Annotated in this window: 891 protein-coding genes, 16 tRNA genes and 12 pseudogenes (2 of these 919 only partly in view); 440 read left to right on the forward strand and 479 right to left on the reverse strand. The window is 64.7% G+C overall.

The genetic code is table 11. The annotated features are described in order from the left end of the window. The 3 genes from gyrA to B1756_RS00805 form a co-directional block, all read right to left on the reverse strand. Window positions 1-1,083, reverse strand: partial view of a DNA gyrase subunit A gene (gene gyrA, locus B1756_RS00795; protein ID WP_086886812.1) — the beginning only. The gene continues 1,416 nt to the left of window position 1, outside the view; 1,083 of the gene's 2,499 nt are visible here — the first part of the coding sequence; it begins with the start codon at window positions 1,081-1,083; its stop codon lies beyond the left edge, outside the window. Between the two features lie 22 nt (window positions 1,084-1,105). Continuing rightward, window positions 1,106-3,040, reverse strand: coding sequence for a DNA topoisomerase (ATP-hydrolyzing) subunit B (gene gyrB, locus B1756_RS00800; RefSeq protein ID WP_086886813.1), 1,935 nt, complete (start codon window positions 3,038-3,040; stop codon window positions 1,106-1,108). A gap of 168 nt (window positions 3,041-3,208) precedes the next feature. After that, entirely contained in the window at window positions 3,209-5,143 is a 1,935-nt protein-coding gene (locus B1756_RS00805; protein ID WP_086886814.1) for a beta-CASP ribonuclease aCPSF1, read from the reverse strand. 316 nt (window positions 5,144-5,459) lie between these two features. On the opposite strand from B1756_RS00805, the gene B1756_RS00810 reads away from it, so the two are divergent. Next, window positions 5,460-5,963 (forward strand): DUF7984 family protein, encoded by a 504-nt coding sequence (locus B1756_RS00810; RefSeq protein WP_086886815.1) that lies wholly within the window; start codon window positions 5,460-5,462, stop codon window positions 5,961-5,963. 17 nt (window positions 5,964-5,980) lie between these two features. On the opposite strand, the gene B1756_RS00815 is transcribed toward B1756_RS00810, so the two are convergent. After that, window positions 5,981-6,562 (reverse strand): twin-arginine translocation signal domain-containing protein, encoded by a 582-nt coding sequence (locus tag B1756_RS00815; protein ID WP_086886816.1) that lies wholly within the window; start codon window positions 6,560-6,562, stop codon window positions 5,981-5,983. 237 nt (window positions 6,563-6,799) lie between these two features. Here B1756_RS00815 and nucS point away from each other — a divergent pair, with 237 nt between their 5' ends. After that, window positions 6,800-7,618: an endonuclease NucS gene (nucS, locus tag B1756_RS00820; protein ID WP_228434428.1), complete on the forward strand. Its 819-nt coding sequence runs from the start codon at window positions 6,800-6,802 to the stop codon at window positions 7,616-7,618. Window positions 7,619-7,793: 175 nt separating this feature from the next. On the opposite strand, the gene B1756_RS00825 is transcribed toward nucS, so the two are convergent. From B1756_RS00825 to gvpA, 7 genes are all read right to left on the reverse strand, one after another. Continuing rightward, entirely contained in the window at window positions 7,794-9,113 is a 1,320-nt protein-coding gene (locus tag B1756_RS00825) for an RNA-guided endonuclease InsQ/TnpB family protein (RefSeq protein ID WP_086886818.1), read from the reverse strand. Window positions 9,114-9,165: 52 nt separating this feature from the next. Further along, on the reverse strand, window positions 9,166-9,504 hold the full coding sequence (locus tag B1756_RS00830) for a hypothetical protein (RefSeq protein ID WP_161493134.1): 339 nt from the start codon (window positions 9,502-9,504) through the stop codon (window positions 9,166-9,168). A 563-nt stretch (window positions 9,505-10,067) separates the two neighbouring features. Then, window positions 10,068-12,875, reverse strand: a complete 2,808-nt coding sequence (gene mutS, locus B1756_RS00835) for a DNA mismatch repair protein MutS (RefSeq protein ID WP_086886820.1) — start codon at window positions 12,873-12,875, stop codon at window positions 10,068-10,070. 319 nt (window positions 12,876-13,194) lie between these two features. Further along, complete coding sequence (locus tag B1756_RS00840; RefSeq protein ID WP_086886821.1) at window positions 13,195-13,518, reverse strand: CHY zinc finger protein; 324 nt, start codon at window positions 13,516-13,518, stop codon at window positions 13,195-13,197. 146 nt (window positions 13,519-13,664) lie between these two features. Beyond that, on the reverse strand, window positions 13,665-14,237 hold the full coding sequence (gene gvpO, locus B1756_RS00845) for a gas vesicle protein GvpO, halophile-type (protein ID WP_086886822.1): 573 nt from the start codon (window positions 14,235-14,237) through the stop codon (window positions 13,665-13,667). Between the two features lie 48 nt (window positions 14,238-14,285). Further along, window positions 14,286-15,311 carry a gas vesicle protein GvpN gene (gene gvpN / locus B1756_RS00850; RefSeq protein ID WP_086886823.1) on the reverse strand — a complete coding sequence of 342 codons (1,026 nt, stop codon included), beginning with the start codon at window positions 15,309-15,311 and terminating at the stop codon, window positions 14,286-14,288. Between the two features lie 6 nt (window positions 15,312-15,317). Beyond that, the gene (gene gvpA / locus B1756_RS00855; RefSeq protein WP_086886824.1) at window positions 15,318-15,599 is read right to left on the reverse strand and encodes a gas vesicle protein GvpA; all 282 of its coding nucleotides are present in this window, start codon (window positions 15,597-15,599) and stop codon (window positions 15,318-15,320) included. 167 nt (window positions 15,600-15,766) lie between these two features. On the opposite strand from gvpA, the gene B1756_RS00860 reads away from it, so the two are divergent. From B1756_RS00860 to gvpM, 9 genes and pseudogenes are all read left to right on the forward strand, one after another. Further along, window positions 15,767-16,165, forward strand: a complete 399-nt coding sequence (locus tag B1756_RS00860) for an SPW repeat domain-containing protein (protein WP_086886825.1) — start codon at window positions 15,767-15,769, stop codon at window positions 16,163-16,165. 237 nt (window positions 16,166-16,402) lie between these two features. Further along, window positions 16,403-17,023, forward strand: a complete 621-nt coding sequence (locus B1756_RS00865; RefSeq protein ID WP_086886826.1) for a GvpL/GvpF family gas vesicle protein — start codon at window positions 16,403-16,405, stop codon at window positions 17,021-17,023. Window positions 17,024-17,025: 2 nt separating this feature from the next. Beyond that, on the forward strand, window positions 17,026-17,280 hold the full coding sequence (gvpF, locus tag B1756_RS00870) for a gas vesicle protein GvpF (protein WP_086886827.1): 255 nt from the start codon (window positions 17,026-17,028) through the stop codon (window positions 17,278-17,280). Next, on the forward strand, window positions 17,277-17,849 hold the full coding sequence (locus tag B1756_RS00875) for an Hsp20/alpha crystallin family protein (RefSeq protein ID WP_086886828.1): 573 nt from the start codon (window positions 17,277-17,279) through the stop codon (window positions 17,847-17,849). Before gvpF ends, B1756_RS00875 begins: the two co-directional genes overlap by 4 nt. Continuing rightward, window positions 17,846-18,841 (forward strand): hypothetical protein, encoded by a 996-nt coding sequence (locus B1756_RS00880; protein ID WP_086886829.1) that lies wholly within the window; start codon window positions 17,846-17,848, stop codon window positions 18,839-18,841. The genes B1756_RS00875 and B1756_RS00880 overlap by 4 nt, the downstream gene beginning before the upstream one ends. A 128-nt stretch (window positions 18,842-18,969) precedes the next feature. Continuing rightward, the gene (gene gvpJ / locus B1756_RS00885) at window positions 18,970-19,575 is read left to right on the forward strand and encodes a gas vesicle protein GvpJ (RefSeq protein WP_228434429.1); all 606 of its coding nucleotides are present in this window, start codon (window positions 18,970-18,972) and stop codon (window positions 19,573-19,575) included. Beyond that, window positions 19,572-19,916 carry a gas vesicle protein K gene (locus B1756_RS00890; RefSeq protein ID WP_086886831.1) on the forward strand — a complete coding sequence of 115 codons (345 nt, stop codon included), beginning with the start codon at window positions 19,572-19,574 and terminating at the stop codon, window positions 19,914-19,916. The genes gvpJ and B1756_RS00890 overlap by 4 nt, the downstream gene beginning before the upstream one ends. After that, the gene (gvpL, locus tag B1756_RS00895; protein WP_086886832.1) at window positions 19,913-20,938 is read left to right on the forward strand and encodes a gas vesicle protein GvpL; all 1,026 of its coding nucleotides are present in this window, start codon (window positions 19,913-19,915) and stop codon (window positions 20,936-20,938) included. The genes B1756_RS00890 and gvpL overlap by 4 nt, the downstream gene beginning before the upstream one ends. Before the next feature lie 6 nt (window positions 20,939-20,944). Then, window positions 20,945-21,166: pseudogene (gene gvpM, locus B1756_RS00900) on the forward strand (gas vesicle protein GvpM); the annotation flags it as partial. A 148-nt stretch (window positions 21,167-21,314) separates the two neighbouring features. Here the strand turns inward: gvpM and B1756_RS00905 are convergent. The 4 genes from B1756_RS00905 to B1756_RS00920 form a co-directional block, all read right to left on the reverse strand. Continuing rightward, window positions 21,315-21,530 carry a hypothetical protein gene (locus B1756_RS00905; protein ID WP_086886834.1) on the reverse strand — a complete coding sequence of 72 codons (216 nt, stop codon included), beginning with the start codon at window positions 21,528-21,530 and terminating at the stop codon, window positions 21,315-21,317. Window positions 21,531-22,256: 726 nt separating this feature from the next. Further along, window positions 22,257-23,318, reverse strand: a complete 1,062-nt coding sequence (locus B1756_RS00910; protein ID WP_086886835.1) for a zinc-dependent alcohol dehydrogenase family protein — start codon at window positions 23,316-23,318, stop codon at window positions 22,257-22,259. A 191-nt stretch (window positions 23,319-23,509) separates the two neighbouring features. Beyond that, on the reverse strand, window positions 23,510-25,432 hold the full coding sequence (dnaK, locus tag B1756_RS00915) for a molecular chaperone DnaK (RefSeq protein ID WP_086886836.1): 1,923 nt from the start codon (window positions 25,430-25,432) through the stop codon (window positions 23,510-23,512). 256 nt (window positions 25,433-25,688) lie between these two features. Continuing rightward, the gene (locus tag B1756_RS00920) at window positions 25,689-26,858 is read right to left on the reverse strand and encodes a nucleotide exchange factor GrpE (RefSeq protein ID WP_086886837.1); all 1,170 of its coding nucleotides are present in this window, start codon (window positions 26,856-26,858) and stop codon (window positions 25,689-25,691) included. A gap of 217 nt (window positions 26,859-27,075) precedes the next feature. Here B1756_RS00920 and B1756_RS00925 point away from each other — a divergent pair, with 217 nt between their 5' ends. The 5 genes from B1756_RS00925 to B1756_RS00945 all read left to right on the forward strand — a co-directional run bounded on the left by B1756_RS00925 (window position 27,076) and on the right by B1756_RS00945 (window position 31,255). Continuing rightward, window positions 27,076-27,948, forward strand: a complete 873-nt coding sequence (locus tag B1756_RS00925) for an SDR family oxidoreductase (RefSeq protein ID WP_086886838.1) — start codon at window positions 27,076-27,078, stop codon at window positions 27,946-27,948. Window positions 27,949-28,038: 90 nt separating this feature from the next. Further along, complete coding sequence (locus tag B1756_RS19765) at window positions 28,039-28,299, forward strand: AbrB/MazE/SpoVT family DNA-binding domain-containing protein (RefSeq protein WP_086886839.1); 261 nt, start codon at window positions 28,039-28,041, stop codon at window positions 28,297-28,299. Then, window positions 28,296-28,691 (forward strand): type II toxin-antitoxin system VapC family toxin, encoded by a 396-nt coding sequence (locus tag B1756_RS00935; RefSeq protein WP_086886840.1) that lies wholly within the window; start codon window positions 28,296-28,298, stop codon window positions 28,689-28,691. The genes B1756_RS19765 and B1756_RS00935 overlap by 4 nt, the downstream gene beginning before the upstream one ends. Before the next feature lie 75 nt (window positions 28,692-28,766). Then, window positions 28,767-30,227, forward strand: a complete 1,461-nt coding sequence (locus B1756_RS00940) for a DEAD/DEAH box helicase family protein (protein ID WP_086886841.1) — start codon at window positions 28,767-28,769, stop codon at window positions 30,225-30,227. Between the two features lie 116 nt (window positions 30,228-30,343). Then, window positions 30,344-31,255 (forward strand): AEC family transporter, encoded by a 912-nt coding sequence (locus B1756_RS00945; RefSeq protein WP_086886842.1) that lies wholly within the window; start codon window positions 30,344-30,346, stop codon window positions 31,253-31,255. Between the two features lie 64 nt (window positions 31,256-31,319). Here B1756_RS00945 and B1756_RS00950 read toward each other — a convergent pair whose 3' ends face one another. Genes B1756_RS00950 through B1756_RS00960 form a run of 3 tightly spaced genes read right to left on the reverse strand, consistent with a single transcriptional unit; the run spans window position 31,320 to window position 33,402 of the window. Further along, window positions 31,320-31,733, reverse strand: coding sequence for a sensory rhodopsin transducer (locus B1756_RS00950; RefSeq protein ID WP_086886843.1), 414 nt, complete (start codon window positions 31,731-31,733; stop codon window positions 31,320-31,322). Continuing rightward, window positions 31,730-33,031 carry a D-arabinono-1,4-lactone oxidase gene (locus tag B1756_RS00955; protein WP_228434430.1) on the reverse strand — a complete coding sequence of 434 codons (1,302 nt, stop codon included), beginning with the start codon at window positions 33,029-33,031 and terminating at the stop codon, window positions 31,730-31,732. The genes B1756_RS00950 and B1756_RS00955 overlap by 4 nt, the downstream gene beginning before the upstream one ends. 2 nt (window positions 33,032-33,033) lie before the next feature. Further along, a complete protein-coding gene (locus B1756_RS00960) occupies window positions 33,034-33,402 on the reverse strand; it encodes a sensory rhodopsin transducer (protein WP_086886844.1) in 369 nt (122 codons plus the stop codon). A gap of 135 nt (window positions 33,403-33,537) precedes the next feature. On the opposite strand from B1756_RS00960, the gene B1756_RS00965 reads away from it, so the two are divergent. Continuing rightward, complete coding sequence (locus tag B1756_RS00965; protein WP_086886845.1) at window positions 33,538-35,109, forward strand: DUF790 family protein; 1,572 nt, start codon at window positions 33,538-33,540, stop codon at window positions 35,107-35,109. Window positions 35,110-35,131: 22 nt separating this feature from the next. Here the strand turns inward: B1756_RS00965 and B1756_RS00970 are convergent, their stop codons facing one another. Beyond that, window positions 35,132-36,448, reverse strand: coding sequence for an MATE family efflux transporter (locus tag B1756_RS00970; protein WP_086889985.1), 1,317 nt, complete (start codon window positions 36,446-36,448; stop codon window positions 35,132-35,134). A gap of 206 nt (window positions 36,449-36,654) precedes the next feature. On the opposite strand from B1756_RS00970, the gene B1756_RS00975 reads away from it, so the two are divergent. Then, on the forward strand, window positions 36,655-37,509 hold the full coding sequence (locus B1756_RS00975; RefSeq protein ID WP_086886846.1) for an alpha/beta fold hydrolase: 855 nt from the start codon (window positions 36,655-36,657) through the stop codon (window positions 37,507-37,509). A gap of 62 nt (window positions 37,510-37,571) precedes the next feature. Here the strand turns inward: B1756_RS00975 and B1756_RS00980 are convergent, their stop codons facing one another. Both B1756_RS00980 and B1756_RS00985 read right to left on the reverse strand, forming a co-directional pair. Next, a complete protein-coding gene (locus tag B1756_RS00980) occupies window positions 37,572-38,099 on the reverse strand; it encodes a DUF7122 family protein (protein ID WP_086886847.1) in 528 nt (175 codons plus the stop codon). Then, the gene (locus tag B1756_RS00985; RefSeq protein ID WP_086886848.1) at window positions 38,099-39,007 is read right to left on the reverse strand and encodes an RsmB/NOP family class I SAM-dependent RNA methyltransferase; all 909 of its coding nucleotides are present in this window, start codon (window positions 39,005-39,007) and stop codon (window positions 38,099-38,101) included. Before B1756_RS00985 ends, B1756_RS00980 begins: the two co-directional genes overlap by 1 nt. Before the next feature lie 111 nt (window positions 39,008-39,118). On the opposite strand from B1756_RS00985, the gene B1756_RS00990 reads away from it, so the two are divergent. From B1756_RS00990 to B1756_RS01010, 5 genes are all read left to right on the forward strand, one after another. Continuing rightward, window positions 39,119-39,883, forward strand: a complete 765-nt coding sequence (locus tag B1756_RS00990) for a proteasome assembly chaperone family protein (protein WP_086886849.1) — start codon at window positions 39,119-39,121, stop codon at window positions 39,881-39,883. Between the two features lie 62 nt (window positions 39,884-39,945). Then, a complete protein-coding gene (locus B1756_RS00995; RefSeq protein ID WP_086886850.1) occupies window positions 39,946-41,388 on the forward strand; it encodes an amidase in 1,443 nt (480 codons plus the stop codon). A gap of 94 nt (window positions 41,389-41,482) precedes the next feature. Continuing rightward, window positions 41,483-42,325 carry an aldo/keto reductase gene (locus tag B1756_RS01000; RefSeq protein ID WP_086886851.1) on the forward strand — a complete coding sequence of 281 codons (843 nt, stop codon included), beginning with the start codon at window positions 41,483-41,485 and terminating at the stop codon, window positions 42,323-42,325. A 178-nt stretch (window positions 42,326-42,503) separates the two neighbouring features. Then, a complete protein-coding gene (locus B1756_RS01005) occupies window positions 42,504-43,259 on the forward strand; it encodes a hypothetical protein (RefSeq protein ID WP_086886852.1) in 756 nt (251 codons plus the stop codon). Window positions 43,260-43,348: 89 nt separating this feature from the next. Continuing rightward, entirely contained in the window at window positions 43,349-43,558 is a 210-nt protein-coding gene (locus B1756_RS01010; RefSeq protein ID WP_086886853.1) for a DUF7333 family protein, read from the forward strand. A 137-nt stretch (window positions 43,559-43,695) separates the two neighbouring features. On the opposite strand, the gene B1756_RS01015 is transcribed toward B1756_RS01010, so the two are convergent. From B1756_RS01015 to B1756_RS01030, 4 genes are all read right to left on the reverse strand, one after another. Further along, complete coding sequence (locus B1756_RS01015; RefSeq protein WP_086886854.1) at window positions 43,696-44,841, reverse strand: ABC transporter ATP-binding protein; 1,146 nt, start codon at window positions 44,839-44,841, stop codon at window positions 43,696-43,698. Between the two features lie 141 nt (window positions 44,842-44,982). Then, window positions 44,983-45,897, reverse strand: coding sequence for a carbohydrate ABC transporter permease (locus B1756_RS01020; protein ID WP_086886855.1), 915 nt, complete (start codon window positions 45,895-45,897; stop codon window positions 44,983-44,985). Between the two features lie 61 nt (window positions 45,898-45,958). Then, window positions 45,959-47,023, reverse strand: coding sequence for a carbohydrate ABC transporter permease (locus B1756_RS01025; RefSeq protein ID WP_086886856.1), 1,065 nt, complete (start codon window positions 47,021-47,023; stop codon window positions 45,959-45,961). Window positions 47,024-47,043: 20 nt separating this feature from the next. Further along, window positions 47,044-48,309 (reverse strand): ABC transporter substrate-binding protein, encoded by a 1,266-nt coding sequence (locus B1756_RS01030; protein WP_086886857.1) that lies wholly within the window; start codon window positions 48,307-48,309, stop codon window positions 47,044-47,046. 283 nt (window positions 48,310-48,592) lie between these two features. Between B1756_RS01030 and B1756_RS01035 the strand changes: the two genes are divergently transcribed. Then, on the forward strand, window positions 48,593-49,225 hold the full coding sequence (locus tag B1756_RS01035) for a DUF4013 domain-containing protein (protein WP_086886858.1): 633 nt from the start codon (window positions 48,593-48,595) through the stop codon (window positions 49,223-49,225). 16 nt (window positions 49,226-49,241) lie between these two features. Here the strand turns inward: B1756_RS01035 and B1756_RS01040 are convergent, their stop codons facing one another. From B1756_RS01040 to B1756_RS01080, 9 genes are all read right to left on the reverse strand, one after another. Further along, a complete protein-coding gene (locus tag B1756_RS01040; protein ID WP_086886859.1) occupies window positions 49,242-50,441 on the reverse strand; it encodes an AGE family epimerase/isomerase in 1,200 nt (399 codons plus the stop codon). An 87-nt stretch (window positions 50,442-50,528) separates the two neighbouring features. Next, window positions 50,529-51,500 carry a phosphoadenosine phosphosulfate reductase family protein gene (locus tag B1756_RS01045; protein ID WP_086886860.1) on the reverse strand — a complete coding sequence of 324 codons (972 nt, stop codon included), beginning with the start codon at window positions 51,498-51,500 and terminating at the stop codon, window positions 50,529-50,531. Between the two features lie 116 nt (window positions 51,501-51,616). Beyond that, entirely contained in the window at window positions 51,617-52,726 is a 1,110-nt protein-coding gene (gene wecB / locus B1756_RS01050; protein ID WP_086886861.1) for a non-hydrolyzing UDP-N-acetylglucosamine 2-epimerase, read from the reverse strand. Between the two features lie 458 nt (window positions 52,727-53,184). Beyond that, window positions 53,185-53,766 carry a DUF7110 family protein gene (locus B1756_RS01055; protein ID WP_086886862.1) on the reverse strand — a complete coding sequence of 194 codons (582 nt, stop codon included), beginning with the start codon at window positions 53,764-53,766 and terminating at the stop codon, window positions 53,185-53,187. Between the two features lie 235 nt (window positions 53,767-54,001). After that, window positions 54,002-54,346: a glutaredoxin family protein gene (locus B1756_RS01060; protein ID WP_086889986.1), complete on the reverse strand. Its 345-nt coding sequence runs from the start codon at window positions 54,344-54,346 to the stop codon at window positions 54,002-54,004. Window positions 54,347-54,477: 131 nt separating this feature from the next. Further along, window positions 54,478-54,945 (reverse strand): DUF6691 family protein, encoded by a 468-nt coding sequence (locus B1756_RS01065; protein ID WP_086886863.1) that lies wholly within the window; start codon window positions 54,943-54,945, stop codon window positions 54,478-54,480. A gap of 286 nt (window positions 54,946-55,231) precedes the next feature. Next, entirely contained in the window at window positions 55,232-55,783 is a 552-nt protein-coding gene (locus tag B1756_RS01070) for a YeeE/YedE family protein (RefSeq protein ID WP_086886864.1), read from the reverse strand. Between the two features lie 147 nt (window positions 55,784-55,930). Next, window positions 55,931-56,728, reverse strand: coding sequence for a M14 family metallopeptidase (locus tag B1756_RS01075; protein ID WP_086886865.1), 798 nt, complete (start codon window positions 56,726-56,728; stop codon window positions 55,931-55,933). A gap of 117 nt (window positions 56,729-56,845) precedes the next feature. Then, window positions 56,846-57,337 carry a DUF309 domain-containing protein gene (locus B1756_RS01080; protein WP_086886866.1) on the reverse strand — a complete coding sequence of 164 codons (492 nt, stop codon included), beginning with the start codon at window positions 57,335-57,337 and terminating at the stop codon, window positions 56,846-56,848. Between the two features lie 138 nt (window positions 57,338-57,475). Here B1756_RS01080 and B1756_RS20000 point away from each other — a divergent pair, with 138 nt between their 5' ends. Together B1756_RS20000 and guaB are read left to right on the forward strand one after the other, a co-directional pair. Then, window positions 57,476-57,601 carry a hypothetical protein gene (locus B1756_RS20000; protein ID WP_267128216.1) on the forward strand — a complete coding sequence of 42 codons (126 nt, stop codon included), beginning with the start codon at window positions 57,476-57,478 and terminating at the stop codon, window positions 57,599-57,601. A gap of 135 nt (window positions 57,602-57,736) precedes the next feature. Continuing rightward, a complete protein-coding gene (gene guaB / locus B1756_RS01090; protein ID WP_086886868.1) occupies window positions 57,737-59,239 on the forward strand; it encodes an IMP dehydrogenase in 1,503 nt (500 codons plus the stop codon). Window positions 59,240-59,282: 43 nt separating this feature from the next. Here guaB and B1756_RS01095 read toward each other — a convergent pair whose 3' ends face one another. Further along, window positions 59,283-59,768: a cupin domain-containing protein gene (locus B1756_RS01095; RefSeq protein ID WP_086886869.1), complete on the reverse strand. Its 486-nt coding sequence runs from the start codon at window positions 59,766-59,768 to the stop codon at window positions 59,283-59,285. A 136-nt stretch (window positions 59,769-59,904) separates the two neighbouring features. Here B1756_RS01095 and B1756_RS01100 point away from each other — a divergent pair, with 136 nt between their 5' ends. Next, complete coding sequence (locus B1756_RS01100) at window positions 59,905-60,477, forward strand: hypothetical protein (RefSeq protein WP_086886870.1); 573 nt, start codon at window positions 59,905-59,907, stop codon at window positions 60,475-60,477. A 575-nt stretch (window positions 60,478-61,052) separates the two neighbouring features. Here the strand turns inward: B1756_RS01100 and B1756_RS01105 are convergent. The 3 genes from B1756_RS01105 to B1756_RS01115 all read right to left on the reverse strand — a co-directional run bounded on the left by B1756_RS01105 (window position 61,053) and on the right by B1756_RS01115 (window position 64,444). After that, a complete protein-coding gene (locus B1756_RS01105) occupies window positions 61,053-62,819 on the reverse strand; it encodes a YcaO-like family protein (protein ID WP_086886871.1) in 1,767 nt (588 codons plus the stop codon). A gap of 69 nt (window positions 62,820-62,888) precedes the next feature. After that, window positions 62,889-64,115 (reverse strand): SPFH domain-containing protein, encoded by a 1,227-nt coding sequence (locus B1756_RS01110; protein WP_086886872.1) that lies wholly within the window; start codon window positions 64,113-64,115, stop codon window positions 62,889-62,891. A gap of 143 nt (window positions 64,116-64,258) precedes the next feature. Then, window positions 64,259-64,444 carry a zinc finger HIT domain-containing protein gene (locus B1756_RS01115; protein ID WP_086886873.1) on the reverse strand — a complete coding sequence of 62 codons (186 nt, stop codon included), beginning with the start codon at window positions 64,442-64,444 and terminating at the stop codon, window positions 64,259-64,261. Window positions 64,445-64,587: 143 nt separating this feature from the next. Between B1756_RS01115 and B1756_RS01120 the strand changes: the two genes are divergently transcribed. After that, window positions 64,588-66,231 (forward strand): GTPBP1 family GTP-binding protein, encoded by a 1,644-nt coding sequence (locus tag B1756_RS01120; protein WP_086886874.1) that lies wholly within the window; start codon window positions 64,588-64,590, stop codon window positions 66,229-66,231. Window positions 66,232-66,259: 28 nt separating this feature from the next. Here the strand turns inward: B1756_RS01120 and B1756_RS01125 are convergent, their stop codons facing one another. From B1756_RS01125 to B1756_RS01135, 3 genes are all read right to left on the reverse strand, one after another. Further along, complete coding sequence (locus B1756_RS01125) at window positions 66,260-66,751, reverse strand: double winged helix-containing putative transcriptional regulator (protein ID WP_086886875.1); 492 nt, start codon at window positions 66,749-66,751, stop codon at window positions 66,260-66,262. A gap of 26 nt (window positions 66,752-66,777) precedes the next feature. After that, window positions 66,778-67,710, reverse strand: coding sequence for a methenyltetrahydromethanopterin cyclohydrolase (mch, locus tag B1756_RS01130; protein ID WP_086886876.1), 933 nt, complete (start codon window positions 67,708-67,710; stop codon window positions 66,778-66,780). A 161-nt stretch (window positions 67,711-67,871) separates the two neighbouring features. Continuing rightward, window positions 67,872-68,081, reverse strand: a complete 210-nt coding sequence (locus B1756_RS01135) for a heavy-metal-associated domain-containing protein (protein WP_086886877.1) — start codon at window positions 68,079-68,081, stop codon at window positions 67,872-67,874. 114 nt (window positions 68,082-68,195) lie between these two features. Between B1756_RS01135 and B1756_RS01140 the strand changes: the two genes are divergently transcribed. After that, window positions 68,196-68,630, forward strand: a complete 435-nt coding sequence (locus B1756_RS01140; RefSeq protein ID WP_086886878.1) for a universal stress protein — start codon at window positions 68,196-68,198, stop codon at window positions 68,628-68,630. 89 nt (window positions 68,631-68,719) lie between these two features. Here B1756_RS01140 and B1756_RS01145 read toward each other — a convergent pair whose 3' ends face one another. Further along, window positions 68,720-70,981 carry an NADP-dependent malic enzyme gene (locus B1756_RS01145; RefSeq protein ID WP_086886879.1) on the reverse strand — a complete coding sequence of 754 codons (2,262 nt, stop codon included), beginning with the start codon at window positions 70,979-70,981 and terminating at the stop codon, window positions 68,720-68,722. 128 nt (window positions 70,982-71,109) lie between these two features. Here B1756_RS01145 and B1756_RS01150 point away from each other — a divergent pair, with 128 nt between their 5' ends. Further along, complete coding sequence (locus B1756_RS01150; protein WP_086886880.1) at window positions 71,110-71,613, forward strand: phosphopantetheine adenylyltransferase; 504 nt, start codon at window positions 71,110-71,112, stop codon at window positions 71,611-71,613. 304 nt (window positions 71,614-71,917) lie between these two features. Here the strand turns inward: B1756_RS01150 and B1756_RS01155 are convergent, their stop codons facing one another. Then, window positions 71,918-72,226, reverse strand: a complete 309-nt coding sequence (locus B1756_RS01155; RefSeq protein WP_086886881.1) for a transcription initiation factor IIB family protein — start codon at window positions 72,224-72,226, stop codon at window positions 71,918-71,920. A 200-nt stretch (window positions 72,227-72,426) separates the two neighbouring features. Between B1756_RS01155 and B1756_RS01160 the strand changes: the two genes are divergently transcribed. From B1756_RS01160 to B1756_RS01185, 5 genes are all read left to right on the forward strand, one after another. Beyond that, a complete protein-coding gene (locus tag B1756_RS01160) occupies window positions 72,427-72,633 on the forward strand; it encodes a hypothetical protein (protein WP_086886882.1) in 207 nt (68 codons plus the stop codon). A gap of 53 nt (window positions 72,634-72,686) precedes the next feature. Beyond that, window positions 72,687-72,770: transfer RNA gene (locus B1756_RS01165), tRNA-Leu, on the forward strand. A gap of 926 nt (window positions 72,771-73,696) precedes the next feature. After that, window positions 73,697-74,509 carry a diadenylate cyclase DacZ gene (gene dacZ / locus B1756_RS01175; RefSeq protein ID WP_086886884.1) on the forward strand — a complete coding sequence of 271 codons (813 nt, stop codon included), beginning with the start codon at window positions 73,697-73,699 and terminating at the stop codon, window positions 74,507-74,509. A gap of 1 nt (window position 74,510) precedes the next feature. Next, entirely contained in the window at window positions 74,511-75,275 is a 765-nt protein-coding gene (locus B1756_RS01180; RefSeq protein WP_086886885.1) for a mechanosensitive ion channel domain-containing protein, read from the forward strand. 179 nt (window positions 75,276-75,454) lie between these two features. Beyond that, window positions 75,455-76,840, forward strand: a complete 1,386-nt coding sequence (locus tag B1756_RS01185; protein ID WP_086886886.1) for an APC family permease — start codon at window positions 75,455-75,457, stop codon at window positions 76,838-76,840. A 34-nt stretch (window positions 76,841-76,874) separates the two neighbouring features. Here the strand turns inward: B1756_RS01185 and B1756_RS01190 are convergent, their stop codons facing one another. Beyond that, window positions 76,875-77,696, reverse strand: coding sequence for a nucleoside phosphorylase (locus tag B1756_RS01190; RefSeq protein WP_086886887.1), 822 nt, complete (start codon window positions 77,694-77,696; stop codon window positions 76,875-76,877). A 60-nt stretch (window positions 77,697-77,756) separates the two neighbouring features. Between B1756_RS01190 and B1756_RS01195 the strand changes: the two genes are divergently transcribed. After that, window positions 77,757-78,203, forward strand: coding sequence for a DUF488 domain-containing protein (locus B1756_RS01195; RefSeq protein WP_086886888.1), 447 nt, complete (start codon window positions 77,757-77,759; stop codon window positions 78,201-78,203). A gap of 7 nt (window positions 78,204-78,210) precedes the next feature. On the opposite strand, the gene B1756_RS01200 is transcribed toward B1756_RS01195, so the two are convergent. The 4 genes from B1756_RS01200 to B1756_RS01215 all read right to left on the reverse strand — a co-directional run bounded on the left by B1756_RS01200 (window position 78,211) and on the right by B1756_RS01215 (window position 81,159). Then, complete coding sequence (locus B1756_RS01200) at window positions 78,211-78,453, reverse strand: hypothetical protein (RefSeq protein WP_086886889.1); 243 nt, start codon at window positions 78,451-78,453, stop codon at window positions 78,211-78,213. A gap of 120 nt (window positions 78,454-78,573) precedes the next feature. Continuing rightward, window positions 78,574-78,972: a cytidine deaminase gene (cdd, locus tag B1756_RS01205; RefSeq protein WP_086886890.1), complete on the reverse strand. Its 399-nt coding sequence runs from the start codon at window positions 78,970-78,972 to the stop codon at window positions 78,574-78,576. Between the two features lie 70 nt (window positions 78,973-79,042). Continuing rightward, complete coding sequence (locus tag B1756_RS01210) at window positions 79,043-80,413, reverse strand: phosphohexomutase domain-containing protein (RefSeq protein ID WP_086886891.1); 1,371 nt, start codon at window positions 80,411-80,413, stop codon at window positions 79,043-79,045. 113 nt (window positions 80,414-80,526) lie between these two features. Then, a complete protein-coding gene (locus B1756_RS01215; RefSeq protein WP_086886892.1) occupies window positions 80,527-81,159 on the reverse strand; it encodes a MaoC family dehydratase in 633 nt (210 codons plus the stop codon). A 526-nt stretch (window positions 81,160-81,685) separates the two neighbouring features. Here B1756_RS01215 and B1756_RS01220 point away from each other — a divergent pair. The 5 genes from B1756_RS01220 to B1756_RS01240 all read left to right on the forward strand — a co-directional run bounded on the left by B1756_RS01220 (window position 81,686) and on the right by B1756_RS01240 (window position 85,436). Continuing rightward, window positions 81,686-82,003: an AbrB/MazE/SpoVT family DNA-binding domain-containing protein gene (locus B1756_RS01220; RefSeq protein WP_086886893.1), complete on the forward strand. Its 318-nt coding sequence runs from the start codon at window positions 81,686-81,688 to the stop codon at window positions 82,001-82,003. Window positions 82,004-82,048: 45 nt separating this feature from the next. Beyond that, complete coding sequence (locus tag B1756_RS01225; protein ID WP_086886894.1) at window positions 82,049-82,531, forward strand: hypothetical protein; 483 nt, start codon at window positions 82,049-82,051, stop codon at window positions 82,529-82,531. A gap of 55 nt (window positions 82,532-82,586) precedes the next feature. After that, a complete protein-coding gene (locus B1756_RS01230) occupies window positions 82,587-83,150 on the forward strand; it encodes a poly(R)-hydroxyalkanoic acid synthase subunit (protein ID WP_086886895.1) in 564 nt (187 codons plus the stop codon). Then, entirely contained in the window at window positions 83,147-84,541 is a 1,395-nt protein-coding gene (gene phaC, locus B1756_RS01235) for a class III poly(R)-hydroxyalkanoic acid synthase subunit PhaC (protein WP_086886896.1), read from the forward strand. Before B1756_RS01230 ends, phaC begins: the two co-directional genes overlap by 4 nt. Before the next feature lie 151 nt (window positions 84,542-84,692). After that, the gene (locus B1756_RS01240; protein ID WP_086886897.1) at window positions 84,693-85,436 is read left to right on the forward strand and encodes a beta-ketoacyl-ACP reductase; all 744 of its coding nucleotides are present in this window, start codon (window positions 84,693-84,695) and stop codon (window positions 85,434-85,436) included. A 34-nt stretch (window positions 85,437-85,470) separates the two neighbouring features. Here the strand turns inward: B1756_RS01240 and B1756_RS01245 are convergent, their stop codons facing one another. The 3 genes from B1756_RS01245 to B1756_RS01255 all read right to left on the reverse strand — a co-directional run bounded on the left by B1756_RS01245 (window position 85,471) and on the right by B1756_RS01255 (window position 87,907). Then, a complete protein-coding gene (locus tag B1756_RS01245) occupies window positions 85,471-85,884 on the reverse strand; it encodes a hypothetical protein (RefSeq protein ID WP_228434431.1) in 414 nt (137 codons plus the stop codon). A gap of 96 nt (window positions 85,885-85,980) precedes the next feature. Beyond that, window positions 85,981-86,481, reverse strand: coding sequence for a cyclic pyranopterin monophosphate synthase MoaC (gene moaC, locus B1756_RS01250; RefSeq protein ID WP_086886898.1), 501 nt, complete (start codon window positions 86,479-86,481; stop codon window positions 85,981-85,983). Further along, on the reverse strand, window positions 86,474-87,907 hold the full coding sequence (locus tag B1756_RS01255; protein WP_086886899.1) for an NAD(P)H-hydrate dehydratase: 1,434 nt from the start codon (window positions 87,905-87,907) through the stop codon (window positions 86,474-86,476). Before B1756_RS01255 ends, moaC begins: the two co-directional genes overlap by 8 nt. 75 nt (window positions 87,908-87,982) lie before the next feature. Between B1756_RS01255 and B1756_RS01260 the strand changes: the two genes are divergently transcribed. Together B1756_RS01260 and B1756_RS01265 are read left to right on the forward strand one after the other, a co-directional pair. Beyond that, window positions 87,983-88,480, forward strand: coding sequence for a hypothetical protein (locus B1756_RS01260; RefSeq protein ID WP_086886900.1), 498 nt, complete (start codon window positions 87,983-87,985; stop codon window positions 88,478-88,480). A gap of 78 nt (window positions 88,481-88,558) precedes the next feature. Further along, window positions 88,559-88,876, forward strand: a complete 318-nt coding sequence (locus B1756_RS01265; RefSeq protein WP_086886901.1) for a hypothetical protein — start codon at window positions 88,559-88,561, stop codon at window positions 88,874-88,876. 44 nt (window positions 88,877-88,920) lie between these two features. Here the strand turns inward: B1756_RS01265 and B1756_RS01270 are convergent, their stop codons facing one another. Next, the gene (locus B1756_RS01270; RefSeq protein ID WP_086886902.1) at window positions 88,921-89,196 is read right to left on the reverse strand and encodes an acylphosphatase; all 276 of its coding nucleotides are present in this window, start codon (window positions 89,194-89,196) and stop codon (window positions 88,921-88,923) included. A gap of 180 nt (window positions 89,197-89,376) precedes the next feature. After that, entirely contained in the window at window positions 89,377-90,258 is an 882-nt protein-coding gene (locus B1756_RS01275; RefSeq protein WP_086886903.1) for a DNA-3-methyladenine glycosylase family protein, read from the reverse strand. Between the two features lie 167 nt (window positions 90,259-90,425). On the opposite strand from B1756_RS01275, the gene B1756_RS01280 reads away from it, so the two are divergent. After that, window positions 90,426-90,917: a DUF555 domain-containing protein gene (locus tag B1756_RS01280; protein WP_086886904.1), complete on the forward strand. Its 492-nt coding sequence runs from the start codon at window positions 90,426-90,428 to the stop codon at window positions 90,915-90,917. 178 nt (window positions 90,918-91,095) lie between these two features. Here the strand turns inward: B1756_RS01280 and B1756_RS01285 are convergent, their stop codons facing one another. From B1756_RS01285 to B1756_RS01305, 5 genes and pseudogenes are all read right to left on the reverse strand, one after another. Next, window positions 91,096-91,332, reverse strand: a complete 237-nt coding sequence (locus tag B1756_RS01285) for a UPF0058 family protein (protein ID WP_086886905.1) — start codon at window positions 91,330-91,332, stop codon at window positions 91,096-91,098. A 443-nt stretch (window positions 91,333-91,775) separates the two neighbouring features. Next, entirely contained in the window at window positions 91,776-91,955 is a 180-nt protein-coding gene (locus tag B1756_RS01290; protein ID WP_086886906.1) for a DUF7836 family putative zinc-binding protein, read from the reverse strand. A 265-nt stretch (window positions 91,956-92,220) separates the two neighbouring features. Then, complete coding sequence (locus B1756_RS01295; protein WP_086886907.1) at window positions 92,221-92,592, reverse strand: 30S ribosomal protein S8e; 372 nt, start codon at window positions 92,590-92,592, stop codon at window positions 92,221-92,223. Between the two features lie 74 nt (window positions 92,593-92,666). Then, on the reverse strand, window positions 92,667-92,996 hold the full coding sequence (locus B1756_RS01300; protein WP_086886908.1) for an MTH1187 family thiamine-binding protein: 330 nt from the start codon (window positions 92,994-92,996) through the stop codon (window positions 92,667-92,669). 285 nt (window positions 92,997-93,281) lie between these two features. Continuing rightward, window positions 93,282-93,626: pseudogene (locus B1756_RS01305) on the reverse strand (HalOD1 output domain-containing protein); the annotation flags it as partial. 274 nt (window positions 93,627-93,900) lie between these two features. Between B1756_RS01305 and B1756_RS19505 the strand changes: the two are divergent. After that, on the forward strand, window positions 93,901-94,071 hold the full coding sequence (locus B1756_RS19505; RefSeq protein WP_186336486.1) for a hypothetical protein: 171 nt from the start codon (window positions 93,901-93,903) through the stop codon (window positions 94,069-94,071). A 258-nt stretch (window positions 94,072-94,329) separates the two neighbouring features. Here B1756_RS19505 and B1756_RS01315 read toward each other — a convergent pair. Then, a tRNA-Gly gene (locus B1756_RS01315) sits at window positions 94,330-94,400 on the reverse strand. A 283-nt stretch (window positions 94,401-94,683) separates the two neighbouring features. Between B1756_RS01315 and B1756_RS01320 the strand changes: the two genes are divergently transcribed. From B1756_RS01320 to secY, 25 genes are read left to right on the forward strand one after another with little or no spacing between them, the layout of a single operon-like run. Next, window positions 94,684-95,580: a putative RNA uridine N3 methyltransferase gene (locus B1756_RS01320; protein ID WP_086886910.1), complete on the forward strand. Its 897-nt coding sequence runs from the start codon at window positions 94,684-94,686 to the stop codon at window positions 95,578-95,580. Window positions 95,581-95,584: 4 nt separating this feature from the next. Then, window positions 95,585-96,607, forward strand: coding sequence for a 50S ribosomal protein L3 (locus B1756_RS01325; protein WP_086886911.1), 1,023 nt, complete (start codon window positions 95,585-95,587; stop codon window positions 96,605-96,607). 3 nt (window positions 96,608-96,610) lie between these two features. Next, complete coding sequence (rpl4p, locus tag B1756_RS01330) at window positions 96,611-97,363, forward strand: 50S ribosomal protein L4 (protein WP_086886912.1); 753 nt, start codon at window positions 96,611-96,613, stop codon at window positions 97,361-97,363. Then, on the forward strand, window positions 97,360-97,614 hold the full coding sequence (locus tag B1756_RS01335; RefSeq protein WP_086886913.1) for a 50S ribosomal protein L23: 255 nt from the start codon (window positions 97,360-97,362) through the stop codon (window positions 97,612-97,614). The genes rpl4p and B1756_RS01335 overlap by 4 nt, the downstream gene beginning before the upstream one ends. Next, window positions 97,615-98,337 (forward strand): 50S ribosomal protein L2, encoded by a 723-nt coding sequence (locus B1756_RS01340; RefSeq protein ID WP_086886914.1) that lies wholly within the window; start codon window positions 97,615-97,617, stop codon window positions 98,335-98,337. It abuts the gene before it with no gap. Then, window positions 98,334-98,759 (forward strand): 30S ribosomal protein S19, encoded by a 426-nt coding sequence (locus B1756_RS01345; protein ID WP_086886915.1) that lies wholly within the window; start codon window positions 98,334-98,336, stop codon window positions 98,757-98,759. The genes B1756_RS01340 and B1756_RS01345 overlap by 4 nt, the downstream gene beginning before the upstream one ends. A 7-nt stretch (window positions 98,760-98,766) precedes the next feature. Next, a complete protein-coding gene (locus B1756_RS01350; RefSeq protein ID WP_086886916.1) occupies window positions 98,767-99,291 on the forward strand; it encodes a 50S ribosomal protein L22 in 525 nt (174 codons plus the stop codon). Beyond that, window positions 99,291-100,262: a 30S ribosomal protein S3 gene (locus B1756_RS01355; RefSeq protein WP_086886917.1), complete on the forward strand. Its 972-nt coding sequence runs from the start codon at window positions 99,291-99,293 to the stop codon at window positions 100,260-100,262. Before B1756_RS01350 ends, B1756_RS01355 begins: the two co-directional genes overlap by 1 nt. Further along, window positions 100,262-100,477, forward strand: a complete 216-nt coding sequence (gene rpmC / locus B1756_RS01360) for a 50S ribosomal protein L29 (protein ID WP_086886918.1) — start codon at window positions 100,262-100,264, stop codon at window positions 100,475-100,477. The genes B1756_RS01355 and rpmC overlap by 1 nt, the downstream gene beginning before the upstream one ends. A gap of 19 nt (window positions 100,478-100,496) precedes the next feature. Further along, window positions 100,497-100,952: a ribonuclease P protein component 1 gene (locus B1756_RS01365; RefSeq protein ID WP_086886919.1), complete on the forward strand. Its 456-nt coding sequence runs from the start codon at window positions 100,497-100,499 to the stop codon at window positions 100,950-100,952. Beyond that, a complete protein-coding gene (locus B1756_RS01370; protein WP_086886920.1) occupies window positions 100,943-101,377 on the forward strand; it encodes a 30S ribosomal protein S17 in 435 nt (144 codons plus the stop codon). The genes B1756_RS01365 and B1756_RS01370 overlap by 10 nt, the downstream gene beginning before the upstream one ends. Continuing rightward, window positions 101,377-101,775 (forward strand): 50S ribosomal protein L14, encoded by a 399-nt coding sequence (locus tag B1756_RS01375; protein WP_086886921.1) that lies wholly within the window; start codon window positions 101,377-101,379, stop codon window positions 101,773-101,775. Before B1756_RS01370 ends, B1756_RS01375 begins: the two co-directional genes overlap by 1 nt. A 4-nt stretch (window positions 101,776-101,779) precedes the next feature. Next, complete coding sequence (gene rplX, locus B1756_RS01380; RefSeq protein WP_086886922.1) at window positions 101,780-102,142, forward strand: 50S ribosomal protein L24; 363 nt, start codon at window positions 101,780-101,782, stop codon at window positions 102,140-102,142. Then, window positions 102,139-102,891, forward strand: a complete 753-nt coding sequence (locus B1756_RS01385) for a 30S ribosomal protein S4e (RefSeq protein WP_086886923.1) — start codon at window positions 102,139-102,141, stop codon at window positions 102,889-102,891. The genes rplX and B1756_RS01385 overlap by 4 nt, the downstream gene beginning before the upstream one ends. After that, window positions 102,888-103,424, forward strand: a complete 537-nt coding sequence (locus B1756_RS01390; RefSeq protein ID WP_086886924.1) for a 50S ribosomal protein L5 — start codon at window positions 102,888-102,890, stop codon at window positions 103,422-103,424. The genes B1756_RS01385 and B1756_RS01390 overlap by 4 nt, the downstream gene beginning before the upstream one ends. Then, window positions 103,417-103,599 (forward strand): 30S ribosomal protein S14, encoded by a 183-nt coding sequence (locus tag B1756_RS01395; protein WP_086886925.1) that lies wholly within the window; start codon window positions 103,417-103,419, stop codon window positions 103,597-103,599. Before B1756_RS01390 ends, B1756_RS01395 begins: the two co-directional genes overlap by 8 nt. A gap of 1 nt (window position 103,600) precedes the next feature. After that, window positions 103,601-103,993: a 30S ribosomal protein S8 gene (locus tag B1756_RS01400; protein ID WP_086886926.1), complete on the forward strand. Its 393-nt coding sequence runs from the start codon at window positions 103,601-103,603 to the stop codon at window positions 103,991-103,993. A 2-nt stretch (window positions 103,994-103,995) separates the two neighbouring features. Then, complete coding sequence (locus B1756_RS01405) at window positions 103,996-104,529, forward strand: 50S ribosomal protein L6 (protein WP_086886927.1); 534 nt, start codon at window positions 103,996-103,998, stop codon at window positions 104,527-104,529. 3 nt (window positions 104,530-104,532) lie between these two features. Further along, the gene (locus B1756_RS01410; RefSeq protein ID WP_086886928.1) at window positions 104,533-105,282 is read left to right on the forward strand and encodes a 50S ribosomal protein L32e; all 750 of its coding nucleotides are present in this window, start codon (window positions 104,533-104,535) and stop codon (window positions 105,280-105,282) included. Then, window positions 105,275-105,724 carry a 50S ribosomal protein L19e gene (locus B1756_RS01415; protein WP_086886929.1) on the forward strand — a complete coding sequence of 150 codons (450 nt, stop codon included), beginning with the start codon at window positions 105,275-105,277 and terminating at the stop codon, window positions 105,722-105,724. The genes B1756_RS01410 and B1756_RS01415 overlap by 8 nt, the downstream gene beginning before the upstream one ends. Then, the gene (locus B1756_RS01420; RefSeq protein WP_086886930.1) at window positions 105,724-106,272 is read left to right on the forward strand and encodes a 50S ribosomal protein L18; all 549 of its coding nucleotides are present in this window, start codon (window positions 105,724-105,726) and stop codon (window positions 106,270-106,272) included. The genes B1756_RS01415 and B1756_RS01420 overlap by 1 nt, the downstream gene beginning before the upstream one ends. Continuing rightward, the gene (locus tag B1756_RS01425; protein WP_086886931.1) at window positions 106,269-106,922 is read left to right on the forward strand and encodes a 30S ribosomal protein S5; all 654 of its coding nucleotides are present in this window, start codon (window positions 106,269-106,271) and stop codon (window positions 106,920-106,922) included. The genes B1756_RS01420 and B1756_RS01425 overlap by 4 nt, the downstream gene beginning before the upstream one ends. Further along, window positions 106,922-107,389 carry a 50S ribosomal protein L30 gene (locus B1756_RS01430; protein WP_086886932.1) on the forward strand — a complete coding sequence of 156 codons (468 nt, stop codon included), beginning with the start codon at window positions 106,922-106,924 and terminating at the stop codon, window positions 107,387-107,389. The genes B1756_RS01425 and B1756_RS01430 overlap by 1 nt, the downstream gene beginning before the upstream one ends. 2 nt (window positions 107,390-107,391) lie before the next feature. Continuing rightward, window positions 107,392-107,892: an uL15m family ribosomal protein gene (locus B1756_RS01435; protein ID WP_086886933.1), complete on the forward strand. Its 501-nt coding sequence runs from the start codon at window positions 107,392-107,394 to the stop codon at window positions 107,890-107,892. 2 nt (window positions 107,893-107,894) lie between these two features. Continuing rightward, window positions 107,895-109,364, forward strand: a complete 1,470-nt coding sequence (gene secY, locus B1756_RS01440; protein ID WP_086886934.1) for a preprotein translocase subunit SecY — start codon at window positions 107,895-107,897, stop codon at window positions 109,362-109,364. 139 nt (window positions 109,365-109,503) lie between these two features. Here secY and B1756_RS01445 read toward each other — a convergent pair whose 3' ends face one another. From B1756_RS01445 to B1756_RS01455, 3 genes are all read right to left on the reverse strand, one after another. After that, complete coding sequence (locus B1756_RS01445) at window positions 109,504-109,773, reverse strand: HalOD1 output domain-containing protein (protein WP_086886935.1); 270 nt, start codon at window positions 109,771-109,773, stop codon at window positions 109,504-109,506. A 188-nt stretch (window positions 109,774-109,961) separates the two neighbouring features. Further along, window positions 109,962-111,053, reverse strand: a complete 1,092-nt coding sequence (locus tag B1756_RS01450; RefSeq protein ID WP_086886936.1) for a DNA-methyltransferase — start codon at window positions 111,051-111,053, stop codon at window positions 109,962-109,964. 85 nt (window positions 111,054-111,138) lie between these two features. Beyond that, window positions 111,139-111,777, reverse strand: a complete 639-nt coding sequence (locus B1756_RS01455) for a hypothetical protein (RefSeq protein WP_086886937.1) — start codon at window positions 111,775-111,777, stop codon at window positions 111,139-111,141. A gap of 393 nt (window positions 111,778-112,170) precedes the next feature. Here B1756_RS01455 and B1756_RS01460 point away from each other — a divergent pair, with 393 nt between their 5' ends. Continuing rightward, complete coding sequence (locus B1756_RS01460) at window positions 112,171-112,821, forward strand: hypothetical protein (protein ID WP_086886938.1); 651 nt, start codon at window positions 112,171-112,173, stop codon at window positions 112,819-112,821. Between the two features lie 6 nt (window positions 112,822-112,827). Here the strand turns inward: B1756_RS01460 and B1756_RS01465 are convergent, their stop codons facing one another. Continuing rightward, window positions 112,828-113,415 (reverse strand): NADPH-dependent FMN reductase, encoded by a 588-nt coding sequence (locus tag B1756_RS01465; protein WP_086886939.1) that lies wholly within the window; start codon window positions 113,413-113,415, stop codon window positions 112,828-112,830. A 117-nt stretch (window positions 113,416-113,532) separates the two neighbouring features. Here B1756_RS01465 and B1756_RS01470 point away from each other — a divergent pair, with 117 nt between their 5' ends. After that, window positions 113,533-114,498, forward strand: a complete 966-nt coding sequence (locus tag B1756_RS01470) for a nucleoside recognition protein (protein WP_086886940.1) — start codon at window positions 113,533-113,535, stop codon at window positions 114,496-114,498. On the opposite strand, the gene B1756_RS01475 is transcribed toward B1756_RS01470, so the two are convergent. Beyond that, entirely contained in the window at window positions 114,495-115,421 is a 927-nt protein-coding gene (locus tag B1756_RS01475) for an HhH-GPD family protein (RefSeq protein ID WP_086886941.1), read from the reverse strand. The genes B1756_RS01470 and B1756_RS01475 overlap by 4 nt on opposite strands. A gap of 101 nt (window positions 115,422-115,522) precedes the next feature. On the opposite strand from B1756_RS01475, the gene B1756_RS01480 reads away from it, so the two are divergent. From B1756_RS01480 to B1756_RS01490, 3 genes are all read left to right on the forward strand, one after another. Continuing rightward, window positions 115,523-115,801: a hypothetical protein gene (locus tag B1756_RS01480; protein WP_086886942.1), complete on the forward strand. Its 279-nt coding sequence runs from the start codon at window positions 115,523-115,525 to the stop codon at window positions 115,799-115,801. Window positions 115,802-115,899: 98 nt separating this feature from the next. Continuing rightward, window positions 115,900-116,751 (forward strand): triphosphoribosyl-dephospho-CoA synthase, encoded by an 852-nt coding sequence (locus B1756_RS01485; RefSeq protein ID WP_086886943.1) that lies wholly within the window; start codon window positions 115,900-115,902, stop codon window positions 116,749-116,751. Further along, the gene (locus B1756_RS01490; RefSeq protein WP_086886944.1) at window positions 116,748-117,383 is read left to right on the forward strand and encodes a DUF447 domain-containing protein; all 636 of its coding nucleotides are present in this window, start codon (window positions 116,748-116,750) and stop codon (window positions 117,381-117,383) included. Before B1756_RS01485 ends, B1756_RS01490 begins: the two co-directional genes overlap by 4 nt. Window positions 117,384-117,405: 22 nt before the next feature. Here B1756_RS01490 and B1756_RS01495 read toward each other — a convergent pair whose 3' ends face one another. After that, a complete protein-coding gene (locus tag B1756_RS01495) occupies window positions 117,406-118,416 on the reverse strand; it encodes a hypothetical protein (protein ID WP_086886945.1) in 1,011 nt (336 codons plus the stop codon). A gap of 162 nt (window positions 118,417-118,578) precedes the next feature. Here B1756_RS01495 and B1756_RS01500 point away from each other — a divergent pair, with 162 nt between their 5' ends. Beyond that, window positions 118,579-119,094: an 8-oxo-dGTP diphosphatase gene (locus tag B1756_RS01500; RefSeq protein ID WP_086886946.1), complete on the forward strand. Its 516-nt coding sequence runs from the start codon at window positions 118,579-118,581 to the stop codon at window positions 119,092-119,094. Window positions 119,095-119,158: 64 nt separating this feature from the next. Then, window positions 119,159-120,640 (forward strand): proline--tRNA ligase, encoded by a 1,482-nt coding sequence (gene proS, locus B1756_RS01505; protein ID WP_086886947.1) that lies wholly within the window; start codon window positions 119,159-119,161, stop codon window positions 120,638-120,640. Window positions 120,641-120,842: 202 nt separating this feature from the next. On the opposite strand, the gene phnE is transcribed toward proS, so the two are convergent. The 4 genes from phnE to B1756_RS01525 all read right to left on the reverse strand — a co-directional run bounded on the left by phnE (window position 120,843) and on the right by B1756_RS01525 (window position 124,079). After that, a complete protein-coding gene (gene phnE / locus B1756_RS01510) occupies window positions 120,843-121,760 on the reverse strand; it encodes a phosphonate ABC transporter, permease protein PhnE (RefSeq protein WP_086886948.1) in 918 nt (305 codons plus the stop codon). Continuing rightward, window positions 121,753-122,457, reverse strand: coding sequence for a phosphonate ABC transporter ATP-binding protein (locus B1756_RS01515; protein WP_086886949.1), 705 nt, complete (start codon window positions 122,455-122,457; stop codon window positions 121,753-121,755). The genes phnE and B1756_RS01515 overlap by 8 nt, the downstream gene beginning before the upstream one ends. 81 nt (window positions 122,458-122,538) lie before the next feature. Further along, window positions 122,539-123,513, reverse strand: coding sequence for a PhnD/SsuA/transferrin family substrate-binding protein (locus tag B1756_RS01520; protein WP_086886950.1), 975 nt, complete (start codon window positions 123,511-123,513; stop codon window positions 122,539-122,541). Between the two features lie 116 nt (window positions 123,514-123,629). Beyond that, window positions 123,630-124,079: a hypothetical protein gene (locus B1756_RS01525; RefSeq protein WP_086886951.1), complete on the reverse strand. Its 450-nt coding sequence runs from the start codon at window positions 124,077-124,079 to the stop codon at window positions 123,630-123,632. Between the two features lie 338 nt (window positions 124,080-124,417). Between B1756_RS01525 and B1756_RS01530 the strand changes: the two genes are divergently transcribed. Next, window positions 124,418-125,647 (forward strand): thiolase domain-containing protein, encoded by a 1,230-nt coding sequence (locus B1756_RS01530; RefSeq protein WP_086886952.1) that lies wholly within the window; start codon window positions 124,418-124,420, stop codon window positions 125,645-125,647. Beyond that, window positions 125,647-127,071 carry a zinc ribbon domain-containing protein gene (locus B1756_RS01535; RefSeq protein WP_086886953.1) on the forward strand — a complete coding sequence of 475 codons (1,425 nt, stop codon included), beginning with the start codon at window positions 125,647-125,649 and terminating at the stop codon, window positions 127,069-127,071. The genes B1756_RS01530 and B1756_RS01535 overlap by 1 nt, the downstream gene beginning before the upstream one ends. A 219-nt stretch (window positions 127,072-127,290) precedes the next feature. Here B1756_RS01535 and B1756_RS01540 read toward each other — a convergent pair whose 3' ends face one another. Both B1756_RS01540 and B1756_RS01545 read right to left on the reverse strand, forming a co-directional pair. Next, window positions 127,291-128,289 carry an ornithine cyclodeaminase family protein gene (locus tag B1756_RS01540; protein WP_086886954.1) on the reverse strand — a complete coding sequence of 333 codons (999 nt, stop codon included), beginning with the start codon at window positions 128,287-128,289 and terminating at the stop codon, window positions 127,291-127,293. Between the two features lie 105 nt (window positions 128,290-128,394). After that, on the reverse strand, window positions 128,395-128,610 hold the full coding sequence (locus tag B1756_RS01545) for a DUF8015 family protein (RefSeq protein ID WP_086886955.1): 216 nt from the start codon (window positions 128,608-128,610) through the stop codon (window positions 128,395-128,397). A 335-nt stretch (window positions 128,611-128,945) separates the two neighbouring features. Here B1756_RS01545 and ilvD point away from each other — a divergent pair, with 335 nt between their 5' ends. Further along, entirely contained in the window at window positions 128,946-130,670 is a 1,725-nt protein-coding gene (ilvD, locus tag B1756_RS01550; protein WP_086886956.1) for a dihydroxy-acid dehydratase, read from the forward strand. A gap of 295 nt (window positions 130,671-130,965) precedes the next feature. Here ilvD and B1756_RS01555 read toward each other — a convergent pair whose 3' ends face one another. From B1756_RS01555 to B1756_RS01565, 3 genes are all read right to left on the reverse strand, one after another. Next, window positions 130,966-132,330 (reverse strand): YncE family protein, encoded by a 1,365-nt coding sequence (locus tag B1756_RS01555; protein WP_086886957.1) that lies wholly within the window; start codon window positions 132,328-132,330, stop codon window positions 130,966-130,968. A 379-nt stretch (window positions 132,331-132,709) separates the two neighbouring features. After that, window positions 132,710-133,141 (reverse strand): FAD synthase family protein, encoded by a 432-nt coding sequence (locus B1756_RS01560; protein WP_086889988.1) that lies wholly within the window; start codon window positions 133,139-133,141, stop codon window positions 132,710-132,712. Window positions 133,142-133,250: 109 nt separating this feature from the next. After that, on the reverse strand, window positions 133,251-133,748 hold the full coding sequence (locus B1756_RS01565) for a Mov34/MPN/PAD-1 family protein (RefSeq protein WP_086886958.1): 498 nt from the start codon (window positions 133,746-133,748) through the stop codon (window positions 133,251-133,253). A 208-nt stretch (window positions 133,749-133,956) separates the two neighbouring features. Between B1756_RS01565 and han the strand changes: the two genes are divergently transcribed. Then, on the forward strand, window positions 133,957-135,873 hold the full coding sequence (han, locus tag B1756_RS01570) for a Hef-associated nuclease (RefSeq protein ID WP_086886959.1): 1,917 nt from the start codon (window positions 133,957-133,959) through the stop codon (window positions 135,871-135,873). 44 nt (window positions 135,874-135,917) lie between these two features. Here the strand turns inward: han and B1756_RS20005 are convergent, their stop codons facing one another. The 5 genes from B1756_RS20005 to B1756_RS01590 form a co-directional block, all read right to left on the reverse strand. Next, window positions 135,918-136,046, reverse strand: a complete 129-nt coding sequence (locus B1756_RS20005; protein ID WP_267128217.1) for a hypothetical protein — start codon at window positions 136,044-136,046, stop codon at window positions 135,918-135,920. Between the two features lie 105 nt (window positions 136,047-136,151). Further along, entirely contained in the window at window positions 136,152-136,475 is a 324-nt protein-coding gene (locus B1756_RS01575) for a ribbon-helix-helix protein (protein ID WP_086886960.1), read from the reverse strand. A 69-nt stretch (window positions 136,476-136,544) separates the two neighbouring features. After that, on the reverse strand, window positions 136,545-137,309 hold the full coding sequence (locus tag B1756_RS01580) for a tRNA-dihydrouridine synthase (RefSeq protein ID WP_086886961.1): 765 nt from the start codon (window positions 137,307-137,309) through the stop codon (window positions 136,545-136,547). A 22-nt stretch (window positions 137,310-137,331) separates the two neighbouring features. Continuing rightward, a complete protein-coding gene (gene cofD, locus B1756_RS01585) occupies window positions 137,332-138,324 on the reverse strand; it encodes a 2-phospho-L-lactate transferase (protein WP_086886962.1) in 993 nt (330 codons plus the stop codon). Between the two features lie 104 nt (window positions 138,325-138,428). After that, complete coding sequence (locus tag B1756_RS01590; protein ID WP_086886963.1) at window positions 138,429-139,451, reverse strand: LLM class flavin-dependent oxidoreductase; 1,023 nt, start codon at window positions 139,449-139,451, stop codon at window positions 138,429-138,431. A 180-nt stretch (window positions 139,452-139,631) separates the two neighbouring features. On the opposite strand from B1756_RS01590, the gene B1756_RS01595 reads away from it, so the two are divergent. The 5 genes from B1756_RS01595 to B1756_RS01615 all read left to right on the forward strand — a co-directional run bounded on the left by B1756_RS01595 (window position 139,632) and on the right by B1756_RS01615 (window position 143,965). Next, window positions 139,632-140,426, forward strand: a complete 795-nt coding sequence (locus B1756_RS01595; protein ID WP_086886964.1) for a VOC family protein — start codon at window positions 139,632-139,634, stop codon at window positions 140,424-140,426. 110 nt (window positions 140,427-140,536) lie between these two features. After that, window positions 140,537-141,343 (forward strand): CheR family methyltransferase, encoded by an 807-nt coding sequence (locus tag B1756_RS01600; RefSeq protein ID WP_228434432.1) that lies wholly within the window; start codon window positions 140,537-140,539, stop codon window positions 141,341-141,343. A 96-nt stretch (window positions 141,344-141,439) separates the two neighbouring features. Then, a complete protein-coding gene (locus B1756_RS01605; protein WP_086886965.1) occupies window positions 141,440-141,676 on the forward strand; it encodes a DUF7385 family protein in 237 nt (78 codons plus the stop codon). 274 nt (window positions 141,677-141,950) lie between these two features. Beyond that, complete coding sequence (locus B1756_RS01610; protein WP_086886966.1) at window positions 141,951-143,192, forward strand: acyl-CoA dehydrogenase family protein; 1,242 nt, start codon at window positions 141,951-141,953, stop codon at window positions 143,190-143,192. A 341-nt stretch (window positions 143,193-143,533) separates the two neighbouring features. Beyond that, the gene (locus tag B1756_RS01615) at window positions 143,534-143,965 is read left to right on the forward strand and encodes a hypothetical protein (protein ID WP_152031244.1); all 432 of its coding nucleotides are present in this window, start codon (window positions 143,534-143,536) and stop codon (window positions 143,963-143,965) included. A gap of 290 nt (window positions 143,966-144,255) precedes the next feature. On the opposite strand, the gene B1756_RS01620 is transcribed toward B1756_RS01615, so the two are convergent. Both B1756_RS01620 and tatA read right to left on the reverse strand, forming a co-directional pair. Further along, window positions 144,256-144,328: transfer RNA gene (locus B1756_RS01620), tRNA-Arg, on the reverse strand. Window positions 144,329-144,339: 11 nt separating this feature from the next. Next, window positions 144,340-144,657: a twin-arginine translocase TatA/TatE family subunit gene (gene tatA, locus B1756_RS01625; RefSeq protein WP_086886968.1), complete on the reverse strand. Its 318-nt coding sequence runs from the start codon at window positions 144,655-144,657 to the stop codon at window positions 144,340-144,342. Window positions 144,658-145,038: 381 nt separating this feature from the next. Between tatA and B1756_RS01630 the strand changes: the two genes are divergently transcribed. Beyond that, window positions 145,039-145,515, forward strand: a complete 477-nt coding sequence (locus B1756_RS01630) for a redoxin domain-containing protein (RefSeq protein ID WP_086889990.1) — start codon at window positions 145,039-145,041, stop codon at window positions 145,513-145,515. A 169-nt stretch (window positions 145,516-145,684) separates the two neighbouring features. Here B1756_RS01630 and B1756_RS01635 read toward each other — a convergent pair whose 3' ends face one another. Continuing rightward, on the reverse strand, window positions 145,685-146,650 hold the full coding sequence (locus tag B1756_RS01635) for an NADPH:quinone reductase (protein ID WP_086886969.1): 966 nt from the start codon (window positions 146,648-146,650) through the stop codon (window positions 145,685-145,687). A gap of 177 nt (window positions 146,651-146,827) precedes the next feature. On the opposite strand from B1756_RS01635, the gene B1756_RS01640 reads away from it, so the two are divergent. Further along, window positions 146,828-147,481, forward strand: coding sequence for a helix-turn-helix domain-containing protein (locus tag B1756_RS01640; RefSeq protein WP_086886970.1), 654 nt, complete (start codon window positions 146,828-146,830; stop codon window positions 147,479-147,481). Between the two features lie 111 nt (window positions 147,482-147,592). Here B1756_RS01640 and B1756_RS01645 read toward each other — a convergent pair whose 3' ends face one another. Beyond that, on the reverse strand, window positions 147,593-148,336 hold the full coding sequence (locus tag B1756_RS01645; protein WP_086886971.1) for a CPBP family intramembrane glutamic endopeptidase: 744 nt from the start codon (window positions 148,334-148,336) through the stop codon (window positions 147,593-147,595). 204 nt (window positions 148,337-148,540) lie between these two features. Between B1756_RS01645 and B1756_RS01650 the strand changes: the two genes are divergently transcribed. Next, on the forward strand, window positions 148,541-148,915 hold the full coding sequence (locus B1756_RS01650) for a cupin domain-containing protein (protein ID WP_086889991.1): 375 nt from the start codon (window positions 148,541-148,543) through the stop codon (window positions 148,913-148,915). 143 nt (window positions 148,916-149,058) lie between these two features. On the opposite strand, the gene B1756_RS01655 is transcribed toward B1756_RS01650, so the two are convergent. Further along, window positions 149,059-150,180 carry a pyridoxal phosphate-dependent aminotransferase gene (locus B1756_RS01655; RefSeq protein ID WP_086886972.1) on the reverse strand — a complete coding sequence of 374 codons (1,122 nt, stop codon included), beginning with the start codon at window positions 150,178-150,180 and terminating at the stop codon, window positions 149,059-149,061. A 215-nt stretch (window positions 150,181-150,395) separates the two neighbouring features. Between B1756_RS01655 and B1756_RS01660 the strand changes: the two genes are divergently transcribed. After that, window positions 150,396-151,271 carry a DUF6517 family protein gene (locus tag B1756_RS01660; RefSeq protein ID WP_152031245.1) on the forward strand — a complete coding sequence of 292 codons (876 nt, stop codon included), beginning with the start codon at window positions 150,396-150,398 and terminating at the stop codon, window positions 151,269-151,271. A 360-nt stretch (window positions 151,272-151,631) separates the two neighbouring features. Here the strand turns inward: B1756_RS01660 and B1756_RS01670 are convergent, their stop codons facing one another. Next, window positions 151,632-152,495 carry a 2-oxoacid:ferredoxin oxidoreductase subunit beta gene (locus B1756_RS01670; protein WP_086886975.1) on the reverse strand — a complete coding sequence of 288 codons (864 nt, stop codon included), beginning with the start codon at window positions 152,493-152,495 and terminating at the stop codon, window positions 151,632-151,634. After that, window positions 152,495-154,249: a 2-oxoacid:acceptor oxidoreductase subunit alpha gene (locus B1756_RS01675; RefSeq protein ID WP_086886976.1), complete on the reverse strand. Its 1,755-nt coding sequence runs from the start codon at window positions 154,247-154,249 to the stop codon at window positions 152,495-152,497. The genes B1756_RS01670 and B1756_RS01675 overlap by 1 nt, the downstream gene beginning before the upstream one ends. Window positions 154,250-154,547: 298 nt before the next feature. Here B1756_RS01675 and B1756_RS01680 point away from each other — a divergent pair, with 298 nt between their 5' ends. After that, window positions 154,548-155,192 carry a ferredoxin--NADP reductase gene (locus B1756_RS01680; protein ID WP_086886977.1) on the forward strand — a complete coding sequence of 215 codons (645 nt, stop codon included), beginning with the start codon at window positions 154,548-154,550 and terminating at the stop codon, window positions 155,190-155,192. A gap of 161 nt (window positions 155,193-155,353) precedes the next feature. Here B1756_RS01680 and mutL read toward each other — a convergent pair whose 3' ends face one another. Further along, complete coding sequence (gene mutL / locus B1756_RS01685; protein ID WP_086886978.1) at window positions 155,354-157,666, reverse strand: DNA mismatch repair endonuclease MutL; 2,313 nt, start codon at window positions 157,664-157,666, stop codon at window positions 155,354-155,356. Window positions 157,667-157,899: 233 nt separating this feature from the next. Continuing rightward, window positions 157,900-158,790, reverse strand: coding sequence for a dihydrodipicolinate synthase family protein (locus B1756_RS01690; protein ID WP_086886979.1), 891 nt, complete (start codon window positions 158,788-158,790; stop codon window positions 157,900-157,902). 124 nt (window positions 158,791-158,914) lie between these two features. Between B1756_RS01690 and B1756_RS01695 the strand changes: the two genes are divergently transcribed. Both B1756_RS01695 and B1756_RS01700 read left to right on the forward strand, forming a co-directional pair. Next, window positions 158,915-159,811 (forward strand): MBL fold metallo-hydrolase, encoded by an 897-nt coding sequence (locus tag B1756_RS01695; RefSeq protein WP_086886980.1) that lies wholly within the window; start codon window positions 158,915-158,917, stop codon window positions 159,809-159,811. A 26-nt stretch (window positions 159,812-159,837) separates the two neighbouring features. Beyond that, the gene (locus B1756_RS01700) at window positions 159,838-160,437 is read left to right on the forward strand and encodes a GNAT family N-acetyltransferase (RefSeq protein ID WP_086886981.1); all 600 of its coding nucleotides are present in this window, start codon (window positions 159,838-159,840) and stop codon (window positions 160,435-160,437) included. A 101-nt stretch (window positions 160,438-160,538) separates the two neighbouring features. Here the strand turns inward: B1756_RS01700 and B1756_RS01705 are convergent, their stop codons facing one another. Continuing rightward, window positions 160,539-161,393, reverse strand: a complete 855-nt coding sequence (locus tag B1756_RS01705) for a DUF6997 domain-containing protein (RefSeq protein WP_086886982.1) — start codon at window positions 161,391-161,393, stop codon at window positions 160,539-160,541. 173 nt (window positions 161,394-161,566) lie between these two features. Here B1756_RS01705 and B1756_RS01710 point away from each other — a divergent pair, with 173 nt between their 5' ends. Beyond that, window positions 161,567-162,097 carry a DUF7342 family protein gene (locus B1756_RS01710; protein WP_228434433.1) on the forward strand — a complete coding sequence of 177 codons (531 nt, stop codon included), beginning with the start codon at window positions 161,567-161,569 and terminating at the stop codon, window positions 162,095-162,097. 6 nt (window positions 162,098-162,103) lie between these two features. Then, window positions 162,104-162,532, forward strand: a complete 429-nt coding sequence (locus tag B1756_RS01715) for a toxin-antitoxin system TumE family protein (protein ID WP_086886983.1) — start codon at window positions 162,104-162,106, stop codon at window positions 162,530-162,532. 54 nt (window positions 162,533-162,586) lie between these two features. Here the strand turns inward: B1756_RS01715 and B1756_RS01720 are convergent, their stop codons facing one another. Continuing rightward, the gene (locus B1756_RS01720) at window positions 162,587-163,384 is read right to left on the reverse strand and encodes an SDR family NAD(P)-dependent oxidoreductase (protein WP_086886984.1); all 798 of its coding nucleotides are present in this window, start codon (window positions 163,382-163,384) and stop codon (window positions 162,587-162,589) included. A 117-nt stretch (window positions 163,385-163,501) separates the two neighbouring features. Then, window positions 163,502-163,954: a cupredoxin domain-containing protein gene (locus tag B1756_RS01725; protein WP_086886985.1), complete on the reverse strand. Its 453-nt coding sequence runs from the start codon at window positions 163,952-163,954 to the stop codon at window positions 163,502-163,504. 238 nt (window positions 163,955-164,192) lie between these two features. On the opposite strand from B1756_RS01725, the gene B1756_RS01730 reads away from it, so the two are divergent. The 3 genes and pseudogenes from B1756_RS01730 to B1756_RS01740 all read left to right on the forward strand — a co-directional run. Continuing rightward, window positions 164,193-164,939, forward strand: coding sequence for a protein sorting system archaetidylserine synthase (locus B1756_RS01730; RefSeq protein ID WP_086886986.1), 747 nt, complete (start codon window positions 164,193-164,195; stop codon window positions 164,937-164,939). A gap of 147 nt (window positions 164,940-165,086) precedes the next feature. After that, window positions 165,087-166,472 (forward strand): HEAT repeat domain-containing protein, encoded by a 1,386-nt coding sequence (locus B1756_RS01735; RefSeq protein ID WP_086886987.1) that lies wholly within the window; start codon window positions 165,087-165,089, stop codon window positions 166,470-166,472. Between the two features lie 81 nt (window positions 166,473-166,553). Beyond that, window positions 166,554-168,437, forward strand: a pseudogene (locus tag B1756_RS01740) (phospholipase D-like domain-containing protein); the annotation flags it as partial. Between the two features lie 349 nt (window positions 168,438-168,786). On the opposite strand, the gene B1756_RS01745 reads toward B1756_RS01740, so the two are convergent. From B1756_RS01745 to B1756_RS01770, 6 genes are all read right to left on the reverse strand, one after another. Continuing rightward, entirely contained in the window at window positions 168,787-169,215 is a 429-nt protein-coding gene (locus B1756_RS01745) for a metal-dependent transcriptional regulator (protein ID WP_086886989.1), read from the reverse strand. A gap of 94 nt (window positions 169,216-169,309) precedes the next feature. After that, window positions 169,310-169,804 carry a rubrerythrin gene (locus B1756_RS01750; RefSeq protein WP_086886990.1) on the reverse strand — a complete coding sequence of 165 codons (495 nt, stop codon included), beginning with the start codon at window positions 169,802-169,804 and terminating at the stop codon, window positions 169,310-169,312. Between the two features lie 104 nt (window positions 169,805-169,908). Beyond that, a complete protein-coding gene (gene sufD, locus B1756_RS01755; RefSeq protein ID WP_086886991.1) occupies window positions 169,909-171,126 on the reverse strand; it encodes a Fe-S cluster assembly protein SufD in 1,218 nt (405 codons plus the stop codon). Window position 171,127: 1 nt separating this feature from the next. Further along, window positions 171,128-172,558 carry a Fe-S cluster assembly protein SufB gene (sufB, locus tag B1756_RS01760; RefSeq protein WP_086886992.1) on the reverse strand — a complete coding sequence of 477 codons (1,431 nt, stop codon included), beginning with the start codon at window positions 172,556-172,558 and terminating at the stop codon, window positions 171,128-171,130. 61 nt (window positions 172,559-172,619) lie between these two features. Next, window positions 172,620-173,531 carry an ABC transporter ATP-binding protein gene (locus B1756_RS01765; RefSeq protein ID WP_086886993.1) on the reverse strand — a complete coding sequence of 304 codons (912 nt, stop codon included), beginning with the start codon at window positions 173,529-173,531 and terminating at the stop codon, window positions 172,620-172,622. A gap of 163 nt (window positions 173,532-173,694) precedes the next feature. Beyond that, window positions 173,695-176,412 (reverse strand): DNA-directed DNA polymerase, encoded by a 2,718-nt coding sequence (locus tag B1756_RS01770; RefSeq protein WP_086886994.1) that lies wholly within the window; start codon window positions 176,410-176,412, stop codon window positions 173,695-173,697. 158 nt (window positions 176,413-176,570) lie between these two features. On the opposite strand from B1756_RS01770, the gene B1756_RS01775 reads away from it, so the two are divergent. The 3 genes from B1756_RS01775 (at window position 176,571) to B1756_RS01785 (ending at window position 177,839) form a co-directional block, all read left to right on the forward strand. Then, window positions 176,571-176,756, forward strand: a complete 186-nt coding sequence (locus B1756_RS01775; RefSeq protein WP_086886995.1) for a DUF7331 family protein — start codon at window positions 176,571-176,573, stop codon at window positions 176,754-176,756. A gap of 81 nt (window positions 176,757-176,837) precedes the next feature. Then, window positions 176,838-177,368, forward strand: a complete 531-nt coding sequence (locus B1756_RS01780) for a DUF7322 domain-containing protein (RefSeq protein WP_152031246.1) — start codon at window positions 176,838-176,840, stop codon at window positions 177,366-177,368. Window positions 177,369-177,371: 3 nt separating this feature from the next. Continuing rightward, window positions 177,372-177,839 carry a DUF7346 family protein gene (locus B1756_RS01785; protein ID WP_086886997.1) on the forward strand — a complete coding sequence of 156 codons (468 nt, stop codon included), beginning with the start codon at window positions 177,372-177,374 and terminating at the stop codon, window positions 177,837-177,839. A 34-nt stretch (window positions 177,840-177,873) separates the two neighbouring features. Here B1756_RS01785 and rad50 read toward each other — a convergent pair whose 3' ends face one another. From rad50 to B1756_RS01800, 3 genes are all read right to left on the reverse strand, one after another. Further along, window positions 177,874-180,555: a DNA double-strand break repair ATPase Rad50 gene (gene rad50 / locus B1756_RS01790; RefSeq protein ID WP_086886998.1), complete on the reverse strand. Its 2,682-nt coding sequence runs from the start codon at window positions 180,553-180,555 to the stop codon at window positions 177,874-177,876. Beyond that, entirely contained in the window at window positions 180,552-181,988 is a 1,437-nt protein-coding gene (gene mre11, locus B1756_RS01795; protein ID WP_086886999.1) for a DNA double-strand break repair protein Mre11, read from the reverse strand. The genes rad50 and mre11 overlap by 4 nt, the downstream gene beginning before the upstream one ends. Window positions 181,989-182,091: 103 nt before the next feature. Further along, window positions 182,092-182,361, reverse strand: a complete 270-nt coding sequence (locus tag B1756_RS01800; protein WP_086887000.1) for a MarR family transcriptional regulator — start codon at window positions 182,359-182,361, stop codon at window positions 182,092-182,094. 128 nt (window positions 182,362-182,489) lie between these two features. Here B1756_RS01800 and pan1 point away from each other — a divergent pair, with 128 nt between their 5' ends. Beyond that, window positions 182,490-183,707 carry a proteasome-activating nucleotidase Pan1 gene (gene pan1, locus B1756_RS01805; protein WP_086887001.1) on the forward strand — a complete coding sequence of 406 codons (1,218 nt, stop codon included), beginning with the start codon at window positions 182,490-182,492 and terminating at the stop codon, window positions 183,705-183,707. A 194-nt stretch (window positions 183,708-183,901) separates the two neighbouring features. Here pan1 and B1756_RS19510 read toward each other — a convergent pair whose 3' ends face one another. Beyond that, a complete protein-coding gene (locus tag B1756_RS19510; protein WP_186336487.1) occupies window positions 183,902-184,039 on the reverse strand; it encodes a hypothetical protein in 138 nt (45 codons plus the stop codon). 147 nt (window positions 184,040-184,186) lie between these two features. Between B1756_RS19510 and B1756_RS01810 the strand changes: the two genes are divergently transcribed. Further along, window positions 184,187-184,744 carry a GMP synthase subunit A gene (locus B1756_RS01810; RefSeq protein ID WP_086887002.1) on the forward strand — a complete coding sequence of 186 codons (558 nt, stop codon included), beginning with the start codon at window positions 184,187-184,189 and terminating at the stop codon, window positions 184,742-184,744. Window positions 184,745-184,796: 52 nt separating this feature from the next. Here the strand turns inward: B1756_RS01810 and B1756_RS19515 are convergent, their stop codons facing one another. The 5 genes and pseudogenes from B1756_RS19515 to B1756_RS01825 form a co-directional block, all read right to left on the reverse strand. Next, window positions 184,797-184,961: a hypothetical protein gene (locus B1756_RS19515; RefSeq protein ID WP_186336488.1), complete on the reverse strand. Its 165-nt coding sequence runs from the start codon at window positions 184,959-184,961 to the stop codon at window positions 184,797-184,799. 41 nt (window positions 184,962-185,002) lie between these two features. After that, window positions 185,003-186,970 carry a DEAD/DEAH box helicase gene (locus tag B1756_RS01815; protein ID WP_186336489.1) on the reverse strand — a complete coding sequence of 656 codons (1,968 nt, stop codon included), beginning with the start codon at window positions 186,968-186,970 and terminating at the stop codon, window positions 185,003-185,005. 86 nt (window positions 186,971-187,056) lie between these two features. Then, window positions 187,057-187,286, reverse strand: a pseudogene (locus B1756_RS19770) (IS5/IS1182 family transposase); the annotation flags it as partial. 123 nt (window positions 187,287-187,409) lie between these two features. Next, window positions 187,410-187,799 carry a hypothetical protein gene (locus tag B1756_RS19145; RefSeq protein WP_152031247.1) on the reverse strand — a complete coding sequence of 130 codons (390 nt, stop codon included), beginning with the start codon at window positions 187,797-187,799 and terminating at the stop codon, window positions 187,410-187,412. A gap of 152 nt (window positions 187,800-187,951) precedes the next feature. After that, window positions 187,952-189,022 (reverse strand): cell division protein CdpA domain-containing protein, encoded by a 1,071-nt coding sequence (locus B1756_RS01825; RefSeq protein ID WP_086887004.1) that lies wholly within the window; start codon window positions 189,020-189,022, stop codon window positions 187,952-187,954. Between the two features lie 170 nt (window positions 189,023-189,192). Between B1756_RS01825 and B1756_RS01830 the strand changes: the two genes are divergently transcribed. The 4 genes from B1756_RS01830 (at window position 189,193) to B1756_RS01845 (ending at window position 191,998) form a co-directional block, all read left to right on the forward strand. Beyond that, on the forward strand, window positions 189,193-189,474 hold the full coding sequence (locus B1756_RS01830) for a DUF5789 family protein (protein WP_086887005.1): 282 nt from the start codon (window positions 189,193-189,195) through the stop codon (window positions 189,472-189,474). Window positions 189,475-189,525: 51 nt separating this feature from the next. Beyond that, window positions 189,526-190,188, forward strand: coding sequence for a CPBP family glutamic-type intramembrane protease (locus B1756_RS01835; RefSeq protein ID WP_394340697.1), 663 nt, complete (start codon window positions 189,526-189,528; stop codon window positions 190,186-190,188). Between the two features lie 109 nt (window positions 190,189-190,297). Continuing rightward, window positions 190,298-190,762, forward strand: a complete 465-nt coding sequence (locus B1756_RS01840; protein ID WP_086887007.1) for a DUF302 domain-containing protein — start codon at window positions 190,298-190,300, stop codon at window positions 190,760-190,762. 138 nt (window positions 190,763-190,900) lie between these two features. Beyond that, window positions 190,901-191,998, forward strand: a complete 1,098-nt coding sequence (locus tag B1756_RS01845; protein WP_086887008.1) for an AI-2E family transporter — start codon at window positions 190,901-190,903, stop codon at window positions 191,996-191,998. Window positions 191,999-192,002: 4 nt separating this feature from the next. On the opposite strand, the gene B1756_RS01850 is transcribed toward B1756_RS01845, so the two are convergent. Beyond that, window positions 192,003-192,263: a hypothetical protein gene (locus B1756_RS01850; RefSeq protein WP_086887009.1), complete on the reverse strand. Its 261-nt coding sequence runs from the start codon at window positions 192,261-192,263 to the stop codon at window positions 192,003-192,005. A 103-nt stretch (window positions 192,264-192,366) separates the two neighbouring features. Beyond that, window positions 192,367-193,668, reverse strand: coding sequence for a DNA repair protein NreA (gene nreA, locus B1756_RS01855; RefSeq protein WP_086887010.1), 1,302 nt, complete (start codon window positions 193,666-193,668; stop codon window positions 192,367-192,369). A gap of 378 nt (window positions 193,669-194,046) precedes the next feature. On the opposite strand from nreA, the gene B1756_RS01860 reads away from it, so the two are divergent. The 3 genes from B1756_RS01860 to B1756_RS01870 all read left to right on the forward strand — a co-directional run bounded on the left by B1756_RS01860 (window position 194,047) and on the right by B1756_RS01870 (window position 195,902). Next, window positions 194,047-194,226 (forward strand): HVO_2753 family zinc finger protein, encoded by a 180-nt coding sequence (locus B1756_RS01860; RefSeq protein ID WP_086887011.1) that lies wholly within the window; start codon window positions 194,047-194,049, stop codon window positions 194,224-194,226. Window positions 194,227-194,231: 5 nt separating this feature from the next. Further along, window positions 194,232-194,498, forward strand: coding sequence for an elongation factor 1-beta (locus tag B1756_RS01865; RefSeq protein ID WP_086887012.1), 267 nt, complete (start codon window positions 194,232-194,234; stop codon window positions 194,496-194,498). Between the two features lie 126 nt (window positions 194,499-194,624). Further along, on the forward strand, window positions 194,625-195,902 hold the full coding sequence (locus B1756_RS01870) for an MFS transporter (protein ID WP_086887013.1): 1,278 nt from the start codon (window positions 194,625-194,627) through the stop codon (window positions 195,900-195,902). 53 nt (window positions 195,903-195,955) lie between these two features. On the opposite strand, the gene B1756_RS01875 is transcribed toward B1756_RS01870, so the two are convergent. Beyond that, window positions 195,956-196,393 (reverse strand): hypothetical protein, encoded by a 438-nt coding sequence (locus tag B1756_RS01875; protein WP_086889993.1) that lies wholly within the window; start codon window positions 196,391-196,393, stop codon window positions 195,956-195,958. Window positions 196,394-196,527: 134 nt separating this feature from the next. Between B1756_RS01875 and B1756_RS01880 the strand changes: the two genes are divergently transcribed. The 9 genes from B1756_RS01880 to leuD all read left to right on the forward strand — a co-directional run bounded on the left by B1756_RS01880 (window position 196,528) and on the right by leuD (window position 206,152). Then, window positions 196,528-197,355: an alpha/beta fold hydrolase gene (locus B1756_RS01880; RefSeq protein ID WP_086887014.1), complete on the forward strand. Its 828-nt coding sequence runs from the start codon at window positions 196,528-196,530 to the stop codon at window positions 197,353-197,355. Window positions 197,356-197,565: 210 nt separating this feature from the next. Then, on the forward strand, window positions 197,566-198,273 hold the full coding sequence (locus B1756_RS01885) for a MaoC family dehydratase (protein WP_086887015.1): 708 nt from the start codon (window positions 197,566-197,568) through the stop codon (window positions 198,271-198,273). 392 nt (window positions 198,274-198,665) lie between these two features. After that, window positions 198,666-199,871, forward strand: coding sequence for a LeuA family protein (locus tag B1756_RS01890; RefSeq protein ID WP_228434588.1), 1,206 nt, complete (start codon window positions 198,666-198,668; stop codon window positions 199,869-199,871). A gap of 398 nt (window positions 199,872-200,269) precedes the next feature. Further along, window positions 200,270-202,078 carry a biosynthetic-type acetolactate synthase large subunit gene (gene ilvB / locus B1756_RS01895; protein ID WP_086887016.1) on the forward strand — a complete coding sequence of 603 codons (1,809 nt, stop codon included), beginning with the start codon at window positions 200,270-200,272 and terminating at the stop codon, window positions 202,076-202,078. Then, window positions 202,075-202,749 carry an acetolactate synthase small subunit gene (ilvN, locus tag B1756_RS01900; protein ID WP_086887017.1) on the forward strand — a complete coding sequence of 225 codons (675 nt, stop codon included), beginning with the start codon at window positions 202,075-202,077 and terminating at the stop codon, window positions 202,747-202,749. The genes ilvB and ilvN overlap by 4 nt, the downstream gene beginning before the upstream one ends. Continuing rightward, window positions 202,742-203,800 carry a ketol-acid reductoisomerase gene (gene ilvC / locus B1756_RS01905; protein WP_086887018.1) on the forward strand — a complete coding sequence of 353 codons (1,059 nt, stop codon included), beginning with the start codon at window positions 202,742-202,744 and terminating at the stop codon, window positions 203,798-203,800. The genes ilvN and ilvC overlap by 8 nt, the downstream gene beginning before the upstream one ends. 29 nt (window positions 203,801-203,829) lie before the next feature. Next, window positions 203,830-204,105: a DUF7989 family protein gene (locus tag B1756_RS01910; protein WP_086887019.1), complete on the forward strand. Its 276-nt coding sequence runs from the start codon at window positions 203,830-203,832 to the stop codon at window positions 204,103-204,105. Next, complete coding sequence (gene leuC, locus B1756_RS01915) at window positions 204,102-205,523, forward strand: 3-isopropylmalate dehydratase large subunit (RefSeq protein WP_086887020.1); 1,422 nt, start codon at window positions 204,102-204,104, stop codon at window positions 205,521-205,523. The genes B1756_RS01910 and leuC overlap by 4 nt, the downstream gene beginning before the upstream one ends. Then, window positions 205,520-206,152, forward strand: a complete 633-nt coding sequence (gene leuD, locus B1756_RS01920) for a 3-isopropylmalate dehydratase small subunit (RefSeq protein ID WP_086887021.1) — start codon at window positions 205,520-205,522, stop codon at window positions 206,150-206,152. Before leuC ends, leuD begins: the two co-directional genes overlap by 4 nt. Before the next feature lie 128 nt (window positions 206,153-206,280). Here leuD and B1756_RS01925 read toward each other — a convergent pair whose 3' ends face one another. Then, window positions 206,281-206,661 (reverse strand): CBS domain-containing protein, encoded by a 381-nt coding sequence (locus tag B1756_RS01925; RefSeq protein ID WP_228434434.1) that lies wholly within the window; start codon window positions 206,659-206,661, stop codon window positions 206,281-206,283. 149 nt (window positions 206,662-206,810) lie between these two features. Between B1756_RS01925 and leuB the strand changes: the two genes are divergently transcribed. The 3 genes from leuB (at window position 206,811) to B1756_RS01940 (ending at window position 209,602) form a co-directional block, all read left to right on the forward strand. Beyond that, on the forward strand, window positions 206,811-207,791 hold the full coding sequence (gene leuB / locus B1756_RS01930; protein ID WP_086887022.1) for a 3-isopropylmalate dehydrogenase: 981 nt from the start codon (window positions 206,811-206,813) through the stop codon (window positions 207,789-207,791). 184 nt (window positions 207,792-207,975) lie between these two features. After that, entirely contained in the window at window positions 207,976-208,497 is a 522-nt protein-coding gene (locus B1756_RS01935) for a protein-tyrosine phosphatase family protein (protein ID WP_086887023.1), read from the forward strand. Window positions 208,498-208,522: 25 nt separating this feature from the next. Beyond that, on the forward strand, window positions 208,523-209,602 hold the full coding sequence (locus tag B1756_RS01940; protein ID WP_086887024.1) for an alpha/beta fold hydrolase: 1,080 nt from the start codon (window positions 208,523-208,525) through the stop codon (window positions 209,600-209,602). A gap of 21 nt (window positions 209,603-209,623) precedes the next feature. On the opposite strand, the gene dph5 is transcribed toward B1756_RS01940, so the two are convergent. Further along, the gene (gene dph5 / locus B1756_RS01945; protein WP_086887025.1) at window positions 209,624-210,412 is read right to left on the reverse strand and encodes a diphthine synthase; all 789 of its coding nucleotides are present in this window, start codon (window positions 210,410-210,412) and stop codon (window positions 209,624-209,626) included. Window positions 210,413-210,551: 139 nt separating this feature from the next. Between dph5 and B1756_RS01950 the strand changes: the two genes are divergently transcribed. From B1756_RS01950 to B1756_RS01975, 6 genes are all read left to right on the forward strand, one after another. Continuing rightward, a complete protein-coding gene (locus B1756_RS01950) occupies window positions 210,552-211,223 on the forward strand; it encodes a metal-dependent transcriptional regulator (protein WP_086887026.1) in 672 nt (223 codons plus the stop codon). A 69-nt stretch (window positions 211,224-211,292) separates the two neighbouring features. Continuing rightward, window positions 211,293-212,300 carry a metal ABC transporter substrate-binding protein gene (locus B1756_RS01955; protein WP_086887027.1) on the forward strand — a complete coding sequence of 336 codons (1,008 nt, stop codon included), beginning with the start codon at window positions 211,293-211,295 and terminating at the stop codon, window positions 212,298-212,300. A 64-nt stretch (window positions 212,301-212,364) separates the two neighbouring features. Further along, window positions 212,365-213,117: a metal ABC transporter ATP-binding protein gene (locus B1756_RS01960; RefSeq protein ID WP_086887028.1), complete on the forward strand. Its 753-nt coding sequence runs from the start codon at window positions 212,365-212,367 to the stop codon at window positions 213,115-213,117. A 1-nt stretch (window position 213,118) separates the two neighbouring features. Then, on the forward strand, window positions 213,119-214,084 hold the full coding sequence (locus B1756_RS01965; RefSeq protein WP_086887029.1) for a metal ABC transporter permease: 966 nt from the start codon (window positions 213,119-213,121) through the stop codon (window positions 214,082-214,084). 156 nt (window positions 214,085-214,240) lie between these two features. Next, on the forward strand, window positions 214,241-215,017 hold the full coding sequence (locus B1756_RS01970; protein ID WP_228434435.1) for a DUF7260 family protein: 777 nt from the start codon (window positions 214,241-214,243) through the stop codon (window positions 215,015-215,017). Window positions 215,018-215,174: 157 nt separating this feature from the next. Beyond that, window positions 215,175-217,193: a heavy metal translocating P-type ATPase gene (locus B1756_RS01975; protein WP_086887031.1), complete on the forward strand. Its 2,019-nt coding sequence runs from the start codon at window positions 215,175-215,177 to the stop codon at window positions 217,191-217,193. 381 nt (window positions 217,194-217,574) lie between these two features. Here B1756_RS01975 and B1756_RS01980 read toward each other — a convergent pair whose 3' ends face one another. Together B1756_RS01980 and B1756_RS01985 are read right to left on the reverse strand one after the other, a co-directional pair. After that, window positions 217,575-218,327: a Yip1 family protein gene (locus tag B1756_RS01980; RefSeq protein WP_323368201.1), complete on the reverse strand. Its 753-nt coding sequence runs from the start codon at window positions 218,325-218,327 to the stop codon at window positions 217,575-217,577. 81 nt (window positions 218,328-218,408) lie between these two features. Continuing rightward, complete coding sequence (locus B1756_RS01985) at window positions 218,409-218,873, reverse strand: Rieske (2Fe-2S) protein (RefSeq protein ID WP_086887033.1); 465 nt, start codon at window positions 218,871-218,873, stop codon at window positions 218,409-218,411. Window positions 218,874-219,000: 127 nt separating this feature from the next. On the opposite strand from B1756_RS01985, the gene B1756_RS01990 reads away from it, so the two are divergent. From B1756_RS01990 to B1756_RS02000, 3 genes are all read left to right on the forward strand, one after another. Beyond that, a complete protein-coding gene (locus B1756_RS01990; RefSeq protein ID WP_086887034.1) occupies window positions 219,001-219,984 on the forward strand; it encodes a class I SAM-dependent methyltransferase in 984 nt (327 codons plus the stop codon). A 119-nt stretch (window positions 219,985-220,103) separates the two neighbouring features. Then, window positions 220,104-220,177, forward strand: a tRNA-Thr gene (locus B1756_RS01995). A gap of 458 nt (window positions 220,178-220,635) precedes the next feature. Then, window positions 220,636-221,397 (forward strand): CatB-related O-acetyltransferase, encoded by a 762-nt coding sequence (locus tag B1756_RS02000; RefSeq protein WP_086889996.1) that lies wholly within the window; start codon window positions 220,636-220,638, stop codon window positions 221,395-221,397. Between the two features lie 27 nt (window positions 221,398-221,424). Here the strand turns inward: B1756_RS02000 and B1756_RS02005 are convergent, their stop codons facing one another. From B1756_RS02005 to B1756_RS02015, 3 genes are read right to left on the reverse strand one after another with little or no spacing between them, the layout of a single operon-like run. Further along, window positions 221,425-222,129, reverse strand: coding sequence for an energy-coupling factor transporter transmembrane component T family protein (locus B1756_RS02005; RefSeq protein ID WP_086887035.1), 705 nt, complete (start codon window positions 222,127-222,129; stop codon window positions 221,425-221,427). Between the two features lie 21 nt (window positions 222,130-222,150). Then, on the reverse strand, window positions 222,151-222,903 hold the full coding sequence (locus B1756_RS02010) for an energy-coupling factor ABC transporter ATP-binding protein (RefSeq protein ID WP_086887036.1): 753 nt from the start codon (window positions 222,901-222,903) through the stop codon (window positions 222,151-222,153). Between the two features lie 43 nt (window positions 222,904-222,946). Further along, window positions 222,947-223,528 carry a biotin transporter BioY gene (locus tag B1756_RS02015; protein ID WP_086889997.1) on the reverse strand — a complete coding sequence of 194 codons (582 nt, stop codon included), beginning with the start codon at window positions 223,526-223,528 and terminating at the stop codon, window positions 222,947-222,949. Window positions 223,529-224,022: 494 nt separating this feature from the next. Here B1756_RS02015 and B1756_RS02020 point away from each other — a divergent pair, with 494 nt between their 5' ends. Next, complete coding sequence (locus B1756_RS02020; protein WP_086887037.1) at window positions 224,023-228,447, forward strand: DUF7282 domain-containing protein; 4,425 nt, start codon at window positions 224,023-224,025, stop codon at window positions 228,445-228,447. Between the two features lie 142 nt (window positions 228,448-228,589). On the opposite strand, the gene B1756_RS02025 is transcribed toward B1756_RS02020, so the two are convergent. Together B1756_RS02025 and B1756_RS02030 are read right to left on the reverse strand one after the other, a co-directional pair. Continuing rightward, complete coding sequence (locus B1756_RS02025) at window positions 228,590-228,886, reverse strand: DUF7545 family protein (RefSeq protein ID WP_086887038.1); 297 nt, start codon at window positions 228,884-228,886, stop codon at window positions 228,590-228,592. Between the two features lie 585 nt (window positions 228,887-229,471). Further along, a tRNA-Glu gene (locus B1756_RS02030) sits at window positions 229,472-229,546 on the reverse strand. A gap of 165 nt (window positions 229,547-229,711) precedes the next feature. On the opposite strand from B1756_RS02030, the gene B1756_RS02035 reads away from it, so the two are divergent. After that, window positions 229,712-230,251 carry an HIT family protein gene (locus tag B1756_RS02035; protein ID WP_086887039.1) on the forward strand — a complete coding sequence of 180 codons (540 nt, stop codon included), beginning with the start codon at window positions 229,712-229,714 and terminating at the stop codon, window positions 230,249-230,251. A 63-nt stretch (window positions 230,252-230,314) separates the two neighbouring features. Next, window positions 230,315-232,288 (forward strand): acetate--CoA ligase, encoded by a 1,974-nt coding sequence (locus B1756_RS02040; RefSeq protein WP_086887040.1) that lies wholly within the window; start codon window positions 230,315-230,317, stop codon window positions 232,286-232,288. A 17-nt stretch (window positions 232,289-232,305) separates the two neighbouring features. Here the strand turns inward: B1756_RS02040 and B1756_RS02045 are convergent, their stop codons facing one another. The 3 genes from B1756_RS02045 to B1756_RS02055 all read right to left on the reverse strand — a co-directional run bounded on the left by B1756_RS02045 (window position 232,306) and on the right by B1756_RS02055 (window position 234,710). Then, window positions 232,306-233,046, reverse strand: a complete 741-nt coding sequence (locus B1756_RS02045) for a hypothetical protein (RefSeq protein WP_152031248.1) — start codon at window positions 233,044-233,046, stop codon at window positions 232,306-232,308. A 114-nt stretch (window positions 233,047-233,160) separates the two neighbouring features. After that, window positions 233,161-233,547, reverse strand: coding sequence for a Zn-ribbon domain-containing OB-fold protein (locus B1756_RS02050; protein ID WP_086887042.1), 387 nt, complete (start codon window positions 233,545-233,547; stop codon window positions 233,161-233,163). Continuing rightward, on the reverse strand, window positions 233,544-234,710 hold the full coding sequence (locus tag B1756_RS02055; protein WP_086887043.1) for a thiolase domain-containing protein: 1,167 nt from the start codon (window positions 234,708-234,710) through the stop codon (window positions 233,544-233,546). Before B1756_RS02055 ends, B1756_RS02050 begins: the two co-directional genes overlap by 4 nt. A 129-nt stretch (window positions 234,711-234,839) precedes the next feature. Between B1756_RS02055 and B1756_RS02060 the strand changes: the two genes are divergently transcribed. Both B1756_RS02060 and B1756_RS02065 read left to right on the forward strand, forming a co-directional pair. Further along, window positions 234,840-235,907, forward strand: coding sequence for a M42 family metallopeptidase (locus B1756_RS02060; RefSeq protein ID WP_086887044.1), 1,068 nt, complete (start codon window positions 234,840-234,842; stop codon window positions 235,905-235,907). 50 nt (window positions 235,908-235,957) lie between these two features. Then, the gene (locus B1756_RS02065; RefSeq protein WP_086887045.1) at window positions 235,958-237,187 is read left to right on the forward strand and encodes a cupredoxin domain-containing protein; all 1,230 of its coding nucleotides are present in this window, start codon (window positions 235,958-235,960) and stop codon (window positions 237,185-237,187) included. A gap of 105 nt (window positions 237,188-237,292) precedes the next feature. On the opposite strand, the gene B1756_RS02070 is transcribed toward B1756_RS02065, so the two are convergent. After that, window positions 237,293-237,814, reverse strand: a complete 522-nt coding sequence (locus B1756_RS02070) for an SRPBCC family protein (RefSeq protein ID WP_086887046.1) — start codon at window positions 237,812-237,814, stop codon at window positions 237,293-237,295. A 173-nt stretch (window positions 237,815-237,987) separates the two neighbouring features. Here B1756_RS02070 and B1756_RS02075 point away from each other — a divergent pair, with 173 nt between their 5' ends. From B1756_RS02075 to B1756_RS02095, 5 genes are all read left to right on the forward strand, one after another. Next, the gene (locus tag B1756_RS02075; protein WP_086887047.1) at window positions 237,988-238,725 is read left to right on the forward strand and encodes an NAD(P)/FAD-dependent oxidoreductase; all 738 of its coding nucleotides are present in this window, start codon (window positions 237,988-237,990) and stop codon (window positions 238,723-238,725) included. A 175-nt stretch (window positions 238,726-238,900) separates the two neighbouring features. Then, a complete protein-coding gene (locus B1756_RS02080) occupies window positions 238,901-239,857 on the forward strand; it encodes a DUF106 domain-containing protein (RefSeq protein WP_086887048.1) in 957 nt (318 codons plus the stop codon). Window positions 239,858-240,039: 182 nt separating this feature from the next. Then, window positions 240,040-240,615 carry a (d)CMP kinase gene (gene cmk, locus B1756_RS02085; RefSeq protein ID WP_086887049.1) on the forward strand — a complete coding sequence of 192 codons (576 nt, stop codon included), beginning with the start codon at window positions 240,040-240,042 and terminating at the stop codon, window positions 240,613-240,615. Window positions 240,616-240,618: 3 nt separating this feature from the next. Beyond that, window positions 240,619-241,548 carry an RNA-guided pseudouridylation complex pseudouridine synthase subunit Cbf5 gene (locus B1756_RS02090; protein WP_086887050.1) on the forward strand — a complete coding sequence of 310 codons (930 nt, stop codon included), beginning with the start codon at window positions 240,619-240,621 and terminating at the stop codon, window positions 241,546-241,548. A gap of 64 nt (window positions 241,549-241,612) precedes the next feature. Further along, window positions 241,613-241,683: transfer RNA gene (locus tag B1756_RS02095), tRNA-Pro, on the forward strand. Window positions 241,684-242,082: 399 nt separating this feature from the next. Here B1756_RS02095 and B1756_RS02100 read toward each other — a convergent pair. Beyond that, on the reverse strand, window positions 242,083-242,535 hold the full coding sequence (locus B1756_RS02100) for a type IV pilin domain-containing protein (RefSeq protein WP_086887051.1): 453 nt from the start codon (window positions 242,533-242,535) through the stop codon (window positions 242,083-242,085). Between the two features lie 464 nt (window positions 242,536-242,999). Then, window positions 243,000-243,491: a type IV pilin domain-containing protein gene (locus B1756_RS02105; RefSeq protein ID WP_086887052.1), complete on the reverse strand. Its 492-nt coding sequence runs from the start codon at window positions 243,489-243,491 to the stop codon at window positions 243,000-243,002. A 422-nt stretch (window positions 243,492-243,913) separates the two neighbouring features. Here B1756_RS02105 and coaBC point away from each other — a divergent pair, with 422 nt between their 5' ends. The 5 genes from coaBC (at window position 243,914) to B1756_RS02130 (ending at window position 250,610) form a co-directional block, all read left to right on the forward strand. Further along, complete coding sequence (gene coaBC / locus B1756_RS02110; RefSeq protein ID WP_086887053.1) at window positions 243,914-245,089, forward strand: bifunctional phosphopantothenoylcysteine decarboxylase/phosphopantothenate--cysteine ligase CoaBC; 1,176 nt, start codon at window positions 243,914-243,916, stop codon at window positions 245,087-245,089. Between the two features lie 227 nt (window positions 245,090-245,316). After that, window positions 245,317-245,919 carry a DUF7344 domain-containing protein gene (locus tag B1756_RS02115; protein ID WP_086887054.1) on the forward strand — a complete coding sequence of 201 codons (603 nt, stop codon included), beginning with the start codon at window positions 245,317-245,319 and terminating at the stop codon, window positions 245,917-245,919. Window positions 245,920-246,083: 164 nt separating this feature from the next. Further along, on the forward strand, window positions 246,084-247,820 hold the full coding sequence (locus tag B1756_RS02120; protein WP_086887055.1) for an ATP-binding protein: 1,737 nt from the start codon (window positions 246,084-246,086) through the stop codon (window positions 247,818-247,820). A gap of 136 nt (window positions 247,821-247,956) precedes the next feature. Then, window positions 247,957-249,594 carry an alkaline phosphatase family protein gene (locus tag B1756_RS02125; protein WP_086887056.1) on the forward strand — a complete coding sequence of 546 codons (1,638 nt, stop codon included), beginning with the start codon at window positions 247,957-247,959 and terminating at the stop codon, window positions 249,592-249,594. After that, on the forward strand, window positions 249,591-250,610 hold the full coding sequence (locus B1756_RS02130; RefSeq protein WP_086887057.1) for a lipid II:glycine glycyltransferase FemX: 1,020 nt from the start codon (window positions 249,591-249,593) through the stop codon (window positions 250,608-250,610). Before B1756_RS02125 ends, B1756_RS02130 begins: the two co-directional genes overlap by 4 nt. A gap of 55 nt (window positions 250,611-250,665) precedes the next feature. Here B1756_RS02130 and B1756_RS02135 read toward each other — a convergent pair whose 3' ends face one another. From B1756_RS02135 to glmS, 3 genes are all read right to left on the reverse strand, one after another. Beyond that, window positions 250,666-250,992, reverse strand: a complete 327-nt coding sequence (locus B1756_RS02135; protein ID WP_086887058.1) for a MarR family transcriptional regulator — start codon at window positions 250,990-250,992, stop codon at window positions 250,666-250,668. Window positions 250,993-251,387: 395 nt separating this feature from the next. Then, entirely contained in the window at window positions 251,388-251,597 is a 210-nt protein-coding gene (locus tag B1756_RS02140) for a DUF7563 family protein (protein ID WP_086887059.1), read from the reverse strand. Between the two features lie 810 nt (window positions 251,598-252,407). Next, on the reverse strand, window positions 252,408-254,219 hold the full coding sequence (gene glmS, locus B1756_RS02145) for a glutamine--fructose-6-phosphate transaminase (isomerizing) (RefSeq protein WP_086887060.1): 1,812 nt from the start codon (window positions 254,217-254,219) through the stop codon (window positions 252,408-252,410). 835 nt (window positions 254,220-255,054) lie between these two features. On the opposite strand from glmS, the gene B1756_RS02150 reads away from it, so the two are divergent. Next, entirely contained in the window at window positions 255,055-257,115 is a 2,061-nt protein-coding gene (locus B1756_RS02150) for a cation:proton antiporter (protein WP_086887061.1), read from the forward strand. 30 nt (window positions 257,116-257,145) lie between these two features. Here the strand turns inward: B1756_RS02150 and B1756_RS02155 are convergent, their stop codons facing one another. From B1756_RS02155 to B1756_RS02165, 3 genes are all read right to left on the reverse strand, one after another. After that, the gene (locus tag B1756_RS02155; RefSeq protein ID WP_086887062.1) at window positions 257,146-257,871 is read right to left on the reverse strand and encodes a helix-turn-helix domain-containing protein; all 726 of its coding nucleotides are present in this window, start codon (window positions 257,869-257,871) and stop codon (window positions 257,146-257,148) included. A 221-nt stretch (window positions 257,872-258,092) separates the two neighbouring features. Further along, entirely contained in the window at window positions 258,093-261,572 is a 3,480-nt protein-coding gene (locus tag B1756_RS02160; protein ID WP_086887063.1) for a bacterio-opsin activator domain-containing protein, read from the reverse strand. Window positions 261,573-261,689: 117 nt separating this feature from the next. Beyond that, a complete protein-coding gene (locus B1756_RS02165; RefSeq protein ID WP_086889998.1) occupies window positions 261,690-262,112 on the reverse strand; it encodes a universal stress protein in 423 nt (140 codons plus the stop codon). Between the two features lie 733 nt (window positions 262,113-262,845). Here B1756_RS02165 and B1756_RS02170 point away from each other — a divergent pair. Continuing rightward, window positions 262,846-263,052, forward strand: coding sequence for a hypothetical protein (locus B1756_RS02170; RefSeq protein WP_186336490.1), 207 nt, complete (start codon window positions 262,846-262,848; stop codon window positions 263,050-263,052). Window positions 263,053-263,079: 27 nt separating this feature from the next. On the opposite strand, the gene B1756_RS02175 is transcribed toward B1756_RS02170, so the two are convergent. Further along, window positions 263,080-264,240, reverse strand: coding sequence for a M24 family metallopeptidase (locus B1756_RS02175; protein WP_086887064.1), 1,161 nt, complete (start codon window positions 264,238-264,240; stop codon window positions 263,080-263,082). 214 nt (window positions 264,241-264,454) lie between these two features. Here B1756_RS02175 and B1756_RS02180 point away from each other — a divergent pair, with 214 nt between their 5' ends. The 4 genes from B1756_RS02180 to B1756_RS02200 all read left to right on the forward strand — a co-directional run bounded on the left by B1756_RS02180 (window position 264,455) and on the right by B1756_RS02200 (window position 268,509). After that, entirely contained in the window at window positions 264,455-266,314 is a 1,860-nt protein-coding gene (locus B1756_RS02180) for an alpha,alpha-trehalose-phosphate synthase (UDP-forming) (RefSeq protein ID WP_086887065.1), read from the forward strand. 64 nt (window positions 266,315-266,378) lie between these two features. Then, window positions 266,379-267,290, forward strand: a complete 912-nt coding sequence (gene otsB / locus B1756_RS02185) for a trehalose-phosphatase (RefSeq protein ID WP_086890000.1) — start codon at window positions 266,379-266,381, stop codon at window positions 267,288-267,290. Between the two features lie 169 nt (window positions 267,291-267,459). After that, on the forward strand, window positions 267,460-267,816 hold the full coding sequence (locus B1756_RS02190; protein WP_086887066.1) for a winged helix-turn-helix domain-containing protein: 357 nt from the start codon (window positions 267,460-267,462) through the stop codon (window positions 267,814-267,816). Between the two features lie 249 nt (window positions 267,817-268,065). Continuing rightward, window positions 268,066-268,509 (forward strand): hypothetical protein, encoded by a 444-nt coding sequence (locus B1756_RS02200; RefSeq protein ID WP_228434436.1) that lies wholly within the window; start codon window positions 268,066-268,068, stop codon window positions 268,507-268,509. Window positions 268,510-268,553: 44 nt separating this feature from the next. Here the strand turns inward: B1756_RS02200 and B1756_RS02205 are convergent, their stop codons facing one another. Continuing rightward, window positions 268,554-270,536, reverse strand: coding sequence for a bacterio-opsin activator domain-containing protein (locus B1756_RS02205; RefSeq protein ID WP_086887068.1), 1,983 nt, complete (start codon window positions 270,534-270,536; stop codon window positions 268,554-268,556). Between the two features lie 243 nt (window positions 270,537-270,779). Next, on the reverse strand, window positions 270,780-271,031 hold the full coding sequence (locus tag B1756_RS02210; RefSeq protein ID WP_086887069.1) for an MTH865 family protein: 252 nt from the start codon (window positions 271,029-271,031) through the stop codon (window positions 270,780-270,782). A 132-nt stretch (window positions 271,032-271,163) separates the two neighbouring features. On the opposite strand from B1756_RS02210, the gene B1756_RS02215 reads away from it, so the two are divergent. Then, window positions 271,164-271,553, forward strand: coding sequence for a ribbon-helix-helix domain-containing protein (locus B1756_RS02215; RefSeq protein WP_086887070.1), 390 nt, complete (start codon window positions 271,164-271,166; stop codon window positions 271,551-271,553). A gap of 45 nt (window positions 271,554-271,598) precedes the next feature. Here the strand turns inward: B1756_RS02215 and B1756_RS02220 are convergent, their stop codons facing one another. Then, on the reverse strand, window positions 271,599-273,275 hold the full coding sequence (locus B1756_RS02220; RefSeq protein ID WP_086887071.1) for a cobyric acid synthase: 1,677 nt from the start codon (window positions 273,273-273,275) through the stop codon (window positions 271,599-271,601). A gap of 106 nt (window positions 273,276-273,381) precedes the next feature. Between B1756_RS02220 and B1756_RS19295 the strand changes: the two genes are divergently transcribed. Next, window positions 273,382-274,125 carry a hypothetical protein gene (locus tag B1756_RS19295; RefSeq protein WP_086887072.1) on the forward strand — a complete coding sequence of 248 codons (744 nt, stop codon included), beginning with the start codon at window positions 273,382-273,384 and terminating at the stop codon, window positions 274,123-274,125. Window positions 274,126-274,156: 31 nt separating this feature from the next. Here B1756_RS19295 and B1756_RS02230 read toward each other — a convergent pair whose 3' ends face one another. The 3 genes from B1756_RS02230 to B1756_RS02240 form a co-directional block, all read right to left on the reverse strand. Beyond that, window positions 274,157-275,647: a hypothetical protein gene (locus B1756_RS02230; RefSeq protein ID WP_086887073.1), complete on the reverse strand. Its 1,491-nt coding sequence runs from the start codon at window positions 275,645-275,647 to the stop codon at window positions 274,157-274,159. After that, window positions 275,644-276,390: an ABC transporter ATP-binding protein gene (locus tag B1756_RS02235; protein WP_086887074.1), complete on the reverse strand. Its 747-nt coding sequence runs from the start codon at window positions 276,388-276,390 to the stop codon at window positions 275,644-275,646. The genes B1756_RS02230 and B1756_RS02235 overlap by 4 nt, the downstream gene beginning before the upstream one ends. A gap of 87 nt (window positions 276,391-276,477) precedes the next feature. Beyond that, window positions 276,478-277,179, reverse strand: coding sequence for a cob(I)yrinic acid a,c-diamide adenosyltransferase (locus B1756_RS02240; RefSeq protein WP_086887075.1), 702 nt, complete (start codon window positions 277,177-277,179; stop codon window positions 276,478-276,480). Between the two features lie 143 nt (window positions 277,180-277,322). Between B1756_RS02240 and B1756_RS02245 the strand changes: the two genes are divergently transcribed. After that, complete coding sequence (locus B1756_RS02245) at window positions 277,323-277,685, forward strand: winged helix-turn-helix domain-containing protein (RefSeq protein WP_086887076.1); 363 nt, start codon at window positions 277,323-277,325, stop codon at window positions 277,683-277,685. A 64-nt stretch (window positions 277,686-277,749) separates the two neighbouring features. Here B1756_RS02245 and B1756_RS02250 read toward each other — a convergent pair whose 3' ends face one another. The 5 genes from B1756_RS02250 to B1756_RS02270 all read right to left on the reverse strand — a co-directional run bounded on the left by B1756_RS02250 (window position 277,750) and on the right by B1756_RS02270 (window position 280,176). Next, window positions 277,750-278,166, reverse strand: a complete 417-nt coding sequence (locus tag B1756_RS02250) for a CBS domain-containing protein (RefSeq protein WP_086887077.1) — start codon at window positions 278,164-278,166, stop codon at window positions 277,750-277,752. A gap of 89 nt (window positions 278,167-278,255) precedes the next feature. Further along, window positions 278,256-278,480, reverse strand: a complete 225-nt coding sequence (locus B1756_RS02255) for a hypothetical protein (protein ID WP_086887078.1) — start codon at window positions 278,478-278,480, stop codon at window positions 278,256-278,258. Between the two features lie 102 nt (window positions 278,481-278,582). Continuing rightward, window positions 278,583-279,122, reverse strand: a complete 540-nt coding sequence (gene msrA / locus B1756_RS02260; protein ID WP_086887079.1) for a peptide-methionine (S)-S-oxide reductase MsrA — start codon at window positions 279,120-279,122, stop codon at window positions 278,583-278,585. A gap of 53 nt (window positions 279,123-279,175) precedes the next feature. Beyond that, window positions 279,176-279,838, reverse strand: coding sequence for a 2,5-diamino-6-(ribosylamino)-4(3H)-pyrimidinone 5'-phosphate reductase (locus B1756_RS02265; protein WP_086887080.1), 663 nt, complete (start codon window positions 279,836-279,838; stop codon window positions 279,176-279,178). A gap of 128 nt (window positions 279,839-279,966) precedes the next feature. Further along, window positions 279,967-280,176, reverse strand: coding sequence for a hypothetical protein (locus B1756_RS02270; protein ID WP_086887081.1), 210 nt, complete (start codon window positions 280,174-280,176; stop codon window positions 279,967-279,969). Window positions 280,177-280,322: 146 nt separating this feature from the next. Between B1756_RS02270 and B1756_RS02275 the strand changes: the two genes are divergently transcribed. From B1756_RS02275 to B1756_RS02290, 4 genes are all read left to right on the forward strand, one after another. Next, window positions 280,323-281,642: a Single-stranded DNA binding protein gene (locus tag B1756_RS02275; RefSeq protein ID WP_086887082.1), complete on the forward strand. Its 1,320-nt coding sequence runs from the start codon at window positions 280,323-280,325 to the stop codon at window positions 281,640-281,642. Further along, complete coding sequence (locus B1756_RS02280; RefSeq protein WP_086887083.1) at window positions 281,639-283,486, forward strand: hypothetical protein; 1,848 nt, start codon at window positions 281,639-281,641, stop codon at window positions 283,484-283,486. The genes B1756_RS02275 and B1756_RS02280 overlap by 4 nt, the downstream gene beginning before the upstream one ends. 75 nt (window positions 283,487-283,561) lie before the next feature. After that, the gene (locus B1756_RS02285; RefSeq protein ID WP_394340691.1) at window positions 283,562-284,371 is read left to right on the forward strand and encodes a metallophosphoesterase; all 810 of its coding nucleotides are present in this window, start codon (window positions 283,562-283,564) and stop codon (window positions 284,369-284,371) included. Window positions 284,372-285,239: 868 nt separating this feature from the next. After that, window positions 285,240-287,735, forward strand: a complete 2,496-nt coding sequence (locus B1756_RS02290; protein ID WP_086890002.1) for a BGTF surface domain-containing protein — start codon at window positions 285,240-285,242, stop codon at window positions 287,733-287,735. A gap of 490 nt (window positions 287,736-288,225) precedes the next feature. Here the strand turns inward: B1756_RS02290 and B1756_RS02295 are convergent, their stop codons facing one another. Continuing rightward, complete coding sequence (locus B1756_RS02295) at window positions 288,226-289,470, reverse strand: digeranylgeranylglycerophospholipid reductase (protein WP_086887085.1); 1,245 nt, start codon at window positions 289,468-289,470, stop codon at window positions 288,226-288,228. Between the two features lie 165 nt (window positions 289,471-289,635). Here B1756_RS02295 and B1756_RS02300 point away from each other — a divergent pair, with 165 nt between their 5' ends. The 11 genes and pseudogenes from B1756_RS02300 to B1756_RS02345 all read left to right on the forward strand — a co-directional run bounded on the left by B1756_RS02300 (window position 289,636) and on the right by B1756_RS02345 (window position 300,771). After that, entirely contained in the window at window positions 289,636-290,415 is a 780-nt protein-coding gene (locus tag B1756_RS02300; protein WP_086887086.1) for a DUF7839 domain-containing protein, read from the forward strand. Window positions 290,416-290,501: 86 nt separating this feature from the next. Then, window positions 290,502-290,642, forward strand: a pseudogene (locus B1756_RS20190) (Rpp14/Pop5 family protein); the annotation flags it as partial. Window positions 290,643-290,662: 20 nt separating this feature from the next. Next, on the forward strand, window positions 290,663-291,418 hold the full coding sequence (gene psmA / locus B1756_RS02305) for an archaeal proteasome endopeptidase complex subunit alpha (protein WP_086887087.1): 756 nt from the start codon (window positions 290,663-290,665) through the stop codon (window positions 291,416-291,418). A 118-nt stretch (window positions 291,419-291,536) separates the two neighbouring features. Continuing rightward, the gene (locus tag B1756_RS02310) at window positions 291,537-292,262 is read left to right on the forward strand and encodes a ribosome assembly factor SBDS (protein WP_086887088.1); all 726 of its coding nucleotides are present in this window, start codon (window positions 291,537-291,539) and stop codon (window positions 292,260-292,262) included. Between the two features lie 277 nt (window positions 292,263-292,539). Then, window positions 292,540-294,249, forward strand: coding sequence for a restriction endonuclease (locus tag B1756_RS02315; protein ID WP_086887089.1), 1,710 nt, complete (start codon window positions 292,540-292,542; stop codon window positions 294,247-294,249). Between the two features lie 251 nt (window positions 294,250-294,500). Beyond that, window positions 294,501-295,805, forward strand: coding sequence for a GTPase HflX (gene hflX / locus B1756_RS02320; RefSeq protein WP_086887090.1), 1,305 nt, complete (start codon window positions 294,501-294,503; stop codon window positions 295,803-295,805). Between the two features lie 232 nt (window positions 295,806-296,037). Then, window positions 296,038-297,360, forward strand: a complete 1,323-nt coding sequence (locus B1756_RS02325) for an ABC transporter substrate-binding protein (protein WP_086887091.1) — start codon at window positions 296,038-296,040, stop codon at window positions 297,358-297,360. A 3-nt stretch (window positions 297,361-297,363) separates the two neighbouring features. Continuing rightward, complete coding sequence (locus B1756_RS02330; RefSeq protein WP_186336491.1) at window positions 297,364-298,254, forward strand: branched-chain amino acid ABC transporter permease; 891 nt, start codon at window positions 297,364-297,366, stop codon at window positions 298,252-298,254. Beyond that, a complete protein-coding gene (locus B1756_RS02335) occupies window positions 298,247-299,320 on the forward strand; it encodes a branched-chain amino acid ABC transporter permease (RefSeq protein ID WP_228434437.1) in 1,074 nt (357 codons plus the stop codon). Before B1756_RS02330 ends, B1756_RS02335 begins: the two co-directional genes overlap by 8 nt. Then, the gene (locus tag B1756_RS02340) at window positions 299,317-300,048 is read left to right on the forward strand and encodes an ABC transporter ATP-binding protein (RefSeq protein WP_086887093.1); all 732 of its coding nucleotides are present in this window, start codon (window positions 299,317-299,319) and stop codon (window positions 300,046-300,048) included. The genes B1756_RS02335 and B1756_RS02340 overlap by 4 nt, the downstream gene beginning before the upstream one ends. Beyond that, window positions 300,049-300,771 (forward strand): ABC transporter ATP-binding protein, encoded by a 723-nt coding sequence (locus B1756_RS02345; protein ID WP_086887094.1) that lies wholly within the window; start codon window positions 300,049-300,051, stop codon window positions 300,769-300,771. A 293-nt stretch (window positions 300,772-301,064) separates the two neighbouring features. Here the strand turns inward: B1756_RS02345 and B1756_RS02350 are convergent, their stop codons facing one another. Continuing rightward, window positions 301,065-302,726, reverse strand: coding sequence for a long-chain fatty acid--CoA ligase (locus tag B1756_RS02350; RefSeq protein WP_086887095.1), 1,662 nt, complete (start codon window positions 302,724-302,726; stop codon window positions 301,065-301,067). A 252-nt stretch (window positions 302,727-302,978) separates the two neighbouring features. On the opposite strand from B1756_RS02350, the gene B1756_RS02355 reads away from it, so the two are divergent. Both B1756_RS02355 and B1756_RS02360 read left to right on the forward strand, forming a co-directional pair. Then, on the forward strand, window positions 302,979-304,136 hold the full coding sequence (locus B1756_RS02355) for a thiolase family protein (protein ID WP_086887096.1): 1,158 nt from the start codon (window positions 302,979-302,981) through the stop codon (window positions 304,134-304,136). Then, a complete protein-coding gene (locus B1756_RS02360) occupies window positions 304,133-304,492 on the forward strand; it encodes a PhlB family protein (RefSeq protein WP_086887097.1) in 360 nt (119 codons plus the stop codon). The genes B1756_RS02355 and B1756_RS02360 overlap by 4 nt, the downstream gene beginning before the upstream one ends. Before the next feature lie 328 nt (window positions 304,493-304,820). Here B1756_RS02360 and B1756_RS02365 read toward each other — a convergent pair whose 3' ends face one another. Then, window positions 304,821-305,639: a DUF7547 family protein gene (locus B1756_RS02365; RefSeq protein ID WP_086887098.1), complete on the reverse strand. Its 819-nt coding sequence runs from the start codon at window positions 305,637-305,639 to the stop codon at window positions 304,821-304,823. A 210-nt stretch (window positions 305,640-305,849) separates the two neighbouring features. Here B1756_RS02365 and B1756_RS02370 point away from each other — a divergent pair, with 210 nt between their 5' ends. Continuing rightward, window positions 305,850-306,518 carry a DUF7504 family protein gene (locus B1756_RS02370; protein WP_086887099.1) on the forward strand — a complete coding sequence of 223 codons (669 nt, stop codon included), beginning with the start codon at window positions 305,850-305,852 and terminating at the stop codon, window positions 306,516-306,518. Between the two features lie 91 nt (window positions 306,519-306,609). Then, window positions 306,610-307,362, forward strand: coding sequence for a ribonuclease H-like domain-containing protein (locus B1756_RS02375; protein WP_086887100.1), 753 nt, complete (start codon window positions 306,610-306,612; stop codon window positions 307,360-307,362). 8 nt (window positions 307,363-307,370) lie between these two features. Here the strand turns inward: B1756_RS02375 and B1756_RS02380 are convergent, their stop codons facing one another. The 15 genes from B1756_RS02380 to B1756_RS02450 form a co-directional block, all read right to left on the reverse strand. Then, a complete protein-coding gene (locus B1756_RS02380) occupies window positions 307,371-307,670 on the reverse strand; it encodes a DdfA family disk-determining factor (RefSeq protein WP_086887101.1) in 300 nt (99 codons plus the stop codon). A 383-nt stretch (window positions 307,671-308,053) separates the two neighbouring features. Beyond that, window positions 308,054-308,127: transfer RNA gene (locus tag B1756_RS02385), tRNA-Thr, on the reverse strand. Window positions 308,128-308,193: 66 nt separating this feature from the next. After that, the gene (locus tag B1756_RS02390) at window positions 308,194-308,673 is read right to left on the reverse strand and encodes a GNAT family N-acetyltransferase (RefSeq protein WP_086887102.1); all 480 of its coding nucleotides are present in this window, start codon (window positions 308,671-308,673) and stop codon (window positions 308,194-308,196) included. Beyond that, a complete protein-coding gene (locus tag B1756_RS02395) occupies window positions 308,657-309,865 on the reverse strand; it encodes a phosphoglycerate kinase (RefSeq protein WP_086887103.1) in 1,209 nt (402 codons plus the stop codon). The genes B1756_RS02390 and B1756_RS02395 overlap by 17 nt, the downstream gene beginning before the upstream one ends. A gap of 133 nt (window positions 309,866-309,998) precedes the next feature. Then, the gene (locus B1756_RS02400; RefSeq protein WP_086887104.1) at window positions 309,999-310,616 is read right to left on the reverse strand and encodes a CBS domain-containing protein; all 618 of its coding nucleotides are present in this window, start codon (window positions 310,614-310,616) and stop codon (window positions 309,999-310,001) included. Between the two features lie 102 nt (window positions 310,617-310,718). Further along, window positions 310,719-311,480 (reverse strand): GTP cyclohydrolase III, encoded by a 762-nt coding sequence (locus tag B1756_RS02405; RefSeq protein WP_086887105.1) that lies wholly within the window; start codon window positions 311,478-311,480, stop codon window positions 310,719-310,721. 118 nt (window positions 311,481-311,598) lie between these two features. Further along, window positions 311,599-311,925, reverse strand: a complete 327-nt coding sequence (locus B1756_RS02410) for a DUF5785 family protein (RefSeq protein WP_086887106.1) — start codon at window positions 311,923-311,925, stop codon at window positions 311,599-311,601. A 96-nt stretch (window positions 311,926-312,021) separates the two neighbouring features. Beyond that, window positions 312,022-312,297, reverse strand: coding sequence for a PadR family transcriptional regulator (locus B1756_RS02415; protein ID WP_086887107.1), 276 nt, complete (start codon window positions 312,295-312,297; stop codon window positions 312,022-312,024). 190 nt (window positions 312,298-312,487) lie between these two features. After that, a complete protein-coding gene (locus B1756_RS02420) occupies window positions 312,488-313,366 on the reverse strand; it encodes a cobalt-precorrin-4/precorrin-4 C(11)-methyltransferase (protein WP_228434438.1) in 879 nt (292 codons plus the stop codon). Further along, a complete protein-coding gene (locus B1756_RS02425; protein WP_086887109.1) occupies window positions 313,359-314,204 on the reverse strand; it encodes a cobalt-factor II C(20)-methyltransferase in 846 nt (281 codons plus the stop codon). The genes B1756_RS02420 and B1756_RS02425 overlap by 8 nt, the downstream gene beginning before the upstream one ends. Continuing rightward, window positions 314,201-314,788, reverse strand: coding sequence for a precorrin-6Y C5,15-methyltransferase (decarboxylating) subunit CbiT (gene cbiT, locus B1756_RS02430; protein ID WP_086887110.1), 588 nt, complete (start codon window positions 314,786-314,788; stop codon window positions 314,201-314,203). The genes B1756_RS02425 and cbiT overlap by 4 nt, the downstream gene beginning before the upstream one ends. Before the next feature lie 85 nt (window positions 314,789-314,873). After that, a complete protein-coding gene (locus B1756_RS19300) occupies window positions 314,874-316,733 on the reverse strand; it encodes a hypothetical protein (RefSeq protein ID WP_086887111.1) in 1,860 nt (619 codons plus the stop codon). 84 nt (window positions 316,734-316,817) lie between these two features. Next, a complete protein-coding gene (locus B1756_RS02440; protein ID WP_086890004.1) occupies window positions 316,818-317,744 on the reverse strand; it encodes a ribonucleotide-diphosphate reductase subunit beta in 927 nt (308 codons plus the stop codon). 148 nt (window positions 317,745-317,892) lie between these two features. Then, on the reverse strand, window positions 317,893-318,108 hold the full coding sequence (locus B1756_RS02445; protein WP_086887112.1) for a hypothetical protein: 216 nt from the start codon (window positions 318,106-318,108) through the stop codon (window positions 317,893-317,895). Window positions 318,109-318,195: 87 nt separating this feature from the next. Then, window positions 318,196-319,512, reverse strand: coding sequence for a cobyrinic acid a,c-diamide synthase (locus tag B1756_RS02450; RefSeq protein WP_086887113.1), 1,317 nt, complete (start codon window positions 319,510-319,512; stop codon window positions 318,196-318,198). A 262-nt stretch (window positions 319,513-319,774) separates the two neighbouring features. Here B1756_RS02450 and B1756_RS02455 point away from each other — a divergent pair, with 262 nt between their 5' ends. Both B1756_RS02455 and pyrF read left to right on the forward strand, forming a co-directional pair. Next, a complete protein-coding gene (locus tag B1756_RS02455) occupies window positions 319,775-320,197 on the forward strand; it encodes a VOC family protein (protein WP_186336492.1) in 423 nt (140 codons plus the stop codon). 69 nt (window positions 320,198-320,266) lie between these two features. Then, a complete protein-coding gene (pyrF, locus tag B1756_RS02460) occupies window positions 320,267-321,067 on the forward strand; it encodes an orotidine-5'-phosphate decarboxylase (RefSeq protein WP_086890006.1) in 801 nt (266 codons plus the stop codon). A 27-nt stretch (window positions 321,068-321,094) separates the two neighbouring features. Here pyrF and B1756_RS02465 read toward each other — a convergent pair whose 3' ends face one another. Further along, window positions 321,095-321,565, reverse strand: coding sequence for an RNA-binding protein (locus B1756_RS02465; RefSeq protein ID WP_086887114.1), 471 nt, complete (start codon window positions 321,563-321,565; stop codon window positions 321,095-321,097). Between the two features lie 52 nt (window positions 321,566-321,617). Continuing rightward, window positions 321,618-321,818 carry a DUF1918 domain-containing protein gene (locus tag B1756_RS02470; protein WP_086887115.1) on the reverse strand — a complete coding sequence of 67 codons (201 nt, stop codon included), beginning with the start codon at window positions 321,816-321,818 and terminating at the stop codon, window positions 321,618-321,620. Between the two features lie 126 nt (window positions 321,819-321,944). Between B1756_RS02470 and B1756_RS02475 the strand changes: the two genes are divergently transcribed. Continuing rightward, the gene (locus tag B1756_RS02475) at window positions 321,945-322,190 is read left to right on the forward strand and encodes a hypothetical protein (RefSeq protein ID WP_086887116.1); all 246 of its coding nucleotides are present in this window, start codon (window positions 321,945-321,947) and stop codon (window positions 322,188-322,190) included. A 50-nt stretch (window positions 322,191-322,240) separates the two neighbouring features. On the opposite strand, the gene B1756_RS19520 is transcribed toward B1756_RS02475, so the two are convergent. The 3 genes from B1756_RS19520 to B1756_RS02485 form a co-directional block, all read right to left on the reverse strand. Next, on the reverse strand, window positions 322,241-322,417 hold the full coding sequence (locus B1756_RS19520) for a hypothetical protein (RefSeq protein ID WP_186336493.1): 177 nt from the start codon (window positions 322,415-322,417) through the stop codon (window positions 322,241-322,243). A 99-nt stretch (window positions 322,418-322,516) separates the two neighbouring features. Then, on the reverse strand, window positions 322,517-322,849 hold the full coding sequence (locus B1756_RS02480) for a hypothetical protein (RefSeq protein WP_152031249.1): 333 nt from the start codon (window positions 322,847-322,849) through the stop codon (window positions 322,517-322,519). A gap of 576 nt (window positions 322,850-323,425) precedes the next feature. Next, the gene (locus tag B1756_RS02485) at window positions 323,426-324,430 is read right to left on the reverse strand and encodes a DHH family phosphoesterase (RefSeq protein WP_086887118.1); all 1,005 of its coding nucleotides are present in this window, start codon (window positions 324,428-324,430) and stop codon (window positions 323,426-323,428) included. A 164-nt stretch (window positions 324,431-324,594) separates the two neighbouring features. Here B1756_RS02485 and B1756_RS02490 point away from each other — a divergent pair, with 164 nt between their 5' ends. Beyond that, window positions 324,595-325,080, forward strand: coding sequence for a DUF456 domain-containing protein (locus B1756_RS02490; protein WP_086887119.1), 486 nt, complete (start codon window positions 324,595-324,597; stop codon window positions 325,078-325,080). Between the two features lie 83 nt (window positions 325,081-325,163). Further along, window positions 325,164-325,328, forward strand: coding sequence for a DUF8014 family protein (locus tag B1756_RS19525; protein ID WP_186336494.1), 165 nt, complete (start codon window positions 325,164-325,166; stop codon window positions 325,326-325,328). A 21-nt stretch (window positions 325,329-325,349) separates the two neighbouring features. Here B1756_RS19525 and B1756_RS02495 read toward each other — a convergent pair whose 3' ends face one another. The 5 genes and pseudogenes from B1756_RS02495 to B1756_RS02505 all read right to left on the reverse strand — a co-directional run bounded on the left by B1756_RS02495 (window position 325,350) and on the right by B1756_RS02505 (window position 330,112). After that, a complete protein-coding gene (locus B1756_RS02495) occupies window positions 325,350-327,068 on the reverse strand; it encodes a glutamate--tRNA ligase (protein ID WP_086887120.1) in 1,719 nt (572 codons plus the stop codon). Window positions 327,069-327,253: 185 nt separating this feature from the next. Continuing rightward, window positions 327,254-327,331 (reverse strand): annotated as a pseudogene (locus B1756_RS18955) (twin-arginine translocase TatA/TatE family subunit); the annotation flags it as partial. A 73-nt stretch (window positions 327,332-327,404) separates the two neighbouring features. Further along, window positions 327,405-327,569 (reverse strand): hypothetical protein, encoded by a 165-nt coding sequence (locus B1756_RS19305; RefSeq protein WP_161493136.1) that lies wholly within the window; start codon window positions 327,567-327,569, stop codon window positions 327,405-327,407. A gap of 118 nt (window positions 327,570-327,687) precedes the next feature. Beyond that, window positions 327,688-328,761: a geranylfarnesyl diphosphate synthase gene (idsA3, locus tag B1756_RS02500; RefSeq protein ID WP_086887121.1), complete on the reverse strand. Its 1,074-nt coding sequence runs from the start codon at window positions 328,759-328,761 to the stop codon at window positions 327,688-327,690. A gap of 1 nt (window position 328,762) precedes the next feature. After that, complete coding sequence (locus tag B1756_RS02505) at window positions 328,763-330,112, reverse strand: ribonuclease J (protein ID WP_086887122.1); 1,350 nt, start codon at window positions 330,110-330,112, stop codon at window positions 328,763-328,765. A gap of 492 nt (window positions 330,113-330,604) precedes the next feature. Here B1756_RS02505 and B1756_RS02510 point away from each other — a divergent pair, with 492 nt between their 5' ends. Further along, complete coding sequence (locus tag B1756_RS02510) at window positions 330,605-332,902, forward strand: universal stress protein (protein WP_086887123.1); 2,298 nt, start codon at window positions 330,605-330,607, stop codon at window positions 332,900-332,902. 32 nt (window positions 332,903-332,934) lie between these two features. On the opposite strand, the gene B1756_RS02515 is transcribed toward B1756_RS02510, so the two are convergent. The 3 genes from B1756_RS02515 to mvk form a co-directional block, all read right to left on the reverse strand. Continuing rightward, window positions 332,935-334,101, reverse strand: coding sequence for a hypothetical protein (locus B1756_RS02515; RefSeq protein ID WP_152031250.1), 1,167 nt, complete (start codon window positions 334,099-334,101; stop codon window positions 332,935-332,937). 74 nt (window positions 334,102-334,175) lie between these two features. After that, window positions 334,176-334,940: an isopentenyl phosphate kinase gene (locus tag B1756_RS02520; RefSeq protein ID WP_086887125.1), complete on the reverse strand. Its 765-nt coding sequence runs from the start codon at window positions 334,938-334,940 to the stop codon at window positions 334,176-334,178. After that, the gene (mvk, locus tag B1756_RS02525; protein WP_086887126.1) at window positions 334,937-335,923 is read right to left on the reverse strand and encodes a mevalonate kinase; all 987 of its coding nucleotides are present in this window, start codon (window positions 335,921-335,923) and stop codon (window positions 334,937-334,939) included. The genes B1756_RS02520 and mvk overlap by 4 nt, the downstream gene beginning before the upstream one ends. A gap of 170 nt (window positions 335,924-336,093) precedes the next feature. On the opposite strand from mvk, the gene B1756_RS02530 reads away from it, so the two are divergent. Beyond that, window positions 336,094-336,333, forward strand: a complete 240-nt coding sequence (locus B1756_RS02530) for a hypothetical protein (protein WP_086887127.1) — start codon at window positions 336,094-336,096, stop codon at window positions 336,331-336,333. Next, window positions 336,330-336,683, forward strand: a complete 354-nt coding sequence (locus B1756_RS02535) for a type II toxin-antitoxin system PemK/MazF family toxin (protein ID WP_086887128.1) — start codon at window positions 336,330-336,332, stop codon at window positions 336,681-336,683. Before B1756_RS02530 ends, B1756_RS02535 begins: the two co-directional genes overlap by 4 nt. Before the next feature lie 148 nt (window positions 336,684-336,831). On the opposite strand, the gene tnpA is transcribed toward B1756_RS02535, so the two are convergent. Then, window positions 336,832-337,230 (reverse strand): IS200/IS605 family transposase, encoded by a 399-nt coding sequence (gene tnpA, locus B1756_RS02540; RefSeq protein WP_086887129.1) that lies wholly within the window; start codon window positions 337,228-337,230, stop codon window positions 336,832-336,834. A 53-nt stretch (window positions 337,231-337,283) separates the two neighbouring features. Here tnpA and B1756_RS02545 point away from each other — a divergent pair, with 53 nt between their 5' ends. The 3 genes from B1756_RS02545 to B1756_RS02555 all read left to right on the forward strand — a co-directional run bounded on the left by B1756_RS02545 (window position 337,284) and on the right by B1756_RS02555 (window position 339,276). Continuing rightward, complete coding sequence (locus B1756_RS02545) at window positions 337,284-337,439, forward strand: DUF2080 family transposase-associated protein (protein WP_007540613.1); 156 nt, start codon at window positions 337,284-337,286, stop codon at window positions 337,437-337,439. A gap of 95 nt (window positions 337,440-337,534) precedes the next feature. Next, window positions 337,535-338,005, forward strand: coding sequence for a hypothetical protein (locus tag B1756_RS02550; RefSeq protein WP_152031251.1), 471 nt, complete (start codon window positions 337,535-337,537; stop codon window positions 338,003-338,005). Continuing rightward, window positions 338,002-339,276 (forward strand): RNA-guided endonuclease TnpB family protein, encoded by a 1,275-nt coding sequence (locus B1756_RS02555; RefSeq protein WP_086887131.1) that lies wholly within the window; start codon window positions 338,002-338,004, stop codon window positions 339,274-339,276. The genes B1756_RS02550 and B1756_RS02555 overlap by 4 nt, the downstream gene beginning before the upstream one ends. A 43-nt stretch (window positions 339,277-339,319) precedes the next feature. Here the strand turns inward: B1756_RS02555 and B1756_RS02560 are convergent, their stop codons facing one another. From B1756_RS02560 to B1756_RS02575, 4 genes are all read right to left on the reverse strand, one after another. Beyond that, window positions 339,320-339,604, reverse strand: a complete 285-nt coding sequence (locus B1756_RS02560) for a type II toxin-antitoxin system RelE family toxin (RefSeq protein WP_086887132.1) — start codon at window positions 339,602-339,604, stop codon at window positions 339,320-339,322. Then, window positions 339,597-339,881 (reverse strand): ribbon-helix-helix domain-containing protein, encoded by a 285-nt coding sequence (locus B1756_RS02565; protein ID WP_086887133.1) that lies wholly within the window; start codon window positions 339,879-339,881, stop codon window positions 339,597-339,599. Before B1756_RS02565 ends, B1756_RS02560 begins: the two co-directional genes overlap by 8 nt. A gap of 103 nt (window positions 339,882-339,984) precedes the next feature. After that, the gene (locus B1756_RS02570) at window positions 339,985-340,308 is read right to left on the reverse strand and encodes a chorismate mutase (RefSeq protein ID WP_086887134.1); all 324 of its coding nucleotides are present in this window, start codon (window positions 340,306-340,308) and stop codon (window positions 339,985-339,987) included. A gap of 13 nt (window positions 340,309-340,321) precedes the next feature. Further along, window positions 340,322-341,194 carry a shikimate kinase gene (locus tag B1756_RS02575; protein ID WP_086887135.1) on the reverse strand — a complete coding sequence of 291 codons (873 nt, stop codon included), beginning with the start codon at window positions 341,192-341,194 and terminating at the stop codon, window positions 340,322-340,324. Between the two features lie 408 nt (window positions 341,195-341,602). On the opposite strand from B1756_RS02575, the gene B1756_RS02580 reads away from it, so the two are divergent. Next, the gene (locus B1756_RS02580; protein WP_086887136.1) at window positions 341,603-342,178 is read left to right on the forward strand and encodes a hypothetical protein; all 576 of its coding nucleotides are present in this window, start codon (window positions 341,603-341,605) and stop codon (window positions 342,176-342,178) included. A gap of 1 nt (window position 342,179) precedes the next feature. Here the strand turns inward: B1756_RS02580 and B1756_RS02585 are convergent, their stop codons facing one another. Next, window positions 342,180-343,259: a PEP/pyruvate-binding domain-containing protein gene (locus B1756_RS02585; protein ID WP_086887137.1), complete on the reverse strand. Its 1,080-nt coding sequence runs from the start codon at window positions 343,257-343,259 to the stop codon at window positions 342,180-342,182. Window positions 343,260-343,295: 36 nt separating this feature from the next. After that, entirely contained in the window at window positions 343,296-345,212 is a 1,917-nt protein-coding gene (locus B1756_RS02590) for a PEP-utilizing enzyme (RefSeq protein WP_086887138.1), read from the reverse strand. 165 nt (window positions 345,213-345,377) lie between these two features. Between B1756_RS02590 and B1756_RS02595 the strand changes: the two genes are divergently transcribed. After that, a complete protein-coding gene (locus tag B1756_RS02595; protein ID WP_086887139.1) occupies window positions 345,378-346,082 on the forward strand; it encodes a metallophosphoesterase family protein in 705 nt (234 codons plus the stop codon). A gap of 92 nt (window positions 346,083-346,174) precedes the next feature. Here B1756_RS02595 and B1756_RS02600 read toward each other — a convergent pair whose 3' ends face one another. From B1756_RS02600 to B1756_RS02615, 4 genes are read right to left on the reverse strand one after another with little or no spacing between them, the layout of a single operon-like run. After that, window positions 346,175-347,665 (reverse strand): aldehyde dehydrogenase family protein, encoded by a 1,491-nt coding sequence (locus B1756_RS02600; RefSeq protein WP_086887140.1) that lies wholly within the window; start codon window positions 347,663-347,665, stop codon window positions 346,175-346,177. 53 nt (window positions 347,666-347,718) lie between these two features. Beyond that, a complete protein-coding gene (locus B1756_RS02605; RefSeq protein ID WP_086887141.1) occupies window positions 347,719-348,195 on the reverse strand; it encodes a hypothetical protein in 477 nt (158 codons plus the stop codon). Next, window positions 348,192-348,749 carry an aromatic-ring-hydroxylating dioxygenase subunit beta gene (locus B1756_RS02610; RefSeq protein ID WP_086887142.1) on the reverse strand — a complete coding sequence of 186 codons (558 nt, stop codon included), beginning with the start codon at window positions 348,747-348,749 and terminating at the stop codon, window positions 348,192-348,194. Before B1756_RS02610 ends, B1756_RS02605 begins: the two co-directional genes overlap by 4 nt. Next, entirely contained in the window at window positions 348,746-350,149 is a 1,404-nt protein-coding gene (locus B1756_RS02615) for an aromatic ring-hydroxylating oxygenase subunit alpha (RefSeq protein WP_086887143.1), read from the reverse strand. Before B1756_RS02615 ends, B1756_RS02610 begins: the two co-directional genes overlap by 4 nt. 207 nt (window positions 350,150-350,356) lie before the next feature. Between B1756_RS02615 and B1756_RS02620 the strand changes: the two genes are divergently transcribed. Further along, entirely contained in the window at window positions 350,357-351,451 is a 1,095-nt protein-coding gene (locus B1756_RS02620; protein WP_086887144.1) for an alcohol dehydrogenase catalytic domain-containing protein, read from the forward strand. Between the two features lie 36 nt (window positions 351,452-351,487). Here the strand turns inward: B1756_RS02620 and B1756_RS02625 are convergent, their stop codons facing one another. Continuing rightward, window positions 351,488-352,030, reverse strand: a complete 543-nt coding sequence (locus B1756_RS02625) for an NUDIX hydrolase (protein WP_161493137.1) — start codon at window positions 352,028-352,030, stop codon at window positions 351,488-351,490. 284 nt (window positions 352,031-352,314) lie between these two features. Between B1756_RS02625 and B1756_RS02630 the strand changes: the two genes are divergently transcribed. Beyond that, the gene (locus B1756_RS02630) at window positions 352,315-352,806 is read left to right on the forward strand and encodes a DUF5796 family protein (RefSeq protein ID WP_086887146.1); all 492 of its coding nucleotides are present in this window, start codon (window positions 352,315-352,317) and stop codon (window positions 352,804-352,806) included. A gap of 5 nt (window positions 352,807-352,811) precedes the next feature. Then, complete coding sequence (locus B1756_RS02635) at window positions 352,812-353,057, forward strand: DUF7508 domain-containing protein (protein ID WP_086887147.1); 246 nt, start codon at window positions 352,812-352,814, stop codon at window positions 353,055-353,057. A gap of 140 nt (window positions 353,058-353,197) precedes the next feature. Here the strand turns inward: B1756_RS02635 and B1756_RS02640 are convergent, their stop codons facing one another. Continuing rightward, complete coding sequence (locus B1756_RS02640) at window positions 353,198-354,106, reverse strand: ribonucleotide-diphosphate reductase subunit beta (protein WP_086887148.1); 909 nt, start codon at window positions 354,104-354,106, stop codon at window positions 353,198-353,200. 83 nt (window positions 354,107-354,189) lie between these two features. Here B1756_RS02640 and B1756_RS02645 point away from each other — a divergent pair, with 83 nt between their 5' ends. The 3 genes from B1756_RS02645 (at window position 354,190) to B1756_RS02655 (ending at window position 358,974) form a co-directional block, all read left to right on the forward strand. Beyond that, window positions 354,190-354,846 carry a helix-turn-helix domain-containing protein gene (locus B1756_RS02645; protein ID WP_086887149.1) on the forward strand — a complete coding sequence of 219 codons (657 nt, stop codon included), beginning with the start codon at window positions 354,190-354,192 and terminating at the stop codon, window positions 354,844-354,846. A 131-nt stretch (window positions 354,847-354,977) separates the two neighbouring features. Further along, window positions 354,978-356,723, forward strand: a complete 1,746-nt coding sequence (locus tag B1756_RS02650) for a protoglobin domain-containing protein (RefSeq protein WP_086887150.1) — start codon at window positions 354,978-354,980, stop codon at window positions 356,721-356,723. A gap of 70 nt (window positions 356,724-356,793) precedes the next feature. Further along, window positions 356,794-358,974, forward strand: a complete 2,181-nt coding sequence (locus tag B1756_RS02655) for a CDC48 family AAA ATPase (RefSeq protein WP_086887151.1) — start codon at window positions 356,794-356,796, stop codon at window positions 358,972-358,974. A gap of 12 nt (window positions 358,975-358,986) precedes the next feature. On the opposite strand, the gene B1756_RS02660 is transcribed toward B1756_RS02655, so the two are convergent. Further along, window positions 358,987-359,664, reverse strand: coding sequence for a protein sorting system archaetidylserine decarboxylase (locus B1756_RS02660; RefSeq protein ID WP_086887152.1), 678 nt, complete (start codon window positions 359,662-359,664; stop codon window positions 358,987-358,989). A gap of 167 nt (window positions 359,665-359,831) precedes the next feature. Between B1756_RS02660 and B1756_RS02665 the strand changes: the two genes are divergently transcribed. Together B1756_RS02665 and B1756_RS02670 are read left to right on the forward strand one after the other, a co-directional pair. After that, a complete protein-coding gene (locus B1756_RS02665; protein WP_086887153.1) occupies window positions 359,832-360,542 on the forward strand; it encodes an RAD55 family ATPase in 711 nt (236 codons plus the stop codon). 1 nt (window position 360,543) lies between these two features. Further along, window positions 360,544-361,278, forward strand: coding sequence for a DUF8057 family protein (locus tag B1756_RS02670; protein WP_086887154.1), 735 nt, complete (start codon window positions 360,544-360,546; stop codon window positions 361,276-361,278). Window positions 361,279-361,498: 220 nt separating this feature from the next. Here the strand turns inward: B1756_RS02670 and cheA are convergent, their stop codons facing one another. Together cheA and cheB are read right to left on the reverse strand one after the other, a co-directional pair. Continuing rightward, on the reverse strand, window positions 361,499-363,550 hold the full coding sequence (gene cheA, locus B1756_RS02675) for a chemotaxis protein CheA (protein ID WP_086887155.1): 2,052 nt from the start codon (window positions 363,548-363,550) through the stop codon (window positions 361,499-361,501). Next, window positions 363,538-364,599 carry a chemotaxis-specific protein-glutamate methyltransferase CheB gene (cheB, locus tag B1756_RS02680; RefSeq protein WP_086887156.1) on the reverse strand — a complete coding sequence of 354 codons (1,062 nt, stop codon included), beginning with the start codon at window positions 364,597-364,599 and terminating at the stop codon, window positions 363,538-363,540. Before cheB ends, cheA begins: the two co-directional genes overlap by 13 nt. Window positions 364,600-364,901: 302 nt before the next feature. Between cheB and B1756_RS02685 the strand changes: the two genes are divergently transcribed. From B1756_RS02685 to B1756_RS02735, 11 genes are all read left to right on the forward strand, one after another. Next, a complete protein-coding gene (locus tag B1756_RS02685) occupies window positions 364,902-365,699 on the forward strand; it encodes a ParA family protein (RefSeq protein WP_086887157.1) in 798 nt (265 codons plus the stop codon). Then, window positions 365,696-366,838, forward strand: a complete 1,143-nt coding sequence (locus tag B1756_RS02690; RefSeq protein ID WP_086887158.1) for a chemotaxis protein CheW — start codon at window positions 365,696-365,698, stop codon at window positions 366,836-366,838. The genes B1756_RS02685 and B1756_RS02690 overlap by 4 nt, the downstream gene beginning before the upstream one ends. 28 nt (window positions 366,839-366,866) lie before the next feature. After that, entirely contained in the window at window positions 366,867-367,307 is a 441-nt protein-coding gene (locus tag B1756_RS02695; protein ID WP_086887159.1) for a chemotaxis protein CheW, read from the forward strand. 187 nt (window positions 367,308-367,494) lie between these two features. After that, the gene (locus B1756_RS02700; RefSeq protein ID WP_086887160.1) at window positions 367,495-369,069 is read left to right on the forward strand and encodes a globin-coupled sensor protein; all 1,575 of its coding nucleotides are present in this window, start codon (window positions 367,495-367,497) and stop codon (window positions 369,067-369,069) included. Window positions 369,070-369,342: 273 nt separating this feature from the next. After that, on the forward strand, window positions 369,343-370,224 hold the full coding sequence (locus B1756_RS02705) for a CheF family chemotaxis protein (protein ID WP_086887161.1): 882 nt from the start codon (window positions 369,343-369,345) through the stop codon (window positions 370,222-370,224). A gap of 147 nt (window positions 370,225-370,371) precedes the next feature. Further along, window positions 370,372-370,728, forward strand: a complete 357-nt coding sequence (gene cheY / locus B1756_RS02710) for a chemotaxis protein CheY (RefSeq protein WP_086887162.1) — start codon at window positions 370,372-370,374, stop codon at window positions 370,726-370,728. Window positions 370,729-370,736: 8 nt separating this feature from the next. Beyond that, window positions 370,737-371,945: a chemotaxis protein CheC gene (locus B1756_RS02715; RefSeq protein ID WP_086887163.1), complete on the forward strand. Its 1,209-nt coding sequence runs from the start codon at window positions 370,737-370,739 to the stop codon at window positions 371,943-371,945. A gap of 120 nt (window positions 371,946-372,065) precedes the next feature. Continuing rightward, window positions 372,066-372,692, forward strand: a complete 627-nt coding sequence (locus tag B1756_RS02720; RefSeq protein ID WP_086887164.1) for a MinD/ParA family ATP-binding protein — start codon at window positions 372,066-372,068, stop codon at window positions 372,690-372,692. Continuing rightward, entirely contained in the window at window positions 372,689-373,147 is a 459-nt protein-coding gene (locus B1756_RS02725; RefSeq protein WP_086887165.1) for a MinD/ParA family ATP-binding protein, read from the forward strand. Before B1756_RS02720 ends, B1756_RS02725 begins: the two co-directional genes overlap by 4 nt. Window positions 373,148-373,293: 146 nt before the next feature. After that, window positions 373,294-374,145 (forward strand): eIF2B alpha/beta/delta subunit family protein, encoded by an 852-nt coding sequence (locus B1756_RS02730; protein ID WP_086887166.1) that lies wholly within the window; start codon window positions 373,294-373,296, stop codon window positions 374,143-374,145. Between the two features lie 299 nt (window positions 374,146-374,444). Next, complete coding sequence (locus B1756_RS02735; RefSeq protein WP_086890007.1) at window positions 374,445-375,611, forward strand: Gfo/Idh/MocA family protein; 1,167 nt, start codon at window positions 374,445-374,447, stop codon at window positions 375,609-375,611. A gap of 232 nt (window positions 375,612-375,843) precedes the next feature. Here the strand turns inward: B1756_RS02735 and psmB are convergent, their stop codons facing one another. Both psmB and B1756_RS19530 read right to left on the reverse strand, forming a co-directional pair. Continuing rightward, entirely contained in the window at window positions 375,844-376,575 is a 732-nt protein-coding gene (psmB, locus tag B1756_RS02740) for an archaeal proteasome endopeptidase complex subunit beta (RefSeq protein ID WP_086887167.1), read from the reverse strand. 170 nt (window positions 376,576-376,745) lie between these two features. After that, entirely contained in the window at window positions 376,746-376,889 is a 144-nt protein-coding gene (locus tag B1756_RS19530) for a hypothetical protein (protein WP_186336542.1), read from the reverse strand. A gap of 418 nt (window positions 376,890-377,307) precedes the next feature. Here B1756_RS19530 and B1756_RS02745 point away from each other — a divergent pair, with 418 nt between their 5' ends. Next, window positions 377,308-377,661 carry a DUF555 domain-containing protein gene (locus B1756_RS02745; protein WP_086887168.1) on the forward strand — a complete coding sequence of 118 codons (354 nt, stop codon included), beginning with the start codon at window positions 377,308-377,310 and terminating at the stop codon, window positions 377,659-377,661. 91 nt (window positions 377,662-377,752) lie between these two features. Continuing rightward, a complete protein-coding gene (locus B1756_RS02750) occupies window positions 377,753-378,292 on the forward strand; it encodes a CBS domain-containing protein (RefSeq protein ID WP_086887169.1) in 540 nt (179 codons plus the stop codon). A 45-nt stretch (window positions 378,293-378,337) separates the two neighbouring features. Here the strand turns inward: B1756_RS02750 and B1756_RS02755 are convergent, their stop codons facing one another. From B1756_RS02755 to B1756_RS02775, 5 genes are all read right to left on the reverse strand, one after another. After that, a complete protein-coding gene (locus B1756_RS02755) occupies window positions 378,338-379,129 on the reverse strand; it encodes an ABC transporter ATP-binding protein (protein ID WP_086890008.1) in 792 nt (263 codons plus the stop codon). Between the two features lie 65 nt (window positions 379,130-379,194). After that, complete coding sequence (locus tag B1756_RS02760; protein WP_086887170.1) at window positions 379,195-379,974, reverse strand: ABC transporter ATP-binding protein; 780 nt, start codon at window positions 379,972-379,974, stop codon at window positions 379,195-379,197. Next, window positions 379,974-381,068 (reverse strand): ABC transporter permease subunit, encoded by a 1,095-nt coding sequence (locus B1756_RS02765; RefSeq protein WP_086887171.1) that lies wholly within the window; start codon window positions 381,066-381,068, stop codon window positions 379,974-379,976. Before B1756_RS02765 ends, B1756_RS02760 begins: the two co-directional genes overlap by 1 nt. After that, window positions 381,065-381,955, reverse strand: a complete 891-nt coding sequence (urtB, locus tag B1756_RS02770; protein WP_086887172.1) for an urea ABC transporter, permease protein UrtB — start codon at window positions 381,953-381,955, stop codon at window positions 381,065-381,067. Before urtB ends, B1756_RS02765 begins: the two co-directional genes overlap by 4 nt. A 1-nt stretch (window position 381,956) precedes the next feature. Then, a complete protein-coding gene (locus B1756_RS02775) occupies window positions 381,957-383,222 on the reverse strand; it encodes an urea ABC transporter substrate-binding protein (RefSeq protein WP_086887173.1) in 1,266 nt (421 codons plus the stop codon). 534 nt (window positions 383,223-383,756) lie between these two features. Between B1756_RS02775 and B1756_RS02780 the strand changes: the two genes are divergently transcribed. From B1756_RS02780 to B1756_RS02825, 10 genes are all read left to right on the forward strand, one after another. Then, complete coding sequence (locus B1756_RS02780) at window positions 383,757-385,208, forward strand: metal ABC transporter solute-binding protein, Zn/Mn family (RefSeq protein WP_086887174.1); 1,452 nt, start codon at window positions 383,757-383,759, stop codon at window positions 385,206-385,208. A 100-nt stretch (window positions 385,209-385,308) separates the two neighbouring features. After that, window positions 385,309-386,262, forward strand: a complete 954-nt coding sequence (locus B1756_RS02785; protein ID WP_086887175.1) for a metal ABC transporter permease — start codon at window positions 385,309-385,311, stop codon at window positions 386,260-386,262. A 316-nt stretch (window positions 386,263-386,578) separates the two neighbouring features. Then, window positions 386,579-386,965, forward strand: a complete 387-nt coding sequence (locus B1756_RS02790; protein WP_086887176.1) for an urease subunit beta — start codon at window positions 386,579-386,581, stop codon at window positions 386,963-386,965. After that, window positions 386,962-388,713, forward strand: coding sequence for an urease subunit alpha (gene ureC, locus B1756_RS02795; RefSeq protein WP_086887177.1), 1,752 nt, complete (start codon window positions 386,962-386,964; stop codon window positions 388,711-388,713). The genes B1756_RS02790 and ureC (B1756_RS02795) overlap by 4 nt, the downstream gene beginning before the upstream one ends. After that, entirely contained in the window at window positions 388,710-390,443 is a 1,734-nt protein-coding gene (gene ureC / locus B1756_RS02800) for an urease subunit alpha (protein WP_086887178.1), read from the forward strand. The genes ureC (B1756_RS02795) and ureC (B1756_RS02800) overlap by 4 nt, the downstream gene beginning before the upstream one ends. Continuing rightward, entirely contained in the window at window positions 390,440-390,886 is a 447-nt protein-coding gene (locus B1756_RS02805; RefSeq protein ID WP_228434442.1) for an urease subunit gamma, read from the forward strand. Before ureC (B1756_RS02800) ends, B1756_RS02805 begins: the two co-directional genes overlap by 4 nt. Continuing rightward, window positions 390,886-391,506 (forward strand): urease accessory protein UreG, encoded by a 621-nt coding sequence (ureG, locus tag B1756_RS02810; RefSeq protein ID WP_086887179.1) that lies wholly within the window; start codon window positions 390,886-390,888, stop codon window positions 391,504-391,506. The genes B1756_RS02805 and ureG overlap by 1 nt, the downstream gene beginning before the upstream one ends. Then, complete coding sequence (locus tag B1756_RS02815) at window positions 391,503-392,468, forward strand: urease accessory protein UreD (RefSeq protein WP_228434443.1); 966 nt, start codon at window positions 391,503-391,505, stop codon at window positions 392,466-392,468. The genes ureG and B1756_RS02815 overlap by 4 nt, the downstream gene beginning before the upstream one ends. Window positions 392,469-392,471: 3 nt before the next feature. Further along, a complete protein-coding gene (ureE, locus tag B1756_RS02820) occupies window positions 392,472-393,143 on the forward strand; it encodes an urease accessory protein UreE (protein WP_086887180.1) in 672 nt (223 codons plus the stop codon). Then, window positions 393,133-393,885 carry an urease accessory protein UreF gene (locus B1756_RS02825; protein WP_086887181.1) on the forward strand — a complete coding sequence of 251 codons (753 nt, stop codon included), beginning with the start codon at window positions 393,133-393,135 and terminating at the stop codon, window positions 393,883-393,885. Before ureE ends, B1756_RS02825 begins: the two co-directional genes overlap by 11 nt. A gap of 27 nt (window positions 393,886-393,912) precedes the next feature. On the opposite strand, the gene B1756_RS02830 is transcribed toward B1756_RS02825, so the two are convergent. Then, a complete protein-coding gene (locus B1756_RS02830) occupies window positions 393,913-394,896 on the reverse strand; it encodes a transcription initiation factor IIB (RefSeq protein WP_086887182.1) in 984 nt (327 codons plus the stop codon). Between the two features lie 233 nt (window positions 394,897-395,129). After that, window positions 395,130-395,543 (reverse strand): helix-turn-helix domain-containing protein, encoded by a 414-nt coding sequence (locus tag B1756_RS02835; RefSeq protein WP_086887183.1) that lies wholly within the window; start codon window positions 395,541-395,543, stop codon window positions 395,130-395,132. A gap of 162 nt (window positions 395,544-395,705) precedes the next feature. Here B1756_RS02835 and B1756_RS02840 point away from each other — a divergent pair, with 162 nt between their 5' ends. Next, entirely contained in the window at window positions 395,706-396,251 is a 546-nt protein-coding gene (locus tag B1756_RS02840; protein ID WP_086887184.1) for a DUF8170 family protein, read from the forward strand. A 45-nt stretch (window positions 396,252-396,296) separates the two neighbouring features. On the opposite strand, the gene B1756_RS02845 is transcribed toward B1756_RS02840, so the two are convergent. From B1756_RS02845 to B1756_RS02870, 6 genes are all read right to left on the reverse strand, one after another. After that, window positions 396,297-397,271 carry an aldo/keto reductase gene (locus tag B1756_RS02845; RefSeq protein ID WP_086887185.1) on the reverse strand — a complete coding sequence of 325 codons (975 nt, stop codon included), beginning with the start codon at window positions 397,269-397,271 and terminating at the stop codon, window positions 396,297-396,299. Window positions 397,272-397,663: 392 nt separating this feature from the next. After that, window positions 397,664-398,011, reverse strand: coding sequence for a hypothetical protein (locus B1756_RS02850; protein WP_086887186.1), 348 nt, complete (start codon window positions 398,009-398,011; stop codon window positions 397,664-397,666). Next, window positions 398,008-400,560, reverse strand: a complete 2,553-nt coding sequence (locus B1756_RS02855) for a penicillin acylase family protein (protein ID WP_086887187.1) — start codon at window positions 400,558-400,560, stop codon at window positions 398,008-398,010. The genes B1756_RS02850 and B1756_RS02855 overlap by 4 nt, the downstream gene beginning before the upstream one ends. Window positions 400,561-400,659: 99 nt before the next feature. Further along, entirely contained in the window at window positions 400,660-401,808 is a 1,149-nt protein-coding gene (locus B1756_RS02860) for an ABC transporter permease (protein WP_086887188.1), read from the reverse strand. Further along, entirely contained in the window at window positions 401,798-403,711 is a 1,914-nt protein-coding gene (locus B1756_RS02865) for a PrsW family intramembrane metalloprotease (protein WP_086887189.1), read from the reverse strand. The genes B1756_RS02860 and B1756_RS02865 overlap by 11 nt, the downstream gene beginning before the upstream one ends. Then, a complete protein-coding gene (locus tag B1756_RS02870) occupies window positions 403,708-404,724 on the reverse strand; it encodes an ABC transporter ATP-binding protein (protein ID WP_086887190.1) in 1,017 nt (338 codons plus the stop codon). Before B1756_RS02870 ends, B1756_RS02865 begins: the two co-directional genes overlap by 4 nt. Before the next feature lie 174 nt (window positions 404,725-404,898). On the opposite strand from B1756_RS02870, the gene B1756_RS02875 reads away from it, so the two are divergent. Continuing rightward, window positions 404,899-405,516 (forward strand): GNAT family N-acetyltransferase, encoded by a 618-nt coding sequence (locus B1756_RS02875; protein ID WP_086887191.1) that lies wholly within the window; start codon window positions 404,899-404,901, stop codon window positions 405,514-405,516. An 84-nt stretch (window positions 405,517-405,600) separates the two neighbouring features. Beyond that, entirely contained in the window at window positions 405,601-405,945 is a 345-nt protein-coding gene (locus B1756_RS02880) for a winged helix-turn-helix transcriptional regulator (RefSeq protein ID WP_086887192.1), read from the forward strand. A gap of 98 nt (window positions 405,946-406,043) precedes the next feature. Here B1756_RS02880 and B1756_RS02885 read toward each other — a convergent pair whose 3' ends face one another. Further along, complete coding sequence (locus tag B1756_RS02885; protein WP_086887193.1) at window positions 406,044-406,295, reverse strand: DUF8119 family protein; 252 nt, start codon at window positions 406,293-406,295, stop codon at window positions 406,044-406,046. A 137-nt stretch (window positions 406,296-406,432) separates the two neighbouring features. Here B1756_RS02885 and B1756_RS02890 point away from each other — a divergent pair, with 137 nt between their 5' ends. The 3 genes from B1756_RS02890 (at window position 406,433) to B1756_RS02900 (ending at window position 407,648) form a co-directional block, all read left to right on the forward strand. After that, window positions 406,433-406,978, forward strand: a complete 546-nt coding sequence (locus B1756_RS02890) for a tRNA (cytidine(56)-2'-O)-methyltransferase (protein WP_086887194.1) — start codon at window positions 406,433-406,435, stop codon at window positions 406,976-406,978. A 140-nt stretch (window positions 406,979-407,118) separates the two neighbouring features. Further along, window positions 407,119-407,340, forward strand: coding sequence for a hypothetical protein (locus B1756_RS02895; protein WP_086887195.1), 222 nt, complete (start codon window positions 407,119-407,121; stop codon window positions 407,338-407,340). A 56-nt stretch (window positions 407,341-407,396) separates the two neighbouring features. Beyond that, window positions 407,397-407,648 carry an amphi-Trp domain-containing protein gene (locus B1756_RS02900; RefSeq protein WP_086887196.1) on the forward strand — a complete coding sequence of 84 codons (252 nt, stop codon included), beginning with the start codon at window positions 407,397-407,399 and terminating at the stop codon, window positions 407,646-407,648. Between the two features lie 103 nt (window positions 407,649-407,751). On the opposite strand, the gene B1756_RS02905 is transcribed toward B1756_RS02900, so the two are convergent. Both B1756_RS02905 and B1756_RS02910 read right to left on the reverse strand, forming a co-directional pair. After that, entirely contained in the window at window positions 407,752-409,158 is a 1,407-nt protein-coding gene (locus tag B1756_RS02905; RefSeq protein WP_086890010.1) for an RNA-guided endonuclease InsQ/TnpB family protein, read from the reverse strand. 148 nt (window positions 409,159-409,306) lie between these two features. Then, window positions 409,307-410,365, reverse strand: coding sequence for an MBL fold metallo-hydrolase (locus tag B1756_RS02910; RefSeq protein ID WP_086887197.1), 1,059 nt, complete (start codon window positions 410,363-410,365; stop codon window positions 409,307-409,309). 141 nt (window positions 410,366-410,506) lie between these two features. Between B1756_RS02910 and B1756_RS02915 the strand changes: the two genes are divergently transcribed. From B1756_RS02915 to B1756_RS02925, 3 genes are all read left to right on the forward strand, one after another. Continuing rightward, window positions 410,507-411,031: a transcription factor gene (locus B1756_RS02915; RefSeq protein WP_086887198.1), complete on the forward strand. Its 525-nt coding sequence runs from the start codon at window positions 410,507-410,509 to the stop codon at window positions 411,029-411,031. Then, window positions 411,031-411,756 (forward strand): DUF2110 family protein, encoded by a 726-nt coding sequence (locus tag B1756_RS02920; protein ID WP_086887199.1) that lies wholly within the window; start codon window positions 411,031-411,033, stop codon window positions 411,754-411,756. Before B1756_RS02915 ends, B1756_RS02920 begins: the two co-directional genes overlap by 1 nt. A gap of 61 nt (window positions 411,757-411,817) precedes the next feature. Beyond that, window positions 411,818-412,591 (forward strand): DUF5803 family protein, encoded by a 774-nt coding sequence (locus B1756_RS02925; RefSeq protein WP_086887200.1) that lies wholly within the window; start codon window positions 411,818-411,820, stop codon window positions 412,589-412,591. A 16-nt stretch (window positions 412,592-412,607) separates the two neighbouring features. Here the strand turns inward: B1756_RS02925 and B1756_RS02930 are convergent, their stop codons facing one another. After that, window positions 412,608-413,141 carry a chemotaxis protein CheW gene (locus B1756_RS02930; RefSeq protein ID WP_086887201.1) on the reverse strand — a complete coding sequence of 178 codons (534 nt, stop codon included), beginning with the start codon at window positions 413,139-413,141 and terminating at the stop codon, window positions 412,608-412,610. Between the two features lie 134 nt (window positions 413,142-413,275). Continuing rightward, window positions 413,276-414,268, reverse strand: coding sequence for a hypothetical protein (locus B1756_RS02935; RefSeq protein WP_086887202.1), 993 nt, complete (start codon window positions 414,266-414,268; stop codon window positions 413,276-413,278). Window positions 414,269-414,428: 160 nt separating this feature from the next. On the opposite strand from B1756_RS02935, the gene B1756_RS02940 reads away from it, so the two are divergent. Continuing rightward, window positions 414,429-415,109 carry an MBL fold metallo-hydrolase gene (locus tag B1756_RS02940; protein ID WP_086887203.1) on the forward strand — a complete coding sequence of 227 codons (681 nt, stop codon included), beginning with the start codon at window positions 414,429-414,431 and terminating at the stop codon, window positions 415,107-415,109. A 117-nt stretch (window positions 415,110-415,226) separates the two neighbouring features. Here B1756_RS02940 and B1756_RS02945 read toward each other — a convergent pair whose 3' ends face one another. Then, window positions 415,227-415,976, reverse strand: a complete 750-nt coding sequence (locus B1756_RS02945) for a GNAT family N-acetyltransferase (RefSeq protein WP_086887204.1) — start codon at window positions 415,974-415,976, stop codon at window positions 415,227-415,229. 174 nt (window positions 415,977-416,150) lie between these two features. Between B1756_RS02945 and B1756_RS02950 the strand changes: the two genes are divergently transcribed. From B1756_RS02950 to B1756_RS02975, 6 genes are all read left to right on the forward strand, one after another. Continuing rightward, window positions 416,151-417,248, forward strand: coding sequence for a succinylglutamate desuccinylase/aspartoacylase family protein (locus B1756_RS02950; protein ID WP_086890011.1), 1,098 nt, complete (start codon window positions 416,151-416,153; stop codon window positions 417,246-417,248). A 136-nt stretch (window positions 417,249-417,384) separates the two neighbouring features. Then, complete coding sequence (locus B1756_RS02955) at window positions 417,385-417,849, forward strand: succinate dehydrogenase/fumarate reductase transmembrane subunit (RefSeq protein WP_086887205.1); 465 nt, start codon at window positions 417,385-417,387, stop codon at window positions 417,847-417,849. Continuing rightward, window positions 417,849-418,214 (forward strand): succinate dehydrogenase/fumarate reductase transmembrane subunit, encoded by a 366-nt coding sequence (locus B1756_RS02960; protein ID WP_086887206.1) that lies wholly within the window; start codon window positions 417,849-417,851, stop codon window positions 418,212-418,214. Before B1756_RS02955 ends, B1756_RS02960 begins: the two co-directional genes overlap by 1 nt. A 1-nt stretch (window position 418,215) precedes the next feature. Continuing rightward, window positions 418,216-419,091, forward strand: coding sequence for a succinate dehydrogenase/fumarate reductase iron-sulfur subunit (locus B1756_RS02965; protein ID WP_086887207.1), 876 nt, complete (start codon window positions 418,216-418,218; stop codon window positions 419,089-419,091). A 1-nt stretch (window position 419,092) separates the two neighbouring features. Then, the gene (locus tag B1756_RS02970) at window positions 419,093-420,931 is read left to right on the forward strand and encodes an FAD-binding protein (RefSeq protein WP_086887208.1); all 1,839 of its coding nucleotides are present in this window, start codon (window positions 419,093-419,095) and stop codon (window positions 420,929-420,931) included. 152 nt (window positions 420,932-421,083) lie between these two features. Next, window positions 421,084-421,266 (forward strand): hypothetical protein, encoded by a 183-nt coding sequence (locus B1756_RS02975; RefSeq protein ID WP_086890012.1) that lies wholly within the window; start codon window positions 421,084-421,086, stop codon window positions 421,264-421,266. A 73-nt stretch (window positions 421,267-421,339) separates the two neighbouring features. Here the strand turns inward: B1756_RS02975 and B1756_RS02980 are convergent, their stop codons facing one another. After that, complete coding sequence (locus B1756_RS02980; protein WP_086887209.1) at window positions 421,340-421,534, reverse strand: XapX domain-containing protein; 195 nt, start codon at window positions 421,532-421,534, stop codon at window positions 421,340-421,342. 296 nt (window positions 421,535-421,830) lie between these two features. Here B1756_RS02980 and B1756_RS02985 point away from each other — a divergent pair, with 296 nt between their 5' ends. Continuing rightward, the gene (locus B1756_RS02985; protein ID WP_086887210.1) at window positions 421,831-422,073 is read left to right on the forward strand and encodes a MarR family transcriptional regulator; all 243 of its coding nucleotides are present in this window, start codon (window positions 421,831-421,833) and stop codon (window positions 422,071-422,073) included. A 3-nt stretch (window positions 422,074-422,076) separates the two neighbouring features. On the opposite strand, the gene B1756_RS02990 is transcribed toward B1756_RS02985, so the two are convergent. Then, the gene (locus tag B1756_RS02990) at window positions 422,077-422,892 is read right to left on the reverse strand and encodes an HD domain-containing protein (protein ID WP_086887211.1); all 816 of its coding nucleotides are present in this window, start codon (window positions 422,890-422,892) and stop codon (window positions 422,077-422,079) included. 134 nt (window positions 422,893-423,026) lie between these two features. Here B1756_RS02990 and B1756_RS02995 point away from each other — a divergent pair, with 134 nt between their 5' ends. Beyond that, window positions 423,027-424,157, forward strand: coding sequence for a transposase (locus B1756_RS02995; protein ID WP_120649689.1), 1,131 nt, complete (start codon window positions 423,027-423,029; stop codon window positions 424,155-424,157). Between the two features lie 428 nt (window positions 424,158-424,585). On the opposite strand, the gene B1756_RS03000 is transcribed toward B1756_RS02995, so the two are convergent. From B1756_RS03000 to B1756_RS03010, 3 genes are all read right to left on the reverse strand, one after another. Next, entirely contained in the window at window positions 424,586-425,635 is a 1,050-nt protein-coding gene (locus B1756_RS03000) for an RNA-guided endonuclease TnpB family protein (protein WP_086887212.1), read from the reverse strand. Window positions 425,636-425,778: 143 nt separating this feature from the next. After that, the gene (locus B1756_RS03005) at window positions 425,779-426,786 is read right to left on the reverse strand and encodes a TIGR04024 family LLM class F420-dependent oxidoreductase (RefSeq protein ID WP_086890013.1); all 1,008 of its coding nucleotides are present in this window, start codon (window positions 426,784-426,786) and stop codon (window positions 425,779-425,781) included. Window positions 426,787-426,938: 152 nt separating this feature from the next. Continuing rightward, a complete protein-coding gene (locus B1756_RS03010; protein ID WP_394340692.1) occupies window positions 426,939-427,253 on the reverse strand; it encodes a DUF8152 family protein in 315 nt (104 codons plus the stop codon). A 128-nt stretch (window positions 427,254-427,381) separates the two neighbouring features. Between B1756_RS03010 and B1756_RS03015 the strand changes: the two genes are divergently transcribed. Then, window positions 427,382-428,800 carry an FAD-binding oxidoreductase gene (locus B1756_RS03015; protein WP_086887213.1) on the forward strand — a complete coding sequence of 473 codons (1,419 nt, stop codon included), beginning with the start codon at window positions 427,382-427,384 and terminating at the stop codon, window positions 428,798-428,800. Between the two features lie 42 nt (window positions 428,801-428,842). Here the strand turns inward: B1756_RS03015 and B1756_RS03020 are convergent, their stop codons facing one another. From B1756_RS03020 to B1756_RS03030, 3 genes are all read right to left on the reverse strand, one after another. After that, a complete protein-coding gene (locus B1756_RS03020; protein ID WP_086887214.1) occupies window positions 428,843-429,184 on the reverse strand; it encodes a transcriptional regulator in 342 nt (113 codons plus the stop codon). A 491-nt stretch (window positions 429,185-429,675) separates the two neighbouring features. Next, entirely contained in the window at window positions 429,676-432,624 is a 2,949-nt protein-coding gene (locus B1756_RS03025; RefSeq protein ID WP_086887215.1) for a GAF domain-containing protein, read from the reverse strand. A gap of 181 nt (window positions 432,625-432,805) precedes the next feature. Continuing rightward, window positions 432,806-434,497 carry a thiamine pyrophosphate-binding protein gene (locus B1756_RS03030; RefSeq protein ID WP_086887216.1) on the reverse strand — a complete coding sequence of 564 codons (1,692 nt, stop codon included), beginning with the start codon at window positions 434,495-434,497 and terminating at the stop codon, window positions 432,806-432,808. Window positions 434,498-434,648: 151 nt separating this feature from the next. On the opposite strand from B1756_RS03030, the gene B1756_RS03035 reads away from it, so the two are divergent. After that, entirely contained in the window at window positions 434,649-435,524 is an 876-nt protein-coding gene (locus B1756_RS03035; RefSeq protein WP_086887217.1) for a UbiA family prenyltransferase, read from the forward strand. Window positions 435,525-435,574: 50 nt separating this feature from the next. On the opposite strand, the gene B1756_RS03040 is transcribed toward B1756_RS03035, so the two are convergent. From B1756_RS03040 to B1756_RS03110, 15 genes are all read right to left on the reverse strand, one after another. Next, window positions 435,575-435,841 carry a hypothetical protein gene (locus tag B1756_RS03040; RefSeq protein ID WP_228434444.1) on the reverse strand — a complete coding sequence of 89 codons (267 nt, stop codon included), beginning with the start codon at window positions 435,839-435,841 and terminating at the stop codon, window positions 435,575-435,577. 95 nt (window positions 435,842-435,936) lie between these two features. Beyond that, window positions 435,937-436,059, reverse strand: coding sequence for a hypothetical protein (locus tag B1756_RS20010; RefSeq protein ID WP_267128219.1), 123 nt, complete (start codon window positions 436,057-436,059; stop codon window positions 435,937-435,939). 237 nt (window positions 436,060-436,296) lie between these two features. After that, window positions 436,297-437,115 (reverse strand): 30S ribosomal protein S2, encoded by an 819-nt coding sequence (gene rpsB, locus B1756_RS03050; protein WP_086887219.1) that lies wholly within the window; start codon window positions 437,113-437,115, stop codon window positions 436,297-436,299. Then, window positions 437,112-438,323, reverse strand: a complete 1,212-nt coding sequence (eno, locus tag B1756_RS03055; protein WP_086887220.1) for a phosphopyruvate hydratase — start codon at window positions 438,321-438,323, stop codon at window positions 437,112-437,114. The genes rpsB and eno overlap by 4 nt, the downstream gene beginning before the upstream one ends. After that, complete coding sequence (locus B1756_RS03060) at window positions 438,320-438,505, reverse strand: DNA-directed RNA polymerase subunit K (protein ID WP_086887221.1); 186 nt, start codon at window positions 438,503-438,505, stop codon at window positions 438,320-438,322. Before B1756_RS03060 ends, eno begins: the two co-directional genes overlap by 4 nt. 3 nt (window positions 438,506-438,508) lie before the next feature. Beyond that, window positions 438,509-438,703 carry a DNA-directed RNA polymerase subunit N gene (locus B1756_RS03065; protein ID WP_086887222.1) on the reverse strand — a complete coding sequence of 65 codons (195 nt, stop codon included), beginning with the start codon at window positions 438,701-438,703 and terminating at the stop codon, window positions 438,509-438,511. Window positions 438,704-438,715: 12 nt separating this feature from the next. After that, entirely contained in the window at window positions 438,716-439,114 is a 399-nt protein-coding gene (locus B1756_RS03070) for a 30S ribosomal protein S9 (RefSeq protein WP_086887223.1), read from the reverse strand. After that, window positions 439,108-439,557 carry a 50S ribosomal protein L13 gene (locus B1756_RS03075; protein ID WP_086887224.1) on the reverse strand — a complete coding sequence of 150 codons (450 nt, stop codon included), beginning with the start codon at window positions 439,555-439,557 and terminating at the stop codon, window positions 439,108-439,110. Before B1756_RS03075 ends, B1756_RS03070 begins: the two co-directional genes overlap by 7 nt. Next, window positions 439,554-439,907, reverse strand: a complete 354-nt coding sequence (locus tag B1756_RS03080) for a 50S ribosomal protein L18e (protein WP_086887225.1) — start codon at window positions 439,905-439,907, stop codon at window positions 439,554-439,556. Before B1756_RS03080 ends, B1756_RS03075 begins: the two co-directional genes overlap by 4 nt. A gap of 171 nt (window positions 439,908-440,078) precedes the next feature. Next, window positions 440,079-440,163 (reverse strand) — tRNA-Leu (locus B1756_RS03085). Window positions 440,164-440,289: 126 nt separating this feature from the next. After that, window positions 440,290-441,039, reverse strand: a complete 750-nt coding sequence (locus B1756_RS03090; RefSeq protein ID WP_086887226.1) for a DNA-directed RNA polymerase subunit D — start codon at window positions 441,037-441,039, stop codon at window positions 440,290-440,292. A gap of 3 nt (window positions 441,040-441,042) precedes the next feature. Beyond that, complete coding sequence (locus B1756_RS03095; RefSeq protein WP_086887227.1) at window positions 441,043-441,429, reverse strand: 30S ribosomal protein S11; 387 nt, start codon at window positions 441,427-441,429, stop codon at window positions 441,043-441,045. Between the two features lies 1 nt (window position 441,430). Further along, entirely contained in the window at window positions 441,431-441,952 is a 522-nt protein-coding gene (locus B1756_RS03100) for a 30S ribosomal protein S4 (protein ID WP_086887228.1), read from the reverse strand. Continuing rightward, window positions 441,952-442,467 carry a 30S ribosomal protein S13 gene (locus B1756_RS03105; RefSeq protein ID WP_086887229.1) on the reverse strand — a complete coding sequence of 172 codons (516 nt, stop codon included), beginning with the start codon at window positions 442,465-442,467 and terminating at the stop codon, window positions 441,952-441,954. The genes B1756_RS03100 and B1756_RS03105 overlap by 1 nt, the downstream gene beginning before the upstream one ends. Before the next feature lie 139 nt (window positions 442,468-442,606). After that, a tRNA-Ser gene (locus B1756_RS03110) sits at window positions 442,607-442,689 on the reverse strand. 185 nt (window positions 442,690-442,874) lie between these two features. Between B1756_RS03110 and B1756_RS03115 the strand changes: the two genes are divergently transcribed. The 3 genes from B1756_RS03115 to B1756_RS03125 are packed head-to-tail and all read left to right on the forward strand — an operon-like array spanning window position 442,875 to window position 446,544. Next, the gene (locus B1756_RS03115) at window positions 442,875-443,828 is read left to right on the forward strand and encodes a DUF4129 domain-containing protein (RefSeq protein ID WP_228434445.1); all 954 of its coding nucleotides are present in this window, start codon (window positions 442,875-442,877) and stop codon (window positions 443,826-443,828) included. Next, entirely contained in the window at window positions 443,825-445,924 is a 2,100-nt protein-coding gene (locus B1756_RS03120; RefSeq protein WP_086887231.1) for a DUF58 domain-containing protein, read from the forward strand. The genes B1756_RS03115 and B1756_RS03120 overlap by 4 nt, the downstream gene beginning before the upstream one ends. Continuing rightward, the gene (locus tag B1756_RS03125) at window positions 445,921-446,544 is read left to right on the forward strand and encodes a DUF7519 family protein (protein ID WP_228434446.1); all 624 of its coding nucleotides are present in this window, start codon (window positions 445,921-445,923) and stop codon (window positions 446,542-446,544) included. Before B1756_RS03120 ends, B1756_RS03125 begins: the two co-directional genes overlap by 4 nt. Window positions 446,545-446,666: 122 nt before the next feature. On the opposite strand, the gene moaA is transcribed toward B1756_RS03125, so the two are convergent. Continuing rightward, on the reverse strand, window positions 446,667-447,713 hold the full coding sequence (gene moaA / locus B1756_RS03130) for a GTP 3',8-cyclase MoaA (RefSeq protein WP_086887232.1): 1,047 nt from the start codon (window positions 447,711-447,713) through the stop codon (window positions 446,667-446,669). 194 nt (window positions 447,714-447,907) lie between these two features. On the opposite strand from moaA, the gene B1756_RS03135 reads away from it, so the two are divergent. Together B1756_RS03135 and B1756_RS03140 are read left to right on the forward strand one after the other, a co-directional pair. After that, on the forward strand, window positions 447,908-448,288 hold the full coding sequence (locus tag B1756_RS03135; RefSeq protein WP_086887233.1) for a hypothetical protein: 381 nt from the start codon (window positions 447,908-447,910) through the stop codon (window positions 448,286-448,288). 110 nt (window positions 448,289-448,398) lie between these two features. Then, on the forward strand, window positions 448,399-448,623 hold the full coding sequence (locus B1756_RS03140) for a hypothetical protein (protein WP_086887234.1): 225 nt from the start codon (window positions 448,399-448,401) through the stop codon (window positions 448,621-448,623). Between the two features lie 34 nt (window positions 448,624-448,657). Here B1756_RS03140 and B1756_RS03145 read toward each other — a convergent pair whose 3' ends face one another. From B1756_RS03145 to B1756_RS03195, 11 genes are all read right to left on the reverse strand, one after another. After that, the gene (locus B1756_RS03145) at window positions 448,658-450,967 is read right to left on the reverse strand and encodes a sensor histidine kinase (RefSeq protein ID WP_086887235.1); all 2,310 of its coding nucleotides are present in this window, start codon (window positions 450,965-450,967) and stop codon (window positions 448,658-448,660) included. A gap of 57 nt (window positions 450,968-451,024) precedes the next feature. Then, window positions 451,025-451,909, reverse strand: coding sequence for an adenosylcobinamide amidohydrolase (locus B1756_RS03150; protein ID WP_086887236.1), 885 nt, complete (start codon window positions 451,907-451,909; stop codon window positions 451,025-451,027). Then, window positions 451,906-452,952 carry a threonine-phosphate decarboxylase CobD gene (cobD, locus tag B1756_RS03155; protein ID WP_086890017.1) on the reverse strand — a complete coding sequence of 349 codons (1,047 nt, stop codon included), beginning with the start codon at window positions 452,950-452,952 and terminating at the stop codon, window positions 451,906-451,908. The genes B1756_RS03150 and cobD overlap by 4 nt, the downstream gene beginning before the upstream one ends. Next, window positions 452,942-454,015 (reverse strand): nicotinate mononucleotide-dependent phosphoribosyltransferase CobT, encoded by a 1,074-nt coding sequence (gene cobT / locus B1756_RS03160; protein ID WP_086887237.1) that lies wholly within the window; start codon window positions 454,013-454,015, stop codon window positions 452,942-452,944. The genes cobD and cobT overlap by 11 nt, the downstream gene beginning before the upstream one ends. Then, the gene (locus B1756_RS03165) at window positions 454,006-454,620 is read right to left on the reverse strand and encodes an NTP transferase domain-containing protein (RefSeq protein ID WP_086887238.1); all 615 of its coding nucleotides are present in this window, start codon (window positions 454,618-454,620) and stop codon (window positions 454,006-454,008) included. Before B1756_RS03165 ends, cobT begins: the two co-directional genes overlap by 10 nt. After that, a complete protein-coding gene (gene cobS, locus B1756_RS03170) occupies window positions 454,620-455,381 on the reverse strand; it encodes an adenosylcobinamide-GDP ribazoletransferase (protein ID WP_086887239.1) in 762 nt (253 codons plus the stop codon). The genes B1756_RS03165 and cobS overlap by 1 nt, the downstream gene beginning before the upstream one ends. Beyond that, window positions 455,378-456,412, reverse strand: coding sequence for an adenosylcobinamide-phosphate synthase CbiB (gene cbiB, locus B1756_RS03175; protein ID WP_228434447.1), 1,035 nt, complete (start codon window positions 456,410-456,412; stop codon window positions 455,378-455,380). Before cbiB ends, cobS begins: the two co-directional genes overlap by 4 nt. Then, window positions 456,409-457,098: an HAD family hydrolase gene (locus tag B1756_RS03180; RefSeq protein WP_086887240.1), complete on the reverse strand. Its 690-nt coding sequence runs from the start codon at window positions 457,096-457,098 to the stop codon at window positions 456,409-456,411. Before B1756_RS03180 ends, cbiB begins: the two co-directional genes overlap by 4 nt. 148 nt (window positions 457,099-457,246) lie before the next feature. After that, window positions 457,247-457,858 carry a translation initiation factor IF-2 subunit beta gene (locus B1756_RS03185; RefSeq protein WP_086887241.1) on the reverse strand — a complete coding sequence of 204 codons (612 nt, stop codon included), beginning with the start codon at window positions 457,856-457,858 and terminating at the stop codon, window positions 457,247-457,249. A gap of 169 nt (window positions 457,859-458,027) precedes the next feature. Continuing rightward, window positions 458,028-458,420, reverse strand: coding sequence for a DUF5789 family protein (locus B1756_RS03190; protein WP_086887242.1), 393 nt, complete (start codon window positions 458,418-458,420; stop codon window positions 458,028-458,030). A 276-nt stretch (window positions 458,421-458,696) separates the two neighbouring features. After that, window positions 458,697-459,326, reverse strand: coding sequence for a phosphoribosyltransferase (locus tag B1756_RS03195; RefSeq protein WP_086887243.1), 630 nt, complete (start codon window positions 459,324-459,326; stop codon window positions 458,697-458,699). 172 nt (window positions 459,327-459,498) lie between these two features. On the opposite strand from B1756_RS03195, the gene B1756_RS03200 reads away from it, so the two are divergent. The 3 genes from B1756_RS03200 (at window position 459,499) to B1756_RS03210 (ending at window position 461,427) form a co-directional block, all read left to right on the forward strand. Then, on the forward strand, window positions 459,499-460,272 hold the full coding sequence (locus B1756_RS03200; RefSeq protein ID WP_086887244.1) for an NAD(P)H-hydrate dehydratase: 774 nt from the start codon (window positions 459,499-459,501) through the stop codon (window positions 460,270-460,272). Between the two features lie 64 nt (window positions 460,273-460,336). Beyond that, entirely contained in the window at window positions 460,337-461,059 is a 723-nt protein-coding gene (locus tag B1756_RS03205) for a class I SAM-dependent methyltransferase (protein WP_086887245.1), read from the forward strand. Between the two features lie 89 nt (window positions 461,060-461,148). Then, window positions 461,149-461,427 carry a hypothetical protein gene (locus B1756_RS03210; RefSeq protein WP_086887246.1) on the forward strand — a complete coding sequence of 93 codons (279 nt, stop codon included), beginning with the start codon at window positions 461,149-461,151 and terminating at the stop codon, window positions 461,425-461,427. 6 nt (window positions 461,428-461,433) lie between these two features. On the opposite strand, the gene B1756_RS03215 is transcribed toward B1756_RS03210, so the two are convergent. Further along, window positions 461,434-461,922, reverse strand: coding sequence for a hypothetical protein (locus B1756_RS03215; RefSeq protein ID WP_086887247.1), 489 nt, complete (start codon window positions 461,920-461,922; stop codon window positions 461,434-461,436). 206 nt (window positions 461,923-462,128) lie between these two features. Between B1756_RS03215 and B1756_RS03220 the strand changes: the two genes are divergently transcribed. The 9 genes from B1756_RS03220 (at window position 462,129) to B1756_RS03260 (ending at window position 473,392) form a co-directional block, all read left to right on the forward strand. Continuing rightward, window positions 462,129-462,770, forward strand: coding sequence for a chemotaxis protein CheW (locus B1756_RS03220; protein WP_086887248.1), 642 nt, complete (start codon window positions 462,129-462,131; stop codon window positions 462,768-462,770). 198 nt (window positions 462,771-462,968) lie between these two features. After that, on the forward strand, window positions 462,969-463,331 hold the full coding sequence (locus B1756_RS03225; RefSeq protein ID WP_086887249.1) for a response regulator: 363 nt from the start codon (window positions 462,969-462,971) through the stop codon (window positions 463,329-463,331). Continuing rightward, entirely contained in the window at window positions 463,328-464,800 is a 1,473-nt protein-coding gene (locus B1756_RS19780) for a chemotaxis protein CheB (RefSeq protein WP_228434448.1), read from the forward strand. The genes B1756_RS03225 and B1756_RS19780 overlap by 4 nt, the downstream gene beginning before the upstream one ends. After that, window positions 464,793-468,596: a chemotaxis protein CheA gene (locus B1756_RS03235; RefSeq protein WP_086887250.1), complete on the forward strand. Its 3,804-nt coding sequence runs from the start codon at window positions 464,793-464,795 to the stop codon at window positions 468,594-468,596. Before B1756_RS19780 ends, B1756_RS03235 begins: the two co-directional genes overlap by 8 nt. 118 nt (window positions 468,597-468,714) lie before the next feature. After that, window positions 468,715-469,320: a chemotaxis protein CheC gene (locus B1756_RS03240; RefSeq protein ID WP_086890020.1), complete on the forward strand. Its 606-nt coding sequence runs from the start codon at window positions 468,715-468,717 to the stop codon at window positions 469,318-469,320. Then, window positions 469,317-470,597, forward strand: a complete 1,281-nt coding sequence (locus tag B1756_RS03245; protein WP_086887251.1) for a chemotaxis protein CheC — start codon at window positions 469,317-469,319, stop codon at window positions 470,595-470,597. The genes B1756_RS03240 and B1756_RS03245 overlap by 4 nt, the downstream gene beginning before the upstream one ends. Beyond that, entirely contained in the window at window positions 470,594-471,112 is a 519-nt protein-coding gene (locus tag B1756_RS03250; protein WP_086887252.1) for a chemotaxis protein CheD, read from the forward strand. The genes B1756_RS03245 and B1756_RS03250 overlap by 4 nt, the downstream gene beginning before the upstream one ends. After that, window positions 471,109-471,909: a CheR family methyltransferase gene (locus B1756_RS03255; RefSeq protein WP_086887253.1), complete on the forward strand. Its 801-nt coding sequence runs from the start codon at window positions 471,109-471,111 to the stop codon at window positions 471,907-471,909. The genes B1756_RS03250 and B1756_RS03255 overlap by 4 nt, the downstream gene beginning before the upstream one ends. Before the next feature lie 91 nt (window positions 471,910-472,000). Continuing rightward, window positions 472,001-473,392, forward strand: a complete 1,392-nt coding sequence (locus tag B1756_RS03260; protein WP_086887254.1) for a hypothetical protein — start codon at window positions 472,001-472,003, stop codon at window positions 473,390-473,392. 24 nt (window positions 473,393-473,416) lie between these two features. On the opposite strand, the gene B1756_RS03265 is transcribed toward B1756_RS03260, so the two are convergent. From B1756_RS03265 to B1756_RS03295, 7 genes are read right to left on the reverse strand one after another with little or no spacing between them, the layout of a single operon-like run. Continuing rightward, window positions 473,417-474,193: a DUF7289 family protein gene (locus B1756_RS03265; protein ID WP_086887255.1), complete on the reverse strand. Its 777-nt coding sequence runs from the start codon at window positions 474,191-474,193 to the stop codon at window positions 473,417-473,419. Further along, window positions 474,190-474,720: a DUF7266 family protein gene (locus B1756_RS03270; RefSeq protein WP_086887256.1), complete on the reverse strand. Its 531-nt coding sequence runs from the start codon at window positions 474,718-474,720 to the stop codon at window positions 474,190-474,192. The genes B1756_RS03265 and B1756_RS03270 overlap by 4 nt, the downstream gene beginning before the upstream one ends. Then, a complete protein-coding gene (locus B1756_RS03275; RefSeq protein WP_086887257.1) occupies window positions 474,717-475,529 on the reverse strand; it encodes a DUF7261 family protein in 813 nt (270 codons plus the stop codon). The genes B1756_RS03270 and B1756_RS03275 overlap by 4 nt, the downstream gene beginning before the upstream one ends. Next, on the reverse strand, window positions 475,523-476,158 hold the full coding sequence (locus B1756_RS03280; protein ID WP_086887258.1) for a DUF7288 family protein: 636 nt from the start codon (window positions 476,156-476,158) through the stop codon (window positions 475,523-475,525). The genes B1756_RS03275 and B1756_RS03280 overlap by 7 nt, the downstream gene beginning before the upstream one ends. Window positions 476,159-476,160: 2 nt before the next feature. Then, a complete protein-coding gene (locus B1756_RS03285) occupies window positions 476,161-476,712 on the reverse strand; it encodes a DUF7287 family protein (RefSeq protein ID WP_186336495.1) in 552 nt (183 codons plus the stop codon). A gap of 1 nt (window position 476,713) precedes the next feature. Next, window positions 476,714-478,780 (reverse strand): type II secretion system F family protein, encoded by a 2,067-nt coding sequence (locus B1756_RS03290; RefSeq protein WP_086887259.1) that lies wholly within the window; start codon window positions 478,778-478,780, stop codon window positions 476,714-476,716. Further along, entirely contained in the window at window positions 478,777-482,805 is a 4,029-nt protein-coding gene (locus B1756_RS03295; RefSeq protein WP_086887260.1) for an ATPase, T2SS/T4P/T4SS family, read from the reverse strand. The genes B1756_RS03290 and B1756_RS03295 overlap by 4 nt, the downstream gene beginning before the upstream one ends. Window positions 482,806-483,128: 323 nt before the next feature. Here B1756_RS03295 and B1756_RS03300 point away from each other — a divergent pair, with 323 nt between their 5' ends. The 4 genes from B1756_RS03300 (at window position 483,129) to B1756_RS03315 (ending at window position 487,200) form a co-directional block, all read left to right on the forward strand. Next, window positions 483,129-485,462, forward strand: coding sequence for a PAS domain-containing sensor histidine kinase (locus B1756_RS03300; protein ID WP_161493138.1), 2,334 nt, complete (start codon window positions 483,129-483,131; stop codon window positions 485,460-485,462). Between the two features lie 68 nt (window positions 485,463-485,530). Then, the gene (locus tag B1756_RS03305) at window positions 485,531-486,298 is read left to right on the forward strand and encodes an SDR family NAD(P)-dependent oxidoreductase (RefSeq protein WP_086890022.1); all 768 of its coding nucleotides are present in this window, start codon (window positions 485,531-485,533) and stop codon (window positions 486,296-486,298) included. Window positions 486,299-486,525: 227 nt separating this feature from the next. Further along, a complete protein-coding gene (locus tag B1756_RS03310; protein WP_228434449.1) occupies window positions 486,526-486,801 on the forward strand; it encodes a HalOD1 output domain-containing protein in 276 nt (91 codons plus the stop codon). Window positions 486,802-486,906: 105 nt separating this feature from the next. Further along, window positions 486,907-487,200, forward strand: coding sequence for a DUF8011 family protein (locus tag B1756_RS03315; RefSeq protein WP_086887263.1), 294 nt, complete (start codon window positions 486,907-486,909; stop codon window positions 487,198-487,200). A 16-nt stretch (window positions 487,201-487,216) separates the two neighbouring features. Here B1756_RS03315 and B1756_RS03320 read toward each other — a convergent pair whose 3' ends face one another. Then, window positions 487,217-487,579 carry a DUF192 domain-containing protein gene (locus B1756_RS03320; protein ID WP_086887264.1) on the reverse strand — a complete coding sequence of 121 codons (363 nt, stop codon included), beginning with the start codon at window positions 487,577-487,579 and terminating at the stop codon, window positions 487,217-487,219. A gap of 112 nt (window positions 487,580-487,691) precedes the next feature. Between B1756_RS03320 and B1756_RS03325 the strand changes: the two genes are divergently transcribed. Next, window positions 487,692-488,339: a DUF7097 family protein gene (locus tag B1756_RS03325; protein WP_086890023.1), complete on the forward strand. Its 648-nt coding sequence runs from the start codon at window positions 487,692-487,694 to the stop codon at window positions 488,337-488,339. A 21-nt stretch (window positions 488,340-488,360) separates the two neighbouring features. On the opposite strand, the gene B1756_RS03330 is transcribed toward B1756_RS03325, so the two are convergent. Beyond that, on the reverse strand, window positions 488,361-488,558 hold the full coding sequence (locus B1756_RS03330; RefSeq protein ID WP_086887265.1) for a DUF5800 family protein: 198 nt from the start codon (window positions 488,556-488,558) through the stop codon (window positions 488,361-488,363). A 222-nt stretch (window positions 488,559-488,780) separates the two neighbouring features. Between B1756_RS03330 and B1756_RS19535 the strand changes: the two genes are divergently transcribed. The 6 genes from B1756_RS19535 to B1756_RS03355 all read left to right on the forward strand — a co-directional run bounded on the left by B1756_RS19535 (window position 488,781) and on the right by B1756_RS03355 (window position 493,950). Beyond that, window positions 488,781-488,921, forward strand: a complete 141-nt coding sequence (locus B1756_RS19535) for a hypothetical protein (protein ID WP_186336497.1) — start codon at window positions 488,781-488,783, stop codon at window positions 488,919-488,921. A 4-nt stretch (window positions 488,922-488,925) separates the two neighbouring features. Next, complete coding sequence (locus B1756_RS03335) at window positions 488,926-489,921, forward strand: YeiH family protein (protein WP_086887266.1); 996 nt, start codon at window positions 488,926-488,928, stop codon at window positions 489,919-489,921. 375 nt (window positions 489,922-490,296) lie between these two features. Continuing rightward, window positions 490,297-491,277, forward strand: coding sequence for a PstS family phosphate ABC transporter substrate-binding protein (locus tag B1756_RS03340; protein ID WP_086887267.1), 981 nt, complete (start codon window positions 490,297-490,299; stop codon window positions 491,275-491,277). A gap of 8 nt (window positions 491,278-491,285) precedes the next feature. Then, a complete protein-coding gene (gene pstC, locus B1756_RS03345) occupies window positions 491,286-492,242 on the forward strand; it encodes a phosphate ABC transporter permease subunit PstC (protein ID WP_086887268.1) in 957 nt (318 codons plus the stop codon). Next, entirely contained in the window at window positions 492,242-493,102 is an 861-nt protein-coding gene (locus B1756_RS03350) for a PstA family ABC transporter permease (RefSeq protein WP_086890024.1), read from the forward strand. The genes pstC and B1756_RS03350 overlap by 1 nt, the downstream gene beginning before the upstream one ends. Then, complete coding sequence (locus B1756_RS03355; RefSeq protein WP_086887269.1) at window positions 493,099-493,950, forward strand: phosphate ABC transporter ATP-binding protein; 852 nt, start codon at window positions 493,099-493,101, stop codon at window positions 493,948-493,950. Before B1756_RS03350 ends, B1756_RS03355 begins: the two co-directional genes overlap by 4 nt. Before the next feature lie 45 nt (window positions 493,951-493,995). Here the strand turns inward: B1756_RS03355 and B1756_RS03360 are convergent, their stop codons facing one another. Further along, a complete protein-coding gene (locus B1756_RS03360; protein WP_228434450.1) occupies window positions 493,996-496,278 on the reverse strand; it encodes a methyl-accepting chemotaxis protein in 2,283 nt (760 codons plus the stop codon). 293 nt (window positions 496,279-496,571) lie between these two features. Here B1756_RS03360 and trpB point away from each other — a divergent pair, with 293 nt between their 5' ends. Further along, a complete protein-coding gene (trpB, locus tag B1756_RS03365) occupies window positions 496,572-497,723 on the forward strand; it encodes a tryptophan synthase subunit beta (protein WP_086887271.1) in 1,152 nt (383 codons plus the stop codon). Between the two features lie 15 nt (window positions 497,724-497,738). Here the strand turns inward: trpB and B1756_RS03370 are convergent, their stop codons facing one another. Next, the gene (locus tag B1756_RS03370) at window positions 497,739-498,152 is read right to left on the reverse strand and encodes an HIT family protein (RefSeq protein ID WP_086887272.1); all 414 of its coding nucleotides are present in this window, start codon (window positions 498,150-498,152) and stop codon (window positions 497,739-497,741) included. An 80-nt stretch (window positions 498,153-498,232) separates the two neighbouring features. Beyond that, complete coding sequence (locus tag B1756_RS03375) at window positions 498,233-499,294, reverse strand: glycosyltransferase family 4 protein (protein ID WP_086887273.1); 1,062 nt, start codon at window positions 499,292-499,294, stop codon at window positions 498,233-498,235. 144 nt (window positions 499,295-499,438) lie between these two features. Between B1756_RS03375 and B1756_RS03380 the strand changes: the two genes are divergently transcribed. Next, complete coding sequence (locus B1756_RS03380; RefSeq protein WP_086887274.1) at window positions 499,439-499,909, forward strand: hypothetical protein; 471 nt, start codon at window positions 499,439-499,441, stop codon at window positions 499,907-499,909. A 64-nt stretch (window positions 499,910-499,973) separates the two neighbouring features. Beyond that, entirely contained in the window at window positions 499,974-500,909 is a 936-nt protein-coding gene (locus B1756_RS03385) for a hypothetical protein (protein ID WP_086887275.1), read from the forward strand. 8 nt (window positions 500,910-500,917) lie between these two features. On the opposite strand, the gene pth2 is transcribed toward B1756_RS03385, so the two are convergent. Further along, window positions 500,918-501,256, reverse strand: a complete 339-nt coding sequence (gene pth2, locus B1756_RS03390) for a peptidyl-tRNA hydrolase Pth2 (protein WP_086887276.1) — start codon at window positions 501,254-501,256, stop codon at window positions 500,918-500,920. 139 nt (window positions 501,257-501,395) lie between these two features. Between pth2 and B1756_RS03395 the strand changes: the two genes are divergently transcribed. Together B1756_RS03395 and dcd are read left to right on the forward strand one after the other, a co-directional pair. Continuing rightward, on the forward strand, window positions 501,396-502,016 hold the full coding sequence (locus B1756_RS03395; RefSeq protein ID WP_086890025.1) for a DsbA family protein: 621 nt from the start codon (window positions 501,396-501,398) through the stop codon (window positions 502,014-502,016). Window positions 502,017-502,094: 78 nt separating this feature from the next. Beyond that, window positions 502,095-502,697, forward strand: coding sequence for a dCTP deaminase (gene dcd, locus B1756_RS03400; protein ID WP_086887277.1), 603 nt, complete (start codon window positions 502,095-502,097; stop codon window positions 502,695-502,697). 49 nt (window positions 502,698-502,746) lie between these two features. Here dcd and B1756_RS03405 read toward each other — a convergent pair whose 3' ends face one another. Together B1756_RS03405 and B1756_RS03410 are read right to left on the reverse strand one after the other, a co-directional pair. Beyond that, a complete protein-coding gene (locus B1756_RS03405; RefSeq protein ID WP_086887278.1) occupies window positions 502,747-504,069 on the reverse strand; it encodes a DUF7405 family protein in 1,323 nt (440 codons plus the stop codon). A 42-nt stretch (window positions 504,070-504,111) separates the two neighbouring features. Then, the gene (locus B1756_RS03410) at window positions 504,112-506,037 is read right to left on the reverse strand and encodes a hypothetical protein (RefSeq protein WP_086887279.1); all 1,926 of its coding nucleotides are present in this window, start codon (window positions 506,035-506,037) and stop codon (window positions 504,112-504,114) included. Window positions 506,038-506,184: 147 nt separating this feature from the next. On the opposite strand from B1756_RS03410, the gene B1756_RS03415 reads away from it, so the two are divergent. Together B1756_RS03415 and B1756_RS03420 are read left to right on the forward strand one after the other, a co-directional pair. Continuing rightward, the gene (locus tag B1756_RS03415) at window positions 506,185-507,084 is read left to right on the forward strand and encodes a thiamine-phosphate synthase family protein (protein ID WP_086887280.1); all 900 of its coding nucleotides are present in this window, start codon (window positions 506,185-506,187) and stop codon (window positions 507,082-507,084) included. Window position 507,085: 1 nt separating this feature from the next. Further along, window positions 507,086-507,805: a class I SAM-dependent methyltransferase gene (locus B1756_RS03420; RefSeq protein ID WP_086887281.1), complete on the forward strand. Its 720-nt coding sequence runs from the start codon at window positions 507,086-507,088 to the stop codon at window positions 507,803-507,805. 68 nt (window positions 507,806-507,873) lie between these two features. Here B1756_RS03420 and B1756_RS03425 read toward each other — a convergent pair whose 3' ends face one another. Beyond that, window positions 507,874-508,089 carry a PLDc N-terminal domain-containing protein gene (locus tag B1756_RS03425; protein WP_086887282.1) on the reverse strand — a complete coding sequence of 72 codons (216 nt, stop codon included), beginning with the start codon at window positions 508,087-508,089 and terminating at the stop codon, window positions 507,874-507,876. 119 nt (window positions 508,090-508,208) lie between these two features. Next, the gene (locus B1756_RS03430; protein WP_086890026.1) at window positions 508,209-508,619 is read right to left on the reverse strand and encodes an acyl-CoA thioesterase; all 411 of its coding nucleotides are present in this window, start codon (window positions 508,617-508,619) and stop codon (window positions 508,209-508,211) included. Between the two features lie 154 nt (window positions 508,620-508,773). Between B1756_RS03430 and B1756_RS03435 the strand changes: the two genes are divergently transcribed. After that, entirely contained in the window at window positions 508,774-509,163 is a 390-nt protein-coding gene (locus tag B1756_RS03435) for an ester cyclase (protein ID WP_086887283.1), read from the forward strand. Window positions 509,164-509,178: 15 nt separating this feature from the next. On the opposite strand, the gene B1756_RS03440 is transcribed toward B1756_RS03435, so the two are convergent. The 3 genes from B1756_RS03440 to B1756_RS03450 all read right to left on the reverse strand — a co-directional run bounded on the left by B1756_RS03440 (window position 509,179) and on the right by B1756_RS03450 (window position 512,194). Further along, the gene (locus B1756_RS03440) at window positions 509,179-509,946 is read right to left on the reverse strand and encodes a DUF7001 family protein (protein ID WP_086887284.1); all 768 of its coding nucleotides are present in this window, start codon (window positions 509,944-509,946) and stop codon (window positions 509,179-509,181) included. A gap of 79 nt (window positions 509,947-510,025) precedes the next feature. Then, a complete protein-coding gene (locus tag B1756_RS03445; protein WP_086887285.1) occupies window positions 510,026-510,955 on the reverse strand; it encodes a sulfide-dependent adenosine diphosphate thiazole synthase in 930 nt (309 codons plus the stop codon). Between the two features lie 171 nt (window positions 510,956-511,126). Then, on the reverse strand, window positions 511,127-512,194 hold the full coding sequence (locus B1756_RS03450) for a phosphotransferase family protein (RefSeq protein WP_086887286.1): 1,068 nt from the start codon (window positions 512,192-512,194) through the stop codon (window positions 511,127-511,129). A 288-nt stretch (window positions 512,195-512,482) separates the two neighbouring features. On the opposite strand from B1756_RS03450, the gene B1756_RS03455 reads away from it, so the two are divergent. Next, the gene (locus B1756_RS03455) at window positions 512,483-513,040 is read left to right on the forward strand and encodes an NUDIX hydrolase (RefSeq protein ID WP_086887287.1); all 558 of its coding nucleotides are present in this window, start codon (window positions 512,483-512,485) and stop codon (window positions 513,038-513,040) included. Window positions 513,041-513,207: 167 nt separating this feature from the next. Then, on the forward strand, window positions 513,208-513,531 hold the full coding sequence (locus B1756_RS03460; protein ID WP_086890027.1) for a DUF7853 family protein: 324 nt from the start codon (window positions 513,208-513,210) through the stop codon (window positions 513,529-513,531). A gap of 135 nt (window positions 513,532-513,666) precedes the next feature. On the opposite strand, the gene B1756_RS03465 is transcribed toward B1756_RS03460, so the two are convergent. Further along, window positions 513,667-513,987: a DUF7977 family protein gene (locus B1756_RS03465; RefSeq protein WP_086887288.1), complete on the reverse strand. Its 321-nt coding sequence runs from the start codon at window positions 513,985-513,987 to the stop codon at window positions 513,667-513,669. A gap of 175 nt (window positions 513,988-514,162) precedes the next feature. Here B1756_RS03465 and phoU point away from each other — a divergent pair, with 175 nt between their 5' ends. After that, window positions 514,163-514,834 carry a phosphate signaling complex protein PhoU gene (phoU, locus tag B1756_RS03470; protein WP_086887289.1) on the forward strand — a complete coding sequence of 224 codons (672 nt, stop codon included), beginning with the start codon at window positions 514,163-514,165 and terminating at the stop codon, window positions 514,832-514,834. A 229-nt stretch (window positions 514,835-515,063) separates the two neighbouring features. Here the strand turns inward: phoU and B1756_RS03475 are convergent, their stop codons facing one another. The 13 genes from B1756_RS03475 to glyA all read right to left on the reverse strand — a co-directional run bounded on the left by B1756_RS03475 (window position 515,064) and on the right by glyA (window position 530,075). Then, window positions 515,064-515,834 (reverse strand): ABC transporter permease, encoded by a 771-nt coding sequence (locus B1756_RS03475; protein WP_086887290.1) that lies wholly within the window; start codon window positions 515,832-515,834, stop codon window positions 515,064-515,066. Continuing rightward, window positions 515,831-516,676, reverse strand: a complete 846-nt coding sequence (locus B1756_RS03480; protein WP_086887291.1) for an ABC transporter permease — start codon at window positions 516,674-516,676, stop codon at window positions 515,831-515,833. Before B1756_RS03480 ends, B1756_RS03475 begins: the two co-directional genes overlap by 4 nt. Further along, the gene (locus tag B1756_RS03485; RefSeq protein ID WP_086887292.1) at window positions 516,673-517,791 is read right to left on the reverse strand and encodes an ABC transporter ATP-binding protein; all 1,119 of its coding nucleotides are present in this window, start codon (window positions 517,789-517,791) and stop codon (window positions 516,673-516,675) included. Before B1756_RS03485 ends, B1756_RS03480 begins: the two co-directional genes overlap by 4 nt. Before the next feature lie 24 nt (window positions 517,792-517,815). Next, window positions 517,816-518,916, reverse strand: a complete 1,101-nt coding sequence (locus B1756_RS03490; protein WP_228434451.1) for an ABC transporter substrate-binding protein — start codon at window positions 518,914-518,916, stop codon at window positions 517,816-517,818. 450 nt (window positions 518,917-519,366) lie between these two features. Beyond that, complete coding sequence (locus B1756_RS03495; protein ID WP_086887294.1) at window positions 519,367-519,735, reverse strand: DUF8055 family protein; 369 nt, start codon at window positions 519,733-519,735, stop codon at window positions 519,367-519,369. A gap of 2 nt (window positions 519,736-519,737) precedes the next feature. Next, entirely contained in the window at window positions 519,738-521,450 is a 1,713-nt protein-coding gene (locus B1756_RS03500; RefSeq protein WP_086887295.1) for an FAD-dependent monooxygenase, read from the reverse strand. After that, a complete protein-coding gene (locus B1756_RS03505; protein WP_086887296.1) occupies window positions 521,447-522,997 on the reverse strand; it encodes an electron transfer flavoprotein subunit alpha/FixB family protein in 1,551 nt (516 codons plus the stop codon). Before B1756_RS03505 ends, B1756_RS03500 begins: the two co-directional genes overlap by 4 nt. Before the next feature lie 2 nt (window positions 522,998-522,999). Beyond that, window positions 523,000-523,866: an electron transfer flavoprotein subunit beta/FixA family protein gene (locus B1756_RS03510; RefSeq protein WP_086887297.1), complete on the reverse strand. Its 867-nt coding sequence runs from the start codon at window positions 523,864-523,866 to the stop codon at window positions 523,000-523,002. 283 nt (window positions 523,867-524,149) lie between these two features. Beyond that, complete coding sequence (locus tag B1756_RS03515; RefSeq protein ID WP_086887298.1) at window positions 524,150-525,007, reverse strand: polymer-forming cytoskeletal protein; 858 nt, start codon at window positions 525,005-525,007, stop codon at window positions 524,150-524,152. Between the two features lie 127 nt (window positions 525,008-525,134). Continuing rightward, a complete protein-coding gene (locus tag B1756_RS03520; RefSeq protein ID WP_086887299.1) occupies window positions 525,135-526,826 on the reverse strand; it encodes an NADH-quinone oxidoreductase subunit D in 1,692 nt (563 codons plus the stop codon). A 112-nt stretch (window positions 526,827-526,938) separates the two neighbouring features. After that, the gene (locus B1756_RS03525; protein WP_086887300.1) at window positions 526,939-527,196 is read right to left on the reverse strand and encodes a hypothetical protein; all 258 of its coding nucleotides are present in this window, start codon (window positions 527,194-527,196) and stop codon (window positions 526,939-526,941) included. 112 nt (window positions 527,197-527,308) lie between these two features. Next, the gene (locus B1756_RS03530; RefSeq protein WP_086887301.1) at window positions 527,309-528,643 is read right to left on the reverse strand and encodes a serine hydrolase domain-containing protein; all 1,335 of its coding nucleotides are present in this window, start codon (window positions 528,641-528,643) and stop codon (window positions 527,309-527,311) included. 178 nt (window positions 528,644-528,821) lie between these two features. Beyond that, window positions 528,822-530,075 carry a serine hydroxymethyltransferase gene (glyA, locus tag B1756_RS03535; protein ID WP_086887302.1) on the reverse strand — a complete coding sequence of 418 codons (1,254 nt, stop codon included), beginning with the start codon at window positions 530,073-530,075 and terminating at the stop codon, window positions 528,822-528,824. A gap of 253 nt (window positions 530,076-530,328) precedes the next feature. Here glyA and B1756_RS03540 point away from each other — a divergent pair, with 253 nt between their 5' ends. Beyond that, a complete protein-coding gene (locus tag B1756_RS03540; protein WP_086887303.1) occupies window positions 530,329-532,590 on the forward strand; it encodes a hypothetical protein in 2,262 nt (753 codons plus the stop codon). Here the strand turns inward: B1756_RS03540 and B1756_RS19310 are convergent. Beyond that, complete coding sequence (locus tag B1756_RS19310; protein ID WP_161493139.1) at window positions 532,587-532,730, reverse strand: hypothetical protein; 144 nt, start codon at window positions 532,728-532,730, stop codon at window positions 532,587-532,589. The two genes, B1756_RS03540 and B1756_RS19310, sit on opposite strands and share 4 nt — an antisense overlap. Window positions 532,731-533,137: 407 nt before the next feature. On the opposite strand from B1756_RS19310, the gene tbsP reads away from it, so the two are divergent. The 3 genes and pseudogenes from tbsP to B1756_RS03555 form a co-directional block, all read left to right on the forward strand. Beyond that, window positions 533,138-533,956 carry a transcriptional regulator TbsP gene (gene tbsP / locus B1756_RS03545; RefSeq protein ID WP_086887304.1) on the forward strand — a complete coding sequence of 273 codons (819 nt, stop codon included), beginning with the start codon at window positions 533,138-533,140 and terminating at the stop codon, window positions 533,954-533,956. Window positions 533,957-534,265: 309 nt separating this feature from the next. After that, on the forward strand, window positions 534,266-535,003 hold the full coding sequence (locus B1756_RS03550) for an RNase P subunit p30 family protein (protein ID WP_086887305.1): 738 nt from the start codon (window positions 534,266-534,268) through the stop codon (window positions 535,001-535,003). Further along, window positions 535,000-535,347: pseudogene (locus tag B1756_RS03555) on the forward strand (Rpp14/Pop5 family protein); the annotation flags it as partial. The gene B1756_RS03550 and the pseudogene B1756_RS03555, both read left to right, overlap by 4 nt. Before the next feature lie 91 nt (window positions 535,348-535,438). Here the strand turns inward: B1756_RS03555 and B1756_RS03560 are convergent. Genes B1756_RS03560 through B1756_RS03580 form a run of 5 tightly spaced genes read right to left on the reverse strand, consistent with a single transcriptional unit; the run spans window position 535,439 to window position 537,674 of the window. After that, window positions 535,439-536,206: a proteasome assembly chaperone family protein gene (locus B1756_RS03560; RefSeq protein ID WP_086887307.1), complete on the reverse strand. Its 768-nt coding sequence runs from the start codon at window positions 536,204-536,206 to the stop codon at window positions 535,439-535,441. Between the two features lie 6 nt (window positions 536,207-536,212). After that, a complete protein-coding gene (locus B1756_RS03565; RefSeq protein WP_086887308.1) occupies window positions 536,213-536,392 on the reverse strand; it encodes an RNA-protein complex protein Nop10 in 180 nt (59 codons plus the stop codon). Window positions 536,393-536,416: 24 nt separating this feature from the next. Further along, on the reverse strand, window positions 536,417-537,214 hold the full coding sequence (locus tag B1756_RS03570; protein ID WP_086887309.1) for a translation initiation factor IF-2 subunit alpha: 798 nt from the start codon (window positions 537,212-537,214) through the stop codon (window positions 536,417-536,419). Beyond that, complete coding sequence (locus tag B1756_RS03575) at window positions 537,211-537,384, reverse strand: 30S ribosomal protein S27e (protein ID WP_086887310.1); 174 nt, start codon at window positions 537,382-537,384, stop codon at window positions 537,211-537,213. Before B1756_RS03575 ends, B1756_RS03570 begins: the two co-directional genes overlap by 4 nt. Window positions 537,385-537,389: 5 nt before the next feature. Continuing rightward, window positions 537,390-537,674: a 50S ribosomal protein L44e gene (locus B1756_RS03580; protein WP_086887311.1), complete on the reverse strand. Its 285-nt coding sequence runs from the start codon at window positions 537,672-537,674 to the stop codon at window positions 537,390-537,392. Between the two features lie 150 nt (window positions 537,675-537,824). Here B1756_RS03580 and B1756_RS03585 point away from each other — a divergent pair, with 150 nt between their 5' ends. Beyond that, window positions 537,825-538,091, forward strand: coding sequence for an HAH_0734 family protein (locus B1756_RS03585; RefSeq protein WP_086887312.1), 267 nt, complete (start codon window positions 537,825-537,827; stop codon window positions 538,089-538,091). Between the two features lie 149 nt (window positions 538,092-538,240). On the opposite strand, the gene B1756_RS03590 is transcribed toward B1756_RS03585, so the two are convergent. Further along, window positions 538,241-539,086, reverse strand: coding sequence for a DUF7847 domain-containing protein (locus B1756_RS03590; protein WP_086887313.1), 846 nt, complete (start codon window positions 539,084-539,086; stop codon window positions 538,241-538,243). Window positions 539,087-539,216: 130 nt separating this feature from the next. Here B1756_RS03590 and B1756_RS03595 point away from each other — a divergent pair, with 130 nt between their 5' ends. The 3 genes from B1756_RS03595 (at window position 539,217) to B1756_RS03605 (ending at window position 540,598) form a co-directional block, all read left to right on the forward strand. Continuing rightward, window positions 539,217-540,020: a glycosyltransferase gene (locus tag B1756_RS03595; RefSeq protein WP_086887314.1), complete on the forward strand. Its 804-nt coding sequence runs from the start codon at window positions 539,217-539,219 to the stop codon at window positions 540,018-540,020. Continuing rightward, window positions 540,013-540,459, forward strand: coding sequence for a GtrA family protein (locus B1756_RS03600; protein ID WP_086887315.1), 447 nt, complete (start codon window positions 540,013-540,015; stop codon window positions 540,457-540,459). The genes B1756_RS03595 and B1756_RS03600 overlap by 8 nt, the downstream gene beginning before the upstream one ends. Before the next feature lie 64 nt (window positions 540,460-540,523). Further along, window positions 540,524-540,598 (forward strand) — tRNA-Met (locus tag B1756_RS03605). Between the two features lie 398 nt (window positions 540,599-540,996). Here the strand turns inward: B1756_RS03605 and B1756_RS03610 are convergent. From B1756_RS03610 to B1756_RS03670, 12 genes are all read right to left on the reverse strand, one after another. Next, window positions 540,997-541,515 (reverse strand): DUF7974 family protein, encoded by a 519-nt coding sequence (locus B1756_RS03610; protein WP_120649690.1) that lies wholly within the window; start codon window positions 541,513-541,515, stop codon window positions 540,997-540,999. 55 nt (window positions 541,516-541,570) lie between these two features. After that, window positions 541,571-542,914 (reverse strand): ABC transporter ATP-binding protein, encoded by a 1,344-nt coding sequence (locus tag B1756_RS03615; RefSeq protein ID WP_086887316.1) that lies wholly within the window; start codon window positions 542,912-542,914, stop codon window positions 541,571-541,573. Beyond that, window positions 542,911-544,023, reverse strand: coding sequence for an ABC transporter ATP-binding protein (locus B1756_RS03620; RefSeq protein ID WP_086887317.1), 1,113 nt, complete (start codon window positions 544,021-544,023; stop codon window positions 542,911-542,913). The genes B1756_RS03615 and B1756_RS03620 overlap by 4 nt, the downstream gene beginning before the upstream one ends. After that, the gene (locus B1756_RS03625; protein WP_086887318.1) at window positions 544,023-545,171 is read right to left on the reverse strand and encodes an ABC transporter permease; all 1,149 of its coding nucleotides are present in this window, start codon (window positions 545,169-545,171) and stop codon (window positions 544,023-544,025) included. The genes B1756_RS03620 and B1756_RS03625 overlap by 1 nt, the downstream gene beginning before the upstream one ends. 7 nt (window positions 545,172-545,178) lie before the next feature. Then, entirely contained in the window at window positions 545,179-546,132 is a 954-nt protein-coding gene (locus B1756_RS03630) for an ABC transporter permease (RefSeq protein ID WP_086887319.1), read from the reverse strand. Between the two features lie 21 nt (window positions 546,133-546,153). Further along, window positions 546,154-547,788, reverse strand: a complete 1,635-nt coding sequence (locus tag B1756_RS03635) for an ABC transporter substrate-binding protein (RefSeq protein WP_086887320.1) — start codon at window positions 547,786-547,788, stop codon at window positions 546,154-546,156. A gap of 115 nt (window positions 547,789-547,903) precedes the next feature. Then, the gene (gene hpt, locus B1756_RS03640; protein ID WP_086887321.1) at window positions 547,904-548,473 is read right to left on the reverse strand and encodes a hypoxanthine/guanine phosphoribosyltransferase; all 570 of its coding nucleotides are present in this window, start codon (window positions 548,471-548,473) and stop codon (window positions 547,904-547,906) included. A 172-nt stretch (window positions 548,474-548,645) separates the two neighbouring features. Next, window positions 548,646-550,514 (reverse strand): hypothetical protein, encoded by a 1,869-nt coding sequence (locus tag B1756_RS03645; RefSeq protein WP_086887322.1) that lies wholly within the window; start codon window positions 550,512-550,514, stop codon window positions 548,646-548,648. A gap of 146 nt (window positions 550,515-550,660) precedes the next feature. Next, on the reverse strand, window positions 550,661-552,736 hold the full coding sequence (locus B1756_RS03650; RefSeq protein WP_228434452.1) for a hypothetical protein: 2,076 nt from the start codon (window positions 552,734-552,736) through the stop codon (window positions 550,661-550,663). An 876-nt stretch (window positions 552,737-553,612) separates the two neighbouring features. Continuing rightward, on the reverse strand, window positions 553,613-555,076 hold the full coding sequence (locus tag B1756_RS03660) for an oligosaccharide flippase family protein (RefSeq protein ID WP_086890028.1): 1,464 nt from the start codon (window positions 555,074-555,076) through the stop codon (window positions 553,613-553,615). Window positions 555,077-555,217: 141 nt separating this feature from the next. Next, complete coding sequence (locus B1756_RS03665) at window positions 555,218-556,402, reverse strand: glycosyltransferase family 4 protein (protein WP_086887325.1); 1,185 nt, start codon at window positions 556,400-556,402, stop codon at window positions 555,218-555,220. Between the two features lie 102 nt (window positions 556,403-556,504). After that, window positions 556,505-557,734: a DUF1616 domain-containing protein gene (locus tag B1756_RS03670; protein ID WP_228434453.1), complete on the reverse strand. Its 1,230-nt coding sequence runs from the start codon at window positions 557,732-557,734 to the stop codon at window positions 556,505-556,507. A 117-nt stretch (window positions 557,735-557,851) separates the two neighbouring features. Between B1756_RS03670 and B1756_RS03675 the strand changes: the two genes are divergently transcribed. The 3 genes from B1756_RS03675 (at window position 557,852) to B1756_RS03685 (ending at window position 561,413) form a co-directional block, all read left to right on the forward strand. Continuing rightward, window positions 557,852-558,874 carry a lipid II:glycine glycyltransferase FemX gene (locus B1756_RS03675; RefSeq protein WP_086887326.1) on the forward strand — a complete coding sequence of 341 codons (1,023 nt, stop codon included), beginning with the start codon at window positions 557,852-557,854 and terminating at the stop codon, window positions 558,872-558,874. An 84-nt stretch (window positions 558,875-558,958) separates the two neighbouring features. Next, window positions 558,959-559,726 carry an NAD-dependent deacylase gene (locus B1756_RS03680; protein WP_086887327.1) on the forward strand — a complete coding sequence of 256 codons (768 nt, stop codon included), beginning with the start codon at window positions 558,959-558,961 and terminating at the stop codon, window positions 559,724-559,726. Between the two features lie 73 nt (window positions 559,727-559,799). Then, window positions 559,800-561,413, forward strand: a complete 1,614-nt coding sequence (locus tag B1756_RS03685; RefSeq protein WP_086887328.1) for an alkaline phosphatase family protein — start codon at window positions 559,800-559,802, stop codon at window positions 561,411-561,413. A gap of 106 nt (window positions 561,414-561,519) precedes the next feature. Here the strand turns inward: B1756_RS03685 and B1756_RS03690 are convergent, their stop codons facing one another. Next, window positions 561,520-562,293, reverse strand: a complete 774-nt coding sequence (locus B1756_RS03690) for a hypothetical protein (protein WP_086887329.1) — start codon at window positions 562,291-562,293, stop codon at window positions 561,520-561,522. Between the two features lie 84 nt (window positions 562,294-562,377). Next, window positions 562,378-563,934 carry an ABC1 kinase family protein gene (locus B1756_RS03695; protein ID WP_086887330.1) on the reverse strand — a complete coding sequence of 519 codons (1,557 nt, stop codon included), beginning with the start codon at window positions 563,932-563,934 and terminating at the stop codon, window positions 562,378-562,380. Between the two features lie 330 nt (window positions 563,935-564,264). Between B1756_RS03695 and B1756_RS03700 the strand changes: the two genes are divergently transcribed. Continuing rightward, window positions 564,265-565,434, forward strand: coding sequence for a tyrosine-type recombinase/integrase (locus B1756_RS03700; protein WP_086887331.1), 1,170 nt, complete (start codon window positions 564,265-564,267; stop codon window positions 565,432-565,434). A 16-nt stretch (window positions 565,435-565,450) separates the two neighbouring features. Here the strand turns inward: B1756_RS03700 and B1756_RS03705 are convergent, their stop codons facing one another. The 9 genes from B1756_RS03705 to B1756_RS03745 form a co-directional block, all read right to left on the reverse strand. Then, window positions 565,451-566,917, reverse strand: a complete 1,467-nt coding sequence (locus B1756_RS03705) for a monovalent cation/H+ antiporter subunit D family protein (RefSeq protein ID WP_228434454.1) — start codon at window positions 566,915-566,917, stop codon at window positions 565,451-565,453. Window positions 566,918-567,010: 93 nt separating this feature from the next. Beyond that, complete coding sequence (locus tag B1756_RS03710) at window positions 567,011-568,816, reverse strand: Na(+)/H(+) antiporter subunit D (RefSeq protein WP_086887333.1); 1,806 nt, start codon at window positions 568,814-568,816, stop codon at window positions 567,011-567,013. Beyond that, entirely contained in the window at window positions 568,816-570,615 is a 1,800-nt protein-coding gene (locus B1756_RS03715; protein ID WP_086887334.1) for a proton-conducting transporter transmembrane domain-containing protein, read from the reverse strand. Before B1756_RS03715 ends, B1756_RS03710 begins: the two co-directional genes overlap by 1 nt. After that, a complete protein-coding gene (locus tag B1756_RS03720; protein ID WP_086887335.1) occupies window positions 570,608-571,024 on the reverse strand; it encodes a cation:proton antiporter subunit C in 417 nt (138 codons plus the stop codon). Before B1756_RS03720 ends, B1756_RS03715 begins: the two co-directional genes overlap by 8 nt. Then, the gene (locus B1756_RS03725) at window positions 571,021-571,596 is read right to left on the reverse strand and encodes an MnhB domain-containing protein (RefSeq protein ID WP_086887336.1); all 576 of its coding nucleotides are present in this window, start codon (window positions 571,594-571,596) and stop codon (window positions 571,021-571,023) included. Before B1756_RS03725 ends, B1756_RS03720 begins: the two co-directional genes overlap by 4 nt. Then, window positions 571,593-572,177 (reverse strand): DUF4040 domain-containing protein, encoded by a 585-nt coding sequence (locus B1756_RS03730; protein WP_086887337.1) that lies wholly within the window; start codon window positions 572,175-572,177, stop codon window positions 571,593-571,595. Before B1756_RS03730 ends, B1756_RS03725 begins: the two co-directional genes overlap by 4 nt. Then, on the reverse strand, window positions 572,174-572,494 hold the full coding sequence (gene mnhG / locus B1756_RS03735; protein WP_086887338.1) for a monovalent cation/H(+) antiporter subunit G: 321 nt from the start codon (window positions 572,492-572,494) through the stop codon (window positions 572,174-572,176). The genes B1756_RS03730 and mnhG overlap by 4 nt, the downstream gene beginning before the upstream one ends. Further along, window positions 572,491-572,775 carry a cation:proton antiporter gene (locus B1756_RS03740; RefSeq protein WP_086887339.1) on the reverse strand — a complete coding sequence of 95 codons (285 nt, stop codon included), beginning with the start codon at window positions 572,773-572,775 and terminating at the stop codon, window positions 572,491-572,493. The genes mnhG and B1756_RS03740 overlap by 4 nt, the downstream gene beginning before the upstream one ends. Next, window positions 572,768-573,895, reverse strand: coding sequence for a monovalent cation/H+ antiporter subunit E (locus tag B1756_RS03745; RefSeq protein WP_086887340.1), 1,128 nt, complete (start codon window positions 573,893-573,895; stop codon window positions 572,768-572,770). The genes B1756_RS03740 and B1756_RS03745 overlap by 8 nt, the downstream gene beginning before the upstream one ends. Window positions 573,896-574,298: 403 nt before the next feature. Here B1756_RS03745 and B1756_RS03750 point away from each other — a divergent pair, with 403 nt between their 5' ends. The 3 genes from B1756_RS03750 to B1756_RS03760 are packed head-to-tail and all read left to right on the forward strand — an operon-like array spanning window position 574,299 to window position 575,773. Continuing rightward, window positions 574,299-574,484: a CbtB domain-containing protein gene (locus B1756_RS03750; protein WP_086887341.1), complete on the forward strand. Its 186-nt coding sequence runs from the start codon at window positions 574,299-574,301 to the stop codon at window positions 574,482-574,484. Between the two features lie 2 nt (window positions 574,485-574,486). Continuing rightward, the gene (locus B1756_RS03755) at window positions 574,487-575,401 is read left to right on the forward strand and encodes a CbtA family protein (protein ID WP_086887342.1); all 915 of its coding nucleotides are present in this window, start codon (window positions 574,487-574,489) and stop codon (window positions 575,399-575,401) included. A 30-nt stretch (window positions 575,402-575,431) separates the two neighbouring features. Next, complete coding sequence (locus B1756_RS03760) at window positions 575,432-575,773, forward strand: (2Fe-2S) ferredoxin domain-containing protein (RefSeq protein ID WP_086887343.1); 342 nt, start codon at window positions 575,432-575,434, stop codon at window positions 575,771-575,773. 191 nt (window positions 575,774-575,964) lie between these two features. Here the strand turns inward: B1756_RS03760 and B1756_RS03765 are convergent, their stop codons facing one another. From B1756_RS03765 to B1756_RS03785, 5 genes are all read right to left on the reverse strand, one after another. Then, window positions 575,965-577,158, reverse strand: coding sequence for a mechanosensitive ion channel family protein (locus tag B1756_RS03765; RefSeq protein ID WP_086887344.1), 1,194 nt, complete (start codon window positions 577,156-577,158; stop codon window positions 575,965-575,967). Between the two features lie 118 nt (window positions 577,159-577,276). Next, window positions 577,277-577,666: a DUF7522 family protein gene (locus B1756_RS03770; protein ID WP_086887345.1), complete on the reverse strand. Its 390-nt coding sequence runs from the start codon at window positions 577,664-577,666 to the stop codon at window positions 577,277-577,279. Window positions 577,667-577,781: 115 nt separating this feature from the next. After that, the gene (locus B1756_RS03775; protein WP_086887346.1) at window positions 577,782-579,455 is read right to left on the reverse strand and encodes a type II/IV secretion system ATPase subunit; all 1,674 of its coding nucleotides are present in this window, start codon (window positions 579,453-579,455) and stop codon (window positions 577,782-577,784) included. 15 nt (window positions 579,456-579,470) lie between these two features. Further along, window positions 579,471-580,232 carry an archaellum protein ArlH gene (gene arlH / locus B1756_RS03780; protein WP_086887347.1) on the reverse strand — a complete coding sequence of 254 codons (762 nt, stop codon included), beginning with the start codon at window positions 580,230-580,232 and terminating at the stop codon, window positions 579,471-579,473. A 5-nt stretch (window positions 580,233-580,237) separates the two neighbouring features. Then, window positions 580,238-582,385, reverse strand: coding sequence for a FlaD/FlaE family flagellar protein (locus tag B1756_RS03785; RefSeq protein WP_086887348.1), 2,148 nt, complete (start codon window positions 582,383-582,385; stop codon window positions 580,238-580,240). A gap of 376 nt (window positions 582,386-582,761) precedes the next feature. On the opposite strand from B1756_RS03785, the gene B1756_RS03790 reads away from it, so the two are divergent. Continuing rightward, window positions 582,762-583,424, forward strand: a complete 663-nt coding sequence (locus tag B1756_RS03790) for a DUF7500 family protein (protein WP_086887349.1) — start codon at window positions 582,762-582,764, stop codon at window positions 583,422-583,424. 109 nt (window positions 583,425-583,533) lie between these two features. Here B1756_RS03790 and B1756_RS20015 read toward each other — a convergent pair whose 3' ends face one another. The 8 genes from B1756_RS20015 to B1756_RS03825 form a co-directional block, all read right to left on the reverse strand. Then, entirely contained in the window at window positions 583,534-583,662 is a 129-nt protein-coding gene (locus B1756_RS20015) for a hypothetical protein (RefSeq protein ID WP_267128222.1), read from the reverse strand. A gap of 168 nt (window positions 583,663-583,830) precedes the next feature. Next, on the reverse strand, window positions 583,831-585,558 hold the full coding sequence (gene flaJ, locus B1756_RS03795; RefSeq protein WP_086887350.1) for an archaellar assembly protein FlaJ: 1,728 nt from the start codon (window positions 585,556-585,558) through the stop codon (window positions 583,831-583,833). 91 nt (window positions 585,559-585,649) lie between these two features. Continuing rightward, window positions 585,650-587,173, reverse strand: coding sequence for a FlaD/FlaE family flagellar protein (locus B1756_RS03800; RefSeq protein ID WP_086887351.1), 1,524 nt, complete (start codon window positions 587,171-587,173; stop codon window positions 585,650-585,652). A gap of 16 nt (window positions 587,174-587,189) precedes the next feature. Next, a complete protein-coding gene (gene arlG / locus B1756_RS03805) occupies window positions 587,190-587,666 on the reverse strand; it encodes an archaellum stator protein ArlG (protein ID WP_086887352.1) in 477 nt (158 codons plus the stop codon). 4 nt (window positions 587,667-587,670) lie between these two features. Further along, window positions 587,671-588,201 (reverse strand): hypothetical protein, encoded by a 531-nt coding sequence (locus B1756_RS03810; protein WP_086887353.1) that lies wholly within the window; start codon window positions 588,199-588,201, stop codon window positions 587,671-587,673. Between the two features lie 296 nt (window positions 588,202-588,497). Continuing rightward, on the reverse strand, window positions 588,498-589,124 hold the full coding sequence (locus B1756_RS03815) for an archaellin/type IV pilin N-terminal domain-containing protein (protein ID WP_086887354.1): 627 nt from the start codon (window positions 589,122-589,124) through the stop codon (window positions 588,498-588,500). 284 nt (window positions 589,125-589,408) lie between these two features. Then, window positions 589,409-590,026 (reverse strand): archaellin/type IV pilin N-terminal domain-containing protein, encoded by a 618-nt coding sequence (locus B1756_RS03820; RefSeq protein ID WP_086887355.1) that lies wholly within the window; start codon window positions 590,024-590,026, stop codon window positions 589,409-589,411. Between the two features lie 2 nt (window positions 590,027-590,028). After that, window positions 590,029-590,628 carry an archaellin/type IV pilin N-terminal domain-containing protein gene (locus B1756_RS03825; RefSeq protein WP_086887356.1) on the reverse strand — a complete coding sequence of 200 codons (600 nt, stop codon included), beginning with the start codon at window positions 590,626-590,628 and terminating at the stop codon, window positions 590,029-590,031. Between the two features lie 318 nt (window positions 590,629-590,946). Between B1756_RS03825 and B1756_RS03830 the strand changes: the two genes are divergently transcribed. From B1756_RS03830 to B1756_RS03840, 3 genes are all read left to right on the forward strand, one after another. Further along, window positions 590,947-591,306 carry a winged helix-turn-helix domain-containing protein gene (locus B1756_RS03830; RefSeq protein ID WP_186336498.1) on the forward strand — a complete coding sequence of 120 codons (360 nt, stop codon included), beginning with the start codon at window positions 590,947-590,949 and terminating at the stop codon, window positions 591,304-591,306. 1 nt (window position 591,307) lies between these two features. Then, window positions 591,308-591,586 (forward strand): DUF7521 family protein, encoded by a 279-nt coding sequence (locus B1756_RS03835; RefSeq protein WP_086887357.1) that lies wholly within the window; start codon window positions 591,308-591,310, stop codon window positions 591,584-591,586. Window positions 591,587-591,685: 99 nt separating this feature from the next. Further along, window positions 591,686-591,880: a hypothetical protein gene (locus B1756_RS03840; RefSeq protein WP_086887358.1), complete on the forward strand. Its 195-nt coding sequence runs from the start codon at window positions 591,686-591,688 to the stop codon at window positions 591,878-591,880. Between the two features lie 514 nt (window positions 591,881-592,394). On the opposite strand, the gene B1756_RS03845 is transcribed toward B1756_RS03840, so the two are convergent. The 5 genes from B1756_RS03845 to B1756_RS03865 all read right to left on the reverse strand — a co-directional run bounded on the left by B1756_RS03845 (window position 592,395) and on the right by B1756_RS03865 (window position 597,098). Next, window positions 592,395-593,258 carry a CheF family chemotaxis protein gene (locus B1756_RS03845; protein ID WP_086887359.1) on the reverse strand — a complete coding sequence of 288 codons (864 nt, stop codon included), beginning with the start codon at window positions 593,256-593,258 and terminating at the stop codon, window positions 592,395-592,397. Further along, window positions 593,255-594,517 carry a HEAT repeat domain-containing protein gene (locus tag B1756_RS03850; protein WP_086890030.1) on the reverse strand — a complete coding sequence of 421 codons (1,263 nt, stop codon included), beginning with the start codon at window positions 594,515-594,517 and terminating at the stop codon, window positions 593,255-593,257. The genes B1756_RS03845 and B1756_RS03850 overlap by 4 nt, the downstream gene beginning before the upstream one ends. Before the next feature lie 150 nt (window positions 594,518-594,667). Continuing rightward, a complete protein-coding gene (locus B1756_RS03855; protein WP_120649691.1) occupies window positions 594,668-595,489 on the reverse strand; it encodes a DUF8159 domain-containing protein in 822 nt (273 codons plus the stop codon). Between the two features lie 74 nt (window positions 595,490-595,563). After that, window positions 595,564-596,487 carry a thiamine-phosphate synthase family protein gene (locus tag B1756_RS03860; protein ID WP_086887360.1) on the reverse strand — a complete coding sequence of 308 codons (924 nt, stop codon included), beginning with the start codon at window positions 596,485-596,487 and terminating at the stop codon, window positions 595,564-595,566. Window positions 596,488-596,552: 65 nt separating this feature from the next. Continuing rightward, window positions 596,553-597,098: a hypothetical protein gene (locus tag B1756_RS03865; protein ID WP_086887361.1), complete on the reverse strand. Its 546-nt coding sequence runs from the start codon at window positions 597,096-597,098 to the stop codon at window positions 596,553-596,555. A gap of 195 nt (window positions 597,099-597,293) precedes the next feature. On the opposite strand from B1756_RS03865, the gene B1756_RS03870 reads away from it, so the two are divergent. From B1756_RS03870 to B1756_RS03880, 3 genes are all read left to right on the forward strand, one after another. Then, window positions 597,294-597,378, forward strand: a tRNA-Ser gene (locus B1756_RS03870). 310 nt (window positions 597,379-597,688) lie between these two features. Continuing rightward, a complete protein-coding gene (locus tag B1756_RS03875) occupies window positions 597,689-599,116 on the forward strand; it encodes a 4Fe-4S ferredoxin N-terminal domain-containing protein (protein WP_086887362.1) in 1,428 nt (475 codons plus the stop codon). A 102-nt stretch (window positions 599,117-599,218) separates the two neighbouring features. After that, window positions 599,219-599,419 carry a hypothetical protein gene (locus B1756_RS03880; protein WP_086887363.1) on the forward strand — a complete coding sequence of 67 codons (201 nt, stop codon included), beginning with the start codon at window positions 599,219-599,221 and terminating at the stop codon, window positions 599,417-599,419. A 138-nt stretch (window positions 599,420-599,557) separates the two neighbouring features. Here B1756_RS03880 and B1756_RS03885 read toward each other — a convergent pair whose 3' ends face one another. Next, window positions 599,558-601,090, reverse strand: a complete 1,533-nt coding sequence (locus tag B1756_RS03885) for a 2-isopropylmalate synthase (RefSeq protein ID WP_086890032.1) — start codon at window positions 601,088-601,090, stop codon at window positions 599,558-599,560. Between the two features lie 251 nt (window positions 601,091-601,341). Here B1756_RS03885 and hpt (B1756_RS03890) point away from each other — a divergent pair, with 251 nt between their 5' ends. Continuing rightward, window positions 601,342-601,911, forward strand: a complete 570-nt coding sequence (gene hpt, locus B1756_RS03890) for a hypoxanthine/guanine phosphoribosyltransferase (RefSeq protein ID WP_086890033.1) — start codon at window positions 601,342-601,344, stop codon at window positions 601,909-601,911. 488 nt (window positions 601,912-602,399) lie between these two features. Here the strand turns inward: hpt (B1756_RS03890) and B1756_RS19540 are convergent, their stop codons facing one another. Further along, entirely contained in the window at window positions 602,400-602,546 is a 147-nt protein-coding gene (locus tag B1756_RS19540; RefSeq protein ID WP_186336499.1) for a hypothetical protein, read from the reverse strand. A 116-nt stretch (window positions 602,547-602,662) separates the two neighbouring features. Continuing rightward, window positions 602,663-602,821 (reverse strand): hypothetical protein, encoded by a 159-nt coding sequence (locus tag B1756_RS19315; protein WP_161493140.1) that lies wholly within the window; start codon window positions 602,819-602,821, stop codon window positions 602,663-602,665. A 173-nt stretch (window positions 602,822-602,994) separates the two neighbouring features. Between B1756_RS19315 and B1756_RS03895 the strand changes: the two genes are divergently transcribed. Next, complete coding sequence (locus B1756_RS03895) at window positions 602,995-603,717, forward strand: DUF7117 family protein (RefSeq protein ID WP_086887364.1); 723 nt, start codon at window positions 602,995-602,997, stop codon at window positions 603,715-603,717. A 30-nt stretch (window positions 603,718-603,747) separates the two neighbouring features. Here the strand turns inward: B1756_RS03895 and B1756_RS03900 are convergent, their stop codons facing one another. From B1756_RS03900 to B1756_RS03910, 3 genes are all read right to left on the reverse strand, one after another. Further along, window positions 603,748-604,641: a bifunctional methylenetetrahydrofolate dehydrogenase/methenyltetrahydrofolate cyclohydrolase gene (locus B1756_RS03900; protein WP_086887365.1), complete on the reverse strand. Its 894-nt coding sequence runs from the start codon at window positions 604,639-604,641 to the stop codon at window positions 603,748-603,750. Window positions 604,642-604,753: 112 nt separating this feature from the next. After that, a complete protein-coding gene (locus B1756_RS03905) occupies window positions 604,754-606,226 on the reverse strand; it encodes a DUF3179 domain-containing (seleno)protein (RefSeq protein ID WP_086887366.1) in 1,473 nt (490 codons plus the stop codon). Between the two features lie 188 nt (window positions 606,227-606,414). After that, on the reverse strand, window positions 606,415-607,227 hold the full coding sequence (locus B1756_RS03910) for an alpha/beta fold hydrolase (protein ID WP_086887367.1): 813 nt from the start codon (window positions 607,225-607,227) through the stop codon (window positions 606,415-606,417). Between the two features lie 205 nt (window positions 607,228-607,432). Here B1756_RS03910 and B1756_RS03915 point away from each other — a divergent pair, with 205 nt between their 5' ends. Beyond that, complete coding sequence (locus B1756_RS03915) at window positions 607,433-608,878, forward strand: APC family permease (RefSeq protein WP_086887368.1); 1,446 nt, start codon at window positions 607,433-607,435, stop codon at window positions 608,876-608,878. Window positions 608,879-609,286: 408 nt separating this feature from the next. On the opposite strand, the gene B1756_RS19785 is transcribed toward B1756_RS03915, so the two are convergent. The 7 genes from B1756_RS19785 to B1756_RS03950 form a co-directional block, all read right to left on the reverse strand. After that, window positions 609,287-609,760 (reverse strand): hypothetical protein, encoded by a 474-nt coding sequence (locus tag B1756_RS19785; protein ID WP_086887369.1) that lies wholly within the window; start codon window positions 609,758-609,760, stop codon window positions 609,287-609,289. A 62-nt stretch (window positions 609,761-609,822) separates the two neighbouring features. After that, the gene (locus B1756_RS03925; RefSeq protein ID WP_086887370.1) at window positions 609,823-610,782 is read right to left on the reverse strand and encodes a DUF7958 family protein; all 960 of its coding nucleotides are present in this window, start codon (window positions 610,780-610,782) and stop codon (window positions 609,823-609,825) included. A gap of 3 nt (window positions 610,783-610,785) precedes the next feature. Further along, entirely contained in the window at window positions 610,786-612,063 is a 1,278-nt protein-coding gene (locus tag B1756_RS18975; protein WP_228434455.1) for an eCIS core domain-containing protein, read from the reverse strand. A 281-nt stretch (window positions 612,064-612,344) separates the two neighbouring features. Further along, a complete protein-coding gene (locus B1756_RS03935) occupies window positions 612,345-613,379 on the reverse strand; it encodes a DUF7958 family protein (RefSeq protein ID WP_086887371.1) in 1,035 nt (344 codons plus the stop codon). Window positions 613,380-613,383: 4 nt separating this feature from the next. Continuing rightward, on the reverse strand, window positions 613,384-614,238 hold the full coding sequence (locus B1756_RS03940) for an eCIS core domain-containing protein (RefSeq protein ID WP_228434457.1): 855 nt from the start codon (window positions 614,236-614,238) through the stop codon (window positions 613,384-613,386). A gap of 22 nt (window positions 614,239-614,260) precedes the next feature. Continuing rightward, window positions 614,261-615,208, reverse strand: a complete 948-nt coding sequence (locus tag B1756_RS03945; RefSeq protein ID WP_228434384.1) for a DUF7958 family protein — start codon at window positions 615,206-615,208, stop codon at window positions 614,261-614,263. A gap of 3 nt (window positions 615,209-615,211) precedes the next feature. Next, on the reverse strand, window positions 615,212-616,450 hold the full coding sequence (locus tag B1756_RS03950) for an eCIS core domain-containing protein (protein WP_228434383.1): 1,239 nt from the start codon (window positions 616,448-616,450) through the stop codon (window positions 615,212-615,214). 194 nt (window positions 616,451-616,644) lie between these two features. On the opposite strand from B1756_RS03950, the gene B1756_RS03955 reads away from it, so the two are divergent. Further along, entirely contained in the window at window positions 616,645-618,825 is a 2,181-nt protein-coding gene (locus tag B1756_RS03955; protein WP_228434458.1) for an ATP-binding protein, read from the forward strand. Window positions 618,826-618,855: 30 nt separating this feature from the next. Beyond that, window positions 618,856-619,515: a Pvc16 family protein gene (locus B1756_RS03960; protein WP_086887373.1), complete on the forward strand. Its 660-nt coding sequence runs from the start codon at window positions 618,856-618,858 to the stop codon at window positions 619,513-619,515. 37 nt (window positions 619,516-619,552) lie between these two features. On the opposite strand, the gene B1756_RS03965 is transcribed toward B1756_RS03960, so the two are convergent. The 16 genes from B1756_RS03965 to B1756_RS04045 all read right to left on the reverse strand — a co-directional run bounded on the left by B1756_RS03965 (window position 619,553) and on the right by B1756_RS04045 (window position 642,325). After that, on the reverse strand, window positions 619,553-620,005 hold the full coding sequence (locus tag B1756_RS03965; RefSeq protein WP_086887374.1) for a CIS5 family contractile injection system inner tube adaptor: 453 nt from the start codon (window positions 620,003-620,005) through the stop codon (window positions 619,553-619,555). A 33-nt stretch (window positions 620,006-620,038) separates the two neighbouring features. After that, window positions 620,039-620,296 carry a DUF6760 family protein gene (locus B1756_RS03970; RefSeq protein ID WP_086887375.1) on the reverse strand — a complete coding sequence of 86 codons (258 nt, stop codon included), beginning with the start codon at window positions 620,294-620,296 and terminating at the stop codon, window positions 620,039-620,041. Beyond that, complete coding sequence (locus B1756_RS03975; RefSeq protein WP_086887376.1) at window positions 620,293-620,811, reverse strand: hypothetical protein; 519 nt, start codon at window positions 620,809-620,811, stop codon at window positions 620,293-620,295. Before B1756_RS03975 ends, B1756_RS03970 begins: the two co-directional genes overlap by 4 nt. Next, the gene (locus B1756_RS19545; protein WP_186336500.1) at window positions 620,808-620,960 is read right to left on the reverse strand and encodes a hypothetical protein; all 153 of its coding nucleotides are present in this window, start codon (window positions 620,958-620,960) and stop codon (window positions 620,808-620,810) included. Before B1756_RS19545 ends, B1756_RS03975 begins: the two co-directional genes overlap by 4 nt. Continuing rightward, window positions 620,957-621,409 (reverse strand): CIS1 family contractile injection system inner tube protein, encoded by a 453-nt coding sequence (locus tag B1756_RS03980; protein WP_086887377.1) that lies wholly within the window; start codon window positions 621,407-621,409, stop codon window positions 620,957-620,959. The genes B1756_RS19545 and B1756_RS03980 overlap by 4 nt, the downstream gene beginning before the upstream one ends. Before the next feature lie 50 nt (window positions 621,410-621,459). Beyond that, window positions 621,460-623,205 carry a phage tail sheath family protein gene (locus B1756_RS03985; RefSeq protein ID WP_086887378.1) on the reverse strand — a complete coding sequence of 582 codons (1,746 nt, stop codon included), beginning with the start codon at window positions 623,203-623,205 and terminating at the stop codon, window positions 621,460-621,462. A gap of 275 nt (window positions 623,206-623,480) precedes the next feature. Further along, window positions 623,481-624,725, reverse strand: a complete 1,245-nt coding sequence (locus B1756_RS03990; protein ID WP_086887379.1) for a CIS13 family contractile injection system protein — start codon at window positions 624,723-624,725, stop codon at window positions 623,481-623,483. A 250-nt stretch (window positions 624,726-624,975) separates the two neighbouring features. Further along, a complete protein-coding gene (locus B1756_RS03995) occupies window positions 624,976-627,045 on the reverse strand; it encodes a CIS12 family contractile injection system protein (protein ID WP_228434459.1) in 2,070 nt (689 codons plus the stop codon). A 116-nt stretch (window positions 627,046-627,161) separates the two neighbouring features. After that, the gene (locus B1756_RS04000) at window positions 627,162-629,111 is read right to left on the reverse strand and encodes a putative baseplate assembly protein (RefSeq protein ID WP_086887381.1); all 1,950 of its coding nucleotides are present in this window, start codon (window positions 629,109-629,111) and stop codon (window positions 627,162-627,164) included. A 4-nt stretch (window positions 629,112-629,115) separates the two neighbouring features. Beyond that, window positions 629,116-632,421: a baseplate J/gp47 family protein gene (locus B1756_RS04005; protein ID WP_086887382.1), complete on the reverse strand. Its 3,306-nt coding sequence runs from the start codon at window positions 632,419-632,421 to the stop codon at window positions 629,116-629,118. Between the two features lie 114 nt (window positions 632,422-632,535). After that, window positions 632,536-632,934 carry a GPW/gp25 family protein gene (locus B1756_RS04010; protein ID WP_086887383.1) on the reverse strand — a complete coding sequence of 133 codons (399 nt, stop codon included), beginning with the start codon at window positions 632,932-632,934 and terminating at the stop codon, window positions 632,536-632,538. A gap of 2 nt (window positions 632,935-632,936) precedes the next feature. Continuing rightward, window positions 632,937-633,227: a PAAR domain-containing protein gene (locus B1756_RS04015; protein ID WP_086887384.1), complete on the reverse strand. Its 291-nt coding sequence runs from the start codon at window positions 633,225-633,227 to the stop codon at window positions 632,937-632,939. Between the two features lie 2 nt (window positions 633,228-633,229). Continuing rightward, the gene (locus tag B1756_RS04020; RefSeq protein WP_086887385.1) at window positions 633,230-633,976 is read right to left on the reverse strand and encodes a phage baseplate assembly protein V; all 747 of its coding nucleotides are present in this window, start codon (window positions 633,974-633,976) and stop codon (window positions 633,230-633,232) included. Further along, complete coding sequence (locus tag B1756_RS04025) at window positions 633,973-634,998, reverse strand: phage late control D family protein (RefSeq protein WP_086887386.1); 1,026 nt, start codon at window positions 634,996-634,998, stop codon at window positions 633,973-633,975. Before B1756_RS04025 ends, B1756_RS04020 begins: the two co-directional genes overlap by 4 nt. Window positions 634,999-635,070: 72 nt before the next feature. Continuing rightward, window positions 635,071-635,739 (reverse strand): CIS tube protein, encoded by a 669-nt coding sequence (locus B1756_RS04030; RefSeq protein WP_086887387.1) that lies wholly within the window; start codon window positions 635,737-635,739, stop codon window positions 635,071-635,073. A 5,413-nt stretch (window positions 635,740-641,152) separates the two neighbouring features. After that, on the reverse strand, window positions 641,153-642,325 hold the full coding sequence (locus B1756_RS04045; protein ID WP_086887389.1) for a hypothetical protein: 1,173 nt from the start codon (window positions 642,323-642,325) through the stop codon (window positions 641,153-641,155). A gap of 433 nt (window positions 642,326-642,758) precedes the next feature. On the opposite strand from B1756_RS04045, the gene B1756_RS04050 reads away from it, so the two are divergent. Continuing rightward, window positions 642,759-645,017: a CDC48 family AAA ATPase gene (locus B1756_RS04050; protein ID WP_086887390.1), complete on the forward strand. Its 2,259-nt coding sequence runs from the start codon at window positions 642,759-642,761 to the stop codon at window positions 645,015-645,017. Between the two features lie 70 nt (window positions 645,018-645,087). Further along, a pseudogene (locus B1756_RS20130) lies at window positions 645,088-645,263 on the forward strand (zinc ribbon domain-containing protein); the annotation flags it as partial. A 45-nt stretch (window positions 645,264-645,308) separates the two neighbouring features. On the opposite strand, the gene B1756_RS20165 reads toward B1756_RS20130, so the two are convergent. From B1756_RS20165 to B1756_RS19320, 6 genes are all read right to left on the reverse strand, one after another. Continuing rightward, window positions 645,309-646,283 carry a lytic polysaccharide monooxygenase gene (locus tag B1756_RS20165; RefSeq protein WP_161493141.1) on the reverse strand — a complete coding sequence of 325 codons (975 nt, stop codon included), beginning with the start codon at window positions 646,281-646,283 and terminating at the stop codon, window positions 645,309-645,311. 769 nt (window positions 646,284-647,052) lie between these two features. After that, entirely contained in the window at window positions 647,053-647,517 is a 465-nt protein-coding gene (locus B1756_RS04065; protein WP_086887392.1) for a DUF5799 family protein, read from the reverse strand. 66 nt (window positions 647,518-647,583) lie between these two features. Beyond that, entirely contained in the window at window positions 647,584-648,084 is a 501-nt protein-coding gene (locus B1756_RS04070) for a gamma carbonic anhydrase family protein (protein ID WP_086887393.1), read from the reverse strand. 277 nt (window positions 648,085-648,361) lie between these two features. After that, the gene (locus tag B1756_RS04075) at window positions 648,362-648,742 is read right to left on the reverse strand and encodes an OsmC family protein (protein ID WP_086887394.1); all 381 of its coding nucleotides are present in this window, start codon (window positions 648,740-648,742) and stop codon (window positions 648,362-648,364) included. A gap of 107 nt (window positions 648,743-648,849) precedes the next feature. Beyond that, entirely contained in the window at window positions 648,850-649,551 is a 702-nt protein-coding gene (locus tag B1756_RS04080; protein ID WP_086887395.1) for a metal-dependent hydrolase, read from the reverse strand. A 467-nt stretch (window positions 649,552-650,018) separates the two neighbouring features. Beyond that, the gene (locus B1756_RS19320; protein ID WP_161493142.1) at window positions 650,019-650,192 is read right to left on the reverse strand and encodes a hypothetical protein; all 174 of its coding nucleotides are present in this window, start codon (window positions 650,190-650,192) and stop codon (window positions 650,019-650,021) included. Between B1756_RS19320 and B1756_RS04085 the strand changes: the two genes are divergently transcribed. The 4 genes from B1756_RS04085 to B1756_RS04100 all read left to right on the forward strand — a co-directional run bounded on the left by B1756_RS04085 (window position 650,179) and on the right by B1756_RS04100 (window position 655,206). Next, window positions 650,179-650,442, forward strand: coding sequence for a hypothetical protein (locus B1756_RS04085; protein WP_086887396.1), 264 nt, complete (start codon window positions 650,179-650,181; stop codon window positions 650,440-650,442). The genes B1756_RS19320 and B1756_RS04085 overlap by 14 nt on opposite strands. 151 nt (window positions 650,443-650,593) lie before the next feature. Then, on the forward strand, window positions 650,594-652,708 hold the full coding sequence (locus B1756_RS04090) for a DHH family phosphoesterase (RefSeq protein WP_086887397.1): 2,115 nt from the start codon (window positions 650,594-650,596) through the stop codon (window positions 652,706-652,708). A 146-nt stretch (window positions 652,709-652,854) separates the two neighbouring features. Further along, a complete protein-coding gene (locus B1756_RS04095) occupies window positions 652,855-653,409 on the forward strand; it encodes an SHOCT domain-containing protein (RefSeq protein ID WP_086887398.1) in 555 nt (184 codons plus the stop codon). 117 nt (window positions 653,410-653,526) lie between these two features. Continuing rightward, window positions 653,527-655,206 carry a tRNA uridine(34) 5-carboxymethylaminomethyl modification radical SAM/GNAT enzyme Elp3 gene (locus tag B1756_RS04100; RefSeq protein ID WP_086887399.1) on the forward strand — a complete coding sequence of 560 codons (1,680 nt, stop codon included), beginning with the start codon at window positions 653,527-653,529 and terminating at the stop codon, window positions 655,204-655,206. 26 nt (window positions 655,207-655,232) lie between these two features. Here the strand turns inward: B1756_RS04100 and B1756_RS04105 are convergent, their stop codons facing one another. Next, window positions 655,233-655,454 (reverse strand): hypothetical protein, encoded by a 222-nt coding sequence (locus tag B1756_RS04105; protein WP_228434462.1) that lies wholly within the window; start codon window positions 655,452-655,454, stop codon window positions 655,233-655,235. A gap of 643 nt (window positions 655,455-656,097) precedes the next feature. Next, window positions 656,098-657,114 (reverse strand): DUF5787 family protein, encoded by a 1,017-nt coding sequence (locus B1756_RS04115; RefSeq protein ID WP_086887401.1) that lies wholly within the window; start codon window positions 657,112-657,114, stop codon window positions 656,098-656,100. Window positions 657,115-657,302: 188 nt separating this feature from the next. On the opposite strand from B1756_RS04115, the gene B1756_RS04120 reads away from it, so the two are divergent. From B1756_RS04120 to B1756_RS04160, 9 genes are all read left to right on the forward strand, one after another. Beyond that, window positions 657,303-657,776 (forward strand): cupredoxin domain-containing protein, encoded by a 474-nt coding sequence (locus B1756_RS04120; protein ID WP_086887402.1) that lies wholly within the window; start codon window positions 657,303-657,305, stop codon window positions 657,774-657,776. A gap of 188 nt (window positions 657,777-657,964) precedes the next feature. Further along, window positions 657,965-659,224 carry a translation initiation factor IF-2 subunit gamma gene (locus tag B1756_RS04125; RefSeq protein WP_086887403.1) on the forward strand — a complete coding sequence of 420 codons (1,260 nt, stop codon included), beginning with the start codon at window positions 657,965-657,967 and terminating at the stop codon, window positions 659,222-659,224. A gap of 7 nt (window positions 659,225-659,231) precedes the next feature. Then, window positions 659,232-659,618 carry a PIN domain-containing protein gene (locus B1756_RS04130; RefSeq protein WP_086887404.1) on the forward strand — a complete coding sequence of 129 codons (387 nt, stop codon included), beginning with the start codon at window positions 659,232-659,234 and terminating at the stop codon, window positions 659,616-659,618. Further along, a complete protein-coding gene (locus B1756_RS04135; protein ID WP_086887405.1) occupies window positions 659,619-660,188 on the forward strand; it encodes a DNA-directed RNA polymerase in 570 nt (189 codons plus the stop codon). Between the two features lie 2 nt (window positions 660,189-660,190). Then, complete coding sequence (gene spt4, locus B1756_RS04140; RefSeq protein WP_086887406.1) at window positions 660,191-660,388, forward strand: transcription elongation factor subunit Spt4; 198 nt, start codon at window positions 660,191-660,193, stop codon at window positions 660,386-660,388. 2 nt (window positions 660,389-660,390) lie between these two features. Next, window positions 660,391-660,996 carry a GTP-dependent dephospho-CoA kinase family protein gene (locus B1756_RS04145; protein ID WP_228434464.1) on the forward strand — a complete coding sequence of 202 codons (606 nt, stop codon included), beginning with the start codon at window positions 660,391-660,393 and terminating at the stop codon, window positions 660,994-660,996. Between the two features lie 99 nt (window positions 660,997-661,095). After that, window positions 661,096-661,680, forward strand: a complete 585-nt coding sequence (locus B1756_RS04150; protein WP_086887407.1) for a DUF7342 family protein — start codon at window positions 661,096-661,098, stop codon at window positions 661,678-661,680. A gap of 5 nt (window positions 661,681-661,685) precedes the next feature. After that, window positions 661,686-662,171: a toxin-antitoxin system TumE family protein gene (locus B1756_RS19325; protein WP_161493143.1), complete on the forward strand. Its 486-nt coding sequence runs from the start codon at window positions 661,686-661,688 to the stop codon at window positions 662,169-662,171. An 89-nt stretch (window positions 662,172-662,260) separates the two neighbouring features. Next, complete coding sequence (locus B1756_RS04160; RefSeq protein ID WP_086887409.1) at window positions 662,261-663,028, forward strand: methyltransferase domain-containing protein; 768 nt, start codon at window positions 662,261-662,263, stop codon at window positions 663,026-663,028. Window positions 663,029-663,058: 30 nt separating this feature from the next. Here B1756_RS04160 and B1756_RS04165 read toward each other — a convergent pair whose 3' ends face one another. Together B1756_RS04165 and B1756_RS04170 are read right to left on the reverse strand one after the other, a co-directional pair. Continuing rightward, entirely contained in the window at window positions 663,059-664,048 is a 990-nt protein-coding gene (locus tag B1756_RS04165) for a fumarylacetoacetate hydrolase family protein (RefSeq protein WP_086887410.1), read from the reverse strand. Then, the gene (locus B1756_RS04170; RefSeq protein ID WP_086887411.1) at window positions 664,045-664,875 is read right to left on the reverse strand and encodes a cyclase family protein; all 831 of its coding nucleotides are present in this window, start codon (window positions 664,873-664,875) and stop codon (window positions 664,045-664,047) included. The genes B1756_RS04165 and B1756_RS04170 overlap by 4 nt, the downstream gene beginning before the upstream one ends. 115 nt (window positions 664,876-664,990) lie before the next feature. Here B1756_RS04170 and B1756_RS04175 point away from each other — a divergent pair, with 115 nt between their 5' ends. Beyond that, entirely contained in the window at window positions 664,991-666,082 is a 1,092-nt protein-coding gene (locus tag B1756_RS04175) for a geranylgeranyl reductase family protein (RefSeq protein ID WP_086887412.1), read from the forward strand. A gap of 69 nt (window positions 666,083-666,151) precedes the next feature. Further along, complete coding sequence (locus B1756_RS04180; protein ID WP_086887413.1) at window positions 666,152-667,615, forward strand: MATE family efflux transporter; 1,464 nt, start codon at window positions 666,152-666,154, stop codon at window positions 667,613-667,615. A 41-nt stretch (window positions 667,616-667,656) separates the two neighbouring features. Here the strand turns inward: B1756_RS04180 and B1756_RS04185 are convergent, their stop codons facing one another. The 4 genes from B1756_RS04185 to B1756_RS04200 all read right to left on the reverse strand — a co-directional run bounded on the left by B1756_RS04185 (window position 667,657) and on the right by B1756_RS04200 (window position 671,477). Then, entirely contained in the window at window positions 667,657-668,964 is a 1,308-nt protein-coding gene (locus tag B1756_RS04185; protein ID WP_086887414.1) for a TIGR00341 family protein, read from the reverse strand. 304 nt (window positions 668,965-669,268) lie between these two features. Next, window positions 669,269-670,789 (reverse strand): stage II sporulation protein M, encoded by a 1,521-nt coding sequence (locus tag B1756_RS04190; RefSeq protein WP_086887415.1) that lies wholly within the window; start codon window positions 670,787-670,789, stop codon window positions 669,269-669,271. Window positions 670,790-670,891: 102 nt separating this feature from the next. Beyond that, window positions 670,892-671,167: a hypothetical protein gene (locus B1756_RS04195; protein WP_086887416.1), complete on the reverse strand. Its 276-nt coding sequence runs from the start codon at window positions 671,165-671,167 to the stop codon at window positions 670,892-670,894. A gap of 88 nt (window positions 671,168-671,255) precedes the next feature. Then, a complete protein-coding gene (locus tag B1756_RS04200; RefSeq protein WP_086887417.1) occupies window positions 671,256-671,477 on the reverse strand; it encodes a hypothetical protein in 222 nt (73 codons plus the stop codon). 203 nt (window positions 671,478-671,680) lie between these two features. On the opposite strand from B1756_RS04200, the gene B1756_RS04205 reads away from it, so the two are divergent. Beyond that, window positions 671,681-672,862: an MBL fold metallo-hydrolase gene (locus B1756_RS04205; protein WP_086887418.1), complete on the forward strand. Its 1,182-nt coding sequence runs from the start codon at window positions 671,681-671,683 to the stop codon at window positions 672,860-672,862. 362 nt (window positions 672,863-673,224) lie between these two features. Here B1756_RS04205 and B1756_RS04210 read toward each other — a convergent pair whose 3' ends face one another. Continuing rightward, complete coding sequence (locus tag B1756_RS04210; protein WP_086887419.1) at window positions 673,225-673,572, reverse strand: nuclear transport factor 2 family protein; 348 nt, start codon at window positions 673,570-673,572, stop codon at window positions 673,225-673,227. A gap of 111 nt (window positions 673,573-673,683) precedes the next feature. Between B1756_RS04210 and B1756_RS04215 the strand changes: the two genes are divergently transcribed. Together B1756_RS04215 and B1756_RS04220 are read left to right on the forward strand one after the other, a co-directional pair. Beyond that, window positions 673,684-674,184, forward strand: a complete 501-nt coding sequence (locus B1756_RS04215; RefSeq protein ID WP_086887420.1) for a DUF367 family protein — start codon at window positions 673,684-673,686, stop codon at window positions 674,182-674,184. A 79-nt stretch (window positions 674,185-674,263) separates the two neighbouring features. Then, complete coding sequence (locus B1756_RS04220) at window positions 674,264-674,413, forward strand: 50S ribosomal protein L40e (RefSeq protein ID WP_086887421.1); 150 nt, start codon at window positions 674,264-674,266, stop codon at window positions 674,411-674,413. A gap of 71 nt (window positions 674,414-674,484) precedes the next feature. Here B1756_RS04220 and B1756_RS04225 read toward each other — a convergent pair whose 3' ends face one another. Next, the gene (locus B1756_RS04225) at window positions 674,485-675,096 is read right to left on the reverse strand and encodes an MBL fold metallo-hydrolase (RefSeq protein WP_086887422.1); all 612 of its coding nucleotides are present in this window, start codon (window positions 675,094-675,096) and stop codon (window positions 674,485-674,487) included. Between the two features lie 149 nt (window positions 675,097-675,245). On the opposite strand from B1756_RS04225, the gene B1756_RS04230 reads away from it, so the two are divergent. From B1756_RS04230 to B1756_RS04240, 3 genes are all read left to right on the forward strand, one after another. Continuing rightward, window positions 675,246-675,422 (forward strand): DUF5786 family protein, encoded by a 177-nt coding sequence (locus B1756_RS04230; RefSeq protein WP_086887423.1) that lies wholly within the window; start codon window positions 675,246-675,248, stop codon window positions 675,420-675,422. A 40-nt stretch (window positions 675,423-675,462) separates the two neighbouring features. After that, window positions 675,463-676,032, forward strand: coding sequence for an endonuclease dU (locus B1756_RS04235; protein ID WP_086887424.1), 570 nt, complete (start codon window positions 675,463-675,465; stop codon window positions 676,030-676,032). A gap of 186 nt (window positions 676,033-676,218) precedes the next feature. Then, on the forward strand, window positions 676,219-676,812 hold the full coding sequence (locus B1756_RS04240) for a uracil-DNA glycosylase (RefSeq protein WP_086887425.1): 594 nt from the start codon (window positions 676,219-676,221) through the stop codon (window positions 676,810-676,812). A 23-nt stretch (window positions 676,813-676,835) separates the two neighbouring features. Here the strand turns inward: B1756_RS04240 and B1756_RS04245 are convergent, their stop codons facing one another. The 3 genes from B1756_RS04245 to B1756_RS04255 all read right to left on the reverse strand — a co-directional run bounded on the left by B1756_RS04245 (window position 676,836) and on the right by B1756_RS04255 (window position 678,355). Then, on the reverse strand, window positions 676,836-677,489 hold the full coding sequence (locus B1756_RS04245; protein WP_086887426.1) for a ribonuclease HI family protein: 654 nt from the start codon (window positions 677,487-677,489) through the stop codon (window positions 676,836-676,838). 219 nt (window positions 677,490-677,708) lie between these two features. Next, a complete protein-coding gene (locus tag B1756_RS04250) occupies window positions 677,709-678,113 on the reverse strand; it encodes a type II toxin-antitoxin system VapC family toxin (protein ID WP_086887427.1) in 405 nt (134 codons plus the stop codon). Further along, window positions 678,113-678,355 carry a DUF7557 family protein gene (locus tag B1756_RS04255; RefSeq protein ID WP_086887428.1) on the reverse strand — a complete coding sequence of 81 codons (243 nt, stop codon included), beginning with the start codon at window positions 678,353-678,355 and terminating at the stop codon, window positions 678,113-678,115. Before B1756_RS04255 ends, B1756_RS04250 begins: the two co-directional genes overlap by 1 nt. Before the next feature lie 155 nt (window positions 678,356-678,510). On the opposite strand from B1756_RS04255, the gene B1756_RS04260 reads away from it, so the two are divergent. After that, complete coding sequence (locus B1756_RS04260; protein WP_086887429.1) at window positions 678,511-678,876, forward strand: rhodanese-like domain-containing protein; 366 nt, start codon at window positions 678,511-678,513, stop codon at window positions 678,874-678,876. Between the two features lie 202 nt (window positions 678,877-679,078). On the opposite strand, the gene B1756_RS04265 is transcribed toward B1756_RS04260, so the two are convergent. Continuing rightward, window positions 679,079-680,347, reverse strand: coding sequence for a saccharopine dehydrogenase family protein (locus tag B1756_RS04265; protein WP_086887430.1), 1,269 nt, complete (start codon window positions 680,345-680,347; stop codon window positions 679,079-679,081). Window positions 680,348-680,569: 222 nt separating this feature from the next. Between B1756_RS04265 and B1756_RS04270 the strand changes: the two genes are divergently transcribed. Continuing rightward, window positions 680,570-681,988 (forward strand): carotenoid oxygenase family protein, encoded by a 1,419-nt coding sequence (locus B1756_RS04270; RefSeq protein WP_086887431.1) that lies wholly within the window; start codon window positions 680,570-680,572, stop codon window positions 681,986-681,988. 140 nt (window positions 681,989-682,128) lie between these two features. Further along, window positions 682,129-683,616, forward strand: a complete 1,488-nt coding sequence (locus B1756_RS04275; protein ID WP_086887432.1) for a geranylgeranyl reductase family protein — start codon at window positions 682,129-682,131, stop codon at window positions 683,614-683,616. A 237-nt stretch (window positions 683,617-683,853) separates the two neighbouring features. Here B1756_RS04275 and yciH read toward each other — a convergent pair whose 3' ends face one another. The 6 genes from yciH to B1756_RS04305 all read right to left on the reverse strand — a co-directional run bounded on the left by yciH (window position 683,854) and on the right by B1756_RS04305 (window position 689,909). After that, entirely contained in the window at window positions 683,854-684,147 is a 294-nt protein-coding gene (gene yciH / locus B1756_RS04280; protein WP_086887433.1) for a stress response translation initiation inhibitor YciH, read from the reverse strand. A gap of 83 nt (window positions 684,148-684,230) precedes the next feature. Next, a complete protein-coding gene (locus tag B1756_RS04285) occupies window positions 684,231-686,585 on the reverse strand; it encodes a transglutaminase TgpA family protein (RefSeq protein ID WP_228434466.1) in 2,355 nt (784 codons plus the stop codon). Continuing rightward, the gene (locus tag B1756_RS04290) at window positions 686,582-687,688 is read right to left on the reverse strand and encodes a DUF58 domain-containing protein (RefSeq protein ID WP_086887434.1); all 1,107 of its coding nucleotides are present in this window, start codon (window positions 687,686-687,688) and stop codon (window positions 686,582-686,584) included. Before B1756_RS04290 ends, B1756_RS04285 begins: the two co-directional genes overlap by 4 nt. A 4-nt stretch (window positions 687,689-687,692) precedes the next feature. Then, entirely contained in the window at window positions 687,693-688,721 is a 1,029-nt protein-coding gene (locus B1756_RS04295; RefSeq protein ID WP_086887435.1) for an AAA family ATPase, read from the reverse strand. 334 nt (window positions 688,722-689,055) lie between these two features. Further along, entirely contained in the window at window positions 689,056-689,250 is a 195-nt protein-coding gene (locus tag B1756_RS04300) for a cold-shock protein (RefSeq protein ID WP_086887436.1), read from the reverse strand. 290 nt (window positions 689,251-689,540) lie between these two features. Continuing rightward, window positions 689,541-689,909 (reverse strand): DUF7573 domain-containing protein, encoded by a 369-nt coding sequence (locus B1756_RS04305; RefSeq protein ID WP_086887437.1) that lies wholly within the window; start codon window positions 689,907-689,909, stop codon window positions 689,541-689,543. 138 nt (window positions 689,910-690,047) lie between these two features. Between B1756_RS04305 and B1756_RS04310 the strand changes: the two genes are divergently transcribed. After that, entirely contained in the window at window positions 690,048-690,242 is a 195-nt protein-coding gene (locus B1756_RS04310; RefSeq protein ID WP_086887438.1) for a DUF8024 family protein, read from the forward strand. A gap of 28 nt (window positions 690,243-690,270) precedes the next feature. Here B1756_RS04310 and B1756_RS04315 read toward each other — a convergent pair whose 3' ends face one another. Both B1756_RS04315 and B1756_RS04320 read right to left on the reverse strand, forming a co-directional pair. After that, complete coding sequence (locus B1756_RS04315; protein ID WP_086887439.1) at window positions 690,271-691,284, reverse strand: 5,10-methylenetetrahydromethanopterin reductase; 1,014 nt, start codon at window positions 691,282-691,284, stop codon at window positions 690,271-690,273. Continuing rightward, window positions 691,284-692,063 carry a coenzyme F420-0:L-glutamate ligase gene (locus tag B1756_RS04320; RefSeq protein WP_086887440.1) on the reverse strand — a complete coding sequence of 260 codons (780 nt, stop codon included), beginning with the start codon at window positions 692,061-692,063 and terminating at the stop codon, window positions 691,284-691,286. Before B1756_RS04320 ends, B1756_RS04315 begins: the two co-directional genes overlap by 1 nt. A 404-nt stretch (window positions 692,064-692,467) precedes the next feature. On the opposite strand from B1756_RS04320, the gene B1756_RS04325 reads away from it, so the two are divergent. Then, entirely contained in the window at window positions 692,468-693,748 is a 1,281-nt protein-coding gene (locus tag B1756_RS04325; RefSeq protein ID WP_086890038.1) for a DNA double-strand break repair nuclease NurA, read from the forward strand. 19 nt (window positions 693,749-693,767) lie between these two features. Here B1756_RS04325 and B1756_RS04330 read toward each other — a convergent pair whose 3' ends face one another. Further along, window positions 693,768-694,112 carry a DUF7113 family protein gene (locus tag B1756_RS04330; protein ID WP_086887441.1) on the reverse strand — a complete coding sequence of 115 codons (345 nt, stop codon included), beginning with the start codon at window positions 694,110-694,112 and terminating at the stop codon, window positions 693,768-693,770. A 287-nt stretch (window positions 694,113-694,399) separates the two neighbouring features. Between B1756_RS04330 and tsaA the strand changes: the two genes are divergently transcribed. After that, on the forward strand, window positions 694,400-694,891 hold the full coding sequence (gene tsaA / locus B1756_RS04335; RefSeq protein WP_086887442.1) for a tRNA (N6-threonylcarbamoyladenosine(37)-N6)-methyltransferase TrmO: 492 nt from the start codon (window positions 694,400-694,402) through the stop codon (window positions 694,889-694,891). Window positions 694,892-694,963: 72 nt separating this feature from the next. Here tsaA and B1756_RS04340 read toward each other — a convergent pair whose 3' ends face one another. The 3 genes and pseudogenes from B1756_RS04340 to B1756_RS04345 form a co-directional block, all read right to left on the reverse strand. Beyond that, window positions 694,964-695,278 carry a hypothetical protein gene (locus B1756_RS04340; RefSeq protein ID WP_086887443.1) on the reverse strand — a complete coding sequence of 105 codons (315 nt, stop codon included), beginning with the start codon at window positions 695,276-695,278 and terminating at the stop codon, window positions 694,964-694,966. Between the two features lie 135 nt (window positions 695,279-695,413). After that, window positions 695,414-695,603: pseudogene (locus tag B1756_RS20195) on the reverse strand (hypothetical protein); the annotation flags it as partial. A gap of 351 nt (window positions 695,604-695,954) precedes the next feature. Then, window positions 695,955-697,346 carry an eIF2B alpha/beta/delta subunit family protein gene (locus tag B1756_RS04345; RefSeq protein WP_086887444.1) on the reverse strand — a complete coding sequence of 464 codons (1,392 nt, stop codon included), beginning with the start codon at window positions 697,344-697,346 and terminating at the stop codon, window positions 695,955-695,957. Window positions 697,347-697,660: 314 nt separating this feature from the next. Between B1756_RS04345 and B1756_RS04350 the strand changes: the two genes are divergently transcribed. The 3 genes from B1756_RS04350 (at window position 697,661) to gpmI (ending at window position 701,511) form a co-directional block, all read left to right on the forward strand. Then, the gene (locus B1756_RS04350; RefSeq protein WP_086887445.1) at window positions 697,661-699,172 is read left to right on the forward strand and encodes a TrkH family potassium uptake protein; all 1,512 of its coding nucleotides are present in this window, start codon (window positions 697,661-697,663) and stop codon (window positions 699,170-699,172) included. Between the two features lie 134 nt (window positions 699,173-699,306). Then, window positions 699,307-699,570: a hypothetical protein gene (locus B1756_RS04355; RefSeq protein WP_086887446.1), complete on the forward strand. Its 264-nt coding sequence runs from the start codon at window positions 699,307-699,309 to the stop codon at window positions 699,568-699,570. 369 nt (window positions 699,571-699,939) lie between these two features. Further along, on the forward strand, window positions 699,940-701,511 hold the full coding sequence (gene gpmI, locus B1756_RS04360; protein WP_086887447.1) for a 2,3-bisphosphoglycerate-independent phosphoglycerate mutase: 1,572 nt from the start codon (window positions 699,940-699,942) through the stop codon (window positions 701,509-701,511). Window positions 701,512-701,534: 23 nt separating this feature from the next. On the opposite strand, the gene B1756_RS04365 is transcribed toward gpmI, so the two are convergent. Next, window positions 701,535-702,197: a hypothetical protein gene (locus tag B1756_RS04365; protein WP_086887448.1), complete on the reverse strand. Its 663-nt coding sequence runs from the start codon at window positions 702,195-702,197 to the stop codon at window positions 701,535-701,537. Beyond that, complete coding sequence (locus B1756_RS04370) at window positions 702,194-703,075, reverse strand: GAF domain-containing protein (protein ID WP_228434468.1); 882 nt, start codon at window positions 703,073-703,075, stop codon at window positions 702,194-702,196. Before B1756_RS04370 ends, B1756_RS04365 begins: the two co-directional genes overlap by 4 nt. 149 nt (window positions 703,076-703,224) lie before the next feature. Between B1756_RS04370 and B1756_RS19330 the strand changes: the two genes are divergently transcribed. After that, window positions 703,225-703,374, forward strand: coding sequence for a hypothetical protein (locus B1756_RS19330; protein ID WP_161493144.1), 150 nt, complete (start codon window positions 703,225-703,227; stop codon window positions 703,372-703,374). Between the two features lie 76 nt (window positions 703,375-703,450). On the opposite strand, the gene B1756_RS04375 is transcribed toward B1756_RS19330, so the two are convergent. After that, window positions 703,451-703,705, reverse strand: coding sequence for a glutathione S-transferase N-terminal domain-containing protein (locus B1756_RS04375; RefSeq protein WP_086887450.1), 255 nt, complete (start codon window positions 703,703-703,705; stop codon window positions 703,451-703,453). 79 nt (window positions 703,706-703,784) lie between these two features. After that, window positions 703,785-704,612 carry an MBL fold metallo-hydrolase gene (locus B1756_RS04380; protein ID WP_086887451.1) on the reverse strand — a complete coding sequence of 276 codons (828 nt, stop codon included), beginning with the start codon at window positions 704,610-704,612 and terminating at the stop codon, window positions 703,785-703,787. Window positions 704,613-704,928: 316 nt separating this feature from the next. On the opposite strand from B1756_RS04380, the gene B1756_RS04385 reads away from it, so the two are divergent. Then, window positions 704,929-705,390, forward strand: coding sequence for an ArsR/SmtB family transcription factor (locus B1756_RS04385; RefSeq protein WP_086887452.1), 462 nt, complete (start codon window positions 704,929-704,931; stop codon window positions 705,388-705,390). Window positions 705,391-705,479: 89 nt separating this feature from the next. Then, window positions 705,480-706,298: a DUF7847 domain-containing protein gene (locus B1756_RS04390; protein ID WP_086887453.1), complete on the forward strand. Its 819-nt coding sequence runs from the start codon at window positions 705,480-705,482 to the stop codon at window positions 706,296-706,298. A gap of 315 nt (window positions 706,299-706,613) precedes the next feature. Here B1756_RS04390 and B1756_RS19335 read toward each other — a convergent pair whose 3' ends face one another. After that, complete coding sequence (locus B1756_RS19335) at window positions 706,614-706,826, reverse strand: DUF7344 domain-containing protein (protein ID WP_422656511.1); 213 nt, start codon at window positions 706,824-706,826, stop codon at window positions 706,614-706,616. Window positions 706,827-706,883: 57 nt separating this feature from the next. Beyond that, window positions 706,884-708,344, reverse strand: coding sequence for an ATP-binding protein (locus B1756_RS04395; protein WP_086890039.1), 1,461 nt, complete (start codon window positions 708,342-708,344; stop codon window positions 706,884-706,886). Between the two features lie 608 nt (window positions 708,345-708,952). Between B1756_RS04395 and B1756_RS04400 the strand changes: the two genes are divergently transcribed. Continuing rightward, on the forward strand, window positions 708,953-709,321 hold the full coding sequence (locus tag B1756_RS04400; RefSeq protein ID WP_086887454.1) for a universal stress protein: 369 nt from the start codon (window positions 708,953-708,955) through the stop codon (window positions 709,319-709,321). A gap of 2 nt (window positions 709,322-709,323) precedes the next feature. Beyond that, window positions 709,324-709,896: a GNAT family N-acetyltransferase gene (locus tag B1756_RS04405; RefSeq protein WP_086887455.1), complete on the forward strand. Its 573-nt coding sequence runs from the start codon at window positions 709,324-709,326 to the stop codon at window positions 709,894-709,896. A 28-nt stretch (window positions 709,897-709,924) separates the two neighbouring features. Here the strand turns inward: B1756_RS04405 and B1756_RS04410 are convergent, their stop codons facing one another. Then, entirely contained in the window at window positions 709,925-710,383 is a 459-nt protein-coding gene (locus B1756_RS04410) for a universal stress protein (protein ID WP_086887456.1), read from the reverse strand. Window positions 710,384-710,497: 114 nt separating this feature from the next. Here B1756_RS04410 and B1756_RS04415 point away from each other — a divergent pair, with 114 nt between their 5' ends. Further along, window positions 710,498-710,950: a universal stress protein gene (locus tag B1756_RS04415; RefSeq protein ID WP_086887457.1), complete on the forward strand. Its 453-nt coding sequence runs from the start codon at window positions 710,498-710,500 to the stop codon at window positions 710,948-710,950. Window positions 710,951-711,076: 126 nt separating this feature from the next. Continuing rightward, window positions 711,077-712,348 (forward strand): DHH family phosphoesterase, encoded by a 1,272-nt coding sequence (locus B1756_RS04420; RefSeq protein WP_086887458.1) that lies wholly within the window; start codon window positions 711,077-711,079, stop codon window positions 712,346-712,348. Window positions 712,349-712,361: 13 nt separating this feature from the next. Here the strand turns inward: B1756_RS04420 and B1756_RS04425 are convergent, their stop codons facing one another. Then, a complete protein-coding gene (locus B1756_RS04425) occupies window positions 712,362-713,063 on the reverse strand; it encodes a hypothetical protein (RefSeq protein ID WP_086887459.1) in 702 nt (233 codons plus the stop codon). Between the two features lie 138 nt (window positions 713,064-713,201). Between B1756_RS04425 and B1756_RS04430 the strand changes: the two genes are divergently transcribed. Next, the gene (locus B1756_RS04430; RefSeq protein WP_086887460.1) at window positions 713,202-714,578 is read left to right on the forward strand and encodes a restriction endonuclease; all 1,377 of its coding nucleotides are present in this window, start codon (window positions 713,202-713,204) and stop codon (window positions 714,576-714,578) included. A gap of 505 nt (window positions 714,579-715,083) precedes the next feature. Here the strand turns inward: B1756_RS04430 and B1756_RS04440 are convergent. From B1756_RS04440 to B1756_RS04455, 4 genes are all read right to left on the reverse strand, one after another. Beyond that, complete coding sequence (locus B1756_RS04440) at window positions 715,084-715,653, reverse strand: flavodoxin domain-containing protein (protein ID WP_086887462.1); 570 nt, start codon at window positions 715,651-715,653, stop codon at window positions 715,084-715,086. Between the two features lie 123 nt (window positions 715,654-715,776). Beyond that, window positions 715,777-716,376 (reverse strand): L-threonylcarbamoyladenylate synthase, encoded by a 600-nt coding sequence (locus B1756_RS04445; RefSeq protein WP_086887463.1) that lies wholly within the window; start codon window positions 716,374-716,376, stop codon window positions 715,777-715,779. A 62-nt stretch (window positions 716,377-716,438) separates the two neighbouring features. Beyond that, the gene (locus tag B1756_RS04450; protein WP_086887464.1) at window positions 716,439-716,786 is read right to left on the reverse strand and encodes a four-helix bundle copper-binding protein; all 348 of its coding nucleotides are present in this window, start codon (window positions 716,784-716,786) and stop codon (window positions 716,439-716,441) included. 105 nt (window positions 716,787-716,891) lie between these two features. Beyond that, window positions 716,892-718,091 (reverse strand): AAA family ATPase, encoded by a 1,200-nt coding sequence (locus B1756_RS04455; protein WP_086887465.1) that lies wholly within the window; start codon window positions 718,089-718,091, stop codon window positions 716,892-716,894. Between the two features lie 126 nt (window positions 718,092-718,217). Between B1756_RS04455 and B1756_RS04460 the strand changes: the two genes are divergently transcribed. Both B1756_RS04460 and B1756_RS04465 read left to right on the forward strand, forming a co-directional pair. Beyond that, the gene (locus tag B1756_RS04460) at window positions 718,218-719,363 is read left to right on the forward strand and encodes an acyl-CoA dehydrogenase family protein (RefSeq protein WP_086887466.1); all 1,146 of its coding nucleotides are present in this window, start codon (window positions 718,218-718,220) and stop codon (window positions 719,361-719,363) included. 81 nt (window positions 719,364-719,444) lie between these two features. Continuing rightward, window positions 719,445-719,999, forward strand: a complete 555-nt coding sequence (locus tag B1756_RS04465) for an HAD family hydrolase (protein WP_086887467.1) — start codon at window positions 719,445-719,447, stop codon at window positions 719,997-719,999. A 27-nt stretch (window positions 720,000-720,026) separates the two neighbouring features. Here the strand turns inward: B1756_RS04465 and B1756_RS04470 are convergent, their stop codons facing one another. Then, on the reverse strand, window positions 720,027-720,260 hold the full coding sequence (locus tag B1756_RS04470; protein ID WP_086887468.1) for a DUF5822 domain-containing protein: 234 nt from the start codon (window positions 720,258-720,260) through the stop codon (window positions 720,027-720,029). A 398-nt stretch (window positions 720,261-720,658) separates the two neighbouring features. Between B1756_RS04470 and panB the strand changes: the two genes are divergently transcribed. Together panB and B1756_RS04480 are read left to right on the forward strand one after the other, a co-directional pair. Beyond that, window positions 720,659-721,471: a 3-methyl-2-oxobutanoate hydroxymethyltransferase gene (gene panB, locus B1756_RS04475; RefSeq protein ID WP_086887469.1), complete on the forward strand. Its 813-nt coding sequence runs from the start codon at window positions 720,659-720,661 to the stop codon at window positions 721,469-721,471. 185 nt (window positions 721,472-721,656) lie between these two features. Then, entirely contained in the window at window positions 721,657-721,869 is a 213-nt protein-coding gene (locus B1756_RS04480; RefSeq protein ID WP_086887470.1) for a DUF7511 domain-containing protein, read from the forward strand. Between the two features lie 34 nt (window positions 721,870-721,903). Here the strand turns inward: B1756_RS04480 and B1756_RS04485 are convergent, their stop codons facing one another. Continuing rightward, on the reverse strand, window positions 721,904-722,692 hold the full coding sequence (locus B1756_RS04485; RefSeq protein WP_086887471.1) for an alpha/beta fold hydrolase: 789 nt from the start codon (window positions 722,690-722,692) through the stop codon (window positions 721,904-721,906). A 265-nt stretch (window positions 722,693-722,957) separates the two neighbouring features. Between B1756_RS04485 and B1756_RS04490 the strand changes: the two genes are divergently transcribed. The 6 genes from B1756_RS04490 to B1756_RS04515 all read left to right on the forward strand — a co-directional run bounded on the left by B1756_RS04490 (window position 722,958) and on the right by B1756_RS04515 (window position 730,348). Continuing rightward, the gene (locus B1756_RS04490) at window positions 722,958-723,200 is read left to right on the forward strand and encodes a DUF7127 family protein (protein WP_086887472.1); all 243 of its coding nucleotides are present in this window, start codon (window positions 722,958-722,960) and stop codon (window positions 723,198-723,200) included. After that, complete coding sequence (locus B1756_RS04495; RefSeq protein WP_086887473.1) at window positions 723,197-725,464, forward strand: CDC48 family AAA ATPase; 2,268 nt, start codon at window positions 723,197-723,199, stop codon at window positions 725,462-725,464. Before B1756_RS04490 ends, B1756_RS04495 begins: the two co-directional genes overlap by 4 nt. Window positions 725,465-725,593: 129 nt before the next feature. Further along, on the forward strand, window positions 725,594-728,437 hold the full coding sequence (locus B1756_RS04500; RefSeq protein ID WP_086887474.1) for an AAA domain-containing protein: 2,844 nt from the start codon (window positions 725,594-725,596) through the stop codon (window positions 728,435-728,437). 177 nt (window positions 728,438-728,614) lie between these two features. Beyond that, window positions 728,615-729,610 (forward strand): CPBP family intramembrane glutamic endopeptidase, encoded by a 996-nt coding sequence (locus tag B1756_RS04505; protein ID WP_086887475.1) that lies wholly within the window; start codon window positions 728,615-728,617, stop codon window positions 729,608-729,610. A 97-nt stretch (window positions 729,611-729,707) separates the two neighbouring features. After that, complete coding sequence (locus B1756_RS04510; RefSeq protein WP_086887476.1) at window positions 729,708-730,049, forward strand: helix-turn-helix domain-containing protein; 342 nt, start codon at window positions 729,708-729,710, stop codon at window positions 730,047-730,049. Window positions 730,050-730,051: 2 nt separating this feature from the next. Next, window positions 730,052-730,348 carry a DUF7521 family protein gene (locus B1756_RS04515; protein ID WP_086887477.1) on the forward strand — a complete coding sequence of 99 codons (297 nt, stop codon included), beginning with the start codon at window positions 730,052-730,054 and terminating at the stop codon, window positions 730,346-730,348. A gap of 14 nt (window positions 730,349-730,362) precedes the next feature. Here B1756_RS04515 and B1756_RS19340 read toward each other — a convergent pair whose 3' ends face one another. After that, on the reverse strand, window positions 730,363-731,088 hold the full coding sequence (locus tag B1756_RS19340) for a PH domain-containing protein (RefSeq protein ID WP_161493146.1): 726 nt from the start codon (window positions 731,086-731,088) through the stop codon (window positions 730,363-730,365). Then, window positions 731,085-731,915, reverse strand: coding sequence for a hypothetical protein (locus B1756_RS19345; RefSeq protein WP_161493147.1), 831 nt, complete (start codon window positions 731,913-731,915; stop codon window positions 731,085-731,087). Before B1756_RS19345 ends, B1756_RS19340 begins: the two co-directional genes overlap by 4 nt. A 513-nt stretch (window positions 731,916-732,428) precedes the next feature. Here B1756_RS19345 and B1756_RS04525 point away from each other — a divergent pair. Continuing rightward, on the forward strand, window positions 732,429-733,277 hold the full coding sequence (locus B1756_RS04525; protein ID WP_086887478.1) for a phosphatase PAP2 family protein: 849 nt from the start codon (window positions 732,429-732,431) through the stop codon (window positions 733,275-733,277). Between the two features lie 11 nt (window positions 733,278-733,288). Here B1756_RS04525 and B1756_RS04530 read toward each other — a convergent pair whose 3' ends face one another. The 3 genes from B1756_RS04530 to B1756_RS04540 all read right to left on the reverse strand — a co-directional run bounded on the left by B1756_RS04530 (window position 733,289) and on the right by B1756_RS04540 (window position 735,866). Beyond that, window positions 733,289-733,687: a DUF7522 family protein gene (locus B1756_RS04530; RefSeq protein WP_086887479.1), complete on the reverse strand. Its 399-nt coding sequence runs from the start codon at window positions 733,685-733,687 to the stop codon at window positions 733,289-733,291. Between the two features lie 136 nt (window positions 733,688-733,823). Further along, complete coding sequence (locus B1756_RS04535) at window positions 733,824-734,798, reverse strand: AIR synthase family protein (protein WP_086887480.1); 975 nt, start codon at window positions 734,796-734,798, stop codon at window positions 733,824-733,826. Between the two features lie 63 nt (window positions 734,799-734,861). Then, a complete protein-coding gene (locus B1756_RS04540; protein ID WP_086887481.1) occupies window positions 734,862-735,866 on the reverse strand; it encodes a TIGR04024 family LLM class F420-dependent oxidoreductase in 1,005 nt (334 codons plus the stop codon). Window positions 735,867-736,654: 788 nt separating this feature from the next. Between B1756_RS04540 and purF the strand changes: the two genes are divergently transcribed. Next, the gene (purF, locus tag B1756_RS04545; protein WP_086887482.1) at window positions 736,655-738,127 is read left to right on the forward strand and encodes an amidophosphoribosyltransferase; all 1,473 of its coding nucleotides are present in this window, start codon (window positions 736,655-736,657) and stop codon (window positions 738,125-738,127) included. Window positions 738,128-738,354: 227 nt separating this feature from the next. Here the strand turns inward: purF and B1756_RS04550 are convergent, their stop codons facing one another. Beyond that, the gene (locus B1756_RS04550; RefSeq protein ID WP_086890041.1) at window positions 738,355-738,918 is read right to left on the reverse strand and encodes a DUF420 domain-containing protein; all 564 of its coding nucleotides are present in this window, start codon (window positions 738,916-738,918) and stop codon (window positions 738,355-738,357) included. 307 nt (window positions 738,919-739,225) lie between these two features. Further along, window positions 739,226-739,310: transfer RNA gene (locus B1756_RS04555), tRNA-Leu, on the reverse strand. A 136-nt stretch (window positions 739,311-739,446) separates the two neighbouring features. Between B1756_RS04555 and B1756_RS04560 the strand changes: the two genes are divergently transcribed. From B1756_RS04560 to B1756_RS04580, 5 genes are all read left to right on the forward strand, one after another. Then, window positions 739,447-739,986, forward strand: coding sequence for a helix-turn-helix domain-containing protein (locus tag B1756_RS04560; protein ID WP_228434470.1), 540 nt, complete (start codon window positions 739,447-739,449; stop codon window positions 739,984-739,986). A 72-nt stretch (window positions 739,987-740,058) separates the two neighbouring features. After that, entirely contained in the window at window positions 740,059-741,357 is a 1,299-nt protein-coding gene (locus B1756_RS04565; protein ID WP_086887484.1) for an alanyl-tRNA editing protein, read from the forward strand. 185 nt (window positions 741,358-741,542) lie between these two features. Then, a complete protein-coding gene (locus tag B1756_RS04570) occupies window positions 741,543-742,208 on the forward strand; it encodes a bifunctional 4-hydroxy-2-oxoglutarate aldolase/2-dehydro-3-deoxy-phosphogluconate aldolase (RefSeq protein ID WP_086887485.1) in 666 nt (221 codons plus the stop codon). Window positions 742,209-742,319: 111 nt separating this feature from the next. Beyond that, window positions 742,320-743,387 (forward strand): glucose 1-dehydrogenase, encoded by a 1,068-nt coding sequence (locus B1756_RS04575; RefSeq protein ID WP_086887486.1) that lies wholly within the window; start codon window positions 742,320-742,322, stop codon window positions 743,385-743,387. 103 nt (window positions 743,388-743,490) lie between these two features. Further along, complete coding sequence (locus tag B1756_RS04580) at window positions 743,491-744,729, forward strand: mandelate racemase/muconate lactonizing enzyme family protein (RefSeq protein ID WP_086887487.1); 1,239 nt, start codon at window positions 743,491-743,493, stop codon at window positions 744,727-744,729. Between the two features lie 18 nt (window positions 744,730-744,747). On the opposite strand, the gene B1756_RS04585 is transcribed toward B1756_RS04580, so the two are convergent. Beyond that, window positions 744,748-746,649, reverse strand: coding sequence for a glycoside hydrolase family 15 protein (locus B1756_RS04585; RefSeq protein WP_086887488.1), 1,902 nt, complete (start codon window positions 746,647-746,649; stop codon window positions 744,748-744,750). 184 nt (window positions 746,650-746,833) lie between these two features. Here B1756_RS04585 and B1756_RS04590 point away from each other — a divergent pair, with 184 nt between their 5' ends. Beyond that, window positions 746,834-747,952 (forward strand): S1C family serine protease, encoded by a 1,119-nt coding sequence (locus tag B1756_RS04590; RefSeq protein ID WP_228434472.1) that lies wholly within the window; start codon window positions 746,834-746,836, stop codon window positions 747,950-747,952. A 437-nt stretch (window positions 747,953-748,389) separates the two neighbouring features. Next, a complete protein-coding gene (locus B1756_RS20335; RefSeq protein WP_479687224.1) occupies window positions 748,390-748,539 on the forward strand; it encodes a DUF7837 family putative zinc-binding protein in 150 nt (49 codons plus the stop codon). 241 nt (window positions 748,540-748,780) lie between these two features. On the opposite strand, the gene B1756_RS04600 is transcribed toward B1756_RS20335, so the two are convergent. Beyond that, on the reverse strand, window positions 748,781-749,029 hold the full coding sequence (locus B1756_RS04600) for a hypothetical protein (protein WP_086887491.1): 249 nt from the start codon (window positions 749,027-749,029) through the stop codon (window positions 748,781-748,783). Between the two features lie 182 nt (window positions 749,030-749,211). Between B1756_RS04600 and B1756_RS04605 the strand changes: the two genes are divergently transcribed. From B1756_RS04605 to B1756_RS18990, 3 genes and pseudogenes are all read left to right on the forward strand, one after another. After that, window positions 749,212-749,403: a protein translocase SEC61 complex subunit gamma gene (locus B1756_RS04605; RefSeq protein WP_086887492.1), complete on the forward strand. Its 192-nt coding sequence runs from the start codon at window positions 749,212-749,214 to the stop codon at window positions 749,401-749,403. Then, window positions 749,403-749,840, forward strand: a complete 438-nt coding sequence (locus tag B1756_RS04610) for a transcription elongation factor Spt5 (protein WP_086887493.1) — start codon at window positions 749,403-749,405, stop codon at window positions 749,838-749,840. Before B1756_RS04605 ends, B1756_RS04610 begins: the two co-directional genes overlap by 1 nt. 214 nt (window positions 749,841-750,054) lie before the next feature. Then, a pseudogene (locus tag B1756_RS18990) lies at window positions 750,055-750,138 on the forward strand (transcription elongation factor Spt5); the annotation flags it as partial. A 199-nt stretch (window positions 750,139-750,337) separates the two neighbouring features. Here B1756_RS18990 and B1756_RS04615 read toward each other — a convergent pair. Both B1756_RS04615 and B1756_RS04620 read right to left on the reverse strand, forming a co-directional pair. Next, window positions 750,338-751,672, reverse strand: a complete 1,335-nt coding sequence (locus B1756_RS04615; RefSeq protein ID WP_086890042.1) for a TIGR00341 family protein — start codon at window positions 751,670-751,672, stop codon at window positions 750,338-750,340. Window positions 751,673-751,806: 134 nt separating this feature from the next. Continuing rightward, the gene (locus tag B1756_RS04620) at window positions 751,807-752,094 is read right to left on the reverse strand and encodes a DUF7565 family protein (RefSeq protein ID WP_086887494.1); all 288 of its coding nucleotides are present in this window, start codon (window positions 752,092-752,094) and stop codon (window positions 751,807-751,809) included. Between the two features lie 204 nt (window positions 752,095-752,298). On the opposite strand from B1756_RS04620, the gene B1756_RS04625 reads away from it, so the two are divergent. After that, window positions 752,299-753,063, forward strand: coding sequence for a PHP domain-containing protein (locus tag B1756_RS04625; RefSeq protein WP_086887495.1), 765 nt, complete (start codon window positions 752,299-752,301; stop codon window positions 753,061-753,063). 102 nt (window positions 753,064-753,165) lie between these two features. On the opposite strand, the gene B1756_RS04630 is transcribed toward B1756_RS04625, so the two are convergent. The 4 genes from B1756_RS04630 to B1756_RS04645 are packed head-to-tail and all read right to left on the reverse strand — an operon-like array spanning window position 753,166 to window position 756,434. Beyond that, window positions 753,166-753,624, reverse strand: coding sequence for a Mut7-C RNAse domain-containing protein (locus B1756_RS04630; RefSeq protein WP_086887496.1), 459 nt, complete (start codon window positions 753,622-753,624; stop codon window positions 753,166-753,168). A gap of 25 nt (window positions 753,625-753,649) precedes the next feature. After that, window positions 753,650-755,401, reverse strand: coding sequence for a DNA polymerase/3'-5' exonuclease PolX (gene polX / locus B1756_RS04635; RefSeq protein WP_086887497.1), 1,752 nt, complete (start codon window positions 755,399-755,401; stop codon window positions 753,650-753,652). After that, window positions 755,401-755,841, reverse strand: coding sequence for a DUF5788 family protein (locus tag B1756_RS04640; protein WP_086887498.1), 441 nt, complete (start codon window positions 755,839-755,841; stop codon window positions 755,401-755,403). Before B1756_RS04640 ends, polX begins: the two co-directional genes overlap by 1 nt. 59 nt (window positions 755,842-755,900) lie before the next feature. Continuing rightward, window positions 755,901-756,434 (reverse strand): ferritin, encoded by a 534-nt coding sequence (locus B1756_RS04645; protein WP_086887499.1) that lies wholly within the window; start codon window positions 756,432-756,434, stop codon window positions 755,901-755,903. A gap of 234 nt (window positions 756,435-756,668) precedes the next feature. On the opposite strand from B1756_RS04645, the gene B1756_RS04650 reads away from it, so the two are divergent. From B1756_RS04650 to sufU, 5 genes are all read left to right on the forward strand, one after another. Continuing rightward, window positions 756,669-757,610, forward strand: coding sequence for a rhomboid family intramembrane serine protease (locus tag B1756_RS04650; protein WP_086887500.1), 942 nt, complete (start codon window positions 756,669-756,671; stop codon window positions 757,608-757,610). A 91-nt stretch (window positions 757,611-757,701) separates the two neighbouring features. Next, a complete protein-coding gene (locus tag B1756_RS04655) occupies window positions 757,702-758,493 on the forward strand; it encodes an endonuclease V (RefSeq protein WP_086887501.1) in 792 nt (263 codons plus the stop codon). A gap of 109 nt (window positions 758,494-758,602) precedes the next feature. Next, window positions 758,603-759,847: an aminotransferase class V-fold PLP-dependent enzyme gene (locus B1756_RS04660; RefSeq protein ID WP_086887502.1), complete on the forward strand. Its 1,245-nt coding sequence runs from the start codon at window positions 758,603-758,605 to the stop codon at window positions 759,845-759,847. A gap of 384 nt (window positions 759,848-760,231) precedes the next feature. After that, entirely contained in the window at window positions 760,232-760,630 is a 399-nt protein-coding gene (locus B1756_RS04670) for a hypothetical protein (RefSeq protein ID WP_086887504.1), read from the forward strand. 217 nt (window positions 760,631-760,847) lie between these two features. Continuing rightward, window positions 760,848-761,267 carry a Fe-S cluster assembly sulfur transfer protein SufU gene (gene sufU, locus B1756_RS04675; protein WP_086887505.1) on the forward strand — a complete coding sequence of 140 codons (420 nt, stop codon included), beginning with the start codon at window positions 760,848-760,850 and terminating at the stop codon, window positions 761,265-761,267. A 138-nt stretch (window positions 761,268-761,405) separates the two neighbouring features. Here sufU and B1756_RS04680 read toward each other — a convergent pair whose 3' ends face one another. The 7 genes from B1756_RS04680 to B1756_RS04720 all read right to left on the reverse strand — a co-directional run bounded on the left by B1756_RS04680 (window position 761,406) and on the right by B1756_RS04720 (window position 770,254). Then, entirely contained in the window at window positions 761,406-763,100 is a 1,695-nt protein-coding gene (locus B1756_RS04680; protein ID WP_228434592.1) for a bacterio-opsin activator domain-containing protein, read from the reverse strand. A gap of 443 nt (window positions 763,101-763,543) precedes the next feature. Next, window positions 763,544-765,901 (reverse strand): type B DNA-directed DNA polymerase, encoded by a 2,358-nt coding sequence (locus B1756_RS04685; protein WP_228434474.1) that lies wholly within the window; start codon window positions 765,899-765,901, stop codon window positions 763,544-763,546. Beyond that, the gene (locus tag B1756_RS04690) at window positions 765,898-766,245 is read right to left on the reverse strand and encodes a DUF8156 family protein (protein WP_228434476.1); all 348 of its coding nucleotides are present in this window, start codon (window positions 766,243-766,245) and stop codon (window positions 765,898-765,900) included. Before B1756_RS04690 ends, B1756_RS04685 begins: the two co-directional genes overlap by 4 nt. Continuing rightward, window positions 766,245-766,955 (reverse strand): hypothetical protein, encoded by a 711-nt coding sequence (locus tag B1756_RS04695; protein ID WP_086887507.1) that lies wholly within the window; start codon window positions 766,953-766,955, stop codon window positions 766,245-766,247. Before B1756_RS04695 ends, B1756_RS04690 begins: the two co-directional genes overlap by 1 nt. Window positions 766,956-767,239: 284 nt before the next feature. Beyond that, a complete protein-coding gene (locus B1756_RS04700) occupies window positions 767,240-768,292 on the reverse strand; it encodes a Cdc6/Cdc18 family protein (protein WP_086890044.1) in 1,053 nt (350 codons plus the stop codon). A 74-nt stretch (window positions 768,293-768,366) separates the two neighbouring features. Beyond that, window positions 768,367-768,570, reverse strand: a complete 204-nt coding sequence (locus B1756_RS04705; protein ID WP_086887508.1) for a DUF8106 domain-containing protein — start codon at window positions 768,568-768,570, stop codon at window positions 768,367-768,369. Between the two features lie 1,402 nt (window positions 768,571-769,972). Beyond that, the gene (locus B1756_RS04720) at window positions 769,973-770,254 is read right to left on the reverse strand and encodes a hypothetical protein (protein ID WP_228434478.1); all 282 of its coding nucleotides are present in this window, start codon (window positions 770,252-770,254) and stop codon (window positions 769,973-769,975) included. Between the two features lie 231 nt (window positions 770,255-770,485). Here B1756_RS04720 and B1756_RS04725 point away from each other — a divergent pair, with 231 nt between their 5' ends. The 6 genes from B1756_RS04725 to B1756_RS04755 all read left to right on the forward strand — a co-directional run bounded on the left by B1756_RS04725 (window position 770,486) and on the right by B1756_RS04755 (window position 778,653). Continuing rightward, on the forward strand, window positions 770,486-771,649 hold the full coding sequence (locus tag B1756_RS04725) for an NAD(P)/FAD-dependent oxidoreductase (RefSeq protein ID WP_086887511.1): 1,164 nt from the start codon (window positions 770,486-770,488) through the stop codon (window positions 771,647-771,649). A 2-nt stretch (window positions 771,650-771,651) separates the two neighbouring features. Further along, window positions 771,652-772,308, forward strand: coding sequence for a helical membrane plugin domain-containing protein (locus B1756_RS04730; RefSeq protein WP_086887512.1), 657 nt, complete (start codon window positions 771,652-771,654; stop codon window positions 772,306-772,308). Then, window positions 772,305-773,732, forward strand: coding sequence for a cytochrome ubiquinol oxidase subunit I (locus B1756_RS04735; RefSeq protein ID WP_086887513.1), 1,428 nt, complete (start codon window positions 772,305-772,307; stop codon window positions 773,730-773,732). Before B1756_RS04730 ends, B1756_RS04735 begins: the two co-directional genes overlap by 4 nt. Before the next feature lie 4 nt (window positions 773,733-773,736). After that, the gene (locus B1756_RS04740; RefSeq protein ID WP_086887514.1) at window positions 773,737-774,804 is read left to right on the forward strand and encodes a cytochrome d ubiquinol oxidase subunit II; all 1,068 of its coding nucleotides are present in this window, start codon (window positions 773,737-773,739) and stop codon (window positions 774,802-774,804) included. Window positions 774,805-775,653: 849 nt separating this feature from the next. Further along, the gene (locus B1756_RS04750) at window positions 775,654-777,408 is read left to right on the forward strand and encodes a transposase (protein ID WP_086887515.1); all 1,755 of its coding nucleotides are present in this window, start codon (window positions 775,654-775,656) and stop codon (window positions 777,406-777,408) included. A 309-nt stretch (window positions 777,409-777,717) separates the two neighbouring features. Then, a complete protein-coding gene (locus tag B1756_RS04755) occupies window positions 777,718-778,653 on the forward strand; it encodes a GNAT family N-acetyltransferase (RefSeq protein WP_086887516.1) in 936 nt (311 codons plus the stop codon). Here B1756_RS04755 and B1756_RS04760 read toward each other — a convergent pair. Beyond that, a complete protein-coding gene (locus B1756_RS04760) occupies window positions 778,650-778,949 on the reverse strand; it encodes a DUF424 domain-containing protein (protein ID WP_086887517.1) in 300 nt (99 codons plus the stop codon). The two genes, B1756_RS04755 and B1756_RS04760, sit on opposite strands and share 4 nt — an antisense overlap. A 3-nt stretch (window positions 778,950-778,952) precedes the next feature. Beyond that, window positions 778,953-779,837 carry a tetratricopeptide repeat protein gene (locus B1756_RS04765; protein WP_086887518.1) on the reverse strand — a complete coding sequence of 295 codons (885 nt, stop codon included), beginning with the start codon at window positions 779,835-779,837 and terminating at the stop codon, window positions 778,953-778,955. A gap of 103 nt (window positions 779,838-779,940) precedes the next feature. Here B1756_RS04765 and B1756_RS04770 point away from each other — a divergent pair, with 103 nt between their 5' ends. Next, window positions 779,941-780,375, forward strand: coding sequence for a hypothetical protein (locus tag B1756_RS04770; protein ID WP_086887519.1), 435 nt, complete (start codon window positions 779,941-779,943; stop codon window positions 780,373-780,375). A 51-nt stretch (window positions 780,376-780,426) separates the two neighbouring features. Here the strand turns inward: B1756_RS04770 and B1756_RS04775 are convergent, their stop codons facing one another. The 5 genes and pseudogenes from B1756_RS04775 to B1756_RS04795 all read right to left on the reverse strand — a co-directional run bounded on the left by B1756_RS04775 (window position 780,427) and on the right by B1756_RS04795 (window position 786,466). After that, the gene (locus B1756_RS04775) at window positions 780,427-781,119 is read right to left on the reverse strand and encodes a CRISPR-associated protein Cas4 (protein WP_086887520.1); all 693 of its coding nucleotides are present in this window, start codon (window positions 781,117-781,119) and stop codon (window positions 780,427-780,429) included. Window positions 781,120-781,182: 63 nt separating this feature from the next. Beyond that, window positions 781,183-782,921: pseudogene (locus B1756_RS04780) on the reverse strand (formate--tetrahydrofolate ligase). A gap of 94 nt (window positions 782,922-783,015) precedes the next feature. Further along, window positions 783,016-783,303, reverse strand: coding sequence for a GYD domain-containing protein (locus B1756_RS04785; protein ID WP_086887521.1), 288 nt, complete (start codon window positions 783,301-783,303; stop codon window positions 783,016-783,018). A gap of 190 nt (window positions 783,304-783,493) precedes the next feature. After that, window positions 783,494-785,611, reverse strand: a complete 2,118-nt coding sequence (locus tag B1756_RS04790) for a PAS domain-containing sensor histidine kinase (RefSeq protein ID WP_086887522.1) — start codon at window positions 785,609-785,611, stop codon at window positions 783,494-783,496. Between the two features lie 87 nt (window positions 785,612-785,698). Further along, window positions 785,699-786,466, reverse strand: coding sequence for a response regulator (locus B1756_RS04795; RefSeq protein WP_086887523.1), 768 nt, complete (start codon window positions 786,464-786,466; stop codon window positions 785,699-785,701). A gap of 273 nt (window positions 786,467-786,739) precedes the next feature. On the opposite strand from B1756_RS04795, the gene pyk reads away from it, so the two are divergent. The 4 genes from pyk (at window position 786,740) to B1756_RS04815 (ending at window position 791,398) form a co-directional block, all read left to right on the forward strand. Beyond that, entirely contained in the window at window positions 786,740-788,521 is a 1,782-nt protein-coding gene (gene pyk / locus B1756_RS04800; RefSeq protein WP_086887524.1) for a pyruvate kinase, read from the forward strand. Between the two features lie 135 nt (window positions 788,522-788,656). After that, window positions 788,657-789,103, forward strand: a complete 447-nt coding sequence (locus tag B1756_RS04805; RefSeq protein WP_086887525.1) for a DUF7312 domain-containing protein — start codon at window positions 788,657-788,659, stop codon at window positions 789,101-789,103. 102 nt (window positions 789,104-789,205) lie between these two features. Continuing rightward, window positions 789,206-790,588, forward strand: a complete 1,383-nt coding sequence (locus tag B1756_RS04810) for a DUF373 family protein (RefSeq protein WP_086887526.1) — start codon at window positions 789,206-789,208, stop codon at window positions 790,586-790,588. A gap of 84 nt (window positions 790,589-790,672) precedes the next feature. Further along, the gene (locus tag B1756_RS04815; protein WP_086887527.1) at window positions 790,673-791,398 is read left to right on the forward strand and encodes a diphthine--ammonia ligase; all 726 of its coding nucleotides are present in this window, start codon (window positions 790,673-790,675) and stop codon (window positions 791,396-791,398) included. A gap of 155 nt (window positions 791,399-791,553) precedes the next feature. Here B1756_RS04815 and B1756_RS19550 read toward each other — a convergent pair whose 3' ends face one another. After that, on the reverse strand, window positions 791,554-791,727 hold the full coding sequence (locus B1756_RS19550) for an HVO_A0556 family zinc finger protein (protein ID WP_186336501.1): 174 nt from the start codon (window positions 791,725-791,727) through the stop codon (window positions 791,554-791,556). A gap of 166 nt (window positions 791,728-791,893) precedes the next feature. On the opposite strand from B1756_RS19550, the gene trmY reads away from it, so the two are divergent. The 5 genes from trmY to B1756_RS19555 all read left to right on the forward strand — a co-directional run bounded on the left by trmY (window position 791,894) and on the right by B1756_RS19555 (window position 795,398). After that, window positions 791,894-792,496, forward strand: a complete 603-nt coding sequence (gene trmY, locus B1756_RS04820) for a tRNA (pseudouridine(54)-N(1))-methyltransferase TrmY (RefSeq protein ID WP_086887528.1) — start codon at window positions 791,894-791,896, stop codon at window positions 792,494-792,496. A 92-nt stretch (window positions 792,497-792,588) separates the two neighbouring features. Further along, window positions 792,589-792,661, forward strand: a tRNA-Pro gene (locus tag B1756_RS04825). A 1,051-nt stretch (window positions 792,662-793,712) separates the two neighbouring features. Further along, window positions 793,713-794,381 carry a phospholipase D family protein gene (locus B1756_RS04830; protein WP_086887529.1) on the forward strand — a complete coding sequence of 223 codons (669 nt, stop codon included), beginning with the start codon at window positions 793,713-793,715 and terminating at the stop codon, window positions 794,379-794,381. Between the two features lie 299 nt (window positions 794,382-794,680). Further along, entirely contained in the window at window positions 794,681-795,013 is a 333-nt protein-coding gene (locus B1756_RS04835; protein ID WP_323368203.1) for a hypothetical protein, read from the forward strand. Between the two features lie 223 nt (window positions 795,014-795,236). Then, entirely contained in the window at window positions 795,237-795,398 is a 162-nt protein-coding gene (locus tag B1756_RS19555; protein WP_186336502.1) for a hypothetical protein, read from the forward strand. A gap of 134 nt (window positions 795,399-795,532) precedes the next feature. On the opposite strand, the gene B1756_RS04840 is transcribed toward B1756_RS19555, so the two are convergent. The 4 genes from B1756_RS04840 to B1756_RS04855 form a co-directional block, all read right to left on the reverse strand. Then, a complete protein-coding gene (locus B1756_RS04840; RefSeq protein ID WP_086887530.1) occupies window positions 795,533-795,934 on the reverse strand; it encodes a hypothetical protein in 402 nt (133 codons plus the stop codon). Window positions 795,935-796,172: 238 nt separating this feature from the next. Continuing rightward, window positions 796,173-796,388, reverse strand: coding sequence for a hypothetical protein (locus B1756_RS04845; protein ID WP_086887531.1), 216 nt, complete (start codon window positions 796,386-796,388; stop codon window positions 796,173-796,175). A gap of 144 nt (window positions 796,389-796,532) precedes the next feature. Next, window positions 796,533-796,934: a pyridoxamine 5'-phosphate oxidase family protein gene (locus B1756_RS04850; protein ID WP_086887532.1), complete on the reverse strand. Its 402-nt coding sequence runs from the start codon at window positions 796,932-796,934 to the stop codon at window positions 796,533-796,535. A 108-nt stretch (window positions 796,935-797,042) separates the two neighbouring features. Continuing rightward, window positions 797,043-797,420 carry a hypothetical protein gene (locus B1756_RS04855; RefSeq protein ID WP_086887533.1) on the reverse strand — a complete coding sequence of 126 codons (378 nt, stop codon included), beginning with the start codon at window positions 797,418-797,420 and terminating at the stop codon, window positions 797,043-797,045. 224 nt (window positions 797,421-797,644) lie between these two features. Here B1756_RS04855 and B1756_RS04860 point away from each other — a divergent pair, with 224 nt between their 5' ends. The 7 genes from B1756_RS04860 to B1756_RS04890 all read left to right on the forward strand — a co-directional run bounded on the left by B1756_RS04860 (window position 797,645) and on the right by B1756_RS04890 (window position 803,618). Further along, window positions 797,645-798,214 carry a KH domain-containing protein gene (locus B1756_RS04860; protein ID WP_086887534.1) on the forward strand — a complete coding sequence of 190 codons (570 nt, stop codon included), beginning with the start codon at window positions 797,645-797,647 and terminating at the stop codon, window positions 798,212-798,214. Between the two features lie 242 nt (window positions 798,215-798,456). Beyond that, complete coding sequence (thsA, locus tag B1756_RS04865; protein ID WP_086890046.1) at window positions 798,457-800,118, forward strand: thermosome subunit alpha; 1,662 nt, start codon at window positions 798,457-798,459, stop codon at window positions 800,116-800,118. Window positions 800,119-800,349: 231 nt separating this feature from the next. After that, on the forward strand, window positions 800,350-800,943 hold the full coding sequence (locus B1756_RS04870; protein ID WP_086887535.1) for a MogA/MoaB family molybdenum cofactor biosynthesis protein: 594 nt from the start codon (window positions 800,350-800,352) through the stop codon (window positions 800,941-800,943). A 55-nt stretch (window positions 800,944-800,998) separates the two neighbouring features. Further along, window positions 800,999-801,235, forward strand: a complete 237-nt coding sequence (locus tag B1756_RS04875) for a hypothetical protein (RefSeq protein WP_086887536.1) — start codon at window positions 800,999-801,001, stop codon at window positions 801,233-801,235. A 172-nt stretch (window positions 801,236-801,407) separates the two neighbouring features. After that, entirely contained in the window at window positions 801,408-802,337 is a 930-nt protein-coding gene (locus B1756_RS04880) for a replication factor A (RefSeq protein ID WP_086887537.1), read from the forward strand. Window position 802,338: 1 nt separating this feature from the next. Continuing rightward, entirely contained in the window at window positions 802,339-802,974 is a 636-nt protein-coding gene (locus B1756_RS04885; protein WP_086887538.1) for an RPA family protein, read from the forward strand. A gap of 149 nt (window positions 802,975-803,123) precedes the next feature. Next, window positions 803,124-803,618 carry a VOC family protein gene (locus B1756_RS04890; RefSeq protein ID WP_086887539.1) on the forward strand — a complete coding sequence of 165 codons (495 nt, stop codon included), beginning with the start codon at window positions 803,124-803,126 and terminating at the stop codon, window positions 803,616-803,618. 19 nt (window positions 803,619-803,637) lie between these two features. Here B1756_RS04890 and B1756_RS19350 read toward each other — a convergent pair whose 3' ends face one another. Further along, window positions 803,638-803,796: a hypothetical protein gene (locus B1756_RS19350; protein ID WP_161493148.1), complete on the reverse strand. Its 159-nt coding sequence runs from the start codon at window positions 803,794-803,796 to the stop codon at window positions 803,638-803,640. Between the two features lie 126 nt (window positions 803,797-803,922). Between B1756_RS19350 and B1756_RS04900 the strand changes: the two genes are divergently transcribed. After that, window positions 803,923-804,333, forward strand: coding sequence for a DUF8146 domain-containing protein (locus tag B1756_RS04900; protein ID WP_086887541.1), 411 nt, complete (start codon window positions 803,923-803,925; stop codon window positions 804,331-804,333). A gap of 64 nt (window positions 804,334-804,397) precedes the next feature. On the opposite strand, the gene B1756_RS04905 is transcribed toward B1756_RS04900, so the two are convergent. Continuing rightward, window positions 804,398-804,853, reverse strand: a complete 456-nt coding sequence (locus B1756_RS04905) for a DUF5814 domain-containing protein (RefSeq protein ID WP_086887542.1) — start codon at window positions 804,851-804,853, stop codon at window positions 804,398-804,400. Between the two features lie 175 nt (window positions 804,854-805,028). Here B1756_RS04905 and B1756_RS04910 point away from each other — a divergent pair. Continuing rightward, a tRNA-His gene (locus tag B1756_RS04910) sits at window positions 805,029-805,100 on the forward strand. 536 nt (window positions 805,101-805,636) lie between these two features. Here B1756_RS04910 and B1756_RS04915 read toward each other — a convergent pair. Next, entirely contained in the window at window positions 805,637-806,368 is a 732-nt protein-coding gene (locus B1756_RS04915; RefSeq protein ID WP_086887543.1) for a helix-turn-helix domain-containing protein, read from the reverse strand. Window positions 806,369-806,453: 85 nt separating this feature from the next. Here B1756_RS04915 and B1756_RS04920 point away from each other — a divergent pair, with 85 nt between their 5' ends. Further along, window positions 806,454-807,566, forward strand: a complete 1,113-nt coding sequence (locus tag B1756_RS04920; RefSeq protein WP_086887544.1) for an MBL fold metallo-hydrolase — start codon at window positions 806,454-806,456, stop codon at window positions 807,564-807,566. A 3-nt stretch (window positions 807,567-807,569) separates the two neighbouring features. Continuing rightward, entirely contained in the window at window positions 807,570-808,883 is a 1,314-nt protein-coding gene (locus B1756_RS04925) for an MFS transporter (protein ID WP_086887545.1), read from the forward strand. A 29-nt stretch (window positions 808,884-808,912) separates the two neighbouring features. On the opposite strand, the gene B1756_RS04930 is transcribed toward B1756_RS04925, so the two are convergent. After that, window positions 808,913-809,872 (reverse strand): TIGR03885 family FMN-dependent LLM class oxidoreductase, encoded by a 960-nt coding sequence (locus B1756_RS04930; RefSeq protein WP_086887546.1) that lies wholly within the window; start codon window positions 809,870-809,872, stop codon window positions 808,913-808,915. Between the two features lie 1,298 nt (window positions 809,873-811,170). On the opposite strand from B1756_RS04930, the gene pspAB reads away from it, so the two are divergent. The 3 genes from pspAB (at window position 811,171) to B1756_RS04945 (ending at window position 813,122) form a co-directional block, all read left to right on the forward strand. After that, entirely contained in the window at window positions 811,171-811,776 is a 606-nt protein-coding gene (gene pspAB / locus B1756_RS04935) for a PspA-associated protein PspAB (RefSeq protein ID WP_086887547.1), read from the forward strand. A 60-nt stretch (window positions 811,777-811,836) separates the two neighbouring features. After that, complete coding sequence (locus tag B1756_RS04940; protein ID WP_086887548.1) at window positions 811,837-812,232, forward strand: cupin domain-containing protein; 396 nt, start codon at window positions 811,837-811,839, stop codon at window positions 812,230-812,232. Window positions 812,233-812,387: 155 nt separating this feature from the next. Beyond that, complete coding sequence (locus tag B1756_RS04945) at window positions 812,388-813,122, forward strand: DUF8164 family protein (protein ID WP_086887549.1); 735 nt, start codon at window positions 812,388-812,390, stop codon at window positions 813,120-813,122. 89 nt (window positions 813,123-813,211) lie between these two features. Here B1756_RS04945 and B1756_RS04950 read toward each other — a convergent pair whose 3' ends face one another. Further along, the gene (locus B1756_RS04950; RefSeq protein ID WP_086887550.1) at window positions 813,212-813,469 is read right to left on the reverse strand and encodes a DdfA family disk-determining factor; all 258 of its coding nucleotides are present in this window, start codon (window positions 813,467-813,469) and stop codon (window positions 813,212-813,214) included. Between the two features lie 259 nt (window positions 813,470-813,728). Between B1756_RS04950 and B1756_RS18995 the strand changes: the two genes are divergently transcribed. The 4 genes from B1756_RS18995 (at window position 813,729) to B1756_RS05000 (ending at window position 826,705) form a co-directional block, all read left to right on the forward strand. Further along, window positions 813,729-819,920 (forward strand): PAS domain S-box protein, encoded by a 6,192-nt coding sequence (locus tag B1756_RS18995; RefSeq protein ID WP_120649693.1) that lies wholly within the window; start codon window positions 813,729-813,731, stop codon window positions 819,918-819,920. A 135-nt stretch (window positions 819,921-820,055) separates the two neighbouring features. After that, window positions 820,056-820,883 carry a CPBP family intramembrane glutamic endopeptidase gene (locus B1756_RS04990; protein ID WP_086887551.1) on the forward strand — a complete coding sequence of 276 codons (828 nt, stop codon included), beginning with the start codon at window positions 820,056-820,058 and terminating at the stop codon, window positions 820,881-820,883. Between the two features lie 87 nt (window positions 820,884-820,970). Continuing rightward, window positions 820,971-821,489, forward strand: coding sequence for a Holliday junction resolvase Hjc (gene hjc / locus B1756_RS04995; RefSeq protein WP_086887552.1), 519 nt, complete (start codon window positions 820,971-820,973; stop codon window positions 821,487-821,489). Between the two features lie 170 nt (window positions 821,490-821,659). Next, on the forward strand, window positions 821,660-826,705 hold the full coding sequence (locus tag B1756_RS05000) for a S8 family serine peptidase (RefSeq protein ID WP_086887553.1): 5,046 nt from the start codon (window positions 821,660-821,662) through the stop codon (window positions 826,703-826,705). Window positions 826,706-826,714: 9 nt separating this feature from the next. Here the strand turns inward: B1756_RS05000 and B1756_RS05005 are convergent, their stop codons facing one another. From B1756_RS05005 to hisI, 4 genes are all read right to left on the reverse strand, one after another. Then, window positions 826,715-828,565 carry an acyl-CoA dehydrogenase family protein gene (locus B1756_RS05005; protein ID WP_086887554.1) on the reverse strand — a complete coding sequence of 617 codons (1,851 nt, stop codon included), beginning with the start codon at window positions 828,563-828,565 and terminating at the stop codon, window positions 826,715-826,717. Between the two features lie 111 nt (window positions 828,566-828,676). Continuing rightward, on the reverse strand, window positions 828,677-829,300 hold the full coding sequence (locus B1756_RS05010) for an SWIM zinc finger family protein (RefSeq protein WP_086887555.1): 624 nt from the start codon (window positions 829,298-829,300) through the stop codon (window positions 828,677-828,679). 202 nt (window positions 829,301-829,502) lie between these two features. Beyond that, window positions 829,503-830,675 (reverse strand): DUF7118 family protein, encoded by a 1,173-nt coding sequence (locus B1756_RS05015; RefSeq protein WP_086887556.1) that lies wholly within the window; start codon window positions 830,673-830,675, stop codon window positions 829,503-829,505. 55 nt (window positions 830,676-830,730) lie between these two features. Continuing rightward, the gene (gene hisI / locus B1756_RS05020; protein WP_086887557.1) at window positions 830,731-831,102 is read right to left on the reverse strand and encodes a phosphoribosyl-AMP cyclohydrolase; all 372 of its coding nucleotides are present in this window, start codon (window positions 831,100-831,102) and stop codon (window positions 830,731-830,733) included. A 136-nt stretch (window positions 831,103-831,238) separates the two neighbouring features. Between hisI and B1756_RS05025 the strand changes: the two genes are divergently transcribed. Further along, the gene (locus tag B1756_RS05025; protein ID WP_086887558.1) at window positions 831,239-832,144 is read left to right on the forward strand and encodes an alpha/beta fold hydrolase; all 906 of its coding nucleotides are present in this window, start codon (window positions 831,239-831,241) and stop codon (window positions 832,142-832,144) included. Between the two features lie 62 nt (window positions 832,145-832,206). Here the strand turns inward: B1756_RS05025 and B1756_RS05030 are convergent, their stop codons facing one another. Then, a complete protein-coding gene (locus B1756_RS05030) occupies window positions 832,207-832,341 on the reverse strand; it encodes a transporter (protein WP_086887559.1) in 135 nt (44 codons plus the stop codon). Window positions 832,342-832,520: 179 nt separating this feature from the next. Between B1756_RS05030 and B1756_RS05035 the strand changes: the two genes are divergently transcribed. Both B1756_RS05035 and B1756_RS05040 read left to right on the forward strand, forming a co-directional pair. Then, a complete protein-coding gene (locus B1756_RS05035; RefSeq protein ID WP_086887560.1) occupies window positions 832,521-833,315 on the forward strand; it encodes an N-acyl homoserine lactonase family protein in 795 nt (264 codons plus the stop codon). Between the two features lie 77 nt (window positions 833,316-833,392). After that, window positions 833,393-833,884, forward strand: a complete 492-nt coding sequence (locus B1756_RS05040; protein ID WP_086887561.1) for an acyl-CoA thioesterase — start codon at window positions 833,393-833,395, stop codon at window positions 833,882-833,884. 33 nt (window positions 833,885-833,917) lie between these two features. Here the strand turns inward: B1756_RS05040 and B1756_RS05045 are convergent, their stop codons facing one another. Together B1756_RS05045 and gatB are read right to left on the reverse strand one after the other, a co-directional pair. Beyond that, window positions 833,918-834,862, reverse strand: coding sequence for an MBL fold metallo-hydrolase (locus B1756_RS05045; protein WP_086887562.1), 945 nt, complete (start codon window positions 834,860-834,862; stop codon window positions 833,918-833,920). Window positions 834,863-835,003: 141 nt separating this feature from the next. Then, complete coding sequence (gene gatB / locus B1756_RS05050; RefSeq protein ID WP_086887563.1) at window positions 835,004-836,494, reverse strand: Asp-tRNA(Asn)/Glu-tRNA(Gln) amidotransferase subunit GatB; 1,491 nt, start codon at window positions 836,492-836,494, stop codon at window positions 835,004-835,006. A gap of 384 nt (window positions 836,495-836,878) precedes the next feature. Here gatB and B1756_RS05055 point away from each other — a divergent pair, with 384 nt between their 5' ends. Next, window positions 836,879-837,601 carry a DUF5828 family protein gene (locus B1756_RS05055; protein WP_086887564.1) on the forward strand — a complete coding sequence of 241 codons (723 nt, stop codon included), beginning with the start codon at window positions 836,879-836,881 and terminating at the stop codon, window positions 837,599-837,601. Between the two features lie 144 nt (window positions 837,602-837,745). Next, window positions 837,746-838,375, forward strand: a complete 630-nt coding sequence (locus B1756_RS05060) for a helix-turn-helix domain-containing protein (protein WP_086887565.1) — start codon at window positions 837,746-837,748, stop codon at window positions 838,373-838,375. Window positions 838,376-838,474: 99 nt separating this feature from the next. On the opposite strand, the gene B1756_RS05065 is transcribed toward B1756_RS05060, so the two are convergent. The 5 genes from B1756_RS05065 to B1756_RS05085 all read right to left on the reverse strand — a co-directional run bounded on the left by B1756_RS05065 (window position 838,475) and on the right by B1756_RS05085 (window position 843,002). Further along, complete coding sequence (locus B1756_RS05065) at window positions 838,475-839,206, reverse strand: DUF2306 domain-containing protein (protein ID WP_086887566.1); 732 nt, start codon at window positions 839,204-839,206, stop codon at window positions 838,475-838,477. 180 nt (window positions 839,207-839,386) lie between these two features. Next, complete coding sequence (locus B1756_RS05070) at window positions 839,387-840,385, reverse strand: amino acid ABC transporter permease (protein WP_086887567.1); 999 nt, start codon at window positions 840,383-840,385, stop codon at window positions 839,387-839,389. 51 nt (window positions 840,386-840,436) lie between these two features. Then, the gene (locus B1756_RS05075) at window positions 840,437-841,162 is read right to left on the reverse strand and encodes an ATP-binding cassette domain-containing protein (protein WP_152031344.1); all 726 of its coding nucleotides are present in this window, start codon (window positions 841,160-841,162) and stop codon (window positions 840,437-840,439) included. Between the two features lie 71 nt (window positions 841,163-841,233). Beyond that, window positions 841,234-842,160, reverse strand: a complete 927-nt coding sequence (locus B1756_RS05080) for an amino acid ABC transporter permease (RefSeq protein ID WP_086887568.1) — start codon at window positions 842,158-842,160, stop codon at window positions 841,234-841,236. A gap of 11 nt (window positions 842,161-842,171) precedes the next feature. Beyond that, window positions 842,172-843,002, reverse strand: a complete 831-nt coding sequence (locus B1756_RS05085) for a transporter substrate-binding domain-containing protein (protein ID WP_086887569.1) — start codon at window positions 843,000-843,002, stop codon at window positions 842,172-842,174. Window positions 843,003-843,196: 194 nt separating this feature from the next. Here B1756_RS05085 and B1756_RS05090 point away from each other — a divergent pair, with 194 nt between their 5' ends. Together B1756_RS05090 and B1756_RS05095 are read left to right on the forward strand one after the other, a co-directional pair. Further along, window positions 843,197-844,396 carry an inorganic phosphate transporter gene (locus B1756_RS05090; protein ID WP_086887570.1) on the forward strand — a complete coding sequence of 400 codons (1,200 nt, stop codon included), beginning with the start codon at window positions 843,197-843,199 and terminating at the stop codon, window positions 844,394-844,396. A 52-nt stretch (window positions 844,397-844,448) separates the two neighbouring features. After that, window positions 844,449-845,180 carry a hypothetical protein gene (locus B1756_RS05095; protein ID WP_086887571.1) on the forward strand — a complete coding sequence of 244 codons (732 nt, stop codon included), beginning with the start codon at window positions 844,449-844,451 and terminating at the stop codon, window positions 845,178-845,180. 84 nt (window positions 845,181-845,264) lie between these two features. Here the strand turns inward: B1756_RS05095 and B1756_RS05100 are convergent, their stop codons facing one another. Continuing rightward, window positions 845,265-846,650 (reverse strand): hemolysin family protein, encoded by a 1,386-nt coding sequence (locus B1756_RS05100; RefSeq protein WP_086887572.1) that lies wholly within the window; start codon window positions 846,648-846,650, stop codon window positions 845,265-845,267. A 153-nt stretch (window positions 846,651-846,803) separates the two neighbouring features. Between B1756_RS05100 and B1756_RS05105 the strand changes: the two genes are divergently transcribed. Together B1756_RS05105 and B1756_RS05110 are read left to right on the forward strand one after the other, a co-directional pair. Then, window positions 846,804-847,109, forward strand: coding sequence for a glutathione S-transferase N-terminal domain-containing protein (locus B1756_RS05105; RefSeq protein ID WP_086890049.1), 306 nt, complete (start codon window positions 846,804-846,806; stop codon window positions 847,107-847,109). Further along, complete coding sequence (locus tag B1756_RS05110; RefSeq protein ID WP_086887573.1) at window positions 847,109-847,621, forward strand: redoxin domain-containing protein; 513 nt, start codon at window positions 847,109-847,111, stop codon at window positions 847,619-847,621. The genes B1756_RS05105 and B1756_RS05110 overlap by 1 nt, the downstream gene beginning before the upstream one ends. 394 nt (window positions 847,622-848,015) lie before the next feature. Here B1756_RS05110 and B1756_RS05120 read toward each other — a convergent pair whose 3' ends face one another. The 3 genes from B1756_RS05120 to B1756_RS05130 form a co-directional block, all read right to left on the reverse strand. Further along, complete coding sequence (locus tag B1756_RS05120; RefSeq protein WP_086887575.1) at window positions 848,016-848,387, reverse strand: DUF5518 domain-containing protein; 372 nt, start codon at window positions 848,385-848,387, stop codon at window positions 848,016-848,018. 85 nt (window positions 848,388-848,472) lie between these two features. Continuing rightward, the gene (locus B1756_RS05125; protein WP_086887576.1) at window positions 848,473-850,092 is read right to left on the reverse strand and encodes an ABC transporter permease; all 1,620 of its coding nucleotides are present in this window, start codon (window positions 850,090-850,092) and stop codon (window positions 848,473-848,475) included. A 300-nt stretch (window positions 850,093-850,392) separates the two neighbouring features. Beyond that, the gene (locus B1756_RS05130) at window positions 850,393-851,613 is read right to left on the reverse strand and encodes an extracellular solute-binding protein (protein ID WP_086887577.1); all 1,221 of its coding nucleotides are present in this window, start codon (window positions 851,611-851,613) and stop codon (window positions 850,393-850,395) included. 267 nt (window positions 851,614-851,880) lie between these two features. Here B1756_RS05130 and B1756_RS05135 point away from each other — a divergent pair, with 267 nt between their 5' ends. Together B1756_RS05135 and B1756_RS05140 are read left to right on the forward strand one after the other, a co-directional pair. Then, window positions 851,881-852,927, forward strand: coding sequence for an NOG1 family protein (locus B1756_RS05135; protein ID WP_086887578.1), 1,047 nt, complete (start codon window positions 851,881-851,883; stop codon window positions 852,925-852,927). Window positions 852,928-852,970: 43 nt separating this feature from the next. Further along, a complete protein-coding gene (locus B1756_RS05140) occupies window positions 852,971-853,291 on the forward strand; it encodes a hypothetical protein (RefSeq protein ID WP_086887579.1) in 321 nt (106 codons plus the stop codon). 85 nt (window positions 853,292-853,376) lie between these two features. Here B1756_RS05140 and B1756_RS05145 read toward each other — a convergent pair whose 3' ends face one another. After that, a complete protein-coding gene (locus B1756_RS05145; RefSeq protein WP_086890050.1) occupies window positions 853,377-854,669 on the reverse strand; it encodes a TIGR00341 family protein in 1,293 nt (430 codons plus the stop codon). A gap of 115 nt (window positions 854,670-854,784) precedes the next feature. Here B1756_RS05145 and engB point away from each other — a divergent pair, with 115 nt between their 5' ends. Together engB and B1756_RS05155 are read left to right on the forward strand one after the other, a co-directional pair. Then, entirely contained in the window at window positions 854,785-855,405 is a 621-nt protein-coding gene (gene engB / locus B1756_RS05150) for a GTP-binding protein EngB (protein WP_086887580.1), read from the forward strand. Between the two features lie 437 nt (window positions 855,406-855,842). Then, entirely contained in the window at window positions 855,843-856,598 is a 756-nt protein-coding gene (locus B1756_RS05155; RefSeq protein WP_086887581.1) for an SDR family NAD(P)-dependent oxidoreductase, read from the forward strand. 41 nt (window positions 856,599-856,639) lie between these two features. On the opposite strand, the gene B1756_RS05160 is transcribed toward B1756_RS05155, so the two are convergent. The 3 genes from B1756_RS05160 to carA form a co-directional block, all read right to left on the reverse strand. Next, window positions 856,640-857,140 carry a hypothetical protein gene (locus B1756_RS05160; RefSeq protein WP_086887582.1) on the reverse strand — a complete coding sequence of 167 codons (501 nt, stop codon included), beginning with the start codon at window positions 857,138-857,140 and terminating at the stop codon, window positions 856,640-856,642. A 94-nt stretch (window positions 857,141-857,234) separates the two neighbouring features. Continuing rightward, on the reverse strand, window positions 857,235-858,176 hold the full coding sequence (gene ddh, locus B1756_RS05165) for a D-2-hydroxyacid dehydrogenase (RefSeq protein ID WP_086887583.1): 942 nt from the start codon (window positions 858,174-858,176) through the stop codon (window positions 857,235-857,237). Between the two features lie 136 nt (window positions 858,177-858,312). Beyond that, the gene (carA, locus tag B1756_RS05170; protein ID WP_086887584.1) at window positions 858,313-859,389 is read right to left on the reverse strand and encodes a glutamine-hydrolyzing carbamoyl-phosphate synthase small subunit; all 1,077 of its coding nucleotides are present in this window, start codon (window positions 859,387-859,389) and stop codon (window positions 858,313-858,315) included. A gap of 102 nt (window positions 859,390-859,491) precedes the next feature. On the opposite strand from carA, the gene B1756_RS05175 reads away from it, so the two are divergent. Continuing rightward, window positions 859,492-859,917 carry an Lrp/AsnC family transcriptional regulator gene (locus B1756_RS05175; RefSeq protein ID WP_086887585.1) on the forward strand — a complete coding sequence of 142 codons (426 nt, stop codon included), beginning with the start codon at window positions 859,492-859,494 and terminating at the stop codon, window positions 859,915-859,917. 42 nt (window positions 859,918-859,959) lie between these two features. On the opposite strand, the gene B1756_RS05180 is transcribed toward B1756_RS05175, so the two are convergent. From B1756_RS05180 to B1756_RS05195, 4 genes are all read right to left on the reverse strand, one after another. Continuing rightward, window positions 859,960-860,421, reverse strand: a complete 462-nt coding sequence (locus B1756_RS05180; RefSeq protein WP_086887586.1) for a universal stress protein — start codon at window positions 860,419-860,421, stop codon at window positions 859,960-859,962. A 244-nt stretch (window positions 860,422-860,665) separates the two neighbouring features. After that, a tRNA-Asp gene (locus B1756_RS05185) sits at window positions 860,666-860,738 on the reverse strand. A 200-nt stretch (window positions 860,739-860,938) separates the two neighbouring features. Next, the gene (locus tag B1756_RS05190; RefSeq protein ID WP_086887587.1) at window positions 860,939-862,084 is read right to left on the reverse strand and encodes an ATP-binding protein; all 1,146 of its coding nucleotides are present in this window, start codon (window positions 862,082-862,084) and stop codon (window positions 860,939-860,941) included. A 627-nt stretch (window positions 862,085-862,711) separates the two neighbouring features. Then, window positions 862,712-862,784, reverse strand: a tRNA-Asp gene (locus B1756_RS05195). Window positions 862,785-863,075: 291 nt separating this feature from the next. On the opposite strand from B1756_RS05195, the gene B1756_RS05200 reads away from it, so the two are divergent. The 11 genes from B1756_RS05200 to B1756_RS05250 all read left to right on the forward strand — a co-directional run bounded on the left by B1756_RS05200 (window position 863,076) and on the right by B1756_RS05250 (window position 878,326). Further along, window positions 863,076-863,303 (forward strand): DNA-directed RNA polymerase subunit H, encoded by a 228-nt coding sequence (locus B1756_RS05200; RefSeq protein ID WP_086887588.1) that lies wholly within the window; start codon window positions 863,076-863,078, stop codon window positions 863,301-863,303. After that, complete coding sequence (locus tag B1756_RS05205) at window positions 863,304-864,881, forward strand: DNA-directed RNA polymerase subunit B'' (protein ID WP_086887589.1); 1,578 nt, start codon at window positions 863,304-863,306, stop codon at window positions 864,879-864,881. A 3-nt stretch (window positions 864,882-864,884) separates the two neighbouring features. Continuing rightward, window positions 864,885-866,714, forward strand: a complete 1,830-nt coding sequence (gene rpoB, locus B1756_RS05210) for a DNA-directed RNA polymerase subunit B (protein WP_086887590.1) — start codon at window positions 864,885-864,887, stop codon at window positions 866,712-866,714. 3 nt (window positions 866,715-866,717) lie between these two features. Beyond that, the gene (locus B1756_RS05215; RefSeq protein WP_086887591.1) at window positions 866,718-869,645 is read left to right on the forward strand and encodes a DNA-directed RNA polymerase subunit A'; all 2,928 of its coding nucleotides are present in this window, start codon (window positions 866,718-866,720) and stop codon (window positions 869,643-869,645) included. Next, entirely contained in the window at window positions 869,638-870,828 is a 1,191-nt protein-coding gene (gene rpoA2, locus B1756_RS05220) for a DNA-directed RNA polymerase subunit A'' (protein WP_086887592.1), read from the forward strand. Before B1756_RS05215 ends, rpoA2 begins: the two co-directional genes overlap by 8 nt. Window positions 870,829-870,831: 3 nt before the next feature. Further along, complete coding sequence (locus B1756_RS05225; RefSeq protein WP_086887593.1) at window positions 870,832-871,368, forward strand: NusA-like transcription termination signal-binding factor; 537 nt, start codon at window positions 870,832-870,834, stop codon at window positions 871,366-871,368. A gap of 74 nt (window positions 871,369-871,442) precedes the next feature. Then, a complete protein-coding gene (locus B1756_RS05230) occupies window positions 871,443-872,678 on the forward strand; it encodes a lactate 2-monooxygenase (RefSeq protein WP_086887594.1) in 1,236 nt (411 codons plus the stop codon). Between the two features lie 174 nt (window positions 872,679-872,852). Continuing rightward, window positions 872,853-873,962: a hypothetical protein gene (locus B1756_RS05235; RefSeq protein WP_152031255.1), complete on the forward strand. Its 1,110-nt coding sequence runs from the start codon at window positions 872,853-872,855 to the stop codon at window positions 873,960-873,962. 171 nt (window positions 873,963-874,133) lie between these two features. Further along, the gene (locus B1756_RS05240) at window positions 874,134-874,562 is read left to right on the forward strand and encodes a 30S ribosomal protein S12 (protein ID WP_086887596.1); all 429 of its coding nucleotides are present in this window, start codon (window positions 874,134-874,136) and stop codon (window positions 874,560-874,562) included. 2 nt (window positions 874,563-874,564) lie between these two features. Continuing rightward, window positions 874,565-875,173 carry a 30S ribosomal protein S7 gene (locus B1756_RS05245; protein WP_086887597.1) on the forward strand — a complete coding sequence of 203 codons (609 nt, stop codon included), beginning with the start codon at window positions 874,565-874,567 and terminating at the stop codon, window positions 875,171-875,173. 258 nt (window positions 875,174-875,431) lie between these two features. Then, the gene (locus B1756_RS05250) at window positions 875,432-878,326 is read left to right on the forward strand and encodes an FIST N-terminal domain-containing protein (protein ID WP_086887598.1); all 2,895 of its coding nucleotides are present in this window, start codon (window positions 875,432-875,434) and stop codon (window positions 878,324-878,326) included. A 66-nt stretch (window positions 878,327-878,392) separates the two neighbouring features. Here the strand turns inward: B1756_RS05250 and B1756_RS05255 are convergent, their stop codons facing one another. Beyond that, entirely contained in the window at window positions 878,393-879,148 is a 756-nt protein-coding gene (locus B1756_RS05255) for a DUF5781 family protein (RefSeq protein WP_086887599.1), read from the reverse strand. A 293-nt stretch (window positions 879,149-879,441) separates the two neighbouring features. On the opposite strand from B1756_RS05255, the gene B1756_RS05260 reads away from it, so the two are divergent. From B1756_RS05260 to B1756_RS05270, 3 genes are all read left to right on the forward strand, one after another. Continuing rightward, a complete protein-coding gene (locus B1756_RS05260; protein WP_152031256.1) occupies window positions 879,442-879,924 on the forward strand; it encodes a hypothetical protein in 483 nt (160 codons plus the stop codon). Window positions 879,925-880,106: 182 nt separating this feature from the next. Then, window positions 880,107-882,293 (forward strand): elongation factor EF-2, encoded by a 2,187-nt coding sequence (locus B1756_RS05265; RefSeq protein ID WP_086887601.1) that lies wholly within the window; start codon window positions 880,107-880,109, stop codon window positions 882,291-882,293. A 367-nt stretch (window positions 882,294-882,660) separates the two neighbouring features. Beyond that, window positions 882,661-884,193 carry a hypothetical protein gene (locus B1756_RS05270; RefSeq protein ID WP_186336503.1) on the forward strand — a complete coding sequence of 511 codons (1,533 nt, stop codon included), beginning with the start codon at window positions 882,661-882,663 and terminating at the stop codon, window positions 884,191-884,193. A 174-nt stretch (window positions 884,194-884,367) separates the two neighbouring features. Here B1756_RS05270 and B1756_RS05275 read toward each other — a convergent pair whose 3' ends face one another. The 3 genes from B1756_RS05275 to B1756_RS05285 all read right to left on the reverse strand — a co-directional run bounded on the left by B1756_RS05275 (window position 884,368) and on the right by B1756_RS05285 (window position 886,544). Further along, window positions 884,368-885,117, reverse strand: coding sequence for an SDR family NAD(P)-dependent oxidoreductase (locus B1756_RS05275; RefSeq protein ID WP_086887602.1), 750 nt, complete (start codon window positions 885,115-885,117; stop codon window positions 884,368-884,370). 78 nt (window positions 885,118-885,195) lie between these two features. Beyond that, window positions 885,196-886,326, reverse strand: coding sequence for an ORC1-type DNA replication protein (locus tag B1756_RS05280; protein ID WP_086887603.1), 1,131 nt, complete (start codon window positions 886,324-886,326; stop codon window positions 885,196-885,198). A 26-nt stretch (window positions 886,327-886,352) separates the two neighbouring features. Next, the gene (locus B1756_RS05285) at window positions 886,353-886,544 is read right to left on the reverse strand and encodes a DUF1059 domain-containing protein (protein WP_086887604.1); all 192 of its coding nucleotides are present in this window, start codon (window positions 886,542-886,544) and stop codon (window positions 886,353-886,355) included. A gap of 186 nt (window positions 886,545-886,730) precedes the next feature. Here B1756_RS05285 and B1756_RS05290 point away from each other — a divergent pair, with 186 nt between their 5' ends. The 4 genes from B1756_RS05290 to B1756_RS05305 all read left to right on the forward strand — a co-directional run bounded on the left by B1756_RS05290 (window position 886,731) and on the right by B1756_RS05305 (window position 889,164). Then, window positions 886,731-887,042 carry an ASCH domain-containing protein gene (locus tag B1756_RS05290; protein ID WP_086887605.1) on the forward strand — a complete coding sequence of 104 codons (312 nt, stop codon included), beginning with the start codon at window positions 886,731-886,733 and terminating at the stop codon, window positions 887,040-887,042. 73 nt (window positions 887,043-887,115) lie between these two features. Then, window positions 887,116-887,406 carry a transcriptional regulator gene (locus B1756_RS05295; RefSeq protein WP_086887606.1) on the forward strand — a complete coding sequence of 97 codons (291 nt, stop codon included), beginning with the start codon at window positions 887,116-887,118 and terminating at the stop codon, window positions 887,404-887,406. Window positions 887,407-887,564: 158 nt separating this feature from the next. After that, window positions 887,565-887,924, forward strand: a complete 360-nt coding sequence (locus B1756_RS05300; protein WP_086887607.1) for a DUF7344 domain-containing protein — start codon at window positions 887,565-887,567, stop codon at window positions 887,922-887,924. Window positions 887,925-888,027: 103 nt separating this feature from the next. Further along, entirely contained in the window at window positions 888,028-889,164 is a 1,137-nt protein-coding gene (locus B1756_RS05305; RefSeq protein ID WP_086887608.1) for a saccharopine dehydrogenase family protein, read from the forward strand. 3 nt (window positions 889,165-889,167) lie between these two features. Here the strand turns inward: B1756_RS05305 and B1756_RS05310 are convergent, their stop codons facing one another. From B1756_RS05310 to B1756_RS05340, 7 genes and pseudogenes are all read right to left on the reverse strand, one after another. Continuing rightward, window positions 889,168-890,049: an aminotransferase class IV gene (locus B1756_RS05310; protein WP_086887609.1), complete on the reverse strand. Its 882-nt coding sequence runs from the start codon at window positions 890,047-890,049 to the stop codon at window positions 889,168-889,170. Between the two features lie 7 nt (window positions 890,050-890,056). Then, window positions 890,057-890,716 (reverse strand): anthranilate synthase component II, encoded by a 660-nt coding sequence (locus tag B1756_RS05315; protein WP_086890052.1) that lies wholly within the window; start codon window positions 890,714-890,716, stop codon window positions 890,057-890,059. 64 nt (window positions 890,717-890,780) lie between these two features. Further along, window positions 890,781-892,391, reverse strand: coding sequence for an aminodeoxychorismate synthase, component I (gene pabB / locus B1756_RS05320; RefSeq protein ID WP_086887610.1), 1,611 nt, complete (start codon window positions 892,389-892,391; stop codon window positions 890,781-890,783). Window positions 892,392-892,821: 430 nt separating this feature from the next. Beyond that, window positions 892,822-893,952 (reverse strand): transposase, encoded by a 1,131-nt coding sequence (locus B1756_RS05325; RefSeq protein ID WP_120649689.1) that lies wholly within the window; start codon window positions 893,950-893,952, stop codon window positions 892,822-892,824. 88 nt (window positions 893,953-894,040) lie between these two features. Continuing rightward, window positions 894,041-894,712, reverse strand: a pseudogene (locus B1756_RS05330) (transposase); the annotation flags it as partial. A gap of 12 nt (window positions 894,713-894,724) precedes the next feature. Beyond that, complete coding sequence (locus B1756_RS05335) at window positions 894,725-895,483, reverse strand: helix-hairpin-helix domain-containing protein (protein ID WP_086887611.1); 759 nt, start codon at window positions 895,481-895,483, stop codon at window positions 894,725-894,727. A 90-nt stretch (window positions 895,484-895,573) separates the two neighbouring features. Further along, complete coding sequence (locus B1756_RS05340; RefSeq protein WP_086887612.1) at window positions 895,574-896,374, reverse strand: shikimate dehydrogenase; 801 nt, start codon at window positions 896,372-896,374, stop codon at window positions 895,574-895,576. 38 nt (window positions 896,375-896,412) lie between these two features. On the opposite strand from B1756_RS05340, the gene B1756_RS05345 reads away from it, so the two are divergent. Beyond that, the gene (locus tag B1756_RS05345) at window positions 896,413-897,000 is read left to right on the forward strand and encodes a YciE/YciF ferroxidase family protein (RefSeq protein ID WP_228434480.1); all 588 of its coding nucleotides are present in this window, start codon (window positions 896,413-896,415) and stop codon (window positions 896,998-897,000) included. Window positions 897,001-897,433: 433 nt separating this feature from the next. Beyond that, complete coding sequence (locus tag B1756_RS05350) at window positions 897,434-899,437, forward strand: cation:proton antiporter (RefSeq protein ID WP_228434598.1); 2,004 nt, start codon at window positions 897,434-897,436, stop codon at window positions 899,435-899,437. A 107-nt stretch (window positions 899,438-899,544) separates the two neighbouring features. Here B1756_RS05350 and sppA read toward each other — a convergent pair whose 3' ends face one another. Together sppA and B1756_RS05360 are read right to left on the reverse strand one after the other, a co-directional pair. Continuing rightward, a complete protein-coding gene (sppA, locus tag B1756_RS05355; protein ID WP_086887613.1) occupies window positions 899,545-900,540 on the reverse strand; it encodes a signal peptide peptidase SppA in 996 nt (331 codons plus the stop codon). 127 nt (window positions 900,541-900,667) lie between these two features. Beyond that, window positions 900,668-902,293 carry the 3' portion of a MutS-related protein gene (locus B1756_RS05360; RefSeq protein WP_086887614.1) on the reverse strand. Its footprint extends 435 nt past the window's final position, so only the last 1,626 of its 2,061 coding nucleotides appear in the window; its start codon lies off the right edge, out of view — the gene reads right to left on this strand; the stop codon is at window positions 900,668-900,670.

Here is a 902,293-nt window from a genome sequence, read left to right on the forward strand (position 1 = left end):
GACGTACTCCTCGAGGGTCTCTTTGAGCGAGAGAACCCGGGGCTGGCCGTCGACCAGCGCGAGGTTGATGATGCCGAACGTTCGCTCGAGGTGATTCTCGAGCAGGCGGTTCTTGACGATCTCGGTGTTCGCGCCGCGTTTGAGTTCGACGACGATACGCACGCCGTCGCGATCGGACTCGTCACGCAGGTCCGAAATACCGTCGATCTCGCCCTCGTTGACGTCGTCTGCGATGCGTTCGACGAGGCGGGCCTTGTTGGTCTGGAACGGGAGTTCGGTGATGACGATGCGTTCGCGGCCCGATTTCCACTCTTCGACCTCGAACTCCGCGCGCACGCGAAGTCGGCCGCGGCCAGTCTTGTAGGCCTTGTAGATGGCGTCCCGGCCGACGATGTTTGCGCCAGTGGGGAAGTCCGGGCCCTTGACGTGTTCCATCAGCTCCTCGACGGTCGCGTCGGGATTGTCGATGAGTTCGATGGTAGCGTCGATTACCTCACCGAGGTTGTGCGGCGGGATGTTCGTCGACATCCCGACGGCGATTCCCGACGATCCGTTGACAAGCAGGTTCGGGAACGCTGCTGGCAGGACGTCGGGCTCTTGCAGACGGTCGTCGTAGTTCGAGGAGAAGTCGACGGTGTCTTTGTCGATGTCCTCGAGCAGTTCCTCGGCGATGGCGGCCATCCGGGCCTCTGTGTATCGCTGGGCTGCAGGCGGGTCGCCGTCCATCGAGCCGAAGTTCCCCTGCCCGTCGACGAGGGGATAGCGCATCGAGAAGTCCTGTGCCATCCGGACGAGCGTGTCGTAGATCGCGCTGTCGCCGTGTGGGTGGAAGTCACCCATCGTCTCGCCGACGATCGATGACGATTTGCGATGGCTGGAACCGCTCGTAACGCCCATTTCGTGCATCGCGTAGAGGATGCGTCGGTGGACGGGTTTGAGCCCGTCTTCGACGCGCGGGAGCGCACGACCTGCGATGACGCTCATCGCGTAGTCGATGTAGCTCTGTTCCATCTCCTCTTCGATGCGGACGTTTTCGACTGTCCGTGCCTCTATATCGGTCGGATCGGGTACGTCTGAACTCATGTAGTTACTTCGCCTCGAATCCTCAGATGTCGATCCACTCGGCTTCCGGCGCGTTCTCCTTGATGAACTGCTTGCGCGGTTCGACCGCATCGCCCATCAACACCGAGAACATCTTGTCCGCCGCAGCGGCGTCCTCGACGGTGATCTGTTTGAGGATGCGGTTTTCGGGATTCATCGTCGTCTCCCAGAGCTGCTCGGGGTTCATCTCGCCGAGACCCTTGAACCGCTGGACCTGCGACGGGTTGCCGTTGCACTTCTCCGCGACGATTTCGTCGCGTTCGGCGTCGGTCATCGCGTCGTAGGTCTCCCCGCGGTAACGAATCCGGTACAGCGGGGGCTGGGTCGCGTAGACGTAGCCACCCTCGAGCAGCGGGCGCATGTGCCGGTAGAAGAACGTCAGCAGCAGGGTCCGGATGTGTGCCCCGTCGACGTCGGCGTCTGTCGCCATGATGATCTTCTGGTAGCGGACGTCCTCGACGTCGAACTCGTCGCCGATCCCCGCGCCGATGGCGGTGATCATGTTGCGAATCTCGTCGTTCTCCAGGATCCGATCGAGGCGGTGTTTCTCGACGTTCAGGATCTTCCCCTTGATCGGGAGAACGGCCTGAAACTCGGGGTTTCGAGCCTGTTTGGCGCTACCGCCTGCGGAGTCACCCTCCGCGATGAAGATCTCGGCTTCCTCGGGATCTTTGGTCTGACAGTCCGCGAGTTTGCCCGGCAGGGAGGTCGACTCGAGTGCGGACTTCCGGCGAGTCAGCTCTTCTGCCTTCTTCGCCGCCATCCGGGCTTTCGCGGCCTCGACGGCCTTCAGGATGATCGCCTGTGCCGTGTCGGGGTGTTCCTCGAAGTAGGTGCCCAGACCCTCGTGGACGGCGCTCTCGACGATGCCCCGGACCTCGCTGTTGCCGAGTTTCGTCTTGGTCTGGCCCTCGAACTGCGGGTCGGGGTGTTTGACCGAGATGACCGCAGTCAGCCCCTCGCGGATGTCTTCGCCCGTGAGGTTCTCGTCGAGATCCGACAGCAGGTCGTTGTCGTTCGCGTAGTCGTTGACGACTCTGGTGAGGGCGGTCTTGAAGCCCGTGAGGTGGGTGCCGCCCTCGCGGGTGTTGATGTTGTTCGCGAAGGCGTGGATCGACCCCTGCAGCTCCTCAGTGGCCTGCATCGCGACCTCTACCTGGATGTTCTGGTCTTCGTCTTCGAAGTAGATGACGTCGGCGTGCATCGCCGAGCGCGTCTCGTTTAAGTACTCGACGAACTCTCGGATGCCGCCTTCGTACTCGTAGGTCTCCTCGACCGGTGGATCGTCGTCGTGTGCGTCCGGTCGTTCGTCCCGGAGCGTGATGGCCACGCCGGAGTTGAGGAAGGCGAGTTCGCGCAGGCGGTTCGAGAGCGTCGAGAACGTGAAGCTGTCTGCCTCGAAGATACCCGTGTCGGGCCAGAACCGGATCTGGGTCCCGTTCGATTCACCGGACTCCATGTCGCGGACTCGCTCCATGTCGCCGTCGGGTTCACCCTGCTCGAAACGGTGGCGAAAGACCCCACCGTCGCGTTTGACCTCGACCTCGAGTTCCGCGGAAAGGGCGTTGACCACCGAGACGCCGACGCCGTGGAGCCCACCGGAGACCTGGTAGGACTTGTTGTCGAACTTTCCGCCCGCGTGCAGCACAGTCAGGATCACCTCGAGTGCGGGGCGGTCGTACTCGTCGTGGGTGTCGACGGGGATACCGCGACCGTCGTCGGCGACGCTCACCGACTCGTCCTCGTGGATGGTGACGGTGATGTCGTCGCAGTGACCGGCCAGCGCCTCGTCGATCGAGTTGTCCACGACCTCGTAGACCAGGTGGTGGAGACCTCGAGAGTCAGTAGAGCCGATGTACATCGCGGGCCGTTTGCGGACGGCCTCCAGGCCCTCTAAGACCTGGATCTGTCCGGCACCGTACTCGCTTTCCTGGGACATGTAAAACCTGTTTTCGGGTAGTGGACGGGGACTAATAAAAGTTCACGTACGCGCGCGAGCGCGAGCGCGAAATGCCGGGCCAGAGTCTGATATCGGACCGTCGAAAAACGAAGCGAGAGACCAGGTTCGGCCGTCTACGTCCAGAGTCCGAGGACCTCGCCTGTGGCGTCAGAGGAACCGGAACGTCTCGAGGTTCTTCGGTGCGAACGTTCGCATGTTGTAGTCGTGGTAGAGGGCCGAGGAGAGGTCCTGGACGGAGCGTTCGTCGCCGTGGACACAGAGGACTTTCTCGGGGCGGGGATTCATCGTCTTCACGAAGTTCTCGAGTCCGGCCCGGTCTGCGTGACCGGAGAAGCCGTCCACGGTCTCGACGTTGACGTTGAGCGAGAGGGTGCCACGGCCGTTGTCGCCGTTGACGGGACCGATCTCACTGGTCGGGATCTCGTCCCAGCCGCTCTGGATGCGCCGTCCGAGGGTTCCCTGCGCCTGGTATCCCGCGAAGAGCAGTGTCGAGTCCGGGTCGGGGCCGATGTGGCCGAGCCAGGACATGATCGGACCGCCGGTGACCATCCCCGAGGTCGAGAGGATGATACAGGGGTCGCCGTCGGCCACGTCCTGGCGTTCTTCCTCGCCACCGTCGATGTGGTTGAACTGCTCGGCGAGGAACGGGTTCTCGTCTTCGTGGAAGATGCGGTCCCGGAGATCGTCCCGGAGGTACTCGGGATAGGTCGTGTGGATGGCCGTCGCCTCCCAGATCATCCCGTCCAGGTGGACCGGCATCGTCGGAATGTCACCGGAGCGCATCGCCTCCTCCAGGACGAGCATGAGTTCCTGTGATCGACCGACCGCGAACGCGGGGATGAGCGTCTTGCCGCCCCGTTCGGCGGTCTCCCTGACGACTTGCTTGAGCTTCTCCTCGGAGTCTTCCTGATCGGTCTGGTAGTCGTTGCGCCCGCCGTAGGTCGACTCGAGGACGAGCGTCTCTACCCGCGGGAAGTCGTTGACCGCGCCGTTGAACAGGCGGGTGTCCTCGTAGTGGATGTCGCCGGAGAAACAGACGTTGTAGAGGCCGTCGCCGATGTGGAAGTGCGAGACGGCGGAGCCGAGGATGTGACCCGCGTTGTGGAAGGTGAGTTTAACGTCCGGCGCGATGTCGGTGACGTCGCCGTACTCGAGCGGGATGCAGTGTTTGATCGCCTCGCGGACCTGTTCGGACTCGTACGGCGGTGTGCGTCCCTCTTTCGCTGCGACGTCGAGGTAGTCGAGAGTCAGCAGGCCCATCAGGTCGCGGGTTGGCTCGGTACAGTAGATCGGGCCGTCGTAGCCGTACTTGAACAACAGCGGGATGAGCGCGGAGTGGTCGAGGTGAGCGTGGGTGAGGACGACGGCGTCGATCGTCTGTGGGCCGGCACCGAGAGCCTCGGGGGCGTGCAGGTACGGCACTTCGCCTTCTGCGCCGGGTTTGTCGCCGCAGTCGATGAGAATGCGCGTCTCGGGCGTCGAGAGGATGAACGACGCACGACCGACCTCGCGACAGCACCCGAGCGTCGAGATGCGGACGTACTCGTCGTCGGACATCTCCTCACGGTGGATCTGTCGACCGACCCTCTCCAGAATGTCTCGCCGCTCGTCGCGTTCTTGCTTGAGGAAGCTCCGAACGTTCGAGACTGTCGAGGACTCGATCGGTGGCGTCCGGACGACTTCGGGCGTCCAGCCGACGTTCTTGGTGATGTCACGGAGCGTCGAGCCGTGGCGGCCGATGACCATCCCCGGCTTCTCGGCCTCGATGACGACCTCACCGGTGTCGGCGTGGAAGTCGAGGTCGGTGACGCCCGCTTCGTCGGGAATTACCTGAAGAATTTCTTCGCGAGCCTGTTCCGGCGTGGAAAGCGCACTCGGGTCTGGACGGACCGTAATGCGCTTTCGAAACTTGCTCGCGAGTTTCCGAACGAGGTCACCCTGGTTCGCGAACTTCTTCGGGTCGCGCGTGTAAACGACGAGTTCGGGGCCTTCGTACTTCACCGAGGAGACCGAGATATCGCCCGGTAACTCCTGCGTGATCTTTGCTTTCAAATCGTCAAGTTGCTGCTCTACAGTGCTCATAGTAGCCGAATCTGGCGTGCGTGAACTCGCCTCTGAGAGGGATCGTCTGGCGGAACGGCTGTCGTCGTCAGACTGTACAGAACGCCGAACACAGCGGAATCGACCGCCGGAACAGGTGCGTCTGTCGATGCGACGACTCGAATCCGGATCATCTGTCTCTCCGTTCGCCGTGTGACGACCGCTCCCAGGGTGGAGTGTCCTGATCTGTGCGGGACAATTCCAGAGAGAACCCGCTTACCTGACGCTATTTGTTGCGGGGTATAAAAGCCTTCGCAAAAGCAAGGGCATTCGGTGACGAACCGGCCATTCGAGCAGTATGTTACTCACACCCGAGCGCGTTCGAACGGAACGAGACTGGATCGCAGACCGTGCAGATCGCGTCGTCCCGGTGATCAACGACGTCAGAGACGACCTCGGAACGATCTTCGAGACCGACGTCGACGACGTGACCGAAGTCCAGTACCGCGCGGAGGTCGACGCCGTCTTCGCCGACGGTGATCTGGCGGTCAACGTCGCCGCGCTGGTCGCACTCCTGCGCGACCTCGACGTCGAGGGCGACTATCCCGGATTCGTCGTCGACGAACTCCTCGGCCGCGAACTCGCCGCGACGATCGCCGGCTCCCAGCCACTTCGTACCCTCGGCGAGGCGACGTTCCACTACGCAGACCTGCAGGTCCACGGTCAACCGGACGAACCAGCCGGCGTCGACGACCTCGAGGCGGCGCTCGCGGCTGGATTTCAGGAGCGACTACCGGGCTGGGACTGGACCGAACGGGAGAGCCCATTCTCACCCGCCCGTGGCGACCAGACCCACGAATAAACGAGAGTGTAGGGTCTTCAGCCCTGTTCTTCGACCTGTTCTTGCAGCTCTTCCTCGAGTGCTTCTTCGTCCATCTCGTCGGGGTCGGGCTGGGCGGCCATGGCCTCCTGGGCCTCGACATATTCCTGACTCGGAAGCAAGGCGCTGACCGCACCGTCGTTGAGTTGAGCGACCAGCGCTTCGGCGTCGCCGTCGACGAGGAAGGCTCCCTGGTCGGGCATCGACGCTTCGACGTGATAGGCGTCTGCGTCCGCTGCGGTCGACTGGAACGAATCGGCGAGGTCGTCGATGATCTCCATCTGACGCCGTTGCATCTCCTGTTGGGCCTGCATCTGGTCGAGTTCGCCCGCTTCGACCTGTTCGACGATCTCGGCTTCGATTTCGGCGAGTTCGTCGGGGTCGGGCTGGACGAGTGCGGTGAGCGCCGTGTCGCTTACGTCATCGGGGTCGATCTCGTCGCCGTCCCCCTGTTCCTGGGGGGTCTCGGGTTCAGAACCGTCGTCGGTCGATGGTTGCAGATCACTACAGCCAGCGACCGAAGCCGCTGCACCAGCCGTCGCCAGTTGGAGGAACCGACGACGATTCTGGATTCGTTTCATTACGTCCCGGCCTCGACACTCCGCACGAATAAGCCTTTCCGACGTTCTTCGTTACCGATACAGATCAGGGTCGTCGAGGGCTCTCGAAACCACCTGTGCCATCCCCCGCTGCCTCCAGTCAACGCCACTTACTATCAGTTTACGCGAGTTGCCATCAGTTTGGCACCTCACGGGAGTCCGGCACGTCGGATGGACGTGGTCGAGTCGTTTTTCCCCACCCGCGGAGAACGATCGATCGTGTCCAGCTCCGACGAGACCCGACCCGGTGACCGGGCGACCACCGTGAGCCTCGAGTCTCCCACACTTGCGACCGCCCACGAGGCTATCGTCGATGCACTCGATCACGGCGCGCTCTGCACGGTGGTCGGTCGCTGTCGGGTCGACGGCTCGGAATCGATCGAGAGGCCGGCTCCGACCCGCGTCTGCGTGTTCAAACCCGATGGAACCGCCCTCGTTCACGGACTCGAGGGGCGGAGTCCGCTCGCGACGTCGGGCACGGGAGGTGCGTTCACGGTGTGCCTCGAGTCGGATCGCCTCGTCGTCGAGCGGGACCAGAAATCAGTTCGATCGTCTTCGAGTCGGCGTTCGGAGACGTTCTGCGTTCGGGTCGAGACGGTCCTGCACGTGAACGTCGTCGAAACGGACGAACGAGACGAACCGCCCGAGGCCGAGACGACTCGACAGACACACGGCGAGTCCCCGACCGAAGCCGACCTCCGACACCGGCTCCTCGAGGCTCCCGACCTGCTCGAGCCCGGCTTCACGCCGCTGGCGACGGAACGGCGGACTTCCGCGGGTCCGGTCGACGTCTACGGCGAGGACGCTGCCGGTCGCACCGTCGTCGTCGAACTCAAGTCCCGCCGCGCTGGACCGGACGCGGTGAGCCAGCTTCGGCGGTACGTCGACGCCCTCGATCGTGACCTCCACGCCGAGACGACCGTTCGTGGCGTTCTCGTCGCCCCCTCCGTCACGTCTCGCGCGGATCGCCTGCTCGCCCGGTACGGCCTCGAGTTCGTCGCGCTCGAGGGATCGACCGACGCCGACGGTTCCGCCTAATCGTCGCCGTGACCGCCGCGGGAGTCCTCGCGTACACGTCGGGCAGGTCCCCGGGCGTCGACGACGTCGCGTCGGCACGCGCCTCGACGGCACCGACCCTGGTGAGTTCCTGTTGACATCCTCCCGCGCCTAAAGACGCGGGAATCCCACGGCACCGCACCGCTGAGTTGGGATATTAGGGTTTGCAGTCTACCACTTGTTCCCTCGGTGAGAATCCGTGGGACAAGTCATGAAGGTAGACTCCGGGCTGTGCCAACCAGCCGGTACTCCTATCCTCGCCCAAACTGGCCGAAGACTCGGAGTTACGTTGGTTCAACTCGAGACGGATGTTCTCCGCCCCGTTCACATCGGCGTTGAACGCCGCATCGCACGACTCACAGACGTACAATCCACGTTCGACGCGCTGACTATCATCTTCTCTACCGCAGACACAACACGTCTTACTCGTGTCGCGCTCAGATACTTCCACGACTTTGATTCCCTCGACTTTTGCTTTGTAGGTGAGAATCTTCGTGAAGCGGTCGAACGCCCACCCGTGCAGGTCAAGGTTACCGTGCTTTCCCCAGTTCTTCGACTCGCCATTTTCATCCTCGCGGACACCATCTAAGTCACCGACGTTGATTTGGCCAACACCGTTCTTGACACACCGCTGGACGATGTGTTTGGCGAGACTGTGAAAGAAGTGGGTGCGGCGCTCCGACCACTTGTGATGAAGTCGTGTGGCTTCATCGCCACCAGAATCGTCGCACTTGGCAATCTCCTTTGGGAAGTAGTACCCATCTTGCTTCAAGCGATTGCCGGGGTACAGGTCTGCTTCCTCGGTGCTGTAGGCAACCGCCGCAAAGTTGCTGATGCCGAGGTCGACACCCGCTGTCTCGGTTCCGGGTGCGTTGGGTGTCTCGATCTCGTCTTTACACACGAGGTGAAGTTCCCATCGCTTCTTCGCTTTGTCGTAGACAGCACGAACCTGTTGTACGTTCTCGACGCTGATGTCGGGGCGAGTTTCGTATTCGACAAGGATGTACTCCCATGCTTTCGGGTGTTCCTTGTGATTCGCACCCTTTGACAGACGAATACGGTTGTTCTTCGTGTCGTGTTTGATGCCGTTTTGCTTCCACGTCACCGTCGAACGCGGGTGCTCTTCGTGGACGCGGTTGCCGTCGTTGTCGTAGTAGTTTTTCTTGCGGTAGCCGGGAGGATTCGCTCGACAGTCTGACTTCCTCTTCCCATACCACGAGTTGAAGCTTTCAGCGAGCTCTTCCAGAACGCGCTGACTGGACTGAGAGTGCAGTCCCTTGTATTTTGGATGGCTCTTCAACTCATTTTTCAGGTCGCCGTGGTCGGGGATCTCCCCGGTTTCCTCCCACACGTTGCGGGAGTGGTAGTTAGCGACGTTCCAGAGCTTGCTGGCGCTCCACCCGTGACGGTCAAGCGAGTCTGCAACCTGTGAATGGTTGCGGATTTTCGCTCTGTACGTCCGGTGAATGTCCAGCATTGTGGAACGTCTCTATAAGTGGTTATATTGATTTGAAAGGTAAATGTTGTTGTTAGCGTGGAATATCCAGCAGTAGTGTAGCCGGTGGATTGTTGCTCACCGTGTCGGCTTCATCACCCGCCTGTTCGTCACTCGGTTCCGACGACTGTCGGAACCCTCCCTCCTCACGGGAAGGCGGGTGTATTCGCCTTAGAATTCTATAAGCGAGTGCGCCGACGAGAACCGCGGTCCCGGCCGATGCCGCGTAGGGGGCAATCGGTGCGGCAACGAGGAGTCCGATCAGGTAGACTACGGCCCAGACTCCAGCGAGGAAGCCGACCACGACGAGCGCGAGCAACAGAATCGAGCCGGACATCCGGAGCGTCAGCGCCCAGTCTGCGCTCGAGCCCACCGCAAGGACGCCGAGTGCGGAGCAGACGGCGACCGACGCTGCGAGGGCGAAGACGACCGTGTCGCGATGCTCGAGGCAACGGCCGTTCCGACAGGGACCGAGAGCACGCCAGTGACGACGAGCCAGACGGTGAGCGGGAAGGCGACTGCAGCGCCGAGAAATCCGAGCAGGTGGACGGACCGCTCGAGTGAGAGGCGTCTCGACCTGCCGTCACCACGCGCGAGGGCAACGTACGCGACGACGAACAGGGGTCCCGATCGAGAGCACTGTCGCCCCCGGGAGCGATCGCCCGGTCCCGAGGACGGCCGCCCAGAGACGTCCAAATCCGACCAGCGAGACCCCTGCGACGAGAACCGTAGCGATCACGAATCCAGGGATACCGGTGATGGTTCTGGAGACACTGTGGGCGGCGCTCGAGTGTGCCATCAGCGTACTCGCGAGTTATTAGCCAACGTACATAACTCGTGTGGACTGGGCTATCCCCCGTCACGTTTCTCGTTTTCGCGCACCGGGACGAGGACGACGATGTATTCACCGACCCGAAAGATGAGCCGGGCGCGAGTTCACTCCTCGAGCAGTCGCTTCAGCCGATCGAGTTCGGTCAGGGCCTCGACGGGCGTGAGCCGTGCGACGTCGACCGCCCGGAGTTCGGCCGCGACGTCCGTCGGGTCGTCGCCGCCGTCGGAGGCCGCTCGAGTGGTCGTCGCCGATTCCCCGTCGGCATCGGCCGACGGAGTCGCGAAGTCGTGCTCGGCGTCGGTCCGGTCGTCATCGTCGGCGGCCTCCGCGACCAGCGCTCGAGCCCGTTCGACGACCGGGTCGGGGACGTCCGCCGCGCTCGCGACCTCGACGCCGTAGGAGCCAGTCGCCGCTCCCGGGGCAACCTCGTGGTCGAACGTGACCTCGCCGTCGACCCGGTCGACGTCGAAGTGGAGGGTGAACGCGCTCTCGAGGTCCGCCGCCAGTTCGGTCAGCGGGTGGTGGTGGGTCGCAAAGAGCGTCGTCGCGCCGACGTCGTCGTGGACGTACTCGGTGATCGCTCGGGCGATGGCCAGTCCGTCGGCGGTAGAGGTGCCGCGGCCGACCTCGTCGAGCAGGACGAGCGAGCGGTCGTCGGCCTCCCGGAGGATGGTCGCGAGTTCGTCCATCTCGACCATGAACGTCGAGCGGCCGCCCGCGATGTCGTCGCTCGCGCCGACGCGGGTGAAGATCCGATCGACCGGCGTCAGCCGGGCCGATCTGGCCGGGACGAAGCTGCCGATCTGCGCGAGGATCACGATCAGGGCGACCTGTCGCATGTACGTCGACTTGCCTGCCATGTTCGGGCCCGTGACGATCGCGACCCGTCGATCCGGTGACAACCTGGCGTTGTTCGGCACGAACGACTCCTGTGTGCGTTCGACGACGGGGTGGCGTCCCCTCTCGATCTCGATCTCGAGGCCGCCCCCGTCGCCCGCCTCAGCGGTGCCATCCGCACTGCTCCCACCAGCGACGATCTCGGGTCGACTGTAGCCGTGTTCGGCAGCGACGGTCGCGAGCGAGACGAGCGCGTCGAGTGTCGCCAGCGCCTCCGCGAGCGACTGTACCCGTTCGACCTCGTCGGCGACCGACCGGCGGACCTCACAGAAGAGTTCGTACTCGCGTTCGTCTGCGCGCTCTTCGACGCTGACGATCTCGTCCTCGCGGGCCTTGAGTTCGGGTGTGACGAACCGTTCTGCGTTCTTCAGCGTCTGACGGCGCTCGTAGTCGTCGGGGACGGCTTCGAGGTTCGGCTTCGTCACCTCGATGTAGTAGCCGTGGACCGCGTTGTAGTCGACTTTCAGCGAGTCGATCCCGGTTCGTTCGCGTTCGTCGTCCTCGAGATCGTCGATCCAGCGTTTGCCCTCGCGGGCGGTCGACCGTAACTCGTCGAGGGTCTCGTCGTAGCCCGCGGCGACGATGCCGCCCTCGGTGATCTCGATCGGCGGCGCTTCGACGATCGACTCCTCGATCAACTCCCGGACGTCCTCGAGCGGATCGAGCGCGTCGTGAAGCCGACAGAGCCGGTCACAGTCGGCGTCCTCGAGTTCTTCCCTGATTGCCGGAACCACGGCAAGGGTATCACGGAGCGACCGCAGGTCGCGGGCGTTCGCTCGCTCTCGAGAGATCCGGCCGATGAGCCGCTCGAGGTCGTAGACGTCCCGGAGGAGGTCGTGCAGTCGTTCGCGAGTCTGGACCGCTCCTGTCAGTTCCTCGACGGCGTCCAGCCGCGCCTCGATTCGCTCGGGCTCGAGCAGCGGCCGTCGAATCCAGCCGCGAAGTGTGCGGCCACCGAGAGCGCTCGCCGTCTCGTCGAGGACGCCCACGAGCGTCGCGTCCGCGCGGCCGTGGACCGCCCGCGGATCGAACAGCTCGAGGCTCCGCAGGGCGACGGCGTCGAGCAGAAGGTACTCGCGGGGATCGTAGCGCGTGAGCCGGGTAATGTACTCGAGGCGGGCCTCTTCGGGGGCTGTGAGTCGAGGGTCGGCAGCGCGGACGTGGTCGTCGCCGGCGTCGGCGTTGGAATCGTCGTCATCGGCCGGCTCACCACGTTCACCTTCGTGCGCCCCGCCTCTGACGTATTCAGCGTAGGCGAGGACCGCACCGCAGGCGCGGATCTCGGCCTCGCTCGCGAGCATGGCGTCGGGATTGCGGACGTACGCCGCGAGTTTCTCGCGGGCCCACTCCGGATCGAAGGCCTGCTCGGTGAACGGCGTCACCATGCACTCGCCGGTGAGCAGGTTCGTCGGCGCGTCGGGGCCGACGACGGCCTCTGCCGGGTCGAAGCGGCTGATCTCGTCGGCGATCGACTCCCGCGAGCCGGAACTGGTCGCGAGGAAGTCGCCGGTCGAGACGTCGAGCAAGGCGAGGGCGAGTTCGGCGTTCGGTTTCTCCGCCCCAGACTCGTCACCAGACCCGCGGGCCAGCGCCGCGACGAAGTTGTTGTCCGCGCTCGAGAGGAGTTCGTCCTCGGTGAGCGTTCCGGGAGTGATCACCCGCGTGACGGCTCGTTCGACGACGCCGCTTGTCTCGCCGGGTTCTTCGACCTGATCGGCGATCGCCACCCGGTAGCCGGCCTCGAGCAGGGTTTCGATGTAGGACTCGGCGTTGTCGATGGGAATGCCGGACATCGGGTACTCGCCGGTCGAGTCCTCGCGCTTGGTGAGGGTAATCTCGAGCAGGCGAGCGGTCCGTTCGGCAGCCTCACAGAAGGTCTCGTAGAAGTCCCCGACCTGGAAGAGCACGAGCGCGTCGTCGTAGCGCGCACAGAGGTCGTGGTACTGCGCCATCATCGGCGTCAGTTCGTCGCGTTTCTCGGCCATCGCATCTGGCGGGCCAAGCGCCGGGTCCATAGTCGTTTGTGAACCCGACGCCGGATGCGGAAATACCTTGCTGGTCGAGTGGACACACGAGTTCGAAAGAACTGACCGCGGACGGTGGGAAGCCGGTAGCGAGTAGCCGAGCGGGGTCGACTGCTCCTGACTGACCACGAGTTCTCCCGGCTCCCACCGGACAGGCGCTCGCCGTATCGAGCGCCGGGTCGTCGTAAGGGGTGATAGTCACGTGGTGATCCGGTTCGAGGAACCGAATCGACCACGATCACCTCTCACCGTTCGAAAACGTAAACACGCTCGAGTATTCCACAAACGTGAGAATTTCGAGCCGCTAGTGTCAGGTCTCGAAGTATCGGTCGGCGTGGGCCCCACACCCCGGGTTGAACGATGCATCACAGGAGGGACACGCGTACTCGCTCTCGAGGTATTCGGGACCCGTCAGTTCGGTCTCGCAGACCCCACACAGCACCGAGGGCTCGTCGAAGCGGGCGCGCGGCCACGGGACGGCGTCGTGATCTGCGACGGCCTCGTGGCAGCGGTAGCAGGGATAGTATCGGTCACAGCAGGCAAGCCGGAAGGCGACGACGTCGCGGTCGGTGTGGTAGTGGGCACAGCGCGTCTCGGGGCCGACGTCGACACCGTGGACGGATCGCTCACTCACGGTCGCTCGAGAACGAGTGTGCCCTCGAGTGACGTGGTGGTTTCGATCCGTGAGCCGAGAGGTCGCCAGTGCTCTTCGTGGGCGTCATCGGCGCACCTCTCGGAGCCGGCGGTGCCATCTCACTCGGTGACGGCCGTATCACCGAGTCACTCGAAGGCTGCCGTATCGCCGCGCCGGTAGCGATCGAGGCGGCGGTAGCCGTGGACGGTGGCGTCTTCGTCGAGTTCGACCTCGTACCGCCCCATCACGTCCTGGGTGTCCGGGACCGATCGACGTTCGATCACGTCGACGATCGCGCGCCAGCCATCTTCCGTGGGAACGATTTCGGTCACGCTGTCGAACTCCTGCCCGATGAGTTCGCCCGCCGTCGCCTCGACCGTTCGGCGAACCGCGAGGACGCCCTCGATCGACTCGTCGGCGTCGACGTCCTCGTCTGCGTCGACGCTCTCCGGGTCGGTCTTCTCCTCGGCTGTCATGTCGACGCCGTCGAGACTCCGGCTTCGGTGCTGGGATTCCTGTTCGGCCTCGTCGGACTGGGCCTCCGATTCGTGCTCGGACTCCGATTGTGCTGATTCTGTCTCTGTTTCACTCACTGTCGGATCACTCTCGTCGTGCTGGAAGCAAAACCCGCCCTCGGTGGCTGGCCGCGAGCAGCGCTCTCCGCTCTCGGTGAGCGCTACACACTGATCGGTCGAGTCGTTGGTGTCGGCTTCGGCCATTGCCCTTGATACTGGGTCTCCCTCGGTACTGGTCTGTCGTCCGATTCCTCAGAGGGCCCCGGCGATCTTCGATCGGAGTTCGTCGACGCCGTCTGCGCCTTCGCCGGCAATTTTCGGTGAGAGGACGTCCGTGAAGACCTCCTCGAGCACCCCGTCGTCGAACACGTCGGCCTCGTCGCTCCCGCCGAACACCGCGAGTCCCTTCGCGGCCGTGATCGCCGCCCGCGTCCCGACGACCACGTCGAGATCCCCGCGCAGCGTTCGCGTCGCCTCGACGATCGTCTCGACGTCCTCGTCGGCGAGGTCCACGTGCGAGCGAACGATTTTGCGCTCGGTCTCGGCGTCGTAGTAGTCGACGTGGACGCCGACGAATCGGTCCAGCAGCGCGTCTTGCTGCCGGTGGACGCCCGCGTACTCGACGTCGTTCGACGTGAGGATCGCCCGGAACTCGGGGTGGACGTCGATCGAGCGATCCTCGCCACGCTTTCCCGGTCGCTCGAGGACGCCCTCCTCGAGGACCGATAGCAGGACGTTGTGCGCCGAGGGATCGCTGCGCGAGAACTCGTTGTAGACGAGCGTCGCGCCCTCTCGGACCGCCACGGAGAGGGGGTTGTCGACCCACCGCTCGCGGACGATTTCGGTCTGCTTGCTGACGCCGCTGACGAACCGGTCGTCTTCCCGGTAGCGCTCGCCGCCGGCGTGGTCGCCCACGAGCGCAGCAGTGTCGACCGACTCGTCGCCGTTGAGCCAGACGACGGGTCGGCCGCGTTCGGCCGCGGCGGAAAGCGCGAGCGCCGTCTTTCCACAGCCCGTGGGCCCGATCAGGTGGACCGGCTGGTCGGCCTCGAGCCAGCCCGTGATCCGGCCGCGCAGGGTGTCGACGGCGTCGGTCTCGACGAACGGTTCGGGTGCCACCTCGCCCGGATCGGCGAGCGCGGTGTCCCCGTTCGTCTCGCGGGCCTTCGAGGCCTTGCGCGCGAGGTCTTTCTTCGCTCTCCGGCCCTCCTTCGACGACCGATCGCTCCTGATCTTGCGACCTCGAACCTTGCGCTCGCGCGAGCTGTGGTCTGCCATTCGGGATTATGCAGATTGCGGCGACGATTCGGGTCGCTGTTCGACCTCGAGTTCTTCGAGTTCCTCGAGGTCGCCCTCTGCGGTGGCTTGCTCAATTTTTGCGATCTCCTCCGCGTAGTGCAGGAAGGTGTCGACCGAGGCGACGACGACACGCGCTTCGATCGTGAGCAACTCGATGCCGACGACGGACACTCGGGCCCAGATGTCGATGACGACACCCTTGTCGAGGATGCGATCCAGTACCTCCGCGAGGCTCGACGAGTCGGGCCGCCGTTGTGGTGATGCCATGCTATCTACTCCGTCGTTCCCGGTGGTCGACCAACTGGGCTGGCGCTGCGCGTGCAAGCCAGTTGCAGAGCAGCTCGTAGCCGATCGAAGCGTGACTCCGGCGAGCGTTGTGAACGGTCGACCTGTGCCGGCACCACAGTTACTCCGGACCCCGTCGACGCAGGGATATGACCGACGGTGACGATCGCGATCTCGAGGCGGCAGGACCGATGGCAACCCGGACGGCGGGTCTCGCGGCTGGACTGGGCGCAGTAATATTCTTTTCCGGGATCTTCTTCACCGGAACGGGGTATATCGTTCCGAACAACGTCGTCGCTGGCGTGTTGATCGGCGTGGCGGGGTCCTACGCGGCCGCTGTCCCGGGCGGGGGTCGACTCCCCGCGTTTCTCGCGCCGATCGTGGTCCTGCTGGTCGGGCTGTGGGTCGTCGCCTCGCCGTTCGTCTTCGACGTCAGCGGGCCACTACTGTGGGCGTCCGTCGTCCTCGGGGCGGTCGTGGCGGTCCTCGGTGCGGCGAGCGCCTACGGCGGCTGGCAGGTCTCCCAGACCACCGCCGCTGGCGCCTGAGTAGCCCTCGGTCACGGCTGTCGTCCGTGCGGTGAATACGTGGAAGTGACTGGCGAGAGGCTGCGGTTGCAAGCACCACGGTGAGGCGGCGCGTCCGTGAAGCACGTCCCGTTAGACCGTGATTCGAGTTCCGACCACAGTCACAGTCGCCGCTTTCGGGGACCGCGGTACCGGCACCCGACCGCTCCGGGCGCGACGACCTCGAGGCGACCCCGACCCGCCGGAGGTGTGCGTCCGATGACGAGCCGGTACGTCTACGGCCTCGTCGACGGCGAGCAGGTCGAGTTCGAGGCCGACGCCGTCCGCGGTGGCGACTACGTCTACACGATCTCGCATCGCCGCCTCGGGGCCATCGTCTCAGACGTCGAGACGACCGACCTCGAGGAGACCGACGACGACGCCACCCGCCACGACGAGGTCCTCCGGGAGGTGATGGATCGCGACGGCGGCCGGTCGGTCGTCCCGATGCAGTTCGGGATGGCTTTCGAGAGCGACCGGACCCTGAAGAACGTCCTCCGCGGGGCCAGACCCGCGTTCCGTCGCGCCCTGAACGACGTCGAGGGACGGATCGAACTCGGCCTGAAAGTGGTCCGGGACGAAGACGACGACGTCGACGCCGAGCCGATCGAGGAATCCGTCGCCGAGACGCTCGAGCCGATCGCCGCCCAGTCGGTCCCAAACGACATGTTCAGCGACCGGCTGGTGCTCAACCGGTCGTACCTCGTCGACCGCGACGACCGGGAAGAGTTCGACGAAGCCGTCGCCGAACTCGAGGATCGCCACGACGACCTCACGTTCCAGTACTCGGGGCCGTTCGCACCGTACAGCTTCGTCGACGTCGAAATCGGGGTGCAGTGACGATGCTGGTCCTCGACGACCTGCTCTTTCGTCCCTTCGTCGGCATCGTCGACGCGCTCCACTCGATGGCCCTCGAGGAGTTGTACGACATCGAGGAGATTCAGAACGACCTGAAGGAGAACCAGTTGCTGTACGAACTCGGCGAGCGATCCGAGTCGGAGTACCGCGCACGAAAGGAGGAACTCGAGGCCGACCTCGAACTCGCCAGAGACGTCCACGAGCAACTCACGAGCGGCCGCGTCGAGGTGAAACGATGAGTGACGTCCCCACCGACGACGATCGAGACCCAGATCGCGACCGTGACGCAGACGACCAGTTCGACACCGACTGGCTCTCGAGCCTCCGGGCCGTACTCGAGGCCCTCGAGAACGGCCCCTTAGCCACGCGGGGGAGCCGCGACAGCCCGGACGGCCGACGGTCGCTCGAGTTCGGCATCTCGATCGGCTCCATCGAGGACGCACTGTCCGACGTGGGCGTCGACGAGCGCCGCGGCCCCGGGCGCACCCCGGCAGGACCCGGCGGCGGCGGTCCCCGGGACAGCACGGACTCTCGTCGCCGATCCACCAGCCGTGGCGTCGATCGTGACGACGACTACGCGGTGACGACCCGGGAGAGCGACGACGAACTGTACGTCGTGGCCGACCTCGTGGGAGTCGACCCCGAAGACGTCACCGTCGGCTTCGACGACTCGCGGCTGGTCGTCGCCGTCGCGGGCGCGGAAGTCGAGCGCGTGGCCATCCCGTGGGAGAGTCGCGATGCGACGGCGTCGTTCAAAAACGGCGTCCTGACCGTCCGCATCGACCGACAGCAGGGGGACGACCGATGAGCGACGAGACCACTGTCCCGGACGCCGACCTGGACGAGGACACCCTCGACGACCTGCTCGAGGAGGCCGAAACCAGCCTCTCGAATCTCGAGGATCGACTCGGAGACGAGTCCGACATCGCCGATTCCCTCGACGACGACCTCGTCGACTCCACGCTCGGCGACGTCGAGACCATCGCTCGCGTCGCCAGCGCAGCCATCGACCTGCTCGAGACCGTCGACCTGTCGGATCTCCCGGAGGCCGTCGACGAAGACGAACTCCTGGAGGGGATCGAGACCGGCGAGATCCCCGCTGCGCTGGTGGACGAGGAGACGGACGTCGGCGACGCCGTCGAGTTCCAGCAACTGTTCCGGGCGATCGACCTCCTCGCTGCCTTCGACGCGACGGACCTCGCCACCCTCTGGGGGGAAGCCGACGAACTCGAGGACGCCGTCGGCACCCTCGCCGAAGAGGGCGACGAGGACGACGCCGGGCTGCTCGAGGAGACCGCGTCGGCGGTCTCGGACGGCGACGAGCCACTTCTCGGCGATGACGAGGGCGAAGAGGACAGCCTCCTCGAGACGGACCTCGATCTCGGTGCCAGGGAGGCGAAGGAGGCCCTCGGCGCACCCGATCCGACGACCGATCCCGAGGCCTACCAGGTGTTCATCCAGCAGCAGGCGATGGAGGCGATCGATGCCGTCAGGTGGGCGCTGCTCGAGGCCCACGAGAAGTTCGAGCGGCTGGTCGAGTACAACCGCGAGCGGACGCGGCGGCGGGACAGGAGTTCGACGTCCCGAAATCCGACGGCGGCGTCGACGATGCCGACCCATCGATCGGCCGCTGGGACCGTCGACAACTACTCGACGGTTCCACAGGACGTCAGGCTCTCGACGGCCCCGAGCCGGAAGCGCATCTACGGCGATCGGTTCGCGCGCGAACGGGAGCGACGACGCGAGGAAAACGAGGAACGCGAGGCGGACGCGGAAGAGACCACCCGGGACCCGATGTGAACCGACCCAGTCGACTGCCCTGCTGTCACAACCAGTCATGACCGATCCACCACACACGAACGCGGACGCGCGAGGCGTCTCGAACCGGACGAAGACAACGACCCGGCCGGCCGCCGGAGGTGATTCCCGTGGTCGATGACTTCCAGCCCAGCCGCCAGAAGACCGACCTCGCGGAGGTCGTCGAGATGCTGCTGGACAAAGGCATCGTCATCAACGCCGACATCGCCGTCTCGATCGGTGACACCCAGCTCCTCGGCGTCCAGCTCCGGGCCGCCATCGCCTCCTTCGAAACCGCCGCCAGGTACGGCCTCGAGTTCCCGGAGGGGACGGACATGCGCCGGGTTGCAGAGGCCGTCGGCGAGCCCGAACTCGCCGAGATGGACCGCCCGAATCCGGCGATCGATCCGACGCGATCGGTCAACGTCTCGTCGGCTGAAGACGAGGAACCAGTCGACGCGCCCGGGAACGAGGCCGGCGGAACCGGCGAGACCGCGTCCGCGGACGATGGCGACGGGGAAAAGCAAGACGAGCAGGAGGGGCCGATTCGGATTCCCGAGCGCAGCGCAGACCGGGTAGGACGGCGCCCCTCGCCACGTAAACCGGTAAGCGGATCTGTGAATCCGATCGGCGACGATGGGGACCAGGCCGGAGATGTGGGCGCGGACGGGGACGAGGACGGGATCGAGGAGGACGTTCGAAACGCGCTCGAGGACGACGAGGAGGTGAACGGATGACGACGATCGACGTCGGCGACGGCGACGACGCCCGCCAGGGGCTGCTCACGCTCGTCGTCACGGTCGTCGAGATCCTGCTCGATGCGCTCGAGCGCGAGGCGATCCGTCGTATGGAGTCGGGGAACCTCGCCGACGAGGAGATCGAGCGGCTGGGAAGCCAGCTCGCGACGATCGAAGCCGAGATCGAGCAGCTCAAGCGAGACGAGGGGATCGAAGACGGCGTCGACGATCTTCGCGGAGACCTCGACGGGCTGGTCGAGGACGCCATCGAACAGCTCAGTGGCGAGGCGAGGCCGACGAATCGGCCGGGTTATTCGGTGTTCGGAGGTGAGGACCGATGAGTCGTGACGCGACTGACGACCTCGACGCACGGTCGACGACCGATCCCGAGGTGGACGCCCAGCCGAGCGACGGTAGCGACTCGGGTGCCGACACCCAGTCGGACGATATCACCGATCCGAGGGCCGACGACTACCCCGAGATCGAGGACGGCCGGTACCTCTACTGCCTCGTCAAGGTCGACGACCCTGAGACGGGCGACGGCCAGCTACTCGAGGTGACCGGCATCGACGGCGAATCGCTGTCCGTCGTGACCGAGGCTGGCATCGGGGCAGTCGTCCACGAGTGCGATTCGCTGTACGACTCGGCCGACCTCGCCCAGATTCGACGCTGGCTGGTTCGCCACCAGACCGTCGTCGACGCGGCCGGTGAAGCCTTCGGGACGCCGATTCCGTTCCAGTTCGACACTGTCTTCCGGGGCGGCGATGATCGACTCGAGGGGTGGCTCCGTGAGGAGCGTTCGACCCTCGAGCAGGCGCTCGACGGGCTCGCCGGTCACTGGGAGTACCGAATCGAGGTCGTCGACGCCGACCCGGTCGACGACGAGACGCTGATCGAACGGGACGAACGGCTCCAGGAGCTCCAGGCCAAGATCGACGAGGCCGGCGAGGGGACCGCGTTCCTCCTCGAGAAACGGCGCGACCAGCGCCTCGAGGAGGTCCGGGCGGCCCGCCGCGAGTCGATCGCCGGGGACCTCGAGGCGCGGCTCTCGGCGGTCGCACGCGAGGTCCACGCACTCGAGCGGTCACCGTCGGTGTCGCTCGACGACGAGTCGGGCGAGAGAGCGGGCGACGAGGGTGGGGGTAACGGCGATGCAACCGGAGAGACCTGCTGTCGGTTCACCGTTCTGGCCCACGAAACGGACGAATCGGCGGTCGGAGCCGTCCTCGACGAGTTCGCCGCGATGGACGGCCTCGAGATCAGGTTCACCGGACCGTGGCCGCCGTACACGTTCGCACCGGAACTCGGCGGTCCGGGCGAGGAACGTGAAAGTCCCGAGACCGGCCCCTCACACTCGAGGTGAGCACGCGTGCAACCACGGAAAGACGACGAGGCGCTCGTGGACGTCATCGACGTGCTGCTCAGAGACGGCGCGATCCTTCGGGCCGACGTGATCGTCTCGGTGGCCGACGTGCCACTTGTCGGGATCAAACTGACCGCGGCGATCGCCGGGATGAAGACGATGACCGAGTACGGCCTCTTCGAAGAGTGGGACGTCGAACAGCGTCGATCCGCAATCACCCGTCGGCGGTAGGTCGGCGGGTGGTGACTTTCGAGTTCGAGAACAGCCCGTGGCTCGAGGTGAGATCGAATCGGTGCCGAGCGCGATTCGAGTGGACCGTGAGAGGAATCGGTACGGTCCTGGTACAGGAATCGGGGCGCTGGGCGTGGACTGGTGTTCAGGCGAACTTCGGTCGCTCCTTGGTGAGCGTGACGTCACCGGTGACGGTCTCTTCGTCTCGGTCCTCGTCGTAGACGTACTGGCCGGTCGAACCACAGAGGGTACACTCGTACGTCTCGGTTATCTCGTTGATCATCTCTCCGTCTTCGAAGTAGACGCGACTCTGCGTGATCTGCAGAAACTGCGGCGTATCGCAGTTGGCGCAGGTGATCATACCCGACCGATAGTCGCTACCCGTTGTAGTTATCCGGCTTGTACTCGAAAGTGCGTACAGAATACGGCCGAATTACCGCCCGAAAAGGGGGTTCCACACGACGAGCCATCGACCGCCTGTACCGGCGAATCGCGCCACTGCGTAACCGGTAAGGGGTCCATACTCACGGCGTCTGGCAGGTACCAGTTTTCGCTCAGGCAGTCGACTCGCCGAGTGTCTGTCTCGCCGCTCCCGTCGATCTCACACCGATCGGTAACCTCGCCCTCGTGGTGTCGCAGTCGGTCACAGCGCGACCCGTCACAACCCCCGGGCTGATCGCTATCGCGTCGGGCAGAGAAACCGGTGCGGTATAGCCTGTCCGTGTCCGATTCCCTCGAACAGTGATCGAACCGGGCAGGCCGACCGCCGTCGTAACCGGTACCTTCTCGACGATTGTGATGCCTATCGATTTCCAATAGCACCCATTACAAAGCAGGAGATCCCCATCGATACCACTGCGGGGACCGACACCCCGCCGGATGTGGACGCGGTACGTTCACCGTTGCTGACGCTCGTCAGTTTCGGCCCGTGACGTGCTGACCGGCCGTTCACGCGTTCGTATCCAGACACCCTCGCTCGAGCGTGGCCTCGAAAGCGACTCGAGCGTGCTCATGTCTCTCAGCCGGGGCGGGTTCCCGCCCCCGCCCTGGTATCGAGATTCGAAGAGAAGCGGCGTCTCCGAACGGTCTAGAATTCGGTGATGACCGGAATACCGATCGTCTCGTAACTGTCCATCGAGGCCAGCGTCTCCGGTGCTTCCTCGAGCGAGAGTTCCTCGCCGAGGACCTCGCTCGGTTCGAGGGTCCCCTGTGCGATCAGGTTGAACAGCTCCTCGTAGCGCACGAGCGGCATCCCGAAGGAGCCGTGGAAGTCCAGTTCCTGCATCGTCATGACGTCGACGGGCAGGTCGATCTGACCCTGTTCCTCGCCGGTCGTCAGCCCGACCTGGACGTGCGTTCCGCGGGTTCCCAGACTGGAGACGGAGTTCCGGCAGGTCTCGGCGATTCCCAGCGCGTCGATGGAGACGTCGGCGCCGCCGCCAGCGATGGCCTTGACCTCCTGGGCCGTGTTCTCGACCTCGGTCGAGTTGACCGTCGCACGAGCCCCGAGTTCTTCGGCGCGCTCGAGTTTGTCGTCGCGGACGTCGACGGCGATGGGGTGGGCACCGAGGGCGCTGGCGATGTGGATCGCCGAGAGGCCGACACCGCCACAGCCGTGGACGGCGACCCAGTCGCCCGGCCGGAGGTCGGCTCTATCGGCCAGTGCGTGATAGGCGGTCATGAACCGGCAGCCGAGACCAGCCATCTCGGTGAACCCGACGTCTTCGGGGAGTTTTACGCAGTTGTAGTCCGCCTGGCGGACCGGGAACGCTTCGGCGAACGCCCCCGGTGCGACGCCGGAAAGACCGAGCGGGACGACCGTCTCACAGTTGTTCGCACGACCCTCACGGCAGTGTGGACAGGTTCCGTCGCCGAGGTGGAACGGCACCGCGACCCGGTCACCTTCCGAGAGCGTCTCGACGTCCTCGCCAACCTCGGCGACCACGCCCGCAGGCTCGTGTCCGAGGATTTGCCCTTCCGGAACTGCCGCCCCGACCCAGCTCCAGTCGCCCTGCCAGGCGTGCCAGTCGCTCCGGCAGACGCCGCAGGCTTCTGTCTCGACGATCACCTGATCCGGGGCCGGTTCCGGATAGTCGACGTCTTTTACGACGAGTGGTTCCCCGTGTTCCTCGAGTACAGCTGCTCGCATAGTTCAGGCGTTCTCGAAACGAACATAAAAATGTGCTAGATATAATTATCAACGATTATAAACCCTACCAGAGTTCTCTTTCGCTAACACGACGGTTCGAGCGAGCGGCCGGTACGCGGTGGGTCAGCAGTCGAGAACCGCAGACCGGAGGGCGATCAGGGGAAAACAGGCGAGTCGGGGTAGCCGATCGGTCAGTCTTCGTCTTCGTCGTCGACCTCTTCGAAGTCCGCGTCGACGAACTCCTCGTCGTCGCCTGCGGCGCCCTGTGGGCCGGGGTTCGGGCCAGCACCGGCGCCCATGTCACCCATGCCGCCCATGCCAGCACCAGCCCCACCAGCACCGGCGCCAGCGCCAGCCTCGGCGCCAGCGGCCTGCTGGTACATCTGCTTGCCGATCTCCTGCAGTTCGGTGCTCAGTTCCTGCGTCGCAGCCTCGATGTCCTCGGCGTCGGCGTCGCCGTCGTCGATCGTCGCCTCGAGGTCGTCGATCGCGGCCTCGATCGAGTCACGGAGGTCCTCGTCGACCTCCTCGTCGTTCTCCTCGAGGAGCGTCTCGGCGCGCTGAATCGTCGCCTCGGCCGTGTTCCGGGCTTCGATGCGTTCGCGGCGCTTCTGGTCTTCCTCGGCGTGTTCTTCTGCTTCCTGTTGCATCTGCTCGATCTCGGCGTCGGAGAGGCCGGCGCCGCCCTCGATGGTGATCTCTTCGGACTCGCCGGTGCCCTTGTCCTCCGCGCTGACGTTGACGATGCCGTTCTCGTCGATCGAGAAGGTAACCTCGATCTGTGGGGTGCCGGCGGGCGCTGGCGGAATGCCGGTCAGGTGGAACTCCCCAAGCAACTCGTTTTCCTCTGCGATCTCGCGTTCACCCTGGAAGACGCGTACCTGCACGGAGGTCTGGTTGTCAACCGCGGTCGTGAAGATCTTCCCTTCCTCGGTCGGAATCGTCGTGTTCTTCTCGATCAGTCGCTCGAAGAGACCGCCTTTGACCTCGATACCGAGGCTGAGCGGCGTGACGTCGAGCAGGACGATGTCGTCGACCTCGCCGGAGAGCACGCCACCCTGAATCGCCGCGCCGAGTGCGACGGCCTCGTCCGGGTTGACGTTCTTCTGGGGTTCCTGCCCTGTCAGTTCCTCGACCTTCTGCGCGACCTGTGGCATCCGGGTCGAGCCACCGACCAGCAGCACCTCGTCGATGTCGTCTTTGGAGTAGCCGGCGTCCTCGAGCGCCTGCTCGGTCGGCTCGACGGTGCGGTCGATGAGATCGCTGGTCAGGGACTCGAACTTCGCGCGGGTAAGCGACTCTTCGAGGTGGATCGGGCCATCGTCGGTCGCGGTGATGAACGGGAGGTTGATCTCGGTCTCCTTGCGCGAGGAGAGTTCGATCTTGGCTTCCTCGGCAGCGTCTTTGAGTCGCTGGAGGGCCTGTCGGTCTTCGCGGAGGTCGATGCCGTGTTCGGCCTCGAACTCGTCGGCGAGCCAGTCGATGATCGCGTGGTCCCAGTCGTCACCACCGAGGTCGTTGTCACCGTTGGTCGCGACGACCTCGTAGACGCCGCCGCCGAGGTCGAGGATAGAGACGTCGAACGTTCCGCCGCCGAGGTCGTAGACGAGCACCGTCTGATCTGCGTCGTCGTCGAGGCCGTAAGCCATCGACGCGGCCGTCGGTTCGTTGATGATGCGCTCGACGGTGAAGCCGGCGATCTCACCGGCATCTTTGGTCGCCTGGCGCTGTCGGTCCGAGAAGTATGCAGGCACCGTAATGACCGCGCGCTCTACCTCTTCGCCGAGGTAGTCTTCGGCGTCGCGTTTGATCTTCTGGAGGGTCATCGCCGAGATTTCCTCGGGCGTGTACTCCTCGTCGTCTACCTCGACCGTGTACCCGTCCTCGCCGATGTGGCGCTTGATCGAGGCGATCGTCCGCTCGGGATTCTGGATCGCCTGATTCTTCGCCGGTTTTCCGACCAGCCGTTCGTCGTCGTCGGTGAACGCGACGACCGAAGGCGTCGTCCGGTCGCCCTCGGCGTTCACGATGATCTCCGGATCACCGCCTTCCATCACTGCGAACGCACTGTTCGTCGTTCCCAGGTCGATACCGAGAATCTTGTTACTCGCCATTACGCGTCCGTTGTGCGCACTTTGTTTTAAACGTTACTAGCCCGCTCGAGGGGCCGAATTAAACGTCGCGACCGTTCTCGAGAGCCGTCCTGGACCCGGTGTTTCTGAAACCTCCGCCGTAGTATCTCGTCGCGAGACCGAAGCGGCCGAACCCGGCCGGCTGATCACCGATCAAACGGGGGCGACCGCTCGGAGGTGAGTGAATCCAGAACAATCGCTACTCGTCGCTGGCCTCAGGTGATTCGAACGCAGCCGGTCAGTCGGCCGCGTCGTCGGCTGACTCGTCGCCCTCGGCAGTGGGGTTGGAAGCGTCGACCGACTCGCTGTCGTCTTCGATCTCGTCGTTCCCAGCGGAACCTGCCCCGGCCGCTGCCTCGGCGTCGTCTTCCGATCCGGTGTCGTCGCCGGAAACTGCGGTCTCTGAATCCTGAACCGCTTCGTCTACGGACTCGTCGGCTTCGCTGTCGTCGCCCGCCTCTTCCGCACTCGCCTTGTCGACGAGTTCGCCGTTCGAGACCGTTACCTGTGCGGTCTGGATGACCTTCTCGCCCATCTCGTAGCCCGGCGTATAGACGTCGGCGATCGTTCCCTCGGGCTGGTCGCTGTCGATCCGCATCATCACCTCGTGGCGTTGCGGGTCGACCTCGCTTCCCGGTTCGGGGTCGATCTCGGCGACGTTCTCGTCTTCGAGCACGCGGTCGAACTCCCGGAGAGTCATCTCGACGCCCTCGCGCAGCGCCTCGACGTCGTCGCTCTCCTCACCGAGGGCGCGTTTCAGGTTGTCCCTGACGCCGAGCAACCGCTCGACGAGGTCCTCGGTCGCGCGATCTTTGATCTGCTCCTGACGTTTCTTGGCTCGCTTCTTGTAGTTCTGGAAGTCCGCCTGCTTGCGCTTGAGCCGGGCTTTCAGGTCCTCGATCTCCTCGTCACGTCCTTCGAGTGCAGCCTCCCGTTGCTCGAGAGTCGACTGGAGGTCGGCGACCGTCTCGGCCTGGGCTTCGACGCGTTCGGCCAGGTCCTCGAGTTCTGCTTGCTGGTGGTCGACGGTGCCGGCGAGTTCGCGCGCCTGCTCGACGATGGCCGCGACCTGGGCGGCGAGGTCGTCGTCGTGCTCGCCGATGCGCTCGAGCAGGTCCTCGACGTCGGCGCTCGTCTCGGGACCGGCGTCCGTTCCGGACGACACTGGGTCGTCGGCGTCCGCCGATGCCGACTCGGACGGAGAACTGGGGCCAGCGGACGCATCGGCTCCCGATCGCGCCGCCTCGTCGGCACCACTGCTGGCATCGTCGTCAGTGGGAGCCGCCGAACTGGCGACGTTCTCGTCGGCCACGTCCGCTTCACCTCGCGCCTCGCCCGGCTGGTCGTCAGCCTCGTCTGCGGACGGGACACCCTGGGCGGTAGGGGTCGTGCCCTCGTCTTCGCTCATAGTCGGCCCAAAGCACAGCGATACTAAAAGGGTTGAGGTCACGCACGCAGCCACCATCGTCGCACCGTCGGCCGATACCTGATCCTCGAGCGGAGATCTCGAGCGGAAAACCACCGGACTGCGCAGCATCGACGGCACGGTGAGGGAAAGACAACTCGAAGAAACGTGCTGGGTGATAACACATAGACTAATGTAGTCGAACCTGAAGCAGACGTTCATGGCACTCGAAAAACCCGATCTGTCCGGGAGTACAGCATTCATCACGGGGACGACGCGAGGAATCGGCAAGGCGATCGCACTCGCCCTCGCCGAGCAGGGCTGTAACGTCGTTTCGACGGGCAAGACAAGTGAGAACGACGATTACGGCGAAGAACGCGATCTCGAGGGGTCGATCGAAGAGACCGCCCGGGAGGTCGAAGCCCGCGGGGCAGAGGCCCTGCCGATCCAGCTCAATATCCGCGACGAAGACCAGGTCGAGGCGGCCGCAGAGCAGGCGATTGACCACTTCGGCGAGGTCAACATCGTGATCAACAACGCGAGTGCGATCCAGCTCATTCCGACCGAACAGCTGCCGCCCAACCGGTTCGACCTGATGACCGACGTCAACGTTCGCGGGACCTACCTCGTCTGCCGGGCGTTCGCCGACCACCTGAAGTCGATCGACCGTGACTCGTGGGTGCTCACGAACGCGCCGCCGATCGAGGTCGACCGGAGTCCCGGCAGTGGCCCCTACGCGTGGTCGAAACTCGGGATGACGTTCGTAACGCTCTCACTGGCCGGCGAACTCTCGGGTCACGACGTAGGCTGTAATGCCTTCTGGCCCGTCACAGCCATCGACACGCGCGCGACGCGCCACTTCGGCCTCGGCACCGAAGACGACTGGCGAACCCCCGAGATCGTCTCCGACACTGTCCTCGAGATCCTCAACCGTGATCCCGCCGAGTTCACTGGCAACGCACTTTACGACGAGGACCTGCTCAGGGACGCCGGCCTCGAGGACTTCGCCGAGTACAACCTGACGGAGGGCGATCCAGAACCGCTCTCGGCGATGATCTCGAATCCCGACTACTCGAGGCCCGACGAAGAGTAACTCGGAGCGGTCGGGCGCTGAGCCCGTTTCTGGGGAGCCGATCCACTATCGTGGGAAAGCTTATATCTCCTTCCCACATACGTTCACCACGTGAGTAAAACAGCCGAAGCTGACGACAGGGGCCGAATCGTCATCCCACACGAGATTAGAGAAAAACACGGCGATCGATATCGAGTCGTCGAACTTGACGACCGGATCGAACTAATTCCTCTCGCTGACGACCCGATCGAAGGTCTCCGCAACGCATTTGGTGACGCCTTCGACGATCGGTCGATCCCCGAGATTAAACGAGAAGCTCGCGAAGCCGCCCGAGATGCCGCGCTACGTGACTCGAGTGAGTCGGGGCGATGATTTACGCCGATACCGATTTTTTCATCGCGCTCGTCAAGGACGACGACTGGCTCCAGGAGCGAGCGGTATCGGTCGCTCGAGAGTACGAGGGCGAAATATACACCTCTCGTGCGACGTTGCTCGAATTGCTCGTTATATCTGATCGCTTCGCGTTTGACCGTTTGGAAGCGCTCAGTCTTTCCCTTCAGATCGCGTCGATTCAGGAGGACGAGGACGTGCTTTTTCAAGCTGCGGACTACATGGAACAAGACGGTCTCACGGCGTTCGATGCGTATCACCTCGCATACGCCGACGACGATCCAGTTGTGTCGTCCGACAACGCGTTTGACGAGGTCACTGATGATCGAATCGAACTGGAAAAAGACGACAGGTCCCAAGATGAGGGAATCTGATCGGTCTCTTCGACACTGACATCGTCGTCACTGCGATCCAGTCAGTATTTGTCGATTCGTTCCCCTGTTTCTGACGTGACCGACTCGAGTCCCGACGCCGAGCCGATCGCCCTCCGTTTCGAGGAGGGGACCGTCCGGATCGACGGACTCGAGGGCGACATCGCCCGTGAAATCGCTGATGGCGTCTCCGACCTCGAGGCCGACCACCGCACCGACGGCCACCGCGTCCCGGCCCACCGGTACGCTGCGGTCCGGCGCGGCCTCCTCGAGTCAGCCGCTGTTACGCCGACGAACCTCGACGATCGCGTCTGCTCGCTCGAGTCCGTCGGCGACCTCGAGTCGACCTACGAACTGCGTTCCTACCAGCAAGCGGCCCTCGATGCGTGGCTCGAGACGGACCACTGGGCAGCTTCGAGCGCTTCGGGAAGCCAACTGGAACTCGAGGCCGCGCCCGCGGGCGTCCTCGAGTTGCCTACCGGCAGCGGGAAGACCGTGATCGCGCTGAAGGCGATCGAACGACTCGCCGTGCCCACGCTCGTCGTGGTGCCGACGATCGACCTGCTCGAGCAGTGGATCAGTGAACTCGAGGCTGAATTCGATTGCCCCATCGGCCGGTTCGGCGGCGGCGAACAGCGACTCGAGGCGATCACCGTCTCGACGTACGACTCGGCCTACCTCAAGGCCGATTCCGTCGGCGACCGGTTCGGCCTCGTCGTCTTCGACGAGGTCCACCACCTCGGTGGCGAAGGCTACCGTGAAATCGCCCGCCTGCTCGCCGCACCCGCACGACTCGGCCTGACGGCCACGTTCGAACGCCCCGACGAGGCCCACGAGGTAATCGAGCAACTGGTCGGCCCGGTCGTCCACCGCTTAGCGCCCGAGGACCTCGCCGGCAACCACCTCGCACCCTACGACGTCAAACGACTCGAGGTGTCGCTCACCCCCGAGGAACGCGAGGAGTACGACCGCAACCAGGAGGTCTTCGCGAACTATCTCGCGAAATCGAACATCTCGATGCAGAGCGGAAGCGACTACCAGAAACTCGTCATGCGCTCGGGAAACGACCCCGAGGCACGGAAGGCGCTACTCGCACGCCAGCGCGCCCGCGAAATCACCTACGGCAGTGCGAACAAACTCGAGGCCCTCGAGTCGATCCTCGACGACCACCGCGACGAACGAACGATCGTCTTCACCGCACACAACGACCTCGCCTACGAGGTCAGCGAGCGCTTTCTGATCCCGACGATCACCCACCAGACGGGCGCTGGGGAACGCCGTGAGATCCTCGAGCGCTTCCGCGAGGCGACCTACACCCGGATCGCGACCTCGAACGTGCTCGACGAGGGCGTCGACGTTCCCGACGCCTCGGTCGCGGTCGTCCTCTCGGGTAGCGGGAGCGAACGCGAGTTCACCCAGCGACTGGGGCGGATCCTCCGGCCGAACGACGACGACTCGCGGGCGATCCTCTACGAGGTCGTCGCGGCGGAAACGGGCGAAGAACGCGTCTCGAGTCGGCGACGGAACGGTGGCCGATGACCAGAGTCGACGTCGAACTGCCGACCACCGAGATCGTCACGGAGCACTCACTGGCGCGCAGTGACGCCGTCACAGGCAACCGTCTCCGTCAACAGTCGGCGACGAGTTGGTGACCTATGGAGGTCCTCGTCAGGTTACTCGGCTTGCTCGTCGTGCTCCTCGCGGGGACTGGGCTGCGCGTGACGGGGATCCTCGGCGCGAGCCGAACCGCGACGCTGAACGCCGTCGCCTACTACGTCGCGCTCCCGGCGCTCATCTTCGTCTCCACGTACGACCAGAACGTCGGCGAGTTGCTCTCGGTCGCGCTGGTCGGCGGCCTCCTCGCCGTCCTGTTTACGACCGCAGGGGTCGCCTGGCTCGTCCACCGATTACAGGGATCGAGTAACGGCCGCCAGAGCGTCGCGATCGTCCAGTCGTACCACTCGAACCTCGGCTATCTGGGGCTCCCGCTGGTGGCGGCCACCTTCGGCGCGCAGGTGACAGCCGTTGCCAGCGTGATCCTCGGAATCGTCTCGCTGGTCCAGGTGCCGATGACGGTCGTTATCCTCTCGACGTTCAACAGCGCCGACGCGGCGCTGGCAGACGAACTCCGGGGGCTGGCGCGCAACCCAGTCCTCGTCTCGCTGGTCGCCGGCCTCGCGGTCGGCTCGAGCGGGCTCCTCGTCCCCGGCTCCGTCGCGTTCGGGCTGGATATCGTCGGCTCGCTCGCGCTCCCCCTCGCACTGCTCTGTGTCGGCGCATCCTTGCGGGCAGACGTGCCGTCGATCGACTTCGGCGCGGTGGGGTCGGTCGTCGCGCTGAAGATCGTCTGCATGCCGGTCCTCGCGTGGGGGATCTTCTCCGCGCTGGCGGTCGACGCGGCGACGTTCGCGGCTGCAGTCGTCATGCTCGGCACCCCCACCGCGGTCTCGACGTACGTCTTCTCGGCCAAACTGGGCGGCGATCAGGAGTTCGCCTCGCTGAACGTCTTCGCGACGACGCTGGTCTCGATCGCGACGCTGTTCGTGTTGATCACGCTGGTGACCTGACACGGCGTGCGGCGATTCGATCGCGTCCGGACATCCCTTCGGGTACCCACCGCAGGGAACCGTCCTACTCGCCGTAGACCACCGTCGACAGCGTCGCGTTCGCGGCCTGCCGGGTATCCTGTCGACGCCACTGGACCACCACCGGCACGTTCGACTCGAGGACGACCCCGTAGTCCCGACCGAGCGGCGGCGCGTACGGGTCGATCAGGTCGTTGATCCGCACGTGGCGAACCCGTTCCGGGGCGACCGTGAGCGGATACGGGCCCGCCTCGCGGCCGTTCGCGTACTGGAGCGTCATCTCGAGGGTGGCCGCCTCGGAACCGGCGTTCAGCACGCAAAGGGTTTCGTGACTGACCAGCTCGGGTTCGGGACCGGTGCTGTCGACGGGGACGTGGCCGCCGGGGAGGACCCAGCGCGTCTCGCCGATCGGGTGCCCGTTCGCTTCTGCGGCGTCGGCCTCGTCGTCTGCGTTCGTCATGGATTGTGCACCTCCTCACGGTCTCCCGCTCCGTCACCGCCGTCTGCACCTCCCTCGCCGACCAGCAACTCCTCGAGATACGCCGAGAGAAACGTTCCCTCGGGGTCGAGTTCCCGGCGAATCTCCTGGAACCGGTCCCACTCTGGGTACTGTTCACGGAGTTCCGCGGCCCGGAGAGTGTGTTTCTTCCCCCAGTGGGGTCGGCCGTCGTACTCGTGGAACAGCCCCTCGAGGTCGTGAAAGTACGGCCAGTGGTCGAGTTCGGCGTTCTGGATCAGCGAGATGGTCATCACGTCGCGGTCGTACTCCGTCGAGAGCATGGCGTCGTCTGCGGCGACGGTCCGGACGAGCAGTCGCCAGCCCACGTCGGCCCGCCAGTTCTCGCGGACGCGGTCGCGAACGCGTTCGAAGCACTCGAGGCCGTCCTCGGCTGGGAGGGCGTACTCCATCTCGTCGAACTCGCGGCCGATGTCGTCGTGTTCGGGGATGGTCTCTTGCCACCAGCCCGTCTGGTCTTCGACCTGCGTCGCGTAGGAGAGGTCCGCGTGGTCGGTCCCGCCGCCAGGGGCGTTCAGCAGGCGGAGTTTGACCTCGTTCGACCGCGGGTACCAGTAGAAATCGAAGTTACGGTTCTCCTCGATCAGCTCGGGAAGGTGGTCTCGACACGCCTCCCAGTTCGTACAGTACTCCCGGCGCTGGACCTTGTAGGTGGTCTGCAGGTCGAGTTCGATCTCGGTGAGGATGCCGAGCGCGCCGAGTGAGACCCGGAGCGCCCGGAGGAGGTCCGGATCCTCCTCGGCACGAAATTCGCGGATCTCACCGGTGCCGGTGACCAGCCGCCCGCCGACGAGCGCACCCGAGAGGTTCTCGAACTCGGGACCGGTGCCGTGGGTCCCGGTCCCGAACGCGCCCGCGACGGTCTGCATCGAGACGTCGCCGAGGTTCGGAACGGCGAGGTTCCGGTCGTGCAGTTCCGTCCCGGCCTCCTCGAGCGTCGTCCCGGCCCGGAGGGTCGCCCGACCGGCGTCTGGGTCGTGGTCGACCACGCCCGTCATCTTCGTGAGCGAGACGACCACGTCCTCGGTCTCGACGACGGGCGTCCAGGAGTGGCCTGCGCCGGCGACGCGGACGGTGCGGCCCTCTTCGGCACATCGTCGGACGATCGCCTGCAGCTCCGACTCGTCTTCGGGCTCGAGCACTTCGTCGGGCTCGAACGAGATGCTACCAGACCAGTTGGTCCACTCCCCAACGTCTGCCTCGTCGATCGACGCTGGCGCTGAGTCCTGGTCTTCACCCACGATCACTCACCCGGGTAGGCCATCGTCGAGAGCAGGGCGTTCTCGGCCTGTCTCGAGTCGAGACGGGTGTGCTGGCAGACGACCGGAACGTCCGACTCGATCACACTCGCGAAGTCTTCGCCCGTCGGTACTTCTTCGGGCTCTTCGAACTCGTTGTACCGGAAGTGTCTGGTTCGGTTCGCGGGAACGGTCTTCTCGTAGGGGCCGACCGGCTCCCGATCGGTGAAGTAGATCGTGATCTCGAGGGTTGCATCCTCCCCGGTCGCGTTCAGCACGCAGACGCTCTCGTGGCTCTCCATCTCGGGTTCGGGCCCGGTGCTCTCCTCGGGGATGTACCCTTCCGGGATGGCCCACGTGTGTTTGCCGGTCATGGTGGTACTGGTCGACCACGGAGAGGCGGATAACGAACCGGCTTGTACCCTCAGGCGCGGTGGTGGTCGCGGCCACGGTGGCGCGCGTTGCACCGAACGGACCGTTTTTGTTCTCCCGCTGCCAACTCGAGGCGAATGCTACCGAAGGACCTGCGTCGGGTCTCGCGGGCCGGCGGGGGCTATCACCCCCAGTTCGCCGACCGCGAGCACCGCCCGCTCGCCGCTCGGGTCATCGGCACCTACCAGGGCCACGTCGGCGAGCCGCGGGCGACACTCGAGGCCGCACTGACCGACCTCGAGCGCGACCACGAGGACTTCAAGCTGGTCCGTGGGCTGGCCGCGCTGGTCGAGCGCGACGCGTCCTTCGAGACCGAGGCGGCGATCGAGCCCGAACGCGCCCGCCGTGCCGTGTTCGAAGCCGCCGAGGCCGTCGGCGTCGTCACCGAGGACGAACGCGCGATGGCCTACATCCGCGCCGGCGAGGCGGTGGGCGTCTCGCCGGATACCTTGCAGCGAGCGCTCTACGCTGATCTAGAGGAGCGTCAGGTGCTCGACCGTGTCGAGCCACGGTGGGGCCCCGAGGGATTGATCGCTCAGTACAACCTCTCGCTCGCCCAGAGCGCACTGTTCGACGCGACGGAGGTCCGGGTGCGCTCGAGTGATCCGAAGGCGCTGGTCTCGGCGGTCAAGCGACTCCGGTTGATGTACGAGATTCGGCGTCCGTCGGCCGCTTCCTCCGGTCCCGAGTCCGGTTCTGCACCCGAAGCCGACTTCGAACACGACCGAGACGCAGCCAGCGACCGCGAGGTGATCGTCACCGGCCCGACCCACCTCTTCCGTGCGAGCCGACGCTACGGCACCCGGTTCGCCCGCCTGCTCCGGACCGTCACTGCGGCCGAGGCGTGGCACCTCGAGGCGACCATCGACGACCGGGGGACCGAGCGGACGCTCGAACTCTCCCACGAAGATCCGATTCGAATCCCCGACGCCGAACCGATCACGGACGTCAGCTACGACAGCAACGTCGAGGCCGACTTCGCGGGCCGATTTTCAGCGCTCGACCTCGAGTGGGACCTCGTGCGCGAGCCCGAGCCGCTTGCGACCGGAACCCGGGTGATGATCCCGGACTTCGCGTTCGATTACAGGCACAGTGACTTCCGCGTCTACTTCGAGATCATGGGCTTCTGGACGCCCGAGTACGTCGAGAAGAAGTTATCACAATTACAGGACCTCGAGGACGTCGAACTCGTCGTTGCCGTCGACGAGTCGCTGGGCGTCGGCGAGGAAATCGCCGCGCGCGACCACCGCGCGATCACCTATACCGGGTCGGTTCGGCTCAAGGACGTCGCGAGCGTGCTCCGGGAGTACGAACGCCAGCTCGTCGCCGACCAGGCCGCGGCGCTGCCAGAAGAACTGCGCCCCGGCGAGGACGCGATCACGCTCGAGACCCTCGCCGACCGCCACGGCGTCGGCGTGGACGCCCTCGACGACGTCGCTTTTCCGGAGCACGAGCGCGTCGGGCGGGCGCTCGTGCGGCCGTCAACGCTCGAGGACCTCGACCGGGAGATCGAGCCCGGACTCAGCCTCTCCGAGGTCGAGACAGTACTCGAGGCGCACGGACTCGAGGACGCCAGCGCGGTGCTCGCAGAACTGGGCTATCGGGTCGAGTGGGAGGGGTTAGTCGGCGGAACCGTGGTCGAGCGGTGACAACTCGAACTTCGGCAGCGATTCAGTCATCGTCGCCCGTCAGACTCCCCCGCTCGTGCATCATCGCCGTCCCGCGCTCGAGCCAGCCCTTCCGGAGGTAGACTGCGCCGACGAACAGGTTTCGCCAGAGCCAGTCGGCGACGATGGCGACGTAGGCAGCGACGACCCCGTACTCGAGCTGGACGCCGAAGACGTAGGTGATCCCGAGCAGGAAGAACACGGCACCGGTGACTTTGGCGTAAAACGGTGGGCGGGTCTCGCTGCCGCCGCGGAGCGAGCCCGCGAGGACGACGTACAGCGCGATGAGGACGGTCGCGATGGCGTAGGCGCGGGCGAAGTCGGTCGCGTAGGCGATCGTGGCCGGGTCGCGCGTGAACACGAGGACGACCCACTCGGCGGTGGCGAAGATGCCGGCCCCGAGCGCGCCGACGGTGAGGACCGCGATCCCTGCCGCCGCGAGCCCGTTGAAGTACGCCTCCTCGGGGTCGCCGCGGCCGAGTGACTGCCCGCAGATGATGTTGGCGGCGGTGCCGTACCCTCTCGAGAGCGGCGAGGACAGTTGCTGGTAGACCCGGCGACCGATGTGGTAGGCCGCGTTGACCTCGGTGCCGAATGTGAGCAGGATGGCGTTGAACGGGAACTCGGCGATCAGTTCGGTGATCCCCTCGGCGATTCTGGGGGCACTGATGACCAGCAGTTGCCTGGCGACGACGAGTTTGGTGGGGCGAACGAACGAGAGGTCGCTAACCGAGCTGTGGATGATCAGGAGGAACGTCAGCGCTGCAAGCGTATCGCCGACCGCCGTCGCGAGTGCGATGCCGACGATCGACAGTTCCGGGAACGGGCCGAGTCCGAACGCCAGCGTCACGGTGAGGACGATGTTGATCGCGTTCGCTCCCGCGTTGACGTACATCGGGGTGCGGGTATCGCCGGTCCCCTGAATCGACCGGGCGGCGATCATCGTCACGTGGAACGCCGGCGCGGTGACCATGATGATCGCGAGGTAGAGCCCGCCGAGTCTGACGGTCTCGGCCTCCGCACCGAGGATGCCGATCGCCCAGTAGCTCCCGACGAGTCCGAACAGGACGAACGGGAGCCCGGCCAGAATCCCGAGCCCGAGCGCCTGCGTGACGGCCTCGTTCCGGTTCGCGACCTGCCCGCTCCCCGTGTCCTGACTCGAAAGGGCGATCGCGCCGTCGCCGACGCCCAGCCCGAACCACAGCGGGAGCCGGCCGTAGATGTCCGCGAGGCCGACCGCCGCGACGGCCGCCGGTGAGAAGAACCCGGCGACGACGAGGTCGGTGGTCCGCATCAGCGTCCGCAGGACCTGCTCGGCCATCACGGGCCAGGAGAGGTCGAACACGCGTCTCCAGACCGCGAACACGCGAGCCTGCAGCGCGGAATCGATACCGAGGGGCACACACGAGTTTCGCGTCACCGGCCTATGTAACCTGAGAAAGCGGAGGGTCGATCCGGCTGCACGCCCGCCCACGGCACGCGCACGTCCAACCCTTATTCCGACCGCCGGTGTGGGACTCCTCGAACATGTCTCTGACGACGACGTCTGCTCGCGGGCACCTCGCGGGAACCTACCCCTACGTTCGGGTCGGCGACGGACCGAAGACGCTGCTCGTGATCCCCGGAATCGGTGACGCGATGTTCGACGGCGAGTACGGCCGCGCAGGCGAACTCCTCGCGCGCCGCCAGTTCGAACGGTTCGCAGACGACTACACCGTCTTCCTCGTGAGCCGACCCCGTGGCCTCGACGAGGACGACTCCATCGAATCGATGGCCGAGGACTACGCGCGCGTTCTCGAGTCGTGGGTGGGCCCCGCGTCCGTCCTCGGGCTCTCGATGGGTGGACTGATCGCACAGGAACTGGCCCGCAAACGCCCCTCCATGGTCGACAAACTCGTCGTCGGCGTCTCGGGGTGTCGCGTGGCCGCGGATAGCCAGCCGCTGCTCCGTCGCCTGCACGGACTCGCGCTCGGCGAAGAGTGGGTCGAAATCCGGTCGGAACTGCTCGAGGCGATGCACACCGGGGTGCGGCGGAAACTCTTCCCGCTCGCCTCCCGGACGGTTGGTCGGCTCCGGCCGCCGACCCCGGCAGAGCCCCGGGACGTCGTCGTCTCGTTCGAGGCCGTCCGCGAGTACGACGGGACGGACCGCCTCGGTGGCATCGAACCCCGAACGCTCGTCATCGGGGCCGACGAGGACCCCTTCTTCCCCGAGTCGATCCTTCGGGAGACCCACGCCGGGCTCCCCGACTCGCAACTCGCACTCTTTACCGGCGCTCGTCACGGCGTCTTCCTCGAGCGCAAAGACGGGTTCGACACCTCTGTCAAACGGTTCCTCGAGCGCGAAACGGCGCGCGTGAGACAGCAGCCAGGGCCGAGGTGACCGCTCTCGCGTCCACGGCCGTCTGGCGTGAGCGTGCGTGTGTCCGATCCAGAGAAACAGCGTTACAGGTCCCGCTGGCGGCCCTTCGGAACCATCGACCGCAGTTCGCCGTGGACGTACAACCCGATCCCGAGCGGGGCGCGTTCGCCAGCGAGGGAGTGAGCGGCGATCAGGTAGCCCCAGTCGCCGTCCCACTCGAGTTCTTGATCCTCGCCGTCGGCGAACCGTTCGGCCTGCTCGCGCTCGAGGTCGATCACGCACCCGGTCGCGTGGTGGCCAACGCGCTGGACGAAGTCCGTCGTGGGCTTCCAGTGTTCCTGCCGGGTCCGCAGGCAGGTCATCCCCAGCGACTCGACCTCGAGCGGGGTGGGAGCCTCACCTGCGTAGATCCAGATCTTGCCGGCGCCTTTCTCCCAGAACGTGTAGTCGTCGAAGGTCTCGGGCGGGATACCGAACCGATCCGCGAAGTAGTCGACGACCTCCTCGCGGCTGACGCGACCCTCGACCGTACGGTCGGCGGGCGTCTCGGGCAGCCGATCGAACCGCTGGCCGATGTTTTGCTCGTCACCAGCCTCCCCGTCTCCAGCCATCAGGCGGTCACCTCCAGTTTCGCGACGAAGAACCCGCCGGTGTCGTTCTGGTGGGGATAGATCCGGATCGCGTCCTCGAGACTCGCGTCGAAGGCCCGGTCCTGCCACTCGGTGAGGCCGGGGTCGTGCTCGAGGCCGACCTCGAAGTCGACGACACGGCAGTCTTCCTCCTCCAGGGCGTGCTGGACGACGGCCTCGTTCTCCTCGGGGGCGAACGTGCACGTCGAGTAGACGACGGTGCCACCCTCGCGAGTGGTCTGGATCGCCCGCCGGAGAATGCCCTTCTGGATGCCCGAAACGCTGTCGACGTAGCCTTCGGACCACTCGTCTAGCGCGTCGGGGTTCTTCCGGATCGTTCCCTCGCACGAGCAGGGGACGTCCACGAGCGCGCGGTCGAATTCGTCGAACGAGAGCCGCTTCATCGAGTAATTTCGCGCGTCGCTCTTCGTCACGAGCAGGCTCGTCGCCCCGAGTCGCTCGGCGTTGAACCGCAGCGCCGAGAGTCGCCCGAGGTTGCTGTCGTTCGCGACGACGGTTCCGCGGTCGTCCATCAGCGCCGCGAGCTGAGTCGCTTTCCCGCCCGGCGCGGCACAGCAGTCCCAGACGCGCTCGCCCGGCTGGGGGTCGAGAACGACTGGCGGGACGGCCGAGACCTCCTCCTGCCCGTGGGTGTAGCCGTGGAACGAGGTCCACGTCGACCCCGGCGAGTCGGTCTCGAGTCGCAGCACCCGTGGATTCCAGTCGGCCTGCTCGTAGGCGACGCCCTCCTCTTCGAGGACGTCGAGAGTGTGCTCGACCGACGCCGCGATGGTGTTCACACGGACGGCGGTGCCGAGCGGGCGCTCACAGGCGGCGATGAACGCCTCGAAGTCGTCGATAATCGGTCGGTACCGCTCGAGTGGCTCCATTACGCAGGCGTTCGCGCGCCCGTCGTTAGTCGGTTTCGAACCCGTCGGCGAGTTCGCCCTCGCCTGTGTGCGCCAGCGGCTTTATCCCTCCTCCAGCCGAACCGCCCGGACATGGCTGCGATACGGACGCAATCGGGTGCGGAAAGGTCCGAGGGGGACGACCTGGGGCTCGAGTCGCCGATTCTGGTCGAGGGCTTTCCCGGGCTGGGACTGGTCGGCAAGATTGCGACCGACCACCTGGTCGACCAGCTCGAGATGCGCTACTACGCGAGCGTCCACTGTGAGGGGCTGCCGCGGGTCGGCGTCTATCGCGACGGCGACCGCACTGCCCGCCCGCCGGTTCGGCTGTACGTCAGTGAGAATCACGACCTGATCGCTCTGCAGAGCGACGTCCCCGTCGACGCCGATGCCCGCGAGCACGTCGCTACGTGTCTCACGGACTGGGTCGTCGAGCAGGAGGCGACGCCGATCTACCTGAGCGGGCGACCTGTCGACCGGGAGGAAAACGGTCCGTCGCTGTACGGCGTCGCGACTGGTGACGGCGCTACTGTACTCGACGCCCACGACGTTCCAACACCGCCGGAAGATGGCGTCGTCACCGGACCGACGGGTGCACTCATCGAACAGGCTGCTCGTCGGGAGTACGATAGCCTCGGACTGGTCATCGGGTGTGATCCCCAGTTTCCGGATCCCGAGGCCGCGAGCGTTCTCCTCCGGGAGGCTATCGCACCGATCGCCGGACTCGAGGTCGAGGTCGAAGCGCTCGTCGATCACGCCGAAGAGATTCGCGACCAGAAAGAACGGCTCGCCCAGCAGATGCAGGCGATCGACGAGGAAGAGAGCACGCAGGCCCGGCCGTTGCGGATGTACCAGTAGCGTTGTCACACGGTGATTACGTGGGTCGGGATTATGATTGTCGAGTGTGAACACCAGCCACTGTGACAGCCGATTCGACACTCACGGCGGCATCGGCGACCGAACTGGCGAGACGGATTCGAGACGGCGAGGTGACGGCGACCGACGCCGTCGAGGCCCACCTCGAGCGCATCGAGACCGTCGACGGGGAGATCAACGCCTTCGTCACGGTCTGTGCGGACGAGGCGAGGGACGCGGCGGCGGAGGCCGACCGAGCGCTCGATGGAGTCGAGACCGACGAGGACCTCGGTCCCCTCCACGGCGTCCCGGTCGCGCTGAAGGACCTCGGCGGCCTGAAAGAAGGCGTCCGCCACACCAACGGCTCGGCGCTCTTCGCGGACAACGTGGCCGACCGGACGGCGCTGCTGGTCGAACGACTCGAGGACGCAGGCGCGATCGTCATCGGGAAGACGAACACGCCGGCGTTCGGCCACAAGGGGACGACCGACAACGGCGTGATCGGCCCGACGGCATCCCCGGTCGACACGGACCTGAACGCTGGCGGCTCGTCCGGGGGCTCGGCGGCGGCACTCGGGGCGCGAATGACCCCCATCGCCACCGGGAGCGACGCCGGCGGCTCGATCCGGATTCCCGCTGCACTCTGTGGCGTCTACGGCCTCAAGCCCACTTTCGGGCTCGTTCCTGACGACAGCCGTCCGAGCGCGTTCGGCCGGTCGACGCACCACGTGACGAAGGGGCCGATGACCCGCACGGTGGCAGACGCCGCTCTGATGCTCTCGGTGCTCGCTGGCCCCGACGCGAGCGACCCGCGGAGCGTCCCCGTCGAGGTCGACCCGCTCGAGGCGCTCGAGCGACCGGTCGACGGCTGGTCGATCGCCTACAGCCCGGCACTCGAGGCGTTCGACGTGGCCGAGGAGGTCCAGTCCGTCGTCGACGAGGCCGTCACCGCGTTCGAGGCCGCCGGCGCCACCGTCGACGAGGTCACACTCGATCACGGCTACTCCATGTCGGAACTCGAGGCGGCCGTCCTGCCGACGTACACCACGTCGATCCTCGAGACGGCGACCCTGCTCGAGGAAGAACACGGCATCGACCTCCGGGAACACCCCGACGAGGTTCCCGACAGCCTGCTGGCGATGGTCGAGGCGGGCGAACGATTCGGCGCTGCCGATATCGCTCGTTCGGGCGTCGTCAGGACCGACTTCTACGACAGCGTCGAGTCGGTGCTCGCCGAGTACGACCTGCTCGTGACGCCGACGCTCTCTTACGCGGACATCGCCCTCGAGGACGACCCGCGCGTCAGCGACTGGAACTGGACGCTGACGTGGCCGTTCAACTGGACCGGCCATCCCGTTGCATCCGTCCCCGCAGGGGTGACCGATCGCGGCCACCCCGTCGGTCTCCAGGTGCTCGGTCGCCGCTTCGACGACGAGGCAGTGATCGCGGCGAGTGCAGCCCTCGAGCGCGAGCGGCCCTGGGACTGGCTGTACGAGGACGCCGACTGAGTCGAGAGGCGGCGATCGAGAGTGACGTCGCTCGAACCCCGACGCGGTACCCGCAACCCAAACGCACTTTCGGTTCCTGACCGACGCATTCTCCATGACCGACGACCTCTCCGATCCAGCAGCGTGCCCGACGACCAGTGGCATCCCGATGCTCGGGCTCGGAACCTGGGAGAACACCGATCCGGAGCAGTGCGCCGAGAGTGTCCGGACCGCCCTCGAGTGTGGCTATCGCCACATCGACACGGCACAGGCATACGACAACGAGACGGCCGTCGGCGAGGGACTCGCCCGGGCCGACGTCGATCGCGAGGAGGTCTTCCTCGCGACGAAAGTCTGGATCTCGAACCTCGAACACGACGACGTTCTCGAGACGACCCGCGCGAGCCTGGACCGCCTCGGCGTCGACTCGGTCGACCTGCTGTACGTCCACTGGCCAGCCCGGACCTACGACCCCGAAGAGACGTTCGCTGCGTTCGAGCACCTCCACGAGGAGGGGCTGATCGAGAACGTTGGCGTGAGCAACTTCCAGCCCGAACAACTCGAGACCGCCCTCGAGGTCTGTGACGTGCCGATCCTGGCGAATCAGGTCGAGATGCACCCCATGTTACCCCAGCGGGAACTTCGCGAGAGCTGTGCCGACCACGACGTCTCCGTCGTCGCCTACTCGCCGCTGGCCCGGGGTACCGTGTTCGACCACCCCGTCGTTCAGGACATCGCCGCCGCCCGCGACGTGAGTGAGGCGCAGGTTAGCCTCGCCTGGCTGCGCGAACAGGGCGTGACGACGATTCCGAAAGCGACTGGCGGCGAACACATCCGCGACAACTGGGCCTCGCTCGAGCTCGAGCTGACAGCGGACGAGCGCGAGCGGATCGACGGCATCGACGACCGGACGCGGACGGTTGACCCCGGGTTCGCACCGTGGAACGCGTCATACTGATGGGACAGACCATTCGACAGTCGAACCTGACGAGCGTACGACTCGAGTCTCGAGACGTCTTTCGCCGTTCGTGCGGTCGATTCGACGCCATCGAGGACCACAGCTATCGAACCGATAACCTGTTTTCGAGCGTGAAAGAGAAGGAAAGCTTACGGTACGTCAGCTTTTTGGCTCGCGTATGGCTACCCGCTCCCGGAGCAATAACCGGGGTGGCATCGTCGGTGCGATACGGACCGACCTCGAGCGGCTCCACGGGGCGTGGATGGAACTGATCTTTCCACGCCAGCGAGGCCGCGGCCACTCCGTGATGGGCAAGTGGAAACCGGAGACGCTTCCACAGACAGTCGCGTATCGCCTCTGGAGTGCCTTCGGCACCCTGGGATTACTGATCCTCTATCCACTCACCGTCGTCGGCTTCGCGACCCGCTACTACGCGGCGAAACTCGACTCGACGCGAACGCGTCTCGGCATCGTCGGCGTCACCGGCGTCGCCATCATCGTCTGGGGTGCCCTGACCGTCAGCGCCTACATCAGCCTCCCGTACGAAAACTTCCTGGCGATCGCAGCCGCGAGCGTCGTCGCGATTATCTCGGCGACTCTCGCGGCGGTCTTCTCGAAGTTCGGCGGACGCGTCACCTCCGTCGTGCTCGCGTACCCGTTCGCGATGACCGCAATCTTCCTCCCGCCGGTGGTCGCCGCGCTCGTCACGCCCGCACTCGCACCGTACGTCCTCGACCCGAGCTACGACTTCGCCGTCTGGATCCTCGACAACGTCCTGTTCGTCGGTGGCGTCAACGAGTGGCTGCGGACGAACTTCCAACTCGAGGGCGCTGCCTACGCCGCCATGTGGGTCGGCCTCTCGTTCCCGCTGGGCTGGTTCCTCGGGATCCTCGTCTCGCTCGCGAACCTGGTTCGCCCGTCGGAAGAAACGTAAGTTGCGACAAGCGGTGGTCGAGTTCTCGAAACCCGTGAACGGCTGCCGGTTTCGGATCGCTTAGTTGCCGTCACTGCTAACGGCCAGCTATGGGACTCGACGTACCGAAGACGATTGGCGCGTTCGTGCTGGTGCTCGCCGTCGGTATCGGCTCACTGTACGTCTTGCCGGAAGTGACGCCGATGGCACCGATGACCACACAGACGATCATGATGATGGTGCTGCCGTCGATGGCGATCTTCGGCGCGATCATGCTCGCGATCGGGGTCAAACACGGCGAGTACCGCGCGACGAACTGACTGATTCTCGAGTCGGCCACGTCGGCGGTACGACTCGCCGTCACTGGTCGTGCGGCGCTTCGTCGGACGGCCGTCACCGGTACCGTTGCTGGATCTCACGGAAACGCAGAGAGAGCACACGAGAGACGACCGTCCGGCTACAGTCGTGACTCGAGCAGTTCGGCTTCGGCTTCGATCTCGCGGTTGTGGAGGGCGGTGCCGCTACGGCGGTCGAAGACGTGAACTGCCGATTCGGGGAAATGAGCGACGTACGTGGTGTCGGGGTCGATCCGGCGCATTCCTTCGACGGTGACGTTGAAGGTCGCGTCGTTCTCGTCGGCCTCGAAGCCCACGAGGAGGTTGTTCTCGTTGCCCATCGGTTCGACCACGTCGACGTGTACCGGGAAGTCGTGGTCGCCGTCTCGAGCGTCGTAAATCTCGACGTCCTCGGGTCGAACACCGAGGACCAGATCGGTGGTATCCCCGAGGTTCTCGCGAACGGGCTCCGAGAGCGGGTACTCGAAGCCGTCACCGACGAGGTGGTCGCCCTCGAGCGTGACGTCGAAGAAGTTCATCGAGGGTTCGCCGATGAAGCCGGCGACGAACAGGTTGTTCGGCCGGTGGTAACACTCGAGTGGGGTCGCCACCTGCTGGAGTTCCCCGTCGTTCAGGATAGCAATCCGGTCGCCCATCGTCATCGCCTCCGTCTGGTCGTGGGTAACGTAGATTGTCGTCACGTCGAGGTCGTCCTGCAGGCGCTGGAGCTCCATTCGCATGCCGGATCGGAGTTTCGCGTCGAGGTTGCTCAGCGGTTCGTCCATCAGGAAGACCGCGGGGTCGCGAACGATCGCCCGTCCGAGCGCGACGCGCTGTTGCTGACCACCGGAGAGTTCGCCCGGCTTGCGCTCGAGCAGATCGTCGATTTCGAGCAAGGTCGCGGTCTCTTCGACGCGGGAGTCCATCGTCTCGTCGTCCAACTCGGTCGACTCCTCGAGCCCGAAGCGCATGTTCTCCCGGACTGTCATGTGGGGGTACAGCGCGTAGCTCTGGAACACCATCGCGATGTCCCGTCGCTGGGCCGGTCGGTCGTTGACGACCTCGCCGTCGATGGTGATCGCGCCGTCCGAGATAGTCTCGAGACCGGCGATCATCCGCAGGGTCGTCGACTTCCCGCAGCCGGAGGGGCCGACGAGGACGAGGAACTCGCCGTCGTCGATCTCGATCGAGACGTCGTCGACCGCGACGATCTGGTCGTCGCCGTCGTCGAACCGCTTCGTGACGTGCTCGAGGGAGAGGTCAGCCATGGGTGGTCACCGTCCGATGCGTGTGTTGGGCTGTGTTCGGTGTCATGGTCGTGATCGCGCGTCGAATCGTGGTTGTAGGTGGTTCGGCTGTCTGCGTGGTAGCTCTCGTCGTCGATGCGTCGACAGTCGGCCTGCGGTCGATCATGATGCCCCCGTGATCCCTTTCGCGAACTGCCGGCCGAAGACGACGTAGATGACGATCGTCGGCAAGGCGGCGATGAACGCGCCGGCCATCTGGATGTTGTACTCCTGTGACATCGATCCCTGTAATTCGTTTAGCGACTGGGTGACGACGTAGTTCGATCGCGTGCTGACGAGCACGAGCGCGAACAGCAGGTCGTTCCAGATCTGGGTGAACTGGTAGATCAGCGCCACCGCGAACATCGGCAGCGACAGCGGGAAGATGATCCGTCGGTAGATGCCAAACGCGCTCGCGCCGTCGATTTTCGCCGCCTCGATCATCTCGTCGTCCATCGTCTTGTAGTACGACCGAAAGAGGATCGTACAGATGGGGATGCCGTAGGCCGTGTGGGTGATCGTGAGTTCGATCAGGTCCGCCCGCTCGGCGAGGAACGGGGCGAACGCCAGCCACGACTCGAGGCCGACAGCCGACCAGAACTGGCGCAGTGGCACCAGCACCGACTGGTACGGCAGGAAGACACCCGCGAGGAACAGCACGAGGATGCCCACCTGGCCGCGCCAGGAGAGTTTCGTCAGGCCGTAGGCGGCGAGGCTGCCCAGCAGCGCCGAGAGGATCGTCGCGGGGACGACGAACGTGACGCTGTTGACGAGTCCGCCCTGGACGGTCTGGAACGCGAGTTCCCACGGCTCGACCGTGAACCACTCCGGGGTCGGCGGTGCGAGCGGCGTCGTCCGGACGAATCCGGTCTGGGTCTTGAACGCCGTCGTCAGGCCGCCCCACAGCGGCGAGAGGTAGAAGGCAACGAGCCCCACCAGGAGCGCGTAGAGGGCGACCCGCTGTCGGTCGAACCTCTCGAGCGACGCCGAGAGGCGATCCCGGAGTCCGTCGCGGGCGGAAGCTTCTGTAGCTGTCATCGTCGGTCACCCCGGTGGTGGGCGGTACGTCGGGTGCGAATCGGTGCGGGGAGCGTCCACATTAGAGATCACCTCGTTTGTACTGCATGTACAGGTACGGCGCGACGACCGAGAGCGCCATCAGGAAGAGGACGGTCGCGATGGCCGCCCCGTAGGCCCATTCGGTTCGCGAGAACGCCACGCGGAACATCATCACCGCGAGGATGTCCGCTGACCGTCCCGGCGTGTCGCCGAACATCACGAAGATGAAGTCGAACGCCTTCAGCGCGAACACCATGAGGACGACCGCCGCGGAGGTCGTCGCCGCGCTGAGTTGCGGGACGATGACCCGGCGGTACATTCGAAACGTACTCGCGCCGTCGACTTTCGCTGCCTCGTAGTGGGCGTCCGGGATCGCTCGCAGGCCCGCGAGGTAGACGACCATCGCGTAGCCACTGAATTGCCAGGTGAGCGCGAAGATGATCGCCGCGAGCCGCGTCCGCGGGTCACCGATCCAGTCCATCGTGAGGAAGTCCAGACCGATGGTCGACAGCACGACGTTGATCGTCCCGGTCGACGGATTGTACATCCACGACCAGAAGATCGCCGTCACGACGAACGACAGCGCCATCGGGAGCAGGTAGATCGTCCGGAACGTATTCTCGAAGCGGATGTTCTGGTCGACGAGGATCGCGAGGACCAGCCCGACCGCAAGTGAGACGACCGTGAACGCGATCAACAGGACGATCGTGTTCCGGAACGCCGCGACGAACGACGGATCACCCGGCATCTGGGTGTACATCTCGAGGGTCAGGTCGGTGTACTCCGGCTGGGCGAGGCCGCTCCAGTCGGTCAGCGAGATGAGCAGGTTCCAGCTGACTGCACCGTAGACGAACAGTCCGACGAGAATCGCCGGCGGGAGCCAGAACGGAATCGCCTGAACGAAGTCGCTGTGTCGAAGCCGACTGACCCGATCGGTCTCGTCGGTGGTCGTCGACGGTGTGGCAGTCGACGGCGACGCCGTCCCGCCGTCGGTGCAGACGGTTGCGCCGCTATCGCTCGACTCGCCGCTGGTCTCACTACTCGATCCGTCGCCGCGGCTCACGCGAGGAAGCCGTTCGAAAACTCGCCGTATGTCAAAGTCCATACGATACTGGCTCGTTTCCCCTAGAAGAGGTTGATGAGGTCCTGGGTGGTCTGCTCGGGGTCCCAGTTGTCGGTGAACACCGCAAACTCCTCTTCGACTTCGTTGGCGATTCCGGGCTCGAGACCGCTCCCGTGAGAGATTGAGGTGACCTGTTCGCTCGAGGCCTCGAAGTCCGCCATCTGGTCCTGCAGGAACGGCGGGAACTCGTCGGTCGGGACGTCCGTTCGTGGCGGGATCGACCCCTTGTGCGGGTTGAACCGCTCCTGGGCATCGGCGGTGGAACAGTACTCGATGAACGCCTCGGTGGCATCAGGTGTCGGGTTGTTCGTCGGCATGACGAACGCGTCCATCACCATCGTGTAGACGTCTTCGGTTCCGGGGAAGGGCATGTAGTCCCAGTCTTCACCGTACTCGAAGTCGTCTTCACCCTGGTACTCGCCGGCCGCCCAGTCGCCGTTGTGGTGGAAGGCAGCGTCGCCAGTGATCACGTCGGCGTTGGCCTCGTCCCACGAGACCGTGGCCGCGTCCTCGTTGAAGTATTCGCTCATCTCCTCGACGAGTTCGAGAGATTCCTGAATTTCGTCTTCGAGGGAAGCGGCGTCACCGTCTAGGAACTGCTGGAACGCGTCGACGCCGTGCTGGCCGGTGAAGACGACCTCCCAGAGCTGGAGGATACCCCACGGCTCCTGGGTCTGCTGGGCGAGTCCGACGTATCCCTCGTCGTCGGCTGCCTCGAACGCCTCGAGCAGGTCCTCGGGACTCCCGAGGTCGTCGGGGTCGACGCCAGCGTCTTCGAGCACCTCGGTGTTGTAGAAGACGTTGTTCAGGCGGTGGATGTTGATCGGCACTGCGACGACGGTACCGTCGGGGCTCGAAGCCTCGACGACGCTGTCGAGGTAGGCGTCCTGGTCCTCCCAGAGGTCGCCGACCGACTCGAGAGCGTCCGCGTCGGTGTACGTGCGCAGCGCTTCACCGGGCCAGATCTGGAAGGTCCCCGGCGGGTCCTCGTCGAGCACTCGGGTCTGGACCTGGGCGTCGATCGCCGTCCCGGCGCCCCCCGGAGCCGGGTTCGGGTCGGCCTCGTAGTCGGTCTCAGCCTCGAATCCCTCGACGAGAGCGTTGAACGCCTCCTCTTCCCCACCTGCGGTCCACCAGTGGACGATCTCGAGCTGTTCGCCGTCTGCATCCACTGGCTCGTCGTCAGCACATCCTGCGAGTGCTGCGACGCCAATTGCGCCAGTTGCCTGCACGTACCGTCTCCGTGAAATGGTATTATCCCCTGTCATAGCACCGATATCTGTCACGGTCTTCGACGGGCGATCACATAAGATTATGGTATTTACTCTGGGACGAGTAGTAGACTGTATTACACAATTTGCCCGGATATCGGCTCCGTGCAGACGAGTTTTGATCGATCACGAGGAGCACATATAGCGATCGAATCGTCGCCAGCTCTGGTCAACCTGCCGTGTAAGGTTGGCGCTCGAACGTATCACGTATCGATCATTCACGGCCGGCTTCGTCGCTCACCTCGCAAGGCGTAAACCGTCGGCGTGAGGAGTGACAGATATGTGGGAGGCGCTCCGGTACCCGATCCGCGGTGACTACGGCGAGAAAGCCGTGATCGCCGCGTGGCTCTGCGTCTTCGTCCACGCGATCGCCCTCCCGCTGGTCGCGCTCGTGCCGCTTCTGGGCTACGCTGGGACACTCCTTGCACGTGGTAGCGAACCGGAGCCACCGTCGTTTCTCGAGCGCTCCGTTCTCGTTCGCGGTCTCACTGCCAGCGTCCTGACGATCGGCTACGGAATCGTTCCGGTCGGGGCGGCACTCGTCGCCGTCCAGCTGTTCCTCGGTGCCGGCGAACCGCCGGATCAGGACCAGGCGCTCTTCCTGCTTGCTGGATCGACCACGGTGCTCGTCCTCCTCGCTGGCTACGCCTACGTCCTTCCCATCGCGCTCGCCAACACCGTGCGCGAGGGATCGCTCCGTGCCGGTTTCACGGATCTCATCGGCGTCGCAGGCCACGCCGCGTACTTCGTCGGCTGGGCGTCGGGAGCCGTCATCTTCCTCCTCGGCGTCGCCATCGCAGGCACCCTCGTCGATCTTGGCGGCATCTTCACCGTCGTCGGGTCACTGGTGGGGGCCTACGCCACGCTCGCCTCGAGTCGACGGATCGCCCGCGGGTACGCCGCGGTCCGGTGAGGAGCCGACGAGCCGATCAGCCGTCGAAGGCCGCCGGCGCCGCCTCGAGTGCCCGCAGAGCGAGCCAGCAGTTCGTGAGCGGATGGTAGCCCGGCTCGACTTCTGGGCCGTGATTGGGGCCGTCTCGTGCGTGCTCGCGAGTCAATCGTTCGTACCAGTTCCCGTATCGTGGATTGATCAGGTGCTCCCGTGAGTACGCCCAGAGCCGGTCGTACCACTCGCCGTAGGCGTCGTCGAAGCGACTCAGGAGTGCGCTGGCACCGATCGCTTCCGTGTGCACCCAGCCGTACTTGTCGGCGACGATGGGCTCGCCATCCGCCTCGACCGTGTAGTAGAGGCCGCCGTGCTCGTCGTCCCAGCCGAGGTCGACCGCGACGTCGAACAGCTCGCGGGCCCGCTCGAGGGGCCACTCCGGTGACAGGTGATCAGCGAGCACCACCAGGAGTTTCGCCCACTCGGCGTGGTGGCCCGGCTGGTAGCCCGGCGGCCGGAACTGGTGACCCGGCTGGTCCGCGTTGTACGAGAGGTCCGGTTCCCAGTCGTCGGTGTAGTGCTCCCAGAGCAGGCCGTCGGTCGCGTTCGTCACTTCGCGCGTAAAGCGGTCGGCGACGGTGTGGGCACGCTCGAGGAACCGTTGTTCGCCAGTCGCCTCGTAGGCCGCGAGCAGTGCCTCACAGGAGTGCATGTTCGCGTTTTGCCCGCGGTAGGACTCGAGTGTCGACCAGTCCGGCGTGGCCTGATCGGCGTACAGGCCGTGGTCGGGCTCCCAGAAGTGTTCCTCGAGCACCTCGTAGGCGCGCTCGAGTTCGGCGCGACCGCCGGGAATTCCGGCCTGATGGGCCCGTGCGCCGGCAAGGAGGACGAACGCGTGCCCGTAACAGTACCGTCGTTGTTCGACGGGGGTTCGCCCCTCGAGCAGCCAGTCGTAGCCCTCTCGGTCGTCGTCCCAGTGGACCGTCGAGAGGAACTGGAGACCGTGTTCGGCGGCCTGTCGACACCAGTCTGGCCCCTCGAGCAGGACGCCAGCGCTGAAGTTGTGGACGGCCCGTGCCGTGGCGACGAGGTGTTTCGTCTGCGTATCGTAGACGTGGCCGTCGCGCTCGTCGAGCTGGGCAACGTAGCCGCCGTCTGACGAGTCGATACACTCGGGGTAGTAGAAGTTCAGCACGTCCCGAATCTGGTGACGAAGTGCCCCGCGCGTTCGATAGATGGTCATGGCTGTTCGAACGCTTCACTCACGAGCGTATAGTAATTCGGAACCACGACGGTTGGTCAGCGTCCGCTCGAGCGCGCCGACGGGAGGTTACATGTAACCGAGGTCGCGCAGGCGCTCCATCAGGTCCTCCTTGTCCTGTGCGCGGCCCGCACGCTCGGTGGTACCCTCGAGGTCCTGCAGCCAGGCGGGGTCGTCTTCGGTCTTTTCGGTGCTGATCTCGCTGCCGAGCGACCGGAAGCCCTCCCAGTACTTCGGGGAGACGGGCGTGTCGAACGGCTCGAGGTCGTCCGGGAGGTCGTCCTTGCCCTCGGGAACGTAGCCGTCGTCCGGGAACTCCGCGACGGTGTCCGGGACGACGAAGTTCCAGAACGCCTCCCAGACCGCGGCCTCGTCGAACTGCAGGATGGGCTGAATGCGGTCGTGTGGCGGATAGATATCGGGATCGTGTCGCGGCGAGAAGAACGTCTCGTCGGCGCGGGCTTCCTGTTCGTCCCAGCGGACGCCCGAGATGACGCCGTCGACGTCGTGCTCTTCGAGGGCGTCGTTGAGCGCGACGGTCTTCAGGAGGTGGTTGCCCGCGTAGGTGTCGAGCAGGAACGGGAACGTCTCGTCGTCGTACTCGAGGATGTTCTCGACGTGGTGACGGTTGTGCTCGGAAAGTTCTGCGATCTCGATCTCGTCGCCCGGCGTGAGACCGTTTTCGTCGACGTAGTCACCGATGTCCTCGTTACGCGCGTAGATGACCTCGAGATCCCACTCGTCGGCCCAGTGGTCGACGAAGTCGTGGATCTCCTCGAAGTGCTGGAAGTGATCGATAAAGATCGCCGGCGGTACCTCGAGGTCGAACCGGTCTGCGACCTCCGTGACGAAGTAGAGCACGAGCGTCGAGTCCTTGCCGCCGGTCCACATCACGGCCGGGTTCTCGTAGCTCTCGAGTCCCTCCCGGGTTACCTCGATCGCCTTCTCGATCTTGTCCTGAATGTGCGGATAGTCCGCAGGTGTCTCGCCGTCGCCCTCGTCGTAATCGACGTCGACGTACTCGGGGAAGTTGGCTGGCATGAAGTGTAATTAGATATAATTAGAAGGTGTAAACCCTTTGGGGGACCGGAAACCTCTGACGGAACTTCGGTCGGCGGTCTCCGGTGGCTGGACCGCCGAGCCGAAGAGAGCCCGGCTCAGTCGAGTGAGGCTGGCTCGAGCGTCTGAACCGACGCGTCGGCGGCAAGCTGTTCCTCGAGCAGCCCGACGATTCGCTCGCCGGCGGTGCCGTCGCCGTACGGATGGGGATTCGACGCCGGTTCCCAGTCGGCGTGCAATCCCTCGCGGATCGCCCGCTCGTCGGGACCAACGAGTCGATTCCAGCCGCACTCGACCGTCTCCACCCACTCGGTCTCCTCCCGGAGCGTCAGACACCGCGTCCCGAGGAAAAAAGCCTCCTTCTGGACGCCGCCGGAGTCCGTGGCCACGCGTTCGGCCGCGTCGAGCAAGCGCACGAAGTCGAGGTAGCCCTGCGGTTCGATCACCTCGAGCTGTTCGGTCGCGCGTTTCCAGAGACCGTACTCCCGCAAACTCGCCACCGTGCGCGGGTGCGCGGGAAACACCACCGGCCGCGGCGAGGCCGCGAGTCCGTCGACGATCGCGGCAAGGTTCGCACGATCGTCCGTGTTGCTCGCCCGATGAACCGTTGCGAGGACGAACGCTCCTTCTTCGAGACCGACGTCCTCGACGATCGTCGACTGGCGGCGGGAGCGCTCTCGTGCGTCGAGAATCGCGTCGTACATCACGTCACCGGTGAGGTAGACGCCGTCTGTGACGCCTTCCGCGGCGAGGTTCGCGACGGCCTCCTCGCTCGGGGCGAAACAGTAGTCCGCAGCGTGGTCGGTCAGGATTCGGTTGATCTCCTCGGGCATCGACCGGTTCTCGCTGCGCAGCCCCGCTTCGACGTGAGCGACCAGCAGGTCCCGCTTCGAGCCGACGATCGCACCCGCCAGCGTCGAGTTCGTGTCGCCGTACAGCAAGAGCGCGTCGGGATCTTCCGCCTCGACGACCGGCTCGAGTTCGGCGATCATCGCAGCGGTCTGGCGACCGTGGGTGTCCGACTCGACGCCGAGGTTGTACTCGGGCTCGGGGATGTCGAGTTCGTCGAAGAAGACGTCCGAGAGTTCCTCGTCGTAGTGCTGGCCCGTGTGAACGAGGATCTCCTCGCCGACGTCCCGGAGCTTCCGGGAGACGACGGCCGCCTTGACGAACTGGGGGCGCGCGCCGACGACTGAGCAGACTCGCATCAGGCCTCACCCGCCGACTCGAGGCCGGCTCGTGCCTGGTTTCGTGTCACACGACACGCCGAACTGGAGGGCAAGCCAGGTGGGGACGGTGCAAAAGTGAGCGGTCGCACCTCGTGGAACATGGCACTCACCCGTTCCGGAAGGTGCACCTTCGTTATCAGTTAGTTACCGGGACGAAATCCCCGCCTTTGGGTATGACACACACGACCGGCAACCCGTGGCCGTCGCGTCCACGGCTCGACGAGAGCGCGTCGATAGCGAGGTCGCGAAACTCGGGTGTTCGAGGGCCGCAATTCGATTGGAAATCGAGACCTACAGGGAAACTGAACGGCCGCCCCGAGTGTGAGAGTGACTGCTGACAGGTCAATCTCGAGGGGGAACCGGGGAACATCTCCGCGGTAGTTCGTTCGGAGTCCGTCCGCTCGCAGAAGGCGGCTCGCCGTCTCTCGATTCGCGCGTTAGTCGCTGATGAACTTGTTGTCCCGCCAGTTGACCCCGCTTTCCCCGGAGCCGTGATCGCGCGGTCCTTCGACGACTTCGATGTTCGCTGGTCGCGGTTCGCCCTCGACGATCCGGGTCGCCTCGAGTTCGCCACCTTGCTGGGAGATGGCCGTCAAGGTCCCTTTCTCGGCGGCTTCGGCGATGTCACAGAGGACGAGGAACATCTCGTACTGCAACAGCGAGTTCTGGAGGACGGTCTCACGGTCGCCCTTGAACGCCGCGAACTCGACGAGTTCGGATTCGATCTCCTCTTCTTCCTCTTCGTCCCAGCGGAAGGAGTTGCGTCGCTCGTCGGGGTCCTCTTCGTAGACGCGGTTTTCGGTGACGCTCGCTTTCAACTGGGCCGTCGGCGTGTACTTGCTGACCGAGGTGTCCTCGGCGACGGCTTTGAGGATGAGCGTGTTGTTTCGCCGCGTGATCTCGACGTCGTCGACGCCGTCGGGATACTCCGCCTCGTCGATGTGTTCTCGAAGATCTTCGAGCGGGAGTTCGAGCGTCGAATGCAACCGATATACGTGACTGGATTCCTCTGTTGACATAGTGGGGGATGATCTACGGCGAGGTCGCTGGGTTCCTAGTACGAGTGCGTGACTTATATGATCTGCTATTACCTGCGTCACGTTCGTATCTGGATGAATTTACCTCTGCCTTCTGTTCATTGATCGCTGGCGTGCTCGCACGATGCCCATTCGCACAACGCTATTGCCCCTCGAGTGCGGGCACCTCGTCCGTCGTGCTCGCGCCCCAGCACTCAGACTGGGACGCAGGCCCGTTCTACTCCGCGTCGAGCGTCGCGGCCAGTTCGCCGCGTTCCTCGAGTTCCGCGAGGATGTCAGAGCCGCCGACGAACTCGCCGTCGACGTACGTCTGGGGGATGGTCTCCCAGCCGCTGTGGGCCTCGAGTGCGTTGCGATATTCGGCGAGGGACTCGAGGACGTCGACGGTCTCGTACTCGTCACAGTACTGGTCGATGAGCCCCAGTGCGCGCCGCGAGTAGCCACACTGCGGCATGAGCTTCGTTCCCTTCATGAAGAGGACGACCTCGTTTTCTTCGATGGTCGTCTCGACCTGCTCGTTTACTTCGTCCTGATCGAGCCCCTGGTTCGGTGGGAAGTCCATGTCCGTCATATGTCGGTCGCGGGGGATAGGCCTTGCGTCACCGGTACCGCCGGTCGGGTATCTCGAGGCGAGGACTGCAAACACGGAGAGAGAAGCGACCAGCGACAGGAACTCGGAGACACCAGCCCGGCTCAGTCGGCTGCCGACGCACTCGAGTCCTCGCCGAGCGGGCTCGAGCGGACGACGCCCTGGAGGTACGCGCCGACGAACATGCCGGCGATGCCGTAGAGGATCACGACGTTGCCGACGCCGAGGCTGGCGTAGGCGGCTCCCGGGCAGATGCCGGAGAGCCCCCATCCGACGCCGAAGATGGCGCCGCCGAAGACGACGTTACGGTCGAGCGATTTGAGCCGGCGGGCGTAGGGCGCACCTGTCAGCGGCGCGTCCCCGCGGACGAATGTGATCCCGAAGAAAGTCAGCCCGGTGACGACCGCCGCCCCGCCCATGACGAACAGCAGTCCGAGGTCCGACAGCTGGAGGAAGTTGAGGACGACCTCCGGCTGGGCCATGTGGCTGAATCCGAGGCCGAACCCGAATATCAGCCCGCCGACGAACACGAGCGGGAGGAACAGCGGGTGCTGTTCGTGCTGGGCGCTCATCGCTCACACCCCCGTCCCAGTCGGTGATCGCGACTCACGGGTCGTTTCACTCCCCGTTCGCGTTTCCGAGACCCTCGCGTAACTCGGATCTCGCGACTCACGGGTCGTTTCACTCCCCGTTCGCGTTTCCGAGACCCTCGCGTAACTCGGATCTCGCGACTCACGGGTCGTTTCACTCCCCGTTCGCGTTTCCGAGACCCTCGCGTAACTCGGATCTCGCGACTCACGGGTCGTTTCACTCCCCGTTCGCGTTTCCGAGACCCTCCCTCCGGTCGGCTCTCGCCCATTACGGACTCACCCCCAGCGCCATCACGAGTTGCGCAACGCCGATGGCGACCAGCAGGAAGGTCGCGACGCCGACGAACGAAGCGGACGAGGCCGAGCCGACGCCACAGACGCCGTGGCCCGAGGTACACCCCTTGCCGAGCCGGGTCCCGATCCCGATGAGGATCCCCCCGAGGAACAGCCGCCACGGCTGGACGTCGGTCAGCCAGATCGTGATCCCGCCGATGTCGCGTAACTCGCCCGTCGTCGCCGTCTGGTGGAGCCCGCTCGAGAGCAGGCCGGACTGGAACGTCAGCGCGTAGACGGCCGCCCCGGCGACGATGCCGAGGGTGAAGACGACCCGCCAGTCTCGAGAGGCACGATACTGCTGGAAGCGCGATCGGTCGGAGACGTACGAGAGCGTCGACTCGAGGAACGTACTCGCGCCTGCGGGGATACCGGTCCCGAGGTAGATCACGGCCGTTCCGAGGCCGACGAGCAACCCACCGATCGCGTAGTGGCTGATCCCGTGGGGGAACAGCTCCGCGATCGTCGCCACGAAGAGCCACGTCATAGTCAGTACCGGAGGAAGGTAATCCCGACGTATCAAGGCTTCCGACTCGGGGAAACTTGACCGTATCTCCGACGCCGCTCGCGCCCGAGCGTGGACACCAGACGACTGTCGCCAGGGTCGGTCGTCCGGTCGGCTGTCGACCGCGTATCAGTCGGCTGCCGGTGGCGGCGTCAGGACGTCGATGCGGTCTGCCGTGTACCCGAAGACGTCCTGGTAGCCGTACGGGGACATGAGGACCGGGTAGAACGATTCGTCGGCGACCTGTTCGATCCCGTCGGCGGCAGCGAACGTCTCGCCGGTCTCGACTTCGACGAAGTTCTCGACGAAGACTTCGTACGTCTCTGCTCGCTGCTTGTCGATGACGTCGGTAAGCTGGTAGACCGGAACCTCCGTGCGAACCGTATCGCCGGGCAGCACGCCCACGGCGGTGAGAAACGCCCGGAGCAACCGGTGGGCGTTCTGGATCGCCCGTTCGGAGCCCTGGAGACCACACTCGACTTCGATCGTCTCGATCGTCGAGAACAGTCGCCCATCGGCGAAGTTCCCCGTTTCGACCATCGCCGAAACCGGTAGCTGGGGGACGATCCGCCGCGTGAGGTCTCCCACACCGTCGACGATAGCGAACGGCTCGGCGTGACTCTGCGTCGAGTGCATCGAGAACGTCAGGCAGTCGGCGAGCTCGTCGGTGAGTCGGTGCGCGAGCCGCCCTTCGTGAGTGGCGGCGTCCGGATCACCCGGAAACGCACGGTTCAGGTCCTCCTCGAGGTACCGAACTCCGCATTCGATCGCTCGTTCGTTCGCGATGACGAGTTTGACGGGGCGCTCGACCGACGGCCGTTCCTCGAGCAACTGTTCGACGGCCCTGACGCCGGAGGGTTCGTCTCCGTGGACGCCAGCGACCACCGCGACCTCGGGCGTCCCGGATCCGAGCTGTGCAACTCTCATCGCCTGCACATTGGACGCGACGCTGAAATGCCGTTCGGTTCGTTCACACCCGGCCCGAGGAGAAGGGTGTGGTTACCGGCGTCAGGAGCGACGCACACCCGTCTCGCGACAGGAAGGTTACTCTTCGAGCGCCTCGAGGTAGGCGTAATCTGTGTCGGTCGCCGTCTGGATCCGAGCGTCGAGGACGATCTTCCACCCGTCGAGCACCCCGGGGTCTTCGAGGGCGTTCGTGACCGTCGTCCGGACGTCGAGGACGTCGACGCCGTAGAAATCGGGCGGGACGCCCTGAAAGTACTGCAGCGAGGTCTGGAAGAGGCTGCGCATTCCCTCGTCGTTTTCGAAGTCGAAATGCTTGTACGCGCCAGCGGCGACCTGAACCATCCCGTGGAGGAACTGGCTCTCGATGGAGCCGGAACCGTAGTTGTACCACTCGAGTTCGAAACAGTCGTGAGACTCGTGGAAGGCCCTGTCGTTGAATAGCCGGACGCCGTGTCGGGTCGCCTGTCGGAGCGTTGCGTGCTCCCAGCGGCCCGCGTCTGGGTCCCAGCCAGTCGGCTGTCGGCCCGTCGGCGGCGGGTCGACCGTCGGGTCGGCCGTGTGATCGTCCATGGCCGTTCTCGGGGCTCGAACCGTGTAATCCCATCGCTCACCGTACTCGAGGCTGGACACCTGCTGTACCCACCGGCCGACCACGACCGGCCCTCCGAGGGGGAGAACTTATTCCGTCTCGCTCCCAGAGACGAGACGATGACCCACCCCTACGGTCGATGTCGCAACTGCGGCGAACGCCTCTACGAGCACGTCGAGGGCGGATACCAGTGTCTGAACTGCAAGAGCCGGTATCCCGAAGACGAACTCGAGTTCGACGCCTGAGCGCCCGGACGAGACGTGTCCCGTCGTCGTCACTCGCCACTCGTCACGTCGAGGCAGTCACGAAGGGACTCGTGAGCGGGTCACACGGGGTTTCGATCTCGCAACGCTTTTTGCCCGCGCGTTCCGACGGTTTACATGGCGAACGACGTTCCCGAGCACGAGCCCTATTCTTCGAAACTCGAGGTACCGGAAGCGCTGACCTTCGACGACGTCCTCCTGCGCCCCAAGGAGAGTCGCGTCGAGCCCGACGAGGCCGATCTCACCTCGAACGTCTCGAAATCCGTCGAGGTGTCGGTCCCGATCCTCTCGGCGGCGATGGACACCGTCACCGAGAGCGACATGGCGATCGCGATGGCACGCCACGGCGGGCTGGGGGTCCTCCACCGCAACATGACCATCGACCAGATGGTCGAGGAGATCGACCGCGTCAAGAGCGCCGACGAACTCATCATCCCCCACGAGGCGGTCGTCACCGCCGACCCCGAGATGACCGTCCGCGAGGTCGACGAGGTCATGGCCCGCGAGGGCGTCGGCGGCGCTCCCGTCGTCAACACCAACGGCGAGGTACTGGGGATCATTTCGAGTACGGACATCCGGCCCCACCTCGAGGTCAACGAGGACGACCAGGTCACGGAGGCCATGACCGACGAGGTCGTCACCGCCGACGAGGACGTCGAGGCTCGGGAGGCCTTCGAACTGATGTACGAGCACAAGATCGAGCGCGTCCCCGTGGTCGACGACGAGAATCTACTCGTCGGGCTGGTGACGATGCAGGGAATCCTCCAGCGCCGAGAGTACGGCGAGGCCGTCCGGGACGAGGAGGGTCGGCTCCGGCTCGGCGTCGCGGTCAGTCCGTTCGAGATGGATCGTGCCGAGGCAGCCGACGAGGCCGGTGCCGACATTCTGTTCATCGACACTGCTCACGCGCACAACCGGAACGTCATCGACGGCGCGAAAGAGATCGAATCCGCAGTCGAGGCCGACGTCGTGGTTGGCAACGTCGGCACCCGGGAAGCAGCCGCGGAACTCGTCGACTTCGCAGACGGCATCAAAGTGGGCATCGGCCCCGGTTCGATCTGTACCACGCGCGTCGTCTCGGGGGCGGGCATGCCCCAGATCACGGCCGTCTCACAGGTCGCAGACGTCGCGAGCGAGCACGGCGTTCCCGTGATCGCCGACGGCGGCATCCGCTACTCCGGCGACGCGATCAAGGCCGTCGCCGCCGGCGCTGACGCGGTCATGCTCGGCTCCTATTTCGCCGGCACCGAGGAAGCGCCCGGCCGCGTCGTCACGATGAACGGCAAGAAGTACAAGCAGTACCGCGGGATGGGCAGCGTCGGCGCGATGAAATCCGGTGACAGCGACCGGTACCTCAAGGAAGAGCCCGAGGAAGACGACGAGTACGTCCCCGAGGGCGTCGAGGCCGCCACGCCCTACAAAGGTCCGCTCAAGTCCGAACTTCACCAGCTCGCCGGCGGGATGCAGTCCGGCATGGGGTACGTCGGCGCGGCGACCATCCCCGAGTTCAAAGAGCGAAGCGAGTTCGTCCGGATCTCACCTGCGGGTCAGGCCGAAAGCCACGCCCACGACGTCGTCATCACCGACGAGGCACCGAACTACTCGCCGAACGACAGCTGATCGGTCACTCACTGACGGGCTGTGGCGGAGAACCCACGCCGAATTACCCCGTCGTTATCGCCGTCTCACACTCGAGGCAGTACATCTTGAACTCCGCGTCCTCGGTCAACTCGAGGCCGTGGCCCTGTTCTTGCTCACACGCTCGACAGTAGACGATCGACTCGATCTGGTCCCAGTCGTGTTTCGACGCGGGGGCACCGAACGCGAAGCCGACGACCATCTCGTCTGCATCCTCGGCGTTGTAGCCCTGCTGGAACTCACCCGGTTCGAACCGGATCACCTCGCCGGCGTCGACGACGACTTCGCCGTCTTCTGTATCAAAATTCGCCGTTCCTGACTGGACGTAGAAGACCTCTTCCTGGTCGTGGTGGGTGTGAAAACCACCCGAGAACGATTCGCCGGGCTCGAGTTCGAAGTAGTTCATCGCGAAGTCTGAAAACCCGAGGGCGTCGGAGATCGGTCGCCTGACCGAGTGCACTTCCAACGGACTGGGCTGGTTCGGAACGTCGTCGATGGCACGTTTGTCCATACCACGGCATCTTCGTCGAACGCAAAAATACCAGTGATTGCGGCAGTCGGTCACGAGTGCAGATGCGAGCAATCGACGCGTCAGGGCGCAGTCTGGAACGCAATGCCTACGTGCGTCCGGTGCCGACGCCTCGAGTGTGAACCGTCGCAGGGTACTCCAGGTCGGAGCTGCACTCGGGAGCGTGGGGTTCGCGGGTTGCGTCGACGGCGTCGCGGAACACTTCACGGGCGGCATCCAGGGCGTCATCCCGATGGAGATCCACAGCGAGGCCGAGGAACCGCGAAACCTCCACTTCGAGGCCCACGACCGCGAGACCGACCAGCAGATCTACGAGGAAGGGATCACCGTCGGCGCTGGCGAGAGCGTCTACCCCTCCCACCTTCGCGGCACCGATCAGTTCCTCCGGGTCGCCGAGATCGACACCGACGAGGGGACCGAACTCGACGCCCAGCAGGCCGCGATCTCCGAGGACACGAGGCTCGTCTTGATCCGCGTGTACGACGAGGAAATCGAGATCGAACTCCAGACGGCCGGAGACGACCAGGAGACCGTCGAGGACCAGGACGCCTCCCAACGAGAAACGATCGACGACCCGGAGGATGCGACGGAATTCGACGACGACGATCTCGAGGGAACGAACGACACCGCCGACGGGTCCAACGAGGAGACCGACGTCGACGAAGGCGACGCGGACGCGCTCGAGTCCTGACCCGTTCTCGAGGGGCCGTTCACTCCGTGAAGTACCTCGAGGACAAGCCCCGGGGCTTCACCGTTTTGTCCATTCCGACCAGAAACGGACGGATGGACGCAGGCGAATGTAATTCTCCTCGACCTTCCCGAAAAGGGTCGGCTGGAATTACCACCCGAACACCCGTTGTGTCCGTGAGGGTCGGTCGCTCCACTACGACCCGACAACACCCATCTCACCACGCCAGGAGCGCGGGTTTTGAGAGGTGTCGCATTCCTCGCAACTGCGCGCAGTTGCTTCGGATTGCGGTCTGTAACCCACGTCGCAACTGTACTCGTCAATACGGTGGAACTAGGAGTGAAGCTTATGCGATTCACCCTCGGGGGCAAGTGGTTCGAAAGCCGGAGGCCTTTCGTCATCACGAAAATCGGAGATTTTCGGCCGACCCCCGAGGCACTCTCGCTGTATCTCTGTAGATTCGACGGGACTCTCCTGTACCGTTGCCTGATGGAACGACCGCGCACTGTCAGTGCTGAGAATGAATTACGGTCAGCCTCCGCCAGACTTCACCAGAACAGACGAGCCATACCCTCGAGTCAGGGATAGGGGTGATACGACCGTTCGAGTCGCGGCTCGAACCCGAGGTCGTCGGGAACGGACTCTGCGCGCTCGCCGAAGTACGGCTCCTGTGTGAACAGCGGCTGGGCACCGGGAACGACGACTCTGACGACCTCGAATCCGAGTGCCTCGACGTCGCGGGTCGTCACCCGGGCTGCGTAGGGCTCGAGGCCAGCGTCGACGACCCGGTCGACGACCGACTCGAGCGCCTCACGACCCGTAGGGACCGGATCCGGGCCGACGCTCGAGGCAGGGACGGTCGTCTCGACGTCGAGGAACTCGCGTGCGGCCGCGGGGAACCTCGCGTACTCGCCGATCTCGCCGGAGGACGCCGCGGCCTCCTCGGGGCCGAGATTTCGCAGTTCCATCCAGTTCTGGATCGCCTCCTCGAGCGCGCCGACGGCGGCATCGGTGGCGTCCAGGTCGGCCGCCGACCCGACGGCGAACGCGGGCCAGGAATCGTCTTCGGGGTCGATGTCCCCGAATTCGTCCGGATCACGGTGGACTGCAACGGCGACGACCGGCACGTCGACGTCCTGCGTAACTAGCAGCGGCGTCACCGCGAGCCCCTCGCTGCCGGCGCGGCGCTCGAGCGTCTCGAACCGGTCGTCCTCGACGGCGAGTCCGAGGGGATCGAACGTCGAGTACCAGGCGAGCATCGTCGCGTCGCGTTCGATCACCTCTGTCAGCCCGGAGAGGAGGGCGTCGACGCTCGAGGAGCCGAGCCCGAGGCCAGTCGTTATCGCGGGGACGAGTGACTCGCCCGGCTGGGGAAAGTGCACTGCGGCAGCCGGAAGGTGTGCCTGCTCGTTCGTGGCGAGGTGCTCGCCCTCGACCCACCGATGTTTGGCCGCCGGATCGTACTCGGGCGCGTCCTCCGGTCGGACGAGAGCACTGGGTGAGACGACCCGTTCGGGTCCGAGGGCGTCCTCGCTCGCGCGCACGAAGTCCTCCTCGCGGTAGACGCCGGCGCAGTAGCGCTCGAGGCCTTCGCCGACGGCTTTCATCAGCGCGGCGTTCCAGTCGTCGGCGACGCCAGCGGCCTGCCTGGGTGCGCTCGCGTCGCTGAATCGGCCGGTCTCTGCGATCGTCGCGAGGTAGTACGGTGCCGGGAACGATTCGACCTCACCGATGCTCTCGACGGGCCCCACTCGCTCGTCGATCGCTGCGTCGACGCGTTCGACCGCAGCCTCGAGTGTGAAGCTGTCGTCCTCGCGGACTATGGTCCGGTCCCGACCACCCTCAGCACAGTCACAGCCGGGGACTGGAAGGAGTCGCCGCCGACGGTGGGGGAGTTCGACGACCTGGCCGAGTATCGTCCGATCGTCCCCCGAGAGCACGCGGACGCACTCTCGGCCGGCGAGCGCGCCGGCCAGTCGCGCCGTCGCCCGTTCGGCCGAGGGTGTGTCACCGACCTGTGGCTCACTGGCGTGCGATCTGACGCGAGAGCGGAGACACGCGAAACAGCCCGTCTTCGGGGCGAATCCCGAAATCGCGGCGTCGACCGACTCGAGCGGGTAGCCGCCGACGCCGCCGACCTCCACCGCGATCCACGGTGTGGCACCTGCTCGAGCGGCCGCGTTCGCACGATCGAACGTCTGCGAGCCAGCGACGTCGGCGACGACGGCGAACCGGGCGTCCTCGATCTCCGTCGGTTCGGTACCGACGACTGACACGTCGACGTCATCCAGCGCGGCGACGACGGCCGCACGAACCGGGTCGTCGCCGACGACGTGAACCTGCATGCCCGTACGCTCACGCGGGACCGCTAAAAAGCTCCTGACGTCACCCGTCGTCTCAGTCCCCAGCGTCGGCTAGTCGTCGTCCGATCCACCGTCTTCTCGCGTCTCCTGCCCGCCGTCCTCTCGAGCCTCCTGTCTGGACTCCGAGACGTCGACGACGTCACCCGTCTCCGGCGAGACGTCCTCGCCTTCCTTGATCGCCTGGGCCTCTCGTTCCATCGCCTCGACGTCCATCTCGGTCTCTTCGATCTCGCCGATGATCTCCGCGATGTCGTCCAGCCCGATCAGCTCGCGCGTCTCTTCGTCGAACTCGAGGCTCTCGAGTTCCGCGCCGTCTTCGCTGACGTCGCTGCCCGAGAGATGCTTGCCGTAGCGACCGACCATCGAGGTGAGTTCCTGCGGGAGGACGAAGGTGGTCGACTCGCTCTGGCCGATCTCTTCGAGTGTCTGCATGCCCTTGTCGATGACCGCGCGTTCGCCCATCGACTCGGCAGCCCGTGCCCGGAGGACGGTCGAGATGGCGTCACCCTGGGACTCGAGAATCTCACTCTGTTTTTCACCCTGTGCGCGGATGATGTTCGACTGCTTCTCACCCTCGGCGCGTTCGACGGCACTGCGGCGTTCACCCTGTGCCTCGAGGATCATGGCGCGGCGTTTTCGCTCGGCGGAGGTCTGTTGCTCCATCGCACCCTTGACGTCCCGCGATGGGGTGACCTCGCGGACCTCGACGCTTTCGACACGGATCCCCCACTCGTCGGTCGGCCGATCGAGTTCCTCCCGGATGCGGGCGTTGATCTTCTCGCGCCGGCTCAGGGTATCGTCCAGTTCCATGTCACCAAGCACCGCCCGCAGGGTGGTCTGGGCGAGGTTCGACACCGCCCGCTCGTAGTCGTCGACCTCGAGGAAGGCTCGCTTGGCGTCCATCACGCGGATGTAGACGACGGCGTCGGCCGTCACCGGCGAGTTGTCGCGCGTGATCGCCTCCTGACTCGGCACGTCGATCGTCTGCGTTCGCATGTCGAACGTGTGGACCCGCGAGACGAACGGCGGGACGATGTTGAGTCCCGGCTGGAGCAGTTTGCGGTACTCACCGAAGACGGTCAGTGCACCCCGGTTGTACGCGTCGACGATTTCGACCATCGACCAGACGGTCGCCACCACGAGCACGAGCACGAGCGCGCCGATCACCAGTAGCGGGTCCTCGAGTCCAACCTGCAGCGGCTGGAACGACTGCGGCGGACCGATCGCCTGCTCGAAGAGTGGTGACAGGTCACCGAGGGCGAAGGTGTGAGTGTCCATCACTGACACAATGGCGTCGGAGCGAATAACTCTTGGGCCGAACTGCGGGGGGACGTCGGGTGAAACGAGCGATTACTGGCTGGATCGCACCCGAACGTCCCGGGTGCGACCCGCGGTGGCACGACCGGGCGAACGGGACCGGGTCAGAACCGGTGGACGTCGACGTCCTCGTCGTCTGCGGGTCGGGTCGGGTCGGCCCGCGCGACGCAATCGGCGCACAGTCCGCGCTCCCGTTCGAAGTGCATCTCGCAGGCGAGCGTCCCGCACGCGTCACATCGGTACTCGGCGGGACGGGCCTCACAGATCTGGCAGAGACCGCTGACGCTCATACCACCCGTTCGGTCTGGAGTCCCTTGAACCCGGCCCCAGCGACCACGGTGGCGAACCGGGCCGACCGGGATAGATGGTGGATCATGAGACGTGTTATCTTCCGACGAGAAGGCTTTTGACGTGTGAACCGCTATCGAGCCGTATGAGCCGTGACCGGGCCCTCCTCGAGCGGGCCCTGGAACGTGGCGAACAGGACGGAGGCAACGTCGAGTTCAAGGAACGACTCTCACGGGACGTCCACCTCGAGGGTGGCCGACGCGAGAGCCTGGCGGCCCAGCTCAGACACCGACTGCTCTCCGGCGACGGCGAAGCGACCTACGTCGTCGGCGTCACCGACGATGGCGGACTCGCCGGCATCGATCCCGACACCTTCTCCGAGACGATGGACGTGCTCTCTCTGCTCGCCGAGGAAGCCGACGCTCACATCGAGGACGTCCAGACGTGGGGCGTCGACGGCGATGAGGGGACCTCGAGCCAGCCCACGCCGCGATCCCGTGGTGGCCTCGTCGGGGTCGCGCTCGTTCAGGACGGCGGCGTCCTCGAGACGGACGACGAGCACGTCGTCGTCGGGACGGCCGGCCACGTCGACCACGGCAAGAGCACGCTTGTCGGCTCGCTCGTCACCGGCAAGCCAGACGACGGCGACGGCGCGACCCGCGCGTACCTCGACGTCCAGCCCCACGAGGTCGAACGGGGGCTCTCGGCGGACCTCTCCTACGCGGTCTACGGCTTCGACGACGAGGGGCCGGTCCACGTCCGGAACCCGAACCGCAAGGCAGACCGCGCCGAGGTCGTCGAGGAGGCCGACCGGCTCGTTTCGTTCGTCGACACCGTCGGTCACGAGCCGTGGCTTCGCACCACCATTCGGGGACTCGTCGGCCAGAAACTCGACTACGGACTGCTCGTCGTCGCAGCCGACGACGGCCCGACCCGCACCACCCGCGAACACCTCGGCGTCCTGCTCGCCACCGAACTCCCGACCATCGTCGCCATCACCAAGGTCGACGCCGTCGACGACGAGCGCGTCGAGGAAGTCGAACGCGAGGTCGAACGACTCCTGCGCGACGTCGAAAAGTCTCCGCTCCGGGTCGCCCGCCACGGCGTCGACGCCGCCGTCGAGGAAATCGGCGATCGAGTCGTCCCCATCGTCGAGACCAGCGCGATCACGATGGACGGCCTCGAGACCCTGGACGAACTGTTCGACCGCCTTCCCAAGACCGCTCAGGATGCCGGCGAGTTCCGGATGTACGTCGATCGCAGCTACTCGGTGACCGGCGTCGGCGCGGTCGCCTCCGGCACCGTGATGGCCGGCGAGGTCGAGGCCGGCGACGAACTCTTACTCGGCCCGATGCCTGACGGCCGATTTCAGGAAGTCGAGGTCCGCTCGATCGAGATGCACTACCACCGCGTCGACCGGGCGCGAGCCGGGCGCATCGTCGGCATCGCGCTCAAGGGCGTCAAGGAGAGCGCGATCGAACGCGGCATGGTCCTCCTGCCGCGAGACGCGGACCCGACACCTGTCCGGGAGTTCGAGGCTGAAGTGATGGTGCTCAACCACCCGACGCGTATCGGCGACGGCTACGAACCCGTCGTCCACCTCGAGACGATCGGCGAGGCCGCGGCCTTCTATCCAGAGGACGGCCGTCTGCTGCCGGGCGACACCGGCGAGGCGACCGTCCGGTTCAAGTTCCGCCCGTATCTCGTCGAGGAAGGCCAGAAGTTCGTCTTCCGCGAGGGCCGGAGCAAGGGCGTCGGGACGGTGACGGACGTGACGCCGATTGACTGAGACTGGAACCACCTCCTTCGTACGTGCGTCAGGCAACGTCGTATCGGTCCCCGTCACGCTCCACGAGATCGAACAGCACGGCCCACTCGAGGAGCCGAACGAGACGTTCTCCGGACCCGCTTCGATCGCTCACGAGCCGATCGTCGACACCGTCTGCGAGTTCACTCGCTGACAGCGGCTTCCCGACCGCCTCGAGTGCGGCGAGCACCGCCTCGACGCCGTAGACGCGGTCCACGAACGCACGTCGACATCGCGCGACGTCGGTACCACGGTCGTCGACTCCGTCGCTCGAGCTGGCACCCTCGAGTCGGTAGTACCCCTCCCGACCCTCGTCGACGAGTTCGAGCGCACGCAGAAACGTGAGCCACGCCGCGGCCTCCTCTCGCGTCTCGAGGTCCGTTTTTGCAACGAGGTGGGCACAGCAGTCGTCGACGGCGACCGAACGGGCGGGGACGGTGTGGACGACGCGCTCGAGCCCCTCGAGGGCGTCCGGGGGTTCGGGGACTGGTTTGAATTTCACGGGTGGATCGTCGTCACCTCGGTCAGTCAGAGATCGAACGACTCGACGAGCAGCTCCTCGTCGGTCTCGCCGTAGACGTAGGTCGGCCCGCCGACGACGTCGATCGTCACCTTCGCGGGCGCGAAGAGATCGGCAGGGACCTCCGAGAAGTCCCACTCGAGGTCCTCGAAGAGGTCGGCGAACGGTTGGCCGTGCTCGTCGGCCGCCGTCGACGGCACCGCGTCGAAGTAGTCTGCGTCTTCGCGAACCGTCAGGTGGGCCGTTCCGCCGTAGGCGATGGCATCGTTCGTCCGCGCGATGGCGGTTCGTTCGTCACCGGCGACCGGCGCGACCGGCGCGCGCCCCGCCGCGGAGATCACGTCGAGCGGGTCGTAGCCCGCTTCGGTGAGCCGGAACGTCGCCAGTTCGGCCGCTCGAGCCGCGTTCGTAACGCTGCCGACGAGGCTCGCCGTCGGGTACGCGAGCAGGAAGACGCTGCTCGGTTCGACCTCTGCAAGGTCGGCAACCTGTTCGGCCGCCGCCTCGGTCGGGTCCTGATCGGTTTCGACGGCCAGCGCGGTCAGGTCGAAGACGTCAGTGTAACCGATCCGATGGAACTCCTCCTCACGGGCGACGAGTGCGCGGGCAGGGCCGCTGCCCAGCCCCTCGAAGTTCTCGGTCCGCAGCTCCCAGCCTGCCTTCTGGGAACACAGCAGGGAATGCGCCGGCCGGTCGGTCGACAGCTCGACGTACTGGATCGGCGCACCACCGATCGAATCGAGGTGACGACTCGGCGTCGCCAGTCCGGCCGTCTGGATCTCGGTGAGCAACAGCGCGGCCTCGATACCGCCGTCGAACTCGAGGCCGAAGTCGAGGACTGTCGCCCCGTTTTCGAGATCGTAGCCGCCGATCGATAGCTCCTCGGCGTACTCGAGGGCCTCGTCGACCAGCTCGATCGCCATCCGGTTTAAACTCTCCATAGGCTCGCTTCGGACGCCGACGGAAAATAGGTTGTCAGTCAGCGCCACCCGATCGGCTGATACGCTTTGCCGTGCCAATTGACCGGCGCAACCGCAGGACGGGTCGCGATTGCTCCGGAAATGACTTCCAGCAGATCGTATGACTGGCGTCGGTCACCGCCTCAGTCCGCTGGCTCGTACCCGGTGTCCTCGATCGTTCCGACGAGGGTCCCCACGTCGATGGCGTCCTCGTCGTGTTCAACCCGAACCTCGTCTGCTTCGTGATTCGCCGTCGCCGACGACACGCCCTCGAGCGCCTCGAGGGCCTCGGTCACGTTTGCCTCACATCCGTCGCAGGCCATCCCGGTTACCTCGAGCGTCGTTTGCTCCATGCCCGATCGAACGGCCGGGGATGGGTTGAACGTTGCGCCCGGGCGCGAAGACCACGATGAAAAATTGTGGAAACTTGGGGAGTTTTAATATAGGTCGCTGCCGAGGATGCATCCATGTACAGGGTGCTCGTTCCCATCGACGAACACGAAGACCGTGCGCAGGCACAGCTCGACGCCGTTCTCGATCTTCCTGACGTCACCGAATCGGTCGCGGTCGAACTGCTCCACGTCCGCAAAGAACTCGAGTTTAGCGACGCCGACGACGTCCAGATCGGCGAAGTGAAGACGAATCGTGAGGAGTTCGACGATCTGCCGGCGCTCGTCGGGGACGCACGGTCCCGTCTCGAGGAAGGGGGCGTCGAGACGGCCGTTCACAGCGCGACGGGCAACCCGCCGGCGGCGATCCTCGATCTCGCCGAGGAGTTCGACGTCGACGAACTGATCCTCGGCACGCGGCGAAAGTCGCCCGTCGGAAAGGTACTCTTCGGTAGCGTCACCCAGGCGGTCATCCTCGACAGCGACCGTCCGGTGAAGGTCGTCTCACCGTAAATCCGGGGCTGCTTCTCGAGTCGAATCGGTCGAACGAGAGCCGGATCGTCCGCCAGAACGACTCGACTCGGTCGAAAAGGTGCCTGCGGTCAGCGTCTCTCCTGCTGGGCGTCGACGACTGCGACAGCCGCGAGGTTGACGATGTCTTTGACCTCGTCGCCACGCTGGAGAACGTGGACCGGCTTGTCCATACCGACGAGCATCGGACCGACGGCCTCGGCACCGCCGAGTCGCTGGAGGAGTTTGTAACCGATGTTGCCCGACTCGAGGTTCGGGAAGACGAGCACGTTCGCGGGTTCGTCGAGGTCGGAGAAGCCGTAGGTGCCCTCGAGGATGTCCTCGACGACGGCCGTGTCGGCTTGCATCTCCCCGTCGACCGGGAAGTCGACTTCGGGGTCGTCCTGCAACATCCGTGCGGCGCGTCGGGGCTTGCGAGTCCCCTCGTTGTCGACGCTGCCGAAGTTCGAGTACGAGAGCAAGGCCGCACGCGGTTCGATGTCGAATCGGCGGGCGAGGTCGCCAGTCTGTCTGGTCACTTCCGCGAGGACCTCCTCGTCGGGATCCTGATTGACCGTCGCGTCGGCGACGAAGACGATGCGGTTCTTGAACGTCAGGAGGTAGACGCCAGCGGCGTTGTCGACGTCCGGTGCCGTGCCGATGACCTGCAGCGGCGGGCGCAGTGCCGACGGATAGTGGTGGGACAGCCCCGTGAGAAGGGCGTCGGCGTCACCCTGTTCGACCATGATGCTCCCGAAGTAGTTGGTGTCGCGTTCGATGAGTTCTGTTGCTTCCGTCCGGGTGATGCCCTTGCGCTGGCGAAGGTCGTACAGTCGTTCGGCATAGGCCTCGTAGTCGCCGTTTTCGGGATCGGCGACCGTCGGCTCGAAGTCCAGTCCGAGCGAGGCGGCCGTCGCTTCGATTTCGTCCTCGTCACCGATGAGGATCGGCAGGGCGATGCCCTGCTCCTGGATCTGGTAGGCCGCCCGAATCATCTTCTCGTTTTCACCTTCCGCGAGCGCGACCGTCTTCGGGTCGGTCTTGGCCTTGTTCAGGACCACGCGCATCATCTCGCGGGACTTGCCGAGGCGGGCCTCGAGTTCCTCCTCGTAAGCCTCGAGGTCGATCTCTGCTCGTGCCGCACCGGAGTCCATCGCGGCCTTCGCGACGGCGGGGGCGACCCGGAAGAGGACGCGCGGGTCGACGGGTTTCGGGATGATGTAGTCGGGACCGAACTGGAGCGGTTCGTCGCCGTAGGCCTTGACGACGGCGTCGGGGACGTCCTCGCGAGCGAGGCGGGCGAGCGCCCGCGCGCAGGCAACTTTCATGTCTTCGTTGATCTCGGTCGCGCGGACGTCGAGTGCGCCACGGAAGATGAAAGGGAACCCGAGGACGTTGTTGACCTGGTTGGGGTAGTCCGAGCGGCCGGTGGCCATGATCACGGAGTCGTCTCGGGCCTCCTTGGCCTCCTCGTAGCCGATTTCTGGGTCGGGGTTGGCCATCGCGAAGACGATCGGATCGGAGGCCATCGACTGGATCATCTCCTGAGAGACGATGCCACCGATCGAGAGGCCGACGAAGACGTCTGCACCCTCCATCGCGTCCGCGAGGTCGCCCTCGGGGACGTCCTGGGCGAACTGGCGTTTGTACTCGTTGACCTCGCCGTCTGCGGCGCGGGCCTCGGTGATGATACCCGAGGAGTCACACATCGTGATGTTCTCTTCCTTGCAGCCAAGCGAGACGTAGAACTTCGCGGTCGCGATCGCGCTCGCGCCCGCACCGGAGAAGACGATCTCGAGGTCTTCCAGGTCCTTGCCGGCGATGTCAGCGGCGTTGAGCAGTGCGGAGCCGGAGATGATCGCGGTGCCGTGCTGGTCGTCGTGGAAGACGGGGATGTCGATTTCCTCGCGGAGGCGTTCCTCGATGGTGAAACACTCCGGCGCCTTGATGTCTTCCAGGTTGATCCCACCGAAGGTGGGTTCCATCATCTTGACGGTCTCGACGATCCGGTCTGGATCAGCCTCGTCGAGTTCGATGTCGAAGACGTCGATGTCCGCGAAGCGCTTGAACAGGACGCCTTTCCCTTCCATGACCGGTTTCGAGGCCTGGGCACCGATGTCGCCGAGGCCGAGGACGGCGGTCCCGTTCGAGACGACGCCCACGAGGTTCCCCTTGGCCGTGTAGGTGTAGGCGTCCGTTTCGTCGGCGTCGATCTCCAGACAGGGGGCAGCGACGCCGGGCGAGTACGCAAGCGAGAGGTCACGCTGGGTGTTCGTCGGCTTGGTCGTCGAAATCTCGATCTTTCCGGGAGGGTCGGTCCGATGGTACTCCAGAGAGTCCTCGTCAATTCCCATACCATGGACACTATCGGCCACCATAAAAAACGATGCGAAGGGTAGTTTCGACGATCGACGAACTGCCGGCCGACACAATCGGTGATCGATTCGACCGTTTTATACGATCCGCGCCAGTGAGGTGGGGTATGGACGTCGCGCTTGGTGGGACGTTCGACCCCGTTCACGACGGTCACCGGAAACTGTTCGAACGGGCGTTCGAACTCGGGGACGTAACCGTCGGGTTGACGAGTGACGACCTCGCGCCGAAGACCCGTGCCGTCGAACGACACGTCAGACCCTTCGAGGAACGCAAACGCCGACTCGAGGAGGAACTCGAGTCAATGGCCGACGAGTTCGACCGGGAGTTCGAGGTTCGCAAACTCGAGTCCCCGACGGGCATCGCGACCGAACCACCGTTCGACTACCTCATCGTCTCCCCCGAGACGAAAGGTGGCGGCGAGCGCATCAACGAGATCCGCACGGAGAACGGTCACGACCCCCTCGAGATCGTCGTCGTCCCACACCTGCTCGCCGACGACGGCGACATCATCTCGAGTACGCGCATCGTTGCCGGTGAGATCGACGAGCACGGGAACGTCCTCGACGACGGTGACGATTCCCAGCCGAGCTCGCCGCAGGACTCGGAGTAGGTATCCGCCTCCCGATACCCGACCGTACTCTCGATTCGACCATCAGTCACACTGGACCGTCACTTCGATCGAACCATCGGCCGGAAGGGACTCTCAGTGGTGTTCGCACTCGATCGGCTATTTCCACCCGCTAGGAAACCGTCTGGAGCGTTTCGGTATCGTACACTTACCTCGATTTCGTCGAAACCCCCGCTGTTCAGGCACCTCGTGATCCTCGAAACAGTTCGAACGGACGGGAGTATCCGTTCGCCTTCGACTCCGGTTCGACGAGGAGGCTGGGTCGAGAGCACGCCCACGGTCGCCGTCACCAGCCCGGTGGCTCGAGCCCAGCCGCCTCGAGTCGTGACTTCCAGTGTTGCTGGATCGAGAGCCGGGAAACCCCGACGGCGTCGGCGACGGCCTGCTGTGTCCGCCCGTCGCCGGCGATCAGCGACCCGGCGTAGAGGCTGGTCGCGAGCGCCGCGCGTTTCGACCGGTCGGCCTCGGGGACGTCCATCAGGAAGAGGTCGATCGCGTTCGACCGCGCCTCGCCCGTGAGCTCGAGTTCGACTGCGATTTCCTCGAGTGTCTCGAGCCAGGGTTCGTACTCGACGCGGTCCCGGGCGCTGTGCATATCGAGAGCTAGCGGTGGAACGACGATAAATCTCAGCCTCTTCTGTGACAATTGTTATCGTGTATTTGCCAACCTCGTGCTACTCGTTCCAAGGCGGGGCTACGAACAGCTAGCGAGAACGGCCGTTCTCCCGCGTTTTCACTAGGAGACGGCTACTAAAGCGGGTCGGACGCCAACGACGCATCGACGACTACCGCCCGATGCTGGGCCAGTCCGTCACGAAGGCGACCGCCATGAAGGAGCCAACCTGCAAGCTCGTCTGTACCGGTTGCGGCCTCGAGATGCCGTACCGGGATCGCTCGCTGGCCGAACAGGCTGCGGAACTCCATCAGCTTCGGGATTCAGAGCACGTGACGTTCATCGTCCCCCCTGACTGGACGCCAGAAGAGCCAGTGAAACATCCCTAGTCGGTCCGATGGATCGACACCTTCTTACTCGATTCCCGGCTACCACGTGGTGAGCGCGGGTAGCCAAGCCAGGAAACGGCGCAGCGCTTAGGACGCTGTCTCGTAGGAGTCCGCCGGTTCAAATCCGGTCCCGCGCATGGTTCTGCGGCGAGCAATTTCGCGAGCCGCAGGTTCTGCATCGACCGGATTTGAATCAGGGAGCACTTCGTTGCGACCGTGGTTCAAATCCGGTCCCGCGCACTGAGGAGCGAAGCGACGACGGAGCAGGAGCGGATTTGAGGTAGAGAAGGCGTGCGCAGCGAAGTGAGCACGTCTTCGCGTGGTTCAAATCCGGTCCCGCGCATTGCTGTCGCGAGCAAACTCGCGAGCGAGAGCAATCCCCACCGGAGTGAATCAGGGAGCACTTCGTTGCGACCGTGGTTCAAATCCGGTCCCGCGCACTGAGGAGCGAAGCGACGACGGAGCAGGATCGATTCGAACCCTGGAAGTCACAGCCCGGAACGGCGCGAAGCGCCGCAGGCCCGGACTGTCTTCGCGTGGTTCAAATCCGACCCCGCGCCAGCAGTGAACGCGTCAGCCTCACTAAGATCGTGATGGGCCGTGCGAGCGAGTCGACGGCAGCGGCCCTCGAGCGCGTGTGCAACGAACGCTCGAGAGTCTGGGAGAACGGTGCCCTCACTGCAGTACACGTTCGGTCCCGCACTCTGAACCGCTGTCTTCGAGCGTCGACGCCAGTCTCTCGCAGATGGTTTCGAGATGGTCGATTACTCGAGCCAGCCGATCCGTGTCGACTCGAGACGCACGCACTCGTCTCCTGCTATCGTCTGGCCGGTGACTGGACGTGGGTCAGGAATCGTGAGAAATCTCCGCGGTGATGTGACTGGAGCGTATTCGCTCGAATCGTCGCTCGGGTTTCGAGCATACCCGACGGCCGAAAACTGACCGGCGTCGTTCGGTTCGAACGATTCTGAACGGTCGAACTCGAGTGAAGTGGCCGAAAGGTAGCGGACGAGCGTCAGACGTCCCACAACGTTTATTCACGCAGCCACGACTTGTATGAGCAATGGCCGGAGTAGACGACGTGTTCGGGGAACTCTTTTCGGGCGTGGACGCAGTGGTGCTCTTCGGACCGAGTGGATCCTACTACGAGCGCTTTGCTGCAACCGAGGACCTCGAGGTGATCGTCGTCGGCACCGAAAACGACGTCGGGGCGGAGACGTTCGTCGAACTCCCACTCGAGTTCGCCGACGTGTCTGAACGGGTCAAGTTCGGACTCGAGGGGGCGCTCGAACAGGACGTCATCGACGACGGCGACGAACTGGCGTGTGCGACGAGCGTCTTCGGTGAGGACATCGACACCGTCTCGCGAGTCCGGGCGAGTGCGGATGCTCACACGGGGATCTACGATCTCTTTGCCCGCTCGCGGGCCGAACCCGAGGTGATCAAGGCGGTACTCGAGCTGGCGATCGAACTCGGCAAGAAAGGGCAGAAGGGCAAGCCCGTCGGGGCGCTGTTCATCGTCGGCGACGCGGGGAAAGTGATGAACAAGTCTCGGCCGCTGTCGTACAACCCCTTCGAGAAGTCCCACGTCCACGTCGGCGACCCGATCGTGAACGTCATGCTGAAGGAGTTTTCACGGCTCGACGGCGCGTTCGTCATTTCAGATGCGGGGAAGATCGTCTCGGCGTACCGCTACCTCGAGCCCTCCGCCGAGGGGGTCGACATCCCCAAGGGGCTCGGCGCGCGTCACATGGCCGGCGGGGCGATCACCCGGGATACGAACGCGATCGCGATCGTCCTCTCCGAGAGTGACGGGCTCGTCCGGGCGTTCAAAGGCGGAGAACTGATCCTGGAGGTCGACCCGGAGGCGTACTGACATGGAGTGGCAGACGCTGATCGACGAGCCGGCGGTCATCGCGATCGCGGTGCTTGCGCTCGGGCTGGTCGTTGGCTATCTGGTCGGCCGGTTGAACAAGGAGCTGTTGACGGCTTCCGGTGTGCCGGACGCAGTCGAGGGGACGCCGTTCGAGCGGACGGCCCAGTCGATCGGGACGTCGACGGTCGAAATCGTCGCCCGGATCAGTTCGTGGTTCATCTACGGTATCGCTGTCCTGACGGCCATCCACATCGCGCAGTTGCTCGACACGGACATGTTCTGGTTCGAGATCACCAGGTACATCCCGCAGGTGTTCATCGCAGTTCTGGTGCTCGTCCTCGGGTTCATCGTGGCCGACAAGTCGGAGTTGATGGTCAGTGAGTACCTCCGCGGGGTCAAACTCCCCGAGGTCTCGTTGCTCCCCCGACTCGTCAAGTACTCGGTGCTGTACGTGACGTTCCTCGTCGCGCTCGGCCAGCTCGGCGTCTACGTCTTCCCGCTGCTCATCCTGCTTGCGGTGTTCGCCGTCGGCCTCTTCGTCGTCGGGGTCGTCGCGTTCAAAGATTTCCTCGTCTCGAGTGCGGCGGGGATCTACCTGCTTTTGAACCAGCCCTACGGGATCGGGGACCGGATTCGGATCGGCGATCAGGCCGGCATCGTCCAGGAGGTCGACCTCTTCGTCACCAAGATCGAAGACGACTCAGAGGAGTACATCGTCCCGAATCGGAAGGTCTTCGAGGCGGAACTCGTCCGCGAACGGGAGTGAAACCGATCTCGAGAGGTCTCCCCCTAACTCGAGACGGACTCGTCGACCCGGCGGGCGAACCGGGGCGGCCAGGAAGAGGCCAGAACCCTCCATAAACAGGATGGATAGTTTGCCGATTACTTCGTAACATTGTTACCGTATCGGCTCCCTCTATCGAGCTATTACTCGAACGTGGGGACATGACTGAACATCGTATAATCAACACGAAAGTCGGCTTGCTCGGTGGGACGGCCCTCATAATCGGGAACGTCATCGGTGTGAGTGCGTTCGTCCTCCCGGGACCGCTCGCTGGCGACACCGGTCCCGGCGTACTGCTCGCGCTCTTACTCGCCATGGTCCCGCTGGGGTTCGGAATCTTGCTCTCGCTTCAGCTCGGGAGTGCGATTCCCGTCGCCGGCGGGAGTTACGTCTACGCCTCGAGGCTCGTGGGGCCGTTCTGGGGATTCTTGCTCCCCTGGATCACGATTCCCGGCGTCTGGGCGGGGATGCTGTTCATCGGCCTCGGGTTCGCCGAGTACGTGGGATTCGTCGCCTCGGCAATTCCAGCGGTTCCCGACGTTCCCGATCTCGCGCTCGTCTACGCGCTGCTCGTCCCCTTCATCGTCCTGAACGTCCTCGGGATCAAGATGGTCGCCATCGTCCAGTTCGTGATGGTGTCGCTTATCATCGTCGGCATGCTCGCGTTCATCGTCCCCGGTGCGTTTCAGGTCGATGCGGCGAACTACCAGCCGCTGTTCCCCGAGGGAGTCGGCCCGGTTATCGTCGCCGTCGTCTCTCTGTACTTCCCGCTCCGGGGCTTTCGTCTCGTCGTCGAAATCGGTGAGGAGATGGAAGATCCAGCGCGCAACATCCCCCGGGTGCTCGCCCTCTCGACGATCGTCTCGCTTTCGCTGCTGGTCGGTCTCGTTGCAGTCCTCGTCGGCGTCGCGAACTGGCAGGACCTCGGCGGGATGGACGCCGCCGTGGCACAGGTCTCCCTCGATTCCATGCCCGGACCGCTGACGGTACTCGTCCTGCTCGCGGCCGCGATGGGGGCGCTCACCTCGATCAACATGACCTACACTGCCTACTCGCGACAGCTGATGCGAGCGGGTCGTGACGACGTGATTCCAGCCGCGCTCGCTCGCGTTCACGACCGATTCGACTCGCCTCACGTGGCGGTGCTCGTGCTCGGTATTCCCCCACTGGTGATCGCCCCGGTCTCACCGGGGACGGTGACCCTCTCGGTCGCGCTCTCGCTGACGATCCTCTTCGGCCTCGCGATCGCTGGCGTGACGCTGTGGAATCTGCCAAAAGTCTACCCACAGCGCTACGAGTACTCCCTGTTCAAGCTCCCACGGTGGCTGCTTCGCGTCGTCGCCGTCGGCGCGACCGTCTCGGCGCTGGCCCTCTGGGTGCTCGTCTCGACCCAGTTGCCGGTGATGGTCGCCCTGCTCGCCGGCTGGATGGTGCTGGGGTACGTCGTCTACCGCGCTCGAATCTGGTGGTTCGAGCGCCAGGGCGTCGACATCAGATCGCGGATGACCGAACTCCACGAGAGTGAGAAAGCGCGGGCAGGCGACTGACTGGGCCGTCACCCCCTCGTTCGTCGGGAACCAGTCACTCGAGGCCGAGGCCGGCGTGCCAGCGGTCGGCACCGGCCTCTCGCTTCACTTCGTCCATCTTCGCGAGCAGGTGCGTCGCGAGCGTGGCCGTCTCTGCGGCCCGTGACTCACCCTCGGTGGCGAACTCACCGGTTTCACGGTTGGCGTAGACGGTACAGACCGCACCCGCGCGCAGGCCGTAGACGTTCGCGAGCGTCAGGATCGCACTGGCTTCCATCTCCACGTTGGTTACGTTCGCCGCCTGTAACTCCTCGAGCAGTTGCGCCGAGCCTGCGGCCTCGAAGCCCTCGAATCCGGGTCGGCCCTGTCCCGCGTAGAAGGAGTCGGTGCTCGCCGTGATGCCGGCGTGGTAGTCGTAGCCAAGACGTTCGGCAGCGGCGACGAGCGCCGCGACGACCTCGTGGTCCGCGACTGCGGGGTAGTCCTCGCGGACGTACTCGTCACTGGTTCCCTCCTGTCGGACTCCGCCGGTCGTGATCACGAGGTCGCCGACCGCGACGTCCGCGCTGAGCGCCCCGCAGGAGCCAACCCGGAGAAAGGTGTCGACGCCGACGCGGGCCAGTTCCTCGACGGCGATGGCCGCCGACGGGCTGCCGATGCCAGTGGAGGTGACGGAGATGGGCGTCCCCTCGTAGCTCCCCGTCGCCGTCCGGTACTCTCGGTGACTGGCGACCACGTCGTGATCGTCCCAGTGGGCGACGATCTTCTCGAGTCGTTCGGGATTACCCGGGAGAAGCACGGTGTCGGCGACGTCACCGGGGCCGACCTCGAGGTGGTACTGTACGTCCGTGTTCGGGTCTTCGCTGTCGCGGGGCATCGACTAGCGGCGATTCGTCGCGGCGGGGAATATAACTGCTGGCGTACGTTGGGACACAGTATGAGTACAGACGCAGGTCGGGGCCAGCTCGCCGACACCTACGTCGCGGCGCTCCAGCACGACCTGGTCGATCTCCCACCTGAGACGACGCTGGTCGGGGTCGTCCGGAGCCCGACGCCGTGGTTTCACGCGACCGTCGACGAGAATCTCCCGGCGCTGGGCCCACCCGCCAACCTGCTCGAGTCTACGAAGGCGGCTGAGGAGGACCTCAAGGTGCAGGGGCTCTGTGCGGAAGGTGCACACAATGCGGCGTGGGATCGGGTCGACTTCGGTGAGCGATATCGCGAGCACCTCGAGACGGACGAGGAGGCCCGGACAGCGCTCGAGTCGCTCGCGACCCGGCTCGAGTCCGGTGAATCGCTGGCACTCGTCTGTTTCGAGAATACGGAGACGAAACGCTGTCACCGGACGATCCTTCGAGAGCGACTCGAGCAGGAGCGAGCGTAAGTCGTGCTCAACAGCCCTCGAGGGTGCTCGCCCACTCGTACTCGAGTGTCTCCTCACGGAGTGAAATCGAGTGCAGCGAGGCGTTGCAGTCGACGAGGCGCTCGTCGATTTCGACGACTTCCGCGAGCGACGCCGCCTCGAGTTCGATCGTGTAGTTCTCTGGCACCTCGAACCGGAGCAACGCGTACGAATCGACTGCGAGGTCCACGTCGGTCTCGAGGAGGGCCTCGTCATCGGTGTTCCGAACCACGAGCGAGACGTCCGCTCTCGAGGACTCGGCCAGTACGACGGCATCGTGATGGTCGTCGGTCGATCCGATCCGTTTCGACAGCGACCGAGGGAAGTGGCGTGGTTTTCGATCCGACGCCTGCTACTCGAGCATCTCTTCGGTGATCGTATTCGGCAGTAACTCACCGAGCGTGTAGACGACCGGCGGTTCGTCGTCGCCGTCGTCGCAGATCACCTCGAGGCCGTCGGCACAGAACTCCGCGAGCGTCTGGCGGCACGACCCACAGGGGGTGAGGCCATCCCGGCGGTCGGAACTGACCGCGATCCGGGCAAAGTCGCGGTGACCCATTTTGACCGCCTCGGCGATGGCCACCTCCTCGGCGTGGAGACTGTTGCTGTAGTTCGCGTTCTCGAGATTGCAGCCGACGAAGACCTCGCCGTCGGCGGTCTCGAGGGCGGCACCGACGCGGTACTCGGAGTACGGAACGTGGGCGGCCGACTGGATCTCGCGGGCGGCCTCGAGCAGTTCCTGTCGGGACATGTCACGACGTTCTGCGGGCGCGCGCAAGAAGACACCGGCTACAGCGGATCGGCCATCGTCTCCGGCAGCCTCAGGACGACTCCGCCACCGCCGTCTCGATCACTGCGGTCGCATCGGCCACGAGGTCGTCGACGTCGTCGCTCTCGGCGTAGAGCCGGACGTACGGCTCGGTCCCGCTCGGCCTGACGAGAATCCACGAGGCGTCGGGGAACTCGAGTCGGACGCCGTAGTCGGTGTCGACGGTCGTATCGGGGAACGTCTCGGGCAGGGCCGTCTCGAGGGCGTCCATCGCAGGCACCTTCGCCTCGTCGGGGCAGTCGACGCTGACCTTCCGGTAAGGGCGTTCGGTGATCGGCTCCCGCAGGTCGTCGGTACTGCCAGCCTCCGCGACGAGGGCGGCGACCACGGCGGCGCTGACGACGCCGTCGATCCAGCCGCCGAAGGCGGGGTGGACGTGTTTCCAGGGTTCGGCGGCGAAGGCGACCCGCGTATCCTCGTCACCGCGGGCGCGCTCTCTGGCGATGCCTTCGTGGAGCGCGCCGAGTCGGACTCGTTCGACCCGGCCGCCGACGTCGCGGACGCGATCGTCGATCCGGGCGGAGGCGTTCGGCGTCGTGACCACGACGGGATCGTCGTCGCTCGAGTCGGCGTAGTGGGCCGCGACGGCCGCGAGGATCGTGTCCTCGTGGATCACGTCGCCGTCGGGGCCGCAGACGACGAGTCGGTCAGCGTCCCCGTCGTGGGCAAGCCCGAGGTCGAACGCGCCCGCGGCGAGGAACTCGCTGAAGTCGGTCAACGTCTCGGGCGTGGGCTTGCTCGGTCTCGCCGGGAAGTGACCGTCGACGGTGGCGTTCACGCCGACGACCTCGGCCCCCAGCCGGTCGAGTACCTGCGGCGTCGCGAGCGCGCCCACGCCGTTTCCACAGTCGACGGCGACGCGCTGGCTCTCGAGCAAGCTGTCTGGAGAGTCAGCCGCGCCGAACTGGTCGGCCACGAACGCGACGACGGCGTCACGGTACTGGCCGAGGACCTCGAGCCGGCCTGACTTGCCCCACCGGTCCCACGGCTCCGGGGATGCGGTGTCGACGTCGGCTTCGATCCGTCGCTCGGCGTCGCTATCGTACTCGACGCCGTCGACGAAGAGTTTGATTCCGTTGTCAGTCGGTGGGTTGTGACTCGCGGTGATCATCACGCCCTGCCGGCCCTGCGAGGCGAACGCGAGCGCGGGCGTCGGTACCTGACCGAGGCGGTAGACGTCTGCGCCGGCGCTCTCGAGGCCGGCTTCCATGGCGGCGGCGAGTGCAGGGCCGGTCTCGCGGCCGTCTCGTCCGAGGACGAACGTTTCGCCGGGTCGGCCGGCGGCCTGTCCGACCGAGAGCGCGAGCGCTGGCGTGATCTCCTCGACCGGTCCCCGAACCCCCGCGGTCCCGAACAGCGTCATGGACGACCGTTGGGGAGCGAGTGTATAAAATGTCGTTACTGTCCGTCGGTGACGAGGGCACTGTTCTCGTCGATCCTCGTCGATGGGCGGCGAGAAAACGGTAGGCGACGGACCTACTCGGGCAGTTCGTCGATCAGGACGACCGCCTCGCCGTCGATCACCATCACGTCGTCGGACTCGTTGTAGATCGTCGTCTCGAGCCGGTACTGGTCGTTGCCAAGCGATTCGACGATTTCGACGCGGGCGGAAACCCGGTCGCCGATTCCGACGGGACCGTTGAACTGGAGGTCCTGAGAGAGATAGACCGTCAGGCCGGGAAGTCTCGCGAGCGCGGCACTGATTAGCCCGGAGACGAGGGTTCCGTGGACGATTCGCTCACCGAAACGGGTGTCGGCGGCGAAGGCCTCGTCCAGATGGAGGCGGTTCGTATCGCCGCTGACCGCGGCGAACGCGCGGACGTCGTCCTCGCTGATCGTCTTCTCGAAGGTGACGACGTCGCCGACGCTGAGGTCGTCACGATCGTCGACGGAACGTTCGAACGCCCAGTCCAGATCGGAGTATTCGACGGAAGGGATCGATGCGGGGACCGTGTCGCCGTTCGACTCGTGATCGAAAGCGAGTGGAAACATCGTCGAGACGGCCGCCCGGTTCGCGGCGGTCGCACTCTGGATGACACTCTGGGTCATCGCCGACCACGCACTCGTCATGGCGGCGAGATTTTCCGTCCCAGTGTTCTTGTATACCATCTTGGACGAGATATGGCCGGAACAGTTATCACTCCTTTGGCTCGCCTAACACAGTGTTACTCCGGTTGGGGCTGCCTAATCGAACATATCAAACCTCTATTAGCTCCGGGCGAGGTATCAGTGACTGGTTACCGTCCTGTGGCGCCCCGTATCCGTTCTCCCCAGTGCGCGCTGGGTCATTCACGTGTGAAACGTCGGTAGACGACGTGGAATCGATCGACGGGATTTTTACTCCCGTGAGTGGCCACTGCTCCCGTACTGGAAACCGGCGACCGCTGGCGTCTCCGTCGTGGACCGTTCGCGAGATACCGAAGACCCGTCTCGCTCACCGGTATCCCTCGGCCCACGAGTTGCCCGTCAGTCGTTCGTCGACTGGATTCAGCGAGCCACCAGTCGACCGTCACCCGAATCAGCGTATCGGCCAACCCAGCCACTGAGAACCACTGAATGTCTGTTTAACCATTAGATGGTATGAAATGGTATCTAGTGGTAAAGCTTAAGTCGATCGGCGGCCTCTCCCCTGTTGATGACGAACGATTCCGACCAGTCGCACTGGTTCCCGCCTGCGGCGTTCACCGAACAGTTGCAGGAAGCGGGCGAACAGGTCGCTGAATCCCAGCAGGCGATGTGGCAGCAGCTGATGCAAGCCGGGAGCCCGACGTCGCTCGAGGACCTCTCGTCGTACCCGATGAGCATGGGGACGGCGACGTTCAAGGCCCGCGTCCAGAGCGGCGGTCGGATCAGCATCCCCGAACCCGAACGGGACGCGCTCGATATCGAGGAGGGCGACATCGTCCAGACGATCGTCGTCCCCGTCAAGCGCTCCCGGGAGGACGACGAGTAGCCGTCGATCACCACTCAGAGACAACACCTAACTGACGATCCAATCATGGCCCAGAACGCACTTACCGCCGTCTTCGACGCCCAGCGCACCGCTATCGAACAGTCCCAGAACGCAACCCACGACGTCCTCGAGGCCCAGGCGACCTCGATCGGCGCTTTCGCGGCCGCCGTCGAGACCTCGAACTCGCTCGTGCGGTCGAACGCAGACCTGACCAAGGGGTCGTTCCACGCGACCGTCGACGCCCTCGAGTCCTCGATGCCCGAGGACGCAGCCGACTTCACCGAACTGCGCGAGTTCGTCGACGAGAGCGTCGACTCCGCCACCGACGCCCAGACCCAGTCACTCGAGGCCTGGGCCGACGCCCTCGGGGAGTCAGAAGCAGCCTACGACGAGTTCGTCGAGAGCTACGCCGAGGTCGTCGACACCTCCTTCGACGCCTTCCTCGAAGCTCACGAGCAGGTCGAAGCCAACGTGACGGCGATGGCGGACGACGTCGAGTCGGCCGCCGCCGAAATCGACGTCTCGTAACCGCTGCGAACGAAGTTCAGCTTTTTTACCACCAGGCGTCGATGAGAGCCACATCATGACAGACTCACGACAACCCCCGAACCAGCAGTGGAACGCGATGACCGAACAGTGGAACGAGCAATTTCTCGAGGCGCTCGAGGCGAACGTCGAGGCGCAGGCCCAGTTCGTCGAGCAGTGGTCCGAGACCGTCGGCGACGTCACCGAAGACCAGGAGGTCGCAGACGGCGTCGAAGGCTACGCGCGGGCCTACCAGACGTGGATGGACGCCTCCGAACAGATGGCCACGCGGGTCACCGACGCGATCGAAGGCGAGGACGTCGACCCCGAGGAGTTTCGGGACATCTGGCTCAACACGGCCAACGAGGCGTTCAAGGACGTCATGTCGACGACTGCCTTCGCCCAGATGACTGGCGAGACCGTCGGTGACGTCCTCGAGCGCCAGCAGGAAGCCGAGGAAGCTTCCCAGGAGACGCTGCGGACGCTCGGGTTCGCGACCGAGGAGGACGTCCTCGAGGTCGGCGACCGATTAGTGGAACTCGAGCGCCGGCAACACGCCGTCGAGCAGAAACTCGACCGGATCCTCGAACACCTGGACGAAGATTCGGATTCGGAGCAATGAGAAACCCTTACGCAACCGCACTGGAGATCCAGCGGACGGCCTGGGAGAACGCCGCCGGCCTCGCGGGGAAAGCCGAGGTGGCCCCGGAGCGGACGGAGACGATCAACAACGTCGAGGTCGGTCAGACTCCCAGCGACGTCGTCTACGAGGAGAACAAACTCCAACTTCTCCACTACGAGGCCCAGACCGACGAGCAACACGACGTTCCAATCCTGATCGTCTACGCACTCATCAACAAGCCCTACATCCTCGACCTCCAGCCGGACCGCTCGGTCGTCCGGACGCTGCTCGAGGCCGGTTTCGACGTCTACCTGATCGACTGGGGCGAGCCCTCGAAACTGGATCGGTCACTCTCGCTCGCCGACTACGTGAACCGCTACGTCGACAACTGCGTCGACGTCGTTCGCGACCGGTCGGATCAGGACGCCATCAACGTGCTCGGCTACTGTATGGGCGGGACGATGACCGCGATGTACACGGCGCTGTTCCCCGAGAAGGTTCGCAACCTCGGCCTGATGGCCGCAGGTCTCTGCTTTGCGGGCGAGGGCGGCGTCCTCGAGCTGTGGGGTGGCGAGGACTACTACGATCCGGAGGCGGTCACCGACGCCTACGACAACGTTCCGGCGGAGTTTCTGGACGTCGGGTTCGCGCTCATGGACCCCGTGGCAAACAACGTCTCGAAGTACGCTCGTCTCTACGACAACGTCGAAGACGAGGACTTCGTCGAGAACTTCGCCCGGATGGAACGCTGGCTCTCGGAGGGAATCGACGTCGCAGGCGTCGCCTACGAGGAGTTCATCCGCGACATCTATCAGGAGAACAAGCTCTACCGGAACGAACTCCACCTCGACGGTGAGCACGTCGACCTCGAACGGATCGACGTCCCCGTTCTCCAGATCGTCGCCGAGTACGACCACCTCATCCCGCCGGGTGCCTCGAAACCGTTCAACGAAGTCGTCGGGAGCGACGATACCGAGATCCTCGAGTTCCCGACCGGCCACATCGGGATGTCGGTCTCCTCGCGCAGCCACGCCGAACTCTGGCCGGAGGTCTGTGACTGGTTCGAGGCGCGGTCGAACGGTGAGGCCGATCCAGCACCGACGGCAACTGACCGCAAAGACGAGGACGCCGCCCTCGCCGAGGACGTCGCCGACGACGAGACGGGGCCGACCGACGCCGACCAGCCGACCGTCGAGACCGACGGCTCCGCGGCGGATCTGACCAGCCTGACCGGCATCGGTCGGACCTACGCGGCCGACCTACACGCCGCCGGAGTCGACTCGGTTGCGGAACTCGCGACCGCCGACGCGGTCGAACTGGCCGACGAAACTGGCATCTCACCCAGCAGGGTCGAAGACTGGATCGAGCAGGCTCGAGACGAGTACCGGTGATCGCGGGGTGGATAGGCACACCGCATCGAGACCCTCGAGGGGGGTGGGGTCGACGCTCGTGGCCAGCCGACGATCGTCGATTTTGTCACACCCTCAAGTTCTGTGACTGACACGTTATTATTTACTTGCGGTCGTGGAACGAGGAGGTGCTATGTCCATGGACGGACGCACGTGCGTCATCACTGGCTCGGCACGGGGCATCGGTCGGGGAATCGCAGAATACCTCGGCGCAGAGGGCGCGAACGTCGTGGTCAACTACCGGTCGTCGGAAGGCGACGCCTACGACGCCGTCGAAACGATCGAGGCTGCCGGTGGCGAGGCGATCGCGGCACAGGCCGACGTCACCGACCGCGAGGGCGTCGAAGCGATGCGCGATCACTGTCACGAGACCTTCGGCCCGGCCGACGTACTCGTGAACAACGCTGGCATCACCGCTGACACCCAGTTCACCGAAATGACCCGCGAGGAGTGGGACCGCGTGATGGACGTCAACCTCGGCGGGACGTTCAACTGCACGCAGGTCTTCTACGACGACATCTGGAACGCCGACGAGGGCCGGCTCATCAACATCTCGAGCGTCGTCGGCAAACAGGGTAACTTCGGCCAGGCAAACTACGCGGCCGCCAAGAGCGGCATGTTCGGGTTCACACGGACGATCGCGCTCGAGCTGGCCCAGGGCGGCTCGACGGCCAACTGCGTCGCACCGGGCTTTACCCGGACCGACATGGTCGAGGCCGTCCCAGACAAGGTCCTCGATCGGATCGTCGCCGGCGTTCCGCTCGCCCGACTCGCCGAGGTCGAAGACATCGCGGCCGTGGTCCGCTTTCTCGCGAGTGAGGATTCCTCGTACGTTACGGGCGAGGTGATCGACGTCAACGGGGGGATGGACCTCTGACCCCGCAACTGCGGTGATCGCTGTTTTCAGGCCATCAGGAGACGATCGCGCGCCACCCGGGACGGTAACAGCCGACCAGTGCGAGCGGCACGAAGACGACGAGCAGCGGCAGGCCGTAGATGATCAGGCTGAACGGGTCCGGCGGGGCGAGCACGTTCGCAGCGACCATCGCCGAGACGCCCCCGACCCCGAACGCACCGATCCACCGTTCGATCCTGCCAGCCGGCCCGACTCGAGCCGGGTACCGGATCCTGTAGAACGGATACACGGGGACGAGAGGCGGGAACACGAACGTTCCCAGGCCCCAGAGAATCCCGTTTCCGCCGCGGGCGTTCGCGTCCATCGCAATCGCGAGGCAGAGACAGAGGCCCGCGACGACAAACGAGGCGATGGTCACGAACGAAACGGCAACCAGTACCGATTCGTGGGGGAGGGACTCGAGCGGCATCGGCCGGATACAACGTACAGATTTCTAATACGTTTTTGGATCGCATTCTGCGGACTCCACTCGAGGCGTCCGTTCACGAGGTCGGCGGCTTCGTCGTTATCGAGTCCGTTTCTCCTTCTCGAGCACCCGCACGTTCTCGATGCGCGTTGCTGGATACTGTCCGTCCTCGTCCTTCTCGACGGCTTTGACCATGTCCCAGACGACGTTCAGGCCGGTGGTGACGCCCTCGAGCGCTTCCATCTCGCAGCCGGTCTTCCCGGTCGTCTCGACGGCCACCTCGAGGTCGATCCGGTCCTCGCGGAGGTCGAAGGCGGTGTCGACGTTCGTGATCGGGATCTGGTGACACATCGGGATCGTCTCCCAGGTGTGTTTGACCGCCTGAATCGCGCCGACCCGCGCCGTCGAGAGCACGTCGCCCTTGCCGACCTCGTCCGCGCGAATCGCCTCGATGGTCGAGGGCGCGAGGTGGATCTGGCCGGCGGCGACGGCCCGGCGCTCGCTGTCGGGTTTGTCGCCGACGTCGACCATCTGGACGTCTCCGTCGTCGGTGGTGTGGGTGAGATCGGTCGCGTCGTCCGCTCCAGACTGCTCAGTCATTGCTCACCCCTCCGTCCCAGAGCACCCTGGGGATTTCGTCCGCGAGGTCAGACGCGAGGAGGCCGTGACCCTCCTCGGCTGCCAGTTGCTCGCCTGCGAGTCCGTTGACCTGGGCGGCCGCCGAGGCAGCCTCGAGCGGTGGTGCGTGCTCGAGCAGGGCCGCGACGATTCCTGCGAGAGTGTCGCCCGTCCCGCCGACTTTCATGCCGACGGTTCCAGAGCGGCTAACCCGTGTCCGCTCGCCGTCGGTAATCACGTCGTCTGCGCCTTTTGCGAGGACCACGTGTCCAAGGTCGGCCGCGAACGCCTCGATATCGTCGGCGACTGCACGGAGGTCGTCCGCGTCGGGTCCACCCATCCGCGCGAGTTCGCCCCGGTTCGGCGTACAGACCAGCGTCGCCTCGGTCTCGACCTCGGGGACCACCTGCAGGGCGTCCGCGTCGACGACCACGCGGCCGGAAAAGCCCTCGAGAAACCGGCTCGCGGCCTCGAGGGTCTTCTCCTCGGTGCCGATCCCCGGGCCGAGCACGACGACGTTGTCGTAGGTCCGGGCAGTCTCGAGAAGGTCCTCGACCTGTTCGGGCTGGAGGTGTTCCCCGTCGAACGGCTGGACGATCAGGTCCTCGCTGTAGCCCTGAATCTCGCGGGCGACGACCTCGGGCGCGGCCACGAAGGAAAGTTCTGCCCCTGCCCGGAGCGCGGCCGCTGCGGCGAGCGCCGGCGCGCCCGTGTAGGGACCGCCGCCGATCACGTACGGTCGGCCCTCGCGTCCGGTCGGTCGCGCCAGGTCGACGTCTCCCGGCCCGACGAACCGCTCGGCCGCCGACGGAATGCCGATGTCGGCGACTGTCACGTCGGCCTCGAGGTCCTCGAGACCGGGTTTCGCGTCGTGGAAGGTGACCACGTGATCGGCCTCGACGCCGTTGTCCGCGTGGTCACCGTCGTCTGCGTCGAACCCCGAGGGAACGTCTACGGCGACGACCGTCGCGTCGGCGGCGTTGATCGCACGAGCCGCGGTCGCGGCGGGTTCGCGCAGGTCGCCGCTGATCCCCGTCCCGAGCATCGCGTCGACGACCACGTCGGCCTCGGGTAGCTCGAACCCCGCGGAGTCGGTCACCTCGCGGATATCGTAGTCGGCGGCCTCGAGTGCGTCCCAGTTCTCGCGGGCGATTTCGGTGCCGATGGTCTCGGCGCGGCCCAGCAGGAGCGTCGTCACGTGGTACTCGTCGAGAAATCGAGCCGTAACGAACGCGTCGCCGCCGTTGTTCCCGCGTCCGGCGACGATCACGACCCTCGAGCCGGGGTCGGCGACCTCGCGAACCGCCCGCGCGACGGCGTGTCCGCTCGACTCCATGAGTTGTTTTCGGGGGACGCCGAGTGCCGCCGCGTTGGCGTCGACGGCAGCCATCCGCCTGCCTGTGATCATGCCCCGTGTTTCGACCGGGCGGCCGTTGAAGATTGCGGACGACGGGTTCAATCCGCCTCGGCACCAAACTGGACCGTGAACGTCTTCTGGCTCGACGAGGACCCGGCACTCGCCGCGAATTATCACTGCGACCAGCACGTCAACAAACTGCTGCTCGAGGCCGCGCAGGTCCTCTGTACCGCCGCGCGGGAGAACGGGCTCGAGGCTGACTTTCTCTATCGGCCGACCCACGTCGATCACCCCGTCACGCGGTGGGCGACCGAGTCCCGGGCGAACTGGCTCCGCCTGCGCGAGCACGCAGCGGCGCTCAACGCCGAGTTCGTCGACCGGTACGAGAAGGACGAAGACCACGCCTCGTGGCAGGTGATCGACCGAATCGACCCCGACGCGATCGACTTTCCCACCGACGAGCCGACGCCGCGCCCGCAGGCGATGCCCGAGAAGTACCGTGACCCAGCCGATCCCGTGGCCGCCTACCGCGCCTACTACGCCGGCGAGAAGGCAGAGATGGCTACCTGGCGCTACACCGACGAACCGCCGTGGCTCGCCGACTATCTGCAGGAACTCGAATGACGGGGTTCGTGGCACGCCGGACGGTCGTCGACGGCATGATAACGCACTTACCGATCGCGGTTTCACTGTCCCCTACCGATGTTCCCGCTTGCCTCCACCGAATCGATCTTCGACGGCGACCTGACCGTCCTCACGCAGGCCTACCACGACGTCGTCATCTACGACGGACCTGATCCAGACGACGTCCTCTACGAGGGGCCCATCGTCGTCCACGCCAACGGCTGGATCGAACTCGAGGGGAATCGACTCCTCTCACCCAGCGCCATCCACCACATCGACGTCTTCGACGACGCGGAGCTGAGCGGCGACGGCACTCCCCCTCGAGGAGGTCGTAGAGACGACGATGGGTCGGACGATCCCGGCGGAAGCAGGACCAGCAAGTTCAGCCCTCGCTAGTCGGTTCCCCACCGGAATAGTCGGAACTCGAGCCGCCTGCTCTCCTACCCGATCTCGAACCCGTCTTCGCCCTGTGGGTCCTCGAACTCGACTTCGACGTCGTCGACGTCTGCGGCCGGACTCCCCTCGTGACACCACTCGACCATCGACTCGACGGCGTCTTCGGGGCCCTCGAAGACCGCCTCGACGCGACCGTCCGCGAGGTTCTTCACCCAGCCGTCGACGCCCGCCTCTCGAGCCGTGTCGCGAGTCGTCGCGCGGTAGTAGACGCCCTGTACCTTCCCGGAGACGAAGACGTGTGCGCGGGTACGGTCTGCCATACGCGAGTGGTCAGTGTCGACCACCAAAAACCCCGTTCGTCTGACGTGTGTCTGTCGCTCGGCATACACTCGTCGTGCGAGAGTTACACACGCGACGTACCCCCCTCCCCCTTCCCTCGACCGTGCTACCGGCTCGAGAGACACTCGTCGCTCGAGACCTGCGGTGCAAGAAACGGCGGCTCACTCACCCGTTCGAAGATGATGGAAAAGGTACGTCTGGGCGTAGCCGGCGTACTCGCCCCCGAGTCGCTCGCGGATCGCGCGCGAGGTCTCGGCGTAGTTCCCCCGGTCGCAGTCGGGGTAGTACTCCTCGATCGCCGACCTGATCCAGGTATCGAGGGGAACGGCCTCGTCGAATCCCAGCGAGAACAGCAACACGCAGTCGGCGACCTTGTCGCCCACGCCGACGAACTGGGTGAGGTACTCCCGGGCCGCCTCGTACTCGAGGTCCCGGGCTTCAGCCGGGTGGGCTTCGCCGTCGGTGACCATCTCAGCTGTCCTGACGACGTAGGGTGCTCGATAGCCGAGTCCGAGGTCTCTGAGTTCCGCCTCGGTCGCCGCCGCGAGCTGGTCGGGAGTCGGGAAGGCGTAGTAGGTCTCCCCGTCGAACGCGACGGCGTCGCCGTACTCGCTGGCGAGCGTCGACACCATTCCGTGGATTCGGCTGACGCGCATCTGTGCCGAGCAGATAAAGGAGATCAGGCAGCCGAACGGGTCGTCCTCGACCAGCCGCATCCCCTCGTGAGCTCCATAGCTCTCCCGGACCAGTGAGTCGTCGGGAGCAGCCGCTGCGATGGCCTCGAGGTCGTCGTCGAGGCGCAACAGCCGGCGGACCAGTGGAGCGGCATCTGTCGTCGATTCCCACTCGAGGAGGCCGTCGTGCTGACGCACCCGGACGACCTCGTCGTCGACGACCGTCGAGTACCACCCACCGGGAGCTGGTTCACCACCGTACATCGCGCCGTCGCTGCGTCGCCACAGGTACGTCTGGCCGCTCTCGAGGGTCCGGTAGAGGTCGAGGCCGCCAGAGAGATCCGCAATCGAGAGTGCGCCGGTCTCCATTCGCTCGTGTCTTCGCCGGGGCGGGCTTTTGCCTTTCGAACGCGCGCCCGGGTCAGGAGGGGATCAGCGAGCGCCGATCACCACGTCACCCCCCGGGACGGGGTTCACGGGAGGCCTCGGTGCGAATCAGGCGAACCTTGATACTGTAGGCCGTCGAATGTTCACGTATGAACTGCAGGGTTGTCGTCGAAGCAGCCGTGCCGGTGTTCGACGTTGAGACGGAAGACGAGGCGATCCGCATCGCCATCTCGAAGACCGGAGAGATGTTGAACCCTGACTTAAACTACGTCGAGATTAACATGGGCAAGCGTACCTCTCCATCGGGAGAGGAACTTCCCCCCGCGTTCATCGCCGCCGACGAAGCGCTCGTCGCACTCGAACTCGAGATGACCGTGTTCAACGTCGAACGCGAGGAACACGCCTCCCGCATCGCTCGCAAGGAGATCGGCCAGCGACTCGAGAATATCCCGCTCGAGGTCAAACAGGTCGACGTCATCGAAGACGAGGACGACGAAGACGAGACAGCGACCGACGACACGGACGACGAAGACGAGGACCTCGAGTTCGACGATACGGAATCGGTTGACGACGTCGACGACGAGGGTGGGAGTGACGACGACGAGGAGATTCTCCCCGAGTTCGAAGATCTGGTGGAGTAATTACTCGGAACCGTAGCAGGAAAACGGTAAAGGTCCGTTTCGGACCGTTCGGGTCGATTTAGCGCAATTCAGGCGTTTCGTCTGATCCCGGTAGCCAGCAGGAACTCGTGGTTTCACGGCCTGCAGACAGCCTCGCCAGTGGGTGGTTGTAGTACGTCCGGAGGATCCTGCGAGTCGTTCAGTCGGCAGTAGCGGCGACGGCTTCCTGCTCACCTTCGCGCATGTTCGCCGTGATGCCGCCAGCGAGTGCGAAAACAGCTGCTTTGTGATCAGTTTTCGATTTGTGGATCGATGTGGGTCGAATTCCGAGCGATTCGTACTCTTCGAGGTCGATCTGGCAGTTTTCCCACTCCGAACACTGGTTCGATACTTCGGCGAGAAGGCCGTGAAGGTGGATGAGCTCCTGCTTCTTCATAGGCATGCAGTTGTACCCACTGCAGGGTTATATTATTATCTTGAGTCTCGTTACCACACGACCTGCTTCTGACGGCCTGACAGTCCTGTTTTCGGGACGATCGAATTCGTACGATTATCGAGATGTAACTGTTTACAGGCAGGCCATATCGACGGGTAGCAGGCCTGATACACCGTTCAAGCGGATGTCCAGGAGAGCACTAGACCGTGATTACATCCACCAACGAACTGTTACAGGGATGTTACCGACGAATAGCCACTCGTTATCTGGCGCCGATTACGGCAACCGCGATCCAGAACCAGCCAGTTTGAAAAACGGTTCGACAGGATGCCGGTTCCGGGTCGTGGCCGAGCCACTGGTGTGAACTCGGCACACTGTGGAAAATACGCTCGATCGACCACCGACGATCAACCCGCCACACTCGAGATCCGGTCGGACTCGAGTCAGCCGAGTTGTTTCAGCGTCTGGAGGTCGCGATCGGTCCGCATGAATTCGGCCGTCCGCCGACTCGCGTGACAGTTCGGACAGTGGAACATCTCGGCCGAAGCCGGCAACTCGCCGGGAGAGGTCTGCCAGTTCTTCCCACATTCGGGACACAACAGTTGGACGGTCGTTTCATCCATGCTACTGACTTGCACGGGATAGGCCAAAAACGTTGCCTCGGAACTGTCCCGTGGTCGTCGCCGGCCGAACGGGATCGTACCACCATCTACCCGCGTCTCCGGGACCTGCCCGCTGGTCACCGACGTCGACGGACAGCAACCCGCATATTGCAACAACTGCAACGATTCACACACTGATCGCCGATTCGTCTGGCGATCAGGTGTGCACTGACGTGCAGTGGCTACTATAGCTGTCGTTCGAGTGCAGGAGAACGATTCGATCAGTTCACTCGAGCGAGACGGCGTTGACCTGACCGGTCTGGCCGGGTCGGGAGGTGACGCGTGCGCGACCTTCGGAGGTCTCGATGATCGCGCCCTTGGTGATGATGTTTCGGCGGACGTAGTTGGGGTTGGCGTCGTTTTCGACGACGTTCTCGATCTCGGCGGAGACGGTCTCGTCGCCGGCGTTGATGCTTGCCACGTTCGTCGCGAGGGCACGGGTCTTCGTGTCGTTCCCGCGGACGTCGACGGTCCGGAAGCGGGGCTCGCCGACTTCCGTCTCGGTCGGAAGTCGACCGAGTTCGTTCTTGCGTCGCTTTCGGACGTTCGTCAGTCGGCCGCCGGTACGCTTGCGCGTGGAGCGTCCCTGGTCTTGCATACTCCCAGAACGGTCGGGCCAATACTTGAATGCACGCTTTCCGATCGCTCCTGTCGCAGGGCTGGCCCGTCCACTCAGCGGTCGTCGCTCGAGGGCGTGTCACTGCTCGGGGCTCGCCCCAGCTCTTCGGCGACGGCTTCGACTTTCTCTCCACCGGTCGTCTCGCGTGCTCGCTTGTCGTCGATCTTCAACACGGTGCTGACGCGGTCGGCGTCGACGGCCTCGTGGGCGGCCTGGGCTGCGGCGAACAGTTCACCGATCTCTTCTGCCTCGATCACCGTTCCCATGGGATTCGTCTCGTACTCGACGTCGTATTCCTCGAGTGCGTCCACGGCCTTTGCGACCTCCCCGGCCATACTGTCCTCGATCACCGGGGCAACGCTCAGCAATGCGATTACCGACATGGAGAACACTGAGACGGTCTCCTGTAAGTCACTTCTGGCGCGCCGGAGAACGAGCCTCGGGGACGCCACGATCGGAACAGCCGCTGGGAAACGACGCGGTCGCAAGGCCGGCCCTCGAGCGGTCGGTGGGGACGCGCGCTCGACGCGCCTCGAGAAGGATACCTGACCGCGTCAATTCGACCGATCGAGGTCCGCATCGGTGTCTCGACCGGCACCCGAATCTACGTCGGGTTGGCGCTCTGGCCCGCTTTCGCGGTCGTAGTCGGCCTCGAGATTCGCCTTCGTCACGCCGCGTCCACCCGGCTGTGCCGGTGGATAGATGATCACGTCGCCGTTCGCGTAGACGTAGACCTCGTGATCGAGGGCGGTGAACGCGACGTGTCCACCCGTTCGTGGGCTGCCGTCCGCTTTCGGGGCGAACAGCCGCTCGAGAGCGTCTGGGTCGACGCTGTCGTACAGCGAGAACTCGCCCTGAGAGACGTCCGTGTCCGCAATCGAGGCGAGCGCGTGCACGATGGTCGTCGTTATCGTCGCCGTCCCGTCCGGATCGTGACGGAAGACGTAGCGGTCGTTAGCCTGGTCATACCGGGGACCGTTCGTGCCGTCCGTTGGTGACAAATCCGTTTGCATTGGTGGCGATACGCTGGGCGTCTACCGTCCGTAACCCGCTTTCGTATAAAAGTGAATCGGACTGGTACGTGTTGACATCCCAGACTGTCGCTGCAGCACGTCGGTTTCCCAGACACCAGGAATGCGGCGATAGAGGGTTCATTCGGCCGTTTCAGGACCCACCTACTCCAGTTTGGACGCTGGAGGTCCCCTGCATTCCAGAGCAACGAGGAATCTATCAGCTGACGACGACGAAATTTCATGATCGTCCATGATATACGTCCAATGCGGGACCATGCAACGAGTGAAACGGCGGATCGCGTGCCCGACGTGCGGTGACGACGTCACCACACCGGTCCCAGACGAGGACGTAGAACCGAAACCCAGACCCTACCGGGCTGCCTACGGCGAGTACACCACACTCGAGTGTTCGAACGACCACACCGTCTGGGTGTACTTCTGTTAGCCGGCTCCGGTCTTTTCGCCGTCGATCGACTCCCACAGATAGAACGAGAGCCAGACGGTACTCGTGCTGGTGACGGCCGAGGCGTTCGCTCTGGTATCTGTAACACTCTCCTGGACCCCGACTCCTCGAAAAAGCGCTGGCTGGGATTTGAACAACGCGAAGACGTTCCGGGTCACTCACTTCGCTCCCGGGCTGTGACTTCTCTCGTTCAAATCCAGATTCGATTTCTGTCGCTCACGGAGTCGTTCGCGACAGAAATGCGCTGGCTGGGATTTGAACCCAGGTTGTGACCATGGCAAGGTCACGTGATACCACTACACTACCAGCGCCCTGCTGCACTTTACTCTACTCCGGGAGAGATGTATAAGGGTTGCGAATCGGAGGCGGTTCGCTACGTGCACCCACCCCAAAGCCAGCGCCGTCTCACGATTCTCGGCCGACACGTTCACCCCGAGAATTCACGTACCAGTTCTCGAGTGTGAGAGTGCGTCTCAATTGCACGAAAACGAGGGTGTGAGGGCGTCACAGCCGCAATCGATTCCGCTATCCTTTTAAGACCCTGTCGGCAACACATCGCTACAGTCTAGTGACGCGGCGCCGAAGCGTTACGGCATGACCGTCAGCGTGCTCGTGCCGTCGTCGCTCACCCGGGAAGCCGAGGACAAACGCGAGGCAACTCGCAAACTCGGATACGTCGCCCGCGCGGCGACGATCTTCCGGGCAGATCGCCTGATCGTCTTTCCCGACCGGGACGGCGAAACCGGGCGATTCGACGGCGGGTTCGTCGAAACCGTGTTGCGGTACGCCGCGACGCCCCCATACCTCCGCAACGAGGCGTGGGACAAGCGGGACGAACTGGAGTACGCGGGCATCCTGCCGCCGCTCCGCGCCACGTCACAGACCGGCTCCGAATCGGACGGTTCGGGGTCGACAAGACAAGGGATCGTGACCGAGGTCGGACCTGATCATCGCGTCCGGGTCAATTGCGGCTTGCAACACCCGATCTCCCTCAACGTGCCGCCAGAAATGGCGCTCGAGGAGGGAGAGCGCGTGACAGTCAGGATCTCTTCGCGACGACCGGTCCGGGCGAAACTCGTCGACGAGCCCCTCCCGGGGCTGTCGGTCGAGCGGACGGACCTCCAGGCAGCACTCGGCCGTGAGGACGCCGGCGTTCGAATCGCGTCGTCCCGATTCGGTGAGCAACTCACCGTCGGACGACTCGAGCCGCTGGCCGGACGCATCGAGCGAGACGGGATGACCGTCGCGTTCGGTTCGCCCGAGAGAGGACTGCCTGACATCCTCGGCATCGAGGCGTCGGCCATCGCGGCGTCGTCCAGCGGGGACGACGACGCAGACCCGTCGGCTCCCGGGGACGGAGTCGAACCCACAGCCGATCCGGCGACGGGGTTCGACCTCTGGCTGAACACGGTACCCGATCAGGGAAGCGAGGTCGTGCGAACGGAGGAGGCTCTGTTCGCCACCCTCGCGTCCCTCTCACTGAGAGCGTGATAGAATGCCACAGAAAAACGCACCACGCAAAGGCTCACTCGGGTTCGGCCCACGACAGCGTGCGACCAGCGAGGTCCCACGCTTCAACTCGTGGCCGGACGACGACGGACAGCCGACGCTACAGGGCTTCGCGGGCTACAAGGCCGGCATGACCCACGTCGTCATGGTCGACGATACCGCAAACTCGCCGACCGAGGGGATGGAGACGACCGTCCCCGTGACGATCGTGGAGACGCCGCCGATGCGCGCGGTCGCCCTGCGAGCGTACGAAGAAACGCCATACGGCATGACGCCGGTCACCGACGTCTGGACCGACGAGGTCGACGACGACCTCGAGCGCGTCCTCGACACCCCCGGTGATGACTACGACGCAGACGCCGCCGCGGACGAACTCCGTGGCCACCTCGAAGAGGGTCGCGTCGACGACGTTCGTGCCATCACGCACACGGTTCCCGCCGAGGTTCCCTCGGTGCCGAAGAAGAAACCGGACGTGATGGAGACGCGCATCGGCGGTGGATCCGTCGAAGAGCGCGTCGACTACGGCCTCGAGCTGCTCGAAGCCGACGGTGGGGCCCACGTCATGAACGACGTGTTCCGCGCCGGCGAGTACGTCGACGCAAGCGGCGTCACGAAAGGGAAAGGGACCCAGGGCCCCGTCAAGCGGTGGGGCGTCCAGAAGCGCAAGGGCAAACACGCCCGGCAGGGATGGCGCCGCCGCATCGGCAACCTCGGTCCCTGGAATCCGTCCCGCGTCCGGTCGACCGTGCCCCAGCAGGGTCAGACCGGCTATCACCAGCGGACGGAACTGAACAAGCGCCTCGTCGACATCGGCGACGGCGACGACGCGACGGTCGACGGCGGCTTCGTCAACTACGGCGAAGTCGACGGACCGCACGCGCTGATCAAGGGCTCGCTCCCCGGGCCGAACAAGCGCCTCGTGCGCTTCCGCCCGGCGATCCGACCCGGAGACCAGCCGCGCCTCGACCCCGAGGTCCGGTACGTCTCCACCGCATCCAACCAGGGCTAAACCATGGAAGCAACAGTACGAGACCTGGACGGCGACGACGCGGGCACGGTCGAGCTCCCGTCGGTCTTCGAGACCGACTTCCGGCCCGACCTGATCGCCCGCGCCGTGCGCGTCGCCCAGGCCAACCGAAAACAGGACTACGGTGCCGACGAGTTCGCCGGCATGCGAACGCCGGCCGAGTCGTTCGGTAGCGGCCGCGGGATGGCTCACGTCCCCCGACAGAACGGACGCGGTCGCCGCGTTCCCCAGACGATCAAGGGACGCAAGGCCCACCCGCCGAAAGCCGAAAAGGACTGGTCGGAATCGATCAACACGAAAGAGAAGAAACTGGCCGTCCGCAGCGCCATCGCTGCGACGACCGACGCCGACCTCGTCGCCGATCGCGGCCACGAGTTCGACGAGGACACGGACGTCCCCGTCGTCGTCGACGACGAGTTCGAATCCCTCGAGAAGACGAAGGAGGTCGTCTCCTTCCTCGAGGCTGCCGGCCTCTACGCCGACATCGAACGCGCAGACGACGGTCGGAGCGTCCGATCGGGCCAGGGGAAAGCCCGTGGCCGGAAGTACAAGACGCCGACGTCGATCCTCTTCGTGACCTCGAGCGAGAGCGGGCCGTCCCGCGCGGCACGAAACCTCGCCGGCGCGGACGTCGTGACGGCCGCAGAAGTCAACGCAGAGGACCTCGCACCCGGTACGCAGCCGGGTCGACTGACCGTCTGGACCGAAAGCGCACTCGAGGAGGTGGCAGACCGATGAGCGGAATCATCGAACACCCGCTGGTGACCGAGAAGGCGATGAACGACATGGACTTCGAGAACAAGCTCCAGTTCCTCGTCAACCCGGATGCCACCAAACCGGAGATCGCCGAGGCAGTCGAGGAGCGCTTCGACGTTGGCGTCGACAACGTCAACACGCAACTGACAATGAAGGGCAAAAAGAAGGCGACCGTCAAGCTGTCCGAAGACGACGACGCCCAGGAAGTCGCCTCGCGAATCGGGGTGTTCTAGATGGGACGACGCATTCTCGGACAGCGACGAGGGCGCGGCACACCCACGTTCCGCGCACCATCGCACCGCTACAAGGCCACACTCGACCACAAGAAAGAAGGCGACGACGACGTCGTCCGTGGCGAGATCGTCGACATCGAACACGACCCCGCGCGATCGGCGCCGATCGCCGCCGTCGAGTTCGACGACGGCGAGCAGCGCCTCGTCCTCGCACCCGAGGGCGTGCGCGTGGGCGAAGAAATTCAGGTCGGCGTCAGCGCCGAGATCAAGCCGGGCAACACGCTCCCGCTCGCGGAGATCCCGGAAGGGGTCCCGGTCTGTAACGTCGAGGCCAACCCGGGCGACGGCGGCAAGTTCGCCCGCGCCTCGGGCGTCAACGCGGACCTGATCACCCACGACCGCAACGCCGCGGTCGTCCAGCTGCCAAGCGGCGAGGTCAAGCGCCTCGATCCGCAGTGTCGCGCCACCATCGGCGTGGTCGCCGGTGGCGGCCGCACCGAGAAGCCGATCGTCAAGGCAGGGAACAAGTACCACAAGATGCGCGCCCGGGGCAGCAAGTGGCCCCGCGTCCGCGGTGTGGCGATGAACGCCGTCGACCACCCCTTCGGTGGCGGCGGTCGCCAGCACCCCGGCAAACCCAAGTCCGTCTCGCGGAACGCTCCGCCGGGACGGAAAGTGGGTGACATCTCCTCCCGACGAACCGGTCGAGGTGGAAACAAATGAGTCAGGAGTACAGAACCGGCCGCGAGGGTGAGGAGTTCACCTACCGCGGCTACACGGTCGAGGAGCTGCAGGATATGGAGCTCGAGGAAGTCGCGGAACTGTTGCCCGCTCGCCAGCGGCGAACCATCGAACGCGGTCTCTCCGTCGAACATCAGAAGCTCCTCGAGAAGGCTCGAGACGCCGACGAAGAGCAGACGGCGAACTCGCCGATTCGAACGCACCTGCGGGACATGCCCGTCCTGCCGGAGTTCGTCGGCATCACCTTCGCCGTCTACACCGGCCAGGAGTTCGGCCGCGTGAAAGTCGAACCGGAGATGATCGGCCACTACCTCGGCGAGTTCCAGATGACTCGCTCGTCTGTGACGCACGGACAGGCAGGTATCGGTGCGACCCGATCGTCGAAGTTCGTGCCACTGAAGTGATCAACGCATGGGAATCAACTACTCAGTCGACGCGGACCCGGACACCACCGCCAAGGCGATGCTCCGGGAGCGTCCCATGAGCCACAAGCACAGCAAGGAGATCGCTCGCGAACTCCGCGGCCGAACCGTCGGCGACGCCCAGGAGTATCTCGAGGCCGTGCTGGCCGGCGAACGGTCCATTCCGTTCAAGTCCCACAACACCGGTGCCGGGCACCGCTCGGACATCGACGGCTGGGACGCTGGCAAGTACCCCGAAAAGGCCTCCGAGGCGTTCCTCGACTTGCTCGAGAACGTCCAGTCCAACGCAGAGCACCAGGGCTTCGAGGGCGAGTCGATGGAGATCGTTCACCTCGCCGCCCACAAGGTCGGCGAGTCGGTCGGTCGCAAGCCCCGCGCGATGGGGCGAGCGACGGCGTGGAACACGCCCGAAGTCGACGTCGAGATCGTCGTCGAGGACGTCGACGACACCTACGAGGAAGCGGCCGACGACGACGCGGACCTCGACGACGAGGACGAGGAGGGTGACAACTGATGGCTGACGAACACCAATTCATCGAGAACGGCCTGCAACGGTCCCAGATCGACGAGTTCTTCGAGGAAGAACTCGGCCGTGCAGGCTACGGTGGTATGGACGTCGCCAAGACGCCGATGGGAACCCAGATCGTCCTCAAGGCAGAGAAGCCGGGGATGGTCATCGGCAAAGGCGGCGAGAACATCCGGAAAGTGACGACCGCCCTCGAGGAGAAATTCGACCTCGAGGACCCACAGATCGACGTGCAGGAGGTCAACGAACCCGACCTCAACGCACGCATCGTTGCGGATCGACTGGCCAACGCACTCGAGCGTGGCTGGTACTTCCGGAAGGCCGGACACACCACGATCGACCGGATCATGGAGTCAGGCGCGCTGGGTGCCGAGATCGTCCTCTCCGGGAAGGTCACGGGCGCCCGCTCGCGCGTAGAGAAGTTCAACCGCGGCTACATCAAGCACAACGGTGAGCCCGCCGAAGAGATCGTCGACGAGGGTCAGGGCGTCGCCGTCATGAAACTCGGCACGATCGGCGTGACGGTGAAGATCATCCCACCGAACGCCGAACTGCCAGACGACTTCCGCATCCACGACGACGCCGACCCAGAGGAACTCGTCCCCGACGCCGTCGAGGCCAACGAGGCCGAAGGCGTCGAAGAGTTGCTCGAGGGCGAGCCCGAAGAACCCGAGGCGGCTGCCGCCGCCGACGAGGGCGAAGCGGCCGCCGCCGAGGAGGCCGTCGAGACCGACGTCGACGAGGAAGTCGTCGAGGAGGTCATCGAAGAAGAGGTCGGGGACGACGAGGACGTCGAGACCCCCGACGAGTCGCCGATCGAAGAGGACCTCGACGAACTCGAGGAGGACGTCGAAGCGGAAGCCGAAGAACTCGTCGCTGAAATGGAAGCGGACGACGACGGGGACGAGGAGGCTGAAGCGGACGACGACGAATCCGAAGACGAGGAGGGTGATGCCTGATGGCGATCCTTCACGTCGAGGAGATCCGCGACATGACGCCCGCAGAGCGCGAGGAGGAACTCGAGGAACTCGAGACTGAGTTGCTGAACTCGCAGTCCGTCCTCGCAGCCGGTGGTGCCCCGGAGAATCCGGGTCGCATCGGCGAACTCGGTCGCACCATCGCTCGGATCAAGACGATCCAGCGAGAAGAGGGCGACTTCGAGGACGACGAATAACGAACGATAGAACACGATAATGCCGCTGACACCCGAAACACTCCCCCGTCACGAACTCATCGGACTTCCCGTCCGCGTCGTCGAGAGTGACGACGACGGTCGGGTCGGTCTCGAGGGTCGCGTCGTCCGCGAGACGGCAAAGACCCTCGACGTCGAGCTGTACGGGGAGTCCCGGGTCGTCACGGTTCCAAAATCGGGCACAGTATTCGAGTTCGCGATCACAGATGACGCCGCCGACTTCGAGAAGGAGTCGGGGACTGCGTTCAAACTGGCCGACACTCAACCCGATTCGTCCAAATCGGACGAGTCGGACCGAGCCGGCGGCGACGCCGCCGGCTATCGTGGGGACGATTCCGATGGGGATCGTTGCCACGTCGCTGGCGAGAACGTAGCCTACGTTACGGTCGATGGATCACGACTGCTCTCACAACCTGCCCGACGAACCGAAACGTCAGGTGATTCACCATGGCAATAGGACTAGACGTTGACACCCCTCCGGAACCAGAGAACCCGGAGGAATACGACTACGAGAAGTGTCCGTTCTACGGCGAGCTTCCCGTTCGAGGCCAGATCCTCGAGGGGACCGTCGTCTCGACGGACATGGACAAGACCGTGGTCGTCGAGCGAGAGTACGACGTTGCCGTACCGAAGTACGACCGGTACATGAAACGTCGCTCGCGCATTCCGGCACACGTGCCGGGCGTGCTCGAGCCGCTCTCGGTCGGTGACACGGTCAAGATCGCAGAGACCCGACCACTGTCGAAGACGAAATCGCACGTGGTCGTCGAAGTAACAGAAGAGGCAACGGCAGCCGACGTTGCGGAACTGACCGGCGATGCAGAGCCGGACCCGCAGCTGTCTGCCGAGGACCTTGCAGGCGAAGACGAGGGTGATCAGTGATGGAGGCGATGAAAGCCGACGTCACGCAGGGCCTGAAGAAGGGCTCGCTCGTCACGTGTGCCGACAACACCGGCGCACGCGAGTTGAAGATCATCAGCGTCTCGGGCTACCACGGCACCAAGAACCGCCAGCCGAAGGCGGGTCTCGGTGACAAGGTCACCGTCTCGGTGACGAAGGGTACCCCCGAGATGCGCCGTCAGGTTCTCGAGGCCGTCGTCATCCGCCAGCGGAAATCGGTCCGCCGGCCCGATGGCACGCGCCTGAAGTTCGAGGACAATGCGGCCGTCATCATCGACGAGAACGAAGAGCCCCGCGGGACGGAAATCAAGGGCCCGATCGCGCGCGAAGTCGCCGAACGCTTCGGTGCGATCGCCTCGACCGCGACGATGATCGTCTAGAATCATGAGCAAGCAACCACGCAAACAGCGAACCCAGACGGAGCGCGCACCGCTGCACCAGCGCGGAACGCAGCTACACGCGACGCTGTCCGAAGAGCTCCGCGAGGAGTACGGCACCCGTCGTACTCGCGTCAACGCGGGCGACACCGTCGAGGTCCTTCGCGGTGACCACGCCGGACAGGACGGCGAGGTTCTCCGCGTCGACCTGCAAGACGGCGTGATCCACGTCGAAGACGTGACGGTCGAGACCGCAGACGGCGAAGAAGTGCCGCGACCGGTCGACGCCTCGAACGTCCGTATCACGGATCTCGACCTCTCGGACGACCGTCGTGAGGCGCGCCTCGAGGAACGAGGTGACAACGAATGACGAAACACCAGAAACGACTGTCGGTACCGAAGTCCTGGCCGGTCGAACGGAAGACCGACGTCTTCACCGTCAAGGCCGGTGCCGGCCCGCACGGCGAAGACGGCGTACCACTGGTCGTCCTGCTTCGGGACGTCCTCGGCTACGTCGACTCGACCAAGGAAGCACGATACGCCCTGAGCGAGGACGCGATCCTCGTCAACGGCCAGCCGATCAACGACGAGCGCCGACCGATCGGGATGTTCGACATCCTGGCGTTCCCCGGCCGCGAGGAGTACTACCGCGTCTTCCCCGACGAGGGTGGCCGCCTCTCGCTGACCGAGATCGACGCCGACGCAGCCAGCAGCCGCCTCGGCAAGATCGAGGGCAAACAGCAGGTTCCCGGCGGCGACACGCAGCTGACTCTCCACGACGGCACGAACGTCGTCATCGAAGATGGTTCGGAGTACAGCTCCAACGACTCGATCGTCGTCGACAACGACGACAAATCGATCGTCGCACACTTCCCCTACGAGGAAGGTGCACTCGTCACCGCCGTCCGTGGCAACCACGGCGGCAAGATCGGTGACCTCGAGCGCATCGACGTCACCCCGGGCAGCGGCCCGAACATCGTCGGTGTCTCCACCGAGGACGGAGACTTCGAGACGGTCGAAGACTACGTCGTCGTGATCGACGAGAACTTCACTGGCGAGGACTCCTCTTCGGAAGACACGAGCGGTGAACCCGCGAGCGACGGAGGTGACGACGAATGAGCGAGGCAGATACCGGCTTCCACGAGATGCGCGAACCGCGCGTCGAGAAGGTCGTCGTCCACATGGGCGTCGGTCAGGGTGGTCGTGAACTCGGTCACGCCGAGGACATCATCCAGGACGTCACCGGCCAGCAGAGCGTCCGAACCCTCGCAAAGCGGACCGAACCGGACTTCGGCATCCGTCAGGGTGACCCGATCGGGACGAAGGTCACGCTCCGTGGCGACGACGCCTACGACTTCCTCGAGACGGCACTGCCGCTCGCGGACATCTCGGCGAACCAGTTCGACGATACCGGGAACTTCAGCTTCGGTATCGAAGAGCACACCGAGTTCCCCAGCCAGGAGTACGACCCGACCGTCGGGATCTACGGGCTGGACGTCACCGTCAACCTGGTGCGTCCGGGCTACCGCGTCACCAAGCGAGACAAGGCGACGCGATCGATTCCGTCGAGACACCGACTGACCCCCGAGGACGCGATTCGCTTCCTCGAGGCGGCCTTCGACGTCACCGTGGAGGGCACGGACGATGAGTGAGAGCGAAACTGAAACAGAACAGACGGGCGAGCACGCCGCAAAGCGCACGGGCCAGATCGAGGCCTGCCAGCGCTGTGGCCGCAAGCAGGGGCTGGTCGGCAAGTACGACATCAACCTCTGTCGGCAGTGCTTCCGCGAGATCGCCCGCGACATGGGATTCAAGAAGTACCGATAACATGACCGGAAACGATCCACTCAGCAACGCGCTCTCTGGTATCGACAACGCCGAGAGTGTCGGTAAACTGAGCCACGAGGTAACGCCCGCCTCGAACGAGATCGGCAGCGTACTCGAGGTCTTCTACGACCGCGGGTACATCGACGGCTTCGAGTTCGTCGACGACGGCAAAGCCGGTCGGTTCGAGGTCGAACTGAAAGGAGCGATCAACGAGTGTGGCCCCGTCAAGCCCCGCTACAGCGCCGGCGCCGACGACTTCGAGAAGTGGGAGAAGCGATTCCTCCCGGCTCGAGACTTCGGTGCCCTCGTCGTCACGACGAGCAGTGGCATCATGAGCCACTACGAAGCGCGCGAGCAGGGGATCGGTGGCCAGGTGATCGCGTACGTCTACTAACCATGCGAGTCGAACTGGACATCCCCGAAACCGTAGACGTCGAGACCGACCACCTCGACGTGACCGTCGATGGACCGGAAGGCAGCGTCACCCGCCGTCTCTGGTACCCAGACGTGACCGTCGACGTCGAGGACGATCTCGTCGTCATCGAAAGTGAGAACGAGGACGCAAAGACGAACGCGACCGTCGGAACCTTCGAGAGCCACATCGAGAACGCCTTCCACGGCGTTACCGAGGGGTGGGAGTACAAGATGGAAGTCTTCTACTCGCACTTCCCGATGCAGGTTCGCGTCGAAGGCGACGACGTCGTGATCGAGAACTTCCTCGGTGAGAAGGCCCCGCGACGAACGACCGTCCACGGCGACACCGACGTCTCCGTCGACGGCGAGGTCGTCGTGCTGTCGGGTCCGAACAAAGAAGACGTCGGCCAGACGGCCGCGGATATCGAGCAGCTGACCAAGGTCAGCGGCAAAGACACCCGCGTCTTCCAGGACGGCGTCTACATCACCGAGAAACCCGCAACCGGAGGTGCCTGATAGATGGCAGACGATTCAGAAGACGGCGAACCGGAAGTCGAAGCTGAAGACGAGCCAGCGGCCCTCGAGGACATCAGCGGTGTCGGCGAGAGCAAGGCCGAGGCGCTCCGTGAAGCGGGCTACGAGTCCGTAACGGACGTCAAAGAGGCCGACCAGGACGAACTGGCCGAGATCGAAGGCATCGGGAACGCACTCGCCGCACGTGTCAAAGCCGACGTCGGTGACCTCGAGGTCACCGAGGAAACCGAAGCCGAGATCGAAGACGAAGCCGCACCCGAGGAAGACGAACCCACAGAGCCGTCCGAGACGGAACTGCAGGCCCGCGGCCTGACCGAGAAGACGCCCGAGCTGTCCGACGAGGAAGAGCGACTCCTCGCCCGGCGCCGGACGATCGGCAAGCCGCAGTTCAACCGACAGGACTACCACAAGAAAAAGCGGACGCCGGAATCCTGGCGCCGACCCCGCGGTGGGCTCTCGAAGCAGCGCCGCGGCATCAAGGGCAAGGGTCCGAAGGTCCAGGCCGGCTACCGCACGCCCGAGACCGTCCGGGGGAAACACCCCAGCGGTTTCGAGGAAGTGTACGTGGAGAACCCGGACGACCTCGAGGGTGTCGACGGCGATCGCGAAGCGGTTCGGATCGCCTCCTCGGTCGGTGCTCGCAAGCGCGAGCGCATCGAGGAACTCGCCGAGGCCGAGGAGATCCGCGTGCTGAACCCGACCTACGAGGAAGTCGAGGTGGAATCCGATGACTGATCTCTCCGCACAGAAGCGACTGGCTGCCGACGTCTTAGACGTCGGCGAGAATCGCATCTGGCTCGACCCCGACGCGCAGGCAGACATCGCCGAGGCGATTACGCGCGAAGAGATTCGCGACCTCGTCGACGAGGGCCTCATTCAGGCCGAAGTTGCCCGCGGCAACTCCCGCGGTCGCGCCCGCGAACGGAACGCCAAGCGTGCCTACGGTCACCAGAAGGGCCCGGGCAAGCGCAAAGGCAAGAAGGGTGCTCGCCAGAACCAGAAAGAAGACTGGCAAAACAGGATTCGAGCGCAGCGCCGGAAACTACGCGAACTCCGCGACAAGGGTGAGATCACGCCCACGCAGTACCGCGAGCTCTACAAGAAGGCTGGCGGTGGGGAGTTCCGTAGCGTCCGGTACCTGCTGAACTACATCGACGACAACTACGGTGAGCAATAATGGCGACAGGACCACGATACAAGGTACCGATGCGGCGTCGCCGTGAGGTCCGAACGGACTACCACCAGAGGTTGCGCCTGCTGAAATCGGGCAAGCCCCGCCTCGTTGCTCGCAAGAGCAACAAGCACACTACGGCGCAGCTGATCGTCCCTGGACCTCAGGGCGACGAGACGCTCGCGAGCGCACACTCGAGCGATCTCGAGGAGTACGGCTGGGACGCCCCCACGAGCAACATCTCTGCGGCCTACCTGACCGGCCTGCTGGCCGGCCAGCGTGCCGTCGACGCTGGCGTCGAGGAAGCGGTCCTCGACATCGGCCTCAACACGGCAACCCCGGGCAGCAAGGTGTTCGCCGTCCAGGAGGGCGCGATCGATGCCGGCCTCGAGATCCCCCACAACGACAGCGTACTCGCAGACTGGTCGCGAACGCGCGGCGAGCACATCGCGGAGTACGCTGAACAGCTCGACGAGCCCCTGTACAGCGGCGAGTTCGACGCGACCGAACTCCCAGAACACTTCGACGAAGTACGAGAGGCGATTCTCGAATGAGTAACTACAACGACGATGGATGGGAACCGGTCACCCGTCTCGGCCGGAAGGTCCAGGAGGGCGAGATCGACTCGATGGACGTTGCCCTCAACTCGGGGCTCCCGCTTAAGGAACCCGAGATCGTCGACCAGCTCCTCCCCGGACTGGACGACGAGGTGCTGGACATCAACATGGTCCAGCGCATGACCGACTCCGGACGCCGTGTGAAGTTCCGCTGCGTCGTCGTCGTGGGCAACCGCGACGGCTACGTCGGCTACGCGGAAGGCCGAGACGACCAGGTCGGCTCCGCCATCCAGAAGGCAATCGGCATCGCGAAGCTGAACATGATTCAGGTTCCCCGCGGCTCCGGATCGTGGGAGGACCGCTCGGACCGACCGCACTCGCTGACCCGACGCACGACCGGCAAGGCCGGCTCCGTCGAGGTCGAGGTCATCCCCGCCCCGGAGGGCCTGGGGCTGGCTGCAAGTGACACCGTCCGCGCCGTCCTCGAGCTCGCAGGCATCGAGAACGCCTGGACCAAGAGCCACGGCAACACGCGTACGACGGTGAACCTCGCGAAGGCGACGTTCAACGCACTCGAGAACGCCTCCCAGTCGCGGATTCCTGCCTCGCAGGCAGGCGACCGCGAGGAAGCCGAGGTGAGTGAGTGATGAAGGCAGTCGTCCAGGTTCGCGGTGAAGTGAACCGCCAGCAGGACGTCCAGGACACTCTGGAGATGCTGAACATTCACAACGTGAACCACTGTGCGCTCGTCCCCGAGACCGACACCTACGTCGGGATGGTCAACAAGGTCAACGACTACGTTGCCCACGGCGAACCAGACGCCGAGGTGCTCGAGACGCTGCTCGAAAAGCGAGCCGAGCCGCTCGAGGGACGCCAGGCAGACGTCGACGAGGAGTGGCTCGCCGAGAACACCGACTACGACGACTTCGGTGCGCTCGCCGAGGCGCTGCTCGCAGAGGAGACGACCCTCCGCGATCAGGGCATCTCGCCGACGCTCCGCCTGCACCCGCCACGTGGCGGCCACAAGGGCATCAAGAAGCCGACGGCGGAAGGCGGCCAACTCGGAAAGCATACAACAGACGAGATTAACGACCTGCTAGAATCGATGCGATAACCATGACGAGCAAGAAACGGCGTCAGCGCGGCTCGCGGACCCACAGTGGTGGCACCCACAAGAATCGACGAGGTGCGGGCCACCGTGGCGGTCGCGGTCGTGCCGGACGCAGCAAACACGAGTTCCACAACTACGAACCGAAGCAGAAACACGGCTTCAAGCGCCCACAGGGCGCCCAGCCCACCGTCGAAGAGGTCGACGTCAGGGAGCTCGACGAAGACGCGATCCTCTACGCCGCCGAAGGGCTGGCCGAAGAGACCAGCGACGGCTACGCGATCGACGCTCGCGACGTCGTCGAGGACGGCCACGAGGCCGACGTCGTCAAGGTCCTCGGCTCCGGACAGGTCCGCAACGCTCTCGAGGTGACCGCAGACGCGTTCTCCGACACTGCCGAGGAGAAGCTCGAAGCCGCGGGTGGCAAAGCGGTCCTCTCTGAGCGTGCCGAGGCCGACGCGGAAGCCGAGGAAGACGCAGACGCCGAACAGGAACAGGCTGAGGACTAACCATGGGATGGAAGGAAGCCGCCGAACCGGTCCTGACGCGGATGCCCGCAGTGCAGCGTCCACAGAAGCACGTCCCGTTCAAGCGTAAGCTCGCCTGGACGGCCGGCATCCTCGTGTTGTACTTCTTCCTGACGAACATCGCGCTGTTCGGGCTCGACGCCCAGCACGCCGAGGACATGTTCGGGCAGTTCCGTGCGGTCCTCGCTGGCGAGCACGGCTCGCTGTTGCAGGTCGGTATCGGACCGATCGTCACGGGCAGCATCGTGATGCAGTTGCTTGGCGGGGCAAACCTGCTTGGACTCGACACGAACGACCCTCGAGATCAGGTGCTCTACCAGGGGCTGCAGAAACTGCTCGTCATCGTGATGACGGCGCTCACCGCGCTCCCGATGGTGTTCGCAGGCGGCTTCCTGCCGCCCGAATCGATGCTGACGCTCGGCGGGTTCACCTTCGACCAGACGCAGGTCCAGATGCTGATGTTCCTCCAGATCTTCATCGGCGGCGTCCTCATCCTCTACATGGACGAGGTCGTCAGTAAGTGGGGCATCGGGAGCGGGATCGGTCTGTTCATCATCGCCGGTGTCAGTGAGATGCTCGTCCGCGGGTTCTTCGCACCCTCTCCGGACGGGGTCTTCTACGACTGGTACCTGCTGGTCACCCAGCAGGTCGACATCGGGTTCTACACGGTGTTGTTACAGCAGGGTCACGTCATCCCGCTGTTGACGACCATGCTGATCTTCGCGATCGTCGTCTACGCGGAGTCCGTCCGTGTCGAGATCCCACTCAGTCACTCCCGGGTGAAGGGTGCTCGCGGTCGCTTCCCCGTGAAGCTCATCTACGCGAGCGTCCTGCCGGTCATCCTCGTCCGTGCGCTGCAGGCGAACATCCAGTTCATGGGACAGATCCTGCACACGGTCGGAGACGATACGACCGCAGCGATCACGCTGTTCGGTCGTGAACTCCCGTGGCTCGGCGTCTACGATCAGGGCCAGCCCGTCGCCGGGTTCTTCTACTACTTCGCCCCGATCTACTCGCCGAACGACTGGATGTGGTGGACCGGTGCGGTCACCCAGGAAGCGTGGCAGGTGATGATCCGTGTCTCCGTCGACCTGACGTTCATGGTCGTCGGTGGGGCCATCTTCGCCATCTTCTGGGTCGAGACCACCAACATGGGGCCTGACGCGACGGCCCGGCAGATCCAGAACTCCGGGATGCAGATCCCCGGTTTCCGACAGAACGTCGGCGTCGTCGAAAAGGTCATGCAGCGGTACATCCCGCAGGTGACCGTCATCGGCGGTGCCCTCGTCGGCCTGCTGGCCGTCTGGGCGAACATGCTCGGCACGGTCGGCGGCGTCGAGGGGACCGGTCTGCTGCTCGCCGTCTCCATCACGTACAAGCTGTACGAGGAGATCGCCGAGGAACAGATGATGGAGATGCACCCGATGATGCGCCAGATGTTCGGCAAAGAATAGCCACCTGGCGTCGTCGCACTCGATTTTTCTTTCGCGACTCGCGTATCCGTCACCGGTCCGGATCCAAACTGATCTTACACCCTCGAGCGGCGGCGCTCGAGGATCGAGGCCGATCGTGAGGTCAACGCTTGGAACAGTACTAGACAGATTCGATACGGATCTCGCCGTCGGACGAAATCGTCACGAGGCAAGAGTCGTACTCGAACCGAACGACTCCGGTCGTGGCCGTCTCGGCGGGCACGTGGGCAAAGAGCCGGTCCAGTGCGCCGGTATCGATCGCCCCGTGGAGCGGCTCGAGGTCGGTGACGTCGGTCTCACGGTACGTCGCGATCGCGTCGGCGAGCGTGATACTCAGTGGCACGCCGTCACCTGGGTCGTACCGGGCAATGTGCGGTCGTGGGTCTTCCATTGGATTCTGTGGATCGGTGGTGGGTCAGTTATCAGTCCATCCCCGGTCTCTGAGCGCCGCGCTACGTACGACGGTGGACGAACAGTGCGCGTGTATTACGCCTGTTGTGCAATTATCCAGCCCGGTATACTATCGTAACGGCTGATTCAGTCGGATTGAACAGTGTTCGGTAGAGAAGATATCCGCGGTCACTCCGCTGAGTCGATCGTGAGCGGTTCGTGGGTGAGTCGGTAGCCGGCACCGTCTTCGAGGTCGGCGACGCCCGTCACTTCCCTGAACCGAATGTCACGTTCCATCTTCGTGACGACGCTGGTGTCGTAGTGGGTGGCGTCGTACTGTGGTGGCTTGCCAGCGGCGCGGCGATCCGCGACGAACGTCTGGTGTCTGTCGAGTCGTGCGCGTCCGATCGACCGCGAGAGGGCGGGAACGCCGTCGACGCGGTCGTCGAACACTTCGAGGAACGTCTCCTCGAGTTCGACGCCGATCGAGTCGCGGCCGGCACACATCGCGGCGAGCGTCGTCGTGCCGGTGCCCCAGAACGGATCGAGGACCGTGTCCCCGTAGGCCGAGTACATGCTGATCAGCCGGTAGGGAATCTCGAGGGGGTAGGCTGCGGATCGGTCCCGGAGGTCCGCCGCGCGGTCGCTCTCGGCGTCTGCACCGTCGAACTCGAGTGCCTGCAGTTCCCCGCGAACGTCCGTCCAGACGTCCGTAAACCAGCGGTTTCGCTCCTCCCAGAAGAACGCGGCCTCGTAGCGTCGATCGGCACCGGGTTCGAAGCTGCGGCGATCGCCGCCCTTGCGAAAGAGCAAGACGTACTCGTGCTCCAGGGTGACGTAGGCGTTCGGGGGCAACGTGCCGCTGCCCATGAACTTGGCTGTGCTGTTGGTAGGCTTTCGCCAGAGGACGTCCGGAAGGGGGTCGAAGCCCCGTGCTTCGAAGGCCTCGAGGATTCGGGCGTGGTTGGGGTAGACGCGAAAACTGTCGTCGAGGGTGCGAGTCGCGTCGCCGACGTTGATACAGGCGATGCCGCCGTCGACGAGGACGCGCTCGAGTTCGTCCCACACCTGATCGAGCTGGGCGTGCATCGCCTCGAACGCCGCCCGGCCGTTCCCGGACTCGAGGGCGTCGCCGATCGACGGTTCGAGGTCGGTAAAGAGGTCGTCCCACATCTCGATCATCGGGTACGGTGGGGACGTGACGACGAGTTCGACCGACGCGTCGTCGACGCTCGACAGCTGCCGGGCGTCACCGACGACGACCCGGTGAATCGTCTCCATTCGATTCACAGTGGCCGCGTCGGTCCCTTAGCTCCTGCGATGCCCGGTGACCGTCACCAGCACCGAGAGAGTGGGTCGGTGACGATTAGCCGTCGTCGGATTCGTCTCCCGCCTCGACGGCCGACCCTGCCTCGTCTCCAGTTTCGACGTCAGTATCCGCGTCGTCACCGACGTCCGTGTCACTGTCGATGGTCTCTGCACCCGTCGTGTCCTCGTCCAGTTCGGTCGCCGGTTCGAACTCCTCGATCGGTTCCCACTCTTCTTCCTCGCTGCTCTTGAGTCGCCGGCGAACGAGCACTGCTCCAGCGACCAGTCCGGCGAGCAAGAGCAGCCTGGGCAACCGGCTTCCCGACCCAGTCTCGTCGTCGGCCGGTGTCTCCCCGGTCGTCTCCCCGACCTCCTCGAGTGGTTCCGTCTCCGCTATTTGGCCGGCGGTCTCGCTCAGTTCGTCGACCTGCTCGCCCATCCCTCCGGGGAGATCCGTTTCACCGAGGTCCTCGAGCGTCGGCGTCTCCATCCCCTTCCCGGCGAGAAAGCCAAGGGTCGTCCCGGCTCCGAACGCACCGAGCAGCGAGAGGTTCCCCCGACCCCGCGTCCCTTCGGCCTCGTCGACTGCCTCGAGGATCGGTTCCCGCAGCGGCGTCTCGAGCCCCAGTTCGACTGCTTCCTTGGCGACGACTTCGGCGAGTGATCTGTCCTGACCGTCCGCTTCCGTTGTGGGCATGGTCCGGGCCGATGACAGCGCTGTATTTAGTTCTGTCCTCCGTTTCGTTCGCGCGCCCGGGGAACGCGACGGGTACGCACCACGTACCGCAGCCGCGAGTCACGGTAACCGGCCCCTTCCGGCAGGCGATCGTCGTCGCGCTCTCGTGACAGCCGGTCCCGGGGACCCGGCCACACCCGACGATTCGCTGCTACCGCAGGACCCAGACGGTCACTCGAGCGTCCGACAGCGAGCCCAGTTCACACGCCGCGGTCGGTTCCCCCCAAAATTCGCGCGTCGGCCCGGCACCGTTCCGTTTACTGATGGATTTATCGCGTATAAAGTCAGGATCGGCGTGCGTTCCGCTCGAGTAAGGAATCACATAACGAAACCCGGTCCCGACTCGTCACAACCATGAGCGTGATCCGCCAGCCCGGCGTGCTCGGACGGACGACTCGTCGCCGGGTCGTCGGGGTGACCGGAGCTCTCGCGACGGCGACCATCGAGACGGTTGCCGTGGGCCTCTGGTTTCTCCTCGTCGTCGAAAGTCGGTCTACGACTACCGCTCTCGCCGGCTTGACGATTCTCTTTCTCGGATCGACGCTGCGGACTGGCCTCTTCTTCGTGCTGGTCGACGACCTGGTGGACCTGTTGCAGCCGCGGCGCATCGGTGCCGCGCTCGCACTCACCGCCGGCTGGCTCGGCTGGCTCTTCGTCGCCGAGTCGATCGGCGGCACGGTCGGAATCGTCGTCGCGACAGTCGTCCTCGCTCCCGCACTCGTCGTGCAACTGTTCGCGGAGCGGCGTGCCTGTCGCGTGGGCTGTCGACCGGCGTCGAACTCGGTGCTCCCACTGGTCCTGCCAGCCCTACTGCTCGCTGTCGGCGCCTCGAGCCTGCTCGCGTCGGCCTGGCTCACCGACTGGTCGATCGTCACGCCACCGCTGGGACTCGAGGGAACCGCGATCGCACTCCGAATCGAGGCGATACAGGTGGGCCTGCTCGTCTTCGGGCTATTTGCCTTCCTGGCCCACCAGCGACGGTTTCAGCGAGTCATCGACCCCTGACCGCTGTTACTTTCCCTCCGCACCGACGTTCTGATCGCTCTCGAACGACGCCGGATCCGGCTCGATCGTGGCATACTGGACCGCTCGGCGACCCAGCGTGGCGACCCGTTCCTCGAGTGAGCGGTCGACGAATTCCCCGTCCTCGAACGCCGCGTGTGCGTTCGGAATCGCCGCCTGATGGGGGATCACCCACGCGTTGAGCGATCGACAGACCGATCGCAGGTGCTCGAGGGTCGTGACCGGAAACGCGCCACCGGCGACCGCGAGCAGGCCAACGGTCGTGTCCTCGAACTCTTCGAACCCGCAGTAATCGAGGGCGGTTTTCAGCGGCGAGGCGTACGATCCGTGGTACATCGGTGATCCAAGGAGGATCGCGTCCGCGCGTCGAAGGCGCTCGGCGAGTTGCGCTGCGTCCCCGGCGTCCTCGCGTTCGCGGTCGGGATCGAACGTCGGTAGCTCGTACTCGCGGAGGTCGAGTAACGCCGTAGTCGCACCGAGTTCGGCGGCGGCCTCGAGTGCGCGCTCGAGCGCCGTGCGGGTGGTGCTGTCATCACGGAGGCTTCCACAGAGAGCGACGACGGTGGGAGCAGTCATGTCCCGGTCGACGGCTCGTCACGCCAAAGAACCCACTGCTCCGGCAGGTCGTGACTCGAGACGCTGTTCGCTCCGGATTCCGGAGGACCTTTCCTGAATCGGTCGAAACCGAAGGTCGTGGAGTCGATCGGTTCGATCCTGGCGTTCGAAGTGCTCCCGCGAGTCCTCACGATCACGGCCCTGATCGGGGTCGGCGTCGCGCTCGCGAACGTGGCCGTCGAGTACGGACTGGTCGAGATCGTCGCACGCGTCGGACGATACCTGACCGAGCCCGCAAATCTCCCCGACGAGGTCGGGACGGCCGTGCTGACGAACGCCGTGTCGGTCACCGCGGGGTACGGGATGCTCGCGGAGTTTCGCGAGTCCGGGCTGCTCGACGACCGGGCGACCCTGATCGCGGTGGTCCTCAACACCTTCTTCGGATTCGTCCAGCACATCTTCACCTTCTACGGCCCCGTCGTGATCCCGATCCTCGGCCTGCACGCCGGCTTCCTGTACGTCGGCTCACGGGCCGGTATCTCGCTGGCCATCAGCGTCGTCGGCCTGCTCGCGGGGGCGCTCTTGCTCCGGGGCTACCGGTACGACAGCACGGCACTCGAGCCGGACGTGCCGGACGACGAAACCGAAGAGCGAACCGCACGCGACAAACTCGGCCGTGCGGGCCGAAAGACACTCACCCGACTTCGCTCGATCGTCCCGCGACTGGCAGCCGTCTACGCGGTCGTCATCGTCGGGCTCGAGTACCACGACCTCGAGGCGCTGACTGCGGGGGTCGAACCGATCGCGTCGATGCTCGGCCTGCCGGGGGCGGCAATCGGCGTGATCGTCGTCGCGACCGTCGACCCGACCTCCGGCGTGATCCTCCTCGGGCCGCTGATCGGTGAGGAGTTTACGCCCACCGAGGCCGTCGTGACGCTGCTGCTCGGCAGCCTGTTCTCGCTGACGGTCACGGTCGCCAAGCGGTCGATTCCGTTCCAGTTCGGCATCTGGGGTGCCGAGTTCGGCGCGAAGGTCGTCGCGGTCAACACCGGGCTCCGCGCGCTGATGACGATCGCCGCGATCGCCGTCGTGCTCGCGCTCTAACGCTGCAATCGAGCCACCGTCCCGCCGTCGCGCTCCTCTACCGCGACCAGTCCGTCGTCTGCGAGGTCCGCGAGTAGCCCCGTGAGCCACTCACGTCCGTGCTGGCCCTCGGGCGTGTAATCGACGCGAATTCGGTGACCGAGCGTGTCGAGTTCGAGTTCGTCGTACTCCCGTAACGTCGCGATAACGCGCCCGCGGAACTGCCGGCGGCTCCCGTCGAAACTCGGCTGGGTTGGCACGTCGGGGGCGGTGAAATCACCCGTCTCGTAGGCCGAACACCACGCTCGCCACGGACAGCGGGCCTCGTCACAGCGCGGGGTCTGCCCGCAGGCGATGCCGCCGAGTTCCATGATGGCGTTGTTCCAGACTCGAGAGCGCCCATCGGGCATGAGGTCGCTCGCCGCCTCCTCGAAGGCTCCGTCGTCGTCCGGGATATCGAACGCGCGGTAGCAGACCCGCTTGACGTTCGTATCGACGACCGCGTCACCCGCGTTGAACGCGAAACTCGCGACGGCGTTCGCGGTGTACGGACCGACGCCCATCAACTCCTGTAACTCGTCGGGCGTCTCGGGAAACGACCCGTCGTACTCGGTTTCGACCTGCTGGGCCGCCTCGTGGAGATATTTCGCGCGGTTGTTGTAGCCGAGGCTGTGGTCCGTCCAGAAGCCGACGACGTCCGCGCGGTCTGCATCTGCGAGGTCGGCCGTCGTCGGCCATCGCTCGAGAAAGTCCTCCCAGGCCGTGACGACGCGCTCGAGCTGGGTCTGCTGACTCATCACTTCGCTGACGAGGATCTCGTATGGGTCGTCGGTCCGACGCCAGGGGAACTCGCGGTGGTCGGCCTCGTACCACGCGATCAACGCCTCGCGGACGGCCGCGACGTCCTCGGGGAGGCCCCACTCCATCGCCTCCGTGTCGGTCATCGCCGGCAGTTAGGAGAGCGACGGTTTAGGGATGATGGTCCGCCGATCGCCTGCCTCGAGACCAGAACACACTTATCTGGCGTCCAACAATTCGAGTCACGATGGGAGAGACGTCACTCACCGCGTGGATCGTCGCCGTCGCGTTCGTCCTGTTGATCGTCGTCCCCGGTTCGATCGTCGTGCTCTCCCTCGGTCCGCTCTGGTGGCTCGTCGTCGGACTCGCGGTCGCCGCTGTCCTCGTGTACCGACACTCGAGACGTACCGATGACGGGAGCGCCGAGTCGACGGGACCGGCGCGGACGAACTGCGTCAACTGCGGTGCCAGAACGGACATCGATGCCGACGCGTGCTCGTACTGTGGTGACACCCTCGGTGAGTGAAAGAAGAATCGGTGCGACAGTTGGATTCCCGCCGCCACCGCTCGAGCACAGCGGGGCGAATACCACCGCTTAACTCACCGGCTGCCCTCGAGACGAACATGAAGACCCCTGCCCAGCACGCACAGCTGGCTCTCTTGCTCGAGGTGGCGGGGACGCCCAAACCGGGGAACGTCGACCGCCGGCGCGACCTCGAGGACCTCTGGTTCGAGCACTTCCTCGCGGGGGCCGTCGCAGCGATGGAGGGACTCGAGCTGGCCGAACGCGGCGCACCGATCGGAGACGCGTTCGAGCGCGCCGTCGAGGGGATGGCCGAACAGGGCGGCGGAAACACCCAGTTCGGGTCGCTGTTGCTGCTCGTCCCGCTGGTCAGTGCCGCGCGGCCGGATCTCACGCCGACCGCAGTCGAACGCGTCGTCACGGAGACGACGGTCGACGACGCAGCCGGTTTCTACCGGGCGTTCGACCACGTCGACGTCTTCGTCGACGATCCACCCGACGACATGGAAGCCCTCGACGTCCGCCGCGGGAGCGACGCCGTCCCCGACCTCGAGGAACGAGGCCTGAGCCTGCTCGACGTCCTCGAGCGATCGGCTCCGGGCGACGACGTCGCCCGCGAGTGGACCACTGGCTTCGAGCGGTCGTTCACCGCGGCCGACCGGCTCGCGGCTGCTTCCGGTCCGATCGTCGATCGGACGGCGGCGGTGTTTCTCTCGTTGCTCGCCGAGCGGCCCGACACGCTGGTCGCGAATCGACGCGGCGAGGACGTCGCCCGCGAGGTCACCGAGCGCGCCCGCGACCTGCACGCGCGCGAGGCGAACGAGACCGAGCCGGACGCCGTCGAGGCGTTCGCAGACGACCTCGTCGCGCGCGGGATCAACCCGGGAACGACCGCAGATCTCGTTGCGGCCGGACTGTTCGTCGCCCTCGAGAGCGGAGGTATAGAGGTATGACCGGCGAGTCAGACGACCGTGTCGACGACGCCGGGACGGAACTGCCGACCCACTCGGAACCCGAGGCCGGCGACGGCTGGCCGGTCACGCTGTCGGGCGTCACCGAGTCGCTCGTGACGACACGCGGGCCCAACGACCGATGGAACGTCGCCCCGCTCGGGCTGTTTTCGGGCGACCCCGTCACTGCACGAACGTGGGGGAACACTCGCACGAAGCGGAACTTCCACCGGGAGGGCGGTGGCTACGTCCAGTTCGTCGACGACCCGGTCACCTTCGCCGACGCGGCCCTCTCGATCGTCGAACGCGACGACCCGGTCCTCGAGTCAGCCGCAGCGTGGGCCGAGGTGTCGGTCACCTCCCTCGAGGTGGGCGACGAGGACGGCACCGAGTGGGAACGGTGGGCGCTCGAGCCGGTCGACGCCGCCGTTCGACGAACGCGGGTGCCGACGATCGACCGTGGATTCGCCGCCGTGATCGAGGCGACCGTCGCCGCCTCGCGACTCGGCGTGGCCGGCTACGACGACTTCGAGCTTCGCCAGCGCCTCGAGTGGTGTGCTTCGGTCGTCGATCGGGCAGGCAGTGACCGGGAACGGGAGGCGCTCGACCGACTGGGCGAGCACGTCGAGTGGTGAGAAGGCGGTTGCAGTTCTCAGATTAGTCGTCGGCCGGGTCGCCACCGGTTTCCTGTGGCCGTTCGGAGCCGGCGTCCGATTCCGGTGGGTCTTCGGCGATCGGTTCGTCGTTTTCGGCCTTCTCCATCAGTTCCTCGAAGCGGTCGGAACGCTCTGCGACGCGGTTTACGGTCTCGCTGTCGGGCGTATGCTTTCGCTGTTCGATGAGGAACGTCGTGATGACGACGGTCTTCACCCACGGCTTGACGACGCCAGTGTGGACGACGGCGACGAACCCCGCGACGAACAGCCACGAGAGGAGTTCGATCGACGTGGGCAGGAAATCGAGTGCGATGGCCAGCGGTGCCGCGAGCGTAAACAGGACGAACGACAGGACGTACATTCCAACGACGATCATGAGCGTCGAGCCGAGTACCATCTTCCACGTCTTCGCGTAGAGGACTACCCCGTCTCGAGCGGACGCCCAGCCGTTCCGGTCGACGAACATGTACGCGATGATCGCGTTGTCGAGGTACCGCACGGCGAGGGTGATCGACTTCTGCAGGATCGTGATGATCGTGCGCAGGTTCGCCGGGAGGCGAATGGGAATCATGTTCTGGACGCGTGCGACAGCCCTGTTGAACTGTTTGAGTACGGCGTCGATAACCGCGCTGACGACGAAGAAGGCCGACGCCTCCACGAACACTTCACCGACCTGTTTTATCCCGTAGGTGATCTGGTTGTCGGGAACCTCGTCTTCCTCGACGATATGAGCGATCACCGCGATGTGGCCCGCCTTCACCATGTAGAGTACGTATCTGTTGATGACGTACCAGATGAGTGCGAACGAGGCGAGACCGGCGACCATTACGAGGGCGACGATAACGAGGCTCAATCCCCCGCCACCCCAGATGAAGCGGTAGGCGAGAAGCGCGATCAGCCCCAGGTACACCATCCCCAGAACCGCGAACAGGACCCCAATCCCGAATTGTAGCGCCACGAACGGGAGCGTCTTCGTGTACACACTGGTTGCTTTTCTGAAATGCAACACCATGTCGAAAATGTGATCACTGTTGATACATAAACTGTTGGGTTAGGGGCCACGATGGCTGGATTTATCCCAACTATAAATGAGTTTAATGCCGGCTCGAGCGGTGACGACCGGATGACGGACCACACCGCAGCCTCTTTGTCCACGCTCACGTGATTACCATCGATGATCGAGGCGACGCTCTGTTTCCCGCTTCGTGACCTCGAGTCGGGCACCGAGGTCCTCCTCATCGAGAAGCGCCGCGGGCTCGGCGAGGGCTGGTACAACGGCCCCGGCGGCAAACTCGAGACTGGCGAGACGCCGCGGGAGTGTGCCGTCCGTGAGACCCGTGAGGAGGTCGGTCTCGAGGTCGATCCCCGTGATCTGGAGAAGGCGGCCGAACTGACCTTCCTGCTCGACGGCGCGATTCATACGTTCTGCCACGTCTACCGGACGACGCAATTCGCGGGCGAGCCACGTGAGAGTCCCGAGGCGCGCCCGGAGTGGGTCGACGTCGACGACGTCCCGTACGAGCAGATGTGGGAAGACGACCAGCTCTGGCTCCCGCACGTCCTCGCGGGTGAGACGGTGGCTGGCGAATTCCAGTTCGAGGGCGGAAAACCGCTGGACGAGGCCGCGTTCGTCGACCACGACATAGAGCGCGGCGTCTCGTTCGACGGGGCCGCTCGAGCGAACGAGTAGTCGGGTGGGCGGAGACGCCCGGGCTTCGCACGTTTTAAGCCTGCGCTGCCTGCATGTCGTATCAATGAGTTCGGAGAGCCAGGAACTCGGGATCACCGAGTCGAAATCGCACAGACCCGGCGAGTGGTACGCCGAAGTCGTCCAGAAGGCGGGCCTCGCCGACTACGCCCCGATGGGCGGCTTTATCGTCACCAAGCCGCGCGGATACGCCCTCTGGGAACGCCTTCAGGAGGCCCTCGACGGATGGTTCAAAGAGACCGGCGTCGACAACGTCTACTTCCCGATGTTCATCCCGGAGTCCTTCTTAGAGCGCGAGAAAGACATCGTCGAGGGGTTCGACCCCGAGGTCGCCTGGGTGACCCACGGTGGCCACGACGAACTCGAGGAACGGCTCGCAGTGCGCCCGACCAGTGAGTCGATCATCGCGCCGTTCATGGCCGACTGGACGCGCAGTCACCGTGACCTGCCGCTTCGGCTCAACCAGTGGTGTTCGGTCGTTCGCTGGGAGGCCACCGAGACGAAGCCGTTCTTCCGGACGAAGGAGTTCATGTGGCAGGAAGGCCACACCGCCCACGCGACCGACGAGGGGGCCTGGGAGGAGGTCTGGACACGGCTCTCCCAGTACGAACGCGTCTACGAGGAGGTGCTCGCGATCCCGGTCTTGCGCGGCAAAAAGCCCGAACACGACAAGTTCCCCGGTGCGGACACCACGACCACGGTGGAGGCGCTGATGCCAGACGGCAAGTCCGTTCAGGGCGGCACCAGCCACCACCTCGGTCAGAGCTTCGCCGAGGCTTTCGACATCACGTTCGCCGACGAGGACGAGCAAGAGCGAACCGCCTACACCACCTCGTGGGGGCTCTCCTGGCGCGCGCTGGGAGCACTCATCATGACTCACTCCGACGACCAGGGGCTCGTGCTCCCGCCGACGATCGCCCCCACGCAGGTCGTCATCGTCCCCATCTGGCAGGAAGACACCGTCGACGAGGTCCTCGAGTACTCCCAGACCATCGCAGACGAACTCGAGGAGGCTGGCTTCCGCGTGGAACTCGACGATCGCGACGAGCGCAATCCCGGGTTCAAGTTCAACGAACACGAGTTGAACGGCGTCCCCCTGCGACTCGAGATCGGCCCGAACGAAGTCGAAGACGAGGAGGTCACGATGGTCCACCGCCCGGACAACGAGAAGTCCTTCGAGGACCGCGACGGCCTCGTCGACACCGTCGACGAGCACCTCGAGACGATCTACGACAAACTCTACGAGACGGCCGCGGAGAATCTCGACGAGAACGTCCGTGAGGCCCACAGCCCCGAGGAGATCATGGGTACGATCGGCAAGCACGGCGGCTACGTGAAGACGCCGTGGTGCGGCGACGAAGCCTGTGAGGAGGCGATCAAAGAGAAGGTCCACGCCGAGATCGTGATGCAACCGCTCGAGGACGAGGGTGGCGAATCCGCGGGATCGGTCGTGGAACCGGACCACGACGAGTGTGGCGTCTGTGGGGACCCGGCCGACGAGGTCGCGTACTTCGCGAAGAGCTACTGATTCGCCCGCCGGCGTCGCCGCATCCGACTTGCGAGATCAGACTCGATCGACGCGAGTTGTGTGAGTTGTGGCGCGAACGATGTGAGTGACCGTCTCGTCTCTGTTCGAATCCATGCCACCAGCCCATTTTCCAGTATTCCCCCTCTCGAGCCTCGGGAGTGCTATCAATTTGGTCGTCACGTCCTGGCGAGAACTGTCGATCTTACTCTCGAGCGGCGCGTCGTTCTGCATCGAGTGCGTCACGCAGGAGCGTCGCGACTGCCTCGACGGCGACGACGAGGACCAGGATCACCAGGATTGCTGCCATCACGCGCGTGTAATTCCTCGCGTTGAACGCCATGATCAGCGGGTAGCCGATCCCACCAGCGCCGACGATTCCGAGCACCGAACTCTTCCGGGCGTTCAATTCGAGGTAAAACAACGTCCAGGCGACGTAGGCGGTCGTCACCTGCGGGAGTCGCGCCGCCCACGTCGTCTCGAGGAGGCCGGCTCCGGTCGACGTAACGGCTTCGACGGGACGGGGATCGATCTCCTCCATCTCGTCGGCGAACAGCCGCCCGAGGTCGCCGATCGTCCCCATAGCGATCGCGAGGACGCCGGCCACCGGTCCCAGCCCGGCGAGGATCACGAACAGCAGGGCGTAGACCATACTCGGGACCGCCCGGATAGCTCCCAGTAGCAGGCGAAGCGGCCCGTGAACCGGTCGCGGTGTCACGTTACCCGCGGCGAGGACGCCGAGGCAGAACGCCAGTGGCAATCCGATCGCCGTCCCGACAGTCGCGATGGCGAGCGTTTCGATCGCTGCCCAGCCGAGCGCCGGCCCGTCGGCCTGAAACTCCGCGAGCAGTTCCGACGGGACGAGCATCTCCTCGAGCAGGACGGACTGCAAGTTCCCGCGATGGTCCCAGAGGTATCCGAGGTCGAAGCCGAGCCAGCTGGCCGTGTAGACGACCGTTGCGACGATGCCGGCGCCGACGACGAACCGTCCGAACTGTCTGCGGCGCCACCGCTGCTGGACGCGCTCGAGTTCGTACTCGACGTCGGGGTTGGTGACGTCGTCTGCGTCGGTTCGCTCGGGTGGACTGTCCGATCGGTCGGTCGCCTGCTCGGGATCAGCCATCGTCGTACACCTCGAGAATGCGGTCCTCGTCGACGTCGCCAGCCGGCGCGTCGAGGACGAGACGGCCGCGCTCGAGTCCGAGGTACCGATCGGCGACGGGCCGGGCGAGCGTGGGCTGATGGAGACTGACGAGTCCGACCAGCGACTCCTCCCTGACGACCTCGGCGAGCAACTCGAGGACGGTGCGACCGGTCTCGGGGTCGAGCGAGGCGACGGGTTCGTCCGCCAGCAGGACCCGCGGTTCCTGCTGGAGGGCGCGGGCGATGCCCACGCGCTGCTTTTCGCCGCCGGAGAGGTCGCCAACCCGGCGGTCGGCGTAGCCACCGAGCCCGACCGCGTGGAAGCGTTCGATGGCCTGCCGTTTGGCGTCTGTCGCGTGCCACCCGAGCAGTTCACGCCAGGCCGGCTCCCGGCCGAGCCCGCCGTCGAGGACGTTCTCGAGGGCTGACTTGCGCTCGAGGAGTGCACCCTCCTGGAAGACCAGCGCGACGTCGGTCGAGTCCAGTGGCCCATCGTCGAGGGTGATAGTCCCGCGGTCGGGTCCCTCGAGGCCGTCGAGACAGCGAAGCAGCGTGGTCTTGCCGGCGCCGGATCGGCCGACGAGCACCGTCAGTTCGCCGGCCTCGAGGGTCACGGAGAGGGAACTGACCGCCCGGGTGTCTCCGTAGCGTTTCTCGAGGTCGGTGACGGTGAGCATCGTGTCGTGAGGAGTACGTAATCGGTCAGCGGTCAGGTCGCCCAGCCGCCCTGTCGAGTCGGACTCGAGGACAGGGGATGGTCAGTCCTCGGATTCGGCGTCGTCGAGCGTGTCGATATCGACGCCCATCTCGATCGCGATTTCGCGCGTCTGGTCGTAGAGGTCCGGGTCGAATTCCCCGTACTCGTCGACGCGGTGGTCCTCGAGGTTCTCCGCGGGCGTGTCCTGCAGTCGCTCGGCCAGCGCCTCACGGACGTCCTCGGGGGTGTCCGGGGTCGCGACGACGACGTCGAACGGGATCGGGTCGCTTTCGGCGACGACCTCGAGGTCTGCGTCGGTCTCGTCGTCGTCCGGGTGCTGGAAGTCGCCGTAGGCGGCGGCCGCCACGTGCCCCTGTTCGACCGCAGTCAGGGCGTTTCCGTGGCCGCCGGCCCACTCGACGTCGACGTCTTCGGCGTCGCTTTCGACGTCCCCCGCATCGATTCCCGCCTCGCGAAGCGTGTACTGCGGGAAGATGCCCCCGCTGGCCGAGAGCGGGTCGACGAGTGCGATCGTCTCGCCCTCGAGGTCTGCGAGCGATTCGATGCCGGTCTCCGCGCGGGTCACGATGTAGGTCCGGTAGGAGTCGCTGCCGTGGGACCAGTTGACCGCGAGCGGGTGGACGCCGTCTTCCTGGGCGAGCGCGAAGATCATCGGCGAGAGATTCCCGAGTTCGCTGTGGCCCTGGACGACGCTCTCGACGGCCGCCGCGTAACTGGTCGTCTCCTGTCCTGTCACCTCGTCGACACCATCGAAGCCGTCCTCGAGCCACTCGAACGTGCCAGCGTACTGCGTCTGCAGTTCCTCGAGGTCCTGAAACGGCGGCAGCGCGAACTCGATCTCTCCGCCGGACCACGCACCGACCGAATCGTCGGTGTCAGCGTCGGACTCCGCCCCTGCGTCGCCGCTGCCCTCGGTATTGCTTCCGTCTCCATCGTCGCCGTTGCCACCGAGACAGCCAGCCCCAGCCGCGAGCAGGGCACTTCCGGCACCACCGAGGTAGGTTCGTCTATCCATGCCCGCCTCTCTGAACCACCGGTAGATAACACTCACGAATATGGGGCGTGTAAACGCCGTGCAGTCCTCGATATCCATCATCTGGTAACTGTACGTCAGCCGCCGACAGCGACGGCTCACTCCGGCCGAAACGTGATCGTCGCAGTCCGATCGGCGACCGCCCGCGTCTCTTCGATCGACTCGAGTTCGCTGTCGACTTCCTCGGGCGTCCACTTCAGCAATTCCGCGGTCCGTTCGGCGCTCATGTCGAACCAGCCGTACAGGACGAGGACGCGCATCTCGCGCTCGGTAAACAGCGTCTGCTCCCGGAGCACCTCGAGGAGGTCGCCGAGGTCGACCTCCTCGAACCCGTTGGCGAATCGACGGTAGAGTCGATCCTTGACCGCCGAGAGGTGAATCTTGCCTTCCTCTTCGTAGAGACCGACGTCGACGACCGTGATGAACTCACTCGGGAACGTTCCGAACCGAGGTTCGGTCCCGGTGAGGTACCCGAACGTTCGAGCCGGTCGGTCGATCGGCGTCGCTGTCGCTCCGTACTGCAGCCACACCTCACCGGTTCCGCTCACCCACCACCACCGAGAGTTACGGTGCACTCTCGCTCGTCCCCCCCAGGGACCCGGTGACCGACCATGTGAAGTGAAGCCATGACACCCTGAATTGGAACAACCGCGACATAAATCTGGCTGTGAAATACTCACCGTTGATACCGAACGCCGGTCGTCGGCACGTACGAGCGGCAGCTGAATGGGGAGTGGGGTATCGATCACGACTCGAGGAGCCGACGAAACGCCGCGTACGAATCCGACGGAATGGACCCACGAACCACCAGCCAGAATCGCTCCGGTAACACACGGGTGGAACGTTCACGGAAGGTATTTCATGGTCGCCGGTCGGACTCCTGTGTATGAGAGACGCATACCTCGTCGGTGCGGGACAGTCGGCCTACGGGGCCTTTCCAGAGGAGAGCTACCGGTCGCTGTTCCAGACCGCGTTCGAAGAAGCGACCGAGAGCGTTCCGAACGGTCTCGAGGCGAGCGAGATCGACGAGGCCGTCATCGGAACCCTCGGCGTCGGTGGCCGACAACTCGGCCTGTCCGGCCCGGCTGTAACCGAATACGTCGGTCTCGACGGCGTTCCCTGCACCCGGGTCGAGAACGCCTGTGCGGCGAGTGGATTCGCGGTCAGACAGGCGGTCCAGGCCGTCAAGTCCGGGATGGCTGACGTCGTCCTCGCTGGCGGCTTCGAGATCATGACCGACATGAGCTCCGACGCCACGAAGTACTGGCTCGGCGTCTCCGGGGAGACCGAGTGGGAGCGCCTCTCGGGCACCACGTTCTCCGGCGTCTACGCCCAGATGGCCTCCGTCCACATGGAGAAGTACGGCACCACGCGCGAACAGCTCTCACGCGTCGCCGTGAAGAACCACGCCAACGGCGCGAAGAACCCCCACGCCCAGCTCGGGTTCGAGTGCTCGCTCGAGGACGCCCAGTCCGCACCGGTCGTCGCAGATCCGCTCAACCTCTATCACTGCTGTCCGACCTCCGACGGCGCGGCGTGTGCCCTGATCGTCAGCGAGGACGTCGTCGACGAGTACACCGACGACCCGATTCGCGTCGCCGGCGTCGGTGCCGGTAGCGACACCGTCGGGCTCTTCGAGCGCGATTCCTACACGGGCGTGCCGGCGAGCCAGCGTGCCGGCGAGACGGCCTACGAGATGGCCGACCTCGAGCCCGGAGACCTCGACTTCGCGGAGGTTCACGACTGTTTCGCCATCGCCGAACTGCTGGCGTACGAGGACCTCGGCTTCTGTGAGGAGGGCGAGGCCGGGCCGTTCATCGAGTCCGGGGCGACCGAACTCGGCGGCGAGTTGCCGGTCAACACCTCTGGTGGCCTCAAATCGAAGGGGCACCCAATCGGCGCGACCGGTGCCGGGCAGGTCGTCGAGGCGTACAAGCAGCTCTCCGGGAAGGCCGGCGACCGACAGGTCGACGACCCCGTCCGGGGGCTCACCCACAACGTCGGCGGGAGTGGTGGTGCTGCCGTCGTGCACATCTTCGAGCGCGAGGAGCACAGCTCCTCGAAATCCTCGAGCGCACGTGGTGCGCGAGAGCGCGAATCGGAGGTGAGCGCCTGATGGTCGCGATCACCGCCGCGGGCGCGTACGCTCCCCGATTCCGGATCACCGCGGAAGCGTTCACCGAAGCATGGGGCCAGTTCCAGGCCGCCGGCGTCTCCGAGAAGGCCGTCCCAGCTGCCGACGAGGATACCCTGACGATGGCCGCCGAGGCCGCCGCCCGCACGCTCGAGGCCGCCGACTGTAACCCCGCAGACGTCGACTGGCTCGGCATTGCCTCGACGCGACTGCCCGACGCCGAGACGGACCCGACAGTGCGCCTCGGTGCAATGGTCGGCCTCGCCGACGACGCCAGCCGACAGACGTTCACCGGAAGCACTCGCGCCGGCACGCGCGCCCTCTGGGCAGGTGCCGACGCCGTCGACGCCGGCTCGCAGCTTGCCCTCGTTGTCGCGACCGACGCACCGAAAGGCGACCCGGACGATGCCATCGACCACGCCGCCGGCGCCGGTGCAGCGGCGTTCCTGCTCGAGGCCGACGGCCCAGCGTCGCTCGTCGACCGCGCCGAATACGCCGCGCCGTATCCCGGAACCCGCTTCCGGACCACTGGTGAGGAGGCAACGCAGGGACTCGGCGTCACCCAGTACGACCGTCAGGCGTTCACCGAGACGATCGGCGGTGCCGTCTCCGGCCTCGAGGTCGACCCGGACCCCGAAGCGGCGGCGATCCAGGCCCCGGATGGCAAACTCCCCTACCGTGCAGCGGGTGCGGCTGGCGTCGACACCGGCGCTATCCAGGCTGTGGCGACGGTCCACGACCTCGGCGACCTCGGGGCGGCGAGCGTCCCGGTCTCGCTCGTGACCGCACTCGCCGACGGCTACGAATCGATCCTCGCGGTCTCCCACGGGAGCGGGGCCGGTGCGGACGCCCTCGTCGTTTCCGGCGACGGCGACGTGCCCGTCGAGAGCGACCTCGAGGGCGGCGACACGCTCAGCTACGCCGAGTACCTGCGCCAGCGCGGCGTCGTCACCACCGGCCCGCCCTCGGGAGGCGGCGCGTACGTCAGCGTCCCCTCGTGGCGACGGTCGATCCCCCAGCGCTACCGCCTCGAGGCGGGTCGCTGCCCCGAGTGTGGCTCGCTCGCGTTCCCGCCGGAGGGCGCCTGCGGCGACTGTACCGCACTCGTCGAGTACGAACCGGTCGAACTCGCCGGCGAGGGGACTATCGAGGCCGTCACCACCATCTCCCAGGGCGGTGCGCCACCGGAGTTCGCCGAGCAGCAAGGCCAGTCCGGCGACTACGCGGCCGTCGTGGTCGCACTCGAGACGGAGGACGGCACTGAGACGGTGAGCATCCCCGCGATGGGCACCGACGCCGATCCCTCGGCCTTCACCGTCGGCGACCGGATCGAGACGACGATCCGCCGGATCTACACCCAGGAGGGCGTCACGCGCTACGGGTTCAAGGTCAGACCCGCCGAGTGAGGTTTCAGAGTCAAATTCGTTCGTTTTGCCGCGCTATCGACGTCGCGTTCACCGGTTGCCTCCGAAACGCGAACGTCGTTATCGCAGCACTCATTGTCGGGAGTATGACCTTCTACGACCGGGCCGACGAACTCGAGTCAGTCGAGACGATGAACTGATCCGAAGTCTGGGCCTTGATCCGGCGAAGACGCCGCGTGGGGTGGCGTGGCCGGAAGAACATCAATCACCCGTCAGCGCCTCGCTCGCTGGCGAGAACTCGAGGGGGGTCCCACGTCCCTCCTCCGTGGCCCGTTCGTAGAGCATGTACGCGGCAGCGACTGTCTCGATCCCAGTGCCCCCGCTGTCGAAGACGGTGATCTCGTCGTCGCGCGTGCGACCGGGCACGTCGCCCACGACGATTTCGCCGAGTTCGGCGTGGACGTCGTCTTCGGTGACGACGCCGGCCTCGAGCGCCCCGAGGAACTCCCCCGAGTCGAACGTCGCGCGCTCGCGGAGGTCCGGGACGTAGGTGCCGCGTTCGATGGTTCGCGCGTCGAGTTCACGGGCGTCAGTCGAGTACTGGCCCATCGCCGTCACGTGCGTTCCCGGCTCGAGGTCGTCGCCGTCGAACACCGGCTCGCTGGCGCGCGTGGCCGTGATCACGACGTCTGCTCCCGTTATGGCGGCCACACTGGAGCCGACCGCCTCGACGTCGGCCGCGAGCGCGTCCTCGAAGTCGGCCGCAAATTCCTCGCGATTCTCCGGTGTCGGTGAGTAGACGCGGACGGACTCGAGGTCCCGGACGGTGGCCGTCGCCCGGAGTTGACCGCGGGCCTGGGCGCCGCTGCCGATCACCGCGACGGTGTCGGCGTCCGCGCGTGCGAGTTCGTCGACGGCGACAGCGCCGGCAGCGCCGGTCTTGTGGGGGTTCATGCTCGCGCCGTCGAGGATGGCGAGCAGTCGACCGCTCTCGGCGTCGAACAGCGGCGTCACGAACCAGGCGTCGCTGTCCCCGAATCCGGCGGCGTACATGTACCCACCCATCGCACCGGTGTCGGGGAGGATTGCCGCGTAGCTCGTGAGCATTCCCGGCGGCTCCTCGCGGAAGAATTTCGACCGCGGCTGGGCAGGGGCACCCGAACCCCGCTGGCGATACCCGTCGCGGACGGCGTCGACGTAGTCGACAGGCGTTGCGAGGTCGGCGACGTCGGCGCTCGAGAGTGACAGGACGTCGGTCATACGTGATGCTAGCCCACCACGCAGGTAAAACGCCCGCTGGCAGCAATCGGGGCGGCGAAAACCGTCGAACGAAACGAAAACCGCAGAACGGGTGAGTGACTGGAGTTAGTCCGCGTTCATCGGTGGTCGAGCCGACTGGGTGTCGTCGCCGACCTCGGCCGGCGCGTTGACGAACATCGCGTGGCCGATGATCGCCATCGCGACGAGCGCACCGATGGGTACCGCTGCGGTCAACGAGATGCCGACCAGCGCGAGGGCAGCGGTTACTCCCAGCAATGCGACGGGAATGAGGCCAAGAACGATGTCGTAGTACCCAGTCATAGTCAGTTTCTAGTACGTTTTTTGTCCACTTAAAAGTTTCCCCATAATTGGTCCATACTGAATCTCTCTGAGACACGTATTTGCCCTCGTGGCTTCACACAGGTTACCCATAAGTTATGAGAATTATACCGAATCTCGAGACGGTCAAACCCGGGCGCAGGGAGTCTCGGGCATTGATCTGTGACCGGTCGACAAATTCGTGATACTGATCCCGGATTTATATGCTGGTGGACGTGTGTTGGGTATTAGCACGGTTGCTCGAGAGCGAGGGCAAGCCTGCGCTGGCGCTGGTACGCGCTCGAAATTCCTATCACCCCTCGGGGCAAGGGCAGCGTATGAGCAGCGACGAGCCGTTCGATTACGGCAAAGACGAGAGCCTCCAGAGCCACGAGGTGACACAGGGCGCAGAGAAAGCTCCTCACCGGGCGATGTTCCGGGCGATGGGTTTCGACGACGACGATCTTTCCTCGCCGATGATCGGGGTCGCGAACCCGGCCGCAGATATCACGCCGTGTAACGTCCATCTGGACGAGGTCGCCGAATCGGCACTCGAGGGCGTCGACGAAGCAGGCGGGATGCCGATCGAGTTCGGGACGATCACGATCTCCGACGCGATTTCGATGGGGACCGAGGGGATGAAAGCGTCGCTCATCTCTCGTGAAGTGATCGCAGACTCCGTCGAACTCGTCGCCTTCGGCGAGCGGATGGACGGCCTCGTCACGATCGGCGGCTGTGACAAGAACATGCCCGGGATGATGATGGCCGCTATTCGGACGGACCTCCCCTCTGTGTTTCTCTACGGCGGCTCGATCATGCCTGGCGAGCACGACGGTCGCGAGGTCACCATCCAGAACGTCTTCGAGGGCGTCGGCGCCGTCGCCGACGGCGAGATGGCCCCCGAGGAACTCGACGAGATGGAGCGCCACGCCTGTCCGGGCGCGGGCTCCTGTGGCGGTATGTTCACCGCCAACACGATGTCTTCCATTTCGGAGGCACTCGGCTTCGCCCCGCTCGGCTCGGCCTCTCCACCCGCCGAAGCCGACGACCGTTACGAGATCGCCCGCGAGAGTGGCGAACTCGCCGTCGATGCCGTCGAGCGCGGTTTCCGTCCCTCTGACTTTCTCTCTCGAGAATCCTTCGAAAACGCCATCGCGCTCCAGGTCGCCGTCGGCGGTTCGACCAACGCCGTGCTCCACCTGCTGGCGATGGCCGCCGAGGCCGGCGTCGACCTCGAGATCGAGGAGTTCAACGATATCAGCGCGCGCACGCCCAAGATCGCCGACCTCCAGCCCGGCGGCGAGAAGGTGATGAACGACCTCCACGAGATCGGCGGCGTCCCGGTCGTCCTCCGTGAACTGCTCGAGGCCGACCTCCTCCACGGCGACGCACTCACCGTCACTGGCGAGACGATGGCCGAGGCCATCGAGCGGGTCGACCCGCCACGCGTCTCGGATATCGATGCCGAGTTCCTGCACAGCGTCGACGAGCCGATCCACGAGCGCGGTGCTATCCGCATCCTGACCGGCAACCTTGCCCCCGAGGGTGCGGTGATCAAGATCACCGGCGACGACCACCTCCGTCACGAGGGCCCGGTCCGTATCTTCGAGGACGAAGAGAGCGCGATGGCCTACGTTCAGGATGGAAACGTCGAGACGGGCGACGTCATCGGCATCCGCAACGAGGGTCCACGTGGAGGCCCCGGAATGCGCGAGATGCTCGGGGTCACCTCCGCAGTCGCCGGCCAGGGCCACGCCGAAGACGTCGCGCTCTTTACCGACGGCCGATTCTCCGGGGCAACCCGGGGATTCTCGATCGGCCACGTCGCCCCCGAGGCCTACGTCGGCGGCCCGATCGCCGCCCTCGAGGACGGCGACACCGTGACGATCGACATCGACGAACTCGAACTCTCGGTCGACCTCACCGACGACGAGATCGAAGAACGGCTCGCCGATCACGATCCCGAACCCACCTACGACGCCGGCGTCCTGGCGAAGTACGGACAGGCGTTCGACTCGGCGTCCAACGGCGCGGTGACGAACCCGGCGGCCAAGCAGGACTAGCAGCTGCACCAGATCCCTTACGATTTCCTGCATCGGCTTTTCTACTGGCTCCCACCGAGTACCGTCAGGATGCATCGATACTGTCTCGAGTGTGAGTGGGAGCTTTCGACTGCCGACGGGTACTCGGAACGAGAGGTCTCAGAGCGGGCGATCGAGCACTTCGTGGAAACCGGTCACGACGTCGATACGCTTCGCCCGCCGCCACCTCTCGGCATCCGACTGGAGAACTGACGGCTAGCCGCGATCCGTCGATACCGTCACAGAACGAAAGTCAACCGCAGACTCGAGTCAGTCGTTAGAACGGCGGCGAGTTGGGAATCTCGCTGTCGAAGTCGCCTCTGGGGACGACACCGATACCGTGGAAGTCGGGAATGTGCGTGTCTTCGTCGTCGATGTCCGCCTCGGAGTAGTCGTCGATCGGATCCGGTTCGACGACGTCGACGATTTCGCGGTCCTCGACGGAGAGGACGGAGAAGCCGGGCGTGACGCCAGTCGCAGCGTGTGGGTCGCCAGACTGCGGGTCGGGACCACGCAGCGTGACGAACATGTACTCGCCGTCCGGCGAGGTCCACATGATGTCGGGAGCGTCTCGCTCGTCTGGGTCGTCACTCTGGTCTGGGCCGTAGGCGTCGATCTCTGCGACGACCTCGTCAGTCTCGGGATCGACGATGACGCCGTCGTTGGTCTCACGGTTGAGTACCCACAGTTCCTCGCCATCGGGAGTGAACCAGAAGCCGTGGGCGTCGATGCCCTCGGTGCTCTCGCCGTCGACGAGTACCTCGTCTGCGGCAGTGTCGTAGACGTAGTAGTCGCCGACGCCCTCTTCGCCCTCGTCGGGGTCGGACGGGAGCCCGGCCGTGAGGTAGAACTTGTCCTCGGTCGGGTGAGGCATCGTGCCACAGTTGGTCGGGAGTTCGTCGCCGGAGTACGCACGGTCGACGGTGAACTCGTCGTGGTCGACGATCACGAGCGCGCCGTCGTGGTAGCTCGGACCGAGCGTGTGCAGCGAACGGCCCTGTGAGTCGTACTGGTGGCAGATCGGTGACCCGGACTCGATACCTGCCTCGACGACGGTCTCGTCTGCGAGCACCTCGATGTAGTCGACCTCCTCGAACTCCTCGTTCTCGAGGTCGGCGTCGAGTCGGACGATCTTCCCGTCGCCGATGACGTCGACGTGGATGTACTCGTCGTCGGGAGAGAACGCGGCCATGTGCGAGCCGGGGCCGGTCTCGATGTTGCCGACGAGTTCGTAGTCTTCGGTCCGGAAGACGAGCGTACGTGCACCGCCCGTGCAGGCGATGGCGGCGTACTCGTAGTCCGAACTGTAATCGATCATGTGTGGGGTGACGCCCTCGTCCGGAACGCCGTCGAGTTCGTTCACGTCGATCTCTGCGAGGTGCTCGAACTCGTCGTCACCCTCACCGGGCTCGTAGATGTGAACGTTGTCTCGACCCTGATCGAGCGCCCAGATCTCGTACTGGGACGGCTCGGGTTCGGTCTCGTCGGGGTCGTCGTCGACGTCGTCTGTGCCGTCGTCCTGATCGTCCGTTCCCGGATCGGGATCTGGATCTTCCTCACCACCAGCACAGCCGGCGATCGCGATGGCCCCAGCTGTTACACCTCCCGCAAGGAACGTCCGTCGGGTTGGATCCGTCTGCATACCGAATGGGTCCGTACTACGCACTCAAAAGTTTGCGGGTTTCAGGCCGTCTCGCTGGCAAATTTCGGGTTTTAGGGTAGTTAGGGGCAAGCGTTGCCAGTGGTTTTCGAGAATCGAACCAGCTATCGGTGATGTGACCGTTCTGCTCCCATCACGACCCCATCACCATCACAGATAGGTGCAATATTCTCCGATTTCTACGTCCCAATCTGCGCCACCTATCATAATAACTACCTTTGGTGGGCGAAACCGGCCCGAGTCCGCGTCTCCCAGACGGTACTGTTCGGTTCGATGGCTGGAGGCCGGATCGGCTTCTGGGTGGCAGTGCGCCCCTGAAAACGACATCGAATCCCGTCGTCCGTACCGTCGGGAAGCTGACTCACCCGCGCCGCTCGAGGATGCGATCGACGATGTGTCTGGTCGAGAGCAACTCGTCCGTTGCGGCGGGTTCGCGGCCGCTCGCGCGTCTGACTTCGCAGTCGATTCCGCGGGCCTCGAGTTCGGCCGCGATGGCCTCGTCGTCGTGGTGCTGGTCGTGGCCGAGCGCGATAACGTCCGGATCGATCTCCTCGATCGGCGCGAAGATGTCGGTCTCGTGGCCGACGACCGCCTCGTCGACGGCCTCGAGTGCGGCGACGACGTCCCGGCGCTGGGTCGCCGGACAGATCGGTTTCTCCTTGTGGTCGACGTTCGATCGGCGCGCGACGATCACGACCAGTTCGTCGCCCATCGCGGCTGCCTCCTCGAGGTAGTGGACGTGGCCCGGGTGGAGGATGTCGAAGGTTCCCTGTGCGATGACCGTCCGCGTCACGGCGACCACCTCGCCAGTTCCGGCGTAGCGTCGAACGTGGGTCGATGCTCGAGCTGGTTGTCGGCGTCGGTTCCGTCCGGTCGTCGCCTGCGCTGGGTCACTCCTTTCGTCATCTGCCTAACTCCTCGTCGATGTCCTCCTGGGTGAAATCGAAGAACTCCTCGGTATCCGGAAGCTCGACGTCGAGGACGTTCAGGTTCGTCGGTTTACCTTCCGAATCGAACGCTCGCCAGTCGCGTCGACGGTAGGGCGCCCCGATGATGATGTGGACGCTGCCCCTGCCGAACGTGCCGAGGTCCGCGCTGCTTGGCTCGATCACGCCGTTCGGATGGGAGTGAACGCTGCCGAGGGCGTTGACGTCGTTCGGAATCTGGCTCGTCCGCACGGTCGCGCTGACGCTGTTGACCTCCGTTCCGGGGACGACGAGCACGTCCGTGATGACGAGGCCGTCTTGCTCGAGCCCCAGTCGGCTCGCCTCGGTGCCCCGGAGAAATCCCATGTACTCGTTCGGGTGGGTCGCCTCCGAGGACTCCAGTGCGAACTCGAGGGTCTCCTCGGCGATGCCGAGGATCTCGTTCGAGCGAAACAGCGCGTCGAGCAGCCCCATACCACCTCGTCGGGGCTTGCGGTTGCTAAACGTTCCGATCAGGTCCAGCCATGGGCGTGGTTGGTCGACTCGGTCATCCTGCCCGAGACAGGGCTGGAGCGGTGCAGTTCGGCATCTGGGCGCGCTCGAGTCGTGTGGGGGCACGACGTGTGAGCGCGCGAACGCCTTGACAAGGGTTATACGCGGGGATCACCAAGCGGAAAGCAAGATGACAGCTGAGTCTGCCGGAGATACCGGCACCGACGACGGGGATTCCGTCGTCTACGATCTCGACCCCGACTGCACCACAGACGATCTCGAGCGAGGACAACCGTACCTCGCGGAGATCAACGGCATCGTCGACTACGGCGTCTTCGTCGACCTCTCGGATGACGTCTCCGGACTCGTCCACGAGTCCGTCCTCGAGGGCACCTTCCGGGTCGGCGACGAACTCGTCGTCGAACTCGAGGCGGTCCGTGATAACGGCGACCTCGCGTTCGAACCCGCCGAAATCGACGTCGACGACGAGTACGACGTCGAATCGATCTCTCACGAGTACTCTCTGACCGGGACCAACCGACTGAAGTCCAACGTCGGCGACCAGATCCACCTCGAAGGCGAGGTCGTTCAGGTCAAACAGACCGCCGGCCCGACCATCTTCCACATCGCGGACGAACACGGCGTCGTCCCGTGTGCTGCCTTCGAGGAAGCCGGCGTTCGCGCGTACCCCGGAACCGACGTCGGCGACGTCGTCCGCGTCACCGGGACGCCCGAACACCGGGAGGAGACCCTCCAGATCGAGGTCGACGGGCTCTCGACGCTCGAAGGCGAGACCGCCGAGGAGGCGCGGGAACGTATCCAGCAGGCGATCGACGAGCGCGCCGAACCACACGACGTCGAGCCGCTGATCGACTGGCCCGCATTCGAGAAGCTCCGACCCAGCCTGCGCGAGGTCGCCAAACTGCTCCGTCGGACCGTCCTCGAGGGCCGCCCCATCCGGGTGCGCCACCACGCCGACGGCGACGGCATGTGCGCCGCCGTTCCGGTCCAGATCGCCCTCGAGCGCTTCATCGAGGAGGTCCACGAGGACGACCACGCGCCCCGCCACCTCGTCCGTCGGCTCCCCGCGAAGGCACCGTTCTACGAGATGGAAGACGCCACCCGCGACCTCAACTTCGCACTCGAGGACCGGGAGAAACACGGCCAGCAGCTTCCCCTCCTGCTCATGCTCGACAACGGGTCGACCGAGGAGGACGTCCCTGCCTACGAGACGCTGGCCCACTACGACATCCCAATCGCGGTCGTCGACCACCACCACCCCGACCCCGACGCCGTCGAGGACCTCCTCGACGCCCACGTCAACCCGTACCTCCACGACGAGGACTACCGCATCACGACGGGAATGCTCTGTGTCGAACTCGCGCGGATGATCTACCCCGACCTCACCGACGAACTTCGGCACGTCCCCGCCGTCGCCGGCCTTTCGGACCGCTCGAAAGCCGACGCGATGGACGACTACCTCGAACTCGCCGCCGAGGAAGGGTTCGACGAGGAACGCCTGCAGGACGTCAGCGAGGCGCTCGACTACGCCGCCTTCTGGCTGCGCTACAACTCCGGCGACCAGCTAATTCAGGAACTGCTCCGGATCGACGCCGATGACGACGAGCGCCACGAAGAACTCGTTGCTTTCCTCGCCGAGCGATCCCGTGAGGAAGTCGACGACCAGCTCGAGGCCGCGATGGCTCACCTGGAGCACGAGGACCTGGACAACGGCGCACACCTCTATCGGATCGACGTCGAGAACTACGCCCACCGATTCACCTACCCTGCACCGGGCAAAACGACCGGCGAGATCCACGACCGCAAGATCGAGGACACGGGCGACCCGGTCATCACGGTCGGCTACGGCCCCGACTTCGCCGTCCTCCGCAGTGACGGCGTCCGGCTGGACATCCCACGGATGGTCTCCGAACTCGAAGAAGAGATCCCCGGTGGCGGCGTCTCCGGCGGCGGTCACCTCGTCGTCGGCTCGATCAAGTTCGTCAAAGGAAAGCGCGAGGAGGTCATCGACGCCCTCGTCGAGAAGATGGCCGACGCCGAGATCGACGAGGCGCTCTCGAGTGCCGCGCCGATCGACGACGACTGATCGCCGACGGTCGTTCCGTCGAAAAATTGTTTTCTGTTGACTGCTCAGTCGGCACCGTGACGCGGCGTATGGCCACAGCCCGGACACTCGAGTGAGCCGTGGCGGACGGTCAGCGTCTGTTCGCAGGCTGGACAGCGGTACTGAAGGTCGGTCGAAGACTGACTGATTGCCATATCGAGACGAATCCGCTCGAGTGCAATAAGCGGCCCTATAATATAGACTCGATTATATATGTGCGCTAGAATCCCTATTAATTCGGACGGGCGCTGGCCGACCAGTCAGAACTGGTACCGGCGTTCGTCGTCCATCGACGGGTACTGGTTCGCGCCCGTCATCTCGTCGTAGGTCATCCCCGACAGGTACTCGTCGTAGGTGACGTCGAAGCCCGACCGCAGGTGGAAATCGAGCGTTCCCGTCTCGACGTTCGCCTGGAAGAGCGTGTGGACCGCGCGCCTGACGAGTTCGTCGGTCGACTCCGGCTCGAGTGCGCTCTCGAGCAACGCGAGTTCGTTCCTGGTCTGTCTGTCGAGCGAGACGGCGAGTTCGTCGTCGAACGCCCTGTAGGCGGTTTCGATCTCGTCGGTCAACTCCTCGAGGCTCATGGCTTCCAGCAAGGGGGCCGACCGGTTAGGCCTTTCGCGGTGAGTCCGTCGCCGTGGTCCGGTTCGAGCCTATCGTGGGTCGGCGCGCTCCGGTTCGAGGTGGCCGTCGACGGCCCGTCGCACGCGCTCGAGGACGGCGAGATTGTCGCTTGGCCGACCGACACTGACCGCGTCGGCGCCGTACTCGACGTACTCGCGGACGGTGTCGTCGTCACGGACGCCGTTGTTGGCGATCACGAACAGGTCACAGGCTGCCGTGACCTCGGCGATCACCGACTCCGAGTCCATCGCGTCGACGTGGACGAAGGATGCACCGGCGGTCTCGAGTCCGCGCACGGTCGTCGCGAGGTCGACTCCGGGAACCTCCGCTCGAACCTTGACACCGACGAGGCAACCGGTCTGGGCGGCAGCGTCGACGAAGCGCTCGAGGCGGTCGGTGTCGGCCAGCAGCGTCTCTCCACAGCCGACCGCACAGAGTTCCTCCTGGCGGCAGTGGGCGTTGAGCTCGAGCAGCGCGCCCCGGTCGCGACAGACGCGTGCGGCCTCGACGATCGGCTCCGGCGTCGTCGACCGGACGTTGACTGCGGGCTGAATGGGCACGTCAGCGAGGGCAGCCAGCTGATCGTCGACGAACGCGATCGGGTCCGGTGGCAGAAACTCCGAGCGGTCCCGCGCAACCAGTTCGCGAGCGGCTGCTCTCGAGTCGTCGTCCAGTGCGATGCCGCCGAGGAAGGCCGCACCGGCGTACTCTGCGCCCGTTCGGGCCCAGTCGGCGTCGGCCTCGCCGCTGAGACTGGCGAGAGCGAGCCGCGGTGCGAACGGGAGTGAAGGCATCGGCAGCTTCGAAGGTCGCCGGTCAGTTCACCGTTTCGATCGCGTCTTCGACCGCCTCGACGACACGCCGTGCGTCCTCGGGCGAGTCGATCCGGATGTCCGTGTGGACCGTCGGACGGTCGAACTCGGTGTCGTCGCCGTCGTCGATGACGAACGCGTCGGCGAAGGGATAGGCAGTCGTCAGTCCTGCCGTACTGGGATCGGCGTCCACTGCCTCCATCAGGTCGCCGGCCGGCCCGGAGAACGCCTCGTCGCCGAGGAACGGCGAGACGGCGACGACGGTCGTCTCCATCAGCGCCTGCGCGACGCCCGGCAGTGACAGCATGGGGCCGATACTCGTCACCGGGTTCGAGGGGCCGATGACGACGGTATCCGACAGGGCCTCGAGCACGCCGGGAGCAGGTTCGGCGCTCGAGGACCCCCTGAACTCGACGGTCTCGACGGCGGGGTCGCCGCCGCGGCCGACCCAGTACTCCTGGAAGTGCATCATCCCCTCGTCCGTGTGGACGAGGCTGGCGACGGGGTCGTCGCTCATCGGCAGGAGGTCGACCTCGAGGCCGAAGGCGGTCGCGAGCCGTTCGGTCGTCTCGCTCAGCGTGTGGCCCTGATCGAGGAGGCTCGTCCTGGTGATGTGGACCGCCCGGTCGCGGTCGCCGATGGTCATGAACTCGGCGACGCCCGAGAACCGCCGCCAGTTCGCGAGTTCTCGCCCGCCCGTCTGCCGGTCGTCCGGGAGGTACTGCGGTCCGTCGGGGAGATCAGCCGCCGACGCGAGATCCATCAGCGCCGCGTTCGTGCGATGGGTGTCGCCGTCGATGCCCCACCAGGTCTCACGGTCGAGCACGCCTCCGCCCTGAAAGAGTAACGTGTCGACGTCCGGGGAGACGAACAGCCCACCGAGTTCGATGTCGTCACCCGTGTTCGCCACGATCGTGGTCTCCTCCGGCGAGAACGCCGTGCCAGCACCGTCCAGCAGTTTCGGAGTCCCGGTCCCACCCGAGAGGAAGGTTACCATACGCTACTCTCTCGAGCCAAGGTACTTAATGACTATCGGCTTCCTGTCGCAGCAAAGTCACGACGAGGGGATGCGTCCACGAGATCTGGACTCGAGCGCACGGACTACTGCAAACCGACACCCCCGGCCAGAAGTTCGTGAGAACGCTGTGCAGTGTCGTGATCGGGCATCACGTGCTGGATCATCACCTCGCTGACGCCGACGCGGTCAGCAAGCTGCTCTATCAGGGAAGCGAGCGTCTCCGGACTACCGGAGATCGACCGCGGCCACTCGTCCTCTTCGAGCGGTTCGGGCGTCGGATCGGGGACGCCGCCGAGTTCGTCGATCGCCTCCGCGACGGTCGGCCTCGTACCGACGACGCCGCGTCGCATCCGTCTGTAGGTCGCCTCGGCCACAGCCCGGAGTCTCGCCGCGTCCTCGTCGGTCTCGGCACACACCGCGTTCACGGCGACCATTCCACGTGGCTCGTCGACGCCCCCGGTCAGCGACGACGGCTCGAACTCCTCTCGATACACCTCGAACGAACGCGTTGCGAACTGTGGGCGGATGAACGCCGCGAAGCAGTACGGCAGTCCCAGTTCGGCGGCGACCGCCGCACTCGAGGGACTCGAGCCGAGCACCCACGGCTCGGCCGGTCGGCCGTCGGAGCGCGGGAGCTCGAGCTCGCTGTAGGGGTGACTGGGCGGGAACTCGTCGTAGAGGTGGGCGACGACGGCCTCGAGTTTTTCGGCGTGGTCTCCGTCGGGGTCTTCGACGTGCCGGTCGGTTCCGAGCGCACGGTCGGCGGCCGGTGAGCCGTTGGCCCGGCCGAGGCCGGCGTCGATCCGTCCGGGTGCGAGCGCGGACAGGACGGCGAACTCCTCTGCGACCTTGAACGGGCTGTAGTGGTTGACCAGTACGGCCCCCGACCCCAGCCGAATCGAGTTCGTCTCGGCGGCGAGATAGCCGAGCAATACCTCGGGCGTCGTGCCGGCGATGGAGTCGGCCATTCCGTGGTGTTCGGCCACCCAGAAGCGTTCGTAGCCGAGTTCCTCGGCCTGCCGGGCTGCCTCGAGCGTGTTCGCGTAGGCGTCGGTCGCGGTGCCGTCGTAGGGCACAGGAGAGAGGTCGACGACGGAGAGGTCCATGACGGAAGACGACGACTGCGAGAGATAACGGTTTGGTAGCCGGGTGACGTTGCCCACCGTGGCTGCTCCGTCGTCTGTGGCCGACGGACTGTCGACCGCAAACGCGTCGAACCGTTCGGCTACGGGCCCATTTCCGACGATCCCGCCACGCTTTTTGTCCGACCGGTCGTATCCATCTCCATGGACGGAACGCTCGACCACACGATGATCCGCGTCGCAGACCTCGAGGAATCGCTCGACTGGTACGAGACCCACCTCGAGTACGAGGAGAAAGATCGCTTCGAGGGCGACGGCTTTACCATCGTCTACCTCGGGCCCGAAGACGTGCACGAGGAGGGGGCGATGCTCGAGCTCACCCACAACGAGGGCGAGACGCCGGAAGTGGGCGATGCGTGGGGACACATCGCCGTCCGCGTGCCCGAGGGCGAACTCGAGGATTATTATCAGCAATTGATGGATCAGGGCGTCGAGGACTACCGCGATCCCGAATCCTGTGGTGGACGCTATGCGTTCGTCATAGATCCTGACGGTCACGAAATCGAGATCGTTCAGCGCGACCCCGAGGAGGGCGCGCTGTGGTCGATCGACCACACGATGATCCGTGTCGAAGACGCAGACGAAGCCCTCGGCTTCTGGACTCGCAAGTTCGAGTACGACGAGGTCGGCCGCTGGGAGGCAGACACGTTCGCGAACTACTTCGTCGAACCTCGGGACGCCGCTCCGGAGGCGATGGCCGTCGAACTCACATACAACTACGACGGTCGCACCTACGAGCAGGGCGATGCCTGGGGGCACCTCTGCGTGCGCGTCGACGACCTCGAGACCGACTGGGAAACTCTCCTCGAGCGCGAGGCCGACGACTACCGTGACCCCGAGAGCAACGACAACATGTACGCGTTCACGAAGGACCCGGACGGACACGAGATCGAACTCATCGAACGCGACCTCGAGGCCGACTCGCTGTTCCCGTTCTGAGCCGCTCGCCACCGACTGCTGATGATTTACGTTTCGAACGGACAGCCAGCTGGGAATTGACGGCACGTTTATCGTCGTTGACCCGAGACCATTCTCACGAGTGATACCCCGTGGGGACTGAGACGTTTACCGCCCTCCTCGAGTTCATGGAGCGGCGACTGAACTTCGCGACCAGCCACTACAACGAGAGCTACCTCGACCGTCGGATCACGGCCCGAATGCGCCGCACCGGCTGCGAGGAGTACGACGAATACTTCGACCTCGTCCAGGAGGATCCGGACGAACAGGAAGCCCTGCTCGAGTCGATGAGTATCAACGTTACCGGCTTCTTCCGCAATCCGGACGTCTGGGAGGGGATCCGCGACGTCCTGCGGACCCTCTCAGCCGAACAGCGACGGGTCGACGTCTGGTCGGCAGCCTGTGCGGACGGCCGCGAACCGTACTCGCTGTCGATGGTCGCTCACGACGAACCGGCAATCGACGCCTCGAACGTCCGGATCACGGCGACGGACATCAGTGAACCCGCCCTCGAGACCGCACGCGAAGGCGTCTACGAGGACTCCCGGACGACCGACCTCAGAGACCAGCTCTCTCATCTGCGCGACTACGAGGAGTACGTCGAGTACGACGAGAACGACGAGACCGTCCGCGTTCGCGACCCGATCAAGCAAAACGTCACGTTCGAACGCCACGACCTGATCAACGATCGCCCGAAATCAGGCGTCGACCTCGTCACCTGCCGGAACCTCTTCATCTACATCGAATCCGAACACAAGCGGACGATCCTCGAGACCATCGCCGACTCGTTGCGCGAGGGTGGCTACCTCGTCATCGGGAAAAGCGAGACGATTCCACCCGACCTGAAGTCACGCTTCGAGGCCGTCGACAGCCGACTGCGGATCTATCGGACGATCTGATCGTCGGTCGGGTGGTCCGGGCAGAGGGAACCGATCACCAGCGACCGACCACCAAACGGCCGAAACGTTCAGTCCCGCCCGTTCGAACGAACGCACATGGCACTCACCCCGGACTTCGATCTCCACGATCACCGCCACCAGCTGAAACAGGTCAGCGATACTGGCGACGTCGCCGTCTTCGAGAACCGCGACGACCTCGCCTGTCCGGCCTGCTCGAGGCCGTTCTCGAGGCTCATGATCCTCACAGGACAGCGGGTCAGCTTCCCGGAGAACGATGGCGATCCGTTCTGTCTCCTCAGACGCGACGACGACGTCGTTCTCTGTCGACACTAATGACGGTCCAGGCCCGAACCGAGGGGTAAAATCGGTGACGGACGCCCGATTTCACTCGTCAGTCGACGCCCGGAACGGGACGAGCTGGCCGCCGGACGCTATCCGGTCGAGCTGCCCGTCGAATCCCACGACTGGGGGCCGCCGAACGCTCCCACGACTGGCTGTCTCGTTAACCACGCATCGATAGAGGACTTACGATGTAAAACTATTCTGCGTTCTCGTTATCAGTGGGAAGAATCACAGCAGTTAACACACCGCTTCGTCGAGTACTCCTATGGACTACGCAGACTCCGATCGCGCACAGGAGGTCGCCGCTCGAGCCCGCGACCTGATGGAGGAGGTCGTCTTGCCCATCGAACGCGAACGAGCCGGTGGGATGGCAGTCTCGGGCGGGACCGTCGCCGAACTGCGCGAGGCCGCTCGCGAGTACGACATTTACGCACCCCAGATCTCCGAGGAGTACGGGGGAATGGGGCTTTCCTTCCGGGACGCCCTGCCGGCGTTCGAAGAAGCCGGCCGAAGCCAGCTCGGCCCCGTCGCGATGCGCGTCGACGCGCCAGACGAGGGCAACATGCACCTGCTCGAACTCGCCGGAAACGAACTCCAGAAGGAGACCTACCTCCAGCCGCTGGTCGACGGCGAAATCGCCTCCGGGTTCTCGATGACCGAACCGCTCGAGGGCGGCGGCTCTGACCCGAAGATGATCCAGACGACCGCGGAGAAAGACGGCGACGAGTGGGTCATCGATGGCCACAAGTGGTGGACCTCCAACGGGCTCGAGGCAGACGTCCTGATCGTCCTCGCGCGTACCGACCAGGACGCCCACCCATACGAAGGGTGTTCGCTCTTCCTCGTTCCTGCCGACGCCGACGGCGTCGATATCGTCCGCGACGTGCCCCACATGGGCGGTGGCGTTCGCGAGGCTTCACACGCCGAGATCCTCTACCAAAACGTTCGGGTCCCCGAGGAACACCTGCTCGGCGAACTCGACAACGGCTTTACGCACGCCCAGGAACGGCTCGGTCCCGCCCGACTCACCCACTGTATGCGCTTTTCGGGGATGGCCCAGCGCGCACTCGAGGTCGCGAAAGCCTACCTCACCGAGCGCGAGGCGTTCGGCTCGTCGCTCGCCGACAAGCAGGCCCTTCGCTACCAGATCGCCGAGGCCGAGGCCAACCTCCACGTCGCTCGAACGGCGATCCGCGACGCCGCAGACCGCATCGCCGCTGGCGAGGACGCCCGCGTCGCCGTCTCCATGTGCAAGGTCTACGCCGCCCGCGTCACCCAGGACGCCATCGACCTCGCAGTCCAGTGTCTCGGCGCTAACGGCATCGGCAAGGATCTCCCCGTCTCTGACTTCTACGAGGCCATCCGCAAGTTCCGCATCGTCGACGGCGCAGACGAGGTCCACAAGCGCGTTATCGCACGCCACGCCTTCGACGACGTCGACGAGGCCGAACTCGAGGCTCTGACCCGGTTCAACGATCCAGTGAGCCGTCGTCCCGGCGGTAACTGATCGCCGCTGGGAGACCGCCCTCTCGAGGCCGGACCGGCGGTCGACCGTCCGAGTCGGCACGAAACGATTCGTTCGAACGAATCCTGACAGTCGGTAAATAGAAATTACCGCGGCCACGGACAGCAAACCGGCCGTGGGTGGGGCCCCGTCGCTCACGAACCGGTTTCGTCGGCTTCAATAGGAGATATTTCGTCGAACAATAGCGGCTGGTCCGACTCAATCCAGAGTGTCACCGGTAACGGTACCTGCGTCTCATGTGAGCGATCGACATAGCTCCTCGAGCGGGGTGACCACCCCGAATTTGGATGAGAGACGAGCGTCAACTGTGTGACCGACGTACCGTGCTTCGAACAGCGACGATGGTCGCCGTCGGCGGGAGCACCCTGACAGGTGCCGCTGTGGCCGGTTCCGAGGAGCGAACGGCGGCGTCCGACGATCCGAAACGAGAGCGGAAAAACCACGAGCAGCCACAACCGGAAGCCAGACCGGAACGCAAACCGCGAAAGCGGAAGAAAGACCGGAAAGCCGAACCCGAGCGGAAACCCCGGCGAAAGCGGAAGAAAGACCGGAAAGCCGAACCCGAGCGGAAACCCCGGCGAAAGCGGAAGAAACGGACGAAGAAAACGGAGGACGAAGACGAACCGGAACCCGAACGGGTCATCGAAACGAGCAATATCAGGCTCGAGCAGTACGATGACGGTACTTACGTCGAAACGAGTTCGGTGACGATGGACACGCGGGAATCTCACCCAGAGTCCGGCGACCCCGAGTGAGCGAGGCAACGAGCGAGCAACACACGACTCCCTCGCTCGTTCGACCAGCCGGCCGTGTCACCAAACTGAACGCTACCGACCGTCAGTCGCGTTACAACGTGACCTCTGTGTGACTCGACCTGCCGGTTCGATCGCGCTCTGCGGATCGGATACCGGACGTGGCGAACCAGACTCGAGCAGCACGATAACGGGCGTGACGGGATTCGAACCACGGTCGTTCCGCTTCGCTTCACTCCCTGATTCGAATCCCGTCGTGGCGTCCGCACGGCTCACTGTCGTTTGCCGGCGGACGGGCGTGACGGGATTCGAACCCGCGATCAGAAGGTTAGGAACCTCCTGCCCTCTCCGCTAGGCCACACGCCCTCGAGAAGAACTCAGTTCGATTCCGTCTCGGCTTCGGTCTCGGCGTCCGTCTCGATTGCGTCGTCGTCGTCGGAAGTGACGGGTTCGGTGTCGACGAAGTCGGTGTCGTCTTCATCTCCGTCGAAGTCACCGGTCTGGCGCATCTCCTCGAGTTCCGTTTCGACCTTCTCACGACCCTTCTCGAACTCACCCATGGCTTCACCGGTCGATCGTGCGAGTTTCGGGATCTTGTTGGCCCCGAAGAGCAGGATTGCGATGAAGAGGATGATCAAGAGTTCCGGACCCCCGAAGCCGCCGGGGATGAACAGCGGTGCGATTTCGGCTACCATCTCTATGCGTGGCTTACCCGCTGGCAATTATAACCTTTTTGGACCGCACAGTTAAGCGAGCGTTTTCGACGCGTCCGTTCTCGGCAGATTCAGGCGTTTCGTGAAATCGGCCGTCAGGTGGTGACGACGGGGTAGTCCGACTGGAATCTGATGGGTTCGTGCGTTCGAATGCCTGCGATAGATCGTGCCGTATCGACGGCCGAAACGATAGAAAAACGCCCCTGAAGACCGGCAGTGGTCCGATCTGGCCTACTCAGGCACGCTCGATGGGTCGCTCGTCGGTGGTACGATGAGTTAATCGTGGCGCTCCGATGCCCGGCGTCTGTACCTTCGATTCCGCGAACGAAACTGTCTTTCCCCCCTGCATACAACGGGATGACGATGACAGCAACTGGAGACGCCGCACCCGACTTTACCGCACCGCTCGCAAACGGCGACGTCGACTCGTTCACGCTCGAAGAGCGCCTCGACGAGGCCCCGATCGTCCTCGCGTTCTTCCCCGGAGCGTTTACGGGCGTCTGCACCAACGAGATGTGCACGTTCCAGGACCGACTCTCGGCGTTCGAGGACGTCGACGCCGCAGTGTACGGCGTCAGCCGCGACTCGCCGTTCGCACTCAACGAGTTCCGCGACCAGAACGACCTCGAGTTCGGTCTCGTCAGCGACTTCAACGGCGAGATCATCGACGAATACGACGTCGAGATGCACTTCGACGACCTCGGCGTTTACGGCGTCGCCAAGCGCTCGGTCTTCGTCGTCGACGGCGACGGCGAGATCACCTACTCGTGGGTCAGCGACGACCCCGGCGTCGAACCCGACTACGACGAGGTCGAAGCAGCCGCCGAAGAGGCCGCCTGACGCGCGGCAACTCGCTTCCCGTCCATCGGCTGACCACCGCACCTGCATCCGTATTTACTGTCAGTCATTTCCGGCGCAACCGCGACCCGGCCTGCGGCTGCGCCGGTAAATCGTTACAGTAATCCGTATGAGTCGCCGACCGAGAGCGGTTCTCGGAACCCGTGGCAGATCAGGGCTCGATTACCAGCTTTCCGAACACGCTCTCGTTCATCACGTCTCGCTGGGCGTCACCGGCGTCCGCCAAGTCGTAGCTGCGGGCGACGTCGATCGAGAGCGCACCGGTCTCCATCAGGTAGGCGATTCCGCGCAGGGGCTCCCGGAGGTCGGGCGCGTTGAACAGGATCATGAACGTGTAGGTGACGTCCTTCGAGCGGGCCGCGCCGTCGTTCGTGAACGCAGGGTCCGGACTGTTCTCGCCGATGCCGACGACCCGGGCGTTCTGGGCCGCCACGTCGGCGTCGAACTGCAGGTAGTCGTCCAGCCGGTGGTCGAGAACGACGTCGACGCCACCGTCGGAGGCCTCGAGGACGGCCTCTGCCAGATCGTCCCGGTTGTAGTCGAGGACGGTATCGGCACCGAGTGCCTCGAGCCGGTCGTGATACTCGGGTGCGGCGGTGGTGATCACGCGCGCGCTGACGGCCGTGGCGATCTGGACTGCTGCGTGGCCGACGCCGCCCGAACCGCCGTGGACGAGGCAGTACTCGGCGGGACCGAGGTCGGCGTGGTCGATCAGTGCCCGCCAGGCGGTAGCGGCGACGACGCCTGCCGCGCCGGCCTCGACGAGGTCGGCGTCGTCGGGGAGGTGGACGACCCGGTCGGTCGGGATCGTCGCGTACTCGGCGTAGGCTCCCTGTGCGCCGCCGTTGCCGATCCCGGTGCCGTAGACGCGGTCGCCCTCCTCGAAGTCCTCGACCTCGTCGCCCGTCTCGACGACGGTTCCCGAGACGTCGACTCCGGGCGTGAACGGCAGACTGACCGGCTCGTAGGAGCCGTCCCGGAAGTAGGTGTCGACGGGGTTGACCCCCGCCGCAGCCACCTCGAGGAGGAGTTCCTCCGGGCCGGGACTCGGACGATCGATCTCGTCGACCTGCAGTACGTCGGCATCTCCGTGCTCGTGAAGGCGTACGGCTCGCATATCGGTCCGAACAATGCGTCGAACCGGGATAAGGATACGTCTCTCGGAAGCGACCGTCGACGAACCGCGCTCGAGGCGTTCTGCGACACGATTCTCGAGGCGCGTGCCACAGCGTGACTCGGCCCGTGACGCGTCTGGCGGGCGCTTTTGTGCCACCCCATCGTACGGTCGTCGTGAATGCGGTTCGTCGAGGTCATCGTCGAGGAAGACGACGCGGATCGGTCGTCGTTCGATCGACAGGTGGCGGAAACCGATGCGATCCTCCGTGAAGAGTTACTCAACTGGCGACTGAGTCGCAACGAGGTGCTCAACCAGTTGCTCTTCGTGCTCGGCGACCGGAGGGCCTACGAAACCGCCCTCGAGGCGGCCCCGGAGATCCGTGAGTACGAACTCCGACCGGTCGACGACGGTCGGTTCTACGCCTACGTACAGGAATCGATGCCGAACGCCGAGACGTCGTGGTGGGCGGCCTTTCTCGCCCACGACTTCATCCACGTCCCGCCGGTCGTCTTCGAGGATGGCGTCGTTCGGCTGACCCTCCTCGGCGAGTTCGACGCTCTCCGCGAGGTCGTGGCCGACCTCTCCGCAGAGGTGCGTATCGAAATCGAGGAGATCGGCGACTACCGGGGCCCGGGCCCGCGGATCACCGATCGGCTGACCGCCAGACAGTACCGGGCGCTACGAGTCGCACTCGAGCGCGGCTACTACGAGATTCCCCGGGAAGCCCAGCTCGCCGAGGTCGCCGCGGAACTCGAGTGTACCGAGAGTACGGCCTCGGACCTCCTCAGGCGCGCCGAGCGTGAACTCGTTCGGGCAGTGCTCTCGCCGTGAACCGCCTCGGGGTCGAGTGGTTCGAAAGGCCTTCGGCCTTTCGTCATCACGGAAATATTTGATTTCCGTACGTCCCCGAGGCACTCGGCCTGCTCCGCCTGTAGACCGCGGTCAGGCCGCGAGCGCGACGAGTATCACGTACGCGTAGACGTTGTTCAGCAGGTGCAACAGCCAGGCACCGGCGAGGTTATCGAACCGGAACCGAAGGAGTGTGGGGAAGATGGCCCAGCCCGCGATGGCGAAGACACCTGCGATTCCGAGGGCGAAGACGTGGTATCCGGCGAAGAGGGCGATCGATCCGGTGGCCGCGAGCAGCGGCGACCAGCCTCGCTCGAGCAATGCGCCGATGAGTGCGCCCCGAAAGAGCAGTTCCTCGAGCAGCGGTGCGACGAGCACCGCGCCGAAGACGACGCCAGCGGCGGTCGCTGGGTTCGTCAGGTCGTAGGTGTAAAACGGTGCGAGCTCGAAGCCGAGCAGTCCGGCGACCCACTCGCCAGCCAGGAATCCGGCGATCCCGAGTGGCACGCAGCCGACGGCCCAGACGAGTTCGGCGCGATCTGGCCGCGAGAGTGGGAACGCCGTTCGACGCTCGGCCGATTCGAGCCGCCACCAGCAGAGTCCGAACCCGGCGAGCAGGCCAACCCCTGCCGCCCCGTACGTTATTCCGGCTGGCGGTTCGGCAGTCGGATCGCCGAGCAGGCCGAAATACGCGCTGATCGTGATCGCGGTCAGCGCGACGACGAGCGCGGTCGAAACGAGGATCAGCCACAGTCTGTCACCGAGGCCGACCTCGGGAATCAGAACCGTCCACCCGTCAGTCGATCCATCCGAAGACGTGACGACGTCGATTGCCATCGCGAGAGAGACTGTCGAGCGCTGGCCGAATCGACCTTCCTGCTGCAACGCTAGCCCAGTTATATGCGGGGCCGAATCGGACTGGCGAATCGACGGCTCCTGCTCGTGCGTTCGACCGGACGGTGTCGAGCGTTCCGGAAACGGGGTGTCCCAAACAGAATCGGTCCAAGCGTTAAGCCCGCGACGGTCGTCAGTGACTGCTCGATGACCCACGTTTCAATTCCTGACCTGCTCGAGGAACTCGAGGCTGCCGGCGGGAACCACCGAACGGTCCTCGAGACGGAGTCGATGACCGTCGAGGTCGGGCACTATCCCTCGGAATCGGCCGCACCGAAGAACCCCCACAACGAGGACGAACTCTACTACGTGCTTTCGGGGACGGGAAAGCTCCGCGTCGGCGACGAAACCTACGACATCGAAAGCGGCGACCTCGTTCACGTCGAACCGGAACTCGAACACGACTTCTTCGCGATCGAGGACGCGATCACCGTCCTCATCGTCTTCGGATCGGCCGTCGATCCGACGTCGTACGGGATTCGTGAGTCGCCCGAGGAACCGTCCGAACGAGAAGAGCTCTGAAAGCGGAGAGCGAGGAGCGAGGACAGCAATCCGTTCCGGTTCGAGCGTCGGGCCAGTCGTCCACGGGCCAGTTCGCGTCCCACCGGCGATGGTCCACGACTTCCGGTCTGACGTCGGACCGCTTCCGGACTCGAGTCGAGGCGCTATCGGACCGCAGCCGTCGCGTCGTCGATGATCTCGAGTGCTTCTTTCAGTTGCTCCGTGCTGGTCGCGTAGGAGAGACGGGCGTAGCCCTCGCCGTTCGCGCCGAAGGCATCGCCGGGGACGACGATGACGTCTCGCTCGAGGACGGCGTCACACCATCCCTCGGGGACTTTCGGCATGGCGTAGAACGCGCCCTGCGGGGTGGGGACCTCGAGACCGGCGTCCTCGAGGCCGTCGAGGACGACGTCGCGCCGGCGTTCGAACGCTTCGACCATCTCGTCGACGGGGTCCTGAGGGCCGGTGAGCGCAGCCTCGGCGGCGTACTGGGCAGGCGCGGAGGCACAGGCCTGGGCGTACTGGTGGACCCGGAGCATGCGTTCGATACGACGATTTGCGCTGACGACCCAGCCGAGTCGCCAGCCGGTCATCGAGTAGGTCTTCGAACACGCGCTGACGACGGCGACGTTGTCGCTCTCGGCGAACTCGAGCGGTGAGCGGTGCTCCCCTTCGAAGACGATCTTCTCGTAAACCTCGTCGGAGAGACAGAGGACGTCGTGTTCGTCGGCGATGCGGGCGAACTCGCGCATGTCTTCCTCGGACTGGACCGCGCCGGTGGGGTTGGCAGGGCTGTTGACGACGAACGCGGCCGTCTCGTCGGTGATCGCTTCTTCGACCGTTTCCGGATCGAGCGTGAGGTCCTCGCGGAGGGAGACTGGGTTCGGCGTTCCACCCGCGATGGTTGTCAGCGCATCGTAAGAGACGAATCCCGGATCCGGGAAGATGACTTCCTCGCCGGGGTCGACGTGGGCCTGCAAGACGAGGTGCAACGCCTCGCTGCCCCCAGAGGTGGCGATGACGTCCTCGGGGTCGACCGCGAGGCCGTAGTCGCGGTCGTACTTCGTGGCGATAGCTTCCCGGAGCGAGCGAGTGCCCTTGTTGGACGTGTAGGCGTCGGTCACTTCGTTCTCGATCGCCTCGATCGCGCCGCGTCGGGCGTGTGCCGGCGTCGGGAAGTCCGGTTGTCCGATGCCGAGGTTGATCGCGTCCTCGCCTGCGGCCTCGAACACCTTGCGGATGCCGCTGATCGACACGTTTTCGACACGCCGTGCGAACTCGGTCATGGCTGTACGGGGGGCGGCAACCCCGATAACTCTTGATATCGATTCTCTGTGAGGACGCCGGAACCAGTTCTCGATGCCGATTTTCTGGCCGGCCACCACTGGCCGACCTCGATCGAGTCCCGTCAGCGAACCACGACCGGACATCGGAGCCATCGTATCAGCCACGCAACTGGTGGCCAAAACGACTTTGCCGCTCGTTTGACTGGCTTCGGATGATGCCATCCTCTCGACGTGGTGTACTCGCTGGGGGAGCGACTGGGGTGCTCGCACTGACGGCCGGCTGTCTCGACTTTATCAGGGGGGATGGCCCCCTCGAGTTCGAGGCCGCACTGGCCACACCGAGTGACGACGCACTCGCCGAAACGGGGTACGAAGAGGCCGCCATCGATGGCGAGGAGTTCGACGAAACCGTCGAGTTTGGCGTCGAGCGGGAGATCCATGCCTCGTTCTGGCTCGCCAGTTATACGAAGCAAGCGAGCCTCGAGGATCTGTCTCCGGACGCTGATGCGATCGAACCCGACGATTCCGACGATGCCGACGAGGTCGAGGAGGAAGACGGTGGTGGACTCGTCCCCGACGACATCGACGAGGAACTGCTCGAGGAGGTCGACGATCCGGAGGACCTCATCGATGGCGAACTCGCCGACGACGAGTCACCGTCGAGCGAATCCGGCGTGGACGACGGACTCGGTGGCTCTCCGGCAGGTCTGTCAGACGCGGAGTATACCTTCCTCGCCGTCTCGAGCCCGGGAATCGAGGTGGCTGGTCAATCGCTCAACCCACTCGAGGGGATGGGGTCGGCGCAACTCATCGAAGAGTTCCTCGACCAGGCCGACGCCGACGTCGAGGACCTCGAGCAGGTCGAAACGCTCACGCTCGAGGTTCTCGGCGACCAGCGCGAGGTCGACCGGCTCCACGGGACCGTCACGCAGGACGGAATGGAAGTAACGCTCGAGATCACCATCGGCTCGTTCACCCACGAGGAGGACTTCCTCGTGCTGGCCGGGATCCACCCGGCAGCCGCCGACGGCGAGGCGGCAAACGTCGAACGACTGATGGAGTCGGTCGAGCACCCGCTCGAGACACCGTAGACGGCCCGTTCGCGGCGTTTTCTCGATCAGTGGGCGTTCGAAAACGAGGAAAACAGGAGCGGCGAGCATATTCGCCACCGGCGAGCTAGGATTGCCCGTGAACACGGACCGCGCCACGGTGAGCGCGTAACCATCCCTATGGAATTGGCTCGCCGCGTCGCACGTGGTCGCGTTCGATCGGCGAAACGACGTCGACGATGAACTGGCGAGCTCGCCCATTCTCGCGGGCGCGTTCAGCGTCGTCGCACTCGATGCGCTCGAGTCAGTTCGGTCGACGACGCAGGGTGCGAATTACGGGGAAACGCATCGCTCGAGGACTCGAGTCGGGGACAGAAAGCGAAATCGAATCGAACCGGGCCGTCAGTAGAACTCGCGAACGAGGTCCATCGCGTCCTCGGGCGCGCCGTCCGGAATGTCGGACATGTCCTCGGTGACGCCGTGTTGTTCGTGGTACGGGACGGACTGGTCGTCCTGGTACATCACGCCCTGGTACTCCTTGTCGCTGTCGAGGATGACCTTCTTTGCGGCCTCGTAGTCACTCGGGTCGTGGCCCTCCTCGTCCAGGTCGACGAGGTTGTCGCGGAAGTAGTCGTAGGTGTCGACGTCGTTGAACGTGACACACGGGCTGAAGACGTTGACGAAGCCGAAGCCGTCGTGTTCGATGGCCTGCTGGACGATTTCCTGGTGGCGCAGGGCGTCGGAAGCGAACGACTGGGCGATGAAGGAGGCGCCGGAGGCGAGTGCGAGCGCGAGCGGGTTGACCGGGGGCTGTTTCGGCCCCTCTGGCGTCGTCGAGGTCTCGAAGTCCGATCGCGAGGTCGGGGAGGCCTGACCCTTGGTGAGGCCGTAGATGCGGTTGTCCATGACGACGTAGGTCATGTCAACGTTGCGACGAACGGCGTGGACGAAGTGGCCGGCGCCGATCGAGTAGCCGTCACCGTCGCCGCCGGCGACCATCACTTCGATGTCGGGGCGGGCCATCTTGACGCCGGTCCCGACCGGGAGCGCACGGCCGTGAACCCCGTGGAGGGCGTAGCTGTGCATGTAGGTCCCGATCTTACCGGAACAGCCGATGCCGGCCACCACGAACGTGTTGTCGGGGTCGTTGCCGGTTTCGGCGAGGGCTTTCATCATGCCGTTCATCGTCCCGAAGTCGCCGCATCCGGGACACCAGGTCGGCTGCTTGTCGGATTTGAAGTCGGTGAATCGAACGTCGGAGCTCATTATGCTGGCACCTCCGCGGAGAGTTGTTCGGTGATCTCTTCTGCGAGTTCGTCCGCCTTGAAGCGAACGCCCGTGTACTTGTTGATACGCTTGACGCGCGTGAGCGTGTCGTGCTCGAGCAGGTCGGCAAACTGGCCGGTCGCGTTACACTCGACGACGATCACGTCTTCGGCTGCCTCGATCTCTTCGGAGAGGTCAGGCCGCGGGAAGATATACGGCACCGAGATGACGCGCACGTCGATCCCGTCGTCCTCTAAGTACTCGAGGGCCTCGACGAGGGCGCCCTCGTTCGACCCCCACGAGATGACGAGGTCGTCGGCGTCGGGGTTGCCGAACTCACGGTAGGCCCAGTCCTCTTCGTTCCGGGCAGTCTCGACCTTGCGGTAGCGCTTGTCGACCTGCTGGACGCGCTCGTCCTGGTCTTCGGTTCGGCGGCCGAGTTCGTCGTGCTCGAGACCGGTGGACATGTGCGCGCCGTCGATCGTACCGGGGATGGCACGTGGGCTGACGCCGTCGTCGGTGTCGGCGTGGGCGCGGAAGCGGCCCTGCTCGTCGAGCCACTCGTCGACCTCGTCCTGGTCGACGAGTTTGCCGCGGTCGATCTCGACGGCGTCCATGTCGAAGGTTTCCGGCGGGAACGTCTGCTCGGTGACCGACATCGCGAGGTCGGAGATGAGGAACACCGGCGTCTGGTACTTCTCTGCGAGATTGAACGCCTCGATCGCCTTCCAGAAGCACTCGTCGATCGTCGTCGGCGCGACGACGAACCGTGGAACCTCGCCGTGGCCGCCGTACAGCGCCATGTTGAGGTCGCCCTGTTCTTGCTTGGTCGGCATCCCGGTCGAGGGACCGGAGCGCTGGACGTCGACGATGACGAGCGGCGTCTCGCTGGTCGCGACGAGTCCGAACGTCTCGGTCATCAGGTCGATCCCGGCACCCGAGGTCGCCGTCATCGATCGCGCACCCGCGCGAGCGCCACCGAGTGCCATATTGATCGCCGACAGTTCGTCTTCGGCCTGCACGACGTGGCCGCCGTACTGCTCGATGCGGCCGGTCAGGTACTCCATGATGGAGGTCGCGGGCGTAATCGGATACCCCGCGTAGAATCGACAGCCGGCGGCGAGTGCGCCCATCCCGAGCGCCTCGTTGCCGTTCAGCAGGACGTAATCTTCGTCGGTCGTCTCGAGGTCGTAGCCGAGGTGATCTAAGTCGTAGTTCTCCTCGACGTACTCCTCACCGAGTCGGGCTGCTTCCTTGTTGTTCTCGACGATCTTCGAGCCCTTGCCGCCGAAACGCTTCTCGAGGGCTTCGTCTAAGTACTCGACGTCGAAGTTCGCGATGGCACACGCAGCGCCGAGTGCGACGACGTTGCGCATGATCGAGCCACCGGCTTCCTCCGCGAGGGAGTTGAGCGGGACGTCGACGGCCGTCATCTCCTCGGGGATCTCGGCTTCCCACGAGCGCTCGCCGTCGTAGATGATGGCGCTTCCCTCGTGGAGCTCGTCGAGATTCTCGTCGATCGTCCGCTGGGTGAGCGCGACGAGCACGTCCAGTCGGTCGACGACGCTGTCGACGGAGTCGACCGCGGTCCGGATCTTGTAGGCTGTGTAGCCGCCGCGGATTCGCGACGCGAAGTCTTTCGACGTGAATACGTGTCGTCCGGCTCTGGATAGTGCCTGCGCGAAGATCTTCCCGGTGGAGTCGATACCGTCCCCGGCCTCGCCTCCGATCGCCCAGTTGAAGTCCTCAGCCATATTAGGGCGAAACTTGCCCCCCCACAAATGAAAAGGCTTCTGAAAGCCTCACCGAACGGACGCCGTCTCGGTCGATTGACCAGTATTTGTAAGCATTTTTCATACTAAATCCTGAGATTGTCGACGAGCTTGGAGGACGAGTTCGTGATCGTCGACCCACGGTGGAAAAAACAATCCCCCGGGACGACCACAGTTAGCATACAACATGTATTCTCGAGGAGACGATCGACGAATCTCGAGCGAGCCCACACGTCGGGACAACGAAACCACTTTTCGCGCGGCCGCCATATGCCGGGGCATGGAAGGCACACCCGTCACCGTCGACGCCGTCACCGACGTCGGCCCGGACACCGTCGCACTCGCACTCGAGACTCCCGAGGACTTCGACGCCCTCCCCGGGCAGTTCGTCCTCCTGCGGGCCGAACCCGGGGGCGTCGACGAGGCGGTGGCTCGTCACTACACGCTCTCCTCACCGTCTGTCGACGAGACCTTCGAACTCACCGTCGGCGTCGACCCCGACGGCGACCTCTCCCCGTGGCTCGCCGACCTCGAGGGGGGCGAGACCGTCCACGTCGAGGGCCCGTACGGCACGATCACCTACGAGGGCGACTCCGACGTCGTCGCCGTCGCCGGCGGCCCCGGCATCGGCCCTGCAGTCGCCATCGCCGAAGCCGCCCACGACGCAGGCCACGACGCCGCTGTCGTCTATCAGGACGACGCCCCGGCTCACCGCGAGCGACTCGACGCGCTCGAGGCAGCGGGGGCTGCGGTTACCGTGCTCGATGCCGACGCGGACGAAGCCCTCGCGGACGCGATCGAGACCCACGTCGACGACGGCGAGATCTACGCCTTCGGCTTTTCGGACTTCGTCACGTTCGTCGCCGACGCAATCGAGGAGGCAGGTGGCGACGCCGACGCGGCACACATCGAAAACTTCGGCTAGTCGGTTCCCTCGACTGGTGAATCTATTTTGGCAGTGACGCTGTTCTCGGCCACTCCTCGCACGGAGACTCGAGTACGACTCCCTCGAAAAGCCCCGGTCCGTTCGAGTGTACTCGGTGGGACCGCTACTCGAGACGGTTTCCAGAACGACAGAAAGAACGACTAGCCGCCGTGGCCGGGATAGTCGCGCTCGAACCGGGTTTCGATCTCTTCGCGGTCGACCTCGAGCACGACCGGCCGGCCGTGGGGGCAGGCGTAGGGGTTTTCACAGGCGTCGAGTTCGGAGAGCAGGTCGATCACGGAGCCCTCGGTGAGCGAGGTATTACCGGTGATCGAGGGGTAACAGGCGAGGTCGCCGAGGAACTCGTCGGCGAGGGCGTCGACGGTTTCGGCACCGGCTTCGCGGTCGCCGTCGACGATGGCGGTGAGGACGTCGCGGATACGCTCGGGCGCGAGCGTCTCGTCGAAGACCGCGGGGACGGTCGTCACGGTGACTGTCCGGTCGTCGCTCCGGTCGGCGTAGAATCCCAGTCGGGCGAGAGCCTCGCGGTAGACCTCGAAGGTCTCGGCTTCGGCGGCGGTGAGCTCGAGGTCGACGGGCGAGGCCAGCGCCTGTGCCGGTGGGTCGTCGGCGAACGCGTCCCTGAGTCGCTCGTAGTTGACCCGTTCGTCGGCGGCGTGCTGGTCGATCAACACGAGACCGTCCGGCCCTTCGCAGACGACGTAGGTGTCGTGAAGCTGGCCGAGCACCCGCAGCGGTGGCAGGGAGTCGAATTCGGCCTCCTCGCCGGTCGCCGACTCGCCCTCGAGGGTCTGCTGGTCGACCTCTCCGGAGAATTTGCGCCCGTCCCCGGCCGCGGAGCCGCTTGCCACACCGCTGTCGGCTGGTTCAGAGCCCGTTCCAGCGGCTGCACTCGAGCCAGATGTGGCGCTCGAGTCCGAATCACTGTCAACGTCGACAGCAGACCCAGCGGCGGATGGCGAGTCGACGCTATCCGCAGCCAGCGCGCTCGAGGCGTCCCCATCGTCGTGGACAGGTGGACTCGAGGATGCGCTGTCGGCCTCGATTCGATCGGCGTCGTCGACGCGTCGGTCTCCGTCGTCGTCTGAGGAGGGTCCGGATGGGGTGGTCGATCCGTCTGTTCCGTCCGGTCGGTGAACGGAGTCGGTTGTGGGTTCGGTGGTGGATTGGGGAGCGGGGTCACCAGCGGAGTCGATAGCTGAGCTGGTGGCAGATTCGGTCGTGACCTCGGACCCAGCACCGTCCCCCGGGTGACTGGTGTCGCCAGCCTCGGAATCGCCGCTGGCGTCTCGAGCGGCCGTCGCTCGCGTCTCGTCCGCCGCGCGGTCCGTCACCTGTGACTGCTCACCGCGAAGGCGGGCCTCGTCGGGCGCGGATCGACCGCGCGGGGCGCGCGAGCGCAAGAGTCCGTGCTCGAGCAGCGCGGCCTCGACGGCAGCGTCGACCTGCCGGCGGACCGCATCGTCGTCGTCGAACCGGACCTCGCGCTTTCGCGGGTGGACGTTCACGTCGACGGCGTCACCGGGCACCGCGAGGAAGAGCGTGACGAACGGATACCGGTCGCCGCCAAGCTGGGTCCCGTAGGCACCCATGATCCCCTCGCGGATCGCGTCCGAGGTGACCGCGCGACCGTTGACGTACGTCGAGAGGTACTCTCGACTCGAGCGGTTCGTCTCGGGGTGAGAGACCAGTCCGGAGACGGACTCGAGGGGGCCGGGTGGAAGTTCGTCGGCGTCGGCCTCGACGGGGATCATCGAGGAGGCGACGTCGCGGCCGTAGACCGAGAGCACCGCTCCCTGGAGATCGCCCTGCCCGGTCGTCGCGAACACCTCGCGGCCGTCGTGGGTGAGCGAGACCGCGACCTCCGGGTTCGCCAGCGCGTAGCGGGTGACGACGCGATTGACGTGGGCGAACTCCGTCGCGGTCGTCTTGAGGAATTTCCTGCGCGCGGGCGTGTTGTAGAAGAGGTCTGCGACCTCGACGACGGTCCCCTCGGGACAGCCTGCAGGTTCGACCGAGACGACGTCACCCCCCTCGTAGACGAGTTCCGTGCCGACGTCACTCGCTTCTGACCCGGCCGTACTCGAGTCCGCGCGCGGCCGCGAGCGGATCGTCAGCCGGGAAACCGAGCCGATCGTGTGCAAGGCCTCCCCGCGGAATCCCAGCGTGGCTACGCCTGACTCGAGGTCCTCGAGGCCGTCGATCTTGCTCGTGGTGTGCTGGCGGACCGCGGCCCGGAGGTCGGCCTCGGTCATCCCGTAGCCGTCGTCGGCGACGCGGATCAGGTCGGTGCCGCCGGCCTCGATCGTCACCTCGATCCGGCTCGCGTCGGCGTCGAGACTGTTCTCGACGAGTTCCTTGACCGCACTCGCCGGTCGTTCGACCACCTCCCCCGCCGCGATGCGCGCGACGGTATCCTCGTCTAGCTCGTGAATCGTCGTCTCCGCTGTCATGATTGTGGCCTCGTCGCTGTGTGCTTACACCGCCCTCGAGTGCCCGATTCCGTCAGTTCGAGCACGGCCTGAGTCCTCGAATGTCGTCGCCGCTCGGACGCACTCCGCCAGCGATTCTCCGTCACGTGCGTCGACGCTCGAATCGGACTCACTGATTGCTGTAGGTGTATGAACCGGCAAAGTCCTTGCGTGTGCTCTCCTGACCGGCGGGCATGACGGCAGCCAACCGGGTCTCAGCCCTCGAGCAGCGCGTCGACGCCCGCCTCGATGTCCTCGTGGGCGTCGTCGGGGACCGGAACGAGCGGGGAGCGGACGACGTCCGACGGGATCACGCCGCGATGGGCAAGCGCGGTCTTGGTCGCCGGCGCGAACCCGTACTCTGCGCAGGCGTCGAACAGCGGTGCGATGGCGTTCTGAATCGACGCACCGTGGTCCTCGTCCGCACGCTCGTACAGTTCACGGTACGTTGCAGGAGCGACGTTCGACCCCGCGTTCAACCCGCCGTCGACGCCCATCCGCAGCGCCGGGACGAGCAACGCGTCGTATCCCTGGAGCACGAGGAAGTCGTCGGGTGATTCGCGGACGATCGAAAGCATGTAGGTGAGGTCGCCACTCGAGTCTTTGATCCCGACGACGTTCTCGTGATCGGCCAGCGCTGAAACGGTCTCGAGGGCGAGCGAGCCGCCCGTACACGGTGGGATGTTGTACAGCAGGACCGGCAGCGGCGACTGGTCGGCAACTTGCTCGAGGAATCGGCGATTCCCCTCTGAGTCGTTCGGTCCGTGGAAGTAGGGCTCGGTGACGACCGCCGCGTCTGCACCGATCCCGGCGGCGTGTTCGGCGTAGGCGACTGCCTCCGACACCGACGTCGCCGCCGCGCCCGCCAGCACCGGGATTGCGCCATCGGCCCGGTCGACGACGACCTCGTGTACCAGCCGGCGTTCCTCGGGCGCGAGGCTCGCGAACTCGCCGGTCGTCCCGCAGGGGAACAGGCCGTCGACGTCGTTTGCGAGCAGGTGGTCTACCAGTCGCTCGAGCGCCCGTTCGTCGACTGCGTCCGTTTCGGGATCGAACGGCGTGACCAGCGGCGTGGTGATCCCCTCGAGGGCGTCCGTGAGCGTCATACCTGTTGGATCTGTTCGGGTTGGGCAAAACGTCTCTGGTCGGGTGGAGAGCGGTCAGCAACCAGGCGAAGCGTCGACATCCCGGGATCGGTTTTCTTTTTCCCTCGAGCACGAAAGAACCGCCATGGCGACGTTCGAGGTCGCAGACGGCGTGTACGGCATCGACACCGGACTGCTGGACGAGGGATTCACCGCGGTCTACCTGTTCGACGACGAGGAACCCACGCTCGTCGACACCGGCGCTCCCGCGACCGCAGACGCCGTCCTCGAGGGAATTCGCGACTGTGGTGTCGCGCCGGACTCGCTCGAGCACGTGATCTGCTCGCACGTCCACACCGACCACGCCGGCGGGGCCAGCACTATCCTCGAGGCTGCCCCCGATGCAGACGTCTACATCCACGAGTTGACCGCCTCGCATCTCGAGGATCCAGCAGCGCTGGTCGAGAGCAGCCGTCGTGCGATGGGCGAGCACTTCGAGGCGATGGGCGAACAGGAACCGGTCCCCGAAGAACGGATCGTCACCGTCCCCGACTCGGGTATCACCCTCGAGATCGGCGCGAACAGCCTCGAGTTGATCCACGCGCCGGGACACTCTCCCGACCATCTCGCGGTGTGGAATCCCGAACGCGACCTGCTGTTCGCCGCAGAGTGTATCGGACTCTACCTCGAGCCTGCAGACCGATTGCTCGCCCCCGGATCACCTCCGAACTTCGACGTCGACGACGTCCACGAGGCCATCTCTACCCTGCGGGCGCTCGAGCCCGAAACGATTGTCTTCCCCCACTTCGGGGTCTGGCCCCGCAACCCAGACGACGCGTTCGAGACGGCCGAAGAGACGCTCGAGACGTTCGACCGACGGGTGCTCGAGATCTACGAGGAGACCGGTTCGGTCGCAGAGACGATTGAGGTCGCTGCAGACGAACTCGTCGACACTGCCCCGCCCTACGACGAGCGACTCGAGGCGTTTCAGGCCGAACTCGTCACGAAGGGGTTCCTGCTGTCCCACGGTATCGAGGTGTAGGTGGGTCGAGAGTGGAAGCCGAAGCCATGAGCCCACGAATTCGTCTCGCCAGACCGGCGGACGCCGAGACAGTCCGGGCGATCTACGCGCCGTTCGTCGAGTCGACGCCAGTCTCGTTCGAACTCGAGGCGCCGTCTATGGCGGAGATGGCCGAACGGATCGAGACGACGCTCGAGCGGTTCCCGTGGCTGGTCTGCGAGACAGCGGACGGGACGATTCTGGGATACGCGGCGGCGAGTTCGCTTCGCTCCTACGGGGCGTTCGGGTGGACGGTCGAGCTGTCGGTCTACGTCGCCGAAGACGTCCGAAACGGGGGGATCGGGACGGCACTGTATACGTCGCTGCTCGAGGTTCTGCAACTGCAGGGGTACCGGAACGCCTACGCGGTGATGACGCTGCCGAACCCGGCGAGTGTCCGGTTACACGAGCGGGTGGGATTCGAACCGGTCGCCACCTTCCAGAACGTCGGCTACAAGGACGGCGAGTGGCACGACGTCCGGTGGTGGTTCCGACAGGTCGCACCCTGCGGCGACGATCCGGACCCACCGACGCCGCTTCCCGACCTCGTCGGCTCGCCAGCACTGGCACGAGCGCTCGAGGCTGGAACGGCGAGACTCGACGGATAACGCTGTCAATCCGTCGGTCAGGAGTAAGAGCGTGGGAGCAACTGTCTATCCAGAGTGAGTTCTCTCGCGTAGCCGAGCCGTACTCACGATACGGAGGCCTGTTACTCGAGCCCCATCTCAAGCACCTTCGAACGACACACCGCGAGGTCGTCGATACCCGGCAGGGATTCGCGGGGGTCCTCGAGCGTGCACTCGGCCACGTCGAAGATCACCCGCTCGCCCCGCTGGCGACAGCGCAGGTAGACGGGGACGATCTCGACGTCCGGCGGCACGCTTGCTGCGAGTGCGAGTACCGGATAGACGAGTTTGTGTTTCGCGAGCGACGCGCGGTCGCCCGTCTTCGCCTCGAGGACGAACAGCGTCCGCTTGCTTTCCCGGCGATCGACGAACAGCGTGTCGATCTCGACCTGCCCGTTCCGGTGGGTGATCGGCTCCTCGAGCGCGCTGTGGGGCCGAAACGGGAACGTGAATGTCGACCGGCCGGTCGCTGGCGGTGGAAGCGCGCCGGTGGTATCGAGCTCGAGAGCGTCCGCGAGCAGGCCCGACGCCAGCGCGAGGTTGACGAGCGAGGTCTCCGAGAGCCGTGGCAGCGACCGGAAGCTGACCAGCTGGTCGTCGTCGACCGGGCTCGAGAATCGCTCGACAGGCAGGTCGGCGAAGGTCACCTCGTCGCGGAGGAAGAACTCGTCAGCACCGTCGTCGCCCTCGACGAGCACGAACGCCGTCCCCGTCCCCTCGAGTGCCGACCCGGCGCGCAACACCATGACTCCGGCCTCGCGGAGTTCCGGTGCGAGGTCCGCGAGCGCGTCGACCGAGATGTACCGCGGCGTCCGTGGCGTGGCCTCGAGGTCGTGGCCCTCGACGTAGTCGCGAAAGGACACAGGGCCGAAAAGCGGGCGATCAGACCGCGACAGGTCGGCCAGTGCGGGTTCGAACACCATCGCTCGCGTTGGCATTCGCCGAGGACTACTTGACATCTCTGGCTCGAGGCGAATCGCCCGGATCCGAATCTCGATGGGGCAGCGGCGTCGGCCACCCGCCATCAGTGGCACAATGGAGTGCAGCGATCGCAGAATAATATATGCATACACAAAATATATTCAGTTGTAGCTCGATAGAGTCGGTAGTAATGGACTCAGAACAGCCACCGGACCGGCCCGACCTGACCAAGGAGTGGGCGGCCCAGAGCGAGAACCTGTCGACGAGAGAGCGCGTGTACGCGGTTGCGATTCAGTTGCACGTGCCGACGCGCGTGAGGACCGTCGCAGAACGAGCGGACGTCTCGCCCGAAACCGCTCGAGAGTACCTCCGGTGGTTCGCCGAAATCGGGCTCGTCACCCTCGAGGCGGAGTCACCCGACCTGTTCCGGCGAAACGAGGCGTACTTCGAGTGGCGACGTGTGCAGCGACTGCGGGCAAAACCGGCCGAGGAGTTGCGCCGGGAACTCGCCAGCCTGACCGATCGCGAACGGGACTACCAGGAACAGTTCGATGCCGACGCTCCTGATGACGTCGACGCGCTCGAGCACGCCGATTATGCAGATCTCGAGACGGTGTGGGAGGACCTTCAGGAGTGGCGAACGGTACGCAGACGGATTCATGAACTCGAGCAGGCACGACAGTCCCGAGAATCCGACGGAAACGCGCCCGCATCAGCCTGACGTGACATGGGTGGCGAAAAGACGCTGAACGAGACGCTCTTACGTATCGTCGCCGAGCGGCTCGGTTCACTCTCGATCGTCGACACAGTTCGGGTGTTTCCGTACGAGAAACCCGATGCCGTCGTCGCCGAATTCGTCGCCGACTACTATCCCGAGGACGTTCGTCGCGTCGAACTCGAGTGTCGTGTCTACACCAACGGCGACTTCTCGATCACGTACCGGGAGGTCAGATCCAGCACAGACTGGATGGCTCGATGGGACCGCCACGCCAACCCTCACAACAACCGGGACCACTACCACGAGCCACCGCGTGCCCGGACCGACGACGCCGTCGACGCGTCGTATCCGGACGACGTTCTCGAGGTCGTGTCCGTCGTGCTCTCAGATGTCGACGATCGACTTGGAGACGTCTGGGACGACACCCCAGCGGAGTGACCTACAGGAACTTCCCGTGTGACGCCCTCAATTCTTCTCAGCACCTCGAGCGAGTTACTCGAGGCCGAGGTCCTGTGCCATCGAGTTGCCGGCTCGTGGGACGCCCTTGACGGTGACCGTTTCGCCGTTCATGAACGAGGCCGCAGGGCTGACGAGGAACTGGACGACGTCGGCGATCTCTTCGGGGTGGCCGATCCGTCGATCGGTCTTCTCGCGGGGCGGCATGTCCTCGCTGTCGATCCCCAGCGTCTCGGCGACGCCGGGAGTTTGGATCAGCCCCGGCGCGACGCAGTTGACGCGGATACCGTCGCTGGCCCACTCGGTCGCGAGCGTCTCGGTCAGTCGGATGATGGCGGCTTTCGCGGCGCTATAGTGGCTCTCGCCGGGTGCGGCGTGCTGACCGTTGACCGACGAGAGCGTGATGATCGACCCGCCGTCGCCCTCGCGCATCACCTCGCCGGCGAGCTGGGCGCAGTGGACCGTACTGTTGAGGTTGAGGTCGATGATCGTCTTCCAGCCGTTCTCGGAGATGTCCTCGAAGGGCGCAACGAACTCCCCGCCGGCGTTGGCCACGAGGGCGTCGACGTCGCCGTATTCCTCTACCGTCGCGTCGACGAGCTCTTGAACCTGATCGCGCTCGCGGACGTTACACTCGAGAGCGAGCGCTTCGCCGTCTACGTCTGCATCGTTGATCGCCTCGGCGACCGGACCGACGCGGTCCATCGAGCGCGAACAGATCACGACGTTCGCGCCGCTTGCGGCGAGGGTCTCTGCGATTGCTTTCCCGATTCCCTGGCTGGCACCGGTGACGATCGCGGTCTGGCCCGCGACGTCGAAGTCTGGAACGTGCATCGATTCCTACTGGAGGCTGAACTATCATGAACGTTCCCGCTCGCTTCGTGCAGCGGGATTCGAAAACGGGCGGAGGTATCGACGGCCCGGCTCTCAGGGGCCGGCGTCGACCCGTAATTACTCCGTGACGACGATCGTGCCGACCATGCCGCCGTGGACGTGGGGTTCGCAGATGTAGACGTACTCACCGGGAACCTCGAAAGTGTGTTCGTAGGTCTCGCGGGGACCGATGCGGCCGCCGCGGGACTGGTGCCAGGCGTCGATCGCGGTTTCTTCGTCTTCGTAGCCACCGCTGGCGAAGTATTCGGCTCCCTCGGGAAGAGTCTCCTCGCGAGCAGTGACGGTATGATCCGCGGCGCTCGTGTTCTTCCAGACGACGGTTTCGCCGACCGTCACCTCGTAGGTCTCGGGGAGAAACTCCATCCTGCTCATCCCGATATCACACTCGTCGCCGTGACAGAATCGGTCGTCGCCGTTTCCGCTGCTGGAGCTATCGAGGACGGAGGTACAGCCAGCCAGACCGGCTGCCGTGGCGGACCCGACGGCGGCGAGGTACACACGCCGGTGCATACGCGTCGCTTGGGAGAGTCGGGATATAACGGGTGTGGTTCGTTCCACGATAAAACCGCTCGAGATGGTTCTCACTGGGCTGGAAAGCTGGGCTGGACGGACACACGTCACACGCCGGCTCGAGTGGACGTCTCGGCACTCGAAACGGACGATGCGCACCGCGCCACTGGCGACGGCTCGAGTGGTGGCGTCCGCGAAACGAAAACACGTAAGAGAGCCGGCCGCCGAATCCGGGAGTATGCTCCCGCGGTTCGTCGGTCGGCTCGGCGTCGCGGACGCGGTGACGATCGCGAACGCCGCTCTGGGGTTCGTCGCCGTCGTCGTCGCGTTCGTCGATATCGATCTTGCCGCCCGGCTCATCCTGCTGGCGGCCGTCGCGGACGGACTCGACGGCATCCTCGCGCGCCGCTACGGGGGGACCGACGCCGGCCCGTACCTCGACTCGCTGGCCGACGTGGCCTCTTTCGCCGTCGCGCCAGCGGTGCTCGCGTTCGTCGTCATCAGCGACGGCCTCGGAATCGGTTTCGACGTGGTGACGGGTGAACTCCTGCTCGTGACGGCCGTCTGCGCGCTGTTCGTCGCGATGGCGGTCGCCCGCCTCGGCCTCTACACCGCCTACGATACGGCGAGTGAGTACACCGAAGGCGTCCAGACGACACTCGCGGCGACGATCCTCGGAGCGGCCATCCTCGCCGGCGTGGCAGGTCCGTGGCTCGTCCTCGCGATCACCGCGGCGTTCTGTTACCTCATGGTCTCGACGATCCCCTATCCCGACCTGCTCGCCCGCGACGCCGGGATCATGGGCGTCGTCCACGTTCTCGCGATTCTCGTTCCCACCTTCGCCAACCGTTCCTTCCCGTTCGCGCTGCTCGTGCTCGGCCTTGCATACATGACGCTGTCTCCGTGGTTCTACTGGCGACCCGACGACGCGGCTGACGCGACCGAGGCCGAAACCGACGCAGAGACCACGGCGGAGAACACCTGAACAGCGGCCTACCGGTCCCCATGGTGGGGCTGGTAACAGTGGACGATCCGGCATGGAAACGCTTAGGACGCTGCTAACACCACAGTCGGGTATGTACGGAGTCACGCGTCGGCGTCGTCCAACTGGCTTCACAGGGAGGGACCACCCATGAGCGAGGACGACACAAACGGTGACGAAGACGAGTCGGGCACCCCGCCGGCCGACCTCGAGACCATCCGTGAGAACCTCACATCCGTCGAGAGCGACGTCGAGACGCTCGAAGGGGAACTCGAGGACGCCCAAACGGAAGACGACCTTGACGTCGTCGAAGCCGACCTCGAGGACGTTCGCGCTGACCTCGAGTCGATCGAGGTGCCAGAGCCGCCGGAACCCGACGAGGACGAAGACGAGGAGGAGGCCGAACCAGCTCCCGAGGAGGAACTCCAGGAGACCTACGACGACCTCGAGAGCGACCTCGACGATCTCGAGAGCGACCTCGAGGACCAGCGCGGCCCCTACGCCGAGGACGTCATCGGCGAGGTTTCGGGCGTCCGCTCGACCATCACGGGTGCTCGCTGGACCATCGAAGGCGACGAGGAACTGATCGCCGTCGTCGACGACTTCCTCGCCGAGGTCGGCGACCTCCTCGGGAGCGACCTGTCGGTCCCCGACGGTCTCGAGCCTGCCGAGGCTGCCGAACTTCGCGACGACGTCGACCTACCTGCCGACGGAGCGAGCGTCCCCGAGGGCCTCGATTCGGCCCTCGAGGACGCCGAGACTGCCGTCGAGGACGCCGACCTCGACGCCGACGACGACGCCGAGACGATCGCTGGCCTGCTCGAGGCCACCGACGACCTCGAGACCGGCGTCGACGAGTCGACCGAGTGGACGGACCTCGAGGTTCGCGAACAACTCCGCCGGGAGGGCTTCTACGACGTCCTCGACCACGTCAAGGACTTCCCGCCGGAGTGGCACGCCCTCAAGGTCCACGAGGCCGAGGGCAACGTCGACCAGATCCTGCTCGCCTACGACAGCCTCGATTCGGACTTCATGGAAGAACACTGCCTCGAGGCCCTCGAGCGACTGGCCCCCGAGGAAGCGATCGACCCCATGCTCCAGAAGGCCGGTCGCCGCGACACGGCCGCGATGACGATCCTCGGGAAGATCGGCGTCGACGACGAGGAGGTCGTCGACACCCTGCTCGACTACGTCGACTCGAACCGCGACCTCCAGCGACCGGCGCTGCGCGCGCTCGGCGAAATCGGAGCCGAGGAGGCCGTCCAGCCGATCGCCGACCAGCTCGTCGCCGACGACCCCGACGTGCGCTCGTGGGCAGCCCGCGCGCTCGGGCTGATCGGTGACACCCGCGCGATCGCCCCGCTCGCGGACGTCCTCGCCGACGACGAGGAAGACCGCGTTCGGGCCAGTGCCGCGTGGGCGCTCACCCAGATCGGCACCGCAGACGCCCTCGAGATCGTCGCCGACTACGCCGACGACCGGGCCTACCTCGTCCAGATCGAAGCCCGGAACGTCGACCTCGAGTCGGCGGCCTGATCCCGATCGCGATCGTCGATTCCTGCGTCCTCGTTCTGCCCGTCCTGACGTTTAAGTACGAACGAGCGGCCAGATCGGCCGATGGTGACCGGTCGAACCCGTCTTCGGCTCCGGCCCTGGCTCGCTCTCCTCGCGCTCACAGCGATCGCATCGGGTGGGCTCGTCTCGCCGGTCGCGGCAGAGACGCCGGCGGCAACTGCGGACGTCGATCCGGTCGCACACGGCGACTCACTCGCACACGAGGGCACTCGAGCCGACGCGGCCAACGTGACCGACTCGCCCGTCTGCCTCGAGCGCGTCCAGTCCGCCGGCTCTGCAGCTGACGCTCTCGAGTCGTCCAGCCAGCGTGACCCCCACATCGTCGAACTCTACCCCAATCCGACGACCCACGGCAACGTCGGCGAGTACGTCGCCCTCGAGGTCCCACCGGAGACCTCGCTCGCGAACTGGACGATCACCGACGGGCACACAACCGCCCGCTTCCCGAACGAGACCGTTTCCGGGACCGTCGCCGCGACCACCGACGCGGAGGAGACGAGCAGACTTACCGACCACTCGACCGTCGAACTTGAGGGAACGATCCGGCTGGCCGCCGACGGCGACGACATCGACGTTCGCGACGGCGACGGCGAGTCGATCGACGCGGTCGCCTACGACGACGCACCACTGGCCGAACGCTGGCACCGACTCGAGGCTGTCGAGGACGTCGAAACTGGGGCCGCCGCGACTGTCGACCCGCACGAACAGGGCGTCTGGGTTCCACAGGATGGTACCTGCGTCCCGGTCTCGAGCGCCGACGCGGGAGAGGCCACCGCGTTCGTCCTCCCCGACTCGCCGTCGATCCCTCGCGAGACGATCCGGGATGCCGACGATCGACTCCTGCTCGGGGGCTACACGATCACCGCCGAGACCGTCGCCGACGACCTGATCGCGGCGGCCGACCGCGGCGTCGAGGTGGCCGTCCTGCTCGAGTCGGGTCCCGTCGGCGGGACGCCCGAGACCAGCGAGCCAGTCCTCGAGCGGCTGGTCGATGCCGGCGTCGAGGTGCGTGCCCTCGGCGGCGAAGGTGCCCGATATCGCTTTCACCACCCGAAATACGCCGTCGCCGACGACACCGTCCTCGTGACGAGCGAGAACTGGAAACCGGGTGGCGTCGGCGGCCAGTCGAGTCGCGGCTGGGGTGTTCGAGTCACCGACGAGGCGCTGGCCGAAGACCTCGCGGCCGTCTTCCATGCCGACTTCGATGGGTGGGACACCCGGTCGGGGGACGAGTTCCTCGAGACGGCGACGTTCGTCGAGGAACAGGGCAACGCTCCGCCATGGGAAGACGACGCCGCTGACCGTCGGGAAGACCGACAGTTCCCCACCGAACACGACGCCGCGACCGTCTCGGTCGAGCAGGTCGACCTGCTCGTCGCCCCCGACAACGCCGAGCAAGCTACGCTCGAGTACATCGCCGGAGCCGACGACGAAATTTTGGTCAAACAGGCCTCGATCGCACCCGACGCGACCGTCCTCGCCGAAACCGTCGAGGCGGCCCGCCGCGGCGTCGACGTCCGCATCCTGCTCGATTCGACCTGGTACCACGAAGACGAGAACGACGCCCTTCGTGCCGACCTCGAGCGGACTGCCGATCGGGAGGACCTCCCGCTCGAGGTGGCGCTGGTCGAGGAGACCGACCGCTTCGAGAAGATCCACGCCAAGGGCGTTATCGTCGACCGCGAGGTGGCTCTCGTCGGGAGTGCAAACTGGAATCAGAACGCCTTCGAGAACAACCGCGAGGTGCTACTGGCAGTCCACGGCGAGGAACCGGCGACGTTCTACGCCGACGTCTTCGAGGCCGACTGGGACGGCGAGGGTGAGCCGTCCCCGTGGTCGATCCCGGTCACGCTGGTGCTCGCAGTGATCCTGGCGCTCGCCATCGCGGCCCTGATCGGCCATCGCTACCTCCGGTTTGGCGACGAACGAATTGTCGATCCGACGCTGCACGCTGGGTCGGACGACGGCACAGCACTCGAGTCGGACGCCTCCGTGGGTGTCGGCCACGGCCCCAGACCCGAACCGATCCCCGACGACGCGCCACCTCGTGGCAGACGCTCGAGAACAGTCGCGTCAGGACATCGGCCTCGAGAGGCGAGCGCGAGGGAGGATCCTGTTACGACCACTGCAGAATTCCCGGGACGGTTCGTCCCAGCGACGAGACAGTCCGACGCGGGCGAGCGCGACTCAGAAACAGACGGCGCTGACGGACGAACGGAAACAGGAACGGAAGACGACACAGGCGGACGAACGGAGCCCTAGAAAAGTCGACCGATCAGTCGGCCCGGCCACCGACCTCGAGGTGTTCACACTGGTCCTGTTCGGGGTCGAAACAGTCCGGGCACTCCCCGGGCCGGTCGATGATCGTGTCGAGGCGCTCTGCGACGGTGTCGTCGATGACGCTCTCGAGCGCGCGGGCTTCCTCGCGGTACTCTTCGACCTCGAGGACGTTCGCGAGGAAGCGCTCGATGATGCAGTAGGTCTGCAGGGCGTCGTGGGCGCGTTCGAGGCCCTCGTCGGTCAGGCTCGCGCCCTTGTACTTCTCGTGCTCGACGAGCCCGCGGTCTTCGAGTTTGCCGATCATCTCGTTGACGCTCGCCGGGCTGACCTCGAGGAGGTCTGCGAGCGTGCCGGTCGAGGCTGGCCCCTGTTCGATCCGCTGTGCGAGATAGATCGCCTTGAGGTACTGGTCTCCGGTGTTCATCGCTGCCCTCCGTCGGGTGTGGCCGCATCGGTCGTGTGTCGGTGCGCGTCAGCTCCCGTCTCGAGTGCTCTCGCGGCGGTCGTCCGAACGCCGATCATGCTCTGCGCTCCATGATGTCGGTGACGTCTTCGACGCCGTCTCGTTCTTCCTCACGAATCTCGGTCAGCGTCTCGAGCAGCCGATCCCGGTCGATCGCGAACTCGGCATCGGAGGCCTCGATCGCTTCGATCAGGTCGTCGTAGAACTTGTAGGCCGTCTCCTCGCTCGCCAGCTGGTCGTAGAGGACGCCGTCGGTGTCCGCCGGCGGGCCGTACTGGGCGTCGACGAGCTGGTTGATCTCCTCGTAGGGTACCGTCTCGGCGTCGAGGTCGTCGACCAGCGCCTCGAGTCGCTCCCGGTGGTCGGCCGATTCCTCGGCTGCCTCCTCGAGCAACTCCCGCACCTCCTCGTCGATCGCTGCCCGTTCGTCCGGCGACAGCGACTCGAGGTGGTGGGCGGCGCGTGACTCGACGAGCTCCTCCAGCACGACTCCGATCTGGAGGAGCCGTGCTAGCTGGTGGTCGCTCGAGACGCGCTGTCCCAGACTCATAGCTATCTGTGAGGGGCCTGATTACTTAACTTCAGGCATGTACGCGTCGCACTCGGCGGCCGAATCGGGTGTCGAGACCGATGCGGGAAAACAGGTAGCCGGCGCTACTCGCGCTGGCGCAGTCGCAAGGCGATCTGTTCCTCGAGATCCTCGCGGAGTTCGTCGACGGCGACTTCCTCGAGGACGGGCACGAAGAAGCCCTCGACGAGCATGTTCCGGGCCGAGCGCGGGTCGACGCCACGGGAGGTCATATAGAGCAGGTCCTCGGCGTCGATCTGGCCGACCGTCGCGGAGTGGCTGGCCTCGGTGTCGTGGTTGTTGATGATCAGCTTCGGGGAGGCGTCGGCCTCGCTCTCGTCGGAGAGCATGAGCGTGTTCTCACGCTGGTAGGAGCTGGTGTCCCAGGCCTCGCGGCCGACGTCCTGGACGCCCTCGTAGACCGAGCGGGCGACGTCGTCGGTGACGCCGCGGGTGACGAGGTCGGCGGTGGTGTGCTCGGCCTTGTGCCAGACTTTCGCGTCGATGTCGAAGTGCTGGTCGTTGTGGCCGTAGAAGGCGCCGACGATCTGCGTCTCCGAGGAGTCGCCGTTGAGCTCCGTCGAGACGCCGGACTTCGTCAGTTGTGTACCGAGGTTGGCCTCGACCCAGTTGATCGTCGCGTAGGTGTCGGCGTCGCCGCGTTTCATCGAGAAGTTGTAGGCCTCCTCCGAGAGGTTCTGGAGGCTGCCGTACTGGACGTGACTGTTCTCGCCGGCGACGACTTCGACGATGCCGCTGTAGTACTGCTCGTCCTGTTCGGCGCCGGTCGACTGGCGCTCTAAGATCGTCACCGAACTCGACTCCTCGGCGACGACGAGCGTGTAGTTGAACAGCGAGCGGGAGTTCTGTTCGGTGCGGATCGTCACGTCCTCGGCTGCGACACCCTCGGGGACGTAGACGACGGTCCCGGTGCTAAAGAGCGCGGTCGAGAGCGCCGTCAGGTAGTTCTCCTGCGGGTCGATGACGCTTCCGAAGTGCTCGCGGAGCAGGTCCTCGTGAGCGTCGACGGCCTCGCCCCACGACAGGACCTCGACTTCGTCGGGGCCGACCTGGTCTTTGTCCTCGGCGGCGTTCAGCGGGTCGACCAGCGACTCGAAGTCGAGGTCGTGGAGGTTCGTCCAGTCCCGACCCGGCGTCCGGATGACCGCGGGCATGTCCAGTTCGTCGAGCGCCTCGAGCGCCTCGAGACGGGTCTCGAGCAGCCACTCGGGCTCGTCGAGACCGTCGGAGATCTCGCGTACCTGTTCGTCCGTCAGATTGGCGTGTACCTGCGTCGTACTCATATTATCCGAGGCTCCCCTCCATCTCGAGTTCGATGAGGCGGTTGAGTTCGACCGCGTACTCGATCGGCAGTTCCTCCGTGATCGGCTCGATGAAGCCGGCGACGATCATCTTCTTGGCGTCGTCGTCGTCCAGTCCGCGAGACTGGAGGTAGAAGATGTCCTCGTCGCCGATCTTGCCGACGGTCGCCTCGTGGGCGACGTCGACTTTCGACTCCTCGATCTCCATGTACGGCATCGTGTCGCTGGTCGACTCGTTGTCGAACATCAGGGCGTCACACTCGACGGCGGTGCTCGAGTTCTCGGCGCCGTCGGCGATGTGGACGAGCCCGCGGTAGTTCGTTCGGCCGCCGTCCTTCGAGATCGACTTCGACTCGATGGTCGATTTCGTCTCAGGGGCGTTGTGGTAGACCTTCGCGCCGGTGTCGATGTCCTGACCCTCGCCAGCGAAGGCGATGGTGATGTGGGTGTCGGTCGCGCCGCGACCTTTGAGGATCGAACACGGGTAGAGCATGGTGGCTTTCGAGCCCATTGAGCCCGAAATCCACTCCATCGTCCCGTTCTCCTCGACGATGGCGCGCTTGGTGTTCAGGTTGTAGGTGTTACGCGACCAGTTCTGGACCGTCGAGTACTGGACGTGGGCGTCTTCTTTGACGAAGACCTCGACGCCCCCGCTGTGGAGGTTAAAGGCCGAGTACTTCGGGGCCGAACAGCCCTCGATGTAGTGGACCTCGCTGCCGGGTTCGGCGACGATGAGCGTGTGCTCGAACTGGCCCATCCCCTCGGTGTTCATGCGGAAGTACGCCTGGACCGGCATCTCGACCGTGACGTCCTCGGGGACGTAGACGAACGAGCCACCGGACCAGATCGCACCGTGGAGTGCGGCGAACTTGTTGTCGCTCGGGGGAACACAGGAGGTCATGAAGTACTCCTTGACGATTTCGGGGTGTTCCTGGACCGCGCGGTCCATGTTCATGAAGATGACCCCCTTCTCCTCCCACTGGTCTTTCATGTTCTGGTAGACGACCTCGGACTCGTACTGTGCGCCGACGCCCGAGAGCGCCTCTTTCTCGGCTTCCGGGATGCCGAGTTTGTCGAAGGTGTCTTTGATCTCCTCGGGGAGGTTCTCCCAGTCGTCGGTTCCCTCACGCAGTTCGACGTCAGGGCGAATGTAGGGGACGATCTTGTTGATGTCGACCTCCGAGAGGTCCGGCTGTCCGGGCCAGTCGGTGGGCATCGGCATCTCCTGGAACAGCTTCAGTGCACGCAGACGACGCTCGAGCATCCACTCGGGTTCGTCTTTGTCTTCGGACATGAGCCTGATCGTCTCCTCGTCCAGGCCCTTCTCCGCGGTGAGAGCGGCTTTGTGTTCGTTCTTGAACGAAAACCGGTCTTCGGTGTTTGTCGTTTTGAGGTGTTCTTGTTCGGAACTCATGATCTGTATACGGTGATGGTTACGGTCGTAGCTTCATATCCGTTTGGCTAGTCGAAACTGGTTACGCAGTGCCGTAGACCTCTTCGCGGACCCAGTCGTAGCCCTTGTCCTCGAGTTCGGCCGCCAGCGAGGCGTCGCCGCTCTTGACGATCTGACCGTCGAGCATGATGTGGACGTGGTCGGGCTCGACGTAGTCGAGGATGCGCTGGTAGTGGGTGATCTGGAGGATACCCGTACCGACGTTGTCGCGCAGGGCGTTGATGCCGTCCGAGACGTCCTGCAGCCGGTCGATGTCGAGTCCGGAGTCGATCTCGTCGAGTACGGCGACCGAGGGCTCCAAGATTGCGGCCTGAAGGACCTCGTTCTGTTTCTTCTCACCGCCGGAGAAGCCCGCGTTGAGGTAGCGCCGGGCGAACTTCTCGTCCATGTCGAGCTGTTCCATCTTCTCTTCGAGCAGCTCCTGGAACTCGGCGACGCCGACTTCGCCCTCGTCTGCGGGGCCTTCCATCGGCGACGTCTCGAAGCCTTCGTCTTCGTCTTCGTCCTCGTCGTCGCCCTCTTCGCCCTCGAAGAGCTCCTCGCGCTCTTCGATCTTGGCGTTGAGCGCCGTCCGAAGGAAGTTCATCATCGTGACGCCTTCGATCTCGGCGGGATACTGGAAGGCGAGGAAGACGCCGAGTGCGGCGCGCTCGTTGGGCTCGAGGTCGAGGAGGTTCCAGGTGCGCTGGTCCTCGTCGATCTCGAACTCGTCGCCGAACTCGTCTTCGTCGAGGTGGATCAGGACCTCGCCCTCGGTGACCTCGTAGGCCGGGTGGCCGGCGATGACCTTCGCGGTCGTCGACTTGCCGGATCCGTTGGGCCCCATCAGGGCGTGGATCTCACCCGTCTCGACCTCGAGATCGACACCCTCGAGGATCTTCTCACCGCCCTCCGCTACTTCCGCGTGCAGGTTGTTCAGTTCGAGACGTGCCATAGTACTCTGTCGCCTGAATGGTGGGTCGTCTGCCTGATAACGGTTTCGTATCCTGTTGGATACGGTCTCGATTAGCAAAGATTAGTTCGCGTTCTGGAAATGCAGACTTCCGTTGTTGGTACGATCTCGGCAGTCGACAAAAACTACCGCCGTATGGCGGGTTTCACATGAAACTGTCCAGACCCTTCTGTTCCTGACCGCTTTTGACCTCGTTCCAGGAGACGTCGAGCGCCTCGAGGATGCGCTCGATCGGTCCCTTGAGCGTCTTCTCGAGCATGGTATCGTAGTCGACTTCGAACGCGTCGGGAATCTGGTCTTCGTACTCGAAGCAGATGACGTCCGGGTCGCGTTTGAACGCGCCGTAGAGGGGGTCCGTCTGGGGATCGAATCCCTCCTCGTCTTCCATCCGTCGGAAAAACGAGGGGTCGACCCGGTCGAGGTAGAGCCGTTTTGGCTTGCTCCCGCGCTGGAAGTTCGTTCCGAGCAGGCGGTTGGCGTACTTCGCGCCACGGACCTGGGCAGTGTCCGTGTCGTAGTTGTTCAGCCGTTTGCCGATGCCGCCAGGGATGGCGATGTCCTCGAGACTGACCTCGCCGGCGAGGACTTCCTGAATGACCTCGTTGACGTAGTCTTTGGCGCCCTCGACGTCGCCGTCCTTGACGATCATCTCGATGACCTCGTGCTGGACGCGCTTGGTGATCGGCGCGATGTCCGAACGCTGGTACTCGAAACCGACGATGTCGATCGTATCGACGTCTTTGCCCTCTTTCCAGACGATGTGGCCAGCGTAGCGTTTCTTCGTGCCAGCCTGGAAGAATCGTCGGTAGAGCTTCTCGAACTCGATCTGGAAGCGGTGGTCCTCGGCGTTCAGGTCCTCCCGCGCGAAGTCGCCGTAGCGGTCGTTGATGTGATCTTCGATCTCGAAGGACTGCTCGATCGCCGCCTCGTTCGAGACGTCGGCGCCCAGCTCGAGCATGACCGAATCGGTATCACCGTACGTAACCTGATAGTTCAATTCGTTTGCAGCAGTTTCGGTAAATTCGATCACTTCGCGACCAGTGGCAGTGATTGCCGCTGCCGCTTCTTTGTCATAAAGACGAAATTGTTCCCATCCCGATACTCCGTACAACGAGTTCATGATGACCTTCACCGCACCCTGCTGGCGGTCGTACTGCTCGTACTCGGGCGTGCCGGGTTCGTGCTCGTTGCGCAGGGCCTTCTTCTCCTCGCGTTCGGCGAGCAGTTCCTCGATCATCTCGCGATTGACGCCGTCGGGCTTCTTCTGGAAGTGAGTTCCCGTGGGTGCGAGGTAGGTCTCGCCGTCGTACTCCTCGGGATCGACCTTCGTCTCCGGCGAGGCGTTGATCGTCACCATACACATCGGATACAGCGACTTCAGGTCGAGGACGGTGACGTTCTCCTTGACCCCCGTGATCGGGTCGAAGACGGCTCCACCCTCGTATTCCTCCCCACCTTCCTGCTGTCCTTTCGAGGGGAGCGCGAACCGCCCGTGGGCGACGTGCAAAACGTACATGTCCACCGCGTCGCCGGGTGTCGGGGCGTCCTCGAGTTTACAGCCGACGAACGAACGCACCTCGTCCCAGAAGGCGATGATTTCCTGCTGTCTGTCGAGTTCGACACAGAGTTCGACGTCCCGGAGGTTGTACTCGAGCAGTTTCGTGGGGTCGTCCTCCCAGAGGTCGCCGATCTTGCCAGCGTACCGTTCCTTGCCGACACCGAGTTCGGCCTCGCCGACGGCGTCGAGTCGGTAGGAGTCCAGTTCCGAGAAGACCATCCGCTGGTAGCCATACAGCAGGTCGAAGACGACCCGTCCCTTGATGTCGGGGCCGCCCCAGTTGCTCCGCCAGACCTCGTCGACCCGGGAGAGCCGGTCGATCGAGAGATCGTAATCGTGGTGAGGGCCGTCGAGTTCCTCGAGGCGGTCGAGGAAGTACGGCGCGTCGAAATCCTCAAAATTCCAACCTGTCAAAATATCTGGATCGGTCTCCTCGACGTACTCGAGGAAGGCCTGGAGCATCGCCTCCTCCTCTGTGAACGTGCGGACCTCGTGATCGATCGCTCCCTCGATGGGGTCGTACTCCTCGACCGCCCCGGGGATCTCGCCGTCACCTTCGGGGGCCTCGTAGAGCCACATCACGTACTCGTCGTCGTAAGAATCGTGACTGGTGAGACAGACGATCGGCTCCTCGCCGTCCTCCGGGAAGCCGTTCCGGTCGTCGACCTCGATGTCGAAGGTACAGATCCGGGGATCGGCGTCGACCTCGACGGGTTCGACTTCCTCGTGTGGTACCACGAGCGAGTCGTCCTCTGCGCGACGCTCGGGGACGCGGATGCCGCTGCGAACGTCCTTGTCGATCAGGAAGCGGTTCGGGAACAGGATGTCCGCTTCGTAATGCTGGAAGTCGTCACGAATCTGGCCGACGTCCCGCGGCGTCTGGCCGAAGATCTTCGTCAGCTTCTCCCCGCGGATGCTCTCGTAGGGCTCGCCGTCGCGACCGACCTCTCGGATACCCGTAATCCGGTCGTACTGCTCTTCGGGCGGTCGCTCGAGACTCTCGGTCGGCGCGTAAAAGTACGGGCGAAAGCCGACGACCTGCACGTGCTCGAGTTCGCCGTCGCCCGTCCGCCCGAAGACGTGTACGATCGGTTGTTCCTGATCTCCGTAGCCCGCGACCGTGTAGTCGACCTGCATCACGGCGAGTTCGAGTTCGCCGTCGGGATCTGGAAGGGTTTCCGCGACGACGTCTACCACCTCCGCAGCGTCGGTCCCGCCGTTGCCAGCGACGGCGATCGCCTCTTCGTCCGGCCTGTCGTCGCCCCCGGTAAACTCCGAGAGTCCGGTCTGGCCCGCCTCGGTCATGATACCGGGTGTTGGTGGGCGCCACTAAAAACCCCCACTGTCTCGCGTCGACCGGCAGGACCTGTCGCAGGTCGAGATCACCCGTCTTCTTTCACTTGCGGCCCGGACTTGCGTGAGCAACAAGACATATAATGTGGTAACACATAACACGACCATAGGTGATCGACGTGTCCACCCGAAACGACGAGGCAGACGGCAGCGAGCGTAGTTCGAGTACCGAGCCCGCCGGGACCGCGACGATCGAGTCCTACGAGACCGACGACGGGGTGGTCTTCTACGACGCCGAAAACCCGCTCGCCTGGGTCGAGACCTCGCGCGCGTTCGCCCTTTCAGATCTGGCCTGAGGGCGGACGAGGCCGCCTCGAGCGACGACTGGCCACCGTAACGCCAACCCTTTTGCCGTGGCTCACCGAGGCTCGAACGACGTGTTCGACCGGAACGAGGAGTCCCACGAAACCGACGCGGAGAAGGACCTGCGGGACCCGGAGAGCGACTCGCTTACGATACCGCGCGTCGACACCGAGGACGCGGGCGGGGGACTACACGAAGACTTCAGGTCCGAGTTCGACACCGAGTCACTCGAGGCACCGGACGTGGCACCCGATATCGACCCCGACACGAGCGACGTCCCGCCGGAACTCCTCAAGACGTTCTGGTCGATCGTTCTCGTCGTGAACGGAGCCGTCCTCGCGTACGCGCTGGGCCTCATGATCCTCGTCTTCTGGGGCGACGTCGAGCGCGGTCTCGCCCTCGTCGCTGGCGGCGTGATCCTCTCGGGATTTGCCTACAAACGGTACCGGAACTACCGGCGCTGGCGGGAGGAGGAGGGCGAAGACGAACGCGACGAGGACGGCGACGCAGACGCCACGGACGGCGAGTCCACCCCGACCACCGGCGACGAGGTCGACTCCGAATCGAACGACCGAGACGACGCGACGAACGACGACAGTCCCTGACCCATGCAACCCGTCGAAGACGACACCGGCAACCGCTACCTGCTGTGTAAACGCTCCACCGACTCGAGTCTCGTTCGCGACCCCGTCACCGGCACCGAACGGTACATCCCGAACGACCGCCTCGAGACGGTCGACGTCGAACCGCTCGAGGCGGCCGCCGGAGCCGTTCCCGCGCCGCTTCGGACACTCCTGACGAGCGTCCACGACGAGCCGACCCTCGGCCTGCTGTTCGAACTCGAGGCCCGCGGTCCACTGGCGGTGCGGACGATCCTCGGGGAAACGACGTTCTGCGAGAGCGACCTCAACGGCCGCCTGTCGGTGCTCGTCGCGGTCGGCCTGCTCGAGGAAGCTACCGTCGCGGGCGAACGTGGCTACGGCCTCACCGAAACCGGCGAGGCGGCACTCGAGACGCTTCGCGAGGGAATCGCCGACAACGAACACACCGGGGATCCAGCGTCTCGCGACTCCTGAGAACGGGTTCCGGCCGAAGACCCGATCGAACGGCCTATTCTGCGCCCAGTATCGCCGCTTCCGGGGGCTCGCCTCGCTCGAGCCGCGACCGGTTGGAGGTGGCGTCTTTCTCCACCCGAACCAGTGAGTCCGCGGCGCCGACGAGTTCCTCGTCGTGGCTGACGACGACGATCTGTTCGACCCCGAGGTCCCGCATCGACTCGACGAGTGCGACCAGCTGGGTGACGTGCCCGGAGTCCAGAAACACCGTGGGCTCGTCGAGGATCAGCGGCGGCATCGGCGCGGTTCCCTCGACTCCTTCCGCCAGCAGCCGGTAGATCGCACACCGCAGGCTGAGGTTGAACAGCGCCCGCTCGCCGCCCGAGAGCTGCTCGGGCTCGAGCGGTTCGCCGTCTTTCTGGTAAACCGTCAGCCGATAGTCACCGTCGAGTTCGATCCCGGCGTAGGAGTCGTTCTGGTAAACGAGGTCGAACGTCTCGTTGAGCAGTCGTTCGAGCGTCTCGACGTTGCGCTGGCGGAGTTCTGCGCGCAACTCGCCGTAGGTCGTCTGCAGAGTCTCTGCTTCCTCGTACAGCGATTCCAGTCGGTCCCGGCGTTCCTCGAGAACCTCGAGACGCTCACGCAGGCGTTCGAGTTCCTCGAGTTCGTTCTCGACTGCGCCGATGGCGTTCTGGAGGTTCGTCCGCTGGTCGTCGAGTTCCGCGAGTTTCTCGTCGACCTGCTCGATGTACTGCTCGGCGTTTTGCCTGTCCTCGCGTGCGGCGGTGACCCGATCCTCGTCGAACTCGGACTCGAGGTCGCGCTTGCGCTCGCGTTTTGCCGACAGCGTCTCGCGCCGTTCCTCGTTCATCGTCGCCCAGTCCTCGCGGCGCTCGCGGCGATTCTCGATCTGGTTCTCGAGGTCGGCCCGCTCGTCGTCGATCTCGGTGACCCGCCGCAACGACTCGAGGGCCTCCCTGACCCCACTGCGCTCGGTGTTGATCTCGCCGAGCGAGTTCCGGTGGGCGGCGACCTCCGCTTCGAGTTCGGCCGCTCGCTCGCGCTTTTCCTCGGCGTCGGCCTCGGCCTCGTCGGCGTCCTCGAGCAGGCGCTCGCGCTGGTTACGCCGGTCGGTGAGCGCCTCGCGTTTCTCGGCGAGCAGCTGGGCGACGTTCTCGCGGTTCTCCTCGAGTCGGTCGACCCGCCGTTCGGCCTCACGGAGCGTTTCCGCGCGCTCGATGCGCTCGTCCAGATCCTCGCGGCGATCTTCGAGTTCCGCGAGTCGATCCTCGAGGTCGGCCAGTTCCGCCCGGCGCTCGTCGAGCACGTCGACGTGCGGGGAGTCCTCGACCGGCTGGCCACACTCGGGACACTTGCCCTCCTCGAGCAGCCGTTCACCCTCCTCGATCGCGTTCTCGACGGTCTGGCGGTCTGCGATCACCGAATTGATCTCCTCGGCGAGTTCCTCGCGGTCGGCCTCGAGGCTCTCGAGGTGGGCAGCCGCCGCTCCAAACTCGATCGGTGCCTCCTCGAAACGAGCGCGTTCCGCCTCGATCTCGTCCTCGAGATCCTCGAGACTCGACTCCCGCGCTTCGATGTCCTCCTCGTCGCTCTCGAGGCGGTCTGCCAGTTGCTCGGCCTCTTCGCGAGCCGTGTCGGCCTGTGACTCGAGATCGGCTGCCGCCTCCTCGAGACGGTCGATCTCACCGCTCGTCTCGGTGATCGCGACCTTGACGTCCTCGAGGTCGTCTCGCAACGCCTCGTCACGAGCCTCGAGGTCGTCGATTCGCGCTTCGACGGCCTCGCGGTCGGCACCGTCGGCGAGGTCGACGTCGGCCAGCACCGCCTCGCGCTCGTCGGTGAGTTCCTCGCGGCGCCGGGTCAGTTCGCGGACCTCCTCGCTGGCGGCCTCGCGCTCGCGTTCGGTCTCTGCGATCTTCGAACGCAACTCCTCGATCTCTTCGTCGAGTCCCGCGATCTCCTCGCGAGTTTCCTCGTGGCGTTCGAGGACGTCTGCGGCCGTCTCGAGTGTCTGTCTGGCCTGCTCGCGCTGGGCCTCGTAGTGGTCGATCTCTTCACTGACCGAAGCGAGGCGAGACTCGAGGCCGTTGAGCCGTTCGTGGAGCTCTTTGTCCTCTTTCTGTTCGACCTGACTCGCGACGTCCTCCAGGACCTCGCGCTGGCCGTCGAGGACGGTCTTGACTCCGAGGCGGGCGTCGCTGGCCCGCTCGCGATAGTCCTCGAGTGCACCCAGTTGCAGGAGGTCGTCGATCATGTCCTGACGCTCACTCGGTGAGGCGTGGATCAGCTTGTTGACCTCGCCCTGACGGACGTACGCGCAGTTGACGAACGCATCGGCGTCCATCCGCAAGAGTTCGGCGACCTCGCGGCGGACGTCCCGGGCCCCCTCGATCGTCTCGGTAGGCGTCTCGAGGACGCATTTGGTCGTCGTCGCGCGGTCGCCCCGGAGTTTGAGTTCGCGTTCGATCCGGTAGTCGCGGCCGTCGTGGCTGAACCAGAGTTCGACGCCGCTCTCTTCCTCGCCGGTCGTGATCACGTCGTCTAACGTGCGGTCGTCCAGCGCCTTCGAGCCGTACAGCGCGAAGAAGACGGCCTCGAGCAGCGTCGACTTGCCGCTGCCGTTGACGCCGTGGACGACCGAGACGCCGCGCTCGAGTGAGAGGTCGGTCTCGCCGTAGCACTTGAAGTTCCGGAGGCGGACGCGATCGACTCTCACGCGAAATCACCCAGCGAGGCGTCGGCGGCGTCGTCTGTGGCCGGGTCGGACGCTGTGTCGTCGCCGTCCGTGGTCGGTTCGTGTGCCGTCTCGTCGCCCTCTGCGTCGGCTTCGGGCTCCCGGGCCGGATTCGCGTCGGTAGCAGGTTCCTGGGGTTCCGTCCCGTCGGCAGCGACTTCCGTGGGTCTCTCCTCCTCGACAGCAGGCTCCTCAGCGATACCGCCGCCGCTCGAGTCCTCGCGGCTCGAGTCGTCACCCGAAAGCTGGTCGGCCACCGTCGTCACGTCCTCGTCGTCGGGCGCACGCTCGGGTGCCGGTTCGAACGCCGAGACGTCGTCCTCGAGCAGGTCGCGGACGCGGCGCTCGACGGTCTCGCGGACGTTCGAGTCGGGGAGGTCGCCGTTCCGGACCGTGGTGTCGATCTCGCGGGCGGCGTCGCTCAGCCCGAGGTCGCGGACGCGTTCGCGAACCGCGTCGTCGGGGTCTGCGAAGCTGACGGCGACCTCCTCGTCCTCGTCGGGGAGGTCCCGGCGGTCGTTGACCCGGGCGACGAGCGCGCCGCGGTCGACGGCCAGCGCTTCGATCGCCGCGGGCGTGATCGGCCGGCCCTCACCCTCGATGGTGACGATCACGACGGCGTCTTCGAGGTCGTACTCCCGGACCCGTTCCTGGACGCGGTCGACGCCCTCGTCGGACGCTAACTCGACGTCGACGAAGACGAACTCGCGGGTATCGGGGAGGCCACGGCGGGTGATGGCGACCTCGTCGTCGAAGGTGACGAGGTTGTACCCGCGGGGATCGCGTTCGCTCGCGCTCGCACGTTCGGTCGAGCCGCAGTAGGTGACCCAGGCGTCACACACCTCGGCGGTGTCGGCGGCGTGGTTGTCCCCCAGCAAGACGGCGTCGAAGTCGACGGTCGATTCGGTGAGCAGGCGTTCGGTGTCCCACTCGCCGTGGGGGAACGGTTCGAACAGCCCGTGGCTCACGAGGGCGGCGTGTTCGGCCTCCTCGGGGACGGGATCGAACTCGTACTCGAGGTCCCCGCGCCGCGATCGGGGGACGAAGTCGAGGCCGTAGAGGGCGACGTCGCCGACGAGGTGAGGTGAGCCGTCGAGGCGGGTGGCCAGTCCGAGGTCGGCAAAGAGGTCCAGCCACTGGGCGTCGCGTTTGCCCTCGTGGTTGCCGACGACGGCGAGAAAGGGGATCTCGGCGTCGGCGAGCGTCCGGAGGACGGCGACGGTACCCTGCAGGTCGACCAGACTCGGTCGACGGTCGTGAAACAGGTCGCCGGCGTGGACCACCGCGTCGACGTCGTCGGCGACGGCGTCTGCAGCGACGTTCTGGAACGCCTCGAGAAAATCCCGTCGGCGCGTGGGCGAGTTGTACTGTTGATAACCGATGTGGGTATCGCCCGTGTGAAGTACCCGGGTCATTGACGAGTCCTTCGCAAGCGGGACCTAAATGGATTCCGCGACCGCGGTGAAAGTGATAGCGAGAACGATCGACGCCAGTATCGCCCGGACTGGCTCGAGGTCGTTAGCCGTCGATCTCGAGAGTGTAGAGGCGCTTTCGCGCGTCGGAGAAGGAAAACCGCGAGTCGATGACGTTCTGCTCGTCGAGGCGGTTCAGGGCGTAACGAACCGTTCGCGAGGGCAGCAACGTCTCTTCTGCGATCTCCTGCTGGGTCATCGTGTCGTTATACTCGAGGACTTTCGCGACGAGTTTCGCACTCGGCGGGAGGTCTCGGACGTCCTCCCAGCTCCCTCGTTGCTCTGTGTCGCCGTGGACGGGCTCTGTTGCACTCATCGTACCTCGACTAACCGAATACAGAGTAATAATATTTTCTGTTTCAGATTATGCTTCTTGGTTATCCTCGACAGGCGAAACTGAATCGACCCGAAGCCTCTTATGAACCAGCCCCCAAGTGGCTGCTGATGAGCGACACTGTGGACGACGTCGACCTCCCATACGACGAGGACGAGGCGTCCCAACAGGAGAAGATCCAGGCGCTCGAGGAACGGCTGGAGATCCTCGAGACGCAAAACGAGGAGATGCGTGACAAGCTCCTCGACGCGAACGCCGAGAACAACAAGTACCAGCAGAAACTCGAGCGACTGACCCACGAGAACAAGAAGCTAAAGCAGTCGCCGCTGTTCGTCGCCACGGTCCAGGAGATCACCGACGACGGCGTGATCATCAAACAGCACGGCAACAACCAGGAGGCCCTGACCGAGGTCACCGAGGAGATGCGCGAGGAACTCGAGCCGGACGACCGGGTCGCGGTGAACAACTCCCTCTCTATCGTCAAGACCCTCTCCGGCGAGACCGACGTCCGTGCACGCGTGATGGAAGTCACCGAGAGTCCCGAGGTCAGCTACGAGGACATCGGCGGCCTCGAAGAACAGCTTCAGGAGGTCCGTGAAACTGTCGAGATGCCCCTCGAGAAGCCCGACGCCTTCGAGGACGTGGGAATCGACCCGCCGAGTGGCGTCCTGCTGTACGGCCCGCCGGGGACGGGCAAGACGATGCTCGCGAAGGCCGTCGCCAACCAGACCGACGCCACCTTCATCAAGATGGCCGGCTCCGAACTGGTTCACAAGTTCATCGGCGAGGGTGCGAAACTCGTCCGTGACCTGTTCGACGTCGCCCGCGAGCACGAACCCGCCGTCATCTTCATCGACGAGATCGACGCCATCGCTGCCAAGCGAACGGAGTCGAAGACCTCCGGCGACGCCGAGGTCCAGCGGACGATGATGCAACTGCTCGCCGAGATGGACGGCTTCGAAGAGCGTGGCGAGATCCGGATCATCGCCGCGACCAACCGCTTCGACATGCTCGACCGCGCAATCTTGCGCCCCGGCCGGTTCGACCGCCTCATCGAGGTCCCCAAACCCGACGCCGAGGGCCGGGAACTCATCTTCCAGATCCACACTCGCAACATGAACGTCGACGACGACGTCGAGTTCGAGCAACTGGCCGAGGAGACCGGAGAGGCCTCCGGGGCCGACATCAAGGCGATCTGTACGGAAGCCGGGATGTTCGCCATCCGCGACGACCGCACGGAGATCCAGACCGAGGACTTCTACAACGCCTGGGACAAGGTTCAGGCCGAGTCTGATTCCACGGACGAGGTCTCGAAGACCTTCGCCTGATCGGACGACGCGTCCTCGTCGTTCGTTCCATTCGACGTTTCAGACTCGAGCGCCAGCAGCGCCTCTAGTCGTCGGTCGACGCCGTCAGCCGATGAGAGAGCCGTCGGTCGACGCTCGTGACGTGTGAGACGGACGGAGGCAGGTGCTCGAGTCGTCGACTGGAAACCCGTGTGGTCGCGGCGGATCGATGCGACCTACAGCGAGGCGAAGATGAGCCACGGCACGATGAACAGTGCGAGCGTCAGCACGACGAGGATGAGGCCATAGCCGACGAGTGTGCCGACCGCGGCCTTCCACGCTGGGTGGGAGAACTGGTTGATATCGACTGCCATGTTCGTACACTCCGGTGAGGATGGCATAAACGTACCGGACGACCGTCATCGGTTCGGGTGCGTGTACAGAGGCGAACGGGGACCGGGCGATACGCAAAAATCAGAGCGATCGGGTCGCTTTTGAGGAGTGGCTGGCTAGAGCCGCCAATGACGACTATCGTCGTGGTGGACAACCACGGGCAGTTCACCCATCTGGAACAGCGATCCCTGCGCGACCTCGGCGTCGACGCTCACCTGGTAGACAACGAAACACCACCCGAAGACCTCGAGGTCGACCCCGACGGGATCGTCCTCTCGGGCGGCCCCGACATGGACCGCATCGGCGAGTCACCGGCCTACCTCGAGGTGGACGTCCCCGTCCTCGGCATCTGTCTGGGGATGCAACTGATCGCCGACCAGCTCGGCGGCACCGTCGGCAGCGGGGACTACGGCGGGTACGCAGACGTCACCGTCGAAATCGTCGACAGCGACGATCCGCTCACCGGCTCGCTCGCCCCCGAGACCCGCGTCTGGGCGAGTCACGCCGACGAGGTCAAGACGCTGCCCGAAGGCTTCGAGTTGACCGCCCGGAGCGACGTCTGCGGCGTCGAGGCGATGAGCGACACCGACCGGGACCTCTACGGCGTCCAGTGGCACCCCGAGGTCGCCCACACGGAAGAGGGTGAGGCTATCTTCGAGAACTTCCTCGAGATCTGCGAGGCCTGATCGGCCCTCGTCGATCCCCGCGCTCGAAGGCCAGGTGATCACGCGAAACGGGTCACGAGGGATGCTGGTGTTTGATCTTCTCTGCGACCATTCCCGGGACCGGCGTTCCACAGTCACTGCAGGTCCACTCCGCGGTGATGCCGCCCGGTCGCTTCTCGAGGTCGTGTCTGTACTGGAGGACGGCACCGCAGGTGCAGGTGTGGGTTGCAGGGGCCATACCGGCTATTGGAGCCCACCCGTCATGGATCCGACGCCCGGTCACTCCGACACGGACGACTCCTCACCCGGGTCCGCGTCGTCGGCTGCGGTGTCGTCGCCCTCGTCGGCCCCTCGAGCGCGCTCGTCGGGATCGACCGACCGCTCGCGCACGGTGACGCCCTTCCGGCCGAGGTGCTGAAGCTGGCGACGGGCGAAGTCTTCCTCACGGGTGCCTCGCGTCGCGAGCACGTAGACGAGCGCGCCGCCCACCGGACGCATCGTTCGCCCGACGCGCTGGGTTCCCTGCCGGCGCGACCCGCCGAGTCCGGAAGCCACGATGGCGAGGTCCGCCGCCGGCAGGTCGATTCCCTCGTCGCCCACGCGCGAGATCACGAGCACGTCGCGATCGCCCCGGCGGAACGACTCGAGGAGCCGTCGCCGCTCGTGGTGGGGCGTCTCTCCCGAGAGGAAGGGCACGTCGAGGGCGGCCGCGAGGTCCCGGCCCTGATCCAGATAGTCGACGAAGACGAGCGCCGTCGACTCGGGATGGGCGGCGAGCAGGTAGCGAATCTCCGGGACCTTCCCTCGATTCTCGGCCGCGATCCGATACCGCTCGCGCCCCTCGGCGGAGCCGTAGGCGTTTTGCTGTTCGTCGTCGCCCCACGGAACGTACCGGATCTCGAGTTCCGGTTCCGCCACGAATCCGGCGTCGAACAGTGCCTGCCAGTCGGTGCCGATCGGCGGGCCGACGAGGGTGAATATCTCGGTCTGGCGATCGTCCTCGCGGATCGGGCTGGCCGAGAGGCCGAGGCGATGGCGAGATTGCAGGTGGGTACTCCGGCGATAGACGTCGCTGGGGACGTGCTGACACTCGTCGAAGACGACGAGGCCCCACTGGCGGTCGTCGAACAGCGAGCGGTGGCGGTCCATCCCAGCGATCTGGTAGGTAGTGATCGTCACCGGCCGGACGTTCTTCTGGCCGCCGTGGTACTGGCCGACCTGTGCGGGTCCGAGCGACGTGTGCTCGACGATCGCATCGGCCCACTGGCGTGCGAGGTCTCGACTTGGAACGAGCACGAGCGTTTCACCCTCGACGCGAGCCATCGCGCCCATCGCGGCGATCGTCTTCCCGCTACCGGGCGGGCCGACGAAGACGCCCTCGCCGGCCTCCTCGAATCGATCGACCCAGGTCCGCTGGTACGGCCGCAGCGAGACCTGCAGGTCGATCTCGAGGTCCTCGCCGGACTCGAGGTCGCGCTGGTCCTGAACCGGGTAGCCGGCCTCGTAGAGGATACGCTTGATCGCAGCCTCCGAGCCCTCTCGCACCCAGTCTTCGGTCTCGGAGATGGGCGCGTGGACGTGCTCCTCGTCGAGTTTCTGTCGGGCGACGTTCCCCATCACCTCCGGGCTCGTTGCCTCGAGCACGGTGTAGCCGTCCTCGTGGGTCACGAGCCGGAACTGACGCGCCCGGTCCCACTGGCTCTCGATCCACTCCTCGAGGCGCTCTTCGCGCTGGCCGAGGGCCTGCCGGATCGTCCGCCGGAGCGCTTCGAACGTGTCGTGCGGGGCTGCCCAGACGTCCTCGGGGCGAACGACGTACCGGTACCCAGAGTCGCCGTTGCCGTCGGCGAGGTGGGCGAACTGCGAGAGCTGTGCGCGCGTGAACTGGTCCGGTCGGTCGACGACGATCTCGCGGCGCTTCGGAAAGACCACCACGCGCTCGCGGTCGGTCAGGTCCTCGAGTTCGCTCGGGTACCAGACCACGGGGTCGGTCGCCACCGAGAGTCGCTCGAGGTCGCCGCGCTCGGCGAGGGCTTCGAGACCTCCGTTGACGTCCTCGTGGGAGCGCTCGAGGGCGCGCGCGACCGCGGCGGCCGTGAGCACCGGTCGGCCTGCCCGCTGGCTCGCCTCGTGGAAGTCCGCGAGGGTGAAGGCGTCGCAGTCGTCGGCCTCGTCCGTCGATCCGGACGCGGCGTCGACGTCGCGGTCCCGAGTTCTATCGCGGTCGTCCGTCTGATCCGCTGTCACGGCCCGCACTTACGGGCTGGACGCTAAACCGATTTCGTTCAGTGGTGTCCGAAACGGTGAGCGAATCGACCGTGGAAGCGAGTTACACGGTCGAAAAGTGTCGCGACCATCGCTGCACGATCGGGTGGGGCGTGCACCTGCGCCTGTCGGTGCAGCTGCACTCACCAGACTGCCATCCCGATTCTGTCAAACACCTTCATTAGCGTCGAGTGATCGGGGAGACCGGCCTTCTGAAGCTGACCTTCGCCAGGATTTGTGGCATCTCGCTCAAGAGATTGAGCGCTTCGCGGCAGGACTCCTCCAAGTAGATTCGGAGCCAAGGAGCGAACGGTGGCGCAGTTGGCGAGTCCGCTGTTTCCCGCCTGAAGTCACTATTTCTGACGGGGCAAATCGACGCTTTCTGGCGATTCACCAGAGCACTGTGGAATTACCGGGTTTGTCAATGCTCACCGTACACCATTACCTCCTGGTCATCATGAGGGGTATAATATATGTTTGCAACATTGGACTTTTTTTCAGAGTCGGAATGGCCGGCTGGCCAAGGGAACTCGTATTCACTGTTTGTGTCCACTTGGATCGAGATCCGAGATGGTATACCATCAATAGAAACGTCTGTCTCAGCACCTCTCTCCTCTAAAGTAATATCTTCATGAATGTAATAATCATCTATATCTGATGCAATTCGTATTGTGAATGTATGTTCATCTTCTGAGTGGTTATAGACCGCGAAACTATACTGGGTTTCACTACTTCCAGTTAACTCGAAACAACCTGGTGTAATCAACGCCAGCGCTAAGATCGGGGTGCCGAGGACTGATCGGCGTTTCATAGGTGATATATAGATTGTAATCAAATACTTCTTTTGTTTAACTTATTATCCAATCCATAGAAGGTTGTGATTTGCATGATTGGCCACATATACTTCCGGACGGCCGGTGAACCCATCCTGCATCTCGTAAATTCCGGAGACAGAACTCGAGATTACTTGCTGTTCGGCGTCCACTCCTCGCAGGCGTCCATGTCGTCCATCGCGGTGTCGTGTCGCGCACAGTAGGGGAGGATCCCGCCGTTCGAACGAACGTACTCGAAGTAGGTGCAGTTGCCACAGTATCGGTCCGCTGAGCCGGACGTGGTGGGCGGCGACGGCGACTCGACGATCTCCGCCCCGGCGTCTGCACCGGGACCGGACTCGAGCGGCGAGGAGATGTCCGCGGTGGTCGAGCCGCCGTCGCTCGAAGGAGTGGGCGCACCCGGAGTGGGCGAAGACGTGGCGCTCGAGGACGACCGCGACCGCCGGGAGGGCTCGTTCTGCAGGATCGTTCCCTCGTCAGGTTCGGCCTCCGGCGTCGGCTGGGATCGGGACGCGCGCTGGGTATCGTCAGCAGACCCAGCCGGTGCGTTCGTCTGCGTCTCGACCTCGCCGTCGGGGGTCGCCCCGAAGAATCCCACGCCGCCGAAGCCCGAGGTGTCCGGCTCGGGTTCCGGTTCCTCCGGCGCTTCGACGATCGTCTGGTTGTGCTGGGTGACGTACATCTCGAGCATGCCGCCGGGGTCGTTCCGGGTCTTGAAGTTGACGACGGCGGTGAACAGACACCAGAGGGCGACGAACAGTCCGAGGAGGTACACTGCAGAGACCTGCAGGGTGAGGTCGTCGCCGACGCCGCGCCAGTGCAGCGGATAGGCGTACCAGAACAGCGTGACGCCGAACAGACAGAGACTCGCGCTGATGGCTCCTGCCGCTCGCACCCAGCGTCCGGCCGGCAGGACGATGAAGACGCCGACGAGCGCAGCCGGGACGCCCAGCCCGGCGAGGACGCCGGCAACGCGAACCGCAGCGTACTGGTCTGCGTTCGCCCGCGCGGTCGCTTCGACCGTTCCGAACGGGTCGCCGATCGTCGCGGCGACGCCTGCGAGCAGGTCGGTCGTCGCGAGCAAGAGCGCGACGATCGACAGCAGCGCGCCGAGTACCACGAGCGCCGTCCCCGCTTTCAGCCGCCGGAGGCTCGACACCTCCCGGGCGTTCCCGTCGTAGACCTCCGTCAGGCTTGTCATGCGGTGGCGTTCGTACTCCCTCCACAAAACGCTACGTCAGACGCCTGTCTGACCGGTGGTGCGTTCGTCGACGCTCCGAGCGGACGCCACCGTCCGGTTTGCCGGCCCGGGACGAATCGGGGGCTGCTGGAAGCGAAACGTTGAATCGACGGGCTTGCGAACGTCGGTTCATGAGCGACGACGAGGACGAAGAACACGTGACGCTCGGTGAGCACACGCCGGTCGAGGGCGCTCCGCTCGCCCGGGTCAGTTCGCGACTGACCTGGCCCAAGGCGAAGAGCGATATCGTCGGCCGCGAAGGTGACACCGTCATCCGGACGCCCGGGGGCCCACAGGAACTGGCCGCAGTGCTCGAGTCCGTCGACGAGACCCACTTCGAGCGTCGACAGGAGTTCGAGTCGCACGTCCGCGCAGTGATCGGCACGGGCCCGATTCCGACGGCCGACGAGTAGACCGTGGCGACGGACCGGGAACGTACCGACGCGGGCTGGGGCTGGGGATGGATCCGCGCGGGGTTCGATCGCCTCTCGTGGGTCCAGAAGTCCCTGCTCGCGGGAGCCGTCCTGACCGTTCTCTGGACCTCTACCGTTCCGACGAACCTCGAGTCCCGCGTCGTCGTCGACAGCCTGCTGTTGATCGGCGGTCCGCTGGCGTTAGGGTTGACCCACGGTCGCCGGATCGGCTGGACTATCAATCGCGTGGCCGTCCGCAACGCCGTCTTGCTCTCGCTGTTCGTCCTCCCATTTTACCTCGTGGGGTCGACACTGCCGACGATCCGGGAGTTCTACCCGATGTGGGACACCTCGGCGGCACCCGGTTCGTTCCTGCCACACGCCCTCCAGCTGTTCGTGCTCGCGCTCGCCGCGGAGACCTACTACCGGGGACTGCTCTGTGTCGGCGTCAGTGAGATCGGCTTCAAGGCAGTGTTCATCAGCCCAATCGTCTACATGATCCACCACGCCTCGAAGCCGCCGATCGAGTTCCTGCTGTCGGGACCGACCGACGTCCTCTTCGGTGCAGTCGACTACCACTCGAACTCGATCCTCCCCTCGGTGATCGCCCACGGGGCCGGCCTCGTGTTGCTCGACTGGCTCGTCCTCCACGACCCCCTGTTCGACCCGACGCCGTTTCTCGAGGTACTCACCTGGCTGCCAGTTCCGATCTGACCGCACCTCCGACAGCAACGTTCCCGGTGCAACCAGACACGGCGACGGGCCACGTACGGGACACGACAAAACGAACGCGACTAAGTGGCAGGCGGCCGAACGTCGACCGATGACGCTCCCGATCGACCCATCGACGATCGACCCTGCAGACTACGGCGAGAAACAGGTCGTTCTCGAAATGGATCACGAGGAGGCGATCGAGCAGGTTCGCGAGATCTGTGACGACGTCGGCTTCGGCATCCCCGTCGAGTTCTCGCCCTCGGAACTGCTGAACGAGAAAGTCGATGCCGACCGGGACCCCTACTACGTCCTCGGCGCGTGTAACCCGGCCATCGCCAACCGCGCGCTCGAGGAGACACTGCAGATTGGTGGACTCTTCCCCTGTAACATGATCGTCTGGGAGGAGCAACCGGGTCGCCAGTGTGTCTACCACGTCTCGATCATGCGCATCGCCCACCTGCTCGGCATCGCCCCCGACTCCGATGAGTGGGACGAGATTCTCGAGGAAACCGGCCGACTCACCGAGGAGGCGTTCGGAAAACTCGCGGCACTCGAGGCAGCCGTCGACGAGTAACCGGTCACCGGTTTTCGCGGGGCGATTCCGTCCCACGGTAGTCATTCCGACTTCCGACCTGCCACGGTCGTCCCGGTGAGGAGGCTCCACCCCGAACCGTATCACACGACTTACGTGTTCGGGGGCGTTCCACGAGGTATGGACGTTCGAACCGGGTTCCTCGCGCTGGTGCTGGCGATCACGGGCGCGATCGTCTTTCTCCTCGTCGCGCCGCTCTTGCAGTACGTCCTGGCTGCAGGCCTGCTCGCGTTCGTCTGCTACCCGATTCACCGCCGCCTCCGGGCGCGCGTCGACGAACGGCTCTCTGCACTCGCGGTGACCGGACTCGCCATCGTCACCGCAGTCTTCCCTATCCTCATCCTGTCGGTGTTCCTCGTTGGATCGGTGATCGAGTTCCTCGATAGCCTCGAGGAGCTGACGATCCTCGAGACGATCCGGGAGACGGCACTCGAGTTCGGGGTCGAGGAGGCGATCCTGGACGAACTCGAAGCCGAACTGCTCGCGGAGTTCGAACCGTCGCTGGGCGGGATCGTCGAGGTCGCACTGGCCGAGGCAATCGGGCTGTTGAACGCGAGCGTGCGGCTCGGCTTCGGACTACTCGTGCTCGTGTTCGTCCTCTACTACCTGCTGGTCGACGGGCGGGCGTTCGTCGACTGGGTGGGGTCGGTCGCACCGTTGTCGCCCGGGGTTCGCGAGGAACTGTTCGACGAGATCGAGACCGTCACCTGGGCGGTGATCTACAGCCACGTTCTCGTCGCAGTCGTCGAGGGGGTGCTCGGCGGGCTCGGCTTCTACCTGCTCGGCGTTCCGAACGTGGCCTTCTGGACGGTCGTCATGATGCTCGTCTCGTTCTTGCCGGCGATCGGCATCTGGCTCGTCTGGGGCCCCGGCGTCGTCTACCTCGCACTCACGGCCGGCCCGCTCCCTGCGCTGGTACTCCTGCTGTACGGGGTCGCCGTCCTCTCGGTCGTCGACAACTACCTGCGGGCGATCTTCGTCGACCGCGGCTCCGGCGTCCACCCCGCGATCGTCCTCGTGGGCGTCATCGGCGGCATCTACCTGTTCGGCGTCGTCGGCCTCTTCCTCGGACCCGTCTTGCTCGCGGCGTTCAAAGCCGGGCTGACGGTCTTTGCCGGTGTAAACGGTCTGGACGCGTTCGACGACCTCGAGTCAGACAGTACCGACGCCGACGAGTCCGTCGATTCGGCCGGTCAGACACCCGACGTCGACGGCTAACGACTTACTGGCGATCGAACTCGTCGTTCTCCGCGGACGGATCAGCGTCGTCAGTCGCTCGAGTCGCGTCCTGACCCACCGGTGGGACATCGTCGTCTGCCGACTCCTCGAGTTCCTCGAGCGCCTCGAGGTACTGTTCGGCGTCGTAGCGGACGTAGCCCGTATAGAGCATGATCATCCCGAGCAGTATCGCAGGGACGCCCAGCAAGAGAAACAGGGCCGCAGCGAGCGTCGCGACGTCGGTCGGGATGGCGGCGACGATCATCGGCCGTTCGGAGGGGCGGGAGGAGTGAAAGGGTTTCGGCGCGCTCGCAAGCCGGCCGCCCGGGTCGCCGCGTCCACCGGACTCCGTCGATTCTGCAAACCGATCAGGACCGATCGGCGAACGCGTCGAGGTTCGACTGGATACCCGCGGCGAGTTCGGACTTGCGCCGAAGCCGTTCGAGCGAGACGGGCAACTGGCTCGTGACCTCGGCGACGGCCCCGTGGAAGGTCTCTGCTTCGCCGTACTCGCCCTCGAAGGCGTTACGGACGCTCTCGCGGACCTGCCAGACGCCCACGGGTGCCCAGTAGTCGTCCGAAACCTCCCGGAGGACCAGACACTTGGCCTGTCGACCGATCGACTCGAGATGTTCGAGGACGCCCAGTCTGGCGGCGTAGTAAGCGCCCGCGGTCTCCTCGACGTACCCCGTTCGGCCCTCGTAGCCCTCCGCGGCACTGGCCATCCAGACGTCGCCGTGGGGGTCCGGGTTCCAGATGCTTCCGGGGGCTTTCATCTCGACGAGTTCGAACTCCCAGCGCCCGGGCGCGAGGACGATCCAGTACCGATTGCCCACGTACTCGGTCGCCCAGACCTGCACCACGTCGATGCTCGGGGCGTTCCGGATGCGCCCGCGGAGGTACTGGCCGACCGTGTCGTCGACCGCGGTGATCGACCAGCGTGTGGGGACGAGGCGACGCTGTCTGGCCTCACCCAGTGCGCCCGCAGAGAGGATTGTGTTGATCTCGTAAACGTCGAACCCGCGCCGGTAGAGGTAGGTCATCGCCCCCTGGGCCTGCCAGTCGTCGTCCTCCAGAGTCTTCTTGACCGATTTCGGGACGTAGGGATTCTCGCGCAACTCCGCGTTACGCGCGTTGGCGCGCGGTCCACGCGGGGTAGCGACGTCGGCTCCCGCGTCGAGCCCCAGATCGGGTCGTCCGTCGAGGCCGATCTCGAGGTCGACGGGCCGGCCGGCGATGGCCACCTCGCGCTGGACGCCGACGAAGCCGTCCCAGGTGTCGTGAACCGACGGGGCGAGCCGGCTGGCGATACTCGGCGCGTCGACGTTCGCCTGCTTGCTCGAGTTCAGTAACCCTGTCCTGCGCTGGAGGACGTCGTCGATGCCGTAGCCCTGCTGGTACCAGGAGCCGTCGGTGACGTACTCCTCGGCGGCGTCTTCGTCCCCGACAGGCGAGAGTACCCCCACCGGTATGTCCGGGTAGTTCGAGCGCCCGACGAAGATCGACGGCGCGGTCGACCCGACCAGCGTGTCCCCCGAGAGCACGTCGTCGAACCGCCGCTCGACGTCCTCGAGGTGGTCGGTGATCGCGTAGGACTTCTCCCTGGCGAGGCGCCGACGCTCGGCTTCCTCGTCGGGTTCGAGATCCTCGATGTACTCGTCGAGGCGCATTCACCCGACGTTGGTGGCGACCGGGTTTGAATGTTGAGTTCAGCGGTCGGGGACGACGGCACTCGGCGACACAGGTCGACGTGAGCCGTGGCTCACCGTGGTACAGATGTGGGGTGGGCAGTTGGCGGAACCCCCTCCCCAGCGAGTGTCAGAGGCACGGCCCGGCGGGCGGTCGGGCACAGACCGACTGGCAGGCCGCACGTGAACGATACGCGTGGGGGATAAAAGCACTATACGCGCGTTTTCTGACCGAGAAAACGCGCCGTTCACTGGGGCCCAAGAGCCGACGTACCGGCGCGACCGCGACCGATCAGCGGATCTGGCCGACCTCGAGCGACAAAGACAACGGTTAAAAACGACGGGCGGGAAGGGAGGGGTATGAGTACGACGGACGACCACCAGTCGCGTTCGTGCGTCTCCTGTGGAATCAACATCGCAGGGACGAACGCCGCCGCATTCACGTGTCCCGACTGCGGGGCCCAGATCTACCGCTGTTCGAAGTGCCGCAAACAGAGCAACCTCTACGAGTGCCCCGACTGCGGGTTCACCGGACCCTGATACCCATGGGAAAAGTCGCAGCCAAAATCAAGGTCATGCCGGAGAGTCCAGAGGTCGACCTCGACGACCTGCAGGACCGTCTCGAGAGCTCCCTCCCTGACGGAGCGGAGATCAACCGCGTCGACCGTGAAGACGTCGCGTTCGGGCTCGTCGCCCTCTACCCCACCGTGCTCGTCCCCGACGACGCCGGCGGGACCGAAGCCGTCGAAGAGACGTTCGCGGAGGTCGACGAAGTCGAGAGCGTCGAAATCGACGAAGTCGGGCGTATCTGAGTTTCGGCCGATCGACCCAGTTTTCGGTGAGCCACCGCCGGTAGCCACCGCTCTGTCACGGCTTGCGTTTCTCGCTGTGACCTGGTGGCAAAAATGCTTAGGACGGCCCAGAAATAGGTTACGGGCGTGAACGTCCTGTCGGATCCAACCAAGCGCCGGTGGCTCGCCTGGGGTGCACTCGCGACCGTCTTTCTGCTGGTTAATCTGCATCGACTTTCGACGGCCGTCCTCTCGGAACAGCTGACGGCAGATTTCGAAACGACGGCGGCACAGCTGGGAACGCTTCACGCTTCGTTCTTTCTCATCTACGCAGCCATCCAGATCCCGACAGGTGTCCTCGCCGACCGCGTAGGCCCGCGGTACGTCGGGTCGGTCGGTGCCATCGTGCTCAGCCTCGGTGCGGTCGGCTTCGCACTCAGCGAGAGCTACCTCCTCGCGTTCGTCTCGCGGGGACTCATCGGTCTGGGGAGCGGCGTCATCTTCGTCTCGATTCTCCGGTTCTGTGCGAACTGGTACCGTACCGACGAGTTCGCGACGATGACCGGCCTCACCGGAAGCGTCGCCGGGCTCGGGGCCATCCTCGCGACGACACCGCTCGCGATCACCGTCGGCGTCTTTGGCTGGCGGCCAACCGTCCTCGGACTCGCTGTCGTCGGGTTCGTCGCCGGTGGCGCGGTTTTCCTCCTCGCGCGACGCTCGCCGGCACATGCGGGCCTCGACCCCATCGAGGGCGTGCCCGAACAGCCCTCGGTCTCGCTCGAGGAGATCGGCGGCTACCTCAGGACGCTCGTCACCGACCTCGACCAGTGGCTGCTATCGCTGGTCTTCTTCGCCGGCAACGGTTCGATTCTGACGCTGATCGGGCTGTGGGGCGTGCCGTATCTCGTCGTCGTGTACGAGTTAGACGTGACGACGGCGTCGTACTTCACGCTGCTCGGCTCCGTCGGCCTCCTGTTCGGGCCGACAGCTATCGGCTGGGTGTCGGATCGGGTCGGGCGACGGTTTCTCCCGATGACGATCGGCATGGGGCTACTCACGCTCGCGTTTACCGTCGTTCCGCTTCTCGGCAAGCCACCTCTCGCCGTCGTCGCCGCTTCCTACCTCGGTGCCGGTTTGCTCTTCGGCGCAGCCATGCTGTCGCTGTCGGTCGTCAAAGAACGGTATCCTGCCGGGGCGAGCGGTGTCGCCACCGCGACCGTCAACACGGCCGGTTTCATCGGCGCAACGATCCTCCCCGCGATCATGGGCGTCGCACTCGACGCCCACCGGACCGGCGAAACCATCGGTGGCACCGTCGCTTACACCCAGTACGGCTATCGGCTGGCGTTCGCCATCCTGGCCGGCTGTCTCGGTCTTGCCTTCCTGAGTTCCGCCTGGCTGTCCCTCCGAAATCGCGTTGTCTGAGAGCTGTTCCGACGTCGGGTTCGATCCTGACTGCTGCAACGAGGTCGTCGTCTCTACTGCTGTTTGTTCACGTTTGCACCGAGATTCGCCTGCGAGATGATCTGGGCACCGACCTCGGAGAGTTCGACACTGACGTCGCCCGGCACAGCCTTGCTGATCTCGTCGACGTTGCCCGCCAGTACCGTCAGGATGTCGTCGGGATTGGCGTAGAGGAGCATGTTGCCGTCCTGGCCCTCCGCGACCAGCTGGGTATCGTTGAGGACGATCTGGTCGTTCTGGATCGTCGCCGCGACGACCGGCAGCGCCGCTGGCTTTCCCGGTTCGTCATCGCGCACCCGTCGGATGTGAACCTCCTCGAGGTCCAGCACCTGCCGGTGTTCCTCGATTACTTCAGCGCAGGCGACCATGTCCTGCAACAGGTCCGTCTTCTCCTGACCGGCACCGTGATCGCCCTCGAGACAGTGCTGGCAGACGCGGAGTTCGAGTCGCATACCTCGATTCTCGGGCTCGAGGCCGAAGTGGGTTCCGTTTCCGTCGATCCGGTGGGGCTGCGGATCCGATCTGGCGGTCGTCAGCCGGCGAGTCCACCCCGACGAGTTATCCGGCTGGCCCACTACCACCGGCTATGGCAACGCTTTCGCTCGAGGACGGACGGCTCTGGTACGAAGAGACCGGCGAGGGTCGGCCCCTCGTGTTCGTCCACGGCGGCTGGATGAACGGCCGGTCGTGGGAACCGCAGGTCGAGCGGTTCGCCGACGAGTACCGGGTGGTGACCCTCGACGTCCGCGGGCACGGCCGGACGGGAGCGACCGATACCGATCGCTACTCCATCGATCTCTTCACCGACGACCTCGAGGCACTGCTCGAGCACCTCGAGCTCGAAGATCCCATCCTCGGAGGACTCTCGCTGGGGTCGATGGTCGTCCAGGAGTACCTCCACCGCCACCCCTCGCGGGCGAGCGCGGCGGTACTCGCTGGCGCGATTCGATCGATGCCGCCGGTGGACCTGCCGCAAGGAATTAAACCGTTACTGTCGCCGACGCCCGCACTGACGAGTTCACTCGCGATGACCGGCCCGACGGCGACGTTCCAGTCGTTGCTGTGGTCGATTCGGAGCGTGACCGGCGAGCCGTGGCTCTCCGTGGACCCGTCGGTCCGGGCGACAGCACTCGAGGCCGTCGGCGACGTTTCGCGTACGGAATTCCGCAAGGTCTTCGAGGCGCTCTACCGGTACGAACCGTCGTCCCTGTCGGCCGTCGAGACCCCGACACTCGTCGTTCACGGCGACCAGGAGGCGCTGCCGGTCAGGCGGCAAGGTGACGACCTCGCCGACGAGGTCGCCGGTGGTCGCCAGCGGACGCTCGCGAACGCGGGGCACCTCGTCAACCAGGATCGGCCAGCGGCGTTCAACGAGACGACGGCGTCGTTCCTCGAGCGAGTCGGCGCGACCTGAACAGTTCGATTCGCTCACCTGTCGTGTCCGCGCCTCGAGTCACGGTTTTTCTGTCCGGAGGTTCGGCCGTGATCGCCCGTTCTCCCGACAGTTTCGACGTCGTGACTGTCACGCTGTAGCCACCAATACACGTTGGCAACGCCCCCAAGGTGACGGCCGACCAATCGGTTGCCATCGCCCACACAGACAGATCCACACTGCACCCCGCCTATGAGTAGTAACTCTCCGGAGACTGACGGCACCGACGAACAGACGGCGAACTGGTCGACCGTCTCGAGACACGTGATGAACAGCTACGTCGAAGCGAACAACGCCCTGCTGGCCGCAATGGGGCTGTCACCGGCCACGGAGCCGATGGCGTCGCAGTCGGCGTCCGAGGATCGATCCGCTGCTGCGCCGCCGGTCACTGACCTGCCCCACTGCGAGGAGTCCTGGAAGACGGACCGCTCGGTGGAGTCGGTCACAGACCTCGAGGTCGGCGACCACGTTCGATTCACCAAGCCGATCAGCGACGCGGACGTCTCCGCGTTCGCACAGGTGTCGGGCGACACGAACCGCCTCCACCTCGAAGAGGAGTTCGCCGAGTCAACCCGGTTCTACGGGCGAATCGCCCACGGCACGCTCGTGGCGGGGACGATCAGCGCCGCGCTCGCCCGCCTCCCAGGACTCACGATCTACCTCTCGCAGGACCTCGAGTTTCACGCGCCCGTCGAAATCGACGACGTCGTCACCGCCGAAGTCGAGATCGTCGAGACCCTCGGCGACGGACGGTATCGCCTCCGCACGACCGTCTCGAAGCGACCGGAGTGGACAGCCGAAGTCGCCGAGGACGGGGCGACGGACGACCAGACGTCGGAGGGCGGTGCGACGGTGATCGACGGCGAGGCCGTCGTCCTCGTCGAACCGGCCGAGCAGTGATCTCAGTGCGCTGGTTCGAGCAGTGAGCCGTGGTCGGGCACTGATACGGTTTACTGTAAGTCGTTGCCGACGCAACCGCGACCCGTGCGGCGGTTGCGTCGGTAAACCGTTACAGTAATCCGTATGAGTCGGCGCGCGCGAGCACAGGTAGCCGCGACCGGGAACACGTTCGTGCGAGTGGCGGGGTGAAACTGGCGATCGTCTCGCACGCCAAACAGAACTGTTAGAATGAGGTTATATTGTATTAGGGCGTCGATTGCATGCGGTTTTCGGTCGTTCACGGTTCGTCACCGGCTCGAGAACGTCCGCTCGAGTCGGCTCGCAGCGTCAGCTATATATATGACGACGACCGTCGGATTCTGATACAATGTCTGCACAAGACAACCCGTCCTCTGACACCAGTCAGGGGGGTCGAGTTCTTCCAGGGCACGTTAGATTCCACTGACGAAATAGAGTCAGCACGTGTCTTCGATACCACCCTCCGGGATGGTGAACAGTCACCCGGAACCTCGTTCTCGTACGACGACAAGCGTCAGATCGCCGCGATCTTAGACGAGATGGGTACCCACGTCATCGAAGCCGGGTTCCCAGTCAACTCAGACGCCGAGTTCGAAGCCGTCCGTGACATCGCGTCGTCGACGTCGACGACCACCTGCGGACTGGCGAGAGTCGTCGAGGCCGACATCGAAGCGGCACTCGAGTCGGACGTCGAGATGGTGCACACGTTCGTGTCCACCAGTGACGTCCAGATCGAGGATTCGATGCACGCCACGCGAGACGAGGTCGTACAGCGCGCAGTCGAGTCGGTCGAGCGAATCAAAGAGGCGGGAGCGATCTGCATGTTCTCGCCGATGGACGCGACCAGAACCGACGAGCAGTTCCTGATGGACGTGATCGAAGCGGTCACCGACGCGGGAACCGACTGGATCAACATTCCCGACACCTGCGGCGTCGCGACGCCGACCCGGTTCAGGGCCATGATCGAGAAGGTCTGTGCCCACACCGACGCGCACATCGACGTCCACACCCACGACGACTTCGGGCTGGCCACCGCCAATGCACTGGCCGGCATCGAAGCGGGAGCGGATCAGGCCCAGGTGTCGGTCAACTCCATCGGCGAACGCGCGGGCAACGCCGCCTACGAGGAGTTCGTCATGGCCGTCGAGTCCCTCTACCAGACGGACACGGGGATCGACACGACCCGCATCACCGAGCTGTCGGAGATCGTCGAGGACAAGAGCGGTATGCCGACCCCGGGCAACAAGCCCGTCGTCGGCGACAACGCCTTCTCCCACGAGAGCGGCATCCACGCCGCCGGCGTCATCGAGAACTCCGATACGTTCGAACCGGGCGTGATGACCCCCGAGATGGTCGGTGCCGAACGAAAGCTGATCCTCGGGAAGCACACCGGAACCCACTCGGTCCGGGAGCGCCTGCGCGAGCAGGGCTTCGACCCGACCGCCGACGAGGTCAAGGCAGTCACCCGGCGGGTCAAAGACTACGGTGCCGAGAAGCGACGGGTCACCGTCGACGATCTGGAACGCTTCGCCGAAGAAGCCGGCGTCGACCGCCAGCGCGAAGAGGGGGTGCGCGTCTAACCGATGTCCGCCCCGTTCGCTGCCGCTCGAGAGCACCGGCTACGCCGGTCGCCGACGCCCGAGTGGACTGCATCGGCGACGCCGACCGGGGTAACCGGGTCGACCGAACCGACTGGACCGACCGCGCCGATCGGGCTGACTCACAACAGTTATAACCCCGGCCGACAGTACGTCACTATCAATGACGTACCGCGCTCGACTGTCGGGCCACGCCGACGCGAACGGGACCGGCAGCGACGCGTTCGCTCCGATTCGTATTGTAGGGGCTTTCTAGCCCCACATCCAGTACGTCTTCGTCTTCGGTCCGGAATTGCCGCATCGTTTTCAGAGCGACCAGCCAGCCAGCAGATGATCCCAGACCGACACCACAACGACCGCCACCGCGCGGGAGAGTATCGATGAGCGAACGCGCAGCATCGGTCACACCAGACGAGACGGACGAACAGGACGACGACCAGCACGCGACCACCGAGACGGAACTCGAGTCCGAGCGCGAGGCCGCCGATTCGAAACCGGCGCCCGTCACCACGGGTGCCGAGGCCGTCGTGCGCGCCCTCGAGAACGCGGGCGTCGAGTACGCCTTCGGCGTGCAGGGCGGGGCGATCATGCCCGTCTACGACGCCCTCTTCGACTCGGACATCTACCACGTGACGATGGCCCACGAACAGGGCGCATCGCACGCCGCAGACGCTTACGGTATCGTCTCCGGCGAGCCGGGCGTCTGCCTGGCGACCTCGGGGCCGGGCGCGACGAACCTCGTCACGGGCATCGCGGACGCCGACATGGACTCGGACCCGATGGTCGCCCTGACGGGACAGGTCCCGACGGCGTTCGTCGGGAACGACGCGTTCCAGGAGACAGACACCACGGGTGTCACTGCCCCGGTCACGAAGGACAACACCTTCTCGACCGACCCCGACCGGGTGGGAACGGACGTCAGCGAGGCCTTCGCGCTCGCTCGCGAGGGCCGACCCGGTCCGACGCTGGTCGACCTGCCCAAAGACGTCACCAAGTCCGAGACCGAGCGCGAACCCGACGGCCCCGCGGTCCCGGAGACCTACCACGTCCAGGAGCGGGCCGATCCCGAGATCGTCGCGGCCGCAGCCGAACGGATCGAGAACGCCTCGAGACCCGTGATGTTGCTCGGCGGCGGCGTCATCAAGGGTGAGGCCAGCGACGTCTGTCGGGAGTTCGCGATCGATCACGAGATCCCGGTCATCACGACGATGCCCGGCCTCGGCGCGTTCCCCGAGGACCACGAACTCTCACTCGAGATGGCGGGCATGCACGGTACCGGCTACGCCAACATGGCGATCAGCCTCACCGATACGTTGATCGCCGTCGGCACGCGGTTCGACGACCGCCTGACCGGCGGCATCGAGACCTTCGCGCCCGACGCGGAGGTCATCCACGTCGACATCGATCCCGCCGAGATCAGCAAGAACATCCACGCGGACTACCCGCTGGTCGGCGACGCCGGCACCGTCGTCTCCCAGCTGGCCGAGGCCGTCACCGAGTCGCCCCGGGCAACCAAGTGGCGCGCCCAGTGCCAGCAGTGGAAGTCCGACTACTCGATGGCCTACCAGACGCCCGACGACGCGCCGGTCCAGCCGGAGTTCGTCGTCGAGGCGCTCGACGAAGCCACGAGCGACCAGGCGATCGTGACCACCGGCGTCGGCCAGCACCAGATGTGGGCCTGCCAGTACTGGACCTTCACCGAGCCACGCACGTGGGTCTCGAGTCACGGGCTCGGGACGATGGGCTACGGCCTGCCCGCCGCGATCGGTGCCCGACTCGCCGCCGACGACGACCAGGAGGTCGTCTGCATCGACGGCGACGGCTCGTTCCTGATGACCTTACAGGAACTCTCCGTGGCCGTCCGGGAGAACCTGGATATCACCGTCGCGGTGCTCAACAACGAGTACATCGGGATGGTTCGACAGTGGCAGGACGCCTTCTTCGAGGGCCGTCACGCCGCCTCCGACTACCACTGGATGCCGGAGTTCGACAAGCTCGCCGAAGCCTTCGGCGCGCAGGGCTTCCGCATCGACGAGTACGACGAGGTCCCAGACACCATCGAAGAAGCACTCGCCTACGACGGCCCGTCGGTGATCGACGTCCACATCGATCCCGCGGCGAACGTCTACCCGATGGTGCCAAGCGGCGGCGACAACAACCTGTTCGCACTGACGGAGGATCAGCTATGACACGCGAACGCGGACTCGAGGGGCCACCACCGGAAGAACGCGAGACGCCAGCGGGACGGCGAAACACCCAGGGGATCCGCATCGATCCCGAAGTCGAGGCGACCCACGAGCCACGGCGGACGGTCATCTCGGCGCTGGTCGAACACGAACCCGGCGTCCTCTCGGACGTCTCGGGACTGTTCTCCCGGCGGCAGTTCAACATCGAGAGCCTCACCGTCGGTCCGACCGAAGACGAGTCCCGCGCCCGGATCACCCTCGTGGTCGAGGAACCGGACCCGGGAATCGAACAGATCAAGAAACAGCTCCGCAAGCTGATCCCGGTCGTCTCGGTGCGCGAACTCGAACCCGACGCGATGCGTCGGGAACTGGCACTCATCAAGGTCGAGTCAGACCGGCCCGACCAGGTCGCCGCCGTCGCGTCCATGTACGACGCGAAGACGGTCGACTCCTGTCCGGCAACGGCGACGTTCGAGATCACGGGCGCCCGTCAGAAGATCGACGCCGCGATCGAGACCTTCGAGCAGTTCGGCATCCGGGAGATCTCCCGGACCGGCACGACGGCGCTCGCTCGCGGCACCGACGAGACGACCGGCCCGTCGCCCGCGGAAGCGACCGAATCGACCGCCGACGAGGCGAACCACGAACCCTACCAACCAGCAGACGATGACTGACGAATTCACGACTCCGATCTATTACGACGACGACGCAGACGTATCGACGCTCGACGACGAGACGGTAGCCGTCCTCGGCTACGGCAGCCAGGGCCACGCCCACGCGCTCAACCTCCACGAGAGCGACGTGGACGTGGTCGTCGGGCTCCGCGAGGACTCCTCGTCGCGCTCTGCCGCCGAAGCCGACGGCCTCACCGTCGAGACGCCCGCCGAGGCCGTCTCACAGGCGAGTTACATCTCCGTACTCGTCCCCGACACCGTCCAGGCGTCGGTCTACGAGAACGCGATCGAACCGAACCTCGAGGCCGGTGACACCCTCCAGTTCGCCCACGGGCTGAACATTCACTACAACCAGATCACCCCGCCCGAGGACGTTGACGTGACGATGGTCGCCCCGAAGAGTCCGGGTCACCTCGTTCGCCGCAACTACGAGAACGACGAGGGAACGCCCGGCCTGCTGGCGATCTATCAGGACACCACGGGCGACGCCGAAGAACGCGCCCTCGCGTACGCGAAGGCAATCGGCTGCACCCGCGCTGGCGTCATCGAGACGACCTTCCAGGAGGAAGTCGAATCGGACCTCTTCGGCGAACAGGCCGTCCTCTGTGGCGGCGTCACCGCACTGGTCAAACACGGCTACGAAGCGCTCGTCGACGCCGGCTACTCCCCCGAGATCGCCTACTTCGAGTGTCTGAACGAACTCAAACTCATCGTCGACCTGATGTACGAGGGTGGGAACATGGAGATGTGGAACTCCGTCTCCGACACCGCCGAGTACGGCGGTCTCACCCGCGGCGACCGCATCGTCGACGACTCAGTCCGTGAGAACATGGACGAGGTCCTCGAGGAGGTCCAGAACGGCGAGTTCGCTCGCGAGTGGATCCTCGAGAACCAGGCCGGACGACCGACCTACAGCCAGCTCCGACAGGCCGAACAGAACCACGAGATCGAAGACGTCGGCGCACGCCTGCGCGAACTGTTCGCGTGGGCCGACGAAGACGAGGACGAGGAGACCGAAGACGAGTCCGTCGCCGTGCAGGCCGACGACTGAACGGCTCGAGTACCTATCCGATCGAAACGATGACAGACGACACGACCGATACGATGGCCGACGTCAGCCACACGAATCCGTACACTGGAGAGACGGCTGGTCGGCTGTTCACTCGCGGCCCGACGGTCGCCGCCGACGGCGGCCAGACGGACGGGAGTGGGGAGACACCCACGGGAGGCACAGGCGAGAAACCACCAGCGCGGATGGCGGACGTCGATCACACGCCGCCACACGACGCCACGGACGTAACCCGCGTGTTCGAGCGCGGACGCGACCCGGTAGAGACGAACGAGAACGAAGAATGAGCGAAGGCACACTGTACGACAAGGTCTGGGATCGACACACGGTCACGACACTGCCGACCGGACAGGATCAACTGTTCGTCGGACTCCACCTCATCCACGAGGTGACGAGTCCGCAGGCGTTCGGGATGCTCAGAGAGCGCGACCTCGAGGTCGCCTACCCCGAACTCACCCACGCGACCGTCGACCACATCGTCCCGACGGCCGACCAGTCTCGTCCCTACGAGGAGGATGCGGCCGAAGAGATGATGAGCGAACTCGAGCAGAACGTCCGCGACGCGGGCATCGAGTTTTCGGACCCCGACAGCGGCGACCAGGGGATCGTCCACGTCATCGGCCCGGAGCAGGGGCTGACCCAGCCCGGCAAGACGATCGTCTGTGGCGACTCCCACACCAGCACGCACGGCGCGTTCGGCGCGCTCGCGTTCGGCATCGGCACCAGCCAGATCCGCGACGTGCTCGCGACGGGCACCGTCGCCATGGAGAAGCAAAAAGTCCGGAAGATCGAAGTCGAGGGTAAACTCGCTGAGGGCGTCGAAGCGAAAGACGTCATCCTCGAGATCATCCGCCGACTCGGCACCGAAGGCGGCGTCGGCTACGTCTACGAGTACGCCGGCTCCGCCATCGAGGACCTCGGGATGGAAGGCCGGATGTCCATCTGTAACATGTCCATCGAGGGCGGCGCTCGCGCAGGCTACGTCAACCCCGACGAAACCACCTACGAGTGGCTCGAGGGGACCGACTACTTCCAGGAGAACCCCGAGAAGTTCGACGAACTGAAACCCTACTGGGAGTCGATCAAATCGGACGACGACGCCGAGTACGACGACGTGGTTACGATCGACGCCGACGAACTCGAGCCGGTCGTCACCTGGGGGACGACCCCCGGTCAGGGCGTCGGGATCACGAACCCGATCCCGGCACCGGAGGACCTGCCGGCGGACAAAGCCGACACGGCCCGACGTGCTCAAGAGCACATGCGCGTCGAACCCGGTGAGACGATGGAGGGCTACCAGATCGACGTCGCCTTCCTCGGCTCGTGTACGAACGCCCGTCTCCCCGACCTGCGTCGTGCCGCGGCGATCGTCGAGGGCCGACAGGTCCACGACGACGTTCGCGCGCTGGTCGTCCCCGGTAGCCAGCGCGTCCAGCGGACTGCCGAAGCGGAGGGCCTGAAAGATACCTTCGAGGAAGCCGGCTTCGAGTGGCGCAACGCCGGCTGTTCGATGTGTCTGGGCATGAACGACGACCAGCTGGAAGGCGACGAGGCCTCCGCCTCGTCGTCGAACCGGAACTTCGTCGGTCGCCAGGGCAGCAAGGACGGTCGCACCGTGTTGATGAACCCCCAGATGGTCGCCGCGGCGGCGATCGAAGGTGAAGTGACCGACGTTCGCGAGATGAAGGAGGTGCAAACGGCGTGACGACCGAAGACATACCAGAAGTGACCGAAGTATCGGGGTCGGGCATTCCGATCCGCGGAAACGACATCGACACCGACCAGATCATCCCTGCCCGCTTTATGAAGGTCGTCACCTTCGACGGGCTGGGCGAATTCGCGTTCTTCGACGTGCGATTTGACGAGAACGACGATCCCAAAGACCACCCGATGAACGAAGACCGGTTCCAGGATTCGTCGGTCATGGTCGTCAACAACAACTTCGGCTGTGGCTCCTCGCGCGAGCACGCTCCACAGGCGCTGATGCGCTGGGGTATCGACGCACTGATCGGTGAAGGCTTCGCCGAAATCTTCGCAGGCAACTGTCTGGCTCTCGGCATCCCGACCGTCACCGCCGACAGCGAGACGATCGAGGAACTGCAGGCGTGGGTCGACGAGAACCCCGACGGCGAGATCGACATCGACGTCGAGGCCGAGACGGTCACCTACGGCGGGCAGACGATCGACGTCACGGTCGACGACGCCCAGCGCAAGGCACTCGTCGAGGGCGTCTGGGACACCACGGCGCTCATGAAGGCCAACGCAGGCGAAGTCGCCAAATTGGCCGAAGAACTGCCCTACGTCGAGGCGGGCCAGATTCCCGACGCAGAGTAACAGAACGAATCGACTCTCGAGGGCGATTTTTGACGATCACGACGACAGTTACGTCGTCGAAACGGGCCGAGAATTCGACGCTTCTGGATTCACCAGCGCTGTCTGAGCTTCGAGGTCGAACCGGGTAGTTACGACAGCTGTGCCGTGACGTCCGTCGACGAGATCATCCCGACGTAGTCGTCGTCACCGTTGACGACCGGCAGGTGTTTGATCTCGAACGTGGTCAACATCGCAGCGACCTCCTCGAGGTAGATGTCCGGCGGGACGGTCTCGACGGAGTCGGTCATCACCTCGGTAACGGGCACCTCGCTGGCGCGTCGATCCTCCGCTGCGATCTGGAGCACGTCCGTGCTGGTGACGATCGACGGTGGATGGGTAGTCACCACGAGCGCGTTGATCTCGTCGTCGCACATCTTCCGGGCGGCGTCCTGGACCGTCGCGTCCGTCGAGATGGTCTCGAGCGGGCTCGACATCACGTCGGCGACCTGGACTCTGGTTTCTGCTTCCATAATGAACAATATGTCGCCCCGCGCATTGAGGATTCGCTCCGTCGCAATATTCGCGGCCCCACCGGTCCGGTCGTCGGCTCACCGGCTCGTCGAGACTGGACCGCTGGCGAATCGAATCACTTTCCCCACCACGGTGTCAGGGTCTCTCTATGACTCACGAGATCGTCGTCATCCCCGGCGATGGCATCGGGCAGGAAGTCACACCCGCGGCCGTAGACGTCCTCGAGGCCCTCGACCTCGAGTTCGAGTTCGTCGAGGCCGACGCCGGCGACGCCGTCGCCGAGGAGACCGGCGAGCCACTCCCACAGGAGACCTACGACCTGGCGGCCGGGGCCGACGCGACGCTGTTCGGTGCGGTTGGCGAGACCGCCGCGGACGTGATCCTTCCGCTCCGGGAGGCTGTCGAGTCGTTCGTCAACATCCGACCCGCCAAAGCGTACCCGGGCGTCGACGCACTTCGCCCCGAGACTGACCTCGTGTTCCTCCGGGAGAACACCGAGGGGGTCTACTCGGGCCACGAGGATCGCCTGTCTCAGGACGTCTCGACGCTCACTCGCGTCGTCACGGAGTCGGCCTCCCGCGACCTCGCGGAGTTCGCCTGTGACTACGTCGCTGGCGACGGCCACGACGGCTTCACCATCGCCCACAAGGCGAACGTGATGCGCGAGACCGACGGCCTCTTCCGGGACACCGTCGCCGAGGTCGCCGAGGAAAACGGCGTCGAGACCGACGAGGTGCTCATGGACGCCTTCGCGACCCACGTCTGTCTCGACCCCACCCAGTTCGACGTCGTCGTCTGTCCGAACCTCGCTGGCGACGTCCTCTCGGACCTCGCCGCCGGCCTCGTCGGTGGCCTCGGCTTGCTCCCCAGCGCCAACGTCGGCCCCGAGCGCGCCCTGTTCGAACCCGTCCACGGCTCCGCGCCCGACATCGCCGGCGAGGGCGTCGCCAACCCCGCCGCGACGATCATCTCGGCCGCGATGATGCTCGAGCACCTCGGCTACGACGACGAGGCCGACGCCGTCCACGAGGCCGTCGAGACCACGCTCGAGGAAGGTCCACACACGCCTGACCTCGGCGGTGACGCCTCGACGGCTGACGTGACCGAGGTCGTCATCGACCGACTCTGATCGAGCGACTCCTGTTCTGAGGCACCGTTCGTCGGTTACGATCCGCAACCGACCCCCGAACGTGCGGAGTTTGATATCGGATCACCCCGAACGTGGACGTGATGTGCGGATCGACAGCGTTCAACGCGACACCGCGGTCGAGGCCGACAGACCGTAACTCACGAGACCGGCGGGTGACTCACCCGTGAACGGCGCGAACTTCGGCCGCATAGACGCCGGACCGGTGTTCGGTGCGGCCCGGCCGGGTCACTTCGGCGGCGACGTCGACGAGTGGACAGCCCGACTCGCCGCTCACGACGTCTCGGCGGTCTGCTGTCTCCTCTCTGACCGCGAGGCAGGTCGCTGGCGACTCCCCGCAGCCTACGACGATCGGTTCGAGACTGCCCACGTCCCGATCAGAGATCGTCACCTCCCCGACGTAGAGCGGCTGGCCAACGCGCTCGCCTTTCTCGAACGCGCGACGACAAACGGAAGTCGGGCGGTGATCCACTGCAACGCCGGCCTCGGACGGACGGGCGTCGTCGCCGCCGCGTGGCTGGTCTACGACCGCGGATACGGACCCGACCGCGCGCTCGAGGCCGTCCAGACGCGGCCGTGGCCCCGGACACCAACCGAGGCGATCAGGGACGGCAACGCGACCGAGCGGGAGTTGCACGACCTGCTCGCGGCCGTTCCCTCGGCGATCGAGACGGGCACCGACAGTTAACACAGAGAACGTGGTAGGCGGTGCCATGTCATCCACCAGAGACGACGTGCCAGATGGCGTCGACTCCCGGACCGTCGAAACCGATCGCCTCGAGACCCACTACCTCGAGTCGGGCGACCCGGACGGCAGCGGCGAGACAGTACTGTTCGTCCACGGGAACGTCTCTTCCTCGCGGTTCTACGACCACCTCCTTGCCACACTCGACGACGACCACCACGTCGTCGCGCCGGACCTGCGGGGCTACGGCGACTCGGAAACCAGAGTCATCGACGCGACGGAGGGGCTCGGCGACTTTACGGCCGACCTCCGCGCGCTGATCGCCGACCTGGGCCTCGAGTCGCCGCTGACGATCGTCGGCTGGTCACTCGGCGGCGGCGTGGCGATGCAGTACGCACTCGAGGAGCACTCGAGCGTCGACTCGCTCGTGTTGATCAACCCCGTCTCGCCGTACGGCTTCGGCGGGACGAAAAATCTCGAGGGGACGCCCTGCTTCGACGACTACGCGGGTTCCGGTGGCGGGACTGGAAACGACGAGTTCGTCTCGGCGCTCGCCGACCGCGACCGGAGCGAGGGCGGGGAGGCTTCCCCGCGGAAGATTCTCCGGACCTACTACGTCGCTCCCTCCCACCGGTTCGAGGAGGGGCGCGAAGAGTCGTACCTGACGGGGATGCTCGATACAGTAGCCGGTGACGAGAACTACCCGGGCGACTCGAGGCCGAGCGATAACTGGCCCGGAATCGCACCGGGTGAGACCGGTGTCAATAACGCGCTCTCGCCGAAGTACTTCGACTGCTCGTCGATCACGGAGGTCGATGCGGAAGAGAAACCCGCTATTCACTGGCTCCGGGGCGACGCCGACCAGATCGTCTCCAACGAGTCGCTGTTCGACATCGGCGCGCTCGGCCAGATGGGCGAGGTGCCCGGCTGGCCCGGCGAGGACGTCTTCCCGCCCCAGCCGATGGTCGACCAGACCCGCGCCGTCTTCGAGGAGTACGAAGAGCGCGGGGGCACCGTCGAGGAAGTCGTCTTCGCGAACGTCGGCCACACACCCCACGTCGAGGTTCCGGGTGACGTTCGTGAGACGCTCGAGGTGGTGCTCGAGTGACCGTCGCAGGCACCACCGTGGTCAGGCGATATCGAGCGCGTCCCGATCCGCGCCGCCGAGTTCGACGAGCGCGTCGGCCTCGAGCAGGTGGCACTCGCCGGGGATCACGAGCAGGTGCAGCGGGTCGCCGAAGTCTCGCTCGGCGAGTTCGGTCATCGTCCCGGCCACGACGAGCGGGTCGGGACTGCCCGCGCGGGCGACGACGACCCCCACGAGGTCGGGGTACGCCTCGGCGAGCAGGGTGGCCCCGACGTCGGCGGTCATGTACTCGTCTTCCTCGGTTCGTTCGTGGCCGACTTTTATATCGAGGTAGACCACCGTGTGCAGGCCGTCGGCGCGGTTGGCGTCGATGGTATCGGTCACACTTGCGGGTAACCCGTCGGCACCGTGGGCGTAGGGGAACGGCACCGTCGTCGCCGTGCCAAAGCGGTAGTTCTGCAATCCGGTGAGCGCGCTCGTGGCCGTCTGGGCGGTGACGCCGTGGATCACCCGGGTGTCGATCCCCCGCTCGTGGGCGCGCAATCGGAGGTCGACGTGTGTCGTCGAGATCATCGTATCGCCCGCAGTCAGGAAGGCGACGTCTTCGGTCTCGGCAGCCTCGAGAATGTCATCGGGGTGCTGTTCGACGCCCGCGCGGTCGCGAACCTCGATCTCGATTCCGTGGTGGGCCTCGAGGTCGGCGACGGTGGTGCCGATGAGCCGACTGGTGTAGAACTCGGCGTAGGCCCGGTCGGCGTTCCGCAGGGCCTCCTGGCCCGCGACGGTAATCGACCGTTCGTCGTAGAGCCCGAGACCGATGAAGGTGAGCATGGACGGTCGTAGTCGCAGGGGCCGGTAGAAGGTTTCGAGTCGTCGGTCGCTCGGGGCCTGCAACAGCGACATTAGAATAGGCTAATCTAGTTATTGTGTAGGGCAAATTTATTGTGGCGGCGACGAAAACGACCGTCCGATGGAACTCAGCCCGGTTGCAGAGGACTATCTCACGGCGATCTATCACCTCGAAGCCGAGCACGGAGGGTCGGTTCGAACCGTCGATATCAGCGAGGAGATCGGTGTGACACCCCCGACGGTCTCGAGTATGATCGACACGCTCGACGAACGTGGACTCGTCGATTACACGCCCTACAAGGGTGTCACGCTGACCGAGCGCGGGGAAACCGTCGTGCTTCGGCTCGTCAGGAACCACCGACTGCTCGAAACGTTCCTGATGGAGCATCTCGATTACACCTGGTCCGAGGTTCACGACGAAGCCGACCGACTCGAACACCACGTCAGCGAGGAGTTCGTTTCACGGCTCGAGACCTACCTCGGCGAGCCGCGGATGGATCCACACGGTGATCCGATCCCGGACGCGGAGTTGACGATGCCCGAGGAGTCGCCACACATTCCCCTCACGGAGTTCGAGGTCGGTGACGTGGTGGTCGTAGAGCAGGTGCCCCACCGCGACCCGGACGTTCGTGAGTACCTGACTCGACACGAAATCGGTCCAGGGACGAGACTGACCGTCGAGGAGGTGTCTCCGATCAATCTCGTCACAGTCGTGCCCGTCTCGAGTGGTACACCCGTCTCGTTGCCGACACACGTCGCCCGGCGACTCGGTGTTCGAAAGGCGAAGCAGTAGATTAGATTGCTCTAAGACTATAGGTAGTAGTCACAAAGAATAAATGAGAGTTCTGGTTACGAAGAGACGATGACCGCTGATCAGTCTACTGGGAAGCGATCCCACGTTGTATCGCGACGAAGCTTCACCGCGCTCACGGGAGGAGCGCTCGTTGCAGGGTTGGCTGGCTGTCTCGGTGAGGATCCACAGGACGATACCGGCGGACCTAACGGTGGTTCGGGGGGCGACGGTGACGCAGAATTCACCGTCTTCGCGTCGATGCCTGCCGTCTGGGACTTCGTCCGTCAAGTTGCCGGCGATCACATGGAGGCGATCGACCTGGTCCCGGTCGGCGAACACGGCCACGACTGGACGCCCGAACCCGGGATGGTCGAGGAACTCGACGGGGCCGCCGGCTTCGTCTACCTCCGGGACTTCGCGAGCTGGCAGGACGACGCTGCCGACCAGCTCGCAGAACGCGAGGACGTCGTGGTGATCGAGGCCACGGAAGGGATCGAGTTCTTCGACAGCCCTGCGGAGGACAACGACGAACACTTCTGGATGGACCCAGTCGAGTGCCAGGAAGGCGTTCTGAATATCGCCGACGGCCTCGCCGAAATCGACCCGGACAACGCCGACGATTACGAGGCGAACGCCGCGGCGTTCAACGACGAACTCGCGGCGCTCAACGACGATATCCACGACATCGTCGACCGGGCGGACCTCGAGGATATCGTCGTTGCGACCCACGACTCCTTCCAGTGGTGGCATCGCCGCTACGGCATCAACATCCACTCCCCGGTCGGCACTTCGCCCGACGACGCCGCCTCTGCGGCCGACGTCGAGGAAGTCGAAACCCTGATCGAGGATCTGGGAATCGAACACGTCTGTTACGACGTTGGCGAACCCGCCCAGCTCGCGGAGTCGCTCGCCAACGAAGTCGACGCGGAGATCCTGCCCCTCTCGCCGGTCGAGACCCAGATCGACGGCAGCCCGGCGGTCGACCCCTCCGTCGAGATGGAGCCCGACTGGGGGTACGTCGACCACTTCCGGGAGATCAATCTACCGACGCTCGAGACGGCACTCTGGGCAGAGTAGGTTAGCCAAATCAAAACATTTGGGTAGATAGAGCGAACACACCGTTTTACATAATCAGCATATCATGACTCACGCAATCACCGTCGAAGACGTCACCTTCGCGTACGACGACCGGCCGGTACTGAAAGACGTCACCATGTCGGTCGACGAGGGTGAATTCGTTGGACTGATCGGTCCGAACGGCTCGGGCAAGACGACGCTGCTCAAGATCATGCTCGGGCTGCAAACCCCCGACTCCGGTCGCGTCGAACTGTTCGGAACGCCCGCGAGGACCTTCTCGGAAGGAACACGACTCGGGTACGTCTCACAGCAGTCGACGGAAGCCGAGGCGATGATGCCCGTCACCGTCCGCGAAGTCGTGACGATGGGCCGGTATCCACACGCTGGAATCCATCGGCTGAGCGACGACGACCGCGCGGCCGTCGACGACGCACTCGAGCAGGTCGGCATCTCGGACCTCGCCGATCGGCGGATCAACCGACTCTCGGGCGGCCAGCGACAGCGAGCGTACATCGCCCGGGCGCTCGCCTCCGAAGCCGACCTGCTGGCACTGGACGAGCCGACCGTCGGCGTCGACGCCGAATCGGTCGACCAGTTCTACGATCTGCTCAACGAACTCAACGACGACGGCATCACGATCGTTCTCATCGAACACGACATCGGCGTCGTCACCGACCACGCCGATACGATCGCGTGTCTCGACTGTGAACTGTACGAACACTGCGAGACGGCACGGTTCCTCGAGACGGATGCGTTAGATCGAGCCTTCAGTTCGACTCGAGCGGTCGGAACGGTGGCAAGCGCCGGTGGAGATTGAGATGGCTGTTGGAACGAACACCTCGAGACGACAGCTCTCTGCGCTCGCGGTTGGCATCCCGCTCGTCCTGCTCGCGTTTGCCGGCTTCATCATCTGGGTGTTCCCACCGTTGTTCGATCGATTCTGGGGAACGGCGTGTTCGGTGACCGATACGTGGCTCGTCTGTAGTGGCTTCCTCCAGCGGGGATTCACTGCTGGAATCCTCATCGGGATCACCGCGCCGATCGTCGGAACCTATCTCGTCAACCGGCAGATGGCGTTGATTGGCGAGGCACTCGCACACACGGCATTCGGTGGCGTCGCGATCGGGCTGTTCATCGGCGCAGCCGTGCCCCGGTTCGACTATCCGTTGTTGTTCGCGCTCGTCGCTGCGGCCGTCGCCGCGCTGGGCATGCAGTACGTCGCCGTCAAGACCGACGGCTACGCCGACATCCCGATCGCGATCATGCTCACCGGCGGCTTCGCGGTCGGGATCGCCGTCATCTCCTACGGCGTCGTCTTCAGTGCGACCGTCGAGAGCTACCTGTTCGGGGATATCCTGTTCGTTCCCTTCGAGAACGTCCAGCTCATGGTCGCGCTCACGATGCTCGTGCTCGTGACCGTCGCGCTCACCCACAAACAGCTCCTGCTCATCACCTTCGACCGCGAGGCCGCACGGCTCGCACGGATCAACGTCTGGTTCTACGACACGCTACTGATCGTGCTGACGGCGCTGGTCGTCGTCGCGGCGATGCAGATCCTCGGGGCCATTCTGGTCGCTGGTATGCTCGTGATCCCCGTCGCCGCAGCAATGCAACTGACCACCGGCTTCAACCGCGGGCTAATCATGTCAGTATTGCTGGGACAGGTCGCCGTCTTCGGCGGGATCTTCCTCTCGTACTACTGGAACGTCGCGACCGGCGCGATGATCATCATCGTCGCAATCGTCCTCTACATCTGGTCCGTGCTCGGCGAGCCGATCTGGTAGCCGTCGGACCGTCGAACCATCCATGACACACGCACGATCACCGACCACTCACTGCCGTTCCGAACGACCGCCGGTGGCGACGCGCCGCCGGTTCGAGCGTACTGAGACAGGATGACACCGACGACGTGGGACGTGTCGCCCCCGGGAGGGTCGACCGTGACCGTGGAGTCGTGGCTCCCAGAAGCTATCGAGTGTGTCGAGGCGGAACAGGATCACGTCGAAGGCAAACTGGCCGCGATAGCGCGGTTCGAAGACGGCATCGAGGAGATCGAGCTCGTCCGGGGGTCGACCGCGAGAGCGCACGCGACAGACGGCGGCGTGACAGCGATCTCGCATCAACGGTCGGGGCGAGAGGACCGCTGTCGCCAGGTCCGAGAGCTCTTTGCCGACACGGTTCGTCCCTACAGCATCGAGGACGTCGACGGCTCCGAGCCACTGCTTGAGTCGATCCGCGCAGAACTCGGTGGCGATGTCGCGGCTGTACTCGCCCCGTCGACCGACGGCCAGTTCACCGCCCCAGTAATGCAGGCGATTCACTCGGCGACGCGACAGCGGCGCGAGGAACTCGAGACCATGGACCGGGCACTAACCCGGGAGCGAGACTCTCTCGAGTCGGCGGCGACCGAACTCGAGAGCGTAGCGGAGACGGTGTCGTCGATGAACCGGGCGTCGCTGCTCGAGCTGGGATTCGACGAACTCGCCGACCGACACGAGACGCTGGAAACACAGCGTGATCGGTGTCGCCGGATCTGTCAGGAACGGCAGACGGAACTCCGCCGACGGACCGGTCGACTGCCCACCGACGAACTCGTCGAGTTTCTCTACAGCGACCTTTCGGTCTCCTATCCAGTGTTGGCGACGGCCACCACTCTCTACCGGAGCTGCTTCGACGGCCAGCGCGTCGTTCGCGATCATCTGGTCCGCTGCGCCTGAGACCGACCGAGGGGCCCGGACCGTCGAAGTCGGCAAAGCACTTCGGTAACCCGGAACCATCGTCGCTGTTTCGGCAAACCTAAGAATTATTTAGGTACTCCTAAAATATTTATTCCAATAGACAATACTTATTCCGGGTGAGAACACAGATACGTACATGGAACAGTCCTCGAGCCCCGAGCAAGTCGGGAACTCAGTCGGGACGACCACAGACCAACCGGGACTTCGCGAGGAACCGTCCGAGACTGGCGAGACGGCTCCGGACCGGTCGACGCTCCGTCGGGAGGGGGCGTTCGTCGTCCTCACGTTCGTCGGGATGGTCGGCGGGCTCCTCGCTGGCTGGTTCGGCGGCCCCTCCTGGCTCGTCTGGACGTGTTACGCCGGGGCCTACGTCTTCGGTGGCTGGTACGGGCTCAAAGAGAGCATCGAGGCCCTCCAGGAGCCAGCCGTCGAGATCGACCTGCTGATGATCATCGCGGCACTCGGCGCACTCACCATCGGCGCACCCTTCGAGGGAGCGATGTTGCTCTTTCTGTTCTCGCTGTCGAACGTGTTACAGCACTACGCCATCGGTCGCTCGAGAGACGCGATCCGCTCGCTGATGCAGATGCGCCCGGAGTCCGCACAGGTGCTCCGTGACGGGGCGGAGGTGACGGTCCCTGTCGAGGACGTCGAGATCGGCGAGGTGTTCGTCGTCCGACCCGGCGATCGAATCCCGCTGGACGGCGTCGTCGAATCCGGCGAGACCACGGTCGACCAGTCCTCGCTGACCGGCGAGTCCGTCCCCGTCCCGAAAGAACCGGGCGACGAGGTCTTCGGCGGGACGATCAACGAGACCGGGAGCCTCGAGGTCCGGGTGACCCGCGAGGCCGATGAGTCTGCCATTTCGAAGCTCATCCACATGGTCGAGGAGGCCCGAAGCGAGAAGGCCCCGACTCAGCGGCTCATCGACCGCTTGGAGCAACCGTACGTCCTGAGCGTCTTCGTCTTTACAGCGGTCGCGATCGCGATTCCGCTGGGACTCGGTCACGGGTTCGACTCCACGTTCTACCGTGCGATGACGCTGATGGTCGCCGCCTCACCATGCGCCGTGATCCTTTCGACCCCGGCGGCGGTGTTATCGGCGATCACCGCAGGTGCGCGTCAGGGCGTCCTGTTCAAAGGCGGCGAGCACGTCGAGCGGACGGCGACCGTCGACGCCATCGCCTTCGACAAGACCGGTACGCTCACCGAGGGAAACACCCAACTGACCGACGCGACCGTTCGTGCGGGGGCGAGCCTCGAGAGTGATAGCGACCGCCTGCTCGCACTCGCTGCTGCAGTCCAGTCCCGGTCGGAACACCACCTCGCGGAGGCGACCGTCGAGGCCGCCGAGGAACGCGACCTCGAGACGCCCGCCGCGAGCGGCTTCGAGGCCGTCGTCGGCAAAGGGGTCCACGCGACGGTCGACGATCGGACGATCCACATCGGCAACACCCGCTACTTCGAGACGGTGACCGAGGGGGCAACGATCGCGGGGATCGGCGAGGGCCTCGAGGCCGTGCGATCCCTCGAGAACGACGGGAAGACGAGCGTGCTTGTCGCCCGCGAGGACGGAGACGCTCTCGAGGTCCTGGGCTGGCTCGCGTTCACCGACACGATCCGGGCGACCGCCGCCGAGACGATCGAACGCCTGCGCGAACTCGGCGTCGAACGGATCGTCATGCTGACCGGCGACAACGAGCGCGTGGCCCGATCGATCGCAGCGGAACTCGAGATCGACGAGGTGTACGCGGAGTTGCTGCCCGAACAGAAAGTCGACCGGATCGAACGGCTCCAGGAGCGCCACGAGGCGGTGGCGATGGTCGGCGACGGCGTCAACGACGCCCCGGCGCTCGCGACGGCGGACGTAAGCGTCGGAATGGGCGGCGCGGGGACCGACGTCGCTCTCGAGACCTCCGAGGTCGTGCTCATGTCCGACGATCTCGAGAAACTGCCGTACGCACTCGCACTCGGTCGTGAGACGCGCAAGACACTGTTCGTGAACCTCGCCATCGCCTTCGGCGCGATCGCGATCATGATCGGGGCGATCCTCACGGCGGGGATTCCACTTCCGCTTGCAGTGATCGGCCACGAGGGATCGACCGTGCTCGTCTGCCTGATCGGCCTGCGGCTAATCGGCTTCCAGAGCGCATAGTCAAAGCGAGTTCACTCGCTGAAAGAGTGGTCGTGGAAGTCTTCGTGATCCCTCGATTTGCCCCGTGGCACTCGTTCTACAGATCACGGACGCATTCATCATCGTTGAAAGCAGACGAGTTACTAGGCGACTCTAACTTTTATTCTATGGGGATCAAACCTTAATAGGCTCGACCGAATCGAACCGAGTACACTCCGGGTCCCCGGAGTGTCGAATCGCCCGCCGTCCACATCGGAACGGCGAACTACCAGGTGAGTTCCTGTTCGAGAGTTCGTGGTCAGACTCTCGCCACCATCCGATCGATCGTCCTCCCGACGGCGGCCACGTGACGGACATCCATTCTCTCGTCGCTGTCGGGGCCATTTTCGATCGTCCCACCGATCACACGAGCCCCAGCAACCCGAAGATCGCCAGTGGAACGCCGACGGCGATCGCAGCAGCCTCGAGTGAGATGTCGGCGTCCTCGCTGAGTCCACCGCTGAGGAGGTACCACTGCCAGGCGAGGACGAGCAATGAAGAGACGAGCAGGATTGGCTCGATGGGAGCCAGTGCGGCCTCGACGGCCTCGACGCCTCGCTCCGGATCCGTGATCGTCACGTCTCTAAAGGCGACCCAGAACGCCGGGACGACGACCACGAGTCGGGCGAATTCGGGGACGACTGCCCAACCGGCGAGGGCGAACGAACCACCGAGTGACGGGGATCCGGCGGCGAGTCGACCGCCGGCGAAGAGGACGAGCCCGCCGATTCCCCACAGCAGGAACGGCCCGATCAGGACGAAGGGGACGAACTCGTGGACCGCCTCCTGGAGGAGCGCACCAGCGTCACGTTCGATCTCTTCGGGTTCGCCACAGCGCTCGGCGATTATCGAGTCGGATTGTTCACCCATCGTGTCACAGATCTGGGCAGGCGGTCGATCGGGATTGTCCATCGTGACCGTGGCGTCGACCGAGCCGGCCATGATCGAGCCGACGAGAAAGAGCACCGCCACGAGCGTGAGCGTGTAGGCGACGACGAGTCCCGCGGCGATCGGCAGCGTTTCGCCCGGTGGACGCTCCTCGAAGAACGCCGCCGGTGAGTGGAGAACCTGGAGGACTGACTCGAGTGGGGAGGGCATCGCTCGCCGTGGAGTCACTCGAGCGACCACTTCGTTCCTTCGATTGCGTGTCGGAACGGTAATAGGTGTCAGTGATCGCCGTGGTCGTGAATACCGGCCTCAAAAGGAGATGTGAGACGTCGATGAGGGGCCGCCATCGTCATCGCTCTCACTGTCGCCGTCGTCGTCATCACCGTCATCACCATCGTTCCCCGCCGAGAGCCCACCGTCGGAGAGGTACTGGACATCGTCGTCTGTCAGGTAGACGACGCCGTCGTCGACTGTCACCTCTATCGGCCGAAGCCGGGTGCCGGCGGCCTCACCGTGATCACACGCGCCTGAACAGGCGTCGAACGTCGAACCGTGACGTGGGCAGACGATTTCCCCGTCGCGGATCGTCGCCCCACGCCCGGTATCTAGACGCTGGGGCTGGTGGGTACAGCGATTGACCCAGGCTCCGACTCCCGCGTCACACGGGACGAGGATTGCCTCCTCTCGAGCGTCGTACCTGTCGCGGATCGTGAACAGCCACGAGCCCGCCTCCCGGACCCGCTCGACCGTCGTGAGCCGGTAGCGATCGCTCATCGAACTCGAGTGGTCCGGCCAGCGTGAAAATCGTTGTTCTCCTGTCGGGAGACGAGCGGCGAGAGATTCGGTGCGACCCCGGTGCCAGAAACGTCAGCGTTACGGCACCCCACCGGCGAGTACGGGTATGGACGTGCCGTGTGTCCGGGTCGACCGTGAGGACGGAGAAGCGACGCGTCGGCGACTCGCGGACGCGGACCTGATCGACGACGACCACGAGATCGCAGTCGAGGACGGGTCGCTCTACATCCCCGTCTCCGATCCGGACGCAGTCCCGGGAGACCTCGACGTGGTGACCCGGGACGTGCCGGCACGCGAGACCCAGACGACGCCGGCGGACCTGCTCGGGTACGACCCCTCCTACGAACGGCTCGGGGAGGCGGCGCTGCTCGACGAGGACGACCCGGATCGGGCACGGAAGATCGCCGACGCGATCGTCGACTCCGATCTGCCGCTCGAGACCGTCCTCAACAAGGCCTCGAAGATCAAAGGGGAGACCCGCGTGCGCGACTGGGACGTGCTCGTCGGCGACGATACGGAGGTCGTCCACCGCGAGTACGGCTGTGAGTTCGTCCTCGACCTGGCGGAGGTGTACTTCTCGCCGCGGCTGGCGACCGAACGCCATCGCGTCGCCGAACAGCTCACGGCCAGCGAACGCGCGTTCGACATGTTCGCCGGCGTCGGACCGTTCGTCGTCCCGTTCGCCAGCCGCGGCGCCGAGTGCGTCGGCGTCGACGTCAACGACACGGCGATCGAGTACCTGCGGGAGAACGCCCGCCGAAACGGCGTCGCGGATCGGATCACCGCCATCGCCGACGACGTTCGCTCGGTCGCCCCCGAGTACGAGGGCTGGGCCGACCGCATCGTGATGAACCTCCCCCACAGCGCCGACGAGTTCCTCGAGTCTGCGGTGACCGTTGCCGGCGACGACTGCGTGATCCACTACTACGACATCCAGCACGAGGACGATCCGTTCGGTCCCGGCGAGCGAGCGATTCGCGCGGCCGCCGAGCCCGCTTACGACGTGACAGTCGAGACCGAACGCGTCGTCCGCTCGTACGCCCCCCACGAACTCAACGTCTGTCTGGACGTGCGACTCGAGCGACGCTGAGGGGCTCGAGTGAGTTGCTCCGGTCGGTCCGAGTGCATGGTGGTCGATCGCACGACCGCGCCGATTCGCAACGCTTATGCACGGCATCGGCCCTACCTGTAGTTGCACACGAGTGGTGTGCCGGTGTAGCTCAGACTGGCAGAGCGAATCCTTCGTAAGGATTAGGTCGAGGGTTCAAATCCCTCCACCGGCTTCCTTTTCCCCGGAGTTCATCCGTTGAACCAGGAGACGGCGGTCTCCGTCAGACGCCCGTCACCAAAAGGGTTAATACCAATCACCATTAATTATAGCTTGCCCATCCAGACGGGTTTCGTCTGGAGGCAACCCCCACCCGCTTGTCATTCCATCCCCCCACCCCAAGGAAATTCCGCGGCTGGGATCCACGATGCGAGGGTCCCCCACCCCTCGCATTCAGCTCCCCCTCGAGACACTCGTTGGTACTGGCTGTTCCCTCGTCGCCTCGAGCGCCGAGTCGGCTGATGGCCGCGCTCGAGCGCTGGTTCTCACAGACGCTGTCACCGGGCGCGGGGCACCACGACGTTGTAATCAGTCCCACAACGCGGTAGTCTCGCCTTTCAACGCGTCAGAGAGCGAGATTATTCACCGACCAGTCACAGGGATATTTACCGGTCGCACCCGGTGACCATCACCGTGACGCTCGAGACCGTAGTGGACCGGTCGCTGTCGCTGCTGGGCTATCCGGCGGCTGCGTGTACTCTCGCCGATCGACTCCTGCCGTCCGAGCACCTCGAGTTAGACGTCGCGCCGTCGGCCCGGATCGCCACGGGTTGTCTGTGCCGCGGATCGATCGACCTCGCCCCCCGGACGCGGCTGAGTCGAGGCTGTATCCTGAACGGCGACGTCAGCGTCGGCCGCAGGACGAACCTCGAGCCGAAGTGTGAGTTGATCGGCGACGTCAGCATCGGTCGGTACTGTGCGATCGCTCGTGAGTGTACGTTCCAGGAACCGAACCACGAGACCCAGCGGCCGTCGTTACAGAACAAGCTCTACGCCGACGTGCTCGACAGCGAACTCGAGTCGACCACCAAGGGACCGATTACGGTGGGCAACGACGTCTGGATCGGCGCGCGCGCGACGGTGCTCTCGGGCGTGACGATCGGCGACGGGGCGATCGTGGGTGCCGGGGCGATCGTAACCGACGACGTCGAACCGTACGCCGTCGTCGCCGGGGTCCCCGCCGAGCGCGTCTCCTGGCGGTTCCCCGAACCCGTCCGGGAGAAGCTCCTCGAACTCGAGTGGTGGAACTGGGACGAACGGACGATACGGGCTAACCGCGACTTCTTCGAACGCGACCTCACAGGTCCCGAGGACGTCCCGACGGTCGACGAGGGCCGCGTGACCGAACCGCCGACTCGAGATCTCGAGGGACGGTCGCCGCCGCTTCAGGAGTGACAGGCCAGAGTCACGAGGTCGCCTCCGTCAGAGAACCGCCGACAGCGCCAGCCCCACCGCGAGCACGAGCGCGGGCACGTCGAGTCGAGCGAACGAGAGGGCCGGCAACGTCGGGTTCCAGGCGAAACAGCGTGCTCGCAACGCGAGTGCGAGGTGATCGGCCCGGTCGAACGCCCTCGTTAGCCCCAGAACGCCGAGTGTTGTCGTCCGCTCGAGTGGCCCCCGTTCCGTACCCAGGCGGGCGGCCTCGGCGTCGCGGATCGTCCGGAGGTCGGCTTTGAGTACCGGGAGAAAGCGGAAGACGAGCGCGACGCCAGCACCGAGCAGTTGCCCTGGTTTACCGGGGATCGTCCGCTGGATCGCCGCGCGGGAGTCCCTGACGGGCGTCGAACGCACGTAGGCAGCGCTGACGAGCAGGATCAACAGGACGCGGTAACTCGCCTGCGCCGAGGTCACCCCTCGCTCGAGGTCGATCCACGGTGGGCCGACCGTGAGCGCGGCGACGACCGGTGCGACGACGAGGAGCACGAGTGCGAAACGGTACGCCGCGAGCGCTCGTCCGAGCGGGACGCGTGCAGCCGCGAGCAGCAGTCCCGCGACGACAGTGAGGGCGAGGAGCGCCCGTGGGCTCGTGTGAGCGAGCGCGGTCGCTGCGAAGCCGATCTGGACGGCTAGCTTCGAGCGCGGGTCGAGCCGATGGGCGAGCGTGTCGTCGGGTTCGTAGGTAAGCATGCGACGTGATCGAGAGGGGGATCAGCCGGGTCGGTCGGCCGGCGAATCGCTCGCTGTCGGTTCGGTCTGCTTTCGATCAGGGACGCGAACGGCGAGGTCCGCAAGCTCGGATCGCGCACGCTCCGACGTCCCGTCGACGACGATTCGACCGTCGGCCATCGCGATCACCCGGTCGGCGAGTTCGAGGACGTCCCTGAGGTCGTGAGTCGCGAGGACGACGCCGGTGCCGTCGTCGCCCAGCGCGGCGAGGTGCTCGAGCACGGATCGACGGGCGGGCTCGTCTAATCCGGTGAACGGTTCGTCGAGCACGAGGTGTGAGGGGTCCATCGCGAGCGCGCCAGCGATGGCCACCCGGGCCTGTTCACCGCCCGAAAGCTGGTCGATGCGGTCGTCCTCCCGGCCAGCCATATTGACTGCACTGAGGGCGGTTTCGACCCGGCGGTCGATGGTCTCGTGGTCGAGACCGAGGTTCTCCGGGCCGAAGGCGACGTCGGCACCGACGGTCGCGGCGACGAACTGGTCGCGCGGGTGCTGGAACACCATGCCGACGGCGGAACGCGCGTTCACGAGATCGTCGACGACTGGCGTGCCGTCGACGAGGACGGCCCCTTCGTCGGGCGTGAGCAGGCCGTTGCAGTGGCGCAGGAGGGTCGTCTTCCCGCTACCGTTTGCCCCCGCGAGCAGGACGAACGCGCCGTCGTCGATCGTCACGGAGACGTCGTCGAGGACGGGAACGTCGTCGAAGGCGAACGAGACGTTTCGAAACTCGATCATGGGCAATGTACCACGGGGCTGGGGGAGCGCTCTGCGGACACGGTTACACCGAGACGATCCGTCGACTTTTGACGATGGCGATTGCGGCGACGAGTTTGAGCAGGTCGCCCGGCAGGAACGGGACAGCGCCGGCGAGCAGGGCCTCGGTGGCCGTCAGTTGCTGGAGCCACGCCATGTAGCCGGTTCCCAGCCCGTAGATGACGATCAGGCCGATCAGCAGTGCGCCCACCACCAGCGGGAGGGAGGCATCTGCCGGGTCGCGCAAGTCGGTTCCGCGGTGGACGAACAGGCCGATCACTCCCGCTCCGAGCGCGTATCCCCACAGGTAGCCGCCGGTCGGACCGAAGAGGGGCCCGAGCCCGCCGCTCATCCCCGAGAAGATCGGAATGCCGATCGCACCCGCGGTCAGGTAGAGGAGGATCGAGACGGTCCCCCAGACCGGTCCGAGCAGCAGCCCCGCGAGGAAGACGAACAGGACCTGCAGGGTGATCGGTACGGGCGAGAACGGCAACGGAATCGTGACGACGACCGATGCCCCCATCAGCGCCGCGAGTAACGCCGCACGCGCGAAGCGCCCCACGGCAGCGTCCTCGACGAGTTCCGGCGCGGTTCGTTCGGTTTCCATGTCCCCACCACTCTCGTAAACCGGGATCAAGACTTCGGTTTCCGAGTCGCCGTTAGCCGCGTTTTCGTCCCGCGAGAGCAGCGTCTCCGACGGATCCGCGACACCTCGAGACGACCAGCCTCCGGCTTCCACGTCGGGTTCCTGATTCCGGCGACACGTCTGACACGCCGAGTGGCTCGTGGAAGACGCGGCTGGTGCCGCCATCCCCTCGATCGTAAGGCCCGGCTTCCAGTCGGATCGGCGATCACTCACGACTCGTGATCGATTCGCTCGCGCAGACGATCGCACGCTCGTGATCCACCGCTCGAGCCGCCCAGCGAACTGTTCCCGGCCGGTAATCCGTGATTGTGTCAGGTAGGCCGACGAAACGACCGCCGCGTTTATGCGCCGATTCGATCCCGTGACAGGAGAACGATGCGACAGGGGAGTCTGCGGCTGGAGGCGGGAGATCAGGCAGTGAGACAACGGTATCGACGCAGCTGCGAGGGCGGGCGATGAACCGACGGACGCTCGTCGTCGCCTCGATTGCCCTCGTGATGGCAACGAGTATGATCGCCCTTCCGCTGCTCGGCGGCGGGTTCGGTGGGCTCGGAGGTGAGGAAACCGACTCCGGCGAGGACGACGACTCGAGTGCGTTCGAGGCGGTCGACGACGGAGCCGAGGAGGGTGTCGAAGAAACTGAAGATGGCGACTCGAGCCCGCTCGACCTCGTGTCGATGTCGACGGCAGCAGCGGAGAGCGGGGACGGGGACGGTGGGAGTGACGACGACGCAGCCAGCGACGACGTTCTCGCGTCACTCGACGGTGGTGACGCGGTCGCACAGCTCGAGGACGACGAGGCGACCGTCGTCGAAGACGGCGTCGACGACGGGATCGAGCTGGCCCAGTCACAGGGCGTCGAGGTCACCCAGGAACAGCGCGCGGCGGCACTCGAGGGTGCGTCGGTCGCAGCCGAGCAGCACCAGGAGGCCTCGAGCGAGCAGATTCAGCAGGCGACCGCGGGTGCGGTCTACGGCGCCGTGATGCAAGAACAGCGCGTCGAGGTCGAACAGATCCAGTCCGTCGTCGTCGGGGCGACCGACGGCGCGCTCGCCCAGCACCAGACTGCAGAGGCGAGTCAGATCCAGCACGCTGCGTGGGGCGCCACCCACGGCGCGATCGCCCAGGAACAGCACGTGACCGTCGAACAGCTCCAGTTCGCGAGCTTCGGCGGCGCAGCGGGGGCCGCGAGTGCAGCCGGCGAATACGACGTCGATCACAAGCCGACGATCCAGGAGGCCGCACAGGGGGCATCCTACGGTGTCCTCGAGCAGTACCAGCGAATCACGGCAGAGCAGCGCCAGCAGGTCACCGTCGAACACGTTCAGTACGCCGCGGCGGGCGCGTCCGCGGGTGCCGTCGAAGGGACGACGGAAGCGGCGCTCGAGCAGGACCAGCGAATCGAGGTCGAGCAGTATCAGGAAGTCGACCTCAAGCAGGTCCAGAAAGCGGCGAAGGGTGCGGGCGCGGGTGCGCTCGTTCAGCGACAGGACGTGACAGTCGAGCAGACCCAGTCGGCGGCGTGGGGTGCCAGTAGCGGCGCGCTGAAGCAGGTTCAGTCGATCGATATCGAGCAAATCCAGCGTGTGACGACGGGCCAGATTCAGGAGGCTGCCAGGGGAGCGGCGACGGGTTCGATCACGCAGAGTCAGGAGGCGAGCGTCGAGCAGATTCAGGCTGCCGCAGACGGCGCTGCCCACGGCACGCTGATCCAGCGCCAGGAGGTGTCGATCTCGCAGGTCCAGTACGCGGCGATCGGTGCCGCAGAGGGCGCCGTCGAGACGGCGATTCAGGAGCAAGTCGTCGAGATCGAGCAGATTCAGGCTGCCGCCTGGGGCGCTGGCGAAGGGGCGGTGACCCAGACGCAGGTCGTCGAAGTCACGCAGGTTCAGTCACTGGCACACGGTGGGGCGGCTGGCGCGCTCACCCAGCATCAGGAGGCGACGGTCGAACAGACCCAGATCGCCGCCCTGAGCGCCTGCGAGGAGACTGCCCGCGTGATCCAGGAGCAGCGAGTGAGTATCACCCAGATCCAGACGATCTCGAGCGAGATCGCCGGTGACGCAGCGGCCTACGCGGTCGCCGAGGAGACCACCGATCGCATCGAGATCAGCCAGTACGTCGAAATCGAGGTCGTCCAGATCGTCGAGCAGGTCGACGAACTCGAGGGGACGGCCTCGATCACGTTCTCGGACCAGGAGAGCGACGGTGACAGCGTCGTCGTCGATTCGGTCGACCTCTCGGAAGGCGGCTTCGTCGCGGTCTACGGCGGTGTCGCGGCGGACGTCGATCCGGCCGACCTCCGCGGGGCCTCGGGCTACCTCGAGCCCGGAGAACACGAAGACGTCGAGATCGATCTGGACGAGCCGCTCGCAGAGAGCGGGCCGATGGTCGCCGCGGTCCACCACGACACGACCGACGACGAGACGTTCCAGTACGCCGAGACCGACGGCACGGAGGACGAACCCTACGTGACCGCAGCCGGTGCACCCGTCGTCGACGGTGCGTTTATCACAGTAGCGGACCCCGAACCGGAACCAGAAACGACCCTCGAGGTCGCCGATCAGGAGGGTGACGGCGAGACGCTCCTGATCGACGAGGCGAACGCGAGCGTCGATTACGTCGTCAGCACCGAGTACGACGGCGACCGCGTCGACAGCGAGACGATGGCGGCCGACGACGCCCTCGAGGCGTTCGAACTCGAACTCGACCCGCCACTCGAGGACGACGCCACGGTCGACGTCTCGGTCCGGGACGCAGAAACCGACGACGAACTGGCGAGTGAGACGATCGAGTACACGCTCGAGGAGGAACCGGAGCCGCCCGAACCCGAGGCGACCCTCGAGGTCGCTGACCAGGAGGGGGAGGGGGACCTTCTCTTCTTCGACGAGGCGAGCGCGACGGTCGACTACTTCGTCACCGTCACCGACGAGGGCGGGGACGGCGAGCGCATCGGCGAGAACGGACCGTACACCGGCGACGAGACGATCGGCGGCGTCGCGGTCCCGCTCGACCCACCGCTCGAGGACGACGCAACGCTCGAGGTCGCCGTGGTCGACGCGGCCGACGACGAGGTGCTCGCGAGTGAGACCATCGAGTACACGCTCGAGGAGGATCCGGAGCCGCCCGAACCCGAGGCGACCCTCGAGGTGAGCGACCAGGACGGTGACGGCGAATCGGTCGTCGTCGACGAGGCGAGCGCGACGGAGCCGTACGCACTCTCCGTCACCGACGAGGACGGCGAGCAACTGGGTCTGAGCATCCCGTTCAGCGCCGACGAAACCGTCGAGAACGAGTCGATCGGCCTCGATCCCGCCCTCGAGGACGATTCGACGCTCGAGGTCTCGGTCGTCTCGATCGACGGGCTGGACGACCCCGACGAGACCGACGACCTCGACGGCGACGAACCGGTCCTCGCGAGCGAGACCATCGAGTACACGATCGATCCGACGCCGCCCGCCTACGACGTCGAGTTCGTCACCTGCCAGCAGGCGACGATTACCGGGGAGTTCGAGGATGGTGACTGGGTAATCGTCGCCACGGGCTTCTACGAGTCCGGCGGCTTCGGCAACACGATGGGCGAGTACGGCGTGAACGTCGGCGAGGACGTCGAGGCCCCGTTCGAGGGGACGATCACCTTCGAGGTCGGCGAGGAGTTCACGGTCACCGAGACCGGCGAAGGCGCGACCGTCGAGGTCCCACCGGGTGACTTCGGCGCGGCGATCACCGGGATCGTCTCACCCGAGTCGACGCCGGGTGAGATCGACCACCCGAACCCCGATGCGAGCGACTGCATCGCCGAGGTTCGACCCGAACTGCCCGATATCGGCGTCGAAGAGATCGAGTCGACCGACGACGGGTTCGACGTGACCTTCGAGTACGACAACCCCAACGACGCTGCGTTGCTCGTCGACAGCACGCTCGTCGAGGGAACCACCGACGACGAACCGATCGACGAACTCGAACCCGGCCAGGACGAGTTCACCGTCGCGTGGACGCCCGAGACCGACGACGAGCAACTCGTCTGGGCGGTCGACATGAGCCTCTACGACTACGACGAAATCCTCTACGCGGCGACCCCGCCCGCGGGCGAGATCGACCCCGAAGATCCCGCCGAGTTCGCAGTCGAAATCGTCGACGCCCCGACCGAACTCGAGCAGGGCGAGGACCTCGAGGTCGAGGCCGAAATCGAGAACGTCGGCGGCGAGGAGGGTACCCAGGAGATCGTTCTCGGAGTCGCCGACGAGGATCGCGACGTCCTCGAGGTCACCCTCGAGCCCGAGGCGACTGAGACGGTCACGCTCTCCACGGAGACCGACGACCTCGAGCCCGGCGAGTACCCCGTCACGGTCGCGAGCGAGGACGACGAGGACGAGACGACGGTGACGATCCTCCCCGTCGAGGCGGAGGGCGAGTTCACGATCTTCGACCTCTCCGGGCCGTCGACCGGCGTCGCCGGCGAGGGCGTGACGATCGCCGCGACGATCACCAACGAGGGCGACGGCACCGACGAGCAGGCGGTGACCTACAGCGTCGACGACGAGCCCGTCGACGAGGAGACGATCGAACTCGAGCCCGGCGAGTTCGAGGTCCTGACGTTCTCGACGACGCTGCCCGAAGGCGTGTCGACGCACACGGTCGCCACGGACGACGACGAGGCGTCGCTGACGATCGAGGCGACTACCGTCCCCGGCGTGGACGACGCACTCGAGGACGATGAGGACCCGGAGGTACCTGAACCAGAGCCAGAGGAACCGGAGCCGGAGGTACCTGAACCAGAGCCAGAGGAACCGGAGCCGGAGCCCGACGATGACGATCAGATCGAAGACGACGCTGACGACGGCGAACCAGAGGAGATAGAGCCGCCCGCGGCCGATTGACCGGATCGGTTTCGCTCGAGCGAATCAGGTACGTTCAGTCGCAGGTCCGTATCGAACGGTTTCCCGAGTACGTGCTTTCCCCATGGCGTGCTATCGGCTCGAGTAGTTCTGTACTGAACGAGTAACGAGTGGAAGAAACGGCTCAGTGCTGGTGACCGGTCGCCTCACCGAACGTGACGCCGAATCGCTCCTCGAAGAGGTCCATCATCGTCTGTTCCTGTGCCTCGAGGTCGCCGTCGTCGCCGTGGCCGTGTCCGTGGTGGACCACGTGGTGGGCGCGGCTGGCGAACGAGAGTGCGACCACGTCGCCGACGATTTCGGCCGTCTCCTGATCGCCCTCGGCGACGAGCTCGAGCAGGCCTGCGGGAACTTCGACTTCGTCGGTCGTGTCGTCGTCGGCGTCGATCGTGAGCGTAACAGTTGCTACGTCGTCGGACATACCCTACCCTCGGGAGGCGTGCCTAAAGGTGCTGTGTCTTGGGCCGGCAGGGGGCGTCTCGCCACGGCCATCGAATCGGACACCGCGGCTCGGCTGCTTGGCGTCCGGTCGGCGGACGACGCGACCGAGCCTCAGGATCACGAGGGGAAATCCTATGGATACAAAGTGTGTCTGGTGATTGATGCGCGAGGAGCGGAGGGGAACACGTCACACTCGCTGAGAAAGGCTAACTCGAGGTACTCGAAGAGCGGAAGCGTCTCGACCGCCACGAGGGTCACGAACTCCGCTGTCCAAGTTCATCTTGCAGGGTCTGGGTGCTGCTGGACACGGCTTCTCAACCCTGCCCTTTCGTGTGTGACGTATTCTATGCCACCCTCCAACAGATTGAACAGTGGGAGATGATCTCTGGTGACATCTGTGCAGATCTCGTAATCAAGAGAAAACGGGCAAAACGACCTTTTAGATCATTTGCCCGTGAATCTAGTGCTCCGTCTGGGATTTGAACCACGGTCGGAGCGAAGCTCCTCCCTGATTCAAATCCCAGAGCGTGCGCTTCCTTCTTCGTCACTTCGTTCCTCAGAAGAGTGCTCCGTCTGGGATTTGAACCCAGGTCATCGGCTCGAAAGGCCGAAATGATTGGCCGGACTACACCAACGGAGCGTACTATCTCCGTACCTCGAGACGGCGACCGTCTCGCGTTCGGAGCGTACTCACCAGTTGCCGAGGCCTAGTAAAAAGCGTTCCGTTCCGCGTCGAGAGTGTGACCGACTGTCGTACCGGGTTTGGGGGCGCAATGGGTTTTTGGCTGGCTCGAGAAGCACGGCCATGGATCAGGTATTCGCGCCGTGGCGTATCGAGTGGATCAGACGGGAGGAGAAGAACCCGGAGGTCGACTCCTGTGTCTTCTGTGAACTGCCGGAACGCGACGCCGATCGCGAGAACCTGATCGTCGCCCGGAGCGACCACGCGTTCGTCATGTTGAACAACTACCCGTACAACCCGGGCCACGCGATGGTGATCCCCCGGACACACACCGGCGAGTACGGTGACCTCGAGGACGAAACGCTGCTCGACCACGCCCGGTTGAAACAGCGGACCTTCGACGCCCTCACGGTCGCCCTCGAACCGGACGGCTTCAACGCGGGGCTGAACCTCGGTGACGGCGCAGGTGGGTCGATCGGTGACCACCTCCACACCCACGTCGTGCCCCGCTGGCAGGGCGATACGAACTTCATGCCGGTGCTGAGCGACACCACGGTCATCGTCGAGGCGCTCGAGGAGACCTACGACCGGGTCCACGACGCGTTCGCCGCACAGGACGGTGCGACCGTGGCGGAATCAGACGCCGCCGTCTCGTTCGAGTGAGCCGTTCGGTGAGTGAGACGTGGGCACAATCTACACGTCCTTCGAGAACGTAGCACGTGACCGATGGGCAACGAGCGACCGGACTGGCGGCTCGAGACGGCTCCCGCGCGCCGGCGTCGACAGCCAGTTGCATTCAGCCGCGAGGCGGAGCCGCTCGCTAAGGACTGTCGCGAGCGGTTCGACCGCGAGTGGCCCGACTGCTGGATGGCAGCAGCGGCGGAACTCGACTGGCACGAGCCACCCGAAGCGGTTCTCGACGATTCCGACGCGCCGTTCTACCGGTGGTTTCCGGACGGGCGGCTGAACGCCGCCGAAAACTGCGTCGACCGCCACCTCGAGGATCGAAAGAACCAGCTGGCGATCCGCTGGGAGGGAAAGCGCGGAGAGAAGCGAGATTATACGTACCACGACCTGCACCGTGAGTCGACGGCACTTGCAGCCACACTGCGGGACCTCGGTGTGAGCGAGGGCGACGTGGTGACGTTCGCGCTGCCGACGCTCCCGGAGTTACCCATCGGGATGCTCGCCTGTGCCCGCATCGGGGCGTTGCACAACGTCGTCTTCGCTGGATTCGCCCCCGACGCGCTGGTCGAGCGCATGACTGCGGTCGACTCGAGCGCGCTGGTCACCTGTGACGGCTACTACCGCGACGGGCTCGCTATCGACCAGAAGCGCAAAACTGACGCGGCGCTCGCGGCCCTCGAATCGACGGTGCCGACGGTCGTCGTCGACAGGCTGGGTGCGAGCCACGAGGTCGAACTCGAGGCCCACCAGTACGATTACGACGACCTGATCGACCAGTATCGGGGCACGGACGTCGAACCAGTCTCTCGAGCGGCGACGGACCCGCTGTTTCACATCCACACCTCGGGGACGACCGGCGAGCCCCAGCGGATGACTCACGCGACGGGCGGCTACCTCGCGGGGGTGACCTGGTCGGCCCGGGCGGTGTTCGACCTCGCGCCGGGGACGACCTACTGGTGTACGGCCGACGTCGGCTGGATCACCGGCCACTCCTACGTCGTCTACGGACCGCTCGCGCGTGGCGCGACGGTCGTTCTCGCGGAGGGCAACCCCCGGTACCCTGCCAGACATCGCCCGTGGAAGATCATCGAGCGAAACGGCGTCGAGGTGTTCTACACCACGCCAGGGATGGTCCGGACGTTCATGAAGTGGGGTGAGTCGTTCCCTGCGGCTCACGACAAATCGTCGCTCCGGCTGCTGGGGACCGTCGGCGAACCGATCGGCCCCGACACGTGGAAGTGGTACTACACGCACGTGGGCGAAGAGCGCTGCCCGATCGTCGACACCTGGTGGCAGACCGAGACCGGGAGCGTCGTACTCTCGACGCTCCCCGGCGTCGACGAGATGAAACCCGGCGCTGCGGGCCCACCATTGCCCGGCATGGACGTCTCGGTGGTCGACGACGAGGGACGAGAACTCCCGCCGGGTGAACCCGGCTACCTGACGATCGAACGCCCGTGGCCGTCGATGCTCGCTCCCCTCGAGAGCGACCACTACTGGGTGCTCGCGGAGTACTGGCAGGAGTTCTCCGACGACCGTGCAGATAGCTGGCGATATATCACCGGTGATCGCGCGGTCGCCGACGAGGACGGCTACGTCACGATCATCGGCCGGGCGGACGAGGTCGTCACGATCGGCAACCGACGCCTCGGGACGGCCGAACTCGAGGCCGCGATCACGAGCGTCGAGGGCGTGACCGAGGCCGCGGCCGTGGCGGGAAGTGCCGATGGCGACACCGACCTCTACGTTTTCGCGACGACGGCACAGGAGCGGGACACGCGAGATCGGGCAGCCATTCGCGAGGCAGTGGCCGACGCGATGGCCGAACGCGTCGGGGAGTTCGCACGCCCCGCGGCTGTCGTCTTCACCCCCGAACTCCCCGAGACGCACTCCGGGAAGACCATGTATCGAATCCTCGAGCGCATCGTCGAGGACCGGCCGCTCGAGGATAGCGCGCCGCTCCGAAACCCGGAGATCGTCGGCGAAATTGCGACGCTGTGGGCCCGCGAGTGACCCGCCGGCACCGGGCCCTACCCCTGGTAATATATCGCTCCGGCCCCGGCCCTGCTCGCGACGGTGTGTCCCTCTGAGATGCCCGTCTCGAGGTAATAGGTTGCTCCTTCGTTCACGCCAGTGAAGGCAGCCCAGTATGTCGTTTCTGGTGTCTGATCCGGGACAAGGAACGGTCGCTGGAGTGCACCCGTCGCCGCTCCAGACGTGGGGATTCGCATGAACGGGCCCGTGTCGGTGATCATCCCCTGGCCCTCCGGCAGGAGTTCGATTCGTCGTCCATCGACGTCGATGTATCCCGGTCGTGCGTACGTCCCGTCGAATGAAAAGTAATCGTCCTCGTACTGTGCGACCGTCGCGATCCCACCCGCCGCAGCACCCTGTGCGGCCGCCTGAACGTGATCCGGGTCCTGAACGCCGGTGATCGCCACTCCCGAGGTCGTCCCGATCACCGACCCGTAGGCCGTCCCCGAACAGACGGATTCCGTCAGCAGCGCCTCCGGGGCGTCCGGTGCCTGCTGGGCGATGCCCTCGAGTGCGGCCTCGCTTGCAGTCTGGGCGAGTTGCTCGGACTCCGGGCCGAACAACTGCAGGGTGATCTGGGTCGCGTACGCCGTCCCGTTCCGGCCCCACTCCATCGGCTCCGCAGCGGCCGTCGGAATCGCGGCGAGTGCCCCGGCTGCTGTGAGCGTCCCGCCGACGGTTGCGAGAAGCGACCGTCTCGTCACCGCCCGCTCATGAGTATTGGTATCGGTGCTCATGCGTTCGCTCGCACGCGAAGAAGCCACAAAAACACCGTTCTGAGCCCGCCGTGACTGTCAATCGTGGCGACGAGTGGTCGACGGGAACCGGGATCCTGCAGGGCGTCGACCGGCCTAGACCGGCCAGAACCCGACGACGCGTTCGCCGGTCGTTTCCGAGACCGTCACCTCGAGTTCGACCTCGAGGCCGACCTCGACGTTTTCGGGAGTGATGCCGACGACCTGTCCCGTGATTCGAAGCGGCCCGAAGTCGGCGACCGCGGTCGCGTACGGGGCGTCCTGTTCGAACGCTGGCGTCGGGACGTGCGTGACGGTGTAGGTTTCGATCTCACCGGTCTCCGGGAACGGCTGTTCCTCGAGATCGGTCGAGCCACACGTCGGACAGACCCGTCGCGGCGGGAGCGACCCGTGTTCTGCGGGACACTCGAGGTAGTACGCCTCGCCCTCCTCGGCGGCGTCGAGCCACTCGTCGAAGCCACCGTCGCGGACGTCGTCGCTCATCGGGTCACCTCCAGAACGTGGACGGTCGCACTGGCGACCGTGCCACCCGCGTTGTGGGCGAGCCCGATCCGTGCGTCCTCGACGTGTTCGCTGTTGGGGTGGTCTCGCGAGAGGAGTTTCGCCACCTCGGCGATCTGGGACGCGCCCGTCGCGCCGACGGGGTGGCCCTTCGCTTTCAGCCCACCGGAGAGGTTGACCGGCGTCTCGCCGTTGGCGGTCGTCCGCCCGTCTCGAGCAGCCGAAATCCCTTCGCCGATCGGCTCGAGGTCGAGTGCCTCGAGTGCGAGCACCTCGGCGATCGTAAAGCAGTCGTGGACCTCCGCGAGGTCGACGTCGCTCGGCTCGATGCCGGCGTCGACGTAGGCTTCGGCGCCGGCCTCGCGTGCGGCGGGCGTCCGTGCGAGGTGCGCCCGGCCGTGGAGTGCCATGCGGTCGCCGCCCTGCCCGCTTCCGGTGATCGCGACCGGCGCATCGAGGTCGTGTTCGTCGGCGTATTCCTGGCTGGTGAGGACCAGCGCGGCCGCGCCATCGGAGAGCGGACAGGAGTCGTAGAGGCCGAGCGGTTCAGAGACCAGCGGCGCCTCGAGGACGTCGTCGACGCTGATCTCGCTCTGGTACTGGGCTTTCTCGTTCGTAAGGGCGTTCTCGTGGTTTTTGACCGCGACGTGGGCGAGGTCGGTTCGATCGCCGCCGTACTCCTCGAAGTACGCCCGCGCCATCAGCGCGTAGGCGCCGGGGAAGGTCGCGCCGGCGCGAACCTCCCAGAGGTCGTCGGCGGCGATCGCGAGCGCCTCGGTCGCACCGGCGGTGCCGAGGTTGGTCATTCGTTCTGCGCCACCGACGAGGGCGACGTCGATCTCGCCGTTGCGAAGCTGAAGTACCGCGTCACGGACGGCGGTCCCGGCCGAGGCGCAGGCGGACTCGTACCGGGTCGCCGGCGCCCTGACGCCCGCGGCTTCGGCCATCAGCGGTCCCTGATGACCCTGGTGTTCGGCGAGCTCACCCATGAAGTTGCCGTAGAAGACGGCGTCGACGTCCTCTCGAGGGACGCCGCTGTCCTCGAAGGCGGCAATTGTCGCTTCGGCGAAGAGGTCTCGTCCCGTCCGGTCCGGGGTGTTTCCGAACGGCGTCAACCCCGTTCCTGCGACGCGTACGTCACTCATAGGCACCCATAGCTTGTCGATCGGTTAATACCTCGCGGTTACCATCGACACCGTTTGAACCCCCCTCGGACGTGCAGGGCCGCGGCCGGGACCCCCGTGCTTATGACGATGACCGCTACACGTGACACCATGACATCCACACCGTTCGACCTCGAGTTGCTGACGACGCTCACCGAGACCAGCGGCGTGCCCGGCTACGAGGACCGCATCCGCGAGCAGGTACTCGACGAACTGGACGGGGCCGTCGACCGCGTCCGAACCGACGCCATGGGGAACGTCGTCGGGACGCTCGAAGGCGAGTCTGACTTCTCGGTTGCCGTCGCAGCGCACATGGACGAGATCGGTTTCATGGTCCGTCACGTCGCAGGCGAGGAAGACGGGTTCGGGTTCGTCGAACTCGACGCCCTCGGCGGCTGGGACGCCCGCGTGCTCAAAGCCCAGCGGGTGACGATCCACACCGAAGACGGCGACGTTCCCGGCGTGATCGGTTCGCCACCACCGCACACGCTGGACGAGGAAGACCGCGAGAAGACCCCCAAGGTCGACGACGTCGCCGTCGACGTCGGCCTCCCCCACGAGGAAGCCACCGAGACGATCTCGCCGGGCGACCTCGTGACGATGGACCAGACTACCGAACGCGTCGGTGAAACGATCACCGGCAAAGCCCTCGACGATCGGGTCTGCCTGTTCGCCATGCTCGAGGCCGCGCGCCGGCTCGACGAGCCGGACGTGACGATCCACTTCTGTGCGACCGTCCAGGAGGAAGTCGGCCTGCGTGGCGCGCGGGCTCTCGGCGTCGACGTCGATCCCGACCTCGCCATCGCACTCGACGTCACCGTCGCCAACGACGTCCCCGGATTCGACGGCGGCGAGCAGGTCACGAAACTGGGCGACGGCGCAGCGATCAAACTCAAAGACTCGAGCGTCATCACCAACCCGAAGGTCCACCGCCGGATGAAAGCCGTCGCCGAGGACCGCGAGATCGACTACCAGCTCGAGATCCTGCCCGCCGGCGGCACCGATACGGCTGGTTTCCAGCACACCGCGGGCGCGAAACCCGTCGGTGCAATTTCGGTCCCGACGCGGTACCTCCACACCGTTACCGAGACCGCCCACGTCGACGACGTCGCGGCGACGATCGATCTGTTGACCGCGTTCCTCGAGACCGAAGACGGCGAGTACGACTACACGCTCTGATCGTTCTGAGCCTCCGAACACTTATCAACTGCTGTGAACGATCTGGGAACATGTCCCCGAACCGACGAACTGTCCTCCGGAGTGGGCTGATCGGCCTCCCAATTGGTGCTGCAGGGTGTCTCGACGACCCTGATCCCGGAACTGGCCCGAATCCGGAATCCGACTCGACGGACGATTTGGCCGACGATCCAGCGCCATCCTCGGACACGGCTGACGTCGACGTCGATACCGAGGACGGTGCGTCCGTCGAAGACGACGGCGACGACGAATCCGACGACGGGATAGACGACGAGGACGAACTCCAAGAGGCGGCCCGTGAGGTCGCTCGAGCCCTCCTCGAGGCCGTCGTTGACGGCGACACCGAAACTGCGGTGAGCTACGCACCCGTCAGGGACGCCGCCGGATTCCACCGCGAGGAGTGGACCCAGCAGTACGAGGAGAGTTTCTCCCCCGACGAGGTCCACGCGATCGACTACCGCTCGTGGGGGCCGGAAGACGCACTCGTCGGGATGCTTCCCGATGGCGACCCCGGGGACGGCCGAGGCTTTGCCCTCCAGTACGACCTCGACCTCGAGTCCGACGGCGTTCGGTTCGATCACCGCCTCTCGGTCTCCGTCGTATACCTCGAGGGAGAGTGGTACGCCTGGCTATACCAGCCCTTCCAGCCGACCGTGGACGCGACCGTCGACCTCGAGCGCGAGGGCCTCGAGCGCGTCGACCTGACGTTGGCCGACCGCGACGGTCCGGCGACGGTCTTCGTCACCGGCGACGGGATCGACGATCCGTCGGACTACGAACTCGAGAGCACCGGCGAGTCGATCACCGTGACGGTCGACGACGTCGGAACCGGGGGCTACGCGGTCGTGGTCGTCCCCGTCGGCGAAGACCCGGAAACTGGCGACACGATCGAGGCGTTCGACTTCGTCGATCTTGCTGACTGGGCCGACGTCTCGACGATCGAACTCGAGGCCCTGACCGCTGGCTGGGAGGGTATCTCCCCATCGATCGTCGAAGGTGTCGAGAATCCGACTCTCGTCCTCGAGGCCGGTCGGGAGTACACCATCGATGTCAAAAACGGCGACGGCGCGATCCACCAGTTACAGCTCCGGGACGCAGCTGACGATCCGGTCGACGAGTACGAGACGCCGTTCCTCGAGGGAGCCGACGCGACCGAGGAACTGACGGTGACGGCCACCGACGAACTCGCGGCCTACGTCTGTGCACCCCACGAGATGACGATGCAGGGATCGATCCTCGTCGTCGACTCACTCGCCGACTGAGTTCACCGAAGAACGCGACCGCACGAGCGGCTGGAACGTAGCGGCGGGAGACCGTCGGTCAGGGTCAGGACCGGAACTGGGTCAGGGGTCGGGTCCGTATCTGGCTCAGGGCATCTCGTGAATCGTCAACTCGACGTCCCGGCGCTGGCCTTCGATGTCCGCGACGAGCCGTTCGACCACGGTCTGGGCCTCGTCGAGCAATCGCGGCCGAACCTTCGAGATCACCCAGTCGATCGAGACGAATCGCGGGAGCGAGAGTACACTCTTGTCGGCCGAATGCGGATCGTACAGTGCCTCGAAGTAAATCCGACTCGCCGTCTCCGCCTCCGGTGGCGCTGCCTCCGGTTCGGGTTCGACTCGCCACTCCCCGCGAGCGTCGAGGTGGTCGACCAGCCGCCACTCGAGTGACTCGGATTCGGTCACTTCGACCACCTTCGAGCGTGCGGTGTAGCTCAGCTTCCACCAGGCGAGTCGAAGATCGTACACCGAGCCCACGCCGCCGTCGCCGTGTACCCGGACCTCCTTCAGGTGGTCCGTGTACCGCGGATAGTCGGTAAACGAACAGACGTACGGGAAGACCTCCTCTGGCGAGCGGTAGGCGACCGTACTGAGGAGAATTCTGTCCACACCAGTCAGGTACACCGTTCGCGAAAGTAAGGATTTCCATCAGCGGTGTCCGACTCGACCGTGAGCGAAGGCGATCGACTGCGAGCAGGGTCGATTGGGCTCGAACACCGTCGATCGCACTGGAATCGGCGCGAGTCGAACACCTTCTATACTCACAGGAAGAACCGCCAGTCATGCGAGACGTCTGTATCGTCGGCGGCGGCGTCGCCGGCATGGCAACCGCGATCTTCACCGCTCGAGCGGGCCTCGACACGCTCGTCATCGATGGCGGCGAGTCGATCCTCGCGCGAAATGCCAGCCTCGAGAACTATCCGGGGTTCCCGGACGGCATCGACGCCCGGCGCTATTTGCAACTGGTTCGCGAGCAAGCCAGCACCGCCGGTGCGACGTTCGAACTCGGCCACGTGACTCACGTCGAACCGATCGACGAGACGGACCTCGAGGCCGGATTCGTCGTCGAGACCGACGGTGGCGAGCCACTCGAGGCGCGTCGACTGGTCGCGGCGTCGTGGCCCGACAGCGAGTACATCGTCCCGCTCGACGTCGGCCGCATCCAGCGCGGGAGTAAACACCTCGTGGACGTCGACGAAGCGGGACGGACGGCCGTCGACGGCGTCTACGCCGCGGGTCGCATCGCGGGCGAGCCCCACCAGGCCATCGTCGCGGCCGGTCACGGCGCGAAAGTCGGCCTCGCGGTCATCCACGACGCCGACGTCAACTTCTATCACGACTGGGTCGCTCCCGAGGACTACTTCACCGGTCGCGACCGCGAGGTCCCACCGGGGTGCGAGGAGATCGACGACGACGAGCGACGACGGCGGGACGAACGAGCGCGGGAAACGATCCTCGAGGCGTTCGCAGACCCGCTCGAGGACGAACCGACGATGCACCCGAGCGTCGAGTCGGACTGAACGGCGGGCGGCCGCGCGCTGGATCGCTGGGGTGATCTCCGCAATCACTCACCTGAGTGGCCCCTGCGCACACTTTCGATCCACCGTTCAATCTCCGCGGTCACCACTTCGTCCGTGCCCGCGCGAAGAATAGAAAATAAACACTTGTATACCGGACCACTCCTAGCCCAGATAGATGACGCGTACAGCCGAGAAGGTAACCGCCCTCGTCCGCGAGGACGCCTCGATGGTCGACGCCCTCGAGACCATCCGCGAGACGGCCGACGAGAACGGCGGCGAGGTCCAGTGGGGCGACGTCAACGACGACCTCACGAGCGGGCAGTGGGGCCGACTGATCGAGAAAGGTGTGCTCGTCGACGGCGACGAGGGCTTCGTGATCGCCGATCGCGAGGCCTTCGACGAGGCCCTCGACGGTGATACCGACTCGATCGCCGCCGACGTCGACCTCGACGCCGAGGAGACCAAGTGGTCACGCTGGGACAAACTCGCCGCGGTCGGTTCCGTCCTCCTGATGATCGGCTACTGGCTCGAGGACGTCCGCAACACCGTCGGTGGCACCATCGACACGGTCCTTGCCCCGCTCGATGCCGCGTTGCCGTTTTACGCCGTGATTCTGGCCGTCGCGTTGCTCACGGGTCTGTACTCGACGCTCCTGCAGGCGAACCTGATGAACCCGGAGGTGATGGCAAAGTACCAGGAGCGGATGAAGTCGATGCAGGAGAAACAGAAAGACGTCCGCCAGCGCAAGCAGGAAGCCGAAGAACGCGACGCTCCGGAAGCCGAGATCGAACGCCTCGAGAACGAGATGGAGGAGGTTCGCGAAGAACAGATGGAGGCGATGGCCGAGAACATGGGGATGTTCAAAGAGCAGTTCCGCCCGATGGTCTGGATCATGCTCTTTACCATCCCACTGTTTCTCTGGATGTACTGGAAGATCCTCGGGAACCACGGCGCAGCCGTCTCTGGCACGGAGCTAGAGATGATCATGCCGATCGCCGGCCACGTCCAGCTCAATCAGGGACTGCTCGGACCGATGTGGGCATGGATCATCTGGTACTTCGTCTGCTCGATGGGCTTCACCCAGCTGCTCCGGAAGGCGCTCAACATCGACATGACGCCCTCGGGAACCTGAGCGGCGCGCTCTCGTCCCCGTCGAACGATTCTCACCCGCATCTTCGATCCCCGCCAGTCGGTCCGCTGTCCCTGACCGTCGGGCACGGCCAACCGCAGCCGCTGGAGTCCGCCTCACCACTCTCCTGAGTCCGGCCGAGACCGATTCAAAACCCATTTTACCGGCCACCGCTCACTCCGAATATGTTACTCACCGTCTCCGGCCCACCGGGAAGCGGAAAGAGCACGACCGCTGGCTTGCTCGCCGACGCCTTCGACCTCGACCACGTCAGTGGCGGTGACATCTTCAGGGAACTGGCCGACGAACGCGGCTACACCCCACTCGAGTTCAACAAGCTCGCCGAAGAGAACGAACAGATCGACCGCGACCTCGATCGGCGGCTCCGCGAAATCGCCGTCGACCGGGACGACCTCGTCCTCGAGTCACGGCTCGCAGGGTGGCTCGCCGGCGAACAGGCCGACTTCCGGTTCTGGCTCGACGCGCCGCCGTCGGTCCGTGGCAAGCGAATCGCCGAACGCGAGGACAAAGATCCGACGCGGGCGACCGAGGAGACCCAGGCCCGCGAGGCGAGCGAAGCCCAGCGCTACGAAGAGTACTACAGCATCGACATCCGCGATCTGACCATCTACGACCTCTCGGTCAACACCGCCCGGTGGGAGCCCGACGCCGTCCTCGACATGCTCGTCACCGCCGTCGACGAGTACGACGACGCAGGTGACGAGGGGCAGCCTCCCGTGGACGTCGACTACGAGTTCTGACAGATGACTCTCCGTGGCCCACCCGACGACCGTTCGCCCGCCGAGTTGCTCGCCTTCGGCGTCGTCAACCTCGACAAACCACCCGGCCCCTCCTCTCATCAGGTCAGCGGCTGGCTCCGCGACGCCGTCGCAGACGCTCTCGAGACGCGCGCGGACGACGACCACGAGGGCGTGATCCAGAGCGGATTCGACCGCGCCGCCCACGCCGGCACCCTCGATCCGAAGGTCACCGGCTGCCTCCCGGTCATGCTCGGCGACGCGACCCGGCTCGCACCGGTGTTCCTCGAGGGCTCGAAAGAGTACGTCGCCGTGCTCGAGTGCCACGGCACCGTCCCGGCCGATGCCGACTCGGTCGTCGCCGAGTTCGAGGGGCCCATCTACCAGAAGCCCCCGCGCAAGAGCGCCGTCTCCCGCCGTCTCCGGGTCCGAGAGATCTACGACCTCGAGGTGCTCGACCGCGGCGAGCGACAACTGCTCCTGCGAATCCGCTGTGAGAGCGGCACCTACGTCCGAAAGCTCTGTCACGACCTCGGGCTGGCACTCGGCACCGGCGGGCACATGGGCCACCTCCGGCGTACCGAGACCGCGCCGTTCGACGACACCGACCTCTACAGCGCCTACGACTTTCTGGACGCCCTCGCCTACTGGGTCGAAGACGACGATTCCGACCTCCTGTACGACGTCGTCGATCCCGCAGAGCGCATTCTCGAGGACCTGCCACAGCTCGTGATCGCCGAATCGGCCGCCCGAGAGGTCGCAAACGGCGCCCCGGTGTACGCGCCGGGCGTGCTCGAGGCCGACGACGGACTCGAGCAGGGCGCGCTCGTCACCTGTCTCACACCTGCGGGAGCCGCGGTCTGTCTCGGCCGACTCGTCGGTGATCCCGCAACCGACGAAGGAACTGTCGTCGACCTCGAGCGCGTCCTCGTGTGACCGAGTCACGGGGCCACCACCGAAACGACACTCTTAAACGGCAGACGACCCTCCACTCGAGTGCGGGACCGTGGGGTAGTGGTATCCTCTGCGGATGGGGTCCGTAGGACCCGAGTTCGACTCTCGGCGGTCCCACTTCATATTCTCTAGGTGTCCAACTGTAGCCGTTCGCATCTCTGAGAACGTCGAAATTCCCTTCACTATTTACCGATAGTTTTGCCCTGCGAACAAGTTCTGAGGGGTGAACTACGTGAGTTCTACCCCGGCCGAGCTCGGTGGGTTGATAGGTCAAAATACCGATACGGTGGTGAGAACATCGAGGATTTTGTAACGGATGAGTACTGAAAGAAAAATATTCCCATCGTTTATTTTGGTACTTTGTCGGAAATTATCGTCAATCGTGGTTGACAGACGATGATTAGAACTTCAATAAAGATGGGCTACGATCATCACTGCCCTCAAAATCAGACAGATGTGTGGCTTATCACAGTAGAATATGGCTCACATTATAAAAGGATATGTTAGACTAGACTGTTAGTTGATGCTAGCGATCGTAGCATCTGCCTCCGCTTCGTCAAGACTGTCTGGGTTGTCAGCTTCAACGTCTTCGCCGATGTAGGCGACAACATTCACAGCTTCGGTTTCATCTACAATCGTGCTTGCACCTGTCCGGTTCAACATAGCTGGCTCAGGGCTGGAGGTATTGTCGTTAATGACGGATCCGTTGCTAGCAACAACAGCGACGCCATCTGAGTTCCCCATTGACGTCAGGGACACGCTGACGTTACCGTCACCGATGGATTCAACGCTTACGCCTGCCTGCGGTTCTTCACCAACGCTCCCGCCGAGGTCGAGTACGAAAGCCGCAATCACAGCCGCGAGAATGACCGTGATTGCAACCATCAGGATTACGCCAATAACTGGACTGACAGCTCGTTCGTCCTCCGATCCGACTAACTTCTTTGAGATTTGCTTTCCATCGAGCATGTGTATGCCAGCACCCGTGAACGATCAGAAAGGATACACCATCGCCAACCCGAATGGTTGGGTGCGAAGGGATTGGGGGTTGCGACACCACGTCCCTCGCGCGCCACCTTCCTGCCGTCCGATTTCGGTGCTGAATAACCGTTGGCAAACACCCTATATATAATTAGTTGTTAGTGTATCGTTCTGGTTAAAATAGGGTTCTAAGAGGTTTTCATAATTGAGAATCAGTAGAGGGTAGAACTGCCACAGTGACTGCTTGAACCACCTCACTAGGCTGTTTCCGTGAATAGACAATCGACATCCTCCAGAACCTTCTCTAAGCTGACGAAATATAGGTGACTTTCAGTCAGTATTACCATAGTGTACGTCTGGATAAACTGTACACAAATCTAGTCCTGCAGGATAACAACATCACGTATTGTCAGGAAACGTTGACAAAGAGTGGAAATCTACGCTAAGTTGGATTACCCGATACTGCGAATCGTCGCGGTGGACTCCGCTGCGTCTAGATTGTCGTCACCGTCCTCAACATCAGTACCGATGTATGCAACGACGTTAGTCGCATCACCATCACCAGTGTTGACAATCACTTGTCCGCCGGTATTCTGAATGTGGGCAAATTCTTCAGAGCCACCAGCAGTTGCATTATTTAGCTCGCCTTGTTCCAAGTTATACGTGTGTTCAACTCCGCCAGAGGAATTGACGATAGCGACACCGTCGGAGTTCCCCATCGACGTTACAGAGACACTGTAGTTATCTCCTTCAAGCGATTCAACGTTCACACCTGCCTGTGCCTCTTCACCGACGCTCCCACCGAGGTCGAGCACGAAGGCCGCGATCACAGCCGCGAGAATGACTGTGATTGCGACCATCAGGATGACACCAATGACTGGGCTGACTGCCCGTTCGTCCTCTGATCCGATTAACTTCTTTGAAATTTGTTTTCCATCGAGCATGGGTATGTAGCAGCACCCGTGAACGGTCAGAAAGGTTATCCCGGCTCCAACGCAATGACCGGGTGCGAAGGGATTGGGGGTTGCGACACCACGTCCCTCGCGCGCCACCTTTCTGCCGCCCGATTCGGTGCTGAATAACCGTTGGCAAACACCCTATATATAATTAGTTGTTAGTGTACAGTTCAGATTAAAATTGTGTCACGAACGCGTTCTACTATCGCTATCCAAAACGAGATAGAACTATTACAGCACCCGCTTGAACCGCTTCAGTCTGCCGATTCTCCTGTAATCATCTACCACTTCCTCGAGCAACGGTTTCAGATGTGATAATTAGCCTGAACCGTTTCCCGACCGGCCCCGCTCGAGGCCTCGAGCCGGCCACCTCGCTATCCTTAACACACCGCCGTGAGAAGTTGGGGCACATGCTCGAGGGAGTCAACGTCGCGCTCGGGGTGAGTGGTTCGATCGCGGCCGTGAAGACGGTCGAACTGGCCCACGAGTTGCGTCGGCAGGGGGCGTCGGTTCGTGGCGTGATGACGGCGAGCGCACGGGGGATCATCCACCCGTGGGCACTCGAGTTCGCCACCGAACACGACGTCGTCACAGAGATTACGGGTCGCGTCGAGCACGTCGAGCTGTGCGGGTACGACGGCTGGGCCGACGTCTTCCTGATCGCGCCGGCGACGGCGAACACGGTCGGGAAGATCGCGGGTGCGGTCGACGACACGCCGGTGACGACCTGCGCGACGACCGCACTCGGGGCCGGTACGCCGGTGGTGATCGCCCCCGCGATGCACGAACCGATGTACGACCACCCGGGCGTACTCGAGGCCATCGGGACCGTCGAGGGGTGGGGCGTCGAGTTCGTCGATCCCCGAATCGAAGAGGGGAAAGCCAAGATCGCGAGCGAGGAGGCGATCGTCTGTGACGTCGCTCGCGCGGCTGGTGACCGGCCGCTCGAGGGCGACCACGTCGTGGTTACGAGCGGGGCGACGAGCGAGTCGATCGACCCCGTGCGCGTGTTGACGAACCGGTCGTCGGGGCGGATGGGACGGGCCGTGGCTCGCGCCTGCTACGCTCGTGGAGCGGACGTCACGCTCGTCCACGACGGTCCCGAGGTTCCATACGCGGCGGTCGAACCGGTCGAGAGCGCGGCGGAGATGCTCGAGGCGACGCGGGACGCCTGCGCCGACGGCGGGGACCACGGCTCTGCGGACGTGCTCGTCTCGGCCGCTGCGATCGGCGACTACACGGTCGAGGGGAGTCCGGAGAAGATTCGATCCGGGCAGCAGTTGACCCTCGAGCTCGAGCCGACGCCGAAGCTCATCGACGAGATTCGCGAGGATCACCCCGGCCTGCCGATCGTCGGGTTCAAAGCCGAGACCTCGGGAGACGACGCGGCGATGATCGAGGAGGCAAGAGCGACGCTCGAGCGGGCGGATCTCTCGTTCGTGGTGGCCAACGACGCGAGTGTGATGGGCGACGAACGAACGCGCGCACTGCTGGTCCACGCGGCCGACGCAGCCCAGTACGAGGGGACGAAGGCAGGGCTGGCGGCGGAGATCGCCGAGTCGATCGTGGCGGTCCGCGGGGCCTAATCGCTGGACGTCGGGTCACGTAAATCGCACTCCGCTGCCAATATCTGTTCTCGGGCTGGATCGATTCGATCGCCCGCCGTCGCGCCGTCGGGTTTGGCCCGGTGTCAGATCGAGTGTAACTTTCCGACGAGGTCAAGAGAATTATATAGGTGGCGTCCCTCCCGGCATCTAATGGGTGTACGATCGGGTCTGGACGGTTCGGCCGTCGCCGAACGGTGGTGATCGACATGGCGACCCAACAACACGCCGACCCCGTCGACAGCGCTCCGAGCGAGGAACCGCCGGAGCTAACGAAAGGGGAAACGTTCGAGGTGCTCCGGAATCAGCGACGGCGGTACGTCCTTCACTACCTGAAACGGGACGATCGCCCGGTCGAACTCGGTGATCTGGCACAGCAGGTCGCCGCCTGGGAGTACGAGACGACTCTCGACGGCGTGACCTCGGCCCAGCGCAAGCGCGTCTACACGACGCTCCAGCAGACACACCTGCCGAAGATGGACGAGGCGGGAATCCTCCGGTTCGACTCCGATCGGGGGATCGTCGAGGCGACCGACCGGACCAAGGACCTGAGTATTTACCTCGAGATCGTTCCGGGTCACGAGTTCGCCTGGCGGGAGCTGTACCTCTCGCTGGGTGCGGTCAGTTGCGCGTTGATCGCAGCGATCTGGCTGGAGATCTACCCGCTGACGATGCTGTCGGAGTTGACGTGGGCCGCGATCATCGCGGTGACGTTCACGGTGACGGCGACAGCCCACATCTACCACGAGCGTCACATGCGACTCGGCCACAGCGAGTTGCCGCCGGAGCTGAATTACGGCTCGGACGACTGAGCCGGCCGACGACCACGGCGGATTCGACCTCGCCAGACCGCTCCCCACCGCCCCGGCCTCGAGCGGCGTCGTCCGTCGTCTCCCTGAGGCCAATATTCAAGGTGGTTTGCTCGGAACGGTACTGGTAGTATGATCGAACCGTTCGCAGACGGGGTGGGGACGCGGTGAGTGAGGACCGTCAACGGGAGATCCTCGTCGGCGAGACGGACGACGGGTCGGACCTTCACCTCCCGGTGGTCGAACTTCTGACTGGTCGTGGTTTCGTCACTGGCAAGTCCGGATCGGGCAAGTCGAACACGGCCTCGGTGATCGCAGAAGAACTGCTCGAGGCCGGCTTTCCCCTGTTGATCGTCGACACAGACGGCGAGTACTACGGCCTCAAAGAGGAATACGAGATGCTCCACGCGGGTGCCGACGAGGAGTGTGACATCCAGATCGGCCCCGAGCACGCAGAACAGATGGCGACGCTCGCACTCGAGGAGAACGTTCCGATCATCCTCGACGTCTCGGGCTATCTGGACGAGGAGGTCGCCGACGAATTGCTTCGGGAGACGGCCAGACAGCTGTTCGTCAAGGAGAAGAAGCTCAAGAAGCCGTTCTTGCTGGTCGTCGAGGAGGTACACGAGTACATTCCCGAGGGCGGCGGTGGCGGCGAGACCGGCAAACTGCTGATCAAGATCGGCAAGCGCGGCCGCAAGCACGGCCTCGGAATTCTGGGGATCAGCCAGCGCCCTGCCGACGTCAAGAAGGACTTCATCACGCAGGCGAACTGGCTCGTCTGGCACCGGCTGACCTGGGACAACGACACCAAGGTCGTCGGCCGGATCATCGACACCGAGTACTCCGAACTCGTCTCCGAACTGAACGACGGGCAGGCGTTCGTCCAGACCGACTGGAACGAAGTCGACGTCCGCAAGATCCAGTTTCGCCGCAAGCGCACCTTCGACGCCGGTGCGACCCCTGGACTGGACGATTTCGAGCGTCCCGAACTGAAGTCGGTCTCCGACGCCCTCGTCGGTGATCTTCAGGACATCTCCGAGCGGAAAGAACGCGAGGAAAACCGGATCATCGAACTCGAGAACGAACTCGAGAAGAAAGAAAAACGGATCGAGACCCTCGAGGACGAACTCGAGAACGCGCGAGACATCTCGAATGCGGCCAAGCAGATGGCCGACGCACTCTCGAACCCGTCGATGGTCCAGACGCAGTTGCCCGAGGGAGGCGGCGAGGAGACCCGGCGGCTCCACGAGGAGATCGTCGAACTCGAGCGGGAGTGTGAGGTGCTCGAAGACGATCTCGAGGCTCGTGAACAGGAACTCGCGGAGGCCGAAGAGGACGTCGAGACGCTCGAGGCGCTGCTGGAGTCCCGTGCGGAGACGATCGACCAGTTGCGTACGGAGAACGAGCGGCTTCGACGGCGGGTGAGCGAACTCGAGCGGGAGCAGTCCCCGACCGACGAGGCGACCGAGACCGGATCGGAGTCACCCGAGCCAGCAGAGGGGGGGCCAGAGCCGATCGTGCAGGCAGATGGCGACGAGATCGAGTTCGGCTACGTCTCGATCGACGACGGTGCCGGTCCGGCGGAGATCATCGTCGCCAACGAGCGCCGGGAGTTCGTCGAGTTGCTGGAGACGGTCGGCATCGCCGGAGACGTTCGGGCGGCGAGCGAACGGTCACGGTGTTCGTTCGAGACGGCGAGTCAGATCGTCGCGGAACTCACCCGCGAGGGGCCACTCGGGACCGCGACGCTCGCACCGCGGGTCGAGCGCTCGCCGGTGGCAGTCCAGAGTCTCCTCTCGGAGCTGTGCAGCGAGTCGGTACTCGAGCGCGAGGAGGGCCGTCGGTACGTCCTCGCAGAGACCGTCCGGTCGAAGCTGACGCTGGTCGAGGGGCGGCGCTGACCGGATCGACAACGGTTGCTTACAGGTTGATACACGCTACTGTGCCGTTTTTCGGGCACTCCGCTCCGCGTGAAGCGCGACCCTACAGGCCCAAAGCGTTCCAATAACAAAGCCCGGTCGCGCGGACGGCGTCCGTATGGTAGCTTCGTCCGACGAAGACGGTATGCGCGTACTCGTCGTCGGGCTCGACGCGGGGTGTCGTCCCGTCCTCGAGCCACTGTTCGAGTCGGGAGTGACGCCCACGCTCCGCCGGGTCTTCGAGATGGGGACGAGTGGCCCTCTCGACTCTCAGATTCCGCCGTGGACGGCGAGTGCGTGGCCGTCGCTGTACACGGGGAAGAACCCCGGCAAGCACGGGGTGTACGACTTTCTCAGCTTCGACGGCTACGACTGGGACGTGGTGAACGCGAGCCACGTCAGGGCCCGCCCAGTCTGGGAACTTCTCGACGAGCACGGCTACTCGAGTGTGGTCGTGAACGTCCCAGTTACCCATCCGCCGGGGGAGTTCGACGGGGCGTTGATCCCGGGAATGACCGCACCCGAGGACCCGCCGTGTCACCCGCCGGGGATCCTCGAGGACGTCAAACTCGCGTGTAACGGCTACCGGCTCTATCCTCAGAGCGGCGACGAGCCAGCCCGTTCGATCGAGGCCTACGAGCGGACGATCGAGTGTCGCGGCCGGGCCTTTCGCTATCTCTGCCGTCGGATGGATCCCGACTTCGGCTTCTTGCAGTTCCAGCAGACAGACAGTGTCTTTCACGAGCGGCCCGGTGACCGCGAGGCCATCGAGGCAGTCTACGGCGCGGTCGACGACGAACTCGAGCGGACGCTCGAGGCGGTCGATCCGGAGACGATCCTCGTCGTCAGCGATCACGGTATCGGTCCCGTTTCGGGGCCCGAGTTCCGGGTCAACCAGTTCCTCCGCGAGCGGGGTGACGTCGCCGTCCGGAGCGGCGGTGAGGGGATGCCAAACTGGACGGCCTCGTGGGAGTCGGACTTGCTCGACGGGGAGGACGCCGGTTCCTCGGACGGGTCGCCGGTCCAGACGGCGATGCAACTCGCGGCACGGGTCGGAATCACGACCCAGCGCGTTGCCGGTGTGCTCGACCGCGTCGGATTGAAAGAGCCTATCGGTCGTCGGGTTCCGAACGCGTTGGTCAGGGCGGCGAGCGAACAGGTCGACTTCCCCGATTCGCGGGCGTACGTCCGGTCGAAGAGCGAACTCGGCGTCCGGATCAATCTCGAGGGTCGCGAACCCGACGGGGTCGTCCCGCCCGAGGAGTACGATTCCGTCCGCGAAGAGGTGATCGAGGCCCTCTCGGGGGTGACAACGACCGACGGCGAGCCGATGTTCGAGGCCGTCGAACCGCGGGAGACCTGCTTCGAGGGCCCACACCTCGAGGCGGCACCGGACGTGGTGACGGTTCCGCGGGAGTTCGACACGGCGATCTCCGCGTCGCTGGGCGAGGAGCTGTTCGTCGAGCCGATGGAGTCGTGGAACCACAAGCCGGTCGGGGTCGTCGCGGCTGCCGGGGCTGGAATCGACGAGGGCGAGTCCGTCTCGTCACCGGAGCGGCGGGCCTCGATCTTCGACGTCGCCCCGACGATCTGTTCGCTCTTCGACGTCCCGATCGATGCGGCGATGGACGGTGAGCCACTGTCGGTCGTCGAGGGGACGTCAGCCGTGGAGTACCCCTCCTACGAGGTCGAGCCCGTCACGGCGACAGACGACGGCGTCGTCGAAGACCGACTCTCCGATCTTGGCTACCTATGAGTCTCGAACTGAGGCGGTTCAACCCACGGACCGACGCCGAGGAGTGGAATCGATACGTCGAGCGGTCTCCGGGGACCAACCCGTTTTTCAGGACCGAGGCGCTCCGACTGCAGGCCGAAGAGACCGAGACCAGACCCCACCTGCTCGCCAGTTTCAAAGGGCAGGAGGCCGTCGGCCTCTTTCCGGTCTTCGAGTACACGAAGGGGCCCGTAACGGGTGCGTTCTCGCCAGCGCCGAGGTCGTGGACGCCCTACCTCGGCCCGGCAGTGCTCAACGTGGACAAGCTCAAGCAGCGGAAAGCGGATCGGCGGGTCAAGCAGTTCCTCGAGGACTGCATCGAGTGGATCGACGAGGAACTCGAGCCGGTGTACGCGAAGTTCGTCGCGGCGGAGTTCGACGACGTTCGTCCGTTCGTCTGGAACGAGTACGAGGTCCGTCCCGGCTACACGTACGTCGTCGACCTGGACTGTGGCGAAGAAGAACTATTGAATCGGTTCAGCAGTGACGCCCGGAGTAACGTCCGAAACGCAGACGAGGATGCGTACACGATCGAGGAGGGGTCTGGGGCGGACGTCGAACGGATCGTCGAGCAGGTCTCACAGCGGTACGAGGCCCAGAACCGGTCGTTCCACATGAGCGGTCGGTTCGCGAGGCGGGCCTACGACCTGCTTCCCGACGGTGCGATCCGGCCGTACGTCTGCCGGATCGACGGCTCGTTCGTCGGCGGCATCCTCGTCGTCGAGTCCGACAGCACCCGCTACCGGTGGCAAGGCGGTGTCAGGCCCGACGACGCGGGGATCGACGTCGACCTGCCGATCAACGACCTGCTGGACTGGCACGTCATGCGCGACGGCATCGACGCCGGCATCGACCGCTACGACATGGTCGGTGCCGGCGTGCCGAGCATCAATCGCTACAAGGCGAAGTTCAACCCGCGACTCGAGACCCACTACGAGATCACCGACGGGGCGTTCGGTCTCGACATCGTGGTCGATCAGTACCGGAAGCGACGGTAGTTCGAGCAGATACCTGAGCAGGCGGTCTTCGAGCGGGCGTCGAGCCGCTCGAGCGTTACGTCGACTCGGCTGCTGGACCGGGACCCGGCGTGGTTCCCTCTGGGATCCAGTACTGTGACTGTCTCGCGTCTTCGAGACTGACGCGGCTGGCGACGAGACTGCTCTCCTCGAGGGTGCCGAGGGCGTACCGGACGGTTCTCGGGCAGAGTCGGGATTCGGCGGCGATCCCCTCCTGTGTCAGTGGAGCCTCGTACTCGAGGACCTTGTAGACGAGTTTCGCGCTCGGCGGGCAGTCCTCGATCGTCGGCTCCTGATCGTCAGTTCGGTCGGGGTTCGACTGGGCGGTACGATCTGTGTCGACGTCGTGATCTGATGAACTCATACGTTCACGGGGGTTGAGTGTACTGGAGAACGACTGTTAGTGGGCGATCCTCGAGAGGCGACTGGCGGGAGGCGTTTCCGTCTCCACGTTCGGCGTTCGTCGCGTCGTCGCTGGAGAGGGTCGTCCATCCGTGCCGGTTCTGCTCGGAGTCGGTATATAGACGGCCGTGACGGTTCAGAACGCTAGGGTGGGACTACCGTTCGTGAACGGATGCGTGACCGTCTTCGCGATGGGGTCGTCAGGCCGCGAGACTGGTCACACCGTCGAAGGGGACAGGAGGAGCGTCGGTGGGAGGGTGGTGGAGGACGAGCGGGCCGGTGAAGGGCAGACCGGAGCCGAGTTCCCTGGCGCCGATGACCTCCGGGGAGACGGCTGGTCGGGCCAGTACGGAGCGGCTAGCGGGCGTCTTTCGGGATGAAATCGGACGTCTTCATCTCGCGATAGGTCGCACACTCGGGACAGGCGTGAACCACGTCACGGTTGTCGCCGAAGACGCGAGCGAATTGGCGGGTTACCTGCGTTCCACAGTTGACACATCGGGGCGCACTGGTGTGCTCACGGGACGTCATCGGCGTCCACTTCGTATCGGATTGGTCCGTCGACATCGTCAGGTCGTTTCGACAGAACGGTATTTACTATAGACAGCATAACTCGCGTCTCGAGGGGAAGTCTCGGGTTTCTTCGGCCCAGATCGCGCGATCGAGTTTCCCGGGATAACTACCGTGAGACGTGTTAGTACACCAGAAATCGAGTATTTCTGGCTGGAAACGAGGGGTTTTTCGATGGGGTTGCCCGTCAATTCCACCTGATCTGGTCGTCACGTCCGGCCCGAAGTCACGACGGATGATATGTGACCACCGAGCTGCTCGCAGGCTGCACGAGTGACGGTCACCTCGAGTCGGTGGTACGGACACGTCCTGCTCGGGACCTCGGGGCCGACGGGTTCGGACTGTGACCATTGCCTGACCGACGTTCCGGATGAACAGTCGTTTCCGGAGACGGGTATGCCCGGGCCAGTACCGCCTGCTCGGAGCGCCTCCCGTAGTCATCAAGTACGGGGTTTATATGGTGGTGGGAAGCTAGTTCAGGTGGAGGGTGTCGATCGGTAGCACGATAGATTTCGATCACCGCACTCCCTCCAGATCCGATTCCGACGTCACCGAGTGCGGGTCGCACTCGACGGAGTCGGTCGGACGTGAGGCTACGGGGGTGGTCGCACGTCCTCCGACTCCCGGGACGCGCACTCGATTCGGAACCAGCCGCTCGGGATTTCACAGCGGGGCTCTTGCTATCGCCGGATTCGACCGTGAGCGATCGCTTCGGTCGTCGACGACCCGGACAGGGTACTGTACCGACGACCGGTGCAACCGCGAGCCGTCGTGTGGTTGTGCTGTCAGCAGCGGACAGCAGTCCTCTCACTCGACCGTGACGCTCTTGGCGAGGTTTCGCGGCTTGTCGATCGGCCTGTCGAGCTGGGCGGCCGCGTGGTAGGAGACCAGCTGCAGCTGCACGTTCGCGAGCAGCCCGGCGACGTCCGGATCGGTGTCCGGAATCTCGAGGTGGGCGTCGGCCACCTCGGTCGCCCGGTGGCCTTCCGGACAGACGGCGACCACGGGTGCGCCACGCGTCTGGGCCTCGGCGGCGTTTTTCAGCGTTTTCTCGTCTTCGTCGCCGACGAAGACGGCGAACACCGGCGTGTCGGCGGTGACGAGCGCCAGTGGGCCGTGTTTGAGTTCGCCCGAGGCGAACCCCTCGGCGTGTTCGTAGGTGATCTCCTTGAACTTCAGTGCGCCCTCGAGGGCGACCGGGTAGCCCAGACCGCGGCCGATGAAGAAGTACGACTGGCTGTCCTCGAACCGGTCGGCGATCGCCGCCGCCCGCGAGGACTCGAGGAGGTCGTCGATCGCTCCCGGCGTCTGTGAGAGGGCCGGGAGGAGGGTATCGGGATCGGCGGCGGGGTCGCCCAGTCGATCCTCGGTGATTCGCTGGGCGAGGAGGACGAGCATGACGACCTGCGAGGAGAACGTCTTGGTGGCGGCGACGCCGATCTCCGGGCCGGCACGGATGAACAGCGCGTCGTCGGCCTGACGGGCGGCGGTCGAGCCGACGACGTTCGTGAGTGCGAGCGTGCGGGCACCGCCGGCCGTGGCTCGCCGGAGCGCGTTCAGGGTGTCTGCGGTCTCGCCACTCTGGGTGACGGCGATCACGAGCGTGTCCTCGTCGATCGGTGGGGCGGCGACGCTGTACTCGTTCGCGAGCACCGTCGTCGCGTGGATGCCCGCCTGCCTGAGAGCGAACGCGCCGTACATCGCCGCGTGGTAGGAGGTTCCACAGGCGACGAGCTGGACGTGGTCGACGTCCGCGAACGTCCCGGGTTCGAACCCCTCGAGGGCGATTTCCCCTGCACCGGGGTCGACCCGGCCCTCGAGCGCCTGGGCGATCGAGGTGGGCTGTTCGTGGATCTCCTTCAGCATGAAGTGGTCGTAGCCACCTTTGCCGGCCTGTTCGGGATCCCAGTCGACGGTCTTCCGTTCTCTCGAGACTGGATTGCCGTCGAGGTCGGTGAACTCGACGCCGTCGTCGTCGACGATCACGACGTCGCCGTCCTCGAGGAAGACCACGTCGTCGGTGTACTCGAGGAACGCGGGGACGTCGCTGGCGAGGAAGAACGCCTCGTCCTCGAATCCGACCACGAGCGGGGACCCTTTCCGTGCGGCGTAGAGGACGTGTTCGTCGGAGATCATCGCGGTGACGGCGTAACTCCCCTCGAGGTTCTCGATGGCCTTCCGGAAGGCCGCCTCGCCGTCGAGGCCCTCGTCGAGGAAGTACTGGATGAGGTGGGGGATGACCTCGGTGTCGGTGTCGCTCGTGAACTCACAGCCGTTGGCTTTGAGCCACTCGCGAAGTTCGGCGTAGTTCTCGATGATGCCGTTGTGGACGACGGCGACGTCGGCCGTTTCGTCGGTGTGTGGGTGGGCGTTCTCGTCGGTCGGTGGGCCGTGCGTGCTCCAGCGGGTGTGACCGATCCCGACGCTGCCCTCGAGCGAGCCGTCGATCGACGACTTCAGTTCGGAGACCTCGCCGGAGCGTTTCTCGACGGCGATTCCGGAGCCGTTCTGGACGGCGACGCCGGCGGAGTCGTAGCCCCGGTACTCGAGGTTCTCGAGACCGGTTAGCAGCGTTTCGAGGGCGTCGTCGGTACCGACGTGTCCGATGATTCCACACATCAGTGGCTCACCGACCCGGCGGTCGTCGTGGAGGCGGTCGATTCGGTGGGCGTCGCGAGGGGCCGGGACTGGAACCGGGACGGGCCAGTGGAGGACCGGGTGCGACCGCGATCAGCGCCAGACCCGCTGGTTCCGGTCCGGTGCCGTGGGGAGCGCGTTCGAGACAACCAGTACGTGGGCATGAATAGCCCTGTTCTGGCCCGAATCATTACTATAGACGGGCTACTCGTGGGTGTAGCGTCGGGGTAATTTCGTGCTGCCGAGGTGAAACGACGGAACGGAAGAGGAGATCGTCGTCGACCAGTCGGACGGGGCAAACGAGACGAACGCCCACTCGAGTGGCTCTCGACCACTTCGTTTCGACCGAACGGTCACGAATCGTCCGAGTATGTCGAGCGAACAGCAGCGAACGGGTCGAATACGAAATCGCCCTCGAGCGATACGGACCGAAAAACGTCGGGTAGGAGACGCTCACTCGGCGACCTGCGTGCCGCGTCTGCGTTGCCTGTCGGATCGGCTGACGGTACGAATCGGTGTCACGTACGCTCCCGGCGGGAGCGTTGAAGTGAACGGACGGTTCGTCCTCTGGCCAACATCTGGACAGATGGATTCTTCTGGACGACTACCGGTGAATGTAGCCGGCATCTATCGGATTGTTCCGGTCAAAATCCAACGTTTTATTACACTCTCTCCACTTCGAGTGGCACACCAACACGACGCCAAACTGACCGGATTCCACTGCATCGCTCGTCGTTCACTGCTCGCCGCGAGACGCCGCGCGTGAACTCTGGTGACCGGCTCGAGGGAGCGGTATCGCGTCCGATCGTCTGACTCAATGAACATCACACCGTCGCCCGCTTTCGTCGGAATCGCCCTCGAAGAGCCGGTACTCGTCTTTGCGATCGCGATGATCGTCTTCCTCGTCGGGCCGTTGCTGGTCAAGCGGCTGGGCCAGCCCGGCATCGTCGGCATCGTGATCTTCGGGGCCGTAGTCGGCCCCGGTGCACTCGAGATCGTCGAACTCACCGATGCGATCGAGCTGCTCGGGCAGGTCGGGCTCATCTACCTGTTGTTCACCGTCGGTCTCGAACTCGACATCCGGGGGTTCGCGGCTGCACCGCAGGATGCGGCGCTGTTCGGGCTGACGAGTTTCTTCGTGCCGTTTTTCGTCGGGACGTTCGCGACCCACACCGTCCTTGGACTCGAACTCGAGGCGGCGCTGTTGCTCTCTGCGGTGTTCGCCTCCCACACGTTGCTCGCGTATCCGATCGTCAACCGCCTCGGCGTGACGAAGAATCGGGCGGTGACGGCGGTCTTCGGCGGCATCCTCTTCACCGATACGATCGCGCTGGTCGTCCTCGCGATCGTCCTCGGTGCCGCCGACGGCGATCTGACCGTCTGGATGATCTCCGAGGTCGGCCTCGCGCTGGTCGTGCTCTTTGCCAGTGCGTGGTTCGTCCTGCCGCCGGCCGCCCGCTGGTTCTTCCAGAACTTCAGCGAGGAGAGTTACTTCGAGTTCCTCTTCGTGATGGTGGCCATCTTCGTCACCGCCAGCCTCGCCGAGGTGCTCGCACTCGAGCCGATCCTCGGTGCGTTCGTCGCCGGAATTGCCGTCAATCGGCTTATCCCGGAAGGCGGCACGCTCATGAACCGGATCGAGTTCGTCGGGAACGCCTTCTTCGTCCCCTTCTTCCTGTTCTACGTCGGCATGCTCGTCGATCCGGGCGTCATCCTCGACGGACCGGCGACGCTCGTAACGGCCGCGGTGATCGTCGGCGTGATGATCGTGAGCAAGTACGCCGCTGCCTGGGTCGTCTCGGTCGTCCAGGGCTTCACGCCGAACGAACGGGGCGTCATCTTCGGCCTCTCGATCGGACAGGCCGCCGCCGCCCTCGCGATCACGCTCGTCGGCTACGAGGAAGGGCTCTTCGGCGACACCGTCCTCAACGCCGTCGTACTCATGTTGCTCGTGACCGCCATCGCCAGTCCGTGGATGACAGAACGTGCGGCGACCCGGCTCGCCCTCGAGCGCGAGGTCGAGGCCGGAGCGGCCGACGAGCGCGATCCCAATATCCTGTTGCCGCTCTCTCACAGCGCAGAACTCCAGCAGCGACTCCTCGAGCTCGCGTTCGTCATCAAGGGCGATCGCGGAAGCGAGCCGGTCACCGTCATGCGCGTGATCCAGCCGGATCAGGGCAGCTCGGCCGAACGGCAGGTCGCCGCGGCACAGGCCGACCTCGAAGAGCTGGCGGCGGAAGGCAGCGCCGCAGAGGTACCGATCGAGACCGAGACGCGGGTCAACCACAACGTCGCCTCCGGGATCGTTCAGGGGGCCGTCGAGGTGCAGGCGAACCAGATCGTCATGGGCTGGGACGCCACCGAGAGTTTCCGCCACCGGATCTTCGGGAGCATCATCGATCAGGTCCTAGAGCGGACGACGCTCCCGGTGCTCATCTCGCGGCTCGGTCACCCGATCAACACGACCCGCCGGCTCCACGTCGTCGTCCCGATCGGTGCCGATCACCACGAGGGGTTCTACGAGGCCGTCCACCTCGTCAAACGCATCGCGAACGCGACGGGCGCCGAGCTACGCGTCGTCGTGGTCGAGGGAACGACCCATCAGTTCGAGCAACTGTTCGACCTCGTCGAGGAGGACGTCACCGCCGAGTTCGAGGCCGTCGACCGCTGGGATCGGCTCCTCCCCACGCTCGAGTCCCGGGCAGAAGAAGACGACCTCGTCGTCGCGATTTCGCCCCGCCGCGGCGACGTCGGCTGGCACCGCGAACTCGAGGACCTGCCACGGGAACTCGTCTCCCTGCCGCCGGAGTCGTTCCTCACGGTCCATCCGCGACAGGGCGAACCGGAGTACGATCGTCAGTATCTCCGGATCGAGTGAGTGCAGCGAGGGCCACTCCGCCGCGATCGATCACTCGCGGTCGTCCGGACAGCCATCCGGCGTGAGCGTCGCTGCACAGAGGCTACCGATCGCCCGGCGGAGCCGCTGGGAGACGGCGGACTTCGAGACGCCGAGCCTGTCGGCGAGTTCGTTCTGGGAAATTCCTCTCGGGACGTGGAAGTACCCTTCCTGGTAGGCGACCGTGAGCAACTCCTGTTGTTTCTCCGTCAGCGCCGGGACACCGTCGGGGCCGTCGTCTGCGACCCGGAGGTACTCGACGGCCACCGAGAGACCCCGGTCCCGACTGTGGTCGTTGAACGAGACGAGCGCCTCCCGGTCCGGAAAGCGAACCTGGAGCTTCCAGCCGTCCCGGGAGCTCGAGACCTCGAGAAGCCGTCCGCCGGCGTCGACGATTCCGCGGTCGAACCGGCGGGCGCGCTCCGTGACAGTGACTCGATAGACGCGACGGTCCGGATACCGATCGACCAGGACGGGGTCCGTGACCGTCGGGTCGATCTCGAGGGCCGTCTCGAAGGCGTCGTAGGCGTCGGCGTAAACCAGGAGAAACGCGACGGTCTGGCCGGTCTCGAGCGTGGTGATGGTGTCGGGTTCGATCGACACGTCGGGAACGCGCCTGAGCGTTCGACGGAGCAGCAGTTTCGGGTGGTCGAGTCGGACCTGTGCGACGATTCCGCCGTCGGCCACCGAGGTGAGCGTGCTCCGTTCGCCCTCGAGGTCGGCGGCGTCGGTGCTCACTGCTGGATCCCCCGTCCGCCGAACGGACGGCCGTAAGCTCGCGTTACCGGGAGCGTCTGCATAAATCTCAGATTCGACCGGACCGAGTTGGTCGTGGGCGCTATATACGGAACTCCCTGCCGGTCAGTGGTCGAATATTGATTCACCCGTCGTTCGTCGTGACGGTTCTGACGTCGAAGAAACGCCGGCTTACTCGCGAGATCGATCGGCCGCCCGACCGATCACGTCCGACCGTCGTCGAAGCGGTCCTCGAAGAGCAACGACAGCAAGTTGCGCTGGGCGCTCCGCAGGTGACGGCTAAAGGTCGGCTGGGAAACGCCGAGAGCCGCTGCGACGTCCTCACCAGTTTGCTCGCGCGGCCACTCGAAGAACCCGCCGTAGTAGGCCGCCTCGAGCGTTCGACGCTGGCGATCTGACAGTTGCGCCTGTACTCGCGTCTCGAGCGGCTGCCAGGACTGTCGCGGTCGATCGCGCTCACGCCTGGCGAGCAGTTCCACACCCGAGTACTCGCGCTCGAGGCGCTCGACGACCGACCGGACCGAGACGGTGGTCGGCACCTCGAGGAGGAGTCGCGCCCGGTCACCGTCGGGGACGACGGCCCGGAGCCGTCCACCGTGGGCCGCGACCGCGTCCGTGACCGGCCGGGTCGACAGCCGAAGCTCGACGCCGACTCGATTCGCTTCGTCGTCCCGCCCGCTTCCGTCGTCGTGGCCTCCCTCACCCGCCGCACCGGCGGGTCCACCGGTCGCCGTCTCGCCCACGTCCCCGGCGTCGCCGAGCCCAGGGCCGCGAGCCGCCGTCACGCCGTCGACGCGATCGACGATTCGCTCGAGGGCGTCGGCGTCGACGTCGGAGAGGACGCCGTAGACCGTCGCACTGCCGTTCGGCCGGGGGACGACTGCGCTGAGGTCGAGTCGCCTGTCGAGTTCGCTCGTGACGGCAGTCAACGGACCGCCGTCCGTGACGGCGACCTCGAGTTCGGTCACGTCGTCCCGGGGGATCGCCCGCCTGAGCGACCCGACCGCGTAGCCGGCGACCGTCGCGAGGTGCCGAAGTCGACGCCGAACCTCGTCGTCGACCGCCGCTGGATCGGCCGCGTAGGCCGTGAGCGTCCCGTACCGGACGCCGTCGTGCTCGACCGGAACGCCGACGGCCCACCGGAGACCGCGCTCGCGGAGCGACCGGTGCCAGCGTGCGACGTCGGCTTCCTCCCGCGCAGGGTCGAACTCGGCGTCTGTATCCTCGGCTGCCGGGGACGCCCCGTCCTCGTCGGAGACGACGCGCTCGAGGTCGACGACGACGGGACCGCCGCCGACCGCTGCCACTCGACTTGCGGGGTCCGACGCATCGGCGTCGACCGGGAACGACTCGACGTCGAGTTCGTCGGTCGCCGTCCCCGCCGAGGCGACGGGGTCGACCGTCCCGGTTCGGTCGTCGAGTCGTCCGACCCAGGCCGCCTCGAGCGAGCGGCTGTCGCCCCTTCCCGCGTCCTCGCTGTCGGTCGCTCCCGCATCACCGCCCTCGATCGCGAGCAGCCCCTCACAGAGACGGTCGTCGAGCGTCTCGAGCGTGTTCGCCGAGAGGAGCGCGCGCTCGACGGCCCGTACTCGGCGTTCGCGGTCGGCAGCCGTTTCGGCCCGCGTCCGCGCCCGGAGACACGTCTGGAGGTCGCGATTCGACTCGAGTCGTTCGCTCGCGAGGGTTGCCCCGCTGGCGAGCGCAGAGAGCGCGGTTCGTTCGACCCGCTCGACGCCGAGCGGATCGGGGCCAGCGACGACGACGAGACCGGCCTCGCCGAGGGAGACGGTCAGGACCCGTTCGGCACGGATCCCGGTCCGCGTCAGCGCCGGCACGAGCGCCGGTTCCTCCGTGACGTCGCCGATCGCGCGGTCGGCGAGGGAAGACCGTAACTCCTCGTCGGGCTCGATGGCTCGGCGGTCTGCGTCACCGTGCTCGCCGGCGGTCTCCAGGGCCAGCGGCTCGAGTCGATCGCCCTCGAGGGCGTACCAGCCGGCCGCGTCGGCGGCTGTCCAGTCGAGAACGGCACGGAGAACGCTCTCCCTGATCGCGGGGTGAGACGGTGCTGCCCAGACCTCGGCGATTGTCCCGTCGAGCATCCGGAGGGCCGATTCCGGCGACCGTCGGCGATCCCGAACGACGCAGAGCGTTCGCTCGGCGGCAGGAAGCGGCGCCACGAACACCTCGACGGCCGGTCGTCGGTCGCCGACAGTGAGCGTCCCGGAGAGCGGATCCATCCACCGGACGACCGTCGAGGCAGCGCGTTCGATGACAGCGGCCGCGAGTTCGGCGTCGAAGAGGTCGTCGATCGACTGACCGACGATCTGGTCACCGTCCGCGAGTCGCGCGACAGTGGCGTTCGCGAACCGCACTCGATCCTCTTCGAGCACGAGGATGCCGTCCTCGAGCGCGTCGACGATCGACTCGAGGAGGTCGCGTTCCTCGCGGTCGCGCTTGAGGACGTCTGCCCCGACGGTACCCTTATCCGATGGCACCACGGGGTCTGCGAAGACGGTGATCGCCTCGTCGGTCGGCACGACGGTTACCTCGAGGTGGCCCTCAGTGGACGGATTGTCCACGCGAACCGCGACCGGTTCGTCGGCCGCTCGCGCTTCGCCTGCGCGCACTTCGAGTTCGTTCCGGATCGCCTCGTGAAGCATCGCCCAGACGACCACTCCGTGCTCCGGTGCCGCCGCGAACAGCGACGTCGCCGCGTCGTTCCAGTTCCGCAGGTCGTCGTCGGGACCGACGGAGAAGACGGCACGCTCGAGACGGTCGAGCGCCGCCGCGACGTCGCCCTCGGCCGTCGCTTTCGTGGACGACACTCGATCGCGGGTGATCGTGAGCACGAGCGCGTCCACGGCCGGGTCACCGAGCCGGTTGACGACTGTCAGGCGGGCGTGGACCCACGCACCGTCGGTCTGGCGCAGTCGAACCGGGATCTCGGACGTCGTCCCCACCGGTCCCGAGGACACGTCGGCGATCGCCGCCGTGAGCCGCGACCGATCCTCCGAGTGAACGAACCGCGAAAGGGGGCGTCCCTCGAGTTCGTCCGGGGTGTGCCCGAACCGCCGTTCGACAGCCGGCGAGATCTCGTCGATCGTCCCGTCGGGCGCGAGGGAACCGACGACGGCAGTCGTGTGCGCGAGGAGCGATTCCGTTCGGTTGGCCTCCGCCGCCGGCTCACTTCGGGACCGATCCCCCCGTCCGGAACCGGCGGCGTTCCGAACGCGGGCGGCCACGACCGCGGGTGACTCGTCGCCGCGGAGGACGTCCGTCGCTCCGACCTCGAGCACCCGGGCAGCATCGTCTCGCCGGTCGCGACGGTTCGACTGGCCTCGACCCCGGTCGTCGGTGTCTCCGAGGACCGCGAGAATGGGCGTCTCTGGGAGCGCAGTCGAGAGTCGAGTGAGCCTCTCGAGGCCCACCTCAGAACCAGTATCGCTGGTCTCCGTTTCCGTCTCTGCACCTGTTTCCGTACCCACGTCACAGACGAGGCAGTCGACGCCCGGCTGAATCGTCTCGAGGCGCGCGAGGGCGTCGTCGGCCGATCGTTCCCGGATCAGCGTCGCCGCGTCGAGCGCCCGGGTCAGGCTGACGGCGACGTCCTCGAGGCGGTCGGTGTCGCCGACGACGAGCACGCGGTCGACGTCGCCGATCGGTCGGGTGGCGCGGTCGCTCATCCGTGGATCACCCCAGAACGGTGCCAGCGGAAGACCTGGTTTCGGACAGCTGAAACGACTGCCGTCGCCCGCGTCGCTGGGCGGTGCTGGTGCTGGTCGTGCACCCGCGATCGCGGATTACTCTCGCTCCCGGACTGTGACGACGGGTGCGGGTGCATTCCGGACGACCTCCTCTGCGACGCTGCCGACGACCAGGTTGTCGAGCCCGGACCGTCCAACCGTCCCGAGGACGAGCAGGTCGATCGGATTCTGCTCGGCGAACGCGACGATCTTCTCCTGGGGGACCCCCTCGAGCACCGTCGTCGTCACCTCGAGGTTGCGCTCCCGGGCGGGTGCTGCGGCCGCTTCGACGGCCTCGGCAGCCTCCGACTCGGGGTCAGAACGCATGCGGTCTCGTTTCTCCGAACTGTGGGGGCCTTCCTCGGCGACCGAGACCACGTGCAGGGTCGCCTCGAGTCGATCGGCGAGTTCGATCGCGTGTTCGGTCGCCCGCCGTGCCCCGTCGCTGCCGTCCGTCGCGAGCAGGCAGTCGTCGTACATGTCGCCCGTGACTTCGGTCACCCGGGGAATACGTCCCGACCTTGCTGTTGCTGGGCGGTCGGGGTGGGCCTCGCTGCCAGATCACCACCGTGGGTTCCCGTCTAGCGGTTGCGAGTACCGACGTAAACGAGTGCCAGCGAGACGGAACACACCCCATTACTCGAGGTAAACAGCCACTTGACATCCTCCTCCGCGTGAACGCGGGAGGAATCCCACGGCACCGAACCGTTGAGTTGGGAATTTCAGGTTCGCAGATCACCAAGCCAACGCACCGTCAGAATCGGTGAGTGGCCGGTCTGTGGGCAGTCTCCTGGGAGTGCCAAGCCCCCGGTACTCCTATCCTCGGTTGGGTTCGACCCTCGTGGTTGTTTGTGCCCGGCGGGGGTCGAATCAACGTTAACGGACTCGGAGTTACTTCTTCGGTCGGGTCGCCCGGTGCTTGTTATTTGATTCCCGCGTGGGCACACCCTGTTTCCAGCGTGGGCGGACACTCGAACCGCCAGTTTCGGGCGCTCGGCTACATTGGGGTCATAGCCAATGTGCCGACACGTATACATACGTCAGTGTGAAACAAAAACGTACGGGAATTCCCGCTGTGACGGCGCGTATCCACGCCGTGAACGACGTGGTATTGCGCCTGCTCCGGGTATAAGAACGTCGAACGGTCGAAATTTACCGAAACCGTCGGATACGACTTCCATAACTATCGGGGAGAATCGATAACGCGACGAGTATGTCTCGATCGAATCGAGGGACGATGACCATCGGCTGTCCCTCCTGCGGTGGCACCGTCTCGACGTCCCTCCCCTCCGGTCCCGGGATCGTCGATCCCGAGTCCGTCGGGCCCGGGGGTGTGGAAGACCAGGAGATGAATCGCCTGCGCGGAACCGAAACGACCTGCCGAAACTGCGGCCACGAACTCGAGTGGTACTACTACTGATCGTCGATACTGGTTCCCGATCCTCGGTTATTCGCTTCCCGTCTCCCACCCGTGCGGTGAGTCGTTCAACCGCTCGACGCCGTCGGCGTCGTCTGTGACCACGACCAGATCCTCGATCCGGATGCCGAACTCCCCCTCGAGGTAGATCCCTGGTTCGACGCTGAAGACCATTCCGGGCTCGAGTTCCCGGTCGTTCCCGGCAACGATGTACGGCGGTTCGTGGACCTCGAGACCGACGCCGTGACCCGTCCGGTGGACGAACGCGTCGCCGTAGCTAGCCGCCTCGATCACCTCGCGGGCGGCCTCGTCGATCGACCCTGCGGTTACACCGGGTTCGACGGCGTCGACCGCAGCGGCCTGGGCCTCCCGGACGACCTCGTGGACGCGCTCGTAGCCGGACGGCGGGTCTCCGGCGACGATCGTACGCGTCTGGTCGCCCGGGTAGCGTCCGGTTCCGGCCGGGAGGTCCGCCTCGACGAACGCGCCGAAGTCGAGCACGATCGGGTCGCCCGCCTCGATCACTCGGTCACCGCTGTGGTGGTGGGGTCTGGCCCCGTTCGGGCCGGACGCGACGATCGTCTCGAATGCCGGTTCGTCGCCGCCTTCGGCCGCGAGCAGCCGTTCGATCTCGCGTGCGAGGTCCGCCTCCGTCCAGCCGACGAGGTCCGTTCCACGGGACCGGATCTCCTGGCTCACCCGGTCTGCAACCCCGGCGGCCCGGCGAAGCGCCTCGAGTTCGACCGGGTCCTTCCGGAGGCGAATCGGCTCGAGTACCGTGCTGGCGAGGCCGAAGTCGGCGTCGGGGAGACAGCCGCGGAGATCCTGCGAGAACGTCTCCCAGAGACGATCGTCCAGCAGGACGGTCGCCGACGCGCCGGTAACCCCCGCACGCTCGAGAACGTGATCGATCGTCTCTGCCGGATCGTCGCCGTCGTCCCAGCACTCGAGCGCGAGGTCGTCGATCGGGACGGCAGCCAGCTGGTCTTCGTACATCCGCGGGGCGACGATCGTCGGTTCGCCCGTCTGCGGGACGAACAGGAGGAGGTGACGCTCCGACGGTAATTCGTCGAATCCGGTACAGTACGTCAGGTTCGGTCCCGGAAAGCAGACGGTGAGGTCGGCGTCGGCGCGTGCCATGTTGCGACGACAGGCCTCGATCCGTTCCGGGAACGGTGTGTCCGCGCTCATAGATCCGTGGTCGCCGCCTCGGCCGAAGTAGGTTCTGGTGGCTCGACGTGAGCCTGCCTCACGTCGAACGCGAGACCGCTCACGGTGGCGGAAATACGGTTTAGGCCGGTGTTACAGCGGACGTCGTCGCCGTCCCGTCTGCCACTCGAGCCAAGACACCCATGCGGTTGCAGGCCGTGAAGCAACCCGTCGGGGGGCTGTGTTCTCGGGGCGAATGGCACCATCCGAGGAGCGACCGGCGGGACAACACTCGAGTGTGGATTCGAGTGAGCGATCACGCGACCGAACGTCGGGACGGCGACGAAGCACGACCGACGCTCGAGACCGAGACGGCGAGGACGGCGGCAGTTCGGCAGACGAGGCCGAAGTCAGCGAGGACGACGAGGACGGTAATCAATCGCCGAACGACAGCTACCCCGACTCGTTGATCGTCGTCTCGAACCGACAGCCCTACCGTCACGAGTACGAGGACGTCGAGGGCGGGTCTGGACCGGGTAACGGCGACGGTGACGACGGTAGTGACGGTACGTCGGCAGACGGCGGTGAGGTCCGCACCGACGGAGACGACCGGGAGATCACCGTCGACGAGCCCGCTGGCGGACTGACCGCCGGCCTCGACCCGGTTCTTCAGGAGGCGAGTGGGACCTGGATCGCCTGGGGCGACGGCGAAGCGGACTTCGCGGTCACCGACGACGACAACCGCGTCTCGGTTCCGCCCGACGACGAATCCTACACCCTCCGGCGGATCGACATCCCGGACGAGGCCGTCGAGGGCTACTACTACGGGTTCAGCAACCGGGTTCTCTGGCCGCTGTGTCACGAGTTTCCCGGACTCGTCGACACCCGGCCGGACGACCTCGAGTGGTATCGACGGGTGAACGAGCGCTTCGCCGACGCGATCGTCGACAGCGCGAGCGCGCAGTCGACTGTCTGGATACAGGACTATCACTTCGCACTCGCCCCGCGACTCGTCCAGGAGTCGACGCCGGAGTCGACGACCGTCGCCCAGTTCTGGCACATTCCCTGGCCCGACCCGGAGACCTTCGAGGTGTGTCCGGCCCACACCGACCTGCTCGAGGGGGTACTCGGGAACGACCTCCTCGGGTTCCACGTCGAGCGCTACGGTCGGCAGTTCCTCGCGTGCGTCGACGAGTATCTCCCCGAGGCGTCGGTCGACCGCGCCCGCCTGCTCGTCGAGTACGAGGGCTCGACGACGCGCGTCGTCGCGACGCCGATGGGTGTCGACGCCGAGACGTACGATCGGTCGGCCAGATCGACCGACCCGACCGCCGTCCACTCGCTGTTCGACGACTGTACCATCGACGACGACACCGTCCTCGGACTGGGCGTCGACCGCCTCGACTACTCGAAGGGGATTCCCGAGCGACTGGCCGGAATCGAGCGGTTCTTCGAGCGAAATCCAGCGTGGCGGGGCGCGTTCACGTTCGTCCAGAAGGCGACGCCCTCGAGAACCGACATTCCGGCCTACGACCGCTACGGCGAACTCGTCAGGGAAGACGTCGCCCGGATCAACGCCCGGTTCGCGACCGGCGACTGGCAGCCGATCGTCTACACCGAGGAGTACTTCTCTCAGGAGGAACTCAGCGCCCTCTACCGCCGGGCGGACGTGATGGTCGTCAGTTCGCTACTCGACGGGATGAACCTCGTCGCCCAGGAGTACGTGGCTGCAACCGTCGACGGCGACGGAACGCTCCTCCTGAGCGACCGTGCCGGTGCCCACGACCGGCTCGGCACTCAGGCGCTCACGATCGACCCGACCGACGCCGACGGGGTGGCAGAGCAGCTCGAGCGAGCCGTCTCGATGCCACGAGCGGAGCGAAAACGGCGAATGCACCGGCTCCGGACGAAGGTGTTCGACGCCGACCTCGAGCGGTGGATGAACGCACAGTTCGACTGGATCGCGCGCGTCCACGGCGACGGTGGCCTCGAGGGAGGTCGGGGACGCTACGGGGATTCGAACCCCGATTCGGACGCGTCGACGTCCGCCGAATCCGCCGATCGGAGCACCGGGGGTCCCGATCGTGACACGCACGAGCGCCCGCCGTCGGTGTGAGCCCGAAGACGCTGATGATCACGAAACCGTGTCCGAACCCGACCCAGGACCCGAACGCACGTCCATGCCTGTAACAGCGACCGACGACATCCCCGACGACGACGCGTTCACACCGCCACTCGAGGAGCGCCGAGACGCACTCAGAGGGCGAATCGCCGAGGCGCGCCACCTGCTCGTCTGTCTCGACTTCGACGGGACGCTGGCCCCCATCGTCGAAGAGCCCGACGAGGCAATGCCGCTTCCGGAGGCCGAGACGGCCGTCGAAGCTCTCACAGACGCCGTAGACGTCACGACGGCGGTCGTCAGTGGCCGCGCGCTCGCAGACGTCCGCGAACGGATCGACGGACCGCGGTTGTACGCCGGGAATCACGGGCTCGAGCTCGCACGAGACGGTCCCGACGACCGTGAGGGACCGACGAGCCACGGTTGCCACGGGGGAGCCAACGGGCGTGAAGCGACCGACGAGCCGGTCGCCGTCCACCCGATCGCTCGGAAACGCGCACGACAGGTCGATGCGGTCTGTACGGCCCTCGAGTCGGCAACGGCGCAGATCCCGAACGTCGGGATCGAGAACAAACGGCTCACCGCTACCGTCCACGTCAGGACCGTACCGCCCGCCTTCCACGGATTTGTCCGTGAAACCACCCACCGGCTGGTCGACCGGTTCGCCGGCGACGCGCTCGAGGTCTCGACCGGCAAACAGATCCTCGAGATCGGGCCGGCGATCCCGTGGGGGAAAGGGAACGCGGTCAGGTTGCTCGCTGCCGACAGTCCACCCGGGACGGTGACCATTTACGTCGGCGACGACGTGACAGACGAGTCGGCCTTCCGGGCGATCCACCCCGACGGGATCGGCGTCTACGTGGGTGAAGACGGCGACACCGCCGCCTCGTGCCGGGTTCCCGACCCCGAAGCTGTCGCCCGATTCCTGCGCTGGCTCGAGGCCATCGCCGTGCTGGATCGACACCCGACCTGACCGACGGCGACCCACCGGGGGTAGCCACGGCCTAGAACGCGTCGTCGGTTCCAGCAGGGTACGTTCACGGTCGAATTATTGGCAAATATCTCTACCTGATACAGCGACCGTCGGCCCGAAAGTATTAGTTACCAGTGGAAATATACCCTCATCACGAGAGTGACCACGAGTGAAACTCCGCCAACCAACTGACTTCCTCATCCTGGAAGCCCTAGAGGACAAAGGACGCAACGTCGCGACGAACCTCGCGGCCCACACCGGCAAGAGCCGCAAGAATATCAACACCCGTCTCCCCGTTCTCGAAGACTACGGCCTCGTTCGCAAAATCGGCCCCGCCGAACGCTCGGGACTCTACGAGATCACCCCCCTCGGCAAGGCTGCACTGGTCTATCAGGACCAGTACGACGAGGCCGACGACTTCGAAGCGCTCATCGAGGGGCCGACCGCTGGCGGTGCCGACGACGCTGCCAATGCACAGGCCAGTTTCGCTCGCGGAGACGACGAATCGGACGACTCGAACGAGTAAGCCTCCCCGGCCGCCGGTCTCGTCTCGCTTTCTGTTCTGAATTACCGGGTCTCAGGAACCCGTTCGTTCCCGACGCACTGACTCTCACGACCGCTTAACTATTGGGTATGTGAACCCGAGCGCCGATGGCCGATCACGTCGACCGAACGATCATGGACACGTCGACGGATCGAGTGGTGCAGACGTTCTGCAGATCGGTGCCGGACGAGAACCCTTCCGAGACGGCGACGTGGGTGGCGTGGGACCACCGTGACGTGGCCGCTGGCTCGAGCGGAGGTGAGTGCGGTGACTGCCGACGAGGCTAACGACGCCGGCGACTCCACCGAAGCGGGGGAGGCGACAGACGGTGCAGACGTCAGCAATCGTCCGTCCCGGGAACCCAAGATCGATTCCGGCGGTGACGTCTCCAGCACCGCCCGTGGCGCACACACTACTGCCGTCGGGGCGCTCTACGCCAGTTCCGACGGCACCCACTACACCGACTGGCAACTCGAGCGGCGACTCGACCGCGGGACCTGGCGGCACTGTCTCAGTCAGCAGCGCCCGGAGCGACACCTGTTCGAGGACGCCGCTGGCCGGCTGGTGTTGGTCGAACGGATCGCCCTCGACGGCGCGCCGCCGTGGCTCGAGATCCGGGTCGACGACGAGCGCGCGTGGGCCGTCGATACACGGCCCCGCCGGCCACGGGAGTGAGACTCGAATCAGGGTAGCGAGCCCCATCTGGGCGTCTACAGCGACTACCGGTACGTCCCACCGCCGTCCTCGAAGAACTCACCGAGGATCGTCTTCAGTCCTTTCCGCAGGTGCTGGTGCATCGTCGGAGCAGAGACGTCCATCGCTTCGGCGATCTCTTCGCCAGTGCTCTGGCGGGGCCACTCGAAGTAGCCGCCGTAGTAGGCAAGCCGGATCGTCGTGAGCTGTCGATCGGTGAGTTCGTCGAGGATGCGTTTGCGCCGTTCGGCGGCCGTCTGCACCGCCCGGTCGACCGTCCGTCTGGCGACGAGTTCCGTGTTTTCGTAGATGCTCCCGAGGGCGTCTGCGATCTCACGGACGTCCGCGTCGGGTGAGACCTCCACGAGGCAGGTCCCAACGCCGCCCTCGACGGAGACGTCCCGAATCGTCACGCCGTGATTCGAGAGCGTCCTGACCCCCGAGCGCTCGAGGCGCATCTCGATCGTACACTGGTCGCCGCCGTCGTGGATCAGTCGACACGTCTCGACCGACTCGTGATCGGCCGCCTCCTCGAGAACCGTCGTTCCGTCCAGTCCTTCGACGGTGACGTACTGGAAGGTCTGGCCGCTGGTCGTCGTTCCCGTCCACTCGAGTGAACACGTACAGTCGTACCGTTCCGTGAGATCGAACGAGAAGGTGTCGCCGCCGTCGATCCGGAACTCCAGTTCGACGATGGAATCTGAAAATAGCAACTGGCGATTCCTGATCGACATGATGGTAAAGCCGATGATCTCGCCGAACAGGGCGAAGGCCTCCTCTTCGTTGTCGGAAAACGCGTCCTCGCGTCCCGACAGCACCGTGAGAACTCCGTAGGTCGTATCCTCGTGTTTGATGGGAACGGAGATCACCGCCCCGACGTCGTCCTCGCGGGCAGCCGACTGGAGGGGATCCGGAAGCGGTTCGGTCTCGAGGACGTGCGTGACCGTCTCGACGTCCGCAGACTGGGCGGCCCATCGGGTGGGACACTCACCGTCGAGCCCCATCTCGCGGATCCGCCCGAGGTAGGTCGTCGCCTCGCCCTCGCCGGTCCGGTAGACGAGTTCGCCGTCCGGGCCGAGTTCGGCGATACAGGAGCCACAGTAGAGCTCAGAGTCGACGAGCTGAGCACAGACGTCGCGTTCGATTGCGTTCTGGCCGGGCATCTCGACGAGGGTCTCGATCACCTGCTGGCCGACCGCGTTGATCCGATTCAGCGTCTCGAGTTCGGTCTGGCGCGAGCGCAACTCGCGTTCGCGCCTGACGCGCTCGGTGATGTCGCGGGCCAGCCAGACGACGGCGCGCCGGCCGTCGATTCGCTCGGCCGTCGGCACGACGCGCGCCTCGAACTGGCGAGTTCCCCCGGTCGTCTCCGCCGCGTACTCGATCGACTGCACCTCGCCAGTCTCGATCGCTCGCTCGAGACACGCCCGGAGTCGGTCGGCCACGTCCTGCGGAAAGGCCTCGGTCAGTCGACTCCCGATCAGTTCGTCGGCACTGACGGTGTAGAGGTCGGCTGACTCGGGTCTGACTTTCGCCTCGAGATAGGTGCCATCTTCGTCGACGACGAACGCTTCGTCCGGCAGTTCGTTCGCGATAATCCGGTGGTAGGAGGGGGCCTCATCGTCGTCACCGTCTTGCTCGGCCGTCGGGTCGACTCCGGTGGCGACGGCGTCACTAACTCGTTCGACGGCGTCCTCGCACTCGAGCGGGGCGTATTCGGTTGCACCACCGCGGAGGGCTGCCGCAGCGACGGCTTCCGATCCCGTCGGTGGTGCGACGACCGTCACCTGAGTGCCGGACTCGTGGATCCGTTCGAGACAATCTCGGACCCGCTCCGGGTGCTCGAGTTCGATCACGACAGCCGTCGGATCACAACGGGCGAGTGCCGACTCGAGTTCGGCGACGGCCGTCTCGGCGACCGACCAGTCCGACTCCTCGATCTGGGGCCGAAGATGGCTCTTCTCGCCCGTCTCGATGATCAACAGGTCCGTCGGGGTGTCACCTTCCATGCGTCTCGAAAGCGCCGGAATACAGTCGCTGGCTGCGTCGGCGTCGTAATCAATCGACTACGCTCCGAAATAAAAGTATAGTGGTTCGTCGACACGACTACCGGCCAGCCAGTCACGAACGAACCCGGTCGTTCTGGGTCGGCAGGACGGCAGTTACCGCTGGCGTAGTTTTGAGTCCGATCGCACACCGCAGTGCGATCGTACGAGAATGACTGTCTGTGACCGGTACAGGGTTCGTTTCGGTTAGATTTCGCCCTGATCTTTAAGGTCTTCGACGACGTCGTCGACGAACGACTCGACGTCGTCGTACGGGAAGTCGCCGCCGGAGGTCTTGGTGTTCAGTTCCATCGCGGTCATCGAGAAGTCACCCGACTCGAACTTCGTTCCGGGACCGTCGGGCAGTGCCGGAACCAGGTCCATCGGACTGGAAATCGGATAGTCGGCTCCCTCGAACGCCTCGATCATCTGCTCTCGGATCTCGTCTTCGTCTGCCATAGCGTCCCACGCTTCGTTCTGGTAAATATTAAATTTGTGGGTAGTTGATGCCCGAGTCCGCACAGCCCGTGGACCGTCAGGACGCGTGGGTTCCCGAAACAGTGATTACTGAAGAGTGAAATATCACTCGGTATGGCTAAAGATACCGTCAGATATCCGGACGAGGTCGTCGAGGAGATCGACGCCCTCGTCCAAGACGGTATGTTCGAGAGCAAATCCGAGTTCTACCGGTTTTCCGCGGAGTACGTCCTCACGCTCGTCAATCCCGATCACGACGTCAAGACATTCAACTTCGACGAGATCAAGAGTGAACTCGACATCTCACGTGCAGATCACGCCAAGGCCCTGGGAACCGACGGTGGAACCTTCTTCCTCGACGCGGTCATCACCGTCCGGAAACACGGCCTCCGGGGCAACTACGAGGCCGCAGAACGGTTCATCGACACCCACTACGACTCAACCGACCAGGAGTGTATCATCCTCGAGGAACTGCTCGGTACCTACCGGAACAACTCGAGTTGACGGCCTGACTCACTTTCTCGCGGACCGGCACAGTCCAGTCGAACGTCAACGGAACGGCTCTCCGAGCGCCGCGAGATCGACGTGCTCGCGAACCAGCGTCGCTGCTCGATCGTACGGCGTCGCACCGTCGAGCCTCCCCGTTCCGTCGACCGAATCGGTAGCAGGTCCGTCGTCTCCGCCATCGACGGGTCCGTCACCCGTACTGTCGGCCGCTGGCGGCCAGTCGACACCAGCGTGTCGGGCGACGGCCGCGAGGAACGCCTCGCGGACGTGCGCTTCGTCGAATACGCCGTGGAGGTAGGTGCCGAGCACGACTCCGCAGGCGGCACTCGAGTCGCCGAGCGGTCGGGTCACGTCGGCCCCGGAAATCGGTCGCGTTCGACCGGCGTGGATCTCGTAGCCCGAGGCCGTTCCCGACGCCCCGGCGAGCAACGGTGAGGCCTCACCGTCGACCGGCACCGTCGCCTGCTCGACGTGCTTGTCGGGTTCGAATTGCGTCTCGACCGGGAGGAGACCCAGTCCCTCGAGTTCGTCCTGCTCGTCTGTTCCCTCGAGTGCGGCGTTCGTGAGGCGCTCGCCGAGTACCTGGTAGCCGCCACAGAGGCCGACGGTCGGCCCGTCGAATCGCTCGAGGGCGTCCTGATAGCCCGCCTCGCGAAGCGCTCGCAGGTCGTCGACAGTGTTCTTCGTGCCCGGGAGGACGACGGCGTCGGCGTCTGCGAGCGGACTCTGACCCTGTGCCGAGACCGGTTTCTCGGGATCGACGGGCAGATAGGCGACCGACACGCCCGGTTCCCCGGCGAGGGCCTCGAGGTCGGTCGCGTTGGAGATACGGGGAAGGCGGGGAACACCGATGCGAATTCGCTGGTCGGCCGGCACGCCGTCGTCGTCGCCGCGGACACCGCGTTCGCTCACGTCCGGGAGGCCGACGCTGTCTTCTTCTGGAAGGCCGGGATCGGCGTAGGGCAGGACGCCGAGGACGGGCACCCCTGTCCTGTCTTCGATCTCGTCGATTCCGGGCTCGAGCAGCGAGGCGTCGCCGCGGAACTTCGTGATCGCGGTGCCGATCACGCGTTCGCGAAGGTGGTCGGGCATGAGTTCGAGCGTCCCGTAGAGGCTGGCGAACGCGCCGCCGCGTTCGATGTCGACGAGCAACAGGATCTCGGCGTCGGCGAACTCGGCTGCCTCGACGTTCGCCAGATCACGGTCGTGGAGGTTGATCTCGCCGATGCTTCCGGCACCTTCGGCGACGATCACGTCGTGGTCGGCCGCGAGTCGCTCGTAAGATTTTTCCGCGGCCTCGCGGGCGCGGTGCCAGTACTCGTCGTAGTAGCTTCCGGCCGACAGGTGCGTGAGCGCCCGGCCCTGGACGACGAGCTGGCTCTCGCCGTCGCCGCGGGGTTTGAGCAAGACGGGATTGCAGTCGGTCGTCGGGGTGGTTCGGGCCGCTCGAGCCTGGACGAACTGGGAGACGCCGATCTCGCCCCACCTGTCTGTGGATGCGTCGGCGCTCTCACTCGCGTCGACGTCATCGTCATCGGCGTCGTCACCTGCGGCGTCGGGCCGAACCACGACGCGCGCGTTATTGCTCATGTTCTGGGCCTTGAACGGGGCGACGGAAACGCCCTGGTCAGCCAGGTGCCGGCAGAGGCCCGCCGCCACGGTCGACTTGCCGACGTGGCTGGCCGTACCGGCGACGAGGATCGTCCGAGTCCGTGTCATTCGATTGTCGACACTCGCTGTGCGTGGGCTATCGTCCTGTCGATTCCTGACGCCGGACCGACGACCACAGAAAGTACTTATTGAACGGCTGTCAGTATCGGATCGAATGAACGTGGACTCGAGGCTGGTGACGGTGTTCGCTGCAGTCGTCTGTCTTCTCCTCGTGGGCAGCCTCGGTCTCCCTGCGTACGTGAGCCCGTACGAAGGGGTCACGCCGACCTACGGCGTCGCCCACGAATCGACGGAGACGTTCGACGAGACGGTCGACCGGGCAGACCTCGAGGCCGACCGCGCGACGGCAGTCGACAGCCTGTCGCCCGAGACCCAGCGAGTCTTCGCCGAGGCGACCGAGGCGGAAGCCGATTCCGGCTGGCAGCGCGTCGACATCGACGTCTGCATCGACGAACTCGTGGTCTGTGACTCGTACGCAGAACGCCCCGATTTCCCCTCACACGGGTTCGACTCGGCCAACTCGAAGTCACCGTCATACGGCGTCGTCGAGGACGACGGCGAACGCTACGTTACGTCGACGCAGAACCTCGGCACGATGTGGGATTTCGGTCCGTTTTTCGAGTTCGTCGCGAAACTCGCCGGGTTGCTACCGTTCACCCTCTACCTCGCGTACACGACGTACCGACGACACCGGGATCAGCCCCGGCGAGTCCTGGGCGTCGCCGCGTACGGACTGGTCTTGGTCGCACTTGGCCTCGCGTGGCCGTATCTCGCGATGGTCACCGACGCCTCGCTCCCGCCCGCGCTGGTCGTCCCGCTCGCGTGGGGTGGAATCGTCGTCGCCGTCGCTTGGAACCGCTACGCCGACGGTGGGCCCTCTCGAGACGCGGCGTCCTAGGTCGAGTTAAAGCCAGAGCAAACAGGATCGATCAGCCAGCCCGATACCGCTCGTCCCAGCGCGGCCCGGCGCGACTCGAGCAGACGTACCCGACTGCGCCGAAGGCAAGTCCCATCGCGGTGAGAGCAGCGGCCGACTCGAGCGAGGGCGGCACGACGACGAAGCCGACGACGAGCGCGGGGACGAGCGCGACGGCGACGCCGACGGTGAACGTGGCGAAGCGAACGACGTCGAAGAGGAACTCGTTGGGATCGAAGCCGGCGACGGAGACGGTGAGGCCGTAGTAGTACAGGCCGAAGCCAGCAAGCAGGATGGCCCCGACGATGGCGTCGAGAACCGTCGCGTCGAACCAGACGACCGCGAGGAGGTAGGGCAGGCCCGCCGCGGGCGTGCCCACGAGGACGAACGCGGTTCGCTTGGCCCGGAAGACGGACGCGACGTCGACCGGGTAGACGAGGTAGGCCTCGAGGGAGTCGAACTGGGTGAGCCAGTTGTAGGTCGTAAAGGCCGTCAGCCCGAGCACGCCGCCGAAGAAGATGCCGGGTGCGGGTTCGGTGCCCGTAATCTCCCCGACGAGACCGACGAGAGCAGCCACGAGTGCGAGCAAGATGGCGGCGGAGACGAAGGGCTTCCAGACGCCGCCCGAGGAGCGCGCGAGGTCGAGCAGCGTCTTCGAGACCAGCGCGTCGTCGCCGACGGGGAGCGCGTCGGCCAGTCGGGCGAACCGATCGGTCGCGGTCCTGTCGGGTCGGGCGTACGTCGGGTCGTAGCGCCACAGCGAGCCGACGGCGACGACGAGCGTCCCGAGTGCCAGTGCAGCGACCGCAGCGGGCGGTGACGTCACCGGGACGACGAACGCGACGAGGACGTGGACCGCCTCGAGCGCCCAGCTACCCACGAGAACCGAGGCGACGAGTCCGGCGAGGGCCCACGGCGGAACGCCGCGGGTTCGCAGGGCGATCAACGCCACTGTCGCGGTCATTCCGGCGACGAAGACGAGCGAGAGCGAGAGCCAGAGCGTCACGAGCGCGCCGGCCGCGGCCGTCGTCGCGAGCGTGCCGATGCCGGTTCCGTCTTCCACACCTGCCAGCGGCACCGCGGCCGTCGCCATCGGCAACACGAACGCGACGGCGTAGAACAGGGCGTCTTTCACGAGGAACGCACCGAGAAGCCACCGACGGGAGAGCGGCAGCACTTCCGGTGTCGAGAGCACCAGCGTGAGGTCGCCGAAGACGTTCTCGAGCAGGTCCGAGCCCGCGAAGCCCGCGGTCCCGCTGTAGAGGCCGAAGCCGAGCGCGAGGACGTGCAGCCCCACCAGAATCGTCTCCGCGGCGGTCCCGGTCTCGAGCAGCGCGGCGGTTGCACCGACGACGAGGGCGGCGATCAGTGCCGGGAAGGCGAGGAAGCGCCAGCCGCCGAACAGGCGGGTGTGGAGTCGCCACTCCTCGCGTGCGAGCGCGACGAATACCGTTACCGCTCGACGCCGTCGAAGTCGACTCACAGCCGTCTCACCGTCGGTCATGGTTCGAGTGACTCGATCTCGGGCGTATCTCTCGCACCCGCCGCACCGACGTGCTCGAGGAACGTCTCGAGCAGCGGTTGCTCGTCGGCCTGTGGGTCGCACTCGGCGACGAGACGGCCGTCGGTGACGATGCCGACGCGGGTGCAGATCTCCTCGGCGACGTCGACGTTGTGCGTCGAGACGAAGACGGCGTTGTCTTCGGCGTACTGGTGGAGGAATCGCTTGACCTGCTCCTGGACGATCGGATCGAGGTTCGCAAGCGGCTCGTCGATCAGGACCACGTCGGGTTCGTGCAGGAACGCCTGCGCGAGCATCACTTTCTGTTGCTGGCCGCGCGAGAGGTCCGTGTGGAGCGTCTCGAGTTTGTTCTCGAAGGCGAGTCGATCGGCCCACTGATCGATCTGGTAGTCGACGACGTCCGGATTCATTTCGCGAATCCGGCCGACGAACGAGAGGAACTCACGCGGGGTGAGGAAACTCGGTGGCGTTCCGCGCTCGGGGAGAATACCGACCCGGCGGCGCGTCTCGAGCGGGTCGGCCACCGGGTCCGTCTCGAGCACCGAGATGGTGCCCGCGTCTGGGCGGATCTGGCCGGTCAGCGCCCGGATCGTGGTGGTCTTTCCGGCCCCGTTCGGTCCGAGGAAGCCGTACAGCTCACCGCGGTCGACGGTGAAGCTCATGCCGTCGACTGCGCGAACGGTGCCGAACGCTTTCGAGAGCCCATCGACTCGTATAGCGGCCATCGATCGACCCAACGTCGTCAGCGATCGGTAATAACGGTGCTGGCACGCCGATAGCAGGTCCTGCTGGACCTCTCGAGCCGTGAGCGGTCAGTACTCCGTTCCACGTCGGGCGCGCTGGCCGTCCTCGATCGGGTGGGCCACCTTGCGGACGTTCGTGACCAGATCCGCGCGATCCTCGAGGTACGCCGGTTCCTCGTGACTCCCCGAGAGCACCAGTTCGAGGCCTTCGGGCTTTGCGTCGAGGAGGTCGAGGACGTCGTCCTCGCCGAGCAGCCCCCGGTCGGCGGCGTACAGCACCTCGTCGAGAATCAGCATGTGCATCCCCGCTTCGGGCGGCGCGTCGAGGTCGATCGGCTCCGCGAGATCCGCCGCCGTGGCCGCCGCGAGCAACTCGTGTGCGCGCTCGAGTCCCGCCGTGGCCTGTGCCTCGTGGTCGGCTTCGTCGCTGCCGTCGGCCATGCCGTGCCAGCCGTAGTGACCGAGGTTCTCGTAGCTCATCCCCGGCAGGGACTCGATCGCGTTGTACTCGCCGCGAACGGCCTCGACGCTCGAGGCACCACCTTTCATGAACTGGAGGACGTGGACGCGGTAGCCGTGGCCGGCCGCACGCATTCCCATGCCGAGGGTGGCCGTCGTCTTGCCTTTGCCGTCGCCCCACCAGACCTGCACGAGGCCGAACTCTTCGGGCGCGTCCGGTTCGATCTGCTGGGCCTCGGGCGTTTTTCCCTTCCCGGGCGTGTTCTCGAGAGCCGCTTCCCGCGGCGGCCGGTCGTCGTCTGTCTCGTTCATATTCGGCTACAGGATTGCCCACGTGATAACGGGTTCCCTCCGATGGCAGCCTGCTGGAGTGATCGATTTCGTGATAGCACGTCGTGGAGGCCCACCGGGGGGTCAACGTCTTAAGGTTCCAGCCCGCACGTGTTCCCATCGTTATGTGGTCCGAACCGTCAGCGGCCGACGAGACCCCCGCCATCGAGTCGGTCGTCGGCGCGCTCGACGACGACGGCTGTCGAGCCATCGTCACCGCACTCGAGACGCCGATGACGGCCGAGGAAATCGCTGTTGAAACGGGACTGCCGCGGTCGACGACCTACCGGAAGCTCGACCAGTTGACCGAGGCGTCGCTGGTGACCGAACTCGAGCCCGTCGCTGCCGGTCACGGGACGGCACGCTACGTCGCGGATTTCGAAAGCGTCGCGATCGACCTCGACGAGCGACGCCGCTTCAGAGTACGGATTCGACGCGCGACGTCGCGGATGCTCGGGATGTGGGCAGCCGTGTCCCAAAAACTGTAACCGCGACGGCGGTGTGAGCGTCACACCGCTGCCGTCTCGTCGACTACCCACGCTGGCGCGCGATCTATCGCGGACCAGCCTGCTGTTCGATCACGTCGGAGGCGTTGCTCAACTCTGCAGCGGTGAGCATCACCAGGTCGTCGAGGGTCACGATGCCCGCCAGTTCTCCATCCTCGACGATCGGCATTCGACGGATTCCCTCGTCGCTCATCATCTCGAGCGCTTCGAAGTGACCGTGGTCGTCCTCGATCGTCACCGGTGAGTCGGTCATCACGTCCCCGGCTGTGATGTCGTCGAGGCTGTCTGCCTCCCTGAGTTCGAGCGCGATCGACCGATCGGTGACGATCCCCTCGATGTCGTCGCCGTCGGTGATGACCACGCTCCCGACCATCTTCTCGTCCATCATCTCGAGCAGTTCTCGAGCGTCTGTGTCCGTACTCGCCGTCACGACGTCTGTCGTTGCGATTTCGGTCAGTGTCATGTCTACTCGGCCCGTGCTACCATCGTCTGATGCTAAAGAAACGGGGGTGAAATCGCCGGGTACGTCGAGTGGGAACTGAGGGCGGGGGCTCACTCGCCGTGGAAGCGCTGCTCGCGCCGGGCGACCGCGCCCTCGAGGGCGTCGCCACGGGTCGCGTAGCCGATTCCGATGGCCGCACACTCGAGGCAGGTCCAGTAGTACTCGCCGTCGAATCCCCGGATGGAGATCACTGCCTCGCAGTCGGGACAGCGTTTCTGCTGGCGTCGTTCACGAACTCGCTCGAGGGCGTCGGTGACGCTCGACTCGTCGTTCATGTCGGGTACACCCGGGCTCAGGAGCCAGCGCCTGTATACTTTTCCTTCCCCGAGTTACAGTTGGGCGTCTCGAGAATGCGGTTGATCGATCCTCGAGTCAGCTCACTCCGGCGTCGCACCGGCGACGTATTCCGCGAAGTGCTCGCGGACTTTCTCAACCTTTGGTGCGGCGTGCATTCGACAGTAGGCGTCCTGTGGATTCTTCTCGAAGTAGTTCTGGTGATAGTCCTCGGCCTCGTGGAAGGTCTCGAGCGGCTCGATCTCGGTGACGATCCGGTCGTAGACGCCCTCTTCTTCGAGTTTCGCGGCGTAGGCCGCGGCCGTCTCGAGCTGGTCGTCGTCGTGAGCGTAGATCGCCGACCGGTACTGCGAGCCGATATCGGGCCCCTCCCGATCCTCGGTGGTCGGATCGTGGGTCGAGAAGAAGACCTCGAGTAAGTCCACGTAGCCGATTTCGTCGGGATCGTACTCGAGCTGGACGACCTCCGCGTGGCCGGTCTCGCCCCGACAGACCGCCTCGTAGGTTGGATCTTCGGTGTGACCGCCAGCGTAGCCGGACGTGACCGATTCGACGCCCTCGAGTTCACAGAAGACGGCCTCGACACACCAGAAACAGCCGCCGCCGAACGTCGCTCGTTCCATACCGGGGGGAAGGCTTGCCCGGCAAAAGGTGTGACGGGTGTTCGAACGGATGACTATTCGGCGATGCGCCAGACGAGCAAGACGCCGTCGTCGACTCGAGCGACCTCCGCCAGCGTGAGCGTCGGGAACTCCTCGACGAACCCTTCGCCGTCGGCGAGCGTCGGGGCGTCCCGTCCACCGATGATTTTCGGTCCGACGAACACCCGGAGTTCGTCGACCAGCCCCGCCTCGAACAGCGAGAAGATAAGTTCGCCGCCACCCTCGACCATGACCTGCTCGAGCCCCTCGCGCTCTAAGGCGGCGAACGCCCGGAGGAGGTCGACGCGCTCCTCGCCGGCGGTGACGAGGTCGGCGCGGTCGGACAGTTCCATCCGTCGGTCGATCGGCGCGCGCTCGCTCAGGCAGACGTAGGTCGCGGCCTCGTCGTCGAGAATCTCGGCCTCGAGGGGCGTCCGTCCCCGGGAGTCGACGACGACGCGGGCGGGATTCGCGGGGTCGCCGCGCTCGAGGCGCTCGTCTCGCAACGACTCGTCTTTGACCGTGAGGCGCGGGTCGTCCGCGAGGACGGTGCCGACGCCGACGACGACCGCGTCGCTGTCGGCACGGAGGCGGTCGACGCGGTCGAAATCGGCGTCGCCGCTGATGGCGATCTGCTCTCGCCGGTGCGAGGAGAGCTTGCCGTCTGCGCTCATTGCGGCGTTGACGACGACGTGCATACGCCTGCTGGGTGACCGACCCTAAAGAACCACCCGGATAGGGTCCTCGGACGTTCGCCACATGTCGCTGTAGGCGACGACGGACCGGCGGGTCGCTTTCGCGGGGCGCGACGGTCTTCGATGGGCTGTCAGGTCGTCCGTCGTGGGTCGTCACTCGAGCCGAGCAGGATTCGGTACACCACGTAGCCGATCAACAACGCGAACGCGAACGTCGCCACCGTCTCTGCGAACCAGATCACGGCATACAGCGCTCGTGTCAGGATTCTGATGACGATCAGGCCGCCGAAGATCGCGACGACGAACGCCAGCCCACCGAGGGCCGCACCGACTCGTTCCATACTCCACTGTCCTGTCCGAGCCGACATGAATGTGAGACGTTCGACGGATCGCGGCAGGACCGCAACCGAATCACGCAACCAGTGCCCGGGTTCAATTCCGCCCCGCTGCGGGAACGCTTTTTAAGCCCCCGGCCGAACGTCCGGTGATGGAACTCGACGATCATGCCGAGGAACTCGCCTCCGACCTCGGTGTCGACAAAGAGGAGGTCAAATCCGACCTGCAGAACCTCGTGGAGTACAGCGTCCCGATCGACGAAGCCAAAGGCAGCCTCCGGCGCAAGTACGGCGACGGCTCGAGCGCCAGCAGCAGTGCGCCGTCAGCCAGAGACGTCGCCGACGTCACTCCCGACGACGGGAACGTGACGGTCACCGGCGTCGTCCTGACCGCGGGCGAGCGGTCGATCCGCTACCAGGGAGACGATCACGTCATCGTCGAAGGTCGACTCGCCGACGAGACCGGCACGATCGACTACACCGCCTGGGAGGACTTCGGCCTCGAGCCAGGGACGACGATCACCGCGGGCAACGCCTCCGTGCGCGAGTGGGACGGCGAACCCGAACTCAACCTCGGGGAGAGCACGTCGATCTCGTTCGAAGACGAGTCGCTCGACCTCCCTGCGGCGTACGCCGACGCCATCGGCGGCGAGGCCACTCTCGCGGACCTCCAGACCGGCGACCGCGCGGTGACCGTGGAAGTGACCGTCCTCGAGTGTGAACGCCGGACGATCGACGGTCGCGACGGCGAGACGGAGATCAAAAGCGGCGTCCTCGGCGACGAGTCAGGCCGACTTCCGTTTACGAACTGGGAGCCGGCACCGGCGCTCGAGGAGGGCAACGTCGTTCGCATCGAGAACGCATACGTCCAGGAATTCCGCGGCGTTCCCGAGGTGAACGTCTCGAAATTCTCGACGGTGGCCGAACTGGACCGCGAAATCGACGTCGGGGCGGATGCCACGACGATGAACGTCCGCGAAGCGATCCGAACCGGCGGCATCTACGACGTCGAACTCGTCGGGAACGTGATCGCGATCCGGGACGGCTCCGGACTCATCCAGCGCTGTCCGGAGTGCTACCGGGTCATCCAGAAGGGACAGTGCCGGACCCACGGCAGCGTCGACGGCGTCGACGACCTTCGGGTGAAGGCGATCCTCGACGACGGTACCGCCGCACTTACCGTCGTCCTCGACGACGAGTTGACAGAACAGGTCTACGGCGGCACCCTAGAGGACGCACTCGAGGCCGCCCGCGAGGCGATGGACCAGTCGGTCGTCGCCGATACGATCCGCGACCGGGTCGTCGGCCGCGAGTACCGCGTCCGCGGACACCTCTCGGTCGACGAGTACGGCGCGAACCTCGACGCCGAGACGTTCGCCGAGAGTGCAGCTGATCCAGAAAAGCGGGCTCGAGCCCTGCTCGAGGACCATGAACTCGACCGTGACGCCGCCGACGCGGAGGTGGAAGCATGAGCACGAACACGAACGCGAGCGACGAAGAGATTCCGAGCCGCGAGGTCGCCTACCGACTGTTCGCCGCCGAGTACGACGACGCCTCGCTCTCTCACACCGAGAGCGACGAGGAGCGCGCCCCGAACTACGTGGTCACGCCAACCGGTGCCCGGACGAACCGCGTGTTCGTCGTCGGGACGCTCACCGAAGTCGCAGACGTCAACGAGGAGATGGTTCGCGCCCGCGTCGTCGACCCGACGGGCGCGTTCGTCGTCTACGCCGGCCAGTACCAGCCCGACGAACTGGCGTTCTTAGAGCAGGTCTCCCCACCGGCGTTCGTCGCGGTCACCGGAAAGGCCCGGACCTTCGAACCCGAGGACGGTGACCGCGTCTACACATCGATCCGTCCGGAGAGCATCGCGACCGTCGACGCCGAGACGCGCGATCGCTGGGTCGTCAGCGCGGCCGAACGGACCCTCGAGCGAATCGGCACCTACGCCAGCGCTGCCACTATCGATGCACGCGGTGACGACCTTGCCGACGCGTTGGCCGAGGCTGGCGTCGACCGCGGACTGGCCGCCGGTATCCCGCTCGCTCAGGACCACTACGGGACGACGCCCGACTACCTCACAGCGCTCCAGGCGTGTGCGCTCGAGGCGGTCGAATCCGTCGCCGGAGATCGGACGGAGGTCACGGCCCCGTCGATCGGTCCAGACGAGTCGAATCCCGCCGGTGACGCGTCGTTCGCGGCGCTGTCGGGGCTCGTGGATCTCGATCTCGACGTCGAAGCAGAACTCGAGGGCGAAGTTCCCGCGGACGAACGCGATGCGATGGAACCAGCCGGCGATGCCGTTGCTGACTCGAGTCCCGAACAGGTGGAAACTCGCGCCGGTTCGGCCGAGCCGTCCGCCGAGACGACGACCGACGATCCAGAACCCGTCGCGACCGACGATCCGGAGCCCGCTGGGGACGACGGCGGACCGGGCGACGTCCCGACCGCCAGCGTCGAGACGCCTGTCGAATCGACCGACAGCGACGAGGTCGCGGCGAGCGACCCGGCGGACGATTCAGTGGGCGACGCGACGGTCTCCGACTCGACCGAGCCGACCGGGACGTCGGAAATCGAGTCGTCGGTCCCAACGGCCGACGAGGGTGCGAGCGCCGACTCCGAGACGATCGAGTTCGACTCAGAGGCGGACGCCGAGGCGGACCCTGACGACGACCTCGAGGACCTCGGTCCCGGAATGTACGAGATGGACGACGAGGAACGCGAACAGCTCGAGGCCGAGTTCGGCGCGGAGTTCACCACCGGAGCCGAAGTCGACGACCCCGGAGACGCCGGACTCGAGACCGAGCCAGCAGCGGAGGCGACGACCGACGACAGCCCTGCGACCAGCGCTGAACCGGCGGACGCCGATCCGCTGGACGCGAGCGCCGACTCGAGCGCGGACGCTGGCGACGACCTCGAGACTGCACCCGAATCGACGCTCGAGGCAGGCGACGCCACGCTCGACTCGGCCCCGGAATCGTCGTTCGAATCCACGGACGAACCCGAGACGGACGACGAAATCGAAGACGACGAACTGGCCGACGCCGAGTCCGATCCCGACGAGACTGCTGACGCCGGCGAGAGCGACGAATCCACGGCCGCCGACGAGGTCGCCGAGGACGTCGACCTCCAGTCGTACGTCGTCGACGCGATGACCGACCTCGACGACGGCAGCGGGGCCGACCGCGACGAACTCGTCGCGTCGGTGGTCGAGAACACCGGCGCCTCGAGCGAGGCCGTCGAGGACGCGATCCAGGACGCGCTGATGGGTGGCCAGTGTTACGAGCCCGACGACGGCGTCCTGAAAGCGATCTGACCGATGGACGACTCGAGTCCGTCTGAGCCGTCCTCCGACTCCCCTCGGGAACCGGATGAACCAGCGACTATCGACGTGGGTGACCGCCCGCTCGTCGAACCGATCCCCGGCGAACCCGCAGCCACGGCACCGATCGGTGGCGATCTGGCACTGCTAATCGCAGACTACCACGCGGGCTACGAGCCGGCACTCCGGTACGAACGGGGCGTCGACGTCCCCAGTCGTGCAACTGATCGCCGCGAACGGTTGCTGGCGTTACTCGAGCGAACTGGTGCCGACAGACTCGTCGTCTGCGGCGATCTGATGCACTCCATCGGTGATCCCGGCGGGACCGAACGCGGCGAACTCGAGGTGCTGTTCGACTCGCTCCCCGCGTCGCTCTCGGTGACCGTCGTCAAGGGCAACCACGACGGCGGTATCGGCGACTGGCTGGCCACGGAGGCCGACATCCCGGCCGAGCGGCTCCCGGAAATCGACGTCGTTCCCGGCGCCGGCGTCGCGCTCGATCGGATCGGCGTCTGTCACGGACACACCTGGCCCGCCGCGGACGCCCTCGAGTGTGACGTTCTCTGTCTCGGCCACGAACACCCGTGCGTCCGGCTCGAGGACGAGGTCGGTGGCAGTCGCGTCGAGCGCGTGTGGCTCCGCGGGCGTGCCGACCCGGGGCCGTTTCGACCGCGACCCGAGTACGAGGCCCTGCCGTGGCTGGCGGGTGAGCGTCCGCCCCGGATCGTCGTGCTCCCGGCGTTCAACGACCTCGTCGGCGGTACCTGGGTGAATTTACCAGAGCAGTCGTTTCTCTCGCCGTTTCTTCCGGCGGGGCTGACCGAAGGTGAGACATATCTGCTCGACGGTACCCGACTGGGTCCGTATCGATCGGTCTGACGGGCGACAACCGCCAGAGAGAAACTATCGTTTTACCGGAATTTTCGAACGAATAGCGTGCGACGTGGAGATTACGTCGTTCGGGTTCGAACCGACTTGACATCCTCCTCCGCGTGAACGCGGGAGGAATCCCACGGCACCGAACCGTTGAGTTGGGAATTTCAGGTTCGCAGATCACCAAGCCAACGCACCGTCAGAATCGGTGAGTGGCCGGTCTGTGGGCAGTCTCCTGGGAGTGCCAAGCCCCCGGTACTCCTATCCTCGGTTGGGTTCGACCCTCGTGGTTGTTTGTGCCCGGCGGGGGTCGAATCAACGGTAACGGACTCGGAGTTACTTCTTCGGTCGGGTCGCCCGGTGCTTGTTATTTGATTCCCGCGTGGGCACACCCTGTTTCCAGCGTGGGCGGACACTCGAACCGCCAGTTTCGGGCGCTCGGCTACATTGGGGTCATAGCCAATGTGCCGACACGCATACATACGTCAGTGTGAAACAAAAACGTACGGGAATTCCCGCTGTGACGGCGCGTATCCACGCCGTGAACGACGTGCTATTGCGCCTGCTCCGGGTATAATTAGCGAGATATTATGGCTCGAATTTTTATATTTTCTCGAGTCACGAGTCCAGGAATTGACCAGTAATGACTTCTTACGCACTCGCGCGTACGATATTACTGACCTGTAGGATAGGCGTATTCTCATAAGCGAGACGATACGAATAACAGAAAGCTTATACCGAAATCTGCGAAAGGGAGGAGTACCCCTACCCGGAAGACCGACGCTGGCAGCAGCCGAGTCAGTCGGTTAGCGAGCTGGAAGCCTCCAGCGTATCGTGAGCCAACCACCCGAAACACGACATTACCACACAACACATGACAAGCGAACCAACGATTCGCGAAAAGGGACGCGCCGTGTTCCTTGCCGCGCTGATGGTCCTCTCCGTGGTCGCCATGTCCGCAGCGTTTGCGGGCGGTGCGGCCGCCTCCGCTGAGGAGACAGAGCTCGACGATGTCGACGCTCTCCACAACAGTGTGCACTGGGAAGGACAGATTCTGAACGTATCGAACGACGATTGGGGCGAAGACCTGCAGCTTCGAGCCGTCGATGATTACGATGGCGGCGAAATTGAAAGCAGCTCCTTCGTCGAAGAACTTACCGCAGACGGTAACTTCGTCGAGATCGACACCGATGGTCTCGAGGGATATTACACCGTCCAGAACGACTCTGGCTACCTCGAGTCCGGCGACGACGACCTCCGCTTCGAGGTCACCTCCCAGTCCCTCTCCGCCGAGTGGGACGAGGACACCGTGACCGAGGCTGACGACGACGTCGAACTCGAGCTCGACAGCAACCGCGCGAGCTACAACGTGACGATCGCGGCAGATGGTCTCGACTACGACCAGCTCAAGGCGCTGTTCGTCCACGACGGTGCCGACGGCATCGAGGCTATCGAAGAGGACGGTGAAGACTACCTCCCACTCGACAAGTTCGACGCTGACGACTTCGACGACCTCGAGAGCGACGACTACCTCACGCTCGACCTGAGCGACTGGGGAACGGACGAACTCATCGGTAACTTCAGCAACCTCGACGACACCGAGGGCATCGACGCTGGTGAGTACGACTTCGAAGTCTACGTGACCGACAGCTCCGCTGAAGCCACCGCGCCGATCGAATTCCGTGAGGAAGACGTCGACGGTGCCTTCAGCCAGGGCGTCTACACGCAGTCCGCCGGTGACCTCGTCGAGATCACCCTCGAGCTCGAGGACACCGACGAAGCGTTCATCCAGATCGGTGACGAAGACGCTGGCTTCGTCGACGTCGTCCACGTCGAAGACGACGACGAAGACGGCGAAGTGAGCTTCTGGGTCAACACCCGAACGCTCGGTGTCACCAGTGAAGAGATCGATAACGTCTACGACGCGGGTGACGACGAGATTAACAGTCTCCTCCACGGAGACCTCGAGAACAGCTCCCAAGGAGCTGAATCCGACTACGTCAACTTCTGGGACGAAGAAGTCGGTAACGACGACGACCTGCTCAACTTCGACCAGTACGTCGATGAGCTTGGTCTCGGTGACGACGCCGAGGACCAGCTGACCCGACCCCTCCAGCCGACCGACTACAGCCTGATCGCTGAGGCCGACGGCAACTTCATCGTCGACGATGGCGAATCCGAGGCCGACAACGAAATCGACCAGGCGACGCTCGACCTGATCGCACCCGAACTCGGCGAAATCACGACTCACGTCGCACCTGAAGACGCCGCCGACGAGGACGACGAACTCGCCGACCTCCTCGACATCGTCACCGAGCGATCCGACGTCGCCGAGGACGACCGCCTGATCATCGAGGCCGAGGCCACCGGTATCTACGGTGCCCTCGCGGCCCACTCCGACAACGGCTTCGACATCGTCGAGGATGGCGTCGAAGCTGAAGCCCTTTACAACGTCATCGGCGACGAGGGTGAGGGCATCACCTTCGAGGTCGAAGCTGACGACGCGATCGGCAATCAGGACCCGACCGCGCTCCAGCTTGACGGCGTTGACGACGAAGACGTCTTCATCCTCGTGGACAACGAGGAAGGTGCCTTCTACGTTGTCGTCGACACCTCCTCGAGTGACGCCTTCGACGGCAGCCTTGAAGACGGCCAGACCTTCGACGTGACGCTCGAGTACGAGACCGACGACGACGAACGCTACGCGTTCGACGACAACCCTGACAACGCCTTCGACGGCGGTGCTGACGGCCAGACCGGCGACGCCGCCTACCCGTACTTCAGCGCTGACTCGACCCAGTCCGTGAGCACCGAGTTCACGATCGTCGAGCCCGAGGCCGCCTTCGACAACCTCGACGCTGACGACAACGTCCAGCTCGAGGCCAGCGACGACGCCGTCGTGACGGGTGAGACGAACGTCGCACCCGGCTCGGAGATCGACATCCGCATCAGCAACGCTGGTGACACGCCGAGCTTCCTGACGACGGTCGACGCTGAAATCGATTCCGACGGCACCTTCGAGTCCGAGGAGATCGACTTCGGCGACCGTAGCGTCGACGACGAGGCCGAACTCACCTTCCGCGTGGGTGGCAGCTCGATCGACGACGCTGACGGAATCTTCGTCGAGGCCATTGAAGACGTCGACGACGCTGACGACGAGGCCGACGACGAAGTTGACGACGACGCCGCTGATGACGAGGCTGACGACGACGCCACTGACGACGAACCCGTCGAAACTGACGACGAACCCGTCGAGACCGACGACGAGCCCGTCGACACTGACGACGACGGCGTCCCCGGATTCGGTCTCGCCATCGCTATCGTCGCGCTCCTCGCCGCCGCGATGCTGGCACTCCGCCGCCAGAACTAACGACCGCTAACTACCGTCCGGACCGGTTTCCGGACGCCCTCGATTGCGGCTTTTCTTTGGGTACTATCCTCGTAGCGGACGCTTTCGACGAGTCACACGTGCGCGTACAAACAAGTATACAGATAGCCCTCGCCCTGTACTACAGTACACGAACAGCCCTCGCCCTGTACTCGACAACCGCCGATTTAGTGACCTACTCGAGTCGAACTGCCGGCTCGTCAGGAACTGGCTGCAAGAAGACGCCGGGTGAAAACTTTGGCCCTACCCGAAAGTTTGGCCCGGCGTTTCACATGACAAGCGTTCGCGAATGGAACGCCGTGTGGGCTAGACCCACACTCGAAGCATCTAGCTCATCCTAAATTAGTATTCCGATCGGACAGATACGCAGACTGATGAGTCCACCTGATCAGCAGACGGACGTCAGTCCGGGTCCGCTGAGCAACCGACGATGGTGGTCGATTCAGAAAGCAACCGCTGGGACGACAGCCGCTCAGAACAGCGAGTCGGGAAGGAACTCGCGCTTGAAGAACGTCGCGAGCATCGGAAGGTCCTCTGCGTGGAGTAACCGAGCAATCGCGAACGGGTCACCGTTGTTCGCCTTCGCCAGCGTGTCCTCGTCGAGCTGGTTGAGGTCGGCCATGAGCTGGTCGTAGCGTTCGTTCTCTGCGAGGTACAGCAGTTTCGTCATCAACAGACGGTTACGCATGTTCGGTGCGACGTCACGGTGCCAGAGGGTCTCGTAGACCTCGAGGTTCTCGGCGCTTGGTTCGACGTGGTCGTGGGTGAGACAGCTATCGGCTGCGGCAGCGGCGACGCGGCCGGACTTCATGCACTGGTGGATCCCTTCGCCCCAGAGCGGGTCGACAGTCGGGACGGTGTCACCGATGGCCATGAATCGGTCGGTGTGCATTTTGCCCGGCATCTGGATATGCGCTGAACCGCGGTGTTGTTTCCCCTCGAGTCGCTCGGCGTTTGCGAGTCGGGGGTCGGTGTCGAGCCAGTGCTCGAGGTAGTCGTCGACCGTGAACCCGTCGCGCGCGTACCGCGTGTGATAGTCGTTCTGGATGTAACAGAGGCCGACTTTCGCGGTGTCCTCGCCCGTGTGGAAGATCCACGAGTAGCCGCCAGGGGCGATCGCGTGGTCGAGGCGGAGCATCATCGCGTCGTGGAGGTCGGCGTATCCCGGCCGGTCGATGTCGATGCCTTCGAACTCGTACTCGATCCCGATTGCGTGGTTCTTCCGCTTGAGGTCGCTGACGCCGAGGGCTTTCGCAAGTGGTGCAGAGGGTCCCGTGGCGTCGATCGTGATCTCTCCGTAGACCTCCTGATCGCCGTTGTACCGGACACCGACGATCTCGCCGTTTTCCATGATCGGTTCGGTCACGCGCGCGCCGAACCGGTACTCGGCACCCTTTTCGCGACTATCTTCGACGAGGAACCGTTTGAAATCGGCGAACTCGAGGACGGCGCCAGTCTGGGATTTGACGTAGTAGTCCGTCGGCGACTCGAGGACGACGCTGTCGGTGTACTGCATCACCACGTCGTCGGGAATTCCGAAGGCAGACATCATCGACGGGAACGTTCCCGCAGTTGACTTGTTGCTCGCGCGCGGGAACTCGTCTTCGGGTTCTGTTTCGAGGACGACGACGTCGTAGCCCCTCGCTGCCAGGTCCCGTGCACACTGCCCGCCTGCTGGACCGGCACCGGCGATCACTACGTCGTAGCGGTCGTTCATGCAATCAGGACTCTTTTCGACCCTAATGAGTTTATTCAGTCGTCGTTCGGTATCGATTTTCTGATGTTTTTGGCTCGAACGGGCCGGGACGCGACGGGGCGAGTGGTCCACACGTCCCGTCGTCGATCGCCTACCTTTTAGTCACACTTGGCCTATCTCACCTGTATGGTCGACGTCCTCGACAATAAACGGGCCGCGACGCGGTTTCGGATCCTCGTTCAGATCGCCGAGCGCCAGCCCGCGGTGAGCCAGGGGGAGATCGCCGAGGAAGTCGGCGTCACGAGCCAGGCCGTCTCCGAGTACATCCGCGAACTCGTCGACGACGGGTTAGTCGAGAAAGAGGGTCGGTCACGGTACCGCGTCACGCCCGAAGGCGTCGACTGGCTGTTCCAGGCCGCCGACGACGTTCGGCGGTTCGCCGACCACGTCACGGGTGACGTCCTGGACGCGATGAGCGAGGCGGCATACATCGCGACCGACGACATCGAAGAGGGTGAAACCGTCACCCTGTTCGTCGAAGACGGCCTGCTCCACGCCCGTCCCGGCGACGAGGGGCCAGCGACCGGCGTCGCGACGACCGACGCCGAGGCGGGCACCGACGTCGGGGTCAACAGTTTCGAGGGCGTCATGGATCTGGAACCGGGTTCGGTCACTGTCCTCCAGGTGCCCGCGGTTCGCAGCGGGGGTAGTCGCACCATCGACTCGAGTCTCGTCACCGACCACTGCGAGGAGGCAGACCTCGTCGTCGCCGCTGGTGTCGAGGCCGTCGTCGCGTGTCGAGCGGCCGGGACCGAGCCCGCAGTCCCGTTCGCAGCCGGCAAAATCGCCGCAGAGGGAGCCGAACGTGGCCTCACAGTGACCGCTCTGGTCACGACCGACGAGGTCGGCCGCGTCACCGACACCCTCAGGGAAGCCGACGTCTCCTACGAAGTTCTCGAGGGATAACCCGGGGACGTTGGTTACCGGAACCGGCCACCTCGCACCGTCGTCCTTGAGTGTTGGGCTACCGGCCACCGTCCCGACGGTAAGTAAACTATTTAGGACGCCGTGGGCAAGTCACGGGAGAGAGAAACGTCGTGTTCGTGACCGAAGAGCGAGTCGCCGACCGTCGCGTGCGTAGGACTACAGACTGGCGACTCGATGATGCGTTCGCGGGCGCGGCAGACCTCAACTTACGATTTAGCGTGATACTATGCAGGGACAAGCCCAACAGCAGGCGTACGACCGCGGCATCACGATCTTCTCACCTGACGGCCGGCTCTACCAGGTCGAGTACGCTCGCGAGGCGGTCAAACGCGGTACAGCGAGTATCGGCATTCGAACCACCGACGGCGTCGTTCTCGCCGTCGACAAACGCGTTCCATCACCGCTTCTCGAGGACTCGAGCGTCGAGAAGATCCACAAGGCCGACGACCACATCGGGATCGCAAGCGCCGGCCACGTCGCCGACGCTCGCCAGCTGATCGACTTCGCCCGACGGCAGGCGCAGGTCAACCAGCTCCGGTACGGTGAACCGGTTGGCGTCGAAACACTTACCAAGCAAGTCACCGACCACATCCAGCAGTACACGCAGGTCGGCGGTGCCCGCCCGTTCGGTGTTGCGCTGATCGTCGGCGGCATCGAGAACGGCGAGCCGCGCCTGTTCGAGACCGACCCCTCGGGGACTCCCTACGAGTGGAAGGCCCTCGCCGTCGGTGCCGACCGGAACGAACTCCAGGAGTACCTCGAAGAGAACTACGACGACGAGGCCGACCTTGACGGTGGCATCGGTCTCGCCCTCGACGCCCTCGCGTCGGTCAACGACGGATCGTTGCTCCCCAGCGAAGTGGGGCTCGCCACCGTCGACGCCGAGACCGAATCGTTCGAACAGTTCGACCAGGACCGTATCGCCGAACACCTCGAGGAGAACGACCTGCTCGAGGAGGAAGGCGAGGAAGACGCGGAATAACATCACTGAAACCGCCGACGCGAACGATCACGCGATCGGGACTCGCCGCGGGCGCTCGGCGAACGCCCGCGCTGTGACTTCAACAACACTCTTTTACCCCGCACGGGTAGGTCACGGTATGATATCACTCGACGAGGCAGTGACGGCGCGACTCGAGTCACACGGGGCCCGCTTCGAGGTGCTCGTCGACCCCGACGCAGCCCTGTCGATCAAACGCGGCGAGTTCGACGGCGACCTGGAAGACGTCATCGCCGCAGAAGACGTCTTCGAGGACGCGTCCCGTGGCGACCGGCCTGCAGAGAACGACCTCGAGACGGTCTTCGACACCACGGACCCACTCGAGATCATCCCCGAGGTTATCAGAGAGGGGGAGATCCAGATCACGGCCGAACAGCGCCGAGAGATGCAAGAACAAAAGCGCAAACAGTTGATCGACACCATCGCGCGCAACGCGATCAACCCCCAGATGGACGACGCCCCCCACCCGCCCGAGCGGATCGAGAACGCCCTCGAGGAGGCGGGCTTTACGGTCGATCCGATGGAGCCGGTCGAGGGGCAAGTCGACGACGCCCTCGACGCGTTGCGGCCCGTGATCCCGATTCGGTTCGAGGAAGTTACCATCGCGGTACAGGTCCCTGCCGAGTACGCGGGTAGCGCCCAGTCCCAGATCCGGCAGTTTGGTGACCTCGAGCGCGAGGAGTGGCAATCCGACGGTTCGTGGATCGGCGTCATTACCTTCCCCGCGGGAATGCAAAACGACTTCTACGACGTGGTCAACGAGTACTCGAGCGGGGAGGCCGAGACGCAACTCGTCAAGGACAAAGACGACATCAAGACGCGCTGACGTCGTCTTCGGCGTCGACCGTGCGCTGTTGACCAGTTCACCGGCTCTCGGCTAGCTGCGTCTCCTCGGGCGATCCTGGTACCGTTCCAACCGTCGACTGATGAGTGAAACCAGTCACTCGCTCTCGGTTTCACTCACCAGTTCAGGCCTGGACCGCCACTGGGACGTGCGTCGTCTGCCAGTAGACGAGCTCGTATCGCACAATCATTCACGTCTGCTGCCGATCAATTCACCAACTTCGAAATAATTTTCAACTGCACGACAGCATACTGGATCGATGGAGCTACCGGATATTGTCGTCGGGATCGGCGGACTCGGTGGGGTGCTCGTTGGACTGTACGCGCTCTCGAGGGCCACTGCCACGGTCGGACGACGTGTCGGTAGGTCGGAACAACGACAGAAGACGCTGACAGTGTACGCGCGGATCGGGGTGCTGGCCGTCGGCATCGCTCTCGCATGGACTCTGTATACGATGTATCCGGTCTTCGAGCCGATCGTCGCTGTGCTTGAGCCCGACGGGTGGTGGATCGGTCGACCGCTCGGTCACGGAGTCGGGCTGGGGGTCGTCGCACTCGCCGCGATCTGGGCCGTCAAGCGCGGTACCGATCCGACGATCGAGGACGTGCTTGACCAGCAGCATACAGTCCCAGCACGGTACCGTCGTCGGCTCTGGACCGCCCACGCACTGTTCGTCGTTGGTACGCCAGTGGTGCTGCTCACGCTGTATGCCGCCGGATTCGGGTCCGTCTGGACCGTCGTGGCGTTTTACGTGCTCGTCCTGTGCTGGTTCGTACTCAGAACGCCGCTCGTGTCGTTCGCGTATCGAACGCGAGATCCGACGGCTGAAGAACGATCGCGACTCGAGCGCTGTTTCGATCGATTCGGTCGCGAGCCACCGACGGTCGTCGTCTTCGACGATCGACACGAGAACCTCGACGTCAAACTCGTCGGTCACAGCGCGTACCGGACCCTGTGGATACAGGAGTCGCTACTCTCGAGTACCGACGAGGCGGAACTCGCGGCGATCCTCGGCGCAGAAGACGAGAAGAATCGCCGATACTTCTACGAACAGTGTTACCTCGCGGTTGCACCCGTGCTGTTCATGGTGACCGCACTGATCCTCATTCTCGGGGAACTGCTGTTCGTGTCGGAGTTCACCGTAGATTCTGCGTCCACCCTCGTCTGGTTCACCAGCATCGGTTTCGCGTTCGTCGGCATCCTCGCTGTGAGCCAGACCTCGAGATGGACGATCTACCGGGCGGATCGGTTCGTGAGCTCACACGTCGATCCCGACGTCGTTCGGCGCGCGTACGACCGATACGCACAGACGATCACGACGATCGATCAGGAGCAGACCCGGAGTGGATTGAGCAAGCGTCTCACCATCGAACCACCGATGGAGCAGCGAATCCGACGGCTCGAACGGGCGAATTCGCTCGAGCCGATGCCCCGGACTGCCCGCGAGCCTGAGTCGAGCGAGGTAGAGACGCCTGCTGAAGCAGCCGGTTCGAACGGAACAGTCGCCTCAGATGACGTGGAACCGACGCCGAACGCGCCGCCGGCGGACTGGGATTCTCGCGAGCACCACCCGATCCAGCAGGCGCTCGCGTCGATAGATCGACGGGAGTTCGCGGACGTCGTTGCGCGACTTCGAGGCGAATTTGGCCGGGAGTGTACGGTAGCCGAGGCAGACGAGTCAGACTGGATCGACGTCGTCGCCCGATCGACAGACGGTACGACTGAATTGCTCCGAACGGTTCACAGACGAACCGACGACCCAGTAACACCCGATGAGATCACCGACGAACGCGGTCGGATCGTCAGTGGCCGATCGGTCGAGACAGTACTGGTGGTCACCAACGGTCGTTTCGACGACCGCGTCGACCGGCTGGCGGCCGACCTGACGCTCGTCGACGGGCAACGACTCACCGAGTTACTCGAGGACAGTGCTCTCGCGGACGAACTGGGCGCATCGGCGGCCGAGTAACTCGAGTCGCCACGGGATTCAAGGTCACCCGCCACCTAGATGAGCGTATGATCGTGATCGAACCAGCGGAGGTGAACGGCCGCCACCCCGAACGTGTCGCGTGAACGACCGACGGGCGCTGTGCCCGCTGACCGGCAGGCCCACACCCCGAACAGTATCGACGCTGTCCCGGACAGCAGTGAGCGGCCACAGTTTCGAGACAGCAGTGATAAGTCCCGAGCGCGAGCGCGCTCACGCGTGGAGATGACGCTATGAGGGCGATCGTCGCGAAACGGGTCGACTCGGGAGAACCAGACACCGAGGAGATCCACGACCTCGCCGCGGCCGCGGGCTACGAGGTCGTCGGCGAAGTAACCCAGACCCGGCGAGCCGATCCCGCGCTCCAGCTGGGTGAGGGGAAGGCGAACGAACTCGCCGAAAAAGTGGCGATGGCCGACGCCACGACCGTGATCTTCGACAATCGGCTCGGTCCCTACCAGACGTACAATCTGGGTCAGCTTCTACCAGAGGGCGTCGAGGTGATCGACCGCTTTACACTTATCCTCGAGATCTTCGGGCAGCGGGCCCAGACGCGCAAGGCCCAGTTGCAGGTCGAACTCGCGGAACTGCGGTACGAACTGCCCCGGGTCGAGGCCAAGACCAGCCTCGCGAAGCGTGACGAACATCCCGGGTTCATGGGGCTCGGTGAGTACGACGAGAGCCGCGAGCAGGACATCAAGGCCCAGATCAGCCGGATCAAGGACGAGCTCGCCCAGATCGAGCAGACCGAGCAACACCGCCGGGAACGCCGCCGGGATTCCGGGTTCGACCTCGTCGCGCTGGCGGGCTACACCAACGCCGGCAAGTCGACTCTCCTGCGGCGGCTCTCGACCGACCTCGAGATCGACGAGAACGAGGACCTGCACCCGGACCTCGAGTCGACTGCAGAATCCGAGGATCGGCTGTTCACGACACTCGGGACGACGACCCGGCGAGCCGATATCGAACCGCGGGACGTGCTGGTGACCGACACCGTCGGGTTCATCAGCGACCTCCCGCACTGGCTCGTCGAGTCGTTCAAGTCCACGCTGGAGTCGGTCTACCGCGCGGATCTCGTGTTGCTCGTCGTCGACGTGAGCGAACCGGTTGCAGACATCCACGAGAAGCTCGTCACCAGTCACGACACGCTCTACGAGCGCAACGAGGCACCGATTGTGACCGTTCTCAACAAGATCGACCGGGTCGACGACGAGGAACTCGCCGAGAAGGAAGCGGCGCTCTCGGCGCTCGCGCCGGATCCAGTGTCAGTCAGTGCGAAAGAAGGGACGAACGTCGACGACCTCCTCGAGCGCATCGACGAGGAGTTACCCGACTGGGAGGACGAACGGCTCGTCCTGCCGATGACCGACGAGACGATGAGCCTGGTCTCGTGGATCCACGACAACGCGAACGTCGAGGACGTCACCTACGGCGACGAGGACGTCCTCGTCTCCTTCGAAGCCAGACCGGCGATCATCTCGAGGGCCCGGTCGCGGGCGAGCGAACTGGCGACCACCGCGGCGGAGTCGGCCGACTGAGGCCGGGAAACCCCTTCTGAGGGATCCAGTTTCGAACGAGCAGCCATCTGTTCTCGGATACGTTCGACTCGTCAAACGGGCAGAAAGATTGTGACGACGACCGCTAAGTATGTTTCTCTCCTGATTGGTGTTCGTGTTGTTTGCAAGCCTGTAACGGGGTGGCACTTACCAACATTTTTAATATGCATGGTTTGGAAACCACGGGTGTGCTTTACACACAACGTGGTGGCCTATGACAGGAAAACACGCAGACACGGGACGCGACAGTGGTACGGTGACGGATGGACTGGACCGACGAACGTTTCTCGGTGCAGCCGGAGCGGGCGCAGTCGCGACGGTCGCTGGATGTCTCGGCGACGATAACGGCGACGTCGTGAGGGTCGGTCACATCGCAAACGTGCAGGCCGACATGGGTGCCGGCTCCGAGAACAGCGGCCAGCTCGCAGTCGACGAACTGAACGACGCCGACGGCATCATGGATCAGGACGTGGAGTTCATCTCCGTCGACTCCCAGTCCGACCCCGGGCACGCGCTGACCGAAGTCGAGGGTCTCGTCGAGCAGGACAACGTCGACGTCGTCATCGGGACGTTCGTTACCGAGGTGATGCAAGGGATCACCGATTACGTCGCGGAGATGGACGTGCCGTTCCTGATCACTGGGTCGGCCGATCCCGTGACCCTGACCGACACCGTCGCCGTCGACTACGACAGATACAGGAACATCTTCCGGTCTGGCCCGATCAACTCGGACTTCCAGGCCGAAGCGTCGGCTGACTACGCAGAGTTCCTGAACGACGAGTACGGTTGGACGGACGTCGCACTCGTCATGGACGACGCCGCCTGGACCGAGCCCTTCTCGGAGATCCTCCCCGGCGAACTCGAGGACCGGGGGTTCGACGTCGTCCTCGAGGATCGGCTGGCACCCGGGACCGACGACTGGGCACCCGTAAACAGCAGTATCGCCGATTCGGGTGCCGATTTCGTCTTGCGATTTTTCGCCCACAACGTCGGCACCGGGATGCTCGTCAACTGGCGAGAAAACGAGTACGAATTCTCGATCGAGGGCATCCACGTCCCCGGAATGTCGCCCGAGTTCTGGGACGACTCGGAGGGTGCAGCGCTGTACGAGACGACCTCTCAGTCTGGTGGCGGTGGTGCTGCCGAAATGACCGAGGAGACGATGCCCTTCGTCGACGCCTACGAGGCCGAGTACGGTGACGATCGACCCAGCCTCCCGATGTACATGGGGTTCAACACGTACGACGCTGTCCACGTCTACAAAGAGGCAGTCGAACGCGCTGGAACCACCGACTACCAGGCGGACATCGACGTGATCGTCGACGAACTCCTCGAGACCGATCACACCGGTGCGGCAGGGGAGATCGAGTTCTACGGGGAGGGCGACGAATACCCACACGACGTCGTCGAGATGCGGACCGACGACGGCGTGATCTCGAACTTCCCGGTAACTCAGTGGCAAGAGGGTGGTGAAATCGAGTGCGTCTACCCACTCGAGTTCGCGAGCGCCGATCACGTCGCCCCCGAATGGATGTAAGCCATGCTTGGCTCAGCCATCTCGATTCTCGTAACGGGGGCAATGATCAGCGCCGTCTACGCCCTGATCGCGATCGGCTTTACGATGATCTTCGGCGTCGGTGGCGTATTGAATCTCGCTCACGGTGCGTTGATCATGCTCGGGGCCTACGGCTACCTCGTCGTCACCTCGTCGTCGACGGTGGAGTTTCTCGCGCTTCCGCCAGTGGTCGGACTGGTCGTCGCGATCGCCGTCGGTGCGATCGGGTCGTACGGCCTCTACAGGGGGCTCGTCGAGTACATCGAGGACAATCCGGTTATCACGTTCCTCGCGACGCTCGTCGTCGCGTTGATCCTCGCAGAACTCGCCGTCGTCGGCTTCTCTGCGAGTCCGCGGAGCCTCGTCAACCTCGCCCCGGGAAGCTACCACCACGAAGGGTTCGGCATTCGCGTCACGTACATCGAACTCGTCGCGTTCGTCGCCTCGTGGGTCTCGATCGGGTTGCTGTGGTACTACGTGACCCGGACCGACGAGGGCCGGTCGATTCTCGCGACGTCGATGAGCGAGCGCGGCGCGCAATTGACCGGCGTCGACCTGCCGTCGGTGAAAGCTCGAACGTGGGTGATCGCTGGTGGCCTCGCCGGTCTCGCTGGCGTCTTCATCGGCACACTCCAGCAGACGAGTCCGGTGATGTGGCTCGATCCGCTGGCACTCGCGTTCATCATCGTCGTCATCGGCGGCATCGGCTCGATCAAAGGCTCGATCATCGCGGCGTACCTGATTGGCTACCTCGAGACGCTGACCGTCGAGTTGCTCGGCTCAGGGTTCCGAGGAACGTTCTCGCTGATCGTGCTCGTGATCGTGTTGCTCGTGATGCCACAGGGACTCTTCGGGAGGGAGTGGGTCCATGAGTAGTGACACGCGTACCGGCGGTCGACTCGGATCGGTCGCAGACGGCTACAACGACCGGTTTGGTCACCTCTTCGGCGAAATGAACGCGTTGCAACTCCTGTTCCTCGCCGCGTCACTCGTCGGGCTGCTCGCTGCGCCGCTTTGGACGTCGCTGCTCGGCGTGGAAGGATTCTTGCGAACGTTCGCCCTCGCGTCGATCTGGGCGATCCTCGCGATGGGATGGGACATCCAGAGTGGCTACACCGGCTACATCAGTTTCGGGCACGCCGTTCTCTCGGGTGGTGCAGCCTACGCGACTGCGCTGTTGCTCACCCACGTGAACCCGGACCTCCCGTTCCTGGTGACCGCACCGATCTCCGTGCTGGTCGCACTGGGAATCGGGCTGGCGATCGCGATCCCGTCGCTCCGACTCAGGGGACCGTACTTCTCGCTGGTCACGTTCGTCGCCGGCCTGATCTTCTACCAGCTTACGTACGCGTTCAGCGGGATCACCGGTGGCGAACTCGGCCAGCGTGTCGGCCGACTCCAGTTCGAGGTCGCCGGCCTCGAGGTGACGACCTTCGACCCGGTCACGCGATACTACGTCATGTTGATCCCGATGCTGGTCATCGCCGTCGCGTTGCTCTACGTGGCTCGATCGAACGTCGGGATGATCCTCATCGCAATCCGGGAAAACGAAGAGGCAGTCGCCGCTGCCGGCATCGACACGACGAAGTTCAAGATCTGGTCGTTCGTGCTGAGTTCGATCCCGATGGGGATCGGTGGCGTGTTGCTCGCGTACTTCTACGGAACGGTCAACCCGGTGAACTTCCTGCTGGTCGACCGGAGCATCGAGATGATCGCGATGGCTGTCGTCGGCGGTATGAGTTCGATCCTCGGACCGGTCGGCGGCGCGTTCCTCGTGATCTTCTTGCGAGAGGAAGTGCTGTACGTCTTCGGGACGACCGGCCGCTGGGTCGCACTCTGGACGGCCGTGTTGCTCGTCCTCGTGTTCGCCCGGGACGGCCTGTTCCGCAAACTGTGGCACAAACTCGGTGACCGGGGCGCAACTGGAGGTGATGACGAATGAGCATGTTCGAACTCGAGGGACTGACCAAGCGATTCGGTGGACTGACCGCCGTCGACGACCTCTCATTTACGGTCGACCGCGGCGAGATCGTCGGATTGATCGGCCCGAACGGGTCTGGCAAGTCGACGGTGTTCAACTGCACGATGGGGCGCTACTCGGTGACCGACGGCTCGATCTACTTCGACGGCGAGGAGATTACGGACGACGACACTCACGAGGTCGTCGAACGCGGACTGTCCCGGGTCTCACAGGAGTCGAACCCGATCGACGCCATGACCGTCGCCGCGAACATCAAACTGTTCACGCTCCCCAACAGCGTCCGGACGATGCGCGGCGGCGGCGACGAGGAAACAATCTTCGAGTACGCCGCCCGCGTCGACATCGAGGACAAGCTCCACGAAGAGCCGGGATCGCTGCCTCACGCGGACGTCCGTCGCCTCGAGATCGCGAAGGCGCTCGCGACCGAGCCGGAGATGCTGTTGCTGGACGAGCCGTTCGCCGGCATGAACCAGCAGGAGATCGACGAACTGGTGACGAAGTTCGAGACGTTCCGCGACGAGGGGATGACGATGATCGTCGTCGACCACAACATGGGCGGACTCATGCGACTCGTCGACCGGGTCGTGGTAATCCACAACGGCGTCAAGATCGCCGAGGGTGATCCCGACGAAATCGCCGAAAACGAGACCGTTCGAAACGCCTACCTCGGCAGTTCGGAGGCGATGTAAATGTCCGGCTCACAGCCTCACCTCGAGATCGACGATCTGCACGTCTACTACGGCAAGGCACACGCCCTGAAAGGCGTTTCCCTCTCGATCGACGAGGGTGAGATATTCGGCGTCATCGGCCCGAATGGCGCAGGCAAGACGACCATGCTGAACGCCATCGCCAATTTCGTCGACTACGAGGGGACGATCCGCTACGGCGGGACGGACCTCACGTCGCATTCGCCGCGAGAGATCGTTCAGGACGGCCTCGTCTACTGTACCGAAGACCGGGACCTGTTCCCGTTCTTCTCGGTCCACGAGAACCTCCTGATGGGGGCGCAGTTCCGCGATGACGACGACGCCGTTCAGGCCGACCTCGAGATGGTCTACGACCTCTTCCCGAAGCTCGACCAGCGGCGCGAGCAGGAAGCCGAGACGATGAGCGGCGGCGAACAGCAGATGCTCGCCATCGGCCGGGCGCTGATGAGCGACCCCGACGTCCTGATGCTCGACGAACCGACGCTCGGGCTCGCGCCGATCATCATCGAAGACATCAACGATGCGATCGAGACGCTGAACGCCGAGGGCCTCACGATCTTGCTGGCCGAGCAGAACTCGACGTTCGCGCTTCGCCACGCCGACCGGCTCGCCTTACTCGAGACCGGCACGATCGAGCTCTCGGGGCCGGCCGACGAGTTCCAGGACAACGACTACATCCAGGAAGCCTATATCGGAATTCACTGACGCCGAACCCGATTCCGTGACCGGTTTTTTCGCGCGAATCTGGCTCTCTCACGCCGAGTCTGATCACAGCCCCGGTCCGATCGGCCGTGGCTCCTCGAGAGTCTGTGTCACTACAGTAGCCACTGAAAACCAGTGCGAACACAATCGCACGACAGCCGTGCGATCGGTGTGCAAACCGCCTCGGTTGTTACCCGTCTCTGGACGGGTCAAACAGCTGGACGCAGCGAGCGCTACGCCGTCACGCTATCCCCTCCTCACACACCAGACACAGAAAACCGGCGACGACGGTTCGGTCAGTCGTCGCTTTCCGGTGCCGCTTCTTCCGGGGCGTCTTCCTCGAGCAACTCGCTTTCCTCGCCCTCGTACAGTTCCCGGAGGTCCTTCTTGGAGAACTTCCCGGTCGCCGTTTTCGGAATCTCGTCGATGAACTCGAAGCCGTCAGGGACCCACCACTTCGGATACTCCTCGACGAGCATCGCTTTGAGTTCGTCGCTCAACTGCTCGTGGTCGGTACCCTCGGGTGTGACGACCATCGCCACGGGTCGTTCCTGCCAGCGCTCGTGTGGCACGCCGATGACTGCTGCCTCGCTCACGTCGTCGTGGGCCATGATCGCGTTCTCGAGTTCCTGTGAGGAGATCCACTCGCCACCGGACTTGATCACGTCGTCTGCGCGGTCGACGATCTCGATGTAGCCGTCCGTATCGACGGTGACGATGTCGCCGGTTCGTAGCCACGAGCCCTCGAAGTCCTCCTCGTTGGCCTCCGGCCGGTTGAAGTACTCGGTCGTCACCCACGGCCCGCGAACGAGGAGTTCACCGAAGTCCTCGCCGTCCCACTCGACTTCGTCGCCGTCGTCGTCGACGACTTTGAACTCGAGACCGGGCACGATCAGTCCCTGCTTCGACTTGACGTTGAACTGCTGGTCCTTCGGCGCGTCCCTGAGATCGTGTTTCAGGTTTGCGACCGTTCCGATCGGCGACATCTCGGTCATCCCCCACGCGTGAACGACTTCCACGTCGAGTTCGTCGAACTGCTCGATGAGCGCCTGTGGGGCCGCCGACCCACCGATGACGACCTGCTCGAGTGAGGAGAGGTCGACGTCGTTGTCTTCCATGTACTCGAGGAGGCCGAGCCAGACCGTCGGGACGCCGGCGGTGAGCGTCACTCCCTCCTCTTCGATGAGTCGCGCGATGTCTGCCGGTTCCGGCGACGGGCCGGGGAAGACCTGTTTGGCCCCGGCTGCAGCCGCGGAAAACGGCATCCCCCACGCGTTGACGTGGAACATCGGAACGACCGGCATCAACACGTCCGAGTCGTCGATTCCAAGCGCCTGCGGGACCATCGTCGCCATCGTGTGGGCGTGAAGCATCTGCTGGGTGTACTCGACGCCCTTCGGCATTCCCGTCGTTCCCGACGTATAGCACATCCCCGCCGGCTGCTCCTCCTCGAGTTCCGGGAATTCGTAGGTCGTCGGCTGGTCGCCGATAAACGACTCGTAGTCGGTGATTGGCTCGAGTGGCAGGTCGGGGACTTCCGAGCCCATGACGACGAACTGGTCGACGCTCTCGAAGGCATCGGGGTCGTACGCCGAGGCGAGCTTTTCGGCCAGTGACGGATCGACGAAGATCACCCTGTCCTCGGCGTCGGAGACGATGTGCTGGATGTGTCCGTCGGGCAACAGCGGGTTGATCGTGTGAAGCTGTGCGCCGACGTTCGGGACCGAAAAGTACGTCTCGAAGTGTCGATCCGTGTTCCAGCAGATCGTTCCGACGCGGTCACCTTGTTCGACGCCGACGTCCTCGAGGGCGTTCGCCAGCTGTCGGACGCGATCACCGTACTCGGCGTAGGTGTATCGCTTCATCCCCTCGTGGGTCCGTGCGACCACTTCTCGCTCCGGGAAGATGTTTTCTGCACGCCACAGGAACGGCTTCAGTGTCTGTTGATACCCAGTCACAGTAGACACATAGTGACACGCCCAGATAGCTTTTTATGATTATTTTTACCGTGGGTCGTCCTCGAAGCTGCTTCCACCAGACGGTTCGACGAGGGGACGGAGAACCGTTCGCCACGATTCCCGATCCGCTGTCGACGAGGACGACCGGATGGGGCGACGCCGGCGAGTGGTCGCCAGCTTCGGCGAATCCACCGGTCGGTCGCCCGCTCGAGGACCCGACATTATATACCACTGATCCAAGTCTGGTAGGATATGGAACGCGTAGCAGTCATCGGCGCATCCATGACCCAGTTCGGCCAGCGCGAGGAGTGGGTCCTCGAGTTGCTGGCCGAGGCTGGCCTCGAGTGTCTCGACGACTCGGGCGTCGACGCCGCAGACGTCGAGCACCTGTACGTCTCGAACATGGCCAGCGGTGAGTTCGAAGGACAGACCGGGATCATGAACGCCCTGGCACACGATCTCGACGCCATCCCGGCGTACACCCAGCGAATCGACCAGACCAGTTCCAGCGGTGGCGCGGGAATCTACGCCGCCTGGCAGTCGGTCGCAAGCGGGGCCAGCGACATGACCCTGCTCGTCGGCGGCGAGAAAATGACCCACAAGACGACCGGCGAAGCGACGGACGTAATCGCGTCGCTGACCCACCCCGTCGAGTACAAGACCGGCGTCACGCTCCCCTCGTTTGCCGGTCTCACGGCTCGACACTACTTAGAGCGTTTCGACGCACCTCGTGACAGCCTCGCGAAGGTCGCCGTCAAGAACCACAAAAACGGCGTCGACAACCCGAACGCCCAGTTCCGCAAGGAGATCGACGAGGAGACCGCCCTCGAGTCGCCGATCGTCGCCGATCCGCTGCGGCTGTACGACTTCTGCCCGATCACCGACGGCTCGGCGGCGCTCATGCTCTGTCCCGAAGACGTCGCAAGGGAGTACACCGACGAGTACGCGGTCATCACGGGCATCGACGGGGCGACCGACACCCACGTCGTCCACGAGCGCGAGGACCCGACCGTCATGGGTGGCGTCGTCGAGAGCGGCGAGGGTGCCTACGAGATGAGCGGCCTCGAGCCCGAGGATATCGACGTCGCGGAACTCCACGACATGTTCACCATTCTCGAGTTCCTCCAGATGGAGGGACTTGGTTTCGCCGAACAGGGTGAGGCGTGGAAACTGGTCGAGGAGGGCTACACCGAGCGCGACACCGGTGAGCTGCCGATCAACACCTCCGGTGGGCTCAAGTCGAAGGGACACCCACTCGGTGCCAGCGGCGTCGCACAGGCAGTCGAGATTTACGAACAGCTCGTCGGCGAGGCCGGCCCGCGACAGGTCGAGGCCGACGTCGGCCTCTGCTGTAACGTCGGCGGGTTCGGAAACTGCGTAATCACTACCATCATGGAGGCAGCACGATGACGATGGAAGCGACTCGATACGAGGACGGTTCGATCACCTACCCCGGACACCCGCGGGGGCCCGGCGGCGCGGAACCAGTAGAGACGATCGATCTGAGCGAGTACACTGCAGAAGTCATCACGTGGACGACCTCGATGGCGACGCCGCCGGGTGTCCGCGAGCCGAACACGCTCGCGATCGTCGAGTTCGACGTCGATGGCGAACCGGTGCGTGCGATCGGTCAGGCGACCACGGGCGAGATCCAAACCGGCGACGAAGTCCGACCCGTCCACGTCGACGAACTGCGCGAACCCGGTGCCGGCATTCGAGAACCGGAGAGTCAGGACTGGGACGGATATCGGTTCGAGCCGGTCTGAGCTGGAATCTGGCGCGAACAGCCCGTGAGCGGCAGGTCCCAACGCGAAGCCGGTTCGGATCAGGGAGGTGCAACGCTCCGACCGTGGTTCGAGCCGGTCTGAGCTGGAATCTGGCGCGAACAGCCCGTGAGCGGCAGGTCCCAACGCGAAGCCGGTTCGGATCAGGGAGGTGCAACGCTCCGACCGTGGTTCGAGCCGGTCTGAGCCGGAATCTGGCGCGAACAGCCCGTGAGCGGCAGGTCCCAACGCGAAGCCGGTTCGGATCAGGGAGGTGCAACGCTCCGACCGTGGTTCGAGCCGGTCTGAGCCGTCTCAACAGGAACCGCAGTTACGTTTCGTCACCGTTCGCCCCGTCAGTGTCGTCGCCGTCAGGTCCGTCGTCATCGGCGTCGTCGGTCCCGTTCGAATCCGAATCGTCGGCGTCGACCTCCTCGCCGTCGGTTGCCGGCGCGGTGTCATCATCTGTATCGATGTCGTCCTGCCCGTACCGATCTTTCAGCGTCTCGAGTTCGGCGTCGACGTCGACGGCCGACTTGTCGTCGGGTTCTGGTTCGGCATCCTGTTCCCCGTCCTGATTGCGGGAGCGGTGATCGATCGAGCCGGACTGCACGTCGATCTGCACGCCGCCCGAGGGTCGATCCCGATCGCTGGATTCGGCCGCTCGTCGCAATCGGTCGTCGACGTCGTCGCGCAAGTCACGGGCCTCCTCCAGTAACTCGCGTGCACGATCGTCTGCTGGAAGGGTTCCCTCGGTGGTCGCACGCTGGAGTTCAGCCAGTACGGTGTCGAGGTGATCGAGGGTCGTTCGTCGGAGATCGGTCGCGCGATCACTGGTCACGTCGGCCGTTTCCGTCACGCGGTCGCGGGCCTCGCGTTCTGTGCGGACGAGTCGAATCGCCCGCTGGAACGCCTCGAGCGTCCGGACGCTGGACTCGAGGGCCGCGAGCAACGCCGGCAGTGCGACCTCGTCGGTGAACGCGAGAAATTCGCGAGGGGTCGGTGGACGGAGCGGGGGGCGGGGCATCGACCCAGTTGGGTCCCGAAGCGGCGACCGCGACCGGTCAGCGCCCAGTTCCTCGCCGACCTCCTCGAGCGTTCGCGTGAGTTCCCTGATCGCCTCGGCGAGGTCGTCGTCCTGGTCGGCCATGGAGTGGGCTACGCGTGCCGGCGGCAAAAGGATACGGTCGAGCGAACGCGGGACGGCCGAACGGACACTCGGCTGACAGCAGCTGCGAGGTCGTCGTAGCGCTGATCGTCACCACGAGTGACCGAATCGGCCGATCTGGCCCTCGAACCTCTGTCTTCCGACCTGTGGAGCCACAATATTTATTTCTGTCGGGTTAATTCTATCGAATAGATGGATCGCGCGATAGGGGATCGGGGGGCGGTGCGCGTCGTCCAGACGCTCGACGCGTTGAAACGAACGGGAAGCAACATCTTGCTGGTCGGATCCAGCGTGACCGGTGCCCACGAAATGGCCTGTCGTCGACTCTGCGGTCACGCCGACGCCGACCGACGGTACCGACTGGTCGTAACCGACGAGCGACGGCCGATGGCGTCCTGTGACCACGACGACCGGGGTAACGTTCGGTCGATCATCTACGACGCCCCGGAAACGACGGCGGCACCGACTGCAGAGCGCGATCCGGCCGAACGTTCCAGTCGGTCGCCCGACCCGCTCGAGGCGCTCGGACTCGAGGTCATCGACGCGATCGACGCAATCGAAAGCGAAGCTGATGGGCTCGGTCCGTCGGAACTGCGGGTCTGCGTCGACTCGCTCGCGACGCTCTTCCAGGAACACGACACGGAAAGCGTCTTCAGGCTCGTCCACGTCGTCAGTTCCCGTATCGAGCAGGCCGGTGGAATGGGACACTACCACCTTCCGGTCGCCGCCGACCACGAGGCCGTCAGATTACTCGAGCCGATGTTCGACGCGACCGTCGAACTCCGCGGTGAGCGCGGTGGATACGAACAGCGGTGGTCACTCGACGATCGGGGCCTCGAGACGGACTGGGTTCCGCTGTGATCGGTCGGTAACGTCCCGCCTCGCTCGTCGAGCACGCAGGTACCGTCTGTCGATCCAAGCGTTTTTGCCGCCTCCACACCCCTGTGAGCGTGTGCGAATCGAGAACAGTTTCATTCCCGTTCGCGGCGTCGGGGAGGTCACCGAACGACGGCTCTGGGAACACGGCATCACCCACTGGGACGAGTTCGACGGCAGCGTCGTCGGTGACACCGTCGCCGAGCGAATCGAACGTTTCATCGACGAGGGGTGGACCCACCTCGAGCGCGGCGATCTCTCGCCGTTCGCGACGGAACTACCGGCGTCGAGTCGGTGGCGGCTCTACGAGAACGTTCGCGAGGATACCTGCTTTCTGGACATCGAGACGACGGGTCTCGACGCGACCCGGAACCGCGTCACGACCGTCAGCGTTCACCGCGGTGGCGAGACGACGACGTTCGTGCACGGGCACGACCTGACTGCCGATCGACTCGCGTCCGAACTCACGGAGGCGTCACTGCTGGTCACGTTCAACGGCCAGCGCTTCGACGTGCCGTTTCTCGAGACCTGTTTCGACCTCGAGATCACACTCCCCCACGTCGACCTCATGTATCCCTGCAAGAAGCTGGGACTCGACGGCGGGCTGAAAGCGATCGAACGCGATCTCGGCATCGAGCGTGACCGACCCGACCTGAGCGGCAGAGACGCCGTTCGGCTCTGGCACGAGTACGAACGCGGCGACGACGGTGCTCTCGAGACGCTCGTCTCGTACAACCGGGCGGACACCCGGAACATGGAACCGCTCATGGACCTCGTAGCAGACGAGCTCCACGACCGCGTCTTCGAGCCGTACTGTCCGGGAGAATAACGGGCTCTTTACTCGAATGCCGTCGCGTCTTCCGGCTCGGCGACGTCGACAGTCCCGTCGCTCGAGACGGTGACGTGGTAGCCACAGAAGAGAAACTCGACCGTTCCGGTCGATCGTGGCGTTCCGTCTTCACGCGGTGCAAAGAGAGAGTCGAGCGCTTCCGGATTGATGACGTCGTACAGCGCCTCGTACGTCGGCGGTTCGATATCCGTCGGGTCGACGCCTTCGCGTTCAGCAATGGCGGCGATCACTTCGAAACTAAGTGACGGTACCGAGTCTGTTTCCGACCGATCGACTGAGAGTAGCATTGAACGCAGTCTTTCTTCGCCTCCACATAAATCCTCTGGCTACAACGACGGGTTGTTGCACACCTTCGTCCGTCAGCCCGCACTTGTAGACATCAGCGCATTATTTTGTGATGCTTTTAATAATAAAATTACTACTGTGGCCGTAATTGAACGGTCTCAAGCGTTGATAGGGACCGGACAAGACTCCCCTGTGAACCGCCTCGGGGTCAAGTGGTTCGAAAGGCCTTCGGCCTTTCGTCATCACGGAAGATCGAAGATCTTCCGAACGACCCCAAGGCACTCGGCCTGCTCCGCCTGTAGAGCCAGAACCAGAGTGTGACTAACTGGCGCGGCGAGACCATCTCTCTAACTCGTTGCCTGATGGGTTCCGTTTACCGAGAAGAAGCCAGGGCGGGGATTTGAACCCCGGAAGTCTCGATTACAAGTCGAGTGCATGAACCGCCCATGCTCCCCTGGCGCAATACCGTCGGTCCGAACGTTTGCACTCACCCTTTGAGTGTGTGTCGTTTTTGCGCCGACAGACCTACTGCTCGCCGTCGTCAGTGGCGATCGATCGACCCATGGTGAGTCGGTGGGGGTCGTACCCGCGCTTGCGGTAAAATCGCCGTGCCGACTCGTTCGCAGCCATGACCTCGAGACGGACGACATCGACTCCGCGTTCAGCGAGTGACGCTTCGACCTCCTCCAGCAGGGCCGTGCCGATGCCCTGATCCCGGTAGTCGGGATCGACGTACAGGTTCGACAGCGTTCCACGGGTTACGTCGAGTTCGAGGGCACCGCGTTCGATCGAAAACGAGGCGAAGCCGACGACGGTCCCGTCGAGACGCGCGACGAGGAGTGCGTCCGCGGCCGCGTGTGCTGCCAGCGTCTCTCGCATGCGCTCACGGTTTTCGTCGGCACGGATCGCCGAATCGTACGCTCGCTGGCCACAAGCGAGCGACACCCACATGTCGGTAACGACCGCTACGTCCGCACTCTGGGCGGGCTCAATCTCGAGGGTCATCCTCGAGTGCCGTCACGGCGGGCAGCGGTTCGGCAGTGAGCATGCGGAGGGCTGCGCCGCCGCCGGTGCTGACGTGTGAGAAGCCGTCGACGCCGAGTCGGCGCAGTGCCGAAGCGGTGTCACCGCCGCCGACGATGCTCGTCGGGACGTCGGTCGCCGTCTCGTACAGTTCGCGTGTGCCACGTTCGAACGCGTCTTCCTCGAAGACGCCGGCGGGCCCGTTCAGGATCACCGTTTCGGCGTCGGCGAGGATCCGACCGTAGTACTCGAGGGTGGACTCGCCGACGTCCATCGCGGCTTCCTCGTTGCGCGGTGGGAGAGCGTTGACGCCGAGTTCGTAGCGGTCGCCGTCGCGTTCTACCGCGACGTCCCTGGGGAGGGCGATCTGGTCGCCGTAGGCGTCGAGCAGGTCTGCAGCGCGGTCGATCTCGTCCCAGTAGCCCTGATCGTAGATAAAGTCGGAACTCGCGTCGCCGAGGTCGACGCCGTCGGCGATGAGAAAGACGTTGCCGACGACGCCGGCTGTGAGGACGTGGTCGGCGAGCCCCTTCTCGAGGACCGACCAGGCGACGTCGATGGAGTCGGAGACCTTGGCGCCGCCGACGACGTAGACGCGCGGGGAGCCGGTCTCCTCGATCGAGCCAAGGACGTCGAGTTCGGCTTCCATCACGCGGCCGGCGTAGCCCGGAACGATCTGGGGGAAGCCGACGAGCGACGGCTGTGAACGGTGGGCGGCGGCGAACGCGTCGTTGACGTAGGCGTCGAGCACCGGTGCCAGCCCCGTGACGAGGTGCGTCCGGGCGGCCCGATCGGGGTCGAACTCCATGTACTCCTCGCTGTAAAAGCGCGTGTTCTCGAGGACGAGACACTCGCCGTCGTCGAGCGACCTGACGGCGTCGCGTGCGGTCTCGCTGAACGTCGCGTCGACGTACTCGACCGGCTGGTCGAGCAGTTCGGCGAGGCGGGCGGCGTGGGGCTCGAGTGAGACGAACTCGTCGCCGCCCGGTCTCCCCTGATGGGCGAGAACGGCAACGCGGCCGCCCCGGTCTGTGAGTTCCGCGAGCGTGTCGACGTGGGCACGCAGTCGGGCGTCGTCGTCGAGGCCGCCGTCGTCGGCGATCGGGCTGTTGACGTCGACGCGGACACCGACGGTGGTCCCTTCGACGTCGAGGTCGTCGAGGGTCTCGATCATTGTCGGGGAGTCCACGGCGGCACCCGAAAGGTCTTTCTATCGGACGGATCAGGGGAGCCGAATGCTGTCACGGCACAGCATTTCGTCTCGAAGAACACGTCAGGGGAGAACGACCTGGTCGACGCTCGCCCCATCACACCGTCCGGCAGTCGGTACAGACGAGTTGTCCGTTGGCGTCCCAGAGGTCGGTTGCGAGCGAGCCGCAGGCTTCACAGACACCCTGAGTCGAGTACTCGTCGCCGCCGTTTGGGACCATTCGGTCGTCGGGAACCTCGTCGACGGGTGCAGTCACGGCCTCCTCGAGGGGCTGGTCCGGGCTGGTCGGTTGCTCACCCGAACCGGCTGACCGGGGTGGCGTTACGGTCGCCCGGAAGGATCCCGCGGCGGCGATCACGTCTCGCTGTGTGACGACGCCGACCACCTCGTCGTCCGTCTCGACGACGACGTTTCGGATGTTCTGGCGGGCCATCGTCGTCGCCACGTCGGCGAGTGAGCGCGTCGGGTCGACGGTGATCACCGGGGTCGTCATGACCGCTCCGACGGTGGTTTCGGCGGGATCGTGTTCGTCGGCCACGAGTCCGAGGACGTCCCACTCGGTGACGATACCGACCGGGTCGCTCCCGCGGACGACGAGGACGCAACTCGACCGTTCCTCACGCATGAGCCTGACGACGCCGAGGACGGTGTCCGATTCGCTGACGCCGACGTAGTCGGCCGTCAGGACGTCCCTGACCGACAGTTCCGATTCCATGTGTGGGTGTTGTTCACAGACGGGCTAAAAGCTACTCCCGCCACCATTAAGCCCGTCGGCGGGGAACTATCCACGTTATACCGGTCGGCTGGTCGACGATGGTCAGTCCTCGAGTTCGACGCGCGTTCCGTCGGCCCGGCAGGTCTCGAGGGCGTGTTTCGCGGCGTAGCCGGCGTCGTGGGCGCTCTCGCCACGGCCGACGCCGACCTGCAGCTGGACGTCGACGGCCTCGTCGACGTGGGCGATCGCCTCCTCGTAGTCGGGTTTCTCGAGGTCGGGGCAGACGACGATGACGTTGTCGCCGCCGACGAAAAACGAGAGGCTGTCGTGGGCGTAGCGCATGTGGCGCATGAGTTCGGCGTAGCCCTGTTCGATCTCGATGAACGTGTCGAAGGCGTTGAGCTGGTCGGTGTAGTTGCCGGTGACGTTCACGACGTCGAAGTGAGCGATCTGAACGTCGTCTGCGGTTCGGTAATCGTCGTCGATGGTCCGGCCCTCGAGACACTCACGGCGGGTCTCGTCCTGTGCGCTGCCGGCGTTCTGGAGTCGCTCGGTTGCGTCGGCGAGCGCCTGGACGGGGCTGGTCCCGGTGGCGACGCCGAGGCTGAGCGTCACCGGGTAGCGGTTGCCGATGGACTCCTGTAGGGTGGCGTGATCGTCCATCGTGAGGCCGTTCGTGACGGCGATCATGTTGTCGAAACGCGTGAAAAAGGTGTAGCCGCCGCGGTTCCCAACGAACTGGGAGATGTCGGCGTAGAGTCGAGATTGCATCGTCTGGAGGTCAGCCTCACGTCGCGGCTCCGGCGTCACCGTCCACGGCCCGTAGTTGTCGATCTGAACGAGCGTCACCTGCGTGTTAGTCACGGTGATCGGACCTTTCGAACGCCGTCGTATAAGTGATACGCAATCCAGATTCGTGACGCTCGACGTAACGCGCGTGCTCACGCCACGACGGGCACGAGAAGAGTGTCTGCGAACCGGCTCAGGCGTGTTTCTTCTCGGGGTTCGCGCCCTTTGGGTGGTAGTCCCAGAAGTCCCCTTCGCGCATGGCCGCTCCGACCGCCTTGTGCATGTCCAGAATCGTCTCGAACTCCTCGTCGTCGATGTACTCGAAGATGTCGCTCATTGCCACGACTTTCTGGTGGTTGATCCGGATTGGATCGTCGCCGTGTTCCTCGACGAATTCGACAACGTCCATCGGAAAGTCTTCCGCTTCGTCGACCTTGTCGGCGATGATCCGCATATCGAACTTGCGCATCCCTTCGCTCCCCTGCTCGCCGTCTGGATCGTGTGGCCAGTCCGAACTCATATGCTGATCTGTGCAGGGGTCTTGCAAAAGGGTTACTCTTGGCCCCCGACGTCGGTCGCCCCGCCCCCACGTGACGACCGTCCCGACGGAACCAGCTCAGAAGTCCAGATACTGTGACTCCCACTCGCGTCTGGCCTCGAGTTCGCGTCGACCTCGGCGCGTCAGCGTGTAGACGTTGGTCCGGCGGTCGCGCGTCCCCTTCTCGACCAGGCCCTTGTCGACGAGCGTGTCGAGGTTCGGGTAGAGTCGGCCGTGGTGAATCTCCGACTCGTAGTACTCCTCGAGTTCTTCCTTGACGGCCAGCCCGTGTGGTTCCTCCTCGCCAGCGATCACCGTCAGCAGGTCTCGTTGAAATCCAGTCAGGTCGTACATTGGAGAGTTCCCAGCCAGTATACGTGTCGAACTCGCATAAGAATACCGGGTTAGTATGGATCATCTCCGCAGTTTCATACTATACAGTGCTGCGATGGCCGGTCCCGAAACTTCGAATGCTGACATAATCTGGGCCGAGCTTTTGAAACTGATGCTACACATCGAACGGGTAAGAGCTCGAACGCGGTGGTCACCCGTCGGAATCCGGGCCGCGGTTCGCCCAGTCGCCGTAGAGGTACGACCGTTCGTATCCGGAACCGGTGACGGCCTCGCCGACGATCACCAGTGCCGAGGCGCGATAGCCGGCCTCCTCGACGCGGTCGGCGATCGTCTCGATCGTCCCGAGGATGACGTCTTCGTCCGGCCACGAGGCGTGATAGACCACGGCGACCGGGAGGTCGGGATCGTGACCGTCCGCGAGCAGGCGGTCCATCGTCTCCCGGACGGCGTGGGTGCCGAGGTAGAGGCAGGTCGTGACGTCCCCCATCCCGACGAACTCTGAGACGTGGTCCTCCTCGGGAGTCAGCGTCTTGCCCTGTGGCCGCGTGAACGCGACGTGATTGGCGAGTTCGTTCAGCGTCAACTGCGTGCGGAGCGTCGCACTCGCGGCGAACGCCGACGTGACGCCGGGGACGAGATAGGTGGGAATACCCTCGTGCTCGAGGGCGTCCATCTGCTCGAGTGCGGCCCCGTAGATCGCTGGGTCGCCGCTGTGGAGGCGAACGACGTTCTGTCCGTCCTCGTAGGCGTCGCGCATGAGCGGGATCAGTTCCTCGAGATCCTTGCCAACCGAATTGACCAGCTCGGCGTGAGCGCAGTAGGCCTCGAGCACCTCGCTGTTGACCAGCGAGCCGGCGTGGACGACCAGATCCGCCTCCTCGAGCAGTTCCTTCCCGGCGACGGTCAGCAGCCGTGGGTTACCCGGCCCGGCACCGACGAAAGGAATTCCCTCCTGATGGTCGCCGGCGCTGTGCTCGAAAATTCGATCGTCGAGATCCTCACGGCGGCGTTCGCCCTGTGCATCGATGGCCGCCTGCGGGTCGCCTGCGGCCTCGTCGGAATCAGTCACGGTAGTACCCTCCACAGTCGCCACCCTCACAGCCCTCCGCTCGCTCGACGTCGAGCAGCTTCCCCCCGTCGGCGAGGGGTCCGTTTTCGGCATCGACCGTCTCAGCATCGCTCGACTCACTCGACCCACTCGAGTCACCCCCGTCCCCGGCCGCTCGCTCGAAGACGGCCGTCGCCGACTCGATCTCGAGGGCTTCCTTCTCGGCGTAGGCGAGCGTGTAGTAGTCGCGTTCCTCGACCTCGGATGGATCGTCGGTCACTACTGTCTCGCCCTGTTCCATGAACAGCCGACGGCCGAAGCGGACCTCGTAGCCCGCCTCGACGAGCCCCTCGTGGGTGGCCGGTGCATCGGTGACCTTGAAGAGGATCATCCGATCGGGGCCGGTCGGACTGGCACCGTCTGCCGCTTCTCGCAGCGCGAGACCGGCACCGGCTTCGACCTCGACGTCCAGTGCCGTCGCGAACGCCGTCATCGCGCTCACGCCGGGGACGATCTCGAGGTCGACGTCCGGGTGAAACGCGCGGAGCGTCCGTCTGAGGTGCCCGAACGTCGAGTAGACGTTCGGATCGCCGAGCGTGACGAACGCGACGTCGCCCTCGCGGGCCCGTGGGGCGACCTCCGCGGCCGCCTCCTTCCATGCTGTCCGCAGTTTCTCCTCGTCTCTGGTCATCGGGAAGTCCAGATCGCCGATCTTCGACTCCGGGACGTGCTCGAGGGCAACGCTCCGGGAGAGGCGACCGGGAGAGTAGACCACGTCTGCCTCCTCGAGCACGCGCTTCCCGCGGACGGTAACGAGGTCCGCCTCGCCGGGGCCGAGACCGACGCCGTAGAGAGTCATCTGGCCACCTCCCCGGCGTCTGCGCGGACCGATTGCTCCGAGGCGCTCCCGACCAGCATATAGACGGGGTTGTCCGAATCGAAACTCGTCGCGCCCGCGAGTTCGTAGCCGTGGCTCACCTGGAACTGGACGACCTCCTCGAGAATCCCGCGCTCGCGGAACGCCGTTGCAGCACGGCCAGCGACCTCGAGTCTCGAGACGTTCATCACGATCCGATCGACGCCGGTCTCGACGGCGTGGTCGAGAACGGCATCGAAGTTGCGGCTCCCCCCGAGAAAGAGTGCGTCGGCGTCGTCGGGCAGTCCATCGGGTGCTTCGGCGTGTCGCACTTCGACGTCGGCCCGGATCGTCTCCTCGTTGGCCGAGAGGTTCTTCTCGGTCGTCTCGAGCCGTTCGGGCTTGCGCTCGACGGCTGTCACCCGCCCTGCTTGCTGGGCGGATTCGATGGTGACAGCACCGGTACAGGATCCGACCTCGACGAAGTGGTCCTCGGCCGTGAGGGCGAGTTTCGACTGGACCACCGCCCGGACCTCCGGTTTCGTCGGCCCGGCCTTCGCATCGTGTGGTAACGCGATCGGCGACATTGTCCGGCCCAACAGCGGCCGCCCCTAAAACAATTTTGTTTGGAATAGGGCAATCAGCCTTGTGTTGGTCGCCGACGGGCCGGCATCAGTAAGCGAAGAGTCGCCAGAACAGCTCTCCGGGACCCGGTGGACCGACTTCCTCGGGTCGCTCGACGTCGACGTCGACCTCGTAGTCCAGCTCGAGGTGTGCGTCGTGAGTCGGTTCGTGGTCGCCATCGGAGTCGTCGCCGGGTGGTTCGTTGCTGGCGTCTGGCTCTCTGTCCGCAGATTCGTCGGTAGCGTCTGGCTGCCTGTCCGTAGACTCGTCGTCGGCCACAGCCGCTGTGACTCCGTCGAACGACGATTCGTTCACCTGTTCTCCGGTCGTGACACCGGTTTCGACGCCGTCAATTTCGTCGGCTGACTCGACCTCGGCCCAGTCGGTCACGGCGAATCGGAACTCCCCGTCGACCAGTACGTTTCGTTCGGTGTCGACCGTCATCGTCACGGACGCCTCGTGAACCTCGGGCTCGTCGAATCTCTCGTCGAGTTCTCCCCCGGCCAGGGCAGCGGAGACGTCGTCCGGGTCCTCGAGTTCGAGCACGAGTTCGTCGTCGGTCGCGTCACGTATCGTCCAGTCGTGTTCGGCAGGGTCGGGTTCGCCCACTCTCGCCGACGACTCGGACCACTGTTCGCTCTCTTCCCACACGAGATAGCCGGGCACTGCGATCGCTTCCGATCCGGAGCCGTCGAACGGACCGCCGAAATTCCCGTAGCTGACGGCGCTGGTGAGGTAGGTCACCGGACCGTCCTCGCCGGAGACGCTCTTCAGCTGGCGATCCGACCGATCGATATGCGTCTCGATCACGGTGCCGCCGTCACCGACGTCGCTGTATCGGTAGACGTGATCGGACCGATCTGTGTTCTCCAGCGCCGTCGCGTAGATCCCGTTCGGATCGTCCGGCAGCGGCTCGGGTTCCGCGTCCACGGGCCGTATCTCACCTGCTCGAACGAGCCCGGCGGTCGTGACGAGGGACGTAACGAGCAGGAAGGCCACAGCTAGCTGTGCGACCGGCACCGACGGCGGTCGCCAGGAGCCTCGTGCGCCCGTCGCGTCGAATCGACCCGCGGCCAGCGCGACCGACGCCGCGAGCCACGCCGCAGAGCCGAACACGAGAACCAGCCCGCTTCCCGCAAGCGGAAGGACGACGCCTTCTATCGACCCGAACTCCGTTCCGTTCGGGACGGTCACCTCGAGCCACACGAATGTACCCACCAGCGTCGCCGCGAGAAACACGACGTACCCGAGGTGCAACGCGAAGGGGCGAGCGAGCGCTCGAGGGGTACCCACCGTCGTCTCGAGGGCCTCGCGTAATCCGGTCCGGGCGCTCGCTCCGTCTGCGACACGGACGACCGCTACTGCGGGGACTGCCCAGGCGACGAGCGTTCCGAACGCCAGTCCCAGAAAGGCCCCGTAGACGACCACGTGCGGAGCGAGCAGGTCGCCGCGTCCGAGCAAGTAGAGCCCGTATCGGATCGGTGTGTCGATTAGCACGAAAAGGGCGACGCCGGCCACGACGGCCAGCGCGTGGCCACCGACGGCGACCGCGAGCAGGGAACGGCCACGGCTCCGAACTTGCTCGAGCCACTCACGTTGGTCCGGCTCGCTGGCTTCGTCGGTGTCGGCCTCGTTGCCGTCGTTTCGCCCGTCACTCTTGCCCGGTCCGTCAGCCGCATTCACCTCCCGCAGTGCGGGGACGACCGCCCCCAGACAAAGGGTAGCGAAAATCGGCGGCACGAGGATCGGAAGGACGTACGACCAGACGGACTCGACGAACGGTCCCACCGCGACGGCAAGCAGGATCCGGCTCAGCCCCTCGAGCAACACGACGATGGCCGCGACGGCGACGAGCCGGTCCGTCCTCGCCGCTGGGAGCGAAAGCGAGAGCCCATCGGGGAGATCCATACCTTCGTCTCGACACACTGGAGCGATAAAATTTGCCGTTCGGGTCCCGGATAGACGGCCAGCAGCGCTGTCGCGACGATCGGGTCAGTCGGCCGCTTGCTTCCCGCTGACCGTCGCGCGCACGTCGCTGTACTCCTCGAACTGTTCGGCACCGATGTAGTCGATCGTGTCCTGCAGGTACTGGATCGTCTGTTTCCCGATTTTCTTTTCGTCGTATCCCTCGAACGGCATCTCCTGCTGGGGCTCGGTCAGCACCCGGTTCTGTACGTACTCGTCGATTCGGGGCTCGTAGACGTCCGCGACGATGTCCGGTTCGGCCTCGACCAGTTTCGACAGCACCCAGCGACCGTTCTCGATGTGGCGGGTCTCGTCCTGCCGAACCTTGCCGATCGCCTCCTGGAACGACTCGAGGACGACGTCCCGGCCCATCTCTTCTGCTTTGAGTTCGATCATCTGGTCGAACGAGAGGTAGCCACTCCGTGCCAGCTGGGCCTCGACGATCCCCATGTAGTTGAGGTAGGCCTCGCCGAGAGCGTACACCAGTTGCTGGCGCTCGCCGCTGGTGATCGCCGCCAGAAGCTCGTCGGCCGTGTCGTACAGGTCGTCGGTACTGTAGCCAGCTTCCTGGTAGCCTCCCTCTCGATACGCCTCGGTATCGTGGGTTCCGAACACTTGCTCGAAGTACCGACTGAAAAGGTCCGTGTGCTTTGCTTCCTCGTAGACCTGCTGGGCCAGGTACATCTGCTCCTGGACGACGTCGAACGGCATCTCCTCGTTCTCGAGGGCATCGAGCGCCATCATGTACGGTGCCAGCGTCCGAGTTACGTCCTCTTCGCCGTCGTAGAACGCTGCACACGACCCGAGGAACCGATGCTGTTCTTGCTCGCTGAACTGTTCCCAGTCTTCCCGGTCCTGTTCGAAGTCGTAGTCGTCCGGGTCCCACGTTCCCTCTCGTTTCCCTTTTCGATACAGTTCGTACGGCTTCTCCCGCTCGCTGTACTCGATCGGCATACAACTGTCACCACACCACATTGTGCATTATTAATGTTCTCGAATCGGAAATCCAGCGGTCGAGAACTGCCGTCGTAATCGCCGTTCGTTCGATCAGTAGGCGAACAGTCGCCAGAAGCGCTCGCCGGGACCGGGCGTGCCGAACTCCTCAGGCCGCTCGACCGTCACGTCGTCGCCAGTTTCGAACTCCGACGGGCGGCCAGGCAACGACGGCGGCGAGGACCCAGAGGGCTCCCCAGTGGGGTTCCATTCCCACCGCGAGCGCCAGCCGAATCGTCCCCTCGAGCAGCACGACGAGCCCCGGGATCAGGAGCAGGCGATACGTGGTCCCCGTCGCTAGGCTGTTCTGTCCGAGGAGAGCCATATCTCAACGAGCATTCGTTTGGAATATAATGAATCCGGTATCGAATCGTGCGTCCAGTCGAGCCACGTGTGGGCGCCTGCGATCGATTCAGCGTGCGACCCGGTCGAGGAACCGATCGAACGCACCGCTTTCGGCGTGGACGTGAACGTAGGTTCCCACGGACTCGTACTCGAGCAGGCCGTCGTGGTCACCGTCGATGCCGTCGCCGCGGACGGTCTCGAAGGCGAAGCGTGCGTCGCCGTCGACGTCCGCGCGCGAGTAGTGGAACTCGTGACCCCGGAGGCGCTCGCCGGCGTCGGCCGTGAGCCCGTCGCAGGTCGCCTCGAGTTCGACGTGGTCGAGCGCCTGATACCGGTCGTGCATCGTCACATCCGCCGGCACGATGGCGGCCATTTCGTGACGGTCGCCGTCGGCCGTGGTCAGCGACTGGCTCATGGCCATCAGACCCCCGCACTCGCCAAGCACGGGGAGTCCGTCGCTCGCCCGCTCGCCAAGTGCAGAGAGGGTGCCGGCGGCCTCGAGTTCGGCGGCGTGGAGTTCCGGGTATCCACCGGGGAGATAGACGCCGTCACAGTCGGGGACCGGATCGCCCGCAACGGGTGAGAACGACACCACCTCGGCGCGCTCGCGGAGCCGCTCGATCGTCGCCGGGTACCGGAAACAGAACGCCGAGTCGCTGGCGACGGCGACGCGGCCAGTAGTCCGTCCCGATGCCGGCCCCGGTTCGGCCGCTGTGGACGGCGGCGCTGCTTCGCGCGCCACTGCAGCCAGTTGCTCGGCTGCGAGCGTCTCGGCTGCCTCTCGCAGGGCCGCCGTCGGGAGTTCGGCCTCCTCACCCATGTGCAGGCCGAGGTGCCGGTCGGGAATCTCGAGGTCGGGGTTCGGTGGAATCCGCCCAAAGTATGCGAGGTCCTCGGGGAGGGCGTCGCGGATGCCCTGCTCGTGGCGGCCGCCGTGGGCGCGCTGGGCGACGATGCCTGCCACCTCGACGTCGCGGCCGATCGCGTCGGCGTACTCGCGAAAGCCGAGTGCGGTCGCCGCGACGCTCTCCATGCCCGCCTTGGCGTCGACGACGAGCACCACGGGCAGACCGAGGGCCTCGGCGACCATCGCCGTGCTCGAGCCGTCGCCGTCGTACAGTCCCATCACGCCCTCGACGACGCAGACGTCGCCCTCGCCGCGATGGTAGTTGCGCCGGAGGCCGTCTTCGCCGCAGAGCCACAGGTCGAGCGTCCGCGAGGGCCGGCCCGCGACCGCCTCGTGGTGGCTCGGGTCGATGAAGTCCGGGCCCGCCTTGGCGGGCTGGACGTCGTAGCCCGCGTCTTCGAGCGCACGGACGATCGCGAGCGTCGCGACGGTCTTGCCGACGCCGGAACTGACGCCGCCGAGGACGAACCCCTTCATCGGTCGGTCCCCGTCCGGTCGGTCGATCTCGGACGCGTCTCGTGTTCGGCAGGCGGTTCCACGGGCTGGCGCTGGTGGTCACACATCGTCGGTCGTCACCTCGAGTAGTCACACCGGGGCAATCAAGCTTGGTGGTCTCGCGCCAAATCCACTTGTTCGCGTCCGTCGGGTCGAACGCAGCGTCGACGAGGTGTCCGATGTCTAGCGGCGAGGATCAGGACCATTATCCACTCGCCGCGAGGAGTGTCGGGTGATCACGATCATGCCTTCATCGCTCAGCGGCCACCACGTCGGACTCACCGTATCGGACCTCGAGACGACCGTCGCGTTCTATCGCGACGTCCTCGGCCTCGAGGTGCTCGACCGATTCGAGGTCTCGGGACAGGCGTTCGAAACCGTCACCGAACTCGAGGGTTCGAGCGGCCGGTTCGTCCACCTCGACGCCGGCGACGTTCGCCTGGAACTCGTCGAGTACGAGCCAGCCGGGGCGGCACTCGAGGATAGCGACCTGAACCAGCCCGGTGCTGCCCACGTCGGCCTCGCCGTCGACGACCTCGAGTCGGTCTACGCCGGGCTTCCCGAGGACGTCGAAACGCTCAGCGACCCCCAGACGACCGCGAGCGGTACGACGCTGTGTTTTCTCCGGGATCCGGAAGGGAACCTCGTGGAGTTGCTCGAGGCCTGACGCCGCTCTTTCCGTCGAACCCGCGCGAGGATGGCAACCTTTTCGACTGTCGCCGCGTCACTCGCGTGCATGAACTTCTTCGACCGGTTGCACGACCGCATTCGGACGGTCGACAGTGTCGTCAGCGTCGGCCTCGACCCGGACCCATCTCGGATCCCCGACCACCTCGCAGACTACGACCTCCCGAGATGGGCGTTCAACCGCCGGATCATCGACGCCACGCACGAACACGCCGCCGTCTACAAACCAAACGCCGCCTTCTACGAGGACCCCGACGGCTGGGCCGCACTCGAGGAGACCATCGCCTACGCCCACGGCAAGGACGTTCCCGTCCTGCTCGACGCCAAACGCGCCGACATCGGCAACACGACCCGCCAGTACGCGCAGGTCCTCGAGAAAGTCGACGCGATCACCGTCAACCCCTACATGGGCCGCGATTCACTCCAGCCGTTTCTGGCCGACGAGGAGTCGGGCGTCTTTATCCTCTGTCGAACCTCGAATCCGGGAGGTGCAGACCTGCAGGACCTCGAACTCGAGACCGGCGAACCCGTCTACCAGCGCGTCGCCGCGCTCGCGGACCTCTGGAACGAAAACGACAACGTGGGGCTGGTCGTCGGCGCGACGAAACCCGAAGAACTCGAGGAGTTGCGTGAACAGGTTCCCGACCTCCCGTTCCTCGTCCCCGGTGTCGGCGCGCAAGGCGGTGATGCCGAGGCGGCGGTCGAGTACGGCCTCGCCAACGGTGTCGGCCTCGTCAACTCCTCGCGCGGGATCATCTTCGCGGGAGAAAACCAGGGAGAAGGGTTCGCGAAAGCGAGTGACCGGGCTGCAAAACAGCTCAAAGACCGTCTCAATCAGTACCGGGAGTGAGCGACCGATCGCCGGTCGGACGTCTCGTTACGCGTCAGTCTCGTCTCGCAACCGCTCGAGCACTTCCTCGGCGTTCTCCACGGCCTGTTCTTTCTTCGCGGGGTAGGCCTCGACCTTCCCGCGGAAGGTGATGCCGTCGCCGAGGCGAACGTCGCCACCGAACGCGGCCTGCTTGTCGAGTCGCAAGAACAGTTCCGTGTTCTCCGTGACCCGCTCGTCGAGTTCGTCGATCAGGGTCTCGAAGTCCTCGAGGTCGGCGAGTCTGGAGAGCACGTACCGGACGTCGTCTGCGTTTTCGACGCGCGCGGAGAGCACGAGGATGCGGTCGCCGTAGTGACCCTCGGTCTCGACGCGCTCGATCTCGAACGGTTCGTCGTCCTCGTCGGCTTCGTCACTACCCGGCAGGAACGTTCGAAGCGCCTCCTCGACGCGTTTTTCGTCCTCGGTGGCGTAACAGAACGTCCGGAGATCGACGTAGTGAAGCGGTATCTGTGGCATCTGCGTAGGTTCGGATCCGGTCAGCTGTGCGAGCGGCCGTCGGCGAGTGACCTTACTCGTCGTCTTCGTCCTCGTCGTCAGCAGCCTCGAGTGCGTCCTCGGGGACGCCGGCTTCCTGCCCGTCCTCGAAGCTGATCGTGTAGGTGACGTCGCCGAACATCGACTCCATCGTCTGGGTGACGGTACCGGTTTCGCCGTCGAACTCGCTGTGCTCGTCGTTCAGGACGACGCGGTCGTCTTCCTCGAAGCTCATAGTGGTCGTTCCCCGTCGTCGCCTAAAAAGGGACTGATTCTGTCGGTTCAGGTCACCGGACAGTCCGCTGGGATCGCCTCGTTCAGTTGGGAAAGCTATATGTTCGGCAGACGACAACGTGACCATATGTTCGGAGTCCTGTTTCTCTTGCTCCCGATCGTCGGCGCGTACGCAGTCTACGTCGATGCCACCGACCGCGAGACGGAGGGTCCGGTCTGGTGGGCGCTGTTAACGATCGTCGTCGGCTACGGGATCGGCCCCATCGCGATGGGCGTTTTCCTCGTACTCTACCTGCTGGTCCACCTGCTCGAAGAGTGGTGGACCGCCGACGGTGGCACGGATACTCGCGCCCAGGAACGATCCCCGTGGTGACGGGAAGCGAAAGTGGATCAGCAGTTGGGAGAGAGTCGAGACAGGTCCAGTCACAGCATACTCTCGAGTGAGCAGACGGTGTCGGACATCAGCCAGGCGTCGTCGTCGTCGGGATCTTCGATACTGAGTGCGTAGAACGACTCGCGCCCGTCGTCGACGGTAATCCGGTAGCTACGGCTCTGCAACGCATCGATTCGATCTGGTCGGGACGGTTCGGCAGGGACCACACACGTCTTCGGGAATCGGCGGGTATAACTCAGTCGGTCCGGACCTCGAGATCGGTCGCTCGAGGGCGTTAGTCGCCGATCCCCACGCCTTCGCGCGATTTACCGGTCGAGTACCGGTCGCAGACGCTCGGCTTCCGTGATCGCGTGAAAGTGTTCGTCACAGAGCCGTGGTGCGGTTCCGTCCTCGATTTCCGATTCAACGACCACCGTCTCGCCGACCTGTCGCTCGACGGGCACGAACCGCGGGAGTTCGATCTGTCCGTCGCGCTCACAGAGTACACACTCGTCGTCTCCTCGCGTGCTGTACTCGAGGACGTTTCCGAACTCCTCTCGTTCGCAGTTCATACACAGGTGCCCGATCTTGGCACCGCTGAACCGGTCGATCACCGCCCGGTTGTAGCCGGACTCGTGACCACAGCGTACGCAATTCATCTCGTCATCCCCTCCGATTTCGCTGCCATATTCATCACGTGCCATCCCAGCTCGCGGATCGATTTCCTGCAGCTCACCACGCACCCCTCGCGCGGCGGTGTCTGTTCCCCATCCATCCGCTGGGAATCGGTGGTAAGTACCCATTATATAAAAAGTCGGACACCACAGTGGAATTGAACGAACGTATCAGTAATAATATGTCCGGGGGTTGAATCCGTAAGCGAACTACACCTGGTGGTTTTCGTGTCCGTTTCGAGTGGATCACGTCCACTCGAGGACACAATTTACTTATGGATAGTGGTAGCTCTCCACCCCACTGTTCAGGTGGAAACCGACGCCGTCCGGTGGTTTTCGACCCCGGGTCCACCTGAACGAACGGTCGACCCCGGTACCGGGTGTGAAATAATCCCACGAGTCCGCCCCCTCGACTTCTGCTGAGTCAGCCGGGAATCAACGGTAGCGCCGACCGACCCGTTCGTCCACTCGCGTCGACACGGCGGAGCCAAAACCGCGGGCGAAATATCTGATTGTGTAATGTGCAGGCCCAAAACCTCGCGCTTCAGCTCGGGGAGCATGTCAGGACTCTTCCTCGAGGTTCAGCGCGTCGAAAAACCGGTTGGTCAGTCGCGTCCTGACGAACTCGAGGAGCGCCGCGTCGTCGTCGGCGTCGTCGGCGAACAGCCCGAGTTCGATGTGACCACCGGCCATGTCGTGGTGGCCCCCTGCCGGGCCAAGTTCACCGTAGGCGTCCTCGAGCGTCCGGCCGATGTGAACGCGGGGGTCGTACGACCGGCCGCTCAATCGAATCGCGTCGTCGACGATTCCGTAGACGAGAACGGTGTCGACCCCCTCGAGGTTGAGGAGGTAATCAGCGGCCTGCGGGAGTGCGTCGGTCTCGCTCGTAACGCCGACGCTCGCCGCCAGCGAGGAGCCGCGACGTTCCCGGGTGTCGATCGCGCGCCCGATCGCGTCGAGGGTGCCCGGCGTGAACGCGCTGCCGTATAGCTGGTCGAGAACCTCGAGATCGGCCGCCGGGTAGACCTCGAGTGCGGCCTCGTACTCGCGGCGGGTGGGTCCTCTGACGTAATCGAGTCGCTCGCGGTGGAGCGCAAAGAGCAGCGCCGAGGCGAGTCGTTCGGTGACGTCGGTCTCGAGGTCGACGAGGTACTCGACGAGGAGCGTCGCGGTCGCGCCGACGTCCGGTCGAACGTCGACGAACGTCGCGTCGACCGGGCCGTCGGGGTGGTGATCGACGACGACGTCCGGTTCGACGGTGGCGTCGAGCTGCGTCGTCGTTCCGGGCCGGCTGTGGTCGACGAAGGCGACGCAGTCGTAATCGTCGACGTCGACGGCGTCGACGTGCTCGAGGTCGATGTCGAGCATCGTGACGAACGCTCGGTTTTGCTGGTGGGAGAGTTCGCCGCCGTACCCGATCGTCACGTCGTCGACGCCCTGGTCCCGGGCGATCGTCTCGAGGGCGATCGCGCTCGCGAGACAGTCCGGGTCCGGGTTGTCGTGACAGACGATGACGAGCGACGCGACCGTCTCGAGGGCGGACGCGAGGGCTGCCGCACGGGACATACGAGTACGGGTCCTACGTGACCGAACGGCTTGAATCCCCAGTGACAGTTTCACCCGGGTGGGGCGGAGACTGGACGGGCCCGACGAGTCGAGGTGCCCGGTCCGGTCGCGTCGCGAACGACGGACTCGGTACGTCTTTGAGCCAGCCGACCCTTCGTTCGTGCATGGTCGACCCCGTCGCAGTCGTGGCGCTCGTCCTGCTCGTCGGTGGCGTCCTCGCGACGCTGATCCCACTCGTCCCCGGCGGTGCGTTCTCGCTCACCGGCCTGCTGCTGTACTGGTGGCGGTCGGGATTCGACGAACCCGGCACCGTGGCTCTCGTCGTCCTCGTCTCCCTCGCCGTCCTCACGCTCGTGATCGAGCTCTTCGGAAGTCCCGCCGCAACTCGCGCCAGCGGAGGGTCGTGGACGACGACCGCAGCCGCGACCGTCGTCGGAATCGTCCTCATGCTCGTCACCGGGCCAGCCGGACTGCTCGTCGGCCTCTTCGGGACCGTGCTCGTACTCGAGTTCGTCCGTAACGGCGACCTCGAACACAGCGCCCGGACGGCCCTCTGGTCGACCGTCGGGACGCTCGCCTCCACGGCGGTGCAGGTGCTGTTGACCCTCTCGATTTTACTCGGCTTCCTCGTTGCCGTCTACGTCCTGTAAGCAGTCGCCGTGGGGAAACGGGACCGGCCCGCCGAACTGTCGGCGACCGCAACGCTCATGCTATGGTTCGTGGTAACATTCCTGTGGACTGTTCGGAACCAGACTGCGACCGCCCGGCAGCCGTCGAACTTCACATCCCGTGGGCGGAGAACCGGCTGGTCTGTGCACCTCACGCCCGCGTTCTCGGCCGCCGAGACGGGATCGTCGCGGACCCGCTGCCAGACCGGGCGGACGAACTCCTCGAGTGACCGGCGATCTGCGATCTGTCGCTACGGGTGGGTGTAGTAGACGACGGTTTCGTCGCCGTCGTGGGCGTCGATCCTGGCGAAGCCGACGCGTTCGAACTGGACCAGTTCGTCGGGCTCGAGGTTCGCGACTCCGGGTTCGGCGCGCCCGGTCACGTCGCCATCCATGGTTCGCATGCGAACGGGGACGCTCTCGTCGACCGGCACCCAGTGGACGACGTCGACGTCACCCTCGCGGACGACGTCGATGTCCTCGCCGGTGTACTGGAGCACGTCGCGCGTGTACTGGAAACAGCCCAGTCCCTTGAGCCAGATCCGTTCCTCTCGGCCGGGAAGGTCCGCTGACTCGAGCAAGACCGCGTCGCCGACGGGAATCTCACGGACGCCACGGTCCTCGTGGTTGGGATGCAACGGCGGGTTGGCCTCCCCGGGTGGGCTGCCGCCGAGGGGGAGTTCGGTACCGTCGCGGACGAGGAACCGGCGGTCGGTCTCGTCGTCGATCAACTCGCGGTTGTTGGCGTAGACGGTGCTCATCGCGAGGTCGACGTCGGTCGTCGAGGTGCCGAGGCCGACCATCGCGTCGACGATGGCCTCGCCCCGGATGCCCCGTCGGCGAAGGCTCTGGAGCGTCGGCGCGCGCGGGTCGTCCCAGCCGTCGAGGTCGCCACCATCGATCAACTCACCGATTCTCGAGGTACTCATCTTCACGTCGTAGGCGTCGATCTGGACGTGGCCCCAGTGGACCACCTCGGGGTACTCCCAGTCGAAGTAGTCGTAGACGAACTGCTGGCGTTTGGCCGAGTCCTGGAGGTCGATTCCGCGAATGATGTGGGTGATGCCGACCAGGTGATCGTCGACGCCGGACTGGAAGTCGAGCATCGGCCAGCAGCGGTATTCGCTCGCCTCCTCGCGCGGGTGGGGCGTGTCGATCATCCGGAACGCGACCCAGTCGCGCAGGGCGGGGTTCTTGTGCTCGATGTCCGTCTTTACGCGCAGAACCATCTCGCCGCTCTCGTACTCGCCGTCGACCATCGCCTCGAACTCCTCGAGGACGGTCTCGACGTCCTTGTCGCGGTGCGGACAGGGTTCACCCGAGTTCTTCAGTTCCGAGAACTCCTCGCCCGAACACGAGCAGGTGTAGGCCCCGCCGAGTTCGATCAGTTCGCGAGCGTGGTCGTAGTAGGTCTCGAGTCGATCACTCGCCCGGAAGACGTCGTCTGGCTCGAATCCCAGATAGTCGAGGTCCTCGATGATGGCGTCGTAGGCCTCGAGATCCGGGCGCTTTGTCTCGGGATCGGTGTCGTCGAAGCGGACACAGAACCAGCCGTCGTAGCGGTCGCGGTAGGTGCCGATGACCGCGGGCATCCGGGCGTGACCGACGTGCCACGGGCCGTTCGGGTTCGGCGCACAGCGCATTCGAATCTCGTCGTACTCGTCGGCGCTGGGGAGGTCGGGCAGGTCGTGTTCGTCTTCTTCGTCTTCGGCCTCGAGTTCGGCCAGTTCCTCCGGTGCGAGATCCTCGAGTCGCTCGCGCTTTTCCTCGTAGGATAGATCGTTGACCTGACCGATGACTCCGCCGATGACCCCCGGAATTTCGTTACCGTATTCCCGGAAGTCGGCGTTCTCACCCATCAGGGGACCCATGATAGCACCCACGTCGGCGTCGCTCTCGTGTTTGACGGCGTTCAACAGCGCGTGCTTCTCGGCTTCGCGCTCGACGCGCTCGCGTAGATCGTCGTCCATTGGGCAGCGATTGGCCTGCCCGGACCAAAACCTCCGCGGTGTCGACTCGCCAGTCCGTACTCAGTTGCACAGACCTGCGTGGCAGGGAACCGCGTCGCCCGCCTCGCCAGCGGACGCTACTGGTCGCCGCTGCGACTGACGATCAGGACGAGCGCAGCGAGTCCGATGACGGCCACACCGATCGCGAACAGGAGCGCCAGCAAAAACAGGATGATCAACAGTTCCGGCCCACCGGGAGCCCCGGGAACGAATAGCGGAGTCATACCCACCGATTTCGGTCCCGGGATATAGTGATATCGACACTGAGAACGAAAGGCGAGCGTTCTCGTCCCCGCCCTACCACGAGTCCTCACTCGCCAGGAGTTCGTCTTCGTCGGTGCGACTGGCGAGGAAAACGAAGACAACGAGTCCGATCGAGCCGACCGCAAACAGTGCCGTGAGAGCGAGCAGAAGTACCACTGGATGGAGTAACTCGTAGATCAGGAGAACTCCCGGGTTCATAGAGAGTGGTCGAACCCATCGGACAAAGTGGTTTCTGACATCCTGTTCAGTCGTCACCAGCGCCTCGAGGCTGTGTCTCCAGTGACCGCCTGCAGAGAATGGATCGGACGGGGTCGGTCTAGTACCCGCGTTCGATCAGGTAATCGGCGAGTTCGATCAGCAGGGTACGGGCCTCGTTGTCGGGCAGGACCTCGAGTCTGTCTTTGCCCTGTTCGACGAGGTCACGTGCTTTCTGGTTCGCGTACTCGATCGAGCCCGACTCCTCGAGTGCTGCGACGGCGTCGTCGATCTCGGCTTCGGTCACTGCCTCGACGTCGTCGGTGTCGACGAGGTCGGCGACGTCGACGCCACGCTCGCGCGCGTGGACGGTGATCAGCGTCTGTTTGTTCTCGACGAGGTCGCTCCCGCGCTGTTTCCCGAGTTTGTCGCTCGGAACGGTCAGATCGAGGACGTCGTCCTGGATCTGGAACGCCCGGCCGACGTCGAGGCCGTAGCCGTAGAGCTGGTCGATCGTCTCCCGGTCTGCGCCCATGAGCACGGCCGGCAGCGAGGCCGACGCCGCGAAGAGGACGGCCGTCTTCTGTTCGACCATCTCGAGGTACTCCTCGGGAAGGACGTCGTCTCGGGCTTCGAACTCGACGTCGCGGGCCTGCCCCTCACAGATCTGCGTGCAGGTGTGAGCGAGGACGTCGAGCGCTTCGACGGTTCGATCCGGCGTCGCGCCGACCTCGAGCATGATCTCGAAGGCCTTCGAGTAGAGCGTGTCGCCGGCCAGGATCGCGGTCTCGACGTCGTATTCGCGATGCACCGCGGGGACTCCACGGCGGAGGTCGTCGTCGTCCATGATGTCGTCGTGGATCAGCGTGAACGACTGGATGACCTCGACGCTCACTGCGGCACCCATGAGGTCGATCGTCTCTGGACCGGCCCGGTCGGCGTCGCCGGCGGCGAGTGTGGGAAACGACCGGTAGTCGGTCGAGAGCGGGTCGACGTCGGCGAGTGATTCGGCGACCGAAAGCAGGACCGTCGGTCGCAGTCGTTTTCCGCCGGCGTCGAGCAGGTACCGGGACGCCTCGTAGAGTCGCGTCGGCTCGTCGATCGGGAGTTCCTCGGGGATCGCGTCGTTGACGTGCTCGCGACGCTGCCGGACGGCCTCGAGGACGACTTCTTCACGTGCCTCTGTCGTCGTCATGTCAGTCGACGAGCTGGATGAGGTTGCCGTTTCGCGAGACGTGGACGTCGCGGTCCATCTTGTAGCCCTCGCTCTCACAGAGGTTGACGTAGCCCGACAGTCCCTTCAGGTCCTGGTGAGCGGGGATGACGTGCTGGGGCTGGAGTGCGTCTAACATCTCGTAGTGACCCTCCTGGTTGAGGTGGCCGGAGACGTGGATGTCGTCGTAGACGCGGGCACCCTGCATGGAGAGCAGTTTCTCGGCCTGGTAGCGCTGGCCCTCGTTGGTCGGCTCCGGGATGACGCGAGCGGAGAAGACGACCTTGTCGCCGTCGTCCAGTTCGTACGGCGTCTCGCCGCGGGCCATGCGGGTGAGCATCGCACGCGGTTCGCCCTGGTGGCCGGTGACGACGGGCAGGTAGTCCTCTTTGCCCTCGTTCATGATCCGCTTGAACGTGCGGTCGACGGACTTGCGGTGACCGAACATCCCGAGGTCAGAGGGGAAGTCGACGAAGTCCAGTCGCTCTGCGGTGCCGGAGTACTTCTCCATCGATCGGCCGAGCAAGACGGGCTGACGGCCGATGTCTTCGGCGAATTCGACGAGGCTGGTCACACGCGAGATGTGACTCGAGAACGTCGTGGCGACGATCCCGCCGTCGTAGTCTTCCATGCTGTAGAGGACGTCCCGGAGGTGTTCGCGCGCGACGCGCTCACTTGGGGTGCGGCCTTTCTTGTTCGCATTGGTACAGTCCTCGATGTAACACAGCACGCCTTCGTCCTCGCGACCGATCTCACGGAACCGCTTCATGTCGATCGGGTCGCCGAGCACTGGTGAGTGGTCCATGCGCTTGTCCAGTCCGTAGACGATGGCACCCTCGGGCGTGTGGAGGACGGGGTTGATCGCGTCGATGATCGAGTGGGTAACGTTGACGAACTCGAGTTCGACGCCGTGGTCGCCGATGGTCATCGAGTCGCCGGCGTCCATCTTGATCAGATCGTTTTCGACGCCGAACTTCTGTTCACCCTCGATCTGCTGTTTGACGAGTTCGATGGTAAAGGGCGTCGCGACGATGGGTGCGTTGTACCGGTGGGCCAGTTTCGAGATGGCACCGATGTGATCCAGGTGACCGTGGGTCGGGACGATCGCCTGCACGTCGCCCTCGAGGTCGGACATGACCCGGTCGTCGGGGATCGCGCCCATGTCGATCAGGTCGAGGCTGTGCATTCGCTCGGTCTCGACGTTGTCGTGGATGAGAACCTGCGAGAGGTTCAGACCCATGTCGAAGATGACGACGTCGTTCCCGGCGCGGACGGCAGTCATCTGCCGTCCAACTTCTTCGTAACCGCCGATGGTTGCAATTTCAATCTCCATGGTTCGTTGTACTGAAAGCCGTGTGCGTGACTCTCATCGAAACGGTCCGCGGACTCCCGGTCGTGCGGCCCCGGCGTCTTACAGCGCGTCGGCCACTCTATCCCGCTATGCGTTCGGCACCGAGTCGAGGCGAATCGGCCGTCCGAGACGGTCTCGACCCCGAACGCACTTGCCCGCGGGTTTCGCTAATCGTCTCTACACGCCCAGGTGTTAAAAACTCAGTGGGTTAGCCCGTCGGTCGAACCGGTGGTGATCGGACCGCCGTTGGAACCCGTCGTCGAGAAGCTGGACGCTCGTTTTGCCGCTTTCTCGGTCGTCACACTGTCACCGTAGCGCACCGAACCACAGATACCACGTGTCTCGAGGACTACCCTGTCCGATCGACCACTTCTACAGATTTTTTCTGGGTTATTTTAAATTACCTTTGTGGAAAGATCACACTCGGTTCCGAAATGCGAAGCTTTCTTAACTTCCGTTCGAAATGGGCTGGTGATGGCGAAGGATCTCGAGCGCGACCTGGGGCTTTTTGCGGTGATCGCGATCAGTATGGGTGCGATGATCGGGAGCGGCATCTTCATCCTCCCCGGCATCGCGATGGCCGAGGCGGGGCCAGCGGTGATCCTCGCGTTCGTCATCGCGGCGGTCCTCGTGATCCCCGCGGCGCTGTCGATCGCCGAACTGGGGACCGCGATGCCCGAGGCCGGCGGCGACTACATCTTCATCGAACGGGGGCTCGGCCCCTCGTTCGGAACGATCGCCGGGCTCGGTACCTGGCTCATGCTGATGCTCAAAGGTTCACTCGCGCTCTACGGCGGCATGTTCTACATCAATTTCATATACACGCTCCCGACCTGGGATCTCGCCGTTCCGTTTCTCGAGGCGACCATCGCAATTCCCGGTGTTCGCGCACTCGGCATCACCTTCGCACTGATCTTCATCGCGATCAACCTCATCGGCGTCAAACAGACTGGCGGCATCCAGCTCGTGATGGTTATCGTCATGCTCGTGATCCTCGGCGTCTTCGTCGCCGTCACCATCGTACAGGTCGACGGTGCGAACTACGATCCGTTCTTCGACGAGGGAATCGACGGCGTGCTCACGGCGACCGCGCTCGTGCTCGTCTCCTACGCGGGCGTGACGAAGGTCGCGGCGGTCGCAGAAGAGATCGAAAACCCCGGCCGAAACCTCCCACTCGGGCTGCTCGTCTCGCTCATCGTCACGGCATTTCTGTACGCACTGCTCGTGTTCGTCCTCGTCGGCGTGATGGAAGCCGAGGACCTGGCCGACTCGGAAGAGCCGATGGCCCTCGCGACGGAACTGCTGTTCGGTGATGCCGTCCTCGGTGGCGTTCCCGTCGGCACGCTCGCCGTCGCCGGTATCATCCTCGCGGCCGTCCTCGCGCTCGTGAGTACCGCGAACGCCGGCATCCTGACCGCCTCGCGGTACCCGCTCGCGCTCAGCCGCGACGACCTCTTCCTGAAGAAGTTCGAGTACATCCACCCGCGGTTCAACACGCCGACGATCGCGATCCTCTCGACCGGTGCGATCATCATCTTCATCGTCGCCACCCAGGAGGTCGACGAAATCGCGAAGATGGCCGGCGCGTTCCAGATCCTCGTCTACATCCTCGTCTGTGGTGCCCTGATCGCCTTCCGGGAACGCGACCTCGAGTGGTACGATCCGGACTTCCACACGCCCGGCTATCCGTGGGTCCAGCTGTTCGGCATCGTCTCTGGTATCTTCATCATCACACAGATGGAAACCCGCGAAATCGCCGGCTCTGTCGCCATCGTGATCCTCGGGTTCATCTGGTTTCGCCTGTACGCCTCGAAACGGGTCGATCGCGAGGGCGTCGCCAAGGACCTCGCCCGCAGGCAGACCGGGAAACAGTACGTTCAGGAGACCGAAGACCAGCTCGACCGAAGCGACGAATACGAGATCCTGATCCCGATCCGGCAGGACCTCACGCGCGAGCAGGAAGACGCACTGATCCAGATGGCCGCACCGATCGTCAACAAACGCGGCGGCCACATCCGGATCGTTCGCTTCGAGGAAGTGCCGGATCAGATCCCGCTCGACACCGCGGCCGCGGAACTGACCGAGGCCGACGTCGAGTTCGAGAACCGGACCGACGAACTCGTCCAGTATCTGGAGGCCCCCGTCGAGGTCGGCGAGATCGTCAGTCACGACACCCGTCACGCGGTCGTCAACTTCGCCGACCGGACCGGGGCCGACCTGATCCTCGCCCGGCAGAAAGCGACCAGCCGACTCGACACCCTGCTCGGTCGGGACAGCGACTGGATCCTAGAACACGCTCCGTGTGACGTCGTCTTCGTCCAGCACGAACGGCGCGCGATGATCGACGAGATCGCCATCGTCACCGACCAGAGCCCGTTCAACGACCCGCTCAAGGTCGAACTCGCCGACGCGATGGCCGACGTCGTCGGCGCACGGGTTCGGTTCATCTTCGCGGTTCCCGAGAGTTCGGGCGAGGAGTTCGTCGAGACCATCGAGGACTACCACGACGAACTCGACGCGCTCTGTTCGGTCCCCGTCGAGTCGACGATCGTTCGAGGCGACGACGTCGCAGCCCTGTCGGCGGAACTCGAGTCCGCCGACGTCGTGATGCTCAGTACGATGACCCACCGTCGCCTGCCGGACCTGATCGTCGAACAGCGCAGCGACCGGATCGCCGCTGCGATCGAACAGCCGGTCATGCTCGTCCACTCGAAAGAGAGTCGCCGGGGAACGTTCCTGCGACCGATCGTCGAGCGACTCCTGTTCGATTGACCTCGACGATCGGTTGCTGTTCCGTGCTGTCGTTATGCCCCCGATCCCGCGAACGTCCCGAGCGTCGCGACGATCCCGCTTTCGAGATGGTACTGGAACGACAGGACGACGTCGTCGGGGAGGTTGCCGACGATGAACTGGTTGCCCGGCTCGAGCGTGTCCGTCTCGAGACCGAGGTCGATACTCGTCTCCCCGTCGACGCTGAGTCGGAGCCGAGAACTGTCGACTGGATCGCCCGCACGATGGGTTACGGTCGCGACCTGCTCGTCGGCGTCGTACTCGAACCCGATGGACACCCGCGGCGGGACGGCAGTCTCCACGTCGCCAACAGGGTCGTCCTCACCGGTGACGACGCCCTCGAGCGCGTCATCGCCCGTCGTGACCGTCGCTTCTCCCTGCCAGGCCTCCTCGAGGGAGGCCGCGAGGTCGTCTGCGAACTCCTCGCCAGCGTGTCCGTCGGGGAGAACGACCGCCGCGCGGCGGGCGTAACCGTCGTCGGTCGCGTCGGCGGCCGTCCCCCAGGTACTCCCCTCGGGGAACCACTCGAGTGGCGCTCGTGGGAGCGTCGTCTGGATCCCCCGTCCCAGCTGGTCGGTCAACCGGGCGAATCCGTCTTCGACATCGTAGCGCCGGTCGCGTTCGCCGGCACCGACTGCGAGTACGCGCTCGACCCGTTCGAGGCCGTCGACGACGGCCTCGTCGGATCGTCCCGGTAGTTCCGCCTGGACGATTGCCGAGGGCGTGACCCCGACGACTCGTGGCTGGTCCTCTCGGACGAATGCCTCCCACTCCTCGCCCGTCGCGAGGGGCTCGTATCCCGAGTCACCCAGCGCATCTGCAGCGCTCGAGGTGTCGAACTCGCCGAGGAATGTCAGCGTCGGCGGGCTGCCGCCGTAGACGAGCATCCCCTCGAGGGCCTCGACGTCGTGACCGAACCAGTCACCGAGGCCCCAGAACTCGAACGCGGTGGCTGCCAGGGTGACCCGCAACGTGTCGCCGCGCTCGAGCGCTCGCGGCACGTCGACGTATCGAACGGCGTCCGCGCCGATCGACTCGTCGTCCGTCGGTGCAGGGACCCACTCGCGGTAGGTCGGCCCACCGGAATCGGCCCGGTCTCGACTTCGGGGGGCGGCACACCCGGCGACGCCCACCAGTCCCACTGCAGCACCCGTTCGGAGCATCCGTCGCCTCGAGTACATGTGCGAGGAGATTCGCCCGGACCGTCAAACACTTCCCGATTCTCCGACGGCCGGTCTCGGTCACACGGACCAGTTCAGTCGACGGCCGACGCGCCGTCGATCGTCGTCCCCGGCTGGTCGCCAGCGAGGAACGCCTCGAGGTCGTCGAGTCCGAAGATGGTCGCCGGCGACTCGAGGTCGAGGAGCGCGCGCACCTTCGCGGCCATCCCGCCGGTCACGTCGGTCGCGTCGCTCGCGCCGAGGACCGGTTCGACGTCGTCGTAACTCGAGATGTAGCCGATCACCGCGTCGTCATCGTCGAGAACGCCGGGGACGGTCGAACAGAGGCCGACCGCGTCCGCCTCGAGGTCGCGGGCGAGACCTGCGACCAGTTCGTCGCCGCTGACGATCGTCACGCCCTCGCCAGCGTGGGAGACGACGTCGCCGTGGAGCACGGGGACGAATCCCTCCGCGACGATCGTCGCGACCTGTCCGGTCGGGAGTACCAGATCGCCGCCCTCCTCACGGTGGGCCGTCGAGAACGGGTGCACCGGCACGGCCGGCACGTCCCGCTCGAGCAGTCGCTCGAGGACGAACGCGTTCAGCGTCTTCATCGCCCGGTGGACGTCCATCGCCGCCGTCACGTCGCGGCTTCCGCTGGTTCGAGTCAGCCCGTGTTCGCTCGCGTGGTGGTGACCGAAGCTGCCACCACCGTGGACGATCACGAGGCCATTCTCGACGCCGTCACCGTCGAGTGCCGCCGCGATGGCGTCGCTCGCGCGCTCGAGGGCCGGTCCGTCCAGCGTCTCGGGACGGGACTTGTCGGTGATCGCGCTGCCGCCGAGTTTCAGGACGATCATTCGATCCGTTTCACCCCTTCCTCGGTGAGCGCGGCGCGGAAGGCGTCCTCACAGCCCGGCGTGAACGACAGCGCCGTCTCGGTTTCGGGCGTCGGATCGAGAGCGACGATACAGCCGCCGCCACCCGCGCCCGTCAGTTTCGCCCCCATCGCCCCGGCGTCACGGGCCGCCCAGACCATCGTATCGAGCGACCGTGAGGAGACGCCGAGCGCAGACAACAGCCCGTGGTTGAAGTTCATCAGCCGGCCGATCTCCTCGAGATCACCCGCCGAGAGGGCCTCTTCGCCGTTCCTGACGACGTCGCCGATCGCCGCGACCGTATCGGCCGCGAAGTCGTACTCCTCGCGCAGGTTCCTGACGCCGGCGACCAGCTGGCCGGTGTCACCGGCACCCCCGTCGAACCCGATCACGATCGGCAGGTCGGGTGCCTCGATCGATCGACAGTCCTCACCCTCGACGCGGACCGCGCCGCCGGTCGCCGAGCAGAACGTGTCGGCTCGCGACGCCTGCCCGTCCTGAACCTCGTGTTCCGTCCGGTAGGCGCGGTCGGCGAGTTCCTCGGTCGAAAGCGTGGTCCCGAGTTCGCGCGTCGCCGCGTCGATCGCCGCGACGACGACCGCCGCGGAGGAACCCAACCCTGCCCCCAGCGGAATGTCGCTGTCGATCGTGACGTCGAAGCCGACGTCGTCGTTTCCGGTCACGTCCCGGACCTGTTCGATCGCACCGTCGACGTACCCCATTGCCGCCGTGACGAGTGACTCCGAGACGTCGATGTCCGGTCGCTCGTCAGGGCTCACGCCGTACTCGACGGTAAAGCCGTCCAGCGTGAGATCGTCGGAGTGAACGCTGAGTTTGCCGTCCTCGCGACGGCTAACCTCGACCCGTGCCCGCCGCTCGATCGCACACGGCACCGCCGGCTCGCCGTATACCACCGCGTGCTCCCCGAACAGATAGACCTTCCCGGGAGCGCTCGAGATAGCCATGCGCGGGCCTTCGCACGAGGGCAGGTAAAACCTATCTTCTCTGGCTCGGGGACTGCTCGAGCGTGCTCGAGTAACCGCCAGATCAGGATGCGCCGTTTGTCCAGTTCAGTGAACACTGCAGTGGGTAATAGTGGGCAACACTTATTCGAGAGCAGAATCTAGTTGGGAACATGACGAAAGTAGATGTACGGGAACTCCAGACCAACGAGACCGACGATCGCGGCCGAATCTATCTCGGGACGGAGTATGCGAACAAACGTGTAACCGTCGCAGTCGTCGAAGTGGAAGCAGACCGTCCAGACGAGGACGAACTGGCTGCCGCATATCGCGAAGCGTCTGAGAGTGCAGAAGATCTCACAGAGGAGTGGGACGACGCGTCGGACGAGGCATGGAGCGGGCTGAATAAATGAGCGAGGACGTGGCAATTCGCCGCGGCGATGTCGTTATCGTTCGGTTCGATCCTGCAGAAGGGCACGAAATGAAGAAAACCCGGCCTGCCGTAGTCGTTCAGAACGACGTGGGGAACAGCAATGCAAGTACAACTATCGTTGCACCCGTGACTGGAACGTACCGCGGATATCCGTTCGAGGTCCTCGTCGAAGCCGCGGAGTCGCCGTTCGAGAAGGATTCCTCGATCCGTCTCGACCAGATTCGTGTCGTTTCTATCGAACAGCGGATTCACTCCGTAGTTGGGTGTCTCGACCCGGAGACAGTGAAGCGTATCGACGACGCGCTGAAATTGAGTCTCGGCCTCGAGTAAGCTAGCGATTCTCCCGCTGGTACTCCTTGTTCAGATCTTAGACTGATGTTACAGATTTCGCCTACTTTACCGGTTTCTGGTATATCTACAGGAAAGACAGGCCGAGTGCCTCGGGGCTTGACCCCGAGGGTGAAGGCCGTAAGCTCCGCTAAACGTGTTCCGTTCGCTCAATATACTGTTCAATCGTCTCGCTCGACACTGTGCCTGCCGTCCCGACATAGTATGACTGCTCCCAGAATCCACCACCCCACAAATACTGTTCCAGAAACGGTTCGTGTTGCCCCCACATCTCTCGCGCTGTGATGCTCTTAATCGTCCGTACAATCCTGCTCGGCGCGTGTTTCGGATGCGCGGACAGGAACACGTGTACGTGGTCAGGAGAGATATGCAACGATTGTAGGTCATAACCGTACTCATCGCATACTTTCTGGAAACACTCGTCCAACGAATCCTCGATTGACTCCAGTATCACGTGGCGGTACTTCGGACACCACACGAAGTGATAGTTGACGTTATACACCGTGTGATTTGACCGTTTCTCCCCCATATTGGACACACCACACCGATATACATAAGTATATCCAAGGGATATACACAAGTATGGCGAATCGCTTTGAAATCGACGGCGAAGAAGTTCTCGACGGAGAGGTCAAACCGTTCGGGAACAGCGCCCACGTCACCGTCCCAAAACGCTGGCGTGGCGCGGACGTGAAAGTCGTTCGTACCTCAGAACCCACCGAACAAGACGAAGAATGAATGGTGAAACTAACGGTTCTGCACGAACCGAATCACTCGTTCGAACACTCTGTGACGCAGAAGAGCGTGATGTGGTGTTCCGATTCAATGACCAGATGTCCGCCCCTACGTCGAAATACAATGGGTCATCCTATCGCAGCGAGACGCTACCCAAGGCAACGCTAAACGCGACCATCTGGAATGCCAGTGTCGAAGACGCAGGCGAGACGCTCATGTGCTTCGCCAAAATCGATATGGAGGAACTTGACCGTGTAGGAATTGACCCTTCGGTTGTATACACTGAACCAGTTGACAGGACGCCTGAATACTGTGTAGTTGATGTTAACGCATCACGACAATGGTGGTTAGATGAGTTCTCTGAACTCACCAGAGAGGAAGCAGAACAGGCAATCGAAGACGGTCGTGAGGAAGACGTGCTTCCGCCGTGGGATGGACTCCCCACCGTCACGGTAAACGTCGAACGAACAGAAAAGTGCCTTGAGAGGTCGTATAACTCAGGATTTCATATCCAGTATGACCCTCCGACGCACGAAATTGGGGAAATAATCGACGTTCGAATCAAATGACTGGGGCGTCTCTCGTGAAAACGCTGGACTTCCAACTCGACATCCAGAGTGACAACGAGAGTCTGCTCAAAGACGCCACCCTCGAAGCCCGCTGGGTGTACAACGAAACCATCCGCCTCGCCAAAGAAGGCGTGGACTGGGACGATATTTCTCCTCGCCTCGAAGACGAGGCCGACCTCATCAAGAACACGACTCAACGCATCGTCGCCAAAGCGTTGGAAGCGATGGAGAATTACTACGACTACGACGACTACAACATTCCCAGCCACACCAAAGATGGCGCGTACCCACTTCGAGCCAACTACGAAGAAGGCTACAACCTGTCGCTCACTGATGATGGTGAAGTGGCGTTTCGCATCAGCGCGAAACCCTACAACCACGTCAAAGGCATCCTCAAAGGTAGTGACGCCCACCTTGATGTGCTCAAGAACGCACTGACGAGCGACGAGTGGAAAGTCACGACCAGTGAAGCCCTGTGGCGCGAGGGAGAACCTGAACTTCACGTCAATATTCGCAACACCGAACGTATTGTTCGAGACAGGCAGGACTCTCAGACGGTTATCGGTGTCGATGTGAACGAGGACAACGTGGCCCTCACTGCACTCTCCGAGGATGGCGTCGAGGATACGTTGGTTATCGACTTCCCCGAAATCAAGTTCGAGCGCCACCGCTATTTCACGATGCGGAAGCGCGTTCAGAATGTGGGGAAGGACAGCATACACGACACGCTGGAAGGTCGTGAGGAACGGTTCGTCCGCGACCGACTCCACAAAGTGAGCCGTCATATCGTGGAGTGGAGCCGTCAGTTCGAGAAGCCGTGCATCGTCTTTGAAGACCTCAAAGAGATGCGCGACAGTATCGACTACGGCACGCGGATGAACCGACGCTTGCACCACCTCCCGTTCCGCGCCCTCCAGTTCTATACGTCGTACAAGGCGTCGTTCGAGGGAATCCCCTCAGATTCGATTGATCCGTACAAGACGAGCCAGCGGTGCCCGTTGTGTGGGCACGCTGAACGGGCGAATCGGCGGAAGAAGCGATTCAAATGTAAGGACTGTGGTCATCAAGACCACAGCGACCGTGGTGCAAGCGTCAACATCGCCGTGAAAGGCATCGAGAAGTATATGGATTGGAATGTGCCTGCTCTCAACAGCCTTCCCGTTGTTCGGAAGGTGCGACGGCAGGCATCGGGGCTTGTGGACAGCCCGACCGTGACCCACCCGACCGTTCGAGGCTATCAGGCCGATGGTCAAGTGGGAGTATCTGATTAAACCACGGGAAGAAGCCTCGGGGCTTGACCCCGAGGCGGTTCACTCAGTCGTCGTCAGCGGTATACGCGCCTCCACGACGTTTGATTCGAGCAACAACCATTCGGTACTCGTCTTGATCGAACGTGACCGCGAGGCGGAACTCACCGATACGCACTTTACGGCGTGGACTGTTCTGGAGCGGTTCGCCATAGTCCGGTGGGTCTCGCCACGGAGAATCGACGATTTCGTCGAGTTTGTCGATGATGCGCTGTTGCTCAGTTGGGTTGAGCGCAGCGAGGTCGTCCTGTGCTTTCGATGCAAGTTCCCACGCCCACCCGTCGTCACTCATTCGTGTCGCTAGTGCCGAATCGTTCGCGTGCTTCTTCGGCGCTCATCGTCCGTTCTTCACGAACGTCCTCTTCAGCTTTGAGGAGCGCAACGAGTTCATCACGGTCGAACGCAGGGTGTTCAACGGCATCACGTAAGGTATACCGAATAAATTCGCTCCGACTGTTGAATCCTCGTCCTTGCCACGTGTCTTCGATCTCGTTGAGAAACGACCGTGTGACTTTGAAGTTTACCGTGACGATCTCGTCGTCGCCGTCGTTTGTGGCCGCTTCGGACATACGTCTGTATTACCTACGTGTTACTGTAGGTGTTTCGGCGTCTGAACGCTGAAGCTATTGGCGAGGAGAAACAGTAGTAGATCCGCGAAATTAGTGTTGTTTGCTAGCGATTCTCCCGCTGGTACTCCTTGTTCAACTCGATTAGCTCCCGGAAGACCGCTTTGACGCGACTCTCGTCGACGTCGAACCGCGCGGCGTTGTCTGCTGCCCGCTCCATGACCTGCTGTTCTTGCTGCTCGTCGGTCGTCGGCAGTCCCTCGTCGGCTTTCACCTGAGCGATCGCGTCGGCGACGTACGTTCGCTGGGCGATCAACTCGACGATTTCGCGGTCGATCGACCTGATCTCCTCGCGCAGTTCCTCGAGGCTCATCTCCCCGGGTTCCCGGTCGTCCGTCGATCCGCCGTCTGTCGATTGTTCCTGTGTCATAGCTCCATCTCAGTTAGGCCGTGTTCGTTCCGTCGGTCCTCGTTGCCACCAGTCGCGTCGTCCCGTCGCGGTCGTCCCACCGATCGCGTACCGCCTCGAGCGTCGCCCGCTCGTCGACGGCGACGTAACTCGGGCCGGAACCCGACAGCGTCACGCCGGCGACGTCAGGCATCACCTCGAGCATCGGTTCCGTCGAGAACCCGAGGGCGGCGCAGTAGGCGAAGCCGTTGACGGTCATCGCTTCGCCGTAACGACTGTCGAGGGCGAGTTCTTCGACCAGTTCGGCCATCGGGGCGATCCGCCGGCAGGCGTCCATGTCGGTCTCGCCGCTGTAGGCCCGTTCCGGTGGCGTGTAGATCAGAGCGTGCCAGTCGACTTCCTCGCGCTGGAGGAGTTCGTCGCTGCCGTTGTCGGTGATCGTGACGCCGCCGAGCATGCTCGCGCTGGCGTCGTCGAACGCCCCGGTCGTGGTCACGCCGACGTCGCGTGCGGCCGTGACGCCGAGGCGACAGGCGTCGACCCGGTCGACCGCGTCGGCGATCTCGAGCGCGTCGAGGGTCGCGAGAACCGTCGCGTTGGCCGCGGCGCTCGAGCTGGTCAGCCCGGCTGCCATCGGAATGTCGCTCTCGGTCACGACGCGTGCGCCGACGTCCTCGGCCTCGAGACCGGCGTCCTCGGCGTACCGGCTGACGGTCAACTCGGTGCAGCGCTCGATGAGACTGGTATCCTCACCGGGGCGGTCGTCGATCTCCCCGACGAACGCACCGTCGCTCGTGAGTTCGACCGTCGCCGTCGTCTCGAGGTCGACGGCGAACGCCGAACCGATTCCGGTCGCGAACGCGGTGAGGATCGATCCGGCTGCAGGGGCAACGGCTCGGCCGTCCATACCGGTACAGTCTCAGACGGTGTATTTACGGCTGACGGTCTCTCGGAACGGTTCGATCGCCCACCACCAACCGACCTCGCTGGCATGGTGCCCGATTGTTGGACGTTCGACGACCAGCGGCGCTGGGTGGCCAACTGAAGTTTATAACTCGTCCGACAGGGCGTGTGGATACCGTTGCTCACCTGAAACCGGTTAGTGGATACTACCATACTATAGTAACAACTGCAACGATTCACACACTGATCGCCGATCAGTCTGGCGATCAGGTGTGTACTGACGTGCAGTGGCTACTATAGTCACTGACTCCCGAGACCGCCAGCGGAATAATCGGCGCTGGTTCCGTTACTGTCACGGGTTCGACAGCCCGCAGTGCTTTTATCCGTGTCGGAAAAAGGTTCTTACAGGACCATGCCCGAGGACACGTTGAGCGACGTCGGTCCGCGTGACATTGCGTTGCTTCAGGCACGAATCGCAAATCCGACCGCCTCGAGCCGTGAGCTGAGCGATATTCTCTACGAAGAGTATGGTATCTCGCTTTCACACAACCACGTCAATACACTCTTACGAGAGATGGAAGACGATGACCTGTTTCGGCGAACTGTCGTCCCGAGGCGGTCACTCTTCCAGCACTACCTCTTTCGAATCGGTTTTCACTACCCGAACTTCGACGAGCACTGGCGGGCCTGTCACGAAACACTCACTAGCGACCCGCACGTATTGATGTTCTTCAACGCTGATAGCAAGTACCGTTGGCAGCTGATCACCCAGTTCAGGTCTACTGCTCAGATGGACGACTGGGTAACGTCGTTTTTCGAACGCCACGGACAGGTCATCGATGAGTTCGAAACGACGGCGATTCACAATCTCCATAAATTCAAGACGGATGCCAAGATTTTCGACGATATGCTCTCGGAAACCGACGAGGGGCGAACGTACTTGGAACGACGGGGCGACCTCGAGACGACCGACGACACCGCGGAGTAGATTACAGTCGATCGAGGATCTGTTCTGCGGCGCTGTCGTTCGAGAGAGTAGGGTTCGAACTTGCCGACGTCGACGTCTCGTCGACCTCGTCGTTCCACGACGTCTCGGGGCGGCTCTGAAGCACGTAGAACTCTTTTCCGTCGCCGGTCTCTTCGATTGCCCACTCGATGTCCTGTGGCTCCCCGTAGTATTGTTCGATCTTCTTTGCGATGATGGTCAGCTGGATTATCTCGTCGGCAGTGACTGACGGGACGTCCCGTCGGTCGTCGCTGACGGTCACTTCTGCTGTCCCGTCGCCTGTCGAAATCGTCATCTCGTCTTTCGACTGGATCGACCGATCGACGATCTTGAACACTGGCTTGTCGACCAGGAAACTGTCGGGTGTCACAGTCCCGCTAACCACCGCCTCACCGAGGCCCCAGTTCGACTCGATCCGGACCTTCGAGCGATCGCCGTTGGCCGGGTTCAGGGTAAACATCACACCCGAACTCCGCGCATCGACCATCTTCTGAATCCCAACGCTGATCAGTACGTCGTCGTGATCGAACCCATGTTGTTCGCGATACGTGATTGCTCTCGGCGTGAACAGACTCGACATGCACTCTTTTGTTCTCAGGGTGACTTCCTCGAAGTCCCTGACGTTGAGAAATGTATCCTGTTGGCCCGCGAAACTTGCGTCTGGCAGGTCTTCTGCCGTCGCCGATGATCGAACGGCGACGCGAAGATCGTCACCAGTCCGTTGCTCGAGCCGTTCCCATCCCCCCTCGAGTTCGTCAATCAGATTCGTGGGCAAGGGTTCGTCCTCGATGTGACTTCTGATATCCTCACTCGCGTCGGCAACCGCGTTGTCGTCGTCGAAATCGACGGTTGCGAGTCGATCGGTGATGTAGGCGTCGATCGATCGTTCCTCGAGGAAGGTTTCGTAGAACGTAGTCGTCACCGCGAAGCCCGGCGGCACCTGAACGTCCTCGCCGGCGTCCATCAGTTCACCGAGTGAGGCGTTTTTCCCACCGACGAGTGCGATCTGTTCGTTGTTACAGCAATCTGCAGCGAAATCGACCGTGTACGGCGATTCAATCATGGTGTGGTGTAACGTTTCGGTCTTCGCGACACAGGGTTATTCTGGTTTCGAGGCCTTCTCGACGATTTCGACGACGCCCGCTTGACCGTCGACGCGGACGCGGTCACCGGTTTCGATGAGTTTGGTCGCGTGTCCCGTCCCCGTCACGGCGGGCAGTCCGTACTCACGACAGACGATCGCCGCGTGACTCGTGATACCGCCGTCGTCCGTTACGGCACCTTCAGCACGGGGAAAGACCGGTGCCCACGCTGGATTCGTTAGCGGAGCAACGAGGATCTCACCTTCTTCTAGTTCGTCGATCGCCGTGGTGTTGTCGACCACCCGAGCCGGCCCTTCGACCCGGCCGGAGGAGGAGCCAAAGCCCTCGAGCGTGTCGGTATCGGTCGGTTCTGACTCGATGTTTAGCCAGTTTTCGACCTTTTCGGTCGTGATCCCCCAGAGCATCTGCATCAGCGGGTCGGTGACTTCCTCGGGTGGTTCACCGAGTGCCGGAGACGGGTCCCACTGCTTGGCTGCCTCGAAGATGCCGCGGCGTTTGGTGGCGCGATCTTTCCACCGACCCGAGACGAATGCTCCCTTCCCGAGTGCCCAGGTCGAACACGCCTCTTCGAGCAGCTCTGCCACCTCGAACCGAGTAAACAGGAAGACGTCTTCGGCGTCGTCGAGGAGTTCTTCGTTTTCGAGCAATCGACCGAACTCCCGCATCTTCCGGAAGACTATCGTGTGGAGCCAGTTTTCGATCCAGAACTGGTGGTTCTCCGCGTACTCGTAGACAGTCATACACGTCTCGTAGGCGTCGTCGAACAGCTGGCGTTCTTCGGCACTCAGGTACTGACGATATTCGTCGACGACGGCTTCCCGTTCCGACTGGAGTTCCTCGAAGTCACGCCCCAGCGACTCACCATCCTCGAGTCGCTCGATTTTCGATCGCAGGTGATCGAACGGTGCCTCCAGATCTTCGATCCAGGATCCCTCGTAACTGTGGAACCCGTCTCCGTAGGTCATGTAGAACCAGGGGTCTTTCACCTCATCGAACAGGCTCATGAACTCCTGACCCTTCCCGTCAGCCCGGAGCTGCTTTATCTTCTCGTCCGGATCACGATCGGACTTGAGAATCTCGGGGACGGAACCACCGAGTTCGAGGGCCTCCTCCGCAAGCGCGTTGAGCTCTTGGTCCGGGCGGAACACGTCAGCTTCGACCGCAGAAACCATTTTGCCGATGGCGTCGTCGGAGATGTCCGGGAAAAGTTCGCGGCTCGTCTCGGTAAACTGCATGTACGCGAGATACGCGAGGTAGAGAAACTCGAAGTGTCGTTGCCACCCCTCGAGTGCGAGTTCGGTCAGCCGATTGTAATTTCGAAGTACCGTCAACGTATCCTGGCTCTGTCCTTTCCCTTCGATGACGGCTTCTTCGGGTGTGTACTCGGGGAGCTCCGGTGGTACCTCGAGATCGTCGATCTCCTCGCCGATGCGTTTTACTTCTGGCAGCCAGGTACCGTTGTACAGTGCGTCGTAGTTTTCGTAGTAGTAGTCGCTCCGTTCCGTAAACAGTTCCGCGCGCTCGTTCAGGAGGTCCTCGTCTTCGACGTTGATACCAGTGAAATAGGCGTAGCCGGCTATCACCCGAATGTCGACGGACATAGACGGTGGAATCGCGAACACGCGGCTGGTGTTCTGGGCCATCGCGATCTGCCACGCCTGAGCGCTGATCGTCATGTCCCACGGCATGAGCGGCTCCGTCGTGTCTTTCTTGTCCCAGAACCAGAATCGACCGCGCTCGTACTCGGTTCGTTCTTCGGTCAACTCGAACTGGAAGTACTCCGGGTACATCTCCTCCCAGCCCTGAAGTTCGTCAGGTAACTCTAGCTCACCGGCGAATGGAAACCGCTCGCGGATCTCGCTCGGCGAATCGTCGTCCTCGGGTGTAGCTGTCACGTCCTGATCCGTACCCATGTGAATAGTCACCTCACCACAGGTATTTAAAACCACCGGTAGTTAGATTACTTTGTAATATATGAGGGGCAATTAAGAGCATATTGTACCCTTTAGAGCCAGCATTCTGGCCCAAGGTTCGGCAGAATTACGAAGATTGATTGCAATACACGCTGAAAGGCTGGTATGAAAGTCGGTCTCATCAGCGACGTACACGCGAACAAACCAGCACTCGACGCTGTACTCGCGGATATGCCTTCCGTCGACGAGATCCTCCACGCTGGTGACGTGGTTGGCTACGGCACACATCCCAGCGCGGTCATCGAGACGTTTCACGCCCACGACGTAACGTCGATCCAGGGAAACCACGATCGGGCAGTCCTCGGTGAGTTCCACGACAACTTCCATCGTATCCCGAAATCGGTCGCTCTCTGGACGACCGATCGGCTCGAGAAGAGCGAACTGTCTTACCTCGAGTCTCTTCCGCTCGAGCTCGAACGGTACGACGGATGCGTGAAAGTCGTCCACGGAGCACCGAATAAACCAAACACCTACACGTACCCGGAGGAATTCGATGCCGACCTCCCCGGTGACGAGTCCGTCCTCGTGCTCGGGCACACGCACATGCAGGCGAAAGCGGAGTTCGACGAGGGAGTCGTCGTCAACCCCGGAAGCGTTGGATTGCCTCGCGACGGCGACTGGCGGGCAGCGTACGCGGTACTCGACGTGGAAACCGGGCAGGTTGAACTCCACCGCGTCGAGTACCCAAAAGAGGTGGCGCAGGAGCGACTCCGTGAGTTCGAACTCCCCGAGGAACTCGTCGAGGGTCTCGAACACGGGGAGCTATTGTTCGGCCGGACGAAACGATCGGTGAACGACTCGGTGGAGTAGCAGTAGGCAGCACCGGACGACGGGCCTCATCGGATAGTCGCAGTCTCCGTTGGCCACGAACGGGAGGCTTTGGTGACGACTGATAGCGGGAGTTAGAACGGATACTCCCGCGGTTCGTGCTGGATCGATGTCCACTTCGGCTCCGTGAACTCGTCGATGATCCACTCGCTATTGTATCGGCCCATTCCCGAAGCTTTCATTCCGCCGAACGGAACGTGGGGCTCGTTGTTGATCGGCTGGTCGTTGATGTGCACCATGCCAGCGTCGATCGCGTCGGCGACAGTCCGCGCCCGTCGAATCTCTCTCGAGTGGACCGACGCGGCGAGGCCGTACTCGGTCGCGTTCGCGAGTTCGACAGCCTCCTCGTCGTCCGCGAATGGAACGATCGGGGCAACCGGTCCGAAGTGCTCGTTACACGCCGCAGCCATGTCGTTGGTCATTCCCGAGAGGACGGTCGGTTCGACGAACAGCCCGTCTCCAGACCCTCCCAGTTCGACGGTGGCTCCTTGCTCGACCGAGCGTTCCACATACTCGAGGACCGTGTCACGTTCGTCCTCGTTGATGATCGGGCCGACGATGGTCTCCTCGTCGAGCGGATCGCCCACCGGGAGCGACGCCGCCCGGTCGACGAACTGGGTGACGTACTCGTCGTAGATCGATTCGTGGACGAGGTGTCGGTTGATCGAGATGCAGATCTGTCCCTGGTGCATGAACGAGCCGAAGATTCCGGCGTCGACGGCACGCTCGATGTCCGCGTCCTCGAGGACGACGTGTGGGTTGTTCCCACCGAGTTCCATCGCGGGAATGGCAAGTTGTCGCGCGGCGTTTTCTGCGACCCGCTGGCCGACCTCGGTCGACCCAGTGAACGCGACGGCGTCCATCTCGGGATGGCCTGCGACCCGGTCGCCGATCTCGGACCCGTGTCCCGGGACGACGTTCAACACGCCGTCCGGGAGGCCGGCCGCTTCGAAGAGGCGCGCGATCAGGAGACCACCGGTGATCGGCGTTTCAGTCGCCGGCTTGAGCACCACAGTGTTGCCTAGCGCGATTGCCGGTGCCACCGCGCGAAGCGAGAGTTGGAACGGAAAATTCCACGGCGAGATGACGCTGACGACGCCGACGGGCTCACGTTTGACGATATTCTCCTTGCCGCTGATTTTCGACTGGCTGTGTCCGCCGGTCATTCGGAAGGGATAGGTGACGACGTCGTCCAGCATCTCCCCCGTCGAAGTAAACTCACGGGATGCCTTCGGCCGGGCGCTGCCGGATTCGATTGCCAGTAGTTCGGTCAGTTCGTCGTGGTGCTCCTCGATGAGTTCCTGTACGTGCCGGACGTACTCACCCCGTTCCTGCGGGAGGGCCTCCCCCCACGTCTCCTGAGCTGCCGCCGCTGCCTCGAAGGCCGCGTCGACGTCGCCGACGGTTCCAGCCGGCACCTGGGAGACGCGTTCCCGTGATGTGGGGGAGTAGATAGGAATCGACTCTCGGTCATTCGGTCGGTACCACTCGCCGTCGACGAACAGTCCGTTCCAGTCGGCGTCGATCGTGAAGTCAGTACGTTGCGTGTCGGTCTGTCGTGTCATGATTGGTGGTCGAATAGTCGTGAAGGTCCTGTCACAGACTCTGGCCGCTATCCTCAGTGTGCGTGTCCGCCGGGTCCATGGGGGGTCTCGAGGAACTCGGAGAAAATGCTGGTCTCCTGTGCGGCAAGTCCCGCGAGTCCCACGGGCGTGAGACGGAGGCTGAACTGTTTTTTCGGTGCCTCGACGACGAGTTGCTCACCGGCAGCCGTTTCGAGCTTTCGGACGAGCACGTCGGCGTACTCGTTGCTGATTGCAAATTCACAGCTCACCTCGCCGTCGTCGTCGGCCGGCTCCACGCGACCGGCGACCTCGGCGTCGTCGACGAACGCCTCGATGATCTCCTGGTCCTGCCACGAGAGGCTCTCGAGGCCCAGCGCGTCGATCCGGATCGAGTCGTCAGGCGACCTGACTTCTATCCGTTCGCCTTTGGGTGTCAGAATCCGTCGGACGGTGACGGTCAGCTGTTCATCGTCTACGGTGGTCTCCTCGGCGATGTCGATGTAGTGGTCCGTCGAGCTGTCACCTGTCATAAAAAGATCGAGACGTTGTCGGTGCTCAGGATTGTCTGGTTCAGTCTGATCTCCCGATCGGTGATCTCGAAGGAGCCGTCCTCACGCCGTCGGAGCGTATCGTAACGCCGCCCCGAGTAGAACGTGGCGTCGGCGCTATCTCCGCGGCTCAGGTACACGAGCAGACAGCTCTCGACGTCGAGTTCGTCACCCCGATCCTCGTGGACGACCACGTTCGAGACGTATCGTCCAGTCCGCGTCGGGGGTCGTTCCGACCACGCGTACTCCGAGTCGAACCGCTTGACCCGAGTCGTCAGCGAGCCGTAATCCTCGTCGAAGTAATAACTCTCCTCGCTGTACGTATCGGCCGTATTCTCCCGCATCAGTCGTCGAGGCATCCGGTAACTGATGTCCTCAGCGATGTGATCGAGCCACTCGTGCAGCTTTCGGTTATCGAGCAGTTTGGCCTCGTAGTAGAGGAACTGACGGACCTCGCGTTCGACGAGCAGGGCCTCGAGTTCGGCGTCTCGATCCTGGTTCGGTAGCTGGTCAGGCTCGGAGTCCTGTCGGCTCATTTGTCCTCACTCTCCTGAATGTTGATCGGGGACCCAAGCGCGTTCTCGCGCGGATTCTCGGCCAGCAGTTCGTACCACTGTTCGTGGAACAGTCGCATGCCACCTTCCTCGAGGTTTTCCGAGTACGCGAAGCCCGGTCCGGGCCAGTTCTCGTCGATGTCCATTTCGCTCATCCAGTCGAGTCCCATCTGGTAGTTGAGCTGGAAGTCACTCGTTTTTGCGAACTGTCCCTTCGCACCGTCGGTGATTCCCTTCCAGATCGGGACGTCGTCTTGCTCGAAGTTCCCTGTCGGTCCGAAGTTCGCTGTGTACATCTTGTACATCCGCTGTTTGAACTCCTCGGGCGCGTTCTTGGGTGCGAGTCCCCAACTCCAGAGTTCCATCTTGTCCGGCGCGAGTGGTCGCCACTTGCGGATGGTGAAAAACGGCGCAACGTCCTTGTCCGGGTCGTCCGTGGTGTCGCCGAAGTGAAGGAACCCGAAGTTGGGGAAGATGGCACCGGTGAACGAAAGCGCCTGTCGCGCGACCTGCCACTGGTCCTCGGACAATCCGTCTCTCGAAAAGACATCCTCGACGACCTCCTCGGGGTAGGTCATGAAGACGTCCTCGTCCTCGAAACCCCGCATACTCGTCGTGTGGCCGTCACAGTGGATGTGTCGGTCCATACTGTCGCCAGTTCCGGCGTGGCCAACCGTCTCCTCTCCACCGAGTTCCAGGTCAAGCACGGAGCCGTGGGCCCACGCGGTGTGGTAACTATCTCCGTTGAAGTTGTCGGCAATCGTCTTCCAGTTGGCGTCGATGACCCAGCGGTGTGGCTCCCCGATGACCTCCATGCCGCCGTCCGGGAGTTTCATGTGGATGTCGAAGTACCACTTGAAGTCCCCGAGCCACTCCTCGAGCGACGGCCCCTCGTCGCTGATCGAGGCGAACACGAGTCCCTCGTAGGTCTCCAGCCGCGGAACGTGCGCAAGCCCATGTTCCTCCCGATCGAGATTCTTGAAAGCCTTCGATTTCTGCGGGATACCGGCTGCCTCGCCGTCGTTCTTGTACGTCCAGCCGTGGTACGGACAGCGAAAGTGAGTCGTGTTGCCCTGCTCCGCTCGACAAACCCTCGCGCCACGGTGGCGACAACTGTCGAAGAGGAGGTTTACCTCGCCGCTCTCGTCGCGGACGAAGATGAACGTGTCGTCGCCGATGTACCGCCGGGCGTAATCACCCGGCTCGGGGATCTCCGATTCGTGGCCGATGAACACCCACGCCGTCCCGAAGATCCGTTCCATCTCCAGTTGGTGGAGTTGTTCGTCGTGAAAGAACTCGAGCGGGAAGAGCCCCTCGTCGAGGGCGTCACGAGCGTCGGCCAGCGTTCGTTCCGTCCAGTCACCGGTGTCATCGATTGCCATGCGTATACCCACCGTTCAGTTGGCGGTGACTTAAATATGGCGCATTTGAGGCATATCTGTAATCCAATAATTGAATATAGGGATAGATCGTATTCCAATACACCAAAATTATATTACGACAGTGGCCCGATTGGGGTCGTATGTGTCGAGATGAACCAGCGGTAGTCGGCCGTCGGATCCCTGCTGTCGGGAATCAGGTGATCTCGAATGCGTGAGATCTCGGCTGCAGTCGTGCGTGAGCCGAACGCGGTCTCGGTCGAGACCGTCGACCTCGAGGGCCCACGACGGGGTGAAGTACTGGTCGACGTCCGTGCGACGGGAGTCTGTCATACCGATTATCACGCGTATACGAGTGCGGACCTGGCAACTCCGATCGTTCTCGGTCACGAAGGCGCGGGGGTCGTAGAAGCCGTCGGTGAGGGGGTCTCGACGGTGTCCCCCGGGGACCGCGTCGTTCTCTGGGTGCTTCCGTCCTGTGGCGAGTGTACCCACTGTCGAGACGGGAAGCCGTATCTCTGTCAGGTTCGCCGTGATCTCGACGGCGGGTTGATGGACGGAACGCGACGACTTCGTGCCGACGATGGGCCGATCAACCATTTCTACGCCCAGTCGTCGTTCGCCAGTATGGCCGTCGTCCCCGAACGACAGGTCGTCCCGATCGACGAGGACGTTCCACACGAAGTCGCGGCGCTGCTGGGCTGTGGGGTCACGACCGGGCTCGGCGGCGTGTTGAACGTCGCAGACGTCGACAGCGGCGACTCGGTGGCTGTCTTCGGTTGCGGTGGTGTCGGTGCCGGCGCGATCCTCGCGGCCGCCGCCGTCAGCGCCGGGACGATCGTCGCCGTCGACGTGGACGAGGATACCCTCGAGGCAATGGCCGAGATCGGGGCGACACACACCGTCGACGCCGCGTCGACGGATCCGGTCGAGGCGATTCACGACCGCGTCGGCGACGTCGACCACGCCATCGAGTGCCTCGGTGCCCCCGAGACTGTCCGACAGGCTGTCGAGACACTCGCGCCCGGCGGAACCGCCGTTATCACCGGAACGAGCGACACGGATCCTGCCGAGATCGACCTCGGCCTCTTCACACGTGGAATCTCGGTCGTCGGGAATATCGTCGGGTTCACCCGGCCACACGTCGACATCCCGCGATACGCGACGATGTACCGGAACGGCGACCTCGGGTTAGAGCGCCTTCTCACCCATCGACACGAACTCTCGGATCTCGACGCCGCGTTTTCCGGGTTCGAGTCGGGTGTCGGCATCCGGCGCGTCGTGAAGTTCGGCGCTGGACCATAGGTCGGCCCCCTTCGACGACGTCTCGCTGGTGTCGGACTACAGGAACGAGGACGCGTACAGGACAGCAAACGCCGTCCGGGTGTCGGTGATCGCGCCGTCGCAGACTGCGTCCCGGAGGGCCGCGAGCGATCGCGTGTCGACGCGAATCTGTTCGTCTACGTCCGGATCGGGCTCGTCGGTCTGCTGACAGTCGTGGGCGGCGAAATAGTAGATGCGTGTGGTGAGGAGGCTGTTCAACGGCTCGAACGCACCGAGCGATTCGAGACTCCCGGCTTCGTAGCCGGTCTCTTCACGAAGTTCCCGACGGGCTGCGTCGGCAGGGCCGTCGTCTCCCGGCTCGAGTTGGCCTCCCGGGAGCCCACAGTCGGTTCGCCCGACGCTGTATCGCCACTCCTCGAGAACGAGGACCTCGCCGTCAGTCGTGAACGCCAGCACGGTGACGGCATCCGCAGTATCGAGATATTCGACCGAGAAATCCGTGTCGTCGGTTCGGTACACGTCTCGTCGAACGTCGAAAGCATCTCCAGCGTAGGGGATCGACTGCTGCACGCAATCGAACTGCATACCGTCGTTTTCCATGGGGTGGTGTCCCTCTCGTAAGCGCATGGATATCAGCCACGAAAAGTACTCGTCTTCGTCAGTCACATCTGGGCGGATAGCCGTGGATGGCCACCAAACAAGTTGTATACTGACCGTCCGTCGGACCGTGAACTATTCCTGCCGACTCACTGGGGGCAATACCTGCTGGTTCCTCGAGGCAGGGTGTTCCTGATTTGCCGGTGGGCTTTGCAGCACCCTCAGACCTGACGCGGACCGAACGCCAGAACACACCGCTTTTCCCCGATCCACCCGAACGAGTGGGTATGAGTACGCGGAGCAACGTCGCGCCGAGCACGATCGGCGTCGACTTCGTCGAGGGTGGGGTGGTCGTCCAGTACCTGGACGGACGCGAGGTCTTCTATCACGGCCCGCCGAAACCCGTCACGGAGTCGATCACGACGCCACCGGGAAAGAACGTCCACGTCCTCGTCACCGACCCCGACGGCATCGAGGGTGTCATGACCTACGTCAACGACCGGGACACCCACGACGGCATCCTGGAGAAGACCGGCGTCGGCCGCGTGATGCTCGAGGCGACGGACGAGGAGGAACTGTTTCCCGGTGTCACCGTCGCCACCGAGGCCTACTCGGTGCGCGTCGAGGCCGACCTCGAGGTGGTCGACGGCCGGGTGTTCGTCTTCGCGGAAGACGAATTGAGCGAGCACGCCTACGAACTGGTCGGTCCGGACTACGACGGCTCGAGTGGCGATTCTCGGGAGGGAGAAGACGGACAGGACACCCATCAGGAGGTCTGACCGGGATGCCGCTGCAGAAGCCATGGCGCGACCTCGATCGTGAAACGGTCGGCGGTGCACCTGACCGCCCGGGCGTCTACGAACTCGGGGACGACGACGGAACCGTCCTCGCGGTCGACCACGGCGTCCTACGGGACGAACTGAAGACCGCGCTCGCCTACGGCGACGGCGACCGCGTCAGGTACGCGGAGACCCACACCCTCGAGCGAGCCCGAGAACTCGCGGCCACCCATCGGAACCGACTCGAGTGAGTACGCAGCTCCTCGAGTGTGGTCGTCGCAGTCGAGTTAATCGATGACGGGACGGGGACGGAACATGGGCATGGGCAGGACCGGAAGCAGGGCCAAAAAGAGGGGCAGGGGTCGCCGTCAGGGGACACAGAACCTGCCGATCAGGCCTCGAGATTCGTCAGTTCGTCGACGTCCGGGATCTGTTCGCTCGCGGTGGTAATCTGTTGCATCCGCTGCTGGTGCTTGGTGAGCGCGTACTCGGCGAGGTCGCTCGGACTCGGTCCGGGCCCCGACTCAGAACTCGCACCGCCGTCACCGGTCAGGCTCTCCTGGACCAGCGGAACCAGTTCGTCGACGGTCTCGCGGAGCAAGTCAGCGCCGACCTCGCCGTCCATCACGAGCCCCCGGAGCTTCGCCATGCCGAAGCCGACGTGGCGGCCTTCGTCGCTGCGAACGAGTTTGAGTCCCTCGACGAGCCCCGGCAGGTCCGGCAGGTCGGGTTCCTGCTCGCCGTAGGCGAGAGTGAGTCCGTAGTACCCCGTCTGGGCCAGAATTCCCTCGATCGTGAGGTGGTAGTGACAGTGTGCTTTCGCGCGGTTTTCGGGCGTATCCTCCTCTAGCAGCCGTGCCATCGCCCGCTCGTTGCGCTCGAACAGTTCGTCGTAGGGGTCGTTGAACCACTTCTCGTCGGTGGGCGAGGACGGGTCTTGCCCCCGGCGTTCCTCTTCGGGGTGGACGACCTCGCGCCAGTAGCGGTCGAAGAAGTCCGTGTGCTTTGCCTCCTCGTACAGCTGCGTGGTGATGAACAGCTGGTCTTCGACGCCCTCGAGGACGACCGCCAGCGGTGCCAGATCCTCCGTCACTGACTCCTCGCCGGCACCGAATAGCGCGAGCGACTGTTTCAGTCCCTCGAACGCCGGATCCGGAAGCTCGGCGACGCCTTCCCGGTCCGCCTCGAGGTCGATCTCGTGTGGGTCCCAGTGTTTCTCGACTGCGTTCCGGTAGTAGTTGTGCGACCGAACGCCGGTCTCGAGTTGCATCTCGGGGAGCGACTGACTGTCGGATGCCATCTGTACCCGACGTATCGGGTGAACTTACATGAATGTGTATCTCATGGAGTAGGGTCTTTATATCGGGGTATCGAACGCGACCTATGGGACTCATCGCGGAGTTTCGCCTCTCGTCGGCCGACCTCCCGTTGACCAGCGCCGTTTCGACCGTTCCGTCGGTCACCGTCTACATTCAGCGCATCCTCGTCGCCGATCCCGAGCGGCCGGTGATGGTCTGTCGGGTCGTCGACGAGCGTGAGAGCGATGGCGCTGGCGAGGTGGGGAAATTTGCCGCGGCCCTCGCGGACGATCCGACGGTGGCTACCGCCGACTCGGTCGGCGAAACCGATGCCGGGGCGCTCTACCGAATCGAACTACGTGATCCACCCGTCCCCATCTATCGGAAGTACGTCGAACTCGGCACGACGCCGCTTGGCGGTATCGTCACCGTCGACGGCTGGTGGGGACGGGCCCGGTTCCCCGACCGCGAGGCGCTGGCCCAGTACCGCCAGTTCTGTCTCGACCGCGGTGCACGATTCACCCTCGAGCAACTCACGCGGGAATCGAGTGCCGACGACCCACCGTTCGGCCTCACGAACGAGCAGTACGAGGCCCTCGTCGCCGCTCGTGATGCCGGCTACTTCACCGTCCCTCGGCAGGTCTCGACCGAGGAGGTCGGACGAGAACTGGGTATCTCGGGCCCGTCGGCATCCGAGCGGATTCGTCGCGGCATCGACCGCTTGCTCGAGAACGCGCTCTAGCGCTCGAGCCTCGAGGGCATCAATCGTCCAGCAGGTGGGCAGTACGCTTAACCGACTGGTTTCGAATGTCCCTCGTATGCGAAATGGGTTGGGGCCCGTGAGGACAGGCGATTTCGACGTGGAGGTATCCGATGACTGACTACCGGGGTCACTTCGGTCAGGGGGCACTCAACGAACGCGTCGACGCCGATCAGTTGACCGACCGGATCGGTCTCGACGCGGCAGAGATCGCCTGGCGCAAGGACTTCATCGACTTCGGCGAGGACGACCGCGAGCGCCTCGAGCAGTACGAGGATCTCTTCGAGGAGAACGCGGACGTGATCGCCGACAGCTTCTACAATCATCTGGTGGAATTTTCGGAGACGGGCGAAATCTTCGACCGGTCACCGAAGTCCGTCGAACAACTCAAGTACACCCAGCGGGCGTACCTGACGACGCTCGCCTCGGGGACCTACGACGAGAGGTATTTTCGCAACCGCGCCCGGATCGGCAAGCTCCACGATCTGCTCGGAATGCCGATGAAACACTACCTCGGCCAGTACAACGTCTACTACGGCCTGCTGTTCTCGCTGGTCTCCGATCGACTTCACGATCGGATCGGGGCCACCGTCGAGGACGAACTCGAGCGATCGGGGATAGACGGGGAATCGGCGGCCGTGGACACCGACCAGTTGGCCCGTCGACTCCACGCCGAGGTCGAAGACGGTCTCGACGACCTCCACTCGATCCTGAAGATTCTCAACCTCGACATTCAGGTCGCAGTCGACACGTACATGCAGTCTCAAATCGACGCCGTCGAGACCGAGCGGGACCGGTTCGCGGCGCTGTTCGAGAACGTTCCAACGCCCGTCGTCATCGTCCGGTTCGTCGAGGATCAGGAACGAGTCGAAGCGGTCAACGACGCGTTCGAAGAACTGTTCGGATACACGGCCGAGGAGTTCGAAGATGAATCCTTCGAATCGGTCCTTCGACCGCCGGGCGAAGAGCCCCGGCCGATCGAGGGCCAGTCACTCCTCTCCGAGGTCGCGACCGATCCCGATCGAAATATCGACGAAGCCGAGGTCGCTCTCGAGACGATGTTCGGCCGACGGGAGTTCGTTCGCGTCTCGGCGCCAATCGATCGCGCCGGACTCGACGACCTCGAGTACGCCTTCTACATCGACGTGACCGACCAGAAGCAACGTCAGGAACGGCTGCAGGTCCTCTCGCGGGTGCTCCGACACGACATTCGGACCCAGATGAACATCGTCAAAGGCTACGCCTCGACCCTCGGCGACGAAACCGTGGTCGGTCCGGAGGAGCGACGCACGGGGGCAACCGAGATCGAAGAGGCGGCAGACGACTTGCTCGCGATGACCGACCGCATCCGCGGAATCGAAAAGGTCGTCGCAGGTCAGGCCGATCGACACCCGATCGCCGTCGATCGGCTCCTCACGGATGCTCTCACGGACGTCGAGGCTCGCTATCCGGACTGTGAGTTCGTCCGTTCGGACGTCGAGGATCTGTGGGTTCGGGGCACCGAAACGGTCGAGGAGGCCCTCGTACACGTCATCGAAAACGGGGCCGAACACAACGACGCCGACGAACCGTGGGTCGAGATCAGCGCCGTCGAGAGCCTCACCGGCGACCACGTAACGATCCGCGTGACCGACAACGGACCCGGCATCCCGCCCGCGGAGTACGAGGTCCTCACCGGGGAGCGCGACCGCACGCAGATCGACCACTCGAGCGGGCTGGGCCTCTGGACGGTCAACTGGGTCGTCACCAAGATCGGTGGCTCGCTCGAGTTCGACGCCAACGCCCCGCGCGGGTCGATCGTGACGGTTCGACTGCCACGTGCCGACCCACCAGCCGACCAGTCGCAGTCCTCGAGCTAACACGAACAGCGCATAGTTCGGCCGCCGTGATGGGGCAATTCTCAAGACGCCAGCCACGAAAGCAACGAGCATGACCGAGTCGGACGCCGACGGCGTGACCCTCTCCGTCCAGGCCGCAGAGAAGCGTGACGCCGGCCGCGGCGTCGCCCGAATTCCGGAGCAGGCTCGACGTCGACTGGGCGTCCTCAGCGGCGACACCGTCGTCATCGAGGGGGACGAACAGACGGTCGCCAAACTGTGGCCGGCCGATCCGTCGATCCCCGACAACGCGATCCAGATCGACGCCGACACGCGCGCGAACGCGGGCGTCCACGTCGGCGATCCCGTCACCGTTCGACCGAAAGACACCGCGACGATCCGCGACGCCGAGCGTGTCACCCTCATCGCTCCGGCGTCGATCGGCAACGGCGAGGAACGGCTGGGGACCCGCGAGGCGACGAAAAAACTGCGAAATCGTCCGGTCAGGGTCGGCGAGCAGATCCGTCTCGAGGGCGTCAGCACCGAGCCGTTCCGCGTCGTCGACACCGAACCCGGCGGCGACGTCCGGATTACGACCGCGACCACGATTCGCGTCGTCGAACGGGAGTCGGGTGGCTCGAGCGACGACGCCACCGGCCAGTCGACGGCGGAGCCGTCGTCGACGACCACGACGGCCGAACACGAGCCGAGTTCCGGCGTCACCTACGAGGATATCGGCGGGCTGGACGAGGAACTCGAGTTAGTCCGAGAGATGATCGAACTCCCGCTGTCGGAGCCCGAGCTCTTCCAGCGACTGGGCGTCGAGCCGCCGTCGGGCGTGTTGATGTACGGTCCGCCGGGCACCGGCAAGACGCTGATCGCCCGCGCCGTCGCGAACGAGGTCGACGCCAACTTCGAGACGATCTCGGGGCCGGAGATCATGTCGAAGTACAAAGGTGAGTCCGAAGAGCGCCTCCGGGAGGTGTTCGACCGTGCAGAGGAGAACGCTCCGACGATCGTGTTCTTCGACGAGATCGACTCCATCGCGGGCCAGCGTGACGACGACGGCGACGCCGAGAACCGCATCGTCGGTCAGCTCCTGACCCTGATGGACGGTCTCGACGCCCGCGGCGAGGTGATCGTCATCGGCGCGACCAACCGCGTCGACACGATCGATCCCGCGCTCCGCCGTGGCGGCCGATTCGACCGCGAAATCCAGATCGGGGTCCCCGACGAAGACGGTCGCCGCGAGATCCTGCAGGTCCACACCCGCGGCATGCCGCTTGCCGACGACGTCAGCGTCGAGACCGTCGCCCGGCGCACCCACGGCTTCGTCGGTGCCGACCTCGAGGCGGTCGCCAGCGAGGCTGCCATGGCCGCGATCCGTGACCGGCCGACCGAGGCCGACGAGCGCGCCGAGTGGAACAGCGATCCCCTCGTCCACAGACGTCACTTCGACGAGGCGCTCGCGTCGGTCGAGCCCTCCGCGATGCGCGAGTACGTCGCCGAATCCCCGACCACCGACTTCACCGACGTCGGTGGACTCGAGGACGCCAAGGGGACGCTCCGTGAATCCGTAGAGTGGCCCCTGACCTACGATCGGCTCTTCGAGGAGACGAACACGCAGCCGCCGTCGGGCGTCCTGCTGTACGGGCCACCCGGGACCGGAAAGACGCTTCTCGCGCGTGCGCTCGCGGGAGAGACGGACGTTAACTTCGTCCGGGTCGACGGTCCGGAGATCGTCGACCGGTACGTCGGCGAGAGCGAGAAGGCGATCCGCGAGGTGTTCGAACGCGCCCGCCAGTCTGCGCCGTCGATCGTCTTCTTCGACGAGATCGACGCGATCACGAGCGCTCGCGGGGAGAGCCACGAGGTCACCGAACGCGTCGTCTCACAGCTGTTGACCGAACTCGACGGGATGCGCGAAAACCCGAACCTCGTCGTGCTCGCCGCTACCAATCGAAAAGACCAGATCGACCCCGCCCTCTTGCGCCCCGGTCGCCTCGACACCCACGTCTACGTCGGCGAACCCGACCAGGAGGCCCGCGAGAAAATCCTCGAGGTCCACACCCGTGGCAAACCCCTCTCGGAGGACGTCGACGTCGAGTCACTCGCCGAGGGCCTCACGGGCTACACCGGTGCAGACCTCGAGGCACTGGTCAGGGATGCATCGATGAAGGCGATCCGGGAGGTCGCGACCGCCTACGATCCCGAGGACGCAAACGAGAAAGCCGACGAGGTCGAAATCGAGCGCCGCCATCTCGAGGCGGCCCGCGAGCGGTTCGAAGACTGAGTCTGTATCGGGTCAGAAACCGGAACCGGAGTCGGCGTCGAACGGACGGCGTCGCTGCTCGAGGACGACCGACTCGCCGGCGGTCGCACTGTCGCCGGGGGTGACCGTGACGGCACCGCGGTCGACCGATTCCGGGAAGCACACGTCGACCCGGCTGCCGAATGCGATGTGACCGATTCGATCGCCACGCTCGAGTTCGTCGCCGGGTTCGACGTACGGGAAGATCCGACGCGCGAACGCACCTGCGATGAGCGTGACACGGGCGTCTTCGGGCCCGTCGTCGCCGTCACCGTCGTCGTTCCCGCCGAAGGCGTCGGTCTCGAGGTGAAGGTGAACCCGTTCGTTACGATCCGAGTCCTTCGAGAACGCGGGCCGGTGTGCACCGGGGACGTGTTCGACGTCGCGCACGCGAGCGTCGAAGGGAGCCCGGACGACGTGGACGTGCCAGACGTTCATGAACACCCCGAGTCGAACCTGTTCGCCCTCCGTTCGGAGCACGGAGACGGTTCCGTCGGCGGGCGAGACGACGCCGGTCGGCGGCGGCGTGCGCTCCGGGTCGCGAAAGAACGCGAGCGCGCCCAGCCCGAGCAGGGCCGAGACGACGCCGACGGCGACGCTGTAGATGAACGCGAACGGCGCCGCGAGCAGTGGGAGGAGCGCGTACTTCCAGGTGCCGGGCGCGAACTTCATGGCTCGAGTGAGGGGGGCCGCACGCTTTGCCGTTTCGGAACGTCGCGAAACTGACACGCGAGGAGCTCTCTCGAGTCCAGAGACGACCCGGGTTCGTATTTTCCCCACTCGCCTGTGTGATTACAATAGTGAATATATTTACTTTAGGACACTCATGGTTGTCGCTAATGCGAATTACAACGGGCGTGCCGGGATTCGATGCGCTGGTCGACGGCGGAATCCTGAAAGACCGCCTCTACGTCATCAGCGGCCCACCCGGGAGCGGGAAGACGACCTTCTGTAGCCAGTTCGTCACGCAGGGGGCGATCGACGGCGAGACGACGCTCTTTCTGACCCTTCACGAGTCCGAAGACGAAATCGTCTCTGACATGGGCAACTACGAGTTCGGCTTCGACAGGGCCGTCGAATCGGGCCACGTCAAGGTGCTGAACGTCTTCGACAGCGAGGCCCAGCGACTCCTCTCTTCGTCCTCGCGGAGCAGCGGCGAGTTCCTCTCGAACGTCGACAACCTCGCGAACCAGCTCGTCGCGTTCGTCGAATCACGCGGGGTCGACCGCCTCGTCATCGACTCGACGATGCTACTCGAGTACTACTTCTCCGACGACCTGAACGCGCTCGTGAAGTTCCTCACGAAGCTCAAACGTGCCAACGCCACCGTTCTCCTGATCTCGGAGATGACCGATCCCACGTCGTACACGGACGGTCACTACCTCGCCCACGGCGTGATCTTCATGCACAACTACCTCGAGTCGGGTGGGATGACCCGCGGCGTCCAGATCATCAAGATGCGTGGGACCCAGATCGACTGTGACATCCGGCCGGTCGAGTTCACCGAGACGGGGCTCCGGGTCGATCCGGACGACAAGGTCCAGGTCTGAGATGTACGAAGCTACCTTCGGCACCGACTGGGAGCGCATCGACGACCGCGACGAGGTCGTCTTCCGGGCCTACGCCATCGGCGTGGCGACGCGACTGGGCGAACCCCAGCCCGACGAACTCGAGGCGCTGCTCACACAGGTCGAGTCGGCATACGACCGCAGTTTCGTTCTGCTCGCGTTCCGCAAGGGCCGCGACGAGGCCGCAGCCGCCGATACCGACGACGACGAGACGATCTGGGAACAACTCGTCGAGGCCAAAAGCGGCATCGACCCGCTCGAGTGGGAGGAGATGACCGAGGCCGAGTGGAACGAACCCGATCCACTCCAGGACACAACGATTCCCGACGCACTCGACCGGTTCGACGTCGACTTCCTCCCGGCGGACAGCACCGCTGCCGTTCGCCGACCGTCGTTTCTCGAGCGCGAGAGCGGAGCATCCCCGTTCGGCGACAGCGAACGGTCTGTCTTCGGCCGACCGGTCGATGACCTCGCCGACGGGACGTCGACCTCGAACGACACGGCGTCCGGTCACGACGTCGCTGATCCGGACGCTGCCGACGCCCGCAACGGTGTAGACGGGGCGTCACCGCCAGACTCCGACGGAGCGACCGGCTCGAGTTCGGGTGCACGACCGGACGCGAGCGATGGGTCCGACCCGGGGGCGACGAACGGGTCGAACGCCGACGCTCGCTCGCGAAACGGCGGGCGTGATAGCGAGGGCTCGAGCGACAGCTGACGGGATCAGACGGTGCGCAATGTCGGAGAGTGGCTTTCTGTACTACTGATCACCGCATGACTCCGCTTGAGGGATCTGCGTACCGATCGCTGACGAGAAGTACCGATCACTGACGAGAGATCCTGTTCGATTCCAGAAGCCACCGTCGAACGTTCGAACAGGCGATTCTGCGATTCAGGCGAACTGCTGAGTCTGCGATACCAGTCGCGAACGCCCGGCCCTAGAGCGTGTCGACGTCGAGGATCATCACGACCTCACCCTCGCCGAGGACGGAGGCTCCGCTGATCCCCGGCGCGCCACTGAGGACGCCCTCGAACGGCTTGATGACGACCTCTTCCTGACCGACGACGTCCGTACACCGGAGACAGACCTGCCTGACGTCGTCTTTGATCCGGACGACCATGTCGTCTGCTGCGGGCTCGGTGTCTGGCACGTCGAGACGGTCGGCCAGCGAGAGCATCGGGTAGACCTTGCCGTCGTGGGTGACCGTCTGGCGGCCCTCGACCCGCTCGACGGTGACGTCCTCGAGCTCGGAGATTTCGTCGATGTTCTTGATCGGGACGCCGTACTTCTCGTCGCCGGCGGTGACGAACAGGACGCGAACGATGGCGACGCTCACCGGGAGCATCAGGGTGACGCTCGTGCCCGCGTTGGGTTCGCTCTCGACGTTGATCGAGCCGTCGACGCCGCGGACGACCTGGTTGACGACGTCCATCCCGACGCCGCGGCCGCTGACCTCCGTCACTTCCTCGGTCGTCGAGAATCCGGGGTGGAAGATCAGGTCGTACACCTCCGAATCGTCGAGGACGCGCCCTTCCTCCTCGGTGATGACGCCCTGATCGATCGCCTTCTGGCGGATCTCGTCGACGTCGAGGCCGCGACCGTCGTCCTGGACGGTCACGGACACGCGGTCGCGTTCGCGTTCGCCGATGAGCCTGATCGTCCCCTCGCGGGGCTTGCCCTTCTCCTCGCGTTCTTCCGGGGGCTCGATGCCGTGGTCGACCGCGTTCCGGATCAGGTGCATCAGGGGATCGCCCAGTTCGTTCAGGATCGAGCGATCCATCTCGATGTCGACGCCCTCCATCCGGAAGTCGATCTCCTTACCCTGCTTGCGCGAGATGTCCCTGACGACCCGCGGAAAGTTTCCGACGATCTTCTTCAGGGGCACCAGTCGGATCTCCAGCACCGTATCCTGCAGGCTGGCCGTGATCTTGCCGTGTTCCTCGAGTTCGTCTTCGGCCTCGACGAGGTCGTTTTCCTCGATGATCTTCCGGAGTTTGATCCGGCTGGTGACCATCTCCTCGACCTGATTGTACAGCTGGTCGACTTGCTCGACGTCGACGCGGATCGACTCGACCTCCTGGCTCGCCCGGGTCATCGCGGAGTCGGAACCGCCGCCGTCGTCGCTGGTTGCGTCCTCGTCGCTCCCGTCGTCCTCGTCTTCGGCTGCTGCGGCCACGACGTCGTCGGTGACGAGGCTGGCGCTCGCGTCTTCCAGGTACCGGTTTTCCCGGAAGAAACCGGCGACGTCGTCGGCGGTTGCCCCCTCGTCGGTGACGACGTAGACGTCGAACGCCCCGTCGAACTCGCCGGCCTCGATCGCCTCGTTATCCGGGTCCGTTCGAAGCAAATCGTACTCGTCGGTCGTCGAATCGAGGACGAACATCGCGTCGACGTGCTCCGAGCCGGAGGCTTCGAACACGAGCGTGGCCTGGACGACCTCGCGGTCTCCGAGTTCCGCGTCCACGTCGTCGGCGTCGACCTCGAGCGTCTCTGTGGCGTCCTCGAGGAGTTCTGCGGGCGCAATGTCGGGGCCAGCGGACTCGGTTTCGGCCGCTGGGCTCCCGTCTGCGTCGCCAGCATCGCCGTCGGCTGCATCCTCGCCGGCCTCGATCGACGACCGGATCTCTTCGATCGTCGCGCTCGGGTCGGTCTCGGTTTCACCGTCGTCGGAAATTTCTCTCACCATCTGGTCGAGCAGGTCGACGCCGCTAAAGATGAGGTCCATCCGCTCGCCGGTCACCGAGAGTTCCCCGTCGCGGATGCAATCGAGGAGGTCCTCGACGGCGTGGGCCATGTTGCTCGCGTCCGTGTAACCCATGACACCGAAGTTCCCCTTCAGGTTGTGGGCGACCCGAAACACCGTCTCGATCGCCTCGGAGTTTTCGGGATCGTCGGCGTCCTCGAGTTCCAGTAGCGCGTTGTTTAGGCTCTGGATGTCCTCCTGACTCTCCTGGACGAAGGTGCTGGTCGGATCGCTCATCCGGACCACCCCCGGAACGCGTTCGTGATCCCTTCGGCGAGTCGGTCTTTGGGCAAGACCATGTCGAGGTCGACCTGTTCGGCGGCGACCTTCGGCATCCCGTAGACGCGCGAGGTCGCTTCGTCCTGCGCGATGGCCTTCCCACCGGCTGCTTTGATCGCCGCGAGGCCGTCGGCCCCGTCGGCCCCCATGCCGGTCATGACGACGCCGAGGAGGTTACCGTCGACGCGTTCGGCCGCTGTCTCCATCGTGACGTCGATCGCGGGTTTCACGTTGTGTCGCTTCGGGCCGTCGTCGTGGTCGACGACGACCGAACCGTTCCGGAAACCGGTAACCGCGAGGTGGGTGCCGCCTTTCGCGAGCACGGCCTCACCGGGACCGATCCGTTCACGGCCCGACGATTCTCGAAGTTCGTAATCTGTACGGTCGTTGAGACGCGATGCAAATCGTCCCGTGTAATGGTCTGCCATGTGTTGTACCACCAGAATTCGCAACCCCGCTCGTTTGGGGAGCTCCGCCAGGACTCGTTCGACGACCCGCGGGCCGCCGGTCGAAGCGCCGATGATCACCGTCGGATCGTTCGGGAACTCGTCGTCGACGTCGATCGTCGGCGTCTGGGCGGTGCGAGTGCGTCGCCCCGTCGGTTCGGATTCCTCTCTCGAGACGTCCGCCCCGGCGACCGCGCAAACGCGCTCGACGATTTCGTCCTGTTGACTCCAGATGTCGACGGAGTTGTCTCCGGAGGGCTTGGCGATGAAGTCGACGGCCCCCTTCTCGAGGGCCTCGAAGGTCGCGTCGGCGTTCCGGGTCGTGTGGGAGCTGATGACGAGCATCGGCGTTGGATTCTCTGCCATCACCTCCTCGATGACCTCGTGACCGGTCTTGCGAGGCATCTGGATGTCGATCGTCGCGACGTCCGGTTCGAGCCGGTCGATCGCCTCGACTGCCTCGACACCGTCTTTCGCTCGGCCGACGACCTCGATACCCCCGTCTTCGAGGATCCTGCCGAGCGTTTCGCGCATGACCGCCGAGTCGTCCGCGATGACTGCTCGAACCATCAGGACGCAGCTTCGTTTCGCGGGTTCCTCGTCGGCCGACGCACACCGACCCCTGCCCTCGAGCCGTCGACGTCCGCCGTCCGGCGGACGGTGCCGACGACCGATTCGCTGACTGCCATGGCGATGGATTGTGATGATCCCTGCATAAAGAATGCGGCCAACACCGTGGCACTCGAGGTCCGGTTGCCCGAGGTACCCTCAGTACGACGGCCCCCTCGTCGCGCAGGCGCGTTCACGTCACGTTCCGAGAGGGTCTGTTGGCCGTGTGAGTTATGTAGGCAGAATCGAAACGATCCACGCAGATGGCGGGATCTGCACGGCTCTGTGTGACGAATCAAAAGGGAGGCGTCGGGAAGACGACCGTGGCGATCAACCTCGCCGGAGGCCTGAACGAACGCGGTCACGACGTGCTCTTCGTCGACCTTGACCCACAGGGTAACGCGACGGAAGGGCTCGGCCTGCTCGAGGCCTACGACGCGGAACCGCCGACGCTTCTCGACGCGCTCGTAGAGCCGTCGGCCGTCTCCCCGTCGGAACTCGTCTACGACCACCCCGAGATGGACGTCGTCCCGAGTAACATCGACATGAACGCCGCCGAGTCAGCGCTGGGCGGCGAATCGGACGGCGAGACCAGACTCGAGCCGCTGCTCGAGAGCCTGGAGGAAGACGGTGACTACGACGTCGTCGTGGTCGACTGTCCGCCCTACCTCGGGCTCGTCACCGACAACGCGTTGCTCGCGACCGAGAACGTGGTCGTTCCGGCGCTGGCCGAACCGACGAGCAAGCGCTCGCTCGAACTCCTGTTCGACTACGTCGGCGCACTCGAGATGGATCACGACGTGCAGATCGAACCCCGCGTCCTCGTCGCCAACCGCGTCGAGAACACCAAGGAAGCTGATCACATGATCGACTGGTTCGAAGAGGCTCTGCCTGACGTCCCGCTGTATCGCATTCGAAAGCGCGTCGCGCTCCAGCGGGCGTTCGCCGACGGCCGGTCGATCTTCGGCGTCGAGGAGGAGACCGACATGCAGTCGGTCTTCCTCGAGATAGCCGCGACGATCGAAGAGACGGTCTTCGAGGCCACGGAGGTGCCAGCGTGACCGACGATCGCGCACGCCGAATCCGGAACCTGCGAAAGCGGACGGGCGGTCGCGGTGACGACGACGCAGCCTCCGGGGACGACGACGGAACGGACGGACCTGACGCTGGCGACGAGGAAACGGCCGAGTCGCCGGGCGACGAGCCCGTGAAGACCGACGGAAACGGCGAGGACGTGGCTGGCGACGAGTCAGATGACGGTGGCGACGGGACCGACGACGAGTCGTCGAGACCTGAGGACACCGACGATTCGTCGACGTCCGTTCCCGAAGACGACGTCGAACTCGAGTACTCGAGCGACGCTGCGGCGGACGCCGACTCCGGCGGAGACTCGGACGGTTCAGTCGCGACTGAGCACGACGTGGACCACGCCGACGGGGCCGAGGGGAGCGAGGCGTCGGCAGGCACCGGGTCAGCCGGGACGACAGTCGCCGCGGCAGCCGAGACGGCGGCAGTGGCGAGTCCGGGTGCCAGTACGTCCGTCGGCGACGGACTGAAACCGATGGTCGAGACGGCCGACGCTTCCGACTCGCCGTTCGGTGGCGCGATCGCCAGCGAGGACGTCCTTTCTGACTTCGTCGACGACGTCGGCACCGGCGAAACGGACGCCATCGGTGGCGGGGCCAGCGGCCAAAGCGCGTCCGTCTTCGACCGCGACGACAGCCTCGTCGCCACGACCCACGAGGACGACACGATCCAGATGCTCGAGTTCTACCTGAACGACGATCGCTACGCGATCGAAATCGAGCGGATCAGCGCCATCGTCGAGATGAAGCGGATCACGCGGTTCCCACGTGGACCCGAGGCGATCGACGGCGTCACTGACCTTCGCGGTGAGATCACCGCCGTCCTCGATCCGACGGCGATGCTCGACGTCGACCGCAGCGAACTCTCCGACGATCACTACATCGTCGTCCTGGAGCGCGACGACGACAAGCAGAAACTCGGCATTCGCGTCACCGACGTCCTGCAGGCAGTCACCTACCGGGAGTCACAGATCGACGAGACGGCCAGCGTAATGGACGCCGCCGGCGATCACGCCCACGAGTTCGTAAACGGCATCGTCAAGAAAACGACCGACGGGCGGACCGAACTCGTCACGTGGCTCGACGTCGACTCGATCATCGAGAACACGGAATAGGTCCCCGACCAGACACATATCCCACGCCATGGCAACTACGAACCCGAACCAGACCGCGACAGCCAGCACGCACGTTCTCGAGTTCGATCTCGGGGACAACCGCTACTGCGTCGACATCGGCTACATCGCAGAGATCGTCAACACCGACGAACTGACGCCGATCCCGAACACACCACCGCACATCGAGGGCGTGATGGACCTCCGCGGAGAGACGACGAAGATCGTCAACCTCCGCAAGATCTTCGACGATCAGACCGACCGGGAGGAACTCGGTGACCGCATCGTCGTCTTCAAACGCCGGCGCGACTCGAGCGAGCGGATCGGCTGGCTCGCCGACGAGGTCCACCAGGTCCGCGAACTGCAGACCGACCTCGTCGACACGTCCGTCGAGGGGTCCCAGATCGCAGGGATCGTGCGCCGGGACGACCGGTTCGTCCTCTGGATCGATCCGACAGCGGTCCGCGTCTAGAACGGTTCAGTAGTGTGAGACACTGGCGTGGGTTCGTCCACCCGCGTGGCGAGCACTGATTTTGGATTGACCGAGACGTGCCGAGGTAGGGTCGCTAGGTGGTTCCCGTTCGGAACCGTGATGAACGTGCGATAGTGTTCGGTCTGGGCCAGCAGATATTTACAAAAACCCCCGCATTAATTGCTCAATGAGTCGCGGTTCCCCGACGGCCAAAATTACTGATACGAATCGACAACAGGTAGACGGCGAGACGCTCACCGACGAACTGGGCATCGATCGGCGAGAGATCGACTGGCGAAAGGAGTTCGCCCGGTTCGACGAGTCAGACGCAGCCCGACTCGAGTCGATGTCGCCCCTCTTCGACGACATCGCCGAGGACCTCGTCGACGAGTTCTACGATCACCTCGAGTCGACGGCGGAATCGGCTGCGATCATCGAGTCCTCCTCGAAGCAAGTCAACCAGCTCAAACGGACCCAGCACCAGTACCTGACCGACCTCGGCAACGGCGAGTACGGCCAGTCGTACTTCGACCAGCGAGCACGCATCGGAAAGATCCACGACATGCTCGATCTAGGGCCGAAATTCTATCTCGGGGCCTACACGCTCTACTACGAGGGGATTCTTGACGCGGTCTGTGAGGACGCGATGGACCAGCTGGCCGAGCGGGCGATCGACCACGGACAGGAGTCGGCCGACGGGGACGTCGGAGACGCTGCTGCTGAATCCGGAACCGCGGGCGAGGAGATGGTCTCGCTGGAGGACGCTCGAGCGGTCGTCGACGAGGGAATGGCTGACGTTCTCGCCGTGTTGAAACTGCTCTCGCTCGACCAGCAGATCGCGATGGACACCTACATCCACTCCTACGCGGACGTCGAGGCCGAACTCGAGCGTCGGACCGAAGTCGCGGAGAACGTGACCGACTCCATCGGCGAGGTTCGCGACCGCTCGCTGGACGTTGAGGAGCGCTCGAGCGAGATCAGCGCGCTCGCGAGCGAGCAGTCCGACTCGATGACGGAGGTCGCATCGGAGGTGTCGAACCTGTCGGCGACGGTCGAGGAGATCGCTTCCAACGCCGAGACGGTCAGCGACACGAGCGAACGCGCCGAGTCGATCGCCAACGAGACGACGGAGACGGCGGAGACGGCGATCGAGAAGATGGAGAGCGTCGAGGCGGCCGCCAACGACGTCACCGAGGACGTCGAGGACCTCCGGGAGGGCGTCGGGCAGATCGAAGACGTCGTCGACGTGATCAACGACATCGCCGACCAGACGAACCTGCTCGCGCTGAACGCCTCGATCGAGGCCGCGACGGCGGGTGAAGCCGGGGCTGGCTTCGCGGTCGTCGCCGACGAGGTGAAATCACTCGCCGAGGAGTCCCAGGAGGAGGCCGCGACGATCGAGCGCCTCGTCGACGACATCCGGGAGGACACACGCGAGACCGTTGAGAGCCTCGAGGAAGCCAACGAGGAGATATCGGAGGGCGTCGAGCGCGTCGAGGAGACCGTCGAGAACCTCTCGCGGATCGAGGGGACGATCGCCGACGCCAACGCGGGGATCCAGGAGGTGGCGATCGCGACCGACGATCAGGCCGCCAGCACCGAAGAGGTCGCCAGCGTGACCGACGACGCGATGAGCAAGGCCCAGACGGTCGCCGAGGACGTCGCCAAGATCGCCCGGGCGAACGAGGAACTTCGGGAGGCGATCACCGAGATCGAATCCGAGGTCACGCGCCTGACCGACCGTGCCGACGACGCCCAGTGACGACAAGCCCACGGCCCCCGATACGTCACCGGGCCATCGTCACCTCGCCGACTCGAGTGCTGTTCTGGAGATACGTTATTCGTCGTGAACTGACCGACGGGTAGTGATGGAGCACGCTCGAGTGACGCCACGCCGGAACGATCGGGATTTTGTACTCCGGTGTCGGGGATATAATGAGTATTGGTAAAGAGATATATACGTTCAGTTCACACTGTTGGATAACCAGTAGCGGTGTGCGTCTCGCCCCACACGGCACCGTCTCGAGGGGAGTGTATGACCGAGGATATCGTCGCCGACTTCACGAGCAGGTTCTTCCTGAACAGTGGCGACGACGGCGATGGGGCACCGACGAACGGGCGCGTCGTAATGACGCGGAAACGGCTCGTCCTCGCGACGACCGACGACAAGACGACCATCGCGCTCTCGAACGTCGTCGACGTCAACGTTGGCTCGGTTCCCGCTCACGTCAAACAGTTCTTCGACGATACGGTGACGATCGGTTTCAAAGGGCCAACCGGGATCCAGAGTGCCGTCATCGAGAGCGAGGGGGACACTCTGGAGACGTTCGTCGCGATCCTGTTCCGGTGCCTGCTGAACGGGCGAACGGTGGCCGTCAAACACCCGGCACGGGTCGGTGGGCGGGTCAAGAACACGTCCGTTCGGAAGGGCAAACTCCGGATCAAGAAGCGCTCGATCGAGGTGACGACGGCCGGTTCGGACGATCCCGTGTCGATCGACGTCGAGAGCGTGATGAACATCGGCCGGTCGAACAGACTCGGTGACGACGATCGCGTCACTCTCGTCGTCAAGTGGATCGACGACGGTGGCCTCACGTCGACGACCCTGATCGCCCCGGCGAAGAGTCAATACGTGAATCTGCTCGCCCGGTTCCTCCGCCTCGAGTTCGACGACTTGCGGGAGGAAGTCGAGGACGTCGAGCTATCGGACCCAGAAAAGCGGGTGCTCGTCAGCGTTCACGCGACCGGTGGCGACATCGACTTCACGAACCTCCTCGACGGCGATCCGGCCTACGTCACCAACGTCCTCAACTCGGTGAAGAACAAGGACCTCATCGTCGAGAACGGCGACGGCATCTCGCTGACCGCGAAGGGACGAATCATCGTGAGCCAGCGCATCGAAGACGTCAACGTTTGATACGATTCCTATCACGCTGTAGAGAACGTTTCCAGAACGGCGACGAATTTCGACGAACGCAGTCTCGAGTGGCCGTCCACGATCGACCTTTCGACTGTCACCTTTTTGGTCAACATCATTAAGTCATCCCGGTGTATTCACCCGCCTATGGATGTGCTGATCACAGACGATTCTGGGTTTATGCGTGATCTCCTCCGGGAAATTCTCGAGGAAGAACACACCGTCGTCGGCGAGGCTGAAAACGGCGTGGAAGCGGTCGAACTGTACCAGGAGAAACAGCCCGACATCGTCTTCATGGATATCGTGATGCCGATCAAAGACGGTATCGAGGCGACCGGCGAGATCACCGACATGGATCCGGACGCGACGGTCGTGATGTGTACGAGCGTCGAGCAGGCCGAGCAGATGAAAGAGTCGATCAAAGCCGGCGCCGAGGGATACATCACGAAGCCGTTCCAGAAGGAGAGTGTCCTAGAAGAGATAAACAGCATCGCAGCCGACTGAGCCTTCCCATGGAAATCGATATCCGCGAGCTCGAGACCTACCAGACGCTCGCCCACGACGGTGCACAGTCGGCCGCCCAGTCACTCTCACAGCTTACCGGGATCAGTACGCACGTCCAGGTCACCGACGTGTCCCTGATGTCTCCATCGAGTCTGAGCTACGAGTTCATCGGCGACGAGTTCGCCGGCGTCAACATCGATCTGACCGGCGAGATCGCCGGCGAGGTCGTCCTCGCGTTCGACGAGCAGGGACGACGGGCGATCACCGAGACGCTCGTCCCGGCCGACGACCCCGAGAAGCAAAAGAGTTCGATCAAGGAGGTCGGCAACATCATGACCAGCGGCTTCGTCGACGGCTGGGCGAACTACCTCGAGGCCAAGATCAAGAGTTCGCCACCGACCTACATCGAAGGGACGGGAAGCGACATCCTCCCGACGTCCGCGAGCGAGGGCGACACCCACCTGTTCGTCTTCCGCAGTCGCGTCGAAGCCTCCAAGGACTCGAGCACCGATCCGATCGACTTCCGGATCCTCCTCGTCCCGGATTCGGCATCACTCGAGCGGTCGCTCCAGCCAAAGACGGAAAACATCGTCTCGCTGGAAAAGCTCGAGGTATTCAACGAGATGACCAAGGAAGGTGCCGAGAAGTCGGCCCAGAACATCTCCTCGATGACAGGGATCGAAACCACGGTCAACGTGAGTCGGCTGAGCCTGGTGCCGATCGAGGACATCCCCAACCGGGTCGGGAGCAAGCGGTTCGTCGGCACCGTCATGGAGTTCCGAGGGAAACTCGGCGGCTTCCTCGTGATCCTGTTCGACCAGCCCTCGGGACGTGCCGTCGTGGACTCGCTCGTGCCGATGGAGACCGACGGCGACTGGGGCGAGATGGAACAGGGTGCCCTGCGAGAACTCGGCAACATCATGACCAGCGGCTTCGTCGACGGCTGGGCGAACGTTCTCAACGCCGAGATCAAACACTCGCCCCCGGAGTTCGTCGCTGACACTGGTGCCTCGGTCCTGCGACCGATCACGGCCCAGATCGCCGAGACCGACGACCACGCGTTCATGCTGGACTCGAACATCCAGACCGACTCCGACCAGGTGTTCACCTGCCAGATGCTCGCGCTCCCACGCCGGGACGAACTCGAGGACGCCCTCGACGACCTGCTGCTCGAGAACGCAGAGAACACGGAAGTCAACCCAGAAGACCTCTTCTGAGCATTTTCGACCACTCACTGACTCTCCTCCTCTCCCGACCGGCAGTGTCCTGCACTCCTCGACCAGTATTCGACCCGAACGACCGTCGGGTTCAAAAGGGAAGGCGCGGCCAGTGGCGGCATGATCGCCATCGCCGGCTCCAAAGGGAGGTGTGGAACCCCCACGGTGACCCTCGGCATCGCCGAGGCACTCGGCCGCACAGACACGCCCGTCGTGGCCATCGACGCCGACAGACAGCTGCCGAACCTCCACGTCCTGACCGACTGCGACCGCTCGCCGACGGCCGCCGACCGCGTGGACGGTGCGGACGTGACGACTGTCGCCCAGCGCCATCCCCGCGACGCTCACGTCGGGGTCGTCCCCGCGCCGCGCCCCGGGGAAGCGTTCGACTTCGGCGCGCTCCCAGCGGCCACACCCGATGGCATCCAGGTGCTGGTCGACTGCCCGTCCGGTGCCGGACCAGACGTCGTCGACCCGCTCGAGTCCGCACGCGGGATGATCGCCGTCACGACGCCCACGGAACGCGGCCTCGAGGCCGCCGAGACGACCCTCGAGATGGCCCGACGGCTACGGGTTCCCGTCTACGGCGTCGTCTGTAACCGGTGTACGGATCCGCCCGGGAGAGTCACACGATGGGACGGCGTGGCGGTTCTCGGCTGCGTGCCCGAACGGACCTCGACGCTCGAAAGCGAGGACGTCGCGGCGGCGTTCGACGACGCCTCGAGCGGGAGTTCGGACGGGTCGTGATCGACTGCCCCGTCGGACTGGCTCGCGACGTCGGGGTGGTGCTCGCGTGTAGCGACCTCGCAGTCCTCGTAACGGTTCCCGAACGTCCGGCGCTGGTCGACGGACTCCGGACCGGACGGCTCGCCACGGAACTCGGAAGCCCGGTCGCGGCCATCGCACTCAACCTGGTCACCCGGGATTGCGACGACCGGTTCGCCGAGTGGCTCACAGCGCACGTGGGAAGCGACGTGACGACGATCGAGCGCGACGACGCCGTCGCGCAGTCCCGGTGGCTGCCAGTTGCCGAGGTCGACTCGAGCGTTCGCGCTGTCGAGGCCTACCGATCGATCGCCGAACGCCTTCGACGGACCCACGATCGGTTCGCGAATCGACGCGGTGTGATACAGACCGATAGCGCATACCTCCGTCTTCAGGCGCGGGAGGAGGTCAGGGGTCCATCCTGCAGTAGTCGGTGAAACGAGTTACTCACCGCTCGCACTCGAGCGGGAGTGCACTGACGTTCGACGACTGCGATACCCACGTCGAGGTGACTCCAGCCCCCGCGTCTCGAGGCGTCTGAATACCCGGAACACCTTTTGCCCTCACGGGAATCCACTCGAGTATGATCGACGAGACGGTCGAGGAGATATCGGAGATGCAGACCCACAGCTCCTCGGTGGTCGCGGTCACCGCCACCCGTGCCCTAGAGGAGTTACTCGAGCGGGAGTTCGCGACGCTCGAGGAGTATTTGCGGTCGCTCGAACGGAACGGGTCCGTGCTTCGGCGAGCGAATCCCTCGCACGCCGCACTCCAGAACGCCGTCAGGGAGGTTGTCTCCGAGGTAACGGAGGCCGACCCCGCCGACGTCGCCGAAGCGAAAGCACTCACGCAAGAGCGGATCGACGCGGTCGTCTCCCGCGTCGAGTCCGGCAAGACGCTCGCCGCGGAGAACGCTGCGGCGATGCTGGCAGATGGCGAGACGTTGCTGACCCACGACTACTCTTCGACCGTCCTCGAGGCGATCGAGCAGGCGACGGCGGAGGGAAAACGCTTCGAGGTGTACGTCACCGAGGCCCGGCCCCGATTCATCGGCCGGAAGACCGCCCGCGCGCTGGCCGACGTCGAGGGCGTCGAGGCGACGCTCATCACCGACAGCGCCAACGGCGTCTATCTCGAGGAGTGCGACCGGGTCGTCGTCGGCATGGACTGCATCGTCGACGACACGCTTTACAATCGGGTCGGGACCTTCCCCATCGCATCGACGGCGGCCCAGCTCGACGTCCCGGTGACCGTCGTCGGGTCGGCCGCCAAGATCGTCAGCGAAGGGTTCGTCTTCGAACCCGACTACCGCTCCGGAAGCGAGGTAATGCTCGAGCCAAGCGAGGGCTTCGACGTCGAAAACCCGGCGTACGACGCGACGCCGGTCTCCTTGCTCGAGAGCGTCGTGACCGACGAGGGACGGGTCGAGTTCTGAGCATCTGTCCTGAATCTCGAGGAGACATTCACCGTCTGGATACTTTTGGGCCGTAATTGAAGGAAAAACTGTCATATTGCTCGCCTGTACAGATTATTCGTTCATAACGCTTATTTCGACTCCCGACTGGGTACCTCCATGGAACCAGGTTCTCACACGCAACTGACCACGGACTCGTGTCTCTCCTGTCGATCAGGGCGTTCGCTTCCGGCTCTCGAGGGTGGTTCTCGGTGATCGGTTCGGACGCCGCGTCCGCTCGTGGCTACGACGTCGGCATCGGAATCATCGGACTCGGGGGGATGGGAAGCCTTCACGCGAGCACGCTCGAGCAACTCGGGGCCGACGTGGTCGCGGGGGCGGACCTCGTCGAGCGTCAACGAACGCGATTCGCCGCCGAGTACGACGCTCGAACCTACGAGACCCACGATGGATTACTCACGGACGACGCCGTCGACGCCGTCGTCGTCACGACGCCCAACCGGTTCCACGAACCCATCGCCGTGGCCGCCCTCGAGACGGGCCGTGACGTTCTCGTCGAGAAACCGCTCGCTCACTCTCTCGAGAGCGCAGAGCGGATCGCCGCGGCCGCGGCCGACTCTGCGGGCACACTGATGGTCGGCTTTCACAACCGCTATGCGGCCTCCATGCTGCTGTTCCAGCAGTACCGCAAACGTGGACGGTTCGGGGACCTGACACACGTCGAGGCCAACTACGTTCGCCGACGTGGCGTTCCGGGGCCGGGCTCGTGGTTCACCGACCCGGACCTCGCTGGCGGCGGCGCGCTGCTCGACATCGGCGTCCACGCATTGGATCTGGCCCTCTACGCGCTCGACTTTCCGGAGGTCACCGAGGTGACGGGCGTCACCCGGACGACGTTCGGTTCGAAACCCGATTACGCCGACCCGGACGGGTTCGGAACCGACTGGGATGGCCAGAACGAAACCTACGAGGTCGACGACTCGGTCAGCGCCTTCCTCCGGACGGCCGACGGACAGACGATCACCCTCGAGGCCGCCTGGGCGACTAATCGCGAAGAGAGCATGGACGTTCGCATCCGGGGGACCGACGCCGGCGCGCAGTTCGACGTCGGTGACACGAACCTGACGATCCTCGAGGCCGGAACCGTCGGCACCGACCACTACGCCGATGCCGAACTCACGGGCGATCCGACGGCGACCGGCTACGAAGACCAGGACCGGGCGTTCCTCGAGGCCATCCGAACGGGGAGCGAGCCGGAGACCAACACGCTCGAGGAGGCGCTGCTCGTCCAGCGGGTCATCGACGCCATCTACCGCTCGAGCGAACTCGGCCGGGCCGTCGAGGTCCCGCCCGCTCGTGACGCCGCTACAGCGGAGCCCGCTTCGGCCGCAGGTTCGACGACCGAGACCGACGCCCACTCCAGTTCGGCTGCGGAAACGGACGGCGACGGCGAAGCAGACGTAGACGAGTGTCCGGCGGTCGACTGACAGTAGTCATCGGTTCGGCGTCTCGGCACGACCGAAATCGGGACGGGACGTTCGATTCGGAATCGTAGCGACGCGACTCGAGCGACGCGCAGTTCAGGACGACTGGACACGCGACCCGGGGGTGGCGTGTTTACGGTGGGAGCCGTTTTGCAGGAGACAGCCGCTGCTTCCGTGGTGAGTAGTGGTCAAAACCGAGAGACGGCACCCGCACGGCAGGCGACCAGCGAGCCCGTTAGATGACTTCTTCGAAGTCGTTGTGGCCGTGGATCTCGACGCCCTCGTCGGTGATCTCACAGAGGAAGACGCCGTTGCCGGAGCCGGTGTCGCGCTCGGCGGCGGACTTGATGCCGCGGGCGGCGATGGTCATCGCCTCGTCGTTCGAGAGGTCGTCCTCGTAGGCCTGCTCCAGGTGACCGTAGGCCAGTTGCATCCCGCTGCCGGTGACGGTGTAGTCGTCTTCCATGACGCCGCCGGCGGGGTCGATACTGTAGACGTGGCTTCCCTCGTCGTCGACGCCACCGAGGATGGGGTGGATCGCGAAGAACGGGCCGCCGCGAGCGAAGTTACCCGCGAGTGTCGCGAGCGCGTTGATGCTCATGTGTTCGCCGCGACGGGATTCGAAGAGGTTGACCTCCGCGCGCAGGCTCGAGATGAACGACTGGGCACCGCCGACGCTGCCGACCATCGTGAGTGCGCCGGTGGGGTGGATCTGCTCGACCTTCTGGACGTTCTTGTTCGAGACGAACCGGCCGCCGAGGCTGGCGCGCATGTCCGTCGCGATGACGACGCCGTCGTCGGTCGTGATGCCGATCGTCGTCGTCCCCGTCTTGTTGACGGTGTCGAGGTCCGTCCGCGAGACGTCGTTCCGGGGGAGCGACCCGAGTTCCGGTTCGTACGGACTCGGCTCGTCGGCCAGCTGGTCGACCGTCCGGGAGAACTCCGAGTTGTGATGCGGTGTGCGCATTGACAGACCGTTACGACCGGAATGGTATAAAAGGCCGGCGTTCACACCGGGCGTTTCCGGTTCCGGGACGGGAACGGGTCCGCTCGAGCCACCACCGGGATGGCGGAGCCGGCGCTCGAACGGGAACGATACAGTCGAACGAATCGAAAACGGGCGTCGGTGTCAGGTCATCAGGGCTGGCTGGCTTCGTAGGCCTCCTCCAGGTTGGCGAGGACGCGGTGGATCGGCAGGGTGATCCCGGCCTGGCGGGCGGTGATGGCGAGTGGCATCGCGACGATGCCGGCCACGATGGCGAACTGGTACAGTGCGAACACAGTCGCGCGGTGCACGCGGGATATCATCAGCGTTCAGGCGAGGCTCAGACGCAGGTCGTACATAAGCTTTCTTGCTCGAACCATCACGTCGTCTCCCTGACGGCAGAAGCAGGTCGACGCAGTCTTGCGATTCAACTCAAGTTGCAGTCACCGCAACTGGTGGTTCACTCGAGGCGAAATCGGCATATGCAGGCAGCAATCGACGTGGACAATTCTCGTAACTTATGCGGATAATGCGGTTGTCGTCCGCGTCTGTGGCGTGACTTTCCCGTGATACTAGTTGTCGTGTCCTGTGCCCACACGATTGCACACCAGGAACTGTCCACCTCGACGGTCTGTCGCGTTCGTCGGTCTGCTGACCAGTCTGGAGCCGACGACGAACCGCAAAGCAGGAAACCCCCCGTACCGACGATCACGTATGGGAAATTATCTCGTCGCGATGGAAGCCGCGTGGCTCGTTCGTGACGTCGATGCGATCGACGACGCCATCGGCGTCGCCGTCAGCGAAGCCGGCAAGCGACTCAACAACAAGGACATGGACTACGTCGAGGTCGAAGTCGGTGCGACGGGCTGTCCCGCTTGCGGGGAGCCGTTCGACTCCGCGTTCATCGCCGCCGACACCGCTCTCGTTGGACTGGGTCTCGAGATGGACGTCTACAACGCCGACAGCGAGGAACACGCCTCCCGGATCGCCAAGAGCGAGGTCGGCGGGGCACTGCGGGACGTGCCGCTCTCGGTCGTCGAGATCATCGAACGCCCCGAGGACGAGTAGGCATCGCCGACGGTGATCGCCGGTCGACCGACGTTCCGGCAGATTCGGTGGCACCCACCATACTTTTGATAACCCGCGGTTATGGTCCAGTATGGAACTCCCGACGCCCGCGGACCTGCGTCAGCGCCGGACCGACCTCGGGTTGACCCAGAGCGAACTCGCAGAGAAAGCCGACGTCTCCCAGCCGCTGATCGCCCGCATCGAAGGCGGCGACGTCGACCCGCGCCTATCGACGCTCCGTCGGATCGTCAACGCCCTCGAGAAGGCAGAGAGCGACGTCGTCCGTGCGGAGGACCTCATGAACGAAGCCGTCGTGAGCGTCTCGCCGGACGAACCGGTCAGCGCCGCCGCTCGAGAGATGGAAGAGGAAGCCTACTCCCAGCTGGCGGTCATTCAGGACGGCATCCCGGTCGGCTCGATCAGTCAGGGCGACCTCGTTCACCTCGACGCCGAGGCGCGAGACGAACCCGTCGAGGAACACATGAGCGAGAGTTTCCCGACGGTCTCGAAGGACGCCACGCTCGACGAGATCGGCAACTTACTCGAGCACTACAAGGCCGTGATGATCACCGAAGCCGGCGAGACGGTCGGCATCATTACGGAAGCCGACGTCGCGGCCAGACTCTCCTGAACGGCTGCCCGACCGACGCGCGAAAACGAGTGTGACTCGATCGCCTCAGACGGCGAGGTACTCCGTGACGGCCTCGCGTGACTGGAGCCGGTCGGCGTCGAGTTCGTCGACGATCGTTCCCTTGTCGATGGCGTAACACCGTTCGGCCAGGTTCTGGACCACGTGCAGGTTCTGTTCGACGAACAGGATCGTCGTTCCCAGGTCCCGGTTGACGCGCTCGAGATCCCGCGTGATGTCCTGGACGATCGACGGCTGGACGCCCTCGGAGGGTTCGTCGAGCAACAGCAGGTCGGGATTGCCGATCAGTGCCCGCCCGATCGCGAGCATCTGTTGCTGGCCGCCCGAGAGCGTTCCCGCTTTCTGTGTGGACCGCTCCTCGAGGATCGGGAAGTACTCGTAGACGTCGTCGTAGCGGAAGTCCGAATCGTCCTCGTTGATCGTCTCCCCCATCCGCAGATTTTCCCTGACGGTGAGTTCGGGAAAGACGTCCCGGCCCTGCGGGATGTAGCCCATCCCCCGTCTCGCGCGTTCGTCCGCACCGACCCACGTGCCGGCTGGCGTGGACGTTCCCAGTGCGTCTGCAATTCGGCCGCCGAGGCCGCCGCGATCGGCGTCGGTCGTCGCCGCCTCGGTCGCGTCGACGACGACGTCGCCGTCGAAGACGATTCGGCCGTCGGCTGCCTCGAGCAGGCCCATGATAGCTTTCACGAGCGTGGTCTTGCCGACGCCGTTTTTCCCCATGATACCGACGATCTCTCCCTCTTCGACGGTCACGTCGACGTCCCGGAGGATCGGCGTCTTGCCGTAGGAGACGGCGAGGTCGTCGATCTCGAGCATCGCCGCGTCGCTCGGCGTTGCTCCGGATTCCTGTCCTCCGACAGCGGTATCGGCGCTGGTTTCGGTCATTGTTCTTCACCCAGGTAAATTCGCTTGACGTCCGGATCGTCTCGAACCTCGTCGATCGTCCCTTCGGTGAAGATGGCTCCCTGGTGGAGCACGGTCACCCGGTCGGCGATCGTCTCGACGAAGTCGATGTCGTGTTCGATCACGATGAACGCGACGTCGTCCTCGTCGTTGATCGTCCGTAACAGCTCGGCGATCTCGCGGGTCTCCTCGACGGAGAGGCCAGCGACGGGTTCGTCGAGCAACATCAGCTTCGGCTCGAGGGTCATTGCCATGGCAATCTCGAGTCGCTGTTGCTGGCCGTGTGAGAGGTTCGACGCCGTCTCGTCGGCCGTCTCCGCGAGGTGGAATCGGTCGAGGATTTCGGCCGTTCGGCGGTCGAATTCCGACGGTTGTTCGACCCGCTGGAGCGGGATTCGCAGGTTCTCACGGACGCTCAGGTCCGGGTAGATACTCGGAACCTGGAACTTGATACTGATCCCGCGTGAGACCCGTTCGTGGGACGCCAGGTCCGTGATCTCCTCGCCGTCGTAGTAGATCGTTCCGGCGGTCGGCTCGAGGCGGCCGGTGAGCAGTTTGAGGAACGTGCTCTTGCCGGCACCGTTCGGCCCGATCAGACAGCGGAGTTCGCCTTCTTCGATGCCGAAATCGACGTCGTCGGTCGCGGTGAGGCCGCCGAATTGCTTGCGCAGGTCCCGCGTCTGGAGGATCGTGTCCGTCCCGACGCCGGTCTCGGCGACCGCGGGTGACTCCTTGACGGTCGGATCGCTCGTCGCCATCAGTCGCTCACCTCCTCGGTTGCGGTCGGTGGCTCTGCGGGCTCACCGCCCCCGCGGTTTCGCAGGTAATCGACGGCGTCGCCGACCCGCGGCGCGATGCCATCCGGCATCGCGAGGATCACGATCACGAGCAGCGAGCCGACGACGACGAGCGCCCACTCGCCGGTGAGCCCGATCTGGATCCGCTGGATGACGACGGCGGCAGCGATCGTGCCGACGAACGACTCGCGGCCGCCGATGCTGGCCCAGATGACCGGCATCGCCGCGGCGGTGATCGCGAACTCGCTGGGGTCGATGTAGTTCCCCCAGGTGACGAACAGGACACCGCTGAGTCCGGCGAGCGCACCACCGATCGTGAACGTGGCGAACTTGATGAACGTCGTGTTGTAGCCGAACATCTCGGTGCGGGCTTCGTCCTCGCGAGTGGCGACCATCGCGTAGCCGAACTGGCTGTTGACCAGCGCGCGAAGGCCGAGGACGGTCGCGACGAGCACGAGCAGCGTCACGTAGTAGTGCATCGCGCCGGCGAACTCGAGCCCGGCCGTCCCGAACCCGATCGCGAGATCGGGAACGCCGACCATCCCGTTGAAGCCGCCGAGGGCAGCCTCGCCGATCGCCCACTGGCTTCCGGCCGTCTGGCCCATGAAGGTGTGCAACACGAGCGCGACGACGAGCGTGATGATCGTCACGTAGACGTCGCGAACGCCGCCGTAGAACATGAAGTATCCCAGCAGGGCGGCGAGCAGCGTCGCCACGGCGACGCCGGTGAGAACGCCGAGGGTCGCTCCCGTGTACGAGGCGAGGTTGATCGAAACGATTCCGAACGCGTAGCCGGCGACGCCGAAGAACGCGACCTGGCCGAAACTGAGGATTCCACAGAACCCCCAGATGAACGCCAGACTCACCCCCAGCAGCCCGTAGACGAGGTACACCGACGTGGACTCGGCGGCGTAGGCACCGAACAACACGGGGTAGACCGCGAGCAGGGCGGTTCCCAGTACGAAACTCAGCCAGAACCGTCGCGAGTTGCCGATCGTGTTCGGCCCCTCGAACGGCCCGCGAAGTCTCGCCTCGAGTGACGGTTTCTCGCTCATTCTGCTCGCCTCCACTTTTCACGCAGGTCCTCGAGCAGGCCGGTGATTCCGTCGGGCAGGACGCGAATGGCGACGATCGCCGTCAGGAGCAGGAACACGGTTCCGATGAACTGCCCGCCGAGGTTGGTGAATACGGCGTCGACCAGCCCGAGCAGGCCGCCAGCGAGCGGCGTGCCGAGGATGACCGACGGCCCGCCGACGACGACCGCGACGAACGCTTCGACGAGGAAACCCGTGCCGAGCTCCGGCGACATCGTGATCGTCGGCGCGTACAGCGCGCCGGTGAGGCCGGCCAGCGCCGAGCCGATCGCGAACGTCGAGAGGTACATCCGGTCGGTGTCGACGCCCATGCTGCGTGCGGTTTCTTCGTCCTGGATCGTTGCCCGTGCCCGAACCCCGAAGTCGGTTCGAGTGAACAGCACGTAGAGCCCGACGAGCGTGGCGATCGCACACGTCGCGAGGACGACGCTTCGGTAGGTCGAGTACGAGTACGGCCCGTAGCTGATACCCCCGAAAGGCGTCCCGATCTGCTCCAGCGAGTTCCCGAAGACGATCCGGGTGAGCTGAATCACCACGAGGCTGATCCCGAAGGTGACGACCATCGAGTCGAGCAACCGACCGTACAGCCGGTGGATGATGGTCCGCTCGAGGACGATCCCGAAGATGGTCGTCGCGACGACGCCGGCGACCATCGCGAGCGGTAACGGCAACCCGGCGTGAAACGACAGCGTCGTCGCGTAGGCCCCGACGAGAATGAACTCACCGTGGGCGAGGTTGATGATTCCCATCATCCCGAAGATGATGGCCAGCCCCGCTGTCGCGAGCACGATGAACGCGAAGCTATCGAGGAACTGGAAGCCGAGGTTCAGTAGTTCGTAGATGGCCATGTTAGATCTCGTCGTAGAACTCTTCGGGCGTGTACTGGGTTTGCTCGGGCTCGCTCGTCAGGTCACAGCCGACCTCGTGGAGGAAGGTTGGTTCGATGTACTGTTCCTCGTCGAAGGTAAGCTCGTGGTTCTCGTCGGCGTGGCCGATTCGCATGTGGTGGGTCATATGGTGGGTTGCCGGATCGAGTTCGATCGTTCCCTCGGGGGCGTCGACCTCCATCCCGCTCTCGAGTTCGGCGATGACCTCCTCCTGGTCGAACGTCCCGGCCGCTTCGACGGCCTCGGCCCACATGTGGACCGAGAAGTAGTTGTTCTGGGCCTCCTGGTTGAGGTAGGGGGCATCCGGGAACATCTCGTAGAAGTCGTCGACGAACGCCTGTGCTGGGTCGGTCTCGAGTTCCTCCATGAAGTTGACGCCGACGTACATGTCCTCGAGTGCGGGCGGGTCGAGACGGAGGTGCTCGTACCCCTGGGCCATCGTCGTCGAGGAGGCCATCGGGACGTCGAGTCCGGTGTCGGCACGCTGCTGGTAGAAGTTCGTGTGGGCGTCCCCGACCAGCATCGAGGCGACGAAATCGGGGTCTTCGCCCTGAATGTTGTTGATCGTCGACCCGAAGTCGGTCTCCCCGAGCGGGATGTACTCTTCGCCGAGCACCTCGGCGTCGTTCTCTTCGGCCAGCATCCGTACCCACTGACCGGAGATCTGCCCGAAGTTGTAGTCGGCGGCGATGGTGTAGATCCGCGGGCCGTACTCCTCGATCATGTACGGGATCACGGCACCGAGTTGCTGGCGTGCGGTCGCCCCCATCGCGAACGTCGTCCGGTCACAGACGCCGCCCTCGTACTGGGTCGTGTAGAAGTACAGCTGCTCTTCGTCGTTGACGATCGGCCGAATCGCCTCGCGAGTCGCGCTCGAGTAGCCAGCCCAGAGGGCGTCGACGTTCTCGCTGTTGATCGCCTCGCGAGTGAGTTCCTGGTAGCGCTGGTTGTCGGATTGCGGATCGGGATCGTACACCTCGATCTCTTCCCCCAGCACCCCGCCGGCTTCGTTGAGCTCTTCGATGGCGAGCAACGACGCCTGCCACTTCGACTCGCCGACCAGCGCGAACTCGCCCGAGCGATCCTCGAGCACGCCGATCGTCACTGCGCCGTCGTCGTCGCCGTCGCCGACGACCCCTCCTTCGGAGAGACAGCCCGCGAACGCCGTGATGGCCGCCCCACCACTGGCCGCGAGGACGCCCCTGCGAGAGACAGTCGGTCGCGTCATTGCGCCCCACCACTGACGAAAGAACAATCTTCGTGTTTGTCAGCCATTTCCCCGGAATAGATCGATGTTTGTCCGTTCATCGGCTACAGCATTCGAAAAGAGAGTAGATATAAAAGGGTTGCTTCAAGGAAATTCATTCTATTGGGGGCTCTACAGGGGAGAATAATCGAAGATTATGACGGTATATTCGATTTAATTCTGGTCGTTCGTCGAATCCTAGGGGGTGTGGCCGTCCACCAGCCATCGTCTCCGGGTGACCTTCCCAGCACGATGGCCCGAGTGAGGCCCCCTCTCGGGGAATCAGACGTTGCGGGGCCGACGAGAATCTCGTTTCGAGTCGAGGGATATCCCCACGTACGGGAATCATCGACGTTCGTATCCAGCTTCGTCCCGCTCTCGAACGTGCGCGGCGATTGGACATACAACCATTCATTCGACGTATGGGTAACGATATGGCTGTTGATGTCCGGTATCGTAGAGCGATTGCTGCCAGTAACGAAGCATATATTGGACGGGCAAGGTACACTCGAGACGATGACACTCACGCGACGACGGATTCTTCTCGGAACCGGCGGCCTCGCCGCCGGCCTCGCCGGCTGTCTCGACGACCGTGGACAGGGAGGTGCTGAGACCTGGGCGACTGCGTCCTTTTTCACGCTCTCTGAGTTCACGCGGGCCGTCACCGGCGACCTGCATACAGTCGAGAACGCGGTCCCGTCAGGCGAGCACGGCCACGAGTGGGAGCCGCCGATCGACATGCTCCCGCGGGTCGTCGAATCGGACGTCTTCGTCTACATCGGAACCGAGGGATTCCAGCCGTGGGTCGACGACGCCCTCGACCAGATCGAGACCTACTACGCAGACGACGTCAGCCTGGTCGACGCCGCCAAAGGGATCGAACTGCTCGAGTACGATGGGGACGGCCACGGTCACGACCACGACCACGGTCACACGCACGACCACGACCACGGTCACACGCACGACCACGACCACGGCGATGCGGAACCGTCGCTCGAGGTCCGCAACATCGAGCTAATCGACCGCTCGGCGGGCCAGCCGGTCGTCGACGCCCACGCGGACCACTGGCACGGCGAGCCGCTCGTGATCCCCACGGAGGGAACGCTCTCCATCGGAGCGGCCGCGGAAACGGACGACGGCCCGGTCGAGATCGGTCCGCCGGGCTACGCCCTCGAGGCGCGAATCGTCGACGGTCCCGACGGACTCGAGATCGACGCTCACGGCGACCACCTGCACGTCTCCGGAGACGAGGCCGGCGACGGGGCAGTGATCGTCCAGCTAGTCGACGACGACGCGGTCGTCTGGGAAGCGCCACCGCTCGAGGTGGTAGTCGGGGACGGCGACGAGGAGGCTGGTTCCGACGATGGTCACGGTCACGGGGACGATCACGAACACGAAGACGACGGTCACGGCCACTCCCACGGGGAGTACGACGCCAAGTTCTTCTCGGACCCCATCCTGGCACAGGAGGGCGTCAGGAACATCCGTGACGACCTGATAGCGATCGACCCGGACAACGCGGCCGCCTACGAGGAGAACGCGGCCGCCTACGTCGAGGAACTCGAGGCCCTCCACGAGGAGTTCGCGTCGGCGCTCGAAGACCGTGAGCACGACCACGTCGTCCTCGCGGGCCACGACTCGTTCCAGTACCTCGCAGAACGGTACGGGCTCGAAATCCACACGCCGGTCGGCCTCTCGCCCGACGATACCCCGAGCGGCCGTGACGTCGCAGCTACAGTGGACTTCGTCGAGGAACACGGCCTCGAGTACGTCCTCTGGGATTACTTCGACGGTCCGGACGTCGCCGAACAGATCGCCGCGGAGGCCGACACCGTGACCGACACGATCATGGTCTCGCCCGCGGAAAGCGTCGTCGAAGAATGGGTCGAGGCGGGCCACGGCGACTTCATCGGCCAGCTCCGCGAAATCACTCTCCCCGCGTTCGAGACGGCCCTCGGCGCGCGGTGACCCGGGGTAGTCGCGTCGCTCGTCTCACTCGACCTGCTCGAGTCGGACCGACGACGATCGGCCGGGATCGTCGTGGACCGTCCCGGTCGCAGGAGGGACGATGAGGCGTCCGTTTCGGCTCGTCGTCAGGGGGATCCTCGCGTTGACGGCCGCGGCCGTCGCAGTCTTCTTCCTGCCGTACTCGTTCGGGCTGTTGCCCGAGCGCGCGTTCGATGCGGGGTGTACCGCGGGCCGGGCGCTCGGCACGGAACTGGCCTGTTACCGGTTCATGTGGAACACCGTCACCGTCGGGGTCTTCATCGGCATTATCGGACCGCTCATCGGGGTGTTCCTCGTGCACCGCGAGATGGCACTCATCGGGGAGACGCTCGCACACACCGCCTTTGCCGGGGTCGCGTTCGGGACGCTGCTGTTCGCCGCCTCCGGCTGGGACGCCCGGTTGTTGCTCGTCGCACTCGCTGCGGCGGTGATCGGCGCGCTCGCGGTGCAGGAACTCGCGGATCGAACGGGTTCCTACGGCGACGTCCCGGTCGCGATCATGTTGACTGGAAGTTTCGCCCTCGGAACGCTGTTCATCGATCTCGGCGGCGGATTCGCGTTCGTCGACGTCAACAGCTACCTCTTCGGGAACATCTCGATCACCGACGAGCGGAGCGTCGCCCTGATGGCCATTCTCAGTTTGAGCGTCGTCGCCGCTGTTGGGCTCTGCTACAAACAGCTGTTGTTCATCACCTTCGACGAACAGGCTGCGAGGGTCGCCGGGTTGGCGGTCTCGCGGTACACCGTCTTGCTCGTCGTCCTCACCGCGCTGGTCATCGTCGGCGCGATGCAGATCCTCGGGGTCATCCTCGTGGCGGCGATGCTCGTCGTTCCCGTGGCCGCCGCCTCGCTCGTCGCGGGTAGCTTCCGGGAGACGCTCCTCGTCGCGGTGGTCGTCGGCGAACTCTCCGTCCTCGGTGGAATCGCCCTCTCCTGGACGGCAGGGCTCCGCCCGGGAGCGACGATCGTCGTGATCGCGATCGGCTGGTACCTCGTGGCCGTCGTTCGATCCTGACCGCCACTTCGCGCCCGGAGCTCGAGGTCCTGCTGGATGTCGGCGCCCGAATCATCTCGGCGTCTCACGCGAGCTCAGGCGGTCGTTTCGCCAGATGCTGTTCGTCTGATGATAGGTACCGTTCGATCCTAGTACGGATAGAAAGACGTTATATTCCGACCCGAATGGAAACTTACGTTCAAACACCAATATCCAAATTCAGTGGGCAAATATTGTGTTGTAGGGCCGACTTTACGTCGGTCGTATTCTAATCGCGGGGCGTGATGAGACAACGTTTCGGAACAGAACGAGATTCGGTACTCGAGGGTGGTCGACCGTGTCTGAACTGATACCCGGTGAACTGCTCCCAGCCGAGGAACCGGTTACGATCAACGAGGGTCGAGAGACGGCGACGGTAACCGTCGAGAACACGGGTGACCGGCCGGTACAGGTCGGCTCGCACTTTCACTTCTTCGAGGTTAATCCCGGGCTCGCGTTCGACCGAGAGGCAGCCTACGGGATGCGACTGAACATTCCTGCAGGAACGGCCGTCAGGTTCGAACCCGGCGTCGAACGCGAGGTCGACCTCGTCGCGATCGGTGGCGACCGCATCGTGCACGGGATGGGCGGCCTCGTCCAGGGTGACCTCGACGACGACGGCGCGAAAGAACGGGCGCTCGAGCGGGCTCGAACCGAGGGCTACCTCCAGGAGGACACCGAATGAGTCGGGACCTGTCCCGGCGGGAGTACACCGACCTGTTCGGACCGACGGCGGGGGACCGACTCCGTCTCGGCGACACGAATCTGCTCGCGAAGATCGAGACGGACCACACGGTTCCCGGCGAGGAGGCGGTCTTCGGCGGCGGGAAGACGATGCGCGACGGCATGGGGATGCAGTCGGGGACGACCCAGGCCGAGGGAACGCTCGACTGGGCCTTTACGAACGTCGTGATTCTCGATCCAGTCCTCGGCGTCCGAAAGGGAGATATCGGTGTGCGAAACGGCCACATCGTCGGCGTCGGGAAGGCGGGCAACCCCGACACGATGGACGACGTCGACATGGTGATCGGCTCGAGTACGGACACGGTTCCCGGTGACGGGCTGATCGCCACGGCCGGGGCGCTCGACATTCACGTCCACTTCAACAGTCCGCAGCTGGTCGATCACGCGCTCGCCTCGGGCGTGACGACGATGCTCGGGGGCGGGTTTGGCGGCGGGGCGACGACCTGTACGCCGGGCCCGGAGAACATCAAACGACTCTTGCAGGCCGCAGAAGAGTGGCCGGTCAACGTCGGCGTCTACGGCAAAGGCAACAGCAGCGGCCCCGAGGCAATCTACGAACAGATCGAGGCCGGTGCCTGCGGGCTCAAACTCCACGAGGACTGGGGCTCGACGCCCGCGGCGATCGACACCTGCCTCGAGGTCGCCGACGAGGAGGACGTCCAGGTCTGCATCCACACGGACACGCTCAACGAGTCGGGTTTCGTCGAGCATACCTTCGACGCCATCGACGGCCGGACGATCCACACCTTCCACATCGAGGGTGCCGGCGGCGGTCACGCCCCGGACGTCCTCGAGTTGATCGGCCACGAGCACATGCTGCCCTCGTCGACGAACCCGTCGATGCCCTACACGGAGAACACGTTCGACGAACATCTGGACATGGTGATGGTCTGTCACCACCTGAACCCGGACGTGCCGGAGGACGTCGCCTTCGCCGAGTCGCGCATCCGCGCGGAGACCATCGGCGCGGAGGACGTCCTTCACGACACGGGAGCCATCTCGATGATGACCTCCGATTCGCAGGCGATGGGACGGATGGCCGAGGTCATCTGCCGGACGTGGCAGACTGCCCACAAGATGAAGGCCCAGCGCGGCCCGCTGCCGGCGGACGAGGGCACCGGCGCGGACAACGCCCGCATCGAACGCTACGTCGCGAAGTACACGATCAACCCGGCGATCACCGCGGGCATCGACGACGACGTCGGTTCGCTCGAGCCCGGCAAACTCGCCGACGTCGTCCTCTGGAAGCCCGCGTTCTTCGGGATCAAGCCGGAGGTCGTGATCAAGGGTGGCTTCCCGGTCTACTCCCAGATGGGCGAGGCCAACGGCTCGCTGATGACCTGCGAGCCGGTGATGGCCAGAGAGCGCGCTGGTGCCCAGGGGCGGGCAAAGCACGACCTCTCGGTCACGTTCGTCAGCGAGGCAGCCCACGAAGACGACGTCGGCGAACGCTACGACCTGAAGACGCCGGTACGCCCGGTCCGGGACACTCGAGCGATCGAGAAGTCCGATATGTTACACAACGATCACTGCCCGGACGACATCGAGATCGACCCACAGACGTTCGAGGTGCAGGTCGGCGAGGAGCGAAGCTCCTCGAGCACTCGGACGCAGTCCGATGACGACGGCGAGCACGTCACCTGCGACCCGGCCGACGAAATCCCGCTCGCACAGCGATACCTGTTATGACACGAGAACTCTCATCCGACGAGTACGCTGGACTGTACGGTCCCACGGCGGGCGACCGACTGCGGCTCGCGGACACGTCGCTCGTCGCCGAAATCGAGGACGACCGAATCACCCGCGGCGACGAGGCCGTCTTCGGTGGCGGGAAGACACTCCGAGACGGTCAGGGGCTCGAGCCCGGTCTCACCGCCGAAGACGGGGCTCTCGACTGGGTGCTGACGAACCTCACGGTTCTCGATCCCGTTCTCGGCGTCCTGAAAGCCGATATCGGGATCAAGGATGGATTCATCGCCGGCGTCGGTAACGCCGGTAACCCTGAGACGATGGACGGCGTCGACGACGACCTGATCGTCAGCGCGAACACGGAGGTGATCTCTGCGGAGGGGATGATCGCCACCGCCGGGGGGATCGACGCCCACGTCCACTTCAACTCAGCCCAGTTGCCGACCCACGCCATCGCCTCGGGCGTGACGACGATGCTCGGCGGCGGCGTCGGTCCGTCGACGGTGGGCATCATCACCAGCGGCGAGCGCAACCTCCAACTGATGATGCAGGCGGCGGACGCCTGGCCGATCAACTTCGGCTTCTACGGCAAGGGCAACTCCTCCCGGCCGGCCGTCATCCACGAGCAGGTCGAGGCCGGCGCGATCGCACTGAAGATCCACGAGGACTGGGGCGCGACGCCCGCCGTGATCGACACCTGCCTCGAGGTGGCCGACGAGACCGGCGTGCAGGTGGCGATCCACACGGACACGCTCAACGAGTCGGGGTTCGTCGAGAACACCTTCGACGCCATCGACGGCCGGACGATCCACGCCTTCCACATCGAGGGCGCGGGTGGCGGCCACGCCCCCGACGTCCTCGAGCTCGTCGGCAAGACGCACATGTTACCGTCGTCGACGAACCCGTCGATGCCCTACACGGAGAACACGTTCGACGAACATCTGGACATGGTGATGGTCTGTCACCACCTCAACCCGGACGTGCCGGAGGACGTTTCCTTCGCCGAATCCCGCATCCGCGCCGAGACCATCGCCGCCGAGGACGTCCTCCACGACGAGGGAGCCATCGCGATGATGACGACCGACTCCCAGGCGATGGGCCGGATGGGCGAACTGATCGCCCGCACCTGGCAGACCGCGGACAAGATGAAGCGCCAGAGGGGGCCGCTTCCGGAGGATGCGGATGGGGGCAACGATCGGGACGGCAACAGCAACGACAACCACCGGATCAAACGCTACCTCGCCAAGTACACGATCAACCCGGCGATCACGGCGGGCATCGACGACTACGTCGGCTCGCTCGAGCCCGGAAAGCTCGCCGACGTCGTCCTCTGGAAGCCCGCGTTCTTCGGGATCAAGCCGGAGGTCGTGATCAAGGGCGGCTTCCCGGCGTACTCCTCGATGGGCGAGGCCAACGCCTCGCTGATGACCTGCGAGCCGGTGATGCAGCGACCCCAGTACGGGGCCTTCGGCGGTGCGAAACACACCACGAGCCTGCAGTTCGTCAGTCAGCAGGCCTACGACCGGGACGTCGGCGAGAGATACGGCCTCGAAACCCCGACGGCTCCCGTCGCCGACACCCGGTCGATCACGACCGACGACTTCGTCTGCAACACGTACAGCCCGTCCGTCGACGTCGACGCCCAGACGTTCGAGGTGTCGATCGACGGCGAACCAGTCACCTGCGATCCAGCAGACGAGATCGCACTCACCCAGCGGTACCTCCTATGAACCTCTCACCGAAAGAATCCGAACGACTCACGATCTTCATGGCAGCAGAGCTCGCCCGCCGGCGGAAGGCCCGCGGCGTGAAACTCAACCACCCCGAGACGGTCGCGTACATCTCCGACTGGGCATGCGAGGCCGCTCGAGACGGCAAGTCCGTCTCCCGAATCCGTGCGGAGGCGACCCAGCTCCTCACCCGCGAGGACGTCATGGACGGCGTTCCCGAGATGGTCGGCATGATCCAGGTCGAGCCCGTCTTCCCCGACGGCACCAAGCTCGTCACCGTCCACGACCCAATCCGGGCTGACAGTCGCGATCAGCTCGAGGGCGAGCCGCCGTCGCCGGACCCGAACCCGACGGCTCGAGCGGTCGATGGTGCCGGTCGTGTCGACGACCCCTCGGGCGTTGCCAGCGCCACGAATGACGATGCCGCGGAGGGTGATTCCTGATGGGGTACCGTGACGTCGCGAAGGTCGGCCTCGGTGGCCCCGTCGGCTCCGGGAAGACGGCCCTCGTCAGGCGACTCGTGCCGAAACTCGTCGAGGAAGGATACGAGGTCGGCGTCATCGCAAACGACATCATGACGCAGGAGGACGCCGACGTCTTCCGCGAGTCCTTCGCCGATCTCATCCCCGAGGACCTCGTCGAGGGCGTCGAAACCGGGGCCTGCCCGCACACGGGCATCCGCGAGGACCCCTCGATGAACCTCGCCGCCATCGACGAGTTCACCGAGCGTCACCCCGACCTCGACGTGGTCCTGATCGAGAGCGGCGGCGACAACCTCGCGGCCACCTTCAACCCCGAACTGGCCGATTACTTCCTGTTCATCATCAGCGTCGCCGAGGGCGAGGACATCCCCCGCAAGCGCGGGCCCGGTGTCACGCAAGCTGACCTCCTCGTGGTCAACAAGACCGACCTCGCCCCCTACGTCGACGCCGACCTCGAGGTGATCGACCGGGACGCGACCGCAGTCCGGGACGGAGAGCCGTTCGTCTTCACCGACTGCAAATCGGGCGAGGGAATCGACGCGGTTCTCGAACACGTCGAGCGGGAGGTGCTGTTCGCGTGAGCACCGCCGAGGCGGTCGACCCCGACGCGAACCGTCTGCCGCCCGCGTTCGAGGCCTACGCCGAGGAACCCCTCGAGCAGGCCCCTGCGATGGGACCGGGAAAGAACGGGCTGCTCGAGGCGACCCTCGCCCGCTCGGGCGACGCGCCAACGCGACTCGTCCGCGATCACGTCAAGGTGCCCTACCACCTCACCGGAACACTCGAGACCGATCCCGCCCCCGGCCTGACGACGCTCGTCACCCAGGAGCCTACGGGCGGCGTCGCCCAGGGTGACTGCCACCGGATGGTGATCGACGCGACCGCCGGGTCGCGCGCTCACGTGACGACCCAGAGCGCGACAAAGGTCCACAGCATGCAGGCGAACTACGCCCACCTCGACGCCTCGCTCACCGTCGAATCCGGCGCGTACCTCGAGTACATGCCCGGCTCGACCATCGTCAACGAGGACGCCCGCTGTCTCCAGACGGTGGGCCTCGACCTCGAGCCCGGATCGGTCGCCGTCGTCTCGGACGTGCTCGTCCCGGACGGACTCAGCGACCACGAGCCGTTCGGGTTCGATCACTACCACGCACGAGTCGAGGCGACCTGCGACGGGACGCTCGTCTGTGCGGACGCGGTCGACCTTCGGCCAGCCGAACGCGACCCGCGGGACCCCGCGAGCGTCGGCGAGTACGGCGTCGTCGGTTCGCTGTACGTGTTCGCTCCCACAGGCGACGAGGGAAGCCTCGTCGAGGATGCCCCGACACCACCCCTCGAGTCCCTGACCGAAGCCATCGCCGACCGACTCGACGACCTCGCGGCCGTCCACGCGGGCGTCTCGACCCTGCCTGCAGATTCGGGAACGATCGTCCGCGTGCTCGGCCATCAGGAACGGGCGGTCACCGCGGCGATTCGGACGGCGTGGGACGAGACGAGACAGCAGACGCTTGGCGTCGGCACACCAGCCGACCGTCGGTACTGACCCATGGAGCGAATCGATACCGTCCTCGGCAACGTCCACGCCGACGACGACCTGGCGGTTGCACGCGACGACCACGACCGTGCCGGCACGCTCGAGCGGCTGGTGATCGACGCCGACCGTCGTCGCCGCTCGCGCTTCCGGACGACGACCGACGCGGGGACCGACGTCGGCGTGGTCCTCGAGCGGGCGGCGCTCTCGGCAGGGGACGTCCTCCTGTGTGAGGACGACCGGATGATCGTCGTCGCCTTCGAACCGCTGGAGGCCTTCGCCGTCGACTTGCCCGAGCCCTCGCCAGCGACGCTCGAGGCCGCGGTCGAACTCGGTCACCGTGTCGGGAACCAGCACTGGGATCTCGCGGTCGAAGCGGGGACGGTCTACGTCCCGCTCGAGGCCGATCGCCACATCGTCGAGCGCGTCGTCGCGGACGTGGTGCCGGGCTCCGAGATCCGGGAGGTGACCGTCGAGGCGGATCTGTTCGTGACCGACGTGGATGCCGAACCGTCGGAGCACGATCACCACCATCACGACTCGAGTCACGAACACGAACACGGCCATACGCACGACCACGGACACAGTGACGGTGATCAGCACCACAGTCACGCGCGCTGCCACGACGACGGCGACGCTCACCACCATCACCACGGCCACGACCACACCCACGACCATGACCACTGATTCCGCTGCCTTCCTCGCCGCGCTCAGACTCGGGGACTCGTTCCTCCCCGTCGGCGGCTACACCGCCTCCTACGGCCTCGAGCAGTACGTCAACGAAGGCCGCGTCGAGACCGCTACCGACTTGCGGAAACTCCTCGAGGCCTACCTCCGGCGGGTCGTCGGTCCCTGCGAGACCGTCGCACTCGCGAACGCCCACGCGGCGAGTGCAGCGGGTGAGCTCGAGACCCTGCTGGCCGTCGACGAACGGCTCCACGCCGTCACGATGCCTCGAGAGTTCCGCGAGAGTTCGACGAAAGCCGGCGCGAAACTCGCCGAACTGTTGCTCGAAGAGGGGTCAGCCGCGGCTGACGGCGGGGCTGACGTCGCAGTGGCTGCCGATGGACGACTCGAGGATGGCGACGCAGCTACGGGATTCGCCGCGGCGATCGCTGCCGACGAGACGCCCGGCAACTATCCTGTCGCCTTCGGCGTCGTCGCCCAGTCGCGAGGGATCTCACGGCTCGAGGCCTGTCTGGCGCACGCGCACGCGTTCGTGACCGGGTTACTGGGAGCGGCCCAGCGACTCGGCCGGTTCGGCCACACCGAGATTCAGGAGGTGCTCGAGGACCTGCGACCGGTGCTGGTCGAGGTCTGTGAACACCACGTCGACGACGATCCGGCGGCGATGGCCGCGTTCGCTCCGTTCGCGGAAATCATGGGAATGCGCCACGAGCGCGCTGGACGGCGGCTCTTCGTCAGTTGAGTGGTGCGAGCGGGCCGCACCGCCAGCTCACGCTGCCTCGATCGAGTCCCGGGACTCGAGTGCGAGTTCGAGTAGCTCCTGATACCGGTTCCTGATGGTGACCTCGCTGACGTCGGTCGCCGCCGAGACGTCCTCCTGGGTCAGGTATTCGTCGGTGATCCGGGACGCTGCGTAGAGGGCTGCTGCGGCGAGGCCGACCGGGTGTTTGCCGCTGTGAACTCCGGCTTCCATCCCGACCTCGAGGACCTCGCGGGCGGTCCGTTCGGTCTCGTTCGAGAGGTCGAGCGTGGAGGCGTACCGGGGAACGTACTCGAGTGGATCCGGCGGTGCCATCGGGAGTTCGAGTTCCCGCAGGAGGTATCGGTAGGCTCGCGTCGCCTCGAGGTAATCGATCCGGCTCACGGTCGCGAGTTCGTCGATCGATCGCGGGATGCCGGCCTGCCTGATCGCCGCGTAGAGGGCTGCCGTGGCCATTCCCTCGATCGAGCGGCCCGGTAGCAGGTCCGCCCCGAGAGCTCGCCGGTAGATGACACTGGCAGTTTCACAGGTGTCGTCAGGAATCCCGAGGGCACTCCCCATCCGCTCTATCTCCCCGAGTGCGTGTTGCAGGTTCCGATCGGTCGCGTCTTTCGTGCGAAACCGCTGGTCCCATCGGCGGAGCCGCTGGAACTGCCGTCGTCGATCGTTCGACAGTGCCTCGCCGTAGCCGTCTCTGTCCCGCCAGTCGATCGTCGTCGAGAGCCCGCGGTCGTGGAGCATCGTCGTGGTTGGTGCCCCGACGCGGGATTTTCGGTCCCGTTCGTTCGCGTCGAAGGCTCGCCACTCCGGACCACGGTCGATCCGGTCATCCGAGACGACGAGGCCGCAGGATTCACAGAACGTTTGCTCCTCGTCGCGTCGGAGCCGACTGTCACACTCGGGACACTCGTCGGCTCCGTTCGTTCGCTCCGATCGCGTCGTGCGGTTCCTCGCGTCCGTCCGCCGTCGTGACTCGGTTTTCGTCGTCGGCATTGTCCATGGTCGTCCCGGCGCGTCTCCGCTGGCCCGCATCCTCGTCGGCCAGTCAGGAGGTCGGTGACTATCGGTGCTTGTGAACGAAGTGTAATTACTGTTTCCCCAAATAGTGTTCTGCCGAAACCACTCATAGTTACGTTCCGGCAAAATATATCTATCAGGAAATCCACCACGTTTCCGCTCGGCAACTGTGCAGGCCCCACTACCAGTGTGGGCTGTTGCCACACCGTTCACTCGAGGTCGGGTCGCGGCGCGTTCTCGTACCGGACCATCTTCTCGGGTTTGTCCTCGATCGTCCCGTAGAGGGCCTCGAGGGTCTCTTCGGCAGCGAGCAGGTTGTGTCGCTCGAGGAACTCCCGACCCTCGTCGCTCGCTCGATAGAATTTCCACGGGTAGCCTTGCTGGCGCTGCTCCTCGGGGAGCGTGACGGCCTCGAGGACGCCCGCGTCGACCAGTTTCTGGACGTGTTTGTAGACGGTGGCCTCGCTCACGCTCGGATTCAACTGCTCGAGTTCGTACATCGACGGCATCCCCTCGGGGTGGCCGAGGACGTTCGCCAGCAGGGAAAAGCGGGTCTCCTGGGTCAAAAAATGCAGCAATTCGCGGGTTTCGGTCCCCTCGCCGGCGTCGAACCGAGTGCTCATGTGGGCAAGTACGAGTGCAAGGGCCATGTAGTTTACCTTCGAGTAAATCACCCTAGAGTAACCGAGCGCGGGTCGACTCTCGAACGAGCCGTTTTCGGAAACAGAATCGGAAACGGAAACGACCCGGAAAGGATTATTTTCTATCCTCGTGAACGTCGAAGCATGACCGACGAGTCGTCGCCTGATCGGGACCCCGCCGCGACTGCGAGCGACCGACTCGAGTCGTCTTCGATCACGCTCGCAGACCACGAGGGGCTGTTAGGTGAGGTCAGCGAGCTGACGGGACTCTTCGCCCACGAGCGGTCGTACTTCGTGCTGGGGAACTACGACCGGGAGCCGATTCGTCGGCTAAATCTCGTAGTCGACCGGCTCAACCGCCGCCCCGACGCCTACGCGTTCCGGATGGTCGACGTCCGCGGCGACTGGGACAACGGCGTCCAGAAGTTCTGCCTGCTCGCCGATCTGGTCACCCACGTCGTCGGCGTCGCCGAACGCGAGCCCAGCGACTTCCTCGTCGAACAGGGATTGCTGCTGGGCAGCGAGGAGTACGCCGCAAAGAGCTACGTCCTGAAGCGCGAGTATTCCGACGCCGACCACCCCTACGGCTGGATGCAGGACGGCGTCTTCGACCTGCTCGAGCGAGAGGATCGACTCTATCGCTGGGAGACCGAGGCCGACCTGGTCGAGGCGACGGATCGAATTCCCTGACCGGCCACGCCGGACCGGAACGCAACCGCCGACCCACTTCCAGCGTCAGCGGTGTCCCGACACCTCGACCGGCTCGTACGGTTCCTCGAGATAGGCCATGTCCGATGCGGAGAGGTCGATCTCGAGGGCTTCGACGGCCTGTTCTAGGTGTTCGACGCTCGTCGTGCCGACGATGGGTGCGTCGACCCAGTCTTTGTGGAGCAGCCACGCGAGCGCGATCTGAGCCATCGTGACACCCTTGTCCGCGGCCAGTTCGGCGACGCGCTCGTTGATCTCCTGCCCACCGCCGTCGCGGTACGGGTGCTCGTACATGTGCTCTTCTGTCTCGCCGCGAGTCGTCGCGTCGATTTCTTCGTGTGGACGGGTGAGGTAGCCCCGAGCCAGCGGCGACCACGGCACGACTCCAACCTCTTCTTTCTCACACAGCGGCAGCATCTCGCGTTCTTCCTCGCGATAGACGAGGTTGTAGTGATTCTGCATCGTGACGAACCGCTCGAGGCCGAGGTGGTCACTCGTGTGTAGCGCCTCGGCGAACTGGTGGGCCCACATCGAGGAGGCACCGACGTACCGGACCTGTCCGCGACGAACGGCGTCGTCGAGCGCCCGCATCGTCGTCTCGATCGGGGTCTTGCGGTCCCAGCGGTGGGTCTGGTAGAGGTCGACCGTGTCCATCCCGAGTCGATCGAGACTCGCCTCGAGTTCCTGTTCGATCGTCTTCCGGGAGAGTCCACCCGAGTTCGGATCGGCCTCGCGCATCTGGAGGAACACTTTCGTGGCGACGACGGCCTCCTCGCGCCGACCTTCGAGCGCTTCGCCGAGGATGCGTTCCGATTCACCCAGCGAGTAGACGTTCGCCGTATCGAAGAAGTTGATTCCGAGGTCGATCGCCCGGTCGATGATCTCCTTGCTCTCCTCGTCCTCGAGTACCCACTCGCGCCAGTCGCTCGAGCCGAAGCTCATACAGCCGAGGCAGATCCGACTCACCGTCGTTCCCGTGGTACCGAGTGTCGTGTACTCCATAGAACGGGACTCGAGGGCGAGCGTCAAAACTGTGGGTGGCCCGGCACGGTCGCATCCGCACGCGACGGGATTCGAAGACCTATCTGAACACACATTCGATTCTATGTCGAACGACCGGACGTCGAGACTGGTATTCGCACTGGTTATTCTACTGTGGATGACTGTCCACCACTTTTTTGGTAGATCGTTGCCTTACTCCCACGTGGCTATGGCGGACAATCAGAACGACCGAACTCGCGACGGTAACGACGACGATGGTATCGTCTCGCGAATCAAGAGCGTAATCAGTCGCGACTGAGCCGTTCGATCGGCCGTTCTCGAGCCGTTACCGCGATTTTTCTCGCGCTGTGTACCGCCGGGCCCTCGAGCGGACGGTCCCGCCTCCACGTCAGTCATTCGATCCCCCGAATCAACGATCCCAGGACAGGGAGTCCAAGCGCGCTCGCGACTGCGAGCCAGACGATCGGCGTCATCTCGAGCGTCGGCCCCAGCGCACCTCCCAGCGTCAGCGCGAAGGCGATCAGGACGACCAGCCCCACGACGAACCCGCCAGCGATCGCCCGCCACAGCGAGGGGGAGACGAGCCCCACGAGCGCGCCGGCGAGGACGAGTCCAAGCCAGTGAATCCAGGCGAGTGCGACCCCCACCAGAACGACGACGGCGAACGCGGCCGCATGGCTCGTCCGGTCAGTTCGAACGCGCTCGAGGGCCCCGCGCAGGCCACGTGCCTCGTCGGTCATCCGTCTTCCTCCTCGAGGAAGGTGACGTCGGGGTCGTCCCCGCTTGCGTCTCCGTCGTCGACCGTTCGATTCATCGGCTTCAACTCGCCGTCGAGCCACGGCTGGAACTGGTCGGCGTAGTGGTCGCTGAAGTAGTTGCCCGAGTTTCCGCCGGGGAGGATCGCTCGAGCGCGCCCGCCCGGTTCGGCGACCATCCGCCAGCTCGCTCCGACCGCCGAGTCGACCCGGTAGTTCTTGACCGTCGCCAGCGACCCGTCGGCGGGTCGCTCCTCGTAATTCAGGAACGGAGCTTCGACTCCGAAGGGGTGTTCGATCACCCGCGTCGAATTCCAGTCGCCGTAGGTCGCCCACCCCTCCCTCTCGATCTCCTCGAGTGCCCCGGCGAGCGCCTCCACCATCGCGTCGGCTCGCGATCGGTCCTCGAAGAGTTCGTGATCGGCCTCGAGTCTGGCGAGAACCCAGTCGTTCGGGTAGTAGGAGTCGTCGAGGCCGGTGTCCTCGAACGTGGGCTCGAAGACGGCCCGTCGGTAGTGTTCGAGCCAGCGGGCGAATACCAGTGCGCCGCGGGAGTCGCGGTCCATGCGATGATCCCAGTCCTCGAGGGTCACTGCGGCGCGCTCGAGGTCTGCGGTAGCGACGTCGATTGCGTCGTCGAGACGATCTCCGTCGGCACGGTCTGCGATGGCCTCGAGCAGGTCAGGGAGCAACTCCGGGGCGCGGCCGTCAAACACGTCGTTCTGGAGGTCCCGATGGAACTCGAGGTCGGTCGGGTCGCCGGAATCGACGCGTTCTTCGAGTCGGTCGTAGATCCGCGCGCCGCGGTAGGGAGTCGCGTAAGCGACGCCGACGTAGTGGTCGGGGTCGTCGACGACCCGCTGATTGGCAGTCGCCAGCACGTCGGCGTCGATCGCGTGGGGTTTCTCCTCGAAGGGGACGAAGCCGCCCTCCTCCCACGAGGATTCGCCGAAGGGGGTGAAACCCTCCCACTCGCCGTCGCCCGCTGAGCCGTCGAAGAGTCGATTTCCGGAGACGACCTCGCCGTCGACCTCTCGGATCGGAAGCTTCCCAGTGGCGTAGTAGAGGGTCCGACCGTCGGCGTCGGCGTAGACGAGGTTCTGGGTCGGCAGATCGAACATCCGGGTCGCCTCGAGGACGTCTTCGATCCCCTCGCTGCGCTCGTACTCGAAGATCGCCTCGGTCGTTCGCGTCGCGCTGTGACCCGTCCACGCGACCCCGACCGTCTGGCCCTCTCGCTCGAGTAGGGGTCCGTGGACGGTCTTGCGAACCGTGACGCCCCGGTTCTCGCCACCGGAGACGGCGATTTCACGCTCCTCACGGTCGAACTCGCGCCACTCGCCGTCGTAGCGGTAGCGCTCGTTTTCCTCGTCGATCTCGTAGGTGTAGCAGTCGAGGACGTCCGCGCCAACGTTGGTGAACGACCAGACGCCGGCGTCGTTCGCCCCCGTGATGACGAACGGGACGCCGGGGAAGGTTGCACCGCGGACCGAGGTTTCTGGAGTCTCGACGTGCTGTTCGTACCAGAGCGCCGGCGTCATCAGCGCCAGGTGAGGGTCGTAGGCCACGATCGGCGCGCCGCTGTCGGTGTACTCGCCAGAGACCACCCAGCTGTTCGAGCCGACGCCCGTCGGCGATTCGAACCGGGAGAGCCACGCGGTCAGTGCCGGCCCGACTCGAGGTGTCTCCGGATCGTCGCCTTCGTCACCATCGGTGCCGGACTCCTCCGTGGACGCGTCGTCGGCCGTTACATTGTCACGCCCCTCGGCAGTCTCGTCTTCCTCGAGCCCGTTCGACAGGTCGATCCCGTCGGCCGACTCGAGCGTGTCGTACGCGAGGTCCTCGAACAGGATCGGCACGTCGTGGTCCATCCGCTCGGGAAACAGCGCCTCGAGGAGCTCCTCGCCCAGTCGGTCCCGGATGACCGCCCGGCGCAGTTCCCCGAAATTCCCCGTCAGGTCCCACGAGATCTGTTTTTCCATCAGCATCGAGTCGACGGGCGTCCACGGGTCGGGCTCGTAGCCCAGCAACTGGAACTCGAGCGGGAGCGGTTGCTCGTCGATCACCGCGTTGACGCCGTCGGCGTAGGCCTCGACCAGCGGGCCGGCCGGCGTGTCGACGATCAGGTCCCACGTCGCCTCGGCCGCGCCCGCGAAGTCCATCTGGACGTGGAACTCGTCGTCCTCAAGAGTCGCCTCACCGGCCAGTTCAGAAACCTCCCCGCGCATAACCCGGCGCTGGAGGTCGAGCTGGAACAGCCGGTCGTAGCCCTGCACCCAGCCGACTGCGTAGTAGGCTGGGGCCTCCCCGTCGGCTTCGATGGTGGGGACGCCGTACTCGTCGTACCGAACGGTCGCCTCACCGTATTGGCTCTCGACCCGGTCGGGACGTGGTCGGTCGGCCGCCCGCCAGGCGTCCCCCGACAGCGGGGCGAACGACTCGAGGAGGCCTCGAGCGTCGGTCAGTGTCAGGCCGCCGACGCCCGCGGCAAGGACGGCGGCCAGCACACCACGCCTCGTGGTATCTCTTCGCACAGCCAGTCCTTTCGCTGCACTGGACTTAACCGCCGCGAAGTAAACGATTCGCCACGGCAACCGAGTTTGGACCCCGGTTGCCAGTGCTCCCGTTGAAGGCTAGAGCGTTTCACCGTCGAGTCGACCGACGTGCCAGCGGAGGCAGGCGACGGCGACGACCGCGAGCAGACAGGAGGTCGCGAGCAACAGCCACGTCGTCGCCGTCGCGTTCCCGATCGCGAATTTGGCGACGCTGTTTGCGGGATGTTCCGGCAACAGCGTCGAGACGACGAGCGCACCAACGATCACCACGGAGTACAGCAACTGGGCCTGCCGCCGATCGGGGGCAGCGAGCGCCAGTGCGGCTCCGACGGCCACGACCAGCACCGCGAGGGCGGTCACGAGAACGATCAGCGCGACGGGACTGGCGATGGCGGTCCCGTTGACCGCCAGCAGCGCCAGCCACGCGATCGCCTGAATCGGTGCCAGTGCCGCCGTCGCGAGGACCTTCGCGTCGACCACGTCGACGAGCGAGGGGGGTGCCACCCGGAGCAACTCGAGGGTCCCGCGCTCGCGTTCTTCGACCAGCGAGTCGACGACGATCGAGCCGCTGATGAACGCCGGCAGGAACAGCAGCAGCGGCAGCAAGATGGTGTAGGTGAATCCGACATACGGACTCGCGTCGATGGCGTCGGGGATCGACAGCGGTTCGCTCTCGAGCCGGTCGACGTTCTCGAGGCGCTCGGCGTGTTCGACGGCCTCGAGCGTCTCCCGGAGCTGGACGACGAGTAGCGTCGAGACCAGTCCCTCGTCGGGGACCGTCGCCCTGACGACGAGCCGGTCGTCGTCGGTTCGCGTGGCGTCGACGATGGCGGCGACCCGGCCCTCGTCGAAGGCATCGTACGCGGTTCCGGGATCGTCGTACTCCGTGGCCGAGAGGCCGTCCTGCTGGCTCGCCGCGGCGAGCAGTTCGTCGACGTCCGTACCAGTGACGGCGATCTCCGTCTCGGGCCCGTCGACGGCGTTCGGATCGTACATCGAGACGAGACCGACGACGAGGAACGACGAGAACGCCGCGATGAACAGCTGGATGGCGATCGCGAGCAGGATCGTCTTCTCGGATCGGAGCGAGCGGAGCTCCCGACGGGTGATGGCCCAGCGGGCGTTCCATCCCGACCTCGAGTCGTCGCTGCCCGACGCAGGTGGGTTCGGCCCGCGTGGCCCGCGCTCGTCGTCCCGGTCACGCCAGTCGTGGCGATCAGGCGACAAGGCCGATCACCCCCACGTTGTAGCCAGCGTGAACGAGGGTTGCGAGGCCCACCGCGGCCACGTAGGTGGATCGTCCTCGCGTCGCGCCGACGGCAGCGATAGCGGCCGTCACGACGTGGAGGACCAGCGGCGCGAGCAATATCGCCACGAGGACCAGTGGATCACTCGAGAGGGCCGGCCCGAAGGCGGCCACGCCGACCGACAGGTCGGGCAATCCGACGAGCTGGACGGCGTGGGTGACCTTCTCGGCGACGAAGAACCCGATTCCCGAGACGACGCCGAGGACGATTCCCGTTCCGATGGTGGCCTCGAAGCGCGAGCGGGCGTACCCGGCGTAGATGTGGACGCTCTTTGCGACCTCTTCGACGGCCGCGGCAAGCAGGAACGTGATCGGGACTGCGATCGACGCCGGGACGGCGAACAGCAAGGCGACGACGAGCAACTGGGCACCGAAGACGAACGGGACGAACAGGGCCGAGAGGACGGCCGGAGTCGCGTACGGGTGGCTTCGACTCGAGATGGCGTCGATCTGGCTGACGATGGCGTCGAGGGCCTTCCCGGGGACCGGCTTCTGGTCGAACATGTCCTCCTCGCGGTAGATGCCGAGTCCCAGCAGGGCACAGACCAGCGAACCGAGGTAGAACGGTCCGGTCGAAAAGAGGTACTCGGCGAGTGCGACGCTCTCGCCCTGGAGATCGAGGACGACGAGCGTGAGCGGCGAGATCAGGGCGATCGGCGTCACGTCGCTGAAGATCGCCGGCACGAACACGTAGGTAGTGAGCACGACGCTGATCGTGACGGTGACGAAGGTGAGTTCCTTGAACGACCGTGCGAACATCGCGCCCGTGAACGTCGCCGCCAGAAACGCCAGCCCGATGGGGAGGGCACCGGCGACTGCGAGGATGCCACCGCCGATGGCGTAGACGATCCCGACGACGATCGCGAGGAGTCCGAGGAGATAGGGAAGCGTCTTCCCGGCGACGATCTCGAGCGGCGACGCCGGCGAGACGAGCAGGAGTTCGCCCCGGCGTCCGATGCGCTCGTCCATGATCGTACTCCCGTAGGCCTGAATCACGAGGTTCATCGGCACGATGAGCAAGAACGCGAGTACGAGCGACTGGAACGGGAACGGCGGCGCGAGACTCCCCGGGGTCCCCGGTGCGGTCTGGGCCTCCCCTGCCGATCCGACGTCGGGGACGGCCAGTCGGCCGTCGTCTGCCTCGAGTGACGGCTCGAGATCACCTGCAGCCAGATCGTCTTCACCGGTGTCGTTCTCGGCACCTGCGTCGGCCCCGTCGTCCCGAACTGTCTCGTCGGCTGTCAGGTCGTCGTCGGCCACGTCTGCAGTTCCGTCGACTTCCTGACCGGTCACCCCACCGAACGATCGGTCCTCGTAATCGAGCGTGACCAGCACCGGAAAGGCCGCGCCCTCGTCCGGTTCCGCGGCCATCTGACGTTCGGTATAGGCAGCGACGGCGTCCCGGAACGCGTCGTAGGCGGCCCCACCGTGGTCGCCGACGGTCTCGATCTGCCCGCCGGGGAGTATCACGAGGTCGACGTTCCCATCACCGTCCTCGACGTGGACCTCCTCGAGTGGGATCGACCGGAACTGGTTGCTCTCGAGGGCCACGTCGTGGTATGGGTCGTCGCTGTCGACCCCGACGACGTAGATTTCGTCGTCGAGTCCGAGCCCGTCTTCGGCGGTCGAGAGGCCGACGACGCCGACGACGGCGAGCACCGCGAGGACGACCAGAACGGTCTCGCGGTCGACGGTTCCGGTACTGCGGCTGAGTTCCCAGCGGGCGATCCGGACCGTCCGTCCGAGCCGTTCGGAGAGACCGTCTGCAGCGTCGTCGGGAGCCCCTCGAGCGCCGTCCGGTCGAGGCTGGTCGCCCTCGGTCACACCTCACCCTCCAGTCGGTCCTCACGAACCCGTCGATCCCGGTCGTCACGATCAGCCGGTACGTCTTCTGCAGGCTGCGGACTACCGTTCGCTCCAGCATCAGCAGCGTCACCGGCGGCGATCTCGAGGAAGATGTCCTCGAGACTCGGCGTTTCCGTCTGGATGTCGATGACCTGCCCACCATGGGCGTCGACGACCTCCCGGATCGCCTCGACGTGAGCCATCGACTCGACGACGTGTTCGACGTAGTCGTCGTAGCTGGTCGTCTCGAGGCGTGGGTCGGGCTCGAGGGCCGCGAGCGCGTCGCTGCAGTCGACGGTCGTGGTGACGTGGTACTCGGTGGTGCCGTGGGCCTCGCGAATCTCTTCGACGGTGCCACGAGCGACGATTCGACCGTCGTTCATCACGGCGACTCGGTCACAGATGCGCTCGACGTGATAGAGGTTGTGCGCGCTGAAGACGATCGTCTTGCCCGTCTCGCGCAACTCCTCGACGAACTCGATGATGTAGTTGGTCGTCAGCGGATCGAGTCCGGACGCGGGTTCGTCGAAGATCAGGACGTCCGGATCGTTCACCAGTGCGCGGGTGATCGCCACCTTGCGTTTCATCCCCTTCGAGACGTTCCCGAGGGGTCGATCCCGGTGGGTCAACTCGAGGCGGTCGAGCGTGCGTTCGATCCGCCCGTCGGCGACGTCCCCCGGAACGCCGTAGAGGTCGGCGAAAAACGAGAGGTACTCGCGGGCAGTCATGTCCTCGTACAGCGGCGACTCTTCGGGGAGGAAGCCGAGCCGACGCTGCATCGCTGGCTCGCCGGGCTCGTGACCGGCGACGACCGCGGTGCCAGCAGTCGGTTCGATCAACCCGGCGAGCATCTTCAGCGTCGTCGTCTTGCCAGCACCGTTGGGCCCGACTACGCCGAAGACCTCTCCCCGGTCGATCGAGAACGTACTTCCCTCGACTGCGGCGAACGCGCCGTACTCCTTGCGAAGCCCATCGACCTCGACGATTGCCATTCGTTCCGGACAGTGTCTCGAGCCGAAGTAAATGTAGCGGGCACGTTCGAACCGACGGAAATGTAGCGGACACGATGGTTCCTGGCTGATCTCCCGGCGACCCTGCCCCGCCCCTCAGAAACCGACCAGCGAACCCCGTGTGAGTTATACTCTCTCACGACAGAGTCGGGGCCGATGACCGATACGTCCGGGATCGCCGTCGAACGCGTCGATCCGACCGACAGGGCCCGCGCGATCGATACGATCGTCCTCGCGTTCGGAGCCGATCCGCTGATCCGGTGGCTCTTCTCGACACCGCAGGAGTACCTCGAGGAGTTTCCGTCGTTCGTGGAGCGATACGCAGGTGCCGCGTTCGACGCCGACGGTGCCTATCACGTTCACGACTTCGCGGGTGTCGCACTCTGGGAACCGCCGGGAACCAGTTCTGCGGAGGGACGAACCGCCGAATTCCTGTCCGAACGACTCGAGGAAACTGCCTTCGTCGATCTCGGGACGGCGTTCGAACAGGTGAACCGATCCTACCCGGACGATCGGCGCTGGCACCTCCCGTTCGTCGGCGTCGATCCGATCCACCAGAGATCGGGATACGGGTCGCGGCTCCTCGAGCACGTCCTGACGAGATGCGATCAGGAGAACGTCGTCGCGACACTCGAGTCGACGAACCCGCGAAACCTGTCGCTGTACGCTCGACACGGGTTCGAGCTCTGTGAGACGATCCAGATAGGAGACGTGCCACCGATCTATCCGATGGTCCGGACGCCGCGGTCCCACGAGGACGCCACCAGTCGGTGATCGTTCCGGACACCGCCAGTGTCGGAAGGATAGCTGGTTCGTATCCGAACCACTATACCTGTGGGGGGCGAACACGACGTATCCATGTCATCGACGCCATCCCAGGCTGCCGAAACCGCCGCCGACGCCTGCCCCGTCATTCAGTCGCTCGAGCAGATCGGCTCCCAGTGGCGACTGGCCGTTCTTCACGAACTCCAGCAGGGCGAACAGCGGTTCAACGAACTCAAGCGGTCGACAGGGGCCAACGCCCGGACGCTCTCGCGCGTCCTCGACGACCTCGGCGAGATGGGGTTCGTCGACCGGCGCATCGAAGAGGACGCGCCGATCGCGACCTACTACAGCCTGACCGAGAAGGGAGAGTCACTCGAACCCGTCTTCGACGAAATCGAGTGCTGGGCCGGCACCTGGCTCGAGGGCGACCTCGAGTAGCCACTGACTGCCAGTGCACACCCGATCGCCCGACAGCTGTGCGATCGGTGTGGAAACCGTTTCAGTTGTAACTACACCACTGCAGTCCCGGTTTTCGATCACTCGGTCTCTGACTTCGCCGCCTCGAGACTCGCGAAAAACCCGAAGTAGGCGACGATCCCGGCCAGCATGAGCATGTAGTAGGCGTAAGTCGGCCCCTCGATGATGCGAAACAGCACGTCGACCATCGTCACCCAGATGATCGCGAACAGGAGGTCGACGAACAGTCCCCACCGTTCGGCGCGGGCGGTTTCGATCCACTCGCGAATTCCACCGCCGTCACGTCCGGCGGTCCCATCCTCGTCGTTCATCGGCCGATCGACCTCCCACACTCGAGCCTGGCCATTGGCTTCACAGAGGGCGAGCGGGTGAAAAAGCCTGTCGGCGGGTCGCACCGGCGAACGGCAAAAGCGAAACCCCCTAACCGCGTCCGCGAGAGTACTCGAGCATGCACGACGAACCCGAAGTCGCCGTCCTCCGGCTCGGCCACCGGCCCGGACGCGACGAGCGGATGACGACCCACGTCGGCCTGACTGCGCGAGCGCTCGGAGCCGACCGGGTCACGTTCCCCGACAACGCCGGCCAGTCCAGGGAGACCGTCGAGGACATCACTGAGCGGTTCGGCGGCCCGTTCGAGGTGTCACTCACCGACTCACCGAAAGCGATCGTCCGAGACTGGGAAGGTCGGGTCGTCCACCTCACGATGTACGGCGAGCGCATTCAGGACGTCGAAGCCGACGTTCGCGAGGCCCACCAGAGCGGAGCCCCACTGTTGCTCGTCGTCGGCTCCGAGAAGGTCACCTTCGACGTCTACGAGGCGGCCGACTGGAACGTCGGCGTCACGAATCAGCCCCACTCCGAAGTCGCCGGCCTCGCCGTCTTCCTCGACCGGCTCTTCGAGGGCCGCGAGCTCGAGCGCGAGTGGGAAGACGCAGACCGGCGGGTCGTTCCGATGGAAACCGGCAAGCGCGTGGTACCGACCGACGACGGCTGAGAGTGGGCGATACTCCTCGTTCTGGCCGTGTTCGCCGGTCGACGGCCCTCGATCCTCGATCGGAGGGTGAATCGACGCCACTGCGAGCCGGATCGAGCGCGAAGGGGCAGTTTTTCGATCCTCGGGGGAGGAGGTCGCGTATGACCGAGGGTCAGGTGCTTCCGGGAACGGCGATCGAGTGGTACGCCTTCGGCGCGTTGCTCGTCGTCGGGAACATCGTGATTCGCGTACTGACCGGACACACGCTCGCGGCATCGTTCGCCATGGGGCTGTTCTACGGGCTCGCGATGGCCATGCTCGCGGTGATACTCGTCGCCGCGTGGGTCACGCTTACCGGCGACGACGACGGGGAGACCGAGTGAGCGACCCCTGACAGTTCGCCGCCAACGTACTTCCGTCAGGTCGTGGGAGTGTGCCCATGGCCGAAACCACGGCTCACGACCAAGACGTCGAACGCGAACACGCTGCCGACCTCTTACAGGAACTGGCGCGCGAACTCCGCGGAGAAGACACCGCAAACGTGCAGGTCGGAAACAAAACGTTGACGCTCACCCCCGCATCGACCGTCGAGTACGGGATCAGCGTCGAGGAACGATCCCCGATGTTCGGCGGCGATCGCGAGGAGATTACGGTCACACTCGAGTGGAAGGTGCCGAAACCGGAGAGCTGAGAACGGAACACCGCTGCCTGTGCGTAGCGCTTACATCGTTCGATGACATCCTCCCCGTGGTGAACGACGGGGTTTCCTCTCCGACGTGGGGGTCTCAGCCGGTCTAGGACTCCCCGGAGGCAACATTCCCATCACGGTGGACGGTACTCGGGTCCGTGCGCTGTTCGTTGGGACTTTCCCTCGCGGGAGAGCGTGGTGACTCCGACCATTCATGATCGTCCCACTTGAACCGCACGGGCCGTGCCATCGGCCTGACTTCTTGCTCTGTGTGCCGTTGACGAGACACGTCGTGTCTCGTTCGCCAATCAGAACTCCCCGAGTTCTGATGACGCTTCAGGAACGTTTTTGACGCCGTGAGGTCGGCGTGTCCTTCAAACCCACACGGACAGGTGAGTGTGTCCTGATCCCGTGTTGTCCGATCTGCTGAACCGCACTGCGGACACTCTTGACTGGTCCACGCTTCCGACCGAACCTCGACCGAGATATCGTATTCCTCGGCCGTGCAGGCCAATCGCTCGGTGAACTGCTTGAACGCCCAGAAGTTGTGCGTCTTCGCATTCGTTTCGACCGACCAGTGTGTTTCCAGCACGTCGGTCAAGCCACCGATATACACGGTATCCACACCTTCGTCGTACAACCGTTCGATTAGGTCACGACACAGGGCTTCTTGTGCGTGATCCCGTCGACGGGTTCGCTTGCGGTACAGTCGCCGGATACGCTTGCTACTGTATCGCCCCTCCTCGAGTTTGGACTGTAGCCGGGCGATCTCTGCGGTCGTTTCACGGAATCGCTGGAACAGCTTGCGACCTTCGTACAGATATTGCTCGCCGGTCGTTGTAGTACAGGCAACGAGATTGTTCGCACCAATGTCCAGAGCGGCCGTCTCGTCGGCCAGTGGAGTTGCCTGATCATCTGGAGAAACCGTCACAGGCTGCGATGCTCTAAACGTGCTATCAATCTCGTCATACCACAATTCTAACCGGCCTTGATCATCGTAGTTAGGCCAGTTCGGGTCGCCAACGATTTCTAGACGGAGACGGCTTTTCGGGCTATTGTGGCTGTCCCGGAGTTGTTCTCCGACGACCATCTCAACTCGAGAGCGGTCACCCCATTCGACGGTGTATGCGTCCTTTCGGACGACGCCTTTGAGCACACGTCCGTCGTCTTCGTTGCCACGGAAGCCTGGGGGTTCTGGGTGTTTCGTAACTGACGTATTCGACTCATCGTAGTACGCTTTCTTGTTCTCGAAGAACCCGCGCCACGCTTCACTGTTAGCCCGGCGGACAGTCTGAGCAGTGGACGCGGCGAGAACGGCTTTGTATTTCCCTTCGAGAGCGCCAGTATTGGCGTCCCACACGCCTCCCTCAAAGCCGTCTTCGTCGTTGTAGCGCATAAGGCGCTGATAATTGATCTCGTTCCAGAGAGCAGCGGAAGCGTCCAACAGATCCCGTAGCACTCGCTCATCGTCGTCGGTGAGCGGTCGCACGGTGAACGTATTGGTACGCTTCATCAGCCACTCCAGTATACATTCGCTTCGGTCTTGAACGTCAGCCATCCACGGTGAAAGTGAAACTCATCGCCTGCCTCGTTGGAGACTCACGACCAGCAGTAACACGAAAGTTTCTCACCAGAGCGTACGCGATTCACTCCCGCCCTGCTCAGTCCTCGGTTCCGACTGAGCGTCGGAACCCTCGTCCTTCGCGGGAAGGGCGGGATTCTCTCGCTGAATCAAGATAGTACCGCACACCGTCGTCGACCTCGTAGGTCACCGCACCGCGTCGCTCGAGCGTGCCGAGTGCTCCCATCGTATCCAGCACCGGGGCGATGTACCTGACGGTGTCGACCCGCTCTGTCGCGATCGACAGCGGTGTCGCGGGTTCGACCGCAGCGACGGCCTCGAGGGTTCCTGCGACCAGTTCGTCGAGCCGATCGCGGGTGAGTTTGACCGTTCCCTGTGGGTCTTCGAAGACCTGACCGTGGCCGGGGTAGGCCCGGACCGCGTCCGTTCCCTCGAGTCGGTCCATCGCCTCGTAGTAGGCGTCGACGGCGTCGTACGCGCCGGGTGCGATCCCGACGTGGAACGCGCCCGCCCGAAAGGACTCGATGAGCGCGTCTCCGGAGAACAGCACTCGCTCGCCGTCGAGGTCGGTCTCGAAACACAGGTGATCGGCCTCGTGGCCCGGCGTCTCGATCGACCGAAACTCCCGGCCGCCGATCTCGAGCGGCTGGCCGGCCTCGAGTTCCTGCGTCTCCTCGTGGGCGACGAGTCGGCGATCTCGCTCGAACGACTCGAGTTCCTCGCTGACGACTTCCTCGAGTTTGTCGCCGTCGTAGCCCGCCGACCGGGCGACGCGCTCGAACCCCTCGCGGAGCACCGAGTCGTCGACCTCGAGGCGCTCGAGGGCCGCCGCCGGGACGTGGATCGTCGCTCCCGCCTCGCGGAGGGCGTCGACCTGACCGATGTGGTCGCTGTGGACGTGCGTTATCAGGACGTGGGCGACGTCCGCGAGTCCGTATCCGACCTGTTCGAGTTCCTCCCTGAGAGTGGTTTCGGCGTCTGAATCGTACCCGCCGGCGTCGACGAGGATCGGTTCTGACCCCTCGATGAGGTACGCCGCGACGTGTTTCGGCGGCCACGGCACGTCGAACTCGAGGCGGTGAACTGCCGATCCGGCCGACTGCTCGCGACCCACCCCACAGGTAGCGTCGATGTCCATCGGCTGCTATACGGCGACCTGCGTACGTGAATGTTACTCTCTGTCTCGCTCCCGGTTTGCTCCAGTCGGAAACGCGACCCCTCTCACGACGCCCGCCGCGGCTCAAAAGACTTAATGGCGACATACCGTTACACGTAGGTAATGGCTTTTGAGGACCTCCTCGAGGACCCGGTTATCCAGAAGTACTTACACGAGCTGGTCGGTCCGAAGGGGATGCCCGTCGCGGCGGCACCCCCGGACGGCGAAGTGACTGACGAGGAACTCGCCGAGGAGCTGGACCTCGAGTTGAACGACGTTCGCCGGGCGCTGTTCATCCTGTACGAGAACGATCTCGCGAGCTACCGACGGCTGCGCGACGAGGATTCGGGCTGGCTGACCTACCTCTGGACGTTCGAATACGAGAACATCCCGGAGAATCTCGAGTCGGAGATGTACCGACTCCACGACGCGCTCGAACAGCGCGAGGAGTACGAGCGCAACCACGAGTTCTACCTCTGTGAGATCTGCTCGATTCGCTTCGAGTTCGGCGAGGCGATGGACTTCGGCTTCGAGTGTCCCGAATGCGGCTCACCGCTCGACTCGATGGACAACCAGCGGCTGGTCAACGCGATGCACGAGCGGATCGACGCGCTCAGAGACGAACTCAACGTCGATGCAGACGCCTGATGGCAGGAACAGAATACGTCACCCTCGCGACCAAACTGTACGTCGACGGCGACGCTCGTCAGCGCGCCACCGACTCTCTGCGATCGCTGATCAACAACGAAATCGGCGACCTCGAGGTCTCGGTCGATCTCTCGATTCGCGACGACGACTTCCCCGACGTCACCCTCGAAGGCGAGGACCGGGTCGTCGCGGCCAACGTCCTCCGCGAGGAGTTCGGCGAGATTCCCGACGATCTCGAGCGCGGCGAGACCTACGTCGGCACGCTCGAATCGTGGGACGAAGACGGCTTCGTCCTCGATGCAGGCCAGCCGGTTCGCATTCCGGCCGATGAACTCGGCCTCGGACCGGGCACGCCGGAGCAGATCCGCGATCGGTTCGGACTGGTCCAGCATATGCCCCTGCGGTTCGTCTACGGCGACGAGGATGTAGCCGGCGACGCCGAGGAAGACGGCGACGCGCCGGCCGTCTCTCGGCTGGCCGACGACGAACGCGATCGGCTTTACGACTGGACCCGCGGTGACGGCCGACTCACCGTCAACAGCGCCACGCGCGCTGAGGTTCGTGCGACGCTGAACCGCGCTGGCCACGCTCAGGACTACGTCACCGTCGAGCGACTCGGCCTCCTGGAACAGAGTGTCGTCTGCACCGAAGACACCGACCCGCCGGGACTGCTCGCGAGCGTCGGACAGTACCTCCCGGCCGAACTGCGCTGTGTCGTCCCCTGACCACAGATCAGTCCGAACCACGAGCTAACCCGACCCTGACCACCGATCAAAACCTGACCACATGAACCGACGGCTCCTCCTCGCAACGATCGCGGTCCTCCTCCTGATCGGCCTCGCAGGCTGTGCGGCGATCTTCGGCGGCATCTCCGACGAGGACCTCGACCGCGACCAGGACTACGAGGACCTCAAAGACCGCGACGCCGACGTCGCCGTCGACATCGGCGAGAGCGGGATCATCACCGACGGCGAGTTCCGCGCCGTCTACGATCTGAACGGCACCGAGGAACTCTCGCTCTATCGATCGACGTTCTACACAGATCACGCCCTCGACATCCACAGCGTCCGCTACTGGTACCCCAACGGCACCGAGGTCACCGGCTCCGATCTGTACGTCGATCAGGGGCGCTCGAGCACCGAGGTCCGGGTCCCCGACGGCAACGGCACGCTCGCGTTCACCGGGAGCGCGGGCAGTCACACCTTCCAGCTCCCGGCCTACACACACGGCTCCTACGAGGTGACCACGCCCGCGGGCTATCGCACCTCGAACTTCCTGTTCGGGAACGTCGCCCCGGGTGGCTACGACCGCGAGGTGGTCGACGACCAGGAACGGCTGACCTGGGACCACGTCGACAGCACGATCTCGTTGCGCTACTACAACGAGCGGAACATCCCACTGTTCCTCGGCCTCGTCGGGGTGGTCATCCTGCTCGGCGGCGCCGGGATCGGCTACTACTACCGGGAAGTCAATCGCCTTCAGGAACAACGTGAGGAGATGGGGCTGGACGTCGACATCGACGACGACGACGATCGCGGTCCCCCGCCCGGCTTCGGCTAGCGAACGCCGCCGGGGCCTACTTTCGAACGTGCATCACTCGCTCGTCGAGTACCATCGCCCGCCCGGACTCGAGTACGACCTGTCCGCGAATCACTCGTGCACTGGTTCGAACGGGCTGGATGGTGGCTGGATCCACCGTCTCGGTGACGCCAACGTCGTCGACCAGCCAGCCGTACCGCTGGCTCGAACTCTCTGCAGCTGTGCCAGTCGCGTCGCTCCCGACGGCGTCGGCCGTCAGCACGACGAGCGCCGGATCGTCGACACGCTCGACTGTGCCGGCAGAGAAAACTCGCGGCAGATCCACGACGCGGACCGGCGTTCCGTCGACGGTGACGGTCCCGGCGTTCCACGGGTCGGGGGCCGACTCGAGCGGGTCGGCCTCGGTGACGCCGACGACGGCATCGACAGCCGAAAGCGAAATACAGTAGCGGTCGGCTCCGACCGTGAACGCGAGAACCGTCCACCGGTCGCCAGTCGGAGAGTTGTCAGATTCGTCCGCAGGACCAGACGTCGGACGGCTCGTCATCTCGTCTGCGACTTCGATTGGCATTCCGTATACGTGTATCGGCTCTCGTAATACCCGATTGACATCTATATCCGGTCGAGCCCGAACTGCGAGGTTCATTCGGTGGCGGACCCCCGATTTCGCTGGTCGGTCGACGCGTGAACGGTATCAGCTGGTTGCTACAGCAGACCGCGGCTCTCGAGGTGATAGTCCAGAATCGGATCGAACGCCTCGAGGTACGTCTCGAGATCGACCGACTCCACGCCGTCGGTGTGGGAAGCGGCCGCGTCGTACTCGGCGTGCCAGCGTTCGAGAAAGTGCGTTTCCGCGTGACTGTCACGAATCGTGTCGACGACCGGCTCGACGGTCTCGGGGGTCGGATCGGCCTGTACTGCGCGGAGTTGGTCGAACGAAACGACGCCAGTCTCGAGTGCGTGGACGACGACGCCCGAGACCGGGTCGCCCTCCTCGAGTTCGCGTTCCCAGGTGACGAGCCAGTTACAGATGCGCGCCAGCCGCTGGGCGTGAGCGACCACCCGCCGAAGCCCCGCGAGTTCGGTCGCGTCGAACGCGGAGGCGTTGCAGAGGTCCACGGTCGCGTAAAAGCAGATCATCATGTTGTGGACGTCGTAGCGCCAGAGGTCGTCCATCGAGACGATCCCGAGGTGATCGTCGGCCAGCCCCGCGTAGGTCATCGCGGCAACGATTTGCTCGAGGTCGAACCGGAGAAGGTCGGAAAACTCCTCGTACCGGGGGCTCTCGGCCAGCCGTTCCTCGGCGGCTTCCCAGACCGACTCGAGGTACCGGATCACGTCGGCATCGACGCCCGCTCGATTCGGATCGGCTGTCGCGTGGTCGAACGGAATCTTCGTGGCCTCACGGAAGGTCGCCTCGTCGCCGTGACGTTCGGCGAGGTCGTCGATGGTCGTGACGAACAGCGAGGCGAGTAATTTCGCTTCCTGGGTCCGTTCTCGTCGACCGTCGTCGACGCAGGAGAGCGTAAACGTCGGAAAGAGGTGAGCGAGCCACTGCCAGAGGTACGGATCGCGATCTCCGACGGTGGTTTCGTACTCGGCGAGTAGCGGCTGGATCGATTCGGGCAACGATTCCTCGCGGACGATCTCGACGAGGTCGGCACCTTCGTCGACGTCGAACTGTTGATGTCGGCTCACTGCCGTAACGATTACCGATGGTAACATTACTTTTCGCGTGAAACAATTAGGCCGATAAAAATATGCACAGATCGGGACACGGTTGGCTGACGGGCGACACGGACACGCCTCGAGCCGAGATCACCCAGAGCTATCACGGTGTATCGAGAATCCAACGTCCATGTCCGAGACTGAACGAGCGAACGTTCACGCACTCCCGATCTCGATCGAGTACGGCGGACGACCGCTCACGATCACCCCGGTCGTCCTCGAGACAGATCGCGGCCTCGTCCTCGTCGACGTCGGGCCGGAGGGAGCTATCGATGCCATCGCGAGCCACGTCGAAGACCTCGGTTACGACCTCCAGGACGTCTGGCTGGTGCTCTGTACCCACCACGACGGCGATCACGTGGCCGGACTCGCCGAACTGCTCGAGCGAACTGACGCGATCGTCGCCGCTCACGAGGCGGAGGCACCCTACGTTCGTGGCGACGAGGAGCCGATCAAAGGGGACGGGGACCGCTATTCACCCGTCCGCGTGGACCTCGAGCTCGCCGACGGCGTCCGGATTCCGACGCTGGACGGCCCGGTCGAACTGGTCGAGACGCCGGGACACTCCCCCGGCCACGTCTCGCTATACAAACCCTCGTCGTCACTCCTGATCGCCGGCGACGCCCTCGTCGCTGACGGCGACGAACCGCTGTCGGGACCGAAACCGGAGTATACGCCCGACGAGGAACGAGCACTCGAGTCGGTCGGGAGACTGGCCGACCTCGAGATCGATCAGGTCGTCTGTTATCACGGCGGCCACGTCGAGGCCGGGAGCGACCGCATTCGCGAGATTGCGGCGACTCGAGACTGACGGTCGCTGGCTGAAGACGAGAGCGAACGCCCTCTCATACGGATTCCTGTACCGATGTCCCGGCGCAACCGCGGCACGGGTCGCGGGTATGCCGGAACTGACGGACAGGAAACCGTATCAGAGGTAGGAAGCGTCCCAGCGGGTCGCCTTCCGCTCGTTCCCACAGGCGTTACAGACGATCCGTCCCATCGAGTCCATCGCGTTGTCCAGCGAGTCACACTGCCCGCAGAACCAGCCGTACAGTTCCTCGCGATCCTCGGTCGCGTAGGTCCGGTAGAACGGCGCCGATTCGCCGCGGGCAGCCTCGCCGTAACTCACGAAGACCGTCTCGCCTTCGACCTCGAGTTCGTCGATCGCGGCCCAGCCTTCGTCCTCGAGCGTTCCCTCGACGTAGACGTTCTCGGTGAACGTCTCCTCGCCGATTTCGACCTCGCGAGTGTCGGCCCGTTCGAATCCGTGGTTCTGGTAGAAGGTGTTGCCGCCGTCGTTGTCCGCGAGAACGAGCCCCTGGACCTGTTCGGCACCCTCCTCGAGGAGAGTCTCGCGGGTGCGCACGAGTAATCTGACGCCGGTCCCGCCACCGCGGTGGTCGGGATCGACGTGGAGCCAGAGGATGCGCCCGGTCTTGTGAACGTCACCGATCAGGTCACAGTGGGCGAAACCGGCGGGTTCGCCGTCGCGTTCGACCAGCAGGGCGATCGTCTCGTCGGCAGCGAGTTCGTCGGCGAACTCGTCGTCGTACCACTGGTCGATCGCGCTCTCGATCGTCTCCTCGTCGAGAAAATCCGTGTACGAAGAGTCGAGTGAGTTCCTGGCGATCGAGCGGACGGCCTCGAGATCTCCCGGCGTGGCTTCACGAATTTCCATACCCCATCTACCATCCCCTCCTACAAAACGTATGCCCACGTGGCACCATTCGCGACGCCCGTCCAGTTCGACGACGAGATGCACACGAATCGTCGGAACGTACGGACGTCGGTGGCTGGAACTGCCGATAGCCCGGGGGATAAGATTCACGTCGCTGTCGCGGGACGTACGGGTATGACCGACGACGCTGCCGAGCCGCCCGACGGAAGCGACCCGCCCGACGGCGTACAGGATCTCGAGTACGACAACGAACCGTTCACCTACGACGGGGGACGGGTCGATCCCGGCGAGTCGGCGAACATCCGCTACGGAATCAGCGAGACCTATCTCGGCGATCCCGTCCGGATCCCGGTGACGATCGTCAACGGCCCGTACCCCGGTCCGACCGTCTTCCTCTCTGCGGCGGCCCACGGCGACGAATTAAACGGCATCGAGGTCGTCCGGGAAGTCGCACACGACTGGGACCACACCGACCTCCACGGGACGCTGGTCTGTCTCCCCGTGTTGAACGTCCCGGGGTTTCTGGCACAGGAACGCTACCTCCCGATCTACGACCGGGACCTCAACCGCTCGTTTCCCGGGCGAGAGGGATCGACCAGCGCCCGACGGATGGCCCATCGCATCTTCAGGAACTTCGTCGCCCCCTGCGACCTCGGAATCGACTTTCACACCTCGACCCGCGGCCGGACCAACATGCTCCACGTGCGGGCGAACGTCAATAATTTTACCGTGAACCGCCTCGCGCGGGCGTTCAGTTCGAACGTCGTGATCGGGGGCGAAGGACCCTCGGGAACGCTTCGTCGCGAGGCGACCGACGCCGGCGTCCCGACGATCACCGTCGAGATGGGCGAGGCTCACCGCTTCCAGCGCCGACTGATAGACCGCGCGCTGACCGGCGTCGCGAGCGTCCTCGCGGAATTTGGCTGTCACCCGGATTCGTCGGTCCACTGGCCCGGCTGGCGAACCGTCATCGACGCCGACGACGAGAAAACCTGGCTTCGCGCGGATGCCGGTGGAATCGTCGACATGAAACGCGGTCGGGGTGCCCTCGTCGAGGAAGGCGAGGTCATCTGTACGATCACCAACCCGTTCAAAGAAGAAGACGAGGTCGTCACCGTCGAGGCCCCCTTCACGGGACTGATCGTCGGTGTCCTCGAGAACCCCGTCGTCTACCCCGGAAACCCGCTGTGTCACCTCGTCGGCCTCTCGGCTGACACCAGGATCGCACTCGAGCGCGAACAGACGACCGAGCGCTCTCGAAGCGAACTCTAGGGACCAGTAAATCACCGTTCGCGGCTCCGAACACGTCGGCCGTCGCGTGACCCGGAACATCGATCGTTACTGTCCGAGGTCTCGAGGCGTCAAAGGTAAGTTCTATACCCTCACGGTCGAACGTCCACACGAGCGCATGAGTCAGTCTTACAATCGCGGCCTCGTCGAGGACTTCGGTCGCTGGAAGGAGTTCTCGGCCGGGATGTGGGCCTGGATCTTCCACAAGTTCACTGGGTGGATCCTCATCGGCTACCTGTTTACCCACATCGCGGTGTTGAGCACGGCCGTTGGTGGTGTACAGGGCGAAACGGTCGAAGTGGACACTGCGGCGTTACCGAACGTCGAGAACATCGGCGTCGCAGACGTCGACATCTACACGGCCACGCTGGGTGGACTCGAGAGTCTCCTCATCATCCGGATTCTCGAAGTCGGCCTCCTCGCCGTTGCCGTCTTCCACATTCTCAACGGCCTCCGGCTGTTGCTGGTCGACCTCGGGATCGGTCTGGACTCCCAGGACAAGAGTTTCTACGCGTCGCTGATCCTCACGGGGATCATCACCGTCGCGTCCGTTCCGACGTTCACCACGGGGGTGGGCTTCTAATGGCCGAACGACACTCCTCGTTCGTCCCCGGGGGTACCGCCTGGTTCCTCCAGCGCGTGACGGCGGCGTTCCTGATCGTCGTGCTGGCGATGCACTTTTTCCTGTTGCACTTCGTCAACCACGCCTACGCTGTCACCCTCGACGACACGGTTGCTCGCATGGAGAACGTGGGCTACTTCCTGACGATGGTGTTGTTCCTCTGGGCCGGCGCGTTCCACGGTATCAACGGCGTCTACAACGCACTCGTCAACCAGGGACTCAGCGGCACCCCGAAGAAGGTAGTGCTTGCAGTCCTTACACTGGCAGGCCTCGCACTCGTCGCACAGGGCACCTACGTTGCACTCGTCATGGCGGGGTGGATGTAACATGAGCACGCAACAACAAGAACCCGAATCGCAGGAAGCACCGGCAGACCCCGAGATGAAGGGGACGCAGTCGCCCCAGGAGCGGCGACTCGAGGAGAAAGAAGCGGGACTCGACGCCCAGGCCGAAGCGGATGCGGAAGCCGAGGGCGAGACGGTCCACATCAAGGTCTTCCGATACGACCCCGAAGTCGAAGCCAAGCAGGAACCGCGCTTCGACGACTTCCACGTCCCCTTCGAGAAGGGGATGACTGTCCTCGACGCGGTCATGTACGCCCGCGACGAGTTCGACTCCTCGCTTACGTTCCGCCACTCCTGTCGGCAGGCCGTCTGTGGCTCCGACGCCTTCTTCGTCAACGGCCGGCAGAAACTCGGCTGCAAGACCCAGCTCGCCGATCTCGAGCAGCCGATTCGTATCGAACCGCTACCCCACCAGGAGGTCGTCAAGGACCTGGTCGTCGACATGGACCACTTCTACGACCAGATGCACGCCGTCGAGCCGTACTTCCAGGACGAAGATACGCCGGATCCGGCCGACCTCGAAGAACAGCGCCAGAGTCCCGAGAACCGCGAGAAGATCAAGATGTCCTCGCGCTGTATCTGGTGTGGCGCGTGTATGTCCTCGTGTAACATCGCTGCCGGTGACAACGAGTACCTCGGTCCCGCGGCGATCAACAAGGCCTACAAGTTCGCGATGGACGACCGCGAAAGCGAGGAGATCAAAGAGCATCGGCTCCGCATCTTAGAGCAGGAACACGGCGTCTGGCGTTGCCAGACCCAGTTCTCCTGTACCGAGGTGTGTCCGAAAGACATCCCGCTCACCGAGCACATTCAGGAGCTCAAACGGGAAGCTGTGAAGAAGAACCTGAAGTTCTGGTAATATGTACGAACACGACGTCATCGTGGTCGGCGCCGGCGGCGCCGGCCTCCGGGCCGCAATCGCAGCGCACGAGGCGGGAGCCGACACGGCGCTCGTCACGAAACTCCACCCGGTCCGCAGCCACACCGGTGCCGCGGAAGGTGGGATCAACGCCGCCCTCCAGGAGGGCGACGACTGGGAACTCCACGCCTACGACACGATGAAGGGTTCCGACTACCTGGGCGACGCCCCGGCAGTCGAGACCCTCGCACAGGACTCCCCCGAGGACACGATGCGACTCGAGCACTGGGGGATGCCCTTCTCGCGCGAAGAGGACGGGACAGTCTCCCAGCGGCCGTTCGGTGGTCTCTCGTACCCACGAACGACGTTCGCTGGCGCCGAGACCGGTCACCACCTGCTGCACACGATGTACGAGCAGGTCGTCAAGCGAGGCATTCAGGTCTACGACGAGTGGTACGTGATGAACCTCGCGGTCACCGACGAGGACGACCCCAACGATCGGACCTGCCACGGCGTCGTCGCCTACGACGTCCAGACCGGTCAGATCGAGGGCTTCAAGGCCAACAGCGGTGTCATCCTCGCGACCGGTGGCCCCGGTCAGGCGTTCGACCACACCACCAACGCCGTCTCCTGTACCGGTGACGGTCACGCGATCGCCTACCGCGCCGGCGCGCCGCTCGAGGACATGGAGTTCATCCAGTTCCACCCGACTTCGCTGCCGTCGACGGGCGTCCTGATCTCCGAGGGTGTCCGTGGCGAAGGTGGCATCCTCTACAACAACGAGGGCGAACGGTTCATGTTCGAGTACGGCTACGCGAACAACTCCGGCGAACTCGCCTCTCGCGACGTCGTCGCCCGTGCCGAACTCACCGAGGTTGCCGAAGGCCGGGGCGTCAACGACGAGTACGTCCACCTCGACATGCGCCACCTCGGTGAAGAGCGCATCCTGGACCGCCTCGAGAACATCCTCCACCTCGCAGAGGACTTCGAAGGCGTCGACGGGCTCGTCGAACCGATGCCGGTCAAACCCGGCCAGCACTACGCGATGGGTGGGATCGACGTCGACGAGAACGGTCAGACCTGCATCAACGGCCTCTATGCCGCTGGCGAGGCTGCCTGTGTCTCCGTCCACGGCGGTAACCGACTCGGCGGCAACGCGTTACCCGAACTGATCGTCTTCGGCAAGCGCGCCGGTCGCCACGCCGCCGGTGAGGACCTTGGCGAACCCCAGATCCAGACCGGCTACGGCGACGACGTCGAAGACGAAACCGACGCGGACCTCCCAGTCCAGCCCGGCGAAGCCGGCCTCGAGACCGCGGGTGGCGTCGCCGCAGACGGTGGCGTTGCAGCCGACGCCGAGGGCATTCTGGAGCGGACCGTCGAGCGCGAACGCGAACGCGTCGACCGCCTGATGGATCGCAACGAGGGCATCCAGCACGCCGAGATCCGTCAGAAGCTCCAGAAGGCGATGACCGACCACGTCAACGTCTTCCGTACCGAAGAGGGCATCAAGAAGGCGCTCCGGGTTATCCGCGAGTGCCGCGAGCAGTATCAGGACGTCTACGTCGACGACCCCTCGCGCACGTTCAACACCGATCTCCAGCAGACCTACGAGACACGCAACTTGATCGACGTCGCCGAGACGATCGCACTCGGCGCGCTCGTGCGCAACGAGTTCCGTGGTGCCCACTGGCGACAGGAGAATCAAGAACGCGACGACGAGAACTGGCTCAAACACACGCTCATCTCCTGGAACGGCGGCGAGCCCAGGATCTTCTACCGCCCGGTGATCCTCGAGGGCGAAGAGAAGACCTACGAGCCGAAAGAGCGCAGTTACTGAGCCACCGCTCACCCGGTAGATTCAGCCGGATTTCCGTTTCTCTTCCCGTTCGATTCGAATCAGCTATCGGCGATTCAGCCGCTCACAACCCGTCACGTACCGGCCAGTCGACACCAGCAGGCCTATCCGTGCGTGCCCCCGAGTTCGAGACGATGAGCCTCGAGCGATTCGTCAAAGCCAATCTCCTGGTCTTGCCTATCGTTCTCGTCGTCGGCTACTTCTACCTCGCTTCGCTCCCGGTGATCGTACTTCCGATCGGCGTGGCGTACGTCACTGCCTCCGTGCTACTCACGTTCGCGTGGATCATGTCGCGGCTCTCCTTGCGGCTGTGGTAACCGACGTGAGAGTCTCGACGACGACCGAGTGGGAAGTTCTCACTTCGTCCGCGTTCACCCGGAACTGCTGCTCTCACAATCCGAGGGCATCGAGGAGGTCGACGCCGATGTCCGCGTAGTCGATCAGTTTGTATCCGATGAAGATTCCGACGATCCCCATGATGCCGGGGAGTTCCGGCGGCGCCGGGATTGGGACATTGAGAAACCGGAACAGGGCACCGGTGAGCAATCCGGTGAGTAGCGCGAGGACAGTAATCTGCGTCGACATCCCTTCTCACTCTGGCGGGAGGACACAAAAACGGCACGTCCATCCTCTCTCGGTCGGACATTAGCCCCGACGCCGCTCGAGTCGCTCGTTAGCCGGTGGAGTACCACGACCAGCGATAGCCGTCTCGTCGATTGGTACAAATTCCGGACTGTCCGATTGTAGTGGCCTGAAGACGTGATGGATGAAATTTCGACGACGGGATGCTGACGATACCGGCAAGTGAACTCGGCGGGGAGCAATGATTTCGACGATCGTTGAAATAGGGATTTATTATCGTCGAAAGACATCGTCCGACTATGCAACCGAATCCACCGGAACCGATCGACACCGACCTCGATCTCTCCGTGCCGCCGGCCCTCGAGTCACCACGAGCCAAGCTGATCTACCTGTACGTGAGCGCTCGCGACGGTGCCACAGTCGAACAGCTACAGGTGGACCTCGCGATCAAGAAAGGGACGGCGCTGTCGATCGCCAGCACGCTCCGAAAGCGAGGATTCCTCGAGCGAACCGACGATGGATTCGATATCTGTGGCCAGTAGCGTCTAGAGTTCGATCCGTTCGACGAGTTGTTCCCGGTTTTCGTTCGTGTTGACCGCGACGATCCTGATCTGGTCCTCGAGGCCGGATCCACTGAGTTTCGCCTTCAGAAGGTTGTCCACCTGGTAGACACCCGCGGCGTTGGTCATCGCGATCTCGACCATCACCGGACGTGTGTCACCTTCGTACAGCGAGACGCGTTCGATCGCCTGACTCGAGAGGGTGTTGATGCCCCGCCCGCCGTGTTCGTAGGGGATGCGCGATCGCCCGCGTTCCATGTCGAGGGCGTCAGCGACGCGGATGACGCCTGCTTCCGTCGTCAGCGGCGTCTCGGCGCGGTGGTGACAGAGGATCGCGTGGAGGACCTCTCCTTTCACCCGGACTCGTCCGGCGACGTCGTAGAACTCCGGGAGGATGCGATCCAGAATGTCAGCTGCGAGCGGGATCGAGTAGTAGGCGTGGTCGTCGCGGTGGACGACGTGGCCGACGTCGTGGAGCATCGCAGCCAGCGCGATGATCACCGACTCGTCTTCTTCGGCCAGATCCTGTTCGCGGGCCCCGTTGAAGTCGACGTCGCTCGCCTTGAGCAGGTCGTACAGACAGAGCGCGCGGTTGCGGACGATCTCGATGTGTTTCGGACCGTGGTCGTTGTAGCGCATCCGGTCGACCGCGTTGACGTTCTGGGCCTCGAGATAGGTCTGAATTTCCTCGTCGTCGTCGACCACCTCGAGGACGGCGTTGAGCTTCTCGTCGGGGAAGTTGTGACTGTCGTCGGGGTCGTACACCCGGCGGGACCCCTCGTCGGCGGCGCGTTCGCTCATAGAGGTACGTCCGTGGCTGGTAGCAAAAGGGCTGCGGCGACCACGTCTTGGTGCAGGTTTGACATCCTCCCGCGCCTAAACAGTAGTTGCTGAAGTGACCAAGTGACGATTGCCGTCGCGGTCGTTGTCTCGATATGGTCGAGACAACTGAGGCAACGCAGGTGACTCGTGCAGCGTCGTCGATGCTGTTTCCAGAACTTGAGTTCGGGATCGCTGCGAACGGCACCTATCCGAGCGAGGACTTCCAGCAAGTCCTCGCTCGGATCGCATTCGACAATGAATTCGCCAATACTGGTGCGAAAGCCTATCAGCTCGCCCGTGGCGACGATATCGCCATTGACGCAACCGCTCGAAATCCGCTCGCACGAGCGCTCCTCTACCATCTACGTGGACTCGACGCGGACGCGGTCGACGATCAGTTCGACCGCGTCCGCGACGCAATCCTCGACGAAGCCGCTCGCAACCGCGTGTTTACCAGGCCAGTAGACGTCGCAATCGACGTTCACGACTGGCTCTATTACGGGGACAAAGAGACTCCTCACGTCTGTACAACGAATCCAGCGCAGGGCACCGATCGCGCGTACAAGTTCGCTACCGTCTGTATCGTCGATCCGAGCGTCCGTTTCACGCTTGGATCGGTAGCCTTGGAGGGCAGCGATACCGACGAGTTGGCGGATGCACTCCGCCAACTCGTCTCAGACGTCCGCGAGTATGTCGAAATCAACCGCCTTTATCTCGATCGTGGCTTCTATCGTGTTCACCTCGCCCTAGCGCTCGAAGAACTCGACGTTGAGTTCCTCATGCGTGCGCCGCAAACACAAAAGGTACAGCAATTTATTGATGACCACGACAGCGACACGTTCATTGCAGAGTACGAGATGGCTCGGTCGAATCCGCCGACGGGCCGAACGACAGTCCGGCTCGTCGTCGTTCCGCATCGAACACGAAATGACGACCACTTCTGTCTGGTTACCAACCGCGATCTCGACGTCGGCACTGACGTCGAGATCGCCCGGCCACTGGCTGAAGCATATCGCCGTCGTTGGGGAATCGAAACGTCCTATCGCAAGATTACGGAGTTTCTCCCGAGAACGTCGTCACCGACGTTCTCAGTACGGCTCTTTTACTTCCTGTTCGCCGTCGCGCTGTACAATCTGTGGGTGTTGACGAACCTGCTCGTGACGTCCCGCCGGGCGGTCGGGACGGATCCAGTCGTCCCGACCGCCCTGTTTCGCGCGTTTCTCGGGCAAATACCGTACGGGTAGCGGTTATCTCGGCGACTGACTCGGGCTGAGCAGCCCGAGTCAGTACGCCCCTCAGTACTGGTAAGACTGGAAGAACAAGGCTGAGGAAACGCTTCGACAGCTGTTACGCTCTCTGGACAGCACTGAGAACGGTTTCACGAAGCCGGAGTTGAGAACGACACTCCAATCCTTGCGGCTTTCCTGATCGAATCAGCAACTACTGTAAAGTCGCGGGAATCCACGACGTGGATATTCAGGTTGCGCGTTTCCTCGGGGTTCAAGTACGCTTTCGCGTGACCCGTCGACGGTCGCCGTCCAGTTGTGACCACGGACGTGCTTTCCAGCGCGTACAGCCCTGTCAATGGGGCCTTCCTCCCCGCATACAGCGAGTATCGAAGATAGCTGGCTATTCAACCAGCGAGGTAGCACGGTTCGCCTCAGCCGAACTGTTAGGCCGTGCATGGTTCTCCCTCCCGTTGTGCAATGTTCTCCGAAGCGTTCAGGTCGGCGTGGCGTCCTCGACCGCACTCCGAACACGAAAAGTGGTCGCCATCACGGGTTCCCATCGAACCACACGCCGAACACCGTTGGCTGGTATGGTAGGCATCAACTTTCTCGACGCGGATACCAGCGCGTTCGGCTTTGTACGTGATGAACTGTTGGAGTTGGTGGAAATGCCACGAGTGAACACCTGACCACGAACTATTCTCACGGACACCTTCGAGGTCTTCCATCCGAATGACGGGGTTCTCGAACTGTTCCGCGAACGCGATGAGGCGACGGGAGAGTTTGTGGTTCAAGTCTGTGATTCGACGCTGTTCTTTGTTACCAACGCGGTTGCGTGCGCGAAGCGCACCCGCTTCCGAAAGCGAATCGCGTAGGGAACGATAGTTGCGTCGAACGTACTTCGCCTCACCACCCGACACCAACATCGACTCACCATCACCGTATGCGGTCACGGCGAGGATGTGCCGTTCACCAATGTCGACGCCGATTGGCGTTTCGCCCGACGTGTCGGCGTCGTACTCGATATTGAACGTACAGAACCAATCGTCACTACGGCGGTACACTTGTAGCCGTGTCTTCTTTGCGTCACCCTCGACCAGTCGGTCTACAGGGTCGGCAATGTCGTCATACACTTCGATAGGCGTGTACCACCATTGAGAGACGCACGGGAAGCCGACGACGACCGTGCCGTTCTCAGTTGTGTCGATTTCCCAGTTCTGGTTGTTGACGGCGAACGGCTGACTCTCTCGGTAGCGAACATCTCCGTCCTTGTTGTGGTCTGATTTCGCCTCTCGGATGGCCTGGTTCTGGATGGCCGAATAGAGATCGTTGTCGATGCTGGCCGTGGTCACGGACTTGTCGAAGTCGCCGTTTTTCCATCCGTCGATGCAGAACTGCTTGGTATCACGGTAGAGTCCAGAGGCGTGTTGCCACTCTTTCCGCCGTGAGAGGGACGGGTTGTGGAACTTCGCGGTGACAGTCACCGTGACCATTATAATTGTAATTAGTTACGATTGTTTGAATATCTGTTGGAATATCTGACTGTGCTATCGTCGGCGGGTTGCGTCACTAAGTGACGGCGCGTATCCACGGCCTAAAGACCGTGGCATTGCGCCTGTTCAACCTGTAAACCGTATCAGACCGCGTCGACGACCGCTTCCATCGTCGTGCGCTTTTCTCCTTCGCTCATCTCGTTGACGAACCCGACACGAATCGCGTCGACACCCTCGAGGCTGGCGTACTCTTCGACCCACTCGCTGACCTCCTCGGGCGTCCCCGCGGGAGCGAGCGCGTCGAGCACTTCGTCGGGCAGCGCGGCGGCCATCGCTTCCGTATCTCGTTCGCCCCACGCCTCGCGGACGTCCTCGACCACGTCGGGGTAGCCCTGTTCTGCGACCGAGTTCCCGTAGTAGGGGCCGTACGCACCGAGCATGAACGCGATCGTTCCCCGGGCTTTCGCCCGTGCCGTCTCGCGATCCTCGCTCGCGATGCCACGGACGATGGGCGCGACCCGGAGGTCATCGAGGTCCTTCCCCGCGAGGTCTGCCCCCCGCTCGAGGTCCTCGAGTCGCTCCTCGAGGCCGTCCCTGGTGAACATCTGTGGTGCCCAGCCGTCGCCGAAGCGGCCGGCCATCTCGGTGGCTTTGGGGCCGAGCGTTGCGACGTCGATCGGCGGCGGGTTCTCGGGCGTCTCGCGTTCGTAGTTGAGACCGGCAATGTCGAATATTTCGCCCTCGTAGGCTGGACTTCCGTTTTCGTAGACCGACCGGACGATCTCGATCGTCTCGCGAGTACGACGCAATGGTCGATCGAACTCGAGACCGTGCCAGCGTTCGGTGATCGCGGGCGAGCTGGGGCCAATACCGAGGCGGAATCGGCCGTCGGCGGCCGCGTGCAGCGCCAGTGCGGTCTGGGCCAGCATCGCGGGTGATCGTCCAAACGGCGAGACGACGTCGTTCGAGATGCCAAGCTCGTCGGTGCGGTCGGCCGCGAGCGTCAGCGCCGGGACGATGTTCCACCCGGTCGTCTCGCCGACGGTGATCCGGTCGAAGCCGAGTTCCTCTGCCTCGCCAGCGCGGTCGCCGACCTCCTGTGGACTGTCGTAGTCGCCCAGCCTGATCAGCAGGTCGCGTTCGGCGGTCACGCTGCTCCCCTCCGGGTCGGTTCGTACGTCTCTGGCGTGTGCGTCATCATCGTTCGTCCACAACCCCGTCACGAATTCACATAAAGTTCAGCGTTTCCGACAGACTCGAGCGCGCCGCTGTCGGGCCGTTCCTGGCCGGAGCCGACGCCGGTTCAGGACTCGAGGAGGTCCGTACACTCTCGTCGTGCCGCCGCGAGGTGCTGATCGGCCTCGTCGTGGCCCGTCTCTTCGACTTCCGCGAGGAGGCCGCTGATCTTGCTGACTCGCCGGGCGACCGTCTCTCGATCGAGGTCGCTCGTCGCCAGGTCGCGCGCGATGCTCTCTGCCTCCCCGAGCCAGCGGTTGGACCGACGATCGATCGGCAGTTCGCCGGTGGCCTCGAGGTGGTAGCGTAGCCGGGCGAGTCGCTCCTCCAGGGCGTGCTCGTCGATCGCGTTGGTGATCGTTGGGTCTCGGTTCTCGCCCACGGCTGTGTGTTCGACTCCCGTTCCTGTAATCCTGTGCCAGAACTGGCCGGCCGACGGTCGACCAGTACGGATGACCGGACCCACGCCCACGTGGAAACGTTGATACGGATTCTGACCAACGTGAGCGTATGACACACGATTGCGCGTTCCTCACGGATCTCGCGCTCGCAGACGACCAGGTCTCGTTCGACGAGGGCCGTCGTGACTCTCACGCCGCAGACTGGGGGACCGAAGGGTCGCCCGACCGAACGCTCCCCGACGCCGTCGTCTGGCCGGAGTCGACCGACGACGTGTCGACTGTGCTCGCCGCGGCGACCGATCACGGGGTGCCGGTCACCCCCTACGCCGCGGGGACGGGCCTCGAGGGTGGTTCACTGCCGGCTCACGGCGGGATCAGTCTGGACCTGACCCGGATGGACGACGTCTACGAGTATCGACCGGAGGACTTCCAGATCGACGTCGGCCCCGGAATCATCGGCTCCGACGTGGAGGGGTACGTCGCCGACGACGGCCTCTTCTTCCCGCCGTTGCCCTCCTCGGGCGACATCTCGACGATCGGCGGCATGATCGCCACCGACGCCAGCGGCATGCAGACCGTCAAGTACGGCGAGATCCACGACTGGGTGCTCGGCCTCGAGGCCGTCCTCGCCGACGGCACGGTGATCGAGACCGGTTCGCGGGCGATCAAGACCTCGAGCGGCTACAACCTGACCGATCTGCTGGTCGGCAGCGAGGGAACTCTCGCTGTCGTCACCCGCGCCACGCTGCAACTGGCGGGCCGCCCCGAACAGATCCGCGGCGGGCGGGCGATCTTCGACTCGCTCGACGACGCAACGGCGGCGATCCAGGAGGCGATCCGCACCGAAGTCGACGTCGCCCGGATCGAACTGCTCGACAGCCTGAGCGCTCGCATGGCCAACGCCTACCTCGACACCGGCCTGCCGGACGCCCCGATGGTCTTCCTCGAGTTCCACGCCAACCACGGCGTCGAGGAGGAAGTCGACCTCTGCCGGGCGATCTTCGAGGCCCACGGCGTCGAGCGCTTCGAACTGAGCGACGACGAGCGCGAGATGGAAGCCCTCTGGCGGGCCCGCCGGGAACTCGCCTACGCCACGCGCCAGTGGGACCCAGACCTCGAGCCCCAGCACCCCGGCGACGTGACGGTGCCGATCAGCGCCTACGGGGACGTCGTTCGCGAAGCAAAGCGCCTCGGCGAGGAGTACGACGTGCTCGTTCCCTGTTTCGGCCACGCGGGGGACGGCAACGTCCACTACAGCGTACTCGCCGATCCCGAGGACCCGGACCACGTCGAGCGCGCGCACACGGTCTATCGAGAGATCGTCGACCTCGCCATCGACCACGGCGGCACCGCAACGGGCGAACACGGCATCGCACTGGGCAAGCGCAAATTCCTCGAGCGCGAACACGGGTCGGGCGCAGTCGACGCGATGCGCGCGGTCAAACGTGCGCTCGATCCGACCGATACGCTGAACCCGGGCAAACTGTTCCCCGAGACGCTCGAGGGCGAGCGGGTTCGGGAGGAGTGATCTGGGCGAGTTACCCGATGGCCGGTGGTCATCTCAAACTGGTCACAGCCAGTCGTCGGGTAATTCGTCGGCGTGGTTCTGCAGCAACTCGAGCAGTGGTTGAATCTCGTCGAATTGAGGCCCCTTCTGTATTGAGTTTGTGTCCCGATCCCACTCGATGAATTCTGATTCTTCCAGCTTGGGAAGGTGCTTATGCCATGTGTGAATAGTGAGCGTTTCCAAGTTCTCAGTCGCGGATTCAGTGTCTGAAGAAATCTGTGGGTTGTCGGCAACCTGTGGATTGTGTTCCAGCAGCGCGACGAGCAGGCGACGGCGATATCGTTTTTCCAGGACGTTTAAAACGGTATCCATAGACGGTGGCGGACTCTCTTCTTCAGTTGCCATACTTTCGATCCCCGTTGATGTGACCCCTGGCTCTCACGGTACCGTCGGCCGCAAGCAATGGGCGATCCGATGCGACCCGTGCTATAATTTTGTCGCCGGAAACCTGTTCGTCTTGTTTCGAGAGCTGGAACGTAATTCGCCGGTTGTTTCGGTCACTCAGCCTACTGAGCATTTCCGATAGCGCTGATGGTACATTCGTGTTGGATGATAGTTCCCTCGGTTCGTGTTCAGTATAACTGCGTATCTCTTGATTGCAAGTCACACCCTCAATTGGGGCGGGACCATCGAAAGAACAGTCTCGGTAAACTACGACAGGACTCGACGCTCAATCGCACTATTGCGAAAGTGGGCTGGTCTCAGCCACAGGTACTGTCTTCCGGATACTTCTGAAACTCCACCAGTTCCGATGTAAAGGAATATGTAGGGGTGATGGGTGAGCGAAAAAGAGAATACAGAACGCAATAATGAGATAAATGGCAACTGGTGTTCAACTACGCCTGTGGTTCGTAGTCGAACACCATCGTCAGGAGTTCCCGTTCGCCCCCTCTGAGGTGATAATTGAACGTCGACTGTGAGAGATCCAGCGCATCGGAGAGTTCCTTGCCCGTTTGGACGCGGGGCGACTCGAAGTACCCACTCCGGTAGGCCAGTTGGAGGATCTCCTGTTGACGAGGTGTAAGACGCTGTTCGAATGCAGTTTGGAGTCGCTGTTCAGTGTCGGGCGGCCTGGTTCGAGACCGGCGAGCGAGCAAGTCGAGATCTGGAATATCACCCCTCACACCCTCGACGAACTCGCGAACGTCGACTGCCTCCGACAACTCTACGACGGCAGTAGCCGTCCCCGCGTCGATGTTTAGCGAGCGGATCGTTACGTCCCGCTCGAGGAATTTGCCGACGAGCGTTGAATTTGGCAGCCGTGCTTTGAACAGGGAAGCCGAATCACGTTCAGCCAACAAAGATAAGTTCTTGATGGTGAGTGATTGCTCGCTTGCAGTCAGTGCCTCGTCGGGAGACACGTCCCTCCCAGTGAAGAACACTGTCATGTCCCCATCGTCTCTGGGCACTGCTCCGGTAAAGTCGATCGTACAGTCGGCCTCCTGGGCGAGGCGAACGAGTGGCATCTCTGCCGTCGTTTGGAGCGTGAGTTCGACGGTACTATCTGATTGATGGGTGATCCTGGTTTCGACTGCATGAATCGCGTGGGCAATCGTCTCTCCGAGTTCCGAAAGGACGTCCACGTTCTGCTCGTTGGGTTGTGGCGTCCTGCCGTACACCACCAAGACACCGTAGATAGACTCCTCGTAGACGAGTGGAATACAAAAACACGACCGTCCACCAGCTCTCAGCGCGGCTTCGCGCCACGGCGTTGCCCGTGGATCCGTTGCAGTGTCAGTGACGACTTCAGCCTCACCCGTTCGGACTGCGGTGACGACCGGCCGCTCACCGAGGACAGACTCCTCGTCCGTAGTGAGTTGCTCTAGAGAGGTACTATCGATCCCCGACCACTCTCGTGGGGCAATCGTGCCGACGGTGACGTCGAACTCGCCGACCCAGGCGAACTCGAACAGGGGTGACTCGGCCAAGTGTTCGCAGACGGCTTCATCGATAGCTCCGACCGTCTGTGCCTGAACGAGCGCTTGATCGATCTCCCTGATCAACATGTTGAGCTGATCGAGCCGAACTAACTCCGTGTTCTGCTGCTCCAACTTCGCTTTGCTGTTGGCACGGTCCCACGCGGTCTCGACCGTGGTGGCGACCGTCTCTACGAGGTCAACTAACCTATCGTCGAACGTGTCGGCCCGCGTCGAGCCGGCACAGATGACACCATGTCTCCCCAGTGGGGCGAAGACATAACTTCGCAGTGGTGAGGCCCCCGCTTCGCTCTCACCAACCTCGACGTCGTTTTCGACGTTCACATCGTCACCGACGAATGTCTGCCAGACTTGCCCGGAAAGGTGAGCTGGCAGGTGAACTGAATCAGGTTCGATTTCGGGGCTCGTTCGACTGGCGTATTCGTCGAGCTCGCCGCTCGTCTCGTCGTATTTCCAAAGCGCGGCGTACTCGATGTCGAGGACCGATTGGACGATGTCGGCGGTCCGGATCGGTATATTCTCGGGATCAGCGTCGATCAGTTCCTGGGTTGCGACGTTGAGCCGTTCGAGCGCCGCCTCGTTCTCACGAATGCGTTTTTCTGCGCGCTTGCGCCCGGTGATGTCGCGTGAGAGTGCGAGGACGTATGCACGATCCAGTTGATCCAGCTCGATGTACGAGACGTTAACTTCAACCGGGAATGTGGAGCCGTCCTTCCGCTGATGCGTCCCGTTAAATGTGGTGTGCCCATCGGATTTGAGGGCCGTCACGAACGCCCGGTAGTCCTCCAGCGTAGGGAGGTCGGTATCGATGTCGGGCACCGTTAAGTCCAGTAGTTCCTCGCGAGAGTAGCCAAGCTGTCGGGTAGCGGTGTCGTTCACAGTGAGAATCTCACCGGTTCCGGGATCTTCGACGAAGACGGCGTCGGTGGAGTAATCGAGTAGCGTGCGGAACAGTTCGCGGTCGCGTTCGCGCTCACGCTGCTCGGTTACGTCCTGAAAATAGAGTGATAGACCGGATGTAGACGGATAGGCGTGAACCTCGAACCAGCTGTCGAGTGGTGGGTAGTACTCCTCAAATGAAGTGGGCTCCTGGGTGGTAACCACCTTACAGTATTGCTCCTCAAACGTCGTTCCGAGCGCCGGCTCGAACACGTCCCACAGGTTCCTGCCTACAGGTCCTTCGCCGTCGAAACCAATCAGCTCCGCTCCACGCTCGTTGATATATGTAATGGTCCAATCGGCATCCATTCCGATGAATCCATCAGTGATGCGATTGAGCGTCTCTTTGAGCTCACTTTCCCTTTCGTGATACTGTTTCTTCAATCCCACTTCTACAATCGCTGACGAAAGCACGTTTGCAATGCTCTGAATGAAGTTCACGTCGTGGCCGGTGAACTCGCGGTGCTCAGCCGTGTGTACTCCAAGAGCGCCCCATGGTTCCTCTACAGAGCCTATGATAACGCTGACACCACTGACGACGTTATGGTTGGTGAGCAGTTCAGGCCCGGAAAACCGTTCATCAGTCCGAAGGTCATTCACGATGGTCGGTTCCTCTGAAAGCAAGGTGTAGCCCGCTTGAGAGTCAACCTCCGTCGGCACCGTTGTGTCGCCCACGAGGCCATCGCGCCAGCCGAAACCCTGTCGGAGGATCATTTCGTCCCTATCAGGGAGCAATTCCAGCACCTTGGCGTAATCACTATCGAGTATCTCGGCAATAGCAACCGTAGCGTCGTGCATCAACTGGTCGAGATTGTCGGTTTCGAGCGCTTGTTGGCCGAGCTCAGCGACGACTTCCTGCTGCCGGACTCTGGTGTGCAACTCGGTATTCTGTCCGACAGTCGAATCCATGTTGAGGTCTGTACGGCGGGAAGATGGGTAAACTTCTCGATATTAATTCACACCGTAATAAATCAGATTAATAGAACGGTTCTAACAGGCACTGTTTCCACCCGGACGTGAATATACACGTCTATTTTAACATATCTGTCTCAGTCACACTGGGAAGTGTGCGAATCTACGCTGCTCCTGATCAGTCCTGCACCAGCACGTCGAGCACGTCGACGCCGTCGTTCTCGAGCGCTTCCTCGAGTGCGTCCTCGATCTCGTCAGGCGTTTCGACCAGCTGGGCGTTTGCGCCGTGGCTCTCGGCGTTTTTCACGAGGTCGACGGGCGGGTCGAAGTCCATCCCGACGAACGCGTAGTCGTCTTCCTCGCCGCCCATCAGGTCGAGCGTGTTGTCCTTGAGGATGCGGTAGTTGCGGTTGTCGGAGATGACGACGGTGAGGTCGAGATCGTGGCGAGCGGCGCTGTAGATCGAGTGGGGGTAGTACTGGTAGGAGCCGTCACCGATGAATCCGATCACCTCGCGTGGATCCTCGCGCTGGCCCTCCGCCACGGCGGCACCGACGGCCGCCGGCAGGCCGTAGCCGAGCCCACCACCTTTGTTCGAGATGTACTGTTCGGCGTCCATCTCCCAGCGGGTAAGCATCGCGTACTTCGAGGTGATCCCCTCGTCGACGACGTACGGATCGCTCACGACGCGCTCGATCGTATCGACCAGCTGGGCCTTCGACGCCCGCGGATCGTCGTCGCCTGATCCCTCGCCGATGCTCGAGAGTCGAGCCCCGACCATCTCCTTGACCCCCGCAACGTTCTCGAGGCGGGACTCGAGGGTCTCCTCGTCGACCCGGTCACCGACGCGGTCTGCGAGATTCTGCAGGACGAGACCGGGGTCGCCGAGGACGGCGCAGTCTGCGTGTTCGTTCTTGCCGAGTTGCCAGGCGTCGTGGCCGAGGTGGACGATGGTCGCGTCGGTGTTGTACAGCGACCCCTCGTGGCGGGTCAGCGTCGTGTGGGTCGAACAGCCGGCGAACACCAGGGTGTCGGTGTCCTGCAGCATCGAGGCGAGTTCCTGGTTCGGCGGCACGTGAGAGACCCACTGGTCGTGGTCCGTCGGGAACGCGACCTCACTCGAGAGGATCTCGCCGTGGACTCGCGCGCCCGAGGCTTCCGCGAAGTCGACGGCTGCGTCGACGGCGTCGGCTCCGGCGCGGGCGACGTGATCGCCGACGACCATCACGGGACTGTCGGCCGCCGCGACGATGTCGGCCGCCAGCTCGAGCTGGGCAGGGTCACCGCGACCAGCGTTCGGAATCGGGCCCAGGGGTTCGGGATCGGCCTCGGTTTCCTCCATGACGACGTCGAGGGGGAGCCCGAGGAAGACGGGACCCGTCGGCGGCGTCATGGCGACCCGAAACGCCCGCCGGAGCATCGTCGGGAGCGCCGCGACGTCGAGGACCTCGTCGGACCACTTGCAGAACTGGTCGGCGAGGTCGACGAGGTCGCCCGAGAGTATCGGTTCTTCGTGTCGGAAGTCCGTGCTGTGGTTGCCCGCGGTGACCACGAGCGGCGCGCCAGTGATCTTCGCAGCGTAGAGGTTCCCCAGCCCGTGGGCCAGCCCCGGTGCGATGTGCAGGTTCGCGACCCCGACGGGTAACACGGAGTCGTCGTGGTGGCTGTGATACCGCCGGGTCTGAGCATAGCCACCGGCCATCCCCACTGCGATATCCTCGTGCAGCCCGAGGACGTACTCGAGGTCGCTCTGCCCGATGGCCTCGACGATCGGAAGTTCCGTCGTCCCGGGATTCCCGAAGACGTAGTCGACGCCGTAGGACTCGAGTGCGTCGACGAACAGGTCGGCACCCGTGTACGCGTCTGTCATGGTCGTTCGTGAGTTGAGCCGGAACATCAAAGTGCGTGTTTCGGAACTCGAGGCCGGCTTCCACTCGCTCGCTTTTCGGAAGTTCGATCGTTCCTGTCCCACCGACCGCCGCTGGGACAGGAACTATGGCGTCGTTCGTTGGGGCTAGGGTATGTCCCTGCTGCGACACGATCGCGGTGTCGGTGGCGTCGCTCGAGCCTACTGGTCGCAGGTGCATCCGGTGTTCATGCTGCCGCCGGTCGCGGCCTCGCTGTTCGGTGCGATTCTCGCGGGCGACGGCGCTGGCACTGCGACGACGACTGCCACTGCAGTCCACGCGGTCGCGATCTTCGCTGCGGTCTACACGGCTCACCTCAAAGACGGCTACGTCGATTTCCACGTCCGCGGCGAGGACGACGACCACCCGCTGACCGAACGCGGCTGTCGCGTCGGTCTGGTCGCCTCGAGTGCGCTCTTCGCACTCTGTTGTCTGCTCCTGTGGGAACTCGCCGGCTGGCTCGCAGTCGCGCTCACCGTACCAACGTGGGGTATCGCGTACCTTCACGCCCCGCAACTCGACACGAACCCGCTGACCGCCACCACGGGGTACCCCCTCGGCATCGCGCTGGCGATCCTCGGCGGGTACGCCGTCCAGACAGGCACCGTGAGCGGCGTCGCCCTCGGCTTCGCACTCGTCTTCCTCGTCTTGCTCACGGGGATCAAGGTGGTCGACGACGCCCAGGACTACGACTACGACCGCTCGATCGACAAGATCACCGTCGCCGTCCGGGTCGGGCCGGCGCGGGCACACCGCGTCGCCTACGGGCTCATGGCGACCGCACTGGTTGTGGTCGTCGCACTCGCAGTCAGTCAGATCTTCCCGCCGACTGCCGTCCTCGCCGCGCTCGCGTTCGCTGCCGTGGCCCTCGTTGCTCGACGGGCCGAACCGGAACTGGCGACCATGCTCCTCGTACGCGGCTCGTACGTCTTCCTCGCCGTGCTGGTTGCCGCCGTCTGGTTTCAACCGCTCTCGAGGCTCGGCATCTGAGTATCCGCCCGCCGCTGCCCGCGTATGCAGCCGAGAACGAACCGCCCGGATCAGCCGCCGATGTAGCCAAGCTGGAGAAGGGCGATCGTCAGCATCGACAGCGAGAAACTCGCCAGCCCGATTCCAGCGAAGACCAGACCGAACCAGCGACGGTGCATCACCGTCATCAGCCTGTAGCCGCTGTAGGCGGCGACGATGCCGACGAACGGGAGCAACAGCGAGACCACTGCCGAGATGATCGCCAGCCACAGGTGTACCATGTGCTGCTGGCTGGCGATTTCGACGTCTTCCATCAGGGTTCGCGTGGGTTCGGGCATCGGTCGTCGTGTCGGTGTGATCTGGGTCGGCAGTACCACGTCTGCGCGAATACACGCGCGACAGTTCCACTCGAGTGAGCCCGCGAGTGAGCCGGTCAGAAGAGTCCGAGGAGCACCCGAATCGGGATACCGACCGCGAAGATGGCGATCAGTGCTGCCGCCGCCAGTAGCACGACCGTCGGGAGTTCCTCTTCTTCGAACTCGAATAGCCACTCCATGGAGACGCGTTGGGAGGGTTCGCACGTAATCCTGTCGTTCGTCGGTTCGACGTCGGTCGAGAGCGAGTCGGTACCAGTTCGGGTCTCGTCCCCTCTCGAGTCGGACACTTTTCACCTTCCTCTGAGCAGTGCAACCGCTCTCGAGTCGGATCGCCTGTGAAAACACGTCGTCGTCTCGAGTCCGTCGATCGGGTCTCGTTCCGGCCCGAAATCGTCCGTCCCGAACGTAAAAACGGTTCAGACCACGCTCTCGAAGTCCTCGAGCGAGTACGACGGCTCTGCGCCGCGGCGGTCGAGGACTTCGTTCGCGAGCAACCAGTAGACGACCGAGAGAGCCTTGCGACCCTTGTTGTTCGTCGGGACGACGAGGTCGACGTTGCTGACCTGGTTGTTCGAGTCACACATCGCGATAACCGGGATACCCACGGTGATGGCCTCCTTGACGGCCTGAGCGTCACCGATCGGGTCCGTGACGACGACCACGTCGGGTTCGATGTAGCCGTCGTACTTGGGGTTCGTCAGCGTGCCGGGGATGAACCGGCCCGTTCGCGCTCGAGCGCCGACCGCTTCGGCGAACTTCTCTGCCGGGAAGCGACCGTACTGGCGGCTCGAGGTGACGAGGATCTGTTCGGGTGCGTAGTTGGCGAGGAAGTCCGCAGCCGTGCGGATGCGGCCGTCGGTCTTCGCGACGTCGAGCACGTAGAGCCCGTCGGTGCGGACGCGGTGGATGAACCGCTCCATGTCCGCGGTCTTCTGCTGGGTACCGATGTGGACACCGGCACCGAGGTAGTCCTCGACGGGGATGAGGAGGTCGGCTTCCTCGTCGCCCATGACGTCGTCGTCGAGAGCCGGCCCGGCGTCTTCCGGTTCGGCTTCGACGTCGTCGTCAGCGGCTGCTTCTGCGTCGGCCTCGTCGTCGGCCTCGGCGGACTGTTCGTCGACTGGCTCGACGTCCTCTGCGGGGTCGGCAGCGGGACCGGCACCTTCGGCCGGCTCCTCGTCTACCTCGTCCGCGGCGGCGTCGAGCCCTTCCTGGGTCGCGTCGTTTTCTGTCATGTCGCGTCGTCTGCGATTCTGATGAGTTCGTTGAGTTTGGCGGTTCGCTCGCCCCCGACGGCGCCCGTCTTAACGTACGGAACGTCCGTCGCGACGGCGAGGTGTGCGATCGTCGCGTCTTCGGTCTCACCCGAGCGATGGGAGACGACCGACTCGTAGCCGTTCGCGCCCGCAAGTTCGATCGCGTCGAAGGCGTCGGTGAGCGTCCCGATCTGGTTTGGCTTGATCAGGATGCTGTTTGCGGCGCCGCGATCGATCCCCTCCTGGAGGCGCTCGGTGTTGGTGACGAACAGGTCGTCGCCGCAGACGAGCGTCTCCTCGTCCACTTCGTCAGTGAGGTCGGCGAAGGCGTCGTAGTCGTTCTCGTCGAGCGGGTCCTCGACGTAGACGAGGTCGTACTCGGAAACGAGGTCGGCGATGTAGGCGATCTGCTCGGCCGTATCGCGGCTTTCGCCGGCGGATTCGTACTCGTACGTTTCCGAATCCGCGTCGTACATCTCCGCAGCGGCGACGTCGAGTCCGAACCGGACCTCGAAGCCAACCTCGTCTTCGACGCGCGAGACTGCCTCCTCGACGATCTCGAACGCCTCGCTGTCGTCGATCGAGGGTGCCCACGCCCCTTCGTCGCCCTTGCCCGAGGGAACGTCTCGCTCCTCGAGCAGGTCGGCGACGGCGGCGTGTGCGGCGGCGTTGGCGAAGACGGCGTCTTCGACGCTCGGTGCGCCGACGGGTGCGACGAGGAACTCCTGGATGTCGGTCGCGTCGGCGGCGTGTTCGCCCCCGCCCACGACGTTCCCCAGCGGAACCGGGAAGTTCTGGCCGCGGAAGGTGCCACCGAGGTGCTGGAACAGCGGCGCTCCGAGCACGTCGGCGCCGGCTTTCGCGGCGGCCATCGAGATGGCAACGGCGCTGTTTGCGCCGATTTCCGAGAAGTCGTCGGTGCCGTCTGCGGCGTGCAGGATGGCGTCGACCTCTCGTTGATTGCCCGCGTAGGCCTCACCGACGAGTCGCGGCACGGCGTGTTCGCGGGCCGCGGCGATCGCCTCGGTCGGCGGTCGTTCGACGGCCTCGTACTCGCCGGTGCTGGCACCGCTCGGTGCGGCCGCCCGACCGAACCCGCCGCTCTCGGTGAGAACGTCGGCCTCGACCGTGGGGTTGCCACGTGAATCGAGGATCCGCCGCAGGCGGACGTCGGTGATCAGCGTCATTTCCGATCCTTCCCCCGCTTGACCGTGAAGGGCAACGCGCCCGCATCGTACTCTTCGGCAGCGATCAGGATCGGCTGGGTCTGGTCGGTCTCGACCAGCACCGGTGCCCCGTAGGAAACCTGCAGGGCTCGAGCGCCGAGGATTCGTGCCTTCTCGTAGCGGTTGTGACGTTGCTGTTGCATAGTTTACTGGTACGGAGAGACGATGTCGACGAGGTCCTGGTGGGAGACGAGCATCCGCCGGCAGCAGTAGCGCTCGACGCCGAGTTCGTCGAGGACCTCCTGTGGGTCTTCGTCTCCCTCGTTGGCTCGCTCGTCGAACTCTTCCCAGTGTTCGCCGACGACGTTGCCGCAGGTGAAACACCGAACCGGTACCATCATACCTGCATCACCTTAGCGGTACGATTTCTGGTAGCGTGCCCGAGCGCCCGGGCCGCCCCACTTCTTCGGTTCGGACTGGCGAACGTCGTTGACCAGCAGCGAGCGATCGAACTCCATGAACGCGTCGCGAAGTTCGGCGTCGTTGGTGTGCTGGACGATCCCGCGGGCGATGGCCGTGCGGACGGCGTCTGCCTGCCCGCTGATGCCACCACCGTCGACGCGAACGTCGATGTCCATCTCGCTTCGCAGGTCGTCGCCGACGATGCGGAACGGTTCGAGCATCTTGAGCCGCGACATCTCGGGCTCGACGAGCTCGACCGGCTGGGAGTTGATTCGCACGCGGCCTTCCCCCTCGCGCACGGTGGCGCGGGCGACGGCCGTCTTCTTCTTGCCACTCGTGTTCGTTACCATGTGACGTTAGCACCGAGTTGGTCTGCGACTTCGCCCAGATGGACGAAGCGGATGTTCGACAGGCGGTCCAGCGACGTGTCCTCGAGAATCTCGGCCTCGCGGTCGTCGTCGTCCTCGTAGGGGTTGCCCACGTAGACGCGGACGTTCGAGAGTGCCTCGCGACCGCGGGGCTTCTTGTACGGCAGCATGCCGCGGATCGATCGCTTGAAGATCGTGTCCGGTCGGCGCGGATAGGCCGGCCCCTGGTCGGAGCCGAGGCCGATCCGGGTACGGTAGGTCTCGAAGACGTCTTCCTTGTCGCCGGTGATGACGGCGTCTTCGGCGTTGACGACGGCGACGCGCTCGCCGTCGAGGGCGCGCTGGGCGACCTCGCTGGCGACACGGCCGAGGATGCAGTCACGGGCGTCGACGACGACGTCCGCGTCGAATTCGGCGACGCTCATGCGATCACCCGCACGTTGGATCCGTCTGGATTCTCTTCGAGCAGTTGCTCGAGCGATACTGGCTCGCCGACCTGGTCGATCTTCGTCTCGGCGGACGAGGAGAAGTCGACCGCGGCGACGGTCACCGACTTCTGCAGCGCGCCGGATCCCAGCACTTTGCCGGGGACGACGACGGTCTCTTCTTCGCGTGCGTATCGGTCGATCCGACCCAGGTTCACCTCTGCGTGGTTCGCCCGGGGCTTTTCGAGTCGATCCGCGACGTCTCGCCAGACGTCGGCGTCCGCGTCGTGGGACGCAGACTTCAGCTCGGCGATGAGGTCGTTGAGCCTCGGATTGGTCTTGCTACTCATTGGTTTCCTCCAAATGCTGTCGGTGGCAAAACGTCGGAGCGTTCTGCCGATCGCGATGCTGGAATCGAACGCGACGCCGTGGCGGCGTCGTCGTGTCGACTCGACCGAGTGGGTGCCGGTCGTCCGCGACGGACGTGGCTTCGTCGATCAGTCGACAGGTCAGAAGTGGAGTGCAGGGAGCAGGATTTGAACCTGCGGACTCCTACGAGACAGCGCCCTGAACGCTGCGCCGTTGGCCAGACTTGGCTATCCCTGCTCGCACTTCTTCGTAACCGTCGCCCCTTCAAACCCCTTTCGATTCCAGCGGACGAACCGAAGCCGGTCTCGTCGCTCACGGCGTCGGCGTTCGGTTCGCGGGTGGGTCGGGGGCGTCGGATCATGTCTACAGCTGTACTGCGTCCTCGAGTTCGGTCGCACGCGCTTCGATCGAGTCTGCGGCGCGGGTGACCAGTTCCTCGACGGTGAACGAGCCGTCGGTCTCGACGTGGAAGACGAAGGCGTTCGGGACGTCCTCGACGGCGACCTCTTTTCCGGGATAGCGCTCGGAGAGGTCGTGGCCGAACTCACTCGTCGAAACGAGTTCGTCGCCGTCCTGAATGACGCCGCGAACGATCTGCGGTTCCTCGTCTTCGAACTCCGGCAGGTCGCCGACGACCTCCACGCGCTGGAGGTGTCGGTATCCCACGGCGACGCCACCCTGGTGTTTGGCGTGGTCTTTGCCACGGCCGAGGGTCGCGTCGGCTTCGGCCTCGAGTCGCTGGCCGTCTTTGAGTTCGATGATCGGAACGTTCTCGTCGGCGGGCTGGACGAGGTCGTCGCTCGAGACGAGGTCGCCCGAGTAGGCCGTTCCTGGCCCTTCGACGTCGATCGAGAGCGTAACGACGTCGTCTTCGGCGAACTCGCCTTCGGGTGGGGTCGTCAGTGGGACGAGGCCCAGCCGGAGGGCGAGTTGCTCGTCGAACATGACCGACGAGTTCTCGACGAACCGGACGGTATCGATCGCCATCGTCGGCACGTCGGCGAGCATGGCTCGCCGGATGCCGTTGGCGAAGGCGGGCGTGACGCCCCGAACGAGGAACCGTGCGTTACGATCCTCGCGTTCGACGAACTCGACGTCGTACTCCTCTGTCATGGTCTAGTAGCCGCCCTTGCCTTTGGGTGCGCGCGATCCGTCGTGGGGGATCGGCGTGACGTCCTCGATGCGTCCGATCTCGATGCCCGAGCGGGCGAGCGCGCGGATCGTCGCCTGCGCGCCGGGACCGGGGGACTTCTGGAGGTTCCCGCCGGGGCCACGAACGCGGACGTGAAGCCCGGTGATGCCTGCGGCTTTGACCTCCTCGGCGACGGACTCGGCCATCTGCATGGCCGCGTACGGCGACGCCTCGTCACGGTTCTGCTTGACCGCGGTCCCACCGGAGGACTTGGCGATCGTTTCGGCGCCCGTGAGGTCGGTCACGGTCATGACGGTGTTGTTGAACGATGCGTGCACGTGGGCGATGCCCCACTTGTCGTCGTCTGCCATGTTATTGACCCTCCGCTCGTTCCGGGTGGAGTTCGTCCGCGAGTGGACTGTTCTCGTCGAACGCGACGAGGTCCTCCTCGTCGACGTCGACGACGTACGACGGGACGCGGTGGCGCTGTTCTCCGATCACGACGTGACCGTGGGTGATGAACTGGCGGGCCTGCTGTGGCGTGTTCGCCAGTCCCTTTCGGTAGGCGACGGTCTGGAGACGGCGCTCGAGAACGTCTTCGATCTCGAGAGAGAGGACGTCGCCGAGTTCGTCCGTCTCGTCGAGGACGCCGACGCGCTTGAGTCGGCCGAGGAACTCGTCGGTTCGGCGGATAACGGCGGCTTCGTCCTGGGGCTGGGCCAGCAGGTCGCGGGCCTCGCGCCGGTAGGATCGAAGCTCCGACTGTGCACGCCAGAGTTCCTCTTTGTTCCTCAGGCCGTAGCGGTCGAGCAGCGAGTGTTCGCTGGCGATTCGCTCACCCTGGTAGGGGTGATTCGGAGTTTCGTACTGCTTGGTCTTCGTTCCGATTGGCATTATTCGTCACCCTCGTCGGCGGCTTCTTCGGCCGCTTCTTCGCGGATCTCCTCGACGTTGACTCCGATGGTGCCTTCGGTACGGCCGGTGGACTTGGTCCGCTGGCCGCGTACCTTCTGGCCTTTCTTGTGGCGAACGCCACGGTAGGAGTCGATCATCTTCATCCGGTTGATGTCGTGCTGACGGGTCAACTGGAGATCGTTGCTGATCTCGTGGGTGGTCTCGCCGGTGTAGAAGTCCTTCTGGCGGTTGTTGAGCCAGTCTGGAACTTCCTCGGCGTAGTTCTCTACGATCTCGACGACCTCGTCGATGACCTCTTCCTCGAGCGCACCGAACGTGGCCGTTCGGTCGACGCCCGCTTCCTCGGCGATGATCCGGGCGGTGCGTCGGCCGACCCCGTTCAGTTCCGAGAGCGAGCGCTCGACGGATTTGGTCCCGTCCAGGTCGGTCTGGCCGATCCGGACGAAGTACTGCAGGTCGTCGTCCTGTTGTTCTTCGGGTGCTTCCTCGCTCATGTATTGGGTATGTGTGTCTGGTCTGCGCGCGGTGCACGGTGACTGACGGAAAACGTCAGTCCTCCCGTCGAACGGTACGATGGTCGACCGATCGGTTCCGAACGGTCGCCATCGGGTCGTCCGACAGCAGTGGTTCCGACGTCGTGGCGGGGATTCGAACCCCGGAGGCTTGACGCCACATGGTTAGCAACCATGCGCCTTGGGCCGCTTGGCTACCACGACACCGTGTGTCTTGTATCGTCGCCCTCTCGGACTCGGGGACCGTCTCCCCTACACGTATCGCAGGAGAAGCTACCAGTGTCGACTACTTAAGCGCAACGAAAGCCCCCGACCCGAACCTCCGCCCGCACCCGCCACGGTGGCGCCTTCGGGAACCTTCTTGGCGATCGATCCACATCGTCCATCGAGTGTCACGGTCGATCAACCCCACGCGGTTGCTTGCCGCCCTCTGCGGAATCACCGCCGTCGCCCTCGCCGCAGCCACGCTTCCCTCACCACTCGAGACCGGCGGCGAGGGTGGCGACCTCGGAACCGGCGACGGCGGCGACGCCGAGCGACGGCCACCCGGGACCGTGCTCGAGCCGGAGGCCAGCGAGGGGGTCCCGCCGGTACTCGAGTATCTCGCGTACCTGCTGGTCCTGCTTGCCGCGGTCGCGCTCGCGTGGTATCTGATCGTCCACCGTCGAGAGGTCGTCAAGTGGCTCGCCGTGGGCGCGGTCGTCCTGTTCGTTCTCTTCGTCGTTGGCGAACTCCTGCCGACGATCGCCGAGCCCGACCTCGTTCCGGTCGAGGAACAGCCACCGGCAGACGACGCCCTTCCCGGCGAGGGAGACGGCGAGCAGACACCGATGCCGGTGAACCCGGTGGTCCTCGTCCTCGCCGCCGTCGCCGCGGTGTTTCTGATCGCCCTCCTCGCCACTCGAGGCGGGGGTTCGCTCCCGTCGCCACCTGGCCTCCGTGGTGACCGCTCGGCGTCGACCGATTCCGAGCCAGACGCGGCAGCGATCGCCGACGCCGCGGGGCGAGCGGCCGACCGGATCGAGGATTCGACCGTAGACAACGACGTCTACCGGGCCTGGCAGGAGATGACCGAACTGCTGGAGGTCGACCGGCCGGAGGTGACGACGCCACGGCAGTTCGCCGACGCGGCCGTCGACGCCGGGATGGGCCCTGCCGACGTCGAGGAACTCACCCGCCTGTTCGAGGACGTCCGTTACGGCGAGACCGAGCCGACGGCCGAACTGAACGAGCGTGCGAAGACGGTGTTTCGTCGAATCGAGTCGGAGTACGGAGCGCCTGCGGCCACATCCAGCGACGAACGCGCGGCTCGAGACGAGTCATCCGGGGGTGAGACGGCGTGAACGCGACGCGTGCGGCCATCGGACTGGGATTACTCGCGTTCCTCGCCGGCCTCGCTGTCGCGGCCGGGACTGTCCCGCTCGCGATGGACCGACTCGCGATCGGCGGCGTCGGACTGGCCGTCCTCCTGGCGGCCCTGATGACGCTCCGTCGCCGCCGAACCGGCCGTCACCTCCGCTCGACACCCAGCCCCGAGCGTCGGTCACCGGTTCCCGTCCCTGCAGTGCAGCCGCGAGCCGTCCTCGAGGAGTTCGAGCCGGTCACCGACCGGTACGACGTCCTCGGTCGCCACGTCCAGCGTGGGCTCGCCGCGCTCGCCATCGCCGTCTTCACGCGGATCGACGGCGACTCGACCGACGCCGCGCTCGATCGAATCGAGGACGGAAGCTGGACGGACGATCCGGTCGCTGCGGCGTTCCTTTCGCCGACGCTCGAGGCCCCCGACCGGAATCTGCGTGCGAAGCTGTCGTCGATCGTCGGTGAATCGCAGTTCATCACGTCGGTTCGGCGCGTCGTCGCGGCGATCGACGCCGTGGCCGATCGCGACCGACGAGTCGACGGCGACGGCTCGCTCCCAGCCTGTGACTTCTTCGACGGTTCGCGGCGCTTCGAGCCGTGGACCGACACGGGAGGGCTCGGTTCGGCTCGTGGCTCGAGCCGGTCTCGCGGTCGCCGTGGTTCCGACGACAGCCACCACGAACCGATCCGAACGACCGAAGACGACGCGGAACTGGCCGCCGGCGAGGTCGTCTCGACCGGCGGCGTCCGCGGGACCGACTACTGGACGGGGGTCGGCTTCGTCGCGCTGTTCGCCGTCGGCGTCGGTGCGGCAGCGAGTTCACCACCGGTCTTCCTCGCGGGCGTCGTCGGCATCGGTTTCGCGGGGTTCGCCCGGACGTTCGAGCCGCCGAAACCCGACCTCGAGATCGAACGAACCGTCCACGAGGACGAGCTCGAGCCCGGCGACGAGGTCGAGGTCACCCTGCGAGTTACCAACCGGAGCGGTCGGTTCCTCCCCGACGTGCGCCTGATCGACGGCGTCCCACCCGGTCTCGCCGTCGTCGAGGGTGCGAGCCGGCTCGGGACCGCGCTCCGCCCGGAAGAGACCGTCACGCTCGAGTACACCGTCGCCGTCGAGCGCGGCAGTCACGAGTTCGATCCGACTCTCGTGCTCGTCCGCGACTTCGCGCGCTCGCGCCAGCGCGAGTACCTCGTGGGGGCCGAGACGACGGTTCACTGTGAACCCCGGTTGCGCCCGCTGCCCCGACGCGTCCCCCTGCGGGCCGTGACGACGCCGTACCCCGGCCGTCTCGAGAGCGTCGAGCCCGGCTCCGGCACGGCGTTTCACTCCGTCCGCAACTACCGGCCGTCGGACCCGCGCTCGCGGATCGACTGGAAGCGCCGCGCGAAGACCGGCGAACTGGCCACCCTCGAGTTCCACGAGGAACGACCGGCGCGGGTGCTCCTGCTCGTGGACGCCCGCCGGACGGCCTACTGCGCACCCGATCCCGACGGTCGCCACGCGGTCGATCGGTCGGTCGAGGCGGCCGGTCGGTTCGCGGCAACGCTGCTCGAGCGAGGAAACGCCGCCGGGCTCGCCGCGATCGGCCCACTCGAGCGTGACGGAGAGCAGGCAGAGCCGTGCTGGCTCGCTCCCGCGACCGGCCGCGACCACGAACAGCGACTGCGCGAGGCGCTGGCTCGCCACCCACAGCTGTCGACCGAGCCGCCGGCGCTCGGGACGCGCTGGCGGTACCAGCTTCTGGCGATCCGCCGACGACTCGACGCACAGACCCAGGTCGTCCTCTGCTCGCCGCTGGTCGACGCCCGTGCGGCGGCGATCGCGCGACAGCTCGAGAGCCACGGCCATCTCGTGACGGTCGTCAGCCCGGACCCGACGACCGACGGGACCACGAGCGAGGTCGCGGCCGGACTCCTCCGCCGGCTCCGGATCGTCGACCTCCGCCGGGCTGGCGTCCCGGTCGTCGACTGGTCGGACGAGCAGGGGCTCGAAGAAGTACTCGCGAGTACGGGCGCGAGGCAGCGGACGACGTCCGGGGCCGCAATCGGCTCGACGAGTGGAGGTGGCAGTCGGTGACGGGACCGCGACCCGACCTCGGGATCGGCCTCGAGCGTGGAGCAGGCGACCGAAGTGAAAGCGAGCGTGAATCGGCGACAGACACCGACGCAGGATCTGCCCGCGACGTGGGCCAGTCGATCACCCGCGAACCGGCCGTCGCCTCGAGCGTCGCCGCCGTCGGCCTCTCTATCGTCGCTGCCGCGCTTGCCGGCGTCGGCTCGCCGGTGGGCCTCCTCGTCGGACTCGCGGGGATCGTCCTTCTCGCGGTCGCGCTCGTTCGCAACTCGAGACGGCTCGTCGACGTCGCCGGCCTCGTGTGCTTCGTCGGCGTCGTCGCGGGCGGACTCGAGGCCACGGCAGTCGAACCGTCGCTCCTCGCCACGCTCGCCGTCGTCCTCGCCTGGGACCGCGCCCACGGCGCGATCGACGTCGGAACGCAACTCGGGCGGGAAGCCCCGACGCGTCGGCTCGAGGCCGTCTCGTTCGCCTCGAGTCTGTTCGTGGGGGTGTTCGCTGGAACGCTCGGGTACGCAGTGTATTTGATCGGTGGGACGGGCCAGCCGGTCGCCGCCGTGGTGCTGTTCGTGATCGCCGCGGCGCTGGTGACGCTGGGACTCGGGAGCGACGGCAGATGGTGAGACGGAAGCGAAAAACGGTGGAGGATCGTCGCGGTCGACTCATACGGTTTCCTGTACGTCAGTTCCGGCGCACCCGCGATCCGTGCGGCTGTTGTGCCGGTAAATCGGTACAGGAAACCGTATCAGGCTTCGGCCTGCGTCTCGAGGTACTTCTCGTTCAGTTCCCACTCGCCGTCGTCGGATCTGACCATGTACTCGCCGTAGAAGGGGACGCGGTCGGCGACGACCTCGCGGTAGGCCTCGCGAATCTCCGGTCTGGTCATCTCACCCATCGGTTTCAGGTCGTCGTTGCGATTGAGACAGCCCTTGAGGTAGCCGTCGTGGGTGACGCGCACGCGATGGCAGTTCGCACAGAACGTCGGGTTCTCGACGGGGTCGACGATCTCGACCATCCCGACGTTCGGATCGTCGGCGATCGCGTCCACGCCGTCGCACTCCTCGTCTCCCTCGAGAGCGATGTCGGCGTCGTCGCTCGCGATCCAGTAGCGCCGTCGATCGTGCATCTCGCGGTGTTCGACCCCGACGGCCTGCTCGGCGAGCCACTCGTGGACGCGCTCGATCTCGACGTTCCACTCCGGCTTGCCCGTCAGCTCCGGCATGTACTGGATCAACTGGAGCTGTAGCCCCTCGTTCTCGGCGACGTGGTCGACCATCTCCGGGACGTAGCCGGCGGTGTGCTGGAAGACGACCATGTTGAGCTTGACCGGATCGAGGCCCGCCTCGAGCGCCGCGTCGACGCCCTCGAGCACGCGGTCGTAGGCCCCGCTCTGGGTGACCGCAGCGAACTGCTCGCGGTCGAGGGCGTCCTGTGAGACGTTCACGCGCTCGAGACCGGCGTCGACGAGGTCGCCAGCGCGTCCGGGGAGGAAGGTGCCGTTGGTCGTCATCGAGATTTCCATCGAGTCGGGCGTCCGCGCGATGATCTCCTCTAAGTCCTGGCGCAGCATCGGTTCGCCGCCGGTGAACTTGACCGCCTCGACGTCGAATTCGGCGGCGACCTCGAGGAAGCGAACGACGTCGTCGGTCGACATCTCGTCGTCCTGTGGATCCATCGGGCCGCGGGTGTCCCCGAGTCCTTCGTTGTGGCAGTAGACGCAATCGAAGTTACACCGATCGGTGAGAGAGACCCGGACCCCCCTGACCTCGCGCCCGAAGTCGTCCGTGAGCATATCACCGGGTTGCATTCGGATCCGCTTAAGCGCGCTGGATATCTCACCGACACGTAATGCATTTCGGTTACGGAACGTGTGGCCGCACGTGTGGCCACCGTCCAGATCGGTCGGTTCCGAGACAGTTTACGTCACCTCCGCCGGACATGTCGATACTGTAACCATATGTGCGGCGGCTCGCAACGTTTTGCGCGATGGCACGCTCACGTGCGATCCTGATGGCGAAGTGGGGGCCGCACCTGACCCTGTTTCTGATCGTCGGCTACGTCTTTCTCTGGGCCGGCGTGGGTCTCGTCTTCGGCGACCCCCTCACCGTAAACCAGCGTATGAGGCTTTTCGGTCTCCTCGTGGTCTGTCTCGCGATCACCGTCTTTTATCAGTCGTGGGTCATGATCCTGCTCCCGGGGCGAACTCTCGAGCACGGCATCGCGCCCCCGGTGCCGATCAAACGCTATTACCTCCGATCGCTGGTGACTCCTTCGAGCCGGCTGGGGTCCCGGCTGATCGGTCTTCTCCACCTCTGGAACGGACTCACGTCGTTCTGGTTCGCGCTCTTTCTTCTGGCCAGTTACTGATCGCGATCGCCACCGGAAGCCCGACCGTTGCTGCTGTCGGCGACGGTGTCGACACCCTGCCGGAATCGGTCGGGGGAACACATACCACCTCGAGTCATGAACGGGACCGTATGGACGAAGACATGCTCGCCGACCAGCGCCGACTCGTCGACCTGATCGAATCCGAAGGCTGGGACGTCACCGACCTCGAGATTTCGGCCTACGACAGCCCGTGGTCCGACGAGGACGACCCGGAGGCGACGATCACGATCACCGCTCGCAAACCCTACGACGCGCACGACGAGGACGGGCTCGACGAAGACGAAGACGACGAGAACCCGTTCCGCCTGAAGTAGCTGGGCGTTCGACGTTCGAGGAGTCTGCCGTGCCTTAGCGAACCGTCGCAGGGTCGGCGACCGGTAGCTCGACGACGAACACCGCCCCGCGTGGCTCGTTGTCCTCGACCCGGACCTCGCCGTCGTACCGATCGATGAGCGTCTGGACCAGATAGAGCCCGAGGCCGGTTCCAGCACTCTCGAGCCCTTTCTCACCTCGGCCGAAGATCGCTGCTTTCTGGTCGTCGGGGACGCCGGGCCCGTTGTCAGCGACCTCGATGGTGACCGTGTCCGGATCGTCGGCAGCGGAGTGCTCGTCCGCCGAGACTGCCACCCTCACCTCGGGCACGGGCGCGTCGTTGTGCTGGATCGCGTTCGAGAGCAAGTTCCGGAAGACCGCATCGAGCATCTGGTCACCGACGACGCTCGTCTCCGGGAGCGGCCCCTCGACGACGACGCTGGCTTCCGGATGTGCGGACCGAATCTCTTCGAGTTGGCCCTCGAGAGCTCGATCGACCCGGACGCACGTCCCGTCGACGTCGGTCTGTAACATGACTTCCGCCAGGTCGCGGGCGGTCTTCGTGAGTTCGACCGCGTTCTGGACGCTCTCGTCGACTACCTCGAGTCGGTCGCTGCCCGCCTCGTCGACGTGGTCCTCGAGGGCGTCGGCGTACGCCTGGATCAGTTGCAGGTCGTTGCGGATGTCGTGGCGAACGACCTCGTTCAGCAGTTTCAGGTTGTCCCGCTGGGACTCGAGACGGCGCTCGGAGGCGACCCGTTCGGTGATGTCGATGTTACTCTCTGCGATTTTCGTCACGGTTCCGTCTTCGTCGGTCATCGGTGCCGCGTGGACCCGGTAGTGTCGTCGATCACCGTCCTCGTCGTAGTGGACGTGCTCGACGGCTGCCGGTTCACCCGTTGCCGTCACGTCTGCGATCGGGCAGGGAACGGCGTCGTCGCCTTCGTCACACGGCCGATCACGACGATGGGTCACCTCGTAGCAGGCGTCACCTGGGTCGACGTCGGCCCGCGAGTTCATCCACTCGACGGTGTAGTCCTCGACGTCGAGGACGTAGAAGGGATACGGCAGGCTCTCGATCGCCTCGGCGAAGAACGACCGCTCGGCCTCGAGTCGTCGTTCGACCGCCCGGCGGTCGGTGACGTCGATGCCGACGCCGACTACTCGTGTCGGCTCGCCCGCGTCGTCGGTGTGGACCGTCGCTCGAGCCAGCACCCAGAGCGACTCGTCGTCGTCTCGTTGTAGCCGAAACTCGTGTTCGAATCCGTCCGCCGTCTCGAGTGCCTCGCAGACGACTTCCTCGGTGAGATCGCGGTCGTCCGGGTGAATCCGTTCGACGAACGCCTCGTCGGTCCCCTCGAACGAGCCAGGCTCGAGTCCGAGCAGTTCCTCCATCGATTCGTCCCAGACGACCCGATCGGTCTCGAGGTTCCACTCCCAGACGCCGGCGTCGGCGGCCTCGAGCGCGAGTGAGAGTCGCCGTTCGGTCTCCTCGAGAGCCCGCGTTCGACGATGTCGTTCGGTCACGTCGACGAGGTAGCCCAGCCGGTGGCTGATCTCGCCGTCGACGCGACGGTTGGTCGTGAAGTCGAGCACCCATTTTACCTCACCGTCGGCGGTGACGACCCGGTACGGCTCGTGGCGAAAGCGGTCGGTGTCGGGATCGCTGTTGGCCTCGACCTCCGCCCAGACGCGGTCACGGTCGTCCTCGTGGATCACGTCGGCGAACGAGCGCTCGCCAGAGCGAAACGACTCCGGGTCGTAGCCGAAGACCGACGCGACGTTGTCCGAGACGAACTCGACCGGCCAGCCCGGCTCCTCTCGCCAGCGAAAGACGACTGCCGGCCCCTGCTCGAACGCCGCCCGCTCCTCCGCGAGCGTCCGCTCGAGTCGCTCCCGGTCACGGACGTCGCTCGCGATTCCGACGAGGGCCGTAATCCGATCATCCCCGACGACCGGGCGGATCGTCGTCGGCCACGGGAGCGTCTCCTCACCTCCTTCGAGTCCGGGTTCGTACTCGACGGGCTCGCGTCGCTCGAGACACGCCCTGAGCGTCGCTTCGAGACGGCTCCCGCGTCGGTCGCCGTACAGTCCTGTCGGCGTCTCGCCGCGAGCGTCGCTCCCGATCCCCGTGATAGACGCGTACACCTCGTTCGTGTGCGCAAGCGAGATCGTCGGCGACGCCTCACCTTCGGTGTCCTCGTCGCGCGGGTACTGGACGTCGAAGACGACCACCGCGTCGTCGACGCCCTCGAGGACCGTCTCACAGACCGGACCCAGGGGACGTGCGCCATCACTGTTGTAGCCATCCTCGTCGTCTGACCCCACCACCTGCCGATCAGCCATACAATTGCGTCGTCACTCGAGCGACAAAAGTGACTGGATGTCCGCGATTCTGGCGGTCTAGCGCGCGTCGGGTTCGAAAACAGCTGCCTCGACGTCGGTCGAAACGCCGTAGGGGGCGTCGATGGCCGCCCCCTGCGGACTCGAGTCCCGGCCCGCGTAGTGGGCCTCGAGCGAGGCGCGAACGGCCTCGCGGACGCAGGCGCGAGCCGCGGTCCCGACGACGGTGCCGCTCCCGGTGAACTGCGTCGGTTCGCCTTCCGGATCGTATCCCGCGACGATCGCGTCGGTCGTCGTCCCCGGGACGTCCGTGACCGCGAGCAGGGTCGCCGCCTTGGCCTCGGCGGCGACCGCGAGCAGGTTCGCGAGCGCGCCGTCGGCAAGCGACCGCGTGGTGCCGACGATCACGTTCACGGTGCCCCAGCCCGGCGGCTGATCCGAACTGGCCGGGTCGTCGGCGCTCGAGTCGAGGCTGTCGGGTTTCGTCGCGACATCCCCGCCCTCGCTCGCGTCCGGAAATCGGCCGCCGGGTGGCTCCATCGGTAGTCTGGCGGGGTTCGAGATCCCCGCGGTCGCGTAGGCCGTCACCGGACCACAGCGAGCACCGCGAACGTCGGCCATCTCGACACCGGTCAGCAGTGCAGGAACCTCGAGCACCCGGCCGTACTCTCGACCGGGCTCACTCGCGGGCGGAAATCCCGCCCGCTCGAGTCGCTCGGCCACGTAGGTTTCGAGATCGGTCCGGTTCCACCCCTCGGGGACGGCGACGTTGTACGCACAGTCGGCCCGAAAACGGCCGCCGTTGGCCCCGCTCGAGAGCCACTCGGCTCCCGGGTGGCGGACCTGCAGGACGCCGTCGCGACGAACCCCTGCGTAGGGGACACTCGCCTCGTCGGTCGCCGGTTCGACGATGTCGTCGGTCACACCGGTGTGATCGTCGGTCATGAGTCACGCTCGACGGCGTCGTCGACCTCGAGGGCGGCCAGCAGCCGGTCGTTCCGTTCTCGATCCTTCACCGCGACGCGGACGTGGGAGTCGAGGCCGCGGAAGGTGGTGGCGTCCCGGATCGCGACGCCGCGCTCGCGAGCGCTCGCAACGACCGCCTCGACGTCCTGATCACCGACGTCACAGCAGAGGTACGGCGCGTCGGAGGGGAAGACGTCGAAGCGCGTCTCGAGCGCCTCACGCATTCGCTTTCGCTCGCTCGCCACGCGTTCGCGCGTCTCGCGGATGAATTCGTCCTGCTCGAGGCAGTACGCGCCCACGCTGGCGGCTGGCGTGCCGAGCGACCACGGCCGTCGCGCCGTCTCGAGCGCTTCGAGGTACTCGTCCTCGGCCACGGCGAAGCCGGCACGCAGTCCGGGCAGGCCGAACAGTTTGGTCAGCGATCGGACGACGATCACGTGTTCGGCGTCGAGAGTCGCCGCCGACTGCAGGTCGGTAAATCCGAGGAAGGCCTCGTCGACCAGCAGAGGCGTCCCCGCGTGCCGGCAGCGTTCGACGAACACGGTCAGCGCGTCCGGGTCGATCGCCTCGCCGGTCGGGTTGTTCGGCGTGCAGACGATCGCCAGCGCACACTTCTCGAGAACGGCATCTTCGGTCTCGAGCACGGCGTCGTGGGGAACGTACTCCGGTCTCGCCCCCTGTAACGCGATTTCACGGGCGTACTCCCCGAAACTCGGGGTCGGGACGAGTGCGCGGTCGCCGGGCTCGAGCGTGAGTTCGATCGCCAGCCGAATCGCGGCCAGCCCGCCAGCCGTGGGGACGATCTGGTCGGGATGGACGCCGACGAACGCCCCCGCTGCCGCGCGAAACTCGCGGTAGTCGTCGTCCGGGTACCGGCGCGAGCGCTCGAGGGCGTCGGCGTAGACCGCCTCGACGCCGTCGGGCGCGAACGGGTTCGTGTTGGCCGAGAAGTCGAGGAGCTCACGGTCGGATTCGCCGCCGTGAGGGACCCGACTGCCCGCGCGGACCGCGTCAGGGTCCACCGTCGGCCCCCGCGGTCGCGTCGGCGTCCGCGTCTGCACCGTGGCCGCTCCCAGCAGCCGACTCGAGGTCGACGCCGTCGGCCCCGATCCCGAGGCGAGCGCAAACGGCCTCGAACCGGTCTCGAACGGCGGCCATCTCGCCGTCGTCGACGAGCGAGAGAACACCGCCCATGCCGACGCCCTCTTTCGCTTCGCCAGCGCAGTAGCGCTGCATCGAGACGTGTTCTCGACCCCGGAAGCCGGGATCGGTGACGGTCAGGTCGCAGTCGAGCCGGTCACAGGTCGCCTCGAGATCCGCACTCGGATCCTCGGCGACGAACGAGGTGGTCGCGATCGAGAGTGGGTCCTCGACCCCGGCGTGGCGCAGGGCAGCCGCGATGGCGACCATCTGGGTGCCGCCGCCGAGGGTGACGTCCGTTCCCGAGTCGAGCGCCCCGGCGGCGATTCCGGCCACGGTCGCCTGGACGGGGTCGCCGACCGCACCGATCGCGCCGAGCGGATCGTCCTCGCAGGCGGCAGGTGCGAGGTCGCTCGCCTCGAGTGCCGTCTCGACGACGGCTTCCTTGCGCTCGAGGGGGTTCTCGGGCAGCGAGGAAGAGACGCCGGCGGGTTCGCCGAGCGCGGTGAGCACGCCCAGCGCGGTGGTCGTCCCGCCGGGGACGGTCTCACCGACTACGACCTCGTCGTCGGGCAGGCTGGCCCCGAACTCGCGGGCGCGCTCGAACACCGCCGACGCGTCGGGGACGGCGGTGGGTTCGCGGACGTCCGCACCGGCCGGGACCGAGAGGTCGACCGTGGGTGAGCCCGTGGGTCGTGCGAGACCGGCGTCGACGACGGTCAGGTCGAAGTCGACGACCTCGCGGACGGCGCGGGTGACGGCCGCGGGCGTCGGACAGCCCGTCGGCGAGACTGGCGTCACCGGCGAGACCGTCGGCCGGCCGTACTCGAGGATTTCGATGTCTGCGGAGGGCGTCTGGGCCATCAGTTCCGGCGCGGCCCCGGCGGCGCTGATGCCGTCGATCAGGGCCGTCTCGGTCGTTCCGGCGGCGAGAATTACGCGCATCGTCGATCACCTCTCTCGAGGTGCTCGTCGGCGAGCTGGGCATCTGTCAGTCGGTTCACGTTGATCGCCAGTCGCGTGTCGTAGGAAACTGCTGTCATGGATTCGTCAGTGGTGCCGACGACGTTGACCCCGGTCGGCGCGAGGTGGTCGCGAGACTCGAGCGTCGCGTCGACGCTGACGCCGAGTCGACGTTTCAGTGCGACGGGGACGCAGACGGTCCGCGAGGCCGGGTCCGCCCCCTGACGTGCGAGTACCCGGTCGATCACGGGTGCCTCGAGCAACGGTAGATCCGCGGCGACCGACAGCACCGGCGGTTCGATTTCGGGGCGCTCGAGCAGCGCCAGGAGGTCGGCGACGTAGCCCTCGCCCGGCGTCTCGATGACGGTGACGGGATCGGTGTCGCGGCCGGCGTCGGGAACGCCAGCAGCCGTTTGCTCGAGGTGGGCCCGCGTCCCGGGGGCGTTCGGCGAGACGGCCGCGTAAACCGTCTCGACGCGACTCGAGGCGAGCGCCTCGCGAACGCGGTCGACCATCGGGACGCCCGCGATCGGGTGCAGGGGCTTCTCGTGGCGGCTCTCGAGGCGGCTGCCCTCACCGCCGCACATCAGGAGAGCGTCCACACGATCACCCCCGCGTGGACGCCGACGACGCGGCCGACCTCCGTGGCCGCGCCGAAGACGTCGCCGTTGATTCCGCCGAGGTTCCGGGTCGCCCAGAGCCACGGGAGCCCGGCACCGGCGAGCCCCGCGACGAGCGCGACGGCAGCGGCTCCGTGGGGCCAGGTGAGGACCGCCGCAGGCACCGCCAGCGCCGCCGGCGCGACGAACGCGGCTGGCGTCGCCGCCTCGGTGAACCGCGATCCCATCCCCTCGTGGCTCGCCCGTCCGAAACAGGCCATCGCGGCCATCCCGACCCGGGAGCCGACCTCCGCGGCGATCACGACGCCGACCGCGGTCGCGACCGGGAGGGCAGCGAGTCCGAGGCCCGCGAGTCCGAGGCCGACGAGTACGAGGCCGACCGCGAGGACCGCTCCCACGCCCGTCGTCGTGTCCTTCAGCACCTCGCGGCGTCGGTTCGCGTCGCCGTGGACGACGAACGCGTCACCGAGATCCGCGACGCCGTCTACGTGGTGGATTCCCGTCACGAGGTACACCGCGAGCACGTACGCGAATCCGACGGTCGGGTCCGGGACCCGTGCCGCAGCGAGCAACGGGAGCGCCACGAGAACGCCGGCGAGGTAGCCGACGACCGGGAACGCCGCGGGCGTCCGCTGTAAGGCCTCCCAGTCGCGCTCGTCGAACGAGACCGGGAGCCGCGTCAGGAAGCCGACGCCGCCGCGAACCGCACGCGGGAACCGCCGACTCATCGTCGCACCTCCCACACCGGGTCGTACTCGAGCGGCGGTCGCTGCCCCGGCATCGTCACGCTATTGGCCAGTCCAGTCCCCGCGAGCGCCTCGAGCACCACTCCCGTCGAGACGACGACGAGCACGGCCAACACGACCGCGACGATGGCGGCGATCCCGACGAGCCGAACTGCCCGTTCGCCGTCGGCGAGAGTCGGGAAGTCGGCGTCGGTGTTCAGGTCGTAGGCACCCCGCTTCTCGAGGCGGACCTCGAGGACGGCGGCGAGCGTCGCCATCGGCCAGCCGGAGTTCGGCGAGGCTGGCGTTCGTGCCCACCGTCGGACCCGCCACGGAGCGAGCGGGCGTCCGACAGCCAGCGCGAGCGCGAGTGCGCTCACCCGGGCCGGGAGCCACATTACGAGGTCGTCGAGCCGAGCGCTCGCCGTCCCGATCGGTTTCGAGGGGTAGCCGAGCATCGAGTCGAGCGTGTTGACGCCCTTGACCCACGCGGCTCCGGCCGCCGCGAGCGGCAGCGAAACGGGCGCGAGGAGGGCGAACGCGAGCAGCCCGGCCACCAGTCCGTCCGCGAGGTTTTCGGCTGCGCTCTCGAGTGCGCCGCTCCGGAGTTGCGCCGGCGAGAGTGCCGAGACGTCTCGTCCGACGAGCCCGCGGATCTCCTCGCGGGCCGTCTCGAGGTCGCCATCCGTCGCCTCGAGCACCGTCGTCGTCAACTCGAGCAGCGAGCGGAGGCTGATCGAGAAAAAGAGGACGAGTCCCGCGAGGGCGACACCGACGAACAGGTGGATCGAAAGCCCGGCGAACACGACACCCGCCGCCGCGCCCGCTGGGACGAGCGGTGCGAGCAGCGCGACGGCGACGCCCACGAGGCGCTGGCTCCGAGTGGAGTCGGTCCACTCGTGATCGAGCGCGCCGACGAGGCGACCGAACCAGGCGACCGGATGCCAGGCGGTCGGAGGCTCGCCGACGAGTCGGTCGAGCGCGAACGCGAGGGCGATCGCCGCGAGCGCGGCCAGCGTCCCCGTGACCGTCACGTCTGCCCCTCCACGACCCGTTCGAGTCGATCGGGCACCGCCTCGAGCGTGACGGTGTCTCGTTCCGACCGACCCGTCGAGGTCCGGTTCCCGGGACCGCCGTCGGCTGTCGCGAGTACGAGTGCGGTGCCGCCGACGTCCTCGATCCCGCCGTCTGCCTGCGGATCGTCGCCCACGTGCACGAGGTCGGCGACCGACACGCCGAGGCGCTCGGCCGTCACCGCGAAGATTTCGGGAGCCGGCTTTCGCCAGCCACAGTCGACGCTCGAGACGACGGCGTCGAACCCTGCGGCTTCGAGGCCTGTCTGCTCGAGCGTTCGCTCGACGAGCCCGGGCACGCTGCAGTTCGAACAGACGGCGACGGGACCACGCTCGCGTGCTGTGGCGACGGCCGCACGCGCGCCCGGTCTGACCTCGACCGACGCGTCGAACGCCGCGATCACGGCCGCACGCGATACCTCGTGATCTGCGACGACGCCGCGGCTCTCGAGGGCTCCTGCGACGTGGTCGACCAGCGAGAGTTCGCGCCCCGGCGGGAGGTCGTGGTGCAACTCGCCGTAGGCGTCCTGCCAGTCGTCCGGCACCGTCACGCCCCGGGCCTCGAGTTCCGCGCCGACGGCGGTCGCTGGCGTTGCGGGTCGCTCTGCGGCGACGAGCGTCCCGAAGAGATCGAACGATACACCCACGGTCGTGAGACTAGCGCAAGTCGACTTTAATTTCGCGGTCGCCGGGACTCGAGACCGGTCTGCAACCCACGACTGTCGCGTCGCTATTCGGGTGTGACCACCAATCGCGTCGCTGTCCGGACGTGATAGACAAGGAGAGAGAAGCGGCTCAGGCGAGTCGAGCGAACGCCAGGTTGCCCGAGATGTTCTTGATGTAGATCTCGACGACGTCGCCCTCTTCAGCGCCGGGGACGAAGATGGTGTACTTGCCTTTCTCGGCGACTCCGTCGCCCTTGCGGCCGGTGCCGGTGATCTCGACGGTGTAGGTCTTGCCCTCCTCGACGGCCTCCTGTTGTTGTTGCTGCTGGCTGGCCGTCGACCGCTTGGTGACGGGGCGGAACGCGCCACAGGCGTCACAGCGCAGCATCGGCGTTCGGTCCTCGCGGACGAGGCGGGTGTCCGGCAGGCCACACTCCGAACAGAGGACGTACTCGTCGACGTAGGCGTCGACCGCCGCGTCGAAGTCCTGCTGGGAGAACGTGCCGTTGTATCGGCCACGACCGTCCTCGAGTTTGCCGCTGGTCCCCATTTCGCGCTGGACGAACCGGTGGAGGTGATCGTCCTCGCGAGAGAGGACGTCGGCGATCTCCCCGAGGTTCGTGAATCGGGTGAACGCGCCGTCTTTCTGTGCCTGTGCGTCCGGGATCTGCAGGCGCTCCTCGTCGCCTCCGATGTCCGGGACCTCATCCATCGCTCGCTCGAGACTCGACTCGTAATCCATACACGACGAGAAACGACGCTGACGTAAATCGGTTCTGCTATTGCGGTTCGGGGGAGTCGATATCCGCGGTCGGACCGACGCTGTGTGTCGATCCGACCCGGATTCACTGGTCTGGGTCCGGGTTCGAGACTCGGTGATCGACGCCGATGGCCTTCACCGTCGTTCCGCCTCAGAGTGCGTCGCCGCCCCGTTCGCTCGGCGATCCCTGCTTCTCCGCATCGAGCGACGTCAGGTCACGCTCGGGGTTGGCTTCGCTCGCGCTCCCTGCCTGTCCCGTCAGTTCTCCGTAGACGGCCTCGCGCACTTCTTCGGGATCGTCGTACGTCTCGCCGGCGAGCCGGTCGAAGACGCTTCCGAGTGACTCGGTCTCGTTCGAGACGTCGATCGGATCGTTGCCGTACTCGGCGGCGATCTCCTCGCTCGTCACCGGATACTCGAGATCGAGGTCGTCGATCCGGGTTCCGACGGCCTCGAGGATCGACTCGGTGCCCGCTGCTCGCTCGGACTTGCGTTCTTCGGCGCGGTCCTGTACGCGGTCGCGGTTCGGTCCGTCGTCGCTCATGAGCGGCCCTCTGCCGGGCCGAGCCAAAAGGGGCCGGCCGGCGGTTGCGGGCCGCAGTTCGTAGCTGTGACGACGGTTCACGACCGTTCGAGATCGGCCGACGTCTCCCACGTTGCTATGTATCAGCGACCGTTTTTGTGGCTCGAGTTCCAATAGATATCTGACCCTGGTGACCAGTGGCGCGTTGCCCACGGCTACTGCTTTTCCAGGGTCTCCCTGTGCCGCCAGCGACGGCACTCACGGTAGAACCAGTGTTCGACGGTGCTGGCTACAGACCTACTGGCCACCCTCGAGGTAGGTCACCGCCTCCTCGTCGCTCACCTGGCCGAACGTGCGGTAGAACTGCCCGACTGCGCGGAAGTCGGCGGGCGTCTGGAGAGCGATCACCTCGTCGGCCTCGGCCTCGAGGGTGGCCATCGAGTCGGGCGAGCCGACGGGCACTGCCAGCGTGACGGACTCCGCGTCGGCTTCCCTGACCTGTCGAAGACAGGCCCGAGCCGTCGCCCCCGTCGCCACGCCGTCGTCGACCACGACGACGCGCTTTCCCGCGAGATCGGCGACCCCGGGGCCGCCGCGGTACCGTTCGGCCTTTTCCCGGGCGTTTTCTGCTTCCTCCTCGCGGATCTCCTCGAGGTACCCCTCCGAAACGCCAAGCCGGTCGACCAGGTCGTCGTTGTACCAGACGCTCCCGTCGCTGGCGACCGCGCCGATCGCCAGTTCGGGGTTCCCCGGCGCGCCGAGCTTGCGCGCGACGACGACGTCGAGGTCCGCTTCGAGTGCCTCCGCGACCGGTGCCGCGACCGGGAGCGCGCCGCGTGGGATTCCGAGGACGACGTCGGCCGCGAGTCCCCGGCGCTCGAGTTCCGCTGCGAGCCGTTCGCCAGCGTCTGTTCTGTCGTCGAACATGGTCGAGGCTACGTGACCGAGCTACTATGTTTTGTCGTGGCATGCGTCGGGCCACAGTGGCTCGCTATTCGCGATCGAATGCCGAGCTCGAGGTAACTCCGCTGGGATACGCCCGACCAGCGCCGGAAGACGCCTGCCGAACCGCTACCGGGACGCCGACGAGAGGGCCTGCATGGTACGACTGCAGCGAACGCTCTCGAACGTCTCCAGAGGTGGCAACGACAACGGTCGCGTCGGGATCGTTGCAGGGGCTGTGGCGTATCCGAATCGGCCCGCGCTGGTAGGGCAGGCGGCGATGCGAACCGGCTCGGATCACGTCCGGGCGTTCGTCGCTGACCCGATCTACGAGATCGTTGCGAGCCACGACCCGAACCTGCTCGTCGACCGCTACGCTGGCGAGCAGTTCGAGGAGACGGCCGTCGAACGCACCCGCGAGATGGGCGACTGGGCCGACGCGCTCGTGATCGGGCCTGGGCTCACCGACGCCGATCCCGACGCCGTTCGCGAGACCGTCGACTCCGTCGACGTCCCGATCGTCGTCGACGCGCTCGCGATCGAGCCCGCACTCGAGGCGGACCTCTCGAATGCCGTCCTCACGCCGAGCAGCGCCGAGGTCGACCCGATCCGCGAGGAGTACGGCTCGCTCGAGGCCTTCACGACGGAGACGGGTGCGGTCGTCACGTCGACCGGCGAGACCGACGAGATCGTCGCCGACGGTGATCGGCTCGCGAACGAGACGGGAACGCCCGCACTCACCGTCGCCGGGACCGGTGACACGGTGGCCGGCATCGTCGCGTCGCTGCTCGGTCAGGGGTGTGATCGGACGGAAGCTGCCGAACTCGGCGCGTGGGTTCTCGGAAAAGCCGGCGAACTGGCCACGGCCGAGTTCGGCCCCGGAATGGTCGCGACGGACGTTATAGATCGGATTCCCGACACGATTCGCTGACGCCGACGCGGAGCGCACTCGAGTGGGGACAATCGTTACCACACGGGTCGTTCTAGAGTGACGTATGAACGAACCGGCGTCCGGGCGTTCGAGGGGAACCGACGAGGGCCAGGACCAGAACCGTGACCACGAAATCGCCCATCCCGTCTTCGCCGCGCTGTACGACCTGCTCCCACAGTCACCGCTGTTGGGTCCCCACCGCGAGTACCTCGCCCGCGACCTCTCGGGGCGGGTCCTCGAGGTGGGCTGTGGCACCGGCGAGCAGTTTCGGTTCGCCGCCGACGGGGCCAACGGCGACCTCGAGTATCACGCGGTCGAGCCCGATCCGTACATGCGCAACCGAGCCGTCGGGAAGGCTCGCGAGGCCGACCTCGCCGTGGACCTCCGGGACGCCCGCGCCGAATCGCTCCCCTATCCCGACGACGCGTTCGACGTCGTCTGTTCGGGGGTCGTCTTCTGTACTGTCCAGGATCCCGACGCCGCGCTCGAGGAAGTTGCGCGGGTACTGAGCCCCGGCGGTGAGTTTCGCTTCCTCGAGCACGTCCGGTCAGACGGCTGGCGTGCACAGGGGCAGGCGCTGTTGACGCCGATCTGGGCGCGGGCTGCGGGTGGCTGTCACCTCGATCGGAATACGGTCGAACGGTTCGTCTCCCACGATGCGTTCGCGGTTACGGACGTCGAGCGGCTCGAACTCGGCGTCTTCCCCGTGACCCCGATCGTCCGCGGGACGCTCCGCCGTCGATGTGAGGGGGGTGTAACCGTACCGGGGCTCGGCTCGTTCGGCTGAACGATTCGCACCAACCGTCGACTCCGCCCCAGCCGTCGACCGGAAACTGCAGGTGTCAACCGTTTCCCCCACTCGACCCTAGGGTAGGCATGTCCGAACCCGATCGAGAACCGACCGAGAAACCGACCCACGATAGCGCAGAGGCCACCCACGAGGGGCAGTGGATGGCGCGAAACTGGCTCGCGATCGCCGCCGTCTCGATCCTCGGATTGCTCCTGCTGACCGTCGGTATGCTGCAGGCGACCGGACTCGTCTCCGTCTTCGCCCCGGTCGCAGACACCGAAACCCAGCAGTGGGGCGCCTTCGCCGTGCTGGCTCTGGGCTGGGTCCTTCTCGCCGGCTGGAGCTGGAGCGCGGTCACCGGCTGACTCGCGTCAGCGACAGTACGACCAGTCCTGGGGCTGTGAGTCGCTTTCCGCCCCGTTCGACGAACGCGCCCCTCGAGTCTCGGTCCCCGCAGGGCTCCCTTCGGGACGCTGGTTGCGCCGGTCGCGCTGGTCGCGCTGGTCGGGGCCACTCGAGCCAGTCGACCGGTCGCGCGCGAGAAAACACGTTTCGCTGCAGTAGTGGATCTCGAGGGTCGCGACGGCCGTGTCGATCACGCGGCTCAGTCGGTACGCACGTGGTCCGATGTACTCGTTGCAGGTCGCACACCGGTCGTTCATCCGGATCGAGGCGTGCTCGTCCGGCTCCCGTTCTGCCCCGCGCTGGGCGTCGTCGTCTGCTGGACGTCGTCTGGACGCGCCGTTCGACGGTTCGGTCCGGGTGGCCGACGCCACCTCACCGTCACCGCTCTCGACCGCGTGCTCGGTCGTCTCGAGGCGTCCGGCTCCCGCAGGTGGGTCGGCGTTTCCGTCTCTCATACTCCGGTGGCCCACGGCGTGATACAAATACGCACGGCACACTTTCAGGAACTGATGACTGTCTTCTGGTGTGAGCGGTGTCGGAACCGGCCCTCGAGTCGAGTACCGGGAGACCGACGATTCCGCGGAACGACCGACCCGGCGTTATCGGTGTTGATAGCTGCCGAGCCAATTATACCACAGGGCTGTGATTGGATCCAGCAACGATGGCTCCGGACCTCCCCGAGAAATTGCTCGGCATCGACATCGACCCCGTCGCCGATCAACGTGACACCGACCGCACCGACCGGGACGAACCCGAGGAACGCCGCCGGGTCATCCGGTTCGACGTCGGCGAGCACCAGCTGGCCGTTCCTGTCGACGACGTGGCCTCGATGACCGACGCCCCGACAGCCCTGACCGAAGTGCCGCGAACGCCCGCAGCGATCGAGGGCGTCACCGACCTCCGCGGTGAGATCACGGCCATCCTCGAGTTGCGGACGTACTTTCCGTCCGACCGCGACGCGCCCGGAGAACAGAAACTGCTGATCCTTGACTGCCCGGACGACGAACAGCCTGCAGCCTTCCGGGTCGATAACGTACGATCGGTCGACGCGATTCCGGAGCGAAACGTCCTGCAGGTGTCCGACCTCGAGGGTCGATCGATCTCCGCCGATCCGCTCGAGCACCCGCTGGTGACGGCGTTGCTCGAACGAACTCGTCGGCAGCGACCGACCGGTGACGTGGTGCCGTCGGCCGATGTGGACCGCCAGCGTCTCGAGGAACCGCGGGAGGTCGTCGAGATCGTTCCGCTCGTCGACGTCGACGCTGCCCTCGCGGCCGCGGGCCATCGCGTGGCTGCCCGATGACCGCGTTCGATTCCCGCGCTCGAGACGTTCAGTGAACCGGCAAGGTGGGATCGATTTACCGCAGCTACTGGATCAACACGGACCCCAAAACCGCCGCCTGCTGCCGATTCAGGCCGTATTTGGCGGTTATCATCGCTGATAATGGAGAGATAGCATTTATGGTAGCGGTTTCGGTAGTAACCGGTGGTGTACAACTGAATGTCGACAGGGGTTCTCATCGTAGACGACTCTCATTTTATGCGGAACTTGCTCCGACAAATATTAGAGCAGGATTGCCGCATCGTTGGGGAGGCCACGAACGGCGCGGAGGCGGTCAAGCTGTACAAAGAGCGTGATCCCGACGTCGTCATGATGGACATCGTCATGCCGAAGTGCAACGGCATCAAGGCGACTGCGGCCATCAAGAAGATCGATCCCGACGCGCGGGTGATCATGTGTACGAGCGTCGGCCAGCGCGAGAAGATGAAACTCGCGGTGAAGGCGGGGGCCGACGGCTACGTGACCAAACCGTTCGAAGAACCGAGCGTCAGGAAGGCCCTCACCGACGTCGCCGTGGTATGACGCGCGTACTCGTTGCCGACGACCCACTCGAGCTGGGGACGGTCGTCGCCAACGCCCTCGCCACTCGAGCCGAGGTGCTCCACGCGACGGACCTCGTTCCGGCGACTGGATCGGGCTCCGAGACCGACGATACGACCACGCTCTGTGAAACGGTCGCTCGCTGTCGGCCAGCGCCGGACGTCGTCGTCGCCGCCTGGCCGACCGTCGATCGGGCCAGACTCGACGCCCTCAGGCGCCTGCTCGGCTCCGATCCAGTGGCGACACTCGTAATAACCGCCGCGGTCGAGCCCGCGGTCCGGACGCAACTCGAGGCGGTGACCTGCGACGCCGTCGACGTCCTGCACACGGAAACCACGGACCTGTCCGCGCTGGACGATGCGTTCGCCGAGACGCTCTGCGATCGGATCACAGCGCTCTCGGACGCGACCGTCTCCTCGCTCGCAGTGGCACAGACGGCGGCGACGGCGAGTTCGATCCAGTCGGCACACGCAGTCTGTGCGGACTCTCGAGCGACTGCCGATTCGGGAGCCGGTGCCCGTGTGGGTGGGACAGACGCTGGAAGCGCGATGGCGCGTTCGGGGCGGGCCACGAACGGAACCACGACCACGACCACGAACGGCGCGGCAGTTTCCGCCGGTGAGACTGCCGGCGGAAGCGTCGACGGAATTGCCCCGAAACCACTCGAGAAGCCAACGCCGCGACGCCCCAACCAGTCAGCAGCGGAGCCTACCGGGGAACACCAGACGGACGAAATCGGGGCCGTCTCGGAGCAGACGGGTCCCGAGTCGAGCGAACGGGCGTCCGAGAGAACCGAACCGACGGCGCACCCGACCGAGTCGCGGGACGGCGACCGAGCAGGTCACGTGACCTCGAGAACCCCCGGCGTCCCGCCGACGGTCGTGATCGGTGCGTCGACCGGCGGCCCCGCCGTCGTCGAGGGCCTGCTCGCGAGACTCCCGACGACCCTCGAGGCCCGCGTGTTCGTCGTCCAGCACATGCCCGGGGTGTTCACCGGACGATTCGCCGACCGACTCGACGCCGCGAGCGACTACGCAGTCGTCGAACCGGCCGACGGCAAACGGGTCGACCCCGGAACGGCCGTCGTCGCACCCGGTGATACCCACCTCCGCGTTCGGGACGACGACGGACTCCGCGTGACGCTCGAGGAGGCCCCGTCAGGGCTCACGCGACCGTCGATCGACGTCACGATGGAATCCGCCGCCCGGACGGTCGACGGCCCGCTCTGTGGCGTCGTCTGTACCGGGATGGGCCGGGACGGCGCGGCCGGAATCGAAGCGATTGCCGCCGCTGGTGGGCACACGATCGCCCAGGACGAAGCGACCAGTTCCGTCTTCGGCATCCCGGGTCAGGCGATCCGCACCGGGTGCGTCGACGAGATCGTCCCGGCGGACCTGCTTCCAGATCGCGTCGTCGAGGCGCTCGGAGGTGACCAGCGTGGCGATGGATGATCGAACCGAGTTCGTTCAGGAGAGCGCCGAGCGGATCACCCAGCTGAACAACGACCTGCTGGCCATCGAGCGCGATCCCGACGACGAAGAGGCCATGCGTCGGCTCTTCCGGACGGCCCACACCCTCAAGGGTAACGCTGGCGGTGCCGGCTTCGACGCGGCGAGCGACCTCGCCCACGCGCTCGAGGACCTCCTCGAGGCGGTTCGATCGGGGCGAGTGGACGTGACTCCGGCGTTGATGGACGTCGCCTTCGACGCCGTCGACGAACTCGAGTCGATGGTCGACGAGGCGGCCGAAACGGGCCAGATCGCGACCGATCCCGGCCCGACGATCGAAGCGGTCAGCGAGGTCGTCGAACGGGAGACTCACTCGGGGGCCACGACGGTCACCGGGCCGACGAGCGACGAGATCGACGCGGTACTCACGGGTCTCGAGCCCCCGACAGCACCGGACTTCGAGACGTACCTCGTCCGACTCGCGGTGACCGAGTCCGAATCGGGGGCAGTCACCAACGGCGTGCGGGTTCTCGAGGCCCTGATCGACGCGTTCGACGTACTCGGGACCGATCCCGGCCGGGACGCACTCGAGGACGGTACCTACGGCGGGCGATTCGACGCCGTCTTCGCCAGCGCAGTCGGCGAGGAGGCGATCACCGCTGCCCTCGAGCCGATCGAGGTCGTCGCCGACTTCGCGATCGAGCAGGTGAGCGACCGGTTCGACGCACTCGCGGCGGCAGCCGACGACGAGGACCCGAGTGCGGACATTTCGACCGAGGAAGCAGCTGACCTCTCGGTCGACGAACTGCTCGACGAGTTCGAGGAGTTCGACGATCTGGACGAGAAGGTCAAAGAGGTCGAAGGCGACGACGACCTCGAGGTGTTCGACGAGATGGGTGAAGCCGGTTCGTTCGACGACCTCTTCGAGGATGCCGACGTCGAGCCGGAACCTGCCGTGACCGACGACTCGCCGGCGGACGGCACGGCGTCGGCCGACAGCCACCGTGCGACCGGTGGGGACGACCGGGTGAAGACAGAGACGGGCACCGACACCGCCCAGACCGGTTCCACCGCCGCGTCGGCAGACGCAGACGACGAGGTCGACGACGCCGAAGCCGTCTTCGCCGAACTCAAAGAGGAAGTCGAACCGGTCGGCTTCGACGAACTCCAGGCGGAACTCGAGGAACTCGAGTTCGACGAGTTCGAGGAAGAAGAGATCGGGATGGACGAGCTACTGGCTGAAACCGGCGATATCGACGACGCGTCGGACGCGGTTCCAGCCGCTGGGGCCGAAGAGTCGGTCGAAGAGACGACGTCGGCTGCCGACCCGGCCACGGCCGACCTCGAGACCGACGACGCGTTCGATCCCGCGGAGCCAGAACAGGAGCAACCGGCCGCCGACGTCGACGAGATGGCCGTAGCCGACGAGCCAGCGTCTGCAGCGGACGCAGACTCCGACCTCGACCCCGTCTTCGACACCGGGGTAGAAATCGAACCGGAGCTGTCCCCGTCAGATCCGGACCCCGGAGACGAGACCGGTGACGACTTCCTCGAGAACATGGAGGCGGCTGCCGGAACCGAACCCGACCGAGAGGAAGATCCCGACGTCGTCGACGCGTTCGACGATGCCGCAGACGCGTCCGCATCAGCCTCAGCGTCCGAGGATCGACTCGAGGAGCCGGACGAGTACGTCGGATCCGACGCCGACGCAACTGATACCGACGACTTCGAGACGCCAGATCGGTGGGTTGACGACGACCAGCGCGACTGGACCGACGCTGATGCAGACGACGAACTGGCCGACTCGAGTGCCGACGGCTGGGCCGACGCCGAGGCGGACGACGAACTGGCCGACTCGAGTGCCGACGGCTGGGCCGACACCGAGGCGGACGACTGGTCGGAGCGATCGGACGACGAGTGGACCGGATCCGATTCGGTCGACTGGGCCGACCACGCGACCGGGTTCGATTCAGGAACCGGCGCTGAGGACGGGGCCGACCCCGATACCGACGACGCGCCCGAGACCGACGACCACGAAGCCACCGTGGACGTGCAAGGAGATGTCGAGGTCGACGCAGACGACCTCGACGACTCCCTCGAATCCACTTCCGTCTCCGAGTCCGAGTTTGGACTCGGGCTCGACGACTCGGCCGGCTTCGAGGCGGCGTCCGACCCCGATAGCGAATTTGGGTTCGACGACTCGGCAGACTCGGGATCGACGTCCGACCCTGATAGTGAATTCGGGTTCGACGACTCGGCCGACTTCGAGACGGCTTCAGGTCCGGACACGGAGTTCGGGTTCGACGATTCGGGCGACGACGCTGGATTCGAGGCCGACGATTCGTTCGACGTGACTGACTCTTTCGAGGCCGGCACCGATCCCGGATCTGCGTTCGAGGCCGGCACCGATCCCGGATCAGAGGCCGACTCCGAGTCCGAATCACATCCCGACGAAACGAGTCGAACGATCGTCGAGGAGCCGGACATCGAGATCCCCGACATCACGGTCCCGCCCGAGACGGGAGACCGGTCGAGAGACGACGACGAGATCCAGTCGATCCGGGTCGACGTCGAGCAGATCGACGACCTTCTCTCGCTCGTCGAGGGACTCGTCACGACCCGCGGTCGGCTCCGACACGCCGTCGAGACCGACCTCGACCGAGCCGCACTCGAGCGCGAGGTCGAGGGACTCGACTCGCTGGTCACCGACCTGCAGGGAACCGTCATGGACGTTCGGCTCGTGCCCCTCGAGACGGTTACCAGTCGGCTCCCCCGGATCGTCAGGGACGTCGCACGTGACCAGGACAAGGAGGTCACCCTCGAACTGTCTGGGATGGACGTCGAACTCGACCGGGCCATCCTCGAGCGACTGCGCGACCCGCTGGTTCACCTCGTCCGAAACGCGGTCGACCACGGGATCGAGTCGCCCGCGGCCCGCGAGGCCGCCGGCAAACCGATCGAAGGACAGGTCGAGGTGACCGCCACGCGCTCGCGCGATCGGGTGACGATCACGGTCGCCGACGACGGTCACGGACTCGAGCCGGACGCGCTCCGAGAAGAGGCCGTCGAGGCGAACGTCATAGAGCCCGCTGCTGCCGAGGCCCTCACCGACGAGGAGGCCCTCGAACTGGCGTTCCACCCCGGCCTCTCGACGGCCGCGGAGGTGACCGACGTCAGCGGTCGCGGGGTCGGAATGGACGTCGTCAAACGGACGATCGAGGACGTCGACGGGACGATCGCGATCGACAGCGCGCCCGGTGAGGGGACGACCATCCGACTCACCCTGCCGGTCTCGATCGCAATCGACGACGTCCTCTTCCTCGAGGTCGGTGACCTCGAGTTCGGCGTCCCGACCAGCGTGGTCCAGGACGTCGAGCCGATCGAGGCGACCGAGACGATCGACGGGGAACGCGTCTTGCCGGTCGAGGGCGAGGCCTACCCCGTCCTCTCGCTTGCGGAGACGTTTGGAATCGGTGACGAAGCCGCAGGCGAGGTCGCCGCCGGTGCGGGAAGCGAAACGGCGACCGACGGCGGTGACTCGTCCCGACTCGAGGGTGGGGAGTCCGCCGGTCGGGCCACCGCACTCGAGACGGGACGATCGAGCGCACCCGACGGGATGCTACTGCGCATCCGCGAGGACGTCAGACCGGTCGCCATCGAGTGTGATCACGTCCGCGATCAGCAGGAGGTCGTCGTCAAACCCTACGTCGGGTTCATGGGCGACGTGCCTGGTCTGAGCGGGGCGACCGTCCGCGGACGCGGTACGGTCGTGAACATTCTCGACGTGACCACGCTATGATCGCAGGCGAGATCGAACGCGAACGGTGGACGAGAGCGGGAACGAGCACGCCCAGGTACAGGAGTACGAGCACGAACGCAACCGCGGACGCGAACGCGAACACGGAGACGAGAACACAATGACGATGATGGTCGACATTCGAAAGTTGAGTTTCATAAACGAGATGGCGAAGGTCGGGACGAACGGCGTCGCCGACAACATGAGCAAGTTGACCGGCGAAGACGCCCGGATGGAGGTCACCAAGACCAACTTCGTCGACGTCGACGACATCGAGTCACAGCTCGAGCCCGGCAAGCGCGTCGGGGTGCGAGTGCGACTGCTGGACCCGCCACACGGACACATCCTCATCCTCTTCCCCGAGGCGAGTGCGAAGAAGATCACGGCGATCATGTTGAACGACGTGGTCGACGACATGTCGAACGTCTCTGGAAAGATGGCCAGAAGCGCCGTCGAGGAGATGGGCAACATGATGGCCAGCGGCTTCATCGACGGCTGGGCGGACGTCCTCGGGCGGATGATCGACGTCGCCGCCCCCCAACTCGTCTACGCCCCTGCCGAAGACATCGTCACGCGAACCGCGAGTCTGGGTGACGACGATCTCGCGTTGTTCTTCGACTCTGACCTGACGGTGCCGAGCTACCAGATCGAAGCCGAAATCTACGCGTTCCCCGACCTCGCGGAGTTCGTCGAAATGGTCAACGCCATCGACGTCCAGCCGGCATGAAACTCGACGTCAACGCTCTCGGGACGTTCTACCGGATGGCTCGAGAAGGGACCGGGCTGGCTGCCGGCCGCCTGACACACATGACGGGTGTCGAGACCCGGGTCGGCGTCACGAAGCTAAACTTCATGCGCGGGCGAGAGATCCGCCGAGAGCTCACCGACGGCTCGCCGAAAGTCGGCGTCCACGTCGGACTCACGGGTGCCATCGACGGCTCGTCGATGGTCGTCTTCGATCGAGAAGACGCCCATCGGATCGTCGAACCGCTGGTCGCGGAAGCGGCCCCCGAAGAGTCCGAGGACGGGGACGACGAGGCCGACGGCGAGGAGTTCGACCGCATGCGCGAGAGCGCCATCACCGAGGTTGGACAGGTCATGAACAGCGGCTTCGTCGACGGCTGGGCGGACGTCCTCGAGTCGGTTATCGACGTCTCGACGCCGACCCTGCTCGAGGGTGAATCGGCGGATCCGTTCGTCACCGATGTCGTCGACTCACCGGGCGCAGACGACCTCGCGTTGCTCTTCCAGAGCCGGATCGAGACCGTCGACGCCGAAATCGAGTTCGAACACTACCTCTTTCCCGACCGGGCGTCGATGGCCGACCTGCTCGACCGAATCCGGACGAGCGACGGCATCGACTACGACAAACTCGACGGCTTCGACCGGATGGCCGAACGCGGCGCGGAGGAGATGGCCAAGACGGCGACGACGCTGACGGGGATCGACACCCACGTCGAGATCCGGCGGCTCAACTTCGTCTCGCTCGAGGCGATTCCCGAGCAGGTGCCCGACGAGCGACTCGTCGGTGTCGCCTTCGAGTTCGAGGGCGTCCCCAGCGGCTTCCTGTTGTTCCTCTTCGACGAGGAGTCGGCCCACGAGATCGTCGACGCGATGGTGCCGATGGCGCTGGACGACGTCGATCCAGACGGCTTCGACGAGATGGGCCAGAGCGCCATCGAGGAACTCGGGAACATCATGGCCAGTGGCTTCCTCGACGGCTGGGCGAACGTCCTCGACACGACGATCGACCACTCGACGCCGGAGTTCGTCCACGACATCGGGACGGCCGCCGTCGACCCCGTGGTCGTCCGGCTGGGTGAGTCTCAGGAGTACGCCTTCGTCTTCGACACCCTCGTCGTCGCAGACGGGCAGGCCTTCGACTGTGAGGTGTACGCCATCCCCGACGAGTCGGACCTCGAACGTGCGCTGAACGACCTCGACGTCGATCGGATCGAGGACGAACCCACGACCGCCGAATTCGGCGAAATCGAGCACACATGAAGACCTACGGCAGCGAACCGGGCGCTCCGTCGCCGGTCCGGGTTGGTATCTCCGAACTGGTCGTCAGCGAGGGCGACGATACACTGACGTCCTACGGACTCGGGTCGTGTCTGGCCATCGCCCTCTACGACCCGGACGAAGAAATCGGTGGCCTCGCTCACGCGATGTTACCCTCCGGTGACGCCGTCGAGAACGGCGACGCGAAACCGGGAAAGTACGCCGACACCGCGATCCGGGCACTGCTCCGGCGGATGGTCGAACGCGGCGCCACCTACACCGCCGTCGAGGCCAAACTCGCCGGCGGCAGCGACATGTTCGAGTTCGAGAGCTTCGGCGACGGCGTCGGCCGGCGGAACGTCGCCGCAGCCCGCGCAGAACTCGAGAAACTCGGCGTGCCGATCGTCGCCGAAGACGTCGGCGGTGAGCACGGTCGAACCGTGACGTTTACCCCCGGGACGGGGGAACTCCTCGTCAAGACGGCAGACGAGGCCGAACACGGAGTGAAACACCTGTGACAGACGACGCGTTCGACGCTATTCTCTCGTTCGTCGAGGACGAACTCTCGTTCGCGACGAGCCACTACAACGACAGCTATCTCGATCGACGGATTTCCTCACGTATCCGCCGAACCCGCACCGGCGACTACGCCGAGTACTTCGACCTGCTCCGGGGCGACCCCGACGAACAGCAGGCGCTCGTCCAGTCGATGAGCATCAACGTCACCGGCTTCTTCCGAAACCCGGACGTCTGGGAGGGGATCAGAACCGTCCTCCGGGAAATCGCCTCCGAGCAGGACGAGATCCGGATCTGGAGTGCCGCCTGCGCCGACGGCCGGGAACCGTACTCACTCTCGATGCTGGTCCACGACGACCCCGCTGTCGACGCCTCGAGCGTCCGGATCCTCGGAACCGACATCAGCAGACCCGCCCTCGAGACGGCTCGCAGCGGCATCTACGAGACGTCGCGCACGGTCGACGTCGGCGAGCAACTCTCCTTTCTCGACGACCCGGCCGAGTACGTCGCAGTCGACGGCGACACCTACCGGATCGCACCGCAGGTCAAACGACCCGTCGAGTTCGAGCGCCACGACCTCATCAACGACGACCCGAAGTCCGGGTTCGACCTCGTGGTCTGTCGGAACCTCTTTATTTACATCGACAACGCCTACAAGGCCTCGATGCTCGGGTCGATCGCCGAATCGATGCGCCCGGGCGGGACGCTCGTCATCGGGAAAGCAGAGACCATCCCACCGAACCTCAAGTCTGCGTTTTCGGTCCGGGACGCCCGGCTTCGCATTTACGACCGGGAGTGACTCGGCCGGAAAACGTGGTGCGCTCTGGGGACTTTCGTCTGCTGACGAACGACCGACCGTTACATGACCGTCGACCGAGAAAGGCGAGTGAATGACCGGCCTCGACCTCAGCTCGTACGTCAGCCGATCGCGGGCGCTGTGTGCCGCTTCACCCCCGGCGTCCGTCCACGAAACCCGGACGCTCCTCGTCGATCCGCTGCTCGAGACGCTCGACTGGGACGTCCACGCCCCGTCGACCCGAGCGGACGTCTCCGTCGACGACTGTGCACTCGAGTACGTCCTCCCGGTCGACGGCGTGCCAGCGCTGTTCGTCGCCGTCGATCCGTACGACGAGTCACTCGCCGAGGAACGCGGACTGGCACTGCTCGAGGCCATGCGCTGGTCCGACGTCGACCGGGCGATCTACACCAACGGCCGCTCGTTTCTCTTCCTCGCCGGCACGAGTGAGACCGACCGGTTCGCCTGCCGACTCTCCGAACTCCCCGAAAGAACCACCGACGTGGTCGACTTTACACGCTCTGCACTCGCCGCGCACCTCGCCGACCGGGGCCGCTCGGCCGTCGCCCGGACGCTCGCGCTCGAGCGCCGCGACCTCGTCGCATCGATCGTCGAACAGGTTTCGACACGGGTCGATCACCGGACGGATGCGAGCACGTTCGTGGGGCCAACCGAGCGGTTCGTCGACCAGTTGATCGTGTCGTTCGCGAGCGATCATCCGGCGCTCGAATCGGGGAGTGGTGACGCTCCTCGCGACGTCACGTTCGAGTTCGTCGACGCGTCGGCCGGCGGTGACGAATCGCCGGTGACGGAACCCGGGGCCTCGAGCGCACCGAACGCAGCCGGCCCGGAGGCCGACCACCGGTCAGAGCAAGACGCGCCATCGGCTGCCGATGCGGACTCGAGCGACCTCCCCGCTTCGCGGTGGACGACCGCTGGCGAACAGCCTGCGAGTAACCGCTCGAGCGCGGACTCAGGGGCCAGCGCAGCCAGCCCGCCGACGGAGGATGCGGAATCGTCACCGGAGACGGACGGCGAACCCGGCGAGCCGGTGAAATCGAACCGACCAGCAGGTCGTGACGGTGCCGGCGACAGCGATGGTGACAGTACCGATGGCGGCGACAGCGCCGACGACGGCGAGTACGTCGTTCGATTCTTCAACGACCGCGGGTCGATCGGCGCCATCGGCGGCTCGAGTTCCGCCGGCGGCCTCGTCTACGCGACTGAATACCTCCTCGGGCACGGGCTCAAAGGCGTCTCGTTGCCGTGGGGCCCCGACGAGGGGCCGACGGTCCTGAACGACGACCCGACGCGAGCCGATGGCTCGCCGATGGTGAATCCGACCCAGCTCTCGAACGGCTGGTACCTGGAACTCGGTGGTGACCGCGACGATCACCGCGCCCGGGTCGAACAACTTGCTTCTCGCGCTGGGCTCCGTGCGATGGTGACCGGCGACTGGGAGTCAGACGGCGACGCGGATGGCTAATCGATCCAGTATAGCGTCGGTCGATCAGTAGTCGACTTCGACCTCGACGATCGTGAGAACGACTCGATCGGGTTCGTGCTCACCGTCCCAGCCCTCGAGGACGTCGTCCCAGGCGTCGCCGTAGCGGGTGTCCGGATCCTCGGCCCGAATCTCGAGGTCGTCGCCCTCGAGCACTTTCGTCGTCCGATCCTCGACGTGCATCGAGACGCCGATGCTCCCGTCGCTCCGGAGCGAGCGTTCGTCGGCGTCGATCGCGACCAGCGAGATGACCGCCGTGTCCGTCTCCTCGTTGTACCTGATCGGCGGGTACTCGCGGACGACGCTGTCGACCTCGCCGTCGAACTCGGTCGCGCGGATCACGCCGCCGCTCTCGTAGGCGATTTCCTCGCTGCCGTGTTCGTACCGGAAGGTTCCGAGGGTGAGTTTTCCGTCGTCGGTGACGTTCTCGAACTCGGGGTGTTCGTCCTCGAGCGGGCGGTCGTTGGCGGTGATGTTGAGCGTCGTTCCGTTGGGGCTCGTCACCACGGATCCCGACTGCATCGCGATCTCACCGTAGCGGTGCTCGACGCCGTCGTACCGGACGACATCGTCGAAGTTCTCGGCCAGTGCGCTCATCGCTCGTTCGGCGTTGTTCACCTGCTCGAACTCCTGATACTCTTCCATCGCCTGGAAGGCCGTCATCGAGAGGAGACCGACCGACGCGAGGATGATGCCAAAGACCATCACGAACGCCAGCACCTCGGAGACGCCGCGATCACCGTCTCTCGAGTCAGCTCCCGGGGTGAACGCCTGCGACTTCATCGGGTCACCTCCTCGAGCGTGATCTCTTCGTTCCCTTCGTCGTAGCGGACTTCGATCGTGCCACCGGGGACCGCGGCGTCGGTGTCGAGGGCCGTCTCGTTCGACACCGGGACGTGCGTCGTCACGTCCGCGTCGGTCGCGGTCAACTCGAGACAGGGATTCGTGCTGTTGATCAACGGTGCTTCACTGTTGCACGTGTCCGAATCGAGTATTTCGACGGTGTACCCGGAGTTCGCGACCGTTCGCGGGTGATCGGCGACGACAGTCACGCTTCCATCACCGTCAGGTGCCAGCCGGTCGACACTGCCGACCTCGCCGGCGAGTCGTTCGCCGATCGTCTCGAGAGAGGTCTCGGCAGACCGGTCTGTCTCGGTCTCGAGCATCCCGCCGGCGCTGGTGACGAGCATCGCCACGAGGATGGTCGTGATGGCGATGGTCAGGACGTGGGTGATCGCGATCGAGACGGCGCGATCGTCACCTGTGAGTGAGTTCGTCGAAGCTGTGGACTCGCGTCTGGATCTGGTCATCGTTGCTCACCGTAGACGTTGATCTCCCTGTTCTCGTCGTGATACGAGACGGTACTCGACTCGTAGGTAACGTCGAGTGTCACCGCAAGCACGTCGTCGTTTGACGATTCGTAGTAGACGCTGCCATCTGAAACAGCAGCATCGAGTTCGATGTCATCGTACGTCTCTCCATCCTCGATGGGGTCCAGTGCCGGCTCACAGTCACTGTCCGTCGGAGCGGAGACGGATCCGGTAACGAGATCGACTCGCGCTGTATCGCTCTGGATCTCACAGGATCCACTGGGGCTGTCGACGTCGTAGGACCCACTGATTCCCTCGATTGTGATCGCCTCGAGTGAACCGGAGCGGTTTGCCACGATCGTGACCTCACCAGTGTCGTCTGCCAGCTCGAGTTCGAAATGACCGATCTCATCGCTGTCGACGATCGTTTCATCGTTATACGATGAGAGGTCAGCGCCGGCCGTTCCGCTGGTGACGTCGTCGACCCCGGCGTCGACGAGTACAGGCTGGCTGTTGACTTTCGTTTCCCGATACTGGTCGAACAATTCGTCCTCGAGAACGTCCTCGAAGTCACTACTCATCGATCCGCCAGCGTTCGCATACAGGGCAAGGTCGACGACCGCCGCCTCGAGTTCCTGATCGACCAGTTCGGCATCTGCGGTGCTCTGGCTGGTCGAACTCGAGGAGATCGTCTCGGTGTAGAGGACGCCGTTGAAGACGACGACGACGCCGAGGACGATGAACGCGATGACGACGGCGGCGATGAGGATGATCTGGCCGCGGTCGCGACGCTGGTCGTCGATCACCATATGGTCAGTCGCACCTCCACGACGTTGTACACTGGTTCGTTCGGTTCGGCTTTCGGAATGGTTCGAGCGTCTCCGTTGACGTCGCTGACGTTCATCCAGTTACTCCCGTCGTACGCTTGATCGTCGTCGAGGACTGCGATCGTGTAACTCGCCGTCTGGGCCCCACTCGAAGGACTTCCCTGATAGACGAGCGATTTCGTTTCGAAGTCGCCGTCGTCGTCCGTGTAGTGGATCTCGACGTTGTAGTTCCACCCTTGCTGGGCGAAACTCTGGTTCATGATTTGCCCGAGCGTCGAGACGTTTGCGAACTGATCGGTCGAGTAGGTTCCGTTGTCCGCTTCTCGATTCGGATTCTCGCTGATATCGGTGTCACCGAATCCGCCCTCACCGTCCCAGTAGAGGATCGTTTCGGTCAGATCGCCGTCCTGATCGGCGACGACGAGGGCATCCTGTGCTTCCTGTTGCATCTGGGCCTGGATCGATCGGTCGGCTAACCCGCCGGTCGACGGCGTCAACACCACTGCCTGCAGTGCGAACAGAACCGCCATCACGAGGACCATCGCACTGATGAACCCCTCGAGCGTGTAGGCCTGGCCGCGATCTGCCATCTCGTTGTTCGGCCCTTTCATGATTACCACACCGTCACCTCGAGTCGGCAGGCCGGCTCACAGTCGCCCGGATCGGCCGACGTGTCGTCGACCGTTACGATCCGGGCGGAACTCGCCGCCGGCTGGCCGTCGTAGGGCTCACCGCCGGAGAGTGCGGTCGCATTGACTGGCTCGCCCTCGAGCGTTTCGATCGAGACGTTGACCGAGTCGAAGATCACGTCTTCGCTCGACCGGAGTGCCAGTGTATCGGTCAGGTTCTCCCCGGTGTACTCGGCCTCGAAGACCGCTCGATCCAGTTCGTTCGAGCCGTTCACACTCTCGGTATCGTGGACGATCTGATTCGCGATTCGTTCGGCCTGCGCCGTTTCCGAACCGCCGACGGCCGAATCGTACGGCGTGAGGATCGACGGTAGAAACGAGAAGACGAACGCGACGGCGAGGATGAACACGCCGATCCCGATCACGAAGTCCTGAGCGGTCTGACCGCGGTCGCGGCTACCGCCGTCTGGGTCGCCGACCCCCAGCTCGAGTGAGATCGTCCGGTCGCGTCGATCGCGATTCCCTGCCCCGGACATATCAGGCCACCATCGTCCAGCCTATCAGCGCGATCGTCGAGAGCAAGATCACGTACTTCAGGCCACTCAGAATGTCTGCGTCACGCATATAGCCACAGATGAATCCGGAGAGGATCCCTTGCAACGTGATCGCGTGGAAAAACAGCGTCGACAGCATGTCGACCTGGATGTTGGCGGCCATGTCCGCGTCCCCGAGTGCACCGCCAGCGCCCGCGTCGTCGACGCCTTCCGTGTCACCCGGCTCGAGGCCCGCCATCGTGTCGATGAACTGCGTCTGGAGGATCGCGATCACCGCCAGGACGGTCAGGAAGGTCATGATGATGATCACGACCTGCATCCGGGTGCGGGACTTGCGTTCGCGCTCGATGTCGTCGTGGTTTTCACTCGCGCGGGCGGCCGTCCGGAGCACGTCAGAGATTTCGTTCGACGCCTCCTGTGCTTCCGTGATCAGCCGCGTCGTCCGGGCGAGCCGTGGGATGTGGTACTTGTTGTTGAACTCGATGAGCGCCTCCTTCAGACTCGTCCCGTAGTTGACCTTGGTGTGCATCTCCTCGAACTCGCGAGCTAACTTGCCGGTCGTCGTCTCCGCGACGGCCTGCAGGGACTCGAGTAGCGTCAACCCGGTGTCGTTCGCACTCGAGAGTTTCCGCAGGTCCTCGGAGAGCTGGCTGATGACGGCGTTTCGGTGCCTGACGTTCCACTCTCGGAAGATCGACAGCGGAATGGCGATGATGTAAAGCGGCGCGTAGAGGTAGATGAACGTTCCCCAGACGGGGTTGTCGATCATCGCTCCCCACGAGGTGGGTGCCGAGCCGATCATGATCGCCGTTGCCACCAGTACCAGCGACGCGGGGACCGTCAACGCCAGCGTGTACAGCGGGTTGTCCCGGAAGAAAATGTGGGGGCGTCGCAAGACCGACATCGTCTCGTGGGTTCCCTCCCGGCTCTTGATCCGATCGAAGACGCTGTGCTCGCCAGTGAACTCCTCGACGAGCCCGAGGTCTAAGACGCCACCGCCCTGGGACTCCTGAACGCGGTGGTCGCTGTCGTCCATCGCGAGGTAGCCGTCGCCGGGCTCGTCGTGTTTCACCGTCGAGACGAGCACGAGGAAGCCAATCCCCAGCAGCGGGATGAGCGCGTACACCGTCATGTACAGCATCTCGTTGGTCACGTCCGCCTGCGGGATCATCTGCATCACGACCATGATGATGATCAACAGCAACGGAAACAGCGACAGCGTCATGTACATCTCGCCGAACAGCTCGAGCGTCTCGAGGGTGAGCTCCTGTTCCTGTTTGGCCGTGCGCATGTGGAGTTCCTTCTTGTCCTCGAGGAAGTGTTGCATGTCACCGCCGCTGTTGATGATCGAAAGCATGTCGGTGAGAAACTGCGAGAGTTCGTCACTCGGCGTCTCGAGGGCCTGCTTGCGGACGGCCGTCCGGTAGTCGACGTCGAAGTACTCTGTCTCTTTGACGATCGACTGGAACTCCATCGCGACCTCGCCGTAGGTGTCGTCGGCCTCGGCCATCGCCTCGATGATCTCGAGCTGGTTCAGCCCGCCCACCGAGAGGGCGTACATGAACGACACCGAGTCGGTCAGCAGCATGTTGATCTCGCGTTTGCGCGCCGACGCCCGCGAGTACGGGATGGCGACGAGCGAGCCAAAGCCGAGACCGAACCCGATCGATCCCAGAACGAGGCCGATCACGAGGATCAACGCCGGAATCCGGAGCAGTTCGATGATCGCGAGCACCGTCTCGTTGCCCACCGGAATGCCGATGATGTGGTCGATCTGGATCAGCCCGGTGCCGAACAGACCGTACCCGAGCAAGATCCCCAGCAGCCACAGCGCGAGCCCGCTGATGAAGCCGACGCCGAGGGCTCGAGAGAGGTAGAGTTCGACGGTGTCGGTCATCCGGGCCTGGGCGAGTTTGGTTTCGACGTCGGCGACGAACTCGCTGTCTTCGCTGAAGAGTCGGTCGTACAGTGGGTAGAAGTACTCACCGAGTCGATCGGAGCCTGCTGATACCTCTCCTGCACCCGGCGCGTCGTCTGTCTGCAGGCTCATGCGTCTCGGTCCTCCGCAGCGTCAGCCGGCGACCCGGTCTCTGCCGCCGATTCGGTTTCCTGATCGTCCGTAGTGATCCCGTTGTCCCCGTCGTCTGAATTGGCGTCCCCCGCGAGACTGTCACCGAAGACCGACGGCGACCTCGACCTGTCGGTCGAGTCGCCAGCGGCGTCGAACAGCGAACCGTCGTCGCCGTCGGTGTCGTCGACCGCGTCGGGGTCGTCACCGAAGGGCGCACCTGCTCCGGACCCGAAGATCGAATCGCTCTCGTTCGGGTCGGTGGATTCCGCCGGCGTCTCCGACTCGGCGGTGGGTGCTGGCGACGAGTCAGCGTCGGTTTCGGGCTGGGCCGGTGTCGGTTCCTCACCGTCGGCTGGTTCGGCACGGTCGCCGCTGGTCGATTCGTCCCGGCCGACTGGCTCGCCGTCCGGTTTCTCGTCGGCATCGGCGTCTCCCCCGGCCGTTGAGTGGTCGCGTTCGTCACCTGCGTCGGCGGCCACTCGAGTGGCGTCGGTCGATTCGTCCTCGACCCCGTGGTCGGCCGCTGTCTCGTTCGGTTCAGGGCTGGTCCCTTGCGTTCCGTCGAGAGCAGTGGCAGGCGAGCCAGTCGATTCGACGTCTGGGGGGGACTCGGCCGTCGTCTCGGGAGTTTCACCGGACGGATCGACGTCGCCGGTGGTAGATCCACCGGCGTCGTCTCCGCCGTCCTCGCGGTCGGCGCGGTCTTCGTCCGAACTGGACGGCAACTCGAGTCTTCCTTCCGGAAACATCGAGCTGCTGTCCGTCGGTGCGGCGGTGCCGGCGCCACGGTCGCCCCAGCTCGTTCCGGCTGTCTCGGAGCTGCGGCCGTCGTCGATCTGTTCGAGGGTCTCGCCCATGTCGTCGAAGAGCGTGTCGAGCTCTTCGGCGTCAGCTTCGATCGAGTCGGCCGTCCGCTCGTCGTCTCTGGCAACCGGCAACTCGGAATCGGTACCCTCGGCAGCGCCGACCTCGCTTGCGCTCGCCGGTTCGGTGTCCGTTCCTGGCAATGCCGAAGGCGCCTCGCCGTCCTCGAGTGCCTCCGTCTCGTCGTCTGCGTCGCCCTCGAGTGACGCGTCGGCGGTGTCGAACCCGCCGTCGTCGGTCAACCAGGCTGGCTGCTCGCCTGCGTCGCCGCCGGCGAGCGGGCTCGAGTCGTCGACCTCCCAGCTCTCGTTGCCGAACGTGTCCTCGAACTCGACCGTTTCGCCCTCGAGGTCGCTGGGTTCCGACCCGGCGGGTGACGGATCGTCCATCGACGGTGCAGACTGGACGCCGCCGAGGGCGCTCGCGAGGCCACTGGGAACCTGCCCGCGGTACTCTTCGAACAGCGACTCTTCGGCTCGCTCGAGGATGTCCGTCGAGAGGTTGTAGGTCTCGTCGGTCGCGTCGGGACGCGGGACGAGTTCTTCCTTCTCGGGATCGACGTCGATCAGGACGCTCTCCATCTCCCGGAGGTCCTCGAGACTGTCCTCGAGGTGCCCGTTCGCGATGAGCGTGAGGATCGTATCGGGATCGTTGATGAACGCCTGTACCGTGGCGGCGACCTCGGCGTAGGTGTTGAGCCCGTTCTTGATGAGATAGGCGAGGATGACCTGCCGCTTGAACAGCTCCGTCTCGAGTTTCTCGCGGGACCAGCCCCGGTCGAAGCGGATCTCTTCCAGGGTGTTGGAGTCGCCCATCTTGAGGAACTCGTCGGTCTCTGCTTGCCACTGGTAGACGTCCTGAACGTTGATCTCGTCGTGTTCGGCCTCGTAGTGGTTGATCTCGGTCAGGGACTTGTTCCGCCGGACCTTCCGTCCCTGCACCCGGGTCTGGGTCTGGATCGAGACCAGATCCAGCGCGGTGAACATCGTCTTCGAGACGTTGATCGGGTCCGTCGTAAACCGCTTCAGGACCTCGTCGACGGAGTCAGCGTGGAAGGTGGTGTAGGTAGTGTGGCCGGTCGACATGACCTGGAAGAGGGTCCGACCCTCCTCACCACGGATCTCACCCATCACGATGTAGTCGGGGCGCTGCCGGAGCGCGGCCTCGAGCAAGTCGAACTCGTCGACGTCGCCCTGTTCGTCGTCGGAGAACGAGGGTCGGGTGACGCTGGCGATCCAGTTTCGCTGGGGGAGTTCGACCTCGCGGGTGTCCTCGATGGAGACGATTTTCGCGCTGCTCGGGATAAACAGCGAGACCGCGTTCAGCGAGGTCGTCTTCCCGGACGCAGTACCGCCGGCGAAGATCAGGCTCTTGTGGTTCTCGATGGCGAGCCAGAGGAACGCCATCTCCTCGAGCGAGAAGGTGTTCCAGTTGATGAGGTCGATCGGGGTGAAGGGGACGTCCTTGAACTGACGGATGGTGTAGTTGGTCCCGTGGTCGGATACCTCTTTTCCGAGTGTCAGTTGTGCACGCGAGCCGTCGGGGAGGGTCGCGTCGACCTGCGGGAGTCGCTTGCTGATCCCCTTGCCGGATCGCTGGGCGAGTTTGACGACGAAGTCGTCGAGTTCCTCTTTGCCGTGGTAGATGTTCGAGATGATCTGCTCGTACTCGGAGTGGTAGACGAAGACGGGCGAGTTGTACCCGTCACAGGAGATGTCCTCGACGTTGATGTCGTGTTTGATGCCGTCGATTCGCTCGTATCCGATGAAATCGCGCTTGAGCAGGTACAGGAGTTTCTCGACCTGATACTCGTTCAGCGTGCTCGGATCCTCTGCGAGGATGACCGGTTCGGGTCGAACCGAGATCCCCTCGAGTTCGGTGTTGCCGCCGCTGCCCTCTTCTGGGACCGCCGGCCTGGCTTCGTCACTCGAGTCTGCGCTCGCGGGTAAGTTCTCGGTCGCGTCCGAATCGTTTCCGTCTCCATCGCCGCCGCCGTCACTCGAGAACAGCGACTTGATCGAGTCGAGCAGTCCCGATCCGGAGCCGTTTCCAGAGCCGGAGTCGTCGCCCGGTCCCGACGAGTCCCCCGACCGCGTCGGCGTCGCTCTCGAACGGAGACCCCCGCCCGGCTTTTCGAAGAGATCGTAGCGTTTGAGCAGCCGTCTGGTCTCGGTTTCGATGACGGATTTTCGTCCGTCCTCGGTGTTGTTCTCGGAGATGCTCTCGTCAGAGTACTTGATCGCCGTTCGCAGTTTGCCCGAGAGGAACTCCTTGAGTTCGGTCTCGATTTCGTTTAAGTGCGGCTCGATCACGTAGTACTTCTTCTCGTTTTCCTTCTCCGAGTGGAAGATGACGACGTACGTGTAGGGTTTGTTCACCCAGTAGCGCTCGACCTCCCGGAAGTGGGTCTTCTTCTCGAGCGGGACGGCCTTCTCCAGGTCGTACCGGTTGGCGACGGTGGTCGTGTCGTCCGTATTCGAGAAGAACGCATCTTCGTCGATGTCTTCCTGGACCGACACCGTCCGTTGCTCGAGAACGTCGTCGAGTGCCATCGCAGCGTCGCCGGCGGCAGAGAGCCGCGCCTCGAGGTCGTCCGGGTCGAAGCCGAGTGCCTCCGCTTCGTCGTGCCGGACGATCTCACCGCTTTTGTTTCGTGGGCGGCTCCCGTCGTCGTCGTAGTAGTACTCCCACTTGTAGTGTTCCCAGGTCCAGACGTCCTTGGTGACCGGCGTCGTCTCCGGGTCGACGTACTCGAGAAAGCGCTCCTCGAGGACGTCCCGGTTGTCGCCAGCCAGCGCCAGGACCCATTCTTCGAGGTCGTCGGGGTGGAAACCGAGGTAGGCTTCCGGGTCGAACGAGACGGCGTCCCAGTCGTCGCCGCGAGGAACCGTCGGCTCCGCTCTCTCGTCCGTGTCGAGCCCCAGCTGTGCCTCGGGTCCGGTTCCCGACGGGTATAGCGACGCCACCTCGTCGCCGTACCCGTGTTCGTCCATGAAGTCCGCCCACGTATAGTCGCCGACGCGGGCGGGATCGTCGCCCGCGCCGGCGGTGCCCTCGCGATCGTCGTCCGACGCGCCGTCGGATGCGTCGCCAGTGGAAAAGTCCCCGGCATCCGACTGGTCGGCCTCGTCAATAGCCATTGGATTCAACCAGACCCCCTCCCTTCAAAAAATTCAGGTGCCGATTATCAGACCTGATACCCTCACCGGTCAATTACCCCGTCCGTATCGCCGTAATTTCAGTGTCTCCGACACGTCCGACGGAGAATGCCCATCGGTTATTACTCACTCGCTGACAGTTCTATCCGGATCGCGTGGAACGTATTTTTGCCGGCAGAAGCGTAATATTTGCGTCGGCTCGCCCGGCCTCGGACCCCCGACGGCGAGACGGCGGCGAGGGTGAGGTTCACGGAAACGAGACGGCTATGGGCCACGCTTATCCCGGCGAAGCGCTTTCGGCCCCCATGGACGGCCTCCAGGATCGGACGCAACTGTTCCAGTTGCTGGTCGACGGCGTCGAAGAGTACGCCATCTTTACGCTCGATGCGGACGGTTGCGTTCAGACGTGGAACCTCGGTGCCGAACGGATCAAAGGGTACGAGGCCGACGACATTCTCGGCGAACACGTTTCCACGTTCTATACAGAGGCCGCAATCACTGCAGGCGTTCCAGAAACCAACCTCGCCGAGGCCACCACTCGCGGGGCTATCGAAGACGAAGGGTGGCGCGTTCGTGCCGACGGTTCCCGGTTCTGGGCGTCCGTCTCGATCACGGCGATCAGGGACGAGACGGACGACCTCGTGGGTTTTGCGAAGATCACCCGCGACATGACCGATCGACGGCGATACGAGCGGCAACTCCAGCAGCAGGCAGCGCGTCTCGAGCGCCACCGGGATCGCCTCGAGCAGGAACTGGACGAGGTATACGAGCGGATTTCCGACGGCTTCTACGCGGTCGACGACGAGTTCAGGATTCAGTATCTGAACGACCGGGCGATGAACGTACTGGGGATCGACGAGACTGCGATCGGCGAGCCGTTCTTCTCGGTGGTCGTGACCACCGAATCCTTCGAGGCCGCGATGCGAGAGGCAGTCGAGACGAACGACGTCGTCACGATGGAAGATTACTACGACCCGGTCGACAGGTGGTTCGACAACGCCATCTATCCGTCCAAGACGGGGCTATCGGTCTACTTCCGGGAGATAACCGACCAGAAACGACGCGAACGCGAACTCGAGCAGTACCGGCAGGTCGTCGAAACCGTCGACGACGGCATCTACGTCCTCGATGACGATCGCCGATTCGTGATGGTCAACGAGGGGTTCGCCGCCACGACGGGGTACGACCGGGAGGACCTCATCGGCGAGCGTGCCGAGACCGTCTTCGGCGACGAGTTCGTCGATATCGCGAACGAGTACCAGGACGCCCTCGAGTCCGGCGATCAGGACGTCGCCGTGCTGGAGGAGGCGCTCTACCGTGCCGACGGGACGACGATCACCGTCGAGAGTCGATTCGCCCGCTACGAGTTCGACGACCAAACGACGGGACGGGTCGGCGTCACCAGAGACGTCTCCGAGCGCCGTCGGCGAGAACGACAGCAGCGGATCGTCGCCGAACTCGGCCAGTTCGCCCTCGAGTCCGACGACGTCGACGAACTGATGGGCGAACTGACCGCCAAGCTGTCGGAGGGCCTCGACGTCGAGGGCTGTATCGCGTTCGAGTTCGACGGTCGCTCGAGACTCACCTGCCGTGAGCAGGTCGGCTGGGATGACGTCCTCGCTCCGACGGAATCGATCGACGCAACGGCGCTTTCGGTAGACAGGATCCTCGAGACCGAGCGCCCCGTCGTCGAGGACGTCGAGTCTACATCGGCGCCGAGACGCCCCGCCCTCCTGGAACGCCGCGGTATCAGGAGCGGGATTACTACCGTCATCGGATCGCCCGAGGACCCGTGGGGCGTTCTGGGGGGCTACGACTCGAGACAGCGATCGTTCACCGCTCAGGACGTCACCTTCGTCCAGAGCGTGGCGAACGTCCTCGCGGAAGCCATCGAGCGCCAGCAGTACCAGCGGCGACTCGAGGACCTCGTCGACGACCTAGAGGAGTCCAACGAGCGGTTAGAGCAGTTCGCATACGTCGCTTCACACGACCTGCAGGAACCGCTCCGGATGGTCTCGAGTTACCTGCAACTCGTCGAAGATCGCTACGGGGACGCGCTAGACGAGGACGGCGAAGAGTTCATCGCGTTCGCGACCGACGGCGCAGATCGAATGCGCGAGATGATCGACGGCCTGCTCGAATACTCCCGGGTCCAGACACAGGGCCAGCCGCTCGAGCCGGTCGCCCTGAACGACGTGGTCGAGACGGTCCGCCGGGACTTGCAGGTCTCGATCGACGAACACGAGGCCGAGATCGTCGTCGAGGACCTTCCACGAGTCGTGGGCGACACGGCTCAGCTCCGCCAGCTCTTCTTGAACCTCCTCGAGAACGCGATCGCCTACAGCGGGGACGAACCCCCGCGTGTTCACGTGTCAGCCGAACGTGATCGGACCCGTAGCGGCGACGAGTGGGTCGTCTCGGTCCGCGACGAGGGTGTCGGGATCGATCCCGATCATGCCGATCGGATCTTCGACGTCTTCGAGCGACTCGTCAGCCACGACGAGCACCCGGGGACGGGCATCGGCCTCGCCCTCTGTAAACGCGTCGTCGAACGCCACGGCGGTGAGATCTGGGTCGAATCGGAACCCGGCGAGGGATCGACGTTCTCGTTTACCCTGTCCGCTGTCGACGAGGCGTAACTCGAGGTACCCACGGTGGACTCCCGTCATCACCCACGTTCATGGTCTCCCGGCGCGACGCGTCGGTCATGACAGACCTGTTCGACCTCGAGGGACGGGTCGCCCTCGTCACGGGGGGCGGCCGCGGCATCGGCCGAGCGATCGCCGTCGAACTCGCCGCTGCGGGGGCGACCGTCGTCCCGGTCGCGCGCTCGAGTGACGAAGTGACCGCAGTCGCCGAGACGATCGACGCCGACGGTGGGGAGGCGATGGCGATGACGGCCGACGTAACCGACGAGTCGGCGGTCGACGACCTGATCGAGGAGACGGTCGACACCTTCGGCGGCCTGGACGTCGTCGTGAACAACGCCGGGATCAACCCCGCGTCGGCTCTCGGACGCCCGGAGACCGTCTCCCGGGACGGACTCGAGTCGGTGCTCGAAGTCAACCTCGAGGGTGCGTTCTCGGTGACGGCCGCCGCGGCCGACGCGCTGAAAGCGAGTGACGACGGCGCGGTCGTCAACGTCGCCAGCGTCGGCGGCGTCGTCGGCCTGCCGCGTCAGCACCCCTACGTCGCCTCCAAGCACGGTCTCGTCGGCCTCACGAAGAGTATCGCCCTCGACTGGGCACCCGACGTCCGCGTCAACGCCGTCGCACCGGGGTACGTCTCGACGGCCCTCACCGAGGAACTCGAGCGAGACGACGACCTCCGACGATCGATCCTCGAGCGCACGCCGCTCGAGCGGTTCGCCGATCCCGAGGCCATCGCCGGTCCGGTCGTCTTCCTCGCGAGCGACGCCGCGAGGTTCGTCACCGGGACCTGCCTGACCGTCGACGGCGGGTGGACGGCCCGATAGCGGTCGATCTGGACGGTATCGTCGTTCAGACCAGTCGTGAACGCCGCGTTCACGGTGGGTGAGGACGCGAGCGTCGGTACCAGCCTCCACCGTTGCTGTCGCCATCCAAATATATTAGGGATCAGGAACTTCTTCGTTCACGAACAATCAGTGATGTTGGACGAGTGATGAGCATTCGGAGACAAAATACCATGAATAACCATAGGAATCGCGGTGAAATAATCCCGATGTACAAAGTCGATCTGGAACACCACATCGACCAATCGACGAGCCATACGGTGGTCAGCAGTGTCGCGTCCCTTGCCGACACGGAACCGGACCAGCTCGAGCCCCTGTGGTACAGCGTGAATCCGGAAGCGCTGGATTCGTTCGTCGCTCACGCTACCGACGCGGGGACGTCGTGCCGGGTCGCGTTCCAGTACGAGGGCTACGACATCGAAATCGTTGGGGACGGGTCGCTTCGAATCGCGCCAATCGAAGACCGATCGACGAGACGCGTGTAGTCACATCCTCCCGCCACAGCCACGTTCTTTCGTATCATCTCGTCCCTTCCTGACAGCACTGACTAGAGTGGGTATTTACACTATCTCGAAAGTATAAAATATACAGTGACAATTTGGAACCGAGTCGTTCACGGCGAGCCTCTGGGGTGGGGACATGCGTCGCTGTATTTCGTCACTGCACTGGTCTCGTTCTGTCTGTACGGCTACTCGCTTTTCTTTACCACTGGCGGAACCGTCGTCGCGCTCTTTTTCGGGGCTGCATTCGGCCTGATGGGGGCAGCCGAAACGCCGGCGACGACGCGACGGGTCGCAGGAATACTGCGAGTTGCTGCACTCGGAATCTGGCTGTTGCTGCTCGCACTGACGCTGACCGATCCAGCACTGCTCTGGGGTACCTAACAGGAAGACGGCCGCGTTACGGACGCTCCTCGAGGACGACCCGATCACCGGGTTCGACCGCAGACGCCCGACCGGCCGGCAACTCGAGGATGAGGTCCGCCTTCGCGCGGGCGAGTCCCAGCCAGGGGCGGAGCCGTTCGACGCGTTCGACGACGCCGTCGGTGACCCAGATCACGTCCAGCGGGACGAAGACGAACAGCATGTGGACGTCGCGCGTGGACGCCGAGTCGAAGGGAAACGCCAGCGCGTAGTCGTCGGGGAGCGACCGCCTGAACATCAGACCGCGGGTCTGGCTGACGAGCGTGTCGGCGACCTCGACCTCGCTGGCCAGTACCGAACCGTCGCTCGACCCCGCCGCCGGATGGTGAACCACGCGCACGACCTCGAGTCGGCAGCGAGACGACAAAAGTGTTCTCGCCTTCTCTCCCCGTCGCGTGACCGATCCGGGCGATACGTTCAAACCGACGCGTTCGCAACGGCCCCACGAGCACATGGAAAAGACGCCACGGGGTACGTCGGTGGGGGTCGACGACCCGTACGCGTTCGTAGGCATCTGTGACCACCTCACGAGCGAGGGGCGCTGCCGGTACGCCTACGATCACTACGGCCACGACCCCGAGTTCGCCCGCGAGCGTGCGATGGACGACTACCAGTGTCCGATCGTCGATCCGGAATCGGACCAGGACCTCGCGTCCGGTCCCCGCGCACCTCCGCTCGAGTCCGGGCCCCCCGAAGACGTCGACGCCGAGACTCCGGACGACAGCATGAACTCCAGCGAGACACCACACTGGGGCGATTGCCCGCACTTTCGCTGTCGGAATCGCGACCGCGAGTGTGTCCGCTGTGGTCTCGAAGAAAAGCGCATCGCCCACGACGACGAGCGCCCGCTGCTCGAGGAACACCATCTATCCTACGCACGCGACGGCGAGACGCTCTCTCACGAGATCACCGTCTACCTCTGCCGCTGGTGTCACGCGAAGGTGCACAACTCCTGGGCGCGGATCACCGACGACGCCGTGCCAGACCCGGAGGCGATCGCCGAACTCGAGGGTCGGCGGAGCCGCGAGCACGACGAACTGGGGTTCGAGTCGGCCGCAGAGCGGTTCGAGACGGGTGCGGATCGTGAACGGCGTCAGTGAGAACGGCGAGCGCCGTGACGCCTACTCGAGAATGTCGCCGATGCGCCGGGGTTCGCCCTGCAGATTGGGCTGTTCGGCAACGATCTTCAGCACTTCGTGATCGGTCACGTCGTAGTAGGACTTCTCCGTAGCTTCCTCGATGAGGTCGCGCTCGAGGCGGAACTCGGTGCCTTCGTAGACGACGTCGACGCCCTCCTCGTCGAAAGCGAGCGTGGTCATGTTCGAAGATACGTGCCGGCCCGGTAAAAGGAGGCCGAAAGGGCTCGAGCGCCGCTCGTGTACCGACCGTCCACGGTTCTCGTGACCAACCCACATTGTGTGTCACACTCATCCCGAATGTGCCGGTGGCTCGAGCTGTCGTCGTAGGAGTGGGAGATATTTTCCGCTATCGGCGACGGAATCGACAACCGTTAACTGTGCGAGGTGCCACCTGTCGAACGAATGCCGACCGAGCTGTGGAGACGGACCACGGGCGTGGTCCAGGCGCGCTGGAACTCCCTCGAGCGGGACTGGCAGAGCGTCGCCATCGGTGCGATGATCGTCGTCTCCGTCGGACTGTTCGACCTGCAGATCCCGTGGTGATCCCGTGGCGGCGCGTCGATACCTGCCGGGCCTCGCGATCCTCGTTTTCGGTGCAATGGTGGCCCGTGCCATCGAGGGACTGGGCGGTCCCAACCACCTGCTCGTCGCGATCGGCCTCGGGTTCGTCCTCGCGAACACAGTCGACCTCCCAGAGTCGCTCGAGCCGGGAATCGCTACGCACAAGCTCTGGCTCGGGGCAGGGATCGTCCTGCTGGGCGCGTCGCTGTCGGTCGACTCGATGCTCGCCGTTGGCGCGCCGGTGCTGGCGATCGTCGTCGGCGTCACCGCGGTGACGCTGCTGGTCGTCGAGGCGCTCGCGCGGAACGTTTTCGGACTGGCCGACCGCCTCTCGTCGGTGCTCGCTGCCGGTGCGAGCATCTGTGGCGTCTCGGCGGTCGTCGCCGTCGCCGGGACGATCCGGGCTCGAGAGGAGCAGGTCGCCTACGCCGCGGCCACGGTCTTGCTGTTCGACGCGATCACGATCGTGGTCTTTCCGATCGTCGGCGATCTGCTCGACCTCTCGGGGGTCGTCTTCGGGATCTGGGCCGGTGTCAGCATGTTTTCGACCGGGCCGGTCGTGGCGGTGGGGTTCGCCCACTCTGAGGTGGCCGGCCAGTGGGCGACGACAACGAAACTCGCGCGCAACGCCTTGATCGGCGTCGTCGTCCTCGCGTATGCGAGCTACTACGCACGCGGGGAACCCGGCGGCCAGCAGGGCGGTCGACGGTCGCTCGTCCTGCTCTGGCGGTCGTTCCCCAAGTTCGTCCTCGGTTTTCTGGCGCTCGCTGCGCTCTCGTCGCTGGGGGTCTTCACGGCCGGCCAGCAGGCGTCGATCGAGAACGCCTACGGCTGGCTGTTCCTGCTCGCGTTCGTCGGCCTCGGCACCGAGATCAAACTCGCCGACCTTCGCCAGACCGGGTCGACGCCGGCGATCGTCGTTCTCGTGGCGCTGCTCGTGGCAAGCACCCTCTCGCTGGCGGCGCTCACCGTGGTCCTGTGACGTCCCAGTCGACGAACGAAGCCTCGGTCCGCACAGACCGGGTGTAAGACGCACGCCGGTACCGGTAGCATTCTCCGCATCACCTTCAACCGACCGTGGAGCGGGTAATCACGGCTATTTTCCCCCTCTCCGATGGCGTAACCAATCTCATTTCAGTGGAATCCGTCGTCGCAGGCCAGTGCCGACGATATCTCCCAGCGGCGACAACCGGCCACGCTGGGCTGCTGGCGGGTTCGAGCGGTGACTGCGTGTCTCTTCGCCAGGAGTGGGTGAGGATTTCTCACACGCCGTGGAGAGTTTTGCGACATTCGCGTTGAACGCCCCAGATTTGCTGGCTCAGAAGCTGATACAAGTAGATAGCCAACAAGGGGTAGTATGACGCAGAACTACTCTCGACGTTCTGTGGTACAGCTCGCAGGTGCCGGCTCAGCGCTCGCGCTTGCCGGCTGTACCAGCTCTAACGGCGGCTCGAGCAGTGCCGTCCGTATCTCTGGCGGCGTCGGCCCGCTCCCGATGGTGGAGGTCTGGGCAGACATTTACAGCGACGAGACGGACACGACGTTCGACATCTCCGGCGGCGGCACCGGCGTCGGCGTCTCGGACCTCTTCAACGAGCAGGTCGACATTGCGATGATGGGCCGCGATCCGTACGACGAAGAGGTAGAGCAGGGGCTGTTCGCCGTGCCGATGCTCATCGACACCGTCGTCGGGACGATCAACGAGAACAACCCCGTCTTCGACGAGATCCAGGAGAACGGCCTCACCCGCGAAGACCTCGAGGCGGTCTTCACGAAAGAGATCACGAACTGGGGCGACCTCGTGGACGCCGACGTCGACGAGGAGATTACCGTCTACGGCCGCTCTGACTCCTCGGCGGCGTACGAACAGTGGGGCGACTTCCTCGGTGGGGAAGACGACGCCTGGGCCGAGAGCGAACTCGAGAACCTCGCCGATGCCAACCACAACGGCGACCAGGCGGTCGCCGAAGCTATCGGCCGGGAACCGAACGCTATCTCGCTGAACAACATCAACTACGTCTACGCGCTCGACAGCGGCGAACTCGAGAGCCCCGTCCGCCCCATCCCGCTCGATCAGGACGGTGACGGTCTCTCCGACGAGGAGGACTTCTACGACACCCGCGACGAGTTCCTCGCCGCAGTCGAGGAGGGTCGATACCCGGCTCCGCCAGCCCGCGAGATGTTCCTCGCCGCGAACGGCGGATTCGAGGACGAGGCCTACGACTTCGTCGAGTGGGTCCTCTCTGACGGACAGGAGTACGTCCGAGACAACGGCTACGTGCCACTCGAGGAGGACCGCCTCGAGGAGGCCCAGAACAATCTGGCCGGGGAGGCGTGACCTGATCGATGTCGGCTTCGACGGAATCGGGGGATGGAACCGACGGTGCGACGGCGAGCGACGAGCGCATCGGCCGTCGGCTGCTCACCGAGCGGGTGAGCAGCCTCTGGCTAACCGGTGCCGGCTACTTCGCTATCGCGCTGTTCGTCCTCATCGTCCTGACGCTGGTTTACCAGTCGCTTCCGCTGCTCTCTGAGTACTCGGTAGTCCAGATGCTGACCTCCTCGAACTGGAGCCCACAGCAAAACGAGTTCGGATTCCTCCCGGCGATCGTCGGGACGATCTACGTGACGATCCTCTCGATGCTGATGGGCGCGCCGATCGCGATCCTCGCGGCGATCTACATCGCCGAGTTCGCCGAGGGCCGGACGAAGACGATCGTCTCGTCGTTCATCGACGTACTTGCGGCCATCCCGAGTGTCATCTTCGGGCTGGTCGCGCTGATCGTCGTCGTTCCGCTGGTCGGTGACTATATCGCACCGGCGGTGGGCTCCGGTGCGACCGGCCTCGGCATCTTCACCGTTTCGCTCGTGATGGCGATCGTCGTCACGCCGTTCATCATCTCCCTGTCGGTCGAATCGCTCGAGGCGCTGCCGGACGAACTCCGGGAGACGTCGCTGGGTGTCGGCGCGACCCAGTGGGAGACGATCCGGATCGTCCTGCTCCGTGCAGCGGGGCCGGGAATCTTCTCGGCGATCCTGCTCGGGTTCGGTCGCGTCTTCGGGGCGACGATCGTCCCGGCGATGCTGATCGGCGGACAGACCCAGATTCCCGACTCGCTGTTCGCGACCGGCCAGACCCTGCCGACGTTGATCGTCAACGACTTCGGTGAGTTGATGTCCGTACCGATTCGCCAGTCGGCGCTGATCTTCGTCGGCCTCGCGCTCGTGATCGTCGTCTGGCTGTTCAACTTCGGCGCGATGCTCCTTCGCAAGCGACTCCAGCAGAGGTGGCAGTACCAGTGATCGACCGCCACGCCAGACAGCGACTGTTCGGCTATCTCGCACGGGGTGCCGCGGCGCTCGTCGTCGCCGTGATGGTACTGGTCGTCGCCGTGACGATCTACCGCGGTGGTCGGGTGTTTATCACCGATCCCGCGATCATGATCACGCCGCCCGGCTCGCGATACATGCTCGAGGGCGACGGTGGCTTCCTCCACGCCGTCCTCGGCAGCATCTTCATCGTCGGGCCGGCGACGGTCGTCTCGATGACGCTCGCGGTCTCGACGGCGATCTACCTCCAGAGTGACTACTCGAGCGAACGCTTTTCCGACGCGGTGAACATGTTCCTCAACGTCCTCTGGGCGACGCCGCCGATCGTCTACGGTGTGTTCGTGCTGACGATCATCATCGCGGTCGGCGCGCGGACGAGCCTGTTCTTCGGGATCGTCGCCATCGCGATCTTCCAGTACCCGATCATGACGCGCTATACGGACGAGGCGCTTCGATCCGCCCCCGATGCGGTGAAGGAAGCGACCTACGGTCTGGGCGCGACGCGGTTCGAGACCGCGCTGATGACCGTCCGCGCGGCGCTACCGGGCGTCATCGCCGGGGTCATCATGGGATTCGCCCGCGGAATCGGCGACGCCGCGACCGTGCTGTTCACCAGCGGCCGGAGTACGAACATGCCTGCAGGACCGTTCGAGCCGGCGACGACCCTGCCGGTACTCATCTTCGATCAGGCGATGTCGTTCAACGCCGAGGTCCGATCGCACGCCTACGCGGCGGCGTTCGTCCTCATCGTGGTCGTCCTCGGCCTGATCGTCGTCTCGAAACTGCTCGCCGGACGCTACGCCAGGTACACGCCAGGAGGGAGACACTCATGACGAACGCTGCACTCACCACCGACGAACTCGCCGTAACGTACACCGGAAACAGAAACGTAGAGGCCGTAAACGGCGTCAGCCTCGAGTTCAACGAAAACGAACTGACCGCCATCATCGGCCCCTCGGGCTGTGGGAAGTCGACGCTGTTGAAGTCGCTCAATCGACTCCACGAGATCCAGCCGAACGTCGAAATCGACGGTGACGTCAGGCTCGACGGCCAGTCGATCTACGACACCGACGAGCCCGTGCCGGAGATTCGTCGGCGTATCGGCTACGTCCCACAGGAACCGACGGCGCTGCCGCTGACGATCTACGAGAACGTCGCCTACGGGCTGCGGATCACCGGCGACTACGACTCGAAAGCGGACCTCGACGACCGCGTCGAACGTTACCTCCGGACGGTCAACCTCTGGGACGAGGTCGCAGACAGACTCGACGAGCCGGGTGCGGAACTCTCCCGTGGCCAGATCCAGCGGCTTTGCCTCGCACGCTCGCTGGCCGTCGAACCCGAGGTACTGCTCTGTGACGAGGTGACCTCTGCGCTCGACCCCATCTCGGCCGACCGCGTCGAGGAGACCCTCGAGTCGCTCAACGAAGAGTACACGATCGTCATGGTCACTCACAGCATGGACCAGGCCAGACGGCTTGCCGACCGCGTCGCGTTCCTCTACCTCGGTGACCTCGTCGAGGTCGACGAGACGGAGTCGTTCTTCGAGAACCCGAGTGACGAACGGACGAAACGATTCGTCGCGGGACACACCGCCGTCGCCAGCGCAGACGACGCGACCCCTGCCGACGATCCAACCCGCGAGGGCGAACGGTCGGTCGTAAACCCGGTCGAACGGTGATCAGACCGGCCGAACGACGGTAACTGCTTTCACAGGATCGAACGTTCAGTCGTCGCCCGTGGAAACGAGATCACCGCCGCCAGCCACCGCGGACGCGTCCGCGCGCGTCTCGAATCGTGCCAGCTGTGACTGCAGATCGGCCGCCTGCTCGGAGAGCGATTCGGAGCTGGTCGCGATCTGCTGGATTGCACTCGCCTGTTCTTCGGAGGCTGCAGAGACGTTCTGTGCTTCCTGGGCTGCCTGATCGCTGACGGCTGCGACGTCGTCGACGGTCTTTGCGACTTCCTGGGCGGAGGCCGCCTGATCGCTGGTCGCGTCGTCGATCGTCTGGATCCCCGAGTTCGTCTCCTCGATCCGATCGACGATCTGTTCGAGCGTCTCGACGGTTTCGTCGATCGTCTCTCGGCCTTCGACGACGCCGGATTGCATCTCCTCGAGGTCGGCCGCGACGGACTCGGTCGACGTTTCGACGGCGTCGATGAGACCTTCGACTTCGGTGGTCGCTTCGGCAGTTTCCTCGGCGAGGGATTTGACCTCGCTCGCGACGACGGCGAAGCCGTCACCGTTTGCGTTCGCGGTGGCAGCCTCGATCGAGGCGTTGATCGCGAGCAGGTTCGTCTCGTCGGCGATGTCGTCGATCAACTCGACGACGTCGCTGATCCGCTCGACTTCTTCCCGGAGCGCCGCCATCTCCTCGACCGTCTCCGTCGCTTTCGACTCGATCGCGTCCATCGTCTGGATGGCGTCGTCGGCTTGCTCCGTCCCGTGCTGGCCCATCCGCTCGGCCTGGGCCGACTGGTCGGCGACGGTTTCGGACATCGACGTGATCTCCTCGATCGTCGCCGAGAGGTCGCTCATTTCAGTCGCCGCCGTCGCGAGCTGTTCGTTCTGTCGGTCGGCACCCGCCGAAATCTCCTCTGTGCTCTCGGCGACTGCCGTACTCGAGTCTTCGATCTCCCGGGTTGCGACGGTCATCTCGGCGCTCTCTGCCTCGACCTCGCTGGCCAGCGCCTGGACGTCGACCACCATGGTCTCGAGGTCTGTGAGCATCTGGTTCAACGACTCGCCGATCTCGGTCATCGCCTGACTCTCACTCGCCGTGTCGAGTCGACGCGTCAGATCGCCGTCGGCGACGGCCTCGATCGTCTCGCGATAGTCGGCTGCTTTCTCCTCGAGGTGGCGACTCAACGTTTCCGCCTCGGCTTTGGCCTGCTGGGCTTCGGCCTGGGCGGTTTCGGCTGCCTCCTTCGACTCCCGTGCCCGCTCGCGTTCGCGTTCTGCTTCCTCGGCTCGCTGCTCGACCTCGTCGAGCTGTTCGCGCAACGTGTCCCGGATCCGCTCGAACAGCCCCGACAGCTGGCCGAACTCGTCGGTTCGGGACTGGTCGATCTCTACTTCGAGGTTGCCGCGTTCGATCTCCTCGGCGTACTCGGTAACGTTACCGAGTGAGTTGTTGACGTCTCTCGAAACCAGTCCCCCGACGAGGACGAAGCCGACGACGGTAATCGCGAGCAACAGAACGATGCTCTGTCGAACGTCGTCGAGGGTGCCGTACACCGTCGATTCAGGTGCGAGAACGGTCACAGCCCAGTCGAGTTCCTCGGTCGGGACGGTCGCGACGACGACCGACTCCTCCTCGACCAGGTCGTGCTTGATCGTCGCCGCGTCCATCCGGGGTTCGTCCAGTTCGTCCTCGAGTTCCGGGAGTTCGTCGAGCACTCGATACTGCTCGAGCAAGCTGTCCGTATCCGGTGAGGTGGTCAACTTGCCGGTCTCGGTCGAGTAAATCTCCATGGCGCCGCCGTCGACGGGCGCTTCCAGCAATTGACCGCGCTCGGTGATGTCGGTCGTGATGACGACCACGTGGCTCTCCTGGCCGTCGACGGGACTGGCGAACCCGATGAGGTTCTCGTCGCCGAGTTCGTAGGGTTCGAACGCTCGAGCGTCATCTGCACCATCGAATTCATCAGGGTCGACAGCCCACGTCTGGACCTCGGAATCGATCTCTTCGCCCTCGCGTGCGGTGTCCGTGCTGAGTTCGATGACTCCCGCCTCGAGGTCGACGTAGTGGACCGCATTCGTCGTCTCAGACGCGTGCTCGAAATAGTTCTCGAACTCGGCCCGCATCGCGTCTTCGTCACCCTCGGCCACGCTTCTCGAGGCTGACATCCGTGCGGCCTCGTCATTTCGGCCCGCGAGCAGGCTATCGATCTCGGCCGCCTCGGCCTCCGCGGCGGACTGAAGCGTCTCCTCGGTTTCGTCCTCGACGCTCGCCTGCACGTCACCGAGTGTTACGTATCCTACGCCCAGCAGGACGAGCGTGACCACCAGAAATGCGACACCGATCTTGAATATGTACCGGCTTCGGAATCCCGCGGTGAGCCTCCCCACGAGAGACTCCCCCGTCGTCTCCGACTGTGCCCTTTTCATGATGGGAACTCCCGTAGTTTTTTCTTAGTTCTACTGGCCAGAGAATAGGAAGAAAGATAATAGCATTTCCGAGAGCGGTGCCATCCGATGGGCACCCTGATCCGTCGGTCCGCGCGAGGTCGTACTCGTTTGCCCGGTCGCTCGAGCGCGGTGACAGAACGTACTTGGTGGTGTACTCGCTACGGGGCGGTATGAGCGATGGTGAATTCGAGGGATACGGTGGACGATACGTCCCGGAGATGCTCGAGGACCCACTCGAGGAACTGGCTGATGCTTACGACGAGGTCGCGGCGACCGAGGAGTTCCAGACTGAACTGCGCGCCCTGCTCGAGGGCTATGCCGGTCGGCCGACGCCGCTCTATTACGCCGAAAACCTGAGCGAGCGCTACGGTACCGAGATCTACCTCAAGCGCGAGGACCTCCTCCACGGCGGCGCACACAAGATCAACAACGCGCTCGGTCAGGCCCTGCTGGCCAAACAGTCGGGCCGCGATCGACTGATCGCCGAAACTGGTGCCGGTCAGCACGGCACGGCGACCGCGATGGTCGGCGCGCTCATGGGCCTCGAAACGGAGATCTACATGGGCGCGAAAGACGTCGCCCGCCAGGAGATGAACGTCTTCCGGATGCGCCTGATGGGTGCCGAGGTCAACGAGGTCACTCGCGGCGATCAGGGCCTCGCCGACGCCGTCGACGCCGCACTCGAGGACTTCGCGAAGAACGTCGAGGACACCCACTACCTCGTCGGGAGCGTCGTCGGCCCGGACCCGTTCCCGCGGATGGTCCGTGACTTCCAGTCGGTCATCGGGCAGGAAGCACGCGAGCAGATCCGGGACGCGACGGGCGACCTTCCAGACGCCGCGGTCGCCTGCGTCGGCGGCGGCTCGAACGCCATCGGCCTCTTCCACGCCTTCCGCGACGACGACGTCGACTTCTTCGGTGCCGAAGGCGGCGGGAAGGGTGCCGACTCGAGCGAACACGCAGCCCCCCTGGCGGCAGGGAAAGACGAGGTCATCCACGGGATGAAAACGCGCGTGATCGACGACGACGTCTCCGTCCACTCCGTCTCCGCCGGACTGGACTATCCCGGTGTCGGTCCCGAACACGCCATGTTCCGCGCTGTCGGCCGCTGTGAGTACACCGGCGTCACCGACGAGGCCGCGCTGGCCGCGTTCCGCGAACTCGCAGAGACCGAAGGGATCGTTCCCGCCCTCGAGTCGAGTCACGCCATCGCTCGCGCGATCCAGCTCGCCGAGGACGGCGACCACGAGACGATCCTCGTGAACCTCTCGGGACGGGGCGACAAGGACATGGAGACTGCCGCAGAGAAGTTCGATTACTGAACGCGAGCAGGTCCGTCAGTCCGTTTTCTCGCGCACCTCCTCGGCGAGCGTCGCCGCCCGGTCGTCGTCGAGCCCACGTCGAGGGAGCGACAGCGACACCTCGTCGTCCGTAAACCGGGGCACGAGGTGAACGTGAGCGTGGTCGATAGTCCCGACGAGCGGGCCGGTGGTGTGGAAGACGCTGAACCCGTCCGCCTCGAGCGTCGACTCGAGAGCCCGTGCGACGGTCTGAACGGTTTCGAAGACGGCGAGCCCAGTTTCGCCCGCTGCGGTCAGGACGCCGACCTCGTGGGTTTTCGGGACGATCAGGCTGTGGCCCCGGACAGCCGGCTGGTGATCGAGGAAGGCGATCGTCTGCTCGTCTTCGTAGAGGACGTGAGCGGGCCGCTCGCCGCCAGCGATCTCACAAAAGTTACACTCGTCGGCCATGTTGGTTTTCTGGACCGAATCACTATATATCCTCTCACGGCCGCCGAACGCATCGGTCCCGGATTGCACCTGTGGTCCTGTCAGAACAGCCCCGCCGACTCCTGGACCGATCGGTAGATCGTCAGGTAGCGGTCACGAACGGTCGCCTCGTCGTAGTCGGCGAATCGGTCGTCGAAGTCGCGCTGTTCTAGCTGGCCGGCGTCGACGATCGCGTCGGCGAGTTCCTCTGCACTCGTCGTCCGGAATCCCCGGTCCCAGCCCTCGACGAGTTCGTGAGCACTCGAGTCGGTGTGATACTCGACGATGCCCACGCAGCCGGCGGTCAGTGCCCACAGCATCTCGGTTGGAAAGACGCAGTGTTCGGCCGTCTGGACGAAGACGCGCGCGCCCCGGTAGGTGGCGATGCGGTCTTCGAGCGAGCAGTCGCCGGCGAAGGTGACCCGGTCGTCGATCCGCAGGTCGCTCGCGAGGCGTTCGTAGGCGTCCCGCTCGGGCCCGTCGCCGATCACGGTCGCGCTCCAGTCGCGGTCGCGGAGTTCCGCGAGCGCGAGAAACAGGCTCTCGAGGTTGGCGTCTTCGTCGAGGTCGCGGGCGTACACCACGTCGACCGGGTCACCGGGGTCGACCGATCGAATGCGAGCGACGTCGATGGGGTTGGGGACGACGTCGACGTCGTCGCCGTCGGCACCGAGTTCCCGGACCCACGTCCCCACGAGTTCCGATGGGGTGACGATCCGGTCGGCCCACTTCGCCGCCCGTCGGCTCCACCAGTCGTTCGGGACGCCGCCAGCACCGTACCACTCGAGGACCGTCGGCACGCGGGCCAGCGTCGTCCCCGACCGCGCGGCGAGTACCTGTTTGGCGGGATCGGCGCTCAGGTGGACGACGTCGGCGTTCGTCCGTGCGAGTTCGGTCGGCAACTTCGCGAGGAATTTGCCCTGGGACTCGAGGTCGGGGGCCAGTCCGTGGTAGGTAATGCCGTCGCGTTCGAACGTCGGCAGGTCGCCCTCCCAGAACCGCGCGCAGTAAACGTCGATCTCGTGGTCCTGATCCTGGAGTAGCTGGAGGATCCGGTGCAGTCGCCGGTTCGTCTCGGCGTCACGGTGATAGACCGTTTCGAACGAGACGACGGCGATCTCCATATCGACACGGGACGAAGCGGTAGCTTAAAAATCATCTCCATTCTGAACGCGTCGACGGCGTTTTACACGACCGGACGGTGCTGGACAGTGTCAACCACCGATAGAGTGGTTTATATTCTAACACGTATAGTTCCGTACTAACTGATGGCGAACGCGCTTCTCGAGTCGGTTCGAGACGACGATGGGTGGACGTTTCTCGACGGCCGAAGAGCGGAGCTGGGCTGGCTGCTCGCACTTCTCCCGCTGTACGGCCTGTGGATCACCGTCCGGGTCGGGCTGCCGCGACTCGAGGACTGGTGGGTCGTGCTCGTGCTGGGATGTGTGCTCGGGACGCTGTGGACCACTACGCGTCGAGACGCGATCGTCGATCGACTACCGTCGATGCCGGTCGCCCTCCCGGGAGTGTTCTCTATCGTCTCGTTCGTCGCCGGCGTGTTCGGGAACCCGCTGTTCGAGGCCGTGCTGACGGCAGACCCGTTCGTCGTCTTCGCTCTCTCCTGTGGCGGAACGGTCGTCCTCGTGTACCTCACCCGACTACTGTCGCCGTTTCATCCCGGCCTCGCCGACTCGACCCGCGGCCTCGAGTCCCCGCCACCGCTCGGGATCGACGACTGACGGGACCTGCGCTAGCTGACTGCCCCGTCGATGCGCTTTTGTCAACCGCGCGTAACCACAGCGTATGCCCTCCAGACGACGCGTTCTGCTGACGACCGGAGTCGCGTTCGCCGGCCTGTTCGCCGGCTGTGTCGAACCCGGCGGTGCGCTCGAGATGGTTCCCGTTCCGACGGACGAGGGAGTCGGTCGCGAGGCCACCCGGCCGATCGACGAGACCCGCGACCCAGATCTCGCGGCGTTGGTCGCGGACGCCCTCGAGAACGACGGCACGAGCGTCGAGGGCGAACGACCCCCGTTCCGCCCGGATCGGCCGATTGCGTTCGGCGGCGGCGTGTACGGCGTCGAGTGGACCGTCGAAGACGAGCGGACGGAGTCCGGATACCTCGTCTCGGCCGTCGTCGGAGACGTAGACGACGAAGACCGGGGAGCCGAGGTCGGCTTCGAGGACTTGCCTGCAGTCGACCAGAAGGCGCTTGCCGACCTCCCCGACCTCGTCGCGGAGTATCGACGAGACGATCATCCAGCGGACCAGCCACTCGGAACCGACGGCACGTTCACCCACGAGGACGACCGCGAGGACTCGGTCCTCGTTCCCGATCAGGAGTACGAGGTGATCGTCGTCGACGGCGAACCAGTCGCCCTCGAGATCCGCCCTCACGAACGGGTGGTCGAGACATACCGGTACGACCTCGCGGTGCTCGGGGAGTCACTCGCGGACTACGGCGCGACGCTTCGGGAGCGAGAGTTCGCACTCGAGGGGCTGACCGACGACGAGCGTGAACTGGTCGAGGAAGCGATCGAAAACGGACAGGCCGTCGTTGGGAGAGACGACGGGGCGTTCGTCGGCGTCGGCGAGAGGCTGCTCGAGCACGAGCCGATCTACGAGGACGACTACACTGGCGAATGGCTCGTCAGTTACGAGGGAGCCTCCTACTGGACGATACTCGATGCACTCCGGACGCAGGAACTGGTCGACCGGCTCGGCGGAGACGGCAACTGATCGGAACTCTAGAACAGCGAAAGCTCGCCGGTCACTCGATCCACGCGGTCGTCTGCTGCCGGCCCGACGGCGAGTGCAGTGACGGTTCCCGGCTCGAGTTGCGTGTGGCCAGCGTCGCGGACGACCGCGTTGGGGATCCCTTCGCTGTCGGCGATTGCGGCGAGTTCGTGAAGCTGGCGTTCGCTCTCACCTTTGAGGACGACCTTCTTCTGGCCGCCACGTTTCCACTGGTCGCGAAGCTGGGCGTCTGCCTTCTCGTAGGCCGACAGGGAGGCGTGGGCGACCTGCGCGGCGAGCTTCCCTTTCCCCATGCCGATATCGGTGCGAGCGACGATGGCCTGTTTCATGCCGACAGACTCGAGGGCGGGGGCTAAAGCACCGGCGATCCAGCGGTTCCGGGAGCGACAGTACCGGTTCGGACCCACGGCAGGCGTCCGCGAGGCCCGGTGCGTCATCTATTTCCGTCGCGGCTGGATAGATCAGAATATGCAATCGACGCGGCGCGCGTTTCTCGGGGCCACGGCTCTCGGCCTCGGTGCGTCACTCGCGGGCTGTCTCGGCAGCGACGAGCCACCAGAGCCACCCGTCGCTGGCGACCCCGACGCAGACGTGACGGTGACCGTCTACGAGGACTTCTCCTGTCCAGCCTGCCGGGACTTCAAACTCGGTGCCTACCCGACGCTCCGGGAGGAGTACCTCGAACCGGGGCTCGTCCGCTACGAGCACCGCGACTTTCCCGTCGTGGACGACTCCTGGTCGTGGTACGTCCCGAGTGCCGCACGCGAGGTCTACGAGACCGACGGTAACGAGGCGTTCTGGGAGTTCTCGAGCGCGATTTACGAGTATCAACGCCAGTACTCCTTTGACGTGATCGAGGAGGTCGCCGACGACCTCGGACTCGACGGCGCGGGCGTTCGGGAAGCCGCCGAAGACGAGACCCACCGGGACGTGATCGAAGCGGACTCCTCCTACGGGCAGTCAAACGGCATCCAGGGGACCCCGACGGTACTCGTCGACGGCCAGGCCGTCGAGTTCTACCAGAGTCAGGACTTCGGCCAGATGGCACTCGAGGAGACCACAGCGGCAATCGACGCCGCCCTCGAGTGACCGGCAGTTCTCACAGTTCCCCGATGCGTTCCGGAACGTACCGGGAGATTTAGGCCACCGCCGTTCGATCCGTCAGATATGATCCTCTCCGACGCGGACATCCTCGAGCGCCTCGAGGACGGCGACCTCGTGGTCGATCCCCTCGACGATCCGGAGCTACAGATCCAGCCCGCGAGCGTCGACCTCCGACTCGGCCGCGAATTCCTCGAGTTTCGGCGGACGAACATCCCCTGTATCCATCCGAATTCGGAGCGCGAAGTCGACGAGTACGTCACCGAAACGGTCGTCGACGACGGCGACGACTTCATCCTCCACCCGGGAGACTTCGTGCTCGGGACGACCTACGAGCGCGTCGAGATTCCCGCGGACCTGCTCGCCCACGTCGAGGGGCGGTCTTCGCTCGGTCGACTCGCGGTCGTGGTGCACGCAACAGCGGGTTTGTGCGATCCGGGGTATAGAGGCCAGATCACCCTCGAGCTCTCGAACCTCGGGAGCGCGCCCGTCGCGTTGACGCCGGGAATGCGTATCTCCCAGCTCACCTTCACGGAACTCAAGACGGCCGCCGAGCGCCCCTACGGGAGCGACCGCGGCTCGAAGTACCAGGACCAGGACGGACCGCAGGCTTCCCGTATCGGCAACGACCACGAGTTCGGGGGCGACCAGCTCGATCCCCGGGACTGATTCGTTCTCGGGACCCGAGTCTGCGCAGTTTTCAGGCCGAAGACGGCGGTCACGTATCCGGGTTCGGTCGCGGAAGTGCCCGTTGCCGTCGCGGCGGAACGAAATAGTCCCCCCAGTGTCGCAATCTGACGTACCTGAGGATGCCGTTTCCCTGGCGGGGTCCGACGCCGTACTGGCGGAACTCGTCGCCGGCCATCGCTCGTCGCACGCGTCTGAACTCGGATAGCTCTCGCTGGAGAGAGACGAAGTGGAGCCCGCAGACGTCGCCGTCGGTCGTGTTCACGTCGCGACGCAGGAGGACGGGGTCGCCGTCATCACGGGCTCGAGCGAGTTTCTGCGCGTGGCCGACGATGCCGCGCTCGCGGGCGTCATCGGCGATCCGATCGACGGTCTCGAGGACGCCGGGATCAGTTCCGAGTCGGTCGCCGTACTTGCCGACTGCCTCCCTGTCGGCGTGATCCGGGCTGAACAGTCGCGCGACGCGCTGGTCGTGACTGCTCGCTTCGAACCAGCTTCCGAGCTCCAGCTCGAGCGTCTCGACGTGCTGGGTCGTTCCGCCGGCGAACGGGCCGTCTGCGATCGTCACCCGGTCCTCGGTCGCCTGGCTCTCCCGGAAGCCCGACCGGAAACCCATGAAGAACGGTGCCTCCTCGGGGACGGGGTCTCCGTCTGGGAGCCCCTCGAGTCCCTGCTGTCGTTCGGCCGGTAGTCCCGGCCCGACGAATCCCGTTCGCCGGTCGACGCGCTCGAAGACGTCCGCGAGCGACCCCGATAACGAGGTGCCGTCGAGGCGTTGGCGGTCGCCGAACAGCGCTTCCTCGACGGCGAGGACGACGGCAGCATCGTCGCTCGCGAGGTGCAACAGGGCGTCGTTCGTCGCCACGGTCACGTCGCTCTCGGCGGCGAGGACGGGCATCGGGTCGGGCTCCGGCAGGGAGACGCCCTCGAGCGACGCGTCGAATCGGTCGACGTAGGCTCGCGTGTAGCCGAGCGTGAAGAGGACCCCCTCGGGACCCCACGCGACGGCGCGCTCGAGATCACGGAGCGTCGTCTCGACGGTCTCGCGGGCCGAACCGTCGGGACCGCCCCGGAGCGAGAGCTCGAGAAAGACGTGATGGGCCGGCGGACGGACGTTCCCGTCAGCATCGTGAGCCAGCGCGTCGTTCCAGGCGTGCTGGCCGTCGGGAAGCGAAGTCGGATCGTCGACGCCCGGTGGGACGTCAACCGAGCTGTCGGACTCGAGGCAGGCTGCGAGTGCGGCGCTGGTGCCAGCTGCGACTGCCGCGGCTCCCGCGCGCAAGAGGGCTCTGCGCGATTGCCCGTCTGGCGACGGCGGGGTGACTGCCGTTCGATCGTCTGGGGCTGGGTCCATCGTTGTGCTGTAATTCGTCGCTCGCAATCGCTCGTCGCCCGATCAGTACCCCGAGAGGTGTATCTCCGCCGCCGTGACGAAGTTCGACACTCCCGACGGGTACGGAAGCTGGTCGATCGGCCCGATCATGAGCAGCCAGACGACGAGGCGTTCTCCCTGGATAGACCGGGCGTCGACGTACTGGGCCGGGTGGGCGAACTCGAACGGCGGCTCCGGTTCGGACAGCCGGTGAGCGGGGTACTCACCCGGCCCGATTTCGGACTCGTCGCGCCGGACGACGACGAGCTCGAGGTCCTCTCGGAGCGGAATGTCGATCGTTTCAGCCCCGTCCGGATTCCGAAAGCGGGCGATCGTTCCGGGCTCGCCCTCGAGGTAGAACTCCGAGTCGGGGGTCGTCCACTCGTCGCCGTCGAAGAGTTCGACCGCGGCGCCGTCGTCCGTGCCGGGAGTCACGTCGATCGCCTGCGCCGAGACGTAGTGCTGGACGACGGGTGGGTCGTAGCTGCCGTCGTCCTCGTAGGTGTCTGCGTTCGCTTCGAACTTCTCCGTGAAGTGGGTGAGAAATCCCGGACCCGCCCGCCGGAAGATCGGCGAGAACACGCCGTCCTCGTAGAACTCGTAGGCGATGTCGTAGTTGTACGGCCCGAAGCGCAGTCCGGAGTGAAAGTCGACGCTCTCCGTGCCGATCGCACTCGAGTGGTAGTGCGTTTTGAGCTGAAACCCGCTGGGGACGTCGCCGCGGGCGGGGAAGTCGAGCCGCCCGAGCATCCCGGGACCGCCGGATTCGTCGCTGTGGACGTCCCAGAAGAGAAGGTCGCCGTTGAACACGGTGTCGCCGTCGGGAAAGTACCACTCGTAGGTGTTTCGCCCGTCTCGTGGTGGCATGTAGTAGCCCGTGAACGTGACCGGGGTATCGAGTGCCTCGAACACTGGGGCCCCCTCGTAGGACGCCGACATGGAGACGCCGTGGGCCGTCGTCGGCTCCCACTCGATCGCCCAGCCGTCTCGATCGAAGGACTCCGGCGGGTGCTCCATCCGGTGGAACCCCTCGTTGGCCGTGTAGTAGGGCCGTAGTTCGGTCGGCACGTCGGGGACGGCCTCGAGTACCGACTCGGAGGCCGGCTGAACGGTGTCGACGAGGTCGTAGAGCGGATACTCCACGGCGTGGTCGAGAACCGAGACGTCCACGAGTTCGGGTCGCTCCGGGTCCGAGCCGTCGATGAGTGCGCTGACGACCCGGACCGCGTCGCCGTCGGCGACGTGCAAGACCGCAGAGCCACCGTTGCCGTGCGGGAGGTCTGCCAGACCGAGCCCGGTGTAGCTGCCCGAGGCACCCTTCCAGGACGGGTACCACTCCAGGTCGCTCACGTCCCCCAGGGACTCGCGCACCACGCCGGTCTCGAGAATCGCCTGCCCGATGGCCATCTGGTAGGGAGTCTGGGTAACCGTCCAGCTGACGTCCTGTGGATCGGTGATCTCGAGGGCGACGAGGTCGTCGCTGCGCCGGTCGACGACCCCGAAGACGGTCTGTCGGTTTTCCGCCGTCACGTCGAAGGTTGCCTCGTCGCCGTCGGGAAATCCCTCTTCGACCACGCTGAGGCCGGTCGGCCCCTGAATACTGACCGTCTCGAGGTGGTTCGTGAGTACCTCGTAAGCTTCGAAGCCTCCGACCCAGTCCTCGACGATGGAGTGGACTTCGGGATCGGCAAGCAGGGTTTCGACCGCCCGTCGTTTCCGGCCAGCGTGGATTCGTTCGTACGTGTCTCCCTCGAACTGCCGGACGGAGGCGAACTCGGCGGTGTCGAACCTGAGACTCGAGCCGTCGCCAGCCGGTGGGTCGCCTCGATCTGGGCTGCTCGAGGGATCTTCGGTCTCGCCAAACTGGCTGCACCCTGCGAGCGCCGTCACACTCCCGGCGAGTACGGCCCCCTTCACGTACCCGCGTCGAGATATCTCGCTATCGGTCATCGTGGCTGCGATATGTCATCCCAGTATAGGTGGTTTTGGTCGTTTCTCAGTTTCCCAGTTTGCAGCTCCCCGTGACACCCGGTTCGTGGTCCCACCAGCACGATCACCCTACAGTTATCCCAGCCCCGACCGTACCCGTCGACAGGAATGCAATTCGTCGAAGAGATCGTCGTCGACGAGTTCCTCCCCACCGTCCGATCGTTGCTGGCGGGGGAACTCCGCGAGCGGGGACTCACCCAGAGTCAGGTAGCCGAGGTGCTCGGGATCAGCCAGAGTGCCGTCTCGAAGTACGCCCACGGCGAGGTCGCGACCAACGACCGGATCGCCGACGACGAACGCGTCGAGGCACTCGTCGCCGAACTCGCCGAGGGGCTGGCCTCCGGTGCCGTCTCTCCCGTCCAGGCGCTGATCGAAATCGAGGTCCTGATCCGAGACCTCGAGAGCGGCGGCGACCTGCTCGCACAGCTCCACGAGGAGGCCGTCCCGGAACTGGCCGATCACAGTGCGAGTTTCCGCGTTCACGACCCCGAAAGCGACCTGCGGACCAGCGAACGGGTCCTCTCGTCGCTCCGACGGGGCCTTCGCATCCTCGAGACGGCAAGTGGCTTCGCGAGCCTGATCCCGGCGGTGGGGTCGAATCTGGTGGCCTGTACGCCCGACGCCGAGGACGTCGACGACGTCGCCGGCGTCCCCGGACGCATCTTCGACGTCAAAGGGCAGGCCTCGATCCCGGCCGACCCGGAATTCGGCGTCTCCGAGCACGTCGCGACCGTCCTGCTGGCCGCCCGCGAGAACGGCGCGGACGTCTCGGCGGCGGTCAACATCCGGTACGACGAGGACCTGCTCGAGGCCCTCGACGACCACGGAAACGTCACCGCGGAGTTCGACGAGTCGGGAGACATCGCCGAGAGTATCGCCGACGCCCTCGAGGCGGAACCGGAGGCGACGGTGCTGTACCAGACCGGCGGCATGGGCATCGAACCGCTGATCTACGTGCTCGGGACCGACGCCGAGTCGGTCGCCGACGCCGTTCGCGAACTGCTCTGAGATGCCCCTCGATCGGCTCGCTGAACGCGTGGGCGCAACCGACGAAACGACCCAGGAGTTCTACGGCCGCTGGGCCGGCCTCTACGACGTGATCGCTCGTTACACCCCCGGCGTCCCCGCACTGCGACGGCGAGCGGCCACCGCCTGTCGACTCGAGTCCGGCGATACCGTCGTCGAGATGGGCTGTGGAACGGGTGCGAACCTGCCGTCTCTCCGGAAGCGCGTCGGTCCCGAGGGGACGGTCATCGGCATCGACGTCACCGGGCCAGTGCTCGAGCGGGCGCGCGACCGGACGGCCCGCTACGACAACGTCCACGTGCTTCGCGGTGACGCGACGCGACCGCCGCTGCCTGACGAACTCGAGGAAGCCGGACTCGACGTCGACGCCGTGCTCGCGACGTTCGTCGTCGGTATGCTCGAGGACCCGGCGGGTGCGGTCGACGACTGGTGCGACCTCGTGGGTCCGGGCGGGCACGTCGTCCTCGCGAACGCGGCCCGGAGCGAGGTGTGGTACGCACCGCCGATCAACGCGGTGTTTCGGGCGGTCGTCGTCCTCTCGACGCCGCCGACGACGAAACTGCGATACGAGGACGACCCACATCTGCGACTCGATGCAAAGATCGACGCCGCCCATCGCCGGTTGCGGGACCGGTCGGTTGCCATCGCAGACGAGACGCACATCTTCGGGGTCGTTCGGCTTACAGGTGGCAGGCTCGAGTGAGTGCCGGTCAGAGCAGTACCTCGGGGAGCAGTCGCTCACGACCGTCCACGGCCCGTGGCATCATCTGGTCATCTTGTCCGTCCAAGCAGGAGGTACAACACCACCCCGAGGGGTGGTGCGAGGACCACGGCGAGCGCCCAGAGCGTGGGCGACTGGTCACTCCGTTCTGTTGCGTCCTGATACGTCCAGATGATCGCACCGAGGTACGCGAGTCCGAGCAAGAGGAAGAATATCGATCCCTCTCCCGTTCCAGGTCGTGTCTCGAGTGCGGAAGCCGAAATCATTAGTATCCAACCACTAAATTAATGGCATAATATTTCTACTGGGCGAAAATATGTCGAGTCGGATCACCTCTTGAACCGCTCAGTAGAAAAGATGGTCCTCAGCTGGAACCTATCCGAACTCAGGCAGCCGCCTCGAGCCCGTGGTACGCTCGAATCGCGTCTCGAGCCTCCTCGGGGAGCGGTGCAGACGTGCCCGAATCTGGGTCGATGTGAACCAGCGTGGTCTCGGCGGTCGCGGCTACGTCGTCGTCGACGCGGATCTCGTAGCTCATGACGATGCTCGAGGTGCCCAGCCGTTCCACCCGGAGGGCGACCGTCGGCTCGTGGTCGGCGAGGATCGGTCGCACGTAGTCGATCTCGAGGTTGGCGATGACGAACGAGAGGTTCTCGGCGGCGATTCCGAGGACCTCGTCGAGGTAGGTGGTCCGGGCCGCCTCGAGATAGGTTGCGTAGACGGCGTGGTTGACGTGGTTCAGGGGGTCGAGATCGCGAAAGCGGACGGAGATGTCGTAGGTAAACTCTTCACTCATGTGCTGTTGGAATCGACTCGCACAGATGAGGTCACCGATTGCAGTCGGCAGCTGGGTTCCAGCCGGCATCCCAGAGACACGAGTCTGATCGCGTTCGGCCTGTTGTCACGGTCCCCGCGAATACGAATATCTGTCTTGCCACCGAAACACCTGTATGTCCAAATCGGAATCGGAGAACGTCGATATCCTCCGCGAATCGATCGCGTACCACAACGATCCAGAGAGCCGGGATCGGTACCTCGAGTGCTACGACGAAACCGTACGCATCCACGGTGCCGACGTCGACGGTCTCGAGGAACTGCGGGAGTTTTATCGTTTCGTCTGGGATACGATTCCCGATCTGACGGTCACGATCGAACACGCGATTGCCGACGACGACGAGGTCGCGGTCCGGTACACGTGGCGTGGCACGCACGCAGAGACGGGCGACCCCGTCGAACTCGACAGCGGTCTCACGTGGTACCGGTTCGAGGACGGCAAGATCGTCGAACGATGGATCGCCCGGGGGACGGCAACGGCGATCGCCGACATCGTCGACCCCTGACGACGACTGGCCTGCTCACTCGAGTCCGTACCGGGCCTCGTGGGTCGGACAGAACTCGGGGTCGCGTAACTGCGCACCGATCAGGTCCTCGTGGTAGTGGGCGTTGAAGAGTCGACAGCGCTCGTCGTCACAGAACGGCTCGCCCGTCTCGAGGTAGTCGACGGCTTGCAGGAGGTATCCCTTCAGCGCGTCGGTCGTCCGCGGGTCGTCCTCGACCAGGAAATCGCCGTCGACCTGATTCTCGAGGACCTCGCGCGGCGGGGCGTCCCCGGAGAGCAGCGCGTGGCGTTGTTTTTCTTTATAGTAGGCCTCGGGCTTCGCCGGAGCCTCGTAGAGGCCGGGCACGGAGACGATCGCAGGCTGGCCCAGTACGGTGACTCGCTTGTGCCAGCGCCCGTCGTGGTCGCCCCAGGTCCCGATCGCCCGGTCGAGGACCACCACGTGGAGCGTCTCGAGTCCTCGTTCCTCGGCCGGAAGCGCGGCGTTGAGCGCCCGCTGGACCTGAATCCCGTCGTAGAGGACGCCCCCCTCGCGCTCTGGATGCTCGAGTGCGCGTTCCTCGTACCGGACCGTTCCGAGCATCGTGTTCCCCGTTCGGCGATCGTACGGCGAGAGAACTCGCGCCTCGGCGAATCGCTCCGGGAGGTCGTCGGTCCGATGGACCTCGAGGAATCGGTCCTGGACCTCGATGGCGGGGTCGATGCGAGGCTCGAGCCAGTCGGCGACGGCGTCGACGTCGACGACGGTCGACGGGGCACGGTAGCAGACGACGCGTTCGGGCATTCGTTTCTGGGAGTGATGTGGGTAGTGTCAGTCGACGGACGGTGCGTGTCGGTGGTGCCGGAACCGTTCCCGTCTCGTGTCAGTCGTCGGCCGGCGCGGCCCGCGAGGTGATGTCGACGGGGTCGGCGTCGACCTCGAGTTCGTCGAGGGCGACCTGTGCGGCGCGTTTGCCGGAGACGAGCATGGCACCGAAGGTCGGGCCCATGCGCGGGAGGCCGTAGGCGGTGGCGACGGCCATGCCGGTGGCGATCAGGCCGTCGTGGACGAGGCCGGTGTGTTCGACGACGGCGTCCTCCGATTTGCCGACCCACATCGAGTCGTGGCCAGGGGAGTCGTGACCGGGGGCGCCGTAGGTATCCGCGTCGGTCTGGTCCATGACCTGGCCGCGTTCGCGGGCGTCTTGCACGCCCGGCGCGTTGAGCACGCCGCGCTCGTCGAGTTTCGTGATCGCCATCGCGTCGTGGCCCGTCGCGTCGATGACGAGGTCGGCCTCGACGGCGATGGGGTCGACGCAGGTGATCTCACGCGGGAGTGCGTGGACCGGCGTCCAGTTCATCACGATCCCCGAGACCTTGTGGTCCTCGCGGATGACGATGTCCGTGAACTCGGTCATGTTCTGCATCTTCGCGCCCGCGTCACAGGCGGCCTTGATGAGGCCGGAACAGGCCTCTGGGCCGTTGGCGACGTACAGCCCTTCGCTGTCCTGGGACTGCTTGTAGGAGACGTCGAGTTCCTCGAGGACGTTCTGGGCCGGGTCGCGTACGGTGACCTTGTTCATCAGGAAGCCACCGAGCCAGAAGCCGCCGCCGAGGTAGTTGTTCTTCTCGACGACCATCGTCTTCACCCCGCGTTCCGAGAGTTCTTTGGCCGCGGTCAGCCCCGACGGGCCGCCGCCGACGATGATTACGTCCGAATCCGAGAAGTCCATGAACTCCTCGGTCCACTCCTGGCCGATCGCTCGCGTTACGTCCGCTTCACCGACGTCGCTGAACTGGTCGAAGTCGCTCATACAACTAGGTGGTACGATTGGGTGGTGAAAAACCTGTCGCGTTCCCCTGCCGGTTGCCGGTACTCTCGTTCGACTCGAACGGCGATCCTACGGGTTCACGCGTCGCTACTGGCCGGATCAGAACGAAGAACCGAGATGGAAACGTGAGGCCGAAACGCGAGAACCGACCGTTCAGAGCGGTTCGTCGCCGTCGATAATCCGCTTTGCGCGGGCGGCGAGTGCGGGGACGCGCGCTTCCATCTTCGGGTACATCGGGTTGTCGCTGTTGCCCTCGAGGTACCGTCGGAAGAACATCTCGCCGAGGCCAGCGAGTTTGTAGACCGCGAGCGTGCGGTAGAAGCGTTCGTGTTCGAACTCGAGGCCGGTGAGTTCTTCCCACCGAGAGACGAGTTCGACGCGGGTCGGGTAGCCCTCGCGGGTCATGAAGCGATTTGAGAGCTCCGGCATCTCGGGATCCGGATCTTTGGCGTCGTACCAGTAGGAGAGCATCCAGCCGAGGTCGGCCCGTGGGTCCCCGAGCGTCGACATCTCCCAGTCGAAGACGGCGACGAGTGCTGGCTCCTCACTGGGACCGAACATGACGTTGTCCAGTTTGTAATCGCCGTGAACGAGCGTGTGTGGGTGTTCCTCGGGGACGTTGTCCCGGAGCCAGTCACCGACCTCACGGAGGTCCGGAACCTCGCGTTCGTCTTCGGTGACCTCGAACGCCCACGCCAGTTGCTTGCCCCAGCGGTCGACCTGGCGCTGGGTGTACCCCGCAGGCTTCCCGAACTCGCCGAGACCGATCTCCTCGTAGTCGAGCCGGTGGATTTTTGCGAGCGTATCGACCAGTTCTTCGCCGATCCGCTGGCGGTGGTCGGGATCGGCGAACCGATCCGGTTCGTCGTCACGGAGGACGTCCCCCTCGAGCCGTTCCATGACGTAGAAGTCGCTGCCGATGACGTCGTGGTCCTCGCAGGCGAGGACGGGATCGGGAACCGGGACGTCGGTCTCTGAAACGGCGTTCATCACGCTGTACTCGCGGATGACGTCGTGGGCGGTGTCTGCGGTCTCGCCCGGTGGCGGCCGGCGGACGACCAGATCGCGGTCCCCCCAGGTGACGAACAGCGTCTCGTTCGAGTGGCCTTCCTGGTGTCGGTGCACGTCGTAGTCGTCGGCCTCGCCGAGGTTGTCGGCGAGGTACGCCGCGAGGGCGTCCTCGTCGACGAGGCGGTCGTAGTAGGATTCGTTCTCGGTCATGGTGGCTGTTTTCGTCCATCGCGGCGGGCGGAGCTGGGACCGCCCCCGTAGGACGATCCACAGTCGCCATGATGGGATACGATATCACTAGTATCCCGATTAACGAAAATAGTTTTGTCTCGTCTCGTTTCTTACAACGTTCATCTCGTGTGAACGTGTCACACCCGAGAGCGTTCGGTTGGCGTGAGTCCGCGAGCGTGGTCCTGACCGGCTTCGAGAGTGGCTCTTCCAGACCACGCCGAGTCCGTTTGGGGCCAGGATTATTGGCCAGCCCTCCGATGGAGGACTATGGCCGCAGACAGTCCCGAGAACCACGAGAACGCCGCCCAGCAGGTCGTCGCCGTCGACGCGAACGACGAACGACGCGATGTCGTCAACCGGCTCGAGGCCCACACCGGTGAGGGAATTCGCCACCGGGCGTTCACCTGCCTCGTCTTCGACCGGGAGGACAACGTGTTGCTCGCCCAGCGCGCACCGGGGAAACGCCTCTGGGGAACCTACTGGGACGGCACCGTCGCCTCTCATCCAGACCCGGGACAGTCACAGACGGCGGCGACGAAACAGCGACTCGAGGAGGAACTGGGCGTCACACCCGACCAGTACGACGACCTTCGGGTGACGGATCGATTCGAGTACAAACGGTACTTCGAGACCGCAGGCGTCGAACACGAGGTCTGTGCGGTCCTGCAGGTGACCCTGTCCGACCGTACGCTCGAGCCGGACGAATCGGAGGTCGCCGGGATACTCTGGGCACCGTACGAGCGACTGGCATCGAACCCGGCGTGGTACCGCCAGCTCAGACTGTGCCCGTGGTTCGAAATCGCGATGCGGCGGGACGTCCAGTGACCACCTGACAGGTAGCTCTCTGCCGACGACCCACAGTCGTCGTCTGACACGTGGCGGACAAATCGACAGACGGCAACTCGTTGTGAAGTGGTATCACGCAACAAGCCTTATTAGCCCCCCGTCCGTATCGTCGTGTGAGGACCGACGAAATCGGTCCGTGTGACGAAATGAGTTCCCCACCACCGGAAACCGAGACACACGAAGTCCCGCTCTCGAGAGACGAGCAGTGGGTCGTCCACCACGTCCTGGTCTCCCGGGTCGACGACGCCTACGACGCCGACGAGTCCCCGCCGACCTGGGCGCTCGAGGCGCTCGAAACGGTCGAGGCGATCGACTCCGACGAGCAGTCAGAGACGTTTACCGGACGACAGACCCGCGAACTCGCGACACTCCTCGAGATCTATCTCGACGGGGACGTCCCCGAACGGGACGCCGTCCACGGATCGACCGTCTACGACCGACTCGAGGCTACACTCGAGTCCCCAGCCTGATCGCTCTTTTTGGCGACGTCGCGAAAATTGCGCTTCGGCTGCGATCGACCGGTCAGCGACGGCCCAGGCTCGATTCCGAGGGCCGTCGCTTTCGGTGATCAGGGACGATGGGGCCGGTCTGAGAACTCGCGTCGGTCAGGGTCGAGTCGTCGCCCAGACAGCGACGATCCCGAGGAAGAACGCCGGGAACAGCGGGAGGATAATCAGCGCGAAGATGTAGCTGACCCCCGGCGGCCAGAGGTATATCGCGAGCGGTGAGACGACGAACGCGAAGACGATCACGCCGACGAGGACCCACCCGCGCCAGTCGAACTCCCGGTCTGCGGTCTCCGGGTGGGCCGGATCGTCGACCCAGTCGTCGCTCGAGTCACCGTCGCCAGGCGTCTGGGTCCGGTTTCCCTCCTCGTCGAACGCCGACGGATCGTGGACGTAGCCACCGTTGTCGCTCGAGGTCACGCCCGGCCGTTAGGAGTGGACGGTCAAAGCACTCACGGTTCTCGACCCCGCCAGCGACGACCTCGAGACCGGACGAGCCTGCTTGCACCGGTAGACGGTGACCGTCGCTCGACGGGGACCCGCCAGTGTTGTGCCGAGCACAAGCTATTTTGCTGCCCGAACGGCTTCGTCCACTATGGCGCGGAAATCCTATCAGGAACAACTCGCGGCCCTCCGCGAGGACGTTCTCTACATGAGCGAGGTCGTCCTCGAGCGACTTCGCATGGGGCTCGACGCTCTCGAGCAGAAAGACGAATCGCTGGCTCGAGAGGTGATCCACGGGGACGACGAGATCAACGAGATGTACCTCGACTTAGAGCAGGAGTGTATCAACCTGCTGGCGCTCCAGCAACCCGTCGCGAGCGACCTGCGATTTATCGCCTCGTCGTTCAAGATCATCACCGACTTAGAACGGATCGCCGACCTCGCGGTCAACCTCGGCGACTACACTCTAGAGGCCGACGAGGACCGCTACCCCGACGTCGACATTCAGGGAATGGGCGAGTTGACCCTCGAGATGATCGAGGACGCGATGGTGGCCTACGAGACCGAAAACACCGACGCCTGCCGGGAACTCGCGGCGCGAGACGACGACCTCGACCGGTACGCCGAGGCCGCGAGTGAGATCGTCGTCCGGGACCTCCTCGAGCGCGAACTCACCTCGACGGATACGGCCGAAGACCTCCTGCAGGACGTTTCACGGCTCTTGCTCACGATCCGGGACTTAGAGCGCGTCGGCGACCACGCAGTCAACATTGCCGCGCGAACGCTCTACATGGTCGAGAACGACGACGAACTGATCTACTGATTTCGCGTCGTTTTTCAGATCCGATGCAGGCTGAGGGGTCGGCGACGGTTCGTCGACAGTGACTGTGCGCTTCTCTTGCGGTCGTACTCGAGCGGGTAACCGGTCGAACGCGTGACCGGTAGCCGTCTGGGATCTCGAGCGACCGGATTGGTGGGAAGGAGTCGACCTGCCGATTACCGACCTGCCGACCTGCGATCGACCGACGCCGACGTAAAAACGGAGGACTCGGTCAGGTGACCAGATCGCCGATAAAGCCAGCGACGATCATCACCACGACCAGTACGGTCGCCAGCGCGCTGACCTCGGGAGAGAGGCCGGTCTGGATCTGGTCGTAGATGTAGATCGGGACCGTCGTCGAGGTCGCGCTGTCGAGAAACTGGGTGGCGGTGAACTCGCCGAAGGAGATCACGAACGCGAGCAACATCCCCGCGAAGACCGCCGGCGAGAGGATCGGCAGGGTCACGTTGAACGTCGTCTCGAGGCCGTTCGCCCCGAGCGTCCGAGAGGCGTCCTCGAGTCTGTCGTCGAAGGTGAGCAGTCGCGCCCGGACGATCAGGAAGACGAACGGGAACGTCAACACGGTGTGTGCGATGATCGTCAGGAGGTACCCGCGCGTCAACCCGACGTCGGTCCCGAATCGTAAGATTGCGACCCCGATGATGACCGGCGAGATCATGATCGGCAACAATAGCACCGTCGCGATCGTCTCTTTGTACTCGAGATCGCTCCTGACGATTCCGAAGGCAGTCGCCGTCCCGATGATCCCCGAGAGGATCGAGGCGCTGACGGCGACGATCACGCTCGAGACGATCGCGTCGAAGATTCGCGGATTCTGGAACAGTTCGACGTACCACTCGAGGCTGATGCCATCGTACGGGATAGTCGGCCGCGACGCTGGCGTCAGCGACGTCAGGACGACGATTACGACCGGCATCAGCAAGATGGCGTAGACGACCAGCAGGATCGGCAGGTAGCCGAGTCGAGAGAGTCGGTCGCTCATAGTTCGCCGAGCACCTCCGAGACGTTCGCGAAGTGGTTGAACAGTCCGACGAGGACGAGTAACGCGCCGGTGAACATGACCGACATCGCCGCCGCGACGGAGATGTTGTACCCCTGGGCGCTGGCGATGGCGTTGGCCATCATGTACTCACTCTGGGTGCCGAGGAACGACGGTGCGAGGTACGATCCGGCCGACAGGATGAAGACGAACAGCGTCGCCGCGACGATCCCGGAGTAACTCAGCGGGAGGATCACCGACCGGAGCGTCTGGAACTGACCCGCCCCGAGGGTGTGTGAGGCGTGGATTAGTTCCTCGTCGATCGAACGCAGCGAGTTGTAGATCGGTAACACCGAGAACGGCAACAGCGCGCTGACCAGCCCGAGGACCACCCCGCGACTGGAAAAGAGGATCCCGAAATCGGTGCCCAGCAGTAGCTGGAGGGGACCGGAGTCGAGGAAGAACAGCCGGACCCCGAAAAAGCGGATGATGATGGCGACCCACAGCGGCAGGAGGACCAGCGCCAGCAGCACGAGCGGACGCCTGGCCTTGAACGCGATGTAGTAGGCCGTCAGGTAGCCGAGCACCAGACAGATCGCGGTGGTCACGAAGGCGTACCCGAGCGTGCGGAGCATGATCCGGGGGTAGGGATCGCCGAAGGAGTGCTGATAGTGTGCGAGGAGATGCCCCTCGCCGAAGTTCAGGCTCTCGTAGAGCAACACCAGCACCGGAACGACGAAAAACACCATCAGCCAGAGCAGCCCCAGCCCGACGAGCATCCGTGGGGAGAACCGCCGACGGAGTCCCGCCGGAACCGCCGTCGATGGGAGTTTGATGGTCCTCATAGCAGGATCACGTCCGCCGGATCGAACTGGACGGTGATCTCGTCTCCCGTACCAATGTCGATCGAGGCGTCCCCGTAGACTGTCAGTTCCGTCCCGTCGCGCAGCGTCGCATCGATCTCGTTGCGGTGACCGAGGTACTCGACGTGGGTAATCGTCGCGGGGAACGTGTTCGGTACGTCGTCAGCGCTGCCCGATTCGACGAGCGAAATCCCCTCGGGACGGACGTACAGCGAAACCTGCTGGCCCTCGAGGCCCTCGCCACCCGCCTGTCCGGACCGGGGAGTCGCCTGGATCTGTATCTCGCCGACGTCGACGGTCAGGGTCTCGGCGGCGATCACCTGGCCGTCGCCCTCTTGGCTGGCGCTCGAGGCGCTGGCTCCGGGACCGGTGACTGTACCCGTGAACTTCGTCGACTGACCGACGAACTCGGCGACGAACTCCGTCTGTGGGTTCCGATAGAGTTCCTTCGGCGACCCCTCCTGTTCTTTCTTCCCGTCGTTCATCACGATCACGCGGTCGGACATCGACAGCGCCTCCGCCTGGTCGTGGGTGACGTGTAGCGTCGTCACGTCGACTTCCCGCTGGATCTGCTTGATCTCGTTTCGCATGTCCTCACGGAGGACCCGATCGAGCCCCGTCAGCGGCTCGTCGAGCAGGAGGATGTCCGGTTCGTACGCGAGCGCGCGGGCGAGCGAGAGTCGCCGTTGCTGTCCGCCTGAGAGTTCGGTCGGCCTGTGGTCGCCGTGGTCGCCGAGCTGGACCATCTCGAGGAAGCGCTGTGCTTGCTCGTCGTGGTCTCGGCCCTCGAACTCCTGCATCTTCAGCCCATAGGTGATGTTCTCGAGGGCTGTCATGTGCGGGAACAGCGCCGAGTGCTGGAAGACGAACCCGAGGTTCCGTTCGTTCGTCGGGACGTCCGTCACGTCGTCGCCCCGGAGGCGGATGGAGCCCTCCGTGGCCTCACGGAGGCCAGCGATCGTGTGCAGGGTCGTACTCTTGCCACAGCCACTGGGGCCGAGTAGCGTCGCGAACTCCCCCTGTTCGATCCTGAACGAGAGGTCGTCGACCGCGACGAGTGACCCGTAGGTCTTCGTCAGTCCGGTTACTTCGAGCATGATTGTGAAATGTCTGAGAGTCGATTAGCTGGCCAGAATCTGGTCGAACCGCTGCTCGATATCCTCGATGTTGGCGATGACGGCCTCCCAGTCGAACGAGACGACCGCGTCGGCGTCGAGGGACTCGAAGCGACCCTCGAGTTCCTCGTGGTCGCCGGTCAGCGGAATCGGGTAGTAGTGCTGGTCGACCATCTCGAGGGCGACGTCTTCCTGGTAGATCCAGTTAAGCAGGTCGTAGGCTTCCGCTTTCATATCACTCTCCTCGAGGATCGAGAACGCGACCGACCACTGGACACAGCCTTCTTCGGGAATGGTGTAGTCGACGGGGACGCCGTCGTGGTACAGTGACTCGACGCGACCGCCCCAGGCGCTTGCGACGTGGGCCTGCTCCTCCGAGAGGTCGCCCATGAACTGGTCGCCGGTCGCCCAGTACTGGTAGACGTTCTGGTGCTGGGCTTCGATTTCCTCGAAGACCTCGTCGAACAGGTCGTCGTCCTCGAGCGCCTCGGCGACGTCGTAGCCGAGGGCGGCACAGCACTGTCCGAATCGCGTGGGTGCGCTGCCGAACAGGGTTACCTGCCCCTCGAGGTCGGGGTCTTTGATGTCCTCCCACGATTCGATGCCGTCGACGTGTTCCGTGTTGTACGCCAGTCCCTGTGCGGAGACGTGGTAGAACAGGCCCTTGTCGTGACCCTGGAGGAAGTCGATCTCGCGCCACTCCTCCTGGATGTTCTCCTCGTAGTTGGGAACCTGATCGTAATCGATGTCGGCGAAGTACTCCTCGTCGCTATACTGCGGATGGACGGCGTCGAGTCCGTAGCCGTACGGCGACAGCGTTACGATGTCGTACCCGCTCGGATCTGCGGCGATCGATTCCATCATTTCGCTGTCCTCGGCAGCCGACTGGAACTGGATCTCGACGTCGTTTTCCTCTTCCCACTCCGCGAGGACCTCCATCTCGGCGTCCTGAATGGCACCGCCACGGTTGAGGTACGTCAGCGTGTTCCCACCGCTTCCACCCATACATCCCGCCAGTGCGACGGCAGACGCCCCAGCACCGAAGTTCAGGTACGATCGTCGCGAAACCGTACGGCTGGGGTTGTCTCCCATACTTGCGTCACGCATAGCTGAGGCTTTCCGTCGCCACACCATTAATCTTCCGTGATAAATATAAACAATGGTAGGTCGTAGAGGGCTTTCACTGAGCGACGATAACCACAGTCCAGAATACTCCGTCCAGAGGTCCGTAATAATGCAATAATCGGAGTCGTTGTAAATCAGTTCTCTCTGGATGAGCGTTAATTCGAGGAGGAGACGGCCCGAGCAGTACCGGCTCGACCCCATCACACCGCCCCGCAGTGAGTTGGTCTGACCGACTGGATCCGTCGAATTGTGACGTCCGACACGACAGGTGCGGCTCCCGTCGAGACGATTCAGTAGAGCGATCCGTAATTGACCTCGGGGTCAAGCCCCGTGGCATCCGCCTCAAATCTGTGAATCCGACTTCGTTTTCGACCGACTGTCCGACTCGAGGCCCGTGGTGGCGGCTCTGGACGGCTCGCCGTCTCCAATCGGTCAGTGCTGTCGCTCCGGAACGCCCGTCAGTAACTGGCCGACGTCGTGGACGTTTCGCGTCTCGAGGAGCAGTTCAGCGGCTACCCTGAGCGAGACGTCAGCGTCGAGGTCGACGTCGTGGGCGAGCGCGTAGCACTCGAGCCAGGCGTTGACAGCGTCGGTGAGCGCCTCGAACTCGGCTTCTGAAAAGGGGACGAGTCGGCCGCCGGTCCGGGCCTCGACGTAGCACCATACCGCCGGTCCGACGCCCTCGCGGAGATATTTCTCGGGGTCGTCGAACCGCGGGTTCTGGCGCTCGTCGTCGAACGCGGCCCGGTCGCGCTCGGCCTGGCGTGCGAGAGCAGCGATGCGAGGCCCGTACCGACTCACGCTCAGCCCTCGCGGAACTCGACGCCCTTTCCGCCGCGGGGGTGTTCCCACGCGGTGTCGGCGACGACCGCACAGGTCCCACACTCGACGCAGGGCTGGGTATCGAGGCTCACGACGGTCTCTTCGGTGCCGTTGCGTTTGACCTCCTCCGAGCGGTAACAGCCGCCACCGAAGTCCTCGGCGCTGACCGGACAGGCGGTGACGGCCGTCCCGCTGGCCTCGATGGACTCGTCACGCAGTTCGATGTGGGGGTTCCCCACGTCCGTGTCGTAGGTGAGGTCGCCGATGCGCTCTTCGAGCGTCGGCGGTTCGACCTCGTTGTCCCAGTGGATCGCCTTCCCCTGGGTCTCGCCGATGACCGTGGGGACCGTCACGTAGCCCGTGCGCGTGTCGGGGAGCATCCCCACGAGGAACGGCGAGTTGTACGCGCGCTCGAGCAGCCCGTTGGCCATCCGGTTCCCGAACGCCAGTCGACCGACGGGTGACTCGAGGACGGTATCGACGACGCTCGTGATCGGGTCGTGTTCGGCGAGCGTCCGAGAGAGTTCGTACCGTCTTGGCCTGAGCTTCGCCATGGTGCCGGACTCCTCGAGCAACTGGACGTAGCGACGACCAGCGGCGGCGGGATCTGCGTTCCCGCGAGTGACTGCGAACGCGTCCGCGGCGAGTGCCCCTGCGGTGACGGCGTGGTTCATGCCCTTGATGATCGGGCCCTGCGCCTGCATCTGGCCGGCGGCGTCGCCGACGAGCACGAGCCGTCCCTGGTGGGGGTCGGGATGGGCGACTTTCTTCGAGTCGGGGACGAGTTTCGCGGCGTACTCGCGTTCGTCGTACTCGTTGCCGAGCCACCGGGCCATCATCGGGTGGGTGAGCAACGCGTCGAGTAACTCGTGGGGTTCGGCCTGCTCGGCGACGAGACTGTCTAAGTGGAAGACGGTCCCGATCGACAGCGAGTCCTCGTTGGTGTAGAGGAATCCGCCGCCGCGGACGTCCTCGAAGAGGTCGCCCGAGAACAGGTGAGCGACCCCTTCGTCTGGCTCGAGTCCGAATCGCTCGTTGATCCGGTCGGGGTCGACGTCGACGACGGCCTTGACACCCTGGAACCACTCGTCGGGTTCGTCCCAGTCCATCAGGCCGGCGTCGCGGGCGAGTTCGGAGTTGACGCCGTCGGCGGCGACGATCAGGTCGGCCTCGATCGGGTCGAGTTCGTCGCAGGTGACGCCGACGATTTCGCCGCGTTCACGGAGGAGACCGTTGACGCGTACGTTCGTCAGGACGCCCCCGCCGGTCTCGCTCGTCTTCTCGTGGACGCGCTTCTCGAGCCAGGCGTCCATCTCCCGGCGGAGCACGGCGTCACACCACTCGGTGTCGTGTTCGTGCAGGTCGGTGAGGTCGTAGGTCTTGACCCTGTTCCCGGCGACGTTGTGGATCCGGTAGTCGGTGACCGGGCGCTCGGCGGCCTCCTCGCGGAAGCCGTCGAACAGATCAGAGAGCGTGTACGGTGCCGACTCCTCGGCGTAGACGAGCCCACCCGAGACGTTCTTCGAGCCCGCTTCGGTTCCACGCTCTAACACGAGCGTCTCGATGCCGTGGTCTGCCAGTCGCGCCGCCGCGGCCGCTCCGCCGGGCCCACAGCCGACGACGACGGCTTCGTAGTGTTCTCGGTCTCCGGTCGCATCCGCACCCGCGCCCGTCACGGCGTCACCGGTGCTCATTCGTCATCACCTCCGCTGCCGTCGGCAACCATCTCGGGAGCCATCTCTCCCTCTTTGACGGCCTCGGTGAGTCGCGGCAACACCTCGAAGAGATCACCTTCGACGAAGTAGTCGCTGAAATCACGAACGGTGGCCTCGGGGTCGGTGTTGATCGCGACGATCGTCTCCGATTCGTCCATGCCCACTTTGTGCTGGACGGCCCCGGAGACTCCCGCCGCGACGTAGAGGTCAGGGGCGACGACCTGCCCCGTCTCGCCGATCTGGCGCTCCTCCCGTGAGTACCGTTCGACGTGGCCCTCGAACTCGTAGGAGGAGGTGACGATTCCCCGGGTAATTCCGAGTTCGGCGTCCTCGAAGGCGTCGACCAGCTCGAGGCCCAGTTCCATCCCCCGGGTCGGGTCGTCTGCGATTCCCCGTCCGAGACAGACGATCACCTCGTGGCCGGTGAGATCGACGCCAGCCTCGAGTCGGTCCCACTCGGTGATCTCGACGCGGAACCAGTCTTCGTCGAGTTCCATGTCGTGTTCGATCACGAGTCCCTCCCGGTCGTAGTCGGGTTCGATCGGATCGAAGCTGCCCGGGATGACCGAGGCACCCTGTGGGTGGAAGTCCCGCCCGGGGTTGTCCAGACAGAGGATCGTCGAGTACTCGAAGCCCGAGAAGTCCGGCCGCTTCATGTGCAGGACCTTCTCGAAGGTCTTCTTGACGCCCGGTTCGCCGGTCTTGACGGGATTCGAGACCTCCTCTTCTTCGATGAACAGATCCGAACAGTCGGAGGCGAGCCCGGAGTCGAGTTCCGCCTGCACTTTTGCCGAGAGATCCCGGCCGTTGTTCGTCGCCGGGAACAGGATGTAGCGGGGCTCGTCGTACTCGCGCCAGTCGGTGCTCTCTGCGGTTCCCTGTCCACGGGCCATGTGCGCTGCGATCTCCGTGTACGGTTCGTGGAGGAACCGTTCCAGCCGGGGGTCGTCGTGGTAGACCGCGACGTCCGCGCCGTAGGCGATACACTCCGCGGCCAGCTCCTCGCAGTCGTCGCCCATCAGGAACGCGACCACGCGCTCTTCGTCGCCGTACTCCTCGGCGAAGTCGTCCATCAGTTCGCGGGCCTTCCCGAGCATCTCCTTCGAGACCTCGAGCAGCCCACCGGCCTGTGTCTCACAGAAGACCCACATGTCGCCGTAGTCGCCGTCCTCGAGCGCCCGGACGTGCTTTTTATCCCTCGTTTCCGGGTGGCCCTCGTCGCCGTCTTCGACCTGCTGGTCGATCTCCTCGCCCTCGGCGTCCTCGCCGACGTCCTCTTTCGTCTCCTCGTACTCGCCTTCGGTGTCGTCGCTGTCGGCCGTCACGCCAGCGCCGCCGTCACCGTCGGCAGACTCGATCGCACCGATCGCCTCGAGCCGGCGGTGGACCGCCTCGCGTGCGGTCGCGCGGTCCTGCCCGGCCTGCTCTGCCTCGAGGACCGCCTGCAGGACGTCTTCGTCGTCGATCGTCTCGAGTTCGTCCGCCAGTTCGTCTACCGTGTGTTCGGTTGGATCTACGTCGGTCACGATCAGTCACCTCCAGCGGCGTAGGGCTGTAGCTGGTCGAGGACCTCGGTCATCCCGTCTGGATCGTCGGGGTCGACCATCGTCGCGTCTCGCTCTGACGGCGCCTTCGGAATCGGATCGACCGAGGAGACGATCGTCGGCGAGCCGTCGAGGCCGATGTACTCGGGATCGAGGTTCAGGTCCTCGTGACCCCACGTCGTCAGGTGCTCCTCGTGATCGGCCGCCCGTTGCTCGGTTTCGGCGCGCAGTCGTTTGTGTGTCAGCCGGTGTGAGGCCTTTCGATAGGTCGGCTCGAACTCGGGATCGGTCACGACGAAACACGGCAACGGCGCCTCTACGGTCTCGATCTCGTCGACGTCGCCCTCGACGAGTCGTTTCGCCCGCAGTCGCCGTTCGTCGGGGTCGATCTCGAGGGCGATCACGTGGGTGACGATCGGCCAGCCCATCGCCCAGGCCGTCTGGGGGCCGGTCTGGCCGGTCTCGCCGTCCGCGGATTTGAAGCCCGCGAAGACGAGGTCGATATCGCCGACCTCCTCCATGTAAGTCTCGAGGCCCGCGCTCAGCGTGATCGAGGTCGCCCACGTGTCCGAGGCTGCGAGTTCGCGGTCGGTCAGCAGGTAGCTGTCGTCGGTGTAGACCGACTCCATCGCTTCCTGCAAGACCTCGGCGTAACTCGGCGGTCCCATACTCATGCCGCTGACGTGCCCACCGTGACGGACCCGCGTCTGCAACGCGGCCTCGAGTGCGAACCCGTCGTTCGGGTTCATCACCGTGGGCGTCTTCCCTCGTTCCAGGTGCCCGTCCTCGTCGAAAGAGACCGCCCCCTCCGAGAAGTCGGGCACGCCCTTGGTCAGGACGATCGAACGCATACGATCCCCTCCGTGGATTGCGTGTCTGTTACTACCATGCGTGCGTATCACTATCGCAACTGTCACTATTAAGGATAGGGGTCCCCTTCGTGGGCGGAAACTCCCGGTTACTCGGCCTCGAGACGGCCGATGACGGCCGCGCCGTCTGGCGGTCGACGGTGAGACCCGAAGATGAACGTTGTGGCCACGACGGAAGCGCCCGGTTCGCTCGTCGTGACCGCTGGTCGATCGTCGGACCCGGGTCTCGAGGTGACCCTGAGCGCCGAATACGACTCAAAACTGGCTACTCGCGTTCGCGTTTGCTCGTTCCCATCGTGATCTCGCCGTCGGCGCGAATCGTGCCGTCGACCTCGGCGTCGGGACCCAGCTCGAGGTCGCCACAGGAGACGTCCCCGAGGATGCGTGCGCCGTTGGCGACCGTGACGTCACCGCGCCGGGTCGTCAGGTCGCCGTGGATGCGTGATCCCTCGCCGACTGTGACGTCGCCGCGCGCACGGAGGCTCCCGAAGACGTTCGACGCCGCGCCGACGTCGATCGACTCCGCGCGGACGTTGCCGTGGAGGCGACACTCGTCGCCGATTCGTGCCGGCGTCGACACCCGCCAGGCGTCGTCGCCGACGGTCGCGTTCCGGGGGATCACGAGCGGTTCGATCGTGGGGACCTCGTCTTGCTCGTCGACGAGTTCGGAGATCAGCCGCTGGGCGGTGTCTTCCTCGCCGATGAGAAGCAGATGTTTGAGGTAGACAAAGAGCAGGACGACCGTCGGCATCGGATTCCGGATGACGATCCAGCCGTTGGCCTCGAATCCCTCCTCGATGTCGACGTCGTCGCCGATATCGAGGTCGCCCGCGACTTTCAACTGGCCGCCGATGTGAACCCGTTCGCCGATGTAGGCGTCCTGACCGACGAGCACGTTGTCGGCCACGTCACACCACATGTCGAGTCGACAGTCGCCGTCGGCCTCGATGTCGCCACCGAACTCGACGCGCTCGCCCGCGATCACGTTCCGACCGCGAACGCCGAACTCGACGCTCGAGCGCGCGCCGACGAGAACGTCCCCGTCGGTCTCGAGGGCGACTTCCTTCGCTTCGGTGCCGTCCGGCACGACGAGTTCGTCGAGCGGGTCCCTGCCTATGGCCACACTCGGGTGCAATGTGACCGGCCCGTAATAAATTTCGTCGTTGACGGCGGCCGAACCGGCCGGAATCGTCCGGTTCGTCTGACAGCTGTCAGACTCGTGCAGGGGCGATGGCCGGAACTCGACGCGATCAGCGATCGACGCTCCCCAGCACGATGTCGAGGCTGCCCAGCGAGGCGATCAGGTCGGGCACGAACTCGCCTTCGGCCATCTCGGGGAGCGCCGAGAGGTTGTGGTAACAGGGACTGCGGATCTTGAACCGGGCGGGCGAGTTCGTCCCGTCCGAGCGGATGTAGATCCCCAGTTCGCCCTTCGCCGACTCGACGGCGCGATAGGTCTCGACGTCCGCGTCCGGCTTCAGCGTCCGCGGGACGTTGCTCTGGACCGTGCGCTCGTCCTCGGGCCAGTCCTCGAGCAGGTCGAGACACTGCTGGACGATCTTCGCCGACTCCTCGACCTCTTCCATCCGGACGAGGACGCGGGCGTGGTTGTCACAGGTGTCTCGCGTGACGACGTCCCAGTCCAAGTGCTCGTAGTAGCCGTATGGATCGTCCCGCCGGAGGTCGTAGTCGATCCCCGACCCGCGGGCAACGGGGCCCGTACAGCCGTAGCTCTTCGCGACCTCGGGTTCTAAGATGCCGGTGTCGACCGTCCGCAGGCGGAAGATCTCGTTGGTGACGATCAGGTCGTGGTACTCCGTGAGCTTCGCGGGCAACTCCGCCAAGAACGCGCGGGCCTTCTCGATGAACTCCGCGCGGGGTTCGGGCAGGTCCCAGCAGACCCCCCCGAGCCGGAAGTAGTAGAACATCATCCGCTGGCCGGTAAGGTCCTCTAAGATGTCCTGGACGACCTCCCGGTCCCGGAAGGCGTACTGGAAGATCGCGGTGAACTCGCCGTAGATGTCCAGCGCGAACGTGCCGAGTGCGAGGAAGTGCCCGAGCATCCGCCCGAGTTCGGTCGCCATCGTCCGCAACACCTGGGCATACGTGGGTACCTCGATGTCGGCGATGTCCTCGATCGCGCGGGCGACCGCCCACTCGTTGGGCAGGTTCGCCGTGTAATCCCACCGGTTCGAGTACGGGATGATCTGGTGGCGGTAGGTCCCCTGCTGGCACATCTGTTCCTCACAGCGATGGAGGTAGCCCACGTCCGGTTCCACGTCGGCGACCGTCTCCCCGTCGAGCACCGCCTTCAGGTGGAGCACACCGTGGGTCGCCGGGTGGTGCGGTCCCACGTTGAGCAGCATCGTGTCTCCTTCGTCGGTCCGACGGTCCGCCTCGAGCGGGTTGGCGTGTTCGCCGTAGCGGACGATCTGGGACTGGGTCTGGTCGTACTCGAGCGAGAGGGGGTGGCCCTGCCAGGACTCGGGCAACAGGATGCGCCGCAGGTCGGGGTGACCCTCGTACTCGATACCGACGAGGTCGTAGGCCTCCCGCTCGTGCCAGTCGGCCGTCCGGAAGACCGGCGCTGCGCTCTCGCTGACCGGGTCGTCTTTCGGGAGCTCGACGACGAGCGAGACCTCGCGGGTCCGATCGTCGAACGACGTGACGTGGAGGATCGACTCGTAGCGGTCCTCGTACTCCTGTGGGGTGATACAGGACAGGTGGTCGAACTCCGCCTCCTCCCGGAGGAGCGTCAGGACCTCGACGACGTCGTCCGGCCGGATCACGAACGCCGGCGCGTTCTCGTGGTCGTCCCGCCGGAGTGCGTAGTCAGAGAGCAGGTCCGTGAGCGCGTCGGGATCTACACCCTCGCCTTCGCCCCGCAGGTGGTCGTACTCGGGATCGACGTCCGGCCGTTCGCGCTGGGAACCCTCGCTCATAGGATCGTCCTCCTCCTGGGCATGGCTCCGCGAGCCTACACCGGGACCGATGATGACGCTGGGGCCGGCGTTTGCAGCCCGGCTCTCCGTCTCGAGTCGCCCCTCGCCGGGCTCACCGGTCGCGCCCCGACTCCGGGGCCGCCCACTCGGTCGGATCGCGCTCGTCGGTGACGACGAGGCCGTACTCGCCATCGAGGGCGGCGTACTCTTCGACACCGGCGGCGTCGATCAGCGCTCGTGCCTGCCGCTCGTGAACGTCCGCGGCGACCGGCGTCACCTCGATCGCCAGTTCTGAGGCCGCCGTCTCTGTGGTCTCCCGAAGCTCCAGCAGTCGATCGTTGGACAGGGTGCCGGTCGGGCGAGAAGACATGCACGGCCGTACGGCGACCCGGAGCAAAAGCCGCGGGCCGGCGAGTGACAGCGGTGCGTGACGGCGCGGCTGCGTGCCAGCGAGCGATGCCGACTGCGGACTCGATTCAGCCTCAGCCCAGTTCCTGCCGGACCGTCTCCGAGAGGATCGCGGTTCGCGCGTTGTGCTCGTAGCCGTCGCGAATGCCGTTACAGACGAACGCGAACGCGAGTCCCGATTCGGGATCGGCCCAGGTCTGGCTGCTTCCCAGCCCACCGTGGCCGAACGTTCCCACGGGTGTGACGACGCCTCGACGGTCGGGTAGTGCGCCGCCGCGCTGAAAGCCGAGGCTCCACCGGTCTGCCGTACCGACGACGTCCACCGGCGGCTCCTCGACCTGGAGGGAGGTCACCTCCGCGACCGTCTCTTCCTCGAGCAAACGGGTGCCGTCGAACTCACCGCCGTTCAGGTAGCAGGCGTAAAAGCGCGCAAGCTCTCGAGCCGGGCCGATACCGGTCCAGGCCGGGTTGAGCCCCTCCTGGACCGCCTCGCGGTTGTACGTCTCGGCGGCCTCCTCGGTCGTGTAGCCGGCGACGAGCCCCGGTTCGCCGACCCGATCGCAGGGTTCGAAGCCAGCGAGCGTGGCCACCTCGAACGCCTCGCCGTCGTCATCGACTGTTTCCTCGTCCTCCGGTCGGCCGATGTGGGTGCGATCCATCCCCAGCGGTTCGAATACCGTCTCACGCGCAAAGTCGTCGATGCGCTCGCCGGTAACCTGCCGGACGAGTTCGCCGACGATCCAGCCGAAGCTGTAGAACTGGTAGGAAATCTCCTCGCCCGGAGAGAACTGAAGTTCGGCCTCCTCGACGCCCTCGGCGAGCGCGTCGGGATCTGTCCAGTCGTCGTACGCCTGGTCGACCGGCGTCTCGGGGAGCCCCGACTGGTGTGTGAGGACGTGGCGGACCGTCACCTCGGCTTTCTCCGACCCCTCGTCGGCGAAGTCGGGCCAGTGATCGACGATCGGATCGTCGAACGCGAGGGCTCCCCTGTCGACGAGCACGTGCACGCAGGCCGCCGCGAGCGGTTTCGTGTTCGAGAAGAGGACGAATCTCGAGTCCGATTCCGTCTCGGTCCCGTCCGGAACGGCCTCGTCCGTCGGTAGCTCCCCGCCGTCGCCGTCCTCGACGTCCGTAATCCCGCCCGCGAGGTCGACGATCAGTTCGTCGTCTCGATACACTGCGAGTTGCGCCCCGTGGTGCAGTCCCTGCTCGAGCTGGTACTCGAAGAGCCGTTCGACCCGTTCGGTGCCACGTGCGATCACCGGCGGGTCGTCCTCGTCGATCTGCCCGACGATCGACCGCATAGTCTCGCTCGCCGTCGCCGCGTCGCCCGAGAGCACGGCGAGTCCACCGGCACCCAGCGCGGTGAGGACGGTCCGTCGCTCGAGCGACGTTCGATCCGATCCCATACCGAACGGACCCCGTGGTGCCGGTCAAAACCGGTGCGTGCGTATTCCGGGAACGTGCGGGCAGTCGTCGGTTTCGCCGATCGGACGGAAAACGGCGAACGGCGAACAGCACGGCCGCTCGAGCGGCCGAGAAGCGGTGACAGAAAAATGGCGAGAGAGACGGCGACCGGAGTCCGGATCAGTCGTCTTCGTACAGCGGATTCGCCGCACAGAGCGCCTCGACTTCCTCACGAACCTCGGCCTTGACGGCCTCGTCGTCGGGTGCGTCGATCACGCGGGCGATCAACTCGCCTACTTTTCGGCAGTCGTCCTCGTCGAAGCCGCGAGTCGTGAGCGCGGGCGTGCCGGCGCGGATTCCCGAGGGGTCGAACGCCGAGCGCGTCTCGCCGGGCACCGTGTTGCCGTTCAGGACGATGCCGGCTTCCTCGAGGGCGACCTCGGCGTCGCCGCCGGAGGTGTCGGGGTGGCTCTCCCGGAGGTCGACGAGCACGAGGTGGTTGTCGGTGCCGCCCGAAACCAGCGAGAAGCCCTCGTCGGCGAGCGTCTCACCGAGGGCCTTCGCGTTGGCGACGGTCTGTTCGGCGTACTCCTCGAATTCGGGCTGGAGGGCCTCTTCGAAGCCGACGGCCTTGCCAGCGACGTTGTGCATGAGCGGGCCACCCTGCCCGCCAGGGAAGACGGCGGCGTCGACGTCGTCGGCGTACTCCTCGTCGCACATGACGATGCCACCGCGGCCGGCGCGGATGGTCTTGTGCGTCGAGCCGGTGACGAAGTCGGCGATGCCGACGGGCGAGGAGTGAACGCCCGCGGCGACCAGCCCCGTGATGTGGGCGATGTCCGCGAGGTGGAGCGCGTCGACGTCGTCGGCGACGTCCTGAATGCGCTCCCAGTCGATATCGCGCGGATACGCCGAGTAGCCGGAGACGACGATATCTGGGTCGAACTCGGCGGCCTGTTCCTCGAGTCCGTCGTAGTCGATGTAGCCCGTCTCGGCGTCGACTTCGTACTGTTCGACCTCGTAGAGCTGACCGACGAAGTTCGCCGGGTGACCGTGGCTCAGGTGGCCGCCGTGGGTCAGATCCAGCGAGAGGATCCTGTCGCCGGGCTCGAGCATGGCGAAGTAGACGGCCTGGTTGGCCTGCGTGCCAGAGTGGGGCTGGACGTTGACGTGCTCGGCCCCGAACAGTTCCGCGGCGCGGTCGATGGCGAGCTGTTCGACCTCGTCGGCGTACTCACAGCCGCCGTAGTAGCGCGAACCGGGGTAGCCCTCGGCGTACTTGTTGGTCAGGACGCTCCCCTGGGCGTCGACGACCGCGCGACTGACGTGGTTCTCGCTGGCGATCATCTGCAGCGTCGAGCGCTGTCGCTCGAGTTCACCTTCGAGTGCGTCAGCTACCGCGGGATCGACGTCCCGGACGTGGTCGTGGTCCATGTGCGAACTGCCGGCTGGCGGCTGTATAAGTGTACCTTTCCCGGTTCAGCGATCGCCGTTTCTGGGACAGGTCTTCGTCGCAACGTGCCGTTTCCCGGTGATCGCCACGCTCGAGAGGCCGCGGGCCACGGCAGACGGACGGCGGACAGACGACCGACATTTGACGGGCGACGCCCGGTAATTCGGCACCGTCACAGTCGCTACCACACCATTCGATACAACTAACTTACCTGCCTGACATTCTTGGTATCGAATGATCGAGTGGGACGTGGCACCCCACGCCCTTCGCGTTACTGACGCCGACAACGCAGCGGTACTCGTCCGTGGGACGGAACTCACCGTCACGGCGTCAGACCAGGACGTGCCGCGTCCAGTCGACGAGACGGTCCTGGCCACCACTCGTACGCTCGAGTTTCCCCACGCCATCGTCTACGCGTTCGCCATGGGTGCCGACGACCGGTTCGAACTCGACCCCGGGAGCGACACGCTCTCGCTCCCGGCCGACGAGTACGTCGTCGACGTCGACACCGAGATCAAGATCTACCTTCGGTTCTCGAGTGCCGCGACGATCGAACGGACCGACGACTACGAATCGATCGTCGTCACGTTCCCCGAGCGGACCCGGGTCGTCGTCGGCTTTCGCAGCCGTCACGAACTCCCCGCCGACACGATCACCGTTCCCGATAGCCCTGCCGCCCTGGCGACGGCGCTATCACACCTCTCGTCGTCCCACAAGACGACCGGTCCCGACCGAACCTACCCGACGCTCCGCGGCCATCCACCCCTGCTCGAGCCCGGCGACGACCTCGAGATTCCCGAGCACCTTCGCGAAGCCACCCCGGAAACCGGCGTCGAACTCCTCGTACCGGCCGATTACCAGTCGCTGTACACCGTCGCGCCACTCGCGTACTACCTCCAGGCCAGCGTCGACGTCCTCGAGCCGGGGGCCACGATGGCGGCGACGTCGTCCGGGACACCACCGGGACCGGCGAGGGGAGCAACGGCGGCCGCCCCTCGGCTCCGAATCCCCGAGTTCGCCGTAGAAGAACCGCTCTCGACGATGCCGGACCTCGAGTTCGAGGTCACGCAGTTGCTCCGGAAGACGTTCTTCCTCGACTGTCTCGTCCGGAACGCAGGTCCTTATGGAACGCGACTGGCCGAACTGAGCCTGCTCGAGGCCCTCGAACTCGACGCCGAGGAGCTCTACGACGCTACCCCCGGCGAACGACTCGCCGCCTATCTCGAGGTGCCGTTCGCGGCGATCGAACACCGACTCCCCGACTGGCACCTCTCGACGTACGTCACCCCCGAGTACGACCGCGTCGAGGCGCTGCCGTACCTGCTCGACCGCCTGAGCCTGATCTACACGCCCCGGACGTCCAAACTCGAGGGGCGTGAACTCGTCGAACGCTCGCTCGAGGACTTCTACCGCGGACGGATCCAAAAGCCTGCAGACGCCACCTGCCGCGCGAGCACGACACCGACGGGCGACGACCGCTCGAACACCGGACAGGTTCCGTCGGTCGACGTCGTCAAACCCGAACTCAGACACGGGCGGGTCCACGGCTGGCTGGCCGCGGGCGTTCCAATCGACGTCTTCAAATCCGCGACCGAGGCCTACGCGAACCGGCTGGCCTACCTCGAGCGAGACAGCGACGCGATCTCCATCTGCGTGGTACTCAACGATCCCGAGATGGCAGGCGAGCGCCAGCGCGTCGCAGACATCTACCGGCAACGGTCCGAACAACTCCCGATGGAGGTTACCGTCGAAGAGTCACTGCGCACCGCCGACCTCGCCCGGGTCTTCGAGTCCGAACACGACTTCGTCCATTACATCGGCCACTGCGAAACTGACGGCCTGCGCTGTGCGGACGGCTATCTCTCGACGTCCAGTCTCGACCGATGTCGGGTCCAGACGTTCTTTCTCAACGCCTGTGGCTCGTTCTACGAGGGACGCGCGCTCGTCGAGAAGGGGAGCGTCGCCGGTGCGGTCACTTTTACCAAGGTGTTGAACGAGCACGCGCTCAAGGTCGGTTCGACGTTCGCCAAACTCCTCGTCCACGGCTTCAGTATCGAACGCGCGATGCGCCTCGCCCGTCGGCGAATCATGATGGGCAAAGATTACGCCGTCGTCGGTGACGGCACTCACTCGCTCACCCAGGGTGAGCACCGGGCGCCGACGACGATGATCGTCGATCCGATCGACTCCGGGGACGACGGCGTGACTCTCAACTACGACGACGCCTCACAGACTGCCCGCGACGGGTACGAGGGCCACGGCACCCACCCCCAGCGATTTCTCGTCACCTTCGACTGCTACTCGACACGGGTCACTGGCTCGTACTACTTCCCGCATACCGAAGAAAACGACTACGCGTACCTCTGTGGGCGCAAATCACACTTCACGCTCTCTCGAGGGGAACTCACGTCGTTGCTCAAAGAAACCGAAGCGTCGGTCGTCTACGACGGCGACCTCTACTGGTCGGAAGACCTCTGGTCGGAGTTCGCCCGTTAGGGTCCGCCGTAGGTACTCACACGCTTCGCTCGAGCGAGAAACTCGGGACGTCGATCCGTCGTGAGATCACCACTCGCCTGACGTCGTCCGAACGCCAGTTCGATCACCTCCGCACACAGTCGATAGTGACTATCACCCATACGATACTACAGTAACACGTTATCCATAAATAATTATCGTCAGACGTGGGCATCCGCGCCACGTTATGGCCGATCCAGTCGCACCGATCGCATGTCCACTTCGGTCCGACCAGTATCCCGCTTCACTCCACCTATCGCCCTCGCCAGATCGAATCCTCTACCGACCCGGATGCGCTCAATCGTGGTATTGTGGATCATGACACATGGTAACGTAGGGGAGTAGTGAGATCACCTGTCAGCGAAAACACCTCACGTAGTCGAGAAATTGTCCTGTGGACCCGCAAAATAGTCGGAATAACAATACGATTTGGGACAAAAATCACCGGTTCAGCCGGTAGAGGAGAAGTTATCGTGTGCGAACGGCCGCCAAAATTAAGTAGCCATGATTCGTTTACTTCTCCATAGGCATGACCTCGAATTTACTTAACCACCAGATCGATGATATACTCGAGACTGTTCTCGAGGACGAACGTGGGGACCTGTACATGGTCAACCCCTCCCGGGAAGCTATCGAGGAGTTCGTCAGCGTCGCGACCGAGTTCGACGGCTCGCTGCCGACGGTACACATGCTCGCCGACGAACGGACGCTCAAGGACGTCATGGACGACTTCATCGTCGCCTCGAACGCTGCAGACCTGATCAGCGCCGACGCCCTCGTGCTCCGAACGCTCGAGGAAGCTCCCGAGAACTCGCTGCTCGTCACCGACGAGCGCGTCGTCGCCGTCGTCCACGCCGGTGACCGCGTCGGCGGCCTCGTCACCGACGACGACGGCTTCGTCTCCGACACCTACGACACCTACGCCGCTCGCTGGGAGGACGCCACCGCGTTCAACCTCCGAACACCGCCGATCACGGACGTTCGCGAAACCCTCTCCGAAGAAATCAGCCCCGAGGCGGAAGCTGACTTCACCTCGATTCTCAACTCACTCGAGACCGCCCGCGGCGACGGTGACGGCCTCGACGAGGTCACCATCTCGCTGCTCGTGGCCGCCCGCAACGAGGCACTGCTGTACGACATCAGCAAGTGGGGCGAGGACGTCGGTATCGCCTCCAAAGCAACGTTCAGCCGGACGAAGACCAAACTCGAGGACATGGGCCTGATCGACACCGAGAAGGTCCCGATCGACGTCGGTCGCCCGCGCCTGCGCCTGAAGATCGGCGACGACCGACTGCAGGAGGCAGACAACGGCCAGCTCGCGACGGTCGCACAGTCGATTCTGAACTAGGACCACCGACCTTTTGCTCTGTGTGCGGTCGCTTTGCGACCGCACTCGGCAAAATGTCGATCAAAAGCCTTCTCCTTCCGTTCTCTCGCTCTATTGCGACGCTTCGCGTCGCATCGTCGCTCGTTCACATCAGTCGTCGGCCCGCTCGCTCAGCCGCCGGCTTCGTTCGCGGTCGGTATCGTGGACCGCCTGCCCTCCCCCGGGTCACACGCTCGCCTCGAGTCGGCGAGCGTGCTTCCGGCCGACGTGTGTTGTTTTTCTTCGGGGACAGGACGCAAACCCCAAGTTCTCACCACCCAACTCACGCGTATGTACGAGGCCGTCCACGCCGCCCCCGACGGGGAGAGTTCAGTCGCGGAGTTCGCGACGACCGCGGCCAGATACGGGTTCGACGGCGTGGTCGTGCGCAATGGCGCGGGTGCTCGAGCGGAGTACGACGCCGAGGTGATCCGCGCCGACGCTGGTGTCGACGTCGTCTCGGGCGTCGAAGTCCAGACCGACGATCCACAGCAGGCAAGCGGTGCGGTCGGGAATTACCGGACCGACGAGACCATCGTGGTCGTCGTGGGCGGGGCGAACGCGATGAACCGCTTCGCCGTCGAGAACGACAAGGTGGACGTCCTCGCCCGACCGATGGCCGGACAGGGTGACGTCAATCACGTCCTCGTGAAAGCCGCCGTCACGAACGGCGTCCGCCTCGAGTTCGACCTCGGGCCCGTGCTGCGAAGCCACGGCGGTCGGCGCGTCCGGGCGCTTCAGGGGCTTCGAAAGCTTCGGGAACTCGTCGACTATTACGACGCCCCCTACGTCGTGAGCGCGACACCGAGGTCACACCTCGAGGTTCGCGCTCCCCGGGAACTGCTGGCGCTCGGCGACGAAATCGGCCTCTCGAGGGAGTTCGTCGAAGCCGGGCTGGCCGAGTGGGGTCGCCTCGCCGAGCGAAACCGCGATATCATGTCCGAGTCGTTCCTCGAGCCGGGCGTTCGACGCGGTCGATACGAGGAGACAGACGGCGAGGGGCAACCGAACCGAGGTACCCAGCCGTGAAACACCTCCCCAAACACCTCCGGCCGCGCTGGCGCTACCTCGCGGTCGAACTCGAGACGCGACCGGGGACCGACGTCGACCGACGGTCGTTCCAGCGGGAGGTCTGGTACGCAGGACAGAACCTGCTGGGGGATCCGGGCAGTGCAGCGGCGGACCTCCGGGTGATTCGGTTCGATTTCGACGGCAAATCGGGTCAGGGCGGAGCGCTGGTCCGCGTCCGCCGCGGCGAGACGGAACCGGCTCGAGCGGCCATCGCCTGCATCGATTCGATCGACGGCGACCCCGTGGGGGTCTGGATCTGTGGAATCAGCGGGACGATCCGGGCGGCCGTCGAGTCACACCTGCCGGAACTCGAGCGGTGACGCCGCTGGAGTCAGGGACCGCTCTCGAATACCGAACGAAACGAAATGTAGACGGTGCGACCAGTGACGATCGTCAGCCGATGTACCGAAGGTCGTCGTCGGTCGGCACGTCCATCTGCTGTTGCTGTTCCATCTCCTGGATCTTGCCGATGACGTCTTCCATCTCGTCGGCACGCTCGTCGAGCGATTCGTACTCGAGGTCGATCTCGAGTTGTTCCTCGAGCACCTCGAGCACTGCACGGGCGCTCTTGGGGTCGACGAGGTAGCCGCTGGTCTCGCCCATCAGGCAGGCCGCTTCGAACCCGCGACGCTCGCCGAGGCCGAGCAAGAGCCCGGAGACGCCGACGATGCCACCGGCAGGTTCGTTCTCGCGGAACTCGACGCCTGCGCCCTCGAGCTCGTCGACGAGCGACTCGTCGCTGACAGCACCGACGACGGCGTATTCGTCGATGAGTTCACCGGTCGGAACGCCGCCGAGTGCGTAGACCTCGGTCGCGCCGAACTCCTCGGCGAGGTCGAGGAACGCGCTCGTTAGCACGTAGTGACCCTCGTTGGTCTGGGCCTGATGGTCGCCGGTCAGGAGCAACAGGTCTCGGCCGTCTGCGGTACTGACCGCGAAGAGTTCCGCACAGGTCAGTTCCGAAACACCGTTCTCGACGGTTACCTGCGGCGGAAACTCCGGGGAGTAAACCCGCCGCACGAGCGTGCTCTCGCCCTCGAGTTCCTCGAGCAGGTGGTCGACGGCGAGTTTCCCCACGTGTCCGACGCCCGGCAGCCCCTCGACGAGTACGGGGTCGTCGAGGTCGACCTCGGCGACCGTCTCGATGTCGAGTTCGTCCATACCGTATCAGCGACCGCGACCGTTAAGAGCGCGTCGGTACTCCCCGTAGGGATCACCGGGATCGAACGGAGCCGGCGCGCTGTTTTCGGTGTCGCTACCGCAGTCGGGACAGGTGTCAGAAAGGGTGTATATCGGGCGGTCGTGTCGGTCGCGCCACGCCGAACAGACCCGGATGTCGGATTTCATGTGGGGTGCTCCGGAACGAGGCCGTTACTCGTCGTCAGTCCGACGCTCGCGGTGGTAGTCGCCCTCTCCACCCTGGTCTTCGATGGCGGCGATCGCACGATCGGCGCTCGCCTCGAGCTGGTCCTCGGCGGTCTTGTAGTTGGGTGCCTGAACCTCGATGCGGTACTCGGGCGCGCCGACGTAGCTCACTTCGAGGTCGACCTCCTCGGGGACTTCGCCGTTACCCCCGGCCGCTTCGAGGGCCTCGCGGATGCCGTCGACGCCAGTCGGCGAGGGGTTCTCGAGGTCGACGTAGCCGGTGACGTTGACGTACGGGACCGAGACGTTCTCGCGGGCGGTTTCGACGATGGCCTCGAGTTCCTCGTCGCTGAGGTCGGTCGTCTGGAGTTCTTCTTCGCCGTGGATGGCCGCCTGTTTGAAGCCCTCGTAGAGGCTGCCGTGGGCGGCGATCAGTTCGTTCGCGACCGGGCCGTAGCGCTCGTCGTCCAGGTCCTCGAAGGCCAGATCCATCCAGTTGTCGGCCTTCTGCTCGTTTTTCCACTGCTGGATCTTCTCCGAGCGCTGGTGGTCGTTGACGTCTTTGAGCGAGAGGTCGATCTGCTCGTGACTCTCGTCGACCTCGAGTACCTTGCAGACGACGATCTGGCCCTCACGGACGTGGTCGCGGACGTTCTTGATCCACCCGCTTGCGACCTCCGAGATGTGGATGAGGCCGCGTTTGTCCTCGTACTCCTCGAGATCGACGAAGACGCCGAAGTCTTCGATCTCGTCGATCTTGCCGACGACGAGTTCGCCGGGGTCGGGCCAGCCGCTGTACTTCATCGTGACTCGACAGTTTCGACGATCTCGTGTTCGATCTCGGCTTTGCCACCGGTCGGGCGAGCCAGCGTCGTTCCGCAGACGGCGCAGGCGACCTCGGTGGCGGCCTTGCCGAAGACGACCTGTTCGTTCTCGCAGTCACCGCAGCGGACGGAGTAGAAGTTTCCTGCCATGGAAATCACTCCTGGAACTCGAGTCGGCCGGCGCGCCATCCCTTGCGGAGGTGGGCCTTGCCGCACTCGGTGCAGCGGTATTTGAGGTCGGTCTTCTTGGTGGGCTTTTCGCCGCTGGGGACCTTCGAGAACTTACCGGAGTTCCCGATGCTCGAGGTCTGGCGCTTGCGCTGGCGGTCGGCGACCTTCTTCATCCCCGTCGAGGCACCCGTACGGGTCTTCTCGACTTCGTGTTCGTAGTGTTCGTGGCAGTGCGGACAGTACGTATTGAACCGGCGTGGCATCTGCATGAGTAGTTCTTGACGAGGCCTAGGACAGCCCTGTTTAAAACCCGTTTGGTTCGTCGCCGCCCCGGCCATGGGTCGCCGTCCCAGCCCACCGCCCGCTCACGCTCGAGTCCGGTCGAAGCGTTTAATCCGCCATCGCCAGAAGTGGCGAGTATGAAGCGGCTCATCATCCAGGGCGATCCGGGAATCCGGAAGGGTGCCGTCATCGAGCACGAGGGGGACCGACTGGTCTGTTTCGGGATCAGCCGCAACGGCGAGTGGCACGGTCCCTCGGCGGTCCAGCTCTGGTGTACCGTCGGCGACGAGTCCGAAATCGAAGACTACGAGAAACGCAACTTCATCCCGCACTTCCTGGACGTCGACCTGGTCGACGCCGACGAGATCGACGTCGTCGAGTCTCAGGGCGAACTCGTCATCTGACCTCTCCCGGCCGTCGCTCACGGGCGCGAGGTTCGTGCGAACGATCGGCCGTTCGTCGCTCGTCCGTTCTCTTCTGTCTCGGTTCTCCGGTGACCGACCGGTCGTCTCCCTGTCGACCGATCTGGAGTCATCTAGACCGTTCGGTTTCGTTACCAGTCGTTCGTCGTCCCGGTACCCCGAGCGCCTGCTCCCTCGAGGCCGATGACGGCCCGGTAGAACTGGACGGTAAAGACCAGCAAGAATACGCCGACGATCGCGCCGAAGAGCGTCGAGACGCCGAACGCACCTGCGGCCACGCCGGGATCCGGTAGCGTGAGGTCTTCGCCGGGCATCGTCGGCGGGAAGAGCCAGAACTGCACGCCGATGTACGGGATTGCCACGAGGAACCCACCGGCGGCGACCACGAGCGCGTGGCCAAACGCCGAGAGCAGGTTCGACCGGACGACCTCGAGACTTCGCTTCAGGCCCTCGATAGCACGGGTCCCTTCGATAACGATCGCGTGGAGGAAAAACTGGACGACGAACATCACGCCGAGGTAGATCGCGAGAAAGACCAGTCCGAGCAGTGCAAGGATGGCGAGGCCAACCGCGCTGCCGTCGGTCAGAACGAACGCGAACCCGCCGGCGATCATCGCCATCGTGAACGGGATAACCAGTGCGATGACGACGCCAGTTAGCAGCAGGTACGCCCCCAGTATCGACAGATAGAACGACCGGCCGTGCGCGGCGAAGCGACCAATCGTCGGTGAGTGGCCGCTCGCGGCGTCGTTCGCGATCCCGACGAGTCCGCCCCAGAGGAACGGATAGAGAACGATCGACACGCCGAGAACCAGCCACGGCACGAGTGCGGTCACCAGCGAGTCCGGTTGCTGGTAGATCAACTGTGGTATCTGCAAGAGGGTGACGACGATTCCGTACAGGAGGACGGCCACGAAGACGATCGGATGTCCGAGGACCGTCGAGGGAGTTCGTTTCAGGGCCTGAATGACAGCCATACAATATCTCTCTGCGTCTTGGATAAATAGCTTGTCAGTAGGGCGACCGAGAGCGCTATTGTCGGTCGATCGTCCACCGGCGGCGACCTTTCAGCATGCTTTTCACCGGGTGGACCCACCGTCGAGACGAATGAGTCGGACGGTCGGCCTCGTTATCCCGGCGTTTCGCCCCGACGTCGACCTGTTACGATCGTACGTGCTGGCTCTCGAGGACCGCCTCGAGCCGGAGACGATCCTGATCGAACTCGACGAACCCTGCGGGGAGACACTGGCCGCGCTCGAGCACCTGCCTGCGACCGTCGACGTCGCCCCTGATCGCCGGGGGAAAGGCGCGGCGGTGACGGCCGGGTTCTGTGCGCTCGAGACGGAAGTGCTGGCGTTCGTCGACGCCGACGGCTCGACGGCAGTCGAGTCGGTCGCGGCAGTGGTCGATCGCGTGCGCGAACGACGGGCCGACCTCGCCGTCGGCTCCCGGCGCCACCCGGAGGCCGACGTCTACAACTCCCAGTCGACGCTCCGGGAGCGTCTGGGCGACGTCTTCGCGTGGGTCGCTCGGCGGGTACTCTCGGTTTCGGTGTGGGATTACCAGTGCGGGACGAAGGCCATCGACGCGGGTGCCTGGGCCGAGGTCGCCTCACACCTCTGTGAGTCCGGTTTCGCGTGGGACGTCGAACTCCTTGCGGTCGTGGACGCGCTGGGGTACCGCATCGAGGAGGTTCCGGTGACCTGGGCCGACGCCCCCCAGTCGACCGTCTCTTCTGTGGGTACCACACTCGAGCTGGCCGGCGGGCTGCTCGAGGCCCACCACCGGGCTGGTCGACTCCGCGGCGATCCGGTACACGAATCGATCGGTCGCGTCGTTCCCGAGGCAGCGCCCGTCCTCGAGACGCTCGCGGCCGAATCACACCGGCGGTTCGTCTCCGACGATGAGTGAGTCACTTCGGAAGGCGATTCGCCGGCTCCTGGGGGCGCTGTACGCACCTACGAGGATCAGCCAGTTCGCGGGCGTGGGATTCGTCGGCGCTGGCGTCGACGTCGTATCGCTCTTCTTGCTCGTCGAGTTGACGATTCTCGGGCCGGTGCTGGCGAAGGTGATCTCGTGGGAGCTGTCGATCATCGTCATCTTCGTGATCAACGAATACTGGACGTTCGCCCGGTACGGTCCAATGGGGCCGCGGGCGCTCGGTCGCCGCTTCGTCAGGTCGAACCTGGTCCGGTTCGGTGGGTTTCTCGTGACCCTCGGTGTCCTCGCGGGGTTGCACTACGGCGTCGGGATGTGGTACGTACTCGCAAACGTGGTCGGCATCGGCGCTGGCTTCTTCGTCAACTACGCCTTCGAGAGCCTCTATACGTGGAAGGTACACCGCAGCTAGGGTGAAACCCGCATACGGTGGCCGAATCACAACCCTTAATTAGTACACTCGGTTAGGAAGAGGTAGCGGGATGGGATAGCCAGGAGATTCCGGCGGGCTCATAACCCGCAGATCGGTAGTTCAAATCTACCTCCCGCTATGTTTTGGCGCGAACAAATCCGTGAGCGCCATCCATAGCATGGTGGTGGATTTGAATCAGGGAGCAGCTTCGCTGCGACCGTGGTTCAAATCTACCTCCCGCTATCGTTTTGCTGCGAACAACACGTGAGCAGCAAATGGAGCCGAGTAGATTTGAAGTAAGCCACGAGCGACCGCGGGGAGCGAAGTGGACGTAGTTCAAATCTACCTCCCACCTCGAGGCTGCCACCGATATCGAGCCCTCCTTTGCCTCGAGAGTCACCCTCTCGACTGTAGAACGACTTCGAGCTTTGGCCACGAAACAACGCAGAACGGGAAACAGACACGTCTCGAGCGTCGGTAACCCTCACTCGAGGTCCGGCGACAGTCCAGAGAACGCGACCGCTGTACAGCAACGGCTCACGCGACGATCTCGAGGGTCGTCCGATCGACGAGTCCGCGCGCGTCGGCGTCGGGGCGGTCGATGCGGGCCTCGAGGGTGTGGCGGCCCGGATCGGCGGCGTCCCACTCGTGGTCGCTCACGCGAACGCGCTGGGGCCAGCGCCGGCGGAATCGCTTGCGCTCGCCGCGAGCGAACGAGATGACGCCCGTCCGGTCGGAAGCGGGTCGAGCGACGGCGGATCCCTCGGGGTGGCCGTCGACCGACCAGTGCCAGCCGACGGGACTCTCCGTCCGGAGACGGACCGGGATTGGCAGGCGGTTCTCGAGCGTAACTGTGAGCGTCACCGACTCGCCGGTTCGATAGCAGTCGCGGTCGGTCTCGATGGTCACGGTGATCGCCCGGGTGCGCAGTCGTTCCGGGAGGAACGCGTGGCTCAGCGCTCCGAAGTCGACGGTCCGTGACCGGTCGGGGCGCTCGCGCTCGCGGGAGCGTTCTTGCCGATCGACTGGATCGGCTCCCGTGGACGGAGACGGCACGTACCGAGGGCTCGAGTCGGCTCTCCAAAAGCGTATCGAGCGTGCCTCTGTGTGACTACTCGTCGCGGCTCTCCTCGAACCGGCGACAGGCGATCTCGTGGCCGTCGGCGACGGGCCGGAACGCGGGTGAGCACGACTCGCAGGGCGTCTCGAAGGCGTCTTCGAGCGTCGACCGAGCGCTGGAAACGTCTCCGGCGACGACTGCCTCGAGCGCCGCTTCGAGTCGCCTCTCGGCGGCTGGATCCGAGAGCGAGTCGGGGAGGCCGATTGCATCCCGGATCGCGGTGGTCGTGAGTTCCGGTCCGGACTCGAGGGAACTGACGCCGAGGGCTTCTCGAATCGTCGCCGGAGTCGGACCGCGGATCGCTCCGGACTCGACGCGATCGAGTCGAGTCCGCAGTGTCATCACGGGTCGAAATTCGGCGGGTTCGAGGTCGAACGGGTCGGGCGGGACGAGCCGATGACAGCGGGTGTGGAACCGACAGCCCGTCGGCGGGTCGATGGGGGAGGGGACGTCGCCCTCGAGGACGATTCGTCTGCCCTCCCAGAGCGGGTCGGGTTCGGGGATAGCCGAGACCAGCGCCTCGGTGTAGGGGTGGAGGGTTGGCTGGTCGCCGCGTTCGTCTTCGGTCCCGTGCTCGGGCTCGAGCAGGTCGTCGAAGAGGTCGGCGGGCGTGCCGCGTTCGACGACGCGCCCGAGGTACATGACGGCGATTCGGTCGGCGACGTGGTCGACGACCGAGAGGTCGTGACTGACGAACAGCGTCGTGAGCTCGAGTCGGTCCCGGAGGTCGGCGAGCAGGTTGAGGATGCGGGCCTGCTCGCCGGCGTCGAGCGACGAGACGGGTTCGTCGCAGACGAGCACCGAGGGTTCGACGGCGAGTGCGCGGGCGATGGCGATCCGCTGGCGCTGCCCGCCCGAGCACTCGTGGGGGTACCGGTTCGCGTCGGTGGCCGAGAGGCCGACGAGTTCGAGCAGTTCGGCGACGCGTTCGTCGCGTCGGGCCGGGGGGACGACGTCGTGGACGGCGAGCGGTTCGGCCACGGCGTCGCCGACGGGGAGGCGCGGATCGAGGCTGGCTCCCGGGTTCTGGAAGAGGTACTGGACGTCGGTCCGGAACGTCTGGCGGTCCTCACCTGAGAGCGACTCGAGAGTTCTCCCGCGGTAGGTAACCGTTCCGCCCGTGGTTTCTTCCAGCCCGACCAGTGCCTGCGCGAGCGTGCTCTTGCCACAGCCACTCTCGCCGACGAGGCCGAGGGTTTCGCCGGCCTCGAGCGCGAGGTCGACGCCGTCGACGGCCCGGACGGTGTCGCCGCGACGGGCCAGTCGTTCGAGGAGGCCGTCGCTCGTGGTGTAGTGGACCTCGAGGTCGCGTGCGGCGAGGACGGGGGCGCTCACGTCCGGTCGCCTCCGCTGGTCGACGGTGGGTCGCTGGCGTCTACTGGCCGGTCGTATCGGTCGGATTCGTCGTCGAGCACCCGAACCTCGTACTCGAGGTCGCCCTCGAGGTCGCCGGTGTAAGCGTGGCAGGCCGCCCGATGAGCAGGCTGGCGGTCACCGCCCGGGCCTCCGCTCGAGTCGTCGCCGTCGACGGACTCGAGTGTCGGCTCTCGAGTCCGGCAGATCGCCTCGGCGTACGGACACCGCGGGTGAAACCGGCAGCCGGTGGGCCGGTCGACGAGGTCGGGTATCGAGCCGGGAAGCTGGGGGAGCCGGTCGCGGTCGTCGCCCAGGCGCGGGATCGAGGCCAGCAGGCCTGCAGTGTAGGGGTGACTCGGCTCGTAGAACAGCGATTCGACGGGGGCGCACTCGACGGCAGCTCCGGCGTAGAGGACGACTACGCGATCGCAGCACTCGGCGACGACCCCCAGGTCGTGGGTGACCAGCTGGATCGCCAGTCCGTCCTCGCTGGCGAGTTCCGCGAGCAACTCGAGGAGCTGGGCCTGGACGGTGACGTCGATGCCGGTGGTGGGCTCGTCGCAGATCAGGAGGTCGGGGTCGCCGGCAAGCGCCATCGCGATGGCGGCCCGCTGGAGCATCCCGCCGGAGAACTCGTGGGGGTAATCGGTGTACCGGCTGGCGGGTGCGGCGACGTCGACGCGAGCGAGGAGGTCGATCGCTCGCTCTCGCGCCTCCCGCCGTGAGACGTCCTCGTGTGCGCGGACTCCCTCGGCGATCTGCTCGCCGACGGTGTAAACGGGGTTGAACGCCGACTGGGAGTCCTGAAACACCATCGCGACGCGGTTGCCCCGGAGCCTGCGAAGCTCGGCCGGCGAGCACTCGAGGACGTCCTGCCCGTCGAACCTGATGGAGCCGTCGACGATCTCGCCGTCCTCGAGCAGCCGGAGGAGCGCGAGGCTCGTGACGGTCTTGCCGGCACCGCTCTCGCCGACGATACCGAGGGTTTCCCCGCGCTCGATCTCGTAGCTCAGGCCATCGACGGCGCGGAGGACGCCCCGGTCGGTGTAGAACTGGACGGTCAGGTCCTCGACGGAGAGCAGCGCCATCAGCGACCCCTCCGTTCGCGTTCGAAGCTGTCGGTTCGAGGGTCGAGTGCGTCGTTCAGGCCGTCGCCGAGGAGGGTGATCGCGAGGATGAGCGTGAAGAGCGCGAGGCCGGGGAAGACGGTGACGTGCCAGTGACCCTGGAGCAGCGCGTGGTAGCCGTCGGCGAGCATCGTCCCCCACTCGGCACTGCCCGGCGGGAGGCCGAGTCCGAGGAAGCCGAGGGCAGCGGCCGCGAGGACGACGGTCCCGACGTTCAGGGTGGCCTGGACGACGACAGGTGCGAGCGCGCCGGGGAGGACGTGTTTCCAGATGATCGTCCGGGTCGGGGTTCCGAGCGCCCTCGAGGCCGTGACGTACGTCGATTCGCGGATCGAGAGGACCTCTCCGCGAACGAGGCGGGCGTAAGAGAGCCAGCCGGTCAGGACGAGCGCGAGGACGACGTTCCAGACGCCCTGGCCGAGTACCGCGACGATCGCGATCGCGAGGACGAGAAACGGGAACGCGAAGAGGGTGTCGACGACGCGCATGAACAGGTCGTCGACCCGGCCGCCGACGTACCCCGAGATCGTTCCGAGCGGGATGCCGATCGCGCAGGCGAGTGCGACTGCCAGCCCGCCGATCGCGAGGCTGTAGCGTCCGCCGACGAGCACGCGCGAGAAGACGTCCCGGCCGGCCCAGTCGGTGCCGAACGGGTGGGCCAGCGACGGTCCGGCGTTCGTCGGGCCGACGTACATCGCCGTCGGCTCGTAGGGAGCCAGCCCGATCGGCTGCAGTGCGATCCGGTAGCCGACGGCCGTCACCTCGAGCGGGCGGGCGAAGACGGCGGCCAGCGTCAGGGCGAAGAGGAGTGAACCGCCGACGATGGCCGATCGGTTCCGGCTGAGTCGCTCGAGGACGTCGTCCCGGCGGGAGCGGCGGTGGAGGCCGGTCGACCCGTGGTCGCGGCCCGGTCGGAGCGGGTCGTGTACGGGTCCGGTGCGTTCGGCGGCAACGCGGTCGACGTGGTCGGCGTTCACCCGACCACCCTGCTCGGCTCGACTCGAGCCGGATTCCTGGACGGACGTCGCGGTGGCAGCCTCCGTTTCCGAGGCGTCGAAGCCCTCGATCCGGAGGCGGCCACGTCGACGTGTCGGGCTGGGGTCGGTCATGGATCGATCACCGGTCGTATCGCACCCGCGGGTCCAGCACGGCGTAGGCGACGTCGACGAGCAGATTCGCGACGACGACTGAGACGCCGATCAGCAGGACGACGGCCTGAACGACCGGGACGTCCCGCTGATCGATCGCCTCGACGACGAGCTGGCCCATCCCTGGCCAGGAGAACACCTGTTCGACGACGACGGCGCCGTCGACGAGCAGCGCGATCTGGAGGCCGGCGAAAGTGACGACCGCGGCGAGCGAGTTGCGAAGGACGTGCTTGCCGATCACGGTTCGCTCCCGTAGTCCCTTGGCTCGAGCGGTTCGTACGTACTCGGCCTCGAGTTCTCGACACATCGAGGCCCGGAGGAGTCTGGCGACGATTGCAGCCGAGGCGACCGAGAGGGTGATCGTCGGCAGGACCATGAATCGGAGCATCTCGAGAGAAAACAAGGGAGCCTCCGGTGGCGTCACCCGGAACCAGCCGAGCTGGACGGCGAAGACGAACAGCAGGACGAGCCCGAGCCAGAAGTTTGGCGTCGCGATGGCCGCGAGGGCGGCGAGTCGGCTCGCCTCGTCTGCGGGCCGGTCGCGCCTGACGGCCGCGAGGATGCCGACCGGGATGCCGACCGCGAGCGAGACGGCCCACGCCGCGAAACCGAGTGCCAGCGTCGCCGGGAGGCGCTGGGCGACGGTCGCTTCCACGTCGCGACCGGTGACCGGCGACTCGCCGAACTCGAGCGTGAGCGCGTCGGCGAGCCACTGCAGGTACTGCTGCCAGATGGGCTGGTTCAGTCCGTACTTGGCCTCGAGGTCGGCTCTGGTGGCCGGGTCGACGGACTCGTAGCCGACGAGCACGTCGACGACGTCGCCCGGCACGAGGTGAAGCAGCGAGAACGTGATCGCGGTCACACCGAACAGTACCGGGACCGCGTACAGCGTTCGTCTGATCACGTACTTTCCGAGCGACATCGGGCCTGTGGAAGAATCGTCTCAGTCGTAGTACTCCTCGCGGATATAGGCTTCGAACGAGGGGTCGGTGTACTCCTCGAGCAGTGGCGGGATCGGCACGTAACCGGGCTCGCCACGGCCGGCGTAGACGTCCTCGACGATGCGTTCGCGCGGGAGCAACTGGTCGATTCCCCGGCGAACGTCGGTCCGGTCGAACGGTTCGAGGTACGTCGGGTAGATGAGGAAGTCGAACTCGCCCGCCATCGTCTGGGACACGCCGTACTCCTCGTCGCTCTCGAACCCGTCGAGGCTTCCGGATGGAATCGCAGTGGAAACGTCGAGTTCGCCGCTCTCGAGGGCGGCCTGTCTGGCCGGTCCGGACGTGAGGATCCGGATCCGGATTCGCTCGACCGGCGGGGTCTCCGGGACCGCGTCGGTGCCGTCGAACCAGTGGTCGTCGAACCGCTCGAGCCGCCAGTCCTCACCCGGTGTTCGGCCAGCGAACTCGTAGGGACCGGTACCGACGGGCGTCTCGGAGAGGTCGAGGTCGTCGTCGGTGGCCAGTGGGACGATCGGCAGGCCGATCGTGGTCTCGAGAGGGCCGTAGGGCTGTACGAGCGTAAGCTCGAGTTCGTGATCGCCGAGGACGTCGACGCCATCGTACCAGTCGAAGACGTCCGCCTCGCGGGGGGTCCCCTCGTAGCGGTCGAACGAGAACTGGACGTGGTCGGCGGTGAACTCCTCGCCGTTGTGAAACGTGACGTCCTCCCGGAGGTCGAACCGGTAGGTCGTCTCGTCGAGTTGCTCCCAGTCGGTGGCGAGTCGGGGCCGTGGCGTTCCCTCGAAGTCGACGCCGAGGAGTCCCTCGTAGACGAGACTCGTCGCCATGTTCGAGGTGGTGTCGTGCATCACGACCGGGTCCGGATTGGAGATGCTCGAAATCGCGTCGACGACGAGTTCCTCACCGTCGCTACGTTCGACGTAACTGTCGGCGTGGGGGGCGTAAACCGGGTCGTATTCGATGCCGGGAAACGGCGCTTGCTGCCAGCCATCGACCCGGTCTCGTCGATAGACGGTGGTCTCCTCGCCGTACCGGAGAATCGAGACGGGAGACTCGGCGATCAGTCGCTCCTGGAGTTCCTGATAGAGTTCGCGTCGCTGGTCGACGTCGGCGATGGCTCGGCCGGCGTCGAGGAGGCCGTCGACCGTGTCGTCGGCGAAGTGGTTCACGTTGAGCCCGTTGGGCGCGTGATTGTCGGAGTGAAAGAGCATATCGACGAAATCGTCGGGGTCCCAGCCCCCGCTCAAGTTGAGCGTCACGAGCGCGTTCTCCTCGCGGTCGGCCATGTTGAGAAAGAGTTCCTCGTACTGGCCCCACTCGAGCTGTCGAAACTCGACCTCGAAGAGGCCGGTCTCGTTCAACGTGTGCTGGACGAGCTGGGCCCACCGTCCCCGCTCGTCGTTTCCCTCGTTGGCGTAGATGGTCGTCTCGACCGGTGGCTCGAGTCCCGCCTTCTCGAGGCCGTCCCGAATACGCGCTGCAGCGGCCGAATCCACGGTGACGCCGCCCGATTCGGGCGTCACACAGCCCGCACCCCCGATCATCGCCATCGCACCGACGCCGCCGAGGAACGCCCGTCGACTCCCGGCAGTTGCCCGCCCCTCCGAGGAATCCATGATTGAGGGATTTCGACCCCGGGTGTATATATCCTCCTTGCTCGCCGCGAGTCTCTCGAGTCGGCCGCACGCTCGAGACACGTTCCATTCCCGTCTCGGATGGGCTGCTCCCGTCTCAGTCGTCGCCGTTCTCGTCGACGATCACGACTTCACCGTCGACGACGTCGACGTTGATCAGCGTCTTCACGTCGTAGCCGGCGTCGTCGACCTTGTTCTCGCCGCCGACTTTCTTGATGACCGCGACCGTGTCGACGACCTCCGCGCCGATTTCGTCGAGCGCCTCGAGCACCGACGCGAGCGTGCCGCCCGTCGAGAGCACGTCGTCGATGACGAGGACGCGCTCGCCTTCGCGCACGTCGTTGATGTACATCTCGTTCTCGGAGTAGCCAGTCTGCTGGGAGATCGAGACCTCGCCCTCGAGGCCGTACTCGCGCTTGCGGATCACGGACAGCGGGATGTCGGTCATCAGCGAGACGGCAGTCGAGATGTGGATGCCCATCGCTGCAGGTGTGACGATCCGGTCGACCTCTTCGAGTTCGGCCTTGCGGATGATCTTGATGACGATCTCGCGGAGCAAGCCGGGGTCGAGTTTGGGAATCCCGTCGCTGATCGGGTGGACGAAGTAATGGTAGCCGTCTTTCTCGACGATCGGCGCCTCGAGAAGGGACGTCCGTAACTGATCCATGTCGCAGGTGGGGCGGTGGCCAAGTAAAAAGTGACGATCCGCCGTATCGCGCGTGCGAACGTCTGTCGGTTGCGATGTCCACGTGTGACAGAGACGTCGGTTGCGATGGTGGCGAACGACAGGGGGTTGCGACGTCGACGTGTGACTGGGTGATGATGGAGTGCGAACGGTCCTAGACCGCCGGGCCGGGATCGTGGACGTAATAGCGGTTGAACTCGCCGTTGGACTGGATGCGATCGACGTTGGGCTGGCCTTCGACGCCCTCGAAGTCGCCAGCGGAGTACCGCAGGCCGCGGTAAGCGATCTCCTCACGTTCGACGTCCATCTCCGTCAGGACGAGGTACCGGTCCTCGCCGTACTCACCGGCGACGTCACTTCTGAGGACGTCCGCGGGGACGTCGAAGTGTCTCCAGCTACGGTCTTCGTTCGCGTTGACGGCGTCGTCGAAGCGGTTCGGACCGTCTCGCAGGCCGAGGTAGTCCACCTCGTCGTTTCCGGTGGCGAACGCCGTCTCGTACCCGCTCATCGTCGTGTCGCTGACGTGTGGCGACTCGGTGTAGGTGTACGGTGACGGGAAGATCGCGACCAGCGAGAGCACCAGTAAGACCCCGAGGACGACGGCGAAGACGGGGTGGCTCGAGACCGTCGTCGGAACGGTGACGCTGGATCGAGTACTCTCGCGTCGGTTCTTGCCTCTCGCCGAGTCGGTCGCGGAGTCGTCCGTAAGTCGGACTGCGACGGCGTAGATGGCCAGAGCACCGAGTAACGTAACGAACACCATCATCAGGCCGAACACGCGGAAGTACATGCTCGAGCCGGGGGCGAAGAAGTACGCGAAAAAGAGGGGGACGAGAGCGACCACGGCGGCGGTGAAGTACCACGATTCGGGGCGGATCGACGCCAGGCGGCCGGTACATCGTCCGAGGACGACCGCCAGTCCGAGGACGGCTGCGAGGACGGAGAAGACGAATTGCGGGGTGAATAGCCGGAAGAACAGCTCGAGCAGGCTGCCGCCGACGGCGGTGAGCGAGTCGGCCTGCGTCTGTGCCGAGCCGCCGAAGATACCACCGGCGCCGGTGAGGAAGTCGACGATCGAAGAGGCGAAGTGGACGATCGTCCCGCTGAAGAAGCCGTGATTCGAACTCCAGACGAGAAAGAGGCCGAGCAGGAACAGCGCCTGTCCGTACATCGGCGTCTGGCTGGCGATCGGGCCGTCGCGTGCGAGCCGGCGTGCGAGGTACTGGACGCCACAGACGGCGAAGACGACGACGATGAAGTGTGCGAGAAACTGCGGGTGGTAGACGACGGCAGCGATAGCGGCGACGGCGAAGGCGACTCCGACCGCGGTGAACGCCGCTCGCTCGCGATCGGTCCGGAGATACGCGACGAACAGGTAACACAGCAGCGCCGAGTAGAGCACCGCCTGTGACATCGCGTGCGCCGAGAGGTACATCGAGATCGTCGTGATCGGCAGCAACAGGAACGCCGCGAACGCGCCCACGACGACCGCGAATCGACGCTCGGTGATCGTCCAGAGGGTCAGCGGCACGAAGACGAAGAAGACGATCGCCGTGAGCACGACCACGAGAAACATCGCCCGTTCGACCGGGATCTCGAGGCCGCTGGCGAGCATCGTCGTCGTCGTGTGGATGCCGGGATAAAACAGGTCGAACGGATTGATCGATCCCTGGGTGATGCCGCGGGCCCACCCGAGGTGGGTGAGGGCGTCGTGCTGGCCCATGTAGCGGTAGCCCCGAACGATGGGCATGGTAATGACGGTGACCACGGTGAGCCCGGCGAGGGCGACGCCGCCCGAACGGGTCACGTCGTTCCCCGACGGGACAAACGCGACGCCAGCGGCAATTGCGAGCGCGAGGAGGAGCCCCGCCCAGACCCCAAGTGGCGTGTTCGTGTACAGCGACAGTTCGTATCCGGTCGCAGGCGACCCTCGAGCGAGGAAGACGCTGCCGGCGAGTGTGAGGAAGCCGATCGAGAGCGCCAGCGTCCGGACAGGGTCACGGGCTGGTGACTGTGTGGACATTCGAACTACTGGCTCGAAGACCGAACGCGGCCCTTGTTATGGCCTCGCTGGCGGCTGGAAGTCACTGGCTACCGGTCGAACGGGCTGAGAGAACAGGTGGGAACGCGTTCGAAAAATAGGCTGTTGAAGGGCTGGGCGTTGGGTCGCTATCGAGCGTCGTACTCGATATCGACGGTTGCGTCGCCCGCGACCGAGAACCCGATGACGTCGCCGTTGAACCAGTAGGCGTCCCGGTTCCCGTCGACGGTGCCGGTGACGGTCGTGCCGTCGACCTCGGTGTCGTCGTCGATGGTCGCGTCGCGGTAGGTCGAGGGGACGACGTCGCCGGTGACGCTGAACGTGTACGAACTCGGTTCGTCCACGTCGGTGCCGTCGACGACGATGGCCTTGGTCAGGCCTGCGGGCGGTTCCTCGGAGCCGTCTTCGTCCTGATCCTCGTCTTCGTCGGGCTCCTCCCCCGCGGTGTTCTCGACGACCTCCTCGGGGCTCATCCGTTCGCCGTCGAGTTCGACCCACATGACGTCGGGCTGGTCGATCTCGAGGGCAGTCACGGGGCCGCGAACGGTGAAGGCGTCACCCTGACCGCCGCCGGTGACGCCGCCGGCGTGCCACTCGCCGTCGCGTTCCTCGACGTAGTCTTCGGCGACGAAGGTGCCGCCGCGGATCGTCCCACCGGAGGGCGTCTCGTAGTCCGCTTCGGCGAACTCGACGGGACCCTCGGCGACGAACTCGTAGCCTGCGAACCTCGCGTCCGGTTCGGTCACGAACGCGAGGAGGCGCTCATTTCCCTCTTCGCCCTCCTCACCGTCGTCGTCGGAGTCGTCGGGCTCTTCTCCGGACGTCTTCTCGACGACCTCCTCGGGACTCATGCGCTCGCCGTCGAGTTCGACCCACATGACGTCGGGCTGGTCGATCTCGAGGGCGGTCACGGGACCGCGAACGGTGAAGGCGTCACCCTGACCGCCGCCGGTGACGCCGCCGGCGTGCCACTCGTCGTCGCGTTCTTCGACGTAGTCTTCGGCGGTGAACGTGCCACCCTCGATGGTGCCGCCGGAGGGCGTCTCGTAGTCCGCTTCGGCGAACTCGACGGGGCCCTCGGCGACGAACTCGTAGCTCGCGAACCTCGCGTCCGGCTCGGTCACGAACGCGAGGAGGCGCTCATTTCCCTCTTCGCCCTCCTCGCCGTCGTCGGCGTCGTCACTTTCGTCCGGGTTCGACCCACCGCTCGAGTCGTCGTCGCTCACACCGCTCGCGGCCTCTTCGGCAGAGGTCGGGGTCCCCGATGGAATCGTGAGGTCGGGGTCGTCACCGACGTTCTGCTGGGTCACGTACTCGCCGGTGATCGTCCCGTCGACCTCGCAGTCGACGAGGTTGAGCGTCGACTGGTCACCCCACGTGCCGTGCTGGCTCGAGATGACGGCGATCGAGTTGCCGTTCGTGTTGGAGCTGTTGACGGCGATGTGGGTGTCGACGATGTCGACCTCCCAGTCGGCGTTCCCGTACCCGGTCCAGATCCCTCGGGACATGACGCTCGCGTACGAGCCGTCGCTCGGCCCGGCGACCGGGACGTTACCGGTGTTCTCGATCACGCAGCCCTCGATCGTGCTGCCGTCGCGGCACATGCGGAGGCTCGTGACGTTGTTGTCCCGCAGGTAGCAGTCCTCGACGTGGAGGGTTCCGCGGACGTCCCGCTCGGAGGCGTAGATGCCGTTGTCGGTCCACTCCGCGATGTAGCAGTTCTTGATCGTCATCGCGCCGCGGTGACTCCGTGGAACGCCGATCCCGCCGTTTCGGGTGACACCGGATCGGATGCCGTCGCCGAGGTAGACGCACTCGATCGTTCCGGAGCCGGCGGCGGTGATCCGGTTGACGTTCGTTCCCGCAGCCTGTCCGCGGAAGCCGACGTTCCTGATGGTCCAGTCGTCGCCAGAGGCGCGAATCTGGGCGTCTGCGCCTTCTGCCGTGATGTCGATCAGGACGTTCTCGAGGGTCTCGCCATCGCCGAGCGAGTGAACCCAGTTCTGTCCGCGACCGACCTCGATGATCTCGTAATCTTCGCTCGCCGCTGCCGATCCAGCGCCGGCCGCGAGGGCGCTGGCCGCGAGGGCGGAGGTGCCGATGGCCGAGAGGTACGACCGTCGGTTCAGAATGTCTCGGTTTCCAGTATTACGGGTTCCCTTATTCATGTCGTCTTGATTGTGTTTTCTATCAGGGCGAACCATGCAGCCGATAATGGAATACTGGATATACATAAATATATTTAATGTGCACGGATTCAGGTCAGAAATTCTGATAGTTAGTATAAATTATTACGACTATTCTGTACAGTCGTTGTTTCATTCTTCTTCCAGTGAACTCTCGAAGATATTCTATCCATCTGGTATAAAACTGCAGACTAATACATAAACTATTTTATGTATGTCTGGATTACGTGGCGGTTATCCGCGGCAACAGGACCCCGGCCCGACCGGAAAGATCCGGGATAATCGGGGAGGGTCGGGGGACCGAACAGGGGATGGACGCGGCGGGCGAATGGATCGACTACCGCGCTCGAGCTGGACGAATGGGACGGCTACTGCGTTCGAGTGGGTCGGATCTGTATTTCGCCGGTGGCGACCGCAGATAGTGTTCGGCGGCAGGCGTCAGCGATCGACGACACTCGTCACAGCCGACGCCCAGCAACGGTCTCGAGGGCTCTTCCGACGGCGATCTCCGGCCGTCGCGAGGACGACCCGACCGACGGCAGACTCACTCGAGAGCGTCCGAAAGCGCTCGAGTGCGATAGAGCGGTACAGCTTCCGGGTGAGCGATCGGTTCGAGTACGGAGTCGACGCAGCCACGGCCGTTCCGATGGTCGAGCGCACTCCTCGAGAGCCCGGGCCCACCCCGGTGCTATCTGCTCGAGGGATCGCGACCGTGCCGGTGGCGCACGCGACAGTGGTCACCGAATCTCGTCGGAGACGCGATGGTCCAACGTAGCCGCAATTCAGGGACGTCATCGTGACCGAGAATCGCGGACGAGCGAACGGGGACCGACACTCACGGGCCAGTGATCCGAGCGTCCGTAGCCCGCAAATTCGGGAGCGGCCGTACTCGAGTCACGTCAGGTGGGCGATCGTTTCGCGGGGGTCGACCAGTCCACTGACCGTGACCAGGACACCCCAGACGGCGACACCGAGGCCGACGACCGCGACGAGCGTCGAGATCGAGGTGACGTACGGCAATGCCACGAATACGACAGCCCCCATCACCGTCGCGACTGCACCGGCCGCGCCCACCGCTCGAGCCAGTCTGTAGCCGTCGAGTGAGAGCTCGAGGTGCATCACGTAGACGTTGACGAGGGTGTAGACGCCGAAGGTGACGACCGTCGCGGCCGCGGCCCCGACGACGCCCACGATCGGGATGAGAACAATGTTGAGGCCGACGTTGGCGACGGAAGTCACGCCTTTGGCGATCGCCCGGTGTTTCGCCCGGCCGAGGTAGTCGAGGCCGTTGGTCGTCACGTCGGTGACCGACTGGAAGACGACGTAGATGCCAAGCAGTTGCAAGACCGGCGCGGCGCCAGCGTACTCGGGCCCGAAGACGTGATCGATCGTGGGTTCGGCGACGAGGATCATCCCCACGGCCGCGGGGACGTACAGGACGAAGACGTACTGCAGGGAGGTCTCGTAGATGCGCGCGGCGCGGTCGATCGAGTCTGCGGCCTTCTGTTCGCCGAAGGTGGGCGAGACGGCGAAGCCGAGCGACCCCGAGAGCGCGGTGACGAACTCCGAGATCTGCTTGCCGAGTACGTAGTGGCTCACCGCGACGGGATTGAGAAAGAACCCGACGAGCACGGTGTCGATCTGGCGATCCAGCACGTTCGCGCTCTGGGAGGCCGTCAGCGGGACGCTATAGCGCAGGATACGGTTGCGCAGCGATCGGCTCCCACCGCCGTCCTCGAACGACCGGTACCGGCGGTACAGCAAGACGGCCCCAAGCGCCGTCGCCGCCAGCGCGCCGATGGCATAGCCCACCAGCGCACCCACGACGCCGAAGCCCAGCGCCGTCAACGCGACGACGAACGCCAGTCGCGTGAGGTTGTTCGTCACCTCGAGTGTGGCGCTGACGTCCACCCGGTTGAACCCCTGGAAGAGCGTCTGGTGGTACGAAAACAGCGAGAGACCGACGAGGTACAGTGCCCCGAAGACGAGCAGCGTCGAGAGTTCGGGCTCTCCGAGGATCGCGGCGAGTGGCTCCCTGAAGACGACGAGCGCGCCGGTGACGAGGCCGAGGAGGAGGAGCCGGTAGTTGACCGAGGTTCTGACGATGAACGGCACCGACGCCGGGTCGGTCTCCTTGCGCTCGGAGACGTATCGGGCGGCCGAACGCGCGAGCCCGAGGTCGGCACCGAGCTGGGTGACGGTGACGATGGCGATCACGAGAAAGAGCAGGCCGTACTCGTCAGGGGTCAACAGCACCCGCGCGAGCAGGACCATCAACAGGCCGTTGACGACGTTGGTGAGCAGTCTGGCCCCGAGAGTGGCCTTGAATCCCGTGATGATGCGGTCGGTGACAGACATCGACATGTTCCTCTCCGGCTGCGGGAAGCCGTCCGGATCTGCCGATCGAACGCCGATAGCGGCAATTGTAATCGTGAGCCTACCCGGACGAGGTGTCCGAATGCAACAGGCGGACTCCCCGCTCGCCCGATCGCTCGACTCTCAACGGGTGTTCACTGCGCCGTTGACGCTGGCGCTGGCGGAGACGACGTCACGGCAGTACTCGAGCAGGGACGCAGCCTGTCGATCCCACGAGTACTCCTCTGCGGTCGATCGACCGGCGTCACTCAGCCGGTCACGGAGGTCGGAGGAAGAGAGCACCCGATCGAGAGCGCGCTGGAGTCCCTCCGCGTCGCCGGGGTCGACCAGCAGGCAGTTCTCGCCGTCGACGGCGTACTCCTCGACACCGCTCCCGCGCGTGGAGACGACCGGCGTCCCACAGGCCATCGCCTCGACGTTCACGAGGCCGAAGCCGTCGAAATGGGTCGGATAGCAGACGACGTCGCTCGCGGCGTAGTACCGATGGAGCTCCGCGTTTGGCACCTGGCCGAGGTGGGTCACGTCCTCGGCGAGTCCCGCGTCCCGGATGCGGCGATCGAGTTCCACGGCGACGGCCCGGCCCTGCTCGCCCTCGCCGTCGCCGATCAGACAGAGGTGCGCGTCGGACTCGAGACCGGCGAACGCGTCCACGAGTTCGAAGACGCCCTTCGACTCGGCGAGGCGGCCGACGTAGGTGATCACGGGCTCCTCGCGCTCGAACGCTGGCGTCGCGTCGGGATGGAACCGATCGACGTCCACACCGGGGGAGAAGATGCGATCGACGCGACGGCCCAGGTCGTCGGCGACCGCCTCTGCCGTCGCCTGTGAGATCGCGAGGTGGTGATCAGTCTCAGTGAGTCGTTCGCGCGTGCGACTCCCGATCCCGGCCCCGAGGTGGCCCTGATACAGGTAGACGACCGGCACGTCGAGTAGCCGCGAGAGCAGAACGTCGTCCAGATAGTACTGGGTGACCAGCACGTCGACCGACTGCTCGACGTGCTCGCGCAGCCCGTTGGGAAGCCCACCTGCGAGCGCGCGCATGGAGAGCACGTCGTCGGTCCCGAAGAGAGGGACGAACCGCTCGAGGTCAGGCGGGAGGACGCCGCGCTCGAGCGGGAGTTCGAAGACGTCGACGCCGGATTCGTCGGGCGGCGCGTCGCGGTCGAGGGCCGAGTAGACGACGCAGTTGGCGCGGTCAGCGAGTGCTGGCGCCAGTTCGCGGACGAAGATCGCCTTGCCGCTTGCGTCCGTCCAGTAGCTCTTCGGATAGTAGAGGCCGATCGTGAGCGAGTCGCTGCCAGCGGTCATGTCCGTTCAGAGCGCGTCTCGCGTCCTTGTTATGGGTGGGAAGAGACAGCGGTCCCCACCGTTCAGGGAGTGGATACGGGCCCCGTTGCACGCGCGGTCGAGTCAGTCGTCGAACGTCTCCTCGATGTCGACCCAGACGTAGCCGTAGCGATAGGCGTCGTCGATCGTCGGCGTGTCGGGGGCGTCACCGTCGAACAGGAGGACTGCCATGCGGACGGTTCCGCTCTCGGCCTCCGGAGTCACGTCGGCGTCGACGGTGACGGTCTCGCCGTCCGCGACGTGGAGGTCGGCCGAGTCGTGATCGGTCCGATCGATCACCGTGGCGTCGCCGCCGCTGCCGTCGATCCACTGTTCTTGAACGACCACCGTGTAATCGGTGTCCTCACCCTCCTGATTCTCGACCGCGAGCGTGAGCGAGACGGGGTCGCCGGGCTCTATGTCCGTCGGGTAGTCGTCGGCGACGAGGTCGCCGTCGTCGTCTTCGGTCAACAGCTGTAACGTGGTGTACGATTCACCGGACGGCGGGGCAGCGAGTGCGAAACCGACGCTCGAGAGCGCGACGAGCAGGCTACAGACGAGCAGGAGGTTGATCGCGGTGTAAAGCGGTGAGCCCGCGAAGATCGCCCGACGAACGGCCCCAATCTTGGCGCCGAGTCGGACGTGGTACCGGGCCGTCGGCGGGACGCGAACCCGCCTGATCGTCGCGACGAGGAGGCCGCCGACGCTCGTCACGCCGACGCTCCCGACCACCGCGGGGCCGGTAAACGGAATCGAGAGCGCCGCCATCGTCAGGCCGATCAACGGCAATAGACCGACGCTGAGCCCGAACGATAGCGCGAGCCGTTCCCAGTCGCCGATCGCCCGCGTCTGTCCCAGAAGTCGTCGGGTGTCGTCCTCGAGCGGCGTCGATCTGGGAAAGAGGATCGCCACCAGCGCGTAGCCGGGGGCCAGCAGCACCAGCGGGAGGCCGATTGCGAACCGGGCGATGGAACCGACGTCGACGATGACGATCAGCGTGAGTGCGGCGAGGACGAATCCCGTCGCGCTCAGGAGGTCGATCGGCACGCGTGGCGCCTGCTCGTGCTCTGCCGTCTGACCGTGTGCGGAGGGCCGAACCGTTCTGCGGAGGAAATCTCTCATGACGTTCTGGGTATCCTGAATGCGACCGATCCGGTCATTGTTACGCGTCGAATACCGACGGTATCGACCGCCGAACGCTGCGCCGACGCGATCGATCGTCCGGGAACGCCACTCCTTCTCGAGTCGCAGGCGACTGCTCGCGGTGGAAGCGTCCCGCTTACAAAGCGTTTCGCGGGCGACGGTCGAACCCATGAGCCAACGGAGCGACGGAGACCCGCGCGTACGTACCACTCCCTCCCGCCACACCCGTTCCTACCATCACATCCGTGCTGTCGGACAGACCCACGACCGAACGGCGGTGATCCCCCGATGAGCGTCGAGGTCCGCGTCGCGGCCGACGAGGATCTCGAGCGCTGGAACGGCTACGTCGAGCGGTCGCCACAGGGGACGTGCTGTCACGAACTCGAGGCCCTGAAGGTGCAGGCCGAGCACGCGAACGCGACGCTCCACCCGCTGATCGGATTCAAGGGACAGGAGGTGGTCGGTCTCTGCCCGGTCTTCGAAATCAGGAAGGGGCCGATCACGACCGTCTTCTCGCCGCCGCCGCACCTTCGGGTGCCCTACCTCGGCCCGGCGCTGCTCAACGTGGACAAACTGAAGCGCAGGAAGCGAGAGAAACGGACCGAACGCTTTCTGGAGAGCTGTCTCGAGTGGATCGAAACCGAACTCGACCCCCGGTACGGGCATATGCGGACGGCCCCGTCGTTCGACGACGTTCGTGCGTTCACCTGGAACGGGTACGACGCCAGCCCGGAGTACACCTACGCGGTCGACCTCACACGTGAGGAAGACGAGATTCTGGACTCGTTCAGCAGCGACGCCCGGCGAAACGTCCGGAACACCGACTCCGACGCCTACGACATCTCGGTCGGTGGCCCCCACGAGATCCGCCAGATCTACGAGCAGGTCAGACACCGCTACGAGTCACAGGGGATCAGCTTTGGCGTCCCCATCGAGTTCGTCCTCGAACTGGCTTCGGCGACTGCAAACGGCGACGTCAGGCCCTACACCTGCCACGTCGACGGCGAGTTCGTCGGGGGCATCCTCGCGCTCGAGTACGGCGGCCGGATCGGCCGGTGGATGGGGGGCGTTCGCTCGGACGCAGACGGCACCCCGACAGTCGACCTGCCGACGAACGACCTCCTCGACTGGGCGATCGTCCGCGATGGCCGCCAGCGCGGCCTCGAGGCCTACGACCTCGTCGGCGCGGATACCCAGCGGATCAACCGCTACAAGGCGAAGTTCAACCCCGACCTCGAGACCTACTACAGCCTCGAGTACGGCTCGTGGGGGATGAAGACGGCGGCGTCGCTGTACGATAGCGTGAAGTGACGAAATTTGACCGCGCTCGAGCGGCCACCAGGTGGTGAGTGTCGGGCGAAAACGCCAACCGGTTGTGTCACGAACACGCACGATATGACCGGGGACGACGTAGTGCGCGCAGCGGATCTGGTGGCCGAGAGCGACCACCTCGTGGCCTTCACGGGCGCTGGCGTCAGCACCGAGTCCGGCATTCCAGACTTCCGGAGTCCGGGCGGCGTCTGGGACCGGTTCGATCCCGAGGACTTCACCATTCAGGCGCTAACCCGTGATCCGGTTTCCTACTGGGAGACGCGCGTCGAGATGCGCCGCGAACGAGACTTCGACTGGGACGAGGTCGAACCCAACCCCGCCCACGAGGCCATCGCCCGCCTCGAGCGCGAGGGCCCGCTCTCGGCCGTGATCACCCAGAACGTCGACGGCCTCCACCAGGAAGCCGGCAACGCCGACGAGTCGGTGCTCCAGCTTCACGGCACGCACGAGCGCGCAAAGTGTCTCGACTGTGGCGATCGATTCCCACTCGAGACCCTCGAGGCACAGCTCGAGGCCGAATCACTCCCCCCCGAGTGTGACGACTGTGGCGGCCTGCTGAAGTACGCGACCGTCTCGTTCGGTGAGAGGCTCCCACAGGACGTCCTCGAGCGGGCGCGGCGCGAGGCGGCCGCGTGTGACTGTTTCGTCGTCGTCGGCTCGTCGGTGACAGTCGAGCCCGCGGCGTCGATGCCCCGGATTGCCGCACGAAACGGCGCGTCACTGGTCGTCGTCAACCTCGACGAAACGCCGGTCGACGGCCTCGCCGACGCGGTCGTCCGGGGGAAAGCCGGCGAGACGCTGCCGTCGATCGTCGAGCGAGCGATCGCCTGACCGACGGAAGGCGACCAATTCCCGACGGTAACTCGACGGTTAACCAAGAGCCGTCCTGTTGGAGCGATATCCAATGGACGACACCGCTTCGCTCCGGACGCTGCTCGTCGGCATCGACGCCGCCTGCGACCGCGTCCTCGCCGGCCTGTTCGAAGACGACGAGGTCCCCACGCTCGAGTCGATCTATCGCGACGGCACGGGTGGGGCCCTCGAGTCACAGATCCCGCCGTGGACCGCGAGCGCGTGGCCCTCGCTGTACACCGGGAAGAACCCCGGCAAGCACGGCGTCTTCGGCTTCCTCAGTTTCGACGGCTACGACTGGGACGTGGTGAACGCGACCGACGTTCGCGAGCCGACGCTCTGGGAGATCCTCGACGACCACGGTATCACGAGCGTGGTCGTCAACGCGCCCGTCACGCACCCGACGCGGGCGTTCGACGGCGCGTTGATCCCGGGCTACACCGCGCCAGAAGATCCCGACTGCCACCCCGATGGATTGCTCGAGGAGGTCAGGGGGGAAGTCGGCGAGTACCGCGTCTATCCCGACGACGACGAACCCGACCGCGGCCGCGCACACGCCGACTGCGTCCGCCAGCGCGGTGAGGCGTTTCGCTACCTCGCCGACCGGTTCGACCCCGCGTTCGGCTTCCTCCAGTTCCAGGGGACCGACTCCATCTTCCACGAAGAGCCCGGAAACGAGGCAGCCGTCCGGACGATCTACCGCGAACTCGACCGGCAACTCGAGGCCACCCTCGTCGAGTACGACCCCGACACCGTAATCGTCGCCAGCGACCACGGGATGGGTCCCTACCGCGGCGTCGAGTTCCGGATCAACGACTACCTGCGAACCGAGGGCCTGCTCGAGACGCGCCGCGGCGGCGACGGGATGCCGTCCTGGGCGACCGTCCGCGACGACGCACTCAAACGGGGGGAGGACGCGGCCGCTCACGAACCCGGCCTCGGCGAGCGCGCGATGGCACAGGCCGCTCGATTCGGACTGACGAGCCAGCGGATCGGGACCGCACTCGAGCGCGTGGGGCTCGCGGACGCGGTAGCCACCATCGCTCCAGCCAGCGTCGTCAGCGCCGGTGCGACGCAGGTCGACTTCGCCGAATCGACGGCCTACGTCCGCTCGCGGATCGAGTGCGGCGTCCGGATCAACCTCGAGGGCCGCGAACCCGACGGCGTCGTCCCACCAGCGGAGTACGAGGCCATCCGCACGCGACTGATCGACGCACTGCGGTCGGTCCACGCGCCCGACGGCCAGCCGGTGTTCGAGACGGTCGCCCCGCGCGAGGAGTACTTCCACGGGCCCGAGAGCGAGCGCGCCGTCGACGTCGTGACGGTTCCCGCCGACTTCGAACACTTCCTCTCGGCGTCCCTGCGCGACGAGCAGTTCGGCCCGCCGAGTGAACCGTGGAACCACAAACTCGAGGGGACTATCGCCCTGCGGGGCGCGGGCGTCGATCCGGCAGCCGGCGTCGGAAACGCCCACCTGTTCGACGTCGCGCCGACGGTGCTCGCGACGCTCGACGTCCCGGCCTGTGACCGCATGGACGGCACCGCACTGCCCTGTGTCGACCCCGTCGGGACGCGATCGTACCCGCGCACAGACAGCGAGCGATCGGTCGCGACCGACGACGCAGACGTCGAACAGCGACTGGCCGATCTGGGCTACCTCGAGTGATACGGTTGCCCGTCCTCGGTTCCGTCCAACCCGCGACCCGGGCGGCGGTCGCGCCGGGACATCGGTACAGGAGTCCGTATGAGCCGCTGGCCAGTCCGTCGGCTTCCTACTCGTCTTCGACCTCGCCTTCGAACCGCTGGTCGCGCCACGTCGTCCAGTCGTACATCCGCTCGAGTTCGCCGCCCTGCTGGCGGATCGCCACGGCGGTGTTGAACAGGAACGCACCCACGAGGGTAGTGCCGACGAGCCAGGCGGCCTCGGCTGCGGCAGCGGAGACGGCGCTAAACCCGACGATCAGGTCGACGAAGACGACGAGGACGACGCCGACGACGGTCGGGAGAAGGTGGCGTGTCAGCGCAGAGAGGGTCGTCCCCTCGTGTCGGCGGACGGCCTGTACGCCGTAGAAGACCGCCCACGCGGAGGTGAGGATCCACCCGACGGCGACGACGGGCCGGGTCCAGGCGACGTCGACGAGATAGGTCCCCCACCAGGCCGCGACGAACACCGCGATCACGGCGTAGTCGACCCAGACGGGCAGTCGACTCGAGCGACGCCTGCCACCGGGTTCGGTCAGGTACATCGCGCGGATGCCGAGCGCGAGAAAGAGGATGAAAAACAGGATCGCACCGTCGACGAAGGGCTCGAGCCACGGCGCCTCGAGGGTGAGCGTCCCGATTCCGGCGGCGGCGTAGACGACGCCGGCCCCGACGCCGACGAACAGGTACCACCAGTCGGTAGTCGCACCGTCGGCGAGGACGTGTTTGACGTACTGTGCGAGGTAATAGAGCAACACGACCGCCGCTGCGCCGATCACGACGTACGCGAGCAACTGGGCGTAGACGATCGTCGTCGCCGGATCGGCTGTGAACCGGACGTCCATCGTTTACAGGTGGTCCCGGGAGATGACATAAATGCCACCCTCGTTGCCAGCGACCGGTATCGGCGCTGGCCGATTCCACGTCCCTCATCTGACGAGCAGGTACAGCAGCGTCGTCCCCACAGCGGCGACGAGTGCAACGACCTCGTAGGGCTCTTCGTGGAACGCGAGGATCGCGGCCGTGATAAACAGCGACCCGGCGAGAACGGCGACCCCGATCGAACGCGCTCCCGACGGCTGCGGGTCGGCGGGTTCGGTCCGGACGACGAGTTCGCCGCGGTCGAGTCTGGTCGCCAGTCGATCGAACTGTGCGGGCGCGGTAGCGAGTGCGGGCAACGACGTCCGGAGGTCGTCTCTGACGTCCTCGAGCAGGCCCCGGAACTCGCTCTCGATGAACCCCTCCTCGACGAGAAACTCGCGGGTGACGCCGACGAAGTCGAACTCGGGGTCGAGCTGGCGACAGACTCCCTCGCCGACTGAGCCGACACGGATCAACAACATCACGTTTGGCGGGATCCGGAACGGGAAGTCCTGCAGCATCTTCATCAACTCGGTGATGATCTCCCGCCAGGTCACCACGCTTCGACCCTCGAGATTCTCGATGACGAGTTCGAGGACGTGACGGACCTCGGTCCGGTTGACGGTCGGCTCGAGCACCTCGAGTGCGACGAGCGAATCGAGGAGGCGGTCGACGTCGCGGGTGACGAGCGCGCGGTAGATGTCGAGCAGGTCCTCCTGTTCGGTCTGGGTGAGCCGCCGGCTCATCCCGAAGTCGTAGATGATCAACCGCCCGTCGTCGGCGACTGCCAGGTTGCCGGGATGGGGATCGGCGTGGAAGATTCCGTCGACGAGCCCCATCCGGAGGTAGGTTTTCGCGAGCAGGGTCGCCATCTCGTTCGGCGTTCGGTCGACGGCCGAGAGCGCGTCCTCGTCGGTCACCTTCCGGCCCGTAACGAACTCCATCGCGAGCAGGCGTTCCGAAGACAGTTCCTCGTAGACCGCGGGAACGATCACCTCGTCTGCATCGACGTTCGACCGTATTTCGGCCATCATCACGGCCTCGCGCTCGAAGTCCAGTTCCTCGAGGATAACGTCCTCGAAGTCGTTGGCCACGTTCTCGAGCGAGTAGCGGTGGCGCTCCGGTGCAACGAGCGTCACGATGGGGAGGAGCCGCCGGATGACTGCGAGGTCGCGCTCGATGATCTCCGGAAGACCGGGGCGACGAACCTTGAGTGCGATTCGCTCGCCGTCGTAGGGGGCCGTGTAGACGAACGCCAGCGAGCCACCAGCGACCCGTTCGACTGCCTCGAGGTCGATCTCGTCGCCGAGTTCCGCCTCGAGGACGGAAAATGGGTCGCCGCCGGCGTCTTCGGGCACCTCGTCCTGGAGCGTCGCCAGTTCCTCGACGTAGATCGGCGGGACGACGTCCGGCCGCGTCGAGAGTACTTGCCCGACCTTCACGAACGCGGGCCCGAGTTCGAGCATCGCGTCCCGGAGTCGTCGTGCCCGGCGACGGTGTTCCTCGTCGCTCACGCGGCGGCCGGGGCCAAAGAGCACGAACCGGCGCCGATCGCGGAGGAACGCCCACGCGAACGGCAGGAAGGTGACCACGACCCCGAGATAGCGTCTGTAGAATCCAACCATGGTGTCTGAGATGGACTGATAGAGACCATCCCGCTGGAGTGGCGGGACGGTCCGTCTCGTCGTCTCTCCTGGTTGTGGCCGTCGGTACAAATATCCGACCGGTTCGGTGCCGTCTGTGCGTTCAGCCAGCCATCACCCGGAGCGAAATACAAATTTACCCGGACGCCGGATCTGTGAACGAATGGGTCGACGCGTCCCCCTTCGATCCGGTGTCGACGATCGTCGCCGCTCGAGCGCTCGAGGTCGTCGACCGCACTGGGATCGCCTGCGACCGGCGCTCGTCCCCGACCTGTCTCTCGCCAGCGCGAGGCCGCCGGAGGTGCGTCTGCCGTGACTGAAACTACCATCGACGTCACCGACGCGATCGACGGCTACCTCCAGCGGAAGGCCGTCGGCGACCCCGACGGACCGGGTGCCGGCACTTACGCGTCCAACGCCGAATCGATCCTCCGCCGGTTCGCCGACTGGCTCGAGCGCGAACGTGACCTGACGACGCTCGCGGCTCTCGAACCGATTCACCTCCGCGCGTACGCGAACGACCTCTCCTCGCGCGTCGACCGCGGGGAGTACACCGCCTCGAGTGCCCGGACGTACTACGCGGTCGTCCGGGCGTTTTGCTCGTGGTGCGTTCGCGGTGGCCTGCTCGAATCGAACCCCGCGGCGGCCGACGTTGCCACCGTTGCACTTCCGAGCGCCGACTCGGACACCACTGGTCGGCCCGGACGGGAGCCCGACGACTCGAGTCGGTCCACGGGTGAGGATACCTGGGCCGTCGACGTCCGCCGGACACTCGAGGCGCACGTCCGCGAGCGCGCCCGGGCGGTCGACGACCTCGCCGATCCCGAGGAACGGCTCACCAGGCTCCGGGAGTACGCCCTCGTCACCGTCCTCGCACACTCGGGGGCGCGAGGCTCCGAACTCTTTCGAGTGCCGACCGACGAGCGACGCACGGGCGCAACGTGGGACGACGTCGACTTCTACGACGGGACGATCCGCGTCCTCGGACGATCACAGCGACTCGAGGAGGTCGATGTCCTCGGTCCGGCGCGGATGGCACTGCGCCGGTACCGGATCGTCCTCGATCCGCCGACGAACGACTGGCCGCTGTTTCCGACGCGCCACGCGCCGTCGATCGCCCGTCACGTCCGTGAGACCCTCAGCGAGCGCGGTTACGACGACGCCGAGATCGACGACCTGTTCGACGCGCAGACGGCCTCGGAACTCGCCCGCGACCGGGCTATCGCACCACCGGCGATCACCGCCGAGGGTGCACGCTCGGTCCTCCGTCGACTCTGCGAGCGGGCCGGACTCGAGGTGACCGTCACTCCGCGCGGGGTCGGCGATGCGACGCTCGCAGACGAGTCCCGGCGCGAGGCCCGGTCGTCGACGCCACTGTTGCGAACGACGACCGAGCGAACGATTGCCGTTCCCGCTGACTGGATCGTCGCCGACGGTCGGTCGTCGTCGGTAGACCCGGACCGGACCGAACGAACGCGGTGAAAACGAGACGCGGAGTTCAGCTGACGAGACTCTGGATCGCACTCTCGAGCAGCGCGTAGATCTCACTCGAGAGGAGGCCGAGTGCGACGCCGAGTGTCGCACCGGCGATGATGGCGATCAGCATCCCGGCGGTGATCGAGGCGGGATCGACGTCCTCGCCGTCGAAGGGGTGGAAGTAGATCCGGTTGATGAACGGGAGGATGTATCCCGCAGAGAGGAGCGTGCTGCCGAGGACGAGCAGCGAGACGATCCACATGCCTTCTTCGAAGGCGCCGAGTGCGATGTACCACTTGCCGGCGAAGCCGACCGTCGGCGGCAGGCCGATCATGGCGATGCCGAGGACGGCGAAGGCCCCGGCCATCACGGGTGCGCGTTTGGCCAGACCTGCGTACTCGTCGACGGTTCGGATGCCGCCGAACCGGAGCGCGAACATCCCCGCGAGGATGAACAGCGAGGCCTTGACGAAGCCGTGGCCGAACAGGTGCAGGGCAGAGCCAAAGACGGCCGTCTCGTTGGCGACGGCGATTCCGACGAGGACGATGCCGAACTGCGAGACCGTCGAGTACGCGAGGACGAGCTTGATGTGGTCCTGCAAGAGCGCGAAGGTACTCCCCACGAACAGGCTCAACAGCGCCCCCACGAGCACGAGCTGTGCGATCGTCGGGTTGGCATCGAGGAACTCGGGGGTGAAGACGGTGAAGATGATGCGGGCGAAGGCGTAGACGGCCACCGCGGGCATCAGCGCCGAGATGACTGCACTGATGCCGTCGGGTGCGGAGGCGTGGGCGTCCGCGAGCCACGTGTGGACTGGGAACAGCGCGATTTTGATCGCGAGGCCGACGCCCATCAACACGAACGCGGTGACGACCACCGGGTTGTCGTAGCCGGCGACCGCGAGCTGGTCGGTCAGGTCGTGCATGTTGAGCGTCCCCGTGGCAGACAGCGCCAGTGCGACCCCGAGGAGGTAAAACGACGCGCCGACGGTCCCGACGAGCAGGTACTTGAACGCCGCGTAGGTCGACCACCGGTACTTCGAGGCCGACACCAGCGCGTACGATGAGATCGCCATGATCTCGAGGAAGACGTAGAGGTTGAAGATGTCGCCCGTGAGGACGACGCCGAGCATCCCGCCGGTGAGCAGCAGGAAGCCGCCGTAGAAGGCGTTTCCGCGCGGGCCGCCGATCCGGGTATACGCGAGGACGCCCAGACAGATCGACAGCGTGAGGATCACGACGAGCATCGAGAACTCGTCGGCGTAGAGTTCGATGCCGAACGGGGCCGGAATTCCAGCCACCTCGTACCATTCGGCACCGTTTTCGTAGACGTGCCAGGCCAGCCCGACCGCGAGTGCGAACGTGATCGAGACGATCGCCGCGGCGAAACTCCAGCCGACGTTCTTCCACCGCAGGCTCGCCGCGACTGGGAGGACAGCAGTCAGCAGTGGAACGAGGACGACTGCGGCGACCAGCCAGTCGAGTTCCATCAGCAGGTCACCTCCGCGCCGGCAGTGACGACGGGCCAGTCGTCGTGTCGATCCCGCGTCCGTGTCGTCGTGTGCGTAGTCGTCGTCATGGTATCACTGGATGAAGAGCGCGAGGGCGAGTGCGATGGTGAGCACGCCCGCCGCGACGTAGATGGTCAGTCCGATCCCGAGCTTGCCACCGGTCTTGCCGGGGGTGCGCTCGAGTCGGCGATCGTACCGGTCCTGCCAGCCGTCGGGAAGCAACCCGCGGATGGTCGTGCTCGGGTCGTGGGCGGCGTCGACCAGCGCCCACCCGGTGCCGACGACGGCCGCGTCGACGCGGTTGTAGATGCCGCCGATGCCGCCGGAGAGCCCCTTCGCGCCGTAGAACGCGAGCGGGTCGTGAGCCCGGTCGACGTCTTTGCCGCCGTGGAACGAATCGAGCAGCGGCTTCGAGACGACGAACACCAGCAGGCCACCGGCAGCGAGAACGCCGGCTTTCGTGAACTGGTACATCGAGTACGGCTCGACCCCCCAGACGTCACCGAAGGGAATGATCGCGTACAGCGCCGGGTAGTACAGCCCGAAGCCGATACAGCCTGCCGCAACGCCACCGGTAACGATGGTGTGGCCCCAGTCGGCGTCGGGCATCGAAACCGGCTCGCCGTCGAGGAAGGCGTAGTAGCCGAACTTGATGAACGACGCGTAGGTGCCGACGCTGCCGAGGTAGAGCATCCACTCGAGCGTGGTGAGGTCGGCGGCGATGACGGCGTCGGTGAGCATTCCCTTGCTGATGAAGCCGTTGAAGCCGGGAAAGCCCGAAATCGAGAGCGCGCCGACGAGGAAGGCCCCGAGCGCGACGGGCGCGGTGGCGCCGACCGCGCCGAACTTGTCGAGACTCTCCTTGCCGATCTTGATGATGATGATCCCTGCGGCCATGAACAGCAGGCCCTTGTAGAGGATGTGGTTGAACAGGTGGGCGAAGCCGCCGGCGACGCCGAGTTGCGTGCCGACGCCGATGCCGACGAGCATGAAGCCGACCTGTCCCTGGATGTGATAGGAGAGCAGCCGACGCATGTCCTTCTGGGCGAGCGCGAACGCCGCTCCGTAGATCGCCATCGCCCCGCCCATGTACGCCAGGTAGAGGTTCTCCTCCGGGAACGCCCGGTAGGAGGCGTAGACGGCCGTCTTGGTCGTATAACAGGCGAGGAAGACCGAGGTCGCGACGTGCGGGCTCGGGTAGGTGTCGGGCAGCCAGGCGTGCAAGCCGATGATCGCGGCGTTCAGGCCGATACCGAGCCCCATCAAGGCGGCGACGACGGAGATGGTCGTCCCGCCGACGGGCACTTCGAGGCCGGCGACGTTGGTCTCGGTGAAGTGGAGTGCAGTCGCACCGCCGTCGGTCCCGTAGAACAGGTAGAGGACGATGCCGGCGAGCAGGAGGCTGCCGCCGATGGCGTGAGCCAGCGCGTAGCGGTAGCCCGTTCGGATCGAGCGGCCGCCGGAGAGCCAGATGAAGACGGTGCTGGCGATGGCCATCGCCTCCCAGCCGACGATCAGCGCGAGCCAGTCACCGACCATGACCGTCCACAGCGAGGCCGTGACGTAGCCCAGTCCCCACATCAGGTGGCGATTCGTCGTGTCGGCGAAGTAGGCATAGGAGACCGCGAACGCGCCGAACGCGCCGAAGATGATCGCCATTAGTCGGGAGAACTGGTCGACCTCGACCAGAAGCAACTCGAAGCCCATGAACGTCGCGGTCGGGCCGACCCCGCTCTCGACGACGAGTGCCCAGGCGACGACCGCGACCAGCGCGACCGTCGCCAGCCCGTGGGCGAGTCGTCGCGAGAGCAGGGGTGTCACCAGGAGTGCGACGGCGACGAGCAGGGCTGGCGGCACCGAGAGGAGCAACTCGTTCATCAGTCACCCACCTCCCAGGCAGCCTCGGCGATTCCCTCGATGAGGTCGAAAAAGACCATCGAGTCGGGGGCGATACCGAACAGCACTACGAGTGTTGCCGTCGTCATCAGTGGAACGAGCATGAACGCTGTCGTCTCTCGAAGGCGGCCACCGGGTCGATCCCAGCCGTCGCTCGGTGGGAGTTCGACGTGGCCGTGACCGTGGCCGTGGTCGTCGGTGTCGTGACCATCGTGGTCACCGTCGTCGTAGTCGTCGACGTCTTCGACGTGATCTTCCTCGGCGTCGGCGCCGTGGTGATCTTCGTCCTCGTCGTGGTCGTGGTCGTCGCCGCCGTCGGGAACGCCGCCGTCGGAACGGTACTCACGCGAGGCCTCGGGCACGCCACCGAATGGGTGCTCGAGGACGGGCTTGCCACCGTGGTCTCGAGCGGTCTCGAAGAAGGCCGTGAAGATGATCGGCCAGAAGTACGCGACGTTGAGCGCACCGGAGGCGATCAGGACGGCCGGGACGAGGAGGGTGCCAGCTTCGGCACCTCCCCAGAGGAGGTGCCACTTGCTGACGAAACCGGCGAGGATCGGGATGCCGGCCATGCTGAAACTCGCCAGTGTGAACGCACTCATCGTCACGGGCATCCGCCTCGCGATCCCCGGCATCTCGCTGATGTACTTCACCTCGAGCTGGACGTACAGTGCCCCGGCACAGAGGAACAGCGTCAGCTTCGCGAACGCGTGGGCGGGGATGTGCAGGAGTCCGCCCATCAGCGCCTCGGGGGCCAGCAGCGCCATCCCCAGCACGATGTAGGAAAGCTGGGCGATCGTCGAGTACGCCAGTCTGGCCTTGAGGTTGTCCTGACGGAGCGCGAACAGGCTCGCGATGATGATCGTCGCGCCCGCGAGGATCGCGAGTGGGACGCCCATCCCGATCTCCTGGACGGTTCCGGGCCCGAAGACGTCGATGACGGTCCGGGCGACGCCGAACGCGCCGGCCTTGACGACCGCGACCGCGTGGAGCAGGCCGGAGACGGGCGTCGGCGCGACCATCGCACTCGGCAGCCAGGCGTGGACCGGCATGACGCCGGCTTTCACCATGAAGCCGCCAGCGAGCAGGGCGAACGCCCCGCGGGCGGCCCACGGATCTTCGGACGCGACGGTTGCGAGTCCCTCGATGCCACCGCGGGTGAAGGTCATGTCACCGGCGAGCCAGAAGACCGCGACCATCCCACCGAAGACGGCGAGCCCGCCCGAGAGGGCGTACGCGAGGTACTTGTAGCCCGAGACGCGCGCCTCGCGGGACTCGTCGTGGGCGACCAGCGGGTAGGTCGCGAGCGTCAGGACCTCGTAGAAGACGAGGAGAACGAAGATGTTCGACGCGAACGCGACGCCCAGTGCCGCGCCCACGCTCGCACACAGCATCGCGAAAAAGCGCGTCTGGAACGGCTCGTGGTGGCCGCGCATGTAGCCGATGCTGTAGAGCGCGGTGAGGACGTAGAGGCCACTCGAGACGAGCGCGAACACCATCCCGAGGGCGTCGGCCCGGAGCACGAGGTCGATCGCCGAATCGTCCCAGCCGACGAGCGTCCCGAAGTTGGTCTCGTAGACGGTCCCCTCGAGGACGCCCGGCACCATACTGGCGACGATGGCGAACATCGAGAGGGCCGCGAGGATCGACCAGACTTCCCGGACGTTCGGCCGGTTCCGTGAGAGGAAGATGAGCGCGACCGCGACGATGGGGACGAACAGGACCGCACCCGGTCTGACGTCCGGGACGGTCGTCGCGCTCGCGAGGAGGAACTCAGTCATCGCTCTCACCTCCAGATCCGCCACCGGTGTTCGCCGACGTCGTATCGTCGGCGGCGATCGCGGCCTCGATCTCGCGGGTGTCTAACGTGCCGAACTCCGCGTAGAGCCGGATCGTCAGCGCAAGCGCCAGCGCAGTGAGCGCGACCCCGACGACGATGGCAGTCAGCACGAGCACGTGCATCAGCGGATTGGCGTGTGGTGCGTCGAACCCGTCGGCGAGGATCGGCGGGCTCGCCCCGTCGACGTAGCCGATGGTGACGAGCATCAGGTAGACCGCGATCTGTGCGAAGTTGAGCCCGATGATCTTCTTGATCAGGTTCGGGTCGTCGATCATCATGTAGAGCCCGATCAGGAAGAGCGCGAACGACGTGAAGTAGTAGTGGTAGGCACCGATCTCGAATGGAATCATATCGAATCACCTCCCTCGCCGAAACCAGCGGCGAGCCAGACGAACAGGCCGATGATCACGCCGGCGACGAGCGCGGCGATCGCGACCTCGACCAGCTTGACCATGTCCTCGACGGTGAGTGGGAAGACGAACAGCTCGAGCACGTCGCCACCGAGGACGACGGCCCCGAACGCGACGACCCCGAAGATGCCGGCTCCGAGGACGAACAGCCCGGCGAGCGCCCGCTCGTCGAGCCACTCTCGCGTCGGCCCGAAACCGAACGCCATGGCGACGAGGACGACCGTCGAGGCCATCACGACGCCGCCCTGGAACGCCCCGCCCGGGAGACTCGTCCCGAACAGAGTCAGGTAGATCCCGAAGGCGACGACGAACGGCGTGATCGTCCGCGACGCGGTCGTCACGACGGGACTTTCGGTGACGTCGGTCAGGCGCTCTAAATCGTCGGCGTCCGCGACGTCGGCGGTCGAGGGGTTCTCCGCCGCGTCGACGCCGTCGTCTCCGCCGTCTCCGTCGGCGGTCGACTCTTCCTCGGTCTCGGACTCCGTGTTGGTTCGGCGGTCCGGCCCCGTCATAGGATGTCCTCCCGTTTCAGTACGACCAGAATGCTCACCGCTGCGGCGAACGCGACGATGAGTTCACCCAGCGTGTCCAGCCCACGATACACGACGAGGACGGCCACGACGGCGTTCGGGAATCCGGCGTCCTCGAGAGTCTCGGCCATGTAGTAGCCGTAGGGCGTCTGCTCGCCGCCCTCGCCGAAGTAGGTCTCTGAGACCGCAGGTGCGTCGACTGCACCGACGGGGTCGAGCGCGAGGAAGGCGTATCCAAGCGGGACCGCCAGCGCGCCGACCATCACGAGTGCGGGGACGTTGAGAGAGCGCAGCGCTCCCTTCTCGTCGGCGTCTTCGGGCCCGCTCCCCCTGATACCGACGGTCTTCTTGACCGTGATCATAAACAGCACGGAGGTGACTCCCGCGCCGACGGCCGCCTCGATCAGCGCCACGTCGGGTGCTGCGAGCAGCACCCAGATGACGGCGATGCCGAGTGTGAGACCTGCGAACGTGACGATGGCACCGACGACGTCCCGGGCGAACGCGACGAACAGCGCACCGATCACGACGAACGCGATCAGTGCGAGCTCGAGCCAGATCATCGCGATCCCTCCTCGCGGTCGTCGGCCGTCCAGACGTCGATACCCCGGCTGTAGGCCGCCCGGGTGATGGCGTGGGCGGCCGTCGGATTGGTGTAGTAGATGAACACGATCAGCAGTGCCGCTCGAAGGATCTCACCTGCGGTGCCGAAGTAGATCGCGACGGCGAGGATCGAGAACCCGGCACCGAGCGTGTCGGCTTTGGTCGCCGCGTGTGAGCGGCTGTAGACGTCGGGGAGTCGGAGCATCCCGACCGCGGCGACGAACGTGAAGAAGACGCCGATCGCGGCGAAGACGATCACGAAGGCGGTGACGATCATCGCCAGGACACCCCCTCGGAGTCGTAGGTGAACCGGCCGACGACGAGGCTCAACACGAAGTTGAGCAACGCGTAGACGATCGCGATGTCGAGGTACTCCGGCCGATCGAGGCCGGCAGCGATCAACGCCAGCACCATCACGATCGAGGTCCCGATGACGTTGACCGCGACGACCCGGTCGTGCGTCGTTGGTCCGGCGATCACCCGGTAGAGAACGACCGCCGCGATGAGGACGACGACCGCTGCGGCCGCGAGCAGCGCAGTGGCTGCGAGGTCAGTCATCGGACACCTCCGCTGGATTGCCCGCTGGCTCACTCGAGTCGGTGGCGTCACTCGCCGACTCGTCGTCCGCGGCCGCCTCGATTCCACCGTCGGTCGCGACCGCGCTCGAGGGCTCGGCGTCCGGACCGACAAGCGGCGTAACGTCGCCTCGAGCCGCCGGACCGTCGAGTGAGAGCGCATCGCGACCGTAGAAGAGGAATCGAACGGCCCGTTCGTGGACACCCTCGAAGAGGTCCTCCTGTGCGCTGGCGTTGAGTGAGTGAACGAGCAGGTGGTGGCCGTCGGCGTCGACGGTCAGGGTTCCCGGTGTCAGGGTGATGCTGTTGGCGAAGGAGGTCACGGAGAGCCCGCTCCCCACGGCGGCCTCGACGCTGTCGAGTCGCGGGTCGATCGGCAAACTGGGGTGCAATACCACGTACGCGAACAACACGTTCGCCTTCGTGATCTCCCAGAGCATGTAGGGGACGAAGACGAGCCCACGTCCGAAGACCCGCAAGACTGGCCCGAGATGGGGCGTCGTCTCGAAGGCGACGTTTCGCAACAGGGCGGCAGCGATGATCGCCGTGACGACCCCCGAAGCCAGCGCGAACGTGTAGGTCGGACCACCGAGTGCAACGTAGAACACGAAGGCGACGACGCCAATCACGCCGGCGCGGACGAGTTCGCCCGCCGTCAGCCCTCGGTCGTCGTCGACCGGCGCTTCCTCGATGTCGATGTCGATGTCGGCGACCATCGACTCGAGCGATTGCAAGGTCGGTGCCGTCGCGTCGAACGAGTAGTTCGGGTCGAGAACCACCCTGTCGAGGTCGTGAGCACGTCCGTACTCGAGGTAGCGTTCGACGTGTTCCGCCGGGGTCGCGAGGTATCGATCGGTACCGATGATCGCCGTGGTGATCGAGGCGTCGTCGGCTGCGGCCTCACGCGCCCGGCGTTCCGCTCGCTCGACGACGTCCCGATCGCGAGCTGGTGGATCGCCGACGTGGTGGCCGGAGACGGTTCGAACCAGGTGGATCGGACACCCACCAGTTTCTCGCGAGCGCGCGACCGCATGTGAGACCGTCTCCTCGAGCGTCTGGGTCGGTGCGACCGGTACCAGGATTCCGCCCCCGTCGTCGGTCATGTTGGCCACCTCCGTATCGGCGTGCCGCTGGCGGCGTCCGGGCGTCGGACTCGAGAACAGAAATCCGCCGACGCCGGCGCTCGGCCCGCCAGGGACACCCCGTGGAGTGGCCGTCGTGTGATACTCATGTCTCTCGTCTCGTTAGTCGACCCATGCGGGACCCGTAGGAAAACTATTTCGTTATCCGCCAGACGGCCCGGAGATTCGGTATAATGCCTCGTATCTATCGTGTTCGTTCCCGTTCGTTTTGCATTTTCTGACTCGGGACAACATTCGTCCGGATACGTATCTGGCCGCGACTGAATCAGCCGCGAACTGGGTGACACAGCCTCGATTCGGCGACGAGACGTTTATCCGGACCACAAGTTTTACAACCTAGCTTTCAGAAGAGAAAGCTGAGTTTATGAGTCAGCAAGAGACAGTTTCGGATCGCTTCGCACTCGCACGAGAGCACGTGACGCCGCTGCAGGCTGCCAGCGGGCTCGCCTTCGGCGCAGCCATCGCGTTCGCGCTGGTGTTCGTTCAGGAACCGCTCGTTCACGATGCGATGCACAATTTCCGCCACGCAGCGGGGATCGCCTGTCACTGACGATGATCGCGGACTACCTCCAGCGCGGCGTCTTCTCGGGAATCGTCGCCGGACTGGCCTACGGCCTCTATATGGTGTACGTGGGCAACCCGTTCAGCCAGTATCTCCACGACGTCGGGCACGACCACGGACACGACGACGGCCACGGCGACGACCACGGACACGACGACGGCCACGGACACGACGACGGCCACGGACACGACGACGGCCACGGACACGACGACGGCCACGGACACGACGACGGCCACGGACACGACGACGGCCACGGCGACGACCACGGTCACGCCCACAGTGACGATCACGGCGCCATCGATCACGCTCACGGCCACGACCACAGCCACGCCGTCTCCGAGACGACGAATTTTATCGTCAGCGCCGGCAGCGGCGTCCTCTGGGCGATCCTGCTCGGCGGCATCTTCGCCATCGCGCTGTACCTCCTCGAGCCCGCTCTGCCCGGCCGGGACGGCGTCAAATCCTACGTGCTCGCCGGCGCGGGCTTCTTTTCGGTCTCGGCCGTTCCGTGGCTGGTGCTTCCGCCAGCCGCACCGGGTGCCGAAAACACGCTCGGGATCGACGCGCGACTCGGGATCTACGTCGGTCTCGTCGCCCTCGGAGTCGTCGTCTCTGCGCTCGCGATCACGGCGTTCAAGCGACTCTCGAGTCGTCACCTCGGCCTCGGATTGCTCGGCGGGGCCGTCCCGATCCTCGCCGTCGTGATCGTGCTTCCGCTCGCGACACCGACCATCGTCTCCCACCCCGACCTCTCGAGTGAGGTCGTCACCGTCTACCAGGCGACTGCGGCGTTCAGTCAGGCCGGCATCTGGCTCCTGATCGCCGGCTCGTTCAACTGGTTCCAGCGCCGCGCCGGGCTGTTCGAGTCGAGGACCGACCGCGAGGAGTTACTTGCGAGTCCGTAAACAAATGACCGAGATCACGAGACAGACGTCATGAAGGACCGAACCGACCAGCAACGAGAGCGACTCGAGGCGTTCGTCTTCGTCTGTACGAACGAGCGCGACTCGGAGTACGCCTGCTGTGGCGACGTCGGTGCCGACGAGACCCTCGCGGCGATCAAAGACTGGCTCCGGGAGCGCAACGCCTTCTGGTCGCCGGTCGGCGTCTCGACGACCGGGTGTCTCGGCCTCTGCAGTGAGGGCGGGACCGCGATCACGATCCAACCGGAGGACGTGTGGTACTCCGACATCACTCCCGAGGAGGTTCCCGACCTGCTCGCCGAGGCGTTCGGCCCGGACGCCGATCGGATCGCCACGACGCGATCGACACCCTGACTGCAGTAGCCGAGGGGCGGACGATTTTTGTCCCCTCCCCGTCGACGAGACCGCGGACGACACCGGTGACGTGACTCTCGAGGTGGTCGAATCGTTCCCGACGACCGAGGGGCCAAACGGCGAGAAGGTGCAGAAAACCGAACTGCGAAATCGGGTCGTCGATCGCTTCTGACGACCGAGACCCGCTGCAGTCAGTGCTGTTCGTCGTAGCTGAGTGCTGTGTCGCCGCTCTCGGTATCGGGAACCTGAAGCCCACCACCCGCACGCGCACTGAGTTCTCGCTGTGGATACGGGATACCGATTTCCTCCCGGTCGTACGCCGCTTTGAGTTCGTGGATCACCGACTGGATCGTCGTCCACTTCCGGTGGGCGTTTGGCTGGCGAATCCAGAACCGACACTCGAGTGTGATCGCCGAGTCGCCGAACGTCGTGGGGATGACCTTCGGTCTGGGCGCCGGGGAGACGTCGTCGACCGACTCCATCGCCTCGATGGCGACCTCCTCTGCGTGTTCGAGGTCCGTCTCGTAGTCGACGCCAACCTCGAGGGTGAGCCGGAGCCGGTCACGCTTGCTCCGGTTGACGACGGTCGCACTCGAGACCTCGTCGTTCGGCAGGACGATCGTCTCGCCGTCGAAACTGCGGAGTCGCGTGTTGATGATAGTGATGTCGACGACCATCCCCTCGAACTCGCCGATTTCGACCCAGTCGCCGATCTCGAACGGGCGGGAGAACATCAGGACGAAGCCGGCGATGAGCGATCCGAGGGTCTGCTGGGCGGCCATTCCCATGACGATTCCGAGGAATCCAGCCCCGACGAGCAAGCCGCCGAGATCGACGCCCCACAGCGAAATCGCCGAGAGCCCAACCGCGACGAAGATCGTCACCTGCAGGACCCGGAAGACGACCCCCTCCTGATGGGCCGTAACGTAGTTGGCGTCGGCGAGCCAGTCGTCCAGTCGCTCCTCGAGGTAGCGCGTGCCGACGACCGCACCGCCGAGCAGCCCCACAGTCAGGAAGATTCGCAGGGCGTAGGGCACCGCCGCCGCGAGGACCGAGAGGATCGTCGCCGCTACCTCGAGGTATCCCCAGACGACCAGTCCGACGAGTGCCGCGGCGAGCAGGATCGCCGACTGGATCGTCCGGATTACCGCCCGCATCGGAAACGGGACGCTGAGCAGGTCGTCGATCGTCTCGAGAAGCGAACCGGCCTCGCTCGCTTCGAGGCGTCGACCGACGTGGTGGACGACTCGGCGGACGACGACGGGAATGAGGACGAAGCCGATCACCAGTGTCGCGAGGACGACGGTAGCCGTGACCAGGAGCCGGGCCTCGGTGGTCGTGACGCTCTCGAGTGTGGCACCGATCGCTGCCGTGTGTTCGTTCACCGGATTCGAATCGCGTGGTCTCGCTCAAGAACGTACTGGCCAACGACGCATATCGGCTGTACACACCTCACCGCAGTCGCCCGACGAGTCGTGAGGTCGGTGTCGAGTGGTACGTCGATCACTCGGTGGCCGCTTGCGCGAGGTCGAAACACTCCTCTGCGAACCGGACGATCGACGTCGAGAGATCGACTTCCGTCGAGATCACCAGCCCGCTCGAGTCAGAAACCGGGATGAAGATCAACAGCGCCTCGTCGAACCGCCGAACGGAGTACTGGAAGTCTCCGACGTCGTAGATCCCCTCGAAGAAACTGACGTTCAACAGGTTCGACATCCGTTCGACGCTCATCCGCTCGAACTCCGATTCGGTGTAGAGCCCGGCGACGTCGTCGCGGATGTACAGCGACGCATACTCGGTGCTGTCGAAGTAATCGACCGCGCGCAGGTCGTCTCCGAGGTCGTCGCGAGCGTAGGCGACGACCTCGCCGTAGGTCGAATCGGGGTCGGTCATACTCGAAACTCCGCGTGGAAGGACTATTACTCTGGTGTCTCAGCACGTCTCTCCCACTCGAGCGCTCAGCGGACGAACCGGTCTTTGACGGGTCTGCTGGCAGGACGCCGCGCGGTCACTCGGGCCGTTTGATGTGGAACGGCAGCCCCTCGACGCCGTCGCGCTGGAAGGAGTCGATAGCGGCGTTTACCTCGTGATACTCGAGAATGTTCTCCTGGATCATCCGCTCGATGATGTCGGCGCGGAAGCGCAGGTCGTCGTAGATGTCCCGCGTGTCGGCGTAGCCAAGCAGGGTCGCGATCTGTTCTTCGAGCACGTAGGAGTTGTTCATCCCCTGGAAGACGATCTCGTCTTCGACGGGGTCCCAGTAGAACACCTGTCGGGTGACGACCCCGTCCATCTCCTCGGAGTAGCCCTCGATCTCCTGAACCGACGTCACGCGACGGAGGACGTCGTCGCCCTGTTTGACCCGGTTCTGGAACAGCGCCACGTCGGCGTTGTCCATGAACGTCTCGGGGACGTTGATGGGGTCACCGGTAAATCGCTGGATCATCGAGACGATGTCGCTCGCGTGGAACGTCAGCATCACTGGATGGCCGGTCTGGGCCGCCTGGAACGCCATCCGACCCTCCTCACCACGAACCTCACCCACGACGATGTATTCGGGACGGGACCGCAGCGCGGCCTCGACGAGGTTGAACATGTCGACGTCCGCGCTGTCTTCACTCCGGCTCTCTCGAGTCAGCAGCTGCTGCCAGGTGTCGTGTGGCGGCAGCACCTCTGCGGTGTCTTCTGCGGTGTAGATCTTCGAATCCCGCGGGATGAACGACATGATGCTGTTGAGCGTCGTCGTCTTCCCGGACGCCGTCTCGCCGACGACGAACACCGTTCGCTCGTTCTCGAGACAGAGCCAGAGGTAGGCAGCCAGTTCGGGCGAGAGCGTCCCCCAGTTCGTAATCTGACACACCGACAGCGGCACCTCGTCACCCTGACGGATCGTCAGCGAGGGCCCTTTGACACTCACGTCGTCGCTGTAGATGACGTTCAGACGCGAGCCGTCCGGCAGCGTCGAGTCGATGATCGGCTCGGCGTCGGTCATCGGGTTGCCGATCCGCTCACCCATGTTCGAGAGCCAGTTGTCGAACTCTTCGGGCGTCCCGAAGTCAACCGTCGTCTCGATCAGGCCGTAGACGCCGTGATCGACGTAACACTCGCTCGGACCGATCACGTGAATGTCCTCGTTCGCCGGGTCACGCATGACCGGTTCCAGCGGCCCGAGTCCGACGATGTCACGGTTCAGGCGATACCGGAGGTTCTCGTACGTTTCCCTCGAGACTTCCTGGATGTTCGGATGAAACTTGATCTTCAGTTGCTCGACGATGTTCTCGACGTCGTCGCCCTTGATGTGGGTCGTTTCGTCGAGCAGTTCTTCGATCCGGTCGTCGTACTCCGCTTCCTTCTCGGGTGCTTTCTTCGTCGCGCTCTTTCGCAACAGCGAGTCTTTGACCTTCTCGAAGACGAGGTGTTCTTCCTCCGAGAGCGTCGGTTCGACGGCGAAGTACTGCATCTTCGTCCCGACGTCGCCGTAGATGTGACTGTAGATCGGCCCACCGACCGGATACAGGATGTTGGGGTGGGGCGATTCGTACTCGGCAGTCGGCTCGTCGACCAGAACTGGAAACTCACCGGTGATCTGCCTGAACTTCTTCAGGTGCTCACGCAGGTGTGGTCGACGTGCCGCCAGTTCCTGAAGCTCGTCCGACGGCTTCGGCGTCCCCATCTCGGTCATGCCCAGACCACCGTCCTAGGCGACGCTACGGTTCTCGATCACGATACCAACGCCGGACCGAACCGAGTACCCGATTCGATCACCGACCTGTTCACCCATGCCCGCAAACCGCTTGATAAACAGCTGCCGACGAACGTCGTTACCGACCTCGATCATCTCGAGTTCGATGTAGACGTCGGCGATCGAGCGGAACGGTCCGATCGCCTCCTCGCCGACCGTCGAGGGGTCGACCGTCAGGATCACGACTTTCCCCTGCGAGATGACGTTCCGCAGGAACGAGATGATCTCGAGGGCCGCCTGCCGTTCCTCGTTCTCCCGGACGAGCGCCTCGAATTTCGGATCGTTCCGGAGGATGGCGTCGAAGGTGTCGATGATAATGACGTCCGCAGACCAGATGGTTTCGGCCTCCATCAGGTCAGTCAACAGGTCCTGCCGTTGCGTGTCCCCATCGGAACTGAAGACGCCGCCGCTGTCCAGGTCACCGTGCAAGAACAGCAGATTCTCGAACAGCAGGTGTTCTTCGACGTTGTAGTTCAGCGAGTCCATCTGCTCTAAAAAGCCCTTGACCTCGAGTTCCGTCGAGAGGAACGTGACGGACTTCCCGGTTTCACACAGCCCGTAGGTAAAGCGCTGAGAGAGGGCACTCTTCCCGGCACCGTAATCGCCCTCCATGAGGACGATACTGCCGCTGGGAATACCGCCCCCGAGTTCCTTGTTCAGCCGATCCCGGTCGTCGAGTCCGATGGGGAAGATGTTCCGAAGGTTCTTGTTTGCCATCGCAGTCACCTCCGATCAGCGTGGTCGTCCGGCGCGAGCAATGACTGGATCAGATCGATCTGCCACGGCTCGAGTGCGGAGTCGTCGGTTCGGTCGACGAGCGGTTTGACGTACTCTTCGCGAAGCCGCTCGAGCTGTTCGTCCTCTGCAGCACCGAGTAACGACGTGACGAGCTCGGGGTGGTGAGACTGGTCACGCCGGTCGATTCCGTCCTCGGCGTCTCGGGTCGTCCGGAGTTCGACCCCGGATTCCGAGAGAACGATGTCGGGATCGACCCAGATCATCCGGCCACCGTCGGCGTCGACCCCGCCGGCCGAGACGGTCGGTGCGGACTGAACGGCTCCAGCACCCGATGCGTCGGACTGATCGGTCGACCCGTCGCGTTCTTCGATCGCGATCTTCTGGGCCTGCGACCCGCCCGCCGTGGATCCGGTGGCAGATTCTGCGTCGTCGTCGGGACCTCCCTCGGCATCGGTTTCCTCTGCTGGGACGTCCCCTGCACCGGCGACTTCAGCACCCGTCGGCACGGTGTCGTCGACGCGGTCGTCGACGATCGGCCCTGTACGGGCAGCCGCCGGCGACGCGGGCTCGTCGTCGACGCCGGTGACGCCAGTCGTCTCGTCGTCGACGCCCGCGGTGGAAACGTCTTCGTCGTACTCGAGCTGGATCGGCGTCGACTCGGCGTCCGTTGCGTCGGCTGGCCCAGCTTCCTCGCCCTGGAGTCCCGTGGGGAGCTTCCGGGTCAGCCACTCGGCGTACGCTGGCTGATCTTTTGACGGCGTCGTGATCTGTTCGATCCACCAGAGGCTGCGGCCGTGATCGATACCGAGGTCGGACCTTGCCTCGAGTTCGTCGGCGTCTGGTCCTCCATTGAATCCGTTCAGGAGCGTCTGCAAGTAGTCGCCGACTGGCTCGCCGATCCAGGCGATCGACTGATAGAACTCGATCGTCCGGGCGGCTCCGTCGATCCCGGCCTCACCGACGAGGTAATCGAGCCAGTCCATCACCAGGAACTCGGTGTCGTACTCCGAAGGGACGGTGTCGAGGTACGGCCGGCCGCCGTCGTCCCACGGGGCGATTACGTCTGGCTCCCGTCTCACATCGCTGTCGTCGACCTGATCCGTTGTCGCCTCGACCTCGAGGTCGTCGTCGAACGACTCTGTATCGTCTCCGGTCTCTCCGTCGTCGGTCAGGTCGTCGTCGACCGCCTCGTCGGCGTCGAGTTCGTCGTCGAACGCGTCCGTCTCGGCGAAACCATCGTCGTCACTTTCGGCATCGACGTCGTCGCCCGTGTCGTCTTCATCCCACTCTGCGTCGCCGGACTCGAACTCCTCTTTCAGATCGTCGAACGAGACGTCACCGTCGTCGGCTGGGCCGTCGTCACCATCCTCGAGGTCGCCTCCGTCGTCCAGGTCGTCTTCGCCGTCCAGGTCGTCTGCGGCATCGAAGTCGTCCTCGAAGTCATCGTCGTCGTCGATGATACTTTCGTCGAGGAATGCCTCGGCTTCCGCGCTCGCGATGTCGTCGTCGATATCCTCTTCGTCCTCGACCGATTCGTCCGTGTCGAAGAGGCTGTGACCGTCGAAGTTCCCGGTTCCGGCTCCGGGACCGAAGTCGCTCATCGAGTCGTCCTCGACGAACGGATTGACTCCCTGGGTCACCATCTCGTAGACTTCGAGGAGTTTTCGGATGTTTTCCTCGATGTCGTCGAGCGATTCGCTGATCTCTTCGTTCTCGCTCTGGACGGTGTTGACGGTCGAGACGAGCGAACCGACCTCGTTTTCCATCTCCTCGACGCGCGATTTGATCTCGCTCGAGTACTGGTCGTCGCCGCCATCCATGCCGTCGAATCCGTCACCGCCGTCCATACCCTCGAGGGACATGTCTCCCGCGTCGTCCATCTCGCCGACGTCACCCATCTCGTCGAGTGACATGCCGCCGTCGTCGTCGAGAAACTCATCGTCATCGTCGCTGTCGCCGAAGATATCGTCGTCGCTTTCGGCACCGCCACCACCCGTTCCCCCACTACTGGCTCCGGGAAGCAACTCGTCTTCGCTGATACTGCCGGCGAGTTGGCCTTCGTCGTCGCTTCCGGAGCTACTCGATCCACCATCGTCGTCTCCCAGTATGTTACCGATTATGGACAGTAGCATTGTCAATTCGTGGTGTTTGGTGCGCTCGACGCCGATCCGAACGACATGCGAGCTTCCATCCGGGGAGCGCTCTCGCACGTCCGTTGCTGAGTCGACGCCGTGAACCGACCGCGGGCTCGCCGAACGTGCCGACGGAGGTACATCTGTGACCAGACGGACTGTCGACAGCGGCGAGTATTCATTCGTGACTACTAATTCGAAGCGCCGTATTAAGACATTTCGGCCACACGGGACGCGTGTCATCCCTCCGCAAGACGTCCGTGAGACGCCTGTATCCGTTCCGAGAGGACGTGAGATGTATTATCTCTCACTACAGGAGGATAATCAGGAAAAGCTTCATTTTCGTTCGCGTCGAACCACCCGCTATTGAGAGCTCATGACAGAGCGACACAGCGGGGGGAGCCCGAAAGACAAGGCCGACGTACCGCCCGTGCTCCCGAGTGAACAACCAGGTGGATCCGACGGGGGCGGCGTCCTCTCGCCCGAGGATCTCGACATCAGTAACAGTCCCTACGTCGCCGAAGTTTCCGAGGGCCGGTACGTGGTTTCTGCAGACAGGAGCCCGCCGAACGTCCCCGACCGAACTGCGGCGAATCCACGCACCGAACAGTCAGGCGCTACCACCCAGGGAACGGTCGATGCGACCCCCGGCTCCCAGCCGTCGAACCAACACCAGCCCCAGCAGGGCGCTCCGGATCGACAGCCTGCCCAGAGTCCGGGTGCCGCACGATCCGTCCTCGCGGCCGAACTCGAGCGCACAGACGCCCGCTACGCGGTCGATATCGTCTCACGACTCGAGGGTGCCGACGTCCGCCACCGCACGACGTCCGACGACGTCGTCGGAACGTTCGACAACCTCGTGCTGTGGTACGCACAGCACGTCGCAACGGAGACCCCGACCCAGCGGACCGCCTCGCTCCTGTTCGACCGCTCTGAGTTCTCGGCCCCACCGTCACCCGACGACATCAAGCGAACGGCGAAACGCCACGGCCTCACCCGCTCGAGTACGATCGGCGACCTGCTCGAGGCACTCGAGTAGGGCAGCCGTCACATCGGCTTCTTTCGCTGGCTGCACCACGGAGAGAGCTGTTCTCAGGCCAGTTGCCCTATCGGTTGGATACCCAGAGTACCGGCGCGTCCGCCGACCGTCATCCGTTCAGGAACATCACGCCGGCCATGAATAGCGAGAGCAATATGGAGTAGCCGAACAGCAGGATGCCACTGTGGATCGAATCGACCCCACGGGCACAATCTATGAACGGTCGGTCAGGTGTCATCGCTATCGTAGCGCTCTGGTGAGGACCACCTTCGTTCTTGTGGCCACACCTCCCCCGAACGGATCGATCACTCGGAACGTCGACTCTCGTACGATTTCTCTTCGTCAGTTCCAGTGAGAATCCGACTCGGGCGGCGGTCTCAACAGGTACACCGGTTAGCAGTCCGTCTCAGAGATCGACCGTGATGATCATGTCGACGAGCCACTCCGTGATCGTCCCCGTGACAGCGCCGACCCAGAGCAACGCGGTGAAGTGAAAATAGGAGTTGCCGAAGTGACCGCCATCGGCGACCCGGATCACCAGCGACGAGATGAACGCGTTGAAGATCAACACCAGCACGACCAGAAACCGGAGTACCGGGACGTCGTACTGGTCGGTGTGGATAAGCTGGCCACCGACCATTTGGCCGTCGATGTCGATGTCGAATCCCGACAGCATCAACGCCAGCTCGAGACCGATGAAGAACGCGAACGAGGAGGCAGCGGTGATCCCGTAGAAGACGCCGATCAGCGTCGTCGTCTGCTGGTGTCGCTCCTCGCGAAGGTTGACGATCTGGCTCATGTTGTCGCTGATGAGTTCACCGAGGCGCTTCGGACCACCACCCATGTCACGGCCGACGAGGTACATCTCGCTGAACTTCTGGATCAGGTACGAGTGGGTGTCGCCGGTGAACAGTCGCCAGGATTTCTCGGTCGAGAGCCGCATGTTGAGCCGGCAGTAGAGGTCGTCGACGTCCGGAGTGAGTGGCCCGAAATCTTTGTGGCGGAGCGTCGCCAGCACCTCCGACGTCGTACTCTGCTTTGCGCTCTCGCTCGTCCCGAGTGCCCGAATGAAGTTCGGAAACTCGCGGTCACGGTCGACCACGCGTCGTTCTTCGTACCAGAAGACCGTTCCCGGGATCAAAAGCGGCAGCGTCGCGAGCGGGAGGTACATCAGTAGCGGGATCGAGCCGAAGTGCACGGTCTCCGTCCCTGGAATCGCACCGAAGAAAGCGAGCGTCATCAACACGATCAGAATCGAACTGAGGGTGATCCCGGCAACGGTCGACCCGAAGAGGAGTTTCTTCGTCCGCGTTCGAAACCCGTCTTCGATGTACCAGATCGGGTCGTCCGGGACGATCGCCCGGATAAGGAAGAAAAACCCGATCTGGATGAAGACGAATAGCACGATCACGATGCTGGTCGTGATCGTCGGATCGTTGCCTGTCAACAGCGGGAGGACGATCGCGAACACGAGCGCGAACGTCATCGAAATGATGATCGAGAGGTAGAGGTCTTTCACCACGTCGAGATTCGTCAGCGACTGCCGGTAGATCGTGGAGTACTTGTCGATCAGCACGTCCTGTTCCTGAAACAGGAATTCGTCGAGTTCCTGCCCGGCCTCGAGCGTATAGGCCATCCGCTCCAAGAGGTCCGTGACCGATTCGCTCGGTACTTCCTTCGCGCGTCGCCGACAGGCGTCACCGAGACTGAGGTGCCAGACGTCGACCAGGTCGACGACCCGCTGCATCTCGTGGGCAAGTTCCCCGTACTCCTTTTCGCTCGCGAGTCGGCGCATTACCTCCATCCTGTCGATGTTAGTCGTCGACAGGATGGTCATGTGGATTACGAACAGGTGGAACTTGTTCTCCATCTCGATCCGGCGCTGGTCGACGGCCAGGCGCGGATAGCCCACTGCAGAGAGGAAGATCAACAGCCCGAGCGCCGGCAGCAGCAACTGGACGAGAAAGAACGTGTCCATCAGGACCGCCGCTGCGATCGTCAGCAGGAAAACGAAGAACGCCGGAACCAGGATCAACAACGCGTAAATACGCGTCGGCAATTCCATCTCGTCGTACGCCTGAATGATGGACTTGCCGAGGTCTCCAGCGGCCGCGGACTTCTCTGAAATTCCCATGATATCTCTGCGACTCGGCGAGATCACCGACAGTCGATACTCGACCCGTACCTCTCGATGGACGCCATACAAAGCTTCTGGCTATTCGTCGTCACTCACTTCCGATGTCGTCTGCGTCGTCGATCCGTCCATCGACTGGCTCCTGTCCGCCGGTGCCGTGGGTCTGTGGCTGATCGCCGACGATCGTCGAATCCTGGTCGGCGAGCGGATCGGGCTTCATCTCGTCGATCGACACCGAATCTCCCTCTTCGATCGACGTCGGATCGTCCTCCGCCACCACGCTCGAATCGTCTCCGACGAAGGGATCGGGTTCTGCTGACTTCTCAGACTGGTCTCCCTGCTCCGGGTCGTCGAACTCGAGCGCTTCACCTCCCGTCACGGCCTCGTCCGATTCGACGCCGTGGACGCCCGCTGCTTGCGACACCTCTGGCGACTCCTCGACGACCTCACCGCCGGTCGCATTGACGAGCCTGGCCTGCTTTTCCGGCGTCGCAATCTGAGAGATGTACTGCAGGCTGCGCTTGTGATCGTCCGTCCGGAGGATCGACTGTGGATCCGGATCCGTCGGCGGAAGCGTGCCCTCGTCACCGAACCCGGCCAGCAACCGATGGAGATACGTCTCGACTGCCTCCGAGATCCACCCGACGGACCGATAGTACGCCACTGTCTGGGCGGCCCCCTCGACACCCGCAGTCTCGACCAGAAACTCGAGCCACTCGAGCGTCGTGATCTCGGCGGCGTATCCGGATGGGTGCGTACCGAGGTACGGTGTGGTCTCGACGCCACCGTGATCACTGCCAGTGTGGACCGTCGCCCGATCCATCGATGCGTCGTCGACCGATTCGCCCTCGTCGAACGAATCGTCGACGCTCCCATCGAAGGAATCGGTTTCGACCGCGTCGGATTCCTCGTCCTCGTCCGGCAGGAACCGGGTCAGGTCGTCCTCGTCGTCGACGACCTCGTCTTCGTGGTCGGCCCCATCTCCGTCGTCAGGCTCGAGTGCGTCTTCCTCCGCGAAATCAGGCTCGTCGTCGATGACGTCCCCGTCTGCAAACTCGTCGTCTTCGAGCGGGGCGTCGGCGTCCGCGCCGGTGTCGGGGTCGTCTTCGAAGTCAGTGCCAAAGTCGTCGGTGTCGTCGTCTTCGAATGGCATGTCGTCGTCGAGGAAGTCTTCGGCTTCGGCGCTGGCGATCTCCTCGTCGATCGCGTCGTCGGGGTCGTTGCCGATCAGCCCTGCCTGTCCGGTAGCCGTCTCGAACGCGTCGCCGATCTCCTGGTCACCGACGAACGGATTGATTCCGTGGGTGACGATCTCGTAGAGGTCGACGAGCTTGTCGACGTTTCGTTCGACCGTCTGAATCGAGTCGCTGATCTGTTCGTTCTCACCGCGAACGGTTTCGATACGTCCCGAGAGCGAGTCGACTTCCTTCTCGATCTCGTCGAGCTGATAGTTGAGTTCGTCCTCGTCGCTCGAGGAGGTGTCGTCGTCGCCGAACAGGTCGTCGCCCATCAGGCCGTCGTCAGCGCCGCCGAGAAGGTCGTCCTCCCCGGAGTCGTCGTCCGATTCGTCAGGGTCGCCGCCGAGGTCGCTGAACAGTGCCAGTAGTAGTGTCATGGTTCGTCGTCTCCTCTCAGTCCCCGTCCCCGTTGTCTACGTACGTCGTTATCGAGTCCTCGTTACTGCCGACGATGACGACGACGGTCGTATCCCCGTCGAACGACCGTTCGGTCTCCATCGTCAGTTCGACGACGGCTCCCGGCTCCCAGTCGCCGCCGCCCCCACTGAGGAGACGCACGTCGTCCGGGATGGTGTGTGACCCGTCGACGATCACGTCGATCTTCCCGGATTCCGCAGGGATGGTGGTCGACCCCACGTTCTTCACCAGCAGCGTGACGTTCCCGCTGCCATCCTCGACGATCGACTCCGACTGCGATTCGTCGCTGATGATGACGAAATCGGTCTCGATATCCTCGGCGACCGACGAGCCTCGTACCTCGATCGCATCGCTCATCGACCCGACTTCGACGACGACCGTCCCGGCGACTGCGGTCGCGATGAGCAGACTCCCGATGAACATGATCAAATGCGTCGACGATACACTCGACATCTAACTACTCACCACTCCCTTCTCCGTTGCCCGCCTCGAACTCGAGGGAGGCTGCTGTCGATATTCCACGTTCACTCGTGAGTTGGACGCGATCGTCTACGTCGTCTTCGTCGTCGTACTCCGATGAGTCGTAGGCGTCGATCGACTCCGAATCGATCTCGATGGACAGACTCGAGCCCGGCGTCCAGACGTCGCTGTCGAATCGTTCGCTGTCTCCGTCGATCACCACAGTCTCCTCGTCCGATGCGTTCGTGGGGTAGTACTCGCCGTTGACGAGCACGTCGGTGTCGGTCACCGAAAGAGAGCCGGCACCGGTGTTGGTCGCGTTCACGTACGTGCGATCGCTGTCGTTGTGATACACGAATTCGTCGATCGTGATCTCGAAATTGTGGGTGTCCCTGAGTTGCTCCTGCTGGCTCGAGAACGCCTCGCCGGTCGCGGCGCTCACGTTGAACAGGGCTGGAAACATCAGGCTGAGTGCCACGAGCACGCCGATCAGGATGACGAGGACGGCGCCGCTCGTACTGAACCCCATACCGAGTGCAGATGTATGTCTGTGTGAAAAGCGTGCTGGCCATCAGGTTGCGGTGAGCTAGACAGCGTCGAAGACAGGTCGTCCGGTGACCGACGCTCGAGGAGAAAGGTTGTTTCGGCACACGTGTGTGAAAGACAACACCTAATGGCGAGTGTTCGACGGGTGTTATTTTGGCGTGAATATCACAGGGCTACCCGTTCGCTGTTACCCCTCATGGCGGGACTGACCAGTACCGATGAGAAAAATGGATCGGACGAAAACGGACTCGAGGGCGACTGAGAACTGCGACAGTCCGTCTACAGTCGAACTGCCTGTCCCTCCTGATTGAGCAGGCTTGGTGCTGAGAGATGAACCGACGTGACTGCTCCCGATGGAGAGACGATGTCCAGCGTCACCTCGTCATTCTGGCCGAACGCGTTACCGTCGGAGTCTGCAAACGGTTGTTCTTCACCGTCGAAGACGAGTTGATACTGGCGGTCTTCGTGGCTCAGCACTGCGTTATCGGGTTCGAGCGTGCCGCCGTCGATGTCTCGGGCCGCAAAATGTTCCTGGTCGGGGTTGTCAACATCATCTTGCTCGTAACTCAACACCTCTTGACCGCCGGGCCCGTTCACGATCACGACCGTTCTGTTGAGGTCAATTTGATCGGACCCCGGTGCTCTCGAGACCGTGACGAGAATGTCACCGATTTCGCCCTCCTCTTCGTCAGCGACAATTCCGACGGCTGAACCGGTATCTATTCGCTCCGAAACGAGGTCGATCGTCTCTTCACCGGTCGCTTCCGCCTGCGACTGCAGCATCCCGGCGGTGTTGATCAGCACACCGGCTGCAATGGCGGCGACCAGCACCATCGCGATGAACACGATGAGCGTGCCGATCCCTACCTGACCTCGTTCTGTCGACGTTGTGTATGAGTGTTCCATATCGTCCACCTCGTGTTCCGAATCCGCTTCCCTCCCATTCCGGCCCCCACCGGTTTTCGTCTCCCTCGAGACGACCCTCGAGCGACGAACTACTCTTGTATCTATTGTTTGTAACTAACCTGTCTTAATACTGATGGGCGACTCGAGTGCTGAGGTACAGTTGCCGCAACCGGAGTCACCACTGAACGTCAGTCCACACCCGATCCACGACGGCTGGTAATCGGTGTGGAAACCGTTTGAGCTGTTGCTATCGGCAACGATGAAAGAAAAATGTACGAGATCAGCTAGAGGCGAACTGCTTCGCCATCCTCGCTAAAGAGGGATGGGGCACGCAATTCCACCTGGGTTGTGGCACCGGATGGCGATACGATGTCGAGCGTTGCCGTATCTCCTGCACCGAACGCATTCCCTTCATCATCTTCAAACGGTGCCTGGTCCCCATCCATAGTGATCACCAGATCACCATTTGTTTCGGAGAGGATTGGATCCTCACCTTCTTCGATTTCTCCTTCACCCGGGTCCTCTACATCAAAGTTGTGCTCATCATCGTGGTAAGTGAGGATCTCTTGACCACCCGGTCCAACTGCCTGGATGATCGTCTGGTTGAGGTCGATATCTGAGGCACCAGCCGCCCCAGTTACGGTGAGCCGGATCTCATCCAGCGCTTCAGGATCATCCTCACCAGCCTCCTCCACAATACCGACCGTACTCGTCACGTCGATTCGTTCAGACACGAGGTCCGTGCTCTCTTCACCGGTCGCTTCCGCCTGTGACTGCAGCATCCCGGCGGTGTTGATCAGCACACCGGCAGCGATTGCAGCGACCAGCACCATCGCGATGAACACGATGAGCGTACCGATCCCCACCTGACCACGTCCGTCAGCAGAGTCGTTCGTAAACATGATTACAACCTCACCGATTCTTCGTCGTCAATGATCGTGGTCGGGATGCGGAGCTCTTTCTCGGTGGACGCACCGGAATCAGTGGTGAAGATAACGGTTCCCCGTTCACCTTCACTCATTGGATCCCACGCCTCGACGTCTCCATCCTCAGTGTCCCCGTCTCCGAGATAAATTTCTATCTCAGCTCGAGCGTTACTGTCGATGAGGACAGTTTCTGACTGAAGACCCTGGATATTCTCTAGGTGACCCTCCTCGAGCTCGATCGTTTCTTCTCCTTGCTCACCGATAAACTGAACCGTCACTTCTTCAAGATCCACCGGATCCGAACCAGGTGCGGTGGCCATGACGAACTTCAGATCAGTAATTGCGTTTTCTCCTTCGCCGTCTTCTCCAATTGTACCAGAGGTACTGACGATGTCGAGTCTGTCACTCACCTGTGCCGTCGATTCCTCACCGGTGGCTTCTGCCTGCGACTGCAGCATCCCAGCGGTATTGATCAGTACACCTGCGGCAATAGCAGCGACCAGCACCATCGCGATGAACACGATGAGCGTGCCGATCCCCACCTGACCGCGCTCTCGGTCTGTATCCTTCGTAAACATGTGTAGGGGGTAACACCCGTTTCGATCGGGCGTCGACTCAACCTCTACACTATCGGGTATTAAACCTGAGCCAGTATTTTCAAATATGGAAACGAACGCAGGCCCCCAATACCGTTCGTTTCGACACGAGTAGCACGCTGAATAATCGACTCTCTCGAGTGCCACCACATCGCACAATCGAAAATTACACTTATCCAACAGTACGCCGACCGCGCTGGAAACCCTCCTCTGAAACTCGTTTTCACGATCGAAATATCGGTTACGATGACATTGCTGGCGGCAAGTACGGTTTTGGTCTTGCGCTCGTAACGGCAGGGTATGGACCCGACCGAGGTACTGGGGAATCTGGGCAAAAAGTACAGCCCAGACATCCTCCGGTCTGCCGCCGAACCGAAGTCGGCACAGGAACTCAGCGACGAGCTGGACATCCCCGTGACGACCAGCTACCGCCGGGTCGAAGCACTGGCCGAACTCGGACTGCTCGCAGACGACGAAGAGGGCCGCGACTTCGGAGAGACGGGCCGAAGCCAGACGCTCTACCGTCGAAACGTCGAGGAGATCGTGATCCGGTTCGACGGCGACGAGATGACCGTCGACTCCGTCGAACGCGAGGAGACAGATCAGCGACTGGCCAGCGTCTGGGACGACCTGAGCCGAAGCGTTGGTGGTGACGACTGAGATGGAACTCGTCGAGATCCTCTATATCGTCTTCAGTGGCACCCTGATCGCCTCCGGCCTCGTCATGGCGGGCATGGCCGTGCAGGCGTACGCGGAGACCGAACGGCGATCGATGGTCCTCCTCTCGATCGGCTTTACGCTGATCGTCGCCGCCGCCTCCGCCACGACCATCTCCGCGTTCGTCAACGACTTCCAGAATCCCCGGACGCTGCTGACGGTCAACTACTTCGTAACCACGCTCGGCTTCCTCGCGGTCATCGCGAGCCTGTACGCCGAGTGAGCGTTCACACCCGTTTCGGCTCACGGCTGTCACGATCCCCGATCGAGAGACGGCGACCGGCCGCGACACTTATTTCTCCCAGACCGACTTATCACCAGTATGGACATCATCGACGGAAGCAAGATCGAATGCTCTCGCTGTGATACGGTCGTCTCTCTCGAAGACGCAAACGTGCTGGGGAAAACCAACAACCGGACCTACGCGAAACCACTCTGTGACGACTGCCTCTCCAAAGTTGGGGTGCCGAAGGGGTACGAACTCGAGCGCGACGTGAGTTATCTCATCCAGGACTGAGCTCGATGTCGACCGGCGATCCCCGATGGGGAGAAAAGCAGACCAGCCTATCTTTCTACGAGGCCGTTGTTTTCGACGGACACGAATCAGACAATTCCTCGACAACCCACGTTCAGCAACAAAATGGGCATGTAACCGTCATCTATCGATAACATGACGTACACCGAGGCGGTCACACCGCCCACTCAAATGCACAATATCGGGACTCCGAGGCCGGAACGTTCGAGACACCCTCTCGAACCCCTGTGGGGTCTCGGCTACGAGATAATTCCGAGTCCCCTGCCGGGATAGGAGCAACGGCGGTGTGGGCCCGTCCTCAGAAATCTTTGATTTCTGATGGGCTGTGCGAGACCTCCGTACTCGTGAACGCCATCGGCCTGTCATCTCGATCGGTCGTCAACCAGCAAATATCCCACCCCAGCGGTACGGTGCCGTGGGATGCCTCGCCGTCGTCGGGCTATGCCCGACTGCCTGAGGGATCTTCGATCCCTCTCCGGTTACGGCGAAGAGGAGGTCACTTGCTGTTCATCGCTTCGCTCGCGATATTGCGACCGCGCGGCTTCAACGCGACCTCACGTCGTATCCGCACTTCCTCGAGGACGTCCAGTTCGATCAGTCGTTCGTAGATCTCTTCGACCGTGTCGATGTCGAGGCCGAGGAACTCCGGGACTTCGAACGGCGAGACGCCGGAGTAGATCGCCATCAGCACTTCCTCTTCTTTCGCCGAGAGGTCGATCTGCGACGCGTTTTTCTCGGCCCCGCGGTCGAGCACCGACTTGAGCATCGCGACGTTCTGTTTCGACCCCGAGAGGTAGGTCTGGACGCTCGAGTCGTCTTCGGTGTGTTCGGCCTCGATGACGGGGCGGTCGCTGCCGCGGACGGTTCGTTCGTCGGTTTCGACGGTACCGACGTCGTCGACTTCGATCTGGACGAAGGTGCCGTCTTCGACGGCGAAGTTGGCGACGCCGGTGTCGATCTTGACGCGGGCTTTCCGCCAGGAGGTATCCTGGACGACGCCGCCTTTCACGGCCGGATGCTTGATGAGGACGATTTCGCCGTCAAGAATCGCCTTCTGGATCTGGAGTTCGAACTCGTCGACCTCCTCCATCGAGATCAGGTAGACGTTCGGTCCGTAGTTGATGCTGATGTAGTTCGAGACCTTCGCGACGGTCTGGTTGACGTCGTAGCGGCCCTTGATCGACTGGATTTTCGAGAGCGGGATCGTCTCTTTGCCCTCGTTGCCGACGATCACCAGCCGCTTGTTCGAGAGGACGATCCGGCCGTTCGACCAGCCTGTATCCGACAGTTTCCGGCCGTCGCGGATCACCTGCGTGAACTTTCCGGTGACGTCGGCGAGTTTAGTTTCGGACTTGCTCATGCGAGATCACCACTCGGTGCGCCGATGCCGCCGAGTTTCGACAGTGCGGAGAAGCCACGCTTCCGGAGCTCGTCGTCTTCGGTCCGGTCGACGAATCCCTCGATCCGACGGCGGGCCTGATCGGTGCCGATCTTCCCGAGGACGAACAGCGCCTTGCTGCGAGTGGCGACGTCCTCGTGGTCGTTTTCGACCAGTTTCAGGAGCCGGTCCTCGAGGTCGCCGCCGTCGAGCAAGGCGAGGCTGGTCGCCGCGAACTTCGCGGTCATCTCGTCGTCGTCCGAGAGCGTCTCGATCAACGCTTCCTGGGCCTCTGCCCGGAACTCCTCGGTGGCGACTCGGCCGAGGAGCCAGGCGGCGTTTCGTCGCTGGGCCGTCTCCGTGCTGCGGTCGAGGATCTCGATCAGCGGTTCGACCGCCTCGCGTTCGCCCGCTTTGGCGAGTTCGTCGACGATCTTCTCGCGAACCTGATGGCTCGCCTCGGCCGGTGCCTCAGAGAGCAACTGGACGAGCGAGAACATGGCGGTCCGCCTGACGGCGTCGGAGTCGTCGGACAGGGCGTTGGCGAGAATCTCGACGGCTTCGATGCTTCCGAGCCGTCCGAGTGCGTCGACGGCGATCCGGCGAAGCACCTCGTCTTCGTCGTCGGCGATGTCGATGAGTTCGTTCAGCGCGTTGGTGGTCCCGATGTCCGCGAGCGCGTAGGCGACCTCGATGCGAACCTCGTAGGCGTCTTCGTGGAGTCGCTTCGACAGGGCCGGGACGCTTTCCGGTGAGCCAATCCGTCCGAGTGCGAGCGCGATCCGCTTTCGGACGCGCGGGTCCGGATCCTCGATGTGCTGAACGAGCGTGTCGACCACGTTGTCAGCACCGAGGCGACCGAGGCCGGTCGCAGCGGCCATCCGGAGTTCCGGCAGGTCGGCCTGTAATCCGCCGGCCAGAATCTGGGCTTTCTTCCACTCCGCGACTTCCTCGATGTCTTCTCCGGAGATGTCGCCGATGAACTGCTCGAGGGCGTCCTGTCCGTACTGGTCGAGAGCGTCGATCGCCGCCGCCCGGACCACCTCGTTATCGTCGTCTTTCGCGACGTCGACGAGGACGTCGATAACATCGTCCCGGGGACAGGTATTCGGCCCGGTGTCGACCTCGAGTCCACCGAGGATCTCCGCCGCCCGGCGGCGAATGTTCGGGTTCGGACTCTCTTCGACGTACGTGATGAGCCCGTCGAAGTCGGCGTTTCGTTCGAGTTCGAATAATGTCACGTCGATCACCTACTCGAGCCCGGCCGCCCCACCGTCGCGTTCATGCGTACGTGTTTCACCGTTGAATATTCAAGGTTCCTTTTCGACCACTCCCCGGTACTGCCGGGGATTTGCTGGCCGGTCGTCCGGTTCGACCCGTCCCGGAACATGTTATTCAGACTCCGTTTCGCTGGTATTCTCGCCTGCTGACTCGGTCTCGCCATCGGTTGCACCATCACTGTTTCCGTTTCCGTCGTCACCGGTCGATCCAGTCCCGTTTTCAGCGGGAGCAGCTTCGCCGTCTGATTCGTTGCCAGCACCGATTTCGATGAGACCCTCCTCGTCTTCGTCGGCATCTGCCCCGACGTCAGCCCGGTCGGAGTCCTCGGGGTACACCATCGTGCTGACGATCTGGTTCCAGACCTCCTGGTAGTGGGCCAGTTCGTCGAGTTCCATTTCGGCCCACTCCGAGTTGACACCCCACCCTTCGACCTGACCGTCGAACCCATCGACGACTTCGGTGAACAGCCGGTTGACATCGGCCCCACGATCGACCATTCCGTCTCGGAAAACGAGATAGATGAGTGCGATTTCCTCGTCGGACTCGTCGTGGTCCTCGGCGGTCGACTCGTAGAACAGGATCAGGTCCTGGTCGTCGGTATCGAAATACAGCTCCTCGACGACGATCCCATTGTCCTCCAGCATGTAGTAGAATTCCGCTGGCGTCGCGTCCGGGTCTTCGCCCGGAGCTTCCGGTTCGACCGGTTCACGTGTGCCACCAACGAGGGAGGTCGAATCGAGACAGCCGGCTGTCACACCGAGTGCCAGCGTTCCCGCGCCGACCAGACTCTGGCGTCGGGTCAGCCCACCGCCTCGAGCGTCGCGAGTGGGGATATCGTCTGCTTCGTCGTGCTCGGCTGCGACCGGCGACCGCGGGTTCCGGTCGTCGGCGTCACCAGTGCCGTCGGTCGCAGACCCGAAAACGTCGCGCATCGTTATCTGACGGTCACACCAGTGGGTCAAAAGCGCGTCGGCCGTTACCAGCGGCGGGTAATAGATCGTCCCAGTCAGGAATCGGTCGTCTCGAGCAGCGAGGCGATCGTTTCTGCGGCCTCGAGTGCGGTTGCACCGTAGACGTACGTCGTCGGCTCGATGCCGAAGGCACCGCGGTGGTAGGCGACGCGGGGAACGCCACCGTGCTCGTCGAAGCGGCGTTTGAGGTGGTCGTGCCGATCCTCGTACTCTGCGTCGAACTCGAGGGAGTCGAGTCCGTGGTCGGTCGCTGCCTCGAGCAACGCGTCGTCCGTGGCGACGTTGATCGCCCCGCGAACGCCGGGGTCGACGCTCGTGGCGGCGAGGACCGCGGTGGCGACGTGTTTGGAGGCACCGAACTCGGGATTGGCCGGGATTTCGACGCGACCGCCCATCGCGTAGATTCGCCCGGGAATAGCCGCGACGTCGGTCACGTCTGCCGGGTCGGGCAGTGCCATCCCGACGTTGGTCCCCACGTTCGGGACGTACGCGACGAGTCCGGGCGTCGCACCCAGTGTCCGGGCTGCAGAGCGGACGTTCGCGAGTACGTCGCGTTCGGCGCGGAGTTCGGAGTCGAGACCGCGAACGCAGAGGTCACAGCTCACTCCCTGCAGTTCGGGCATCGCCTCCTCGTGAAGTTCACAGATCGGGCCGCGGTCGGTGAGCGTTCGGATCAGCGAGAGGAGTTCGGCGAGGGCGTCGTACCCGTCGTACTCACCGCTCTCGAGACCGTCGGCGATCCGGTCGACCGTGGCGACGGTCTCGGGATCGGAGCGAAACCGCTCGTCGCCGCCGCCCTCGCCGGCGACGTACTGACTGACGGCGGCCTGTGTAACCCCGAGGTGGGTCGCGATCTCTTGCTGGGTCAGGCCCCGGTCAGCGAGGCGTTCAGCCAGCATCGCGCGAACCGTCGGCAGGAAGCGATCGACGACGAGTTCGCTCGGTAAGACGAGAGACATGCCCCGGGATTGGCCCGACACCGGCTTAAATTCGGCTACCGACGCCAGTCCTCCGGCGGGGACTGCTACTCCGACTGGCCGGCAAGTCCGACGCGCTCGTAGATCGCACCGCTCAGACAGCCGATCGGGACCGTGACCCAGGCTGTCAGGAGGAATCCGATGTAGCCTATTCCCACTGCGAAGAGGAACGCGTCCGTGAGCATCACTTCCGACCACGATCCCCAGGCCGCAAGAACCAAAACGAGTGCGAGCAGCGCCGTCGCGCCGAGGTAGGTGAATACCGTTCCGAGGAACCCGGCGGCGACGCCGTAGATCGGCAGGCCGTCCGGCAGCGCTCGCCAGGTGAGGACGCCGGCCGCGAACGCCGCGGGGGCGACAAGCGGCAGCGCCGCGAGTCCGGTCGTCGCCAGTACGGTCCCGTCCAGTCCACCGACGAGACCGAGTTCGTCGACGGCGACCACCCCAAACGCGAACGCCAGCGTCGCGGCGATCGCAGCCGACGCACCGGCGAACCCGGCCCCGACGTCCGGCCGGTCCGCGTACGGTAATCGTCCCGGTCCAGCACGCTTGCAGGCGGTTCGGAGTCGGTCCCCGTATGCTCGAGTCGTCATAGCTAACACTTTATCGTACTGTCATATATAGGTTGTCTGCGCTGATCCGACTGGTATCGAGACTCGGGGGCGGGAACACAGCGGTAGTGTATCCGGCGGTCGCCGCAAATCCGTGGGAGGGCAAGCGAGGGAGTCGGTCGCACGCGGGCGAAAAACCGAAACGGGTAAAAACGTCTCCCGGGTACGTACAGATGAGCCGAGATAGCCTAGCCCGGCCAAGGCGGCAGATTCGAAATCTGCTGTCCTCACGGACTCGGGAGTTCAAATCTCCCTCTCGGCGCTTTTCACGACGGCAAATTGTGGGGAGCGGAGCGAACCGTCTGTCGTCCTCACAACGGAACGAAGGAATTTGAACGAGAGAAGAGGAAGTCCGCGACCGATGCGAGCGGAAGCGTCTTCGCGGAGTTCAAATCTTCCTCTCGGCGTTTCCAGCGGCACGATACCGAGAGCGACACGTAGCGGTACGAGTTATACAGGGGCCGTCGTGTGCAGGGCTGTTCGTAATGGCTCCCAGTGTGGACGGAGACGGTGGCAGTGACCCACAATGGTTCGACGCGAGAAGTCGCATCTCGAGCGGGGTGGCCAGCGCGATGACTGACGACGAAATCGATCGAGACGGAGACGAAGAGCGGGAGTCGTTCCATCCCCTGGGTGCGACCGCGGAAGACGAGTATCGGGCATTTCTCGAGGCAGGCGATTACGACGCGGATCTCGGGATGGAGATGGCCAAGGACGCGATGCGGGTGACGAAAGGCGAGTTGTCCGAGGAGGCGTTCTACGACCGGTATCACGAGGACGTCGTCGACGAGTTCGGCGAGGACGACCGGCCGATGGCAGCCGACATCGAGGCGGCGAGGGAGGCTAACGGCGAGGACGACGGCGTGTTCGGCGCGCTCGGATTCGGCGAGGAGACCCGCCGGGAGACGATGCAGAAACTCGGTGCGGGAGCCGGGTTCCTCGGTCTCGGTGCGTGGGCGACCACGGACACCGACGGCGGGGACCCAAACCCGACCGTCGCAGCGCAGGACGACGAGGAGGACGACGGCCCGGCCGACGTCCTCGAGGACGACGAAGACCACACGCAGTGGGGGATGTCTCTCGACCTCGAGGTGTGTGACGGCTGTCTCTCCTGTGTGGTCGCCTGTAACGCAGAGCACAACTGGAACGAGGGCGCGAACTGGATGTACATCCTCGCCTTCGACGACGGGCTCGTCGAGTCGGCCGACGCGGAGGACTTCGAATCGACGCGGGATTTCAACTACCTGATCAGGCCGTGTCAGCACTGTACCGACGCTCCCTGCGAGAAGGTCTGTCCGACGACGGCTCGCCACACTCGCGAGGAAGGCGGCCTCGTCCTGACCGACTACGACGTCTGCATCGGGTGTCGGTACTGCCAGGTGGCGTGTCCGTACGGCGTCAACTACTTCCAGTGGGACGACCCGGAGATCGAGGCCGACGAGATGTCCGAGGACATGATGTACGACCAACGCGACCGCTGGGTGAGCGGTCGTGGGCCCAAAGGCGTCATGGAAAAATGTGTCTTCGACCCGGCCCGACAGGACGGCCAGATGGGCGAGGATTTCGTCGGCACCACGGCCTGTGAGGACGCCTGCCCACCCGGTGCGATCCAGTTCGGGGACATGAACGATCCCGACAGCGACCCGCGGCAGTACCTCGACAACGTTACGCTCGCACGTGCGATCGAAGACGAACCGGACGAGGAGGAACTGCAGGAGGCGATCGCGATCCTCGAGGGGGAAGAAGAGCCAGCCGACGAGGAAGACGACGATGGGCTGACCGAAGAGGAAGCCGAACGACTTCTCGAGAGCGAGTACGATTACGACGAGGACGCCCGCTTCCGGCTCTTAGAAGAGTACAACACCAACCCCAACGTCGTCTACATCGGCAACGAACCGGGACCGAACGCAGAGCAGGTCCCCGGTCCGGTCGCCTACGAGGACGTCGGACAGGTCGACAACCGGAAAGAGGTCCTCGACGACGAGACGGTGAGCTTCTGATCGGGCGCTTTCGAGGGCGAGAGTGTCGGCGTCCGGGTTCTGGCCCGTTCGTCCCCGAACGCGTCTCGAGGGGTTCATGTCGGTGGCGACGAACGGAGGGGTATGGAACGTCGCAGACGACTGATCGTCGGTGCGCTCTGGATCGCCGTCGCCGGGATTATGGCGATCACGATCGATCCCACCGGACCGATGCTGGAACTCGACGTGATCGCGCGGCTGTTCGTGATCGTACTGGCGCTGTTTCTGGCCGTCGTCTACGTGTTCGATCCGTTCGGTCTGTACGACTACGGCAACGCCGAGTGAGCAATCGGTCGAAGCAGGTGCCACGCCGGGTCGGTTCCACGGGGCGACGGCTACCCCGCGAGCGCTCGAGCATCCGAATCTTCGAGAACGAGAGTCGTCAACCGCTGAAACGTGTCGGGCCAGCCGTGTCGATGGTCCTCAGTCGTCTGCTGGCGGGAGGGGTTTCGAGTCGGTCGCGAGCAACCTGTCGAGTGCGTCGACCATCGCCTCGACGCTCGCCTGGGTGATGTCGGCTTCGTTTCGGGCGACGGTCACCGTCCGGTCGTCACGGCGCATCGTCACCTCGACGGTGACGACGGCGTCCGTACCACCCGTGACGGCGTCGACGTGGTAGGACTCGAGTTCCGCGTCGGCTGCGGAGCCGAGGGCCTCACGAACCGCGGAGACGGCGGCGTCGACCGGCCCGGAGCCGGTGCCGCTGGCCACGCGCTCGTCGCCGTCGACGGAGAGCCGGACGCTCGCGGTCGGGACGGGACCGCCGCTGACGGCGTTCAGGTCGAGCAATTCGACCACGCGCTCGTGATCGGCGTTCGTGACGTCTTCGGCAACCGCGAGCAGGTCGGCGTCGGTGACGCGGCGGCCGCGGTCGCCGAGTTCCGTCACCCGGGTGGCGATCTCACCGATTTCGTCGTCGGTCGCTTCGACGCCGTGTTCCTCGAGCGTGGCGGCGACGCCCGCGCGCCCGGTGTGTTTGCCGAGCGCGAGTCGGCGCTCGCGCCCGACGGTCTCGGGCGCGTAGGGCTCGTACATCTTGTCGTCTTTGAGCGTCCCGTCGGTGTGGATGCCGCTCTCGTGGGTGAAGGCGTTCTGTCCGATGACGGCCTTGTTCGGCGGGAGTTCGACGCCGGTCGCTCGGGAGACGATCTGGGCCAGTTCGTACAGTTCCTCGAGTTCGAGCGTTTCGACGTCGTAGACGTGTGAGAGTGCGATTGCGACCTCTTCGAGGGCGACGTTGCCCGCGCGCTCGCCCAGTCCGTTGACGGTACAGTGGACGAGGTCGGCACCGGCCGACACCGCGGCGAGGGCGTTCGTGACGCCCAGTCCGAGGTCGTCGTGGGTGTGGGCGCTCACGGGGCCGACGTCGGCGAGTCGAGCGACTGCCTCGTGGGTGTGCTCTGGTCCCGTATGACCGACGGTGTCGGCGAAACAGAACCGGTCGGCTCCGGCCTCGAGTGAGGTCTCGGCGAGTTCCTCGAGGTACTCGAGGTCGGCCCGGGAGCCGTCCTCGCCGATGACCTCGACCCAGAGGTCGTGGTCTTTCGCGTACGCGACCAGATCGGCGGTCGTCTGGAGGTTGTCCTCACGAGAGGTGCCGACCTTGCGCTCGACGTGACGGTCACTCGAGGGGACCACGATGTGGACGCCGTCGACGTCGCAGTCGAGTGCGAGGTCGACGTCGGTCTCGAGTCCCCGGCAGAAACTCGTCACGCGTGCGTCGAGGTCGAGATCGGTGACTCGCGAGATGGCCTGTCGCTCACCCGCACCGGTACAGGCACTGCCCGCTTCGATGACGGCGACGCCGGCGCGCTCGAGTGCGCGAGCGATCTCGACTTTCTCGGCTGGCGAGAGCGAGACGCCGGGTGCTTGTTCGCCGTCGCGAAGGGTCGTATCGAGAAGGCGGACGGTGCTATCCGATGGAATCGTCTGTTCGGTGGAGTTGTGTACAGGCAAGAGTAATGAACTGCGATCAGTGTCGTCGCTGAATTTCACGCCCAGCCGGGTTGCCCCGACTTCCTCTATCCTCGTCAGGCGTCGAGACGGATTCTCGTGCCATTGTATCTCGTGGTAATGCAGGTGGGCGACTTAAATCCGCCGATCCACCGGTGTGTGACGAGCGACAGTGGGCGAGTCAGGCCGGAAGGGCCTCCCAGAACCGGGGAACGACCCGAACGGACTTCCAGTCGGTCGTCGTAGACGTCTGCATGGACCCGCAACTGGAACCACTCGCGCGTTCGCTCGAGGAGGCGCCGGTGGTCGACCGCGACGGCTACGAGTACTTCGTCCACGGCGTCACCGACGGCGTTCCGCCGCTCGAGCCTGCGGTCTTGCGGGCCGTCGCCGACGGTATCAACGAGCGAGTCGACCTCGCGGCGGTCGACGTCGTCGTCGCCCCGGAAGCGATGGGGATCCACCACGGGACGGCCCTGTCGCTCGCGACGGACCTGCCGCTCGCGGTCGTCCGGAAACGCTCCTACGGATTCGACGACGAGATCGCCGTCCACCAGGAGACGAGCTACGGCGAGAGTGACCTGTACCTCAACGGTGTCGGGAGCGGTGACCGCGCGCTCCTCGTCGACGACGTCTTCTCCTCCGGGGGAACGATCGAGGCCGTCTGTGACGCCCTCGAGCAGGCTGACGCGACGATCGTCGACGTGGTGACCGTTCTCCGGCGAACCGACGTCGATCCGCCGGCGATCGACCGCGAGGTCCAGAGTCTACTCGAGGTCGAAATCGTCGACGGGCAGGTCGAAGTCCACGATCCGGGGCCGTGAGACGAACGGTGTGGTTCGACCACGCGACGGTCGGGTTCGACCCCCGAATCTCAACACGGCCTGGGTGGCCCACGATGCTCGGCACTTGCACCCATCCCTTGACACGTCGTTCGATTGGATACCGGGACCGGTCGCTCACCCGTTCGAACGTATCGCCCACGGTCACAGTCGTAACTCGCGAAAGTAGTAAACAGGAAAGCAGATCGCGTGACGGGAAAAACGTCACGCGATCGCTTGCCGCCCTGAATTGGTCCCCGCTGACGCTTCGGCCCTCCAAGCGAAGCGTCACGTGATAGATTCCGCTGGTACTACTTAAGGGTACCGGATTTTCCATAGAATGTGATACGTCCGACAGGCGTGACGTACCTGAACCGAGGGCTCCCGTCCCTTCCCGGGCGAGCGGCGAAGGCGCGAGCAGTGAGGGGAGGAAGTCACATGTGCTCTTCCTCGAGTACCCACCCGAGGGCGCGAGCAGTGAGGGGAGGAAGTCACATGTGCTCTTCCTCGAGTACCCACCCGAGGGCGCGTCGATAGTACGTGAACATCCGCTCGACGCCGTCGTGGTTCATCTCGTCGCTCTCGAGGTGTTCTTTCAGGAATTCGTACTGCTCTCTGATCTCGTCTTCGTCCCGCATGGGTCCTTCTACTGGCCGGAAGCAAAAAAAGGGTGTCAGGTTCACCAGCGGAGGTTCCCACGACGGCCGATCGAACCCGGCCAACGTCTTTCGCGTCCGAAGTGACCAGAACCCGATCAGGATTCGTCGCCGTTCTCGTCGGTTCCGGTGTCGACGCCGGGGTTGGCTTCCTCGTCCTCACCGGGTTCTTCGTCGACACACCCCGCGAGCGCGAGCACACCCACCGCACCAGTTGCAGCCACGAACGTCCGCCGATCGAGTTCTGGCCGGGACATACCTCGACGAGTGGGAGTTCAGGCAGTCGGCTGTGGCCTGCACGTGCCACACGTACAAACCCAGTCTCCCGTCGACACACAGGAGTGTCGGTGGGTAGATCCAACGCGTCGCCCGGTAGATGGTCGACTCGAGTTCGTGAGTCCTTTTGAGGGTCGCTGCCCTACGAGGGAGTATGAAGATCCGGGGCGAGCGCGAGTGTACCGACTGCGGGACGCGCTGGTCGTACTACGAGACCGGGAGCGTCGGCTGTCCGGCCTGTGGCAGCCTCTTGAGCGTCGGCCTCGACGAGCGGACCGTCCACACCGATTCGACGTCGAGGTTCGACCTCACCGCGGTCCGCGCAGCGATCGACGACGTTCCCGACGACGAACTGGCCGACCGGGCGCGGGATACCGCTCGAGCGTACGTTCGCACCCGCGGGTTCGTCTCCGGCGGAACCCTGCGCGACCTGGACGACGAGTACCTCGCGGCCAACGAACTGCGGTACGTCGCCGCGCGCGTGGGCAGGGAACGAAGCCTCTCCGAGGACGAGTCGCTGTACTTCCTCTCGTTGCTCCGGGACGCCGACGACGGCGAGCGTCCGGCAGCCGAGGAGGTCCCACAGTCGATTCGGGGCAGCCGGGGCCTCGCGTACGCCAACGCCGTCCGCGAGTACCGACGCGACGTCCGCACCTGGGCCGACGACCGCAATCTGACCGACGCCGAACGAAGCGCCCTCGAGACCCTCGGCGAGCACGCCACCCGGATTCGACTGCTCGACGGCGACGTCGACCCGGTGACGGCAGAACGACTGGTCGAATCGACCCGCGACCTCGCCGACGGCCTCCGCGGGGACGAGACAGCACTCGAGATTGCGCGGGAGCGACTCGAGAGGCTCGAGGTGGGCGATCCCTGAGCACCTCGAGTACCGAAAACCAGATCGGGATCAGGGGAGTTCGACGTCGACTCCTTCCTGCATGCTCGCGGCTTTGACCGTGTTGTAGAGCAACATCGCGCGGGTCATCGGTCCGACGCCGCCGGGGACGGGCGTGATCGCGCTCGCCTTCCCTTTCGCGCTCTCGAATTCGACGTCGCCGACGAGTTCGTACCCCTTCTCGGTATCTGCGTCCACCCTGTTTACGCCGACGTCGATCACGACAGTGCCCTCCGAAATCATCGAGCCGTCGACGAGTTCCGGAACGCCGACGGCGGCCACGACGACGTCAGCGTCGCGGGTCTTCGCGGCGAGGTCGTCAGTCCGGGAGTGACAGACGGTCACCGTGGCGTTTCCGTCGTCGGCCTTCTGGATCAGGAGGTTCGCCAGCGGTTTGCCGACGATGTCCGAACGGCCGACGATGGTCACGTCCGCACCCTCGAGGTCGACGTCGGCGGACTCGAGCAGTTTCTGGACGCCGTGGGGTGTGCAGGGGCGGAAGCGGGCGTCGCCGGCGACGAGGCGGCCGACGTTCTCGGGGTGGAAGCCGTCGACGTCCTTCGCGGGGTCGATTCGGCGGATGACGTCGCGGTACTCGACGTGGTCGGGGACCGGCGACTGGACGATGTAGCCGTGGACGTCTGGGTCGGCGTTCAGGTCGTCGATGGCGTCGTAGAGCTCTTCGGCGGGGGCGTCGCCGTCGATTTCGACGTGGATGCCCTCGATGCCGACCTCCTCGCAGTCGCGCTGTTTCATGTTCACGTAGGTCTGACTGGCGGGATCGTCGCCCATCAGCACCGTCGCCAGCCCTGGCCGGGCGTCGGCGTCGGCGAGCGTCTCGATCGCGTCGGACAGATCGTCGCGAATCTGACTCGCGACGGCGTTGCCGTCGATGATCTCGGTCATTACTCGAATCCGTGACGGCGAGCCTCTTGAACGCTCGGGTTCGTGTTCATCTCCGGCAACGCGAGCGCCGATCTATGCGTATCCGTGTATACTCGAGGTCGCGACTCCGGGTTCAGTCTTCGCTCGGACCGACCACGACCTCGTCGTACTGCGTCCGGAACGCGAAGAAGAGTCCGTGTCGTCCGGCCACGCGAGGGAGCATCTCTCTGCCGTCGTCGTCGCATTCCTCGTCGGCGACGAGCCCCTGATGGATGAGCCGCCAGCGGTCGCCCGCGGCGTCGACGACGACCTCGCCGTCGCGCTCGAGCGGGGTCGGCGGCGCCTCGTAGACTGCGACGTCGCCCGTCGCGTCGCGGCAGACGACCACCGTCCGATCGTCGATCTCGTCGATCACCACCTCGTCCGCGCCGATGTCGTCTACGGGGTAGACGTGAATGGTCGACCCGTCGTCGGCCGGGACGCCGTAGACGGCCGTCTTCTCCGGCAACTCGCCGTCGTCGGTCTCGAGGCCTGGCTGGATGGCGTTCTCGTCGGTCCAGTAGTGTTCGAAGAAGCCGACGTGATCCTCGTAGAACGCGTAGTCGAAGTCGTATCCGGTCTCGAGGTCGAGCGCGAGGCTGTCGGGGTGGCGCTCGCGCCACTCGCCCCACGTCGTCTGGGAGATGGGCCGGACCTCGAGTCGCCGGTCCGGCTCCTTTTGGAGGTACTCGCCGGCGATCGGAACCCCACTGTGTTGACTCCAGAGGCTCTCGGTCTCCTCGTCGAACATGACCTTGTTCCCCGCGAGCAACATCCCGGTGCTGGAGAACGTCAGCGTGCGGTCACCGACGCGCCGGTCGTAGAGGATCGGTGCGTTACAGAGCGTGCAGTAGGTGAGCGACAGCGCCGTTCCCCGGACCGTGAGGTTTGCCAGTTCGTGCGGGAACAGTACCCACCGTGGGACCGCGTAGGCAGTCTCTTCGACGGTAAAGCCGAAGATGGTGTCGTCGGGCTCGAGGTACGCCTCGTCGGCCTCCTCGGCATTCGCGTCGTTGGCGTCGGGATCGATCGACGCGACGTCGCCGGGGACGAAATCCGGCTCGTTACACGCAGCGAGAAACGACGGATCGCAGTTTCCCCAGCGGACGTCCTGCAGTGCGAAATCCCGCGGCTCGGTGTCGAGCAGTCGCCCGACCGGCGGGAGATACGACCGGTAGAGTTGCAGTTTCCACTCGTCGAACCCCGCCAGCGGCTCGATGTCTTGCTGTGAGTACCAGCTCTCCCACTCGACCCAGGCGTACGGTGAGTCGAAGTCCGGTTCGGCGACCGACTGGAGCGCCTCGCGAACGCCCGGCCAGCGAGCCTCCGGCAACTCGAGATAGCGCGGCGGGCTGTACTCTCTGAGAACCTCCGGAAACCCGAACGTGCTCCAGTTGCTCCCGATCTCGTGGATCATCAGCACCTCGATCAGGTGTGGAATCGTCCGGCGGTCGCCCGCTGATGAGAGGGTCTCGAGTGCGTCCGCGTGTCGGTCCGGATCCCGTACGAGAAGGTCTGCGACGGCCTGCTCGAGCGTTGCGGTAGCTGGCTCGTCCGTGACTGTCATACTCACCCGTGAGCCGGCCGAGTGAAAAATCCACGTTTCGCGGCCACCGGGACTCGTGGCTGGTGTGGCCGAGTAGGCGCTCACCGTCCGTACACGTAGTCGCGACTCCGGAGACGATCATCGCTCGGATCTGGGACACGCTTGCGGGAGGGAATACAGACGAGGCCGTACGACTGCCGATCTCGGCCTCACCACCGCTCGTCGAGGAACGACCGGATCGCCGCCGTCACCGGGGCCGGACGCTCGAGATTCGACGTGTGGCCTGCCGCTGGGATCAGTTCCATGCGGGCGTCTGGTAGCGCGTCGATCATCGGTTCGGCCCGCGATGGATCGATCGACGGGTCCTCTTCGCCGTGGACGATCAGTACGGGAACGTCGATCTCGTCGAGGCGGTCGCTGACGTCAGGACGCTCGAGCCACGAGTGGAGTTCGTTGTACACCGCAGCGCCCGGGTAGGTCGCCCAGCGGTCGACCCATCGCTCGACGAGGTCTGGGTTCTCCTCGCGAGTGGTTTCCCCGAAGAGGTAGCCCGTGACACCCTCGGCAAGCGATCGGGGCACCGGGTCCTCGGACCCCTCGAGCGGTGCGACGAGCTGCCCGTAGGTCTCCTGTTCGGCCGACTCGTGTGGGCTCGCCATCGAGTCGATCAGGACGAGGCCCTCGACACGGTCGGGATAGGCCAGCGCAAACCGGAGGGCCATGAACCCGCCCATCGACATTCCACCGATGATAGCCCGCTCTTCCCCGAGTCCGTCGAGGACGGCGGCACAGTCGTCGGCCAGATCCTCGAGGTCGTATCCAGGAGCGTACCGGTCGGTCCGTGCTCGCAGGTCGTAGGCGACGGCCCGGTACTCGTCCGCAAGTGCCTCGAGTTGCGGGTGGAACATCGTCCGATCCATCAGCGTTCCGTGGGCGAAGACGACTGGCGTACCCTCGCCGAGATCGGTCGTCACTGCATCAGTTCGGGTACGGTACATCTCGCTGACTCTCTCGTCTCCCATGAGTCACGATACCGATGTTCAGTGACAAAAAGTTGCCTCTCGAGTCAGTCTTTTGAACGGACGTTTTCCACTTCGACGGGGGCGTGCGCTCGGGCGTCTGCTTTGCCGGACAGAACGGGCAGGCAACCACACACACCAAAATAAACAGTCCATTTGACGGGTAGTTTAAAGTCGTCATGGGTGTCATTGTCTATCGTGTCAGTAGATGTCTGACGACTTCAAGTTGATCGACGAACGGATCGGGCCGGTCGCGGCGGTCGCGTTGCTCATCGGGACGGCGGTGGGGATGAGCATCTTCATCGTCCCGACGCAGATGGCGGCCGTGGCCGGGCCGAGTATCGTACTCGCGATCTTGCTCTCGATAGTCCCGATGGTCCTTGGAATCTTGCTGTTGTTGCAACTCGGGGGTGCTATCCCGGTTGCCGGTGGAATCTACGTCTATGCCTCCCGGCTCGTGGGGCCGTACTGGGGCTTTCTCGGAGTCGTCGTGCCGGTCATCTCGGTGTGGGCGTACCTGTTGTTCGCCGCGCTCGGATTCGCCCAGTACGTCCCCGTCTTCGCCGACATCCCGACGCTCGCGTCGGTCTACATCCTGCTCGCGGTCTTCCTCGCGTTCAACTACGTCGGCGTTCGACTCGCGGCAAACGTGCAGATCCTGCTCGTCTGTCTGCTGATGGCGGCGATGGTCACCTTCATCGTCGGCGGTGGAACATCCTTCGACACCTCGAACCTGACACCGATGTTCCCCGACGGCGACGGTGAACCGTTCGCCGACGGCTTCGCGCCGTTCTTCCTCGCTGCAGTCACCCTCTACATCCCGTTCCAGGGGTTCGCGATGATCATCGAGATCGGTGAGGAACTCGAGCGCCCGGCCAAGAATATCCCGCGGGTGCTGGCGGTGGGAATGTCACTCGTGGCGGTCCTGACCATCGGCGTCGTCGTCGCGCTCGTCGGTGCCGTCCCCTGGCAGCAAATCGTCGAAGACGGCGAGGCGGTCGAGGGTGGTCTCGCAGCCGTCGGCGAGGGAATCATGCCCGGGTGGGCGATCGCGTTCGTCGCTCTCGGGGCGCTCATCGCGGCAGCGACGACGGCGAACACGCTCTACACCTCCTACTCGCGGACGATCATGCGCGCGGCTCGAGACGACGTCGTCCCCGGCTTCTTCGCGGGTATCCACGACCGGTTCGACACCCCCCACCGCGCGCTCCTCTTACTCGGGGTACCACCGCTGCTCGTGGCCCCGCTGACCGGTCCGTTCGACGCCATCATCGCCGTCGACGTCCTCGACTGGCTCGTGACCGTCACCGTCACGGGAATTTTCATCTGTTTCATCTTCAGCGGCGTCGCGCTGTGGAACCTGCCGAAGGTGTTTCCCCAGCGATACGAATACTCGTTCTACAAACTCCCGCTGCCAGTGCTCAAGGTCGTCGCCGTCGGCAACGTCGTCGTCTCGGCCGTCTTCGTCGTGTTCGTCGCCGCGAGCGCTCCCTCGGCACTCCTGGCTCAGTTTGCCGGCATCGCCCTCGCCTCCGGCCTCTACGTCTACCGCATTCGCGTCTCCCGGCGAAACGGCGAGGACCTCAGGGAGAAGATGTCGCTGCTGCACAAACACGAATCGATCGGCGACGCCGGCGACTCCGGTGACGACTGACCCGGAATACTGGCAAATCGACGATTTTCTCAGACTCGAGTGGGCTCGCCGAGCGAACGTGACCTGCTCGAGACGAACCGCTCTGTAGCTGGGCCGTTTCTTTGAGAACCCGCTGTCCGGGACGTGAATCACGCCCAGTCGCGCGCAGCGTAGCGAGCACGACTGGGCGTGATTCACATCCAGAAAGGGAGTTCCGTAGCTCACGATTTTGTTCGGCTCAAAAATGCTCTGTCTGGGATTTGAGCGCTAAACTTAACAGTAAGATATACATTCAGTCACTACAACTGTTTTGATATGGGTAAAACAGATTCGATCAACGACCGTCGAGTCGACGTATTCATCTGAAGACATCCGGTCGAAGAGTGCTGGGGATGACTCCAAGCGGCACTTAGCAATCGCTTCTTTGACTCACTCAACGAGATCACAACAGCGATTAATACAGCTATTGATCACCCCCTCGCAGGCCTGCTGAGCCGTCGACCCCGTGTGGACCTGAACGTGATCCAGCGAAGCATCTAATCGCCCCTCGAGGCCGGCTTTGATCTCACTGGCGAGTTGCTGGCCGGGTTCGGAGACGACCTCCCGGACTGAGTCGGGGACGCTGGCCTCGCCTGCGGGTTCGTGATCACGGTGGGCAGCTTTGTTGCGATGCAGCGAGGCTTCGGTTTGCTGTTCGATATCGTGTGGGACTTCAGCCGGCCAGGTCTGCTGGCGCTCGCGGAAGGCGGCCATCTCGCTGGGAGTACCCATCGCGTCGGTGGGCATCCCTTCGGCAGCCCACTGGTGGGTGTCGGCGTGGCCGTACTGTTTAGCCGCGCGCTGTAACGTTGCGCGCTGGGTCTCGGTCGGCTCGACCTCGCGACTTAGTTCCTCTCGAGACATCACAGAAATGAGCGTACCGCCGAGCGGTTGTCTGTCGATACCTGACATCTCCTGTTGGTGAGTTATGGTGTGGCGAGCAGTCGGTCGTTGTCGGGATCGGTGAAGTCGGGGTACATTTCCAGGCGTTTGTACTGTTCGGCGGCTTCGATGCGACCGGGACCGAGCACGCAGAATTCCTCGGGTGGGTGCAGCCCCATCCGGACGAAGCAATCGCGAATCTGGCACTGCAGGTAGTGATCGAAATACTCGCGGAACTGCTCGAGTGACCCGGGTTCAATTGGTGCGAGTTCGATCAACGTGTCCGGCTCGCGATTGAAGGGGTCGTCGGCAGGTTCGCCGATGTGCTCGCGGCCACTGCTGTCGACGTAGGCGGTGTACAGCGAGGAGACGCCGCCGATCTCAAGCGCGTCACTCGCATCAATATCTCGGTTTCGAGCCAGTGATTCGACCTGTTCGGTAAACGATTGCCAGGCTGAACGAGTCGAGTCGCTCAACTCTGAGACGGAGGTGTCCGCGTCCTTGAGGTTGATCCCGTGGACGGTCGCGAGCGTCTCAACCTCGTCCGCGAACTCGGTCTGTGTGGTATCGATGCCGAGATAGACGTGCTGGCGGTACAGCACCGAGTTCGGTCCTGCTGCGTCAGCCGGAATCAGGATCGCACGCTCGGTGTCGTCGTGGTAACTCTGCAGTTGCTGTTTCAGCTCGCCGAACAGCGCGTCGAACTCCGCATCCGTGAGGGTCTGAATTGCCTGTCTGACAGCGTCGATCCGTTCGGGGTGGATATCCGGCGGAACGGTGTCATAGCCCCGCTCGGCGTAGACGTAGTACTGCGCGAACCGACGGGCCTGTTCGACGTGTTCGTTGCTCTCGTCACTCCGTTGGGATGGATCGTCGGCATAGCCGTCTTGTTCGTGGTACTTGATCTCGCCACTTTCGTCCATCTCAATGAGATGCTCAACGTCATTGTTGTCAATAACACTAAGACCTACTCGTTCAGATTCGCCGGTTATGATCGCGTCCATAATTTATCCCCTCCTACTCTGTGCGTCACCCGTCGAGTCACCCACTCCAGTCTCTGCCCCACCGAAGCGCTGTCGGATCTTTTCGTCGACCAACTTTTCGATGTAACTGCTAAAGTCACTGGACTGCTGAGCGATCGCGTCGGATCCGCTCTCGAAGACGGGATCATAGGCGGCTTTGGAGACATCACTGGCGATGCCGGAGGCGAGTTCGGAGACGACCTGCTGGCCGGCAACCGCGCCACCAGCAGTGCCCACACCGGGGGCGATCAACGTACCAGCAGCGGCACCGACTAGCCCACCGACCGCACCGATCGCTCCTTTGCCGGTGGCTTTCCCTAAGCGCTCGGTGAGCGATTGACGCGTTTTACCGGATTGGATCTGACTGATGAGCTTCTGCTGGTTTTCGACCAGCGTGCCGACCGTCTCCACCAGATCACCGTCGTCGAGTTCCTGCAACTCGAGGTCGTCGTCGCTGTCTTGGTCCTGATCCTGGTCAGTCCCACTGATACCGGGGACCCGTTCGGCGACCGATGACAGTGCGCCTTTGACCGATCGCTGCACGTGTACATCCGTTCCCATCCGGTTGACGACCAGCGGCTCCTCACCAGAGAGTGCCTGCGTTGCGGCCTCGTCGGCCTCTCGCTCGAGTTGGGGATCAGGGTCGATCTCGAGGTCAGCGCCCTCCTGAGGCATCATGCTGATCGGTGCGCCGCCGTTCTGTTGTGTGACGTGGGCGAGTTCGTGCGCCAGAAGGTGCTGGCCCTCCGGAGTTTCAGGATCGTACTCGCCCGAGTTGAACACGATATCGTTCCCGCAGGTAAACGCCTTCGCGTCGATCGCCTCAGCGGCTTTCGCTGCAGTGCCGCCCGTGTGAATGCGCACGTCCGAGAAATCGGCGTCCATCCGCTCCTCGAGGGCGCGCTGGACGGGCTGATCCAGCGGTTGGCCACCGTTGCTCAGCACGTCCAGGACCTTGCCGGGAACCTCGTCGATGGTCGTGTCGGTCCCCTCGAGCGAGCGCTGGATCTGACCCTCGTCACGACCGAATAGTCGTGGAACCGCCGAATCAGCGAGATCCACGGCCGCAGCGGAGTGATCGAACGTCGCTGCCTCGAGGTGGGTCTCCACCCGGGCATGCTCGAGAGCAGCCGCCGCCAGCGGTTTGGGGCTTCCATCACGGACAGCAGCCGACGAAGACGCCGTGTCGGCTGTCTGTACCCGTGACGTGTCGCTCGTCTCGTCGTCCGAGTCCGCGTTCCGGGAGCGCTTCCAGTTTGTCATCTCCCTTCCCTCCGGGAGCGGTCGGTGTGGCCACGATTGGAGATTCGATTGGACATACTTGTCTTGGTTTTTGTTCTAAGGTGAGCACCATAATTCTTTGCGTGATAACTACGCTCTGTAAGGGCATGATGGCAGCGATACGTGGTTGGAGAGATGGAGAATTACCACTTCTAACCGAGGAATAATTGGAATGCGATGAATATGTACACCGACGCGGGGGCCACTTGCGCGCGGAATTCGAGCGGATCAGCGTAATTCTCGAGTAATCAGTATTAGTTCGGTCAGTTCAGCAGTGATTTCACACTGCCGAGCAGGGAGTTATCACCGAAGTATTTCGAGTCGAGGTCGGAGAGGTACGCCCCGTCCTCGTCAGGTGCATGGTAGTCCGGATAGAAGTCGACCTCCTCGTAGGCCAGTGCAGCAGCAATGTGACCCAGACCCAGGATCTGATACTCTTCGGGTGGCTTCACACCCATTCGAACGAAACAATCCCGGATCTGACACGCCAGATCGAACGACAGCCCGTGCTGGAACTGCTCGAGCGTGCCGGGATCGACCGGTGGTTCCTCGAACCGAGCGTCGGGTTCCCTGTCGGGTTCGATCGCGGTCGTTACCTGCTCGATGCCGTCGTGGTCGAGATACGCCATATGCAGTTCGGAGGTCGTATCGACGTAGAAGCCCTCGGCCAATTCCGCCAGTTCGTCCTCGTTGGGCTGTGCGAACAACTCCGTCGAAAAGCCGGACCAGGTCTCGAGGCCATCGTCGGTTAGTCCCGCTAGTGGCGTCTCGTTCGGTGATTGCTCGTCTAAATCGAGACCGAACTCCGCAGCGAGCTCTCGAGCGTCATCCGCAAGGTCGGTCTCGAGGGGATCGAGCCCGAGATAAACGTGCTTGCGATAGAGATGGTAGTCCTCGTCTTGCGAGTCTGCCGGCGGGTGAAGGACGCGCTCGGTGCTGTCGCCGTGGTGACTTTTCAGTTGCTGGTAGAGATCACCGAAGTGATCCTCGAACTCCTCGAGGTCCATCGAATCGAGCGCCGAGCGAACCGCCTGCAGGTGGACGGGGTTTTTCCACTTCGGGGTGACTGTGTCGTAACCCCGATTCAGGAAGACGTAGTACTGGGCATAGCGGCGGGCCTGCTTGCCGTGTTCGCTTTCTTCTCGAGTGCGGTTGTCGGCTTTATCCGAATACGATTCTGATTGATGGTATGAAACCTCACCATCGAGAAACATCGAAATTTCATGTAGCGAACCAGTATTGTCGTAAACATCGACGGCTACACCCTTCTCGTTTTCATCAATGATTTCTGCTCGCATTCTTTCACCTCAGACCGGTCCCATCGTTATCGTTCCAATCGTCATCCTCATCCCGGCCACCGAGCCAGCCTGGCAGGCGGTCGCGCAAGGCACCAGCCTTCTCATGGACGCGACCAGATGCCATTTGCTCGGCAGTCTGACCGATGGCAGGGCTGGTATCGAGCATGCCTTTAGTGGCAGCCCCAGCCAGACCGGCTCCAATAATCGCCCCCAGCGGGCCTGCCAGCCCTAACGCGGCAATCCCCGCGCCAGTCGCTAATCCGGCTCCACTCGAGAGGGCGTCCTTTCCAGCCTCGGAGACCATCTTTCGTTTGGTCGAGGCGGGCCGGATCTGTTCGGAGACGTACTTGCCGAGTTCGGACACCTGCTCCTCGAGATTTTCGACTCGGTCTTCGACCGAGCCCTCGGTGGCCCCCATCTGAGCGTAGCTGTCGGCTTCACGCTTCTGATCGTTTTTCAGCGTTTCGTGGTTGACCTTCGCGAAACTTGCCACAGTACTGCCGATATCGGCGATGGCCCCCGTAAACCGCTGGACGTGGATTTCGGTGTCGGCCATCTCGCCCTCGAGGCCGGTCTCCCAGCCGCGCATGACCTGGCCGGCGATCTCGTCGGCCTCGCGTTCGGCGGCCGGGTCGGGGTCGACCTCCATCTCGACTTCGGTTTTGGGCATCATCGAGATGGGAGCGTCGGGTTGCTGCAGCGTGTGGACGACCTCGTGGGCGATGAGATGCTGGCCTTCCGGACTCTCGGGATCGTACTCGCCGGAGTTGAACACGAGTGTGAACGCCGACTGCCAGCCAGGGATACGTGAGTTGTTCGTCGTCGGCTGCGGCGACGCGACACGGGATTCGACACTCATGAATGCTGTCTGCAGGTCTGGGTTAGGCCCTGTAGCCTGGAACGTCGGTGTTCGGATCGGCGTAGTCGGGGTAACAATCGAAGTGGCGGTACTTCTGGGCGAATTTGTAGAGGCCATGACCAAGCACGCGGTACTGTGCGGGCGGTTCCTCGCCCATCCCGACGTAGCAGTCTCTGATCTGGCAGAGCAAGTGTTCCTCGATTAGGGGCCGGAACTGCTCAACTGAATGCGCAGGCATCGGCGTGAACTCGAGGCGGGCATCGGGTTCTCGATCAAACGGACGATTGCCTTCGACGACGCGGTCGTCATTAGTGTCCTCGTAGTACAGCAGGTGGACATCCGAGACTGCCTCGACAGAGAACTCCGGCGGCTCGATGTCGCCGGACGCCGCTCGCTGCTGAACTTGGCCGGCGAAACTGGCGACCTTCTGTCGGAGGCCTCCACTGTCGGTCTGAGATTCGACTTCGTCAACAATCGTCGCCAGTTCGTCGCTGTACGCGTCCGCGGTCGCTCGGACCTCCTCGAGATCCTCCGCGAGGTAGACGTCGAGCATGTAGAGTCTAAACTCCTCGCGATCGACGTACTCGAGGGAATCGACCGGTGGGTCGACTGACGGATCGTCGTAGCTAACCACTTGCCGGTGGAACGGCTCGAACAGCGACTCGAACTGATCGTCGTCCATCGTGTGGACGGCCGCGAGTACCGCAGCGATCCGATCCGGGTTCATACGCGGCTCAATCGTGTCGTACCCTGTTTCTCGGTAGACGTGATATTTTGCATAGCGGCGAGCCTGAGTGATGCGTTCGTCTTCGGTGTTGGTGCGTTCAGAGGGATTATCAGGATATTCCTCCTGATTGTGATAGACAATTTCGCCATCAAATAGCATCTCAATTTTATGTTTTTCTCCGCTGGCGTCAACCACTTCTATTCCTACACCTTCGTCTGTCTCACCTGCGATATTGGCTTTCATACTTCAGAAGATTCCCAGAACACTATCATCTTCGTCTTCAGTTTCTTCTTCTTCCCGGCTCTTGTGCTCGTCTTCGTCACTCTTGGCTCGCCACTCGGAGAACCACGCTTTGGCGCGCTTTTTGAGCGCGGAGATGCCTTCTTTGCCGCCAGTGACCTTCGCGGCGGTGGTCCCGGCAATGACCGTTCCGAGAACGGCGTCGGCGTGGGCATCGCCAGTGAGGTTGCCGAGAAGGCTTTCGACGCCAAGGGCGTCAGCACCAGCATGCTGAGCTTGGGTGAGTGCGGCACCGACGCTGCCCCAAATACCGGCCGCGCCAACTTTCTTCGCGACCCCGTCGTCGCCCGAACCGTCCAGTTGTGCTTTGAGCTCGTCGGTCCGATCGGCCAGTGACTTCAACGGCTCCAGCTCACTTAGTGACTCCTCGATGGCACTCACCCGGCCGGCCAGGCCCGCGCCACCTTCTGCACCTTTCACTGGAGCACCGGCAGGCATCCGCTGAATGTGGACGTCCGTCCCCATCCGACTCACGACCAGCGGCTCCTCACCGGAGAGTGCCTGCTCGGCCGCCGCGTCGGCCTCCCGTTCTAACTGCGGATCAGGGTCAATCTCGAGATCAGCGCCCTCCTGGGGCATCATCGAAATCGGCGCGCCACCGTTCTGTTGTGTGACGTGGGCGAGTTCGTGCGCGAGCAAGTGCTGACCCTCCGGACTTTCGGGGTCGTACTCGCCCGAATTAAACACGATATCGTTCCCGCAGGTAAACGCCTTCGCGTCGATCGCCTCAGCAGCTTTCGCTGCAGTGCCGCCCGTGTGAATGCGCACGTCCGAGAAATCGGCGTCCATCCGCTCCTCGAGGGCGCGCTGGACGGGCTGATCCAGCGGTTGGCCACCGTTGCTCAGCACGTCCAGGACCTTGCCGGGCACCTCGTCGATGGTCGTGTCGGTTCCCTCGAGCGAGCGCTGAATCTGACCCTCGTCACGACCGAATAGTCGTGGAACCGCCGAATCAGCGAGATCCACGGCCGCAGCGGAGTTGTCGAGTCTGGCCGGGGCGAGGTGAGTCTCGACCTTGGCTGCATCTTGCTCGAGTGCGGCGGCCGCCAGGAGTTTAGAACTTCCATTTTGTAGAGCGGCCGACGAGGACGTTGTCTCCGCTGTCTTCGCCTGTGATTTGTCGCTCGTCTCGTTGTCCGAGTCCGATTTCGAGCGCGCGTTCCGAGAACGCGTCCAGTCTGTCATCGTCTACGCCTCCGGGCGCGGTTGGTGCGTCCGTACTTGGGGGTTCGATTGGACATGCTCGCCTTGATTTCTATTCTAACACGAACACCATAATTCTTTTCGTGCTAACTACATTCTGTAAGAACATATGGCAGTGATACGTGGTTGGAGAGATGGAGAATTACCCCTTCTAGCCGAGGAATAATTGGAATGCGATGAATATGTACACCGACGCCGGAGACCACTTGCGCGCGGAGTTCGAGCGGATCGGCACGGTTCTCGAGTGTGTCGTCGAGACGGAAATCCGAGGCGAGGAGTCCAACGAGCCGGGCCGTCTCGTCGGTGAGACCCGTCTGGCCACGTTCACCGGAGCTGAGCCGCCACCCACGACGGATGCCATCGAAACGGCACAACAGAGAGCCGAAACGATCGAAGAACGCATCGCCGAGAGCCGCGACGAAGCTATCGCACTGCCGCTGGACGACCTCTGCCGGACGTTCGACCTGTCCCGGGAAGAGAAAGACGTGTTGTTGTTCGTCCTCGCCCCCGAAATCGATCGGTCGATCACCGATATCTACGGACGGCTGGATGGCTCTGGACAGGCACTGTTACCCACGGTCGCGATCGTCGAGCGACTGCTATGGTACGCAGGCCACCGGGAGACGACCCCGACTGGCGACCGCCACGACGCGCTCTCCCAATCCACGCCGCTATTCGAGTACGGCATCGTCGACCGAACGGCAAGAGAGGACGCCAGTCCGTCGAGGCTCGACGTCCTCTCCGTCGACGACCGCATCGTCGAGTTTCTTCAGGGAGACGATAGCCTCGATTTGAGAGTACGGACGCGCCTCGAGCGGGAGACCCGAATCCGGGACCAGCCACTGACGATCGCAGACGCAGACGCGTCGCTCGAGGAGCTGCTGATAGCCCCGGAGTGTCGGGCGGATCTGGAGGCCCTGCCCGATCCCGATGGTCGGGGCCGGCGCGTCTACGTCCACGGCCCAGAGGGAGCCGGAATGCACCGTGCTGTGGAAGCCGTCTGTGAGAGCGACCGGCTGCTCCGGGCCGACCTGCGGGCGGTCCTCGCGGACGACCGCCTCGAGGCGGTCGTCCGCGAGGCGCGACTGCTCGGCCTCCCGCTCGTCCTCCACCACGCCGACCAGGCTGTTGCCGACGCGGATCAGTCACTCGAGGCGATCGTCCACCGCGTCGGCGACCTCGAGAGGGGGCTCTACGTCGTCGGCCGGGAGTCGTGGACGCCGTCGAACCGGCGGGACCGAACACTGGACGCGATCCAGTCGTTTTCGCGACCGACTATCGCACAGAGACGGGAATTCTGGACGGACCGGGCTGACCAGTTCGCGGCGGATATCGATCCGGAACGGCTGGCGAGCACGTTCGATCTGACCCAGGGACAGCTGGAGGCGGCGCTGACGACGGCTCGAACGCTGGCTGCCGACAGCGAGCCGACCGTCGACGACATACGCGCCGGCTGTCGCGCTCAGTCCGCCGACGCGCTCGCGGACCTGGCACAGCACGTCGAGCCCGACCTGTCGTGGGACGACATCAAACTCGGCGACGAGACGAGACGCCAACTCGAGACCCTCGAGGCCCACGTCACGAACCGCGGGCGTATCTACGACGACTGGGGGTTTCGCGACCGCGACAAGAACGCGGGCGTCGTCGCCCTGTTCAAGGGGTTGCCGGGGACCGGGAAGACGATGGCCGCCGAGGTGCTGGCAAAGGAAGTCGGGATGGACGTCTACAAGATCGACCTCTCGTCGGTCGTCTCGAAGTACATCGGCGAAACCGAGGAGAATCTCGAGGAGATCTTCCAGGCAGCCGAGCAGTCGAACGCGATCCTGCTGTTCGACGAGGCCGACTCCATCTTCGGCGACCGGGCGGAAGTTTCCGACGCGACCGATCGGTACGCGAACGTCGAAGTGAACTACCTGCTCCAGCGGATCGAACACTACGACGGCATCATCGTGTTGACGACCAACTACGCACAGAACATCGATACCGCCTTTTCCCGGCGTATCACGCATACGATCCGCTTCGAGAAACCCGACGCAGCGACGCGACGGGCGATCTGGGAGTCGATTTTCCCACCGTCGATGCCCGTCGAGAACATCGACACCGAGTGGCTCGCCGACTTCGAGTACAGCGGCGGGACGATCGACAACCTCGCGAAACACATCGCGATCTACGCCGCCGAGGCCGACGCCGAGACGATCACGATGCGACACGTCGTCGAAGCGCTCGAACAGTACAAACGCGACCGAAACAGTCGGATTCAGGACCGTGACTTCGAACCGTATCTCGAGTATCTCCAGGGACCGACCGAACGAGAACAACAGCAACAACGCCACCGGATTCGCCACGATGAGAACTGACACCCGCCATCACCGACAATACCCGAACCGATGACGTACAGCGCCATAGCCGACGTGACGACGGCGATCGTCGAACTCTTGCGGGAGCACGCGGCGGAAGCGGCAACGCCACTCGATCCGTCCGGGATCGAAGCAGTTGCTCCTGATGCGGTCGATTCGCTCTCCGGGCTCGAACTCGCAGTGTATCCGTACCGGATTGCGACGGACAATCGGGCCGGAACGGCGGTCAAGCAAGTGACCGGCACGACCCGCTCCGATCCGCCGCTGACGCTTTCGGTGCGGTATCTACTGATCGCCTATACTGATCACGATGAGACGCGAGCGGAGAGTGGTGACGGACGATCGGGACCTCTCGAGCGGGGGACGAGTCTGGGTGCTGCGTTGCAGATTCTTCACGACAACCAGCAGCTCGATCCGAACGACTCGCCGGCGGCGCTGTATCAGAACGAGTCGCTCACGATAACGTTCGTCGACGAACCACTCGACGAGATGCTATCGCTGTGGGCCCAGTTCGAGGGTGCGAGCTATCGTCCGACCGCCGCGATCGAGGTTGCGCCGGTCGTGATCCAATCGTTGAACGAGGAAGAGTTTACGCGTGTCGATGAACGGGAAACTCGCGTCGGGCGTCACACAGACGGAGCCGATACCGATGAGACGCCGGATCGTCTCGACATACCTGATAACTCGTAGCAGGCGACGAGTTGTGCTGATTCGATATCTGGTGTGACTATTCCGGGAGTCCCGACACCGTTTCGAACCGCTGGTAGGTCAACTCGATCGACTCGAACGCCATCCGGTTTTTCGCACCGATGAGGTCGGGCCCCTGCCATCGGGTCGGATAGGCACCGGTAAACTCCCAGCCCCAGACGCTCTGTCCCTGAAACTCCTCCTGCAATTTGATGACGACGTCTTTCCGCGTCACGGTACCGCTCATAACCTCCTCGATCCACTGCCAGAACGTCGCATCTTCGGTCATCCCGCGTTCCATCACGAGATTCGCGTGCGAAAACGTCCCCGGCAGCGAGTGGACGTGGTCGTTGACGCCGCCTTCCCGGTACTGGACGGTCTCCAGTTGCATCGTGATACCGGATATCTCTGAAAAGCCGGCGACCGGTTCGCCGTCGACCTGTACTTCGAAATTGAACTGTGTGTATGGGTCGCTCTGATCTGTGTACGTCATAGTATGTGGTCCTGTGAGAGGAGTGAAAGCGGGCTAGAGATCCTCCAGGGAGTTCTGGAGGACGGTTCCCTTGCCGTCGTCTTCGAGGATGCTTCCGGAGTGGGTGTCCTCGAGCTGCGGTGACGGTGGCGGTCCGTCGTTCATCCGTTCGTTGATCTTGCTGATCTCTTCACACCACCGGTGTCGCTCCCAGTGTGGGAGTTCGAGCACCGTGTCGTGATTCCATCCGAAGTGATAGGCCACGAACGCAACCTCTTCGTAGAGCGTCTCGCGGTCGTACAGCTGTATCACTTGGTCGGATTTCCCGAAGCCAGCTCACCTGTCTCGGCGTCGTCGTCGTTCGAATCGTTGGCGGTCGGCGAGTCGAACTCCATCTCCACGTCGTCAGCTGGTGCAGCCGGCGGTTCGGCCGTCGACTCCTCGGTTGACACGTAGGGTCTGCCGGTCATCAGGTCAACCTCGAACTCGTGTCCACACTCCGGACAGCCGGTCGCGACAGTGTTGCGGCCGCGGTTGTTGACACGTTCGTACATCGCCTGGAGGTGTTCCAGGTCGGTGACGAACAGGTTCTCGATGACGCTCCGGTCGACCGTCTCGAGCGTGCCGAGTTCCGTCACGACTCTCGCGAGTAGTGTGATCGTCAGGTACGATTGATTCGACTGTACCTTCGGATCCTGAAGCGGTTGGATCTCATCGGCGGCCGTCGCAAGCCGCATTCGACCCTCTTTGTGCAGCGTCCCGTCGTCGTCGACGTACCCTCGAGGGAGTGTGAACTCGAATTCGGTCTGGAGTGGTTGCTCGCTCATTCGTATCGGGTGTGCGTGACCGTAATGTTGCTGACGTGTGCGCTGGCGCTGCCGGTGTGAAGATACCCCTCACTGTCGATGCGACACTCGTCACCGTACCAGGTGTGATCGAGGGAGTATCCGTGTCCGGACAGCGGTTGCTTCGTCATTGGTTCTTGCGCTCCATCTCTTCGAACTCGACGGTGAACGTCTCGATCGCCAGTGCCTCGGCACCGCCGTTTGCTTGTGCGTTCAGCGTCGGTGGCTCGTACTCGCGGATCCAGGCTTCGGAGAACTCGTACCGGATCGCGTTATTGCCCGACTGGTCCATGATTACCACCGCGATGTCTTTTCTCGCTTCGTCCGCGTTGCCCTCTTCGACGGCCTTCAGCCAGTCGTTGAGGGCACCGTTGTCTTCGTCGGCACCGCGGGCGAGGACGAGCGGCGAGTAATGGACGTCACCGAACATCTTCCGGGTGTGTTTTGCGTCGTCACCCTCGCGGTAATCGTACTCCTCGGTTTCCTTTTTCGGCAGCTTGACTTCGAGGAAACCGGGGACTTCAGCGCCGTCGAGCTCAACTTTGAATTCCGTGCTTGGTAGGGGTCCGTGTTCTGGCATAGGTGTTGTGTGTGTTATAGTCGTCTGGGTGTGGTTCTACAACGATACGATCAGGCGGTTTCGGTGTTCTGTGAGATTCGGAACACGACGAACTCCGCCGGTTTGACTGGTGCAATACCGATTTCGACGATCAACCGACCGTTGTCGATGTCGTCCTGGGTCATCGTCTCCTCGCCACAGCGGACGAAAAACGCCTCGTCAGCGGTCGATCCCTGCAGACCTCCTTCTCGCCAGACCGTTTTGAGGAACTTCTCGGTAGACTGGCGGATACGAGCCCACAGATCCTCGTCATTGGGTTCGAACACCGCCCACTGTGTTCCCTCTTCGAGAGACTGCTCGATGTAGAGAAACAGGCGGCGAACGTTGATATACTTCCATTCCGGATCGCTGGAACAGGTGCGAGCACCCCAGACGCGGATGCCACGCCCCTGAAAGCTCCGGATACAGTTGACGCCTTTCGGATTGAGGACGTCCTGTTCTCCCTTCGTGATGTCACGTTGCAAGCCGACGATTCCCCGTAGCGGTTCGTTCGCAGGAGCCTTGTGAACGCCGTGGTCGACGTCGCTTCGGGAATAGATCCCCGCGATGTGACCACCCGGCGGAGCCAGCTTTTCACGATTGGTAACCGGATCGAGAACCGAGACCCAGGGGTAGTAGTACCCTGCGTAGGAGGAGTCGACGGGTGTCTCCATTTCGGACACCGGACCTGGGTTTTGCGGAGACTGCAGGATCGCGAACCGGTCGCCCATGTTTTCACAGTGAGCAACGATGGCGTCGGTCAATCCCTGCACGTCGTTTTCGTCCGGAGCACAGACGAGGGAAATATCGTCAATGGCTTCGAACGCTGCCAGGCCGGTGCGGAGATCGGGTTTATTCACACCTTCGTAGTCGTTGAGTGTCACTTCACCTTCGGATTCAGCCTCGAGCCCGGGCTCCGGTTCTGCCTGCTCGGGCAGTTCGGTAACGACTTCCATGTCGACCTCGCGTTCCCCGTCGCGAATCTGTCTGAGTACGTCGATGAATTCATCCGACGATGGATCTGCATCGATGTCGATGGGTTCGGCGAGTGCCTCCAGTCTGTCTTCGTCGAGTTCGTCCAGGTCTTCCGGAATGTGCAGCACGTCCTCGTGGTCAACCGTCACGGTACCACCATCAGTGCGGATTTCGTGGTCGTCTCGGCTCAACCAGACGAGCCCGTTTTTCGGTCGACCATCGTCGAGATACTCGATGTTGACCAACACGGAACTCGCCAGTTGTTTTTCGTGGAACTGACTGGATTTCGGATCCGTCGACAGTCCGTCAAACACCTCTTCGACGTCCGGTGAGGGTTCGGGCCGATTACCGTCGGGATCCATCACCTCCGCTCGGTCGCACGACCAGTACCGGATAATCATATCGAACTGGTCCTGATGTTGGCCGTCGCGAACAATTACGGCGACGTTCGATCCCCAGTCGCCCGGACCGTTCGCCTCGAGTTCGACGACACCGTTCTTGTCGTCGTCGATCAACGTTCTCGTTGCGACATCGTTGGGATCGGCCGCAGTAACTCGTGCGACGTAGCAGCGACTCCCTCCGTTTTTGAAGAAGCCGTTGACTGCGACGTCTAGGTTCGACTCTTTGGGACTCGATCCATAGATGCGTTCGAACTCGTTGTAGCTCGTAATGAACTGTGGTTCGACCGGTCCACGAACCGTCTGTCCCAGAAATCCTGCAGTACTGGTACTTACACCTTCGACTGATTTGCTTCCGGTGCTTTGTTCTTCGACGTAAACTCCGGGTGCTTGATACTCTGGCATTTATATCCTCTTCCAGACGTGCTACGTTACATTAGTCGGACATTATAGTAATATATTTTACGATACGTATAGCAAAATCACTAATTACGTATTATAAAAATATGTAGTTTATATAGAGAAGAATAACTATCGAGACCGGAAGTGGTGAGATTTCTGTAGTAGCTATGGTGTTCGTTTGACGTGGAGGGATGAACTCATACGGATCGTCGTTGTGTTTTATCAGTAATCGCTCGGACGGACCAGTGACAACTGGCAAAGAACGCCAACAGACCGCATCAGGTGTCGGGGACAACATTGACGAGGATATCAAACGCGTCAACACTTTCACAGACCCGATCGTCCGCATCGATTAGGTCGATCAGATCGGTGTCGGATTCGAGCGACGACTGTAACTGCGAGACGGCCCGGAGATACCGTTCGAGTGAGCGTTCGGTGACAACACCGTCGAGCAGATCGCCAATTTCGATGAGATACGGGAGCAATTCCGACAGTTGCTGGGTGTACTGGGCGTGGACGTTTTCGCTGTCGGCCAGTTCGCTGTCGGAAACCCGAACGATCTCTCGTGCTACTCGACTACTTTCCCCGTGGTGCTCTTCGATACGGTCGCCAAGCGTGGCAAAATACCTGGTACGATCCTTGATCGTCTTTCGGAGCGTGTACCGCGCAAACGTATCACGTTCTTGCTCGAGGGCGTGTAGCGACGTCTCTAGGTTGGCGAGTCGGTCCTCGATATCGTCGACGTCGGGATTTGGGTCAACGGGTTCGTGAACTGGCGTCTCGTGGGGGTTATCGGTGTCCGTGAGGTGCTGGACGAGCACGCTAAAGAGCAGTTCGTGGCTGTACACGTACGGGCGTGGGGCCCCGTCAGTAATTTCGGTCCACGATCCATCGGGTGTGCGTTCGTATCCTCCGAGATAGACGGCTGGATCGGACTCGGACGTCGAATCTCTCCCGTAGTCCTCGTGGTGCCGGTTGGTCAATTCCTGTGCGAACGACGTCGCATCACGGTCGGCCGATTTCAGTTCGGAGAGGTCAATCGTTTCGGTGACTGCCGACGTCTCCGGTGGGTTCTCTCGGTATGTGAGTTCGAACGTTTCGACGACTCGGTTTGGCACGGCATCGTCTTCGACCGCACCGTCAGTATCCGGTACTGGTACCGTCTCGACCGGAACTTCGTCGTACTGGATGAACAGGTGGAGTTCGTCCGACGAGGTGTCCGGCAGTGATGTCGTCGTCATCTGTTCGACGACGATCGGACGACCGTATGCATCAAGTGCGAGTCCCGGCGTCAGCGTTATTTCGATCCCGTCGCTCGTCGGTTCGAACGACTCGATGTCTAGTCCCGAAACGACTCCCGAACCGGTAATATAGCGGTTGAGCGTCTGCAACCGCTTGCTGTGATACGAGCGGTCAATCTCCATGATTCGGGGCGTCATCAGTTTCCCCTTAAAGAAGCGGTTTTTGGTGAATTGAGAGAGACTTCCTTCCGCGCTCGAAAATTCGCGTGATGGGCCGTTCATCTCCGTCTATCATTGCTGACACACTCTCTTTTATTAAAAATTCCGCATGTATAATTTACCGTAGGTGGTGACAGGAACCGCCCCGGCTCTGATACAGGTCGATGGACATCGGTTTCGGTATCCCTGCAAGTGTCTCGTTTCCGCAGTTGTCGACCAAACGTCGGTCGACGAGAGAGATAGGAACCGAATATATTGTCGATTAGAAATCGGCTGGCTGAACCTCGACCCAACGAAATCGATTCTCGCTACCCTACCCTTCATTAGTGCCACTCAAGTACGTGTCTTGTCCGAGCGTCGCATCACCCAGTGAGAACGACTCGGTTCCCAGGTGCGTGTTGACTCCGAGGAATGTTGCCCGTCCGAGCTCGAACTCGTCATCGACAACGTAGACTGTCGCGTCGACGTGTGCGGGCGTTTCAGTCTCGGTGATGGTCTCGATTGCTTCTTCGTGGACAGCGGATTCGAACGGGCCACAGAAGACGGCAACCGATCGATCCGTTGGAACCAGCGAGTCGTAGCTGCTGTCGGAGACACCGTCAGTTCCCAATTCGACGTCTGCCGGCTCGAGGAAGAACAGGCGGTGACCAGTCATCGTTTCTCCCTCTGCACCGCTCGAGTCACGCGCCTTTTTGTCCGTTGCGTGGCGAAGATAGAGTTCGATCACGTCTCGTAGCCCTGCGCGTGTCCCCCGTTTTTTGTAGAGTTCGGGAGCCCGCGCCAGGTATTCCCGTCGTGCGCTTTCGGGCCACTCGCGGTACTCGTCAGCGGCGAGCCAGTCTTCGAGCCACTCGAGTGAGTTGCTCGGGGCACCGTGTGGGTCGAAATATTTGGTGATCCCGTCGATCTCGGACTGGATGTCGACGAACGACGTCTCGAAAACCGACAGAAACCGTTCGAGAAACGCCGCCGATCTCTTGTCTTCCTGATACAGTTCAGGCATGTACCGGAGATACGACTGTCGAGGACAGTACGCCGTCACGGTGTCGACGAGCGGTGACGCCGTCGGTGTCCCGATCAGTTCGAGTGCGACGTACAGATATCGGCCGACAGCGTCGTGTAGTAGGATGTCTGGACTCTCGTCGCCTTCGGCGACTGTCCATTCGGATTCGGCGTGTTTTTCGAGCGCGTTGAACGCGGTTCGTTGCCACTTTCGGACGGTCTTCGACGACAATGACTCCTCGTGGGTGGCAATCGTCTTGGGATTGGACCGTGCCAGTTCCATCCCGGAACTGACACCAGCCGCCTGCAGTGACCTGCAGACGTCCGCGGATCGAAGCGGTGCCCACTGGTCCGACGGTTCGTTGGATGGAACGGTTTCACCAGCACCGACTCCGGAGGAGTCTGGTGTTGTCTCTGTCTCTCCCCCTGAAGTTGGTGTTTCGAGCGGCAACAACGGTTCGTCTGTCGCGTAATAGCGGATTTTGAGCCTGGTGTTTGCCGGAAAACGAGCGAGATCGACGGTCAGTCGATGCCACTCGAGTTGTTCGGTTTCCGAATCGTATCGCGTCATCGCGATTCCGGTGTGTTTGTTCCGATCGGTTCGTCCGAGGTATTCGGTTCGTTCGGTCAGTGCCAGACATCGGTTGTGCGTATCGATTGCGTAGAACGACCGCATTCCGTCTTCGGATTCGGTACTGATCAGCGTCTCGATCGGTCCGTCGCTCTCGACCGTTTCGAGTCGAGTCAGTTTCTTCGTCCCCGGCTTGTACTCAAAGAGGGCGTACTCGTTCCGATTTTCGACGACGCCAGCGAGGACGAGTGACTCTTCTGTACCCGTTATCGCCGTCGGCGTGAACCGATGGTCCGCGGCGATGAGCGTTTCGGAGAGTCGTGGTTCGTCACCATCGGTGTCACTGCGGTTGGACTCGCTTCTCCAGAGTCCGTATCCATCGCCCGTCGCGGTCAGTACCACTAACCCGTCCGTTACAGTCGTCGCGTCGACTATCGTTCCCGGCGGCTGGTTCGTTTCTTGCTTGTCTCCGCGAATCGAGACGAGTGTCCCCGCGTCGTCGACCACGTGCAATGCACCGCAGCCGTACGTACTCGCGGACGGCGTGTCTACTGGAACCTCGATCGCCTTGGTTTCCCGCCGCGTTTCGGGAATGACAGCTGTGGTCTCTCCTAACTCGTGAGTAACGAACACGCGTGATCCAGCAGTTGCGATCGATTGCGGTGCCCAGCCGTGGCGGGACGTTCTGTCGATCACCAGTTCGCGTGTCTCGGTCGTCACATCGTACTCGTACAATCCGCCGTCCATCGTGAGAAGGTAGAGGGTCCCGGTCGGGTCCACGGAAACGTCGACGATATCGTCGCCGATCATCTGTGAACGAATCGCGGTCGCCTCCGTCAGGGCGATTCCCCCGTCAGTGATTTGAGCGTTTCGTGCGACCCACTCTTTCCACCCAGTCTCGCTCGTCGTCACTGTATACGAAAACGTCACAATCGATCACCTCGCTGGGTGGATGGGTGCATATCGACGGTCACGCGTTCGACTGAAAACAGCCCCATCTCGCCTATCCTCACTCGGTCGTCGGTCGACGTCCCACCGTGTGCAGTGATCGAAATGTCCGACACCTGTGCAACCGCATCGACGCTCTCGATCACGTTCCCTAACGCCTCACGTTCGAGTGGGCGACCAAGCGGCCACCCGTTCTCGTCAAATCCGTAGAGTGGGTGAAGATACGACTCGACTGCATCGGTTATTGCCGACTCGAACCCGCTCTGGGCGTACTGCTGTCGAACCTCACCACTTACTGTAATCTCGAGTCGGACGTACTGTGGGCCGGTGACGTGAACCCGGTCAGTCAATAGCGTCCGCTCCCGGAGATACTCCCGAACGGTATCGAGAAACGCCGCACTTGGTTCGGGACTCGGAATGTCCGCCGGTGCGTATGGAACGACGATCACGGTCGCTCGTCCGCTGTCGACCGCGACGTGCGTCCGCCCGATCCTGAGACCGGGTGTTCGTGCCGCGAGACGGCGATAGTCCGCTGTGGTCACTGCACGAGCAGGGCGATCGAGGTCCCGTCTAATACGGTGTAGTGCCTCCGTAACAGTCTCGCCGTCCGTGCCGCCTGTTGCGGGCCCAAGCGGGGTGATATTTATTTCCCTCGCAGCGTGTTCGGCACCGAACGTCTCCCCAGGATCGTCGAGTTGCCAGTTTGCTGCTGCCGAGACGTTGCCGCGTTCACCACCACCGTAGACGTACTCTGCGCTGACCGTCGAATTTGTCGGGGGAACGGCACCGTTGAATCCGTCGCCGAACGTGACGCGACCTGCTGTCCGGTCGAGCACGTAGTGGCGGTCCTCAGGACCGGATGCATCGAAGTCGGGCACCTCTGTGTACCGTTCGCCGTCGACGTAGACCGTCACGGAGAGAACGGGACTGTTCGCGAATCGATACATCTGATTGTCGAACTGTGAGTCGGTTACTGACTCGGCTTCAGCGGACACCGGGGCCAATCGTTCGTGGTCGACGCTGACTGCGTGGGTCGCGGTGACGACGTTCGTTCGAATGCCGTCGAGCTGTGGTGGAATCTCGTATCCCGGACGGTCGACGCGACAGCGGATCCACGTCGACGCTGTGGCTGTGTCGGGGAGGGTGGAGGGACTCGAGTTGGCTTCTGCCGATAGTTCTGGTTCGTCTGTGACGAGTTCGATGATCCCTGATCGATAGAACGAGTTGGTGTCATCCGTGGAAACGGCCAGCCGTTCCCAGCTGCCGTCACAGTGGTGTTCCCACGCGAGTGCGACCGACGGCTCGAACGGTGAGTGCTGTTCGTCCGCCACCGGCGACGGCGTTGGCAGGTCATCGTCGTGGTAATCGACGTGAAGAGTGAGACGATCCGTCGACGCGAAGGGATCGTGGTCGAATCCAATGTACACGGTGTCGCCCGCTTCGACGCGACGGCCGAACGGCCGGTAGTACGTCCCCGATGCGTCGTTTGCCTCGCTGTGGTTGCTCACAGCGCCAGAATCACTGATTACGCTGTCGACGCGGGCAGTCGTAACAACGAGTGGCCTGTCTGTTTCGAATCGGTACCGTTCGTCGATACCGTCGGTCACGGCCAGTTTGGTCCCCGCTGGGAGCCGCGTCCCTGCGAATCGTTCGGGAACGTCGAACCTGATCGTCGCCGTCGCTGAATCCGGCGGTCGTTGTCGATACCCGAGTAACTGGAGGTACTTCTTGCGGTGTTCTTCGGTAATCTGGTCGAGTTGATAGGTGTGGGTCTCGGTCAGCCACGCGAGGACTTCCAGAATCGTTATGCCGGGATCGTGCGGGTTGAAATCCGTCCACTCGTCGGAGTACGCTGGAATCAGCTTTTTAGCCTGATCGAGTAACGCTTCGTACTCCCTGTCGTCCAGTTCGGGTAAATCAAGTCCCATCGCGTTAGTCCTCCGTCGTGGTGACGCTGAGCTCGTGCGGTCCGTGACAGACCAGCGTGTTTTTCGGCAGCGTTTCGACTCGCTGCTGATCGGTGATCGACCGCCGTTCGTCGTTGACCGTGATCGTCGCGTCGAAGTTCGACACCCCCTCGACGGCATCGACGCCGGTAACGACGTCGGCGAGCGATTTCCGTGACGGAAGTGTTCCGAACTCCCATCCATTACCGTTGTTTCCCGTCAATGGATGGATGAACTCGTCGAGTCGGTCTTCGATGGTCGATTTCAGCAGGGAAACGCTCTTGACGCCGCTCGCTCGAACCGTTGCCTGGACGGAGAGTTCACTGTAACTTGGACCGCGAACGACGATATCGCGGTCCGTATCCGAAACCAGCGTTGCTGGCGCACGTTCGTACAGCGTCTGACGTACGTCGTGTTTCAATTCCATCGACGGCACGGGCTTTTCCCGCTGTGCGTCCGGAACGATATAGACGGTTATGCAGTTCTCGGCATCGGTCACACAGGACACTCGAGCGAGTTCCGGAAACTCGCCTTTTGCGACCTGCTCGTAATCGCGTGGCGTTACTGCCCGCCCACGATGTCGGAAGCGGTTCGTCGATCGCGAGACGAGCGTGTCCGTCGATTCGACGTCTGTCCCGCCGCTGGCCGCCGTCGGATTCGTCACGGTATCGACCAGCGCGATCGAACTCTTGAGGTCGGTAATCGTCCACGGACCGACGTTTCCATCGCTGCCACCGCCGGTCGTATACGTCGCCTTGATATTGTCCTGTCCGCTCTGTGGAATCTTGCCGTTGTCACCGTCACCGAACTGAACCGTCCCCAGCGTCCGGTTGATGACGTAGTGGCGATCCTGTGGTCCCGACTCGAGAAAGTCGTCGACGGCGTTCCATCGAACCCAGAACGCCTTCAGTTCACCACGAGAGTCGTATTCTCGGTTGACGTCTGCCGGCCGTTCGTTCAGGAGTCGGCGTCGCTCGCCCGCCGACATGGTATCTAGTGCGTCCACCCAGAGATCGATGTCGATCACCGGTGCGTGCGAGCAGGCGAACGACTGTTCGTGGGACCCGTTGCTCGAACCGAGTATCTCGTCCTCGACGGTGATTTTGTTGTGCGCCCATTGCGTATTGGGATAGAGGCCTGAAAGAATGGGAGGAAGCGTCGTTTGTTCTGTCGTCATGTTCGCCGGGATTGACGACTGGCTGTCGTCGGTACGGGCGCGGGTGGTCGTCTCTCGATCTCGATCGGTGACGGAACCCTTACCGATCTCCCCGCCTTCCGACTGGAACGCAACGGCTTCGTCCTCAACATCGAGGTGGGTCCTAAACTCGTCTTTCGTCAGCCGTGCCCTGATCCAGTGACGTTGTCGACCGAACAGTTCAGCCTCCGTCGTTGGCGTCGGAAACGTCAGCATGACGATTCCTCGCTCGGTCAGACCGGCGGTCTGATCGCGAACGTCTATCTGGTCCCAGGTCGGCTCGTTGTCCACAGTACAATACTCCCACTGGACGCCCGGATCGAACTGTTGTGGATACGTGGCGTCGTCGATCACGAAAAAGAGACTTATCGGACCGTTTTCCAGTCGTCGATCGAATCCAAAATACACCGTCTGCGCGTCGTCGGGGAGCGAGACGAACGGATCGAAACTCCACTCTCGTTTCGTCAGGTCGTCACTGTATGCGCCGTTGTTCTGCCGGACGATCGTATTGAACGAGAGGTCGAGGTGCTCGTACTCGACGATAACATCGCCGTAAACCGGTGGATCGGGCCTCGTTGTGAAAGACGTCGACAGCGGTCCATCGGAATCTTCGATCGACGGCTGGTCGTACGTCCCGCTAACCAGGCGTGCACGGATCCAGACGTTGTCGTGACCTGCAACTGTCGTCGGCTCGATATCCGACGGCACCTCGAACTGAACACGACCGGGGTGTCGTAATGCCTCGGTCTCGTCTGCGACGGAATCCAACCGCGTCCACCCGTTTCCGTTCCAGTACTCCCAGGAGACCTCGGGTGGTCCGTCCAGAACCCCTCTATTCACGTTCGTCTCTTCGTCGAGATGGGGTAACGTGTCGGCTATCGCGTCACTTTCTGTCGCTCCAACTCCATCGTCTCCATCCCGACCACCGGTGGCCAACGAACTCGAGTCCTGCGGGTTCGCGGATTCGGATTCGGCCGGCGGTGTAAACGTGAGTTCGACCGTTCCGCCAGGCTTGGTAAACGCCTCCTCGCAGGCGACGAAAAACGTTACCGGTGGGTGCGGGACCCGTCCGAACGGGTGCAATCGATCGTCGTCGAGCGCGATCGGGACGTCGTTCGACAGCAGCATATCCGGGTCGAGACCCGTCTCAGAATCGGTCTCCCGATCGTTGCTCGTTACCTGTAGTGATATCGAACGGATAGTCCACGTTGGGACGGCCGTCCCGTCGCGCAGCGAACAGCGCAACCACCGACCCTCGATCCCGTTTACCGCCTGGAGCGTCGGTTCTCCGGGTAGCCGGAATCGCTGTTCGGCAACGCCGTCACGGGTGCGTGAGTCATTCGCTGAAGTACTGGAATTTGCCTGCAACTGTTCTTGTAAGGCTTTCACACTGTCGTCGTCGGACTGCGGCGTGTCGTCTACGACGCGCTCGAGGCGATGCCATCCGTGTTCTCCGTCCTCGTTTTCGCCGTAATACTCCCAGATCGTCTCTTCGAAGATCGGTTCCGGATCTGACTGCGAATCGATTCTGACGGTAAATGTCGATCCAGCGGCTACATTGAGTGCGGATTCGTTCTCGAGATAGAGTGCATGGGACTGTATCAGCTCGCCGTCGAACAGCCGCGTCTGTTCGCTCTCCAGCAGAGCGTCGTGATCGACGATCGCGTCAGCGGTCGGATCGACCGCGACGATGTCGGTAAGCGATGCCGGTGTGGCTTCGAATCCGGCCTCCTGTGGAAGCTCGAACTGTTGTGTCTCTCCGTTCGCCGGAGCCGCGATAGCGGTCGTTCCCCCGGGGATTGGCACGTTTCGATCGAGATCTCTGGAGACGTCGAACGAGAGTGGAACACGGGCTGCTTGCGGGGGTCGCCGATCGAAATCCAGCGCATCCAGAAAGCCGAGCAAGTGTTTTTCCGGGACCTCGTTGAGGCGGTTCCATACGTCGGCTTCGAACGACGAGAAGATCCGAACGAGCGTCTGGCCGACGTCACCTGACTCCGGATCCCACGTTTCGGTATATGTGCGTGCTCGCTGGCGAAGCGCCTCGTAGATCTCCTCCTGACTTCGGTCGTCAATAATTGGTTCGGTTCCGTTCATATTGTCGGCTCGTGATCAACGGAATTTCGATTCATCGGACGTCGGTTATCGGAACACTGATTCTGTGGACTGTTCGCCGATTCCACCGCTGTTGTGTCGTCCTGCTGTCGTCGTTCATCCGTCACCTTCGGTGATGTGGAATGGGTATACCATGTTCGAGAGGCTGTTCGTCGTGCGAACGTAGTAGTCGATCTCGATCAGGATTCTGTTGGGGTCGTCACTCGCCGTCGACACGTTGACGTCCTCGATGTCGATGCGTGGTTCCCACCGAACCAGCGCCTCGTGGACGCTGCTTTCGATGAGATTCAACGTTGCTGGTGACGCAGCCGAGTAGACGTGATCGTGGATATCACAGCCGAACTCGGGACGCATAACGCGTTCTCCTTTTGCAGTCCCCAGGATGATCTTGATCGATTCGCGAATGTCTTCTTCCGCGTCAGATGTTTCGATGTTGCCGCGGTGGTCGGTCGTGACCGGATACTGCCACCCGGTTCCGAGAAACTCTTCAGCCATGGTTAATCGATAAGGACTGTTGGACACCCGGAAACGATCTTGTTCGGGGGTCCGTTTTCGATGACCGTATCTCCCAGTCTCGTTGCCGGCATATTGTTTATCAGGACGGTTGTACTGCCGTCGACGACGGGACCACCGACGTGTGGTGTCACGCCAGTGGTTAGCGGACAGCTGTGGACATCGACGATCGCTCGCCATGCCGGCCGGTTCCCGATGAACACGTTCGGACTACCCGTCCCTGCCAATGGCGTTCCGTGAGCGGTCCCGTCACCTGTTCGTGCTGCTGGTTTCATGGTTAGTTAAGTCGGATAATGGCGCCTTTGATCGTAAGCGGTCCCGTCGAGTCGACACTCATGATGCCGCCACTATCGATACCGACGTTCGCTTTCCCGGAGATGTCTACGGTATTTTTGCTCTTGACGTCGACCGTCGTGCCACCGGTGATCTCGACGCTCTTGTCGCCATCGATCTTTACGTTCTTTGCGGAGAGTTCCAGCGTATCGCCGGCATCGACCGTGACGGAGTCGTCCGATGAATCGAGGACGATCCGATTCGTGTCGCTAGCGTCACGGATCGCGATGGTCTCTCGTCCGTCATCGTCATCGATAACGATCTCGTGACCCTCACCGGTCTGGATCGTCACACTTCCTCCATCGCCATCTCTGTCGTCGTCGAAAGTGATCCGGTGTTCGTCCCGGGTCCGAATCTCGCGAACGTCGTTGTTGCCGTCGTTTTGTTGTGGCGGTTCCTGTTTCCCGTTCCACAGCGATCCGACGACGTACGGTCGATGGATATCGCCGTTCTCGAACGCGACTAACACCTCGTCGTCGACTTCCGGCAAGAAATACGAGCCGTATTTGTCGCCGGCCATCGGCGTCGCGATACGGGCCCAGTAACTCTCGTCGTCGGCGTCCCGCCAGGGGAACTGCAGTCTGACGCGTCCAAGTCCCTTCGGATCTTCGTTGTCGGTAACGATACCGACGACGACGCCTTGCATCCCGCCGTCCGACGTTTCGCCATCGAAAAATCCGGGTTGGCTCATGAGCCCACCTCCACTGCTTCGAAGGTCGTTCGATAGCCGGCTGCTCCCATCCGATGAGTCGCCCTCGTCACGTGGTAGCGTCCCGAGAATCGGTCGCCGAGCTCGACAAGTTCGATCGTTTCTCCCGCACGTATCTCGGGAATCCCATCCGCTTCACCGTACCCCTGGACGACCTCGTCGGAAAACTGGTTGAGTTTCGTCTCTGCAATTCGCTCGGCTTCGTCGGGTGACATCGCTGGCACACAGAATACCTCCTTGTGTTTTGCGTCGGAACTGCCCGCCGTTTCGACGATCTCTTCTTTCTGTTCGACGTCCCACGACCTGACCTCGACCTCGTGTGTGTCCCGACGGTGAGATATCTCGCCGGTGAAGTCGTGCAGATCCTCGCCGTACCACAGCTCGACGACCGGCTCGTCCGAGACTGCCGACGACCGGGGAACGAACTTCACCGTCGACCGCTCGGCGTAGAACTCGAACCCGTACGTTGCTGCGAGGTCGTGGACGAATCGATAGTCGCTACATCCGTTTTGAATCAATTTTTTGCGTTCGATGTTTGCACTCTCGACTTCGACTGTCGAGAACGGGTACGCCGAAAGCACGTCTTCGACGGCCTCCCCGATAGTCGCTTTCTCCCACGAATCCGACCGGGATCCTTGCATCGCTTCCCACAGCAGTCCATATCCCGAAACCTGCACTTCGGGACCGTGTTCGACAGTGAATTCACCGGTAATCGATTGAATCTTTCCCGACAGAAGCGGTGTCAACTCGCCCTCGTCACCGTACCCCATGGCGATTTCCACGTCGGTCCCGACCTCGAACTCGTCCCAGGACAGCCCGGCGAACTCGTCGAGTTCTTCGTCGAACGGGAAGTTGAGACCGAACGAGAACCGATCCGCTCCGTCGAACGATGTCTCGACGACGAGATCGGCAATCCGACCCCCCGGTTCCTGGAACCGCTGGTCGCCGATCACTACTTCGAACCGTGGCGAATACCGGGGATGGTTGTCGATGTCGTAACTCACGTTTCGGTCACCTCTCTCGACACGATACGCGCCGTCGCTCGAGTTGCTCGGTGTGGGATGTACTCGATCATACTACAGTGGGGGCAACTCGAGCTTGTCTCCTGGCTCGATCGCCCGGGGGTTGTCGATGTCGTTCTGATCCGCGATCGTTCGCCAATGTGATGGATCACTGTACTCCTCGTCGGCGATTAACCAGAGCGTATCTCCTTCGGCTACCGTCCAGACTTTCGTCTTGTCTGTCGACTCCGGGGAAACCACCGACTTATGATAATCTGCTGTTTTGTACTCTTTGAAGACGATCGACACGCGAGCCCGTATCGGGATTCCACTGGGCAGGAACTTCGTAAATTGCTTGTTCGCACGTTGGACTAATGCGGTGAAATCGATTCCATCTCCCCACACGAACCGACAGACCGGCGGGGCGTGAAGTTCACCGTCGACGGTCAGCAAGTAATCGATCGCGTCCGTATACCGTTCACGGACGTCGAGATCTTCGGACGATGCGTCATCGGAGCCGAGTTCGTTTGTCGTGTCGAAAAACAACTCCATCGACAGCGTCTCCGCATTCCCGTCGACAAACTGCATGATCGACGCTCCCGATCCAGTCGCTTTCATCTCGCCGTAGTTGACACTCTTTTCGAGTGCGTACGAACTCGGGTTGAACCGACACTCGATCGTTTCGCCTTGCTTTTTCCCGTTGAGGATCGTAATCTGGGCCTTCTCTAGTTTTCCATTCGTCATTGCTGACCTCTTCGTTCACGTTCGATTCGCTTTCGTCGCTCGAGTTTCCGATGAAGGCGTTCGACGACACGATCGACGTCTGCCTCGTATCGGAGCGATTCGTCTGGCAACTGAACGCTGCTCTTTGTTCGACGAGGCTGTGCTCTGTGATCATCGGTGGAGTGGTGGGCTGGCGCTCCGTGTGCCTGGTCGATGTGACTCCGGTGTCTCTCGCTAGAGTCGTCAACCGGGCCGAAGGACATCGCTGGTGGCGGTCCACCAGTCTGATCGATGCCCTGGGAACGACGGTCCTCGTGTGGGAATAGCCGTCCCGATTCTGGACCCGAGTTCCCTTCGATCGCCGATCGGTTCGTAACCCACTCGTGTCGTCGTCCGCGTCTGGATCGCTCCGACGTGTCGGAACGTCGTGAGTCCGCTGACCGACGGTTCTGGACACGCTGGTCCGACAACTTTCTGTTCGGCCTGTTCCGTGTCCCGGCCGTGCTGTCACCGGATCGCGGACCCGATCGGGATCGGAACGCATTTTTCTGCTTCCGTTCGCCGATTAGGGGTGCGGAGACGTGCGCCGACGCAGCCTCCCTACCGCCACCGCGACGAGACTGCTGTTGTCCGCCGGTAGTGGCGATTGGTTGCTGGGCTCTGTAGACGAGAGCGGGCCGATCAGTATGTGAACTGGCTGTCCCAACCATCGACTCGTCGACACTACTTTCAGATTGGAATGTTTTATATTTATTTATCCCAGTTTTGCTATTGATTTCTCCTGGCTCGGCTGCCCGTTTCTCACCAGTTGTTTGAACTCGTCTCGGGGCCGTAAGCGACGGTGACGAGTCGACGACTCTCGGTGCGGTCACGTTCTCATCGTTCTCCGGGGTCGATTCGGAGCCTGTACCGATCGCTGTCTGTCCGGACGAGGATCGCTGCTGTTGGTTCTGGTTCCGATCCTGATTTTGATCCTGGCTCTGGTCTTGGTGGTGCTCGAGTTGCGAGATGCTCGGCGATCGGTCGTTTGTGACGCTGCTTACCCGGGGAACGAGGGGCGACTCGTCACTCGACGGTCGGTGGTCCGTCCCCGTCGTGGTCAAGCTACCCAAGACGTCACGACCCGTCGACTGCGTCCCAAGGATTCGGATTCCGGAGCCGACTGTACTGGTCACTGTCGCCGTACGAGTAACTGACGGAGAGCCCGACCCCGACGAACGGATGGAAGCCCGATCAGGACTGCGCCCCACCCCAGCAGTGTCTTCAGTTGCCGCAGTTTCTGAAACCGAACTCCTCGCTTCACTGCCACTGACTGTACCACTGGTACCGAGGGAAAGCCGCGGTGACGACGCTCGAGATGCCGTACGGTTGCTCGATGTCGACACCATCGGACTCGAGGCGCGTTCCTGACGTTCTGGTCGTTCTGGTTGTTCAGGTGTGCGGTTCGCGTGGAATTCCTGCGTTTGGGTCGCATCGGAGTCGGTCATCGGAGAGCGAGACTGCACGAAGAAACGGCTGCGACGTGGTTGACCTGCAGTGGCACTCTGTTCGCTATGCACTGCTGTTTGCGTCCCTCTCGCCGTGTTTTCGAGCGAAAATACGGATCGCTCCGACGTCGACACTGACCCGGTCCCACCGGTTTCGGGTTCGGCAGTTGGAACCGCCATCCCGGAGCTCTCGGTCACGTCGTTTACCATCCGTCCCCGCTCTGTGGCCACCCGGTCCGTATCTCGATTCGCCGGACGGGAGAACAGATCTGTACCCTGATTCGTCGGACCGGAGAACTGATCCGTCGACTCGAGCGGCGAGTGGGTGTCTGGAGGTTCCCCCGTCCCCCAGGTGGTTGCCGCCGAAGCTGGCACCCCACTCGAGGACGTCGTCACGGGACTGGTGGACGTGATTCGGACATCTGTGGCCGCAGTGTGTATTCCAATCGATGCGGTCCGATCACCAGCGTTGTGTGGGGCCGACCCGATCGAAAGCCGACTACTGGCGTCGGAACTCTCGGTGATGAAGGCGGTACTGGTCGCCTGTGAGACCGGCGTCGGGTCCGCATGCGGGTTTGTCGAGGTCCGGTCGGCAACCGAACCACCCGGCGACGAGCGTGCGGTCGTCGCAAAAAACGATACCGATTGCTGCGATCTGTAGTTCGACTGGCCTCGTACTGTCTGGTGATCTCTCGGACGATCGACGGAGACGGCCTTCGCAGATTCCCCCGGAGTCGTGACTGTCGCTCGTGACGCCGCCACCTGTGGGGTCACATCTGACGAAGCTGGCACCTCCTTCGAGAGCGTCAGGGGGGTGTCGGTCGCGAGTTGCACACTCGTAACCCCAGTGTGGGACGCCATCGATGCAATCCGGTCCCCGGGGCGGTGAGAGATCGATCTGATCGAGGGCCAACTTCTGGCATCGGACCTCTCGGTAACGAATGCGGTACTGGTCGTCCGTGAAACTGGTGTCGTGTCCGTATGCGGGATTGTCGAGGACTGATTGGCTGCCGATCCACCCGTCGGCGAGCGAACAGTCGTTGCCGGCATCGATACCGACTGCTTCGATCGGTGGTTCGACTCGCTTCGGGCTGTCTGGTGATCCCTTGGGCGATTGGCGGATGCGACCGAGACGAGTTGCTGTGATTTCGCAATTCTATCGGTTGGCCTGCCGTTCGACGCGATCGTCGCCGTCTCTGTGGGTTTGGGTTCAACTGGTGGGTGGCTATCGAGTTGGGACACGGACGGTGACCGGGACACGTCCCGGCTGATCTCAGTCAGTATCGTTCCGATCCGTGACGTGGACCCGGTCGTCTCCGGTCGCGTGTTCTCAGGCGTCGGGGTTCGGAATTGCGCGCGTGGTGACGACTGTTTGGAACCTGAATCGCGGTACTCGAGGGTGAACTGGGACGGTGGTATCGTCGCCGATCTGAACGATGCTGATCGATCGACGGATCCACGCAGCCGATCTCGATTTACGTCATCCCCAATCCCCTCTCTGACGAGGCCCGACGCGGTCACAGCGTTGGGAGTCTCTGCTGTGACCGTTCCCCTGCCAGCCGTGCTCCGGCTCGAAACCGCACCGTCTCGGTGATCACCACCGCTCTCGTTTGCTAGCGGCCCCGCGTGGACCTCGCTCGCTCGCGCTGGTTTCCACGCCGTGAACGACTGTCGACCGCGCTCGTCCTGCGCTGCAGGGTGGATCCGAGTCGAGTTGCGGACGAGTTGCGATCCGATTGTGGGTCGCGGGATCGAGTCGGTCGGGGGAGGGCTCGAAGACGACTCCAAGCCGACGACGGACGCGTCGTCGCTGGTGGGAGTCGTCTTCCCGCGAGCGATACCCGTCCTGTCCGGCGAAGCATTGGCAGCCACTGGCTCGATCTCAGTCCAGTGACGACTGGATCCGCTGGGGGTGTCGGAACCAGTATGGATTGCTGGGTACTGACGATCCACTCGAGATCGAGGCCGCTTACGATCCGATTTCGTGGGAGTGGACTGGACTACGACTGGTGACACGCTGGCCGCAGCGGCTACGCGATCCACCGCTTGCACCTCCCCCCGTCCAACGTCCGTGCCTGAAACGCGTGGAGACGGCTGACGCGGGATGACTGCAGTCGTCGAACGGATAGGGCTGTCATACCACCCACTGGCAGACGACGATTCATTGCTGTCCTCGTACGAACGGGCTCCGTCGGTCGTTGCGTCCGTTTGAGATCCGGATCGGGATCCGACACCCCTCGAGCGACCGGCAGTCGTCAGGACCGACATTCTGCCTCGCTGGCTATCTTGCCGACCTGCCGCCCGTTGCTCATCGGCTGTCGACTCCACAACCGTCGGAACGGGTCTTCGGACGGCTCGAGGTCTCCGGTCCGTTAGTCGCCGTCGATGGTCACGTTCGATCACTGACGCATCCCCGGCGTCCGATCGAACTGTGCTAGTAGTGGCCGATGTTCCCCCACTGTTGGCTGCGATCTGCCGGCTCGCCGTTGCAGTCACGTCCCGATGCTCTGCTGGCAATTCGGTGCCGCCGAGCAGGTTCGAGGAGTCTCCAACTGCGGGTCCGCCAGCGTCGGTATCAACCCGCCGGTCAGTTCGAGCCGCGGTAACTGTTCGAACAGTTCGCGGATTTCGGACAGTGGACCGTTGGCGCTCGAGCACCGAGGATTCGTTCGCTCCGTCGTCGACCTGGCCGACGTTCCGTGAGCGAGACCTGTCACCCTGAAAGCGGTGGCCGGACGGATCTCCCTGACGCGACGACACGGTGTTGGGTGGCCCCGGCGTCTCTGTCGCCGGTGATCGACTATTACCAGACCTGACACTGGCCGACACCGATTCGCTCCCCTCGCTTCGCTGGCTTCGGTGGTGTGTTGTCGTCCAGCTTGATCGAAGCCGTCGAATGTCGTCACCGGCCGCTCGTCCAGTCAGTGCCGCGATACCGATGGGACGCGTCGATCGACGAGTGCCGACCCCGTAGACGCCCTGCTCTGTCGCTATCGACGAACGGGCAGCGTCCGTCGTCGTCTTCTCCCTCTCTCGTGACGGCTGTTGATCACCGTGGGTCGTCGGGGTTGGCACGTCGTCGGTCGCTACTGACGCCCTCGAGGACGTGCGCTGTCGGTACCGGAATTCGGGTGTACCCGAAACCCCGACTTTGATGGCGACTGCTCCGCTTCGTTCGTCCGTTGTTGTAACAGTCGATTCGTTCGTGGTAGACGTCCCTTCGGTCGTGGTCCCACCCTCGAATTGCATCTCGCTGGCTGGACGCGGTATTCGGTCGTTCCGGGGCGGGGACTGCTCCTGAATAACCTGCCGTTCTCGATTCGCGTCCGTCTTTTGGCTCGCCGACTCGTCTTCGGGAGCCGCGGACGTGAGATGGCTGGGCGTCTCGCCGAGCGTGGAATCGCGTACTCGCACCTGGGTCCGTTCCGGCGAGCCGCGCTGGTCCGCTGTGGACGTTTCGATCAGCGACAGTGGATCACCGTCGGTATTGAGTCCGAACGGTTCCGGTGGGTCGTCGGGGAGAAACGACACTCCCGCCAATTCTCGGTCCGATTGGGAGTCAGTTGTGTCGTCTTCGTTCGTGGCGGATTTTGCCCCGTGGTCCTTCGGCGGAGGGGCATACCGGTCGCGGAGACGGTACGTTCGGTTGGCCGTCGAATACCGGTTGCGGATTCCGAGCGCAAATCCGTCTATCAGCCTCGATGGCTCGAGTGTACGAATGCCGCGATGTCGGTTCTGAACGCCTGCAACGTGGTGGCCAACGCTCGTCTGTCTGACTGGCTGTCGGTTACTCGTCTCATCGTCGTATTCCGACTCTCGTCGTGCATTCCCGTCGCTCCAGTCCATACTGACGCTGATGTCACGAATCGGTCCCTCGACAGCGTTTGGAGACGTTCTGGGTCCGGATTCAGGGTCGAACATACGTTGTGTGGTTAGTATCTCGACTCTCAATCCTGCGGTGTTGGACTACCGGTTGCACCAGCGACCAAATCGGGTGCGTTGGCGGTCGAGTGACGGCTATCGTTGTCTCCTTGGGCGGATTCAGTCACGTGTTTCGAGCTGTCCCGACCGATTGCGCTTGCGGCTTGCTCCGTCCACTGGAGGTAGTTGACTTCCCCGTCTTTCGTAAACACTGTCGGCGTCTCTCCGCCTCGCTTGAGGTTGTATCCGAGCGGGAGTTCGAGGGCGTCGTCGTTTGGCTTGAGCGAGAACGCCTCGTCTATTTCGAAGGTCCCCTCTTCTCCCGGGCTGATCGTCGTATCGACGCCTGGTCTGAAGAGATCGAGGTCTGTGTCCCTGATCAGTGACCCCGAGAAATCGATCGATCGGTCCGAGTGATTCCGAACGATCAGTTCGAAACTGTTCCGGGCTTCTGGAGTCCTGATGTCGGTAATGATGAGATCAGTGCGTTCGACTGTTCGTTTTTCGTATCGGTTGTAAAGCAGTAGCGTCACTACTCCCCAGAGTAGCCCGGCACAAAGTACGGGAACCCACCAGAGAGGTCGGTCGAAATACCACGTGACGACGCCGACGATGAGACCGCTGCCGATCGCGACAAGGAGACCGACGATCATCGCAAGGGTTCGGCTTTCTAACCCTCGAGTAAGCACGTATCCGACCCTAATCGATCCAAGTGTCGAAGACGTCTGTCGGCTCTTTCGGTAGCCTAACAACACCGCTCCGACTGCAAGCGGCCAGGTCAGTAGTATGCCAACGAACAGTATCGGTACCGTGATCCACCCAACGGCGTATGCCGCCGCCAATACGACAGCGACCGACAGGGCCGCAACCCACCCGCTGAGCATCGCTTTTGCCCACGTCGAGCACTGCTCCCAGCGCTGAAGGATCGTCTCACGGTTGTTCCGATACAAGAGGTAACAGCCACCGAGAAGGAGTCCGAACAGAAACGCCGTGAGGAAGGTGGTTTGCATCGGTACCAATTCCCTTCCCAAGACAGGTATCGTCACCAGTGGCGTGGTGTCGAACCATCCGAATACCCACAACCCCAGCGTCACCGCGACCGCGATCGCAGTCGCGAGTATCACAGCGGGAAGAACCGGCTTGATAAACTGGTTCACCGACGTTGCAACCGCTTTCTTTGCTTTTGTTGTGATCGTCATTGTCCAGTATTCTGCGCTCTGATCGATGCGTATTCCAATAGACCACGGCGACGGTGGTGCACACCGATTCGTAGCACTTCGGGCGAAACCGAGTGAATCCGACGCCATCGACGTCGCTTCTCCCCCCGCCCTACTCTCACCAGATGGGATCCTGCCCGCAGTATGGATACTCCACCACTCGAGCGTGCTACACTACTATTCATAGCCACGTTGCTAATATCATTATGTAAGAGAAATATAAATACTTTGGTATGGTCACAAAAATATTTATAGGTCAATACGAGCGATTGAACGGGTAGTGATGACGATCAGCCGATCGGTGGACGTAATAGAGACAATCATCATGTGAATAATCTATGCACTTATATCTATCTAATTAATCCTTGAAGAGAACGTATTAATGGGGAGTAATACACTACTATCAACTCGACGAATGGAACTCATCGTAAAATCACTCAGCCAGAAGGATGCCGGTCGCGGCCTCGCTGCAGTCGACGGAGCAGCGATGACTGAACTCGGTATTGAAAACGGTGATTACGTCTATATCAAGGGCGATCGCGGCGAGGTAGCCGCTCGCGTCTGGCCAGGATATCCCGAAGACGAGGAGTTGGGGATTCTTCGTATCGACGGACGGCTTCGGAAAGCAGTCGGCACCAATATCGATGACACCGTCGATGTGTCGGCTGCCGATCTCCCGGCTGCAACGATCCTCACTGTAACCGCTCCAGAGACACTGCGTGTCGACGGGGATCTTGCCCCCATCGTCAAGCGAAAGCTCAAAGGGCGGGCAATTGATCCCGGACAAACCGTCCACATTTCGCTCGCGCTTGGGCCCGGTTCGTCGGTCTCGAAACGACAGATCCCCATACAGGTCGCGGAAATCCAGCCAAGCGATACCGCCATCGTCGTCGAGTCGACGGAACTGAGCGTCGAAAAACGACCGGCCGAACGAGCGCAGGATCACGAGGAGTCGAGCGACGATCAGTTGGCGTCTGCGTCCCAGTCCGAATCACAGATCCAGACGGAATCGCCGGACATCACCTACGAGGACATCGGTGGCGTCGACGACGAACTCGAGCAGGTCCGTGAAATGATCGAGTTGCCGATGCGCCACCCCGAACTCTTCCAGCAGCTGGGGATCGATCCACCAAAGGGCGTGTTGTTGCACGGGCCGCCGGGAACAGGAAAAACACTCATCGCAAAGGCCGTCGCCAACGAGATAGACGCGTTCTTTACGGATATCTCTGGTCCGGAGATCATGTCACGATACTACGGTGAATCGGAAGAACAACTCCGGTCCGTTTTCGAGGACGCGACAGAAAACGCACCTGCGGTCGTCTTTATCGACGAGATCGACTCTATCGCACCGAAACGTGATGATACCAGCGGCGATGTCGAGCGCCGGATCGTTGCACAACTACTCTCATTGCTCGACGGTATCGAGGAGCGCGGTGAAGTCGTGGTTATCGGTGCCACCAACCGTCTCAATGCGATCGATCCCGCGCTCCGACGAGGTGGCCGGTTCGACCGCGAAATCGAAGTTGGCATTCCAGATCGAGACGGCCGCGAGGAAATCTTCGAGGTTCATACCCGTGGAATGCCCCTATCCAAGGAGATCGACCTCAGCGAGTACGCCGTAGATACCCACGGGTTCGTCGGTGCGGACATCGAACAACTCGCCAAGGAAGCAGCGATGCGGGCACTCCGTCGTGTCCGCCCGAATCTCGACCTCGAGGCGGATACGATCGACGCGGCGGCACTCGAAGCGATCCGTATCGAGGACCGTGACTTCCAGCACGCGATGAGCAGCGTCGATCCGTCCGCACTCCGTGAGGTGTTCGTCGAGGTGCCGGACACTTCCTGGGACGAGGTCGGCGGTCTCGAGACGACGAAAGAGCGACTTCGGGAGACGATCCAGTGGCCTCTCGCGTATTCACCCGTCTTCGACGAACTCCATCTCAGTGCGGCAAACGGCGTCTTGCTGTACGGGCCCCCAGGGACCGGGAAAACGTTGCTGGCCAAAGCCGTCGCAAGCGAAGCTCAGAGCAACTTTATTTCGGTCAAAGGGCCTGAATTGCTCAACAAGTACGTCGGTGAATCCGAAAAAGGAGTCCGAGAGGTGTTCGAGAAGGCTCGCTCGAACGCGCCAACGGTGGTTTTCTTCGACGAGATCGACGCCATCGCTGCCGAACGTGGGAGTGGTGGAGATGCTTCCGGCGTTCAGGAACGCGTGGTATCCCAACTGCTGACGGAACTCGACGGTCTCGAGGAACTCGAAGACGTCGTCGTGATCGCGACCAGCAACCGACCGGACCTCATCGACGACGCACTGTTGCGTCCGGGACGGTTCGACCGTCAGATCCACGTTCCGATACCAGACGAGCAGGCACGTCGCGAAATCTTTGCCGTCCACACGGCACACCGTTCGATCGGCGACGATGTCGAACTTGCCCGCCTCGCCGGTCGGACACAGGGGTACGTCGGCGCGGATGTCCAGGCGATCTGTCGGGAGGCCGCGATGGAGGCTGCACGGGAGTACGTCGATGGGGTGACACCGTCGGACGTCGACGACGGTGTCGGAACGATCACAGTGACTGCCGAGCACTTCGACCACGCGATCAAAAGCACGAGCTCGAGCGTCGACCAAGCGACGAAACGCCGATACGAGGAACTCGAGCGGAAGTTCAACTAAACGGTAGCGCGGAGTCCCCTTCCTCAAGCGCGAGCGAAGCGAACGGTAGGGAAGGGAGGAGCGCATTCGTATCACCTTCGAGGACCTAACGGACATCCGCGACCGAATCGGCGCGTCGTAGACGACAAGTGGGCGTTCCGAATGCGCTGCGAATACGTCGAATACAACGCCGAATCGGTTGGGGTCTCGGTGAAGCAAGTCGCGTCGGCGTACACGTCGAAGCGGTGCTCCGAGTGCGGATTCACAGAAATGCAAGGAGGAAGCCCACGACTTCGGTCGTGGGGTTACTGACTAATCTACTTGTTCCCATGGACCCCACTCGGAGTCACCGGGTTCGTCACCCTGGGTCCACCACCGGGCTTCCCACGTTTCGCCGTCGTGGCTAACCTGGTCTCCTTCGTTGTAGACCACATCAGGTCCCCATTCATCAGCGTCAGGTGAGTCGTCATCGTTACCACTGTCGTCGTCCTCGACGTCCACGACGTGTTCCCATGGACCCCACTCGGAGCTGCCGGGTTCGTCACCTTGTGTCCACCAATTGGCCTCCCAAACAGCACCATCGTGAACGACTTTATCGTCACTCACGTAGGTCTCATTAGAGTCCCACGCGTCGTGGACGGATTCATCACCGTTGTCGGGTTCGTCACCGTTGTCGGGTTCGTCACCGTTGTCGGGTTCGTCACCGTTGTCGGGTTCGTCACCGTCAAACTCAACATAGGAGCACGAATAGAACGCTTCCGGCGAATCGGACCGTTGCCAGACCGTGTAGATTACGTGCTCTCCACTGCGCTCAGGTACATCTACACCATCGATGGTTATTGTTCTATCAGGGCTAAAGGGATCAGTCTCGTGGATCAATTCCAGGTCATCCCATGCAAGCCGAGTGTCTGGGTTCCATCCATCCTTGGTGATGTAGATTTGGAAGTACTCGGTTTCGTGTGGCGCGGATGCTTCATAGGTAAGCGTCTGCTCACCAGGCTCTATCTCCGTTATCGGCCAGTCACCTGGTTCATTGAACGCTTCGTATTTATCGCGTGAGGCGCTACAAAGTTCACCATCATCAATGAGTTCCTGGTGGTTGCTGTCAGCGTCCAGGATATTTATTTCGTGCCAGTCATAGATTGCCTGCGGATTCTCCCCGTAGGCATATTGGCACATCTCGTTGTCCCCATCGTCTATGAAATTGCAGTAGTACGTCTGACTCGCTGGATCCTCCATGGATCCATGCGCAGCGGCCACCTGTACCGCAAAGATTCCGAGAACCATTACAAAAAGGGCCATTACCCCTATTTTGGCGATACGTGATCTCGTAACATGCGGCGCCCGATTACTTTTATTCGTATTTTTCAATGGTTTATTTGTAGTCATCGCGATTCAATTTTACATTGGATGGGTCAGTATATATTGTTTTGTATTGGAGATGGGAATGGAAATTAAGGTGTTTATTTCAGGCTAGTTTATCTCTGGTTGATCTATTTCTCGTGTGAACCCGTCCTCCGTGCTTTGTAGGTTCCGACGGCGACGTCGAAGAAGGGATCTTGGGCTGTGACCTCCTCTACGGCCTGACGGCCGTGGCATCCGGCCACCGGATGACCGGCCTGCCGAAGCAGGACGTTGCGGTTCCGACCCGCACTCAGAGGGAACCGGCAACATCTCGGACGACACAGTCCTCCGACGGTCCGCGAGAGTCGACTCTCGCTTGATACCGGCGAAACTCTCGTTTTCTCCCTCGCTATAGGGCTGTGGCCCGGTCACGCAGGCCCATCGGAATCGATGGCATTGCCGTGTGACGAGCAGACCGCGTTCGTCACCACCCCCTGTCCGTTGGGGGCCGGCGTCTCACCGATTCCGTAGCAGTTTCCAGTATATTGGGACCCGAGAAAAACCTTCGGTCGGTCATCCAGTCCGGCCACAGTACGGTGGTCTGTGTGTCCTGAGTGTCCGCTCGGCCCCCGCCTGTTCGTTCCTCGGTTCCGACGCTCTGTCAGAACACTCGTCACTCACGGGAAGGCGGGGGTGTGCGCTCGTATCTCTATCAGGCCTCGTCGGCGGCCATCTCACGAACGGCGTCCCACTTGCCCTCGGACTCGAGGTGTGACTGCAACTCGTCGGCGTAGCGCTGGGTGAGCCGTTCGGCGGCCTCGAGTTGTTCGGCGTGTGAGTCGCCACTGCCGCCGCCGAGGCCGAGTGCACCCTTGATCGAGTCGACGACGCTGCCGGAGCCGCCGGAGCCGCCGGAACCGCCCTGAGCACCACCCATGCCGCCCATCCCCGCCTGGATGTTGTCCAGTTCGGGGATGATCTGGTCGACCTGTTCGGTGTTGGCGACGATGCGGGCTCGCTCCGGGTCGCCGGGGTTTTCGATCTCGAACTCCGTCGCGGTCATGATCAGGCTCCACTGCTGGTTGGAAAACTCGGAGCCGTCGATCTGGCTGGCGAACTGCTGGTCGACGGTCATCCGATCGCCGACGATTCGATCGGTCCACGAGGAGTCGCTCATATCCGGTAGTTGGTCGGCTCTCGCAAGAGCGTTTCCCTCCGCACACCAGCGGACGCACCCGGAGACTCACTCGAGTCGTTCGGACGTCTCGGCGTACCGACTCGAGAGTTCGACGTAGCGGTCGGCGGTCGAGCGAAGACGTGGATCGTCGACTTCGGCTTTCGGTTCGGCCGGTGCGCCGGCGACGAGCGTGTTCGGTGGGACCTCGGTTCCCTCGGTGACGACGCTGCCGGCGGCGACGACGGCGCCTTCTCCGATCACGGCGCCGTCGAGGACGACCGCGTTCATCCCGACCAGCGCGCGTTCGCCGACCACCGCGTCGTGGACGATCGCGCTGTGACCGATCGTCGCGTAGGGCTCGAGTTCGGCGTCTTCGTGCATGACGGCGTTGTCCTGGACGTTCGCGCCCTCGCCGACGACGATCGTGCCGTGGTCGCCCCGGAGGGTCGTGTTCGGCCAGACGCTGGCGTCGGCTTCGACGATCACGTCGCCGATGACGACTGCGGCCGGGTCGACGTACGCCGAGTCGGCCACCTGCGGTTCCGTTCCGTCGAACGAGCGAAGCATACACGTGCCTGTCGCCGGCACGGTCTTCAACGTGCCTATCGTGGGGCGGTGTCGAGACCCAACCGACTCGAGGAGGATCACTGTCGCTGCCTGGACGGCTCAGCGGTGTCGACCCTACTTGCGTTGGCCACACCATTACAACTGACCCGCTCGCTTCTCAGAGTGCAGCGGGACGAATGCCTGCCCCGGCACCCACTCCGCTGCCACGTCCTCGACCAGAGACCTTGCCCAGCGAGCCTCCCATCCCACCTCAGAACCAGCACCGTCTCGAGGCTCGCTACAGCGATTTTTCGGCGTACAGTTCCGGTTTCAGCGCGTCGTGGACCTTACAGAGGTCGTCCGCGCGGTCGAAGATCTCCGCTGCGGTCTCCTCGTCGACGTCCGCATCGACGCTGACGTCGAAGGAGATCGCCTCGAGTTTGTCGTCGTCGTTCAGGTCGCCGGTGATGGCGATTTCGATCTGACCGAGGTCGTCGACGCCGCGTTGCTGGCCGGCCACCCGGAGGGCAGGGACGTAGCAGGAGCCGTAGGCGGCCAGCAGTGCCTCGAGGGTGTCTGGAGAGTCCTCGCCGGTTGCGTCGATATCGGTCTCGAACTCGCGGATCTCGTTCGTGGCGCTGTACCCTTCCTCGGAGATCGTGGTGACGGTCTTTGCCATGCCACTCGCGACGTCTACGGCGGGTGCAAAAACGTTTGGTGCCGGCACCCGATCCTCCGAACCGGAAAACGACGTACAGGGACCGCATGCGGTTGTTAATGCCCGATCTACAGTTCGAACGGCTCGTCTGCCTCGAGGACGTGGACCTCGGCGTCGCTGACCGCGGCCTCGAAGTCCGCGGGGTCCTGCTCGATCGGCGGGAACGTGTCGTAGTGCTGTGGGAAGGCGTGGTCGGCGCCGGTCCAGTCGACAGCGACGCCGGCCTGGGTCGGCCCCATCGTGAAGTGGTCGCCGATCGGGACGATGGCCGCGTCAGGTGCGAGGTGGTCGCCGATCACGTCTTTCATCTCCGACATCAGGGCGGTGTCGCCGGCGTTGTAGACGGTGGTCGAATCGTCGTCGGTCGGGTCGCCGTCGGCGATCACGAACCCGGCGGGCATCCCGCCGCTTGCGTCGTTTTCGGTCATGATGCCGTTGGTGTGGTCGGCGCGAACCATCGTCACGGTGGCGTCACCGCAGTCGACGGTCCCCCCGAGGTTCATCCCCATGCCGCCGACGGCGTCCTCGAAGCCGAACTCCTCCTGGCAATACGAGACGAGTTCCGGGGTGGCGACGAGCGTCGCGTCCGAGAACTCGCCAGCGTGAGCGATGTGGTCGGCGTGGCCGTGGGTCAACAACACGTAGTCCGGGTCGTCGACGTCGGCCGGTTCGAGATCGGTCTTCGGGTTGTCGAAGAACGGATCGATCAACAGGTCGGTACCCCCTACGGTGACGTGCCACGTCGAGTGGCCGTGCCAGGTGAGTTCCATGGCAGTACAAGCGTTTGGTTCTCGATATCTTAAATGTAGGTGGGCGACTGGGGGTTCTCAACGTAGACGAGGATGCGTCTCGCGGAGACGAAACCGTAGTGGAGACGTCGGGGGCCGTCCGTCGCACCGACATGGGCGATCGACCGGGGAGTACGATTCTGACCGAAATACACCGAATTGCACCGGTACCTCAGCGCCCGCTGCGGGTTGTACGATCACCACCCTTTATAGGGCGGGTCGGGAAACCCGGAAACGCCGCAGGCGACTGACACACCACGTATGCGGCCGATCGCAGTTGCGGTCGACGTTCGAGCGGCACGCCGTCGTCGACAGCGGGCCGACCGCACACCTCGGTCTGGCGGCCACGTGATGGCCGCAGTTCGACGACACCCTCGACGTCGTAGGCCACCGGGGACGCAGACGGCTGTCCCCCGCTGGCCTCGATCGCTACGTCCTCGAGTGACAGGTCACGAACTCGTGGCGTCCTCGAGCCGTGAGTCACGAACCAGGAGTTGCGACGCTGACCGCGTGATCACCGGCCCGGTCCCGTCGGTGTCGCGCTCGACGGCGCTGCGCTCGAGAGCCGCGATGCCGTGGCGTTTTTTACCCCCGACCCGTACGACGGGTATGCTCGCACTCACGCTCGAGGAGTTCATGGTCGAGTTGAACGAGGGGTCGATCAAGAACGTCGGACCGACGAACAAGTCGGCGACGGTCAAACTGTTCGACGTCGAGTCCGCCGAGGCCCGGGAGTTCGGCGACAAACGGGTCAAACTGGTCTTCGAGGACGAAGACGGCAACGAGGTACAGGTCTCGCTGTTCCCGGAGGACGTCCGAACGATCGTCAGCGACGTCGAGGCGCTCGAGGACGATTCGCCCGTGTTCGAGTGAGCCTCACGATCGCCGTGATCGCCGGAATCTCGACCGCTGGCCGGGTCTGGAACGGACACTGATCAGGCCCGTACACCGGTGGTCCCGTCCGCGTACGCGCTCGAGTCTAATTCGACAACCGTTTTAGGACGAACCTGCTTGAACCGAGTAGATGGGTAACTGTATCATCTGCGGCACGCCTGTCGACGGCGAAATCTGTGAGAGTCACGAAGAAGACGTTGTCTTCGAGTTTCGTGGCACTGCCCCCTCACAGCTGACCCCGGGTCGGTACTACCGGGGCACCGTCGACGGCTACGCCGACTTCGGCGTGTTCATCGACGTCGGAGATCACGTTACGGGACTGTTGCACCGAAGCGAACTCGACCAGCGACTCGAGAGTCTCGACTGGGAACCGGGCGACGAGGTGTACGTCCAGGTTCTCGACGTCCGCGACAACGGGAACGTCGACCTCGGCTGGTCGATCCGACAGCGCGAACGCGAGTTCCGCGGCAAACTGATCGACACCCCACAGGGCGAGGTTCGCCCCGAAGACCTCGAGGACGAGGACGAAGACGAGGGTGACGACCCGGTAGACGCCGCTGGCGACTCCCAGTCGACCGACGCCGAACCGTCCGAACCGGACGCCGCTCGAACGGCCACGGAAGCGGTCGCCGGCGGCGAGGGTGCCGTCGTGACCGAAACGGCCGCCCCGTCCGGCCCGGCGACCGACGACGCGGCAGACGCCGCTCCCGAAGCAGAGCCCGAACCGGCGCTCAAGCGCACGACGGTCGACGCCATCGGTTCGCAGGTCGGCTCCGTCGTCCGGCTCGAGGGCGAAATCACCGGCGTCCGCCAGACCAGCGGCCCGACCGTCTTCGAACTGCGCGACGAAACCGGCACCGTCGAGTGTGCTGCCTTCGAAGAAGCCGGCGTCCGCGCCTACCCGAGCGTCGAGATCGACGACGTCGTCGCCCTCGAGGGTGAAGTCGAGCGTCACCACGGCGATCTGCAGGTCGAAACCGAGACCCTCGACGTACTCGCAGACGAGGCTCGCGACGGGGTTCGCGACCGCCTCGAGAGCGCCCTCGAGAACGAGGCCAGCCCAGCAAACACCTCGCTGCTCGCCGAACACGCTCCCGTCGAAGCCGTCGACGAGGAACTCACCGAGGCCGCGACGGCGATCCGTCGTGCGGTGATGGAGGCTCGACCGATCGTGGTGCGCCACTGGGCGACCGCCGACGGCTACGTCGCCGGTGCCGCCATCGAACGGGCCGTCCTCCCACTGATCCGCGAGAAGCACACCCGCGATGACGCCGAGTATCACTACTTCGAGCGCCGACCGCTCGACGGGCGCGTCTACGACATGGACGCCGCGACCGACGACGTCACCTCGATGCTCGAGGCTCGCGACCGCCACGGCGAGCAGATCCCGCTGGTCGTCCTCGTCGACACCGGCGCGACCGCGGAATCCGTCGACGGCTACGAGTTCCTCTCGATGTACGACGCCGAGGCGATCGTCATCGACGACAGCCGTGCTGACGATGAGATCACCGACGCCGTCTCGGTCGCTGTCACCCCCTCGCTCGCCGACGCCGACGTCGCCGACCTGACGACGACCGCGCTCGCGGCGAACGTCGCCGCACAGGTCAACGACGACGTCCGTGAGGACCTGGAGCACCTCCCCGCAGTCAGCTACTGGGAGGACGCCCCCGACGTCTACACCGACCTCGCGAGCGACGTGGGCTACGACGAGACCGCCATCTCCGAGCGCCGTGAGGCCATCGCACTCGAGGCCTACTACCAGTCCTACAAGGACAAGCGTGAACTCGTCGCCGACCTGCTGTTCGACGGTGAACGCGACGGTGACCTCGCCGCTCACGTCTCCGAGCAGTTCCGCGCGAAACTCGAGACCGAACTCGAGACTGCCCAGGAGAACGCGACCATCCGTGGGCAGGACGGCGTTACCGTCACGCTGCTCGACACCGACGCGTTCACCCACCGATACAACTTCCCGACGACGGTCCTCTTGCTCGACGAACTCCACCGTAGCGAGCGCGACCGTGCCGGGTCGCCGTTCGCCACCCTCGGCGTCGGGACGGACGAACTGCACGTGCGAACGACCGAGACCGTCGACGTCCGCGACCTCGGTGACGAGATCGCCGCGGCCGTCCCCGACGCTGGCGTCGGCGTCGTCGGCGGTGCAGACGGCTACGTCGAGTTCCTCCCCGGCGAACGCGACGCCGTACGCGACGCTGCGATCGACGCTCTCGTCGAGACGCTCGCGTAAGGTCAGGCTCACGAGTTCCGTTCTCCGACCGCAAGCCCTCGAGTGACGACGCTGTCGGCGGCGCTGTAGGAGGATACACGCCGTGAGATCACAGCACCGTCGTGTATGTCGGTAACAACCTTCTCACTCGAGCGCGTACACCGCTTATGGAGACGGCCAGCGATCCAGGAGGCCGGTTTCGCGAGAACCTCACCGAGATCACGGCCTTGCTCGTGACCGGTGTCTGGCTGGCGCTGCTCCTGTCGCCCATCGGCGGCAGTGCGTGGCTCGTCGCACTGCTGGTCGGATATCTCGTCGTGGTCCCGATCGTCGCGCTGTTGTACGGCGACGAACTCGACCGCAAGGAGTGGTGGGACGACTGGGTCGGCGATATGCTGTACTGGTACGACGAGTCGGATCTCGAGGACGATTCCGACGGGGTGCAGACGGCGCAGACGGCACAGACGGCGGATTCGGCCAGCGATCCCACGACCCGGGAGGCACTCGAGACGCTACGCGCCCGGTACGCCGGTGGCGAGTTGACCGACGAGCAGTTCGAGCGGAAACTCGACCGGTTGCTCGAGACGGAGACGCTCGAGGACGCAGAACGGTGGCGGCGGAACGCCGAGCTGGAGAGGGGTTCGGGCGAGGCAGCTTCCGGACCGGCTGACGCGCGGGGTCGGGACGACGAACTGGATCGGAACCTCGAGCGGGAGTCGTAGGCGACGACACACTCGAGTGGTTCGTCGATTGGCGCGCCGGGTGAGCGACCACTGTGGGGTGTGCCCTCACTCGAGAGTCCGACACGCTTATTCACCGCGCGGGCCCACCTGTCGACAGTGAGTACCGAGACGCCCGATTCCGACGCGGAGCCCACGGAGACCGAGGCGTTCCGTCGGGTCTGTGAGACGCTGGTCGACCGCATCCTCGCGGGCGAGATCGAGCGCGAGGAGGTCGAAAAGGCCAAACTCGAGGCCTGTTCGGAACACTCGGCCCCGAAGGTACCCAAGAACTCGGAGCTGCTGGATTACGCGCCGGAAGAACACCGCGAGGACCTGGAAGCCGTGCTCCAGCGCAAGCCAGTTCGGACCGCCTCGGGGGTCTCGCCGGTCGCGATCATGACCAGCCCGGAACGGTGTCCCCACGGGAAGTGTCTGTACTGTCCCGGCGGGCCCGATTCGGAGTTCTCGAGTTCCCAGAGCTACACGGGCGAAGAACCCGCGGCCGCACGCGGGGTCCAGAACGATTACGATCCCTACGGGCAGGTGACGCTGCGACTCGAGCAGTTGCGCCAGATCGGCCACCCCGTCGACAAGGTGGAGTTGATCCTGATGGGCGGGACGATGACCGCGCGCAGTCACGACTATCAGGAGTGGTTCGTCAAGCGCGCGCTCGAGGCGATGAACGACTACGACGTCGAGAAGGAACCCGAACCCGCGGAGGGCGTCAGTTTCGCGGAGGACCCCGAGGAGTACGAGTGGAAGTACGTCGAGGACGTCATCACCGAAAACGAGACGGCGGACGTGCGCAACATCGGGACGACGTTCGAGACGAAGCCCGACTGGTGCGATCCGGAACAGATCGACCGGATGTTAGATCTCGGCGGGACGAAAGTCGAAGTTGGCGTCCAGACGACCTACGAGCGGATCAATCGGGAGATGCACCGCGGGCACGGCGTCAAGGAATCGATGGAGGCCAACCAGCGGCTTCGGGATGCCGCGTTCAAGGTCGGCTTCCACATGATGCCCGGCCAGCCCGGGATGTCGAAAGAGATGTGTCTCGAGGACTTCCGGCGAATCTTCGAGGAAGAGGCCTGGAAGCCAGACTACCTGAAGATCTACCCGACGCTGATCGTCCGCGGGACGGCGACCTACGACTGGTGGCACAGGGGTGAGTACGAGCCACTGGACAACGACGAGGCCGCCGAACTGGTGGCGGAGATCAAAGACATGATCCCGCGGTACACGCGCCTCCAGCGCGTCCAGCGGGACATCCCGGCGGACTTCATCGACGCTGGCGTCTGGAAGTCGAACCTCCGGCAACTCGCGCGCCAGCGGATGGCCGACCACGGCTGGGAGTGTGAGTGCATCCGGTGTCGCGAGGCCGGAATGAACGACGAAGAACCCGAGAAGGTCGAACTCGACGTGATGACCTACGACGCCTGCGGCGGGACGGAACACTTCATCTCCTTCGAGGACTTCGACCAGGACCTCCTGATCGGCTTCTGTCGGCTCCGGTTCCCGAACGACCCCGTGCGACCGGAACTCGAGAACGCCGCCCTCGTCCGGGAGTTGCACGTCTACGGTTCGGAGGTCGCGATGGGCGACGAGAGCGAAGACGGGAGCGGTCAGCACCAGCACCAGGGCTATGGCCAGCGACTGATGAACCGCGCCGAGGAGCTGGCTGCCGACGCCGGCTACGACAAACTCAGCGTCATCTCGGGCATCGGCGCGCGCGAGTACTACCGCGAGAAGTTAGGGTACCACCAGGACGGCCCGTACGTGAGCAAGCGGCTGTAGCGCAGGGCACGCTGTTTTCCCACCCGTCAGCACCGCTCGCCCCAGTCGCGCCAGTCGAGGTCGTCGTGCAGTCGCACCTCCACCTCGAGACTGCAGCCCGGGCAGAAGAACGCGACCCCACGTCGTCCCGGTTCGAACTCCTCCCACTCGTCGTGGGCTTCACAGCCGACGCGGAGGCCCTGCTCTTCGCCCTCGAGGTCCTCGATCCGGTACGGTCCGACGGCACCGAGTGTGTCCGGCTGGCTCATATCCCGTGGTTCGTCGTCGCCGACCGTAACACCGTTGGGAGCGCTCGACGGGTCGATGGCAGGTCCGTCGGCGCTTCGAAAGCGAACCGCGTCAGAACCCCAGTACCTCGTCGATCAACACCAGCTGGGTGCGGTCCTCGACCCGCTCGTACTCGAGCGAGACCAGTTTGTCGACGACGCGACCCTGTCCGCAGACGACCCATTCCGAGCACTACGAGGACAGGTCGTCGAAGCGCGAGTCGGCTGGGGAGGACGAGACACGAACGGAGTGAGTGCCTCGAGGATGCGAACGGAGAACGGAATGACCGTAAGTGGTGAGTCCCGGGTGGGACTGAACGGGGCCGGTGCGTCGAGCACGAACGACACGAGTGCGATCCTCGGAAGCCACAGCTCGTGAGCGGAGCGAGCGAGAACGTCTCCCGCTGATCGCGGTCGCTGGTGGCCGGTAGCACCGCAGGTGAGCGAACCCGATGAGCGAGCCGAGGCACGTACCTCGGCAGCGAGCTCGAGCGGGACAGGGGGCTTTCGAGGTGTTCTCGAGCAATTCTACCGATACTCGAGTACGGATACTATATCGAATTCCGAAAAACACCGATAGAGGTGAGAGACGATCAGGCGAACTCGAGCGGCGAACGACGGCGAGTTACCAGAACTGGTCGAGCCCGGACTGGCGTCGACGTTTGCCGGCGGGATCGGCGATCCAGGGGGTCCGGCGCTCGCGTTCGGCCTCGAGGTCGACATCGGTTTCGTCACCCGGCTCGTGGGCCGGACAGGCTGGCCCACACTCCGACCCGGCGTCGACGACCCGACCGGCCCAGTCACAGTAGGGGAGCGTAACCTCGCTCGAAGGGGCGTCGTCCCCCAGCTGACAGTTCCCACAGGCTGGCAGGCCGAACGTCCGCCAGCCCTTGCCGTAGGCTCGCTCGGCGAGTCGACGACGTGTGCGAGCTTTGTCGTCGGCGTCGACGATTTCGACGTCGGTCCGGCCGGGGTTGGCCTCGAGCGGTTCGACGCCCGGCCGATCGACCGGCAGTGGCTCGGCTTCGCGAACGACCTCGATTTCGACCTCGAGGGCCGATGCGGTTACAGACGGATCGGCGTCGGCGGACTCGCGATGGACGCGCCAGACGCCCACCTCGTCAGGGATACGATTCAGGTGCGCCCGCGTCACGTAACTCTCGGTCGCGAGGACGACCTCGTCGACCAGCGCGAGGCTGACGTCCGTCCGCAGCTGGGACTCGAGGTCGCCGGGCCGGCCGAGGTCCGGCTTGTTCTCGATACCGCGAATGCGTCCGTACCAGTCGGGGTAGCGCGCGACCTGTCGGACGTACTCCCGGCCGTTGCGAAGCTGTGATTCGAAGAAGCCAATCTCGAGGGCGCGTTCGGTGGCTCGCCGTGCACGGTCGGGATGGCAGTCGAAGGCGTCCTTCCAGTACCGGGCCCGGCCCGGGCCGACGGCGGACTCGATGGCCGTATCGGGGATCGCCGCGCTCGTGAGTTGCGGTCGCTCGTCGAACTTCGGGCCCGGCTCGACGCAGACCACGTCGAGGATCCGACCACCGGGGTCGGCCACGCTCGCGCCCAGCTGACGGGCCACGACGCCCTCACAGCGGGTCTCGAGGTGGGCACACAGCTCGAGTTCGAACGCGAACTCCGACACGCTCGAGGGGAGGGGCGGTGGGGAAAAAAGGTGTGTGGTTGGTGGATGGTCGGTGGTTACTGGTCGGAGGTGGAAGGTCGCGGGTAGGGGTCACAGATGGTGAATCGCCGGTGACGACACCGATCTCCACTGGTACAAGCCTCGAATTCGGACGAACAGTTAATCGCCACGAGCGGCTTTACTCGACCATGTGGACGCGACGGACCGTCGTCGAGGCGACGGCTCTGGCCGGGGTCGGCCTGCTCGCTGGCTGTCTCGAGGACGACGAGGAGTCAGCCGACGAGCCACCGGAAGACGACGACGCGCCAGCGGACGCCGACGAAGGCGGACAGACCGACGACCTCGAGGCGGCCATCGCCGACCACGACCCGGTCGATCGGACCGACGCCGAGGAGGTGACGATCGACGTCGCACCCGACGGCGAGTTGCGATTCGACCCCGAGGCCGTCCTGGTCGAGCAAATGACGACCATCACCTGGCGCTGGCCGGAACCCGGCTACGAGATCTACCCGATCGAGAGCCCAGACCAGTGTGGCTGGGCAGGGGACGACCACGGCTCGGGTCACTCCTGGGAGTTTCCGTTCGTCGGGACCTACGAGATCGGCTGTACGACGCCCGACGACGAGGAGTTCACCGGCCACCTGTTCGTCACGGAGGGGTGACCGAAGTCGGCCCGGGTATCGCCCGGTCCCCTGATGAGACGGACTGACGAGCCGCTGATGCCGACTCGAGACTCTCGTCGGACCGGGGTACTGTCAGGCAGTCGTGAACGCCCGACGGGAGGTGGGCCCAGAACAGTAGGTTTTTAAAGCGCACGGCGGAAGTTCTACTCAAGATTACTCATCGTCTTATGGCAGGAACCCAACAACCGGAGGTGAACATCGGACTCGTCGGCCACGTCGACCACGGCAAGACGACGCTGGTGCAAGCGTTGAGTGGCTCGTGGACGGACCAGCACAGCGAAGAGATGAAACGCGGCATCTCGATCAGGCTGGGCTACGCGGACGCGACGTTCCGTCGCTGTCCGGACGTGGACGAACCCGAGTGTTACACCGTCGAGCAGGAGTGTCCGGATGGCAGCGAGAGCGAGCCGCTTCGGACCGTGTCGTTCGTCGACGCCCCGGGGCACGAGACCCTGATGGCAACGATGCTGTCTGGCGCGTCGCTGATGGACGGAGCCGTGCTGGTGATCAGCGCCAGCGAGCCCGTTCCACAGCCCCAGACCGAAGAGCACCTGATGGCGCTCGACATCATCGGCATCGACAACATCGTCATCGCCCAGAACAAGGTCGACCTCGTCAGCACCGATCAGGCCCGACAGAACTACGAGGAGATTCAGGAGTTCGTCGAGGGCACCGTCGCCGAGGACGCCCCCGTCGTCCCCGTCTCCGCGGGCCAGGAGGTCAACCTCGACCTGCTGATCGACGCGATCGAACGAGAGATCCCGACGCCCGACCGCGATCCCGACGCCGACGCCCGGATGCACGTCGCCCGGAGCTTCGACATCAACAAACCCGGTACCACGGCGGAGAACCTCTCCGGCGGCGTTCTCGGCGGCAGCCTCGTCGCGGGCGAACTCGAGGTCGGCGACGAGATCGAGATCAAACCCGGCCGCGAGGTCGAAGAGGGTGGCCAGACCGAGTACGTTCCGATCGAGACGACGATCCGATCGCTGCAGGCCGGCGGCGAAACCGCCGACACCGTCACACCCGGTGGCTTACTCGGCGTCGGCACCGGACTCGACCCGTCGCTCACCAAGGGTGACGCCCTCGCGGGCCGCATCGCTGGCCCGCCCGGCAGCCTCCCGCCGACCTGGCAATCCTTCACGATGGACGTCGACCTGCTCGACCGCATCGTCGGGAGCACCGAGGACGCGACGGCCGCCGCCGATGGCGGCGACGGCACGATCGACGAAATCTCGACCGGTGAACCCCTGATGATGACCGTCGGCACGGCGACGACCGTCGGCGCAGTCACCAGCGCCCGCGAAGGCGAGTGTGAGGTCTCGCTCAAACGCCCCGTCGCAGCCGAACCCGGCGCGAAGATCGCCATCAATCGCCGAATCGGTGCTCGCTGGCGGCTGATCGGACTGGGAACCTTACAGGGCTGAGCCGAGTATGAGCACGCGGGTCGCCCTCGACACGAGCGCGCTGATGATGCCGGTCGAACTCGACGTCAGGCTGTTCGACGAACTCGAGCGATTACTGGATTCGTTCGAGCCGATCACCCCGCAGTCGGTCATCGAAGAGCTTCGACGGCTCTCCGAGAAGGGTGGCACCGAGGGAACGGCCGCGAACGTCGGCCACGATCTGGCGACCGAGCGCTGTCTCGTCGTCGACACCGAGGCGTCGTACGCCGACGACGCGCTGGTCGAACTCGCCCGCGAGGGGACCGTCGACTACGTCGTCACCAACGATCGGCCGCTCAGGGACCGCGTGCTCGAGGAGAACAGACCGGTAATTGCATTACGCGGGAGAAACAAGTTAGCGATCACTCAACCATAGATGTACAAACGGGTCAGATTGAAGGATACGGTGGAAGTACCGCCGGAGGAGCTGGGCGACGTCTCGCCGGACCTCGTCAAGAAGCTCCTCCAGGACAAACTCGAGGGTCGGATGGACGAGGAGGTCGGCAGCGTCGTCTCCGTCACCGAAGTCCACGACATCGGTGAGGGGACGGTCCTGCCGAACCGACCGGGTGTCTACTACGAGGCCGACTTCGACGCGGTCACGTTCGACCCCCATATGCAGGAGGTCGTCGACGGAACGGTCGTCGAGGTCGTCGAGTTCGGTGCGTTCGTCGGGATCGGTCCCGTCGACGGACTGCTCCACGTCTCCCAGATCAGCGACGAATACCTCGCGTTCGACGGCGAGAATCAACAGCTGTCCTCGAACGAGTCCGACCGCGCACTCGGCGTCGAAGACGCCGTCCGCGCGCGGATCGTCACCAAGAGCATCGACGAACGAAACCCCCGTGACTCCAAGATCGGACTCACGGCCAAACAGCCGGGCCTCGGCAAGCACGGCTGGCTCAAAGAAGACCACGAGAAACAAGAAGCAACCCCGGGTGAATAACCATGGCATCCAATCGGCTCGTCTGTCGGGAGTGTCACCGCGTCAACGATCCCGACAACGAAACCTGCGACGCCTGTAACTCCTCGTCGCTCACCGAAGACTGGGCGGGATACGTCGTCATCGCCCACCCCGAAGACAGCGCAATCGCAACCGAAATGCAGGTCACCGAACCCGGCGCGTACGCGCTGAAAGTCCGGTAACCGTGACGCGCAATAGCAACGATACGGGCGGCGAGAGTGACGAAGGCGACGAACCGCGGGAGTATCAGCCGCTGCTCACCCTCCCGAAAGACCTCCGCGGCGACCTCAAAGACCCCATGGGGCCGATCGAGACCGAAGCCGACGCCTTGCTCGCCGAACTCGAGGGGCCACTCATCGCGGTCGGAGACGTCGTCACCTACCACTTCCTTCGGGCCGGCCACACGCCGGACGTCGCCGTCGTCGACGAACAGACGAAGCGCTCGGCAGTCGACGACGAGATCCGCGAGACCGTCGCAGACGACGTCCAGCTCGAGGCCGTCAACCCGGCCGCCGAGATTTCGGTCGACGTCCTCGAGGCCCTTCGAGAAGGACTCGAGACCGACGAGCCGACGACGATTCTGGTCGACGGCGAAGAGGACCTCGTCGCGCTTCCGGCAATCGTCGCCGCGCCAGCTGGTGCGAGCGTAGTCTACGGCCAGCCCGACGAGGGGATGGTCCACGTCGTCGTCACCGAGGACGTTCGGGGACGGGTTCGAGACCTCCTCGAGCGCTTCGACGGCGACACCGAACGGCTGTGGGACCTGCTCGAGGGTGCAGGAAACGGCTAGCGATCTCGATTTTCGTCCGTATCACTCGGCGCGAGCGCCAGTGGCGTAACATGCGTTCGGGTGAAAGAACCTATGCTCCTTCACGTCGTACGACGAGGTATGGGAGATTCAGAGTCCTCGGGCCGCACCGACGCACACCCCGGAGACGGAATCGAGGCGTGGGTGGCAGAGACCACCCCTGCAGAACGGGTCAAGGAGGTGATCCGGCACGCGTACACACCGGTGTCGGCGAGCGAGGTTGCAGACGAGGCCCAGACGACGCCGAAGACTGCACGGAAACACCTCGAGTCGCTTTCGACCGACGGGTTCGTCGCCGTCGACGGTGACGACCAGGGTGGAAAACGGTATCGCCGCTCACCCGAGTCACTGGTCGTCGCTCGCGCGAATCGATTGCTGTCGGACCTGTCGACGACGGACCTCACGGAGCGTGTGACGGAGATGCAAGCGACGATTCGTGAGTACCGATCCACGTACGGCGTCGACTCTCCGGAAGAACTCGCAGTCGCGCTCGGTGCCGAGGCGCTCGAGGGTGAAGAGGCCGCGGACGACGCCGTCGACGTGAGCGTAGTCACTGAGTGGCAAACGACGCAGCGAAACCTGGCGTTCGCTCAGGCAGCGCTCTCGATCGATCAGGCGACCGAGCACGTCGAAGAGGGGCGGTCGGGGTCGGTCGCGAACTCGTGACGGTGATGGGAGCCGACGACGGCGGCGACGACAGCGAGGACCACGATCCGTCGTCACACAGACTCCGGGGCCCGATCGACGCCGACGCGCTCGTCACGACTCGCGGTGTCTTCGATCGAATGCTACCGCTTTCGGAGACGAATCTCGACGATCCGGTCGATCCGACGGTACTCACCGTCGAACTGACCCCGGGAGTGGCCGAAGACGTGACCGGCCGGTTCGACGTCCAGTGGACGACTGCAGACGACTACAAGTACCACTACACGGAGCCCGACCTCGACTTCCGCTGGGGCCGCCACCCTCACGGTAGAACGTACGACGTCCCCGGAGACGCACACTCCCACCCGCCGCCGGCGGCCTCGAGTGACCCCTCCGTGGTCGAACCGTCCCAGTTTCGCGTCCACCGGCCAGCGATCGTGACCAGAGGTGTGATCACGAACTGGGAAGCGGCCGTCGAAAACGGACTCGAGGTGCTGAACGAGCCGGAGTAACTGGAAAAGTATCCGACGCTGCTGAGGTCGATTTGGACGTACCGACGACGACACTACATGTATCGGCCGTCACCACGTACCTGAACACCATGAGCGACGGCACCGATTCGAAACGGGAGACCGTTACGTCGTTCGGTGCCGCCGCCGACGACTACCTCGAGAGCGCAGTTCACAGACAGGGTGCGGATCTCGAGCGGGTCGCGGACTGGTGTTCGGACGCGACGCAGGTCCTCGACATCGCCACGGGCGCTGGACACGTCGCCGGTGCGGTCGCCGCCCGCGGTGTTTCACGCGTCGTCGCAGCCGACGCTGCACCGGAGATGGCCGCAACCGCCGAAAGCGAGTTCGACGGTGTCGAGGGAGTGATCGCAGACGCCGAGGCACTCCCGTTCGCCACCGGGGCGTTCGACGCTGCGACCTGCCGGATCGCGGCCCATCATTTCCCCGATCCGGAGGCATTCGTCTCCGAAGTCTCGCGGGTGCTCGAGCCGAACGGCACGTTCGCCTTCGAGGACAACGTCGCGCCGGCCGACGACGACCTCGACGCGTTCATCAATCGCGTGGAGCGACTGCGCGATCCGACGCACGTGCGCTCGTACCGGACGAATCGCTGGATCGAGTTGCTCGAGGCGAACGAATTCGTCGTCGAGGACGTCCACCACGTCCGGAAGACCCTCGAGTTCGACGGGTGGATCGACGCCCAGTCCGTGGGCGACGACCGCCGTGGAGAACTCGAGTCGATCCTCCTCGCGGCACCCCCCGAAGCGACGACGGCGTTCGAGATCGACGTCGAAGACGGGCAGGTTCGATCGTTCGCGAATCACAAGGCCCTGATCCGGGCCAGACGGCTCGAGTAGGCTACCCGAGACGGGAGTACCCGGAACGAGTTACTCGAGGACGGTGTGCTCGAGCGTCCCGATCCCCTCGATTGCGAGTTCGACGCGGTCGCCGTCCTCGAGGAACTGCCGGAGCTCGAGTCCACAGCCCTCGCCGACGGTGCCGCTGCCGATGACGTCGCCGGGGTACAGGGTTTCGGACTGTGAGAGGTGTTCGACGATGTCGCCGAAGGAGTGGTACATCTCGTCGACAGTGCCCTCGGACCAGACGTCGCCGTTGACGCGGGCGGTCATCGGCGCGGCGAGCACGTCGACGTCCTCGCGCGGGACGAGGTAGGGACCCAGACCGTTCGCGAAGTCCTTGCCCTTCGCCGGCCCGAGTCGGCCACCCATCTCCTCGCCCTGAATGTCGCGAGCGCTGAAGTCGTTGAACACCGTGTAGCCCGCGATGTGCTCGTCGGCTTCGTCAGCAGGAATGTCCCGGCCTCGCTTACCGATTACGGCCGCAATCTCGAGTTCGTAGTCCATCAGGTCGGAGTAGGCGGGCCACTGGACGGTCTCGCCGGGATCGACGACGCTGTCGGGGTTGCCCTTGTAGTAGACCGGCAGGTCGTACCAGACGTCGGGGACGTCGCCGTCCATGCTGTTCTGGACGTGCTCTTCGATGGCCATGAAATCGCGCAGCGAGTTGGGTCGTGGAAGGGGCGCACGAAGCTCGTACTCGCCGGGTTCGTAGCGCAGTGTCGCGCCACCGGGACCTCGCTCGGCGTCAGTTTCGGCCGCGTAGGCGAGCGCCTCGCGCGCGTCGTCGATGGCCCGGTCGCCGCGTGCCAAGAACGCGACCATCTCCGGGGGGACGTGGGCCTCGGCGAGTCTGCGAGGAGCGGGTTCGCCCTCGGCCGCGAGGGCGGCCGCGTAGGCGGCGGTGAGATCCACGAGGGTGGCCTCGCCTGCGGCGTGGCTGTCGCTCGACTCGTCGACGGCACCGATGCGCTGGACGGGTCCGGTCTGGGCCTCGATTTCGAAGGTCGCAAGTTTCATGTCTCACCCTCCGATTCGCGCTCTTCGACAAAAGCAACCGGGCGAACCCAGCCGCCGCTTGCATCCTCGATTGAGATGGGGAAGGCGACGATCGGTACGTCGGTCTTCCGGGGCAGCGCGTCGAGGTTCGCCATCTTCTCGATCTGGCAGTACTCGACCTCCCGACCCGCGAAGTGCGCGGGCCACAGTTCCGACTCGTCGCCGGTCTCGGCGTAGCGCTCGCCCATCGCAGTGAAGGGCTTGTCGAAGCCGTAGGCATCCGTCCCGATCACCCGGACACCCTGCTCGACGAGGAATTTCGTCCCCGCAGCGCTCATCCCCGGGAACTGCGTGAGGTACTCGGGCGTCCCCCACAGCTCGTCCGCGCCGGTCTGGATCAGGACGATCTCGCCCGGCGAGAGGTCGTGCTCGAGCTCTGCGAGTGCCTTCTCGAGGTCCGGGACCGAGATCTCCTCGCCGGGGTCCATCCAGCGAAAGTCGAGGACGACCGCCGAGCCGCGACACCACTCGAGGGGGACCTCGTCGATCGTCTTTGCCGGTTCGCCGTCGACCTCGGGGCCGTAGTGCCACGGGGCGTCCATGTGGGTACCCGCGTGGGGGATCACCTCGAGGTCCTCCCAGGCCAGCCCCATGCCCCCGGGGAAGTCCTCGCCGTCGACGTCGTGGCCCATCGCCTGCAGGTTCTCCGCGAGGCGATCGGCACCGGCCTCGTGGCCGAAGTGATCGATCGTCGGCGGCTCGGGTTCGCTCGCGACGCCGTCCTCGAGGCCGATGCTGAGGTCGATCAGGTCGACCCCCTCGGCCGTGAGCAGGTTCGGGTCGTGCATACCTGACACTCCGCAGGCACGACCTTAGCTGTGGGTGACGTCCGCAAGGTGCGACCTGATCCACTGGCTGGTACGGGAGGGAGGATATTTACCGACTGACGAGAACCTGCAGAATATGTACGACTTCGTCGTGGTCGGCGTCGGCCCCGCCGGGGCGCGCTTTTCGAGGCGCGCCGCCGAACGCGGGTACGACGTCCTCGCCCTCGAGAAAGGCGAGATCGGCACGCCACTCGCGTGTTCGGGACACGTGAGTACGGATATCTGGTCGATCACGGGCCCGGGGGCGCGCGAGGAGCTGTTCCAGAACGAGATCTACGGCGCGCGCTTCCACGTCGGCGGGCCACAGAGCCGCGCCTATCCCTTCTACAAGCGCGAGGTGGCCTCGAACGTCATCGACCGCGTCGGCCTCGACAGGCACCTCGCGGATCTCGCACGCGAAGCGGGCGCCGACGTCCGCGATGGATACACCGTCACCGGCGTCACCGAGCACCGCGACGGCGTCGAGGTCGTCGCGAACGGCCCCGACGGCACCGAGACCGTCGAGAGCAAACTGGTCGCCGGCTGTGACGGCCCGCGCTCGCGGGTCCGGGAGGAACTCGAGCTCCCCCAGCCCGACGAGTTGCTCCACGGCGTGCTCGCGTTCTCCGAGGAGGAAGACCACCAGGACTTCGTCGACGTCCACCTCACCGCGCCGACCTTCTTCGCCTGGCGCATCCCCCGTGGCGACGCAGGCGTCGAGTACGGGCTGGCAGCCCCACCGGGCGTCCAGGTCACCAGACACTTCGAGGAGTTGATCGACGGCTACGAAATCGACGTCTCCCACCGCTGTTCCGGCGCGATTCCGATCGGACCGCCCGAGCGCGTCACCTCGAGCCGGGGCTTTCTGATCGGCGACGCGGCGGGCCAGACCAAGCCGTTCACCGGCGGGGGGATTCTCTACGGGACGACGGCGGCCGACCACGCCGCCCGCGAGATCGACCCGGATCGGCCGGAGACCGTGGTCGACTACGAACGCGCCTGGCGGAACGACCTCTCGCGCGACCAGCGACTCGGGCACCTCCTGCGGCAGGCGTACTCCCTGCCGGAACCGGTCCAGCGGATCGGCCTGCGCGCGCTTTCGGGCGAGATCGGCGTCCACATGGACCGGCCGACGTCGCTCGTCTCGCCGGCACACCTCCGGGCGCTGGTCTCGAGGCTTCGGCCGTAGGGACGGAGAACCGGTAACCCACGCCGACTGCCGACAGACCGAAGGTCGCGGTGACGAAAGCAGCAGCCGATGACTGGACGGCGACCGGCAGTAGTCGCGCGTGTCGGGCGCGCGTTAGAGCGGCTGGGGATCATCTCAGCCGACCGGTTCGGCCCGACGGCGGATCTGGCGGGGCCGCGCATCGTCACCGGCTTCGCGATCATGTCGAAGCAGACGGCCGACCTCGCGATGGTTGGGATGGCGGTCGGCACCGCCGGGACCGCCGGGCTGGCGTTCGCGCTGGCCTACTGGGAGATCGTCGTGATGATCGGGCTCGGACTGGCCGGCGGGACCGTCTCGCTCGTCTCGCAAAACTTCGGCGGCGAGGAAGACGAGCGCGCCTCGCTCGTCGTCACCCAGAGCGTCTTCCTCGCGGTGGCCGTCGCACTGCCCATCGCCGCGGCGTTTGCGCTCGCCGCCGAGTCGCTCGTGGGACTGTTCGCGCTCGGCCCCGGCGCACTCGAGGGCGAGGGCGGTGCTGCGGCGATCGGTCACGGGGCGACGTACCTCGTGTTCGTCGCGCCGGCGGTCCTGTTCGAACTGTTGAACCTGATCGCGAGTCGGACCTACACGGGGGTCGGCGATACGTTCACCGAGATGGTGATCCGGGCTGGCGGGGCGGTGCTCAACGTGATCATCAGTGCAGTACTCATCTTCGGCGTCGGCATGGGCGTCGCCGGCGCGGCGATCGGAACGACCGTCTCGACCGGCGTCGTCACTATCGTGCTGGCCTGGGGGATGGTCGGCCGGTCCTACGGCGTCCTCGGGATGGAGCCGAGCCCCGTTCCGATCACCCGGGCTGGCCTGCGGCTCGAGCCCGGCTTACTGCGTCAGATCGCCGAAATCTCGACGCCGGAGATCGGCCGCCGACTGGCCCAGGGGATCGCCGTCTTCCCGCTGCTGTGGATCGCGGCGACGTTCGGTCCGGTGATCGTCACGGCGTTCGAGGTCGGCCGGCGGGTCCGGAGCCTGATCAACAGCGTCAACTGGGGGCTCTCGCTCGCGGCGAGTTCGCTCGTCGGCCAGCAACTGGGCGCGAACGACGAGGCCGAGGCGGGCGCCTACGGTGCGGCGATTATCCGGCTCTCGACGGTCGTCTACACCGGTCTCGCGGTCCTGGTGGTCGTCTTCGCCGAGCCGATCGCGAGCCTCTTCGTGGGCGACCCCGCCGAGGTCGCTCAGGCCGGCGCGTTCGTCGCCGTCGCCGCCGTCAGCTCGGTCGGGTTCGGGATCGACGGCGCGGCAGCGGGCGCGCTCCTCGGGGCCGGCGACACCCGGCTACCGTTCGTCGCCTCGCTGGTCGGCCGCTACGTCTTCGCCATCCCGGTGGCCGCGCTCGGCCTCGTGACGCCACTCGGCGTCGCCGCGCTCTATCTGGCGTTCCTGCTCGAGGCGTACGTCCCGGGCGGGATCAACTACTGGCTGTTCAGGCGTGGACGCTGGAAAGCCGTCAGTCGACGGTACCGACCGTCGGCGGAGTCGGGGACCGACTGACTCCGTCTGGAGGTCCGGTAACGGGCAACCCGGCGATCGGGTTACGGGTTCTCGAGCCCGCGGCGTTCGGAAACGACGTACTGAACCTCGATCGGGAGTCGCTCCTCACCCGGTGGCTCGATGGCCGCCGCGAGGTCGTCGGCCAGCCCCGGTTCCGGTTCCGCGTCCGGCCCGGCGACGGTGACGACGACGCGGTCGACCGACTGGATCGGATAGTCGTCGTCGAGTTCCACTGCGACGTCCTCGAGCGTGCGGTCGTCGTAGGCGGGATCTGCGAGGACGGCTTCGGCTTCCGACTCGGCTGCGGACTCGAGCTGGGTCGTCTGGAACTCGAGGACGGTGACGCCGGCCAGCGGAGCGGCGAGGACGAGCAGGCCGACCGCGAAGATAGTCGCATAGACGGCCGTCGGCCGTCGAGTCGGCGATACCTCGAACAGCCCCTGTGGGCGATAGCCAGCGATCCAGAGCGTTCCCAGCGCGGCGAGGTTGATCGAGAGGACGTTGACGACGACGAGGATGGCCGCGCCGAGTGCGGCACCGTACATCCCCCAGGCGACCGTAATCCCGACCGCCGCGGCCGGCGGAATGAGTGCCGCGGCGATCATCACGCCGACGATTGCCTCCGAGAATCCGCGGGTGAGACTCAGGATGCCGGCGATACCGGCCCCGAGCGCGACCGCCAGCGAGAAGACGTTCGGCGCGACGCGCTCTTGCAGTTCGGTGGCGACGACGATGTCGACGCCCGCGGGCTCGAGTCCCGCGAAGCGAGCGAGCGTCGCCAGTCCGATCGAGGCGACGATGACCAGCGTGACGCCGGTCAGCTGGTACCGAAACCCCGTCCGACGGAGCCGGTCGTCGCCCGTGACGATGCCGACGTTGGCCGCGAGCGCAGGGCCGAGCAGCGGGGCGATGACCATCGCGCCGATGACGACCGCTGGCGAGTCCGCGAGCAGGCCCGCGGTGGCGACGACGGCGCTGATGAGCAACATGGTGGCGTAGACTGGAACCGGCGGCGTGAGTTCGTCCGCTTTCGTTCGCAGCACCTGTCTCGAGGTCCGAGAGCCAGTCTGTCCGCCGGTCCGGTACTGTTCCCGGAGCGTCGCGAACCGCTCGGAGACGACCGTCTCGGCGTCGATCACGACGACGGTCGACTCGTCACCGATGCCGGCCCGTTTCAGCCGGTCGAGGATCGGTTCGACCGCCCGCGTCGGCACCGGAAACCGCACCACCGCGTCGTAGGCCCTGTCGCTGGTCTCGTCGCCGACGACGTAGTCGATCCCTTCGTCTTCGAGAATGTCGAGGACAGCCCGTCGGTTCCCCTCGGGAACGGTCACTTCGAGGTACCGCATACGGGGGCCACACTCGAGGCGCTGATAGCCCTTGGGGCGATTACTGCGCCACACGGACCCGCAGGCGACCGGCTCGAGGGGAGCAGGTGACAGGTGCGGCCGACCGGCGACGGTAACCGACGACGCCGCGTCTGACCGCTATAGTAGCCACTGCACGTCAGTGCACACCTGATCGCCAGACTGATCGGCGATCAGTGTGTGAATCGTTGCAGTTGTTACTATAGTACCGTTCCAGGCGCCGACTGCGAGGTCGATCCGACTGACGCCGATCGGTTCGACCTCGCAGTTCAGACCTGGACCGCCACTAGAGGAACGGTCGCCAGTAGTACGGACTCACGAATCCCTCGACGAAGCCAGCGACCGCCAGCAGGATCCCGAGTCCGACGAGTACCCAGAACGCGCGTTCGAGGGCGTCCGCGAGGACGTCGGTGCTGGCTCGTCCCCTGAACGTGCGCCAGCCGAGGACACCGAGTCGAATCCCCAGCGCGCTGGCGATCAGGATCGCCGGAATCTCGAAGATGCCGTGGGGAACGACGAACGCCAGCAACTCGAGCGGTTCGACCTCGAGGCGGGCGAGGACGCCAATGTTGAGGCCGTTGAACACCACGGAGACGAGTGCCGGGACCGCGAAGACGACGCCAGCGAAGGCGGTGTTGATGGCGACGAGCCAGTTGTTCGCGAACAACTCGAGGGCGAACGCTGGCGGGATGATGCCCTCGATGCGCGCCGAGATCGACGCCGGGACGGTCCCCGCGAACGGTGCGGCCGCCCACCACCCCGCGTAAAACGAGGCGACGGCGAGGCCGAGGACGAGTACGTGGGTTCCCGGCGTCGCGCGGACGAACGCGACCAGTTCGCTCCAGCCGCGTCGAATCCCACGACGGAGCTGGGTCCGAAGGGATCGATCCGGCGTAGCGGGCGGTCTGAACTGGTCCCGGTAGCGCTGGTAGAGTCCCGTCTTGAGGAGGTCGAGCGCGGGGAACAACAGGAGCGAGGTCGCGAGCGTGACCGGCATCACGACCTCGAAGAAAACGAGTGCGCTCGAAACGACCCCGACCGCCATGATCGATCCGACGGAGATGGCGTAGTAGAACGCCGCGGAGACCGGCTCTCTCCGGACGAATCCAGCGGTGTTCGAGAGCGAGGAGAATACGCCCGCGTCGTCGACGACGACCGCGACGGGAGCGAACGCGAACAGTGCCCGCACGACGGCGATGAGTGCGACCCACACCATGACCCCGAGCAGCGCGACCAGAACCGCAACGATCGGATTCGCGAGCGCGAACAGGACAGCGATGAACAGGACCGGCAGAAAGACGAGTGTGGTCACGACGATCCAGAGGACGATCTCGAGCACGTAGAGCAGGACAAACCGGACGCCGTACCGTCGGAAGCCAGCGATGCCGGCGGTCGTTCCACGTCGGTTCTGCAGTCTGGCGTGACAGGTTGCGAGCTGGCCGCCAGCGACGACCGCAGTGGCGATCAGGAACACGCCGACGTAGACGATCGCTGCGAGGCCGAGCAGGAGCGACAGCGGAAGGGTCAACAGCGGCTCGAGAGCGTCACCGAACTCGACGATCCAGTCGCCGAAGGCCTCTGGATCGCCCTCGGGGTCGGGCATCTCCTCGACGCCGGCGAGAGCGGTCTCGACGACCTCGAGGCGGCCCGTCGAGAGGACGTAGAGGTAGGCGACGACGACGGCGACGAACGGGACGACCTGGGCGACGAGAGGGACCGCGCTTCCGAGAAAATACAGCGGGAAGAAGTCCGCCGGGCGGCTGCGAAAGACGGCACCGACGGCACGGAGGGGGTCGGAGAGGCTCATGGTTGCCCCATCATCGCCAGATAAGTTAAGGGAAGTGATCGATCTCGTCACCGATGAAGAGACCGGGAGAGCGGCGTATACGGAGAAGTTCGGTCAGCGGGGTCAGTTGTACGTCCGATCGTCGAACCCGTCATCGTCGTCGTCCCGGACCCCGTTCGAGAGCCGAGGGGTGAATCCGCCGGTCAGGATGACGGCGACGACGATGAGCGACGCGGCCAGGACGACGAAGTCGGCACTCGGGTCGTAGCCGGCCAGGCCAGCACCCGTCGAGACGACGAAGATGGTCACGGCGAAGACGATCGTCGCGAGCAGGCCCACGACGAGGATGCCGAGGACCGTCACCAGCAACCCACGGACGAGGCGGGACAGGGATGCCATCGTATCGACTCTTGGGACACCGGGCACGTAGGTGTTATCGTCCGTGACGGATCGGCGAAAAAAGACCGACGGCTCGAGTGTCGAGCCCCTATCCGAGCAGGTATCGCAGTTTCGAGTAGCGCTCGACCAGCGGTTGCCCGCCGACGCGCCGCTGTTCGACGACCCTGTCCAGCCCGAGGAACGCGAGCCCCATCGTGAGTCGGAGTCCGACGACGAACCACGCGCTCAACGCGTGGGGCTCTCCCTCGAGGGTCACGCCACCGTAGCGACTTTCAACCGATTTGCTGGAGTCGTTGACATCGTCGGTCACCTCTTGCGATTGCCGATTTTTCACCCATGCGCATTACTCGCTTTTCGGCCCCCATCTATTCGGAACGGTGCCATAGGTTTGTGCGGAATGTGATTTCCCATCCGAGATCCCCACCGTTCGTGTTTCGGGACTGGGTGAGAGTGTCCGCCCGAACCGGAGTGGGCTACGGACGAGACTTAGGGGATCGAAACCGTACGACTGGCATGGTCACCACGCTCTCCCCCGACCGGCTCGCCGCGATGCTCGACGGCGACGAATCGTTCACGCTCGTCGATACGCGCCCCGAAGAGAGCTACGAGTCCTGGCGCGTCCCCGGCGCGATCCACTTCCCGTTCGGCCCGGAGGAGGAACTGGACGGTCGCCTCGAGGAGTTCGACGAAACCGTCGGCGACGCCGACCGCGTCGTGACGATCTGTGCGAAGGGCATCTCCTCCGGAAATCTCGCCACGCAACTCTCCTCGGCAACCGACGACCACGAGGTCAACGCGGTCGATGGCGGCATGAAAGGCTGGAGCGGCGTCTACGAGACCGCCGCGGTCGACGCCGGCGGCGACCTCACGATCGTTCAGGTCCAGCGCCGGGCGAAAGGCTGTCTGGGGTACGTCGTCGGCTGTGCGGCGACCGGCGAGGCCGTCGTCGTCGACCCCACCGCCGACGTCGAGGAGTTCGTGGTCGCCGCCGAGGAAGCCGGTCTCACGATCGACGGCGTGATCGACACCCACGTCCACGCCGACCACGTCTCGGGCGGCCGCGAACTCGCCGACCGCCTCGAGGTGCCCTACTACATGGGCGAGCACGCCGCCGACCGGGACGTGACCGCCGAGTTCACGCCGCTCGCGCACCTCGAGGTGCTCTCCGTCGGCGACCGCGAGGTGAAGGCGCTGTACACGCCGGGGCACACGAGCGACATGCTCTCCCTGCTGGTCGACGATCGAGCAGTGCTCACCGCCGACACGCTGCACGCCGAGTCGACCGGGCGAACGGAACTCGAGTTTGGCGAGGTGCCACGCGCCTTGGAAACTGGGAACGGTGAAACCGCGAGCAATGGCGAAGAAGGAGCCCGACTGCTCTACGAGACGCTCCAGCGGACGATCCTCACCCAGCCAGAACAGATACTCGTCCTCCCGGGCCACGTCCCCGTCACCGCCGAGGGCGAGTTCGACACCGGCACGCCCGGCAAACCAATCACGACGACGATCCACGACGCACGGACTGGGATCGACGTCCTGCGTCTCGAGGAAGACGAGTTCGTCGACCGGATGGCCGACGCCGGCGAGAAACCCGCCAACTTCGAGGAGATCATCGAGACGAACCGCGGGACCCGGGAGCAGCCCCCGGAAGACCGCGTCGAACTCGAGATGGGGCCGAACAACTGCTCGGCGTAGTCGAGCTGTGTGAGCCGCCGACTGGTGGCTCCACCATTCCACCTGCCCGAACAACCGAAATATTTACACATGCCAAGCACGTAATCAAAATGGGGCACGAGCCCTTCCTCCAGCGGAACAAACGGCGATCCGTAGCGCCTGTGGCCGAAGGCCGACCGGCGAACGGTTTCCACCGAGCCCGACGTGGCCGAGGACACGGCTGCGACACGGCGATGACCCGGGCCGGAGCCGGCCGTCCGACAGGTCCAGTCCGCCGGATCGTCGCCATGCGGAAGCCCCCTGGAGGATACACACGGGGTCGAGGCCGGCGACAACGCACGCAGTGCCGAAGCCGGTCGAAGAACTCGTGTGGACCGTTTCGATTACCCCTTCCGCGCGAACGTCTCCAGTCTCTCGATCACCGGCGCTCGAGAGTCGTCGTGGCACTCGAGCGCGAAGAAGTCGGCGAACTCGAACAGTACCTCGTCGGCGTCGCGAACTCTGCCGCGCACTGCAACTCGATCGCCGTCGACCAGCACCGACTCGAGGTCGTGGCTCGTGTCGGGATTGGGCCGCTCCTCGCGCATGAACTGGACGAACGCCTCGCGGCTCTCGAACGTCCGATCCGGCCGTCGCTGGACGAATCCCGGAGCGAGGACTGACTCGAGGGGCCCGTACTCGTGGGCGTCGAGGGCGTCGTAGTACCGTCGAACGGTCTCGGGCGCGTCCATGCCCCCGACATTCGAGCGCGGGGGTAAAAGCCTGCCCTCGCTGCACCGACACCGCGTCGGTATACGCGCCGTTCCACGCCGCTTTTCTCTCACCACCTCTTACCCGGTCGCGTGGAGTGTCACGTCTACTACGAGGGCGACGACGACCCCGACAAGTGCACGGCCCGCCGCCTCGAGCGCTTCGACGAGGCCGTCTTGCACCGCTCGATGCGGCAGGTCCCCTACGGGGTCGTGCTCAACCCCCACGCCGAACAGGCGCTCTCGCCGGCCGACGCCGCCGAAGGCCTCGAGACGCTCGTCGCCCTCGATTGCTCGTGGGAATCCGCGGAGGCCGCGGCCTTCCGGATGAACGGCGTCCACCGCGCCCTGCCCTTTCTGGTCGCGGCCAACCCGGTGAACTACGGCCGACCGTTCCGCCTGACGACCGTCGAAGCACTCGCCGCCGCCTGCTGCATCTTCGATCGCTACGATCGCGCCGAAGAACTCCTCGAGCCGTTCCGCTGGGGCGAGACGTTCCTCACGCTCAACGAGGAACCGCTGCGCCGCTACAGCGAGTGTAGCGACTCGAGTGAGGTCGTCGCCGTACAAGACGACTACCTCGCCGGGGAGTGACCGCCGGTCGTCAGCCGCTCGCAGGACCCACCTGCCCCGGATCACAGCGGTTATATGCCCCTCGGGCCAACGACGGGGTATGCCAGGATCCGACGCCGCCGACCGTCGAACGCTCGAGAAGATGATCTGCATGCGCTGTAACGCCCGCAACGCGGCCGACGCCGACCGCTGCCGCAAGTGTGGCTACGGGAACCTGCGCCCGAAAGCAAAGGAAAAACGCGCAGCCTGAACGCCGTCTTCTCCTCTCTTCGACACCGACGCTCGAGCCGCTGGCTCGCTCGAGCGTGCGTCGTCTCTCGACTACTCGTCGGGATACTTCGGCTCCCGCTTCTCCGCCCGCTGCAGCGCCGTCTCTACCACGTCTCGAACGTCACCGTGGAAGACGCCACCGTGGCCCGAATACATGTGCTCAACGCTCTCGGGCAGGCGCTCGAGCAGGTCCTCGATGCTCTCGATCAGTCGCTCACGGGACTGGCCGGCCATGTCCGTGCGGCCGAAGCTGCCGTAGTCGAACGCACCGTCGTCGTGGACCACGACGTCGCCCGAGAAGAGCGTCGTCTCGGAGACGAACGCGACGTGGTCGTCGGCGTGGCCGGGCGTGTAGACCACGTCGAAGGTCTCGTCGCCGATCGTCACCGTATCGCCGTCGTCGATCGCCTCCGTGCGCAACGGATGGTCGTCGTAGGCGTAGACGTCCGGGTCGAATTCCTCGACGACTGACTCGAGTTCGGCGACGTGATCGCCGTGCTGATGGGTGAGAGCGACGGCGTCGACGTCCTCGACGTGAGTCCGGATCTGATCGATCACGCCGTCCCAGGCACCCGCGTCGACGAGCGTGTTCTCCTCGCCGACAGCGAGGTAGGCGTTGCAGGTGAACGTCTCCGCATCCGCGGTCACGTGACGTACGTCCATACCTGACACTCGAGGGCCGAGACAAAAATGCTGGTGCCCGGGCTCGCGGTGCCAGCGTGCAGCGGGAGTCGTTGTCCGCGAACTCAGTTCCTACCGACATCCCGGGTGACCGCGGAATTTTTGACACCGGAGGGAGTAGTAGAACGTGCATGGGATTCGGGAGCTACGACGAATCCGAGCAACGGGACGTAGATACTGATTTTGACGACGACGACGCGGTATCGGCCGAAGAGAACAGCCACGAAGGAAGCATCGAGTTCGAGAACGGAGCCTCGAGCGACGAGTTACTCGACCGGTTACAGGAGATCAAAGAGAGCGAGGACTGACCCGGTGGCGGCGACCCGGCTCCGGTGATCCAACACTGTGATGAAATCTGGGGTTCGGGCACTCGGAATCGCCGAGTCGTATCAGGAAGACGCGAGCCACAGCACTCTCGCCGGAGCCGTCGTTCGCGCCGACGGCGTTCTCGAGGACCTCGATTACGTATCGTGTACGGTCGGCGGAACCGACGCCACCGACGCCGTGGTCGACCTCCTCGAGGGCCGTCTCCGGCCGGACGTTCGGTACGTCTTCTTCGGTGCCGTCGCCCCCGCGTGGTACAACGTCCTCGATCTGTCCCGAATCGCAGCAGTCGCCGACCGGCCGGTGCTCGCGGTGACGTTCGAAGCGAGCCCCGGTCTCGAGCCCGCACTCCGGGACGCGTTCTCGGGTCGGCAGCTGGAATCGCGACTCGAGACGTACCGATCGCTGCCCGACCGCTACCCGGTCGAGATCGGTGAGAGCGAAGAGACGGTCTACGTCAGACATCTGAACTGCGACCGCGAGGAGGCCGCCGAGGTCGTCGACGGATTCACGCTCGCTGGCGGCCGTCCCGAACCGATCCGGGTTGCGAGCGTGGCCGCTCGAGCCGGTGATCGATACGTCGACGAGGGGTAAGGCTGGCCGGCAGCTCGAGTGCGGTTCCAACGGGTCCAGAGCTTGCTGATCGCAGTGACGGCACGGAGGGTGTCGACGACGTCGTCGTCTCCGACGGCGACCTCGAGACGTAGCAGCCGAGCACGTCCGGGAGAACTGCATACGGCGACCCGAAAGACGTAGTACGGTACCTCCCGACCGCCCGGTATGAGCGAGATGGAAGACCTTCGGGTCACGGCGTGTGAACGCTGTCCCGAGCTGGTCGAATCCCGAAACCGGATCGTCAACGGCACCGGTCCCGACGACGCCGAACTGCTGTTCGTCGGCGAGGGTCCCGGTGCCAACGAGGACGCCGAGGGCGAACCCTTCGTCGGTCGCAGCGGCTCCGTCCTCGACGACGGGCTCCGGGCCATCGGCGTCGACCGGTCGGCCGTCCGGATCACCAACTGCGTACGCTGTCGGCCGCCGGAAAATCGCGACCCCACCACCGAGGAACTCGCGAACTGCCGCGGCTACCTCGAGACCGAAATCGACCGACTCGGCCCCGAAGTGATCGTCACCCTCGGAAAGGTCCCGAGCGAACACCTCCTGGAGCGGTCGGTCGCCGTGACGAAGGAGGCAGGTGAGATCGAGGAAGTCCGGATCGGCGGCGAGCCCCGCCGGGTGCTGATCAACGTCCACCCCGCGGCGACGCTGTACGATCGGAGCCAGAGCGAGACGTTCGAATCGACGCTCGAGCAGGCGGCGGATCTGGCGGGGCTCGAGAACAGCAGCGACCAGTCGCGACTCGACGGGTTCTGACGACCGGACGCAGCGGAGGGCTCTTACCCAGGTCCGAACGCCGCGATGTCAGCGCCCACTGTCGCCAGCGCGTCGGCGGGGTTCGGGTCGCTGTCGGCCAGATGAGTGTACCGCTGCTCCGGAACGCTCGAGAGCGTCGCCGCGACGGCCTCGCTGTAGGCCTCGACGCCGGGTTCCGTCGGGTCCTCACCACCCCAGACGTCCCGGATGACAGTCATCGAATCGATGCGCACCTCGAGCCTCCGTGGGTCGTACCGAGTCACCAGTTCGGAGAGCCCCAGCTCGAGGGCGGCGTACTCGGCGGTGTTGTTCCCCGTCCGGGAACCGACGGGGCGGCCGAGACGGGCGAGCTGGTTCTCCGCGGCGTCGAGAACGACAGCGCCAGCACCTGCGGGGCCGGGGTTGCCGCGTGAACTGCCGTCGACGTAGAGCACGAACGCGTCACCCACCGGCTCGGGAGCGGGCGGCCGGGTGAGTTCCGACTCGAGCAGGTCCTCGAGTGCGCGGCGCAGCTCCGCCGGACTGGTTGCGGGGTCGAAGAGTCCACCGTAGCCGGGGACGGCGTCGTCGATGGCGTCGGTGGCAGTTGCCATCTCGTAGCCGACGCGAGCCAGCACCTCGTCGACCAGCGTGGCCAGCGGCGAGCAGTGTTCGGCCGGAAGGCGGTCGTCGCTCACGGTACGTGCCCCCTCGAGTGTCGGTTCCTGACTCCCGGACTATCGCTGCCGGACGAGGTCGGTGGCTGGTCACACCACGGCATACCGGTTCTCGGCGCTCGAGCGAAATAATCCCTTCAGGTGCGCCGGTGGCAGGCCGATTCGAATCGATCCGTCCGTTACGACCAGCGAGTCAGCAAATGGAGAACGAGACGGCCGAGAGGCCGCTCGGGTGACCGGTCACTCCCGATGGTACCGGACGACGTCGAGAACGGCACCGACCTCGTCGTTCCAGAACGTTTCGTCAGCCGTCACGAGCGCTGCACCGTGTTCTCGCGCCGAGGCTGCGATCAGTCCGTCGGGCTGATCCGCCGGAACGCCGATTTCCAGAAGCTCTCGTTGCAATCGCGCGGATTCGGTCGCGGTCTGCTCAGTCACGTTGACGATCTCCATGGTGGAATCGACGATCGAGAACACCTCCTCCGGGGTACCGGGAACGTAGCCGTAGAGCACCCCCATATACGTCTCGTACAGGACGAGACCCGAGACGATCCACTCGTCGTCCTCGTACTCGATCAATAGCTCTCTCGCCGGCTCGTATCCAGCCAGATAGTCGCTCAGGACGTTCGTATCCAGCAGCAACATTATTCGTCCGTCTCCTCGATTCGCTCACGCATCCGTTCTCGCGTCCCCCGACGAAGCTCGTCGATCTGCTCCGGATCGTACTCGAACGCCGGATCAGCCTCCGCGAGTGCTCCGAATCCGGCCCATTTGTCCGTCCCCTCAGTGAGCCGCTGAAGCAGCTCGTCGTAGCTCTCGTCTTCACGCTTGTGGAGGTCTAGCTGCGCCTTCGTCCGCCGGGAGATGCGAATGGAGGTATCACCCATGTATGCACATACGTATGCACATACAAAATGGTTGGCGAAACCAGTTATTTTTCTCACACTCGCTCTGCTTCGAAACCACGTACGAGGCCACGCGTTCGGGGAATCCGAACCGGCGACCCGTGGCCTTATTCCCTCGGCGTTCGAATGCGCCGGTAATGGACGGCGAAATCTCACCGTCGGAGGTCAAGGAACTGCTCGAAGAGGACGCGGACGTCAGAATCGTCGACATTCGCGACGAGCACAGTTTCCAGCGAAGCCACATCCCCGGCAGCGAGAACGTGCCGTTTCACGAACTCACCCGTCGCGTCGACGAACTCGAGGACGCAGCGCGGATCGTCACCGTCTGCCCCCACGGCAAGGCCAGTGTGCAGGCGGCGAACCTCATCGGTTCCTACGAGGGGACTGCCGACGCGACCGTCGAGAGCATGGCCGGCGGACTCGAGGAGTACGGCCTCCAGTTCGGTCTCTCCCGGGAGGAGTCGGCCGAAGAAGCTGGTGCCGACGCCGAGTCGCCGTTTTGAGGACCAGAGTGCCACACCGACCCGATCGGTGGAATGTAGCGGCCCTGAAATCCATCGAGTGGGCCAGAACGTCGTTCGTATCACGCTGGCAGTTCGAAGTGGTCCGTACACACCAGCCAGTGCCCTCCCCTGGTCGCGGCCCATTTTTCGGCTCTCGCAGGTGACCGGCGGATCTTCGAGTCGTGACGGCGAGGTCACAACGTCACGCGCGGTGCCCGTCCCACTCCCCAACCTCGACGACCAGACCGGCGTGGCGAAGCCGATCGGCGAGCGGCTCGCCGATTCCGGATGCCGGGGTGAGGATGCCACCCTCGAGTGGCGAGTCGACCTCCTCGCGGACGAGACACATTGCGGCCTCACCGAGCATGATCGCGGTCGCGCCGTACCCCGGATCGCGGTCGGCACTGATCCGGCCCTCCACGACGAACGGGCCGTCGATGGCGGTCCCGCGGCCGAGCGCCCGCAGAGTGAAATAGCCCGTCTCGATCTGTTCTCTCGTCGGTCCCTCGCCCGGATCGGGGAACACGAACCGGCGGACTCCCTCCCGGATCGGTCCGACGGCCATCGCGGCAGTGGCGAGTCCGAGTCCTGCGGTGATAGCGCTTGCACCCACGAGGCCGCCGGGGCCACCACCCACGGGGACGACCTCCGTACACTCGAATTCGCGGCCCCAGGGATAGTCGAGCAGGGCGTTGCTCCGGCGGACGACCCGCTCGTTGACGACTGCCATCGGTGACGGGGCCGTCCACACCGCTCGTAAGGGGTCCATCGTCGGGAGCGTCTGGGCACCCGGGTCGACGCCGTCGCGTTCCCCACGCGGTGCCAGCGAGTACGGGTTTCGGAGCGTCTGCCGGGCGATCGGGTCCGTCGATGCGGCCCGAAACACGTCGACGATGCTCGAGGCCGTCCCGCCGCTGACGCCGCCGCGACCGTCCTCGAGGTAGAGTCGCACCAGATCACACGACGCCCCGAACTCCTCGCGGGCGAACGACTGGACGAGCAACGTGGCGAGGTCGGCAGGGATCGAGTCGAACCCGCAACTGTGGACGATCCGGACGCCGGCGTCGACCGCCTCCTCGTGGTAGCGATCGATCATCTCCCGCACCCAGGTGACCTCCCCGGTCAGGTCACAGTAGTCGGTTCCGGTCGCGAGACACGCCTCGACGAGCGGCGTACCGTATCTGGTGTACGGGCCGACAGTCGTACAGACGACCTCGGTGCGGTCGGCGAGCGCGTGGAGACTGTCGGGATCGGTCGCGTCGCCGACCTCGATCGGTATCTCCTCCCACCCGGACTGGCTGCTGGTGAGCGTCGACGCCAGTTTCTCGAGGCGGCGCTCGTCTCGACCGCCGAGGGCGAGCGAGAGTTGCGCCGGCGTGTATCGGTCGGTGAGGTGCTCGGCCACGAGGCGGCCAGCGACGCCGGTTGCACCCCAGACGACGAGGTCGTGCGTTCGATCGGTGGTCGACACGGCTGGTCGTCAGTTCGCGCTCGACGGACTCAACTGTTGGGTGGGGACCAGGACGGTGGCTCGACCGGCCAGCGGATCACTGACCGGAGTCGACGGGCCTCGAGAGGCGCGCGACCGTGACCCCCCGCAGGACTCGACGTCGCGCCACGACGGGGTCTGGGCGACCGGCGCCCCCTCGAGTCGGCACTGTAAATTAATTGTCGCTCCGACCGACCTATCCGTATGTCGCCACCGCCCAGTCGCGCATACGAACTCGGCTTTCGCTCGGTCGACCGCGAGTACGCCGGCCGACGGCTCCCGGTCGAGGGGACCGTTCCGACGTGGCTCTCCGGCGCGCTGATCCGGAACGGACCGGGCCGGTTCGAGTTCGGCGGTGAACGTGCGGCCCACTGGTTCGACGGACTGGCGATGCTCCGTCGGTATGGGTTCGACGACGGCACCGTCACCTACACGAACCGGTTCCTGCGGAGCGATGCCCGTGCGGCAGCCGACGCCGGCGACGGTGCGGCGGAGTTCGCGACCGGTGGCAACTCCCTCCGCGGAACCCTCGGGTGGCTCCGGTCGCTCGGGCCGCCCGAACCGACCGACAACGCCAACGTCCACGTCGCCCGGATCGGCGATCACTTCGTCGCGCTCACCGAGGCACCCCGACGAATCGCGTTCGACCCGGTGACCCTCGAGACGCGCGGCGAGTTTCGCTGGCGTGACGACATCCCCGAGCACCTGGCGACGGCACACCTCCGGGTCGATCCGACTCGCGAGGAGACGATCGGCTTCTGTACCGAGTTCGGACTCGATCCGACCTACCACCTCTATCGAATCTCCCACGACCGTGGCAGCCGAACCCCAATCGCGACCGTCCCGGCTGCCGGGCCGGGCTACGTTCACGACTGTTCGATCACAGACTCACACGTCGTCATCGTCGAAACGCCACTCCGGATCTCGATCGTCAAGGTACTCGCGCCGTGGACGGAAGGATTTCTCGACCTCCTCGAGTACGACGAGGACGCCGGCAGCCGATTCGTCGTCGTCGACCGCGACACCGGGGCCGTGGTCAGGACGTTCGAGACGGCACCGTTTTTCTCCTTTCACCACGTCAACGCCTTTCAGGACGACGACGAGGTGGTGGTCGATCTCGTCGCCTTCGAAGACGACGCGATCGTCCGGGCACTCTCCCTCGAGGCGCTCGCGGCCGACGGCTTCGAGGCGGCTCCGGACGGCCGGTTTCGAAGATACCGACTCCGTCCGGGCGACGGACGGGTCCGGCGCTCACAGCGGTACGACGGTGGACTGGAGTTACCGACAGTTCCGGAACGATTCGGGGGTCGCCGGTACCGGTATGCCTACGCACAGGCGACCGACCGGCAGGGGGCGAACGGACTGGTCAAACTCGACGTCGAGAGCGGCCAGGCAACGGAGTGGTGGGAACGCGGCGTCTACGTCGAGGAACCACGGATGGTCGCCCGTCCAGACGCGGCGGCCGAAGACGACGGCGTCGTGATCGCACCAGCGCTCGATACCCGACGGGAGCGATCGCTGCTGCTCGTGTTCGACGCAGAGACACTCGCCGAGCGAGCGCGAGCCCCGCTGCCTCACGCCGTCCCCTTCGGGTTCCACGGCCGGTACTTCCCCGACGCCTGACCTCTCTCGTTGGTGGGGAGGCTAGCTCTCGAGAATATATCGGTATTTCAATAGAAAGGCGACTGCTCGAGACGCCACGAAGACCTCGCCACAAGAGCAAGAGTTACGCTCCCTACATCCAAACTGTCGGAGCGGACGTAATGGAGCGCAACCACCACGACGTGATCGTTGTCGGGGGCGGAATATCCGGGTGTTTTGCGGCGGCAACAGCGGCGACGGCGGGCCTCGATGTCGTCCAGCTAGAGCGCAAGCCCCGCGAACAGGGCGGATTCATCGCCTGTGGCGACGCGATCAAGAGTCCGCGAGACCCACAGAAGTATCCCGGTCCGATCGACATGGACGCGATCGCCGACGACGAATCGGTCCTGGTCGACAACAACATCGACCAGATCGAGTACCGGGACGAGCAACTCGGCGTTCGGAAAATCCTGCCCTACGAGACGGGCAGCAACGTCGTCGACCGCTACGAGTTCGGCCAGCGACTGCTCGAGCAGGCCGCCGAGCACGGGGTGACCCAGCACTACGACACCGTGGTCAACGAGGTAACCCAGAACGGGCGCGTCACCGGCGTGAAAGCCGTTCGTGACGGCGATCCGGTTTCCTACGAGGGCTCGGTAGTGATCGACGCTGCAGGCGCACAGTCGATCCTGCAGGACATGATCGAGTTCGAGACGCTCGAAACACCCAGTGATCCAACGTTCGAGGTCCCCCACTACACCCACTTCGGGTCGGCCTATCGCGAGATCATCGAGACCGACGAGCCGGTCGAGTACCAGAACGCCATCGTCGGGAAACCGCTCGAGGAACTCGGGTACATCTGGTACTTCCCACGGACACCGACGCAGATCAACGTCGGGCTGGGGTTCCAGATGAACAAACCGCCGATCCCACTGGTCGACCGCTTGCGCCGCGACGTCGAGAGCAGACCCGAGTACGGGGGTGCGACCGTCGCCGAGCGATTCGGCACCGCGAACAAACTCGGGTCTGCGATCGCACTCCGCCGACCGCTCGATTCGATGGTCGCGCCCGGGTACCTCGCGACGGGCGGCGCGGCCGGAACGACCCATCCGATCACGGGAAAGGGCATCCGGGGGGCCGCATACTCCGGCTACTCCGCCGGTCGCGCCGCCATCGAAGCGATCGAAGACGGCGACGTCTCCGAGGCCGGACTCTGGGAACACAACCGCTGGCTGTACCGCGACCACGGCGAAGCCGCGAAACTCGCCTCCTGGGACGCCTACAACGTCGCCGCGAGCGCGCTCGAGGTGAACGTCCTCCGGGCGCTCACCGCGTTGCTTCCCGAGACGGAACTCCGCGAAATCGTCGGCACCTCGACGGAAGTCGAGAGCCTCTCTGCGAAGCTACTCGTCGGCACCGGGATACTCAAAAACTTCGTCGCCGAGTATCGCAGAGACACCTTCGACGCGCTCGGGGTGAGTCTGGGAGCCCTGTCAGACGCCGTCCTCACGGTCAGGAAGACGCGTGACTACGTCGGGACGTACCAGAAGCAGTACGAGGCCTATCCGGCGGACCCATCGACGTTCGACCGATGGCGTGCCGACCGCGACCGAATCGACCAGGGGTTTTACGACGCGCTCGAGCTGTCACCCAGCGAGTACAAGTACTGATCGGTGGTCGAAGCGGCTCGAGCGCGTCGTGAGACACTGGCGGGGCGAACGTTCTGCGTGTGGCTGGAGTGAAGAGCCGCTGCGAGTGCCGCCATCGAAACCGGGGCGACTGTCGGAACGGCCGAAGAGTGCTGTCGGTGGGTGGCTGGAATCGCCACCGAAGCCAGCGGCTCTCGAGAGCGTTACGATCGGAAAACGGTTCGGGGTCCGCCCGACTGAGTCAGATCATCGCGGGCATTAGGCGACGTTGAAGCCGCGATCCCGAAGGAAGTCTTCGACGCGGCCGCGGTGGTTACCCTGCAGTTCGATGTGGCTGTCTTCGACGGTACCGCCACAGGCGAACTTGGACTTGAGATCCGACGACAGACTGTCCAGGTCGACGTCCTTCGGATCGAATCCTTCGATGATCGTTACCTCCTTACCGTATCTGCGCTCGTCAATGCGGATGTTGAGTTGCTGTTGCCCCTTGGCCACGTCTTCGCAGACGCAGAGTTCCTCGGGCAGCCCGCACGTCGAGCAGACTTCCGACATTACGTGCTGTGCTACGAAAGGACCATATTAAACACTATCGGGACCCAGACGCCCTCGTGCGGTTCTTTTTGACGTGTCGACCATCAGGATTGTCCTCGACCGGGGAACGGCAGGCGACTGCGCTCGCGCGCCAGGTCGTCGACGGCACGGATTGCGGCGTCAGCGGACGCTCGATCGACACCTTCGCCGTAGACCGCTCGCTCGCGACACGCGAACACCGTACGGACGCGAGGGTCGATCACGAGGTTGTCGCCCGCCCCGTTCGTGCTTCGGGGTTCCGACGCTACGCCCACCGTCTCCTCGGTCGCCGCGGCTGCCTCGAGCGCCCGCAGATACGCCCGCGGCGATTCACCCGGCCGTCGCGGGCGGTAGGCGTCCGCGAGCAGCCACTCGAGTCGGCGGAACGCCCGTTCGGCGTCCCGATCGGGATCGCCACGGGGGCCGTGCCAGTATCGGCCGATTCCTCGACGGAAGCGATGAACGCCGTCCGTGTGGCGGGCGAACGCAGCGAGACCGACGAGCGCGACCGCGAGGAGGGCGACCGTCTCCCACGAGGTCGGGACGACGATCGGGCCGCTCTCCTCACCGTCGTCTCCGCTATCTCCCTCGTCAGCCGGTTCCATCCCATCGTCGTCCTCGACGGAGTCCTGTTCGTCCTCCGGTGAGGGTGCGTCGTCGTCCTCGCGGTCGGCGGGATCGACGCGGTCGTCGTCAGTCACACCGGGGTCGTCCTCGGACTCGCCGCCATCGTCGTCTGCCGGCGAGTCGGTTCCGTCGGGATCGTCCGCCAGCGACGAGTCGGTACCGACGTCGGCGTGAGCCTCGTGGGTGACCTCGCGATCTGCCGGCGGCGTCGGCTCGAACGGCACCCAGCCGTGGCCCGGGAAGTACACCTCGACCCAGGCGTGGGCGTCGAGACCGCGAACCTCGTAGGTGTCCTCGTCGACCTGCTCACCGGCCGTGTAGCCGGTCGCGTACCGCGCGGGGACGTCCTCCGCACGGAGCATCTGAACCATCGTCGTCGCGTAGTAGACACAGTAGCCCGCGTCCATCTCGAGCAGGAAGGTCTCGGCGACGTCACCGGTCGGCCGGTCGACCTCGAGGGAGTACTCCTTCGAGTTCCGGAGGTAGTGTTCGATCGCGACGGCCGTTTCGAAGGGCGTCTCCGCTTCCGCCGCGATCTCGGCTGTCCGCTCGTCGAAGGCGCTCGAGGTGGTCTCGGGACGCTGGAGGTAGTAGTCCTCGACCTCGTCCGGATAGTCCGTTCCTGCCCGCCGGAGCTCACCCGGATCGGGATCGACGACGGCGCTCTGGACCGTGTAGGTCTCGCCCTCGGCGAGCGCCGAGCCGGGGTGAACCTGGCCGTGACTGGTAACCGTCGCGTCCTCGACGGCCGACCCCCGGAGGTCGATCGGCTCGGCCGCGACCGGTGTGACGCCGAGTTCCGTCTCCGCGCGAACCTGCTGTTCGACCAGGTCGTACTCGCCAGGTGGGGGCCGAAGGGTGTCCTCGAGTGGCGATTCCTGCCCAGAACGGAGCCACTCGCTGCCCGTGTACCGGTCGTAGACGCCGGTGCGCCAGTAGGTCGGCTGCTCGCTCTCGACGGTGAACCGGACCTCCGGGGAGAGGTCGACCGAGCCGGCGATTCCGGAGCGCTCCGGTGAGGCGTCGATCGTCCCCTCGAGCGTCCCAGCCTCGCCGGTTCCGGGGGTCGACGCGGTCGTCGGCCCGCTCGGAACGAACGAGACGGTCAACGAGAGGACGAGCACGACGGCCAACAGGACTGCGAGGAGGTCGACCTGCCCGAGCGAGCCGTTGCGGCGCTCGAGTTCGCCGAAGCCGACCGCGGCGATCGCAGCGAGGCTCCCCAGGAGCGTGACGGTCGTCCCGGCATCGCCGGTCAGGACGAGGAAGCCGAGGGCGAATCCAGCGGGGAGCACGCTCGCCGCGTACCGGCCGCGGAGCACGAGGTACCACGAGAGGAACGCGGGTGCGGGGGCGAACGCGACGGTCCAGACGTCTGCGGCGACCATCTGCAACAGGGGCTGGCCGGCCGCGAGCGTGATCGCGTCGGCGACCAGGTCGTCGGCGGTCGCCCCGAGGACGTCGAGTCGCACGCCCGCGGCCTCGAGGTAGTAGGCGAACCCACCTGCACCCGCGAGGAGTGCGAGAACCGCTGCACTTCGCGGCCGAATCGCTCGCGCGAGGATCGTCGCAACGAGGATCGAGACGCCGACGACGGCGAGCAGGGTCTGGGTCCCGCCGACGACCCGGGTCACCTCCCGGAGGACGCTCACGTAGGCGGCCACGAGCACGAGGACGCTCCCGAGCGCCAGCAGCCGGAACGTCGCAGTCTCCGAGTCCGATCGTAACGACCTGATCCTCCCCATTCCGCCCGCAGTGTCTCGATCCGTCGGCTCCGCGTTCGTCGCCGTCACGGACTCACCCCCGATTCGGACGGCCCTGAATCGCCAACTCGAGCGCCCTCGATTGCCCCCGTATCCGGTTCGTCGCTCTGGCCGGTCGGATCGACCAGCACCTCGGACCCGCCGACGGCCACGACCGGTCCGGAGTCGGTGGCGCGGATCACGACCTCGGAATCGCTGCCAGCGCCACCCTCGAGCGGCTCACCCTCCCAGCGCGCGAGGACCGCGAGCAGGTCGCGGTAGTGCTCGGGGCCAGCTCCCGGCTCCAGTCGGTCCCCGCCCGCGACGAGACCGACCCGGACGCCGGACTCCAGACACTCGTCGACGACCGCCGCGGCGACACTGGCGAAATCGTCGATCGTCTCGGCCGTCCCGGCACGGGTCTCGTCGTCGGTCACGCCCTCGAGGGCGACCGTGACCGCCCCGGTCGAGTCGGTCGACGTGCGCTCGGAGACGAGCAGGTCGCCACCGGGACGCTTGGCACTGGCTTTCCAGTGGACGTCACCCAGCGGGTCGCCACGCTGGTACGCCCGGACGTGGTCGAATTCCTCGCGGCCGTCCTCGTGACCGGCACCGCTACCAGCGACACGAGCGAGCGAGGTTCGCAGGTCACGTCTGACCCCGGAACCGAGCGAGGCGACCCGCGGATAGACGAGGACCGTCATCGTCTCCTCGCGGTCGAATCGGCGGGTCACGAGCCCGAAGACGTCGGTGACGACGACCGACAGCGGTCCGAGTTCGTGGACGCCCCGCGCTGTGAGGTCGACCTCGTACGTGAGCCGGCGGCCCGCCTCGAGCGTCGTCTCGAAGACCGGGTCCGAACCGTCGACGAGCTCGAGCCCGTCGCCGATCCGGTCACGAATCGTCGCCCCCGTAGCGCCGTCGCTCTCGAGGGTGAGCGAGACGGTTCGGCGGTCGCCGGGAAACCCCGGTTCGACCGGGGCGCGATCGACGGCCGGCCGCGAGCGCAGGCCGACGATGGCCACGGCGGCGACGAGGACGACGACGAGCGGGGCGACGATGGCGTTCAACGATCGCGGGCCAGCGTGCAGGCTGGCCGCGAACGCGAGCACGACGATGACGAGTGCCGTCAGTCCTCGCAGCGTCGGTCGCATCGGATCACCGCCGTGACCGGTCGTCGTCTGCCTCGGTCGGATCGTCCACCGGCACTTGCTCGAGCGCCTCGGAGACGATCTCCTCGGCGTCGCGCTCGCGGTCGGTCGTTCGGATCCGGTGGGGGAAGACCACCGGTACCTCGACCTGGAGGTCGTCGGGGACGACGTAGTCGCGGCCTTCGAGGGCGGCCCGCGCCTGCGCGAGCCGGAGCAGCGCGATCGTCCCGCGTGGGCTGACACCGATGCGGGCGTGCTCGCGGGTGTAGCCGGCCAGCCGGGTCGCGTACGAACGAACGGGCTCGGACGCGGTGACGGTCCCGACTGCTTCCCGCGCGCGGACGAGCGTCTCCCTGTCGACGACCGGCTCGAGCGACTCGATCGGGTGATCGCCGACGGTCCGTCCGAGGAGGTCGACCTCGTCGTCGGGATCGGGATAGCCGAGGTGGAGTTTCTTCGCGAAGCGGTCGAGTTCGGCCAGCGGGAGTTCGTAGTTGCGTGTCGGTTCGACCGCGTTCTGGGTGGCGATCACGACGAAGGGATCGGGGAGGTCGCGGGTCTCGCCGTCGACGGTCACCTGTGCTTCCTCCATCGCCTCGAGCAGCGCGGCCTGCGTCTTGGGGGGTGCACGATTGATCTCGTCGCCGAGGACGACGTTCCCGAAGACGGGGCCGGGCTGGAACTCGAACTCGCGGCTGCGGTCGTCGAAAACGTTGACGCCGGTGACGTCGGTCGGCAACAGGTCGGGCGTAAACTGGATTCGGCTGAACGTACAGTCGACCGAGCGGGCGATCGAGCGGGCGAGCATGGTCTTCCCGACGCCGGGAACGTCCTCGAGCAGGACGTGCCCCCCACCGAGGAGGGTCGCGACCACGTGGTCGACGACCGACTCGTTGCCGACGATTACACGCGAGACGTTCTGCTGGATCGCCTCGCCGACATCGGCGACGGTATCGATCGGGAGGGTAGCGGGGTCGTCTCGCCCTCGCCGATCGTCAGCCAGATCGGTCGAGGAGGACGGATCGAGGTCACTCATCGCTGCCCGGGAGCGGATGGTGGTTCGACTGATCGATCGAATGCGGTCCCACGAAGGCGGCTCATACGTCCGAATGGTCGGTCGCGAAACATAGGTGTTGTGTCAGGTGCGATCAGCGTCGTCAGATCCTGCAAGACGCGCGTGCGAGCGTCGGGAGTCTTCCCACGCCGGGACGGAAGTGTGTTTGCCACCCGGCAACGGCCCAGCGTGCGCTCGGACGTGGAATCGCAAGCAGTCGTCGGGACACTGGCGTCAGGCAGCCGGGGAAATTCGACGTCCCAGCCGCGTCGCTACGCGGCTGACAATCGGAAAACGATACCCCTTCTGAATCGACTTACAGTCGCTCGAGATTCGTCGCGCGCGGGCCCTTGTCGGCCTGCTCGATGTCGAATTCGACCTCCTGACCCTCTTCTAGGTCCGGACCACCGACGTCTTCCATGTGGAAGAAGACGTCCTCGTCCGCGTCGTCAGTCTCGATGAAACCGTAGCCGCCAGTGTCGTTGAAGAACGCGACCGTACCTTTCGCCATTGCACGCTAACAGAACCACGTTAAAGATATAAATGTTCGGGAGGCGGACTCCTGCACCGGACGTACGTACAGCGATCGGCCGATTCGGTGGGTCGGAGCGGTGCCAGTGGCGACGGAATTGTGGCGGACGAACTCGAGGACCGTGTCAGATTCGTCACCACAGCTACGACACCGTCGTCGCCCTCTCTACCGAAAAAGCAGGCCGAGTGCCCCGGGGTCGTACGGAAGACTTCGTCTTCCGTGACGACGAGACGCCTCCGGCGTCTCGAACCACTTGCCCCCAAGGCGGTTCACCACTGTTTACACGATGGGCAGACGTACTCGCCGTCGTCGTGCCAGACACGTTCGGTCGGCTGACCACAGGTGGCACACTCGTAGTCGCCGCGAGCGAACGTCGTGGTCGGTGTGTCACCAGCACCAGCGTCTCTGTGGGCCGGTTCGGATGGTGACTCGTCGCCTGCCACCTCGTTCACCCTCTCTTCTGAGAACGCATCGTCTGCCCCTCCGTTCTCGAGGTCACTCGCAGAATCGAACCGGTCGTCGGGAGTTCCGACTTTCGCCCGGTCGTCGCCACTGTCTCGATCGTCGCCACCGCCCTCACTGCCTTCACCGTTCGATTCAGACGACGCGAAATCGGTGAGCGTCGTATCCTCAGTCACGCTCGAGGGTAGACGTCGCGACCGTATAGATCCTGTCGGCTCGCGTGCGGTCGCTCGGGCGGTGTTCTCCCCCGGGTTCTGCGCGCCCGCGCCCGACAGACCGGCACCGCCAAGTACCACCACCGTCAACGCCCGACCATGGAGAGCGCTATCGCACTGAACGTCCTGGTGGACAACATCGTCGAGATGAACGAACACTTCGGCAACGTGGCGGCCGGTGACGGAGCCGCACCCCTGCTGGTCCTCGTCGGGACGATTCTCGTTATCTTCAGCGTCGCCGTCTTCGGCGGCCTCACCCTCGGTGCAGTCGGGAGCCTCTTTACCTCGAACTGAGACAGACCCGTTTCAGGCCCAGCCGTTCTCACGCAGAGTCAGCCAGCTCGAGCGCTTCGCTCGCCCGTTCGATGGCGTCCTCGAGGTCCGGTCCCAGCGGCGAGCCGACGACGATGCCGTCGACGTGCTCGAGGGCCGCCTCGAACCGCTCGGCGACCGTCTCGGTCGTTCCGGCGATGCAGAACGCGTCGATCATTGCGGGCGTGACGTGGCCGAAGGCGTCGGTCAGGTCACCACGCTCTAGGGCCTCGCTCACCGCCGAGGCCGCTTCCCGGTCGATATCGTGACGCTCGAGGACCGGCTCGGCCGCGCCGCCGACGATGAACGCGACCGGTGGGCGGGCCGCCTCGCGGGCTTCGTCCTCGTCGGCGGCCACGCTGACGCTGGCGAACGCGAGCGCCTCGAACGGCCCGTATGAATCGGGCCGGTCCGCGAGTCCCTGCTCGAGCTGGCCGGCAGCCCACTCGAGGTCCCGCGGATGGGCCGCGTTGATCAGCGTGCCGTCGGCGTGCTTGGCACTCATCCGGAGCATATGCGGACCCTGTGCGCCGACGTAGACCGGAATCTCGCCGTCGGGCTCGAGGTTGAGCGAGGCGTCTTTTGCGGTGAACGTCCCGTCGTGAGTGACGGTCTCGCCGTCCCAGAGATCCTGTGCGAGTTTGAACGTCTCGAGGACGCGCCGGAGCGGCTTGTCGTGGTCGATCCCGAGGTTTGCGAGCGAGGAACGATCGCCGGCACCGACGCCGAAGACGCCACGGCCGTCGCTGACCTCGTCGATGGTCGCCGCCTGGGCGGCGAGTTTCACCGGGTGGCTCTCGTATGGGTTGACCACGCCCGGCCCCAGCCGGATCGAGTCGGTCTCGGCGGCCATCCGCGAGAGCGCGACGAACGGGTCGCGGTTGAAATAGTGGCTACTCGCGAAGGCGACGTCGAAGCCGACGTCCTCGGCTCGAGCCGCGAGGTCGGCGACCCGGTCGGGGTGGTGTTCGGGTGTGAGTTCGATCCCCCACGTCGGCCCATCGCTTGCGGAGTCGTCGCTCATCAGTGCTCACCCCCCTCGAACGCCCACTGGCGAAGCGCCTGCCTGATCAGGTCGTCCTCGACAGGTCGGAACAGTTCGTCGCTCTCCGGCAGGTCGCCGAACTCCCAGTCGCGGATGGCCACGGCGGGAACGCCGTCGGCCCCCTCGCCGGTCACGAGATTGGCCGCGGCGGCGAGTTCGTCGACCACCGACTGGACTGTCACGCCCAGTTCGCGGCCGTCCCGGTCGGGCTCGCCTCGCCAGTCCCGGCTCGCGGCGATTCCCGCCCAGCCGATCGCGACCCCGCGCTGGCCGTGGCGAAACGGTCTCCCACACGTGTCGGTGACGATCACCGCGACGTCCTCGAGCCCGTGCTCTTCGAGGCCCGCACGAATCCGCTCGGCGCTCTCGGTCGGCCGCCGCGGGAGCAACAGCAGGTCGTGGCCTGGCACGTTCGACCGGTCGATCCCCGCGTTGACGCAGATGTGGCCGAAGTGTGTCTCGGTGAGCATGAACGGACACTCGATCAACAGTTCGGTACTCTCCTCGAGAACCGCCTGCGCGAATCGCGGATCTTTCTCCTCGCCCGTGACCGCACCGATCCGGTCGGCGAGTTCTCGCGCGCGACCGCTGACGGGGTACTCTGCGAGGTTCGCCGTCCGCCCCTCCGCCTTCGAGACGACCGTGCTCGCGACCGTGAGCACGTCCCCCGGCTCGAGGGTGGCCCGATCCGCGACGAGCGCGGCGAGATCGTCACCGGGACGGATCTCGGGCAGATCCGTCACTGGCTCGAGTTGCATACTCGAGGGTAGGCTGGCGACCTGAAAAGGACTCCGTCACCGGATAATGAAGTCGGGGTCTGGCCGACGTCGAGCGACCGGTTTCGTTTCACATAGACTGGCGTTCGGACTCGAGTTCGACGTCGGCCGAGCTACAACCACCACGAAAGCCCCTGCCCCGCTCGAGCAGCCGCGTAGCTTGGCCGATCAGCCGACACGGGTGGGAATGAAAGGGGCTGGCGTGCTCGCTGAGCGAAACGACGCACGCACCGAAGCGAAGCGAGGCGCGCAGCGAGGTGCAGGCAGCGAGCACGCCAGGGGCTTTCGTGGTGTGCAAACCAGATCACCACCGGGCGTCACATGATCAGACGACAAAAAGGACGAGGACCACTGGCTTTTTGCGGGTGGGCTGGGAGCGCTCTGCCATGACTCTGGACCCCGTCCACTTCGACGGCATCGCGGGGCTGGCTCGCCGGATCGACCACGGGGCCGACGAGCGAGACCGGCGGGAGTTCGCCGAGACGGTCTGGGCGCAGTTCCTCGAGCCCCTGCGGGACGGCGACGGCCGACCGATCCTCGAGCCGGTCGCCGACCGGTCCCGGATGCTGGTCGACTGCGAGGACGCCGCCCTCCAGGAGCCGCCGTTTCCGACCGTCAACGGCCTCGACGCGGGAACGATCAACCCGACGACGTTCCGCAACGGACTCGTACTCGACGTCGCCCACGCCGCGATGAGCGCCACGCCGAGTGACCTCGAGCTACATCGCTCGCGGACGGCCGTGATGACGGTCCACTCGAACGACGAGACGGCCCACGTCCACAACGACGACTGGGAGACGTTCGACGAGGGAAAGAGCAAGCGCCGGGCGTTCGCCGTCGGCGACGTCGACCGGTTCGCCGAGGGCGTCGTCCACGCGCTCGCACTCTACCTCGCCGAGAGCGAACACGCCCTCGAGCACGCAGCCCAGGTTCGAGACCTGCTGATCCTCGACGGGCCGCTGTACCCCCGCGGCCTGCTTCGGTGGGCCGACCAGCACGAGGACCTCCGGGACTTCCTGCTCGAGGACCCGCGGCCGACGACGGTCCTCGAGAACTACGTCCGACTGGTCGAGGACTTCGCCGATCGGGGCGTGCCGCTCGTGGGCTTCGTGAAGAATCCGGCGACGCGGCTGATCACTCGGACGCTGAAGGAAAACCCGGAGATCGATGTCAGCGCCCCCTGGAGCGACGACGCCGCGCTGTTTACCCGCCTGCTCGAGCGCGGAGAGTTCGTCGACGACGTCGAGGGGACCCGGTGGGAGCGAAACACCGAGGCGCTGACCTACACGAACTGGTTCCACTCCCGCGGTGGCGTCGATCGACCGCTATCTGGCGACGGCGACGCCCTCGGGGTCGACCGTCGGCGGCCGCTCGAGGACTACGAAGTGACGTTCTTCGTGCTCTACGACCCGCGGGACGACCTGCTCTACCGCGTCGAGGCCCCCTACGCGTTCACGCGCGATCGCGACCTCCGCGAGCGCCTCGCGATGGCCGTCGTTCAGGAGGTCGCCGTCGCCCACGGCCCACCGACGATCGTCGAAAAGGCAGACGAACTGGCGCGAATCAGCCGGTCGGAGAAACGGTCACTGCGGAACCGACTCGAGACGGAGTTCGACTCGAGTCAGCGCCGAACCTACGACGATCACCGCTGGGACCAGTCGCTGTAGAAGGATACATGAGCTGGCTTCACCGCGACTCGAGTTCGGCGTCCTCGAGCAGTTCGATCTCGACGTCCGGTTCGTCGATTCCGATGCGTGCAAACTGGGTCCGGACGTGTTCTTTCGCGGCGTCGACCGCCTGATCTCGAGTTTCGAACCCGCGAGGCATCGGCGACTCGAAGGCGATGTTTACCTCGCGGTCGTCGATCTGCTGGACGCTCCCGCCGCTTTCGACCTCGTAGAACTCGTCGCAGATCCAGACGTAGGGGGCGTCGTCGTCGGGCGAGCCGCTGAACTGGGGCGGCTCCTCGCCGCGCTCGAACAGCGTCCCGGTAAGCTCCGTCCCGCCGGCGCGGCCGCGTACCATGAGCATTTCTCTGGCCGAGCTAGGGTGGCGAGACCCAAAAACCCGCTGCCGTGATTCAGCGTCGCACAATCCCACGGTCCGGAGTAGTCGACGACCAGTACGTGGAGGTGGGTACGGCTCGACGTGCGACTCGAGATATCGGTGCGTTCGTCGACCATCAGCGATTTGCGGAACGTTCGGGGCGAAAGCCTCGCGCTTCAGCGCGCGGAGAATGTCAATCTGCGACGTGTTGCTGAATACAGGGCACGTATCGCTCACGAACTGATTTGTCACTCGAAGCCTGAACGACAGTTGTGTCCGAAGATCAAGTCATCTACGAGTCGATTGGGGTAATCCGAACGCCTTTCGAATCACCAGATGGAATGCCGATTCAACCGGTTGGAGATGCCGCTGTAGAGGGGACCGTGGAACTGAAGGAAGCGTATTCGGATGGAGTGAAAGACCTCGATGGATTCACGCATTGTATCTTGCTGTATCACTTTCATGCGTCCGACGATGCTGCTCCGCTGGAGGTTGAACCGTTCCTCGATGACGAACCGCGCGGAGTCTTTGCGACGCGAGCGCCGCAGCGTCCGAACCCAATCGGCCTCTCTGTCGTCGAAATAGAATCCATCACAGATGGAGACGTGACCGTCAACGGCATCGATGTCGTCGATCAGACACCAGTGCTAGATATTAAGCCATTCGTTCCCGACTTCGACGTTCCAGCTGACGCGGATACTGGGTGGCTCACCGCCTCGAAGTCAACGATTCGATCGAAGCAAGCTGACGAACGGTTTCTTTGAGAAACTCACACCTCGAGTTGATCACGCCACTCCTGATAGGAGCTACGCACCGACTCAAAAGAATTCGGGCGCTCAACGATTCTTGTCGAAGGCCTCCACTGCATCCTTCCCAAGGTCGGTGAAATACATGCGGTAGTACATGTACGAGCCGAGCAGTAAGGCACCGAGACTCGCTGTGAACCACCCGATGCGAGTATCCGGTACCCACGCTCTCGGCGGCCCAGTTCTGACTGGTTCTTCCGGGAAAATCGACGGGAACCGGGAAAGCAAAACCGGTTCAACGACTACCATCAGGAACGCGCCGATTAGCACCATCACGACAAACGTCTCACCGAGGAACCGGCGGGTGCTTTCATGCCGGAGAAGTTCCTTTTGTCGTTCTTTCATTCTTGCGTCTGTTCGCTCTCAACTTTTGATTCTTGCGTCTGTTCGCTCTCAACTCGGGATTGTGACTTCCTCCCCACCCTGCTCGCTCACGACTGACGCCGTTCGCTCCTCGAGGGTAGCGTGAGACCGGAGGTCTCACGGATCATGCGAACGGGCGCTTCGCGCCCGTGAGCAGATGGGGCTTCCTGTTTCCACGACGTTGTCAGACTACGTCTGACAGCCCGTGAGATGTAATCTCACGAACGCGCTTTGCAGGAACCGAATCGGTTCCCGCAGGGAGCGCAGTCTCCGCAGGCGTTCGAAAATCACATAGTGATATTCGAACGATCCATCTACTGGCCGACTGGTTCACCTGACCTGGGTTGGAATCGAGCTAAATGGACGCTATACAGATCCGCTGTATTCTGCAGCCAGCTTTCGACAGCCACTGGAGAGATCAACAACTGCTTCAGAAACTACCGAGCCTGCCTCATCGTTTGTCAGCGACCGCTGAGAGAATACGCGAACGGCTCTAGAACAACTCAGACATAGTCGATCGAAAGCGGCTCGGAGGAAAGTCCTCGTCACACGGGGCTCGGAGGGGGTAACACGTCGTCACAGCCGCCACCTGACGTAGGCACTCGAGCGGTTTTGGTCTGTCGCTTCGGCTTCGGCCCCACTCACGCTCACCCGCGCGCTACTGGTCGCGCCAGCCCTCGAGGGCGCGCAACTTCTCGGCCACCGTCGCAACATCGCTCGGCTCGATCACGCCGTCCTCCGTGACGATTTCGGCCACGCAGTCTGCGGGCGTGACGTCGAACGTGGGGTTCACCACGTCGACCGCGGCCTCGCCGTCGTAGACCGCCTCGCGGGAGCCGGACTCGAGGTTGACTCCCTCGCGCGTGGAAATCTTGTCGCTGGCGGCGACGACGGTGACGGGAACCCCCGCGCTATCGGCGGCGATGGCGGCCGCACGGGTGCCGGTCTTGTTCACCACCGAGCCGTCGGGCTGGATTGCGTCGGCACCGACGACGACGCGGGAGACGGCTTCGCGGCCGAGCACGTGGGCGATCGCGGCGTCGGTGCAGACGGTGATCGGTGCGTCGACGGTCGATACCGAGGCCAGCCGTTCGGCAACGTCGATCCCCTCCCGCGCCGGGCGGGACTCGGCGACGTAGATCCGCGAGGGGGCCGCTCGCTCGAGGGCCGCGAGCACGGTTCCGGATCGCGAGAGCGTCAGGACAGTCCCGTCGATGCGGTCGCTCGCGGTTGTGGCGGCCTGCTCGTCGGCGTCGACCGCGCGGTCGATTGTCTCGAGGGCCACCGTGAGAACGGCCGGTGCGTCGGCGTCGGCCGCCCCCTCTCCGGAACCAGCCTCGGACTCGGCCCTGCCCATCACCCGGTTCACGCGATTGCGCAGGACCGCCATCGCGGGCCGGGCCTCGAGCAGTCGTCCAGCCAGTGCGGCCAGTTCCTCGCGTTCGCCCGCCGGATCGGCGCGGTACTCGGCGCGCTCGCTGACGAGCAGGCCCGCCCGGTCGCGCAGCACCTCGAGTGCGCGGATCGAGAGCCACGCTGCGCCGTGGGTGTCGTCAGCGGTGATCGACCGAACCGTGGGTGCGACGCGCTCGTAGGCCGTCCAGAGCGCGGGCACCGTCTCGCGGTCGGCCCACGCCTCGTGATCGGGGACGTCGGTCGCCACGTCCGCGGGGAATCGACTCGCCAAGATCGCAGTCGGCGAGACCCACTCGAAGGCGTCGTGTTCCTCGCTTACCTCTATCTCGCGGGTGTCGACGTCAACGAGGTACGGGTGGACGACCCACGAGCGCTCGAGATCGGGGTCGTCGAGCTCGACGGGCCGACCGGACCGGACGACGTCGGCTGGGCTGACCTCGAGGCCGGTTTCCTCGCGGATCTCGACGAGTAGCTGGTCGTCGGGCTGGCCCTCGGCGAAGCCGGAGACGCCGCCCCACTGGCCGCGGTAGGTGCCGACGGCGTCGCTCCGGCGGAGCAAGAGGACCTCCCCACGATATCGGAGGAAGGCCGTGACGACGTGATCCGAGTCGCTCGCGTCCGATCGATCGGTCATGGAGTGAGCAACGTCGAGGGGTGAGGAATCGCTTTCGGGACCCACTCGCCGGCGATTGCGAACGGCCATCGTGACCGGGACGGTCGGTACCCACACCCGGGCGAGTGGGTGACCGATACGTGCCCGCCGTCTCACAGACGAGTCAACGAGTGACCGGCAGGAACACAGGCGAGGCCGAGACTGGAGAACCGGCCGTAGGATTCCACCGGGAGCGACGAGTGAACGGCGGTCGGACCGGATCGTGCCGGGGCCATCGCTCTGACTCGAGGCTGCAGGTAACAACACTGAGTACGATTCGTATCGCAGACAGGACAATGAGGATTCGCGTCGAGTGGCGCCGCAGTCTGAATCTCACCGGGTCGGTGCTGAAGTGGCTGGCGCTCCCGCTGTGTTTTCCGCTCGTGTTGGCGGCCTACTACCGGGAGCCGGTCACTCCCTTTCTGGTGGCAATCCTCGTGACGCTGGTCGTCGGTGTGGCGTTCGAACGGCTCGAGAGCGAGGGGCAGCTGGGGCCGCGTGAGGCGTTTCTCATGGTCGCACTGACCTGGTTTCTGGTTGCGCTCGTCGGGGCGATTCCGTTCGTCGTCGCCGGCCAGGGGACGATCTCCCACCCGGTCAACGCTCTGTTCGAGTCGATGAGTGGGCTCACGACGACGGGGGCGACTGTGCTCCGGGATTTCGACGCCCACGCCCGGTCGATCATGATGTGGCGTCAGCTCATCCAGTGGCTCGGCGGGCTCGGCATCCTCATCCTCGCGACGGCGATCCTCTCCCAGCTGTCGGTCGGTGGCGCACAGCTCATGGAGAGTGAGACCCAGTACCAGAACGTCAACCGGCTCACGCCTCACATCGAGGATACCGCACGCCTGATCTTGCGGCTGTACGCCGGACTGACGGCCGTCGCCATCGCCGTCCTCTACGGGCTCCATCTGCTCGGCCTCGCACCGAACATGACGCTGTTCAACGCGGTCGCACACGCGTTCACCAGCGTCGCGACAGCCGGCTTTTCCCCCGAACCGCTGAGCCTCGAGGCGTTCGAACCGATCGTCCAGTGGGCGGTCATGCCGTTTATGATCCTCGGTTCGACCAGCTTCGTTCTCATGTACTTCGTCCTGCAGGGCAACGTCTCCCGGCTGCGCGAGAGCGAAGAATTACACTTCTACCTCGGAAGCATCGTCGTCTTCGCCGCACTGGTGTTTACGGTGCTGACGGTGACGGAGAACCCGACCGGGAACGGCATTCACGACACCGTTCGCCAGTCGCTGTTCAATGTGATTTCGATCGTCACCACCACGGGGTACGCTAACGCCGACTTCAACCAGTGGTCGCCGTTCGCCAAGCATCTCCTGTTCATGTGCATGTTCCTCGGCGGGATGGCCGGGTCGACGACCTGTTCGATCAAGTCCCTCCGGTGGCTCGTCGTACTGAAGGCGTTCCGACGCGACCTGTTCACCGCGGCTCACCCCGAAGCGGTCCGGCCGATCCGTCTGAGCGGTCGCGCCGTCGACGAGGGAACGATCCGGGACGTCTACTCATACACGCTCGTCGCCGTCGTCGGCGTATTCCTCGTGACCGTCCTGATCGTCATCGACGGTGCCCGAACTGGCCTCTCCCTCGTGGGCGACTTCGGCGAGTTCGAAGCCCTCGGCGCGGCCGCCTCGACGTTCCTCAACATCGGCCCGGCGTTTGGACCCGCCGGCCCCTACGGCACTTACGACGTCTTCCCGACGACGACCAAGGCCGCGATGATCGTCGTGATGTGGGTCGGCCGTATCGAGATCATCCCCGTCCTCGTCCTGCTCACACCGTCGTTCTGGCGGTCCTGAGTGATCTGGTCGGACCGGTTCGAGCCGATACTACCTCGAGCGCCGGCCGCCCCCACCCGAATTGGTACTCGAGTCCGTGTGAATAATTATCAGAAGGCGTATGTATCGCTGTGCGGAGACCTCGAGTAGATCCGATGGCATCCCGACGGCGGACGACCTCCGACGACGTCGACGCCCAGCCCGAACCGATCAACTGGCGCCAGTCCGGTGCTGCCGTGACTCTCTACGACGAGCGGAACCCCGACGCCTGGGTCCGAATGGAGTTTCAGGCCGGTGTCCCCCCAGAACATCGGCTGTTCATGATCTGTCCCGACTGCGGGGCTGTATTCGCCCAGCGGTCGACGCCCGGAACCGGATCGGCCTGTGGCGACTGTGGAGCGACGTTCGAGCACGAGTGATCCACGACACGCCGACCCCACGGACAGCGATTCGCGACACGCGAGTGTCGCTATGATCTCGTGAACCGTCGGGTAGAGACGATTCAGGGGTCCGTCCGATCGGTTTTCACGCGGTAGGCGAGGTAAATCACGCCGAGAATGATCACGGGATAGACCAGTGCAGCGAGATACCACCCGAGTCCCATATCGGTGCTCGCGTACGACCAGTACTGGTCGTTTCGATCGTTCCCATCCAGTGAGTATCCACGACGACATCGAGCCACCAGCGGAGCCGAGATCGAGCAGTCCTCGAGACGCGGTTCGAACGAAGATGACACTCCTGCGAGCGACAACGACAGCTAGTTAGGACCCGGTGGCGACCCCTCGCACATGGACGGAGCGCTGATCATCCTCGACGGCTGGGGCCTCGGAAACGGCGGCCGGGACGCCGTTGCCGCCGCCGACACGCCAAACTTCGACCGGCTCGCTGCGGCCGGCGCGTACGGCACGCTCGAGGTCGCGGGCAGACGCGTCGGTCTGCCGGAGGGACAGATGGGCAACAGCGAGGTCGGCCACCTCAACATCGGGGCCGGCCGGGTCGTCTACCAGGAGTATACTCGTATTTCGGATTCGATCGCCGACGGCTCGTTCCGCGAGAACGACGCGGTCAACGCGGCGTTCGACAACGCCCTGGAAAACACCGTCGGACAGGAGTCCGACGAGCCCTCGCTCGGTGACGCTCGCGAGAACGACGGACGCGTCCACTTCGTCGGCCTCGTCAGCGACGGCGGCGTCCACGCCGACCAGGAGCACCTCCACGCGCTGATCGAACTCGCTGCCGACCGCGGCGTCGAGACGGTCACCCACGCGATCACGGACGGTCGGGACACCTCGCCCACCGGCGGGCGGGAGTACCTCGCGACGCTCGAGGACGTCGTCGACGAGCACGGCACGGGCCACGTCGCAACCGTCACGGGCCGGTACTACGCGATGGACCGCGACCAGAACTGGGAGCGGACGAAGCGAGCCTACGACGCCATCGTAAATCGTGAGGCCGACCACGAGGCCGACTCCGCGCTCGAGGCCGTCGAGGACTCCTACGATCGGGACGTGACCGACGAGTTCGTCGAGCCAACGCGTATTTCTGGCCAGCCTGCACTCGCAGACGGCGACTCGGTCGTCTGGTTCAACTTCCGCTCGGATCGCGCCCGTCAACTCACGCGGCTGCTGGCAGACATTCGCCCCGAGGACTGGGCCGACGAGTTCGAAACTGATCCCCCGGACGCGGAGGTCGTGATGATGACCCAGTACGACAAGACGTTCGACCTGCCGGTGGCCTACCCGCCGAGCCAGCCCGAAAACGTCCTCGGCGAGGTGCTGGCCGACGCCGGGAAGACCCAACTGCGGATCGCCGAATCCGAGAAGTATGCCCACGTCACCTACTTCCTGAACGGCGGCCGCGAGGTCGAGTTCGACGGCGAGATTCGCGAGATCGTCGAGAGCCCGGACGTGCCAACGTACGACGAACAGCCGGCAATGAGCGCTCCCGAAGTGACCGACACCGCCATCGCAATCACCCAATCGGAACACCCGGATACCCTCGTGCTCAACTACGCCAACCCAGACATGGTGGGCCACACCGGCGACTACGACGCCGCCATCGAAGCCGTCGAGGCCGTCGACGAACAGCTCGGTCGCCTCGTCGAGACTCTCGAGTCCCACGGCGCCCACGTTTTGATCACCGCCGATCACGGCAACGCAGACGACATGGGCACCGAAGACGACCCTCACACCGCCCACACGTACAACGACGTGCCCCTGATCTACCTCGACGGCGAGGGCGGCGACGGAGGTCGCACCGTCCGCGAGGACGGGACGCTCGCCGACATCGCACCCACATTGCTCGAGCTGATCGGCGTCGACCAGCCCGCCGAGATGACCGGGGAATCGCTGCTCGAGTAGCGACTGCCCTGCAAACGCGGGACTTACAACGAGACCTCGAGCGTCTGCTCGCGACTCGAGAGACCAGTGACTGTCAGCACGAGGTCGTTCGGTCCAGTCCGCTCGACGTCGATGCGTCCCGTAAACGAGGTCTCCAGTCCCGTAATCATGCTGTCGACGTCGGTCTCGAGGTCGGCGCTGGTGTCGATGGCACAGACGCCGATTCCGTCTCCGCGGCGCAGCTCCGTCAGGAAATTCGTGTTCAGGAACCGGTAGACAGAACGGGTGTCGTCGACGGCTGCCGTGATCGTCGAACAGAGGAAGATACCCGACCGAAAGCGCGGGTGGACCTGCTGGGAGGCAGCGACCAGGTTCGAAAACTGCATTCCGAGCGTCGTCAGGTCCCCGATGTCGTCGACCGTTTCGATCTCGTCACCGCGTGCAGGTCCATTCGAGGCGAGTACGAGCGTCCGAGCGCCGGCCTCCCGTCTGACTGCATCGATGTTCCGCTGGACCGTCATGCCGTCGCTATTGGTCGCGAGAACGACGCTGCGTTCGCCGTCGTCTGCTGCGACGAGTCGATTGAAAACGCCACGAAGCGCATCCGCATCAGCTCCCGTTAGCAGGATCGATTCGCCGCTGTCGATGTCGTCGATCGGCAGGTCCGCAACCGCAAACCTGTCGGCGCCTGTCGCGTTCTTACTCATTGGCTTGCCCCCTCGACGGTCGCTCGTCCAGCATCGCGGAGTCGCTGGCGAAGCTCCAGAATCTCCATTACCGTGTCGGCGTACTGTTGTAAGGTCTCACGCTCTGGCTCGGTGTACTGGCGAGGTTCGTGATCGAGAACACAGACCTGCCCGATGACCTGACCGTTCGGCGCAGTCATGTTCGCGCCCGCGTACGAGACGATGCCGAGATTCTGAAGCTGGTCGTTCTCGGAAAACCGAGAGTCGGCAGTGATATCTTCGACGACCATCACGTCCTCCTGAAGCATACTGTGGGTGCAGATGGTATCTTCACGGGTCAGGGACTCCCAGTCGGCACCGGTACAGGCGAGGAAGTTCTCCTCCTCGGCTTCGATGAGGCCGACGAACGAGACCGCGACGTCGAAATGATCGGCAATCAGATCGGTCAGCCGGCCGAAACTGTCCTCGATCGGGAGTTCGTCGACCTCGTAGCCAGCGAGTGTCTCGAGTCGCTCGTCCTCGTCCGAAGGACGAAGGAAGCTCACCTGGGCGCTGTGCTCGATCACGTCGTTCACGACGAACTCGAGACGCTCGGCCGCGTCGGGAAGCCCCCGGTTCAGGTACTCGACGATCGATTCCTCGGCCGACGTCGTGTCGATCTCTCCCGGTGGAACATCCGTAAAGAGGACGCAGGGTGTCTGGGGAGCGTGCGCGCGAATCGTCCGAACGACGTCCATCCCGGTTCCGTCGGGAAGGTCGTAGCCCGTGACGACACAGACGACTGCTTCGTTCTCGAGGATCGACGCGACGTCGTCAGTCGACGTGGCCTCTATGGCCCGTAACTCGTCACTGGCATCGATGGTCTCGACGACGGAGTCGACGCGACCTTCCGAGTCCACACAAAGAACTGTTCGTGTCACCCGTCACCGTTTCGAGAACTGTAGGATATAAAGCGGGGCCAACAGTGCTGGGTTCCGTTGGCGGTGGCGTTGTCGACCGGATGGAAAAGAGAGGTAGAATTATGAGCATTGCGCCGGAATCACCGCCAATGAGTCAACAGAATACGGTTCAGGCCGGTGAACGAAAAGAAGAGGTCAAGCGAGCGATGTACATCCTGATCGTGTGGACGCTCGCGGTAGTTACCGCAGGAATCTTCATGGTCCTCCTTGCCGATCCGTTCGCGGCGATCTTCTCGTAACTGACGTAACTGGCTGTGAGTCTTTGCTCTGTTCGGCTCGTTTCGTTCGTTTCGTTTCAGTGCAGCCACGAAGCACTCACGCGTAGTGTGCCTCGAGATAGTCGACGATCGCGTCACTCACGTACATCGCCTCCTCGCGACCCGAATCGACGAGGTAGGGAATCTGGGCCTCCCCGCCGACTTGCTCGAGTATCGCGTTCGTCCGTTCGTTGCACACCTCGTCGTCGGGCGTCCGCGGGTTGTGAACCACGTACGAGAGCCCGAGTTCGGTCAGTTTTTCGCGAACCGATTCGGAGTGCGGACAGCCTTCGGCCTGGTAGAGTTCGAGCATCGATCTGACTTGGCCAGTCCGAGGGATACGTGTTGAGCGCGCACTGGAACAGCATCAGGATGGCGTCGACGCCGGCCGCTCAGGGTAACTCGTAGCGCTCACCGTCGACGGCGAGTGGGTCCTCGAACGCTTCCTCGACTGGATAGTAGTGAGCGACGTGAACGAGCCGCGTCCGGTCCGCGTTCAGGTCCTCGGCCAGCGAGAGGGCTCCTTCGCGGGTCATGTGTTTGGTTCCGAACGTCCGCGGGACGCCGTCGTCGTCCTCGTGCCGACCACCGATCGGGTGATATTCACAGAGGTGCGCCGGGACGATGCCGTCGGCCAGCAGGAGGTCCGGGTCGGCGAGAACCTCACGCGAACGTTCAGGAACCGCGTAACTCGTATCACCCGAGATCGACAGTTTCGAACCCGTTTCTGGATCTTCGATGGCGACGCCGTAACACAGCAACGGCGGGTGTTCGACCGGGACCAGCGTCACGTCGAACCCGCAGATCCGGACCGGCTCGAGCGGCGGCGTCGGACGGACGTCGATCACGTTGAGGTAGTAGTAGTCCTCGACGATCGACTGGGCGACGCTGCGGCCGGTCTCGGGGTCGACCTCGTTCGCCGCGTAGACGTCGATGGAGTCGAACACGCGAAAGACGTTCCCAAGGCCGTCGAAGTGATCGAAGTGGACGTGCGTGACGACGGCCGCGTCGGGGAGCGGGACCTCCTCGCGCAGGAACTGGTGGCGAAAGTCCGGACTGAAGTCGATCAGCAGCGACTCGCCGCGGCGCTCGTTCTCGACGTGGATCGAAAACCGCGTGCGCTCGAGGCCCTCCTCACGGGCCCGTTCGCAGGTGTCACAGTCACAGCCGACCGTCGGCGTCCCCGTCGTGTCGCCCGTCCCGAGGAGGGTCACGCGCACCGATCGTCACCTCCGCGACGGTCGAAACCGTTGGCTCCGTCGACGTCACCAGCCCGGTTCGTTCCGGCGACTGCAGCCGACCGCGTACTCGGAGCGCCGTCCATCACTCGGTCCCTTCATTCGCACCCATCAGTTAAGGGTGTTCCCCGTCAGTGCGGACGGTTTTGCCGGTGTCGCCGAGCGTCAGCGTCACCGAGCCACGTGATCGAAGACCGTGACCGGCGCTGCGACCACGCGATAAGTCAAACCCGAGTTTGAGTCACGCGAGGAATTAGGTACGCGTAGCCCGAACCGACTGTCAACCGACCGACTCGCCATGTCCGGACTCCTCCCGACGACCACAGACGCGACGACCGACCGCTCGGGATCGCCCGCACTGCTGTGTCTCGAAGACGACCGCACCGACGAGATTCTCGATGCCCTCTCGTCTGACACCGCTCGAGCGATCTTTCGGGCACTGAACGAGCGACCGCGCTCGGCCGCCGCCCTCGCAGACCACCTCGAGATGTCGATCCAGCGTGTCAGCTACCACCTCGACACTCTCACCGAGATCGGCCTCATCGAGGTTGCAGACACCTGCTATTCGGAGAAGGGCCGTGAGATGGACGTCTACGCCGTCGCCGAGGAACCGCTCGTGATATTTCTCGGCAGCGAGAACGACCAGCCCGGACTGCGGATCGCGCTCAAGAACCTCGCAGTCGCGGTCGGCCCCGTCTCGATCCTGATCGCGATCTGGGAGACGCTCGCCCGATTCGTCGGTTCCGACGGGGCTGCCTGATCGTCAACAAGCGTCCGCCGATCGGTTCTCAATCCCGGCGAACGTATCGCCACGCTTATGGATTCGGACGGCGGCCTCTCGAGTCACACGTGAGCGTCGACCGGGTTCGAACGCGCGAAGACACTGATGGCTGTGCCTGTCTCGAGTGTCGTGGCGTTCGATCGGTCGCGACGCGGCGGGGGCTCGGCGACGTCCTCCTGTGGTCGATCGGGTTGCTCCGCACCCGGCCGTCGATCGTCGTCGTCTTCCTCGGGCTGGCGGCGCTGCAACTGGTCGGGACGATTGGATCGGTCTGGGTCGGGTTCGCTGTCGCCATCGTCTCCTTCGTTGGATCGCTGTTCGCGCTCTGTTACGTGGCCACACTCGCCGGCGGCGAACTCCTCGGCGAACGCTATCCCGTCGGAACCGCGATTCGGTACGCTCTCAGGCGGTTGCCCGCAGCGGCGACGATCCAGATTGGGGTGCTGTTCTCCATGATGCTGGCCATCTTCGTCATCTTCCTGGGCTCGATCACGGTCGTCCTCTCGGGAGATCTCCGCGTGCTCGTGGCCGGTGCGGTCGTCCTGCTCGTCCTCCTGATCGTCTTCGTCGTCGTCGCAACCAAATTCGTCCTCGCGACCACCGCTGCCGTCGTCGGCGGCTACGGGCCGCTCAGATCGCTCCGGGTGAGCTGGCGGCTCGTCTCCTTCCGTCGCCGGACGACCATCCTGCTCGTGGGCCTGCTCGTCGTGCTCCCGGCAAGTTACGGCATCGCCGAACTGGCGACCGTCACCGACCCCTACCCCGTGATCGGCAACGACGCCGTCCGGTTCGGCGTCCAGGCCGCCAGCACCGTCACAACGTTCCTCTCCTCTGCGGTCACCATCGCCGTCTTCACCCACGTCTACGTGCAAGGCGTCCTCGAGTGAGGGCGACGCTCGAGTTCTGGCTCGGTCCGAGACTGTGGTGATCGCTCAGTACAGTCGAGATAACGATCAACTTAATGGTGTGGGTTGGGGTGGAATATCCGGCCCGCCGTCGGCGGTGGGTTGTCCCTGCGCTGTCGGATTCACTCCCGCCCTGTTCGCTCCTCGGTTCCGACAGTGCGTCGGAACACTCGTCACTCACGGGAAGAGCGGGATTCTCTCCTCGTAGGAAGATAGGCCCTGATCGTTCGCCGTCTCTCACCAACAGAGACAGGCTGTCACTCCCGAATCTGGGATCGACACCGAAAGGTCTCCGACCTACGGCCAGCTCGCTGGAAGCTCGCTCTGGTGGTCGACGAGCAACTCGACAAGTGGCGCGATCTCGTCGAAGCGCGGCCCACACGTAATTGTCTTCGAATCGGGGTTCCACTCGATGAAGCCCGCCTCGTCGAGCTTCGGGAGGTGAGCATGGTGTAACCTCACCAGGACCCCCTCACGTCGCTCGTCACTGGTGACGGCCCCTGAAGTGATTCAGCACGACTCGAGCGAGCAGAGAACAGTTCGAACGACGGCGTTGGTCCCTAACGGTCAGTGGTCGTGATCGTGGCCGTGACTGTGATCGTGATCGTGGTCGTGATCGTGGCCGTGCCCACCGTCGGTCGCACCACCGAGGTCGCCACCGGCAACCAGCGCGTCGTGATCGCCCTCCATCATGTCCATGTTCTTGAGGGTGTCGCGCTCTTCGAACTCCTTGACGGCGTTGACGAGGTCGTCCTGGGTCAGCGACGTTCTGTCCTCGGTCAGGGCCTCGAGGACGGCTTCTCGAAGGACCATCCGGAGGTCGCTGCCGGTGAGACCGTCGGTGATCTCGGCGATGAACTGTGGATCGAACTCCTCGATGTCCATCTGGCGGGTGATGACCCGGAGGATGTCCGCCCGCATGTCGTAGTCGGGTTTCGGGAAGTTGACGATCTCGTCGAAGCGCCGCCAGGCGGCGGCGTCCAGTTGATCGGGGTGGTTGGTCGCCCCGATGAGGAGCACGTCGTCTTCGATCAGCGAGATGTTGTCGATGCTCTTGAGCAGTGTGTTGACCGCACGTTTCAGGGCCGCGTGTTCGTCGCTCCGGCGCGTCTTGGCGACGAAGTCGAACTCGTCGATAAAGAGGATACACGGCGAGAGCCGTTTGGCCACCTCGAACGTCTTGTCGACGTTCTTGGCCGTCTCACCGAGGTACTGTGAGGTGATCATCGAGAGTTTGACCTCGACGAACGGGAGGTCCATGTCCTGGGCCAGCGCCTGCGCCGTCGAGGTCTTGCCCGTCCCCGGCGGCCCGACGAACAGCAGTTTCCCAATCTCGCGCAGGCCGATCTGGGAGAGGTAGTCTCTGTGTTCGATCGCTTTCGCGATCTTGTCCAGTTCGTTCTCCTGATCGGCCGTGAGCACGAGGTCCTCGAGAGACATGTCGACTTCCTCGGGCGCGCGCACGTCAACGAGGTCGAGCATCTCCTCGTCTTCCTCGTCGTCGAAATACTGCTCGAGGAGGGCGTCGATCCAGACGCGGTCGGCACGGATCGGCCGATTCCGCTCGCGCGCGTCGTCGTGACTGACGTCGACGTCGAACTCCTCGTGGTCGGCGAAGTGTTTCGCCAGCGTCGGGTTCTCGAGCAGTCGGTCGTCGTCGGCGCGGTCGGCGAACCAGCGCTCGGCCATCCCGCGTTCGGCGAGCGTGATGGTCCCGGAGAACTCGTCGCGCTCGGTGAACATCAGGTCGGAGATGGCCGCCCACGGTTCCGGAACGCCAGTCGCCTCGCGGGCGGTCTGCTCGGTGACCGAGAGCGGTCGGCTGATCCCGGCCGGTCGGGCTCGCCCACCGGCGGTCCCACCATCTGCACCTGCGTCGTCGTCGTCACCGGCCTCGTCGTCGACTCCACCAGTCCAGTACACGCGTCGGTATGCCGGCGGCAGATCGTTCTCGTCTAACGTCCTGTCCTCGGAGTACACGCTCGCCGTGAGCACGAACTCGACGACCTCGAGCGCCGCATCACTCATTCGATCGACGTACTCACCACACACCCTTAACGGCGTCGTCACGCGCAACGTGTGTGAATCGATCACGTGCGACTCCGGCGGAGCTGTTCGCCACTGGACAGTCGGGGTCCGTGTGGTGATCTTGAGGAATGAGGCGTCGGCGACCAGCCGGATCACGGTTGGCGATGGGAGAATACTCTCGGTGACGTGGACGATCGGCCACGAACGCTGGTGGGGGAGTGACGAATTCGAATACAGGGACCTCGGCAGGCATTCCGGCGACCACATGTCCACATTTATCCGAAATACGACTATGCTTGCCCCAGTAGTAAGCCTTATTGTGTGACGTACAGTAACACGAAGTAGCGAGGTGGTGAACACGAATCAGAAACACGATATCGATCCAGCATCCGACTAATCGTGGTCTACACCCACTGTGGCTGTGAGCCTGTGTCCATACCCGACTGAGACCGTCACCCCTGTGGCTCAGGATTTTCTGCCGACGTTTTCACGCGACCTGTGTTGTCAGTTGTCACCGTCGCTGCGTGCCGACGAGCAGTCGATTCTACCACCGATCACGACGTCCCGGCGGCGCAACGATTTTCGTCCATCGGCTCACACCTGTGAGCATGAACGTCCTAGTTGGGCTCGGTGGCACCGACGAAGCGGTCAAGACGCTTCGACAGACGATCGATCGAACCCAGGAAGTCGGAGACGACCTGACCGTCGCCGTCGTCGAACGACCCGAGGCCAAACGTTCCCAGGAAGAGATGTACGAGGAAGCCGACGAGTTACTCGAAGACGCCGGTGTCGAGGCCGAACTCGTCCGGCTCGAGGGCGATCCCGGCAGTTCCCTCGTCGACTACGCCGAGCAAGGCGAGTTCGACCAGCTGGTGATCGGCGGCGGCACCCTGAGCCCGATGGGGAAGATCCAGCTCGGGCCGCTGACCGAGTTCGTCCTGCTGAACGCCCCGACGACCGTCAAACTGGTGCGATAACGATGACGGGACCGCGAACGTATCCCGACGAAGGAGCGGGGCCGTTCCCGTCACCGCCGACGGCATCGGAGGACCGGGACGGTCGCACGATCGAGATCGAACCGATCACGGACCTCGCCGACGAGGGCCTCGAGGACGTCGTCGAGATGTACGTCGAGTTCAACCCCGAAGACCGCGCACAGGGGATCCCGCCGACCGGCGAGAGCCGCATCCGAAACTGGCTCGAGGCGATCGCCGACGCCAGTGTCAACGTCGTCGCCCGACACGACGGCGACGTCGTCGGTCACGCTATGCTCGTCCCGGACACGGACGACCCGTCGTCGATCGATGACCGTGGCGACATCGAGTGGGAACTGGCGATCTTCGTCCTGCAGGCCTATCAGCGCGCCGGCATCGGCACCCTGCTACTCGAGGGGCTGCTCGGTCACGCCGCCGAGATCGGTATCGAACGCGTCTGGCTGACCGTCGAACGCTGGAACAATCCGGCGATCGCCCTCTACGAGCGCGTCGGCTTCGAGGCCACCGGCACCGAGAGTTTCGAACAGGAGATGGCGATTCGACTCGAGTCGGCCTGACCGTCGTCCGTTTTCCGTCGAGTCGAGACTAGACGGAAAGCACCGGCTGGCTCGCGTACGCGAGCACGTACTCGGCAGCCTGCTCCAGAACGTCCGGCGAGGCGTCGGTCGTCGACTCCCGCGGGAGGACGATGAAGTCGGCGTCGACGAGATCGGCGGTGTCGAGGACGACGTTCCCCGGGTGGCGCGTCTTGATCGACGGCGAAAAGCCGTCGTCGACGGAGGAGACGAGCGGCACGTCCTCGGCTGCCGCAATCTCGCGGACGCCCGCGAAGAACTCGCGGGTGTCGGTCGCCACGTCGTCCTCCTCGAGCGTCCCCGCGTTCATCCCCTGGATCACGCCCCTGCCGAGGACGAAGAGGGCGTGAACCGACGCGTCGTAGCGGTCTGCGACCGCGACGGCGTACTCGAGGGCGGTGACGGACTCGTCGGTGCCGTCGACCGGCGCGAGGACGGTATCGACGGAAAACGGCGCGCTGTCGTCCATACTCGTCAGTGTATCGTGTGGCGCTAAAAAGGTGCTCCTCGATGGAGACGTCGTCGAGTGGAGAGACGTGCCCGACCGCGGGTGTTTAAGCCGCCGCGGGCGAAACCACCGCGTATGTTCGACACGGTCGTGGTCGCTACCGACGGCTCTGAAAGCGTCAAACGGGCCGTCGACGTCGCGCTCGACCTCGCTGGCCGGTTCGACGCCGAGGTCCACGCGCTGTCGGTCGTCGACGAGAGCGAGGTCGACGCCTCACCCGAACAGCTCCAGGACGAGCTCCGAACCGCCCTCGAGACGACCGCCGACGCCGCACTCGCGACCGTCGAGGAACGCACCGGCCAGGAGGTCGTCACGGCCGTCCGCGAAGGTCGCCCAGCCGTCGAAATCTGTGAGTACGTCCGGGAGGTCGACGCCGATCTGGTCGCGACCGGTACCCGCGGCCGTCACGGCGAGAACCGCTTGCTACTGGGCAGCGTCGCCGAACGCGTCGTTCGCACGTCGCCAGTGCCCGTCCTGACCGTTCGCCAGCTCGAGGGTGCCAGTGGTGGTACCGGGAACGGCGACTGACGGCCGGGCCAGCAGCGACGTGTTTCGAGCGGAAGCAGGTCGAGCCACCAGTATACACGGCGAACACTGGATGCCGACTGGCCAGAGACCGGGGGGTACTTCCCTCGTGGTCGCTCACGACGGTGTATGGACGACGAACTCATCGACAGCGGTGATCTCCCGCTGGCCCGCAAGTCGGTGCTGCCCGGCACCGGCTTCTTCCTGCCGGATTCACTGGACGAAAACCGCGACGACGAACTGGCGGCTGCCGCACTCGAGAGTGCCGACGTCGCCGTGATCGCCGACACGGACGCCGACGGTCTCGCCTGTGTCGCCCTGATCCGCGAGGCCTACGACGACGTGCAAGTGGTTCCCGAGCCAGACGACGAGGATGACGAGGACGGCGAGGAAATCGAGAGCGACGACGAGGCAGACCTCGAGGTTCCACCCGTCGAGGGCGAGGATCCGCTCGAGGAGCCCGAGCCGACGCCGCACTCGGTCGCCTTGCTGCCGGCCAGCCCCCACGACGTCGAGGACGCGCTGGCTCGCGTCGCCGAGTTCGGCGAGGACGGCGTCGATCTCTTCGTCTGCGACCTCGCGCCCGACCGGTACGAGTACGTCGCAGAGGAACTCGAGGCCGCACTCGAGACCGCCTCGTCGGTCGCGTGGTACGACCACCACCAGTGGGGCGACGACGTCGCGGCGGCAGTCCGCGAGGCCGGCGTCGACCTCGTCGTCGGCGACTCGGAGGAGGAGTGCTCGGCGGACGTGGTCTACCGCTCGCTCGAGTACGACTTCTCGCCGATGTACGAGGAACTGGCGACGGTCACGCGCGATCACGACCTCTGGCTCCGGGAGGACCCCCGGAGCGACGACCTGGCAGATTACGCCTACTGGACCGATCCGGCGGAGTACGTCGAGGTGGTCCGCGAGTACGGCGTCGACCTCCCCGTGTGGGTCCAGGAGTTTATCGAGGAGCGACGCATCGAGAAGCAGGCGCTTATCGAGCAGGCGATCACCCGCGCGGAGTTCCACGAGGTCGGCCAGTACACGGTCGGCGTGACATACGGCCGCTGTTCCCAGAACGAGGTCGCCGAGGCGATGCGCGAACAGGGCGCGGACGCGTCGGTGATCGTCAAACCCGCCGGTTCGGCCTCCATCCGGGGCACTGACGAGTTCGATAGCTGCCACCTGGTCGCAGGGAAGGTCAACGGCGGCGGCCACCCGAAAGCTGCGGGCTGCAAGCCGGACATCTACGACGACATGCTCGACTACGCGAACCACTGGGTGACTCGAGGTGCAGTGACCAGGCGCGTTATCCTCCGGGCCTTCGAGGAGGTCGTCGAGGCCGAACAGGCTGAGGCGGGCGAGGAGGACGTCGAAGACGACGCGGAACCGCTCGAGTCCGACGCCGAGTAACGGACAGCGAGATTCAGTCCTGCGAGAGCACGTACCGCATGACCAGTTGCAGCACGTGGACGAAGACGCCAGCGACGGCGATGTAGACGCCGATCGTCTGGAGGGCGATCGAGGCGTCGCGGCGGTCTCTGACTTCCCAGATTTCGTAGCCCAGCCGCAGGAGGAAGCCGAGGAAGATCAGGACGAAGCCCACGCTCAACAGCACCGGGAAGACGAACGAGCCGACGGCGATGACGACGATCCCACCCAGGAACGCAGCGTTGGCGAACGAGCCCCAGTGCTCGAAGGTGATCGAGCGCGCGTAGACGTACCCCGAGATGAGCGCCGTCCCGATGGCGGTGACGATCAGGGCCAGTCCGAGGATCGGCAGGTGCGTCTCCGGCGGGGCGAACGAGAGCACGCCGGCCCCGAAGATCGCGAACGCACAGACGAGGATCACCGTCCCGACGAACGCGACGCCCATATCGCCACCCTTGACCCCGCGTTCGGCGATCAACTCGCCGACGAAGATGGCCGCACCGTAGACCAGCACACCGAGGATTGGCGCGGTACCGAACAGGTAGTCGTTGACCGTCGCCAGCGGCGTCGCCACGAAGACGTACATCAGGGCGACGGTCACCGCCATCAGCCCGCTCGCACCGCCGATCACCTGCACTTCACGACTCGAGAGACCGAACCCGCGTCCGGTCTCGTGGGCCGTCTCGAACGAACTCATACCCCAGTCTTTCGCCGGCCGGCTGGAAAAGCGTTCCTCGACGGCTCGAGGGCTGCGGTTTCACTACTGTGCCTCGGACTCGAGGCCCAACTGGGCCCCAACAGCTTTCGGCTCGCGCTCGAGACGACCTGACGAGCGATGGCGTTGCTGGACGAGCTATCGGGCTACGAGTTCGAGGACCTGATGGAGGACGTGTTCCGGCGGCTGGGGTACCAGAACGTCCGCCAGTCGGGAAAGAGCGCAGACGAGGGCCGGGACATCCTGATGGAGGAGGTGGTCGACGGCGAGCCGCGGGCGGTCGTCGTCGAGTGCAAACACACCGACACGGTGAGCCGACCCGTCGTGCAGAAACTCCACTCGGCGGTCGCAACGTACGACTTCGACGGCCCCAAACGTGGGATGGTCGTCACGACGGGCCGGTTCACCGATCCCGCACGCGAGTACGCCGAGAGCCTGGGGACGCGAACCGAGGGCGGAATCGAACTCCTCGACGGGACCGACCTTCGCGAGATCGGCGAGGCCATCGGGATGGACCTCTACAACGGCCGGATCGAAATCCTCTGTGCAGAGGCCCTCGAGCCCACCCACCCTACCGAGGGCCGAACTGCACCCCTCCTCGAGACCGTCGGCGAGGTCGACAACCTCGAGCCCGACGCAATTTCGGACCCCGAGACCGCACTGGCACTCGAGCCGACAGTGACCGTCAGCGCACGGACCAGCGCGACGTTCGAGACGAGCGTCGGCGTGATCCACACGCTCGACGAGCGGAACGACCTCGTCGTCCACGCCGACCGCGACGGCCCGCGAGTCGCGAGTAGGGCGCTCCAGCGACTCGTGGCCAGCCCATCCGCTTCCCGGGTGGACCTCGAGTCGGCCGATCTCGAGGCGGAGTTCGACGCGCTCGAGCGGGAACGCTTCGACCGCACCGAGACCGAGTACCGCGAGTGGGCCGTCGACAAGCTGCGGGCGATCCACACCACGACGGTCCACTACACCGGGAAGAACAACGTCGACTACGAGAGGACCTGCACCCCGAACAGGTCGGACGTCCTCGTCCAGGCGATCGATCCCGTCTACGTCCCGCACGTCCGGTCGACCCTCCCGCTCGGCGAGTACGAGTACGCCTACGACTACTACGCCGCCGGCCCGTCGCGGGCGACGACCCGGAACGACCTGCAGGCTTGCGTCCACTGCGACGCCGCAGGCGGCGACCGGACCTACACCTACTGCGCCAACTGTGGCAGCATCAACTGCGACAGCCACGTCCGCACCGAGCGACTCGAGGGCGAGCCCGTCTGTACCGGCTGTGCAGTCACCGAACGGTTCGCGCTCAAGACGAAGTACTTCTACGACGAACAGAATCTCGAGGCGTTCCGCGCCGAGTACCACGAGATGGCGATCCACGAGAAAGCGATGGAGAACCGGGCGCTGGCGATCGGGGCCGGCGTCGTGCTCGTACTCGTGGCCGTGCTCTTTGTACTGATACTGCTCGGTGGCGTGCTTGCGGTCCTGTGAGGATCGTGCAGGGACCTACTGAAAGGACCTGATGACGAGGAACAATCCGATCAGCACGTAGCACAGGTACACTCCGAGTGCGAGCGCCCAGAGACGAACCACGGCTCGAGCCCACCGGTACGGTTCGGGGACGAACTCCTGTGCTCCCAATAGCACCAGTAGAACCCCCACGACTGAAACGAGGATCCCGGCAGCCCCAGTGTCGGTCTGAATCGTGACCAGCGTGTACAGCAAGAAACCGCCACCAGCGTAACACAGTCGCACTGCCGTCGCTCTAGATACCAGGGGACCGACAGCGTACGCACGGAGCGACGATAGTATCGATGCGTACTGTCCACCAGCTGACGACATACGTCCAGTTAGTGTGTACGGTCGGTTAATTGTTCGGTATACCGTCACATAGATGTACTGGGGGAGCACCCGTGAACGCTGTATCCCCTCCCTGCTCGCGCCTTCGGCGCTCGCTGAGGAAGGGGCATAGCGCCTATTTTCGGGTAATGGATACTCACGCGACCTGCGTCGCGAACGACCGCGCGAACCGCTCGACGTCCTCCCAATCGGTGTACTCGTAATCCCTCGAGGTGTCGGTGTCCTTCCCCGCCCTGCCGGCGATGAAGCGCATCAGGAGCCGTTTGAGGCGACTGTACTGGCTGTACGCCAGCGCCCCGGGAATCGTGGCCGTTTCGTCAGGGTTCCAGTCGGTACTCTCGAGAAACTCTTCGAGTACCTCCCGGGCCGGCGCTCGATCCTCGGGGTCGTCGTAGGCGGCCGTCAGGCTCACTGAGAAGAACGCCGAGGGGACCGCCTCGAGCGCGCTCCGGTTGGCCCGGACGAACCGCGTCGCCGATCGCTGGTGGGAGCCCGCGTGAACGGACGCGCCGAGGATCACGCCGTCGAATTCGCCGACGTCGAGCGAGGGCAACGGTTCCGAGACGTCCGCGAGCGTCACGTGAGCCCCGGCAGACGAGAGAACGTCCGCCATCCGGCGTGCGATCCGTTCGGTCTGGCCCTCGCTCGAGGCGTAACAGACGAGGAGGTTCGGTGTGGTGTCGGTATCGGTCTCGAGCGTCGACATACTGCACGGACGCCGTCCAGACCTATGAAACAGTGGTGTCGGCGGTGCTGGCGTCGCTCGCGACCGGCAGGGGGGCAGGGCCTCGAGCGCATGGGACGGGCGTGACCGCGAGCGCTCGCCGCGTCACCCGGACCGGTCGGCGAGCCACGCCTCGATGTCGTCTGCCAGCGCGCCCCGACGGTGGATTTCACCGGACGCGACCTCGACGACGGTGCTCTCGGTGCCGGGCGTCTCGCCCCCGTCGAGGACGACCGCTGCGTCCCGGACCGTCTCGCTCACGTCCCCGACCTGGCGGGCACTCGGCTCGCCGCTGACGTTCGCGCTCGTGGCCGTGATCGGCCGCGCCGCGCGCTCGAGTAACTCGATCGCCGGTTCCCAGTCGGGGACCCGAACACCCACCCGGTTGCGCCCCGCGGTGAGTACGTCGGGGATCGACTCCTGGCGCTCACAGAGCAGCGTCACCGGCCCCGGAAGAAATTCGTCGGCGAAGGCCCGCTCGCGCTCGCTGGCCCGGACGTAACCCGCCTCGAGTGCTCGTTCGAACCGCGGAACGGCGAAGGAGACGGGCTTCGATCGGTCCCGTCTCTTGACCGCGAAGACGCGCTCGACGGCATCGGAGTCGAGTGCGTCCGCACCCAGCCCGTAGACGGTTTCAGTGGGGTAGACCACCAGTCCTCCCGCACGGATCGCGTCGGCGGCCCGCTCGAGTGCGTCGTCGTCCATACGCGTTGGTCGCGCCGTGACGAGCAAAAACGTACCGTCACGGCTCGAACTCGAAGCGACCTCTAGCTTGCGGCCATCTCGCGGCAGGTCTCGGCGCACTTCGGGAGGATCTCCGCACAGGCCTGACAGTGGTCGTGGTCGTGCTGGGCGCACTCCTCGGCACACTCCTCACAGAGGTCCGCACAGAGGTCCGCGAGTTCGCGATGATAGCCCGATTCGCGGGCCATCCACCGGGCGTGCAACGCCGCGACGTCGGCGACGTCCCGACAGAGCCGAATACAGCGAGCCATCTCCTCGCCTTCGTCGACGCAGGCGTCTGCACACCACTCACAGACCTGTACCGCCTCGAGGCAGTTGTCCATACAGTCGTCCATCAGGTCGTCTGCGTGCTCGAGCTCTTGGAGCGCCATCGCTCGAGTCGCCATCGAACGTGGCAATCAAGCTACGGTGGGCGCGTGCAAGCGGAACGGCCATCCGACGACTCGTCAGACCCGTCGGCTGTCGTTCGACGACAGTTACCACCGATCGTCCGTACCGTCGGCGTCGGCGGCCCGCGATTCACGGTCCGGACTTGCCGCCCAGCCGCTCGAGTCGTCGGCCACGTCACCGTCTCGCTCGCGAGGGAGCAACTCGGGGTCGTCGACCGGTTCGGCGCGCAGGCGCTCGAGGTCGGTCGGTTCCGGGTCGTCGCCTCGCGGATCGTCGTCCCGGGTGGCGACCGGCGAATCGCGATCGGCGCCCTCGTCTCGGTCCGCGACGCCGGGAATCTCGACGCGCTGGAGTGCCGACCGGACGACGTCGGCCGGATCGACGCCCTCGACGGTCGCCTCGGTCGTCGCCACGAGCCGGTGGGTCATCGTCGGCCCGGCGAGGCGTTTGACGTCGATCGGGGCGACGTACTCGCGGCCGTCGATCACCGCGGCAGCGCGAGCAGCCTCGAAGACCCGCTGGACGCCGCGCGGGGAGACGCCGACCTCGAGGCGGTCGTCTTCGCGGGTCGCCCGCGCGAGGTCGACGATGTACTCCCGGATCGGCTCGGAGACGGTGACACTCTCCGTGACGCCCTGGAGCACCTGGACCGTCTCCGGCGTGACGATCGGGTCGACACTCGGCGCGAGGGTGCGCCGGTTCGCCCGGCGCTCGAGCAGCCCGAGTTCGCCATCGCGGTCCGGGTAGCCCAGTGAGGTCTTCACACTGAATCGATCCCGCTGGGCCTCCGGCAAACGGAAGGTTCCCTCCTGTTCGATCGGGTTCTGGGTAGCGATGACGACGAACGGCTCCGGCAAGTCGTAGGTCGTCCCGTCGACGCTGACCTGGCGTTCCTCCATGGCCTCGAGCAGCGCGGCCTGGGTCTTCGGCGGCGCGCGATTGATCTCGTCGGCCAGCACCACGTTCGTGAACACCGGCCCTTCGGCGAACCGGAACTCGCCGTCGTGTTCGTCGTAGACCATCGACCCCGTCACGTCCGAGGGGAGGAGGTCGGGCGTAAACTGAATGCGCGTGAACTCGAGGCCCATCGCTTCTGCGAGGGCTCGCGCGGTAACCGTCTTGCCCGTCCCTGGGACATCCTCGAGGAGAACGTGGCCGCGAGCGAGAATAGCGGCGAGAATCGGGTAGAGAACGTCGTGATCGACGACGACGGCCTCGTCGACCCGGGAAACGACGTGGTCGACGGCCTCGGCGGCTTCGTCGGGCGACACGCGTGAATCGGTCATACCCGACAGTCGAGCTACACGACCAAGTAGACTTGGCTCCGGTTCACGACGCGGGGGAGGGCCGCGACCCTCCCGCGAACTGCTGTGCGCCGCGGAAACTATTGTCACGGGGGGCGAACGTCGAGTATGGAACTCACCGACGAACAGGCCGCCATTCGGGACGTCGTCCAGGACTTCGCGACCGAGGAGATCCGGCCCACCGCACTCGAGGCCGACCGCACGGCGTCGTTTCCCGAAGACGTCTGGGACGGCCTCGCCGACCTCGAGTTGACCGCGCTGACGGTCCCCGAGGAGTACGGCGGGTTCGACGCCGATCCGGTCACGGCGGCGGTCGTCTACGAGGAAGTGGCGAGAGGGATGCTCGCGGTCGCGACGGCGCTGTCGGTCCACGGCCTCGCGACCTCCTGCATCGCGACCTTCGGGAGCGACGACCTGCAAGAGCGCTGGCTTCCAGACATGGCCGCGGGCCGCCCCGTCGGCGCGTTCGCCCTCTCGGAACCCCACGCGGGGTCGAATCCGGCGGCACTGTCGACGGTCGCCCGACGCGACGGAGACGAATACGTGATCGACGGCGAGAAACAATGGATCACCAACGGCCAGCGCGCGGGCGTCTACGTCCTCTTCGCCCGGACCGACCCAGACGATCCCGGTTCGATCACCCAGTTTCTCGTCCCGGGTGACGTCGACGGCCTCTCCGTCGGCGAACCCGAGGACAAACTCGGCCTCCGGGCCAGCGACACGACCAGTCTCACCTTCGACGGCGTTCGAATTCCCACCGAAAACCGACTGACAGAGGAGGGAAAAGGGCTCTCGGCGGCGCTCTCCGTGCTTACTGGTGGTCGGATCGCCATCGCCGCCCAGTCCGTCGGGCTGGCCCAGTCCGCGCTCGAGGACGCCATCGATTACAGCCAGGAACGCGAGCAGTTCGGCGGCCCGATCGGCGACATTCAGGCGGTGCGTCACAGACTCGCCGAGATGGCCACCCGGACACGGGCCGCGCGGTTGCTCACCCGCGATGCGGCCCGCAAGCGGGGTGACGCGGAGACAGCGGCCGGCGGGGCCGCCCTCGAGGCCAGCATGGCGAAATACTTCGCGAGCGAGACGGCGATGTTCGTCACGAACGAGGCCGTCCAGCTCCACGGCGGCGCTGGTTACGTCACCGAGACCGACGTCGAACGGCTCTACCGGGACGCCAAGATCACCGAAATCTACGAGGGAACCACGGAGATCCAGAAGACCGTCATCGCCCGGGAACTGCTCGACGGCGACTGACGTTCTGCCGATTCCCTCGAGTCGAGGTCGCCACTCACCGGGACCGACACCGATATTCCGCGTCCAGACGTTTCACTCCGTATGCACGAACGCGACGCCGACGCGTACGAGGCCGTCGTCTACGACCTCGACGGCACGCTCGTCGACCTCGTCGTCGACTGGGACGCCGTCGCCGCCGACGTCCTCGAGGTCTACACCGCCGCAAACGTCGAACCACCGAGTAGCAACCTGTGGGACCTCCTCGAGGACGCACAGTCCGTCGGCCTTCAGCCGGAGGTCGAGTCCACGATCGCGAGCCACGAACGCGACGGCGCAGCGGTCGCCCCGCGGCTCCCACACGCCGACGAACTCCTCGAGCACTCGGTCCCCGTCGGCGTCTGTTCGCTCAACTGCGAGGCCGCCTGCCGGATCGCCCTCGAGGAACACGACCTCGCGTCGGCCGTCGACGCCGTCGTCGGCCGGGACACCGTCTCGCGGTGGAAACCCCACCCCGAGCCGCTCGTGGAGACGGTCACGCGACTCGAGGCCTCGCCACCCGCGGCGCTGTTCGTGGGTGATTCGGCTCGAGACGAAGTGACGGCGGAGCGCGCGGGGACGGACTTCGAGTACGTCGGCGAGGGACCGTCCGGCGTCTGAGCGTCTTCGGGACCGAAAACCGGACCGCTACTCCTGCGTTCGCTTCGCGTACGCGAACACGATCAGCGCCGTCACGAACCAGATCGGCGCACCGACCCGGATCGCGAATTCGGCTCGAGCGCCCCAGGTTGCGAGCTCGAAGCTGATCGAGAGGAGGGCGACGAGCGGGGCCCCGACGAGGATCGTTACGACGAAGGTCGTCTGCATGACCCAGCCGTAGTCGACGCCGTCGGGATCGGTCGTTTCGACGGGTTCGGGCACGCTAGAGACTCGCGAGGCGGTCCTCATAAGTTTCGCGGGTCTCCTGTGAGCCGTGTTCTGCAGAACGTTGAGAGTATCTGGATCGGATGAGATTACCACGAAATCCCCTCCCGAGCATCGCGGGAGGGGATTCCCGATCAACGCCGCCAGCCCTTTCAGTCCCACCCACGTAGCTTGACCGATCAGCCGACACGGGTGGGACTGAAAGGGGCTGCCGTGCTCGCTGAGCGAGGCGACGCAAGCACCGCAGTGAAACGAGGAGCGCAGCGAGCCGCAGCCAGCGAGCACGGCAGGGGCTTTCGTAGTGGTCTTGGTCGATTTGATGAGATCTACACGGTCGACAAAGAGACTAGCGGACAACCACGTGAGGTTTAGTATCACGGCACGAACGACCCCCCATGACCACCGTCCGGGACATCAAAGCGAAGACGGGGGAGGAACCGATCACGGTACTGACCGCCTACGACGCACCGACCGCCGCGATCTGCGACGCGGCTGGCATCGACGCCATTCTCGTCGGGGACAGCCTCGGGAACACCTCACTCGGCTACGAGAACACCCTGCCAGTCAGCGTCGACGACATGGCTCACCACGTCGAGGCCGTCGCTCGAGGTGCCGACGACCCGCTGGTCATCGCGGACATGCCCTTCCTCTCGATCGGCGTCGACGAACGCGAGAGCATCGCGAACGCGGGTCGAATGGTCAAAGAAGCCGGCGCGGAGGCCGTCAAACTCGAGTGTGGCCCCCACACGGTCGACCTCACCGAGCGGCTGGTCCAGCTTGGCATCCCGGTGATGGCCCACCTCGGGTTGACTCCCCAGCACGTCAACCAGTACGGCGGCTATCCCCGGCAGGGAACCGATCAGGAGGCCGCCGAGCGCATCCTCGAGCTGGCGCGGTCCCACGAGGAGGCGGGGGCGTTCTCGCTGGTACTCGAGCACGTCCCCGCGAATCTGGCCGCCGACGTGACTGCAGCGCTCGAGACGCCGACGATCGGCATCGGCGCTGGCCCGGACTGTGACGGCCAGGTGCTGGTCGTCGACGACGTGATCGGGCTGAGCGAGTGGTCGCCGTCGTTCGCCGAGCAGTTCGGCTCGGTTCGCGAGGAGATGACCGGCGCGATCGAAGACTACGTCGAGGCGGTCGAATCCGGTACGTTCCCCGCCGACGAGCACAGTCACGAAGAAGACGACCTCGAGGAACTGTACTGACCGGCTGCTCTCGGTCGACCCAGAACGACCGGTTTCCCAGCCCGATCCGCTGATCGTCACCGCGCGGTGACGTTCTGGTCAACCAATATAATTGCCATATAACCACGCTAGTAGAGTATTATATATTTACCGACAGTGTTTATATACCACGACCACGGAGTTCGCAGTAACACCCGAGAACCACCATGTCCACTGCACCGAGCGATCCCCGGTCCGCATCGCACCCTGCCGAGCACCCCGACGAGCCGGACGCCGCGACGATTCAACACGTCACCGTCGACCGGGACGGCGTCGCCGTCTGCACGATGTTCCCGGCCAACTGTGACGACGCCGACGTGACCACCGAGTGGCTCACTGCCAGTTCGGACGCCTACTGCTCGCTCGAGGACGCCCGGTAGGCCCCGTCGGCACGGTCTCTGCTTCTCACACCGGTCACTGCGCCGCAGACAGCTCCGAGAAAAACGTCGTGAGCGCCTCGTTGAACGCCGCCGGGCGCTCGAGCATCGGCCGATGGGCCGCGCCCTCGATCTCGACCGCTCGTGCGTCCGGAATCTCCTCAGCGAGGTACTCGTGGAACCACGGCGGCGTCAGTCGATCCTGATCGCCGTACAGCAGGAGCGTCGGGACGTCGACGCCCTCGAGGTCGTCGCGGACGTCGAACCGGTGGCAGGTCAGAAAGTCCCGGCGGGTGACGACCTGCCCGGTGTCGAGCATCGTCTCGAGCGAGCGCTCCCGGATATCCGGGTTCGAGTCGGGATCTGCGAAGAGTCGCCCGGGGCCGTGGAGGAACTCGACTGCGCGCTCGAAATCCGAGGCGAGCCACTCGAGGAGGTCCTCGAGGACGCCCATCCGCGCGCCGGTTCCCGTGAGGACGATCGCCTCGGGCTGGAACGACCGCTCGAGGGCGACGTGGAGAGCGACAGCGCCGCCGAGGGAGGCACCGACGAGGACGGTCGCGTCCGTCTCCTCGGCGACGGCGATGACGTCGTCTGCGTAGGCCGAGAGCGCCTGGTACCCGGGATCGGCGTCGACGTCCGCTGAGTCACCGTGCCCGCTCAGGTCGAGTGCCACCATGGGTGCGCGATCGGTGAGTTCCCGCTGGGCGCGCCACATCTCACGAGCGCCGCCGCTCCCGTGAACGTAGCACGCGGTGGGTCCCACACCGCCGCGGTCGACGTGCTCGTATGCCGTGCGTCGCCCGTGGTGGGAGACCGTTTCCATACTGCACACACGAGCGGCGACACCATAAATCCGGACACAGCGCTCGACGAATCGACGGGACTCCGGTACCGAAGACCGCCAGGTGCCGAAGACCGTGTCAGCCTGACGGAGGCCGCCGACGAAAACCGCCGATTCGACGGCGGGGGATCATCCGGCAGCGACTGTGAACTGCGAACAGCGTTTTCTCCCCGACCCCAGTGCCGTCACTCGATCTGTCGGGAAAAGATTTTTATAGTAGCACGACTTACCTTGGGTTAGTTGAAACATGACCCTCGACCAAATCATCAGCGACGACGATGCGGCGGTACGCCAGTACCAGTACCACGATGGGAACGTGCTGGCCGTCGACTTCGGGCCTGCAGTGGACGGGTCGGTCGACGTCGTAGCGGACACCGTGATCGTCGTCATCGGAGACGAGCAGTACGAACTGGACCTGGACGGGGCAGGTGATGCACACACGTTTATCAAAAACGGCGTGCTCACTATCGAGACGGAGGCCGAAGTATGAAACTCACCGTCAAACCCCTCAAACAGAAGGACGCTGGCCGCGGACTGGCGGCGATCGACCGCGTCTCGATGCGGGAACTCGACCTCGAGAACGGCGACTACATCGTCATCTCGGGCAAGGGTGACGGGCAGACGGTCGCCCGCGTCTGGCCCGGCTATCCCGAAGACGAAGGTCGAGGGATCGTCCGGATCGACGGCCGACTCCGTCAGGAGGCGAACGTCGGAATCGACGACAGCGTGACCGTCGAACAGGCCGACGTCAAGCCGGCGAAGTCGGTCACCGTCGCGCTTCCGCAGAACCTCCGCATTCGGGGCGACATCGGTCCGCTCGTCCGGGACAAGCTCTCCGGCCAGGCCGTCACGGAGGGGCAGACGGTGCCCTTCTCGCTGTCCTTTGGCCCGATGGCCAGTTCGGGACAGTCGGTCCCGCTGAAGATCGCGGGCACCCAGCCCAGCGGCACGGTCGTCATCACCGACTCGACGAGCATCGACATCTCCGAGACGCCGGCCGAACAGGTCAGCGCCGGCGGTCCCGGCACCGCCGCCGAAGGCGTCCCGAACGTCACCTACGAGGACATCGGCGGCCTGGACGACGAACTCGACCAGGTCCGGGAGATGATCGAACTGCCGATGCGCCACCCCGAGCTGTTCAAACAGCTCGGCATCGAGCCGCCCAAGGGCGTCCTCCTCCACGGCCCGCCGGGGACCGGGAAGACCCTCATGGCCAAGGCCGTCGCCAACGAGATCGACGCCCACTTCGAGACGATCTCCGGCCCGGAGATCATGTCGAAGTATTACGGCGAGTCTGAAGAACAGCTCCGTGAAGTGTTCGAGGAGGCCGAAGAGAACGCCCCCGCGATCATCTTCATCGACGAACTCGACTCCATCGCCGCCAAGCGAGAGGAAGCCGGTGGCGACGTCGAACGCCGCGTCGTCGCTCAGCTGCTCAGCCTGATGGACGGTCTAGAGGAGCGCGGCCGGGTCACTGTCATCGCCGCGACCAATCGCGTCGACGACATCGACCCCGCGCTCCGTCGCGGTGGCCGCTTCGACCGCGAGATCGAGATCGGCGTCCCGGACAAGGACGGTCGCCGGGAGATCCTGCAGGTCCACACCCGCGGGATGCCACTCGAGGAGTCGATCGACCTGGATCGCTACGCCGAGAACACCCACGGCTTCGTCGGCGCCGACCTCGAGAGCCTCGCCCGCGAGGGTGCGATGAACGCCCTGCGTCGGATCCGTCCGGACCTCGATCTGGAGGCCGACGAGATCGACGCCGAGGTGCTCGAGTCGCTGCAGGTCACCGAAGGCGACATCAAGGAGGCGCTCAAGGGGATCCAGCCCTCGGCGATGCGCGAGGTGTTCGTCGAGGTGCCGGACGTCACGTGGAACGACGTCGGCGGCCTCGCAGACACCAAAGAACGCCTGCGCGAGACGATCCAGTGGCCACTGGACTACCCCGAGGTGTTCGAACAGATGGACATGGAGGCCGCCAAGGGCGTCCTCATGTACGGCCCACCGGGCACCGGGAAGACGCTGCTCGCCAAGGCCGTGGCGAACGAGGCCCAGTCGAACTTCATCTCGATCAAGGGCCCCGAACTGCTGAACAAGTACGTCGGCGAGTCCGAGAAAGGGGTCCGGGAGGTCTTCGAGAAGGCACGGTCGAACGCCCCGACCGTGATCTTCTTCGACGAGATCGACTCGATCGCCACCGAGCGCGGGCAGGGCGCGACCGACTCCGGCGTCGGCGAGCGCGTCGTCAGCCAGCTGCTCACTGAGCTGGACGGCCTCGAAGAACTCGAGGACGTCGTCGTGATCGCCACCACGAACCGTCCGGACCTGATCGATCCGGCACTGCTACGGCCCGGGCGGCTGGATCGCCACGTCCACGTGCCCGTCCCCGACGAGGACGGTCGCAAGCGGATCTTCGAGGTCCACACCCGGAACAAGCCGCTCGCAGACGCGGTCGACCTCGAGTGGCTCGCCGCCGAGACGGAGGGGTACGTCGGTGCCGACATCGAGGCCGTCTGCCGCGAGGCCTCGATGGAAGCCAGTCGCGAGTTCATCACCTCCGTCGATCCCGAGGAGATGCCCGACACCCTCGATAACGTCCGTATCAGCACGGATCACTTCGAGCACGCCCTCGAGGAGGTCAACCCGAGCGTGACCCCGGAGACCAAAGAGCGCTACGAGGAGATCGAAGAGCAATTCGACAGCGCCGAGCCAGCCCAGGAGCAGGACCAGCTGGGACGCACGTTCCAGTAGCGCCGTCGTCGTCTCCAGTGGTCGGCCACCCGAGTCGATATCGTCACCCGACGACCGATGACTCGAGCCACGGTCGCCGACGGCAGACGACCGATACCATTTTTGACCGAACGGCCCTGACGTGACTGCGTGGACGTACGCGGAATCGTCGCCGACGAGGTTACAGTCCGAACCGTCTCCACCAGCTACGGCGAGACCGACCTCGCCGAGGTGCCGGTGCGACTCGTCGCGACCGACGACGCAGCCGCCGGGACCGGGCCGCTCGCAGATGGCGGAACGGAGAGCGACGCCAGCGCTCCAGGCGACAGGGGGGCCGATACCCGCGCGGCCGGAGCCGATGGCCCAATCGGCGACGAACCACTCGAGGACGCACACGAACTGACGACGATTACCTGCTGGAACAAGTGGGTCGAGTCGGCCGAGTTGCTCGAGCCCGGGATGGAACTGCTCGTTACGAACGTCGAGGAAGACGAGTACCAGGGGGAGACCCAGTACACGACGACGGGCGACTCCTACGTCGTCGTCGAGCCGAGTTTCCTCGTGAACGTGACGGCGATCCGCAACTGGGTGGAGTGTCCCCGGCTCTACTACCTGAACAAGCTCTCCGGGGTGCCGCTGAACTACCCCGTCGTCAAGGGGACCATCGTCCACGAGGTCTTCGGCGACCTGCTCCGGGGTCGGGACCTCGAGGAGTCGATCGACGCCCGCGTCGAGGAACGGGGCCTCCAGCTTGGCCTGCTCGGGGAGACACCCGAGGCCGTCGCCGAGGACGTCCGGGAGAACGCCGCGGCGATCGAGGGCTGGCTCGAGCAAGGTCGGCTGACCGAAGACGATAGCTGGCGGTCAGAACAGTTGCTCATCAGCGAGACGTTCGGCATCCGCGGTCGGGCCGACGCCATCCGCCGGGGCGCACCGGTCGAACTCAAGACCGGCAAGAACCTGCGGAAGGAACCCCGGTTCAAGGACAAGGTGCAGGCCGCCTGCTACGCCCTCTTGCTCGAGGAACACGGCGACGAGGTCGACACCGGGACGCTACTCTATACGAAGAACTCGGCGCTGGACCGCAACGAAGAGACCGGCGACCTGACGCCAGCGAAGGACTTCTCGATGGGCGCTGGACTGTTGAAGTTCGTCGTCCGGCTTCGCAACGAGATCGCCGCGATGGAGGTCAAAGGCGACGTCCCGACCGGCTACGAAGGCGACGCCAAGTGCGAATACTGCTTCGAGCAGGACACCTGCATGGTCGTCTCCGGTCGGCTCGATCAGGAGTCGAAGGCGGGCCAGATCGGGCAGGCACTCCCCGACGAGGAACTCGAGTACTTCGACCGACTCTACCGCGCCATCGAGGAGGAACGGCGGGAGGTCCACCGCGAATACGCCAAACTCTGGCAGCAAGACGCCCAGGAACGAGCCGACGACGACCGCGCGCTGATCGACCTCGAGTTCGTCGAGAAACGGCCGCTCGAGGAGGGACGGTGGGAACTCCGGGCGAAGCGGACGGCTGGCGGGGCCTCCAAGTTGCGCGAAGGGGACCTCGTGCTCGCGAGCGATGGCCACCCGGTTCGAGGTAACGCGGAACTGGCGATGATCGAACGACTCGACGACGAAGTCGTGCTGACGGCCGACGAGCCGGTCGAGGTGTGTCGGCTGGACGTCTATCCCTCCGAACTGACCACCGACAGGCTGCTCGTGGCGATGCACGATTTCCTGCTGAAAGGCGACGGGCGGCGCAAAGACGTGCTGTTCGGCCGCGAGGAACCCTCGTTTTCGCTCCCAGAGGAGACGTTCATCGGCAACAACGCGGCCCAGAACGAAGCAGTGAGGAAGGCCGTCGGTGCCGATGACTTCGCGCTGATCCACGGCCCGCCCGGCACCGGGAAGACCTACACCATCGCTCGCGCCATCCGCGCGATGGTCGAGCGCGGCGATCGCGTCCTCCTCTCGGCGTTCACTAATCGCGCGGTCGACAACGCTCTCGAGGCGCTGCTCGAGCAACTCGAAGAACACGGTGAGGGCGTTGCGCCGGAGGCGCAACGCGAAGACGGTGAAACCGTCGAGGTCGTCCGCGTCGGCAGCGAGAGCGGCGTCCGCGAGGACATGCTGCCCTACCGCCTCGAGCGGGCGGGCGACCCAGAAGATCGGCTCGCGGAACTCGAGAACGCGCAGGTCGTCGCGGCGACGACGGCGACCTGTGGCTCTCGCGAACTGAAAGAACAGTACTTCGACGTCGCGCTGGTCGACGAGGCCGCCCAGTTGACCGAACCCGGTACGTTCGCGGCGGCCACCCTCGCCGACCGGTTCGTCCTCGTGGGCGACCACGAGCAGTTGCCGCCGGTCGTCCGCGCCGAGAACGACCTCACCGAGTCGCTGTTCGAACGGCTCGTCGAAACACATCCCGACGCCGGCGTCATGCTCGACCGCCAGTACCGGATGAACCAGCGCATTCAGTACTTCGCCTCCCAGGAGTTTTACGACGGGAAGCTCCGCCCTGCGGAGCCCGAGGTCGCCGCACGGACACTCGACGACCTCGTGGGCGTCTCCCGGGACGCGCTCCCCCCGACTCTCAGAGACCCCGTGACCTTCGTCGACGTCGAGGGCGACGGCAGCCGCTACACCGACGCAGCCGAGGCCGAGCGCATCGCCGAGTTACTCGAGACCTACGCCGACGCCGGCCTCCGCTACGAACAGATGGGCGTCATCGCGCCGTTTCGCGCACAGGTGTCGACCATCGCGAGCCGCGTCCCCGACGCCGTCGCCGTCGACACCGTCGACCGGTTTCAGGGCTCGAGTCAGGAACTGATCGTCGTCTCGTTTACGGCAACCGGCTCGCTCGAGGGGCCGATCTTCGAGGACTACCGGCGGATCAACGTTGCACTCACCCGGCCCAAGCGTGCGCTGGTGCTCGTCGGCGACTCGCGAGCGCTCGAGTCCGATCCGGTCTACGCGCGGATGCTCGAGTGGGCCGATCGCTAGCGTGTGGGGCGGCCGAACCTGACTCGAGGGGCCAGCACAACCGAGACGCGGTACAGCATTCCGGACGAGGCACGCACCGCGCCACGGTGGTCTGGAAGGCCTGCGATTGCAAGCCACGGCTTCGGCTCCTGAAACCGTGATCGTCGCTATTTGGAAGGGCGTGCTGTAGCGCCGTCTATGCACGATCGACAGGCCTCGAGCGAGCGACGACGGAGTCTGGCGGACAGGCTCCGCTACGGGAGCACCGACGGGCGACTCCGAGCGACGTGGCGACTGCTCGCGGCGCTGCTCGTCGGCTTCGTGATCTACATCGGTGGTCACCTCTTCGTTCCGGCCGTCGTGGCGGACGCTCTCGGTTCGGTAGACGGGGTCTCTGCGGTCGGTGCCACCGTGGTGATCTTCGTCGGCTTCGTGGTGACCATCGCGATCGCCACGGGTGCGTCCCTCCTCGTCGCTTCCCGACTCGACCGGCGTCCACTCACGAGTTACGGGTTCGCGCTCTCGAGGCGGTGGTACGTCGACTTCGTCGCCGGTGTTCTCATCGGGGTCGTGGCCAGTATCGGGACCGTCAGCTATCAGGCGCTGCGAGGACAGGTTTCCCTGTCGGTCACGGTGACGGGCGTCGGGGTCGATTCCGCGCTCCTCGGCGGCGTCGTGCTCGTCGCGATGCTGGCGTTCCTCCTGGCCGGAAACGTGTTCGAAGAAGTGCTCTTTCGATCGATATTCATCACGACGGTTGCCGAGGGTCTTCGATCCCGATCGGTCGGGGCTGGCACGGCTGTGGTCGCTGGCGTCCTCGCGAGCCTGCCGGTGTTCGGCGTGTTTCACGTTCTCGGCGGGGGAATTGGACTGATCGTCACGAGTGCGATCGGGGGCGTCCTGTTCGCCGTCGCGTACGTGTTGACCGGCCAACTGGGGTTGCCGATCGGCGTTCACTTCGGTGGCGTCGCGATCGTGAGTATCGGCCAGGAACCGATCTCGGCAGAGCCCGCGTTAACCCTCCCGTCGATTCTCGTCGCAGAACAGGCGACCACGCCGTCGCTCGCGACCGGCGTCGAGACGTGGACGGTTCGGATGCTGATCGGCGTCGCACTCGTGTGTGCGTGGGTGTACCTCGTTTACGGCGATCTCTCGGTCACCGACCGACTGTACCGGGAGGATGCTGGCTACTGACGTGACCCGGATCAGGGCTATCCCTCCCTCGAGCGCACGACTTCAGCCCTTGAAGTTGTGGGGTTTACATTTTCTCGATCGAAACGGACCACCACGTATGAGCGAGGAGTGTGACGTCGAGACGATCGGGAGCGTGCTGAACGACGCCGTCGCCCGATCCATCCTCGTTCACGTTCGATCGGAGGCCATGTCGGCCAGCACACTCGCCGAACGCTGTGACGTCTCGGAGGTGACGATCTACCGCCGTCTCGAGACGCTTCGCGACCACGACCTCGTCACGGCGACGACCGTTCCCGACCGTGACGGACACCACTACAAGGTGTACCGGGCCAACCTGCACCGTCTCACGGTCACGCTGACCGACGACGGGTTCGACCTCAGCGTCGAACGGACGGAGACGCCCGCCGATCGACTCACCCGGTTAATCGAGGAGCTGTGACAATGATACCCCAGATCGACCTCTCGTTCGAACTCATCGTACAGGGAACCCTGTTTAGCATCCTGACCGTCCTCGGGCTCGCGATCGTCGCGATCGCCTTTCAGGGGTACCGACGGAACCAGAGTCGACCGATGCTGTTTCTGGCCGTGGGGTTCGCCGCCATCATCCTCCCCGAACTCGCGATGACGGTCGTCACGAGAATCGTCGAGATCTCCCAGTTCTGGACGGTGACCGTCTTCCAGGTGACCAACGTCTTCGCGTTCCTCTGTATCCTGTATGCGATCACGATGGACGCGTGAGAGACTTCGTCCGATCACCGACGCTCCGCAGCGATCTCCCGCGTTCGCTCTCTGATGATCGACCGAACGCGACCGGGATTCGGAACGTTGTGGAACTCGAGGTAGCCGAGGCTGGCGTTCGTCCCGCCGGTGAGCACGGCGACCGTCCCCACGCCGAAGGTGCGCTGGACGCGGTTCTGATCCAGTTCGTGACCGCGAACCTGCGTGAACGGAACGTCTCGAGAGCGCCGGCGGAACCACAGGGTAAACTCGTAGCGGATCGCGTCGTCGGTGACGAGGTACTGCGTCCGCGTCAGGATGTATATCCGAACGAGAAACCGCGCGACGACGATCGCGACGACGAAGACGACGACCCAGCCGAGGATCGACGACAGCTCGGGATCCTCGAGGCCGAGGACGTTCTGAAAGAGCGCGACGGCGATCGTCCCGCCGATCAGGACGGTCAGCCCGATCCAGACGAGCGCGGGCCTGATCGTCGGACGGGTCCGGTATCGAACCTGTTCACCGGTAGCGTCCTCCGAAGAGTCGTCGACGACCGACGACTCGTCGTAGCTCGTCGTCGAGTCGGTGGCCGGTGTCTCCGCGGGTTCGCGTGCATCCGTCGTCTCTGGGGTCGTGCCGCCGTCGGCCACGGGATCGTGGTCCGAGTCGTCGGTGGTCCCGGAACTGCCGTGGGCCGGATTCTCGGTCGCTGTCGATGCGCCTGCTTCGTCCGTGGATCGTGATCGATGTCGTGTCATAGCAGGATGGGGATCGCGAGACCGACGATTGTGCCGTCGAGGAAGAGGGCCGTGACGATCGAGCCGAGGACGAACAGGACGGGTGAGGCGACGACGAACCCGACCGCGAGCAGGCCCGCGAAGCGACTCGAGTGGTGATTGTGGCGAGCACCGAGGTACAGCGAGTAGAGGTAGTACAGCCCCGCGACGAACAGTCCAGCGAGCGCGACGATTCCCGATCCCGTGATGCCGGTCAGGTCGACCGGCCCGGGCCGGCCGCCGGGGAGTTCGAGGTTCGTGCCCGTCGCGTCGATGACGGCGTAAATGAACTCCGCCTGGACCCAGATGAGCCACTGGTCGGCGACGACGATCGCCGGCGACGTCGAGAGGTACCAGGTGAAACTGAAGATCGCCGCGAGGTAGATGCCGGTCGAGTAAACGACCGTGTGGATCGACTGGAGGACGCCACTCGAGTTGCGAGTGAGCCAGACGGCGACGTGAAAGGTGAGGAAAGTGAGTGCCGAGGCGGCAAAGAGAAACGTGCAGTTCTGGACCAGTGCGAGGAGGAACTGCCAGCTCGAGAGGGGGTCGGTCCCCAGGGAGGTGGCAACGCCCTCGACGAACGCTGGGGGGTCGCCGACCTCTCCCGTCGCACCGAACCCCGCGTACGTGAGCGGGACCGCGTACAGGAAGAGGTTGAACAGGTAAAAGAGGATCAGTCGAACGGCCTGATACGCGCGTTTTCGACGTGTCTGGCCGTAGACCTCCACGTTCGCGGAGACGACGTCCGACGGGTCGAAGATGGCACTGTACCCGTACCGGGCGAACCGGAACGACGATCCCGCCATCGTATCGGATGGATAGTAAGTATCGAAAGTAAACGTATCGGCCGGCGCAACCAAACTCGCTCATCAGAGAGTCTGGCGGTCGATTCCCCGAGTGCCGGGTACAGACCCGATAGCAACAACCCGATATGTTTTCCCGCAATCAACCATCCAGAGTGACAGAATCCACCCGGAGAGGCCGTCCACCGGTGGGACGTCGGGAGGCGAACAGTGCTCCGGACAGGAGCAGCCGTGGGCGTCGACGGACTGTGGCTCGAGCTCGCCGGGCAGCGGATCGTTACGGCGCGAAGGGGCGCTCACGGCTAGTAGTTCGTCACGCGAGTCGGGGGCAGACAGTTGACGGGTCCCGGGTCGGAAGACGGCGTCCTCCCGACCAGTTCGAGGGACAGGATTCGAAGTATCGACCGCGGCAACGGACCTCGTTCTGGATCGCGACTCGTCAGCAACCGTCTGATGCGATCTACGTGTAAATCGATAGGCCGATGGGGCGCGCGCGAGCACCGAGAATCGAACCGAATGCGCCTCGAGGACCAGAGTGCGGTCGTCCGCGACGCCGTCTCACCCGAACTCGCCGACGCGATTCTCCTCGTGACCGCCCTCGGCGGGACGACTGTCCCCATGGCATTGCTCGGGACGCTGTTCTGGCTGGCGAGTGCTCACCGGCGACGGGTCGCCCTCGCGATCGGGTACGCGATCGCTGGTCTCCCCCTGTTGCTCGCGGTCAAGGCGATCCTCGCGCTCCCGAGACCGCCCGAGGAGGCCCTGCTGGTCCCGCTCGAGGTCGAGGGCTACGGCTTTCCGAGCGGGCACGCCTTCGCGGCGGTCGTCGTCTACGGCGGCCTCGTCGTCGCGTTCGACAGGATCCGCGACTGGCGAGCGCTGGCTGCCGTCGCGGTGGTCGTCGGCCTCGTCTCACTTTCACGCGTCGCACTCGGCGTCCACTATCTGGGTGACGTCGTCGTCGGGATCGCACTCGGCATCGTCGTCCTCGCGAGCGTCGTCCGCCTCACGCGCGCCGATCCGACGCGCATCTTCCTGCTCGCACTCGTCGTCTCGATCCCGGCGGTCGCACTCACCGGCGGGAGCGACGACGCACTGCTCGGACTGGGTGGTGCGATCGGTGGCCTGCTCGCGGGCAGGAGCGTCGATCAGCTCCCAGCACTGCGCTCGCCGCTCGAGGGCGTCGTCCTCGTCGGCGTCGCTGGCAGCGTTACAGTCGCAATTCGCGCACTCGAGTCAGTCGTCGGAAGCGCTCGACCGGGGCTGGTCGCCCTCTACGCGGTTCTCGTCGCGTGGATCTTCCTCGCCCCGGCTGTCGTCGCTCGAGGACTCGATGCCGTCCCGGAGCGCTGGCTGGCCGGCTGACGGGCAACCGGTCAGGTCGTCGCACCGACGACCTCCTGCTCTACGTACCCAAGACACCACTCGAGGTCGGCCATCGTCGTCTGGTCGCCGTCCCGATCGATCGAGAGCAACACGCCGCACTTTCTGTCTGCCGGATCCGGGCACGAGACGATCCAGGCGTCTTCGAACACCCGGACGACGGCGGTGAGGTCGCCAGCCGCGACGGTCTGCTGTGCCCGCCGATGACCGAGCTGAGCTACGATCGTTCGATCGACGAGATCGCGGAGGGCGTCTGTCGAGTATCGCCGCCTGACGTCCGGGCGGAGTTTGGATTCCGATTCGGTCGGCCCGTACCGGATCACCGCACGCAAATCGTCGCCGATCCGGTCTGTAAGCACGTTCCAGATCGCCTCTGGCGTTCCCCCTGACATTATGTATCCCTTACCAGCCATGGTCATCGGTATAAGATATAGCTATTGGCTTCCGCCCAGAGTCGTCAGGACACCGTCACGTTTCGAGAACGTCGCGATGGTCGGGAGAAACGGAAGCGAGTCGGCCTGTCGATCGTCACGCGTCCTCGTCGACCGCCGCCCAGAGCGGATAGAGGTCGTCGACGACGGGTTCGGTGATCGATTCGGAGCCGAGGCGGAGTTCCGGTTCTCCCGCCTCGACAGTCCCGATCGCCGCCGCCTCGAGTCCGGCGGCCTCGAGATCGGCGAGTGCGTCGTCGACCTCGTCGTCGGGGACCGTCGCGAGGAGCGCGCCGGAGCCAAAGATGCAGAGCGGGTCGACGCCCGCGGCGTCACAGAGCGTCTCGGTCTCGGCTCTGATCGGGACAGCGTCGCGGTCGACCACGAGGCGTCCCCCAGAGGCGACAGCAAGCTCGAGCAGACCGGCAGCGACGCCACCTTCCGTCGGGTCGTGCATGGCCGTCGCGTACTCCCGGAGGACGTGAGCGTCCGGGACGACGCTCACCTCCTCGAGGAATCGCTCGGCCCGTCGACAGGTGGGGTCGTCGACGCCGAGGTCGTCCCCGAAGTCGGCCGCGAGGATCGCCGTTCCCTCGACGCCCGCCGCTTTCGTCAGGACGATTCGATCCCCTGTCCCGGCACCCCCGGTCGGGACGAACCGGTCGGTGGTGCCCATCGCCGTCAGACAGACCAGCGGGCGCTCGAGCGCGTCGACGTACTCGGAGTGGCCGCCGACGACGCTGACGCCGATCTCGCGGGCAGCGTCGTCGATATCGCCGGTAATCGTCTCGAGGGACGACTCCTCGTCGGGGAGCATCACGACGACCGTCAGCCACCGGGGGTCGGCCCCCGAGGCGGCCACGTCGTTACAGGCGACGTGGACCCCGAGGGTGCCGACGGCCGAGGCCGACAGCGAGATCGGGTCGGTGCTTACCACGAGGGTTCCGTCGGGCGGATCGATAGCGGCTGCGTCCTCACCGTAGGCCGGTCCCTGCACGACCGCGTCGTCCGGCGCACCAGTCCGGTCGAAGACGTGCTCGAGCAGGTCGTCGGGCGCGACCTTGCCTGGCATACTGAGTACTGGGAGGATCGGCCGTTTGTAGCTGTCGGGATCGGTGGATCCACCGGTTTCCGGTCAGTCGTTCGCCGGGGCCAGCGCGTCCATCGTCTCGCGCACGTCGTCTTCGGTCGCCCCGCGCGGGAAACTCACCATCACGGCGTCTAGCCCGTCGACGGCCTCGTAGCGCTCGAGGCTCTCGCGAGCCGTCTCGAGGTCGCCTGCCGCACAGAGCTGATCGAGCAGGTCGTCACCCAGCAAGTCGAGGGCGCGCTCGCGGTCGCCCTCCTGCCAGGCGTCGTAGATGGCTTCGGCCTCGTCGTAGCCCTGTCGGACGAGCGCATCGCGGTAGAAGGTACCCATCCCGCCGACGTAGAAGGCGACGTGCTGGCGGGCGAGTTCGCGGGCCCGTTCTTCGTCCTCGAGCACACAGCAGTTGACACCGATCGAGACGGTTACGTCATCGGGGTCACGGTCGCCCAGTTCCGCACCGCGTTCGACGTCTGCGAGGCGGTCCCGGACGCCGTCGGGAGTGAGCATGATGCCGTGCCAGCCGTCGGCGAATCGGCCCGCGAGTTCGACGGCCTTGGGCCCCATCCCGGTCACCTCGACCGGTGGTGCCGGCTCGGGTGAGTCACAGCGCAGGCGAAAGCCCGACAGCGAGAAGTCCTCGCCGTCGTACTCGAGTTCCTCGCCGGAGAGCACTTTACGGACGATTTCGACGGTTTCCCGCGTTCGCCGCAGCGGGTTGCCGTACTCGACGCCGTGCCAGTTCTCGATCACGATGGGGCCGCTCGGTCCGATACCGAGCCGGAACCGGCCGTCGGAGACCTCCTGCAGCGTCGCGGCGGTCTGCCCGAGCAGCGCAGGTGTCCTCGAGTAGGTGTTGACGATACTGGGCCCGAGGTCGATCTCTTCGGTGCGTTCGGCGATAGCCGTCAGCACGGTCACGGCGTCTCGCCCCCACGTCTCGGGGAGCCAGACGCAGTCGTATCCGCCACGTTCGGCTGTCTGGGCGTAGTCGACGATCGCGTCGACCGTCGGCTGTGCGGCGACCGGCAGGTGAACCTCTCTGTCAGTCATCACCACTCACAGACGGCCCCCTGCCCTTTGGGTGTATGGGAACGGCGCGCCCACTGCGAGTCGTTCACAGTGGACTCCAAGGTCTGGTATCGAACGGACCCCAGCGAATTTCGGGTCCGACGGATACGGTCGAAGAAATGGAGTCCCCCGGTCGTAGCGGGTGTTCGCACCGAGTTGGGAAGTCGACCCGCCGGCCGGTACAGGGACGTCGGTTCGGTGCCGATCAGAGGGCGTCGTCTCCATTGTCAGCACAACCAGCCAGCGAGACAACGATTCCAGTGCCTGCGGCCGATAGGCCGCCGCGTCGCGTTCGTGGTCGTCTAGACATCTGCAACCGGTGGTCGTCCCTGCTGTAAAATAATACCTTGCATTCTTTAGACTATTTCACTATATTTATGAAAATTTATATATTTTAGCCGAATTATTCGCACTTAACGAGGACTCATCCGGAACATCACGGCCGCTGATGGTCGAATACAACCGATAGACGGGTACTTGCAATTCACCCAGATTTCATCGCGTAGAACGGTCACCAGCGTCGAACGACGGCCGTCCCGTCGCCTGCGAAAGCGACCGTCAGACGGGCGGCTGACAGACGACCGACTGCCCGGGACGGAGAGATCAGGTGCCGGAGCAGCGAAAGGGACTGTGTGATTCTATGCACGATCGTGGATACCACACCAACTCGAGAACTGGTTTGACAGCACAAACACGGGGATTTTTATCGACCCGGTGCCCTACAGACTCCCATGACTGATGGGCGGGGCGAGACTCCCCGGCGAACAGGAATGACCGAGAAGTGCGGCGTCGTCGGCGTCTCACTTGCCGGTCGAGACGCGGCACGACCGTTGTACTACGCGCTGTACGCACTCCAGCACCGCGGTCAGGAGTCCGCGGGGATCGTCACCCACGACGGGTTCCAGCAACACAGCCACGTCGACATGGGCCTCGTCGGCGAGGTCTTCGACGAGAGCGACCTCGACGTGCTCAACGGCTCGGCCGGCATCGGCCACGTCCGCTACCCGACCGCCGGGTCGGTCGACTCGAGCTGTGCACAGCCGTTTTCCGTCTCCTTCAAGAGCGGTTCGCTCGGGCTCAGCCACAACGGCAACCTCGTCAACGCCGACGAGATCCGCGACGACCTCGCTGCCGTCGGCCACGCCTTCACCAGCGACGGCGACACCGAGGTCATCGCCCACGATCTCGCGCGAAACCTGCTCAAAGAGGACCTCGTCCGCGCGGTCAAACACACGATGGAGCGTATCCACGGCTCCTACGCGCTGACGATCAGCCACGACGAGACCGTCCTCGGCGTCCGCGACCCGCTCGGGAACCGCCCGCTCTGTATCGGGAAACTCGAGGATGGCTACATCCTCGCCTCCGAGTCGGCGGCGATCGACACGCTCGATGGGGAACTCGTCCGCGACGTGAAGCCGGGCGAACTGATCGTCCTGCACGAAGACGGCGGCGGGTTCGACTCCTACCAGTTGATCGAGCGTGACAATACGGCTCATTGCTTCTTCGAGCACGTCTACTTCGCCCGCCCGGACAGCGTCATCGACGAGACGCTGGTCTACGAGGCCCGGCGGAACCTCGGACGCAAGCTCTGGGAGGAAAGCGGCGTCGAGACCGACGTCGTGATGCCCGTCCCGGACTCCGGTCGTGCGTTCGCCTCCGGCTACGCTGACGCCGCGAGCGAGACGACCGCCGACGGCGAGATCCGCCCCGACGACGAAGATGGCGTCGAGTTCGCCGAGGGCCTGATGAAAAATCGCTACGTCGGGCGGACGTTCATCATGCCCACGCAGGACGAACGTGAACGCGCCGTCCGTCTCAAACTGAACCCGATCAAATCGACTATCGAGGGCAGAACGGTCACCGTCATCGACGACTCGATCGTCCGTGGGACCACCTCGACGCAACTCGTCCAGTTGCTCAAAGACTGCGGGGCCGAGGAGGTCCACGTCCGCATCGGCGCGCCAGCGATCGTCGCCCCGTGTTACATGGGGATCGACATGGCCACCCGCGAGGAACTGATCGCCTCCGACAGGACGACCGACGAGATTCGCGACGAAATTCAGGCCGACAGCCTCGCGTACCTCTCGACCGACGCCGTCGCCGAGGTGCTGGGCAAGGAACGCATCGACCTCTGTCTCGGCTGTGTCACCGGCGAGTACCCCTACGAGATCGAGGGCGAGACGACCGACCGCGACGTCACCCGCCCCGAGATCGACGAAACGCCGCTACACGCCGACGACTGACGAACGTTTGTGATGCGGCTTCGACTCCGGCGCGACCTCGACTGCGTGGCGGCAACGCCGCCACGGTATCGGTGGTCGGTACAGCCGACCACACGATCGATGAAACACACCCCTGACGCCATTCCGAACGCGAAGCGTCCTCCACATCGGTCGTCGACCCGCTTTCGTTCCGGCGAACCTGGTTCCACCACGGACGCTTCGAGTTGCTCTCGAGCGGTCGCTGGTAGTCAGTAGCCGACGTGCAACAGCACGTAGACGACGATCCCGAGTGAAAACGAGATCAGCCACAGGCTCGCCGCGTAGCGGCCGAAACGAGCGTGATTCGTTCGAGGTAGCTCCTCGATCGGGTAGGCCATCGCGAGCACGAGCGCGTAGTAGACCAGCGGCACGCAAACCACGGCCAGGAAGATGTGAATCGCGAGCACCGGCAGGTAGACGAACCGGTACACCGCGTCGGGTCCCGGGAACGGGTCCGGCCCACCCGTCGAGATCAACCGGAACAGGTAGAGCACGAGGAAGGCCGCGAAGAGCAGGAACGACGTCACCATCAGGATGCGGTGCCGGTCGACGTTCCCTCGGCGAATCGCCCGCCAGCCCAGCGCGATGGTGACGATCGCCGCCGCACTGATCACCACGTTCACGTGCGGGATCGCATCGAGCAGCCACCCCGGCGCGTCTGGCACCAGCGACGGTGGGATCTGCCCGCCCGCTGCCGCGAAGACGATCGCGAGCGAGACGACACTCAAAATGGCAGTCACCGGCCGCACGCGCTCTCGAGGGACGACCTGCAGGTCCATGCCCGGACGTTCGAGCGTGGCAGGAAAGGCGTTACTGTCTCGGGTGTCGGTAGCGATGGGGCTCGAGTGGTCGTCCGGATGCGGTGATCACGACGGTGATGACGACGTCCCGTACTTGCAGAGTCAGTCGCTCATCGGCGGACCCCTCCGGGACAGCACCCAGAGACAGTCCTGCTGGTAGGTGGTGTAGTTCTGTCAGAAGTTATGCGTGGGTGATGTCCACGAAGGGAGATCACCTGCATCGTGTCGCTCGGCGGTTACACCGCCTCGCGTCTCGCGGCGCGTGGCGCCGCGTGTGCGATGCGTGGGACCGGATTCGAACCGGCGGACCCCTACGGGACAGCGCCCTCAACGCTGCGCCGTTGGCCTGGCTTGGCTACCCACGCTCGCTGTTTCTTTTCCGCACTCTCTCGTACCCACCGGTGTTACTAAAGCCCTTTCTTTTGAGTCGGTGCCTGCGGCGGGGTCACACGGAACCGCTGGGAGCGGTGGCTTGAAATGCGACAGTTGCCAAAAGCTACCATGGCAAAGTACTCGACGGGTTCGTCCACTGGCGGCGGTGGAACGAACTGCGAACTCTGTGGTGCCGAGAGCGACTCCCTCCGGGTCGCAACCGTCGCCGGTGCCGAACTCGAGGTCTGCCCGAGCTGTGCCCCCCACGACGACAGTTCCCGGTCGGGCGGTGGCTCCGGTGGCCGGGGGTCGAGCGGCGGCACGCGAGACGGCGGTGACCCGGTCGACGAGGAACAGCGCCGGAAGAAGAAAGCTGCCCAGAACGTCGCGAAGGCCAATCCCGTCTGGGATGGCGACTCCGAACACTGGGAGCGCGAGGGGACCAACTACGACGACGACCCGTTGCCGTACCTCGTTTCGGGCTACGACGAGGTCGTCGTCGAGGCACGCCGGGAAGCCGGACTCCAGCGCGAGGAACTCGCGGCCGAACTCGGCTGTCGCGAGCAGGACCTGCTGGCGGTCGAACAGGGACGGGCGACCCAGGCCGGTGTCGGCGGCGGTCTCATCGACGCCCTCGAGGAGTTTCTGGACGTCGAACTCGCCGAGTAATCACCGGGCCGTCCCGGTCAGTCGGACCGGTCGGCGAGCAGACTTTTACTGCCAGGCGTCGGAGAACGACCGATGAGCGGGCAACGCGCAGCAGCGGAACCGTACACCACGCGGTTTCAGACAGCGGTGACGTCGATCGACGGCCGACGCGTCTGGCTCGAGCGCAGCTACTTTTACGCCGAGAGCGGGGGACAGCCGGCTGACCGGGGCCAGATCGACGACGTCAGGGTCGAAGACGTCAGGGTCGAGGACGGCGAACCGGTCCACTACCTCGCCGAGGAGCCGTCGTTCAAAGTGGGCCACCGCGTGCTGTGTTCGATCGACTGGGAGTACCGGATGTACTGCATGCGCGCCCACACGGCGAGTCACGTCCTCTACGGCGCGGGACGACGCCTGTTCGACGAACTCTCGTACGCCGGCTTCGACATCGGCGACGAGAAGGTCCGCGTCGACCTCGAGACGCAGACCGAGGTCGACGACGAGACGCTGATCGAGCTGGAAGAGGCGGTCAACCGCGTCGTCTGGGAGTCACGACCGGTCTCGTGGGACGACCACCCTGTCGCCGAGGTTCGCGAGCGCGAGGACGTCGCGTTCAACGAAGCGACCGAGGAGGGGGCGTTCGCGAAGGGACGAGTCAGACTGGTCACGATCGGCGGCCCCGAGGCCAGCGGCAACGGCGGGAGCGACGGGCCGACGTCGAACGGGAGTCGACTCGCCGGCGGCGCGACCGTCACAGTTGCCGGCAAAGATAACCGAAACGGAAACCACTGGGACGTCGCCGCCTGCGGCGGCACCCACGTCCGGAACACGCGGGAAATCGGCCCCGTGACCGTTCTCGAGCGCTCGAATCCCGGCGAGGGAGTCACGCGGGTCGAGTTCGCCGTCGGCCCACCCGGGATCGAGCGCCGAAGCGTCGAGAAGCGAGCCGTCTTCGATGCGAAGCGCCTCCTCGGGACAGGTATTTCGGACGTTCCCGGCGCGCTCGAGCGGCTGTCCGACGACCGGGACGCACTCTCCGAGCAGCTTCGCTCCCGCGAACGCGACCTCGTAGCCGCCCGGCTCGAGGGAGAGAAGACGGTCGAGCGAGAGGACGAGCAGTGGCTGGTCGCGACGGTTGGGGATCTCCCTGCCGACGTTACGAAAGACGTCGTCGACGACCGACTTACAGACACTGATGCGGCCGTCGTCGTCGCACTCGGTGGCGGCGATTCGACGTACGCAGTCGTGGGGTCGACCGGCTCGCGATCGGCGACGGCTGTCGTCGACGAACTCACCGAAACCTTCGGCGGTGGCGGCGGCGGTGACGACCGTCTCGCTCAGGGAGGCGGATTCGGGGTCCCGCCAGCCGAGATGCGGCGCTCGCTCGAGTAGGTAGTCGATCGCTGCCGAGAGTGGAAACAGCAGGCATGACCTCGACAGCGAGTGGACGTGGGCAGTAGAGATAACTATCGGTTTCTCTACCGGCAGATGCCACCGGAGTCTCCAACGCGAGTCGAACAGTCACTCGGTCGTGAGTAACGTTATTCCCGTCGAGTCGCGAAGGGAGTCGTAAGACGATGACAGAGCGCCGGTCAGTTCGAGACCAGATTGCCGAGTGCGGTCTGGTCGCAGTGATCAGAGGAGTCGACGAGGCAGACGCCGTGTCAGCCACACGAGCACTGGTTGACGCGGGCGTGACGGCACTGGAAGTCACCGCAGACGGACGTCACACGGCCGAGACGGTCGCGACGCTGGATCGAGAATTCGCAGACGAGGACGTCCTCGTCGGGGCGGGAACTGTCCTCGACGCCGAGACAGCCCAGGCGGTAATCGACGCGGGCGCCTCGTTCGTCATCTCACCGCACCTCGAGCCGTCGGTCGTTCGGACCTGTAACCGCCACGGCGTGCTCCCCGTGCCAGGCGTGATGACCCCTACGGAGGCGGTGCGCGCCCTCGAAGAGGGGGCCCGCGTCCTCAAGGTGTTCCCCGCGAGCACGCTCGGGCCGGACCACCTCTCTGCGCTCCAGGGGCCTCTCGGCGACGTCGACCTCGTCCCGACCGGCGGCGTCTCGAGCGAGAACGTCGAGGCGTTCTTCGATGCCGGTGCGATGGCGGTCGGCGCGGGTGGCTCGCTGGTCGACAGCGAGGCGATCGCCGACGGTGATTTCGACCGCGTTCGCGAGCACGCCGAGACGATGGTCGAAGCCGTGGCGGCGGCCCGCCACGGCGGGAACGAATCGTAACTGGGTCGCCGGGGACGCACGTACCAGCCCCACAGTCAGTCGGATTCCGTGACCTTCACAATTTACTACGATTGAGGTAACGTTTTATTCCCGGCAGTCGTCGTGGCGTGTATGGACGTGATCACTGTCGAGCCGGGCGCCGGCGAGCCCACCCGACTCGAGCGGCCGAGACCCGAGCCAGGATCGGGGGAGGCGCTCGTCCGGACCCTGCGCGTGGGCGTCGACGGGACCGACCGAGAGGTGATCGCCGGTCACCACGGCGAGCCGCCCGAGGGAGCCGATCGGCTGGTGCTGGGTCACGAGGCTGTCGGCGTCGTCGAGAAGCCGGGAGGGACCGACTTCGCGGTCGGTGACGTGGTCGTTCCGACGGTCCGCCGGCCGCCGAACGGGTCGAACGCGTACTTCGAACGCGGTGAACCGGACATGGCACCGGAGGGGGAGTACGTCGAGCGCGGCATCGCCGGCGCTGACGGCTTCATGGCCGAGTACGTCACCAGTCCCGCCGAAGACCTCGTCCCGATCCCCGAGGACCTCGCTCACCTGGGCTTTCTCGTCGAGCCGGTGAGCATCACCGAGAAGGCTCTCGAGTACGCCCTCGCCAGCCGCGAGCCCTTCGAGTGGGACCTCGAGTCGGCGCTCGTGCTCGGCAACGGCTCGCTCGGCTTGCTAACACTCGCGATCCTCACTGACGTACTCGAGGTCGAGCGGGCGTACTGTCTCGGCCGGCGGGACCGGCCCGATCCGACGATCGACTTCGTCGAGGACCTCGGTGCAACCTACGTCGACTCCCGCGAGACGCCGGTGCCGGAGATTCCCGACGTCCACGAACCCGTCGACCTCGTCTACGAGGCGACGGGCTACGCCAGACACGCCTTCGAGACGATCGAGGCGCTCGCACCGAACGGCGTCGGCGCGCTCGTCGGCGTCCCCGGAGACTGGGAGTTCGAGATCGACGGCGGGCGACTCCACCGCGAATTCGTACTTCACAACAAGGCACTCGTCGGCACTGTAAACTCCAATCGGGACCACTTCGAGGCCGCCGTCGACACGCTCGGGGACCTTCCCGACTGGGTGTTCGAAGACCTCGTGACCGGCGTTTACGGGCTCGAGGAGTACGAGAAGGCCTTCGACGAACGTGACGACGTGATCAAGACCGCCGTCGAGTTCGATTCGCTGTAGTCGAGTCGTCTGCGAGACGAGCAGTTTCGCCGTTCGCTCGAGAACGTCTAGAGCGACCGGACGATGAAAACAATTACTATCTTTGGTGTGAATATTTAAACACATGGGAGTCGATTACTCACAGCTTCGCGACCCGAACGCGGAGTATACGATGCGGGAGCTTTCCGCGGAGACGATGAACGTCACCCGCGAGCGCGGCGGTGGGCGAGACGTCGAGATCACGGACGTCCAGACGACCATGGTCGACGGCAACTTCCCGTGGACGCTCGTGCGCGTCTACACCGACGCCGGAATCGTGGGGACCGGCGAGGCCTACTGGGGTGCCGGCGCGCCCGAACTCATCGAACGAATGGCCCCGTTCCTGCGTGGGGAGAACCCGCTCGACATCGATCGCCTGACCGAACACCTCGTCCAGAAGATGTCCGGCGAAGGCTCGATCGGCGGCGTCACCGTCACCGCCATCTCGGGCATCGAGGTCGCCCTCCACGACCTCGCGGGCAAGATCCTCGAGGTGCCGGCCTACCAGCTGCTGGGCGGCAAATACCGCGACGAGGTCCGGGTCTACTGTGACTGCCACACCGAGGAGGAAGCCGAACCGATCGCCTGCGCCGACGAGGCCGAACGCGTCGTCGAGGAGCTCGGCTACGACGCGCTGAAGTTCGACCTCGACGTCCCCTCGGGTCACGAGAAGGATCGCGCGAACCGTCACCTCCGGAACGCCGAAATCGAGCACAAAGCGAGCATCGTCGAGGCCGTCACCCAGCGGGTCGGATCGCGCGCCGACGTCGCCTTCGACTGCCACTGGACGTTCTCCGGTGGCTCTGCGAAACGCCTCGCAAAGCGCCTCGAGGAGTACGACGTCTGGTGGCTCGAGGATCCCGTCCCGCCGGAGAACCACGACGTCCAGCGGTCGGTCACCCAGTCGACGACGACGCCTGTCGCCGCGGGTGAGAACGTCTACCGCAAACACGGCCAGCGTCGCCTGCTCGAGGAGCAAGCGGTCGACATCGTCGCCCCGGACATGCCGAAAGTCGGCGGGATGCGCGAGACCCGAAAGATCGCGGACCTCGCGGACACCTACTACGTTCCCGTGGCGATGCACAACGTCTCCTCGCCGGTCGCGACGATGGCGAGCGCCCACGTCGGCGCAGCGATCCCGAACGTACTGGCCGTCGAGTACCACAGCTACGAACTCGGCTGGTGGGCAGACCTGGTCGAGGAAGACGTCATCGAGGACGGCTACATCGAGATCCCCGAAGAGCCGGGGCTGGGTGTCACCCTCGACATGGACGCCGTCGCTGAGCACATGATCGACGGCGAAGAACTATTCGACGAGGCCTGACGGTGGACCAGACGGCAGTCAGGGTTCCGGCGGATCACCGCGCCTGAACAGCGTCTCGACGTTGTCCGGATCGAAATCCTCGGGCGTGACCTCACCATCTGCATCCAGCGCCCGCGCGAGGTAGGTGACGCTGTTGATCAATCCGAGGTGAGAGAACGCCTGCGGAAAATTCCCCAGTAACGTGCCGTCTTCGGGATCGATCTTCTCCGAGTAGAGCCCGAGCGGGCTGGCGCACTCGAGGACGTTCTCGAAGTACTCGCGGGCGCGCTCGAGCTGGTTCGAGAGGACGAGCGCGTCGACGAGCCAGAACGAACAGAGCCCGAAGGCCTCCTCCTCGTCGCGCCGGATGTCGGAGTCGACGAACCGGACGACCAGTCCGTCCTCGGTCGTGAGCCGATCACAGACGGTGTCGATGGTCGACTGGACGCGCTCGTCCTCGGGCGGCAGGAACTCGTAGATCGGTATCAGGAGTGCGGTGGCGTCGATCGCCTCGTCGCTCTCGAAGTGCTGGACGAAACTGCCTGCAGAGTCGCTGTAGCCGCGTTCTTCGATCGCCTCGCGAATCGCCTCGCGCCCCTCGCGCCACCGGTCGAGTGGCGCGTCGAAGCCGTTCTCGGTCGCGAGCGCGAGTCCCCGATCGAGCGCGACCCAGCACAGCAACTTCGAGTGCAGGAAGTGCCGACGCTCGTCGCGAAACTCCCAGATGCCGGCGTCTTTCTTCTCCCAGTTATCACAGACGAAGTCGACGAGTTCGCAGATGGCACTCCACTCGTCGTCGGTGATCGTCGTCTCCTCGTCGAACTGGACCGTCTCGTACAGCGCCTGAACGATCGTCCCGTAGGCGTCGATCTGGAACTGTGGCGCGGCACCGTTTCCGATTCGGACTGGCCCCGTGTCCCGGTACCCCGAGAGGTGCTCGAGTTCGATCTCCTCGACGTCGGTCTCGCCGTGGAGACCGTACAGCGGCTGGATCTCGTCGGGGCCGCGGCGGGCGAGTTCCGAGAACCACTCGAAGTAGTGTCTGGCCTCCTCCCGGTGACCCGTGTCGTGGAGCGCCTGCACGGTGAACTTCGCGTCACGAATCCAGTTGTAGCGGTAGTCCCACGTGCGCGGGTCGCCGATCTTCTCGGGAACGGAGGTCGTCGCCGCCGCCGGAATCGCCCCCGTCTCGTGGTGGATCAGGAGTTTCAACACCAGTTCCGACCGGACGACGTGTTCGTGCCAGTGCTCGGGCATCGACGCAGGCGAGCCGTCCCGTCCACCCAGCCACTCCCGCCAGTAGTGCTTCGTCGCCTCGAGTGCCTCGTCGCGGTCGACCGACGCGAGCGGTTCCCGGCCGCCGTACTGGACGCCGATCCAGCAGCCCTCGTCGGCCTCGAGGGTCACCGTGCCGTCGACTCGCCCCTCGTCTGCGACCACCTCGAGGTCCACGTCGTCGTCTGCGTACAGCCCGAGTCGTTCGGTGTCGCCACAGGCCAGCACGCCGTCGTTCATCCGGTCGAACGAGGGATCGACTCTGGCGTAGTCGAACCGTGGTGCGAACTCCACACCGAAGTCGACCCGACCGCGTTCGCACTCGAGTCGACGGTAGAGTGCCTGCTGGAAGCGCTCGTCGCCGTGTCCGGGAGCTTCGTGTTCCCGGATCGGCATGAAATCGAGCACCCTTGCCTGTCCGTCGTCGGTTTCGAAGGTCGTCTCGAGGACGTTCGTCCGGTCGAGGTAGCGGTGACTCGACTCGAAGTCGGCCACCGGCGAGACGGCGAAGTGACCGCCGCGGTCGGCGTCGAGCAGCCGTGCGAACACACTCGCGTCCTCGAGATGCGGGAAACAACACCAGTCGATCGAGCCGTTTCGACCGACGAGCGCGCACCGGTCGTCGTTCCCGACGACACCGTACTCGGAAATCGGTAGATACTCCATACGCCCGACGTGTCTACGTTGCGCTCGCGTACGTAAACGCGGGCCAGCACACGCCGGGGACAGTCGTGGGGGTCCGGGATCGGCCCTCGTTCAGCATCCGTCGATCGGCTCCACCCACACCGGCCAACGACCGTCGACTCGTGCCGGTGGAAGGTTTACGTCCCTCCTCGAGGTGGAATCCCCCGTGACGTCGAATCGGTCCACGCTGTCTCGCAGACGATTGCTTCGCCTGACCGCCGTCGCCGGCATCACCGGAGCCACCGCGACGACGGGCTTCGCTGCCCGCGGCGACCGCGTCGTCGCCCAGGAGTACACCGACGTCTACGAGGAGACGATCGACGACGTCGTCCTCGTCACCCCGGTGACGGCCACGGATCCAGCCGAGGACGGCGATCCCGGGACGCCGGATCCCCCCGACCCTGAGGAGGAGGTCCCCGCTGGCCTCGGTTCCGGCTTCGTCGTCGACGACGTCGTCGTGACGAACGACCACGTGGTCGGGGACGCAGACGCAGTCGAACTCCAGTTCACCGACGAGCAGTGGCGAACCGGAGAGGTCCTCGGCACCGACGACCACAGCGACCTCGCCGTCCTCGAGGTCGACGACGTGCCCGACAGCGTCGAGGGCCTCTCGCTCGCCGACGACGATCCCGAGGTCGGACAGGAGGTACTCGCACTCGGTAACCCACTCGGCCTGGACGCCTCCGTCAGTCAGGGAATCGTCAGCGGCGTCGATCGGTCGCTGCCGAGCCCGACCGGCTTCGCCATCCCCGCCGCCATCCAGACCGACGCCGCCGTCGACCCCGGTAACAGCGGCGGACCGCTCGTCACCCTCGACGGCGACGTCGTCGGCGTCGTCTTCGCCGGGGCCGGACGGACCGTCGGCTTCGCTATCCCCGCCCAGCTCGTCTCGCGCGTCGTCCCCGAACTCCGCGACGAGGGCGAGTACGCCCACCCCTACCTCGGCGTCGGCACCGAACCGGTCGGTCCGCTGGCCGCTCAGGTCAACGACCTCGAGGACGCCCGTGGCGTGCAGGTCGTCGAAACCGACCCCGACGGCCCCGCAGCGGACGTCCTCGAGACCGCAGACGAGGTCGCCCTGGTCGACGGACGCCCGATCCCCATCGGCGGCGACGTCCTCGTCGCCATCGACGACGAAGCGGTCCCCACACAGGAACGGCTCACGACGTACCTCGCACTCGAGACGAGCCCCGGCGACGAGGTCGACCTCGAGGTGATCCGCGACGACGAGCGCGAGACCGTCGACGTGACGCTCGACGAGCGGCCGGACGTCGACGTGCCCTGATGCGGTTCGCTGTACGTCAGTTCCGGCGCAACCGCGACCCAGGCGGCGGTTGCGCCGGGACATTTGGCGAATGTCCTGTGATGTGGTGTCGAATCACGCTCATCCGACGTCACGCACTCACCACACCACACCACACCACACCACACCACACCACACCACACCACACCACACCACACCACACCACACCACACCACACCACACCACACCACACCACACCACACCACACAGGTGCTCGCGAGAGTCTGGAGACCGACGCCAGCGTCTCGAGTTTCTCACTTGCGGCACCGATTCTCGACGTCGGCTTCACTTTCACTCCGCTTGGCCGGGGTATAAGCCCGTTCCACCATCAGGGTCCAGTAGGGGTGTACAGTCGGACTCCTCGAGTGTCTCAACTCCGCCGGAATACCCTGTTCACCCGTTTCGAACGCAGACTGACCATGGTCGCTCAAAACCCACGACTCGGTGCGTGCCCTCGATGCGGTAGTGAGATCCATCGCGGGCACACGCTGATCGAGTACGAGGCAACGGACGGGCCGTCCGTCTGGGCATCGTGTCCCGACTGTCGCGACGTCGTCAGTCCCGAGTAATTCGCTATGTTCCGAGAATTGAAGCGCGTCTTCGTCTACTCTGGCTCGACAGAAGTGCTGGTCGAGTGCCGCCAGTGCGGGTCGAAACTCGAGCACGACGCCGGGTCGTGTCCACACTGTGGGAGTTCGGAACTCGCCCGCTACGAACTGTGACGACTTCCATCTCGCAACGACTACACACTCGTCGTGGGTGACGTTAGCCGCACTCGAGCCCGGCGGCTCCCTCGAGGAGCTGTCGCCACTACTCGTCGATTCCCTCGACGTCGTCGACGTCCTCGGGGATGTCCTCGAGTTCCTCGTCCGTCGCTTCGGCGTCTTCCAGCTCCTCGATCTCCTCGGCGTCTTCTCGGGGCGCGTTCTGGGTCCCGAGGTCGCTGTCGCCCTCTGAGACCTCGTCACGGTCGCGGTCGATCCGCTCGAGTTCCTCGCCGATCTCTGCTTCTCGTTCCGCCTCGACCTCGTTCGCGCGGTCGGCGTCGTCTTCGGCCATGATACTCGCGGTTCGCGGCCTGCAGGTTTGTCCGTCGGGCCGTCGCCTGCAACGTCGGCCGAGGGGATTGCGAGAGCGGCGGGTCGTCGAGGCTGAAGACGCTACGGGAACCTGTCGCTCGAGCGAACGTGCCGGCGGACACGAAAGACAGATAAAAGGCCGCGGAGTGTGAACGGATAGATATGGACGTTCCGTACGACCTCACCTCGTACGTTCGGGTGTTGAAGATGGCGACGACACCCACGACAGAGGAGTTCCTTCAGGTGTCGAAGATCGCCGGTGCTGGGATCCTGCTCGTCGGGTTCCTCGGCTTCATCATCGGCAGCGTCATGCTGCTGTTGACCGGCGGCGCAGCCCCCGGTGGTGGCTTCTGATGGGCATCTACGCGGTCAAGACCACGGCGAGCCAGGAGCAGACCGTCGCCGACATGATCATCAACCGCGAAGAGCCCGAAGTCCACGCCGCACTCGCGCCAGATTCGTTGACTTCCTACGTGATGGTCGAAGCCGACGACCACAACGTGATCGAGCGCGTGCTCGAGGACATTCCCCACGCCCGGAGTATCGTCCCCGGCGAGTCGGACATCTCGGAGGTCGAGCACTTCCTCTCGCCGAAACCCGACGTCGAGGGAATCGCCGAGGGCGACATCGTCGAACTCATCGCCGGCCCGTTCAAAGGCGAGAAAGCACAGGTCCAGCGAATCGACGAAGGCAAAGATCAGGTCACCGTCGAACTGTACGAGGCGACGGTTCCGATTCCGGTCACGGTGCGGGGCGACCAGATTCGCGTGCTCGACAGTGATGAGCGCTAAGGCGCTCATCAAGCAGTCAGCGCGGTGCAACCGCGCTGAATATAGCGACGAACGATAGTTCGTCGAACCATGCGAACGGGCGCGTTGCGCCCGTGAGCATCCGACGAGCGGTAGCGAGTCGGTTCACTCGGTGTGAGCGACGTGAGCACCGAGAACGTTTTGTACTAAATTTTGCAAGGAGCGGTGAGCGAACGACGTGAGCGAACCCGACGCAGTAAAATTTAGGAGCGCGACGGTTCCGATTCCGGTCACGGTGCGGGGCGACCAGATTCGCGTGCTCGACAGTGATGAGCGCTAAGGCGCTCATCAAGCAGTCAGCGCGGTGCAACCGCGCTGAATATAGCGACGAACGATAGTTCGTCGAACCATGCGAACGGGCGCGTTGCGCCCGTGAGCATCCGACGAGCGGTAGCGAGTCGGTTCTTGCTGACTGGTTCCGTCACCACTGGCACGGTCGCTGTTTTCGCGCCGGCCCGACTCGTCCGTGGACGGAGACGTTACGTCCCGCCGTGGCTCGGGGCGGCCACCTCACCACCGATTTCCGTATGGTCGGCAGCGACGAACTCGACAGTGACCGTCATCGGCTCGTCGACGTGGCGGTCGGCCGCTGCGACGAGTCGCTCGACGAGCGCCGGATCGGGACCCTGTTCGGGGCCAGAGAGGACGATCACGAGCTGGTCGAGCGAGCGAATGGGATAATCGTCACCGAGTTCGACCGACACCGCCGTCGTCTCGACGCCGTCGAACGCCGGATCCGCGAGCACTGCGTCGACGTCGGTTTCGACGTCCGACTCGAGCTGTGCGGCCTCGAGTTCGACGAGCGTCGCACCGACGAGTGGGACCAGCAGCGCGACCATCAACAGGCCGGTAAGCGTCGCCATCGCGATGGTCTGTTTCCGGGCCGTCGTGACGGCAAACAGGTTCGCTGGCCGGTATTCGGCCGCCCAGAGGGTAACCAGCGCAGCGAAGTTGATCGAGAGCGTGTTGACGAGGACGAGGACCATCGCTCCGACGGCAGCACCGTAGATCCCCCAGCTGACGGCGATCCCGACGGCCGCGGCCGGGGGGATGAGTGCCGCGGCGATCATCACGCCGACGATCGCCTCGGAGAGTTCCCGCGTGAGACTCAGGACGCCCGCGACGCCAGCGCCGAGGGCGATCAGGAGCGCGAGCAGGTTCGGTGCGACGCGTTCTTCGAGTTCGGCGACGGCGACGATGTCGATCCCGGCAGGCTCGAGGCCCACCAGCCGAGTGATACTCGCGAGACAGATTGCACCGAGGATCGCGATCGTGATGCCGCTGATCTGGTAGACGAGTCCGGTCGACTGGAGGGCTGGATCGTCGACGACGGTCCCGACGCTCGTAGCCAGCGCCGGGCCGATCAGCGGGGCGATGACCATCGAGCCGACGACGACCGCCGGGGAGTCGAGCAAGAGTCCCGCGGTCGCGACGATCGCGCTGACGAGCGTCATCGTCGCGTAGACGGGAAACGTCGGCGTCAGCCCCGCCGCTTTCGCCTGCAGTTCCTGTCTCGAGATTCGGTCACCGCCGATGGCGCCTCGAGCCGATCTCGACCGGGGGTAGTCGGTCTGTTCGGAGACGATCGCCTCGGCGTCGATGACGACGGCGCTGGCGTCGGTCCCGATGCCAACCTCGCGTAAGCGATCGAGAACGCGTTCGACCGCGTCACTCGGGAGTGGGAACCTGACGGCAGCGGCGTACTCCTCGTCGCTGACCGACTCGCTGACGACGTACCGGATCTCTTCCTCCTCGAGGACCTCGAAGACGGACTCTTCGCTGCCAGCCGGGATCAGGACCTCGACGTACCGCACGTCGAACGCGTACGTCGAGCGGGTACAAACCAGTTGGTTCGGGTGGCGATGACACTCTCGCACGTCGAACAGTCGATGCGACGCGGGTCGTCGCCTGCAGACGATCTGGCCGGCCCCGAGGAGTCGGGTGACAGTTACCGCTTCAGTTCGGTTGCGATCCGTTCCATGTCAGCCTCGGATTCGATCTCCTCGAGCAGTTCCTCGCGCTGGCGGACGTCTTCTGCGTCGGCGTCGTAGGCGCGGACGTACTCGGCGCGGCTGTGTTCGGTGAACGCGTGTCGGATCGCGAGGTAGCCGTCGGGGACGACGGTGCCACAGACTTTACACTCTCGTCGCTCGTGCTCGGTCGCCTGATGAACGACGAGGTCCTCGACGTCGCCGAAGACCGAGCCGCAATCGTCGATGCCACATTCCCAGGCCATTCGTCGACACATCGACGGGGAGACGTAATGGGTTTTTCGTCGGCGCGACGACGGACGTTCATATTAGGCGTCTCGAGTTCGAATAGACTGTGACCGCGGGAGCCGTCCGGAGTCGAAATCGCCCGCGACACGCTCGAGACCGGCACGCACGCCACTGGCGAACGAATCAGAACCACTAACTCACCGCTCACGAAACGTGTTCTCGTGAGCGACGGCGAAGCGACGCGAGTCGACTGCCACGTGAAGGTGCTGAACGAACGAGTCGTCGAGCGAGCGCGCCGGGCCGGGCTCGACGTGCTCGTCTACGCACCCCACTTCACGCGACTCCCCGAAATCCGCCAGCAGGCCGCAGAATACTCGAGCGACGACCTCCTCGTGGTTCCCGCACGCGAAGTGTTCACCGGGACCTGGAAGCACCGCAAGCACGTCCTCGCGATCGGACTTTCCGAACCTGTGCCCGATTTCATCCCGCTCGAGGCGGCGATGGCCGAGTTCGAACGGCAGGACGCGACCGTACTCGCCCCGCATCCGGAGTTCGCCAACGTGAGTCTCGCCGCCGAAGACATCGCGACCTACCGCGAGGCCATCGACGCGGTCGAGATTTTCAACCCGAAGCACTTCCCGTGGCACAATCGCCGTGCCCGCGATATCGCTGACCACCTCGAGATCGCGCCGTTTACCTCCTCCTACGCCCACCTTCCGGACTCCGTCGGCGTCGCCTGCACGGCGTTCGACGCCACCATCGAGAGCGAAGCGGATCTCTGTCGAGCGTTCGCGGAGGATACGGCCCGGCGGATCGTCTACGACAACGGGGCGACCCGACTGCGGACGACCGCAGGCGAACTCGCCCACCTCGTCTACGAGAACACCTGGGAGAAGATCGACCGCTTTTTCCTGCAAGGACTCGAGCCGACGCACCCCCGTCACATCGCCTACGACGGCCGGTTCGAGGACGTGGCGCTGTACTGAGCGTCGCCGTACTGTCGGTTCATAGTACTGGGACTCGCTGTCCCGAAGCCGTCGTGCCATCCTGAGTGTCTCGAGTACCGATCACCGACCACCGGTCACCGATTACCGATCATCGACGTGCTCGAGCGTCTCGGCGACCCGGTCCCAGTGGCTTCCCTTCCAGAAGTACTGACTGCAGTCCTGACAGCACCAGACGGACGTCTCGGCGGGGGCTGGAGCGTACTCGGGCGTCGACTCGTCGGGTGGAACGCGCTCGAGCCGGCCGTTACAGCGCCCGCAGCGGTCGGGCTCGTCGGCGAGCGTCAGGTCGACCCCCGCGGCACCGAGTTCTGCGAGCTGATCCTCCACGTCGTGAGACTCGAGCAAGAGTGCGTCCTCACCACGACTCGCGAGCTGGACGTCTCGTGTGAGAAGCGTCCGTTCGTCCGCGCGAGCGCGCTCGAGCAGGGCGTCGTCGGCCTCGAGCCCCACGTCGCCAGCGTAGACGGTGTCGTGGTTGCACATTCGCAGGTAGGCGACGAGGCCGCCGCACATGACGTCGAGGAGGAACCGTCGACTCATGTCTCGAAATCCGTGACTCTACCGGTCAGTGCAAGAACGCCTGCAGGTCCTCGAGGTCCCAGCAGTTGATCACGTCTGCGGGCTCGGCCCAGCCGCGGCGGGCGGTGTGGATGCCCCACCGGACGAACTCGAGCGTGGCAGGCTGGTGGGCGTCGGTGTCGATCGCGATCGTCGCACCCTCCTCGAGGGTCGCCTGGACGGCGCTCCCCCAGAGGTCGAGCCGGCGTGGATCCGAGTTGACCTCGAGGGCAGTCCCGCTGTCTGCGGCCGCTCGAGCGAGGCGGGTGACGTCGAAGTCGAGGCCGGAACGCTCGTTGAGCAGACGACCGCTCGGGTGGCCGAGCACGTCGACCGCGGGATTCTCGACTGCCCGGACGAGCCGCTCGGTCGCGGTCTCTGCGTCCTGAGAGAGCGCGCTGTGCGGTGAGGCGACGATCACGTCCAGCGCGTCGATCACGTCCGCAGAGAGGCCGATCTCACCCTCGGCGTCGACGTTGGCCTCGACGCCCGCGAGCACCGTGATCTCTCGGTTGGCGTCGATCTCGCGAATCCGTTCGGCCTGCTCGAGCAGTTCATCCTCCGAGAGCCCGACGCCGCCGACGATCCCCGGTCCTTCGGCGTGGTCGGCGACGGCGTAGTAGTCGTAACCCAGCGCTTCGGCGGCGTCGACCATCGGCTCGATGGAGGTGTTGCCGTCGGACCACTCGGTGTGGGTGTGGAGGTCGCCCCGAACGTCCTCACGGGTGAGCAGATCCGGTAGTTCGCCCGCCTCGGCGGCGTCGATCTCGCCGCGATCCTCGCGCAGTTCGGGTGGGATCCACGGCAGCCCGAGCGCCTCGTACATCCCCGCTTCCGTCTCGCCGGCGACGCGCTCGCCCACGCGCTGGTCGGATTCGTGGTCCTCGACGTCGGAGACGTCGAACGCGCCGTACTCGTTTAGCTTCATCTCGCGGTCGATCGCGTAGTTGCGCAGCCTGACGTTGTGGTCCTTGCTCCCCGTGAAGTACTGCAGTGCAGCGCCGAACTCCCCGGGGACCACCACGCGGAGGTCGACTCGAATCTCGCCGACCCGGACGCTGGCCTTCGACGGCCCGGACTCGATCTCCGCATCGACGGACTCCCAGTCGACGAACGCCTCGACGACGTCCTCGCCGGCCTCGGTCCCAGCGAGCACGTCCACGTCGCCGATCGTCTCCCGCCAGCGCCGGATCGAGCCTGCGACCTCGACCCGCTCGACTGCGTCGAGGCTCTCGAGAAACGCGAGTACGTCGTCGGCCAGCGGCCGACCTTCACCCAGCAGCTGACGCTGCCCGACCTGCCGGGCGAACTCGAGGTTCTCGCGGATGTTTTCCTCCGTCTTGGGGCCGAAGCCCTTGACCTCCTGAATCTCCCCGGCCTCGGCCGCCTCCTCGAGATCGTCCAGGGTCTCGATCCCGAGTTCGCGGTAGAGTTTCCCCGCCGTCTTGGGGCCGACGCCCTCGATGCGCGTGAGGTCGGCGATGTCGATCGGTAACTCCTCTTTGAGAGCCTCGAGTTCTTCTATCTCGCCGGTCTCGACGTACTCGACGATCTTTCCGGCGATGGCGTCGCCGACGCCGTCAATCTCCTGTAAGACGTCCTCGTCGCCGGCCTCGACGCGGTCGGCGATCGGCACCGGGAAGGCACGGACGTTCTCGGCGGCGCGGCGGTAGGCTCGCGGCTTGTACTCGACCTCGTCGGCCTCGAGCAGGTCGGCGAACTCCTCGAATCGGCCCGCGAGTTCGGCGTTAGTGACCATCACCGACCCCTCCGTGAACTGCCACCGTCGTCCTTGCCGAGGGCCTTCTGGAGGAACGACATCCAGCGCTTGCGATCGGCCGCCTGCTGGGCTTTCTGCTCGCGCTCGAGATCCGTGGGACCGAGGCTCTCGAGGGCGTTCAGCGCCCGATCGATGCCGATGACACTCCGGGCGAGCTCCTCGCCTTCTTCCCGGGTGATGTCGCCCTCCTCGATCCGCTGGACGCGCTGGAGGCGTTCCCGGCGCAGGTTCTTCTTCGCTCGCTCGACGCGCTCGCGTTCGCCCGGCGGCACCGTGTCGCGGCGCTTGATCTCGAAGACGAACGTCCGGAGGTCGATCTCCTCGCCCTGAACCTCGATCGTCTCCGGGATGTCCGCGCCGACGGTCGCCCCCTCGCGCTCGACGCGCTCGAGCAGCTGTTTGCGCTCGTAGGCTTGCACACTCTCCGTTCGGGTCCGGCGACTCAAAAAGCTATACCGAGCGGCTGGTCGTCGTACAGCTACTCCAGTGAGTCTGCGTCGCCGTTTTCACTCGAGTCGTCCGCCCCTCCGCGCTGGGAGAGTTCCTGATCGATCATCAGGAGGCCGGGGCCGTCGTCTCCGACGTACCTGAGTTTGTCGAGGATACCCTGTGCGGTCGCCTCCTCTTCGACCTGTTCGGCGACGAACCACTGGAGCATGTTCTCGGTGGCGTTGTCGCTCTCTTTGCGGGCGAGTGCGACCAGATCGTCGATCATCCCGGTGATCTCGACTTCGTGTTCGTAGGCGGCCTCGAAGGCGTCGGCCGGACTGTCCCACTCCGTCTGTGGGCTGTCGATTGCCTCGAGAGTCACCCGACCGTCACGTTCGATGACGAACTCGTAGATGCGCATCGCGTGTTCGCGCTCCTCGTCGGCCTGAGCGCGCATCCACGACGCAAACCCGGGGAGTCCCTCCGCCTCGTAGTAGGCCGCCATCGAGAGGTAGAGGTACGACGAGTAGAGTTCGGCGTTGATCTGCTCGTTCAGCGCGTCTTCGATCGGTTCAGAGAGCATAGTAGCTAGGCGAACTATTCGGAGAGCGCATCATCCTTGGGGTGGTCCTGGCCAGACCCCAGCATCCGAATCCGGAGACAGAACCGCTGGACGCTGTCGACGCTGACACCGCTGGCGACACTGCCGACGACAGCGCCATCGTTCGCCCGCAGAGACTCGAGCCTGCGACCGTAGCCGTGAACGGATCTGGCAGAACCCCAACTCCCTTAGCCATGCCACCCTTACCCACCTGCAATGGCCACGTGCGACGTCTGTGGAAAAGACGAAAGTATGCCGTACAACTGTCGGCACTGCGGCGGGACCTACTGTGCCGACCACCGGCTGCCGGAAAACCACGACTGCTCTGCGCTCTACGAGTGGAACGATCCGCAGGGCGTCTTCGACAGCGGCTTCGACGACAGCGTCCAGTCAGGCGGGGGCTCGAGCGCCTCGAGTCTCACGGACAAACTGCGGATCGACACGGGGCCCGGCGGGCCGCTCGCGTACTTCCGCGGGAACATGACCTACACCATCCTCGCGCTGATGTGGCTGACGTTCCTCTTTCAGTGGCTCGCGCTCACGGTCGGTGGCTGGCCGCTCCACGACGCGCTGTTTACCCTCTCGACAGCCCACCCCGAGTACGTCTGGACGTGGATCACGTCTATCTTCGCTCACAGTCCCATCGGCGTCTTCCACATCGTCGCCAACAGCATCGTGATCTTCTTCTTCGGGCCGCTCGTCGAGCGCTACGTCGGCTCGCTGAAGTTCGTCCTGCTGTTCATCGTCAGCGGCGTCCTCGCCGGTCTCGGCCAGATCGGCATCTCGATCGCGCAGGGTGAACCCTCTGCCGTCCTCGGTGCCAGCGGTGCCGCGCTCGCGATTATGGGCGTCATCACCATCCTGAACCCGAACCTGCGGGTCTACCTCTTCTTCATGATCCCGATGCCGCTGTGGGTGCTGACCGGTGGATTCGCGCTCATCAGCCTCGGGCTGGTCGCCGGCGGCTCGGCAGGAGCGTTCAACGTCGCCCACGCGGCTCACCTCGTCGGCCTCGTGGCCGGACTCGCCTACGGCGAGTACATCAAGCGAACCCAGAACCTCCGTGCGCCGAACCAGCTCCAGCTCGGCGGTGGTGGTCCCGGTGGGCCGGGTGGCCCCGGTGGACCGGGCGGTCCCGGCGGCCGTCGCCGATTCTGACCCGATTTTCCGATCCCGCTCTGCGTCCGTTTCCGGCCGGCGGAACCACGACCCTCATCCAGTCACGTCCACAATTGCTCACAACGCCACCATGACCCAGCCCCGCCCCGACCTCGAGCCCACCCCCGGCCTGAGCCGCGAGGAGATGGAGGGCATGCAACGGGACATCGCCGACGCCGCCGTCTTCGAGGACGACTTCGAGTTCGATCCGGCGGTACTCTCGAGCCCGCTCGAGTCGGCCGCAAGTGGGGCCGATCCGCCGACCGTCGTCGGGGTCGACCAGTCGTTCCTGACGAACGACGCGGGTGAGCAGGACCGGGCGCTCTCGGCCGTCGTCGCCATGCGCGGCGGCGAGGTAGTCGAACGGGCCCACGCGATCACGTCGCTCGAGATCCCCTACGTGCCGGGCCTGCTCGCGTTTCGGGAGGGACGACCGATTCTGGCGGCGCTCGAGGAACTGTCGGTCGAGCCCGATCTCCTGCTGTTCGACGGCAGCGGGCGCATCCACTTCCGCGAGGCCGGGATCGCCACCCACGTCGGCGTCGTCCGCGACGTGCCGAGCATCGGCGTCGCCAAGAGCCTGCTCTGTGGCACCTCGACCGAGGACACGGAGAACCTCCCCGAGGGGAGCCGGGTTCCGATCGAGGCCGACTCGCGGGTCGAGGTTTCCGACGGGACGCTGCTCGGCTACGCGGTCCAGACCCGCCAGTACGATTCGCCGAACCGTCACATCAACCCGCTGTACGTCAGCCCCGGCCACCGTGTCGGTCCGGAGACGGCCGCCGACGTGGTGCTCGCGCTGGCGGCCGGCTACAAGCTCCCCGAGCCGGTTCGGCTGGCCGACGCCTACGCGACGGAGGCCAAACCCGCCCGCGAGGACTGACCGGAACGCGCCCCACGCCCGGCCTGCTGTCACAGAAACCGGCCGGTTCAGCCAGCTCGAGTCCGTGGAACCGAAGGAGTGTTTTGTCTCCGGTCCCTCTCTGTCGGTAATGAGCCAGCAGGATCTCGAGGCACTCGACGTCGGGGCGATTCGCGAGGAGTTTCCCATCCTCGAGCGGACCTTCGACGGCGAGCAACTCGTCTACCTCGACAACGCGGCGACGACCCACACTCCGGACCCGGTCGTCGACGCGATGAGCGAGTACTACCGCGAGTACAACTCGAACGTCCACCGTGGGATCCACCACCTGAGCCAGGAGGCGTCGATCGCCTACGAGGAGGCCCACGACCGCGTCGCCGAGTTCATCAACGCCGACGGGCGCGAGGAGGTCGTCTTCACCAAGAACACGACCGAGAGCGAGAACCTGCTCGCGTACTCGTGGGGCCTGAACGAACTCGGCCCCGGCGACCGGGTGGTCCTCACGGAGATGGAACACCACGCCTCGCTCGTCACCTGGCAACAGATCGGCCAGCGCACGGGTGCAGACGTCGAGTACATCCGGATCGACGACACCGGTCGGCTGGACATGGACCACGCCCGCGAACTGATCGACGACGACGCGGCCATCGTCAGCGCGGTCCACGTCTCGAACACCCTCGGCACCGTCAACCCCGTCTCCGAACTCACCGACCTCGCCCACGACCACGGCGCACTCTCGTTCATCGACGGCGCACAGGCCGTCCCCAACCGACCCGTCGACGTAAAAGAAATCGGCGCAGACTTCTACGCCTTCTCCGGCCACAAGATGGCCGGCCCCACCGGCATCGGCGTCCTCTACGGCAAACGCGAGTTGCTCGAGGACCTCGACCCCTACCTCTACGGCGGCGGCATGATCCGCAAGGTCACCTTCGAAGAGTCGACCTGGGGCGACCTCCCGTGGAAGTTCGAACCCGGAACGCCACCGATCGCCGAGGCTGTCGGCCTCCACGAAGCCGTCGACTGGCTCGAGGACATCGGCATGGACCGTATCCAGGCCCACGAGGAAGAGATCGCTCGCTACGCCTACGAACAACTCGAAGCCGAAGGCGACGTCGAAATCTACGGCCCCGAACCCGGTCCCGAGCGAGGCGGCCTCGTCAGCTTCAACCTCGAGGGCGTCCACGCCCACGACCTGGCCTCGATTATGAACGACCACACGGTCGCCGTACGGGCCGGTGACCACTGCACCCAGCCGCTGCACGACAAACTCGGCGTCCCGGCCTCTGCTCGAGCGTCGTTTTACGTCTACAACACCCGCGAGGAGGTCGACGCGCTGATTGCGGCGCTCGACGACGCGCGACAGCTGTTCGCCTGAACCGGCCCCAGCCGACGTCCGCCGTGTTCTGCTGCAGCCTCACGCCTGTGACTGCCCGATCGAGCGGTCACCCTGTCCGCAACCGACGTCGCTGCCGCGGGCCGGGTCTTCGTACGCGACAGCGGGGTGTACCTGACCCGGTGGACGCCCCGACTCGTCGGGGCAGTCGAGCGACTCGCCGCGCGCTGACACCCGTCGAGTTCGAGTCACCGCAAGCGGACGTCCTGCACCCGAGTGGGACTCGTGGATCGTGATCGCGAATCGAAACCGCGACGCGGCACCGTTTTCGACAGTCTTCTGCCCCGCCGACCGGTAGCTGTCCACTCATCGTGGACAGTGTTACCATTACACACATTTATCACAGGTGACCCTGTATATGTGGGCATGGTTCGCCATCGGAACCGGGAGTCGAGGGACGTCGTCCGTCGGTGGGATCGCATCTTCGAGGTGCTGGCTACCGAACCACGTCGCCAGCTAGTCCTGTCACTCGCGGCCGCTCCCGAGGACGAGGCCGTCGGGTTACCCGAGGCTGCCGCGAACCCCCGGCTCGAGCCGGACCCGTCGCGGCTCACGGTGGAGCTACACCATCGACATCTGCCGATCCTGGCCGACGCCGAGTACGTAGAGTGGCAACGATCGCCGTTTACCGCACGGCGAGGGCCACGATTCGACGAGCTCGAGGCCCTCCTCGAGAGCCTCCACGATAACGCCGACGAGATTCCGGACCTGCTCGTCGACGGCTGCCAGCTCCTCGAGCGAACGCGCGAGCAACCAGAGTGTTAGCGGCTGTCGAGCAGATTTCCGGCCAGGTCGTCGCTCGGTCACTCCCCTCGACACCGTCGTGAACCATCGCTACCCGGCGGCCGCCATCGGACGGTGGCCCTGTAACTCCGATCGGTCTCGAATCGACGATTCCTGCGGCCTCCGTAACCGATCCCGGTAACGTGACCGGTCGGACCCCGGAACCCTTTTACTTCGATACGGTCTATGCCGGGATACGATGGGACTGGGCTCGGATATGTACAGACAGCAGATCCTCGACCACTACAAGAACCCCCGGAACTACGGGGAACTCGAGGATCCAACGTTCACGCACGTCGGCGAAAACCCGATGTGCGGCGACGAGATTCGCATGGACGTCAGACTCGACGACGACGAAGAGACGATCGAACGCGTGGCCTTCTCCGGCGACGGCTGTGCGATCAGCCAGGCATCGGCGAGTATGCTCTCGAGTGAACTGCAGGGCAAAACCGTCGACGAACTCCTCGAGATGGACCGCGACGACGTCGTCGAATTACTCGGCGTCGACATCTCGCCGATGCGGATCAAGTGTGCCGTCCTCGCCGAGAAGGTCGCTCAGGACGGCGCGGAGATCTACTTCGGCGAACTCGAGAAGACGCAAACGACGACCGAAGACTGACCGCTCTGCCCGGTCCGGTACCAGTATCCGCTCTTTGCATACGAACAGCGTTGCTATAGTAACAACTGCAACTATTTACACACTGATCGCCGGTCCGTCTGGCGATCAGGTGTGCACTGACGTGCAGTGGCTACGATATCACTCGCCGAAGACGGTCTCGAAGAACTTTCGCTCTGCAGTCCGGAGGTGCTGGTTGAACGTCGCCGGGGCGATCCCCAGTCGCTCGGCGATCTCCTCGCCGGTGCTCCCCCGGGGCCAGTCGAAGTATCCCGCGAAGTAGGCCGTCTCGAGGGCGGCTCGCTGTTTGTCGGTGAGTTCCTCGTCGAGGACCGACTGGGTCCCGACCGTCGACCGATCGTTCCGTTCGGTCGTTCGCTGGGCGAGGTAGGTGACGTCGTCGCGTTCTTCGTTGATGAGCTCGATCACCTGTCGGGTATCACGGCCACGGGGGAGTTCGACGACGAACCGGAACTCGCCATCTTCGATCGTTGCCGAAGCCACTCGACCGCCGTGAGTGGCGATCGTTTCGAACAGCGACACGGCGGCCGGAGCGACCAGTTCGAACTCGAGGACGTCCCGTCTGGCCGCGAGGATACGTACGTCGGCGATCCCGTCGGTCGCCTCGACGGCGTCGAGAAACGCCTCCCGAGAGACGTCGTAGGCTGACCCGTATGCAAGCAGCGTCTCGTCACCGGGGACGAGTTGCTCGATCTCGAACGTACACTCCTCGGTCGCCGAACAGGCGACCAGTTCCTCGGCCATCGCCTCGATCCGGAACTCGAGTTCGACGACCGCGTCGCTGACGAGGGCGTCTCGGCGTTCGATCGCCGTAATCGCGTGAGCGACGACGTTGCCGATCCGGGCGAGGACGGCGACCTCCGCGTCGGAGAACGCCCGCGACCGGCCCGAGTAGATGTTCAACACGCCGTAGACGAGATCCTCGTGGACGATCGGAACCGCCGCAGACGAGCGGTAGCCCCGCTCGCTGGCGTGCTCTCGCCAGGGCTCGAACGACGGATCCGAGTCGACGTCGGTCACGACCTGCACCGCACCGGTTCGGATCGCCGTTCCCGACGGGCCTTTCCCGGCTGGCTCGTCCGGATCCGCCGACACCTCGACTTCCTCGAGATAGTCCTCACCGACGCCGGCGACCGCCTTGGGAACGATCCGGTCGCTCCCCGGATTCACCTCGCCGACCCACGCGAAGCGGTAGGCCTCCGAGTCGGTCAGGCGCTCACACACCTGCTCTTCGAGTTCGGTTCGCGACTCGGAGGTGATCACCGCGTGAGTGATATCGTGGGCGATCCGGTTCAGCCGGTTGAACGCCTCGAGTTGCTCGCGCTGCCGGCGGCGAACCCGCTCCTGGCGAGCACGCTCGAGTGCGTGATGGATCGTTCGAACGAGCGACTCGCTGGTCACTTCGTCTTTGACGAGGAAGTCCTGAGCACCGCGCTGGATGGCTTCGACGCCGACTTGCTGATCCCTGAGACCCGTCAGGACGACGATCGGCGTTCCCTCCCCGTTCTCGGCCTCGGAAACCGCCTCGAGCGTCTCCAGCCCCGTACTGTCGGGGAGGTTCAGGTCGAGAAGCACGACGTCCGCCGGATCGTCGTCGTCCGTGAGCGCCTCGAGCCCGTCTTCGAGGCGCGTCTCGTGGGACAGTTCCGGCGTCCAGTCGGCCGACTCGTCGGTACTGACTCGCTGGGCGAGTTCGGCCGTGTCCCGCAGCATCTCCTCGATCAATCGGGCGTCACCGGGGTTGTCTTCGATGAGGAGAACGCGCACGACGCCCTCGTTCTCGACGACGCCCAGCTCGTCGGCGTCCGTCTCGATGACGACGTCGCTCGCGTCGAGTTCGATTCGATCGTCGCGTTCGTTCCCACTCTCGCTATCACTCACGGGAGATCACCGCCTGACGGTCGGTGGTGTCGGAGTGCCACAGGAACCGTTCGGCCAGGGGCCGAATGGACGTGCGGTGATTCGTGATGGTCGGTCCAGGAGCGGCCGCGACCCCCGCTGCCGGGCGCGATTTGCCGGTGGGGATCGGTCGACGTCCCGGGACCGGTCGAGCGAACCGCGTGCAAGGGCGGCGGGACGGTGAAACCGGGCCGTCGAACAGTCTGCCGTTCCATCGTTAGTCATCGAGTAAAATCGGTTGACAGCTATAAACGTGGTGCTCGAACACACAGCGTCGTGACCTTCAGGTCGTGACGACCGTCTCGAGTGCCGAGTACTCGGCTGCACCGTCGCTCTGCCGGCCCCGCCGGGTCGTCCGATCACTCGAGAAACGTCGATAGCCGAACCGTCCGGCCGTCGCGCAGGGATCGCCGGATTCGGGCGCGATCCCATCCCAGCGGCGAGATGACCTCCTCACAGGCCCGGATCAACAGCGTCGCGTAGAACGCTGCGTCGTACTCCGTCGGCTCCTCGAACTCGAGCCTGACCCGTTCTCGCCCGCGAGCGTCGTCGTCGGTCACGACGTACCGGACCGACTGGCCGGGATACCGATCGATCCCCTGAGCCGCGTAGCGCTCGAGGGCGGCGACCGTCCGGGTTCGGCTCCGGTAGTCTGCGAGCCGTCTGGTAGCGCGGGTGCTGATCACGAGCGTCTCGGGGTCGACTGCGCCGCGCCGAAGCGTCGCGAGTCGCCGCTCGAGGACGTCACAGACGGCTTCGGGATCGCGCTCGCGGTCGAGCGTCTCGACGAACGCGCGCTGGCAGTCGGCGACGAACGCGGGTGTACTCCGGCGGCGACAGGCGATTCCACGGAACTTGTACGTGCCGTCGGTCCGCTTGCCGACGTACTTCGTGAGCGCGCCCGCCGTTCCGGGGTCCGGTTCCGTGTCCGGCTCCGAACCGACGCCCTCGCGGTCACGACCCACCGAATCCGACAGCGGGACGAAGCTACACCACTCGTAGCGCCCGTCGTGCTCGAGCGGGATGCCCACCGCCTGCGAAATCTCGTCGACGACGGTCGACAGCGGCTCCGGTTCGTCCACGTCCTCACGCGGAGTCACCCAGAAGCTGTCGACGAGACCGTGGACGATCCGCCAGCCGGCATCCTCGAGTCGGCGCTTGGCCTCGAGGGCGATCTCGCGCGCGTAGGCGTTGATCGCCTCGTGGCACTCGATTCGGCCGTACTTGGCGTTTCGATAGCCCTGGTAGCCGAAACAGGAGACGAGCACCCACTTGATCGCGCCCGACTCCGCGCGCAGGCGGGCCGCTACGTCTTCGGGTGGATCGGCAGCGAGCCGCCGCTTGCACCGCGCCCGGTCGGCGAGTAACGGCTCGAGCACCTCGGGGAGGAACCCGGACTGGTCGCAGATGCGGTAGCCGAGGTCGGGGACCGTCTCGCGGATGGTCTCGTGATCGTCGCCGCCAGCATCATCGCCGGCAACACTATCGTCGCCCTCGAGCGGGCGACAGTCGACCGTCTCCGGGCTGACGTTGTGCTGGCAGATGATCCGCGGGTACAGCGAGCCGAAGTCGATCTCGTGGACGTCCTCGTGGAATCCGACCTGTGGCGAGAACGCAAACCCGCCACGGTCGGCCGCGTGGAGCGTCCGGACGTCGGTGAACCGCTCGGGTTCCCACTTGTTCCACGGGGCGAGGACGCCCCACTCCCGGCGGGCCAGCCGGATCTGTCGGGAGGTCAGCAGCGTGCCGATGCTCCCCCACGCGGCCTCCTGCAGGGGCCGACCCGTCCGTTCGACCATGTACTCGATCCCGCCGAGGCCCGACTGGTGCCAGAGGAAGCTGTTCGCAGTGTCGACGATTGCCCGTCCCGGCACCCGATAGCGGGCCGGCGAGTGGCCCACCCGCCCGTAGCTCTCGAACGTGTTCTCGCCCGCCAGTTGCGTAACCCCCGGCAAGCGACCCAGCCGAAACCCCTCGAGTTCCAGTTCCGACGCCCGGCCGTCGAGCAACGGAATCAGATCGGCGTGGCCCACCACGAGCACGTCCGGATCCCGGCGCTCGAGGGTAGTCTGGAGGGACTCGAGGGCGGCCACGTCGTCACGCTCTCCCGCTCCACTGGTGGCACTGGTGTGCCCACGCCGACGCTCGAGCGCTGGCTCACCATCGATCGTCAGCGCCGAGACGTCCCCGTTCGACAGCGCTGGCTCCTCGAGGCCAATTTCGAGCGTCCGAAGTTCGCGGGCCGGCGTCGGATCGAGTCCCCGGTCGAGACAGTACCGAAAGCCCGGCGCGAGGTCGACGTCGAACAGCCGGAACGTCCCGGGTGCGAACGTCTCACGCTCGTGAACCCCGCGAATCTCGCGGGCCAGCGTCCGGACCTCGCCGACGCGCTCGCAGTCGGCCCGGAGGAGGCGACTCCGCTCGCCGACGTGAGCCTCGTGGAGATCCGCCGCCCACCGCTCGAATCCGGTTTCGACCACCTTGGGATCGACCTCGAGCCGCGTTCGCAGGTCTTCGAGCGCCGCCTCCGGACCGGCGACGAACACCGACGGCGCGTAGTCGGTCACCAGCCGGGAGTCGACTCCCACGTCGGTCAGGTACCACTCCCGGACGCGGTCGTCCTCGAACTCGAGAGTGTAGGGGCCGGGCGTCAGGTCGGCGTTCTCGGCTGCGTTCGGATTCGGGATCGATTTCCGACCGTCGTCACCCCCGTTCACGGCTCGTTCACCTCGAGTTCGCTATTCGGCACCTCACACTCTACTCCGTTCGAATCGGCCCCGTCGTTACCTGACTCGAGCACCTCGAGGCGCTCTCGCGTCGCCTCGAGTTCGGCACGCACCTTTCGCAACTCGACCTCGTGAGCCAGCAACACCGACAGGAAGAACGCCCGCTCCGGGTCCGGCGGGTTCGCGTAGCCCGCCGCGTCGGCGAACGCCCGCCCGCGGTCGAACAGCCGATCGAAGTCGGCCTGATACTCCCGCCGAAGGGCTCGCCCCATCGGCTCCCACTCGCGCTCGAGCCCTCGGAGCGCGTTCCGATAGGTCGGGTTCGTTCGTCCCATCAGAGACCCACCTCGAGCGAGCGCTGTTCGGGGACTGGCGCGTCCACGACCGGCTCGACCGTCTCGACTGTCCCGAACAGGTCGGCCCAGTATGGAATCGTCGTCTGCCAGTACCGGCCATGCCAGTAGCCCGCCGTGAACGGCTCGTCGTCCTCGCCCTCGAGGCGAACTCCCTCACGCGTCTGCACGCACTCGACCGTCGCATCGGCGTAGTCGGCGACCGTTTCCGCCGCGTCCCCGTCGGCCGTCGTCACGACGACTGGACACTCGAGTGCCGCCGAAAGCGCCGACAGCGTCTCGAGACTCGCGGCCAACAGGTCCTCGCGCTCCCACGACGGCAGGTCCGGGTCCTGGTAGAGCGAGGCGACGTTCGGCGCGACGACCAGCCCCGCCCCGGAACCGGCCCGTCGAACGACCTCCCGGACCAGCGAGTGGTGCTGGTAGGCGGTAAACGCCCGCGCGATCTCGAGGCCCGCGAGCGTTCGCCGACTCGGCGCGTGCTCGTACAGCGCGTGCGTCGAGGCCGTATTTCGCGCGTCGATCCAGTAGGCCGACCGCCCAGCCATCGCCGCCAGCCGGTCACAGACCAGCCGGTGAACGACCGTCGAACGCGGCGACGACACCTCGAGCAGCGTCAGTCCCGCGTCGTCGATCAACGCCGATTCCTCGACCTGTGGTCGGTGGTCCCCACCACCTGTCACTTCCTGCATACTCGCAGGCTCGAGGGAGCGGTCCATAAGCAAGCGGGGGCCGTTTCCGATTTTTCCGATAACTGCCGAAGCCCCGAATTCTTCATCCAGAGCTGATAAACCGACGATCCGACGCTTCCGTTACGATTTCCAAAACTGGTGATTCCTGAGTGAGGTCGCGCTCGATCGCAGCGACACAGCGCGGACGCCAACGACCGCAGCCGCTGGTAGCTGATGACTCGGATGCGTTCGGTTGCGTCGCCAACAGAGACCCATTCGACTCACCACCTGGAGCGACGGCGTGGCTATCGCTCGCTCTCGCCGACCGCGCCGTCTTCCTCGCTCGTCTGGACCTCCTCGTCGACCACTCGATAGGACCGACCTCGGCGCTTGCCCACTGCCTCGATCAGGTCGTAGTGGACCATCTTCGTCAGGTAGTTCCGGAGCGTCCGCTCGGTTTTTGGCTTCGTGACCCGGCGCTCGTAGGCGTCGTAGAGGTCGGTTGGCTCGATCTCGCCGGCGTCAGCGATTACCTCGTACAGTATCCGCTGGTGCTCGATCAGCCCCTCGAGGGTCTTCCGACGGATCGCCGTCTGAGCGTCCGGAATCGACGCCTCGATCACGTCGTCGGTGAACTGGTCCGTTCCCCGTCGCTCCGCTCGCCGCGCTGCAGACCGCAGGATGCCGATCCCAACGCGCGCGTCACCCGAGGCTGCGTCCGCAATCGTCCGGAACTGGGCATCGGAGACGGCTCCCGGCTCGAGAGCTTTCTCGGCCCGCCGCTGGAGGATCGCCGCGAGTTCAGTCGTTCGATATCGGTCGAACCGAACCCGGGTGCTCGCGTGCAGGCGCGAGCGAATCCGGTCGTCGAGTCGCGCAAACAGTTCGTCCTCGCGGTTGGCGATCATGACCAGCGAAACGTGACGAAGCCGGTAGAGGTCGTAGAGCACGTCCGTCTCCTCGAGCTGGTCGACCTCGTCTAAGATGACGACGATCGGTCCCTCGTCGGCCGCCTCGAGCCGACCGAACAGTTCGTCTTTCGGCGTCGATCGGTGGAGGTCCGCCGTCCGGTCGATCGCCTCGAGGATCGCGTAGAGTACCCGAAACCGGGTGTACTCCTGCCAGCAGTTGACGTAGGCGGTCCTGATTTCGGGGTCTTCCTCCCGGAGCTGCTCGAGCGTGTAGCGGGCGATACAGGTCTTGCCGACTCCCGTCGGACCGAAGAGAAACGCGGGCTCGGCTCGTTCGCCGTAGAGCAGCGGCTCGAGGGTCTCCGAGAGGTGGGTCACCTCGTCGTGACGATGGACCACCTCGGTCGGGACGAAGTCCTCGCGCAGGACACGGGCGTCGACGATCACATCCACCCGTTTCGGCTCGAGTGACATAAACGACGCCGGGCCGTTTCCGATATTTCCGAAACTGCTCGTGGCGCTCAGTCGGCCTCTGCGGGAGGACGGGGTCGGTGGCTGGTTCGCCGGTCGACCGTCGATCCGCAGTCCGGACAGACGAGGTACCGAACGCCATCGACCCGGCACTCGAGCCAGTCGTGGGCGATCGGTCCCTCGTGGTCGCACGTCGGACAGAAGAGGACGGTCTTTCGCCGTCGGTCGTCAGTAGCGTGAGATGTCGACGTCATCGCTAGAGGTTACGGGTCGGCAGGTAAACGCTTTGTCCGAAACTAACGATGGTTATGGATCGACGATTCTGACCGCACAAACAGCGGCCTGCCGAACGCACAGCCCAGCGAGGAGGTGTCACGCGGCCTGCTCGATTCGCGTAGAGAGATATTCGGTATCGCATCATAAGATTTATCGGAGAGTCCGGCCCAGAGCAGGAATCGACCCGACGAGTGCGAACGCGCAGGAAAAACAGCGATACGGCTCGACAACGAGCCGAAACCGTCGATCGGCACGGAGCGGTCGCGACCCGTGGAAAGGGTACAGTCAGTGAGCCGAACCTGGCGAGTGCTGTGCCGAACGGGGACTCGAGTGACGCCATCGGTAGTCCCAGCCACGGGACCGGCGACTGGAGAAACGTATCGTGCGCGGCCGTTCCAGCGTTCGAACCCGCTCGCAAGATCGATCGTGTTTCGAACGTCGATACTGCGAGACAGTGAACGGCATCCCTCGACAGATCCAGGTCGGCCCGTCACCCGAGACCACCGCCTTCGCGAGCTGCCCCCCAGGGTAGCGTGCGGAGAAGGTCGCTCCAGATGTTGCGTCGAACGCTGGCTACGGCTGGTTGGATCTCGCATGCAGACAAAAAACCAGGACGACGCGTTCGTCTCGCCAACAAACCGGATCGAGCCACCCACTATCCGAGCAATCCTCGGTCCATGGAGTCGAGATTGGACACACCGATGGCCCCGCGATATCGACGCGGCAAACAGAGCACTCGCGAGCCGGCAGCGACAGCCACTATCACCGAAACTCGAGTCGCGTCACGTTCGAGGGAGGGCGTGTCGAAGCTGTCCGTGCAAGTCGTTCCGACGGCGACCGAGTGCGAGTCAGGTAGTGCCCCGGTTGCTGGAGAGGGCGATTCCGACGGGCACGGTCAGAAATTGGGGCGTTCGGAAACCGAGCGATCCACTCGGGACTGGCAGAACGTCCTCGCAGTGAGACGACGCGTCCGAAATCCCCGCAGTCGCCGATGGGAAACGAGGAGTCCCGGCTGCTGTCGGCTTCTGATCCGTGCCGGCTCGAGCTGGGCTCGAGTCGACGCCGTGCCGACCACGTTGAGCCTGCAAGTACCGAACGAACGGAGAACGCACACGTCGACGTCAGAATCAGGGGCCTCGCTACGGCCCGAACACGGACGTACCGACCCCGGTAAATCCTATATCGCGATATGAAATTTGGTGTGGGTCGAAAATCAACCTCAGGATGTGAATTTCTACAAACCACTAGCTCTCCAACACCTGGACTAACTAGATACCATCATAGGTTCGAAGAATAATATCACTACATGCGTATGCTGTGCGTCTATCCAACATAGCATGTGCCGGTTTCAAAATAACCCCCGTTAAAACCAGGGTGATATCAGGATCTCGAGTTCGAGCCTGCGACCTGCCCCATCGGTGAGACGAACCACGAGCCAAGCAGGACGAACAGTCCGACGATGGCCAGGATCACGCCGATCGGTGGATTAAGAAACAGTAGCGGAATGGCGACGACGAAGGCGAGTACACCGTTTTTTCTCACCGCTCGTTTCGGTGCATTTCCACACGCAGTGCAGGTACCAGTTCCCTCCTCTAGAGGTTCGTTGCAGGCTGCACACGTTCTGGGCATGTTGTCTCTCTCGCTCTCTTCGCTCTTAGCCATTGGTATTGAATAATTGATTAATAGATACACCGTCTGTTATGAGCCTCTCTCAACCACGAATTGACCTGTTGTTGTCAGTTAGGGGGGCTGCTTTATAGCTATCCGTTCTAACGTGGACAACAATGGTGTGTCAATGCCACCCATTCCCCCTATTTCGACTCGTGTACTGTAGCCGGCCAGACAAGCTCGGTACCGATGCTCGACTTCACTCTGTAAGGAGGGTTCGGATGAATGGCGACTGACTCGACAGACGTGGACGGCCAGCGCGTCGTGATCGTCGGTGGTGGGACCGGCGGCACGGTCGTCGCCAACAAGCTCTCGGACGCGTTGCGTGGCGAACTCGAGGCCGGCACACTCGAGGTAACGCTCGTCACCGACACGCCCGATCACGTCTACAAGCCGATCTTCCTATACGTCGCCTTCGACAGGAAATCGATAGCCGATAGCCGCCGTCCACACCGGGAAATCCTCGATCGACGAGTCGAGTGTCGTCTCGACCACGTCACCGCGATTGACACCGACGAGAAGCGCTTGACTCTCGAGGACGGTGACTCGCTCGGGTACGACTACCTCGTGATCGCTACGGGTGCGACGCTCGACCCGGAGGCCGTCGACGGACTCGCCGAGGGCGGCCATCACTTCTACACCGCCGACGCTGCCGAAACGCTTCGGGACGAACTCGCGGCGTTCACGTCCGGCCATCTGGTATTGAGCACGGTCGGTATCACTCACATGTGTCCGGCGGCACCGATCGAATTCGCGCTCATCGTCGACGACTGGCTCCGAGAACGCGGTCGTCGGGATGACATCGACCTCACCTACACCTACCCGGTCGACGGCGCACACACAATCGAGTCGATAGACGACTGGGTAACGCCGCTTTTGGCTGCGCGGGACATTTCCCTCGAGACCGACTTCGAGGTCGATTCCGTCGATCCGGACCGCGAACACATCACGGCAACCGACGGTCGGACGCTCGAGTACGACCTCCTCGTGACGATCCCGCCCCACGTCGGCGGGTCGATCGTCGAACGGGCAGAGCTGGGCGAAGAGTGGATCGAGGTCGACAACCACACGCTCGAGGCAACGCGTGCCGAGGATGTCTCCGCGCTGGGGGACGTTACCGACGTCCCGACGAGCAAAGCCGGCAGCGCCGCACACTACCAAGCCGGCGTCGTCGCGGACCGGATCGCGAGTGCGGTCCGGGGACAGACGCCGACGACCACGTACGACGGCCGGACGCTCTGTTTCGTCGAGGCCGGCCTCGAGGAGGCGACGTTCGTCTCCTTCGACTACGATCTGGATCCGGTCGTTCGACCGCCCTCCCAGTTCGTCCACTGGGCGAAACTCGCGTACAACGAATCGTACTGGCTGACTGCCAGAGGCTTGCTCTGATCATGACTAACGAAACAATCACCGACGAGGATGACCTCGATAGACTCCTCGTCGAAGCGATCGAAACGAATTCCGAGGCAGTCGCCGCGTTCGTCCACCAGGAAGGCCATCTCGAGGGGTTGTTCGACACCCCGGCGTTCGAGACGGACCGTCTCGACGACCGACTCCTCGAGGCGGCTGCCGACGCCGAGGCGGCCGAGGGCCCGGATCGACTGACCGCGGTCCTCGAGAAAAACGCCGACGAGCTCGCCACCGGCCTCGAGCGGGTCGCCAGGCTTGAGGCGACCGGCGACCTCGAGACGCTGGTCGGTCTGGCGAACACGATCGCGTTGCTCGCCGCCGCGGTCGACGACGACATCGTCATGTCGGTCGGCGGGACCGCTGGTTCGCTCGGAGAGGTCGCGGATACGACGGCTGATCCGGATACGGTCGCCGGTGTCCAGACGTTGCTCGAGGGGCTCGGTGAGGCGGCCGGGGAAAAGCCACCGGAACAAGTCGGCACTGTCGAATTGATGCGGACGCTTCGAAACCCCGACGTCCAGCGTGGACTCGGATTTCTCGTCGCCATGGTTCGGGCCGTCGGGGTCCAGCTGGAAGACGAGCGGGAGGCGATCGACCGAGCAGCGGAGGAAAGTGAGTCGAGTGGTGAGAGACAGTGATCGAGCCGCTGCTGATCGACCCCGAACTGGGGAGTCGCATTCAGTTCGGCGGCACGCTTTCGGTCCACATTGTCTTCGCCGCCCTCTCGGTCGGGCTCGCCCCCTACATCGTCTACTTCACTTACAAGGAGATCTCGACGGGTCGTGAGAAGTACGAACGGTTGCGCTCGTTCTGGACGAAGATCTTCGCCATCGGGTTCGTGATGGGCACGGCGACGGGGATCCCAATGAGCTTCCAGTTCGGGACGAACTTTCCCGCGTTCTCGGAGTTCGCCGGTGAACTCATCGGCGGCCCCCTCGCCTTCGAGTCGACGATGGCATTCTTCCTCGAGGCCGTCTTCCTCGGTGTCCTGTTGTTCGGCCGCGAACGAGTTAGCGACCGCGTCTACGTCCTCTCGTCGGTGCTCGTGATGGTCGGTGCGTGGCTTTCGGCGCTGTGGATCCTCATCGTCAACTCCTGGATGCAGACGCCCCAGGGTTACGAACTGATCGAGGAAAACGGCGTGACAGGACTCGTACTCACCGATCCCATTGCGGCGTACTTCACCCCGCGGCTGTTCTGGATGTACGTCCACATGCAGAACGCAGCGGTGATCTCAGTGACGCTCTTCGTCGCCGGCGTCGCCGCCTACTTCGTCTGGACGAACCCCGACAGCGAGCCCTGGCGCGGGACGCTCAAGCTCTCTGTCGGCGTCCTCGCGATCACCTCGATCTTCCAGGTGATCCACGGCGATATGTACACCCGCCACGTCGTCCAGACTCAGCCGATGAAGTTCGCCGCCATGGAGGCGATCTACGAGACCAAAGAGGGCGCCCCGTTGCACCTGCTCGCGTTCCCGCGAAGTCTCGAGGACCTCACCGACCCGCGGGCTGAGGAACTGTTCACGGTCAGTATTCCATATCTGGCGTCGTTTCTCGCCGAGGCCGATCCGACCGGGGTCGTCTACGGCCTCGAGGAGTTCGATGTGCAGAACCCGCCGGTCGCGTACGTCTTCTGGTCGTTCCGGACGATGGTGTTTCTCGGCTTCTGGTTCATCGTCCTCGGACTGTGGGGCGTCTACCGGATGCGAAAGGGCGTGCTCTTCGAGCGCGGACGCTACCTGAAAGCGCTCCTGGCTTCGATCCCGCTCGGATTCGTCGCGACGATCGTCGGCTGGTACGTCACCGAGATCGGCCGCCAGCCCTGGATCATCCAGGACGTCCAGCTTACGAGCGAGGGGGTCTCTCAGACGCTCACATCGACCCAGATGACGATCTCGCTTTCCGCCTTTGCGATCGCCTACGCGATCCTCGTCGTTCTGTTCATCCGGGTGATCAAATGGATCGTCGACGACGAACTCGAGCGCGTTCTCGAGGACGACTTCGAACGGGTCGAGCAAGAACGGACCGACGACCAAGCGCCGAGTGGCTCCGGTGAGGTGTGAGCGCGTGACGACCAACTTCCCGATCATGGCGGACGTGACTCGAGTCGATACCGTATTGTTCGGCCCCGTCGTTCCCGTCGACGAGTACCTGATCCCGTGGTTGCCCGAACTCTGGTTTGGTATCTTGCTGTTTACCCTCGGGATGTACGTGTTCCTCGATGGCTTCGACTTCGGGATTGGTATGCTGTACGGGACCCGCGAAGACGAAGCCGAACGCGACCTGTTGCTCTCGATTTTCGGTCCGGTCTGGGACGCAAACGAGGTGTGGCTCGTCGCGTTCGGGACGGTGCTGTTCGCCGCCTTCCCGCCGGTGTACGCCTCGCTGCTCAGCGATCACTACCTCCTCGTCTTCGCGATCGTGTTCGCGTTGATCCTGCGGGGGATCACTCCCGAGCTTCGCGAACAACGAGACGAACCAGAGTGGGTGCGTGCCTGCGACCGAGGCTTCGTGGTGGGCAGCACGCTTTCGCCGTTTTTCATCGGTACCCTCGCTGGAAGCTGGGTCTTCGGGACTGGCACGATCGCACTCCCGAGTGTCTTGACCGGTGTGGCCGTTGTCTTTCTCTCGGTGGCCAGCGGGGCGGCCTACGTCGCGATGAAGACAACCGACACGCTCCGTGAGGAGATGGTCAGATACGGACTGTACGCCGCCGCGGGCTACCTGCTCAGTGTCGTTGTGTTGCTCATTACCGTTTTCCTCACCGATCCACTCGGCGTCCGCGAGACGCTTCTTTCGACCCCGGTTCTGGCGGTCGTCCTCGTGACGGTCGTCTTCCTCGGTATCGGCGTCGTGGCAGCAACCCGGGACGCACTCGAGGTTACGTGGTGGTTTTACGCCACCGGCGGCGTCGCGTTCGCGCTGATTACGCTCGTCGCGATTTTGCTGTACCCGGATCTGTACCCCGCTACTGGAACGACTGTCCGTGAATCGATCATCTCGCCGCTGGCGCTCAACGTCCTCACAGTCGTCGTGATTCCTGTCCTGTTCCTCGTGTTAGCGTACTTCCGGTACCTGTACACGGTGTTTTCCGGGCCGGTCGAACACGAGGACGGATACGGAACCTCCGACTGATTCGATGGAAACACTGCTACGTCAAAGAGCGAGAATCAAGCATGGGACGCACGAGACCGACGAGAGGTCTGTACCACAGAGCACGTTGCACTGAATGGTCCCAGTGCATAGGAAGCCGAACCATGGACGTTACAACCCGACTGTCGTTGGGTACGATTGTCGGGAAAGCCCGAGTAGGAGACTCTCAGGTTCGCGCACCGGCCTCCTGTAGAGAAGACACTGATCAAGAAGCGGACGCCGTTGCGCTTACCTCCAGATCGTGATTGCAATCACCAATCACGAGCCAGGAGACAATTCAAGACGTGAGAAACTCAAGACATGGTCTAGATCCTATGACACACTCTAGTTACCCGATAGTCATCACTTGATTAGAGGTCGTAACAACGTCAAGGAGATCAGACATTGTTGAGATCGGATAAATATCTCCCTCGTCACTGTTCTGGATTTCTAAGCAGGTTCCACGAGCTAACAACTCACCTCCGGATTCAGTAAACGCCTCCATTCGATCTCGCACATCGTACTGGTCGTCCGTGATCTCCTCAGCCTCCACACCTTAGACAAGCAGGAACACGGAGACTTCTTTTCCGTTTTCCAATGCGGTAATTCCGAGACGGAGAGCGTTCCATGTGCGTTCGGGATCACTGGTTTCGAAAACGATACCCAACATCTCTACGTCGCCACCATCTACCGGATTAGATATATACTATATATTCACCTTAATGCTAAATAAGACTGTTTTTCGACAACAAATCGTGTAGTATTGCGTTCACAGATACATTAGATCGACATAATTGAGCGGATATATGATGTGATATGTTCGAATCATTTGTTCCCATATCTGGACCTACTGTGGCACACGAATTGACACCGACGCTGGACGACGATGCTCCCGCGGTTGCGGGAGCAATCGTCTACCACGCGAAGACACTCTGTGACCAAGTTGATACACTCTGGCGACTGCTCAACCAAGTCTCGATTCCAGTTGCTGAACTCAGCGATAGCCGCAATCAGAACAAAGCAACCTTCAGCACCGAGTCGATGGCACGGCTCTACATCTACCAGACGGTCCACGACCTCACCCAGAGCGAACTCGCAGACCGCCTCGCGAACCGCCCAGCACTTCTGAAGGGCTTCGGGATGCCCAAGCCACCGACTCAACAGAACATCTCGTACGCGTGGAGCAAGTTCAGTGCTCAAACGAAAACCACGCTTGAGGCCGCAGCACGGGGAATGCTCTTGGAAGCCCACGATCAGGGGCTCATCACCGACGTACTGCTACCAACACAACCCAACGAGAACGACATCAAAGAGACCGATGATCAGCCAATAGCAACACGCGAGTACGTACACGACCATGGCAGCAAGGTCGTCGAACTTGCTCGCCGACACGGCTTCGCCGAGTTCAGCTCTGACAGAGCCGACAACAGAGTCTACGAGGACGAACAGATCCTCGATCTGTTCGCCAACGCATGCCTGACACAGGGAAGTGCCCACTCGGAAGGTGAAGCAGGGTGGTTCCTCGATAAGAACGACGTCTGTGACGATTCGACGTTTCTTCGGGTGATCAAGCAGTTCTCGATGCCACCGGGTCAGGAGCTTCCAAAGCCATTTCAGGAGTACAGCATCGAGGATATTGTCGCTTTCACCGAGGAATTTCGTGAGACGTTGATGGAGTCGTTCGACGCTGCAACCGAGAACATTCTCAGCACGATTCGCCACGAAGATCCGTTCGATGACCGCAACGTAGTGGCAGCTATCGACTTCACACACGTCCCCTACCACGTTTGGCCGTGGATCGACAAGGACAGGCAAATCCCGAAGGCAGACTATCCGCCGATGGTCAGCGGGTACAAAAGTGACGGTGAAATCAAGCACGGGTATACGTTCGCGACGATTACGATCGTCGGGAACGACGTCCCGATCATTTTGGGTATTGAACCAGTCAAAGAATGCTCTGCGTGGGAACCAGAAGATGCTCCAGCCGATTCGAAGGCGGATGTGGTCGACCGATTACTGGCGACTGCCCAGCAGTACGTCGATCTCGACGAAGTGCTCCTCGATCGAGGATTCTACAGCAACGACGTGTACGCAACGATCCACGACCGTGGGTTGGTGTACATGACGCCGGTACCGAAGTACGAAAACGACTACGAGTCGATTGCGAAAATCAAGAGCAAAGACGGGGTTGACGCCGCTGTTAAGCACGATGTTCCGTTCGCCATCGATGGCGAACTCCACCACACCGCTGAATTCCTGTACGTGCCAGCAACTGACGAGGAAGCAGACGGCAATTACGCCGTGTTCGTGACCAACCGTGACCATGTCGCTCCCAACGAAATCATGCACGTCACCAACAGCTACAGCCGACGCTGGGACATCGAAAACCAGTACAAGTCGGTGAAGGCGTTTCTGCCGAAGACGTCCTCGAAGGACTACCGTGTGCGGTTGTTTGGCTTTACGTTCGCAGCCCTGCTGTACAATCTCTGGCGACTCACTGATTATCTGGTGAAAGTCGGGATGGGGCGTGATATTCGCTCTCCACCAGTCGTGACTGCCAAGACGTTCGTCCGGGCGATCGGAAAATATCTTCGCGAGGGCGGCTGAAGCTGCGGTTGCGGTCCGTAGGCCGCTCTTCGAGAGCTGCAGCACTCGTACTCTCCGCAAAATCTGGCATGGGAAGCCGTTGTTTGCTAGATATCACTGGTCATCGATGAACTACACCAGCCGATCCAGATACAAATGCCTCAAATCGAGCTAACTTCTCTCTGATCTCGTTTGTAGCGGTGGTAGATCCCGAAAACGTGGTCGAAATCGCGACTGAGGCAACCGGGTTCGCGACGTCCTCGAGATGGAAAAGACCGGCCTGCAGGGACGGGCACCACACTCTTGCCGTCGGTCGACGGCGGTCCGCGTATGCCGACCTCCGACGCGGATGCCGACGCCGGTTCGGACGCGGTGGCTGACGACCGCGAGACCACGACGACTGGCGTTCGACCACACGGGGAACTGGTCTTCGACGACGACCTGCAACGGCAGGTGTACGAGTTCGTCGAGCACCACGGTGCGGTGACCGAATCGGAACTGATCCGTTCGACTCGTCTCGAGACGGACGACACCCAGTCGAAGCCCGCGCGATCGGGCGCGTACACGCACGAAGTGGTACCCGCGCCCGGTGAGATCAGGGCTGCCGTCGAGTCGCTCGTCTCCCGACGATATCTGACAGACACCGGTGACAGAATCCGACTCGCGCTGTCGGCACCGCCGCGAACGGTCGAGTGCGAGTCGGGCACGGTGACGCTCAGGCCAGTCGAAGAAGGTGATCGTCGGGCGCTCCTCGAGACGATGCGATCGGTCGCCCGCGACGGAAGTTACGTCGTCGCCGCGTCGCTGGCCGACCGGGTCGAGGCCGACTCGGCCGTGGTCCGGACGAGGGGTGATCGGTCACGGATCTGTTTCGTGGCGACGCTCGACGAACGCGACAACGGCGGACAGACGACACGCGACAACCGCGGCGAAGCGCCAGCCACGGACGACGAATCGACCGTCGTCGGCTGGTTCCACCTCGAGGCCCCCAGTCACCCGGCACAGTCGCACACGGCCAGCGTGACCGTCGGGGTCGACCCGGCCGTGCGCCGGCAGGGGCTCGGGTCGGCACTGCTCGAGTACGGGCAGGCGTGGGCGACCGAACAGGGGTTCCGAAAACTCGGCCAGGGGGTTCCGGCGACGAACGACGGGGCCATCGAGTTTCTCGAGGCCCACGGGTGGGAACGCGAGGGAGAACGAAGAGACCAGTACCGGATCGACGAGGCGTTCGTCGACGAACTGTTGCTCGCGACCTGTCTCGACTAGTACAGTCGGAGTAACTGCGCGTGGCGGGTCTCGCCGACATCGAGAACGTTGGCCTCGTCGACGATGCCTTCCTCGATAGCGAGGGTGACGGCGCGAGTGCCGACGATGTTTGCAACGTCGGCGCGAGCGAGGCTATCGACGACCGCCGCTTCGTCGACTCTCTCGCCGCCGTAGAACTCCTCGGTGACCGTCAGCGAGATGCCGCCCGCGTCGTCTTCGAACGTCTCGCCGAGGACCTCACGGTCGCAGACGGCGACGAGCAGGCCCTGTTCTGTCTGTCGTTCGGTGAGGAGCATTCGTTACTCGAGGTGGAACTCGCGGTCGCGGTCGCGGTCGGATTCACGGCCGGGATCGGTGAGGTCGTCCGTTCGGTCCTGTTGCTCGGTCACAGGCTCCCGGTCGCGTCGCTCCCGTTCACGGTCGGGGGCGTGTCCCTGCATCTCCCGGCGCTGTTCGACCAGCTGTTCTTCGGCGCGTTCGCGCATCGCGTTCGCCTCGTCGGCGACCTCCTCGGCCTCGTCGTACTCGCCCAGTTCCTCGAGAATGTAGGCTTTCTCCTCGAGAACGGTCGCGTTGCGCATGCCGAGGCGGATGGCGTTGTCGATGCAGTGGAGGGCCTCCTCGGCCAGCCCGCGCTCTGAGAGGAAGAAGGCCCGGTTGTACCAGCCCTCGGCGAACCGCTCGTCGATCTCGACGGCGCGTTCGGCGTGTTCGAGGGCCTCGGTCGTCTCGCCGAACTCCCAGAGGGCGTAGGCGAGATTAGTCGCTGCGGTCGCGGCGTGCTCGCTCGAGTCGTCGATCGACAGGGCCTCGCGGTGAGCGCCGATAGCCTCGTCCCACTCCTCGAGTTCGGCGTGGGCAGCGCCTTTGTTCACCCAGGCTTCCTGGGCGAGTCGGTCGTCGTCGGTGAAGCGAGCGGTCCGCTCGAAGGCCTCGGTGGCCTGTTCGTAACGGTTGATCGACATGTAGTTGAGCCCGACGTCGAGGAGTTCCTCGGCGTCGACCTGGTCTTTCGGAATCTGCTGTTCGTCGAGCGTGTCGGTGACGACCCGCGAGTCGACCGGGTCGACCTTCGAGGGGTCGACGTCCAGCTCCGGCGGGTCCAGGTCGAACTCCTCGTAGGGGTCGCCAAAGCCCTCCCCTTCGGAGAAGCGGTGGTCGCGGTCGCCCTCTCGGTCGGTCATGCCCGGTAGGAGGAGACGACGATTGTTAAGGGCTGCGACCCGCCGGAAGCCACCAGAGGGGTTCGACCCGAAAACACTTGTCACCCCACCAGCATCCCAGCACATGAATCGGCGACCGTTCCTCGAGGCGGCCGCCACGGCGACGTTCGGCGCTGGCACAGCGGTCCTGACGGGAGTCGGACTGGCGGGCTGTCTCGAGGAGGGCGAAGAGGACGTCGGGCCACCGGAGGACGACCACGGCGACTGTCCCGAACAGTACGGTATCTTCGTCGGGCTCCCCGAATCGGTCCCCCCCGACGCCGACGTTCTCGACGCCGAAGCCGCGGGGGTGACCGATCTCGAGGCGACGGCAGAGACCCTCGCCGTGGCCCACGACGAGTACGACGACGGGATGGAAGACGAGATCGACGAGTACGAACACCTCGCTGAGGGGATCGACGGCGGGGAACTCGCCGACGAGCTTCCAGAGCAAGAAGCCTACGTCACCTACCGGAACGTCACCTTCCGGGTCAGCACGCACGTCGAACTCCAGTGTTGACGGGCGTGCAAATCGACCAGCGATTCTCGAGGTGGCCACGTCGCTCGCTCGTCACTCCCCACGCCCGAATCCGAGCATCGACCGCAACGTTCGCGTCCGGACGCCACACTCGCTCGCGAACGAGCAAGCGTTACACTTCGCGCGGTTGTGCGTCCGCGGTGGTGGGCCGTCCAGTTCGCGGACGGTCCGGAGCGCTCGCCGGTATCGGGCTTTTCGGCGCGTCGTGAGCGCGAGCGACCGGACGACGCCGTGAGCGGGATACTCCACCCACGCGCGCTCGATCGGCGTCTCGTGTTCCCAGGCGAGTGCCTTCGCGGCTGCGACGGCGTGAACCGACTGCGGTTCCCAGACACCCTGCGGCGGGGGCTCGCCAGCCGAGAGAAGCACTGGCTCGAGCGGTTCCGCGAGCACCTTGTGGACGATTCCACGGCAGTCGCGACCGGACACCAGCCGGTCGCGATCGGTGGGTTCGCGGAGCCGCTTCCAGTCGCCACGCTCGCGAAGGCGGTCCCGCGTCGCCGCCAGCTGCTCGCGATATCGCCCGGGAATGACCGCGATCGGTTCGCCCTCGAGTGCCGCGTCGGGAGACGCGAGAAGGACCTCGTACCGGCGCTCGAGCGCTCGAGCCGACGTGACCGACTGCGGCGGCTCACGATTGACGTCCCGCGTGCGTTCGTAGTAGAGACTTCGCGGGCAGAACGCGGCGCTGCGAAGGTCGCCGAAAGAGACGAGGCGTCGAGTCACGCTTACCCTGGCCGCGGCTTCAGATATAAAGGGTCGGCGTGAGGAATCCGGTCGTGACTGGCCTCAGAAGAGCCCCGTGATCGTCCCGTCGTCTTCGAGGGCGATTTCGGTCGCTGCGGGCTCCGCTGGCAGGCCGGGCATCGTGTTGACGTCGCCGGTCAGGGCGACGACGAAACCCGCGCCCGCGGCGGGTCGGAGTTCGCGGACGGTCAGTTCCCAGCCCTCAGGCGCGCCGTTTCTGACGGGATCGTCGCTGAACGAGTAGGGCGTCTTCGAGAGACAGACCGGGGCCGTCTCGAGGCCGACGCGTTCGATCGTCTCGAGGTCGTCGCGGGCCGCGGCAGTGAATGTGACGCCGTCGGCACCGTAGACCTCGGTCGCGACGGTTCGAATCGTCTCGTCGACGCGTGCGTCGGGGTCGTACAGCGACTCGAACGAGCCCTCGTGCTCGTCGATGGCTGCCTCGACTCCCGGGCGAGTGCGAGACCGCCCTCGCCGCCGTCGCGGAACACGGTCGACTCGGCGGCCCGAACGCCGAGGTCTTCCCGGCAGTGCTCGAGGATGGCCGTGACCTCCCTGTCGGTGTCCGTCGGAAACCGGTTGACCGCGACGACGACCGGGACGCCGTAAGACTGGAGCACCGAGACGTGGCGATCGAGGTTCTCGAACCCGCTGCGGACGGCCTCGACGTCGGGTTCCTCGAGCGCGCCGACGTCGACCGGCCAGTCGTCCCGGCCGTGATACTTCAGCGCGCGCACGGTGGCGACGAGGACGGTCGCCGCGGGTTCGACGTCCGCGACGGGCGCGACGACGTCGAAGAACTTCTCGGCACCGAGGTCGGCCCCGAAGCCAGCCTCGGTGATCACGTAGTCCGCGAGCGCGCCCGCGGCCCGGTTGGCCACGATCGAGTTGGTCCCGTGGGCGATGTTCGCGAACGGGCCGCCGTGGACGAACGCGGGCGTCCCCTCGATCGTGCCGACGACGTTCGGCTGGAAGGCATCCCGGAGTACCGCGGCGGCAGCGCCGGCGACCTCGAGGTCGGCTACCCTGATGGGATCTCCCGCCGTATCTGCAGCGACGACGATCCGACCGATTCGCACCCTGAGATCCGCCAGATCGGTCGCCAGACAGAGCACGGCCATCAGTTCCGAGGCAGCCGTCAGGACGAACCCGGCTTCGCGGGGCGGGCCGTTGGCCGACCCGCCGAGGCCGACGACCAGTTCGCGTAGCGCGCGATCGTTCACGTCGAGCGCCCGGGGCCACCTGACGGCGTCGACGTCGATCTCGAGGGCGTTGCTCTGATGGAGGTGGTTGTCCACCGCGGCGGCGATCAGGTTGTGCGCGGCGGTCACCGCGTGGATGTCCCCCGTGAAGTGGAGGTTGATGTCCTCCATCGGGAGTACCTGCGAGTAGCCGCCGCCGGCCGCACCACCCTTGAGCCCGAAGACGGGACCGAGCGAGGGTTCCCGGAGGGTCGAGACGGCCGTCTCGCCCAGCCGGTCGAACGCCTGGGCGAGTCCGACGTTGGTCACCGTCTTGCCCTCGCCCCGGGGCGTCGGCGTCATGCCGGTCACGAGGACGAATCGGGGCGCAGAACCGTCGTCGCTCCCACTGCGCTGGGCGTCGGTCATCAGTCGGCGCGTCGTCGCCAGCGACAGCTTGGCCACGTGTGGCCCGTACCGCTCGAGGTCGGCAGGCTCGAGGCCGAGCGGTGCGACGACGTCAGCGATCGGGTCGGGGTCGGTCTGACGGGCGATTTCCGCGTCTGCTGGAAGGGTCCATCCGGACTCGTCGGTGGTCATAGAGGAATCGTCACGCTGCAGACGGTCATACTACGGCCGAATTGCCGGCCAGTGGGAACGGCTCCAGCAGTCGTGACCGAATCGGACACCCTGCTCAGATCTCGTCGACCAGCTGTGAGATGTTCTCGACGTCGATAATCGGCATCGTCTGGCCCTCGAGACCGTGTCTTCGCATCGCCAGCGCGGATTTGAAGCCAGCCTCTCGGTCGTCGGCCTCGAAGATCACGAGGAAATCGTACTCCCCGAGAATCGCGTAGGAGTCTTCGAGCGTCGCCTCGTGCTGGTCGAGTTCGGTCTCGAGTTCACCCCAGATCGAGGCCAGTTCCTGTGCGTTCTGGACGTCTCGGTCGGCGAGCGTCATCAGCGAGGCGTATTTCGGCATGGCCGGGAAGACGCCACTCCGTCCGAAAACGGTTGGGCCGGCATCGGACGGCTGCGGGGATAAACCGAATGTTGCAATAGCAAATACAGGTTGGTCGCCGAACGTGGTGGCCGCAGACGGACCACGGCACGACATCGCCGGGGCGACCACGGGACGGTTCACGGCCGCGCCAGCAACGACGGTGTTCCGTCTACTCGTGGGCGATCGACTCGCGGGGATCGGGTCGGGTGGTCACTTCGAACCGCGCGCCACCGTCGGCGCTTTCTGTGACGTCGACGGTCCAGCCGTGGGCCCCGGCGATCTCCCTGACGATCGCCAGACCGAACCCGGTACCGTCGCCCGTCGTCGAGACGCCCCGGTCGAACACGTCGGAGCGGCGCTCCGGAGGGATACCCGGACCGTCGTCCGCGACGTAAAATCCGGACCGGTTCGCGAGCGGACCGACCCGGATCGTCACGTCCTCGCCACCGTGGACCAGCGCGTTCGAGAGGAGGTTCTCGAACAACTGTCGCAGTCGCGACTCGTCGGCCTCGAGGCGATCGTCTTCGAAGGCGACCTCGATGGTTGCGTCGTCACCGGGTATCGTCTCACGGACCGATTCGACCAGGGAAGTGAGTGCGATCGATCGGGTCTGTTCTATCTGCTGGCCATTTCGGGCGAGCGTCAGCAGGTCCGTGATGAGGGCGTTCATCCGGACGTGAGCCGCCTCGAGACGATCGAAGTCGTCCGGAGAGTGGCTCTCTCGAGCGAGTTCGAGCGCAGCCTGTGCGACCGTAAGCGGGTTGCGAAGGTCGTGGCTCACCACGGCGGTGAAGGCCTCGAGTCGGTCGTTGGTGCGCTGGAGAGCCCGTTCGCGTTCCGTGCGTTCGGTGACGTCCTGGAAAGCGCCACGGGCACCGACCAGTTTGCCGACGTCGTCGTACCACGGCGTCCCGAGCGTTCGAACCCATCGAACCTCGTCGTCGGCCGTGACGATCCGAAGTTCCACGTCGTACCCCTCGCCAGTCGCTTTCAGTCGTTCGAAGGCAGCAGTGACCGTCGCCCGGTCTTCAGGATGGTAGAAATCGACCCCGTCTTGGACCGTCGGCTCGAACGTCAACGGCACGCCGTGGATGCGATAGACCTCCTCGGTCCACCGCATCGTCCCGGTCCGGAAGTCGACTTCCCAGCCACCGATCGCCGCGACTCGCTGGATCTGCCCGAGAAATTCCCGCTTTTGCTCGAGTTCCTCGGCCCGTCGTTTGTGCTCCGTAATGTTTCGCCCCTCGGCGACGAGCGAGACGACGTTGCCGTCATCGTCCGCAATCGGCCGAAGTGAGAAGTCGATGACGACAGTTCCACTCGACCCGCGAACGGTTTCGTCGTAGCGGACGAACTCGCCGTCACTGGCGGTCTCGATCGCGGCTTTCAGGGTCTGCTGGGCAGTCCCGCTGTCTCGCCACCAGCCGGTTTCCCAGACTGGATTGCCCACGACGTCCTCGCGGTCGAACCCGCCGAACTCGAGTGCGGAGTCGTTCGCTTCGAGCAACGTCCCGTCCAGGTCGACGAGCCCTGTAAACTGGTAGGTCTGATTGAAGATGGCGTCGTACTGGCGTTCGCGCGCCTTTCGTTCGGTGACGTTGCGCGTCGCACCGACGATCTTCTCGACCGTTCCATCGACGATGACCGGAGTGATTCGGGTCTCCCACCAGGAATCTTCCTCGGGAACCGAAATCGCCTCCTCGTACTGGAGTGGCTCACGCCGGACGACGCACTCGCGATAGTTCTCGAGGATGGTCCGGCCCTGCTCGTCGCCGAAAACGTCCGCAATCTCCTCGCCGGCAAGTTCCTCGTTCGTCAACCCGGTGTGGGCCTCGTAGACGGGGTTGACCCGTTCGAGCCGGAAGGTTTCCCCGGCGTCGTCGACGTCGACGAGAAACAGGGCATCCTGTGTGTTCTCGAACACCGTCTCCGCGAGGTTATCGTCCACCGCTCGAGGCTCGCGAGGGGGTATCTCGCGGGCGATCATCGACAGGCCGCCTTCGTCGGCGTAGATCGTTACCTCGACCCGGTCGGCAGACGCCGGACACCGGAGAGTGACCGACCGGGACTCGTGGGTTTCCATCGCAAGGCGACAGTGTGACTCGAGGGCCGTCCCACGGATCGTCGGCACCGCCTTCCAGAGTACCTCGCCGTCCGCAGGCCGGGTGCCAGTCAGGGCTGCCATCCGGTCGTTCCAGTTGGTGATTCGCCACGTCGCATCCACGGCACAGTAGCCGTCCGAGATGCGCTCGATCAATCGGTCGGACTCGAGTCGATGGTCAGTCATACGTCGTGAACGAACGGGCGAGACGGGAGCGGGAACTGTTGGTGCCTCGATCGGAGGAAGCGTCTGTCGGCCGGGCTCTCGACGGGATCAGTTTCGCGTCGTTGCCGCACGAATTCGGTCGACGAGCACGTCGAACTGGTCCGGGTCCGGCGCTTTCTTCACGTAGTCGGTGACTCCGGTTGCGATCGCCTCGCTTGCGACTCGCTCGCTCCCCTTGGCGGTAAAAACGATAAACGGGACGGCGGAATCGCGCTCGCGGACGGCTTTCAGAAAATCGAGGCCACTCAAGGCCGGCATCTGATAATCGCTGACGATGCAGTCGAACGACTCCTCCTCGAGCGTCGACACCGCCTCGAGCGTGCTCGTCGCGATCGTGACGGTGATGTCGTCGTTCTCTCGTTCGATGTAGCCGCCGATCGTTTCGGGAAGCCCCGGCTCGTCGTCGACGAGCAACACTGCGAGCTGGTCACTGCCGTCGGATCGGTCGTCCGGGTCGTGTGTGCGCTCGGAGCGGAGCTGCTGGCGGACGGCGAGGTCGAGCCACTCGCCGACCTCACCAGGGGGATCCGCCGATTCGACGACCTCCGCGGCTCGGTCGTGGGTAAGGAGTCCCCGCTCTTCGAGTAATGGGAGATGACGGTGGTACAGTTCCGTGCGCATCCGCGTTCGATCCTCGGCGTCCCACTCTTCCACACTGGTCACGGCGAGCACGTCGACCAGTTCCTCGAGCGTCGCAGCCTGGTGCTGGCGGAGGTGAAAGAGAACGGTGCGTCGACTCGAGTGGGTAAAGACGGAGAAGAGTTCGTCGTTCGTCAGCGTCGCCCTGCCGTCCGAGTCGGTAATATCGCCGTTCATGAGCGGTAGGGAGTACCACACAAACATAAGTATTATTTAATTTTTTACCAGATTACATTTGACTGGAAGATCGGGGGGGAGAGATACTCTCACGGGCCGACGCCACGAGCCGAGACGATCGGCCACGGTGGGACTCCGTGGGAGCCGATGACCGCGTCCGAGCACCGTCGACGGGACCGGTGGTCACGGGAACTGCGGCTGCATCCTCGAGCGGTCGAAACGGAGCCGACGCGGGACACGACCTTTTTGAGCGGGCGGCCGGTAGCTCGACGCATGCGAAACGCGAAGATCGTCTGTACGCTGGGGCCGGCCTCGAGCGACCGGCGGACGATCGCCGAACTCGCGGCGGCGGGGATGTCGGTCGCGCGGCTGAACGCGAGCCACGGCACCGTCGAGGACCGCGCCGAGTTGATCGAACGCGTGCGGGCGGTCGACGACGCTCGCGACGAACCCGTCGCGGTCATGCTCGACGTCGCAGGGCCAGAGGTCCGGACCGCACCGCTGCCCGGAGGCGAGACCGTCGCCCTCGAGACGGGATCGACCGTCCGGTTCGTCGAGGGCGAGACGGCCTCCGAAGAGACGGTCGGGCTCTCGGTCCCGCTCGAGGGGGTCTCGCCGGGCGATCGCATCCTGCTCGACGACGGGTTGATCGAGACGACGGTCACCGACCGGGACGGCGAGGCAGTCGTGGCGCGAGTCGACGCCGGGGGTGATCTCGCCGGTCGGAAGGGGGTCAACGTCCCGGGGGTCGACCTCGAACTCGAGAGCGTCACCGAGGCCGACCGGGCGGAACTCGAGCTCGCCGCCGAGCGCGAGGTCGACTTCGTCGCCGCGAGTTTCGTCCGGGACGCCGAGGCGGTCTACGACGTCAGCGAGGTGCTCGAGGAATTCGGCGCTGAGATCCCCATTATCGCGAAGATCGAACGTGCAGGCGCCGTCGAGAACCTCGAGGAGATCGTCGAGGCCGCAGACGGGATCATGGTCGCCCGCGGGGACCTGGGCGTCGAGTGTCCGATGGAGGAGGTGCCGATGATCCAGAAACGGATCGTCCACGAGGCCCGGGATGCGGGCATCCCGGTCATCACGGCCACGGAGATGCTCGACTCGATGGTCGAAGCGCGTCGGCCGACGCGCGCGGAGGCCTCCGACGTGGCCAACGCCGTCCTCGACGGAACCGACGCCGTGATGCTCTCGGCGGAGACCGCCGTCGGCGACCACCCCGTCACCGTCGTCGAGGCGATGGACAGCATCGTCCGCACGGTCGAGGCCTCCGCGGAGTACGCCGAACAGCTCGAGCAACGGGTCCCGCCCACCGGCGAAGCCCGGACGGACGCCCTCGCCCGATCGGCGCGGTACCTCGCCCGCGACGTCGACGCCGACGCCATCGTCGCCGCGACCGAATCGGGCTACACGGCACTGAAAACTGCCAAGTACCGCCCCGGCGTCCCCGTCGTCGCCTCGACGCCGAACCCGGCGGTTCGCCGGCGACTTGCCCTCTCGTGGGGCGTGACCCCGCTTTTCGCCGAGGTCTCCGAACAGGGTGCCGACGCGGTCGTCGAACGCGCCGTCCAGTCGGCCCTCGACGCGGGTGTCGCCGACAGCGGCGACACCGTCGTCGTCCTCTGTGGCATGATGACCGACCTCGAGGGAGCGAACACGACGAACATGCTCAAGGTCCACGTCGCCGCGGAGGCGCTCGCGACCGGCCGCGTCGTCGTCGAGGGTCGGGCCACGGGACCGGTCGCCCACCTCGAGGACGGGGGCGGGGACCTCTCGAGACTTCCGGACGGCGCTGTCGTCGTCCTCCCCGCCGACTTCGACGGCGAGTTCGACGGCGACCCCGCTCGACTGGGGGCCATCGTCTCGGCCGACCGGGGTATGACTGGCTATCCGGCGCTCGTCGCCCGCGAGGTCGGCCTGCCGATGATCGGCGGCGCGGAACTGGCGGACGTCGCCGACGGAACGACCGTGACGGTCGACGCCGAACGCGGCGTGGTCTACGGCGGCGTCGTCGAAGCCGACGACAGGCCAGAGGGCCGCGACGAACAGCAGTGACCGGTCTCGCGATCGATCACGAACCGTCGGCTGGCGACCGCGGTCAGCGCTGGCGAGCAGCGAGCCACGCGTCGCGATAGCTGGCCGCCGACTGCTGACCGCGGGTTTTTCCTCGTCGGCCTCCTACGCCCGCCCATGGCAGACGAGTCGCCCGGTTTCGACCGCGACGACGAGGACCGCGACCGCGACCCCGGGCGAACCGACGGTACCGATCCGGCCGACGACGCCGCCGATCGTGACGACCCAACCACCGGGTGGACCCCCTCGAGACGCCCCGTCTCCTCGGAACGCGACGGCGACGGGTGGACGAGCGAGCCCGACGTTGGGACGGACGAACACCGCGACTCCCGCCCCGATCACACGCGATTCGACGACGCCGACCGGATTCGAATCGACCTCTCGAGTGACGACAGCGTCGGAGGCGGAGGTGAATCCAGTCACGACGACGATCCGCGCGCCCCGGAACCCAGTTCGACGCCGATCGAAGCCGGCGACCCCTCCCTCGAGAACGTCCTGTTCGTTATCCTCGGCGCGGTCGCGATGATCCTCGTGATCGTTCGGTTCGTTTCGCTCCCGCTGTGAGACGGTTCAGGTTCCGGATGGGAGCCGTGACCGTGATCGACGGACCATCGGACGGGTGAACGAGTAAGTGGTTTTATCGTCACACAGCAAGGAACGGCTATCGTGACAACGCTGGTCGTCTGTCTGGATCGGACCGACGACGTCGGCCGCAAGACCGGCCTCCGAACGCCTATCGTGGGCTGGGAGGCCGTCCGCGCGCTCGTGACCGACGTCGGCCTCGCCGATCCGGAGGACTCGGGAGTCAACAGCCTCCTCGAGGCGTTGCGGGTCGCCCAGGACCTCCGCGACGAGGACGAGGAGGCCGTCGTGGCGGTCGTCTCCGGAGACCGCGAGTCGATGGTCTCGGCCGACCGGGCGGTCTCCCGCCAGCTCGACGACCTGATCGCGGAGTACGACCCCGACTCGGCCGTGGTCGTCATCGACAGCGCCGAAGACGAGCGCCTGGTGCCGATCGTCGAGAGCCGCGTCCGTGTCGACTCCGTCGACCGCGTGGTCGTCAGACAGGCCAGAGACATCGAATCGACCTACTACCTCCTGAAGCAGTTCCTCGCCGACGAGGAACTTCGCCAGACCGTCCTCGTCCCGCTCGGGCTGACGCTGCTCGTCTTTCCCTTCCTGGCGATGCGTTTTGGAACGGCACAGGGAGCCGCCGCAATCACCAGCGTCATCGGCCTCTTCCTGCTCTACAAGGGCTTCAGCATCGACGACGTGATGACCGGCCTCGCCCACCAGGCCCGCGAGGCCCTGTACTCCGGGCAGGTGTCGGTCGTCACCTACGTCGTCGCCGCCGGGCTCACACTGGTCGGACTGTTCGCAGGCGCCCTCGGCGTCTCGAGCCTCGAGGACGCCCCCGGAATCGTCGTCCCTGCGACGCAGTTCGCCTTCGACGCCGTCCCCTGGCTCGCGACGGCGGCAGTCACCGCCAGCGCGGGCCGCCTGCTCGACGAGGCCATCGGCGAACAGCCCATCCGGAGTTCGTACCTCAACCTGCCGTTTCTCCTGCTCGCGATCGGCCTCGTCGTCCGGGGCTTTTCGACGTACTTCCTCGAACAGCAGGGCGTGATCGAGCCGATCGTCGTCCCGGTGATCGAGACGAACGTCGTCACCGTCGAGAGTTTCGTCGTCACGGCCGGCGAACGACTGGTGATCTACGTCGTCTCCGCGATCGTGGTCAGCCTCCTCGGCGCCAGAGTCGCCGCCTCGCTCTCGACGCCCGGTCAGGAGGTCGACCTCGAGCGCTCGAGCGGCGGTGACAGCACCACCAGTGGGAGCGAGGGCACCGTGGACCCAGAACCAGAACCAGAACCAGAACCAGAACCAGAACCAGAATCCGACCTCGACCCGAACGTCGACACCGGGGCTGGCGTCACCGATGGCGGTGCCAAATCGACCGACGCGAGTTCGGGCTCGAGTCCAGACGCGAGCGATGAGGGAGATGCCACCCCGGATGACCAGTCGGCGGCAGCCGACGAGTCCGGGGAGTGACTCGACTGGCGCTGTCGAAGAGTCCAACGACGGACCATCGGCGCGACTCGTCACGCCTATACGTTTCACCGCCCAGCTACGACCATGAGCGACGCTGACGGTGCGTGGATCAGCCTCTTCTCCGGCGGCAAGGACTCCGCGTGGGCCCTCTACCGGGCGCTCGAGGAGGGCCTCGACGTTCGCCGCCTCGTCACCGTCCACCCCAGCGCGGATTCGTATATGTACCACGTCCCGGCGACCGACCTCGCCGGACTCGCCGCCGAGAGCATCGGGATCGACCTCGTCGACGTCGACCCCGACGACTTCGCGGCCACCACGGCCACCGACTCGAGCGCCCAGGGCGACGACGAACTCGAACCGCTCGAGGCCGCACTCGAAGACCTCGACGAAGAACTCGACGCCGGTATCGCGGGCGTCACCGCCGGGGCCGTCGAGAGCGAGTACCAGACCAGCCGCATCCAGGCGATGTGCGACCGCCTCGAGTGTGAGCTGTTCGCCCCGCTCTGGCAGGAAGACCCCCGGGAACTCGCCGACGCGATGCTCGAGGCTGGCTTCGAGATCGTGATCGTTCAGGTCGCCGCCTACGGCCTCGACGAATCCTGGCTCGGCCGGACGCTCGATCGCGAGGCGATCGTCGAACTCGAGGCGCTCAACGACGAGTACGGCGTCCACATCCTCGGCGAGGGCGGCGAGTTCGAAACGCTGGTCGTGGACGGCCCGCACATGGACCGGCGGATCGAACTCGAGTACGACCGCGAGTGGGACGGGACGCGCGGCCGAATTCTGGTCACCGACGCCTGGCTCGAGTAGGGCACCGGCGGCTACCCAGAAGCTGGCCTCGTTCGGACGCCCCGCGAATCTCGAGCCCGGTCTCGTCCGTGGGCTCGACCAGCGGCACGAAACGCGTTATCCACCGGTCGTGTCGATCGAACCGAACCCCGTCGCTGGTCGAGCCGCGGAAACTGTCACGACCAGACCTGCGCCCGCGGCGTTCCGCAACCGCTACAGACGATCGCCCGGTTTCCCTTGTAGGTAGCCCGCTCGAGCGTCCCATCACAGTGCGGGCAGGATCGACCCTCGAGTCGCTCGAGTACTCGTCCGTGATCTGCGTCGTCAGCCGATGGCTGTGCGCGTGCCATGTGGCGACTCGAGCCTCGATGGCGCGAAACCGTTGGCCCTGAGAGTGCCGGTACTGATCAGAGAATAGGAAGGCCACGGCTGCTCGCTCGGGCGACAGTTGTTCCAGATCCGCGTCCGCGAGGTCGAAATCGTGGGTGCTATCCCACCTCCTGACGTCGTGTGGGTATGCGCCAGTTCGTACTCCTCGGCCACGAGGTCCCCACCGACGCCGACTTCTCGCTCGACGACCTCGCGGGCGGGGCCGGCCGCCTCGACGCTCTCTGCCGATCGATCACCGCCTCGTTCGTCACCTCCCACGGCATCCGCGAGGACGTCCGCACCCATCTCGTCGTCCAGGACGAACTCACGATCACCTTCGACGGTAGCGAACTCCGGCGACTCAACCCCGACGAGCGCAGTACGGCGGCGCTCGTGCGCACGGCCCTCGAGCACCGCGAGGAAGCCATCGGCTCGCTCCCCGCCGAACCCAGCCCCGGCGTCGAACTCTACCGACGCGGCCTCGAGCCCACGCTCGGGGAGATCGCCGACGACGGAACCGTGGTGCAGTTACACGAAGACGGCGACGCCGTGGCCGACGTCGATCCCGATGCGGTCGCGGACCCGATCTTCGTCCTCTCGGATCACCGGGATTTCACGGACGTAGAGGAGGAGTTGCTCGAGTCGGTCGTCGACCGACGGCTTCGACTCGGACCCGAGCTGTTGCACGCCGACCAGGCGATCACCGTGGCTCACCACTTCCTCGACACCGCGGGCTACGAGCGATTTTAGGACTGGGTGGCGAGGGCTCGAGACCCGCCGCCGTCGCCGTGTTGGCCCCCTTTCGGAAGCGTTAAACGATCGGACGCCCACCTTCCGGATGCGGGCCGGTGGGGTAGCTTGGTATCCTTCGGCCTTCGGGTGGCCGTAACCGCAGTTCGAATCTGCGCCGGCCCACTTTTCCCGCACTGCAACACCACGAGCGCAGCGAGTGGGCTGCGGTGCGGGAAAATGGATCCAAGCAGATTCGAAGCAGTGAGGAGCTTCGCTCCGACCGTGGTTCGACATCTGCGCTGACCCACAGTTCTGCACTTCACACGAGGAACGAAGCGACGAGGCTACGCTGTGGGGAACGAACTCCACACAGGTTCGGACAGGGAAGTTGCAGTGCCCGAGCAAGGCGAGAGTGGCCGACGTCCCGTGTTCGTGATCTACGCCGACCTACTGGAATACCTCCCTTTCGTACTTCCCGACACGTGGCGGTCGCTGTTCGAGGAGAGCTGCGCGAGTGCTACGCTGCGGTTCGGTGCCGAAAACTCGAGCTGTCGCCACAGGGCTGCCCACAGACGATCACCGTGGCCGCGAACGCCCGCACGTGCTGTGGCGGCCCGACGGAACGGGCGGTGCAGACCGACGGCGAACGGTCCTCGAGCCCGACGGACCACGTACTGAGCGGCAAAAAGAGAGCAGGAGTCAGCCCGGTTACAGTGTCAGTGACCATTCGTGGCCACAATCGGCACACTCGAAGTCAACCAGTACCTCCCCGCCAGACGCGTATTTTGCGACTTGCTCCCCCAGCCCTCGGTCACACGATGGACAGCGAGCAGACACCATCTCCGCAGAGTGTGCGGAGTGAGCCCTGTTAGTCGGTGTGGTCCACCTCTCGAAACCGCGCTATCGGGCTTTCGAGGGGGTCCACACGATGACTGGGTGTGTCGGTTCGCCGGGGCCGTCGAGGTAGAGTACGTGGTCCACGTCGGCAACGCGTCACTGCGGTTCAGCCAGCGCTCGAGCACCGCGGTCTCGAGCGGTGCTTCTCGAGGAAATTGACGAACGAGTTCACCGGAGGTATACCCGTGCTGGGCCGGAGTACGAGCACGAGGCGGGGCAGACGTGCACTCGGTCCAGATCACGCGGAGGTGGGCTGAAACGCGCTGTCGACGGGTGTTTGTTTTACCAACGGCAAAAAGACCCTGAATTCAATACACTCGCTCCGAAAGGGGCGATAATGACTGACGTTATTGCTGAACCGAGTGTTCGATTACTGGATACGGATCACTCAGATATCCGCTTTCAGGAAGCGCTGGCTGATCTCTTCGCGGAGGACGGGACGATCTACATCGTGAGCGGGTACTTCACGTATCAGGGATACCTGGCGATACGCGACGACATCGTCTCGTTTCTCGAGCGGTCTCGGGACAACGAGCTGATCACGGTCGTCAGTCCTGCCTCCGACCAGTTCTCGCCCCGGATCGCCCACGATCTCTGGTCGCTCGACGAGCACGATCAGGTCCAGATATACAAACAACCCAGAGGACTCCACGCGAAGCTCTACATCCGTGAGGGCCCGAACCCGACGTGTCTCATCGGCTCCGCAAACATCACTCAGGTTGCGTTCAGGTACAATATCGAAATTAACGTCGAGATCACGCGTGAGTCGATCGATCATCCGGATCTACAGCCGTTCCACGAGTGGATACTGGAACTGGTCGAAACGTCCGATCCGCTTCGACGACGGGATCTCCTCCCGCCGTATCAGGTCGGTGGGTCCGTCGCGAACTGGTCGAACAAGGCTCGATACCTCCCCAAACGGAACGTCGCACTCCGGGCGATCCCCGTGTTACTGCTGCTCGTCTTCTTTTCAGGGATGTTCTCGCTACTGCTCAGTCTCATCTGAGGGTGGAGAACGTCTCTTCGGTGGACGATCCGCACGGACTCGAGCGCACTGTTTTCGTCACGTCATCGCCCCTTCGATATCCCATCGTGCCTCTGTCACGCCATCGTCTCTTCGTCACTCCACCAGAACGGGCGAGAACCCCCGATCGACCAGCCACACTGGACGGTGAGCGAGTTGGCACTCGAGCGCACGGACTCTTTGGACCCATCGCTCGTTCAGGTACTCTCAGGATGGACAGAGTGCCTTCGAACCGGTACGTATCGCCACCGGACTCCCCGCTTCTCCGTCGGACATTTCTGGTGCTGTGGGCTATCGACGTGGTCACTGCGGTGCTGTTGATTCTGGTGCCCTACGCGAGTGAACTGAACCCTGTCACCGTGTTTTTCTACGTGGAGTTCGGCATTCCCGGCGTCGTGTTCGTCGGCTGTGTGTACGCCGCCATCGTCGTCGTCATCGGGAACGTCCTCCCCCACCCATCGGACCTGGCATTCGTCGCGGTAATCGTCGCGTTGTACCTCTTTTTCGTGTTCAACAACCTCCTCGTCCTCCTGTTCGACCAGTCGATATGGACCCTCGGCGCTGTTGGACTCTCGAGTGGCTGTCGGAGAGCTCCCCCGCAGTCACGCTCGTGAGCGATGTGAACTGACGACGTCCGAAACTCACTATACGGATACGGGGTAGTCGCTGCTCCAGAATCGGGTGGAGGCCCTCGCGAGCGCCTGTGGGATGTCAGTTCTCCCGCTCGAGGACGACGGCGTCCCAGGGCCCGACGGCCGAGGGCGATAGGTGAGAGTCGACTCTCGAGTGTGAACGTGCCGGCTGGGGTCTTTTGTGGATTCGGGATCTGTCCCTGATATGGCGACGAGAGCGGGCCTCGAATGTCCTGTCTGCCACGAGGAAATCGGACGAGGTGAGCAACTCGAGGCACACCTGTACAACGATCACTCGAAGCGAGCGCTGGCGGGATTCGTGGCGACCGAAGCGGTGGCCATGGAAGAAGACGACATCTCCGAGTGAACGAGACTCGAGTCGGCCGCCGCGTCCACACGTTCTCGTCGGTTCGACGCACTCGAAGTCCCGGTCGGGAGCGGGACGGCTGAGAAATCGTCGGTACCGACTCGAGGGCAAATCGCGATGTCAATCCCGGAAACCTAGTAATCGAGTCGCTGCTGTTCTTCGACCTCGAGTCGGAGACACCCGACGACGAGCGAGTCGGGCAATTCGGGGGCGTGCTCGTGGAGCGTGTCGAACACCACCCCGATCTGGTCGAAGTTGGGTCCACGAGAGGCCTCGAGTGGGTCGGTCTCCCACTCGACGAACCCACCGTCGGAGAGCAGCGGCAGGTGCTCGTGATACAGTTCCTGTCGGAGGGTCTGTGGGTCCTGTGGGACGTCCGGATTGATCGCGCTTTCTGGCAGCGAAACGGACGTTCCGGGCGGGGCGTCGAGCAAGGAGACGACGAGCTGCCGTCGTGGTTCGGCGGCGGCAGCGCGGAACACGGTATTCCATCGCTCGGTACTCGCGGTTGAACCCCCGGGCGAGTCCTTATTCATGCCCCATCACCCACTTCCCACGCGATTGTCGGTAAAATAAGTTACTGCCACCTGACCGGACTACCCGGTCGGTGACCCCGGGCGGGCGAACGCCGGGGCGACGATCACCGGATCGAGCGTCCCGAACTCGAGGGCCACGACGTCGATTTGGAAGACCGGTTTCGGCCCACCCGGGTACGGCTTCTGCGATGGGGTGTCTGGACGGCTCGAGAGGCGGTGGTGGAGACGAGTGCCAGCGTCAGCCCTGGCTTCGTTCTTCGTCGATCCCGCTGAACACCCGCCAGACCCCGAGAAGGACGACGAAGAAGAGGGCACCGATCCCGATTCGCAGGCCGACCTCTTCGAACCCGGTGGCCTCCGCGTGGACGATGCCGGCTGCCCACCCGCCGACGACCACCGCGAAGCCCGTCGCCACGATGAGCATGATCAGGAGCCGATCTGTGGGGACGTCCATACCCTCCCGTCGGCCTCGAACGGGGGTAAGGTGCCAGCCTGATACAGCCAGTGGTCGAGCGCGTCGGGCCGTTCGAACCCCGGTCGACGTACTGCGTCCTGGAGCGGGTCGAGCGTGCTCACTCGAGGACGCCGGGAAACCGGGCTACTGGTCGGTCGCATCGACGACTTCGTCGACCTGGATCCGGACGAGGACGCGTTCGGTCTCGATCGGTATCGCGTACTCCTCGCCCGTGTATCGCCTCGCGAGGTCGTCGATGTGCTCGCGAGCGCCGTCGGTCGTCACCTCGTCGACCGTGCCGATGACCGAGACCCGACGGTAGGGATTGTCGGGATCGGTCATACTGACGCCGACAGAGGGGTTCGCCCGGACGTTGCGCTCCTTTCGGCGACCGCGTTCGGTGTTGACCAGAAGTCGGTCGTCTTTCGGGTCGTAGCCGACCCAGACCGGCGTTACGTGGGGGTCCCCGTCTCCGGTGAGTGTCGCGACGTGAGCGATCGTCGGCTTCTCGAACAGGTCCTGAAACTCGTCTGGAATCGACACCATGGGAGCAGTGACGTGTGCGGAGGCATTCGTCGTTGTGCCTACACTCGGAGGCACCGCGTCGGAAGATCCAGCGGTGCCATCGTGGAGACCACCCTCGAGACGTGGGTTTCAGCGGGTCGCACCGACGTACCGAACGACGCCGCCGACGAGGACGAGACAGAAGACGATCATCACGCCCTGTGTGACTGGTGCGACGACCGAATCGACCGCGTCGCCGGTGGCGAGTGCGACGATATCGGGAACGGCTCGCAGCGAGCCGAGCACGCCGAGGGCTGCGAAGAGCCCGATTCCGTACACCGCGAGCCGTTCTCGGTTTTCGGTTCGTCCAATCGTGCCGAGAATCGCGATGATGGCACCGAAGATGGTCGGGATGAGCGCCGTCGCGCTCGCGAACTCCGAGAGGACGTACGCAGCGATACCGACGACAGCGAGGATAGCACCGACAACGATCCCGAGGGTCGCCGTCTGTTCGCCTGGATCTGACATACCTCGATAGTGAACCGCCACAGGTATTGCTCTTATCGTCCAGGTGTCGAAACCGGCGGGTGGGTGTCGGGTCGGTTCGCCATTCTCTGGATCCACGGCGACACGGACAGTCGACTCGAGCGAGGGGTGGCACCCTGACGGACCCCAGGAGTGGAGCACAGCCGTGTCACGAGTCCGCACGCGCGGTCCAAGGCCTTAACCGCACTCGGTGAGTATCGAGCAGTATGCAGCACGTGAAGATTCCGCAGGACCGCATCGGCGTTCTCATCGGCGAGGGTGGCGAGACGATGCGCGAAATCGAGGCGGAAGCCGAGGTGCGACTCGACATCGACTCCGAGAACGGTTCGGTGGCGGTCGACGCAGTCGGCGATCCCGTCCGCGGGCTGAAAGGCCCCGATATCGTTCGCGCGATCGGTCGCGGATTTCCACCCGAAGCAGCACTCCGACTTCTCGAGGACGAGATGATGGTCTTCGACCTCGTGGACATCGACGCCGCCGCCCGGAACACGAACGATATGAAGCGCAAGAAAGGCCGGTTGATCGGCGAAGGTGGCCGCACCCGGGAACTCATGGAGGAGTTGACCGGCGCGGACGTCGTGATCTACGGATCTACCCTCGGGATCATCGGCGCGCCCGAACAGGTCGAAGCGGTCCGCAGAGCCGCAGAAATGCTTCTGGACGGCGCACCGCACGGGGCCGTCTACTCGTTCCTCGAGGAGCGTCACAACGAGATGAAACATCAGGGACTCCAGTATCACCGGTTCCCCGGCGGGCAGTCCGGCGGACAGTCCTGATCCCACGTGATTCCGTGCCGTAGGTCCCGTCGTTGTTCTGTTTTTCCCCAGCACGCGTGCGTCCGGTAATCGTTCACGCGTCGAGACTCCTCGAGACCGCCACGGAGAAACCATATAAATAGCAGTTATCGGAAGGCTCGAGAACCGCCTTACTGCAGGCACGTAGTTACTCCCGAGTTGACCGTTACCGAAATTTTTATATAGAATAGCAATCAACGTCTCTCTTGACTATGGCACAACAGATGGGCAACCAGCCCCTCATCGTTCTCTCGGACGAAAGCCAGAGAACCTCCGGTAAAGACGCTCAGTCGATGAACATTCAGGCCGGGAAGGCCGTTGCCGAATCTGTACGGACCACACTCGGTCCGAAAGGGATGGACAAGATGCTCGTCGACTCGACGGGCAACGTCGTCGTCACGAACGACGGCGTCACCCTCCTCTCGGAGATGGACATCGAGCACCCTGCCGCCGACATGATCGTCGAGGTCGCCGAGACCCAGGAAGACGAGGTCGGCGACGGTACGACCAGCGCGGTCGTCGTCAGCGGTGAGCTCCTCAGTCAGGCCGAAGAGCTGCTCGACCAGGACATCCACGCGACCACGCTCGCCCAGGGGTACCGACAGGCCGCAGAAGAGGCCATCGAGGCGCTGGAAGAGATCGCGATCGACGTCGACGCCGACGACGACGAGATCCTCCACAAGATCGCCGCCACGGCGATGACCGGCAAGGGCGCAGAGAGCGCCCGCGACCTCCTCGCAGAGCTCGTCGTCGACGCCGTCCAGTCCGTCGCCGACGAGGACGGCATCGACACCGACAACGTCAGCGTCGAGAAGGTCGTCGGCGGTTCGATCGAGAACTCCGAACTCGTCGAGGGCGTCATCGTCGACAAAGAGCGCGTCTCCGAGAACATGCCGTACTTCGCCGAGGACGCCTCGGTCGCGATCATCGACGGCGGCCTCGAGGTCAAAGAGACCGAGATCGACGCCGAGGTCAACGTCACCGATCCCGACCAGCTCCAGCAGTTCTTAGACCAGGAGGAAGCCCAGCTGCGCGAGATGGCCGAGACGCTCGCCGACGTCGGCGCGGATGTCGTCTTCGTCGACGGCGGTATCGACGACATGGCCCAGCACTACCTCGCACAGGAAGGCATCATCGCCGTCCGCCGCGTCAAGTCCAGCGACCAGACGCAGCTGGCTCGCGCGACCGGCGCCCGTCCCGTCTCCTCGGTCGACGACGTCACCGAGGACGACCTCGGCTTCGCCGGCAGCGTCGCCCAGAAGGAAATCGCCGGCGACCAGCGCATCTTCGTCGAGGACGTCGAGGACGCCAAGGCCGTCACCCTCATCCTGCGCGGTGGCACCGAGCACGTCATCGACGAGGTCGACCGCGCAATCGAGGACTCGCTGGGCGTCGTCAGAACGACCATCGAGGACGGCAAGGTGCTCGCCGGCGGCGGTGCACCCGAAGTCGAACTCTCGCTCGCGCTCCGTGACTACGCCGACTCCGTCGGCGGCCGCGAACAGCTCGCCGTCGAAGCCTTCGCCGACGCACTCGAGGTCATCCCGCGAACGCTCGCCGAGAACGCTGGTCTCGATCCCATCGACTCGCTGGTCGAACTCCGCGCCGCCCACGACGGCGGTGACACCGCGGCCGGTCTCGACGCCTACACCGGCGACGTGATCGAGATGGCCAACGAGGGCGTCTACGAGCCGCTGCGCATCAAGACGCAGGCGATCGAATCGGCCACCGAGGCCGCCGTCATGCTCCTGCGCATCGACGACGTCATCGCCGCTGGCGACCTCGCGGTCGCCGACGACGACGGTGACGACGAGATGCCGCCGGGCGGCGGTGGCATGGGCGGCGGCATGGGCGGTATGGGCGGCGGCATGGGCGGCATGATGTAAGCCGGCCAGGCCACCGTCACAACCGTCGAAACCGACCACACCGTCTCCGCTTCGTCGCACCGCACCCAACCCACGGCGTCGGCCCACACCCTGACGCCTATCTTCGACGAGCCGCGTTCGACGCACTGTCTCGCATTTTCACGCCTGCAGTAGTACTCAGCAGAGGGTCCAGCCTGTCACCCGTCGGCGGACGTGAAAGACGTTATCGCCCTCGAGCGTAGAGAGACAGGTATGACAGTCGATCACGGCGATCACGCCGACCGACGCGGCACCGACGACCACGGCCACGACGTCATCGATCCGCTCTACGTCGGGATCGTCACGGTCTCGAGTTCGCGCGCAGGCGAAGACGACCCGGACGATCCGGGCGGTGACACGATCCAGGAGTGTTTCGAGGCCGGGGGCCACGAGGTTCGCGAGCGGGTGCTCGTCCGCGACGATTACGCGTCGATCCGGACGGCCGTTCGGGGGCTGGTTGCTCGCCGCGACGTCGACGTCGTCGTCACGACCGGCGGGACGGGCGTCACGGCGGACGACGTCTCGCCCGAGGCGACGTCGTCGCTGTTCGAACGCGAGTTACCGGGCTTCGGCGAACGCTTTCGCGCGCTCTCGTGGGAGGAGATCGGCACGCGGGCGATCGCCTCTCGCGCGACCGCGGGCATCGCCGTCGACACGCCGGTGTTTTGCATCCCGGGAAGCACGGGTGCCTGTCGGACCGCCTGTGAACAGTTGATCGTCCCCGAAGCGCCCCATCTCGCCGGGTTAGCGACGAGTCACCGCGCGGACGTCACCGAGGGGACGATCACCGAGTACGGCGAGGAGTAACACGCCCTCGGCGCGGCCGATACCGTTGAGTGGGTGGCCGGAACTACCGTCTCCAATGCCCGACTGTGACTACTGTGGTGCATCGTATTCCGACCAGGAGGCCTACCTCGAGCACATCGGCTCGGCTCACCCCAACGAACTCGGTCGGATCGACCGCCGACGCGCCGACGAGTACGGATCGCTCGAGACGGTCGACGAAACGCCAGCGCCGGTGATGGGCTACGTCTTCATCGCGCTGGTCCTGTTGTTCAGCGTCGCGATGGTCGCGTACATCGTCTTCGTCGGGTTCTGAGCAACGGCGGGATATCGCGGCCGGCTCTCGACCGTCGCAAGCCCGTTTCGAGGTCGGGGCCGGCTGCCCGGCCGATACCGCTTCACTTCCGCTCCGGTGGCGGCACTTTAAATACCAATGGGCGCGAATCCCGGTATGCCTCCCACTGAAAGCAAGGAGGAGGCGTGAGACAATGAGCGACGTACGACAGCACGCAGAAGACGTACACGAGCAGTTTTCGGACCACCTCGACGTTACAGTCGAGGACGTCGAGGAGCGCCTGCATACGCTCGTCGACGAGTACAAGGTGCCCATCGACGAGGCCAGGCGAAGCGTCACCAACCACTACCTGGACGAGGCGGGCCTGGAGCGCGAGGACATCTCACGGGGCGGCAGCGAGGAGGTCCGCATCGAAGACGTCGACGAGCCCGAGGAGTGGATCGACCTCACCGCCAAAGTGATCGAACTCTGGGAGCCCCGTAGCGATTCCGTCGCACAGGTCGGCCTGCTCGGGGACCCGACTGGGACGATCAAGTTCACCAAGTGGGCCAAATCGGAGTTGCCCGCGCTGGAGGAAGGCGGCGTCTACGACCTCCGGAACGTCGTCACCGACGAGTATCAGGGCCGGTACTCGGTCAAACTCAACTCGACGACTGTCATCGAAGAGCGCGACGAGGACATCGAAGTCGGCGACGACACGAGCGAGATCGAAGGCGCGTTGATCGACATGCAACGCGGCAGCGGTCTGATCAAGCGCTGTCCCAAAGAGGACTGCACGCGAGTCCTCCAGAACGGCCGCTGCAGCGAGCACGGCGAGGTCGAAGGCGAGTTCGACCTCCGGATCAAGGCCGTCGTCGACGACGGTATCGACGCCCACGAGGTCATCTTCGACAAGGAAGCCACCGAGGATCTGACGGGGCTCAGCCTCGAGGAGGCAAAGGAGATGGCGATGGACGCGCTGGACACGACGATCGTCGCCGACGAGATCGGCGCGAAGATCCTCGGCACCTACTACCGCATCGAGGGGCCGACATTCGGCCGGTACGTGCTGGCCGACGAGGTCGAGCAACTGGACGGGCCAGCCGATGCCGAGAACCTGCTGATCAAAGCGAGGTCGATGTGAGATGAGCCAGGCAGAACTCACCCGCGAAGTCGCCCGCCGCGTCTTCGCCTCCGAATTCAACGACTCGACATACACCTTCAAAGAGAGCGACGACGAGCGCGCGCCAAACTACGCGCTGCTCCCGACGGGCGACCGCGCGAACCGCGTGTTCATCGTCGGTACTCTCACCGAGACCGAAGACGTCGGCGAGGACAGCGAATACTGGCGCGGCCGGGTCGTCGACCCCACCGGGACGTTCTTCGTCTACGCCGGCCAGTACCAGCCCGAGGCCGCCGCCGTCCTCCGCGATACGGAGCCACCGGCGTACGTCTCTGTCGTCGGCAAACCCCGGACCTACGAACCCGAAGACGGCACGATCAACGTCTCCGTCCGACCGGAATCGATCGCCGTCGTCGACGCCGGGACCCGCGACCGCTGGGTCGTCGAGACCGCAGAACGCACCCTAGAGCGCATCGAGGCCTACGAGGAGTGGGAAGCCGAACAGGAGGCCCCCGAGAGCGGTTCGACGGCCCCCACGAACGAATACGCCCAGATGGCTCGCGACCGGTACGATTCACCCGTCGAGAACTACCGCCGAGCAGTCATCCAGGCGCTCGAGCGACTCGAGGAGGCAGAGGACGCACAGGCGACGCGATAAGCGACGCCGTTCGACACACCACACGATCCGCCTTTTTCCGCGCTCCGACGACCGGTGCGGAGCCGTCGGTTCGGCCAACCCGTCGTGCCGTTGGGCGTGCAGACGCTGCCAGCACAGTCGGTAGAAGCCTCGAGGTCGATCACTCGAGCGTGACCGACACACCCGCCGATGCCAAGGTCGACACCGACGCCGACGAGCGCGCCCGACTCGTCGGCACCAACCACGTCGCCCTCGAGGTCGGCACCATCGACGAAGCGCTCGCGTTCTACGAGTCGCTGTTCGCGTTCGACCTGCGCGGGCGTGGCGAGACCAAGGCGTTCGTCGACGTGGGCGACCAGTTTATCGCCCTCGCGGCGACCGACGACGCGGGCGAGACAGTCGACGGGGCGCGCCACTTCGGCCTCGTCGTCGACGAGACAGCGCACGTCGAGGACCGACTCGAGGAACTCGAGATCGAGACGCTCGACGTTCCCGGCCTCGAGTTCCGTGATCCGTGGGGAAATCGCGTCCAGATAGTCGAGTACGGCGAGATTCAATTCACGCAAGCCGACCACGTGCTCTCGGGGATGGGACTCGACCTCGAAAAGAGCGACGACGCGCTCGTGGAACTCACAGAGAAGGGGCTGGCACCCGAGTCAGATTGAAACGGTGAACCACCGTTCGTCAGGAAGACGTACCAACGAGGTCGTGATCGCCGGCTGCGTCCGTTTCGGTTCCGATATCGATCGGCTCGAGTTCGGCAAACGCCCCGAATCGCTGTGAGACGACGTCGGCCGACAGCGTTCCCGTTTCGTCGAGATGGTGGCGGTCCCCTCGTTCCATACCGCCGAACAGGTTCGCCGGCAACATACAGTTACCCGCCCGTAGCAATCGAGAGCGACGGTCTCGAACAGCGCCCCGCTCGTCTGACAAATGGTTAAGTGCGATGAACGGTAACACAACCGACGAATGGGCAACAAGAACAAGACGATCTCGTTCCGGGTCAACGAGGACGCGTTCGAGGCGCTGCAGGACATCGCCGCCGAGCGCGACATCTCGCTGTCGGCCGTCTTCCGGGACTACGTCGACCTGCTCGTCGAACACGATGGGCAGGTCGAGGTCGTGCCCGAGGAGGAACTTCAGACGGGAACGGGAGCGGACGACGACGAGGACATCTCGTTCCCGCCGACGATCGAGGTCCCGAAGAGTTTCATCCGCGAGCACGAGCGCCTGGAACTCGAGGCCGACCACCTGCGCGAGCAACTCGACGAGTACAAATCCTACGTCACGGTCCTGCAGGACCGACTCGAGGAAGAAGAAGGCGAGGTCCTCCTGCTGGACGAACTGGACGAAGACGACGAGTCCTACCAGCTTCGGTGAGCGACGGGGGGTCCGAGTGGGCGGGTACTTGGTCGGCCCCAGAACCAGAATCCGGTGCGTGCAGTTAGTTCGCTAGCTCTCGCTTTTCATCGCGGATCTCGTCGTACTGCTCGTCCGCGCCGTCGACGCGAGCGAGACCCTCCGCGGCCTCGAGCGTCCGCACGGCGTCGTCGAGAAACGAGAGGACGTCGCCGGTGTAGGCGTAGACCATGTAGTCGTCGCCCATCACGTCGACGATGGCGTCCGGCCCCAGCCCCTGTGCGCGTAACTCGAGCAGGTAGCGGATGAACTTCCGCTCGGGACAGCCACAGTAGGGGTTGTCCTGACAGTCACAGTCGAGGAAGTCCTCGCTAAAGTCGAGGACGCGATCACGGGTGGCGTCGTCGAGTTTTTCGAGGCCCTCGCCCTGAAAGAGCACGTCGAGGGTCGCGCCCTTGAAGACGCCCTTGGGGATGTTCGTCTCGAGTTGCGAACTGATCTGGCGGTGGTTCTTGAGGTAGATCTTGTCGGTGATGGCCACGCGTTGGCCGTGGTTGGGCGTCTCGAGCGAAAAGCGTCCCGGTCTCTCGCTGGTGGCTGGCCCCGGTCTGGGCGACCTGATGTGTGCGAGTCAGTGGCGCGGGTCGGTGGCCCGCGGGGTACGCGAGTCGTAACGTATTTCAGGTGAACCGCACGTACCTCTGGTTGCAAGCGTGTCCGGGTTGGGGTAGTGGTTATCCTTCAGCCTTGTGGAGGCTGAGACGCGGGTTCGATTCTCGCACCCGGACTTTTTCACGACGACCGCAGGGAGGAGTGGAAAAGCCGGAAGGCGAGATCGAACCACGCGAGACGAACGAAGTGAGTCTCGCAGTCGGGTTCGATTCTCGCACCCGGACTTTTTCACGACGAACGGACGTGAGGAGCGAAAAGCCCGACCGAAAATCGAATCAGGGAGTGAAGTGAGCGAAGCGAACGGAACGACCGTGGTTCGATTCTCGCACCCGGACGGTCTGCCGTCGTCACTAACACGTACGTGACGCTCGGAGCAACACGTTGACCACGTACCCAGCTGTGAGGAACAGTGTCTCGAGAAAATCAACGTCCCAGACCTCGAGCGGTGGAACCCTTGGTCTCGAGACTGGGACCAAAGAAACCACGAGCGAAACGGATCTCGAGGCCGACCACGACACCCTCGAGCCCGCTCGTTCGGGACGACTCGAGGTGGGGTCACTGTTCGAGAGACGAGACGAAGGTGCGGGGGCGAGACGAAAGCTGACTCGAGTAGCTCGAGCGGGCCTGTGACGTCGCCTCGACCACGGGACGGTCAGTCGCCCTGGAGGGGTGTCGGTTGCCGTGACTCCGGTCGCAACGCAGGGTCTCGAGTCTCGGTCAGCAGGCGGACGAACTGGCCGGCGTTGGTCACGAGCTTGTTTTCGGCTTTTCGGAGGTGTTCTTCGAACGTCGCTCGAGCGACGGTCGTCTCGGCGGCGAGGTCGGCGATGGAGGCTCCGCGGGGCTGGTCGTAGTATCCGGCGTCGAGGGCGATTCGCAGCGCCTCGAGCTGGCGATCGGTGAGGCCGTCGAAGAGCGTATCGACCGAGACCAGTGAACTGTGTGGGACGTGACGTTCTTCGATCGCGGTCTTCGAGATGACGTCGATCTCGCGGTCGGCGTCGAGGTCGCCGAGCAGGGCGCTGACGTCGCCCTCGTCGAAGCAGATCACGGAATAGTGTTCCCAGCCATCACGGTAGAGCGTCGGCGGGAGGTGGACGCAGTTGTATCGTTCGAACGTGTGGACGATCGACTCCTCGAGCGAGCAGGCACACGACTGGACGATCACGTGGAGGTCGGGGCCGTCGGTCGTCGTGTGCAGGATCGTCCCGATCGACTGGAGTTCGTCGATGAGCGAGCCCTCGGCGTCGTCGGGCGCGGTGACCTCGAGTATCTGGCAGTCCTGGAGGTGCCACTCCCGAATCGACACCCGCGGGAATCGTTCGGAGAGGTCCCGGTAGGGACACTCGTGGCGAAGTTTGAACGAGACTTCGTGCATTCCCATGGGTGTTCGAGGGGCTCGCACTCGATAATGGTGCCGGTCATAACTGGCACCGGAGATATGGGGGTGGTGTCCCTATCCCGTATCGATGGCAACACTTTCGCCGGAAACGGTCGCCGAGCGGCTCGAGCAGGACGACGACGGATTCAGGCTCGTCGACGTGCGCGACGAATCGGACTTCGAGGAGTGGCACGTCCCGGGAAGCGAGAACGTCGACGTCTACGACGAACTGAAAGACGATCCGGACGCCGCACTCGAGGGACTCGAAGCCCTGCCGGACGACGAGGAGATCGTCACGGTCTGTGCGGCAGGCATTCTCGCCGCAGACGCGGCCAAACTCCTGCGAGAGCAGGGCTACGACGCGAAGACGCTCGAGGACGGGATGAACGGCTGGGCGCGCGTCCATCGCCACGCTCCCGTCGAGGCCGACCTCGAGGGCGACCTGATCCAGGTCGCTCGCCCGGGGACGGGCTGTCTCTCCCACGTCCTGATTTCTGCGGGCGAGGCAGCCGTCTTCGAGCCCTCGCAGTACACCGCGGAGTACGAGGCGATCCTCGCCGAGTACGACGCCGACATCGTGGGGGTGTTCGACACGCACGCACACGCCGACCACGTCTCGGGCGGGCCGGCGCTCGCCGAGACTCACGACGTGCCGTACTACCTTCACCTGGCGGACGACGACGGTGTGGGTGCGACACCGATCGAGGACGGCGACGTTCACACGGTTGGGGTCGTCGATATCGAGGTGATTCACACGCCCGGTCACAGTCCGGGGAGCGTCTCGTTCGCACTCGAAGACGACGCACTGCTGACCGGCGACACGCTCTTTCACGACAGCGTGGGTCGCGTCGAACTCGGCGTCGAGGCCGGCCTCGAGGAGACGAACGTCGCGGAGAACGCCGAGACGCTCTACGAGAGCTTAGAGCGGCTCCGGAACCTGGATGGCAACCCGGTCGTGTTGCCGGCCCACGATCCCGGGTCACCCGAGCCGCCGGTTGCGGCGCGTCTACGCGAGGTCGAAGCGCGCAACGAGGCGTTCGGACAGGATCGAGAGACGCTCGTCGACCGACTCTCGAGTGACGTACCCGAGCAGCCGGCGAACTTCCAGCGGATCAAGCTCGCCAACGTCGGCGCTGAGCGTCTGGACGGCGAGGAGGCCGACGAACTCGAACTGGGACCGAACAACTGTGCGGCGGAGTGATCGATGAGCGGCGAGTACGCACAGGGAATCCGTCGCAACTGGCGGCAGTTCGCCCTCCAGATCGCGACGGTGTTCGCCGTCGGGCTCACGATGGGGTCGCAACGAAACGTCGTCCCCATCATGGGCGAGGAGACCTTCGGCGTCGAGTCGTTGCTCGTCATCGGCTCGTTCGTCGTGAGTTTCGGGATCGTCAAGGCGGTCCTGAACCTCTACTCGGGGAAGTGGGCCGACGCCTACGGCCGCAAGCCGATCCTGATCCTCGGGTGGATCGCCGCGCTCCCGATCCCGATCATCCTCATCTACGCGCCGAGCTGGAGCTGGATCGCCGTCGGGAACGTCCTGCTCGGCGTCAACCAGGGGGTCGCCTGGAGTATGAGCATGATTTCGAAAATCGAGTTGGCCGGGCCCGACCAGCGGGGACTGGCGGCCGGGCTGGACGAGGCGTTCGGCTACACCGGTGTCGCCGCCGGAGCGTGGCTGACGGGTGTCATCGCCGCCCAGTACAGCCTCCGGCCGGAACCGTTCTACTTCCTGGCGGCGGTGATCGTCGTCGCCTTGCTGCTCGCGATCGTCCTGATCGAGGAGACCCTTCCCTACGCGAAAGCCGAAGCGGCGGGACTCGAGGACGACGATGGCGTCGAAGCCGACGGCGGAACGAACGACGCAAATCTCTCGTTCACCGAGATCGTCAAGCGGGCGACCTATCAGGATCGGACGCTCTTTACGGCCGCACAGGCCGGTCACGTCGAGAACTTCGTCGACACGCTCGTCTGGATTGCGTTCCCCCTGTTTCTCGTTGCCCAGGGCCTCGACGTCGCACAGGTCGGCGTGGTGGTGGGCGTCCACAGCGCGGCGTACTTCCTGCAGGTCTACACTGGCCGACTGGGCGACCGGGTCGGCCGCAAACCGCCGATCGTCGCCGGCTTCTTCCTCGCGGGCGCGGGCGTCCTCGGGATGGTCCTCGTCGAGGGCTACCTGTGGTGGATCGTCCTCTCGGCGCTGTCGGGCGTCGGGATGGCGCTTCATTACCCCAACCTGATCGCCGTCGCGAGCGACGCGGCCCACCCGCTGTGGCGCTCGACCGGGCTCGGCGTCTACCGCCTCTGGCGCGACCTCGGATACGCGGTCGGGGCCATCCTCATCGGCGTGACCGTGGACGTACTGTTCATCGAGGCCGCCTTCTACGGGACCGCCATCGCGATGTTCCTCTCGGGTAGCCTCGTCGTCGTCTGGATGGACGAGACCCACCCCGAGTTCGGGACCCACGAACCGCCCACGATGGACACAGCCGCTGGCCACCCAGAGCCGGAAGACTGAGGAGAAGGGGCGTCGCCCTCCAGAGTGGCTCACTCGAGCGCGGGAAGTACCTCCTCGCCGAAGTCGTCGACGAACAGCTCCTGTGCGGTGGTGACGTTGTGGACGAACACCCGGTCGACGTCGTGAGCGATGTCGGCCGCGAGCCACTCCCGGTGGTCGTCGAGGTCGGCAGAGACGCGGACGTTGGCCTCGACCTCCTCGGGGCCGATCTGTGCGGCGAGTTCGTCGTACTGCTCGGGCGTCCTGAGTTCCTGGGTCACCGGTCCGGGGACGCAGTTTGACGCCCACTGGTCGACCGCGCCGGAGAGCGCCTCGTCTTCGTCACTCGCGTAGGCGTGCTGGGCCTTGAGGTAGACCGGCCTGTCGGGTGCCCGTTCGCGAAAGGCCTCGATTCGTGCGGCGTCGGCCTCGTGGTTGGGCGTCGAGATCGTGATCATGCCGTCGGCCCAGTCGGCGAGCCAGGCCGCGGTCTCCTCGGAGAGTGCCGCGCCGAACAGCGGTGGAGCGGTCTCCGGTCGGGAATAGAGCCGGGCCTGCTCGACGTCGACGCGTCCATGGTGGGTCACCTCCTCGCCGTCCCAGAGTCGTCGCATGACGTCGGCACACTCCTCGAGTCGGGCGTTTCGTTCGCGTTTGACCGGCCAGTCGGTGCCGGTGATCCCCTCGTTCAGCAGTTGCCCGCTCCCGGCGGCGAACCAGAAGCGCTCGGGATACTGCTCGCGGAGCGTCGCCGCGGCCTGGGCGACGATCGCAGGGTGGTAGCGATAGCCCGGCGCGTTGACCGTCCCGAAACTGAGGTCCGTGGCCTCGAGTGCGGAGCCGAGCCACGACCAGACGAATCCCGACTCGCCCTGAGACTGGCTCCACGGGTGGAAGTGGTCGGAGGCGAGTGCGTGGTCGAACCCCCGCTCGTCTGCGCGTTCGACGTACTCGAGGAGGGTGCTCGGGGCGAACTGCTCGTGGGAGGCGTGGTAGCCGATGGCAGTCATCGCTCTCGGATCAGCGAATCACGGGGCGACACTTAATCGCACGGCGCGCGTGTGCCCAACCGTGCTCGGTTGCCGGTTCAGCACTGGGCTGAAGCAGGCTCGGGACGGTCATGGGGTCCCTGAACGACCGGTTTCGGGACGTCTGGAGAACCGACCAGCGGAGAGTTGAACCGATCGACGAGGCCATCGAACGGCCGGTTCCGGGCGCTTCGAGTGCGGTTGAGGCCCCACCCGGATCGCAGGCAACCACGTCGCCGACGAAACCACTGCTTTCAGCACCCGCTCGAAGAGGTGAGGCTGATCGACGGGTCGACGACGGTCCGGGCTCGCGGCGCTCGCTCGCACAGCGCGCTCGAGGACGCCGTCAAGGGCGGCCTGTACGGTTTCGTCCGCTCGAACCGTCTCCGGGTTTTATGGTTGGATCGTCCCACCACTCGAGTGGCGAGACGCGGTACACACGTCACTGATGGCCCCATCGACGGTGCCGGGTCACGCCACGATCACCACCGTACGATTACCTATCACCCACCGTACGTAACGCCGACCTCGATCGGCGTTTTCCTCGCGACGTGTCACACCCACCCGTTCCTGCCCTTACGTCTGGACGCTCGAGCGTCCGTATTCCGTCGGCTCACGCGACGCTCAGACAGCCATCAGAGTTACAACCGTCCGTATCGACACCGATAGCAGGCGGGCGTGAGTCCACTGTCGTTGCCAGCTACACTGTGACTCACCTCGCCTCGATCACCGCACCACCCCGGGGATCGCACCCCCCGACGGTGGATTCTGAACGAGTGCTTCCAGAGTGCTACTCCCACGCTCGAGTGTGCCTTCCTGAACGACTATCGAGTGCCCCCGGAAAACCGTTCAACGATTGACCTCCTCCCGCGCCTACAGTCGCTGGTATGCGCTCGTACTATTTCATCGCCTCGAGTGTCGACCCTGAATCGTAGTAGAACACTTCAAGCCGGCCCTGTACGGCTCCAAGACGTATCAGAAGGGAGTACACTTACGTACGGGTACTCGCAAGACTCGACCGGCGAGGGGCACACCACGGATCGATCCGCGACCTCGCCGATCACCCTACTACACCGTGTTGCGTCGGCTCGAGGCTGCGTCATCGTGACGCGTCACCGCCGTTTGTGTTACTGGCGCGCGTCTGGAACCGAGATTCGGCTGTCACGCTGAACGGTGGCAATACCGGAAAACCCCATCGCGAGCGCCAGATCACGACCTGCCGAGTCACCACAGTCGACACAACAGATGGATTCTAAGTCCTCGAGTCCGTTCTATCGGGCATGGGACTGCTCGACGGACTCCGTGCCGCCCTCGGTCTGCGCGCCGAGAGCGACGCCCGACGCGACGCCGACCCCGAGGACCTCTTCGGGATGAGTACCGCCTACCTGACGATGGAGGCCGACCTCGGCTACGAGCCGGCCGGCGTCGGTGCGCTCTGTTTCTCCGGCGTCGACTCCCAGACCTTCCGCGAGGCCGTCGACGACGTGATCGCTATCCTCGAGGCCGGCCGGGAGGACACCGGTACGAACTTCCGCGTGACCGAGGACGACCACGGCTACCGATGGGTCGTCCTCGAGGACGCAGACCCCGAAGATCTGGTCACGAGCATGCACTTCGCCGCGGACACGTTCATCGAACACGGCTACGGTTCACGGTTGCTCGCCGCCGTCTTCGGTTACACCGGCCCGGACGGACCCGCCTACTGGATCTACTCGTTCCGTCGCGGTGCCTACTACCCCTTCGCCCCGCGAAACGGTCGCGAACGGGACTCGAGCGCGGAGTTCAAACTCGAGGCGGCCCTCGACGGCGAACTCGAGATCGAACGCGAGAAGGAGTACTGGTATCCGCTGTGGCCGAGCTCGAGGGGGACTCACCCCTGGGAGTAGACGCACGTCCGGATTTCCGCACGAGGTGGCTTTTAAGCGTGGAGCCGACAACGGTCACCTATGGACGCGAGCGATCCCGAACAGGAACCGGAACCGGTCGTCAGAACGCACGACGAGATCGAGTACGAGTCCGTCGACGCGGCCGACGGGATGAAAAAGGGCGTCCTGCTCGACGAACACGCAGGCGCGCCGAACTTCGCGATCCGGCGGTTCGTCCTCGAGCCCGAGGCCGAGGTACCCCGGCACACGAACGCCGTCGAACACGAACAGTACGTCCTCGAGGGGACCTACACGGTCGGGATCGGCGACCAAGAGTACGAGGTCGAAGCCGGCGATTCGCTGCTGATCCCCGCGGAGACGGTCCACTGGTATCGAAACGAGGGCGGCGAGTCGGCGGCGTTCCTCTGTGCGGTTCCGAACGGCGACGACGAGATCGTGCTCGAGGACGAGGCGTAGCTGGCATCGACAACGGTGAACGTGACCGGCTCGAGGACGCCGACCCTCTCGCTACCGAGCGCGAGAGACCCAGCCCGTCCGCCGGCCGACAGGCGACATCTCGGCGTGGATCGGCCAAAGCGCTGAACTACGTCGGCCGTAATTGTCAGTCAGGAATGAGCGGGGGGTCACCTGCGGCGGAATCGACGCCGGACGGTTACCCGGTCGGGCCGTTACTCGAGCGGGCGCGGGGGTCCGCCGACGGGCCGATCGAGGTGGGGGTGTCGATGTCGGGGACGGAACCGATCGACGAGAACGAACTGGACGTCTTCCTGGTGCAGTCGGCGGTCGATCCGGGCGAGCGAATCGAACTCGGCATCTTCGTCTCGGGGGTCGGCGACCTCGACGCCACCGACCTGAGCGTCTTCTACGACGACGAGGCGATCCTGGATCTCGAGGATCCCGGCGTTGTTCGTCGGAGCGCGGTGGTGGATACCGCGACGTCCCCGGACGCAGTCGATGAGGACACTGACCGGCCGCCAGAGCGATCGGCCAGCGACTCGACGACAGTTCGGCCGACCGAACACGTCCAGTCGACGAGCTTTCAGCCGCCCGGGTCGCGTCGACGGGAACGACTCAGACGGGCCCCACTCGAGGGGAACGTGGACACCGACCCGGCGTACATCCTCGAGCTCAACACGGACGCGAGCGCGCCGACGGGGGAGTTTTCGCTGCCGGTGGCCTTCACCTACCGCTCGGAGAGCGGGATCAGGCAAGTTACGAAGATTCCGACGGTGCGAATCCGGAGCCTTCGGGAGCGAGTTACGCCGTGGCTGGTCCGACTGGGTGCGTTCGGGGTGGCTCTCGGTGGCATCGTCGCGTTCGCACAGTGGACTGGACTGGGGCTGTAGCCGAGGCTTCGCTGTTCGAGAGCGCTGGACCGGTGTTGTGGCCGGTCGCTTCGCTTCTCGAGGCCTGTACGTTTGGGATAAAATCTGGGTTAGCGAGGTCGGTGAACGGTGCCGTCGACGGAGACGGTACCGTCACTCCGGACGGCGACGATGTGGGATTCGTACTCGAACTCGACGCAGCCGACGAGGCCAGCGTCGGACTGGAAGAGGCGATCCAGCGCCTCGGGGTCGACGACGCTGTACAGCGGCTCGAGTTCGAGGGGGTCGGTGTCGGTTACGGCTGCGATGGCGTCGACGACGCGGAGACTGGGGGAATCGTGGTGGTAGTCGAGCGAAGCGTTTGACATCTCGTTCGGTGAAAAGCGGACGATCGGTAAGGTGCTGTCTCCTATATGCGTTCGGCCACCGTGCGTTGGACGCTACGTGTATAGCCCCTCGGAAACCGATGTGCGTAGTCGCGTATCCCGTGATCGGTGGAATTCGGCCGATCCACGGTCCCTGCGTCGATCGAACGGCCAGCCGACAGGTCTCGGGACCACAGTTTCTATCCAATATACGTTTCGAATTACACCCAACGTATACTATCGCCCAGCGATTAGAGCGGCTATGTCTCGAGGCCACCCTTCGTCTTCCGATCGTCTCCCGGCCGCAGGCCGCCGGGACGACGGTCACCAGTGGTGTCACACGCGCCGTCACCGTCGACCGTGTCGACACAGTCGATTCGTCCCGGAGTCGCCAGCGTGGGCGATCCTCGTCGGCATGGTCTGGCTCGGTGGGCTCCTCGCTCTTTCGGTGCTCGTTCTGGCGACGACGTCGTGGAACGTCCTCGGCGGCGACCTCGGGGTCGGTGGGAGCGTCGGCTGGCTCGCGATATTCGGGTCGGCGGTGCTCGGCGTCGCCGTGAGCGACGACGGAAATGGATGCAACGACCTCGAGCTACTGACTGCGCAGGTCCGGGCGTTCACGGATCGACTCGAGGACGGGACGGGGTCGATCGAGGACGCTGCAGCGGGCCCCGATTCCAGCGTCGCAACTGCAACCGGAGACCCGAGTGAGGTGGACGCCCCCGCCGAGAGCTCGTTCGAACTGGAGCGCGAAGACGACCTCGGCGACCTCGCCGACGCGATCGACGAACTGGCGTCGGTCGCTGCGGACCAGGCGCAGGCACAGGCACAGGCAGAGCGCGATAAGCTGCGAGAGCGAAACCAGTGGCTGAATGCGGTCGTCGACGCCGCGCCGACGGCGCTCGTGGCCGTCGACCTCGAGGACGCCGTCAGGCTGTGGAATTCGGCGGCAGAACGGCTCTTCGGCTGGCGTCGCGAGGAGGTCGAGGGGGAGCCGCTGCCGACGCTTCCCGACGCCGAGGCGGGTGTCGAGGAGTTCAACTCGTTCCTCGAGACGCTCCGGACGGGTGAGCGCGTGACCGGTGCCACGATCGAGCGACGGCGAAAGGACGGGGAGGTGATCGACCTGACGCTCTCGAAAGCACCGATCCGGAACGACGAGGGAGAGATCGTCGGGCTACTCGGCTCCATGGAAGAACGGATGGACGAGGCAGATCCGAATCGACTGGCGCGCGAACGCGGCGACCGGCTCCAGCGCTACCGGGCGTTCACGAACGACGTACTCGACGCGATCGACGACGTCATCTACGTGCTGGACGAGGACGGCGACGTCCTCCGGTGGAACCAGGCGCTCACGGAACTATCGGGCTACCCGAACGCCGAGATCGCAGATATGCGCGCCGTCGAGTTCTTCGACGACGAGGACCGGGAGGCAGTCGCCGAGGCGATCGACGCCGTCCTCGAGACGGGTGAAGCACGAATCGAGGTTCCGGTGGTGACGGCCGACGGCGAGCACGTTCCGCTCGAGTTTTCGGCCTCACGGCTCGAGGACGCCTCCGGTCGGACGGTGATCGTCGGCGTGGGTCGGGACATCACCGATCGACGAGCCAAAGAGCGCGAACTCGAGCGGTATCGGCAGTTCACGAACGACGTACTCGACGCGATCGACGACGTGTTCTACGTACTGGAAAAAGACGGTTCGATGCGGCGCTGGAACGAGGCGGTCGGCGAGGTGACCGGTTACACCGACGACGAGATCGCTGAGATGAACGCTCTCGAGTTCTTCGGCGAGGAAGATCGGCCGGCCATCCGCGACTCGATGCGAGAAGCGTTCGAGACGGGTGATACGCGGGTCGAAGCTGGCTACCGCACCAGAGACGGCGAACAGATCCCCTACGAGTTCGTCGCGACGGTCCTCGAGGACCCCGACGGAACGCCCGTCGAGGTGGGAATCGGTCGGGACATCTCCGACCGAAAGCGCTACGAACGGGAACTCGAGGCAGCGACCGAACGGCTCGACTCCGTCGTCTCGAACGCGCCGGTCATCCTCTACGCGGTCGACGACGACGGCGTCTTCACGTTCTCGGAGGGAGCAGGACTCGAGGCGCTCGGGTTCGAGTCCGGCGAGGTCGTCGGCGAGTCGGTCGAGGACGTGTACGCGGACCACGACGGCGTCCTCGGCGACGTCGAGCGGGCGCTGGCTGGCGAACAGGTCGACGCCGTCCGCGAGGTCGGCAACACGATCTTCGAGTCGAGCTATCAGCCCGTCTTCGACGACGACGGCGAGGTCACGGAGATCATCGGCGTCGCGATCGACGTCACCGAGCGAAAGCGTCGCGAGCGGGAACTTCGTGAGCGCGAACGGGAGCTCTCGCGGCTGATGTCCAACGTGCCCGGGATGGTCTACCGGTGTCGCAACGAGCGCGGCTGGCCGTTCGAGTTCGTCAGCGACGGCTGTGTCGACCTCACCGGCTACGAGCCCGCAGCCCTCGTTTCCGGCGAGGTGGACTGGGGCGAGGACGTCGTCGCCGAGGACCACGACGAGCTCTGGGAGGAGGTACAGGCGGCCGTCGACGACCGCGAGCCCTACACGGTGACGTTTCCGATCGAGACGGCCGACGGCGAACGTCGCTGGATGAGCGAACAGGGCCGGGGCGTCTACGCCGAGGACGGATCGCTCGAGCATCTGGAGGGCGTCATCATCGACGTCACCGATCGCATCGAGAGCGAGCGCGAACTCGAGCGCACCCGGGCGCTGCTCGAACAGGCCCAGCGACTGGCCGGCGTCGGCGGCTGGGAGATCGACGTTCGCAGCGAACCGTTCGACCTCGAGGTAACCGACCAGACCGCCCGAATCCACGGCGTCTCACCCGCAGACGGTATCGACTTCGAGGAGTTCCGCGAGTTCGTCCATTCGGACGACCGACCGCAGGTCACCTCGGCTTTCGAGCGGGCAGTCACCGACCGGGAACCGTACGACCTCGAGTTCCGGATCTACACGGCCGACGGTGAAACTCGCTGGGTGCGTTCGGTCGGCGAGCCCGTCGTCGACGACCGGAACGGGCGATACCCGGAGAACGGCCGCCCCGGTTCCGACGGCGAAGTCGTTGCCGTTCGCGGCTCCGTTCAGGACGTTACCGGGCGCACCGAGCGCGAGCGCGAACTCGAGCGCTACGAGACGATCGTTCAGGCGCTGGGCGAACTGGTGTACGTCATCGACGAGGAGGGATACTTCAGGTTCGTCAACGACGCGCTGACGGAACTGACTGGCCACGAGCCCGCGGAGTTGATCGGCGAGCACGCCTCGACGATCATGACCGACGAGGACGTCGAGGCGGCTCGCGACCAGATCCGGGAGCTGTTGCGTGCAGACGTCCCGTCCCGGACGTTCGAGATCCAGCTGGAGACGAAAGCCGGCGACGTGCTCGATGCCGAGAACCACATCGCGCTGTTGCCGATGCTCGACGGGGAGTTCGCAGGAACGGCAGGCGTGATCCGCGACGTCACCGACAGGAAGGAACGCGAGCGCGAACTCGAGCGGACGCGCGACCTGCTCAATCGGGTCCAGCGGCTGGCGAAGGTCGGTGGCTGGGAACTCGACTTGCGAACCGATCCGCGGGAGGCGATCTGGAGCGAGGAACTCTACCGGCTCCATGACCTGCCGACGGACGTCAGCCCGGATCTCGAGACGACGATACAGTGTTACCATCCCGAGGACCGCGATCTCGCCCGGGAGATGGTCGAGACGTCCATCGAGACCGCAACGGGGTACGATTTCGAGGCCAGGTTGCTGACCAGAGAAGGCGAGGTTCGATGGGTGCGGGCGGTGAGCGAACCGATCTTCGACGAGAACGGAGACCTCATCAAGTTCCGCGGGTCGGTCAGGGACGTTACCGAGCAGAAAGCACGCGAGCGCGAACTCGAGCGGACGAAAGCGCGACTCGAGCAGACCTCACAGCTTGCGAGCGTCGGTGGCTGGGAACTCGACGTCCGCGAGGAACCCTACACGCTCCAGTGGACCGCAGAGACTGCTCGAATCCACGGGTTAGATCCCGAGATTGAGATGGACGTCGAGCAGGCACTGGAGTACTACCATCCGAAGGACGTCGAGACGGTCCGATCGGCCGTCGATCGCGCGATCGAAGACGGCGAGTCGTACGTCCACGAGGTCCGGTTGCTCCCCGAAGACGGCGAGCGGCGCTGGGTCCGGTCTCGCGGCGAGCCGATCGTCGAAGACGGCGACGTGGTAGCGGTCCACGGCTCGATCCAGGACGTCACCGAACGCAAGGAACGCGAACGCGAACTCGAGCGGACCCGCGCGTTGCTCCAGCGGGTCGAGGAACTCGCCAACATCGGTGGCTGGGAACTGGACTTGCGAAGCGATCCACCGACACCGACGTGGACGAACGAACTCTACCACATCCACGGGATGCCGGTCGAGGAACCGCCGGACCTCGGCGCGTCGATCGAGAAGTATCACCCGGACGATAAGCCCCGGGTCCGGGCCGGGCTCGAGAACGCCATCGAGAACGGAGAGATCTACGACGTCGAAGCACGGCTGTACCCCGCTCCCGACGACCTCCGGTGGGTCCGGGCAGTGGGTGTTCCCGTCTTCGAGGACGGCGAGCTCGTCAAGATTCACGGCGCGCTCAAGGACGTGACCGAACGGAAAGAACGTGAACTCGCCCTCGAGTCGCTCCACGAGACGGCACGCGGGCTCCTCGGGACCGAGTCCGTCGAGGAGGTCGCCAGGCTCGCCGTCGAGACTGCAGACGACGTCCTCGACGTCGACGGCGTAGCGCTCTACCGACTCGACGACGACCGGAACCAGCTGGTTCCCGTCGACTGCACGGACCGGTTCGTCGAGTCGACGACCGGTGAGTCGGCGATGTCGCTCGGAAACGGCGACGCGATCCCGTGGCGAGCGTTCGTCACCGGCACCCAGCAGGTACTCGGCGATCCGGACGCGATCGATCGGTCGTCGTTTCTCGAGCCAGCCGTCGAATCCGCCGTCGCGGTCCCGATCGGTCGCCACGGCGTCTTCGTGGTCACCGCCGAGTCGGGAGCGATCGACGAGGACGCCCGCCAGCTGATCGAGACGCTCGTCGCGACGACCGAAGCCGCCCTCGATCGCCTCGAGAGCGAGGCAGCACTGCGCGAACGCGACGACGAACTCGAGTCGCAAAACGAGCGACTCAGGCGACAGGTCTCGGTCACCGAGACGATCCGCCGGATCAACGGCTCGCTCGTCGGCGTCTCCAGCCGCGACGAGATCGAACGGACGGTCCCCGAGCGTCTCGTCGAAGACGACGACATCGCCTTCGCCTGGATCGGTGCGGCCGATCCGTCCGGGACGTCCCTCGAGACGCTCTCCTGGGCCGGGGGCGGCGAGGAGTACCTCGACGCCGTCTCGTTCGACCTCGAGGAGGCGGTGGAACCGGCCTGTCTCGCGACTCGCCGGGGTGAAGCGACGATCGTCGAAAACGTGATCGACGGACTCAGGCAGGACGCCTGGCGACGGCGCGCACTCGAGGCCGGCTTCCAGTCGGTCGTGGCCGTCCCACTCGCACTCGAGGAGTACTCCTACGGCGTGCTCGCGGTGTACGGGACCGAGCCGAACACGTTCACCACCCTCGAGCGAGCGGTCTTCGCTGAACTGGGCGAGACGATCGCGAACGCGATCACGGCAACCAGAACCCGGGAGGCCCTCCACGCCGAGACCCTCCTCGAGCTCACCGTCTCGATCGACGACTCGAGCGACGTGCTCTCCCAGCTCGCCACCCAGTCGGGTGCAGGGGTCTCGTTCGAAGGGCTGGGCACCCAGTCGGGGCCGGGGTCCGGATCGGAGTCGCGGGTGTTCTTCCAGACGACGGGTGTCGAACCCGACGCGATCGAGGAGACGCTCGAAGGACTCGTCTCGGTCTCCGGGCACCGGTTGCTGGCGTGCACCCGAAACGGAGACGAGGACGGGAACGGGTCCGACGGCGAGGGACCCATCCGCTGTCGATTCGAGGCCCTGGTAACTGGCGACGTCCTCGCCCCGCGGCTGGTTCGACACGGTGCCAGCCCACGCTCGATCGAGGCTGACGGCACCGAAACCCTCGTGACCGCGGAGCTCCCGGCTGGAACGGACGTCCGCGAGTTCGTCCAGTTACTTACGGATCACTACGGCGAGACCAGTCTCGAGCGCCGCCAGTACGTCGACCGCTCGAGTCACACCCGTCGGGAGCTTGTGACCTCGCTGTTCGACTCGCTGACCGATCGCCAGCTCGAGGTGCTCAGGACGGCCTACTACGCCGGCTACTTCGAGTGGCCACGTGAGAGCACCGGCGAGGACGTCGCCGAGATGCTGTCGGTCTCCCAGCCGACGATCAACCGCCACCTCCGGATCGCCCAGCAACGGCTGTTCGAGCAGTTGCTGGAGCCGGGGCACGTCGCCGACGTGGGTGCCTGATCGTCTCGGCTGGCGGTCCAACGCCGTTCGTCACCTTCAATCTCGCCCTCGTCCACACCACCACCTGCACCCTCACGCCACGCGCCGGTCGAGACGGAGAACAACCCAAAAGACCCCGGCCACCGAACCCCGACCATGGACACCCCTCAGCGGTCCTCGAGTTCCACCCCCACCGGCGGACCGATCACGGCCGTGCTCGTCGCGATCGGGCTCTCGGCGTTCGGCATCGCCGCCACGCAGGTGACCACAGCCCCCGCATTCCTCCTCGAGCCGGGGCTCGCTACCGCGCCGGGTGAGGCACCGGTCTCCGTCCGGACACTCTTTTTCGTCCTGAACTTCCTCGGGTTCGTCCTCGCGGGAGCGATCTACCTCGCGGTGACCAACCGTGGCTGGGATTACGTCGACCTCCGCGTTCCGACGGTGAGAGACTGGCTGTACGTCGTCGGCGGCATCGGCGTGAGCATCCTCTTTTACGTCGTCGTGGCCCTCCTGCTCACAGTGATCGATCTGCCGGCCTCGGAGAACCAGGTCGTCGAGTTCATCGGCGGCGACCCGGAGATGGTCCTGATCATGATCGCGATCGTCTTCTTCGTCAACGCACCCGCCGAGGAGTTTCTCTTCAGGAACGTCGTCCAGAAGCGCCTCTACGACGCCTTCTCCCGGATGCAGGCCGTCGTCGGGGCGAGCCTCATCTTCGCGCTGGTCCACCTTCCCGTCTACGTCATCAACGCCGACTCGGCGCTCGCGACGGCCGTCTCTCTTACAGTCGTCTTCGGTGGGTCGCTCATCTTCGGCTACCTCTACGCGAAGACCGACAACCTCGTCGCCCCGACGGCCGCACACGCGGCGTTCAACGCCGTCCAGTTCGCGCTGCTGTACCTCGGCATGGTGTTGGATCTCGAGTCCGTAGAGTCGACCCCGACGGGACTGCTGGCCGCCGTCGGTCCGGTGGTCGGCTGGTAATCGCTCGCCAGTACGAGTGGGGACCTCGGGTACTGTCACCCCGCCTGCGTCCGGCACTTTATTAGGATCCGCACGGGAGAGAGGGGTATGTCTCAGGCGAAGGGCGACCGCCGCGAACGCGAACTCGTCAACGCACTCGACGAGGCCGGCTTCGCGGTGATGCGCGCCCCCGCGAGCGGCTCTGCGACCGAACGCGAACTCCCCGACGTGCTCGCCGGCAACGGCGAGGATTTCTACGCGATCGAGGCGAAATCCAGTTCCGGCAAGCCGATCTATCTCACCGGCGAGGAGGTCGAGGCCCTGATCTACTTCGCCCGCAACTTCGGTGCAAAGCCCCGCATCGGTGTCCGCTTCGACCGCGAAGACTGGTACTTCTTCCACCCCGGCGACCTCCACGTCACCGACGGCGGCAACTACCGCGTGAAAAAAGAGACCGCCCTCGCCGACGGCACCGACTTCCCAGAGTTCGTCGGCGACAGCGTAAAAGTGACCCTCGCTGAAGTCGGCCAGAAACAGTCGGGGCCCGACGATGAGATCCTGCGAATCCTGAACGCCGTCAAACAGGACGTAATGGACGTCGAGGAAGCGGCCGAGATGCTCGAGTAGCGCCGCACTCTGTCGACCCGACCGGCGCGTCGTCACAGGCGGTCGCTCGAATTTCGTGTCGCTTTGCATATTGTTTTTCTCCGCCAACAGCCGCTCGAGTCAGTCTACTGGCCAAAATCGTCATATGTCCACCCTGCCAGAAACTTCGCGTACAAGGTATTCAGTTCATTATGACGTTCTCTCTACCGGATCAGTCCTTTCTCTGGACAGTCGCTGTCGCGCTGGTGCTGGCCCTCTCGCTGCTGGCACCGCTCGGTGCGGGGCTGGCCGGTGCCAGCGTGGCACCCGGCACGGTCCTCTCCGGCGACGGGTCGGACTCGACGGAGAGCGTCCCCACCCAGTCACCGGCCGACGTCGACATCGATCCCGCGCTCGAGGACGCAGCCGATCGGTCGGGTCTGGGGACCCAGACGGCCGCCGACGAGCCACTCGAGGTCGTCGTCCGCATGGACGCAGAACGCTCCGCGGTGGCATCGCCGCAGGCCGATACCTCACCCGACGGGCTCAAAGTGGAGGCGAGGGAAACCCAGCAGGCGCTCGAGGCCTTCGCAGAGGCTCACGATGGCGTCGAGATCAAAACCCAGTTCTGGATCGCGAATGCCGTCGTCCTCGAGATCGATCCCGACGACGTGGCGCTCGAGGCCGTTGCAGGCGTCAGCGGAGTCGATCGGTTGCACACGAACTTCGAGGTGGAACGGGCGAGCGAAAGCGCGCTCGATCGGACAGCCGGAGCGGCTGGGTCGCATCCTTCGATTTCGACTCCCCACCCGACCGTCACGACCGGATCCACGGCCGCAACGTACGGTCTCGAGCAGAGTAACGCGACGACGGTCTGGGACGAGTACGACACCCGGGGAGCGGGGACCACCGTGGCCGTGCTCGATACCGGAGTCGACGTCGACAACCACACCGATCTCGAGGCGGCGCTCGTCGAGGACGGATGGTACGACACTATCGACGGGAGTGCGACTCCGGGCGACGTCGAGGGTCACGGGACCCACGTTAGCGGGACCGTCGTCGGGTACCAGACCGATAGCGGTGTCCACTACGGTGTCGCACCCGAAGCCGGATTGTTACACGCCAAAGTGCTCGACGACGCAGGGTCCGGATCACTCGAGGACGTTCTCGACGGCCTCCAGTGGGCACTCGACCACGACAGCGACGTCGACGCCGTGGCGATGTCTCTCGGCGCGAAGGGGTACGTCAGTGCGTTCATCGAGCCGGTTCAGAACGCTCGAGAGATGGGGGTCGTCGTTGTGTCGTCGTCTGGAAACAAGGACGATGGCACGTCGACGTCGCCCGGAAACGTCTACGAAACGTTCGCCGTCGGTTCGACCAACGACCGGTACGAGGTCGCCCAATCGTCGAGCGGCGAAGAGATCGATACCGACGACGCGTGGGGTGACGACGCCCCCGACGAGTGGCCCGACGAGTACGTCGTTCCAGACGTCGTTGCACCGGGTGTCGGCGTTACGAGTGCCGTTCCCGGTGGGGAGTTCGAGAAAAAATCCGGCACGAGCATGGCTGCACCACACGTCGCAGGGTCGGTTGCCCTCTTGCGATCGATCGACGGCGACCTCGAGCCGGACGAACTCGAGTCAGTTCTCGAGGGGACGGCCTGGAAACCAGACGGCGCGCCGGACGAGCAGGACACGAGGTACGGCCACGGGATCATCGACGTGCACGCAGCAGCACTCGAGGTGACTGGGACAGGATCGATCGCCGGAGCCGTTACCGCCAGCGGCGATTCGAGTGCTGTCAGCACCGAAGACGTCGTCTCGAGCGGCGAGCCGATCGAGAACGCCTCGGTGACCGTCACCAACGAGGCCGGAACGACCTGGAACGCGACGACGGACGAGGACGGCTCCTACGAGCTGACGGCTCTCCCGACGAGCGTCGGACCCGAGAACGAGTACGACGTCACCGTCGACGCGGGTGCAAATTACACCACGGAGACAGTTTCCGGGGTTGGCGTGTCGCCCAACGAGACGACGACGGTCGACGTCGAACTCGACTACGCCGAGACGGGGACCATCGAGGGAGCCGTCTCGATCGACGTCGTCGGTCCCGACGAGACGATTCCCGTGACGATTGAATCGGAAGATGACCCCGCGAGCGAGCCGGTCGAGCTGGCCCTCGAGCACGGGATCGAGTCGGCTTCCTATACCCTCGAGGACGTCAGCCTCGCCGTCGACGGCGACGAACGGACGATCACGGCGTCGGCAGCCGATTACGAATCCGCCGCGGCGAGCGTCTCCGTCGAGCCCGGTGAGACGACCGAGGACGTCGACCTCGGACTCGAGCGCGAGCCAGACACGCTCGATGGGTGGTACAACCTGACGCACAACGAAACGAACGCCCCGGTGACCGAAGGTGACGTGCTCGAAGTCGACGTGGACGTCGAGAACCTCGCTGCCGCCGACACCCAGTCGGTCGAACTTCTCGCCGACGGGGAGACTGTCGACGAAACCGACGTCGAACTCGAGGCGGGCGAGGAGACGACGATAACGCTCGGCTACGAAACCAGTGACGGGGACAGTCCCGGCGTCGAACTCGAGGTGCGAAGCGACGACGATTCGATCGTGACCACAGAGCGCGTCCGGGCCGGCACACCGGCGACGTTCGCGGTCGGGGATATCGACGTCGCTGGCGATCAGACCGTCAACGAGACGATCACGGTAAACGCGATCGTGGCCAACGACGGCGACCTCGCCGGATCCGACGACGTCACCCTCGTCTTCGATGGCGAGCCGGTCGACCAGCAGGCACTCGAGCTCGAGGGCGGCGAGAGCGAGACCGTCTCGTTCGACTACGACATTCCACCGACACCGCGAGCGGGCAGTCACGACGTCGACGTCGCTGTCGAGTCGACAGACGACGCCGGGGAGACCACACTCGAGGTCGACTACGAGTCGATCGCGAGCGGAATCGCCGCACTCGAGCGCGACGGGGACGGCGACCTGGTCGGCGACGGGGTCGTCAGGGTCGCTACCGGTACGTACGACGAGACGGTGACGGTCGAAGAGTCCGGCGTGACGATCCGGGGTGAGGACGCGTCCGAAACGGTCCTCGAGCCCGCCGGCGACGTCGGGGTCGCGGTCTCCGGTGACGACGTGACGCTCTCCCGGCTGACCCTCGAGCCGGGCGACGGTGAAACGGGCGTCTCCCTGACCGACGAGGCGAGCGACGTCACCCTCTCCCGAGTGAGCGTCACCGGAACGGACGCGGCGACGGGAATCGACGTGACCGACTCGAGCGGCCACACGATCAGGTACGGTTCGATCACCGGGACGGAAACGGGGATTGGGCTCGAGAGATCGGCAGACGTTCTCGTCACCGGGCCAGATGTCGAGGGCGACGACGGCATCGTCGTCGGCGACGGCGCGAGCGAGACGACGATCCGGAACGCCGATCTCTCGGTCAGTGAAGACGCCCTGACGGTCGCCTCGAGCGCCAGGTCGGGAACGCTCGTCGAGCGGAACAACCTCGTCGGTGAGAACGCGAGCGTCGTCGTCGGGGCGGAGCTGTCGACTGCCGGGTTCGCCACCGTCGAGACCAGCGACTCGTCGGACGTCGACGCCGATGGTAATTATCGAGACGGTGACGTCGTCGGGGAGTTCGAAGACGACAACGAAGCAGACGAGCCCTACGACTCGGCCGAGTTCGAGGCGACGTTCGAGACGGTTCCCGGCAACGTCACTGCCGGCGAGTCACTCGAGGTCGACGTGCTGGTCGAGAACGTCGGGGATCGAACCGGGAGCCAGGACGTCGTGTTCTCGGTCGGCGAGACCGCGGTCGCAACCGAGGACGATCTCGAGCTCGACGCTGGTGACGACGAGACGATTTCGTTCTCGTACACACCCGCCGAATCGGACGCGGGGGCAGAGATCGACCTGACCGTCGAGACCGAGGACGAGAGCGACGAGAGGGACGTCGAGGTCTACGAACGCCCAGCCTTCGAGATAACGGACCTCGAGGCACCCACGAATGCAACGCAGGGTGAGGACGTGACCGTCACCGCGACGGTGAAAAACACCGGCGGGCCCGGAGCGGACGAAATCGCCCTCCGGATCGGGAGCGACCTCGAACAGCCGGGATCGTACACGCAACTCGAGACCGACGAACGCGACCTCGAGTCCGATCAGCACACGTCGATCGAACTCACCGGGGCGGTCCCCGCCGAGGAACCGACGGGACTGCGAATCGTCGGCGTCGTGACCGGGGCAGACGCCGACGACTCGTTCCTCGTGGTCGAGGAGAGTGAGGAGCCAGAGAACGGCGACGACAACGGTGACGATAATGGTGGCAACGGCGGTAACGGGGGTGGCGGTGGTGGCGACAGTGGTGGCCAGGGCGGCGGCGGTGGTGGCTCCGGCACGCCTCACACGCCAGCACCGTTCCCACCGGACGACGTCAACGTCACCGAAGACGTCCGATCGCCGCTCCGGACCGACGCCTCGGGGACCAGCACGGTCACCTTCGACCGCGTCGGCCAGCGCAGCGCCGTCGAACGGATCACCGTCGACGAAGCCGACCTCGTCGGCGACGTTCGCGTTCGCGAGTACGACCGCAGTTCGTCCGTGACCGGACACCCGCCGGGATCGACGGTTCTCGCGATGGAGATTCTCGTCCCCCGGGGCGTGGAGTCACTGTCAGCGACCGTCGAGTTCCGCCTCGACTCGAGTGCCTACACCACCCTCGAGGCCGACGTCGAGAACGTCCACCTCGCCCGGTACCACGACGACAGCTGGCAGGTTCTCGAGACGAGCGTGGTCGAGGAAACCACGGATGGAGCCGTCTTCGAGGCCGAGACACCCGGGTTCTCCCACTTCGCGATCGTCGCGGTGGGCGAGCCAACCGCGGTCGCGTCCGTCGACCCCGATTCGGTGACGGTGGGCGAGGAGGCGACCCTCGATGGGGCTGGCTCGAGCGATCGGTTCGGTGAGATCGAGTCCTTCGAGTGGACCGTCGGCGACGAGACGGCCACAGGCGAGACGGCAACGGTCGCGTTCGACGAGTCTGGCGAGTACGACGTGAGCCTGACTGTGACCAACGACGCTGGCGAGTCCGACACTGCAACGACCACGCTCACCGTCACGGACCCCGACGACGGACTGCTCACGGGCGACGGCATTCCCGGGTTCGGGCTCGTACTCGCGATCGGAGCCGTACTGGCAGCAATGGGTCTTCGTGCGCGCCTCTACCGACGACCGTAGCAGACCGGCTTACGCCGACGAGAGGATTTCGAGCGTTCCCTCCTCGTCGACCGACTCGTACCGAACGATCGCGTCGAAGGCCTCGAGCGGCAATCGATCGCCGCTGGTGATTCCCCGGGCATCCCGCGACTCGAGTTCGTTCGCGACGAACTGCCGGGCGACCAGTGCCAGCCTGCCGGTTCCGTCCTCGAGTTCGCGCTGGGCCTCTGCGAGCAACAGCGCGGCCGTGAACACCTCGAAGACGTAGTGGGCGAGGTGCTTGGCCGAAAACTGGGCGTACTCGGGCCCCTCCTCGGCGAGCGTGGCCATCGCAGCCGTGAGGTCGTGGAACTCCGATTCGACGATCGACGCCGCCTCCGCGAGCGCCGGATGGGTGACCGTCTCGAGTCGGTCGGTGACGACCTGCGCGAACGGCTCGTGGGCGGCCTCGCGCTCGAGCGCCCGGAGGACGTCGAGCGAGAGGACGTTCTCCGTCCCCTCCCAGATTGGCAACACCTGGGCGTCTCGCAGGAGCCGGTGGGTGACGAAGTCGTTCACGTAGCCGTTGCCGCCCTGGATCTCCATCGCGTACGAGGCGGTGTCGACGGCCATCCGGCCCGTCCTGAGCTTGGCGATGGGGATCAACAGGCGGAGCAGGCGGTAGGTGTCCTCGAGCTCGTCCGGATCGGAGTCCTCGGCGTAGCCACTCGCATCCCGCTCTGTGCGCTCGCGCTCTGCGAACAGCCGCCCGGTCTCGAGGACGAACGCCGTCGCAGCCTCGTAGTCGACGGCCATCTCGACCAGATCCGACCGCATCAGCGGGAACTGGTCGATCGTCTGACCGAACGCCTCGCGATTCGCGGCGTGAACCTTGCTCTCGAGCAGCGCCCGGCCCATGATTCCACAGGAGGCGGCGGCGTTGGCCAGTCGCTCGAGGTTGAGCATCTCGACCATCTGCCTGAAGCCGTTTTCTTCCTCGCCGACGAGGAGCGCGGGCGTGTCGTCGAACTCGACCTCACCCGTCGGAACGGCGATGGTCCCGAGTTTGTCCTTCAGCCGGCGGTACAGCTGGTCGTTTACCGCCTCGCCCGGCGGTGCACCGTCGAACGCTTGCCGATCACCTTTCGTGAAGACACCCTCGTCGGGGTCGCCGTGGGGGACCAGAAACATCGAGAGGCCGTCGGTGCCCGCCGGCGCGTCGGGCGTCCGGGCGAGCGCGAGCGTCCCCTCGGCGTCGATGTTCGAGCAGAACCACTTCTCGCCGGTGAGTCGCCAGCCGTAGTCGGGGTCGTACTCGGCGACAGTCTCGTTGGCCCCGACGTCGCTGCCGCCCTGTTCTTCGGTCAGGAACATCGCCCCCTCGATCAGGTCGTCGTACTCCCGGCTCACGAGTCCCTCGTAATAGGGCTCGAGTCGGTCGTCGCCGAACTTCTCGAGGACGAGCGCCGAACCGGCGGTCATCGCGACCGGACAGCCGAAGCCGGCGTCGGCGTAGCTCAACAGGTGGAGCATTGCGAGGAAGTGCGTGTGGGGCATGGGCTCGTCCCGGCCCGGCGGGGCCTCGAACGCGTCGGCGACGATGCCTGCCTCGTAGACCAGTTCGTCGTTCTCGAGCTGTTCGGGCGGATACCGGACGAAATTCTGGACCCCGCCGTGGCGGTCGTAGGGCTCGAGTTCGGGGCCGTGGTCGTCGACGACGTCTGCGTTTTCGGCGACCGTGTGGCCCACCAGTTCGCCGAACGCCTCGAGTCGTGACTCGGCCCAGTCGAACTCCTCGGGCCCGTAGGCTCGACGGACCGCACGCTGGAGCGTTCGGTCGAGGCTCCAGTAGTTGACGTACTTCCCCTCCTCGAGTGCACCGTAGTCGATTCCCTCGGCCATACCGTGAACGACGATACCGATTGACAAGAATCCGGCCGGTTTCAACGGATGGTCGATTCATCGCCGTTGCAACGAGCGGCGAACGCCGAGTGCCGAGCGAGGACTGGGGCGTCAGTCGGCGTTCTCGAGGCGAGTCCGTGGGAACGTGTAGACCGTGAGTTCTCGAGGGACGACGCCGTTTACCTTGACGCTCGCGTGCGGGTAGATCGCGCCGACGACCGGAACGTCGGGCTCGTAGCGGTCGTTGGTGCCGTACTCCGCGACGGTACAGTCTGCCTCGCGGATGGTGACGGCGTCCGCCCGGAGGTCCGAGACGTCGACGACGGTGAGCCGGTCGCCAGTCTCGCGGTCGACGACAGTGTCTCCGGGTCGGATCTCGTGATTCGAACAGTAGATCGGCTCCGGTTCGTCTTCGTCGACGAACACCGGATCCCCGCAGTCGTGACACTCGATCGCGAGCGTTCCCGGCGGAGGCGTCCGTCCCTCGGTGATTTCGATAGCGACCCGACGGATGTGCTTACACCGGACGTCGCGGAAGACGTGGTCCGGGCAGGTACAGCGGCCGCTCTCGAGGTCGACCAGGTAGGTGTGATCGCTCGCGGACTCGACCTCGTAGAGACCGTCGCCCAGCGGGAGCACGGACATCGGCTCCGTCCGGGCACGGCGCGAGCGCTCGGCGAGATGCTCTGACGTCGGAACTGGCAGTGGGGCTTTCGGTGACGCGTGTGTGTTCATGGGGTGCGTCGAAGTGGGTGCCGGCGCCAGCGAACTGACGGCGGCGAATGCGGTCGGCTGGCTACTCGGTGGAGGTAGGATCTCGAGGCGTAAAACGGACTCGCCAGCAGTCAACACGACTGTCTATCGGGAAATCCGACGTTCGGTCGGACGGCAGTGGGAGGACAGTCGACAGGGGACCGGACCCACAGCGGATCGACCGTCAGACCGGGTCCTCGACTTCGAGTGCGGCCTGCAACCGCTCGCGCTCTTCCCGGAGCGCCTCGAGTTCGTCGGCGACACGGCCGTTTGCCAGTCGGTCGCGCTCGTCGGGCGAGAGCTGAACCACTGCCTCGGCGGCGGTCTGAAGCCGGTCGTAGTCCGTCTCGTGCGTCCGGCGACTGACTCGTCGCAGAGCGGCGACGGTCTCCTCACCGGCGATGCGCTCGACGAACGGGCGGTACTCCCGCGCCCGTCGCTGGAGCACGCCCGCGGGTTCGGGCGGCCACGGAAGAGTCAGCGGCCCGGCACCGATGGCCTCGAGGTACGTCTGCTGGGTCGCCACCCGTCGCTTGAGTTCGTCGGCGTCCGCGACGAGGTGGGTGAGCTTCGACCGCGAGTAGTCGGCGTACTCGAGCAACTCCGGAATCGTGTACTCGCCGTCCGGACTCTCCTGGACGTACGCTCGGAGGTCCTCGGGCGGCCGCTCGAAATCGACGAACGGATAGAGACGACTGCGCTCGAGCAGGTCGAACACCTCGCGGGTCGACGCCTCGTCCAGGTAGGTCGCCATCGCCGACCGGACCGCGTCGTTGTACGCCTCGATCGGATCCCGGAGCTTCTCGACGGGAGCCTCGAGGTCGGCATCCCCGAGGTCGAGCAACCGTTCGCGCTCGTCGATGGCGTCGTCGATCTCGCGGACGCGAAGCGCGGCCCCCTTCCGGGCGTCGTCGAGCGTTTCACGGGCGGCCTCGCGTTCGTCGATCAGATCGGCGTACCGCTGGGCCGGCTCGAGTTTCCCGCGAGCACGGTCGAAGTCCGACTCGCTAAGCCGGCGTTTGTCGATCGCGTCGAGGGCGTCCTCGAACGCGTCGCGCCCCCGCAGGTCGTCTGGAAGGGAGTCGACGAGGGAGGCAAACTGCCCCTCGAGTTGTACGTAGGCCTTGAAGTTCTCCCGGCCGGTGCCCGTCGCCCGGTCGACGTACCGGTCGAGTAACTCAATCGCCGTCCGATAGGCGTCTGCGGCCTGTTCGACCGCCTCGCCGCCGTGATCGTCGATCTCGCGCTCGGCACGCTCGAACCGGTCGCGGGCAGCTTCGAGGTCCTCGAGCGGGGTCGATTCGTCTGTGGTTCGGCCGTCGGCGCTCGGGGCGGTCGCGTGTGCGTGGTCGCTCATGAGTGGCGTATCGGTCGTCGGTAGTCGCTCGTCGCTCGATCGGCAGTATCGATCCTCAGTCGTCGTACACCGCGTCGGGGTCGAACACCTGCTCGCCGACGTTCTCGCCGTCGACCGTGCGGTAGAAACACGAGCGGTGACCCGTGTGGCAGGCCCCGCCCTCCTGATCGACCAGGTACAGCAGGGTGTCGGCGTCGCAGTCGACCCGTACCTCGGAGACGTGCTGGACGTGCCCGCTCGTCTTGCCCTTCTGCCACAGCTCGTCCCGGCTCCGGGAGTAGTAGTGGGCCAGCCCCGTCTCGCGCGTCCGCTCGAGGGCGTCGGGGGAAACGTAGGCGAGCATCAACACCTCGCCGGTTTCGGCGTCCTGTGCGACGGCGGGGACCAGGCCATCCTCGCCGAAGTCGACCGCAACGGCGTCGTCCATAGTTCGATGGACGTTCGTCGTGCCGATAGGTCTTTTGTCACTCGAGCGCCCGCGCGTCAGCGCGGCCGCGACGACGTCGGGGAGCGGAGAGCCGTCCCCGACACTTTTGTCCGAACCCGTTGGATCTCCGCGAGAGATGTCACTCAGTACGAACGCGCCGCTTCCACCGATTCCGTCGGCCGAACGGGATCACCGCCTCGTCGACGGCGTACGACTCCACGTGGTCACGGCGGGCGACCCCGAGGATCCGCTGGTGGTCTTCCTGCACGGCTTCCCCGAGTTCTGGTACGAGTGGCGCGGCTACGTCGAGCGGTTCGTCGACGCCGGATACCGCGTACTGATCCCCGACCAGCGCGGCTACAACCTGAGCGAGAAACCCCATGGGATAGCGGCCTACCGACTGCCGCGACTCTCGAGTGACGTCGCCGGACTGATCGCGAGCGAGGGAAAAGACACCGCCCACGTGATCGGCCACGACTGGGGTGCGGTGGTCGCCTGGGACCTCGTGCTGCGCCGCCCTGCAGTCGTCGACCGGCTCGGCATCGTCAACGTCCCGCACCCGTCGGTATTCGGGCAAACGCTTCGCACGAACCCCAGACAGCTACTCAAGAGCTGGTACATCTACTACTTCCAGATACCACGGCTCCCGGAGTGGGGATCGAGACGCGCGGACTTCGCGCTCTGGCGACGGGCGATGGTCGGACCAGCGAAACCGGGAACGTTCACAGACACCGACCTCGAGCGCTACCGGCGCGCCTGGTCCGAACCGGGAGCGCCGACCGCGATGATCAACTGGTACCGGGCGATGGTCCGCCACCGCGACGGACCGCCGCGAGACCGCGTCCAGGCCCCGACGCTCGTCGTCTGGGGCGAACGCGATCAGGCGCTCGTTCCCGAGATGGCCCCGATGAGCATCGACTACTGCGAGGACGGCACGCTCGCTCGCTTTCCGTCCGCGACGCACTGGGTGATCCACGAGCATCCCGATCGCGTGTCGGAATTGCTGCTCGATCACCTCGCAGGCCGGTCTCCCGGGGGCTGACTCGAGTCTGCCACCGACCGCGGCCACGTTCGGACTCGCGAGGCCACTGCATCACCCGCGTCTCATTTGTCGAGTGCGAACCGGAGGACGAGCCCGAGCGCGATGACGAGCGCGCCGGAGATCGTCGCGATCGGCGGGATCGGAACGAACAGCAGGACGATCCCGGCGAGGATCACGATCGTCGAGAGCCTGACCATACGCGAATGTCGACGACCCAACGGGTAGTGGTGTGGCCGGCACTCGCAGCCGATTACCACCAGTGGGCGGCGAGCAGCGGGGACAGCGATGGCCGATGTGACAGCCACCGACTCGAGTCCTGTGAAGACCTAGCCCAGCCCTCCGATACGTTTTCCCGACTGTCAGTCGTCGACGACGTATGGTCGACGCGACCCTCACGCCGGTCGAGCGCGGCACGATCACCACCGACGCCAACAACGTCCTCGAGGGGGCTGTCCAGGGAACGGCCGCCGATCCGAACCCGGATCTCCTGCTGGGCGACGGCCCGGTCTACAACCTCGTGATCGAACACCCCGAGGCGACGATCCTCTGGGACACCGGCTCCCACCCCGAGGCCGACGCGGGCCACTGGCCCGCCGACCTCTACGATGCCTTCGAACACACCGGCCTCCGGCCGCTCGAGGACGACCTCGCAGACGCTGGGTACGACCTCGAGGAGATCGACGCGGTGATCCAGAGTCACCTGCACCTCGACCACGCGGGCGGTCTCTCCGCCTTCGCTGGCACCGACGTCCCGATCTACGTCCACGAGCGCGAACTGAAGTACGCCTACTACAGCGCCAAGACCGACGCGGGCGACGAGGCCTACATTGCCGGCGACTTCGACCACGACCTCGCGTGGCAGGTCGTCCACGGTGACCGCGAGTATCTCCACGACGGCCTCGAGTTCCTCCACCTGCCGGGCCACACGCCGGGTCTCCTCGGGGTCGTGCTCGAGGCGGACGGCGCGGGAACCGTGATCCTCGCGGGCGACCTCGCGTACTCGCGGACGAACTACGAGGACGAACACCCGATGGGTGGCAGCCTGCTCTGGAGCAAACGCCACTGGCTCGAGAGCGTGCGAACCGTCACAGACCTCGAGCGCCGCCACGACGCGACCGTGATCTGCGGACACGACGAGGCTGATCTCGAGCGGTTGCGAACCCTCGAGTAGCCGCTCAGCCGCGAGTGACTGGCCCCATCGACTGCCGGTGCCGGTACGACTTTGCTCCTCGAGACGGCGTGCAGTGTATGGACGAAGACCTGGCAGAGACACCCACACACGATACCGGATCGATCGAAACCGACGACCCGGCCATCGACCCGACACCCGACTTCGAGCCGCTGTTCGAACACCGTGTCCGGTTTGCCGAGACTGACATGCAGGGTGTCGTCTTCTACGGCGAGTACTTCACCTTTCAGGACGAGGCCGTCTCGGAGTTCTTCCGCCAGCTCGAGCACAGCCACGACGAGCAGGTCAAAGACGGCTGGCAGGTCCACGTCGTCAACGCCTCCCTCGACTATCGCGACACGTCGACCTTCGGCGACGTGCTCACCAACGAGTTGCGCGTCGCCGAGATCGGGACCTCGAGTCTCACGTTCGACCACCGGGTCGTTCGCGAGGACGGAACGGTCGTCGCCGAGGGAACCGTGACCCACGTTGCCGTCGACGTCGAGACCGAGCGGCCGACGCCGATTCCCGACGCGTTCCGGGAGGCAGTCGCAGCGTTCCAGAACGGGTAACCCGCACGAGCGAACCGACCAGCCACTCGACGCTCACTCGAGGGCGTACTCGCCAGTCGCCGCGTCGAACGAACAGACGCCCTCGTGGGCCAGGTGGTCGAGGTGGGCGAACGCCTCTCCGGGACCGTGGAGGATGTGAACGCCCGAGAGGTCGCCGAAGAGGTGGGCGCTGACCGTCCAGGCGTCACAGGGGCCGTACTCGGCGAGTATCTCGCGGACCCGTGCCGACCGCTCCTCGTGGTGCTCGAGGATCTCCCGCGCTCGCTCGGCTGGCTCCTCGATCGGATCGCGGTGACCCGGCCAGACCCGGTCGTAGTCACGTTCGAGGAGTCGTTCGAGCGTCTCCCGGTAGGTCTGGAGCGGACGATCCACGCGGACGTCCGCCCCACCGATGTTGGGCGTGTAGACCGGCAGCAGGGCATCCCCGACGAACGCTTCCGCGCCGCCGTCGAGTTCGTAGCTGCAGTGACCAGCGGTGTGACCGGGCGTGTGGATCGTCTCGAGTCGGTGGCCCGCCACCTCGAGTACCTCACCGTCTTCGATGGGAGTCACGTCGGCGGGCTCGCCCTTGAGGTGGATCGCGGCCTCGGCGAACGCGAGGAGTTCTTCCCGCGCATCCGCGGGGACGGCCCACTGGTCGAACCGTTCCTCACGGCGCGCCTCGAGTTCGTCCTCGACCCCCTCGGCCTGGGCGACCAGCGGGGCGTCTGCCTCGTGGACGTAGACGGTCGCATCACCCGCCGACTGGATCTCGCCCGCCAGCCCGGCGTGATCGACGTGGTAGTGGGTGAGAACGATCGCGTCGACGTCGGAAAACTCGTAGCCTCTGGCGGCCAGCCCCTTCTCGAGTTGCTCGCGCACCTCGGGCGTCGAGACGCCCGTGTCCACCAGCGCGAGTTCGTCACCGGAGTCGCGCTCGAGAACGTAGGCGTCGTTCAGGCCCTCGAACTCGTCGTTACCCAGCGTGATGCGGTCCATGAAAACTCTCGATGAATTGTTTGATAATAAGACGCGGGGTTCCGGAAGTGGCCGCCCTCATCCGGTGTATGTACGCGAGTGACACACGAAATGTGTCGAAAAAGAGGTAATATGTCCCGAGAGAGCCTCCCAGCGGGCAGCCTACCCCTCGAGTTCCGCACGCAGCAACTGGTTCACGTCACCGGGGTCGGCACTGCCCCCGGTCTTTTGCATGACCTGTCCCACGAGGAAGTTGATCGCGCCGTCGTCGCCGGACTCGTAGTCGGAGACAGCACCCGGATTCTCCTCGATGGCTTCCTTGACGGCCACCTGCACCTCGTCGGCGTCGGTCTTGCCGAGTCCTTCGGCCTCGACGATCGCGTCGGGCTCGTCGCCCTCGTCGAGCATCGTCCGGAGGACCACTTCTCTGGCGTTCTTGGCCGTGATCGCCTCGTCGGCGACGAGTTCGACGAGTCGGTGAACCTCCTCGAGTCGCCCCTCGAGGTCCGTAATTTCCATGTCGCGGTAGTTGAGTTCGCCGAGCAGTTCGTCGGCGACCCAGGTCGCCGCGAGGTCCGGGTCGAACTCCTGGGCGACGTCCTCGTAGAAGTCCGCGACCTGCTTGGTCGAGGTCAGCTTCGAGGCGGCCTCCTCGCTCAGGTCGTACTCCTCCTGGAACCGCTCGCGACGAGCAGAGGGCAGTTCTGGAATCGCAATCTCGTCTTTCCAGTGAGAGACCCGCAGCGGTGGCAGGTCGGCCTCACGGAAGTACCGGTAATCTTTCTCCGCTTCTTTCGAACGCATCGAAACCGTGATCCCGCGGGCCTCGTCCCAGTGGCGGGTCTCCTGTTCGACCGCGCGCCCGCGCTGGATGGCGTTTCTCTGGCGAGTCTCCTCGTAGGCCAGCGCCTTCTCTGCACCCTTGTGACTCGAGATGTTCTTGACCTCCGTCCGGTTTGCGGCCTCGAGTGCTTCGTCGCCGATCTCGTCGACGTCATCGCCGTCGATCTCTTCGTCGGGGATGATCGAGAGGTTAGCGTCGACGCGCAGGCTGCCGTCGCGGGCGGCGTCGAACACGCCCAGATACTCGAGGACCTCCTCGAGTTCGGCGAGGAAGGCCCTGACCTCGCCTGGGCTGCGGAAGTCCGGCGCGGTGACGATCTCCATCAGCGGCGTCCCCGCGCGGTTGTAGTTCACGAGCGTGTAGTCGGCGGTATCGATCCCGCCGCCGACGTGCTGGAGGCTCCCCGGGTCCTCTTCTAAGTGCGCGCGCTCGATCGTGATCGTCCGACGGGTGCCCTCGACTGCCACCTCGAGTTCGCCGTCGGCACAGATTGGCTCGTCGTACTGGGTGATCTGGAAGTTCTTCGGCAGATCGGGGTAGAAGTAGTTCTTCCGGTGAAAGCGCGTCTCCTCCGGGATGTCGGCGTCGATCGCCTTGCCGATCTTGACGGCAGCCTCGACGGCGGCCTCGTTTATCACCGGGAGCGCACCGGGCAGGCCGAGACAGACCGGGCAGACGTGCTCGTTGGGCTCGTCGGTCTGTTCGGTCGAACAGCCACAGAAGATCTTCGTGTCGGTCTCCAGCTGGACGTGCACCTCGAGGCCGATGACGGTCACGAGGTCGCCCTGCTGGACGGTCTGGGCAGTCATTAACGGCGATTCGGGCCGGCGGGGGTAAAACGTAACGGGACGAACTCGCTAGTCGATTGTCGTGCTCGGTGAAACGACTACAACTCGGTTGATGTCACCACGAAAGCCCCTGCCGGCGTCCAGTCGATGGGCTCGCTGTGCGCTTCAGTCGCTTCGCTCCTTCCAGTGCTTACGTCGCCCGTCTTCCCGGACGCCGGCAGCCCCTTTCATTCCCACCCATGTCGACTGACCGGTCAAGCTACGCCAGTGGGAATGAAAGGGGCCGAACGGGTCGACCATCCCCGACGAAGCAAGCACGACTACCCCACCATATTGTCTGACCAGGACTGGTCCACGCAGCAAGGAAGTTTATACCAGTCGGCGCCTTACCACCGCGCCAGCCGAATGGAAGAGAGCATCTCGGGATTCAAAGTCCGCGGCGACTGGGCCGACGTCGTCGAACACGGCGAGCGGATCACGCGCGCGCTGCGCGACGCCGGCGTTCACGACCCCGGTGGCACCCACGCCGAGCGCTTCGTCGACGCCTTCGAGGAGTGGGACGAGTGGCGACCCAAGGCCCACGAGACCCTCGAGGCCGACGTCAACGAGAAGACCGCAGAGCAGGCCCACGTCGAGGAAGGGAAAGGAGAGAAAGCCGGCAAGGGACCAGACGAGGACATCAAGACCGCCGGCGAGAAGCTCTCTGAATCCTACGAACAGCTCGAGGAGGACGACCCGGAGGGAGCAGTCGACAACTGGAAGGAGTCGATCGACTACGTCGCGCGGGCGGCCGACTCCGCGGGTCGAAAGGCACTGCGCCGGGTCGAGGACACCGTCTACCAGAACGTGATGACCCAGCTCGCTCCGTACTACTTCGACAACGAACTGGTGAGTGCGAACATCCAGCAGTCGGCTCGTGGCGCTGACAACGGCGAACAGTTCGTCTTCGAGGTCAACGTCAACGACGACGCCCTGAAAGACGACGTCTCCGATCGACTCGCCGAATTCGACGACGAAGTCGACCGCTGGCACGTCGAGGTCGAAAAGGATACCGACGCCGCGGAAGCGATCGAGGGTGCCGAACCACCGCCGGAGCCCGACGACACCTCGAAGTCGACGACGAACTGAGAACGACCGACACCCCTTCGACTCGTATGCGAGACATCGCATGAGCGTGTCGTCACGTCCACACGAGACGGCAGTACTGTCTCGCTCGCTCGAGCGGGCGGCCCAAAGAGGTTGGTTCCGTCGGTCCGTCCGGTCAGACGACCGATGATCACGGCATCGCTACAGATTCGATTACCCGAGGAGACGTGGCTCGCAGCGGTGTCGACCACGTACCCGAGTGCGACCTTTCGCCTCCTGACAGGGATCCGGACCGGGGAGACCGCGGTCGAGCTTGGCGAGGTCGTCGCCGACGATCCGATCGCCGTCTCGGAGACGATCGCTGCCCAGCCGTCGATCGTCCACTACGAACGCCTCGAGGCGACCGACGATCGCGGGCTCGCGAAGTACGAAACGACAGAGACTCGACTCTACGAGTTCATCGAAGCGTCGTCGTTGCCACCGGAGTTCCCGATCGTCGCTCGCGATGGCTGGTACGAACTGGACTTTACCGGCACGCAGGACCAACTCGATCAGCTCCGCGCCGGCCTCGAGGCGCTCGACCGATCGTACGAACTCCTCTCGATCGTCCAGACCCGGGAGGCGAACGACCTGCTTACAGAGCGACAGCGAGAGGTGCTCGAGGCTGCGTTTCGGGCTGGCTACTTCGAGGTCCCGCGGGAGTGTACGCTCGAGGAGCTTGCTGCGGACCTCGAGGTCGACAAATCGACAGCGAGCGGCATCCTTCGGCGCGGCGAACGGCGAGTGCTGCAGCGAGTGCTGTCGGGCGCTCGGTGAGAGTCCGGGTGGGCGACGGATCGGGCCGACCCTCGTGGCGTCCGGTCGGAGGGCAACTGATCGGATCGACGGAGTGGCGCTCGACTCGGAAACCGTCGATCACGCACCGGGCGCGAACTGGGGGGTGTACCTCCGGATCGCGTACCCGATGAGCGGAACGCCGAGGGCCGTTGGGCCGAGCCAGCGTAACAGCGGCGGAATCGACGTGAGGTTGACCGTGACGGCAGCCGTCACGGTCGCGATGTACGCCCCGCCCATGAAAGCGATGTGGGACTGGATCCACGGCGGGCGAGCGAGGGGACCGCCACGGGTGCTCACGAGCGTGAACACCGCGAACGCGGCACCAATCCCACCGAAGGCGGCGAGGGCGGGTGCCAGTCCGATCGGCCCGGTAACCGTCTGCCAGCCTCCGGCAATCACCATCGCCGTGCCGACGACGATCATCGTTCCGTGGCCGGTGTAGTCGATCGTCGTCGGTCGCGTCGACGCGGCACGCCGACTGCGAGCACGGTAGCCGCCGAAGACGAGGTAGCCGCTGAAGACGGCGATCGCCAGCAGGAACCAGTTCGACGCCCAGTAGGCCATCGGAAGGGCCGTGACGACCACGACGCCCATCGTCAGCGCGTAGCAGCGGCCGACGAGGCGATGTCGTCGACCACCTTTTCGCGTCAGTATCGCGCCGAGTCCCGCGCCGAGGGCGATGACACCCGCAGCGATGTGGACGGCAAACACGAGCGCGATACCGAACCCTGCACTGGCACCGCTATCGATGGCCGGAATCGATCCGACGACAGTCGATGGTGGAATCGAGTTCGTCACGACGAGTGACACTCCCGGAGCACGACCGGAATAGCTTCCCCCAACACGTTGGGCTACACTCGAGACCCGGGACTGCGCCCCGGCCACGTCCGATCCGTACCTGTGGGTACTCGAGGTACGACATACAGAACTACCGCACGGAGTCCCAGCGGACGAATGTATCCCGCGACGGGCATACGCGGGAATCGAGAGTCACTCCGTCGTGCCCTGCTGCCGTCCGTCGGCACTGCCGATCCCGGGGACGGCGACGCGGCGCTCGACGCGGTCCATCAGGTTCGTCGCCGAGAGGACGATTCCGATGTAGACGATGGCCAGCAGCGTGAAGATCGGCGTGTACTCGAACGTCGACGAGGCGATCCTGCTCGCCCGGTAGTACAGTTCTGGCACCGTGATGAATCCGGCCAGCGAGGAGTACTTGATCAGGTAGACCAGTTCGTTCGTCCACGCCGGAATCGCGTACCGGAGCGTCTGTGGAAGCACGACGTGGCGAATGCCCTCGAGTTTCGAGAGGCCGATCGCCCGCGCGGCGGTCAGCTGTCCGTCGTCGACGCTCTCTAAAGCCCCACGGATGTACTCGGCCTGATAGGCCGAGCCGTTGATCGTGAAGCCGATGATGGCGATCCAGAAGGCGTAGTCGGGGACGAACCCATGGCCGACGACCTCCATGTCGTTGAGCCAGATCGGCAGGTACGGCGTGTAGTAGAGGACGAACAGCTGGGCGAGCAGCGGCGTCCCACGGATCAGTTCGGTGTAGGTGAGCGAGAGCCACCGGAACGGGCCGCCGTAGACCCGGAGCACCGCTACCGGCACGGCGATGAAGAAGCCGAGGACGATCGCGACCGACGTGATGACGACCGTGTACCACGCACCGGTCGCCAGCGCAGGGCCGATGTCGATCGCGAGTGCGAGCCCGTCGACGAACGCGGCGGGCCACTCGAGCGGGATGTGAACGGGACCGAGCGCGATCACCGACCCCTCGAGCGTCTCGGCGACGGCCTCGAGCGGTGCCGACGAGAGAAACGGCTCGCCCTCGCCGGGGCCAAACCCCGTGCGAGAGAGCGCGAAGTCGTACACCCAGCGAACGAGCAACCAGGCCCAGAAGAGAGCGAGCGCACCCACTAACAGGCGTTGCTCGAGGTCGACGCTCGAGGCGCGGAGCCGTTCGAGGCCGAGGCCCTTCGAGACGCTCATCGACGCGCGGTCACCTCCTGACAGGAACTGGACTCGCCGGGGCGACAGGCGTCAGTCATGGCTGATGCTCTCGAAGAACCGCTTCGTTCGCTCGTGTCTGGGGTCGTCGAACATCCGGTCCGGCGGGCCGCGTTCGACGATCTCGCCGCCCTCGAGGAAGGAGATGCTCGAGGCGGCCCCGCGGGCGAAGCGCATCTCGTGGGTGACGACGACCATCGTCATCCCATCGTCGACGAGTTCGCGCATGACCGCGAGCACCTCGTTGCTGAGTTCGGGATCGAGTGCGCTCGTCGGTTCGTCGAACAGCATCACCTTGGGGTCCATCGCGAGTGCGCGGGCGATGCCGACGCGCTGTTTCTGTCCGCCCGACAGCTGTGCCGGGTAGGAGTCGGCCTGATCCCCCAGTCCGACGCGCGCGAGTTCGGCGTCTGCGCGGTCGCGCGCCTCCGCCTCGCCCATTCCGCGGACCTTCTGCAGGCCGAGCATGACGTTCTTGCGAGCAGTGAGGTGCGCGAAGAGGTTGATGTCCTGGAACACCATCCCGATCTGCTGGCGGATCTCGTCCGGGTCGGTGTCGCCGGTCACCTCGACGTCGCCGAGGAAGATGTGCCCCTCGTCGACCTCCGTCAGGCGGTTGAGACACCGCAACAGCGTCGACTTGCCGCTGCCGCTGGGGCCGACGAGCACCTCGACGTCGCCGCGGCCGATCTCGAGGGAGACGCCGTGGAGGACGCGCTCGTCGCCGTAGGACTTGTAGACGTCGTCGATCCGCAACAGCGGCTCGGTTCGATACTCCGTCCCTGTCTCCGTCTCGGTGTCGGTCGCGTCTGTCGTCGGTTCGGTATCGGTCACGCTGTCTCACCCGGAATCGCGAATCTGTGGCTCAGGTAGTCGAGCAGCCGGTTCGTGCCGAAGGTCAGCACGAAGTAGACCAGGCTGATGAAGACGATTACTTCCAGCACGGCCGACGTCTCCTGAATGAAGAGGTCGTGGCCGCGCTTGAGCAGTTCGCCGAGGCCGATCGCAAACGCGATCGACGTGTCTTTCAGCACGATCGTGAACTCGTTCTGGAAGCCGGGGACGCTCCGACGCATCGCCTGGGGGACCATCACGTGTCGGATCGCCTCGAGTCGGCTCATCCCGATCGAGCGGGCGGCCTCCATCTGGCCGTCGTCGATGCTCTGGAGTGCTCCGCGAAAGATCTGTGACTGGTAGGCCGCGCTGCGGAAGCCGAGCGCGAGCGTCGCCGCGAGGAACGCCTCGGGGACTTCCGCCGGCACGGGAACCGGCGTCGATGCGAACATCACCTCGAGTGCACGTCGGACGAATTCGGCCGCGTCGAGGATGGGACCGATCGGGAGCACGAAGTACGTAAAGATCATGATCACCAGGATCGGCGTGCCCCGGATCAGGACGCCGGCTTTCCTGACGAACGCCCGTGAGTACCCCGACCCGTACACCTCGATCGCCCCCGCGGGGAAGCCAGCGAGAAAGCCGAGCAGGATGCTCGTCAGCGTCAGGGCGACCGTGATCGCCGCCCCCCACAACAGGTAGTCTGCGTTGTCGAGGACGAACTCCACGTTATCGACGGCGGACTCCCAGTCTTCGCCGAGATAGGTCGTGGCGTACTCCTCGAGCAGCGAGGCCTCGAGCGGCACGGCCGCTGTCGAGAGCAGTGAGGGGTCGAACGCCGTCGACGCGGCAACCCCGGTGATCGCCGACCACAGCGAAAGCGCCGCGACGACGGTAGACGGTACGACGAGTTCACCTGCCATGACCGGTCAGGTTACTCGTCGAACCACTCCCGGGTGATGTCGTCGTACTGGCTCGACTCCCGGACGGCCGTGATCCCCTCGCTCAGTGCCTGCTGGAGGTCGTCCTCGCCCTGTCGGACGCCGAAGCCGTACTCTTCGCCGGTCTCGAACGTGAACGCGATCTCGACGTCGCGGTCGTCCGCGAACGACTCGGCGACCGGTTCGTCGATGACGATCGCGTCGAGAGTCCCACGCTCGAGTTCCTCGATCGCGAGGACGTAGTTGTCGTACGAATCGTAGTCGCCCTCGTCGATCAGTCCCTCCCCGATCAGTTCGTCCTCGACGATCCCCTCGCCGGTCGTCCCTGACTGAGCGCCGACGTTGTGGCCCTCGAGGTCGGCCAGTTCCGCGGGCTGGACGTCCCCGCCGGTCTGGACGAGCACCGTCTGGTCTGCGCTGTAGTACGGGTCGCTGAACGCGATCGTCTCCTCGCGCTCCTCGGTGATCGTCATCGCCGCCGCGATGACGTCGATGTTCTCGTTCTCGAGAGAGGGGATCAGGCCGTCGAACTCGATCTCCTGCCAGCCGGCGAGTTCGTACTCGGTCTCGTCGATCACCGCCTCGAGCAGGTCGATGTCGAAGCCGACGAGTTCGCCGTCGATGACCATCTCGAACGGCTCGAAGCCGGGTGCCGTGCCGGCGACGATCTCGTTGTTTTCGTCGTCGTCACCGCCATCGGCTGTATCGTCGTCACCGTCGTCTGCGTCCTGAAGACAGCCAGCCAGGCCGACCGTTGTGATACCTGCTGCACCGGATAGTTTCAGGTACGTCCGCCTGTCGAATTGTCTCGTCTGGTCCACCATTGTCTACGTGGTAGTACCACGGAACTGGTTTATAGGTTAAGATTTAAACCGCTGTTCCGGATGGCCGAGCAATAATTTACTTCGGTCACGGCGATCGAATCGACCGCTCCGGTTCGGGCCGATCGATCCACCCATCTCGAGTGACAGTTCGCTGTCGGCACACACTTGTACTGGCCGCTGTAACCCCCGGGTAGATGGTCGAGATCGCGACGATCGCGACGTTCCTGATCGCCGCCGTCGCCAGCATGTTCATGGCGTGGGCGATCGGGGCGGGCTCGAGTGGGTCGACGCCGTTCGCGCCGGCGGTCGGGGCCAACGCGATATCTGTGATGCGGGCAGGGTTTCTGGTCGGCATCCTCGGATTCGCCGGTGCGGTGCTCCAGGGGATGAACGTCTCCGAGACGATGGGCGAAGACCTGATCGGTGGGGTGGTCCTCTCGCCGTCGGCGGCGACGATCGCGCTCGTCATCGCGGCGACGCTCGTGGCGATCGGGATCTTCACTGGCTACCCGATAGCGACGGCGTTCACGGCGACCGGGGCCGTCATCGGCGTCGGACTCGCCATGGGTGGGGACCCGGCGTGGTCGACCTACACGGAGATCGCCGCGATGTGGATTCTCACGCCCTTCGTCGGGATCGCACTCGCCTACGTCATCGCTCGAGCGCTCCGTGACGAACCCCTCCCGGAGCGCTACGTGATGATCGGACTGGCTGGGCTCGTCGGCTTGCTCGTCGCCAACATCGAGTTCGCGGTGCTCGGGTCGGACGGCGATGGGGCGTCGCTGGCGGAAACGATTGGCTCGCTGTTACCGGTTCCCGCCGTCGTCGGCATCGTGATCGGGACCGTGGGGATGATCCTCCTGTGGGTCGTTCCGACGGCGCTGGCGGTGCGCAACGATCCGGAACGCGCCCAGCGACGGTTCCTGCTGGTGATGGGTGGACTCGTTGCGTTCTCCGCGGGCGGCAGTCAGGTCGGGCTGGCGATCGGCCCGCTCGTGCCCCTATCCGGCGACATCGGCTTGCCGATGCTCGCGTTGCTCTTCGGCGGCGGCGTCGGACTCCTCGTTGGCTCGTGGACCGGCGCTCCCCGGATGATCAAGGCGATCTCACAGGACTACTCCTCGCTCGGCCCACGCCGGTCGATCGCCGCGCTCATCCCCTCGTTCGCGATCGCGCAGGCAGCGGTGCTCTTTGGCATCCCGGTCTCGTTCAACGAGATCATCGTCAGCGCGATCATCGGCAGTGGGTACGCCGCGAGTGGCTCCGGCGGGGGCGTCAGTGCCCGCAAGATGGGCTACACCGTCCTCGCGTGGATCGCCTCGCTGACGGGCGCAATCCTCATCGCCTTTACCGGCTACTGGACGTTCTCACTCGCAGTCTCGTCGCTCTTCTAGACGGGCGACGCACATCGAACGGGCTTTACCCCATCAGTGACCAAATCGGCACATGGACGTGGCCGAGGATCCGTTCGACTCGAGTCTCGACGGCGACGACACCGTCCAGTGGCGACGCGACGCCTCGAACTCGTGGACGGTTCGCCTGCTGTGGTCACTCGGCGTCGGTACCTTCCTCGCGATGATCAGCATCGTCGTCTTCTGGCGCTTCTACGACATCGCCCGGCAGACCGACGCCGGGATCGCCGTCCTCGCCGTCCTCGCACTCGTCGCACTGACACTCCTCGTGCTCGCAGTCGTCCCCAGCGCCCCGCGACGGCTCGCCAACCGCCTCTCTGTGGAGCGCGTGAGCGAACGCGGGCTGGATCGGATCAGCCACGCGGCAGCGGGCACGCTCGTGATGGGGCTCGTCATCGGGCTCCTGATGGCCGCCGGGAGACTCGCCGCCCACGACGGAGCGTTCGGCGAAATTGGTGACGGACTGTTCACCGGCATCGCGGCGCTCTCCCTGCCGCTGGCGCTCGTCGCACTCGCGTTCGCTTCGTTCGCGAGTTCTCGCGGCGCGATCGACTGCGAGGAAGGCGTCCTCTACGTCGACGAACCTGACCAGGCGATCGACCTCGAGTACGTCGTCAACGCCTCGAGCAGGGAGATCGGCGGAGCGACCTACGTGAAGCTCACCTACGCACGACCCGACAACACGTACGTCCCGGGCCCGCGACGCCTGATGGTCCCGCCGGAGATCGCGAGGGAACTCGAGCGAACGGTCGCCCAGACGTCGTGACTGTGGGTGCTGCGTCCCGGATCGAAAAGTGACCACCTCGACGATTCGCCACCAGCCGCGCTCAAAAGAGAGCGACGAGAGAACTCACCCGCTCGAGTCGCCCGCCTCGTCTGCGACCGCCTCGTCGGTCCCCGACTCCACCTCGAGTTTCTGGAGCCGAGCTTTCATGATGCGGGTGTTCTCGACGGTCTCGACGGTGATGCGGACGCCGTCGTAGGTGATCTCCTCGCCTTCCTCGACCAGCCGACCGGCGCGATTGAAGATGAAGCCGGCGATGGTTTCGAACTCCTCGCCTTCCGGCAGGTCGATCTCGAGAGCCTCGTTGACGTCCTCGATGTTGACCTCGCCGCGGACCAGAATTGTTCGCTCGTCGAGGTCCTCGATCGGGAGTTCCTCGCCGCCCTCTAAGATCTCGCCGACGATCTCCTCGACCATGTCCTCCATCGTGACCAGTCCTTCAGTGGTGCCGAACTCGTCGATGACGATCGCCATGTGGAGGCGGTTTTCGCGCATCTCGGTGAGGAGTTCGTCGACGTTCTTCGACTCGGGAACGTGCAGCGTCGGCTGGATCAGGTCGTCTAGCTCGAGGTCGTCGTCGGCTTCGCCGTAGTTCAGGTCCCGGACGAGGTCGCGAATGCGGACGACGCCGAGGATGTTGTCGAGGCTCCCGTCGTAGACGGGGATCCGGCCGTGACCGCTCTGGATACAGGTCTCGATCGCCTCGTCGATGTCGGCGTCTTTCGGGACGGCCGTGACGTCGAGTCGCGGTGTCATCACCTCCTTGACGATAGTGTTGTTGAACCGGAAGATCCGCTGGAGCATCTCGTGTTCTTCTTCCTCGAGGACGCCTTCGCGCTCGCCGGACTCGATCATCTCCTGGATCTCGTCGCGGGTGACGTAGGGGGTCTCGATCGCGCCCGTCGAGCCGGTCAGACGGTTGACCTGCCGGGTGAGGTAATCGAAGAGGACGATGAGCGGAAAGAGCAGGTACTCGGTCGCCTTCAGCGGCTTCGAGATGCGGACCGCCCACGACTCGGTATTCTCGACCGCGTAGGACTTGGGGACGCTCTCGCCGAAGAGGAGCACGATCGCGGTGATGCCGAACGTCGCGAGGACGACCGCAGTCAGGCCGCCGAAATAGAGGCCGAGGAGGGCGGTCGCGATCGACGACATCGCGATGTTGACGATGTTGTTCCCGACGAGGATCGTCACGAGCAGGCGGTGGGGGTCGTCCTTGAGCCGTTTGACGAGGGCGGCCCCCTCGACGCCGTCCTCGACCATCCCCTCGAGGCGGTGGCGCGGCAGGTTGAACATCGCGATCTCCGACGAGGAGAAAAAGCCGGAGAGCGCGATGAGTACAGCGACTGCGAGCACGCCGAGAGCCGTCACCGTCGACTGGTCGACCTCGAGGCCGACCACGGGGACGTCGGCGGCCGCGAGCACCATCTCGAGGGGGAGCCAGAAGGCCATCAATGTCGTCCGTAGCGCCCGGATCGGTTAACAGTTTACCATTTTTCCGCGCGAGTGCAGGCCGTCGTTTCGTTCGACGACTCGAGTGGGGTCGATCCGGTCGGTGTCTCCGCGGACGATACGGTTATCCGACCGTTCGTCCAACGGTGGTCCATGAGCGACGCTCCCGACCAGGATTCAGCGCCAGCGCTGACGCTGTATCGCCTGCAGGCCTGTCCGTACTGCGAACGCGTCGTCCGCGTACTCGACGACCTCGAGGTTCCGTACCACTCGCGGTTCGTCGAACCGATGCACTCCGACCGCGACGTGGTCAAGCGCGTCGCCGGCGTGCGGACGGTGCCGGTGATCGTCGACGAGCGCACCGGCGTCACGATGGCCGAGAGCGCGAACATCGTCGACTACCTCGAGCGGACCTACGGTGACGGAGAGCGCCCGGCCAGCGGCGAGGTGAGTAGCTGATGGTCGACTTCGAGGTCGTTGCCCTCGAGCCCACCGATCACCCGGAATCTGGGGACGAAGCACCCGATTTCACCCGGCCGCTGGTCACCGACGAGTTCTGGGAAGACCGGTCGCTGTCGGGGCTCGCCAGCGAGGTCGACGGGCCGACGATCCTCGTCTGTACGCCGATGATCGGCTCCTATCCCGGCACGTACGTCTGGGAGGAGCTACACGAGCGCGGCTGGCACGAAGAGGCCGGTGCCGTCGTCGGGGTGTCCATCTCGACACCGTACGCGATCAAACAGTTCCTCGAGACGACCGACTCCCCGTTCGCGGTGTTCAGCGACCCGCAGAACCGCGTCGCCGAAGAGTACGGCATCGTCAACGACCTGGACGGGATGGCGGGTCTCGACGAACCTCGACCAGCCGTGTTCGCCCTCGACGCGAACCTGACCGTCGAGACCGCCTGGGTCGCCGAGGAGTGGCCCGAGTTCCCGCCGTACGACGACCTCGAGAGCGAACTCGGGTTCTGACACGACATGCAGCGCGACATGTATCGAGCTACAGGCTGTGCCAACGGATATAGTGGCCTGAGACGCCCCAGAAGAGACACTCGAAGCGGGCGACACGAGCCAACGGAACGTCGACGAGGAGGACAATCTCTCGGTGGACGCCGTCACGCAACGACACGGCGCGTTCGGCGGTTTCGAGCCAGTTTCGATGGGTGGAGACGGCCAGGAAATACACGAGCGTGCGGGCCACGACACCGAGATGCTCGAGTCAGTCACCCGACGATCCGTTTTCCAGACCTCGAGCGTTACTGAGCGGATCGAGGGTACAGTACCTGCTCTCTCGAGTCCAGCAACGAAATATTTCTCGGAAGTGGTGTGTTTCGTGAGCGGACAGCTCTCGAGTGGCGGCCCAGGTTCAGGGGTTCAACAGCCCGCCGAGTGCACCGGCGATGGCGCTCTCGAGTGCAAAGAGCATCGCGAGGAGGACGCTCGCGCCGAAGATTCCGATGCCGGCGACGCCCGTGGCCATGCCACCGGCGGGACCAGCCGCCCAGCCCGCGAGTGCGACGAAGAGGCCGATCAGAAGGCCAACGAGGATACCACCGAGTGCACCGGCGAGTAACCCGTGCCAGAAGCCTCGAGCGAGACCGCCACCGGCGAGGTAGCCCGCGACGAAGCCACCGATCAGTCCGGCCGCGAGCTGTCCGACGCCGGGGAGGGTTAGCCCGATCAGGCCGAGAACGGTCGCGGTGAGAAAGCCAGCGACGACGGCACGCCAGTCTGTCATACCCAAATCGGGGACTCGAGCGCCGATAAGCCCACCGTTCGCGTTCGAACACGGATTCGGAGCTGACGAGAATGGGACAGCCGGATCAGCTGAGGTCACCCTCTTCCTGAAACAGCATGACCAGCATCGAGAACCCGGAGATGAGGATCAACAGAAGTGCGGGGATGGCCGCGTACCGGTAGGCCAGCGCGTTCTGGGCGTCCCAGATGATCGAAACGAGGGTGTCCATCCCGATGGGCTGGAGCATGAGCGTCGCTGGCAGTTCCTTCATCGTCGTCAAGAACACGAGGACCGCGCCAGCGACCAGCCCCGGCATGATGGCCGGCAAGGTAACGCGACGGAACGTCTCGATCCGCCCCGCGTTGAGCGTGCGCGCAGCTTCGATGGTTTTGTCGTCGACCTGGAGGACCGACGAGCGGACGGTGCCGACGGCCTGCGGAAGGAAGCGGACGACGTAGGCGAACACGAGCAGCCACACACCCTGCCGATAGAACGACGGAAGTGTTCGAGTCCCCAGGAATACCAGGGCGAGGCCTATGACCACGCCGGGGACCGCGAAGCCAACGTAGGTCGCGCGCTCGAGGATCCGCGAGACCAGCGAGTTCGTCCGTCCGGAGTAGTAGGCGACCGGGAGCGCGAACGCGCAGGCAACCAGTGCGGCCAGTACGGCGAGGTACATCGAGTTGAACGCGAACTCCCACTGGAACTCGAGGGATGGAATCGGATCGCCTTCGCTCCGGAACAGCCAGCTCGTGAAGATCGTAACGGGCACGACGAGTGTGACCACCCCGAGTGCCGAAACGAACCCCATTGCCGGCCACTTCCAGATTCCGAGTCGGATCGTGCTCCCCACCCGCGTGCCACCGCTCGCGTCTTCGTCACGCCCGATGCCAGCCTCGATGACGAGAACGACGGCGACGATTGCGACCAGTTGCAACGCGAGTAAGGCGGCGTACTCGACGTTGAAATTGCCGAACTCCCAGTAGATCATGCTCGTGAAGACGCTGGCCTGCATGAACGCGGGTGTTCCGAAGTCGGAAATCGCGTAGAGGCCGGCGAGCAACGCGCCGGCTGCGATCCCTGGCCTGATCTGGGGGAGCGTGACCCGGCGGAAGGCTTCGAACGGACCGGCGTTGAGCGTCCGTGCGGCGTCGGGGAGCGAACTGTCCATCGACAAAAGCGCCGCCCGGGTCGTCAGGAACACGTACGGGTAAGTGTACAACGTGATAATGAACGTCGCGCCGGACAGGCCGTCTATCCGTGGGATCGATACTCCGAATAGCGAGTCGATTTCACCGCCCGAGCCGAACATGCCGGTGAACGCGATCGCGCCGATGTAGCTCGGAATCACGAGCGGGAGTGCGGCCACGACAGTCCAGAACCGTGGATACGGAAGGTCGGTCCGGGTCGTCAACACGGCGAGTGGCACGCCGAGTACGATCGAAAACACCGTCACGAACAGCATCAAGCCAATGCTGTTGGCCGTGATGCGTGCAGTCTGGGAGGAAACGATGAGGTCGTACGCGCGTAGCAGTTCGACCGTCGACGCCTGCCAGACCAGCCAGAACATCGGCAACACGACGAGGAAGGCGACGAGCGCGCTCGCGGCTGCCAGGGCGACCATCCAGAGATCAGCACGCTCGAGTCGATCCGTGACCGTCTGGACGTGCTGTGAGGTCTGGACGGCGTCTGTGATGGATTTCATAGTCTGTGTGGCCGAGCGAATCGGTTCTCCTACGAGTCGGTCGGCGCTCGATTCTCTTGAATTGCCTGATTAGGTTCTCGGTCCGGGAGCGGGCTAGCGGCAGGAATCGGTTACAAAGCGGCTACCGCGGTCGAACGGTCTCGGGTGATCGGAACACGGGGTTCGAGCGACGACGTCTGGAGAGTCCAACTGACACGTCTGTGAGTGCTGAATGGTGGGAATGCGGGTATGGACAGTCCGGGCGGAGCGGACGACTGTCGATGATCAGGACCGATATTGCGGCCCGTCCGTCGATCGAGGTTACAGCGGCATCATTCCTTCGTCTTCCAGGAGTTCGTTAGCTTCCTGCAGCTCCATGTCGAACGCGCTGATGTCGTAGGTCGGCGAGTCGAGGTCGGCCGGGCCGGGCAGCGGGCCAACGTAGTCGACGCCTTCGACGACGGGGAACTCCCCGTTGTCGTCCATCATGAACTCCTGTCCCTCGACGGCGACGAGGTGACGGACGAACTCGGCGACGAGTTCCGGATCGTCGACGGTGTTCGTGACGGCGACGCCAGCGACGCTGAAGAGGGCACCTGCGTCGCCTTCTGTGAACGCCACGCGAATCGGCGAGTTGGGATCTTCGTTGACGAGTCGGGCGGCGTAGTAGCTGTTGCCGAGTGCAATGATCGGGTCGTCGTCACCGCCCCGTTCGACGGCTGCAGCCTGGTCGCTGCCGCCGGAGAACAGCTGCGGGTCCTGATCCATGAAGTCCCTGACCCACTGTCGCGTCGCGTTTTCGCCCTCGAGGTCGACCATCGCCTGAATGAACCCGCGGAACGTCCCGGAGTTCGGCCGAGTCGAGATGATGCCCTCGAACCGGTCGTCGGTCGCGTACTCGAAGATGTCCGTCGGAAGGTCGTCCCAGCTATCGAGACCCGGGACCTCGTCCAACCGATCTTCGTTGTACTGAATCGAACGCACGCGGCCGCTGACCCCGGTCCAGTAGCCGCTGGGTTCGCGGTAGCTCTCGGGAACCGTCTCGACGACGTCGCTCGGAAGCTGCTGGACGAGCCCCATGTCGTGAACTGCGCCGAGTGCGCCCGGGTCCTGGGAGTAGAACACGTCCGCCGGCGTCGCGTCTCCCTCCTGTTCTAACTGGTTGACCTGGACGTCGTTGTCGTCGTAGTCGCGGTTGATCGTCAGTCCGTCGTACTCGTTCTCGAGTTCTTCGAACACGAGATCTATCTGGTCGGGAGTTCGACCGGAGTAAATCGTGATTTCACCCTCGAGGTCGCCGAGGTCGTCCCAGGTGACACCGCTCGGGTCCACGGGTGCACCGAGTGGGTCGGCATCTGCGACGGCACCCCCACCGGAGCCGCCACCATTTCCGCCTCCACCGCTTCCCGCGTCGCCGTTTTCGTCTCCGTTCCCCAGGCAACCCGCCAGACCGCTCACCAAAGCGGCTGAGAGTCCCGTCGTGGCAAGGAATCGGCGGCGTCCAGTCAAAGATCGTGCGTCTGATGCGTCCGTGTTCGTCATACACCTAGTTTTAGGTCGACCTAAAACACTTATAGCTATCGATTCTATTTGGGAAAACGGAGAGAAACTGCCACGGGAGCGGACGTGGGATGCGGCCTCGAGACACCCGTGTGTCGCCCCCTGACTGATTTAGGAGGTCCTAAAACACAAGTATGTGCCGATTTTTAGGACTACCTAAGAGACCGGGAGGGACACGCCCCAGCACACCTCGTGAACTGCCCGATCGTAACGAACGACCTTTTACGCCAGCGCGCCGTATCGCCGAATATGATTTTCGAAGACCTTCCGACGACGCCCACGTCGGAAGAGCTGATCGACAAGGCGTTCTCGCGGGCGGCGCGGGCCGGACGGGCCAAAGGCGGCCTCGAGGCACAGCAGTCGATGCTCCAGACGGCCTCGAGTATTATCTCTGACAACCTCGAGAACGTCGTGACGGCGTGGCCGGACTTCGCCTACGAAGACGAGGTCCACCCGTTCTACTACGAACTCGCGGATGCGATCTTGACCTCGTCGTCGGTATCGGCACCGCAGTCGTCGGGCATCGACGGCGAGACCGCCGGCGTCGACGCGCTCCGCCAGAGCCTCTCGGAGGTGATGTGGGCGAGTCGCAAGGCTCGCGAGATCCACGACGAGTACCAGCCTCGTCTCCGGAAGACCGACGTCGACACCGCGCGCAAGCACCGCAAGCAGGCGTTCGCCCGCCTCGCCGACGTCGTCGAACAGGTAGACGACGAACTGCTGTTCATCAACGAGGCACGCAACGCGCTGCGTGACCTGCCCGAGATCGATCCCGAGGAACCGACCATCGTCGTCGCAGGCTACCCCAACGTCGGCAAATCGTCGTTCGTCAACGACGTTACGAACGCCCGCGGCGAAACCGCCTCGTACCCCTTTACGACGAAAGGGATCGGTCTCGGCCACCTCGAGCGCGACCACATCCGCTACCAGCTCGTCGACACCCCCGGCCTGCTCGACCGCCCACCGGAAGAGCGAAACGAGATCGAGACCCAGGCCGTCTCGGCCATCGAACACCTCGGCGACTGCATGCTCGTCCTGCTCGATCCCACCGGCGAGTGTGGCTACCCCCTCGAGTCACAGCTCGAGTTGCGCGACGCCGTCGCCGACCAGTTCGGCGATCTCCCCGTGCTCACCGTCGCCAACAAGGTCGACCGACGCGACGTCTGGACCGACGACGACCACGACCTCGACGCCGACTACGAGATGAGCGTCGAGACCGGTGAGAACGTCGAAACCGTACTCGAGGCGGCGATCGAGGCGATCGATTACGAGCCGACACTGCCGTTCGAATCGTGATTCCCGGGGCGGCGAGTGTGACCACGTCCCGGAAGCAACACCGATGAAACGACTGGGCCTCTTCGACATGCTCCAGCTCGCCGCCGGCTTCTCGATGGCCGGCCCGATGTTCTTCATCGGGATCGAGTTCCTCCGGACGGGCCGACCGTCCGGCGTCGGCTTCCTCGTCGTCGGCGCGTTCGCGCTGTACTTCCCGACCTATCTCGTCAATCGGATCGGTGGGCCGAAAACGTGGATTCGTCGGCGACTCGGACGGCCGGACTCCAACTCCGACACCGCCGATACGTCGTCGACCGACACTGCCGACCCGACCTCACCGACTGACGGCGACGAGACGAGTCTCCTCGATCGGCTGCGTCGGTAATTGCGTAGCCGGTCGGCGTCTACGGAGATGGCTCCCCAGCTGAGACGGTGGTTCCAGAATGGGTCGAGAGAATTGCAGGGCACACTCACATCTCGACCTGTCCGACGTACCTGATCTCGACCGTGACGTCCTCGTTCGTCTGGGCCGTGATCCGCTCGTTCAGTCGTGACTCGAGTTCGCCAGATCGTTCGTCTGGCGGCCCCCCGAGGGTCACGATCACGCGTTCGGGAACCAAGAACGGATAACCCCCACCGGTTTCGACCTCGAACTCCAGCAGCGTGTACTGGGCGAAGGCCTCGTCCTCGAGGACGGCTTCGGTCTCTGCAGTCGCGTCGTTTTCGAACGTCGAGACGGCGTAGGAAGCGTAGGTGATGCCGCCGAGAAAGGCTGCGAAGATCATGACGATCAGCCCGAGCGCGATGACCCGTTTTCGAACCCGCTGTTCGGTCGACCGCAACGAGAGCAGGTTCTCCGGCCGGTACCCGGCGTACCACAGCGTCACGAGACCAGCGAGGTTCACCGAGAGCACGTTCACGAACACGAGCGCCGTCGACCCGGTCGCCGCCGCCGGTTCACCCCACGCGATCGCGATTCCCGCGGCCGCCGCTGGCGGGATGAGTGCAGCAGCGATCATCACACCAACCAGCGCCGTCGATAGCTTGGTCGCGATGCTGATGATCCCCGCCACACCAGCCCCCAGTGCGACCGCCAGCGAGAGCAGGTCGGGCGTGAGCCGTTCGGCAATTTCGTCGACGTCGCCGATCTCGAGTCCGGGCGGAACGATGTTGGTCACGCGGACCATCCATGCGAAGATCGCCGCGGCGACGATCGCCACCACGACGCCGAGCAACTGGTAGACGACGCTCTGGCGGAACAGGTCCTCGTTGTCGATTACCGAGCCAACGCTGGCACCGAGTGCCGGCCCGATCAGTGGCGCGATCACCATCGACCCGACGACCACCGCGGGAGAGTCGAGCAAGAGCCCCGCCGTCGCGACGATTGCACTGACGACCGTCATCGTCACGTAGATCCCGAACGACGGCGTCAGATCCTCGGCTTCCGTCTCGAGTTCCTGTCTCGAGATGCGTTCGGAGCCGACGTCACCAGTCTCGTACTCTTCGCGAAGTTTCTCGAATCGCTGGGAGACGACCGTCTCCGCGTCGACGACGACGGTGTAGGCGTCTTCGTCGATTCCCGTCTCCTGCAGTTCGTCGAGGACGGGCTCGACCGCCGGCGTCGGCAACGGAAAGTAGACCACTGCCGTGTACTCGCGGCGACTGTGCTCGTCAGTCACCACGTAGTCGATCCCACGAGCGTCGAGCGTCTCGAGGACCGCACCTCGCATCCCCGTCGGAACCGTCAGCTGTACGAGCCGCACACCCTGTGATACCGAGTCGTCCCCCATAATGGTGCTGCACATGGTCAGACGACGCCGAACTGGCGCGACACGTCCGACGCGGCACGCATATACCTTCTCCGACCAAACTCGGAGTATGTTCGAGACGCGTCCCGACCGCGACGCCGAGGTCGCCCTCGTCGGTCGCTCCAACGTGGGGAAGTCCACACTCATGCGCGAGCTCACCGGCCACGACAAGTTCGACACCGGCGGCAAACCCGGCGTCACGCGCGAGCCCAACCACTACGACTGGGCTCCCGAAGACTTCGTCATCACCGACCTCCCCGGTTTCGGCTTCATGAGCGGCGTCCACGAAGAGTACCGCGAGGAGATCAAGACCAACATCGTCCGCTACCTCGAGGCCTACGCCGAACACATCCTCGTCGCCATCCTCGTCCTCGACGGCAAGAGCGCCGTCGACATCATCGACCGACATTCGGGACCCGACGAGATTCCCTACGACGTCGAGATGTACCACTTCCTCCAGGACCTGGGCATTCCGACCGTCGTCGCGGTCAACAAGATGGACAAGGTCGACGACCGGGACGAGCGACTCGACGACATCTGCGACCGCCTCGGACTCTACCCACCGTGGCAACAGTGGCAAGACGTCGTCGCGCCGATCACCGCGAAGAACGGGCAGATCGATCCGCTGAACGAAGCCGTCCGCACACACCTCCACGAGGAAGGGCGGGACGACCTGTTCAAATTCTTCTAACGACCTTTTGCTCTACGTGTGCGCCGATGGCGCACCCTCGGCCGCGTGGCGGCTTCGCCGCCACGTTGTCGGTGGTCGGCGGGGCCGACCACCCAGTCGATCAAAAGCCTCCTCCCTCCGTTCGGGACACTCCGCGTCCCTCACATCGGTCGTCGGCCCGCTCGCGCCAGCGGCGCTCGCGGTTGCTGACAGTGTCTCACCTGCCCTTCCCCGGGTTGCACGACTCTCGTCGTCCTCGAGTCGTGCGCCCGGCCGCAGGCGGGTAGTGGTGCGGCGTCGGCACAGTCGACCGCTCGAGCAGCGAAGTGGCCACTCGTCGAGGCCTCCGGGGACACACGTGTCGTGGGGAGAGTCCGGCCACGACGAGCAAACGAGCGCTCAACCGGTGGTTGCCCCGCAAACAGTTAACCCCCGATCCGTTGAACTGCGGGTACGCTATGAGCCACTTCGACAGCGACGTCGCACTCGTGACTGGAGCCGGATCGGGTATCGGGCGAGCAACTGCACGGCGATTCGCCGCGGAGGGCGCACGCGTCGTCGTCTCGGACGTCGACCCCGACGGGGGCCAGGAGACGGTCGACCTGATCGACGACGAGGGCGGCGAAGCCACGTTTATCGAGGCAGACGTCACCGACGAGGACGCCGTCGCCGACCTGATCGCGGAGATCGACGACACGTACGGCCGACTCGACGTCGCCCACAACAACGCCGGAATGGCCCCACCGATCGAGGCCATCGAGGACGTCGACCTCGAGTCCTATCAGGCGGCGATGGACGTCAACCTCACCGGCGTCGTCAACTGCCTGAAACACGAACTCCCGCTCATGGTCGAGACCGACGGCGGCGCGATCGTCAACACGGGCTCGACCGCCTCTATCGGCGGCGGCAACTCGCCGCTCGCGTACGTCGCCGCGAAACACGGCGTTCTCGGCGTCACCCGCGTCGCCGCCACCCAGTACGCAGCCGACGGGATTCGGGTCAACACAGTCTGTCCGACGACCGTCGAGACACCGCTGCTCGAGGGGCTCTCCGAGGAGGAACTCGAGCAGTTCTCGGCGGGCATCCCGATGGACCGGATCGGTCAGCCAGACGAGGTCGCAGCCGCCGTCGTCTGGCTGTGTTCGCCGGAATCGTCGTTTATCACCGGACAGCCACTCGTCATCGACGGTGGTCGATTCGCTGCGGTGGAGTGAGTCGAGAGAAGACGGCTCTCAACCGATGGGTCCCGACCCGGTCACTCCTCCCTGACGGTGCTCCCGATCACGAGCGCCGCGCCGATGATGACGAGATTCTTGACGATGTACTGGCCCTCGACCGTCAGCGCGTACGGGAACCCGTGGTAGACGACCTCCGGCAGGAGGATCATCGGCAGGAACGTCCCCGGCAACTGGAGCGCGAGGAGCAAGATCCCCAGCCGGATCAGCGGCCGGTAGAGCAGACAGAGCCCGATCAGGATCTCCCAGACGCCGAGGACCGGCACGAACACCTCGGCGGGAACGACGTAGACGGTCGCGGCGACGAGTTCGCCCGCCGGCGAGTCGCCGATCACCTTGAGCGCGCCGAACCAGACGAAGACGATCGCGACCGCGACGCGCAACACCGGGATCCCCCACCGATCCATGGTCACCGCGATCGTCTCGTCGAGGCCCTCGAGTGCGTTCCGGTACCTGAAGCGCCGGCTCTGGGTGCGCTCTCGATCCTGCTCTCGTCCCTCCGACGAGCGCTCCCGGGACACGATACTCGAATCGACTCACGTCAGCGAGCGCGGAAAAACCCGGTCCCAGATACGTTGGTCCCGTCAGTGCGCGGCTCGTTTCAGGGATGGGCGATCACACCACACGATTGACGAACGCCTCGTCGGACTCGAGTCGCTCGACGTTCTCCCGGACGAGATCCGCGACGCCACGATAGTAGTCCTGCGTGAATCCCGCCGCGTGGGGCGTGACGATCACTTCCTCGATATCCCAGAGCGGCGAGTCTGCGGGGAGTGGCTCCTCCTCGAAGACGTCGAGGGCCGCGCCCGCGAGGGAATCGGACTCGAGGGCCGCGACCAGCGCCGCCTCGTCGACGACCGGCCCCCGGGCGACGTTGACGAGGTAGGCGTCGTCGCCCATAGCGTCGAAGACGCCTTCGTCGAAGAGGTGATGGGTGTCGTCAGTGAGCGGCACGGTGGCAATCACGAAGTCGGCGTCCGCGATGGCCTCGAGCAGATCGTCATTCGCGTACATCTCGTCGAACGCGGGCAGTGGCTCACTCGAGCGCCGAACGCCGATCACCTCGAGACCGAGCGGGCCGAGGACGGCGGCGACGCCCTGTCCGAGCGTCCCCGTTCCCACGACACACGCGGTCGCCCCGGAGAGCGTGAACGCCTCGTCCCACGCGGGCCGGGCCCAGCGTCGCTCCTGCTGGTGGGCGACGTGGTCGTGCAATCGGCGGGCGAACGCGAGCAGGTAGCTCGCGACTGACTCACCGATCGGCCGGCCGTGGATGCCCGAACTGTTCGTGAGCCCGACGCCGGCAGCCTCGAACTCGTCGATCGGAAACCGGTCGACACCCGCCTGGATCGAGTGAATCCACGCGCAGTCGAGGTACGCCTCCCGGTGCTCGAGGGTGACGACGGCGTCGCAATCGGCGATCTCGTCGTCGCCGATCACCGACACCGACAGCGAGAGGTCCTCGAGCGCGGTCGCGAGCACCTCGGGTGGAAAAACGGCGCTGACGGAGTCGTGGACGCCGAGTCTGTCGATCGTTGACGCGGCAGGTGGTGCCATCGTTCACTCTTGGCACCGGTCGACAGTGAACGTTCGGCAAACGGCGAGAATCGAATCGGTCTGCCCGAGTCGAAGCGAGGCGAATCAGCCCCGGCTCGATCGAACCGGACCCACCCGAACTGCGGCGAGACCGGACCTAGTCGTCGGCCGGAACGGCTTCCTGGCTCTGGTCGTCGGCCATCGCGAGCACGTCGTCGAAGAAGTCGAGGGTGTCCTTCGGACCGGGATTGGCCTCGGGGTGGTACTGGCGGGTGATGACGTCGTACTCGACGCCGTCGAGCCCTTCCGGCGTATCGTCGTTGACGTTCACCTGGGTCACCTCGAGGTGCTCGCCCGGCTCGTCGACCGTGTAGCCGTGGTTCTGGGTCGTCATGACGACGCGGCCGGACTCGAGGTCGATGACCGGCTGGTTGACTCCGCGGTGACCGAAGGTCATCTTCTCGGTCGTTCCACCGAGGGCCTCGGCGACGATCTGCTGGCCGAGACAGATGCCGGCGACGGGACGGTCTTCGACGAACGTCTGGACGAGCGAGATGGCGTCCTCGTAGTTCGCCGGATCACCCGGGCCGTTCGAGATGAACAGCACGTCCGGATCGACGGCCTCGACGTCGGCCTCGTCGGCGTCGTATGGCAGCACGTGGACCGTCGCATCACGCTCGAGCAGGGAGTCGACGATCGAGCCCTTCGCACCGCAGTCGACGAGCGCCACGTCGACGCCGTCGTTGTCCGCGCCGTGGGCGACCGGCTCGTCGACGCTGACCTGCGCGCCGATGTCGGTGTGTTCGCTCATTGCCTTGCAGGCCTCGAGTTGCTCGAGAGCGTCTTCCTCGGTGACGTCCTCGCCAACGGCGATACCACACTTCATCGCACCCTCGTCACGGATGTCGGTGACGACCTCGCGGGTGTCGAGGTGGTCGATCGCCGGCACGCCCTCATCGGCGAGCCAGTCGGCGACGTCCTCGGTGAGTTCCTTCGCGAGCACCGCACGCGGGTGCACGCGGTCGTCCTCGAACCGTTCCTCACGGACCCCGTAGTTCCCGATCAGCGGGTACGAGAACGTCAGGACCTGTTCCTCGTAAGAGGGGTCGGTCAGACTCTCCTCGTATCCCGTATACGCTGTCGTGAAAACCAGTTCGCCACGAGCCGTCCCCGAAACGCGACCACGCCCCTCGAGTACGTGGCCACCTTCCAGTGCAACGTAGGCCGCTGTCATTACGAAGTCCGTACTGGTCTCGCACCCATAAGTGTTGTCTTCGAAGCTGAGTTACGAAATTCGTAATCGGTAAGTGCACCTCGGTCGTAGAGTCGGATCTCCATGGACGAGCTGGACCGACAGATCCTCGACGTGCTCCGGCGGGACGCCCGGACGCCGTACACCGAGATCGCAGACGAGGTCGGGACGAGCGAGGGCACCGTCCGCAACCGCGTCGAGCGGATGATGGACGACGGCATCATCGAGCGCTTTACCATCTCCACGCGGACGGGGAACGTCAAGGCGATGATCGAAATTGGCGTCGCCGTCGACGTCGACACCGGTGCGATCGCCGAGCGGATGGCCGAGTGGGAGGAAGTCGACTTCGTCTGGATGGTCTCGGGCGAACAGGACGTCGTCCTCGTCGTCGACGCCGCCGACACCCGCGGCGTCAACGATCTCATCACGCAGGCACGCGAGCAGGACGAGGTCGTCAGCACGAAGACCAGGCTAATCCTCGACGAAGAACTCGGGTACACCAACGGGTGACTTCGGTCCGAACCCGCGAGCGTACTCTTCCGGAACGCACACTCACACGTCGTGTGGCACCGCGACCACCGGACAGTCCGCGTTCAACAGTAACGACTGGGTCACGCTCCCGAACAGCACCTGTCCGAGCGGCCGACGCTTCCGCCCGCTCACCACGATGTACTCCGCACCGTGCTCGGCCGCGTAGGTCCTGATCACCTCCGCCGCATCACCCACCAGCCCGACCGCCTCGTACTCCTCGAGACCGTCGACGCCGGCGGCAGCGTTCTCAGCAACCTCGGTCGCCTCCGCCTGGACGCGCTCGACGACCTCCTCGGAAAACTTCCCATTGTGAACCCGGAGCGCATCCGCAGAGACGTCGGTAAAGTCCTCCCGGAAATCGACCGTCGGATCCGCCACGTGGACCACGTGGAGCCCCACCCCGTACTCTTCGGCCAGTTCGTGTGCCTGTGCGACCACTGCTTCAGAACGACCGGAACTGTCCACTGCCGCGACGATTGCCATACCTGCCGTTTCGACGTCGCCCGTATTAGGACTGCGGCCCTCGGGCGTCGACCACCGCTGGACAGGTCCACGCTGGTAGCTCACGGACTGGAACGCGACGACGCGCTCGAGACGGGACTTGAACCACGCCGAGACGTGCTCGTTGCGCTGCGACCGACTCGTTCGAATCCCTGGTTGTCGGCCTCCGACTTCGGATGTTCGCGACCGGTAAGACCGGTCGCTCACGGATCGAAAATCGAAGAAGCGCCCGAGACGGGATTTGAACCCGTGTCACGACCGTGACAGGGTCGTATGATAGGCCACTACACCACCCGGGCTTGCAACTGTTCGTTTCCCGGTGAGACGCTTAAGGGTTTTGTTCCGCATCGATCGCTGTCTTGCTATCTCGAACCACGATCCGAGTCGACGAGCACGTTCGTCGAGCGCTGCCACCGACTCGAGGGGCACGTGGCACGGCCAGCGTATCGCGGCGAAGGCGACAGGTTGCGATCGGACAGCGACGGGACACACGACGAGGTCACGATTCGACGGCTGGCAACGAAAACGAGAACGTCGATCCGCCCTCGGGGTCAGACTCGACCCAGATCTGGCCGCCGTGGTGCTCGACGATCCGCTTGCAGAGCGCGAGGCCGATGCCGGTCCCGGGGTGTTCCTCCCGACTGTGGAGTCGCTGGAAGACGTCGAAAATTCGATCCTGATCGTCGGAATCGATACCGATCCCCCAGTCGCGAACCGAGACGACCCAGTCTTGACCCCGCCGGTGGGCACTGACGTGAATACGTGGCGGCTCGTCACCGCAGTACGTGATCGCGTTACTCACCAGATTCTGGAACACCTGACGTAACTGCCGACGGTCACCATCGACGAGCGGGAGTGAATCCCACGTGACGGCTGCGCCACTCTCGTCGATCCGAACGTGCAGGTTCGCGAGTGCATCCGTGAGCACGTCGTCGAGGTCGACCCTGTCGAACGAATCACTGTCCGCCTCGACGCGGGAGTACTCGAGCAGCCCGTCGGTCATCTCCTGTAAGCGATCGGCCCCGTCGATCGCGAACGCGACGAACTCCCGGCCGTCCTCGTCGAGTGCGTCGGCGTACCGATGCTCGACCAGCGTCAGATACCGCGTGATCATCCGCAACGGTTCCTGCAGGTCGTGGGAGGCGGCGGAGGCGAACTGCTCGAGCCGATCGTTCGACTCCTCGAGCAGCGCCTGCATCCGCCGCAGTTCCCGATTACGACGGTCGACTTCCAGCGCTCGCGTCCTGGCTCGAGCGTCGTAGATGCCGACGCCGAGCCCGGCGACGCTGCTGAGTGCCGTGAACATGAGGAAGCTCCGGTGCGGGTTCCGAAAACTGTCTGCGGGCTGAAAATGGTAGAGCGACAGAATTGCAGTCATGACGACGATCGCCCCGAGACACCACTGACCGATAACGGGATAGTAATTGGGGGTGATATCGTACGCTGGCAAGCGATGGGCCCCATAGATGAGTATCACGCCCGGCCCCACGATCAACGCCGTCACGATGAGAACGTTGAGAGATGGCTCGCCGCCGGTCGCTCGAACGTACGCCCAGCCGCCAGCAAACACGATATACGCCGCCCCGAGGGTGGCGACCGTTCGCCGCCCAGTGGTTCCGGAGACCGTCCCTCGCGCAGGAGACATTGCACCCGGTAAGCCGAGAGTTGCGATATGCGTTTTGGAGTGAGATATCGTGCCACATCTCGAGAGCGGCTTCGATTATTGGTTGAATGTACAAACCAGGTGAGTATCACAGGACCAACCTGAAGGGGGTCTGAGCCCGCACGACGACGCCGACCAGGAGATGGACATGGACGAGGTCCACTCCAAACCCCCGTGTGGTTTTCGAGGACCGGCGACTCGCTGGGCTCACGGCTTTGCCGTTCGCCATGTCGTGGCGCTGCGGGCCACGCACCGCTCGTCGGTTTGGTCCTGGAAAAACGCCCGAGACGGGATTTGAACCGCGGTCGCAGCGAAGCTGCTCCCTGATTCAAATCCCTCGTGTGGTTTTCGAGGACCGGCGACTCGCTGGGCTCACGGCTTTGCCGTTCGCCATGTCGTGGCGCTGCGGGCCACGCACCGCTCGTCGGTTTGGTCCTGGAAAAACGCCCGAGACGGGATTTGAACCGCGGTCGCAGCGAAGCTGCTCCCTGATTCAAATCCCTCGTGTGGTTTTCGAGGACCGGCGACTCGCTGGGCTCACGGCTTTGCCGTTCGCCATGTCGTGGCGCTGCGGGCCACGCACCGCTCGTCGGTTTGGTCCTGGAAAAACGCCCGAGACGGGATTTGAACCCGTGTCACGACCGTGACAGGGTCGTATGATAGGCCACTACACCACCCGGGCTTGCAACTGTTCGTTTCCCGGTGGAAGTATTAAGGCTTTCCAATCGGCCACCGTTTGGTACGGGGAATCGCGCCACGGACAGTCCGTGCTATACAGACTCACCCTCCACAAGGAATTTAACCGTGAGCGGGGTACTCCCACACGTGATCGGCTCACCCGGTCCGGTTTGCCCGGTCGGATAGCCACGGTGCCCGCTCGAGTTAGTAACCCTTAACTGTGTGCCGCCGGTAGCTGCCTGTAGTATCTCGTGACAGCCACTTCTCTCCCCATAGCCCACACGCACATCGACACATGGTAGACGTAAGCAAACACGAACTCGTTCCGGAGCACCGCCTGCTCGAGGAGGAGACCCTCGAGGAGGTGCTCGTGGAATACGACATCGACCGTACAGACCTGCCGAAGATCAAACGAAACGACCCTGCGCTGCCCGACGAGGCGGAGGTCGGCGACGTCGTCGAGATCATCCGGGACTCGCGAACAGCCGATCAGGCAGTCGTATATCGACTCGTGGTGGAATAAATGGCACTGGAACTCGACCGAGACACACGACGGGACATTTCGCGCGAATACTTCTCGAGGGAACGGCTCGCAGAACACCACTACCGCTCGTTCAACGCGTTCCTCAACCGGGGGATGCAGGAGGTCGTCGACGAGAAGGCGACGATCGACACCGACATCGGTGACAAGGAAGGCGAGGAACCCGTACACGTCGAACTGGGCGACGTGCGCGTCGTCACGCCCCGCGTCCGGGAGGCAGACGGCTCCGAAGAGCTGCTCTACCCACAGGAGGCTCGCCTGCGTAACATCACCTACTCCGCGCCGGTGTTCATGGAAATGTCCATCGTCAAGGGCGAGGAAGGCGACGAGCGGGTCGTCGACTCGACCGAGACGAAGATCGGTCGGATGCCGATCATGGTCGGCTCTGACAAGTGTAACATCGCCGGCTTCTCCGACGACGAACTCGTCGAGATCGGCGAGGACCCCGCCGACCCCGGCGGCTACTTCATCGTCAACGGCTCCGAGCGGGTGCTGATGACCAGCGAGGACCTCGCGCCGAACAAGATCCTCGCCGAGTACGACACCAAGTACGGCGACGAGATTCAGGTCGCGAAGACCTTCAGCCAGCGCCGTGGCTACCGCGCACTCGTCCTCTGTGAGCGTACCCGAAACGGCCTGCTCGAGGTCTCGTTCCCCTCGGTGTCGGGCTCGATCAACTTCGTCACGCTCGTGCGTGCACTCGGGCTCGAGTCCGACGAGGAGATCGTCCACAAGGTCTCGAACGACCCCGAGGTCGTCAAATACATGCTCGAGAACTTAGAGGAAGCCGAAGTGCAGACCGAGGAGGAAGCCATCGAGGCCCTCGGGAAGCGCGTCGCCTCCGGGCAGGGCAAGAACTACCAGCTCAAGCGGGCCAACTACGTCATCGATCGCTACCTCCTGCCGCACCTCCACGAGGAGGGCGTCGACGAGGAAGACGTCCGGATCAACAAGGCCCACTACCTCTGCCGGATGGCCGAAGCTTGCTTCGAACTCGCCCTCGGGCGGCGCGACTCCGACGACAAGGACCACTACGCGAACAAGCGGCTGAAGGTCAGCGGCGACCTGATGAAGGACCTGTTCCGGACCGCGCTGAACAAGCTCGCCCGGGACGTGAAGTACCAGCTCGAGCGCGCGAACATGCGTAACCGGACGCTGTCGGTCTCGACTGTCGTCCGGTCGGACGTGCTCACCGAACGACTCGAGCACCCGATCGCGACGGGCAACTGGGTCGGCGGTCGCTCCGGCGTGAGCCAGCTGGTCGACCGGACGAACTACATGGGCGTTCTCTCGCACCTGCGACGGCTGCGCTCGCCGCTGTCGCGTTCGCAACCGCACTTCGAGGCACGGGACTTACACGCGACCCAGTGGGGTCGCATCGGGCCCTCGGAGACGCCGGAGGGGCCGAACTGTGGGCTGGTGAAGAACTTCGCCCAGGCGGTCGAACTCTCCCAGAACGTCGAGGACGAACAGGCACTCAAACGCGAACTGGCGTCGATGGGCGTCGAGGGGATTCCGGGCCTCGAGGGCATCGACCGAGCAACACCGGCAGACGACTAATCTATGAGCAGCCAACAGCGAGAAGCCAAAGTCTACGTCAACGGGTCGCTGGTCGGGACCCACCCCGACCCCCACGAACTGGCCGAACAGATCCGCGAAGCGCGACGCATCGGCGACGTTAGCGAGATGGTCAACGTCTCCGTCAAAGAGCGTACCCGCGAAGTCATCATCAACGCCGACGCCGGTCGGGCGCGTCGCCCGTTGCTCGTCGTCGAAGACGGCGAACCCCGCATCTCCGAGGCCGAGATCGATGCGATCCAGTCGGGCGACCTCGAATTCGAGGACCTGGTCGACCACGGCTACGTCGAGTTCATCGACGCCGAGGAGGAAGAGGACATCTTAGTCGCCGTCGACGAAGAACACCTCACCGAAGATCACACCCACCTCGAGATCGACCCGTCGCTGATCTTCTCGATCGGTGCGGGGATGATTCCGTACCCAGAGCACAACGCCTCGCCGCGTATTACGATGGGCGCGGGGATGATCAAGCAGTCGCTGGGTCTGCCGAGCGCAAACTACCGGATCCGCCCGGACACGCGCCAGCACCTGCTGCACTATCCGCAGCTCTCGATGGTCAAGACCCAGACCACCGACCAGATCGGCTACGACGATCGGCCCGCCGCACAGAACTTCGTCGTCGCCGTGATGAGCTACGAGGGGTTCAACATCGAGGACGCGCTGGTGATGAACAAAGCCAGCGTCGAGCGCGCGCTCGCGCGATCGCACTTCTTCCGGACCTACGAGGGCGAGGAACGACGCTATCCCGGCGGTCAGGAGGACCGCTTCGAGATTCCCTCCCAGGACGTCCGCGGCGCACGCGGTGAAGAGGCGTACACCCACCTCGACGAGGACGGCCTCGTCAACCCCGAGACGGTCGTCGACGAGAACTCCGTCTTGCTCGGGAAGACGAGCCCGCCGCGGTTCCTCGAGGAACCCGACGACATGGGTGGCCTCTCGCCCCAGAAGCGCCGCGAAACGTCGGTGACGATGCGCTCGGGCGAATCGGGTGTCGTCGACACCGTCACGCTGATGGAAGGCGAGGACGGCTCGAAGCTCTCGAAAGTGAGCGTTCGAGACGAACGAATCCCCGAACTCGGGGACAAGTTCGCCAGTCGCCACGGCCAGAAGGGGGTCGTCGGCCACCTCGCACCGCAGGAAGACATGCCCTTTACCGAGGAGGGCGTCGTGCCCGACCTCGTCGTCAACCCGCACGCGCTGCCCTCGCGGATGACCGTCGGGCACATCCTCGAGATGATCGGCGGCAAACTCGGCGCGCTGGAAGGCCGACGCGTCGACGGGACGCCGTTCCTCGGCGAGGACGAAGAGAAACTCCGCAGCGGACTCGAGGACGCCGGCTTCGACTCCGCGGGCAAGGAGGTCATGTACTCCGGCGTCACCGGCGAGAAGGTTCAGGCCGAGATCTTCGTGGGCGTGATCTTTTACCAGAAGCTCTACCACATGGTCTCGAACAAGCTGCACGCCCGCTCGCGCGGGCCGGTGCAGGTGCTCACCCGACAGCCGACGGAAGGTCGCGCCCGCGAGGGTGGGCTCCGTATCGGGGAGATGGAACGGGACGTGTTCATCGGTCACGGGGCGGCCATGACGCTGAAAGAGCGCCTGCTCGACGAGTCCGACCGCGAGTTCATCCACGTCTGTGGATCGTGTGGGATGAGCGCCGTCGAGAACGTCGAACAACGTCGGGTCTACTGTCCGAACTGCGACGAGGAGACCGATATCCACGAGATCGAGATGAGCTACGCGTTCAAGCTCCTGTTAGACGAGATGAAGGCGCTGGGTATCGCACCACGACTGGAACTCGAGGACGCCGTCTAAACCATGCGAAACAGCACACCAAAAGACATCGGGACGATCAACTTCGGGCTGATGGAGCCCGAGGAGTACCGGGAGATGAGCGCGACGAAGATCATCACCGCCGACACGTACGACGACGACGGCTTCCCCATCGACATGGGGCTGATGGACCCGCGGCTCGGCGTGATCGACCCCGGACTCGAGTGCAAGACCTGCGGGAAGCACTCGGGGTCGTGTAACGGCCACTTCGGTCACATCGAACTCGCCGCGCCGGTGATCCACGTCGGCTTTACCAAACTCATCCGTCGATTGCTGCGGGGGACCTGTCGAAGCTGTTCGCGACTCCTGCTCACCGAAGACGAGCGCGAGGAGTTCCGCGGACAGATCGACCAGACTCGCAAACTCGGCCGGGACCTGAACGACGTGACCAAGGCCGCGATCCGACAGGCTCGAAAGAAGGATCGCTGCCCGTTCTGCGGCGAGGTCCAGTACGACATCGAACACGAGAAACCGACCACGTACTACGAGGTCCAGCAGGTGCTGACGAGCGAGTACTCCCAGCGCATCGCGGGTGCGATGCAGGGGGACGAAGAGGAAGGCATCGAGCGAACGACGCCCGACGAACTCGCCGAAAAGACCGAAATCGACCTCACGCGGATCAACGAGATCCTCTCGGGGTCGTTCCGCCCGCGTGAGAGTCAGCGCGAGGCCATCGAGAAGGCTCTCGACATTGACCTCACCGAGGAGGACACGAACAAGCTGATGCCCTCGGACATCCGCGACTGGTTCGAGGCCATCCCGGACGAGGACATCGAGGTGCTCGGGATCGATCCCGACCGCTCGCGTCCAGAGTGGATGATCCTGACGGTGCTGCCAGTGCCACCCGTAACGGCGCGACCGTCGATCACGCTCGACAACGGTCAGCGGTCGGAAGACGACCTCACGCACAAGCTCGTGGACATCATCCGGATCAACCAGCGGTTCATGGAGAACCGCGAGGCCGGTGCCCCACAGCTGATCATCGAGGACCTGTGGGAACTGCTCCAGTACCACGTGACGACGTTCATGGACAACGAGATTTCGGGAACGCCACCGGCGCGACACCGCTCCGGCCGGCCGCTCAAGACCCTCTCCCAGCGCCTGAAGGGCAAGGAGGGGCGATTCCGTGGCTCGCTCTCGGGGAAGCGCGTGAACTTCTCCGCCCGAACCGTCATCTCGCCGGACCCGACGCTCTCGCTCAACGAGGTCGGCGTCCCCGACCGCGTTGCGACGGAGATGACCCAGACGATGAACGTCACCGAACGAAACGTCGAGGAGGCACGCCGCTACGTCTCGAACGGCCCCGAGGGTCACCCCGGTGCCAACTACGTGCGCCGACCCGACGGCCGACGGCTGAAGGTGACCGAGAAGAACTGCGAGAAACTCGCCGAGAAGGTCGAGGCCGGCTGGGAGGTCAACCGCCACCTCATCGACGGCGACATCGTCATCTTCAACCGCCAGCCGTCGCTGCACCGGATGTCGATCATGGCTCACGAGGTCGTGGTCATGCCCTACAAGACGTTCCGGCTCAACACCGTCGTCTGCCCGCCGTACAACGCCGACTTCGACGGCGACGAGATGAACATGCACGCCCTCCAGAACGAGGAGGCCCGTGCCGAGGCGCGCGTCCTCATGCGGGTGCAAGAACAGATCCTCTCGCCCCGATTCGGCGAGAACATCATCGGGGCCATTCAGGACCACATCAGTGGGACGTACCTGCTCACCCACGACAACCCGCGGTTCAACGAGACGCAGGCGCTCGACCTCCTGCGTGCCACCCGGATCGACGAGCTTCCGGAACCGAGCGGCATCGACGACGAGGACGAGCCGTTCTGGACCGGACGCGACGTCTTCTCCGAACTCCTGCCCGACGACATGAACCTCGAGTTCACCGGTACCGTCGGCGACGACGTCGTCGTCGAGGACGGGCAACTCGTCGCTGGGACGATCGCCGAAGACGAAGTCGGCGAGTTCGGCGGCGAGATCGTCGACCACATCACGAAGGCCTACGGCAACACCCGCGCCCGGATCTTCATCAACGAAGTCTCGACGCTCGCGATGCGTGCGATCATGCACTTCGGGTTCTCGATCGGGATCGACGACGAGACGATCCCGGCGGAAGCACAGGGTCGCATCGACGAGACGATCGAAGACGCCTACGACCGCGTCGAGGAACTCATCGAAGCCTACGAACGCGGCGAACTCGAGAGCCTGCCGGGTCGAACCATCGACGAGACCCTCGAGATGAAGATCATGCAGACGCTCTCGCGTGCGCGTGACAATGCGGGTAACATCGCCGACGAGCACTTCGACGACGACAACCCCGCCGTGGTGATGGCCAACTCCGGTGCCCGTGGGTCGATGCTGAACCTGACCCAGATGGCCGGTGCGGTCGGCCAGCAGGCAGTTCGGGGCGAGCGGATCAACCGCGGCTACGAGAATCGCACGCTCAGCCACTACAAGCAAAACGACCTCTCGGCGGAGGCCCACGGCTTCGTCGAGAACTCCTACACCAGCGGCCTGACCCCGCGGGAGTTCTTCTTCCACGCGATGGGTGGCCGTGAAGGGCTGGTCGACACCGCCGTTCGGACGTCCAAGTCCGGGTACCTCCAGCGCCGACTGATCAACGCGCTGTCGGAACTCGAGACACAGTACGACGGTACCGTCCGCGACACGAGCGATACGATCGTCCAGTTCGAGTTCGGTGAGGACGGTACCTCGCCGGTGAAGGTCTCCTCGGGCGACGACAACGACATCGACGTCGAGGCGATCGCCGAGCGCGTCCTCGACGAGGAGTTCACCTCCGAGGAAGAGCGTCAGGAGTTCCTTGGAACCCGACCGCAGCCGACGAACCTCTCCGAGCACGCCGATCATCGCCTCGCCGAGGATCTGGGGGTGAGCTCCGATGACTGAGGTCGACTTCGACGTCTCCGACGACGTGATCGCCGTCGTCGAGGACAGCGACCTCCCTCGCCGCCTCAAAGACGAGGTCTACGAGGTAGTCGAAGACCGGGGTGCAACCGTCGAGGAGGCCAACGAGCTGACAGAGGCCGTCGAGGCCCGCTACGTCGACACACGGGTCGACCCGCTCGACCCCGTCGGAACCGTCTCCGCCCAGTCGATCGGCGAACCCGGGACCCAGCTGACGATGAACACGTTCCACTACGCGGGTGTCGCAGAGATCGACGTCACCCAGGGGCTGCCGCGGCTGATCGAACTGGTCGACGCCCGGAAGACCCCGGACACGCCGATGATGACGGTCCACCTGGAAGACGAGTACGCCACCGAGCGCGAGAAGGCCCACGAGGTCGTCTGGAAGATCGAGGCGACGAAGATCCTCGCGCTGGGTGACGTCTCGACGAACGTCGCGGACATGCGCGTCCAGATCTCGCTCAACGAGGACACTCTCACCGAGCGGATGATCACGCCCGAACAGGTCGCCGAGACGATCGAAGATCACCTCGGCGTCTCGACGGTCCAGCAGGGAACCCAGATCGAGTTCGGCCCCGAGGAACCCTCCTACCGCGATCTGCTCCAGCTGGTCGAGGAACTGCGCGACATCACGTTCAAGGGCATCGAAGAGATTTCGCGAGTCGTCATCCGCCGCGAAGAGATGGACGACGGCAGCGAGGAGTTCGTCCTCTACACCGAGGGATCGGCCTTCGGTGACGTCTTAGAGATCGAGGGCGTCGACGCCTCCCGGACGACGTGTAACAACATCCACGAGATCTACCGCAACCTCGGCGTCGAGGCCGCCCGCGAGGCCATCATCGAGGAGACGAACAACACGCTCGCCGAGCAGGGGCTGGACGACGTGAACGTCCGCCACCTGATGCTGGTCGCCGACATCATGACCAACGAGGGGACGATCGAGTCGATCGGCCGCCACGGCATCTCCGGCTCGAAAGACTCCGTGCTCGCCCGCGCGGCGTTCGAGGTGACGGTCAACCACCTGCTCAACGCCGCCATCCACGGCGAGAAAGACGCCCTCGAGGGCGTCACCGAGAACGTCATCGTCGGGAAACCGATCAAGCTCGGGACCGGCGACGTCGACCTCCGGATGGGCTCGACCGGCCCAGGCAGTCAGGCAGACTGATCGATGACCGTCACCCTCGACGACGAGGCTCGTCGGTACCTCGCGCTGTTCGAAGACGTCACGGGGGCGACCGGCATCGATTGCGTCCTCGAGTTCCAGTCCGGCTCGGAGGCGGTCAGTGACGGCGGCGACGGGGTCACCGTCGGCGATAGCAGCGACGCCCCGACCGTGACCATCGTCGCAGACAGCGACGGCGTCGACTCGGCTGCAGCCGACCGCCTGATCGTCGTCGTCTCGAGCGGCCAGATGGGCGAGGCGATCGGTCCCGATGGTCGAACGGTCAAGCGGTTTGAAGAGCGGGTCGACCTGCCGGTTCGGCTGGTCGAAGCGGCGGACGATCCCGAAACCTTCGTCGCTAACGCGCTCGCGCCCGCGGCGGTCTACAACGTCACGATCAGTGAAAACGAAGACACCGTGGCGTACGTCGAGGTCGCCGAGGCCGACCGCGGAGTGGCCATCGGCTCGAGCGGACGCACGATCGAGGCCGCCCGCGTGCTGGCGGATCGTCACTTCGACGTCGACGACGTCCAGCTGATCTAGCTGGCAGCCGACGTCCGATTCGACCGACCCGAGCGCGACAAGCTATTTTTTGTCGGCCTGTAAATGAGTTGGCTATGGACGACGAGCGCACACCACCGTACGGTCGCGAGCGACTGATCGAGGTCTACACCCAGGGGATGCTGGGGGGACAGACGCCGTCGGTTCCGCCCCGGTTCGAGGACCTCGAGACGCAGGCAAAAGCGAAACTCGAGTCGGAGGCATACGCCTACGTCGCGGGGAGCGCTGGTGCCGAGCGGACCGACCACGAGAACCGCGAGGCGTTCTCCCGGTGGCGGATCGTCCCCCGGATGCTCAGGGACGTCGCCGAGCGCGACCTCTCGGTCGAACTGTTCGGTGAGCGCTATCCGGCACCGGTCGCGCTTGCGCCGATCGGAGTGCAATCGATCCTCCACGAGTCGGCCGAACTGGGTTCGGCACGCGCGGCCGCGGACCTTGGCGTGCCGTTCGTCCAGAGTTCAGCCGCGACCGAGCCCATGGAGGACGTCGCCGAGGCGGTCGGCGACGCGCCGGCGTGGTTCCAGCTCTACTGGAGTTCGAACCGCGATCTGGCTCGAAGCTTCGTCGAGCGAGCCGAGGCGGCAGGCTACGAGGCACTCGTTGTGACCGTCGACACGCCGGTCATCAGCTGGCGCGAGCGGGACGTCGAACAGGCATATCTCCCGTTTCTCGCCGGCGAGGGCGTCGGGAACTACTTCACCGATCCCGTCTTCCGGGAGCTGCTGGGACAGCCGCCAGAAGAAAATCAGGACGCCGCAGTCATGCAGTTCGTCGACGTCTTCGGCGACGCCTCGCTCACCTGGGCGGACCTCGAGTGGCTCTCTGGCCTGACCGACCTGCCGATTCTCGTGAAGGGAATCGTCCACCCGGAGGACGCGGTGCTCGCCCTCGAGTCGGGTGCCGACGGCGTGGTCGTCTCGAATCACGGCGGTCGGCAGGTCGACAACGCGCTGCCAGCGATCGAGACGCTGCCGCAGGTGGTCGACCGGCTTCGTGAGGAGGGTCACGACGACGCCCCGGTACTGTTCGACAGCGGGATCAGGCGCGGGGCCGATGCCGTCGTCGCGCTGGCGCTGGGTGCAGACATGGTGCTCCTCGGGCGGCCGTACGTCTACGGACTCGCACTCGAGGGCGAAGACGGCGTTCGCGACGTCTGCCGGAACTTCCTCGCGGATCTCGACCTCACGATGGGGCTGTCGGGGCAGGCGTCGGTGGACGAACTGGACCGGTCGATGCTGGTCGAGCGTGAGTCGGCGGCGACACACAGTAGCGACCTCGAGAGCGGACGCTGACCCGTTTCACGAGCCACGAGCAGCGAACGCCATTCAGCCGAGACGACGCCGTCGATCAGATCTGTCGGCGGCAGACGGGAGAGCACGCAATCGTTATTCGCATCCCCTGCGAGCAAACAATCATACTATTTCGTTCCAAAAATAATAAATTACCGCGTTCGTAATCACGAGTTGATGTCAGGAAGAAGATGGGATTTCCGGGGGAAATCGACCGCAGTGGGTGCCGAGACGAGCCGCCGAGAATACCTCCACAGATCTGCTGGCGGGATAGCAGCGCTGGCGGTCACAGGCGTTGGCGTCGGTACTGCACCGATCGGTGGCGTCGCCGCGTCGGACGACGAACCGGCGGTGATCGACGACTTCGACCGCGGCGACCTAGAGCCCTACGAGAACATCGACGACGAAGATGGGGTTCCAGGCAACTACGACGTCACGTCGACCGGGAACGTCTACAGCGGTGAGTACGCACTCGAGGTGGGGACGTCGGCCAGTGGCACCGGGATTGTTTCCGAGGACGGCCTCGAGTACTACCCGAAACGCGGCGACCGCCTCGAGTGGGTCCAGTGGTTCGAGGGGCGTCACAGCTGGGGACGACGCTACGGCACGCGGTGGCGGGTCGTCCTCGTCGGGCCAGATGGCGACGCCTACCGCGTGCTCATCACCGGACGGGAAGGACACGCCGTCGAACTGCACCACCTGACGGACGTCGACGACGACGAGGCGGTACTCGACGAACAGGAAGTCGACGACTGGGGTGAGTACGAAGAACAGTGGCTCCGGACTGCCTTCGACTGGGACAGCGACGGCGAGGGAAGGCTCACCGTGACGCTGACCGACGAAGACGGCGAGGAGGTCGCGTCACTCGAGGCAGATCACGACGACGGTCCGGACGAAGCGGCCGCCGTTCGATACCGGATGACGAGTGACATCGACGACTTCGGGACGGTCTATTTCGACGAGTTTGTGGCGAACCCGGACCCCGAGAAAGGGATCGATGATGCTGAAACGGACACACAGACGGACGATTCAGGAAGCGACGACGCTAGCGAGGACGACACAGCCGATTCGACCGACGGTGGTGTGGCCGACGACGAAAGCGACGCGGATGACGCAGACGGCAGGAGCGACGACACCAGCGGCGACGATGGCGAGACCGATGCAGGTGAGGAGGACGACGGCATCCCCGCACCCGGCCTCCTCGCGGCCGTCACGAGCCTCTTCGGCGGCGGCTATCTCCTGAAACGGCGTGCAGAAACCGACTCGAGCGAGTCGACGCCCCGCTAACCGAGTGCAGACGGGTTCGTGACCCTCCGAGCGCCAGTCACTGGCCGAGAGCGACCCTCAAGAGACGAAACGCCACGAGATTGCTTCGTTACCCCCCATCGAGCGCTCTCGAGCCGTAACGCCCCGAGTCGAAACGGGTTGCTTAAGTGCCTCCGTCGGATATCGACCCCCATGGCAAACGGCAAGTACGCCGCGCGCAAGCTCAAGAAGGACCGCCAGAACCAGCGGTGGTCCGACTCTGACTACGCGCGCCGCGCCCGTGGACTTCGCGAGAAGTCCGACCCGCTCGAGGGCGCACCACAGGCCCGCGGTATCGTACTCGAGAAAGTCGGCATCGAGGCAAAACAGCCCAACTCGGCGATCCGAAAGTGCGTTCGAGTTCAGCTGATCAAAAACGGCAAGCAGGTCACCGCCTTCTGTCCCGGTGACGGTGCTATCTCGTTCATCGACGAACACGACGAAGTTACCATCGCGGGTATCGGTGGGGCGAAGGGTCGTGCGATGGGTGACCTCTCGGGGGTCAACTACAAGGTCGACAAGGTAAACGGCGTCGCGCTCCTCGAACTGGTGCGCGGGAACGCAGAGAAACCGGTGCGATAACCATGGCAGCCGAAGAACAACCAGACCCCGACGCCCCCGCCGGTGGCGCAGACGTCAGCGCGAAGCTCTTCGGGACCTGGGAGATCGACGAGATCGCCTACGAGGACCCCTCGACCGAGCGCTACATCGCGGTGACGCCGGTGGCTCACACCGCCGGTCGCCACGCGAGCAAGCAGTTCCAGAAGTCCCAGATCTCGATCGTCGAGCGGTTCATCAATCGGCTGATGCAGACCGAAGAGAACACGGGCAAGAAACAGCAGTCGCTCAACCACGTCCGTGACGCGTTCGAGCTGATCCACGACCGCACCGAGGAGAACCCGGTCCAGATCCTCGTTCGCGCCGTGGAGAACGCGGCCCCCCGCGAGGAGACCGTCCGCCTGAAGTACGGTGGCATCTCCGTCCCGAAGGCCGTCGACGTCGCACCCCAGCGACGAGTCGACCAGTCGCTGAAGTTCCTCGCCGAGGGCGTCTACAACGACGCGTTCAAGACGGCGACGCCGGTCGAGGAGGCCATCGCCTCCCAGCTCGTCGGCGCGGCCAACTACGACGTCCAGACGTACGCGATCAGCCAGAAAGAGGAGAAAGAGCGCGTCGCGGCGGCTGCCCGCTAACGCGGTTTTACCTTCTGTTTCGGACCCGTCTCGAGTAGCAACTGGTTTCTGTCGGCTGCCAGCAAAGCCAGCGGTACCAGCAGACGCGAGCCCGGATCGTCGGGGTCCGAGTCACTGCCACCGGGAGGCACGACATACAGGCTCGATAAACGGCGCGTCGGTTTTCTTTCGGTGAACAGTCATCACCGTTCATCGTGGTAAACGTAACACATGTTTCGATAGATAGTAACATCGCTGGATCGGCGGTATACGACACGTATGAGTGTGGTACACGGGTCGTCAGCAGCCGAAACGAGCGTTCGAACCGGGATTCTCTCGGCCGGAATCGCGGCCGTGGTGATCGTCGCCGGGTGGGTAGCTGGGCTGGCAGGATTGCTCGCCGGGGGCGCACTGATCGTCGTCGCCGGAACGGTGACCGGCTATCACGCGGGGAACCGCGTCGACGAGACGGTCGACCGACTCCAGACCGAGGTACAGTCGGTCGAGGCGGACGACGATGCGTTCGAATCGGTCACCGACCTCGAGGACGTCGCCGACGTCGTTGGGTCGACGGTGCAGGACAATCGCCGGCTTCGCGAGCGCACCCGGGAACTCGAGGAGACGGTCGACCGACTCGAGGGGCGAAACGAGCGGATCGAGGCGCAGGCAGCGGAACTCGAGGAGGCGATGCAACTGTGTGCGGCCGGTCGCCTCGCCCACCGACTCGAGCCGGACGAGGAGGCACCGCTGTCGGTCGCCGACGAGTTCAACGCCATGATGGACGAACTCGAGGGGACGATCCGTCACCTCAAGAACTTCGTCACGCTGGTCGTGACCTCGAGTGACGAACTCATGGCCGGTGTCGAACAGGTGACGACGGCGAGCACGGAGATCAGCGACGACGTTCAGCAGATCGCAGACGGTGCGTCGGTCCAGTCGCAACGACTGGACGCCGCAACCGCCGAGATGGGCGTTCTCTCGTCGAACATCGAGGAGATTGCGAGTCACTCAGAACGCGTCGCGACGCTCTCTGCGGAGACCGTCCGAACTGGTCGAGACGGGAAGCAAGCCGCGAAAACGGCGATCGACGGCCTCGAAGAGATCGAGGCCGGGTCGGCCGAGGCAGTCGAAGCGATCGAGCGGTTGCGTGCGGACGTCGACGAGATCGACGAACTGGTCGAGATGATCGCGGAGATCGCCCACCAGACGAACATGCTGGCGCTGAACGCCAACATCGAAGCCTCACGGGGCGCGAGCCAGGGTGGTGACGGCGAGGGATTCGGGGTCGTCGCCTCGGAGATCAAATCGCTCTCCGGCGAGGTGCAGTCTGCAGCCGAGGCCATCGAGACGCGACTCGACCGGATCCAGACCCGGACCGAAGAGACGACCGAGACTGTCACGGAAACCGAGACGATGATTGCGGCCCACACCGACGCCGTCGATCGGGCGCTGACCGCACTCGAGGAGATCGCCGAGTACGCAGAACAGACCAACGACGGCGTTCAGGAGATTCACGCGGCGACCGACCAGCAGGCGCAGTCCACCCAGCAGGTCGTCGCACTGGTCGACGAGACGGCGACGATCGGCGACCGGACGTCGTCACTGTCCGAGAACGTCGCGGCGTCGGCCGAAGAACAGGCGAGCGCGCTCTCGACGGTCTCAGAGCGCGCAGCCGAGCTTTCGGAGAACGCGGCGTGGCTTCGAGACACGCTCGACATGTACAAGGCCCGACGGGACGTTCCGGGGCAGGACCACCCGCCAGCAGCGTCTGCGTCGGTATCGGCATCGGCAACCGCCGACCGCTCGAGTTCGAGCGCGACCGGAGGAGTCGACGCCACGACGGGAGTCGGTTCGGGCGAGAGCGCCACCGGGGAACCAGCAGAGCCGGCGTCCGGCCACGGAAAGCAACCGACGTTCGAATTCGGCGGCGTCGACGACGAAGACGACGCTGGACTCTCGACGCAGTTCGCAAGCGGCTCCGCCGTCGGTGACGACGGGTTCGAGGTCGGGAAACGGGCGGCGACCCGGGCGGCGGCAGGCCTCGAGACCGACGGCCGCGTCGACTTCGGGCAGGTGTTCTGTTCGCCCGCGTACGACTACGAGGCCGTGCTCGAGGGAATTCGCTCGGTGGTCGGCGAGGAGACCGACCTGATCGGGTCCTCGTCGTCCGGTGAGTTCACCGAGGAGACGAGTACCGACGGGAGCGTGACGGTCGCACTCGTCGCGAGTGACACCGTCTGCTTTTTCACCGGGATCGGGACCGACCTCTCAGACGGCGTTGCCGCGGCAGTCAACGAGGCCGTCGACTCGTTCCCGGCGTCGGTCGAGGGCTACCCACACCGGTCTGCGATCGTCCTCCACGACGGCCTCGCGGGCGTCGGCGATCAGGTCGCGGTGGCCACCCAGCGAAACCTCGGGCACGACGTGAGTCTCGTCGGTGGATCGGCCGGAGACGATCTGGCGATGGAGGCGACACACGTCTTCTGCAACGAAACCGTCGCCACCGACGCAGTCGTCGTGGGGCTGCTGGCCTCGAAGACCCCCACGACGGTCAGCGTCGACCACGGCCACGCACCGATCTCGGAACCGCTGACGGTGACGCGATCGGACGGTGGGCGCGTCCTCGAACTCGACGGCAAGCCGGCGTTCGAGGCCTGGCGAGCGGTCGTCGAACCCTACCTCACAGAGCGCGGCCGGAACGTCGACTTCGACGCCCTCGAGGACGACAGCCGGGAGCTACTCGACTTGCTGACCGAGTTCGAGTTTGGCATCGAGGAGGGTCGTGGCGCGAGCGACGACGGCTACAAGATCCGGTGGCCGGGGCTGTCTCTGACGACGGCAGGTCACCTCGACTTCCCGGTCGGCGTCCCCGAAGGGACGGAACTGCGCGTGATGCACAGTCCCAAACCAGAACAGATCGAGTCGGCCCGGAACACCGCTCGCGAGGCCGTGGCGAACACTGGCCAGACCGGGATCGCCGGCGGCTTCGTCTACGACTGTGCCTGTCGGTCGATCATCCTCGAGGACTCGTTTGGCGAGGCCGTCGACGCGATGGCCGACGAACTCGAGGTGCCGTTTACCGGCATCGAGACGTACGGGGAACTCTGCATGGAGCGAGGACAACTGAGCGGCTACCACAATACGACGTCGGTCGTCATGTTACTCCCCGAGTGAGCCGTCACTCTCCCGGTGGTCGTGGGCCGTCCAATCGACTACCGGGTGAAACCACGACGGATCGTCTCAGTCGGCCGCCGGTCCCTCACCGCCGACGTACGACCGCGTCGCGTCGACGAGCACCTGTCGGTAGGCACTCGAGTCCGGGTCGCGGGCGAGTTCGCGGAAGCGGCGCTTGAACCCCTCGAAGTCGACGTCGGGGGCGTCCATCGCGGCGACGTGGGCGAGGTCGTACAGTCGGTGGTCGTCGTCGACAAGGTCGTGACGCTCGGCGAGAGCGAGCGCGAACGCCGCGTTGACGGCCGTGATGTCGGGGTCGGCGCTCGGAGAGAGCCGCTCGAGCCCCGGGCGAGCGGGCGTGTCGGGCCGGTCGGCGATGGCCGCCGCGAGGCTGGACTCGAGGTAGGCGAGCAGTTTCTCTCCGGGGCCGACCGAGAGGGTGATGTCGTCGGCGTAGATGTCTTTCATGTGGTTTGCGATCTGGTGGCAGTGTGCGAGTTTGCGCCGTTCGACCCGGCGGCCTGCGAGGGCGAGGTAGAGCACTTCCTCGATCGACTGGGTGTGTGAGGGGTGAGCCTGCTCGTAGCGAGCCATGTGGGAGAACTCGTGGAGGGCGAGTTCGCGGGCCATGGCACTCGAGGCGGCCTGCCGGGAGATGTTCAGCACGTGGCGGTCGTCGTAGTGACCAGCCCACGTGCGGACGTCCGGATCGTCACGGAGGCGGACGTAGACCGGCAACGAGAGGTCGTGCTCGGTCTCGAAGAGGTCTCGAGCGCTCAGAAAGGGAGACGTGGGACCGGGGCCCTGAACGCGGATATCCATGTGTACCGGTATCAGGGGTTGGGACTGTATGGCTCTTTCGCCCAGTTCGTCGAGTGAACGATCGGGTGACGACGCCGTCGACGTCGGTCCGGTGAGATCCTGTCCGTTCCCGCAACTATTCACCGAGTTGGAAGAGTCTTTAAGCAACCAGATTCATAGTAAATTACGAAGACATGGTGTCGAGACGACTGCTGCTCGCGTCGGTCGGTGGAACGGTAGCGACGAGCGGTGTCGCCGGATGCCTGTCCCAACTGTCGTCGGACGACGAGAGTAGCGAAGTGCTCTCCAGGTGGATGGTTGACAGGAAGACAGTTACCATTCGATGGATCCCCGATCTGGAAGAGTCGGTCGCGTTCAGTACGGGACTGTTTCAGCTCAACTACATGCGGCCGGATCGGGTCACTGGTGACGTCCCACAGGAGTACGACGAGCAGTATTCCTCGCCGGCGTCGTTTACCATTCCGGCCGACTTTCACGAGTACGTCGAAGACGAGTACGACGAGATCTATTACGAAATCGGCTTCGTCGACGTCGAAGGGGAAGAAATTCAGAACGAGTACCGGGACGAACACCTCTCTCGAGAGGATTTCAATCGCGTTCAACTCGGTGACGCAATCGACATCGAACTGCCGGACGGCGGCTCCGTCGCAGATGAGGGAACCATCCTCGACGTCGAATCGTTCCACGACGTCGACGGCCTCGAAGAAGACGTCGACGTGTACAGTTTCGCTGAGTACCGGCGCGAACGGAGGGCAGACCGCCGAAACGACGAGTGATCGTCTGCGGCCGTCTCGACGGACGCGGGCGGCGGACTCGGCTTCCGTCCGACACGGACGGTAACCTGATTGTTATTCACTCACGCAATAAAGAGAGTTCGGTGCTCAGCCCCAAGAAACCGGCAGATCCGACGCCGACGAAACACTACCCTTTTGACCCCGCTACCGGTAGAGAGGGGTATATGGGCCGACGCAAGAAGATCGTCCAAGAGTGTGAACGGCTGATGGACGAACCGGAGAACATCCGGAACATCGCCATCGCCGCTCACGTCGACCACGGTAAAACGACCCTTTCTGACAATCTCCTCGCGGGTGCGGGCATGATCTCCGACGAGACCGCCGGCGAACAGCTCGCGATGGACACGGAAGAAGACGAACAGGAACGTGGGATCACCATCGACGCGGCGAACGTCTCGATGACCCACGAGTACGAGGGTACCAACCACCTCATCAACCTCATCGACACGCCGGGCCACGTCGACTTCGGTGGCGACGTCACCCGTGCGATGCGCGCCGTCGACGGTGCGCTCGTCGTCGTCGACGCCGTCGAAGGTGCGATGCCCCAGACCGAGACCGTTCTCCGGCAGGCCCTGCGCGAGGGCGTCAAGCCAACCCTGTTCATCAACAAGGTCGACCGCCTGATCTCCGAACTGCAGGAAGGTCCCGAAGAGATGCAGCAGCGACTCGTCTCGGTCATCAGCGACGTCAACGAACTTATCGCCGGCATGACCGAGGACATGGACGACGTCGACGACTGGACCGTCTCCGTCGAAGACGGCACCGTCGGCTTCGGATCCGCCCTCTACAAGTGGGGCGTCTCGATGCCCTCGATGCAGCGCACCGGCATGGACTTCGGCGAGATCATGGAACTCGAGCGGTCGGACAAGCGCCAGGAGCTCCACGAGAAGACGCCGCTGTCGGACGTCGTCCTCGACATGGTCTGTGAGCACTTCCCGAATCCCGTCGACGCCCAGCCCCGGCGTATCCCCCGGATCTGGCGTGGCGACGACGAGTCCGACCTCGCAGAGCAGATGCGTCTGGTCGACGAAGACGGCGAGGTCGTCTTCATGGTCACCGACATCTCGATGGACCCACACGCCGGCGAAATCGCCTCCGGTCGCGTCTTCTCGGGCAGCCTCGAGAAGGGCCAGGAGCTGTACGTCTCCGGTACTGCGGGCAAGAACCGCGTCCAGAACGTCGGCATCTACATGGGTGGCGAGCGTGAGGAAGTCGATCAGGTCCCGGCGGGGAACATCGCCGCCGTCACCGGCCTGCGCGACGCTATCGCTGGCTCGACCGTCTCCGAAACGGATATGACGCCGTTCGAGTCGATCGAGCACATCTCCGAGCCGGTCATCACGAAGAGCGTGGAGGCCCAGACGATGGACGACCTGCCGAAGCTCATCGAGACGCTGCGTCAGGTCTCCAAGGAGGACCCGACCATTCAGGTGACGATCAACGAGGACACCGGCGAGCACCTGATCTCCGGGCAGGGTGAACTCCACCTCGAGGTCATCACCCAGCGTATCGAGAAGAACCAGGGCATCCCGGTCAACACCGGTGAGCCGATCGTCGTCTACCGCGAGGCCGTCCAGCAGTCGAGCGACACGGTCGAGGGGATCTCGCCGAACCGCCACAACCGCTTTTACATCTCCGCAGAGCCCCTCTCCGAGGAGATCGTCGAGACACTCAAACTCGGCGACGCCTCGATGGACATGCCCGAACTCGAGCGCCGTGAAGCGCTCATGGACGCCGGCATGGACAAAGACGACGCGCAGGTCGTCGAGGAGATTCACGGGTCGAACATTCTGCTGGACCAGACGAAGGGGATCCAGCACCTGAACGAGACGATGGAGCTGTTCATCGAGGGGCTCGAGGAGGCCCTCGACAACGGTCCCCTCGCTAACGAACCCGTTCAGGGCACTCTCATCCGGCTTCACGACGCGAAGCTTCACGAGGACACTATCCACCGCGGTCCGGCACAGGTTATCCCCGCGACCCGCGAGGCCGTCCACAAGTCGCTGATCGACGCGAAGATCAAGATGCTCGAGCCGATGCAGGACGTGCGCATCGACGTGCCAAACGACCACATGGGTGCCGCCTCCGGCGAGATCCAGGGTCGACGTGGTCGCGTCGACGACATGTATCAGGAAGGTGACCTCATGGTCGTCGAAGGGATCGCCCCCGTCGACGAGATGATCGGCTTCGCGAGCGACATCCGCTCTGCGACCGAGGGTCGTGCCTCCTGGAACACCGAGAACGCCGGCTTCGAGGTCATGTCCGACTCGCTCCAGCGTGAGAAGATCATGGAGATCCGCGAACGCAAGGGCATGAAACTCGAGCTGCCGCCGAGTATCGACTACATCTAACGGCACCGCGACCGCGGCACGAACGCGATTTCTTTCGACGGCACTCGTTCGACGAGAGTGGTCTGTGGCGGTGCTCCACTGCGGCGAGCCACTCCCAGTAGTCGACCACTCGTTATTTTAATCCGACATATGAACGACTGATATTGTGCACCTTCATACCCGTTCACAATGTAAAAAACTCAAAACCATTTGCTATAGATTTACCATTTTTAATCAACAATATTTAACACTACGATCCTATTTTGTTGTCCCACTCACACGCAAGAAAGCCTGCGTGGGTACGTGAGCGGGCAGTGTCGTTCGCCGACGAGTGGCGACGCTGTGAGTCCGCCAGCGCCGGGCGTCGTACGGCGTCGAACGATCAGACATGAACCGACGAGCATTCATCGTAGGAACGGGCGGTATCGGCACAGCAGCAATCGGCGGCGCAGTCGTCCTCTCGGGGTCGGCAGCGGCCGAAATCGAGGATCACACGTTCTCCGGAACGAGCATTAGCGGGGAAAGCGACGACGGGTCCGTCGACGACATTCGCGCGGGAGCGACGGGCGTCGGCTTTCGGTACGAGGGGCTCAACGAAGAGCCAGAGGAAGCGACGGTCGAACTGCAGGTGGTTCACGACGGCGACGTCGAGACCATCGACGAGGCGACGACCGACGTGAGCGGAACCAGTGATTCGAACGTCCCACTCGGCGAGGACCTCGAGGGCAGTGTCCTCGATCACGACGGTCTCTCGGCAAACGACTTCCAGGCGGACGAAGACGGCGGGATGACCGAGAAGGACGTCACCCTCCGCCTCGAGGTAACGATCACCGACGTCAGCGGGTCGAGCGAGACCGACCTGAACGTCGTCATGCGCAACACGGAAGCCCGCGCGAACGTCGGCGGCGAAGCCGAAGGCGAGGTCGTCACCGACGAAGACGAGGACGACGATGACGACGAGACGGGGCCAGTCGATGAGATCAACGCCATCGTCGACGACGTCAACGCCGAACTCGAGAACGTCGATCCGGTCGAGACCATCGACGACACCGACGACGACACCATCGAGGGGCTGATCGAGGACGTCTTCAGTCAGGTCACAGCCGAGATCGAAGCACAGACCGGCATCGAGTACGACGTCTCCACGCCCGAGGAAGCACGAGACGAGGCCGCCGAGGCCGATCTCCCACCCGTCGCCGACGCACTCGAGAACGCCGCCGACGCCGTCGAAGACATCGCAGACATCGCCGGTTTCGACCTCGACGACCTCGAGGACGACGATGACGACGAGACGGGGCCAGTCGATGAGATCAACGCCATCGTCGACGACGTCAACGCCGAACTCGAGAACGTCGATCCGGTCGAGACCATCGACGACACCGACGACGACACCATCGAGGGGCTGATCGAGGACGTCTTCAGTCAGGTCACAGCCGAGATCGAAGCGCAGGCGGGCATCGAGTACGACGTGAGCACGCCAGACGAGGCCCGCGACGAGGCCGAGGACGCGCCGCTGCCCGACATCGCGGACGCACTCGAGAACGCCGCCGACGCCGTCGAAGAGATCGCCGACCTCGCCGACTACGAACTCGAGGACGGTGACGACGGCGACGACGAAGACGATCAGGAGGCGATCGACGAGATCAACGCCATCGTCGACGACGTCAACGCCGAACTCGAGAACGTCGATCCGGTCGAGACCATCGACGACTTAGACGACGGGACGATCGACGACCTCACAGACGACGTCTTCAGTCAGGTCACAGCCGAGATCGAAGCGCAGGCGGGCATCGAGTACGACGTGAGTACGCCCGACGAGGCACGTGACGAAGCCGAGGACGCACCGCTGCCGGACATCGCGGACGCACTCGAGAACGCCGCCGACGCCGTCGAGGAGATCGAATCCCTCGCCGAGGGGTAGCGATCACGCCGCGTCTCCCGCGACACGATCGCGGACGGCCGTCCCAGTGGCTGCTCCCCGGACGGTCACCCTGACCGTCCGATCGACTGACACACCACGCTCCCGTTCGATTTTTGCGTCGTCCGGTCGCCTACCGGATCCGTGCCGAAAACGGCGACGGGACGATAGTCCGTCTCAGCAACAGGAGAAACCGCCGTCGACGACGAGGGCATGCCCGGTGACCCAGGCGGCGTCGTCGCTGGCGAGGAAGGCCATCGCACCGGCAACGTCCTCGGGGCGACCGAGTCGCTTGAGCGGGTAGTGTCTGGCCATCTCGGATTTCGTCGCTGCCCACTCCTCCTCGGAGCGGTTCTTCCGGGGCATCGGGGTGTCGGTGACGCCCGGACAGACCGCGTTCGCCCGGACGCCGTGCGGGCCGACCTCGGCGGCGACCGTCCGCGTGAAGTTGACCACGGCACCCTTCGAGAGCGAGTACGCCCCGAGCTGTGGTGCGCCGATGACACCCGCCAGCGACGCCGTGTTGACGATGGCACCCGATCCCTGCTCTGTGAGGTGGGGGATCGCCGCACGACAGCCGTTCCAGACGCCGGCGACGTTGACGTCGAGAATTCGATCGCGCTCTGTGAGGTCGATCTCCTCGACTCGCGCCCGGTCGTGGCTAACGCCCGCGTTGTTCACCACCACGTCGAGTCCGAACGTCTCGACGGTTTCGTCGATCGCCGCCTGAACGGCGTCAGCGTCCCGGACGTCGAGTTCGATCGCTCGCCCGTCGGCCTCGAGTCGGTCGATCGTTTCCTCGGCTCCCTCGAGATCGAGGTCGGCGGCGACGACCGTCGCGCCCTCGTCGGCGAACCGCGTTGCCGCCGCTCGTCCCAGTCCAGAACCGGCACCCGTGATGAACACTGTCTTGCCATCGAATCGCATGCAGTATTGTGTGACCTGATAACACATATACTGTCGGTTCGCGACAATGTCGTGGAGGCATGGGGACCCGGGAAGGGGTCACTCGAGGCGGTCGAGGATCGCCTCGCGTTCGTAGGCGAGCGAGAGCGATCGCGAGCGACCGCGGCCCTCGACGTCTGCGTACTCGGCGTCGATCAGGCCGAGCTGGTCGAGTTTGTTGACGATCTCGGAGTAGCGCGTGTAGCCGAGGTCGGTCTTCTCGTGGAAGGCCTCGTAGACGTCGCCAGCTCGCTCGCCGTCGTTGTGGGCGATCACCTCGAGCAGGGTTCGTTCGGTGTCGGTCAGTCCCGACAGGCTTCGCGAGAGGCTGACGTACTTCGAGGTCTCGTAGGCCGACTCGACATCCTCGCGCTCGACGGTCTTGCTGGCGCGCATCTCGGCGTTGAGCCCGGCCCGGCGCAGGAGGTCGATCCCGACCCGGAGGTCGCCGCTCTCGGCGGTGAGTTCGGCGACGTACTCTAAGGTCTCGAGTGAGATGACGCCGTCGTGGAAGCCGCGTTTGACCCGTTCGTGGAGGATGTCGACGATCTCCGGGCCGTCGTAGACCGGGAAGTAGACGTCCTCGGGGCGGAAGACACTCTGGACCCGCGAGTCGAGTTCGTCGATGACGTCCAGTGCTGGATCCGAGGAGACGACGATGACGCCGATCTTCGCGCCGGGGTACTCCTCGTGGGCCCGGAGCAGCGAGTACAGCGTATCGCTTGCCTCGTTCTCGTAAAAGAGGTAGTTGACGTCGTCCAGGGCGACGACGAGTACACGGTCGTCCTCGACGAGTTTCTCGGCGATCTGGCCGAAGAGCTTCTTGAACGAGATACCCGACGATGGGGGCTCGTAGTCGAAGGTTCCCTCGAACAGCCGCGAAAATACCGAGTATCGGGTCGCGTTGACCTGACAGTTGACCCGGATCGTCCGAACGTCGCTGGTCTGGGCACCGACCTCGTCGAAGAGCTTCTGGATTGCGGTGGTTTTGCCGGTTCCGGGCGGGCCGCGAACGGTGACGTTCAGCGGCCGAGACCCACGCACGGCTGGACGCAGGGCGTAGGTCAGCCCCTCCATCTGGGACTCCCGGTGTCTGAACGTCTCGGGGACGTAATCGATCTCGAAGACGTGTTCGTTCCGGAAGACCGACTCGTCCCACGACAACATCCCCCCGTCGGGGTCGTCTGCCATCACTGACACCACGCCGTCGGAACTACTTAGTTGTTCGCCGTTTCCGGGGCCGGAACCGGCTCGATTCGCTCCATCCAGCGCTCGAGATCGGCAGGGTCGATCCGCCCGTGATGCACCATTCGAACGTGCGCCCGGACCAGCCGCTCGACCTCGTCGGCGCTGCTCGAGCGGACGAGGAACTGACAGGGACCCTCGCGACACTCGTACCTGTATGGCATACACTACCATTCCACAAGGAAGTCGGAGGGCGTTGTACTTGCACTGGCAGGTCGGCTGTGACCAAGCGGCCACGCCACGTCGTCGACGCCAGAGTGGCAGCTCCCCCCGGGCAGGTCAGAAGACGCCACAGCCCGTGCTGTTAACACTGTCGTCGGTTTTAATACCCGTGCGACGGTCGGTCCACCATGGCACGAATCGACGCCAGCGACCTGTTACCGGCGGAGCGACTGCGATCGGCCGCCCTCGAGGGCGAGATTACCCAGCTTCACCGTGGTGATCCCCACGCGGCCGAGGGAGACACCTTCGAGATCGGCGACACGACGTTCGAAGTCGTCGAGGTCTTCGAACAGCGCCTCGGCGCGTTGACCGACGAAGACGCCCGTGCGGAGGGCTCGCCCGACCTCGAGGCCTATCGCCGCCGAATCGAACGGACCCACGACACCGAGTGGGACGACGAGAAGACGGCGTTTTGCCACCGGTTCGAGCCGATCTCGTAGCCGTCGAACGGCGAGTTCGGTCTGGCGATCGGGATGCGACAGCCACATCTTTCCCGCCACCGTGGCTCGAGACATGCGCGAGGCAGACGAGACGACCCGGCAGCGACTCGCGGCCGTGCTGCGCGAGGAGCCAGCGACCCCGAGCGACCTCGCCGATCGACTCGAGGTTTCCCCGCACACGGCCGTCGACCACGTCGAGCACGTCGCCCGGTCGCTCGATGGAACCGACGAGCAGTTGCTCGTCGCCCCGCCGAGGTGCCGGGACTGTGGCTTCGACGAGTACGACGAGCCTGCGAACCTCCCCTCGCGGTGTCCGGCCTGCAAGAGCGAGTCGATCGCCGAGCCGACGTTCACGATCGAGTGACAGTACTGGTGATGAGAGAACGTGATTGCGATTCGATACTACTATTACTGCCCCACGAATGTACTTCGTACCGACCCCGTTTCCGCGACCGCTCCGTCGGGTGACGAGCCGATTTTCGTCGGTTCGTTCGGCCGCCGGTCGCCGGGGAGACACGTCCCATGACGACCACATCACACACCGAGTTCGACGGCGTCCAGTTCGCTCTCGACGTCCTCGAGTGGCTCGAGGGTCGTGACGAGCCGGCAGCCTCGGTCGACGAAACGTTCGCACTGCTGTCGTCGACCCGTCGCCGTCTCTGCGTCCAGGTGATGCGTACGTTCGACGAACAGGTAACGCTCCCCGACGTCGCCGAAGCGGTCGCCGAGCGCGAGGCAGGAGAGTCCGTGACGGAGCTGTCTGCCGAACGCGTCGCGGAAGTCTACCTCTCGCTGTATCACGACCACCTGCCGCGGCTGGTCGACGCCGGCTTGCTCGAGTACGACCAGGAACGGGACCTCGTTTCGCCACAGGCGATCTGACCGGCTCGAGCCCCCCGCCACGACGGCGGCTCCGTTTCGAACGCTCGAATGCTGGATCTAACGTCTGACTCAGTTTTACCATCCCGAAGAGCCAACGGCGAGTATGGACTCGGTCCTCGTCTACGGCTCGTACGGCTACACCGGCCGGCTGGTCACCCGCGAAGCCGTCGCACGGGGAGTCAGACCGATCGTCGCCGGTCGGGACGACGCTCGCGTGACACAGCAGGCAACCGCCCTCGGTCTCGAGGGACGGACGTTCGATCTCGCGGTCCCCGACGCCATCGAGCCCCACCTCGCCGACGTCGACTGCGTGTTGAACTGCGCCGGTCCGTTCACAGCGACGGCCACCCCGATGGTCGAGGCCTGCCTCGAGACCGAAACGGACTACCTCGACGTGACCGGCGAGTTTGCAGTCGTCGAACGGCTCCGCCGGCGGAACCGTGCCGCTCGCGACGCCGGCGTGACGGTCCTCCCGGCCGTCGGCTACGAGGTCGTTCCCTCGGACTGTCTGGTCACCTGGCTCACAGAGCGCTGTCCGGGCGCGGACGAACTCACCCTCGGCGTTCGCGGCTCGCCGCTCGTCTCCCCCGGGACCGCTCGAACGCTGCTCGACCTCTGTGACGAGGGCGTCGTCAGGCGGAACGGCCGACTGGTCCGGGTGCCGCCGGCGTTTCGCAGCCGCGAGATCGACTTCGGTGACGGCCCGGAGTACGCGATCACCGCGCCGTGGCCGGACGTGGTGACGGCCGCCCACGGCACCGACCTCGAGACGGTAGAAGCCTACGTCGCCGTTCCCGACGTGGCCAGACCGGCGGTCGGACTCTCCGGCGTGGCTGCCTGGCTCGCCGGCCGCGAGCCGGTTCGACGACTGCTCGAGCGGGCCATCGACGCCGCCGTGGACGGCCCCGACGAGCGGCAACTGGCGACCGACGAGACGGTGATCTGGGCCGAGGTTCGTGATTCGACGACCGGCCACCGGGTCAGCGGTCGCGTGCGCACGCCGAACCCGTACGCGCTGACGACCGAGAGCGCCGTCACCGCCGCAGAACGCGTCCTCGCAGGCGAGGTCGACGCCGGGTTCCAGACCCCGGCGACGGCCTTCGGGGCCGACTTCGTCACCGACCTCACTGGGATAGAGCGGCGACTCGAGGACGACTGGCGACCCCCGTCGCTCGAGGAAAGTGAGAAATCGAGAGCGCTCGAGCGCGAGGGGCGACGGGCGGTAGACGCCAGCGATTGAGTTCTACTCCGCCCGGTAACAGGCCGCCTCGACGCGCTCGTCGTACAGCCGCGCCAGTCGGTCCGTGAGTGGGCCACCGCCGATTTCGACGTCGTCGATACGGTCTACCGGCCGCACTTCCCAGGTCCGGTTGGTCAGGAACGCCTCCTCGGCTTCGTAGACCTCTTCGAGCGTGTAGCTCCCGTTACGCGTCGGCACGCCAGCCTCGTCGGCGAGTTCGAGGACCAGTCCGCGCGTGATCCCCGGGAGGACCGGCCCCTCGAGGCCGGGCGTGTGGACGACACCGTCACGGACGAAGAACAGGTTGCTCGTCGCTCCCTCGGCGACACGGTTCTGTGTGTCGAGACAGAGCGCCTCGTCGGCATCGGTACCACGGAGTTCGGTGCGTGCGAGGATGCCGTTCAGGTAGTTGTGCGTCTTCGCGCTCGCGGGCAGTGCGTCGTCGGGAATCCGCCGCGTCTCGACCGTCCGCACGGTGGCAGGATCGTCCCAGACAGGCCGGCCCTGGCGCCCGCCCCTCGGCAGGGATTCGACGTAGATCACTACCGTCGGATCGACCTCGCTTCGGGGGGTGAGCTTGCCCGGCTGGACCCCGCGGGTGATCGACAGTCGGACGTAGGCATCCGCGAGGTCGTTGGCCGCGAGCGTCTCGTCGACGCGCTCGCGAAGGTCGTCGGGAGCGAGGCCGTGGCCGAGCGACAGCGCCTCGCAGGTGGACTCGAGGCGCTCGAGGTGGCGGTCCCACGCGAAGATCGTGCCGCCGTAGGCGCGCATGGTCTCGAATGCAGCGTCACCGTAGCGAAACCCCCGGTCGTCGACGCTGACGGTCGCCTCGCTCGCGGGCACGAGGTCGCCGTTTACGTGATAGAGGGTACCGGTAGTCACACTCGAGTCACCTGCGTTCCGTTTCGACGTTCGTATCAGTTGCTCCGTTGGAAGCGTGAGATTCAGCGAACCGACAGAAGTTCTCGATCATCCGTTTGCCGACCGCGAGCGAGATGTCGGTTTCGTCGCCAGCGTCGTCGTGGCCGCGAGTAAGGATGCTCTCGGGGTGGAACTGCACCCCGACGTGGGGCCTCTCGCGGTGGCGCACGGCCATCAGGACGCCTCGTTCGTCCGTCGTCCGGGCAGTCTCACAGAGGACGTCTGGCAGATCACCGCGCTCGACCGCGAGCGAGTGATAGCGCCCGACCTGGAACGTCTCGGGCAGGCCCGCGAAGAGTCCCTCGCCGTCGTGGCTGACCTGCGAGGGCTTGCCGTGGACCACCTCGGGAGCGTGGATCACCGGCGCGCCGTGGGCCGCACACAGCGCCTGATGACCGAGACAGACCCCGAGAATCGGGTACGCGGTTTCCTCGAACAGCGGGATCGAGATACCCGCTTCCTCCGGGGTCCCGGGCCCCGGTGAGACGACGATGCCAGTGGGATCGAGTTCGTCGACGTCCTCGAGGTCGAGCTCGTCGTTTCGCCGGACGATCACCTCGTCGGCGACCGCACCGACGTACTGGACGAGGTTGTAGGCGAACGAGTCGTAGTTGTCGACGACGAGCAACCGCGTGCTGCGGTCACTCGCTGTCGCTCGCTCGAGGGTACTGCGTCCGTGGGTGCGACGCTCGTCACTCACGGTCGCTCACCCCGGTCGCCTCGCTCTCCTCGGCCGCCTCGAGTGCCAGTCCCGCCTGCTCACCCAGTGCTTCGTCGACGGCCGTCACGAGCGCGCGGGCCTTGTCGAGGGTCTCGTCGTACTCCCTGTCCGGGTCGGAGTCGTGAACGATTCCCGCGCCAACCCGGAGGTGGTAGGCGTCCGCGTGGCGCACGAGCGTCCGGATGACGATGTTGAGAGTGGCCCGACCGTCGAAACCGAAGATGCCCACGCTCCCGGTGTAGGGACCGCGACGAGTCGCCTCGACCTCGTCGATGATGGCCATCGTCCGGGGTTTCGGCGCGCCGGTGATCGTCCCGCCGGGGAAGACCGCCGCGACGGCATCCGCGAGACTCGCGTCGGGACGGAGCCACCCGGTGACGTCGGAGACGAGGTGCATCACCTCGGAATAGCGATCGACCCGCCGGTACTCGGCGACCTCGACGGAGCCGTAGTCACAGACTTTCCCGAGGTCGTTTCGCTCGAGGTCGACCAGCATCGCGTGTTCGGCGCGCTCTTTCTCGTTCGAACGCAGGTCGGCCTCGAGCGCCGCGTCCTCCTCGGGCGTCTCCCCGCGCGGGCGAGTCCCCGCGATGGGTTCGGTCCGCACGTGGTCGCCCTCGCGCTCGAGCAGTAGTTCGGGACTGGCGCTCACCAGATCCGCGGCGCGAAACTCGAGCAGGCAGGAGTACGGTGCCGGGTTGACCCGCCGGAGCGCGTCGTAGGCGTCGACGGGGTGGACCGCCGCGGGCGCGACCAGCCGCTGGGAGACGTTCGCCTGGAAGGTGTCGCCGTCGCGAACGTACTGCTTGACCCGGCGGACGCGGTCTGCGAACGCCTCACGGCCGCACTCGCTCTCGAACGTCCCCGACGGCTGTGTGACCGGCGGTTCGCCGACTTCGGCGTCGCCGTCGCGGATTCGCCGCGCGAGTTCGAGCGCGCGTTCCCGGCCTCGTTCGTAGGCCGCCTCGAGTTCCGGCTCCGGCAGTTCCTCGAGCGCCGGGTCCTCGACGGACCCGACCTCGAGGCGCGGGCAGGCAGTGATCCGAAGGGGCGTCGCTCCGTCCTCGGCCGCTGCCGGCTCTTTCCACGCCGCGAACCGATCGTAGACTGCGACCTCGAGTCGTGGCAGCCCGCGGTCGTCGACCGCCGAGTCGGGCAGGAATTCGAGTTCGCGAGCCACGTCGTAGGAGAGCCAGCCGATCGCGCCGCAGGGGTAGGGAACCGCACAGTCGCCCCTGGCAAGTGCGTCGCCCGCGAGCAGTCCCTCGAGGGAAGCGAGCGTCGGTGAGTCGTCCGCTGTCGCGACCGCCTCGGCCGAGACCGTCAGCCGGTCGACCGGGTCGACACCGAAGTAGCCCCAGCCGGGCTGGCCGCCGGTGGTCTCGAGGATCGCCCCACCGATCGGGTCGCGAGCCCGCCGATAGGCCTCGAACGGATCCGTGACGGACGTGCGAACCTCGACCGGCACGCGGACCCCACGCGTCACCGATCCGTCGGATTCGTCGGGGCCGTCCTCGGCTAGCCACGACTCGAGAGCGGCCCGGAAGGACTCGAGCGTCGTTACGACGCGTGGATCGCTCATGTTCGTCGTCAGGACCGTCGGGGCTAATCCTCTTGCGATTCCGTCGATTCTCACCCCGGATTCGACGCGAGTCCCGACGGGCGTCTCGACGGAGTCTGGCCGCGAGGCGCTCGAGCGAACCGACGGCCCGTAATCGAACGAGTTGTGAGCAGGTCGAGGTGAGCGTGAGAACGAGAGCGAGCGAGAGAAGAACGTCGTCAGTGTCCTTGACCTCCTCCCACGGCTGAACAGTAGTTGCTGATTCGATCAGGAAAGCCGCAAGGATTGGAGTGTCGTTCTCAACTCCGGCTTCGTGAAACCGTTCTCAGTGCTGTCCAGAGAGCGTAACAGCTGTCGAAGCGTTTCCTCAGCCTTGTTCTTCCAGTCTTACCAGTACTGAGGGGCGTACTGACTCGGGCTGCTCAGCCCGAGTCAGTCGCCGAGATAACCGCTACCCGTACGGTATTTGCCCGAGAAACGCGCGAAACAGGGCGGTCGGGACGACTGGATCCGTCCCGACCGCCCGGCGGGACGTCACGAGCAGGTTCGTCAACACCCACAGATTGTACAGCGCGACGGCGAACAGGAAGTAAAAGAGCCGTACTGAGAACGTCGGTGACGACGTTCTCGGGAGAAACTCCGTAATCTTGCGATAGGACGTTTCGATTCCCCAACGACGGCGATATGCTTCAGCCAGTGGCCGGGCGATCTCGACGTCAGTGCCGACGTCGAGATCGCGGTTGGTAACCAGACAGAAGTGGTCGTCATTTCGTGTTCGATGCGGAACGACGACGAGCCGGACTGTCGTTCGGCCCGTCGGCGGATTCGACCGAGCCATCTCGTACTCTGCAATGAACGTGTCGCTGTCGTGGTCATCAATAAATTGCTGTACCTTTTGTGTTTGCGGCGCACGCATGAGGAACTCAACGTCGAGTTCTTCGAGCGCTAGGGCGAGGTGAACACGATAGAAGCCACGATCGAGATAAAGGCGGTTGATTTCGACATACTCGCGGACGTCTGAGACGAGTTGGCGGAGTGCATCCGCCAACTCGTCGGTATCGCTGCCCTCCAAGGCTACCGATCCAAGCGTGAAACGGACGCTCGGATCGACGATACAGACGGTAGCGAACTTGTACGCGCGATCGGTGCCCTGCGCTGGATTCGTTGTACAGACGTGAGGAGTCTCTTTGTCCCCGTAATAGAGCCAGTCGTGAACGTCGATTGCGACGTCTACTGGCCTGGTAAACACGCGGTTGCGAGCGGCTTCGTCGAGGATTGCGTCGCGGACGCGGTCGAACTGATCGTCGACCGCGTCCGCGTCGAGTCCACGTAGATGGTAGAGGAGCGCTCGTGCGAGCGGATTTCGAGCGGTTGCGTCAATGGCGATATCGTCGCCACGGGCGAGCTGATAGGCTTTCGCACCAGTATTGGCGAATTCATTGTCGAATGCGATCCGAGCGAGGACTTGCTGGAAGTCCTCGCTCGGATAGGTGCCGTTCGCAGCGATCCCGAACTCAAGTTCTGGAAACAGCATCGACGACGCTGCACGAGTCACCTGCGTTGCCTCAGTTGTCTCGACCATATCGAGACAACGACCGCGACGGCAATCGTCACTTGGTCACTTCAGCAACTACTGTGAAGCCGTGGGATTCCTCCGCTGGGATGTCGGACTACGCCGATCCCACGGAGGCAACGTTCCCCACCGTACGGCGGGTACTCCGGTTTGTGCGCTCCTCTTTGGGACGTACCCTTACGGGAGAGTCTGATGTCTCCGACCATTCGTGGTCGTCCCACTCGAGGCACACGGGCTGGGCCATCAACCCGACTTCCACACCGGTCTCGCGTTCGAGGAACAGTTGACTCGCCTTCAGATCGGCGTGTCCCTCGAAGCCACAAACACAGCGGAACAGGTCGCTATTCCGCTCTGTATCTTCCCGTTCGCCGCATTCTGGGCACTCCTGCGTCGTCCACGACTCTGCTTCTTCGAGAACCTCAATGCCGTATTCCTCGCAGACGCGTTCCATGCGGTCGATGAACCGTCGATATGCCCAGAAATTGTGCGTCTTCGCGTTCACCTCGGGCATCCAGTGCGTCTCCAACACGTCGCGGATATCGCCGACGTACACGGCTGAAACGCCCTCGTCGTATAGTCGTTCGACAAGATTGCGGACAAGTGCGTCTTGGGCGTGATCGCGCCGCCTATACATCACGTCGTACAGGCGGTCGATCCGCTCACTCGTTCGCCGCTGATCATCGAGTTTCGACTGGAATTCCGCGATCCGTTCGGTCGCCGCACGGAACTGTTCGAATGGACGGGTGCCGTCGTACAGATAAGTCGACCCGGGAGAGGGCCGTCAACGAACCTCGGCGCGGTCGATCCAGCCCTGAATTCGCTTGTCGGAGATGTCGGTCTGTTCGGACAGCGTTTCGGCGTCGGCCGCCGCAAGCTGGTCGACGGTCTCGACGCCGGCGTCGGCGAGTCGGTCGGCATAGGCAGGTCCGATCCCTTTGATTTCGGTGACCGGCTCGCCGTCGTCATCCGCGGGGACGTCGGCTTCGCTGTCGACCTCACCGTCGTCCGCTTCGACCTCCGAGATCCCTTCGCTCGCGTCGCCTGCCTCGGCGTCGGCACCGTCATCGGCGTCCCCGTCAGTCACGTCATCGGCGTCCCCGTCAGTCACGTCATCGAGGTCGTCCTCAGTTTCTTCGGGCTCGAGCTGCTCGTCCGGTTCGCCCTCGACCTCGTCTGCGCCATCGTCCTCGACCGCTTCCGGTTCGGCCTCGTCGATGATCGCCTCCGTCTCGAGATCCGCGGCCGTCTGGTCGGCCGTCTTCTCGGTGGTCTGTGACGCGTCGGTCTCGGTCGGGCCCGTCGCCTCGGCCGGTTCGGCGGCCTCCTCCGGCTCGTCGGTCTCCCGGACCATCGAGTCGGTCGAGGCGGCCGCATCGGTCTCGGCGGCCGCAGCCTCCTCGGGCGCGTCGGCCGGCGAACTCGGCGGCTCGCCCGTCGAGCGTTCGCGTTCGACCGTCACGCCGACCTCCCGGGTCTCCTGTCCGGTGGTGCCCGAATCCTCGAGCCCCAGCAGCGACTTCAGCTTCTGGAGGATTGCCATTGAACCGATATTGTCGTCACCGGCACTTAAATTCGGTTGATGCGAGCAGTCCACACGCGCCGACGGTGATCGACAGCTAGCGGTCGGCGATCAGAGGTGCGACCGCAACGCCTCGTTCATCGCCTCGACCGGCGCGTCCCGACCGGTCCACAGCTCGAGCGCCTCGACGCCCTGATAGAGTAACATCCACGCACCGTCGACCGTCGTCGCGCCCGCGTCGGCCGCCTCGCGCAGGAGTCGCGTCTCGAGCGGCCGATAGACCGCGTCCATCACGGCGAGGTCCCCGTGGAGGTACTCGTCGGGCACCGGGGACTCGTCTTCCTCCATGCCGACGCTCGTGGCGTTGATCAGGACGTCTGCCTCCGAAACGAGCGACTCGAGTGCCTCGAGTCCGTGACCCGTCGCCCCGGGGACCTCGTCGGCGAGGTCGTGAGCGCGCTCGGCGGTCCGGTTCGCGATCTCGACGCTCGCACCCGCGTCGGCGAGCCCGAACGCGATCGCCCGGCCGGCACCGCCAGCGCCGACGACGACCGCTCGAGCGCCGTCGACCGCGACGTCGTGGTCCCGGAGTGCACGCATCGCACCCGCGGCGTCGGTGTTGTGCCCGGTCACCGTCTCGCCGGTGAAGTCGATGGTGTTCACCGCACCGATGCGCTCGGCCATCTCGTCGGGGTCGACCACCTCGAGGACGTCCCGCTTGAACGGGATCGTCACGTTGAGGCCGGTGATTCCCAGTGCCCCAGCCCCGCGGACGGCCGCCTCGACGTCGTCCGGCTCGGGTTCGAAGGTGACGTAGCGCGCCTCGAGTCCGAGTTCGTCGTAGGCCGCCTCGTGCATCGGCGGCGACAGCGAGTGACCGACCGGGTTGCCGACCAGCCCGAAAACGTCCATTGCCATGGCTCTGGCTCGCGCGGCAGGGACTATAATCGGTGCGACTTCTCGACACCTCGGCCTGCTTTCCCGAGGCGTCACACGACGGCCGAACGCACTTCGCCCACGACGGTGTGCTCCCGTCCACACCGATGATCGACCACGAACGCGCCCTCTTCGTCCACACGCTCCGGGAACTCTACCACCTCGAGGCCGAACTCGAGAACCTGCAGGCAGAACTCGCGACGGAGGCGACCCGCGAGGAACTCGAGGAGTACTACATGGCCCACGGCGAGACGACGAGTGAGCAACTCGCTCGACTCGACGCGCTGTTCGACGAGATCGAAGGCGACCTCGAGGCCCAGCTCGAGAGCGGCGTCGAGCCGGGACCGATCGAGGACGGTCCGCTCGAGGCGCTGCGGGCCGACCGGGACGAACTGGTCGGCGATATTCAGGATCCGATGCTGGCCGACGTCGTCGACGCAGAACTCGGGCGGACGATCGAACGGCTCGAGCTCTCGCGACTCGAGACACTGTTGACCCTCGCCGATCGGATGGATCTGCCGTCGGAGATCGTCGATCCGCTCGAGCAGACGTACCGGGAGGCCGAGTCGGGGCTCGAGGAGTTGCAAGGGCTACCACAGTAGGCGAACGCAGCCGACTCAGGACAGCTGTGCGGCCAGCGTAGCCAGCGCCGCCTCGCGCTCGAGCCCGTTAGCGTGGACTCCAGCAGCCGTCCAGTTCGACGGCGACGGCCACTGGGAATCGGGGGTGGATGTATATGTCTGCTCGTGGTCGGGTCAGGCACCACCCGCGATGTGTCACCGCTCTCAGCAGTCACGGCCACGACGTCGCGAGTCCTTACCAGTTCGTCGCTCATCCGTGCCCGGCCCTCGGCCGCCTGCAGTCACGACGAGCGACTGAGTGGCACACCTCGCGAGCACGATGCGCACCGGCACCGGATCTCCGCCCACGGAGTGGCTGACCACCGTCTCGAGGACCGACGCGTTCGTCCCGCTCGCGACGGGGCCGTCGCTGACGCCGCCGTTCGACGATCCCGTGGTGATCTTCGGGCTCGCGATGGTGATCTTCCTGGTCGCGCCGCTCGTCCTCGGGCGCTACCGGCTGCCCGGCATCGTCGGGATCATCCTCGTCGGAGCGGCGATCGGTCCCAACGGGCTCTACCTGCTCGAGCGCGACGAGACGATCGAACTGCTCGGCGAGGTCGGCCTGATCTACCTGATGTTCGTCGCCGGCCTCGAGATCAACGTGAACCAGTTCGTCGAGTATCGCGAGCGGAGTCTCCTCTTCGGGCTCGCGTCGTTCCTGATCCCGCAGGTGGTCGCCACCGCGGTCGGCGTGAGCGTGCTGGGACTCGAACTCCCGTCGGCACTCCTGTTCGCGGCGATCATCTCCTCGCACACGCTGCTCGCGTATCCGGTCGTCAACCGGCTGGGAATCGCGACGAACGAGGCGATGACCGCGACCATCGGCGGGACGATCATCACCGACACGTTCGCGTTGCTCGTGCTCGCGGTCGTCGTCGCCTCTGTCGGCGGCGCACTCGAGGCTGCCTTCTGGCTCCAGCTCGCCATCGGGCTGACCGTCTTCTTCGTCGGTATCTGGCTGGTCGTCCCGCGACTCGGTCGCTGGTTCTTCGCCACCGTCAGCGAGGAGAGTTACCTCGAGTTCCTGTTCGTGATGGCGGTGCTGTTCGGCTGTGCCTTCCTCGCCGAACTCGTCGGCGTCGAGCACATCATCGGTGCGTTCCTCGCCGGACTCACGCTCAACCGGCTGATCCCGGAGACGGGACCGCTGATGAATCGCATCGAGTTCGTCGGCAACGCGCTCTTTATCCCCTTCTTCCTGCTGTCGGTCGGCATGCTCGTCGACGTCCGGGTCGTCCTCGAAGGGCCGGCGACGCTCGTCGTCGCTGGCTCGTTGCTCGTCACGGTCGTGATCACGAAGTACGCCGCCGCCTGGCTCACCGGGCGCGTGTACGACTACGACGGGGACGAAGTCCTCGCGATATTCGGGCTCTCGGTCGGTCAGGCAGCCGCCGCCCTCGCGATCGTTCAGGTCGGCTTCGACGCTGGCGTTCCCGGCTTCGACGGCGCCATGATCAACGGCGTCGTCCTCATGATCCTCGTGGTGAGCCTGTTTAGCCCGGCGCTGGTCGACCGCGCCGGAACCGCCATCGCCACCGCCCGGGAACGCGAGGCCTACGACCCGAGCGAGACCCCACAGCGGATCCTCGTGCCGGTCTCACCGGACTCTCGATACCGGGAATCGCTGCTCGACCTCGCGCTGACGGTTCGCGAACGACGCTCCGAGGAACCGATTCACGTGACGTCGGTCGTCCGACCCGAGGGGCTCAGGCACACCGAAGCTGCCGTCGCTCGAGCCGAGGAGTTCCTCGAGGACCTGACGACCTACGCCTCGGGTGCGGAGGTTCCGATCGACGCCCACACGCGCGTCGAACACAACGTCGCCACCGGGATCGTCCGTTCGACAGTCGAGAACCGGATCACCACCCTCGTCATCGGCTGGGACGGGGCCGCCTCGCGCACCCAGCGGGTGTTCGGCCACGTGATCGACCGGGTGCTCACCCGGACGACCAAGCTGACCCTCGTCGCCCGGGTCCGTCGCCGGCTCGGCACCACCGAGCGGATCCTGCTCATCCTCCCACCGGCCATCCAGTACAACGACGGCGTTGCCGAGGCGCTCCACACCGTGAAACTCGTGAGCGAAGACACCGGCGCACCGGTCCGTGGCCTCGTCGTCGACGACGGTTCGGCCGACCTCGAGGACGTCGAGACCCTCTTCGACGGCGTCGAACCAGACGTTCCGGGACAGTTCGAGGCCGTCGACGGCTGGGACGGCCTCGAGTCGGCGCTCCGCCAGCAGGCCCGGCCGTCGGATCTGCTCGTCTGCCTGAGCGCCCGTCGCGGCGACGTCGGCTGGCACCCGGAACTCCAGACGCTCCCGAAGCGGCTCTCGCGGCTCACCGACGGCAACTTCGTGATCGCGTACCCGGCGAGCGAGGGACAGGAGGACGATCGACAGTTCCTACAGCTCCAGTAGGGATTCCGACCGTCTGCGAGCGTCTCATACGGTTTACCGTACGTCAGTTCCGGTGCAACCACGTCCCGTCCTGCGGGTGTGCCGGCAAACCGGTACGGTAATCCGTATCAGAGTCGCAGCCGGAACTCCCGATCCGCGGCGACGCCTGCGATCCCGGCCCCGAACGCGTAGGCGACGCGCTGGGCACTCGCACCGACGCGGGCCATCAGCGGCCGCTGGGGCTCGAACTCCTCGACCTGAACCGCGTCGCGCTCGAGTCGATCGGCCAGTTCGTCCTCGAGGTCACGGCGGGTGCCGAGTTCGTCGACCAGCCCCATCTCGTGGGCCTGCTCGCCGAGGTAGATCCGAGCCTCCGTGTCGCGGACGAACTCGGCCTCGAGGTCCCGGCCGTCCGCGACTCGGTCGACGAACGTCTCGTAGTAGTCGTCGATCAACCCCTGGAGGTACTCGCGTTCCTCGTCCTCGAGTTCCTTGAGCGGCATCCCGGCGTCTTTGTACTCGCCGGCGGCGATGCGTTCGTAGGAGAGGCCGACCTTCTCGGCGAGTTCACTGGCGTTGACCCGGGAGCCGATGACGCCGATCGAGCCGACGATCGAGCCCTCGCGCGCCCAGAGTTCGTCACAGCCGCTCGCGATCCAGTACCCGCCGCTCGCGCACGTATCCGTCGCGTAGGCGATCGTCGGGCCGTCGAACCGCTCTGTGGCCAGTCGGATGTCGTCGCTCGGGACGACCTCGCCACCGGGGGTATTCAGTTTCACGAGCAGCGCGTCGACGTTGTCGTCGGCGTCCGCCCGGTCGATCTGTTCGACGATGTCGTCGGCCGGCGTCGCCCGCGGGCTAGTCGGGAGCGGCCCGCCACCGCCGTCTCGCGTGATCGGCCCCTCGATGGCGACCTCCGCGACGTCGTAGCCGGGCACGAGCGACCGGGCGACGTTCGCCCCGATCTTCAGCCCGACGAGGACCACGACGACCGCGATCACGACGCCGAAGAGGTCCGTCAGAGTCTGGGGATAGACCACGAACAGCGCGACCCCCAGCACCGCGAAGACGAGCGTCGCCACCAGAACGGTTCCGAGCTGGGCAATACCGCGGAGCTTACCCACTGCGGTCACCTCGAGTCATGTCACTGGATGGGAGTGCTGGCCGGTTAACCGTTGTCGTCTCCCCCAGCTGGTAGCGCCCGCGCAGACCCGGTCGTGAGGAGGTGCGAGGCAGTCGCGACCCGAACCGTCACTCGAACTTCTCGAGGAGCCGATCGTAGAACTGTTCGCCCACCGGTTCGCCGCCGTTCGCGACGGCGTCGTCCTCGGCGGCCTCTCCAGCCAGCTTCTCGACGATCAACTCGGGTGTCGACCGCGCGAGGTGGTCTTTGACCGGCGAGCGGTTCACCTCGAGTTCGCCGTCGACCAGTCCCACGGCCTCGATGCCGTCGACGGAGACGTCGACGGTCGCCATCTCGCGGATCTCGCCGGCGAGGTGGGAGACGAACACCGCCGTCGCGCCGTTCTCGGTGAGCGCCTCGAGGATCCCGGCGATGATCTTCGCGCTCGCGCCGGGTTCGGTGATGCTCTCGAGTTCGTCGACGAGAACGAGCGAGCCCGCCCCGCCGGTCGCGAGATCGGCGAACTGCCGGACGGTGGCCTCGAACGCGCCCGCGTCGAGGGTTCCCTGGGTCTTGGCGTGGTAGTGTAACGCGTCGAACCGGCGCAGGCGGACCGACTCGGCGGGAACGGGGAGACCCATGTGTGCGAGGACGACCACGCTCGCCACGAGGTCGAGCGTCGAGGTCTTCCCACCGCTGTTGACCCCCGACAGCAAGGTGACGCCGCTGACCTCGTAGTCGACCGGATCGATCGCCTCGAGCGGTTCGTCGAGCAAGGGTGAGCGACCGGCCTCGATCGCGAAGCCGATGTCGGGCTCGCTGGTCCCGGCCGCAGCCCCCGACTCTCCCGCCCAGACGAATTCCGGCATCGTACAGCCGAAATCGGCCGCGAACCGGGCGATCGCGAGTTCGACGTCCAGCTCGAGGGCGTCCTGAACGAGCCCGCGGGCGGTCTCGCGCTGGTCGGCCAGTTCACCCGCGAGTTCTCGTTTGAGCTGGCTCGCACGGCGCTCCTTCGCGGTCGTCAGTTCTTCACGGAGTCGAGCGACGGCGTCTTCGTCCCGTTCGACCGGGAACGTCGGTTCGTCGCCGAAAACCCGCCGGGCGATTTCGGTCTCGCCGGTATCGAGTGTGAGGGCATCACAGAGCTCCTCGCGGGCGGCCTCGACCGCGGCGGCGTACTCGTCTGCGAGTTCCCGGGAGAGCAACGAGTCGACGCCCGCACCGCGTTCGACCAGCGAGAGGAGATCAGAACCCTCGATCGTCACGTCTTCTTCCTGGATCGCCTCGCGCAGCTGGTCGTTCGCGACGTTCTCTGCGGTGCCGACGGCGGCATCTACGTCGTCGACCGCCCGGCGCAACCGGTCGAGTTCGTCGTCGCCAGCCACGGTCCCGTCACCCTCGAGCCGTTCGAGGGCCGCCTCGAGCGCGTCGAGGTCACAGTCGACCTCGGACTCGAGGCCGGCGGCCCGGTGGACGTCGATGGCGGCCGCGAGCCGGTCGCGGTTGCGCGCGAAGAAGGCCAGCGCGCGCTCGGGGACGATCTCGGCCGGCTCCTCGAGCGCGTCCGGCCGGACGCGGACGTCGCCCTCGATCGTCACGCCGGCGAAGGATTCGTCGAGTGCGATCACCGTGGCGTAGCCGCGGGCGAGTTCCGCCAGTCCCTGCGCGTCGTCGACGATCTCGGTCGAGAGTTCGGGAACCGCCTCCCGTGCTTCGCTGTAGCGCTCGGCGTCGGTCGTCGCCAGACAGCG

This window comes from Natrarchaeobaculum aegyptiacum, assembly GCF_002156705.1.
GTDB lineage: Archaea > Halobacteriota > Halobacteria > Halobacteriales > Natrialbaceae > Natrarchaeobaculum > Natrarchaeobaculum aegyptiacum.

Excerpts from the sequence above, each read along its gene's own strand:
- B1756_RS02035 (WP_086887039.1), top strand. The coding sequence starts at position 229,712 with ATGGATCAGGTATTCGCGCCGTGGCGTATCGAGTGGATCAGACGGGAG.
- B1756_RS02930 (WP_086887201.1), bottom strand. The coding sequence starts at position 413,141 with ATGCCAATCGAAGTCGCAGACGAGATGACGAGCCGTCCGACGTCTGGT.
- B1756_RS02210 (WP_086887069.1), bottom strand. The coding sequence starts at position 271,031 with ATGGCAGACGAAGACGAGATCCGAGAGCAGATGATCGAGGCGTTCGAG.
- B1756_RS04045 (WP_086887389.1), bottom strand. The coding sequence starts at position 642,325 with ATGACGATCACAACAAAAGCAAAGAAAGCGGTTGCAACGTCGGTGAAC.
- B1756_RS01410 (WP_086886928.1), top strand. The coding sequence starts at position 104,533 with ATGGCAGACGATTCAGAAGACGGCGAACCGGAAGTCGAAGCTGAAGAC.
- B1756_RS01985 (WP_086887033.1), bottom strand. The coding sequence starts at position 218,873 with ATGAGCGATCGCTACCGGCTCACGACGGTCGAGCGGGTCCGGGAGGCG.
- B1756_RS05260 (WP_152031256.1), top strand. The coding sequence starts at position 879,442 with ATGGTTGACAGGAAGACAGTTACCATTCGATGGATCCCCGATCTGGAA.
- B1756_RS02180 (WP_086887065.1), top strand. The coding sequence starts at position 264,455 with ATGGCACCATCCGAGGAGCGACCGGCGGGACAACACTCGAGTGTGGAT.
- B1756_RS02730 (WP_086887166.1), top strand. The coding sequence starts at position 373,294 with ATGATCGACGAGACGGTCGAGGAGATATCGGAGATGCAGACCCACAGC.
- B1756_RS05040 (WP_086887561.1), top strand. The coding sequence starts at position 833,393 with ATGGACGAAGACCTGGCAGAGACACCCACACACGATACCGGATCGATC.
- B1756_RS03985 (WP_086887378.1), bottom strand. The coding sequence starts at position 623,205 with ATGCCAGAGTATCAAGCACCCGGAGTTTACGTCGAAGAACAAAGCACC.
- B1756_RS04430 (WP_086887460.1), top strand. The coding sequence starts at position 713,202 with ATGGCGTTGCTGGACGAGCTATCGGGCTACGAGTTCGAGGACCTGATG.
- B1756_RS05140 (WP_086887579.1), top strand. The coding sequence starts at position 852,971 with ATGAAACGACTGGGCCTCTTCGACATGCTCCAGCTCGCCGCCGGCTTC.
- carA (WP_086887584.1), bottom strand. The coding sequence starts at position 859,389 with ATGACAGCGGCCTACGTTGCACTGGAAGGTGGCCACGTACTCGAGGGG.
- B1756_RS03100 (WP_086887228.1), bottom strand. The coding sequence starts at position 441,952 with ATGCCAATCGGAACGAAGACCAAGCAGTACGAAACTCCGAATCACCCC.
- B1756_RS04870 (WP_086887535.1), top strand. The coding sequence starts at position 800,350 with ATGACAGTCGATCACGGCGATCACGCCGACCGACGCGGCACCGACGAC.
- B1756_RS04105 (WP_228434462.1), bottom strand. The coding sequence starts at position 655,454 with ATGAGCCAGCCGGACACACTCGGTGCCGTCGGACCGTACCGGATCGAG.
- B1756_RS04190 (WP_086887415.1), bottom strand. The coding sequence starts at position 670,789 with ATGAGCCTCTCCGACCCCCTCCGTGCCGTCGGTGCCGTCTTTCGCAGC.
- B1756_RS03995 (WP_228434459.1), bottom strand. The coding sequence starts at position 627,045 with ATGATCGGCGACGATATCGTCGACGTTTCCGTGGACCCGACCGGGACC.
- B1756_RS01865 (WP_086887012.1), top strand. The coding sequence starts at position 194,232 with ATGGGAAAAGTCGCAGCCAAAATCAAGGTCATGCCGGAGAGTCCAGAG.
- B1756_RS02940 (WP_086887203.1), top strand. The coding sequence starts at position 414,429 with ATGTCCGAGACTGAACGAGCGAACGTTCACGCACTCCCGATCTCGATC.
- B1756_RS04230 (WP_086887423.1), top strand. The coding sequence starts at position 675,246 with ATGGGATTCGGGAGCTACGACGAATCCGAGCAACGGGACGTAGATACT.
- B1756_RS01630 (WP_086889990.1), top strand. The coding sequence starts at position 145,039 with ATGACAGCAACTGGAGACGCCGCACCCGACTTTACCGCACCGCTCGCA.
- B1756_RS01210 (WP_086886891.1), bottom strand. The coding sequence starts at position 80,413 with ATGACGCTGTTCGGGACCGCGGGGGTTCGGGGACCGGTCGAGGAGATC.
- cheB (WP_086887156.1), bottom strand. The coding sequence starts at position 364,599 with ATGGTTCGAGCAGTCATCGCGGACGACTCGGCGGTCATGCGCGAAACG.
- B1756_RS04010 (WP_086887383.1), bottom strand. The coding sequence starts at position 632,934 with ATGGCTGAAGAGTTTCTCGGAACCGGGTGGCAGTATCCGGTCACGACC.
- B1756_RS03760 (WP_086887343.1), top strand. The coding sequence starts at position 575,432 with ATGAAGGACCGAACCGACCAGCAACGAGAGCGACTCGAGGCGTTCGTC.
- B1756_RS04755 (WP_086887516.1), top strand. The coding sequence starts at position 777,718 with ATGCCGACCTCCGACGCGGATGCCGACGCCGGTTCGGACGCGGTGGCT.
- B1756_RS04650 (WP_086887500.1), top strand. The coding sequence starts at position 756,669 with ATGGCCACGTGCGACGTCTGTGGAAAAGACGAAAGTATGCCGTACAAC.
- B1756_RS01845 (WP_086887008.1), top strand. The coding sequence starts at position 190,901 with ATGGACGTTCGAACCGGGTTCCTCGCGCTGGTGCTGGCGATCACGGGC.
- B1756_RS01290 (WP_086886906.1), bottom strand. The coding sequence starts at position 91,955 with ATGGATGAAACGACCGTCCAACTGTTGTGTCCCGAATGTGGGAAGAAC.
- B1756_RS03035 (WP_086887217.1), top strand. The coding sequence starts at position 434,649 with ATGTCCCTGCTGCGACACGATCGCGGTGTCGGTGGCGTCGCTCGAGCC.
- B1756_RS01660 (WP_152031245.1), top strand. The coding sequence starts at position 150,396 with ATGCCATCCTCTCGACGTGGTGTACTCGCTGGGGGAGCGACTGGGGTG.
- B1756_RS03955 (WP_228434458.1), top strand. The coding sequence starts at position 616,645 with ATGAATATGTACACCGACGCCGGAGACCACTTGCGCGCGGAGTTCGAG.
- B1756_RS03975 (WP_086887376.1), bottom strand. The coding sequence starts at position 620,811 with ATGAGCGAGCAACCACTCCAGACCGAATTCGAGTTCACACTCCCTCGA.
- B1756_RS05285 (WP_086887604.1), bottom strand. The coding sequence starts at position 886,544 with ATGCCATACAGGTACGAGTGTCGCGAGGGTCCCTGTCAGTTCCTCGTC.
- B1756_RS02015 (WP_086889997.1), bottom strand. The coding sequence starts at position 223,528 with ATGGAAACCGAACGAACCGCGCCGGAACTCGTCGAGGACGCTGCCGTG.
- B1756_RS20005 (WP_267128217.1), bottom strand. The coding sequence starts at position 136,046 with ATGGCAATCAGTCAGTCTTCGACCGACCTTCAGTACCGCTGTCCAGCC.
- B1756_RS03080 (WP_086887225.1), bottom strand. The coding sequence starts at position 439,907 with ATGAGTAGCAAGACCAATCCGAGGCTCAACGACCTCATCGCCGAGCTG.
- proS (WP_086886947.1), top strand. The coding sequence starts at position 119,159 with ATGAGTTCGGAGAGCCAGGAACTCGGGATCACCGAGTCGAAATCGCAC.
- B1756_RS03500 (WP_086887295.1), bottom strand. The coding sequence starts at position 521,450 with ATGAGCACCGGTGACGCCGTGACGGGCGCGGGTGCGGATGCGACCGGA.
- B1756_RS05300 (WP_086887607.1), top strand. The coding sequence starts at position 887,565 with ATGACGACCACATCACACACCGAGTTCGACGGCGTCCAGTTCGCTCTC.
- B1756_RS01345 (WP_086886915.1), top strand. The coding sequence starts at position 98,334 with ATGAGTCAGGAGTACAGAACCGGCCGCGAGGGTGAGGAGTTCACCTAC.
- B1756_RS02925 (WP_086887200.1), top strand. The coding sequence starts at position 411,818 with ATGAACCGACGGCTCCTCCTCGCAACGATCGCGGTCCTCCTCCTGATC.
- hpt (WP_086887321.1), bottom strand. The coding sequence starts at position 548,473 with ATGGATCAGTTACGGACGTCCCTTCTCGAGGCGCCGATCGTCGAGAAA.
- arlG (WP_086887352.1), bottom strand. The coding sequence starts at position 587,666 with ATGTCGAGTGTATCGTCGACGCATTTGATCATGTTCATCGGGAGTCTG.
- B1756_RS03430 (WP_086890026.1), bottom strand. The coding sequence starts at position 508,619 with ATGAGTGAAGAGTTTACCTACGACATCTCCGTCCGCTTTCGCGATCTC.
- B1756_RS01075 (WP_086886865.1), bottom strand. The coding sequence starts at position 56,728 with ATGAGAGTTGCACAGCTCGGATCCGGGACGCCCGAGGTCGCGGTGGTC.
- B1756_RS20010 (WP_267128219.1), bottom strand. The coding sequence starts at position 436,059 with ATGGAGTGGCTATTCGAGTTCGAAGAAGAGGAACTCCCGACGGTCGTG.
- B1756_RS04495 (WP_086887473.1), top strand. The coding sequence starts at position 723,197 with ATGAAACTCACCGTCAAACCCCTCAAACAGAAGGACGCTGGCCGCGGA.
- B1756_RS01040 (WP_086886859.1), bottom strand. The coding sequence starts at position 50,441 with ATGACCATCTATCGAACGCGCGGGGCACTTCGTCACCAGATTCGGGAC.
- B1756_RS01655 (WP_086886972.1), bottom strand. The coding sequence starts at position 150,180 with ATGACCGAGTTCGCACGGCGTGTCGAAAACGTGTCGATCAGCGGCATC.
- B1756_RS04455 (WP_086887465.1), bottom strand. The coding sequence starts at position 718,091 with ATGACCGATTCACGCGTGTCGCCCGACGAAGCCGCCGAGGCCGTCGAC.
- B1756_RS02250 (WP_086887077.1), bottom strand. The coding sequence starts at position 278,166 with ATGACACTGACCGAAATCGCAACGACAGACGTCGTGACGGCGAGTACG.
- B1756_RS03065 (WP_086887222.1), bottom strand. The coding sequence starts at position 438,703 with ATGATGGTACCGGTTCGGTGTTTCACCTGCGGCAACGTCGTCGGCGAA.
- B1756_RS01990 (WP_086887034.1), top strand. The coding sequence starts at position 219,001 with ATGGACGTGCCGTGTGTCCGGGTCGACCGTGAGGACGGAGAAGCGACG.
- B1756_RS00970 (WP_086889985.1), bottom strand. The coding sequence starts at position 36,448 with ATGGCCGAGCAGGTCCTGCGGACGCTGATGCGGACCACCGACCTCGTC.
- B1756_RS02565 (WP_086887133.1), bottom strand. The coding sequence starts at position 339,881 with ATGTCCGAAGCGGCCACAAACGACGGCGACGACGAGATCGTCACGGTA.
- B1756_RS02915 (WP_086887198.1), top strand. The coding sequence starts at position 410,507 with ATGGCTTTTGAGGACCTCCTCGAGGACCCGGTTATCCAGAAGTACTTA.
- B1756_RS03775 (WP_086887346.1), bottom strand. The coding sequence starts at position 579,455 with ATGACCGAGATGGGGACGCCGAAGCCGTCGGACGAGCTTCAGGAACTG.
- B1756_RS01590 (WP_086886963.1), bottom strand. The coding sequence starts at position 139,451 with ATGGACCTCTCCGTCGTCGACCTCTCTCCTGTGCCCTACGACGGCACC.
- B1756_RS03280 (WP_086887258.1), bottom strand. The coding sequence starts at position 476,158 with ATGAAAGGGCCGAACAACGAGATGGCAGATCGCGGCCAGGCCTACACG.
- panB (WP_086887469.1), top strand. The coding sequence starts at position 720,659 with ATGACCACCGTCCGGGACATCAAAGCGAAGACGGGGGAGGAACCGATC.
- B1756_RS01880 (WP_086887014.1), top strand. The coding sequence starts at position 196,528 with ATGGCAACGCTTTCGCTCGAGGACGGACGGCTCTGGTACGAAGAGACC.
- B1756_RS05335 (WP_086887611.1), bottom strand. The coding sequence starts at position 895,483 with ATGGCAATCCTCCAGAAGCTGAAGTCGCTGCTGGGGCTCGAGGATTCG.
- B1756_RS03040 (WP_228434444.1), bottom strand. The coding sequence starts at position 435,841 with ATGCCCGAACCCACGCGAACCCTGATGGAAGACGTCGAAATCGCCAGC.
- B1756_RS01975 (WP_086887031.1), top strand. The coding sequence starts at position 215,175 with ATGGAACAGTCCTCGAGCCCCGAGCAAGTCGGGAACTCAGTCGGGACG.
- B1756_RS02270 (WP_086887081.1), bottom strand. The coding sequence starts at position 280,176 with ATGGAACGAGTCGGTGCGGCCCTCGGTGGGCTGGCGTTCGTCGTCGCG.
- B1756_RS04090 (WP_086887397.1), top strand. The coding sequence starts at position 650,594 with ATGGGTAACTGTATCATCTGCGGCACGCCTGTCGACGGCGAAATCTGT.
- ddh (WP_086887583.1), bottom strand. The coding sequence starts at position 858,176 with ATGGCACCACCTGCCGCGTCAACGATCGACAGACTCGGCGTCCACGAC.
- spt4 (WP_086887406.1), top strand. The coding sequence starts at position 660,191 with ATGGCATCCAATCGGCTCGTCTGTCGGGAGTGTCACCGCGTCAACGAT.
- B1756_RS02580 (WP_086887136.1), top strand. The coding sequence starts at position 341,603 with ATGCCCGAGGACACGTTGAGCGACGTCGGTCCGCGTGACATTGCGTTG.
- B1756_RS03825 (WP_086887356.1), bottom strand. The coding sequence starts at position 590,628 with ATGTTTACGAAGGATACAGACCGAGAGCGCGGTCAGGTGGGGATCGGC.
- B1756_RS01240 (WP_086886897.1), top strand. The coding sequence starts at position 84,693 with ATGTCCATGGACGGACGCACGTGCGTCATCACTGGCTCGGCACGGGGC.
- B1756_RS02985 (WP_086887210.1), top strand. The coding sequence starts at position 421,831 with ATGCAACCGAATCCACCGGAACCGATCGACACCGACCTCGATCTCTCC.
- B1756_RS02170 (WP_186336490.1), top strand. The coding sequence starts at position 262,846 with ATGTCTCGATCGAATCGAGGGACGATGACCATCGGCTGTCCCTCCTGC.
- B1756_RS03570 (WP_086887309.1), bottom strand. The coding sequence starts at position 537,214 with ATGAAGTACAGCGGCTGGCCCGACCCCGGCGAACTCGTCGTCGGCAAG.
- B1756_RS05275 (WP_086887602.1), bottom strand. The coding sequence starts at position 885,117 with ATGCGATTCGATGGCAAGACAGTGTTCATCACGGGTGCCGGTTCTGGA.
- B1756_RS01860 (WP_086887011.1), top strand. The coding sequence starts at position 194,047 with ATGAGTACGACGGACGACCACCAGTCGCGTTCGTGCGTCTCCTGTGGA.
- B1756_RS04600 (WP_086887491.1), bottom strand. The coding sequence starts at position 749,029 with ATGGCCGAAGACGACGCCGACCGCGCGAACGAGGTCGAGGCGGAACGA.
- B1756_RS18975 (WP_228434455.1), bottom strand. The coding sequence starts at position 612,063 with ATGACAAACTGGAAGCGCTCCCGGAACGCGGACTCGGACGACGAGACG.
- B1756_RS02545 (WP_007540613.1), top strand. The coding sequence starts at position 337,284 with ATGGCGAATCGCTTTGAAATCGACGGCGAAGAAGTTCTCGACGGAGAG.
- B1756_RS03740 (WP_086887339.1), bottom strand. The coding sequence starts at position 572,775 with ATGACTGACCTCGCAGCCACTGCGCTGCTCGCGGCCGCAGCGGTCGTC.
- B1756_RS04530 (WP_086887479.1), bottom strand. The coding sequence starts at position 733,687 with ATGTCAGGGGGAACGCCAGAGGCGATCTGGAACGTGCTTACAGACCGG.
- B1756_RS01335 (WP_086886913.1), top strand. The coding sequence starts at position 97,360 with ATGAGCGGAATCATCGAACACCCGCTGGTGACCGAGAAGGCGATGAAC.
- B1756_RS03145 (WP_086887235.1), bottom strand. The coding sequence starts at position 450,967 with ATGGCTGATCGGCAGGTGGTGGGGTCAGACGACGAGGATGGCTACAAC.
- B1756_RS04400 (WP_086887454.1), top strand. The coding sequence starts at position 708,953 with ATGAACGTCCTAGTTGGGCTCGGTGGCACCGACGAAGCGGTCAAGACG.
- B1756_RS05025 (WP_086887558.1), top strand. The coding sequence starts at position 831,239 with ATGTCACTCAGTACGAACGCGCCGCTTCCACCGATTCCGTCGGCCGAA.
- B1756_RS01515 (WP_086886949.1), bottom strand. The coding sequence starts at position 122,457 with ATGCTCACCGTCACCGACCTCGAGAAACGCTACGGAGACACCCGGGCG.
- B1756_RS03060 (WP_086887221.1), bottom strand. The coding sequence starts at position 438,505 with ATGCAACAGCAACGTCACAACCGCTACGAGAAGGCACGAATCCTCGGC.
- B1756_RS03195 (WP_086887243.1), bottom strand. The coding sequence starts at position 459,326 with ATGTTCGACGACAGAACAGACGCTGGCGAACGGCTCGCAGCGGAACTC.
- B1756_RS01110 (WP_086886872.1), bottom strand. The coding sequence starts at position 64,115 with ATGGACACTCACACCTTCGCCCTCGGTGACCTGTCACCACTCTTCGAG.
- B1756_RS04340 (WP_086887443.1), bottom strand. The coding sequence starts at position 695,278 with ATGAAAGAACGACAAAAGGAACTTCTCCGGCATGAAAGCACCCGCCGG.
- B1756_RS04830 (WP_086887529.1), top strand. The coding sequence starts at position 793,713 with ATGACTGACGTTATTGCTGAACCGAGTGTTCGATTACTGGATACGGAT.
- B1756_RS01065 (WP_086886863.1), bottom strand. The coding sequence starts at position 54,945 with ATGAGCGCCCAGCACGAACAGCACCCGCTGTTCCTCCCGCTCGTGTTC.
- B1756_RS02970 (WP_086887208.1), top strand. The coding sequence starts at position 419,093 with ATGTACGAACACGACGTCATCGTGGTCGGCGCCGGCGGCGCCGGCCTC.
- B1756_RS05010 (WP_086887555.1), bottom strand. The coding sequence starts at position 829,300 with ATGAACACACACGCGTCACCGAAAGCCCCACTGCCAGTTCCGACGTCA.
- B1756_RS03090 (WP_086887226.1), bottom strand. The coding sequence starts at position 441,039 with ATGACAGAGGAGTACGACGTCGAGTTCGTCGAACGCGAGGATCGTAAC.
- B1756_RS04565 (WP_086887484.1), top strand. The coding sequence starts at position 740,059 with ATGAGCGGGCAACGCGCAGCAGCGGAACCGTACACCACGCGGTTTCAG.
- gpmI (WP_086887447.1), top strand. The coding sequence starts at position 699,940 with ATGGACGGAGCGCTGATCATCCTCGACGGCTGGGGCCTCGGAAACGGC.
- B1756_RS03480 (WP_086887291.1), bottom strand. The coding sequence starts at position 516,676 with ATGAGGACCATCAAACTCCCATCGACGGCGGTTCCGGCGGGACTCCGT.
- B1756_RS19310 (WP_161493139.1), bottom strand. The coding sequence starts at position 532,730 with ATGGGTGATAGTCACTATCGACTGTGTGCGGAGGTGATCGAACTGGCG.
- B1756_RS04515 (WP_086887477.1), top strand. The coding sequence starts at position 730,052 with ATGATACCCCAGATCGACCTCTCGTTCGAACTCATCGTACAGGGAACC.
- B1756_RS03455 (WP_086887287.1), top strand. The coding sequence starts at position 512,483 with ATGGCCGCAGACAGTCCCGAGAACCACGAGAACGCCGCCCAGCAGGTC.
- B1756_RS03745 (WP_086887340.1), bottom strand. The coding sequence starts at position 573,895 with ATGACCGACGACGGGGGCGGAATCCTGGTACCGGTCGCACCGACCCAG.
- B1756_RS02025 (WP_086887038.1), bottom strand. The coding sequence starts at position 228,886 with ATGTCCGACGACGTAGCAACTGTTACGCTCACGATCGACGCCGACGAC.
- B1756_RS04630 (WP_086887496.1), bottom strand. The coding sequence starts at position 753,624 with ATGAGTCGACGGTTCCTCCTCGACGTCATGTGCGGCGGCCTCGTCGCC.
- B1756_RS01115 (WP_086886873.1), bottom strand. The coding sequence starts at position 64,444 with ATGAGCGTCAGCGGTCTCTGCCAGATCTGTGAGGCCCGTCCCGCCGAG.
- B1756_RS04410 (WP_086887456.1), bottom strand. The coding sequence starts at position 710,383 with ATGGACGACAGCGCGCCGTTTTCCGTCGATACCGTCCTCGCGCCGGTC.
- nreA (WP_086887010.1), bottom strand. The coding sequence starts at position 193,668 with ATGCGCCTCGACGAGTACATCGAGGATCTCGAACCCGACGAGGAAGCC.
- B1756_RS01810 (WP_086887002.1), top strand. The coding sequence starts at position 184,187 with ATGACGACTATCGTCGTGGTGGACAACCACGGGCAGTTCACCCATCTG.
- B1756_RS05290 (WP_086887605.1), top strand. The coding sequence starts at position 886,731 with ATGGCACGAATCGACGCCAGCGACCTGTTACCGGCGGAGCGACTGCGA.
- B1756_RS01275 (WP_086886903.1), bottom strand. The coding sequence starts at position 90,258 with ATGGAGACCGGCGCACTCTCGATTGCGGATCTCTCTGGCGGCCTCGAC.
- B1756_RS01135 (WP_086886877.1), bottom strand. The coding sequence starts at position 68,081 with ATGGAGCAAACGACGCTCGAGGTAACCGGGATGGCCTGCGACGGATGT.
- B1756_RS01725 (WP_086886985.1), bottom strand. The coding sequence starts at position 163,954 with ATGCACCGGCGTGTGTACCTCGCCGCCGTCGGGTCCGCCACGGCAGCC.
- B1756_RS04765 (WP_086887518.1), bottom strand. The coding sequence starts at position 779,837 with ATGACCGACCGAGAGGGCGACCGCGACCACCGCTTCTCCGAAGGGGAG.
- B1756_RS03945 (WP_228434384.1), bottom strand. The coding sequence starts at position 615,208 with ATGAAAGCCAATATCGCAGGTGAGACAGACGAAGGTGTAGGAATAGAA.
- B1756_RS03295 (WP_086887260.1), bottom strand. The coding sequence starts at position 482,805 with ATGGCTATTGACGAGGCCGACCAGTCGGATGCCGGGGACTTTTCCACT.
- B1756_RS04850 (WP_086887532.1), bottom strand. The coding sequence starts at position 796,934 with ATGGTGTCGATTCCAGACGAGTTTCAGGACCTGTTCGAGAAGCCGACG.
- B1756_RS05270 (WP_186336503.1), top strand. The coding sequence starts at position 882,661 with ATGAACCGACGAGCATTCATCGTAGGAACGGGCGGTATCGGCACAGCA.
- B1756_RS00965 (WP_086886845.1), top strand. The coding sequence starts at position 33,538 with ATGCTACCGAAGGACCTGCGTCGGGTCTCGCGGGCCGGCGGGGGCTAT.
- B1756_RS02640 (WP_086887148.1), bottom strand. The coding sequence starts at position 354,106 with ATGGCATCCGACAGTCAGTCGCTCCCCGAGATGCAACTCGAGACCGGC.
- B1756_RS03550 (WP_086887305.1), top strand. The coding sequence starts at position 534,266 with ATGTACGAGGCCGTCCACGCCGCCCCCGACGGGGAGAGTTCAGTCGCG.
- B1756_RS03015 (WP_086887213.1), top strand. The coding sequence starts at position 427,382 with ATGACACACGATTGCGCGTTCCTCACGGATCTCGCGCTCGCAGACGAC.
- purF (WP_086887482.1), top strand. The coding sequence starts at position 736,655 with ATGACCGAGAAGTGCGGCGTCGTCGGCGTCTCACTTGCCGGTCGAGAC.
- B1756_RS04320 (WP_086887440.1), bottom strand. The coding sequence starts at position 692,063 with ATGCAACTCGAGCCAGTGACGGATCTGCCCGAGATCCGTCCCGGTGAC.
- B1756_RS04580 (WP_086887487.1), top strand. The coding sequence starts at position 743,491 with ATGGGAGTCGATTACTCACAGCTTCGCGACCCGAACGCGGAGTATACG.
- B1756_RS03685 (WP_086887328.1), top strand. The coding sequence starts at position 559,800 with ATGGACGACACCGCTTCGCTCCGGACGCTGCTCGTCGGCATCGACGCC.
- B1756_RS04290 (WP_086887434.1), bottom strand. The coding sequence starts at position 687,688 with ATGCGACCGACGCTGCGAGGACTGACGGCACTCGTCATCGTCGTGCTC.
- B1756_RS02605 (WP_086887141.1), bottom strand. The coding sequence starts at position 348,195 with ATGACAGGTGACAGCTCGACGGACCACTACATCGACATCGCCGAGGAG.
- B1756_RS02560 (WP_086887132.1), bottom strand. The coding sequence starts at position 339,604 with ATGAGTGACGACGGGTGGGCGTGGGAACTTGCATCGAAAGCACAGGAC.
- B1756_RS02660 (WP_086887152.1), bottom strand. The coding sequence starts at position 359,664 with ATGAAGTTCGCGCCCGGCACCTGGAAGTACGCGCTCCTCCCACTGCTC.
- B1756_RS19555 (WP_186336502.1), top strand. The coding sequence starts at position 795,237 with ATGGCGACGAGAGCGGGCCTCGAATGTCCTGTCTGCCACGAGGAAATC.
- B1756_RS02890 (WP_086887194.1), top strand. The coding sequence starts at position 406,433 with ATGCACGACGAACCCGAAGTCGCCGTCCTCCGGCTCGGCCACCGGCCC.
- B1756_RS02075 (WP_086887047.1), top strand. The coding sequence starts at position 237,988 with ATGCGAGACGTCTGTATCGTCGGCGGCGGCGTCGCCGGCATGGCAACC.
- mre11 (WP_086886999.1), bottom strand. The coding sequence starts at position 181,988 with ATGACCCGGGTACTTCACACGGGCGATACCCACATCGGTTATCAACAG.
- B1756_RS02335 (WP_228434437.1), top strand. The coding sequence starts at position 298,247 with ATGAGTAGTGACACGCGTACCGGCGGTCGACTCGGATCGGTCGCAGAC.
- B1756_RS04620 (WP_086887494.1), bottom strand. The coding sequence starts at position 752,094 with ATGGCCTGGGAATGTGGCATCGACGATTGCGGCTCGGTCTTCGGCGAC.
- B1756_RS02130 (WP_086887057.1), top strand. The coding sequence starts at position 249,591 with ATGAGTCTCGAACTGAGGCGGTTCAACCCACGGACCGACGCCGAGGAG.
- B1756_RS04785 (WP_086887521.1), bottom strand. The coding sequence starts at position 783,303 with ATGCCGAAATACGCCTCGCTGATGACGCTCGCCGACCGAGACGTCCAG.
- B1756_RS05130 (WP_086887577.1), bottom strand. The coding sequence starts at position 851,613 with ATGACGAACACGGACGCATCAGACGCACGATCTTTGACTGGACGCCGC.
- B1756_RS01480 (WP_086886942.1), top strand. The coding sequence starts at position 115,523 with ATGGGAGAGACGTCACTCACCGCGTGGATCGTCGCCGTCGCGTTCGTC.
- B1756_RS02920 (WP_086887199.1), top strand. The coding sequence starts at position 411,031 with ATGGCAGGAACAGAATACGTCACCCTCGCGACCAAACTGTACGTCGAC.
- B1756_RS04170 (WP_086887411.1), bottom strand. The coding sequence starts at position 664,875 with ATGCACGACCCGAACCTGCTCACGGCCGAGGGGGTCGACCTGATCGAC.
- B1756_RS19780 (WP_228434448.1), top strand. The coding sequence starts at position 463,328 with ATGACGCGCGTACTCGTTGCCGACGACCCACTCGAGCTGGGGACGGTC.
- B1756_RS00890 (WP_086886831.1), top strand. The coding sequence starts at position 19,572 with ATGACGACGATCGACGTCGGCGACGGCGACGACGCCCGCCAGGGGCTG.
- phoU (WP_086887289.1), top strand. The coding sequence starts at position 514,163 with ATGGCGCGGAAATCCTATCAGGAACAACTCGCGGCCCTCCGCGAGGAC.
- B1756_RS03650 (WP_228434452.1), bottom strand. The coding sequence starts at position 552,736 with ATGGTTCGCCCTGATAGAAAACACAATCAAGACGACATGAATAAGGGA.
- B1756_RS01070 (WP_086886864.1), bottom strand. The coding sequence starts at position 55,783 with ATGACGTGGCTCTTCGTGGCGACGATCGCGGAGCTGTTCCCCCACGGG.
- B1756_RS05265 (WP_086887601.1), top strand. The coding sequence starts at position 880,107 with ATGGGCCGACGCAAGAAGATCGTCCAAGAGTGTGAACGGCTGATGGAC.
- B1756_RS01735 (WP_086886987.1), top strand. The coding sequence starts at position 165,087 with ATGAGCGAGGACGACACAAACGGTGACGAAGACGAGTCGGGCACCCCG.
- B1756_RS01830 (WP_086887005.1), top strand. The coding sequence starts at position 189,193 with ATGAGCGACGACGAGGACGAAGAACACGTGACGCTCGGTGAGCACACG.
- B1756_RS02365 (WP_086887098.1), bottom strand. The coding sequence starts at position 305,639 with ATGGCCGACCAGGACGACGACCTCGCCGAGGCGATCAGGGAACTCACG.
- B1756_RS01225 (WP_086886894.1), top strand. The coding sequence starts at position 82,049 with ATGGCCCAGAACGCACTTACCGCCGTCTTCGACGCCCAGCGCACCGCT.
- B1756_RS03900 (WP_086887365.1), bottom strand. The coding sequence starts at position 604,641 with ATGACCGAGATCATCGACGGCAACGCCGTCGCGAGTCAGATTCGCGAC.
- B1756_RS03340 (WP_086887267.1), top strand. The coding sequence starts at position 490,297 with ATGACGCAGAACTACTCTCGACGTTCTGTGGTACAGCTCGCAGGTGCC.
- B1756_RS00980 (WP_086886847.1), bottom strand. The coding sequence starts at position 38,099 with ATGGCTGGAGACGGGGAGGCTGGTGACGAGCAAAACATCGGCCAGCGG.
- B1756_RS04030 (WP_086887387.1), bottom strand. The coding sequence starts at position 635,739 with ATGACGAATGGAAAACTAGAGAAGGCCCAGATTACGATCCTCAACGGG.
- B1756_RS04535 (WP_086887480.1), bottom strand. The coding sequence starts at position 734,798 with ATGCCAGGCAAGGTCGCGCCCGACGACCTGCTCGAGCACGTCTTCGAC.
- B1756_RS03410 (WP_086887279.1), bottom strand. The coding sequence starts at position 506,037 with ATGACCGATAGCGAGATATCTCGACGCGGGTACGTGAAGGGGGCCGTA.
- B1756_RS05350 (WP_228434598.1), top strand. The coding sequence starts at position 897,434 with ATGGTGATCTTCCTGGTCGCGCCGCTCGTCCTCGGGCGCTACCGGCTG.
- B1756_RS02600 (WP_086887140.1), bottom strand. The coding sequence starts at position 347,665 with ATGACACGACAGACCGACACGCAACGTACTGACTTCACGATCGACGCC.
- ilvD (WP_086886956.1), top strand. The coding sequence starts at position 128,946 with ATGAGCAGCGACGAGCCGTTCGATTACGGCAAAGACGAGAGCCTCCAG.
- B1756_RS03770 (WP_086887345.1), bottom strand. The coding sequence starts at position 577,666 with ATGACCGACCCCGATTCGACCTACGGCGAGGTCGTCGCCTACGCTCGC.
- B1756_RS01695 (WP_086886980.1), top strand. The coding sequence starts at position 158,915 with ATGGCGACGTTCGAGGTCGCAGACGGCGTGTACGGCATCGACACCGGA.
- B1756_RS01500 (WP_086886946.1), top strand. The coding sequence starts at position 118,579 with ATGATCGAGGCGACGCTCTGTTTCCCGCTTCGTGACCTCGAGTCGGGC.
- B1756_RS04270 (WP_086887431.1), top strand. The coding sequence starts at position 680,570 with ATGTCGCCACCGCCCAGTCGCGCATACGAACTCGGCTTTCGCTCGGTC.
- B1756_RS19295 (WP_086887072.1), top strand. The coding sequence starts at position 273,382 with ATGAACGTGGACTCGAGGCTGGTGACGGTGTTCGCTGCAGTCGTCTGT.
- B1756_RS02400 (WP_086887104.1), bottom strand. The coding sequence starts at position 310,616 with ATGGAATCGGAACTGTCGGTCAGGGACGTCCTGACGGCCGACTACGTC.
- B1756_RS05255 (WP_086887599.1), bottom strand. The coding sequence starts at position 879,148 with ATGGATATCCGCGTTCAGGGCCCCGGTCCCACGTCTCCCTTTCTGAGC.
- B1756_RS03165 (WP_086887238.1), bottom strand. The coding sequence starts at position 454,620 with ATGTGCGGCGGTGAGGGCAGCCGCCTCGAGAGCCGCCACGAGAAGCCC.
- cheY (WP_086887162.1), top strand. The coding sequence starts at position 370,372 with ATGGATGTGCTGATCACAGACGATTCTGGGTTTATGCGTGATCTCCTC.
- B1756_RS04180 (WP_086887413.1), top strand. The coding sequence starts at position 666,152 with ATGACTGGACGGCGACCGGCAGTAGTCGCGCGTGTCGGGCGCGCGTTA.
- B1756_RS02275 (WP_086887082.1), top strand. The coding sequence starts at position 280,323 with ATGGAACTCGACGATCATGCCGAGGAACTCGCCTCCGACCTCGGTGTC.
- B1756_RS02295 (WP_086887085.1), bottom strand. The coding sequence starts at position 289,470 with ATGAACGACCGCTACGACGTAGTGATCGCCGGTGCCGGTCCAGCAGGC.
- B1756_RS02760 (WP_086887170.1), bottom strand. The coding sequence starts at position 379,974 with ATGGCGACGAGCGATCCGACCGTCAAGGAGTCACCCGCGGTCGCCGAG.
- B1756_RS02450 (WP_086887113.1), bottom strand. The coding sequence starts at position 319,512 with ATGAAGGGGTTCGTCCTCGGCGGCGTCAGTTCCGGCGTCGGCAAGACC.
- B1756_RS02885 (WP_086887193.1), bottom strand. The coding sequence starts at position 406,295 with ATGAACGACGAGGATGGGACCGCCGGACGTGACGGCGGTGGAATTCGC.
- B1756_RS19510 (WP_186336487.1), bottom strand. The coding sequence starts at position 184,039 with ATGGCAGTCGATATCAACCAGTTCTCCCACCCAGCGTGGAAGGCCGCG.
- B1756_RS00825 (WP_086886818.1), bottom strand. The coding sequence starts at position 9,113 with ATGCTGGACATTCACCGGACGTACAGAGCGAAAATCCGCAACCATTCA.
- pabB (WP_086887610.1), bottom strand. The coding sequence starts at position 892,391 with ATGAGCGATCCACGCGTCGTAACGACGCTCGAGTCCTTCCGGGCCGCT.
- B1756_RS05000 (WP_086887553.1), top strand. The coding sequence starts at position 821,660 with ATGACGTTCTCTCTACCGGATCAGTCCTTTCTCTGGACAGTCGCTGTC.
- B1756_RS03910 (WP_086887367.1), bottom strand. The coding sequence starts at position 607,227 with ATGGGAGACGAGAGAGTCAGCGAGATGTACCGTACCCGAACTGATGCA.
- B1756_RS01395 (WP_086886925.1), top strand. The coding sequence starts at position 103,417 with ATGAGTGAGAGCGAAACTGAAACAGAACAGACGGGCGAGCACGCCGCA.
- B1756_RS04485 (WP_086887471.1), bottom strand. The coding sequence starts at position 722,692 with ATGGAAACGGTCTCCCACCACGGGCGACGCACGGCATACGAGCACGTC.
- B1756_RS04175 (WP_086887412.1), top strand. The coding sequence starts at position 664,991 with ATGTACGACTTCGTCGTGGTCGGCGTCGGCCCCGCCGGGGCGCGCTTT.
- B1756_RS02555 (WP_086887131.1), top strand. The coding sequence starts at position 338,002 with ATGACTGGGGCGTCTCTCGTGAAAACGCTGGACTTCCAACTCGACATC.
- pth2 (WP_086887276.1), bottom strand. The coding sequence starts at position 501,256 with ATGAAACAGGCCATCGTCGCTCGCACCGATATCGGCATGGGGAAAGGG.
- B1756_RS04950 (WP_086887550.1), bottom strand. The coding sequence starts at position 813,469 with ATGTCAAACGCTTCGCTCGACTACCACCACGATTCCCCCAGTCTCCGC.
- B1756_RS04425 (WP_086887459.1), bottom strand. The coding sequence starts at position 713,063 with ATGAGTTCGTTCGAGACGGCCCACGAGACCGGACGCGGGTTCGGTCTC.
- cobT (WP_086887237.1), bottom strand. The coding sequence starts at position 454,015 with ATGCGCGTAATTCTCGCCGCCGGAACGACCGAGACGGCCCTGATCGAC.
- B1756_RS03330 (WP_086887265.1), bottom strand. The coding sequence starts at position 488,558 with ATGACCACGCTCGCTTTCGACGAGGAGGGCGTCGACGTCGTCTACGAA.
- B1756_RS03710 (WP_086887333.1), bottom strand. The coding sequence starts at position 568,816 with ATGAACGAGTTGCTCCTCTCGGTGCCGCCAGCCCTGCTCGTCGCCGTC.
- B1756_RS01565 (WP_086886958.1), bottom strand. The coding sequence starts at position 133,748 with ATGGGGCTGCTCGACGCGCTGTTTCGCTCGAACGAGATCCTCGGCATC.
- B1756_RS02695 (WP_086887159.1), top strand. The coding sequence starts at position 366,867 with ATGGCAACTACGAACCCGAACCAGACCGCGACAGCCAGCACGCACGTT.
- B1756_RS03215 (WP_086887247.1), bottom strand. The coding sequence starts at position 461,922 with ATGAGAGACGGAAACGCCGACCCACCTGCGGGAGCCGGACGCCTCGAG.
- B1756_RS03750 (WP_086887341.1), top strand. The coding sequence starts at position 574,299 with ATGAGTCAGCAAGAGACAGTTTCGGATCGCTTCGCACTCGCACGAGAG.
- B1756_RS03705 (WP_228434454.1), bottom strand. The coding sequence starts at position 566,917 with ATGGAACTCGACTGGCTGGTCGCCGCAGTCGTCCTCGTTCCACTGCTG.
- B1756_RS02825 (WP_086887181.1), top strand. The coding sequence starts at position 393,133 with ATGACCACTGATTCCGCTGCCTTCCTCGCCGCGCTCAGACTCGGGGAC.
- B1756_RS02625 (WP_161493137.1), bottom strand. The coding sequence starts at position 352,030 with ATGGAAAACGACGGTATGCAGTTCGATTGCGTGCAGCAGTCGATCCCC.
- B1756_RS03785 (WP_086887348.1), bottom strand. The coding sequence starts at position 582,385 with ATGCTACTGTCCATAATCGGTAACATACTGGGAGACGACGATGGTGGA.
- B1756_RS01285 (WP_086886905.1), bottom strand. The coding sequence starts at position 91,332 with ATGAAGAAGCAGGAGCTCATCCACCTTCACGGCCTTCTCGCCGAAGTA.
- B1756_RS03670 (WP_228434453.1), bottom strand. The coding sequence starts at position 557,734 with ATGGGTTCGACCGTCGCCCGCGAAACGCTTTGTAAGCGGGACGCTTCC.
- B1756_RS00960 (WP_086886844.1), bottom strand. The coding sequence starts at position 33,402 with ATGACCGGCAAACACACGTGGGCCATCCCGGAAGGGTACATCCCCGAG.
- B1756_RS18995 (WP_120649693.1), top strand. The coding sequence starts at position 813,729 with ATGTCTCGAGGCCACCCTTCGTCTTCCGATCGTCTCCCGGCCGCAGGC.
- B1756_RS01700 (WP_086886981.1), top strand. The coding sequence starts at position 159,838 with ATGAGCCCACGAATTCGTCTCGCCAGACCGGCGGACGCCGAGACAGTC.
- B1756_RS05095 (WP_086887571.1), top strand. The coding sequence starts at position 844,449 with ATGGACGTGGCCGAGGATCCGTTCGACTCGAGTCTCGACGGCGACGAC.
- B1756_RS01355 (WP_086886917.1), top strand. The coding sequence starts at position 99,291 with ATGGCTGACGAACACCAATTCATCGAGAACGGCCTGCAACGGTCCCAG.
- B1756_RS03855 (WP_120649691.1), bottom strand. The coding sequence starts at position 595,489 with ATGCGCGACGTTTTCGGGTCTGCGACCGACGGCACTGGTGACGCCGAC.
- B1756_RS02495 (WP_086887120.1), bottom strand. The coding sequence starts at position 327,068 with ATGGACGACGATCTACGCGAGCGCGTCGAGCGCGAAGCCGAGAAGCAC.
- B1756_RS04645 (WP_086887499.1), bottom strand. The coding sequence starts at position 756,434 with ATGCTCTCTGAACCGATCGAAGACGCGCTGAACGAGCAGATCAACGCC.
- B1756_RS05085 (WP_086887569.1), bottom strand. The coding sequence starts at position 843,002 with ATGGTGGACCAGACGAGACAATTCGACAGGCGGACGTACCTGAAACTA.
- B1756_RS02880 (WP_086887192.1), top strand. The coding sequence starts at position 405,601 with ATGTCATCGACGCCATCCCAGGCTGCCGAAACCGCCGCCGACGCCTGC.
- B1756_RS02410 (WP_086887106.1), bottom strand. The coding sequence starts at position 311,925 with ATGAGTTCGGACTGGCCACACGATCCAGACGGCGAGCAGGGGAGCGAA.
- B1756_RS03660 (WP_086890028.1), bottom strand. The coding sequence starts at position 555,076 with ATGTCTGTCACCGACCGCATCATCACGGGATTCAAGGCCACTCTCGGG.
- B1756_RS05245 (WP_086887597.1), top strand. The coding sequence starts at position 874,565 with ATGGCAGCCGAAGAACAACCAGACCCCGACGCCCCCGCCGGTGGCGCA.
- B1756_RS02315 (WP_086887089.1), top strand. The coding sequence starts at position 292,540 with ATGGAGCTACCGGATATTGTCGTCGGGATCGGCGGACTCGGTGGGGTG.
- B1756_RS02585 (WP_086887137.1), bottom strand. The coding sequence starts at position 343,259 with ATGATTGAATCGCCGTACACGGTCGATTTCGCTGCAGATTGCTGTAAC.
- B1756_RS02665 (WP_086887153.1), top strand. The coding sequence starts at position 359,832 with ATGCGAATTACAACGGGCGTGCCGGGATTCGATGCGCTGGTCGACGGC.
- B1756_RS03675 (WP_086887326.1), top strand. The coding sequence starts at position 557,852 with ATGAGCGTCGAGGTCCGCGTCGCGGCCGACGAGGATCTCGAGCGCTGG.
- B1756_RS01160 (WP_086886882.1), top strand. The coding sequence starts at position 72,427 with ATGCTGGGCCAGTCCGTCACGAAGGCGACCGCCATGAAGGAGCCAACC.
- B1756_RS04560 (WP_228434470.1), top strand. The coding sequence starts at position 739,447 with ATGGCAAAGTACTCGACGGGTTCGTCCACTGGCGGCGGTGGAACGAAC.
- B1756_RS05015 (WP_086887556.1), bottom strand. The coding sequence starts at position 830,675 with ATGAGCGACCACGCACACGCGACCGCCCCGAGCGCCGACGGCCGAACC.
- B1756_RS01390 (WP_086886924.1), top strand. The coding sequence starts at position 102,888 with ATGAGCGAGGCAGATACCGGCTTCCACGAGATGCGCGAACCGCGCGTC.
- sufD (WP_086886991.1), bottom strand. The coding sequence starts at position 171,126 with ATGAGTACGACGCAGGTACACGCCAATCTGACGGACGAACAGGTACGC.
- B1756_RS03580 (WP_086887311.1), bottom strand. The coding sequence starts at position 537,674 with ATGCAGATGCCACGCCGGTTCAATACGTACTGTCCGCACTGCCACGAA.
- B1756_RS03135 (WP_086887233.1), top strand. The coding sequence starts at position 447,908 with ATGGCACGCTCACGTGCGATCCTGATGGCGAAGTGGGGGCCGCACCTG.
- B1756_RS04505 (WP_086887475.1), top strand. The coding sequence starts at position 728,615 with ATGCACGATCGACAGGCCTCGAGCGAGCGACGACGGAGTCTGGCGGAC.
- B1756_RS04165 (WP_086887410.1), bottom strand. The coding sequence starts at position 664,048 with ATGAAACTTGCGACCTTCGAAATCGAGGCCCAGACCGGACCCGTCCAG.
- B1756_RS01280 (WP_086886904.1), top strand. The coding sequence starts at position 90,426 with ATGAACTGCAGGGTTGTCGTCGAAGCAGCCGTGCCGGTGTTCGACGTT.
- B1756_RS02465 (WP_086887114.1), bottom strand. The coding sequence starts at position 321,565 with ATGCCACAGATACCGCTTCACTACGTCGATCTCCGGACGTTCTGTTAC.
- B1756_RS01325 (WP_086886911.1), top strand. The coding sequence starts at position 95,585 with ATGCCACAGAAAAACGCACCACGCAAAGGCTCACTCGGGTTCGGCCCA.
- B1756_RS03600 (WP_086887315.1), top strand. The coding sequence starts at position 540,013 with ATGAGTGAGTCACTTCGGAAGGCGATTCGCCGGCTCCTGGGGGCGCTG.
- B1756_RS19785 (WP_086887369.1), bottom strand. The coding sequence starts at position 609,760 with ATGTCTCGAGAGGAACTAAGTCGCGAGGTCGAGCCGACCGAGACCCAG.
- B1756_RS02280 (WP_086887083.1), top strand. The coding sequence starts at position 281,639 with ATGAGCACGAACACGAACGCGAGCGACGAAGAGATTCCGAGCCGCGAG.
- B1756_RS05005 (WP_086887554.1), bottom strand. The coding sequence starts at position 828,565 with ATGGCCGAGGGAATCGACTACGGTGCACTCGAGGAGGGGAAGTACGTC.
- B1756_RS03790 (WP_086887349.1), top strand. The coding sequence starts at position 582,762 with ATGACAGAGCGACACAGCGGGGGGAGCCCGAAAGACAAGGCCGACGTA.
- B1756_RS00935 (WP_086886840.1), top strand. The coding sequence starts at position 28,296 with ATGATTTACGCCGATACCGATTTTTTCATCGCGCTCGTCAAGGACGAC.
- B1756_RS01025 (WP_086886856.1), bottom strand. The coding sequence starts at position 47,023 with ATGGACTTTGACATACGGCGAGTTTTCGAACGGCTTCCTCGCGTGAGC.
- B1756_RS02220 (WP_086887071.1), bottom strand. The coding sequence starts at position 273,275 with ATGACACGGACTCGGACGATCCTCGTCGCCGGTACGGCCAGCCACGTC.
- cbiT (WP_086887110.1), bottom strand. The coding sequence starts at position 314,788 with ATGTCGCCGATCGCGTTACCACACGATGCGAAGGCCGGGCCGACGAAA.
- B1756_RS04405 (WP_086887455.1), top strand. The coding sequence starts at position 709,324 with ATGACGGGACCGCGAACGTATCCCGACGAAGGAGCGGGGCCGTTCCCG.
- B1756_RS04670 (WP_086887504.1), top strand. The coding sequence starts at position 760,232 with ATGGTTCGCCATCGGAACCGGGAGTCGAGGGACGTCGTCCGTCGGTGG.
- B1756_RS03595 (WP_086887314.1), top strand. The coding sequence starts at position 539,217 with ATGAGTCGGACGGTCGGCCTCGTTATCCCGGCGTTTCGCCCCGACGTC.
- B1756_RS04420 (WP_086887458.1), top strand. The coding sequence starts at position 711,077 with ATGGACGACGAACTCATCGACAGCGGTGATCTCCCGCTGGCCCGCAAG.
- pyrF (WP_086890006.1), top strand. The coding sequence starts at position 320,267 with ATGAACTTCTTCGACCGGTTGCACGACCGCATTCGGACGGTCGACAGT.
- B1756_RS02445 (WP_086887112.1), bottom strand. The coding sequence starts at position 318,108 with ATGGCTCTCCTCGGACAGAACAGCCTAGCGACGGGGACCACGTATCGC.
- B1756_RS02045 (WP_152031248.1), bottom strand. The coding sequence starts at position 233,046 with ATGAGCACCGATACCAATACTCATGAGCGGGCGGTGACGAGACGGTCG.
- arlH (WP_086887347.1), bottom strand. The coding sequence starts at position 580,232 with ATGGCAAACAAGAACCTTCGGAACATCTTCCCCATCGGACTCGACGAC.
- B1756_RS01300 (WP_086886908.1), bottom strand. The coding sequence starts at position 92,996 with ATGTCGGTAATCGCATTGCTGAGCGTTGCCCCGGTGATCGAGGACAGT.
- B1756_RS03835 (WP_086887357.1), top strand. The coding sequence starts at position 591,308 with ATGGAACTCGTCGAGATCCTCTATATCGTCTTCAGTGGCACCCTGATC.
- B1756_RS02245 (WP_086887076.1), top strand. The coding sequence starts at position 277,323 with ATGTGGTCCGAACCGTCAGCGGCCGACGAGACCCCCGCCATCGAGTCG.
- B1756_RS03305 (WP_086890022.1), top strand. The coding sequence starts at position 485,531 with ATGACAGACCTGTTCGACCTCGAGGGACGGGTCGCCCTCGTCACGGGG.
- B1756_RS02050 (WP_086887042.1), bottom strand. The coding sequence starts at position 233,547 with ATGAGCGACGACGTCCGCGACGGTGGCTTCGACGAGTGGCTCGACGCC.
- B1756_RS04795 (WP_086887523.1), bottom strand. The coding sequence starts at position 786,466 with ATGAACGGCGATATTACCGACTCGGACGGCAGGGCGACGCTGACGAAC.
- B1756_RS01190 (WP_086886887.1), bottom strand. The coding sequence starts at position 77,696 with ATGCCCCGCGACAGCGAAGACCCGAACACGGACGTACAGTACCACCTC.
- B1756_RS02005 (WP_086887035.1), bottom strand. The coding sequence starts at position 222,129 with ATGCTTACCTACGAACCCGACGACACGCTCGCCCATCGGCTCGACCCG.
- mvk (WP_086887126.1), bottom strand. The coding sequence starts at position 335,923 with ATGGCTATCTCGAGCGCTCCCGGGAAGGTCTATCTGTTCGGGGAGCAC.
- B1756_RS19325 (WP_161493143.1), top strand. The coding sequence starts at position 661,686 with ATGGGAGCCGACGACGGCGGCGACGACAGCGAGGACCACGATCCGTCG.
- B1756_RS03270 (WP_086887256.1), bottom strand. The coding sequence starts at position 474,720 with ATGACCAGATCCAGACGCGAGTCCACAGCTTCGACGAACTCACTCACA.
- B1756_RS03905 (WP_086887366.1), bottom strand. The coding sequence starts at position 606,226 with ATGACAGTCACGGACGAGCCAGCTACCGCAACGCTCGAGCAGGCCGTC.
- B1756_RS02475 (WP_086887116.1), top strand. The coding sequence starts at position 321,945 with ATGTTCGGAGTCCTGTTTCTCTTGCTCCCGATCGTCGGCGCGTACGCA.
- sufU (WP_086887505.1), top strand. The coding sequence starts at position 760,848 with ATGGGACTGGGCTCGGATATGTACAGACAGCAGATCCTCGACCACTAC.
- B1756_RS03300 (WP_161493138.1), top strand. The coding sequence starts at position 483,129 with ATGGACGGCCTCCAGGATCGGACGCAACTGTTCCAGTTGCTGGTCGAC.
- B1756_RS01520 (WP_086886950.1), bottom strand. The coding sequence starts at position 123,513 with ATGGATAGACGAACCTACCTCGGTGGTGCCGGAAGTGCCCTGCTCGCG.
- B1756_RS04880 (WP_086887537.1), top strand. The coding sequence starts at position 801,408 with ATGAGCGACGTACGACAGCACGCAGAAGACGTACACGAGCAGTTTTCG.
- B1756_RS04845 (WP_086887531.1), bottom strand. The coding sequence starts at position 796,388 with ATGGACGTCCCCACAGATCGGCTCCTGATCATGCTCATCGTGGCGACG.
- B1756_RS04885 (WP_086887538.1), top strand. The coding sequence starts at position 802,339 with ATGAGCCAGGCAGAACTCACCCGCGAAGTCGCCCGCCGCGTCTTCGCC.
- B1756_RS05215 (WP_086887591.1), top strand. The coding sequence starts at position 866,718 with ATGCGAAACAGCACACCAAAAGACATCGGGACGATCAACTTCGGGCTG.
- B1756_RS02135 (WP_086887058.1), bottom strand. The coding sequence starts at position 250,992 with ATGAGTTCATCAGATCACGACGTCGACACAGATCGTACCGCCCAGTCG.
- B1756_RS02875 (WP_086887191.1), top strand. The coding sequence starts at position 404,899 with ATGACCGATACGTCCGGGATCGCCGTCGAACGCGTCGATCCGACCGAC.
- B1756_RS01415 (WP_086886929.1), top strand. The coding sequence starts at position 105,275 with ATGACTGATCTCTCCGCACAGAAGCGACTGGCTGCCGACGTCTTAGAC.
- B1756_RS02900 (WP_086887196.1), top strand. The coding sequence starts at position 407,397 with ATGGCCGAAACCACGGCTCACGACCAAGACGTCGAACGCGAACACGCT.
- phaC (WP_086886896.1), top strand. The coding sequence starts at position 83,147 with ATGAGAAACCCTTACGCAACCGCACTGGAGATCCAGCGGACGGCCTGG.
- B1756_RS01850 (WP_086887009.1), bottom strand. The coding sequence starts at position 192,263 with ATGATCGTCGCCGCCATCCCGACCGACGTCGCGACGCTCGCTGCGGCC.
- B1756_RS04300 (WP_086887436.1), bottom strand. The coding sequence starts at position 689,250 with ATGGCGAAAGGTACGGTCGCGTTCTTCAACGACACTGGCGGCTACGGT.
- B1756_RS02850 (WP_086887186.1), bottom strand. The coding sequence starts at position 398,011 with ATGACCGACGAGGCACGTGGCCTGCGCGGGGCCCTCGAGCGCGTTCGA.
- B1756_RS02020 (WP_086887037.1), top strand. The coding sequence starts at position 224,023 with ATGAACCGACGGACGCTCGTCGTCGCCTCGATTGCCCTCGTGATGGCA.
- B1756_RS02240 (WP_086887075.1), bottom strand. The coding sequence starts at position 277,179 with ATGAACGAGACAGACGACGACCGGCCGCCGCGGGAAGCGGCTCTCGAG.
- B1756_RS02830 (WP_086887182.1), bottom strand. The coding sequence starts at position 394,896 with ATGCCGACGACGAAAACCGAGTCACGACGGCGGACGGACGCGAGGAAC.
- B1756_RS01215 (WP_086886892.1), bottom strand. The coding sequence starts at position 81,159 with ATGGTATACAAGAACACTGGGACGGAAAATCTCGCCGCCATGACGAGT.
- polX (WP_086887497.1), bottom strand. The coding sequence starts at position 755,401 with ATGGTCACTAACGCCGAACTCGCGGGCCGATTCGAGGAGTTCGCCGAC.
- B1756_RS02895 (WP_086887195.1), top strand. The coding sequence starts at position 407,119 with ATGACCGAGGGTCAGGTGCTTCCGGGAACGGCGATCGAGTGGTACGCC.
- B1756_RS02520 (WP_086887125.1), bottom strand. The coding sequence starts at position 334,940 with ATGATCGTCCTGAAACTCGGCGGCAGCGCGATCACCGACAAGTCCCGT.
- B1756_RS19340 (WP_161493146.1), bottom strand. The coding sequence starts at position 731,088 with ATGACACGACATCGATCACGATCCACGGACGAAGCAGGCGCATCGACA.
- B1756_RS02090 (WP_086887050.1), top strand. The coding sequence starts at position 240,619 with ATGACTCTCCGTGGCCCACCCGACGACCGTTCGCCCGCCGAGTTGCTC.
- B1756_RS04135 (WP_086887405.1), top strand. The coding sequence starts at position 659,619 with ATGTACAAACGGGTCAGATTGAAGGATACGGTGGAAGTACCGCCGGAG.
- B1756_RS04355 (WP_086887446.1), top strand. The coding sequence starts at position 699,307 with ATGGCATCCCGACGGCGGACGACCTCCGACGACGTCGACGCCCAGCCC.
- B1756_RS03095 (WP_086887227.1), bottom strand. The coding sequence starts at position 441,429 with ATGGCAGACGACGACAAGTGGGGCATCGCCCACGTGCACGCATCGTTC.
- B1756_RS01750 (WP_086886990.1), bottom strand. The coding sequence starts at position 169,804 with ATGAGTCTGGGACAGCGCGTCTCGAGCGACCACCAGCTAGCACGGCTC.
- B1756_RS01195 (WP_086886888.1), top strand. The coding sequence starts at position 77,757 with ATGAGTACAGACGCAGGTCGGGGCCAGCTCGCCGACACCTACGTCGCG.
- B1756_RS01095 (WP_086886869.1), bottom strand. The coding sequence starts at position 59,768 with ATGGACAAACGTGCCATCGACGACGTTCCGAACCAGCCCAGTCCGTTG.
- B1756_RS04295 (WP_086887435.1), bottom strand. The coding sequence starts at position 688,721 with ATGAGTGACCTCGATCCGTCCTCCTCGACCGATCTGGCTGACGATCGG.
- B1756_RS04605 (WP_086887492.1), top strand. The coding sequence starts at position 749,212 with ATGGACGTTCCGTACGACCTCACCTCGTACGTTCGGGTGTTGAAGATG.
- secY (WP_086886934.1), top strand. The coding sequence starts at position 107,895 with ATGGGATGGAAGGAAGCCGCCGAACCGGTCCTGACGCGGATGCCCGCA.
- B1756_RS03665 (WP_086887325.1), bottom strand. The coding sequence starts at position 556,402 with ATGACCGCTGGCAGCGACTCGCTCACGATCGGCCTCTACTATCCGAAG.
- B1756_RS02805 (WP_228434442.1), top strand. The coding sequence starts at position 390,440 with ATGAACCTCTCACCGAAAGAATCCGAACGACTCACGATCTTCATGGCA.
- rpsB (WP_086887219.1), bottom strand. The coding sequence starts at position 437,115 with ATGACAGAAAACGACGCGACCCAGGAAGGGCTCGACGCCGCCGCGGAC.
- B1756_RS02785 (WP_086887175.1), top strand. The coding sequence starts at position 385,309 with ATGAGGCGTCCGTTTCGGCTCGTCGTCAGGGGGATCCTCGCGTTGACG.
- ureC (WP_086887178.1), top strand. The coding sequence starts at position 388,710 with ATGACACGAGAACTCTCATCCGACGAGTACGCTGGACTGTACGGTCCC.
- B1756_RS02650 (WP_086887150.1), top strand. The coding sequence starts at position 354,978 with ATGACTGACTACCGGGGTCACTTCGGTCAGGGGGCACTCAACGAACGC.
- B1756_RS04385 (WP_086887452.1), top strand. The coding sequence starts at position 704,929 with ATGTCCGGACTCCTCCCGACGACCACAGACGCGACGACCGACCGCTCG.
- pan1 (WP_086887001.1), top strand. The coding sequence starts at position 182,490 with ATGAGCGACACTGTGGACGACGTCGACCTCCCATACGACGAGGACGAG.
- B1756_RS04875 (WP_086887536.1), top strand. The coding sequence starts at position 800,999 with ATGCCCGACTGTGACTACTGTGGTGCATCGTATTCCGACCAGGAGGCC.
- B1756_RS02705 (WP_086887161.1), top strand. The coding sequence starts at position 369,343 with ATGACCGAGGATATCGTCGCCGACTTCACGAGCAGGTTCTTCCTGAAC.
- B1756_RS03265 (WP_086887255.1), bottom strand. The coding sequence starts at position 474,193 with ATGAAGTCGCAGGCGTTCACCCCGGGAGCTGACTCGAGAGACGGTGAT.
- B1756_RS05235 (WP_152031255.1), top strand. The coding sequence starts at position 872,853 with ATGTCAGGAAGAAGATGGGATTTCCGGGGGAAATCGACCGCAGTGGGT.
- rpoA2 (WP_086887592.1), top strand. The coding sequence starts at position 869,638 with ATGACTGAGGTCGACTTCGACGTCTCCGACGACGTGATCGCCGTCGTC.
- B1756_RS02165 (WP_086889998.1), bottom strand. The coding sequence starts at position 262,112 with ATGTACGACGACTGCCTGCTCGCGACGGACGGCAGCGACGGGGCACGG.
- gvpO (WP_086886822.1), bottom strand. The coding sequence starts at position 14,237 with ATGGCCGAAGCCGACACCAACGACTCGACCGATCAGTGTGTAGCGCTC.
- B1756_RS03370 (WP_086887272.1), bottom strand. The coding sequence starts at position 498,152 with ATGGCCGACGAGTGTAACTTTTGTGAGATCGCTGGCGGCGAGCGGCCC.
- B1756_RS03415 (WP_086887280.1), top strand. The coding sequence starts at position 506,185 with ATGCAATTCGTCGAAGAGATCGTCGTCGACGAGTTCCTCCCCACCGTC.
- B1756_RS01120 (WP_086886874.1), top strand. The coding sequence starts at position 64,588 with ATGAGCCGTGACCGGGCCCTCCTCGAGCGGGCCCTGGAACGTGGCGAA.
- B1756_RS05135 (WP_086887578.1), top strand. The coding sequence starts at position 851,881 with ATGATTTTCGAAGACCTTCCGACGACGCCCACGTCGGAAGAGCTGATC.
- B1756_RS01545 (WP_086886955.1), bottom strand. The coding sequence starts at position 128,610 with ATGACTGGGTACTACGACATCGTTCTTGGCCTCATTCCCGTCGCATTG.
- phnE (WP_086886948.1), bottom strand. The coding sequence starts at position 121,760 with ATGGCTGATCCCGAGCAGGCGACCGACCGATCGGACAGTCCACCCGAG.
- B1756_RS01825 (WP_086887004.1), bottom strand. The coding sequence starts at position 189,022 with ATGACAAGCCTGACGGAGGTCTACGACGGGAACGCCCGGGAGGTGTCG.
- B1756_RS19535 (WP_186336497.1), top strand. The coding sequence starts at position 488,781 with ATGCCGACCGAGCTGTGGAGACGGACCACGGGCGTGGTCCAGGCGCGC.
- B1756_RS01875 (WP_086889993.1), bottom strand. The coding sequence starts at position 196,393 with ATGCGACTCGAACTCCGCGTCTGCCAGCACTGTCTCGAGGGCGATCAC.
- B1756_RS03990 (WP_086887379.1), bottom strand. The coding sequence starts at position 624,725 with ATGAACGGCCCATCACGCGAATTTTCGAGCGCGGAAGGAAGTCTCTCT.
- tnpA (WP_086887129.1), bottom strand. The coding sequence starts at position 337,230 with ATGGGGGAGAAACGGTCAAATCACACGGTGTATAACGTCAACTATCAC.
- B1756_RS02415 (WP_086887107.1), bottom strand. The coding sequence starts at position 312,297 with ATGTACGACCTGACTGGATTTCAACGAGACCTGCTGACGGTGATCGCT.
- B1756_RS03200 (WP_086887244.1), top strand. The coding sequence starts at position 459,499 with ATGGTACGACTGCAGCGAACGCTCTCGAACGTCTCCAGAGGTGGCAAC.
- B1756_RS05180 (WP_086887586.1), bottom strand. The coding sequence starts at position 860,421 with ATGGCAATCGTCGCGGCAGTGGACAGTTCCGGTCGTTCTGAAGCAGTG.
- B1756_RS01465 (WP_086886939.1), bottom strand. The coding sequence starts at position 113,415 with ATGACTGCTCCCACCGTCGTCGCTCTCTGTGGAAGCCTCCGTGATGAC.
- B1756_RS01060 (WP_086889986.1), bottom strand. The coding sequence starts at position 54,346 with ATGGACTTCCCACCGAACCAGGGGCTCGATCAGGACGAAGTAAACGAG.
- B1756_RS02055 (WP_086887043.1), bottom strand. The coding sequence starts at position 234,710 with ATGAGTGACGTACGCGTCGCAGGAACGGGGTTGACGCCGTTCGGAAAC.
- B1756_RS02235 (WP_086887074.1), bottom strand. The coding sequence starts at position 276,390 with ATGGCCGCTATACGAGTCGATGGGCTCTCGAAAGCGTTCGGCACCGTT.
- B1756_RS04575 (WP_086887486.1), top strand. The coding sequence starts at position 742,320 with ATGGACGTGATCACTGTCGAGCCGGGCGCCGGCGAGCCCACCCGACTC.
- B1756_RS02750 (WP_086887169.1), top strand. The coding sequence starts at position 377,753 with ATGGAACTCCCGACGCCCGCGGACCTGCGTCAGCGCCGGACCGACCTC.
- B1756_RS04460 (WP_086887466.1), top strand. The coding sequence starts at position 718,218 with ATGGAACTCACCGACGAACAGGCCGCCATTCGGGACGTCGTCCAGGAC.
- B1756_RS02345 (WP_086887094.1), top strand. The coding sequence starts at position 300,049 with ATGTCCGGCTCACAGCCTCACCTCGAGATCGACGATCTGCACGTCTAC.
- B1756_RS01445 (WP_086886935.1), bottom strand. The coding sequence starts at position 109,773 with ATGGAAGACCCACGACCGCACATTGCCCGGTACGACCCAGGTGACGGC.
- urtB (WP_086887172.1), bottom strand. The coding sequence starts at position 381,955 with ATGGCCATCTACGAACTACTGAACCTCGGCTTCCAGTTCCTCGATAGC.
- B1756_RS01485 (WP_086886943.1), top strand. The coding sequence starts at position 115,900 with ATGAAGACCCCTGCCCAGCACGCACAGCTGGCTCTCTTGCTCGAGGTG.
- B1756_RS01295 (WP_086886907.1), bottom strand. The coding sequence starts at position 92,592 with ATGCAAGACCAGGGACGCTCCACGCGCAAGCGTACCGGCGGCCGACTG.
- B1756_RS00920 (WP_086886837.1), bottom strand. The coding sequence starts at position 26,858 with ATGAGCGAAGACGAGGGCACGACCCCTACCGCCCAGGGTGTCCCGTCC.
- B1756_RS03895 (WP_086887364.1), top strand. The coding sequence starts at position 602,995 with ATGAAGATCCGGGGCGAGCGCGAGTGTACCGACTGCGGGACGCGCTGG.
- B1756_RS05280 (WP_086887603.1), bottom strand. The coding sequence starts at position 886,326 with ATGGCAGACGACCCCGACGGGGGGATGTTGTCGTGGGACGAGTCGGTC.
- B1756_RS03630 (WP_086887319.1), bottom strand. The coding sequence starts at position 546,132 with ATGTCGCTCGGAAAGTACGTGATCAGACGAACGCTGTACGCGGTCCCG.
- B1756_RS01595 (WP_086886964.1), top strand. The coding sequence starts at position 139,632 with ATGGACGGAACGCTCGACCACACGATGATCCGCGTCGCAGACCTCGAG.
- ureG (WP_086887179.1), top strand. The coding sequence starts at position 390,886 with ATGGGGTACCGTGACGTCGCGAAGGTCGGCCTCGGTGGCCCCGTCGGC.
- B1756_RS03575 (WP_086887310.1), bottom strand. The coding sequence starts at position 537,384 with ATGGCAGGAAACTTCTACTCCGTCCGCTGCGGTGACTGCGAGAACGAA.
- rplX (WP_086886922.1), top strand. The coding sequence starts at position 101,780 with ATGAGCAAGCAACCACGCAAACAGCGAACCCAGACGGAGCGCGCACCG.
- B1756_RS03355 (WP_086887269.1), top strand. The coding sequence starts at position 493,099 with ATGACGAACGCTGCACTCACCACCGACGAACTCGCCGTAACGTACACC.
- B1756_RS03440 (WP_086887284.1), bottom strand. The coding sequence starts at position 509,946 with ATGCCCGAACGCGTCGTCTGCTACCGTGCCCCGTCGACCGTCGTCGAC.
- B1756_RS04150 (WP_086887407.1), top strand. The coding sequence starts at position 661,096 with ATGGGAGATTCAGAGTCCTCGGGCCGCACCGACGCACACCCCGGAGAC.
- B1756_RS02975 (WP_086890012.1), top strand. The coding sequence starts at position 421,084 with ATGAGCCTCGAGCGATTCGTCAAAGCCAATCTCCTGGTCTTGCCTATC.
- B1756_RS04255 (WP_086887428.1), bottom strand. The coding sequence starts at position 678,355 with ATGGGTGATACCTCCATTCGCATCTCCCGGCGGACGAAGGCGCAGCTA.
- B1756_RS02380 (WP_086887101.1), bottom strand. The coding sequence starts at position 307,670 with ATGCTACTCTCAGTCGATCGGTCGGAAACAGACTCGGTACCGTCACTT.
- B1756_RS01375 (WP_086886921.1), top strand. The coding sequence starts at position 101,377 with ATGGAGGCGATGAAAGCCGACGTCACGCAGGGCCTGAAGAAGGGCTCG.
- pspAB (WP_086887547.1), top strand. The coding sequence starts at position 811,171 with ATGGGACTGCTCGACGGACTCCGTGCCGCCCTCGGTCTGCGCGCCGAG.
- B1756_RS03425 (WP_086887282.1), bottom strand. The coding sequence starts at position 508,089 with ATGATTTCGGCTTCCGCACTCGAGACACGACCTGGAACGGGAGAGGGA.
- B1756_RS05100 (WP_086887572.1), bottom strand. The coding sequence starts at position 846,650 with ATGGCCTTCTGGCTCCCCCTCGAGATGGTGCTCGCGGCCGCCGACGTC.
- B1756_RS01080 (WP_086886866.1), bottom strand. The coding sequence starts at position 57,337 with ATGGACGATCACACGGCCGACCCGACGGTCGACCCGCCGCCGACGGGC.
- B1756_RS03965 (WP_086887374.1), bottom strand. The coding sequence starts at position 620,005 with ATGACGTACACAGATCAGAGCGACCCATACACACAGTTCAATTTCGAA.
- B1756_RS05055 (WP_086887564.1), top strand. The coding sequence starts at position 836,879 with ATGGAAGAGAGCATCTCGGGATTCAAAGTCCGCGGCGACTGGGCCGAC.
- B1756_RS03820 (WP_086887355.1), bottom strand. The coding sequence starts at position 590,026 with ATGTTTACGAACGACTCTGCTGACGGACGTGGTCAGGTGGGGATCGGT.
- rpmC (WP_086886918.1), top strand. The coding sequence starts at position 100,262 with ATGGCGATCCTTCACGTCGAGGAGATCCGCGACATGACGCCCGCAGAG.
- B1756_RS02125 (WP_086887056.1), top strand. The coding sequence starts at position 247,957 with ATGGTAGCTTCGTCCGACGAAGACGGTATGCGCGTACTCGTCGTCGGG.
- B1756_RS02905 (WP_086890010.1), bottom strand. The coding sequence starts at position 409,158 with ATGAAGCGTACCAATACGTTCACCGTGCGACCGCTCACCGACGACGAT.
- hflX (WP_086887090.1), top strand. The coding sequence starts at position 294,501 with ATGAGGGCGATCGTCGCGAAACGGGTCGACTCGGGAGAACCAGACACC.
- B1756_RS02160 (WP_086887063.1), bottom strand. The coding sequence starts at position 261,572 with ATGAGCGACCGCGCCACCCGACCGATCGGCGACGTCGACCGCGTGCTC.
- B1756_RS02325 (WP_086887091.1), top strand. The coding sequence starts at position 296,038 with ATGACAGGAAAACACGCAGACACGGGACGCGACAGTGGTACGGTGACG.
- B1756_RS03635 (WP_086887320.1), bottom strand. The coding sequence starts at position 547,788 with ATGGATTCCTCGGAGGGGCGGGCAACTGCCGGGAGTCGACGGGCGTTC.
- B1756_RS04860 (WP_086887534.1), top strand. The coding sequence starts at position 797,645 with ATGCAGCACGTGAAGATTCCGCAGGACCGCATCGGCGTTCTCATCGGC.
- B1756_RS01745 (WP_086886989.1), bottom strand. The coding sequence starts at position 169,215 with ATGAACACCGGAGACCAGTACCTCAAGGCGATCTATCTCGCACAGCGG.
- B1756_RS01405 (WP_086886927.1), top strand. The coding sequence starts at position 103,996 with ATGCGAGTCGAACTGGACATCCCCGAAACCGTAGACGTCGAGACCGAC.
- B1756_RS01155 (WP_086886881.1), bottom strand. The coding sequence starts at position 72,226 with ATGCACAGCGCCCGGGACCGCGTCGAGTACGAACCCTGGCTCGAGACA.
- B1756_RS02100 (WP_086887051.1), bottom strand. The coding sequence starts at position 242,535 with ATGCTCGATGGAAAGCAAATCTCAAAGAAGTTAGTCGGATCGGAGGAC.
- B1756_RS04000 (WP_086887381.1), bottom strand. The coding sequence starts at position 629,111 with ATGGGACTTGATTTACCCGAACTGGACGACAGGGAGTACGAAGCGTTA.
- B1756_RS00905 (WP_086886834.1), bottom strand. The coding sequence starts at position 21,530 with ATGATCACCTGCGCCAACTGCGATACGCCGCAGTTTCTGCAGATCACG.
- B1756_RS03025 (WP_086887215.1), bottom strand. The coding sequence starts at position 432,624 with ATGGATTCGACTGTCGGACAGAATACCGAGTTGCACACCAGAGTCCGG.
- B1756_RS00860 (WP_086886825.1), top strand. The coding sequence starts at position 15,767 with ATGACCGACGGTGACGATCGCGATCTCGAGGCGGCAGGACCGATGGCA.
- B1756_RS01000 (WP_086886851.1), top strand. The coding sequence starts at position 41,483 with ATGACCGACGACCTCTCCGATCCAGCAGCGTGCCCGACGACCAGTGGC.
- B1756_RS01950 (WP_086887026.1), top strand. The coding sequence starts at position 210,552 with ATGGAACTCAGCCCGGTTGCAGAGGACTATCTCACGGCGATCTATCAC.
- B1756_RS03250 (WP_086887252.1), top strand. The coding sequence starts at position 470,594 with ATGAAGACCTACGGCAGCGAACCGGGCGCTCCGTCGCCGGTCCGGGTT.
- B1756_RS02080 (WP_086887048.1), top strand. The coding sequence starts at position 238,901 with ATGACGCGTACAGCCGAGAAGGTAACCGCCCTCGTCCGCGAGGACGCC.
- B1756_RS03585 (WP_086887312.1), top strand. The coding sequence starts at position 537,825 with ATGAAGCGGCTCATCATCCAGGGCGATCCGGGAATCCGGAAGGGTGCC.
- B1756_RS01185 (WP_086886886.1), top strand. The coding sequence starts at position 75,455 with ATGACTGAACATCGTATAATCAACACGAAAGTCGGCTTGCTCGGTGGG.
- B1756_RS00815 (WP_086886816.1), bottom strand. The coding sequence starts at position 6,562 with ATGAAACGAATCCAGAATCGTCGTCGGTTCCTCCAACTGGCGACGGCT.
- idsA3 (WP_086887121.1), bottom strand. The coding sequence starts at position 328,761 with ATGACGACGACAGAGGCACGTGAAGAAGTCGTCCTCGAGGCCGTCCGG.
- B1756_RS05240 (WP_086887596.1), top strand. The coding sequence starts at position 874,134 with ATGGCAAACGGCAAGTACGCCGCGCGCAAGCTCAAGAAGGACCGCCAG.
- B1756_RS04815 (WP_086887527.1), top strand. The coding sequence starts at position 790,673 with ATGAGCGACGCTGACGGTGCGTGGATCAGCCTCTTCTCCGGCGGCAAG.
- rpl4p (WP_086886912.1), top strand. The coding sequence starts at position 96,611 with ATGGAAGCAACAGTACGAGACCTGGACGGCGACGACGCGGGCACGGTC.
- B1756_RS01940 (WP_086887024.1), top strand. The coding sequence starts at position 208,523 with ATGTCATCCACCAGAGACGACGTGCCAGATGGCGTCGACTCCCGGACC.
- B1756_RS04690 (WP_228434476.1), bottom strand. The coding sequence starts at position 766,245 with ATGGGACGAACGAACCCGACCTATCGGAACGCGCTCCGAGGGCTCGAG.
- B1756_RS02990 (WP_086887211.1), bottom strand. The coding sequence starts at position 422,892 with ATGAGCGAACGCGCCGCCGACGAGGGGTCCCGCCGGGTGTACGACCCC.
- B1756_RS02040 (WP_086887040.1), top strand. The coding sequence starts at position 230,315 with ATGGGCAACGAGCGACCGGACTGGCGGCTCGAGACGGCTCCCGCGCGC.
- B1756_RS19300 (WP_086887111.1), bottom strand. The coding sequence starts at position 316,733 with ATGGATCTCCCCGATGGGCTCTCGCTTTCGCTCCCAGCGGCGAGGACG.
- B1756_RS01530 (WP_086886952.1), top strand. The coding sequence starts at position 124,418 with ATGAGAGACGCATACCTCGTCGGTGCGGGACAGTCGGCCTACGGGGCC.
- B1756_RS04925 (WP_086887545.1), top strand. The coding sequence starts at position 807,570 with ATGAGCGGCGAGTACGCACAGGGAATCCGTCGCAACTGGCGGCAGTTC.
- B1756_RS02115 (WP_086887054.1), top strand. The coding sequence starts at position 245,317 with ATGGCGACCCAACAACACGCCGACCCCGTCGACAGCGCTCCGAGCGAG.
- gvpL (WP_086886832.1), top strand. The coding sequence starts at position 19,913 with ATGAGTCGTGACGCGACTGACGACCTCGACGCACGGTCGACGACCGAT.
- otsB (WP_086890000.1), top strand. The coding sequence starts at position 266,379 with ATGCCTGTAACAGCGACCGACGACATCCCCGACGACGACGCGTTCACA.
- B1756_RS03815 (WP_086887354.1), bottom strand. The coding sequence starts at position 589,124 with ATGGAACACTCATACACAACGTCGACAGAACGAGGTCAGGTAGGGATC.
- B1756_RS03520 (WP_086887299.1), bottom strand. The coding sequence starts at position 526,826 with ATGAGCGAGGGTTCCCAGCGCGAACGGCCGGACGTCGATCCCGAGTAC.
- B1756_RS05110 (WP_086887573.1), top strand. The coding sequence starts at position 847,109 with ATGGTCGACTTCGAGGTCGTTGCCCTCGAGCCCACCGATCACCCGGAA.
- B1756_RS02780 (WP_086887174.1), top strand. The coding sequence starts at position 383,757 with ATGACACTCACGCGACGACGGATTCTTCTCGGAACCGGCGGCCTCGCC.
- B1756_RS03590 (WP_086887313.1), bottom strand. The coding sequence starts at position 539,086 with ATGGCTGTCATTCAGGCCCTGAAACGAACTCCCTCGACGGTCCTCGGA.
- B1756_RS01885 (WP_086887015.1), top strand. The coding sequence starts at position 197,566 with ATGAGTAGTAACTCTCCGGAGACTGACGGCACCGACGAACAGACGGCG.
- B1756_RS02575 (WP_086887135.1), bottom strand. The coding sequence starts at position 341,194 with ATGGACGGCCGAGCCGTTGCCCCTGCAGCCGGATCGATCCTCACCGCG.
- B1756_RS04005 (WP_086887382.1), bottom strand. The coding sequence starts at position 632,421 with ATGAACGGAACCGAACCAATTATTGACGACCGAAGTCAGGAGGAGATC.
- B1756_RS01140 (WP_086886878.1), top strand. The coding sequence starts at position 68,196 with ATGTACAGGGTGCTCGTTCCCATCGACGAACACGAAGACCGTGCGCAG.
- B1756_RS04510 (WP_086887476.1), top strand. The coding sequence starts at position 729,708 with ATGAGCGAGGAGTGTGACGTCGAGACGATCGGGAGCGTGCTGAACGAC.
- B1756_RS02230 (WP_086887073.1), bottom strand. The coding sequence starts at position 275,647 with ATGACCGACGGTGAGACGGCTGTGAGTCGACTTCGACGGCGTCGAGCG.
- B1756_RS04065 (WP_086887392.1), bottom strand. The coding sequence starts at position 647,517 with ATGAGCGACTCCTCGTGGACCGATCGAATCGTCGGCGATCGGATGACC.
- B1756_RS03690 (WP_086887329.1), bottom strand. The coding sequence starts at position 562,293 with ATGGACGTCCGGTTCACAGCCGATCCGGCGACGACGATCGTCTACGCC.
- B1756_RS03245 (WP_086887251.1), top strand. The coding sequence starts at position 469,317 with ATGAAACTCGACGTCAACGCTCTCGGGACGTTCTACCGGATGGCTCGA.
- hpt (WP_086890033.1), top strand. The coding sequence starts at position 601,342 with ATGGACCCGCAACTGGAACCACTCGCGCGTTCGCTCGAGGAGGCGCCG.
- B1756_RS01575 (WP_086886960.1), bottom strand. The coding sequence starts at position 136,475 with ATGAGCCTCGAGGAGTTGACCGACGAGATCGAAACCGCCTACAGGGCG.
- B1756_RS03240 (WP_086890020.1), top strand. The coding sequence starts at position 468,715 with ATGACGATGATGGTCGACATTCGAAAGTTGAGTTTCATAAACGAGATG.
- rpoB (WP_086887590.1), top strand. The coding sequence starts at position 864,885 with ATGAGCAGCCAACAGCGAGAAGCCAAAGTCTACGTCAACGGGTCGCTG.
- B1756_RS01010 (WP_086886853.1), top strand. The coding sequence starts at position 43,349 with ATGGGACTCGACGTACCGAAGACGATTGGCGCGTTCGTGCTGGTGCTC.
- B1756_RS03310 (WP_228434449.1), top strand. The coding sequence starts at position 486,526 with ATGTACAAAGTCGATCTGGAACACCACATCGACCAATCGACGAGCCAT.
- B1756_RS04705 (WP_086887508.1), bottom strand. The coding sequence starts at position 768,570 with ATGACGTCGACATCTCACGCTACTGACGACCGACGGCGAAAGACCGTC.
- B1756_RS02620 (WP_086887144.1), top strand. The coding sequence starts at position 350,357 with ATGCGTGAGATCTCGGCTGCAGTCGTGCGTGAGCCGAACGCGGTCTCG.
- B1756_RS01490 (WP_086886944.1), top strand. The coding sequence starts at position 116,748 with ATGACCGGCGAGTCAGACGACCGTGTCGACGACGCCGGGACGGAACTG.
- B1756_RS19330 (WP_161493144.1), top strand. The coding sequence starts at position 703,225 with ATGAGTCAACAGAATACGGTTCAGGCCGGTGAACGAAAAGAAGAGGTC.
- B1756_RS03720 (WP_086887335.1), bottom strand. The coding sequence starts at position 571,024 with ATGATTCCATTCGAGATCGGTGCCTACCACTACTACTTCACGTCGTTC.
- B1756_RS03485 (WP_086887292.1), bottom strand. The coding sequence starts at position 517,791 with ATGCTCGAAGTAACCGGACTGACGAAGACCTACGGGTCACTCGTCGCG.
- B1756_RS05325 (WP_120649689.1), bottom strand. The coding sequence starts at position 893,952 with ATGGTCGAGACAACTGAGGCAACGCAGGTGACTCGTGCAGCGTCGTCG.
- B1756_RS02480 (WP_152031249.1), bottom strand. The coding sequence starts at position 322,849 with ATGAATTGCGTACGCTGTGGTCACGAGTCCGGCTACAACCGGGCGGTG.
- B1756_RS04840 (WP_086887530.1), bottom strand. The coding sequence starts at position 795,934 with ATGAATAAGGACTCGCCCGGGGGTTCAACCGCGAGTACCGAGCGATGG.
- B1756_RS03695 (WP_086887330.1), bottom strand. The coding sequence starts at position 563,934 with ATGGTTGGATTCTACAGACGCTATCTCGGGGTCGTGGTCACCTTCCTG.
- hisI (WP_086887557.1), bottom strand. The coding sequence starts at position 831,102 with ATGGACGACGCCGTTGCGGTCGACTTCGGCGAGGATGGCCTGGTCCCC.
- B1756_RS01910 (WP_086887019.1), top strand. The coding sequence starts at position 203,830 with ATGACAGACGACACGACCGATACGATGGCCGACGTCAGCCACACGAAT.
- B1756_RS03730 (WP_086887337.1), bottom strand. The coding sequence starts at position 572,177 with ATGATCTGGCTCGAGCTCGCACTGATCGCGTTCGTCGTGATCGGTGCG.
- B1756_RS01425 (WP_086886931.1), top strand. The coding sequence starts at position 106,269 with ATGAGTAACTACAACGACGATGGATGGGAACCGGTCACCCGTCTCGGC.
- B1756_RS03845 (WP_086887359.1), bottom strand. The coding sequence starts at position 593,258 with ATGAGCAAGTCCGAAACTAAACTCGCCGACGTCACCGGAAAGTTCACG.
- B1756_RS19505 (WP_186336486.1), top strand. The coding sequence starts at position 93,901 with ATGCAACGAGTGAAACGGCGGATCGCGTGCCCGACGTGCGGTGACGAC.
- leuB (WP_086887022.1), top strand. The coding sequence starts at position 206,811 with ATGACTCACGAGATCGTCGTCATCCCCGGCGATGGCATCGGGCAGGAA.
- B1756_RS05070 (WP_086887567.1), bottom strand. The coding sequence starts at position 840,385 with ATGAGCGTCTCGAAGGGCCTCGGCCTCGAACGGCTCCGCGCCTCGAGC.
- B1756_RS04805 (WP_086887525.1), top strand. The coding sequence starts at position 788,657 with ATGGCAGACGAGTCGCCCGGTTTCGACCGCGACGACGAGGACCGCGAC.
- B1756_RS02950 (WP_086890011.1), top strand. The coding sequence starts at position 416,151 with ATGACCGACGACGCTGCCGAGCCGCCCGACGGAAGCGACCCGCCCGAC.
- B1756_RS03405 (WP_086887278.1), bottom strand. The coding sequence starts at position 504,069 with ATGGACCCAGCCCCAGACGATCGAACGGCAGTCACCCCGCCGTCGCCA.
- B1756_RS02290 (WP_086890002.1), top strand. The coding sequence starts at position 285,240 with ATGACAAGCGAACCAACGATTCGCGAAAAGGGACGCGCCGTGTTCCTT.
- B1756_RS02440 (WP_086890004.1), bottom strand. The coding sequence starts at position 317,744 with ATGCCGATCGAGTACAGCGAGCGGGAGAAGCCGTACGAACTGTATCGA.
- B1756_RS02370 (WP_086887099.1), top strand. The coding sequence starts at position 305,850 with ATGGATCGCGCGATAGGGGATCGGGGGGCGGTGCGCGTCGTCCAGACG.
- B1756_RS02945 (WP_086887204.1), bottom strand. The coding sequence starts at position 415,976 with ATGGAAATTCGTGAAGCCACGCCGGGAGATCTCGAGGCCGTCCGCTCG.
- trmY (WP_086887528.1), top strand. The coding sequence starts at position 791,894 with ATGCGCCAGTTCGTACTCCTCGGCCACGAGGTCCCCACCGACGCCGAC.
- B1756_RS02910 (WP_086887197.1), bottom strand. The coding sequence starts at position 410,365 with ATGGACATCGACGCTACCTGTGGGGTGGGTCGCGAGCAGTCGGCCGGA.
- B1756_RS02960 (WP_086887206.1), top strand. The coding sequence starts at position 417,849 with ATGGCCGAACGACACTCCTCGTTCGTCCCCGGGGGTACCGCCTGGTTC.
- B1756_RS03460 (WP_086890027.1), top strand. The coding sequence starts at position 513,208 with ATGAGTTCCCCACCACCGGAAACCGAGACACACGAAGTCCCGCTCTCG.
- B1756_RS02455 (WP_186336492.1), top strand. The coding sequence starts at position 319,775 with ATGCCTTCATCGCTCAGCGGCCACCACGTCGGACTCACCGTATCGGAC.
- B1756_RS04610 (WP_086887493.1), top strand. The coding sequence starts at position 749,403 with ATGGGCATCTACGCGGTCAAGACCACGGCGAGCCAGGAGCAGACCGTC.
- B1756_RS05035 (WP_086887560.1), top strand. The coding sequence starts at position 832,521 with ATGGTCGACGCGACCCTCACGCCGGTCGAGCGCGGCACGATCACCACC.
- B1756_RS02140 (WP_086887059.1), bottom strand. The coding sequence starts at position 251,597 with ATGTCGACGGACCAATCCGATACGAAGTGGACGCCGATGACGTCCCGT.
- B1756_RS19350 (WP_161493148.1), bottom strand. The coding sequence starts at position 803,796 with ATGGAACGAGGGGACCGCCACCATCTCGACGAAACGGGAACGCTGTCG.
- B1756_RS01965 (WP_086887029.1), top strand. The coding sequence starts at position 213,119 with ATGGCTGTTGGAACGAACACCTCGAGACGACAGCTCTCTGCGCTCGCG.
- wecB (WP_086886861.1), bottom strand. The coding sequence starts at position 52,726 with ATGCGAGTCTGCTCAGTCGTCGGCGCGCGCCCCCAGTTCGTCAAGGCG.
- B1756_RS01765 (WP_086886993.1), bottom strand. The coding sequence starts at position 173,531 with ATGGCACGTCTCGAACTGAACAACCTGCACGCGGAAGTAGCGGAGGGC.
- B1756_RS03000 (WP_086887212.1), bottom strand. The coding sequence starts at position 425,635 with ATGGTCACGGTGACTGTCACCGCGAAGTTCCACAACCCGTCCCTCTCA.
- B1756_RS03275 (WP_086887257.1), bottom strand. The coding sequence starts at position 475,529 with ATGGTGATCGACGACCAGCGTCGCGACCGCGGCCAGATCATCCTCATC.
- B1756_RS04330 (WP_086887441.1), bottom strand. The coding sequence starts at position 694,112 with ATGCTCATGGTACGCGGCCGCGCCGGCGGGACGGAGCTTACCGGGACG.
- B1756_RS02205 (WP_086887068.1), bottom strand. The coding sequence starts at position 270,536 with ATGGAAGGTGACACCCCGACGGACCTGTTGATCATCGAGACGGGCGAG.
- B1756_RS04655 (WP_086887501.1), top strand. The coding sequence starts at position 757,702 with ATGACCCAGCCCCGCCCCGACCTCGAGCCCACCCCCGGCCTGAGCCGC.
- B1756_RS03395 (WP_086890025.1), top strand. The coding sequence starts at position 501,396 with ATGCAATCGACGCGGCGCGCGTTTCTCGGGGCCACGGCTCTCGGCCTC.
- B1756_RS03205 (WP_086887245.1), top strand. The coding sequence starts at position 460,337 with ATGAACGAACCGGCGTCCGGGCGTTCGAGGGGAACCGACGAGGGCCAG.
- B1756_RS03840 (WP_086887358.1), top strand. The coding sequence starts at position 591,686 with ATGGACATCATCGACGGAAGCAAGATCGAATGCTCTCGCTGTGATACG.
- B1756_RS03715 (WP_086887334.1), bottom strand. The coding sequence starts at position 570,615 with ATGACTGAGTTCCTCCTCGCGAGCGCGACGACCGTCCCGGACGTCAGA.
- B1756_RS02595 (WP_086887139.1), top strand. The coding sequence starts at position 345,378 with ATGAAAGTCGGTCTCATCAGCGACGTACACGCGAACAAACCAGCACTC.
- B1756_RS04365 (WP_086887448.1), bottom strand. The coding sequence starts at position 702,197 with ATGAGTAAGAACGCGACAGGCGCCGACAGGTTTGCGGTTGCGGACCTG.
- B1756_RS04325 (WP_086890038.1), top strand. The coding sequence starts at position 692,468 with ATGACTCTGGACCCCGTCCACTTCGACGGCATCGCGGGGCTGGCTCGC.
- B1756_RS01365 (WP_086886919.1), top strand. The coding sequence starts at position 100,497 with ATGCCGCTGACACCCGAAACACTCCCCCGTCACGAACTCATCGGACTT.
- B1756_RS05045 (WP_086887562.1), bottom strand. The coding sequence starts at position 834,862 with ATGGACCGCATCACGCTGGGTAACGACGAGTTCGAGGGCCTGAACGAC.
- B1756_RS01450 (WP_086886936.1), bottom strand. The coding sequence starts at position 111,053 with ATGGAGACGATTCACCGGGTCGTCGTCGGTGACGCCCGGCAGCTGTCG.
- coaBC (WP_086887053.1), top strand. The coding sequence starts at position 243,914 with ATGCTCGAGGGAGTCAACGTCGCGCTCGGGGTGAGTGGTTCGATCGCG.
- B1756_RS01640 (WP_086886970.1), top strand. The coding sequence starts at position 146,828 with ATGCGGTTCGTCGAGGTCATCGTCGAGGAAGACGACGCGGATCGGTCG.
- B1756_RS00805 (WP_086886814.1), bottom strand. The coding sequence starts at position 5,143 with ATGAGCACTGTAGAGCAGCAACTTGACGATTTGAAAGCAAAGATCACG.
- B1756_RS01645 (WP_086886971.1), bottom strand. The coding sequence starts at position 148,336 with ATGGCAATCGACGTCGTCACGTCTTCGGATGGATCGACTGACGGGTGG.
- B1756_RS01020 (WP_086886855.1), bottom strand. The coding sequence starts at position 45,897 with ATGACAGCTACAGAAGCTTCCGCCCGCGACGGACTCCGGGATCGCCTC.
- flaJ (WP_086887350.1), bottom strand. The coding sequence starts at position 585,558 with ATGGGAATTTCAGAGAAGTCCGCGGCCGCTGGAGACCTCGGCAAGTCC.
- B1756_RS02700 (WP_086887160.1), top strand. The coding sequence starts at position 367,495 with ATGAGTCGCGGTTCCCCGACGGCCAAAATTACTGATACGAATCGACAA.
- engB (WP_086887580.1), top strand. The coding sequence starts at position 854,785 with ATGTTCGAGACGCGTCCCGACCGCGACGCCGAGGTCGCCCTCGTCGGT.
- B1756_RS01055 (WP_086886862.1), bottom strand. The coding sequence starts at position 53,766 with ATGTCAACAGAGGAATCCAGTCACGTATATCGGTTGCATTCGACGCTC.
- B1756_RS02255 (WP_086887078.1), bottom strand. The coding sequence starts at position 278,480 with ATGAACGACGAGTCGAGCGTCACCGACGCCCTCGAGCGAGTTCGTGAA.
- B1756_RS02490 (WP_086887119.1), top strand. The coding sequence starts at position 324,595 with ATGGTCGACCCCGTCGCAGTCGTGGCGCTCGTCCTGCTCGTCGGTGGC.
- B1756_RS04375 (WP_086887450.1), bottom strand. The coding sequence starts at position 703,705 with ATGCTCGAACTCTACCAGGCCGAAGGCTGTCCGCACTCCGAATCGGTT.
- B1756_RS05120 (WP_086887575.1), bottom strand. The coding sequence starts at position 848,387 with ATGACAGACTGGCGTGCCGTCGTCGCTGGCTTTCTCACCGCGACCGTT.
- B1756_RS03290 (WP_086887259.1), bottom strand. The coding sequence starts at position 478,780 with ATGAGCCTGCAGACAGACGACGCGCCGGGTGCAGGAGAGGTATCAGCA.
- B1756_RS01245 (WP_228434431.1), bottom strand. The coding sequence starts at position 85,884 with ATGCCGCTCGAGTCCCTCCCCCACGAATCGGTACTGGTTGCCGTTTCG.
- gatB (WP_086887563.1), bottom strand. The coding sequence starts at position 836,494 with ATGACTGCCCAGACCGTCCAGCAGGGCGACCTCGTGACCGTCATCGGC.
- B1756_RS03875 (WP_086887362.1), top strand. The coding sequence starts at position 597,689 with ATGACTGACGACGAAATCGATCGAGACGGAGACGAAGAGCGGGAGTCG.
- B1756_RS05205 (WP_086887589.1), top strand. The coding sequence starts at position 863,304 with ATGGCACTGGAACTCGACCGAGACACACGACGGGACATTTCGCGCGAA.
- han (WP_086886959.1), top strand. The coding sequence starts at position 133,957 with ATGACAGCTGAGTCTGCCGGAGATACCGGCACCGACGACGGGGATTCC.
- B1756_RS04020 (WP_086887385.1), bottom strand. The coding sequence starts at position 633,976 with ATGAGCCAACCCGGATTTTTCGATGGCGAAACGTCGGACGGCGGGATG.
- B1756_RS04205 (WP_086887418.1), top strand. The coding sequence starts at position 671,681 with ATGGTCACCACGCTCTCCCCCGACCGGCTCGCCGCGATGCTCGACGGC.
- B1756_RS02655 (WP_086887151.1), top strand. The coding sequence starts at position 356,794 with ATGACCGAGTCGGACGCCGACGGCGTGACCCTCTCCGTCCAGGCCGCA.
- B1756_RS02995 (WP_120649689.1), top strand. The coding sequence starts at position 423,027 with ATGGTCGAGACAACTGAGGCAACGCAGGTGACTCGTGCAGCGTCGTCG.
- B1756_RS02105 (WP_086887052.1), bottom strand. The coding sequence starts at position 243,491 with ATGCTCGATGGAAAACAAATTTCAAAGAAGTTAATCGGATCAGAGGAC.
- B1756_RS02390 (WP_086887102.1), bottom strand. The coding sequence starts at position 308,673 with ATGACCCTCGAGATTGAGCCCGCCCAGAGTGCGGACGTAGCGGTCGTT.
- B1756_RS19145 (WP_152031247.1), bottom strand. The coding sequence starts at position 187,799 with ATGAAACGCCGATCAGTCCTCGGCACCCCGATCTTAGCGCTGGCGTTG.
- B1756_RS02535 (WP_086887128.1), top strand. The coding sequence starts at position 336,330 with ATGAGCGAGGACGTGGCAATTCGCCGCGGCGATGTCGTTATCGTTCGG.
- B1756_RS19540 (WP_186336499.1), bottom strand. The coding sequence starts at position 602,546 with ATGCGGGACGAAGACGAGATCAGAGAGCAGTACGAATTCCTGAAAGAA.
- gvpA (WP_086886824.1), bottom strand. The coding sequence starts at position 15,599 with ATGGCATCACCACAACGGCGGCCCGACTCGTCGAGCCTCGCGGAGGTA.
- ilvB (WP_086887016.1), top strand. The coding sequence starts at position 200,270 with ATGAGCGAACGCGCAGCATCGGTCACACCAGACGAGACGGACGAACAG.
- B1756_RS01350 (WP_086886916.1), top strand. The coding sequence starts at position 98,767 with ATGGGAATCAACTACTCAGTCGACGCGGACCCGGACACCACCGCCAAG.
- B1756_RS01730 (WP_086886986.1), top strand. The coding sequence starts at position 164,193 with ATGCTCCCGCGGTTCGTCGGTCGGCTCGGCGTCGCGGACGCGGTGACG.
- B1756_RS04235 (WP_086887424.1), top strand. The coding sequence starts at position 675,463 with ATGAAATCTGGGGTTCGGGCACTCGGAATCGCCGAGTCGTATCAGGAA.
- yciH (WP_086887433.1), bottom strand. The coding sequence starts at position 684,147 with ATGTCGGAAGTCTGCTCGACGTGCGGGCTGCCCGAGGAACTCTGCGTC.
- B1756_RS03325 (WP_086890023.1), top strand. The coding sequence starts at position 487,692 with ATGGAAAAGACGCCACGGGGTACGTCGGTGGGGGTCGACGACCCGTAC.
- B1756_RS04310 (WP_086887438.1), top strand. The coding sequence starts at position 690,048 with ATGGAGAGCGCTATCGCACTGAACGTCCTGGTGGACAACATCGTCGAG.
- B1756_RS02330 (WP_186336491.1), top strand. The coding sequence starts at position 297,364 with ATGCTTGGCTCAGCCATCTCGATTCTCGTAACGGGGGCAATGATCAGC.
- B1756_RS00950 (WP_086886843.1), bottom strand. The coding sequence starts at position 31,733 with ATGACGAACGCAGACGACGAGGCCGACGCCGCAGAAGCGAACGGGCAC.
- B1756_RS02265 (WP_086887080.1), bottom strand. The coding sequence starts at position 279,838 with ATGCACGTCGTCGTCAACGCCGCAATGAGCGCAGACGGCAAGCTCTCC.
- glmS (WP_086887060.1), bottom strand. The coding sequence starts at position 254,219 with ATGTGTGGAATCATCGGACACGTCGGTACCGACGACGCCCTCGAAACG.
- B1756_RS00910 (WP_086886835.1), bottom strand. The coding sequence starts at position 23,318 with ATGCGAGCAGCTGTACTCGAGGAACACGGGGAACCACTCGTCGTAAAA.
- B1756_RS01265 (WP_086886901.1), top strand. The coding sequence starts at position 88,559 with ATGTTCCCGCTTGCCTCCACCGAATCGATCTTCGACGGCGACCTGACC.
- psmB (WP_086887167.1), bottom strand. The coding sequence starts at position 376,575 with ATGCGCACACCGCATCACAACTCGGAGTTCTCCCGGACGGTCGACCAG.
- B1756_RS02470 (WP_086887115.1), bottom strand. The coding sequence starts at position 321,818 with ATGAGCTTCGAGGAAGACGACCGCGTCGTCCTGAACGACGAGCACAGC.
- B1756_RS04075 (WP_086887394.1), bottom strand. The coding sequence starts at position 648,742 with ATGGCAAAGACCGTCACCACGATCTCCGAGGAAGGGTACAGCGCCACG.
- B1756_RS04275 (WP_086887432.1), top strand. The coding sequence starts at position 682,129 with ATGGAGCGCAACCACCACGACGTGATCGTTGTCGGGGGCGGAATATCC.
- B1756_RS03105 (WP_086887229.1), bottom strand. The coding sequence starts at position 442,467 with ATGAGCGAGGAAGCACCCGAAGAACAACAGGACGACGACCTGCAGTAC.
- B1756_RS03540 (WP_086887303.1), top strand. The coding sequence starts at position 530,329 with ATGATCGAGTGGGACGTGGCACCCCACGCCCTTCGCGTTACTGACGCC.
- B1756_RS01925 (WP_228434434.1), bottom strand. The coding sequence starts at position 206,661 with ATGGAAGCAGAAACCAGAGTCCAGGTCGCCGACGTGATGTCGAGCCCG.
- B1756_RS03525 (WP_086887300.1), bottom strand. The coding sequence starts at position 527,196 with ATGTCTTCTCGCCCGACCGGCACCCTGTCCAACGATCGACTGCTGGAG.
- B1756_RS19550 (WP_186336501.1), bottom strand. The coding sequence starts at position 791,727 with ATGGCACGCGCACAGCCATCGGCTGACGACGCAGATCACGGACGAGTA.
- B1756_RS04315 (WP_086887439.1), bottom strand. The coding sequence starts at position 691,284 with ATGAGCGACGACTCCGCAAGCGATGGGCCGACGTGGGGGATCGAACTC.
- B1756_RS03530 (WP_086887301.1), bottom strand. The coding sequence starts at position 528,643 with ATGGGATCGGATCGAACGTCGCTCGAGCGACGGACCGTCCTCACCGCG.
- B1756_RS04790 (WP_086887522.1), bottom strand. The coding sequence starts at position 785,611 with ATGACTGACCATCGACTCGAGTCCGACCGATTGATCGAGCGCATCTCG.
- B1756_RS02485 (WP_086887118.1), bottom strand. The coding sequence starts at position 324,430 with ATGTCCCGTGCGGCAGCCCTCGCGTCCGCCCTCGAGACGGTCGCGTCG.
- B1756_RS03210 (WP_086887246.1), top strand. The coding sequence starts at position 461,149 with ATGTCCGAACCCGATCGAGAACCGACCGAGAAACCGACCCACGATAGC.
- mnhG (WP_086887338.1), bottom strand. The coding sequence starts at position 572,494 with ATGATCGTCACCGCCTTCGTGATCGTCTTCGCCGCGATCGGCGTCTTC.
- B1756_RS05340 (WP_086887612.1), bottom strand. The coding sequence starts at position 896,374 with ATGGACGTTTTCGGGCTGGTCGGCAACCCGGTCGGTCACTCGCTGTCG.
- B1756_RS00990 (WP_086886849.1), top strand. The coding sequence starts at position 39,119 with ATGGCTGCGATACGGACGCAATCGGGTGCGGAAAGGTCCGAGGGGGAC.
- B1756_RS01605 (WP_086886965.1), top strand. The coding sequence starts at position 141,440 with ATGGCACTCACCCCGGACTTCGATCTCCACGATCACCGCCACCAGCTG.
- B1756_RS01005 (WP_086886852.1), top strand. The coding sequence starts at position 42,504 with ATGGCTACCCGCTCCCGGAGCAATAACCGGGGTGGCATCGTCGGTGCG.
- msrA (WP_086887079.1), bottom strand. The coding sequence starts at position 279,122 with ATGGAACGAGCGACGTTCGGCGGCGGCTGTTTCTGGTGTGTCGAGGCC.
- B1756_RS01670 (WP_086886975.1), bottom strand. The coding sequence starts at position 152,495 with ATGAGCTCCGACGTTCGATTCACCGACTTCAAATCCGACAAGCAGCCG.
- B1756_RS04050 (WP_086887390.1), top strand. The coding sequence starts at position 642,759 with ATGGAACTCATCGTAAAATCACTCAGCCAGAAGGATGCCGGTCGCGGC.
- B1756_RS02515 (WP_152031250.1), bottom strand. The coding sequence starts at position 334,101 with ATGTACTCGAGGCGACGGATGCTCCGAACGGGTGCTGCAGTGGGACTG.
- B1756_RS02965 (WP_086887207.1), top strand. The coding sequence starts at position 418,216 with ATGAGCACGCAACAACAAGAACCCGAATCGCAGGAAGCACCGGCAGAC.
- B1756_RS04900 (WP_086887541.1), top strand. The coding sequence starts at position 803,923 with ATGGGCAACAAGAACAAGACGATCTCGTTCCGGGTCAACGAGGACGCG.
- B1756_RS03185 (WP_086887241.1), bottom strand. The coding sequence starts at position 457,858 with ATGGATTACGAGTCGAGTCTCGAGCGAGCGATGGATGAGGTCCCGGAC.
- B1756_RS05200 (WP_086887588.1), top strand. The coding sequence starts at position 863,076 with ATGGTAGACGTAAGCAAACACGAACTCGTTCCGGAGCACCGCCTGCTC.
- pstC (WP_086887268.1), top strand. The coding sequence starts at position 491,286 with ATGTCGGCTTCGACGGAATCGGGGGATGGAACCGACGGTGCGACGGCG.
- B1756_RS01800 (WP_086887000.1), bottom strand. The coding sequence starts at position 182,361 with ATGAGTGCAACAGAGCCCGTCCACGGCGACACAGAGCAACGAGGGAGC.
- B1756_RS01045 (WP_086886860.1), bottom strand. The coding sequence starts at position 51,500 with ATGCCAGCCAACTTCCCCGAGTACGTCGACGTCGATTACGACGAGGGC.
- B1756_RS01555 (WP_086886957.1), bottom strand. The coding sequence starts at position 132,330 with ATGCAGACGGATCCAACCCGACGGACGTTCCTTGCGGGAGGTGTAACA.
- B1756_RS04760 (WP_086887517.1), bottom strand. The coding sequence starts at position 778,949 with ATGCTCCTCACCGAACGACAGACAGAACAGGGCCTGCTCGTCGCCGTC.
- B1756_RS04525 (WP_086887478.1), top strand. The coding sequence starts at position 732,429 with ATGCGCCTCGAGGACCAGAGTGCGGTCGTCCGCGACGCCGTCTCACCC.
- B1756_RS03510 (WP_086887297.1), bottom strand. The coding sequence starts at position 523,866 with ATGCGTTCGATCGTCCTGACCAAGGGCGTGCCCGACTTCTCGGAGGGG.
- B1756_RS00985 (WP_086886848.1), bottom strand. The coding sequence starts at position 39,007 with ATGGAGCCACTCGAGCGGTACCGACCGATTATCGACGACTTCGAGGCG.
- B1756_RS01145 (WP_086886879.1), bottom strand. The coding sequence starts at position 70,981 with ATGGGAATTGACGAGGACTCTCTGGAGTACCATCGGACCGACCCTCCC.
- B1756_RS04095 (WP_086887398.1), top strand. The coding sequence starts at position 652,855 with ATGGAGACGGCCAGCGATCCAGGAGGCCGGTTTCGCGAGAACCTCACC.
- B1756_RS03625 (WP_086887318.1), bottom strand. The coding sequence starts at position 545,171 with ATGACCGACCCCAGCCCGACACGTCGACGTGGCCGCCTCCGGATCGAG.
- B1756_RS04225 (WP_086887422.1), bottom strand. The coding sequence starts at position 675,096 with ATGGACGTACGTCACGTGACCGCGGATGCGGAGACGTTCACCTGCAAC.
- leuC (WP_086887020.1), top strand. The coding sequence starts at position 204,102 with ATGAGCGAAGGCACACTGTACGACAAGGTCTGGGATCGACACACGGTC.
- B1756_RS01535 (WP_086886953.1), top strand. The coding sequence starts at position 125,647 with ATGGTCGCGATCACCGCCGCGGGCGCGTACGCTCCCCGATTCCGGATC.
- B1756_RS00810 (WP_086886815.1), top strand. The coding sequence starts at position 5,460 with ATGTTACTCACACCCGAGCGCGTTCGAACGGAACGAGACTGGATCGCA.
- dcd (WP_086887277.1), top strand. The coding sequence starts at position 502,095 with ATGATCCTCTCCGACGCGGACATCCTCGAGCGCCTCGAGGACGGCGAC.
- B1756_RS19345 (WP_161493147.1), bottom strand. The coding sequence starts at position 731,915 with ATGGCGGGATCGTCGTTCCGGTTCGCCCGGTACGGGTACAGTGCCATC.
- B1756_RS02590 (WP_086887138.1), bottom strand. The coding sequence starts at position 345,212 with ATGGGTACGGATCAGGACGTGACAGCTACACCCGAGGACGACGATTCG.
- B1756_RS02215 (WP_086887070.1), top strand. The coding sequence starts at position 271,164 with ATGGCTAAAGATACCGTCAGATATCCGGACGAGGTCGTCGAGGAGATC.
- B1756_RS01420 (WP_086886930.1), top strand. The coding sequence starts at position 105,724 with ATGGCGACAGGACCACGATACAAGGTACCGATGCGGCGTCGCCGTGAG.
- glyA (WP_086887302.1), bottom strand. The coding sequence starts at position 530,075 with ATGGACCACGACCACGTCCGGGACGTCGATCCCGCGGTAGCTGACGCA.
- B1756_RS00925 (WP_086886838.1), top strand. The coding sequence starts at position 27,076 with ATGGCACTCGAAAAACCCGATCTGTCCGGGAGTACAGCATTCATCACG.
- B1756_RS02980 (WP_086887209.1), bottom strand. The coding sequence starts at position 421,534 with ATGTCGACGCAGATTACTGTCCTCGCGCTACTCACCGGATTGCTCACC.
- thsA (WP_086890046.1), top strand. The coding sequence starts at position 798,457 with ATGGGCAACCAGCCCCTCATCGTTCTCTCGGACGAAAGCCAGAGAACC.
- B1756_RS04940 (WP_086887548.1), top strand. The coding sequence starts at position 811,837 with ATGGACGCGAGCGATCCCGAACAGGAACCGGAACCGGTCGTCAGAACG.
- B1756_RS04260 (WP_086887429.1), top strand. The coding sequence starts at position 678,511 with ATGGACGGCGAAATCTCACCGTCGGAGGTCAAGGAACTGCTCGAAGAG.
- B1756_RS04585 (WP_086887488.1), bottom strand. The coding sequence starts at position 746,649 with ATGGAGTATCTACCGATTTCCGAGTACGGTGTCGTCGGGAACGACGAC.
- B1756_RS05190 (WP_086887587.1), bottom strand. The coding sequence starts at position 862,084 with ATGTCTCCTGCGCGAGGGACGGTCTCCGGAACCACTGGGCGGCGAACG.
- B1756_RS03475 (WP_086887290.1), bottom strand. The coding sequence starts at position 515,834 with ATGAGCGACCGACTCTCTCGACTCGGCTACCTGCCGATCCTGCTGGTC.
- B1756_RS04570 (WP_086887485.1), top strand. The coding sequence starts at position 741,543 with ATGACAGAGCGCCGGTCAGTTCGAGACCAGATTGCCGAGTGCGGTCTG.
- B1756_RS03980 (WP_086887377.1), bottom strand. The coding sequence starts at position 621,409 with ATGCCAGAACACGGACCCCTACCAAGCACGGAATTCAAAGTTGAGCTC.
- B1756_RS04450 (WP_086887464.1), bottom strand. The coding sequence starts at position 716,786 with ATGGCGCTCCAAGAGCTCGAGCACGCAGACGACCTGATGGACGACTGT.
- B1756_RS01400 (WP_086886926.1), top strand. The coding sequence starts at position 103,601 with ATGACCGGAAACGATCCACTCAGCAACGCGCTCTCTGGTATCGACAAC.
- B1756_RS05225 (WP_086887593.1), top strand. The coding sequence starts at position 870,832 with ATGACCGTCACCCTCGACGACGAGGCTCGTCGGTACCTCGCGCTGTTC.
- moaA (WP_086887232.1), bottom strand. The coding sequence starts at position 447,713 with ATGCTCACGGACGACTTCGGGCGCGAGGTCAGGGGGGTCCGGGTCTCT.
- B1756_RS02835 (WP_086887183.1), bottom strand. The coding sequence starts at position 395,543 with ATGAGCACTCGGTTCGACGCCGGCGAGGGGACCGAAACCCGCGAATTG.
- B1756_RS02685 (WP_086887157.1), top strand. The coding sequence starts at position 364,902 with ATGGCGGGATCTGCACGGCTCTGTGTGACGAATCAAAAGGGAGGCGTC.
- B1756_RS19305 (WP_161493136.1), bottom strand. The coding sequence starts at position 327,569 with ATGAACCCGGGAGTTCTCCTGATCTACGAGTTACTCCATCCAGTGGTA.
- B1756_RS02765 (WP_086887171.1), bottom strand. The coding sequence starts at position 381,068 with ATGAGCGAGAAACCGTCACTCGAGGCGAGACTTCGCGGGCCGTTCGAG.
- B1756_RS04445 (WP_086887463.1), bottom strand. The coding sequence starts at position 716,376 with ATGGACGACGACGCACTCGAGCGGGCCGCCGACGCGATCCGTGCGGGA.
- B1756_RS20335 (WP_479687224.1), top strand. The coding sequence starts at position 748,390 with ATGGTCGCTCAAAACCCACGACTCGGTGCGTGCCCTCGATGCGGTAGT.
- ilvC (WP_086887018.1), top strand. The coding sequence starts at position 202,742 with ATGACTGACGAATTCACGACTCCGATCTATTACGACGACGACGCAGAC.
- B1756_RS04855 (WP_086887533.1), bottom strand. The coding sequence starts at position 797,420 with ATGTCAGATCCAGGCGAACAGACGGCGACCCTCGGGATCGTTGTCGGT.
- B1756_RS03375 (WP_086887273.1), bottom strand. The coding sequence starts at position 499,294 with ATGGAGATCGCCGTCGTCTCGTTCGAAACGGTCTATCACCGTGACGCC.
- B1756_RS03725 (WP_086887336.1), bottom strand. The coding sequence starts at position 571,596 with ATGACGGGGCCGGACCGCCGAACCAACACGGAGTCCGAGACCGAGGAA.
- B1756_RS04695 (WP_086887507.1), bottom strand. The coding sequence starts at position 766,955 with ATGCAGGAAGTGACAGGTGGTGGGGACCACCGACCACAGGTCGAGGAA.
- B1756_RS03435 (WP_086887283.1), top strand. The coding sequence starts at position 508,774 with ATGTCCAAATCGGAATCGGAGAACGTCGATATCCTCCGCGAATCGATC.
- B1756_RS01960 (WP_086887028.1), top strand. The coding sequence starts at position 212,365 with ATGACTCACGCAATCACCGTCGAAGACGTCACCTTCGCGTACGACGAC.
- B1756_RS03020 (WP_086887214.1), bottom strand. The coding sequence starts at position 429,184 with ATGGCAACTGAAGAAGAGAGTCCGCCACCGTCTATGGATACCGTTTTA.
- B1756_RS01105 (WP_086886871.1), bottom strand. The coding sequence starts at position 62,819 with ATGCAGGTTCACGTCGTCGGCGACGACCCGGTTCGTGCGGCCGTCGTC.
- dnaK (WP_086886836.1), bottom strand. The coding sequence starts at position 25,432 with ATGGCGAGTAACAAGATTCTCGGTATCGACCTGGGAACGACGAACAGT.
- B1756_RS20015 (WP_267128222.1), bottom strand. The coding sequence starts at position 583,662 with ATGACACCTGACCGACCGTTCATAGATTGTGCCCGTGGGGTCGATTCG.
- B1756_RS04930 (WP_086887546.1), bottom strand. The coding sequence starts at position 809,872 with ATGACTGCCATCGGCTACCACGCCTCCCACGAGCAGTTCGCCCCGAGC.
- B1756_RS01230 (WP_086886895.1), top strand. The coding sequence starts at position 82,587 with ATGACAGACTCACGACAACCCCCGAACCAGCAGTGGAACGCGATGACC.
- B1756_RS05125 (WP_086887576.1), bottom strand. The coding sequence starts at position 850,092 with ATGAAATCCATCACAGACGCCGTCCAGACCTCACAGCACGTCCAGACG.
- B1756_RS04015 (WP_086887384.1), bottom strand. The coding sequence starts at position 633,227 with ATGAAACCAGCAGCACGAACAGGTGACGGGACCGCTCACGGAACGCCA.
- B1756_RS02775 (WP_086887173.1), bottom strand. The coding sequence starts at position 383,222 with ATGACGCGACCGACTGTCTCTCGCAGGGGCGTCCTCGCGGCCAGTGGT.
- B1756_RS02635 (WP_086887147.1), top strand. The coding sequence starts at position 352,812 with ATGCCGCTGCAGAAGCCATGGCGCGACCTCGATCGTGAAACGGTCGGC.
- B1756_RS01680 (WP_086886977.1), top strand. The coding sequence starts at position 154,548 with ATGGAAGGCACACCCGTCACCGTCGACGCCGTCACCGACGTCGGCCCG.
- dacZ (WP_086886884.1), top strand. The coding sequence starts at position 73,697 with ATGGCCGGAGTAGACGACGTGTTCGGGGAACTCTTTTCGGGCGTGGAC.
- B1756_RS03445 (WP_086887285.1), bottom strand. The coding sequence starts at position 510,955 with ATGAGCGACTTCGACCAGTTCAGCGACGTCGGTGAAGCGGACGTAACG.
- B1756_RS01030 (WP_086886857.1), bottom strand. The coding sequence starts at position 48,309 with ATGACAGGGGATAATACCATTTCACGGAGACGGTACGTGCAGGCAACT.
- B1756_RS01320 (WP_086886910.1), top strand. The coding sequence starts at position 94,684 with ATGACCGTCAGCGTGCTCGTGCCGTCGTCGCTCACCCGGGAAGCCGAG.
- B1756_RS02505 (WP_086887122.1), bottom strand. The coding sequence starts at position 330,112 with ATGGAGATTGAAATTGCAACCATCGGCGGTTACGAAGAAGTTGGACGG.
- B1756_RS04720 (WP_228434478.1), bottom strand. The coding sequence starts at position 770,254 with ATGGCTAAGAGCGAAGAGAGCGAGAGAGACAACATGCCCAGAACGTGT.
- B1756_RS02065 (WP_086887045.1), top strand. The coding sequence starts at position 235,958 with ATGTCCCCGAACCGACGAACTGTCCTCCGGAGTGGGCTGATCGGCCTC.
- B1756_RS01770 (WP_086886994.1), bottom strand. The coding sequence starts at position 176,412 with ATGACCGAGGCGGGCCAGACCGGACTCTCGGAGTTTACCGGGGGCGAC.
- B1756_RS02955 (WP_086887205.1), top strand. The coding sequence starts at position 417,385 with ATGAGTCAGTCTTACAATCGCGGCCTCGTCGAGGACTTCGGTCGCTGG.
- B1756_RS04490 (WP_086887472.1), top strand. The coding sequence starts at position 722,958 with ATGACCCTCGACCAAATCATCAGCGACGACGATGCGGCGGTACGCCAG.
- B1756_RS02310 (WP_086887088.1), top strand. The coding sequence starts at position 291,537 with ATGATATCACTCGACGAGGCAGTGACGGCGCGACTCGAGTCACACGGG.
- B1756_RS02175 (WP_086887064.1), bottom strand. The coding sequence starts at position 264,240 with ATGAGCGCGGACACACCGTTCCCGGAACGGATCGAGGCCTGTCGTCGC.
- B1756_RS03420 (WP_086887281.1), top strand. The coding sequence starts at position 507,086 with ATGCCCCTCGATCGGCTCGCTGAACGCGTGGGCGCAACCGACGAAACG.
- tbsP (WP_086887304.1), top strand. The coding sequence starts at position 533,138 with ATGACCTCGAATTTACTTAACCACCAGATCGATGATATACTCGAGACT.
- B1756_RS19315 (WP_161493140.1), bottom strand. The coding sequence starts at position 602,821 with ATGTCCCGGCCAGAACTCGATCGGCGGACGTTCGTGGCTGCAACTGGT.
- B1756_RS04220 (WP_086887421.1), top strand. The coding sequence starts at position 674,264 with ATGCCAGGATCCGACGCCGCCGACCGTCGAACGCTCGAGAAGATGATC.
- B1756_RS04480 (WP_086887470.1), top strand. The coding sequence starts at position 721,657 with ATGTCCACTGCACCGAGCGATCCCCGGTCCGCATCGCACCCTGCCGAG.
- B1756_RS01610 (WP_086886966.1), top strand. The coding sequence starts at position 141,951 with ATGGACTACGCAGACTCCGATCGCGCACAGGAGGTCGCCGCTCGAGCC.
- sufB (WP_086886992.1), bottom strand. The coding sequence starts at position 172,558 with ATGAGTTCCGAACAAGAACACCTCAAAACGACAAACACCGAAGACCGG.
- B1756_RS03380 (WP_086887274.1), top strand. The coding sequence starts at position 499,439 with ATGGCGAACGCGCTTCTCGAGTCGGTTCGAGACGACGATGGGTGGACG.
- B1756_RS01710 (WP_228434433.1), top strand. The coding sequence starts at position 161,567 with ATGGACTCAGAACAGCCACCGGACCGGCCCGACCTGACCAAGGAGTGG.
- B1756_RS03810 (WP_086887353.1), bottom strand. The coding sequence starts at position 588,201 with ATGGGGTTCAGTACGAGCGGCGCCGTCCTCGTCATCCTGATCGGCGTG.
- B1756_RS02510 (WP_086887123.1), top strand. The coding sequence starts at position 330,605 with ATGGCGAAGGATCTCGAGCGCGACCTGGGGCTTTTTGCGGTGATCGCG.
- B1756_RS05060 (WP_086887565.1), top strand. The coding sequence starts at position 837,746 with ATGATCACGGCATCGCTACAGATTCGATTACCCGAGGAGACGTGGCTC.
- ureC (WP_086887177.1), top strand. The coding sequence starts at position 386,962 with ATGAGTCGGGACCTGTCCCGGCGGGAGTACACCGACCTGTTCGGACCG.
- B1756_RS19515 (WP_186336488.1), bottom strand. The coding sequence starts at position 184,961 with ATGGCCCCTGCAACCCACACCTGCACCTGCGGTGCCGTCCTCCAGTAC.
- B1756_RS04770 (WP_086887519.1), top strand. The coding sequence starts at position 779,941 with ATGAATCGGCGACCGTTCCTCGAGGCGGCCGCCACGGCGACGTTCGGC.
- B1756_RS01180 (WP_086886885.1), top strand. The coding sequence starts at position 74,511 with ATGGAGTGGCAGACGCTGATCGACGAGCCGGCGGTCATCGCGATCGCG.
- B1756_RS02715 (WP_086887163.1), top strand. The coding sequence starts at position 370,737 with ATGGAAATCGATATCCGCGAGCTCGAGACCTACCAGACGCTCGCCCAC.
- trpB (WP_086887271.1), top strand. The coding sequence starts at position 496,572 with ATGAGCGATGGTGAATTCGAGGGATACGGTGGACGATACGTCCCGGAG.
- B1756_RS04185 (WP_086887414.1), bottom strand. The coding sequence starts at position 668,964 with ATGCGGTACCTCGAAGTGACCGTTCCCGAGGGGAACCGACGGGCTGTC.
- B1756_RS03935 (WP_086887371.1), bottom strand. The coding sequence starts at position 613,379 with ATGCGAGCAGAAATCATTGATGAAAACGAGAAGGGTGTAGCCGTCGAT.
- B1756_RS02300 (WP_086887086.1), top strand. The coding sequence starts at position 289,636 with ATGGTCGACGTCCTCGACAATAAACGGGCCGCGACGCGGTTTCGGATC.
- mutS (WP_086886820.1), bottom strand. The coding sequence starts at position 12,875 with ATGGACCCGGCGCTTGGCCCGCCAGATGCGATGGCCGAGAAACGCGAC.
- B1756_RS02870 (WP_086887190.1), bottom strand. The coding sequence starts at position 404,724 with ATGGCAATCGTCGAGGTCGATGGGCTTCGCAAGGAGTACGGCGCGTTC.
- B1756_RS03860 (WP_086887360.1), bottom strand. The coding sequence starts at position 596,487 with ATGTCTCTCGTCTTACCGAGCGAACTCGTCGTCGATCGCTTCCTGCCG.
- B1756_RS05090 (WP_086887570.1), top strand. The coding sequence starts at position 843,197 with ATGGTCGAGATCGCGACGATCGCGACGTTCCTGATCGCCGCCGTCGCC.
- B1756_RS03140 (WP_086887234.1), top strand. The coding sequence starts at position 448,399 with ATGGACGAAGACATGCTCGCCGACCAGCGCCGACTCGTCGACCTGATC.
- B1756_RS00975 (WP_086886846.1), top strand. The coding sequence starts at position 36,655 with ATGTCTCTGACGACGACGTCTGCTCGCGGGCACCTCGCGGGAACCTAC.
- B1756_RS19545 (WP_186336500.1), bottom strand. The coding sequence starts at position 620,960 with ATGACGAAGCAACCGCTGTCCGGACACGGATACTCCCTCGATCACACC.
- ureE (WP_086887180.1), top strand. The coding sequence starts at position 392,472 with ATGGAGCGAATCGATACCGTCCTCGGCAACGTCCACGCCGACGACGAC.
- B1756_RS00945 (WP_086886842.1), top strand. The coding sequence starts at position 30,344 with ATGGAGGTCCTCGTCAGGTTACTCGGCTTGCTCGTCGTGCTCCTCGCG.
- B1756_RS05175 (WP_086887585.1), top strand. The coding sequence starts at position 859,492 with ATGGACGAGCTGGACCGACAGATCCTCGACGTGCTCCGGCGGGACGCC.
- B1756_RS03560 (WP_086887307.1), bottom strand. The coding sequence starts at position 536,206 with ATGGACGAACTCGACATCGAGACGGTCGCCGAGGTCGACCTCGACGAC.
- B1756_RS01785 (WP_086886997.1), top strand. The coding sequence starts at position 177,372 with ATGCAACCCGTCGAAGACGACACCGGCAACCGCTACCTGCTGTGTAAA.
- cofD (WP_086886962.1), bottom strand. The coding sequence starts at position 138,324 with ATGGTAACCTTCCTCTCGGGTGGGACCGGGACTCCGAAACTGCTGGAC.
- B1756_RS02395 (WP_086887103.1), bottom strand. The coding sequence starts at position 309,865 with ATGATCGAGACCCTCGACGACCTCGACGTCGAAGGGACCACCGTCGGT.
- B1756_RS02845 (WP_086887185.1), bottom strand. The coding sequence starts at position 397,271 with ATGGAGTACACGACACTCGGTACCACGGGAACGACGGTGAGTCGGATC.
- B1756_RS01635 (WP_086886969.1), bottom strand. The coding sequence starts at position 146,650 with ATGCGAGCCGTACGCCTTCACGAGCACGGAGATGCCGACGTACTGCAG.
- B1756_RS03450 (WP_086887286.1), bottom strand. The coding sequence starts at position 512,194 with ATGACCGAGAACGAATCCTACTACGACCGCCTCGTCGACGAGGACGCC.
- cdd (WP_086886890.1), bottom strand. The coding sequence starts at position 78,972 with ATGTCCCGACAGGAACTGCTCGAGGCCGCCCGCGAGATCCAGTCGGCC.
- B1756_RS03755 (WP_086887342.1), top strand. The coding sequence starts at position 574,487 with ATGATCGCGGACTACCTCCAGCGCGGCGTCTTCTCGGGAATCGTCGCC.
- B1756_RS05250 (WP_086887598.1), top strand. The coding sequence starts at position 875,432 with ATGAGTGTGGTACACGGGTCGTCAGCAGCCGAAACGAGCGTTCGAACC.
- B1756_RS01220 (WP_086886893.1), top strand. The coding sequence starts at position 81,686 with ATGACGAACGATTCCGACCAGTCGCACTGGTTCCCGCCTGCGGCGTTC.
- B1756_RS04240 (WP_086887425.1), top strand. The coding sequence starts at position 676,219 with ATGAGCGAGATGGAAGACCTTCGGGTCACGGCGTGTGAACGCTGTCCC.
- B1756_RS01460 (WP_086886938.1), top strand. The coding sequence starts at position 112,171 with ATGAGCGTGATCCGCCAGCCCGGCGTGCTCGGACGGACGACTCGTCGC.
- B1756_RS02360 (WP_086887097.1), top strand. The coding sequence starts at position 304,133 with ATGACGATGGAAGCGACTCGATACGAGGACGGTTCGATCACCTACCCC.
- B1756_RS03680 (WP_086887327.1), top strand. The coding sequence starts at position 558,959 with ATGACCGGGGACGACGTAGTGCGCGCAGCGGATCTGGTGGCCGAGAGC.
- B1756_RS03830 (WP_186336498.1), top strand. The coding sequence starts at position 590,947 with ATGGACCCGACCGAGGTACTGGGGAATCTGGGCAAAAAGTACAGCCCA.
- B1756_RS04920 (WP_086887544.1), top strand. The coding sequence starts at position 806,454 with ATGGCAACACTTTCGCCGGAAACGGTCGCCGAGCGGCTCGAGCAGGAC.
- B1756_RS03645 (WP_086887322.1), bottom strand. The coding sequence starts at position 550,514 with ATGTCCACACAGTCACCAGCCCGTGACCCTGTCCGGACGCTGGCGCTC.
- B1756_RS03220 (WP_086887248.1), top strand. The coding sequence starts at position 462,129 with ATGGCTCCGGACCTCCCCGAGAAATTGCTCGGCATCGACATCGACCCC.
- B1756_RS01720 (WP_086886984.1), bottom strand. The coding sequence starts at position 163,384 with ATGCACGTTCCAGACTTCGACGTCGCGGGCCAGACCGCGATCGTCACC.
- B1756_RS04085 (WP_086887396.1), top strand. The coding sequence starts at position 650,179 with ATGCTCGCACTCACGCTCGAGGAGTTCATGGTCGAGTTGAACGAGGGG.
- B1756_RS04540 (WP_086887481.1), bottom strand. The coding sequence starts at position 735,866 with ATGACTGACAGAGAGGTTCACCTGCCGGTCGCCGCACAGCCGACGGTC.
- B1756_RS20000 (WP_267128216.1), top strand. The coding sequence starts at position 57,476 with ATGACCCACCCCTACGGTCGATGTCGCAACTGCGGCGAACGCCTCTAC.
- B1756_RS01370 (WP_086886920.1), top strand. The coding sequence starts at position 100,943 with ATGGCAATAGGACTAGACGTTGACACCCCTCCGGAACCAGAGAACCCG.
- B1756_RS02615 (WP_086887143.1), bottom strand. The coding sequence starts at position 350,149 with ATGGCAATCGATGACACCGGTGACTGGACGGAACGAACGCTGGCCGAC.
- B1756_RS04250 (WP_086887427.1), bottom strand. The coding sequence starts at position 678,113 with ATGTTGCTGCTGGATACGAACGTCCTGAGCGACTATCTGGCTGGATAC.
- B1756_RS02010 (WP_086887036.1), bottom strand. The coding sequence starts at position 222,903 with ATGATCGAGTTTCGAAACGTCTCGTTCGCCTTCGACGACGTTCCCGTC.
- B1756_RS00880 (WP_086886829.1), top strand. The coding sequence starts at position 17,846 with ATGAGCGACGAGACCACTGTCCCGGACGCCGACCTGGACGAGGACACC.
- mch (WP_086886876.1), bottom strand. The coding sequence starts at position 67,710 with ATGGAGAGTTTAAACCGGATGGCGATCGAGCTGGTCGACGAGGCCCTC.
- psmA (WP_086887087.1), top strand. The coding sequence starts at position 290,663 with ATGCAGGGACAAGCCCAACAGCAGGCGTACGACCGCGGCATCACGATC.
- B1756_RS02530 (WP_086887127.1), top strand. The coding sequence starts at position 336,094 with ATGACGAAAGTAGATGTACGGGAACTCCAGACCAACGAGACCGACGAT.
- B1756_RS04660 (WP_086887502.1), top strand. The coding sequence starts at position 758,603 with ATGAGCCAGCAGGATCTCGAGGCACTCGACGTCGGGGCGATTCGCGAG.
- B1756_RS02670 (WP_086887154.1), top strand. The coding sequence starts at position 360,544 with ATGTACGAAGCTACCTTCGGCACCGACTGGGAGCGCATCGACGACCGC.
- B1756_RS02570 (WP_086887134.1), bottom strand. The coding sequence starts at position 340,308 with ATGACACAGGAACAATCGACAGACGGCGGATCGACGGACGACCGGGAA.
- B1756_RS03865 (WP_086887361.1), bottom strand. The coding sequence starts at position 597,098 with ATGACGACTCGAGCATACGGGGACCGACTCCGAACCGCCTGCAAGCGT.
- B1756_RS03950 (WP_228434383.1), bottom strand. The coding sequence starts at position 616,450 with ATGACAGACTGGACGCGTTCTCGGAACGCGCGCTCGAAATCGGACTCG.
- B1756_RS01475 (WP_086886941.1), bottom strand. The coding sequence starts at position 115,421 with ATGACCGACACGGAGGCGATGGAGTGGGGCCTCCCCGAGGACGTCGCG.
- B1756_RS05305 (WP_086887608.1), top strand. The coding sequence starts at position 888,028 with ATGGACTCGGTCCTCGTCTACGGCTCGTACGGCTACACCGGCCGGCTG.
- gvpF (WP_086886827.1), top strand. The coding sequence starts at position 17,026 with ATGCTGGTCCTCGACGACCTGCTCTTTCGTCCCTTCGTCGGCATCGTC.
- B1756_RS04915 (WP_086887543.1), bottom strand. The coding sequence starts at position 806,368 with ATGGGAATGCACGAAGTCTCGTTCAAACTTCGCCACGAGTGTCCCTAC.
- B1756_RS02060 (WP_086887044.1), top strand. The coding sequence starts at position 234,840 with ATGACATCCACACCGTTCGACCTCGAGTTGCTGACGACGCTCACCGAG.
- tatA (WP_086886968.1), bottom strand. The coding sequence starts at position 144,657 with ATGGTAGCCGAAATCGCACCGCTGTTCATCCCCGGCGGCTTCGGGGGT.
- B1756_RS03915 (WP_086887368.1), top strand. The coding sequence starts at position 607,433 with ATGTCTGACGACTTCAAGTTGATCGACGAACGGATCGGGCCGGTCGCG.
- B1756_RS01035 (WP_086886858.1), top strand. The coding sequence starts at position 48,593 with ATGTGGGAGGCGCTCCGGTACCCGATCCGCGGTGACTACGGCGAGAAA.
- B1756_RS04990 (WP_086887551.1), top strand. The coding sequence starts at position 820,056 with ATGGACACCCCTCAGCGGTCCTCGAGTTCCACCCCCACCGGCGGACCG.
- B1756_RS03960 (WP_086887373.1), top strand. The coding sequence starts at position 618,856 with ATGACGTACAGCGCCATAGCCGACGTGACGACGGCGATCGTCGAACTC.
- B1756_RS04070 (WP_086887393.1), bottom strand. The coding sequence starts at position 648,084 with ATGCTTCGCTCGTTCGACGGAACGGAACCGCAGGTGGCCGACTCGGCG.
- B1756_RS03030 (WP_086887216.1), bottom strand. The coding sequence starts at position 434,497 with ATGACAGACGCGTACACGGGTGCCGACCTGTTCGTCGACGCACTCGAG.
- mutL (WP_086886978.1), bottom strand. The coding sequence starts at position 157,666 with ATGACAGCGGAGACGACGATTCACGAGCTAGACGAGGATACCGTCGCG.
- B1756_RS04350 (WP_086887445.1), top strand. The coding sequence starts at position 697,661 with ATGAGGATTCGCGTCGAGTGGCGCCGCAGTCTGAATCTCACCGGGTCG.
- B1756_RS02745 (WP_086887168.1), top strand. The coding sequence starts at position 377,308 with ATGGGAAATTATCTCGTCGCGATGGAAGCCGCGTGGCTCGTTCGTGAC.
- B1756_RS03490 (WP_228434451.1), bottom strand. The coding sequence starts at position 518,916 with ATGCGTGACGCAAGTATGGGAGACAACCCCAGCCGTACGGTTTCGCGA.
- B1756_RS03075 (WP_086887224.1), bottom strand. The coding sequence starts at position 439,557 with ATGAGCGTCGCCGAATTCGACGCGGACGTCGTCGTCGACGCCCGTGAC.
- B1756_RS02630 (WP_086887146.1), top strand. The coding sequence starts at position 352,315 with ATGAGTACGCGGAGCAACGTCGCGCCGAGCACGATCGGCGTCGACTTC.
- B1756_RS00865 (WP_086886826.1), top strand. The coding sequence starts at position 16,403 with ATGACGAGCCGGTACGTCTACGGCCTCGTCGACGGCGAGCAGGTCGAG.
- B1756_RS01430 (WP_086886932.1), top strand. The coding sequence starts at position 106,922 with ATGAAGGCAGTCGTCCAGGTTCGCGGTGAAGTGAACCGCCAGCAGGAC.
- B1756_RS02645 (WP_086887149.1), top strand. The coding sequence starts at position 354,190 with ATGGGACTCATCGCGGAGTTTCGCCTCTCGTCGGCCGACCTCCCGTTG.
- B1756_RS03880 (WP_086887363.1), top strand. The coding sequence starts at position 599,219 with ATGGAACGTCGCAGACGACTGATCGTCGGTGCGCTCTGGATCGCCGTC.
- B1756_RS02150 (WP_086887061.1), top strand. The coding sequence starts at position 255,055 with ATGAACATCACACCGTCGCCCGCTTTCGTCGGAATCGCCCTCGAAGAG.
- B1756_RS04725 (WP_086887511.1), top strand. The coding sequence starts at position 770,486 with ATGGCGACTGACTCGACAGACGTGGACGGCCAGCGCGTCGTGATCGTC.
- eno (WP_086887220.1), bottom strand. The coding sequence starts at position 438,323 with ATGACGCTGATCACCGACGTCCGCCTGCGGCGGATCCTCGATTCACGT.
- B1756_RS03800 (WP_086887351.1), bottom strand. The coding sequence starts at position 587,173 with ATGACACTACTACTGGCACTGTTCAGCGACCTCGGCGGCGACCCTGAC.
- B1756_RS02425 (WP_086887109.1), bottom strand. The coding sequence starts at position 314,204 with ATGACTCTCTACGGCGTCGGTCTCGGCCCCGGCGAGGCGGACCTCGTT.
- B1756_RS02550 (WP_152031251.1), top strand. The coding sequence starts at position 337,535 with ATGTCCGCCCCTACGTCGAAATACAATGGGTCATCCTATCGCAGCGAG.
- B1756_RS03565 (WP_086887308.1), bottom strand. The coding sequence starts at position 536,392 with ATGAAATCCGACATCCGGGTCTGTTCGGCGTGGCGCGACCGACACGAC.
- B1756_RS01435 (WP_086886933.1), top strand. The coding sequence starts at position 107,392 with ATGACGAGCAAGAAACGGCGTCAGCGCGGCTCGCGGACCCACAGTGGT.
- B1756_RS05295 (WP_086887606.1), top strand. The coding sequence starts at position 887,116 with ATGCGCGAGGCAGACGAGACGACCCGGCAGCGACTCGCGGCCGTGCTG.
- B1756_RS03190 (WP_086887242.1), bottom strand. The coding sequence starts at position 458,420 with ATGAGCGACGACGGACCGAACCGCGACCGCGTACAGGACCGCGCCGAA.
- B1756_RS03925 (WP_086887370.1), bottom strand. The coding sequence starts at position 610,782 with ATGGACGCGATCATAACCGGCGAATCTGAACGAGTAGGTCTTAGTGTT.
- gvpN (WP_086886823.1), bottom strand. The coding sequence starts at position 15,311 with ATGGCAGACCACAGCTCGCGCGAGCGCAAGGTTCGAGGTCGCAAGATC.
- B1756_RS20165 (WP_161493141.1), bottom strand. The coding sequence starts at position 646,283 with ATGGTTCTCGGAATCTTTGCGGTACAGGTGGCCGCTGCGCATGGATCC.
- B1756_RS04130 (WP_086887404.1), top strand. The coding sequence starts at position 659,232 with ATGAGCACGCGGGTCGCCCTCGACACGAGCGCGCTGATGATGCCGGTC.
- B1756_RS01255 (WP_086886899.1), bottom strand. The coding sequence starts at position 87,907 with ATGATCACAGGCAGGCGGATGGCTGCCGTCGACGCCAACGCGGCGGCA.
- B1756_RS01650 (WP_086889991.1), top strand. The coding sequence starts at position 148,541 with ATGACCCACGTTTCAATTCCTGACCTGCTCGAGGAACTCGAGGCTGCC.
- B1756_RS04210 (WP_086887419.1), bottom strand. The coding sequence starts at position 673,572 with ATGGACGCGCCCGAGACCGTTCGACGGTACTACGACGCCCTCGACGCC.
- B1756_RS01495 (WP_086886945.1), bottom strand. The coding sequence starts at position 118,416 with ATGGTGTTGCATTTCAGAAAAGCAACCAGTGTGTACACGAAGACGCTC.
- B1756_RS01840 (WP_086887007.1), top strand. The coding sequence starts at position 190,298 with ATGACGCTCCCGATCGACCCATCGACGATCGACCCTGCAGACTACGGC.
- hjc (WP_086887552.1), top strand. The coding sequence starts at position 820,971 with ATGTCTCAGGCGAAGGGCGACCGCCGCGAACGCGAACTCGTCAACGCA.
- B1756_RS03385 (WP_086887275.1), top strand. The coding sequence starts at position 499,974 with ATGCCCTCCAGACGACGCGTTCTGCTGACGACCGGAGTCGCGTTCGCC.
- B1756_RS01690 (WP_086886979.1), bottom strand. The coding sequence starts at position 158,790 with ATGACGCTCACGGACGCCCTCGAGGGGATCACCACGCCGCTGGTCACG.
- B1756_RS04345 (WP_086887444.1), bottom strand. The coding sequence starts at position 697,346 with ATGACCGATCGATCGGACGCGAGCGACTCGGATCACGTCGTCACGGCC.
- B1756_RS01150 (WP_086886880.1), top strand. The coding sequence starts at position 71,110 with ATGGACGTCGCGCTTGGTGGGACGTTCGACCCCGTTCACGACGGTCAC.
- B1756_RS04120 (WP_086887402.1), top strand. The coding sequence starts at position 657,303 with ATGTGGACGCGACGGACCGTCGTCGAGGCGACGGCTCTGGCCGGGGTC.
- B1756_RS05030 (WP_086887559.1), bottom strand. The coding sequence starts at position 832,341 with ATGGTCAGGCTCTCGACGATCGTGATCCTCGCCGGGATCGTCCTGCTG.
- B1756_RS01270 (WP_086886902.1), bottom strand. The coding sequence starts at position 89,196 with ATGGCAGACCGTACCCGCGCACACGTCTTCGTCTCCGGGAAGGTACAG.
- B1756_RS03260 (WP_086887254.1), top strand. The coding sequence starts at position 472,001 with ATGACCGGCCTCGACCTCAGCTCGTACGTCAGCCGATCGCGGGCGCTG.
- B1756_RS04465 (WP_086887467.1), top strand. The coding sequence starts at position 719,445 with ATGCACGAACGCGACGCCGACGCGTACGAGGCCGTCGTCTACGACCTC.
- dph5 (WP_086887025.1), bottom strand. The coding sequence starts at position 210,412 with ATGCTCACCTTCATCGGTCTCGGGCTCTACGACGAACGGTCGATTACC.
- B1756_RS01455 (WP_086886937.1), bottom strand. The coding sequence starts at position 111,777 with ATGCCCACAACGGAAGCGGACGGTCAGGACAGATCACTCGCCGAAGTC.
- B1756_RS04395 (WP_086890039.1), bottom strand. The coding sequence starts at position 708,344 with ATGAGTGATGCGGCGCTCGAGGTCGTCGAGTTCGTGCTCACGGCGAGC.
- B1756_RS03070 (WP_086887223.1), bottom strand. The coding sequence starts at position 439,114 with ATGGTAACGAACACGAGTGGCAAGAAGAAGACGGCCGTCGCCCGCGCC.
- B1756_RS03225 (WP_086887249.1), top strand. The coding sequence starts at position 462,969 with ATGTCGACAGGGGTTCTCATCGTAGACGACTCTCATTTTATGCGGAAC.
- B1756_RS05230 (WP_086887594.1), top strand. The coding sequence starts at position 871,443 with ATGGACGACGAGCGCACACCACCGTACGGTCGCGAGCGACTGATCGAG.
- B1756_RS02735 (WP_086890007.1), top strand. The coding sequence starts at position 374,445 with ATGGGAAGCCTTCACGCGAGCACGCTCGAGCAACTCGGGGCCGACGTG.
- B1756_RS03620 (WP_086887317.1), bottom strand. The coding sequence starts at position 544,023 with ATGGCGCTGCTCTCCGTCGAGGACCTGACCGTCCAGTTCTACACCGAC.
- moaC (WP_086886898.1), bottom strand. The coding sequence starts at position 86,481 with ATGACTGAGCAGTCTGGAGCGGACGACGCGACCGATCTCACCCACACC.
- B1756_RS04730 (WP_086887512.1), top strand. The coding sequence starts at position 771,652 with ATGACTAACGAAACAATCACCGACGAGGATGACCTCGATAGACTCCTC.
- B1756_RS02340 (WP_086887093.1), top strand. The coding sequence starts at position 299,317 with ATGAGCATGTTCGAACTCGAGGGACTGACCAAGCGATTCGGTGGACTG.
- B1756_RS02755 (WP_086890008.1), bottom strand. The coding sequence starts at position 379,129 with ATGCTCGAGATCGACGACCTCGCCGTCTCCTACGGCAAGACGCCGATC.
- B1756_RS04160 (WP_086887409.1), top strand. The coding sequence starts at position 662,261 with ATGAGCGACGGCACCGATTCGAAACGGGAGACCGTTACGTCGTTCGGT.
- B1756_RS05155 (WP_086887581.1), top strand. The coding sequence starts at position 855,843 with ATGAGCCACTTCGACAGCGACGTCGCACTCGTGACTGGAGCCGGATCG.
- B1756_RS00875 (WP_086886828.1), top strand. The coding sequence starts at position 17,277 with ATGAGTGACGTCCCCACCGACGACGATCGAGACCCAGATCGCGACCGT.
- B1756_RS01015 (WP_086886854.1), bottom strand. The coding sequence starts at position 44,841 with ATGGCTGACCTCTCCCTCGAGCACGTCACGAAGCGGTTCGACGACGGC.
- B1756_RS01580 (WP_086886961.1), bottom strand. The coding sequence starts at position 137,309 with ATGCCTTCACTCCCGTTCGCACCGCGGCTCGCTCTCGCCAGTCTCAGC.
- B1756_RS01675 (WP_086886976.1), bottom strand. The coding sequence starts at position 154,249 with ATGGCTGAGGACTTCAACTGGGCGATCGGAGGCGAGGCCGGGGACGGT.
- B1756_RS03150 (WP_086887236.1), bottom strand. The coding sequence starts at position 451,909 with ATGACCGACGATCACACCGGTGTGACCGACGACATCGTCGAACCGGCG.
- B1756_RS01705 (WP_086886982.1), bottom strand. The coding sequence starts at position 161,393 with ATGCCAACGCGAGCGATGGTGTTCGAACCCGCACTGGCCGACCTGTCG.
- cmk (WP_086887049.1), top strand. The coding sequence starts at position 240,040 with ATGTTACTCACCGTCTCCGGCCCACCGGGAAGCGGAAAGAGCACGACC.
- cobS (WP_086887239.1), bottom strand. The coding sequence starts at position 455,381 with ATGAGTCGGCGGTTCCCGCGTGCGGTTCGCGGCGGCGTCGGCTTCCTG.
- B1756_RS01715 (WP_086886983.1), top strand. The coding sequence starts at position 162,104 with ATGGGTGGCGAAAAGACGCTGAACGAGACGCTCTTACGTATCGTCGCC.
- B1756_RS04440 (WP_086887462.1), bottom strand. The coding sequence starts at position 715,653 with ATGTCGACGCTCGAGACCGATACCGACACCACACCGAACCTCCTCGTC.
- B1756_RS05105 (WP_086890049.1), top strand. The coding sequence starts at position 846,804 with ATGAGCGACGCTCCCGACCAGGATTCAGCGCCAGCGCTGACGCTGTAT.
- B1756_RS02355 (WP_086887096.1), top strand. The coding sequence starts at position 302,979 with ATGGAACGCGTAGCAGTCATCGGCGCATCCATGACCCAGTTCGGCCAG.
- B1756_RS01340 (WP_086886914.1), top strand. The coding sequence starts at position 97,615 with ATGGGACGACGCATTCTCGGACAGCGACGAGGGCGCGGCACACCCACG.
- pyk (WP_086887524.1), top strand. The coding sequence starts at position 786,740 with ATGCGAAACGCGAAGATCGTCTGTACGCTGGGGCCGGCCTCGAGCGAC.
- B1756_RS04195 (WP_086887416.1), bottom strand. The coding sequence starts at position 671,167 with ATGGCATCCCTGTCCCGCCTCGTCCGTGGGTTGCTGGTGACGGTCCTC.
- B1756_RS04080 (WP_086887395.1), bottom strand. The coding sequence starts at position 649,551 with ATGGAACTCACCTGGCACGGCCACTCGACGTGGCACGTCACCGTAGGG.
- ilvN (WP_086887017.1), top strand. The coding sequence starts at position 202,075 with ATGACACGCGAACGCGGACTCGAGGGGCCACCACCGGAAGAACGCGAG.
- B1756_RS03285 (WP_186336495.1), bottom strand. The coding sequence starts at position 476,712 with ATGTCCGGGGCAGGGAATCGCGATCGACGCGACCGGACGATCTCACTC.
- B1756_RS02610 (WP_086887142.1), bottom strand. The coding sequence starts at position 348,749 with ATGAGCCGACAGGACTCCGAGCCTGACCAGCTACCGAACCAGGATCGA.
- B1756_RS03235 (WP_086887250.1), top strand. The coding sequence starts at position 464,793 with ATGGATGATCGAACCGAGTTCGTTCAGGAGAGCGCCGAGCGGATCACC.
- B1756_RS04945 (WP_086887549.1), top strand. The coding sequence starts at position 812,388 with ATGAGCGGGGGGTCACCTGCGGCGGAATCGACGCCGGACGGTTACCCG.
- B1756_RS05080 (WP_086887568.1), bottom strand. The coding sequence starts at position 842,160 with ATGGCAGGTGAACTCGTCGTACCGTCTACCGTCGTCGCGGCGCTTTCG.
- B1756_RS03940 (WP_228434457.1), bottom strand. The coding sequence starts at position 614,238 with ATGAGTGTCGAATCCCGTGTCGCGTCGCCGCAGCCGACGACGAACAAC.
- B1756_RS04125 (WP_086887403.1), top strand. The coding sequence starts at position 657,965 with ATGGCAGGAACCCAACAACCGGAGGTGAACATCGGACTCGTCGGCCAC.
- B1756_RS01385 (WP_086886923.1), top strand. The coding sequence starts at position 102,139 with ATGACGAAACACCAGAAACGACTGTCGGTACCGAAGTCCTGGCCGGTC.
- gyrB (WP_086886813.1), bottom strand. The coding sequence starts at position 3,040 with ATGTCCCAGGAAAGCGAGTACGGTGCCGGACAGATCCAGGTCTTAGAG.
- B1756_RS02840 (WP_086887184.1), top strand. The coding sequence starts at position 395,706 with ATGACCGACGAGTCGTCGCCTGATCGGGACCCCGCCGCGACTGCGAGC.
- B1756_RS01540 (WP_086886954.1), bottom strand. The coding sequence starts at position 128,289 with ATGACCGACGTCCTGTCACTCTCGAGCGCCGACGTCGCCGACCTCGCA.
- B1756_RS04415 (WP_086887457.1), top strand. The coding sequence starts at position 710,498 with ATGTTCGACACGGTCGTGGTCGCTACCGACGGCTCTGAAAGCGTCAAA.
- B1756_RS01955 (WP_086887027.1), top strand. The coding sequence starts at position 211,293 with ATGACCGCTGATCAGTCTACTGGGAAGCGATCCCACGTTGTATCGCGA.
- guaB (WP_086886868.1), top strand. The coding sequence starts at position 57,737 with ATGGCGAACGACGTTCCCGAGCACGAGCCCTATTCTTCGAAACTCGAG.
- B1756_RS02720 (WP_086887164.1), top strand. The coding sequence starts at position 372,066 with ATGATCGCCATCGCCGGCTCCAAAGGGAGGTGTGGAACCCCCACGGTG.